This is a genomic window from Lentilactobacillus hilgardii (assembly GCF_009832765.1).
In the GTDB taxonomy this organism is placed as follows: Bacteria; Bacillota; Bacilli; order Lactobacillales; family Lactobacillaceae; genus Lentilactobacillus; species Lentilactobacillus hilgardii.
The window spans coordinates 1499459-2422204 of the sequence record NZ_CP047121.1; the positions used below are offsets into that span (position 1 = coordinate 1499459).

At 39.6% G+C, this 922746-nt stretch carries 893 protein-coding genes, 21 tRNA genes, 6 rRNA genes, 2 other RNA genes, 3 pseudogenes, 6 riboswitches and 5 other annotated features (1 of these 936 running past the window's edge); of the genes and pseudogenes, 287 read left to right on the top strand and 638 right to left on the bottom strand.

Annotation, left to right across the window (positions count from 1 at the left end; all coding sequences use genetic code 11):
* Both cbpB and GQR93_RS06975 read left to right on the top strand, forming a co-directional pair.
* Positions 1-491 carry the 3' portion of a cyclic-di-AMP-binding protein CbpB gene (cbpB, locus tag GQR93_RS06970; protein WP_003553720.1) on the top strand. It extends 10 nt beyond the left edge of the window, so only the last 491 of its 501 coding nucleotides appear in the window; the start codon falls outside the window, past its left edge; the stop codon is at positions 489-491.
* Between the two features lie 335 nt (positions 492-826).
* Positions 827-1996 (top strand): IS110 family RNA-guided transposase, encoded by a 1170-nt coding sequence (locus tag GQR93_RS06975; protein WP_003555409.1) that lies wholly within the window; start codon positions 827-829, stop codon positions 1994-1996.
* Positions 1997-2138: 142 nt separating this feature from the next.
* On the opposite strand, the gene GQR93_RS06980 is transcribed toward GQR93_RS06975, so the two are convergent.
* Positions 2139-3014, bottom strand: coding sequence for a mechanosensitive ion channel family protein (locus GQR93_RS06980; protein WP_003553721.1), 876 nt, complete (start codon positions 3012-3014; stop codon positions 2139-2141).
* A 166-nt stretch (positions 3015-3180) separates the two neighbouring features.
* On the opposite strand from GQR93_RS06980, the gene GQR93_RS06985 reads away from it, so the two are divergent.
* Positions 3181-3597: a DUF948 domain-containing protein gene (locus GQR93_RS06985; RefSeq protein ID WP_003553723.1), complete on the top strand. Its 417-nt coding sequence runs from the start codon at positions 3181-3183 to the stop codon at positions 3595-3597.
* 18 nt (positions 3598-3615) lie between these two features.
* Positions 3616-4128, top strand: a complete 513-nt coding sequence (locus GQR93_RS06990) for a YtxH domain-containing protein (protein ID WP_003553725.1) — start codon at positions 3616-3618, stop codon at positions 4126-4128.
* A gap of 74 nt (positions 4129-4202) precedes the next feature.
* Here GQR93_RS06990 and GQR93_RS06995 read toward each other — a convergent pair whose 3' ends face one another.
* On the bottom strand, positions 4203-5300 hold the full coding sequence (locus tag GQR93_RS06995; RefSeq protein ID WP_003553726.1) for a M24 family metallopeptidase: 1098 nt from the start codon (positions 5298-5300) through the stop codon (positions 4203-4205).
* 219 nt (positions 5301-5519) lie between these two features.
* On the opposite strand from GQR93_RS06995, the gene ccpA reads away from it, so the two are divergent.
* The 16 genes from ccpA (at position 5520) to GQR93_RS07075 (ending at position 19182) form a co-directional block, all read left to right on the top strand.
* Entirely contained in the window at positions 5520-6521 is a 1002-nt protein-coding gene (gene ccpA / locus GQR93_RS07000; RefSeq protein ID WP_035444746.1) for a catabolite control protein A, read from the top strand.
* A 225-nt stretch (positions 6522-6746) separates the two neighbouring features.
* Entirely contained in the window at positions 6747-7481 is a 735-nt protein-coding gene (locus GQR93_RS07005; protein ID WP_003553731.1) for a YebC/PmpR family DNA-binding transcriptional regulator, read from the top strand.
* 126 nt (positions 7482-7607) lie between these two features.
* On the top strand, positions 7608-8579 hold the full coding sequence (comGA, locus tag GQR93_RS07010; protein ID WP_003553733.1) for a competence type IV pilus ATPase ComGA: 972 nt from the start codon (positions 7608-7610) through the stop codon (positions 8577-8579).
* The gene (locus GQR93_RS07015; protein WP_035444747.1) at positions 8509-9570 is read left to right on the top strand and encodes a type II secretion system F family protein; all 1062 of its coding nucleotides are present in this window, start codon (positions 8509-8511) and stop codon (positions 9568-9570) included. The genes comGA and GQR93_RS07015 overlap by 71 nt, the downstream gene beginning before the upstream one ends.
* Positions 9571-9593: 23 nt before the next feature.
* The gene (gene comGC / locus GQR93_RS07020; RefSeq protein WP_187117469.1) at positions 9594-9896 is read left to right on the top strand and encodes a competence type IV pilus major pilin ComGC; all 303 of its coding nucleotides are present in this window, start codon (positions 9594-9596) and stop codon (positions 9894-9896) included.
* A 16-nt stretch (positions 9897-9912) separates the two neighbouring features.
* On the top strand, positions 9913-10323 hold the full coding sequence (locus GQR93_RS07025; protein WP_225442054.1) for a hypothetical protein: 411 nt from the start codon (positions 9913-9915) through the stop codon (positions 10321-10323).
* The gene (locus GQR93_RS07030; RefSeq protein WP_003553740.1) at positions 10307-10489 is read left to right on the top strand and encodes a hypothetical protein; all 183 of its coding nucleotides are present in this window, start codon (positions 10307-10309) and stop codon (positions 10487-10489) included. Before GQR93_RS07025 ends, GQR93_RS07030 begins: the two co-directional genes overlap by 17 nt.
* Entirely contained in the window at positions 10482-10907 is a 426-nt protein-coding gene (locus GQR93_RS07035; protein WP_003553742.1) for a ComGF family competence protein, read from the top strand. Before GQR93_RS07030 ends, GQR93_RS07035 begins: the two co-directional genes overlap by 8 nt.
* Before the next feature lie 231 nt (positions 10908-11138).
* Positions 11139-12209 carry a class I SAM-dependent methyltransferase gene (locus GQR93_RS07040; protein WP_003553744.1) on the top strand — a complete coding sequence of 357 codons (1071 nt, stop codon included), beginning with the start codon at positions 11139-11141 and terminating at the stop codon, positions 12207-12209.
* Between the two features lie 22 nt (positions 12210-12231).
* On the top strand, positions 12232-13422 hold the full coding sequence (locus GQR93_RS07045) for an acetate/propionate family kinase (protein ID WP_003553746.1): 1191 nt from the start codon (positions 12232-12234) through the stop codon (positions 13420-13422).
* Positions 13423-13608: 186 nt separating this feature from the next.
* Positions 13609-14985, top strand: a complete 1377-nt coding sequence (locus tag GQR93_RS07050; protein ID WP_003553748.1) for an amino acid permease — start codon at positions 13609-13611, stop codon at positions 14983-14985.
* Positions 14986-15124: 139 nt separating this feature from the next.
* On the top strand, positions 15125-15733 hold the full coding sequence (locus GQR93_RS07055; RefSeq protein WP_003553750.1) for a metallophosphoesterase: 609 nt from the start codon (positions 15125-15127) through the stop codon (positions 15731-15733).
* An 11-nt stretch (positions 15734-15744) separates the two neighbouring features.
* Positions 15745-17136 carry a bifunctional metallophosphatase/5'-nucleotidase gene (locus tag GQR93_RS07060; RefSeq protein ID WP_225430284.1) on the top strand — a complete coding sequence of 464 codons (1392 nt, stop codon included), beginning with the start codon at positions 15745-15747 and terminating at the stop codon, positions 17134-17136.
* Positions 17137-17149: 13 nt separating this feature from the next.
* Positions 17150-17722: a YutD family protein gene (locus GQR93_RS07065; protein ID WP_003553753.1), complete on the top strand. Its 573-nt coding sequence runs from the start codon at positions 17150-17152 to the stop codon at positions 17720-17722.
* Positions 17723-17741: 19 nt separating this feature from the next.
* Positions 17742-18515, top strand: a complete 774-nt coding sequence (locus tag GQR93_RS07070) for a TIGR01457 family HAD-type hydrolase (protein ID WP_035444748.1) — start codon at positions 17742-17744, stop codon at positions 18513-18515.
* The gene (locus GQR93_RS07075; protein WP_003553757.1) at positions 18499-19182 is read left to right on the top strand and encodes a TIGR01906 family membrane protein; all 684 of its coding nucleotides are present in this window, start codon (positions 18499-18501) and stop codon (positions 19180-19182) included. The genes GQR93_RS07070 and GQR93_RS07075 overlap by 17 nt, the downstream gene beginning before the upstream one ends.
* On the opposite strand, the gene GQR93_RS07080 is transcribed toward GQR93_RS07075, so the two are convergent.
* Positions 19136-19324 (bottom strand): PspC domain-containing protein, encoded by a 189-nt coding sequence (locus GQR93_RS07080; RefSeq protein ID WP_003553759.1) that lies wholly within the window; start codon positions 19322-19324, stop codon positions 19136-19138. The two genes, GQR93_RS07075 and GQR93_RS07080, sit on opposite strands and share 47 nt — an antisense overlap.
* 118 nt (positions 19325-19442) lie before the next feature.
* Between GQR93_RS07080 and GQR93_RS07085 the strand changes: the two genes are divergently transcribed.
* Both GQR93_RS07085 and GQR93_RS07090 read left to right on the top strand, forming a co-directional pair.
* On the top strand, positions 19443-19694 hold the full coding sequence (locus tag GQR93_RS07085; protein WP_003553761.1) for a hypothetical protein: 252 nt from the start codon (positions 19443-19445) through the stop codon (positions 19692-19694).
* A gap of 108 nt (positions 19695-19802) precedes the next feature.
* A complete protein-coding gene (locus tag GQR93_RS07090) occupies positions 19803-20993 on the top strand; it encodes a hydroxymethylglutaryl-CoA synthase (protein WP_003553763.1) in 1191 nt (396 codons plus the stop codon).
* A gap of 128 nt (positions 20994-21121) precedes the next feature.
* On the opposite strand, the gene lexA is transcribed toward GQR93_RS07090, so the two are convergent.
* Positions 21122-21751, bottom strand: a complete 630-nt coding sequence (lexA, locus tag GQR93_RS07095; RefSeq protein ID WP_003553765.1) for a transcriptional repressor LexA — start codon at positions 21749-21751, stop codon at positions 21122-21124.
* 126 nt (positions 21752-21877) lie between these two features.
* On the opposite strand from lexA, the gene GQR93_RS07100 reads away from it, so the two are divergent.
* Both GQR93_RS07100 and GQR93_RS07105 read left to right on the top strand, forming a co-directional pair.
* Positions 21878-22162, top strand: coding sequence for a DUF896 domain-containing protein (locus GQR93_RS07100; RefSeq protein WP_003553767.1), 285 nt, complete (start codon positions 21878-21880; stop codon positions 22160-22162).
* 101 nt (positions 22163-22263) lie between these two features.
* Positions 22264-22488 (top strand): YneF family protein, encoded by a 225-nt coding sequence (locus GQR93_RS07105; RefSeq protein WP_003553769.1) that lies wholly within the window; start codon positions 22264-22266, stop codon positions 22486-22488.
* Between the two features lie 87 nt (positions 22489-22575).
* On the opposite strand, the gene GQR93_RS07110 is transcribed toward GQR93_RS07105, so the two are convergent.
* On the bottom strand, positions 22576-23220 hold the full coding sequence (locus GQR93_RS07110; RefSeq protein ID WP_035444749.1) for a lysophospholipid acyltransferase family protein: 645 nt from the start codon (positions 23218-23220) through the stop codon (positions 22576-22578).
* Positions 23221-23309: 89 nt separating this feature from the next.
* Here GQR93_RS07110 and GQR93_RS07115 point away from each other — a divergent pair, with 89 nt between their 5' ends.
* The 3 genes from GQR93_RS07115 (at position 23310) to GQR93_RS07125 (ending at position 25412) form a co-directional block, all read left to right on the top strand.
* Positions 23310-24062, top strand: a complete 753-nt coding sequence (locus tag GQR93_RS07115; protein ID WP_003553774.1) for a tRNA1(Val) (adenine(37)-N6)-methyltransferase — start codon at positions 23310-23312, stop codon at positions 24060-24062.
* Complete coding sequence (locus GQR93_RS07120; RefSeq protein ID WP_003553776.1) at positions 24046-24318, top strand: GIY-YIG nuclease family protein; 273 nt, start codon at positions 24046-24048, stop codon at positions 24316-24318. Before GQR93_RS07115 ends, GQR93_RS07120 begins: the two co-directional genes overlap by 17 nt.
* A 95-nt stretch (positions 24319-24413) precedes the next feature.
* The gene (locus tag GQR93_RS07125; protein WP_003553778.1) at positions 24414-25412 is read left to right on the top strand and encodes a D-2-hydroxyacid dehydrogenase; all 999 of its coding nucleotides are present in this window, start codon (positions 24414-24416) and stop codon (positions 25410-25412) included.
* A 108-nt stretch (positions 25413-25520) separates the two neighbouring features.
* On the opposite strand, the gene GQR93_RS07130 is transcribed toward GQR93_RS07125, so the two are convergent.
* Complete coding sequence (locus GQR93_RS07130; protein ID WP_003553780.1) at positions 25521-26246, bottom strand: HAD family hydrolase; 726 nt, start codon at positions 26244-26246, stop codon at positions 25521-25523.
* A gap of 241 nt (positions 26247-26487) precedes the next feature.
* Between GQR93_RS07130 and rpsB the strand changes: the two genes are divergently transcribed.
* The 23 genes from rpsB (at position 26488) to lepA (ending at position 53969) form a co-directional block, all read left to right on the top strand.
* Positions 26488-27294, top strand: coding sequence for a 30S ribosomal protein S2 (gene rpsB, locus GQR93_RS07135; protein ID WP_003553783.1), 807 nt, complete (start codon positions 26488-26490; stop codon positions 27292-27294).
* 88 nt (positions 27295-27382) lie between these two features.
* On the top strand, positions 27383-28261 hold the full coding sequence (tsf, locus tag GQR93_RS07140) for a translation elongation factor Ts (protein WP_159298731.1): 879 nt from the start codon (positions 27383-27385) through the stop codon (positions 28259-28261).
* A 215-nt stretch (positions 28262-28476) separates the two neighbouring features.
* Complete coding sequence (gene pyrH / locus GQR93_RS07145) at positions 28477-29199, top strand: UMP kinase (RefSeq protein ID WP_035444750.1); 723 nt, start codon at positions 28477-28479, stop codon at positions 29197-29199.
* A 2-nt stretch (positions 29200-29201) separates the two neighbouring features.
* Positions 29202-29765: a ribosome recycling factor gene (gene frr, locus GQR93_RS07150; RefSeq protein ID WP_003553788.1), complete on the top strand. Its 564-nt coding sequence runs from the start codon at positions 29202-29204 to the stop codon at positions 29763-29765.
* Positions 29766-29780: 15 nt separating this feature from the next.
* Positions 29781-30224: a hypothetical protein gene (locus GQR93_RS07155; protein WP_003553791.1), complete on the top strand. Its 444-nt coding sequence runs from the start codon at positions 29781-29783 to the stop codon at positions 30222-30224.
* 74 nt (positions 30225-30298) lie between these two features.
* Positions 30299-31063 (top strand): isoprenyl transferase, encoded by a 765-nt coding sequence (locus GQR93_RS07160; RefSeq protein ID WP_159298732.1) that lies wholly within the window; start codon positions 30299-30301, stop codon positions 31061-31063.
* A 16-nt stretch (positions 31064-31079) separates the two neighbouring features.
* Positions 31080-31868: a phosphatidate cytidylyltransferase gene (locus GQR93_RS07165; RefSeq protein ID WP_003553794.1), complete on the top strand. Its 789-nt coding sequence runs from the start codon at positions 31080-31082 to the stop codon at positions 31866-31868.
* Positions 31869-31893: 25 nt separating this feature from the next.
* Entirely contained in the window at positions 31894-33168 is a 1275-nt protein-coding gene (rseP, locus tag GQR93_RS07170) for an RIP metalloprotease RseP (RefSeq protein WP_035444751.1), read from the top strand.
* Between the two features lie 67 nt (positions 33169-33235).
* Positions 33236-34945, top strand: a complete 1710-nt coding sequence (locus tag GQR93_RS07175) for a proline--tRNA ligase (RefSeq protein ID WP_003553798.1) — start codon at positions 33236-33238, stop codon at positions 34943-34945.
* 121 nt (positions 34946-35066) lie between these two features.
* Complete coding sequence (locus tag GQR93_RS07180) at positions 35067-39383, top strand: PolC-type DNA polymerase III (protein ID WP_003553800.1); 4317 nt, start codon at positions 35067-35069, stop codon at positions 39381-39383.
* Positions 39384-39579: 196 nt separating this feature from the next.
* Positions 39580-40053, top strand: coding sequence for a ribosome maturation factor RimP (gene rimP / locus GQR93_RS07185; protein WP_003553802.1), 474 nt, complete (start codon positions 39580-39582; stop codon positions 40051-40053).
* Positions 40054-40070: 17 nt separating this feature from the next.
* Positions 40071-41405: a transcription termination factor NusA gene (nusA, locus tag GQR93_RS07190; protein WP_003553804.1), complete on the top strand. Its 1335-nt coding sequence runs from the start codon at positions 40071-40073 to the stop codon at positions 41403-41405.
* A gap of 19 nt (positions 41406-41424) precedes the next feature.
* Positions 41425-41724, top strand: coding sequence for an RNase P modulator RnpM (rnpM, locus tag GQR93_RS07195; protein WP_003553805.1), 300 nt, complete (start codon positions 41425-41427; stop codon positions 41722-41724).
* The gene (locus GQR93_RS07200) at positions 41714-42031 is read left to right on the top strand and encodes a L7Ae/L30e/S12e/Gadd45 family ribosomal protein (protein WP_003553807.1); all 318 of its coding nucleotides are present in this window, start codon (positions 41714-41716) and stop codon (positions 42029-42031) included. Before rnpM ends, GQR93_RS07200 begins: the two co-directional genes overlap by 11 nt.
* A gap of 4 nt (positions 42032-42035) precedes the next feature.
* Entirely contained in the window at positions 42036-44552 is a 2517-nt protein-coding gene (infB, locus tag GQR93_RS07205) for a translation initiation factor IF-2 (RefSeq protein ID WP_035444752.1), read from the top strand.
* Positions 44553-44619: 67 nt separating this feature from the next.
* Positions 44620-44970: a 30S ribosome-binding factor RbfA gene (rbfA, locus tag GQR93_RS07210; RefSeq protein ID WP_003553813.1), complete on the top strand. Its 351-nt coding sequence runs from the start codon at positions 44620-44622 to the stop codon at positions 44968-44970.
* A gap of 96 nt (positions 44971-45066) precedes the next feature.
* A complete protein-coding gene (gene truB / locus GQR93_RS07215; protein ID WP_003553815.1) occupies positions 45067-45978 on the top strand; it encodes a tRNA pseudouridine(55) synthase TruB in 912 nt (303 codons plus the stop codon).
* 17 nt (positions 45979-45995) lie between these two features.
* Positions 45996-46952, top strand: coding sequence for a riboflavin biosynthesis protein RibF (gene ribF, locus GQR93_RS07220; protein WP_003553817.1), 957 nt, complete (start codon positions 45996-45998; stop codon positions 46950-46952).
* A gap of 125 nt (positions 46953-47077) precedes the next feature.
* Positions 47078-48115 carry a heat-inducible transcriptional repressor HrcA gene (gene hrcA / locus GQR93_RS07225; RefSeq protein WP_003553820.1) on the top strand — a complete coding sequence of 346 codons (1038 nt, stop codon included), beginning with the start codon at positions 47078-47080 and terminating at the stop codon, positions 48113-48115.
* 18 nt (positions 48116-48133) lie between these two features.
* Positions 48134-48754: a nucleotide exchange factor GrpE gene (gene grpE / locus GQR93_RS07230; protein WP_003553822.1), complete on the top strand. Its 621-nt coding sequence runs from the start codon at positions 48134-48136 to the stop codon at positions 48752-48754.
* A gap of 26 nt (positions 48755-48780) precedes the next feature.
* Positions 48781-50667: a molecular chaperone DnaK gene (gene dnaK, locus GQR93_RS07235; RefSeq protein ID WP_003553824.1), complete on the top strand. Its 1887-nt coding sequence runs from the start codon at positions 48781-48783 to the stop codon at positions 50665-50667.
* 107 nt (positions 50668-50774) lie between these two features.
* The gene (gene dnaJ / locus GQR93_RS07240; protein WP_003553826.1) at positions 50775-51920 is read left to right on the top strand and encodes a molecular chaperone DnaJ; all 1146 of its coding nucleotides are present in this window, start codon (positions 50775-50777) and stop codon (positions 51918-51920) included.
* Between the two features lie 210 nt (positions 51921-52130).
* Positions 52131-53969, top strand: coding sequence for a translation elongation factor 4 (lepA, locus tag GQR93_RS07245; RefSeq protein WP_003553828.1), 1839 nt, complete (start codon positions 52131-52133; stop codon positions 53967-53969).
* Positions 53970-54342: 373 nt separating this feature from the next.
* Here the strand turns inward: lepA and GQR93_RS07250 are convergent, their stop codons facing one another.
* On the bottom strand, positions 54343-54777 hold the full coding sequence (locus GQR93_RS07250) for a hypothetical protein (protein WP_003553830.1): 435 nt from the start codon (positions 54775-54777) through the stop codon (positions 54343-54345).
* A gap of 333 nt (positions 54778-55110) precedes the next feature.
* Complete coding sequence (locus GQR93_RS07255) at positions 55111-55533, bottom strand: hypothetical protein (protein WP_003553832.1); 423 nt, start codon at positions 55531-55533, stop codon at positions 55111-55113.
* Positions 55534-55785: 252 nt separating this feature from the next.
* Between GQR93_RS07255 and GQR93_RS07260 the strand changes: the two genes are divergently transcribed.
* From GQR93_RS07260 to GQR93_RS07285, 6 genes are all read left to right on the top strand, one after another.
* Positions 55786-56133 carry a hypothetical protein gene (locus tag GQR93_RS07260; protein WP_003553836.1) on the top strand — a complete coding sequence of 116 codons (348 nt, stop codon included), beginning with the start codon at positions 55786-55788 and terminating at the stop codon, positions 56131-56133.
* Between the two features lie 49 nt (positions 56134-56182).
* Positions 56183-57145, top strand: a complete 963-nt coding sequence (gene prmA / locus GQR93_RS07265) for a 50S ribosomal protein L11 methyltransferase (protein ID WP_003553838.1) — start codon at positions 56183-56185, stop codon at positions 57143-57145.
* Positions 57145-57891, top strand: a complete 747-nt coding sequence (locus GQR93_RS07270; RefSeq protein WP_159298733.1) for a 16S rRNA (uracil(1498)-N(3))-methyltransferase — start codon at positions 57145-57147, stop codon at positions 57889-57891. The genes prmA and GQR93_RS07270 overlap by 1 nt, the downstream gene beginning before the upstream one ends.
* Positions 57892-58027: 136 nt before the next feature.
* Entirely contained in the window at positions 58028-60259 is a 2232-nt protein-coding gene (locus GQR93_RS07275) for a RelA/SpoT family protein (RefSeq protein WP_003553842.1), read from the top strand.
* Between the two features lie 12 nt (positions 60260-60271).
* A complete protein-coding gene (gene dtd / locus GQR93_RS07280) occupies positions 60272-60718 on the top strand; it encodes a D-aminoacyl-tRNA deacylase (RefSeq protein ID WP_003553844.1) in 447 nt (148 codons plus the stop codon).
* Between the two features lie 84 nt (positions 60719-60802).
* Positions 60803-61444, top strand: a complete 642-nt coding sequence (locus GQR93_RS07285; RefSeq protein ID WP_003553846.1) for an HAD-IA family hydrolase — start codon at positions 60803-60805, stop codon at positions 61442-61444.
* Positions 61445-61516: 72 nt separating this feature from the next.
* Here the strand turns inward: GQR93_RS07285 and GQR93_RS07290 are convergent, their stop codons facing one another.
* On the bottom strand, positions 61517-62359 hold the full coding sequence (locus tag GQR93_RS07290) for a fructosamine kinase family protein (RefSeq protein ID WP_003553849.1): 843 nt from the start codon (positions 62357-62359) through the stop codon (positions 61517-61519).
* 13 nt (positions 62360-62372) lie between these two features.
* Positions 62373-63215, bottom strand: coding sequence for an N-acetylmuramoyl-L-alanine amidase (locus GQR93_RS07295; RefSeq protein ID WP_003553850.1), 843 nt, complete (start codon positions 63213-63215; stop codon positions 62373-62375).
* A 377-nt stretch (positions 63216-63592) separates the two neighbouring features.
* Here GQR93_RS07295 and hisS point away from each other — a divergent pair, with 377 nt between their 5' ends.
* From hisS to GQR93_RS07330, 7 genes are all read left to right on the top strand, one after another.
* Positions 63593-64885, top strand: coding sequence for a histidine--tRNA ligase (gene hisS, locus GQR93_RS07300; RefSeq protein ID WP_003553852.1), 1293 nt, complete (start codon positions 63593-63595; stop codon positions 64883-64885).
* 15 nt (positions 64886-64900) lie between these two features.
* The gene (aspS, locus tag GQR93_RS07305; RefSeq protein WP_003553854.1) at positions 64901-66688 is read left to right on the top strand and encodes an aspartate--tRNA ligase; all 1788 of its coding nucleotides are present in this window, start codon (positions 64901-64903) and stop codon (positions 66686-66688) included.
* Between the two features lie 169 nt (positions 66689-66857).
* On the top strand, positions 66858-67733 hold the full coding sequence (locus GQR93_RS07310; RefSeq protein ID WP_003553856.1) for a YitT family protein: 876 nt from the start codon (positions 66858-66860) through the stop codon (positions 67731-67733).
* A gap of 93 nt (positions 67734-67826) precedes the next feature.
* Positions 67827-68981, top strand: coding sequence for a CDP-glycerol glycerophosphotransferase family protein (locus tag GQR93_RS07315; protein WP_003553858.1), 1155 nt, complete (start codon positions 67827-67829; stop codon positions 68979-68981).
* Between the two features lie 76 nt (positions 68982-69057).
* Entirely contained in the window at positions 69058-69867 is an 810-nt protein-coding gene (locus GQR93_RS07320) for an ABC transporter permease (protein ID WP_035444753.1), read from the top strand.
* A 19-nt stretch (positions 69868-69886) separates the two neighbouring features.
* Complete coding sequence (locus GQR93_RS07325; protein ID WP_003553863.1) at positions 69887-71104, top strand: CDP-glycerol glycerophosphotransferase family protein; 1218 nt, start codon at positions 69887-69889, stop codon at positions 71102-71104.
* On the top strand, positions 71101-72021 hold the full coding sequence (locus GQR93_RS07330; RefSeq protein WP_080544230.1) for a deoxyribonuclease IV: 921 nt from the start codon (positions 71101-71103) through the stop codon (positions 72019-72021). Before GQR93_RS07325 ends, GQR93_RS07330 begins: the two co-directional genes overlap by 4 nt.
* A gap of 184 nt (positions 72022-72205) precedes the next feature.
* Here the strand turns inward: GQR93_RS07330 and GQR93_RS07335 are convergent, their stop codons facing one another.
* Positions 72206-73027 (bottom strand): pyruvate, water dikinase regulatory protein, encoded by an 822-nt coding sequence (locus GQR93_RS07335; RefSeq protein ID WP_187117457.1) that lies wholly within the window; start codon positions 73025-73027, stop codon positions 72206-72208.
* Between the two features lie 193 nt (positions 73028-73220).
* On the opposite strand from GQR93_RS07335, the gene rpsU reads away from it, so the two are divergent.
* From rpsU to GQR93_RS07415, 16 genes are all read left to right on the top strand, one after another.
* Complete coding sequence (rpsU, locus tag GQR93_RS07340; protein ID WP_003553874.1) at positions 73221-73412, top strand: 30S ribosomal protein S21; 192 nt, start codon at positions 73221-73223, stop codon at positions 73410-73412.
* Positions 73413-73508: 96 nt separating this feature from the next.
* On the top strand, positions 73509-73958 hold the full coding sequence (locus GQR93_RS07345; RefSeq protein ID WP_003553876.1) for a GatB/YqeY domain-containing protein: 450 nt from the start codon (positions 73509-73511) through the stop codon (positions 73956-73958).
* A gap of 120 nt (positions 73959-74078) precedes the next feature.
* Complete coding sequence (locus GQR93_RS07350) at positions 74079-75044, top strand: PhoH family protein (protein WP_003553878.1); 966 nt, start codon at positions 74079-74081, stop codon at positions 75042-75044.
* Positions 75045-75067: 23 nt separating this feature from the next.
* On the top strand, positions 75068-75553 hold the full coding sequence (ybeY, locus tag GQR93_RS07355; protein WP_003553880.1) for an rRNA maturation RNase YbeY: 486 nt from the start codon (positions 75068-75070) through the stop codon (positions 75551-75553).
* Positions 75537-75932 carry a diacylglycerol kinase family protein gene (locus GQR93_RS07360; RefSeq protein WP_003553882.1) on the top strand — a complete coding sequence of 132 codons (396 nt, stop codon included), beginning with the start codon at positions 75537-75539 and terminating at the stop codon, positions 75930-75932. The genes ybeY and GQR93_RS07360 overlap by 17 nt, the downstream gene beginning before the upstream one ends.
* A 12-nt stretch (positions 75933-75944) precedes the next feature.
* On the top strand, positions 75945-76847 hold the full coding sequence (gene era, locus GQR93_RS07365) for a GTPase Era (protein ID WP_003553884.1): 903 nt from the start codon (positions 75945-75947) through the stop codon (positions 76845-76847).
* Positions 76848-76937: 90 nt separating this feature from the next.
* Positions 76938-77708, top strand: a complete 771-nt coding sequence (recO, locus tag GQR93_RS07370) for a DNA repair protein RecO (RefSeq protein WP_003553886.1) — start codon at positions 76938-76940, stop codon at positions 77706-77708.
* A 292-nt stretch (positions 77709-78000) separates the two neighbouring features.
* Positions 78001-78930, top strand: coding sequence for a glycine--tRNA ligase subunit alpha (gene glyQ, locus GQR93_RS07375; RefSeq protein ID WP_003553888.1), 930 nt, complete (start codon positions 78001-78003; stop codon positions 78928-78930).
* Complete coding sequence (glyS, locus tag GQR93_RS07380; protein ID WP_003553890.1) at positions 78930-81011, top strand: glycine--tRNA ligase subunit beta; 2082 nt, start codon at positions 78930-78932, stop codon at positions 81009-81011. Before glyQ ends, glyS begins: the two co-directional genes overlap by 1 nt.
* Positions 81012-81162: 151 nt before the next feature.
* On the top strand, positions 81163-82980 hold the full coding sequence (gene dnaG / locus GQR93_RS07385; RefSeq protein ID WP_003553891.1) for a DNA primase: 1818 nt from the start codon (positions 81163-81165) through the stop codon (positions 82978-82980).
* Positions 82981-82997: 17 nt separating this feature from the next.
* On the top strand, positions 82998-84167 hold the full coding sequence (rpoD, locus tag GQR93_RS07390; protein WP_003553892.1) for an RNA polymerase sigma factor RpoD: 1170 nt from the start codon (positions 82998-83000) through the stop codon (positions 84165-84167).
* 112 nt (positions 84168-84279) lie between these two features.
* Entirely contained in the window at positions 84280-84984 is a 705-nt protein-coding gene (locus GQR93_RS07395) for a tRNA (adenine(22)-N(1))-methyltransferase (protein ID WP_003553894.1), read from the top strand.
* The gene (locus GQR93_RS07400) at positions 84974-86089 is read left to right on the top strand and encodes a Nif3-like dinuclear metal center hexameric protein (RefSeq protein WP_003553897.1); all 1116 of its coding nucleotides are present in this window, start codon (positions 84974-84976) and stop codon (positions 86087-86089) included. Before GQR93_RS07395 ends, GQR93_RS07400 begins: the two co-directional genes overlap by 11 nt.
* 28 nt (positions 86090-86117) lie before the next feature.
* Positions 86118-87356: a peptidase T gene (pepT, locus tag GQR93_RS07405; protein ID WP_159298734.1), complete on the top strand. Its 1239-nt coding sequence runs from the start codon at positions 86118-86120 to the stop codon at positions 87354-87356.
* Between the two features lie 147 nt (positions 87357-87503).
* Positions 87504-90113 carry an ATP-dependent chaperone ClpB gene (gene clpB / locus GQR93_RS07410; protein ID WP_003553901.1) on the top strand — a complete coding sequence of 870 codons (2610 nt, stop codon included), beginning with the start codon at positions 87504-87506 and terminating at the stop codon, positions 90111-90113.
* Positions 90114-90125: 12 nt separating this feature from the next.
* Positions 90126-91007 carry an alpha/beta fold hydrolase gene (locus GQR93_RS07415; RefSeq protein ID WP_003553903.1) on the top strand — a complete coding sequence of 294 codons (882 nt, stop codon included), beginning with the start codon at positions 90126-90128 and terminating at the stop codon, positions 91005-91007.
* Positions 91008-91120: 113 nt separating this feature from the next.
* Here the strand turns inward: GQR93_RS07415 and GQR93_RS07420 are convergent, their stop codons facing one another.
* Complete coding sequence (locus tag GQR93_RS07420; protein ID WP_187117458.1) at positions 91121-91312, bottom strand: YjzD family protein; 192 nt, start codon at positions 91310-91312, stop codon at positions 91121-91123.
* 131 nt (positions 91313-91443) lie between these two features.
* On the opposite strand from GQR93_RS07420, the gene dnaE reads away from it, so the two are divergent.
* The 17 genes from dnaE (at position 91444) to GQR93_RS07510 (ending at position 110955) form a co-directional block, all read left to right on the top strand.
* On the top strand, positions 91444-94794 hold the full coding sequence (gene dnaE, locus GQR93_RS07425; RefSeq protein WP_159298735.1) for a DNA polymerase III subunit alpha: 3351 nt from the start codon (positions 91444-91446) through the stop codon (positions 94792-94794).
* Positions 94795-95024: 230 nt separating this feature from the next.
* Positions 95025-96782, top strand: a complete 1758-nt coding sequence (pyk, locus tag GQR93_RS07430; protein WP_035444755.1) for a pyruvate kinase — start codon at positions 95025-95027, stop codon at positions 96780-96782.
* Positions 96783-96974: 192 nt separating this feature from the next.
* Entirely contained in the window at positions 96975-97847 is an 873-nt protein-coding gene (locus GQR93_RS07435; RefSeq protein WP_003553911.1) for a CvfB family protein, read from the top strand.
* Between the two features lies 1 nt (position 97848).
* Positions 97849-98736: a site-specific tyrosine recombinase XerD gene (xerD, locus tag GQR93_RS07440; protein ID WP_003553913.1), complete on the top strand. Its 888-nt coding sequence runs from the start codon at positions 97849-97851 to the stop codon at positions 98734-98736.
* Positions 98737-98752: 16 nt separating this feature from the next.
* Positions 98753-99121: a hypothetical protein gene (locus tag GQR93_RS07445; protein ID WP_003553915.1), complete on the top strand. Its 369-nt coding sequence runs from the start codon at positions 98753-98755 to the stop codon at positions 99119-99121.
* The gene (locus GQR93_RS07450; protein ID WP_003553917.1) at positions 99108-99860 is read left to right on the top strand and encodes a segregation and condensation protein A; all 753 of its coding nucleotides are present in this window, start codon (positions 99108-99110) and stop codon (positions 99858-99860) included. The genes GQR93_RS07445 and GQR93_RS07450 overlap by 14 nt, the downstream gene beginning before the upstream one ends.
* Positions 99847-100449, top strand: coding sequence for an SMC-Scp complex subunit ScpB (gene scpB, locus GQR93_RS07455; protein WP_003553919.1), 603 nt, complete (start codon positions 99847-99849; stop codon positions 100447-100449). The genes GQR93_RS07450 and scpB overlap by 14 nt, the downstream gene beginning before the upstream one ends.
* On the top strand, positions 100442-101167 hold the full coding sequence (locus tag GQR93_RS07460) for a pseudouridine synthase (RefSeq protein ID WP_003553921.1): 726 nt from the start codon (positions 100442-100444) through the stop codon (positions 101165-101167). Before scpB ends, GQR93_RS07460 begins: the two co-directional genes overlap by 8 nt.
* A gap of 44 nt (positions 101168-101211) precedes the next feature.
* Positions 101212-101333: riboswitch (FMN riboswitch) on the top strand.
* Between the two features lie 81 nt (positions 101334-101414).
* On the top strand, positions 101415-101999 hold the full coding sequence (locus GQR93_RS07465) for an ECF transporter S component (protein WP_003553923.1): 585 nt from the start codon (positions 101415-101417) through the stop codon (positions 101997-101999).
* A 137-nt stretch (positions 102000-102136) separates the two neighbouring features.
* Positions 102137-103186, top strand: coding sequence for a helix-turn-helix domain-containing protein (locus GQR93_RS07470; RefSeq protein WP_003553926.1), 1050 nt, complete (start codon positions 102137-102139; stop codon positions 103184-103186).
* Between the two features lie 19 nt (positions 103187-103205).
* Positions 103206-104660, top strand: coding sequence for a RecQ family ATP-dependent DNA helicase (locus GQR93_RS07475; RefSeq protein ID WP_003553928.1), 1455 nt, complete (start codon positions 103206-103208; stop codon positions 104658-104660).
* A gap of 64 nt (positions 104661-104724) precedes the next feature.
* Complete coding sequence (locus GQR93_RS07480; protein WP_003553930.1) at positions 104725-105399, top strand: LysM peptidoglycan-binding domain-containing protein; 675 nt, start codon at positions 104725-104727, stop codon at positions 105397-105399.
* Positions 105400-105537: 138 nt separating this feature from the next.
* Entirely contained in the window at positions 105538-106221 is a 684-nt protein-coding gene (gene cmk, locus GQR93_RS07485) for a (d)CMP kinase (protein ID WP_375711573.1), read from the top strand.
* 76 nt (positions 106222-106297) lie between these two features.
* Entirely contained in the window at positions 106298-107539 is a 1242-nt protein-coding gene (gene rpsA, locus GQR93_RS07490; protein ID WP_003553935.1) for a 30S ribosomal protein S1, read from the top strand.
* A 106-nt stretch (positions 107540-107645) separates the two neighbouring features.
* Positions 107646-108953: a ribosome biogenesis GTPase Der gene (gene der / locus GQR93_RS07495; protein ID WP_003553937.1), complete on the top strand. Its 1308-nt coding sequence runs from the start codon at positions 107646-107648 to the stop codon at positions 108951-108953.
* Positions 108954-109334: 381 nt separating this feature from the next.
* The gene (locus GQR93_RS07505; protein WP_003553941.1) at positions 109335-109610 is read left to right on the top strand and encodes an HU family DNA-binding protein; all 276 of its coding nucleotides are present in this window, start codon (positions 109335-109337) and stop codon (positions 109608-109610) included.
* A gap of 76 nt (positions 109611-109686) precedes the next feature.
* A complete protein-coding gene (locus GQR93_RS07510) occupies positions 109687-110955 on the top strand; it encodes a tetratricopeptide repeat protein (RefSeq protein WP_187117459.1) in 1269 nt (422 codons plus the stop codon).
* A 233-nt stretch (positions 110956-111188) separates the two neighbouring features.
* Here the strand turns inward: GQR93_RS07510 and GQR93_RS07515 are convergent, their stop codons facing one another.
* On the bottom strand, positions 111189-112079 hold the full coding sequence (locus tag GQR93_RS07515) for a YitT family protein (protein ID WP_003553945.1): 891 nt from the start codon (positions 112077-112079) through the stop codon (positions 111189-111191).
* 164 nt (positions 112080-112243) lie between these two features.
* On the opposite strand from GQR93_RS07515, the gene GQR93_RS07520 reads away from it, so the two are divergent.
* The 13 genes from GQR93_RS07520 to GQR93_RS07580 all read left to right on the top strand — a co-directional run bounded on the left by GQR93_RS07520 (position 112244) and on the right by GQR93_RS07580 (position 126073).
* Positions 112244-113461: a CCA tRNA nucleotidyltransferase gene (locus tag GQR93_RS07520; RefSeq protein WP_003553947.1), complete on the top strand. Its 1218-nt coding sequence runs from the start codon at positions 112244-112246 to the stop codon at positions 113459-113461.
* A 7-nt stretch (positions 113462-113468) separates the two neighbouring features.
* Positions 113469-115382 carry an ABC-F family ATP-binding cassette domain-containing protein gene (locus tag GQR93_RS07525; protein ID WP_003553949.1) on the top strand — a complete coding sequence of 638 codons (1914 nt, stop codon included), beginning with the start codon at positions 113469-113471 and terminating at the stop codon, positions 115380-115382.
* Between the two features lie 18 nt (positions 115383-115400).
* The gene (locus tag GQR93_RS07530; RefSeq protein ID WP_035444757.1) at positions 115401-116351 is read left to right on the top strand and encodes a thymidylate synthase; all 951 of its coding nucleotides are present in this window, start codon (positions 115401-115403) and stop codon (positions 116349-116351) included.
* A gap of 41 nt (positions 116352-116392) precedes the next feature.
* Entirely contained in the window at positions 116393-116881 is a 489-nt protein-coding gene (locus GQR93_RS07535; protein ID WP_003553953.1) for a dihydrofolate reductase, read from the top strand.
* A gap of 106 nt (positions 116882-116987) precedes the next feature.
* Complete coding sequence (locus GQR93_RS07540; RefSeq protein ID WP_003553955.1) at positions 116988-117836, top strand: DegV family protein; 849 nt, start codon at positions 116988-116990, stop codon at positions 117834-117836.
* Positions 117837-117947: 111 nt separating this feature from the next.
* On the top strand, positions 117948-118859 hold the full coding sequence (locus tag GQR93_RS07545) for a GDSL-type esterase/lipase family protein (protein ID WP_003553957.1): 912 nt from the start codon (positions 117948-117950) through the stop codon (positions 118857-118859).
* Between the two features lie 56 nt (positions 118860-118915).
* On the top strand, positions 118916-119494 hold the full coding sequence (locus GQR93_RS07550) for a YpmS family protein (protein ID WP_225442021.1): 579 nt from the start codon (positions 118916-118918) through the stop codon (positions 119492-119494).
* Position 119495: 1 nt separating this feature from the next.
* Positions 119496-119714 (top strand): YozE family protein, encoded by a 219-nt coding sequence (locus GQR93_RS07555; RefSeq protein WP_003553961.1) that lies wholly within the window; start codon positions 119496-119498, stop codon positions 119712-119714.
* A 13-nt stretch (positions 119715-119727) separates the two neighbouring features.
* Complete coding sequence (gene ylqF / locus GQR93_RS07560; protein WP_003553963.1) at positions 119728-120600, top strand: ribosome biogenesis GTPase YlqF; 873 nt, start codon at positions 119728-119730, stop codon at positions 120598-120600.
* Positions 120581-121348 (top strand): ribonuclease HII, encoded by a 768-nt coding sequence (locus tag GQR93_RS07565; RefSeq protein ID WP_003553965.1) that lies wholly within the window; start codon positions 120581-120583, stop codon positions 121346-121348. Before ylqF ends, GQR93_RS07565 begins: the two co-directional genes overlap by 20 nt.
* A gap of 48 nt (positions 121349-121396) precedes the next feature.
* Entirely contained in the window at positions 121397-122272 is an 876-nt protein-coding gene (dprA, locus tag GQR93_RS07570) for a DNA-processing protein DprA (RefSeq protein ID WP_375711572.1), read from the top strand.
* 96 nt (positions 122273-122368) lie between these two features.
* Entirely contained in the window at positions 122369-124501 is a 2133-nt protein-coding gene (gene topA, locus GQR93_RS07575; protein WP_003553968.1) for a type I DNA topoisomerase, read from the top strand.
* A gap of 150 nt (positions 124502-124651) precedes the next feature.
* The gene (locus GQR93_RS07580; RefSeq protein WP_159298736.1) at positions 124652-126073 is read left to right on the top strand and encodes a C69 family dipeptidase; all 1422 of its coding nucleotides are present in this window, start codon (positions 124652-124654) and stop codon (positions 126071-126073) included.
* A 65-nt stretch (positions 126074-126138) separates the two neighbouring features.
* On the opposite strand, the gene GQR93_RS07585 is transcribed toward GQR93_RS07580, so the two are convergent.
* A complete protein-coding gene (locus GQR93_RS07585; protein WP_003553972.1) occupies positions 126139-127578 on the bottom strand; it encodes a C69 family dipeptidase in 1440 nt (479 codons plus the stop codon).
* A 164-nt stretch (positions 127579-127742) separates the two neighbouring features.
* Here GQR93_RS07585 and GQR93_RS07590 point away from each other — a divergent pair, with 164 nt between their 5' ends.
* On the top strand, positions 127743-127931 hold the full coding sequence (locus GQR93_RS07590) for a 2-hydroxymuconate tautomerase (RefSeq protein WP_003553974.1): 189 nt from the start codon (positions 127743-127745) through the stop codon (positions 127929-127931).
* A gap of 246 nt (positions 127932-128177) precedes the next feature.
* Positions 128178-129689, top strand: coding sequence for a glycerol kinase GlpK (gene glpK, locus GQR93_RS07595; protein ID WP_003553976.1), 1512 nt, complete (start codon positions 128178-128180; stop codon positions 129687-129689).
* Between the two features lie 89 nt (positions 129690-129778).
* Here glpK and GQR93_RS07600 read toward each other — a convergent pair whose 3' ends face one another.
* Positions 129779-130606 carry a Cof-type HAD-IIB family hydrolase gene (locus GQR93_RS07600; protein WP_003553979.1) on the bottom strand — a complete coding sequence of 276 codons (828 nt, stop codon included), beginning with the start codon at positions 130604-130606 and terminating at the stop codon, positions 129779-129781.
* Positions 130607-130784: 178 nt separating this feature from the next.
* Between GQR93_RS07600 and GQR93_RS07605 the strand changes: the two genes are divergently transcribed.
* Entirely contained in the window at positions 130785-132188 is a 1404-nt protein-coding gene (locus GQR93_RS07605; RefSeq protein ID WP_003553980.1) for an RsmB/NOP family class I SAM-dependent RNA methyltransferase, read from the top strand.
* A gap of 81 nt (positions 132189-132269) precedes the next feature.
* On the opposite strand, the gene yaaA is transcribed toward GQR93_RS07605, so the two are convergent.
* The 5 genes from yaaA to mvk all read right to left on the bottom strand — a co-directional run bounded on the left by yaaA (position 132270) and on the right by mvk (position 137303).
* Positions 132270-133031 carry a peroxide stress protein YaaA gene (yaaA, locus tag GQR93_RS07610; protein ID WP_003553983.1) on the bottom strand — a complete coding sequence of 254 codons (762 nt, stop codon included), beginning with the start codon at positions 133029-133031 and terminating at the stop codon, positions 132270-132272.
* Between the two features lie 187 nt (positions 133032-133218).
* Positions 133219-134250: a type 2 isopentenyl-diphosphate Delta-isomerase gene (fni, locus tag GQR93_RS07615; protein WP_003553985.1), complete on the bottom strand. Its 1032-nt coding sequence runs from the start codon at positions 134248-134250 to the stop codon at positions 133219-133221.
* On the bottom strand, positions 134247-135338 hold the full coding sequence (locus GQR93_RS07620; RefSeq protein WP_223801123.1) for a phosphomevalonate kinase: 1092 nt from the start codon (positions 135336-135338) through the stop codon (positions 134247-134249). The genes fni and GQR93_RS07620 overlap by 4 nt, the downstream gene beginning before the upstream one ends.
* A gap of 20 nt (positions 135339-135358) precedes the next feature.
* The gene (gene mvaD / locus GQR93_RS07625) at positions 135359-136369 is read right to left on the bottom strand and encodes a diphosphomevalonate decarboxylase (RefSeq protein WP_003553988.1); all 1011 of its coding nucleotides are present in this window, start codon (positions 136367-136369) and stop codon (positions 135359-135361) included.
* Entirely contained in the window at positions 136326-137303 is a 978-nt protein-coding gene (gene mvk / locus GQR93_RS07630; protein ID WP_003553990.1) for a mevalonate kinase, read from the bottom strand. Before mvk ends, mvaD begins: the two co-directional genes overlap by 44 nt.
* Positions 137304-137619: 316 nt before the next feature.
* On the opposite strand from mvk, the gene GQR93_RS07635 reads away from it, so the two are divergent.
* The 5 genes from GQR93_RS07635 (at position 137620) to GQR93_RS07655 (ending at position 144384) form a co-directional block, all read left to right on the top strand.
* Complete coding sequence (locus GQR93_RS07635) at positions 137620-140457, top strand: helicase C-terminal domain-containing protein (protein WP_003553991.1); 2838 nt, start codon at positions 137620-137622, stop codon at positions 140455-140457.
* A gap of 135 nt (positions 140458-140592) precedes the next feature.
* Complete coding sequence (locus GQR93_RS07640) at positions 140593-141099, top strand: cell wall elongation regulator TseB-like domain-containing protein (RefSeq protein ID WP_003553993.1); 507 nt, start codon at positions 140593-140595, stop codon at positions 141097-141099.
* Positions 141100-141125: 26 nt separating this feature from the next.
* Positions 141126-142346: a pyridoxal phosphate-dependent aminotransferase gene (locus GQR93_RS07645; RefSeq protein ID WP_003553994.1), complete on the top strand. Its 1221-nt coding sequence runs from the start codon at positions 141126-141128 to the stop codon at positions 142344-142346.
* Position 142347: 1 nt separating this feature from the next.
* Positions 142348-143628 (top strand): asparagine--tRNA ligase, encoded by a 1281-nt coding sequence (asnS, locus tag GQR93_RS07650; protein WP_003553996.1) that lies wholly within the window; start codon positions 142348-142350, stop codon positions 143626-143628.
* Between the two features lie 27 nt (positions 143629-143655).
* Positions 143656-144384, top strand: coding sequence for a DnaD domain-containing protein (locus tag GQR93_RS07655; protein WP_003553998.1), 729 nt, complete (start codon positions 143656-143658; stop codon positions 144382-144384).
* 58 nt (positions 144385-144442) lie between these two features.
* Here GQR93_RS07655 and GQR93_RS07660 read toward each other — a convergent pair whose 3' ends face one another.
* Both GQR93_RS07660 and recU read right to left on the bottom strand, forming a co-directional pair.
* Positions 144443-146797: a PBP1A family penicillin-binding protein gene (locus tag GQR93_RS07660; protein ID WP_159298738.1), complete on the bottom strand. Its 2355-nt coding sequence runs from the start codon at positions 146795-146797 to the stop codon at positions 144443-144445.
* A 17-nt stretch (positions 146798-146814) separates the two neighbouring features.
* On the bottom strand, positions 146815-147414 hold the full coding sequence (recU, locus tag GQR93_RS07665; RefSeq protein WP_003554001.1) for a Holliday junction resolvase RecU: 600 nt from the start codon (positions 147412-147414) through the stop codon (positions 146815-146817).
* Between the two features lie 124 nt (positions 147415-147538).
* Here recU and GQR93_RS07670 point away from each other — a divergent pair, with 124 nt between their 5' ends.
* The 5 genes from GQR93_RS07670 (at position 147539) to GQR93_RS07690 (ending at position 151537) form a co-directional block, all read left to right on the top strand.
* Complete coding sequence (locus GQR93_RS07670) at positions 147539-148111, top strand: DUF1273 domain-containing protein (protein ID WP_187117472.1); 573 nt, start codon at positions 147539-147541, stop codon at positions 148109-148111.
* 56 nt (positions 148112-148167) lie between these two features.
* Complete coding sequence (gene gpsB, locus GQR93_RS07675) at positions 148168-148554, top strand: cell division regulator GpsB (RefSeq protein WP_003554005.1); 387 nt, start codon at positions 148168-148170, stop codon at positions 148552-148554.
* A 30-nt stretch (positions 148555-148584) separates the two neighbouring features.
* Positions 148585-148960, top strand: an RNA gene (gene rnpB / locus GQR93_RS07680) — RNase P RNA component class B.
* Positions 148961-149204: 244 nt separating this feature from the next.
* Entirely contained in the window at positions 149205-150365 is a 1161-nt protein-coding gene (locus GQR93_RS07685; protein ID WP_003554007.1) for a THUMP domain-containing class I SAM-dependent RNA methyltransferase, read from the top strand.
* A 59-nt stretch (positions 150366-150424) separates the two neighbouring features.
* Positions 150425-151537, top strand: a complete 1113-nt coding sequence (locus GQR93_RS07690; RefSeq protein ID WP_003554008.1) for an NAD(P)/FAD-dependent oxidoreductase — start codon at positions 150425-150427, stop codon at positions 151535-151537.
* Here GQR93_RS07690 and GQR93_RS07695 read toward each other — a convergent pair.
* Positions 151530-151919 carry a ribonuclease HI family protein gene (locus GQR93_RS07695; protein WP_003554011.1) on the bottom strand — a complete coding sequence of 130 codons (390 nt, stop codon included), beginning with the start codon at positions 151917-151919 and terminating at the stop codon, positions 151530-151532. The genes GQR93_RS07690 and GQR93_RS07695 overlap by 8 nt on opposite strands.
* A gap of 37 nt (positions 151920-151956) precedes the next feature.
* On the opposite strand from GQR93_RS07695, the gene GQR93_RS07700 reads away from it, so the two are divergent.
* The 7 genes from GQR93_RS07700 to GQR93_RS07730 all read left to right on the top strand — a co-directional run bounded on the left by GQR93_RS07700 (position 151957) and on the right by GQR93_RS07730 (position 159673).
* On the top strand, positions 151957-152343 hold the full coding sequence (locus GQR93_RS07700) for an EbsA family protein (protein ID WP_003554013.1): 387 nt from the start codon (positions 151957-151959) through the stop codon (positions 152341-152343).
* Between the two features lie 46 nt (positions 152344-152389).
* Complete coding sequence (locus tag GQR93_RS07705) at positions 152390-154054, top strand: formate--tetrahydrofolate ligase (protein ID WP_035444832.1); 1665 nt, start codon at positions 152390-152392, stop codon at positions 154052-154054.
* Positions 154055-154068: 14 nt separating this feature from the next.
* On the top strand, positions 154069-154509 hold the full coding sequence (gene lspA, locus GQR93_RS07710; protein ID WP_003554017.1) for a signal peptidase II: 441 nt from the start codon (positions 154069-154071) through the stop codon (positions 154507-154509).
* A gap of 18 nt (positions 154510-154527) precedes the next feature.
* On the top strand, positions 154528-155439 hold the full coding sequence (locus GQR93_RS07715) for an RluA family pseudouridine synthase (RefSeq protein WP_003554019.1): 912 nt from the start codon (positions 154528-154530) through the stop codon (positions 155437-155439).
* Between the two features lie 90 nt (positions 155440-155529).
* A complete protein-coding gene (gene pyrR, locus GQR93_RS07720; protein ID WP_003554020.1) occupies positions 155530-156063 on the top strand; it encodes a bifunctional pyr operon transcriptional regulator/uracil phosphoribosyltransferase PyrR in 534 nt (177 codons plus the stop codon).
* A 27-nt stretch (positions 156064-156090) separates the two neighbouring features.
* On the top strand, positions 156091-157182 hold the full coding sequence (locus tag GQR93_RS07725; RefSeq protein WP_003554022.1) for a carbamoyl phosphate synthase small subunit: 1092 nt from the start codon (positions 156091-156093) through the stop codon (positions 157180-157182).
* Entirely contained in the window at positions 157166-159673 is a 2508-nt protein-coding gene (locus tag GQR93_RS07730) for a carbamoyl phosphate synthase preATP-grasp domain-containing protein (RefSeq protein WP_003554024.1), read from the top strand. Before GQR93_RS07725 ends, GQR93_RS07730 begins: the two co-directional genes overlap by 17 nt.
* 78 nt (positions 159674-159751) lie before the next feature.
* Here the strand turns inward: GQR93_RS07730 and GQR93_RS07735 are convergent, their stop codons facing one another.
* On the bottom strand, positions 159752-161467 hold the full coding sequence (locus GQR93_RS07735; protein WP_003554026.1) for an Rqc2 family fibronectin-binding protein: 1716 nt from the start codon (positions 161465-161467) through the stop codon (positions 159752-159754).
* Positions 161468-161681: 214 nt separating this feature from the next.
* On the opposite strand from GQR93_RS07735, the gene GQR93_RS07740 reads away from it, so the two are divergent.
* From GQR93_RS07740 to GQR93_RS07790, 11 genes are all read left to right on the top strand, one after another.
* A complete protein-coding gene (locus GQR93_RS07740; protein ID WP_003554028.1) occupies positions 161682-162095 on the top strand; it encodes a MarR family winged helix-turn-helix transcriptional regulator in 414 nt (137 codons plus the stop codon).
* Positions 162096-162112: 17 nt separating this feature from the next.
* A complete protein-coding gene (locus tag GQR93_RS07745) occupies positions 162113-162985 on the top strand; it encodes a DegV family protein (protein ID WP_003554030.1) in 873 nt (290 codons plus the stop codon).
* Positions 162986-163099: 114 nt separating this feature from the next.
* Positions 163100-163214: riboswitch (THF riboswitch) on the top strand.
* Positions 163215-163272: 58 nt separating this feature from the next.
* The gene (locus GQR93_RS07750) at positions 163273-163803 is read left to right on the top strand and encodes a folate family ECF transporter S component (protein WP_003554032.1); all 531 of its coding nucleotides are present in this window, start codon (positions 163273-163275) and stop codon (positions 163801-163803) included.
* 72 nt (positions 163804-163875) lie between these two features.
* Positions 163876-164223, top strand: a complete 348-nt coding sequence (gene folB, locus GQR93_RS07755; protein ID WP_035444760.1) for a dihydroneopterin aldolase — start codon at positions 163876-163878, stop codon at positions 164221-164223.
* The gene (gene folE / locus GQR93_RS07760; protein ID WP_003554036.1) at positions 164223-165296 is read left to right on the top strand and encodes a GTP cyclohydrolase I FolE; all 1074 of its coding nucleotides are present in this window, start codon (positions 164223-164225) and stop codon (positions 165294-165296) included. Before folB ends, folE begins: the two co-directional genes overlap by 1 nt.
* On the top strand, positions 165280-166617 hold the full coding sequence (locus GQR93_RS07765; protein WP_003554038.1) for a bifunctional folylpolyglutamate synthase/dihydrofolate synthase: 1338 nt from the start codon (positions 165280-165282) through the stop codon (positions 166615-166617). Before folE ends, GQR93_RS07765 begins: the two co-directional genes overlap by 17 nt.
* Positions 166607-167701 carry a dihydropteroate synthase gene (gene folP / locus GQR93_RS07770; RefSeq protein ID WP_003554039.1) on the top strand — a complete coding sequence of 365 codons (1095 nt, stop codon included), beginning with the start codon at positions 166607-166609 and terminating at the stop codon, positions 167699-167701. Before GQR93_RS07765 ends, folP begins: the two co-directional genes overlap by 11 nt.
* Positions 167702-167730: 29 nt before the next feature.
* Positions 167731-168270, top strand: a complete 540-nt coding sequence (locus GQR93_RS07775) for an NUDIX domain-containing protein (RefSeq protein WP_003554041.1) — start codon at positions 167731-167733, stop codon at positions 168268-168270.
* Positions 168267-169073 carry an N-formylglutamate amidohydrolase gene (locus tag GQR93_RS07780; RefSeq protein ID WP_003554043.1) on the top strand — a complete coding sequence of 269 codons (807 nt, stop codon included), beginning with the start codon at positions 168267-168269 and terminating at the stop codon, positions 169071-169073. The genes GQR93_RS07775 and GQR93_RS07780 overlap by 4 nt, the downstream gene beginning before the upstream one ends.
* A gap of 54 nt (positions 169074-169127) precedes the next feature.
* Complete coding sequence (locus tag GQR93_RS07785; RefSeq protein WP_003554045.1) at positions 169128-169577, top strand: GNAT family N-acetyltransferase; 450 nt, start codon at positions 169128-169130, stop codon at positions 169575-169577.
* Between the two features lie 103 nt (positions 169578-169680).
* Entirely contained in the window at positions 169681-170634 is a 954-nt protein-coding gene (locus tag GQR93_RS07790) for a quinone oxidoreductase family protein (protein ID WP_003554046.1), read from the top strand.
* Positions 170635-170880: 246 nt separating this feature from the next.
* Here the strand turns inward: GQR93_RS07790 and GQR93_RS07795 are convergent, their stop codons facing one another.
* Positions 170881-171747, bottom strand: coding sequence for a LicD family protein (locus GQR93_RS07795; protein WP_003554048.1), 867 nt, complete (start codon positions 171745-171747; stop codon positions 170881-170883).
* 529 nt (positions 171748-172276) lie between these two features.
* On the opposite strand from GQR93_RS07795, the gene GQR93_RS07800 reads away from it, so the two are divergent.
* Together GQR93_RS07800 and xerS are read left to right on the top strand one after the other, a co-directional pair.
* On the top strand, positions 172277-172672 hold the full coding sequence (locus GQR93_RS07800; protein WP_003554051.1) for a hypothetical protein: 396 nt from the start codon (positions 172277-172279) through the stop codon (positions 172670-172672).
* A gap of 42 nt (positions 172673-172714) precedes the next feature.
* Positions 172715-173803, top strand: coding sequence for a tyrosine recombinase XerS (gene xerS / locus GQR93_RS07805; protein ID WP_003554053.1), 1089 nt, complete (start codon positions 172715-172717; stop codon positions 173801-173803).
* 27 nt (positions 173804-173830) lie between these two features.
* Here the strand turns inward: xerS and mutY are convergent, their stop codons facing one another.
* Positions 173831-174943, bottom strand: a complete 1113-nt coding sequence (mutY, locus tag GQR93_RS07810; RefSeq protein ID WP_003554055.1) for an A/G-specific adenine glycosylase — start codon at positions 174941-174943, stop codon at positions 173831-173833.
* A 77-nt stretch (positions 174944-175020) separates the two neighbouring features.
* Here mutY and GQR93_RS07815 point away from each other — a divergent pair.
* Both GQR93_RS07815 and GQR93_RS07820 read left to right on the top strand, forming a co-directional pair.
* Positions 175021-175871 (top strand): annotated as a pseudogene (locus GQR93_RS07815) (VTC domain-containing protein).
* Positions 175852-176535 carry a DUF4956 domain-containing protein gene (locus GQR93_RS07820; protein WP_003554063.1) on the top strand — a complete coding sequence of 228 codons (684 nt, stop codon included), beginning with the start codon at positions 175852-175854 and terminating at the stop codon, positions 176533-176535. The pseudogene GQR93_RS07815 and the gene GQR93_RS07820 overlap by 20 nt, the downstream one beginning before the upstream one ends.
* Positions 176536-176625: 90 nt before the next feature.
* Here GQR93_RS07820 and GQR93_RS07825 read toward each other — a convergent pair whose 3' ends face one another.
* From GQR93_RS07825 to GQR93_RS07850, 6 genes are all read right to left on the bottom strand, one after another.
* Positions 176626-178509 (bottom strand): CotH kinase family protein, encoded by a 1884-nt coding sequence (locus GQR93_RS07825; RefSeq protein ID WP_225430286.1) that lies wholly within the window; start codon positions 178507-178509, stop codon positions 176626-176628.
* 246 nt (positions 178510-178755) lie between these two features.
* Entirely contained in the window at positions 178756-179493 is a 738-nt protein-coding gene (locus GQR93_RS07830; protein ID WP_003554067.1) for a glucose 1-dehydrogenase, read from the bottom strand.
* A 303-nt stretch (positions 179494-179796) separates the two neighbouring features.
* Entirely contained in the window at positions 179797-179988 is a 192-nt protein-coding gene (locus GQR93_RS15270; RefSeq protein WP_003554068.1) for a hypothetical protein, read from the bottom strand.
* 571 nt (positions 179989-180559) lie between these two features.
* Positions 180560-181153, bottom strand: coding sequence for an ECF transporter S component (locus GQR93_RS07840; protein WP_050757973.1), 594 nt, complete (start codon positions 181151-181153; stop codon positions 180560-180562).
* A complete protein-coding gene (locus GQR93_RS07845) occupies positions 181147-181866 on the bottom strand; it encodes a TenA family protein (RefSeq protein ID WP_003554075.1) in 720 nt (239 codons plus the stop codon). The genes GQR93_RS07840 and GQR93_RS07845 overlap by 7 nt, the downstream gene beginning before the upstream one ends.
* 2 nt (positions 181867-181868) lie before the next feature.
* Positions 181869-183191 carry an LLM class flavin-dependent oxidoreductase gene (locus GQR93_RS07850; RefSeq protein WP_035444763.1) on the bottom strand — a complete coding sequence of 441 codons (1323 nt, stop codon included), beginning with the start codon at positions 183189-183191 and terminating at the stop codon, positions 181869-181871.
* A gap of 171 nt (positions 183192-183362) precedes the next feature.
* Positions 183363-183455: riboswitch (TPP riboswitch) on the bottom strand.
* A 93-nt stretch (positions 183456-183548) separates the two neighbouring features.
* Between GQR93_RS07850 and GQR93_RS07855 the strand changes: the two genes are divergently transcribed.
* From GQR93_RS07855 to GQR93_RS07865, 3 genes are all read left to right on the top strand, one after another.
* Positions 183549-184118, top strand: a complete 570-nt coding sequence (locus GQR93_RS07855; RefSeq protein ID WP_003554080.1) for a nucleotidyltransferase family protein — start codon at positions 183549-183551, stop codon at positions 184116-184118.
* 489 nt (positions 184119-184607) lie between these two features.
* Positions 184608-185183: a DUF2975 domain-containing protein gene (locus GQR93_RS07860; RefSeq protein WP_225430287.1), complete on the top strand. Its 576-nt coding sequence runs from the start codon at positions 184608-184610 to the stop codon at positions 185181-185183.
* A 53-nt stretch (positions 185184-185236) separates the two neighbouring features.
* Complete coding sequence (locus GQR93_RS07865) at positions 185237-185446, top strand: helix-turn-helix domain-containing protein (RefSeq protein ID WP_003554083.1); 210 nt, start codon at positions 185237-185239, stop codon at positions 185444-185446.
* Positions 185447-185664: 218 nt separating this feature from the next.
* Here GQR93_RS07865 and GQR93_RS07870 read toward each other — a convergent pair whose 3' ends face one another.
* Positions 185665-186606, bottom strand: a complete 942-nt coding sequence (locus tag GQR93_RS07870) for a restriction endonuclease (RefSeq protein ID WP_003554085.1) — start codon at positions 186604-186606, stop codon at positions 185665-185667.
* 224 nt (positions 186607-186830) lie between these two features.
* Between GQR93_RS07870 and GQR93_RS07875 the strand changes: the two genes are divergently transcribed.
* The 3 genes from GQR93_RS07875 to GQR93_RS15275 all read left to right on the top strand — a co-directional run bounded on the left by GQR93_RS07875 (position 186831) and on the right by GQR93_RS15275 (position 189385).
* Positions 186831-188570 (top strand): pyruvate oxidase, encoded by a 1740-nt coding sequence (locus tag GQR93_RS07875; protein WP_003554087.1) that lies wholly within the window; start codon positions 186831-186833, stop codon positions 188568-188570.
* A 402-nt stretch (positions 188571-188972) separates the two neighbouring features.
* Positions 188973-189215, top strand: a complete 243-nt coding sequence (locus GQR93_RS07880) for a GlsB/YeaQ/YmgE family stress response membrane protein (protein ID WP_003554089.1) — start codon at positions 188973-188975, stop codon at positions 189213-189215.
* Positions 189216-189232: 17 nt separating this feature from the next.
* Complete coding sequence (locus GQR93_RS15275; RefSeq protein ID WP_003554091.1) at positions 189233-189385, top strand: hypothetical protein; 153 nt, start codon at positions 189233-189235, stop codon at positions 189383-189385.
* A gap of 88 nt (positions 189386-189473) precedes the next feature.
* Here the strand turns inward: GQR93_RS15275 and GQR93_RS07885 are convergent, their stop codons facing one another.
* A complete protein-coding gene (locus tag GQR93_RS07885; RefSeq protein ID WP_225430288.1) occupies positions 189474-190505 on the bottom strand; it encodes a hypothetical protein in 1032 nt (343 codons plus the stop codon).
* A gap of 391 nt (positions 190506-190896) precedes the next feature.
* On the opposite strand from GQR93_RS07885, the gene GQR93_RS07890 reads away from it, so the two are divergent.
* The 3 genes from GQR93_RS07890 (at position 190897) to GQR93_RS07900 (ending at position 193644) form a co-directional block, all read left to right on the top strand.
* On the top strand, positions 190897-191472 hold the full coding sequence (locus GQR93_RS07890; protein WP_003554095.1) for a hypothetical protein: 576 nt from the start codon (positions 190897-190899) through the stop codon (positions 191470-191472).
* A gap of 89 nt (positions 191473-191561) precedes the next feature.
* Positions 191562-192257 (top strand): response regulator transcription factor, encoded by a 696-nt coding sequence (locus GQR93_RS07895; RefSeq protein ID WP_003560522.1) that lies wholly within the window; start codon positions 191562-191564, stop codon positions 192255-192257.
* A complete protein-coding gene (locus tag GQR93_RS07900; RefSeq protein WP_159298739.1) occupies positions 192238-193644 on the top strand; it encodes a sensor histidine kinase in 1407 nt (468 codons plus the stop codon). The genes GQR93_RS07895 and GQR93_RS07900 overlap by 20 nt, the downstream gene beginning before the upstream one ends.
* A 114-nt stretch (positions 193645-193758) precedes the next feature.
* Here the strand turns inward: GQR93_RS07900 and GQR93_RS07905 are convergent, their stop codons facing one another.
* Entirely contained in the window at positions 193759-194502 is a 744-nt protein-coding gene (locus GQR93_RS07905; RefSeq protein WP_003554100.1) for an SDR family oxidoreductase, read from the bottom strand.
* Positions 194486-194917: a MerR family transcriptional regulator gene (locus tag GQR93_RS07910; protein WP_003554103.1), complete on the bottom strand. Its 432-nt coding sequence runs from the start codon at positions 194915-194917 to the stop codon at positions 194486-194488. The genes GQR93_RS07905 and GQR93_RS07910 overlap by 17 nt, the downstream gene beginning before the upstream one ends.
* A 228-nt stretch (positions 194918-195145) precedes the next feature.
* Between GQR93_RS07910 and GQR93_RS07915 the strand changes: the two genes are divergently transcribed.
* From GQR93_RS07915 to GQR93_RS07925, 3 genes are read left to right on the top strand one after another with little or no spacing between them, the layout of a single operon-like run.
* Positions 195146-196087, top strand: coding sequence for a glycosyltransferase family 2 protein (locus tag GQR93_RS07915; RefSeq protein ID WP_003554105.1), 942 nt, complete (start codon positions 195146-195148; stop codon positions 196085-196087).
* Between the two features lie 10 nt (positions 196088-196097).
* The gene (locus GQR93_RS07920; protein WP_003554107.1) at positions 196098-196775 is read left to right on the top strand and encodes a phosphatase PAP2 family protein; all 678 of its coding nucleotides are present in this window, start codon (positions 196098-196100) and stop codon (positions 196773-196775) included.
* Positions 196776-196780: 5 nt separating this feature from the next.
* On the top strand, positions 196781-199348 hold the full coding sequence (locus GQR93_RS07925) for a YfhO family protein (protein WP_003554109.1): 2568 nt from the start codon (positions 196781-196783) through the stop codon (positions 199346-199348).
* Between the two features lie 133 nt (positions 199349-199481).
* On the opposite strand, the gene GQR93_RS07930 is transcribed toward GQR93_RS07925, so the two are convergent.
* From GQR93_RS07930 to GQR93_RS07940, 3 genes are all read right to left on the bottom strand, one after another.
* Positions 199482-200132 carry an NAD(P)H-binding protein gene (locus GQR93_RS07930; protein WP_003554111.1) on the bottom strand — a complete coding sequence of 217 codons (651 nt, stop codon included), beginning with the start codon at positions 200130-200132 and terminating at the stop codon, positions 199482-199484.
* A gap of 54 nt (positions 200133-200186) precedes the next feature.
* Positions 200187-201035: an aldo/keto reductase gene (locus tag GQR93_RS07935; RefSeq protein ID WP_035444839.1), complete on the bottom strand. Its 849-nt coding sequence runs from the start codon at positions 201033-201035 to the stop codon at positions 200187-200189.
* Between the two features lie 235 nt (positions 201036-201270).
* Positions 201271-201981 (bottom strand): TIGR00266 family protein, encoded by a 711-nt coding sequence (locus GQR93_RS07940; protein ID WP_003554115.1) that lies wholly within the window; start codon positions 201979-201981, stop codon positions 201271-201273.
* 197 nt (positions 201982-202178) lie between these two features.
* Between GQR93_RS07940 and GQR93_RS07945 the strand changes: the two genes are divergently transcribed.
* Both GQR93_RS07945 and GQR93_RS07950 read left to right on the top strand, forming a co-directional pair.
* Positions 202179-202664 (top strand): GNAT family N-acetyltransferase, encoded by a 486-nt coding sequence (locus tag GQR93_RS07945; protein ID WP_225430290.1) that lies wholly within the window; start codon positions 202179-202181, stop codon positions 202662-202664.
* A 171-nt stretch (positions 202665-202835) separates the two neighbouring features.
* Complete coding sequence (locus GQR93_RS07950) at positions 202836-204104, top strand: chloride channel protein (RefSeq protein WP_035444840.1); 1269 nt, start codon at positions 202836-202838, stop codon at positions 204102-204104.
* Positions 204105-204217: 113 nt separating this feature from the next.
* On the opposite strand, the gene GQR93_RS07955 is transcribed toward GQR93_RS07950, so the two are convergent.
* On the bottom strand, positions 204218-206161 hold the full coding sequence (locus GQR93_RS07955) for a heavy metal translocating P-type ATPase (RefSeq protein ID WP_003554122.1): 1944 nt from the start codon (positions 206159-206161) through the stop codon (positions 204218-204220).
* Between the two features lie 192 nt (positions 206162-206353).
* Between GQR93_RS07955 and GQR93_RS07960 the strand changes: the two genes are divergently transcribed.
* Positions 206354-206710, top strand: a complete 357-nt coding sequence (locus GQR93_RS07960) for an ArsR/SmtB family transcription factor (RefSeq protein WP_225428935.1) — start codon at positions 206354-206356, stop codon at positions 206708-206710.
* Positions 206711-206800: 90 nt separating this feature from the next.
* Here GQR93_RS07960 and GQR93_RS07965 read toward each other — a convergent pair whose 3' ends face one another.
* From GQR93_RS07965 to GQR93_RS07975, 3 genes are read right to left on the bottom strand one after another with little or no spacing between them, the layout of a single operon-like run.
* Complete coding sequence (locus GQR93_RS07965; RefSeq protein ID WP_003554126.1) at positions 206801-208744, bottom strand: copper-translocating P-type ATPase; 1944 nt, start codon at positions 208742-208744, stop codon at positions 206801-206803.
* Positions 208741-209064, bottom strand: coding sequence for a cupredoxin domain-containing protein (locus GQR93_RS07970; protein ID WP_003554128.1), 324 nt, complete (start codon positions 209062-209064; stop codon positions 208741-208743). The genes GQR93_RS07965 and GQR93_RS07970 overlap by 4 nt, the downstream gene beginning before the upstream one ends.
* Positions 209065-209089: 25 nt before the next feature.
* On the bottom strand, positions 209090-209464 hold the full coding sequence (locus GQR93_RS07975; RefSeq protein ID WP_003554129.1) for a cupredoxin domain-containing protein: 375 nt from the start codon (positions 209462-209464) through the stop codon (positions 209090-209092).
* 290 nt (positions 209465-209754) lie between these two features.
* Here GQR93_RS07975 and GQR93_RS07980 point away from each other — a divergent pair, with 290 nt between their 5' ends.
* The gene (locus GQR93_RS07980) at positions 209755-210621 is read left to right on the top strand and encodes an AraC family transcriptional regulator (RefSeq protein WP_003554131.1); all 867 of its coding nucleotides are present in this window, start codon (positions 209755-209757) and stop codon (positions 210619-210621) included.
* Between the two features lie 56 nt (positions 210622-210677).
* Here the strand turns inward: GQR93_RS07980 and arfA are convergent.
* The 8 genes and pseudogenes from arfA to GQR93_RS08020 all read right to left on the bottom strand — a co-directional run bounded on the left by arfA (position 210678) and on the right by GQR93_RS08020 (position 220281).
* Positions 210678-212179: pseudogene (gene arfA, locus GQR93_RS07985) on the bottom strand (arabinosylfuranosidase ArfA).
* 39 nt (positions 212180-212218) lie between these two features.
* Entirely contained in the window at positions 212219-213589 is a 1371-nt protein-coding gene (locus tag GQR93_RS07990; RefSeq protein ID WP_003554137.1) for an MFS transporter, read from the bottom strand.
* A gap of 20 nt (positions 213590-213609) precedes the next feature.
* Complete coding sequence (locus GQR93_RS07995; protein ID WP_003554139.1) at positions 213610-215976, bottom strand: hypothetical protein; 2367 nt, start codon at positions 215974-215976, stop codon at positions 213610-213612.
* 412 nt (positions 215977-216388) lie between these two features.
* On the bottom strand, positions 216389-217420 hold the full coding sequence (locus GQR93_RS08000; protein WP_003554141.1) for a LacI family DNA-binding transcriptional regulator: 1032 nt from the start codon (positions 217418-217420) through the stop codon (positions 216389-216391).
* A gap of 67 nt (positions 217421-217487) precedes the next feature.
* Complete coding sequence (locus tag GQR93_RS08005; RefSeq protein ID WP_003554143.1) at positions 217488-217748, bottom strand: hypothetical protein; 261 nt, start codon at positions 217746-217748, stop codon at positions 217488-217490.
* Positions 217749-217750: 2 nt separating this feature from the next.
* Positions 217751-218707, bottom strand: coding sequence for a phosphoglycerate dehydrogenase (locus GQR93_RS08010; RefSeq protein WP_003554146.1), 957 nt, complete (start codon positions 218705-218707; stop codon positions 217751-217753).
* Between the two features lie 23 nt (positions 218708-218730).
* Complete coding sequence (locus tag GQR93_RS08015) at positions 218731-219513, bottom strand: SDR family oxidoreductase (RefSeq protein ID WP_159298740.1); 783 nt, start codon at positions 219511-219513, stop codon at positions 218731-218733.
* Positions 219514-219531: 18 nt separating this feature from the next.
* The gene (locus GQR93_RS08020) at positions 219532-220281 is read right to left on the bottom strand and encodes an apurinic/apyrimidinic endonuclease family protein (protein WP_003554148.1); all 750 of its coding nucleotides are present in this window, start codon (positions 220279-220281) and stop codon (positions 219532-219534) included.
* 280 nt (positions 220282-220561) lie between these two features.
* Between GQR93_RS08020 and GQR93_RS08025 the strand changes: the two genes are divergently transcribed.
* On the top strand, positions 220562-221836 hold the full coding sequence (locus GQR93_RS08025) for a hypothetical protein (RefSeq protein WP_003554149.1): 1275 nt from the start codon (positions 220562-220564) through the stop codon (positions 221834-221836).
* 130 nt (positions 221837-221966) lie between these two features.
* On the opposite strand, the gene GQR93_RS08030 is transcribed toward GQR93_RS08025, so the two are convergent.
* The 3 genes from GQR93_RS08030 to GQR93_RS08040 form a co-directional block, all read right to left on the bottom strand.
* Complete coding sequence (locus tag GQR93_RS08030; protein WP_003554150.1) at positions 221967-222944, bottom strand: ADP-ribosyltransferase; 978 nt, start codon at positions 222942-222944, stop codon at positions 221967-221969.
* Positions 222945-223249: 305 nt separating this feature from the next.
* A complete protein-coding gene (locus GQR93_RS08035) occupies positions 223250-224239 on the bottom strand; it encodes an SGNH/GDSL hydrolase family protein (RefSeq protein WP_003554152.1) in 990 nt (329 codons plus the stop codon).
* Positions 224240-224601: 362 nt separating this feature from the next.
* Positions 224602-225219: a hypothetical protein gene (locus GQR93_RS08040; RefSeq protein WP_003554154.1), complete on the bottom strand. Its 618-nt coding sequence runs from the start codon at positions 225217-225219 to the stop codon at positions 224602-224604.
* Positions 225220-225779: 560 nt separating this feature from the next.
* Here GQR93_RS08040 and GQR93_RS08045 point away from each other — a divergent pair.
* The gene (locus tag GQR93_RS08045) at positions 225780-226970 is read left to right on the top strand and encodes an amidohydrolase (RefSeq protein WP_003554157.1); all 1191 of its coding nucleotides are present in this window, start codon (positions 225780-225782) and stop codon (positions 226968-226970) included.
* A gap of 126 nt (positions 226971-227096) precedes the next feature.
* Here GQR93_RS08045 and GQR93_RS08050 read toward each other — a convergent pair whose 3' ends face one another.
* Positions 227097-228353 carry a M20/M25/M40 family metallo-hydrolase gene (locus GQR93_RS08050; protein ID WP_003554159.1) on the bottom strand — a complete coding sequence of 419 codons (1257 nt, stop codon included), beginning with the start codon at positions 228351-228353 and terminating at the stop codon, positions 227097-227099.
* Positions 228354-228553: 200 nt separating this feature from the next.
* Positions 228554-228648: riboswitch (TPP riboswitch) on the top strand.
* On the opposite strand from GQR93_RS08050, the gene GQR93_RS08055 reads away from it, so the two are divergent.
* The gene (locus GQR93_RS08055) at positions 228643-229416 is read left to right on the top strand and encodes a class I SAM-dependent DNA methyltransferase (RefSeq protein WP_003554161.1); all 774 of its coding nucleotides are present in this window, start codon (positions 228643-228645) and stop codon (positions 229414-229416) included. (Overlaps the previous riboswitch by 6 nt.)
* A gap of 73 nt (positions 229417-229489) precedes the next feature.
* Here GQR93_RS08055 and msrA read toward each other — a convergent pair whose 3' ends face one another.
* The 6 genes from msrA to parE form a co-directional block, all read right to left on the bottom strand.
* Positions 229490-230017 (bottom strand): peptide-methionine (S)-S-oxide reductase MsrA, encoded by a 528-nt coding sequence (gene msrA / locus GQR93_RS08060; protein ID WP_003554163.1) that lies wholly within the window; start codon positions 230015-230017, stop codon positions 229490-229492.
* 64 nt (positions 230018-230081) lie between these two features.
* Positions 230082-230513: a peptide-methionine (R)-S-oxide reductase MsrB gene (gene msrB / locus GQR93_RS08065; protein WP_003554165.1), complete on the bottom strand. Its 432-nt coding sequence runs from the start codon at positions 230511-230513 to the stop codon at positions 230082-230084.
* A gap of 159 nt (positions 230514-230672) precedes the next feature.
* Positions 230673-231602 carry a manganese-dependent inorganic pyrophosphatase gene (locus GQR93_RS08070; protein ID WP_003554167.1) on the bottom strand — a complete coding sequence of 310 codons (930 nt, stop codon included), beginning with the start codon at positions 231600-231602 and terminating at the stop codon, positions 230673-230675.
* 28 nt (positions 231603-231630) lie between these two features.
* On the bottom strand, positions 231631-232590 hold the full coding sequence (locus tag GQR93_RS08075; RefSeq protein ID WP_003554169.1) for a LysR family transcriptional regulator: 960 nt from the start codon (positions 232588-232590) through the stop codon (positions 231631-231633).
* Between the two features lie 204 nt (positions 232591-232794).
* Positions 232795-235233 carry a DNA topoisomerase IV subunit A gene (gene parC / locus GQR93_RS08080; RefSeq protein ID WP_003554170.1) on the bottom strand — a complete coding sequence of 813 codons (2439 nt, stop codon included), beginning with the start codon at positions 235231-235233 and terminating at the stop codon, positions 232795-232797.
* Positions 235234-235254: 21 nt separating this feature from the next.
* Entirely contained in the window at positions 235255-237210 is a 1956-nt protein-coding gene (gene parE / locus GQR93_RS08085; RefSeq protein WP_035444767.1) for a DNA topoisomerase IV subunit B, read from the bottom strand.
* A 148-nt stretch (positions 237211-237358) separates the two neighbouring features.
* Here parE and plsY point away from each other — a divergent pair, with 148 nt between their 5' ends.
* Positions 237359-237985, top strand: coding sequence for a glycerol-3-phosphate 1-O-acyltransferase PlsY (gene plsY, locus GQR93_RS08090; protein ID WP_187117460.1), 627 nt, complete (start codon positions 237359-237361; stop codon positions 237983-237985).
* 170 nt (positions 237986-238155) lie between these two features.
* Here plsY and GQR93_RS08095 read toward each other — a convergent pair whose 3' ends face one another.
* From GQR93_RS08095 to GQR93_RS08185, 19 genes are all read right to left on the bottom strand, one after another.
* Positions 238156-239028, bottom strand: coding sequence for an aldose 1-epimerase family protein (locus GQR93_RS08095; protein ID WP_003554177.1), 873 nt, complete (start codon positions 239026-239028; stop codon positions 238156-238158).
* A gap of 22 nt (positions 239029-239050) precedes the next feature.
* Positions 239051-240496 carry an ATP-dependent protease ATPase subunit HslU gene (gene hslU, locus GQR93_RS08100; RefSeq protein ID WP_003554179.1) on the bottom strand — a complete coding sequence of 482 codons (1446 nt, stop codon included), beginning with the start codon at positions 240494-240496 and terminating at the stop codon, positions 239051-239053.
* The gene (gene hslV / locus GQR93_RS08105; RefSeq protein ID WP_035444769.1) at positions 240474-241016 is read right to left on the bottom strand and encodes an ATP-dependent protease subunit HslV; all 543 of its coding nucleotides are present in this window, start codon (positions 241014-241016) and stop codon (positions 240474-240476) included. The genes hslU and hslV overlap by 23 nt, the downstream gene beginning before the upstream one ends.
* A gap of 11 nt (positions 241017-241027) precedes the next feature.
* Positions 241028-242023, bottom strand: a complete 996-nt coding sequence (xerC, locus tag GQR93_RS08110) for a tyrosine recombinase XerC (protein WP_003554183.1) — start codon at positions 242021-242023, stop codon at positions 241028-241030.
* 136 nt (positions 242024-242159) lie between these two features.
* Positions 242160-242522, bottom strand: a complete 363-nt coding sequence (gene rplS, locus GQR93_RS08115; protein WP_003554184.1) for a 50S ribosomal protein L19 — start codon at positions 242520-242522, stop codon at positions 242160-242162.
* A 92-nt stretch (positions 242523-242614) separates the two neighbouring features.
* Complete coding sequence (gene trmD / locus GQR93_RS08120) at positions 242615-243400, bottom strand: tRNA (guanosine(37)-N1)-methyltransferase TrmD (RefSeq protein ID WP_003554186.1); 786 nt, start codon at positions 243398-243400, stop codon at positions 242615-242617.
* Positions 243390-243914, bottom strand: coding sequence for a ribosome maturation factor RimM (gene rimM, locus GQR93_RS08125; protein ID WP_003554189.1), 525 nt, complete (start codon positions 243912-243914; stop codon positions 243390-243392). Before rimM ends, trmD begins: the two co-directional genes overlap by 11 nt.
* A gap of 65 nt (positions 243915-243979) precedes the next feature.
* Positions 243980-244228, bottom strand: coding sequence for a KH domain-containing protein (locus tag GQR93_RS08130; protein ID WP_003554190.1), 249 nt, complete (start codon positions 244226-244228; stop codon positions 243980-243982).
* A gap of 17 nt (positions 244229-244245) precedes the next feature.
* Positions 244246-244521, bottom strand: a complete 276-nt coding sequence (gene rpsP / locus GQR93_RS08135) for a 30S ribosomal protein S16 (RefSeq protein ID WP_003554193.1) — start codon at positions 244519-244521, stop codon at positions 244246-244248.
* Positions 244522-244628: 107 nt separating this feature from the next.
* Positions 244629-246065 (bottom strand): signal recognition particle protein, encoded by a 1437-nt coding sequence (gene ffh / locus GQR93_RS08140; protein ID WP_003554195.1) that lies wholly within the window; start codon positions 246063-246065, stop codon positions 244629-244631.
* Positions 246066-246078: 13 nt separating this feature from the next.
* Complete coding sequence (locus GQR93_RS08145; RefSeq protein WP_003554197.1) at positions 246079-246426, bottom strand: putative DNA-binding protein; 348 nt, start codon at positions 246424-246426, stop codon at positions 246079-246081.
* Positions 246427-246562: 136 nt separating this feature from the next.
* Positions 246563-248014 (bottom strand): signal recognition particle-docking protein FtsY, encoded by a 1452-nt coding sequence (gene ftsY / locus GQR93_RS08150; protein WP_003554200.1) that lies wholly within the window; start codon positions 248012-248014, stop codon positions 246563-246565.
* On the bottom strand, positions 248015-251566 hold the full coding sequence (smc, locus tag GQR93_RS08155) for a chromosome segregation protein SMC (RefSeq protein ID WP_003554201.1): 3552 nt from the start codon (positions 251564-251566) through the stop codon (positions 248015-248017). It abuts the gene before it with no gap.
* A gap of 14 nt (positions 251567-251580) precedes the next feature.
* A complete protein-coding gene (rnc, locus tag GQR93_RS08160) occupies positions 251581-252291 on the bottom strand; it encodes a ribonuclease III (protein WP_003554203.1) in 711 nt (236 codons plus the stop codon).
* Positions 252292-252350: 59 nt separating this feature from the next.
* Entirely contained in the window at positions 252351-252596 is a 246-nt protein-coding gene (gene acpP, locus GQR93_RS08165; protein WP_187117475.1) for an acyl carrier protein, read from the bottom strand.
* Positions 252597-252644: 48 nt separating this feature from the next.
* Positions 252645-253688 (bottom strand): phosphate acyltransferase PlsX, encoded by a 1044-nt coding sequence (gene plsX, locus GQR93_RS08170; RefSeq protein ID WP_003554206.1) that lies wholly within the window; start codon positions 253686-253688, stop codon positions 252645-252647.
* Between the two features lie 12 nt (positions 253689-253700).
* Positions 253701-255731 (bottom strand): ATP-dependent DNA helicase RecG, encoded by a 2031-nt coding sequence (gene recG, locus GQR93_RS08175; RefSeq protein WP_035444842.1) that lies wholly within the window; start codon positions 255729-255731, stop codon positions 253701-253703.
* A 162-nt stretch (positions 255732-255893) separates the two neighbouring features.
* The gene (locus GQR93_RS08180; RefSeq protein WP_159298741.1) at positions 255894-257609 is read right to left on the bottom strand and encodes a DAK2 domain-containing protein; all 1716 of its coding nucleotides are present in this window, start codon (positions 257607-257609) and stop codon (positions 255894-255896) included.
* 32 nt (positions 257610-257641) lie between these two features.
* Entirely contained in the window at positions 257642-258007 is a 366-nt protein-coding gene (locus GQR93_RS08185) for an Asp23/Gls24 family envelope stress response protein (protein ID WP_003554212.1), read from the bottom strand.
* 226 nt (positions 258008-258233) lie between these two features.
* Here GQR93_RS08185 and rpmB point away from each other — a divergent pair, with 226 nt between their 5' ends.
* On the top strand, positions 258234-258419 hold the full coding sequence (rpmB, locus tag GQR93_RS08190; RefSeq protein WP_003554214.1) for a 50S ribosomal protein L28: 186 nt from the start codon (positions 258234-258236) through the stop codon (positions 258417-258419).
* 170 nt (positions 258420-258589) lie between these two features.
* Here the strand turns inward: rpmB and GQR93_RS08195 are convergent, their stop codons facing one another.
* The 12 genes from GQR93_RS08195 to gmk form a co-directional block, all read right to left on the bottom strand.
* A complete protein-coding gene (locus tag GQR93_RS08195; protein ID WP_003554219.1) occupies positions 258590-259120 on the bottom strand; it encodes a nitroreductase family protein in 531 nt (176 codons plus the stop codon).
* Positions 259121-259341: 221 nt separating this feature from the next.
* Positions 259342-260004, bottom strand: a complete 663-nt coding sequence (locus GQR93_RS08200; protein WP_003554221.1) for a thiamine diphosphokinase — start codon at positions 260002-260004, stop codon at positions 259342-259344.
* A complete protein-coding gene (rpe, locus tag GQR93_RS08205) occupies positions 260004-260657 on the bottom strand; it encodes a ribulose-phosphate 3-epimerase (RefSeq protein ID WP_003554223.1) in 654 nt (217 codons plus the stop codon). The genes GQR93_RS08200 and rpe overlap by 1 nt, the downstream gene beginning before the upstream one ends.
* A gap of 11 nt (positions 260658-260668) precedes the next feature.
* Positions 260669-261562, bottom strand: coding sequence for a ribosome small subunit-dependent GTPase A (rsgA, locus tag GQR93_RS08210; protein ID WP_003554226.1), 894 nt, complete (start codon positions 261560-261562; stop codon positions 260669-260671).
* A gap of 83 nt (positions 261563-261645) precedes the next feature.
* Complete coding sequence (gene pknB, locus GQR93_RS08215) at positions 261646-263715, bottom strand: Stk1 family PASTA domain-containing Ser/Thr kinase (RefSeq protein ID WP_003554228.1); 2070 nt, start codon at positions 263713-263715, stop codon at positions 261646-261648.
* The gene (locus GQR93_RS08220; protein WP_003554230.1) at positions 263708-264457 is read right to left on the bottom strand and encodes a Stp1/IreP family PP2C-type Ser/Thr phosphatase; all 750 of its coding nucleotides are present in this window, start codon (positions 264455-264457) and stop codon (positions 263708-263710) included. The genes pknB and GQR93_RS08220 overlap by 8 nt, the downstream gene beginning before the upstream one ends.
* 15 nt (positions 264458-264472) lie before the next feature.
* Positions 264473-265807: a 16S rRNA (cytosine(967)-C(5))-methyltransferase RsmB gene (gene rsmB, locus GQR93_RS08225; RefSeq protein WP_003554232.1), complete on the bottom strand. Its 1335-nt coding sequence runs from the start codon at positions 265805-265807 to the stop codon at positions 264473-264475.
* Positions 265808-266752 carry a methionyl-tRNA formyltransferase gene (fmt, locus tag GQR93_RS08230; protein WP_003554234.1) on the bottom strand — a complete coding sequence of 315 codons (945 nt, stop codon included), beginning with the start codon at positions 266750-266752 and terminating at the stop codon, positions 265808-265810.
* 27 nt (positions 266753-266779) lie between these two features.
* Entirely contained in the window at positions 266780-269176 is a 2397-nt protein-coding gene (gene priA, locus GQR93_RS08235; RefSeq protein ID WP_003554236.1) for a primosomal protein N', read from the bottom strand.
* Positions 269177-269201: 25 nt separating this feature from the next.
* On the bottom strand, positions 269202-270413 hold the full coding sequence (coaBC, locus tag GQR93_RS08240) for a bifunctional phosphopantothenoylcysteine decarboxylase/phosphopantothenate--cysteine ligase CoaBC (RefSeq protein ID WP_035444774.1): 1212 nt from the start codon (positions 270411-270413) through the stop codon (positions 269202-269204).
* Positions 270414-270573: 160 nt separating this feature from the next.
* Positions 270574-270786, bottom strand: a complete 213-nt coding sequence (rpoZ, locus tag GQR93_RS08245) for a DNA-directed RNA polymerase subunit omega (RefSeq protein WP_003554239.1) — start codon at positions 270784-270786, stop codon at positions 270574-270576.
* A 2-nt stretch (positions 270787-270788) separates the two neighbouring features.
* Positions 270789-271403, bottom strand: coding sequence for a guanylate kinase (gmk, locus tag GQR93_RS08250; protein ID WP_003554241.1), 615 nt, complete (start codon positions 271401-271403; stop codon positions 270789-270791).
* Positions 271404-271577: 174 nt separating this feature from the next.
* On the opposite strand from gmk, the gene GQR93_RS08255 reads away from it, so the two are divergent.
* Positions 271578-271895 carry a hypothetical protein gene (locus GQR93_RS08255; RefSeq protein WP_003554243.1) on the top strand — a complete coding sequence of 106 codons (318 nt, stop codon included), beginning with the start codon at positions 271578-271580 and terminating at the stop codon, positions 271893-271895.
* 159 nt (positions 271896-272054) lie between these two features.
* Here the strand turns inward: GQR93_RS08255 and recN are convergent, their stop codons facing one another.
* From recN to rplU, 13 genes are all read right to left on the bottom strand, one after another.
* The gene (recN, locus tag GQR93_RS08260) at positions 272055-273749 is read right to left on the bottom strand and encodes a DNA repair protein RecN (protein WP_003554245.1); all 1695 of its coding nucleotides are present in this window, start codon (positions 273747-273749) and stop codon (positions 272055-272057) included.
* A gap of 40 nt (positions 273750-273789) precedes the next feature.
* A complete protein-coding gene (locus GQR93_RS08265; RefSeq protein WP_003554247.1) occupies positions 273790-274245 on the bottom strand; it encodes an arginine repressor in 456 nt (151 codons plus the stop codon).
* A 32-nt stretch (positions 274246-274277) separates the two neighbouring features.
* Positions 274278-275093: a TlyA family RNA methyltransferase gene (locus GQR93_RS08270; RefSeq protein ID WP_035444776.1), complete on the bottom strand. Its 816-nt coding sequence runs from the start codon at positions 275091-275093 to the stop codon at positions 274278-274280.
* Positions 275074-275997 (bottom strand): polyprenyl synthetase family protein, encoded by a 924-nt coding sequence (locus GQR93_RS08275; RefSeq protein ID WP_003554252.1) that lies wholly within the window; start codon positions 275995-275997, stop codon positions 275074-275076. The genes GQR93_RS08270 and GQR93_RS08275 overlap by 20 nt, the downstream gene beginning before the upstream one ends.
* Positions 275969-276235, bottom strand: a complete 267-nt coding sequence (locus GQR93_RS08280; protein ID WP_225430293.1) for an exodeoxyribonuclease VII small subunit — start codon at positions 276233-276235, stop codon at positions 275969-275971. Before GQR93_RS08280 ends, GQR93_RS08275 begins: the two co-directional genes overlap by 29 nt.
* Entirely contained in the window at positions 276225-277583 is a 1359-nt protein-coding gene (xseA, locus tag GQR93_RS08285) for an exodeoxyribonuclease VII large subunit (RefSeq protein WP_003554256.1), read from the bottom strand. The genes GQR93_RS08280 and xseA overlap by 11 nt, the downstream gene beginning before the upstream one ends.
* Positions 277573-278439, bottom strand: a complete 867-nt coding sequence (locus GQR93_RS08290) for a bifunctional methylenetetrahydrofolate dehydrogenase/methenyltetrahydrofolate cyclohydrolase (RefSeq protein WP_003554258.1) — start codon at positions 278437-278439, stop codon at positions 277573-277575. The genes xseA and GQR93_RS08290 overlap by 11 nt, the downstream gene beginning before the upstream one ends.
* Before the next feature lie 127 nt (positions 278440-278566).
* Positions 278567-278980: a transcription antitermination factor NusB gene (gene nusB, locus GQR93_RS08295; protein WP_003554260.1), complete on the bottom strand. Its 414-nt coding sequence runs from the start codon at positions 278978-278980 to the stop codon at positions 278567-278569.
* Complete coding sequence (locus GQR93_RS08300) at positions 278980-279414, bottom strand: Asp23/Gls24 family envelope stress response protein (protein ID WP_159298742.1); 435 nt, start codon at positions 279412-279414, stop codon at positions 278980-278982. The genes nusB and GQR93_RS08300 overlap by 1 nt, the downstream gene beginning before the upstream one ends.
* Positions 279415-279444: 30 nt before the next feature.
* Positions 279445-280005 carry an elongation factor P gene (gene efp, locus GQR93_RS08305; protein WP_003554264.1) on the bottom strand — a complete coding sequence of 187 codons (561 nt, stop codon included), beginning with the start codon at positions 280003-280005 and terminating at the stop codon, positions 279445-279447.
* Positions 280006-280235: 230 nt separating this feature from the next.
* Complete coding sequence (rpmA, locus tag GQR93_RS08310) at positions 280236-280529, bottom strand: 50S ribosomal protein L27 (RefSeq protein WP_003554266.1); 294 nt, start codon at positions 280527-280529, stop codon at positions 280236-280238.
* A gap of 22 nt (positions 280530-280551) precedes the next feature.
* Positions 280552-280887 (bottom strand): ribosomal-processing cysteine protease Prp, encoded by a 336-nt coding sequence (locus GQR93_RS08315; RefSeq protein WP_003554268.1) that lies wholly within the window; start codon positions 280885-280887, stop codon positions 280552-280554.
* A 26-nt stretch (positions 280888-280913) separates the two neighbouring features.
* The gene (gene rplU, locus GQR93_RS08320) at positions 280914-281222 is read right to left on the bottom strand and encodes a 50S ribosomal protein L21 (protein WP_003554270.1); all 309 of its coding nucleotides are present in this window, start codon (positions 281220-281222) and stop codon (positions 280914-280916) included.
* A gap of 17 nt (positions 281223-281239) precedes the next feature.
* Positions 281240-281316: a sequence feature (ribosomal protein L21 leader region), on the bottom strand.
* 445 nt (positions 281317-281761) lie between these two features.
* Here rplU and GQR93_RS08325 point away from each other — a divergent pair.
* Positions 281762-281835: transfer RNA gene (locus GQR93_RS08325), tRNA-Arg, on the top strand.
* Between the two features lie 274 nt (positions 281836-282109).
* On the opposite strand, the gene GQR93_RS08330 is transcribed toward GQR93_RS08325, so the two are convergent.
* The 8 genes from GQR93_RS08330 to GQR93_RS08365 all read right to left on the bottom strand — a co-directional run bounded on the left by GQR93_RS08330 (position 282110) and on the right by GQR93_RS08365 (position 288848).
* Positions 282110-282367, bottom strand: a complete 258-nt coding sequence (locus GQR93_RS08330) for a hypothetical protein (protein WP_040472732.1) — start codon at positions 282365-282367, stop codon at positions 282110-282112.
* Between the two features lie 281 nt (positions 282368-282648).
* Positions 282649-283188, bottom strand: coding sequence for a dUTPase (locus GQR93_RS08335; protein WP_003554275.1), 540 nt, complete (start codon positions 283186-283188; stop codon positions 282649-282651).
* 150 nt (positions 283189-283338) lie between these two features.
* Positions 283339-284277 (bottom strand): hypothetical protein, encoded by a 939-nt coding sequence (locus GQR93_RS08340; RefSeq protein ID WP_003554277.1) that lies wholly within the window; start codon positions 284275-284277, stop codon positions 283339-283341.
* Positions 284267-285148 carry a hypothetical protein gene (locus tag GQR93_RS08345; RefSeq protein ID WP_003554278.1) on the bottom strand — a complete coding sequence of 294 codons (882 nt, stop codon included), beginning with the start codon at positions 285146-285148 and terminating at the stop codon, positions 284267-284269. The genes GQR93_RS08340 and GQR93_RS08345 overlap by 11 nt, the downstream gene beginning before the upstream one ends.
* A 187-nt stretch (positions 285149-285335) precedes the next feature.
* Complete coding sequence (glnA, locus tag GQR93_RS08350; protein WP_003554279.1) at positions 285336-286679, bottom strand: type I glutamate--ammonia ligase; 1344 nt, start codon at positions 286677-286679, stop codon at positions 285336-285338.
* A gap of 14 nt (positions 286680-286693) precedes the next feature.
* Complete coding sequence (locus GQR93_RS08355; protein WP_003554282.1) at positions 286694-287095, bottom strand: MerR family transcriptional regulator; 402 nt, start codon at positions 287093-287095, stop codon at positions 286694-286696.
* 86 nt (positions 287096-287181) lie between these two features.
* Positions 287182-288105, bottom strand: coding sequence for a tRNA (adenosine(37)-N6)-dimethylallyltransferase MiaA (gene miaA, locus GQR93_RS08360; RefSeq protein ID WP_003554284.1), 924 nt, complete (start codon positions 288103-288105; stop codon positions 287182-287184).
* Entirely contained in the window at positions 288102-288848 is a 747-nt protein-coding gene (locus GQR93_RS08365; RefSeq protein WP_003554286.1) for a glycerophosphodiester phosphodiesterase family protein, read from the bottom strand. The genes miaA and GQR93_RS08365 overlap by 4 nt, the downstream gene beginning before the upstream one ends.
* A 106-nt stretch (positions 288849-288954) precedes the next feature.
* Between GQR93_RS08365 and GQR93_RS08370 the strand changes: the two genes are divergently transcribed.
* Positions 288955-289131: a DUF3042 family protein gene (locus GQR93_RS08370; RefSeq protein ID WP_003554289.1), complete on the top strand. Its 177-nt coding sequence runs from the start codon at positions 288955-288957 to the stop codon at positions 289129-289131.
* A 94-nt stretch (positions 289132-289225) separates the two neighbouring features.
* Here the strand turns inward: GQR93_RS08370 and GQR93_RS08375 are convergent, their stop codons facing one another.
* The 7 genes from GQR93_RS08375 to GQR93_RS08405 all read right to left on the bottom strand — a co-directional run bounded on the left by GQR93_RS08375 (position 289226) and on the right by GQR93_RS08405 (position 294687).
* Positions 289226-289645, bottom strand: coding sequence for a rhodanese-like domain-containing protein (locus tag GQR93_RS08375; protein ID WP_003554291.1), 420 nt, complete (start codon positions 289643-289645; stop codon positions 289226-289228).
* Positions 289646-289687: 42 nt separating this feature from the next.
* Complete coding sequence (locus GQR93_RS08380) at positions 289688-290689, bottom strand: ROK family glucokinase (protein ID WP_003554293.1); 1002 nt, start codon at positions 290687-290689, stop codon at positions 289688-289690.
* Positions 290658-290882, bottom strand: coding sequence for a YqgQ family protein (locus GQR93_RS08385; protein ID WP_003554296.1), 225 nt, complete (start codon positions 290880-290882; stop codon positions 290658-290660). Before GQR93_RS08385 ends, GQR93_RS08380 begins: the two co-directional genes overlap by 32 nt.
* A 46-nt stretch (positions 290883-290928) precedes the next feature.
* A complete protein-coding gene (locus tag GQR93_RS08390) occupies positions 290929-291591 on the bottom strand; it encodes a rhomboid family intramembrane serine protease (RefSeq protein WP_050757974.1) in 663 nt (220 codons plus the stop codon).
* Between the two features lie 22 nt (positions 291592-291613).
* Positions 291614-292162: a 5-formyltetrahydrofolate cyclo-ligase gene (locus GQR93_RS08395; RefSeq protein WP_003554300.1), complete on the bottom strand. Its 549-nt coding sequence runs from the start codon at positions 292160-292162 to the stop codon at positions 291614-291616.
* A 201-nt stretch (positions 292163-292363) separates the two neighbouring features.
* On the bottom strand, positions 292364-292513 hold the full coding sequence (gene rpmG, locus GQR93_RS08400) for a 50S ribosomal protein L33 (protein ID WP_003554303.1): 150 nt from the start codon (positions 292511-292513) through the stop codon (positions 292364-292366).
* 116 nt (positions 292514-292629) lie between these two features.
* A complete protein-coding gene (locus GQR93_RS08405) occupies positions 292630-294687 on the bottom strand; it encodes a peptidoglycan D,D-transpeptidase FtsI family protein (protein ID WP_003554304.1) in 2058 nt (685 codons plus the stop codon).
* A gap of 127 nt (positions 294688-294814) precedes the next feature.
* Here GQR93_RS08405 and GQR93_RS08410 point away from each other — a divergent pair, with 127 nt between their 5' ends.
* Entirely contained in the window at positions 294815-297445 is a 2631-nt protein-coding gene (locus tag GQR93_RS08410) for a YfhO family protein (protein ID WP_003554306.1), read from the top strand.
* Positions 297446-297513: 68 nt separating this feature from the next.
* On the opposite strand, the gene GQR93_RS08415 is transcribed toward GQR93_RS08410, so the two are convergent.
* The 9 genes from GQR93_RS08415 to GQR93_RS08455 form a co-directional block, all read right to left on the bottom strand.
* A complete protein-coding gene (locus GQR93_RS08415; protein ID WP_003554308.1) occupies positions 297514-297825 on the bottom strand; it encodes a HesB/YadR/YfhF family protein in 312 nt (103 codons plus the stop codon).
* 135 nt (positions 297826-297960) lie between these two features.
* A complete protein-coding gene (gene greA, locus GQR93_RS08420) occupies positions 297961-298437 on the bottom strand; it encodes a transcription elongation factor GreA (protein WP_003554310.1) in 477 nt (158 codons plus the stop codon).
* 24 nt (positions 298438-298461) lie between these two features.
* Positions 298462-299136, bottom strand: coding sequence for a uridine kinase (gene udk, locus GQR93_RS08425; RefSeq protein WP_003554313.1), 675 nt, complete (start codon positions 299134-299136; stop codon positions 298462-298464).
* A 29-nt stretch (positions 299137-299165) separates the two neighbouring features.
* Positions 299166-300284 (bottom strand): endolytic transglycosylase MltG, encoded by a 1119-nt coding sequence (gene mltG, locus GQR93_RS08430; protein ID WP_003554315.1) that lies wholly within the window; start codon positions 300282-300284, stop codon positions 299166-299168.
* Positions 300285-300328: 44 nt separating this feature from the next.
* On the bottom strand, positions 300329-302740 hold the full coding sequence (gene pheT, locus GQR93_RS08435; RefSeq protein ID WP_003554316.1) for a phenylalanine--tRNA ligase subunit beta: 2412 nt from the start codon (positions 302738-302740) through the stop codon (positions 300329-300331).
* Between the two features lie 3 nt (positions 302741-302743).
* The gene (gene pheS, locus GQR93_RS08440) at positions 302744-303793 is read right to left on the bottom strand and encodes a phenylalanine--tRNA ligase subunit alpha (protein WP_035444781.1); all 1050 of its coding nucleotides are present in this window, start codon (positions 303791-303793) and stop codon (positions 302744-302746) included.
* A gap of 90 nt (positions 303794-303883) precedes the next feature.
* Positions 303884-304098: a binding site (T-box leader), on the bottom strand.
* 37 nt (positions 304099-304135) lie between these two features.
* The gene (locus tag GQR93_RS08445) at positions 304136-304486 is read right to left on the bottom strand and encodes a winged helix-turn-helix transcriptional regulator (RefSeq protein ID WP_202212587.1); all 351 of its coding nucleotides are present in this window, start codon (positions 304484-304486) and stop codon (positions 304136-304138) included.
* Between the two features lie 49 nt (positions 304487-304535).
* On the bottom strand, positions 304536-305033 hold the full coding sequence (locus GQR93_RS08450) for an HD domain-containing protein (RefSeq protein ID WP_003554322.1): 498 nt from the start codon (positions 305031-305033) through the stop codon (positions 304536-304538).
* Between the two features lie 71 nt (positions 305034-305104).
* Positions 305105-305872, bottom strand: a complete 768-nt coding sequence (locus GQR93_RS08455) for a TrmH family RNA methyltransferase (protein ID WP_003554324.1) — start codon at positions 305870-305872, stop codon at positions 305105-305107.
* Between the two features lie 56 nt (positions 305873-305928).
* Here GQR93_RS08455 and GQR93_RS08460 point away from each other — a divergent pair, with 56 nt between their 5' ends.
* Both GQR93_RS08460 and yidC read left to right on the top strand, forming a co-directional pair.
* Positions 305929-306213, top strand: a complete 285-nt coding sequence (locus GQR93_RS08460) for an acylphosphatase (protein ID WP_003554326.1) — start codon at positions 305929-305931, stop codon at positions 306211-306213.
* Between the two features lie 98 nt (positions 306214-306311).
* Positions 306312-307343 carry a membrane protein insertase YidC gene (gene yidC, locus GQR93_RS08465; protein WP_003554328.1) on the top strand — a complete coding sequence of 344 codons (1032 nt, stop codon included), beginning with the start codon at positions 306312-306314 and terminating at the stop codon, positions 307341-307343.
* 55 nt (positions 307344-307398) lie between these two features.
* Here yidC and GQR93_RS08470 read toward each other — a convergent pair whose 3' ends face one another.
* Both GQR93_RS08470 and GQR93_RS08475 read right to left on the bottom strand, forming a co-directional pair.
* Positions 307399-308979 (bottom strand): HAMP domain-containing sensor histidine kinase, encoded by a 1581-nt coding sequence (locus GQR93_RS08470; RefSeq protein ID WP_003554330.1) that lies wholly within the window; start codon positions 308977-308979, stop codon positions 307399-307401.
* Entirely contained in the window at positions 308976-309662 is a 687-nt protein-coding gene (locus tag GQR93_RS08475; protein ID WP_003554332.1) for a response regulator transcription factor, read from the bottom strand. Before GQR93_RS08475 ends, GQR93_RS08470 begins: the two co-directional genes overlap by 4 nt.
* 249 nt (positions 309663-309911) lie before the next feature.
* Here GQR93_RS08475 and adhP point away from each other — a divergent pair, with 249 nt between their 5' ends.
* Positions 309912-310928, top strand: coding sequence for an alcohol dehydrogenase AdhP (gene adhP / locus GQR93_RS08480; RefSeq protein ID WP_003554334.1), 1017 nt, complete (start codon positions 309912-309914; stop codon positions 310926-310928).
* 267 nt (positions 310929-311195) lie between these two features.
* On the opposite strand, the gene rpmF is transcribed toward adhP, so the two are convergent.
* From rpmF to GQR93_RS08605, 25 genes are all read right to left on the bottom strand, one after another.
* On the bottom strand, positions 311196-311369 hold the full coding sequence (rpmF, locus tag GQR93_RS08485; protein WP_003554336.1) for a 50S ribosomal protein L32: 174 nt from the start codon (positions 311367-311369) through the stop codon (positions 311196-311198).
* Between the two features lie 51 nt (positions 311370-311420).
* A complete protein-coding gene (locus GQR93_RS08490; RefSeq protein ID WP_003554338.1) occupies positions 311421-311975 on the bottom strand; it encodes a DUF177 domain-containing protein in 555 nt (184 codons plus the stop codon).
* Between the two features lie 83 nt (positions 311976-312058).
* The gene (locus tag GQR93_RS08495) at positions 312059-313192 is read right to left on the bottom strand and encodes a nucleotidyltransferase (protein ID WP_003554341.1); all 1134 of its coding nucleotides are present in this window, start codon (positions 313190-313192) and stop codon (positions 312059-312061) included.
* A gap of 1 nt (position 313193) precedes the next feature.
* The gene (locus GQR93_RS08500) at positions 313194-313934 is read right to left on the bottom strand and encodes a class I SAM-dependent DNA methyltransferase (protein WP_003554343.1); all 741 of its coding nucleotides are present in this window, start codon (positions 313932-313934) and stop codon (positions 313194-313196) included.
* On the bottom strand, positions 313931-314287 hold the full coding sequence (gene rsfS, locus GQR93_RS08505; RefSeq protein ID WP_003554345.1) for a ribosome silencing factor: 357 nt from the start codon (positions 314285-314287) through the stop codon (positions 313931-313933). Before rsfS ends, GQR93_RS08500 begins: the two co-directional genes overlap by 4 nt.
* 10 nt (positions 314288-314297) lie before the next feature.
* Positions 314298-314909, bottom strand: coding sequence for a bis(5'-nucleosyl)-tetraphosphatase (symmetrical) YqeK (gene yqeK, locus GQR93_RS08510; protein ID WP_003554347.1), 612 nt, complete (start codon positions 314907-314909; stop codon positions 314298-314300).
* A complete protein-coding gene (locus tag GQR93_RS08515; protein ID WP_003554349.1) occupies positions 314899-315531 on the bottom strand; it encodes a nicotinate-nucleotide adenylyltransferase in 633 nt (210 codons plus the stop codon). Before GQR93_RS08515 ends, yqeK begins: the two co-directional genes overlap by 11 nt.
* Before the next feature lie 21 nt (positions 315532-315552).
* Entirely contained in the window at positions 315553-315864 is a 312-nt protein-coding gene (locus tag GQR93_RS08520; protein WP_003554350.1) for a YhbY family RNA-binding protein, read from the bottom strand.
* 18 nt (positions 315865-315882) lie between these two features.
* Positions 315883-317019 (bottom strand): ribosome biogenesis GTPase YqeH, encoded by a 1137-nt coding sequence (gene yqeH / locus GQR93_RS08525; protein WP_003554352.1) that lies wholly within the window; start codon positions 317017-317019, stop codon positions 315883-315885.
* 9 nt (positions 317020-317028) lie between these two features.
* Positions 317029-317544 (bottom strand): YqeG family HAD IIIA-type phosphatase, encoded by a 516-nt coding sequence (locus GQR93_RS08530; protein ID WP_003554354.1) that lies wholly within the window; start codon positions 317542-317544, stop codon positions 317029-317031.
* 84 nt (positions 317545-317628) lie between these two features.
* Positions 317629-317985: a 50S ribosomal protein L20 gene (gene rplT, locus GQR93_RS08535; protein ID WP_003554356.1), complete on the bottom strand. Its 357-nt coding sequence runs from the start codon at positions 317983-317985 to the stop codon at positions 317629-317631.
* 63 nt (positions 317986-318048) lie between these two features.
* Positions 318049-318243, bottom strand: a complete 195-nt coding sequence (gene rpmI, locus GQR93_RS08540) for a 50S ribosomal protein L35 (RefSeq protein ID WP_003554358.1) — start codon at positions 318241-318243, stop codon at positions 318049-318051.
* 30 nt (positions 318244-318273) lie between these two features.
* Positions 318274-318783, bottom strand: a complete 510-nt coding sequence (gene infC / locus GQR93_RS08545; RefSeq protein ID WP_003554360.1) for a translation initiation factor IF-3 — start codon at positions 318781-318783, stop codon at positions 318274-318276.
* Between the two features lie 38 nt (positions 318784-318821).
* Positions 318822-318954, bottom strand: a sequence feature (ribosomal protein L20 leader region).
* A 59-nt stretch (positions 318955-319013) separates the two neighbouring features.
* Positions 319014-320957, bottom strand: a complete 1944-nt coding sequence (gene thrS, locus GQR93_RS08550) for a threonine--tRNA ligase (RefSeq protein WP_035444782.1) — start codon at positions 320955-320957, stop codon at positions 319014-319016.
* Between the two features lie 332 nt (positions 320958-321289).
* Positions 321290-322228 (bottom strand): primosomal protein DnaI, encoded by a 939-nt coding sequence (gene dnaI / locus GQR93_RS08555; protein WP_003554368.1) that lies wholly within the window; start codon positions 322226-322228, stop codon positions 321290-321292.
* Positions 322228-323673 carry a DnaD domain protein gene (locus GQR93_RS08560; RefSeq protein ID WP_003554370.1) on the bottom strand — a complete coding sequence of 482 codons (1446 nt, stop codon included), beginning with the start codon at positions 323671-323673 and terminating at the stop codon, positions 322228-322230. The genes dnaI and GQR93_RS08560 overlap by 1 nt, the downstream gene beginning before the upstream one ends.
* Positions 323673-324167 carry a transcriptional regulator NrdR gene (nrdR, locus tag GQR93_RS08565; RefSeq protein ID WP_035444783.1) on the bottom strand — a complete coding sequence of 165 codons (495 nt, stop codon included), beginning with the start codon at positions 324165-324167 and terminating at the stop codon, positions 323673-323675. The genes GQR93_RS08560 and nrdR overlap by 1 nt, the downstream gene beginning before the upstream one ends.
* 11 nt (positions 324168-324178) lie before the next feature.
* Positions 324179-324772 (bottom strand): dephospho-CoA kinase, encoded by a 594-nt coding sequence (gene coaE / locus GQR93_RS08570; RefSeq protein ID WP_003554375.1) that lies wholly within the window; start codon positions 324770-324772, stop codon positions 324179-324181.
* Entirely contained in the window at positions 324765-325607 is an 843-nt protein-coding gene (gene mutM, locus GQR93_RS08575; RefSeq protein WP_003554376.1) for a DNA-formamidopyrimidine glycosylase, read from the bottom strand. Before mutM ends, coaE begins: the two co-directional genes overlap by 8 nt.
* A 94-nt stretch (positions 325608-325701) precedes the next feature.
* Positions 325702-328353, bottom strand: coding sequence for a DNA polymerase I (polA, locus tag GQR93_RS08580; RefSeq protein WP_003554379.1), 2652 nt, complete (start codon positions 328351-328353; stop codon positions 325702-325704).
* A 136-nt stretch (positions 328354-328489) separates the two neighbouring features.
* Entirely contained in the window at positions 328490-329197 is a 708-nt protein-coding gene (locus GQR93_RS08585) for a Bax inhibitor-1/YccA family protein (RefSeq protein ID WP_003554381.1), read from the bottom strand.
* A gap of 155 nt (positions 329198-329352) precedes the next feature.
* On the bottom strand, positions 329353-330684 hold the full coding sequence (gene murC, locus GQR93_RS08590; RefSeq protein WP_003554383.1) for a UDP-N-acetylmuramate--L-alanine ligase: 1332 nt from the start codon (positions 330682-330684) through the stop codon (positions 329353-329355).
* Positions 330685-330716: 32 nt separating this feature from the next.
* The gene (locus GQR93_RS08595) at positions 330717-333032 is read right to left on the bottom strand and encodes a DNA translocase FtsK (protein ID WP_003554384.1); all 2316 of its coding nucleotides are present in this window, start codon (positions 333030-333032) and stop codon (positions 330717-330719) included.
* A gap of 26 nt (positions 333033-333058) precedes the next feature.
* On the bottom strand, positions 333059-333700 hold the full coding sequence (gene ytpR / locus GQR93_RS08600) for a YtpR family tRNA-binding protein (RefSeq protein ID WP_003554385.1): 642 nt from the start codon (positions 333698-333700) through the stop codon (positions 333059-333061).
* Between the two features lie 24 nt (positions 333701-333724).
* Positions 333725-334048: a thioredoxin family protein gene (locus GQR93_RS08605; protein WP_003554386.1), complete on the bottom strand. Its 324-nt coding sequence runs from the start codon at positions 334046-334048 to the stop codon at positions 333725-333727.
* Between the two features lie 152 nt (positions 334049-334200).
* Here GQR93_RS08605 and GQR93_RS08610 point away from each other — a divergent pair, with 152 nt between their 5' ends.
* Positions 334201-334530: a hypothetical protein gene (locus GQR93_RS08610; RefSeq protein WP_003554387.1), complete on the top strand. Its 330-nt coding sequence runs from the start codon at positions 334201-334203 to the stop codon at positions 334528-334530.
* On the opposite strand, the gene trmB is transcribed toward GQR93_RS08610, so the two are convergent.
* The 3 genes from trmB to GQR93_RS08625 are packed head-to-tail and all read right to left on the bottom strand — an operon-like array spanning position 334515 to position 337151.
* A complete protein-coding gene (gene trmB, locus GQR93_RS08615; protein ID WP_035444845.1) occupies positions 334515-335156 on the bottom strand; it encodes a tRNA (guanosine(46)-N7)-methyltransferase TrmB in 642 nt (213 codons plus the stop codon). The two genes, GQR93_RS08610 and trmB, sit on opposite strands and share 16 nt — an antisense overlap.
* A 37-nt stretch (positions 335157-335193) precedes the next feature.
* Positions 335194-336417: an ABC transporter permease gene (locus tag GQR93_RS08620; RefSeq protein WP_003554389.1), complete on the bottom strand. Its 1224-nt coding sequence runs from the start codon at positions 336415-336417 to the stop codon at positions 335194-335196.
* Positions 336414-337151: an ABC transporter ATP-binding protein gene (locus tag GQR93_RS08625; protein WP_003554390.1), complete on the bottom strand. Its 738-nt coding sequence runs from the start codon at positions 337149-337151 to the stop codon at positions 336414-336416. Before GQR93_RS08625 ends, GQR93_RS08620 begins: the two co-directional genes overlap by 4 nt.
* 116 nt (positions 337152-337267) lie before the next feature.
* On the opposite strand from GQR93_RS08625, the gene GQR93_RS08630 reads away from it, so the two are divergent.
* From GQR93_RS08630 to GQR93_RS08640, 3 genes are all read left to right on the top strand, one after another.
* Positions 337268-337732: an HIT family protein gene (locus GQR93_RS08630; protein ID WP_003554391.1), complete on the top strand. Its 465-nt coding sequence runs from the start codon at positions 337268-337270 to the stop codon at positions 337730-337732.
* 2 nt (positions 337733-337734) lie between these two features.
* The gene (locus GQR93_RS08635; RefSeq protein ID WP_003554392.1) at positions 337735-338046 is read left to right on the top strand and encodes a hypothetical protein; all 312 of its coding nucleotides are present in this window, start codon (positions 337735-337737) and stop codon (positions 338044-338046) included.
* Positions 338047-338173: 127 nt separating this feature from the next.
* A complete protein-coding gene (locus GQR93_RS08640) occupies positions 338174-339055 on the top strand; it encodes a peptidylprolyl isomerase PrsA (protein WP_003554393.1) in 882 nt (293 codons plus the stop codon).
* A 63-nt stretch (positions 339056-339118) separates the two neighbouring features.
* Here GQR93_RS08640 and GQR93_RS08645 read toward each other — a convergent pair whose 3' ends face one another.
* The 7 genes from GQR93_RS08645 to GQR93_RS08675 all read right to left on the bottom strand — a co-directional run bounded on the left by GQR93_RS08645 (position 339119) and on the right by GQR93_RS08675 (position 348767).
* Positions 339119-340108, bottom strand: a complete 990-nt coding sequence (locus GQR93_RS08645) for a 3'-5' exoribonuclease YhaM family protein (RefSeq protein ID WP_003554394.1) — start codon at positions 340106-340108, stop codon at positions 339119-339121.
* 14 nt (positions 340109-340122) lie between these two features.
* Entirely contained in the window at positions 340123-342669 is a 2547-nt protein-coding gene (locus GQR93_RS08650) for an ATP-binding protein (RefSeq protein ID WP_003554395.1), read from the bottom strand.
* Positions 342669-343892, bottom strand: coding sequence for a metallophosphoesterase family protein (locus GQR93_RS08655; RefSeq protein WP_003554396.1), 1224 nt, complete (start codon positions 343890-343892; stop codon positions 342669-342671). Before GQR93_RS08655 ends, GQR93_RS08650 begins: the two co-directional genes overlap by 1 nt.
* Before the next feature lie 81 nt (positions 343893-343973).
* The gene (locus GQR93_RS08660) at positions 343974-344318 is read right to left on the bottom strand and encodes a YlbF family regulator (RefSeq protein WP_003554397.1); all 345 of its coding nucleotides are present in this window, start codon (positions 344316-344318) and stop codon (positions 343974-343976) included.
* 67 nt (positions 344319-344385) lie between these two features.
* Complete coding sequence (locus GQR93_RS08665) at positions 344386-346479, bottom strand: PBP1A family penicillin-binding protein (protein ID WP_225430295.1); 2094 nt, start codon at positions 346477-346479, stop codon at positions 344386-344388.
* Positions 346480-346689: 210 nt separating this feature from the next.
* Positions 346690-348381 carry an arginine--tRNA ligase gene (gene argS / locus GQR93_RS08670; RefSeq protein WP_035444787.1) on the bottom strand — a complete coding sequence of 564 codons (1692 nt, stop codon included), beginning with the start codon at positions 348379-348381 and terminating at the stop codon, positions 346690-346692.
* Between the two features lie 315 nt (positions 348382-348696).
* A tRNA-Gly gene (locus GQR93_RS08675) sits at positions 348697-348767 on the bottom strand.
* A 139-nt stretch (positions 348768-348906) separates the two neighbouring features.
* Between GQR93_RS08675 and GQR93_RS08680 the strand changes: the two genes are divergently transcribed.
* Positions 348907-349245 carry a YisL family protein gene (locus GQR93_RS08680; protein ID WP_003554400.1) on the top strand — a complete coding sequence of 113 codons (339 nt, stop codon included), beginning with the start codon at positions 348907-348909 and terminating at the stop codon, positions 349243-349245.
* Positions 349246-349324: 79 nt separating this feature from the next.
* On the opposite strand, the gene GQR93_RS08685 is transcribed toward GQR93_RS08680, so the two are convergent.
* The 4 genes from GQR93_RS08685 to asnB are packed head-to-tail and all read right to left on the bottom strand — an operon-like array spanning position 349325 to position 354768.
* Positions 349325-350053, bottom strand: a complete 729-nt coding sequence (locus tag GQR93_RS08685) for an aspartate/glutamate racemase family protein (RefSeq protein ID WP_003554401.1) — start codon at positions 350051-350053, stop codon at positions 349325-349327.
* A 13-nt stretch (positions 350054-350066) separates the two neighbouring features.
* The gene (locus GQR93_RS08690) at positions 350067-351317 is read right to left on the bottom strand and encodes a carboxylate--amine ligase (RefSeq protein WP_159298743.1); all 1251 of its coding nucleotides are present in this window, start codon (positions 351315-351317) and stop codon (positions 350067-350069) included.
* A gap of 6 nt (positions 351318-351323) precedes the next feature.
* The gene (locus GQR93_RS08695; RefSeq protein WP_003554403.1) at positions 351324-352868 is read right to left on the bottom strand and encodes a UDP-N-acetylmuramoyl-L-alanyl-D-glutamate--2,6-diaminopimelate ligase; all 1545 of its coding nucleotides are present in this window, start codon (positions 352866-352868) and stop codon (positions 351324-351326) included.
* A gap of 19 nt (positions 352869-352887) precedes the next feature.
* Positions 352888-354768, bottom strand: a complete 1881-nt coding sequence (asnB, locus tag GQR93_RS08700) for an asparagine synthase (glutamine-hydrolyzing) (protein ID WP_003554404.1) — start codon at positions 354766-354768, stop codon at positions 352888-352890.
* Between the two features lie 222 nt (positions 354769-354990).
* Between asnB and GQR93_RS08705 the strand changes: the two genes are divergently transcribed.
* The gene (locus tag GQR93_RS08705; RefSeq protein ID WP_003554405.1) at positions 354991-355239 is read left to right on the top strand and encodes a hypothetical protein; all 249 of its coding nucleotides are present in this window, start codon (positions 354991-354993) and stop codon (positions 355237-355239) included.
* A 133-nt stretch (positions 355240-355372) separates the two neighbouring features.
* Here GQR93_RS08705 and GQR93_RS08710 read toward each other — a convergent pair whose 3' ends face one another.
* Positions 355373-355813 (bottom strand): universal stress protein, encoded by a 441-nt coding sequence (locus GQR93_RS08710; protein WP_003554406.1) that lies wholly within the window; start codon positions 355811-355813, stop codon positions 355373-355375.
* A gap of 329 nt (positions 355814-356142) precedes the next feature.
* Here GQR93_RS08710 and GQR93_RS08715 point away from each other — a divergent pair, with 329 nt between their 5' ends.
* Entirely contained in the window at positions 356143-356457 is a 315-nt protein-coding gene (locus GQR93_RS08715) for a SemiSWEET family transporter (RefSeq protein WP_003554407.1), read from the top strand.
* Between the two features lie 145 nt (positions 356458-356602).
* Here the strand turns inward: GQR93_RS08715 and GQR93_RS08720 are convergent.
* Both GQR93_RS08720 and GQR93_RS08725 read right to left on the bottom strand, forming a co-directional pair.
* A tRNA-Leu gene (locus GQR93_RS08720) sits at positions 356603-356686 on the bottom strand.
* A 26-nt stretch (positions 356687-356712) separates the two neighbouring features.
* Positions 356713-357411 carry a hypothetical protein gene (locus GQR93_RS08725; protein ID WP_003554408.1) on the bottom strand — a complete coding sequence of 233 codons (699 nt, stop codon included), beginning with the start codon at positions 357409-357411 and terminating at the stop codon, positions 356713-356715.
* A gap of 130 nt (positions 357412-357541) precedes the next feature.
* Between GQR93_RS08725 and GQR93_RS08730 the strand changes: the two genes are divergently transcribed.
* Positions 357542-357994, top strand: a complete 453-nt coding sequence (locus GQR93_RS08730) for a MarR family winged helix-turn-helix transcriptional regulator (RefSeq protein ID WP_003554409.1) — start codon at positions 357542-357544, stop codon at positions 357992-357994.
* A gap of 112 nt (positions 357995-358106) precedes the next feature.
* Here the strand turns inward: GQR93_RS08730 and GQR93_RS08735 are convergent, their stop codons facing one another.
* From GQR93_RS08735 to GQR93_RS08780, 10 genes are all read right to left on the bottom strand, one after another.
* The gene (locus tag GQR93_RS08735) at positions 358107-359609 is read right to left on the bottom strand and encodes an aldehyde dehydrogenase family protein (RefSeq protein WP_003554410.1); all 1503 of its coding nucleotides are present in this window, start codon (positions 359607-359609) and stop codon (positions 358107-358109) included.
* 186 nt (positions 359610-359795) lie between these two features.
* Positions 359796-360548, bottom strand: a complete 753-nt coding sequence (locus tag GQR93_RS08740; protein ID WP_003554411.1) for a serine hydrolase — start codon at positions 360546-360548, stop codon at positions 359796-359798.
* Entirely contained in the window at positions 360545-361435 is an 891-nt protein-coding gene (locus tag GQR93_RS08745; protein ID WP_003554412.1) for a C40 family peptidase, read from the bottom strand. Before GQR93_RS08745 ends, GQR93_RS08740 begins: the two co-directional genes overlap by 4 nt.
* A 291-nt stretch (positions 361436-361726) precedes the next feature.
* Positions 361727-362812: a dipeptide epimerase gene (locus GQR93_RS08750; protein WP_003554413.1), complete on the bottom strand. Its 1086-nt coding sequence runs from the start codon at positions 362810-362812 to the stop codon at positions 361727-361729.
* A 14-nt stretch (positions 362813-362826) separates the two neighbouring features.
* The gene (locus GQR93_RS08755; protein ID WP_003554414.1) at positions 362827-364446 is read right to left on the bottom strand and encodes a peptide ABC transporter substrate-binding protein; all 1620 of its coding nucleotides are present in this window, start codon (positions 364444-364446) and stop codon (positions 362827-362829) included.
* A gap of 127 nt (positions 364447-364573) precedes the next feature.
* Positions 364574-365125, bottom strand: coding sequence for a C39 family peptidase (locus GQR93_RS08760; RefSeq protein ID WP_003554415.1), 552 nt, complete (start codon positions 365123-365125; stop codon positions 364574-364576).
* Entirely contained in the window at positions 365122-366231 is a 1110-nt protein-coding gene (locus tag GQR93_RS08765) for a DmpA family aminopeptidase (protein ID WP_003554416.1), read from the bottom strand. Before GQR93_RS08765 ends, GQR93_RS08760 begins: the two co-directional genes overlap by 4 nt.
* A gap of 20 nt (positions 366232-366251) precedes the next feature.
* Positions 366252-366959: a CPBP family intramembrane glutamic endopeptidase gene (locus GQR93_RS08770; protein ID WP_003554418.1), complete on the bottom strand. Its 708-nt coding sequence runs from the start codon at positions 366957-366959 to the stop codon at positions 366252-366254.
* Between the two features lie 17 nt (positions 366960-366976).
* The gene (locus GQR93_RS08775; RefSeq protein ID WP_003554419.1) at positions 366977-368836 is read right to left on the bottom strand and encodes a S53 family peptidase; all 1860 of its coding nucleotides are present in this window, start codon (positions 368834-368836) and stop codon (positions 366977-366979) included.
* Between the two features lie 29 nt (positions 368837-368865).
* A complete protein-coding gene (locus tag GQR93_RS08780) occupies positions 368866-369108 on the bottom strand; it encodes a hypothetical protein (protein WP_225430296.1) in 243 nt (80 codons plus the stop codon).
* Between the two features lie 125 nt (positions 369109-369233).
* Here GQR93_RS08780 and mscL point away from each other — a divergent pair, with 125 nt between their 5' ends.
* The 3 genes from mscL to pgmB all read left to right on the top strand — a co-directional run bounded on the left by mscL (position 369234) and on the right by pgmB (position 373165).
* A complete protein-coding gene (mscL, locus tag GQR93_RS08785) occupies positions 369234-369611 on the top strand; it encodes a large-conductance mechanosensitive channel protein MscL (protein ID WP_035444790.1) in 378 nt (125 codons plus the stop codon).
* Positions 369612-369756: 145 nt separating this feature from the next.
* Complete coding sequence (locus tag GQR93_RS08790; RefSeq protein WP_003554425.1) at positions 369757-372474, top strand: glycoside hydrolase family 65 protein; 2718 nt, start codon at positions 369757-369759, stop codon at positions 372472-372474.
* 19 nt (positions 372475-372493) lie between these two features.
* Entirely contained in the window at positions 372494-373165 is a 672-nt protein-coding gene (pgmB, locus tag GQR93_RS08795) for a beta-phosphoglucomutase (RefSeq protein ID WP_003554427.1), read from the top strand.
* Positions 373166-373410: 245 nt separating this feature from the next.
* On the opposite strand, the gene GQR93_RS08800 is transcribed toward pgmB, so the two are convergent.
* Positions 373411-374181, bottom strand: coding sequence for a Cof-type HAD-IIB family hydrolase (locus tag GQR93_RS08800; protein ID WP_003554429.1), 771 nt, complete (start codon positions 374179-374181; stop codon positions 373411-373413).
* Between the two features lie 153 nt (positions 374182-374334).
* On the opposite strand from GQR93_RS08800, the gene GQR93_RS08805 reads away from it, so the two are divergent.
* On the top strand, positions 374335-374988 hold the full coding sequence (locus tag GQR93_RS08805; RefSeq protein WP_003554431.1) for a deoxynucleoside kinase: 654 nt from the start codon (positions 374335-374337) through the stop codon (positions 374986-374988).
* A 207-nt stretch (positions 374989-375195) separates the two neighbouring features.
* On the opposite strand, the gene GQR93_RS08810 is transcribed toward GQR93_RS08805, so the two are convergent.
* From GQR93_RS08810 to pepV, 3 genes are all read right to left on the bottom strand, one after another.
* Complete coding sequence (locus GQR93_RS08810; protein ID WP_223801740.1) at positions 375196-375984, bottom strand: DUF3658 domain-containing protein; 789 nt, start codon at positions 375982-375984, stop codon at positions 375196-375198.
* A 253-nt stretch (positions 375985-376237) separates the two neighbouring features.
* Positions 376238-376723 (bottom strand): universal stress protein, encoded by a 486-nt coding sequence (locus GQR93_RS08815; RefSeq protein WP_003554434.1) that lies wholly within the window; start codon positions 376721-376723, stop codon positions 376238-376240.
* A gap of 21 nt (positions 376724-376744) precedes the next feature.
* On the bottom strand, positions 376745-378148 hold the full coding sequence (gene pepV / locus GQR93_RS08820) for a dipeptidase PepV (RefSeq protein ID WP_003554436.1): 1404 nt from the start codon (positions 378146-378148) through the stop codon (positions 376745-376747).
* A gap of 114 nt (positions 378149-378262) precedes the next feature.
* Between pepV and GQR93_RS08825 the strand changes: the two genes are divergently transcribed.
* Complete coding sequence (locus tag GQR93_RS08825) at positions 378263-379108, top strand: NAD(P)H-hydrate dehydratase (RefSeq protein ID WP_003554444.1); 846 nt, start codon at positions 378263-378265, stop codon at positions 379106-379108.
* A 93-nt stretch (positions 379109-379201) separates the two neighbouring features.
* Here the strand turns inward: GQR93_RS08825 and GQR93_RS08830 are convergent, their stop codons facing one another.
* Complete coding sequence (locus GQR93_RS08830; protein WP_003554447.1) at positions 379202-380851, bottom strand: putative polysaccharide biosynthesis protein; 1650 nt, start codon at positions 380849-380851, stop codon at positions 379202-379204.
* A 204-nt stretch (positions 380852-381055) separates the two neighbouring features.
* Between GQR93_RS08830 and GQR93_RS08835 the strand changes: the two genes are divergently transcribed.
* Entirely contained in the window at positions 381056-382081 is a 1026-nt protein-coding gene (locus GQR93_RS08835) for an acyltransferase family protein (RefSeq protein ID WP_223801744.1), read from the top strand.
* Between the two features lie 173 nt (positions 382082-382254).
* Here GQR93_RS08835 and leuS read toward each other — a convergent pair whose 3' ends face one another.
* Positions 382255-384675: a leucine--tRNA ligase gene (gene leuS / locus GQR93_RS08840; protein WP_035444792.1), complete on the bottom strand. Its 2421-nt coding sequence runs from the start codon at positions 384673-384675 to the stop codon at positions 382255-382257.
* Between the two features lie 73 nt (positions 384676-384748).
* Positions 384749-384961: a binding site (T-box leader), on the bottom strand.
* A 108-nt stretch (positions 384962-385069) separates the two neighbouring features.
* Between leuS and GQR93_RS08845 the strand changes: the two genes are divergently transcribed.
* Complete coding sequence (locus tag GQR93_RS08845; RefSeq protein ID WP_223801745.1) at positions 385070-385711, top strand: phosphatase PAP2 family protein; 642 nt, start codon at positions 385070-385072, stop codon at positions 385709-385711.
* Positions 385708-386283: a class I SAM-dependent methyltransferase gene (locus GQR93_RS08850; RefSeq protein ID WP_003554454.1), complete on the top strand. Its 576-nt coding sequence runs from the start codon at positions 385708-385710 to the stop codon at positions 386281-386283. Before GQR93_RS08845 ends, GQR93_RS08850 begins: the two co-directional genes overlap by 4 nt.
* Positions 386284-386338: 55 nt before the next feature.
* Here GQR93_RS08850 and GQR93_RS08855 read toward each other — a convergent pair whose 3' ends face one another.
* Both GQR93_RS08855 and metK read right to left on the bottom strand, forming a co-directional pair.
* Positions 386339-387823 (bottom strand): MDR family MFS transporter, encoded by a 1485-nt coding sequence (locus tag GQR93_RS08855; RefSeq protein ID WP_003554457.1) that lies wholly within the window; start codon positions 387821-387823, stop codon positions 386339-386341.
* Positions 387824-387955: 132 nt separating this feature from the next.
* Positions 387956-389146, bottom strand: a complete 1191-nt coding sequence (metK, locus tag GQR93_RS08860) for a methionine adenosyltransferase (protein WP_159298744.1) — start codon at positions 389144-389146, stop codon at positions 387956-387958.
* Positions 389144-389226: riboswitch (SMK box riboswitch) on the bottom strand. Its footprint overlaps the gene before it by 3 nt.
* Positions 389227-389337: 111 nt before the next feature.
* Here metK and GQR93_RS08865 point away from each other — a divergent pair.
* Both GQR93_RS08865 and GQR93_RS08870 read left to right on the top strand, forming a co-directional pair.
* The gene (locus GQR93_RS08865) at positions 389338-390039 is read left to right on the top strand and encodes a hypothetical protein (protein WP_225442023.1); all 702 of its coding nucleotides are present in this window, start codon (positions 389338-389340) and stop codon (positions 390037-390039) included.
* 123 nt (positions 390040-390162) lie between these two features.
* On the top strand, positions 390163-390510 hold the full coding sequence (locus tag GQR93_RS08870) for a hypothetical protein (RefSeq protein ID WP_003554463.1): 348 nt from the start codon (positions 390163-390165) through the stop codon (positions 390508-390510).
* Positions 390511-390627: 117 nt separating this feature from the next.
* Here GQR93_RS08870 and GQR93_RS08875 read toward each other — a convergent pair whose 3' ends face one another.
* Complete coding sequence (locus tag GQR93_RS08875) at positions 390628-391536, bottom strand: magnesium transporter CorA family protein (RefSeq protein WP_003554465.1); 909 nt, start codon at positions 391534-391536, stop codon at positions 390628-390630.
* A gap of 94 nt (positions 391537-391630) precedes the next feature.
* Positions 391631-392995 (bottom strand): amino acid permease, encoded by a 1365-nt coding sequence (locus tag GQR93_RS08880; protein WP_003554467.1) that lies wholly within the window; start codon positions 392993-392995, stop codon positions 391631-391633.
* Positions 392996-393363: 368 nt separating this feature from the next.
* Between GQR93_RS08880 and GQR93_RS08885 the strand changes: the two genes are divergently transcribed.
* Together GQR93_RS08885 and GQR93_RS08890 are read left to right on the top strand one after the other, a co-directional pair.
* Complete coding sequence (locus GQR93_RS08885) at positions 393364-393921, top strand: cysteine hydrolase family protein (protein WP_003554469.1); 558 nt, start codon at positions 393364-393366, stop codon at positions 393919-393921.
* Between the two features lie 159 nt (positions 393922-394080).
* Positions 394081-394443: a hypothetical protein gene (locus GQR93_RS08890; RefSeq protein WP_003554471.1), complete on the top strand. Its 363-nt coding sequence runs from the start codon at positions 394081-394083 to the stop codon at positions 394441-394443.
* A gap of 187 nt (positions 394444-394630) precedes the next feature.
* Here GQR93_RS08890 and GQR93_RS08895 read toward each other — a convergent pair whose 3' ends face one another.
* The 7 genes from GQR93_RS08895 to GQR93_RS08925 all read right to left on the bottom strand — a co-directional run bounded on the left by GQR93_RS08895 (position 394631) and on the right by GQR93_RS08925 (position 398724).
* Entirely contained in the window at positions 394631-395050 is a 420-nt protein-coding gene (locus GQR93_RS08895; protein WP_003554473.1) for an Asp23/Gls24 family envelope stress response protein, read from the bottom strand.
* Positions 395051-395099: 49 nt separating this feature from the next.
* The gene (locus tag GQR93_RS08900; protein ID WP_003554476.1) at positions 395100-395534 is read right to left on the bottom strand and encodes an Asp23/Gls24 family envelope stress response protein; all 435 of its coding nucleotides are present in this window, start codon (positions 395532-395534) and stop codon (positions 395100-395102) included.
* Between the two features lie 37 nt (positions 395535-395571).
* The gene (locus tag GQR93_RS08905; protein ID WP_003554478.1) at positions 395572-395754 is read right to left on the bottom strand and encodes a hypothetical protein; all 183 of its coding nucleotides are present in this window, start codon (positions 395752-395754) and stop codon (positions 395572-395574) included.
* 11 nt (positions 395755-395765) lie between these two features.
* Positions 395766-396329: an alkaline shock response membrane anchor protein AmaP gene (gene amaP / locus GQR93_RS08910; RefSeq protein ID WP_003554481.1), complete on the bottom strand. Its 564-nt coding sequence runs from the start codon at positions 396327-396329 to the stop codon at positions 395766-395768.
* 28 nt (positions 396330-396357) lie between these two features.
* On the bottom strand, positions 396358-396609 hold the full coding sequence (locus tag GQR93_RS08915) for a GlsB/YeaQ/YmgE family stress response membrane protein (RefSeq protein WP_035444795.1): 252 nt from the start codon (positions 396607-396609) through the stop codon (positions 396358-396360).
* Positions 396610-396820: 211 nt separating this feature from the next.
* Complete coding sequence (locus GQR93_RS08920; protein ID WP_003554485.1) at positions 396821-397876, bottom strand: YdcF family protein; 1056 nt, start codon at positions 397874-397876, stop codon at positions 396821-396823.
* 368 nt (positions 397877-398244) lie between these two features.
* Positions 398245-398724, bottom strand: a complete 480-nt coding sequence (locus tag GQR93_RS08925) for a MarR family winged helix-turn-helix transcriptional regulator (protein ID WP_003554487.1) — start codon at positions 398722-398724, stop codon at positions 398245-398247.
* Between the two features lie 139 nt (positions 398725-398863).
* Between GQR93_RS08925 and GQR93_RS08930 the strand changes: the two genes are divergently transcribed.
* Both GQR93_RS08930 and GQR93_RS08935 read left to right on the top strand, forming a co-directional pair.
* Positions 398864-399688, top strand: a complete 825-nt coding sequence (locus GQR93_RS08930) for a LicD family protein (protein WP_035444796.1) — start codon at positions 398864-398866, stop codon at positions 399686-399688.
* A 74-nt stretch (positions 399689-399762) separates the two neighbouring features.
* Complete coding sequence (locus tag GQR93_RS08935; protein ID WP_003554491.1) at positions 399763-400071, top strand: DUF960 domain-containing protein; 309 nt, start codon at positions 399763-399765, stop codon at positions 400069-400071.
* Positions 400072-400175: 104 nt separating this feature from the next.
* Here the strand turns inward: GQR93_RS08935 and GQR93_RS08940 are convergent.
* From GQR93_RS08940 to cdaA, 11 genes are all read right to left on the bottom strand, one after another.
* Positions 400176-400247 (bottom strand) — tRNA-Asn (locus GQR93_RS08940).
* A 116-nt stretch (positions 400248-400363) separates the two neighbouring features.
* Positions 400364-400435: transfer RNA gene (locus GQR93_RS08945), tRNA-Asn, on the bottom strand.
* Between the two features lie 77 nt (positions 400436-400512).
* Complete coding sequence (locus GQR93_RS08950) at positions 400513-400821, bottom strand: hypothetical protein (RefSeq protein ID WP_003554493.1); 309 nt, start codon at positions 400819-400821, stop codon at positions 400513-400515.
* A 233-nt stretch (positions 400822-401054) separates the two neighbouring features.
* Entirely contained in the window at positions 401055-402128 is a 1074-nt protein-coding gene (locus tag GQR93_RS08955; protein ID WP_003554495.1) for an ABC transporter ATP-binding protein, read from the bottom strand.
* Between the two features lie 115 nt (positions 402129-402243).
* Positions 402244-403068 (bottom strand): glycoside hydrolase family 73 protein, encoded by an 825-nt coding sequence (locus tag GQR93_RS08960; RefSeq protein ID WP_159298745.1) that lies wholly within the window; start codon positions 403066-403068, stop codon positions 402244-402246.
* A gap of 111 nt (positions 403069-403179) precedes the next feature.
* Complete coding sequence (locus tag GQR93_RS08965; RefSeq protein WP_003554498.1) at positions 403180-404199, bottom strand: hypothetical protein; 1020 nt, start codon at positions 404197-404199, stop codon at positions 403180-403182.
* Positions 404150-404506, bottom strand: coding sequence for a glucosaminidase domain-containing protein (locus tag GQR93_RS15620; protein WP_003554500.1), 357 nt, complete (start codon positions 404504-404506; stop codon positions 404150-404152). The genes GQR93_RS08965 and GQR93_RS15620 overlap by 50 nt, the downstream gene beginning before the upstream one ends.
* Positions 404507-404896: 390 nt before the next feature.
* Positions 404897-406714, bottom strand: a complete 1818-nt coding sequence (gene glmS, locus GQR93_RS08970; protein WP_003554503.1) for a glutamine--fructose-6-phosphate transaminase (isomerizing) — start codon at positions 406712-406714, stop codon at positions 404897-404899.
* 232 nt (positions 406715-406946) lie between these two features.
* Positions 406947-408296, bottom strand: coding sequence for a phosphoglucosamine mutase (gene glmM / locus GQR93_RS08975; RefSeq protein WP_003554505.1), 1350 nt, complete (start codon positions 408294-408296; stop codon positions 406947-406949).
* Positions 408297-408323: 27 nt separating this feature from the next.
* The gene (locus tag GQR93_RS08980; protein ID WP_003554507.1) at positions 408324-409289 is read right to left on the bottom strand and encodes a CdaR family protein; all 966 of its coding nucleotides are present in this window, start codon (positions 409287-409289) and stop codon (positions 408324-408326) included.
* Between the two features lie 2 nt (positions 409290-409291).
* A complete protein-coding gene (gene cdaA / locus GQR93_RS08985) occupies positions 409292-410134 on the bottom strand; it encodes a diadenylate cyclase CdaA (protein ID WP_003554509.1) in 843 nt (280 codons plus the stop codon).
* Between the two features lie 181 nt (positions 410135-410315).
* On the opposite strand from cdaA, the gene GQR93_RS08990 reads away from it, so the two are divergent.
* Positions 410316-410990, top strand: a complete 675-nt coding sequence (locus tag GQR93_RS08990; RefSeq protein ID WP_035444798.1) for a DUF1361 domain-containing protein — start codon at positions 410316-410318, stop codon at positions 410988-410990.
* 121 nt (positions 410991-411111) lie between these two features.
* Here the strand turns inward: GQR93_RS08990 and GQR93_RS08995 are convergent, their stop codons facing one another.
* Together GQR93_RS08995 and murB are read right to left on the bottom strand one after the other, a co-directional pair.
* Entirely contained in the window at positions 411112-413238 is a 2127-nt protein-coding gene (locus GQR93_RS08995) for a cation:proton antiporter (protein ID WP_159298746.1), read from the bottom strand.
* A 67-nt stretch (positions 413239-413305) separates the two neighbouring features.
* Positions 413306-414226, bottom strand: coding sequence for a UDP-N-acetylmuramate dehydrogenase (murB, locus tag GQR93_RS09000; RefSeq protein WP_003554516.1), 921 nt, complete (start codon positions 414224-414226; stop codon positions 413306-413308).
* 187 nt (positions 414227-414413) lie between these two features.
* Between murB and GQR93_RS09005 the strand changes: the two genes are divergently transcribed.
* A complete protein-coding gene (locus GQR93_RS09005) occupies positions 414414-414947 on the top strand; it encodes a 3'-5' exonuclease (protein WP_003554518.1) in 534 nt (177 codons plus the stop codon).
* A 44-nt stretch (positions 414948-414991) separates the two neighbouring features.
* Here GQR93_RS09005 and GQR93_RS09010 read toward each other — a convergent pair whose 3' ends face one another.
* The 4 genes from GQR93_RS09010 to GQR93_RS09025 form a co-directional block, all read right to left on the bottom strand.
* Positions 414992-415489, bottom strand: a complete 498-nt coding sequence (locus GQR93_RS09010; RefSeq protein ID WP_003554520.1) for a GNAT family N-acetyltransferase — start codon at positions 415487-415489, stop codon at positions 414992-414994.
* Positions 415489-415962: a tRNA (adenosine(37)-N6)-threonylcarbamoyltransferase complex ATPase subunit type 1 TsaE gene (gene tsaE, locus GQR93_RS09015; RefSeq protein WP_003554521.1), complete on the bottom strand. Its 474-nt coding sequence runs from the start codon at positions 415960-415962 to the stop codon at positions 415489-415491. The genes GQR93_RS09010 and tsaE overlap by 1 nt, the downstream gene beginning before the upstream one ends.
* Before the next feature lie 181 nt (positions 415963-416143).
* Positions 416144-417121, bottom strand: coding sequence for a phosphate acetyltransferase (gene pta, locus GQR93_RS09020; RefSeq protein WP_003554523.1), 978 nt, complete (start codon positions 417119-417121; stop codon positions 416144-416146).
* Between the two features lie 36 nt (positions 417122-417157).
* The gene (locus GQR93_RS09025; protein WP_035444801.1) at positions 417158-417850 is read right to left on the bottom strand and encodes a uracil-DNA glycosylase; all 693 of its coding nucleotides are present in this window, start codon (positions 417848-417850) and stop codon (positions 417158-417160) included.
* A gap of 109 nt (positions 417851-417959) precedes the next feature.
* Here GQR93_RS09025 and GQR93_RS09030 point away from each other — a divergent pair, with 109 nt between their 5' ends.
* Positions 417960-418517: an LURP-one-related/scramblase family protein gene (locus tag GQR93_RS09030; protein WP_003554526.1), complete on the top strand. Its 558-nt coding sequence runs from the start codon at positions 417960-417962 to the stop codon at positions 418515-418517.
* A 119-nt stretch (positions 418518-418636) separates the two neighbouring features.
* Here GQR93_RS09030 and smpB read toward each other — a convergent pair whose 3' ends face one another.
* The 10 genes from smpB to gap form a co-directional block, all read right to left on the bottom strand.
* Positions 418637-419110, bottom strand: a complete 474-nt coding sequence (gene smpB, locus GQR93_RS09035; RefSeq protein ID WP_003554530.1) for an SsrA-binding protein SmpB — start codon at positions 419108-419110, stop codon at positions 418637-418639.
* 26 nt (positions 419111-419136) lie between these two features.
* Positions 419137-421479 carry a ribonuclease R gene (gene rnr, locus GQR93_RS09040; protein WP_003554532.1) on the bottom strand — a complete coding sequence of 781 codons (2343 nt, stop codon included), beginning with the start codon at positions 421477-421479 and terminating at the stop codon, positions 419137-419139.
* A gap of 15 nt (positions 421480-421494) precedes the next feature.
* A complete protein-coding gene (locus GQR93_RS09045; protein ID WP_003554533.1) occupies positions 421495-422241 on the bottom strand; it encodes an alpha/beta hydrolase in 747 nt (248 codons plus the stop codon).
* A gap of 184 nt (positions 422242-422425) precedes the next feature.
* The gene (gene secG, locus GQR93_RS09050; protein ID WP_003554535.1) at positions 422426-422662 is read right to left on the bottom strand and encodes a preprotein translocase subunit SecG; all 237 of its coding nucleotides are present in this window, start codon (positions 422660-422662) and stop codon (positions 422426-422428) included.
* 83 nt (positions 422663-422745) lie between these two features.
* Entirely contained in the window at positions 422746-424287 is a 1542-nt protein-coding gene (locus tag GQR93_RS09055; RefSeq protein WP_003554537.1) for a ClC family H(+)/Cl(-) exchange transporter, read from the bottom strand.
* A 38-nt stretch (positions 424288-424325) separates the two neighbouring features.
* The gene (locus tag GQR93_RS09060; protein WP_003554539.1) at positions 424326-426122 is read right to left on the bottom strand and encodes a MucBP domain-containing protein; all 1797 of its coding nucleotides are present in this window, start codon (positions 426120-426122) and stop codon (positions 424326-424328) included.
* A gap of 111 nt (positions 426123-426233) precedes the next feature.
* Positions 426234-427553 (bottom strand): phosphopyruvate hydratase, encoded by a 1320-nt coding sequence (gene eno, locus GQR93_RS09065; protein ID WP_003554541.1) that lies wholly within the window; start codon positions 427551-427553, stop codon positions 426234-426236.
* A gap of 102 nt (positions 427554-427655) precedes the next feature.
* A complete protein-coding gene (gene tpiA / locus GQR93_RS09070; protein ID WP_003554543.1) occupies positions 427656-428414 on the bottom strand; it encodes a triose-phosphate isomerase in 759 nt (252 codons plus the stop codon).
* 345 nt (positions 428415-428759) lie between these two features.
* Positions 428760-429974, bottom strand: a complete 1215-nt coding sequence (locus tag GQR93_RS09075) for a phosphoglycerate kinase (protein ID WP_003554545.1) — start codon at positions 429972-429974, stop codon at positions 428760-428762.
* A gap of 105 nt (positions 429975-430079) precedes the next feature.
* The gene (gene gap, locus GQR93_RS09080) at positions 430080-431090 is read right to left on the bottom strand and encodes a type I glyceraldehyde-3-phosphate dehydrogenase (RefSeq protein ID WP_003554547.1); all 1011 of its coding nucleotides are present in this window, start codon (positions 431088-431090) and stop codon (positions 430080-430082) included.
* Positions 431091-431379: 289 nt separating this feature from the next.
* Between gap and GQR93_RS09085 the strand changes: the two genes are divergently transcribed.
* Positions 431380-431451 (top strand) — tRNA-Arg (locus GQR93_RS09085).
* A 150-nt stretch (positions 431452-431601) separates the two neighbouring features.
* On the opposite strand, the gene GQR93_RS09090 is transcribed toward GQR93_RS09085, so the two are convergent.
* Complete coding sequence (locus tag GQR93_RS09090; RefSeq protein WP_003554550.1) at positions 431602-432513, bottom strand: VOC family protein; 912 nt, start codon at positions 432511-432513, stop codon at positions 431602-431604.
* A 247-nt stretch (positions 432514-432760) separates the two neighbouring features.
* On the opposite strand from GQR93_RS09090, the gene GQR93_RS09095 reads away from it, so the two are divergent.
* A complete protein-coding gene (locus tag GQR93_RS09095) occupies positions 432761-433354 on the top strand; it encodes an ATP-dependent Clp protease proteolytic subunit (protein WP_035444804.1) in 594 nt (197 codons plus the stop codon).
* 329 nt (positions 433355-433683) lie between these two features.
* Positions 433684-434760: a zinc-dependent alcohol dehydrogenase family protein gene (locus GQR93_RS09100; protein WP_375711592.1), complete on the top strand. Its 1077-nt coding sequence runs from the start codon at positions 433684-433686 to the stop codon at positions 434758-434760.
* A 130-nt stretch (positions 434761-434890) separates the two neighbouring features.
* Here the strand turns inward: GQR93_RS09100 and whiA are convergent, their stop codons facing one another.
* From whiA to GQR93_RS09235, 27 genes are all read right to left on the bottom strand, one after another.
* The gene (whiA, locus tag GQR93_RS09105) at positions 434891-435829 is read right to left on the bottom strand and encodes a DNA-binding protein WhiA (protein WP_003554556.1); all 939 of its coding nucleotides are present in this window, start codon (positions 435827-435829) and stop codon (positions 434891-434893) included.
* A gap of 12 nt (positions 435830-435841) precedes the next feature.
* On the bottom strand, positions 435842-436843 hold the full coding sequence (locus GQR93_RS09110) for a gluconeogenesis factor YvcK family protein (protein ID WP_003554557.1): 1002 nt from the start codon (positions 436841-436843) through the stop codon (positions 435842-435844).
* 1 nt (position 436844) lies between these two features.
* Positions 436845-437732: an RNase adapter RapZ gene (gene rapZ / locus GQR93_RS09115; RefSeq protein ID WP_003554559.1), complete on the bottom strand. Its 888-nt coding sequence runs from the start codon at positions 437730-437732 to the stop codon at positions 436845-436847.
* A gap of 286 nt (positions 437733-438018) precedes the next feature.
* A complete protein-coding gene (gene uvrA, locus GQR93_RS09120) occupies positions 438019-440901 on the bottom strand; it encodes an excinuclease ABC subunit UvrA (RefSeq protein ID WP_147605373.1) in 2883 nt (960 codons plus the stop codon).
* 12 nt (positions 440902-440913) lie between these two features.
* A complete protein-coding gene (uvrB, locus tag GQR93_RS09125) occupies positions 440914-442917 on the bottom strand; it encodes an excinuclease ABC subunit UvrB (protein WP_003554563.1) in 2004 nt (667 codons plus the stop codon).
* A 196-nt stretch (positions 442918-443113) separates the two neighbouring features.
* Complete coding sequence (locus GQR93_RS09130) at positions 443114-443761, bottom strand: YfbR-like 5'-deoxynucleotidase (RefSeq protein WP_003554567.1); 648 nt, start codon at positions 443759-443761, stop codon at positions 443114-443116.
* 133 nt (positions 443762-443894) lie between these two features.
* Positions 443895-444845 (bottom strand): thioredoxin-disulfide reductase, encoded by a 951-nt coding sequence (gene trxB / locus GQR93_RS09135; protein ID WP_003554569.1) that lies wholly within the window; start codon positions 444843-444845, stop codon positions 443895-443897.
* A gap of 77 nt (positions 444846-444922) precedes the next feature.
* Positions 444923-445825: a UTP--glucose-1-phosphate uridylyltransferase GalU gene (galU, locus tag GQR93_RS09140; protein ID WP_003554571.1), complete on the bottom strand. Its 903-nt coding sequence runs from the start codon at positions 445823-445825 to the stop codon at positions 444923-444925.
* 38 nt (positions 445826-445863) lie between these two features.
* Positions 445864-446880 carry an NAD(P)H-dependent glycerol-3-phosphate dehydrogenase gene (locus GQR93_RS09145; protein ID WP_035444806.1) on the bottom strand — a complete coding sequence of 339 codons (1017 nt, stop codon included), beginning with the start codon at positions 446878-446880 and terminating at the stop codon, positions 445864-445866.
* Positions 446881-446906: 26 nt separating this feature from the next.
* Entirely contained in the window at positions 446907-447752 is an 846-nt protein-coding gene (gene lgt, locus GQR93_RS09150; RefSeq protein WP_003554574.1) for a prolipoprotein diacylglyceryl transferase, read from the bottom strand.
* A gap of 2 nt (positions 447753-447754) precedes the next feature.
* Positions 447755-448780, bottom strand: a complete 1026-nt coding sequence (gene hprK / locus GQR93_RS09155) for an HPr(Ser) kinase/phosphatase (protein WP_187117462.1) — start codon at positions 448778-448780, stop codon at positions 447755-447757.
* Between the two features lie 99 nt (positions 448781-448879).
* Positions 448880-449227, bottom strand: coding sequence for a phage holin family protein (locus GQR93_RS09160; RefSeq protein ID WP_035444808.1), 348 nt, complete (start codon positions 449225-449227; stop codon positions 448880-448882).
* Positions 449228-449229: 2 nt separating this feature from the next.
* The gene (locus GQR93_RS09165) at positions 449230-449553 is read right to left on the bottom strand and encodes a PspC domain-containing protein (protein ID WP_003554580.1); all 324 of its coding nucleotides are present in this window, start codon (positions 449551-449553) and stop codon (positions 449230-449232) included.
* Positions 449554-449643: 90 nt separating this feature from the next.
* Entirely contained in the window at positions 449644-450300 is a 657-nt protein-coding gene (gene phoU / locus GQR93_RS09170) for a phosphate signaling complex protein PhoU (RefSeq protein ID WP_003554582.1), read from the bottom strand.
* Between the two features lie 11 nt (positions 450301-450311).
* Entirely contained in the window at positions 450312-451070 is a 759-nt protein-coding gene (gene pstB / locus GQR93_RS09175; RefSeq protein WP_003554584.1) for a phosphate ABC transporter ATP-binding protein PstB, read from the bottom strand.
* A gap of 11 nt (positions 451071-451081) precedes the next feature.
* Positions 451082-451888 carry a phosphate ABC transporter ATP-binding protein PstB gene (gene pstB, locus GQR93_RS09180; RefSeq protein WP_003554586.1) on the bottom strand — a complete coding sequence of 269 codons (807 nt, stop codon included), beginning with the start codon at positions 451886-451888 and terminating at the stop codon, positions 451082-451084.
* A gap of 11 nt (positions 451889-451899) precedes the next feature.
* Complete coding sequence (pstA, locus tag GQR93_RS09185) at positions 451900-452790, bottom strand: phosphate ABC transporter permease PstA (protein ID WP_003554588.1); 891 nt, start codon at positions 452788-452790, stop codon at positions 451900-451902.
* Complete coding sequence (gene pstC / locus GQR93_RS09190; protein ID WP_003554590.1) at positions 452787-453716, bottom strand: phosphate ABC transporter permease subunit PstC; 930 nt, start codon at positions 453714-453716, stop codon at positions 452787-452789. Before pstC ends, pstA begins: the two co-directional genes overlap by 4 nt.
* Complete coding sequence (locus GQR93_RS09195) at positions 453716-454603, bottom strand: phosphate ABC transporter substrate-binding protein PstS family protein (RefSeq protein WP_003554591.1); 888 nt, start codon at positions 454601-454603, stop codon at positions 453716-453718. The genes pstC and GQR93_RS09195 overlap by 1 nt, the downstream gene beginning before the upstream one ends.
* Positions 454604-454854: 251 nt before the next feature.
* A complete protein-coding gene (locus GQR93_RS09200) occupies positions 454855-456243 on the bottom strand; it encodes a sensor histidine kinase (RefSeq protein WP_159298833.1) in 1389 nt (462 codons plus the stop codon).
* The gene (locus GQR93_RS09205) at positions 456230-456958 is read right to left on the bottom strand and encodes a response regulator transcription factor (RefSeq protein ID WP_003554595.1); all 729 of its coding nucleotides are present in this window, start codon (positions 456956-456958) and stop codon (positions 456230-456232) included. Before GQR93_RS09205 ends, GQR93_RS09200 begins: the two co-directional genes overlap by 14 nt.
* A 23-nt stretch (positions 456959-456981) precedes the next feature.
* Positions 456982-458142: a PDZ domain-containing protein gene (locus GQR93_RS09210; protein WP_225442025.1), complete on the bottom strand. Its 1161-nt coding sequence runs from the start codon at positions 458140-458142 to the stop codon at positions 456982-456984.
* Between the two features lie 209 nt (positions 458143-458351).
* Positions 458352-459474, bottom strand: a protein-coding gene (gene prfB, locus GQR93_RS09215) for a peptide chain release factor 2 (RefSeq protein WP_187117463.1) whose coding sequence is annotated in 2 segments (ribosomal slippage) — positions 458352-459395 and positions 459397-459474 — 1122 coding nt in all. Because the reading frame shifts where the segments join, the coding sequence is not laid out codon by codon here.
* Between the two features lie 173 nt (positions 459475-459647).
* Positions 459648-462011 (bottom strand): preprotein translocase subunit SecA, encoded by a 2364-nt coding sequence (secA, locus tag GQR93_RS09220; RefSeq protein ID WP_003554603.1) that lies wholly within the window; start codon positions 462009-462011, stop codon positions 459648-459650.
* Positions 462012-462273: 262 nt separating this feature from the next.
* On the bottom strand, positions 462274-462837 hold the full coding sequence (gene hpf, locus GQR93_RS09225) for a ribosome hibernation-promoting factor, HPF/YfiA family (protein WP_035444809.1): 564 nt from the start codon (positions 462835-462837) through the stop codon (positions 462274-462276).
* Between the two features lie 121 nt (positions 462838-462958).
* A complete protein-coding gene (locus tag GQR93_RS15445) occupies positions 462959-463375 on the bottom strand; it encodes a ComF family protein (protein WP_225430301.1) in 417 nt (138 codons plus the stop codon).
* A 269-nt stretch (positions 463376-463644) separates the two neighbouring features.
* Positions 463645-464973, bottom strand: coding sequence for a DEAD/DEAH box helicase (locus GQR93_RS09235; protein ID WP_003554608.1), 1329 nt, complete (start codon positions 464971-464973; stop codon positions 463645-463647).
* 44 nt (positions 464974-465017) lie between these two features.
* Between GQR93_RS09235 and GQR93_RS09240 the strand changes: the two genes are divergently transcribed.
* Positions 465018-465686, top strand: a complete 669-nt coding sequence (locus GQR93_RS09240) for a YigZ family protein (protein ID WP_003554610.1) — start codon at positions 465018-465020, stop codon at positions 465684-465686.
* Between the two features lie 106 nt (positions 465687-465792).
* Here GQR93_RS09240 and GQR93_RS09245 read toward each other — a convergent pair whose 3' ends face one another.
* Entirely contained in the window at positions 465793-466905 is a 1113-nt protein-coding gene (locus GQR93_RS09245) for a glycosyltransferase family 4 protein (RefSeq protein WP_003554611.1), read from the bottom strand.
* A 426-nt stretch (positions 466906-467331) separates the two neighbouring features.
* Between GQR93_RS09245 and GQR93_RS09250 the strand changes: the two genes are divergently transcribed.
* The 3 genes from GQR93_RS09250 to GQR93_RS09260 all read left to right on the top strand — a co-directional run bounded on the left by GQR93_RS09250 (position 467332) and on the right by GQR93_RS09260 (position 470797).
* On the top strand, positions 467332-468690 hold the full coding sequence (locus GQR93_RS09250) for an MFS transporter (RefSeq protein WP_065493295.1): 1359 nt from the start codon (positions 467332-467334) through the stop codon (positions 468688-468690).
* Positions 468691-469159: 469 nt separating this feature from the next.
* Positions 469160-470329, top strand: coding sequence for an IS110 family RNA-guided transposase (locus tag GQR93_RS09255; protein WP_003555409.1), 1170 nt, complete (start codon positions 469160-469162; stop codon positions 470327-470329).
* Between the two features lie 219 nt (positions 470330-470548).
* On the top strand, positions 470549-470797 hold the full coding sequence (locus tag GQR93_RS09260) for a transposase (protein WP_035444810.1): 249 nt from the start codon (positions 470549-470551) through the stop codon (positions 470795-470797).
* Between the two features lie 700 nt (positions 470798-471497).
* Here GQR93_RS09260 and GQR93_RS09265 read toward each other — a convergent pair.
* The 4 genes and pseudogenes from GQR93_RS09265 to GQR93_RS09280 all read right to left on the bottom strand — a co-directional run bounded on the left by GQR93_RS09265 (position 471498) and on the right by GQR93_RS09280 (position 476501).
* Positions 471498-473341, bottom strand: a pseudogene (locus tag GQR93_RS09265) (APC family permease).
* 187 nt (positions 473342-473528) lie between these two features.
* Entirely contained in the window at positions 473529-475145 is a 1617-nt protein-coding gene (groL, locus tag GQR93_RS09270) for a chaperonin GroEL (protein WP_003554619.1), read from the bottom strand.
* Between the two features lie 70 nt (positions 475146-475215).
* Positions 475216-475500 carry a co-chaperone GroES gene (gene groES, locus GQR93_RS09275; protein ID WP_187117464.1) on the bottom strand — a complete coding sequence of 95 codons (285 nt, stop codon included), beginning with the start codon at positions 475498-475500 and terminating at the stop codon, positions 475216-475218.
* Positions 475501-475868: 368 nt separating this feature from the next.
* Entirely contained in the window at positions 475869-476501 is a 633-nt protein-coding gene (locus GQR93_RS09280) for a redox-sensing transcriptional repressor Rex (RefSeq protein ID WP_003554624.1), read from the bottom strand.
* A 223-nt stretch (positions 476502-476724) separates the two neighbouring features.
* Here GQR93_RS09280 and GQR93_RS09285 point away from each other — a divergent pair, with 223 nt between their 5' ends.
* The gene (locus GQR93_RS09285) at positions 476725-478671 is read left to right on the top strand and encodes an ABC-F family ATP-binding cassette domain-containing protein (protein ID WP_187117465.1); all 1947 of its coding nucleotides are present in this window, start codon (positions 476725-476727) and stop codon (positions 478669-478671) included.
* Positions 478672-478780: 109 nt separating this feature from the next.
* Here GQR93_RS09285 and tsaD read toward each other — a convergent pair whose 3' ends face one another.
* The 16 genes from tsaD to GQR93_RS09365 all read right to left on the bottom strand — a co-directional run bounded on the left by tsaD (position 478781) and on the right by GQR93_RS09365 (position 490006).
* A complete protein-coding gene (gene tsaD / locus GQR93_RS09290) occupies positions 478781-479824 on the bottom strand; it encodes a tRNA (adenosine(37)-N6)-threonylcarbamoyltransferase complex transferase subunit TsaD (protein WP_003554628.1) in 1044 nt (347 codons plus the stop codon).
* 5 nt (positions 479825-479829) lie between these two features.
* On the bottom strand, positions 479830-480405 hold the full coding sequence (gene rimI / locus GQR93_RS09295) for a ribosomal protein S18-alanine N-acetyltransferase (protein WP_003554630.1): 576 nt from the start codon (positions 480403-480405) through the stop codon (positions 479830-479832).
* The gene (gene tsaB / locus GQR93_RS09300) at positions 480389-481111 is read right to left on the bottom strand and encodes a tRNA (adenosine(37)-N6)-threonylcarbamoyltransferase complex dimerization subunit type 1 TsaB (RefSeq protein ID WP_035444849.1); all 723 of its coding nucleotides are present in this window, start codon (positions 481109-481111) and stop codon (positions 480389-480391) included. The genes rimI and tsaB overlap by 17 nt, the downstream gene beginning before the upstream one ends.
* The gene (locus GQR93_RS09305; protein ID WP_003554635.1) at positions 481092-481886 is read right to left on the bottom strand and encodes an acyl-[acyl-carrier-protein] thioesterase; all 795 of its coding nucleotides are present in this window, start codon (positions 481884-481886) and stop codon (positions 481092-481094) included. The genes tsaB and GQR93_RS09305 overlap by 20 nt, the downstream gene beginning before the upstream one ends.
* A 135-nt stretch (positions 481887-482021) precedes the next feature.
* On the bottom strand, positions 482022-482903 hold the full coding sequence (rsmI, locus tag GQR93_RS09310) for a 16S rRNA (cytidine(1402)-2'-O)-methyltransferase (RefSeq protein WP_003554636.1): 882 nt from the start codon (positions 482901-482903) through the stop codon (positions 482022-482024).
* 7 nt (positions 482904-482910) lie between these two features.
* Positions 482911-483243 carry a DNA replication initiation control protein YabA gene (locus GQR93_RS09315; RefSeq protein ID WP_035444813.1) on the bottom strand — a complete coding sequence of 111 codons (333 nt, stop codon included), beginning with the start codon at positions 483241-483243 and terminating at the stop codon, positions 482911-482913.
* Between the two features lie 22 nt (positions 483244-483265).
* Positions 483266-484276, bottom strand: a complete 1011-nt coding sequence (holB, locus tag GQR93_RS09320) for a DNA polymerase III subunit delta' (RefSeq protein ID WP_003554640.1) — start codon at positions 484274-484276, stop codon at positions 483266-483268.
* Between the two features lie 9 nt (positions 484277-484285).
* Entirely contained in the window at positions 484286-484612 is a 327-nt protein-coding gene (locus GQR93_RS09325) for a cyclic-di-AMP receptor (RefSeq protein WP_003554642.1), read from the bottom strand.
* Positions 484613-484614: 2 nt separating this feature from the next.
* On the bottom strand, positions 484615-485265 hold the full coding sequence (gene tmk / locus GQR93_RS09330) for a dTMP kinase (RefSeq protein ID WP_003554644.1): 651 nt from the start codon (positions 485263-485265) through the stop codon (positions 484615-484617).
* A 191-nt stretch (positions 485266-485456) separates the two neighbouring features.
* A complete protein-coding gene (locus GQR93_RS09335; protein WP_003554646.1) occupies positions 485457-485726 on the bottom strand; it encodes a YaaL family protein in 270 nt (89 codons plus the stop codon).
* Positions 485727-485738: 12 nt separating this feature from the next.
* On the bottom strand, positions 485739-486338 hold the full coding sequence (gene recR / locus GQR93_RS09340; RefSeq protein WP_003554648.1) for a recombination mediator RecR: 600 nt from the start codon (positions 486336-486338) through the stop codon (positions 485739-485741).
* A 23-nt stretch (positions 486339-486361) separates the two neighbouring features.
* Positions 486362-486673, bottom strand: coding sequence for a YbaB/EbfC family nucleoid-associated protein (locus GQR93_RS09345; RefSeq protein WP_003554650.1), 312 nt, complete (start codon positions 486671-486673; stop codon positions 486362-486364).
* 23 nt (positions 486674-486696) lie between these two features.
* Entirely contained in the window at positions 486697-488463 is a 1767-nt protein-coding gene (dnaX, locus tag GQR93_RS09350) for a DNA polymerase III subunit gamma/tau (protein ID WP_035444815.1), read from the bottom strand.
* A 306-nt stretch (positions 488464-488769) separates the two neighbouring features.
* An RNA gene (ffs, locus tag GQR93_RS09355) (signal recognition particle sRNA small type) lies at positions 488770-488856 on the bottom strand.
* A 45-nt stretch (positions 488857-488901) separates the two neighbouring features.
* Entirely contained in the window at positions 488902-489375 is a 474-nt protein-coding gene (gene tadA / locus GQR93_RS09360) for a tRNA adenosine(34) deaminase TadA (protein WP_003554654.1), read from the bottom strand.
* Between the two features lie 22 nt (positions 489376-489397).
* On the bottom strand, positions 489398-490006 hold the full coding sequence (locus GQR93_RS09365) for a class I SAM-dependent methyltransferase (RefSeq protein WP_003554656.1): 609 nt from the start codon (positions 490004-490006) through the stop codon (positions 489398-489400).
* Positions 490007-490167: 161 nt separating this feature from the next.
* On the opposite strand from GQR93_RS09365, the gene nrdH reads away from it, so the two are divergent.
* The 3 genes from nrdH (at position 490168) to nrdF (ending at position 493662) form a co-directional block, all read left to right on the top strand.
* Positions 490168-490398, top strand: coding sequence for a glutaredoxin-like protein NrdH (nrdH, locus tag GQR93_RS09370; protein WP_003554658.1), 231 nt, complete (start codon positions 490168-490170; stop codon positions 490396-490398).
* 99 nt (positions 490399-490497) lie between these two features.
* The gene (nrdE, locus tag GQR93_RS09375) at positions 490498-492663 is read left to right on the top strand and encodes a class 1b ribonucleoside-diphosphate reductase subunit alpha (protein ID WP_003554660.1); all 2166 of its coding nucleotides are present in this window, start codon (positions 490498-490500) and stop codon (positions 492661-492663) included.
* Positions 492664-492705: 42 nt separating this feature from the next.
* The gene (gene nrdF, locus GQR93_RS09380) at positions 492706-493662 is read left to right on the top strand and encodes a class 1b ribonucleoside-diphosphate reductase subunit beta (RefSeq protein ID WP_003554662.1); all 957 of its coding nucleotides are present in this window, start codon (positions 492706-492708) and stop codon (positions 493660-493662) included.
* 128 nt (positions 493663-493790) lie between these two features.
* Here nrdF and GQR93_RS09385 read toward each other — a convergent pair whose 3' ends face one another.
* The 5 genes from GQR93_RS09385 to GQR93_RS09405 all read right to left on the bottom strand — a co-directional run bounded on the left by GQR93_RS09385 (position 493791) and on the right by GQR93_RS09405 (position 500040).
* Positions 493791-494786 carry a D-2-hydroxyacid dehydrogenase gene (locus GQR93_RS09385; RefSeq protein WP_003554664.1) on the bottom strand — a complete coding sequence of 332 codons (996 nt, stop codon included), beginning with the start codon at positions 494784-494786 and terminating at the stop codon, positions 493791-493793.
* 175 nt (positions 494787-494961) lie between these two features.
* The gene (locus GQR93_RS09390; RefSeq protein ID WP_003554666.1) at positions 494962-496428 is read right to left on the bottom strand and encodes a UDP-glucose--hexose-1-phosphate uridylyltransferase; all 1467 of its coding nucleotides are present in this window, start codon (positions 496426-496428) and stop codon (positions 494962-494964) included.
* Positions 496429-496433: 5 nt separating this feature from the next.
* Entirely contained in the window at positions 496434-497435 is a 1002-nt protein-coding gene (galE, locus tag GQR93_RS09395) for a UDP-glucose 4-epimerase GalE (RefSeq protein ID WP_003554668.1), read from the bottom strand.
* 26 nt (positions 497436-497461) lie between these two features.
* Positions 497462-498628: a galactokinase gene (locus GQR93_RS09400; RefSeq protein ID WP_187117466.1), complete on the bottom strand. Its 1167-nt coding sequence runs from the start codon at positions 498626-498628 to the stop codon at positions 497462-497464.
* Positions 498629-499011: 383 nt separating this feature from the next.
* A complete protein-coding gene (locus GQR93_RS09405) occupies positions 499012-500040 on the bottom strand; it encodes a YeiH family protein (protein WP_035444816.1) in 1029 nt (342 codons plus the stop codon).
* A gap of 115 nt (positions 500041-500155) precedes the next feature.
* Here GQR93_RS09405 and GQR93_RS09410 point away from each other — a divergent pair, with 115 nt between their 5' ends.
* Positions 500156-501040, top strand: coding sequence for a LysR family transcriptional regulator (locus GQR93_RS09410; protein ID WP_225442026.1), 885 nt, complete (start codon positions 500156-500158; stop codon positions 501038-501040).
* 323 nt (positions 501041-501363) lie between these two features.
* Entirely contained in the window at positions 501364-501759 is a 396-nt protein-coding gene (locus GQR93_RS09415; protein WP_225442027.1) for a hypothetical protein, read from the top strand.
* 101 nt (positions 501760-501860) lie between these two features.
* Here the strand turns inward: GQR93_RS09415 and mprF are convergent, their stop codons facing one another.
* Positions 501861-504428, bottom strand: a complete 2568-nt coding sequence (gene mprF / locus GQR93_RS09420; protein ID WP_159298749.1) for a bifunctional lysylphosphatidylglycerol flippase/synthetase MprF — start codon at positions 504426-504428, stop codon at positions 501861-501863.
* A gap of 517 nt (positions 504429-504945) precedes the next feature.
* On the opposite strand from mprF, the gene GQR93_RS09425 reads away from it, so the two are divergent.
* Positions 504946-506169, top strand: coding sequence for a DNA/RNA non-specific endonuclease (locus GQR93_RS09425; protein WP_003554681.1), 1224 nt, complete (start codon positions 504946-504948; stop codon positions 506167-506169).
* A gap of 226 nt (positions 506170-506395) precedes the next feature.
* Here GQR93_RS09425 and rplL read toward each other — a convergent pair whose 3' ends face one another.
* The 17 genes from rplL to GQR93_RS09510 form a co-directional block, all read right to left on the bottom strand.
* Positions 506396-506761: a 50S ribosomal protein L7/L12 gene (gene rplL / locus GQR93_RS09430; protein WP_003554682.1), complete on the bottom strand. Its 366-nt coding sequence runs from the start codon at positions 506759-506761 to the stop codon at positions 506396-506398.
* Between the two features lie 39 nt (positions 506762-506800).
* A complete protein-coding gene (gene rplJ, locus GQR93_RS09435) occupies positions 506801-507316 on the bottom strand; it encodes a 50S ribosomal protein L10 (protein ID WP_187117467.1) in 516 nt (171 codons plus the stop codon).
* Between the two features lie 27 nt (positions 507317-507343).
* Positions 507344-507455 (bottom strand) — a sequence feature (ribosomal protein L10 leader region).
* A gap of 58 nt (positions 507456-507513) precedes the next feature.
* A complete protein-coding gene (gene rplA / locus GQR93_RS09440; protein ID WP_003554686.1) occupies positions 507514-508209 on the bottom strand; it encodes a 50S ribosomal protein L1 in 696 nt (231 codons plus the stop codon).
* Between the two features lie 106 nt (positions 508210-508315).
* Positions 508316-508741 carry a 50S ribosomal protein L11 gene (gene rplK / locus GQR93_RS09445; protein WP_003554687.1) on the bottom strand — a complete coding sequence of 142 codons (426 nt, stop codon included), beginning with the start codon at positions 508739-508741 and terminating at the stop codon, positions 508316-508318.
* 127 nt (positions 508742-508868) lie between these two features.
* Positions 508869-509642, bottom strand: a complete 774-nt coding sequence (locus GQR93_RS09450) for an alpha/beta hydrolase (RefSeq protein ID WP_225430302.1) — start codon at positions 509640-509642, stop codon at positions 508869-508871.
* Between the two features lie 128 nt (positions 509643-509770).
* On the bottom strand, positions 509771-510322 hold the full coding sequence (gene nusG / locus GQR93_RS09455) for a transcription termination/antitermination protein NusG (protein ID WP_003554692.1): 552 nt from the start codon (positions 510320-510322) through the stop codon (positions 509771-509773).
* Positions 510323-510431: 109 nt separating this feature from the next.
* The gene (gene secE / locus GQR93_RS09460; protein WP_003561065.1) at positions 510432-510608 is read right to left on the bottom strand and encodes a preprotein translocase subunit SecE; all 177 of its coding nucleotides are present in this window, start codon (positions 510606-510608) and stop codon (positions 510432-510434) included.
* A gap of 25 nt (positions 510609-510633) precedes the next feature.
* Positions 510634-510783, bottom strand: coding sequence for a 50S ribosomal protein L33 (rpmG, locus tag GQR93_RS09465; protein ID WP_003561067.1), 150 nt, complete (start codon positions 510781-510783; stop codon positions 510634-510636).
* A gap of 37 nt (positions 510784-510820) precedes the next feature.
* On the bottom strand, positions 510821-511384 hold the full coding sequence (locus GQR93_RS09470) for an RNA polymerase sigma factor (RefSeq protein ID WP_003554698.1): 564 nt from the start codon (positions 511382-511384) through the stop codon (positions 510821-510823).
* A 135-nt stretch (positions 511385-511519) separates the two neighbouring features.
* Positions 511520-512056 (bottom strand): NYN domain-containing protein, encoded by a 537-nt coding sequence (locus GQR93_RS09475; RefSeq protein ID WP_003554700.1) that lies wholly within the window; start codon positions 512054-512056, stop codon positions 511520-511522.
* A 15-nt stretch (positions 512057-512071) separates the two neighbouring features.
* Positions 512072-512839 carry a 23S rRNA (guanosine(2251)-2'-O)-methyltransferase RlmB gene (gene rlmB / locus GQR93_RS09480; protein WP_003554702.1) on the bottom strand — a complete coding sequence of 256 codons (768 nt, stop codon included), beginning with the start codon at positions 512837-512839 and terminating at the stop codon, positions 512072-512074.
* On the bottom strand, positions 512829-513239 hold the full coding sequence (locus tag GQR93_RS09485) for a Mini-ribonuclease 3 (RefSeq protein ID WP_003554704.1): 411 nt from the start codon (positions 513237-513239) through the stop codon (positions 512829-512831). The genes rlmB and GQR93_RS09485 overlap by 11 nt, the downstream gene beginning before the upstream one ends.
* A gap of 8 nt (positions 513240-513247) precedes the next feature.
* Positions 513248-514654: a cysteine--tRNA ligase gene (gene cysS / locus GQR93_RS09490; protein ID WP_003554707.1), complete on the bottom strand. Its 1407-nt coding sequence runs from the start codon at positions 514652-514654 to the stop codon at positions 513248-513250.
* A gap of 148 nt (positions 514655-514802) precedes the next feature.
* Positions 514803-516293 (bottom strand): glutamate--tRNA ligase, encoded by a 1491-nt coding sequence (gltX, locus tag GQR93_RS09495; RefSeq protein ID WP_003554708.1) that lies wholly within the window; start codon positions 516291-516293, stop codon positions 514803-514805.
* 198 nt (positions 516294-516491) lie between these two features.
* Positions 516492-517679, bottom strand: a complete 1188-nt coding sequence (locus GQR93_RS09500; RefSeq protein ID WP_003554712.1) for a PIN/TRAM domain-containing protein — start codon at positions 517677-517679, stop codon at positions 516492-516494.
* A gap of 24 nt (positions 517680-517703) precedes the next feature.
* Entirely contained in the window at positions 517704-519077 is a 1374-nt protein-coding gene (gene radA / locus GQR93_RS09505; RefSeq protein WP_003554714.1) for a DNA repair protein RadA, read from the bottom strand.
* A 107-nt stretch (positions 519078-519184) separates the two neighbouring features.
* Positions 519185-519724, bottom strand: a complete 540-nt coding sequence (locus GQR93_RS09510) for a dCTP deaminase/dUTPase family protein (protein WP_003554716.1) — start codon at positions 519722-519724, stop codon at positions 519185-519187.
* 145 nt (positions 519725-519869) lie between these two features.
* On the opposite strand from GQR93_RS09510, the gene rpiA reads away from it, so the two are divergent.
* Both rpiA and GQR93_RS09520 read left to right on the top strand, forming a co-directional pair.
* A complete protein-coding gene (gene rpiA / locus GQR93_RS09515; protein WP_003554718.1) occupies positions 519870-520553 on the top strand; it encodes a ribose-5-phosphate isomerase RpiA in 684 nt (227 codons plus the stop codon).
* Between the two features lie 251 nt (positions 520554-520804).
* The gene (locus GQR93_RS09520) at positions 520805-522139 is read left to right on the top strand and encodes a C1 family peptidase (protein ID WP_003554720.1); all 1335 of its coding nucleotides are present in this window, start codon (positions 520805-520807) and stop codon (positions 522137-522139) included.
* A gap of 184 nt (positions 522140-522323) precedes the next feature.
* On the opposite strand, the gene GQR93_RS09525 is transcribed toward GQR93_RS09520, so the two are convergent.
* The 3 genes from GQR93_RS09525 to GQR93_RS09535 all read right to left on the bottom strand — a co-directional run bounded on the left by GQR93_RS09525 (position 522324) and on the right by GQR93_RS09535 (position 525117).
* Positions 522324-523001 (bottom strand): 2,3-bisphosphoglycerate-dependent phosphoglycerate mutase, encoded by a 678-nt coding sequence (locus GQR93_RS09525; protein ID WP_035444851.1) that lies wholly within the window; start codon positions 522999-523001, stop codon positions 522324-522326.
* Between the two features lie 114 nt (positions 523002-523115).
* The gene (locus GQR93_RS09530; RefSeq protein ID WP_003554724.1) at positions 523116-524159 is read right to left on the bottom strand and encodes a DMT family transporter; all 1044 of its coding nucleotides are present in this window, start codon (positions 524157-524159) and stop codon (positions 523116-523118) included.
* Positions 524160-524169: 10 nt separating this feature from the next.
* Complete coding sequence (locus GQR93_RS09535; protein ID WP_003554726.1) at positions 524170-525117, bottom strand: AEC family transporter; 948 nt, start codon at positions 525115-525117, stop codon at positions 524170-524172.
* Positions 525118-525412: 295 nt separating this feature from the next.
* Here GQR93_RS09535 and GQR93_RS09540 point away from each other — a divergent pair, with 295 nt between their 5' ends.
* Positions 525413-526525, top strand: coding sequence for an LCP family protein (locus GQR93_RS09540; RefSeq protein WP_003554727.1), 1113 nt, complete (start codon positions 525413-525415; stop codon positions 526523-526525).
* A 66-nt stretch (positions 526526-526591) separates the two neighbouring features.
* Here the strand turns inward: GQR93_RS09540 and GQR93_RS09545 are convergent, their stop codons facing one another.
* The 13 genes from GQR93_RS09545 to GQR93_RS09605 form a co-directional block, all read right to left on the bottom strand.
* On the bottom strand, positions 526592-527428 hold the full coding sequence (locus GQR93_RS09545) for a PTS system mannose/fructose/sorbose family transporter subunit IID (RefSeq protein ID WP_003554729.1): 837 nt from the start codon (positions 527426-527428) through the stop codon (positions 526592-526594).
* A gap of 17 nt (positions 527429-527445) precedes the next feature.
* The gene (locus GQR93_RS09550) at positions 527446-528246 is read right to left on the bottom strand and encodes a PTS sugar transporter subunit IIC (protein ID WP_003554731.1); all 801 of its coding nucleotides are present in this window, start codon (positions 528244-528246) and stop codon (positions 527446-527448) included.
* 11 nt (positions 528247-528257) lie between these two features.
* Positions 528258-528770 (bottom strand): PTS system mannose/fructose/N-acetylgalactosamine-transporter subunit IIB, encoded by a 513-nt coding sequence (locus tag GQR93_RS09555; RefSeq protein ID WP_003554733.1) that lies wholly within the window; start codon positions 528768-528770, stop codon positions 528258-528260.
* Positions 528767-529186, bottom strand: coding sequence for a PTS sugar transporter subunit IIA (locus tag GQR93_RS09560; RefSeq protein ID WP_003554735.1), 420 nt, complete (start codon positions 529184-529186; stop codon positions 528767-528769). Before GQR93_RS09560 ends, GQR93_RS09555 begins: the two co-directional genes overlap by 4 nt.
* A 98-nt stretch (positions 529187-529284) precedes the next feature.
* The gene (locus GQR93_RS09565) at positions 529285-529914 is read right to left on the bottom strand and encodes an HAD family hydrolase (protein WP_003554737.1); all 630 of its coding nucleotides are present in this window, start codon (positions 529912-529914) and stop codon (positions 529285-529287) included.
* Between the two features lie 235 nt (positions 529915-530149).
* A tRNA-Leu gene (locus GQR93_RS09570) sits at positions 530150-530235 on the bottom strand.
* 104 nt (positions 530236-530339) lie between these two features.
* A complete protein-coding gene (gene thrB / locus GQR93_RS09575; protein WP_003554739.1) occupies positions 530340-531218 on the bottom strand; it encodes a homoserine kinase in 879 nt (292 codons plus the stop codon).
* Between the two features lie 64 nt (positions 531219-531282).
* Complete coding sequence (locus GQR93_RS09580) at positions 531283-531744, bottom strand: SprT family protein (protein WP_003554741.1); 462 nt, start codon at positions 531742-531744, stop codon at positions 531283-531285.
* 27 nt (positions 531745-531771) lie between these two features.
* A complete protein-coding gene (locus GQR93_RS09585; RefSeq protein ID WP_003554743.1) occupies positions 531772-533940 on the bottom strand; it encodes a Tex family protein in 2169 nt (722 codons plus the stop codon).
* A 443-nt stretch (positions 533941-534383) separates the two neighbouring features.
* Positions 534384-534815 (bottom strand): hypothetical protein, encoded by a 432-nt coding sequence (locus tag GQR93_RS09590; RefSeq protein ID WP_003554745.1) that lies wholly within the window; start codon positions 534813-534815, stop codon positions 534384-534386.
* Positions 534816-534838: 23 nt separating this feature from the next.
* A complete protein-coding gene (locus GQR93_RS09595; RefSeq protein WP_003554746.1) occupies positions 534839-537505 on the bottom strand; it encodes a calcium-translocating P-type ATPase, PMCA-type in 2667 nt (888 codons plus the stop codon).
* Positions 537506-537694: 189 nt separating this feature from the next.
* Complete coding sequence (gene nadE, locus GQR93_RS09600) at positions 537695-538522, bottom strand: ammonia-dependent NAD(+) synthetase (protein ID WP_035444817.1); 828 nt, start codon at positions 538520-538522, stop codon at positions 537695-537697.
* A gap of 18 nt (positions 538523-538540) precedes the next feature.
* Positions 538541-539998 (bottom strand): nicotinate phosphoribosyltransferase, encoded by a 1458-nt coding sequence (locus GQR93_RS09605; protein WP_003554750.1) that lies wholly within the window; start codon positions 539996-539998, stop codon positions 538541-538543.
* Between the two features lie 121 nt (positions 539999-540119).
* Between GQR93_RS09605 and GQR93_RS09610 the strand changes: the two genes are divergently transcribed.
* Positions 540120-540860, top strand: a complete 741-nt coding sequence (locus GQR93_RS09610; protein WP_003554752.1) for a WecB/TagA/CpsF family glycosyltransferase — start codon at positions 540120-540122, stop codon at positions 540858-540860.
* A gap of 441 nt (positions 540861-541301) precedes the next feature.
* On the opposite strand, the gene GQR93_RS09615 is transcribed toward GQR93_RS09610, so the two are convergent.
* The 4 genes from GQR93_RS09615 to GQR93_RS09630 form a co-directional block, all read right to left on the bottom strand.
* The gene (locus tag GQR93_RS09615; protein ID WP_003554758.1) at positions 541302-542006 is read right to left on the bottom strand and encodes a GntR family transcriptional regulator; all 705 of its coding nucleotides are present in this window, start codon (positions 542004-542006) and stop codon (positions 541302-541304) included.
* A gap of 29 nt (positions 542007-542035) precedes the next feature.
* On the bottom strand, positions 542036-543154 hold the full coding sequence (gene nagA / locus GQR93_RS09620; RefSeq protein WP_003554761.1) for an N-acetylglucosamine-6-phosphate deacetylase: 1119 nt from the start codon (positions 543152-543154) through the stop codon (positions 542036-542038).
* 22 nt (positions 543155-543176) lie between these two features.
* A complete protein-coding gene (gene proC, locus GQR93_RS09625; RefSeq protein ID WP_223801881.1) occupies positions 543177-543977 on the bottom strand; it encodes a pyrroline-5-carboxylate reductase in 801 nt (266 codons plus the stop codon).
* Positions 543978-544133: 156 nt separating this feature from the next.
* Positions 544134-544691, bottom strand: coding sequence for a VanZ family protein (locus GQR93_RS09630; RefSeq protein WP_003554766.1), 558 nt, complete (start codon positions 544689-544691; stop codon positions 544134-544136).
* A gap of 658 nt (positions 544692-545349) precedes the next feature.
* Between GQR93_RS09630 and GQR93_RS09640 the strand changes: the two genes are divergently transcribed.
* Positions 545350-545721, top strand: coding sequence for a DUF805 domain-containing protein (locus GQR93_RS09640; protein ID WP_003554768.1), 372 nt, complete (start codon positions 545350-545352; stop codon positions 545719-545721).
* Between the two features lie 996 nt (positions 545722-546717).
* On the top strand, positions 546718-547326 hold the full coding sequence (locus GQR93_RS09650) for a hypothetical protein (protein ID WP_159298750.1): 609 nt from the start codon (positions 546718-546720) through the stop codon (positions 547324-547326).
* 229 nt (positions 547327-547555) lie between these two features.
* Here the strand turns inward: GQR93_RS09650 and GQR93_RS09655 are convergent, their stop codons facing one another.
* The 36 genes from GQR93_RS09655 to GQR93_RS09825 form a co-directional block, all read right to left on the bottom strand.
* Positions 547556-548521 (bottom strand): DUF5776 domain-containing protein, encoded by a 966-nt coding sequence (locus GQR93_RS09655; protein WP_159298751.1) that lies wholly within the window; start codon positions 548519-548521, stop codon positions 547556-547558.
* Positions 548511-548807, bottom strand: a complete 297-nt coding sequence (locus tag GQR93_RS09660) for a holin (RefSeq protein WP_159298752.1) — start codon at positions 548805-548807, stop codon at positions 548511-548513. The genes GQR93_RS09655 and GQR93_RS09660 overlap by 11 nt, the downstream gene beginning before the upstream one ends.
* Before the next feature lie 9 nt (positions 548808-548816).
* The gene (locus GQR93_RS09665; protein ID WP_225442028.1) at positions 548817-549134 is read right to left on the bottom strand and encodes a hypothetical protein; all 318 of its coding nucleotides are present in this window, start codon (positions 549132-549134) and stop codon (positions 548817-548819) included.
* Between the two features lie 340 nt (positions 549135-549474).
* Positions 549475-551061 (bottom strand): hypothetical protein, encoded by a 1587-nt coding sequence (locus tag GQR93_RS09670; RefSeq protein ID WP_159298753.1) that lies wholly within the window; start codon positions 551059-551061, stop codon positions 549475-549477.
* Positions 551061-551600 (bottom strand): putative phage tail protein, encoded by a 540-nt coding sequence (locus GQR93_RS09675; RefSeq protein WP_054736204.1) that lies wholly within the window; start codon positions 551598-551600, stop codon positions 551061-551063. The genes GQR93_RS09670 and GQR93_RS09675 overlap by 1 nt, the downstream gene beginning before the upstream one ends.
* Positions 551593-552822 (bottom strand): baseplate J/gp47 family protein, encoded by a 1230-nt coding sequence (locus GQR93_RS09680; RefSeq protein WP_084999038.1) that lies wholly within the window; start codon positions 552820-552822, stop codon positions 551593-551595. The genes GQR93_RS09675 and GQR93_RS09680 overlap by 8 nt, the downstream gene beginning before the upstream one ends.
* Positions 552812-553321, bottom strand: coding sequence for a DUF2634 domain-containing protein (locus GQR93_RS09685; RefSeq protein ID WP_225425100.1), 510 nt, complete (start codon positions 553319-553321; stop codon positions 552812-552814). Before GQR93_RS09685 ends, GQR93_RS09680 begins: the two co-directional genes overlap by 11 nt.
* Positions 553318-553656: a DUF2577 domain-containing protein gene (locus GQR93_RS09690; protein WP_054736199.1), complete on the bottom strand. Its 339-nt coding sequence runs from the start codon at positions 553654-553656 to the stop codon at positions 553318-553320. The genes GQR93_RS09685 and GQR93_RS09690 overlap by 4 nt, the downstream gene beginning before the upstream one ends.
* Positions 553653-554648 carry an XkdQ/YqbQ family protein gene (locus GQR93_RS09695; protein ID WP_084988982.1) on the bottom strand — a complete coding sequence of 332 codons (996 nt, stop codon included), beginning with the start codon at positions 554646-554648 and terminating at the stop codon, positions 553653-553655. Before GQR93_RS09695 ends, GQR93_RS09690 begins: the two co-directional genes overlap by 4 nt.
* A gap of 2 nt (positions 554649-554650) precedes the next feature.
* Positions 554651-555367 (bottom strand): hypothetical protein, encoded by a 717-nt coding sequence (locus tag GQR93_RS09700; protein ID WP_159298754.1) that lies wholly within the window; start codon positions 555365-555367, stop codon positions 554651-554653.
* Entirely contained in the window at positions 555360-558407 is a 3048-nt protein-coding gene (locus GQR93_RS09705) for a tape measure protein (RefSeq protein ID WP_159298755.1), read from the bottom strand. Before GQR93_RS09705 ends, GQR93_RS09700 begins: the two co-directional genes overlap by 8 nt.
* Positions 558408-558629: 222 nt before the next feature.
* A complete protein-coding gene (locus GQR93_RS09710) occupies positions 558630-559046 on the bottom strand; it encodes a phage tail assembly chaperone (protein WP_084988979.1) in 417 nt (138 codons plus the stop codon).
* Between the two features lie 19 nt (positions 559047-559065).
* Entirely contained in the window at positions 559066-559545 is a 480-nt protein-coding gene (locus tag GQR93_RS09715; protein ID WP_159298756.1) for a phage tail tube protein, read from the bottom strand.
* 14 nt (positions 559546-559559) lie between these two features.
* Positions 559560-561002 carry a phage tail sheath C-terminal domain-containing protein gene (locus GQR93_RS09720; protein ID WP_159298757.1) on the bottom strand — a complete coding sequence of 481 codons (1443 nt, stop codon included), beginning with the start codon at positions 561000-561002 and terminating at the stop codon, positions 559560-559562.
* Positions 561003-561146 carry a hypothetical protein gene (locus GQR93_RS09725; RefSeq protein WP_159298758.1) on the bottom strand — a complete coding sequence of 48 codons (144 nt, stop codon included), beginning with the start codon at positions 561144-561146 and terminating at the stop codon, positions 561003-561005. It lies immediately after the preceding gene.
* Positions 561147-561148: 2 nt separating this feature from the next.
* Complete coding sequence (locus GQR93_RS09730) at positions 561149-561556, bottom strand: phage tail terminator family protein (RefSeq protein ID WP_084999034.1); 408 nt, start codon at positions 561554-561556, stop codon at positions 561149-561151.
* On the bottom strand, positions 561556-561963 hold the full coding sequence (locus GQR93_RS09735; RefSeq protein WP_084999033.1) for an HK97 gp10 family phage protein: 408 nt from the start codon (positions 561961-561963) through the stop codon (positions 561556-561558). The genes GQR93_RS09730 and GQR93_RS09735 overlap by 1 nt, the downstream gene beginning before the upstream one ends.
* Positions 561963-562346: a hypothetical protein gene (locus GQR93_RS09740; protein ID WP_225425912.1), complete on the bottom strand. Its 384-nt coding sequence runs from the start codon at positions 562344-562346 to the stop codon at positions 561963-561965. The genes GQR93_RS09735 and GQR93_RS09740 overlap by 1 nt, the downstream gene beginning before the upstream one ends.
* Positions 562346-562729: a head-tail connector protein gene (locus tag GQR93_RS09745; protein ID WP_084988974.1), complete on the bottom strand. Its 384-nt coding sequence runs from the start codon at positions 562727-562729 to the stop codon at positions 562346-562348. Before GQR93_RS09745 ends, GQR93_RS09740 begins: the two co-directional genes overlap by 1 nt.
* Before the next feature lie 13 nt (positions 562730-562742).
* Positions 562743-563498: an Ig-like domain-containing protein gene (locus tag GQR93_RS09750; protein WP_159298759.1), complete on the bottom strand. Its 756-nt coding sequence runs from the start codon at positions 563496-563498 to the stop codon at positions 562743-562745.
* Positions 563499-563581: 83 nt separating this feature from the next.
* Entirely contained in the window at positions 563582-564496 is a 915-nt protein-coding gene (locus tag GQR93_RS09755; protein ID WP_159298760.1) for a capsid protein, read from the bottom strand.
* A gap of 19 nt (positions 564497-564515) precedes the next feature.
* Complete coding sequence (locus GQR93_RS09760; RefSeq protein WP_159298761.1) at positions 564516-565067, bottom strand: phage scaffolding protein; 552 nt, start codon at positions 565065-565067, stop codon at positions 564516-564518.
* 93 nt (positions 565068-565160) lie between these two features.
* Positions 565161-565340: a hypothetical protein gene (locus GQR93_RS09765; protein WP_159298762.1), complete on the bottom strand. Its 180-nt coding sequence runs from the start codon at positions 565338-565340 to the stop codon at positions 565161-565163.
* Positions 565333-567234: a minor capsid protein gene (locus GQR93_RS09770; protein WP_159298763.1), complete on the bottom strand. Its 1902-nt coding sequence runs from the start codon at positions 567232-567234 to the stop codon at positions 565333-565335. Before GQR93_RS09770 ends, GQR93_RS09765 begins: the two co-directional genes overlap by 8 nt.
* The gene (locus GQR93_RS09775) at positions 567215-568636 is read right to left on the bottom strand and encodes a phage portal protein (RefSeq protein WP_225442055.1); all 1422 of its coding nucleotides are present in this window, start codon (positions 568634-568636) and stop codon (positions 567215-567217) included. The genes GQR93_RS09770 and GQR93_RS09775 overlap by 20 nt, the downstream gene beginning before the upstream one ends.
* Complete coding sequence (locus tag GQR93_RS09780) at positions 568633-569880, bottom strand: PBSX family phage terminase large subunit (protein ID WP_225442029.1); 1248 nt, start codon at positions 569878-569880, stop codon at positions 568633-568635. Before GQR93_RS09780 ends, GQR93_RS09775 begins: the two co-directional genes overlap by 4 nt.
* Positions 569873-570307 carry a terminase small subunit gene (locus GQR93_RS09785; RefSeq protein ID WP_159298765.1) on the bottom strand — a complete coding sequence of 145 codons (435 nt, stop codon included), beginning with the start codon at positions 570305-570307 and terminating at the stop codon, positions 569873-569875. Before GQR93_RS09785 ends, GQR93_RS09780 begins: the two co-directional genes overlap by 8 nt.
* A gap of 494 nt (positions 570308-570801) precedes the next feature.
* Positions 570802-571224: a DUF722 domain-containing protein gene (locus GQR93_RS09790; protein ID WP_159298766.1), complete on the bottom strand. Its 423-nt coding sequence runs from the start codon at positions 571222-571224 to the stop codon at positions 570802-570804.
* Between the two features lie 99 nt (positions 571225-571323).
* A complete protein-coding gene (locus tag GQR93_RS09795; RefSeq protein WP_159298767.1) occupies positions 571324-571902 on the bottom strand; it encodes a hypothetical protein in 579 nt (192 codons plus the stop codon).
* Between the two features lies 1 nt (position 571903).
* Positions 571904-572140, bottom strand: coding sequence for a hypothetical protein (locus tag GQR93_RS09800; protein ID WP_159298768.1), 237 nt, complete (start codon positions 572138-572140; stop codon positions 571904-571906).
* A gap of 21 nt (positions 572141-572161) precedes the next feature.
* The gene (locus GQR93_RS15280) at positions 572162-572308 is read right to left on the bottom strand and encodes a hypothetical protein (RefSeq protein WP_202212588.1); all 147 of its coding nucleotides are present in this window, start codon (positions 572306-572308) and stop codon (positions 572162-572164) included.
* The gene (locus GQR93_RS09805) at positions 572305-572661 is read right to left on the bottom strand and encodes a YopX family protein (protein WP_159298769.1); all 357 of its coding nucleotides are present in this window, start codon (positions 572659-572661) and stop codon (positions 572305-572307) included. The genes GQR93_RS15280 and GQR93_RS09805 overlap by 4 nt, the downstream gene beginning before the upstream one ends.
* 5 nt (positions 572662-572666) lie before the next feature.
* Positions 572667-573080: a hypothetical protein gene (locus GQR93_RS09810; RefSeq protein ID WP_159298770.1), complete on the bottom strand. Its 414-nt coding sequence runs from the start codon at positions 573078-573080 to the stop codon at positions 572667-572669.
* Positions 573077-573457: a hypothetical protein gene (locus GQR93_RS09815; RefSeq protein ID WP_159298771.1), complete on the bottom strand. Its 381-nt coding sequence runs from the start codon at positions 573455-573457 to the stop codon at positions 573077-573079. Before GQR93_RS09815 ends, GQR93_RS09810 begins: the two co-directional genes overlap by 4 nt.
* Positions 573432-573896 carry a hypothetical protein gene (locus GQR93_RS09820; protein ID WP_159298772.1) on the bottom strand — a complete coding sequence of 155 codons (465 nt, stop codon included), beginning with the start codon at positions 573894-573896 and terminating at the stop codon, positions 573432-573434. Before GQR93_RS09820 ends, GQR93_RS09815 begins: the two co-directional genes overlap by 26 nt.
* 6 nt (positions 573897-573902) lie before the next feature.
* A complete protein-coding gene (locus GQR93_RS09825) occupies positions 573903-574097 on the bottom strand; it encodes a helix-turn-helix domain-containing protein (protein WP_153108238.1) in 195 nt (64 codons plus the stop codon).
* 151 nt (positions 574098-574248) lie between these two features.
* On the opposite strand from GQR93_RS09825, the gene GQR93_RS09830 reads away from it, so the two are divergent.
* Positions 574249-574479: a DUF2188 domain-containing protein gene (locus GQR93_RS09830; RefSeq protein ID WP_153108237.1), complete on the top strand. Its 231-nt coding sequence runs from the start codon at positions 574249-574251 to the stop codon at positions 574477-574479.
* Here the strand turns inward: GQR93_RS09830 and GQR93_RS15285 are convergent.
* The 9 genes from GQR93_RS15285 to GQR93_RS09870 all read right to left on the bottom strand — a co-directional run bounded on the left by GQR93_RS15285 (position 574476) and on the right by GQR93_RS09870 (position 581756).
* Positions 574476-574631 (bottom strand): hypothetical protein, encoded by a 156-nt coding sequence (locus GQR93_RS15285; protein WP_202212589.1) that lies wholly within the window; start codon positions 574629-574631, stop codon positions 574476-574478. The two genes, GQR93_RS09830 and GQR93_RS15285, sit on opposite strands and share 4 nt — an antisense overlap.
* Entirely contained in the window at positions 574628-574852 is a 225-nt protein-coding gene (locus GQR93_RS09835) for a hypothetical protein (protein WP_153108236.1), read from the bottom strand. Before GQR93_RS09835 ends, GQR93_RS15285 begins: the two co-directional genes overlap by 4 nt.
* Entirely contained in the window at positions 574853-575170 is a 318-nt protein-coding gene (locus GQR93_RS09840) for a VRR-NUC domain-containing protein (RefSeq protein WP_159298773.1), read from the bottom strand.
* 259 nt (positions 575171-575429) lie between these two features.
* Positions 575430-577760 carry a phage/plasmid primase, P4 family gene (locus GQR93_RS09845; protein WP_159298774.1) on the bottom strand — a complete coding sequence of 777 codons (2331 nt, stop codon included), beginning with the start codon at positions 577758-577760 and terminating at the stop codon, positions 575430-575432.
* A gap of 11 nt (positions 577761-577771) precedes the next feature.
* Complete coding sequence (locus tag GQR93_RS09850; protein ID WP_159298775.1) at positions 577772-578296, bottom strand: DUF669 domain-containing protein; 525 nt, start codon at positions 578294-578296, stop codon at positions 577772-577774.
* A 12-nt stretch (positions 578297-578308) separates the two neighbouring features.
* The gene (locus tag GQR93_RS09855) at positions 578309-579817 is read right to left on the bottom strand and encodes a DEAD/DEAH box helicase (RefSeq protein WP_159298776.1); all 1509 of its coding nucleotides are present in this window, start codon (positions 579815-579817) and stop codon (positions 578309-578311) included.
* Positions 579750-580496, bottom strand: coding sequence for an AAA family ATPase (locus tag GQR93_RS09860; protein ID WP_159298777.1), 747 nt, complete (start codon positions 580494-580496; stop codon positions 579750-579752). Before GQR93_RS09860 ends, GQR93_RS09855 begins: the two co-directional genes overlap by 68 nt.
* A complete protein-coding gene (locus GQR93_RS09865; RefSeq protein ID WP_159298778.1) occupies positions 580497-581354 on the bottom strand; it encodes a DUF1351 domain-containing protein in 858 nt (285 codons plus the stop codon).
* 129 nt (positions 581355-581483) lie between these two features.
* A complete protein-coding gene (locus tag GQR93_RS09870) occupies positions 581484-581756 on the bottom strand; it encodes a hypothetical protein (RefSeq protein ID WP_159298779.1) in 273 nt (90 codons plus the stop codon).
* A gap of 67 nt (positions 581757-581823) precedes the next feature.
* Between GQR93_RS09870 and GQR93_RS09875 the strand changes: the two genes are divergently transcribed.
* A complete protein-coding gene (locus GQR93_RS09875; protein WP_159298780.1) occupies positions 581824-582252 on the top strand; it encodes a hypothetical protein in 429 nt (142 codons plus the stop codon).
* Here GQR93_RS09875 and GQR93_RS09880 read toward each other — a convergent pair.
* The 4 genes from GQR93_RS09880 to GQR93_RS09890 all read right to left on the bottom strand — a co-directional run bounded on the left by GQR93_RS09880 (position 582233) and on the right by GQR93_RS09890 (position 583077).
* On the bottom strand, positions 582233-582409 hold the full coding sequence (locus GQR93_RS09880; protein ID WP_159298781.1) for a hypothetical protein: 177 nt from the start codon (positions 582407-582409) through the stop codon (positions 582233-582235). The genes GQR93_RS09875 and GQR93_RS09880 overlap by 20 nt on opposite strands.
* Before the next feature lie 90 nt (positions 582410-582499).
* Positions 582500-582640: a hypothetical protein gene (locus tag GQR93_RS15290; protein ID WP_202212590.1), complete on the bottom strand. Its 141-nt coding sequence runs from the start codon at positions 582638-582640 to the stop codon at positions 582500-582502.
* A 38-nt stretch (positions 582641-582678) separates the two neighbouring features.
* On the bottom strand, positions 582679-582858 hold the full coding sequence (locus GQR93_RS09885) for a DNA-binding protein (protein ID WP_159298782.1): 180 nt from the start codon (positions 582856-582858) through the stop codon (positions 582679-582681).
* A 12-nt stretch (positions 582859-582870) separates the two neighbouring features.
* Positions 582871-583077: a helix-turn-helix domain-containing protein gene (locus GQR93_RS09890; RefSeq protein ID WP_159298783.1), complete on the bottom strand. Its 207-nt coding sequence runs from the start codon at positions 583075-583077 to the stop codon at positions 582871-582873.
* 47 nt (positions 583078-583124) lie between these two features.
* On the opposite strand from GQR93_RS09890, the gene GQR93_RS09895 reads away from it, so the two are divergent.
* A complete protein-coding gene (locus GQR93_RS09895; protein ID WP_159298784.1) occupies positions 583125-583337 on the top strand; it encodes a YozE family protein in 213 nt (70 codons plus the stop codon).
* On the opposite strand, the gene GQR93_RS09900 is transcribed toward GQR93_RS09895, so the two are convergent.
* A complete protein-coding gene (locus GQR93_RS09900; RefSeq protein ID WP_159298785.1) occupies positions 583306-583701 on the bottom strand; it encodes a helix-turn-helix domain-containing protein in 396 nt (131 codons plus the stop codon). The genes GQR93_RS09895 and GQR93_RS09900 overlap by 32 nt on opposite strands.
* 253 nt (positions 583702-583954) lie before the next feature.
* On the opposite strand from GQR93_RS09900, the gene GQR93_RS09905 reads away from it, so the two are divergent.
* The 4 genes from GQR93_RS09905 (at position 583955) to GQR93_RS09920 (ending at position 586893) form a co-directional block, all read left to right on the top strand.
* Positions 583955-584281, top strand: a complete 327-nt coding sequence (locus GQR93_RS09905; RefSeq protein WP_159298786.1) for a helix-turn-helix domain-containing protein — start codon at positions 583955-583957, stop codon at positions 584279-584281.
* Between the two features lie 5 nt (positions 584282-584286).
* The gene (locus GQR93_RS09910; protein WP_159298787.1) at positions 584287-584712 is read left to right on the top strand and encodes a hypothetical protein; all 426 of its coding nucleotides are present in this window, start codon (positions 584287-584289) and stop codon (positions 584710-584712) included.
* Between the two features lie 304 nt (positions 584713-585016).
* Positions 585017-585565, top strand: coding sequence for a DUF5067 domain-containing protein (locus GQR93_RS09915; protein WP_159298788.1), 549 nt, complete (start codon positions 585017-585019; stop codon positions 585563-585565).
* A gap of 170 nt (positions 585566-585735) precedes the next feature.
* Entirely contained in the window at positions 585736-586893 is a 1158-nt protein-coding gene (locus tag GQR93_RS09920) for a site-specific integrase (protein WP_159298789.1), read from the top strand.
* A 136-nt stretch (positions 586894-587029) separates the two neighbouring features.
* Here the strand turns inward: GQR93_RS09920 and GQR93_RS09925 are convergent.
* The 6 genes from GQR93_RS09925 to GQR93_RS09950 form a co-directional block, all read right to left on the bottom strand.
* A tRNA-Gln gene (locus GQR93_RS09925) sits at positions 587030-587101 on the bottom strand.
* Between the two features lie 9 nt (positions 587102-587110).
* Positions 587111-587193: transfer RNA gene (locus GQR93_RS09930), tRNA-Tyr, on the bottom strand.
* Positions 587194-587264: 71 nt separating this feature from the next.
* A complete protein-coding gene (locus GQR93_RS09935) occupies positions 587265-588086 on the bottom strand; it encodes a metallophosphoesterase (protein WP_003554772.1) in 822 nt (273 codons plus the stop codon).
* Positions 588087-588150: 64 nt separating this feature from the next.
* Entirely contained in the window at positions 588151-589641 is a 1491-nt protein-coding gene (locus GQR93_RS09940) for a peptide MFS transporter (protein WP_003554774.1), read from the bottom strand.
* A 203-nt stretch (positions 589642-589844) separates the two neighbouring features.
* Entirely contained in the window at positions 589845-590156 is a 312-nt protein-coding gene (locus GQR93_RS09945) for a PTS lactose/cellobiose transporter subunit IIA (RefSeq protein ID WP_003554776.1), read from the bottom strand.
* Positions 590157-590474, bottom strand: coding sequence for a PTS sugar transporter subunit IIB (locus GQR93_RS09950; protein ID WP_003554778.1), 318 nt, complete (start codon positions 590472-590474; stop codon positions 590157-590159). It lies immediately after the preceding gene.
* A 377-nt stretch (positions 590475-590851) separates the two neighbouring features.
* Between GQR93_RS09950 and GQR93_RS09955 the strand changes: the two genes are divergently transcribed.
* On the top strand, positions 590852-591472 hold the full coding sequence (locus tag GQR93_RS09955; RefSeq protein ID WP_003554780.1) for a hypothetical protein: 621 nt from the start codon (positions 590852-590854) through the stop codon (positions 591470-591472).
* Between the two features lie 615 nt (positions 591473-592087).
* Here the strand turns inward: GQR93_RS09955 and GQR93_RS09960 are convergent.
* The 17 genes from GQR93_RS09960 to pth form a co-directional block, all read right to left on the bottom strand.
* A tRNA-Thr gene (locus tag GQR93_RS09960) sits at positions 592088-592160 on the bottom strand.
* Between the two features lie 47 nt (positions 592161-592207).
* A tRNA-Asn gene (locus GQR93_RS09965) sits at positions 592208-592280 on the bottom strand.
* A 6-nt stretch (positions 592281-592286) separates the two neighbouring features.
* Positions 592287-592403 (bottom strand): 5S ribosomal RNA (gene rrf, locus GQR93_RS09970).
* A gap of 74 nt (positions 592404-592477) precedes the next feature.
* Positions 592478-595397: ribosomal RNA gene (locus tag GQR93_RS09975) — 23S ribosomal RNA — on the bottom strand.
* 223 nt (positions 595398-595620) lie between these two features.
* A 16S ribosomal RNA gene (locus GQR93_RS09980) occupies positions 595621-597194 on the bottom strand.
* Together the 16S, 23S and 5S rRNA genes with 2 tRNA genes alongside form the textbook arrangement of a ribosomal RNA operon.
* 582 nt (positions 597195-597776) lie before the next feature.
* Positions 597777-599282 carry a lysine--tRNA ligase gene (lysS, locus tag GQR93_RS09985; RefSeq protein WP_003555024.1) on the bottom strand — a complete coding sequence of 502 codons (1506 nt, stop codon included), beginning with the start codon at positions 599280-599282 and terminating at the stop codon, positions 597777-597779.
* A gap of 56 nt (positions 599283-599338) precedes the next feature.
* Positions 599339-600346: a tRNA dihydrouridine synthase DusB gene (dusB, locus tag GQR93_RS09990; protein WP_003555022.1), complete on the bottom strand. Its 1008-nt coding sequence runs from the start codon at positions 600344-600346 to the stop codon at positions 599339-599341.
* 148 nt (positions 600347-600494) lie between these two features.
* Positions 600495-601397, bottom strand: coding sequence for an Hsp33 family molecular chaperone HslO (gene hslO / locus GQR93_RS09995; protein WP_003555020.1), 903 nt, complete (start codon positions 601395-601397; stop codon positions 600495-600497).
* A 77-nt stretch (positions 601398-601474) separates the two neighbouring features.
* Positions 601475-603628: an ATP-dependent zinc metalloprotease FtsH gene (ftsH, locus tag GQR93_RS10000; RefSeq protein WP_003555018.1), complete on the bottom strand. Its 2154-nt coding sequence runs from the start codon at positions 603626-603628 to the stop codon at positions 601475-601477.
* A 70-nt stretch (positions 603629-603698) separates the two neighbouring features.
* Positions 603699-604241 carry a hypoxanthine phosphoribosyltransferase gene (gene hpt, locus GQR93_RS10005; protein WP_003555016.1) on the bottom strand — a complete coding sequence of 181 codons (543 nt, stop codon included), beginning with the start codon at positions 604239-604241 and terminating at the stop codon, positions 603699-603701.
* Positions 604234-605640 (bottom strand): tRNA lysidine(34) synthetase TilS, encoded by a 1407-nt coding sequence (gene tilS, locus GQR93_RS10010; protein ID WP_225442030.1) that lies wholly within the window; start codon positions 605638-605640, stop codon positions 604234-604236. Before tilS ends, hpt begins: the two co-directional genes overlap by 8 nt.
* Positions 605641-605760: 120 nt before the next feature.
* Positions 605761-606270, bottom strand: coding sequence for a S1 domain-containing RNA-binding protein (locus tag GQR93_RS10015; protein ID WP_003555012.1), 510 nt, complete (start codon positions 606268-606270; stop codon positions 605761-605763).
* 238 nt (positions 606271-606508) lie between these two features.
* Entirely contained in the window at positions 606509-606916 is a 408-nt protein-coding gene (locus tag GQR93_RS10020; RefSeq protein WP_003555010.1) for an FtsB family cell division protein, read from the bottom strand.
* A gap of 95 nt (positions 606917-607011) precedes the next feature.
* Positions 607012-607284 (bottom strand): RNA-binding S4 domain-containing protein, encoded by a 273-nt coding sequence (locus GQR93_RS10025; RefSeq protein WP_003555008.1) that lies wholly within the window; start codon positions 607282-607284, stop codon positions 607012-607014.
* Between the two features lie 16 nt (positions 607285-607300).
* On the bottom strand, positions 607301-608872 hold the full coding sequence (locus GQR93_RS10030; RefSeq protein ID WP_003555006.1) for a putative polysaccharide biosynthesis protein: 1572 nt from the start codon (positions 608870-608872) through the stop codon (positions 607301-607303).
* A complete protein-coding gene (gene mfd, locus GQR93_RS10035) occupies positions 608862-612395 on the bottom strand; it encodes a transcription-repair coupling factor (RefSeq protein WP_404808292.1) in 3534 nt (1177 codons plus the stop codon). Before mfd ends, GQR93_RS10030 begins: the two co-directional genes overlap by 11 nt.
* Before the next feature lie 16 nt (positions 612396-612411).
* A complete protein-coding gene (gene pth, locus GQR93_RS10040; protein WP_035444907.1) occupies positions 612412-612972 on the bottom strand; it encodes an aminoacyl-tRNA hydrolase in 561 nt (186 codons plus the stop codon).
* Positions 612973-613386: 414 nt separating this feature from the next.
* On the opposite strand from pth, the gene GQR93_RS10045 reads away from it, so the two are divergent.
* Both GQR93_RS10045 and cbpA read left to right on the top strand, forming a co-directional pair.
* Positions 613387-614343 carry an L-lactate dehydrogenase gene (locus GQR93_RS10045; RefSeq protein WP_003555002.1) on the top strand — a complete coding sequence of 319 codons (957 nt, stop codon included), beginning with the start codon at positions 613387-613389 and terminating at the stop codon, positions 614341-614343.
* A 222-nt stretch (positions 614344-614565) separates the two neighbouring features.
* A complete protein-coding gene (cbpA, locus tag GQR93_RS10050; protein ID WP_003555001.1) occupies positions 614566-615210 on the top strand; it encodes a cyclic di-AMP binding protein CbpA in 645 nt (214 codons plus the stop codon).
* A 313-nt stretch (positions 615211-615523) separates the two neighbouring features.
* Here the strand turns inward: cbpA and GQR93_RS10055 are convergent, their stop codons facing one another.
* The 7 genes from GQR93_RS10055 to GQR93_RS10085 all read right to left on the bottom strand — a co-directional run bounded on the left by GQR93_RS10055 (position 615524) and on the right by GQR93_RS10085 (position 621817).
* Entirely contained in the window at positions 615524-615901 is a 378-nt protein-coding gene (locus GQR93_RS10055; protein ID WP_003555000.1) for a type II toxin-antitoxin system PemK/MazF family toxin, read from the bottom strand.
* 18 nt (positions 615902-615919) lie between these two features.
* On the bottom strand, positions 615920-616204 hold the full coding sequence (locus GQR93_RS10060) for a hypothetical protein (RefSeq protein ID WP_003554999.1): 285 nt from the start codon (positions 616202-616204) through the stop codon (positions 615920-615922).
* Between the two features lie 72 nt (positions 616205-616276).
* The gene (gene alr / locus GQR93_RS10065) at positions 616277-617401 is read right to left on the bottom strand and encodes an alanine racemase (protein WP_003554998.1); all 1125 of its coding nucleotides are present in this window, start codon (positions 617399-617401) and stop codon (positions 616277-616279) included.
* Positions 617398-617766: a holo-ACP synthase gene (gene acpS / locus GQR93_RS10070; protein WP_003554997.1), complete on the bottom strand. Its 369-nt coding sequence runs from the start codon at positions 617764-617766 to the stop codon at positions 617398-617400. The genes alr and acpS overlap by 4 nt, the downstream gene beginning before the upstream one ends.
* A gap of 130 nt (positions 617767-617896) precedes the next feature.
* Positions 617897-619405, bottom strand: coding sequence for a DEAD/DEAH box helicase (locus GQR93_RS10075; protein WP_003554996.1), 1509 nt, complete (start codon positions 619403-619405; stop codon positions 617897-617899).
* 202 nt (positions 619406-619607) lie between these two features.
* On the bottom strand, positions 619608-620990 hold the full coding sequence (locus tag GQR93_RS10080; RefSeq protein WP_003554995.1) for a UDP-N-acetylmuramoyl-tripeptide--D-alanyl-D-alanine ligase: 1383 nt from the start codon (positions 620988-620990) through the stop codon (positions 619608-619610).
* 59 nt (positions 620991-621049) lie between these two features.
* Entirely contained in the window at positions 621050-621817 is a 768-nt protein-coding gene (locus GQR93_RS10085) for a hypothetical protein (protein ID WP_003554994.1), read from the bottom strand.
* A gap of 147 nt (positions 621818-621964) precedes the next feature.
* Here GQR93_RS10085 and GQR93_RS10090 point away from each other — a divergent pair, with 147 nt between their 5' ends.
* Positions 621965-622432, top strand: a complete 468-nt coding sequence (locus GQR93_RS10090) for a low molecular weight protein-tyrosine-phosphatase (RefSeq protein WP_003554993.1) — start codon at positions 621965-621967, stop codon at positions 622430-622432.
* Here the strand turns inward: GQR93_RS10090 and GQR93_RS10095 are convergent.
* On the bottom strand, positions 622429-623148 hold the full coding sequence (locus GQR93_RS10095) for a class A sortase (RefSeq protein WP_003554992.1): 720 nt from the start codon (positions 623146-623148) through the stop codon (positions 622429-622431). The genes GQR93_RS10090 and GQR93_RS10095 overlap by 4 nt on opposite strands.
* Positions 623149-623214: 66 nt before the next feature.
* On the opposite strand from GQR93_RS10095, the gene GQR93_RS10100 reads away from it, so the two are divergent.
* Positions 623215-624432 (top strand): multidrug efflux MFS transporter, encoded by a 1218-nt coding sequence (locus GQR93_RS10100; protein ID WP_003554991.1) that lies wholly within the window; start codon positions 623215-623217, stop codon positions 624430-624432.
* Positions 624433-624584: 152 nt separating this feature from the next.
* Here the strand turns inward: GQR93_RS10100 and GQR93_RS10105 are convergent, their stop codons facing one another.
* The 5 genes from GQR93_RS10105 to GQR93_RS10125 all read right to left on the bottom strand — a co-directional run bounded on the left by GQR93_RS10105 (position 624585) and on the right by GQR93_RS10125 (position 629412).
* Entirely contained in the window at positions 624585-624836 is a 252-nt protein-coding gene (locus GQR93_RS10105; protein WP_003554990.1) for a type B 50S ribosomal protein L31, read from the bottom strand.
* A 102-nt stretch (positions 624837-624938) separates the two neighbouring features.
* Positions 624939-626225, bottom strand: a complete 1287-nt coding sequence (locus GQR93_RS10110) for a UDP-N-acetylglucosamine 1-carboxyvinyltransferase (protein ID WP_035444904.1) — start codon at positions 626223-626225, stop codon at positions 624939-624941.
* A 267-nt stretch (positions 626226-626492) separates the two neighbouring features.
* The gene (locus GQR93_RS10115; protein ID WP_003554988.1) at positions 626493-628112 is read right to left on the bottom strand and encodes a CTP synthase; all 1620 of its coding nucleotides are present in this window, start codon (positions 628110-628112) and stop codon (positions 626493-626495) included.
* A gap of 176 nt (positions 628113-628288) precedes the next feature.
* Positions 628289-628933: a DNA-directed RNA polymerase subunit delta gene (gene rpoE, locus GQR93_RS10120; RefSeq protein WP_003554987.1), complete on the bottom strand. Its 645-nt coding sequence runs from the start codon at positions 628931-628933 to the stop codon at positions 628289-628291.
* Between the two features lie 44 nt (positions 628934-628977).
* Positions 628978-629412, bottom strand: a complete 435-nt coding sequence (locus tag GQR93_RS10125; protein WP_003554986.1) for a DUF1934 domain-containing protein — start codon at positions 629410-629412, stop codon at positions 628978-628980.
* Positions 629413-629584: 172 nt separating this feature from the next.
* On the opposite strand from GQR93_RS10125, the gene GQR93_RS10130 reads away from it, so the two are divergent.
* The 4 genes from GQR93_RS10130 to GQR93_RS10145 all read left to right on the top strand — a co-directional run bounded on the left by GQR93_RS10130 (position 629585) and on the right by GQR93_RS10145 (position 633477).
* On the top strand, positions 629585-630412 hold the full coding sequence (locus GQR93_RS10130) for a lipoate--protein ligase family protein (RefSeq protein ID WP_003554985.1): 828 nt from the start codon (positions 629585-629587) through the stop codon (positions 630410-630412).
* 21 nt (positions 630413-630433) lie between these two features.
* The gene (locus GQR93_RS10135; protein WP_003554984.1) at positions 630434-631768 is read left to right on the top strand and encodes an HD domain-containing protein; all 1335 of its coding nucleotides are present in this window, start codon (positions 630434-630436) and stop codon (positions 631766-631768) included.
* Positions 631769-631789: 21 nt separating this feature from the next.
* Positions 631790-632596: a sugar-phosphatase gene (gene yidA, locus GQR93_RS10140; RefSeq protein WP_003554983.1), complete on the top strand. Its 807-nt coding sequence runs from the start codon at positions 631790-631792 to the stop codon at positions 632594-632596.
* 81 nt (positions 632597-632677) lie between these two features.
* A protein-coding gene (locus GQR93_RS10145; protein ID WP_120270481.1) for an IS5 family transposase occupies positions 632678-633477 on the top strand; the annotation gives its coding sequence in 2 pieces (ribosomal slippage) (positions 632678-632966 and positions 632966-633477; 801 coding nt in all).
* Positions 633478-633597: 120 nt separating this feature from the next.
* Here the strand turns inward: GQR93_RS10145 and GQR93_RS10150 are convergent.
* The 18 genes from GQR93_RS10150 to trpS form a co-directional block, all read right to left on the bottom strand.
* The gene (locus GQR93_RS10150) at positions 633598-633969 is read right to left on the bottom strand and encodes a DUF3899 domain-containing protein (RefSeq protein ID WP_003554981.1); all 372 of its coding nucleotides are present in this window, start codon (positions 633967-633969) and stop codon (positions 633598-633600) included.
* Positions 633969-634949, bottom strand: coding sequence for a ribose-phosphate diphosphokinase (locus GQR93_RS10155; RefSeq protein WP_035444900.1), 981 nt, complete (start codon positions 634947-634949; stop codon positions 633969-633971). The genes GQR93_RS10150 and GQR93_RS10155 overlap by 1 nt, the downstream gene beginning before the upstream one ends.
* Before the next feature lie 62 nt (positions 634950-635011).
* Positions 635012-636388 (bottom strand): bifunctional UDP-N-acetylglucosamine diphosphorylase/glucosamine-1-phosphate N-acetyltransferase GlmU, encoded by a 1377-nt coding sequence (gene glmU, locus GQR93_RS10160; protein ID WP_003554979.1) that lies wholly within the window; start codon positions 636386-636388, stop codon positions 635012-635014.
* 25 nt (positions 636389-636413) lie between these two features.
* Complete coding sequence (gene purR / locus GQR93_RS10165; RefSeq protein ID WP_080544236.1) at positions 636414-637232, bottom strand: pur operon repressor; 819 nt, start codon at positions 637230-637232, stop codon at positions 636414-636416.
* A 108-nt stretch (positions 637233-637340) separates the two neighbouring features.
* Entirely contained in the window at positions 637341-638144 is an 804-nt protein-coding gene (locus GQR93_RS10170) for a metal ABC transporter permease (RefSeq protein WP_003554977.1), read from the bottom strand.
* On the bottom strand, positions 638137-638820 hold the full coding sequence (locus tag GQR93_RS10175) for a metal ABC transporter ATP-binding protein (RefSeq protein WP_035444897.1): 684 nt from the start codon (positions 638818-638820) through the stop codon (positions 638137-638139). The genes GQR93_RS10170 and GQR93_RS10175 overlap by 8 nt, the downstream gene beginning before the upstream one ends.
* 156 nt (positions 638821-638976) lie before the next feature.
* Positions 638977-639843 (bottom strand): 4-(cytidine 5'-diphospho)-2-C-methyl-D-erythritol kinase, encoded by an 867-nt coding sequence (ispE, locus tag GQR93_RS10180; RefSeq protein WP_003554975.1) that lies wholly within the window; start codon positions 639841-639843, stop codon positions 638977-638979.
* A gap of 210 nt (positions 639844-640053) precedes the next feature.
* Positions 640054-640302, bottom strand: a complete 249-nt coding sequence (locus GQR93_RS10185) for a Veg family protein (protein ID WP_035444895.1) — start codon at positions 640300-640302, stop codon at positions 640054-640056.
* A gap of 87 nt (positions 640303-640389) precedes the next feature.
* Positions 640390-641280, bottom strand: coding sequence for a 16S rRNA (adenine(1518)-N(6)/adenine(1519)-N(6))-dimethyltransferase RsmA (rsmA, locus tag GQR93_RS10190; RefSeq protein ID WP_035444893.1), 891 nt, complete (start codon positions 641278-641280; stop codon positions 640390-640392).
* Position 641281: 1 nt separating this feature from the next.
* Entirely contained in the window at positions 641282-641839 is a 558-nt protein-coding gene (gene rnmV / locus GQR93_RS10195; RefSeq protein ID WP_003554969.1) for a ribonuclease M5, read from the bottom strand.
* The gene (locus GQR93_RS10200) at positions 641826-642611 is read right to left on the bottom strand and encodes a TatD family hydrolase (protein ID WP_035444891.1); all 786 of its coding nucleotides are present in this window, start codon (positions 642609-642611) and stop codon (positions 641826-641828) included. The genes rnmV and GQR93_RS10200 overlap by 14 nt, the downstream gene beginning before the upstream one ends.
* Positions 642612-642702: 91 nt before the next feature.
* Complete coding sequence (gene metG / locus GQR93_RS10205; protein ID WP_003554965.1) at positions 642703-644730, bottom strand: methionine--tRNA ligase; 2028 nt, start codon at positions 644728-644730, stop codon at positions 642703-642705.
* A gap of 180 nt (positions 644731-644910) precedes the next feature.
* Positions 644911-645759: a DUF72 domain-containing protein gene (locus GQR93_RS10210; RefSeq protein ID WP_003554963.1), complete on the bottom strand. Its 849-nt coding sequence runs from the start codon at positions 645757-645759 to the stop codon at positions 644911-644913.
* Between the two features lie 25 nt (positions 645760-645784).
* Complete coding sequence (locus GQR93_RS10215) at positions 645785-646513, bottom strand: NAD-dependent protein deacylase (protein WP_003554962.1); 729 nt, start codon at positions 646511-646513, stop codon at positions 645785-645787.
* A gap of 29 nt (positions 646514-646542) precedes the next feature.
* Positions 646543-647514: a hypothetical protein gene (locus tag GQR93_RS10220; RefSeq protein WP_003554960.1), complete on the bottom strand. Its 972-nt coding sequence runs from the start codon at positions 647512-647514 to the stop codon at positions 646543-646545.
* 9 nt (positions 647515-647523) lie between these two features.
* Positions 647524-648774, bottom strand: a complete 1251-nt coding sequence (locus GQR93_RS10225) for a hydroxymethylglutaryl-CoA reductase, degradative (RefSeq protein WP_003554958.1) — start codon at positions 648772-648774, stop codon at positions 647524-647526.
* 108 nt (positions 648775-648882) lie between these two features.
* Positions 648883-649812 (bottom strand): Ppx/GppA family phosphatase, encoded by a 930-nt coding sequence (locus tag GQR93_RS10230; RefSeq protein ID WP_035444890.1) that lies wholly within the window; start codon positions 649810-649812, stop codon positions 648883-648885.
* A 23-nt stretch (positions 649813-649835) separates the two neighbouring features.
* Positions 649836-650852: a tryptophan--tRNA ligase gene (trpS, locus tag GQR93_RS10235; protein ID WP_003554954.1), complete on the bottom strand. Its 1017-nt coding sequence runs from the start codon at positions 650850-650852 to the stop codon at positions 649836-649838.
* Between the two features lie 572 nt (positions 650853-651424).
* On the opposite strand from trpS, the gene helD (GQR93_RS10240) reads away from it, so the two are divergent.
* Positions 651425-653743, top strand: a complete 2319-nt coding sequence (gene helD, locus GQR93_RS10240; protein ID WP_003554951.1) for an RNA polymerase recycling motor HelD — start codon at positions 651425-651427, stop codon at positions 653741-653743.
* A gap of 210 nt (positions 653744-653953) precedes the next feature.
* Positions 653954-654931 (top strand): polyprenyl synthetase family protein, encoded by a 978-nt coding sequence (locus GQR93_RS10245; RefSeq protein ID WP_003554949.1) that lies wholly within the window; start codon positions 653954-653956, stop codon positions 654929-654931.
* Positions 654932-655095: 164 nt separating this feature from the next.
* Here the strand turns inward: GQR93_RS10245 and GQR93_RS10250 are convergent, their stop codons facing one another.
* The 6 genes from GQR93_RS10250 to GQR93_RS10275 form a co-directional block, all read right to left on the bottom strand.
* Positions 655096-656376 carry an NAD(P)H-dependent oxidoreductase gene (locus tag GQR93_RS10250; protein ID WP_003554947.1) on the bottom strand — a complete coding sequence of 427 codons (1281 nt, stop codon included), beginning with the start codon at positions 656374-656376 and terminating at the stop codon, positions 655096-655098.
* Between the two features lie 15 nt (positions 656377-656391).
* Positions 656392-657003: an NADPH-dependent FMN reductase gene (locus GQR93_RS10255; protein WP_003561639.1), complete on the bottom strand. Its 612-nt coding sequence runs from the start codon at positions 657001-657003 to the stop codon at positions 656392-656394.
* Positions 657004-657465: 462 nt separating this feature from the next.
* The gene (cydC, locus tag GQR93_RS10260) at positions 657466-659205 is read right to left on the bottom strand and encodes a thiol reductant ABC exporter subunit CydC (RefSeq protein ID WP_003554943.1); all 1740 of its coding nucleotides are present in this window, start codon (positions 659203-659205) and stop codon (positions 657466-657468) included.
* Positions 659202-660932 carry a thiol reductant ABC exporter subunit CydD gene (cydD, locus tag GQR93_RS10265; protein WP_035444888.1) on the bottom strand — a complete coding sequence of 577 codons (1731 nt, stop codon included), beginning with the start codon at positions 660930-660932 and terminating at the stop codon, positions 659202-659204. The genes cydC and cydD overlap by 4 nt, the downstream gene beginning before the upstream one ends.
* A 198-nt stretch (positions 660933-661130) precedes the next feature.
* Complete coding sequence (cydB, locus tag GQR93_RS10270) at positions 661131-662141, bottom strand: cytochrome d ubiquinol oxidase subunit II (RefSeq protein WP_003554939.1); 1011 nt, start codon at positions 662139-662141, stop codon at positions 661131-661133.
* Positions 662134-663600, bottom strand: coding sequence for a cytochrome ubiquinol oxidase subunit I (locus tag GQR93_RS10275; RefSeq protein WP_003554937.1), 1467 nt, complete (start codon positions 663598-663600; stop codon positions 662134-662136). The genes cydB and GQR93_RS10275 overlap by 8 nt, the downstream gene beginning before the upstream one ends.
* A gap of 354 nt (positions 663601-663954) precedes the next feature.
* Here GQR93_RS10275 and GQR93_RS10280 point away from each other — a divergent pair, with 354 nt between their 5' ends.
* Entirely contained in the window at positions 663955-665595 is a 1641-nt protein-coding gene (locus GQR93_RS10280; RefSeq protein ID WP_003554935.1) for an FAD-dependent oxidoreductase, read from the top strand.
* 137 nt (positions 665596-665732) lie between these two features.
* Here GQR93_RS10280 and GQR93_RS10285 read toward each other — a convergent pair whose 3' ends face one another.
* The 18 genes from GQR93_RS10285 to GQR93_RS10365 form a co-directional block, all read right to left on the bottom strand.
* Positions 665733-666503, bottom strand: a complete 771-nt coding sequence (locus GQR93_RS10285) for an ABC transporter ATP-binding protein (protein WP_003554933.1) — start codon at positions 666501-666503, stop codon at positions 665733-665735.
* Positions 666490-667446 (bottom strand): FecCD family ABC transporter permease, encoded by a 957-nt coding sequence (locus GQR93_RS10290; protein WP_003554932.1) that lies wholly within the window; start codon positions 667444-667446, stop codon positions 666490-666492. The genes GQR93_RS10285 and GQR93_RS10290 overlap by 14 nt, the downstream gene beginning before the upstream one ends.
* Positions 667443-668348: a heme ABC transporter substrate-binding protein IsdE gene (gene isdE, locus GQR93_RS10295; protein ID WP_003554930.1), complete on the bottom strand. Its 906-nt coding sequence runs from the start codon at positions 668346-668348 to the stop codon at positions 667443-667445. Before isdE ends, GQR93_RS10290 begins: the two co-directional genes overlap by 4 nt.
* A gap of 15 nt (positions 668349-668363) precedes the next feature.
* The gene (locus GQR93_RS10300; protein ID WP_003554928.1) at positions 668364-669206 is read right to left on the bottom strand and encodes an NEAT domain-containing protein; all 843 of its coding nucleotides are present in this window, start codon (positions 669204-669206) and stop codon (positions 668364-668366) included.
* A complete protein-coding gene (locus GQR93_RS15450; protein WP_003554927.1) occupies positions 669193-669807 on the bottom strand; it encodes an NEAT domain-containing protein in 615 nt (204 codons plus the stop codon). Before GQR93_RS15450 ends, GQR93_RS10300 begins: the two co-directional genes overlap by 14 nt.
* 31 nt (positions 669808-669838) lie before the next feature.
* Positions 669839-670405 carry an NEAT domain-containing protein gene (locus tag GQR93_RS15455; RefSeq protein WP_225442031.1) on the bottom strand — a complete coding sequence of 189 codons (567 nt, stop codon included), beginning with the start codon at positions 670403-670405 and terminating at the stop codon, positions 669839-669841.
* Between the two features lie 158 nt (positions 670406-670563).
* A complete protein-coding gene (locus tag GQR93_RS10310; RefSeq protein ID WP_050757977.1) occupies positions 670564-671043 on the bottom strand; it encodes a hypothetical protein in 480 nt (159 codons plus the stop codon).
* Positions 671044-671231: 188 nt separating this feature from the next.
* Positions 671232-671304: transfer RNA gene (locus tag GQR93_RS10315), tRNA-Thr, on the bottom strand.
* Positions 671305-671494: 190 nt separating this feature from the next.
* Positions 671495-671611, bottom strand: a 5S ribosomal RNA gene (gene rrf, locus GQR93_RS10320).
* A gap of 74 nt (positions 671612-671685) precedes the next feature.
* Positions 671686-674605: ribosomal RNA gene (locus GQR93_RS10325) — 23S ribosomal RNA — on the bottom strand.
* Positions 674606-674828: 223 nt separating this feature from the next.
* A 16S ribosomal RNA gene (locus tag GQR93_RS10330) occupies positions 674829-676402 on the bottom strand.
* Positions 676403-677065: 663 nt separating this feature from the next.
* The gene (locus GQR93_RS10335) at positions 677066-679129 is read right to left on the bottom strand and encodes an LTA synthase family protein (RefSeq protein ID WP_004467016.1); all 2064 of its coding nucleotides are present in this window, start codon (positions 679127-679129) and stop codon (positions 677066-677068) included.
* A 178-nt stretch (positions 679130-679307) separates the two neighbouring features.
* The gene (locus GQR93_RS10340) at positions 679308-680348 is read right to left on the bottom strand and encodes a lysylphosphatidylglycerol synthase transmembrane domain-containing protein (RefSeq protein ID WP_003559699.1); all 1041 of its coding nucleotides are present in this window, start codon (positions 680346-680348) and stop codon (positions 679308-679310) included.
* A 2-nt stretch (positions 680349-680350) separates the two neighbouring features.
* Complete coding sequence (locus GQR93_RS10345; RefSeq protein ID WP_004467013.1) at positions 680351-681373, bottom strand: glycosyltransferase family 4 protein; 1023 nt, start codon at positions 681371-681373, stop codon at positions 680351-680353.
* Positions 681374-681393: 20 nt separating this feature from the next.
* On the bottom strand, positions 681394-682581 hold the full coding sequence (locus GQR93_RS10350) for a glycosyltransferase family 4 protein (protein ID WP_187117488.1): 1188 nt from the start codon (positions 682579-682581) through the stop codon (positions 681394-681396).
* Positions 682582-682835: 254 nt separating this feature from the next.
* Positions 682836-684557 carry a phosphoenolpyruvate--protein phosphotransferase gene (ptsP, locus tag GQR93_RS10355; RefSeq protein WP_159298790.1) on the bottom strand — a complete coding sequence of 574 codons (1722 nt, stop codon included), beginning with the start codon at positions 684555-684557 and terminating at the stop codon, positions 682836-682838.
* A 4-nt stretch (positions 684558-684561) separates the two neighbouring features.
* Complete coding sequence (locus GQR93_RS10360; protein WP_035444692.1) at positions 684562-684828, bottom strand: phosphocarrier protein HPr; 267 nt, start codon at positions 684826-684828, stop codon at positions 684562-684564.
* A 171-nt stretch (positions 684829-684999) separates the two neighbouring features.
* Positions 685000-685221, bottom strand: coding sequence for a hypothetical protein (locus GQR93_RS10365; protein ID WP_004467005.1), 222 nt, complete (start codon positions 685219-685221; stop codon positions 685000-685002).
* 423 nt (positions 685222-685644) lie between these two features.
* Here GQR93_RS10365 and GQR93_RS10370 point away from each other — a divergent pair, with 423 nt between their 5' ends.
* Positions 685645-687879: an ATP-dependent Clp protease ATP-binding subunit gene (locus tag GQR93_RS10370; RefSeq protein ID WP_003559687.1), complete on the top strand. Its 2235-nt coding sequence runs from the start codon at positions 685645-685647 to the stop codon at positions 687877-687879.
* A 148-nt stretch (positions 687880-688027) separates the two neighbouring features.
* On the top strand, positions 688028-689161 hold the full coding sequence (locus GQR93_RS10375; protein ID WP_004467002.1) for a MucBP domain-containing protein: 1134 nt from the start codon (positions 688028-688030) through the stop codon (positions 689159-689161).
* Between the two features lie 99 nt (positions 689162-689260).
* Here GQR93_RS10375 and GQR93_RS10380 read toward each other — a convergent pair whose 3' ends face one another.
* The 8 genes from GQR93_RS10380 to recX form a co-directional block, all read right to left on the bottom strand.
* Entirely contained in the window at positions 689261-690688 is a 1428-nt protein-coding gene (locus GQR93_RS10380) for a C69 family dipeptidase (RefSeq protein ID WP_004467001.1), read from the bottom strand.
* Positions 690689-690711: 23 nt separating this feature from the next.
* Positions 690712-692286, bottom strand: a complete 1575-nt coding sequence (locus tag GQR93_RS10385) for a peptide chain release factor 3 (protein ID WP_004466998.1) — start codon at positions 692284-692286, stop codon at positions 690712-690714.
* A 98-nt stretch (positions 692287-692384) separates the two neighbouring features.
* Entirely contained in the window at positions 692385-694409 is a 2025-nt protein-coding gene (locus GQR93_RS10390; RefSeq protein ID WP_004466996.1) for a CDP-glycerol glycerophosphotransferase family protein, read from the bottom strand.
* A 13-nt stretch (positions 694410-694422) separates the two neighbouring features.
* Positions 694423-695271 (bottom strand): hypothetical protein, encoded by an 849-nt coding sequence (locus tag GQR93_RS10395; RefSeq protein ID WP_004466994.1) that lies wholly within the window; start codon positions 695269-695271, stop codon positions 694423-694425.
* 101 nt (positions 695272-695372) lie between these two features.
* Positions 695373-695783, bottom strand: a complete 411-nt coding sequence (gene tagD, locus GQR93_RS10400; RefSeq protein ID WP_003559674.1) for a glycerol-3-phosphate cytidylyltransferase — start codon at positions 695781-695783, stop codon at positions 695373-695375.
* Positions 695784-695891: 108 nt separating this feature from the next.
* Positions 695892-697001: an AI-2E family transporter gene (locus tag GQR93_RS10405; protein WP_375711590.1), complete on the bottom strand. Its 1110-nt coding sequence runs from the start codon at positions 696999-697001 to the stop codon at positions 695892-695894.
* 122 nt (positions 697002-697123) lie between these two features.
* Positions 697124-697675, bottom strand: coding sequence for a nucleoside tri-diphosphate phosphatase (gene ntdP / locus GQR93_RS10410; RefSeq protein WP_004466987.1), 552 nt, complete (start codon positions 697673-697675; stop codon positions 697124-697126).
* 92 nt (positions 697676-697767) lie between these two features.
* Complete coding sequence (gene recX / locus GQR93_RS10415) at positions 697768-698568, bottom strand: recombination regulator RecX (protein ID WP_004466984.1); 801 nt, start codon at positions 698566-698568, stop codon at positions 697768-697770.
* Positions 698569-698669: 101 nt separating this feature from the next.
* On the opposite strand from recX, the gene GQR93_RS10420 reads away from it, so the two are divergent.
* Positions 698670-699125 (top strand): flavodoxin, encoded by a 456-nt coding sequence (locus tag GQR93_RS10420; RefSeq protein WP_035444691.1) that lies wholly within the window; start codon positions 698670-698672, stop codon positions 699123-699125.
* Between the two features lie 133 nt (positions 699126-699258).
* Here GQR93_RS10420 and GQR93_RS10425 read toward each other — a convergent pair whose 3' ends face one another.
* Together GQR93_RS10425 and wecB are read right to left on the bottom strand one after the other, a co-directional pair.
* Positions 699259-700158, bottom strand: coding sequence for a YihY/virulence factor BrkB family protein (locus GQR93_RS10425; protein ID WP_004466980.1), 900 nt, complete (start codon positions 700156-700158; stop codon positions 699259-699261).
* A 20-nt stretch (positions 700159-700178) separates the two neighbouring features.
* Positions 700179-701276: a non-hydrolyzing UDP-N-acetylglucosamine 2-epimerase gene (gene wecB / locus GQR93_RS10430; protein ID WP_050757969.1), complete on the bottom strand. Its 1098-nt coding sequence runs from the start codon at positions 701274-701276 to the stop codon at positions 700179-700181.
* 426 nt (positions 701277-701702) lie between these two features.
* Here wecB and GQR93_RS10435 point away from each other — a divergent pair, with 426 nt between their 5' ends.
* The 4 genes from GQR93_RS10435 to GQR93_RS10445 all read left to right on the top strand — a co-directional run bounded on the left by GQR93_RS10435 (position 701703) and on the right by GQR93_RS10445 (position 704711).
* Entirely contained in the window at positions 701703-702650 is a 948-nt protein-coding gene (locus GQR93_RS10435; protein WP_035444689.1) for a glycosyltransferase family 2 protein, read from the top strand.
* Entirely contained in the window at positions 702604-703077 is a 474-nt protein-coding gene (locus tag GQR93_RS10440; protein ID WP_003559658.1) for a GtrA family protein, read from the top strand. The genes GQR93_RS10435 and GQR93_RS10440 overlap by 47 nt, the downstream gene beginning before the upstream one ends.
* Before the next feature lie 31 nt (positions 703078-703108).
* The gene (locus tag GQR93_RS15295) at positions 703109-703261 is read left to right on the top strand and encodes a hypothetical protein (RefSeq protein WP_166427834.1); all 153 of its coding nucleotides are present in this window, start codon (positions 703109-703111) and stop codon (positions 703259-703261) included.
* Positions 703262-703439: 178 nt separating this feature from the next.
* A complete protein-coding gene (locus GQR93_RS10445; protein WP_004466969.1) occupies positions 703440-704711 on the top strand; it encodes a hypothetical protein in 1272 nt (423 codons plus the stop codon).
* 57 nt (positions 704712-704768) lie between these two features.
* Here GQR93_RS10445 and GQR93_RS10450 read toward each other — a convergent pair.
* The 3 genes from GQR93_RS10450 to GQR93_RS10460 all read right to left on the bottom strand — a co-directional run bounded on the left by GQR93_RS10450 (position 704769) and on the right by GQR93_RS10460 (position 707207).
* Positions 704769-704841: transfer RNA gene (locus tag GQR93_RS10450), tRNA-Arg, on the bottom strand.
* Between the two features lie 51 nt (positions 704842-704892).
* The gene (locus GQR93_RS10455; protein WP_004466967.1) at positions 704893-706188 is read right to left on the bottom strand and encodes a DEAD/DEAH box helicase; all 1296 of its coding nucleotides are present in this window, start codon (positions 706186-706188) and stop codon (positions 704893-704895) included.
* A gap of 17 nt (positions 706189-706205) precedes the next feature.
* Positions 706206-707207 carry a Gfo/Idh/MocA family protein gene (locus GQR93_RS10460; RefSeq protein ID WP_004466965.1) on the bottom strand — a complete coding sequence of 334 codons (1002 nt, stop codon included), beginning with the start codon at positions 707205-707207 and terminating at the stop codon, positions 706206-706208.
* Between the two features lie 125 nt (positions 707208-707332).
* On the opposite strand from GQR93_RS10460, the gene GQR93_RS10465 reads away from it, so the two are divergent.
* Positions 707333-707698 carry a DUF4828 domain-containing protein gene (locus GQR93_RS10465; protein WP_004466963.1) on the top strand — a complete coding sequence of 122 codons (366 nt, stop codon included), beginning with the start codon at positions 707333-707335 and terminating at the stop codon, positions 707696-707698.
* Positions 707699-707745: 47 nt separating this feature from the next.
* Here GQR93_RS10465 and GQR93_RS10470 read toward each other — a convergent pair whose 3' ends face one another.
* Positions 707746-708507 (bottom strand): GH25 family lysozyme, encoded by a 762-nt coding sequence (locus tag GQR93_RS10470; RefSeq protein ID WP_004466961.1) that lies wholly within the window; start codon positions 708505-708507, stop codon positions 707746-707748.
* 301 nt (positions 708508-708808) lie between these two features.
* Positions 708809-709654: a MurR/RpiR family transcriptional regulator gene (locus GQR93_RS10475; RefSeq protein ID WP_004466959.1), complete on the bottom strand. Its 846-nt coding sequence runs from the start codon at positions 709652-709654 to the stop codon at positions 708809-708811.
* 316 nt (positions 709655-709970) lie between these two features.
* Between GQR93_RS10475 and gntK the strand changes: the two genes are divergently transcribed.
* Both gntK and GQR93_RS10485 read left to right on the top strand, forming a co-directional pair.
* The gene (gene gntK, locus GQR93_RS10480) at positions 709971-711527 is read left to right on the top strand and encodes a gluconokinase (RefSeq protein WP_035444688.1); all 1557 of its coding nucleotides are present in this window, start codon (positions 709971-709973) and stop codon (positions 711525-711527) included.
* A 67-nt stretch (positions 711528-711594) separates the two neighbouring features.
* Positions 711595-712950, top strand: a complete 1356-nt coding sequence (locus tag GQR93_RS10485; protein ID WP_003559640.1) for a gluconate:H+ symporter — start codon at positions 711595-711597, stop codon at positions 712948-712950.
* A gap of 128 nt (positions 712951-713078) precedes the next feature.
* Here the strand turns inward: GQR93_RS10485 and GQR93_RS10495 are convergent, their stop codons facing one another.
* From GQR93_RS10495 to GQR93_RS10665, 35 genes are all read right to left on the bottom strand, one after another.
* A complete protein-coding gene (locus GQR93_RS10495; RefSeq protein WP_004466954.1) occupies positions 713079-713615 on the bottom strand; it encodes a biotin transporter BioY in 537 nt (178 codons plus the stop codon).
* An 84-nt stretch (positions 713616-713699) separates the two neighbouring features.
* Complete coding sequence (locus GQR93_RS10500) at positions 713700-714692, bottom strand: biotin--[acetyl-CoA-carboxylase] ligase (RefSeq protein ID WP_004466952.1); 993 nt, start codon at positions 714690-714692, stop codon at positions 713700-713702.
* Between the two features lie 310 nt (positions 714693-715002).
* Positions 715003-715761, bottom strand: a complete 759-nt coding sequence (gene fabI / locus GQR93_RS10505; RefSeq protein ID WP_004466948.1) for an enoyl-ACP reductase FabI — start codon at positions 715759-715761, stop codon at positions 715003-715005.
* Positions 715762-715787: 26 nt separating this feature from the next.
* Positions 715788-716564, bottom strand: a complete 777-nt coding sequence (gene accA / locus GQR93_RS10510) for a carboxyltransferase subunit alpha (protein ID WP_004466946.1) — start codon at positions 716562-716564, stop codon at positions 715788-715790.
* Positions 716551-717396 carry an acetyl-CoA carboxylase carboxyltransferase subunit beta gene (locus GQR93_RS10515; protein WP_004466942.1) on the bottom strand — a complete coding sequence of 282 codons (846 nt, stop codon included), beginning with the start codon at positions 717394-717396 and terminating at the stop codon, positions 716551-716553. The genes accA and GQR93_RS10515 overlap by 14 nt, the downstream gene beginning before the upstream one ends.
* Entirely contained in the window at positions 717377-718756 is a 1380-nt protein-coding gene (gene accC, locus GQR93_RS10520; protein ID WP_035444686.1) for an acetyl-CoA carboxylase biotin carboxylase subunit, read from the bottom strand. The genes GQR93_RS10515 and accC overlap by 20 nt, the downstream gene beginning before the upstream one ends.
* Before the next feature lie 42 nt (positions 718757-718798).
* Entirely contained in the window at positions 718799-719215 is a 417-nt protein-coding gene (locus tag GQR93_RS10525) for a 3-hydroxyacyl-ACP dehydratase FabZ family protein (RefSeq protein ID WP_004466939.1), read from the bottom strand.
* Between the two features lie 5 nt (positions 719216-719220).
* Entirely contained in the window at positions 719221-719706 is a 486-nt protein-coding gene (gene accB, locus GQR93_RS10530; protein ID WP_004466936.1) for an acetyl-CoA carboxylase biotin carboxyl carrier protein, read from the bottom strand.
* 3 nt (positions 719707-719709) lie between these two features.
* The gene (gene fabF / locus GQR93_RS10535; RefSeq protein WP_004466934.1) at positions 719710-720939 is read right to left on the bottom strand and encodes a beta-ketoacyl-ACP synthase II; all 1230 of its coding nucleotides are present in this window, start codon (positions 720937-720939) and stop codon (positions 719710-719712) included.
* 19 nt (positions 720940-720958) lie between these two features.
* Positions 720959-721690, bottom strand: a complete 732-nt coding sequence (locus GQR93_RS10540) for a 3-oxoacyl-ACP reductase family protein (RefSeq protein WP_004466932.1) — start codon at positions 721688-721690, stop codon at positions 720959-720961.
* Positions 721690-722607 carry an ACP S-malonyltransferase gene (locus GQR93_RS10545; protein WP_004466930.1) on the bottom strand — a complete coding sequence of 306 codons (918 nt, stop codon included), beginning with the start codon at positions 722605-722607 and terminating at the stop codon, positions 721690-721692. The genes GQR93_RS10540 and GQR93_RS10545 overlap by 1 nt, the downstream gene beginning before the upstream one ends.
* Before the next feature lie 12 nt (positions 722608-722619).
* Complete coding sequence (locus GQR93_RS10550; RefSeq protein WP_003559614.1) at positions 722620-722859, bottom strand: acyl carrier protein; 240 nt, start codon at positions 722857-722859, stop codon at positions 722620-722622.
* Positions 722860-722933: 74 nt separating this feature from the next.
* Positions 722934-723917, bottom strand: coding sequence for a beta-ketoacyl-ACP synthase III (locus tag GQR93_RS10555; RefSeq protein ID WP_004466928.1), 984 nt, complete (start codon positions 723915-723917; stop codon positions 722934-722936).
* A complete protein-coding gene (locus GQR93_RS10560; protein ID WP_004466926.1) occupies positions 723914-724384 on the bottom strand; it encodes a MarR family winged helix-turn-helix transcriptional regulator in 471 nt (156 codons plus the stop codon). The genes GQR93_RS10555 and GQR93_RS10560 overlap by 4 nt, the downstream gene beginning before the upstream one ends.
* Before the next feature lie 29 nt (positions 724385-724413).
* Complete coding sequence (gene fabZ / locus GQR93_RS10565) at positions 724414-724860, bottom strand: 3-hydroxyacyl-ACP dehydratase FabZ (RefSeq protein ID WP_003559609.1); 447 nt, start codon at positions 724858-724860, stop codon at positions 724414-724416.
* 368 nt (positions 724861-725228) lie between these two features.
* A complete protein-coding gene (locus GQR93_RS10570; RefSeq protein WP_004466924.1) occupies positions 725229-726545 on the bottom strand; it encodes a pyrimidine-nucleoside phosphorylase in 1317 nt (438 codons plus the stop codon).
* Positions 726546-726579: 34 nt separating this feature from the next.
* Positions 726580-727527 carry a sugar-binding transcriptional regulator gene (locus GQR93_RS10575; RefSeq protein WP_004466922.1) on the bottom strand — a complete coding sequence of 316 codons (948 nt, stop codon included), beginning with the start codon at positions 727525-727527 and terminating at the stop codon, positions 726580-726582.
* Between the two features lie 42 nt (positions 727528-727569).
* Complete coding sequence (deoD, locus tag GQR93_RS10580; protein WP_003559603.1) at positions 727570-728286, bottom strand: purine-nucleoside phosphorylase; 717 nt, start codon at positions 728284-728286, stop codon at positions 727570-727572.
* Positions 728283-729497 (bottom strand): phosphopentomutase, encoded by a 1215-nt coding sequence (locus GQR93_RS10585; protein ID WP_004466919.1) that lies wholly within the window; start codon positions 729495-729497, stop codon positions 728283-728285. The genes deoD and GQR93_RS10585 overlap by 4 nt, the downstream gene beginning before the upstream one ends.
* Positions 729498-729525: 28 nt before the next feature.
* Positions 729526-730194 (bottom strand): deoxyribose-phosphate aldolase, encoded by a 669-nt coding sequence (gene deoC / locus GQR93_RS10590; protein ID WP_035444685.1) that lies wholly within the window; start codon positions 730192-730194, stop codon positions 729526-729528.
* Between the two features lie 430 nt (positions 730195-730624).
* Entirely contained in the window at positions 730625-731527 is a 903-nt protein-coding gene (locus GQR93_RS10595) for a glycine betaine ABC transporter substrate-binding protein (RefSeq protein ID WP_004466915.1), read from the bottom strand.
* A 13-nt stretch (positions 731528-731540) separates the two neighbouring features.
* A complete protein-coding gene (locus tag GQR93_RS10600; RefSeq protein WP_004466913.1) occupies positions 731541-732392 on the bottom strand; it encodes an ABC transporter permease in 852 nt (283 codons plus the stop codon).
* Entirely contained in the window at positions 732385-733584 is a 1200-nt protein-coding gene (locus tag GQR93_RS10605; protein WP_004466911.1) for a quaternary amine ABC transporter ATP-binding protein, read from the bottom strand. The genes GQR93_RS10600 and GQR93_RS10605 overlap by 8 nt, the downstream gene beginning before the upstream one ends.
* A 436-nt stretch (positions 733585-734020) precedes the next feature.
* Positions 734021-735391 carry a 23S rRNA (uracil(1939)-C(5))-methyltransferase RlmD gene (gene rlmD / locus GQR93_RS10610; RefSeq protein WP_159298791.1) on the bottom strand — a complete coding sequence of 457 codons (1371 nt, stop codon included), beginning with the start codon at positions 735389-735391 and terminating at the stop codon, positions 734021-734023.
* 79 nt (positions 735392-735470) lie between these two features.
* Positions 735471-736475 (bottom strand): diacylglycerol kinase, encoded by a 1005-nt coding sequence (locus tag GQR93_RS10615; RefSeq protein ID WP_004466908.1) that lies wholly within the window; start codon positions 736473-736475, stop codon positions 735471-735473.
* Positions 736476-736490: 15 nt separating this feature from the next.
* Positions 736491-737912, bottom strand: coding sequence for an Asp-tRNA(Asn)/Glu-tRNA(Gln) amidotransferase subunit GatB (gene gatB / locus GQR93_RS10620; RefSeq protein ID WP_159298792.1), 1422 nt, complete (start codon positions 737910-737912; stop codon positions 736491-736493).
* On the bottom strand, positions 737912-739375 hold the full coding sequence (gatA, locus tag GQR93_RS10625) for an Asp-tRNA(Asn)/Glu-tRNA(Gln) amidotransferase subunit GatA (RefSeq protein WP_004466905.1): 1464 nt from the start codon (positions 739373-739375) through the stop codon (positions 737912-737914). The genes gatB and gatA overlap by 1 nt, the downstream gene beginning before the upstream one ends.
* Complete coding sequence (gene gatC / locus GQR93_RS10630; protein ID WP_004466903.1) at positions 739375-739686, bottom strand: Asp-tRNA(Asn)/Glu-tRNA(Gln) amidotransferase subunit GatC; 312 nt, start codon at positions 739684-739686, stop codon at positions 739375-739377. The genes gatA and gatC overlap by 1 nt, the downstream gene beginning before the upstream one ends.
* Positions 739687-739770: 84 nt before the next feature.
* Positions 739771-740913, bottom strand: a complete 1143-nt coding sequence (locus GQR93_RS10635) for a CamS family sex pheromone protein (RefSeq protein WP_147605414.1) — start codon at positions 740911-740913, stop codon at positions 739771-739773.
* A gap of 17 nt (positions 740914-740930) precedes the next feature.
* Positions 740931-742958, bottom strand: a complete 2028-nt coding sequence (gene ligA, locus GQR93_RS10640; RefSeq protein ID WP_004466900.1) for an NAD-dependent DNA ligase LigA — start codon at positions 742956-742958, stop codon at positions 740931-740933.
* Positions 742959-742999: 41 nt separating this feature from the next.
* Complete coding sequence (locus GQR93_RS10645) at positions 743000-743602, bottom strand: sugar O-acetyltransferase (RefSeq protein ID WP_035444684.1); 603 nt, start codon at positions 743600-743602, stop codon at positions 743000-743002.
* Positions 743603-743628: 26 nt separating this feature from the next.
* Complete coding sequence (gene pcrA, locus GQR93_RS10650; RefSeq protein WP_004466896.1) at positions 743629-745860, bottom strand: DNA helicase PcrA; 2232 nt, start codon at positions 745858-745860, stop codon at positions 743629-743631.
* A gap of 101 nt (positions 745861-745961) precedes the next feature.
* Positions 745962-747122 carry an ATP-grasp domain-containing protein gene (locus tag GQR93_RS10655; RefSeq protein ID WP_004466894.1) on the bottom strand — a complete coding sequence of 387 codons (1161 nt, stop codon included), beginning with the start codon at positions 747120-747122 and terminating at the stop codon, positions 745962-745964.
* 109 nt (positions 747123-747231) lie between these two features.
* On the bottom strand, positions 747232-747804 hold the full coding sequence (locus GQR93_RS10660) for a xanthine phosphoribosyltransferase (RefSeq protein ID WP_035444683.1): 573 nt from the start codon (positions 747802-747804) through the stop codon (positions 747232-747234).
* A 15-nt stretch (positions 747805-747819) separates the two neighbouring features.
* The gene (locus GQR93_RS10665; protein ID WP_004466892.1) at positions 747820-748395 is read right to left on the bottom strand and encodes a glycoside hydrolase family 73 protein; all 576 of its coding nucleotides are present in this window, start codon (positions 748393-748395) and stop codon (positions 747820-747822) included.
* 220 nt (positions 748396-748615) lie between these two features.
* On the opposite strand from GQR93_RS10665, the gene GQR93_RS10670 reads away from it, so the two are divergent.
* A complete protein-coding gene (locus tag GQR93_RS10670) occupies positions 748616-748897 on the top strand; it encodes a hypothetical protein (protein ID WP_004466890.1) in 282 nt (93 codons plus the stop codon).
* Between the two features lie 63 nt (positions 748898-748960).
* On the opposite strand, the gene GQR93_RS10675 is transcribed toward GQR93_RS10670, so the two are convergent.
* The 39 genes from GQR93_RS10675 to rpsL all read right to left on the bottom strand — a co-directional run bounded on the left by GQR93_RS10675 (position 748961) and on the right by rpsL (position 771800).
* Positions 748961-749557, bottom strand: a complete 597-nt coding sequence (locus GQR93_RS10675; protein WP_004466888.1) for an ECF transporter S component — start codon at positions 749555-749557, stop codon at positions 748961-748963.
* Between the two features lie 359 nt (positions 749558-749916).
* Entirely contained in the window at positions 749917-750309 is a 393-nt protein-coding gene (gene rpsI / locus GQR93_RS10680) for a 30S ribosomal protein S9 (protein ID WP_003559561.1), read from the bottom strand.
* A 13-nt stretch (positions 750310-750322) separates the two neighbouring features.
* Positions 750323-750766 (bottom strand): 50S ribosomal protein L13, encoded by a 444-nt coding sequence (rplM, locus tag GQR93_RS10685; protein ID WP_035444682.1) that lies wholly within the window; start codon positions 750764-750766, stop codon positions 750323-750325.
* Positions 750767-750896: 130 nt separating this feature from the next.
* A complete protein-coding gene (gene truA, locus GQR93_RS10690) occupies positions 750897-751664 on the bottom strand; it encodes a tRNA pseudouridine(38-40) synthase TruA (protein WP_004466885.1) in 768 nt (255 codons plus the stop codon).
* Between the two features lie 36 nt (positions 751665-751700).
* Complete coding sequence (locus tag GQR93_RS10695; RefSeq protein WP_004466883.1) at positions 751701-752495, bottom strand: energy-coupling factor transporter transmembrane component T family protein; 795 nt, start codon at positions 752493-752495, stop codon at positions 751701-751703.
* Complete coding sequence (locus tag GQR93_RS10700; RefSeq protein WP_004466880.1) at positions 752492-753364, bottom strand: energy-coupling factor ABC transporter ATP-binding protein; 873 nt, start codon at positions 753362-753364, stop codon at positions 752492-752494. Before GQR93_RS10700 ends, GQR93_RS10695 begins: the two co-directional genes overlap by 4 nt.
* Positions 753334-754167 (bottom strand): energy-coupling factor transporter ATPase, encoded by an 834-nt coding sequence (locus GQR93_RS10705; protein WP_004466878.1) that lies wholly within the window; start codon positions 754165-754167, stop codon positions 753334-753336. Before GQR93_RS10705 ends, GQR93_RS10700 begins: the two co-directional genes overlap by 31 nt.
* A gap of 194 nt (positions 754168-754361) precedes the next feature.
* Complete coding sequence (gene rplQ / locus GQR93_RS10710) at positions 754362-754745, bottom strand: 50S ribosomal protein L17 (protein WP_035444681.1); 384 nt, start codon at positions 754743-754745, stop codon at positions 754362-754364.
* A 28-nt stretch (positions 754746-754773) separates the two neighbouring features.
* Positions 754774-755724: a DNA-directed RNA polymerase subunit alpha gene (locus GQR93_RS10715; protein WP_035444680.1), complete on the bottom strand. Its 951-nt coding sequence runs from the start codon at positions 755722-755724 to the stop codon at positions 754774-754776.
* A gap of 95 nt (positions 755725-755819) precedes the next feature.
* Positions 755820-756209 carry a 30S ribosomal protein S11 gene (gene rpsK / locus GQR93_RS10720; protein ID WP_003559545.1) on the bottom strand — a complete coding sequence of 130 codons (390 nt, stop codon included), beginning with the start codon at positions 756207-756209 and terminating at the stop codon, positions 755820-755822.
* A gap of 24 nt (positions 756210-756233) precedes the next feature.
* Entirely contained in the window at positions 756234-756599 is a 366-nt protein-coding gene (rpsM, locus tag GQR93_RS10725; protein ID WP_003559543.1) for a 30S ribosomal protein S13, read from the bottom strand.
* A 26-nt stretch (positions 756600-756625) separates the two neighbouring features.
* Positions 756626-756745, bottom strand: coding sequence for a 50S ribosomal protein L36 (rpmJ, locus tag GQR93_RS10730; RefSeq protein ID WP_011668476.1), 120 nt, complete (start codon positions 756743-756745; stop codon positions 756626-756628).
* A 35-nt stretch (positions 756746-756780) separates the two neighbouring features.
* Entirely contained in the window at positions 756781-756999 is a 219-nt protein-coding gene (gene infA / locus GQR93_RS10735) for a translation initiation factor IF-1 (RefSeq protein WP_003559541.1), read from the bottom strand.
* A 128-nt stretch (positions 757000-757127) separates the two neighbouring features.
* A complete protein-coding gene (locus GQR93_RS10740; protein ID WP_004466875.1) occupies positions 757128-757784 on the bottom strand; it encodes an adenylate kinase in 657 nt (218 codons plus the stop codon).
* Between the two features lie 33 nt (positions 757785-757817).
* Positions 757818-759137, bottom strand: coding sequence for a preprotein translocase subunit SecY (gene secY, locus GQR93_RS10745; protein ID WP_003635672.1), 1320 nt, complete (start codon positions 759135-759137; stop codon positions 757818-757820).
* On the bottom strand, positions 759137-759571 hold the full coding sequence (gene rplO, locus GQR93_RS10750) for a 50S ribosomal protein L15 (protein ID WP_003559532.1): 435 nt from the start codon (positions 759569-759571) through the stop codon (positions 759137-759139). Before rplO ends, secY begins: the two co-directional genes overlap by 1 nt.
* A 25-nt stretch (positions 759572-759596) precedes the next feature.
* Positions 759597-759782 carry a 50S ribosomal protein L30 gene (gene rpmD, locus GQR93_RS10755; protein ID WP_003559531.1) on the bottom strand — a complete coding sequence of 62 codons (186 nt, stop codon included), beginning with the start codon at positions 759780-759782 and terminating at the stop codon, positions 759597-759599.
* Between the two features lie 14 nt (positions 759783-759796).
* On the bottom strand, positions 759797-760300 hold the full coding sequence (gene rpsE, locus GQR93_RS10760; protein ID WP_003559529.1) for a 30S ribosomal protein S5: 504 nt from the start codon (positions 760298-760300) through the stop codon (positions 759797-759799).
* 21 nt (positions 760301-760321) lie between these two features.
* Positions 760322-760678, bottom strand: coding sequence for a 50S ribosomal protein L18 (rplR, locus tag GQR93_RS10765; RefSeq protein ID WP_004466873.1), 357 nt, complete (start codon positions 760676-760678; stop codon positions 760322-760324).
* Positions 760679-760712: 34 nt separating this feature from the next.
* Positions 760713-761252, bottom strand: coding sequence for a 50S ribosomal protein L6 (rplF, locus tag GQR93_RS10770; RefSeq protein WP_003635670.1), 540 nt, complete (start codon positions 761250-761252; stop codon positions 760713-760715).
* 27 nt (positions 761253-761279) lie between these two features.
* On the bottom strand, positions 761280-761678 hold the full coding sequence (gene rpsH, locus GQR93_RS10775; protein WP_008855790.1) for a 30S ribosomal protein S8: 399 nt from the start codon (positions 761676-761678) through the stop codon (positions 761280-761282).
* A gap of 28 nt (positions 761679-761706) precedes the next feature.
* Positions 761707-761892, bottom strand: a complete 186-nt coding sequence (locus GQR93_RS10780) for a type Z 30S ribosomal protein S14 (RefSeq protein ID WP_003635667.1) — start codon at positions 761890-761892, stop codon at positions 761707-761709.
* Positions 761893-761908: 16 nt separating this feature from the next.
* The gene (gene rplE / locus GQR93_RS10785) at positions 761909-762451 is read right to left on the bottom strand and encodes a 50S ribosomal protein L5 (protein WP_004466871.1); all 543 of its coding nucleotides are present in this window, start codon (positions 762449-762451) and stop codon (positions 761909-761911) included.
* 30 nt (positions 762452-762481) lie between these two features.
* Positions 762482-762790: a 50S ribosomal protein L24 gene (rplX, locus tag GQR93_RS10790; protein WP_004466870.1), complete on the bottom strand. Its 309-nt coding sequence runs from the start codon at positions 762788-762790 to the stop codon at positions 762482-762484.
* 28 nt (positions 762791-762818) lie between these two features.
* Positions 762819-763187: a 50S ribosomal protein L14 gene (rplN, locus tag GQR93_RS10795; protein WP_003635661.1), complete on the bottom strand. Its 369-nt coding sequence runs from the start codon at positions 763185-763187 to the stop codon at positions 762819-762821.
* 57 nt (positions 763188-763244) lie between these two features.
* A complete protein-coding gene (rpsQ, locus tag GQR93_RS10800; RefSeq protein ID WP_159298793.1) occupies positions 763245-763511 on the bottom strand; it encodes a 30S ribosomal protein S17 in 267 nt (88 codons plus the stop codon).
* Positions 763512-763535: 24 nt separating this feature from the next.
* A complete protein-coding gene (gene rpmC, locus GQR93_RS10805) occupies positions 763536-763730 on the bottom strand; it encodes a 50S ribosomal protein L29 (RefSeq protein WP_003559513.1) in 195 nt (64 codons plus the stop codon).
* Entirely contained in the window at positions 763720-764154 is a 435-nt protein-coding gene (gene rplP, locus GQR93_RS10810; RefSeq protein ID WP_003559511.1) for a 50S ribosomal protein L16, read from the bottom strand. Before rplP ends, rpmC begins: the two co-directional genes overlap by 11 nt.
* A 2-nt stretch (positions 764155-764156) precedes the next feature.
* Positions 764157-764822, bottom strand: a complete 666-nt coding sequence (rpsC, locus tag GQR93_RS10815; RefSeq protein WP_003559509.1) for a 30S ribosomal protein S3 — start codon at positions 764820-764822, stop codon at positions 764157-764159.
* Positions 764823-764825: 3 nt separating this feature from the next.
* Positions 764826-765182 (bottom strand): 50S ribosomal protein L22, encoded by a 357-nt coding sequence (gene rplV, locus GQR93_RS10820; protein WP_003559507.1) that lies wholly within the window; start codon positions 765180-765182, stop codon positions 764826-764828.
* Positions 765183-765198: 16 nt separating this feature from the next.
* Positions 765199-765474, bottom strand: a complete 276-nt coding sequence (gene rpsS, locus GQR93_RS10825; protein ID WP_003559505.1) for a 30S ribosomal protein S19 — start codon at positions 765472-765474, stop codon at positions 765199-765201.
* 44 nt (positions 765475-765518) lie between these two features.
* Complete coding sequence (gene rplB / locus GQR93_RS10830; RefSeq protein ID WP_035444679.1) at positions 765519-766358, bottom strand: 50S ribosomal protein L2; 840 nt, start codon at positions 766356-766358, stop codon at positions 765519-765521.
* A 25-nt stretch (positions 766359-766383) separates the two neighbouring features.
* Complete coding sequence (gene rplW, locus GQR93_RS10835; protein ID WP_003559501.1) at positions 766384-766671, bottom strand: 50S ribosomal protein L23; 288 nt, start codon at positions 766669-766671, stop codon at positions 766384-766386.
* Positions 766671-767294, bottom strand: coding sequence for a 50S ribosomal protein L4 (rplD, locus tag GQR93_RS10840; RefSeq protein WP_004466864.1), 624 nt, complete (start codon positions 767292-767294; stop codon positions 766671-766673). Before rplD ends, rplW begins: the two co-directional genes overlap by 1 nt.
* A gap of 17 nt (positions 767295-767311) precedes the next feature.
* Positions 767312-767947 (bottom strand): 50S ribosomal protein L3, encoded by a 636-nt coding sequence (gene rplC, locus GQR93_RS10845; RefSeq protein WP_003559498.1) that lies wholly within the window; start codon positions 767945-767947, stop codon positions 767312-767314.
* A gap of 28 nt (positions 767948-767975) precedes the next feature.
* Complete coding sequence (gene rpsJ, locus GQR93_RS10850) at positions 767976-768284, bottom strand: 30S ribosomal protein S10 (protein WP_035444678.1); 309 nt, start codon at positions 768282-768284, stop codon at positions 767976-767978.
* Between the two features lie 399 nt (positions 768285-768683).
* On the bottom strand, positions 768684-770786 hold the full coding sequence (gene fusA / locus GQR93_RS10855) for an elongation factor G (RefSeq protein WP_004466862.1): 2103 nt from the start codon (positions 770784-770786) through the stop codon (positions 768684-768686).
* Positions 770787-770861: 75 nt separating this feature from the next.
* On the bottom strand, positions 770862-771332 hold the full coding sequence (gene rpsG / locus GQR93_RS10860) for a 30S ribosomal protein S7 (RefSeq protein ID WP_003559492.1): 471 nt from the start codon (positions 771330-771332) through the stop codon (positions 770862-770864).
* A 54-nt stretch (positions 771333-771386) separates the two neighbouring features.
* Complete coding sequence (gene rpsL, locus GQR93_RS10865; RefSeq protein WP_003559489.1) at positions 771387-771800, bottom strand: 30S ribosomal protein S12; 414 nt, start codon at positions 771798-771800, stop codon at positions 771387-771389.
* A 236-nt stretch (positions 771801-772036) separates the two neighbouring features.
* Between rpsL and GQR93_RS10870 the strand changes: the two genes are divergently transcribed.
* Positions 772037-772735 carry a prepilin peptidase gene (locus tag GQR93_RS10870; protein WP_004466859.1) on the top strand — a complete coding sequence of 233 codons (699 nt, stop codon included), beginning with the start codon at positions 772037-772039 and terminating at the stop codon, positions 772733-772735.
* Positions 772736-772822: 87 nt separating this feature from the next.
* Here GQR93_RS10870 and rpoC read toward each other — a convergent pair whose 3' ends face one another.
* The 4 genes from rpoC to GQR93_RS10890 form a co-directional block, all read right to left on the bottom strand.
* Positions 772823-776494, bottom strand: coding sequence for a DNA-directed RNA polymerase subunit beta' (gene rpoC / locus GQR93_RS10875; RefSeq protein ID WP_004466857.1), 3672 nt, complete (start codon positions 776492-776494; stop codon positions 772823-772825).
* An 18-nt stretch (positions 776495-776512) separates the two neighbouring features.
* Positions 776513-780130: a DNA-directed RNA polymerase subunit beta gene (rpoB, locus tag GQR93_RS10880; RefSeq protein ID WP_004466854.1), complete on the bottom strand. Its 3618-nt coding sequence runs from the start codon at positions 780128-780130 to the stop codon at positions 776513-776515.
* 226 nt (positions 780131-780356) lie between these two features.
* On the bottom strand, positions 780357-782852 hold the full coding sequence (locus GQR93_RS10885; protein ID WP_004466852.1) for an ATP-dependent Clp protease ATP-binding subunit: 2496 nt from the start codon (positions 782850-782852) through the stop codon (positions 780357-780359).
* Between the two features lie 15 nt (positions 782853-782867).
* The gene (locus GQR93_RS10890) at positions 782868-783335 is read right to left on the bottom strand and encodes a CtsR family transcriptional regulator (RefSeq protein WP_003559478.1); all 468 of its coding nucleotides are present in this window, start codon (positions 783333-783335) and stop codon (positions 782868-782870) included.
* 381 nt (positions 783336-783716) lie between these two features.
* Between GQR93_RS10890 and GQR93_RS10895 the strand changes: the two genes are divergently transcribed.
* Positions 783717-784973, top strand: coding sequence for an ISL3 family transposase (locus tag GQR93_RS10895; RefSeq protein WP_003555416.1), 1257 nt, complete (start codon positions 783717-783719; stop codon positions 784971-784973).
* 97 nt (positions 784974-785070) lie between these two features.
* Here GQR93_RS10895 and GQR93_RS10900 read toward each other — a convergent pair.
* The 33 genes from GQR93_RS10900 to GQR93_RS11045 form a co-directional block, all read right to left on the bottom strand.
* Positions 785071-785144, bottom strand: a tRNA-Pro gene (locus GQR93_RS10900).
* Positions 785145-785208: 64 nt separating this feature from the next.
* Positions 785209-785282: transfer RNA gene (locus tag GQR93_RS10905), tRNA-Pro, on the bottom strand.
* A gap of 35 nt (positions 785283-785317) precedes the next feature.
* Positions 785318-785391: transfer RNA gene (locus GQR93_RS10910), tRNA-Arg, on the bottom strand.
* 57 nt (positions 785392-785448) lie between these two features.
* A tRNA-Gly gene (locus tag GQR93_RS10915) sits at positions 785449-785520 on the bottom strand.
* Between the two features lie 4 nt (positions 785521-785524).
* A tRNA-Thr gene (locus GQR93_RS10920) sits at positions 785525-785598 on the bottom strand.
* Positions 785599-785614: 16 nt separating this feature from the next.
* Positions 785615-785696, bottom strand: a tRNA-Leu gene (locus GQR93_RS10925).
* A gap of 18 nt (positions 785697-785714) precedes the next feature.
* Positions 785715-785787, bottom strand: a tRNA-Lys gene (locus GQR93_RS10930).
* A 2-nt stretch (positions 785788-785789) separates the two neighbouring features.
* Positions 785790-785862, bottom strand: a tRNA-Val gene (locus GQR93_RS10935).
* Between the two features lie 587 nt (positions 785863-786449).
* Complete coding sequence (serS, locus tag GQR93_RS10940; protein WP_004466849.1) at positions 786450-787733, bottom strand: serine--tRNA ligase; 1284 nt, start codon at positions 787731-787733, stop codon at positions 786450-786452.
* A 334-nt stretch (positions 787734-788067) separates the two neighbouring features.
* Positions 788068-788706: a deoxynucleoside kinase gene (locus GQR93_RS10945; RefSeq protein ID WP_003559474.1), complete on the bottom strand. Its 639-nt coding sequence runs from the start codon at positions 788704-788706 to the stop codon at positions 788068-788070.
* Positions 788707-788787: 81 nt separating this feature from the next.
* Positions 788788-789834, bottom strand: a complete 1047-nt coding sequence (locus tag GQR93_RS10950; RefSeq protein WP_004466845.1) for a tagatose 1,6-diphosphate aldolase — start codon at positions 789832-789834, stop codon at positions 788788-788790.
* Between the two features lie 133 nt (positions 789835-789967).
* The gene (locus GQR93_RS10955) at positions 789968-791449 is read right to left on the bottom strand and encodes an amino acid permease (RefSeq protein WP_003635641.1); all 1482 of its coding nucleotides are present in this window, start codon (positions 791447-791449) and stop codon (positions 789968-789970) included.
* 96 nt (positions 791450-791545) lie between these two features.
* Positions 791546-791724, bottom strand: a riboswitch (Lysine riboswitch).
* 81 nt (positions 791725-791805) lie between these two features.
* A complete protein-coding gene (locus GQR93_RS10960) occupies positions 791806-792309 on the bottom strand; it encodes a GNAT family N-acetyltransferase (RefSeq protein ID WP_004466842.1) in 504 nt (167 codons plus the stop codon).
* Positions 792310-792386: 77 nt separating this feature from the next.
* Positions 792387-793076, bottom strand: a complete 690-nt coding sequence (locus tag GQR93_RS10965) for a phosphatase PAP2 family protein (protein ID WP_004466840.1) — start codon at positions 793074-793076, stop codon at positions 792387-792389.
* Between the two features lie 173 nt (positions 793077-793249).
* Entirely contained in the window at positions 793250-794191 is a 942-nt protein-coding gene (locus GQR93_RS10970; protein WP_004466837.1) for a DUF4097 family beta strand repeat-containing protein, read from the bottom strand.
* Positions 794188-794820: a DUF1700 domain-containing protein gene (locus tag GQR93_RS10975; RefSeq protein WP_003635635.1), complete on the bottom strand. Its 633-nt coding sequence runs from the start codon at positions 794818-794820 to the stop codon at positions 794188-794190. Before GQR93_RS10975 ends, GQR93_RS10970 begins: the two co-directional genes overlap by 4 nt.
* The gene (locus GQR93_RS10980) at positions 794813-795133 is read right to left on the bottom strand and encodes a PadR family transcriptional regulator (RefSeq protein ID WP_004466834.1); all 321 of its coding nucleotides are present in this window, start codon (positions 795131-795133) and stop codon (positions 794813-794815) included. The genes GQR93_RS10975 and GQR93_RS10980 overlap by 8 nt, the downstream gene beginning before the upstream one ends.
* A 193-nt stretch (positions 795134-795326) precedes the next feature.
* The gene (locus GQR93_RS10985) at positions 795327-795809 is read right to left on the bottom strand and encodes a threonine/serine exporter family protein (protein ID WP_004466831.1); all 483 of its coding nucleotides are present in this window, start codon (positions 795807-795809) and stop codon (positions 795327-795329) included.
* Between the two features lie 13 nt (positions 795810-795822).
* Positions 795823-796683 carry a threonine/serine exporter family protein gene (locus GQR93_RS10990; RefSeq protein WP_004466829.1) on the bottom strand — a complete coding sequence of 287 codons (861 nt, stop codon included), beginning with the start codon at positions 796681-796683 and terminating at the stop codon, positions 795823-795825.
* A gap of 32 nt (positions 796684-796715) precedes the next feature.
* Complete coding sequence (locus tag GQR93_RS10995; protein WP_004466827.1) at positions 796716-797363, bottom strand: metal-dependent transcriptional regulator; 648 nt, start codon at positions 797361-797363, stop codon at positions 796716-796718.
* 43 nt (positions 797364-797406) lie between these two features.
* The gene (locus tag GQR93_RS11000; protein WP_004466825.1) at positions 797407-798318 is read right to left on the bottom strand and encodes a cation diffusion facilitator family transporter; all 912 of its coding nucleotides are present in this window, start codon (positions 798316-798318) and stop codon (positions 797407-797409) included.
* Between the two features lie 369 nt (positions 798319-798687).
* Positions 798688-798909: a MerR family transcriptional regulator gene (locus GQR93_RS11005; protein WP_003559448.1), complete on the bottom strand. Its 222-nt coding sequence runs from the start codon at positions 798907-798909 to the stop codon at positions 798688-798690.
* A gap of 75 nt (positions 798910-798984) precedes the next feature.
* Positions 798985-799383: a hypothetical protein gene (locus GQR93_RS11010; protein WP_004466823.1), complete on the bottom strand. Its 399-nt coding sequence runs from the start codon at positions 799381-799383 to the stop codon at positions 798985-798987.
* A gap of 13 nt (positions 799384-799396) precedes the next feature.
* Entirely contained in the window at positions 799397-799537 is a 141-nt protein-coding gene (locus GQR93_RS15300; protein WP_004466821.1) for a hypothetical protein, read from the bottom strand.
* Between the two features lie 120 nt (positions 799538-799657).
* On the bottom strand, positions 799658-801934 hold the full coding sequence (locus tag GQR93_RS11015) for an ATP-binding cassette domain-containing protein (RefSeq protein ID WP_004466819.1): 2277 nt from the start codon (positions 801932-801934) through the stop codon (positions 799658-799660).
* A gap of 173 nt (positions 801935-802107) precedes the next feature.
* Positions 802108-802275, bottom strand: a complete 168-nt coding sequence (locus tag GQR93_RS15305; RefSeq protein WP_004466818.1) for a hypothetical protein — start codon at positions 802273-802275, stop codon at positions 802108-802110.
* A gap of 12 nt (positions 802276-802287) precedes the next feature.
* Entirely contained in the window at positions 802288-802821 is a 534-nt protein-coding gene (locus tag GQR93_RS11020; protein WP_004466816.1) for a DUF3278 domain-containing protein, read from the bottom strand.
* Positions 802811-803014 carry a helix-turn-helix transcriptional regulator gene (locus GQR93_RS11025; protein ID WP_003635622.1) on the bottom strand — a complete coding sequence of 68 codons (204 nt, stop codon included), beginning with the start codon at positions 803012-803014 and terminating at the stop codon, positions 802811-802813. The genes GQR93_RS11020 and GQR93_RS11025 overlap by 11 nt, the downstream gene beginning before the upstream one ends.
* A 191-nt stretch (positions 803015-803205) precedes the next feature.
* Positions 803206-803796, bottom strand: a complete 591-nt coding sequence (locus GQR93_RS11030; protein WP_003559436.1) for a GNAT family N-acetyltransferase — start codon at positions 803794-803796, stop codon at positions 803206-803208.
* Positions 803797-803932: 136 nt separating this feature from the next.
* Positions 803933-804715, bottom strand: a complete 783-nt coding sequence (locus GQR93_RS11035; RefSeq protein ID WP_004466813.1) for a DUF1003 domain-containing protein — start codon at positions 804713-804715, stop codon at positions 803933-803935.
* Positions 804716-804957: 242 nt separating this feature from the next.
* A complete protein-coding gene (locus GQR93_RS15310) occupies positions 804958-805131 on the bottom strand; it encodes a hypothetical protein (RefSeq protein ID WP_003559433.1) in 174 nt (57 codons plus the stop codon).
* Positions 805132-805291: 160 nt separating this feature from the next.
* Positions 805292-806191 carry an RluA family pseudouridine synthase gene (locus GQR93_RS11040; protein WP_004466811.1) on the bottom strand — a complete coding sequence of 300 codons (900 nt, stop codon included), beginning with the start codon at positions 806189-806191 and terminating at the stop codon, positions 805292-805294.
* Complete coding sequence (locus tag GQR93_RS11045; RefSeq protein ID WP_004466809.1) at positions 806169-806645, bottom strand: GNAT family N-acetyltransferase; 477 nt, start codon at positions 806643-806645, stop codon at positions 806169-806171. Before GQR93_RS11045 ends, GQR93_RS11040 begins: the two co-directional genes overlap by 23 nt.
* Positions 806646-807084: 439 nt before the next feature.
* Here GQR93_RS11045 and GQR93_RS11050 point away from each other — a divergent pair, with 439 nt between their 5' ends.
* From GQR93_RS11050 to GQR93_RS11060, 3 genes are all read left to right on the top strand, one after another.
* Positions 807085-808737 (top strand): hypothetical protein, encoded by a 1653-nt coding sequence (locus GQR93_RS11050; RefSeq protein WP_225430333.1) that lies wholly within the window; start codon positions 807085-807087, stop codon positions 808735-808737.
* Between the two features lie 21 nt (positions 808738-808758).
* Positions 808759-810144, top strand: coding sequence for a hypothetical protein (locus tag GQR93_RS11055; protein WP_004466806.1), 1386 nt, complete (start codon positions 808759-808761; stop codon positions 810142-810144).
* 148 nt (positions 810145-810292) lie between these two features.
* The gene (locus tag GQR93_RS11060) at positions 810293-810622 is read left to right on the top strand and encodes a heavy metal-binding domain-containing protein (protein WP_003559421.1); all 330 of its coding nucleotides are present in this window, start codon (positions 810293-810295) and stop codon (positions 810620-810622) included.
* A 75-nt stretch (positions 810623-810697) separates the two neighbouring features.
* On the opposite strand, the gene GQR93_RS11065 is transcribed toward GQR93_RS11060, so the two are convergent.
* The 6 genes from GQR93_RS11065 to GQR93_RS11090 all read right to left on the bottom strand — a co-directional run bounded on the left by GQR93_RS11065 (position 810698) and on the right by GQR93_RS11090 (position 817948).
* Positions 810698-811867, bottom strand: a complete 1170-nt coding sequence (locus GQR93_RS11065; protein WP_004466802.1) for an acetylornithine transaminase — start codon at positions 811865-811867, stop codon at positions 810698-810700.
* Between the two features lie 20 nt (positions 811868-811887).
* On the bottom strand, positions 811888-812637 hold the full coding sequence (gene argB, locus GQR93_RS11070) for an acetylglutamate kinase (RefSeq protein WP_004466800.1): 750 nt from the start codon (positions 812635-812637) through the stop codon (positions 811888-811890).
* A 12-nt stretch (positions 812638-812649) separates the two neighbouring features.
* Positions 812650-813858, bottom strand: coding sequence for a bifunctional glutamate N-acetyltransferase/amino-acid acetyltransferase ArgJ (gene argJ, locus GQR93_RS11075; RefSeq protein ID WP_004466798.1), 1209 nt, complete (start codon positions 813856-813858; stop codon positions 812650-812652).
* Positions 813859-814053: 195 nt separating this feature from the next.
* Complete coding sequence (argC, locus tag GQR93_RS11080; RefSeq protein WP_003555427.1) at positions 814054-815082, bottom strand: N-acetyl-gamma-glutamyl-phosphate reductase; 1029 nt, start codon at positions 815080-815082, stop codon at positions 814054-814056.
* A gap of 674 nt (positions 815083-815756) precedes the next feature.
* Entirely contained in the window at positions 815757-817070 is a 1314-nt protein-coding gene (locus GQR93_RS11085) for an O-acetylhomoserine aminocarboxypropyltransferase/cysteine synthase family protein (RefSeq protein WP_004466796.1), read from the bottom strand.
* Positions 817067-817948: a homoserine O-acetyltransferase/O-succinyltransferase family protein gene (locus tag GQR93_RS11090; protein WP_004466794.1), complete on the bottom strand. Its 882-nt coding sequence runs from the start codon at positions 817946-817948 to the stop codon at positions 817067-817069. The genes GQR93_RS11085 and GQR93_RS11090 overlap by 4 nt, the downstream gene beginning before the upstream one ends.
* An 897-nt stretch (positions 817949-818845) precedes the next feature.
* Here GQR93_RS11090 and GQR93_RS11095 point away from each other — a divergent pair.
* Genes GQR93_RS11095 through GQR93_RS11105 form a run of 3 tightly spaced genes read left to right on the top strand, consistent with a single transcriptional unit; the run spans position 818846 to position 821293 of the window.
* Positions 818846-819622, top strand: a complete 777-nt coding sequence (locus GQR93_RS11095) for a threonine/serine exporter family protein (protein ID WP_035444677.1) — start codon at positions 818846-818848, stop codon at positions 819620-819622.
* A 3-nt stretch (positions 819623-819625) separates the two neighbouring features.
* On the top strand, positions 819626-820087 hold the full coding sequence (locus GQR93_RS11100; RefSeq protein WP_004466788.1) for a threonine/serine exporter family protein: 462 nt from the start codon (positions 819626-819628) through the stop codon (positions 820085-820087).
* A gap of 21 nt (positions 820088-820108) precedes the next feature.
* Positions 820109-821293: an amidohydrolase gene (locus GQR93_RS11105; protein WP_004466786.1), complete on the top strand. Its 1185-nt coding sequence runs from the start codon at positions 820109-820111 to the stop codon at positions 821291-821293.
* 88 nt (positions 821294-821381) lie between these two features.
* Here GQR93_RS11105 and GQR93_RS11110 read toward each other — a convergent pair whose 3' ends face one another.
* On the bottom strand, positions 821382-823358 hold the full coding sequence (locus GQR93_RS11110) for a DUF5776 domain-containing protein (protein WP_147605409.1): 1977 nt from the start codon (positions 823356-823358) through the stop codon (positions 821382-821384).
* A 91-nt stretch (positions 823359-823449) separates the two neighbouring features.
* A complete protein-coding gene (locus tag GQR93_RS11115) occupies positions 823450-823764 on the bottom strand; it encodes a hypothetical protein (RefSeq protein ID WP_004466783.1) in 315 nt (104 codons plus the stop codon).
* A gap of 235 nt (positions 823765-823999) precedes the next feature.
* On the opposite strand from GQR93_RS11115, the gene GQR93_RS11120 reads away from it, so the two are divergent.
* On the top strand, positions 824000-824641 hold the full coding sequence (locus tag GQR93_RS11120) for an NAD(P)H-binding protein (RefSeq protein ID WP_187117486.1): 642 nt from the start codon (positions 824000-824002) through the stop codon (positions 824639-824641).
* Positions 824642-824777: 136 nt separating this feature from the next.
* Entirely contained in the window at positions 824778-825548 is a 771-nt protein-coding gene (locus tag GQR93_RS11125; RefSeq protein ID WP_004466780.1) for a Cof-type HAD-IIB family hydrolase, read from the top strand.
* 9 nt (positions 825549-825557) lie between these two features.
* On the opposite strand, the gene GQR93_RS11130 is transcribed toward GQR93_RS11125, so the two are convergent.
* The 6 genes from GQR93_RS11130 to GQR93_RS11155 form a co-directional block, all read right to left on the bottom strand.
* Positions 825558-826292 (bottom strand): sulfite exporter TauE/SafE family protein, encoded by a 735-nt coding sequence (locus GQR93_RS11130; RefSeq protein ID WP_004466778.1) that lies wholly within the window; start codon positions 826290-826292, stop codon positions 825558-825560.
* 18 nt (positions 826293-826310) lie between these two features.
* Positions 826311-826841 (bottom strand): DUF3267 domain-containing protein, encoded by a 531-nt coding sequence (locus GQR93_RS11135; protein WP_004466776.1) that lies wholly within the window; start codon positions 826839-826841, stop codon positions 826311-826313.
* Positions 826842-826975: 134 nt separating this feature from the next.
* Positions 826976-827539: an alkyl hydroperoxide reductase subunit C gene (ahpC, locus tag GQR93_RS11140; RefSeq protein WP_003559392.1), complete on the bottom strand. Its 564-nt coding sequence runs from the start codon at positions 827537-827539 to the stop codon at positions 826976-826978.
* Positions 827540-827643: 104 nt separating this feature from the next.
* Positions 827644-827964: a carboxymuconolactone decarboxylase family protein gene (locus tag GQR93_RS11145; RefSeq protein ID WP_003635580.1), complete on the bottom strand. Its 321-nt coding sequence runs from the start codon at positions 827962-827964 to the stop codon at positions 827644-827646.
* A gap of 5 nt (positions 827965-827969) precedes the next feature.
* Positions 827970-828383 (bottom strand): cupin domain-containing protein, encoded by a 414-nt coding sequence (locus GQR93_RS11150; protein WP_187117491.1) that lies wholly within the window; start codon positions 828381-828383, stop codon positions 827970-827972.
* Between the two features lie 58 nt (positions 828384-828441).
* Positions 828442-829185: an SDR family oxidoreductase gene (locus GQR93_RS11155; protein WP_147605407.1), complete on the bottom strand. Its 744-nt coding sequence runs from the start codon at positions 829183-829185 to the stop codon at positions 828442-828444.
* Between the two features lie 165 nt (positions 829186-829350).
* On the opposite strand from GQR93_RS11155, the gene GQR93_RS11160 reads away from it, so the two are divergent.
* Both GQR93_RS11160 and GQR93_RS11165 read left to right on the top strand, forming a co-directional pair.
* Positions 829351-829788 carry a MerR family transcriptional regulator gene (locus tag GQR93_RS11160; RefSeq protein WP_004466768.1) on the top strand — a complete coding sequence of 146 codons (438 nt, stop codon included), beginning with the start codon at positions 829351-829353 and terminating at the stop codon, positions 829786-829788.
* Between the two features lie 111 nt (positions 829789-829899).
* Entirely contained in the window at positions 829900-830400 is a 501-nt protein-coding gene (locus GQR93_RS11165; RefSeq protein WP_004466766.1) for a hypothetical protein, read from the top strand.
* A gap of 92 nt (positions 830401-830492) precedes the next feature.
* Here GQR93_RS11165 and GQR93_RS11170 read toward each other — a convergent pair whose 3' ends face one another.
* The 4 genes from GQR93_RS11170 to GQR93_RS11185 all read right to left on the bottom strand — a co-directional run bounded on the left by GQR93_RS11170 (position 830493) and on the right by GQR93_RS11185 (position 834117).
* Positions 830493-831512 carry a D-2-hydroxyacid dehydrogenase gene (locus tag GQR93_RS11170; protein WP_004466764.1) on the bottom strand — a complete coding sequence of 340 codons (1020 nt, stop codon included), beginning with the start codon at positions 831510-831512 and terminating at the stop codon, positions 830493-830495.
* 234 nt (positions 831513-831746) lie between these two features.
* A complete protein-coding gene (locus GQR93_RS11175; protein ID WP_004466762.1) occupies positions 831747-832928 on the bottom strand; it encodes an SAM-dependent methyltransferase in 1182 nt (393 codons plus the stop codon).
* A gap of 118 nt (positions 832929-833046) precedes the next feature.
* Entirely contained in the window at positions 833047-833523 is a 477-nt protein-coding gene (locus GQR93_RS11180; protein WP_003635569.1) for a flavodoxin, read from the bottom strand.
* A 45-nt stretch (positions 833524-833568) separates the two neighbouring features.
* Positions 833569-834117, bottom strand: a complete 549-nt coding sequence (locus tag GQR93_RS11185) for a MerR family transcriptional regulator (RefSeq protein ID WP_004466758.1) — start codon at positions 834115-834117, stop codon at positions 833569-833571.
* 121 nt (positions 834118-834238) lie between these two features.
* Between GQR93_RS11185 and GQR93_RS11190 the strand changes: the two genes are divergently transcribed.
* The 3 genes from GQR93_RS11190 (at position 834239) to GQR93_RS11200 (ending at position 837399) form a co-directional block, all read left to right on the top strand.
* Entirely contained in the window at positions 834239-835714 is a 1476-nt protein-coding gene (locus GQR93_RS11190; protein WP_004466756.1) for an MDR family MFS transporter, read from the top strand.
* Complete coding sequence (locus GQR93_RS11195) at positions 835714-836433, top strand: DUF4811 domain-containing protein (RefSeq protein WP_004466753.1); 720 nt, start codon at positions 835714-835716, stop codon at positions 836431-836433. Before GQR93_RS11190 ends, GQR93_RS11195 begins: the two co-directional genes overlap by 1 nt.
* Before the next feature lie 207 nt (positions 836434-836640).
* Positions 836641-837399, top strand: coding sequence for an exodeoxyribonuclease III (locus GQR93_RS11200; RefSeq protein WP_004466752.1), 759 nt, complete (start codon positions 836641-836643; stop codon positions 837397-837399).
* A gap of 89 nt (positions 837400-837488) precedes the next feature.
* Here GQR93_RS11200 and hisC read toward each other — a convergent pair whose 3' ends face one another.
* Positions 837489-838601, bottom strand: coding sequence for a histidinol-phosphate transaminase (gene hisC, locus GQR93_RS11205; protein ID WP_035444675.1), 1113 nt, complete (start codon positions 838599-838601; stop codon positions 837489-837491).
* Between the two features lie 294 nt (positions 838602-838895).
* On the bottom strand, positions 838896-839480 hold the full coding sequence (locus GQR93_RS11210) for a peptidylprolyl isomerase (protein ID WP_004466748.1): 585 nt from the start codon (positions 839478-839480) through the stop codon (positions 838896-838898).
* Positions 839481-839640: 160 nt separating this feature from the next.
* Between GQR93_RS11210 and GQR93_RS11215 the strand changes: the two genes are divergently transcribed.
* The 3 genes from GQR93_RS11215 to GQR93_RS11225 all read left to right on the top strand — a co-directional run bounded on the left by GQR93_RS11215 (position 839641) and on the right by GQR93_RS11225 (position 843130).
* Entirely contained in the window at positions 839641-840885 is a 1245-nt protein-coding gene (locus GQR93_RS11215; RefSeq protein ID WP_004466746.1) for an MFS transporter, read from the top strand.
* A gap of 84 nt (positions 840886-840969) precedes the next feature.
* Entirely contained in the window at positions 840970-841674 is a 705-nt protein-coding gene (locus GQR93_RS11220) for a beta/alpha barrel domain-containing protein (RefSeq protein ID WP_004466743.1), read from the top strand.
* A gap of 112 nt (positions 841675-841786) precedes the next feature.
* Positions 841787-843130 carry an MATE family efflux transporter gene (locus GQR93_RS11225; protein ID WP_004466741.1) on the top strand — a complete coding sequence of 448 codons (1344 nt, stop codon included), beginning with the start codon at positions 841787-841789 and terminating at the stop codon, positions 843128-843130.
* A gap of 84 nt (positions 843131-843214) precedes the next feature.
* Here GQR93_RS11225 and GQR93_RS11230 read toward each other — a convergent pair whose 3' ends face one another.
* The 7 genes from GQR93_RS11230 to helD (GQR93_RS11260) form a co-directional block, all read right to left on the bottom strand.
* Complete coding sequence (locus GQR93_RS11230; protein WP_004466739.1) at positions 843215-843898, bottom strand: matrixin family metalloprotease; 684 nt, start codon at positions 843896-843898, stop codon at positions 843215-843217.
* Positions 843885-844457 (bottom strand): CvpA family protein, encoded by a 573-nt coding sequence (locus tag GQR93_RS11235; protein ID WP_225430332.1) that lies wholly within the window; start codon positions 844455-844457, stop codon positions 843885-843887. Before GQR93_RS11235 ends, GQR93_RS11230 begins: the two co-directional genes overlap by 14 nt.
* Before the next feature lie 323 nt (positions 844458-844780).
* Positions 844781-847315, bottom strand: a complete 2535-nt coding sequence (locus tag GQR93_RS11240; RefSeq protein WP_004466735.1) for a M1 family metallopeptidase — start codon at positions 847313-847315, stop codon at positions 844781-844783.
* Positions 847316-847847: 532 nt separating this feature from the next.
* Complete coding sequence (locus tag GQR93_RS11245; protein ID WP_050757965.1) at positions 847848-848246, bottom strand: type II toxin-antitoxin system HicB family antitoxin; 399 nt, start codon at positions 848244-848246, stop codon at positions 847848-847850.
* 444 nt (positions 848247-848690) lie between these two features.
* Positions 848691-850244, bottom strand: coding sequence for a glutamine-hydrolyzing GMP synthase (gene guaA, locus GQR93_RS11250; RefSeq protein WP_035444674.1), 1554 nt, complete (start codon positions 850242-850244; stop codon positions 848691-848693).
* Positions 850245-850328: 84 nt separating this feature from the next.
* Positions 850329-851252 (bottom strand): type I pantothenate kinase, encoded by a 924-nt coding sequence (gene coaA, locus GQR93_RS11255; protein WP_004466728.1) that lies wholly within the window; start codon positions 851250-851252, stop codon positions 850329-850331.
* A 135-nt stretch (positions 851253-851387) separates the two neighbouring features.
* Positions 851388-853682 (bottom strand): RNA polymerase recycling motor HelD, encoded by a 2295-nt coding sequence (helD, locus tag GQR93_RS11260; protein WP_004466726.1) that lies wholly within the window; start codon positions 853680-853682, stop codon positions 851388-851390.
* A gap of 275 nt (positions 853683-853957) precedes the next feature.
* Here helD (GQR93_RS11260) and GQR93_RS11265 point away from each other — a divergent pair, with 275 nt between their 5' ends.
* Positions 853958-854611, top strand: a complete 654-nt coding sequence (locus GQR93_RS11265) for a histidine phosphatase family protein (RefSeq protein ID WP_004466724.1) — start codon at positions 853958-853960, stop codon at positions 854609-854611.
* Between the two features lie 104 nt (positions 854612-854715).
* On the opposite strand, the gene GQR93_RS11270 is transcribed toward GQR93_RS11265, so the two are convergent.
* From GQR93_RS11270 to GQR93_RS11305, 8 genes are all read right to left on the bottom strand, one after another.
* Positions 854716-855678, bottom strand: coding sequence for an ABC transporter ATP-binding protein (locus GQR93_RS11270; RefSeq protein ID WP_004466722.1), 963 nt, complete (start codon positions 855676-855678; stop codon positions 854716-854718).
* Complete coding sequence (locus GQR93_RS11275) at positions 855675-856772, bottom strand: ABC transporter ATP-binding protein (protein WP_035444673.1); 1098 nt, start codon at positions 856770-856772, stop codon at positions 855675-855677. Before GQR93_RS11275 ends, GQR93_RS11270 begins: the two co-directional genes overlap by 4 nt.
* 10 nt (positions 856773-856782) lie before the next feature.
* A complete protein-coding gene (locus tag GQR93_RS11280; protein ID WP_003559336.1) occupies positions 856783-857817 on the bottom strand; it encodes an ABC transporter permease in 1035 nt (344 codons plus the stop codon).
* A gap of 14 nt (positions 857818-857831) precedes the next feature.
* Positions 857832-858752 carry an oligopeptide ABC transporter permease gene (gene opp3b / locus GQR93_RS11285; protein WP_003559334.1) on the bottom strand — a complete coding sequence of 307 codons (921 nt, stop codon included), beginning with the start codon at positions 858750-858752 and terminating at the stop codon, positions 857832-857834.
* A gap of 130 nt (positions 858753-858882) precedes the next feature.
* On the bottom strand, positions 858883-860508 hold the full coding sequence (locus GQR93_RS11290; protein WP_004466717.1) for a peptide ABC transporter substrate-binding protein: 1626 nt from the start codon (positions 860506-860508) through the stop codon (positions 858883-858885).
* 428 nt (positions 860509-860936) lie between these two features.
* Positions 860937-862556: a peptide ABC transporter substrate-binding protein gene (locus GQR93_RS11295; RefSeq protein ID WP_004466715.1), complete on the bottom strand. Its 1620-nt coding sequence runs from the start codon at positions 862554-862556 to the stop codon at positions 860937-860939.
* A gap of 280 nt (positions 862557-862836) precedes the next feature.
* On the bottom strand, positions 862837-864417 hold the full coding sequence (locus tag GQR93_RS11300) for a peptide ABC transporter substrate-binding protein (RefSeq protein ID WP_050757968.1): 1581 nt from the start codon (positions 864415-864417) through the stop codon (positions 862837-862839).
* A 306-nt stretch (positions 864418-864723) separates the two neighbouring features.
* Positions 864724-866340 carry a peptide ABC transporter substrate-binding protein gene (locus GQR93_RS11305; protein ID WP_004466711.1) on the bottom strand — a complete coding sequence of 539 codons (1617 nt, stop codon included), beginning with the start codon at positions 866338-866340 and terminating at the stop codon, positions 864724-864726.
* Positions 866341-866659: 319 nt separating this feature from the next.
* Between GQR93_RS11305 and hflX the strand changes: the two genes are divergently transcribed.
* From hflX to GQR93_RS11320, 3 genes are all read left to right on the top strand, one after another.
* A complete protein-coding gene (gene hflX / locus GQR93_RS11310) occupies positions 866660-867943 on the top strand; it encodes a GTPase HflX (protein ID WP_004466709.1) in 1284 nt (427 codons plus the stop codon).
* A 52-nt stretch (positions 867944-867995) separates the two neighbouring features.
* Positions 867996-869399 (top strand): APC family permease, encoded by a 1404-nt coding sequence (locus GQR93_RS11315; RefSeq protein WP_004466707.1) that lies wholly within the window; start codon positions 867996-867998, stop codon positions 869397-869399.
* 190 nt (positions 869400-869589) lie between these two features.
* Positions 869590-870273, top strand: a complete 684-nt coding sequence (locus tag GQR93_RS11320; protein WP_003559323.1) for an MgtC/SapB family protein — start codon at positions 869590-869592, stop codon at positions 870271-870273.
* A gap of 104 nt (positions 870274-870377) precedes the next feature.
* Here GQR93_RS11320 and GQR93_RS11325 read toward each other — a convergent pair whose 3' ends face one another.
* The 11 genes from GQR93_RS11325 to GQR93_RS11375 all read right to left on the bottom strand — a co-directional run bounded on the left by GQR93_RS11325 (position 870378) and on the right by GQR93_RS11375 (position 878936).
* Complete coding sequence (locus GQR93_RS11325; RefSeq protein WP_004466705.1) at positions 870378-871085, bottom strand: amino acid ABC transporter permease; 708 nt, start codon at positions 871083-871085, stop codon at positions 870378-870380.
* Between the two features lie 15 nt (positions 871086-871100).
* Complete coding sequence (locus GQR93_RS11330) at positions 871101-871739, bottom strand: amino acid ABC transporter permease (protein WP_003559319.1); 639 nt, start codon at positions 871737-871739, stop codon at positions 871101-871103.
* Positions 871736-872569 carry a transporter substrate-binding domain-containing protein gene (locus GQR93_RS11335; protein ID WP_004466702.1) on the bottom strand — a complete coding sequence of 278 codons (834 nt, stop codon included), beginning with the start codon at positions 872567-872569 and terminating at the stop codon, positions 871736-871738. The genes GQR93_RS11330 and GQR93_RS11335 overlap by 4 nt, the downstream gene beginning before the upstream one ends.
* Positions 872570-872592: 23 nt before the next feature.
* Positions 872593-873333, bottom strand: coding sequence for an amino acid ABC transporter ATP-binding protein (locus GQR93_RS11340; protein WP_003559315.1), 741 nt, complete (start codon positions 873331-873333; stop codon positions 872593-872595).
* A gap of 480 nt (positions 873334-873813) precedes the next feature.
* Positions 873814-874650: a DUF6681 family protein gene (locus GQR93_RS11345; protein WP_004466699.1), complete on the bottom strand. Its 837-nt coding sequence runs from the start codon at positions 874648-874650 to the stop codon at positions 873814-873816.
* A complete protein-coding gene (locus GQR93_RS11350) occupies positions 874650-875312 on the bottom strand; it encodes a hypothetical protein (RefSeq protein WP_004466697.1) in 663 nt (220 codons plus the stop codon). The genes GQR93_RS11345 and GQR93_RS11350 overlap by 1 nt, the downstream gene beginning before the upstream one ends.
* Positions 875313-875387: 75 nt before the next feature.
* The gene (locus GQR93_RS11355; protein ID WP_004466695.1) at positions 875388-875831 is read right to left on the bottom strand and encodes a Fur family transcriptional regulator; all 444 of its coding nucleotides are present in this window, start codon (positions 875829-875831) and stop codon (positions 875388-875390) included.
* Between the two features lie 103 nt (positions 875832-875934).
* Positions 875935-876498 (bottom strand): guanylate kinase, encoded by a 564-nt coding sequence (locus GQR93_RS11360; protein WP_003559306.1) that lies wholly within the window; start codon positions 876496-876498, stop codon positions 875935-875937.
* 6 nt (positions 876499-876504) lie between these two features.
* Positions 876505-876933 (bottom strand): bis(5'-nucleosyl)-tetraphosphatase, encoded by a 429-nt coding sequence (locus GQR93_RS11365; protein ID WP_004466692.1) that lies wholly within the window; start codon positions 876931-876933, stop codon positions 876505-876507.
* Between the two features lie 43 nt (positions 876934-876976).
* Entirely contained in the window at positions 876977-878125 is a 1149-nt protein-coding gene (locus tag GQR93_RS11370; RefSeq protein WP_004466690.1) for a cation:proton antiporter, read from the bottom strand.
* Positions 878126-878186: 61 nt separating this feature from the next.
* A complete protein-coding gene (locus tag GQR93_RS11375) occupies positions 878187-878936 on the bottom strand; it encodes an SDR family NAD(P)-dependent oxidoreductase (protein WP_004466688.1) in 750 nt (249 codons plus the stop codon).
* A gap of 363 nt (positions 878937-879299) precedes the next feature.
* Between GQR93_RS11375 and GQR93_RS11380 the strand changes: the two genes are divergently transcribed.
* Entirely contained in the window at positions 879300-879500 is a 201-nt protein-coding gene (locus GQR93_RS11380; protein WP_003559297.1) for a cold-shock protein, read from the top strand.
* A 131-nt stretch (positions 879501-879631) separates the two neighbouring features.
* Here the strand turns inward: GQR93_RS11380 and GQR93_RS11385 are convergent, their stop codons facing one another.
* Together GQR93_RS11385 and uidA are read right to left on the bottom strand one after the other, a co-directional pair.
* Entirely contained in the window at positions 879632-881086 is a 1455-nt protein-coding gene (locus GQR93_RS11385) for an MFS transporter (RefSeq protein WP_004466686.1), read from the bottom strand.
* Between the two features lie 101 nt (positions 881087-881187).
* Entirely contained in the window at positions 881188-883041 is a 1854-nt protein-coding gene (gene uidA / locus GQR93_RS11390; RefSeq protein ID WP_004466684.1) for a beta-glucuronidase, read from the bottom strand.
* A 176-nt stretch (positions 883042-883217) separates the two neighbouring features.
* Between uidA and GQR93_RS11395 the strand changes: the two genes are divergently transcribed.
* The 3 genes from GQR93_RS11395 (at position 883218) to GQR93_RS11405 (ending at position 887991) form a co-directional block, all read left to right on the top strand.
* On the top strand, positions 883218-884438 hold the full coding sequence (locus tag GQR93_RS11395) for a helix-turn-helix domain-containing protein (protein ID WP_004466682.1): 1221 nt from the start codon (positions 883218-883220) through the stop codon (positions 884436-884438).
* A 155-nt stretch (positions 884439-884593) separates the two neighbouring features.
* Positions 884594-887026, top strand: coding sequence for a Xaa-Pro dipeptidyl-peptidase (locus GQR93_RS11400; RefSeq protein WP_225430331.1), 2433 nt, complete (start codon positions 884594-884596; stop codon positions 887024-887026).
* 53 nt (positions 887027-887079) lie between these two features.
* A complete protein-coding gene (locus tag GQR93_RS11405; RefSeq protein ID WP_003559293.1) occupies positions 887080-887991 on the top strand; it encodes a proline-specific peptidase family protein in 912 nt (303 codons plus the stop codon).
* Positions 887992-888087: 96 nt separating this feature from the next.
* Here the strand turns inward: GQR93_RS11405 and GQR93_RS11410 are convergent, their stop codons facing one another.
* Genes GQR93_RS11410 through GQR93_RS11420 form a run of 3 tightly spaced genes read right to left on the bottom strand, consistent with a single transcriptional unit; the run spans position 888088 to position 889270 of the window.
* Positions 888088-888483, bottom strand: coding sequence for a hypothetical protein (locus tag GQR93_RS11410; protein ID WP_223800608.1), 396 nt, complete (start codon positions 888481-888483; stop codon positions 888088-888090).
* A gap of 26 nt (positions 888484-888509) precedes the next feature.
* Positions 888510-888833, bottom strand: coding sequence for a DMT family transporter (locus tag GQR93_RS11415; protein WP_004466676.1), 324 nt, complete (start codon positions 888831-888833; stop codon positions 888510-888512).
* A 20-nt stretch (positions 888834-888853) separates the two neighbouring features.
* Positions 888854-889270, bottom strand: a complete 417-nt coding sequence (locus GQR93_RS11420) for a hypothetical protein (RefSeq protein ID WP_004466674.1) — start codon at positions 889268-889270, stop codon at positions 888854-888856.
* Between the two features lie 155 nt (positions 889271-889425).
* Between GQR93_RS11420 and GQR93_RS11425 the strand changes: the two genes are divergently transcribed.
* Positions 889426-889764, top strand: coding sequence for a hypothetical protein (locus tag GQR93_RS11425; RefSeq protein ID WP_004466672.1), 339 nt, complete (start codon positions 889426-889428; stop codon positions 889762-889764).
* Between the two features lie 75 nt (positions 889765-889839).
* Here GQR93_RS11425 and GQR93_RS11430 read toward each other — a convergent pair whose 3' ends face one another.
* Positions 889840-891048: an MFS transporter gene (locus GQR93_RS11430; protein WP_004466670.1), complete on the bottom strand. Its 1209-nt coding sequence runs from the start codon at positions 891046-891048 to the stop codon at positions 889840-889842.
* Positions 891049-891115: 67 nt separating this feature from the next.
* Positions 891116-892102 carry a LacI family DNA-binding transcriptional regulator gene (locus GQR93_RS11435; RefSeq protein ID WP_004466668.1) on the bottom strand — a complete coding sequence of 329 codons (987 nt, stop codon included), beginning with the start codon at positions 892100-892102 and terminating at the stop codon, positions 891116-891118.
* Positions 892103-892282: 180 nt separating this feature from the next.
* On the opposite strand from GQR93_RS11435, the gene GQR93_RS11440 reads away from it, so the two are divergent.
* From GQR93_RS11440 to GQR93_RS11450, 3 genes are read left to right on the top strand one after another with little or no spacing between them, the layout of a single operon-like run.
* On the top strand, positions 892283-893941 hold the full coding sequence (locus GQR93_RS11440) for a glycoside hydrolase family 13 protein (RefSeq protein WP_004466664.1): 1659 nt from the start codon (positions 892283-892285) through the stop codon (positions 893939-893941).
* Positions 893942-893945: 4 nt separating this feature from the next.
* Positions 893946-895424, top strand: coding sequence for a sucrose phosphorylase (gene gtfA, locus GQR93_RS11445; RefSeq protein ID WP_035444671.1), 1479 nt, complete (start codon positions 893946-893948; stop codon positions 895422-895424).
* Between the two features lie 28 nt (positions 895425-895452).
* Complete coding sequence (locus GQR93_RS11450) at positions 895453-896841, top strand: glycoside-pentoside-hexuronide (GPH):cation symporter (protein ID WP_004466660.1); 1389 nt, start codon at positions 895453-895455, stop codon at positions 896839-896841.
* Positions 896842-896943: 102 nt separating this feature from the next.
* Here the strand turns inward: GQR93_RS11450 and GQR93_RS11455 are convergent, their stop codons facing one another.
* Positions 896944-898479 (bottom strand): ABC-F family ATP-binding cassette domain-containing protein, encoded by a 1536-nt coding sequence (locus tag GQR93_RS11455; RefSeq protein WP_159298836.1) that lies wholly within the window; start codon positions 898477-898479, stop codon positions 896944-896946.
* A 547-nt stretch (positions 898480-899026) separates the two neighbouring features.
* Here GQR93_RS11455 and GQR93_RS11460 point away from each other — a divergent pair.
* Positions 899027-899377, top strand: a complete 351-nt coding sequence (locus GQR93_RS11460; RefSeq protein ID WP_003559271.1) for a VOC family protein — start codon at positions 899027-899029, stop codon at positions 899375-899377.
* Position 899378: 1 nt separating this feature from the next.
* Positions 899379-900059, top strand: coding sequence for a CPBP family intramembrane glutamic endopeptidase (locus GQR93_RS11465; RefSeq protein WP_004466654.1), 681 nt, complete (start codon positions 899379-899381; stop codon positions 900057-900059).
* A 67-nt stretch (positions 900060-900126) separates the two neighbouring features.
* On the opposite strand, the gene GQR93_RS11470 is transcribed toward GQR93_RS11465, so the two are convergent.
* Together GQR93_RS11470 and GQR93_RS11475 are read right to left on the bottom strand one after the other, a co-directional pair.
* Complete coding sequence (locus tag GQR93_RS11470; RefSeq protein WP_004466652.1) at positions 900127-900489, bottom strand: YxeA family protein; 363 nt, start codon at positions 900487-900489, stop codon at positions 900127-900129.
* Positions 900490-900567: 78 nt separating this feature from the next.
* Complete coding sequence (locus GQR93_RS11475; RefSeq protein ID WP_004466650.1) at positions 900568-901752, bottom strand: DUF2075 domain-containing protein; 1185 nt, start codon at positions 901750-901752, stop codon at positions 900568-900570.
* A gap of 158 nt (positions 901753-901910) precedes the next feature.
* On the opposite strand from GQR93_RS11475, the gene GQR93_RS11480 reads away from it, so the two are divergent.
* A complete protein-coding gene (locus GQR93_RS11480; protein ID WP_004466648.1) occupies positions 901911-903485 on the top strand; it encodes an amidohydrolase in 1575 nt (524 codons plus the stop codon).
* Positions 903486-903650: 165 nt separating this feature from the next.
* On the opposite strand, the gene GQR93_RS11485 is transcribed toward GQR93_RS11480, so the two are convergent.
* Together GQR93_RS11485 and GQR93_RS11490 are read right to left on the bottom strand one after the other, a co-directional pair.
* A complete protein-coding gene (locus GQR93_RS11485; RefSeq protein WP_004466646.1) occupies positions 903651-904922 on the bottom strand; it encodes an oligosaccharide MFS transporter in 1272 nt (423 codons plus the stop codon).
* A 148-nt stretch (positions 904923-905070) separates the two neighbouring features.
* A complete protein-coding gene (locus tag GQR93_RS11490; RefSeq protein WP_004466644.1) occupies positions 905071-906042 on the bottom strand; it encodes a glycoside hydrolase family 43 protein in 972 nt (323 codons plus the stop codon).
* Between the two features lie 270 nt (positions 906043-906312).
* Between GQR93_RS11490 and GQR93_RS11495 the strand changes: the two genes are divergently transcribed.
* Entirely contained in the window at positions 906313-907203 is an 891-nt protein-coding gene (locus GQR93_RS11495; RefSeq protein ID WP_004466643.1) for an ArsR/SmtB family transcription factor, read from the top strand.
* 28 nt (positions 907204-907231) lie between these two features.
* Positions 907232-907831: a hypothetical protein gene (locus GQR93_RS11500; RefSeq protein ID WP_004466641.1), complete on the top strand. Its 600-nt coding sequence runs from the start codon at positions 907232-907234 to the stop codon at positions 907829-907831.
* Between the two features lie 116 nt (positions 907832-907947).
* Here GQR93_RS11500 and GQR93_RS11505 read toward each other — a convergent pair whose 3' ends face one another.
* The 3 genes from GQR93_RS11505 to GQR93_RS11515 form a co-directional block, all read right to left on the bottom strand.
* The gene (locus GQR93_RS11505; RefSeq protein WP_004466639.1) at positions 907948-908997 is read right to left on the bottom strand and encodes an acyltransferase family protein; all 1050 of its coding nucleotides are present in this window, start codon (positions 908995-908997) and stop codon (positions 907948-907950) included.
* Positions 908990-909811, bottom strand: coding sequence for a COG4705 family protein (locus tag GQR93_RS11510; protein ID WP_225430330.1), 822 nt, complete (start codon positions 909809-909811; stop codon positions 908990-908992). Before GQR93_RS11510 ends, GQR93_RS11505 begins: the two co-directional genes overlap by 8 nt.
* Positions 909812-909975: 164 nt before the next feature.
* Positions 909976-910698, bottom strand: coding sequence for an alpha/beta hydrolase (locus tag GQR93_RS11515; protein ID WP_004466636.1), 723 nt, complete (start codon positions 910696-910698; stop codon positions 909976-909978).
* A 263-nt stretch (positions 910699-910961) separates the two neighbouring features.
* Between GQR93_RS11515 and GQR93_RS11520 the strand changes: the two genes are divergently transcribed.
* Positions 910962-912017 (top strand): SGNH/GDSL hydrolase family protein, encoded by a 1056-nt coding sequence (locus tag GQR93_RS11520; protein ID WP_004466633.1) that lies wholly within the window; start codon positions 910962-910964, stop codon positions 912015-912017.
* A gap of 105 nt (positions 912018-912122) precedes the next feature.
* On the opposite strand, the gene GQR93_RS11525 is transcribed toward GQR93_RS11520, so the two are convergent.
* Positions 912123-913109: an ADP-ribosyltransferase gene (locus tag GQR93_RS11525; protein WP_004466631.1), complete on the bottom strand. Its 987-nt coding sequence runs from the start codon at positions 913107-913109 to the stop codon at positions 912123-912125.
* A gap of 302 nt (positions 913110-913411) precedes the next feature.
* Between GQR93_RS11525 and GQR93_RS11530 the strand changes: the two genes are divergently transcribed.
* The 3 genes from GQR93_RS11530 (at position 913412) to GQR93_RS11540 (ending at position 918555) form a co-directional block, all read left to right on the top strand.
* Positions 913412-916513 carry a YfhO family protein gene (locus GQR93_RS11530; protein WP_004466629.1) on the top strand — a complete coding sequence of 1034 codons (3102 nt, stop codon included), beginning with the start codon at positions 913412-913414 and terminating at the stop codon, positions 916511-916513.
* A 275-nt stretch (positions 916514-916788) separates the two neighbouring features.
* A complete protein-coding gene (locus tag GQR93_RS11535; RefSeq protein WP_004466627.1) occupies positions 916789-917796 on the top strand; it encodes an acyltransferase family protein in 1008 nt (335 codons plus the stop codon).
* 156 nt (positions 917797-917952) lie between these two features.
* Positions 917953-918555, top strand: a complete 603-nt coding sequence (locus tag GQR93_RS11540; protein ID WP_225430329.1) for a TetR family transcriptional regulator — start codon at positions 917953-917955, stop codon at positions 918553-918555.
* A 141-nt stretch (positions 918556-918696) separates the two neighbouring features.
* On the opposite strand, the gene GQR93_RS11545 is transcribed toward GQR93_RS11540, so the two are convergent.
* The 3 genes from GQR93_RS11545 to GQR93_RS11555 all read right to left on the bottom strand — a co-directional run bounded on the left by GQR93_RS11545 (position 918697) and on the right by GQR93_RS11555 (position 921423).
* Complete coding sequence (locus GQR93_RS11545) at positions 918697-919731, bottom strand: NlpC/P60 family protein (protein ID WP_004466623.1); 1035 nt, start codon at positions 919729-919731, stop codon at positions 918697-918699.
* A 21-nt stretch (positions 919732-919752) separates the two neighbouring features.
* Complete coding sequence (locus GQR93_RS11550; RefSeq protein ID WP_225430328.1) at positions 919753-920580, bottom strand: C39 family peptidase; 828 nt, start codon at positions 920578-920580, stop codon at positions 919753-919755.
* A 240-nt stretch (positions 920581-920820) separates the two neighbouring features.
* The gene (locus tag GQR93_RS11555) at positions 920821-921423 is read right to left on the bottom strand and encodes a TetR/AcrR family transcriptional regulator (RefSeq protein WP_035444669.1); all 603 of its coding nucleotides are present in this window, start codon (positions 921421-921423) and stop codon (positions 920821-920823) included.
* A 110-nt stretch (positions 921424-921533) separates the two neighbouring features.
* On the opposite strand from GQR93_RS11555, the gene GQR93_RS11560 reads away from it, so the two are divergent.
* Positions 921534-922451: an NAD(P)H-binding protein gene (locus GQR93_RS11560; protein ID WP_004466617.1), complete on the top strand. Its 918-nt coding sequence runs from the start codon at positions 921534-921536 to the stop codon at positions 922449-922451.
* Positions 922452-922746 lie beyond the last annotated feature (295 nt).

Genomic DNA, 922746 nt, shown 5'->3' on the forward strand with positions numbered 1-922746 from the left:
AGCCAATTGAAACGGTGATGCGCCAAAGCAAGCGAGATATTTTAATTCCCGCTGATCTGGTTGCGACCGTCAATGAAGATAACAATTTACAGCATGCATTTCTTGTATTAACAAAAGTGAAATATGCAAAGATTCCAGTGCTTGATAATGATAATCATTTTAAAGGGTTGATTTCTTTATCGATGATTACAGAGCAGATGCTATTGGATACTGGAATTACGACTCGACCTTTGGATAGTATGAAAATAAAAGAAATTATGCAAAAAGATGTTCCGACGATTTATGAACGGGAAAATTTAGAAGTGATTTTAAGACATCTGGTTAATGAAAATTTCATTCCATACGTTGATCATGACAATAAATTTTTAGGGATTATTACACGCCGAGAACTGTTTAAAGAAATTAATTTCCTTGCACATAACTTCTCAAAACGTTATGTGGCATTGCCGGTTTACCATGAAAAGACTGTGAGTCAGTCTGCTGCGCAGTAACGCTACGTTCAGAAACTACGATTAACAAAATTTAAAAACGAGTCCGAAGCAGTTCCGATCTCTGCTCAGACTCGTTTTTATATAAAACTCTCCGAGGAGCGCTTCGCTTTTCCTCGTAACCATCAATGAAAAGAACCGTCTTCCTTTGTATAATATAGGTGAAGGCGGTTTCATTGTACATCGTTATCTTTTTGGTGCTAATAAGCCCGAATATAAAACCGATGCCCTTCGGTCCTCGAGATTAACCCATTGTTGCTTCGAGCACGCTTATAAAATTTCATTCCTCAAGGCTGTAAGGTTAACCGCCAACTTTTATTCTAAATGGAGGTGCTGACATGGATGTCATTACAGAGAAGTGTTGTGGAATCGACGTACACCAAAAACAGATCACCCTCACCACTTTAATTGGTCGAGCTGATCAAAAGCCCCGGAAGAACAGTCGGCGTTACGGAACAACATCACCCGAATTGCGTCAATGCGCGAACTGGCTGTTAGAAAAGGAAGTTGAAGTCGTCTTAATGGAAAGTACCGGTCAGTATTGGCGGCCGGTTTGGCAAATTTTGGAACCTTATGGTTTCAAAATGGTCTTATGTAACCCCAGAATTATTAAAAATATTCCGGGTAAAAAGACTGATCAAAAGGATTCGGAATGGATCGCCGAATTAGCTCGGTTGGGATTAGTCGCTGCTAGTTTTATTCCACCACGGCCAATTCAAGAATTGCGCGAATCAACTCGTACACGCAAGTCCCTAACTGAAACGGCTACGAGTATTAAAAACAAGATTCATAATATCCTTCAACGGTCAAACATTAAGTTAACGACCTATGTAACGGATATTTTTGGTAGTTCTGGCCAGAAATTGTTAGTTTTATTAATCCAAGGAAAACCGATTAACCTGCAAACAGTTTCTAAATGTATGCACGCCAAGCTAAAAGCTAAACCGGAAATGATTGTCGCTGCTTTAGACGGCAGTCTGTCTCCTAGTGATCGCCAAATTTTAAAGATTGAACTTGCATTATTGGCAGATGTTCAACAGGCAATTCATGCCTTGGAATTACTAATTGAAGAACAACTTCAACCACTTGAAGAATTGTATCTTCGGCTTCAAACCATTCCAGGGATTAGTAAACACATTGCCCAAATTGTGATCGCCGAAGTTGGGACAGATGTAAGCCCGTTTCCGACCGCTCATCATTTGGCTTCTTGGGCTGGCCTATGTCCTGGAAATTATGAATCAGCTGGCCAATCCAAAAGCAGTCACATTTTGCATGGAAATGTTTATTTGAAAACTGCCCTGGTAACCGCAGCGCTAGGTGCGAAAAGACAAACCTGCTCTGGATTAAAAGACTTTTTCTATCGTTTAAAAGGTCATATGAGTGCGCAAAAGGCAGTAGTCGCATTAGCTCATAAACTGCTTAGGATTACCTATGCCATGATTGAAACTGGTTCAAGTTATCAAGAGTATAGAAAAGACCAACGAGCGAAAGCGCTCGTTGGTCAATAAAATACTTTACCTAACTAAATTATACTAATTTTTTCGGTATTTGACTACCGTTAGGTTAGTATGTCCTTTTTTAGGTTACTTTCTTATAAAATATAGTTTTAGCATGTTTTGAAAAGGCGTGCTGATTGATGTTCAACATGATTCATTGTGTTTTATGAAGAACTACCGGGCTTGTTGGTAATTGAATGCCCTGCTTATTAAGCTCGGATAGATATGAAGCTAAAAAGCGATGCGAAATTTCAGCTTGAGCGCCATTTTTTGTTGTAATATTTACCTGAACAACCAACTTGCCATCTGGTAGGTTTATTGTACCAATGATTTTCGGGTCTCCGATAATATCTGAATATTTGGGGACTTCTTGTTGATTGACTTGATTGATGACCTCAATGACTTTGTCAATTGGCGTTTCGGGCAATATACCAACTTGAATCATGGCAGTCATGTTATTACGAGACATATTCGCAATTGTCGTAATTGTCCTATTTGGAATAAAATTAAGTGTTCCGTCATCGCCAACAATTTGTGTTGTCCTTAATCCAACTGCAGTAATTGTGCCGCGAATAGTGTTGATTTGAACATACTCGCCAACCTCAATTTGTTTTTCAAGAAGAATAAAGAAGCCACTCACAATGTCCGTCACGAACCCTTGAGCACCTAGTCCAATTGCCAGGCTAAATACACCGGCACTCGCAACTAACGTCCCCACAGGTACTCCTAAGGTGGAAAGCACGGAGTATAACCAGAAGAACCATAGAATGTAACTCAGCACGTTAATAGACAAGGTATGAAATGTTCGAATTCTTTTTTCAGTGACGGTATCTTGATATTTTTTTCGGTATCGTTTAAAAAAGTGATTAATGAGCGATTTGCCGATCTTTCGAAAAATCAGCATTAAAATAGTGAAAAAAACTAAGATACCTATTTTTTCACTAATGGTGACGAGTAGTTTTTGCCAATCAATAAAATTAATATATTTTTGCCAGTTAATGGCAAAGATCATTATGCTTTTTAGTTGCATTTCCGACTTTCCATCCTTACATTGAATCTATTTCATTCATACTATCAAAAAAACGCTGTCTGATACAAGTCTACACATAAAATGTCGTGACAGAATAAACAATTTTATTGTCAAAGCCCTGCTAGAATGCTATTCTAAAGTAAATCGTTGCACAAGGAGGAAGAACATGACAGCTGGGCAAATCGCAGGGCTTATCGCAGCAATTGCATTCTTACTTTTAGTTATTTTTATTGGAATGTTCCTTTTAAAGGTAAGTCGGACAATTTCTGAAGTTAATTCATCGATTCGTTCAATGACAAGTAATGTAGATGTTATTGCGAAACAGACGGATAAGATAATGGCAACTTCCAATACGTTAGTAAAAGATGTTGATGAAAAGTTAAACATTGTTACGCCGGTATTTCAAGCTGCAGCTGATTTAGGTGAGAGCGTTTCTGATTTAAATAAAGCAACTCATAACCTGACATCAAAAGTTAAAGATACAGGTAAAAAAGGTGCAACTGCAGGCATTGCAGGAACAGTCGGACGGACGGCTTGGAATATGTTTGCTAAACATCGACAAGCTAAAAAGAACCGATCTTAACAATTAATTTGAAAAGGGATGTTTGTTATGGGAAAAAAATTAGTAGGCGGTTTATTTGCAGGATTACTAGGAGCAGGATTGTATGCTGCTTATCAGAAAATGGATGAAACGAAAAAGAACCGTTTAAAGCGTGACTTCCGCGAAAAAACAGATGAATTACGAGATCGAGCAGTTGATTATGCGTTTTATGCAAACGATGCTGTAAGTGATTTTAAAGATGCTTTTAAGGATGAATTGAACAGCACGAAAGGGAACGTAAAAGATGCTTCCTCTAGCTTTGCTGATAAAGCAAAATCATTTAAAACTGCCAAAGATTCTGATGGGACTGATGTTTCAGCTGAGGAAAAAGCCGATCAGGATGACATTATTGTAGATGCCAGGGATGCGTTTAATGATTCTGATTATTCAAAAGCAACCGAATCTGATACTCAAAATGATGCGAATTTAAGCAATACAGATAAAGAGAAAGACAATGAAACTGAGGATCACTCAAATTCTCAGCCGAATCAAGATCATTCAGATAATCAATAGCCTTTGAATCAGAAAAGGTAAAGGACCACCGACGCACTTATGTGTGAGCGGTGGTCCTTCTTTAGTGTCTGATGTTAACCAAAATACTGTAATTCTTTGGTTGTGTGTGTGAACGGTTCATTGCCATTTTCCGTAATGTGGATACAATCTTCAATACGAACGCCTGCAACATTTGGAATATAAATCCCTGGTTCAATTGAGAAACACATACCAGGCTGTAGCACTAATTGATTTCCTTCCATGATCGAAGGAAATTCGTGTTCACTCATGCCCATTCCATGACCCAACCTATGATTGAAATAGTCACCATAGCCGGCCTTTGTAATGATGTCGCGAGCAACTTTATCCAGTTCTTCTGCAGTTATTCCCGGTTTTGCGGCCTCTTGAGCAGTTAATTGTGCTTCTAAACAAACTTTATAGATATCCATCGATTTGTCATCTGGTTTACCTACCGCAATCGTTCTGGTTGCATCGCTAATATAACCATCCCAAACTGTTCCAAGATCAAAGAGGACCAGAGCATTGTTTTCGATTTTCTTATCTGAAGTAGCACCATGAGGCTCGGCTGCGTGAGTGCCGGATTGAATAAGGGGTGGAAAGCTCAATTCCATGATACCGTTCTTCATTAGTGCATAAGACATTTCTGCGGCGACGCGTGATTCGGGTCTACCGGCTTTTACGGCCTCAAAACAGGTTTTGAATGCAAAGTCATCCCATTTTCCAGCAATTTTTAACTTCTCGATTTCATCTGCACTTTTAATTATTCTCATTTGATCCAGCATTTGATCAAGATTAACAGAGAAATCACCGGTTGGAAATTCACTCTTTACCAGTTCAAGCCATTCAACAGACATATTAGCCTTTTCAATTGCAAAATTTGTTTCGGCTGTATTGCGGGCATGAATTTGGTCTGCAATCATTTCCCAAGGCTTTTCATGATCCAAGTAACCGTAAACCGGATTTGACCATCCTGATTCTTTGATCGCTTGCGTTTCAAGTGCCGGCCCGAACAAGAAAGGGTCAGAATTCTTAAAGACGACCAGCAGTAGGACTCGCTCGTTGGGATCGCTATAAAAACCGCTTAGGTATTGAATGGTTTTAGGATCGCTGATTAAAGCAATATCTCTATTATTGTCAGAGAGCCAGCGCTGTATCTTTTCAATTTTATCCATGTGTCAGAACAACTCCTTAGTAGATTACAAACAGTATAGCATAGATAATTTGCTCGATTTGTCATAAATCACCGTTTTCACTTGAATTTTCACAGAGGGTAGTTTATGATTTATTTGAAAACGTTTTCAGTTTGCCGTAATCGTTTTTATTTGGTATATTGAATGATGTTTTGAAAATACGTGAAAACTTATTATATCTCGATAGAAAGGGCTATTAAAATGGATAAACAAACAATTACAATTTATGATGTTGCCAGAGAAGCTGATGTATCTATGGCAACGGTTTCAAGAGTTGTTAATGGAAATGCCAATGTAAAGCCGGCAACTCGAAAAAAAGTGTTAGACGTTATTGAAAAATTGGATTATCGGCCAAATGCCGTTGCCAGAGGATTGGCAAGTAAAAAAACAACCACGGTTGGTGTGATTGTGCCTGATGTAACCAACATGTATTTTTCATCGTTGGCGCGAGGAATTGATGATGTAGCTACTATGTACAAATACAACATTATTTTAACCAACTCTGATTCAAATAGTGAAAAGGAAATTAAGGTTCTTAATACACTTTTGTCAAAACAAGTTGACGGAATTGTGTTTATGGGTAATGAAATTACTGATAAACTGCGTGAGGAATTTAAACGAACCAAGACACCGATTGTTCTTGCAGGTTCAGTTGATGAACAAAACTTGAAGCCAAGTGTTAATATCGATTACGTGGCAGCAGTTCAAGAAGAAGTTAAAAATTTGATTGATCGCGGGAATAAGCGAGTTGCGTTTGTCTGTGGGCCACTCGAGCAGGCAATTAATGGTAAATTCCGGCTTGAAGGGTATAAAAAAGCGCTTAAAAGTGCGGGAATTCCTTATGATGACAAACTGGTCTTTGAAACGGATGATACATACAAGACCGGAACGTTGTTGCAACCAGCTTTAATGTCAGTTAACGCGACAGCTGCGATGGTAACTGATGACGAATTAGCTGCAGGAATCATGAATGGGATGTCTGATGCCGGTGTTAAGGTACCGGATAAATTTGAAATCATTACAAGTAATGATACGAAATTAACGGAAATGGTTCGGCCAAAGATGTCATCAATTACGCAACCGCTATATGATATTGGTGCCGTCGCTATGAGACTGCTCACAAAACTCATGAACAATGAAGATGTTGACGAGAAAAACGTCTTACTTCCTTATGGGCTTATGAAGCGCGAATCAACAAAATAGATCATCGACCATACAACAGATAGGAGAGTCATGATAGTTATTAGACGGTTAGCTTTTCTATATTAAGCAGACTCTGGATCAATTGCTGCCCTTTTATTTAGGTTTTGTTATTGGCGCTGTAAAGATTTGGATTCTTTGCGTTGGCTTGAAACCGTTCTTCGTATCTGGTAAGATATTGTCGTATGTTTGAAACTAGCTAATAAATTTTAGAAAAGAGGAGTCATTATGTCAGGACATTCAAAATGGCATAACATTCAGGGACGTAAAAACGCTCAGGATGCTAAACGTGGAAAGATTTTCCAAAAGATATCACGTGACTTATATCAAGCCGCTAAAGCAGGTGATCCTGATCCAGAAAACAATCCTCAATTACGGTTGGTAATGGAAAAAGCTCGTGCTGCCAACATGCCAAAAGATAACGTTCAACGTGCTATTGATAAGGCTTCGGGACTTGGCGGAGCTAAATTCGAAGAAATCACTTATGAAGGATACGGTCCTGGTGGAACAGCTATCATGGTTTCTGCTTTAACCGATAACAAGAATCGTACCGCTGCTGCTATTCGTTCAGCATTTACACATCATGGCGGTTCATTGGGTGCCAGTGGATCCGTTTCTTATATGTTTGATCGTAAGGGATATATTGAGGTCTTACGTGACGGCTTGGATAAAAGCGAAGATGATATGTTGATGGATGCATTAGACGCCGGTGCTGATGACATGAAGACAACAGATAGTGAATTTCAAATTTTTACCGATCCTTCATCTCTAGCCGCTGTGCGTGATGAGTTGCAAAAAAAGGGTTATGATTTGGACACTGCTGAAGTACGAATGTTTCCAGAAACAACAACTGAAGTTCCTGGAGATAAAATTTCTCAATATAGCGGTTTGATCGACGAACTTGAAAATAATGATGATGTTCAAGATGTTTATGAAGCAGCTGTATTACCAGAAAATAGTTAAACTTAACTAAATTATTTTTAAGATATTTAGTCTAACGCTAAATCAAAACAGAAATGTTTTGGTTTAGCTTTTTTTTTCGAAAAAATTTCTGATTGACCTCGTATGTAATTATTGTGAGGTGAAAAAATGGAAATTAATGAACAAGTTGCCACATTATATAACACGGCAATTAACTATCATGCGAGTGATATCTATTTTCTTCCAGTTAATGATCAATATGTGATAAAAATTCGAAATTCGGAATCATTGATGGATTGGAAAATAATGTCGGCAGTAAGAGCCAGGAGAATGATGAACTATTGTAAATACATGGCCGATATGGCATTAAGCGAATTACGTCGGCCACAAATTGGTTCAATGGATTGGCAGGTAGCCGATAGGCAATATTCGCTGCGTTTATCGTCCGTTGGGGATTTTTCTGGTGCTGAATCGATGGTTGTCAGAATTATTTATGATCTGGAAGAAATCAAGACTGCTTTCTTTGATCTGGAAGCTTTAAAAAAAGTGAGACAAATGACGAGTCGTCGCGGTCTCGTTATTTTCTCCGGCCCAACCGGATCTGGGAAGACAACGACTATTTATAATCTGGTAAACCAGACATCAGCAGGAAAAATTGTGATGACAATTGAAGATCCGGTTGAAATTAAACAACCGAATTATTTACAACTGCAAGTTAATCGGGAAGCGGGGATGGCATATTCTGATCTTATTAAAGTTGGGTTGAGACATCGTCCGGATGTCTTTATAGTTGGTGAAATTCGGGACGAGTTAACAGCTAAAGCGGCTATAAGAGCAGCACTTAGCGGACATTTAGTCTATTCTACAATTCATGCGCAAAGTCCCCGTGGTGTGGTCGATCGATTATCGCAATTAGGTATCGACAGACCGTTTATCTCCCAGGCATTAACGGCCGTTTGTTATCAACGGTTGATTCCAACAATAGACGGTCAACAAAAAGTTTTGTTAAAAACTCACACACTCCAGGAATTAATGAAGACGAATACTTATGATTGGGAGGACTGGCAAAATGGTCTTGAGCAGGCAATTGTTAATCAACAAATTACTAGAAAAACTGCCGAACAATTTTGGTACGGTTAAACGGTGGCCAATAGCAGTTCAGGCTGATTTTTTCAGTACACTGGCTAATTTACTGAAAATTGGTTTCTCACTCACGGCGGCATTGAAATTTATTTGTGAAACCGACCAGCATTTGAAATCAGGGACGAAACAAATTATTGATGGATTGGAAACGGGTTCAGATTTTTCAAAATGTGTTCAACCGCTTATTAGTTCTCAGGCATATCAGCAAATCCTAATTTCTGAAAAGCATGGCCAACTACGAGATGTTTTGAACGAATTGGCAACGTTCAATCGACTGAAACTTAAGCAAATCAAAAAAATCAAAACCGTCATGATTTATCCTGCATTTCTTTGTATCATTTTGCTAACGTTGATCATTGTTATTCATACTTTTGTATTCCCACAAATTGAAACGTTGCTGCCAAGTGTTTCAACGGCGCAACCTGAATTGATTGATTTTCATCTTCTTGAAGTCATCGGCCTAGCTATTGGCACTATATTAATCATTTTAACGATAGGTTTTTTTAAGCAACCGGTTCTTAAGAAAGCTGAGATTGTTGTTAAAATCCCATTTTTGGGTTCCATTTTTAAACGTTACATTGCTTATTATTTAGCCAGCAACCTGGCAACACTTTTGAGAAACGGATTAAGCGTTAAAGAAATTTATTCGGTCCTTTGTGCACAGAAAACTGATTCGATTATATATGCACTAGGTGAGATGCTAAACACATCCCTTACAAAGGGCAATTCATTGAAAAAAATTGTTGAGACGCATCATTTTATTCCAAAAGAAATTGTTAAATTCCTGAATTCAGGTGATACGGTTACCGAGATGGCTAATTCAATGACTGCATATTCAAAACTGATGTTTGACGAGATTCTCTTAGCAACTGATAAATTAATTGCCTTTATTCAACCGACGATGTTTCTCATGATTGGGGTCACGATTGTGGCAACATATTTTCAATTGTTAATTCCGATATATGATTCAGTGAAAGGACTTTATTAACCGTGAAAAAAATAACAAAAGACATGACAAACCAGACGCGATCAGGATTCACTTTAATTGAGATGACAATTGTTCTTTTTATTATCTCTCTTCTAATTATGATAGTAATTCCCAACCTATCCAATCAGCGTAAGCGCGCTCAAACAGTGCATACTTCTGCAATGCAGTCAATGGTGCAGGCACAAGTCGACGCATATCAAAGCCAGCATCCTGACGACGAGCATGTTTCATATGATGACTTATCAAAAGATGGCTATTTAACCAAAAAACAAGTATCACAAGCCAGACACGAAGGTATAAAAATTTCAAAAAATGATGACAGGTAGAAAGGGATTTACCGTATTGGAATTAATCATTTACCTCGGCATTGTCTCGTGTGTGCTATTGATTAACTTGGTTTTGATCTCATTCATTAAAGGCAACCATATTGAAAATCGTTTATTCTGGCATTCGTTTCAGGAATGCTGGACGCAAGCCCAACAGACAGCCAGAGTGAATCATTGCAAGTATGAAGTGATGATTGAAACTAAACCTCAACAAGTTGTTTTTAAACCATATCATCAAAAAATAAAAAAGCAGGTGCTTAAGTGCCCAAACGGATTAGTCCCCCACAATGCCCGACACTTATTTATTAATTCAAACGGATACGCTTCGCCGACAACCATTTATTGGCAATCAAAATCCGGTAAAGAAATCTATTTACAAAAAATACAATTAGGATGGAGTGGCTTTAGAATTGAAAAGAAAAACTAAGGACGGGTTCACCTTAATTGATTCGTTGATTGGGCTCACAATTATTTCTCTGTTCAGCCTTTTTTATATTGGCATTACCCATCAAATGAATGATCAGATTGACCAAAGTCAGAAAACGTTGAAAGTTGAACGAAAGCATTATGAGGATTTGTTGAGGAATGAGTAGAAAACATCGTCACGGCTATCTGTTAGCCGAAAGCATGATTAGTCTACTTGTATGTGTTTTTGCAATCTGGACAATTACGACCATGCTGGTTTATGTTGGACGTGCTTCTAATAATCAGCTGATTAATTTTTATTCATACATTGATTTACTGGAATCCGATCATTTTAATTTTAGGGTTGTTAAAGTATCTAACAATGATGTTATTTTATATAGTCCAAACACTAAGAAGAAGTATCACATGCAGCAATATAAAAATATGTTGAGATTCACAGGTGATCACCTGGGGCATGTTCCGACGTTAGTAAATGTGGGCAGAGTGTATTGGGACAAAGAAGAAGGGCGGTTAAACACAGATGTTAAGTTTGAAAATGGTGAACATTATCAAGCGTATTCTAAACTGCCGAGTGATCGCCAGTAATCATCAAAATGGCTCTCTGACAGTTGTTGCGCTTGTTTTTATCAGCATGATGTTGGCGTGTCTTATTTTTCAGTGTGTTTCTTATCAAAGAAACATCAGTACAATTGAATCCATGACACAAACATATCGACAGCGTCAAAGAAAACTTCTAAGCAGACAGAAAGAAAGCGTACCTGTCCAACAGTTCACAATCGCTAATCATTAATTAATATTCTGGTAAAGTCACTTGAATTGTTAAAGCCTTTTCTGGTAGTATTTAGTAGTATTATAGTAATTTGTGAAAAGGAGTTGAGTGTTCTGACAGAAGGACAAATCGAACGCTTCTTTAGTGTACTTAACGAAACAACAGAGATTGTTCAAAAGCAAAAGGATCAATCGTATTTTGATTCGTTGATTGAAGTGCTGGATACTGTTCAAAGTAATGATGTTAATGCTCTGGACCTGACCGATGAAAATGCCAAGAAGGTTTCTCGTATTTATTCCGAGTTTGATCGAGACAAGTATGATTCTGAAACCCTTCGTAAGGCGATTCAGATGGCAATACTGAAGGCAATTCGAGTAGACAGGATTCAGGCCAATTATCAAATCACTCCGGACACAATAGCAAATATTGTTGGGTATATTATTTCCGGAATCTTTAATGGTCAAAAACAACTAAGTATGCTTGATCCAGCAATGGGAACAGGTAACTTGTTGACAGCTATCTATAATCAACTTGATAAAAGCATTCACGTCAAACCGTCAATTTCCGGAATTGAAAATGATGATGCCATGTTTGAACTGGCGGCCGGTTCTTTTGATATTCAGCACATTCATGCCGAATTGTTCCATGAGGATGCGATCCAAAACGTACTCGCACCAGTAGTAGACATAGCTGTGAGTGATTTGCCGGTTGGGTATTATCCAATCGACGAGAATACCAAAGGATTTAACACGCGTTCAAATGATGGTCATTCATACGTTCATCATTTATTGATAGAATTTGCCATGGATCACGTTAAAAAAGGTGGTTATGGATTTTTCCTCGTTCCAAGTCAGATTTTCAAGACGAGTGAGGCCAAGCAACTTCTTAAGTGGATGCAGGGTAATGTTTATTTACAAGGTCTTTTGAATTTACCAACCGAACTTTTTCAAAATAAAGCGTCTCAAAAGGCGATTATGATTTTGCAGAATTCAGGTGGAAATGCTAAACAGGCAAGTCCGATTATGTTGGGAGAATTTCCATCATTTAAAGATCAACCTGCATTTCAAAAGTTTTTAACTGAAATTGATGATTGGCAAAAGAAGGATCTTTTACAATAATATATAGAGGAGTAATATTACGATGGGAAAATCGATTGCAATTAACGCTGGTAGTTCCACATTAAAGTACAAATTGTTCCAAATGCCTGAAGAAACGGTTTTATCAAGTGGTGCCATTGACCGAATCGGTCTTGGTTCTTCATCTGTTTCAATTAAATATGATGATGGTAAAAAGTATAAAGATACCCTTGATATTGATAATCATGAACAAGCAATTCAATTGGTTCTGGACAAATTATTAAGCTTAAATATTATTAAAGACTACAGTGAAATTACTGGTGTTGGTCACCGAATCGTTGCTGGTGGTGAAGATTTTAAGGACTCAGTGATTATTGATGATGATGTTATCAAAAAAATTGAAGGTTTAACTGAATTCGCACCACTTCATGAACCTGCAGCTATTCTTGGCATTAAGGCGTTTAAGAAGATTTTACCAAATATTATTAGTATCGCAGTTTTTGATACTTCTTTCCATACGACACTGCCTGAAGTGAATTATATGTACAGCCTACCTTACGAATACTATCAAAACTATAAAGTTCGTAAGTATGGTGCTCATGGAACCAGCTACAGATACGTTTCCCAGCGTGCTGCATCTATTCTTGGCAAACCTTTGGAAGATCTTAAGCTTGTTATTTTGCATTTGGGTGCCGGAGCTTCTATTGATGCCATTAAGGATGGCAAATCTTTTGATACATCGATGGGATTTTCACCAGTTGCAGGAATTACAATGGCAACACGTTCGGGTGATGTTGATCCATCTGCACTTCAGTATGTGATGGGCAAAGCCGGTATTAAAAATATGGATGACATGGTAGACATTTTAAATCATAAGTCCGGTTTAGTAGGTGTTTCGGGTGTTTCAGCCGATATGCGTGAAATTGAAGGTGTCATGCATGAAAATCATCGTGCAATGTTGGCACGTGAAATCTTTAAAAATCGGATTATTCGTTATATCGGAAGTTATGTTGCTGAAATGGGTGGCATTGATGCATTAGTGTTTACTGCCGGTATTGGCGAAAACGATATTATGATTCGTCAAGAGGTCTCAGACAAGCTTGGTTACTTTGGAATCAAGGTCGATCCTAAGAAGAATGATATTCGTGGTGAAGAAAGAGATCTTTCTGCTGAAGGGTCTACCGTTAAGACACTCTTGATTCCAACTGATGAAGAGTTAATGATTGTCCGTGATATTGAAAGATTGCGTAAGTAATTAATTTCTATCCACGAACGTAAAAATAAATACATTTTTAGTACACTGAAAGTATTTACTCAAGTTTTGTTTAATCTAATCAATTTTGTGGAGGCTGAATGCAAAACAGTTTGTTTTGTTTCGGCCTCTTTGTTTGAAGTATTTGATTGATTCTTATTTTAACTTGAAAAGAAGGAGGCGCTTTTTTTGGAGAGTCAAAATGACGATCATCAGTTTTCACGAGGTCTTAAAAACCGTCATGTGCAATTAATTGCTCTTGGTGGAACGATTGGAACCGGGCTTTTTCTAGGTGCTGGTCAATCGATTCATCTTGCGGGGCCATCGATAATTCTTGCTTATTTATTAGCGGGGTTTGCGTGCTTTTTACTAATGCGAGCGCTGGGGGAATTACTTTTATCGGATCTCAGCGGTAATTCGTTTGTATTTTTTATAAAAAAATATTTGGGAGATAAGGCGGGATTCGTCATTGGCTGGACGTATTGGACGTGTTGGATTTCCATAGCTATGGCGGATTTAACCGCTACGGGATTATATGTTCAGTTTTGGTTCCCGAAGATTCCAGTCTGGTTAACCGGATTGGTTGTACTAACGATCTTGTTCTTAGTAAATATCATTGCTGTTTCTGCTTTTGGAGAAACCGAATTTTGGCTTTCGATTATTAAAATCGCTGCTATTGTTGCTTTGATTATTATTGGGATTGTTTTGGTACTTGTCCATTACAAGACCCCATTCGGACATGCCGAGTTAAGTAATATTGTAAGCGGTGGGTTCTTTGCAAACGGATCATCTGGGTTTGTCCTTTCGTTTCAAATGGTTCTGTTTGGTTTTGCCGGTATTGAAATGATTGGTATGACCGCTTCGGAAACACAAGATCCCGAAGTAACAATTCCCAAAAGTATTAATGAAGTACCAACGCGAGTATTACTTTTTTATGTTGGATCACTATTAGCTTTAATGAGTATTTTCCCGTGGCAGCACGTTTCACCAACCTCCAGTCCGTTTGTACAGGTCTTTTCCGGAATTGGAATTCGTTCTGCAGCAACCATTATCAATTTTGTTGTGTTGACAGCTTCCATTTCGGCATGTAATAGTTCAATCTTTACAACCGGTAGAATGATGTTTTCATTAACATACAGTGGGAAGTCCAAATTTCACAAAACAGTTGGTAAATTATCTCGACGGCAAATTCCATTTAATGCAATTCTATTTTCAACCTGCGTCATCGCATTAATTGTTGTTCTAAGTATTTTAATGCCTGGAAATGTTTTTAGTTTTATTTCGAGTGTTACAACGACTTGTTTCTTGTTCGTTTGGGGGATGATTGTTCTAGCTCATTTGCGCTACCGCAAAGTAATCAAAGCGGGAAGGCATTCAGATAAATTAACATTTAAAATGCCACTCTATCCATTTTCGGATTATTTTGTCTTAGCGTTCCTGATTTTCGTTGGCATTGTCCTACTTTTGAAGACAGATACGCTGATTGCGTTAATTGGATCATTACTTTGGTTACTGATCTTGTTCGTTGGTAAATCAGTTACAAATAAGGTTGAATCAGAAAATTAATCATTGAATAATGATGAAGGTTGGGACCAAAACGATTTTGTTCCCAGTCTTCATTATTTTCGTTATAATAGCGGGAAAAGATTAAGTAGCGGTGTTATTATGGTTAAAGTAACTATCGCGTCTGAAAGAAGAATGTTAAATGCAATTTTTTACGGCCGACACTCATTTTTTTCATGAAAGATTACTTGGAATTAGTGAATTTGCGCCCCGACCTTTTTTAACAGTTGAAGATATGAATGATACGATTATTGAAAATTGGAATAGGCGAGTTGGTAAGGATGATGTTGTTTACCACTTGGGAGATATTGCAATTCTTCATACTCGACCGGAAAAGGACGCTTATCAACGCATTTTTGAAGTTTTAAAAAAACTAAATGGCAGGCTTATTTTAATTAAAGGAAATCATGATTCGAGAAACTTATTTAAATATCTTGAAAAACATAATTATTTAGTAGGGAACCATTTAAAATTTGAATTCCATGATGTTGGCGTCCTAATTAAAATGAATCACCGTCAGTATTATATGACGCACTATCCTATGATGATGGGGATTGTCAAACAAATTATTAATCTTCATGGTCATATTCATCACTACTCGGTGCCAATTAAAGAGAATATTAACGTTGGTGTAGATACACCGGAGGCTGATTATTTAAAACATAAACCCCCATTTGGTACGCCCTTTTCACAGCAGGAAATAGAGGAAATGGTGGCGCAAAAACAAATCGATTTTGCAAAACGACAATGATAGGTGGTCTCATGACGGAAAAAATAACAATCTTGCATACAAATGATCTGCATTCGCATTTTGAAAATTGGCCACGAATTCGCAGATATATTTTAGAAACCAGGAATAAATTATTACTTGAAAAGAATTCATCAGTTATTACCGTAGATTTAGGCGATGCTGTGGATCGCGTCCATCCTCTAACTGAGGTCACAAATGGACAAGCAAATGTTGAACTACTGAATCAAATTCATTACGATGCAGTCACAATTGGAAATAACGAAGGGCTTACCAATACACACGAACAGTTGAATCAACTTTATAATGATGCAAATTTTGACGTCATTCTTGGCAATATACTGGATATGAAAACCAAGTTAATGCCAAAATGGTCTCAACCGGCAAAAATCATCACAACTCCTAAAAAAACACGTATCTTGATTTTAGGTTTGACAGCTCCTTATTTGCTAACATACCCTATTTTAGGATGGCGCCCAATTGAACCGGAAAAGATACTTCCAAAACTTTTAAAAAGGTATGCTGGGCAATATGATATTGTCGTTCTACTCTCTCATTTAGGGCTCCCAGAGGATCAATTACTGGCAAGAAAGTTTCCCGAACTAAATGTCATTATCGGCTCTCACACGCATCATTTGTTAGTCCACGGCCAGCGTGTCAACACATCTCTATTGGCAGCTGCTGAAAAGTGGGGACATTATATTGGTCAGATAACGCTTACGGTCGATCATTCGCATCAAATTACTGACAGTGATGCAATGGTGGTCAAAACCAGTACGCTTCCTGAGCTTCCTGAAGATCAAGAAGAGATTGAAGGCTATGAAGAGACCGGTGAAAAATTATTAGCCAGAAACAAATTAGCTAGAATTAAGGCACCAATGACGACAAGCCTGACTGGAAACTCACGATTAGTAAATGAAGGGTTACATGCAATTATGGAGAAGGCAAATACGTCAGCTGGTATTTTAAGCTCCGGACTATTTCTTCGTGATCTTCCAAAGGGAATTGTAGATAGAAATGAATTGCATCAAATGCTTCCTCATGCAATGCATGTTATGAGAGTGACTTTAGGTGGTTATGACCTTTGGAGATTAATTAAAGAAATGGAAAAGAATCGGAACTTCTTAATTAAATTTCCTCAAAAAGGCATGGGCTTTCGGGGGAAGGTATTTGGCGAGCTTCATTATAGCGGTTTGAGATATGATTCGGATACCGGTAGACTATTTTATCGTGAAGAACTGGTTTCCCCAATTAAAAAATATCAAATTGCAATGCCCGATCATTATTTATTCATTCCATTTTTTCCAACATTAGAAATTGTGGGTCATAACGAAATTTTGTATGATGAAAACCTAAGGGATGTCTTTGGTGATTATATGGCTAAACACTATCCTATTAACGGATGAAAGGAGGACCAGTATGGACCGTAAACAGCTTGATGTTTTAATTGCACAACAGGATGAAAAACGTCATCCGCTTGCACAGATTCAGCGTGATTCGGAAACCGAATTCAGCATTAATAATCATCAATATGAAGTTGAGTTGAATTCTCAAAATGGTTTTCAATTTGAAGAGTTTGTTCGTCGATACAATCCGGCTTTAAGCCAATTTGATTTCATTGTTGGCGACTGGGGTTATGGCCAGCTACGTCTCAAGGGGTTTTATAATGACGACAGAGAGGTTGTCACCGGCCCGTTTATTTCTGCACTCAATGATTATTTGCTTGAAGACATTAATTTTGGTGCGGCTTATTTTGTCGTTCATAATCTTGAAGCCCGACCGATCGTCCATAAATCAAGAAGTACACGTAGTCGTCATCGCTCGAGTCGGGGACGGTCTCGTAATAATCGTCGGAATAGTCGCAACCATGCATTTGTTGAACAAAAAGTAGCACCCGTAAAGCCCCCTCTTCAGAAGAGAAAGAATTTGATTGTTAAAACTGAGGAAAAATCTCATAAACATCACTTTATTATTCGTGAAAGTAAAAATTAATTGTCGAAGGGATAAAAGAATGAAACACTACAAAGGCTATTTTATCGATCTTGATGGAACGGTTTATGCAGGAAAAAAGCGAATTCCTGCCGCCAAACGTTTTATTGAACGACTACAAGCAAAAAAAATACCATTTCTTTTTGTAACAAATAATTCGACACAATTGCCGCGAGACGTCGTCAAAAATTTAGACGAAAATCATGATATCCATGTTAAGCCGGAAAATGTTTATACATCTGGAATGGCAACTGTAGATTTTATGAATGATGATAAGAAAATAGTTGCCCCGTCGGTTTACATTGTTGGCGAAATTGGTCTAAAGCAGGTTATTTTAGCAAATAACTTTCGCTTAGAATCTGATCATCCTGATTATGTTGTCGTTGGATTGGATTCGGATTTAACCTATGAGAAGCTGTCAGAAGCTGTTTTGGCGATTCGAAGTGGATCTAAGTTCATTGGTACCAATCCCGATACAAACATCCCTAAAGAACGCGGTATGATGCCTGGTGCAGGCTCTGTTGTAAAGTTTGTTGAATACGCGACCCAACAACAACCGATTATGATCGGAAAACCCAAAGCCAGAATTATTGAAAGTGCCTTGAAAAAAATTGGATTGAGTCAAGATGAAGTCGTGATGGTAGGGGATAACTATAATACAGACATTAAGGCCGGTATAAATGCCAACGTAGATACACTGTTGGTATATACAGGGCTCTCCACCAAGGAGCAGGTTCGTTCAGAATCAATTTTACCGACCTATCAAATCGACAGTTTAGATGAATGGCGGCCTTAGTTTGAAACTAACAATGCAACAAATCGGGTACGCACTTATCATATTATTGGGATGTTTATCATTTGCGATCTTTTTGACAATTAATTCGGTTTGGCTCTTTGACCTGAACATTCATGCATTACACTTATCAGCTGCAACCGGCATGTCCGCCGAAAGGATGCACGAAGAATACTTGCGAATGATTAATTATATTCAAAACCCTTTAACTAATTCATTGAACTTTAAATATTTTATCAGCTCGCCAAATGGCCTTCAGCATTTTAAAGATGTGAGACATTTAGTTATTTTTAATAATGTTATGGCAGTTATTTTTGTTCCGGTGTCATTTGTACTTGTACGGCGGTTAAATAAAAAATCACTAACGTGGATGCTTTTAACACCGATAAAAACGGTGGTCATCTTTTCGTTAGTGATTGTTTCAATTATGATTGTCAATTTCGAACAGGTATTTATTTATTTTCATGAGCTATTGTTTCGAAATAGTGATTGGATTTTCGACCCGGATCTGGACCCAGTTATTAATATGCTGCCGGATACATTCTTTTTTGAATGTTTTACCTTATTTTTTATTGTGTTTTTGGCATTACACTTATGGTTATATATTTTGGCCAAAAAATCACTCAGATCGGATCCTCCATTAAAATCCACAAGATCAGGTAAGCAATAAAGCCGGGGAACAGAGGAGTAAATGCGAGTAACAGAAAAACAATTCTCGCAAGTAGTGGATCCCAGTCATATTTTTCGCTTAATCCACCAATAACGCCGGCAATGACTCGATGCTCCTTGGAGCGATGGATATGAATTTTCATCTGATAATCCTCCTTCGAGTTGATTAATAAAATCTTAACTTAACCATACCTGAATAGAAAACAGATTTCAATTATGATACACTACTATGTTAGATAATCGAATAAGTGGGAGAGTTATATGTTAACTTTAAATATTAATGCAAATTTAGGAAATCAAGAAGTCGTTCTTTCGGATAATTCATATGGGCAACTGTCAGGGATTCGAGTGTTTGGTTCCCCAACAGGTGGTTCGCAGGTTATTCAATGGACATTCACCTCAACCGGTCATAAGCACGAAGGTTTCGTATTCGCAGGCAATTTGACCGAGGGATTGGTTATTGATTCGATAACTGGGAAAGATCAGTATAAAATTCACTTTGTTATTGAATAGAATGATCGTTACAAAGATGCTGCTTGATACATAATGAGACGAAGATACTCTGCTTGATGTTTGAAAAGCCGTATCTTGGTCTCATTCTTTTATAAAGGAGTTTTTTGGATGACAGTAGGGATTGATAAAATCGGTTTTTACACATCACCATATTTTATTGATATGGTTGATCTAGCCCATGCACGGAATGAAGATCCAAGGAAATATTTAATTGGTATTGGGCAAAAAAAGCAAGCCGTTATACCGTCAACTCAAGATGTTGTGACAATGGCGGCTAATGCTGCCCAAAAGATTTTGAGTGAGGGCGATAAAGAAAAAATTGATTTGGTAATTTTCGGAACCGAGACAGGTATTGATAATTCAAAATCTGCCGCTATTTATGTCCAGTCGTTACTTGGAATTTCTAAACAGGCGCGATCTTTTGAAATTAAACAAGCATGTTATGGTGGCACAGCTGGTGTTCAAATGGCAGTGGATCATATTCGTTTACACCCTGAAAGTAAGGCGTTGGTACTGGCTGCTGACATTGCTAGATATGGTCTGAATACGCCTGGAGAAGTTACTCAGGGTGGTGGGGCTGTTGCAATGGTGATTTCTTCGAACCCACGAATCCTAGAAGTGGAAGACAAAAGATCGTTTCACTCTGATAACATTATGGATTTTTGGCGGCCTCTTTATCGCCATGATGCTGTCGTTGATGGTCATTATTCAAATAGTATTTATGTTGATTTTTTTCAACAAACTTGGACGGATTACCGGCAAAAATACCATAGAACAATTGATGATTTTCGAGCATTAACTTTTCATCTCCCGTATACGAAAATGGGCTTGAAGGCGCTTCGCTCAATTATTGATCAAAGTAAACATCCAGAGGCTATATTAGAACAATTTGAAGCCTCTAGAATGTATAATGCGCTTGTGGGGAATCTTTATACTGGTTCTCTATATTTAAGTTTAATTTCTTTATTGTCAAACTCGGAAGCGCTGAATCAAGATGATCTGATTGGTCTTTTCAGTTATGGTTCAGGAGCTCAGGGAGAATTTTATAGTGGCCGATTAAGTGATCAATTTGATAGATCGCAATTAAAAACTGATATGGATACGATACTATCTGAGCGATCTCGAATCACAATTGAGCAATATCAAGAAATGTATCAAACCTTTTTACCACTCAATGAAGAAGACAAATTGTTTGATGTCTCTTCGGATAATAGTTGCTTTGTTCTAAAAGGACGCAAAGAGAATAGAAGAATATACTTGACCAAAAATGGATCGGGAGATGATCAGTCCTTGGACTAATCAAAGTGAATCAAATTCAGAGAAAAAATAAGTCAATTAGATTGAAAGATTTCTCTGGCAGTCTATGTGAGTGCTAAAAAAGAGCCAAGACACATTGTATCTTGAACTCTTTTGAAGTGGCTAAACTATTAGTCGATGTCATTTCTATATAGACTAACGACCTTGCCTAAGATGCTAACCTTAGTCAGAATAATAGGCGCCATTGTATCATTCTCTGGTTGAAGCCTGAAATGATCACTTTCTTTAAAGAATCGCTTGCAGGTCGCTTCATTTTCATCAGTCATAGCAATAACAATATCGCCATTGTCGGCGTAAGCTTGCTTACGAACCACGACATAGTCGCCATTTAGAATGCCTGCATTAATCATACTTTCGCCACGAATTTGTAACATAAACAGGGTCTGGTCATCCTGCGCAAGTTGTGGTGGTAACGGGAAATAATCAGTTGCGTCTTCTACAGCGAGAATAGGTTCGCCAGCGGTGACAGTTCCTAAGATTGGAATCTGTTTTTGCTTAGGTGCAATGCCCAACAGTTCCATCCCTGCAGCCGTGACTTCAAGTGCTCTTGGCTTTGAGGGGTCCTTAACAATATAACCCTTTTTTTGTAACCGATTGATATGACCATGAACTGTTGATGTTGAAGAAAGATTAACCGCTTCGCCAATCTCTCTAACGGTTGGCGGATAACCCTTATCATTAACTTTTTCCCAAATATAGTGTAAAATCTTGTATTGCTTACTTTCAGAATTCTTTGCCATTTTCCGACACCTCATAAGTTACTTTAATTGTTGTTTTAATCGTATCATAAGTTTGAATAGATTTCAAACACACGTTCGTGTAATTTTAACTTTTTTTGTTATAATAGTCTTATTGGAGGAATATCTATGAATGAAAAAGAGAAAAAAGAGCTACAATCAAAAATCGGTGATAACGTTTTAAAGGAAATCGTTCCCCGTATTAATGAATTAGCACACAAAGCAAAGAATGAAGGATTAACAGAAGTTGAAAAAATTGAACGAGCTGAACTACGTAAAAAGTATGTTGCTCGTTTTCGAGAAAACTTTAAGAGCCAAATTGAGTTAATGAAAGTTTATGATAAAAGTGGCAAAGAAATCACTTCAAAAAAGGTGAAAAACATTCAACGTCATAAGGGACTTCGAGACGACTAACCATTAATAATGACTTTTTTAGCTCATTTTACAATTAGGCTTTTATTTTCTTTAAGAATTGTGTAAAATTAACCAATGAGACTATATAAGGAGGCCTTGTTTTGGCAACTTGGATTTGGATTCTAATTGTTATTGTGGCCTTGGTCATTGGTTTAATTGGTGGTTTTTACGGTGCTCGTAAATATATGGAAAAGTACTTGAAAGAAAATCCGCCATTTAACGAAGATCAATTGCGTCAATTAATGTTACAGATGGGTCAAAAACCTTCTCAAAAGAAGTTGAATCAGATGATGCATACAATGCAAAGCAATATGGGTAAGAAATAGCATTATCTTAGTCAACAATAAAGAGGCCATTCAAAGAATTTTGACTTGGCCTCTTTTTTGATATCATCAATGTTCATAGATGATTAATTATTCAATTTTGTCGGTTGTATTTTTCTTTGAAATGTCAACGTATTTGAAATCGGGATTGACGGCGTAATCTAAAGCATCAAAAGCGGTTTGCATCTGCTGTTCAACTTCTTTTTGATAGTTGTCATCCAGCTTGTGTTTCCGGTCGATATAAATTGGTTCACCAAAAGCAATTGTGACTTTTTTTCGGCTGAATAACCGTTTAAAGCTTAATGGTCCCTGATAAACGGTTGGAACCAGTGGTACATTCGCCAATTGTGAAATGAGTGCTGCGCCACTTTTTAATTGCTCTGAATGGCGAGTCCCGGATGGAAAAAGGATAAGCGATAAATCTGATTTTTTTAAAATTCTGACGGGTTTTTTAATTGCTGAGGGGCCGGGATGGTCCCGGTCCACTGGAAAAGCGTTGGCGTGATCCAGAATCCATTTTAAAATCGGATTTTTGAAAAGTTCTTTTTTTGCCATAAAACTAAATTTTTTTGGACTGGCTGCTAGTGCAAAATAAATCGGATCAAACCATGTCCGGTGGGGCCCAACTAAAATATAATTCCCTTTGGGCAGGCGTTCCTTATATTGATAATGCGCATTTCCATTAATAATAAATACAAAAATACGCACAAGCACACGGACAAATGAATAAAACAATCCCATTCCTTCTTTCTTAATCTGATAAAATAATAGTAACTTAAACGAGAAGCGTTTGGCAAACAAATTTGTGAAAGGTTCAAAAAATAATGCGAGTGAAATTAAAAAAGAATGAACGAATTGATCAATTATATAGTAATAATGTTTCCATTATTCAAAGCAACGACGTTTTTTCGTTTTCATTAGATGCTGTTTTATTAGCAGAATTTGCACAGGTTGGAAGCAAACGGGTTAAAAATATCATTGATTTGTGTTCTGGTAATGGTGCAGTTGGCCTGTTTTTAAGCAGTGAAACATCTGCTCAAATCACCATGGTTGAAATTCAGGAAAAGCTCGCCGATATGGCAGCAAGAAGTATTCAGTTAAATCATTTGGAGAATCAGGTACATGTTGTTAATGATGATTTAAAAAATACCACTCATTATATTTCCAAAGATTCAGTTGACGTGATTGTTTGTAATCCACCTTACTTTGTCAATTATGAAACTAGTGAAAAAAATCCAAATCAGTATTTGGCTATTGCACGGCACGAAATTAAAACGACGATTGATGAAATCACTAAAATTTCAGCAGACTTGCTAAAAACGAACGCTAAGTTATTTGTGGTTTACCGTCCCGATAGACTCACAGATCTCCTACTGAGTTTACGGAATCATCATTTGGAGCCTAAAATATTACAATTTGTTCGGTCTAAAACGACCTCGGAAGCAAATATGGTGTTAGTAGAAGCAATTAAAAGCGGCAAACCGAATGGATTGAGAATTCAAGAAGATTTAATTACTCATGAAGGTAATGACTATTCAGACAAAGTGAAGCGAATTTTATATGGGGAAACAAATTAAAAAATATTATATATATGTTTTACTGTGTGAAGACCGTACTTTATATACAGGCTTTACAACGAATGTTGAAAAGCGTTTTCAAACTCACAAACTGGGAAGGGGTGCTAAATATACGCGATCACATCGACCAATTAAAATACTATTTCAAAAGCAATTCCCAACTAAGCATGATGCTTTAAGTGCAGAATATGCGTTTAAACAATTAACAAGAAAGCAGAAATTGCAATACATTAATAACCCGGACTCGTTTTTATAAATATCAGTGAAAAAATGCACAAACTTTCTAATTTTCAGCAAAAACAACATATAAAAGTGTTATAATACAAGTAACATGTTTAGGAGGTAATATTCTTGAAAATTATTGCTTATGGCATTCGTGACGATGAAAAACCATATTTAGATAAGTGGAGTGAAGAAAACCCTGATGTAGAAGTTGCATCGACTGGTGAACTGTTAGACGAGTCAACAGTTGATCAAGCAAAGGGTGCCGATGGTGTGGTAACATACCAACAAAAGCCTTACACTGCTGCTGTTCTAGACAAACTAGGCGAATTTGGTATCAAGTTCCTTTCATTACGTAACGTTGGTGTTGATAATATTGATGCTGATGCTGCAAAACGCAACGGTATTCAAGTTACCAATGTACCAGCATATTCACCAGAAGCAATCGCTGAATTTACAGTTACTCAATTAATGAGATTGTTACGTCGAACAAATACTTTCGATCGTAAACAAGCTAATGGTGACCTTCGTTGGGCACCAGACATTGCTGAAGAATTGAACCAATTAACTGTTGGCGTTTTTGCCACTGGTCGAATTGGTCGTGCTGCAATGCGTATTTATAAAGGGTTCGGTGCTAAGGTTATCGCTTATGATATCTTCCATAATCCAGAATTGGAAAAGGAAGGTGTCTATGTCGACTCACCTGACGAACTTTATGCTCAATCAGATGTCCTTTCAATTCATGCACCTGCAACTAAAGAAAATGAACATATGTTAAATGATGAAGCCTTCAGTAAGATGAAGGACGGTGTTTATATCTTAAACCCAGCTCGTGGTGCTTTAGTTGATACTGATGCACTTATTAGAGCACTTGATTCCGGAAAAGTCGCCGGTGCTGCTCTTGATGTATATGAAAATGAAGTTGGTATTTTCAATACCGACTTTGGTAGTTTTGATAAAATTCCTGATGAACGATTAAAAGGACTTATGAAACGAGAAAACGTTCTAGTTAGTCCCCATATTGCCTTCTATACTAAGCGTGCTGTTCGTAACATGGTTTACTTTGCGATGGATGCTAATAAGTCACTTATCTCAACAGGTAAGTCTGACAAGTTGGTTAAGCTTTAAAGGATCAAATAATCTGTTTAATAAAAGGGATTTTCAACGGTTTATAGTTGAAAATCCCTTTTTAATGCAAAAATTGTTGGAAATTAAAAAGGTGAAAAAACGGCTGGGTTAAACCTCAGCCGCTAATTCTAATAATAATTCTTGGAGTTGTTCGCTGTTATTGACAGTTTGATCTGGAATGATATTTGGGTCAATAATCGACCCATCATGATTGTTGTACCAAACGGTTTGCCAACCAGCCCTTTTAGCAGGCACAATATCGTTTAAATATGAACTACCTACATACATCATCTCATTACCGCGAAGTTCGAATTTTCGGTTCATTAGCGTAAAAATCATTGGATCGGGTTTTTTAGCATTGGCGTCCTCGGAAGTAATAATACTTTCCCTGTCAAACCAGTGTTGAAGATTTAATCTAGTGATTTTTGAAAGTTGATTTTCAGTCGATCCATTAGTAATAATGCCAAGTTTAAATTTTTCAATCAGTTTATTAAAAACGTGAGTTAACCCGTCAAATAATTGAATGTCCTGACTAAATTTGCTGTAAAGTTGCCAAAAGTCTTCTGCCTTCTTTTGTGTAAGGCCATCAAGATTAAATTCTTTAAAAGAATGATGGAGACAATGAAAGCTAATGTCTGTTTTTGAAAGTTGAAATTGATTATCCAGATTATTTTTTGCTACAACTAATTGTTCCTGCTGAACATAGTTGGAGAAAATTTTATTTATCAAATTGCTATCAACATCATTTGAGAATATTTGTTTGAAAGCTTCATTAAATGATGGTTTCTGATCGTACAAAGTATCGTCAACGTCAAAAACGATGGCTTTAATCATATAGATTCCTCCTCGTCACGATTAATCATTTTAACACGTTTTACAAAAGTTTAACAATTTTCTTAATATTTTTAACAGCAAAATCATGTTATCACTTGCTTTCGCAGTCAATTTTAGCTATACTCTTATAGGTGTTTTAATTACACACTCGATGTGATGCCATTGGTGTTGCTACAATTATGTAGTTCCAATAACAGATGATCATCGGGGAGGAAAAAACTTTAATGGAGGCTACTATATTATGGCTGTAATTTCTATGAAACAATTGTTGGAAGCCGGAGTTCATTTCGGTCACCAAACCCGTCGTTGGAATCCAAAGATGAAACAGTACATCTTTACTGAACGAAACGGGATTTACATCATTGATTTGCAAAAAACTGTTAAATTAATTGATGTTGCTTATAACTTCATGAAAGAGGAAGCTTCAAAGGGTGCTGTTGTTTTGTTTGTTGGTACTAAGAAACAGGCACAAGATTCAATTGCTGAAGAAGCTACCCGTGCTGGTCAATATTATGTTAACAATCGTTGGCTTGGCGGAACGCTTACTAATTGGAATACCATTCAATCACGTGTAAAGCGTCTTAAAGATCTTAAGAAGATGGCGACTGATGGGACATTTGATGTTCTTCCTAAGAAGGAAGTTTCATTATTAATGAAGCAACGTGATAAGCTTGAAAGATTTTTGGGTGGTATCGAGGATATGCCTAAACTCCCAGATGTTTTGTTTATCGTTGACCCTCGTAAAGAACAAATTGCTGTTCACGAAGCTCAAAAGCTAAATATCCCAATCGTTGCAATGGTTGATACAAATACTGATCCTGACCAAATTGATGTTGTTATTCCTTCAAACGATGATGCTATTCGTGCCGTTCGATTGATTACGTCAACAATGGCTAATGCAATCATTGAAGGCCGTCAGGGTGAAGATGAAGTTAACGAAGATACTTTCGAAAACGGATCAAAGACTGACAAGAAAGATTCAAAAGAGGATTCAATTGAAGATATTGCTAATGCTGTAGAAGGCAAGAGCGATACTGATAATAAGTAATAGCACTTAGGCTGACTCTATCGCTATAGACCTATTTGGCCTTGGTGAAGAGTCAGTTTTTATGTAAAGAATTAAGGAGGCCACTAAAATGGCAAAAATTTCTGCATCACAAGTTATGCAACTACGTAAGAAGACCGGTGTTGGTATGATGGATGCCAAGAAGGCACTTGTTGCAACTGAAGGCGATTTTGATAAGGCGATCGAAGTATTACGTGAAAAAGGGGTTGCCAAGGCTGAAAAGAAAAGTGACCGTGTTGCCGCAAATGGTTTAGCAACTGTTGCTGTAAAGGATAACACAGCTGCAATCATCGAAGTTAACTCCGAGACTGACTTTGTTGCTTCAAGTGATCCGTTTAAAGCCGCTGTTTCTCGAATCAGTGACGCTATTGTAGCTAATAAGCCTGCCGACGTTGATGCTGCTTTAGCACTTTCGACTGAAAAAGGTACAATTAAAGATGATTTAGTGGAAACAACTCAGGTAACTGGTGAGAAAGTTAGTTTACGTCGATTTGAAATTGTTGAAAAAAATGATGACCAAGTCTTTGGTTCATACTTACACAATGGCGGTCTAATCGCTTCTCTTGTTGAACTTAAAGGTGCGGATGAAGCAACTGCAAAAGACGTTGCAATGCACGTTGCTGCCACTAATCCAGAGTACCTAAATCAATCTGAAGTTCCGGCAGAGCGGTTAGCCCATGAGAAGGAAATTTTAACTCAGGAAGCCTTAAATGAAGGCAAACCTGAGAAGATTGTTGAAAAAATGGTTGAAGGTCGTCTTCACAAGTTCTTGGCAGAAATTTGCTTGGAAGATCAAGAGTTCGTTAAAGACCCTGATCAAACAGTTGCACAATACGTTGCTTCCAAGAACGGTTCAATCGTTAAATTTGTTCGCTATGAAGTCGGCGAAGGCATCGAAAAAAAGCAAGAAAGCTTTGAAGATGAAGTTCGCGATCAATTAGGTAATTAATTTTTTATGAAGGGCTGGAACAACGAGATACATTTGTTCCAGCCCTTTTTTTCGGCTTTAAAAAATTTGACACTATTTTATAGACTTTTGACACTATTTTATAGACTTTAGTTTTGAAAAGCTGTTAAGAATTACTGAATTTGTTAGTTTTATTGTTGTAGCTAACTTGAGTATGCTAAAATTGATGTTAATGATTAACTATGGGAGGCACTTTGATGTCCAAAGTAAAATATAACCGAATTATTTTAAAATTAAGCGGTGAAGCTTTAGCCGGTGATAGAGGGTTCGGAATTAATCCACCGGTAATTAAAGACGTTGCCAAAGAAATCAAGGATATTTTCGAAATGGGTGTTCAAATTGGCATTGTCGTTGGCGGTGGAAATATGTGGCGAGGCGAAGCTGGTGCCGAGATGGGAATGGAACGTGCCCAAGCCGATTACATCGGTATGTTAGGAACGACGATGAACGGTCTTGCACTTCAAGATAATTTGGAATCACTTGATGTCCCAACACGTGTACAAACTTCAATTGAGATGCGTCAGATTGCTGAACCTTATATTCGTCGAAAAGCTGTTCGTCATTTGGAAAAAGGCCGGGTTGTTATCTTCGCGGGTGGAACTGGGAATCCATATTTTTCAACAGACACAACTGCGGCTCTACGGGCAGCGGAAATTGGCGCAGATGCAATTTTGATGGCCAAAAATGGTGTCGATGGCATTTATACTGCTGATCCGCGAACACACAAAGATGCTAAGAAGTATGAGACTCTCACATATATGGACATTTTAGAAAAAGGGCTTAAGGTAATGGACTCAACAGCGAGTTCGTTATCTATGGATAATCATATTCCGCTGGTTGTCTTTAATTTAAATAAGCCGGGAAACATTCGGAAAGTTGTATCTGGAGATAGTATTGGAACAACTGTGAAGGAGAAATAGAAATGGCAGACACGCAAACAGTTTTAAATGAAGCAAAAACTAAAATGAAAAAGGCACAGGAAGTGCTGGAGCATGAGTTGGGAAGTATTCGTGCCGGCCGCGCTAATGCAAGCCTATTAAGTGGTGTAACGGTGGATTATTATGGTGCGCCAACACCCTTAAACCAGATTGCTTCAATTTCAATTCCTGAAGCCAGAGTTATCCTAATTACGCCATATGATAAATCTTCTTTGGACAATATCGAAAAGGGGATATATGAAGCTGATTTGGGACTTAGTCCTGCAAATGATGGAACGGCTATTCGTTTGGCAATTCCAGCGTTAACCGAAGAACGTCGAAAGGAAGTTGCTAAGCAAGTAAAGGCAACTGGTGAAAAGAGTAAAGTTGCTGTTCGGAATGTTCGTCGCGAAGCAATGGATACTTTCAAACGCGGTAATAAAAGTGAAGAAATCACGGATGATGAGCTACACCGCCTTGAAGATCAAGTTCAAAAGTTAACTGATAATTCAATTAAAAGTGTTGATAAAATCGTTGCTGATAAAGAAAACGAAGTCATGAATGGCTAGAAAGTGGGTTCAATAATGGCAGATAACAATAACAATAATAATGATGAGGTTTCTGTAGTACCTGGTACACCGGAGTTTGATAAGATGTTATTCAAGCTCAATAAACCAGTCACTGAAGATAATTTAGGTGATTTAGATTATAACGGGAGTCGTTTACAGCCTGTTCAAGATGACTTGTATGCAATGCCGGCATTTGTGACAGATGATTTTAATTTATTCTTTATTGTGTCACAGTTGGTAGAAGAAGATTGGGTGATCGCTTTCTCAAATGCAACCATTGAGAAAGGCCATGAAATCACTGATTTATCAGAACCGATGACAACAGGTAAAGGTCTCAATGAACTAGGTCAAAAGAGCCCATCAGATGCTAATCAATTGTTGAAGTACTTTAATACTTTAGCAGAGGCAAATCGCGGTGAATGGCGAATGGTTGAACGTCCGGATAGTGCAGAAGACTAACAATTAAGTGCATTTTAGGATGAGTTTTTCTTCTCATCCTTTATTTTTTCCTGAATTGTTTAGAGGAGAGTTCAATGTTTAATAATAAAAAGAACGCAAAATCATCTATTCACTTGGACTCCGATAGAATTCCCAAGCATATCGCAATCATTATGGATGGTAATGGGCGTTGGGCAAAAAAAAGACATTTGCCACGAATCGCAGGCCATAGACAGGGAATGGAGACCGTTAAAACCGTTACAATGGCTGCAAGTAAATTAGGTGTAAAGGTTTTGACTTTATATGCATTTTCAACTGAGAATTGGAAACGGCCAAAGGATGAAGTTAGTTTTTTGATGGGACTGCCAGTTAAATTTTTTAATAATTTTGTTCCTGAATTAATAGAAAATAATGTTAAAGTTTCAGTAATGGGTCTTATTGATCAGTTACCTGAGAACACACAAAAAGCGGTTCGGGATGCAATTTCTCAAACCAGTAAATGTACTGGTATGATCTTAAATTTTGCTCTAAACTATGGCAGTAGACTTGATATCCGGTTGGCAGTGCAAAATATTGCAAGCGAAATCAAAAATGATGCGATTTCTATTTCTGATATTGATGATGATTTGATTTCCCGCCATTTGATGACTGGATTTTTAGGCGATTACGCTGATCCTGACCTATTAATTCGAACAAGTGGTGAAGAACGCATTTCAAATTTCTTGCTCTGGCAGATTGCTTACAGTGAATTGGTTTTTACCGATGCACTTTGGCCAGATTTTGATGGTCAGACGCTGCGGCAGATGATTTTTGAATACCAGCATCGAAATCGGCGATTTGGCGGTTTGAAAAATGAATAACAGGGGGCAAATTTAAGTGAAACAACGTGTAATAACTGCGGTTGTCGCGCTGATTATCTTTATTCCGATAATTATTTTGGGTGGCTTATGGATTGACATCGCCGCTTTGGTTTTGGGAATTGTCGCAGTTTCAGAAATCTTAGTTATGAAAAAAAGGATTTTGGTATCTGGTGAGTCGATTATCGCGTATTTAGGTGTTAGTGCACTGATATTACCGGACAGTTGGACGGGCTTTTTACCCAATAACTTTAACCAGACATTTATCTTTTTCCTTTTTGTTTTAATGTTATTATTAGTGACTGTCCTAAGCAGAAACTTGTTCACTTTTGACGATGCAGGTGTCATTGTGCTTGGGATGCTGTATATTGGAATGGGTTTTCATTATTTCATTGCAGCCAGAGCAGAGTCATTACCAGTGTTATTGTACGCACTGTTTATTGTGTGGGTAACTGATAGTGGTGCTTATATTTTTGGACGACTGTTTGGTAAGCATAAGTTGGCACCTCGAATTAGTCCTAACAAGACTTGGGAAGGGTCAATCTGTGGCTCAATTGCAGCGACAATTTTATGCTCAACTTTTATTTTCTTCTATCCAATTCCTGGTTATTCAATGATTGAAATGATTATGATTACGATTTTCCTTTCAATTGCCGGGCAATTTGGAGACTTAATTGAATCAGCGCTCAAAAGATACTATGACGTTAAAGATTCAGGCAAGATTCTTCCAGGGCATGGTGGAATCTTAGATAGATTCGATAGTTTGTTACTTGTATTACCAATGCTGCATTTAGTTGGTATTATTTAATTTTTGATTAGGAGGAAAGTGCCGCTTGATAACTACAATTATAGTTTTCATCATTGTCTTTGGTATTTTGGTTATCTTTCACGAGTTCGGTCACTATATTATGGCCAAGCGTTCAGGAATATTAGTTCGTGAATTTTCTGTTGGAATGGGGCCAAAAGTTTTCTTTCATCGAAGTGGCAGTACGACTTTCACATTAAGGCTATTACCTCTTGGTGGATATGTTCGAATGGCGGGTGAAGTTGATGATGGTGAGGAAGAATTAAAACCCGGAACACCTGTTACATTACAATTAAATGATCAAGGCGTTGTAACTCGAATTAATACGAGCAACAAGCATTCGCTGTTTCAGGGAATCCCTTTAACCGTTACAGGAACTGACTTAGCGCATGATTTATATATAAAAGGATATGAAAACGGCGACGAATCTGACGTTAAAAAATATCCCGTTGATCATGATGCTATCATTATTGAAAGTGATGGTACTGAACTACAGATTGCACCGGAGGATGTTCAATTCCAAGCTGCCCCGCTTGGCAAACGAATGTTAACTAATTTTGCCGGGGTTTTTAATAACTTTATCCTGGCTATTCTTGTATATACAATCTTGGGATTTGTTCAAGGTGGCGTTCAGTCGAATACCAATAAAATTAACGTGATGCCTTCGGACTCTGTTGCGCGTCAAGCCGGCGTTAAATCCGGTGACCGAATTCTATCTATCAATGGGCATAAGACAGCGGATTGGGACCAATTGGCCGTTCAAATTCAATCGAATCCGGGCAAGAAGGTAACCGCGGAAATTTCCAGAGATGGTCAAAATAAGAGTATTCAAATGACACCTAAATCCAATACACAAGGCGGCAAAAAGATTGGAATGATTGGTATCACCCAGTCACTTGATACTAGTTTTAAAGCAAAGGTCTTATCTGGATTCACACAAACCTGGACAATGACAAAGACGTTATTGGGCGCTTTGTGGTCAATGGTAAGTGGTCACTTCAGTCTAAATGATCTTGGAGGCCCTGTGGCCATATTTGCGACTACTTCGCAAGCTGCATCGCTAGGGATTTCAGGTGTTCTTAATTTCTTGGCTTGGTTATCGTTAAACCTTGCGATTATTAACTTAATTCCAATCCCCGGTCTTGATGGCGGTAAATTAGTGCTCAATATTATTGAAGCAATTAGAAGGAAGCCGGTTTCTCAAAGAACAGAAACAGTCGTTACGTTGATTGGTTTTGCATTTTTGATGATACTAATGATTTTAGTTACTTGGAATGATATTGAACGTTATTTCCTGCACTAAAGCGTAAGAAATTGGTCTTATGGGCCAAATACACAGAAGGATGACATAAAGGAGAAATTATTGGATTATGAAGCAGTCTAAAATTTTAGTTCCGACGTTAAAGGAAACGCCCAAGGGTGCTGAAGCCCTTAGTCATAAAATGTTAGTTCGAGCCGGATATATCAAGCAAATTTCTGCAGGTATGTATGCTTATTTGCCACTTGCATATCGCGTTCTGACAAAAATTGAAACTATTGTTCGACAAGAAATGGAAAAGACCTCTGCTCATGAAATGTTGATGCCGGATGTTCTTCCTGCTGAATTATGGAAAGAATCGGGACGTTATGAGACATACGGACCAGAACTATTCAAATTCAAGAATCGACATGATACTGATTTTATTTTGGGACCCACTCACGAAGAAACCTTTACTGAACTGATTCGGGATTCAATTAAATCATATAAACAATTACCATTGGTCCTTTACCAAATTCAAAACAAATACCGTGATGAGGATCGCCCACGATACGGGCTGTTAAGAAGCCGAGAATTCATTATGAAAGATGCGTACTCATTTGCGGCTAATGAAGCGGATCTTGATGATGCTTATCGTGCCATGGAAAAAGCTTATCGCACTATTTTTGATAGAATTGGACTTAAGTATCGTGTGATTATCGGTGATGGTGGTGCTATGGGGGGATCTGATTCCAAAGAGTTTTCCGCTATGGCTGCAGTTGGTGAAGATACAATTGTCTATTCAGATGAAAGTGATTACTTTGCAAATCTGGAAATGGCAAAATCGAAGGCCACTGATGAGCCATCAACAGAAGCAGAGGCCGATCTAAAAAAAGTCGCAACACCTAATGTTAAGTCAATTGATGAAGTAGCTGACTTTCTTGGTGTTTCTACTAAGAAAACAATTAAATCGATGCTTTATATTGCTGATGAGAAACCTGTCTTGGTTTTAGTTCGTGGTGATTACGATGTTAATGATGTAAAGTTAAAAAATTACTTAAAAGCAGATTTCCTTGACCTTGCAACTGATGAACAAGCCGTCAAATTTTTAAAGGCTGATTTTGGATCTTTGGGTCCAGTTGGAGTTAGCGATGACGTTCGCATTTTAGCTGATACACGGGTTGGCAATATGAAAAATGCTGTCGTTGGTGCCGATGAGGATGGTTACCACTATGTTAATGCCAACTTGAATCGAGATTTTCGCATTGATGCTGTTGATGATTTTGTTGTTGTTAAGGAAGGCGAACTGTCACCGGACGGTAAGGGCAAACTAAAATTCACACGCGGCATTGAAATTGGTCATATTTTTAAACTTGGTACAAGGTATTCTAAAAGCCTAAATGCCAATGTTTTAGATGAAAATGGCCGATCAATTCCTGTTATCATGGGTTCTTACGGAATTGGTATCAGTCGATTACTTTCAGCAATTTCCGAGCAAAATGCGGATGAAAATGGTTTGGTTTGGCCAGTTGCGGTTGCACCATATACTGTTCATGTCATTCCAATCAACGTTAAAAAAGAAGTTCAAATGAATTTGGCAAATCAGATTGAAGAACAGCTAACCGAAAATGGCATAGAAGTCCTTGTTGATGACCGTAAGGAACGACCAGGTGTAAAGTTTGCAGACTCTGATCTATTGGGTATTCCATTAAGAATTACGGTTGGAAAAAAAGCCGATGAAGGAATTGTTGAAATCAAGATTCGAAAAAACGGTGAAACAGTCGAAAGTAAAGTTGAAGAACTGAGCGATACTGTTAAAATCCTGTTAAAGAATCTAAATTAGTTTTATACTGGTAAAGTATTTTTGTAGGATTTAAGATGATTGGTTTTAGAGAAGGTGAGATCGAAAGTTGTTTTTGTTCTCAGCTTCTTTTTGCACTAAATGAGGAGGGTGCTCTTTGAGTTTGGATCAAAATGCTTTATTTGAAAAGTTGTTGGAGCAGCTTCAATGGGAAGAGGCGAAAAGCTCGCCTTTCTTTCAGGGCGCAAAAATTGACCGTTTAGAGGTTCATGAACAAAGTCTTCGGTGGCAATTTGATGTTTCTGTTCCCCGAATTTTGCCTTTTGAGGTATTTAACGATTTTAACGCCCGTTTACAGTCTTCTTTTCAAGAGATTGCGAAAGTATCACTGAATATTACACCGGCTAACGATCACTTCAACGAACAATTGTTACGACAATATTGGCAATGGATAGTTGTTAATAGTGGTGTAACATCTCCCTTAATTCAGGAACTTTGTGAGGACCGAGCTCCTTCAATTGTTGATTCAAGAGTCGAATTTATGGCCGAAAATGAAATTGTCAAGAATTTCATGACTAATACGGCACTTGGACCAATTGAAGAAATGTATCAAAAAGCCGGCTTTCCCAATTTCACAATTCACACAATTGTTGACGAAACGTCTTCTCAAAAGAATATTGAAGCACTTAAGAAAAAAAATGAAGTTCAAAATGCGGAATTAGTCAAAAAAGCCAATGCTGCGATTAAAGAAAATGCCAAAAAACGAGCAAACCACCCAGGAGCCACCTCAGGCTCTGCCATCATAGGTAAGAAAATAAGTGGCGATGCGCCAATTATGAAGATGGAAGATATCATTGAGGAAGAGCGTTCGGCGGTTGTTTCGGGATATGTTTTTAACAAAGAAGTCAGATCCTTAAGATCAGGTCGACAGTTGCTAATGTTAAAGATCACTGACTATACATCATCAATTCAAGTTAAAAAGTTTTCTAATCGTGGTGAAGAAGCCTTATTTGATGAAATCAATGAAGGCGATTGGGTGAAAGTCCGTGGGAGTATACAAGAAGATAATTATTCTCATGAGCTAACCTTAAATGCCTATGATATTAATCCTGTTAAAAAAATTAGTCGAAAAGATACGGCTCCTGAAGGAGAAAAAAGAGTTGAATTACATTTGCACACATCGATGAGTCAAATGGATGCAACTAATAATATTGCTGATTATGCAAAGCAGGCAAAGGCATGGGGTCATCCGGCACTGGCAATCACAGATCATGCAGCCGTTCAAGGTTTCCCTGATGCGTTTCATGCCGGTCAAAAGAATGATCTTAAAATGCTATACGGTGTCGAAATTAATTTGGTAGATGATGGCGTACCTATCACTTATAATGATAAACATATTCCTTTAAAAGATGCGACTTACGTGGTATTTGATACTGAGACGACCGGTCTTTCAGCTATTTATGATCGAGTGATTGAATTATCAGCCGTCAAAATGAAAAATAGCAACGTTATCGATCAATTTGAAGAGTTTATCGATCCGGGATTCCATCTTTCAGAACAGACAACAAATTTAACCTCGATCACGGATGAAATGGTTCATGGTTCAAAATCCGAAGAAGAAGTATTCAAGCTGTTTAGAGACTTTTGTGAAGATGCAATCGTTGTTGGTCATAATGTAACGTTTGATATTGGGTTTATGAACACCGGCTATGTTCGTCATGGGATGCCAGAAATAAAGAATCCAATTATTGATACATTGACACTGGCACGTTTCCTATATCCCAATATGCGGGGATATCGGTTAAATACATTAGCCAAGAAATTTGATGTGAATCTTGAGCATCACCATCGAGCAATTTATGATGCTGAGACAACCGGACATTTGAACTATTTATTTTTAAAAGATGCAGAAGATCGGTATGGCATTGTCTATCATGATGAGTTAAATGATCACATGACTGAAAATGATGCTTACAAGCATGCCCGTCCCTCGCATGCGGTCATTATCGCTAAAAATCAAGTTGGTTTGAAAAACATGTTCAAAATTGTCTCCCTTTCTAACGTTGATTATTTCTTTAGGGTTCCCAGAGTACCACGTACACAATTAGAGAAGTTTCGCGAAGGTATTATTGTTGGGTCCGCTTGCTCTTCAGGCGAGGTTTTCACCGCAATGATGCAAAAAGGAATGGATGAAGCCCGAAAAAAGGCGGGGTTTTATGATTACTTGGAAGTTCAACCTAAACGGGCGTATGCACCGCTAATTGAAAGCCATCTCATTTCCGATGAGGCAAATCTTGAAGAAATTTTAACTAATATTGTTAAATTAGGTGATGAGTTAAAGAAGCCAGTCGTTGCAACAGGCGATGTTCATTATCTTAATCCGCAAGATTACATTTATCGTAAAATTTTGATCAACTCTCAAGGTGGTGCCAACCCGCTTAACCGTCAAGAATTACCAGATCTACACTTTTTAACTACAAATGAAATGTTGGATGATTTTGCGTTCTTAGGTGCAGAAAAGGCTAAGGAAATTGTTGTCACAAATACCAATCGGATTGCCGATGATATAGATGATGTTCATCCCCTAAAGGATCGTCTCTATACGCCAAAAATGGAAGGCTCAGAAGATGAAATTAAAGAGCGAACCATGACGACAGCACACCAATGGTATGGAGATCCCTTGCCTAAGATTGTTGACGACCGGTTGACGACAGAGCTTAAAAGTATTATTGGGAATGGATTCTCAGTTATTTATTTGATTGCTCAACGATTGGTTGCGAAAAGTAACAAAGACGGTTACTTGGTTGGATCTCGTGGATCAGTTGGGTCTAGTCTGGTAGCAACATTAACTGGAATCACCGAAGTTAACCCGTTGCCACCACACTATCGATGTCCTAATTGCCAACACACAGAGTTCTTTACGAAGGGTGAATATAGCTCAGGATATGACCTGCCAAGAAAAAAATGCCCCGAATGTGGTACTCAGATGATCGGGGACGGTCATAATATTCCATTCGAAACTTTCTTGGGATTTACTGGAAATAAGGTTCCTGATATTGATTTGAACTTTTCTGGCGATTATCAACCAATTGCCCATAACTATACGAAGGTTTTATTTGGTGAAAAAAATGTATTTCGTGCCGGAACAATTGGAACGGTCGCAGATAAAACAGCATATGGTTATGTGAAAGCCTATGAACGTGATAAAGGTACAACTTATAGACAAGCAGAGGAAGACAGACTAGCAAAGGGTGCTACAGGTGTTAAACGAACTACCGGGCAACATCCTGCCGGCATCATTGTTGTTCCTGCTGATATGGATATCTATGATTTTACGCCAATTCAATATCCTGCTGATGATCAGACTGCTGCTTGGAAGACAACCCATTTTGATTTCCATTCTATTCATGATAATATTTTAAAAATTGATATTCTTGGGCATGATGATCCGACTATGATTCGGATGCTTCAAGATCTATCGGGAATTAATCCAAAATCAATTCCAATGGATGATCCAGGTGTGATGTCGATCTTTTCAAGTCCAAAGATTTTAGGCGTTTCTGAAGAACAAATTCAATCAAAAACCGGTACATTGGGTGTGCCGGAATTTGGAACCCGATTTGTTCGAGGAATGCTTGAACAAACTCACCCAAGCAATTATTCCGAACTTCTTCAAATATCCGGTCTGTCTCATGGAACCGATGTTTGGCTTGGAAATGCTGATGAGTTAATTAAGAATGGTACAGCCACTATTGCAAACGTGATTGGATGCCGTGACAACATTATGACGGATTTAATTCAATGGGGATTAGATTCTGAATTGTCGTTTCAAATTATGGAAAGTGTTCGTCATGGACGTGGTATACCTGATGATTGGCAAGAAGAAATGCGTAAAGCGAAGATCCCAGAGTGGTATATTGATTCTTGCTTAAAAATTAAGTACATGTTCCCAAGAGCCCACGCAGCGGCATATATCTTGATGGCATTGAGGATTGCTTACTTTAAGGTTTACTTTCCATTAATTTACTATGCTGCCTATTTCTCGGTTCGTGCCGATGATTTTGATATTGTTTCAATGTGTCGTGGTAAAGATGCTGTTAAGAATGCCATGAAACAGATTAACGATAAAGGCATGGAAGCTTCAACCAAGGAAAAGAATTTGTTAACAGTTCTTGAACTGGCTAATGAAATGTTGGAACGCGGTTATGTCTTTAAAATGGTAGATCTAAAGAAATCAGCTGCCAATCAGTGGTTGATTGATGGCAATAACCTCATTGCACCATTTAATTCTGTGCCAGGGTTGGGACTTAACGTTGCTAAACAAATCGTAGCTGCTCGGGAAGACAAACCGTTCATTTCAAAAGAGGATTTATCAAAACGCGGTAAGGTTTCAAAAACGTTGATTGATTTTATGACCGAAAACCATGTTTTGGATGGATTACCAGATGAAAATCAATTGAGTTTATTTGACATGATGTAAACGAATCAACTTATTATCGGTTGTCTAAGTCATGTAGGACGATTATCGAGTATGGGTTGCAATTCAACAGTATTGGTCACGATAAACCATTTGTATAAACAAAGAACGTATGTTATACTGTATTTACTAAATAACTTGTAAGGAGTGAGCAGAAATGCTCGCTCTTTTTAATGGATAATTTTAGGAGGCCTATTTTTTGAGCAATGTCGTTGAAACGGTCAAACAAGTTGTGAAGCCGATTTTAGATAAACATACTTTTTATTTATTTGATGTTGAATTTGTTAAAGAAAATAAAAGTTGGTATTTACGTGTGTATATTGATAAAAAAGGTGGCATCACAATTGATGACTGCGTTTTGGTAAGTGACGAACTGAGTGAAAAACTCGATGAAATGGATCCAGACCCCATTCCGCAGCAATATTTTTTGGAAGTTTCTTCTCCGGGCGCTGAACGTCCCTTAAGAAATGATGAAGAGCTTCAGCAAGCAGTGGGAGAATATATTCATATTTCCTTGTACCAAAATTTGAATGGACAGAAAGCTTTTGAAGGATTTCTTCGTTCTGTAACTTCAGATGAACTTGTTTTGCAAAATGACAAGTGGGGCAAGAATGATACCATAAACATTCCAAGAAACCTGATTGCCAAATCACGACTTGCAATCCAATTTTAGGTAAAGGAGACTTAATAATGAGTAAAGAACTTTTAGGAGCTTTGTCAGCTCTTGAAGAAGAGAAGGGAATCAAAAAAGAGGTCGTTATCGAGGCCATGCAGGCGGCTTTGGTTTCTGCATATAAGCGAAACTATGGTCAAGCACAAAACGTTGAAGTTTCTTTTGATGGAACCAAAGGCGAAATGCATGTGTATTCTGTTAAAACCGTTGTTGAAACCGTGACTGATGATCAGATGCAGGTTTCATTGGATGATGCTTTACAGATTAATAAAGGGTACGAAATAGGGGATGACATTAAATTCGAAGTGACCCCTAAAAACTTTGGACGAATTGCTGCTCAAACAGCAAAGCAAGTGATTATGCAACGGGTTCGCGAAGCTGAACGTGAAAATATTTTTGATGAATATTCAAAATATGAAGACGATTTAGTGACAGGGACTGTTGAGCGTCAGGATACTCGTTTTGTCTATATTAATTTGGATAAAGTCGAAGCTGTTATGGGCCCTCGTGATCAGATGCCTAATGAGGTTTATCGCCCTCAAGAACGTATAAAAGTTTATGTTACAAGGGTTGAAAACGCAACCAAGGGACCCCAAGTTTTTGTCAGCCGAACAGATCCAGGGATGCTTAAACGGCTCTTTGAACAAGAAGTTCCTGAGATTTATGATGGAACAGTTGAGATTGTGTCGATTGCTCGTGAGGCGGGGGATCGTGCAAAAGTTGCTGTTCGATCTAATAATTCGGATATTGATCCTGTCGGAACTGCTGTTGGTCCTAAAGGCCAGCGAGTTCAGACAATTGTTAACGAACTGCATGGTGAAAATATGGATATTGTTGAGTGGGACGAGGATGATGCACGATACATTGCTAATGCATTAAATCCTGCCGAAGTTATCGACGTTATTTTTGACGATGATAACGATCGTGCCTGCACCGTGATTGTCCCTGATTATCAGTTGTCACTGGCCATTGGCAAACGTGGTCAAAATGCTCGTTTAGCTGCAAAATTGACTGGTTTTAAGATTGATATCAAATCTGAAACGGAAGCTAAAGAGTTCCTTGCTGAAAGAAAGCAAAAAGCACAGCAGGTGGAAAACGAAGATGAAGGTACAACAGATGAATCAGAAACTGCTGAACCGGACCAAGAGACTTCTGACGACACTCTCGGCGAGTCTGTTGACACTGACAGTCAAGAAGTTCAAACTGAATCCGATGAGGATGTTGAAGCAGATGCTCAAGATGATCAATCAGATAATGTTGAAAAACAAAGTGAGCATATAGATGATGCCGATTCTTCTGATCATACAGAAGATACTTCATCGGATGAGAACCCATCTTCAAATCAAGATTAACTCTTAGGAGGCGATCATTATGAAAAAAAGAAAAATCCCAATGCGTAAAGATATCGTCACTGGCGAAATGGCTCCCAAAAAGGAGTTGGTGAGAATCGTTCGTGACTCCGAGGGCAACGTTTCAATAGATGAAACAGGAAAAAAGTCAGGCCGGGGTGCTTATATCTCTATTAATGTAGATATTGCCAAAAAGGCTAAAGAAGAGCATGTGTTCGAAAAAGTATTTTCAACTCAAATTGACGGTGACTTTTACGATGATCTGATCGCGTATGTTGATCATAAGCAGGCTCGAAAAGAGTTGTTTGAGAATGGAAAATAATCAAGCAATCCTTAATTTTCTCGGAATTGCCAAGCGAGCAAACAAGATTGTATCCGGTGAGAATACGCTTTTATCTGAAATAAGAAACGGAAAGGTCCATTTCTTATTTATTGCATCGGATACCGGACCGTCTACAAGCAAGAAATTTCTTGATAAGTCAAATTACTATCACGTATCTGTCAATACAATGTACACTAAAGAGGTATTAAGTAACGCTATCGGAATGAAAAGAACCATTATCGGAATTAAAGACCAGGGAATTTCAAAAAAAATGATTGAATTAACAAATAGGATAAAGGGAGAGTGATTATATGGGGAAAAAGCGAATTTATGAATTAGCCAAAGAACTCAACATCTCCAGTAAAAAAATTATCGATGAGGCCAGCAAACGTGGTGTTGCTGTGAAAAACCATATGTCAACAGTTGATGCAAATCAAGAAAAACAAATTCGACAATTATTCAAAAAAAATGGTACTTCAGATAGAACACAAAACAGTCAAAGCAGCCATTCATCGGTAAGTAATGGTCGTCATACAACTCAATCCGATCGCCATAGCCATAATGCCCAGCAGGGTCAACGTTCGGAACGTTCAAATCAAACTAATCATTCTCAGGGTGAAAGTCGGAGCCAACGTGCCAATAATCATTCAGAGAATAAAAATAGTTCTTCTCAAGGAAAACGAGAGACAACCCATAATAGTGCTGGTACCAATCGTCAAAGCAGTCAAAATAATCATAGTAACAATCGTAGTCGCACTCAACGAAATAATGATTCTGGTACGCGCTCCAATAATACACAGTCTAGAACTAATAATACTGCACACACTAGTTCAGCGACTAATACAAGCAACAGTAATAGCACCAGTCGTCAGAGTCGCCCAAGTACCAATAATGCAAATCATCGCAATACTGGCAGTGGCCGGTTTGGCGGTAGCTTAAATCGCCGTAATAATAGTGGTGGTTCGAGAAAAGCTAATAAAAAACGCAATAAGAAGCAGCGTAAGCAACAAAACCAACGACTTCGTCAAGTCGAGCATCACGGGGCTCCAGAACGAAAAGCACGTCCGTTACCAACGGTTCTTGAGTACGAAGATGGTATGAATGCACAAGATCTTGGTAAAATTATGCATCGTGAGCCGGCTGAAATTGTTAAGAAGTTGTTCATGTTAGGTGTTATGGTTAACCAGAACCAGTCTTTGGATAAAGATACAATTGAAATTCTGGCTGCTGATTATGGGATTGAAGCCAAAGAAAAGATTCATGAGGATTTATCCAACCTTGATGAAATCTTTGAAAAAGAAATGAAGAATGCAAAGCATTTAGTTTCACGTCCACCAGTTGTCACAATCATGGGGCACGTTGATCATGGTAAGACAACTTTGCTGGATCATTTGCGTCATTCTCATATTACTGCCGGTGAAGCTGGTGGCATTACCCAGGCAATTGGTGCTTATCAAGTCCGTCATGGCGATAACATCATTACATTCCTTGATACACCTGGTCATGCGGCCTTCACTGAAATGAGAGCTCGTGGTGCTAATATCACTGATATCACAGTTTTAGTGGTTGCAGCTGATGACGGTGTCATGCCCCAAACAATCGAGGCGATTAACCATGCCCGTGCAGCCGAAACACCGATTATTGTCGCAATTAATAAAATTGATAAACCCGATGCTAATCCTGAACATGTAACGGAACAGTTGAGTAAATACAATTTAATCCCCGAAGACTGGGGTGGCGACACCATTTTTGTTGATATTTCGGCTAAATTTGGTAAGAATATCGACGAATTGCTCGACATGATCATTCTTGAATCGGAAATGCTTGAATTAAAAGCAGATCCTGATCAACCTGCTGTTGGTTCCGTTATTGAAGCCCGTCTTGATCAAGGACAGGGACCTGTCGCAACGTTACTTGTTCAACAAGGAACGTTGAAAGTCGGGGATCCTATTGTTGTTGGCAACACATTTGGACGAGTGAGAACAATGACTAACGAACGTGGTCGAGATCTTAAAAAAGTGACACCATCAATGCCGGTATCAATTACCGGATTGAACGATGTTCCTGAAGCAGGAGATCGATTCGTTGTCTTTTCAGATGAAAAAACTGCACGTTCTGTTGGTGAAGAACGAGCTGAAGAAGCACAGATTCAAGAACGTCGAAAGACCAACCGGGTTACGCTTGATAACTTGTTTGATTCCCTTGAAGAAGGTGAAATGAAGGAAGTTGATATCGTCATCAAGGCTGATGTTCAAGGATCTGTTGAAGCTTTGGCAAACAGTCTTAAGAAAATTGAGGTAAAGGGTGTTAAAGTCAACATCATCCATTCTGGTGTTGGTGCCATCAACGAAAGCGATGTTGCTTTAGCTGAAGCAAGTAACGCGATTATTATTGGATTTAACGTTCGTCCAACACCTCAAGCCAAGTCACAAGCAGATAGTGATCATGTTGATATTCGTCTCCATCAAGTTATTTACAATGCAATTGATGAAGTTGAATCAGCCATGAAGGGTATGCTTGCACCAACTTATAAGGAAGAAGTTACAGGTGAAGTAGAAGTTCGTGAGATTTACAAAGCTTCCAAAGTTGGTACTATTGCCGGTGGTATGGTTGTTGACGGTGTTGTTAACAAAGACAGTAAAGTTCGTTTAATCCGTGACGGTGTCGTTGTTTATACTGGAGAATTAAATAGTTTGAAACGTTTTAAAGATGATGTTAACCAGGTTAAACAAGGATTCGAACTCGGTCTTACAATTAAAGATTATAATGACATCAAGGTTGGCGATGTTATTGAAGCCTATATTATGAAAGAAGTTCCAGTTAAGTAGTTTAACTAAATGATTTTTTGGCAATAAAAGTTGTTATTTTATATTAAATGTTTGGAGGTGTATTTATATGGCTCATTATCGTGTTGGTCGTTTAGAGCAGGAAATCCAGCGTGAGGTAAATGATATTTTACTAAAACGAGTTCGGGACCCAAGAGTTCAGGGCGTCACATTGACGGGTGTTGAGGTAACTGGTGATTTACAGCAAGCCACCATTTATTACAGCATTCTTTCTGATGACAAGGCTGATGAGGAAACCACTGCAAAGGGACTTGAAAAGGCTACCGGATTGATTCGTGGTGAACTTGGCTCGCGTTTAAGCATTTATAAAACACCGGAAATCAAGTTTGAATTGGATACTTCTGTTCAGTATGGTGACAAAATCGATCGTCTCATTAATAAATTAAAGCGTGAAGATTAATAAATTTGATTTTTGACAAAGACTGCTTCAGCTACTAATGGCTGGGCAGTTTTTTTGTGATATACTTTTAGTAACTGAATTTTTTAGGAGAAGCCGATGGATGGAGTAATTGCATTATACAAAGAACGTGGTATGACGAGTCATGATTGTATTAGTCGACTACGGAAAATTTTACACACAAAAAAAATTGGGCATACTGGCACACTTGATCCTAATGTTGACGGTGTTTTGCCTATATGTATTGGACAAGCAACTAAAATTAGTGAACTGTTAATGGGATCCGGTAAGGTTTATCGTGGTTCAATCACGCTGGGAATGGCTTATGATACAGAAGACCTGGATGGACATTTAATTGCTACCAAGGCAATCGAAAGACCATTATCTTCTGAACAAATCGATGGTTTGTTACAAAAATTAACGGGTCATATTATGCAGGTGCCACCAATGTATTCAGCCGTTAAAATCAACGGTCATAAACTTTATGAATATGCTCGAAGAGGCGAAGTTATTCATCGAGAGCCACGTCCAATTTTTATTCAATCTTTCAAACAGACAAAAGTATCAAGTTTTGATGAAAAAAACCAGACTCAAACAATCTTTTTTGAGGTTGCCTGTTCAAAAGGAACGTATGTCAGAACATTAGCTGTCGATTTTGGAAAACTGATAAACACACCATCTGTGATGTCATCACTTACCCGAATCAAAAGCGGTGGTTTTGATATTTCGCAGTGTGTCACGTTGGAACAAGTTGACAAAGCCGCAGGCAGTGATACACTGTCTGACATTATTGAGCCATTATCAACCGCTCTTTCCGATTATCCTGCTTATCAGCTTGATGACAGTCGTTGGAAAATAATATCAAATGGCGGTTTTTTGGATCAAAGTATTTTACCTGACCGCGAACCTATTGTTAGATTGGTTTATCAGGGAGAAACAAAAGCACTCTATCAATTCGATGAACCCAAAAGAGTTTATCGACCTTTTAAGATGTTCTTGAAAAATAATTAACGAGGAGAAACTGCAAGATGGATATTACTAAGCTTCATTATCCTCTCGATGATGATTGCCAATTTAAGGATAAAACAGTGATTGCTATGGGATTTTTTGATGGTTTTCATAAAGGTCACCAAGCTGTTTTACAGCGGGCAAAAGAAGAAGCTCAAAAGCATGGTACCAAATTGGTTGTATTAACGTATGATCATCATCCGGCACTTGTTTATAAAAAAATGTCGTCACATGAAAAACGATATATTACACTGCTGGACTATAAGCTTAAGCTGTTTAAAGAATTTGGCGTTGACGAGGTATTACTGGTTAACTATTCTTATCAATTTCAAAGCCAATCACCTCAAGAGTTCATTCAGCACTTTTTAAGCCGTTTTAACCCCATAGCTGTGGTTGCAGGATTTGACCATACTTATGGCGGCGAACCAGCAGATAACATGGTGAACTTGCCAAAGTACGTCAATGGCGCATTTAAAGTTATCACAGTGCCGGCACTCAAGCAAAACAATCAAAAAGTGAGTTCTACTCAAATTCGCAATAATTTGGATAATGGGCATATTGAAAAGGTTAATCAATTGTTGGGTCGTCCCTTCCAGACCGAAGGTGTGATTGTTCACGGTGAGGAGCGCGGTCGGTTATTGGGCTATCCAACTGCTAATGTTGAGCATTCGGAGTATCAATGGCTTCCAACGATTGGCATTTATATTGTCACTGTTGAAATTGGCAGGAAAAAGTATCTGGGGATGGCATCGATAGGTAAGAATGTGACATTTTCTGATAATGGTCCAATGACTGTTGAAATTAATTTGATCGACTTTCATCAAAATATTTACGGTGAAGTCGTTAGAGTCAATTGGCTGTCACATGGGCGGGGAGAAATTAAATTTAAAACCGCTGACGATTTAGTTGAGCAACTTGATAGAGATGAGCAGGATACTCGCCATTATCTATCGGAACATCCAGATATCTTAAATTAGCACTATTAGCACTCAAACGAATTTATTGCTAAAAATCGTTGATAATCCCTTGACTTATAACACATGGTTTGTTAAATTATAAATGTGCCTTAGCACTCGAATACTATGAGTGCTAAAAAGAGGTGATGTTAGTGCTGACGGATAGGCAAAAAGATATTCTTAAAATAATCATTCGAGATTATACGAGGACGGGAATGCCAGTTGGTTCCAAGGCATTAGCTTCAGAATTTCCGACCCATGTTAGCTCCGCAACGGTTAGAAATGATATGGCTGCACTTGAATCAAAGGGCTTAATCACAAAAACACATTTTTCATCTGGAAGGGTTCCATCCATGCAAGGTTATCGTTATTATGTTGACAATCTTGTTCAACCGGATCCGCTGGATGATAGTGCAGAAGATTTAATCAAAAGTTCTTTTAACATTGAGTTTAACCGAATTGACGAAATCATTCAGGAATCTGCAAAGGTGTTATCCGATTTAACAAGTTATATGGCAGTCACTTTCAATCCTGAACCAGGAAATAATTTAAAATTGGGTGGCTTTCGACTTGTTAAACTGGATGATCGACAGGTAATGGCAATTATCGTTACTAATACTGGTCATGTGGTTGATAAGATTTTCCGATTAACGAATGTTTCTTCGGAACAGCTGGAAACCATTGTTAACATTATCAATTCAGAGTTAGTTGGCAAACCTATTTCTCAGGTTGCCGATAAATTAAGAATTGATATTCCAATGTTAATGACGAAGTATATTCAGACACCCCAGGGATTTTTGAAGATATTTGGTGAAATGCTTAGTGAAGCTGGTCGAGACAAGGTTCATGTCGACGGTAAACTTAACTTATTAAAGTTTGCGGAACGTCAAAACATTGACAGGTTGAAGCCTCTATACAATCTTTTGGACACCGAAGATACTGTTCAAAAAATTATTAATCCTGATTCCCACGATGTTCAAGTTCGAATTGGAAGCGAGCTAAGAAACGATTTGTTAAAAGATTATAGTATTATCACTGGGACCTATGATTTAAATGAGTATGGACACGGTGTTATCGCTGTTATTGGACCAACCAGGATGCCTTACTCAAAGATTATTGGAATCGTTGGTGCATTAAGAGAAGAACTAACCAAAAAGCTTTTAGGGTACTATGATGATAACTAATTTTAAGGAGGCGATTGTTTGGCAGATAAAAAGGATGATTCATTAAAATCAAATGAGCCAGCAGACGATTTGGCTTCTAAGAATGATCATGGGCACGAAAAAAAAGTTCAAGATGCAAAGGCAGCAAAAAAATCCGATTTTTCTAAAACTGAAAAGCATGATTCAGCAGACGAAGTTGTCAAGTTAAAGCAGACTGTAGTTAATTTGCAAAAAAAACTTGATGATATGGAAAACCGGTATTTAAGGGCCGAAGCTGATATAAAAAACATTCAAACTCATGCTAAGAAGGAACAGGCTGATTTGATTAAGTATGATGGTCAGCAACTGGCACATGATATTTTGCCGATCGTTGATAACCTTCAACGCGCACTTGCAGTTGAAGCAACCGACGAGAATGGTAAACAATTAAAAAAGGGCGTTTCAATGGTATTCGAGCATTTAACTAAGGCACTGTCTGATAATGGTGTTGAGGAAATTGATGCATTGAACAAACCGTTCGATCCCAAACTTCAACAAGCGATTCAAACGACGACTGCTGATGAGAAGCATCCGGCCGATACCGTGGCGCAGGTTCTGCAAAGTGGTTACCGATTAAAAGATCGGGTTCTTCGACCAGCAATGGTTGTCGTCGCAAAATAAATCTTTAAAGAAAAAGAGGATTATTTATGGCAAGTAATAAAATTATCGGTATTGATTTAGGAACAACAAACTCTGCCGTTGCTGTATTGGAAGGCAACGAACCTAAGATTATTCCAAACCCGGAAGGTTCACGTACAACACCATCTGTCGTGGCATTTAAAGATGGCAAACCTTCTGTTGGTGAAGTTGCAAAACGTCAAGAAATTACAAATCCAAATACTGTTCACTCCATTAAGAGTCATATGGGTGAACCGGGCTATACAGTTGATGTTGATGGCAAGAAGTATACGCCACAACAAATTTCAGCAATGATTCTTCAATATATTAAAGATTTTGCTGAGGATTACATTGGTGATAAAGTTGAAAATGCTGTTATTACTGTTCCAGCTTATTTCAACGATGCTCAGCGTCAAGCAACTAAAGATGCTGGTAAAATTGCAGGTTTAACTGTTAAGCGAATCATTAACGAACCTACTGCTGCAGCTTTGGCATATGGTCTTGATAAGCAAGATAAAGATGAAAAAGTGCTTGTTTACGATTTGGGTGGTGGTACTTTTGATGTTTCCATCCTTGAATTGGGCGATGGTGTCTTTCAAGTTCTTTCCACAAATGGTGATACCCATCTTGGTGGAGATGACTTTGATCAACGCGTAATGGATTGGTTAATTGACGGATTTAAGAAAGAAAACGGTGTTGACCTTTCAAAGGATAAGATGGCTCTTCAACGTTTAAAGGATGCTGCTGAAAAGGCCAAAAAAGATCTTTCCGGTGTCACTGAATCTGAAATCAGCTTGCCATTTATTTCAGCTGGTGAGAACGGACCTTTGCATTTGCAAACAACTTTGACCAGAGCTAAATTCAATGAATTAACTTCTGACTTGGTTGCAAAAACAAAGACACCGTTTGACAATGCTTTAAAAGATGCCGGTTTGCAAGTTTCAGACATTGATCAAGTTATTTTAAATGGTGGATCAACTCGAATCCCTGCTGTTCAAGAAGCAGTTAAGTCATGGACAGGTAAGGATTCCAATCATTCAATCAACCCTGATGAAGCAGTTGCTTTAGGTGCTGCTGTCCAAGGCGGTGTCATTACTGGTGATGTTAAAGACGTTGTTTTACTTGACGTTACGCCATTGTCACTTGGTATTGAAACCATGGGTGGTGTCTTCACCAAGTTAATTGATCGTAATACCACTATTCCAACTTCCAAGTCACAAGTTTTCTCAACTGCTGCTGATAATCAACCAGCCGTTGACATTCACGTATTGCAGGGTGAACGTCCAATGGCAGCAGATGATAAAACACTTGGTCAATTTCAATTAACTGATATTCCAGCTGCTCCAAGAGGTGTTCCTCAAATTGAAGTCACATTTGATATCGATAAAAACGGTATTGTTAATGTATCTGCCAAGGATAAGGGCACAGGCAAGCAACAGAAGATTACCATTAAAGATTCCTCAGGACTTTCCGATGACGAAATTAAAAAGATGATGAATGAAGCCAAGGAAAATGAGGAAGCTGATAAGAAGCGTAAGGAAACAGTTGACTTGAATAATGAAGTTGACCAATTGATCTTCCAGACTGATAAGACGCTTAAAGAAGTTAAGGGCAAGGTCTCAGATGATGAAATCAAAAAGGCTGAAGATGCTCGTGACGCACTGAAAAAAGCAAAGGAAGACAACAATGTTGATGATATGAAAGCTAAGAAAGATGATTTGAATAAGATCGTTCAAGACTTGGCAGTAAAATTGTATCAACAACAAGCTCCTAAAGATGGTCAAGGCCAATCAACTGATGGTCAACAACAGGGTAATACCGGATCATCTAATGGTGATTCATCTGACAAAGGTAACGATGATGGAACAGTCAATGGTGACTTCCATGAAGTTCACAATGACGATGATAAAAAGTAATCTTTAGAATCGTATTAGAACAAAAGTCAAGGCCAGCTGGCTTTGGCTTTTTGTTAAAATATGGTATTCTATCAAAGTATAGATTTGATTGAAGATGGGAGTTTCTAATGGCAAATAAAGATTATTATGATATCCTCGGGGTTTCGAAAGATGCCAGTGACGATGAGATCAAACATGCCTACCGTAAATTATCAAAAAAATGGCATCCAGATATTAACAAAGCTCCGGATGCAGAAGCAAAATTTAAAGAAATTAATGAAGCATATGAGACACTAAGTGATCCACAAAAACGTGCCAATTATGATCAGTACGGTTCTGCTGACGGAGCCGCTGGTGGTTTTGGCGGTGGAGCCGGAGCAGGCGGCTTTGGTAATTTTGATTCAAGCGGTTTTGGCTTTGATGATATTTTTAGCCAATTTTTTGGTAATCGTCAACAAAGTGCCGATCCTTCTGCGCCAAGACAAGGACGTGATCTTCAATACCAAATGACTATGGAATTTGAAGATGCTATTTTTGGTAAGACAACGCGAATTAAATACAATCGTGAAGCACAATGTCACACTTGTGGTGGTACCGGTGCAAAACCAGGCACATCTCCTGTGACATGTTCTCGTTGTGGTGGTCGAGGCTTTATTGTAACCGAGACTAACACACCTCTTGGAAGGATGCAGTCTCGACAAACTTGTCCGGTTTGTCATGGTACTGGTAAAGAAATTAAGGAAAAATGTCCAACTTGTGGTGGTAGTGGCCATGTTGATGAACGCCATGAAATTGAAGTTAAGGTTCCAGCTGGAATTGATGATGGCCAACAAATGAGGTTACAAGGACAAGGGGAAGCCGGGACAAACGGCGGACCTTACGGTGACCTATACATTGTTTTCCGAGTCAAACCAAGCAAAATTTTCACTCGAGACGGGTCAACGATTTACGTCGATCAACAGATTAGCTTTGCCCGGGCTGCACTTGGCGGTAAGATCAAGGTTAAAACTGTTCATGGTGATGTTGAGCTCAAAGTTCCTGCAGGTACTCAAACCGGGACTACATTCCGTCTAAAGGGAAAAGGTGCGCCAAGATTGCGTGGGAATGGAACAGGTGACGAACGTGTGACTGTTACAGTTACGACACCTAAATCCTTAAACAAAGAGCAGAAGATTGCGATGGAAGCATTCGCAAAAGCCAGTGGTGAAAACATTGGTGGTAAGGGTGCAAGTAATTTTTTTGACAAAGTAAAGGACGCTTTTGATAAGAAATAATGATGGACATAACTGATTATTTCATTAAGCGTTTATTAATCAAATAATATGTGAAGGGACTGTTGGTAAACATGCAAACTTTGCCGCAGTCCTTTCTTTGTGATTATCATAAATATTGGCAGAAAGCTTAAATTTGTTGCGACATTCCTTCTTTTTCACTAAACTAGAGGGGATAAGATATTTTTTAGACAATGAAAGTGAGAAAACAACATGGATTTGAAAAAAATGAAGGAACATCAAAAATATATTCGCAATTTTTCCATCGTTGCTCACATCGACCATGGGAAGTCGACACTTGCTGATCGAATTCTTGAGATGACCGATACAGTTGCAAAAAGGGATATGAAAAATCAATTGTTGGACAACATGGACCTGGAACGTGAACGTGGAATTACGATTAAGCTGAATGCGGTTGAATTGACCTATCATGCTAAGGATGGCCATGATTACGAATTTCATTTAATCGATACCCCGGGACACGTTGATTTTTCATATGAAGTATCTCGAAGTTTGGCAGCTTGTGAAGGAGCTGTATTAGTAGTCGATGCGGCACAAGGAGTCGAGGCACAAACTTTGGCTAACGTTTATTTAGCAATTGATGATGATCTGGAGATTGTCCCCGTTATCAATAAAATTGATTTACCATCCGCAGAACCGGAAAAGGTCCGTAAAGAAATTGAGAATGTCATTGGCATCGATGCATCTGATGCTGTTCTTGCAAGTGCAAAAAAAGGAATTGGAATTGAAGATCTTTTGGAACAGATTGTGCATAAGATTCCCGCTCCAAGTGGCGATGTTAACGGTCCACTGAAAGCTTTGGTTTTTGATTCTGTTTATGACGATTATCGTGGCGTTGTTTTGAGTGTCCGATTATTTGAGGGGACAGTGCAGCCAGGCGATAAAATTAAAATGATGAATAGCGGTAGTGAATATGAAGTGACCGAAGTTGGTGTTAATTCTCCCAATCCCGTTAAACGAGACTATTTGATGTCCGGTGATGTTGGTTATATTACGGCAAGCATTAAGGATATTACAACGACTCGTGTTGGTGATACGGTGACGAATGCGAATGACCCAGCAGAAAAAGAATTACCGGGATATCGTGAAATGCATCCAATGGTTTATGCTGGACTTTATCCAACTGATAATGCAAAGTTCGACGATTTGAGAGAAGCACTTGAGAAGTTAAAACTTAATGATGCTGCGCTTGAATTTGAACCTGAAGTATCGCAAGCTTTGGGCTTTGGCTTCCGTTGTGGTTTCTTGGGTCTGCTTCACATGGATGTGGTGCAGGAGCGGTTGGAACGTGAATTTAATCTTGATCTCATTACCACCGCACCATCGGTTACCTATGAAGCAAAGTTAACGGATGATACTGTTAAAGAGGTTGAAAACCCATCAGAAATGCCTGATAGCTCATCAATAAAACAGATCTCAGAGCCTTACGTAAAAGCGACTATTATGGTTCCAAATGATTACGTAGGTGCCGTTATGGAGCTATGTCAGCATCGTCGAGGCATTTTCGATACCATGGAGTATCTTGACGATTATAGGGTCAACGTGGTTTATCACATGCCGCTTTCTGAAATCATTTTTGATTTCTTTGACAAACTTAAATCCGGCACACATGGTTATGCATCTTTAGACTATGAAGTTGAAGATTACCGTGCAAGTGACCTGGTAAAAATTGATATTCTTTTGAATGGTGAGAAAGTTGATGCATTAAGTTTTATTTCACATCGACAATTTGCGGCAACCCGTGCCAGGGATATCGTCGGCAGGTTGAAGAATATCATCCCGCGACAAAACTTTGAAATTCCGGTTCAAGCAGCTATTGGTGCCAAGATTATTGCCAGGACCAATATCAAAGCTTATCGAAAGGATGTCACAGCTAAGCTCTATGGTGGTGACAGAACCAGACGAATGAAGTTACTTGAAAAACAGAAAGCCGGTAAGAAGAGAATGAAGGCTGTGGGAAAAGTTGATATCCCGCAGGAAGCATTCATGGCGGTTCTTCAAACCGATGAGGAAGAAAAGGGCGATAAATAAGGGCTTTGGTTCATAAAACGCATACCAAAGTGTATCGAATTATTTGGCAGGCCTTTATTGCACTCTTCGTTTAACAGATATTAGAATTGAGATTCAATTGCGAAAGTTCACCTTGTATTGTGTGGGGGTGAACTTTTTTGGATAAGCCATATCCGGGCTTTACAATGAGCATTTTTTAACACACTACCAAAAGGGACGACGCTGATTTTTGTGTATATTTAAATTGGTAGCGGCTATTCTTCGTTTGAAAACAGACGCTTTTAGCTCCTCAAAATAAAAGATCATGATTTAAGTCTTCATTACAAGACATAAAATCATGATCAACATTTAAATGAAACAGGAAACTTAAAACTGATCAGAATAATGAATGGGTCTAAAAGGTGAGTTTTGGATCTTGTTTTGCCAATCGATCATAAATTTTTTGAAGTTTTCTGATCTCTGCCGCATCGTCTAAAATATCATCAAATAGTTGTTCAATAACGGCTGTCATTGCACGATTATCATCGACTATCTGATCCTTTCGATCTTCGGTTTCTTGAGCTTCATACAACTCTTGGAGTAAATTTGTTAATCGATGACGAAAATACGAAAGTTTCGGATCATTATCATTCTTTTTCAGCAAGTGTGCGAGGCGATAATCGAAATACCGTTCCAACTTTTCGGCAGTTCCTAATGAAAGGTTATTGATGGACCGGCTATGATTTCTTAATCGCAGAATAATTGAAGAATTCACGCCAGTCAGTTGTTCAATCTTATATGCACTCGCGTTGCTGTCTAGAACAGCCTTAATTTTTTCTGATAAGTTCATTTTTTGCCCCCTCGGATGAGTTAATTAAGGATAGCGCCTTATTAAATTTACCCCTTCAGAACGTTTAATGAGATAATGTTTTTTAAATTTTAATCTTTCTTTAATTTTAGTATATGCTAATTTTCAATAACCTGTCAAAGAATTAGATTTCAATTTTCTGACCGGTCTTTTCACCCTTTAGATGAGTCCCACTGATTGATTAAAAATCAGTTAATGTCAAAATAATGAAAGGCCATCTCACAAATAGGACGTCCAATATTGAAATTTTTAAATAGGTGCTTGAAAAATGAACACTTAACTATTAAACTATATTAACTAAAAGTAGGTATTGGATCAGCCAATTCGAAGTTCAGTGATCATTTTGGTATCAATGATCGCCTTACCATCTTTATTTTGGTGGGTTTGAACACGGTCAAGCTGGTTTTGATTAATAATAAATTGATCGAAACTGGATTTAGAGGGGACTTCTAAAACTGAACGGTCATGTGATTGTTCAAAACTTAATTGATCTAAAACTAAGTTGTCAGGGATCGCTGAAAAAATATTACCGATGGCACGTAAAGCGACCTCACCGGTTTTCAAAAGTTGTGGTTTAAGAAAATCTCTGTGAAATAATTGCGACCCTTCGAAAATGGTTTCGCTGGCATGACTTTCCAGTACTGCACGATACCGAATTTCAATGGTATCGGGACGGATTTTGTTAATAAAACGTACTTTAAACAGTTCCATTTCTTTTTCAACTCCTTTATATTTCATGATAGGTAAAAGAAATGTTTAAAGCAAGTTCGAAAATCATAATAAATATAGTTGCGTTTTCACAGATATTCTATTAATATATATATTAATTCGTTTTCCGTTCGATAAATTGTTTTGTCATCTTATGATTCAATGTTCAGAACTGAGCAATTGATTTAATGATCAAAGGATACAAAACTTAAATTTAGAATTGATAATCAAATTAATAAGGCATCTAGTAGGTGATTATCTACGTGCTTTACAGTTTAGGAGGTGTTAATTATTCTTAGTCGAACAAAGCAGTATTTACGAAAAAATGGTTATTTCTATAAGAAAGAGTACATGCGTCCGTTACTGACGCCGGATAATATCTATATTTTTCGATTTGGCCGCGACCGACTGGATAATCGGCTAATTATTCGATACAGTCATAAGTGGACTGGTAGACAGCGAATAAATGAGATTGATTTGCGTCTCCATAAGCAAAAACATCCCCGGATATTTTACAGTGAGTCAGAATTGCTTCATTATTTGGAAGAACATTTATTGAGGCATGAAGCCAAAGTACAGGCTCGAGAAGCCAAAAAATCAAAAGAAGTGACGGATGGAGCATCCAAATAGGGTGCTTTTTTCGTATCATTAATAACTTAAGGATGGCAGGAGACTATTTATGCAATGGACTGAAGTTTCGATAATCACAACAAGTGAAGCGGTTGAGGCCGTTTCAAATATTTTAATGACTTATGGCGCAACAGGGGTTTCAATTGAGGATGCAAAAGATTTTGAAAAGCTATCTACCGGTATGTATGGTCACCATGGCGGCTATATTGATTTAGAAGATGTTCCACACCTTTCCAAAGGAGCGATTGTGTCTGCTTATTATCCGGAAAGCAGACACATCGATCAGCACGCTGCGGAAATTTCATCTAAGGTACAGGGGCTCACTGAATTTGGTCTTAAATCGGCACCTGGTGAGCTTAAAATAAGCCCGGTAGTAGATGAAAATTGGAAAACTGCTTGGGAAAAATACTATCATCCATTTGCCGTGACAAGATATTTAACGGTTGTACCCAGTTGGGATGACTACAAACCAAAGAATTCATTAGAACAACTCATCCGCCTTGACCCAGGGATGGCATTTGGAACGGGGACGCACCCGACCACCCAATTGTCTTTGCAGGCTTTGGAAATGGTTCTTCGTGGTGGCGAATCAATAATTGATGTTGGAACAGGTTCGGGTGTGCTAAGTATTGCTGCCAAATTAATGGGGGCAAAAAAAATTACTGCTTATGACGTTGATGATGTGGCGGTTGAGTCCGCTAAGAAAAATATGCGTCTTAATCCTCAAGCAACTGATATTCCGGTTGCCGTTAATGATTTATTGAAGGGAATTCATACCCAGGTTGACTTAGTAGTTGCCAATATCCTTGCAGAAATTATTGTCCCTTTGGTGCCTCAAGCGTATGAAAATCTGAAGCCGGGCGGTCATTTTTTAATGTCAGGAATTATCAAAGATAAATATGGTTTGATTATAAATACGCTGAATCAATTTCATTTTAAAGTGGCTCAGTCGATGAAAATGGGGGACTGGTATGCTGTCATTGCTGAAAAAACAGTCGAAGAGGATAAATAATGCAGCATTATTTTATTAATGAGAATCTAACAAACAATCAAAGGGTGATACTTCCCCTAGAAATTGGGCATCATCTTAGTAAAGTGCTTCGCGCTGAAGTAGGGAATAAGGTTCAGTTGGTTTCAGTCACCCATCTTGTTTATCTTGCAGAAATCGGGTCAATTGATGGGCGACAGGTAACAGCGACGATTCAAAAAGAACTTCACATGAATGTTGAACTACCCGTGGAAGTCACAATCGTCAGCGGCTTGTCAAAAAAGAATAAGCCTGAGTTAATTGTCCAGAAAGCAACGGAGCTTGGTGCTGATCATATCATATTTTTGCCAATGGCCCGTTCAATTGTTAAGTGGGATAAAAAAAGTGAAAAAAAGCTCAAACGGCTTAATGAGGTTGCATTAAGTGCAGCTGAACAATCACATCGAAATCTTGTCCCGACGGTTAGCTACCTACACAGTCTTTATGAGCTGACTAAACGCCCCTTCGATGTTAAACTTGTGGCGTATGAGGAAGCCGCCAAAGATGGGGAAGAGTCTAATTTGGCTCAGGCTCTGAAAGACATTCGTCCTGATACATCAATTGTGGCAGTCTTTGGTCCAGAAGGCGGTATTTCTTCCGAGGAGATTTCACTACTAACTGACCAAGCATACATTTCAGCTGGTTTGGGGCCGAGAATTTTACGAACTGAAACAGCACCAATGTACTTTTTGTCGTCCGTATCGGTCATGACGGAGCTCCTCAAAAGCTGATTTCGGTTAAAAACAATGATAGAATAATGACTATTAGAAACGATTATTTTTAAATGGCCTTAAACGCTTGTGACCGGATAACAACCGACATAGTTGCTTAACGTTCATTTTTCAATAACAGAGAAGAGTTGATAAAATGACTACTAAAATTTGGACTGCTAATGACGTTATTAAAAAGGTATCCGAGTATATGAACGATGATCATGTCAAAATGGTCAAACGAGCTTATGAGTTTGCCAAAATTGCACACAAAGACCAAATGCGTCAATCCGGAGAACCGTATATTACTCATCCGATTCAGGTAGCCGGAATCTTAGCAGACCTGCACATGGACCCAGAAACGGTCTCATCGGGGTTCTTACACGACGTAGTAGAAGACACCGGCGCCGAGCTGAGTGATGTTCAGGAGTTGTTTGGTAACGACGTCGCACTGATTGTCGATGGGGTTACCAAGCTTTCAAAAATTAAATATAAATCAAGTGAAGAACGGCTTGCTGAAAATCATCGCAAATTGCTTCTGGCCATGTGCAAAGATATTCGAGTTATGATTGTTAAATTGGCTGATCGGCTACACAATATGAGAACTTTAAAATCGTTACGGCCGGATAAGCAACGGCGGATTGCCAAAGAGACGTTGGAAATTTATGCACCGATTGCTGATCGTTTAGGTATCGGAACCATTAAATGGGAACTTGAAGATATTTCACTTCGCTATCTTAATCCACAACAATATTATCGAATTGTTCATTTAATGAATTCTCGACGGGATCAACGGGTGGACTATATTCAAAAGGCGATAAATGAAGTGAAATCGGCTATTTCAGATTTGGATATTAAAAGTGAAATCTACGGTCGGCCCAAGCACATTTATTCCGTATACAAGAAAATGGTTGATAAGCATAAGCAATTCAGTCAAATCTATGATTTATTGGCCATTCGGGTCATTGTTCAATCCATTAAAGACTGCTATGCCGTTTTAGGTGCTATTCATACAGAATGGAAACCGATGCCGGGTCGATTTAAAGACTATATTGCAATGCCGAAAGCAAACATGTATCAGTCTTTGCATACAACCGTTATCGGACCTGAAGGAAAACCACTTGAAGTTCAGATTCGAACCGAAGAAATGCATCGGGTGGCTGAATTTGGTATTGCTGCTCACTGGGCTTACAAAGAAGGCATTACGAACGGTGTCAAGGGCTCCCAAGATAATAACAAGTTGAACTGGTTTAAGCAGATTATCGAATTGCAGGAAGATACAGATGATGCTGCCGATTTTATGGATAGTGTTAAAGGCGAACTATTTGGCGATCACGTTTATGTCTTTACGCCAAAGGGGGATGTTTTTGAACTTCCTAAAGGTGCCGGTCCCTTAGATATGGCTTATATGATTCACACTGAGGTCGGTAATCATACGACAGGGGCAAAGGTAAACGGCAAAATCGTTCCTCTGGATCATCAGGTTAAAAATGGCGATATTGTTGATATTATTACGTCTACAAGCTCATCAGGCCCCAGTCGCGATTGGGTTAAAATGGTTCACACAAGACGAGCCCGAAATAAAATCAAACAATATTTCCGATTAGAAGATCGTGAAAAAAATATTGAAAATGGTCGAAATATCATTACACGAAAGTTGCGTGAAGAAGGTTTTGACGCTCACAAAATATTAACACCTGATCGACTTAACCAGGCAGCTGTTAATATGCATTATCAACGAGATGAGGACCTTTTAGCCGCAATCGGTTTTGGAGATGTTCAGCCTACAGGTGTTGTAAACCGACTTACACAAGATGTTCGAGCTAAGTTGAAACGTGAACGTCAGGATCAGGCTGAGAAAGAGGTTCTTGAAGAACATCAAACGATTTCGGAAAGTACAGAATCAACCAAGCAACACAAGAAAGCTCGAAAATCATCGAATGGCATTGTCATTGAAGGTGTTGACAATCTGCTGGTTCGACTAAGTCATTGCTGCACACCGGTTCCGGGAGACAAAATTGTCGGTTATATTACAAAGGGACGGGGCGTTTCCGTTCATAGAGTAGATTGCCCAAATATTGCCAAAGCTGAACAGGATGGACAACGATTAATTCAAGTATCCTGGGCCAATGAACCGGGAGATCGAACGATCTATTCTGCCATTCTTTCAGTTCAGGGATATAACCGGGCCGGGTTACTCACAAATATTTTAAATGCTGTTAATAATGTGACTAAAACGGTTTCCTCAGTCAACGGACAGGTAGATAATAATAAAATGGCTACAATTTCACTGTCAGTCGGTATTCGTAACTTGGAACAATTGGAACGACTTATTTCTACACTAAAAAATATTCCGGATGTTTATCTGGTAAAACGAAAATTCAGATAAGGAGCCTATACATTGAAAGTTGTGCTACAGCGCGTTAAACAAGCTTCGGTCTCAATTAATGGCGAAGTCCATGGTCGAATTGGCAAGGGCTATATGCTCCTTGTGGGTGTCAGCGATGATGATGACGATGAGCAAATTGCCTATTTGGTTCACAAAATTAGTCATTTACGTATTTTTGAAGACGCAGATGACAAACTTAACTTAGATATTCATGCTGTTGATGGGGCTATTTTGTCAATTTCCCAATTTACGTTGTATGCAGATACCAAGAAAGGAAATCGTCCCAGCTTTACCAAGGCTGGCCAACCCGAACATGCAGAAAGGGTCTATGAGGCATTTAACGACCAATTACGGCAAGCTGGTTTAGAGGTTCAAACTGGCATATTTGGCGCGGACATGCTGGTTGATCTTCAAAATGATGGTCCAGTGACAATTATTTTTGATACAGATCACCGTTAGACCTGAAAAATAGTTATAATGATTTTATAGAAAATAAAGACTGAAGCTTCTGATTGCTTCAGTCTTTTTTGAGGGGCGAATTAAATGATTAATCAACTTTTCTGGGATTTTGATGGAACATTGTTTGACACTTATCCAATGATGGTAGCTGCTTTTAAGCGGGCTTTGTTAGAAATGGATATCGATGAAGTTGAAATTGATCAACGTAGCATCTATGTCACTATGAGACAACATGATGTCGGGACCGTTATTCGTAAACTTTCTGCATTTTATGGCATTGATGAAAATACTTTACGGCAACTCAATAAAAAATATCAAATTGAAATGGTTAAAACCGCAAAACCATTCAAGGGCGTTCGTGAAGTCCTGGAATTTGTTAAACAACTATCTGGACATCATTATTTGTTAACACACCGGGATAATCAAGCAAAGGCGCTGCTAAAAGAATTTGATCTATTGCAGTATTTTACTGATTTTGTGACGTCGGATCAGAAGTTTCCGCGTAAACCAAAACCTGACTCTATTAACTGGTTAATTGATAAAAATCATGTAGACAGGAAATCCGCCATTATGATTGGCGACCGTAAGTTGGATGTACAAGCAGGGAATAACGCCAATATTGCCTCGTGTCTATTTGACCCGGATGGCCTTATTGTTGAAACGGGGAATCCGGATATTAAAATTACAGAAGTTAAGGAATTAATTCCCTGGTTGTCCAAGCGTTAACAGGTGCTGGATTAAAGAAATAGAGCCGCAAAACTTAGCGATTTTGCGGCTCTATTTTATAATTTGACTTAATTAATATTTTTCTAAAATTTGATCTACCATCGGACCATAGGTTTCACCAAATAAATTTAAATGAGCCAATAAATAATTAAGCTGATACCAAGGAATTCGGCTATTCAAACCTGTTTCAAGCGGATAAACAGAATTATATCCGTCATAAAATTCTTTATAAAAGCCGCCAAAAACCGTTGTCATTGCAATATCGAGTTCCCGGTCACCATAGAAAACATCTGGATCAATTAGCATTGGCTTACCGGAAGCTTCGAACATAAAATTTCCAGCCCATAAATCACCGTGGAGTAAACTTGGTAAAACTTTGTGATTTTCATAATATTGCTTAAATTGATTACAGAGTGATTGAAAATGCTTTTCACGCCATTCGTTCCAGCGACCGTTCTGATCTGCCAGTTTAGCAAGCGGTTTAAGGCGCTGATTAATATAAAATGTTGACCAATCTGATTGCCATGTGTTGATTTTTGGCAGCTTTCCAGCTGTAAAGTCATGATCCAATCCAAATTTTTCAGTATGCTGCTGATGAACTTTGGCAACCATTTGTCCCAATTCGTATTGGCTTCCCTGACCAATATCCACCCAATTTTGAATTAAATAACCATCGCCATTGATCTCACCACTGGCGATTACCTTTGGCGTATTGGCGACTTCTCCAAGTAAATGCAAGCCCTCAACTTCGTGGTCAAAAAAGACTTTTCCACGGTTAGGTTGAACTTTCATAAAGTAATGGTTTGAAGCGGTTTGCAACGAATAAGAATCATTAATATCACCGCCGGAGACAGAATGGATTCTTTCAACTTTTTCAATTGGAAGTTGAGTTAACCAATTATTATCAATTGCCATATACTGATCCTCCTTAATTATGAGTCTTAAAATAAGTCTGCAGGCCAGATACAACGTCATCTGCGTATTTTTCCTGGTAAGAAGGGCTTTGAATCTTTTTAAAGTCCCTATCAGTATTAATATAACCCCCTTCGATCAAAATTGCAGGGACAGCATTATCTCGAATGACGAGATAATTGCCGAATTCGGTCCCACGATTTGTAAGGGGAAGATTAGCCATTTTTTGGTTAACGGACTGTGCGAGCAATTTTGAATCACCGGAATGGTAATAATAGCAGGTAAACCCCGATGCAGTATTTATTTCGTCTGATGAATCAAAATGAAAACTAATGAACGCATTGGCAGAAGAAGAAGCTGCCAACTGTGGTCGTTGATATAAGGAAACAGTCTTGTCAGTATCTCGTGTCATAACGACTTTGGCACCTTTGGAACGCAACTTTTTAGCGACGAGCTTTGCAAAAATCAATGTGTAGGTTTTTTCCTCCTGACCGGTTGTCGAAAGCGCACCAGAATCACTGCCACCGTGTCCAGGATCCAGAACAATCGTTGCCTCGGAAAGTCTGGTAACATCTTTTATATGGCCATTGGTGACTAACCAGGAAGCAACCCAACCAATTGTTTTGTGTTTATAAATGACCTTAATCCAATTATTTTTGCGACTGATAACTTGAAGCTGAGCACCTTGTTTAACCGTTGCCTTTACCGAATATGTCACAGATGGGCCGGTTCGAATGTTTAATTGATTAACTTTGACGGTGACTGAATTCGAATATAGTGCAATAAATAAAATAATAAAGGTTGCCATAATGGTCAAAATGGCAATAATCCAGCTGGTATTTTCAGAGATTTTTCTCATATTCAGTTCTTCCTATTTTTTCAAATAACTTTATTATAAATTAAAGTAGGTACTTGGGCTAATGAATATTGGTTAAGTCATTTTTAAATTTGATTTAACCTTGACATTTTGGCATTCCTCCACTAATGTTATAAACAGTTAAATAATCAACCGATTAAAAAGATTAGTAGTTGAACCGGTTCAACCACAGAGAACGTTTGAACGCTGAAAGAACGTGACCGGCTCATTGAAGTGACACTTTTTACGAAAACGGTAATAGCTAATGCTATTCGCGCGAGCGTTATCCTAGAGTGATTTATAAGGTGGTACCGTGCAATGCACCCTTGTCTTCGGACAGGGGTCTTTTTTTTCGGAATTTAATTGGGAGGAAACATTAAATGAGATATCAACGACCTAAAGGAACAGCTGATATTTTGCCTGAAGAGGCCAGAAAATGGACCTATGTTGAGGAAACCGCCCGGATGCTTTTTAATGATTATCGTTATCAAGAAATCCGGACACCAATGTTTGAAAACTTTGACGTTTTTTCCAGGACTTCAGGTGATACATCCGATGTTGTGACAAAGGAAATGTATGATTTCAAAGATAAAGGTGATCGTCATATCAGCTTGCGTCCAGAAGGTACTGCAGGTGTGGTACGAGCGTTTGTTGAAAATAAACTTTATGGTCCTGAACACCAACGTCCCGTAAAGGTCTTTTATATGGGCTCGATGTTTCGATACGAGCGTCCACAGTCTGGCCGTCAACGCGAATTTCATCAAATCGGTGTTGAAGCTTTCGGAAGTGATGAACCCGAATTAGATGTTGAAGTCATCGCAATGGGAATGGATTTACTGCATCACTTTGGTCTAAAAGATATTCGTTTGGAAATCAACAGCCTTGGAGATGCAGCGTCCAGAGATGCTTATAGACAGGCGTTGATTGATTATTTGGATCCGCATTTTGATGAGTTGAGCAAGGATTCTCAGGTTCGTTTGCACAAGAATCCACTTCGAGTGCTTGATAGTAAAGACAAACAGGATCAAGAGATTGTTAAGGATGCACCTTCCATCTTGGACTATCTAAACGACGATTCCAAGAAACATTTTGAGCGTGTTAAGAAACTGCTTGATACACTTCATATTCCATACGTTATTGACCCTGATATGGTTCGTGGGCTGGATTACTACACACACACTATTTTTGAGATCATGGTTGATTCCAAAGCCTTGGGAGAAGGATACACAACTATTTGTGCCGGTGGCCGGTACAATGGCCTTGTTGAGCAGCTGGGCGGCCCTGAAATGCCGGGAATTGGATTTGGGTTAGGAATGGAACGCCTCATGCTTCTGATGGATGCCCAGGGTGTTAAATTTCCTGTACTGGATCAATTAGATGCTTATGTTGTTGGCATCGGCGAACAAACCAGTATTGAAACTCTCAAGATTGTGCAAGCGTTAAGGGCAAACGGGTTTGCAGCTGATCGTGATTATTTGAATCGAAAGCCAAAGGCACAGTTCAAATCTGCAGATAAACTTAATGCACAATACACCATTACCATTGGTGAAAGCGAACTTGAGTCACATACGGCCAATGTTAAGTCAATGGCTTCTGGGAAAGAAATTAATGTTCCGATAGATAAAATTATTAATGATTTTGATGAAATTATTACTTCCAACTTTAATGACTAAGGAGATCTTTTGAAAATGAAGAGAACAACATATGCTGGTTTGGTTGATGACAAACTGATCGGCAAAGAAGTCGTCCTAAAAGGATGGGTTCAAAAACGTCGTGACCTGGGTGGTCTGATTTTTATTGAATTACGTGATCGCGAAGGAATTGTTCAGTTGGTCTTTAGCGAGGAATTTGGCAAGGATGCTTTGGCGGTTGCTGACAAACTTCGAGGTGAGTACGTTGTAGAAGCCAAGGGAACGGTTGTTGCCAGAGCTCCCAAGGAAATTAATCCTAAAATGAAGACCGGTAAAATTGAAGTCGATATTACCGATGCCAAAATTTTGGCAGTTTCCAAAACACCACCATTTTATATTGAAGATGGTATCAATGTCTCTGAAGATTTAAAGCTCAAATATCGTTATTTGGATCTTCGTCGTCCAGAAATGCAATATAATATTCTATTGAGAAACCGGATTATCCAATCCATCCACAGCTTCTTTGACGGGGAAGGGTTTATTGATATTGAAACACCAACTTTAACTAAATCGACACCAGAAGGCGCACGTGATTACCTGGTTCCTTCAAGAGTCTATCCGGGTTCATTTTATGCCTTGCCACAATCACCACAACAATTTAAGCAGATGCTGATGGGGGCCGGGTTTGATAAGTATTATCAAATTGCCCGTTGTTATCGGGATGAAGATTTGCGTGGAGACCGTCAACCTGAATTTACACAAATTGACATGGAAATGTCCTTTGCAGATCAGGAAGAAATTATGGATGTGACTGAAGGATTCATTGCCAAAGTCATGAAAGATGCGATGGGTAAAGATGTTAAGTTACCATTCAAACGCATGGACTGGGATGAATCAATGGCAAGATTCGGAACTGATCAACCTGATGTTAGGTTTGGTATGGAATTAAAAGATCTTTCGGATATCATGAAAGATGTTGATTTTAAAGTCTTTTCCGGAGCCGTTGAAAATGGTGGCCAGGTTAAAGCGATTGCCGTTCCTGGCGGAGCAGACAAATATTCCAGAAAAGATTTGGATCAGTTTGCCAGCTATGTAGAACGTTTTGGTGCGAAGGGCCTTGCTTGGCTTAAAGTAACCGATGATAGTTTTAACGGCCCAATTGCAAAATTCTTTAAAGACGCTGACCTTCGTCAAAAGATTTTGGATAAGGCTGAGGCTAAGCCCGGTGACCTGTTGCTGTTTGCCGCCGATAATAGTCGGATTGTAGCAGATACGCTTGCTTATCTTCGGGTTGAAATTGCCAAGGAGCAAAACATGATTGATGAATCCAAATTCGCATTCTTATGGATTGTTAACTGGCCACTCTTCCATTGGGATGTTGACTTGAAGCGTTATGTGGCAGCCCATCATCCATTTACCATGCCAAATGAGGAAGATGTCCATTATCTATTGAACGATGATGAAGATCCACATAAGGCGTATGCACAAAGTTATGACATCATTCTTAACGGTCTTGAACTTGGTGGTGGCTCTATTCGTATCCATACACGTAAATTGCAGGAAAGAATGTTTAAGGCGCTTGGCTTCACAAAGGAAAGTGCCGAAGCACAATTTGGTTACTTCCTAACAGCCTTGGATTATGGTTTTCCACCTCATGGCGGACTTGCAATTGGTCTTGACCGATTTGTTCGTCTGTTGGCTGATCGCGAAAACATCCGGGATGTCATTGCCTTCCCTAAGAACTCAAAGGCTGTTGAACCATTAACAAGTGCACCGTCTCCAGTTGCAAACAAACAATTGGACGATCTGGGCATCTTTGTTGAAAATCAAGATAAACAAAAATAGTTTTTTAATAAAATCTGAATAAAAGATTGAAGCAGGACCTCAGATAAGACATACTGATCTTATCTAACGTCCTGTTTTTCATTTAGAAAAGAAGTAGCCGTTTTGTCGGCTTGCACTTAGCGTTACAATTAACTTGTGTTGCGATTATTAACTATGAAAGGATTTTATTATGGATGACGTTTCAAAGCTAATGCGTCGGCATACGTATGTCACGAAAACATCTACGTCGTTTATTTATGGCATCTTGGTATCGATTGCTGTTAACTTTTTTTGGACCCCAGGTCATATTTATTCTTCAGGAATTACCGGACTAGCCCAATTACTAAATACAATTAGCTCACGGGCCCTTCCGTTCACTGTTTCAACCGGTCTGGGCTTATTTTTATTAAACATTCCACTTTTCCTTGTAGCTTGGCGTGGAATAGGTCGAGAATTTACAATTTTTACAATTATCACAGTATTTTTATCAAGTTTTATGATTCAGTTACTTAAACCAGTGCCACTCACTCATGATCCAATTATATGTGCTATTTTTGGTGGGGCGGTCAACGGATTTGGAACGGGAACGGCCCTTAAGAATGGTATTTCAACTGGTGGTCTTGATATTTTGGGGTTGGTTATTCGGGATAAGACCGGAAAATCGATTGGGTCCATCAATATTGCCTTTAATGCTTTGATTGTTGTAGCAGCCGGTTTTGCTTATGGCTGGCCTTATGCTTTATATTCGGTAATTGGATTGATCGTGAATGCAAAGGTTATGGACATGACTTATACCAAGCAACAGCGGATGCAGGTGATGATTATTACGAATCGTCCCAATACAGTGATTGATAGTGTTCAAAATCATCTTAGAAGGGGCATTACAATTGTTCATAATGCCGAGGGCGCTTATCAACATGATGCCAAGACTATTTTATTCACAGTCATTTCCAGATATGAAATGGGAGAACTGGAAGAAGCACTTTTAGAATCGGACCCTAACGCATTTGCCAGCATTTCGGATTCTGTTAAAATTCTTGGCAGATTTTATGAACCAAAGCCCTAGTTTTTTTCTAAATCTAAAGATTTTTTAAGAAGATAATTCTACAAAAAGTTTATGTTATAATACTCGAGTGTGTTTATTAAAAACTGAAAAACGGTGAAGAAATTGAAAGTAGTTTATCTATGGTTGATTCGCTTTCTGTCAATATTAAACATTTGGAAACCAAGCAATAAAGTGATTTACTTAATGAGCTTTGATAATAATTTGGATTTTATTAAGCAGTTAGCTCAAAAAACACCGAATCGTTTCCGTCTAATTGTTTTATATCGTCCAGAAACCGAAGCGGCCGCAACCGAGCTTGCTGCATTCGGAATTGAAACCCATGAATTTAATGATGGTATCAAGTTTGTTTTTGATTTTGTCCCACTCTTGATGGGTGCCAGAGTAATTTTTTGCGATAATTACTACGCTTTCTTGGGTGGCTTAGTTCATCCTAAGAAAATGAAGATCATCCAAATTTGGCATGCAAATGGTGCCATTAAAAAGTTCGGATGGGAAGATCCAACAACAGAAGAACGCAGTAAGTCGGATAAAAAACGGTTTCAAGATGTTTATGATCATTTTGATGAGTATATTGTTGCTTCTGAAGCGATGGGAAATGTCTTTCAACATAGTTACCATGAGTCGGTTGAAAAAATGCAGCTTCTGGGTTATCCCAGATCAGATCAATATTTGGATAAGCAATGGCAGGTTAGCGCCAGAGAAAGAATCTACCGTGCTGCTCCGGAACTCAGGGAGCATCGAGTAATTTTATATGCGCCAACTTACCGTCCTGATAAAAGTTTTAAGTTACCGGTTGGACTTGGCGCGGCTTTGTCTGCGGATCAAAACGCGATTGTTGTAGTTAAGTTGCATCCGGTGTTAAGAAACCGAGAGAATGCAATGAGACAGATCGGTAATCCAAGAATCAAATTTTATCATGAATTGGCTACTAGTGAATTGTTAGCAGTTGCTGATACATTAGTGACTGACTATTCATCCGTGGCGTTCGATTTTAGCTTACTGCCAAATGCAAAATCACTGATTTTCTTCATGTTTGATTTGGAACGTTACCGCTTGGATCCTGGTGTTCAAGATGATTTTCTTGATTGGTTGCCGACTAAACCTGTTACAACAGTTGACGAGTTAAAACGGGAGATAAGGGCAAGAAAACCAACAAGTTTTGAACAATTCAATAAGCATTGGAACACCTATAATGATGGGCAAGCAACTCATCGGTGTCTTGATCGTTATCTGAACTTATTAAAGTAGGTAAACATGATTTTGCAATTAATTAAACTTGAAATAACTGAACATTCAGTTGCTTCATTGTAAGGAGCGTATTGACTTGAAAGAGGTTTACACGTTAATCAAGGAACAGTTTCAAAACATTGGGATTATTTTTCGGATTTCTCAATATGAAGATAAAGCTGAATATCAAAGCCATTATTTAGGCTTAGTTTGGGAATATTTATACCCGCTTATTCAAATTGGTATTTATTGGTTGGTTTTCGGAATTGGCTTGAAGCATGGCAGTACCACCCATGGTGTTGATTATTTGCCTTGGATGGTTATCGGGATTACGCCTTGGTTTTTCATGAATCGGGCAAGTTTAGATGCATCAAAGAGTATTTATCAACGTGTAGGTATGGTTTCTAAGATGAAATTTCCGGTTAGTATCTTACCTACAATTAAAATTGTCAGTAACTTAAGTTCCTTCTGGACAATGTTAGTGTTTTCTATCCTGGTTAGTTTTCTTTATGGTGTTCATCCTTCTATTTATTGGATCCAGTGGATCTACTATTTCATTTGTATGATTGCGTGGATGATTGCGTTTGGTATTTTCAACTCCACAATTTCATTATTGGTTCGTGATTGGCGTATTATGCTTCAATCTTTGATGAGAATGTTATTTTACATGTCAGGCGTTCTATTTAATTTTGAAACCACATCGTTTCCAGCACCATTCGTCCACATCCTCCAACTGAATCCGTTTTTCTACGTTGTCTCCGGCTTCCGTGATTCAATGCTTGGAACAATGTGGTTTTGGCAGGAACCAACTTTAAATATCGTTTTTTGGGGAATCGTCTTGTTCTTTTTCCTAGTTGGATCTCACTTGCACTATAAATTCAGATCAAGATTTGTTGATTTAATTTAGTTTGGGAAGGGTGAGCTTTGTGAAAAGTAACTTGATTGCTTTTATCAAATTAATAGCTCGCTATATACTCATCGTGATAAACGATGGGTTTATTTGTATGCGAGTAAAAAAGCGCTTAGTGTTGTTCGAGAGTTTTAATGGTAAAGACGTTAGTGACAATCCACTTGCTATATACAAAAAAGTAATTGAAGATAATCCGGATATGAAAAATAGTTGTTATTTCAGTGTTAAACCGTCTGCTTTTCGTAGACTGTCACAGGAATATCCGAAAATTCGATTATTGAAAAGATTTACACCTCTTTGGGTATGGTATAGTGCCCGAGCGTCGTTTTGGGTAATGAACTCCAGAATGCCACAATGGTGGAAAAAGAATAAGGGAACAACATATATTCAGACGTGGCACGGGACACCATTAAAACGACTTGGCGTTGATATCAGTCATGTTGAAATTCCTGGTAATACAACACAACAGTATCATCAACAATTTATTGATGAAGCGGATCGTTGGGATTATTTAATTGCCCCCAATGCTTATTCAAAAACTATTTTTCAATCAGCTTTTGGTTTTCATCATCATTTTTTGGATATTGGATACCCAAGAAACGACATCTTGTATCATGAAAATAATCTAAAATCGATTGATTTGCTCAAAAAACAATTATTAGGAACATCTCCGGAGCATGTCATAATGTACGCACCTACATGGCGAGATGACGACTATCAAAAGCAGGGCGTCTATAAATTTGAGTTACCATTTAGTTTAAAAAAATTTTTTGAAGTTGTGGATTCAAACACCATGTTGATTATTCGTCCCCATTATTTAGTAAAAGATCACATTAATATTTCGGGATTTGAAGACCGAGTCAAAATTTGTGCAGAACAAGACATTAACCAATTATATTTAATAACCGATTTGCTGATTACAGATTATTCATCGGTTATGTTCGATTTTGCCAATTTAAAGCGGTCCATGTTATTCTTTCCGTATGATCTTGATCATTATCGTGATGAGCTACGCGGTTTCTATTTTGAATATCAACCACAAAATTTACCGGGGCCAATGGTCACTGACGCAACTCGTTTTTACAGTGAGCTGGCATTGTTTAATACAACCAGACGTTTCACTGGCTACGAAAAAAACTTGGAAGATTTCAATACAAAATTTTGTGCTTGGGAAAACGGCACGGCTTCACAAAAAGTGAGTGAAATTATTTTGAAGGGAATGTCGAAAGATTGAGTAATCAAACATTTTTAATTGGGTCACATGTCAGTATGAATGGCAAAGATATGTTCTTGGGATCCGCAAAGGAAGCTGCCGGATTTGGTGAAAATGTATTTATGGTTTATACAGGGGCCCCTCAAAATACGGTCCGAAAACCTATTGAAAAGCTAAATGGACCGGCTGGAAAAGCGTACATGGCTGAACATAATTTGAAAGAAGTTGTTGTCCATGCACCGTACATTATTAATCTTGGAAATACGTTAAAACCACAAAACTTCGCTTTCGGCGTGCAATTTCTTCAACAGGAAATTGCACGTGCCGAAGCGATTGGGGCCAAACAAATTGTTTTACATCCGGGCGCACATGTCGGTGAGGGTCCTCAAAAGGCGATCGACCAAATCGCTAAAGGCCTAAATGAGGTGATTACAGATAATCAAAGCGCTCAAATTGCCTTGGAAACGATGGCCGGTAAGGGAACGGAAGTTGGTATTACTTTTGAGCAACTGGCGGAAATTATAAGTAAGGTTTCGAATAACAAGAAACTATCTGTCACTTTTGACACCTGCCATACTAATGATGCTGGATACGATGTTAAAAATGATTTTGACGGCGTATTGAATGAATTTGACCACATTGTTGGTCTTGATCGATTAAAAGTCATTCATTTAAACGATTCAAAAAATGAACGTGGCAGTCACAAAGACCGTCACCAAATTATCGGATTGGGAACAATCGGGTTTAAGGCTCTGAATTATATTGCTCATCATGATCAACTGGCATCGGTTCCCAAAATTATGGAAACACCGATTCTAAAAGATCCAGAAAATAAACGTATTAAATATAATCCGCATGGCTATGAGGTCAGTATGTTAAGAAAGCAAGTGTTTAATCCCAACATCATCGAAGATATGAAAGCGGGAAAACCTTTTTAATGTGAGATTAGATTTGATTCTAAATAAAGATGGTTGGCAATCAAAAGCCACGCCTTATCAAATCCCGAAAAGGGTTCTGTAAAATCAATAAAGTTTACGTTGATTTTACAGAACCCTTTTCATTTTTAAGACTTTTGAATTTTCAAAAGTCGGACCTATTATGCTAAGCGGTCTTTGATAGTCACTAATCTTCAAATGTTGTTGTATCTAAATTTAAGCTTTCCAAAATAATAGTTGCGGTTTCCTCAATAGATTTGTTGGCAACATTGATGACCAGGCAGCCAATCTTTTTATATAATTTTTTAGCGAAATCCAGTTCGATTTTGATGTTTTTAGTATCTGAGTAAGGTGTGTCCGCACTTAATCCATAAGAGATCATTCGCTGTTTCCGAATTCTGCTTAATTTTTCGGGTGTATTTAGCAGGCCGAAGATCCGGTCTTTCTTCACATGATTTAATTCATCCGGAATGTGTAGATCGGGGCCAATCGGTAGATTTGCGACACGCTGGTTTTGATTGGCTAGATATAGTGAAAGCGGTGTTTTAGATGTTCGTGAAACGCCTAGTAACACAATGTCGGCTTCCAAAAGCCCTTTGGCGTTTTTCCCATCATCGTTTTCAACTGCAAATTCGATTGCAGAAATACGTTCAAAATAATTCTCGTTTAAATCATGAATTAAGCCTGGAACGTGTGCAGGTTCCTCTCCGGTTGCCTCTGATAGCAACTTCATTGGCGTTTGGATACAATCAAAATCATAGATCCCATGTTCTTTACAGAAAGTAACAACCATTTGGCTCAACTCGATGCTGACCAGTGTGTGGAAGATCATGGCTTTTTTTGTTAAAGCTAAATTCAAAATACCCTTTAAAATTGATTCGGTTTGAATAAAAGGAAACCGCCTGATTTCTGCTTTGATATTTGGAAATTGTGAAGCGGCGGTTTGCGCTAAAGTTTGAGCAGTAGCACCACTTGAGTCAGAAATAATAAAGATATTTTGCGTTTTCATATAGATTTCTCCCATCAATTTTTTTCGACTCTAAAAGAAACTCCAAATAAATTTTAACATGAAGCATTGTTTTTAACTTAAATCATTGACGATATTTCGATTAATATGTATAATTTAATGCGAACCGTTTTAGTACAAAGTAAATGTGTGCTTTTAAACAGTTACATTTAAGCTCGGAGGGAGGGAATTTCATATGGCAAAGACAGTCGTTCGTAAAAACGAGTCTCTTGATGATGCTCTTCGACGCTTTAAACGTACAGTTTCTAAAAGCGGTACACTGCAAGAATATCGTAAACGGGAATTTTATGAAAAACCAAGTGTAAAACGTAAATTAAAGTCCGAAGCAGCACGTAAGCGGAACAATAAAAAGAAACGTCGTTTTTAATATGACATCACTTTTGAAGATCGGAGCTAATGTTTCATTAGTCTCTGGTCTTTTTTATGTTAAAATTTAGACATACATTGAAAAGAGGTTTAACAGATGAGTGTTTATGATCAGTTGAATTCAGATTTAAAAGATGCCATGAAGGCACGAGACAAAGTTAGATTGGGTGTGATTCGAGGATTGAAGTCTCAAATCATGAATGCCGAAGTTGATAACGGTAATCAAAAATTGACTGATGAGCAAATCAGTTCAGTTGTGATGAAAGAAATCAAACAGCAAAAAGAATCACTCGAAGAATTTCAAAAGGCTAATCGTGATGATTTGGTCAAAGATCAGAGCGCTAAACTTAAAATTGCCGAAGAGTACGCACCAAAACAGCTATCAGAAGACGAGGTTGAAGCAATTGTGAATCAAACAATTGAACAGTTACACGCTGAATCTATGGCTGACTTCGGTAAGGTTATGGGTGCTATTATGCCAAAGGTCAAAGGAAAAGCCGATGGCAGCATCATTAACAAACTTGTCAAAAAACAGCTTCAAAGTTAAAAAATCATTGATTATTAAATTAGCGCCAAGAATTGGTTCAACAACATTCCAATCGCTTTGGTTAACCTTTATTTTGTGATAGTATCTGATTAATATTAATATTAAAAAGGAGCTAATTAATTGGCTGAAACTCAACAGATTACAAAAGAACTTGTCGTGTCTGATCCTAATCAGCTGTTACAACTCGTTGGAACTCAAAACGAGTTTATAACGATTCTCGAAGAGGGTATGGGTGTTTCGATTAATGTGTTCGGCAACTCACTACGTGTCAGCGGTGATGAACAGTCGGTCGGCACAACATTAAACATTTTGGATAATATCCTTACATTGGTCCAAAAGGGAATCAATATCAACAGCAGTGATTTTATCAGTGCGATTAATATGTCTCAAAACGGGACGTTAGAATATTTTCAGGATTTATACAATCAAGTCTTGATTAAGGACGCCAAAGGTAAGGCCGTCCGGGTCAAAACATTTGGTCAGCGGCAGTACATTCAGGCTATTTCGCATCATGACGTTGTTTTTGGTGTCGGCCCCGCCGGTACCGGTAAAACGTACTTGGCGGTTGTCATGGCAATTGCTGCACTTAAAAAAGGGACGGTTGATAAAATTGTATTGACAAGACCGGCGGTTGAAGCCGGCGAGAGCCTTGGCTTTCTGCCTGGAGACCTTAAAGAAAAGGTTGATCCATATTTGCGTCCGATTTATGATGCCCTACATGCGATCTTAGGCGCTGAGCACACTGAACGGTTAATGGATAGAGGCGTGATCGAGATAGCGCCTCTGGCCTACATGAGAGGCCGTACACTTGATAATTCATTTGTGATCCTGGATGAAGCACAAAACACAACGAATATGCAGATGAAAATGTTCTTAACCCGTTTGGGCTTTGGGTCAAAGATGATTGTTAATGGTGATATTTCACAAATTGATTTACCTAAACATGCGGCCAGTGGGCTGGTCCGGGCTCAGGCAATTCTAAAGGGAATCGATCAAATTGAATTTGTGACATTCAGTGCAAAGGATGTTGTTCGTCATCCTGTAGTTGCTAAAATCATTACGGCTTACGAAAAAAACGGTCAATAATTATTGAATGAGGATTATTAGTCATGGATTTAGAAATTTACGATAAAACTGAAAAGGGCATCTCTGAAAAAGATGAAAAAATGATTCGGGATGTTTTAAATTTTGCCGGCTCATATATTCATTTAGCAGATAATACTGAGATGTCGGTCACACTTGTCAACAATGATGAGATTCACAAGATTAATCGTGAGTACCGGGGTGTTGATCGGGCAACAGATGTTATCAGCTTTGCAATTGAGGATGAGGCCGAAGATGATGACTTTCCAATCGTGATGGATGAAGATATGCAGGAATCAATCCCTGAAAATATTGGTGACATCTTCGTATCGGTCGATAAAGTTGCAGAACAAGCGGACTATTTAGGTCATTCATTTCAAAGAGAACTCGGGTTCTTGGTTGTGCACGGTTTCCTTCATTTGAACGGTTACGATCACATGGAGAAAGCGGATGCAGACATCATGTTTCCGTTGCAAAAAGAGATTTTAAATGCCTATGGTCTTAAAAGATAAGCGTCAGATAGAAAAGAATAAGCACTTTTTTCAGTCCGTTGGTCATGCACTGGAAGGCATTAAAAAACTGATTTTGGAGGAACGTAATTTCCGCTTTGATTTAATTATCACGGTGGTTGTCCTTTGTATCGGTCTTTTAATGAGGATTGCAATCTATGATTGGTTGTGGCTGTTTGCTGCATTTTTCTCAGTTATCGGATCGGAAGTCTTGAATTCAATCGTGGAAAACGTTGTTGACTTAATCGTTGGTCATCATTTTGACCTAATGGCAAAACGTGCTAAGGATATTGCAGCTGGAGGCGTTCTTTTGTCCGCTGTTTTCGCAATGATCATCGGAGCACTGATCTTCATTCCAAAGTTCGTCGAATTATTAAAATAAGTGAGGTAGAAAATGGATAATCCAAATTATCGTTCCGGCTTTGTGGCCATTGTTGGTCGACCAAACGTCGGTAAGTCAACTTTTTTAAATCGAGTAGTCGGGCAAAAAATCGCAATTATGAGTGATAAAGCTCAAACGACTCGAAATAAGATTCAGGGTGTCTATACAACTGATGAGGCACAGGTTGTATTCATCGATACACCGGGTATTCATAAACCTCAAAACAAGCTTGGGGATTTTATGATGGATTCTGCACTATCGGCTTTAAAAGAAGTTGATGCAGTTCTCTTTATGGTTAATGCGACTGAACGGCGCGGTGCCGGTGATAATTTTATTATCGACAGATTAAAAGATGTTCATAAACCTATTTACTTATTGATTAATAAAATTGATGAGATAACACCTGATGATGTTATGGCAATTATTGAACAATATAAAAACGCCTTATCTTTTAAAGAGGTCTTCCCAATTTCAGCCTTACAAGGCAACAATGTTCCTGAGTTGTTAACGTCACTCATTAAGGAATTGCCAAACGGGCCCCAGTATTATCCAAAGGATCAGGTTACCGATCATCCGGAACGTTTTGTCATTTCAGAATTGATTCGAGAAAAAGTACTTCAAATGACACGTCAGGAAATTCCACATTCAACGGCGGTCTATATTGAGAGTATAAAAAAACAGGATGAGGTATTACACATTCAGGCAACAATTATTGTTGAACGTGACGGTCAAAAGGGGATTGTTATCGGTAAGGGTGGTTCTATGCTAAAAAAAATTGGCACCCTGGCTCGAAAAGATATTGAAAACATGATGGGTAACAAAGTTTATTTGGAATTATGGGTTAAAGTTGAAGCGCATTGGCGTGATAAAGCAAATCTACTAAATTCCTATGGTTATAAAAAGGGCAACTATTAAGATTAAGCATGATTAGTTGATAATGGGCTGCGTTTTTTTAATAAACATTGAAGATCTGTCATCTTCAGCTAAGATCTTTTTTCAAGAGAGGTGAATTTCTTGGTCAAAGCAAAACCTGCTGAGTTTCACGGTATTTTACTTTATACAAAAGCCTATCGGGAACGAGATTTACTTATCAAATTTTTGACAAGAGAATTCGGGAAAAAGATGTTTTTGGTTCACGGTGCCAAACGACCAAAGTTTCGAATGCGGGCTGCAATTTTACCGTTTACCTATGGCGCTTACTTTGGTGATCTTAAAGATGACGGCCTGAGTTACATTAACAATTATAAAAGAATTGACCATTTTCAAGGCATTACCGCCGATATTACCAAGAACGCCTACGCAACTTACATTATGTCTTTGATTGATCTGGCTTTTCAGGATAGCATTGCCATTCCAAAATGGTACGATCAATTAATGATCGGCTTAAGTTTAATTGATGATGGTTTCGACGAAGAAATCATTACTAATATTTTTGAAATTCAATTATTATCGGCTTTTGGTGTTGAACCTGATTGGGTTGATTGCGCCATTTGTCATCGGCGAGACCTACCTTTTGATTATTCTGAAGCATATGGCGGCTTGCTTTGCCAGAACCATTTTGATAAGGATCCATACAGGTTACACCTTGATCAGAGAACGATTTATTTTCTCAGGTTATTCTCAATTGTTGATTTAACCAAGCTTAAAACGATTCAAATGAGTGATAAAACAAAGAAATCGCTTCGAAAGGTGATTGACCAAATTTATACGAATTCAGTTGGTGTCGTGCCGAAAAGCAAACGATTTATTGACCAACTCGGTAAATTCAAAATTTGAGTCGATCCATCGTTGACATTCTAGAATATGTCAACTAAGATTATTTTGAGTTAAATATTTTCGGTGATGAGAAAAGAAATTAGGCATTCATTTTTTTCAACGAGGCTGGGATAGTGTAAGCCGGCTAGAAATTGATGACTAAAAGGCACTTTTTGAGCCGAATGAATTAAGTGCTGGTGTTAAACCAGAAGTAGGGTGGAACCGCGAGACCATCGTCCCTATGTTTAAGTGGCAAATTGTAACCGTCACTGAACATAGGGACTTTTTGCGTGAAAAATTAGGAGGAATTTAAATGACTGAAAAGTTATCGGTTCAAGAAATCATTCTGCGGCTGCAGCAGTATTGGGCAGCGCAGGGTTGTATGCTGATGCAGGCTTATGACACTGAGAAGGGTGCCGGAACAATGAGTCCCTATACTTTCTTACGGGCAATTGGCCCAGAACCTTGGAATGCGGCTTACGTGGAGCCTTCCAGAAGACCGGCAGACGGTCGTTATGGAGAAAATCCGAATCGTCTCTATCAACATCATCAATTTCAAGTAATTATGAAACCTTCTCCTGAGAATATTCAGGATTTATATCTTAATAGTTTAAAAGAACTGGGTATTGATCCTTTGGAACATGATATCCGGTTTGTTGAAGACAATTGGGAAAACCCATCAATGGGTTGTGCCGGTGTTGGTTGGGAAGTTTGGCTTGATGGTATGGAAATTACCCAATTTACCTACTTCCAAATCGTGGGTGGCCTGGAAATGAACCCGGTTGCTTCTGAAATCACCTATGGTTTGGAACGATTGTCGTCTTACATTCAAAATGTGAATTCGGTTTTTGATCTTGAATGGTCCGATGATGTCCTGTATGGTGATATTTTTAAAGAACCCGAGTACGAACATTCAAAGTACAGTTTTGAAGAAAGCGATCAGGAAATGTTGCTGAACTTGTTCAATGATTATGAACGGGAAGCTAAACGCCTTTTGAAACTGGATTTGGTTCATCCCGCATACGACTATATTTTGAAATGCAGCCATACATTTAACCTGTTGGATGCACGTGGTGCGGTTTCAGTAACTGAGCGGGCAGGATATCTCTCAAGAATTCGAAACTTGGCACGCGGCGTTGCTAAAGAGTTTGTGGCCGCACGAAAACGTCTTGGATTCCCATTGATCAAGGACGAAAAGAAACGTCAGGAGCTGCTTAAGGATGATGAAGGGGAGGAAAAATAATGGCTAATAATTTCTTACTTGAAATCGGGCTCGAAGAAATTCCGGCTCATGTTGTCACGCCCAGTATCAATCAACTAAAAAAACGGGCCAGTGATTATTTAAAAGACCAACGAATCACATTCGATCAAATCAAAACATTTAGTACGCCTCGAAGGTTAACATTGTACATTACCGGCTTAGCCGACAAGCAACCCGATATTGATAAGTCCGTTAAGGGACCCGCTAAGAAGATTGCTCAAGATACGGATGGCAACTGGACAAAGGCTGCTATCGGATTTTCCAGAGGACAGGGTGCCACCACTGACGATATTACTTTTAAAGAAGTTAAGGGAACCGACTATGTGTTTGTTGAAAAGCACATCGCCGGCAAGTCCGTTGATGAAGTTCTAACCGGAATGAAAGATGTCATCACGGCTATGACCTTCCCAACCATGATGAAGTGGGCCAACTATTCATTTGAATACGTTCGGCCAATTAAATGGTTGGTTGCGTTATTAAATGACAAAGTAATTCCCTTCAGTATTCTTGATGTTTCAACTGATCGGGTAACATCCGGCCATCGTTTTTTGGGCAAAGACGTCGAATTGGCCAATGCTGATGAATACGAGGAAAAGTTAACCCAGCAATTCGTCATTGCAGACGCTAAGAAACGAAAAGAATTAATTGTTAAACAAATTCATAAAATAGCCGAAGATAATGATTGGCAAATCAACCTTGATCCCGATTTACTGGAAGAGGTTAATAATCTGGTTGAATGGCCAACAGCCTTTGCTGGTAAATTTAACGATAAATACCTGAAGATCCCCGATGAAGTTTTGATTACGTCGATGAAAGACCATCAACGATTTTTCTACGTTACTAATGGGGATGGCACCTTGTTGCCACACTTCATTTCCGTTCGAAACGGAAATGATTATGATATTCAAAATGTGATTGCCGGAAATGAAAAGGTCTTAACTGCCAGACTTGAAGATGCCATGTTCTTTTACGAAGAAGATCAAAAGAAGACCATTGCTGAAGATGTTGAACGGCTTAAGAAAGTTAGTTTCCACGATAAAATTTCTACTATGTTTGAAAAGATGCAACGAGTTCAGGTCATTTCTAATTACCTTGGTAAACAGTTTGGTTTTTCAGATAAGGAACTCGAGGATGAACAACGGGCTGCTGAAATTTATAAGTTTGATTTGGTTACCGGAATGGTTGGAGAATTTGCCGAACTACAAGGTGTGATGGGTGAGAAATATGCCTTGTTAAATGGTGAAGCACCTGCAGTAGCCAAAGCAATTTCAGAACACTATATGCCTATTTCGGCAAACGGTGCACTTCCAGCATCAAATGTTGGCGCACTTTTGGCTGTTTCAGATAAGCTTGATAGTATTTTAACTTTCTTTGCAGCCGGCATGATCCCAAGCGGTTCAAATGACCCATACGCATTACGCCGTCAGGCTACGGGGATTGTTAGAATTGTTGCTGATAAAAACTGGAATTTTGATTTAATTGATACATTGAAGGCAATTATTAACTTGCAAGACAAAAAGCAGGTTGCACCCAAGCTTGACCAAGCTGGTCAAATTACTGCAGTCAGTGATTTTATTAAAGATCGAATTAAGCAGTATCTTGATGATCTCGGTATTCGATATGATATCTCGGACGCCGTTACTTCGGGTTCGCAAACTGATATCTTGTTTAACATTTCAAGTGGTCAAGTTCTTCAGGAGCAAAAGGATGATGATGCCTTTAAGTCAATTATCGAATCCCTGACCCGAGTTCTTCGAATCTCTAAGAAAGGACACTTCAAGGACAACGATCTTGTTGTTGATGGTTCGTTGTTCGAAAACGAATCCGAAAAGGTACTGAATCAAAAGGTTGCTTCTGCCGCTGAGGGTTATTATGAAATTTCGGCTAAAGAAGACTTTGATCGGCTTTCCGGATTGAAGGACGCAATTAATGCATACTTTGATGCGACAATGGTAATGGATAAAGACGAAAAACTAAGGGATAATCATTTACGGCAGTTAACGCTTTTGTCACACTTGATTTTGCATTTGGGTGATCTGGATAAACTGGTTGTTAAGGGTTAGTTTTGCTTAGAATGTTCAAGTGCATTTGTTTGTACAAACTTTTTAACTATGCTAGTATAAACTATGTATCGCCAGCAGATGAGTCGCACTATTTTGGTGCGACTTTTTGCAGGTATTAACGCCGGTTTTAGAGATGGGAGGCGGATAACTATTGAAGATCCCAGAAGACGTGATTGAACAGGTTAGATCCCAGGTTAATATTGTTGACGTGGTATCACAATATGTTCAACTTAAACAGTCAGGGAAGAACCTTTTTGGTCTTTGCCCGTTTCATGAAGAGCGAACACCGTCTTTTTCCGTTTCTGAAGACAAGCAAATATTTCATTGTTTTAGTTGTGGTCGGGGTGGAAATGTTTTCAAATTCATGATGGAAATTGAAAACCTGTCTTTTCCCGAAGCGGTCAAAAAAGTAGCTGAAATGGAACATTTGGATGTTGATTCCAAATATTTTACGGATGCTGCACCGGCTAGTCGGGAAACTTCCGAGCAAAAACAGCTGATTGAATTGCACGAACAGGCCGTCAAGCTGTATCACCACATTTTGATTAATACCAAGATGGGGAAATCTGCTCTTGATTATTTACATCATCGGGGCGTCAACGATGAGACAATTGATCTTTATCAACTTGGTTATGCACCTCAGCAGCGATTGTTAAAACCATTTTTTGATGAGCGTCAGGCCGATTACCAGTTGTTAAGAAAGTCCGGACTTTTTTCCGAGACTCAGGATGGGAAGTTACGTGATCGGTTTGTTGATCGCGTGATGTATCCCATTCGTAACGCAACTGGTCAAACCGTTGCTTTTTCAGGGCGGCTGTTGGCTAAAGATTCAGATATGCCAAAGTATTTAAACAGTCCGGAAACAGAATTGTTCAATAAACGAAAAATACTGTTCAATCTGGATTTGGCTCGGCCAAACATTCGCAGTAAACAACCCGCTTTGTTGTTTGAAGGGTTTATGGATGTTATTTCTGCATACCAGGGCGGTATCAAGTCTGGCATTGCTTCAATGGGTACCAGTCTAACCGAGCAACAGATATATGATATTCAACGTATTACACGTGAAGTGATTGTCTGTTATGATGGAGATGCTCCGGGACAAAAAGCAATCAAACGCGCAATTGATGCGTTTAAGCAAACTGATCATCAATTGGATCTGAAAGTCGTTTCAATTCCTGATGGGATGGATCCGGATGAGTTCATTCGAAACCGGGGTGCTGATAAATTTCAAACCTTATTACAACATGCTCAATCACCCGTTGATTTTGATTTGAATTACCTTAAACAGGAAGCTAATCTTAAAACCGAGGAAGGACAAGCAGCCTATATTTCAGAAGCATTGAAATTGATTAGTACAATTAGTTCCGGCATTTCCCGGGACTTGTATCTTAACCGTTTGGCTGACTCTTTTTCAATTGACAAACAGGTTTTAAAACAGCAGCTCCAACCGCTTATTCGAAAAACTGTTACTAAGCGAGCCAATCATCAGATTCCGGCTGGTCAGCCTGTTAATCAATCTCCTCAAAAAAGGGATAAAGTAACGGTTGCGCAAATGCAGCTTCTTAACAGGATGCTGCATAATCATGATGTATGGGTAAAGGTCAGTGGTATTTCGGGATTCTCATTTGTTGATGAACAGTACCAGATGTTGTATTTATTGGCGGAAGGATACTTTTCCAAGTTTGACCAGTATAATGTCGCAACATTTAGTAATTTAATTACTGAGGATTCATTGCAAAGCCTATTGATTGATATTGACATGATGAATTTACCAGAGGAGCCGTCTCCAATGGAAATTGACAATGATTTGGATGTTATTATGAATCGGGCGCCGGTAGAAACAAAAATTAAAAAGAAACAAGCAGAACTGAGACAAGCATCAAAAATTGGGGATGTTGATAAGCAACGCCAATTGATGGTTGACTTATTAAAACTTGAGCAGCAAAAGAGAACTAAGGAACAAGTATAACTTCGGGAGGCATTTTGATGGCTAACAAAAAAACAAATAATGCAAAGGTTGTTAAAAAAGCGACTACTAAGACAAAGGCCGCTGCAGCTAAGAAAACACAAAAGCCTTATAAGAAGGTATTTGATCAGATTGTAAAGGACAATAAACCGATCGGTCACATCACCTACGATGAACTCCAGAAGAAAATCGAAGAACCATTTTCTTTGGATAAAAAAGAAATGGAAGAGTTACTCGAAAACATCGAAGATTCCGGAATTAGTGTTGTCGATGATAACGGTGATCCAGATCCAAGAGCCATTGATGCAGCAAAAAAAGTAACAAAAAAAGAACTCTCTGATGTTTCTGCTCCAACAGGTGTCAAAATTAACGATCCTGTTAGGATGTATTTAAAGGAAATCGGAAGAGTATCACTTTTAAGTGCTGATGAAGAAATCAATCTTGCCAAACGAATTGAATCCGGCGATGAAGAAGCCAAGCAGGAACTTGCAGAAGCCAACTTACGATTGGTTGTTTCAATTGCCAAGCGTTACGTCGGTCGTGGTATGCAATTTCTTGATTTAATTCAGGAAGGTAATATGGGCTTGATGAAGGCGGTTGAAAAATTTGATTACCGTAAAGGATTCAAATTCTCAACTTATGCGACATGGTGGATTCGTCAAGCGATTACCCGTGCGATTGCCGATCAGGCACGAACCATTCGAATTCCTGTCCACATGGTCGAAACGATCAACAAATTGATTCGAATTCAACGTCAATTACTCCAAGATCTTGGGCGTGAGCCGCTTCCCGAAGAAATTGGTGCTGAAATGGATATGCCAACTGAAAAGGTTCGAGAAATCTTAAAGATTGCTCAGGAACCGGTTTCTCTTGAAACACCAATCGGAGAAGAGGACGATTCTCATCTAGGTGATTTTATTGAAGATCAAGATGCAACGTCACCTGCAGATCACGCAGCTTATGAATTATTGAAAGAACAACTTGAGAGTGTTCTGGATACGTTGACTGATCGTGAGGAAAATGTTCTGCGCTTACGTTTTGGTTTGGATGATGGTCGTACCAGGACTTTGGAAGAGGTTGGAAAGGTATTTGGCGTTACGCGTGAGCGGATTCGTCAAATTGAAGCCAAGGCTTTAAGAAAGCTTCGGCACCCATCTCGTAGTAAACAATTAAAAGATTTTTTGGAATAAAATCCTAATTTCTCAAACAGTCGGTATAAAAATCAATTTTGATTTTGTACCGGCTGTTTTTTTGTAGATGAATAAATTATAATAAAGGTATTAACGAATTAAGGAGAAATACATGAACGGCACGCATCTTTCCAAACGTTTAGAAACAATTAGTGAGCATGTCGAACCAGGTAGCCGGTTGGCTGATATTGGATCAGACCATGCTTATCTACCGATTCATCTTGCCAAGAATAAAACAATTAATTATGGCGTTGTCGGAGAAGTGGCCAAAGGGCCGCTTTCAAATGCGATCAATGAAATTTCCAAAGAGGGCTTGCTGGACATCCTGCACCCCAGGTTGGCAGATGGATTAGCCGCTATTGAAGCCGATGATCAAATTAACGCCATTACAATTGCCGGAATGGGTGGTATTTTAATCAGCCAAATTTTGGAAAATGGTCAGGACAAGTTAACGGGTCAAGAGAAACTGATTCTTCAACCGAATGTAGGTGAAAACATTGTTCGAACCTGGTTAATGAATCATCAGTATTTTATTAAGACCGAGCAAATCTTAGAAGAAGACCATCATATTTACGAAATTATCACCGCAGTCAAATCGGCGCAACCAGTGGGTTATTCAGCTAAGCAACTCAAGTTTGGCCCTTACTTATTAATCGAGAAATCACCAATCTTTATTTCAAAATGGCAGGAAGAACGTCAACAACTGCAACGGGTTATTTCAAATATGAAACGGGCAGTTCATGAAGACAAGCCCAAGATGAAAAAAATCGAGCAACAGATTCAAGAAATTGATGAGGTGATTGATAGTGAAAGGTAGAGAGTTAGTTCAAAAGTTTGAAGCATTTGCGCCCAAAAAGCTTGCAATGCCAAAAGATCCGATCGGGTTACAAATTGGTTCCCTAGACCAGGATGTCCATAAGGTTATGACAACGCTGGATGTCCGGCCGGAAGTTGTAGATGAGGCAATTGAAAATGACGTTGATTTTATTTTTGCACATCATCCGGTTATGTTTCACCCAGCTAGAAATTTAGATTATTCAGATCCTCAAAATGCAATGTATGCGAAAATTATTGCCCACGGGATCACTGTTTATGCTGCTCACACCAACTTAGATACTGCTGATGGCGGCATGAATGATTGGTTGGCAGATGAACTGAGCCTGACAAATGTAAGGGGACTGGTTCCAGGATATGCAGAATCCGTATTCCGATTAACGGTTACAGTTCCCAAGGTATACGCTACGGCAGTCAGAATGTCTTTGGTTGATGCTGGGGCGGAAATTAATGACGGTCAATATACCGGATACACTTATGAAATGGATGGAACAGTATACTATGTACCGCAACCAGGGGCAGATCCAACAATCGGCATGGCTGGTGAACCAACAGAATTAGAGGATTCCAGATTGGAATTTGAAGTTCCTGAAAAGAATTTGAACAGAGTCTTAAAAACATTACACGATGTTCACCCACTTCAACAACCGCTTTACAATATTATTCGCTTAGAGGACAAAAAGCACCAATATACAATGGGTCGGGTTGGCGAGTTACCTGAGCCGATGCGACTTGAATCATTCGCCAAACGGTGTAAATCTGTTTTTCATATTTCTGGCCTTCGAGTGATTGCAAACGACTTGTATCGGACAATTAAAACTGTAGCGGTACTGGGTGGCGACGGTGGTAAGTTTTATAAGACTGCACAAAAAGCAGGGGCAGATGCTTACATTACGGGAGATGTTTATTACCATACGGGACATGACATGCTGGCTTCGGATATGCCGGTTATTGATCCCGGACATCATATTGAAAGTATCTGTATCCCTAAATTAGCAAAAATGGTTAACAAGTGGTCTCAAGAAAACAATTGGGGTCTTTCGGTGATCGAATCTCAAATCAATACAGACCCGTTTACTTTCCTGTAAAGACATGACTACATGAGGAGAATTAAAAATGGCAAAATATCCAGAATTGATTTCAAATTTTTTGAAGTTTGTGAAGATTAATAGTCGCTCAAACCCCAAATCCAGAACCATTCCGTCTTCGAAACGTGAAACAGCATTCTTGAATATGTTAAAGGACCTATTATCAGATATGGGCCTAACCGATGTACACACCAACGAACAAAGTGCATATGTCTTTGCGACATTGCCTTCAAATCTTGATAAAAAAGTTCCTACAGTCGGTTTTATTTCACATATTGATACGGCAGATTTTAATTCCGAAAACATTGATCCGCAAATTATTGAGAACTATGATGGTCAATCGATTATCCCGCTTGATAAGGACGGAGAATTTAAACTGGATCCCAAGGTTTTTCCAAGTTTGAAAAAGTACAAGGGTGATACATTAATTACAACTGACGGTTCAACGCTATTAGGTGCTGATGACAAAGCCGGAGTTGCGGAAATCATTTCGTCAATCGCTTATTTGCAGTCGAACCCTGAAATTAAACACGGCACAATTAAAGTTGCTTTTGGTCCGGATGAGGAAATCGGAACCGGGGCAGATCATTTTGATGTGAATGATTTCGGCGCTGATTTTGCTTATACGGTTGATGGCGGCCCATTGGGTAACCTAAACTACGAAACCTTTAACGCTGCCGAAGCAACTGTTTCAATCAAGGGGACCGATGTTCATCCGGCCGAAGCTAAGGGTGTCATGGTTAATGCAATTCAAGTAGGAATGGACTTTCACGCAGCATTACCGGAATATGATCGTCCCGAAAAGACCGTTGAACGACAGGGATTCTATCATATCTATGATTTTCAAGGAAGCGTTGATCATACCAACATGGCTTATATCATTCGAGACCATGATCGGGACCGTTTTGAGGCTCGTAAAAGGTTATTTGAAGGCATTGCTGATCAGATGAACAAAGAATTCAGTGAAAAGCGAATTAGCGTTGAGATAAAAGATCAGTATTACAATATGGGTGAAATTATTTCCAAAGATCCGACGGTTATCGAAGTCGCTGAACAGGCTATGAAAAATGTTGATGTTAAACCACACATTTTCCCTGTTCGTGGTGGTACCGACGGCTCAAAGATTTCCTATATGGGATTACCAACTCCAAATATCTTTGCCGGCGGTGAAAATATGCATGGTCGTTTTGAATATGTTTCTGAGCAGACGATGGAAAAAGCGACGGATGTTATTATTGAAATCGCTAAATTGTATGCTCAAAAATAATTGGTCAAAAAAGGTCAAATTATTGTTAACCAGTTATAAAATTTGATAACATACTTGTAGGCGGTTTGAAATGAAACCTTTTTCTTTCTAACCGCCTTTAATGGATGGAACTAAATTAAGATAAAAAATAATAAGGTGATCATTTAAATGAATCCAGATAATTTAACAGAAGCAGTTACGCAAGCAATTTCTCAAGCTCAACAAATTGCCGTTACTCGAAAACAACAAAATATTACGGTTGCCCACCTGTTTAAGTTCTTGGTCCAACCCGGTGAATTGGCTCGTCAAATATACTCAGAACTGGGACTGAACCTAAAAGATTTAGATAAGGAACTCGATACCGAAATTGACCAGATTGCAACGGTTGAGGGCAGTAATATCAGTTATGGACAATCTTTATCGTCAAATTTGTATGAGTTATTACAAGATGCCGAACAGGTTAAAAATGAGTTTGGTGACTCATATATTGCGGTTGACACCCTGACAATTGCTGTTATGCAGCTTCACGGTGATAATTTTACCGACTATTTAATCAAACAAGATATAACCGAACAAAAAGTTAGAAACGTTGTCGAGAAGATCCGTGGTGGCGAGAAAGTAACCTCCAAAAACCAGGAAGATAATTATCAATCTCTTGAAAAATACGGGACCGACTTGGTTAAGGCTGCTCGAGATAATAAGTTGGGACCGATTATTGGTCGGGATGAAGAAATTCTCGATGTGATTCGAATTCTGTCAAGAAAGACCAAGAATAATCCAGTACTGATTGGGGCACCGGGTGTTGGAAAAACCGCCGTTGTCGAAGGATTGGCACTCCGAATTGCCTCCAATGATGTGCCGGAAAACCTTAAAAACAAGACGATTTTCCAGTTGGACATGGGGTCCCTGATTGCGGGTGCAAAGTACCGTGGTGAATTTGAAGAACGACTTCAAGCTGTTTTAAAGGAAGTTAAAAAAGCTGAGGGTCAAATCATCATGTTCATTGATGAAATTCATAACATCGTCGGGGCAGGTAAAGCCGAAGGATCGATGGATGCCGGCAATATTCTAAAACCCATGTTGGCCCGAGGGGAACTCCATTTAATCGGTGCGACAACGATTGATGAATACCGAAAGTACATGGAAAAAGATAAGGCCCTGGAGCGTCGTTTCCAACGGGTAATGGTTCATGAACCATCAGTTGAAGATACGATTACGATTTTGCGTGGCCTGTCCGAGGGCCTGGAAATCCACCATGGCGTTCGAATCCACGATAATGCCCTGGTAGCCGCTGCTAAACTTTCCGATCGATATATTACTGATCGAAATTTACCGGATAAGGCAATTGATCTTGTAGATGAAGCATCTGCTGAAATTCGGGTTGAAATGAATTCCAGCCCGACAGCGCTTGATCAATCTAATCGTCAACTTATGCGCCTTGAAGTCGAAGAGGCTGCTTTAAAGCAGGAAACCGATGAAGCTTCCAAGAAACGCCTAAAGGAAGTTCAGGAAGAACTTGCCAACATTAAGGAAAAAGTCAATGGTTTAAATGCACGCTGGAAGCAGGAAAAAGACGCCATTCAAAAGATTGGTGATAAAAAGAAACAGCTTGATCAGGCAAGAAATGACCTGAAACAGGCTGAAAACGATTACGATCTTAATAAAGCTGCTGTTCTTCAACACGGTACAATTCCACAATTGGAAGCTGACCTGAAAAAACTGGAAGAAAATGATCAACATGCCGACTGGTTGGTAAGTGAATCGGTTACGGCTGACGAAATTGCAAAAGTGGTCAGTCGGGAAACCGGTATTCCTGTGACAAAATTGGTCGAGGGCGAACGCCAAAAGCTCCTTCATTTAGCTGACAATCTGCACAAACGGGTGATTGGTCAAAATGAAGCCGTAACTGCCGTTTCCGATGCCGTCATTCGTTCACGAGCCGGTTTACAGGATCCCAGTCGACCGCTTGGCTCATTCCTATTTCTGGGGCCAACCGGAGTGGGTAAAACTGAACTCGCTAAAGCCCTGGCGGAAGATTTATTTGATTCTGAAAATCATATGGTTCGAATTGATATGTCCGAGTATATGGAAAAAGAATCGGTTTCACGATTAGTGGGTGCAGCTCCCGGTTATGTTGGCTACGAAGAAGGCGGTCAGTTAACCGAAGCAGTTCGTCGTAATCCTTACACCATTGTGCTATTTGATGAAATTGAAAAGGCTCACCCGGATGTCTTTAATATTTTGCTCCAGGTGTTGGATGATGGCCGTCTGACTGATAGTCAAGGACGAACCATTGATTTTAAAAACACCATTTTAATTATGACGTCCAATTTGGGGTCGGACATTCTATTGGAAGGAACCGACGAGAATGGTATTATTTCTGATAATGCCAAGAAACAGGTCGATCAACTACTCAAAGCATCATTTAAACCTGAATTTTTAAATAGAATTGACGATGTTATCATGTTTAAGCCGTTGTCTCGAACTGATATTGAAAAAATCGTTCAAAAATTAATTGATCAGCTTTCTGTGCGAACAAAGGCGCAGGATATTAAGCTTTCAATTTCAGATCAGGCTAAACAATGGATTGCTAAGAATGGGTATGAACCGCAATATGGCGCACGTCCTCTTCAGCGTTATGTAACCAACGTTGTTGAAACCCCTCTTGCAAAGATGATCGTTGGTGGTCAGGTTAAACCACATAGCATCGTTCATATCAATTTGGAAAACGATGCCCTGTCTTTTGTACCTGAGCAGGTAACTGCCACGCAAGTGTAAGGTGGGATATCTTTGTCAAAAGAATATCGGATTCCAACGAATAATCATACAGAACTTGCGGTTACCGTTTTTTCTACGACTCATCCGGTAGGTATTGTTCAAGTTATTCATGGTGCTTTGGAACATCAATCACGTTATTTTGATTTTGCGGCTTATTTAAATCAGCAGGGTTTTATTGTCCTAACTTCAGATAATCGTGGCCATGGCAGATCTGTATCCAAGGATGATCCTTTGGGCATCATGTTCAGCTGGCAGCAATTAGTTAACGATCAGGTTTGTTTAAGTCACTTTATTAAGCGGCAATATCCTGGGCTACCGCTGTTTTTGTTCGGTCACTCGTTTGGATCGATTCTCGGCCGATTATATCTTCAAAAACATGATCAACTATTAAATGGTCTGATTTTGACTGGGACTGCCAATTACATCCCAATGGTAAGTATCGGACTTCTTTTGGGAACCGTTTATACGCGCTTACATCTTGAAAATCGTTATTCCAAGTTATTATCAAGGCTTTCTGGATTGACACCTGGTGATCATTCTTGGCTAAGTTACAATCTTGAAAATGTTCAACGGGTATCCAATGACCCGGATATGATAAATCAATATCCTGTATTAAGTTTAATGACGCTGTGGCAGGGCGACTACGAGCTTAAGCAGGTTACTCATTTCCATTGCCAAAGGCCCGGATTACCGATCATTTCTATTACGGGGGATCACGATAAATTTAGTGGTGGCAGTCATGGATTAACAGACACAATTAAGACATTACACAAAATTGGTTATTCAAATGTAAAAAATAAAGTCATGCCCCATATGAAGCATGAAGTTTTACAAGAAGTTGATCACCAAAAAGTATATGAACAAATTGATGCCTTTTTATACGAACACATTTAATCAAGCGGGATGACTTATTTTTGACTTTAATTTGAAATCAGTCGTCGTAAAAAAAGTGAGGCTGGGCAACGTTTACGTTTGTCCCAGTCTCACTTTTTATTAATTATCGAGAATTATTTGGAAAATGATCCTTTGCTGATAAGGTAAATACCGTTTGTTGCACAAAAGCCAACAATGGCGGCCGTGATACCAATTTGCATAGGGTTGTATGGTAAAACCTCAAGTTGATTGGCAATGTAACCGATGATTTCACCAAAGATCAATGCCCAAAAAATGACGACAAGATTTGAAGCAATAAGTTTCATAGTCTTAGGCCTCCTGACAATCAATGGTATTTTAGCATATTTCCTAAGAAAAATCACTGTGAATTTACATTTAGAATTTAGTAATGAGACCTAATTGTTTGGTATAATTTGGTAGAAAGAAGGGAATTCAATTGACGTACGTACCATTACAAGTCATTAGCTCATATAGTTTACTTCAAAGTCCGATTCGGATCTCTGAATTGGTCACAGAAGCCAAAAAGCGTGGATATAAAGCACTTGCGATGACAGATATTAATGTCATGTATGGCGCTGTTGAGTTCTATGATACATGCATCGACGCCGGTATTCAGCCAATTATTGGACTGACGCTGAATCTTCCCGGCGTAATGCTGTCTGAAAACAATTATTCGATTCTTTTATTGGCCAAAAACCAAACGGGGTATCAAAACCTTTTAAAAATATCAACGTTAAAAAACTCTGGTGAAACCGATGTAACGATTGATCAACTCAATGGCCGACTGGATGGACTATATGTCATTTTGCCGCCGTTGGCGGAAATTAACGATTTACTGCTTCAGGGAAAATCAGCAGATATTTCCGATTTGATTTCTAAGTTAATGGATCTTGGCCTTACAAAGCAAGATCTTAAGTTTGGCGTGGACTACCATTCTTCTGATGCTTTAATCGATATGCTCAGCAAAGTAGCGGCTGACAATCAAGTCCAGTTGATTGCGGATGCGCCGGTTCAATACTTGAATGCCGAAGATTATTTTCCAATGCAGGTTTTAAAAGCCATTGCTGCTGGTACTAAGATTTCCAATGTTGCCGAACTTAGCCAACAGGTTGGTCCTTATTTTCTCCGGCCCCAAGATCAAATGGAAAAAGAATACCAACGACTCCATTTAAATGCGGCTCTTCAAGCCATCGATGAGGTTGTTTCCAATTGTCATGTCGAAATTAAAAAAAAGCAGCCGAAACTGCCACAATTCGAAACCCCCAACGATATGGAACCTGGTCAATATTTACGGCAGTTATGTGAAAAGGGACTTTCTAAGCGACTGGAAGCGGCTCATATTTCCGATGATGCACCTTATCGCCATCGGCTTGACAGAGAATTATCAGTGATTCATTCAATGGGATTTGATGATTACTTTTTAATTGTTTGGGATGTTATTAATTTTGCTCATCAAGCCAGGATTATAACCGGACCGGGTCGGGGATCGGCTGCCGGGTCACTTGTTGCCTATACGTTATTTATTACCGACGTTGATCCCATTAAGTACGAGCTGCTCTTTGAACGCTTTTTAAATCCCGAGAGAGTTCAAATGCCCGATATTGATTTGGACATTCCAGATGACAAACGTGATGACGTCATTCAATATGTTCACCAAAAGTACGGTCATCAACGGGTTGCACAAATCATTACTTTCGGCACCTTGGCTGCCAAACAGGCAACCAGAGATGTTGGCCGTGTTTTTGGACTCAACCCAAATCAACAGGATGTGTGGAGCAAAGCTATTCCCAGTGCTTTTCACGTAACATTGGCCGATGCCTATCATAACTCTCAACAGTTAAAAAACCTGGTTGCCGACAGCGACTTGAATAAATCACTTTTTAAAACAGCTCAAGTGTTGGAAGGCTTGCCGAGACACTATTCAACACACGCAGCCGGATTGGTGCTAAGTGATAATTTATTGGTTGATCTTGTTCCCCTTCAGGATGGAAATGACGGGCTTTTAATGACGCAATATTCCAAAGACTATGTTGAATCTGTCGGTTTGCTAAAAATTGATTTTCTGGGACTTCGCAATTTAACAATTTTGGCTGATGCACTGGCAGAAATTAAACAGGCAACGGGGCAGAAAATCAACATTTCTCAAATTCCGTTAGATGACAAGAAAACGTTGAAACTGTTTGCGAACGGCGATACAACAGGCGTTTTCCAATTCGAATCATCCGGCATCAGAAGTGTTTTACGCAGACTACATCCAGAACAGTTCGAAGATGTCGCGTTGGTTAATGCGCTTTACCGACCGGGTCCAATGGAAAACATTGACGAAGTTGTCAAACGAAAATCACATCAGGAAGCTTTAACCTATCCGGATCAGTCACTCGAAGACATTTTAAAATCAACGTATGGCGTCATCGTTTATCAAGAGCAGGTCATGCTGGTCGCTTCAAAAATGGCTGGATTTTCACTCGGACAAGCCGATATTTTACGACGTGCAATGAGCAAAAAGAAGTTAAAAGTGATGGATCGAATGAAGAGCCTATTTTTAACGGGCGCCGAAAAAAAGGGGCATCCCAAACAAGTGGCCGAGAAAGTATTTGATTATATTGAAAAATTCGCCAATTATGGATTCAATAAATCCCATGCGGTTGCTTACAGCAAAATGGCCTATGAACTTGCTTATCTTAAAGTCTATTTCCCAGGCGAGTTTCACGTTGCTTTATTAAATTCTGTTCAAAATAGTTCGGTCAAAATGAAAGAGTATTTATCAGATGCCAAATCAATGGGAGTTAAAGTAGTGGCGCCGGATATCAACAAAAGCCGAGCTGATTTTTCATACCAGGATCAGCAAATTGTTTTTGGGTTGGCTTCGATTAAAGGGGTTCGCCACGACATGGTACAGGATATTTTAAATGATCGTGACCAAAACGGCCGCTATAAATCCTTTCCTAATTTGCTTGCTCGGCTTTCAGACAAGTACCGCAAGCCGGACTTGATTAATGCGTTGATTTATTCAGGTGCGCTTGACGGTTTTTCATACAACCGTTCTGAATTAATCTCAGCAGCCCCTGAATTCATCAGCTCAATTCAGCTAAGTGGCGATTCCATGAGTTTATTCAAGGCACTGGAACCCACCGTGCCGAGAAAGCCCGAGATGCCTTTGATGCAACGCCTTGAAAAGGAAAATGATTATTTGGGTGCATACCTGTCCGGACACCCTGTTGAGCGTTTTACAGCCCTTAGAAAACGACTGAATGCAAAACTGACCAATCAGTTAGTCGTCGGAATGAACCAGGTCGTCTTAATTTTATATATAACCAAAGTTAAAATTATCAGAACCAAGACCGGCAAGCAAATGGCCTTTTTTGATGGCAGCGATGAAGTTGGCGAGATGTCGGTAACGGTTTTCCCGAATTTATTTATTAAAATTCAATCTTGGCTTCATAAAGACATGGTGGTTGCCATTCGCGGCAAAGTCGAAAAAAACAACACCATTCAAATGGTTGCAGAGACGATTCAGCCTGCCGATAATCTTTCTCGGAAATCTGCAGGGGTTAAAAAGCAGCCTCATTGGTACTTGCGAATTGATCCATCCCATGATAAAAATCAAATTTTTCACAAACTAACCGAATTGTCCGTTCAGTATCGGGGCTCGGTATCCCTCGTTGTTCATGAAAGTGCTTCAGAGAAAACATGGATTCTTGGGAATAATTTTAATTTACAACAAGGTGATCAAATTAAAGATAAATTAATCACAATTTTTGGTCAAAATAATGTTGTTTATAAGTAATTTTTTGATTGAATATTTACTTTTCGTAAAGGCTTACATTGTCGTTAGAACCGTCTTTTAGGCTTTTGTGGGTAGTTAACAAAGTCGTTATTGTCCAAAATATTCGACGACATAACTCGAAAAAAGTGATAAAATACGGTTTGGAATCTAAAAGGGAACCCCAATATTTAATTGGTCTATATCCTGTTAAAAATTGTGGTGTCCAAAAAACCGAAGGAGAGATTTTACTTATGAAGAAAACTAAGATCGTAAGTACATTGGGACCAGCCAGTACCGATGTTGATACCATCGTTAAATTAATTGAAGCTGGGGCTAATGTTTTCCGATTTAACTTTTCACATGGTGACCATCCAGAACACTTGGATCGTTTAAACAAGGTTCACGAAGCTGAAAAGAAGACAGGTAAAACTGTCGGAATCATGCTCGATACTAAAGGTGCCGAAATTCGTACTACTGTTCAAAAAGATGGCAAAATCGAATATCACACCGGCGATGTTTTCCGTATTTCAATGGATGACAGCCTTGAGGGTGTTAAAGACAAGATTGCCGTAACATACACGGGCCTCTATGATGATGTCCATGAAGGTGGTCATGTTCTTTTTGATGATGGTTTATTGGACACTGTTGTTACTAAAAAAGATGACGCTAATAAGGAATTAGTTGTAACTGTTCAAAACGATGGTGTTCTTGGTTCACGTAAGGGTGTTAACGCACCTGGCGTTTCAATCAACCTTCCAGGAATTACTGAAAAAGATTCAGACGATATTCGTTTCGGTTTGGATCATGATATTGACTTCATTTCTGCTTCATTCGTTCGTAAAGCACAAGATGTTTTGGATATCCGTGCCTTACTTGAAGAAAAGCACATGGAACATGTTCAAATCTTCCCAAAGATCGAATCACAAGAAGGTATCAACAACTTTGATGATATTATTAAAGTTGCTGATGGCTTAATGGTTGCTCGTGGTGACATGGGTGTTGAAATTCCTGCCGAAAACGTTCCGTTGGTTCAAAAGACTTTGATCAAGAAGTGCAACCAACTAGGCAAGCCAGTTATTACGGCTACCCAAATGCTTGATTCAATGCAGGAAAACCCACGTCCTACACGTGCAGAAGCTTCAGATGTTGCCAATGCCGTTTTTGATGGTACTGATGCAACAATGCTTTCAGGTGAAAGTGCTAACGGTGAATATCCTGTACAATCAGTTCAAACAATGGCGCGCATTGATGTTAAAGCTGAAAATGCTTTTAGCGAATTTGGTACACCACGTCCAACATTTGATGCCAGTGATGTCACTGAATCAATTGGTGATTCAGTTGCTCGTGTTGCAAAAGAATTGGGCATTCATACAATTGTTGCTGCAACCCGTTCAGGTTACACTGCTCGTATGATTTCCAAATATCATCCAGATGCAGACATCTTAGCATTAACCTTTGACGAACGTACCCGTCGTGGTTTGATGGTTAACTGGGGTGTTCACCCAATCTTGGTTGACGAAGTTAAGAGCAGTGACGAGATTTTTGAACTTGCTGCTAAAAAGGCGCTCGAAACTGGTTTAGCCAAGGAAGGCGATTTAATTATCGTTACTGCCGGTGTTCCAGTTGGTGAAAGCGGCACAACCAATTTGATGAGAATTCAATTGATCGGTTCAAAGCTTGTTCAAGGCCAAGGTGTTGGTGACAAGACTGTTATTGGTAAAGCCGTTGTTGCAAAAGATGCAGCTGATGCCAAGAGCAAAGTAACCGAAGGCAGCATCTTGATTGCAAAGTCAACTGACAAAGATTATCTTCCAGCAATTGAAAAGGCAAGTGCCGTTGTTGTTGAAAGTGGCGGCTTGACTTCACACGCTGCTGTAGTTGGTATCTCAATGGGTATCCCTGTTATCGTGGGTGCCGCTGGTGCAACTACTAAGATTTCAGATGGTGAATTAATTACAGTTGATTCTCATCGTGGTGTCATTTATCACGGTGCTTCAAGCTCACTATAAACAGACGGCTTGAATGTAATTAAATAACGTATAATGGGAGACTGGACAGAAGCGATTTTGCCCAGTCTCTTTTTACGCACCTTATTATGCAGATTGATGGATCTTCTACTTAGTAACCGCATTTCTTCTTCAGTCGAATTTTATTGTTAAAGCGTGTAGAATGAGTAAAGAGATTCAAGAACGGAGATTAACATGGATAAAAATTTAATGGCCCAAGTGCTAAAGGGCATACTAACCGATGAAAATGATCGCTATTATTTTGTTCAGATTGAGGGCGAAACTTTTCAATTAGACAAAGCTGAAATTAAGAAACCGTTTAAGATTGGCGCTGAATTTACCGGCTTTACGTATGAGAATGAGCAACATAGAATGCAAATTACACGGCAAATCCCTAAGATTAGAAGGGATCATTATGCATTCGGGACGGTTGTAAAGGGGAAATTTGGACTAGGTGTTTTTGTTAACATTGGATTACCTAATAAAGACGTTGTCGTCTCGGTTGATGATCTTCCAACTGTTAGCAAACTATGGCCCCGCGAAGGTGACAAGCTGCTCATATCGCTCACAGTTGACAATAAGGCCCGTATCTGGGGACATCTGGCTGATGAAGAGATCTTTGAAACGATTGCAAGGCCGGTGAAAGAACGCCTTCAAAACAAAAATATTAAAGCCCGGGCATATCGATTAAAACTGTCAGGAACCAGACTGTTAACGGATGATTATCACTTGGCCTTTCTTCACCCAAGTGAACGATTGGAAGAACCAAGACTGGGAGAAGAAGTAGAAGCCAGAGTTATTGGTACCCTGAGGGATGATTCAATTAATATTTCAACTCGCCCAAGAGCCTATCAAGAAATCGGTGAGGATGCTGAAATGATTCTGGCAGCTCTGGATCATACCGAATCGAAACAACTTGCCTTTAGTGATAAAAGTGCTCCTGAAGATATTAAAGATTATTTTGGCATCAGTAAAGGCGCTTTCAAACGGGCGCTTGGTCATTTACTAAAGGAAAACTTGATCTCTCAAGAGGATGGCCATATTACATTAAAGAAACAGGAAGATTAAAATGGACAATCAACTTGCTGATTATTTACACTTTCTTCGAGTTGAACGCGGGCTTTCTGAAAATACAATTAAAAGTTATCAACAAGACCTATCCGAAGCCATTCATTTTTTTCAAAAAACAACCAAGGATATTTCAAAAGTCGATCAATTTTTGATATTAAATTATTTGGAAAATTTACAGCAAGAAAAAAAGTCTCGAAACACAGTTATCAGAACCGTTTCAAGTTTACGAAACTTTTTTCGCTACTTAGCCCAATTTGGCGTTGTCCCAGATGATCCAATGTTGAAAGTGGATTCTCCCAAGCAGTCTAAAACGCTGCCGGATGTATTATCGGTTAGCGAAGTCAATAAACTATTGTCGATGCCGAATGTATCAAAGCCTCTTGGTGTCCGGGACCGTGCAATGCTTGAGACACTTTATGCGACCGGGTTAAGAGTCAGCGAACTTGTTAACCTACGGCTGGTTGACCTTCATCTTCCAATGAAACTGATTCAGACGGTCGGAAAGGGTGATCGTGAACGGATTATTCCGATTGGTGACGTTGCCATTGATTGGATTACGAAATATTTAAAGACAACACGAATTGATCTTTTAAGAAAAAGAACCAATACGGATTTTGTCTTTTTAAATGCTCATGGCAGACGTTTAACCCGTCAGGCAATTTGGCAAATGATTAAAAAATATGTTAAATTAGCAGGAATCAAACGGCATGTTACTCCGCATACGCTCCGACATTCATTTGCCACCCATTTATTGGAAAACGGGGCGGACTTGAGGATTGTTCAAGAATTGTTGGGTCACGCAGATATTTCTACGACTCAAATATATACTCATATTTCGCACAAACATTTGACCGAAGTTTATCAAAAATTCCATCCTCGAGCTTAGTCAGTGAGGTGATATAATGTTATATCAATATCGAAAAGATTATCAAAAAATTACGATGGGACTGTTTTCTTTAGTTTCCGATCTGCAAAACATGGATTTGGTTTCTCAAGAGATGACTTGGTATGCCGATAAAAGCGACCGAATGATCTATTTATGGAAGGATCGTCACAATAACTGGTCCGGCTTGGTTGGAATCGAAGTCGAAAATGATCAGTTGCTGATTCATCGATTAATTTTGGCACCACCAAGCCGAAACCAAGAGAATTATAGTCGCCTGTTGGATGAGCTTCAGTCCCTATACCCAAAGGAAAAAATCATCGGCGGTTTTGAAACCAAGGAAATCTGTGCCAAATGGGAGCAATCAAAGGATCATGAACGTATCTGATAAAGAACCAGAATTACATTTAAATGATTTTGATGGGCCATTGGAAGTCCTGCTTCACTTAATCCAAGAGTCCAAAATGGACATTTATGACATTCCAATTGCAGAGATAACCAAGCAGTACATGGATTATATTTATGATGCACAGCAGCTCAATTTGGATATAGTTGGTGATTTTTTTGTTATGGCTGCCAAATTGATGGTCATTAAATCAAAGATGTTGTTACCAACAGTTGTTGATGAAGCCACTGATGAGGTGGAAGAAGATCCACGTGAAGATCTGGTTAATCAACTGATTAATTACAAACGGTATAAACTAATCGCAGGTAAACTAAAGGATTACGAAAATAAACGTCGTCAAAGTTTTACCCGTTCGGAACTGGCCGTTTCAGCTTCGAAAGAAACATTAACGGTGCCTTCACCTTTTGACAAAGGCGATATTATGGCCAGTTACGTGGACGCTTTAAAACACTTTCGTTATAACCAACCATTGTCAACAACTGTTCATGAGTGGCAATTTACAATTGAAAGCCAAACAGCGTTAGTTCGCCAGCTATTGGATTGTCGAACTGAACAGATTTCTTTTAATCATGTTATTCAACATTCCACCAAGCCTGAAGAAATTGTCACCGATTTTTTAGCGATTTTAGAAATGGCTAAGTATAACGAAGTTCGTCTCAAACAGAAAAATCGCCATGAAACAATTGAAATTAGAAAGGGGCCTGCATATGGCAGTAAGTAATTTAGCAAAGATTGAAGCACTTTTATATGCTTCCGGAGATGAGGGCATTAATCTCCGCCAAATTGCTTTACGAACAGGTCTTGAGTTGTCGGCGTGTCGTCAGTTAGTGGAAAAAATCGCTCAAAATTTTAATAAAAATAAGGATTGCGGATTAAAACTGTTGGTTGCAAACGATGTTTACCGGCTTGGAACGAAAAATGAACTGGCAGAACTGGTTCGAGACTACGTCAATGATGCAAAGCCCCGTGTTCTTTCCCAGGCCGCTTTGGAAACTGTTGCAATCGTCATGTATAATCAGCCCATTACGCGAATTGAAGTTGATGACATTCGGGGCGTAAACAGTTCTGCAATTTTGCACCGACTCTTAAATCAGGGATTGCTAAAGATTACCGGTATCAAACAGGAAGTTGGCAATCCCAAACAATATGGCGTCACCAACTTTTGCTTAGACTATTTTGGGTTAAAAACATTAAATGACCTGCCAGCCTTACCAAAAGATGAAGTGTTGGATGATAATACAAGTGACTCATTGTTGACAAGGTTTAATGAGCAAATCGATCAGGGAAAACAGGAGACTAAAAATGAGTGAACGCTTACAAAAAGTTATGGCCCATGCTGGAGTTGCTTCAAGACGAAAAGCTGAAAAATTAATTGTTGAAGGCCATGTTAAAGTTAATGGAAAAGTAGTCAGGGAGCTGGGAACAAAAGTCACGGAATCCGACGAGGTCGAAGTAGACGAAGTTCCAATATCAAAAGAAGTTCCCGTTTATTACCTTCTGTACAAACCGAGAGGGGTTATTACTGCTGTAACGGATGATAAACATCGAAAAACAGTGATTGACCTCCTAAGTGAAGTCACCGAACGTATTTATCCGGTCGGCCGATTGGATTATGATACGTCAGGCTTACTGTTATTAACAAATGATGGTGATCTCGATAATCATTTAACACATCCAAAGTACGAGGTTGATAAAACCTATGTTGCAAAAGTTAAAGGGACCATCACCAACGATGATATGAAGAAGCTTCGAACCGGTATTCATATTGACGGTCGAAAAACTGCCAGTGCCAAGGCAACGGTTATTCGAAATAATAATAACAGTACAATTGTGTCGTTGACGATTCACGAAGGTCGAAACCATCAAGTCAAAAAGATGTTTTTGGCATTAGGGCATCCCGTTGAGAAGCTTAGTAGACAAAGTTATGGCTTCTTAAACTTGGATGGACTACAGCCGGGGGATTATCGACGATTAAAGCCTCATGAAGTTGAAGAACTTAAAAAAATGTCTCAAGATAGAAAACGTTGACATTTAAATAAAATTTGATATATTTAAGTTAGTTAAATAAATTGGTTTATCTTCAGGGCAGGGTGAAATTCCCGACCGGCGGTTATAGTCCGCGACACGTGAGTTATCACGCTGATCTGGTGAAATTCCAGTACCGACAGTAAAGTCTGGTATGTAGAAGATTAAATTTTTCACTACGCATAAAGTCCTGGCAGTTTTTGTCGGGACTTTTTTTGAAGATTAACCATTGGAAGAGAGGTTCTTTTCAATGGAACATAGTAGTAATAAGCAATTGTTGACGACCCGTTTGGTGGAAATGTCGGTGTTAGCCGGCTGCTCCTATGTATTGATGTTCATTTCATTTCCGATTATTCCAATTGTCCCTTACATGAAGATTGATTTTGCGGACATGCCGATTTTAATTGGAACTGTCCTATTTGGGCCGGTTAGCGGTATAACTATCGCGGGTCTTAAGTCGTTATTATATTGGCTGACAACTTCTGGTGGATCACTTATCGGCCTGATTGGTGTTGGCTCATCATTTTTATCGTCAGTCACGTTAATTCTCGCATTTTATTTGGGAAATCGATTCTTTGGTTCAATGAAAAATTCTCTTAGAATTATTTTGGTCATTGCTTTGATGATGATTAGTTTAACAGTTATCATGTCGCTTTCTAACTGGATTGCGGTCATTCCGCTTTATATGAGTATGGTAGGGATGAAAATAGGCATGCCGTTGTCATCTCTCATTTTGTTCGGCGTAGTACCCTTTAATTTAATTAAAGGAATTGTTGTTGGTGGTTTATTCTATGCCATTAAAGACAAGGTCCTTCCACGACTTAAATTAAAATAGGTTTAAAACAAATAATTTAATTAAACCACGTATATAAATAATGCAACTTATTGTAGAATAGTAATGGCTGCATTCTCGAAAACTGAGAGGTTGGGAATTGTCCCGACCTTTTTTTGATATTTTGATAGGTGACTAGTATGGACTTAGCGACAATTTTAATTCTTTTTAGTTCTTCATCCCAGTGGCGACGCTCAAAGGCCATTAAAAATATTTTGATTGGCAGGCGGACTGTTTCCAACTTGTACTGGGCACTCCAATATGGGCTGCTAAAAGATTTTGGTTCTCTTCACGGCGCTTTACCAGATAATATTGACCAGGCAGTGGCTAAACTTAAACAAGCTGAGCTTGTAAAAGCTGATTCGGAGTTACAGATCCTTCTCACTGAAAAGGGAAACGATTATCAATCAAAATTATTGGCTTCACTGCCTGAGTTAACTTTATTTGCATGGTCAGCCCGCTATGATGTCTTTAGATTTTCTAAAAGATTAAACCTCGCTATTCAGATTGTGTCGGAATATAGTTATTCAAATAATCATTACTATCCACAAACTATCGGTTTGTTGGACAGTCAGTTGATCAAAAAATGGTTTATTCAAAACAAAGCAGATCACTTACCGGTATATCTATATTCAATGCTTAATCATTTTTTGGAAAAACTGTCTCGAGATGAGTTTGCCGAAATCTTTACTCAGAACTTGTCTGGACATCATCTTTCCGGACAAACTGATGCTCAAATTGGTCAAACTCAAGGTAAGTCTCCCACGGTCATCTCTTTAACAAAATTACTGCTATACACGCAGCTTCTTACCGAATTGTTAAGTAAACCCAATTCTAAATTGCAGCCTTTGACCCAGGGACTCGCCAGGCCAGTCATTTCAAACAGTGCTGCAGAAACTTTTACCATGTTTTGCCATTATCCAGGTTTAACAATTGCAAAAATTGCTCAAAAGCGGCATATTAAGTTGACAACTGCTTATGAGCATCTTCTGGAGGCAGCTATCGTTTTACCTCAAAGTGATATCCCGTTTCAACGCTTATTGAACCCGAAGCTTGAACAAAAGTTATCTGCAATTCAACCCAATGACTTGGGGGAGTGGTCATTTCGGGTAGCCAGTGAACAAGTGGATAAGTTGGACTTCTTCAACTTTCGATTATTTCAGATTAAACAACTTAAACAGACTGATTGAGAAATGTATAGGTGAAAATATGCTTAATTTACAGGATGAACTAACTAAATATTTTAGCTTTAAGCGGTTTCGTCCCGGTCAGGAAAAAATTTTGACGATGTTGCTAAAGGGCAAAAACGTCCTGGCAATTTTACCTACTGGCGGTGGAAAAACACTTTTATATCAACTGTATGCTGCTATAACACATCAACGGATTATCATTGTATCGCCACTTATTTCACTCATGCAGGATCAAGTCAGTCGTTTACAATTTCTGGGTTCTAAACGCGTCATTGCCCTGACTTCGGCAATCGATTTTAAAGAACGTCAATTTATTATGAATCACCTTGAGCAATATCAATTTATTTATGCTTCTCCGGAAATGCTGGCCAATCCACAAATCATGGAAAAATTCAAACAACTATCCGTTGGGCTGCTGGTTATTGACGAAGCCCACTGTATTTCTGAATGGGGCCCCGACTTTCGCCCGGATTATCTGAAATTAAATCAGGTTAGAAAGTCACTCAAAATGCCATTAACCTTGATGATGACTGCCACCGCTACAACCAAAACCAGGCAAGATATCCTTGAGCGCATGGAGATGGATCAGGATCGGGTTAATCAAATTGTTCTTTCCGTTAATCGTAAAAACATTTTTTTGAGCGCTCGAGTTTGTAAAAATCAACGTGAAAAAGATGATCTTTTAGTCAAATTGGTTAGTAAACTTCACGGCGCAGGTATTATCTATTTTTCCAGCCGTGCAACAGCTGAAACAGTTGCAGCGTTACTGAATCATGACACAAGTAAAAGGGTAGAGGCTTATCATGGCGGAATGGAGGGACAATACAGGTTTCGAATTCAACAGCAATTTATGAACAACGAGATTGATATTGTGTGCGCTACCAGCGCATTTGGAATGGGAATTGATAAAAATGACGTTCGTTATGTGATTCATTATCATTTACCAGGTAATATTCAAAATTATATGCAGGAAATCGGTCGTGCCGGAAGGGATGGAAAACCATCTTTAGCTATTCTATTATATGAACCAAACGATCGTTATCTTCAGGCAAACTTAATTGATAATACGTATCCCGAAGATAATTTGATCAGTTATTTATACCAACATCCACAAGTAATGAAAAAAAACGATGCGTTTCGTGTCGTTAAATATTATTATGAGAACCATTTTTCGACCGACCAGGCTATTTCCTTTCTGAATCGTTCAAAAGAACAAAGACTGACCGGTCTACAACAGATGTATCAATATATTTTTACACCTGGATGTCGACGAAAAGTTTTATTAAACCACTTTGATGAACAATTAGTCGATGACGATCATGAAAATCAGTTTTGTTGTGACTTTCATTTTAATTTTTGGACTAAATGGGAAATTTTCAATGACCGCTACCTGAAATCGAGTGATTTTAGACAGCAGAATGCTGTGAAAGACTGGCATGAAGTCCTTAAAAGCTTATTTTTATCAAAAAATTAAGGAAAGCTGACAATGTTTGATGATAAAATGAACTTGTCTATTCTGTAAGTAAGGAGGGGTCTAAATGAATACAAACGGGGATCATAAGCGTTCTGATGAAGATCAACCCTGGAATCAAACCTTTTCGGAAGATCGTGATGAACATGGCAACTTATCACGTGTAAAGCTTCGTCAGCAAAGTCACAATCACAATATGATTACAATTGTTTTAGTCACGTTGATCATTGTCATTGCTTTAGTCTCATTGGTATATGGTTTGACCAAACAGAGTGCAATGGGGAGCGGTTCCAATCATCATGCGACAGTTGCAATGTCGCAGCCCAGTTCAAAAAAAAAAACCTCAACCTCTGAATCCAGTGTAAAGAAGAAGGCAGCTTCCCAGAAACCTGTTAAAGAAAAGAAGACCTCAAGTGTCTCGTCTTCGGTTTCTTCAAACTCAAGAAGTCGAGCATCCAGTTATTCGACTAATCAGTCTGCTTCAAGCTATAAGGATAATCCATCAACGTCGACTACTGCATCGGACAGTTCTCGGGCGTCATCCGATTCTCAAAGTCAGCAACCAAATACGACTAACCAAACGTCAACTTCCAGTGGCCACGAATACGCCACTGTTCAGGCCGGTCAGGGAATATACAGAGTTGCTGTGAATAATGGATTAACAATGTCACAGTTAATGCGCATGAATGGGTTATCGTCTACTTCACAAATTCATCCAGGTCAAAAGTTGAAGGTTAAATAAGTCTGCCAAGGCTTATTTTTCTTGTCATAATATTAATACTGGACTTATTAGTTAAATTTATTAAAATTAAATGCGGGTATCGGTCATGTTAACCGAAAACCGTTTTAACTAAATTCAAGACAAGTTAGGAATGTAATGATGCATAAAAATGGATTACAAGTAGCAATTGATGGACCAGCTTCTGCTGGTAAAAGTACGGTTGCCAAACTCGTGGCAAAACAATTTAATTATATTTATTGTGATACCGGCGCAATGTATCGAGCAGTCACTTTAAAAACAATCCGCAGTGGGATTTCTTTGGACAATGAAAAGGAGATCTCAGCTATTGTTCGGAATTCAAAAATTACGTTTGCGCCGGATGAAAACGGACAAAAGGTTTTCATCGACGGCGATGAAATTACACAGGACATTCGTTCAGAAAATGTTACAAATTCCGTTTCTGCTGTTGCAGCAATCGCTGATGTCCGAAAGCAACTCAGTGCTCAGCAACAAGAAATCGCCAAAGATGGCGGTATTGTGATGGATGGCAGAGACATCGGAACTGCTGTTTTACCTCGGGCCGAGGTGAAAATTTTCTTGATAGCCAGTGTGGAAGAACGTGCCAAAAGACGGTACAAAGAAAACATCCAAAAGGGAATTAATACGCCACTTGAAGAACTACAGTTAGAAATCGAAGCGAGAGACTACAAAGATTCTCATCGCAAGATTTCTCCGCTTACAAAGGCTGATGATGCGACAGAGATTGATACAACAGCACTTTCAATTGAAAAAGTGGTTTCAGAAATTGCAAAAGTGATTAATTTGAAATTGAATCTTAACTAATTGGTCAATTAACTGGTAATATGAGTGAATTTAAGATAAAATTATGATTAGAGTTGTTTCAAGGAGGAATTGTTTGATGAGTGAAAATGCAAATAATGATAAAAACGATCTATTGAACGCTTTAAATAGCGTTAGTGAAGTTAACGTAGGTGACGTTGTCACCGGTGAAGTCCTTGCGAAGGATGATGAGCAACAATTGATCGTTGGGATTGACGATACAGGTGTTGAAGGTGTTGTTCCTCAACGTGAATTGTCATCTTCCCAAAATTTTGATGATATCAAGCAAGGCGATAAGCTTCAGTTGGTAGTTACATCAAGAATCGGTAGCGATAAAGAGGGCGGCAGCTTTCTACTTTCATCACGTCGTTTAGAAGCACGTAAGGTTTGGGATGAGTTGGCTGAAAAGTCAAAGAACGGTGAAACAATTACTGCCACAGTTTCTCAAGCAGTTAAAGGTGGATTGGTCGTTGATGCTGGCGTTCGTGGATTTATTCCTGCATCAATGATCTCAGACCATTATGTTGAAGATCTCAACCAATTCAAGAATCAAGAACTTGAATTAAAGATTATTGAAATTGATCCAGTTGCAAACCGTTTAATTCTGTCACACAAAGCAATTCTTCAGGCTCAAAAAGCTGAAGAACGTGAAAAGTTAATGGATACTCTTCACGAAGGTGACATTGTTGAAGGTAAAGTTGCTCGTTTAACCAATTTTGGCGCATTTGTTGATTTAGGTGGCATGGACGGGTTAGTTCATGTTTCTCAAATCGCTTATGAACGAGTTGAGAAGCCTTCAGATGTTCTTAAAGTTGGCCAAGAAGTTAAGGTTAAAGTATTGTCAGTTGACTTTGATCGTAACCGTATTTCACTTTCCATCAAACAAACTCTTCCAGAACCTTGGGACGGAATCGAAGAAAAAGCACCTGCCGGCAGCGTTCTTGAAGGAACCGTTAAGCGTTTAGTTGATTTTGGTGCCTTCGTCGAAGTATTTCCTGGTGTTGAGGGCCTTGTCCACATTTCACAGATTGCTCATGAACACATTGCTACACCGGGTGATGTTCTAAAAGTTGGTGAAAAGATTAAGGTTAAGGTTCTCGATGTTGATCCTGATCGAAAGCGTTTAGCACTTTCAATCAAGGCTTTGACTGATAAGCCAAAGGAATCTTCTTCATCATCGAAGAGTTCAAACAGACGACCATCAACAAATGTCGATAATAATTCTAGAAACAATGCGCCTGATGAAGAAACCGGCTTTACGTTTGGTGATATCATTGGTAACGAATTGAAAAAGAATTCTGACGACGATAACAATAACTAAAAAAACAGTTTTTACTGTTTTGTGAGGGAGGTCGAGACAACGCGTCATCGTTTGTCTCTGACCTCTTTCTTTATGCTTTAAATGAAAAATAAAGGAGGCTTTCATAATGGCTATGCCAACGGTTGCGTTTATTGGACGCCCAAATGTTGGAAAATCAACCATTTTTAATCGAATTGCCGGAGACCGGATTTCGATTGTTGAAGATACACCGGGCGTGACTCGAGATCGAATCTATACTCACGCAGAATGGTTAGCAAATGAATTTGCCATGATTGATACTGGTGGTATTCAAATTAGCGATGCACCTTTTAACACTCAAATTAAAAATCAAGCCGAGATTGCAATTGAAGAAGCTGACGTGATTGTATTTATTGTCAGTGCCAAAGAAGGCTTAACCAGTGATGATGAGCAGGTAGCTAAAATTCTTTATCGAAGTGACAAACCAGTTGTTTTAGCAGTTAATAAAGCAGATAATCCAGATGCTCGTGAAGATATTTACGATTTTTACGCACTTGGTTTTGGTGACCCAATGCCGATTTCAGGTGTCCATGGAACTGGGATTGGTGATTTGCTTGACAAAATTGTTGAAAAATTCCCAAAAGAAACCGGGAACGTGCCCAACGACGATATTCGCTTCAGTATTATTGGTCGGCCAAACGTTGGAAAATCTTCTCTGGTAAATGCTATTCTCGGTGAAAATAGAGTGATTGTTTCCGATGTTGCCGGTACAACCCGTGATGCAATCGATACACGGTTTGAGGCAGACAACATCAAGTTTACAATGGTTGATACAGCCGGAATCCGTAAACGAGGCAAGGTATACGAGAATACCGAACGCTACAGTGTCATGCGGGCAATGAAAGCTATTGACCAAAGTGACGTTATTTTGTTTGTTATCAATGCTGAAGAAGGCATTCGTGAACAGGATAAAAAAGTTGCCGGTTATGCTCATGAAGCTGGAAAGGCAATTATTACTGTTGTTAATAAGTGGGATATGCTAAAGAAAACAAACCATACACAGCAGGATTTCGAAACTTTAATTCGAAATGAGTTCCAGTATATGGCTTATTCACCAATCATCTTCGTATCTGCTAAAACAAAACAAAGAATTGAGCAGTTACCGGCTCTTATCAAACGGGTTTATGACAATCATGAAAAACGTGTCCAATCCTCTGCTCTTAACGATGTGATTATGGATGCGGTCGCTGTTCATCCAACACCAACGGTTAATGGCAAAAGGCTGCGTATTTATTATGCAACTCAGGTTGTCTCTGGACCACCAACCTTTGTTGTCTTCGTCAACAATCCGGATTTAATGCATTTTTCTTATGTCCGATTCCTGGAAAATCAAATTCGTGATAATTTTGATTTTAGCGGAACGCCGATTCGGATTATTAAAAGAAGCCGAAAATAAGCTTCTCACTGATTTCTTACTTTGTGAAGCTTTCAAAAGCATTGATTTCAAAGGCATCCGAACAATTTTATCCATCTCAATCACAAACTGCCAATTGCTTGGAGATTTCCGAATTAAAAGGTTGGAAAAAGGGGCCAAAGTTCGCGAATAACAAAGGTTTTGTTAAAATATCACGACTTGATTTCTTAAAAAAAGAGTCAAAATTGTTAAAACTCGGCGATTTCAATAGGAAATTGGATAAAAACATTGCAATGACGGCATTCTTCTGCTATATTTGAAAAAGAAATGATGCTTCAACTGCGTCGTTTTAGCAATTCTGATTCCAACGAATCAAGTTTGTGATGTTTTACATACCTATCTTTGAGGGAGGTGAATACACTCATGGCAAACAAAGCAGAATTAGTAACTAACGTCGCCACAGAAACTGGCTTGACTAAGAAAGATGCTACAGCAGCTGTGGATGCAGTATTTGATTCAATCCAAGCTAGCTTGGCAAAAGGCGAAAAGGTTCAATTGATCGGCTTCGGTAACTTCGAAGTACGTCAACGTGCAGCTCGTAAGGGTCGCAACCCACAAACAGGTCAAGAAATTCAAATTCCTGCAAGCAAGGTACCAGCTTTTAAACCTGGTAAGGCGCTTAAGGATGCTGTTAAATAGTATTCATCTGTTAAGTCAGAACGGCAATTGTCGGACTGGCTTTTTTGTTACTATTTGTTATCAATGGAGGAATTTTATGAGTTATTCACAAACTGCATTAGATCAGCTCGAACGAGGTCAACTTGACGAGTTTGAGCAATCTTTTAAAAAAGCATTAACAAACGATTCTGACGACATATTATATTCGTTGGCCGAGGAACTGTATTCGTTGGGATTTTCCAATTATTCCAAGACAATTTATGAACAACTACTAACCAAATTTCCTGGTGATGATTCAATTAAAATCAATTTAGCAGAATTAGCCATTGATGTGGATAACGATGATTTAGCACTTAACTATCTCTCTCAGATTTCAGAGCAATCGGCCGAATACGTTCGCTCTTTGATGGTTTCAGCCGATTTATACCAGACTCAAGGTCTCTTTGACGTGAGTGAGCAAAAGCTCTTAGAAGCCCAGAGAATCGAACCTGATGAGCCTGTTATTTCGTTTGCACTCGCGGAATTTTACTTTAATACCCGAAATTATCGTAAGGCAATTAATCTATATCTTGATTTAATTAAATCAGGAACACTTGAACTATCTGCAGTAAATTTGGTTGAACGGTTGGGTGTGTCCTATGCTGAGATCGGTAAGTTTGAACAGGCGCTTGGTTACTTGGAACAAATTAAACCGGTTCATATGAATAGCGACGTCAAATTCGAACTTGCATTTACGTACTTTAATTTGAAAGACTATCAAAAAGCCGTTAAAGCCTTTACAGATTTACGAGATTCCGATCCACAATATAGTTCTCTGTATCCTTACCTGGCTGATTCATATGTTGAATTAAAACAAACAGATCATGCACTTAAAACCATTCAAGAAGGCATTTCCATCGACCAATTTAATGAAAAAATTTGGCAAAAGGCCGGTCAGATTGCAACGATGGCTGGAGAGGATGAACTGGCACTAAGATACCTTAAAAAAGGCCATGAGATCGCGCCTGAGGACATGGAAATCCTTAGTCTGCTATCTGACTGGTATATTATCCATGAACAATACAAGGACAATCTGAAGCTTTTAGAGCCATTGGAAGAGGACCATGTCTTTGATGCACATTTGGCCTATAATCTGGCCCAATCGTATCAAGATGTGGGTGAATTTAAAAAAGCCGCCAATAATTACGAACTGGCAAGTCACGAATTAAATGATAATCCTGAGTTCTTAAAACATGCTGCGTTGTTTTATCGTGAAAACGGTCATGTAAAAGAAGAACGTCGCTATCTTAAACATTATTTGGTGCTGGTGCCTAACGATATGGAAATGGCCTCGATGTATGAAGAAGATGAAAACGAAGATTATTAAACCTTACTTCAACAAATAGTCTCTTTAATTTCCGCGTACCGTTTCTAATTTAGAATATGATCAGATGTTGCTTGGTGACACATAAGCTTTGATTTAGTCATCATAAAAAATGTGAGACAAGGGGCAGAAAGTTGCCCTTTGTTTCACATTTTTGTCGGTTATCATCATGATCACAGAAAAAGGGGGCCGGGGCAAAATTACTTTTGTCTCAGCCCTCAAGTTATACATAGCTATTATAATATTTTGAATTTTTTAGGCCGCTTGTAAGTAAATCCCTCGCCAATTGCTTCGTTAACCTCCATAACCGATATAAAAGCTTCCTTGTCAATGGATTCAACAAGCTTTTTAAGCGTATGAAGTTCGCTTGGTGACACAACACAGTAAACGATATCTTTTCCTTTTCGTGAGTAACCGCCTTCAGCCTTTAAAAAGGTTGTCCCACGATTCAACTGTTCCATAATGGCTTCGGAAATGGTCGCAGACTGGTTACTGATAATTAAGATTCCCCGAGCAGCATAAGCACCTTGTTGTGTAAAATTAACAATCATTGAAAAAATCCATACATAAATCAATGTATAAGCCATTTGGCGAATATCCAGATAAATCAATGATGATAAAAGAACCAAGACGTCAATTGCCAGCAGTGTTTTCCCCATCTGAACACCCTTGAACCGTTCAAATAGGCGTGCAACAATATCTACGCCACCGGTCGTGCCACCAAAACGGTATACAATCCCACAGCCAAAACCGCCAAATAGACCAGCTCCAAGGGCGGCAAGCAGTAAATCGTGTTGGATATTAATTTCAATAGGAACTCGCTGCCAGATCCAAAGAAATATTGACAACATTGCGGTACCGTATAATGTGTAAAACATGTCTTTTTTACCTAAATAGCGATAGCCGATTGCGAATAAAGGAATATTGACCAGAATAGTGGAATAGGCTGGATCCATATGGAAAAGAGCCCTCAAAATCAAAGTAATACCGGTTACGCCACCATCTGCAAGATGATTATAAATATTAAAAAATACAATTCCAAACGAATAAATAGCTGAGCCAAGTGCAATGACAACCAAATCAACGACCGAAATATCCAGTTGGAATTTCTTCTTTTTTTGTGCCATATTTTCCCTCCAATATGATTTTTGTGTCCTTCAGTTTGATTTAAAAAGTCGAACATAATAACAAACACTTATCATAGCAAGGTATCTGTATAAAAGGCAATCTTTTTGACAAACTTTTTTCATGTTCAAATTTCTGTTAGAATTGTTTGGTAAATAAATACAAGATGGATGGCGATATTGTGCAAATAAAAAACATGCCAAGTGAATTTAAGAAAGCACTGCCAATCCTGCGAAAAATCGAAGCAGCAGGGTATGAAGCATATTTTGTGGGTGGTTCTGTAAGGGATACAATATTACAGCGGCCAATTCATGATGTTGATATTGCAACAAGTGCTTATCCAAGTGAAGTAAAGGGGCTTTTCAAAAGAACGGCCGATACCGGAATTGAACATGGAACCGTGATGATTTTGGATCATGGGACAGGATATGAAGTAACAACTTTCAGAACGGAATCCGGTTACCAGGATTATCGTCGTCCGGATAAGGTTACTTTTGTCAGATCACTAAAAGAAGATTTAAAACGACGGGATTTTACAATTAATGCATTAGCATTAAGCGAGAATGGTAAAATAACCGACTTGTTTGGTGGCTTGAATGATATGAGCAAAAAAATTATTCGAGCAGTAGGTGATCCAGAAGAACGTTTTAATGAAGATGCGCTGCGAATGATGCGTGCAGTCCGTTTTGCCAGTCAATTAGATTTTAAAATCGAAGAGCAAACATTAACCGGCATTTATGATCACAGTGAGTTACTGAAAAAGATTGCAGTGGAACGAATTCATTCGGAATTTGTCAAAATGATGCTGGGTGTTGACGCTAAAAATGGTTTGAACTTAATGATAAAAAGCCAGTTATATCAATTTGTGCCAGATTTTTCCGAACATTTGACAGTGCTTCAAAAGATTGTCGCTACTCATTTTGATTTGGATAACGAAGTTCAGGTTTGGGCGTTGTTTACATCAATGTTTCAGTTCAATCGTGATCAGGTGATCTCTTTTTTAAAAAGATGGAAGACGGCCAATAAAATAATTAATGATGTTATACTTACAACTGAATTGATTTTTCAGATTAAGTCTCAGAAAGTTGGCAATCTCGAATTATATAAAGCTGGAAAGCAAAATGTTAAAAATGCTGTTACAATTATTTCCAACTATACAGATTTTGATTCAGCAAAATTGATTAAGGCCTATGATCAATTGCCGATTACGACTAAAAAGCAACTCAACGTTACCGGTGGTGACTTAATTAAACGGGGGATTTTAAATCCGGGTCCAAAGTTGGGAGAAACGTTGGGGGCATTGGAAAAAGCAGTCGTACTTGGTAAAATAAACAATCAGGATTCAGAACTAATTGCTGCGGCAATGGCATTAAATAAGGAATGATTAGTGAATGGAAACAATGCGAGTAGAAGGGCTGACAAAAACATATGGTGAAAAAACACTGTTTGACAGCCTTGATTTTTTAATTAACGAGCAAGACCGGATTGGCTTGATTGGCACAAACGGAACAGGGAAAACATCGTTGCTAAATGCTATTTCAGGCCACGATCATGATTCAACCGGAGACATTATTACCTCTAAATCCTATACAATCGGTTATTTGACCCAGAATCCCGAGTTGGATGATCGTTTATCAATCATGGATGCTGTTTTCTCCGGATCCCAAAAGGTTTACCAAACTATCCGAAATTATGAATCTGCCTTGGATAAATATTCAAAGCATCCGGAAGATCAGGATGCCTTGAAGCGGTTTACGAAGGCCGAAGCCAAGATGAACGAAGACGATGCCTGGAATGCACAAAATGATGTTGAAACAATTTTAAGTCAATTAAAAATTACCGACTATCAGCAAAAAGTCGCTGAACTTTCAGGGGGTCAGCGCCGCAGAGTGGGCTTGGCACAAGTGCTTATCCAGTCACCTGATCTGTTGTTACTTGATGAACCAACCAACCATCTGGATTTTGATTCAATTGAATGGCTGGAAAAGTATTTAGCCGGTTACAAGGGTGCACTGATTGTTGTTACCCATGACCGCTACTTTCTCGATCGGGTTGCAAATAAAATCTGGGAACTTTCTTTTGGCAAGCTCTATCAATACGAAGGAAATTACCAAGATTATGTTGAACAAAAGGCAACTCGTGTGCAGGGCGCTATTGAATCGCAACACAAAACGCAACAATTATATAAATCTGAACTGGCCTGGATGAAAACAGGAGCCAAAGCGCGCTCAACCAAGCAGCAGGCCCGGATTAACCGATTTAACGATTTAAAGAAAAACGTTAATACGCTTCAAGTTGATCAGGATGTTGATATTTCTCTGGGTCAAACCCGACTTGGCAAGGAAGTTATTAACATTAAAGATGCTGACCTGGCTATCGATAACCAAACTATCTTAAAGAACTTTAATTTGTTGGTTCAACCAAATGAACGAATCGGGATCAGCGGGGAAAACGGTGCCGGTAAAACGACACTTTTAAACGTGATTGCAGGACGAAAAAAATTGGATTCGGGTATTATTAAAATTGGTGAAACGGTTAAACTAGCTTATTATACACAACTGACCGAACCAATTCCGGATGATAAACGAATGATCACCTATCTAAGCGAAGTTGGTCAACAAGTGACCGATAAAAACGGTCAGAAAATAAGTGTGGCCGAACTTTTGGAACAATTTCTTTTTCCAAGATTTATGCACGGTACGCTGATTCGTAAATTGTCCGGTGGTGAAAAACGGCGCTTGTATTTATTGAAGTTACTGATGCAACAACCTAATGTTTTGTTGCTAGATGAGCCGACAAATGATTTAGATATTGCCACCTTAACGGTTTTGGAAGATTATATTTCTAAATTTCAAGGAACCGTTATCACCGTTTCCCATGATCGCTACTTCTTGGATAAAGTTGCGGATCGCTTATTAATCTTTAAGGGAAACGGTGTAATTGAAGAACACCGGGGCCGGTTTACGGATTATCTAAAGGCTGAGGAAGCTCAGTCTGTAAAACAAACAACTGAAAAAAATCGCGCCAAAAAGAAATCATCCCCTCAGGCAACTGAGCAGCAGGAACAAGCAAGTCAGTCAAAAAAGAAAAAACTCACTTATGCAGAAGAAATCGAATATTCCCATCTCGAAGATGATATTGATAAATTAGAATCTCAAAAGTCTTCCGTTGATGAGCAAATGCAACAAAGTGGTGATGACTACGATAAGTTGGCTGATTTACAACAGAAAAAAGACGATCTGGATTCACAAATTGACAAAAAAATGAAACGTTGGGAATATTTAAGCGATTACGCTGAATCATAATCTGAGGAGGACATCATGATGTTGGAAGATGCTTATTTAAACTTAGAAAAATATGTTCTTGAAAACGGCCATAAGAAGCCTGACCGAACCCATACCGGGACAATTAGTACATTTGGATACCAAATGCGGTTCGACCTTTCAAAGGGATTTCCGTTACTAACAACCAAAAAAGTCCCTTTTGGGTTAATTAAAAGCGAATTATTGTGGTTTTTGCGTGGCGATACAAATATCAAATTTTTGTTGCAGCATAAGAATCATATTTGGGATGAATGGGCTTTTGAAAAATATGTTAAGTCCAATGATTATACTGGCCCGGACATGACTAACTTTTCCCATCGTGCACAGGAAGATCCTGATTTTAATAACCTTTATCAGGAACAAAAGAAGCGCTTTTGTCAATTGGTGCTCGACGATGATACCTTTGCTCAAAAATATGGAGACCTGGGATTGGTATACGGCAGTCAATGGCGGGCTTGGAAAACGTCGACCGGTGAAACAATCGATCAAATCCAAAACGTGATCGATATGATTAAAACCCATCCAGACTCCAGACGCCTCATTGTGTCTGCCTGGAATCCGGAAGATGTGCCGACTATGGCATTGCCACCCTGTCACACAATGTTTCAATTCTACGTTAACGATGGCAAACTCAGTTGTCAGTTGTATCAGCGTTCCGGTGATATTTTCCTTGGAGTACCATTTAATATTGCCAGCTATGCCCTTTTAACATCTTTAATTGCCCGTGAATGTCATTTACAACCCGGTGAGTTTGTTCATACGCTTGGTGACGCACACATCTATTTGAATCATGTTGAACAGGTAAAGGAGCAATTGAGTCGAAAGCCCCACGATGCACCTCAACTGTGGTTGAATCCAGAAAAGAAACACTTAAGTGATTTTAATATGACCGATATCAAAGTAAAAAACTATGACCCTTATCCATCAATCAAAGCCCCGGTTGCCGTTTAAGACTGTAGTGGGCTAATCATTTTAAAAGTCGGAGGAAAGCAATGATCTCTTATATTTGGGCGGAAGATGAAAACGGCTTAATAGGTGCGTCAGGTAATTTACCGTGGCATTTACCTGATGACATGGCATTCTTTAAAAAAACGACGATGGGTCACCCAATTATTTCCGGCGCCCGTACTTTTCGAAGTTATAATCGGCCGCTACCGGGGAGGCAAAATATTGTCCTTTCCCGTCATGGGGACTTTCCAGATGGGGTATTGGTTATTTCGTCAGTAGAACAGCTCTGTGAATTAGTTGACAAGAATCCGAAGGAAAATTATTTTGTCACAGGAGGGGCGAACCTATTTGGCCAGTTACTGGATAAGGCCGATCGACTTTACAGAACAAAGATTCATCATCAATTTACAGGTGACACCTATATGCCCGAAATCAAGTATGCCCAGTTTAATCAACTGACATCAATTGACGGCATCGTTGATGAAAGGAACCGCTACCCACACACATTTGAAGTATTTGAGCGGATTCGATAGTAGTCATTTCTGCAAAGGCTATGTTTGTTTTGGAGAAACTTTGATATAATTGTAGCTGGTTAATTTCAAAATTTTAGATAATTATTTGAAGAAACGAGTGGCGCTAATGGCAAACGTGAAGATTGTAACAGATTCGTCCGCGCAGCTTACAGACGATGAAATAAGTAAATATGGCATTACCGTTGTTCCATTAACTGTGATGATTGATAATACAGTTTATGTGGAACGCGATACAATTAATAATGAAACTTTTGTTCCCAAGATGTTGGCCGCAAAGGATTTACCTAAAACCAGTCAGCCACCAGTTGGCAAATTTGTTGAAACTTTCAATAAACTTGGCGAAGATGGCAGTCAAATCTTATGTCTTAATATGCTCGAGGCAATTAGCGGCACTATCCATGCTGCTGAACAAGCAGCAACAATTAGTACAAGCGATGTAACGGTTGTCGATAGCCAAAGTACGGACAGGGGGTTGGCCTTCCAAGTCCTTGAAGCAGCCGAACTGGCCCAACAAGGTGCCGACATGCAAACTATTCTTAATAAGATTGCAAAAGTCCGCGAAAACACCAGACTGTATTTGTGTGTGATGACATTGGACAATATTGTTAAGGGTGGTCGTCTTCATCCTGTTGCGGGAGCAATTACCAATTTTTTGAACATTAAGTTAGGGCTTCAGGTGACCGGCGGCAAACTGAAAATCGTTTCCAAGGGTCGGGGAGATAAATCTCTCCGTAAGTTCTTCGGACGAATTTTGGAAGATATGAAGAATACACCTGCACTAAAGAAAATTGGTATTTCCTATGTAACTGAAACCAATGTGCTCAAAGAGACCATGACTAAACTTAAAGAAGAGTTTCCAGATGTTCCTCTTTTATATCGGGTAACTTCACCGATCATCTCGACACATACGGGTGAAGGTGCTTTTGCATTGATCTATTATAGTGATCCTGATTAAAACAGATTTGGTAGTGCTGAAGGGCTGGGACAAAACTGATATTGTTTTGTCAACAACCCTTTTTGTGTTAGTGTGTGTAAAGTGTAGAAAGGTAGTCAAGCAGGTGATTGATTGAAACATCAAAAGAAACGGTCAAAAAGTAAACTGATTATTTGGAGTATCCTAATTTTAATTTTCGTTACAGTAGGTGGTTTTTGGGCGGTTGGTCATTTTGACTCCAAACAGCCGACTAAACCCAAAACAGTCCGGCTCACAGCGATTGGTGATTCGCTAACATATGGTGTGGGTGATCCTTCCGGTAAGGGTGGTTATACAAACTTAATTCGAAAAAAAGTGAACCGAAGCCAGCACAATGTTGTTATGACGACCTCAAACTTTGGCATTTCAGGTGAAACAACCGATCAAATTAATCATCGGGTCATCACATCGAAAAAATTGCAGGCCAGTATTAAACAGGCTGATGTCATTACAGTTACTACCGGTGGAAACGATATGTTGCACTTTTTAAAGGGTAACATTGGTATCCAAAACGATAAATTACTGTCTCAACAGCTCAAAAAATATTCGTTGGTTTATCAAAAGCGGGTGACGAGATTGCTGGAGAGTATACGTCATTTAAACAAGCACGTTCAGTTGTTTGTCTTCGGAATTTATAATCCGGTTTACGTTTACTTCCCACAGGTATCGTTTATTAGTCGGTCTATTCAGGTCAATAATCAGATCACTAAACGGGTCGTTTTGGGTCAATCCAACGTTCATTTTATTCCAATCGACAAAAAGCTTTCAGATGGCCAGTATCAAACTGCCCAGTCCAGGACAAAATTAAGAAAACAGGCAACCGTATTTAATCATAGTGATATGGCTGCCGGAGAGCTGGAAAAAATGTTGGGTGGTCAATCAACCGAATCAAATAAATATCTTTCTGACGAAGATCATTTTCATCCTAATAAACTCGGCTACGGGATTATGACTAATTTACTGTATAAAGAAATGCGCCAATATCTTAATTGGCTTAAGGAGTGATTAACATCAACAATCAACGAACCGGTCATCAACCAAAGAGAAGAAACCCTTGGAAAATGGCCTTTTTCACTATCATTGGATTAATTGTCATTGGCTTTTGCGGCTTTTTTATTGCCATTCACTTATCCTCTAATGAAACCATTTCAACCAAACAACCAACAACGTCTGATGAACGGTCGGTTTCAGTTTCGTTGAATAAAGCCCAGTTAAATAATTTGTCTCAGTATTATTTAAATAAAGTTCAAACTCAAAATAATGGGCAAGCCAAATATCATTTCGAAGTTGCTAATCAAGGGATTGTTTACGGTTCAATTAAATTATTGGGATCAGACGTCGACTACTCCATGTTTTTTACACCAAAAGTTTTGGCTAATGGGAATGTGGAATTACATGCCACGAAAATGTCACTGGGAAAATTCCCAGTACCAATCAGTTTTGTTCTCCTTAATGTTAAACATGCCTATAAATTGCCCAAATGGGTCAAACTGATTCCTGATAAGAAAATGATCAAGCTTGATATCGTTCATATGAATGGCAACCGTGGTTTGAATTATCGTGCTCGACAGATCAACTTAAACGGACAAGGAAAATTCGCTTTTGACATCATTTTGCCAAAGGAAGCTCAAGGTGACTAATATGCTAAAAACTTTTTATCAATTTTTAATGACCAAGCGTAATCCAGGCAGCAGTGAACCAATTGCGGAATTTGCAAACAACGCATTTTATGATCAATCCTTTCCAAAGCAGTTGACTGATTTTGATGCCTTATCAAAATATCTCGAAGAAAATGCTGATTACCTGCCAAGTATGGAAATTTTCGATGACGTTTGGAAACAATACGAGGAAGATATGTAAAGGAAGTGACAATATGGCTGTTACAATCCAGTGGTTTCCCGGACATATGGCAAAAGCCATTCGACAATTCGAAGAAAATATCGGCTTGGTTGATATTGTTTTCGAAATTATCGATGCTCGAATTCCATATGCGTCACAAAACCCGGAAGTTGCCAGAATTACCGGTGAAAAACCGCATCTTTTCATTTTAACCAAAAAAGATTTAGCGGATCCGCGATTAACGCAACGCTGGCTGGATTCCTTTAAATCAAAAGGACAACCGGCAATTGCAGTAGATGCAAAAACAAAATTTAATATTGGAAATGTGCTATCAGTCATTTCACCGCTATTAAGTGAAAAGTTGGCTCGAGAGGAACAAAGGGGCATGAAAAAACGTCCAATTCGTGCAATTAGCGTAGGCGTTCCTAACGTTGGAAAATCTACTGTACTTAATCGCTTGGTTAATAGGCGCGCCGCTCAAGTCGGTAATCGCCCGGGCGTTACCAAAGGCCAACAATGGTTGAAGGCTGGAAAAGAACTTGAGCTGCTAGATACTCCCGGAATTCTCTGGCCTAAATTCGAAAGCCAGGAAATAGCAAACAAATTAGCACTGACAGGCGCTATTAAAGACAGCGTCTTTGCCAGTGATGACATCGCCTTATTTGGGTTAAATCATTTTCGGGAAACAAATCCGGGCCAATTAAAAGAACGCTACCGACTTTCAGACAGCGACTTTGATTTATCTGATGTCGATTTATTACTTGCCATTACCGAAAAAATCGGCATGCGTGATGATTATGAACGGGCATCCAATCGCATCATCCAAGATATCCGAGGCAATAAACTTGGACGATTTACTCTGGATAATCCGGAGGAAGTTAATCAAAATGACGAAACAAACCATTAATCAGATTAAAGAAAAGCTGGCATTGATCAATGATTTGGATGACACTGTATTTAAAACGCTTTCAGATGATCCACGAAAGGGCGTTCAACATTTGCTTCAGACGGCCACTGCTCGGATCAAAAAAAGGCAATTGGAAAAAGCTGAATTTCAAAGTCGTTTTAAATACGAACGGTCTTTCTGGCACCGTGGTGTTAACTATGTTGCCGGTGTGGACGAAGTAGGACGTGGTCCCTTAGCTGGTCCCGTTGTAGCCTGTGCAACTATTCTGCCTCGAGATTTTGATTTGATTCAGGTCAATGACTCCAAGCAGTTAACACCCGAAATAAGGGCACGACTGGCGCCCCAAATTAAGCGGGAAGCAATCAGCATTGGTCTTGGACTAGTTGATAACAAAGGGATCGATAGGTTAAATATTTATGAAGCGACACGGGTTGCGATGAAACAGGCCGTTAATAATCTAACTCAACAACCGGACGAGATTATTGTAGATGCCATGCAAATTGCTGTTCCGATTCATCAAACCCGGTTGATTAAAGGGGATGCCAAAAGCATCAGTGTTTCAGCTGCCAGTATCGTTGCAAAAGTCTATCGGGATACCTTAATGGACCAATATGCACAACAGTATCCGGAATATGACTTTAAACATAATGCAGGATATGGAACAGCTAAACATTTATCCGCCTTAAAAAAATACGGTGCGACCCCAATTCATCGAAAAACATTTGCGCCCGTTAAAAATTTCTTGTAGATAAGTCTTCTTTTTTTGCGTAAGTATTCTTAAAAGGGATGGAATATGATGTTTTTAAGAGACTTTTTATTAAGAATTCACTTGTGTAATGGAATTGGAATTGTCGGTAAATCAAAAATTTATGATTGGATTCAATCACAGAAATCAGCTCGTTTTGACGTACCATCTGTTGACTCATTAATTAAAATTGCCAATATTCGTGGGAAAAATGTCACACGCTTTTCATCAACCTACATACAATTAATGAACCATTCGGATAGGGTTGATCAACTTGTTGATTCTGAAAAATGGCTGTGCATCTGTGATGAACACTACCCTTATCAATTAAAAGAAGCTTATACACCGCCCCTGGTGATGTTTTATAGAGGGGACTTAAACCTTCTAAGTGAGCAGATGCTTGGCATTGTAGGCGCAAGAGACGCGACACACTATTCCATGGAGATTTTGAAACAGTTACTCCCGGGACCGCTTTTAAACAAATTGGTCATTGTTTCTGGATTGGCGAAGGGTGTCGATACTTGGGCACACCAGTGCGCCATCGCCAATCATGGTCGAACAATTGCCGTGATCGGTACAGGACTAAACATCGCTTATCCAAGTATGAATCAACAGCTGCAGCAACAAATTGCAGAGGAACAATTGCTTCTTAGCGAATACCCAAATGGCAGTCGTGGTTATAAGAATCATTTTCCGGAGCGAAACAGAATTATCGCGGGATTGGTTGAGAGTGTTCTCGTTACCGAAGCGAAACACCATTCCGGAAGTTTAATCACCGCAAATTTAGCACTCCAAAATAATCGAAATGTCTTAGCAGTTCCAGGCCGGATCAATCATTATTTATCCGCGGGTACCAACGAATTAATTGCTGCAGGGGCCAAACCAATTTTACAGTCAAATGATGTTTTGGAAGAATATATTAGTTGACACAAGAAAACACTTGCAATATGATGTGGTAGATTTGAACTCAGAAATAATAACAAAAAAGTCTACTATAATTTATCCGGAAAGAAAGGAGAAAAAATGGCTACTTCAACAAAATCAAAACCTAAAGCAAAGCCAAAAGTAAAAGCTAGGGCAAAACGACGTTTACCAAAAAAGAATTTGGTGATTGTTGAGTCCCCAGCTAAAGCCCGTACCATTGAAAAATATTTGGGCCATTCTTATAAAGTCGTTGCCAGTAAGGGACACGTTCGTGACTTACCAAAGAGTAAAATGGGCGTTGACATTGAGAACGATTATGAACCACATTATATTTCAATTCGTGGAAAGGGCGACACTATTAAAGAATTGCGGTCAGCTGCCAAGAAAGCAAAAAAAGTTTATCTGGCGGCCGATCCGGATCGTGAGGGTGAATCGATTGCGTGGCATTTGTCACATATTCTTGATCTTGACCCAAACGATGATAATCGTGTGGTCTTTCATGAAATTACCAAAGATGCCGTTAAAGAATCGTTCAAACATCCGAGAAATATTGATATGGACTTGGTTGACGCCCAACAAGCCCGTCGAATTTTGGATCGACTAGTTGGATATTCAATTTCACCACTTCTCTGGCAAAAAGTGAAGAAAGGTCTGAGTGCTGGACGGGTTCAGTCAATTGCACTTTGGCTGATTATTAAACGAGAAAAAGAAATTGAAAACTTTAAACCTCAAGAATACTGGTCAATTGATTCTGAATTTAAAAAGGGACGCAGTAAATTCAAAGCCAGTTTCTACGGAATAAAAGGAAAAAAGAAGGACCTACCGAACAACGATGCGGTTCAGGACATTTTAAAACAACTTGATCCAAAAGCCGACTTCGATATCACAAAAGTCGTTCGTCGTGAGCGTAAACGTCAACCACAGCCACCATTTACAACCAGTACATTGCAACAGGAAGCCAACAGAAAACTAAATTATCGGACTCGAAAGACAATGATGGCAGCGCAACAATTATATGAGGGCATTAACATTGGTAAGGAAGGCAGTCAGGGACTGATTACCTATATGCGAACCGATTCAACTCGTATCGCAACGATTGCCAAACATGAAGCATCAACTTTCCTGCATGAAAAGTACGGAGCAGAATATGCGGCTACCAAACCAATTAAAGGAAAGCTTCCGGAAGGTGCCCAGGATGCCCACGAAGCGATCCGACCAACGTCCGTTTTTCGAACACCTCAAAGCCTTAAGCAATATCTTACAAGAGATCAGTTCAGACTTTATCAACTCATTTGGTCAAGATTTGTTGCCAGCCAAATGACGCCAGCATTGATGGATACGATGGCAGTCACAATTGAACAAAATAATGTGACATATAAAGCTAATGGATCCAAAATGAAATTTGACGGATTCTTGAAAATCTATGGTGATGGAAAAGAAAAGGATAATCTTCTTCCAGACTTGGAAACCGGCGATAAAGTCAAGCTGATTTCTAATAAACCGGACCAACATTTTACACAACCACCAGCCCGCTTCAGTGAAGCAACGTTAATCAAAGCGTTGGAAGAAAACGGTGTGGGTCGGCCATCAACGTATTCACCAACGTTGGAAACCATTCAACGTCGATATTACGTTAAACTGGTTGGCCGCCGTTTTGAGCCAACTGAACTCGGAGAAATTGTTAACAAGATTATTGTTGAATACTTCCCGGATATTGTTAACATTGACTTTACAGCTAATTTAGAAGATAAATTAGATGACGTCGAAGAGGGCAAAGAAAATTGGATTCGTCTTGTTGACACATTTTACAAACCATTTTCCAGCGAGGTTGAATCTGCAACTGAAAATATGGAAAAGGTTCAGATAAAGGACGAACCTGCCGGCTTTAATTGTGACATTTGTGGTGCACCAATGGTCATTAAGATGGGGCGTTATGGTAAGTTTTATGCTTGCTCACGCTTTCCGGACTGCCGCAACACAAAAGCGATCGTTAAAAAGATTGGGGTCACCTGTCCAAAATGTCATATTGGTGAAGTCATTGAGCGTAAATCAAAGAAGAATAGAATCTTCTATGGTTGCTCACGTTTCCCAGACTGTGACTTTGTTTCATGGGACAAACCAATTGGCAGGAACTGTCCAAAAGATGGTCATTTCTTAGTCGAAAAGAAAGTTAAAGGCGGCACCCAAGTTGTCTGCCCAAATGGCGACTATGAAGAACCCGCACAAAAATAGTGAATAGTGAGTAAAAGGAAGTTGAGGCGATGTAAATTGCCCAGCTTCCTTTTGTTTACCCGTATATTTTTGATTGCGCCAAAAACATGGATGCCTCATACTTGTCAATATGTTGTAAAATCAAGTTAAGATAAAGTTAGGAGGAAAATTATGGATCATACAACTCATAGTACCTGCACGACTATTTTGGTGGGTAAGAATGCCAGTTACGATGGCTCAACCATTATTGCCAGAAATGAAGACGCGGGCGTCGCAGTCAATCCTAAAAAGTTCGTTGTCGTTCAACCTGAAGATCAGCCAAGAAATTATCAATCAAAGCTCAGCAAATTTTCGATTAAGCTACCGGATAATCCGGTGCGCTATACATCTGTACCGGATGCTACTCCGGAAAAAGGGATTTGGGGTGAAGCCGGCGTAAATGCACATAATGTTGCAATGAGTGCGACCGAAACGATTACAACAAATCCGAGAATTTTAGGGGCGGACCCACTCGTTAAAAATGGGTTGGGTGAAGAAGACTTGTTAACCATTACTCTGCCTTATATCAAATCTGCAAAAGCAGGTGTAGAACGTGTCGGTAGTCTCTTGGAGAAGTACGGTACTTACGAATCCGACGGGATTATCTTTTCAGACGTAAATGACATTTGGTATATGGAAACAGCAGGTGGCCATCATTGGGTCGCTCAACGGATTCCGGATGACAGTTATGTGATTGCGCCAAATCAAACCGGTATTCAAGAAATTGATTTTGACGATCCGGATCATTTTATGTATGCAAGTGACTTAAAAAACTTTGTGGAACAACATCATTTAAATCTCTCGGATAATTTTAATTTCCGAAAAATCTTTGGATCAGATACCCAACTTGATCACCATTACAACACGCCCCGAGCCTGGTACGGCCAACGATACTTTAACCCTGAAACGGTAAAAGACAAATCCCCAATGAGTCATGATCTATCATTTATATGCCATGCAAATCGAAAAATCACGATTGAAAATATCAAATTCGTTTTAAGCTCACATTACCAAGATACGCCATATGATCCCTTTACGCCTGGAAACGATTCTCAAAAGATGCCGTTCCGACCAATCGGCTTTAATCGAAATCAGGAATTATCTGTTATTCAATTGCGGCCATATGTACCATCAGACTATTCAGCAATTCAATGGCTGGCATTTGCGGCTAACCCGTCAAATACATTGGTCCCGTTCTTCACAAACGTGCAAGATACGCCGGATTGCTATCGAGACACAACAAAAATAGTGGACAGCCAAAATGCCTACTGGGTGAATCGGCTGATTTCATTAATTGCCGCGGACCATTATCATGCAGTGATGGATGATATCGAAGCTTACCAAGATCAATTAATGGGTTATGGTCATAAGCGAATTACCCATATTGATAACAAAGTTGAGGGACTATCAGGTTCCAAACTGACTGCTTCTCTTCAGGCCGCAAATGAAAAGACGGCCGATCATGTTGTTAAAGCAACCAGAAAATTGCTTACAACAATGCTGACAAAGACCAGTAATGGTGTCGCTGGTTCGTTTGATCGAAAACATTATTAATCAACAAAAAAACACGAGTTACCCGAGAAATTGTCGGGCACTCGTGTTTTTATTAAGGGATCGGCCTATAAATTAACATCCTGCTTAAAATTAATTGGTGAAAGGTCAGTTGAAGCGGTGACCAATTCGCTAATGAGTTTATTGTAGGCATTTAAACTGATTTCAGAATTTTTAAAGTTCACCTTTGTTAAATAATTGTCCAGCTCCGGACCATTGAGTTGAGCAGCGAGCGCAACAGCATCCGTCTGTTTGACAGCTTGTTGCAGCTTAACCCGCAATGCCGCTTTTGTATCATTTAATTTAGGACTCAGCTGAACATAGTGGGGATCTACCAATACACCAGCTAATTTGTACGTCCAGTAAGCCTCATCCGGTGCGTAGGAACCGTGTGCATTGTGATAGGCAGTCGGTGTATCGCTAGCGCCTGCATAGAAGGGCACAAATGTGCTTTGTGCAGCTACCCCCATTGCCAGCCACTGAATGCCTGCTAATCCAACCGGCATAGAAGGGCGTATTTGCAGGATATGGGCCTCTTGAGTCTTTGCCAAGCTAATTGGCCGAAAACGATGTTTGTCGTCCTCAGAGCCCTCTCCAATTGGATCGTAGGGGGTTCCCTGGTAATGACTGCTTAAGAAATCCTGAACATCGAATACACTTAATTTTCGGTTTGCCTGATTGATAAACGGCATTTCCTGACTGGTAGGCTCAACGTCCAACTTGGGGGAAAATAGCTTTAAGCCATACCAGACACGCGGCGTATTATAATACGTATCAGATAAATCCGCTGTTCCAAAAATTTTTCTGAAATTAAATGTTTTTCCCGTTGAATCGGGATTGAGATGGTTGGCTTCAACAAATTGCCGTAGGTCGGTCGACCACATGAAATGGTCCGGATCGTCGAAATCAATTTCTTGAATGGCGCTTTGATTGGCGATAACGGCATAACTGTCATCCGGGATTCGTTGGGCAACCCAGCGATGACCGCCACCGGTTTCCATATACCAAGCTTCATCCTGGTCCGCAAATAAAATGCCGTTTGATTCGGACGTGCCATAATGTTCAACAATCTGACCCAAGCGTGCTACTCCCTCACGTGCTGTTTTAACGTAAGGTAAGACAACAGTTACCATTGCCTCCTCACCAATACCGTCTTTTTCCAAAGGGTCGGCACCCAGGGCAAGATCATTTGTATAGGTGCTTTCGGTCGCACTCATCGCAACGCCATATTCGTTAAAACCGTTTTCTTCGAACAGACCGAATTTATCAGTCCATTCGGGAGTGGCAGAATATTTGGCACGCATTTTTGGCAGCGGCATTTTAAATCCGTTATCATTTGAAGAAAAATTCTGGGGGTTGGAAAAATCTTTTCGAGCATGAATCACATAATTCTTTGGCCAAGACGATTTACTGTCCTCGTTTCGGGCAATCATGATGGACCCGTCGATGCTGGCGTTTTTGCCAACGATCATACTGGTACATGCTGAATAATATTTTGTTGGAATCATGATGAATATCTCCAATCGTTAAGGATTTTGACTTCATTAATTGTACCATCTTTTTTCACGAAAAATGTTATAACGAATCCAAACTGTCCGCTCAAAATTTAATTGCAGGTCATCATAAATTACGGTATACTTTTTTCAATTAAAAAATTTGGAGGAACCTCATCATGCCAATCGTAAATATTCAACTTATTGCCGGCCGTTCACAAGATCAATTGAAAGCATTAGTCGCAGACGTTACTGCAGCTGTTGTTAAGGATACCGGTGCACCGGCAGAACATGTCCATGTGATTTTGGATGAAATGCAAAAGAATCGTTACAGTGTAGGCGGCGTTTTAAAAAGCGACGAAAAATAAAGATGACTAATCGAAAATATGCTATTGATCATGTCTAAACGGTCAAGCATAAAAGTGGCCTGGGTAAACGTTAAGTCTCCCAGGCTCTTATTTTTTGAACAGTGCATCCAACACGAGCAATTAATTATCCTCAAAGGATTGTATTTAACGGTCACGGATTTCTCATTGGTTTGTTTGGGGTTATATTGTATACTAATTAGGTAGAATTCGAATAAATGCATTAATAACAAGAATGGAGACGTTTACATGGACGATCAACAATACATAATGGCGATTGACGAAGGTACCACCAGCACACGGGCGATCCTTTTCAATAGTAACGGTGAGATTGTTGGTAAGGCTCAAAGAGAATTTCATCAATATTTTCCTAAATCCGGTTGGGTCGAACATGATGCCAACGAGATTTGGAATGCGGTTCAGTCCGTTATTTCCGAAGCACTGATCAACGCTGAGGTTCCTCCTTATAAAGTCCGCGGTATCGGTGTAACCAACCAACGGGAAACAACGGTTATTTGGGATAAAAACACGGGCGAACCGATTTATCACGCGATTGTTTGGCAGTCAAAACAGACCGCAGACTTGGCCAATCAATTAAAAACAGATGGTTATGATGATTTGATTCACGAAAAAACCGGTTTAATTATCGACTCATACTTTTCGGCTACAAAGATTCAATGGCTTTTGGATCATGTAGAAGGCGCCCGTCAAAGAGCGGAGAATGGTGAGTTGTTATTCGGGACAATCGATACTTGGATACTCTGGAAATTGACAGGTGGCAAAGTCCACGCGACCGATTATACAAACGCCAGTCGAACAATGTTGTTTAATATCCATACTTTAGAGTGGGATAAAGATATTTTGAAGTTATTGAACATCCCTGAAAGTATTCTGCCGGAAGTCCATTCTTCATCGGAAATTTACGGTTATACGGCCGGCTATACTTTTTCCGGTGTCCAAGTGCCAATTGCCGGAATTGCCGGAGACCAACAGGCTGCTTTGTTTGGACAAATGGCCTATCAACGGGGAATGATTAAAAACACCTATGGTACCGGTGCTTTTATCGTGATGAATACCGGCGATCAGCCGACGTTGTCCAAAAGGGGGCTTTTAACCACCATTGCGTATGGCATTAATGGTAAAGTCACCTATGCTTTGGAGGGAAGTATCTTTGTAGCCGGTTCGGCCATTCAGTGGCTGAGGGACGGTATGAAAATGGTTGCCAATTCACCTGAATCTGAACAAATGGCAATTGATGCCAAAAGCAGCGATGGTGTTTATGTGGTACCTGCATTCACTGGTTTAGGAGCACCATATTGGGATCAGGAGGCCCGTGGTGCCGTCTTTGGGCTTACAAGGGGCACGACAAAGGAGCAATTCGTCCGTGCCACATTAGAGTCTTTGGCATATCAAAGCCGGGATGTTATTGATACGATGATTTCAGAAACCGGTCTTGATTTAAAGACACTTGCCGTGGATGGTGGTGCCGCCAATAATAATTATTTAATGCAGTTTCAGGCAGATATTCTTGGTACGCCGATTCGAAGGGCGGCTATTTCGGAAACGACGGCTTTGGGCGCTGCATATTTAGCCGGATTAGCAGTTGGCTTTTGGAATTCCTTGGATGACATCAAGAAAACGGCTAAGGCACGGGATGCCTTTGATCCTAAAATGAATGTAGACGTTCGTGATGACCTTTACACGGGTTGGCAGCGTGCTGTTCACGCGACCATTCAATTTCACCCTACAGAAAATAACTAAAGTCAAAATATTTTTCAGGTCTATACAAAAAGCGAAAGCAACGTGGATATACGCCGTTACTTTCGCTTTTTTATTATCTGTCAAAAAAATTATCCCACGGCCAAATTTAAGTAGTCTTCCAAGTAACGGGCAACACCGTCTTGATCATTGGTGTATTGGGTTACCTCATCCGCGCTTTTCTTGATGGAATCGATCGCATTTTTCATGGCAACTCCTGTGCCTGCGTATTTCATCATAGTCGCGTCATTTGCTTCGTCTCCAAACGCAATAATATCTTTTTGTAGAATGCCATAGTAATCGGCCAAAAACTTTAAACCGGTCGATTTATGGATGCCTTTGGTCGCAATTTCGACAATTGGGTGTGGGCCACCCCAGGGAGAAACTTCAACTTGATCACCAAAATGATGTAAGACATAGTCCATTAATGCTTGCTTTTGTCCGGGCTGCTCAACTTGAACCGTAATACTAATTGGATTATCTTTAAGGCTTTTCTGATTTAGGATTTGGTTGGATTGTAATGTGCTTGGGAAAAATCCGAAGCCACTACTAATGCCACGATTTGCCAAAAACAGGTCCCGACCTTCAACTGCGATCAGATTTAATCCAAGCTTTCGGCTATTGGATAGAAGCTCCATCACAATTTCTTTATCAATTGTGTACTGGTATTCGCGCTCCCAATTTTTATGTGGTAAAATGCCTAAGTTACCATTGAAATTGATCATTGGTGTATTTAAATGAAGGTCGTCATAGAAACTTTCAGAAAGTCGGTTGGGACGGCCGGTTACAATACTGACCACACAACCTTCTTTGACTGCCTGGTTAATTACCGACTGTGTCCTGGAACTTAGTTGTGCATCGTCATTCAACGTTGTGCCGTCCAGGTCCAACGCGATCATTTTTTTAGAAATAATTATCACTCCTTAACCAGCATATTCATTAATACTATCGAAAAATAGGACGCTCGTCAATTTATTCGAACGTGCGATTGACTTGAAAATTAAATACCTTTAAGATATTTTAGAAGTTACGTACAAAAATAACTTACCGACTTCCAACTATAATAATTTGACATTTTATGATTAGAAAGGATCCATCATGCAGTTACCAGATGATTTTAAAAATAAATATACAAAATTACTTGGTCAACAAGAAGCATTGCAGTTTCTTGCCAGCTTTTCAAAAACAGCTAATCATGGTTTTCGACTTAATCCGTTAAAACAAAATCAGCCGGTTAATATCGACCTGAGTCATCCTACAGCCCACTGCCAATTGGGGTATTACGGTGACGTTAGCGGTAAAACCGTTGCCCACCAAAGCGGGGCGGTCTATAGCCAAGAACCCAGTGCTATGTATGTAGGCGAGGTTGCCGCTCCCAAGGCGGGTGAAAGGGTATTGGATCTCTGTGCTGCACCGGGCGGTAAAACAACTCACGTTGGCAGTTACATGGCAAATTCGGGACTGCTGATCGCAAATGAAATTGATCATAAACGCTCTAAAGTTTTGATGGAAAATGTGGAGCGGTTTGGGCTAACCAATACGATTGTAACTAACAGTACCCCTGAAATAATTGCTAAACAACTGCCAAACTTTTTTGATCGAATACTGGTAGATGCGCCTTGTTCCGGGGAAGGCATGTTTCGAAAAGATCCTGACGCGGTCTCTTATTGGAGCCTTGGTTACCCAGAAGAATGTGCAACCAGACAACGCCAAATTTTAAGTGAAACCGTTAAAAACTTGAAACACGGTGGGGAATTGATCTATTCAACCTGCACATTTGCACCCGAAGAGGATGAACAGATTATTGCTTGGCTTGTCAAACAATATCATTTTGATATCTTACCGGTTAAAAAATTCCCTGGAATGGACAACGGTCGACCTGATTGGGCAGATGGCAATCCGGATTTGGTGAATTGTGTTCGCATTTTTCCAAACCATTTTAATGGTGAAGGCCACTTTATTGCCAAATTGAAGAAACCGGAAGAAAGTTCGAGCCCAATACCACATCCATCTAAGCAAAAGAAGCGTCGCCAACGCGATACCAAAAATACCACAACGTTATCCGCAGATCAAAGAACGTTATGGGAAAATTTCGCAGCCGAAATGCTTAAGACGCTTCCAATTGGAAATCTAAGAACTTTTAAAGAAACGTTGTATTCGGTACCATTAGAAACCCCTGATCTTGGAAAAATAAAGATTGTTAGAGATGGCTTGCAATTGGGTTTCTTCAAGAAAAATCGGTTTGAACCAAGTTATGCTCTTGCCTTAGCACTTCGACCGGATACGGCAAAACGGGTCATTGACATTTCAACTGATGATTGGAAAAAGTATGTCCACGGAGACACCTTTACAGTTAATAAGGAGTTGAAAAAGGGCTGGTATCTGTTAGCCTGTGAAGGCCAGTCAATCGGCTTTTCAAAGATCGTGAATGGAACGGCCAAGAATTTCTTTCCAAAGGGACTGCGGTTTCAGCCAACTAGTTCCATTAATGATGCTAAATAACGATTAATTATTCCAAACTCAAAAACGGCATTCAACCTTTAAATTCAAAAGGATGAATGCTGTTTTTATTTAGCCTTTTGTTCATTTGTTAGAACGATTTGTTTTCTCAATAAAAACCAATTTTTTAGCCGTTGATCGTTTTAAATCAAAAACATAATTTGGAGAATCAAAGCGCTTGATGTCTTCAACCATCGTAAGTTGGTTTTCCGCAATAAAGCGAACCATCTCGCCACGAGCCATTTTTGCCAACGTAGCCCTGGTTTTTAATTGCCCATTAACCAAATGACCAAACACAACATCTATAAATATATCATTTGGCTTTAAAAAGGGGATAATTGCCTTTGAATATTCCCTGGAAGCCAAATTAATGATGGGCTCTTTATTAATGTTTAAGGATTGATATAAACGATCTCCCCAAAATGAATAAAGATTTTTCATGCCCACCAGAGGAATATGTGCCTGCATTTCCAGTCGATAGGGAACAACTCCGTCAAATGGTTTAAGAATTCCGTAAAGCCCAGATAGAATTCGAAGATTTTCCTGAATATAATTAAGGGCAGGGGCTGTTAAAATATCCGGTGCCATATATTGATATTGGATGCCAGTAAAACTAAGAACGGCAGGGGTCAGTCGACTGGTTAGTTCCATCTTTTGTAGTTGATCATAATTAGTTTTGGTCAGCTTGTCACTGGTATGCCAGAGGGCTTGAGCATCTGCGTAAGTTAACTCTTGCATGGCTTTTAGAAGCTTTTGAGAGGCTCTTAAATATATTGGAAGGTCCTTCACCTCAAAATCATTTAAATTAGTGACCATTTTTTTAGCTGGGGAGATGATGAGTTTCATGAGATTAATTGATCGTTTCCTTTCATTGTCGTAGTCACTTCATCGAGTAAAAATAAGGATTAAATCTATTGTAACCGAAAGTATAGAACTCGTCAGATGGACAAATAAGTCGTTTGAGTTTTAAGGAGGCAAAATAAACAAACACCAACCCTTTGGCGAGTGGTGTTTGTTTATTTTAAAAAAATGATCAATAAGTTAAATGCCTTTGTTCCAAGTATGACGCTAGGGACGGCGGTAAAATCAATTTCTTCTTTTGCAGTTCAGTAATATTCTTTGAGTTGGTCAGCATCATAATGGTCTTTAACCCATATTGCCACTGTTCAATAACCCTAATGACTTCATCAATATTTTCGTGGATAACCAGATGTAGAAACGTCCCGGCAACACCAACTGCGTGACTTCCAAGTGCCAGGCATTTAGCAATATCCAAAGGGGATTTGACGCCACCAGAAGCCAGAACAGTCAAGCGGTCCTGGAAGGGTCGACTTTCCATTAAAGATTCCGGCGTTGTTAATCCCCAATCTTTAAGGTAAGCCATCTCTTTATCACGCCGCCGAAAGTTTTCAATTTCAGCAAAATTAGTTCCACCCTGGCCACTAACATTTACATAGCCAACACCCAGGTCAATCAGTTGCTGAATAGTCTCACGGCTCATTCCAAAGCCGACTTCTTTAACAATAACCGGTACTGAAAGCCCCTCAACAATTTGCTTAATGTTGGTTAAAAAGTTAAATTGGCGGTCACCTTCCGGCATAATGAGTTCCTGAGCAGGGTTAACGTGAAGTTCCAAAGCATCTGCATCAATCATAGCTACTGCATGTCTGGCGTCATTGACCGTTTTATTAGCACCTATATTGGCAAATAAAAGGCCGTCCGGATTAACCTCACGGGCAACCGTAAACGTCTCAACCAAAGAAGTGTCACTGAGAGCTACACTTTGAGAGCCAACAGCCATGGCAAGTCCTGTTTTCTTCGCAATTGTTGCCAATTTTTGATTAATATCCCTTGTATGCGGACTGCCACCCGAAATTGCTTCAATGTAGAAGGGAATTTGAAGGTTTAACGGCCCAATCTTAGTTGAAAGGTCAATTTCAGAGAGTGCATATTTTGGCAGACTTTGATGAACAAATCTAAGCGGGGCAAAAACATCGGTATCCTGATAAAACTTTTCAGCTAACGAAATATGTTCGTCTTTTCGATGTGAATGTTTTGATATCATTTTGTCTCCTTAGCAAGATCAATAACTGGGTGAACTCTTAAAGACAATCTGGTAATGCCATTTTCTTCCCAACGTTTAATAAGTGATTTAATATTTTGATTTTTATCGATAACGACAATGCCACAATCACCGCCACCGGCTCCCGAAGATTTGGCTGCCGCTGAATGAGCAACCGCAATATCACACATTTTTTTGAGGGTCGGCGTTTCAATTTGAACCTTTGAGAACTCCGCCAAACGTTTAAGGATCTCACGATTTTTTTGAATGCCGGCTTGAATGGTCGATAAACTTCCGTTTTTAAAACCATCGATCAAATCATTTAAACACTTCTTGCTGTCAATTAAGAATTGATTGTAAGTTTCATGCTGACGGCTTTTTGAAATGGCCACTTTGTCAACTAAATGCGAAGTTGAGGCAGGAGATCCTGTCCAACCAATAATCAATCGAAGATTTTCCGGTGGCGTTAATTGTGTGATTGTCAAATCAGGCCATGGCTGGTCAACTAATTCTGTCAGGCTTTGTTGACGATGAGCAGCCATTAACCAATTACGGTCAAATGATTGGTAGGCGATCCAGCCTCCATAGACACTCGCAGCCACATCGCCCAAAGACCCGTTTCCCTGAACATCCAAGTGAGCTATTGCCGATAGTTTAAAGAGTTTACTCTTGGTCAGAGGAATCTGATAAAACTCACAAAGTGCTTTCACAGTTGCAACCGTCACAGCTGCTGATGATCCCAAACCATATTTTTTGCCATTCGGACTATCCAAATCGCTATTAACGCGAAGATCATAAACTTCCATCCGTCGGCCAAGTGTCTGGGCATATTCTTCTGTTAACCGAATAGCAGAAATAATGTAATTAAATGTATTGTCCCGGTTATCGAGAATCATCTGATCCCCCTGACGCCGCCAGAAAACCGAATCTTCACGGTATTGTTTGGAGACAATGCTCCCAAAGGACTTGCTCCGAGAAATTTCAACTGTCACAAATTGATCCAAGGCGACAATAATTGACGGGTAGCCGGTTTCAACCACGGCATATTCACCCGCAATGTATAATTTTCCTGGAGCCTTAGCGGTTATCAAGTGATCATTTCCTTTCAAAATTATAAATATTGAACTCCTGGTCCAGGCTTTGCAATAATCACGTTTTGATCACCTAAGACCTGTGCAAATGTTGCGGAGATTTTTGCAACCGTTGACTGCTGACAAAGAACTTTAACGTTTGGACCGGCATCAATTGTGTAATAACACTCGGTTCCTTGGTGACGAAGCTGCTTGACCAAATTCATAATTGCCAATGTTTGACCATTGAAATATGTAAAACTGGGATCAGCGCTTAAAGTAAGTGCATGCATTCGCATCGCGTTGAGTTCACTAATCTTACCAAAACGGGTAAAATCACCTTTTTCAATAGCCGATTTTAACTGAAGAAGATCGGCCTGACAGGTTTTTACCCAAGCCGGATAGTAGGGTGAAGTTGTCACAGACAGGTGCATCCCTTGTCGACTCGAAACAGCTTTTTGGCCACGTTCGACAGTCAGTGCGACAACTCGAATATCATTTAAGCCGGAGTCTGGTAATGGCTTGGCGTATGAATCGGCATCATTTGTTCCTCGTTGCCATTCAACAAAATGACCAAACACAGACCGGCATGCAGATCCGGAACCACGTCTGGCAAGTTTGGAAAGTTCGGTTGCATCCAGATGAAGTCCGGCTGCCTCACTGGCTGATGCTGCGAGTGCGGCAAAAGCAGAAGCCGATGATGCCAAACCCGCAGCGGTGGGGACGTGGTTCGTAGAAGAAATTGATGCAGGGATGGCAATTTGTGCCTTTCCTCTCACAATTTCCAAGAAATCATGAACCCGCTGACGACTTTTTTCAGAAGGTATCTGACCATCGATTATGATCTGATCGGTTGATAACGATTCATCAAACCAAACGGTGGTGTCCGTATAAAAATGATCCAAGGTCAACGATAAACTACTGGTGTAAGGGATGATTAACGATTCATCCTTCTTCCCCCAATATTTAATGAGTGCGATATTAGTATGGGCCCGTGCAGTGACGGGATTATTTGACAAGGTTGCCATTGTTATCTCCAATTGAAAATTCATAATTTGTGAAAGATTGAATCCATGTTTGAGTGGCACCGGCCTTAAGTAACTCAGTCGCCACTCTTTGAGCGTCTACCTGATTTTCAACAATTGAAATCATACAGCCACCAAGTCCGCTACCGGTTAGTTTGGCACCAAGTGCACCATTTTGAATTGCAATGCGGCAAAAATCATCCAATTTCCGAGTACTGACACCCAGTTTTGACAGATTGTATTGGGACTGGGTCATCAAGCGGCCCAAGCGCTGCTCATCTGATATCTGCAATGCCTGGCGGGCGTCCTTGGCAATTTGGCCCAACTGATCAATTAAGGGTTTTGCAAATTCCGGTTGATCAAGTAAATTATCGTGAACCATCGACACTGCTTCGCCGGTTTTCCCCTTAATACCACTGTCAGCAATCACTAAAGAAGACTTGGATAAATTAAAGTCGATTTGTTCGTTAATTTCATTTCGAATGAACCACACCGGTGTATCGGAACTGGCCGTTGCAGTATCCAAACCGCTCGGATTACCATGAGTAATCTTTTCTTCAACATCGGCCAATCCAAGAAGCCGGTCACGGGTCAGAGGGGTTTCAAAAAGTTTAAAGAATACCCGAACAATCGCAACAGCCGTTGCTGCTGAAGAGCCCATCCCTCTTTCAGATGGAATTTTACTATCGATCTCAAGATGGAAATTCAAGTCGGTTGCATTAAAAATCGTTAACAATTCGTGAATAAGCACACTGACACCCTTTAAGTTATCAGCCATTTTACTTATGGGTCCATCAAAGTAACGGCAGTTAATGGTCTGACCGGTAACGTCGGTTTTAATACTGGTGTGGACATCTACGTTATATAGCGGCAGGGCAATAGCAGGCTTTCCATAAACCACACTATGTTCACCGAACCAAATTATTTTTGCATAGCTTTTCGCTTTCGCATTTTCTTTCAATCTTTATCCGCTCACTTTCAAACAGTCCAATTTTATCATAATTTAAGCGCAGAAAGAATCGTAACCATTTTTTTAAAATATTCATAAAAAATAGAAATTAAGTAATCATAAATAATCGGGGGTAACGATTCCTTAATTAACACTAAATTAAGTTAACACCAATTGATTATTTTGAATTGTTTCTTAGTATATAAAAATATCAATCTCGTTCACACTTATTTTCAGTAGCCTAACACATCTTGACTGTAGTAACATAGTAGATAGTGTATTGTTTAAGAATCATTATTAAAAATTAAACGATTTTGGTGAAACAATTATGAACTCAAAAACGACTTATGCGGTTGTTGATATAGAGACAACCGGAACAGATATGAGTGTTGACAATCGAATTATTCAGTTCAGCTGCACGTTGGTGGCTCACGGTAAAATTGTTGAAACATATGTGAGTGATATTAATCCTCAACGTGAGGTACCCGAACGAATTATTCAATTGACCGGCATTACGCCTGAACGATTAAAGAAAGCACCTACTTTTGACCAGGTATCTTCTAAATTATATAAACTTTTAAGTGGAACAGTCTTTGTTGCTCACAACGTTAATTTCGATTTTCCATTTCTCAACGGTGAATTTCAACGCGTGGGGTATCCTGAATTGGACATTGAGGCTATTGATACCGTTACTTTAAGTCAAATTCTGTTACCAACACTCTCAAGCTATCGGCTTCAGGACCTTAGCGCCTATTTTAATATTATCCACAATCATCCACACACTGCTGACAGTGACGCACTGGCAACCGCCAAGCTCCTGTTAATACTACTTCGACAGGTTAAGATGCTGCCTCGAAGAACGCTTGAACAAATCATTCAGATCAATCCTTCATTACCACTTGATACGATGAAAGTTTTTATACAGGTTAACGATGAAAATCGGTCAGAATCATTAGCAGAAAAATTGCCGGATCAGCTTAAATTATCGGCCGGATTGGTTTTGCGAAAACGGGAGCCGATTTTAAATGAACCTCAGAGCAAAACGGCGGAAGCCAAATTCCCAAAGACCCGAACTGCTAAATCCAAAATTTTACCGCCTCATTTGGAATCCCGAATTGAACAGAACAAGATGATGAACATGATTTACAACAACTATGCCAGCGATGGTCATCATCCTGCCAAACCACTCGTTATCGAAGCACCAACCGGCATTGGAAAAAGTTTGGGTTATAGTTTGCCGTTCAGTTATTTGGCAAGCGCGCAAAAGCCCGTTGTCATTAGTACAGCAACGACTTATCTGCAGTTTCAGCTTCAAAATCAGACATTGCCATTATTGAATCAGAGTTTGCCCTTCAAAATTAACAGTGTCATTTTGAAGGGGGCCAGTCACTACATTGATCTCAACAAGTTCCGTCATTTATTATTTGTTGCCGATAGTTCCGTTCAAACCGCCTTCATTAAAGCGCAAATATTAGTTTGGCTGACAATGACGACTACTGGAGATCTTGACGAACTGCACTTGAACGTGGAACAAACGCCATTCGTTTGGACAATTCAACATTCCGGAGTGAAGTGGCTCGATGCGAATTCACCTTTTTACGACGAAGACTTTTTACGATATAACTTAAAAAAAGCTCAGAATGCCGATTTTATTATCGTAAATCACAGCTATTTGCTTAAAAACTGGCAGTTCTTTAGTGACTTCCCGGTTAAACCATACTTATTAATTGATGAAACCCAGCAATTTGCTGAAACAGCGATCCGAAATAATCAAAAACAAATTAATCCTTTGGCCGTTATGTCAGCGGTTAATCGGGTCCGAGGTGATATTCAGGAAGGCCATCATGGAAGTGCGAGGGATGCCTTCTCCGGTAACAGTGTTTTAAACAACTCTGCTGACGATCTTGATGAAACCCTAAATCAAATCAAAAGCCTGCTCAAGCAGCTGACCCATCGTCTATATAGCCAGATGATTGCTAATCAACAGCTCCACAAAAATGCCAGCTTCTTTGTGCGGCTCATTCCAATCAGCGACCTTAAGGCCATCATTAACGAAAATCGGGAAACCATTACCCGGCTTCAGGATAAACAATCCGAAGTGGAAGACCTGTTAATTCGGTTAAACTCTGAGATCGATCATTCTACTGATGCATTCACTAATCGCGATTACTCCAGTATATATGACCTTTATGAAGACTTTAACGAGTTTGCCGAAAAGCTGACATTTTTGCTCTCCATCATTGATATGGATGAATCAGCGATTAATCAAAATGTTGTTTGGGTAACTGTCAATCATGTAAAAGACATTAACAGTTTTACAATTAATCAAGGCATTTTAAAAACCGAAGATTACTTGAATCACCGCATCTATGCATCATTTGAGCCTCCAACTTTCACAGGCGCCACGATTTTTTCATCAAGACGATCCCAATTTATTTTCAACTTACTGGGAATCGATCGAAAGGCTGCCTCTGTTAGGAGGCTTCAAAGTGACTTTGATCCTAAGAATCAAGCTCGAATCTATCTAATTGATAAGCAGTCAAAGGAACACTTTATAACCAACTCCGATGACTATCTGCAACAGGTTGCCCAGTCAATCAAAAAAATTTATCAAGCCTCGCCCCGGCAAACCCTAGTACTATTTAATTCATTAAAAGCAATTGAAAAAACACATCAATTTCTTTCTAAAGACGGTTTTACGGCCACTCATCTGGTATTGGCTCAGGGCGTTAACGGTACCGCTGCCCGCCTAAGCAAGCAGTTTATTCATAGCGAGCCGGCTATTTTATTGGGAGCCAACACATTCTGGGAGGGTGTCGATTTTCCCGCTCATTTATTGGAAAATTTGATTATTGCTCAGCTTCCATTCGATACGCCGGAAGATCCGTATAATCATGCGCTTTACTCAGTTGAACGTAGTAAGGGCAAGAATCCGTTCTATAGTTTGGCTTTGCCTAAAGCAACACTAAGGCTACGCCAGGGAATGGGACGACTATTACGAACAAAGGCTGACTATGGCACTATTTTTGTATTGGACCCCAGATTAACAACCAAACGCTATGGACAAACAATTTTGACCAACTTAAAAAATGAAATTCCTGTGATGACCGGACAACTTGACGATTGTATTAATGACATGGTTAAGTTTTTTGAAAGCAGGAATTAAGGTTATCCCGATAAGTTGATTATTTGATATAATAAAAAATGTATGTGGAAACTAGTTGAAATCTGTTATCAGTATTCTTTTCAGCCACATGTTTTATGAGGTACCGTCAATCAAATTATTTGGAAGGAAAATGTCATGCAACGAGAACGGCGAATTAAGCGTGATCCCAAAGTTAAACTCAGATGGATAATTATCTTGCTGATTTTTATTCTGGGTTTTACAACATTTATCATTATCCATCAGGCCGAAAAGCCGATGGCAACTGCACGAAGTCAGACGATTTCGATTGCAAAAAAATACGCTGATTTAAAATCAGCAAATACCTTTTACTCGGCTAACCTTGGTAAAACTTACTATTCGATTGCCGGTAAGACTAATAAAAACAAGCCGGTGTATGTCATCGTTGCTAAAAAGGGTGGTAATGTAACGGTTGTTAATCAACGTGCAGGATTAAGCGAAACCCAGATTAGAAATCGGATTCAACAATTAAAACGGCCAAAGAAGATTAACAATGTCGGCTTAACGCTGATTAACAACAAGCCTTACTGGGTTATCAGTTACATTAACTCCAGTAACAATTTGTGCTTTGCGACTTTGAATTTTAAATCAGGGTCAGTTAAAAAGTTGATTGAAAATATTTAGACGTAGATTATGAAAGGGAAAAAACAATGAAATTTTCAAATCGGGCAATGCAAGTTAAGCCTTCGGCAACGGTTGGCGTGTCAAATAGAGCCAAAGCAATGATCAGAAATGGGATTGACGTTATTAACTTAGGCATTGGGGAACCAGATTTTACTACTCCAAAAGTTATTGCGGCTGCTGCAATTGATGCCATTCAGCATGGTAAGACCAGCTTTTATACGCCTGCAAGCGGATTGCCCGAACTAAAAAGGGCAATTGCCGACCGAATTCAAGCAGATTATCATGTTAATTACGCGCCTGAACAAATTAGTGTAGCTAATGGTGCCAAGATGGCTCTTTACGTCATCATGCAGGCATTGGTTGACAACGGGGATGAAGTCTTAATGCCCAAACCCAGTTGGGTTAGTTACGGTCAGCAAGTCTCACTGGCAGGTGGGACACCAATCCTTGTTGACACAAATGCCGAATTTAAGATCACAACGGATAGCTTGAATAGGGTTGTTAATGATCATACACGGCTTCTGGTGATTAATTCACCCCAGAATCCAACCGGAACTGTCTATTCAAAAGCAGAGTTACAAACAATTGGCCAGTGGGCGGTTGATCATCATATTCTTTTAATTGCCGATGACATTTACGGAAAACTGGTCTATAACGAAACCAAATTTTATTCACTGATTCAATGTGGTAAACAAATTGCGGAATCCACTATTCTAGTAAACGGTGTTTCCAAGGCTTACTCAATGACCGGCTGGCGAATTGGATACGTGGCTGCTGTTCCCGAAATTATCAGCAAAATCAATGCGATTCTTTCACATTCAACCGGGAATCCGGCTACAGTTAGCCAATACGCTGCAATTGCAGCATTTAGATCCGATCAAACAGAAGTTGAAACAATGCGTCAGGCGTTTGAAAAACGTTTAAATACAATTTATCCATTATTGCAACAAGTACCGGGTTTTCATATTGAACAAAAACCGGAAGGGGCATTTTATCTCTTTCCAAACGTTGAAGAGGCCATGAACATTGTTGGTGTCGACACATCATCACAATTAGTTGAACTCCTTTTGAATGAAGCTCACGTTGCCGTTGTGGACGGTGGTGCTTTTGGTATGCCCGGTTACTTAAGATTAAGTTATGCAACCGGCATGGAAGACCTAAAGATTGCCGTTAAACGTATTAACACGTTTATGACCCATTATTTAGAAAAAAAAGTATCTGGAGGAATTTCCATTGAGACAAATTAACATGATTGACGCACCTAAATACGTCAATGAAAAAGTAAAGATTGGTGTTTGGCTCACCAATAAACGATCAAGCGGGAAAATTGCTTTTTTACAGTTACGAGACGGAACTGCTTATTTTCAAGGCGTCGTGGTTAAAAATAACGTTTCTGAGGAAACCTTTGAACTGGCAAAAGAAGTTAAGCAGGAAACCAGTATGTGGATTACCGGTATTATTCATGAAGACAACCGATCACATTTTGGTTATGAAATTGAAGTTGAATCTATCGAGGTTGTCAGTGAGTCACATGAGTATCCCATCACGCCCAAAGAGCACGGTGTCGACTTCTTAATGGATCATCGTCATCTTTGGCTTCGTTCAAGTCGGCCACATGCCGTTATGCGTATTCGAAATGAAGTCATCAAAGCAACTTATGACTTCTTCAATGATGAAGGTTTCATCAAAATTGATGCGCCAATTTTAACTGGCAGCGCTCCTGAAGGTACAACCGATCTTTTCCATACGACATATTTTGATAAAGACGCTTATCTTTCCCAAAGTGGTCAACTGTATGAAGAGGCAGGTGCTGAAGCCTTTGGCAAGGTCTTCTCATTTGGTCCGACTTTTCGTGCTGAAAAGTCTAAGACTCGCCGTCATTTAATTGAATTCTGGATGATCGAGCCTGAAATGGCTTTCATGCACCAAGAAGAAAGCTTAGATATTCAGGAACGCTATATTGCTTACCTTGTTCAACGTGTCATTGATAATTGTCAAATGGAACTCAAGACACTCGGTCGTGATATTGAAACACTAAAGAAATATACAATCCTTCCTTATCCACGAATCAGTTATGATGAAGCCATTGACCTCTTAAAGAAAAATGATTTCGATCTTGACTGGGGCGTAGATTTTGGCTCACCGGAAGAAACTTTCTTAGCCGATCAATTTGACCAACCCGTGTTTGTTTTGAACTATCCGAAAGCTATTAAGCCATTCTACATGAAGCCGCACCCAACCCGTGACGATGTTGTCATCTGTGCTGATTTACTTGCACCTGAAGGCTATGGTGAAATCATCGGCGGCTCCGAACGGGCTGTTGATTACGATTACCTTTACGATCAAATCGTTAAGGCCGGCTTAGATCCTAAGGAATATTCATGGTATCTTGATCTACGTAAATACGGCAGTGTGCCTCACTCAGGATTCGGTTTGGGGCTGGAAAGGGCGCTTACTTGGATTACCGGTGAAGATCACGTCCGCGAAGCCATTGCGTTCCCACGATTGCTTAACCGAATTTATCCATAATGATGTCGCATAAAGAGGTGAGTCAACTTGGATAGGTATGCACACGATGTGCTTCAATACGGACAGACGACTATTACGAATCTTTTGTTGAAAAATTATCGCAAGATAGGGATGTCCAATGAAGAGCTGCTTCTTTATATTTTAATCAAACGCAACCGGACCTTAATTGTCCCGATGCCTGAAATTGATGGTCTAACGGCTTTAACAGGGTATAGCAAACAACAACTTTTTGAGATCTTTCATCAGATGATTCAAAAAAAGCTGGCCAAAATTACTCAGGTTAATGTTGATAATCAGCAGGTCGATGCCTATGACTTTAATTCATTATATGAAAAATTATCGCTTGTTGAACAAGCAGATTCCACTGATACCAGTGAAGAAAAGGAACCCATTCCGTCAACTGAACCACAGGTCAGTGATCAGCAAAGACAAGAGATGTTTGAAAGCATTGAGAAAGAGTTTGGCAGAACACTTTCACCGTTAGAAATGGAATCTATTAGTCAGTGGATTGATTTGGATCACTATTCTCCTAAAATGGTTGAATTAGCTTTAAAAGAAGCCGTTTTAAGTCAAGTATATAATCTTAAATATATGGATCGTATTTTAAGAAATTGGGAAAAGCGACACTTGAAAACAGCCCAACAAATCGAGGAATACAATCGAAATCGTACTCGAAATAATTCAGAAACTGAGGAACCTTATAAAGGTCCTAAAATTCCATTTGTCGATATTACTAATCCTAATAAAGATAAATAGGGTTTATGACACAAATAGAGGTCCAGCCATTGGCTGGACCTCTATTTGTATTGACCTATTATTGATCATTTACATCATTGTTATTCGAGTCAGGCGAATTACTATCTTGGTTATTTGAAGAATCAGAGGTTGAACCACCACCATCACTTGAGGAACCCGTTCCCGGATTATTATCCGTTGAAGATGAACTGGTACTGGAACTGCTATTGTCCGTACCATCACCAGACGACGAACCACTACCGCTTGGTTGCTGTGTTGTTGGTGCGGTTTGTGAAGATTCTGTTGAACTGCCCCGATTTTCTTCATTGCTTCTAGGCGACGTCGTAATCGTCCCGTTTGAGCTCGAACTACTTTCTACTGAGTAACTCCCAGCAGCTGTCGTAGTATTATCCGTGACAGTCCCGGGATACCCGGCAACGTAATATTCAGTGTTACCGCCACGATTAGTGGCCACAACGTCACTCGGCTGTGTCCAATCACTATTAGGCTTGTTTTGAGAAACATAGGACATAACCGACTTATAAATCTGCTGAGAAATTTCACTTTGTGGCTGTGTGATATACGAATTTGCTTTAAACTGATGATCATATCCTGTCCAAATTGCCAACGCATAATTTTTAGTATAACCGGAGAACCATGCATCCATTGATGAATTTGCAGGAACTTTATTTAAATAGTCATCAGGATACTGAGTTGTTCCTGTTTTACCAGCTTCGTACAACCCGGAAATCTTTGCGGTGGTTCCCGAACCGTCAGAATCAGTCATAACACCCTTTAACATATTGGTTATCATAAATGCAGTTGCGGGCGACATTGCACGTTTTCCCTTTGGATGGAACCGTTTAGTAACGCCATTTGCTTGGACAATACGATTGATAATATAAGGCTTGTAGTAAGTACCGCCATTTGAAAACGCAGCGTAGGATGCAGCAAGCTGTTCAGAAGAAATATATAACCCGATACCATTTTGAAGACTCAACGTTTTCTTAAATGGCATGCCCAACTTTTTCAGAAAAGTAGTGGCCTTGGAAATACCCACATTTTCCAAAGTTCGAATAGCAGGAATATTTCTAGATTCAACGATTGCCTTACGCATGGTTATTGTTCCTTGATATTTATCGTCAAAATCCATCACGTTTTTGTCAGTTCCGGGATAAACATAAGGGGTATCTTTCACTGGCTGATAGGTAGGATATTTAAGATACTCAATTGCAGGGCCATAATCCATAATCGGCTTGGCAGTCGACCCGGAAGAACGACCGGTTTGAACGGCTCGATTAAGGCCAAACGCTACTTTGGTTTTGCGACTGCCTTGCATTGCCATTACTTTACCATTGTTAACGTTAACCAATGTTGCCCCGACCTGGAACCGGTTATTGGGGTAAACAATACTTGGATCATTATTTGAAACTTTATATAGTTTCTTTTGAGCATTCATATTTAAATTCGTGTAGACTTTCAACCCACTGTTAGCTTTGTACCCTTTGGCTTTTAGTTCTTCCAAGGTTTGTTTTAAATAGGAGTCAATGTATTTCGACGTTTTGGCGGATCCACTCGTTTGGGTATGCGTCTTCGCCAAACCGCTTTTTACACTGGTATTCTTGGCGCGTTGAGCTTGAGCGGAAGTAATGGCTTTATTTTTAACCATTGCGTTCAAGACTTCATTTCGACGCTCGGTTGCGTATTTGGGATAAATGTAAGGATTATAATATTTTGGAGATTGCGGCATCCCAGCAAGCAACGCTAATTGCGGCAGTGTTAAGTGACCCAATGTTTTATTGTAATAAAACTCGGCACCGGTCTGCATACCGTACACACCATTTCCCATATATACTTTATTAATATAGAATTCAAGGATCTGGGATTTGGAGTAGCGATTTTCAACTTGAATTGCAAGCCAGGCTTCTTGAGCTTTTCGTTTCAATGTTCGATCACTTGCCGCGGTTGAAAAGACCGAAAGCTTAACCAACTGCTGGGTTAATGTACTGCCACCTTGCATGCCTAACGATGAACCGGTCAAATTGGAGAGGGCCGCGCCAACAATACGAATTGGATCAACACCATGATGTTTATAAAAGCGTCGATCTTCAATTGAGACCACCGCTTGTTTCAGAGTACCTGGTATTTTATTTGATTTGACATAATCTCGATTTTGACTTCCCAGCCGTGAAATAACTTTTCCATTTGTATCATAAATTTGAGTGGAATTATCGCTTGAAAGTGCGGATTGAGTGATCCGGGGTGAACTGGATGCGTAATAAGCAAATAAACCGGCTCCAAACAAAATTAAAAGTAAAAATAGACTGAGTACAATCTTGATAAAGCGTTTAAACGGGCCCTTCTTTTTTTTCTTGGTGAATTGTCGACCTCGTCTCATATTCGCTCGTGAATTCTGAGGATTATTCTGTGACATAGATTTCTCCTTCGTGATTATTCAATGATCGAATCGACCGCACGTAGATAGGGGAGTAGTGGGTTAATTTGATAAGGAACAGCAACACCGATTTCTTCAATAGTTTTTCGCGGAATTGACTTCCGCCCACCGACTTGCTGCTGATCCCAATAGTCGATTAGATCCGTTGCCTTAAGTAGGAAAACGGATTGATCATTGACAAATTTGATAATAGCAAAACAAATGCCTCTTTGCTTTAAGCATTCCCGCATATGTTCAACTTGATGTTTATGAAAATTTTTTAAAGGAAACGACGTTTTGTTCTTCGTTTCCTTGGCATCAAAATCAATGTAATGGCCTTGATAAACACCATTATAATCAGTTGTTGATGCTTTTCGAAAATAAGCCTCCTTAATTCTTGCGGCACTTCGTTTGGGATAGTCTACCGACACAATTTGGATTGGGGTAGGTTTCTTGTGAATCACCGCAATTTCATTATTTAAATAAAATTTATTACTTTCGTTAAGTTCAGCTTCAAGCGTCATTCCACGATTAGAAAAATCAATTGAATCATTATGTGACTGCTCGAAGCCGGACTGACGATGGAATTGATGACCATCTGGGTATTTAATTGTCATAAAACAAACTCCCTTTTAACATCAATATGTACATTGTACTGCAATTTCATTTAAAATAGTTTTAATAATGATATTATAGCAAGTGAGTATGTGATTGAAAAATGTTTTATGAATGGGTGATATTGTGAGCCGTCTATGGATAACCGGCTATCGAAGCTACGAACTGGGCATGTTTAAAGATGATGATCCAAAACGCAAAGTCATTGATTACGTATTGACAAACGAACTCAGACAGGCGATCATTAACGGTACGGACTGGATAATTTCAGGCGGTCAACTCGGAGTGGAGCAGTGGGCTTTGGAGGCTGCCAATCATTTAAAGAGTGAGTATCCGGATGAATTCCAGACTTCAATGATGCTACCTTTTGCAGAATTTGGCAATAATTGGAATGAAAAAAACCAACTGAAATTGCAGAAACTAAGACAATCAGTTGATTTTTCTGCGTCTGTTAGCCAACAGCCATACCATTCTCCGCAACAGTTAAGAAATTATCAAGAATTCATGTTAAATCATACGGATCAAGTGATCATGATATATGATTTAGATAATCCAGGAAAATCGCAGTACGATTTCGATAAAATTAAAAAATTTGCAGATAGTCATCCGTATCCATACAGACTGATCACATTTGATGATCTCCAAAATGCTGCAGATGAGTATCAAGAAAACCAAAATAATAGTTTTCAAGATGATTAATATATGATATCATTTTAGTGGTTTGTTGCAAATTAAGACGAGGTGTAACCAATAAAATGGAAAACATTAACTATACTCCAAAAGATATCCTCCAAAAAGAGTTTCGACAAAAGATGCGTGGGTATGATCCAAATGATGTTGACAGCTTCTTAGATAATATTATTAAAGACTATGAAGCCTTTAATAAACAATTACAGGAGCTAAGTGACGAAAATGATCGGTTGAAAGTTCAGGTTGATGAATTAAATAAACAACTTGCTGTTTCTGGTAACCAACCGATGCCAACAACCGGTGCAGCTAATCCGACACCAAGTCGGCAGACTGCCAGCCAGCCGATGTCCAGTGCAACGAACATGGACATTCTTAAACGCTTGTCAAACTTGGAACGACGGGTATTCGGATCGCAACTTGATAGTGGCTCAAATGAGTCGCATCGGTTGTAATTAGTTAACTTGTTGATTAACTTCAGTGCAGATCCTCAGTAATTGCGGTCGGCTTTATGCCGGCTGAGGAAAGTCCATTCTCGCACAGGCTGCGATGCCTGTAGTGTTCGTGCTCGGTGAAAAAATAAGCCGGGGAACTCTTTTTAAGAGTTACGGCGGATTCCAAGCTAAGGCTTAGCTATGCGGCAGAATCCTTAAGGTGCCACAGTGACGAATGTCCTGAGAAATCTCGACAGTGGAACGCGGTAAACCCCTCGAGCGGGAAACCCAAACTTTGGTAGGGGAGCTTCACACACGGTAATTGAACCAAGTGTGGGGGAGAAATAGGTTCTATTTCTCAGATAGATAATTACTACTTCCTAATTTGTTCCTGGAAGTTAGGAAGCACAAAACATGGCTTATAGGGATTTGCACTAAACAGGAAAAAGACGGGAGCTTGCTCCTGTCTTTTTTAATATCTTCATAAAAAAACAATTCTTAGCCAATGTTTATTGTTGAAATACGGTATGATAGTCATGTGAAGTATTGAAAATGAATCATCATGTATATTATTAACGAGTATCACCCTGGAACTTTATTAAACAAATAACGTATAACAGGACGGAATTAAAGAATGATTAAGTTTTAGAAACCAAAAAAGATAAGCGAGAGTGAATAAGTTGAAATTTAATTTAGTTGCGACATGTGCCGCCGGAATAGAAGCTTTGGTAGGTAAAGAATTACGAAATCTGGGTTATGATACCCAAGTTGAAAATGGCCGAGTTCGTTTTTCCGGAGACGAAAAAGATATTATTAAGACTAATCTCTGGCTACGGACTGCTGATCGAATCAAAATTATTGTTGATGAGTTCGATGCTCAGACATTCGATGATTTGTTTGAAGCCACCGCTGCCAATCAGTGGGATAAACTATTACCAATGGATGCTGAATTCCCGGTTGAAGGTCGTTCACGCAATTCTAAACTACATAGTGTTCCTGATGTTCAAGCAATTGTTAAAAAGGCGATTGTAAACTCCTTGAGTACATCCTATCATCGTCACACCCGGTTACCAGAAACGGGTGCGAAATTCCCCTTGGAAATTGCAATAAACAAGGATCGTGCGATGTTAACTTTGGACACAACCGGTTCAAGTCTATTTAAGCGGGGTTACAGAGTTGAAAAGGGCCCGGCACCGCTAAAGGAAAATATGGCTGCAGCTTTAATTTTACTGACTAGCTGGTATCCTGATATGCCGTTTATCGATCCAATGTGTGGTTCTGGAACCATCCCAATTGAAGCGGCATTAATTGGTAGAAATATCGCACCTGGATTTAACCGTGATTTCATTTGTGAAAAGTGGCCTTGGATTGATGCGGATATGGTTCAGAATGTGCGTGACGAAGCTGATTCAAAAGCAGATTACGATCGAGAATTGGATATTTCTGCTAGCGATATAGACGGTAATATGGTCGAAATTTCAAAAAGAAACGCTGAAGAAGTTGGGCTTCTGGATGATATTCACTTTAAACAGCTGGCAGTCGCTGATTTTAAAACCGATAAAGTTAACGGTGTCATGATTGCAAATCCACCTTATGGTGAACGGATGAGTGAAAAAGATCAGGTCCACGATTTATATAAGCAAATGGGCAAAGCATTTAAGCCGCTTTCAAGCTGGTCCAAATACTTCTTAACCTCTGATCTCGAATTTGAAAAATATTACGGAGAAAAGGCTACCAAACGACGAAAATTATATAATGGTGCTCTAAGGACGGACTATTTTCAATATTGGGGTAAAAAAGTTCGGAATATGAATAGTTTATCTAACTATTAAGGTCATTTAAAACTTTATTTATGTTAAAATAAGAACTATTGGCAGAAAGAAGTGAGTGAATGCAAAAAAGAATTGCTGTTATCGGCGGTGGCATCATTGGAGCTACAGCAGCCTTTTACCTTGGTTACTTGGATCAGACCCAATCATTATCGGTCACACTGTTTGACGATGACTTGGGGCAAGCGACAAAAGCCGCTTCCGGGATCATTTCTCCCTGGTTATCCAAACGCCGAAATAAACGTTGGTATACTTTGGCAAAAGAGGGCGCGGCTTTTTACAGAAAGTTAGTAACAGATGCTAACCTCGGGACAAACGTTTACCAACAAACCGGAACCATTGTGACTCGAAAAGACCCAAATGATCTTGACAGCCTTTTTCAAGAAGCTGAAATAAAGCTCCGTCACACACCGGCAATGCGGTCAGTGGCCCTTCTTTCCTCTCAAGACGTCGGTAAGCGTCTCCCATTTTTAACCAACCCGCCTGCAGGCATCTTGGTCGAGGGTGGTGCTAAGATTGATGGCTTGCATTTCGTTGAAGCTCTATTGGATCAGGCACAAAAGAGACATGTTGAAATAAGCCGGCAGCGCGTCTTTTTTGATGAAAGTGGCAAATTAAGGACATCAAAAGGGCTAGAGTCATTTGATAAAATTATTATTGCGACTGGTGCTTGGATGAAAGGGACCCTAAAGCCGCTTAATTACTTGGTTAAAGTTCGACCGCAAAAGGGGCAACTAATCGATTTAACAATTAAATCAAAACACTATGGGGGCCATTTACCTGTTTTAATGCCCGAGAGCAGTTCTGATATTATTCCATTCGAACACGACAAGTTGGTTGTGGGTGCAACCCATGAAAACGATGGTGGATTTGATCTAAAACCCACTAGTGAAGCGCGTAATCGTTTACTTACAAATGCGAAGGCGTTCGATCAACATCTTCAGATGGATCAAATCGACCGCGTTCGTGTTGGTACAAGAGCGTATACCGACGATTTCGCGCCGTTCTTTGGACATCTACCAGATAACCCAAACATTTTACTTGGAGGGGGTCTGGGCTCATCTGGGCTCACAACAGGGCCACTTATCGGATACTTTCTGGCAAGGGCTGTCGTTGAAGACCAGTTAGGTGTTTGGGATAAATATACCAAGCCGATCAGTCACTATATTATTTAGCATGGAGAGCTTGCATGGCAAGGTTATGAGCACCATGATTTTGAGTATCGGGAATCCATGTGTTAATAACAGTTGTAAAATGATTCTGCAATGTAATCAGTTGTTCTGTTTGTGTTTCAAAGTGTTTGGCATACGCTTTATTCAAACTGTCAATCACGATTTTGCTATCTGTATAGTAGAAAACAAACTCGGCTGGATCGATTCCCAGGCCAATTAATTTTTGAAATCCACCAATGGCTGCTTCAAATTCGGCATGATGATTATCCATCGACACAATTTTTTGGTTAAGCTGAACCTGATGGCCGTTTTGGATGATTAAAATGCCAATAGCAGCCTTACCGGATTGCTGATTAACCGCCGCATCCGTATATAATTTAATCATTTATATGCACCACTTTCTTTGTTAAGGAGTCTTATTAATGATAACGCAAAAACGACACTTCTTTTACCAGCCAAGCCCATTAAGCAGCATTATTTGTTGGAGCTGGACATTACTTATCTTTTTTATTGGTGTGATTATCTGGCTAGAAATCACCCATTTTCAATGGATTACGTTATTCTTCTTTGTCTTGTTTGCCTTTCTAACTTGGGCAGAAATTCATTTTAGAAACATTAAAGTCTATGATAACCAACTCATTGTTAGTCGAATAACCAATCCCCACTGGTTGGTCATTGACTTGGCTAAGATTTCACATGTGACAACATCAAAGTATCAACTGGGGTTCGTTGCAAACACCAAAATTTATAGTTTCATTTTGCCGGCTAATTCAGTCATCGAGGTTAATGAATTAATCTCAAAAAAATAATTTTTCAAACCATACTATGGTGAGAGTCGAGGAGGACTTTTAAATGATGAAAAGTGATGTTGAAATTTCCCAAGAAGCTAAAATGGCACCTATCACTACGATTACCGATCAGTTAGGGATTAACCAGGATAATCTTGAACAATACGGTAAATATAAAACAAAAGTTAACTTTAACCCGTCAGATGCGTGTCAAGACGGCAAGTTAATTTTAGTGACTTCTATTAACCCAACTGCTGCCGGAGAAGGTAAAACAACGGTGACAATTGGGTTGGGCGATGCTTTCACCGAACTACATAAAAACGTTGTGCTTGCTTTAAGAGAACCTTCTTTAGGACCAGTCATGGGTATGAAGGGTGGTGCAACTGGTGGCGGTTACGCACAGGTTGTCCCAATGGAGGATATTAATCTTCACTTTACAGGTGACTTTGATGCCCTCACCGAAGCCCACAATACATTGGCTGCTCTAATTGACAATCATATTCAACATGGAAACCAATTGAATATTGATCCACGACAAATTGTTTGGAAACGAGTACTGGATGTCAATGATCGCGAATTACGACAAGTTGTTATCGGATTAGGGGGGCGAACTTCCGGTGTACCACGTCAAGACGGTTTTGATATCACAGTTGCCAGTGAACTAATGGCTATTTTATGTCTGGCAACCAGTTTGCAGGATTTAAAACACCGAATCAGTAAAATATTAATCGGCTACACATATGATAGAAAACCTGTCTATGTTTCTGATCTACACGTCGAAGGCGCCCTGACTTTATTGCTTAAAGACGCGATCAAACCTAATTTGGTTCAAACATTGGAACATACGCCTGCATTCATTCATGGTGGTCCGTTTGCCAATATAGCTCATGGCTGCAACAGTATTTTAGCTACCAAAGCTGCACTGACTTATGGTGATTATGCTATTACAGAAGCAGGCTTCGGTTCAGACCTTGGTGCCGAAAAGTTCATGGATATTGTGACACCTCGATTAAATAAAACACCGGATTGTGTTGTTGTTGTCGCAACTGTTCGTGCATTGAAACTAAATGGCGGTGCTGATAAGAAAGAATTAAACGTTGAGAATCTTGACGCACTAAAAAAGGGTGTCATAAATCTAAAACGTCACGTTGAGGGCATGCAACAATATGGGAAACCGGTTATTGTAGCAATCAACAAATTTGCCAGCGATTCCAAGGACGAGTTAACTTACTTATCAAACTATGTACAAAACGACTTGAAGGTTACCGGTGAAATTATTAATAGTTGGGCAGAGGGTGGTAAGGGCGCCGTTGATCTTGCCCAAAAAGTGATTGCTGCCTGCGACAATTCTGATAAGTTTCACGAACTTTATGATCATGAAAATTCGAGTGTTTTAGAAAAAATGACAGCCATTGTCACTCGAATTTACGGCGGTTCAACTGTTGAACTTTCTCGAAAAGCAAAAAATGAATTAAAACGCATTGAAAAAATGGGTTATGGTAATTTACCGGTTTGCATGGCAAAAACACAATATTCTTTCACCGATAATGCAAAAGAATTGGGAGCTCCGGAAAACTTTACAATACACGTATCGGATCTACAGCTTAAATTAGGGGCTGGCTTTATTGTTGCACTTACTGGTAAAATATTAACGATGCCCGGCCTGCCAAGTCATCCGGCGGCATTGGACATGGATATTGATGAGAATGGCCGAATTACAGGACTATTCTAAAAGGAGATTTTTATTTGCCAGTTATATATATCATCGGCATTCTATTGTTGATCGGCCTTGATCAGCTTGTTAAACACTGGGTCGTTAGCACATTAGCGCTTGGGCAATCGTCTTCGGTAGTCCCAGGCGTTTTGTCGATTACTCGGATCAACAATACTGGTGCTGCCTGGAGCATTTTATCAGGACATCAACTTGTTTTTGTATTGATTGCAATTGTTGCTGCAATTCTAATCGGTTATTTCTTGGTTCGCTATTGGCCAAATCTGTGGTATCGTTTTGGATTAAGCCTTTTACTTGCCGGCACAATCGGCAATGTCATTGATAGAATTGTTAATAACCACGTGGTTGATATGTTTCAATTAGATTTTATAAATTTTCCAATTTTTAATTGTGCTGATATGTACTTAACAGTCGGTATTTTGATTATTGGATTTGCGATTATTAAAGAGAAATAGAATGAGGGACAAAACAGATTGCCTAAAAAATTTAAAATAACAGATGAATTGGGGCGCTTGGATAAAATTGTCAGTATGCTGGATCCTGAAATCAGTCGATCAAGAGCGAAGAAGATGATTGAGGATGGTGACATTATTGTCAACGATTCAAAAAAGAAACCGAAATACGAAACAAAAGCTTCGGACACCCTTTTAATTAAAGATGTTAAACCTGAAACTGTGAGCATTAAACCGGAAAATATGCCACTTGACATTGTTTACGAAGATGAAGATGTCATTGTTGTTAATAAACCTCAAGGAATGGTTGTTCATCCGTCAGCCGGTCATCCGAATCACACCCTGGTTAATGCGTTATTGTTCCACAGTCCATTATCATCCATTAATGGTGAATATCGCCCCGGAATAGTCCATCGCATAGACAAAGATACATCCGGACTATTAATGGTTGCAAAAAACGACATGGCCCATAAGGCGCTGTCCAAGCAATTAAAAGCTAAGAAAAATCTGCGAAAATACGTTGCACTGGTTCATGGACGAATTAAAGAGGACTCTGGTGTTATAAAAGCACCAATTGCCCGTTCACCAAAAGACCGAAAGAAACAAGCTATTGTTGCTGATGGCCGACCTGCCATTACCCATTTTGAGGTAATGGAACGATTTCAAGATTACACATTAATTGAATGTCGCTTAGAAACAGGTCGGACACATCAAATCCGAGTTCACATGCAATATATTGGTCATCCGATTGTTGGCGATCCTTTATATGGTCCAAAGAAAACAATTAAGGGCCATGGGCAATTCTTACATGCTCAGGAATTAGGCTTTGAACATCCGAGGACCCATCAATTAATGATATTTTCGGCACCGATTCCAGAAATTTTCGAAAAAACACTTCGAACACTGAGAGTGAATAATTTACTTGAATCTTGACAACTTGGATTTACTCCCATATTCTGGAATGGATAAGCAATAAAACAACGGGATTCAATAAAAACAGAACTATTTAAGGAGAATTTAGTGATGGGCAAGATAATTTTAGACAAAATGGCCATGCAACGTGCATTAACGCGAATAACTTATGAAATTGTTGAAAAAAATAAGGGTGTTGAAGATCTTGTTCTGATTGGCATTAAAACAAGAGGAATCTTTTTAGCAAATCGAATTGCGGACCGACTTCAACAGTTGGAAAACGTAACAATTCCGGTTGGCGAACTTGATATTACAAATTATCGTGATGATATCGAACATGATTCAACAAGTAGTGACGTTAAAATGTCAAATAACAAAATTGATTTTTCCGTTGAAGGAAAACGAGTCATTTTAGTCGATGATGTTCTATATACTGGAAGAACAGTCAGGGCAGCATTATCAGCTGTCATGGATTTAGGTCGGCCAAAAAGTATCAATTTAGCCGTTCTTGTTGATCGAGGTCACCGTGAATTACCAATTCGCGCTGATTTCGTTGGTAAAAATATTCCAAGTTCGCAAAAGGAAAAAATTAAAGTATATGTATCAGAAATTGATGACAAGGACGCAGTTGAACTCATTAAGTGATCCTTATCCTGGTAGTGAGGAGTCAACATGACGCAAAGATATTTGATATTGGAAGACGGCTCCGCATATGCGGGCAAAGCCTTCGGATCACTCGCCACAACGACGGGTGAACTTGTTGCTAACTCAACAATGAACGGTTATCAAGAGATTATCTCCAATCAAATTTACCATAACCAAATCATTGTATTCACACAAACTTCAATTGGTAATACAGGGCTCGCACAAAATGCGTACGAGTCCGTTTTGCCGACCGCTAAAGGTGTCATCGTCCGTGAATATGAAAACCTGGCAACGGATCATTTTAAGCGTATTTCTCTGGACAGATATTTAAAGAGACATAAGATTCCCGGAATATATGACGTTGATACTCGCCAGATTAGGCGACATCTTCAACAAAAAGGAAATATGAAGGCCAGTATCGTTGATGTGGCAGATGAACATGCATTTGACCAACTGCATGCAACTGTGCTGACAAATCAACAGGTAGCCCAAGTGGCGACGCCAAAACCATATCCCAACCCTGATGAAGGCGCTAACGTTATCGTCGTAGATTTTGGCTTAAAAAGCGGTATCCTTAGAGAATTATCCAAAAGAGATTGCAATATCACCGTTGTACCATGGAACTCTACAAGTGAAACAATTCTTGATTTAGATCCTGATGGTGTTGTCTTATCAACCGGACCAGGTGCACCAGGAAATTTGCCGGAATCTGTTTTACAAATGATACGCGAGGTACAAACGCAGGTACCGTTATTTGGAATTGGCTTGGGCCATGAACTCTTTGCCATGGCAAATGGTGCAAAAATCAGTCAATTACGGGTAGAACATCATGGAAGTAATCATCCAATCCGTGAAATTATCACAAACGAAATCTTCTTCTCGGGACAAGAGCAGGGATACGCCGTTGATTCAAAATCTATTGACCACGCAAAATTATTCATTACTCATATTGATTTGGTAAATGGAACGGTTCAAGGACTTCGACACCGTGATTATCCTGCATTCTCTGTTCAGTTTTCACCAGATGGTGCCCCGGGTCCGAAAGATAGTGTTGGTTTGTTTGATGATTTCACAGAATTTATGGCAAGAAGAAGGGACAACAATGGCGACGAATATTAAAAAGCTCCTTTTGCTTGGCGGTGGGCCAACAAACATCGGTCACGAAAATGAATTGGATGCCGCAGCATATGAACGCCTTTCAGCAATTAAAAAGACTGGTGCACAGGTTATTTACGTTGACAACAATCCATTTTCGTTTGCCAGTGAAGAAGTTCAGCCCGCCGACGTTTATGTTCAAGAAGTTAATTTTCAAAATGTCGTTAACATTATTGAAAAAGAAAAACCGGATGCAATCATGCCTAAAATTGGTGGTTTAAATGCCATGCAGGTGGCTTGGCAGCTTGAAGAAAGCGATGTGTTGGCTAACAATAACATCCAGTTAGTGGGAATTCGCCCAATCGATCTCAAAAAGGTTTTGGATAATCAACAACTTCGCGAATTGTTGGATGAAACAGGCGAACCAATCATTGCCTCAAAGATTGTTGCTAGTGATGACGAGGCAATGGATTTTGTTCGTGATGTTGGTTTCCCGGTGATTGTAAAACCATTATCTGCGAGCCATGACACAAGCCGGTTTATTTGTAACAATACCGATGAAATGGAAGATGCGCTGGAAATTAGTTTTAAGCGAACTTATATTAAGCGGGTTTCGATTGAACAAAGCATCGTTGGTTATAAAGAAATTGAAATGGTTGCGATCCGAGACGAAAATGGTAATAAGCTATTAATTTCCGGGCTCGAAGATATGGATCCAATCGGTATTCATTCTGGAGACTCAATTATTTTTGCACCAACACAAACCTTGATCAATCAAGAATATCAGTCACTAAGAACCGCCACGTTTAGAATTATGGATGCGATCAACATCACAGGAACTTGTCACATACAATTTGCACAAAGTCGTACAGACTCAAATTATTTTGTGACGAAAGTCAGCCCCTTCTTTACCAGAAATGCGCTTTTAGCCGCAAAATCAACTGGGTATCCATTGTCATATGTATCTACGTTACTAGAAATGGGATACGCGTTGCCAGAAATAAAACTGCCTGAAAAATACAGTAAGTATCTACCATTTATGGAACCAACAATGGATCATGTTGTCGTTAGAATTCCTTTATGGCCGTTCAGGGATATTCCGGACGTGGATCAGCATCTTAACACATTAATGAAATCTGTTGGATCAACAATTGGAATTGGGCGAACAGTTGAAGAAGCTATCATGAAAGCCATGCATAGTTCACAATTTTCACCTCGAGATATATTGCCAAGTGTGTCCAAAATAAGTGACGATGATGTTATTAATCAATTAATCCATCCTTTAGCCAGTCGAATCCTAGTTCTGATGGAAGCAATCAGAAGGGGATTCTCTATTGATGAATTATCTGAATTAACCAAAATTGATCGATTTTATTTTTACAAAATGAACCAACTTTTACGTGCCCAGGATTTTGTAATCAATAATCCACTTTCACCAACGGCCGTTGAAGTTGGTCATAAATATGGTTTTGGTGATGGAATGCTTGCTGAATTATGGAATGTCAATATTTCTACAATTGAAAGAATGAACAGAAATTCGAAGACAAAAGTCACTTTTAAAGAAGTGGAACCGAGTGCTGGGGAGTTTTTGGAGGCCACAAACGTTTTTTATAGCAGTTATGAACTGGAGAACGAAAGTCAGCCATGTGTTGGAAAAACTGCGTTGATTATCGGTCGCGGCGGGAATCAATTAGGACCAAATGCAGCTGCTGATTACTATACAGCTCAGGTTTTAGATACCGCACATAAAGCAGGATACAAGACCATTATTATGAATACAAATCCGAATGCTATTTCGCTTGCACCTGCACTTAGTGATAAACAATATATTGAACCTATTCAACTTGGTAATATTCTAAATATCGTTAATTTAGAAAAACCGGATATTATTTTTCTCCCGGGGAACCGCCATTACCTTTCTAAAAAACTAAAAGAATTTGCAGACTTGAATATCGTTGTACTACCGCCAGATCAGAAAGTTGCTAAATACAATCAAAGAAAAGCTACTGATGCTGTTGATCTTTTTATTGATCATGACCGAATATTGCCTATTACAACTATTTCTTTCTATACAAACAGCCATCGAACAGAGCTGCGATATATCAATGATTATCAACAGCCAATGAATCATTGGCAAAAAGAAGAGCAGAAGTTAATTGGTTTGGCCATTAATAAAATCGATACCAGTCAATGGCAAGGGCTAGTTCAAGTGCTATTTAATAGAATCGATGACCAATCAGGTTATCAATTTGCTGGCATTCGACCAATTCGAATTACAGAATCTGCTTTCTTAAATAAGACAACCGGTATTAATTGGATAGATGCACTTGTAAAAAAGTATTTAGGTATACTGGATATTGACCAGCTATCTGAATATTATCAACCTGGTACTCACAAACGTTATGCGATGATGGAAGCAGTCTTTCCATTCAAAGAATTACAATCAAATCGAAAAGATGGAACCTCTACCCAAGAGGTTGGATCATCGCTTTCTTTTAAAAACATCGAATCTTAAGAGTTGATTTTTCAAGCAAAAAACCGAAACTGATCTTCGCATTTAGAACGGAAGATTGCTTCGGCTTTTTATGTCAAATTATTTAGTTGTTTGCGATAATTTATTAATCAGTTTTTCGTCAGGGGTTACCAATAATGTCTGTTGATTATCGTAGATAACATACCCAGGCTTTGTCCCGTTGGGCTTACGAACATTTTTGACCTTTGTATAATCAACTGGCACCTTGGATGAATCATGTGCCTTTGAAAAATAAGCGGCAAGATTGGCGGCTTCATCAATAGTCGTTTGTGACGGATCGAAGCTTCTGATAATAACATGTGAACCAGGGATATTCTTGGTGTGAAGCCACGTTTCCCGTTTGTCTGCCGTATGCATTGTTAACCGTTCATTTTGCAAATTATTTTTACCCACCAAAATTTCGGTTCCATCAGTTGAGACAAACTTTTCCGGTTTATTGATCTTTTGACGTTTATTTTTTTTCTTCTTGTGTTGCTCATGATCCCTTAGATAATGTCCCTGCTCCAGTTCATAACGAATATCAACCAAATCTTCGGGCTTAGCTAACTCAATTTGAGATTGAATATTCTCAAAATAATCGATTTCTTCTTGTGTTAAGCTGATTTGTTCGTTCAAAAATTTAACGGCACTCTTCAATTTTTGATATCGCTTAAAGTATTTTTGCGCATTTTCTGAAGGAGACTGTTGATTTGAAAGCTTGATTTTAAGTGGGGCATTGTTTTCATAATAATTTGGCAGTTCAATTGACGTCATGCCTCTATCAACTTTGTTAAGGTAGGTTGTAAGGATTTCTCCCTTAATGCGATACTCATCTGCGTTTTCTGTTTCCTGAAGATCATGCTTTAAACGCTTTAACTTTGTCCGATTCTTCTTTAATTGTTTTTTAACAACTTGAATTAAGACGGCTCCTTGTTCACGAACCCGATCACGTTGGGCACGCGTAGCAAAATAGGCATCTAAAAGTTCACTTAAACTTGCATAATGATCATTTTTATCTGTATCTGGATAAGGAAATGCGGTAAAATTGATCTTGTTATTACCAATATGGCTCAAGGTTGGGACTGCCGCATTAAACTTTGTAAAGAAACTCTCGAAGTTTTTCTCAACTTCAGTATTTTTGTGAAGGGTATTTGCTAACGCAGAAGCTGTGTCTTTGCCCAGCCCCTGAAGAGTCTTTTGGAGGCTTCCGGCCAAAACGTCAACATTAGGGTAATCTTTAATCAATTGCTTAACATCATCAAAAGATGTTTTAGTAAAGGGGTTCTGCAAATTTTGCTTAGGAGGATTGATATAAGTTGCCCCGGGCAATAACAGGCGATACCGGTTAACATCAGAACCAACATGTTTAATTGCGTCAATAATTTTATTATCCGGTTGGTTGACTAAAACAATATTGCTATGGCGTGCCATAATTTCAACAATTAGATTAAGCTTTGTTTGATCTCCCAATTCATTTCGGCCTGTAAAGCCAAAATGAAGCACACGATCATTTTCCAGCTGATTAACTTCGGTTAAAATAGCACCATTTAAGTGTTTTCGCATAATCATTGCGAAGTTTGTTGGCACTGCCGGATTCACATAAGGGATTTTGGTTACCTGAACCCTGGCGTAAGTTGGGTTGGCTGAAAGAAGTAACTGGTGGTTCTTCCCATGCGCTCTGATCGTTAAAATTAATTCGTTAGAATATGGTTGGTTAATTCTGCTTACCCGTCCAGTTTGGAGCAGGTCCGCTAGTTCTTGTTTCATTGAATGGATAAAGGATCCGTCGAATGACATCGTATCACTCACTTTCGTATATATAGCAATTACTAGTATACCTCACTTTATAAGCCGATGCTAAGGATAGTGTGTATAATGAACTATTGTCCCCGTTTCTTGAAAAAGCCTTTATAGCGAATATAACAACCTTTAGAGATTCATTTAAATGTTCATACTTTTTTGTAAGTCATTATCAAATAGCGTATACTATTTTTTCGGAGGTCTTTTCAGAATGAAAGATATTCTTGTTGCTTTAAATTCTGCTGCTAAAAATCATAATGCCAGGTTAATGAAAATTACGAAAGCAGAAAACCTGACTATTTCAGAATGGAAGCTTCTCAACCATGTTATTGATGGTCACTCAACTCAAGAAACACTATCTGCAGTGACTAAATTGGACATTTCAACTTTATCAAGGCAGCTTAAACGACTGGTTGTCAAGGAAATGTTGTCAAAAACAGCTGTTGGAAAAGATAAACGACAGCTCATTTATAGCGTAACGGAAAAAGGAACAAAATCCAGTCAGAATGTTGAGCAAAAGGTTGAAGACCTCCAGAATCAAGTATTTAGTCATTGGACTAATGAAGAAAAAAATCTTTTAAAAATATTGATCAATCGTTTGGAACAAAGTCTTGATAGAATTTAGTTGAGCAGGTGAATTTAATGAAAATTGCGATAGTCACTGACAGTACAGCTTATCTGACTAAGGCAGAAGAAGAAAAATATCACATCAATGTTGTCCCAATACCAGTCATTATTGATGGCCATGAATACCAAGAGGGCGTTGATCTGACCACTGAGGACTTTTACGACAAATTGAAGAATTCGAATTCATTTCCAAGTACCTCCCAAGCTCCAATGGGTGAAATGATGAATTTATATAATTCTCTTGCGGATAAAGGCTACGATACCGTTATAAGTATCCATTTGGCCAGTACCATTTCAGGATTCTATCAATCCGTTGAGAATTTAGCACCTCAAATTGATCGTATCAAAGTCATTCCTTATGATTCCAAAATTACGGTTAAATTAATGGGCTATTTGGCAATCCAGGCCAGCAAGATGGCAAGTCTTGGTAGAGAGCCACAAGCAATTATTAAGTACTTAGACGGTCTAAGAGCAACCATCGACGAACTATTTGTGGTTGATGATCTACAAAACTTGGTTCGGGGTGGTCGTTTATCTAATGCTTCTGCATTTATTGGTGGCATTTTAAAAATTAAACCATTACTTACTTTTGATGATAAAAGTAACGAAATCGTTGCTTTTGATAAGGTTCGATCACGAAAGAAAGCATTAAAACGAGTTGAGGAATTATTTGCTCAGGCGCAACAAAAAGCCAATTATCCATTAAGAGCTTTAGTGATTAATGGTCATGATCCAAAAGCCGGTGAAGAATGGACGGAAAAGATTCATGGATTGTATCCGAATATGCCAATTGAACAAAGCTACTTCGGTCCCGTTGTTGGGACACACCTTGGGGACAAAGCTTTGGCACTCGCATGGCTTCGCGACTTTGAAAAAGATCAACTATAAAGTAAAACGTAAAACTTAACGATTATTGTAACAATCACGAAAATGTTCGGATAATATTGAACGAAGTGATTGTTTTTTTTATCCAATATGATACACTTTAATAGTCGTAAAAAATATGGGGTAGGAAACAATGCGTTAAGTGTTGAAGGGACGGAATGTGACCTTCGAACGAAAACCAATCGGCTTCGACTTGCTGATTGGTTGCGGTGTTGTTTTCGCATTCGCCATTTTATTTAGTTCGTTTTTTTCTAAATATTGGTGAGCTCCTTTCGGGAGATGTCATTATTATGAAGTCATTGTCGTTAGGTTTTCATAAGCTTCGGACGTTAGATATTGCGGTGTTATCACTATTGCTGGCACTGGGACTCATTATTGACCGGTTTACCGTTGGTACAAAATCAATTCAAATTGGATTTGGTTTCGTTATTATAGCTTTGGCTAGTTATTTATACGGTCCGGTTTGGGCCTCAGCTGTTGCAGCACTTTCCGATATCATCGGAACACTAATTTCTGGTGGCGTTTATAACCCTGGATTCACAATTTCCGCAATTTTTGGGGCTGCCATATATGGTCTTTTTTTCTATAACCAAGAGATCACCTGGACAAAGGTAATCGTTTCTCAGCTGATTATTGCAGTGTTTGTAAACACTGTTTTAAACACACTTTGGTTGACTCTGATGTATAATACTCCGTTCATCGCGCTTTTACCGGCACGACTGCTAAAAGAGATTATTGTCACGCCACTGCAAATTGCGATTATTTACTTTGTCTTTAATTCGGCTCAATTCGAGCGCATTAAGAACAAGTTAATAGGTTAATTTAACCGGCGCGTCTACAATTATCTTTTGTAGCGGGCCGGTTTTTGTCGTACTAAAAAAGGAGCTTTGATTATGTACATCATCAGAATGCAAAATATGCAATTTCACAGTCACATCGGTGTCATGGCAGAAGAAAAAGAGGTCGGTCAAAACTTACAAGTCGACCTTGAAACAGCTGTTAATGCCACTCCAATAGACGATCATCTCGACAGCACCGTCAGCTATGGAACCTTTTACCCAGTTGTGGAAAAAATCATTAGTGAAAATCGTGTAAATTTAATTGAAACCCTGGCACAAAAAATCATTGTTGCTATCAAAAACCTGGATAGCAGAATTGAAACTGTCACGATTCGAATCCGCAAGTTGAACTTACCGGTGGATGGTGTTTTCAATAATGTAGAAATCGAGATGAAACAATAATGAACGATGATATTGTATTAAGCCTAGGCAGTAATATTGGAAACCGAGAATTTTATATCAATAAAGCCATTCAACTATTAGGAAGCGATGCCAATATTTTGATTGATAAAGTATCGAATTTCTATGAAACGTCTCCAGTCGGTAACGTTAAACAACGTCACTTTGTTAATATTGCACTCAAAATCGCTACAACCTATACTCCTGAAAAATTGTTGGCAGTCATTCATCAAGTAGAACTCAGTTTGCATCGTACTAGAGAAATTCACTGGGGACCGAGAACACTAGATATTGATATTATATTTTGGGGCGATAAGAAAATGTCAACTGATGATTTGACGATTCCACATCCAGAAACTTTTAACCGGTTATTTGTACTAGTCCCAATCCTTGAACTCATCAGTAAGCAATTTCCATTTTATCAACAAATCAGTAAGCAGATTCAGGTTCTCCAAAAAAAAGATCAGACTGTTTCATTGATTAAAAAAGATGCCCAACCCAAACGACTTGTTGAAAGTTCAATTCACAATATTTTATCCGCGATTGGTGACGATCCGGACAGGCCGGGACTTGTAGAAACACCGGACCGGGTTGCTCGCATGTATGATGAAATTTTTTCATCAGAGGGATTGGAGAACTTTGAGGATTATAAATTATTTAAAAGTAAAAGCTCAAATCATTCAAAAATGGTTTTAATGAAAAATATTCCGTTTTACTCAATGTGTGAACACCATATGATGCCGTTTTGGGGCAAAGCACATATTGCATATATTCCAGATCATGGCACAATTATAGGTTTAAGTAAAATCCCGAGGTTGGTGGATTTTGTATCACACAAATTAGGCCTTCAAGAAAAATTAACGGATGATATTGTTGATCAGCTCAATAAAATTCTCGCTCCAAAGGGGGCCGCGGTTGTCATTGATGCACGACATATGTGTGTTGAGATGAGAGGTGTGAAAAAAACTGATTCATCAACCCGTACAATTCGTTTTTCAGGAATTTTTGATACTGATCAAGATTTACAAATGGCATTTTTAAATTCGATAGGTGATATTAATGGCAAATCAATCTGAGCTTAATCATGAAACGTTTCCTGCTTTTCTTTATGATCAGGGTGACCGTATCGGATTACTTAAAAAAATATTGCAATCACTTGGAAACCCGGATAAACGTTTTAACATCATCCATATTTGTGGCACTAACGGGAAAGGGTCAACTTCTTTGATGATTGCAGCTCTTCTGAGCAAGATGAACTATCACGTTGGCTTGTTCACGAGCCCATATATTGGAAACATTTATAATGGGATTCAAGTTGACTTTAAGAACATTTCCAAACAGCATTTCAATCAAAAAATTAGTTTAATTGAAAAAGTGCTCCGAAATCCAAAATTTAATGGAGTAAAAGTATCCGCATTTGAAGCTCAATTTTTAATTTCAATGTTATATTTTGCCGATCTGCATGTTGACTATGTTGTATTAGAATGTGGGTTGGGTGGTGAATTGGATGCGACAAATGCCGTTTTTAACACGATGTATTCCATTTTCACCAAAATTAGTCTGGATCATGTCGGAATTTTGGGAAATAATATCACAGAGATCGCAACAACCAAATCAAAAATTATTCGCCAAAATAATGTCACTATTTCAGCGCAGCACCAACCTGGGGAAGCCTTTCGCGTTCTGGAAAAAGAAGCTCATTCCAAAAATGCAACTTTTTTAACGTCCAATCAAACCGTTATTTCGATGATTTTACAAACACCAAAATCAACAAGAGTTCACTATGTTAATAGTCAGAATGATGAGCACCAAAGTGGAACATTTAATTTTGGATTAGTGGCAACCTATCAACTAGAAAATTTAGCGACTGTGATTACTTGGCTGATTGACTTTTTGAATAGGAAAAAATTAGTGTACAATCTCAACCAGCTTCTAGAAGAGACGTTATCAAACATTGTCGTCCCCGGTCGCTTTGAGAAAATATCTCAACAACCCGTTATCATTTTGGATGGTGGTCATAATCCGGACGGTATTCAAGCGTTTGTTAAAACAGTTAACACATTGTATCCAGACTCAGAGAAATTGATTATTAATGGTTTTTTAAAAGACAAATCGTATGAATCATCTGTAAAAGAGCTGATTTCCCTGAAAAATGCGTCATTTATTATCACTGAGCCTGATAACAAACAGCGAGAACTGCCACCTCAACAATTATCAGATGTTTATGTAAAGCTAACCAAGCAAACGTATCAAAGCTTCGATTCAGCAACTGATGCCATCCAATATGCTGTATCACATGCAACTGCCAACACCATTATTTTTGTTATTGGTTCCTTTTATTTACTAAATCCCATTCGAACCTATTTATTATCGAGGAGTGACCATCATGAACATTAACGAAATCAGTGATCATCAGCAAACCTTTACCGGCAATATAACAATTTCATTCAGCGTAGCAGCGGACGAACAACCAAAGCTTATTAACCTGTTAACTAAATATACAGAAAAAATATTGGTCCAACAGACACTCGTTATTGCAGTCTTTAATCACGAAAACCTTAACGACGTTATTACAGAGTGGCCAACCGTTTTCGATTCTGAAAATGATCAGCGTCAATTACAACAAATTTCTGAAGCTTCAAGAATCCATTTTAAAGGCAAAGGTTTTGACTTTGATATTACTACGAAACCATTAATCTATTCAATTTTGAACCTGACACCGGATTCGTTTTACGACGGTGGCCGGAACGCTTCAATTGAGGGGGTATTGCATAGAATTGAAGTTGAAAGAAGTGAAGGGGCCTCGATATTTGAAGTTGGCGGAAAATCATCAAAACCAAATTTTGATGACATTACTGCAAAAGAAGAATGGGAAAGAATCGAACCATTTCTTGAAGCAATTCATCAACGATTTCCAGACATTGTTTTGGCAATTGACTCCAATACCAATGACGTCATTGAAGAAGCGTTAAAAAATGGCATCCAAATCATCAATGATATTGATGGTTTTAATTCACAAACTAAATTGGATTTAGTTGCTAAATACAAGCCTGCGGTTGTCACGATGTTTAACGGTCGTAACTTCAATGAACAACCGGAAACTCTAGTGGAAACAATGACCAACTTCTTTACACATACAATAAGTGATTTAACAGGCGTTGGATTGAATAAAGCCAACATTGTGATTGATCCGGGTGTTGGCTTTTCCGATCATAATACACTGGAATTCGATATCATCAAAATGCGTTTAACAAAATTGATGGCTGAGTTTCAGACACCAATAATGATCGCAATTTCTAGGAAAAGCTTTTCTAAACGGTTATTCAACTTAGATTCTGCTGACGACAGACTAATCCCAACTTTATTATTTGAGTCATTTATGACTGTACTTGGTGGCCGAATTATCCGTGTTCATGATGTCAAAGAAACCCGTCAAATGATCGATGCATTTGAATTGTTGAAAGATAACTTATTAAGCTGACCTTTATTAACAGTGATGGAGAAGATTAAATGGCAGCAGACATTTTTTTAAATATGCTGGTTAAGGAGTTGGATCACTTGCAAACAATCCATTTCCCCTGGCTAAACTCTAATAAAATCCAAAAATTGAAAATAAAGCTAATAGATCATGCGGGAGGTCTTAGAGACCGGAAATCCAAATTGCATTTATCAGCAAGTGCAATGGTATTTTCCGAGCAATATGGCTACTTTATCAAGCATCCTTATCTGAAAACGGTTTTATTGCCTGCTGGTCACGTTGAAAATAATGAAGTTCCCTTAAACTGTGCAGTGAGGGAGTTTCACGAAGAAACGGGCTATCAAGTTAAACCCGATAGTGGCCGCCTCATTGATGTTAATTTAATCCAAATTCCTGCCAATCCGGCAAAATCAGAAGGCGCACATCAACATATTGACTTTCGTTTTGGCTTTCTTTTAGAAACCGGCAAGCGGGCCGACGCTGAGTTGCCGGTTTTCTTATTAACAAAGAATCAGGCACCAAATGAGTTTTCTAAATACTTTATTTTAAATAAATCAGGCGACAAGTGGTGAAAAATTACCATATTCATAATGGAACACTTAATCGATTCCCAGTTGTGATAGATTTACCACATAGCGGTACAAGAATCACAAATGAAATGACAAAAGCTTTGCTGCCAAATGCCATCTTGGCTAACACGGATTGGTTTTTAAAAGAACTCTATCATTTTTTACCTGAAATGGGATTCACGGTAATTGAGAATAACTTAAACCGGTATTTAATTGACCCAAATCGTGATCCCAATGAAGACTTGACTGGGGACTATTACCATCTTGTATATGCCAAGAACACATTCGGTCATCCATTATACAAACGACCTTTAACAAGTACCGAAATCAATAATCGACTTATGGGCTTTTATCAACCGTATCATGATCAGTTGCAACAACTTTTGGAAAACAAAAGAAACGTTTTTGGTAGTGCTTTATTAATCGATTTACACAGTTTTGCAGAATACACGCATCCATCACTAAATCCGACAGCCGATATTGTTTTAGGAAATGATTTTAATCGAACAACTTCAAAAAAGACGTTTAATTACTTTCAAAGGCTTTTTACCCAAAGGCAATATTCGGTTGCTAATAACTTTCCATTTCGCGGTGGTTATATTACTCGTCATTATGGTAGTCAAAAGGGTATTTTCTCAATTCAAATTGAGTTAAGATACAAGAAGTATATTGAGGATCGGTATTTTGATGAAGAAATCCTTACTCATTGGGACCCAATAATATTTAACCATGCCCAGCTACAACTCCAACAAGTTTTTAAAACTTTGGCATCTGATCTGGATAACGGTCAATTATTCTTTAATTAATTGGGCTCAATAGCGAATTAACGAGTTAAATGGAAGGAATTGTGTAATTATAAAATGGCAGAAAAAGAAGATCAAGAGGATCAATTAGTTGGTATTCGTAAAATGGTTGCGGAGGATTATCCCGACGCATACAAACTATGGCAAAAGACGCCAGGAATGAATTTACGTGATTTTGATGACAGTTTTGAGGAAATCAGTAGATTAATCAAATTCAATCCGGGCTTTTGCTTTGTCGCTGAGAAAGATAATCAATTAATTGGTACAATTCTCGGAGCAACTGATGGTCGCAGAGGTAGAATCTATCATTTGGCGGTTGCAAGAGAAGTTCAGCACACTGGAATTGCCACCAAATTAGTTAACTTGGTGATTAAACAATTAAAAGAGGTTGGTATTCAAAAAATATCAATTATTGTTATGAAAAATAATCATGAAGGTGAATTATTCTGGAAAAGTTTACAATTCAGTAAGCGTCTGGACGTTGACACCTATGACCGAATTATTTAAACGTAATGACAATTTTTTAACCTCAATATTGATAACGCTTTGGGATTGAACAGTGCGAGTAGACGTGTTAAAATCATCGAAAATAATTTAATGAGGTGCCAAAATGATGAAAGCTGCTGTTTTAACCAACTATGGAAACGTTCCTGAGTATCAAGATTTTGCTGAGCCAAAAGTGATGAACGATCATCAGCTCATGGTTTCACCAAGGGCGTCGTCTATTAAACAATTAGATATTAGCAAAGCTGCCGGTAAACATTATACGAACTTTGACCCGTTGCCGGCGGTAATGGGAATGGATGGTGTTGCCGAACTTGATGATGGCACTAGGATTTACGCAATGGGCCTCACAGGCATGATGGCAGAAAAGGCAATTATCGATAAACAAAATTTTATTAAATTGCCTAATGGACTAGATAGTGTCAAAGCCGCTGCTTTACCAAACGCTTTAATGGGTTCTGATCTTGCCTTAATTGAAAAAGGCAAAATAAAGCAGGGTGATGTTGTTTTTGTTAATGGTGCAACCGGCGCTACGGGTATGATGGCCGTTCAGTTAGCCAAATTTCACGGTGCCTCTAAAGTTATTGCAACCGGTAGAAATAGTAAAATGCTTGACCACTTAAAAACAATTGGTGCCGATAAAACAATTTTAATTAATGAACCCGATGAACAAATTGTAAAAAATGTCGTTTCAACATACAGTGAAGCACCATTTGATATTGTGATTGATTATCTTTGGGGACATCCTGCCGAAGTGATGTTTAATGCGTTCAGGAAAATAAAACTGGCGAAACATTTAAAATATATTACAGTTGGTGGCATGGCAGGTTCGGATATCAAATTATCTTCGCAAATTCTTAGAAGTAAGGACATTGAGTTAATTGGATCCGGCATTGGCAGTTTTTCGTCGAATGTTTTTCAAAACTATTTAAGGAACGATTTACCATCAGTATTTGATTATGCAGCTGGTGGACAATTGGATATGAATTTAAACGTTTTTTCTTTATCACAAATTTCAACAGCATGGGTTGCACACGGCCGTTCAGTTATTACAATTTAGAAAAAAGTGAAGAGGTTTCATTAATCATGAAATTGATCTCTAATTAAGGTTAGGGATTTTTTGTTTTAAAGGGAAGTGGCATTTTAGAGAGAGAGATCTTTAAATTATATGCTACTTTACATAATATACATTATACGAAGTAAGTACTAAAACAAAAAGAAACGCCAAGATAGTCTTAAATGACCCAAAACTATCTGACGCTTCTAGAATATTTTTAACGTTAAGTCATCATTTCAAATTATATACTTAGCCAGCTTCAGCTTCAAACCCATTTGGCCGGATTTTCCGCTGACCATCCGGCTCATCCTCAGGCAAAACTTGTGGACCGTCAACCGATGCTCTTAAAATATGACGCTGAACGCGTTTCTCAACCGGTGGCAACTTCATATAGTTACCATACAAATGAGTCAAATATGAATCATACGCAGATAATACCGGAACTGTCAAATCTTCAAATTTCATCTTAGTAAATTGATGAATTTCGTTTGGCAGAATTCTTTCTTTCCCATATTCATATGGTGATGATAGATTCACGTAAGTAAGATCCGGACGATCATCATATTTGGTCATTATTTGCAGTCTTAGTTCATAAAGCTGTTCCAAGGTCATGGATGCATACTTTGTATCCAAAGACATATCTGGATACAAATCCGGATAAAACCGCCGCCGAATTTCTTTTAAGATGTCTTGCAGTATCTGTTTTTGGGCAATTTGCTGACGTTTTCCCGCAGGCATTTTATCAAATGGAAAAACATCAATAAAAATGCCATTTTGAGATTTCGCTTCTTCACGGCCACGTTCCAAAATTCTTGTGCCTTTAGACATCACTTTAGCAAAATCATATTCGTAAATCGGATTTAAACGATTTTCTTCGACAAAATATTCTGTAGACTTTAATTCCGTTGGTGCAACTTGGAGAAACTTTTCAAAATCATGTCGAGTGAATCCAATATCAATATCGTCATCCCAAGGTATAAATCCCTGATGACGGACAGCACCGATTGCGGAGCCTCCAGTCATAAAATATTTGATATGGTGTTTGGAACTCAAATGTGCTACTTTCTTCAAAATGTCTAATTGAATTCCGTGAATTTGCTTCATATCAACCATCATATGAAAGCCCCCTTATTTTTTTGATCCTTATTTCATCTAAAAACCTCTTTTGACTATTTTTTGTTCGTCTATGCTATTCTATTGAGTTTTGGGGTTGAGGTCAAACATTTGGTTTGTAAATATACAAAATAACGTAGAATTTGTGTTATAATATAACTTAATAAAACCGGTATTTTATTAAGTTATCTAAATAAATAACGAGGATACTCCTGTTAAATCCGTGTTCTTGCTAACTCAATAAATGATCTTTTTTCCTAATAATGATCATGCGTTACCGTTTTTTACAAATAATTATCCGCCCTGTATGATTGATACACGGTCGACTGTCTAATAATGCCTTTTTATGTCACTTTATCCAATCACCGAGCAGTTGCTAACTAAACTCATTTGGGAGGTTCATTTAATGAAACAAAAAAGGCTCCTCTTTATTGGTGGAACTATGGGCGTTGGCAAAACCACCCTTGGTAAATACCTTGTTGATCAAAAATTGGAAAATGCTGCTTTTCTGGATGGAGATTAGTGTTGGTATATGCACCCTTGGGTATTTTCTGATGAAAATAAAAAAATGGTGATCAATAATATCCAATTCTTGCTAAACGGATATTTACATCACTCAACATTTGAAACAGTGGTTTTTGTATGGGTCATGGATCAGCAACAGACCATTAATGATATCTTATCCGGCTTAACCGGTGACTATGACTTCTACAATGTCTCCTTAATAGCAACTGCCAGTGAATTGAAACGCCATTTTGAAAAAGACACTCAAAACGGTATCAGAGAATTCAATGACTTGTTCGGTGCGCTTCGAAAACTGTCCATGTACCAAAAAATCAACTCAATAAAGATTTCAGTTACTAACTCAAGTCTGCAAGAATCAGCTAATCATCTTATTGCGCTACTTAACGCCAAACCAGAAAAGTAATATTTATGCAAAAAAATTTTATTCATTTTCAGGAGAATAAACATGAAAAAATCAAACTACATTGCTAATAACGATGTCCTTATCGCAGAGATGCCAACTTATGTTCAAGACTATTATTTGGAAAAATCAACCGTCCCTCTATCACCAGCGACACTATACCAGTATTTAAATGAGTTCCACCGCTTCTTTACATGGATAATGGATACCGGTATCACGAATGCTGTGAAAATCAAAGACATTCCACTATCCGATCTTGAAAAATTTAAAAAACAGGATATGGAACTCTATAAAGCCTTTTTACTTAACCGAGGTAAAGAAACGGCCAAAAATCCTCAAGGAACATTGTCTCACAGAACCGTCAACCGTTCGTTAAACGCCCTTTCTGCGCTTTTCAGGTACCTAACAGAGGAATCTGAAAACGATGATGGAGAGCCCTATTTTTATCGAAACGTCATGAAAAAAATTGCTTTAGTGCCAGATAGTGAAACTTATCAAACGCGGGCAAGAAACATTAAAGACAAATTAATGCTGGGTGATGCTGACGTTAACTATTTAAATTACATTTTAAACGACTATTCTAAACAGATTAAAGGTAAACGACTGCTAAAAATGCATGAGCGTGATCGTGAACGCGACGTTGCAATTAATGCTTTAATGCTGGGTACCGGCATTCGGGTATCCGAGCTGACAAACGCAAACTTAAACGATTTAAATTTAAAAAAAGCAACTGTTTCCGTGCAGCGTAAAGGTGGTAAGCGCGATTCAGTTCCAATTGCAAATTGGGTAATCCCCTATATTAAGCCTTATTTACAAGTTCGAAATCAACGATACCATGCAACAGCCGCTACCCCTTCCCTCTTCTTGACAAAAGGGGTGGATGAGCCAAGACGAATTTCGACCGCAACGGTTGAACTATTAGTAGCAAAATACTCACAGGCATTTAACCATGTTCGAATCACACCACATAAATTACGTCATACCCTGGCATCAAAGCTTTATTTGGAAACCAATAATGAGCATTTGGTTGCAACTCAACTCGGCCAAACTTCTACGAAAGCGACCGGTCTATATACACATATCGTCGACACCAAACAAAAGAAAGCACTGGATGAGTTGCATAAAGACCACTAATTCGCTTGCGAAGTATACCTTTAAAAATCATTGTTCTTTTTGCTGCTGATAACGTTCCCACATTTTTGTTTGGACCTTAGTAAAGGCGATTTCTCGAAAGTCAGACTCAGAAATCCATTTACCCGGAAAATAGCTCAAATCACTGCTATTATTTAGTTCAGCTTCCAATAAAGTAATCTGCCATTTTTGATGAGTGAATGTATGGGTAACAGGACGACCACCGATTTTTTTAACGTGTATCTCTAATTGATAAGTTGAAAGAAATTGGGCTTCCAGTGCCCGTAAAACATCATCTTCAGAAGCGTCTTTTTTAGTTTGAATATCATCGCCTTTGATTAACGGAAACATCCAAAAACGACTAAGAATACCACTGTTTGGACGTCTTTCAAATAAATAATCATCTTGAGAATGGATTAAAAGACCAAAGTAATTCACCGGAATCGGCCTCTTTTTCTTGGTCTTAACCGGATAGTTATCCTCTACGCCATCTAAATAAGCTTGGTTAAACAGTTTTACTGGTGAATTTTCCGAGTCATAATTTTTAGCACTCATATAGCTTGCACCTAAATCCATAATAGCCTGATTAAAGTCTCCGGGTCGATTCTTGGGCATTAGCTTCTTAATAATATTTTCAAATAATTTTCGTGTTTGTGGTTTTGCTATATCTTCGTCAATTTCCAGTAATCTTGCAAATACCCGAAGCGCATTCCCATCAACGGCGGGAACCGGTTTATTAAACGCAATGCTTGCAATCGCACCGGCTGTGTATGGCCCGATGCCACTTAGTTCCTGCAGCTCCTTTACTGTGGTTGGCCACTGCCCGTTATAATCATTCACTATCTGTTGAGCAGCTTTCTGCAGGTTGCGAGCCCTTGAATAGTATCCTAATCCTTCCCACGCTTTCATGAGAATTGCTTCATCGGCACTTGCCAATGCCTGCACGGTTGGAAACAGCTTCATAAACCGCTCATAATATGGAATCACTGTCTGAACCTGAGTTTGCTGCAACATAATTTCTGAAATCCAAATATGGTATGGGTCATGATCACGACGCCATGGCAAATTCCGTTTGTTATTGTCATACCACTTTAGTAATGTTTCTTGAAAAGCGACTATCTTTTCGGGTGTCCATTCAACCATAATGATTTAATTACTCCTTTATTTAGTCTGAAGCGAGCTTTATAATTAAGGGGATTAATTTTTCCCTACTTTCCTTAATGTGTCACCATTCTATATATAGCGATATTAACGATAGTATTGACGTTATCGGAATATTAATTTACAATTTTAGGGATAGATTAATTATAACTTTGAGGGGGACTTTAGATTTGGGGCTAAAGCGGGTTTTTAAGCGGCGAGAATACAAATATTTACTCAACGCCGAAGAATACATCACTATTCGAAAATTGTTAATGGGACATATGTCCGAGGACCAATATGGACTGACAACTATCTTATCATTATATTTCGATACACCACAATACTATTTCATCAATCAAAGCATGAAAAAAGTACCATACAAATCAAAATTCCGGGTTCGAAGTTATGGGACACCTTTAATGGACGAACCGGTTTTTTGGAGTTGAAAAAGAAAATTCAAGGCGTGGTATATAAACGCAGACTTCAGATTCCCTACGATGCGCTTGAAAATACACTTCAAACCGGATTAAGCTGTCTTGATCATCAACAATTGGTGTCTAATGAAAACCAGATCAAGCAGGAAATAAAATGGCTGTTTGATCGTTATGATATTAAACCCAAAGTGTTGATTTCCGATGATCGGGTTGCCCTTTCTACAGATGAAGATCCAGACTTTCGAGTGACATTCGACTTTAACATTCGCTTTCGTGACGAGGATCTTTCTCTTCACCATGGTGGTTACGGCACTAAAATTACACCGGACTTTGAAACCATCATGGAAGTTAAAGCCACAGGTGCCTATCCGGTCTGGTTTACTGATATCATTGCCAATCTTCACCTTGTCAAAGGACGGTTTTCAAAGTACGGGTATGTCTATCAGCACTATTTAAGTCAAACGGAGGATAACTATGTTACAGGAACTGTTTAAGGCACATAGTGTTTCCTACACACTACCTTCAATTGTGGGAAGCGTTGTCGCATCAATCATTTTAGGGCTGCTGGTTGCAACAGTCTACATGTATCGCAATACTTATTCAAAAAACTTTGTTATTACATTGGCAACACTGCCCCTTTTAGTTCAATTAATCATTATGCTGGTTAATATGAATGGTAACCTTGGAACAGGCATGGCTGTTTTGGGCGCTTTTAGCTTAATTAGATTTAGATCGGTAGCCGGAAATTCACGTGATATTGCGACCATCTTTTGGGCAATGGGTGTTGGACTCGCAGCTGGTATGGGATATATTTTTTACGCCATTTTCTTCTCGGTTGTCGTAACCATTTACCTATTAATATTAAATTCCTCATCATTTGGCAATCGGGGACACACTGCCGAGCGTGAATTAAAAATTACCATTCCGGAAGATCTGGACTTTCCTGGACTTTTTGATGATTTATTAAAGAAATATGGTTATGATTTTTCGTATGATTCAGTTAAAACAACCACCATGGGTTCAGTCTATGAGCTGTCTTACTATATCAAACTCAAAGACGTCAAGGATGAAAAACATTTAATTGATGAAATCAGAGTTAGAAATGGCAATATGCCGGTTGTTTCAAGCAAATTATCATCACAAACAAATGAATTATAGATTAATAAAAAATAGGTCATTTGTTTAGGAATTCCAACTCAAAAAAGATCGGGCAACTTTTAATTGTCCGATCTTTTATTGTTCAAACGGTTAATCTCCAGTATACCCAAAATGGTTGTCCAAGGTTTGAATGCGTTGTGTGACAACTTTTTGAAGTGCCGGTAAACCTTGTGTGTATTGATTAATCTCTAATGGATTAATATCTTGATCATAGGTGTAGTTATCATAACCAACCTTAGACATAAAATCAACGTACTGATTATTAATCGTGTCAGCACTAATCACGTCACTCTTTCGCAGTTGATCATATCGAGCTGTTATTTGAGGACCAAATAGCTGTGCAACTCGTCTCAATAATGTATTGTGAGATGGGAAAAGTCCGCCCCGAGCAGCATTATAGTACATTGCGTAAGGTTCATTAATGCCAAGCCCAAAGATATAGTTTCCTAACGTCAAATCGTTATCATAAGCGGTCATCCGCCAAGTTTTACCGCCATCGTAAGAAAGGTAAGTGGCATTCTTTGCAATTTGATCATAAGCCCCCAATATATTCACAAATAAATAGTAGTCAATGATACTATCGATATTTGCATAATGGCTAAGACCTTCTTTAAACGCTTGGTCTGAGGAGTTACTGACGAAGGTAATGAAGTCATTCAAATTGTTCTTGGCACTATCACTGATTGTGTCGGAGCTCTCAGAACTAAAATCGGTATCATCCACTTTGGCATTTCCCTTATCAAACATTTCAGCGGGGGCACTGTTAACATTCCCCTGGATAGCAACTTGATCGGGGTTCTTCTTATCCATCCCCCAAAGGTCGCCACTTTTATCAGTGGTTAACGTATAAAGGCCGCGTCCCTTACCGTTAACAAAAACCAGCATTGGGAATCCTTCGACAGATCCAAAATTTGGCGTACTCTTGAGCTCTTCGGGAACATTTTGTTCTGAGGAAACCATCGACTTCCAAATACCTGCATTGACTAAATTTCGAGCCATTGTTGGATCCGTTTCGTTTGCCTTTAGTTGATACGTGTTATCCTTTTTGGCATCCGCAAATAATTTAAGCTTCAATTTATCTGTAAGCTGCTGATCCTTGAAAAGCTTAACCTTGTAGCTTTTCTTAGGCAACAGCTGGGTAGAACTTCCCGACCAGTTAACTTCTGCATAACCCTTTTCATCTTTTCCGGTTTTTGGATCACTATAATCAAACGTCATCGTTGAATGATTTGATTTATCGGCAAGAAATTCATTCCCTGACAGCTTCATAATTGGTAATTTCGTAGAATTTTCCGGCACTTTATCTTCTGTTTTTGACTGTAAGCCGGTTAAATCAACCTTACCACCACTTTTACTAATATAACCTGTCACGTCTGAAACTACCGAACCAACGGCGGAAATACCAGTTGAGATAATGCCCATTGGAAATTGTGTATTAAATTGATCGATAATACTGGTTAACCCACGACTGAAATCACCCAATACGTCACTTGAACTTGTGACATTTCCCAGCATATTTAAAACCGTTTGCGGCAGCCCGATCGTAAGTGCACTAATCACATTGGGGCGTCCCTGAACCATTTTATCCAAGGAACCGTTAATAATGTCATTCACTGAATCAAGTAATGATTGAGCAGAGTTATCATTACCGGGATAAATGCTGCTTAGATCAACATTCTTGGTAATCGTTTTGCCGTTCAAATTTGGATCATCACTATGAACAGTAACCGTGACTTGATTGCCTTCAACAGACTGTGTCTTAACCGGTAAATTGTCAACGGTTGTGTTTTTGGCATAATCTCCGGTCGCTACAATCGTTGATTTTCCAATTCCAGCTGTCGTAGGTGTCACACCTTGCCCCGGCTCCATGATTGAAGAACTGCCAATGTCTGCTTGTGCTGATACTGGTGTAAACGTTAATACTGCCAACGCCAGTCCTGTAATGCCAGCCCCCATAAATAATCGTTTGTTCAAAGAATACCCCTCCATGTTTATATGATGTAAATGATATGTATAGCTTACCACATTGCATTGTTGAAAATCTCATAGTTATTTAGCTATAGGCTTTTAAATAAATGTAATAATTAATTGATACTGGAATCAGATTATATCCGAGTAAATGATTCTTTTAATTACTGGAAAAGTATTAAAAAACAACCTTAAATTAAACATCTTAAAGTTGCTTTCTTACTAAAAAATCAATTATTATCAATTTTCAGACTAATTTGCTGTCGTACCACCATCTACAATAAATTCACTGCCCGTTGAATAAGAGGATTCATCCGAAGCAAGGTAAAGTACCATATTGGCGATTTCCTGCGGCTGTGCCATTCTTCTTAACGGCGTTTGATTAATAATATTTTCTTTTTGAGCTTGAGGAATACCTTTCAAAATAGGTGTTTCAGTAACCCCGGGATGAACGGAATTTACCCGAATATTAAACTGGGCACCGTAAGTGGCGGCGGACTTTGTCAGCAATCTAACACCACCCTTGCTTGCTGTGTAGGCAGCTGCATTGGGATCGCCTACGAGTCCGGCAAGTGATGACATATTGATAATTGATCCACCATGTGCCTGCATATTTAGAATACCATGTTTAGTTCCAAGAAAGACACCAGTCAGGTTCACATTGATGACTTTTTGCCAATCATCAAGGGACGTATGCGCGATGTCGCTCATGATTGCGATCCCGGCATTATTGACGAGAACATCAATTTTACCGAATTTATCAAGAACCCATGCGAATAAGTCACGCCAATTACTTTCACTGGATACATTCAGTTGATAAAAATAGGCATTATCCAATTTGTCAGTGAAAGCTTGGCCGGATTTTTCGTTGACATCGGCCACTACCACTTTGGCGCCTTCTTTAACGAATCTTTCTGTAATCGCACGACCGATTCCCATAGCACCGCCAGTCACCACCGCAATTTTATGATTTAAACGACCTGACATCATACCAACTCCCTTTCTAAATGAAGTTTACATTGTTATCGCTTTCACATTAAGACAACATCACCGTATTTGCAACGAATTTGGTCTTTTACAAGCAAACAACCACTTTAATACAAATTGTTTGACACCCTCATCAATCTAATCATTCCGATCTCAAGATATTAACGAACATCAACATAACAGCTATGCATCAGTGAAGATTTTAAAACACCTACAAAAACAGCTATCTCTCATTTAATAAAGATAGCTGCTCTTATAATTGTATTTCTATCAAAATAATCGTATTTGAGTCATTCAAATTCTCAATTAAACCAGATAGGCTTTTGTATGCCGAAATTGTTCCATGGTTATTTTCATCCTACCACCACGAACCCAGCCACAATTACCACCAAAGTGATCGTTATCAAACCAACCCCAGAAATAGCCTTCACCAAAAGAATCATTCCCCGGTGCATCCCAGTAAAGATGCGAACCACGATGAGTCAGCCCTGGAATCACCAGGCAAATCAGAATGGTCAGGGTGACATGACGGCATTCTCATTTTGGGTCCCAAATATCGGATCATCCGTCACCTCACTTGGCAGTTTCTTTAACGTATAAATCCAGATAGCAGGCCGATGTCTTCGACGCTGCCAACGCTTATTTGCCTGAACAATCTGTTGCCGCTATTCTGTTGACAGTAAATGACGTTGATCATGAATCATGACTTGAGGTACTGATTTTGCGTGAACTGTCACAATTAACCCAAATAATACCATTAACAAGTGTTGCAATCCCTTTTTACCAATGCCCTCATGCCCAAGAAATTGATGCCTTGATTATGTCACTCTTTATATATCAGAGAATAGTGCGATTTAACTCAAAAAATCAGTAATCGTGATTAATTAAAAACCAAACCCACTACTGTTCTTCAGGACTTCTGAACTTAAATACTGGTGTAATAAAGAATGACAAGACCGTTACCCGACACATCAATCTTAATCTATGGTACTTGGAATAAAAGATATGTTAGTCATCCCTGTATTCAAATAAGATGGTCTAACATATCTTTTTAGTTGGCACTTTTTGGTCAAGTACGATTTTTACTTAACAACCGTTGTTTCTTTTTCCAAACGCTGTCGAACTGCAACGTAATCAGCTTAACAAGTACACCATCTAGGATGATACTGGAAACAATTCGGGTCATTAGTAGCAGTAACAACATAACCACCCCATAGTGATTGTATCCGGAAACAAAGTAGTCCCAGATAAAACTTAAAACTGCCGCCCCGATTGCACCTAAAATACAACTCAACCATGTAAAAGTTTTGTAGTTATTGGGGAAGAAACCAAACTCGTTTCCGGCACCTTGAACAATGCCATAAGCAAGGGTTAACGCCCCCCATTGCCCACCCAGAAACATTTCCACGAGTGCAGCCAATGTTTCACCAATCGTCGCTGATCCAATTGCGGGTACAAAATAGATACTTAATGGCGCAGCGATAAACCAAAGACCTGCAAAAACATTGTCCACAAACGGGCTTAGTCCCGTTGGCCCTACTAATACCTTACAAACGTTATAAAGTGAATTCACGCCGTATTGATAGACAACCCCACAAACAATTCCAATAAGTGTGACGAGAATAATCTGCTGAATGTGCCAGTGTCCTGATCGAGTCATAATAAACCACTCCCGTCATTTTTAAATGCCAATTTGTCAAAATCATCCCAAGTTAATTGCCTGCTTGCAGCATCCCAAAAATACCATTCCAATAAACAACTACGTAAAAATTGCTTTCTGACATAGGTTAATTGTGCTTGATCAGCTTTTTCAGCTTCTCGATCAATTATCGCCAAGAACCGCTTGGAAATACCACCAAGCCCTGCCAAGTCTGGATCTTGAACATCTTGGACCCAAGTATAAAAATTATTACCGCTTTTAATTTTGCCAGTAGCTTCAAGATATTTTCCAAGTTCAATGTACATCCAGATTCCCGCTTCAAATGGCGCCAACACATTCAATAACGAACCTTCGCGCGCTTGAGACAAAATGTGTTCACGATACAAAAAGGTAACTGGTTGAATCGTTTGGTCGCGTTGGTTAGGCCAATCATGCTCAACGTTTTTGGTTAATGCCTCAAACAAATCGCTAACCGTTCGCAAATGGGCACTTAACTGATCCGCAAAGAGACGTTGATCTTCAATTGTTTTGCTTTTAGTAATTAATTGGGTCTGAACAATTGTTTCAGCGTCCGCATATCGTAAATCCTGTTGAATATAGTAGTTCAAAACATCAGGAGATAGTCGATTGCTGATAACATCCTGGATAAAAGAATTTTGTTTATTTGCTTCCAAATAAGGTTGTGCATCTTTAATTAAAGACTGAGAAAATGACATTTTTAATCCCCCCGAGTGATCTTAGCAGTTGGAACTGGCAAACCTAAATTATCACGTAAAGTATGACCGGTATAATCTTTTCTGAATAACCCTCTTTTTTGCAGGATTGGGACGACGTAATGAATAAAATCGGCCAATGATTCTGGATAAGTCGGCGCCATGATATTAAATCCATCGGCTGCACCGCTTTCAAACCAATTTTGCATCATATCCGCTACTTCTTCCGGACTTCCCACAACTGTTGCGTGTCCGCCTCCAGCAGCTAAACGTTGAAAAAGTTGTCTGGCAGTTGGCTTTTCAGTGTCAATAATCCGCTTGATAACCTCATAACGTCCTTTAGGGCCTGAAAATTCCGAAATATCAGGTAATTCTGGGACCGGAGCATCCAAATCCCATCGTTTAACATCCTGGCCCAAAAAATCACCAAGTTGGGCAACTGAATCATCAAGGGGCAGAAGCTCATCCAATTCGGACTGCCTTCGTTGCGCTTCTTCATGAGTACTCCCAACATAGGGAACCAGCCCTGGCAGGATAGCCGGTATTCCGGATGAGCGTTTAAACTCAGCCGCACGTTTTTTGATATCTTGATAATAAGCTTGTGACTCACGAATATCCCAGGCAACCGAATAAATAGCTTCGGCATATTTTGCACCAAGATTTTTACCTTGGTGTGAAGCGCCTGCTTGAAAAATGACAGGTCTTCCTTGTGGTCCTGAAGGAATGTTAAGCGGGCCTTTAACATCAAAAAAGTCACCATGATGGTTAATCTCATGAATCAGGGATGAATCTAACCAACGATCGTGTTCGGCATCATTGATAATTGCACTAGCAGGAAATGAATCCCAAAGCTCGATCATGGTATGAATAAATTCATCGGCACGCAGGTAACGGTCAGCATGATTTGGCAACTTTGACAAGCCATGATTTTGGGCTTCTTCATCAAACATCGACGTAATCACGTTTACGCCCGCTCGACCATGACTGATATGGTCAAGACTACAAATTAATCGGACCATATTATACGGATCATACAGCGTCGACGAGATAGTTGGCACAAGACCAATATGATGTGTCTTTCGAGCCATTGCAGTGACACAGGTAATTGGTTCCAAAAAATAAGAAACGCCTCCGTAATAACCACCCATAATCGATTGACCATCTGCAAAAAAGATGGTGTCAAACTTCCCGCCTTCTGCTAACTGTGCAAGCTTCTCAAAATAGTCAATTTGACCAACTTGACTAACAGTAGATCCGGAGCGTCGCCAAGCAGCGCCATGATGACCTGAACTAAATAACAACGCACCTAAATGCATTTGTCTACTCATAATGTTATTTCCCTCCAATTTAGATTTAAACAAGTAAATCAGAAATCCGTTAACGTCTGTCATGATCACCTCGCTATTCATCTTGTTGGGGGGCATTATCGCATTACGAGCATTAAAAAAGTCCACTTTCAAAAAAACAAAAAGTGGACTTTCAGTCGTTTACTCATCAAAAAATGCTGAAAATGGTCTCCCTTCGGCAGTACTAACTGCATCAGGTTCCATGGGTTTGTCTCAGCTTAGTTAAAAGCACCCCAGACCACAAAATGATATTTAATTTTTCGTACATATTCATTTAAAGGGAGATTATAATAAATGTCAAGATTAATTGTGGCCAAGAATACATAAGGAGGCTTCCAGATGCTCAACAAAACAGATAAACGTCTAGTCGTTCAAATCATTAAAAAGTCCCCGGATTTAATGAACATTTTGAAAGTAATTGCACAACTGAACCTACCACAAGGCGCACTTGCGGCTGGAAGTATCCGAAATACCGTCTGGCAAGTGTTAAGCCATCAGCCTATAGAACTGATTAATGACGTTGATGTTGTCTATTTCGACCCACAACGACCAAGGAATGATGACCAAATAATACAAGCATCTTTAATTAAAAGGATGCCTGATTACCAGTGGCAAGTAAAAAATGAAGCTTACATGCATTATTACGATTTTAAGGACGCCTCAAAATTCACGTCTATAGAGGATGCAATTTCACACTTTGTCGAAACACCAACGTGTATTGGTGCATACCTTAAGGGCAACGACATTGAAATCATTGCACCTTACGGCCTGACAGATTTAATTCAATTAAAGTGTCGGCCAATTCCGATGTTTCAAAATAACAAAACGTGCTTATCCATTTATCAAAATCGTATTCAAAGAAAGAATTGGAAGAAGCGATGGCCAAATTTGGCAATTATTAATAGTTAGCCGAAGTACATGCGTTTAAAAACATGTGCTTTTTATTTGTACTTTATTAAAAACAAAAAGCAATTTTTTTAAACATAATGACTCATTATTCAATCTTTTACGATCTCTTATTTACCCAAGTCAATTAATTATCCGCAATTCAAGGATAGATAAATAATGATGCCAATTTAACGGCATCATTTCTTTTTACTATAATCATTTTGTTAACTACCCTATGCCTAGGATTTCGTTAGTTCAAAATAATGGCGACTATCTTTCGATTTATCAAAAAATCTCTTCTAGTATAGGAAATGAATTAAACCAATCTTATTTTTGCTCTCCTCAAATTCATAACTAAGAATATATATAACAAGCTGACATTGATCTCATATTCTTTATTGAAAATATTAATAATAATTGATAAGCGATATACAGTCATCGAAAAATAGGCATTGATTATCGTTTTTCGATAATTTATAATCAAAGCACAGAAAAGAGGAGATGCTTCACATGCCAAAACTTTTAAATCGCGCATTACTTGTCGTGTCATTTCTGGCACAAATATCATTTGTTATTTCTTGGATTGGTTTCTGCATCCCGGTGTATTTTATCTATCAGGCCTTAAAGGGTAACGTTGTATCTAACATTCTGGATAATAACGATTTTCAGGTGATCTCAAATCATGCCCACGTTTCGCTCACAGACATCAACCACTTTCCGGCGTACATATACACTGCCTTAGTGTCAATCGGTGTTATCTTAGCGATAATTGCTGTTCTGTACGAATTAAAAGCACTTGTTAAGATTACGGTTAACCTTAATCAAAAAAGGTACTTTACCACTGAAAATGTTAAACTGGTTTGGTTATTTATTGTGTCTCAGCTTTATACCCTGGCAGCAGATCCGTTTCTTGCAGGTGCCAATCAACTGACAAGAACCTATTTAGACCGTATTAAAATTGGTGATTTCTCCGTGACATGGAGCGACATTCCCGAAGATTTAGTGGGACTTGTTATTATTAGTGTGATCTACATTCTATTTAAAATGGCTGAACAAATGAAACGGGAAAACGAGCTGACTGTCTAAAGACGCTTAAAGGATGTGATTGAATTTTGATTAAAATTACCCTAAACGTTGTCATGGCGCAACGAAACATTTCCACTGGTGAATTAGCCAAAATGGTTGGTATTACGCCAACTAACATTTCGATTTTAAAAACTGGCAAGGCAAAAGCAATTCGCTTCAGTACGCTGGAAAAAATTTGTAAAGTGCTAAAGTGTCAGCCAGGGGATATCTTAGAATACGTTGACGAAGAAAGTAACCCTACCACAAATTTGAGTGATTTTTGAATAGCACTTTTTTCAAACACAATCACTTCTTCAAAGAATGCGTCATTTGTAGCTATATACTAAAGGGGTTGAAACAGAAGTCAAAAACATTAGATAATTGACTTTCTATCCCAAAAGACAAAGCTCCTGTAACGTCAGCTTGCGGAAATACTGACGTTACAGGAGCTTTTCAAATAACTTTTTTGGTCTTCTATCCCGGTGTTTTGGTCTATAACCGATTAATCAAAGAAGTCGTTATCTATTTCATACAACTTATAGTCGCTCTTTACTTGAACACCCACCTCGTATTCCAACATTAAGTCAGTAAGCTCGATACCGTCCACTAACACAATTCGAAAATTCTCCGCGTACTCACGTGCCAAACGACTAAAATCCGACGTTGTGATGAAAACACCGCTTTCGGCTCCTTTACCTTTAATCGCTCCGTAAAAAGATTGGATTTGAGGGCGTTGAACCCGATTATCCTTAGCATATCGTTTTGCTTGTACGTAAACAGTATTAGTCCCTAATGGGTCTTGGTTAATAATCCCGTCAATGCCATCATCCCCACTTGCAGGTGTCACAGTTGCACTGCCATTAGGACCTTTATACCCCATTTTGGATAGTAACCTGACAACCAGATGTTCAAAGAAGATGGGGTCGCTGTTCATAATCTGACGAAGCAGTTCCGTTTTAACCTCAATATTGTACTTATCAGACTTGTCTGCCAAAACTTCGGAAACGTCTGCCGTATCTTCTACATCATCAATTGTATCCATTGAGATTTCACCTTTACGTTTTCGACGTTCCGCAACTTCTTTTTGGTGCTCTTGAAACATTGGTAAATTTGATACTTCAGCAAGGGTTAAATTCATCCCCCGTTCGGCAAGAAGCCTTTTACCTAGAGTTGTAATTCGATAAATTCCTTGTTGAGGACGTTCAATCGCTCCACTAATTGCCAAATCACTTAATGCCCAGCCAATCCTATTTTCAATAATTATATTTTTAGGATTTTTTGTAGAGTTACGGTAGCGGACTTTATCAGGTAACTTAAAGTCATCTGCCACTTTTTTCCTCAACTCAACTCGATGCCAACTATCCCTTTCATTCACAACCGTCAGTGTCATTGCGACAGTTTTATCCCAGTCTGGCATCCCGGAAATGTTTTGATTAACGACCATATTAACCACCTTAACTATTTTCTTTACTTTAATCTAAGTATATCATTGCTTTTCCAATTAATTTAACGCCAATTTCTTTATAATTCTGATCTCTTCAGTCATTTAAAAATGGTATTTTGCTTAAAATTAGTTATATTAATAATTCTAGTTTTTGCAATTCCATTTAAATTGTCTACAATGAAAGTAAGCTTTCATAACATCGTTTATAGAAAGGATGACGCAATATGGCTCAAAAAGCTTCTGAACAATTAGTCGACGTTTTAATTGATTGGCATGTAAAACACGTTTATGGACTACCGGGGGATTCCATCGATACAACTGTCGATGCTTTACGCAAACAACAGGATCAGATCGGATTTGTCCAAGTCCGTCACGAAGAAGTTGCTTCCTTGGCAGCGGCGGCCGAGGCTAAGTTAACCGGTAAGCTTGGTGTCTGTCTTTCAATCGGTGGCCCAGGCGCAATTCATATGTTAAATGGCCTTTATGATGCCAAAATGGATCACGTGCCGGTACTGGCCTTACTTGGTCAGGTTGATACCCAGTTTTTAAACGAGGAATACTTCCAAGAAGTGAATACACCACAATTATTTGCGGACGTTGCGGTCTATAATAAACTGATCTCTGCCACTGATAATTTAGCTGAAATCGTTGACGAAGCCATTCGCACTGCTTATGAAAAACACGGAGTCGCAGTTTTAACCATTCCGGATAACCTTCCGGAACAAAGGGTCAGCGGCCACTATATCAGTTCCGCTTCTTCTTTCCAATTGACATCACCGCAAATAGATGACAATCGCGTTAATACAGCCGCTAAATTGATTCGAGATTCCAAAAAGCCGCTTGCATTGGTTGGCCTGGGAGCAAAAAAAGCCGGCAGCCAGGTTACGGCCTTCTTGGAGCAAAATCATATTCCGTTCATTTCAACGTTGCCCGCAAAGGGGATCATTGGCGATAGTCATCCTAATTCGCTGGGAAATGTTGGTAAGTTGGGGACAAAGCCGGCTTATGAAGCCATGCAAAATACCGATCTGCTTCTAATGTTCGGCACAAATTATCCCTATACCGCGTACCTGCCCAAACCAGGGACGGCCAAAAGCATCCAAATCAATACCAGTGCGTCAGCAATCGGAAAACGTTATCCGGCTGATGTTGGATTGGTAGCCGATATCAAGGATGTTATAAAGCGACTTAATTCTTCTGAAACAACGATCCTCCATCCCGATGATGGTTTTTTAAAGGCCTGTCAGGAAAATGTTGCTAACTGGAATCGTTGGATGACCGGCAAACGTGAACTCGATTCCAAGCCAGTCGCACCCGAAGCATTATTTAACGATATTAATGAAACGGCACCGCTAAATACAGTCTATTCAATTGATGTTGGAACAGCCACCTCTTGGAGCGCCCGTTTCTTAAACGTATCACCAACACAAAAATTTATCTTGTCCTCTTACTTAGGGACAATGGGATGTGCATTACCGGGAGCGATTGCAGCAAAAATAAATTATCCGGATCGACCGGTTATCTCGGTTAATGGTGATGGTGCGTTTGCGATGGTCATGCAGGATTTCATTACGGCAGTTAAATACAAGTTACCATTAATTAATATCGTACTCAATAATTCAAAGCTGGCCTTTATTGAATACGAACAACAGGCAGCCGGCCAATTAAATTATCAAATCGATTTACAGGATATGGATTACGCCAAATTTGCCGATGCGGCTGGCGGCGTTGGCATTACTGCTAAAACTTCCGAAGAATTTAAGAACGCATTGAACAGAGCCTATCGGGTCCAGAATATGCCGGTACTGATCAATGCTTATGTCAGTGATGATGCACCTTTGCCGGGCAAGATTGTCGGTCAGGAAGCTAAAGGATACATGAAATTTGGCAGCCAATATCTTAAAGAAGAGAAAAAAATACCAGAACTACCACCACTAAAAGATATTTTGCGCCAATTTTTCTAAGCAAAACAATTAGACCACCGATTTCAAAGGAAAAAATCTCAGTCACTACTTGAAGTGGCTTTTAACAAAAGCCTTTCGGCACCAACAGATATATTGCATAATGATTTGTTGGTGCTGAAAGGTTTTTTGATCTAAAACTCAGGATTCACCTAGAATTTATTGATAAATGATACCTGAAAAGGTTAATTTGAAATCTTCGTTTTTGACAGTTTTAAGATAGCCGTGATAATCTTTAATTAATATATGATATTTGTTTCTTTTCTAATAATGACCTAAATATTATATATAGTTGAGACATGAATGCTTTTAACTATATCCAGCTTGTCAGTCTCCAGTCATTTCATTGATACTTGGACTTAGGTCAGTAACAAATAACCATCATCACGTTAGGAGGAATTTATCATGGGCTTTATTTGGGCAATTATTGTCGGTGCCGTCATCGGTGCCTTGGCGGGCGCAATTACGAACAACGGCCAATCGATGGGCTGGATCGCTAATATTGTAGCTGGCTTAGTCGGCTCAGCCATCGGTCAGGCACTACTAGGTTCTTGGGGACCGAGTTTGGCCGGAATGGCACTTATTCCGTCAATTATCGGTGCCGTTATTTTAGTTCTGATTGTTTCCTTTGTTGTTAAACGATCCTAGAAAGCAGGTGAGTAACTATGGATGCATTAAAAGCTGTTTTTAAATTTATGATCGCCAGTACCCTCATTGTGAGCGGTGTCTTATTGGGTGGTACACTTTTCGCAACAAAAAAGATTGATATTTTCGGTGATAAGCTTCAGAATAAAATTTATGGTTCAAAGTCAAATTAAAAATTTGGGATTTAACAAAATGTTTATTCAATACCCTTTATTGAAATAAAAAAGCTATCCGTTTTTTCCGGGTAGCTTTTTTATTATTTTAAGTCAAAACAATATATGATTGATCATCAAAAATATCCACGAAACCTATTTCTATAAATAAGATCAGAATCTGTTGGACTTGCTTCAATAGTTCCTCAAAAGCCCTTGACCGGCTCGTATCAGTTTCATAGGATATTTGTAAAATAAAGTCGGTTAGTTCTTCGATACCAAAATGACTGCCCCTACCAATATGACACATAAAATACGATGCAAATCCCAAAATATATTTTCCGATCTTTGGGTTAGTTGTAAAACTCATGCGATCAAAATGCTGATCCAAATAATTTAACCCCTCTTCAGCTTTGGGCATTTGAACTTCCCGATAATGTTTTAACCACAGTCGTTGATCTTTGGATCGCCCGTTCTGATGTTCTTGGGTTGGCCGTGGCGCTTTTTGATTCCCTTGCCGAAAAATATAGGATGTCTTTTCGCGCTTATCAATTTGAAGTGGGACAACCCACTTTTGCCGCTTCCGTTTCATCTTCATGGATGATCTCCGGTTTTCGCAATCCTGTATGATTTTCCTATAAGGAACCAAGCCAATGTCGATAAACGATAAAAATTCCTTACCATAACGAATGGCATTTCCTGACCGGCGGACAAACTCAATCAGTTCGTCACTTGGCTTATCAGCAGATAAAAATGTGTTAACTAAAATTTCGTCAATGCCGGTATTGATCTCTTGTAGGCCCTTCGCTACCTGCTTTGCGACATTTTCCGGCACGCCCATGTGTTCTTGGAAATGGTTAATGCCAAGCTTTTGCGTCTGCTTAGTCCTTTGGTCTTGAATGATATATTGATATTTCAGTGTTCGACCGCATCTGCATGTGAGTTTCCCAGAAACATTTGGATCTACCTTAAAATCATATAATTGCCATTTCTCACCATCGGATAAACTGGCATTTAAAAAATTACTCTGCATCCGATATCTTCGATGCTTAATCAAAAAAAGACGTTGCGGTTCAGTTAGTTTATTTGCCAGAAAGTTTCTCTTTTCACTGGTCAAATGGATTAGCTGATTTGTTTTCATTTTGGATCCTTTCAAAATATTTTCCACTTGAATGTATCATAGATTGATTGTGTTGTACACTACTTTTTTGACCATAGTTATATTGGTAAAAATTCAATCCTATCAGGCATTATTTCAAAAATATGTTTTTGGATTTGACACCTTTTTAGTACTGCCCTTCAAAACAGCACCGCTCCTTATAAGGAATAGATTCGAAAAACTCCAAGCCAGGATTTCCAAAATCGACGTCTTATACCTCGGGTGCTAACCGTTTTGATCCGCACATTTGACTCTTATAGCCAACCCTTGTATTTTCTGTGAGAATCTCATTTTAATTTTATTTATGAACACTAACCCCACCCGACCATTTTGATTACACTGAATATAATCAAGAACAATCGAGGTGGCATTTATGCAACTTACAAAGCGTCTTCAATTCAATTTACTTCAAATGCCGGAAAATTCGATTTTCTTTTGGCTTACCAGAATCATCATGACGGGACTTGGAAGTTGGATCGCCCTTATCCTTTCTCAAATGATTTCCCAGTCAGCAACATTCTTAATTACAGTAGTAATTTTGGTGCAATTAAGTCAACGAACCAAGAATCACGTTAACGCCCATTCACCGATATATTGGTTGTTAGTCGGGCTGACAGCCGTTGCTGGAACAACACTTGCCAATATCCTGAATATTGACTTTGGCATTAGCAGCCTTTTCTTCGTCTGCGGGTATGTTGCCAAAATCTATTCGGTTTATTATTTAAAGCACCATTTGATTATCACTCAAAAACTATCACACTTTTTATTGTTTGAAAGCAGATTAATCTATTGGTTGGATCTTGGTTTTGACTTTACCTTTGAATCCGCTATTGCTTCCTGGTTTAGCAATAGTCTCAATTTAACAGCCCTGGGCACGTTACTTACTGCAGATTTACCAACACTTTTTACCGTTATTCGTCACCAATTCAACACAATTGGACTCGAATGATGGTTTTGACTATTAAATCACGTTTTATGCGTTAAGCTAGAAGATAATAAGTTATATTGCTAAACAATATCCTTAAAGGGGGAAATGCTATGGCGAACACAATTCTATTAGTCGAAGATGAAGAAGGATTAAGCTCCTATCTCACAACTGAGTTACAATTCGAAAATTACACAATTATTCTAGCCACAGATGGTAAGCAAGCTTTGGACACGTATGAAAGTATGCGGGGGCAACTTAATTTAATTATTCTGGATTGGATGCTTCCCAAGCTGGACGGACTGGAAGTTTTAAGACGCATTCGGCAAAATGACGACATCCCCATTTTAATGATGACTGCTCGTGATTATGTCGGTGACAAAGTAGCCGGCCTTGATGCCGGTGCGGACGATTACATCACAAAACCGTTTGAAATCGAAGAATTATTGGCTCGAATCCGGGTGATGTTGCGCCACTCTCAAAATCAAGCGACAAGTGATGATCTTTTCCGTATCGAAGACCTGACTTTAAATACAAAATCAAGACAGGTTACTCGTGGTAATTCGCTCATTCAACTCACACAACGCGAATACGAACTATTACTCACATTAATTAAGAATGCCGGTGAAACCATGACCCGCGACGAACTCCTTAATTTGGTTTGGGGCGTCGACTTTGAGGGTCAGCCTAACGTGGTCGACGTTTACATTCGCTACCTAAGAAATAAGGTCGACCGAAACTTTAAAAAAACACTGATCCATACCGTCCGTGGTGTCGGTTATGTCTTAAGTGCCAATTATCAAGGTTAGAGGGGTAAAAATGAAACGTAAAAAGCCTCAAATGACGACCACCTCACAGGAAATTCAGCATAGTTTTCGAGTCTTGTTTATTTGGTTTGCCTTTCTAATGAGCTTGGCAGTTGTCGGTGTTGTTGGTGTCCAGCTTGTCCACCAGCGCCAAGCAGAATCCATTGAGTTATTGGGCAGTCTTAAACGATCCATTATCGATGACCGGCCTGATTGGGAACAGTGGCGAAAAAACAGCACAATCAACACACAGAATACTTACGTTAAGGTTAATGACCGCACCCGAAACATCCCGACAAAGTTTTATTCACATGGCACAAAAACATTTTTAAAAGCAAAACAAATCCATTTACCGTTTTTCCGCGCACTAACCTATGTTGACGGCTATGGTTTCATGTATTACAGATCAGGAAGTAAACTTGGAATTATGTCTCAAATCTGGTTAAGCTTAAATCCGGTTGTTAACGTCTTGTTATCAGTAATTATCGTTGTTTTCAGCCTTTTTCTACTAAGTTTATTATTCGGTTGGTACTTCATTTCATCCACCGCTAAACGACTGACGCAACCAATTAGCCAGTTGAGTCAGACTGCGCGAGACCAAAGTAAGTCCGAGCTGGAATATGAAACACTTTTACCGGTGCCAAAAACACCCATGGAAGTCAAACAGCTAACAACCAGTTTTAACGAACTACTCACTTCCATTAATCATAAAAACCAGCAGGAAAAAACGTTTATTTCAAACGCCGCACACGAACTCCGCACACCGATTGCGGCAATCAGGGGACATATCCAGCTTGTCCAGCGTCATGGCAGGGACCATCCGGAAATTGTTGATCGTTCCATTCAATTTATCAACAACGAATCTGCCAGAATGCAAACATTGGTTAATGATTTATTAGCACTTTCACGGGCTGATCGCGGAGACGTCAAATTGGATTACATTGACCTGACCAGCCTTTTAAACGAAACTGTTGAAGAACAGCGTGCGGTGTTAAAACAGACTATTAACGTGAATATTCCAACAAAAGCCGTTGTTTATGCCAATGCTGACAACGTTCAACAGATTTTATCCGCATTGTTGGATAATGCCGGTAAATATTCACCTGCTGACTCACAAATCACAGTGGTCTTGTCTCAACATGGCTCACAATATAGTCTCTCCGTTCAAAATACCGGACCACGTATTCCCGATAACCAAAAAGACCAAATTTTCGAACGCTTCTACCGCGGTGATCAGGCTCACAACCATCAGGTATCAGGAACCGGATTAGGCTTGTCAATCGTTAAGCAACTTGCTGAATTAAATCATATCCAGATAACCGTTACAGACTTAAAACCACAGGGTAGTCGTTTCAATCTCCTTTTTAACAACCCTGAAAATCAAAATTAACGCGACTTATTAAAAAATGGCACCAAAGCAATCAAATTTTGCTTGGCGCCATTTTTTAAATGACTGTTTAGTCAATAGAAATTGTACTCTCAAACATGATAACAGATTTTGTGATTATCCTTGTCGTGTCGGTCGCAACACAATTTCATTAATGGTCGTGTCTGCAGGCAAATCAACGGCTGACAGGATGGCCGAAGCTACTCGCTGTGGGGACGAGGCAAATTGATCATAGTAGGCATTCATTGCTTTTTTCTGATCGGGATCGGTCACGTGATTCACCAACTCTGTCGCAATTGCTCCCGGCGAAACCACAGTGACACGAACGTTACTACCTGCCGCTGCTTCTTCCTGTCGCAATGCCTCGCTGATCATCCAAACGCCGGCCTTGGTTGCACTATAGACACCTCCACCGGGATGAACGCTGTGGGCGGCGACTGATGCAATATTAATGAATTGACCTGCTTTTTGTTTTCTCATCGTTGGCAATGCTGAATTAATGCCATACAAGACACCGCGTAAATTAACATCAATCATCCGGTTCCAATCATCAACCCTGCCTTTAATAAACTCGGAATGAGGCATTAGTCCGGCATTGTTCATCCATACATCGATTCGACCATATTGCTTTAATGCCAAATCAGCCAAAGATTGAACACTTTTTAAATCGGTCACGTCAACCGGTGCATATATTGATTGACCACCATCCGAGTTAATTGAATCTGTAATTTCCTCTAGTTTCTTCTCTCGACGTGCTCCCAGAACCAACCGGTGTCCCTTTTTAGCTAATAATTTAGCTGTTGCTTCACCGATTCCACTGGATGCACCAGTGATGACGATGACTTTACTTTTTGTTGTCATTATTTTTCTCCTCGTAAACTAATTTTTCTTTTTCGTAATTTAACGTATGATCCTCAAAATGATCGATTTTGAAGCTTAAATAAGCAACTGTTTTTTTGATTTCAGTCATTTTATCGATTAATTCCCGTCGCTGATCAATTAATAATGTTTTTCTAGCTTCAGAATTTTGCTGACCATCACGATATAGTTTAACAAATTCAATTAGTGCTTCAATTGACATGCCGGCTTTTCTTAATGCTTTAACGTAAAAGACCCAATTCATATCATATTCACTATAGTCCCGATAACCACTTCCATTCCGCTGGATCTCCGGTAATAACCCCAGTCGCTCCCAATACCGAAGTGTATCCTTGGTCAAATCAAATTTCTGACTCACTTGATTAATCGTCGCCACTTTGATTTTTACTCCCTTCACTTCAACCTTATTACCAGTCTAAACCTTGGTCTGTACTTCAAGGCAAGCATTACTACAAAGAATCTCACAAATTAAAAATAATTTTCTAAACCATAAATCAAATCTGTGAAAATCTCATCTGGCTCTTTTTTCCCGCCTATTTCGACTAGGCGGGATTTTTTTTATTATAAAGACAATGATCTAACCGGTTATTTATCGACATCATCCCTACAAAAGGAAGGCACTTCTATGACACTTATTTCACTCGTTGTTCCCTGCTATAACGAACAGGCAAGTATCCCCATTTTTTACAAAACCGTTGAAAAAATTTTGACCCAATTTGCCAATCATTCCGGTCATTATCAGTGGGAATACTGGTTCATAAACGATGGCTCTACTGATAAAACGCTTGATGAACTGGAAATTCTAAACACAAAGGATCCCAACCGAGTTCATTACATTGACTTCACCCGTAATTTTGGCAAAGAAGCAGCCCTCCTTGCCGGTTTTACCCAAGCTGACGGCCAATACATCGGCGTTATGGACGTCGATTTGCAGGATCCACCGGAACTTCTGCCAAAGATGATCGAACTGTTAGATACCACCGATAATGATGTCATTGCCACCCAAAGGACCGGTCGGAATGGTGAACCTAGAATTCGTTCCTGGTGTTCAGACAGATTTTACAGCCTTATTAACAAAATTTCAAAAGTAAAAATGCGCTCCGGTGTCCGTGATTATCGACTTATGCGACGTTCAGTCGTAACTGCAATCATTTCTCTTCCTGAATACAATCGATTTTCCAAGGGGATTTTTAGCTGGGTCGGTTTTAAAACAAAATACCTGACATTCCCCCACCATGATCGGGTTGCCGGAAAAACACACTGGTCATTTAGCCAATTAGTGAGTTACTCATTAGATGGCATTATGGACTTTTCAGCCGTTCCACTCGCAATCGCTTCTTGGATTGGCATTATTTCATTCATACTAGCTATTTTTGGACTGATTTTTATCGTTGTTCGCGCCTTAATCTATGGGGACCCCACAATTGGCTGGCCCTCCTTGGTCACAATTATCCTAATGGTTGGCGGCATCCAACTTCTGTGTTTGGGCATTATTGGCAAATACATCAGTAAAATCTATTTGGAAACCAAGCACCGACCACTGTACCTGATTAAAAAAGAACGTTGAGGTGATTCGTATGCAAAAAAAATATAATTATAACACACAGATTTTGATTAGCTGGTGGGGACTTTTTGCAATTGTCGCCTTCATGGTTAAGCAACAGTCTTCCCATCTTTTTAATATTGATCAACTCGGATTAATTGATATTCATCGCTTTTTACAACCTTCACAACTGACTGCTTTTAAATGGATTACCCTTACCGGAAGCCCGATTGTGACAACTCTTGGCGCCCTTATTCTCTCAGGGTGGCTGCTCCATCGAAAACAACCTCTTTTTTCACTGATCACATTAACAACAGTAATTGGCGGTGATCTTTTGGAATTATGTGTAAAGGAACTTATTCAAAGGCCACGACCGGCTTTCGAGCTGGTCAGAGCAACAGGTTACAGCTTTCCAAGCGGCCATGTCTTTGGCACAACAATGTTGGCAGTTTTAATTTGGCATTTCGTTATTTCAAAAACAAATCGGGGTCAACATCAATTCTTTTTATTATTTCTATTAATCTATTGGGTTGGTTTAGTGGCCATTTCAAGAGTTTACCTACAGGTTCATTTTCCTTCGGACGTTTTAGGTGGGTTCATCCTAGCACAAGCTTGGTGGCAAACTGTTAACATCAGTTATTTACGACACGAACAGCAAATTGCGTCTACCATCAATCAATTAACGGGTTCAGATCCTAAAAAAACGAGGTAAGAACTATGCTTACGAAATTTCGTCAAAGTATTGGAGTAACAACGGCCATATCCGGGGTATTTGCGCTGCTCATCATAACCGGGGTCATGATTGCTTACCAAATTACGCCATTTGGTCGCCAAAACTTACTTTTTAGTGATAACGCAGCCCAATACGTCACGTTTCTGACCGCACTTCGGCATGCACTTGTCACACACCAATTTAGTCTATACTCATTCGGGCTTAGTCTTGGCAGTAATGCCGTGCCAACACTCGCATACTACCTCATGAGTCCATTTAATCTGGGACTTGTTTTCTTCCCAGCTGCTCAAGTGCCATCAGCGATCACATTGATGATTATTTTAAAAGTCGCTTGTATTTCTGCGGCAATGGCTTATTTTCTACAACGCCATTTTGAAATTGTCAGCGGATGGGCAGTTTTGTTTGGAGCTGCTTTTGGATTATGCGGCTTCGTTGCTGCCGACTATTTTGATATCATGTGGTTGGATAGTCTGATTTGTCTCCCACTCATTATTAATGGGCTGGATACAATTGTTCGGGGTGGCAAACCGACACGCTTTTTTGTCTGGCTGCTCTTCGGCGTCATTGTTAATTACTATTTAGGATATATGATCTGTATTTTTATCGTCTGTTATACCGTTTATATCATCTATGAAGACGGTCATGGTCAATTATCATTCAGCCAATTATTAAATCAAAACAAGGACCATTTGTTAACGATCGTTTTTTCAGGTCTCTTCAGTCTCATGAGTGCAATGGTCATTCTGGTGCCAACAATTATTGGCATGATGCAGACTGCCAAACATGCCTATGTTTCCGCAAATTTTACGTTCAGATCCATGTTCAGTTTTCCCGTGCTCGCTCAACTGGGGATCGGTGGTGTAAGTTATGGCAACCATTTAATCCACGCACCTGCTATTTTCAGCTCATTAATTGTCACGCTTTTAGTGGGATGTTATTTTGTCCATCCTAATATCAGCAGATCTTCAAAGTGGCACGCTGCCATCTTTTTGCTTGGTTTGCTGTTAAGCATGAAGGTCTGTATCACAAATACAATCTGGCATCTGTTTCAGCAACCGTCCGGATTTCCGTTTCGACAAGCTTTTTTCTTTAGTTTTATGATGATAACCATCTCATACGGTGCTTGGTTGAAGAACGCCAAATTGGTTTCTCGTCACTGGAAAGTCGCCTTACCAGCAATTATTATGGGGTGCTTAATCCTTGGAACGTTTGGGCCCCACTTTTTAATGATGTCATCTGCTTCAAATCGGCTTTCCAGCACGCAATTGGGCATTTTGACGCTTAATATAAGTGTTATTGTACTTGGATCTCTCATTATTTTTACCACTGGTCGACTTCTTCAGTCTTGCTTGATGATTGGGCTGTTTGCAGGAGAGCTTAGTGGTAATTTCCTGATAGCTATGGCCGGCTCACCTTTTGGTAATCAAATCCAATATCAACAACGTTACCAACGGGAAGCCGCCATACTCAAACCGATTACGAAAGATTCAGGACAACTTTATCGAACCAATAATCAAAGCCGACTCATTAATAACAGTTTTCAGAGATATTATAACTATAATGATGCGCTTTTATTTAATTATCGGGGGATTTCAGAATATAATTCAACGATTAACGATACTACCCGAAGAACATTAAATTCACTGGGACTTTTCAGCAAAAATGTTCGTAGAATCAGTGCTCAAGGATTAAATCCGGTTACTGAAATGCTCTTGGGCGTTAAATATAATGTTAGCCCATCCAATCGATTGACCCAAAATACCAGCTATGTCGGAATGGGATTTCCTACAAGTAAGTCCCTGACGACAATTCAGCTGCATCCAACTGATAAATTCACGAACCTCGAAAAAATATTGGTCTCAATTAATAAGGGAGAGGCCCCTTATTTCTATCCCGTCAGAAAAACCCGTGTTCAACTTATACGAAACAAGTCCAAGCAGACTAATTACCGATATCATTTACAAATGACCGTTAACACAACCGGCCCCTTATATCTCAATGCGCGGCTTCGTGGTACAAATTACACCACTATTACGGTAAATGGCAAACACATTGCCAGTCCCAAGGTTCCTGCCAATCGATTTCGATTTTTGGATCGGCTGGGGTCATACACCAAAGGAACGAAACTTTCAGTTGCTCTTACGTCAGCCATTCCTTATCCTGAAGCGTTACAATTTGAAAGTATGAACCAGTGGAAATTCAAAAAGCTTGTTGCATCATTACAATTTCCGGGTTATGTGCCAAAGATTCAAGGAAATCAAATAAGCGGTGACATCATCGCCAACCGACATCAAAGATCGGCTTTTCTATCGATCCCGTTTGATAAGGGCTGGCAAATCAAAGTGAATGGTCACCCAACCGCACCCGGGAAAGTGCTTAATGGATTGATGGCTGTTCCGATAAAGAGTGGACTTAATTATATTGTTTTAACCTACCACACACCGGGATTAATCATCGGATCAATATTTTCTATATTGGGGCTGGTATCATTTATTTGCCTTAGTATGGTATTAAAATTGAAAGAACCCTTGAAACACCGTAAAAGATCTTGAGGATTTCATTAAAAATAGTCACTAATATCTAAAAAAATCGGTATGCTGGACAATTTGAAGCTGTCTAGTATACCGATTAGTGTTTAAACGTTATTTTTAAACCTCAAAACCCGGGGAATGCAAGGTCCTCCAACTAATAAACAGGGCGATTTTTGCCTTGCGTTGCGGGGTCGGCCAAGCCCAAGCTATCATTGACACCCAATGATGGATCAGTGAACATTTTCAACACTAAATCAGCGACACTTTTACGGGAACCTGATACCCCGACAAATTGATCATTCTTATGCGTGATTTGGTACGAAACTTCATCACGGTCAGTCAGCCAAGGTAAACGCAATGTCGTATAGGCCAAACCCGATTGGCTTAACAACGTATCTGACTGAGTTGCGGCCGCCAAGCCGCTTTTGACCATTGACCGATTCCAACGACCAAATTCTCCCGGTACTTCATCATAAATACCTAAAATATTGGTTGAAATAATACGGCTGACGTTATGTGCTTTCATTGCCGAAATAATATTTCTGGTCATTTTATTATCAGGATCATGATCAACGACTGCCGTAAAAATCATATCCTGACCCGCAACTGCTTGGCTAACCGATTCTTGATTCTCCATGTCCACATCAAGAAGGCGGACTCGGGGGTTGTTTGCCAAATCAGCTAATCGTTTTGGCTGACGCAAACCCAACGTCAACGAGATATCCTTGAATTTATCTTCGGAAAGAAGTCTTTTTTCAACAATTCTGGCAATTTGACCATTAGCAGCTAATATAAGTAAATTCATTAATAATTTCCTTCCTTATTATCAAATTGTTCCGTAATACTTAACTAAAAACAACTATTTAATCCGGCGACCCACGATTTTCATTTGTGCTTCCGGATCCCGATGATCAAAGAACTGGCTTTCTTGTTTATCCAGTTTCTGAATCATCGTCATTTCTTCATCTGTGAGTTCAAAATCAAAAATGTTGATATTTTCAACCATTCGATTTTTATGAACCGACTTGGGGATTGTGACAATTCCACGTTGCAGTAACCATCTCAGAATAACCTGACCAATTGACTTATTGTACCTATGACCGATTTGAGCCAAAACCGAATTTTGAAAAATGTCGTGTTTACCTTCCGCAAACGGTGCCCAGGCTTCCGGCTGAATCTGATTATCCTGCATAAAGCTAACCGGTTTAAGCTGTTGGTTCCAAGGATTGACCTCAATCTGATTAACAGCCGGCTTAACATCATTAAAAATTGCAATGTCCGTTAATTGATCAGGCTCAAAATTCGAAACACCGATGGCCCGAATCTTACCCTCTCGATACAGATCTTCCATCGCCCGCCAGGATCCATGAACATCGCCCCACGGTTGATGAATGAGGTAAAGATCAATGTAATCAAGTTGCAGTCGTTTTAATGATGCTTGAAAGGCTTTCTTGGTCGCATCATAACCTGTATCAGTCAGCCAAAGTTTAGTTGTAATAAACAGTTCTTTTCGATCAATGCCACTTTGCTTAATGGCCCGGCCAACCGCTTCCTCGTTACCGTATGCCTGTGCTGTGTCAATTAATCGATACCCTGATTTTATTGCATCAAGAACTGCCCGTTGTGCAACAGCCAAATCTGTTACCTGAAAGACCCCGAAACCAAGTATAGGCATCTCAACGCCATTGTTTAGTCTAACCATTTTCATCATGAACTGATTGCCTCCTCATATTTTTTAACAAGATCAGTGTAAACCTTGGTGTGGACTCCAAGGCAAGCCATATTATTTTTTAAATGACATTTTTTATAAGATACGCCCCATCAATTGTTTAACTGCCAGGTTAAAAATCAAAACTTTAAGGGTATAAAAAAACGGGCCACTTTTCCTTCGAAGAAAACAGCCCGGCACAATGCTCAATTATTTATTAAACAAACCTATCTGTTTAGTTATCATTACTTCTATCTGGCAAAAACGGCATCAATAAATTTGCCAACCCCTCAATACTTCGAGTTTGAATCAAAACGGTTCCAGTACCCTTAAAGTGGTTAACCAATCCTTCACCGGTCTTAAAACCAAATGTGCCGCTGCCGACTTCAATGTTATAGTCCAAGCTTTGACTCCAAGCAACAACATTACTGTTGTCAACAACGTATTCATCATTTCCCTGCAACTCGACGGACATAATATCAGCATATCCCGAAACCAGAAAAGTACCACTACCCTGCGTCTCCATGACAAACAACCCGCCGGTTCCGCCAAAGACAGCGCTTCCCAGCTTTTGTCGAATCATTTTATAACTGGTCCCTTCATCGGAAGCCAAGTATGCGCTGGTATTGAGACGCCACTGATGAGACTCATCCGTACGCAATTCCCGAATGGCCCCAGGATTGGCAGGCGCAATCAGCAATTCACCGTCGTCTGTGTTGCCTGTGGCAGTTGTAATAAAGAATCCCTCACCACTGGTTACAGAACGACCCAGCGCGCTTAATACACCCCCGAAGCCTTTTTTACCATTGCTGTTCATATGCCCTTCCAAAGTCACTTGACCATTATGGGCAATCATTGATCCGCGTTCAATTTGAATCTGCTCGCCCTTGCGCAGTTTGAGTGTCACTGTGGGAAACGCAGTATCTTTTGAAATTGTAAAATCCATGATTCTTCATCCCCTAACCAAATTTGACTCCAGTATAACAGAGGATCAGTCGAAATTAATGCTTAATTGACTGAAAAGATCAGCTGTACAACAAAAGCCAATATCAACCTGAATGATATCAAAACCGACTTGATAATGGCTATCCACCAATCAATTATCATATAATTAAACAAAACCAGAAAGTGATGGAAGTATCTATGCAAATCATACCACTCGAATGCCATCGTCAATCGGCCATTCAATTATTTCAAAATCTATGGGGAGCAACCAACATGGTTGTTTCGACGGGACAATATGATATTAAAGATTTAAAAGGCTTTATTGCAATGAAAAATGACCAAATCATCGGTTTATTAAGCTATGAATTAAAAGCGGATTATCTTGAAATTATTTCTATTGACAGTCTAAGGCCGGGAATCGGTATCGGTTCTCAACTATTAAATATGGTTGAAAAGCTGGCATACGAAAAACAGTTGACCAAACTTGAGGTTATCACGACAAACGATAATCTAAATGCGCTTGGTTTTTATCAAAAAAGAGGGTTTCGGCTAACGGAAGTGATCCCCGACGCAGTTAGACTGGCCCGAAAAATCAAGCCGGAGATTCCGCTAAAAGCAGATAACGGCATCCCGATTGTTGATGAGTTAAAACTGGTGAAACAGCTTATGGACCGACAACGATAATTAATTTTCTTTAACCAACCAAGCCCACATTCCAGGCATTTTTGACAATCCGCCTGCACATTTTTGCCTATTTAAGTGCCAGTGCCAAGGTTTTTGATGGTTGAACTCAACCGATTTATTTTTGAAAGCTGGTTATCTTTTAATAATTTTCATGAACCGTTAATCCTATTAATGGCTGGATATGGTAAGATAATTCCTGTTATGAAAAAGGAAAATTTAATTTTAACTATTTCAACAATTGCTCTTGGGCTTTTTGTTGGTATGAGTTCACTTTTTTTGAGTTTGTTTTTAACTTTTATTGAGGAAGGATTTCTTCATTTTAAAGAAACGCCACTTCGACCAATTATCACGGGAAGCCCAAACGATGCCAGACTGTTCTCGGTTTTTATCGGTGGTATCATTGCAGCAGTCATTTGGTGGATATTAAGGACAAAAGTAAAACCACCCGTAACAATCGGAAAAGGGTTGGCTGGTGAAAATATGCCTGCTGTTCAAACTATTCTTCACGTTATGACCCAGATCTTTTACGTAGGAACTGGTGGCTCTATTGGTCGGGAACTGGCACCTCGAGAAGCCGGTGCCATGATTGCCCAGAAGTGGAATAACCTACTTAACAGGCTGCATTGGGGCCGTTTATCTAAGGATGACGTTGCTTTGTTAATTGCTTCAGCTGCAGGTGCCGGTTTTGCCGGCGTTTATAACGCTCCTATGACGGGGATGTTCTTTTGTGTTGAAGTTTTATTTAAGAAAATATCAATCCGGTCCGTTTGCGTTAGCCTACCAATGTCAGTGATTGCCGCGCTTGTTAGTTCCAGTGTCCGAGGAACAGAACCTTACTATTTAGTCGGCAAGGCCCAGTTTGAACCCAAATTCTTATGGATTGCTATTTTTATTTCCCTTCTTTGCGGCATTGTTGGCGCGCTTTTCCGAAAATCTTTTACATGGGCTGAAAGTGTAAAACCGGACAATTACCATATTTTATGGCAACTGCCACTACTTTCTTTTATCACCGGTTTAATTTCAATTAATTTCCCCCAGATAATGGGAAATGGTCGAGCCCTTGCCCAATTTTCGATCAGCGCTACGGGTAGAAATTTCCTGCTTGTGTTGTTACTGGGAGCCGTTGCAAAGTATGCCGTAACCGTCTTTACAATTCGGGCTGGTGCTTTTGGAGGGACTTTAACGCCTTCTGTTGCAATTGGAGCCGCTATTGGTGCATTCATAGGTATCTTCATCTTTCCATACGTCGGCATGCCAATTTGGCAGTGTGCACTGCTTGGCGGCTGTAGTCTATTAGCCGCTTCCCAGCAGGCTCCTTTGATGGCATTATTCATGGTTTTTGAAGTCTGCCATCTGAACTCTATGGCACTAATCCCACTTGGAATGGGCGTCGCAATTTCAGTTGCAATCTCAAGAGTTGTTTTAAGAAAAGTTATGTAAATTAATGTGTTTACACGTAAACCATCTAAATACCGCCATTGTTTTTGACGTTGATTAGTCAAAAATAATGGCGGCTTTTTATTCACTAACAAAATAAATCTGATCATGTTTCATCAGCCTTTTATTGCCGGATTCATCTTCTGTCCAAGTGTTGGTTCGGTTTGCTTTGTTACAGATACGTTTGAATCTTTATTTCCTTTTAACAGCCTCAGACCATTCAAGATTACCAATAATGTACTTCCCTCGTGCATGAAGACGCCTAAACCAATCGTCATCAGACCAAAGAAATTGAGTCCAACCAATACCATTACGACAACCAATGCGAAAATAATATTTTGCCAGACAACTTTTTTTAACCGTTTGGATACTTCATACGACGTCACAAATTTTGATAAATCATTTTTCATTAATACGACATCCGCGACATCGACTGCGACATCGGTGCCATCTCCCATAGCGGTCCCAATATCTGCAGTCACTAATGCCGGTGCATCATTCACACCGTCACCGACCATTCCGGTTACTTTACCTTGGGCCTTTTGTTGTTTAATCACGTCAACTTTTTGCTCAGGTAAAACATTGGTAATCACTTCATCAATTCCCAATAATTGACCAACGGCTTCACCGGTCTGCTTTGAATCGCCCGTAATCATCATGGTGTGAATCTGTTGATCTTTCAAAAACTGAATTGTCTGCTTTGATCTTTCATTTGGTGTATCCATCAATGCAATCAGGCCAATTACCTTATCGTTTTCGGCGAGATAGACAACTGTCTTGCCTTCACCGGCAAACTGACGCATCTTCTTATCGATTAATGACGATACTTCCGAAAACAAGCTTGGCTTTTTAATGGCATACACCTTACTGCCATAAACAGCTTGAACCCCTTTACCAATTTCATTTGACACATCAACCTGAAGCCTTTCGGTTGGTACAAAATGACTTGCAATTGCAGCAGCCAGTGGATGATTGATTTGAGATTCAATGGCAAAAATAATGTTTGTTAACTTGTCTTTGTCTTTAGAATCAACTAAATAAAAGTCCGTGACTTCCGGTTCTCCTTTGGTGAGCGTTCCCGTTTTGTCAAAAGCAACCGTCTCTAATTCTGCTAAATTGGACAAATACGAACCACCCTTGAATAGAACACCCTTTTTAGCTAATTGCGATAGGGCAGAAAGTGTTGCCGGTACCGCTGCAGCTGCAAAAGCACATGGTGAAGCTGAAATCAGAAAAACAATACTTCTATATAAACTAACGTTTAACCCCCAGTTAAAGCCCCAATAACCAGCCGCCAAAACAAGTGGGAATAAAATTAAGACGGCCGTGACATATTTAGGTTCCAACAGTTTAATCCTGGTTGCAGTCTTACTTAAATGACTCTGAGACTGTTCGACCAATTTTAAAATTTTAGCAAGGACCGTTTCATCATTCCTTTTCGTTGCTGTCATCATAAACGTGGCATTTCCGTTGACCGTACCCGCAAAGACATTATCACCAGGTCCTTTTTCTCTGGGAATACTCTCACCATTGATAGCTGATTCGTTAATGGCAGGTTGACCACTAATGATTTGACCGTCTATTGGTACCTCGTCACCATTTTGTACCTGAATTCGATCGCCAATTTTGACATCGTTAACCGAAATTTCCGAAGCCTTTCCGTCATCATCGATTCTCTTGGCCTTAACCGGTGTCATTTCCAATAAAGCTTTAATTTCCCGCCGGCTTTTGCCTTCAGCAAATTCTTCCAAGAAATGTGCACCGGCAAATATCAGAACCAGTAACGCTGCTTCTTCGTAACTCCCAATGAGAATGGCACCAACAGCACCTAGTGACATTAATAAATGAATGTTAGGCATGAATCTGCTAGTTCTTTTGCTTTCCAAAATGGTCTTTTCAAAGCCTTCAAAAATAACGTGATATCCCGAAGAAACTGTCGCAATTAAAAATAAACTGGTGACAATAGCTGAGTTAAAACCAGAAAACATTAATACCAGATCAAGTAGATACAGGATCAGCCCAAAAAAGTATAATTTGGTTGTCATTTTCAATTTTTTCACGAGACTTACCTCCCTGTCTAATAATTGTCAATTTCAATCTAACGTACATTTGAATTTACGTTCATATGAGTATCTCCTCATATGAATATCTTATCATTTATTTTCAAAAATCTCAAGCATTGCTTCCTGCTTGACACAATGCGACTAAATTCGTACATTATAATTATTATAGATTTCCACGGAGGTAATCATTTGACTGAACAGGATCACAAACAAGCCTATGAACAAATGAAAGAAAATGGCATTCCGCTTTCCGAACATATTGATACGGTAACCACTGTTTTTAAAGTCATTGCCGATCAAACACGAATGAGAATTCTGTTGGCGTTGTCGGAAACATCATTAAGTGTTAATGAAATTGCCGATATCTTAACAATGAGTCAATCCAGCATCTCCCACCAACTTCGGGTGTTAAAGGACAATCGACTGGTAAAGGGAACACGGCTCGGGAAACAAATTCACTATCAATTAACCGATGATCATATTGTTCAAATATTCAAACAGATCATTGAACATATAGAAGAAAAGAAACAGCATCATTTATCCTGATGCAACAAAAAATGATTTGACCATTTGCCATTATGAGGCATTAGGTCAAATCATTTTTTGGTGACTATTTTGACAATTATCTCGTTGCACTCAAGCAGTGACCTTATCATTCTCATGGTCTCCTGCAATTTTAGATCTATTCAGAAGCAACGATGACGTCACCACCGAAACGGATGAGAAAGCCATTGCCAAGCCCGCCAATTCAGGGCTTAACTGAAGGCCGATACCAACTAGAATTCCTGCAGAGATTGGAATACCAATTAAATTGTAAATGAAAGCCCAAAACAGATTTAATTTAATTCGATTAAATGTCTTTTTGGCAATATCAAGTGCACGAACAACGCCCAGTAAATCATTTTGAATTAAAATAATTTCACCTGATTCAATGGCAATATCCGTTCCAGATCCCATTGCAATACCAACATTGGCAACGGTTAGTGCCGGTGCATCATTAATACCATCCCCAACGAAAGCGACTTTGCCTGACTGTTGTAAAGCTTTAACATGGTCAGCCTTTTCATTTGGCAAAACGCCGGCAATGACTTGATCGATGCCAACTTGTCTGCCAATCGCTTGAGCAACCCGTTGATTATCCCCGGTTAACATAACCGTTTTAAGTCCTCGGGAACGTAATTCGGTAATTGCTTCAGTAGCGGTTTTCTTAGGGGTATCTTGGATTGCAATCAACCCAATGATTTTTTCATTTAAGCCGACCAACACAACCGTTTTGGCATCATTCTGTAATTTAGCCATTTGCTTCTTCATTTCATCAGATAACAGATAATCATTTGATAGTTTATCACTGCCAACAAAGGCTTTTTGATTGTTAACAACTGCTTTAACACCTTTACCTTCAATATTTTTAAATTTTTTGGCCTTTTGATAAGTTATCTTGGCTCCACTCACTTTAGCCATAACCGCGGCTGCCAGTGGGTGCTCGGAATTCTCTTCCAAACTTGCGGCAACTTGAAGCACTTTTTCCTGATTACCTACGACATCGGTAACAACCGGCTTTCCCGCAGTAATTGTACCTGTTTTGTCAAAAACAACTGTTTTAACGTCGTTGACCTCTTCAAGTGCCTGGCCATTTTTAATTAAGACGCCCTTTTTTGCGGATCGACCGGTACCCACCATCAGAGCAGTCGGCGTGGCCAATCCCAAGGCACACGGGCAGGCAATGACAATAACAGATACGGAAAATAACATCGCCTGAACTGCCGGTGCACCTAAAAATACAAACCAAATCACAAAGGTCAAAATAGCAGCGATTAGAACTGCCGGAACAAAAATACCCGAGATCCGATCAGTCAGATTTTGAATAGGCGCATGACTGGTCTGGGCTTTTCTGACTAATTCGACAATTTGGGACAAAGCTGTGTCTTTGCCAACCTTGGTAGCCCGAAAAATAATCATACCGTCCGAATTAATCGTTGAACCGATAACGTTGTCGCCGATTTTTTTGACGACGGGCATACTTTCACCCGTTACCATAGATTCGTTAATGTTAGTGACACCTTCAGTAACAACCCCGTCAACAGGTACCTTTTCGCCCGGACGAACCCGAATCATGTCTCCCACTTGAACTTGTTCAAGTGGCGTTTTAACATACTGTCCCTTGGATAAAACTTCCGCTTCCTTAACCTGCAAACTCACCAACTTACCTAGAGCATTAGAAGCACTGTGATGCATCCGTTCCTCCAAAGCGTCGCCAAGCAACACAAAAACAGTTACAAGCGCAGCGCTTTCGAAGTAAACCGCTCTTCCAGTCATCATTGCAAAAAGTGAGTAAAAATAAGCAACGGAAGTTCCTACGGCAACCAGTGTATTCATGTTGGCATTATGATGTTTAAATGCCGCCCATGCGCTTTTCCAATAAGGAACCGCTGAAACCAACATAACCATTGTGGTTGTAATGAAGGCAATCCAGTTGTATCCGGGCATCATCCAATGAAACGGCATCAAAACCATTTGAAGCAGCATTGGGCTTGCCAAAATTAATGAAAGCCAAAACTTTTTCATATTGGATAATTTCATTCGTTAACAATCACCTTTCCATGGAACATATTCATACCACATGCATAATTGAATTCACCGCTTTTATCAGTACTAACCGAAACCTCGACATTTTTATTTAACGGTAGGTTCTTTTTAAAAGACAATTCTTCAGATTGTACTTTAGCTAAACAGGACGAGTCGTTAATCCGATGAAAAATCAATTTCGCAGGAACACCTTGTTTAAGCGTGACCGTACTTGGTTCATATCCATGATCAACATTGATCTTAATGAGTTGAGTATGACTATTAGTTGTTTCCGACTTGTCCTGACCACCAAAAAGTTTTTTAAAGTTCATCATTATTTCCTACTTTCTATATTTAAAATTAGTTTTTAACAATTATTTTCCCATGGAACATATTCATACCACATGCATAATCAAATTCTTGTGCTTTATCGGTCGGAATTTCAATTTCGGTCACACTCTGTTTTGTTAAGTCTTTGTCAATGCCCAACTTTTCAAACACAACGTGTGATAAACAAGCGGTTGAGTCATTCATTCGAAAACTCACTTTGGCTGGTATTCCTTTTTTTAAAAATAATGTACTTGGAGAATAACCTCCATCAACCAAAACAGTTGTTTCCTGTTTATTATCTGTAACCTGCGCATCAGCAACCGACCCTTCATGCTTACCAAAGAACCACCAGACAATAAATGCGATTAACAGGATTGCTACCATAAACGTTATCATCTGTAACATCAAACCTACTTCCCTTCATCAATATTCTTTAACAAAAACAATCAGCTGATTTCTTGTTGGTCTCAGTCAAATTTACAAACGTAAACTTTCCATATTTATAATCTACACTTGTAAACTTGAAAATGCAAGCATTTTCTGAAATATGCAAAAAATAAGTGCTTTAGTCCTTAGCGTCACTTGGCAGACAACTACTAAAAAACTATTTTTAATAGAATTTAAAGCGCTTTCGAATTTTCTTTTAAAATCGCTTATACTAGAGTTATCAATAAAACTCCGAAAGGATAAATCCTATGGAAACCGACTACATTTCAATTTCCTGTATCCCACTACCAACTTTTATTCAGGGTGGATATGCCATTTTTGATGCAGGAGAAACTCACCCCAATCGAAACGACCTTCAGTACTTTGTCCTCATGTTTATGGTAAAAGGCACATTATTCATTGCCGAAGACGGCCATAATTACACACTCAAGCAAGGTGACGTTTTTATTCTCCTGCCTCGTCATCATCACTATTCATGGAAAACAGTAGAAGAACAAACCGAATACTATTGGCTTCACTTTTCTGTAACGGGTAAATGGCTTCAGGGACCGACGCCGGTAGAAGTGAATTCTAAAATCAATATTCCAACACTTCATTATTTCACGCCTTCAGTCACCCTTTACCTAAAAAAATGTCAACAATTGACTGATGAGGATGCGACTTTTAAACTCATTAATCGAATTTTTAAGAATAGCGCCTTACAAAACAACCTTGGCTTTTGGCAGGCTCAACAACAATTCATCGATCTTCTCCAAACGGTCCAAGAAAAAATCCAACACGAATCATCTTATACGAGACTTGCCGAAAATATCGAACGTTATTTGAGGGATCACTTCGATGAAAAAATTACAAATACCTCTCTTGGACAGAAGTTTCATGTCCATCCAAATTCCGTTACGTTAAGTATGAAGAAAACATTTGGGATGACACCCAATGCCTTTTTAACCAAATATCGACTTGAAGAAGCTGTCAAAAGATTATTAACAACATCCGAACCCATCAACCAGATTGCCACAGATGTCGGTTATCGTAACATTTATTATTTTTCATCCAACTTCAAACAACATTATGGGATTTCACCAATCGCATACCGTGAAAAATTTACGCGCAAATAAAAACAGAAATTAAATTAAATTAGATTTAATCTAGTTCCTGTTTTTATATTAATTCATTATTTAGAAACATGTACCCTGATCATATTCCATGAAAGTGGCTGTAATTTCGCTTTAATTTCATGATCGTCTGTCAATACATCCAAGGATTGTAATCCCATTTTGCCATCCCTGTTGTCGGCTTTGACATCGTAACCGTAAAATTGAGTAGCCTCAATCACTTTTTTAACATTCAAGTCTCGCAACAATGTACTAAAATCAATCACTTCAGTCTGACTTTTATTTTCAGCAAAAATTGTAACTTCATCTTGTGATTGATCATATGTCGCAATACTATCAAGATACGGTACTGCGTCAAATTCACGCGATTTATATGTTGCAACGTCAACCTCAGGAGTCAGGGCAATTCCCTTTCCGTAATTCGAGACCTGCATATATGGATAAAAAATGGATTGGAACCAAACACCCTGATCAGTTGTCATAATCGGCGCAATAACATTAACCAGCTGTGCTAAACAGGCAATCTTTACCCGATCACTATTTTTCAATAATGTCATTAATAAGCTGCCAATCAACAATGCATCTTCAAAATTATAGACATCTTCCAAAAGGTGTGGTGCCGTCTGCCAAGGCGCCGTTTTGGCATCTTGGTCATTTGAATGATACCAAACGTTCCACTCATCAAGCGATAGATTAATTGTTTTTTGGTTCGTTTTCGTGCCTTTACAGCATCGCATATTGCTACAACACCTTTGATGAACTCGTCCAAATCAATATTTTTGCCAAGATAATTGTCAAGTTCATTAGGGTCGTCGTCACCATAAAATCCATAATATCTGTGTAATGATAAGTAATCCACGTTGTCGTAACATTGGTCCAGTACAGTTTTTTCCCAATCACCAAAGGTTGGGTTATCCATTGAGGAACTTCCACAGGCAACCAGCTCTATTGAATCATCAACCGCCAACATCGCCTTGGCCGCTTCATTAGCCAAATGACCATATTCATACGCCGTCTTTTGACCGATTTCCCAAGGCCCGTCCATTTCATTACCCAAGCACCACGTTTTGATATTGTATGGTTGTTCCTGGCCATTCTGTCGACGAAGATCACTCCAATAAGATCCTTTAGGAAAATTACAGTATTCAACTAAATTCGCAGCAGCCATAATACCGCGAGTACCAAGGTTGACAGCCATGTCTGCTTTGGTTCCCACCTTGTCCGCCCAGTTCATAAACTCATGTAATCCAAATTGATTGGTCTCAATTGATCGCCAAGCCAAATCCAAACGGGTTGGTCGCGCGTCTTTTGGCCCGATACCATCTTCCCATTTATATTGAGAAACAAAATTACCACCCGGATAGCGAACAATTGGTATATTTAACTTTTTAATCGCGTCAATCACATCCCGGCGCAAGCCATCATTATCTGCTGTCGACTGCCCTGGTTGATAGATTCCTTCATAAACGGCTCGACCCAGCTGCTCAATAAATGACCCGTAAATTCGTTCATCAATTTTCGAAATTTGATTACTGGGATCAACTTTTAATGTTGCTTTCATCACTCATTTCCTCCTTCTAATAAATAATCGCCACTTATTCTAACCTTCGTTCAAGCTGCCCCGCCGTTCCAATAAAGTCGTGCGGATTCCCTTTTCCTGTCTTTCAAACTTGATATACAGCAGGATAAGTAGTCCACCAATGACAAAGAAAATTGCGGGTAAATATGAAATACAGAATCTAATAGCTGAGAGGACTTGATCATTTTGAACGGCACCTGCCTTGTACCCGGCACGTGCCAGAACAATTGAAGGTGCCCAACCGCCTAATCCTGATCCCATTTTAATTGCAAAGGAGCTACCAATAGCAGTCAAGAAGCCACTGGCTCGAATACCGTTTTTCCACTCACCGTAATCAACCGTATCTGCGAGCATTGCAAATGGCAGGGTGACGGAGATTCCTGTTCCAATGGAAGCTAACGACCACGCAAGGGATAAGCCAATGAATGACTGTCCGGTAAAGGCTATCAGAACTTGCCCCAAGGCCGCAAGAAACATCCCGGCCATTAAGACATACGTTTTCCGGAATTTCTTGACCAGAAACGGAATGGCAACCATACCAATCAATTGCATCATAACCAAAGCATTTAATATCGACGCGAATTCTTTATGTCCTAAATTATATTGAGTGTAATAGACAACAACTGAGGTTCGGGACGCATTTCCCAACCAATAGAAGATAAAGACAAGCACTAAGATAAACCATGGCCAGTTCGATTTGGCCGCCTTAATGGAACTCAAGATTGAAACAGCTTTTTTGGGTTTATTAATCTCACGGGTATCTGAAAACGCAAACATTAACAAGCCGAATCCGATAACCCCCAAAATTATGGCTGTATTTCTCCAACCAGCTTGAGGTGTGTCTCCAAAGAAAGAAACAAAACTTAGCGTGAAAGTAGCAGTAATAAAATAACCAATCATGCCGCCGATGCTTCGGGTACTATTTAACTTAATTCGCTGATCGGAATCATTACTTAAATTAGGCAGAATTGATGTAATTGGTGTCCCAACACCCGTGTACGAAATACCAAACAGCAAATAAGTGATTAACGCCCACCAGAATTTACCCGTTGCACTTAAATCCGGTGACCAAAACATTAGGACAAAGAAAATGGCAAACGGAAACGCCATCCATAGCCAATACGGCCGGCTTTGCCCCCATTTGGTATGGGTATGGTCAATAATGAACCCCCAAATTGGTGCATCAAAAGCATCTAAAATTCGAGCAGCCAGCAAAATAGTACCTGCAGCTGCGATCGACAATCCAAAAACATCCGTAAAATAATACAAAATAAACGTTGTCACCGTTGTATAAAGTAAATTACCGGCAGCATCAGTGCTGGCATAAGCTAACATTCTATGAAACGGAATTTTGACTTTACTATTGATTGCTTCTCCAACAGAACTTTTCATGTGAATCCCTCCAAATCTGCTTAATCTTGAAATTCTTGTGTTTTACCATCAAAGCGAACAGCTAACTTAGTCGTATAGAACCGGCTGGATGTATCCAAGTTGACGTACTTTCGAAGATAAGGTGCAAAACTTCTGACTTGATATTGATGATCATCCTTTTTTTGAACGGCACCATTAATCGCATGATATTGACCGGCTTTATCCGAATAGAGATACGTTGTTTGGCCAAACCCATTTAGGTAGGCAACCAACTCTTCACCCATGTCCCAGTCATCTTCACCGGTATAACCATCCGGAAATAATCTTGAGAAGATGCCACCATCGGAAGCAAAGATTGATTGGCCAAACCGATTTCGAGACAAATCCGGACGGTTTAAATTAGGGCCGGCAATACTATAGGTTGAAGCCGCTTCACCAGGTTGAAGTTTTCGATCAGTTGTCGATGCATTTGCGTCATACATATAAAGTACGGCATTCGTTGCTCGATAAGCAGCTTGAACGAGTGCCACATCACCTAATTTCTCTCCGGTTATTTGAGCCGCAGCAGCAGTTACACCACCCCATAGAGAATGAATCATATAGGAAAGCGCTTCCCACCATCTATCCGGACTTTGAGATCTAAAATCATTACTAAAACCGATATTGGCTTTAAGTAACTCACCATAATTATTGGCACCTTTTTGATTATTGGTTAAAGCAAGCGCTGCCGCAGCGGGCCCAAAACCGGCATTGTCAAAGAAGTGCTCAGTCATTGCGGCTGCCAACGTATCACTATCCGCTTCAACACGTTTTGTAGCCGTTTGCCAAGAACGTGAAATTTCTTTATATTCATGTGCAAGGCCGGCATTTTTAACGTCTTTCAGTAAGTCTTCAATATACATAAAGTAAACACCCAACATCTGAGCCTCTTCTTTACCACGCTGATTATCATGCAAATCCGGATTTACTCTGACATCAAATACTTCGGTTGCCCATTTTAAATAGTCCATTGGTTTATGCAGGGTTAAATATTTTGCTGGGCACTTTGATAATAGATAAAATAAATGAGCAATGTATTCCAAATCCATAACCCGATAAAAATCGCCATAAAGCTTTCGCGGCTTCCTAAAATTTCCATCAACAAACCATTTGGTTCTCACGTATTTAACAGCGCTTTCTTCAATTTCACCAATTTTTTGACCAAGGTTGGAAATATGGGGGTCCAGTAAACATTCCTGAAGAACGAATGTCATCTTTCCAATAGACTCACCTTGATTTGAAACCGGGCCAAAACTATATGGTACCTTACCATCTTTCCCGGAATATGATTGATGACAAATATAATCTGCCCGGGTAGCAAGCAGCTGATTAACAGAACTCATGACATTAAAAACGCACATATCCGATGTGCCATCCGCAAACCTAACTACAAGTTGATGTTCACCAAGGCCTTGGGGATTAAACCTCAACCGGTTGTCGTGACAATCCGATGTCATGTCTTTACTGACAAGTTCAGAACCTTTTTTATATTTAACGATAATTTGTTCAATTTGTTGATTATCTGCCGGTATAATTGTAACCAGTTGCTTTTGACCACTTTGGACAAGGGGTTCAAAGCTAATATTGGGATGGCCAAACTGTTTTGCAGTTCTGTAAAAATTTTCTCTGTCCGAGTAAGCATGAATGACAAATTCCCAAGAAACGGTTTGATTTGGTTGAATGTCAATTTCGTTTTGCGGATAAATCCAGTCATGGTGCGGTCGCTTATCCGATTTGTAACCACCAGCCAAAACAAATTCATGAAACAGCATCCCGTCCAGTGATGGAGAAACATTTTCAAAAAAACGGTTTGTATAATCGTTATATGTGCCGACAGACAGCACATTACCACCAGTTTGGTAAACACCTAAGTTAGGGTTCGTGTTATCACGCCTAACAGCAGCTAGTTTTGTGTAATTTGCTGAAATTGATGGGAAAACAGCTGCTGATTGATTGGCATTTCGATGCACATTTTTATCTCGAAACATGACGTAAGCCAAACTGATCCAGACACCGAAATCGTTAATCGTCATTATTTCTTTGCCATGATTAACCATTTCAATTCGCCAATAGAGCGAATCATCCCTTAAAATAAATTTTTCGATAATTTCTACTTTGCCCAGCAGAAAGGACAGACGACTTTCTGACTCATTACTCTTAATTATTGGTGTCTCATTAATGCTTACGTATTGATGACCATTAATCGTAATATGAAATTCACCAAATAATTTATCATTATCTTGATACTTAAGGCTCTTCAAATAAGCCGGATCAATGACCCAATTCATTTTACTTGGATCATCATTGATCGTTAAATTAACAATAGCGCCCCTTTCATTTTGTTTAACGGTAAAGTATTTTGATTTCATGGGAAAGTCTCCTCAATAGTTTGTTGTAAACGCTTACGTATATAAGGATAACGGGTTTGTCCCGATTATTAAATGCGTTATCTGCCAAACTTTTTATACAAATTAAATAACTTTATGTAAAATATTTCACAATTTATTTATACTATTTAACAATTATCTTTTAACCAAGTGAAAAATTAGCATCGAATCTTGCAACTATACTAAGAATCCCTTGAATTGAGGTAATCATATAAATTCTAAAAATTAACAATTGTTTTATAAAAACTAACAATTGTTAACTGTTAAAAATTGTAAATCAAACGAGAATGACATGCGGGTTTAAGTACCCTAATCAAAAAAACAGTATCTCCGGCATTGGTTTATTCCAATGCTGAAAACGCTGTTTTATATACTTAGTTACACATTACACTTATCAAATTGATTTATTTTTGTGGTAATCAACTAATGAATCCCTAACTTTTAACGAGCTTTCTATTAAAGTGGTGTCAATTTCCATATTGTCGTTTTCCATCATATTAATTAACCGCCGGGCAGATTTTTTTCCCATGACTTGGGGATTTTGCTGAATAGTTGTAATTTGTGGTTGAACAAGTTTGGCCCAGTCCCAATCGTCAAATGCCACAACCCCTAATTGTCCTGGTACGGCCACATGGTAATGGGAAAGAATTGCAATCACCCGCATTAAAATCGTTCCTTTAAGTGCATAGACAGCAGTTCGATTTTCCAGATTATCACTAAGCGCCATTAATAAATTATAGATGTCACTATCACTGGTAGACCGATCAATCTCAATCAATTTGGCGCTTATACCTACTTTGTCGACAATATCCTTGATAGCGCTATATCTTTCCGTTCGAGCAGAATTATCAATAATCTTCTCACTAATCATCACGATCCTTTGGTATCCCATTCGAACAATAAAGTTCCCGAGCAACTGGGAGTAACCATAATTATCGGTCGTAATCTCCGGCCATGATTGCGGTGTCAACTTGCGATCCACAATCACCATTGCTGTACCGGTATCTTTAATAAATTGATAATGTGAAGCCATTTCAGAAACAGGTTGGAGAATAATCCCGTCTACCCGAAGGCTCAGCAATCTTTCCAACTGCTTTTGTTCTTGATCGAGTGAATTATTCGAATTCATCAAAATAATTTGATAACCGGATTCTTGAAAAATTTGATCTGCTCCCTTAAAAAGCATTGAGGAAAATATATTTTCAATATCAGCCACCACCATACCGATAAGATGGGTTTGCTTATCCGTCAAGGCTTTTGCCTGTTGGTTAATTCGATAACCACTTGTCTTAATAATTTGATCAATTTTTGTGCGGGTATCCTCTGACATTCGTTCAAAATGACCATTTAGGAACCTCGAAATTGTTGCCTTGGAAACGCCTGCCATTTTTGCAATATCGTTAATCGTCATCTGCTTATCGCTCATTTTCTAATCACCTAAATGTATTTTACCCGCAATAATCCTAATTTGAAAGCTAAATCAGTATAACCAATTAATATTTATTCAAACTTTCAATCCGTTTTAATAGTGAATCAAACCCTAATTTAGAAAGTGTCTGATCATTATTCTCATGAATATTAAAGTTTCGATTTTCCAAGTCATTAAAATCGTCTATCAAATATTTAGCCATTAAAAATACTGTTAAACGGTCTTTTAACTGTCTTTCGTAATCACTGGATTCTCGGAAATGAATCGTATCAAGAACATGAAAAGCGAACTTTTCGGCATCAATAGTCGTTCTGTTTTCTGACATATTTAGTCACCTGTTTCAATCTTATTCACTGGCCATTTAGGATTATCCCCCGCCAACACCCTGACCACTTCACTTGCTGCGTCAACGGCCATTCGGGCCATGCATTCCTTGGTATTTGAAGCAATATGTGGTGTCAGCAAAACATTATCGAGTTGATAAAAATCACTTGTTAGGCGAAGAGGTTCTTCGTTAAAAACATCTAAAGCTGCACCGCCAATAGTATGCGTTCTTAAAGCATTAATCAAGGCAGTTTGATCAACCAGTGCGCCTCTTCCCAGATTAATTAAAACAGCAGAATCCTTCATCTCGTTAAACTCATTCTTGCCAATTCCCTGTTGATTATCAGGTGTAACCGCCATATGCAACGTGATAATATCCGACTCTTTCAAAAGCGTTTCGCGATCAACCAATTGGCCATCTTCCGACTCTTTGACAAATGGATCGTAAATCATTATTTTCATATCTAATCCGGAAGCTTTTTTTGCAACCATTCTGCCAATCCGTCCATACCCCATAATGCCCAACGTTTTACCTGCCACATCGAATCCCATGTGAGTATTTTTATACTCAAAATGCCCCTTTCTCATTTCATCAGAGATAGACGTTAAGTTTTTAGAAACATCAAGGATTTCAGCGAGTGTTGTTTCGGCGACCGTTGACGCATTTGCGTTTGGCGTAATTGTCACCCAAATCCCCGCTTTTGCCATGAAATTTTGATCAACATTATCGTACCCAACACCGTGTCTTGCAATTACCTTCAAATTTGGCAGTTGTTTAATCGTTTGATTGGGGAAGGGATCCGTCATCAAAATAAGGCCATCTGCATCACCGGCATTTTTTTCGATTGAGTCACTAGCCATACTGTCCAACTCAATAAGAGACAGCCCGTGATCCGTTAAATACCGCTTGCCTTCCACTGAAAGACCCTTTGGAACTGCAACTTTTGTCATGTTTAACATCCTCACTTTCCTTAATCCGAGTCTTAACGAAGTAAATAACCGCCGTCAACCGGAATTGTCACACCCGTCACGTAATCTGACGCACTGCTTGCCAAAAAGACAATGGTTCCCATTAATTCTGAGGGCTTTGCCCAATGGCCTGCAGGAATATGCGCTAAAATTTCTGTGTTTCGCTCTGAATTGTTTTGAAGTGCTTTAGTCATTGGCGTATCAATGTAGCCTGGTGCAATTGCATTGACTTGAATATTATCAGGAGCCAACGCATCAGCATAGGCTTTTGTGAGTCCAACAACACCATGTTTGCTTGCAGTATACGGAAAAATAAATTTTCCTGCTCTGAAAGACTGCATTGAACCAACATTAATTATTTTGCCGTGTTTTTGTTCAGCCATCACTTTTGCGGCTTCATGAGATAAGTAATAGAGGCCGTTTAGGTTTGTATTAATGACCTTTCTCCAATCCTCATCATTGAAATGATCCCATTCATTTCGAATCTGAATGCCGGCGTTGTTAATTAAAATGTCGATTCCGCCAAATGATTTTTTAACCGCTTCAACAATTTTTTGAACAGCACCTTCTTGGGTAATGTCACTTTTTATGAAATCAATTTGACCGCTAACACTCTTTGCAAATTCGGCTGCTTCCTGCCAGCCCTTATCGCTATAGCTTGCAACAAATACCTTTGCTCCTGATAACAGCAAGGCTTTGGTATATGAAAAGCCAAGGCCGCTGGCGCCACCTGTAATCACTGCAACTCGATTATCCAAACGAAATTTATCTGTACTAAATTCAATGCTTTCTGACATTTTCCACCACTCCTCCTACTAAAACTGACTATTTCCCAGTACCTCAAGATCAGCCTCAAGTCCGGCAAGATCCGTTGGGTATTCCAGTCCAATAGGGATTTGTTTATCAAATTTTGCAATCAGTGACTGCCAATCCAAAAGTCCTTTAGAAAAGGGAACCGTTTCAGGTTCTCCTTTCTCGTTGAGAACATAACTCTTTAGATGAATATATTTAGTGAAATCAAGTAATTGCTCTGTCACTTTCTTTGTATCATGATTTGTATAAATCCAGTTACCAAGATCATTAACAAATCCAATTTCAAGTCCATGACGTTTGGCCGTCGTAAAGAAGGTTGCTAATTTATCAGGATCACTATTCTCTGCTGTTTGGTCATTCTCAATATTCAGTTCAATCGTTTTGGGCAAAATTGAATTCAAAATTGCCAATTCTCCATCATTATCTTTATGAAAGTCACCTAATGTCATTTTTAAATATGAACTTCCCATCAACTGGGCTTCTGACAGATACAGCAGGATTCTTTCGTTAATTTTCCCATTAATAAAAAGATTATCAGGAATTGAATAAAAATATGTCAGTCTGTAGTTAAGCCGTAAACGCCCCAGTTGCATCAGTTCGCTCATTTTTTCTTGATTATATTCCCGTCTAAGTTCAATATTTGAAACACCTAATTGTCTTAATGACTGGACAAGTTGCAGCTGTGTTTGACCTATATTGTGATCATGTTGTAAAAGCAACGTATTTAAAACAAATCGATTCATATTCATCATGAAAAGTCACCTCGTTCAATATTTTGGTTAACCGGTTTCTCATTAAGATTACCATCATCATATTACAAGACCACAATAATCGTCAAGTCAAAAATAGATATTATTAAAAAGCCAACACCCGTCTCAAATCCGCTTCATTACATATATCAAGTATAAATAGATAGCCTAAAATCGAAATAAGTTTGACATTTCACAATAATCATGTTTATAATGAAATCGCTTTTATGGTTAACCGGTTTCTCTTTTGGCAAACACACATGACAATTTAGGAGTGAACAACATGTCAAATATCATTATAGGAATTTTGCTATTTTTAACTTTCATTGGATTTATAGTGTTCGTAATGCGTGGCGGCAATATCATGATCGGCTTTTTGATTATGGCCGTTCTCTGGACCGTTATCGGTGGCATTCCGTATAAAGAAGCCATCAATGATATTTTTTCTCAACCGGCAATGGATTATGGATCCACGATTATGGTAATCATTTTTGGTTCGTGGTTTGGAAGAGTTCTAGTAGATACCGGTGTTGCAGGTGCTATCAGTGAACAGGCAGTAAAGGTAAGTTATAAACATCCTATTTCCGCTGCTATTTTAGTCTGCCTGATTACTGCCTTTATCTTCACAAGTTCATATGGTGTCGGTGCTGTCATTGCCATTGCTGTCATTCTTCTACCAATTTTACAATCATTGGGTCTGTCCAAAAATGTCGCAGTTGTCGCTTTTGTTATGTCAATTGGCGCCCCAATGTACGTTAATATTGTCATCATTAAACAAATTCAATTATTCTTTCCGAAAGTTATTTATGGTGCCAAATACCTAACATATGGGTTCAGTGCAATGGCGGTCCAAATGATCGTTGTTATCCTTTTCATTTTAGTTCATGCTAAATCCATCCACAAAAATGAAGTTACCAGCACTGATGTTAAAGATGTGAACATTCCAAGTGTTCCAAAGATTTCATACATTTTACCTGTTTTTCCTGTTTTAATGAACTTAATCTTTGGATGGCAGCCTATTCCGGCACTGATGCTGTCGATCTTCTTAGTTCTCTTGACTACCGGACACTTAAAGACATATAAAAATGCATTGAGCATGATTAATCAAACTGTCAGCAAAGCCATTTCGGATATCTCCGGTTTAATTGTCATGTTGCTTTTTCTAACCATGTTTAGTGCAGCGGCAGTCAAAAACACAGCTCGCTTTGGCACTATTTTAAAAAGTATTGTCCCTCATGATCCGTTTATTCTGGCAATTGCCTTTGGTGTTCTTGCCCCACTTGCACTATTTCGTGGCCCGCTTATGGTCTGGGGAGCTGGATCGGCAACAGCTGCTGTTTTGGCAGCAACCGGTTTTTTCAATCAGTATTTTGCCTTTTGCGCCATTATTGTACCGGCCGTTTCGATTGCAATTTCTACCTGCATTACCCAATCTTGGAACCTGTGGGTGGTTGAACACACGGAATTAAATGTTAAAGACTTTTTAAAAACCGGTGTGCCCTATGGGTGGTTGACAAGTATCATTAATCTGTTACTTGCGGCAATGATGTTCCATTAAGCTCATTACCTGTTTGTGAACGATTAACTGATAGCTTTTCATAAAAACATCAAAAAAGCACATGCTTAGCAAAGATTGAAACGTTACTCTGCTAAGCATGTGCTTTTTAAATAATCTTATTTATGAAAAATCATTTCATCAAATCAAGTGTTACTATCCAATATTTATATTGTTTGGTCATGTGCTTCACTTTTGTTTTCGAGCCACTATGTTTTTGTGCAATTGTTGCATACATGGTTGTATAGCCCTTTTGCAATCTGGTGATAATCATTTTAGTACCGCCATTCATCAAATACTCCTTTTCCCCTTTATTTTTGGAAATCGGATCAATATAGGCACCATGATATCCTCTTGGAACGTTAATTTTTAAAATAACGTGTTTGGAAAACGATAAAGCCACCATTCGCTTTAATGTCGTTGACGAATAAGCCATATCGGAATATTCACCACCGACTTTAACACCTTGATCATCAAGTGATTTTTTTAAGCCAAACATGGATGTCCCTCGAAAAACCGTTAATGGTGCTGATAATTTGAATTGATGAATGCCGGAATTAATATTCTTAACGTCCGAGCGAATTTTCTTAGAGGCCTTCTTTTCCGACCCCCTAAGTGCATCATTAATAGCTTCATAACCATCTCCGGTATAGTAACGAATCGCATGACGCTGATTACCGGTTAACTTTTTCGACCATTTTAAAGAAGAACGCGTTAATTTATCAATTTCATGCGCATTGTTTCGAATCGACTTATAAGAGTATAGCGAATCGTGAGTATCCTGGAAAAATAATTTATTCGGATTACCGGGAACCGTAATGATATAACCTGCATTCCCGGCTAATTTTTGCTGAACCGTCAATGCGGTATTTTTCGGAATTTGAACCGGATTTTGATAATCAGGCTGATCATTTTTCGTCTCGTAGGCTGTAATCGACCTCCTGGTTACAAAAGCCTGTTTACCAACATTTGTTGCATGCGTATAAGTATTGATCATCAACAGGTTCGTCTCGCTTGTATGTTTATGAGCCGTTTTTGCGTATGTCGGGCTTTGCATTGAAATCCCCGCTAACAAAGCCACTGCAAAAATCCATCCCTTAACTTTCCTCAATATGATTCATTCCCTTCAAAATGATGAGTTTAATTCTACACTTTTTGCCTATTTATGGCTTCTTTAAAGCTGAAGGTTAATAAAAATAAAAACAAGTTAACTAATTCTTTATAATAAATTTAAATAAATATCATTTTAATGACGTACTAGTATTGTAAAAATGAACCCCATCATTATGAATGGGATTTTAGAAGTAAGGGGTTAGCGCTAAAAATACATTACAATCCGAGAAAATACACAACAAAAAAGAAGCAACTACAATTGCTTCGAATTTAAGTATGATTTTTTATCTAGACAAATTATTTTTATTTAAGGTTCTTCTCCAAAAAATTAGCAATATCCGTACCAACCTGATTATAAGTCGCTTGGGTTGGATGCAACTTACCATCTCCGAATATTGACGTGTCAATCGTTGTCGGTACAATATCTGGGTCAACCGATCTCCAATCTAAATATTTGACGCCATTATCCTCATAAACTTCAGCTTCGGCATCACACAATTGAGACAATGTATAATCGTGATACCCAACGGTACTATACGCATCTGATTGCTGATCTGTTCCAAATGCCGTGACATAACAGTTCAAAGGCAAAATCCCAAATAATTGGATAGTCGGATTTTGACGCTTTATTCCCTTAATCTGATCATCCAGAACTTGTGTCACATCCGTCAGAGAGGAATGGAAGTAGTCGTTAACGCCATAAGCAATTGTCGCGATATCAACCTTTTTAAAATTTGTCGTAGTAACGTTTGATGTTAAATCCAAATTTGTATCACCAACAACCTTGCCATTATTTTGGCCAAGATTCGTATCCAATACATAAAGCTGTTGACTAACTAACTGAGGATAGGGACTTGTGGCATATGACGAGCCTGTCCACCCCTTTGTAATAGAATCTCCTAAACTCACCATTGTCATTTGTTGCAAATTCTTGGCATAAACCCAACCATAAACAGATGGCTTATTTGCAACTTGCACAAAGTCATATTTTAATCCGTTTTTCAAAGTAGCTGATTTTGTCACCATTAAAGATCTCTTAGCATAATTTTTAAGCCAGTGTGTCTTCTTAGCCAATTTATTCGAGCGATACGGATAAGTCCACATTGCCGTTTTTGACTTATAGTTAATGGCCTTTGTTCTTAAAGAAACCTTTTTTACCGATGTTATTCGATAATGAGCATCAACTACTGCAGCATGACTGTCTTGAATATTTATAAATTGCATAATCATAAAGCTAAAAAATAGCAAAAATAATTCTCTAGTGCCTTTATTAAAATATGATTTCAAATTCATCAATTCTCCCTCTCAGTATTCGATAATAGCAAATTAATCATAAATAAGTCCCCTGAAGACAGTTACTTGAATTCCGAGGGTAATTTAACTCGTGATCTACTAAGGATATTATAAATAACCTGGGGTGAAAGTAGGTTGCATAAATATTAAAACAGCATTACGAATCGATGACCAACTCTATTATTTAATAGTATTGGTATTATAAGTATGTTCATTTGTATCAGCCTACAAATTTAAAATAATTCGATTAAATAGACAAAAGCCTGAACCATAGCCACAAAGAAAACGTGCGGTTACGGCACAGACTTTTAACAATGGTTAATACCAAAAATACTTTGAATTAAGACTTTAACATCCTCAACTTAATTATGCACCATATCAGGTGCCGGCTGCCCATTTAAATCAATGGCAAACCGAACCAAGACCAAACTATCAGGCGTTACGGGCAGGCTATCAATATATACCTCCCGATGCTCGTTCTTTCGAATTCGTTGATAACCGCCTTCTTGAATTGCCTTATTCAGCACTTGAAAGGCTTGGCAGCCATCCTCTATCGGACCATGATTAATTGTTTGAACTTCAATGCCTTCAGCAAGTTGTTCAAAATGAAGCTCTTCTCGTTTTGTATTAACAAAGTGAATTTTTTCCAACGCAGCCTCGAATGCCTCTTCATCAACAAATAACGGTTGCTTAATCCAGATTTTAAAATCTTCAACATCGCCATTTCGCTTCCAAACAGCCTGCACCGGATAAGGTACATAAGGCTTAAATCCAGAAATTGGAATATCCTCCTCAGGACCACCACTGATCGTTTTGGCAATTCGAGCCGCAGCCTTTGCAATTCTTAAAAATTCGGGGTCATCTGTATGCTTAGTTGCTTGTCCTTGGGCCGTAATATAACTTCGAGTCGTTAGATCCACAAAGTGAGCATGTTCACTTTTACTATATTCATCTGGTTCATTTATTTCCCAATTAAACATTTTGTGTCCCTCCTCTTTGCCCCCAATTTAAACCCTAAACACGCCATGTAGCAAATAATGTGACTGAAAAATGCAATCGCTGACACATGTACAAATTATTGCAACGTAAGACAATTGAAATGATCCAATACTACTATTAACTACCAAAGCTGCTCACACTACATAATGATCATTTAGCAGCAAACAATTTAGTTCAAATTTAGTTCATAATTACTCAACTTTATGAAGTTGACAAAATTAAAAACAAATCTTACAATTCTAATTAATTTATCATTTAACAGTTTAAAGGGAAGAGTCATTAATCACATGCGGTTTCCAGAAAGCGTGATATGGCTGAAAAAAGTGCACCCGAAAGATTAATGAAGATGAACTCTTAGCTTTGTTGGAGGTGAAAGCTGACAACACGATTCGGGTACGATATCGCTCAGGGATAACGTTTTAATTTAAAACAAAAGAATCCTGAGATAGTTCATTGAAACCATAAAAACGGATGGTACCACGAAAAATCGTCCCTGTGCATTAAGCTGCACGGAGACGATTTTATTTTAGGAGGCTATATTTTGAGTACTAATCACAAACCATTAAGCAAAAAACAACTTGAAGAAACACTTATTCAATACCGTCATCATTTTCACGAATATCCGGAACTTGCCAACCGAGAATTTAAAACAACAGAAACCATTAAAGCTATTTTGACCAAATGGGGAATTAAACTTCTACCCACAAATTTAAAAACAGGCGTGTTTGCCGAAATTGGCACAAACGTTGGTCCTACCGTTGCTTTAAGAGCCGACATTGATGCGCTCCCGATTCAGGAGGAATCCGGCGTTCCTTTCAGCTCTAAAGTTCCGGGTGTTATGCACGCTTGCGGACATGATACCCATATCGCATCGTTATTGGGAGGTGCCTACCTGCTAAAGCAACTTGAAGCCAGTCTTCCTGGAAAAGTTCGACTTCTTTTTCAATTATCCGAAGAGGATAAAGAAGGGGCTCTTCAAGTGATTAACGATGGTCAATTAAAGGGCGTTAACGCTATCATCGGATTTCACAATACACCTCATCAGCCAATCGGCCATGTCGGACTTAGAAGCGGCATTACAACTGGTGCCATCGATAAATTCAAAGTCACCCTAACCGGTGTAGGAACCCATGCATCCGCACCGCAAAATGGTGAAGATCCGATCGCGGCGCTGGGTTATGAAATTACCGAACTGCAATCATTAATTTCCAGAGAATTAGATCCATTTAAAGCCGCTGTATTAAGTATTACACACCTAAGTGCCGGTAATACTTGGAACGTTATCCCAAGTATTGCATTTTTTGAAGGCACTGTTCGCACAGCCGACAAAAATGTCCGTCAAGAGATTAAGGACCGTTTTTTTAAAATTGTTAATTATACAGCTTTGGCACATAACGTTAAAGCTGATATTAACTGGTACGCCGGAGATCCATCCGTTGATAACGATCCAACATTAACTAAGATTGTTAAGGACGAAACTGCTAAATTTGCCCCAATCTATGTACAGGAACAACAGCTTGGCAGTGACGACTTTTCCTGCTACCAGGACATTATCCCCGGTGTTTATGCAAATATCGGAAACGGTGGACAAGTTAGTCTTCACAATTCACACTTTACAGCAAGTGATCATTTATTAATTGTCGGGGCAACCTTTTTTGAAAAAAATGCTGTCCGACTTTTAAAAGACCTAAAAACTAATCACCAGAGGGTCAACAATAATGATTCGTTATAATCCACGCCACTAACTGTGACAGGAGATTGAAAAAGCCGCCATAAATAATCTTTTTATCAACATTATGTCGGTTAATCGTTTAATAAGGTTTGGCATACAAATTTTACTTTAGTCGATCACTATTTTCTAGGCATCAAAATAGTCATTAACGGTTTGCTTATAAATCTCAATAAAGCGTTCAAAATTTTCCAGCTCAACAAACTCGTCAACTTGGTGTGCCGTCATATTACCCGGGCCGAAGACCGCAACCGTGATCGTTGGGTTTACTTTGACGAATTCTGCTGCATCCGTACCACCAGGATACCCACCCAATGGTAATTTTTGTTGGAGTTGCTGTTCACCATGCTTTCTAAGTAACTGAATCAATTTATTATTCGGATCACTTACCACGGGATACTTGTTCCCAAGAAGTTTAAATGACAAGTCGGCTTCCGACTCCTGATTATTCTTAGAAATAATCCGTTTTAAATGATCAATAATGGCGTCGTTGGGTTCTTCCGGAATGGTTCTGATCTTCGCATAAACAGAGGCCGAAGCCGGAACGGAATTTAACTGATCACCACCATTAATTTTGGTGACCACAGGAATCGTTTTTCCTAAAATGGCATTTTTTTCATGAAGTGTTCTGAAATATTTAATTTCATTATCGTATGCCTTGATTAAAGGTGCAATGGCATTTATCCCTAATTGCGGCGATGAACTATGAGCTGTTTTCCCCTTTGCCAGTGTTTCATACGTAATGGAACCCTTGTGCGCGAAACTCAAAAGATATTGTTCAGTCGAATTGTTTTCTTTAACTAATTCCCTAATCTGTGCTTTTGAAAACTTAAATGGATTTAGCGGTGTATCCTGTGTTAGCCAATCCAAGGGCTCACTACTTGGTTCAGCAACGATTGCCGCTGAAACATCATCCAAATACCCATGTTTGGCAAAGTACTGTGCACCTTGCATATGATTGACTGTACTGGACTCTTCACCAACTGTTGCCAACAAACGAACGGTTCCATTTATCGGTTTTCCGGACTGCTTCAGCTCGATCATTGTGATAATTTCTGCAGCAAGTCCGGATTTCATATCACTCGTGCCTCGGCCGTACATGCGATCGCCAACAATTTCAGCCCCTAAGGGATTGTGCAGCCATTTTGACCGTTCGCCAATATCAACAACATCTTGATGCCCTTCAAAAACAATTACTGGTGACGTTTTATCACCAATTTCGGCAACTAAATTAAACCTCCCCGGTTCAACCTCAATTGTCTTACCGTGAATCCCATAACTTTCCAAAAATCGAGAAAGATATTTGGCCGTTCCTTCTTCTCGACCACCAACTGTATTAATTTTAATTAAATCGCTCAGTAATTTAATCCGATCTTTTCGATCCATAATATTAACAACTCCCGTTAAGTCAGCTTTTATAGCTCGTTAAAAAGTAACTGTCGATGTTTTAAGCCTTTATACTATTATAAGGCATTGTTAACGAATTCGCTTTCTTTTCAGCCATTTCAGTTGAAATTTTCCTTAATCATCGCAAAACACTCATGTCAAAATATTAATGCAAATTTGCCTAATCTGGTTTATACTGAAAATGCAGCTAGGGGAGCAATTTGCTGAGACCATTTTTGGGAACCCTTTGAACCTGTGAGTCAATACTCGCGTAGGGAAGCTTAACGATATGAGTCTGTTAATTTCTCTCCAAGCAATCATTCTTGGAGGTTTTATCATGGTTAAAACACATGCAATAGAAATTTTTGATGGTTATGCCACTGAATATGATCAGTGGTTTCTGGCTAATAAGCAGGTATTTCTGAGTGAATTAAAACTTTTAAAATCTGCTTTGGACTTAAGTTCAACAAAACATGTCTTGTCAATCGGTTGTGGCAGCGGGCTATTTGAAGATACCCTCCACCGCCAATATGGCCTGCCACTTTTTGATGGTGTTGAACCCTCTACCGATATGGCACAGATTGCAAAAAAGCGGGGATTAAACGTTCGAATTGGAAAAGCAGAAAGTATTAATCTGCCGGCAAGACAGTATGATACCATTTACTTTAATGGCAGCTCCAGTTATATTAAGGACTTATTGGCAGCTTATCAAAATTGTATCAAAGCACTCAAGTCCGGCGGCCATTTTATTTTAATTGACGTGCCAAAAGAAAGTGCTTATGGATTAATGTATATGCTTGCCAAAATTCAGGGTAATTATCAATCAGAAGAATTGGCAAATGTTCTTCCAAAATGGCCATACCCAATTGAACTGGTTGATTCTGCATACTGGCATACCACCTTAGAAAAAAAGCACCTTTTAGAAAACGAGCTTCAGCTACGACATTTAAGGTTCAAACAAACCTTGGTAGCAAACCCACTCTACACAAACGATAGTGCTGAAGAACCTGAAGATGGCTTTTCAAAAGGTGGTTATGTCGCAATAATTGCCGAAAAGCCTTAAAACAAAATAAATAAGCTGACACCAATCCCTTGTTTATCAAGGAACTGATGTCAGCTTATTTAGGTTCTGCTGATTATTTTTGTTTTGACTGCCAGTGGTCTTTCACAAATTTTTCACGTCCGCCAGCTTCCTCCATTTGGAAGCGAAATGGATTTTTTTTATAAAACTGTTGATGTTCCTCTTCTGCTGGATAAAAGGGTTTGGCATCTTCAATTTGAGTGACAATCGGCTGGTCAAACATACCGGTTTCCTCTAAAGCTTTTTTGGAAGCCTCCGCAATTTTTCGTTGCGCTTCATCTTTCACAAAAATCACTGGACGATAGTTATCTCCTCGATCCTGAAACTGTCCCATTGCATCTGTTGGATCTGTTTGTTGCCAATAAATTTGAACCAGTTGCTTATAACTAATAATATCTGGATCAAAATTGATTTTAACGGCTTCGGTATGTCCCGTTGTATGGCTGCTAACCTGTTCGTAGCTCGGATTTGCTACATGACCGCCCGTATATCCGGAAATAACTTTATTAATACCGGGCATGGTATCAAACGGTTTAACCATACACCAGAAACACCCACCGGCAAAAATTGCTGTATCTTCCATTAATGACACCTCTTTGACTTTATTATTAATATCAGCTAAACATCTATTTTAACAGCTGTACATATCAGTTAAACATTGGTTTATACTGCCCATACCCTGCCTCTTCAAGCTCGTCTGCGGGGATGAACTTCAAGGCCGCGGAATTGATACAATATCGTTGGCCGCCTGCTTCTTTGGGCCCATCGCCAAACACATGCCCTAGATGAGAATGAGCATCATTACTTTGAACTTCCTCTCTAATCATCCCGTGAGAAGTATCCAAATTCTTATGAATACTTGTTTGCTCAATTGGTTTGGTAAATGATGGCCATCCACACCCAGCGTCATATTTGTCCTTAGATGAAAACAAAGGTTCACCACTTACGACGTCAACATAAATACCCTCTTGATAAAAATGATCATATTGACCACTAAAGGGTGCCTCCGTAGCGGCCTCTTGGGTAACCGCATACTGTTCTGGTGTTAATCGATGTTTTAAATCTTTTTTCTCAACCATGATTGACCTCCTGCCAAGGGTAAATAGATTGTGTGCAACTAATGCTTTCTATATTATAGGTCGTCATTGCTTTTATGTAAACAAAAAACGGCCTCAGTGATAAACTGTGGACCGAATTTAACATGCTATTTTAACTTAATCAAATATACGTACGAGTCATTAACTTAATGCATCAGTTAATGGTGGTACTACCTGTTTCTTTCGAGAAACAACACCTGGTAACGGCATTGTATTGTCACTAGCAAACTTTTCGTTGAAAGCTTTTTCAACGGCATCTAAAGATGATCCAACTGCAATCAATTTGGAATCACTATTCAAAACGTTCGTAACAAGTACTAAGAATAAATCGTATCCCTTATCGGAAGCTTCGGCTGACATTGCCTTTTTAATATCATCCTGACGCTTATCAATATCATCAAAGTCAACAACGTTGATTTGATCAATTCGAACACTCTTGCCACCCATTGTAAATGACTTTGCATCTGAGTCGATTAGTTCCTGATCACTTTTAGCTGCAACGTTAGTTCCAGCCTTGAGCATTTCAATACCATACTTTTCGTAATCAATATCAGCAATCTCCGCCAATGTCTTAACAGCAATTTTGTCATCATCAGTCGTTGTAGGAGACTTAAGCAATAACGTATCGGAAATAATTGCTGAAAGCATCAAGCCGGCAAGTTGAGCCGGGATTTCAATCTTGTTTTCGTCAAACATCTTAACCAAAATTGTACTGCAGCAGCCTAATGGTTCTGCACGATAATATAATGGTAATTCTGTTTGGAAATTTGAAATCCGGTGATGATCAACAACGTGGGTAATTTTAACATCTTTAATGTCGCTAACACTTTGTTGAAATTCATTATGATCAACCAACATAACTGAATCAACTTCATTACTAGCTGTCTTAATCACTCGTGGCGTTGTTTCATCAAAGTAATTCAAAACAAAATTGGTTTCCGGATTTGGTTGTCCCAAAGCGACGGCCTCAGTATCATAACCTAATTGGTTTTGAAGATACGAGTACGCTTTTGCGGCTACAATTGCATCTGTATCAGGGTTTTGGTGACCAAAAACTAATTCTTTACTCATTTACAAAATCTCCTTTAATTTTTAAAAATTAATCTGCTAATCGAGATAGATAATCCTTAGTATTCAAGAATTCGTCAAATTTAGACAAAAAACGACCGATTCTTGGAATTTCATTCTTATTTTTCCGATAAACAAACTTCAAATCAAATTTAATTTTAGGATCAAATTCAGAGACAAAAATATCATCATTTGTCAGATCCTTTAGATTAATATTGACCATGTATGATTTTGGTAATGCAGTATTTGTACCAGTGTTAATTGCAAACTTCAAAATCTGCTCAGGCATGGTATAACGAGCAGCTGCAGTTGGAAAGTCAACCATTTGGTTTTTAAACGTTTCCCGTAACGTCTGGTTCAAGTAATAATCTTGTGGATACATGACCCATGGTCGATCGTTAACATCTTTTAAATGAACTTTCTTTTTCTTAGAAAGATCTTGATTATGATGAATTAATAACAAATCATCCGAAATGATCTTTTTAGAACTGTACGGTTTCCAGTTTTTGATTGATTCATCTGGAAGATACATAATTGCCAGGTCAATTTTGTTATTTTCCAAACTCTCCCAAATCTCTTTTCGGGTTAACATATGGAAATTAACAACCAGATCTGGATTCTCATGATAAAGTTCCAAAGCAAAATCTTCAAACACTTTAGTCTCAATTGAAGCCAAAATGCCAAGATTGATTTCACCAGTTGTTGAACTGGTTGCTTGTTGAATTTCATCGGTTGCATCATTCAGTAAATCATAGATTTGATGGGTCGTTTTTAGCATAATATAACCGGCATCCGTTAACCGTAACTTTTTACCTACTGAATAAAATAATGATGTTCCAACAGTGCGCTCCAGTTTTTTGATTTGCTGAGTCAACGCCGGCTGCGTGATACCTAAAATTTGTGCAGCCTGCGTATAATTCATTGTATCAGCCAACTGAAGAAAATACGATAACGTTTTTGATGAAAAAATACTTTCCTGAGTGGTTTTCATTCAGTCTCTCCTTAATGAAGTTAAGGTTAATAAGGTGTGAACCCTACTTCCATATATGATCACTAAACTAGTCCAAGACCGCTTTAAATCACCATTTCTGGCCGTTAATGGAAGCTGCCTTGCTTATAAGATAACTTATAATTAACCATTATGAATTATTATAATTCTAAATGAAATGACAATCAATTAAGAGAACACAAAATTTTAATTAATTGTCAATTCAGTCGGCTTTCGGCGAATCTTAACCGGCGTTCCTTCGCTTTCCACATCAATGACAAACGATCCATTGGAATAACGCCCGCCAAGCGAGAATTCGTTTGGCAAAATATCATGAACCCGTTGATGATCCGTTAACACTTCAAGAGGGGTATCTTCATTATCAATGACCGTAAAATCAACAACACGGTGAGAATTCTGCTTTAATTCTCTCAGAATCATCACACCTTTGCGAGCACGAGAAGTCGCTGGAATTTCTTTAACGGCTAATTTTTTAAAGGCACCCCGTTGCGTGACAATTGCAATAACATCGTCATCGTTTACCAACTTCAGGTTTGTTATAACATCGCCATCCGCCAGGTTTTGGGACTTAACCCCCGTTGTTCTGGCACCATTAATAGGAACTTCATCGATTCCGTAACGTAATGCCAATCCAAGTTTAGAAATTAACAATAGCTTACCGCTTGCATCGGGATCTGCCAAGTAATCAATTGCAACAATTCTCGATTCGGGATCTTTTAGTTTTTCATACATATACGCATGCTTTTTATACGTTCTCCCGGGAGCCAAATCAGTTAACTTGGTACGCTTGATATGCCCATCATCAGTGGCAATTAAGAAGACCCCTTTTTCCTTCAATGAACTAAATGCAAATGTGCCAATAATTTCTTCATCATTATCCAACCCGATCGTTTGGGAAATATGTTCTCCTGTATCTTTCCACCGGACGTCGGCAATTTCAAAAATCGGTCGATAGATTAAATTACCTTTACTGGTAAACATGAATAAATGATCTCGAGCATTCATTTGTCTCATAAAGATCGGGTAGTCTTCATCCTTGAGCCCGTTCTCGTTTCCAGAAGCTTTATATGAACGAATACTACTACGTTTGATGTAACCATCGTGGCTAACCATCACCACAACGTCCTCATCGGGAATAATGACATCAGTGCTAATTTTAATTGTAGCAACCTTATCTTGAATTTCTGTCCGTCGAGGGTTGCGATAATTTTTAGCAATGGCCCGTAACTCACGAGCCAAAACTTTATTAAGCTCCTTAGGATCGGCTAAGATTTTTTTGAATCCGGTAATCTTATCAGATAATTCCTGAGATTCTTTTTCCAGCTGTGTGACATCGGTATTAGTCAAGCGATAGAGTTGTAAGGCAACGATTGCATCCGACTGCTTTTCGGAAAACTGATAAGTCTTCACCAGATTATCTCTGGCATCTTTACGATTTTTACTAGCCCGGATTGTCTTAATCACCTGATCTAAAATTGATAAGGCTTTAATCAGACCTTCCACAATGTGTTGACGATCCAATGCTTTTTGAAGATCAAACTGGGTTCTTTTTTTAATAACCTCTTGTTGAAATTCAAGATACGAGACCAATATTTGTTTTAGTGAAAGTCGTTCAGGCCGCATATGGTCGATTGCGACCATATTGAAGTTATATGAAATTTGCAAATCAGTATTCTTAAAGAGAAAATTCAAAATACCGGTTGAATCGACATCTCGTTTCAACTCGATCACAATACTCATACCCTCGCGGTCGCTTTGATCGCGGACCTCGGAAATCCCATCAACCTTTTTGTTAAGACGAAGTTCATCGATTCGCTTAACAAGTTGTGCCTTATTAACCTCATACGGAATCTCAGAAACAACAATTTGAGCTTTATTTCCTTTGAGAGGTTCGATCTTTGTCTTTGACCGAACAATCACTTTCCCTCTACCGGTCTCATAAGCTTTTTTAATACCGTCAATTCCTTGAACAATGGCGCCAGTCGGAAAATCCGGTCCTTTCACAAACTGCATTAAATCATCCAGTGTTGCTTTAGGATGTTTTTGTAGATATAGAACCGCGTCAATAACTTCACCTAAATTGTGAGGAGGAATATCCGTTGCGTAACCAGCAGAAATCCCAGTTGATCCATTTACCAGTAAATTAGGGAAACGTGATGGCAGAACAGTTGGCTCGTACTCAGTATCATCAAAATTCAAGACCCAATCAACGGTATCTTTATCGATATCACGAAGCATTTCAGTTGAAATTTTGCTCAATCTTGCCTCGGTATACCTCATTGCAGCAGGCGGATCACCATCCATTGAGCCGTTGTTCCCATGCATTTCAATTAAAGGTTCCCTGACTTTCCAATTCTGACTCATTCTAACGAGTGCTTCATAAATTGAACTATCTCCATGGGGATGGAAATTACCCATGACGTTTCCGACAGACTTTGCTGATTTTCGGAAAGCTTTATCGTAAGTGTTACCATCCTTATTCATCGCATAAAGAATACGTCGTTGAACAGGTTTTAAGCCATCACGAATATCAGGAAGCGCCCGCTCTTGAATAATCGAACGGGAGTATCGACTGAATCGTTCTCCCATGACGTCTTCAAGAGATAAATTCTCAATTTTACTCAATTTAAAATCTCCCCTATATGTTTATTTCGCAGTGTTATCGAGGATGCTTCCTTCTTCTTCAAGGTTAAACTTAACATTTTGCTCAATCCACTTTCTTCGTGGTTCAACTTTGTCTCCCATCAATGTTGTGACGCGACGCTCTGCCAAGGCAGCATCATCAATTCTAACCTTAATAAGTGTCCGGGTGGCAGGATCCATTGTTGTTTCCCATAATTGGTCGGCATTCATCTCTCCCAGACCTTTAAACCGTTGTAGACTGTATCCTTTACCAAATGTTTTAGAAACTGAATCCAACTCTTCATTCGTCCAAGCATACTGAATTTTAGCTTTCTTGCCTGCACCCTTCTGAAGCTTATAAAGTGGTGGCAGTGCAATAAAAACTCGTCCCTTATCAATCATTGGCCGCATATATTTATAAAAGAACGTCAACAACAGAATTTGAATATGAGCGCCATCGTCATCTGCATCGGTCATAATAATAATCTTATCGTAGTTGGCATCCTCAATATTAAAATCGGCACCAACACCAGCCCCAATTGTATAAATCATTGTATTGATTTCTTCATTTTTCATGATTTCAGGAAGCTTGGCGCGTTCAGTATTCAAAACCTTGCCACGTAATGGCAAAATAGCTTGGTATCGTCGGTCACGGCCTTGTTTGGCAGATCCGCCGGCGGAATCACCTTCGACTAGAAATAATTCATTTCGGCTGTAATCCTTGGATTGAGCAGGCGTTAATTTCCCTGAAAGTAATCGCTCCTGCTTCTTATGCCGCTTACCATTTCTAGTTTCATCACGTGCCCGGCGAGCGGCTTGACGGGCTTGGCGAGCTCGAAGTGCTTTATGTACCAGCATTTGAGCAAATTCACCATTTTCCATTAAATAATAGCCAAGCTTTTCGCTCACAACATTATCAACAATTGATCGAGCCTCAGGTGTTCCAAGTTTTTCCTTTGTTTGACCCTCAAACTGTAAAATTTCCTCGGGAATTCGTAACGAAAGGACAACTGATAAGCCTTCACGAACGTCACTGCCCTCCAGATTCTTATCCTTATCCTTTAAAAGGCCAACCTTCCGTGCATAATCGTTAAAGGCTTTAGTCCAGGCATTACGCAATCCAGCTTCGTGAGTACCACCGTCTTTTGTCCGAACGTTATTAACAAAGGACATCATGGTTTCTGAATAACCGTCATTATATTGAGCGGCAACTTCTACTTCAACGCCATCCTTTGTCCCATCGAAATACATCACATCGCCTAGAGTGTGTTTATCTTCGTTAAGATACTGGACAAACTCCTTAATCCCGTCTTCATAATGAAACGTTTCTTCCTGTTCCTGACCGGGTCGTTCATCAATTAAAATAATTTTAGTACCCTTTAACAAAAAGGCTGATTCACGTAGTCGTTCAGAAAGTGTTGAAAAATTATAAACCGTATTCGTGAAAATCGAAGAATCGGGTTTAAAACTAACGGTTGTCCCTGTATGCTCTTTCGTTTTTCCAAGCTTACGCAATGTTCCGACCGGATGACCGCCGTCTTTAAAGTCTTCTTCGTACTTGTATCCATCTCGGACAATTGTCACTTTTAACCAAGTCGAAAGCGCATTAACAACACTTGCGCCGACACCATGAAGGCCACCCGACGTTTTATAACCGCCCTGACCAAATTTACCACCCGCATGAAGCTGTGTAAGAATAACTTCGGGTGTTGGTTTACCTGAAGCGTGCATGCCAACCGGCATCCCACGGCCATGATCAACCACTGTAATACTATTATCTTTATGAATCGTCACACGGATCATATCCCCGTATCCGGCTAACACTTCATCGACACCATTATCAACTATTTCATAAACCAGATGATGCAAGCCACGATAATCGGTTGAACCGATATACATACCGGGGCGTTTTCGCACTGCCTCGAGTCCTTCAAGAATTTGAATCGAGGAATCATCATATTTTTGTTTCTGTTTTACCATTTTTTGTGACTCCTTCTTAAAACAATCTACTTCATCATAACCTAAATTAATGGCTTTGGAAAACAAATTTTGTTGGCGCATCGTCATTATCATGCTAATATTAAAGGTGCTATTGTATTAACAAAACATGACTGTAGTGGGGTTTAAAATGGATTCTAATACTGAAGAAATAATACTAATGTTAGTTACTGCTTATTTACTAGGATCTATTCCTAGTGGTGTATGGATTGGGAAGCTTTTTTTCCATATCGATATCAGAAGACATGGTTCTGGAAATATTGGAACAACCAATACCTACCGGGTTTTGGGACCAATTGCAGGATCCATCGTCATGGCAATGGATATCTCAAAAGGTGCAGTTGCAACACTATTACCTGTATTTTTTAACAACACAACTTTCAATCCGCTTTTATTTGGGTTAGCCGCCATTCTGGGGCATACCTTCTCGATTTTTGACAAATTCAAAGGCGGGAAAGCAGTTGCAACAAGTGCAGGCATGTTACTTGCCTATAAACCGTCTTTCTTCTTCTTGGCTGCTGGGATTTGGATTTTGGTCATTCTCCTAACAAGTATGGTCAGTTTAGCAAGTATCATTGCGTTTCCTTGTGTGACAATTGCCATATTTTTTATTCATGACACGTACTTATTTATATTAGCAGCCGTTTTAACCGTGTTCATTTTTTATCGACACCGAGCTAATATCAAACGAATCATAAACGGTACTGAAAATATGGTTCCCTTTGGCCTTGGTCACATTCTCCGAAATCGTCATTAAAAATGGACACTTGTTTTCGCAAAGTAAGTTTGATTCTATCATACTGTTTATTGATGAAACAACGCTGAGAAACAGATTTTTAACATTTTTGACTGGATAAGCCAATGAAAAGCGAGCGATTCACTACTGAATTGCTCGCTTTTTTGATTTTTATTTAATCAATCACAATTTTAGAAGAAACTGATTTGGTATCCAGCATCAAACTGTTGCTCCCCAGATAACCGATTAATCGCAAACTTATCTTCAAGCTTACCGTCAGCATCTACAGTGTCTGCAAGTCCCCACCAGGGTTCGATACAAATAAACGGTGCCTGTTTCGGATAGGGTGACCAAACACCAACATAAGGGGCATCCTTTAACGATAAAGCAATACCGTGATCATTGTGGGTGTTAGCAAGCATTAGCGTCGTTTGCTGTCCTTTTAAATCAAGAACCAAGGCATCACTATCAAAAAGATCGTGATTGAGTGCTAAAGGCTTGGTAAAATCCAGCTCTTGAAGGTCGTTAGGATCACTATAAGGGGGCTTCAACGGAATTCGTTGATAAGCCTTCTTTGGGGCAACCCGTATAAAGTAATCGTTAAATCCTCCTTCACCGGCGAATGGGACATTAAAGCCGGGATGAGCGCCTAGTGAAAACAGCATCGACTTATCACTTGAGTTTTTCACAGAAAAACGGACACCTAATTCGTGATCTTTGAGTTCAAAACGAACGCGTAATTGAAATTTAAAAGGATACTTGGTAAGTGTCTCGGCATTTTCAGTTAACAAAAGTGTTACCGATGTCTCTTGGTGATCTTCGATCTGAAACTGATTATCGCGTGCAAAACCATGTTGTGTCATCTCATAGGTGTTGCCCTGGTATGAATACTGATTATCTTTTAGTCGGCCAACAATCGGAAAAAGAACGGGTGCATGCCGTTTCCAATATGTCGGATCAGCCTGCCAAACGTACTCTGAACCATCTTCAGCCTTTACACTGGTTAATTCCGCACCAAATTCATTAACAAGAACCGTCAAATACTGATTCTTAAGGGTTATCATTTTTTACCTCCATCAACAATTTTTAAAGAATGTAACGTGAAAGATCCTTGTTACCAGCAAGCTTGCCAACCTTATCATCCACATACTTTTCCGTAATTGTAATATCACCCATCTGCATATCGGGGCCCTCATATAAAATATCCTCAAGCAGTTTTTCAAGGATCGTGTGTAGTCGACGAGCACCAATATTATCAGTATTGTGATTAACTTCAGTCGCAATCTCGGCAATGCGATTGATAGCTTCAATTGTGAAGGTAACTTTAATATTATCCGTTCCGATCAGCGCAATATATTGTTTGGTGAGCGAGTTAGTTGGTTCTGTCAAAATCTTGACAAAATCATCTTTGCTTAAATCATCCAATTCTACCCGAATTGGAAAGCGACCTTGTAATTCGGGAATCAAATCTGACGGTTTGCTTTCCGCAAAAGCACCCGAACCAATGAAAAGCATATGATCCGTGTTGACCGGACCGTACTTTGTATTGACTTGTGATCCCTCAACAATTGGTAAAATGTCTCTTTGAACCCCTTCACGAGATACCTCGCCTGAATTTTGAGCCTTACCGGGGGCAATTTTATCAATTTCGTCAATAAAGATGATACCCGTATTTTCGGCACGAATAATCGCATTATGGTATAAGTCAGCCTTATTGACAAGGTCTTCTGAAGCTTGACGAATCAAAATTTCACGCGCTTCACTCACTGGAACAGTCCTTTTAATCTTTTTCTTTGGCATTAAACCAGAGAGCGTATCATTTAAATCTATCCCCATCTGATTCATCATTGAATTTTGTCCGGAAGCTTGTTGTGAAGGATCATCCATCTCAATTTCAACTTCTTCATTTTCTAAAAGGCCGGCACGCAATTTATCAGAAACAGACATCCGCTTTTCTCGGATATCATCAGTAACTTCTTCTTGATCATCATTTTCAGAAGGCATCTGACCATTTTGCATTTGCGTAAACATGTTCATTAAATTCTGCATGTCGTTTTGACGGTTCTTTTTCTTTTGAGTTGGTACCAAGAGTTTAACCAATTGATTATTAGCCTGCTTTTCTGCATCGGTACGCACATCTTTATATTCATCATTTCGCTCAAGTAAAACGGCATTTTCAACTAGGTCACGGACCATTGATTCAACATCACCGCCGACATAGCCAACCTCGGTAAACTTTGTAGCTTCAACTTTAACAAAGGGTGCCTTGACTATTTTTGCAAGTCGCCGGGCAATTTCAGTTTTACCAACACCGGTCGGTCCGATCATCAAAAGGTTTTTCGGTGAAATCTCATCCTGCATGGATTTTGAAAGCTGCATTCGACGGTATCGATTACGCAAAGCAACCGCAACTGCCTTTTTAGCTTCATTCTGGCCAACAATGTACTGATCTAAAACTTCAACGATTTCCTTTGGGGTTTGTGTGGACTCTGTCAATTGAATCTCTCCTCTATATTTCTTCAGAAATGACATTTTGATTTGTAAAAATGTCAATATTTCCAGCAATGTGAATGGCAGCTTCGGCAATTTCTCTGGCACTCATGCTTTGCGCGTGGTGCTTCATAGCAGTTGCAGCCGCCAGTGCAAAGTTGCCACCAGATCCAATAGCAAGAATGTCATCATCGGGTTCAATGACTTCACCTTGTCCGGATACCAATAGTAAATCTTTATCATTCATTACAATGAGCAAAGCCTCAAGTTTTTGCAATTGCTGATCGCCCCGCCAATCTTGGGCAAGTTCAACTGCGGAACGCTTTAAGTCGCCATCATACTGACTTAACTTCTTCTCAAATCGTTCTTCAAGATTAAACGCATCTGCTACACTTCCGGCAAATCCGACCACAACCTTACCTCCGTATATCCGACGAACTTTATGGGCAGTTCCTTTCATAATGACCTTTTCTCCCATCGTGACCTGACCATCGCCGGCCATTGCTAGATGGCCACTATGACGAACTGCTACAATTGTTGTTGCTTCAAATTTTATTGGCATAATAAGCTCCTTCATTTTTTTGGTTTTAAAGATTGATTGTTTCTTGGAAAATATTTCTGGTAATCATTCATCAAGTGAGACTTGGTCACATGCGTATATATTTGCGTCGTTGACAAACTGCTGTGACCAAGGAGTTCCTGCACCGAACGCATGTCGGCACCGTTATTTAACATTTCCGTTGCAAATGTATGTCGTAACATATGCGGATGAATATTAGTGGTCAAACTACTCTGCTTGATAATTCCATCTAAAATATACTCAATTCCTCTGGAAGTCAACGGTTTTCCGAAATGATTAATAAAGAGATAATCGTGCTTTTGATGATATTTGGTCATCAATGGTTCCCGTGATTCTTTAAGGTAATTTTCAACTGCCTGTTTAGCTGGTTTCCCAAACGGCAAATATCGTTGTTTGCGACCTTTCCCAGTCACTAAAATCAGTTGGTTTTCCAAGTCAATATCCTTCAACTGAATCGTGACACCCTCGCTGACTCGGATTCCCGTTGAATAAAACACTTCTAAAATAGCGGAATTGCGAAAAGCAAGTTTACGTTCCCCTTTTTTTGCCGCAGAAAAGAGCGCTTGCATTTCGGTAGGATAAAAAAATCGCGGTAAACGGCGATTTTGATTTTTTAAATGAACGTACTCGAAAGGATTATTTTTGATAACCTCGTTTTTAATTAAAAAACTGTAAAAGGAACGTAACGCAGACACCTTCTGGGCAATACTATTGCGCGCATACTTCTTATCATAAAGCCCTGTTAAGTAGGACTCAACATCAAGAGAATCAATCTTTATCAAAGACGTATGATCCTTGGAAGTTTCATTTAAGAATTTAAGAAATTCAGTCAAATCATTTTGATAAGCCTGAACTGTGTCCTCAGAATAGTGCCGTTCACTTCGGAGATATTTTAAAAACCAATCCATATTTTTTCGATCATCCATTTTAACACCGACTTTCCAGCAAAAAACAATTCTCTTTGACAAGGTATCGACCCTTTTTATCATATCAAATTACCAATTAAATTTCTTAGTAAACAGTCAAATATGGTTAATATTTAAAAAATCTCAAACATTTGTTCGGCAACATGCTCTTTCAACACAAAAAACCGCATCCACTTGGGATACGGTTTGCTTTTTGTGATTAGCCACGTGGGCGAACAGATGCCTTAATACGAGCAGCTTTACCTTGCAATGCACGCAAGTAGTAAAGTTTAGCACGACGTACACGACCGTGTCTGATAACTTCTAGTTTATCAACTCGTGGTGAATGAAGTGGGAAGATACGTTCAACACCAACACCGTTACTTACTTTACGAACGGTGTATGTAGCTTGAATGCCTGAACCCTTGCGTTTAATAACAACGCCTTCAAATAACTGGATACGTTCTCTGTTACCTTCAACAACCTTAACGTGGACACGAACAGTATCTCCTGCACGGAAATCTGGCATATCATTACGTAGTTGCTTTTCGTTGATCATATCGATCAATTTATTTTGTCGCATAAACAAATCTTCCTTTCACTAACATTCATTATCTTGTTTGACAGCGGAATGTTGTTTTGCGGCTCACGCCAAAGGAAAGTTTAACACAAAGTTCAGTCCTCTGTAAAGGGCTTTTTCTTGTCAGCCTGCTTTTCCTCTTCTTCAATACGAACATCCGCAAATAATTTCTTTTGAATACTGGATAATTTTCGATGATCAATTAAATCCGGTCTTCGCAGATAGGTCCGTCGAAGCGCTTCTTTCTGATTCCATAAAGCAATTTTCTTATGATCACCATTCATTAATACTTCAGGTACTTTCATTCCGCGAAAATCTGCTGGACGAGTATATTGTGGCTCTTCCAACAATCCCGTAGAAAATGATTCTTCAACCTTTGACTGATTATTACCCAAAACGCCCGGAATAAGTCGCGTAATTGCGTCAATCATCACCATCGCAGGCAACTCGCCACCAGTTAAAACAAAATCTCCAAGAGAATATTCATCTGTAATAATTGATCGAATTCTTTCATCATAGCCCTCATAATGACCGCAAACAAATGTTAGATGTTCATCTGAAGAAAGCTTTTCGGCATCTTGTTGTGTAAATGTTTTTCCAGCTGGATCCATTAAAATCACTTTTCCGGCTGGATAACCAGCTTTTTGTGACACGACTTTTGTATGATCATACGCATCAATAATTGGTTGTGCCTGCAAAAGCATCCCTGCTCCGCCACCAAATGGATAATCGTCAACATGTCTATGCTTATCTTCCGTAAACTCACGAAAATTTGTGACTTCTAAATCAATTGTTTGATTCTCGATAGCCCTTCCAATAATCGAATCGTGCATAGGCACCGCAAACATTTCCGGAAACAAACTTAACACATCAATTCGCATCGTCCAAGCCCTCCGGAATCTCTACATTAATTTTGTGATTTTTAAGATCGACCTCTTTAACAACGGAATCAATTTTAGGCAGTAATAAATCTTTTTTTGCTTTCCGTTGAACGACCCAGACATCATTGGCTCCGGGAGATAAGATTTCTTTTATCTGGCCAATCAAATTATCTCCTTCATAAACATCCAGTCCAATAATTTGGTGATAATAATATTCACCCGGTTTTAAATCATCATCTGAGAGACTGGTTGCGCCAATCAAAAGTGTCGATGGTTTTAAAAATTCAACATCATTAATTGTCGGGTAACCTTTAAAATGTAAAAGCACAAAGCCTTTATGTTTTCGGACGCCATCTATTTCTAACGAAATTAAGGCCTTGGACTTTTCGGTTTGGGCAAAAATCGTGTTCCCTTTTTTAAATCTTTTTTCTGGAAAATCGGTAATTGCGATCACTCTTACTTCACCCTTGAGTCCCTGTGTGTTAACAATTTTTCCAACGTTATAGTAGTCCATTTAATCCTCCATCCAAATAATAAAAAAGCTCTCAAACAAAACATTCGTTTCGCTTAAGAACCACTTTACTGTTTTTCATCGTCAACGATTAAACGAGCTTTTTTAGGCCCATTAACTGGGACACTATAAACAACCGTTCGAATAGTCTGAATCACGTGACCATGTTTGCCAATGATTCGTCCAACATCCTCTTCGTTTAACTGAAGATGATATTCCATAAAACGATCAGACTCATTATGCGAAATTTGAATTTCGTCAGGATAATCGACTAACGGTGAAACAATCTTTTTAATTAATCTATCAACACTAACCATGATGACAAATCACTCACTTACTTTTTTGAGTATTTAGCGTCGTGATATTTCTTCATGATACCTGCATCTGATAATAAGTTACGAACAGTATCAGATGGTTGAGCACCATTGTTTAACCAGTTCATGATTGATTCCTCTTCAAGAGTAACCTTAGCTGGTTGAGTTAATGGGCTGTAAGTACCAACATTTTCGATGAAACGACCGTCACGAGGGCTACGTGAATCTGCAACTACGATACGGTAGTAAGGACGTTTCTTTGAACCCATGCGTTTTAAGCGAATCTTTACTGACATGCATTTTACCTCCTATAATCATTTAACGATTAATAATATACCAGTATTTTCAGTGCTTGTAAAGGTTTTTTTCTTTACACCGTTAAAACTCTTTAAAATATTGGTTTTTAATGCTTTTTACGTTTCTTTTTTAATCGCTTCTTTTTGTTCTTTTTCATTTTCCGACCAAACTGTTTCATTGCCAACTTGGATAGCTTACCGCCCATCCCGGTCTGCCCCATCATATTTTCCATTCCAGACATGTTTCCCTTGGAAACTTTATTCATCATCGTCTTCATTTGACCAAATTGCTTAATCATCCGATTGACCTCTTGAATCGGCCGACCAGATCCCCGAGAAATCCGCCGTCTACGTGACGGATTCATAACATCTGGGTCTGTTCGTTCCTGTTCAGTCATTGAATAGATAATTGCTTTTAAATGATCCATGTCTTTTGGATTCATATTAACGTTTTGAAGGGCTGGATTATTAGCCATCCCCGGAATCATCTTCATAATTTCATCCAAGGGGCCCATCTTTTGAATCTGATCCAACTGATCAAGAAAATCATTGAAATCAAATGTATTTTCTTTAATCTTTTCAGATAATTCTTCGGCCTGTTTTTGGTCATATTCTTTCTGGGTTTTCTCAATCAGGGAAAGCATATCACCCATTCCCAAAATACGAGAAGCCATCCGATCAGGGTGAAAGACATCCAAGTCTTCCATTTTCTCCCCCTGACCGACAAATTTAATCGGTTTACCTGTAACCGCACGGATTGAAAGCGCAGCACCACCACGGGTGTCACCATCTAATTTTGTTAATACAACACCAGTAACATCAAGTGTCTTATCGAATCCCTCTGCCGTCGCAACAGCATTTTGCCCAGTCATTGCATCAATAACCAGCAAGATTTCATCAGGATTAACAGCCTTTTTTATGTTACTAAGTTCGTCCATCAACTTTTCATCAATTTGAAGACGACCTGCAGTATCAATAATCACATAGTCATTATGATCTTCCTTGGCCTTTTCAAGACCTCGCTTGGCAATCTCAACCGGATCAACATCCGTTCCAAGCTGAAAGACCGGCACATCCACCTGTTGACCAACCGTTTGTAATTGTTCAATAGCTGCTGGTCGGTAAACATCATCTGCAATTAATAACGGTCGGGCATTTTGCTCGTTCTTTAATTTAAGCGCCAGTTTACCAACTGTCGTCGTTTTACCGGCACCTTGAAGCCCCGACATCATGATCACCGTTGGAATTTTTTCGGATTTATTTAAAGGAACGGCTTCCTGGCCCATTGTCTTGGTTAACTCTTCGTCAACAATTTTAACAATTTGTTGAGATGGATTTAATCCTTCAAGAACCTTGGCACCTTTTGCACGTTCTTCAACGGTTTTAACAAACGTTCGAACAACTTGGAAATTAACATCGGCCTCAAGCAATGCCAAACGAATTTCCCGCATGGTTGCACGAAGATCGGCTTCGCTAACTTTGCCCTTGCCACGGAGCTTTTTCATAGCGTTTTGTAAACGTTCAGTTAGTCCTTCAAAAGCCATTATTTCACCACTTTCATTCTTCTTCGGTAGTCTCTAAGCTACTGATCATTTTATTTAACTCGGCATCATGAGGATAGTGTTTTGCAGCATATGCTTGAATCTGATCCAATTTATCATTACGTTCAATAAAACTATGATATAAATTTAATTTATCTTCATACTGCTGCAATATTTTCTCCGATCGCCGAATATTATCGTACACTGCCTGACGGCTAATCTCATACTCTTCAGCAATTTCACCCAACGAAAAATCATCAGCATAATACAATTGAATATAATTTGCCTGTTTTCTAGTTAATAAAGGCTCGTAAAATTCAAATAACGAATTGATGTAATTAGTTTTTTCAAGTTCATTAGCCATACTTGAACTCCTCTGATTAAGTGATCTGCAAAAGCTAATGGTCCTTAGCTATAAATTAATATGCCATTGAGTTAGCTTACACACTTACTTAGATTACCGACTTTTTTAAATGCCGTCAACTCTGGATTTAACAACCCTATTCCGAAATTAATCCTTTGAACAGCCCATAAACAAAATCATTTGGATCAAAGGGCTTCAGGTCAGTCACTTTTTCACCAAGTCCAACGTACTTAACCGGTAAGTGAAGTTCGGAACGAATTGCCAAAACAATGCCACCTCGAGCAGTGCCATCCAGCTTGGTTAATACAATTCCCGTCACATCCGTTGCTTCTTTAAACATTTTTGCCTGTGTCATTGCGTTTTGGCCAGTAGTTGCATCAAGCACCAATAGTACCTCATGTGGTGCCTCGGGAATTTCTCGTGTCAAAATTTTCTTCATTTTGCTTAACTCATTCATCAGGTTGACTTTATTTTGCAGCCGACCAGCTGTATCGACCATTAAAATATCATAGTGTTCATCACGAGCCTTTTTTACAGCGTCAAAAACAACTGACGATGGATCACTTTTGGGCTTACTTTTTACAATATCAACGCCATCTCGTTGAGCCCAAACATTTAATTGTTCAATCGCACCCGCTCTAAACGTATCTGCTGCTGCAAGCACAACTTTCTTCCCCTGATCTTTATACATCTTAGCCATTTTGCCAATCGTTGTCGTTTTACCAACACCATTGACACCGACCATTAAAATAACAGTTGGTCCGCTCTTAGCCAAATTGATGGCGGGATTTTCACCATTTCCAGCCTGATCATACATATCAATCAGCTTTTTCACAATAACATTTTGAACATCTTTAGGCTTCTTTGCATTCTGAAGCTTAACCTCTTCGCGCAAGTCGTCCGCAATCTTCATAGATGTTTCAAAACCGACATCAGACTCAATTAACATATCTTCAAGATCATCAAAGAAAGATTCATCCACGTGTCTAAAATTAGCCAATAACGCATTGAGCTTTTGACCAAATGATGAGCGGGACTTAGCTAATCCCTTCTCATATGATTGAGTTGCCCCACTTTCTGATGCGGCCTCAGAATCCATACCTGCTGTCTCGGGAGCTTCTGGTACTTTAGAATGGCCATCTACATCAGAATCCGGTTCTTCGTCGATTGTCTGTGCTTTGTCAGTAACGCCTGTATCCCGAGGCTCTTCTGGTTTCTTATCCTCATCATGCACATTGCTTTTCGAGGGCTCAGTAGTTGGCTTTGCCTCGGGTTCAACAGCTTCTGACACGTCTGGAGTCGATGCTTGAGCAACTGGCGTTGTCTTCTCGGTGTTCTGTGAGTCTTTTGAAAATGAAGCACTTGAATCCTTGGTTTCGTCAGCCATTGAGTCCTCATTCTTACTTTTAGCAGCACTTTCCGGCTCATTCTGGTGAGATGATTCCTGTTTAACTTCCTGTTCAACAGATTTGGATTCTTCGGTAGCTTGTTGCTGATCCTGAACAGATCTGGTTTCCTGTTCCTTTTTTTCTTTTTCTTCGTCCTTATTCTTCTTCGAACGACGTCTAAAGATATCAAATAAGCCCATTTAACTCACCTCTGTTTTTAAATTATCCAAATTAACACTTACAACTTTTGAAACGCCTGATTCTTGCATGGTAATGCCATAAAGCGTATCAGCATAAATCATTGTTTCCTTTCGGTGGGTAATAACAATGAATTGGGTCTCATCGCCAAATTTTTTCAAATACCTAGCAAATCTATCCGCATTAAAGGGATCCAGAGCAGCCTCTGCCTCGTCTAAAATGCAGAAGGGCACAGGTGACACCTTAATAATTGCAAAAAGCAGCGTGATTGCCGTTAATGCCTTTTCCCCACCCGAAAGTAGGCTCAAGCTCCGATAATTCTTACCAGGTGGTTTAACCATTATTTCAATGCCTGTTGTCAGCATATTATCAGGATCCGTTAGGACTAATTTTGCTTCACCGCCACCGAACATCTCAACAAAAACCTTTGAAAAAGACTTTGCTACTTTGTCAAAGGTTGTTTGGAATTTTTTGGAAATTGTTGTGTCCATTTCACCCATAGTAGACGTCAGATGATTTTTGGCATCTGTTAAATCCTGCTGTTGTTTCAATAAAAAGTCATAACGATCGGAAACATCTTGAAATTCCTGAATAGCTGAAATATTGACGGGGCCAATCTCATTAATACCCGTTCTCAATAATTTTATTTGTCGAGAAATCGTTTCCAGATCCCAATGCCATTCGGTGTGACTTAAATCTGATTTGAGGATCCCGAAATCATGAGATAGCTGATTAAGTGAGCCATCCAATGATTTTTGAAGATTTTGAAAATCCTCCCGATTATTTTTCAATTCATATGTGGCATTATTCAAATTCATTTGTTGATTTCGAATGTCATTTTGTAATTGATCGTATTGTTTATCTGACCGATCAACCAACTCCTTTTGTGTTTTCAAAGAAGTTGTTAATGCCCCTTGTTTGTCAGAGCTTTCTTTAATTAATTTTGTAATCTCTTCGGGGTCGATTTGCTCAGCAAGATCAGCTTGAAGATTTTTTAATTGTGTCTCCAAATCCTGACGTTGATTTTTCAATTGATCAAACTGACTTGAGAGTCTTTTTTGATCGTCTTGATAATGCTGCAACTGTTCTTTCGAAATGACAATTTGGTCATGTAATGATTGCTTTTGTTTTTCAAAACTTTCAGCGTTTTTCTTTACATCACTAAGTAGTGACTGGTTCTTTTCTATGGCAGATGCCACTTGTGTAATTTCTTGGTCCAATTGTGATTTTTTTAAAGCCAGGTTTTGATCTGAAGAATCTTGGTTCTGCTGTTTAACGTTATGCAAAGATAGCTTTAACGCATCAAGTTCCCGTTTTTGACTGGTTTTGGAAGCTCTTAAAGAATCTAGCGCTGATTTTTGTGCATCAACCATCTGACCTGATTGAAACACCAATTGTCTGCCGCGATCAAAGGAAGCCTGAATTTTCTGCAGCTCTTGTTTAGCAATTTGCAGTTGATGTTCTTTGTCAGTCAACTTGACTGACATCTCTTTGGTTGAAACTTCAAGCTTCTCAAGCTCACTTTTTTGAACAAGAACGCCTTGCCCCTCTGATCTATTTGCGCCTCCGGTTAGTGACCCACCAGCATTAACAATCTGACCATCCAAAGAAACAATACGCGTTCTATGATTGATTTGTTGAGACAGCTGAACGGCATCATCCAACGTTTCAGCAATCAGGGTTGTCCCCAAAAGGAAGTCAAGAATCGCTTGGAATTCTTCCGGCACGGAAACTAGATTGGAAGCAATCCCAACATATCCGGAAACTTGTTTTGCTGACGAAACTATGCCGGCATTTAAAAATCTGGATTTGATTGTTGAAACCGGCAATAATGTGACACGGCCATATCGATTCTTGGTCATAAATTTAATTGCCGCCGATGCACTTGTATTATCACGAACAATGATATGTTGTGCCTGACTGCCAAGTGCAGTTTCAATCGCTTTTACGAACCGATCATTTACCTTGACATAATCTGAAACCGGCCCATAGATACCCTCAAGAGCCGATCGATGTCTAAGCAGGTTAGCTGTTCCCCGATAAAAAGCCCTGTAGGAGTCATGCAAATTCTTCAATGAATTAACTTTAGCTTTAGCCTGTTCAGCAATTTTTAAAGCGGACAACCAGTTTGACTGCGTGTCATTGACAAGATCAGTCTTTTGTTTCAACAATCGTTTTAAGTCGGTTAATTTTTGCTGCTCATTTTGCAACTTTTTCACCGATCCCTGATAGGCTTCATCCTTATCTCGGATTTGACTTTCAAGATTTTCTAAGTCGCTGTTAGCACGTCCAATCCGCTGTTGCTGAGCGCCGGTTTGTTCATTAAATCGCTGTGCATCTTTTTGATTCATTAAGATTTGATTTTTTAAATCACTCTGTTGCTGTAAAAGGTCAAAGTATCGACTATGTCCCTTCTTAATTTTTTCTTCAATAACGGGAACACTGTTTTCGTCAGCAGCCTGTTGAACTTTTCGCAAGTTACTTCTATTAACCGTTAACGCGACCTGTGTCTGATTGACCAATTTAGACGATCGGGCCAATTTCTTTTCTAATTCTGAAAGTTGCTGATCAATGGTCCCAAGTTGATTTGAAACTCGCTTCATATCTGCATTCTTAAAACTACTTTCCTGAGAAGACAATTGTTGTTTACTTTTCAAAGACTCAATACGTGTTGCAATTGATACCAACGTCGTATTGAGTTTATCAACCCGTTGGCGTCCAGAATTCAATGTTTTTTTCAGCTTATCACGCTGTTGCTCTTTTTGGTGAACCTGAGCCGTGAGCCGTTTCACAACTTGCTGTGATCCACTCACTTTTTGAGCCAATACTTGTTCTTGAAGGATCTGACCTTTAGCGTTCATTATTAATTGTTCTTTTTCCAACTCGTCAAGGCGTTTTTTTTGATCTAAATAATCAGTTGCTTGACTGCTTTGCTCTTCCAAAGGTTTTAAACGGACCTTCAGTTCATGAATAATATCATTAACCCGATCCAGATTATCACTTGTCTGGACAATCTCAGCCTGCGCCGTCGATTTCTGGCGCTTATACTTATAGACACCCGCAACGTTTTCAATAATTGAACGACGGTCGACCGGTTTACTATTAAAAATTTCTTCAACATTCCCTTGAGAAATAATTGATAAACTGCCTTGGCCAATTCCAGTGTCCATAAAGAGACTGGCAATGTCTTTCAAGCGACATTGCTTTTCATTAATAAAATAAGAACTGTCCCCATTACGAAATAATTTTCGTGAAACCTTGATTTCTGAATATGGTGAGTCAAGATAATGGTCAGAATTATCCAATAGTAAGGTAACGGCCGCCATATTAAGCGACCGTCGATCAGCCGAACCGGAAAAAATAACATCAGGCATCCGGGACCCCCGCAAATTTTTGGCAGACTGCTCCCCCAGTACCCAACGAATAGCTTCGGCTATATTACTCTTTCCACTTCCATTAGGGCCAACGATTCCAGTCATTCCATTCGGAAAAGATATTTTTGTTTTTTCGGCGAATGATTTAAAGCCAATAATTTCAATGGATTTAAGTTGCACGATGTTTCTCCAATCTAAACTAAATTATCTTCCCGTTTACTAAAATGTTTTAAAGCTTCTTGGGCAGCTCGTTGTTCCGCATCCTTCTTAGAATGGCCAATACCGACCCCTAATAATTTATCGTCAATTGCGACATTAACTTTAAAGAGTCGATCATTATCAGGGCCGTACTCATCAACCAATTCATAATCAATATCAACTGGGCCATCGGCTTGAGCCAACTCCTGCAGTTCAGTCTTATGATCAAAGAATTTAGCAAACATCCCTTCATCCAACTTGGGAAAGATCACTTGTTGAACAAAGCCCTCGACAACCGTTTTGCCTTGATCCAGATAGAGTGCGCCCACAAATGATTCGAAAATATCACATAAGAGCGAATCGCGGTCACGGGCGCCGGCCTTCTCTTCACCTTTCCCCAACCGGATATACTTATTAAAGTGGCATTCCCTGGCAAACGTACTGAAACTCTGCTCATTAACCATTGCAGCTCGCAATCTCGTTAACCGACCCTGAGGAAGTTTAGGATAGCGTTTGAAAATATATTCTGACACAATCAACTGTAGAACGGCATCGCCTAAAAACTCCAGTCGCTCATAAAACTTTAGATGCTGATCACGATGTTCATTGACATATGATGCCTGTGTAAAAGCCTCATCAAGTAAATCCTGATCATCAATATGAATATTAAAGTCCTGCTTTAACATCTCATTTAATCCTGGTATCAAATAATTGCCTCCAAATTAATGTGCAAATTCGTTACATCAACAATTTCGACCATCAAAAGTTAATCTTTTTGATGACTCATAACATAATCAACAGCTTCGTCAATTGTATTTAGCTTTTCTGCATCGTCGTCAGAAATCTCTGCGTTAAATGTATCTTCAAGATCAAGAACGAATTCAACAAAATCAATTGAGTCAGCATCTAAATCCTTACGAAAGTTCAAACTGCCGGTAATTTTTTCACGATCAATATCGAATTGATCCGCGACTAAGTCTGCAATTTTATTAAATACTTCATTTTTATCCATCATATTACACCTATTCCAATTTATTAATTCAAAAACTATTATATCAAACTATTTACTGTTTTTAATAGTCTCTTTAATCTCCTGAAGCTGATCGGTATGACTGTTTAAATAATTGTTTAGATCAGAAATCATTTTTGAATCAATCATTTGCTTAATTTGACCAATTGTATTCTTAACAGTCGGTGCTTTGCTACTACCATGTGTTTTTACAACCGGCGCTTTGACACCCATTAAAACAGCACCGCCATATTGAGAATAATCCATTGATTTGGCAATTTGGCCAAAGGTCCCTTTTAGCATGGCCGCACCCAGTTTTGATGTCATGCCCCCAGACATGATACTCCCTTTAATCAAATGAAGCATTGATAAAGCCGTACCTTCGATACTTTTAAGAACAGCATTGCCCGTAAAACCATCCGTAACAACAATGTCAGCTGCGCCATTTAGTAATTCACGAGATTCAACATTCCCAATAAAGTGAATATCAGAGTCATCGGCTAAAAGATCATGCACTTTTCGATGATCCATATCTCCTTTGTCAGCCTCAGTACCATTATTTAACAAGCCAACACGCGGATTGTTAACCTTCATAACGTTTGAAGCATAATACTTACCCATTAAAGCATACTGATACATATTCAAGACCTTTGTATCCGCATTGGCACCAACGTCAAGCATCACAAAGTTTTTTTGATCATCCTTCGTAATAACCGGGAGCGTCGTTGCGAGCCCAGGACGATCAATGCCCTTAATTCGACCAATAATAAACAGGCCGGATGCTAAAATTGCCCCGGTATTACCGGCCGAGAAAAACGCATCCGCCTGCCCCTCTTTAACAGCAGTTGCTGCTAAAACCATGCTGGATTGTTTTTTGGTCCTAACAGCCTTAACCGGTTCATCACCCATTTCGATGACCTCGTCAGCCTGTTTGATCTCGATTCTGGTATCATCCTTTAAGTATTTTTGGATTTGATCAGTTAACCCAAATAAAAGAAACTCAATATCGGGATAGGCATCTCTGGCAAGCTCGATGCCCTCAACAATCTCTTTGGGCGCATAATCTCCACCCATTGCATCAACGGCAATTTTCATTTTTGAATCTCCTTAGTCATAATTAATAGTTTGATTAAATTGCAAATACTTTGCTAATTGTACATTCTCTGGCTTGTTTTTCCAATGCTTTTCAGCCGTAATATTTTGCGCTTCCTGATTAGCAACTGTCAAAATATTTAAATCGCCAACAGGGTCGGCAACTTTAAAATCGGGCATTCCCGACTGTTTTGCTCCGGTAATATCCCCTTGCCCTCTTAGTTCCAGATCCTTTTGGGATAGAAAAAAACCATTAGTGCTACTGGCAACAGCTTTCATTCTTTCCTTGCCAAGCTCATTTTTAGGATCAGCAATTAAGACACAATAGGATTGGGTTGAACCACGGCCAACTCTTCCACGAAGTTGATGCAGTTGAGCAAGGCCAAAATGATCAGCATCAAAAATTAACATCGTGTTTGCATTTGCAACATCAACCCCAACCTCGATTACCGTTGTTGCAACCAATACTTGAAATTGATTATTTTTAAAGCTGACCATTGTGTCATCTTTTTCCTGATTGGACATTTGGCCATGCAACAGCCCAACCTTAAATTGTGGTTCAAATATTGTTTTAAAGCGCTCAAAAATGGCCACCGCGTTTTTCATATCAACAGCTTCCGATTCTTCAATAAGCGGTGTCACAACATATACTTGATTGCCATTGTCTAGTTGCTTTTTAACAAACCGAATCGCACTATTGGTCTTTGCCGATGTTATCCATGTTGTTTTAATCGGCTTTCTACCGGAGGGAAGCTGATTAATAATTGAAACGTCCATATCACCATACATCGTAATCGCAAGCGTCCTGGGAATTGGTGTTGCAGTCATTGCCAACATATTGGTACTGGTTCCCTTTTGACGAAGTGCCTGTCTTTGATTAACACCAAATCGATGTTGTTCATCAATCACTGCCAACCCCAAATTGTCATATTGCACGTCATTTTGAAATAAGGCGTGAGTCCCAACTATCAGATCCACCTCACCGCTTTGAATGCTTGGCAGCATTGCTCGTCGAGCCGCCGCTGAAGTATCTCCGGTTAATAATGCAATATTGACATCTAAACCATCAAACATTTTTGCAAAATTATTTGCATGCTGTTCTGCTAGGATTTCGGTAGGTGCCATAATTGCAGCCTGCTTATGGGCACTGATTGTTGCTAAAATAGCCATCGCAGCAACAACCGTTTTGCCGCTTCCCACATCCCCTTGAAGCAGTCGATTCATCTGAATTGGACGGTTTAAGTCGGCCAAAATTTCACGGACAACTTTTTGTTGTGCCGGTGTTAAATCAAATGGTAAACTTTTTTGAAACTTTTCTAACAAACTCTGTTGATAATGAATTTGTGCGTGTGGATCCGTTTTTCGATGAGATTCTTTTAAAATTTGCACTTTCAATGCAAATAAGAAAAATTCCATAAATTTTGCGGTTCTGAAAGCACGCTGTGCAGCTTGGGGTGATTCTGGAAAATGGATATTTCGAATTGTATCCGGAAAAGATTCTAATCGGTATTTTGCTCTTAATTGATCCGGAATCACGTTTGTTAATTGAGTGTGATACATATCATATGCCATCTTAATTAACGATTTAATTGTGGCTTGTTTAACCTCTTTATTTGCCGGATAAATTGAATCGAATGAATTGGAACTCTGATCAGTTAAAATTTTCATACCTTGAATTTGATTTCTGGATCGATTATAAGTCCCGAATACAATGATCTCATCATTTGGGTTGACTTCCTTTTTCAACCATGGCTGATTAAAAAAAGAAACCGTGTAGATATTGTCATTGATTTTCAGACGAAAGACCAAACGACTTTTTTTGCGCCCAAAATAGGTAAGGGTTGGCGGCGCAATGACCATTCCCTTTACCGTTACTTTTTGACCATCAATGGCATTTGAGAGATCTTTAATTGATAAATCATCGTATCGGCGAGGGAAGTACGTCAGCAAGTCATTAATCGTATTAATTCCCAGCTTATTGAGTGCAACCAAACGCTTAGTGCCTACTCCCTTTAGTACGGCCACCGAATCGTTTAAACTAGTCAAATTGACCGTTCCTTTCGTTTTAAAAATATCTTGGTCATTATCCAAAATCTACGAGTTTAAAAGGCCAAAAGTCCTTAGAAGACAAGTCCCTTAATGACGGCAGAAAGAGGTTGGGAACCAAAGTATCATAACTTTTGTCCCAGCCTCTCTTCACTGCTTATACTATTCTACAGAAATTAAAAACGGATAAACCGGCTGATCGCCTTCATGAACTTCAACTTCGAGTTCGTCATCCAACTGAATGATCCCGGCTTGGACTTTATCAGCAAGTCTTTCATTGGCGTTATCTCCCCAAATGATTGTAATTGCTTCACTATCATCGTCCAACATCTTGCCGACCATTGAAACGGCTGTTTTAATCAAATCATCATCGACTGTTACAATTTTTCCATCTGCAATACCAATATACTGATCTTTTTTAATTTCAAGACCATCAATATTAGAATCACGGATTGCCGTTGTGACTTGTCCGGATTTAACCGTTGGTAAATTATCTTCCATTGCCTTTTGATTCTCATCCAGCGCATTTTCCGGGTTAAAGCCCAGCATTGCCGTAATTCCCTGGGAAATTGTTTTAGAATGAACAATAACCGTTGGTATATCAACAACCTCAGCGGCCTGTTCAGCAGCTAAGAAAATATTTTTATTGTTAGGCAACACAATAACCTGTTTTGCATGCGTCTCTTGAATGGCATTCACAATATCAGCAGTGCTGGGATTCATTGTTTGTCCACCATTAACAATGTAATTGACACCCAGGCTCTTAAATAAGTCATTAAGTCCCTTACCGGAAGAAATTGAGATAATAGCAGTATCGGAAACCGGTTGGTCTGCTTTGGCGTCAATACTTTCTGCCTTTTGAATCGGTGAAGGTATATCCTTTTCATCATCATTTTCGATAATTGTTTCTTGCTGCAAACGCATGTTATCAACTTTAACAGTTGCTAAATCGCCAAACTCCTGACCCCAGGCAAGGACCTTACCTGGATGCTCGGTGTGAACGTGAACCTTAACGATTTCCTCATCATTCACAACCAATAATGAGTCGCCTAATTTGGCAAGATAATCATAAAAGGTTTGATAATCAAATTTGCGATCAACTTCTTTACCTTTTCCAATTCGAACCATTATTTGCGTACAATAACCATAAACAATATCATCAGGATCCAGCTTGCTTTGAACACTTTGGTGATGGGCTGCATCAATCATTTCTGTCATTTCCGCATCCGTTGGCTGATATTCACCCTTTTCAGCGTCTATACGGCCGTTTAGCACGTCGTCAAAAGCTTCCAAGACAAACATGAGCCCCTGACCGCCAGAATCAACGACACCCACCTGTTTAAGGACAGGCAAAAGATCCGGTGTCTTTTTTAACGCGATTTTTGAATTTTCGTAAACAGCATCCATTACAGCTACAATATCATTTGTGGTTGCAGCTGTTTTTTTACCGGCTTGTGCTGCCATTCTAATAACCGTTAAGATTGTTCCTTCTGTCGGCTTCATAACTGACTTGTAAGCCGTTTCGGTACCAGATACAAAGGCGTCAGCCAGATCCTGAGCGCTTAATGTTTCCTTATTTTCAGTTGATTTTGAAAATCCTCTAAAGATTTGAGAAAGAATCACACCGGAATTCCCTCTGGCACCCATTAGCAACCCTTTCGCCAAAGATGAGCAAAGACTGCCAACACTTGTACTAACGTCCTTATTAACATACTTATAACCGCTTGCCAGCGACAAGCTCATATTTGTCCCAGTATCCCCATCGGGAACCGGGAAAACGTTTAAAGAATTTATAAAATCAGTATTTTTATTTAATTTATTAGATGCAGCTTGAACCATCGCCGTAAATTCGGTGTTGGTAATTTCCGTTACTTTCAACTACTTTTCCTCCTTGGTCAATTGTCGTAATTTTAGTCTTCGTTTGCTACTTGAACACCCTGAACAATTACATTGACCGAATTAGCGGTTACACCAAGCATGCTTTGTAAATCATATTTAACCTTTGCCTGAACGGCTTTGGCCACCTCAGAAATCTTATTGCCATAGGCGACAATAATATAAACATTGATGACGATTTCGTTGTTATGCTGTTTAACCTCGACACCTTTGAAATAGTTTTCCCTATTCAAAATATCATTCATATTATCACGAATTTGATTACGGCTTGCCATGCCAACGACACCATAATTGTCAGTAGCAGCACCGCCAACAACGTTAGCAATGACATCATTGTCAATATCCACTGTACCAAACTTTGTTTTTATTTTGACGGCCATGTGTAACAGCCTCCTTAAATTAGTCTATCAACATATTAACGATAATTAATATTACCACAATCCCGAGTAAAACCAAAGTAAGCACCATTAAGATTAAAAGCCGTGTCAAGTATAATTACTTGAAAGAAAAGTGTTGCAATATCAAGGCAACTATGATAAATTATTCAAGTGTAATGATTCAGAAATTCAGCACTAGAATTCTTATAGAAGGGAGATTTGTTACCCCATGGCTAAAGATTTTATCAGTGGCAAACGTACTCACTTTGGTAACAAACGTTCACACGCCTTGAACTCAAGCCGTCGCAGCTGGAAGCCAAACTTGCAAAAAGTTCGGATCCTTGTTGATGGCAAACCAAAAAAAGTTTGGATCTCTGCCCGTACACTTAAATCGGGTAAAGTGACTCGCGTTTAGTTAAAAAAAGATCGATTTTATCGGTCTTTTTTTGTGGAAAAATAAGGAATCCGGAAAACCGAATAAACTGGTTTTCCGGATTTTTTGAGCCTCTGTTGCACTTTACAATGACTTTATTCATAACAACTCTGCGACACACCAATTTATAATACCGACTTAAACTTGAAATGCTAATCAAGCGTTTGCGTCTTGATTCGATCCATCGGAATATGACGCTGTTCATATTTTTCATTTGTTTTTCCCAAGACCAGACCTGCAACTGGTATTTGGCCCTCAGGCAACTTCATTTCTTTCATAAGCGTTTTGTTTTGATTCAAGGCCGTAATGACGCCCCAAATATGACATGCGCCAATCCCGAGTGCCACAGCCTCAATATTCATATTCTCAATGATAGTCGCCGCATTTGAATAGGCTGCATTATCTGCTGGTGTTCCTTGAAGTTTCGTTGATGCTATAATAAATAGTGGTGCACCATAAAGCATTGACTGACTGACATTAAAAATTTGCTGTGCGTTTTGATCCAAGCGTTGAAGCCAATCTTGACTAGTAATCACCGTCAGCGATAAACTGTCATATTTTCCCATTGAAACCGGAGATGCGTACGCTGTTATCAAGATTTGATTTAGATCATTATCTGAAATCATTTCTCCGGTGTAAGTTCGAACGGATTTTCGATTAATAATGGCATCAATTGTCTTCAAAATAAAACTTCCTTCCCTGCTTCTTATATATAAATAAAAAACACAGTACTGACTGTAAGTTAGAAACCGTTTCCAACGTCCTCATTGTAACATGTATTGAATCGGTGGAATTATCACCATTAAAACAAGCTTGTGCTTAAAAGAGGTTGGGCAAAATAATTGTCCAACCTCTTTTAGTATAATCACGCTTATGACCAAGTAAGAATGTGAGAAAAGCATCCTTAATTAAACCGATTAATATCCTTACTTTGAATCACACACATAACCCCACTGGCAAATTTAAATCGAGCCTTGTTACCGACAAACTCATTGCTGGCAAGAGAAACGGGGCGTTTAACCTGATAATCATTTAGTTTATATTTCTCATCAAACAGTGTTAAATGATCCATTGGTGTCAAAGCAACGAACGCCAAATATTTTTTATCGGGTTCTTTTTTGATGTCATATTCACCGGGTAAGAAAAAGGTAATCGTATTTTGCTTATCAATCATTCTGATCTTAGGCGCATATTTTTTAAATCGCGGTTCCAAGACCATCCATAAATTAGCGAGGAAATGATCCAAACGACCGCCTGTGGCACCGTAAATATCTAATCGATCCGCATGATGTTCTTCAATAGCCACTTTCAATCCCAATTGGGTGTCGGTGTCATCTTTTTCAGGAATTGACTGGCGGATATCTTTGATATGTGTCTTTACTAACTTTAATTCCTCGGTCTTTAATGAATCAAAATCACCAATAGCCACAATTGGATCGATTCCCATATCAATTAAATGTAGATTTCCACGATCAATACCGATCCAATCGCCATTTATTTTACCCGCTTTCAATTCAGCAGGCCACAAGTCAACTGGCCCACCGACCAAAAGGTTTAAAACTTTCATTATCTAGTAGCGTCCTTTAATGCTTTGATCTTTGAAACTGGATCGTCAGCGTCAAAAATATATGAACCGGCAACGGCAACTGTAGCGCCAGCTTTATATGCGCCAACAACAGTGGTTTCGTTAACGCCACCATCAATTTCAATATCAAAGTTCAATCCTTGTTCTTTTTTAATCTTATCTAATTCTGCAATCTTTTTAACTGTTTCAGGCAAGAACTTTTGACCACCAAATCCTGGATTAACAGTCATAACAAGAACTTGATCAACCATGTAAAGAACGGGTGTAATTGCTGATACGGGTGTTCCTGGATTAATGACCACTTCAGCCTTAACATTGCGATTTTTAATCATTTGAAGCGCACGATGAATATGTGGTGTTGCTTCAGTATGAACACCAATAATATCAGCACCGGCATCTGCAAAGTCATCAATATAACGTTCTGGGTTTTGGACCATCATGTGAACATCCAACGTTAAGTTAGTAATTGGTTTAATTGCCTTAACCCAGCCCGGCCCATATGATAGTGCAGGCACAAAGGCACCGTCCATGATATCAATATGAAGTAGCTCAGCGCCACCTTTATCAACCTTTTCAATATCTCTTTGCAAATTTACATAGTCGGCACTCAAAATTGAAGGTGCAATCTTAATCATAATCAACTTCCTCACTTTTTATAATTTGGTTTACGGTTCTTAATATCAGTATACAACTGTAAATAATTTTCGTAACGGCTTTTCATAATTTGACCGGATTCAACTTGTCGTTTGACCTCGCAATCCGGCTCATTAACGTGCATACATCCACGAAAACGACATTTTGAAGATGCTCGCTTAAACTCAGGAAAATAGCCCGCAAGTTCTCGAAAATCTATATCAAGTGTATCATACGATGAGAACCCTGGGGTATCAGCAATCAACCCATCGTTGACATTTAATAATGCCACTCGACGTGTCGTATGTTTCCCACGATTCAATGCAGCCGAGATTTCACCGGTCTTTAAATCCAGATTAGGGGCCAGATGGTTTAACAAAGTGGACTTCCCTGCACCGGTTTGGCCCATGATGACATTTTCTTTTTTTGAAAATAATTTACGGAGCCGATTCAAAGCCTCATCTGAAAACGCCGAGTCCGGTAAAATAACTTCATATGGAATTTTTGCATAATCAGCAGCGATTGTTGCTAATTCCTGTCGTTTGCTTTCGCTCAATAAATCGGTTTTGGTAAAGTAAATGATCGGCTGAATCTGGCTGATCTCTAATGCAATCAACTGCCGATCCAATAAATTACTCGAAAACTCCGGTTGCGTTGCCGCCGTTGTGACAATTGCCTGATCAATATTTGCAATTGGCGGTCGAACCAAAGAATTTTTCCTTGGCAATATTTCTAAAATATACCCCTTATCGCCATCCTCGATTTGAAACTCAACATCGTCGCCCACTAAGGGCGTAATCTTTCGTTTCCGAAAGTTCCCCCGGGCACGTGTCCGATAAACTTTGTCATCAGCGGTATGAACATCGTAAAAGCCGGCCAATGACTGATAAATTTTCCCCTTGGTCAATCAATCACCTCTGTCTTAGAATAAAAAAGTTACTTCGTCCCTATTATACAGACAAGTAACTTTCTTTTGCAGTTTTTATTTTTTTAATGAGAATCGTAAGTAATATTATTATCTCTTAAAATGGTTTTACCGTCACGAACCACCTTGTAACGGCCAACCTCATTCTTTGTTAATTTAAACGGCAGCATCACGGTGGTATCCCGTGTAATCACCATTTGTTTATACACAGTTGAATAATCATGATCATGATCTTTCAAGTAAATCAAAACAACATTTTCACCAGAACCGGTCGTACTTGCTTCGGTTTCCGGAGCCGGCGTTTCACTTGAAGACGTTTGTGGTTGAACACTACTGCTAAACGCAGAACTCGATGACGACTGCGAATTGTTAGAATTGCTAAAATATGGAATAGTAACTTTCACATTAAAGCTCTCCAGTTGATCCTTTGCTTTTGCTTGGGGACCTCTTGATAACCAAACAATAATATTACCGCCTTGCTGAATACTATTATTAGCCGCCGGTGATTGACGAACAACCCGACCCTTCTTTTGTTCGTTGGAGTAAACGTAATCAAAAGTTGGATTGATTTTTTCTTTATTTGCGTAACTAACGACCTGAGCCTTGGTCATATCAGTCAGGTCTTTTAGAATGACTTGTTGAATACCAGTGGACACAACGAATGTTAACGTATGGCCTTTAGGATTTACCCGCTTTCCAGATGCAAAATCCTGTTGAAGAATTTTTCCTGACTGAAAAGATCCCGAAGGAGCATTTCTTCTGCGAACTTTAAATCCTTGTGCTTCCAAACGGGACTTCACTTCGTCATAATCCTGGCCAACATAATTGTCCAAACGAACTTTTTTGATACCAGAGCTGATAATGAGTGCCACCCGGGTATTTTTTTTGACTTTGGTATTCTCTTTTGGAGTAGATGTAATAACACGATTTCGATCGACCTTTTCACTATTTCGATAAGAAATTTTTCCAACTCTCAAATCAGCATCTTCAAGTTTCTCCGTCGCGTCATTTCTTAAAGTACCGCTAATGACCGGTACTGTTGTCCGGGCACTTGCGCTGACTATAAAAATAACGGCGAATATAAGAACTAAAAAACCAATAATACCACCGATTAGCCATCGACGACGCCTTTTATGGTTTTTTCTTTTAGGCCGTTTTTCATCGCTTTGATTGGTCTCTTGTGCTTCACGTTGATCAGCATTAGCATTGTCCGTCATCGAATTTTCAGGAAAAGCAGAAAACGGCATCACCCGTGTTTTTTCATTCATTTCTGCGTTTTCTTCGGGAACAACGAATCTTGATTCGTCTGCCCTGGATTTGTCCAGTGATGTATTTAAATCCGCTGCTAACGCATTAACATCCGGGTAACGGTCATGTGGATTTTTGGTTGTTGCCTTTAAGACCACATTTTCCAATGCTTGGGGAATTCGGGGGTCAAAATCTCTGACAGATGGAATCGGCTGCTGTGAATGCTTAATTGCAATTGAGACGGCTGTGTCACCGTTAAATGGTACTTTACCTGTTAATATTTCATAAAGAATGATTCCCAACGAATATATATCAGATTGCTTAGTTGCCATTTGGCCTTTAATCTGTTCCGGGGACAGGTAATGAATAGACCCGATGATTGATTTGGTCTGTGTCATTGTGTCTTCACTTTCAAGTCGTGAGATACCAAAATCAGTAATCTTAATATAACCGTTTTTATCGACTAAAATATTTTGAGGCTTTAAATCCCGGTGAATAATATTATGATGATGAGCTTCACTAACAGCTGAACAAATTTGCTCCATGATGTTCACAACTTCGGCATATGGAATTGGAAACCGATCCTTAATATAATGTTTAAGGTCTTCCCCATCAACGTACTCCATTACCAAGTACTGCATGCCTTCAACTTCATCAACATCATAAATACCAACGATATGAGGATTGTCCAATTCAGTTGCGGCCATTGCTTCATGTTGAAATCGTTTTTTAGCTTTGGGATTATCCCGAAAATCAAGCCTCAGCAACTTGACGGCAACTTCTCGATTTAAAATTAAATCTTCAGCCAGATAAACATCGGCCATGCCACCTTCACCAAGCCGACTAATAATTTTATAACGGCCATTTAACACGAATCCCTTATTCATCCGGCATCACCTCCGAATCATAACGGGCAACTAAAACCGTGATGTTATCGAGGCCACCATTTTTATTCGCAAGCGATACCAGCAAATTGCATTTTGCTTGAATATCTTCATCCATCGACAGAATTTCTTCAATATCCGGATCATCTACCATGTTTGTCAGTCCATCCGTACAAAGAAGAATCTGGTCATTTTTTTGAATGCTGTACGCTTTAAAATCAGCCGAAGAATCATCGTTAATCCCCAAACTTTTAGTAATAATATTTTTATAGGGATTGTTCTTAGCCTGATCAGGTGTGATATCCCCATGTTTGACAAGTTCATTAACATAGGAGTGGTCCTCTGTTATCTGAGTAAGCTTACCACCTGAAAGAACATAGCCGCGACTATCTCCAATATTGGCAATGAGACTTTCATCACCATCGATAAGAGCAGCCACCATCGTTGTTCCCATTCCCTTCAGTCGCCTATCCGAATTTGATTGGTTAATAATTGCGGCATTTTCCTGAGCCAGCTTTTCTATAAACCAGGATTTAATGTCGGAAAGACTGTTAATATCAGTTTTTTCAAAACTACTGCCAATGTGAGTAACGACCATCTTGGAAGCAACTTCACCAGCATTATTGCCACCGATGCCATCGGTGATAAGGGCCAAAATTAATCCTTGCTTGTTCTCGAATTTTCCAACCGCATCCTCGTTCTTATCGCGAACTTTTCCGGTAGACGATTGATAGGCAATTTGCATATTGTATCAACTCCGTTACGATTTCCTAACCAAAGAACAGACAAAGAATCCATCCGAGCCAAAATCATCGGGGTAAATATTAATCATCCCGTTTTCATCAGTTGTCAGATTCAGGTCAGTCTTGGTTGGTTCGATTTGAAAATCAGGATGTGCATCAAGAAACTGCTTAATCACTTCTTGATTTTCTTGTTGAACGATTGTACAGGTACTATATGTAATAGTACCACCAGTTTTTACTTTCGGTGCGACGGCTTCAAGAATTTGCAGCTGAATTTGTGATAAATGATTGATATCAGCTAACGTCTTATCATACCTGATTTCCGGCTTTCTACGCATCAAGCCAAATCCGGAGCATGGTGCATCAACTAAAATATGATCAAACATTTCATCAGAAAACTTCTCATCAACTTTTCGGGCATCCAGCGCCTGGGTTTCAACCACACCATCTACTCCAAGCCGTTTAGCATTTCTAATCACATTTTTCAATTTATTTTGGTGAATATCCAGTGCAATGACGCGACCATTTTTTAAATCAGCTGCAATTTGAGTCGTTTTTCCACCGGGTGCGCTACAAGCATCAAGAATCAAATCATCAGGCTGAATCGACATTGACTCAACCGGCAGCATAGCACTCTCATCCTGAATAGTTAATAAACCATTTTCAAAGAATGCACTATGAACCACTTGCCCCTTATCAACAATAATGCCTTCACCCGCAACAAGGCTATCTTCCGTTTGAAATCCAGCCTGCGTAAGTTGATCAGTCAATTTTGATTTGGTCGTTTTTGCTTTATTAAACCGAACGGATTGTTTAGGTGCTTGATTCAATGATTTAAAAACTTGGTCCGCCTTTTGCTTGCCCAACTGGCCTTCAATAAGCGATACCAACCACTCAGGAACGCTATATTTAATCGAAATCTTTTTGACTGGATCTTCAATTTTGTCAGGTTCCCTAACACCCTTACGATCCATCTGGTGAAGAATACCGGTCACAAAACGCCGTGTGCCATCATGTCCCATTGACTTTGCAATTTTAATCGATTCGTCAAAAATTGCGCGTTTAGGAACACGGTCCAAATATTCGAGCTGATACATCGCTGTATATAAAAGTTCTTTCACCCAGTCTTCTGTCTTTTCCGGATCTCTCAAAAATGGCACCAATTGATATTCCAGTGTCATTCGATGTTGAATCACGCCATAAACAATATTCGTAAAAAGCGCTTTGTCTACATCACTCATTGACGTTGATTCAATGACCGCGTTAATCTGTAAATTTGAATAAGAACCGCCACTGGTACGCAATAGTGTTCTGACAGCCAGTTCCCGTGGATTGTTCGTTTGATATTTCATTTAGTTAATCACCTTTTGGCCAACTTTTAAGGCCTGCCCTGCTCCGTTTAAATAATCTGTAATCGCTTGTCTTGGTTTACCAGCAGGTTGAAGCTCCAAAATTTCCAAGATTGAACCCCCACCGGCAGCAATTTGTAATTGATGCTTCGTTTTTTCAACAATCACTCCTGGTTCAAGGGGGGTCTGCCCATCAACTACTGCTGATTTCCAAATCTTAGTTCGTTTACCATTCAAAGTCGTATACGCTGTTGGATCCGGTCGAAGTGCCCGAACCTTTGCATCTACCAAAAAAGCTGATTTTAAAAAATCCAATTTCTCTTCTTCAGGCTTAATTGTCGGCGAAAAAATGACTTTTTCCGGATCCTGTTTAATTGGGGTTATCTCACCGGAAATAACTTTAGGCAGCGTTTTTAAAAGCAGGTCCCTGCCGACAAGGCTCAATTTAGCAAACATTGAAGCCGTATCATCCGTATTATTAATTGGAATCGCCTGTTGCGCAAGAATGTCACCTGCATCCATTTTTTTCACCATATAAATAATACTGATCCCGGTTTCCTTATCACCATTTAAAATAGCATACTGGACGGGTGCACCGCCACGATATTTCGGTAGTAAAGAACCGTGAACATTCACAGCTGCAATTTTAACAGCATTGAGTAATTTGGTTGGTAAGAACTGACCAAATGCGGCAGTGACAATAAGGTCGGGATGCATCTCAATTAATTGTTGCATCTCGTCACTGCCACTGATTTTTTCCGGTTGGAGAACCGGAATGTTCAATGCTTCAGCCTGCTGTTTAACTGGAGATTTTTGAATCTGATGTTTCCTGCCGACTGGTCGATCAGGTTGAGTAACTGCTGCCAATACTTGGTAGCCCTGATCTACCAATCCTTTCAAAACCGGAACGCCAAAACTTGGAGTTCCCATAAACACAACTGTTGTCAACGCTATCGTTTCCTTTCCATTCTAAAGTTACATAAAATCGAGCGGTTCATTATCAATTGAGATTAATAATCCTCCTTGCTGCTTTGTTTGAGACTTAACTAAAACGTCATCAAGTGCAGCTTTAAGTTTCGGCTCCTGACGATATTTAATAATGATTTGATAAAAATAACGATTATTAACCCTGGTAATTGTTTTAGGAGTTGGTCCCAATACAATCGCCTTATTCGTTAAATACCGGCGCAGGAAACCGGCAATTTGGTGCATTTCATATGCCGTCTGTTTTTCAGATGGTGAGCTGCCGGTAATTTTGATGGTGAAGTAATAAGGCGGATACTTGCCAAGATGACGAATCCGCATTTCAGTATGATAAAACTTTTCGTAATCCTGTGTTTTAGCCAACTGAATAGCGTAATGATCGGGGTTAAATGTTTGTATCACAACTTCTCCCTGCTTATCAGCACGTCCGGAGCGTCCGGAAACTTGCGTTAATAGTTGAAATGTTCGCTCACTGGATCGAAAATCAGGAAACTGAAGCGCTGAATCAGCATTTAAAACCCCAACAAGTGTCACTTCCGGGAAATCAAGCCCCTTTGCAATCATTTGAGTTCCTAATAAAATATCGGCTTTGTGAGCACCGAATTTATTGATGATTGCCTCATGAGATCCCTTTTTCCGGGTTGTATCAACATCCATTCTCAAAACACGGGCAGTTGGAAATAGATCCTTAACCTGTTCTTCAAGCTGCTGGCTGCCGATCCCGTAATGCCGAATACGCTTACTGTGGCATTTGGGGCAAACCGTTGGGATCGGTTCCTTATGACCACATAAATGGCAGTTTAGTGTATGCGTATCTTTATGCATGGTTAAAGAGATGTCACAGTTTGGGCATTGAGGAACATAACCGCAATCTCTGCACATAATAAAAGAGGAGTAACCCCTACGATTCAGTAACAGAATAATTTGCTCATGCTTTTCCAGCCTATCGGTAATCAAGTTTGAAAGTCGTTTGGACAAAATATGTCGATTATGAGCCATTTCATCCTTCATATCAACAATCGAAACGTGGGGCAGTGCATGGTTGTTGAAACGATGAGGCAACATGATCAGCTGATAGACCCCCTTCATTGCTCGCGCACGCGATTCCAACGATGGCGTTGCACTTCCCAATACAACAGGGCAATGATTGTACGCTGCCCGCCATTTAGCCACGTCTCTGGTCTGGTAACGCGGCGTATCGGATTGCTTATAACTACTATCATGTTCTTCATCCATAATAATTAAACCAATATTCTCCAAAGGCGCGAAGATTGCCGAACGAACACCAACAACAACTTTTGCCTGACCGCTATTAATCCGTTGCCATTCGTCGTACCGTTCCCCACTTGACATTGCGCTGTGAAGCATCGCCACTTGGTCCCCAAACCTACTTCGAATTCTGCCAACAATCTGGGGAGTCAACGTAATCTCTGGAACCAGCATAAGCGCTGTCTTACCAATACTCAGTGCATGGGCCATCGCCTGTAAATAAACTTCCGTCTTTCCGGAACCGGTCACCCCTTCAAGCAGGAAAGTCGTGTCCGTTTGTTTTCCAATTGCATTATTAATCCGATTGACGGCAGTTTGCTGATCTTCATTCAGGTCAAGCGGATAACTTTTTGACACGGGCTGCAAAAATGGATTTCGAATTCTCCTAACCTGAGTTTCGGTTACCCATCCCTGCTTAACAGCTGTATCAAGTACCTGTTTACCGACACCCTCGTGCAAAAGCTTGGATTGAAGGAACGTTTGAGACGGTTGTTCATACAACATCTTAAGTAATCGGCGTTGACCAACCGCACGTTTCTGAACATCTATCAACACATGATCGATTTGCTGTTGATTAAGCTTACTTTTATAGGCTCTAGACAATATCGGTTTTGCATGACTGGATAATTCATAATGAACTTTAATCTGATTTGATTTTCGGAGTGCCAAAATTTCTGCAATTGTCTTGTTATTAAATTTTTGCCGATCATAGTCAATTTCGTTTTGACCATGAAAAATAGCCGGGTAGGTGTCCCGTATTTGATCAGTCGCTAATAATTTCTTTTTAAATTTCGTTCGCATACCACCGGGTAACATTGTCTGCAAACAACTAATTTTAAAGGAAAAGGTTTTATCTGCCATCCACTCGGACAATTTTAACAATTCCGGCGTAATAACCGGCGAAAGATCAACGAGTGAACTGATTTTTTTAAGCTTGCCATCAAAGGATGTTTTATCTGAAAGACCAATCACAAAACCAGTGACTCTTCTGCGGCCGAAAGGAACCTGTACCCGCATGCCGGATTGAATCTGTTTTTCAAGGCTTTCAGGAATTAAATAGCTATATGGATTATTTGTTTGACGTGTTGGCACATCTACAATAATTTGTGCAACCTGCAAGAATTAGTCACCCCCTTGTAAATCATTATCGGCTTATTAAACGATGACTCAAAATATGAATGAGTTGCTGGGCTACTTTTTGTTTGCTCTCAACTGCTGTTTTTTGCTGGTCTCCGTTGGCAAACAGGAAAGTGACTTGATTATTGTCTGCACTAAATCCGATCCCTTTTTGGGAAACGTCATTAGCGACAATGAGATCAAGATGTTTTGCCTTGATCTTTTTTTCGGCATTCGTTATCAAATCATTCGTTTCGGCTGCAAAACCAATCACAACCTGTGAGGCTTTCTTAGTTATCGCAACTTCTTTTAGAATATCCGGATTTCTGACCAAGTTTAAAGTCATCGTCTCATTGTGATCGTTTTTTTTGATTTTTCTGTCTGAAACAGTTGCTGGGCGAAAATCAGCAACTGCCGCTGCCATTATTAAAACATCCGCATCCACAAACTGCTGCTGAACAGTTTGCAATAAATCTCGTGCGGTTTCTACTGGCAGGACTTTTACGCTTTCAGGCTTTGGTAACGTTGTATTGGCAGTAATTAAAGTCACCTCGGCACCAGCTAGCCGCGCTGCCTTTGCAATTGCAAATCCCATCTTTCCGGATGAATGATTTGTCAAATAACGAACCGGGTCCAAAGGCTCGCGCGTTCCACCAGCTGTGATGACAATTCGTTTACCCTCGAGTTCCTTTGATCCCGAATTAAAGTGCTGATCCACCCAATCTAATATTTCTTCGGGCTCGGGAAATCGTCCCTTACCGGAATAACCTTCCGCCAAAAAGCCTTCGGCAGTGTCCATCACATTGATACCGGCGCTAGTCAATGTCTGCAGATTTGTTTGGGTTGCAAAATTGTCCAGCATATGGACGTTCATCGCTGGTACAACATAAATCGGCGCGGTGGTTGCAAGTAGCGCCGCATTAACCACATTATCCGCAATGCCGTTAGCCATCTTGGCAATTGTATCAGCTGTTGCAGGTGCAACGATCGCTAAATCTGACTGATCGGCAATCGCAACATGGGGAATTGTTTTAGGATCGTCTGTTGAAAAATCGTCTTTGACAACCCGATTCTTGCTTAGACTCTGAAAAGTCAGTGGGCTGACAAATCGTTGAGCAGACTCTGTCATGACAACATGCACATCGTTATGATTCTTCACTAACAATCGAGTCAGAATTAAAGATTTATAGACAGCAATACTACCGGTTACATACAGCGAAACGCGTTTATTTTGAAACAAATCAGTCACCACCATTTTTAAATTCACACTTAATTGTAACAAGGATGTATGGATTAGCAAAAGCCAAATGCTTTTTATGACCTTTAATTATTCCCAAAAAAATGGCCTGGAACAATGATCTGCTTGTTCCGGCCACTTAATTGACATCATACTCATTTAATTAGTTCAAATCACGATTCTTGGGATCAATTTTCAAAACACCGGCAGCAATCTCTTCAAAAGCCTTACCAACCGATTTTCTGGACTTATAACTGTCCAACAATGGCTTTGCTCCAGCATCCAATTCATGTGCTCGCTTACTTGCAAGCATAATTAATGAATATCTAGAATCAATTTTATCAAGTAATTTATCAACAGATGGATAAAGTAACATTATTAATCGTCTCCTAACATTGATTCATAATCGGGCATCACTCTGGCAACCTTTAATCGTTCACTTCTGATAATTGATTTAATCCGATCAACGGCTAATGGCACTTTGTCATTTAGAACTGCGTAATCATAATTTCGCATCATACTGATTTCACCAACGGCTTTTTTGATACGCTTGTTAATAACATCCATTTTGTCGGTTCCACGACCAATTAATCGGTGCTTTAACGCCATTAAGTCGGGCGGCGTCAAAAATACGAATACAGCATCCGGACAATTTGCACGAACTTGCATCGCACCATTTACTTCAATTTCAAGGAAAACATCCTTACCAGAATTCAAAGTCTCATTGACATATTTTAATGGGGTACCATAGTAATTGTCAACGTATTTCGCGTATTCAAGCATTTCACCGTTTTGAATATTCTGTTCAAACTGCTCCTTTGAAACAAAATAATAGTCAACACCGTTTTTCTCACCAGGACGAGGTTTTCTGGTCGTCATTGACGTTGAGTACTCAAAGTCAACATCCGGTTCCTCAAAAAGTGCTTTTCTGACAGTTCCCTTACCAACGCCGGAAGGACCGGATAAAACAATTAACATTCCTCTTTTTGCCATCGTCAAAATCCCTTCAAATATTTGTAGTAACAACCATTATCGTTCATTTTTAAGATTTTTACAAGTCTAACATCTGTTTCGCAATAAATCATAAAAATTTTAATATTAGGGGTTGATATTTCGAACTGTCGTTCGTATAATAAAGTCACAAACGAATGTTCGGAGTGAAATAACATGCAAAGTAATCAATCATATTTAACAGAAATTCGAGACACGGTTAAAAACAACTATCGCCGCTTTTTCGCAATCGATTCCACAAAGCCGACTTACAACGATCTTCCTCAGATGCCGGAATTCCAAATCCAACTTTTTCTTAGCCAAACACTAAAAACTGGTTTTCCAATCAAAATCCAATTTAATAATCAATCACCGGCAATGGGTGGAAAGCTCACAAAATTATCTAACGAAAGATACCTATTAACAAACCAACAGCATAACATGACCCGAATTGTAAATATTTTAGAAATTCGGTCCATTCAAAAGATAAAATAATAGCAGTAAATATATTTATCCACGTTAAGAATGTTTCAAAAAGTGCAAGTCAATTTTTAATCAAAAACTCAATTTAACCAAATAAGCCAAACACCCAAAAAAGGTATTTGGCTTATTTGAGTGTATTTCATGTTTTACCTACATAACCAATTTTTCAACTCAAGTTCGAATTCGAGCTTTTTCTTCATCGGCCATTGATATGAGTTCACTCGCGTGTTCTTTAGTTAATTTGGTCACCGTCGTTCCTGAAAGCATTCTAGAAATTTCGTTAACGCTATCCTGCTTGTTCAGTTCCGTGATGGTAGTGGTTGTTCGCCCGTCATGTATCTTTTTTTGAATAAAGTAGTGATGGTCACTCATTGCCGCAACCTGTGGTAAGTGAGTAATACATAAGACCTGGGACTTCGTTGAAATTGTATAAATTTTATTTCCCATTGCTTGGGCTACTCGGCCTGAAACTCCCGTATCAACCTCATCAAAAATGATCGAAGTGACACCGGCTGCTTTTGCAAACATCGTTTTTAGTGCCAACATAAGCCGTGATAATTCCCCGCCGGATGCCGACTTAACCAATGGCAGCATTTTTTCACCGGGATTGGTTTGAATATAAAATTCAACTTGATCTGCACCTAAACGATTCAAAGTTGTACTTTCTTTAAAGCGAACTTCAAAAACAGCTTTATCCATATAAAGATCACGCAATTGTTGATGAACTGCCCGCTCTAATTCCTTGGCAAAGCGCCTGCGAATATCACCGATCCTTTTAGCATTCTTAATTAAGGAAGTCTTTATTTCAGCAAGCTGCTGCTCTAAATTATCATCGTCATCCGCATCCCCAGACATGTCGCTTAATTCATTCTTTATTTTTTTTAGGTATTCTAAAATTTGAGTAACGGAGTCACCGTATTTATGCTTTAACTGATATATTGTATTAAGTCGCTGTTCAACCTGATCCAAACGATCTTGATCAAATTCTAAATTATTTAACTGATCGGAAATCTGACTTGCCACATCCTGCAACGTGTAAAAGGCACCGGATAAATCGTCGGAGATTTGTTTAAAATCCGGGTCCAACTCTTCAATTTCCTGCATTGAACTCATTGATGAGCCAATAGAATCCAAAGAACTGGTATCTTCACCACTGATGCCTTCGTAACTATTAAGAAGAGCATCATGAATTTTTTGGAAATTATTCAATCGATCACGTTCAGCCGTCAATTCTTCGTCCTCATGTTCATGAAGATCAGCCGCCTCAATTTCTTTGATTTGAAATTTTAACATGTCGACACGTTGCGCCCATTCCTTCTCATTTTGATGTTTTTTTTCATTAATTGCCCGTAATTTTACAAATTGATCATAATCTTTTTGATACGTTACCAAAACCGGTTGAATGGTGTCCTCGGCAAAGTCATCCAACAATTCAATATGGCGTTCAGGCTTCATCAATTCTTGATGTTCATTTTGACCTTGAATATCAACCATTGTTTCACCAATTCGACGAAGCGTTGCAATATTAATCATCATGCCGTTAACACGACAGCTATTGCGACCACTGGCAAATATCTCTCTTTCAATGATGACATTCCCGTCACTATGGTCAATCCCAAGTTCATCTAGAACTTCATATGTAGGATTATCATCACTTAAAATAAAGTTGCCTTGAATTACTGATTTTTTAGCACCAGTTCGTATTAAATCGTGAGATCCTCTTCCACCAACCAGTAAACCAACCGCGTCAATGATGATAGACTTCCCAGCACCTGTTTCTCCGGTCAAGACAGTCATCCCGGACTGAAATTCAATATCTAAATGTTCAATAATGGCAAAGTCAGTAATAGATAATTCAAGTAACATTTTTAAACCCTTTCAAATGATAACAAATTAACTCAGCTTGCTAGCTGCTTACCATACTATTAATCCGCCCACGAAAATCAGCAGCGTCTTCATCTGTTTTGCAAACAATAAAAACGGTGCTGTCGTCGCCAATGGTCGCAAATATTTCACTATAATTCATTTGATAAAGCAGTGTTGAAATAACTGGACCACTCCCCGGCAACACCTTCATGAAAACAAATTTATCCTGAGAATCTACCGATACAAAAGAATCACGAATAGTTTGGATTAGCTTCTTTTCAGTATCAACATTTTTTTGAGTTGGTAAACTATATCGATAGCCCCCAGTAATCGAAGGAACCTTAACCAATTGCATATCTTTAATATCGCGTGAAACCGTTGCTTGGGTAACCTTGACACCTTGCTCACTCAGCAAGGAAACGAAATCTTCCTGCCGCTGAATATCGTTACTGACAAGCAGTTGTTTAATCAAGCGCTGTCTTTCCTTTTTACGCATGAGAACACCTCCAAAAATTAACGAGAAATCTTTTATTGCTTCTTTAACTCAGAATAAGCGTTTTCAATCACTTTTTCAATTGAAACATTTGGATTCATTCGAGGTTGCTCAACTGACTTTAATTCAACTAAAAACTCAATGTTGCCGGCCCCACCCTTAATCGGTGAAAAATCAAGGTTTTCAACAGAGTAACCGGATGCGACCGCAAAATTCAATATTTTTTCAAGCACCATTTTGTGAACAGCCGGATCGTGAACAATGCCATGTTTACCAACATTTTTCTTTCCTGCTTCAAATTGAGGCTTAATCAAAGCAACAACCTCTCCATTGGGAATTAAAATCGCCTTCAATGGCGGTAGGATTAATTCAAGTGAAATGAACGAAACGTCAATTGAAGCAAACTGTGGCTGTCCCTGAGAGAAATCTGCCAATTTACTATATCTAAAATTGGTGTGCTCCATGACAACAACTCTTGGGTCTTGCCGCAGTTTCCACACAAGTTGGTTACTGCCAACATCCAAAGCATAACTGAGTTTGGCACCATTTTGCAGCATAACATCCGTAAATCCACCCGTTGATGATCCGATATCAAGAACGGTTAAGTCTTTAACACTAATGCCGAAAACCTTAAGTGCTTTTTCTAGTTTCAATCCGCCACGACTCACGTATGGCATTGGTTTTCCCTTTAAATGCAACTCGGTGTCCACCGAAATCTTCATGCCCGGCTTGTCTAAACGTTCTTCGTTATCGCCAAGTATCTCCCCAGCCATAACGGCCCTCTTTGCCCTTTCACGAGTGTCAAAGAGACCTTGAGTTACTAGTAATACATCAACGCGTTGTTTTTCCATTATGCCTTTCATCCTTAATTACAAAATAACTGCAAAAATCTAATAATAAAGAGGTATCGATATTCAACTTATGACTTGCTGTATTTAAAGCGTGACGGGCTCGATCAACCGTCCGCTGTAAAGCTTCATAAGCACCATCCAATCCCATAAGATTAGGATAGGTGTTTTTATCAGCATCCTGATGAACCGGTTTGCCAATTGCCTTTTCATCACCAACAATATCAAGAATATCATCATAGATTTGAAACGCTGCTCCAAAATTATTCGCAAACGCCAACAAATCTTTTTTCTGATCTTTAGGTACTTGTGCCATGATTAAACCGGCATTTACCGCATAAGAAATTAACGCTCCGGTTTTATTGCGATCAAGTTTCTGAAGTTCATGCAGCTTTAATCGTGTACCTTCGAATTCTATATCATCGGCTTGTCCGGAAGCCATACCACGTGGACCTGCTGCTTTTGCCAAAGCTAAGGCCAACTGACAACGAGTATCAGCAGTCAAATCATTATCAACAACCCATTGAAATGCAAGTGCCTGTAAACCGTCACCTGCTAATGTCGCCATTCCTGCACCATATATTGTATGATTAGTAGGTTTACCGCGACGAAGACCGTCATTATCCATTGCTGGAAGATCATCATGAATTAACGAATATGAATGCAATAATTCCAATGCACAAGTTGCCTTTAAAATTGAATCAGTTATTGTTTGATTGAAAGTTATTAAGGTTGCTATTGTTAAAAGCGGTCGTAATCTTTTTCCTCCCGCATTAACCGAATAGCTCATTGACTCAAACAATTTTTGCTGATCGGTATCCTGTTCGATTTTACTTTCCAACACTTGGTTAATCCTGGGCGTCCATTCCTTTATGAACTCATTGAGCTTGGTTCCCATTATTATCATCCTTTGTATTATCTGGACTTTCAAATTGAACTTCGTTGCCATCTTTATCCATCATTTTGGCCATTGTATGCTCAGCTTTTGTCAAGGTTTCTTGAAGCTCTTCGCTTAGTTTAATACCGGTTTTAAATTTATCCATGGAATCTTCAAGCGAAACGTTTCCTTGCTCAAGTTGATTTACAATTTGCTCCAATTTATCCATTTTTTGCTCAAATGTTTCGTTAGACTGACTATCTGCCATCATCCTCATCCTCTTTTCCTTTTGTCATTTTATTGATAGATGCATTAATAACACCATCAGAGAAGTGAACGTTAATCGTCTTCGCTTTTAAATCTGCCATTTTGCTAATGAAGTGATCATTTTCATCAGTTGTATACGTATAGCCTCTACCTAAAATTTTCAAAGGACTTAGGTGATCAAGCGAACCAACCAACATCTGATACTGTTGCTTGACTTTATTCAAATTCTGCAATTGATTCTGCTTAAGACGCAACTGCAACACATTCAAACGTTGCTTTTGCTCTTTAATCATATAAGTTGGCGCAACTAGGCGAAGTCTCATATGTAACTGAGACAAATTATTTTTTCGTGATGTAGTTATCTTATCTGCTTGATTTTCCAAACGTTGCCTTAGTAGGTCTAATTTTTGGGAAAAGGTCTCGTAAATCCGTTGAGGTGAAGTGAAAACCGTCGATTGTTGAAGCCGCTTCAATCTTAACTTAGCCTGTTCAATCAACTGATATTCCGCATTAATAATCCGATTTTGGGTTGCTTTTAATTCAACCAACACTTGATCTAAACGTGGAACCGCCAATTCCGCAGCCGCCGTTGGAGTCGCTGCTCGAACATCGGCTACCAGATCCGCAATGGTGGTATCCGTTTCATGACCAACAGATGAAATAACCGGAATTGTACTTGAAGAGATTGCTCGAGCCACATTTTCTTCATTAAATGGCCATAAATCTTCAATCGAACCACCGCCACGACCAATAATCAAGGTATCAAAATGACCAAGTTGATTCACCTTTACAATTTGCTTAACAATATCGGTACTGGCCTCGTCACCTTGCACTAAAGCCGGAAACAGAACAATTTGAGCAATCGGATAACGCCGTCGAACTGTTGTAATAATGTCTCGAATAACGGCACCGCTCGGAGAAGTCACCACAGCAATCCTTTTCGGAAACTGGACCAACTGTCTTTTAGGTTGACTAAATAAGCCTTCTTTATCAAGCTTCTTTTTTAGTTGTTCATAAGCCTGATAAAGTTGGCCAACGCCATCCGGTTCCATACTGTCAACATAGATTTGATAGCTGCCACTCGGTTCATAAACCGAAATGTGGCCGGTTACCAAAACTTTCATCCCCTCTTCAGGAACAAACTTAATCCGATTAAACGCCGACTTAAACATAATCGCACTAATTTTAGCATGGTCATCTTTTAAGCTAAAATATTGATGCCGCATTGGTCGTAATCTGAAATTTGAAATTTCACCTGTCAAATAAACTTTCATAAGATAAGGATCAACATCAAATTTTCTTTTAATATATTTTGTTAACGCTGTTACTGATAGATACTCAGTTGTCACGATGAATGCTCCATTCTGCCAAATCAACACTTTGCTGCATTAGAGTCGCAATTGTCATTGGGCCGACACCACCCGGTACCGGTGTGATATAAGCAACCTTGTCAAACAAATCATCGTAATCGACATCGCCAACCAAATGCCCCTTTTCATTAATATTTTGACCAACATCAATTACAGTTGCCCCTACCTTTACGTCATTCTTGGTCAACGTATGTAGCTGCCCAGTTGCAGAAACGATGATATCTGCGTCTTTAGTATATTCCGTAATGTCTTTTGTTAGTCGATGAAGAATCGACACACTTGCACCTTGGTTTAGCATTAACGCTGCCATCGGCTTTCCTACAATAGCACTTCGTCCGAGCATAACCGCATTTTTTCCTTTTAATTCAATATGGTATTCGGAAAACATTGTCATAATTCCCTTGGGCGTGCAAGAAACAGGATATTTGGTGGAATCATTTAAAAATAATTTGCCCACATTAACTGGATGAAAGCCGTCAACATCTTTTTCAGGTAAAATTGCACGAGTAACATCTTTTTCATTGATTTGGTCAGGTAAGGGATCCTGAACCAAGATGCCATGAATTGCGGGATCGTTGTTATACTGACCAACCCACTCCAAAAGCTCTTTTTCAGAAACACTCTCAGGCAGCTGCTTCACAATTGAGTTAATGCCTAAACGTTGTGCAGTCCGATGCTTGTTACGAACGTATCGCTGACTTGCCGGATCATCTCCAACAATGATCACAACCAGTCCTGGTGTGATGCCATCATTTTCTTGCATTTTTTGAACCCGTTCACTGGTTTGCTGATTAAGCTTCTTTGCTAATGCTCTTCCATCAATCACTGTAGCCATCTTTACAACTCTCTCCCTTGTGTTTTATGACAATGCTTAAGGCCGCTATGTTGCGGATAGATTATGTCAAAAGTCTTTTTTGTAATCATGAATGTAAAGAAAAAAATAGATTTACATTCATGTAAATCTATTTTACCAGTTCTTCGAGAGCATGTGACAAAATCCCATTAACAAATTTTCTTGAACGATCATCGCTATACTTCTTAGCCAGTTCAATCGCTTCGTTTATAGAAACTTTTGCAGGGAGATCATCAACATGCAGCATTTCATAAAGGGCAATCTCCAAAATAATCAGATCAGTTTTAGCGATCCGATTAATTGACCAGCCACTTTTTAAATACTTCTCAATTAAGTTGTCAAGTTCTTCTTTGTGATCCACTACGCCAGTAGTCAATTCATCCAGATATTTCGGATACTCATCACCATACTTGCCATCAGTTAGAACTTCAAAGAAATTTTCCTTGTTTGTTTGTTTATTCGCATTTAGCGCAAATAAAGTTTGAAACGCGATTTCGCGAATTTGGTGTCGTGTTAATTCCACTATGCCTCACCATTCTCTTCGTCCGCAAAGGGGTTATTTGGATCAACAGAACTAGTTGTTTTTTCCGGAATAACGCCTTGCACATGAACGTTAACTTCATGAACCTGTAATCCGGTCATAAAAAATGCCTGTTGTTCAACTTGTTCTTGAATTTCAAGAGCAACTTTGGGAACAGAAACTCCGTAATTTAAATAAACATAAATGTCAAAACTTAATTCTTCATTTTGATACGTCAGTTTAACACCTTTTCCATGCTCTTTTTTGCGTGAAAATAGTTCATTAACACTGGACGAGAAAGACCCCCTCATTCGATTAACCCCATCGACCTGTGAGGCAGCAATTCCCGCAATGATTTCCAAAACATTCGTGGCAAGTTCAATCTTACCTAGTTCGGGATTATTCGCACGAAGAATAATGTTAGTGTCTTCAGCCATTCTAAAGCCTCCGTTTCTGTTCTAAAAAAGTTATGCTCGTGAAATGTAAGTACCATCAGTTGTGTTAATCACTAATTTATCACCTTGGTTAACAAAAAATGGTACTTGAAGTGTTAAGCCTGTTGTCATTGTGGCAGGTTTTGAACCACCTGAAGCAGTGTCACCCTTAATTCCAGGTTCAGTTGAGGCAACCTCAAGAGTAACCGTATTAGGCAGGTCAACACCAAGCGTTTCGTTGCCATATTGAATGACATTAACTTCCATGTTTTCTTGAAGATAGTTTAGTTCAGATTTAATTTGGGCAGCTGGAATAGAAATTTGATCATAAGTATCCATGTCCATAAAGACATGCATATCACCATCAGCGTAAAGATATTGCATTTTACGTTGATCAATTTGAGCTTGTTCCATTTTGGCCCCAGATCTGAATGTCTTTTCTTGAACAGCACCAGTTCTAAGATTCTTTAATTTAGAACGAACAAATGCGCCACCTTTGCCGGGTTTTACATGTTGAAAACTCAAAATACGCCAAATTGCGCCATCAACTTCGATGGTTAATCCATTTTTAAAATCAGCAGTAGAAATTGCCATTAAATAGTTCCTCCTAAAAGTACATGTTTGTCAGCTTAAAATCAATAAATTGTTGATTTTTAAAACTTCAAACAGCCTTATTGTAAAGTAGCATAACTTGATTATATAATATTTTGATCCTAAATAGCCAATTTTTCGTGAAACAAGTAGGGTCTTAAAAATTATAACAATCAAAAAGCATAAAAAAAGGACCAATAGGCCCTCTTCATCAAAGTTAGTTGTTAATAAAATTACTTAGCAGCTTCAGTAACTGGGTAAACTGAAACTTGACGCTTGTCGCGACCTTTACGTTCAAAGCGAACAACACCGTCTACCAATGCAAATAATGTATCATCGTTACCACGACTAACATTAGCGCCTGGGTAAATGTGAGTTCCGCGTTGACGATAAAGGATTGAACCACTGTGAACTGAAGAACCATCAGCAGCCTTAGCGCCTAAACGACGACCAGCTGAGTTACGACCGTTGGCAGTTGATCCACCACCTTTATGGTGAGAGAAGAATTGTAAGTTCATTGCAAGCATATCTACACCTCCAGATTAAAGTTTAGTTTTCTACGTTCAACTTAATATATTTACTATAGCTCGTTGCGATGTCAGCCATCCCATTCTCAAACGTCTTCAAAATGGCATCAGATTGAATTTGTTTGGTTGAATTAGCAATAACTGGTATTTCAACCGATAAGTAACCACCGTTTTTCTCATCACTGTCGACATTAACATCCAAGCCCACAACTTCTTGTAAGCCATTAACTGTAGTGATGCTAAGAACCGAAACTGCTGAGCAAACGATATCTTGTCCATATTCACCAGCATCTGCATGCCCAGTGATCGTGATCCCTGACACATGCCCTTTATAATGGTGGATAGTAGCCTTAATCATCTTATCAGTACCTCATCATTCGTAAATTAAGCCTTGATAGAATCGATAACAACCTTAGTATATGGTTGACGATGACCCTTTTTAGAACGTGAGCCCTTCTTTGGTTTGTAACGGAAGATAATAATCTTCTTTTGACGACCTTGTTTTTCAACAGTGCCAGTTACTGATGCGCCATCAACTGTTGGCGTACCAAACTTAACTGAATCACCGCCGACCATAACAACTTGGTCAAAAGTAACCTTATCGCCTTCATTTGCGTCTAATTTTTCAACGTAAATAGCGTCACCTTCTGAAACCTTGTATTGCTTACCGCCTGTAGTAATAACTGCGTACATATTGTGCACCTCCTTATAGTTTTGCTTAGACTCGCCGAAACGAAGCGCCCCATAAAGGGGTCTTATAGCTTGAACCGAGCGGTTGTAGCTGTGGAAGCCACAATTACAACGTTCTAAGTATACATAAATGAGATGCGTTCGTCAAATTAATTGTTAGGTGAAATAATAAAAAAACAACCGACACCGCGGTTGCTTTAATTTATGGCTATTTACGCTGAGCCAAATGCTTTGCATTCTCTTTCATGGATGTTGGAGAACCGATAAAATACTGAATAAGTCCACAAATTGCGAAAATTAAAACAATAAAAAGAACGAATCCCACAACTTCCACCTCCTAATATATAAGCAATATCAATACTGCTTAGTATAATTATCCAGCTGAAGCGCAAACTTTTCAAATATTTTGCATGAGAGGCATTTTCATTTAATGAAAAATAAACTTTCTTAAGAAAAACGTAATTAATTCCGGAAGTAACAAATTAACCCAATTTCGCATTGACTAGTTCCATCATATTTCCTATAATGGTTATTGTTGATTTGTCGCAATAGCTCAGCTGGATAGAGCAACGGTCTTCTAAACCGTAGGTCGAGAGTTCGAATCTCTCTTGCGACAGTAATACAGGTCTTAACCAATGTAGTCGGTTAAGACGAAAGCTTCTCAAATCGTTGGTAATCTTCGATTTGAGAAGCTTTTTTTACACTATAAAACCATTTCATTTTGGCTCTTCAAAATCATTTGCAATATAGTATCGCCAAAGAAATGAGTGCCTGCCGGCATATTGATAGTTCCTCGTATTATTTTAAGGAAGAGTGATAGGTCCTATATGCCAAAGAAATAAATATGCAAAAAGTCTGCTTCAATCTAATCTGAAGCAAACTTTTTAATCTTATGACTTAGAACTAAGTTCCCAACCATTATCTAGCATCTGATGATATTTCCGACCAACCGGAATCCAAATCTTTTCCTGTAATATTTTTTCCATCGATTCCCAGAATAGTGGGTCTTGGCTCTCCTTCTTTGATAAATTGAGTTTCCAATACTTCTGATTTTCAGTTTTTACAATGATGTATGGGAAGAAAACTTTTGTTAACTGGGCCGCCACAACATTTTTAATCAATTTTGTGTCATCTAATAATTTTTTCATTTGGAATCCCTTCCTAATTTGTTTAAATTTATTAGTACGATCACAGTATGCCAAAAATAGGTTAAACGGACCTTAAAATCAGTTTAAGTTAGTTTAAATTATCTTACCCGTCCCTATATCACCAACGTTCACAGCGTCCATTTAACTTTCCCAATAAAAAATGACTCTCGACTGAATGGCCAGTGATATCAAAATCCTGCTGCTTGCTAATAATCACTTCTTCAATAGAAAATAGTAAACTCCATAAGATACCAATCAAATTGAAAAGTCAATTACACTTTTTAATAATTATTATCCTGTCGTTTTAAATTAATCTTATTTTTATCATTAAAAGCATCTTGAATCTCTTGTTCAGTATAACCAAAATCAACTAAACCAAATTTTAGAAAAAGTCGCCAAGAATGATTGAAACTGTCTCCACTGTGATTAAAATAAGCATCAAACAACATGCGCTTCATTGCAAGATACTGTTTATCAAGGTTATCTTCTTTTTTTAAATGCTTGATCTTCTCAAAATCATCCTGCGACTTAAGAACAAAGTGGTTCCAGTTTTTAAGATTCGAAATAAGAAGAAAGAAATCCAGTGCATCTACATATTCATAAAGAAGCGTTTCCCGAGGCGTCTTGCCCGCATCACTCTTTCCACGATGCGTTTTCCAAACTTTAAACCATTCCGATGTATTAGCCATTTCTGCCAATTCAACATCTAATGAAACAAAGGCATTTTTTAACCGGGCTTCGTTAGACCAGAAAATCTGCTTTTTTTGTTCAATTTGACGATTTAAATAAACTGATGAAGAAACTAATGCCTGCAGATCCATATTGACACCTCTTGTATTCTTAATTAATCATGTCGCTTTTAAATAAATAATCCAAATGCAAATCAGAATTGATCACATTTGAATTATTGAGTTTAAATGAATTTTACAACTTTTCATTCGCCCAAGAACACACTTGATTTTTTAAATAATCTACCCAAAAATAAATTGATTAGATAAAATTTCGAGTTGTTTTTGGTTATTTAAATACCATTTTTTGATAAATGGATAGTCTAACAATAAATATAACCAATTTTCATTTTGTTGGTCATCACGAATAGTCGCACCCCATTTTGGTCGATTACCATTTTGATTTGCATCATACACAGTCATCTTAGTACCATTTCCCAAAGTTAATGAAGCACCACCATTATCTTCAGCCATTAACACAAAATGATTCTCTGCTGATTTAACAAAAAGCTCATCCATGACATCCTCAGACAATGTACCGGCAGCAAACTGATAGAATTCACCATTAACACCGTCCAAAACATTAAAGTCAATCTTAAAGCCAAAATTTTCTTTGAGAATAGCTGCAGCCTTTGTTAGTAATTCCAGTGCATTTTTAATGGCATCAATTTCGAGTCCATCCAAGTCAACAACAAAATACTCAATTAAAGAAGCACCATGAAACATTAATTCTTTATTTTTTAAATTTAAATAAAAAAGTGGGCGATTATTCAAAGTTGGTCCGAAAAAGAAGCCATCCGAATTTTTAGTCGATTTTGTAAATGTAAATGTTTGATCACCCAGTGAATCGAATTTACATAGAAGCTTTTGAACTCTTTGGGGATTACTAATCCGAAAATTATTTTCAATTCCAGATAATGAAAGCAGCCGCTCAAAGAAAATAAGCTGCACATCCTCATCAGAAAACTGATGTGGAAAGGTTACAAAATCTGAATTCAACTTAAAATTCGTTAGCGAAACGGCCGCCGATAATAAACTCTGACCGTCAGTGGTTTCACTCAGCGTATGAAAGGCTTGTAAATATTTAGAGCCATTATCCAACCCGTTTTGTACGGAATCACTATAGTTTGCCAGTAACTCGTTTGTGGTAATTGTTTTTTCTTCTGTTTCATTACTCACCATCACTCACCTGCGATTCCTTAGAAAGACTTTGGAGGTATTTTGTGTAAAGATTATTATTATTTTCAATGAAGGCATCGAAGCTTCCAAAGGTTGCTCTAATATTTTGCTTTTCCAAAGACAAAATAGTCTCTTCCTTCGATAATGCTAAAATTTTGTTTTCGTTTTCTTTAATTGTTGGACGACCGCCTGTTGCTTCCTCATCAATTTGAGTCAGTTTTAACATTTCATCATTTAAACGTTGTCGTTCCTCTTTTACTTTTCCTGCTTCCCAAGGCATCGGTGATTTTTCTTGGTTCTCTTTTAACTGTTCCCGAATCTCTTCCTTGCGTTTATCACGTTGATCTTGTTCGCCTATTAATTTAGTGATTCTTTCATTCTCATCACCCAATTTTTGCATTGTATCGTCATTCACGCGACGGTTCTCAGCTTCAAGTTGAAATGATTTCGATAACATTTGATATTCGTTGTCGTCAAAATTAAAACGAACATTAATTGGATCAAGTTCACCAAACATACGATGATCCCACCAATTCCCAAAATAAATGTGAAATTTGCCTAATTCGTACTCATGATAATAAAAGAATGGATATGTAGCCCCCAAATAATCAATCAGCTTATTACTCAAATGATGACTCAACTGAGCAGTTAAATCTGACGCTAGACCAAAATGGTCCGTTTGAGATTCCTCAGTCTCTTCTGTCGCCAATTCATTTGCATAGCGGTTTGGATCCATTAATTGGTAAATTTGTAAATCATCACCATTTTTAACAGAATCATTTAAATCGTTTAGATACTGCATCTTCTCATTCAATGCAGAGGAGAGTAGCGTATCATTTTGACTGAATTGATCCGTTTCCATTTGTCTTTCCATAATATAGCCTCGTTTTTCCCCGTTATTTATATAATCAATGTTATCTGAAAAATGTAGATAAATAAAGACCAAACGTAATTATTTCGTAATAATTTATAATTTTGAGATAAAAAGTCCCAGAAATATGCATTCAGCATACTTCTGAGACTAAATTAACAGGTTATTTTTCGACAATATCATTTATTAACTAATACTTTTCAAGATATTGATCGCGTTCCCACTCTGAAACTTGAGTTCGATATGAATCGTATTCAAGATTCTTAGCTTCGATGAAACTGTTATAGAGACGTTCGCCAAGTGCACCTTTCATCACTTCATCAGCAGAAAGATCTTTCAATGCGTTATGCAAAGTGTCTGGCAAGTTTTGAATATGGCTCTTTTGTAACTCATCAGCATTCATTCGGTAAATATTTCGGTCAACACTGTGTTCAGGTTCAATTTGATTTCTTAAACCATCAAGGCCAGCTTCCAAAACAGTTGCAATTGCCAAATATGGGTTAGCAGCCGGATCAACGCTTCGCAGTTCAAGACGAGTTGAATTGCCACGAGCGCTTGGAATTCGAATAAGAGGTGAACGGTTTGAACCGGACCAAGCAACATAAACAGGTGCTTCAAATCCTGGTACCAATCGTTTGTATGAATTAACGATTGGGTTACATACGGCAGTAAAGGAACGAGCGTGCTTTAAGAGACCGCCAAGAAAATAATAGGCTTCTTGTGATAATTCCAATTCACCATCCTTATCAAAGAAGGTGTTTCCAGAATCATTAAAGAGTGACATGTTGATATGCATACCAGAACCATTGATACCGCTTAATGGTTTTGGCATGAAAGTTGCGTATAAACCATATTTACGAGCAACAGTCTTAACAACCAGTTTAAAGGTTTGGATATTATCAGCAGCCGTCAATGCATCAGCATACTTGAAGTCAATTTCATGCTGACCAGGTGCAACTTCATGATGGGCAGCTTCAACATCAAAGCCCATTTCTTCAAGAGTAAGTACAATTTCACGACGACAATTTTCACCAAGATCCATCGGTGCCATGTCGAAGTAACTTCCCTTATCATTCAAATGTAATGTAGGATCACCATTTTCATTCATCTTGAATAAGAAAAACTCTGGTTCAGGTCCAATATTGAACGCTGTAAAACCTGCCTTCTTCATGTCGGCAAGAACACGAATCAGGTTATTTCGAGGATCAGCTGCGAACGGTTCACCATCTGGAGTATAAACTTCACAGATCACACGGGCAATTTTACCGCGATCAGTACTCCATGGGAAGATCATCCAAGTTGACAAATCAGGATGCAAATACATGTCACTTTCTTCAATTCGAACAAATCCTTCAATTGAAGAACCATCAAACATCAACTTGTTATCCAATAATTTATCCAGTTGACCGATTGGAACTTCAACATTCTTAATTGTTCCGAATAAATCAGTGAACATCAGACGAAGAAACTTAACATCTTCATCCTTTACAATCTTGCGAATATCATCTTTTGAATAATTGTGTCTCGTGGCCATTTATAACGCTCCTATCACTCATTAAATTTGTGGAAATTATTTGGATTGTCAAACGTCGAAGAAGGCGGCTTCAGCCCACCGATATTCATAAATTCATCTTGCAGAATTTTCCTGACATCACTATCAGTGAGACCCTTTTGTAAATTCTTTTTCCGTTCATCTTCGAGTTGTTCTTGCTTCTTATAAACCTCTTTAATCCCAGAAATGTTCAGACCATCATCCAGGTAATCTTTGATTTCGAGAAGCCTGTCGACATCATTAAGCGAATACATCCGCCTGTTACCTTCATTACGAACAGGTTTAATTAAATCTTGCTGCTCATAATATCGGATTTGCCGCGCAGTCAGGTCGGTAAGTTTCATTACGGTTCCGATGGGCAAAACTGACATTGAACGCCGTAGTTCCTTCTCTCGCATGTTTCACCTCCTAAATTCTTGTAATCATAATACCATTCCCACAAACAAAGTCAAGGGCAAATGTCATGTTTTGTGACATCATTTTTTCAATCCCTATTTTCAAGCCAGTTTCCAACATCTGCTTCTAGTCGTTTGACATCGTCAGGGAAGTCTAAAACATCGTACCAGTTTGGCTTTGTTTTATTTCGAAACCACGTCAACTGACGTTTAGCATAATGACGGGAATCTTTCTTTACAAGGTCAACCGCCTCAGTTAAACTGATTTGGTTTTTAAAATAATCATAAAATTCATGGTACCCAATTCCCTTTCCGGCTTGAAGCTTGTCGCCACCATTTTTATAGAGATAGTCTGCTTCTTTAAGCAATCCTTGTGTCATCATCAAATCAACGCGATGGTTAATTCTGTCGTACAATTTTTTTCTGTCAGTTGTCAAACCAATAATCAACGAATCATATTGATTAGGTTGATTCTCCTGATCTGAAAAACGATTGCCGGTTTTGATATACACTTCTAAAGCCCGAATGACGCGGCGAAGATTGTTTGCCGGAATTTTTTTTGCAGCTTGTGGGTCCACACGCTCAAGTTGTTCATGCAAAGCCGCGTTCCCATGTTCCTTAGCCTGATCAAGAAGCTGCTGGCGTAGCGTGTCATTTTCAAACCGATCCCCACCAAGATCAAGACCATCTAGCAATGCCTGCAAATAAAAACCGGTTCCGCCCACAATAATCGGCAAATTCCCCGCTATGGATATTTCGTTAATTAACTTGGTTGCTTCACTCACAAAATCTGCAACTGAAAATCGTTGATCAATATCTCTAACGTCAATGAGGTGGTGAACGACCCCTTCCTTTTCTTCCTCAGTGATCTTAGCAGTGCCAATGTTAAGATTTCGGTATACCTGCATAGAATCCCCAGAAATAACTTCACCTCGAAACATTTTCGCTAACTTTATCGACATAGCAGTTTTACCAACTGCTGTCGGCCCTACAATTGCCAAAACTTTTTTCAAATCAAGCCACCTCGCATTTCTGAGCGCAATTGAACAGCCCTTCCCGGATAATCGGTAATAATGGCCGCCATATTCCGCTCAAAGCAATATTGCATGTCTTCAGTAGAGTTTACTACCCATGGTCTTAAATGCCGCGCAGACGCATAGAAAGGGTGTTGTTTAATCCATCTAATGTCAGGATGAAAATCTTCAACCACTTTACTGCGTTTTAATGTTTTTGCCTGCTTGGCTGCCGTTTTAAAGAGTCTGGCTTCATATGCTTTTGGGTCGATCTTATTCAAAATTTCCAGTGACTTGCCATTAAAGCTGGAATAGATTAATTGAAACGGATAAGGCAACGCTGCAAAATATTCGTAAACCGCCCGCTCCAAACCAGGATAATGAATTTTATTGGTTTTTAATTCCAAATTAAAAATCCCAGTAAAATTTATTTTCATTAACATATTGACCACTTCTTGAAGTGTTGGTACCTGGGTTCCCCTGAACTCCTCACTAAATCTAATACCTGCGTCCAATTTTTTAATTTCTCCCAGTGTTTTATCCATAATCAAACCCGTTCCATTGGTCGTTCGATCAACTGTTTCGTCATGCATAATAATGAACTGCTTGTCCTTGGAAAAATGAACATCGGTTTCAATTCCCTCTGCTCCCTCATTAATTGCAGTTTGAAACGAAACGAGGGTGTTTTCGGGACGGGTTCCCCGACTGCCACGATGAGCAATTATTTTGGTATCAATCTGCATCACAAATTAAGCTCCTTAATTTATATTTAAAACAATCAATTAACTAGAAATCTTTCTGTAAATAACGCATAATGAAACTATAAAAGAATTTTTGGGAGGGATTGTAATGAAACATTTTACTAATGGTTTGATCGTTGGTGTTTTAGGAACCGTTGCCGCTGGTTTAGGCGCATTACTAACATTTAAGAAATCTGTTGTTGATCCTATTGAAGATCAAGAACAAAAATTTGAAAATAACCGTAAACGGGCTATGCGCAAAAGTCGAGCAGCTCATCACGGATAAAAATTAACCTAATTTAATAACATTAACGTAAAAAGGCCGGAACAAAAGAAGTTTTACTTTTGTGTCCGGCCTTTTATTTTAGTTTCACGTTAGCTTAATGACTCTTTTTTTCCTTACCATCCCAGTTTTGATAGCCGGTTTTTAAAATAAAAATATTCTGATACCCCTTTTTTCTCAAAAAAAGAGCGGCACGTTTACTGACTGTTTTACCTTGATCATACAGGTAAACCGGTAAATCTGGACGAAGTTGTTGATAAAAGTTCCGCATTGTTGAATATGGAACGTTTCGTGCACCAAGAATATGGCCATCCTTAAAGGTTTTCGGCTCACGCAAATCGACTACTTGTGCCTTACGCATACCTGATTGAAAATCCTTATTTGTCAGATACTTGGCTGCTTGTTTCACACGATAGTTTTGGACTAGCGTGTAGATAAGCCACCCCAACAAAATAACGATTAAAATAATTGACATCCAACCATTTGCATTCAACGCCCCAACAATCAATTTCAGCATCTCTCTTTCAAACTTTTATTTTTATTTCAAGGATTTAGCTATCTACATAGCTTTATCATTTTTAAATTTTAAAGCCAATGATGCTGCTCCAATAACACCAGCATCATTGCCCAACTGTGCTAATTTTAATTTGGTTGAATCACGAACCGATTTAAACGCATTTTCTTGGAAATAACGTGTTGTTGGTTGCAATAACGTATTTCCGGCATTTGAAACACCACCACCAATAATAATATTTTCAGGATTCAGTGTGTTTCCAACATGGGATAAAGCCAATCCGAGGTAAGAACAAACTTCATTGACAATTTGATTGGCCAAAATATCACCATTGTCCGCCAAGAAGAAAACCATCTTCGACGTTAATTCTTCTTGACCTTCAATCAGTTCTTTAATGCGTGATTTACCAGTAAACCGCTTTGCCAAACTCTTAGCTACCTTCACAACGCCAGTTGCAGAAGCGTACTGTTCCAGACAACCACGTTTACCACAAGTACATAAGAATCCGTTCTTTTGGACACAAATATGCCCAATTTCGCCGGCACCGTTATTAATACCATGAACAAGTTTACCGTTGGTGACAACACCGCCGCCAACGCCGGTTCCAAGCGTCACGAAAACAACATCGTCAGCCTTATCGCCGGCACCTTTCCAATACTCACCTAATGCAGCGGAATTGGCGTCATTATCAATTGCAATGGGTAATCCCAATCCTTCAGTAATTGTCGGACCAACTTGTTGTACTTGATCCCAGCCAAGGTTGAATGCACCGACGACTGTCCCTTTTTCACGATTGACAGCACCTGGCGTCCCCATTCCAATACCGATAAAATCATCAGTATTATAATCTTCTCTTCTCATTTGATCGGCAATTGATTTAATCATATTTGGAACAATCTTGTTGCCACTATCGCTAATATCTGTCGGAATACTCCATTTTGTGAGAATATTCCCGTCCTCGTCAATAAATGCGAACTTTGTGGTGGTTCCTCCAAGATCAATTCCAATTAGTCTCTTACTTGCCAAGATAAGTCCCCCTGCTTTCATGTTTTTCTTCAATACGGTGTTCATGAGTCAAAATGAGTTTGGCATGGATAAAGTCATCATGGCTAATTAAGTGCGCCTTATGCAAGTGATCAAGCTCCAATGCCATCACCTCTATGTCCCACAACCGTTTGCCAACATATACATATATGTTGAATTTTTTCAGTAACTGCTGAACATCATACAGCGTTTTCATTATCTCACATCCTCAGCTAAATTTCTTTCAATTTTAGAAATTTATCCTAAAAACTACTACGCATGCCCATTATAAACATTGCAATAATAATCACAACCAGCGTGATACCAGCCACAATCCGCTTTACCAAGCTGACTTTTCCAAAAGTAACGCCAGAAACATACGCAATTAAAAAGCCGCCTACCAAACCACCTAAATGACCGGCAATATCAATCCCGGATACAAAAATATCCGTTGCGATATTTAAGACAATAAATAAAAGAAACGTTCTAGCCATCGACACAATAGCTTGGTTTCTGGAAAAGCTTTCGCCAAGCATCATAAAAGCACCAAACAACCCAAAAATAGAGGTACTTGCACCGGCAGATAAACTTGGACTGAAAGCAAAACTTGCTAAGTTACCTGCAATTCCAGAAGCCAAAAAGATTAATAAAAATCGCCAATGGCCAAATAACGTCTCTACGTATTGGCCTATAAAATATAAAGTAATCCCGTTCATTAAGATGTGTGTAAAACCGATATGGATGAAAATGGGTGTCAGTAGCCGCCAATATTCACCAGCACGGATAAGTGGATTGTATTTAGCGCCAAACCGAACTAAATTGGCGACGTTTTCGGTTCCTCCGGAAATAGTCATCAGTAAATAAACAAGTACCATTATTCCGAGTAAGGCATAAGTCATATACGGTTTATCTCGTAATCTGCCCATAAAACTAATCTCTCCCTTTCCATTAATGGATAATTTTATCAATCTTTATATCAAAGGATTCAATTGGCCAAATTGGTTCATCAAAAAATTGAGGCGGTGTTGCAATTGAAATGGAAAGGCCATGAAAATCAGTAAGAAAGCGGTCATAATAACCACCACCAAAGCCAACCCGATAGTGATTACGAGAAAATGCCAGCCCAGGAACAACGAGGATATCAATTGCGGATTTAGATACCACAGATCCACCTATTGGTTCCCTGGTCCCAAACTTTGTGATTGCCAACTGTGTTGAATCATCGAATAACACAAATTCCATTTGACGGTGTGGAAGCGTTCGTGGAACCACGACTTTTTTGCCATTCGACAATGCAAAGTCAATCACTTTTTGGGTGGGAACTTCGCCATCCATGCTTAATGTAATTCCGATTGTTTCAGCCTTTAAATAATCTGGATCAGTAAAAAGCTGTTGATATAGTTGTTTAAGAAGCGTATCAGCATTTTTACATTGTAAAAAGTGATTTATCTTTTGCAATTGCTGTTTTCGCAGATTCATTTTTGCTTTATTTTGCATTCTCCAACCTACTTTAATTGACTTAACTATCGTGTGTTACGAGAAAAAAGAGACTGGACAAACTGATTACAGTTTGTTTCCGGCCTCTTCTGTTTAGGTTGCATCGTTGTAAAATGAATGCGGATAGGCCTTCGACTGTTTTAACTACTCAAAAATAATTAAATCGAAATTCCGCATCATTCAATTTACAACTTGACGCTGTTATTTTGTTTCTCGATGTAATGTCACTTTGCGTTCACGTGGGCAATACTTTTTAAGCTCCAAACGGTCAGGATTGTTTCGACGGTTTTTGCTTGATAAGTAAGTACGTTCGTGGCATTCAGTACATTCCAATGTAATGTGTACTCGCATGGAATAGGACCTCCAAACTTTTTCTTTTTATAGCTAGTCTAATAGCATCAACTCTGAATATTTTATCATCAATCTTTATAAATTACTAGGATTAAATTGATAAATGTTAAGTATTTTTACTTAACAGTCGACGTTGACTGAACCTCTTTCCAATATGCCGCATAAATCCTCTTTGCCAACTGCATGTTATTGCTTTCGGCGTTTACGCCTAAATTAGGCATAGCCAAAGCAACAACAACCTGGGGATGAGTAGATGGCGCATAAGAAGCTAAACTAAGTGTAACTGTTTCATTACCATTGTAGAAGGTCTGAGCTGTACCGGTCTTAGCAGAGATTTCCGGTTTGATTGTATCCAATTCTCCACCGGTCTTATAGGTGTTTGTTCCATGAACAACGTCATAAAGGCCACGCTTAACAACCGCACGCTGCGCACTTGTCATATCAATATGATTGAGAACTTTTGGCATCACAGTTGCCTTCACAGCACCCAAACTTCCATTTTTGTTGGTCCCGCGAATTGATTGAACAACATGCGGTGCAATCCGATAGCCGCCATTAGCAATGGTCGACATGTACTGAGCAACCTGCATCGTTGTATAGGCATCATAGTTACCAAAGGCCTCATCAAGGGCACTTCCGATGTGTTGTCGCCCACTGGCACCCTTTAGTCCAGTTGACTCTCCAGGAATATCGATACCGGTATCAACCCCTAACCCAAACTCATTAAAGTAACCTCTAAGTTTGCTAAAAATTGATGGGTTCATAGTTAAAGCACCACCTTCAACATACTTGAAACGAGCCTCTTTCATGGCCAATTGCATCATATACGAGTTTGATGAAACTTCCAATGCCCCACTGGCATCAACAGAAATATTTGACCCCCCGTTATGATTAAACCATGAAGATTTTTTCACGCCTCCGGTTGTAATTGGTTGGTCTGTCAGAACACTGTTAGTCGGTGTAATGACGCCATCCATTAAAGCACCGGAGACCATTGCACCCTTAACGACTGACCCCATAACGATCGAGCTGTTAATATTTCCAAGAACATTGTCAGTGATTTTAGAAGTCTTTGGATTACGATCTACACCAGCCATCCCAATAACTGCACCGTTGTTAGGATCCATTACAACTGCATACGTACCGGTTGAGTTACCGCCGGCACCCTGTTCAGCTGAGCGAACCAAAGATTGAAGGGTCTTCTGGAACTTGGCATTAATGGTTAATTGAAGGTTATCACCCTTTTGACCACCGTATTTTTTAATTTCCTTCTTAATCTCATTATCACTGTTCAAAACAACCTGAGTTTGTGATTTGGTACCACGCAAAACAGGCTCATATTGACGTTCCAAGTAACTTTGGCCAACACTGTCATTTCTAGAGTATCCTTCAGCCAGTAACTCATTTACCCGATCACTTGGCAAACCGGTCTTTTCATTTGAAACTGTTCCTGCAAGACCTTGAATTGCCTTGCCGTTAGGATAATTACGGCTCCAGCTGGTTCCAACATTGACACCGGGCATTTCAGACAAATGCTCACCGACTTGCGCAATTTCAGTTTCGGAAACATTATCATCCTTAATGTTAACCGTTGACAGTTGATACGCACCACTCATTTTTGCAAAGATTTCGGCCGCATTTTTGGTTGCTTGACTAAATCTTGAATTTGGAATCTTTTCCACGTACTCAAGTGCCTTATTGTACTTTGCATCTTCACTATAGCTATCAAGACCACCTAATCTCTTCTCTACAGCAGTTAAACGATTAGTATTAGCCAAATAGTAATCGGCCAATTGACGCTTTGTTAGACTGCTCTTAGAAACTTTAACGTACTGAGAAAGCTTCGTAGCCGTCTGGTATAGATCACTGGACATTTCATTAACGCCCTTAGTGTAAATAATGGCCTGATGTGCTGAATTTCCAACCAATACCTTACCGGTCGAATCATAAATCATCCCTCGCTGAACGTTTCCAGAAACGACGGACGTATCTGATCGATTAACCTCTGCCTTAAATTTCGAGCCGTACATGACCTGAAGATAAGCCAGCTGGGTTAATAATGCAATAAATAAAATACCAACAACAATAAAAATAATGTTAATTCTAAAAGGCAATGACGCTGCCTTAGTTTTCTTGCTCTTCTTATTTCGTTTTTTAAAGATTTTCAAAGTCATTACTCCTTGCCATGAATTCAATTCTATCAAATTTCTATTACAAAAACTAGAACTGTTGGCCAATCTTTAACTTCTTATGATATTCTAAACGTTGACATTTATTTTTTTGAGAAAAGGAAGTTCAAAAATGAAATCAAAGCGTTATCCTTTAATACTGTGCTTTTTGATTCCAATCATTGTCACAGTTGGGTACTTTATCTTCAGACATTTTGCACCGTTTGGTAATTCCTCAATATTGACAGTTGATATGGGGCAGCAATACATTGATTTTTTTGCTCACTACCGAGATACGTTACTCCATAATCCCAGCGGTATTTTGTATTCCTTCGCAAAGGGACTGGGCGGCGATATGTTCGGAACTTGGAGTTATTATCTGATGAGCCCGGTCAATCTGTTGATTTTACTATTCCCTATTTCAATGTTGCCAAGTGTTTTAGCACTTATGACAATTTTGAAATATGGATTGGCTGGCTTAAGTTTCGGTTATTTTCTTCAAAAAAAATATCAAGCAACCGACTGGCCTGTCATTGGCTTTTCAGTTTCATACGCATTAATGGGCTGGATGGTTGCCAACCAATTAAATATGCTTTGGATAGATGCGGCCATTTTGCTTCCAATCATTTTTCTTGGAATTGATAATATCCTCAAGCACCAATCAACTAAACTGTACATAATCAGTTTTACAGCCATGCTTGTTATTAACTACTACATGGGCTGGATGGTTGCCATATTTGTGAGCGCATATATGGTGGTTTTCGGTATCGCAAGGGCTTTACCTACTTCTTATTCATATGGAAAAATATTCTATAGATGGATCAAAGCCTCACTAATTAGTGGGATTTTATCAGCTTGGATCCTAATTCCAACTTTTTTCTCTTTATTGACGAGCAAAACCAATTATTCAAAAAATGAATTTCGAGTGCGTTTCGAATATAATCCGCTTGATATTCTCGGCAAATTTATAAATGGTTCATTTGATTTTAAACAACTGCCAAACGGTACCGCCAATATTTTTGTTGCCAGCATCATCATCATTTTGTTTGCTTATTACTACCTTTCACCAACAATTAAGGGACGGCTTAGAATCGCCAGCTTTGCCCTAACTGTCTTTTTTGTGCTTTCGATGTGTTTCCAGCCACTCGATCTTTTCTGGCACGGCATGCAGTTGCCGGTTTGGTACCCATATAGATTTTCATTTATTTTTTCATTCTGGATGATTTTAACCGCTTTTGAAGCTTTTAAAGACATTTTGACCAATGGTCTTCATTGGAAAACTTTTATTGGCAGTACACTGATTATTTTAATTGGCATGATTTACATTGGTACAAAAATAAAATCATTTGAATACTTAAAACCAGAAAACTATGTTTGGGGATGGATTTATTTAATCTTGAGCATCGGATTAATCGTCTTTTATGGTTTATATCGCAAAAATATACTGCTTTCAATCGCAATGGCTATTTTAATGACCGGTGAAATGAGCCTAAACTTTGTCAACTCGCTTAATAATATTTCGTACTTAAATAATAGTGATTACACAAAATTCGCCTCTATTACCAGACCACTTGTGGATAAAATTAAACAATCAGACAAGGGTTTTTATCGAACGGGAGAAACCTTCTCCAGGACCAAAAATGATGCCCTAACGGCCGGCTTTAACGGTGGTTCTATTTTCTCTTCGACATTGGAATCGGCAACTTCAAATTTCTTTGGAAATATCGGCCAACCTAATGGAGATGCCTACGTATTCTATTCAAATGGCACAATGTTTACCGATTCGCTTTTATCCATGAAGTATTGGATGAATGAACGTCCGGTTACAATAAAAACAAGCCAAAAAACGATGCCTCAATTTTTAAGCACGCTCACAAGCAAACCGGATTTGAGTAAATACGACCTGACTTCTCAAACAAAGTTAACAAATACCTACAAGAATCCATATGCTCTTCCTCTAGGCTTCGTATCACCCGAAAACAGTCTAAAAACGACTGTTGTTCCAAATAATCCGATCACATATCAAAACCAATTGGCTCAGCAACTCGATCCTAAAATCGGCGACCTCTTCAAGTCAGCAAGCTATACCAACGTTTCATATCATAATATTTATCCGGTTTTGGACTTGGATAATGCCGTCCTTCGAAAGAAAAATATGATGGAACAGTCTTACGTAACAATTAAGGTGCCAATCGAAAAGAACACTTCATATTACATGACAATGGGGCCAAACATCTCAAACACGCAGTTATCAGTGTTGGTTAATGGTAATAGTCTGGTTCAGTTTAGGCCCGCTAAAAAAACCGTAGTCGCAAATATTGCCACTGGTGGTACTGCAAATGACACGATTAACGTTAAATTCTATGCAAACGCAAATGATGTTTGGTTACAAGATGTTAAACTTTACAAAGTAAATGATCAAAAGATTGCCAACTTTGCAAAAGATCTAAAAAAATCACCTTATAAAATCGACAGATGGAGTAATCATAAATTTACTGGCACTGTTAACGTTAAAGCAAAGCAACAAGCCCTCACAACAACTATTCCTTATTCGAAGGGATGGCATGTAAAAGTAGATAACCATTCGGTGACCCCAAAGAAATGGGCTAAAATGTTTATCTACGTACCAGTCTCAAAGGGAACCCATCATGTAACGTTTACCTATTGGCCACAAGGGCTGGGCATTGGTGTAACCATCTCTTTGATTGGCGTATGTTTAATCGTAGGGGAATATTACTATAACAAGAAGAAAAAAGTTATTTAAGTAAAGTAAAACTAAAGGAGCTAATACCGTCAATCAAAATCGGTATTAGCTCCTTAACTTTATTAAAATTATAATTCACCATTGGGTGTATAAGAATAAGTGACATTCTCAGGATCCTTCTTCGGATCAAAGTCGACTCCTAAATCATAGCCCTTAAAGAACCATTCATCGCCAGCATCCACAAAATATTTGATGCCATCTTTATCAGTTTCCGTATAAACCTCTTCAGGATTATCATCACGGGTAATCGCTAATGAGAAGCCATCGTGTACGGGAGTCTTGCCATAAACCTTTCCATAGAATCGAACGCCATTACCATCAGATAATCCCATTTCATCATGGAACCATTTACTTGCAGCATCGGTAATCTCAAGTTTCATTAATCGCACACTCCTTATAGATTTTCTCTGAATTCGCTTACAACACATTATATCATCGTTTGTGAAATTAACAAAGAAAGAGCAAAAGGCACCCGGTTAAGTATTTCACTAAACCGGGCGCCTTTAAAAAATAGTCTATTTAACTTCCAAAATTTTTACTTTCATATCACCAGCAGGGATATGAATGACTACCTCTTCATTTAAGCGGTGTCCTAAAAGTCCCTTGGCAATTGGTGAATCATTTGAAATTTTGCCAGACATTGGATCAGCTTCAGCAGCCCCAACAATCGTATATGTTTCCGGTTCCTCATCAGGGAGTTCTTTAAATGTCACAGCTTTCCCAACAGTAACCTCGTCCTTGTCACTGTCATGAGAGTCAATAATCTGTGCATATTGAATCATATGCTCAATTGTCGTAATTCGACTCTCTAACATACTCTGCTCATCTTTTGCTGATTCATACTCGGAGTTTTCCGATAAATCACCATAACTTCGAGCAATTTTAATTCTTTCAACCACTTTTGGTCGTTGATTTACCTTCAAATCCTCCAATTCTTTTTGTAACTTGTCCCGACCTTCTGCGGTCATTGGATATGATTCTTGTTCAGCCATCTAAAAATTCTCCTTTATAAAAGATTAAATTGTTGAATCAAAATTCTGTTTGATTTGTTCACTGCCACGACTCTTTAAAATCGAGCGCATTTTGGTTGTTAACAGATCAATTGCAACTTGGTTCTCGCCACCCTCAGGCACAATGATATCTGCGTAACGCTTAGTCGGTTCAACAAACTGATGATACATTGGTTTAACCGTTGTCAAATACTGATGAATAATGCTGTCTAATGAACGGCCGCGTTCCTTAGTATCCCGCTCAATACGGCGAATCAGTCGAATATCATCGTCTGTATCGACAAATACTTTAATGTCCATTAAATCACGTAATCGCTCATCGTCAAGTATTAAAATGCCATCAAGAATAATAACTTCTCGAGGGTCCTGATGAATGGTTTTTTTACTTCGAGTAAATTGATTATAATCGTATACCGGTTTTTCAATCGCTTGATACTTTAGAAGTGACTTCAGCTGTTTAACCAATAAATCATAGTCAAAAGCCATCGGATGATCGTAATTAACCCGTTTTCGCTGCGCCATTGTCATCTCATCTTGATCTTTGTAATACGAATCCTGCTGCAAGATCATGATTGAATAGTTTGATAACTCATCAAATATTTTTCGGCTAACGGTTGTCTTACCACTTCCCGAGCCACCAGTGACACCAATCACAACCGGTTTTTTTGCTGGTTCTGTCATTAATCGAATTTCCTTTCGGTTATCAACTCTTAATTATTTGAAGCATGTTTAGCAATTTGCTGTTGATGTTCTTCGTACGTTTTCGAATAATATACTTTCCTGGTCTTGGTATTTGCAACAAAGTATAAATAATTTTTTGAACGATCAAGTGGATGAAGTAATGCTTGAACAGAGCTGATACTTGGACTATCAAAAGGTCCAGGGCCAAAGCCTGTATATTTATATAGATTATAAGGAGAGTTACTCTGAAGATCCTTAGTTGTCAGTTGTTTATTATTACGATGAATGGCATACAACACGGCGACATCAGACTGAAGCGGCATGTTAATGTCGATTCTGTTCAATAACACGCCTGACATCTTACGACGATCTGTCTGATTAACCCCTTCCCGCTCAATTAGAGAAGCCAGTGTCATAAATTGCTGAACGGTCAATTTAGTCTTTTTAATTTGTTGATAGTGAGGCGCTAATACTTGATTAGTTTTGGCAACCATCTGATTAACGAGAGACTTAAGTGACGTATTCTTCTTAACTTCATAAGTTGCTGGATACAAATATCCTTCAAGACGGTATCTGACTTGCTTTGCTTTCATAGCAGAACCCAATAACTTAGGATAAGCTTTTTCAAGCTGTTCCATAAATGCTTGATCTTTCATCACACTAATAAAGTTTTGCTTCGAAAAATCTGTCGTTAAAGAAACCTGAGTAGCAATTTGATCAATATTTGCTCCCTCGCGAACCAAAACCTTTCCTTTAGTACTTTGGATTGGCTGATCACTGCCACCTTTTTGAAGCTGTTTAGCAATTGTTTTCAAACTCATCGATGGTTTCAACTGGTAATAGCCAGCACGAAACTCACTCATGTTATTGGATTTAACATAGTAATCAAAAACCATCCCACTCTTTACAACTTTCTTGTTCTGCAAGATTGAGCCAATCTGTTTATTGGATGCCCCAAGTGGGATATGAACCTGGGTAACGTTTGTATTCTGCGGATTCATTGGTTTCAGGGCCTCTTGAAAATACCGATAACCAAGAAAACTAATGGACACCGCCAGAATAATTAAAATCGCAATTACGGAAATAATGATTTTTCGCCCTAAACTACGGTTGGGTTTGGGGGTCCGTTCATTTGAGTTGTTACTCATTAGATGCTCCTCCTATATTCTCAGCTTTCATTATAAGTTTGAAACTACCTAATTTCCGCATTTAGTTCATCAGTTAACCGTTTTTTAATCTTTTCAAAAGCAGTTGTCACAACTTCATCCTTTAATGTCTCACGAGGATTGACATAATGTAACGAATAAGCCATTGATTTTTTACCGTCAGGAACATTTGCACCATCATAAATATCAAATAAACGAATATCATGAAGGAATGCACCACCACGTTTTTTCATTAAATTAACAATTTGATCATTAGTCACGTCACTGTCAACTAAGAATGAAATATCTCGTTCAACTGATGGATACTTCGAAATTACCTGATATTGATCATCACTCTTTGGCAGATCGATTAATGTTTGCAGATTAAGTTCAAAAGCATATGTTTCCTTAATCTTGAATTGTTTGGTGATCTTTGGATGAACTTGTCCAATAAATCCTACATAATGACCGTGGATACTAATATCTGCAGTTCTTCCGGGATGCATTTCCGGATACTTATTTGTTGCCGTATACTCAATATCACCATTAATGCCAAGGTTCTCGATAAACTGATCAACAATTCCTTTTAAATCGTAAAAATCAACCGATTTAACATGATTATTCCATGAAGGATCTGTTAAATTACCAGTCACAACACCGGCAACATGTTCCACTTCATCTGGACGAACTTGATCATCGGTATCTTTGTAGAATACCCGACCAGTTTCATATAAGGCAACATCATTAACCTTATGAGCATGATTATAAGAAACATCATCCAACAAACCACTAAGTAGATTCATTCTTAATGTCGAATGATCCTGTGTCATCGGAGAAAGTAATTTTGTCAGTTTACTCTCCCGCATCATGAATAGTTGCGCCTTTTCTTCCGTTGTCAATGAATATGAAATAGCTTGTGTTAATCCAAGACCTTCCAGTATATGTCGAGCAGCTCTTTGGACTTTTTGCGCCGACGTTAACACACCTATCGTTTGACGACCAGTCGGCAACGTTGCCGGCAAATTATCATAGCCATAAATTCGAGCAACCTCTTCAAATAAGTCGGCCTCAATATGAATATCCCAACGACGTGCTGGAATTGTGACATTTAACCCATCGCTTTGTTTTTCACTGATAAATCCTAAACGATCAAAGATTGCTTTAATGTCTTCAATTTTAAGATTAGTACCAAGAACATGATTTGTTCTTGCAGCTGTTATAAAAATCGTTGGTAATTCGGGATGATATTCTGAAGCAGTCACGATTCCTTTAGCAACTTTGCCGCCAGCAAGCTTCTGAATGAGATTAACAGCTTCATTAATGGCATCTTCAACGCCATCTGGATTAATACCACGTTCAAAGCGCTGTGATGCTTCGGAATGAAGGACGTGTCGTTGAGCTGTCTTCCGGATTCTAATAGAATCGAAAATAGCAGATTCTAAGACAACGTTTGTCGTCTGCTCATCAATTTGAGTATTGTAACCACCCATCACCCCTGCAAGCGCAATCGGATGATCATTATCGGCGATGACAATATCTTCGGGAGACAAATCATGGTCCTCTTCGTCAAGCGTTGTGATCTTTTCGCCTTTTTGCGCCAGGCGAACTTGGATATCGCCATCAATTTTATCCTCATCAAAGGAATGTAGTGGCTGCCCATATTTCATCAAAATATAATTAGTCACATCGACAACGTTATTTATAGGTCGAACACCGGCATTCCAAAGGGTAATCTGTAACCATGACGGACTAGGTGCAATTTTTACGCCCTTAATGACACGTAACTTATATGTTTTTGCGAGAGAATTATCTGAAGAAGCTTTAATTTCGTCATTAGCATTTAATGCTGAATCTTCATGAACAACCGGTTTTTTAATATCAGGATGCTGATCGTAAATAGCAGCTAATTCATGAACAGTTCCTAAAATACTTAACATATCTCCGCGGTTGGGTGTGACATCCAAATCAATGATTGGATCATCCATTCCTAAATAATGATAAACGGGTTCACCGACTGGAACGCTATCATCAAAGACATAAATACCATCTGCCCATTCCTTTGGGACGACATCCTTGCTGAATCCAATTTCGTCCAGAGCGCAGATCATCCCTTCGGATTCAACACCACGCATCTTCGATCGCTTAATTTTAACGTTGCCACCAATACGCGAACCGGGCAGAGCTACAATAACTTTTTGTCCTGCATCAACATTTGGCGCACCACAAACGATTTGGAGCGGCTCCTCTTCACCAACATCAACAGAGCAAACGTGTAAATGATCGGAGTCCGGATGGGAAGTCATTGATAAAACGTGGCCAATAACTAACTTTTTCAAGCCTTCCTCTGCGATGTCGACAGAATCAACTTCAACTGCAGTCCGTTCAATTTTTTCAGCTAAATCTTTAGCTGGAATATCTAAATTCAAGTATTTTTTTAACCAGTTATATGATACTTTCATTCTTTAGTTACCCCTCTTATCAAATTGATCTAAGAATCGAACATCATCAAGATAGAAATCCCGAATATCATCGACGCCGTATTTCAACATTGCAAAACGGTCAGGGCCAACACCAAATGCAAAGCCACCATACACTTTCGAATCTACACCGGCCATTTCCAAAACGTTTGGATGAACCATTCCGGCACCCAAAACTTCGATCCAACCGGTATGCTTGCAGACATCGCATCCCTTACCCATACAGTTAAAACAGGTAACATCAACTTCAACAGATGGCTCCGTGAATGGAAAGTAACTCGGCCGAAGGCGAATATCAAACTTATCACCGAAAATCTTTTGCGCCATTGTAATAAGTGTTCCTTTAAGATCAGCCATCGTCACATGACGGTCGATGACCAATCCTTCAACTTGATGGAATTGATGCGAATGGGTAGGATCGTCAGTATCGCGACGATAAACGATTCCTGGTGAAATCATTTTCAAAGGACCCTTTGAAAAGTCATGCTTTTCAAGTGCCCTAGCCTGCATTGGAGATGTTTGAGATCGCATTAAAAACTCTTTACTTAAATAAAATGTATCCTGCATATCACGAGCGGGATGGTTTTTAGGTAAGTTCATCATTTCAAAATTATATTTATCAGACTCAACCTCAGGACCTTGCAGTACTTGATAGCCCATTCCTAAAAACAAATCAACAAACTCATCAATGATTTGCTGAATCACATGGGGCTGACCTTGTGCAACAGGCTTTCCCGGTAAGGTCACGTCAATTGTTTCAGCTGAAAGCTGCTTATTTAGTGTAGCATCTTCAAGCTTCTGACGATGTTCTGCAACCGCTTGAGTAATCGCATCACGAATTTTATTTGCATAACTACCAACTTCAGGACGTTCTTCCACAGGCAAGTCTTTAATGCCGCGCAAGGCAGCAGTGATTGGTCCTTTCTTACCAAGCAGATGAACCCGAATCTCGTTTAGCTTCTTAAGATCAACGGTTGAATCAATATCCGTTAAACCATTTTGTTTAATTTCTGTTAATTTATCGCGTAACGACATGGTTTCCCTCCAAATATTTTTTATTGCGTCAAAAACAAAGTCAATAACTATTTCGTCAGCAAAATAAAAGCACAAAAAAAGCCCCGTCCATCCAGGGACGAAGCTTCGCGGTACCACCCTAATTTGTCACTAAAAAATGACACACTTAAGAATCATTAACGGTGACTACCGGAAAATTTTTGTTAATATTAACTCCCATTTTCTGCTCGAAAAATGAATTCGTACAACCAATTTCTCTGTTCACACCAACCACAGAGTCTCTAAAAAAATTAATTGCCTACTGCTTTTTTCTCAAACGCATTTACTTAATGAATGATAATCTAAAATAAAAAAATGGTCAAGCTAACTTCCAGTGCTTGGATACCATTTTTCTGACCATGAGTGAATTGCATGCATAATTGGTGCCAACTCTTTGCCTTGATCCGTTAATGAATACTCAATAAGAGATGAGTTTGGATAATCTTTACGAATGACAACCCCGTCATCCTCAAGTTCACGCAATCGTTCTACCAATACCCGGTCGCTGCACTTTGGAATTTGTCTGGCAACTTCACGAAATCTCAAGGCACCTTCTTGCAATAAAACATCAATGATTAGACCGTTCCATTTCTTCCCCAGAAACGAAAATGTTTTTTCAAACTTCGGACAGAGAAAATAGTTGATGGGTTCACGTAATGCAATGTTTTCTTTCATAAGTTTCCCCTCCTTAAACTTACTTGGATTAATACGAAAATCAAAAAAATTATTTAGTCGTTGCAATTCTGTCAATTTGGTTCTTAACTTTGGTTCTAAATGGATTCACAAACTCTCTAACCGCTTCGTAGTCATCAACTAGCGAAACAATCACACTCTCTTCATACTTCGGACGGGCAAGGGTAAGTCCCCACATGTGCTTTAAAATAATATCCTTTTCAACTGGTGAAAGCGTTGTAATCTTTTCTGCGTTTCTAAGTGCTACCCGTGGGTGAACAAATGCATGTGACCCCAAGTCAAACTTAGTTGTCCGCCAATCATAAAAGAACAGGTCGTGAAGAAGACCGGCTCGAGCGACCGCCCGATAATCCAAATCTCGCTTTTTTGCAATTCGATAACTATCAAATGAAACAGCTAAGGAATGTTCAAGTCTGGTAGAATGATGGTGTTGTTTATAGTTGGCTAATTTTTGAACAGTTGGGTTCTTAATCAGATCGCCAACAATTTGAACGTATTCAGAATCATTTTTCCATTCATCTTTGCGCATATTATACCCCTTTGCCCTTTATTACAAGACATCATACTAGATATCACCAAAAATATCAACAAAAACGAACATTACTTTACAAAATGAAATATTAAGATTCCTGTCGCAACCGCGACATTCAATGATTCGGCTTCTCCATTCATTGGAATATACAAATTTTGATCCGTTTTGTCAAGTAGATCTGCTGAAACGCCGTTTCCTTCATTTCCCATCACCAAAGCAAACTGTTTGGTAGGCTCAACATCATCATATGAAATAGCCTGATCATTCAATTCCGTTCCATACACTGGTACATTATGCTTGTTAAACGCTGCCATCCACACTGCCAAATCACCCGAGTATAGTCGAACATGGAACTGACTTCCCTGCATAGATCTAACGACTTTTGGATTATATATATCAGCAGTTCCTTTTCCAAAAATAACACCATTCATTCCAGCAGCGTCTGCTGTCCTCACCATCGTTCCGATATTACCGGGATCCTGAATATTATCGAGCATTAACCACGACCCGCCCAATTTTTCTGGAATTGATTCATGGTAGTTTTCCGTTGTCAAAACCGCAAAAACGCCCTGGGGCGTCTCAGTGGCAGAAATATGTTTGGCAACTTCGGGTGTAATTAAATACGTATCAGTCACTGCAGGATCAACTTCCAACTGATCCAAAAAATTGGCATCCGTTACAATAACCGCATCAATTTGCTGATCATGTTTGATTGCTTCATCCACAATATGCCATCCCTCAATGATATATTGGCCCGAACTCAATCGTCCTTTCTTAGATTGCATCTTACGCCATTCTTTAACTCGATTATTTTGATTAGAAGTAATTGATTGCATTAAGCTCTTCCTTTTATAATTAATTTATTAGTATAAAGTGAGGTGACTTTTAAAATATGGATAAAAAAATCAAAACAACTGAACTGACTATTTTTGGAATCGTCCAAGGAGTGGGATTTCGTTGGGCAACCATTCAAGTTGCAAAAGAAATGGGCATTTCCGGATGGGTCCAAAACAAGCCAGACGGTTCCGTGAAAATCATTGCCCAAGGAAAACCAATTCCCCTGGCACAGTTTATTATGAAAATAAAAAATTCACCAACACCATACGCTCATATCAGATCTGTCTCTACTAAGTATATAACGAATCCAACGTTAAAAGGCTTCAATGTCAAATATTAATAAAGATTAATAAGTTTCGTCAAGATTAAATTGAAAACTTTCCCAGTATCGAGTAAGATTTACTTTGTCTATGTATAAATAAAGAAAGGTCTTAATCGATGAAAAAACTTAAGCGCATAACGACATTCGGAATGCTTTCCGGGATGGCGTTACTACTCAGTGGTTGTGTTCAGACCACCAAATCAGGTAAACCATATGGCCTGGTATACGATTATCTTGCTCGACCGGCTCAATCAATTATGGAGGCAATTGCACAAATTGTCGGAAGTTATGGATGGGCAATTGTTGTATTGACCGTCATTGTTAGAATGTTTCTTTTGCCAATTATGGTTCGTCAAATGAAGAGTTCGACAATTCAACAGGAACGCATGCAAATGATTCGTCCACAAATGCGTAAATTGCAACAACGGCAAAAAGCAGCAAAAACGACCGAGGAACAAACGGCTGCCAGCCAAGCAATGATGGCACTATATCGACAGAATAATATTTCAATGACGGGTGGCATTGGATGTCTGCCGCTCATCATACAAATGCCGATCTTTACTGCCTTGTATGCCGCAATTCGATATTCGCCCGAACTATCCCATACGGTCTTTATGGGGATTCGGCTTGGTCAATCCAGTTGGCTTCTGGCTGTTCTTTCATTTTTGTCTTACTTACTACAGGGATATTTAATGATGTTAGGAACGCCTAAAGCACAGAAAAAGCAAATGGGTGCCATGATGCTCATGAGTCCTATTATGATTTTGCTGTTCACTATTTCTGCCCCGGCCGGCTTGGGGATTTACTTCTTTATCGGCGGATTGTTTGCTTGCCTCCAAACAATTATTATGAATTTATATCGTCCTGGCATTCGAAAAAAGATTGCCAAAGAGATGGAAGGCAAGAAACCCGTCACTGTCGAAGACTTAATGCCGAAAGCACCTATAAATCAATCAAACGGCACTGATACCAAGGAAAATATTCATAATCGAAATCGGCAACGAAATGCTGGAAAGCAACAAACTGGTGAAACACAGCAGATAAGCAAACCGGTTGAAGATGTTAATCCTGAAAAAACACAAGCCAAGAATCAACCTCACAAGAATGACAGACGGCGAAATGCCGGTAAGCAACAAAGGCATCGTTAGAACATAAATTTTACAAAAAAAGAAGCGTCGGGAATCTTTTTCCCGGCACTTCTTTTTAATGATCATTTTTTTGATTAGATTGATTCGGTTCCTTGGAATCTGAACTATTAAGGTTAAGTGGCGTATCTCCTTCACCGCTGCCATTATCATCATCCTCTTGAGGCATATTCTTCAAAATTGGTAAATTAATTTGAAAAATTGACCCATATCCTAAGGAACTTTCGATTGAAATATTACCATGATAAGCTTCAATCAATCGGTGAGCAATTGATAGTCCCAATCCATTGCCACCTTTGTCTCGGCTCCTAGCCTTATCAACTCTATAAAACCGATTAAAAACCTTATTAATATCTTCTTGGGAGATTCCTTCGCCAAAATCTTGAATAGCAATGTTTACCATTGACATTGAAGTAGAAAGCGACATATGAACCTCTTTACGTTTTGCGGAATACTTAATCGCATTATCCAATAAAATGACTAATACCTGTTCCAAATGATTACGATAAATTTGAACATATACATGGTCATCGGTATCATCATCAAAAGTAAACGTAAAATCTGGATGAATCATTTTGAAATCATTATAAACCTGCTCAAAGACTTCAGTAATATTAGTAATCTCTTCGCCATAATTTAATTCAATCTGTTCTGCCCGTGATAAATCCAACATTTCGGACACTAAACTCTTCATCCGCTTCGTTTCTTGAAGTGATGCTTTTAACGATTCTTCCAACACTTCAGGATCATCTTTCCCCCAACGCAGCAACATGTCTATATGCCCCTGAATGACTGCAACAGGTGTTCTTAATTCATGCGATACATCCTCAACGAACTGCTGCTGCTGATCAATGTAACGACGGGTTTGATCCAGCATGCTGTTAAGCAAGTCCGCTAAATCGGAAAGCTCATCGTGAGTCTTAAGATCCGGCACCCGCGCGTCAGAATCCGGATCAGTTTTAACCTTATTAATCGTTTCTTGAATCTGATTAATGGGACGCAATAATTCAGCCACCAATACATAAGCAAGAATCATTGATATCAAAACCGAAATTAAAACAAGAATTGCTAAAATAGCAGCCAATTTTCGAGCTGTTGCCCGATAGCTACTTAATTCATCGATAACTTGTGCATAGCCAATAAGCGATCCATTCTTCTTGGAAAGCAATGGTTCAACACCGATTAAAATATTTTTGCCATTCTGCCTAGAAGTTATGATCTTTCGTTTTGAAGAAGACGCAAGTTTGGAATCATTTTTCTTTGACTCAAAAAGCCGCTTGCCATTGATACTGTACACATTAACAAGAATGCTGTCGCGTGAAAAATTAACAACTAACGAGTCCGAATAAATGTTTCTGTCGTCGCTTTGAGAGTCACCACTATTAAGTTGTGGTCTTAAATAACGTTCAACGTCACCCTTCCCCAAAGGCGAAGAATAATTCGTTAGTCTCGAAGAAACTGTTGATAACGTATTATCGATATGCATTCTTTCTTGTTCAAGTAAAACATTTGTAAAACGGTTAAAAATCAACACCGAAAAAGCAACCACAATTGCCAAAACACCGATCGAGGTAAAAAAAGCCCATTTCCATTTTAACGAAATCTTGCGTTTCCCAGATTTGTTATTGGCTTGACTCATGACCTCATCACATACCCGGTCCCTCTAACAGTTTGGATATAGCTATTTTCACCTGGACGATCGATCTTATTACGAAGATATCTGATATACACATCAACAACGTTTGTTTCGACTTCAGAATCATATCCCCAAACCTTTGTTAACAGAACATCCCGTGCCAACACAACGTCAACATTTTCCATCAACGTTAATAACAACTCATATTCACGTTTGGTCAAGTTAATCACTTCGTCGCCTCTGCGAACAATGCGACTTTCTTTTTCGATTGTAAGGTCTTTAAAAGTAACGGATTTCTTGCTACTCTTTTGCTGATCGTTTTCAATCTGAATGCGTCGCAATAGTGCCCGAATTCTTGCAAGCAACTCTTCGATTGCAAACGGCTTCACAATATAATCATCGGCGCCGTGATCAAATCCGGAAACACGATCGATAACAGAGTCCCTGGCGGTCATCATAATGATTGGTGTGTTCTTCTTTTCACGAAGGCGTCGTGCAACCTCCATCCCGTTAAGCTCTGGAAGCATTAAGTCAAGCAATATCACATCAAAATTTTCATCCAATGCAGCTTGTAGACCTGTTCGTCCATTCAACTCAACTTGGGTGTCATATCCTTCGTGTTTTAATTCAAGTTCGACGAAACGCGCCAAATTCTTTTCATCCTCAATTATCAAAATTCGACTCATAAATAATCAGCTCTCCTAAAGTATCTTAATTTATTTATTATTGTACCTTAAAACATTTTAACATAATTCTCATTTTAACATAGTTATGAGAAAATTAGTGCAGTAGTTTAAGAATTCGAAAGAATCTTAAATTTTGGAAATATTTTTCACTTTATTCATTTATGTGCATTTTTTCACTTGAATCATTTTCCTTTCTTGCTTATAATAAACTTGTTTGAAAATAAATTACAAAAAAGGATGATCTATTAAATGAAAGCTGCAGTTGTTAGAGACCCAGTTGATGGTTACGTTGATATTAAAGATGTTCAATTACGACCAATTCACCAGGGGGAAGCACTTGTAAAAGTTGAGTATTGTGGATTATGTCACACAGATCTCCACGTTGCTGCCGGCGATTTTGGTAAGGTTCCGGGGAGAATTATTGGGCACGAAGGCGTTGGAAAAGTTATTCAAGTTGCTGATGACGTCGACAATTTAAAAATAGGCGATCGTGTTTCTATCGCTTGGTTTTACAGAGGTTGCGGTCACTGTGAATATTGTACTACCGGCCGTGAAACACTTTGCCGAAATGTTCAAAATTCCGGTTTTTCTGTTGATGGCGCAATGGCCGAACAAGTTATTGTACCGGCAGATTATGCCGTTAAAGTGCCAGAAGGTTTAGATCCTGTTGAAGCAACTTCCTTGACCTGTGCAGGTGTTACAATGTACAAAGCATTGAAGGTTGGCGAAACTCGTCCCGGACAATGGGTAGAGGTTGTTGGTGCTGGTGGTCTTGGGAATTTAGCCGTTCAATTTGCTCACAATGTTTTCGGTGCAAACGTCATCGCTGTTGATGGCAACGAAGACAAGCTCAATGCTGCTAAGGAAAACGGTGCTGATATTACCATTAACCGTCATGACCCTGATGTTGCTGAACAAATCCAGAAAAAGGTTGGCGGTGTGCATAATGCTCAAATCACTGCTGTTACAACTGAAGCATTCACTACTTCAGTAAATGCCCTTCGTCCAGATGGTCGTTTAGTTGCTGTTGCCCTTCCAAAGGGCGATATGGCACTTAATATTGACAAGACCGTCCTAGATGGCATTCAAGTCGCCGGTTCGTTGGTTGGAACTCGACAAGATTTGGCAGAAACCTTCCAATTTGGTTCAGAAGGAAAAGTTAAGCCAATTGTTAAAACCCGTCGTTTAGACGAAGTTAATGATATCATTGATGAAATGAAACAAAACAAAATCGTTGGTCGCATGGTTGTTGACTTTACCAAATAAAGAATTCCATCATTCATAACAACTACGCTATAAAAAGGAATGTGAGGGGATTTGTCTCCCTTATCGCATTCCTTTTACATTCGGTCAATTCATTTCTAAGTAAAACTTGTACACTTTTACACAATAAAAAAGCGAAAATTTTTTTCTAAAATAATTCTTACTACAAAGCATCGGTTACTCAAACCGTGAATAAATGATTCCGATTTTTAAAATTTAGACAGAAAAAAAGCAATTTAGAATCCATGGCGTTCTAAATTGCTTTTTGTTTTACTTATTCTTTAAAACCTTACGGCCTTTGTACATGCCAGATAATGAAACGTGATGTGGTAATGTATATTCGCCGGTTCTTGGGTCAAGACTCAAATTAGGAGTCTGTAACTTAATGTGACCACGACGCATCCGTTTTCTAGCTTTTGAAGTTCTACGTGCTGGTGTTGCCATGTCTTTCCCTCCTCGTAACTAAAATATCCACTAGTGAATTTTTAAGCCCAGCTAATTAGAGTCCTTATCTTTAAAAAAGTTCTTTAATTTTGCCAGACGTGGATCAACTGTTTTTAATTCTGCCTTCTGATCTTCGTAATCATCAACTGAAAGTACGTTCCAATCGTGTCCGCTTGGCATTGTTTTACCAGCTTCCTCTTCAGGAGACAAAATGTGCATAGGAATATGCAAAATCACGTTATCAACGACCGCAGAACGACTATCAACTTCGTCCTCTTCACCAAGTATAAAAACGACATCGTCCTTACCATATCTTGATTCAGCAGCTTTTGACGGAACATAATACTCTTCAACCGTAAAATCCAACGGTAGATCAACAGGTGTTAGTGACCTTGAAGAAGGAACCACCAATTTACCAACAATATGAGTATCAATGATCACATCACCACGATCAGAGAATGCAGCCCCATCTATTTTAAAAGTGCTTGCATCGATCACTTCATCAGCGTACCGACTCAGCAAGTCACTTTTAATATCAAGGGTTTCATTGAACGTGAACGGATCTGTATCGGAGTACTTTTGCAAATCCTTAAAAAACCATTTCACTGTAATTCCTCCAATGCAACAAAATTCATTATACCGGCAACAAAAACGCTTGTCAAGGTGATTTGCTTGATAGTGTTAACTCCTTAATGAAGAATGATTGGGTGTTTATAAAAATCCTGATGTGCGCCATTAACCATCTCGATTAACATCCCAGCCTTAAAATCCAAATGAACAAACTTTTTTACAACTTCCTGATTCACCTTGGAGATCATTGGCAACTCTAAATCATTTTTAATTTGATTCAAATACCGTCTCCCTTGACGCGTACACCCTAACAAACGAATATACTGAGGATTAATCAACATTTCAGATGAAGTTACATGTAATAGCACGTAACAGCACAAACGCTGAATCCTAGTGTAAGTATAACGCTTTGTTTTCACAAATTGTAAAAATTGCGAGAATGTTTCAGATTCAATTGCCGCTTGTTTCAGGCGATATTCAATTCCCTCAGTCATTTGATATATCGAATGCAGTGTATCAATAGGTGCTTCAATAAGTTCAAATCTTAGCAACGGCCAAAATTGGTCCCAATCAATCACTTTAGCTGTTGAAAAAGTTCGCCATGAAGATTCAGGTACAAATTTTCGAACAATATCGAAATGCCCATTTTTCAGTTGATCCCTAATTGCAGAAGCACTGGATATTAACCCCGAACTTAGTTGATGATCATTATGTGCACTTCCAACTCTTTTAATGGGAACCAGATGCAATGGAGAGCCTATCAACATATTGGCATTAGCATATCCAAAAGCCAATATATCATTGGGCTTATCAATTCGAATACCGGTTCTGCTATATAAATATTCTTGAAAGATCGAGGCATATGGACGATTAAACTGCTTAAAGGAGTCGTCTTTCTTAGGTTGGTTATCAATTAATTTTTGATAATCGATCTCCGGTGTTTCAGCTCCAAAAGCCAGCCAATCACATTTCATAGCGGCTACAAGTCTAACGGCCCCTGCCGAAAAAATATGTGATGGTTGAACAGCCGCATAAAACGGCAATTCTATCACCACATCCACTCCTGTTTTAAGTGCAGCTAGTGCTCGAGTCCATTTATCATACATAGCCGGTTCACCTCGTTGCAGCCAGTTACCACTCATTACCGCAACGGTGACATCTGCACCGGTTTTTTCCTTTGCTTGTGTCATCTGGTAAAGGTGCCCATTATGAAACGGATTGTATTCAGAAATAATGCCGACTGCTTTAAGCAAATTAATTTACCTTCTTACACTCAAATAGCCATCGCTTAACGTCATTTTTAAAAGAATCTTCCCCAAAATTTGTCGTTATTTGGATTTCAGAGAAACCTGCACCAGTTAACATTTGAGAATAACGGTCTACCGGATAAGTACGCTCTTTATGAAGCTCATTATAAGCATCGTAGGCATTCTTATCTCCGTCATAAAGGAAGAATGTCAGCTCATGCTCCACAGCGTGAGAAACGCTCTCAGAGGCATAACTTGACCACATAAATGCCCGATCTTCATCCTGATAATTGTACATATATCCAGGATAAACCTCATCGGTTTGATATGGCGTAATCACATCAAATAAGAAACTACCGCCAGGTTTTAAGTGAGTGCTAACTTGGGAAAAAGTTTGTCGTAAATCAGACTCTGATGACAAGTAACACAAAGAATCATCAAAACACGTAATGCTATCATAAGATGGCAATTCGCTTAAATTTCGCATATCCAACTGAAAGAAGTTAATTTGTTGATCAGCTTCCCGCGCTCGCTGATCGGCCATTGTGAGCATATCTTCAGATAAATCAGCACCATCCACATTGTATCCAGCTCTGGAAAGTCTTACTGCAAGCCGTCCGGTACCACATGCAAGGTCCAATATTTTATCCGACCGATTCGTACGCCTAAGCGTATACTCAAGCCATTTATCGTATAACGTTTCATCAAACAAGTCATCATAAAACTTGGCAAATTCGTGGTAAATCATACCTCAACCCATGAATCAATGTTAACAATTGGTGCATCTGTCCATAATTTTTCCAAATTATAGAAATCACGGGTATCCTTTTGGAACACATGAACAATGACATCGCCTAGATCAATTAAAATCCAGTTAGACGTTTCTTTGCCAGAAACACTGTAAACATGGATATCATTTGCCTCAACCTGATCGACAACTTCCTCAGCAATAGCTTTTACCTGCCGGTTTGAATTAGCATCGGCAATGACAAAATAATCGGCCATCAAACTGACTTTTTCCATATCCAGGACAACAATGTCGTGAGCTCGCTTACTGTCAGCTGCACGTACAACAATCTGTGAAATCTCTTTACTATCCATAAAATTCTCCTTATTTCAAATCAAACTTTGGTACCCAGCTGTTATAAGTGATGATGGTTTGCGGAAAAACGGGTTTATTATGTGCCACCAAATAACTTAGCGTCTGCTTAGTTTGGTAGGCAACGCCTTTCTGCAAATTAGAAAAGGTAATTTTCCTCGCATCATCAACTCCAGGAAAGTCACGACCAGGTTCAATATAGTCAGCCATATAAACGATTTGTTCCAAAGGGGTCATATATTGATGGCCTACTGTATGGTATCTAACAGCATTCAAAACCTCAATATCATTAATTTGAAGTTCATTTTTAACAAATAGCCAGCCAACCACACCATGCCAAATTGAGTTACCGTAATTCAACAAAATTGGATTTAGTTGATACTCATGAATTGCTTTAATAAAATCTTTATCAGGCCGTTGTTTGGCATAATCATGAACCAAACCGGCAATGCTTGCCCGTTCAATATCAATGTTATTTTTCTCAGCCAAATCCATTGCAGTTTGTTCTACCCTCAGAACATGCTGATAACGACTATCCGTTAAGGCATCTTTCAATTTTTTAACTAATTTTTTTCGAGAATATGGCACAATTTGTTCATGATACGTCATTTGACTATTTTTCATACAACTGATTCTCCTTTATATATTTCAAAACAGCATCCGGTGCTAGATAACGAATAGACTGATGCTGGCGAATTTTAGACCTGATCAGTGTCGAAGAAATATCAATGTACGGTACGTCTACCCAAATTATAGGATATTTTGATGCTGGTGTATAACCATCACGTTTGACTCCTACAAAGGAAACCAACTTGACTAAATCATCAATTCGATGCCACTTTGGTAAATAATTTACCATATCACCACCGATAATAAAATAGTACTGATTCTCCGGGTGTCGACGTGTTAAATCCAGCATTGTCTCGTACGAATAACTAACCCCACCCCTGAAAATTTCAGTCATTTCAATCGCAAATTTAGGGTTCCCAGTAATTGCTAAGTTAACCATCGCAACTCTATCCTTGGCGTCAATCGCAAATTTAGGATCTACGTGAGGTGGATTTGCATCCGGCATAAAATAAACCCGATCTAATCCAAGTTGGTCACGCACCTGTTCGGCAATAATTAAATGACCATTATGAATAGGATTAAAAGTACCACCCAAGATTCCAACCCGCTTACGCTTTCCCTGAGTGACAACCTTTGTTTTGGGTAAAGTTTGTACTGTTTGACTGACATTAACCATTTTGAAATACCTCGATACTAATTAGATTGAAAAAACGTTGCTTGATAGATCACGATTATCCTTATTTGCGGATTGTTTAAACAGTACTAGTGTTTTCCCCAACTTCTGGACTACTATAATATCGCTGTTTCCTTCAATAAAGCCTTGAACATCATCAGTGGTAACAGCTGCATTTTGCAAAATATTGATTTTGATAAGCTCTCGAGTATCAAGTGCTTTTACAACCTCTTCAAGCCATATCTTTGAAAGGCCATTTTTACCAATTTCAAAAATAGGTCTCATCCGATTAGCTGATGCTCGTAAATAACGTTTTTGCTTCCCTGTTAATTCCATAAATACCCCTTTAGTCTTCTAAATCATTGCTGGTCGAATCAAAACTGAAACACCCTTTGGTGCCCATCCTGAAACAACAACATCACTTGGAACCGTTACCCAACCCAAGCCTTCAATCACTACATCACTTTTTTGCGAGGTTTTAAATTCGTGACGTTCCAATGGTGGAAAGTCATCTTTTCGATTTTCACTTGGAGGTGATAATAGGTCTCCCAAATGCTTTTCATAAAAGGCTTCGGCGTTTTCCAACTTTGTTCTGTGAATATATAAGTTGTTTTCAGCATATACCGTAAAACCATGTTTTCCATCACCTGAATCGTAATCAAAACGGGCAACGCCGCCAAAAAATAACGTCTGCTCAGGGTTTAATTGATAAATCTTGGGCTTAATTGTTTTCTGAGGCGTTACCAAATTCAGCTCTTTACCGACCAAATGATGTGCCATCTGTTCAGGTTGAATAATCCCAGGAGTATCAACAATTGAGTGCCCATCGTTTAATGGAATATCAATTCGATCCAATGTTGTTCCCGGAAAACGAGACGTCGTGATTAATTCCTTAATACCGGTAGACTGACGAATAACCGCGTTGATTAAAGTAGATTTGCCTACGTTAGTAACCCCAACAACGTAAACATCCTTGCCATCTCGATACTTTTCAATTTGATCAAGCAGATGATCAACATCAAAATTAGTCTTAGCTGAAATTAATTCAACGTCAATTGGTCGGATACCGGCCGCGTTAGCGCGTTGACGCAGCCAATCGCGCACCTTGCGTTCCTTAATAGAAGCCGGCAAAACATCCAATTTGTTACCCACAAGTAAAACTGGATTATCCCCAACAAATCGATGCAGTCCTGGAATCAAACTCCCGTTAACATCAAAAATATCAACAACATAAACGATCAAGGAATCTGTGCCGGAAATACTGGTTAACAACTTCAGAAAGTCATCATCAGACAAGCTGACCGGTGCGATTTCGTTGTAATGGCGTAATCTAAAACATCTTTGGCAATATACCTCACCATTTTGCAGTCCTTTTTCCAAAGCTGATTTTGGTGTATACCCCAATGCATCTTTATTCGTCGTTTGGACCTTTGCACCACAACCAATACAGTGAACAACCTCACCATCAACTAAAACTTCATTTTCTGACATGCTCTCCTCCTATTCCCAATGTAAATTAGGATACTTTTTAATCAGTTTATTCCAAATGATCTTTTCTAGACAACGATTAAGTGTCGTGTTCCAAGCGTCATTGTCAACCAACGGTTTAACAAGAATACTTCGAACATGACAACTGTTTGCAGCGACAACATCTGTTAAAAGTTGATCACCAATCATAACCGTATTTTTTTTATTCAAATTAAACGACTTTAATGCATGACGAATGCCAATTGTTAAAGGCTTCATCGCACGTGGAACGAATGGCAGCTCATAATCTTGAACAGCTTTTTGAATTCTTTTATGACTATTGTTTGAAACGACGATGACTTTAATCCCATACTTTTTGACTTCATGAAGCCAGGATCTTAACTCTTCCGACCCTTTTTTAGAATTCCAGGGAACTAAAGTATTGTCCAGATCGGTTAGAACACAGTTGATATTATTTTCCAACAAGAACTGAGGGGATACATTATAAATACTCTCAATCATCCAAGTTGGTCTAAATTTTGACAACATATGCTCCTCCTTAGTTTTAATAGTTTTTATTTAAAAAAACTTCCACCAAAATTATCGGTGAAAGTTAATTTTAGCATATCGAAATTACTTAAGAGCCTTTTTTGCTTCATCAGTTAGCGCTTTAAAAGCATCAGCATCATTGACAGCTAATTCAGCAAGCATCTTGCGGTTCATGTCAATGTTGGCAAGCTTAAGTCCATGCATCAATTTGCTGTAGCTAAGATCGTTTAAACGAGCAGCAGCGTTAATTCGGGCAATCCAGATTTTACGGAAGTTGCCCTTATTGGCACGACGGTCACGGAAAGCATAAACCTGTGACTTCATAACTTGGTCTTTAGCAGTCTTGAATAAACGTGACTTACCACCGCGATAACCTTTTGCTAATTTCAAAACACGTTTACGACGTGCGTGTGTAACTGTTCCACCTTTTACTCGTGGCATTTTGAATTCCTCCTATGATAAATATCAATATAATTAATCTAGTCGCATGATGTTACAAGAAAATTACTTTGCAAGCAGTTTCTTGTAAGTCTTAAGATTAGTGTGATCCATCATATGTGTACCACGAAGTTGGCGACGTTGCTTCTTTGTCTTACCGTGAAAACGGTGACTTGTATATGCATGGGCACTCTTGATTCCACCGTTTGCAGTTTTCTTAAAACGCTTTGCTGCGGCACGGTTTGTTTTTTGTTTAGGCATTGGTAAAAATCCTCCTCAAAATTTAAATAATTATTTATTATCGGGTTCCTTTGGCGAAAGCATTAAGAACATACTTCTTCCGTCCATTTTCGGCCGCTGGGTAACAGTTGCAACATCATCTGTTTCCTTAGCCATTCTTTCGAGAACGTTTCGACCAATTTCCTTATGTGTAATGGCACGTCCTTTAAAACGAATTGAAACTCGAACCTTTTCGCCCTTTGCCAAAAACTTCTTAGCATTCTTTAGTTTGGTGTTAAAATCATTAACATCGATTGTTGGGCTTAATCGTACTTCTTTGACACTGATGACTTTTTGTTTCTTACGAGATTCCCGTTCCTTCTTTTGAAGCTCAAAACGATATTTCCCATAATCAAGAATCTTAGCAACTGGTGGTTTTGCTTTCGGAGCAACAAGAACTAAGTCCAATTCAGCGTCTTCAGCTAATTTAAGTGCCTCGGACTTTGACTTAACACCTAATTGATCACCATTAGGACCGATCAAACGAACCTCGCGTGCGCGGATTCCTTCATTAACCATCATATCTTTAGCTATGGTGCTTCACCTCCAAATAATTTGAAAAAGCAGAAAAGTGGCGGGTACGCAATGCACCCGCCACCATTAAAGAACCTAGTTGAATAGGTTCTTACTCGATATCATGCCCAGCAAAATAATTTTACTAAGGCGAGAAGCGGGTTGCCTCTGCTTTCATGTCAACTTTAATAGAATATCATTGATTAAGAATCGTGTCAACAATCATTAACTATTTGTGATTAATCATTGCGCGAATACGATGCAATGTCCTTTTGAATTTCATCAACAAACGCATCTAACGATTCTGCTTGTGTCTCTTTTTCACCATAACGACGAACAGAAACGCTCTTGCCATTGACTTCTTCATCACCAACAACCAGTGTATATGGAATCTTGTGTGTTTGAGCATCCCGAATCAGATATCCCATCTTTTCAGCTCGGGTATCAACGGACGAACGGATCTTCAATCGACGCAACTGATCATTAATCTGTTTAGCATAATCCCCATGTTTATCCTGTGAAACCGGAATAATCTTAACTTGATGCGGTGCCAACCATGTCGGAAAAGCACCTTTATAAATTTCAGTCAGGTAAGCAACAAATCGTTCCATTGTTGAAACCAAGCCACGATGAATCATGACCGGACGATGTTGTTTACCATCTTCTCCAACATAATGAAGATCGAATCGTTCCGGCAACATAAAGTCTAGTTGAATTGTCGACAATGTTTCTTCATTGCCAAGCGCAGTTTTAGTTTGGACATCCAACTTGGGACCATAGAATGCAGCTTCACCTTCCGCTTCGACATAATCCAAGCCAAGCTCATCCATAGCACCCTTTAACATGCTTTGGGCACGATTCCACATTTCATCGTCATCGAAGTACTTTTCAGTATTTTCAGGATCACGATAACTCAAGCGGAACGTGTAATCATTTATATCAAAATCATGATAAACTTCAACCATTAATTTCAAAATGTTTTGGAACTCTTCTTGAATCTGGTCAAGAGCAACAAATGTGTGACCATCATTAAGTGTCATTTCACGAACCCGTTGTAGGCCACTTAAAGCACCAGACTTTTCATATCGATGCATCATCCCTAATTCAGCAATCCTCAACGGCAGCTCACGATATGACCGAATATGGTGATTGTAAATTTGAATATGACTGGGGCAGTTCATAGGACGAAGCTCAAGTTCCTCACCGTCGCCCATGTCCATTGGTGGAAACATATCTTCACGATAATGCTCCCAGTGACCTGATTGTTTATACAGGTCAAGATTTGCCAAGACAGGTGTGTAAACATGTTCATAGCCATTAGCAACTTCCTTATCGACAATATAACGTTCGATTGTTCGTCGGATAGTCGCACCATTTGGCATCCAATATGGCAGCCCTGCGCCGACTTTAGGATCAACAAAGAATAAGTCGAGTTGGTTACCGATTACTCGATGATCACGTTCATGAGCCTCCTGACGCTTCTTTAAATCTTCATCAAGTTCAGATTGTTTGTTGAAGGCAGTTGCGTAAATCCGCTGAAGCATTGGATTTGACGACTTGCCTTGCCAATAAGCACCGGCAACAGATAATAATTTAAAGATCTTTACTTTACCAGTCGATGGTAAAACAGCACCTTCAGCAACAGACTTGAAATCACCAATTTCGAAGAACTTAACCTGATTACCATCAGCAATTTCGTTAATAAGTTCAGTCTGATATGGGTCCCCAACAACTTGTTTCAGTGCATCGTCTTTACTTAAGAACGTGACCTTAATAGGTAAATCTTTGCTGATAATTTGTTGCATCGATTTTGTTAAACTGTCTAATTGATCAACACTGATTTGAGTCTCAGGTTTATCGGTATCAACAAAGAAGCCATCATCATCGGCTGCACTTTCACCAAAGCGAATATCCTTGAAATTTGAAGCAATTGCAGCTTTAAGTACCTGAGCTGCAGTTTCTCGAAGAACATTCAGGCCATCTTGACTGTCGCCTGTGACGATTTCGACTTTACCACCCTTATGTAAAGGCTCGTTATCATTTACAAACTGACCGTCAACTTTTCCGGCAACAGCCTTTTTCCCTAAACTAATTGAAATCGATTTTGCAATGTCTTCAGCGGTAACGCCGTCGTCAAATTCTTTTACACTACCGTCTGGAAATTCAAATGAAAGTTTTGACATATCCTCTAACTCCTTTTTTCTTTCTAGAACCACAAAAAATCCCTAGTACACAATTGTATACTAGGGACGTTATTAGCGCGGTTCCACCCTTTTGGATTTTGGAAAAGTATCCACTTCACCAAAAAGCTCTCAAGTGGTTGCTAACGGGACCATCCGGGATAGCATTATCCGCAATCCGATTATCAAAAAGTGGTAACAACCATTTTCTAAACAAACAGCCTTTCAGTCTAGAGCCGTTCTCCCTTTGATGAGAAATGATTATCATATCTTCCTGATTCATTGCTTTTAAGTATAGGATTCCTTCTTAAAGTTGTCAATCTAAATTAAACAATTTACATTGGCCGACGATTTTGACCCGGCATTTCTACCTCGCGAGATAGGAACCTAATTCGTTGCATGAGCCGTTGTGCCTTTAACGGTTCAGCGTCACCGTGATTGTTAAATGTCAGCCACTCTTCCTCCAATTGCTCCATAGACAAATTTGAACTGAAAAACATCGGTAGTTGCTGTTGCATTCGATATTCAAGGATAACGCCCAGAACCTCATCACGTACCCACGATGACAACGAACCGGCACCAACATCATCCAACATTAAAATCTGTGATTTTTTGACAGCATCAATTTTGTCTAGATAGCTGTTATCTGAAATTGACGCCTTCATTTCACTTTCAAAGCTGGGAAAATGAACCAACGTTGTCAATACGCCACTATCCGCCAAATCATTGGCAAGTGCACCTAATAAATAAGTTTTACCAACACCGAAGGGCCCGTAAATATAGTAACCAGGTTCAAACTGGTCTTTAGCCATATACTTTGAAGTGAAGTGAACGGCCTTTGCAAATGCCCGATATCGACTGTCGGTTTGATCAAAATTATCAAGCGATGCATTGCGAATATCTTTGGGCATTGAAATAGTCGTAACACGCCGTGCCAGTCGTTCGGCCTTTTGTTTATCAAGCGTCTCAGCCGATGGTGCGTAAGAAACTTCGATCAAATGATCACTGACAACAAGCTTTGGTACATATCCCGGTACAAATGATTTTTGTTTTTTCTTCAATGTATCACGAACCATTAAATATTCACGAAGTTTTGCAATAGATCGTTGAGCTGCATCCTCTGCCAACTTCGCCTTATTTTCTTTTAAAAACTGTTGAATTTCAGGATCCGTTTCAATTTGCCTAACAGCGACTTGAAAGCTTTTTCTTGCGCCTTTTCCGTTAATTGTTCGTTCCTTCAAAAACTGCTGAATATATTTGCTAACCGGTTCCATCAGTTCTCACCTCGTTTCTCTTTTCTCTTCCGCAACTCTGCCAACTCTTTATTAACACGCTTTCGTTCTGCTTCATCAGGGCCTGTTTTCTGTTGCTCAGCCGACTGCTTTGCCTTTTTTGATGCTTCCTTAGTCTGTTGTTTTTCTTTCTTTGCCCAGTCAGGAAGTGTTTCTGTAATCTGTCGGCGGCCGCCGGATGAATATCGTCGTTGCGATCGTTGTGTCTCTTTTTCCTGCTTTTCTTCAGTTCGTTTTTGAACCTGTAAAATGGCTTTTTCTGCATTCGTTACATGGTTTTGAGCCCAATTATCCGCAATTGTATTAACTAAATTTTGATTGAGAGTTGAATTTCCAATTCCGATGAGAACATAGTAAATAAGAACGTTAATAACCTCACGCGGAAGCAATCCCTTCGAAACCAGTTCTCGAATCATTCGTTGCTCACCAGCAGTTACCATACCGCCCTTTTGGTCTTTAATTTGCTTTAAAAAGCTAATTGGCGCATTTTCTTTACTAATCTGGATAACTTGTTGAGTGGGCTGATCAAATTGTTGTACCAGTTGTTGCCCATCCGCATCATCTTCAGGCTTCTTGTTTATTGAATCCGGCACTCTAACTTGTGGTTGTGTAAAGTCGCGTGCAATAATGAATTTCAAACTTTTCTGATTCAATTTATTCGTGTTTAGATTTGTCGCTTTCTTGATCAATTCACCCATTTTAATTTCATCTATACCATAAAGTGAATACTCAGACAAAATCAATGGCTGTGCCGCTTTAACACTGGCAGCATCAACGTACGAATTTTCTAAAATATCCAAAAGAAGATTAAAATCAAACTCCTCTTTTGAAGGTTCCAAATAACGATGATTCAGTTCAGCAGAATTCCCCGAGATGGTTTGCTTGGCAATATTAACCGGACCAGGAATATTTTTAACAGAATTTTCCGGAATCTGAAAAACATCAAGGAGCGAAGCCGAGACATTCTTAACCTGGCCAACATCCGGCATTGGAATAAACAGCCGAGCAACAATTCGGTTATAGGTATCCTCACCCACTCTTCCCAAAAGTAAAATCGACAAAATATCAGTTTTTAAAAACTCGGTTGCCGTGCATGGCTCTCTCATGGAATAAACATAACTATCAGGTGAAGTAAGTGAGACGGATGTGACTAATAAATTAACTGCTTCGAGCTTACGGCGATACCGTAATAATTTGTCAATACCAATATCCAAAATACTTTGGAGTTCAAAATGTTTATGAAGAATCAATCGATTATGATCGCTCACACTCAATGACCAAAGTAAATTATAAAGCTGCACTGCACCCCGCCCAATAATTGGTAAATACAAGTTGGTAAGAACACTCTGATCTACGCTTTTGTTTGCACTGGCATTCAAAACAAGATATTTCGAATCGGGAGTTAATTTATTTTCCGAATTTAACATTACTTCTCCTCAGGATGCTGTTTAGCAGCATTCTTTTTCTTATCCTTCTCCATAACTTCTTTGAGTTCTTTATAAAAAACAGACATATCCTTAAATTGACGATAAACACTGGCAAACCTGATATACGCAATCTCATCCAGATTCACCAGTTCCTCCATCACATACTCTCCGATTTGACGACTGGTAACTTCATTTTCACCTGAAGAACGAACTTTATTTTCAACCCGATCAACCAAATCAGTAATCGCATCCATTGAAATCGGCCGCTTTTCAGCCGACCTCACGACACCTTTAAGAATTTTTTCGCGGTTAAACTCTTCTCGATTGCCATTTTTTTTGATAACCAGAAGTGGTGTTGCTTCGACCCGTTCAAACGTCGTGAATCTAAAGCCACAGTGTTCACATTCTCTACGGCGCCGAATGACACGACCATCATCGGTTGGTCGACTATCGACAACCTTGGACCCGTTATATCCACAATGAGGACATTGCATGGCTTTCACCTCTAATATTTCTTTTCTTGTTGTAACCAATCTTCTACTTGCATATTTGTATTTTCTAAACTACCTGAATTATAAATAATTGTATCAGCCAAATCACATTTTGTCTGCAGTGACCACTGGCTTTTAATTCTGGCAGACGCCTGACTAATTGTTAAATCATCTCTGCGTCTTAAACGTTTCATTTGAGTCACTGGATCACAATATACAACAACAATTGAATCTGTCAAATAAGTATACCCGTTTTCAAATAAAGTTGGGGCGTCTAGGACCGTTAATTGCTTATCACGGTAACGATCAATTTCATGAATGATTTTTTCTCTGATGAAGGGATCCATCACTTGAACAAGTCGTTTTAATTTTTGGGGATGTTGAAAAACAATTTCCCCGAGTCTGGTTCGATCAAGGCGACCGCTTGAAGCTAATACTTCCTGACCGAATTCCGCTGTGATTGCCTTTAAACCGTTCTCACCAGGCTCTTGAACCTGATGTGCCACGATGTCTGCATCAATTATCGGAATGCCTTTCCTGCCAAGAAAAGTGCTCACTGCAGATTTTCCCGTTGCAATACCACCTGTTAATCCAATCACTTTATTCATGACGATCACCGTGAATCACCTGACAATTTGGGCAAAAATGTGTCCCCCTTTGGGCCAGTTTGATTTTTTCAATAGGTGTCCCACACCTAAGACAAGGTTCTCCCTGTCGACCATAGACGTTTAAATGATTTTGAAAATTGCCAGCTTCGCCATAAGCATTGGAGTAAGAATGAACAGTAGTCCCGTGACCATCAATTGCCTTTTTGATTTCATCAATAATACTTTTACGGAGTAATTTGAGTTCTGCCACTGATAGTGTATTGACAGGCTGCTTAGGGTTGATTTTGCTTAACCAAAGCACCTCATCGGCATAAATGTTTCCCAAGCCGGCAATATTACTCTGATCCAAAAGAAACGGCTTGACCAGCTTTTTACTTTTACCAAATATTTTTCTCATGTAATCTAAGGTTAAGTCCCTTTCAGTCGGCTCAGGACCTATTGTTTTTAATCCAGCCACAGTCAGTTCATGCCCGGTGTCAACCAAATTCATTCTACCGAATTTTCGCGTATCATTATATCGAAGCTGACGCCCATCGGTTAAATGAAAAACAATATGAGTGTGCTTGCTTAGAGGTGTTCCTTCAGGCTCAACATCGTACTTTCCTTCCATTCGAAGGTGGGATACAATTGTTAATCCATTGTTAATCCGAATAAATAAATATTTACCCCGGCGATCAATTTTTTCAATGATCTGATTTTTGAGTGCGTTTGTGAAATCCTCAGGTGGTAAATTGATCATTTTAGGATATAACACATCTACCGTCCGAATTTGACTTCCTGCAACCAGTTCGGTCAGGCCCCTTCGAACAGTTTCAACTTCTGGTAATTCAGGCATAATCTATCTCCTTGATTCTACTTAATTAAACATTTAAAAATTGTTGCCTAAATAAAGCAATAATCTGTCAACCAAACAATAATAATATCTTGCATCATTTAGCCTCATACCAAGTCTTTCCCCAATGACTCTCTACTTTTAATGGAATGTTAAGCTTGATTGCAGAATCCATCACTTTTGGAATTAACTTTTCGACAGTTTCCATTTCATCATTAGGAACCTCAAAAATTAATTCATCATGAACTTGAAGCAGCATGCGCGTTTTTAAAGGCTTCAGTGCCTCATCCATATTAATCATCGCAATTTTAATGATATCTGCTGCACTCCCTTGAATGGGTGTGTTCATTGCTGTTCGTTCCGCAAAGGACCTTAAATTGAAATTCCTTGAATGAATATCAGGTAAATAACGACGTCGATGAGCAATGGTTTCAACATAACCATGATTTTTAGCGAATTCAACAATATCTTCTGTATATTTTTTGACACCCGGATATTCCTCAAAATACCTTTGAATAAATTGATGAGCCTGTTTTCGACTAATACCAGTGTTATTAGCCAATCCGTAATCACTAATGCCATAAACAATTCCGAAATTAACTGCCTTTGCCTGCCGCCTTAACTCAGGTGTCACATCATCATTTGAAGCCAACCCAAAAATTCTTCGGGCCGTTGTTGCATGAATATCTTCTCCCTCACGAAAGGCTTCCTGCATATTCTTATCTCCGGTAATGGATGCCAAAACACGCAATTCAATCTGTGAATAATCAGATGACCAAATCTGCCAATCTTCATGGGAAGGAACAAATGCCTGACGAATCAAACGTCCCTCTTCGGAGCGAACCGGGATATTCTGCAAATTCGGATCCACGGAAGACAAACGGCCGGTCTGCGTCAATGTTTGTAAATATCTTGTATGAACTTTTGAATCATTCTTATGGATCACTTTTAACAAACCATCAATGTAAGTCGATTGTAATTTCGAAATTTGACGATAATTTAAAACATTTTGCACGATAGGCGCATCGGGTGCTAACTTTTCCAACACATCAACTGAAGTTGAATAACCGGTCTTGGTTTTCTTTAGAATCGGCAACCGCATCTTTTCAAAAAGAATATGCCCGAGTTGTTTAGGAGAACCGATATTAAATTCTTCACCAGCCTCTTGAAAAATGGTTTGTTCAATTTCAGCCAGGCGTTCTTTAAATTTGCTTCCCATTTGTTCCAGCGTCTCGGGATTTACTTTGATTCCCGCAATCTCCATTTTAGCCAACACAAAAGCAATCTTAATTTCAATATCCCGATACAAAGTTGTTTGATTATGTTCATCAAGTGCTTTAAACATATCATTATGCAATTGATCAATTGCTTTTGCCTTGTGAACAATATGATCAAAGAATTCGGGTGCTTCAGGATCGATTTTCTTCTTCGCACCTTTTCCGTAAACTTCTTCATCAGTTTTAATGTTTGCAAACCCATGAAGCTTTGCGACTGTGCCAACATCATTACTATTATTAGTTGTATTGAGCAAATATGAAACCAGCAACATATCAAAATCAACATTTTGTAGCGTGATTGAAGACCGATAAAGCCCAACGTAAGTCCGTTTGGCATCAAACACATTTTTTTGAACAGTTGAACTTTCGAGAATCGCTTTAACCTGTTTAGTGTTCAATAAAGAAATATCATTTGACGCAAACCACTGAGCCTCATGCCCAAGCACAAAGCCCATCAAATTGGCCGTATGATAATTTTCATCATCCATTTCCAAGTAAAAGGATACTTCATCCTTAAATTGGTTTAACTGATCAAGATTATCTGAAGTTAATTTCGTATATTGAATGTTTTCAATTTCATTTTTATCCGTTGCGTCAACACCAAGATTTGACAGAAAAGATTTGAAACCCATTCGTTCATAAAAATCGGTCAGCCTATCTAGGTTGTCGCCCTCATATTTTAAGTCATCCAAGGACACTTTAATCGGTGCGTCTCGTTTAATCGTTGCTAAAACTTTACCACGTTCTGCTTTATCCTTATCGTTTAGCAAATGTTCCTTAAGCATTTTCCCAGAAACATGATCAATATTTGAATAAATATTTTCGATTGAGCCAAACTGCTGAACCAATTTCATTGCAGTTTTATCACCAACTTTTGTGACGCCAGGGTAATTATCAGAATTATCTCCCTTTAGTCCTTTAATATCGATGATTTGTGAAGGTTTAACACCCAACTTTTCTTCTACATGTTGAGGTGTATATTTTTCAAGATCCGTTGTCCCTTTTTTTGAAATTTGAACAGTTGTTTTGTCAGAAGTTAATTGTGTCAGGTCTCGATCACCTGTCAAAATGACAACTTGATAATCTCCCTTGTCCTCTGCCTCTTTTGCCAAGGTACCGATAATATCATCGGCTTCGTAATCAGGTAGTTCATAAGATGAAATTCCTCGAGCTTTGACTAATTCTCGGATAAAAGGAAACTGTTCCGATAGTTCGGTTGGCGTTTTTGCCCTGTTTCCCTTATAGTCAGAAAACATTTTAGTTCGAAAAGTTGTTTTGCCAGCGTCAAAGGCCACCAAAATATCCGTTGGTTTCTCTTCTTGGAGAACTTTGTCTAACATCCGATTAAATCCATAAATAGCAGATGTATGTAATCCGGATGAATTGGTAAAGCGCTCCAATGAATTATAAAGTGCATAAAACGCTTTAAACGCAATACTGTTACCATCGATTAATAATAATTTTTTAGTCATTAAATTCTCCTCACAAGATAGTCTTATAAGTTAATTTTACCACTCGTAACAGGCAATAATAAGACCTTGACAAACGAAAATCCAAGCATGAAAAAACCGGGGAAAATTCCCCGGTCCATCGCTTTTAAATCATATATTAGCGTTCGTCACCCATACCAAAAATCTGCAATAATTGTAAGAATAGGTTAACAAAATCCAAGTATAGTTGAAGGGCACCAAACACGGCCAACCCACTAACAGAAACTTGACCAGTACTACCCGCCTGATTGTACATTTGCTTCATCTTTTGCGTATCATATGCCGTCAGCGCTGTAAAAATAACAACGGCAATAATTGAAAAGACAAACGTAATTAGAGTGCTTCTCAAGAAGATATTAATAATCATCGCAATAACAAGTGCAATTAAAGCGGCAATTGCCTGCCGACCAATTTTATCCAGGTTCTTTCTAGTCACTAATCCGAAAACTGTCATTGTGATAAAGATTGCCGACGCTGACACAAAGGCCGCCGCAATTGAAGCACCCGTATAACGATAAGCAAGGGTTGAAAAGACGAACCCGCTTAAAACAGCGTACCCCATTAACGCAGCGAAAGCCAACGATGGTCGCTTTAAGGCCTGAAAAGACACAACAAACGGTAAAATAAACCAGGCGATTATTGCGATCCACATACCTCCGCCGGTCAATACAGCCGGTGAAATCGCCGTAACAGTCAGAAAAGCCGTTGCAGCTGATACCAATACAGCTAAACTCATCCAACCATACATTTTAGTTAAAAAAGCATTTAAGCCAGCAGCATTGTTAACAACTCGCCGCTCATTTCGTTCATTTGAAAAATTGTCCATTAATTTCGCTCCTTCTTTCGAATCCCTGCCTTAATTTTACAACAAATAAATCAAAACAGTTGCGGAATTTACTCCATCTCTTAATAAGTAATCTTAACAAACAAAAGCCATTAATCAAGCAAAATATCTCGATCAATGGCTTTTCCTAAGAAATCTTAATTATTATTCTTACTAAGATGACTTAGAAGGTCTTCATAAGTCTTTTCGTATTTTTGAATATCACCGGCACCCATAAAAATAATCACATCGTTATCATAATCCAATAAAGGTGACATATTATCAGCAGACAAGATTCTGCCGCCCTTTGTGATTTTCTTTGAAAGATCCTCGCTTGAAACTTTACCAGAGCTTTCACGCGGCGAACTGTAAATCTGGGTCAAGAAAACTTCATCTGCCAAGTTCAAACTCTTCGCAAAATCATCCATTAACGCGATGGTACGACTAAACGTATGTGGCTGAAAAACCACCGCAATTTTTTTGCTTGGGTATTCTTGTCTGGCAGCATCAATCGTTGCTTTAATTTCAGTTGGATGATGAGCATAATCATCAATAATTGTCATCCCGGAAATTTTACGTTCTGAAAAGCGCCTCTTAACGCCATCAAACGTTTTCAGCTCTCTTCGAATTTCTTCAAGATCTACATCCTCAGAGTATGCAACGGCAATTACCGCTAACGAATTAAAGATGTTATGTTCACCAAATAATGGAACTGTGAATTCCCCCAAGTCCTTACCTTTAAATCTCACATGGAAACTTGATCCCTTGGTCGTTCGCTTAACATCAAAGGCTTGAAAATCATCGGTATCATTAAGTCCATAATAATAAATCGGAACCTTAGCTTTTAATTGGCGAAGACGCTTATCGTCGCCCCAAGCAAAAATTCCCTTCTTCGTTTGGTTGGCAAACGTCTGAAAAGCATCTTGGACATCGTCAATGTTCTTATAATAGTCAGGGTGATCAAAATCAATGTTAGTCATGATGGCATAATCAGGTTCGGTTGCCAAGAAATGACGTCGATATTCATCCGCTTCATAAACGAAGAAACGAGCATTTGGCACACCCCTACCAGAGCCGTCACCAATTAAGTAATCGGTTGGTGCAATTCCGGACAAAACATGTGAAAGCAATCCGGTTGTACTTGTTTTACCATGAGCACCAGATACACCAATACTTGTTTTACCCTTAATTATCTTTCCAAGAAATTCGTGATAACGGTATACCGTCAAGCCCATCTCTCGAGCTTTCTTAATTTCTGGATGATCATCAGTGAAGGAGTTCCCCGCAATGACAGTTAAACCCTCGTGAATATTATTGGCATCAAAAGGTAATATTTTAATACCTGCCTGTTCCAATCCACGTTGCGTGAATGTGTATTGTTCAATATCAGAGCCCTGAACTTTTTCACCTCGATCATGAAGGATTAAAGCCATCGCACTCATTCCTGTTCCTTTAATACCTACAAAGTGATACACCGTATCTGAATTCATATTGCATCCTACCTATCCCATCTAATTTAGATTTACTCTTTCTCGTCTTTTGATTCATCGCTTGTTTCATCATCCGGATGATAGTAAACTGTCCGAGGTTTTGAACCACGTTGTTCAGAAATCAAATTCCGATCCTGCAAACTGTCAATTATGTTTGCAGCTCTATTATACCCGATTGAAAATACTCGTTGAAGCTTTGAAGTAGAAATTGTGTCTTCTTGAGCAATAAATTTCATTATCTGTGGCATTAAATCATCTTGTGACTCGTTATTATCAACAGCAGCCTTTAATGAATCCGGTGTAAATAAATAATGAGGGTGACCCTGTTGACGAACAAAATCAACCACATTTTCCAATTCTTGGTTATTGACAAACGCGCCTTGAAGACGAATTGGTTGACTAGCTCCATTTCCAAGATACAACATATCCCCACGTCCTAATAATCGCTCTGCGCCAGCGGTATCCAGAATTGTCCTGGAGTCCACTTGACTTGAAACCATAAAAGCAATTCGTGATGGAATGTTATTTTTAATCGTTCCAGTCACAATATCAACACTCGGTCGTTGAGTCGCAACAATCAAGTGAATCCCAGCGGCACGCGCCTTTTGTGTAATTCGGACTATGTAGTCTTCAACCTCACTGGAAGCAGCCATCATCAAATCAGCTAATTCATCAATGATGACTAGTATATATGGCATCTTCAAGCCATATTCCTCGGCATCAGTTGCTTTTTTATTGAATTGCTCAATATTTCGAACACCGGCAGCAGATAACTTTTCGTATCGTTGGTCCATTTCCTTTGTAACCCAATGCAATGCGGCAGCAGCTGATTTGGGATCCGAAATAACTGGTGATAAAAGATGCGGAATGCCATCGTAAGGGGCCAGCTCAACAGCTTTAGGGTCAATCAGCAATAGTTTCAACTCTGCTGGTGTTGCTTTATACAGTAAAGAAACCAATAAACTATTAATAAAGACACTTTTCCCTGAACCCGTGGCACCGGCAATCAAACCATGCGGCATTTTCCGAACATCCGCAATTCTTGATGTCCCGGAAAGGTCAACTCCCATTGCGGTAGTCAGTGGTGAACGACTATTAGTGAAGTTACTAGTAGAAATAATCTCAGAAAGGACAACTGGTCTTGGGTTGGGGTTTGGAATTTCAATACCCACCGTTGATTTGCCAGGGATTGGTGCTTCAATACGAATATCTTTAGCCGCTAGTGCAAGTTTAAGGTCATCGGTTAAATTGGTAATTCGACTTACCTTAACGCCTAAAGCCAACTTAACCTGAAATTGGGTAACGGTCGGTCCATCCGTCCAATCAACAACTTGAGCATTCACCTTAAATGCATGGAAGGTTTTGTCTAAAGTCTCTATCTGGTTTTCTATCCAGTCATCCATTGCATTTTCATCAGTTGGTTGGGGCTTTTTTAATAAGCCCAAAGAGGGAAAATGATACCCATCAGCTGATGTAGATGATTGAGATTGGATTGTAGCTGTCTCCGTTGGCAAACCGGAAGTTTCAACAGCTGATTCTTTAACGACTGGCTGTCGCTTTTGATCATCTTTCACAGAGATTTTTTTAGTGTCGGACAAGCCATCTTTTGTCTGCTCATGAAATAAAGACAAATCAGGCTTTGCAGCACGTTCACTATCAACAATTGAAACCAGCGATTGTCCCAATCCGTGCTTAATTGGATGTGAAACTTCCGGTCCCGAATTTGTGGCTTTCGAACTATCAATCACATGATGATTCAACTCATTCTCAAGATCATCTTTTTCATGATTACCAACGTTCTCTTTTAAATCGCCTTCATCGGTTTGGTTAACTCGGTCAGTGTCAGTATTATGATTCGCATCAGAATCAGATAGAGGCGCTTCGAGCTGTTCCGTGTGTGGTGTGATGTTGTGATGCTCTAAAATATGGTCATCAGCTTTTTTTAATGTTCCTTTTTCACTCTGAGTCACTGAATTCAAAGGATCTTCAAGAACAATTAAATCATCATCAGGTGTCCTCAACTGATCCATTAATTTTGAATAATATGTTGATCGTCGATTCTTCTGACTAACAAAATAATTTGTCTCAATTTGTTTTTTTTGCTTTCTTCTTTTTGCATTCACATCACGCTGATTCGGCACAAAATTACGAATTTCTTTCAAAAAAGCAGGTGTTTTATCATCACTAACTCTGTTATCTGTAAAATGCGTATCCTCTTTTTTTAAATCACGAGTCGGCTTGCGAGAATAATCAGGTGCTGATTGGTATTTATTTTTCCCCTTTTTAGGCGTTCGCGACTTGATTAAATCTCGACGACGAAAAAAGGCGGGTCCGTCATAATACTTCATACTTTCTCACCTTTTGTTTTCTATAATTAACTGAATAAATGTTGTGCTTTCTTGAAATCGAACGGTTCTCCAACCGCTTGATAATCATCCGGTAAAATTAATGCTCCTGGAACTTGTGGTGCATGAGGAATGTGAAGCTCTCGTCCTGAACAAATCATACCATCGCTTTCAACACCCCGAAGTTCTCCAGGCCAAATGATTAATCCGTTGGGCATCATTGCACCAATTTTTGCAACAACAACTTTAATGCCGACCTGCATATTTGGCGATCCACTAACAATTTGCACTTCCTGACCGTTATCAACTTCCGTCGTTGTTATCTTTAAATGATCAGATCGTGGATGATCCGTCATTGTTTTGACATACCCCACGACAAAACGTGCTTCTTCATCCGCTTTAAGGTCACCCGGAAAACCATGTGCCGTCAAAAATTGATTTAACCTTTGAACTTGTCCTTCTGTTAAATCAATCTGACCGTTTTGATCAATAACTTCAGGAAGAATTTGACTTGCCTTTAGGAAGTTGTACCCCAATGTTTGATCGGTTTTCGAATCATAGATACGGGCAACGTTGTCGTGAACAACCGTTTCCTGATTATCCACGTCCTGATTTATAATTACCACCATCGTGTCACCCGTGTTCTTAGGGTTATAACTCGCAATTAACATTATTTTATCCTTCCCTATCCATCTTTATTTATTTAATGAATCAATAAATTTTTCAACCTCTTGTTTGGTCTTGCGATCAGGATTTGAAAAACGACCGATCTCCTGGCCATTATCATAGGCAACAAAGCTTGGAATCCCCATAACATCCATTTCACCAGCTAAATCAATATTTTCATCTCGATCAACTTTTAAAAATGTATAGTCTTGATACTTTTGCTCGATTTCAGGCATTGCAGGTTTAATGAACCGGCAATCAGGGCACCATCCCGCTGTGAAGAACAACATATATTTACCTTCAGGAATTTGAGATTCCAAGGTAGCTAAATCGGTTTTGGGTAACTCTTTCATGACTTTATCATCCTTTCAAACTCTTGCTTTCATTTAGTAAGCAATCAAATTATATCGCATAAACCCAAATTGTTATGTGCTTTTGCTCAATGCCTTGTTCCTAAAAGCGTATACTTAAGTTTAAACAATTATCGCTAAAGAGGTGAACATCTATGGAAACTAAATCATTTTATCAAAGTGTCATGTTCGCAAGTATTGTTACAAGCGTTTACGTAATATTTAATCTGAATAAAGATTACCAGAAATCACGAATTCGCGAAAGCCTTTTAAATAAAATGATTAAACAACATCGTGATTTGACTATTGCTGGAAAATATCTTGGACATTGGAGCGTTTCTTTTGAAAAAACAAAGTCAACGTCCCCAGTTTTCCACTTTGGTTATAATTATCAGACCAATGACGGTAACGTTGAAGTTCACGCGTTCTGGGTCAATTACTTAACTAATAAAACGTTAAAAGAAGAAGTCTATGAATTAAAATGAGCAACTAATTTATAAATTGGCCCATTCGGACTAAACTTTTCCTCATACTCGGTTTCAATGTTAGTTTCATTTTCTGGTGATTGATGAAGATCAAGAAATACATCATCAAAAATCATCGGGAAATTGTTCATTGTCACTAGTGTGTACTCAAAGAGGCCCCGGTTATCGGTTTTAAATTCGATGTCTCCGTTTGAAGCAAGTACTTTTTGATACGTTTTAAGAAAACCAGGCGATGTCAATCGCCTTTTTGCATGTCTTTTTTTGGGCCATGGATCTGAAAAATTCAGAAATATTTTTTGAATTTCACCCACCAAAAATAATTCGTCCAAGTCAGCACCATCGGTCAAAACAAATTGTAGATTTGGCAGTGGATCTTCCATGAATTTTCGAAGTGCAGTTGCAATCACCGATTTCTGAAGTTCAATGCCAATGTAATTAACTTCCGGATGAGCCCTTGCATTTTCTATAATAAATTGTCCCTTGCCGGTACCAATTTCAACGTTTAATGGTTGCTTACTTTCAAACCGTTCCTGCCACTTGCCAAGCCAATTTTTGGGCTCTGTTACAATATAATCCGCATGATCTTTAATGTAACCATCTGCCCAAGGTTTATTTCTTACACGCAAACTTTTCACCTCTTCATTTAATTTATCAAATTTATCGTTATCTACTAAATTCACTTTTTTTGATTCTTCTTGGTACATACATAAAAATAAACAGGCCAACTTCTATGGCTTCACCAATGAGTACGCCAATAACCGTAACGGGCGCTGTTAAGTTCACGGCAATGACCGTAATCGCAAAAATGACCGCAACAGTCCCCATCATCATTAACAGCACTCTTTGGAAATTCTTTAATTGAAACTCAGTTGTAACTGGATAAATGTGAACAAACGCATTGTCATCAAAATGAAAGTAGAACGGAATCATTTGGAAGCCAATTAAATAGAGAAACAGTAAACACAAAACAATTGGTAAGACTTCTCCTTTAATAAAAACCAGGAGTAACGTACCAATAACTGTTAATCTGACATATAAACCGCTCATCTCATTATCACGAATAATGCCATGTGCATAAAGGTACAAATAGGTGTTGTCCGGCAAAAGCTTAATTTTGTGTAGCAACCAGTCCAAATACCTCCGCCGTTTTACAGAACCCTTTAGGGATGGCACATCAGTAAATAAATTAAAAAATTGGTAAATCGAATGCATGCGACTATTTTCATCGGCAATCAGTGTTTGCCAATCTACAGAGCGTTTTTTCCAAGCATTTTGGGTAAACAGTCCGCCAATCATGACGATCGCAGCTAAGACGACCCCTATAAAGTAATTAACATAGATAGAGATTGCCAGCACAACAACTGGAATGATCAATCGAAAGAGCCATCGGTTTCCCATCCATTTATGCTGCAAATGATATTTCCTGGCAAAATCGGCATTCATCCAAGCTACTTTTAAGAATATGATGGTGCCTAATAAGGAAAATAGTTGAGGCGCAGAAGCAGAAACTGTGACTTGTATAAAGGGCATCAAAACTATCCAGAATAATAGTTGCATCAAAGCTGCAAGTATTGTGCTATACCAAAAAGCACGTTTGAGATAGCCGATCAACTCGGCCTCTTGTGGCAATAAAAAAACATAATCCGGATCCTCAATCAGTGTTGCCATCCTACCAGTCTGGACACTGATCAGAAGCACAATGATAATAAGAAGTGGTGCCCACCAAAGACCGGTTGTCAGTTGTTTAAGCGCATTAGAATAATAGTACCCTAATCCACCAATCATGAAAACAAGTGCTAAAACAAAGTAATCATTAAAAACAAGTCTCAAATACTTCGTTAACTCAGTTAAATGAGCGCCCAAGCGTTTTTTAAACAATGTTTTCATGAAGCCTCGCCTTCCCTTGCTAGCGTCAGGTAGATATCATTGAGTGAATTGCCGGCTTCTGGAAAGAGCGCTTGTAATTGGGCTAAAGTACCCTCTGTTCTGACCTTGCCATCATGTAATAAGACAAAGCGATCACAGTAACGTTGCGCGGTGTCTAAAACATGCGTTGACATTAAAATGCTTGCCCCTTGCTTCTTTCGTTCGGAAATCAAGTTCAACAAATCGTTAACGGCTAACGGATCAAGTCCAAGAAACGGTTCGTCAATAATAAATAATTTGGCATTTGTCAAAAATGCACAAACAATCATGACCTTTTGCCGCATTCCTTTTGAAAAATTATCAGGAAACCAGTTTAATTTATTTTCCAATCGGAATGTTTTTAATAGTTTATCCGCTCGTTTCCATGCCTCATTCTGATCCAAGTTATAAGCAAGCATGGTCATTTCTAAATGTTCTTTTAGTGTCAACTCTTTATAAACAATCGGTTGTTCGGGAATATATGCAATCTGCTGTTTATATTTTTTTACATCGTCATTAATTGCTACACCATTAATTTTAACTGATCCCTTAAACGGTGTTAACAAACCGATAATATGATTAATTGTTGTGGATTTGCCGGCACCATTAAGTCCGATCAACCCGACTAATTCCCCATCCTTAACATCAAAGGTAACATCCTTTAAAACGGGAACTTGGGAATATCCACCAACAAGATTGGAAACTTGTAAGGTCATTATTTCACTCCACAATTCTAATAGTTTAGTCTTTCAATCAACAAAAACAGATACAGAACAAATTATAACATAGAAAATTAGTCTTTGAATTAGTTCGGGTCGACATTGATGTTATAATGATTGTTAGTATTGACAGAAAGAAGGTAAAACTTTTGAAAGATTGTATTTTTTGTAAAATTGTCAGAAATGAAATTCCAAGTTACACTATTTACGAGGATGATGTTGTAAAGGCTTTCCTCGATATTTCTCAAGGAACCCCCGGTCATACCTTGGTTATTCCAAAAAAACATATCGCAAATATTTTTGAGTACGACCCGGAACTCGCTGCAGCAGTTTTCTCAAGAATTCCAAAGATCGCCAGAGCTGTTAAAGACTCCAATCCGGATATAAAAGGTATGAACATTCTTAACAATAATGGACAGGTTGCCTATCAGTCGGTATTTCATTCCCACTTCCATTTGGTACCACGGTATACCAACCATGACGACTTCTCAATGACCTTTAAAGATAACTCCAATAAATATACGCCAGATGATTTGAAGAAAATTCAAGATTCAATCGTAGCACATATAGGAGATTAATCATGAAAACCGGATTGAAAATGGCTGGTGCAGCTGCGTTTTTATTTGGTGTTTACTTATATACCAATAAAGAAACGCCTGAAGCTTTCGCAAAACGAGTAAGGAAAAGTTTTCGAGTAAAAAGACAGGCCTATTCTGATTGGCAAGCCGCCTACGAAGATTTTAAGCAGGCCCTTAATAAGTTTAAAGATCAAATTCCTGAACTTGAAAAAGTTTTAATTGCATTGCAAAGAGATATCGACGAAGCGCAGTTTCAAATTCAGCCGAGAATTGATGAGATTAACAAATACAGCTCAAAAATAAACAAACCATAATCACAATTTTATGAATTTTTGTTTAAGTTCAACGGTGGCTTAGGTATGTTGCCAAGAATATGTTATTATTGTACGGAACGTTTGCTTTACAAACGAATACTATATGTAGAAATGGATGTGTTTTTGTATGAAAAAATGGCTAATCGTTTTAGCCGGAGTACTCATGAGTTTTACGCTTGCAGCTTGTGGTAGCAAGTCAGTTGCAACTACTAACGGCGGTAAGATTACTGAAAGTGCTTATTACAGCAGCTTGAAGGGTACATCAAGTGGTAAGCAGGTATTGCAACAAATGATTCTTAACAAAGTATTGGAAAAACAATACGGCAAAAAGGTTAAGGATTCTGCTGTCAACAAAGACTTCAACAAGTATAAGAAGCAATACGGCTCATCATTTAACGCTGTTCTTCAGCAAAATGGTATGACTGCTTCACAGTTGAAAGATTCGATTCGTTCAAATCTTTTATTACAACAAGCAGTGCGGGATAACACCAAATTTACCGATGCTCAGTTGAAAGCACAGTTCAAGTCTTATCAACCAAAAGTAACTGTTAATCAAATCTTGGTTTCAAAGAAATCAACTGCTGAAACGGTTATCAAACAACTTAAAGCTGGTAAGAGCTTCTCAAGCTTAGCTAAGAAGTATTCAACTGATACTGCTACCAAGAATAAGGGCGGTCGAATTTCGGCATTTGATAACACAAACACTTCTCTTGATTCAAACTTCAAGAAGGCTGCTTTCAAGTTGAAGAATGGCGACTACACCAAGACACCTGTTAAGACTCAATATGGCTATCAAGTTATTCAAATGGTTAACCACCCTGCAAAGGGAACTTACAAAGACCATGAAAGCGAATTGAAGACTCAACTCGTCGACAAGCGCTTAGCAGACAGCGATACGTTACATTCAGTTGTTTCTAAGGTCCTTAAAAAAGGTAAGGTTACAATTCAAGATAAAGATCTTCAAAACGTCTTATCTGATTACCTTTCAAGCTCTTCAAAGAAGAAGTAATCTCTAATTAATTGTATGATTAAAACGGCTGGGAGTTTAAAACTCTCAACCGTTTTTTAGTGCCTAAAATAAACTACTTGGATCTTTTCCGCTATCTTGTAAATGATTTGGTGTATGCGGCTTATAAAAGCGCCGGTTATCCAATCCAAAAATTCTATCGGAATAATCACCGGGAACAATATTTGTCAGCGCACCTTGAATCATCATAATTGAGGCATCCAGTTCGTCAAGGTCATGAAGTATCTCCGCTTCTAATAATTTTGGACGTTCAGGTGACCCATACTCTAGTAATCCATGGTGGGACAGAACCATATGTCGCAATAAAAGTAAATCTTCATTTTGCCCATCAATGCCCAATTTGTCCGCCGCTTCAACAATTTCAGCATCAATAATACTTAAATGTCCTAATAGATTCCCTGCCAAAGTATATTCCGTTCCAACCGGTCCTGATAATTCAACCGTTTTGCCTAGATCGTGTAAAACAGCCCCAGCATAAAGCAGCGGTGCATCAATATCCGGATACTGTTTAACAACAGAATGAGCAAGTCGCAGAATTGAAATTGTGTGAAACGCCAGTCCTCCTGCAAAATCGTGATGATTACTTTTTGCTGCCGGATAACTGAAAAATGATTTTGCATGTCTATTAAGTAGTGCTCGAACAATTCGATTATATGTTGCGTTAGTAATTTCAAAAATCGTTTGGTTAATGTAGTCTTTCATTTCTTGACTTGTCATAGGAGCACGTTTAACAAACATCAGTGGATCATGTGGCTCATTGGCTTTAGTCAAGCGCATCTCATATATTTTAATCTGAGGCGTATCTTTGTAGTTTTCTCGTTTTCCCTTTAGGTAAACTACTCTTCCTGGAACAAATTGTTGCGCATCCTGTTCACTTGCGTCCCAATACATACCGGCGATTTGACCGGATTGATCTTGAAATGTAATAGAAAGAAACGACTTCCCGTTTTTTGCGACCCGTTTGTCAGCATTCTTAATCAAAACATATGTCTCAAAATCTTCTTCTAAAGAAAAATCCATTAAGTGTTTTGCCATTTTAAACCACCCTCCTATATCCTTGTTAAATCAATCGTATTTAAATTACCTGATAAATCACGGTAAGCTGAAAAATACAATACCTGTGTATGTTTACTAATTGTTTTCATCACATCAAAGGCCGCTTTTTTTCGAGTTGCGTCAAAACTCATAAAGCCATCATCAATGATGATAGGCAACGGATAGTCATCGCTAAATCCAACAGCCATCGAAAATACTAGCGATAAATAAAGCTGTTCCAAGGTTCCTTTTGATAACTCGTTAACATTAAATTGTTCTCCATCCGCTCTGGTAACCATAATATGATCACCGAACCGGACATCTGAATAATTTCCCTGCGTCATCACACTAAAATATGCTTTAGCGCCCTTTATCGCTTTTGGTAAACGTCCCTTAGTTGCGATATCAAGTACTCTCTGGAGCCATTGATAGCTCAGTGAAATTGCCAAGAATTTGTGAACATTCTCCAAAATTTCCGATTTTTGATTGGCCAATTCCTGTTTTAAATCGTAATAACGACCGTTACTGATAAGATCATTCATTTGAATAGTCAGTTTTGTCTGCTTTTGAGTTAAGTTATCAATCTGTTCATGGAGCTGACTCAATTCATTTTCTAATGCCTCTGATTGCTTTTGAAAACCGTCTCGATCCATCTCTTGAATATCAGACATGCCTGCCGATTTCAGTTGGTCAAACAGCTCTTTTTTTCTTTCCAATTTTGCCTGAATATGTTTTTGTCTATTCAGCATATCGTAAAAACCATCTTCGGACTTTAAATGACGTTTAGAAAGGAAATCAATTAGTTTTCCCTGTTCGCTGCTGAGCTGATCTTGAAGGTGCGCAATAGTCTGTTCATAGGCTCGAGCCCCTGCCTTCCTACTTTGATAATTGTCCTGCTGCTTTCGCCATTGAGAAACTGTTTGATCAATAATAGCAAGGTGCGTCAAAACGTCGTCATTAGATGGAATCCAGTGACTCGCAAACTGCCACTTTGCTAAAAAATGATTTATTTGTTGAAGATAAGACGTCTGTTGACTTTTCAGTTTATTTTCTTGATCAATTAAATCCAACAGACGTCTCAGACCGGGTTGAATTGACAACCACTGACTTTGTGAAATCCCTTCTAATCGGTATTTCGACACAAGAGTCGTTAACTGGTCGTCAAACCTTCCTACCTGCGCGTACTGCGACTGGACACTCCGACCACGACCGGTCTGCTGCTGACTAAAGCCATACCATGCTACAAACCCGGCCACAAAGTACCCCATCCAACTAAAGGCAAAACGGTGCAGCAAAATAGTCAGCAACACAATTATACCGGCAATTAAGTAGATTAGATAATTTGATCGATCATTTGACCGCCCCCGTTGTTGAAGCCGACTTCCAACTTTCGTTTCAACATTTTGACTTTGATTTAACATTGTTGTTACCAATATCAGATCAGCATCATTAAAAGGAGTTGGAAATTGACCACTTTTATTCCTTGGCAGATCATTTTGAATTTTAGTGAGTTGTTGCTGATTATCTGCCAATTGTTCACCTATAAATCGAAACTGTGGCAATTTATTTTTAACTTCAACTAACTGAACTGTCAGTTCATCAATTTTCACTTTGTTTTGTTCATAGAATCTTTGTGATGGCGATTCAATGATTTCTGATGATATTTCTTCCATTTGTTTTTTATTAGTTTTTAATTGGTCCTGGTAGGATGAAATGCGGGAGTTCATAGTTTGAAATGTCAAAACGTCTGCATCGGAAAATCCCTCTTGAAGCTGCGATTCATTGACCAACTGCAATTCATTATATTTGGCCAGAAGTGGAAATGATGAGGCGATTCGCTGATTTTCCCGACTTCTGCCTTGACGTTTCTTCAAATTAAGCCGAGCAGTTTTCAACTGATTACTTGTATTTACAGCTTCCTTTTTTAGCGTCTGAAAATTTAGATAATCTTGTCGCGCTGATTGTACTTTATCTTCAAGTTCTTGGTAACGTTTTAGCTGAAGATTAAGTTCAGGCTTTCGTCCACGCTCTGAATAAATTGGCTTCGCTTGTTTCTCCAGTTCTTTTTGAAGACCAAACCACTGGTTTGAATTGGTAATCCCAATCTGTTGAATACGCGTACGCAATTCATCTTCGCTCATTTGATAGGCAGCTTGTTGATCTTCTCCATCAAAATAAAAAAGTTGTTGGTAGGCGTTTCGATCCAAAGGAGAAATGATTTTTTGATAATCATCTTCACTCAGTTCGGTATGTTGATCTTCATCAAAAAATCGAACCGTCCCACCTTTTGGTCCCTTAGTCCGAATCAACCGATAACGACGACCTTTATATCTAAAGATAATCTCACCACCATACATATCTTGATGATTTTTGGGAATATATTGGCCATGGATTGCCTGCCGTTTACTTTGAAACCCGAATAAGACAGAAATGATAAAGTCAATAATCGTACTTTTACCAGCTTCATTTGGTCCATATATCATTTCTAACGATTGATTAAAAGAAATTTCCGTATCAATCCATTTACCATACCCATATATTTTCAAATAGTCGATCGTCATTATGAATCACCCTTTTCATGATCGATATTCTCCTGAAGAATCGCTATTGAACGATTAAAAATATCGTCTAACGTATCTTGAGCATTTAAATCATCATTAATAAAGCTTAATGCCTTCAGCGGACCAGCCAAGTCGGCTAATGTTTCTTTCGTAAATGTCTCCGACTTTGCTTGATCAAAATAGGCTTGGTCCAGACGACTGACTATCACTGGTTTAGATTGGTGAATTTTGATTGATGTTATCCAGCAATTTAACTGCTGCCAGTTTTGAGCGTTTAAATTCTGAAGTGCTGTCAAAAATGTACCGTCAAAAATGGCCTTTAGTATGTCCGATGGAATCGTTATATGACTATCTAGAACCACTCTAAGAAAATTTAATTTATAAAAATTAAGTGACGCCAAATGGCTAAAAATGGTTTCCGGTAGTTCACCAACGGATTCACCATCGAATTCAATGTGGATTGTTTGCCAAATGATTGGCGCTGTTGCAACAAATTTTGGCTTTAAAGCATGTTGCACTGCTTCCACCATTAAATAACCCTTCTCACCAGATTCATTAATGTGTCGCCCCTGCGTGTTCCCAGAGTAATTAATCGTTTTTTGGGGATTTAGCGACTGCCTTTTATGAATATGCCCTAATGCCCAATAATCATATCCTTTCTCTTGTAACTGATTTAAATTAAATGGGGCATAATTGGCCTCTGGGGAGTTCACAGTGGCCAAGCTACCATGTAACATACCAATATTCCAATCTGCGTCACTTGCTTGAGGATAATTCTGTATGATCGGATCCTTAATCCATTGACTGCCAAAACTAAATCCTGAAACCGCTATCCGTTGGCCATCCTTTAATAATAAAGTGGTAGTTGCTACCTTATTGCTAAAAACATAAGTGTTCTCCGGATAACCAAGTTGATTAACACGACCACTAAAATAGTCATGATTTCCAAATGAGATCAAAACGGGAATTTGATGATCATTAAGTCGATTCAGTTGTTGGACCAAAAAAGTTTCAGCATGAACACTATGATCATTTCGATCAAATAGATCTCCTACAAGTAACACAAAGTCAACATTCTGTTCAATTGCATCATTAACAATTCTTTCAAAAGAAGTAAACGTTGAATTTCGAATTTTATCCCAAAGATCCCTGGGAATCGTATGGTTTTGTAAACCTAAAAAGGGACTATCCAAATGAAGATCTGCTGCATGAATAAATTTCATTTCAAAAACCGTTCCCTTCTATATACTTATGTACGTAAAAAATGCCGAATTTAGTTTTCAATCACTAAATTCGGCATTCTATTAATCACGATATAAGTCAATAATCGGCTGGGTTACAACTCTATTAACATCATTCAAGAGGTCGTTTAATGCCTTTTCTTTAGTCATCAAATTGGAAATCGACTCATTTTCTTTAACCTGATTGGCCATATCCTGGGCTCGTTTAATATCAGTCTCAGCAGGTTGTTGACCTTGCATCTGCTGTTGTTGTAATTGTAATTGCAGCTTTTGAAAAGCTGTAAATAACTTAAAAGTGTCCGGATCAGCTTTGATCTTCTCAAACGCTGCCTTTAAATCAGCAAACTGAGCAGAGTCTTTTAATTCACTTTGAAGTTGGGATGCGGTATCCATTAATTTATCAGACATAAAAATCTCCTTAATTGTTATAGTCAGTTAATTTTAACATACAAATACTGATGTTCACACTTTTTCTCTATTGGCCAAACCATTTCTTAGCATCATCAATAAAACGCTTTGCTTTTTGTCCAATTGAATCAGAATACTGTTCCGTTTTCTTTTGAATCGTATCCCAGAGATTGTTATGACTATTTTGTTGGTCCTGAACAATTGTCTGCGCATCCTTGGTGTTAAAGCTGGAATTTTTAGTATAAGGCAGCATTGTTTGCATTTCGTTTCTAAAGAGTAGCCCCATACCGGTACCGCTTAAGTTTTCCAAATGATGTGCTTGACTGGTACTGTCAAAACCTTCCCAAGTTGCAACAACCAAGTCTGGTGTGTATCCGATAATCCATTTATCCTTTGTCGCATCTGAAGAACCGGTATTATCTGCTTCAGTACTACCAGTTTTTCCAGCAACGGAATATCCGTAAGGTTTGGCATCTGCACCTGTCCCATTATTAAAGACACCCAACATCATACTGGTCATCTGTTTTGAGACAGAGGCGGGCATGATTTGTCGTCCCTGTTGCTTGGCCGTATTATCAACGATCACCTTGCCGGTTGAATCCACAATTTTGCGAATGTAGAAAGGCTTCATGATTTTTCCACCATTGGCAAACGCTGTATAAGCTCCTGCCATCTGCTGTGGGGATACACCTGATGAGAGTCCACCTAAAGCCAATGCAAGGTTCTTATCTTTTTTTGTAACCGGAATATTGAAGTCCTTAACAGACTGATAGCCACGATCAACCCCAATCTGGTTAAGCAACCAAACTGCAGGGGCATTCATACTTTGAGCAAGCGCCTCATACATTGGGACTTTTCCCTGATACACATTATTGTAGTTTTTTGGTGTGTAATGATTGGTTCCGTATGATTTTTTCTTATCAACCAATTCCGAGTCAAATTTATACCCCGCTTCTAGCGCAGGTGTATAAACCGCCAGCGGTTTCATTGCCGATCCCGGTTGACGTTTGATTTGGGTTGCCCGATTGTAACCACGGAAGACATGCTGCCCACGACCACCAACAACGGCGGTAACACCTCCGGTAGTTGGCGAGACCCCAATAGAAGCTGCTTGTACCTCCGTCCCATCTGAAGCATTCGCAGGGAACAAGGTGTTATTTTTAAAGGTTGCCTGCATTTGTTGCTGTTGAGATTGATTTAAATTGGTATAAATTCGATATCCGCGATTCATAATCTCAGATTCCGTCAAGCCATATTTACTAATCGCTTCATCAATAACAGCATCAAAGTAATACGGGTATTTATATCCATCCTTTCGAACGTAAGTATCTCTGACCTCAATGGGCGTTTTTTTATAATAGTTAGCCTGAGCTTGCGTTAACTTGTGATTCTCAACCATCAATTGAAGAACAACATCCCGTCGCCATTTGGCCGCTTTCGGATGATCAATCGGATTAAATGCACTTGGCGACGTCAGCATCCCTGCTAAGACTGCAGCATCAGGGACAGATAATTGGCTGGCATTCTCGCCAAAATATTTTTGAGAAGCATCTTGGACACCCCAAACACCGTTTCCAAAGTAAGCATTGTTCAAATACATCGTTAAAATTTCATTCTTTGAGTAAACATTCTCAACTTGAATTGCTAAGAACAATTCCTTGAATTTCCGAGTCATGGTTTGCTCTTGTGATAAATAAGCATTCTTTACCAATTGTTGGGTTAATGTACTTCCACCGCCACTAATATAGTCACGATGAAGCAATTTATTCTTTAGAAGCAAAAAGAAGGCCCGTCCGATCCCCTTAATAGAAAACCCATGTTCATGATAGAAGTTTCGGTCCTCAGTTGAAAGAACCGCCTTAGGAATATTTCGAGATACCCTATTCAGATGAACATATGTCCCCTTTTGGGCATATAATTCACCCGCCTTTTGATTACTGGCATCAAAAATTTCAGTCGTTTTTGACAAAGATGATTCCAGATTTTGGACGTGGGCCGTTTTAGCAAGAAAAGTTAAGTAAATGCTTCCAACCAGTGTCACCGTTAGAAAAAAGACAATCAACCATTTAATAAGATGAAATTTTCTACAAAACCGATTAAATTTCCTGATAAGTGATCCCAACCACTTTCGGGAAGATTTAGTTGAATTGTTGTTATTCATTAGTCTCTCCTTTGTAGATACAACACATTGTATCACAAGTGTTAATTTCAAAAACTGAAGTGTTGTAAATTTTAAGGGGGATTTAAAAAACAGTTCGCCTGCCGAACAAAAGGCAAACATTGCAAAACCAAAAATGGCGTACTCAATCTTAAACAAAAAAGAGGCAGGGCAAACTGATTTTTGTCCCAACCTCACGTTTATTTTTTAAAATTACATTGCGTCCGGTGCTTTAACACCCAACAGATTCAAAGATTCCTTAAGCACGATCGAAACTGATTTAACTAATGCCAAACGGGCACCTAATTTGTCATCTTCAACCAATACCTTTGAATGAGCATAATACTTATTAAAGGCTTTTGCCAACTTCAGTGAGTATTTAGCAACTTCAGAAGGCTCAAAGTCTTTGCATGCACTTTCCACAACATGTGGGAATTCATTCAAAGCCGTAACAGTTTCCCATGCAGCAGGATCGTCCAGTTCTTTGTCAGTGGTGTGGAAGTCAATGGATGAAGCCTTCTTAAGAATGCTCTCAGCACGCGCATGCGAGTATTGAACATAAGGACCAGTCTCACCTTCGAATTTAAGTTGATCCTCCAAAACAAAATCAATATTGTTAGTTCGTTCATTCTTTAAATCACCAAAGATAATAGCGCCAACGCCAACTTCCTTGGCAACTTCATCTTTATCTTCCAAATCAGGGTTTTTGGCCTCAATTTGTTTTTTCGCAAGATTAATTGCATCGTCAAGAACTTCATCTAAAAGAATGATTCTTCCAGAACGAGTCGATAATTTTTTGCCATTGACTGTAATCAAACCAAATGGGATATGATGAAGATTTTCAGCTGACTGTAATCCCATTTCGAGTAAAACGGCCTTTAATTGCTTAAAGTAATAGGTTTGCTCTGAACCAACCACATATAAGTTCATGGCTGGTTTGTATGTGCGGTCACGATAAATGGCAGTCGCAATATCACGGGTGATATAAAGTGTTGCCCCATCACTCTTAAGGATCAAAGCTGGATTCAACTTATACTTATCCAGCTTAACAACCTGGGCGCCTTGTGATTCAACTAAAAGACCCTTATCCTTCAAAATTTGGATACCTTCATCCATTTTATCGTTATAAAAGGCTTCCCCATTAAACGTATCGAAAGTAACGCCTAATTTGTCATAAATTTTATTGAATGATTCCAAAGATACCCGGCGGAACCATTTCCAAAGCTCGGTTTCCTCTTCATTGCCATCTTCCAATTTCTTGAAAGTTTCCCGAGCTTCGTCATCGAGTTCGGGATGTTCCTTATCTTCTTTATGGAATTTGACATAATACTTAACCAAATTATTGATGGGGTCTTTTTTGACGTCATCTTCATTGCCCCACTTCTTATAAGCAACAATCAACTTACCAAATTGGGTTCCCCAATCCCCCAAATGGTTATCCTTGATTGGATGATATCCATTTTTAACAAGTAATTTTGCAATTGAATTACCGATAACGGTAGAACGCAAGTGTCCCATTGAAATAGGCTTTGCAATGTTAGGCGATGACATGTCAATCGGAACATTACCGCCTTTACCATTATCATTTTGACCATAAGTTGAGCCTTCTTCAATGATAGTTGTTAAAACCTGTCCGCTAAACTTACCCTTGTCCAAAAAGAAGTTAATGTATGCGCCCTTTGCTTCAACTTTTTCATAAGATGTCTGGTCAATTTTTGAAACCAAATCCGCAGCTATCTGGTTTGGTGCTTTATGAAAAACTTTGGCCAGCGAAAAGGCTGGAAATGCTAAATCGCCCATCGATAGTGACTTCGGTTGTTCCAACTTTTCGTACACTTCTGCTGATGAAAGTTCATCGTTTAAAACGCTAAGAATTGAATTAGTAACTTGTGCTTTGTAATCCATTGCTGTTCCCTCCATAGATATCTATACAAAAAATCCCTTACAACAAAAAATTGTAAGAGACGAGTAACCCCGCGGTACCACTCTAATTGATATAAATATCCGCTCAATTTATTTTAATTTAGTATTCTAAAAAGCACGCTTCGTTGGATAAGTATTCCGGCTTTCACCATCCCGGAATCGCTCATTACTTAATTAACCAACTACTCCTCTTTTATTATTGAATAATCATCATGTACCAGATGTATGTTAACTTGTTGTCACTAACTTGTCAACAAATACAACAACCACCTGGATCGTACATCATACTTTGTACGAAGCGGGTAACGGGAATCGGACCCGCGACACAAGCTTGGGAAGCTTGGATTTTACCACTAAACTATACCCGCATGTCAAGAATAACTAATAAATATTATATCATGCCAGCGGGCCTTTGTCATAAACATTTTTTATCTATAAAGAAAATGAAAAACAATTGCAATTTTCTTACAAATTAAAGATACTTAATATTAAAGGGGTGATCGCGGAATGTGGATTACACTCAATTACGTGTGTTGGGCAATTTTACTTATTAATTTTATTTGGGGACTTACTCGAAATATTAAAAAACGGGTCATCGATTCTATGATGATCTCTCGGTTATTTTATTGGATGATTGTTATCAGCCAAGTTGTCATTGGACTGCGCTCATTCCATCGCCATCCACTATTAGTTGGAATTGGTGCCATAATAACGCTGATTATCATTGCTTTATCCGAAACAGCATACGGCAGAAAACAGGAAATTAATTACACACCCCGCTTACTTTGGATTCTCATCATTTTGGGAGTCATCGGTGCGGGCATACAAACAACGGTCAACTTTTAAAAAGCTGACCGTTTTACTTTTGCATAAACTATGCAATTAATTAATTTATGAAACTATTGCAGCCGATTTTTGGAGCTTTTTAATCCAGTTGCTTATCAGCAACTCCTCGATTTTTTAGTGCCAATTCAATTGTTCTCTTTGCTAATACCGTTTGTGCGTCAATCACTGGAAATGAATGATCGCCTGCCCGCTGTTGAGCAACGGATAGTTCAGTACAACCAAGAATAACAACATCACAGGAAAACTTATTAACCATTGTCGACAGGATTTGATGATACAGATCACCGTCAACCTGATTCTTTTCTTTGATATCATCGTAGATCAATTCCATTGTCTGGTTAGCCGTTTTTTCGTCAGGCTTTACCAAATCATAGCCCGCATGGCGAATCTCCCGATCATATATACCATCATGAAGGGTTCCACGTGTCGCAATCAGCCCGACTCGCTTTGCACTGGGAACATCATGTTTAATGTCCTTCACAGTCTCCCTGGGCATATGCAAAATCGGAACACTGGTCAACGCCTGAAGATCGTCAAACGAGTAATGAGCAGTATTACACGGAATAACGAAAAAGTCTGGATCCAATTGACTCTGCTGCTTAATATCTTCGGCCAACGGAATAAATGGGTTGGGCTTACTATGGTCCAAGATATAGTCAGTTCGATCAGGAATGGTTGAATGGTTAACCAATATATAATTTAAATACTCCTGGTCTTTTTTGGCAGGTGTTCGTTCATTTAGAATATGGATAAAAAGTTCTGTAGCCTCAGTTCCCATTCCACCAATAATCGTAAAAAAGTTTTTCATTTAATTTCAGTCCTTATTTGGCGACAAAGTAACGTTTATAGTCTTTAACATAGTTATGCATCATCCATTTATATAACGCAAACCTCTTTAAACTTTTATCCTTAGCGTACCAAAATGTATCACCATAGCGACCTTCATCAATTAATTGCATGGCATGTTTTTTTACGTCGTTTTCCTTTGCATACTTTTCAAAAATCTTTGGTGTTACGCCTAACCAAAGGAAATAATGCTGTTTATCTTTATTTGCATAAACCGTTTGTTGATCTGTCAATGAATCATAAACATAATCCTGTACAATCCAATCGGCAAGGTGATAGCCGTTAAGGGTCACAAAGAAACTGCTTCTTCCGGTCCGCAAATTAATTTCAAACAACTTATAAGATTGATCACGTGTATCAAATTTAATATCGAAATTGCAATAACCGGTAAACTCAATCTCTTCCAAAAATTTCTGAACCCGATTATAGATATCTTGATTATATTCAGGAATAATTGCAACATAATTCCCAATTGCTGCCGGTGCAGGATCTTCCAACAACGGGTGTCCCAAACACATCAACTTGACTTGATGATTCCTATCAACATAGACGTTTAATGTCCGCATATGACTGTCATCCCCAGGAATGAAATCTTGAAGAATGAAATCCGACGTATAACCGTTAGTATAACTTTTTGCGACAACGTCTTTAAATTCTGCTTCATTTTGAATAATAAATGCCTTTTTACGTCCCTCAAAATGAATATCAAGCCACTCAACACTATTTGCAGGTTTGAGCGCAACCGGATATCCAAAGGGTTGTGTTATTTCATCACCAGACTCATACATCGCTTTTGTGATGATCTTTGTCTTTGGATATGGCAAGTCATACTTATCACACATCTTGTAAAAATTCTCTTTGTTGTTCAAATTCCGAAGCATTTCATAATCAACATATGGGCATACAAAAACGTCTTCGAGTTCTGCCTTATGTTTTGAAATAAGTTCAGCATAACCATCGCCACAACCAATTAAAATAACAGGTTCCTTATGATCAGCATATCGTTTTTTGATTTTCTTCATCTCGTCAATCCAAACCGGATCTTCACTGAATCCAGGGATCAATTCCAAATCAACGATTTTCGTATACCGGGTTGGTGCCAAACTTACCTCGGCAAACGCTTTAACCGGTTTGCCATAAATATCGTACAAGCTTCGAGCCATACCATAGACATTAAAATCACTGCCTAATAAAACTGGGGTGAAGTCGGTGCTTTGATTAGTCATTTAAAGTCATAGTCCTTTCACTAAATTTGCTACTATTGTCGCATCGCCCGCATACGGCACATTTTTTCCATTAATTTTTTGAAAGGCATCATGACCCTTGCCGGCCACAACAACCAGATCTCCCTGTTTACTTTCCAAAACGGCTTTTTGGATAGCAGACGTTCTGTCAGCAATGTAACTTGTTTTAACGCGTGCTGGATCAATATGAGCCGCAATTTCATCCGCAATTACTTTGGGGTCTTCAGTTGCCGGGTCATCCGTTGTCAGATAAGCTACGTTGGCTGATTCATTAATTGCCTTTCCCAGCCCCTCACGACGGTCAATTCCCTTGTCTCCTGTACTTCCCGTAATAACAATCACGTTTCCGTCCGGCGACTGCTTTTTAAGAAAATCCAGAACTGAATGCAAACTGCCATAGTTATGCGCATAATCAACATAAATTGTGCCATGTTGCTTTGTTGAATAAATTTCCATTCGACCCGGAACCGTCGTATGAGACAATCCATATTCAATCTCTGTTGGATGCGCTCCCATCATAGCACTTGTAATAGCTGCAGAAACGGCATTACCCTCGTTGTAATCACCAGCAATGCTGATTTCATAAGTACCATCTATTCCAAGTCGTTTTGCTTTATCACTAACAGAAATAAGTTGAATTTTATTCTCACTTAATGAATCAGCAAGCGACTGATATTCAAAATCTTTAGGCAATTGTTCGTTCATTGTCGACCCTTTACGATGATACACAAAAATATCTTCGGGCTGACTGGTAGCTTTTGCAGTATAGTAAACGTCCACCATATGATCACTATCAGCATTGATGACACACTTTTTTGAATTAACCAACAATTGTTCCTTACAATGTAAATAGTCGGCAAACGTCGGATGTTCATTTCGACCAATATGGTCTGGTGAGATATTCAAGAAAACGCCGACATTATAATGAAGGTTGTAAACCCGCTGCTTTTTATATGCCTGTGAAGAAACCTCCATAATCAAATGAGTCATGTTGTTCTGAACTGCTTTATTCATGTTTGTAAACAAATCTAAAGACTCCGGCGTTGTCAAACTGGATTTAATCACATCTTCAGACTTATTTCCAACAACCGTATTAATTGTGGAAAACAATGCCACTTTTCGATCATAAACCTTATCCAGTATCGATTTGGTAAAGTAGGCAGATGTCGTCTTACCTTTTGTTCCAGTGTATGCAATCGTTGGTAAGTTATTCTGCGGAAACCCAAAAAATGCCGCACTTAGCAGCGACATTGATTTTTGGATATTTTTAACGATGATTCCTGGAATAGTGACATTATGATATTGCTTTTCTGAAACGTATCCACTGGCACCACGTTGCTGGGCGTCTGCCAAATACGCTTCTCGAAAGTTTCCCTTACAAAAAAACAAACAATTATCAGAAACAACTTTAGAATTGTAGGCAACTGATTGGAAACTTTGGTCCAAGCGACTAAATTGACTCTTGACTAGTAAATCATGTTCCTTAAGAAGCATTAACACTTCATCAACAGTAATTTGTGCCAATTTATGCACCTTCCATTCTAATCAAATTCTAAATCTTGGTACGGTGAACCAATTTAACTGTGTCTTCAGTGGTATCTTCAGGGAAGTAAATTTGATACCACAAGATAAACGTATAGATCGTAAAAATCTTTTGCATATTGGACTTACCCTCGGCATGTTGCTTAAGTAGGAAATCCAACTGATCAACGTTAAAGAACTTTTTGGCTGTATCTGAATGGAATTCATGAACAATCCGTTCATGATATTTCGGATCATTAATCCAACTGGCAATTGGTGAAGGGAAACCTAATTTTTCCTTTAAAGCAGTCTTTTTAGGCATCTCTCGCTCAGCAGCCGTTCTCAACGCAATCTTAGTCTCTTCAGGTGTAATTCGAGTCTTAACCGGCATTGTAGAAGCAAACTCAGCAACCTTTTTATCAACCAAAGGTACTCGAACCTCTAATGAATTACACATACTCATTCGATCAGCTTTGTGTAAAATGTCGTATGGCAACCAGGTATTAATATCAAAGTACTGCATCTGTGTCATCTCATCCTTACCAGCGACATCATCAAAAATGTGCTTGGTATAAGAACCGGAATCAACATTAATTGAAGGATCTTTAAGCACTTTGCTGCGATCATCATAATTAAAGACGTAATTAACCCGGTAGTATCGTTCGCTCAAGGGCTGTGCCCCTCTAACCAAGAAACGTTTACCATGGAAACGAGGCAATTTACGGGCAACAGCAGCCAGTCCTTTTCTAACCGGTTTCGGTACATATTTTTGATAACGGTCAAAAGGAATCGATTCCAAATACGTATTGTAGCCACCAAAGAACTCATCGGCGCCTTCACCTGACAATGCAACTTTAACGTGTTTAGAAGTCTCTTTTGACAAATAATAAAGTTGAATTGCTGCTGGATTAGACAGTGGCTCATCCATGTAATACATCATGGTTGGCAGGAAATTAAAGTAATCATCGCCATCCATGTAAATCGGGGTGTTCTTTTGTTTAATTGTCTTGGCAAATTCTGTCGACCATGCCAATTCACTATATTTAGAATGATGGAACCCAATTGAAAACGATTGAATTGGCTTAAGCTTTGCTGCTTCATTTAATACATAACTTGAATCAATACCGCTTGATAAGAAGCTACCGACTTCAACATCCGCAATCATGTGGGCCTTAACCGAATCATCAACAATCTTTTGAATTTTATCAGCATCGCCTTCAATTGTTTGACTGTTATCAATATGATCATAATTGAATTTATAGTAACGATGTGTTTCGGTCTTGCCATCTTTATGAAGGAAATATTGACCGGGGAGCAATTTATAAACGTTCTTAAACATCGTTTCTCTTGAAGGAATAAACTCAAAGCTCAAATGGATTGGCAAGAGGCGTAAATTGAGTTCCTTTTTAAAATTCGGATGCTCGAGAAAAGCTTTTATTTCAGATCCCCAAAGGAATGTGTCTCCATCGTCATAGTAATAAAGGGGTTTAATGCCAAAATGATCTCTTGCACCAAATACTTCATTATTTTTTTTATCATAAATAACGAACGCGAACATTCCTCTTAATTTATCAAGAAGTGCTGGTCCCCATTCTTCATACCCATAAACTAAAACTTCAGAATCAACATCGGTCTTGAATTCGTATCCAAGATCACGAAGTTCTTCTCGAATTTCTTTGTAATTGTATATTTCACCATTAAAAGTTAGTACCTTTGTCTGGTCAGCATTGAACATCGGCTGACGGCCGTGGGCTAAATCAATGATGGAAAGTCGTCGAAATCCCATTGATACGTTTTCGTCTGCAAAATAAGCCTCGTCATCCGGACCACGATGCTTAATTCTGTCTGCCATGTCATTAATTGTACCTTCAGGAACATCTTTTTGGTTAACATAACCAACAAATCCACACATAATCAATTCCCCTTTTGTTGTAAATCTAACTTTGTTAGCCTTAAATACCGAACATAACGGTTTTTATTTTATCAGATAACGGCCACAGCTACCAGTAGTATAATGTTTTCTTAAAAAACCGGCGTCACAATGCAAACAAACCGGCTTTGAATTTCATTTTACCACCAATATAAGTTATACTGGTTTTAAGAGTATGAAAAAGCATTGAAGGGAGCGGTACCTATGGATGAAATAGTATTCTTTAACCCGGGGGACTCAATTGGTAATTTTCATGACCATAATGAAGCTGTGAAAACTGCACAAATTTATAAACAAAAACAAGAAGCTGACAAAAAAGTGTTGGTTGTTCATGGAACGAACAATCAATCATTTGATATTTTCCTTGCTGATGACGCGATAACGCACAGTAATGAAACCAGTACAGATTCCAAATCAAATGAAAAACCGTATCGTGTTTCTGATAAACTTTAATCATTCGTTTAAAATCCTTTTGTTTTTAAATAAAGAGCATCTATCAAACATTTTTCATTCAAATGTTTGATAGATGCTCTTTATTTAAAACATTCAATAATCCGCTCTTAAATGAACCGCATTGTCAATCTGACTAGTCTTTAGTGTTAACAACCAATACTTTGGTCGTTGCATTTCTGACAACATAAGCAGTCGTTGAACCAATTAGTAATCGATTTAAAGCGTCCACCCCAGACTTACCAATCACAATCAAGTCTATCCCATGTTGATCGGGATAAATATGCGCAATAATGTTTTTGGGATTACCAATATCTGCCGATGTTTCATATGAGACTCCCTGCTCATCAACATATTTTTTAGCATCGTTTAATATCTTATCAGCCATCTTCTTCTGGTCATCATACATGCTGGGTGGCATCCCCGCCGCACCTGCACCATAATAAAAGTTTGTATTATTAATAACTGTTAACAAACTCAGCTTTGAATCAAACTTTTTTGCCAAACTAATTGCTTCTTCGAGTGCCTGCTTCGAGTTACGACTACCATCAAGTGGTACAAGAATGTGTTCATACATCGTGTCTCATCCTTTCTGTGTAAGCGTAATCAACGTCTCTACAATTATTATAATGCTGTTTTTATTAAATAAAAGCAATTAGTAGGGCTTAAATTATACAATTAATCACAATAGAAGGTGATTACAACGATTCTTCATTTTTCTAGAAAAATGGCATTGTTAATCATTAAGAAGTCTTTAAATATGACTAAAGAATTAAAAATAAATACAATAACATGATATTCTAGCAAACAATTGTCGCTAAAGTGAGACATCAATATTTAGAAAAACTTTTTTAAATGGCAATAGATTATTAGTTAAAAGCAATTTACGAAGGAGGAGAATACAACATGCGTTTCGATACTTCAAAATATCCAGAAGGGGAAAAAGCCCTTAATCCCAATCATGTCAAAAAGATCAAACTATTAGGCAAAATAGCAACCTTCACCTGCATTTCGATGTATGTTTCTTATATCCCAGAAATCATAGCTAACTTTTCTGGTCATCCGGTTTCTCCGATTCAGCCGCTTGTAGCCATGGTAAATGCCATTTTATGGGTCGGATATGGTTGGTTTAAAACTTATAAAGATTGGCCAGTCATTATATCTAACGTCCCCGGCGTCATTTTCGGAATGATAACAGTACTGACAGTTTACATTCATTGATAAGCATGATGGAGTGGTTGTGACAAACCTAAATTTTGTCCAACCGCTCTTTTTATGTTTTCTAGTGTTAATTAAAAAAGGAATCTCGCTAAACGTTGGTTTAACGGGATCCTCTTTTAAAAAAATCTTCAATACGTTATCAATATGCCCCAAGCAGGATTCGAACCTGTACTTGATTACTCAAACAGCGACCTGAACGCTGCGCGTCTGCCAGTTCCGCCATTGGGGCAACAAAACAACATATCTTATTTTACACTAAAAGTTGTAACTTGAAAAGATATTTTGACGTTTTGATCGAAATACCAAAAATCGGCTTGCATTAGGATCTCTCTTCATCAAAAGATATCCAATAACTGCCATTAACAGTGCCCCAACTACATCGGAAATCAAATCAGTCATTGTATCCATAAGTGCTGCTCTACCAATCAGCATCCGACCTGCAGCTTCATACCGCTGGAGATTCAATCCGGCAAGGCCATCTGCTGTAAACTCATAAAATTCCCAAAAGACACCACATGTAACGCCAAATGTAAATGAAAACAGACTCATCAAAAATGGCATATCCCAGGCATTCCTTTTTGATCGAGAAATACCCTGAAAAATAGCATATCCTAAACCAGCCAGCATAATTGCAGATAAGATATGTTCATATTTGTCCCAATATTGAACACCATAGAATTGCAAACCCGACCCTAGAAAGATAGACATGTATAGGAAAATGTAAAAGAAAATTAATTCCACTTGTGGAAAATAAAAATGGCCAACCCATTCAATGAAGAAGGGTAACATTGCAATTATAATGCCAATGCCAACCTCAATTAGCAGCAGTGATTGGTTTGAAAACTTTGGCTGACCTTTAAAAAGCCAGTACCCATAATAACCTAAATATCCAATCATAGAAATAACGCTAATAACACAAAGCCATGTGCTGAATCTAATTTTGCTCATTTGCATTATGTAAAAATCCCCCTTGACCAAGTTAGATAATCGACTACAATTTAATCGTTGTTAAAATAAATGCCTTGCTTTTAAAACAAAATAATTTACAATGTTATTATACACTACGTGAACGGAGTTGAACCAAATGCCAGAAACACAACCAATCAGACTTGACACCCAGTTATGTTTTCAGATCTATACTGCCAATAAAAAATTCAATAAGTTTTACCAAGACGCCTTAAAACCTTTCAACTTAACCTACCCACAGTACATTGCTTTGTTAACCCTTTGGGAAAACGCACCAATGTCCGTTAAGAAGATCGGTAAACATCTTCATCTGGATAGTGGCACTTTAACACCTTTGTTAAAACGACTTGAAAGTCATGGATGGATCACTCGGACTAGAAGCCCTCAAGATGAAAGAACGGTTATTATTCAATTAACCGATAAGGCACTGGAGCAACGAGATACTGTCTATGATCGTGTTAACAGTTGTCAAGATTTACTGCAACTGTCCAATGAACAAATTGAAGATTGTACAACTGCCCTAACAATGCTGGATGAACATCTTGATTCATACAACAATGCAGACAAATAATTAAGTTTAATATTTTTACCAATAAAAACGTTTCGAATCGGTTCATTCCTACTACTAGCAGGGACTGCCATTCGAAGCGTTTTTTAGTTATTTTGCTATTTACAAACAATGCCTAATGTATATACCATCCCACTGGTCCAGGATTTAAATTGATATTAATTTGTTTTGTTTCTTGATACTCTAGAAGACCATCTTCACCCAGTTCACGCCCAATACCACTCATTTTATAGCCACCCCAAGGAGCTTCGTTAAATGTTGGGTTGTAACAATTTATCCATGTAATGCCTGCACGGATTTCCTTAATCACTCGAAGTGCCTTGGCACCATCTTTTGTGAAAACGGCTCCTGCAAGTCCATATTGCGTATCATTTGCTAATTTAATGGCTTCTTGTTCGTTTCGAAAAGTCTGAATTGTCACGACTGGGCCAAAAATTTCTTCTTTAACAATCTTCATACTTGAAGTGCAATCGTCAAAAATAGTCGGCGCAATAAAGTTCCCAAGATCATAGGGTGTATTGGTTAGTTGATAACCGCCACAAACCAATTTAGCGCCTTCATCCTTTCCAATTTGAATATATTCCAAAACCCGCCTCATTTGATGCCTGGAAACAAGCGGACCCATGTCGGGATTATCAAGCCCATTACCGATCGTTAGCGCCTCAGCACGTTCTTTTAGTTTTAAAACAAATTTATTTTTCAAGCTTTCTTCAATAATAATTCTTGATCCCGCTGAACAAATCTCGCCTTGATTTAAAAAGATACCCAACATCGCCCATTCAATTGCGCCTTCAAAATCAGCATCACTAAAAATAATGTTAGGAGACTTACCACCAAGTTCCAAACCAATCTTTTTAACGTTATCAGCGGCTGATCGCATGATTGACCGTCCAACAGTTGTACTACCTGTAAACGTGATCATGTCAACATCTTGACTACGTGCCAGTTCAGCACCAACTCTTTCACCAGTGCCAATCACCAAATTTGCAGTGCCTGCAGGAAGACCAACTTCGTCGAAAATGTCAAATAATCTAACAGTAGAAAGAGGTGTTATTTCGCTTGGCTTGAAAACGACACTGTTTCCTGCCGCTAAAGCTGGTGCCAACTTCCAAACACCCATTAACAAGGGATAATTCCAGGGAACAATCTGGGCACAAACGCCAACCGGTTCATGAACCATATATGAATGCATTTTACCAAAACCGTCATTCACACCATAACTACCACCACTTGGCGCCTTAATTAAGCCTGCGTAATACAAGAAACAATGATAGGCATCGTCCACATCCCCTTGTGCTTCTCTTAGAGGCTTCCCATTATCAATGGTATCCAAATATGCCAACTCTTCGCGATTCTCATTAACCTTCTCAGCAATTTTATATATCATATCAGCCCGGGCTTGTGTATCTGAATCACGCCATTCACGTGTTTGATAAAAAGATTTCTTTGCCGCTGCAATCGCTTCTCGGGCATCACTAACGCTACTCTCAGCAACTTCGCCAATAAGATCACCGGTTGCCGGATTATATACTTGCCTTCTATCACCAAAATGAGCTGGTTGCCAACGTCCATCGATGTAATTACCCTTAAATTCCGTCTTCGTTGCAAAATTTTGCATCCATATCAGCCTACTTTCCAAATGATTAATTATGACACTGATAAAAATAGCCAATTGACGTTAGATAATCTAACATTAATTGGCTTTTATGCTATCATTTTTCAAAATTGTTAACAAGTCATTTCTCAAAAAGTTTTTGTGCCGCTTAAAAGGGAATGAAAAATAAAGGTGTAAAGAAAAAGCAAACTAGCGACTAATAAAATCAGCACCTAATTTCCCAACGTCATTAAACAACCGGATTGTGTTCATTCTACTTCTTGAGCCAAATGTTAATAACGCAATGGAAATCAACTTATTGCCATATACAAATTCTGCTACATCATGATCAATCTGATAACCTTCACCGGTTTTATTATAAACTTGAATGCCATTACCTGTCTCATCAAAATCACCGGGTAGCTTATATCGGAATTGTTGATTCAAAAACCAGGTCTTTGTCATTGGATGATTAGTAATGGCCATTTCTAACAGCCTTTGACTTTCGGCAGGTGTTGTATAGTTGTCTTTCCCACTTTCCAAAGCACTTGTATCCATCAAATACCTATTAAGACGGGTTTTATAAAATCCCATTTTAGACAAGTATTGATTAACATGCTCCATTCCAATATGGGCAATAACCAAATTAGTAGCTGAATTATCAGAAACACTGATCATCAAAGCCAGAAGATCTTTCAATTGGAATGTTCTTTCGGAAAGAAGCTGTAAAACACCGGCCCCGCCAACTAATTTATCCCTCCGTACATGAATTTCTTTATCCAAATCAAAATGACTATCCAATACATCATTTAAGATAGCCAGTTTAATCAAAGAAGCCGACCGAAATGCTTTATTTGCATTAACGGCCAGCCTTTGCTCATGATTAACTTTGATAATCAAACCAGTTGTTTCAGGAGCTTTTGAGACTAAATTTTGAATTAGCTGAAACTCATCTTTACTCATCGCCAATATCTCCGAAAGCCTGCAAATTCAGAAGCAAATTTGGGCTCAGTTAAGCTTGCAATATCAATCGTTTTTCCAGGTGTCCGTGATTCAATCATTTTACCTTCACCTATATACATGCCCACATGATGGACATAGCCACGCCCATGATCATAGCCGAAGAATACCAGGTCTCCCGGTAAAATAGCTTCTGGTGCAACCGGCATTCCGCCCTCACGTTGATCATCAGCATCTCTTGGAATATCAAATCCTAAGACCCGATGCATACTATAAACCAGTCCCGAGCAATCAAATCCGTAAGAACTGATGCCGCCCCAAAGATAACGCATGCCGAGAAATTGGCGAGCCATTTCAACCATTGTTTCACCGGAATTTTGACCCGCAACAGGTAAAATTGATGCTTGTTTATCAAGGTACGCCTTGCCTAAAGGTGTTGCAACTTCAAGATAATTACCATCGATGCCTATTTCAGGTAAAATTGTCCCTAAACTAATTTCTATCAACGGCTTTTTATTTGCATCATACAATTGTGCAGTCTTGACAGCAACTCGAACTGTCGACGTAACTGGCGGATAGGTAATTTGCTGGTCACTCAACAGCTTTGTTGGTACCCATCCAGGATATCCTCTTGAATCCGAGTCATCCTTCTGATTGCTGACAAAGACTTTTGCCCAATCGCCATCAAAATGATCAATAATCAATTCATCATTAAACAATGCCTGGGTCTCCAAAAGGTCATCGTCACTGAGCTTTACAGATTGCTCATTACTCATTTGAGCAACCCATTTCTTACCATCACCATTTAAGGCCGGTTCATCGACCGGACGCGGTGCACTTTTTGACTTCCAGATAGTTGCCACAGGTACTTTAACACGTCTTGTTTCCACCGTGACACCCCCATTCGTTTTTTATTATGATACCACGAATTTGACTTTCAATAAATAAGTTCGACTTCCTGGACCAATTGAGCCTGTTTTATCCAAATAGATAATCATAAGCAAATTAAAAAATTGGATCAAAAATAATTTCGACCCAACTTCCCATAAAAAAATCAATTATTTATCCGTATAGAAACACGCGAGTACAGCTAAATCATTCAATAGTTACATTAAATGAACAACTTTACCCTTTATATTTTGATATAAATTGATTCAAAATTTTTTGCCGTTAAAAACCAATTATTTTGACAGTTGTGCAAATCCAAGTCCAGCAAAATGCGGCAAGAAAATTTGATTAGCTTTATTGGATATACCACCCTTAACGGGATTGCTGGAAAACATCATTGACGCATCAAGATCCACGTATTTCACATTTTCTTTTGCAGCGGCTAAATGTGCAGCAGCCGTTACCGAAACAGATGACTCGATCATACTACCAACCATGCAGGGTATACCGGCTGTCTCGGCAAGCGTATTGATCTTCAAGGCATTATCGATGCCACCAGCCTTCATTAACTTTAAATTAATCAAATCGCAGCCGTTCATTGAAATCAAGCGTTGTGCATCCTGAACGGAAAAAATACTTTCATCTGCCATGATTAATGTTTGCGTATTCTGAGTGACGTAAGCCATCCCTTCAAAATCCGTAGCAGCAACCGGCTGTTCCACCAACTGAATATCCAAGCCCAGCTTCGCCATTTGATTAATTGCCGATACAGCCTGTTTATGATGCCATCCTTGATTCGCATCCAACCGAATATTGATCGATGGACCAACCGCTTTTCGAATGGCCGCAACTTTTTCAACATCTGAAGATTCCGAGTCACTGCCAACCTTAATTTTTAAAGTTGAAAAACCGGCATTCATTAATTCTTTAGCTTGCGCAATCATTTTGTCGGTTGTCCCGACACTGACTGTGTAATCGGTTTGAATTCTGTCGGTATGTCCTCCCAACAGTTGATACAAAGGAACCTGATAGTGCTGGGCAATTAAATCATTAACCGCAATGTTTAATGCAGCCTTTGGACTTGAGTTATGAACCATTGATTGGTCAATTGTGGCCTTAATATCTTCGGAATTTACTAAAGATTTTCCAATTAGTTTTGGTCCAATGATTTCATTAACTGCTTCTTTAATACTCGACACACTATCACCAGTGATAACAGGTGTCGGTGCAGCCTCTCCTAAGCCTATCAGGCCGCTACTGTCTTCCACCTTTACAATGAGTGTCCGAGCAGTTGTAACCGTCCTTAGAGCGGTTACAAACGGTCTTTTTAGAGGAACTGCCGCCTCACTGATCTCAATTTTTTTAATGACCGGTGCCACGAATAGCTGCCTCCTTACTTGATATAAGCATTCTTAAAATTATAGTTTGCGCCGGCCGTATTGTAAACGACATCCTTTACGCTTGATTTGATCATCCATTTTTCACCAGACTGATAAAGTGGGATTATAGCTTGATCATTCAATGCAAGGTTTTGGGCCTTGACCATATCATCCCAACGGGCTTGCGCATTACCACCATCATCATTATTACTTGCATCGATTAATTTATCATATTGCGCACTCTTCCAGCGCGAAATATTGCTTGGATTAGTCGACGTTAAAATATTCAGGAACGTAATTGGATCCGAAAAATCCGCAAACCAATTAGCAACCGTAGCTTGGAATTGATGATCCGCTTGTCGTGATAGGATGACACGTCCCGGAATATTATTTAATGTCACATGAAGTCCCGGCAATTTTTCAAGTGCACTTTGTAAATACTCACTTAATTGTTTTTGATCATAAGTATCAGAGTTTAACAACGTAAAGTGAAGTGACTTGAGACCTACCTCCTGCAAACCTTGTTTAAAGAGTTGCTTGGCTTTGGTTGGATTATATTTCATAGAAGCCGGAGCAGTGACGTCTTTCGTAAAATCAGTCCCATCTTTCGGTGATACTGCCAGTCCCTTAGACACGAAGCTATCATTACTGATGGCACCACCTGCAACAACTTTATCAGCTAACATTGGTCGATTAATAATCATTGACATGGCCTGACGAATTTTCAGGTTCTTGAAAGCTTTAATTTTTTGATTAAAAGCAATGTAATAATTAGAAGATTGCTGACGTGAAACAAGGTCCTTTTTATTATTCATTTGCTTAGATTGGGTTGCGGACAACTGAGCCATATCCAGCTTACCTTCGTTAAACAAGTTCAATCCGGTTGATGGATCCTTAACAACGCTGAACTTCACATTATCAAGTTTGACGTTTTTCTTATCCCAATAATGATTGTTTTTCTTTAGTGTCCAACTTAGGTTTGTTCCTGTCCATTTAGTTAAGGTAAACGGACCATTGTAAACCTGTGTCTTGGATGAAGTCCCGTATTTATTTCCATATTTATTAACCGTTTTCGAATCTTGTGGGAAAAAGACTGGAAAGCCCATTAACAATTTAAAGTATGGAATTCGTTGCTCCAATGTCACCGTCAGCTTATATTTTCCGTTAGCTTTAATGCCAAGTGACGAAACGGCAGCTTTTTTATCTTGAATTTTATCCGCGTTCTTAATGCCCGAAAATAGATAGCCATACTGCGAAGCCGTCTTAGGGTTAAGCGTTCTTCGCCACGAATAAACAAAGTCTTGGGCAGTGACAGGATCACCGTTACTCCACTTAGCATTTTTCCGAAGATTAAACGTATACGTCTTACCATCCTTTGAAACCGTAGAGGACGTTGCAATTCCAGGTTCGACCTTACTGTCTTTACCCAAACGGAATAACCCTTCATCAACGTTATTCAAAACGTTGAAAGTCCCAACAGCCGTTGTTTTGGAAGGATCAACCGTTGTCAATTCAGAATCAGTAGACGTTGTAATCGTCTTCTTTTGTTGACTGGAATTTTGACCACATCCAACAAGAATCAGTGAAATGCCAGCGACACTCGCTAACACCGATATGTTACGAGATATATGCATTATAAATCACTCCTCAAAATATGTGAGATTCTTAACGAACCTAACTTAAAGTCTAATTTAGCATAAATATTATAAAAAAACAGGCTTTTTTAATGAATTTTTCATCAAGCCTGGTTTTGTTACATATTTATTTAGTTAGTGAAACCGCCATCTTACGGGAATAGTAGATTGTCTCAAATTTTTCTTTGGCCATCCAATATTTTCCATCAATCGGATCACTCACATGAACCCGATTTTGATCAAAACCATCTAAAATGACCGCGTGATTATTCACAGGTACCAGCCCAAAAGGATATTTTTCCCATTTTGGCTGTTCGAAATGGACCGTTACGTATGTTAAAACAGGATGGCCCTTTTGAACCTCGTCAAATAACCAACTGGAATCAGCGCCGCTTAAATCCCTAAGTCTCCCATATTTTCGACCCCATTCAATCAAAGGACGGGTAAAGATCGCTTCAAACTTTCCAGACTGGTTTTTAAAGGGAGAGCCGCCAAAACCATGATAAGGATTGCCATCCTGACTGATTGGCATATCCAATAAAAATTTGCCATAACTAACTTCCACGGCTTCACGATTAAAATGAAACCCTTCTAACAAGCTGGCCGCTTCACAACCGTTAATTGCGCCCCACGATAGTTGGCTGATGTTTTCTACTCCAAGTAAAACGCGCTGAGTCATTTTGCCACCCCTAATTGTTTGAACATCATATCAAGCATTTCTGTAAATCGAGGCTGGCTTTCTTCTAGTTTTTTTGCTGCATCAATCAAGCTTAGGCGCAAGCGTCCCTTTCGGTCTACAACAGATTTTGCATGTACCAAGGAACTTAAAACGGACTCATCGACAGCAGCCGCCGTTGCCCTGAAAAATAAGTCAATTTTATTATCATTAAACCGAATCACTTTATCAAACTGGTTCTCAGAAAAATGTTCAACCAAATTGGTCGTCGAAAAAGCAAAAACAATTTCACCGCTACCGTTTCCAATAAAACCACCTGTTCTGTTAATACCGACAGTTGCCCGTTTGGCCATCCGCTTTAGTTGACGTGAATTTAGTGGTGCATCTGTTGCAAGAATGGTAATAATCGATCCCTTTTCTTCTTTTTCTTTATCGGCCGCAAGCATCTGTGCAAGTGGTTGTCCTACTGGGGCGCCATTCACAACGAAATCAGTTAAATAACCATAGTTTGTCATCACCAAAGCGCCAACCGTATATTGATGTTGGTCATCAATTTTAACAATTCTTGAAGATGACCCTATGCCACCTTTCAAGTCATAACACATCATACCCCGGCCTGCGCCAACGGCCCCCTCCTCAAATTGATCGGCTGCCGCGTCCAACGCACTATACACATCATCTTCACTCAAATACATTTTTCGAATATTTGATACATCACCATCATTGCATTCTGCCACAACCGGATTCACCGTACTAGTAGTATCACCGATTTCAATATTTTGAGTCAGCATCCGCTTTGTTAAAGCGTTAATTGCAGTTCCAACGCCAAATGTGTTTGTCAATACAATCGGTGTTTCAATTGTGCCCAGTTCATCAATTTGAACCAAACCAACACTTTTGCCAAAACCGTTAATCACATATGACGCCGCCGGAACTTTACTTCGAAACACATTACCTGTATGTGGCAATATGGCGGTAACTCCAGTGTGGACATCACCATCATTAATGGTAATCTGACCCACTTTTACACCGGAAACATCCGTTATTAAATTAAGTTTTCCCTTGATTCCTTGCGATACATCATTTAAAAGCGGCACTTGAAGTCCCATCTTAGTTGCCTCCCATTAGCTCAACGACTATTTAATACAATTTGCGCCAGCATCATGCCCATCGCAATCAAATTATTTAAAAAATGTAACCCGATTGGCACTTTTATGTTCTTAGTTCTAACGTACAAATACGCTAAGGTGCCGCCTAATATTGCGTATGTCAAGAAACTGATCACATTGAAATCTTCCATATGTGGAAAGGCAAATAAGACACCACTGACAATCACTGCAGCAACCCGGGTATTTGTTGTAAACATTGAACCGATTAAAAAACCGCGAAATACTAATTCCTCCAGAATCGGTGAACAAAAGACAGCCGTGAACCCCATCAAAATTAATGTCAGATGGTTCGTATTCATATATTGATAAATAATCTTGTTATTAGCTGTTGAACTTTGATGATAAATTGCCTGATTTAATAGCCCTAAGCCGATTTGTACAACAAAGAAGGACACGTAAGCAATAAAGATCATCGAAATATCTCGACTTGTTAATGACATTTTTTGAGGATGCGCATATTTTCGATAAAAATATCCAGCAACTGCAATTGCAAGGATGAACCCTAATATATATATCACTGCAATGATATTGTTAACCAGTTGTGAAAAATGCCCCATCATGATAAATGATAGTGGGAATTGCACGAATATCACAATAATCACTAATCCAACAAAGATACCGATACGTTCAAAATAATCTCCTGCTTTTAATCTTTTATTATCGTCCATTTAATCCTCCCAGATTTTTATGAATTAAATAGTTTATCTAATTTACTGAAATCAGCTGTTCCCAAACCCGTTGCCTGGTTATATCGTTTACCGGGCTGACCTGTATAATACAAGTTTGTGTTATTTGTCCGACTATCCAACACTGTAAAAGGAGAGTTGGATTGAGACGCAAAGCGATAAATTTGAGGGTTCCAAAAGCCAAGTCTACCAGCCGAATTATTTGACATTAAAACGCTTGCGGCTGCGATTTGTGGCGCTACGACACTGGTACCACCTGATATTTCCCATTCACCTGTCGCGGAAGAATCCTTTTTAGGCGTAATAAAGATAGAGTAACCCGTATTTGGATCGGCATTTGCTGACAAATCAGGTACATTGCGCCCCTGGCTCTTACCACTTATATTAACAGGCGTATCGAGCAGTTTTGCTTTACCATTTTTAAAAGACCACAGTCTAGTCGCATCATAGGTACCGATACCACTGAACCCTGATTGATATTTAGGCACTGCGTTATACTTACTAAACCCGCCACCTCCTCCTGCAAAGAAGGTTTCTACCCAATCTTCAAACCCCAAAAATTTTTGACTTTTATAATTAGGATATAGAAACTCAGACGCCCAAGCGCGTTCTTTTTCAATCTTTACCGTCTGCTTATTAACTGTATACGTCCGAGGCAACGTTGTCCCACCGACGGCGGTAACATACGGCGAATTGGCGGGTGTATCGACGCTAAGAGATGTATTACCGCCGGAAATCCCATCATACGCACCATTATCACCACTAGCCGCAAAAACACTAATGCCTTGGGCGGCAGCCTGCTCAAACAGCAGGTTCATAATTTGATTATATTTTGCAGGGGTAACTCCCTGCTTAATTTCATAAGCAACTTGAGCTTCACTTTGCCCCCAGCTGAGGGATAAAACGTCAACAACATTTTGTCCAACGGCGGCAGCAAGTGAATTCACCATTCCTGTGATATCCGATTTACCTATGTATGTTCGAATATTACTATCTGGTGCAATTGCCCCTGCCTGTTCAACGTCAATCGTTGTTTCGTTATACCCGTTCCATGACCCCTTATAGCCATTAGTCCGATAATTACTTAGCCGGCTTGATTTGACATCAATCCCCATGCCGTTCCAATACCGATAAGCATCACTTGGATGATAGTTGGCAAACGAAATAATGCCAATCGTCTTGCTCCGACCGGTTGACCCATTGTTATAAAGCTGCGAAATACCATAACGATTAACGAATTTTGAAGGAGAATAATGTTTTGCAATTTCTCCCTGGCTAAGAGTCGTTGCAGCCCTATTGTATAAAGACGACGGCCGAAATTCCCGTGAACTCTTTGAAACTGTCGAATAACTTGACAATCCCATAATCGCAAGTACTGATTTGGAAACTGATTTCGGTACAGTCGGCTTTTTAGTTGCTTTTTGATATCTGATCTTGTTTTTGGATACCATCACAAGTTTCACTTTAAAAGCTTTTTGAACATTTCTGGTCGATCCCTTAACAGCCATTACCAGATTCCCTCGGTATACTTCAGTCCTCAAATGATATTTTTTTAAGTATTGACGAAGTTTTTGAATATTTTTTGTTGATTGTCCAAACTTTGAAGCAAATTGACCGGAACTAACGAATTTTCGATAATTGGTACTCGTCGGATCAACCGACTGATACACAAACTGGTCTAATTTTTTTTGACTTTTAGGTTTCAATACAATGTCAATTAATTGTTGTTTAGAACCAGAAACATTTGTTGTTGAGGATTTTGCTGATACAGGAGTCCCATTAGTAACACCAATCAGTATGGTAAAGGCCAACACAAAAGTAACCATGGCTATTAATTTTTTCAGCGTTTGTTTTTGCATCTGTTTCTCCTTGATTCAGACAGTTTTAATTAATCTTTGGAAATATTGCCTGATTGTTGTTTGGCAGCTTCTTCTTCGGCTGCTTTTCTTTGATCCCTCGCACGAACAATCGAAATAACTAAAGGTGTAATGACCACATGCATTGCAATAATTGCACCGACCCATATCATGACAAATTCAAGCGACGACCATGTCATACCGCGGGTCAAATAAAAAGCCCCTGCTATGATTAAGACAATAAACACTAAAATAATGCTAATACTTTTTTTCATGTTCAAATTAAACATCCTCATTTATTAAATTGACCGTTTCCGTAGCCGTAGTTTGTACACGTGTTCTTGGTCAAGTATAATTGATGTAAATACAATAACACAAGCTTAACCTGGAGGTGAAGGAATTGTTGAAAGAATTTAAAGCGTTTATTTCTCGTGGAAACGTTATTGACTTAGCTGTTGGTGTCATTATTGGCGGTGCTTTTACTGCTATTGTGACGTCACTGACAACCAATTTAATCAATCCATTTATCGGCCTATTCTTGGGCCAAATCGATCTATCCAATCTAATGGTTAAAGTTGGAGGGGCTACTTTCAAATATGGTGCCTTTATTAATTCGATTATCAACTTTTTAATCATTGCTTTTGTTGTCTTCGTAATCATCAAAGTCATCAACCGAGTTATTAAAAAAGAACCAGCTAAAGTTGTTCCTGACAAGAAAGAGCTTCTTCTTGAAGAAATTAGAGACCTACTAAAGAATGAAAATCGAGAGATTAAATAAAAGCTTAGAGGCTTCCATGTGCAGGATTGAGCAAATCCGCAAATGACTTTGAAACGCCAATTTATTGCGCTTCAAGCCCCATTGTTCTAGAATTAAGTTATTAGAAAAGCTTTATACTGTCAAAAATTCGAGAAGAGGTTTTGTTATGAGAACGTTTGCTATTAGGGCCCGTGACGGGGTCATGGAATTAAATTATTCTGAGGATTCCAACAAGCCGCCCTTCAGAAAGTTCATGATCACATACAACCCCAAATTTTCAATTGGAGATAATCTTGAGAACATTAAAGTGGCGTTAACCGGATTACCGGTTGACGCTGCAATCATTGAAAATTCACTTAATTATGAATTTTCAGACACAATTATTGGTATCAATCATCAAAAAATTGATATTGGTTTAGCAATTGCTAACATGATGAATGTTCCGGTTGTGAATCTGAATAAAGTTAAGGAAGTTGGTTTGCAGAAAGCCGTTTCCGACAAGTCCAATTACTTAAAGTGGCATTTGGACTATTATGGTGAATATAGCGGTAAGCGTAACTACGGTCAAGAAGCCATGCTGACTATTGGAAACGGCTATTTTGGCTTGCGCGGCGCTTATGTCGAAGCAAATGCAGATCAAGACAATTATCCGGGTATGTACGTTGCCGGCGTTTATAACCAGCTCACAACCAAGATTAACGATCGTGATGTTGTCAATGAAGACCTAGTCAACCTGCCCAACTCGCAATTTATCAGTTTTGGTGTTGACCATCAACAACCGTTTAAAATCAAAAAAGAAGATATCCAAGACATCTACCGGAGTTTAAACTTAAAAACCGGTGTCCTGACGACAACACTTCATATTCAGTTATCTACTGGGCATATCCTGGAAGTTCGGGCAACAAAAGTTGCAAATATGACTAACTGGCATCGATATGCAATCAAATATGAATTAAAACCTATCAACTTTTCAGGAAGCCTACAAATATATTCGGAAATTGACGGCAGCGTGCTTAATGGTAATGTTGAAAGATATTCCGACTTTAATCAACATCACTTGGACATTATCGGCATGTCTGCTCATGACAACCAAATTTCAATGAGTGGCCAGACAAAGACTTCAAAAGTTGCCTTTGTCATCAATTCCAAACTTGACAGTCAAGATTTTGACACCACCAGTTCAATCAACACAGATACTGAAAATCAATTAATTCGGCAAACCTTAAGTTTGGACGTTGAACCAGAAAAAAGTTACGAATTTGAAAAGTGTGTTTCAATTTTTACTGGTAACGCCGATGATGATAAGCTTGAAAGTGCTGCTCAAAGTGAATTAAACGACTCATCTTTTAACGACACACTTAACGATAGTCAAAAATTCTGGAAAGACGTTTGGAATAAATCCGATATCAAGATCACTAATGATATTACCAGTCAAAAATTGACCCGGGTTAATATTTATCACATGTTGGTCACAAGTGCAGCGCTTGCTTCAGGTAAATTAGATGCCTCAGTTGGCGCCCGTGGTCTTCACGGAGAGGCCTATCGTGGCCATATTTTTTGGGATGTCACATTTGATTTACCGTTTTACGCAATCCACTACCCGGCCATCGCAAAACAGTGTATGCTTTATCGTTACAATAGAATTGACGAAGCAAGAAAATATGCAAAATCAGAGGGTAAAGATGGTGCCATGTATCCTTGGCAGTCAGGAATGTATGGGGATGAACAATCCCAATTTGTTCATTTAAATCCAGTTAGCGGTGAATGGGATCCGGACAACAGCAGATTGCAACGTCATGTTTCGATCTCTGTTGCTTATGATGTTCTTAAATACGTTCAAATTACCGGTGATCGTGATTTCATGGAAAAATATGGTTTGGAGATGCTCCTCTCAATTTGTAAATTCTGGGTAAGCATGGTTTCTTATGACAAAGACGCCGATCGCTACGATATTCATAATGTCATGGGACCGGATGAATTTCATGAAGAATATCCAAACGCTGACGAACAAGGTCTAACCAACAATGCGTATACGAATATTATGGTTTCATGGTTATTTGATAAAGTTGCAACTGTTGTGTCAAAACAAAAGGCAGACGTTTTAAAAGTTGCCAATAATAAATCAGGAACAGACAGTAATTTATTAACCCAGATGTCCGACATCGCTCACAAATTACGATTAGACATCAACGATGAGGGCATCATTGGTCAATTTTCCGGTTACTTCAATCTTTCCAAACTAAACTTTGATTCGTATCGTAAAAGGTATGGCGATATTTCACGAATTGACCGTTTGCTAAAGGGTGAAGGAAAGTCACCGGATTCTTACCAGGTCGCCAAACAGGCGGATACATTAATGGCTTATTATGAATTACCATTTTCTGAAGTTGAAGATGTTATTAATCGCTTGGGCTATAAGCTTCCCGCTAACTATTTCACAAGTAACCTAAGGTTTTACCTGGACAGAACTACCCATGGATCAACGCTCTCAAGAATCGTTTACTCCGTATTGGATGAAATGGACGGTAATATGGATCAATCGTGGCAGCTGTTTTCAACGGCATTATTTTCAGATTACTACGACATTCAAGGCGGTACAACTGCCGAGGGCATTCACCTTGGCGTAATGGGAGCGACACTTCAAATTGAAACCGGATGTTACGGTGGCGTTCGCTTTGATACCGATGAAGTTTCAGTTAATCCCCACTTACCACAAAATTGGAAGAAGATCTCGTTTAAGCAAGCCTACCAAGGAATTAAGTATCAATTTGAAATTACACATCACGAAATCACTGTTACGGCTGATGCGGAAACTCACATTAAAGTCGCAGAAAAAGATTATTCCCTAACAAAAAACAAAGCAACAACAATTTCTTATAAATAGTTTTGAGGAGTGAATTTTAATGGCAAAATTTTCTGATATTAAAGGATTTGTATTTGATTTAGATGGTGTTATCACAGATACATCAGTCTTTCATAGTCAAGCTTGGCATCAAGTTGCTGATAAAGTCGGTGCCCCATGGTCAAAAGAACTGGAAGATGGCCTTAAAGGAATCAGTCGAATGGATTCGTTGGAAATGATTTTAAAGGCTGGTAACTTGTCTGATCAGTATACAGAAGATCAAAAAGTTGCTTTGGCAACCGAAAAAAATACAAACTACTTGAAGTTGGTTGATCAGATGACGCCCGACAACATTCTTCCAGGTATCAAAGGCTTTTTAGATGATATCCAAAGCCATGGTTATCTCTTATCACTAGCTTCTGCTTCCAAAAATGCTCCAAAAGTTCTCGAAAAATTACAGTTAACAACTTACTTCCCTAAAATCGTTGACCCTAAAACCTTGTCAAAAGGTAAACCCGATCCTGAAATTTATCTAAAGGGTGCAGAATTAATTAATTTGAAGCCTGAGCAATGCATCGGTGTTGAAGATGCTGCTGCGGGTGTTGAATCAATTAACGCTGCCGGAGAAACCTCAATTGGTATCGGCGATAAGCAGATTCTAAAAGATGCCGACATCAATTTTGAAGATACAGGTGAAATGACTTTAACCAATATTCAAAAACAAATGGCATAGTTAACAACTATTTTAAATCACCTATCATAATTGTTTGATGTAAAAAAGATAAGGACTGAGACAAAAGTAATTTTGTCCAGTCCTTTTTAATTTCATCACGACTATTACCGATATTACCGAGAAAAAACGGGCAAAAAGGGCAACTTCCTGCTATGCAATCGGAAGTTAACCGCCTTTTGGCCTACTCTCTATTTTCCGTATGAACCAATCTATAGAAGGAAACAAAAACTAATCATTTCTATACGTTATTTAATCAACCCATAATGTCTTAGGCCATTCACGATACCGTGGTTAATATTAGACGTGGTCACAAACGAGGCCTTTGCCTTAACATCTGGATGACCATTTCCCATTGCAACCGGATAATCAACTTCTTCAAACATTTGAAGATCATTTAATTGATCCCCAAAAGCATATGACGGAATATCCGCCAAATTAGCTTTCGATAACATCGCCTGAATCCCGGTTTGTTTAGAAACACCCCACTTCATTGTATCCAGACAGCGTGGATTATTTCGAACCAAAGATAATTTCCCTTTAAATTGATCTTGGTAAAGTTTATCTTTATCATAATTAAAAACATTCAAGAAATTAACTTCATGCGATTTATAAAACGTCGGCTCAACGTGAGGCGTCAATCTCAATAATCGATAATTAACCTTGGTTAAATCGTTTTCAGCAGTCAAAGCAAATCCTTCATTGTTATAGAATGAAATGACGTCACCCTGCTTTTTAGCAAAAGCCAGAATTTCTTCAATAACTTCATCACTAATTTCTTCAGCTTTTAATTTTTTTCCTTCATACTGAACATAACTGCCATTCGCACTAACTAAAGAATTAATACCGGTCTCGTCAATCACATATTGAATCTCGAAAATGTTTCGTCCAGTTGAAATGATTGGTAAAATATTATTTTCACGTAATTCATTAACTGCCGATATGTTTTCTTTAGAAACGTTTTTCTCATTATCAAAAAAAGTGCCATCGAGGTCAAAAAATACAACCGCTTTATACATTAGGTTCCCTCCATTCGATTCTTTAACCTTATTGTACTACTTATTTAAATCCCCTCAGTGAAAAGGAGCCCGAAAATTTCCAACTTATATATATTGTGGTGATACAATCTGTGGTACACTATATATCGTAATTTTATTAAAAGAGGGGCTATCATGGTGATAATAACAGCAGGAATGATCGGCGTTGGCAAAACAACGTTAACAGGAAAAATTGCAGCACATTTAGGAACGAAAGCTTTTTTTGAGCCAGTTGGTGACAACCCTGTCCTACCGCTCTACTATTCAAACCCAAAGCAGTATGGTTTTCTACTTCAGATTTATTTTTTAAATAAACGTTTCTCAATGATTAAGAAGGCCCTGAGTGATGATAATAACGTCTTAGACCGTTCTATTTACGAAGACGCTCTCTTTACCCGAGAAAATAATGCGGACGGTAATATCAGCGATACAGAGCTCTCAGTTTACCTTAAACTTTTGGATAATATGATGACTGAATTAAACCAGCTTCCCAAGAAGGCCCCAGACCTATTAGTTTATGCAGATAGTGATTTTGATACCATCAAATACCGTATCAAAAAACGGGGACGTGATTATGAACAGTTCGATAATAATCCAGGCCTGGAAAATTATTATTACAAAATGTGGAAAGCCTATCAAAAATGGTTTGATGACTATTCCGTTAGTCCTAAAATCAAGATCGATCTCCAACAGCATGATCTATCCTACCAAAAAAACATTGATTTTGTCCTTGGCATGATCGATGATGAGTTGGCAAAAATTCGTCAACCTCAAAGAGAAGCCATGTAAGCTTTAAATTAGGCTGATCCTATGCCTGACTGATCGGATAAGTCGTCAAATCAATGAACTTAATACACAAAACAAACGAGGTGAGACAAAAATCAATTTGTCCCACCTCGTTTTTGTAATCACAACCATTATCTATTAAACAGCTTATCGGAATTCAACTATCCCTACTACCCAGGTCTTTGTCTTAGAATCTGATCGAACTTACACTTATTTTATTCTCAGCTTAATATAACCGGCTGACTGCCCCACTGGTTTTTCATACCAAAGTTCCCGTTTGGAAATTAAATAATCAATTCGATGGCGATACCACCAATCCGGTACGCCACTTGGCCCATCCCCAATCGCCTGACCAATCACCTGCAAAATATTTGTAAAAACTGTTGGACTCACGTGCGAAAGAAGAAAACGATCGTAAAAGTTAATCGGCTGACTCATTAAATGACCATTAATCATAATTCTAAGAGGCGTATTATCCTTGCGAAGATCTCGCCAAAGATAACTATGCGAAATGCGGGCATCCCTTCCCAAAGATTGTTCATAATCAAAAAGATGATATTTATTTAAATCATCAATGACCAATTCTCCAAGATTATTAAGCTCATATAAAAAGCGAGAGTGACTAAAGGTTAGCGGCACATGAACAGATGAAATCTGATTACCGATATCCTTCAAATAATCACACAACCAGGCAAAGCCACAACTATCATCCGGCAAATCCGTCCACCAGATCCGAAGAGATTTTTGTTCAAAAACAACTTTATCCAGTTCTTTTAACCCCAAAAGAATCGACTGATACCATTCATCAGTATTGTCACGTCCTTCATGGGTATTTCGAATTTTCAATAACGTTTTCCGAGTTTCTAGCAGGTTGACTTGGGCAATATCCCCGAGTCCTAGTAATAACGGTAATACAATGACCTGTCGATCAATGCGATGAGTCATGTAATAGCGTTTTAAAGTCCTGGCAAAACTGTCATTGAACACAATATCAACCACACTAATCCCTCATTTTTCCAAATTTTTGGTACATCACTCGAAAATGACAACTCTGAAAATTATAAACGTTCCCGATACATAATTGCAAATTAAATCGCATTAAAAACAACGTGATTGCTATAAGAACCGTCTTGAATTAAATCCTAGGCAATAATAACATCAAAAAATCCCGCAAGACCAGCAGATGTTTGCAACGACTGACTTTACGAGACCTTTATTGTTTTATAGATATCCAAAGCTCAGACTTAACACATTAATCATGATCACCTTTTTTGGGCCGATGCACAATAAATACATCGCAAGGTGCGTGAGCAATGACGAACGCAGCGGTAGATCCTAGCGTGAGCCGAGTAAAAAAGTTCACACCCGTAGCGCCAATTACGATTGCATCAATTTTTTTATCAGCGACAATTTCAGTTGCCAACTCAGTTTTGGGATCACCAAAAGTTACAAACGCTTCAACATTCGTCAAGCCTGCATCCTTTGCCTGTTTAGCATAGCCATTAACCAGTTTCTCAAAATTATCTTTCAGGCTTTCAATTGTTGAAGGATCAATGTTGCCAAACCCAATTGAGGCCGATTTTGAGACACCAATAAAATCGCGATTATTGATAACTGCGACAATAAACAGTTTTGCCGAATTACGATGTGCGACTGCAATTGCTTTTTTAACCGCTTTTACGGCTGTCTTTGAACCATCAACCCCAACAAGGATATTATGATAATTAAATTCCAACATCGTAAGCCCTCCAATCAATTACTATTTTGCCGTCAATTCATAAATTGATTGTCCATATATTGCCATTGCTTTTAATAAATCATTAATCGGTTGAAATTCGTTGGCTTGATGCATTGTATCCTGCGTGCCTGGGAACAATGCCCCGAAAGCAACACCGCGTTTCATCATCCTAGCATACGTACCACCGCCAACTACTTCCGGTTTTGCATCTGCATCACCGGTTTGTTGCGAATAGACACGAAGTAACGTTTTAACAATTGGATCACTCGGATCAACGTAGTGCGGTACCATATGGCCGACCTCTTTAACCCGGCCTGCTAGTTTATCCGCTACTTTTAACAGATACTGAAGAATTTTGGTATCATCAGTCCCCTTAGGATAACGAAAGTTTGTATTAACCAAGCCGCCTTTTCTAAAATCAAATTTCATAATACCAACATTCATCGTTAAGTCTCCCATGACGTCATCGACGTAATCTGCCCCGATCTTATGGGCCCGTGTATCATCATGTAAATAGTCCGCAATAAACGAAAGAAAGTTTTTGGCATCTTTTTCGAAATTAAACTGATTTAAAAAGGCTGCCAGGTACGTACCAGCATTAACACCATTTTCCGGTGCCATAGCATGAGCCTGTTTTCCAATCAAGTGAACGGCAATCCCATCACCCGTTGCTTTAATATCACCGGATAATGGATTCTTATCCAAAAAATCGGTAAATGCATCGACAAACTTTTCATTATCATCAGTTTCAACTAAAGCAGTAGCGTTTCCAGGCACCATATTTAGTCGCAAACCCGAGTCAAATTCTTTTAGCGTATACTCAGAACCATTCGAGCTGCCAAAAGTCGTTTCATACGTTGCATTTCCTTTTTCACCATTGATTAATGGAAATTCAGCGTCTGGTGAAAATCCAAGTGTTGGTTGAGGTTCAACATCGAAATAATGTTTCATCCCAGTCCAATCACTTTCCTCATCGGTGCCAATGATTAACCGAATCTTCATGTTAGGAACAATCCCATTGTCCTTTAAAATCCGTAAACCATAGTAGGCAGCCAAACCTGGACCCTTGTCATCCGAAGTCCCACGGCCATAAAGATTACCATCTTTTTCGGTCATAACAAATGGATCAGTTTCCCAGCCATCGCCAGCTGGCATAACATCTGCATGCGATTGCATCGCAAAAGTTTCTTCACCGGCACCATATTCAATGTAACCGACAATATTATCCAAATTTTTAGTAACAAAGCCATCCCGCTTACCAAATGATAAAAATTTTAGGAGTGCTTTTGTCGGACCTTCTCCCAATGGGTACTCATCCGTTTTATGGTCATCATCACGCACACTTGGAATGCTGATTAGTTCCCTTAGATCTTGTAAATATTGATCACGATACTTTTTAGCTTGTTCTTGCCAATCGATTGTCATTAATTCTCACTCCTGTCATCTTATGTGACTATTTTAGCACATATAACAGGTCTTGCAGGTCATGAGCAATGGTATACTGGGATTGAAAAGATCTTTAAGAATAGGAGCTTTTAAATGATGAAAGAAATCACAAAAAATATTTTAACAAAAGTTATTCGCAAACGACCAGCCGACAGTTTTAAGGGAACTTATGGCAAGATTGCTTTGATTGGCGGTAACCGAAACTTTGGCGGTGCGATCATCATGGCCTCTTTGGCAGCCGTTTATTCCGGAGCCGGATTAGTCACGACAATAACCGATCCGACCAACCAAACCAGTTTGCATGACTGGTTGCCCGAAGCAATGTTTGTTGACTATAACGACTTTGAAACGGCTTCACCAATTATTAAAGGTGCGGATGTCATCGTCATTGGGCCGGGATTGGGAACGGACAATATTGCACTATCTTTATTAACAAAGACATTTGAGGTAGCTCATACAAATCAAACACTGATTATCGATGGTTCGGCTCTGACTTTACTCGCTCACAATCACCTGTCATTACCTAAATCATCCCTCAACATTCTGACCCCTCATCAGATGGAATGGCAGCGGGTTTCCGGCATTGAAATTGCGGATCAAAATCCAACCGCCAACCAAAAAATTGCAGATCAGCTCAAGGCAATTGTTGTTGTTAAATCACATAGAACCGAAGTCTATGCAAATGGAAAAGTTTATCAAAACACTGGAGGAACACCTGCACAAGCTACTGGTGGAATGGGCGATACCCTTGCCGGCTTAATTGGTGGGTTTACCGCACAATTTGAAAATAAAACAGCTGCAACGTTAGCCGCCGTTTATACCCATAGCGCAATTGCTGATAAACTTGCCAAAAAACAATACGTTGTACTGCCACATCAAATTAGTGAAGCACTCCCTAAATTTATGTTTAAAAATCAGGAAAGCAAAAACGATGATTAAAGGCAATCTGCCAACTTATTTTATGAGTAAACCAAAACGGATTTGGCACATTGGATCCTATCTCCAATTTGTCGAATCCGTTTTTAGTGCCTTTTATTTAATTCTCAATAGCTGCCTAAATCGTGCACTCCTCGGTCCCAAAACCATATCTGCGACTCTGCTTTTAAGGCAGAAGTAAGCGTAAACGTACCCACCGAAAGCAACCCCTATGACCGTCACAACAAGACTGGCAATTCTGCCAAAAGGCGTTGAAACCAACCCTACCAGGTAATTCGCACCATACACAGCTGCAAGTGTCACTACATACATGAGCAGTGAATAAAGGCCAATTTTTCTAAAAGCCCAATTTAAATTTTTCCTTTCGAATCCAAATTGACGATTTAACGACCTGATAATCAGCCAGTTGGCAATCGTCAGCCCGACCGCCGTTGATAATAATGGACCAAACGCACCAAGATAGTAAACACAAGGCCATTGAATAATGAATTTAATTAATGTTCCAACTGCAAAAAACTTAACAGCCCGTCTATTTTGGGAAAGCCCCTGCATAACAGCCGAGATGACCACAAACATCCCCATTGGAATCGAAATCATCGATGAAAACGTCAGGATATTTGCTCCTAACGCTTCCTCATTAACACCATAGAACAAACGATTCAGTGGGCCGGCAATGGCAGCCATCCCAAGAGCCGCCGGTATCATGACAAACATAAATAAAACCATAATCGTTGAATTTTGCTTGGCAATTTCTTTTTTATCGCCATTTGTCAGCGCAACGGATAACATTGGCACAGCGGTAATAGCGAGTGCGGAAGACAGCGATATGGTAATCATAATCAACTTATTTGAATTTACGGCAAACATTGCGTAAAGATCCGATAACATGTCATTGGAATAATTTGTCGCCATTCTCATAATTTTAAAAAAGGTAAATTGGTCAATCAACATGAAAATTGTAATGCCCGCACCTAAAATAATAAACGGAACCGCTTGGGTAATGATTTCATGGTAAAGTGTCCTGGGCTCCACATGTACTTTATTACTGCTATTTGAAACCAGAGAGCGAAATGTATCACGCCGACTGACATAATACCAGCCTAACGTCAACAGGCCTGCAACCGCACCGATAAAAGCCGCAAAAGTCGATTGAGAGACTGCGGTTACCCAATTACCATTGAACACTCTCATAATTAGAAAAGCCGTTATTAACATGTAGGCAACCCGAGCCAGCTGTTCAACAAATTGTGAGATTGCAGAAGGCGCCATTTGTTGGTAACCTTGAAAATATCCCCTGGTTAAACTCATCGTTGGGATAATTAAAATTGCCCAGGCTAAGGAATGAAGGACCGGAACAACATTGGCGTTTCCGCCATCTATCAACGGTGCACCAAAATAAAGTGCTGCAGCACAAATAACACCGGTGCCGATCGCTAATACCAAGCCCCGTTTATATAGTTGAACGCCAATGCCGTACTCATTCAAAGCATTATAATGCGCAACCTGCTTCGCAATTGCCGAAGGAATACCGGCAATCGCTGCAATCAGGAAAAAGCTGTATATGTTGTACCCTAACCCATATAGTGCATTTCCCCGAAAAAAATAATCGCCAAACCATATTCCCCACGGAATAATATAAACGGCACCTAAAAATCTGCTTAAAATACTGCCAGCGGTCATCCAAGCCGATCCGGACAACATTTGTTCCCTGGAATTATCCGAGTGGCTTTGATTATTATCAATCATGATTGTTCCTGCTTTCGTCTGCTTTACTACACTCGTTATATTTTAATAAAGATTCAGATCAATAGCAATCTGGCGTTAACATATTAAAAATTACTTAAGCATCGGCCGATTTATGGAACTGTAATCAAAAAGTATTGTCATTAAGGCTCTAAATGCACTAAAATATTGCTATATGTGTTAAAAAATCGTAGAGGTGAAAAGTTTGTGAGTAAAAAGAGAATCGAATGGATTGACGTTGCTAAAGCAATCGGTATTGTTGCGGTTGTGTTTGGTCACGCCATGACACGCCACGGTACAATGTTTCATTTTTTATATTGGTGGCATATGCCGATCTTCTTCATTATGGGGGGATTTTTCTTAAAGCCGATTATCAATAATAATTGGTGGGGGTTTTTCAAAAAACGGATTCTGCCGCTATTAATTTCTTATTTGATTTGTGGTGGCGGTTTAATCCTACTATCCCATTTTGTTAGGGGGGAGAGTTGGTCATATACAACATTTTATTTTGTCAGACTGCTTTGGGGCGGCCGAACACTCAATCACTACCTGAGTGTCTTCTGGTATATTAATGTTTACTTATTGGCTTTGGTACTTACATCGATCGTAATTACATACGTTAAGACTCGCGAATACCAAATTATCATTGCCTTTATTTCATTAATTGTTTCAACCAGTTACAAACACGTCTGGTTCTTTAAATGGAAGTACATTCCATGGGATTTTGATGTTGCTTTCATTGCATTATTCTTCATGTTATTTGGATATTTGTACTTCCATAAAATTCAACAATTTGTCAAAGATTTATGGATTATGATCCCTTGTGCGCTAATTACACTTTGGATTTTCTGGATGCAGCATATGGACCGGTTCAATTTTGCACTCTTTCTGAAATCCAAAATTATCCATGCGACATTCCATCATATTCCAATTTCCCGTGTTTCTTACATTCTGTTTATTCCAATTTTAGTCTGCATGGTCGTCTTTAGCTTTAGTTACTACTTCTGCAGATTCTTCCCACAGTTTATTATTAAACCGGTTCAATTACTCGGACAACAGACACTTGGTATTATGTATCTGCATAAAGCAGTCATTGATATTATTGACGAAATGGGATATAAAAGTGCTATCATGGAAACTATTTTGGCAGTTATTATCTCGTTCGCTTTATCATTACTTTACGGTTATATTAAACGAAAAGTTAAGGGAACTTCAAATAAGGCGGTCAGTTAAATTCAATGATGTTTAACAAATGGTCAAGACATAATTGCATTTTGTATTGCATCATCGATTAAATGAACTTGAACAATAGTCAATATAAAAAAGTGATGCATGACTTTACGGCATATGCCCCAAGAAGTCATGCATCACTTTTTTATATTAACTTGTTGTTATTGACCTTAACTCTACTTTACAACGATATTAACAATTTTATTTGGAACAACAATTACTTTACGCACTGTTTTACCATCCAAATAACGTTTAACATTCTCATCATTTTTCGCAGCCGACTCAACTTTGTCTTTAGCTGCATCACGAGCAATCTTTAGATGTGAACGAACCTTACCATTCACTTGAATAACCATTTGAACGGTATTCTCAACCAATTCACTTGCGTCATAGGTCGGCCACTTCTCATAAGTAATAGTGCCATCATGTCCTAATAGGTTCCACAATTCTTCGGCAATATGCGGTGCCAACGGCGAAAGCATCTTAACGAACCCTTCCATATATTGAATTGGAAGTGCATCTGCCTTATAAGCATCGTTTACGAAAACCATCATTTGTGAAATACCAACATTAAATCGCATATGGGCAAAATCATTTGTCACAATCTTAACGGTTTGATTATAAACTTTGTCAAGATGGCCGTCATTAATCGTTGTCACTCTGTCTCGCAAGTGATTGTTATCATCAATCATGAGACGCCATACCCGATCCAACCAATGATGGGCACCATTGATACCTTCAGTACTCCATGGCTTGGCAGCATCAATTGGACCCATAAACATTTCGTAAACTCGGAGGGTATCAGCACCGTATTCATCGACAATATCATCAGGATTAATGACATTCCCCTTTGATTTAGACATCTTTTCGTGGTTGGTACCCAAAATCATCCCTTGGTTGACCAATTTTTGGAATGGTTCCGGTGTTGGGACTACGCCCAGATCGTACAGGAATTTGTGCCAGAATCTTGCGTATAGCAGATGCAAAACGGCATGCTCAGCACCACCAACATAAAGGTCAACGGGTGACCAATACTTCAATTTCTCCGGATCTGCAATGGCATGATCATTATGTGGATCAATATAACGTAACCAGTACCATGAACTTCCTGCCCATTGTGGCATCGTATTGGTTTCCCGCTTACCTTTGCGCCCATTTTTATCAACAACGTTAACCCAATCTGTCAAGTTGGCAAGTGGGCTTTCTTTCCCGCCGGAAGTTTGAATGTCCTTTGCTTTTGGCAATCGAAGTGGTAATTCATCTTCGGGAACCAAGGTTGTTTCACCATCTTCCCAATGAATAACAGGAATCGGTTCACCCCAGTATCTTTGACGACTAAAGATCCAGTCTCGAAGTCGATAATTAACTTTCTCTTTGCCGGCATCATGATCCTTAAGCCAGTCAATTGCCGCTTTAATGGCATCTTCTTTGTTCATGCCGTCCATAAACCCTGAATTAAAGTGAGGACCGTCACCTGTATAAGCAGCATCAGCTACATCGCCACCTTCAATAACCGGCACGATTGGTAAGCCGAACTTCTTGGCAAACTCATAATCACGGTCATCATGAGCCGGAACGGCCATAATTGCACCTGTACCATATGATTCAAGCACATAATCACCAATCCAGATTGGTACCTCTTTTCCGTTAATAGGATTGATCCCATAAGCACCCGTAAAGACACCACTTTTATCTTTATTTAAATCGGTTCGTTCCAGATCAGATTTACGTGAAACCTTTTCCTTGTACGCATCAACCTCTGACTTCTGATCGGGAGTTGTAATTTGGTCAACCAATTCGTGTTCAGGAGCCAGCACCATATATGTAGCACCAAATAAAGTATCGGGCCGGGTTGTGAAAACTTCGATTTGATCATCGTCATGACCTTTTACCTTAAAGAAGACACTTGCCCCACGCGAACGACCAATCCAATTTCTTTGTTGTTCTTTAATACTTTCAGGCCAGTCTACAGTATCCAGATCATCAATTAAACGATCAGCGTAAGCAGTAATCTTTAATACCCACTGACGCATCGGCACACGGTATACCGGATAGCCACCACGCTCTGTTTTGCCATCTACAACCTCTTCATTGGCGACAACCGTACCACCCATAAAATCCGGAGCCCAGTTGACTTCTATGTTGTCCTCGTAAGCAAGGCCTTTCTTATAAAGCTGTTCAAAGATCCATTGTGTCCACTTATAATAGGCCGGGTCAGTCGTATTAATTTCGCGATCCCAATCGTATGAAAAACCAAGCGAGCGAATTTGACGTTTAAATGTTTTAATATTTTGAGCAGTAAAACTACGAGGATTGTGCCCCGTCTTCAGCGCATATTGTTCCGCAGGCAGTCCAAAAGCGTCCCACCCCATAGGATGAAGAACATTCTTCCCCTGCATCCGCGCCATCCTGGCCATAATATCTGTTGCCGTATAGCCTTCGGGATGTCCAACATGTAATCCCTGTCCAGACGGATAAGGAAACATATCCAAAACGTAGTACTTATCTTTACTGGTATCATCCAACGTTTTAAATGTTTTATGTTCTTTCCAGTAATGTTGCCATTTTCGCTCAATTACTTCATGATTGTATGCCATTTTTACAACTTCCACCTTTCAAAATTCTTCAAATTAACGAAAAAATGCCCTATAAGAAGCCATATTTAACTTCCTATAGGACGATTAATCGCGGTACCACCTATATTCTTAACGTCGACTACGGACATTAAGCACTTAATGATCGATAACGGCGATTAACCGACCTGACTTACTGAATTCAATCAAGCATTCGACGATGAGTTCGTCACAAATTAATCCGAATTCTCAACAACCATCCGGTTTCTGAAATCAACTTGTCATTACTAATTCGTCTCTTCATTTTCACTAATATTGAGATTATTGCCTATTATCATAACAAATCATTATGCAAAAAACAATACGTGTGCGTGCTATAATAATGGTATTCCAGCTAAAAACGAAAGTAGCGAAAGTCATGATCTTAAAAGTACGGAATAAGTCATTTTTATTAGGCGTTAGTGCTTTCATTGTTTTCTTGATCTTTATGAGCGGCGTCTTAACCCACGCTGATTGGATAAGTAACTTTGACAGTCAAGTGAGTCAGTTTGTAAGAAGTGATCTCACACCTAAATTAACCTTGTTAACCATTCATTTTACACAATTAGCCAATGTCATACCGGTCATTTCATTCACACTCGGCATGACGCTGATCTTGACTTTAACAGACCATTTCCGGGCTGCGGTCTTTCTAGTCATCAACAGTCTGGGGCTGTCTGGCCCTGTCAACATGTTAGTCAAACACTATGTGAATCGCCCACGTCCTACCCTTCATCATTTAGTAACCGTTCACTCCACCAGCTTTCCAAGCGGGCATTCGATGAGCGCTATGATGATTGGAGGGAGCCTCATCATTATCGCAAATCACTTGTTAAAAAAGCGAAGTTACCGAGTGATCTTTGATATCCTAATTGGATTACTTATTTTCTTCATTGGTATTAGTCGAATTTACGTTGGTGTTCATTTTGCCAGTGATGTTGTAGGCGGTTGGTCGTTAGGTCTATGCCTATTATTACTAAGTCAATTTGTCTTTAATCGATTTTTGGGAGGGACAGCATGAACCAATTACCAAATGCACTGCAATTTAGTCATCAGCTTTTAAAAGAAGCTGTATCAACCGGTGATCAAGTGATAGACGGAACTATTGGGAACGGAAACGACACATTATTGTTGGCCAAATTAGTAGGCGAAAACGGGACAGTGTATGGTTTTGATATTCAGCAACAGGCCTTACAACATACTATTAGCTTACTCAAAAAAAATCTTTCCAGTCTCCAAAATGTTCAACTATATAAAAAAAGCCATGCTGAAATTGACAATATTTTAGACGACAACGTTAGAATTTCAGCCGCTATCTTCAATTTAGGTTACTTGCCGGGTGGCGATAAATCAATTATCACAAAAAGTACATCCACATTAACAGCATTAACAGCGTGTTTAAAAAAATTACAGATAGGTGGACTGGTTGTGATGGTGATTTATTACGGCCATCCAGGTGGCAAAAAAGAGGAAAAATCTGTTGTTAATTTTTGCCAGAATTTACCACAAAAAAACTTTGCTGTCTTGAATTACAGTTTTGTGAATCAGGCACATGAACCACCATTTGTTCTCGCCATTCAAAAATTAAAATAATTTCATAACGCCTTATTTTCAGCCACTTCTTCACTTGATTGGAAATAAGGCGTTTTTATGGCCTTTGATCCTGTACATCTGTCTTTTTTCGATCAAACCAATTAATGGCGTATGCGGTTAAAATCAATATTAATCCTACAACGAAAACGTTGTGAAGCGAACTATATAAAATCATCCTTAATTTTGGTAGGATCGCGCCGGACAGTTCATTAGCGGTTTGCGGATTAATGAGCTTATCCATCATTTTTAGCGTTGCACCATCTGTTTGACGGACACCTCGAAGCATTGTCATATTCATCACAATTCCAAAAACAGAAATCATTAACGTCTGCCCAAGCGTCCGGCAAAGCGTATTAAAAGAAGTTGCAACTCCGATTTCAGTCGGTTTAACAACGTTTTGGACACTGATAATAGACGTAGTGGTGGTTAATCCAAATCCTATACCACAAATAGTCGATATCAATAAAAATGCTGTAAATGGCGTGTATGCGGGTATCACTACCATCGTAATGGCACCGATCAGAATAAAAGCCAAACTAATATTAATGATTTGGGAGGGTGATAATTTTACCAATAATTTTCCCGCTACAAATGATCCAACGATCCACATCAAGGAACTTGGTGTCACAGCAAATCCTGCCATTGATGCCCGAAGTCCCAAGATTCCCTGCGTCCAGTCCGGTAAATAAACTTCGTAAGCAATCAAAAAGCCACTCATTAAAGCAATTACCAAATTTTGAACGACAAAAGTCCGATTCCCAAAAAGTTCCATTGGAATTAATGGGTCGGATGCCAGTCGCTCTTTTCTGATAAACATCATTGCCGACACAATTGTCAGTATTGTACAGCCTGCTACGATTTCCCAGCGAATCGGCGTTTGTCCAATCACTTGAAAAGCGTACATGACAGCTAACAACATAATTGTCAGCCAAGCCGTTCCGCCAATATCCATTTTGCTTTCAATCTTTCTCTTTTCCTCATGTAAGAAAAATTGAATCATTAATAATACAATTATCCCGATTGGCAAGTTAATAAAAAAGATCCAGTGCCAGCTGAGATTATCGACAATAAATCCACCAAGCAATGGTGCGATAACGGAAGCAATGCCCCAAGCCGAACTATTTAGCCCTAATACTTGGGCCCTTTTTTCAAGAGGATATATATCAGCAATAATCGTATTAGCGACCGGTAAGATTGCGCCTCCCCCAATACCTTGAATTGCCCGCCAAAAAATGAGTATGATCATTGAGTTAGAAAGCCCCGACATAACCGATCCAATAATAAATATAGTTGTCCCAATCATAAAGATTGGTTTACGGCCAATGCTATCGGCTAATTTACCGTAGATGGGTGTTGCAATTGCATTGGTTAGAAGAAAGATAGAAAAAACCCAGTTCATCAAAGCGACCCCGCGTAAATCTCCGACAATTGTCGGCATCGCGGTTGAAACGATTGTTCCTTCGATTGCACACATAAAAGTAGCAACAAAAAGTGCGATTGTCACCAAAATAATATTTCTTTTAGAAGCTGTTGCAGTCATTAAATGACCCCTTTCATTATTATAAAATGATTAAAATCGAATCCAGTTTTGAGACAGAAAAAGAGCCGGCACAAAATAATCTTTTGTACCAGCCCCATCCCACGTAATTAAATACGTAATTAAAATATTTAGTTAGTTATTAAAATATTCTTTCAGAGCGACAACCTTGTCGGTATGTTCCCAAGGCAAGTCAACATCTGTTCGACCAAAATGACCGTACGCTGCGGTTTGTTCGTAAATCGGTCGCTTTAAATTGAGCATCTTAATGATACCAGCTGGGCGTAAATCAAACAATGCCCGAGTTGCCTCAATCAGCTTTTCTTCGGATACCTTTCCGGTCCCAAACGTATTAATATCAATTGATACTGGTTCAGCAACACCAATCGCATAAGCAAGCTGAATCTCAACTTGATCAGCCAAATGAGCTGCAACAATATTCTTAGCAATGTATCTGGCAGCATAGCTCGCTGAACGATCGACCTTTGTCGCATCTTTTCCAGAAAAGGCTCCACCGCCATGATGCGCATAGCCACCGTAAGTATCAACAATAATCTTTCGACCAGTTAAGCCGGCATCGCCTTCTGGGCCGCCAATAACAAAGCGTCCGGTTGGGTTAACCAAGTATCTGGTTTTATCGTCTAAGTACTTTTCGGGTATCACTTGCTTAATGATTTTTTCAATGACATCTTTACGAACTTGGTCCAGTTCAACGCCATCCGCGTGCTGCGTGCTCAATACAACTGTGTCAACGCGAAACGGTTTGTCATCATCATTATATTCAACCGTTACCTCAGCTTTTGCATCAGGGCCAAGGTAGCCAATAGTCCCATTTTTTCGAAGTTCAGCCTGCTTCCGCATTAACTTATGCGAAAGGGAGATCGGTAATGGCATCAACTCAGGTGTTTCGTTAATGGCATAGCCAAACATCAGTCCTTGATCTCCGGCACCAATCTTATCAAATGGATCGGTATTGCCGTTTCTTTCCTCAAGTGCTTTGTCGACACCTTGCGCAATATCAGGCGATTGTTCATCTAATGCGACAATCACCGCACAAGAATCCCCATCAAAACCATACTTTCCATTACAATAGCCAATTCGTTTGATTGTGTCACGAACGACTTTTTGAATATCAACGTAAGCTTTGGTAGAAATTTCACCAAATACGAGTACTAATCCAGTTGTTACTGAAGTTTCACAAGCTACTCGAGCGTCAGGGTCTTTAGTTAACAAGGCATCCAAAATTGCATCACTGATTTGGTCAGCAATCTTATCCGGATGGCCTTCTGATACAGATTCCGAAGTAAATAAATGTTTTTCGCGCATTTTATTTCCCCCTATATATTTTTTAGGTTACAAGGCTTCTTCACGTCTGGCGTGAATCCTATCGGGAACTCATAACCTAACCATATTATCATAAATTTTTTATTTTTGGAACCCAATTTAAAGACTTCGTTGACCGAATCCAAAAAAACAATTAGGATTAATTTTAAAGACTTTTAAACGAAGGTGAAACTTTGACTACCAAACGTTCAGCTTTGACTCAGTTATCAATTCGGATTCTGATCCCACTTTTTGTGTGGATGCTCTTTTCCAACGTTGGACTAAAAATTTTTTTTATCAACTACCACTTGCTGTATCTCTTTTTTATCGGATTAGGATTCTCCGGCCTGTTGAGTCAAGTTATCTCTAAAAATAAAAATGCTATTATTTTCACCATATGTGATGCCATCGTTGTTCTAATGGGAATTAAAATACTATTGAGTGACCATTCTTTTAACGGCTGGCTGCTGCTGTTGGATTTTGTTTTAGCCAATATATTAATTCTGACAAGCATTATCAACGAGCCACATTGCCAGTGGATCATTTATGGGATCATCAATGGCAGTGGTATTGTTTTTTTATTTAACATTACTTACCATCACTACTTTTCTTTAATGTCATTAATGAGTATTACCCTATTGATTTTTGCAAATATCTTTTTTTCTTTTCCTGTGTTTATGAAAAAGGGCAATAGACTGTCACTATTAATTATATTAGTGTTAATTTTGGCGATTTGTATCACATTAGAATTAACTTTTCTCAAAATTATTTTCATCAGCCTGATTTTAGGGTTCTATTTATTCTTCGAATGGAAGGTTAACAATAATAAATATGACAAACGTAATAATACCTCTTTAATTTGTTTACTTTTATTTTCTTTAGCTGCTTGTCTCTAACCAAATATTAAGCTTTTCTTTACTTACTTTAATTTTATTCAAAGTCATCTGACCAAGCGGATTTTACTCCATTGAAAGTGTTAACATACCAGTTGATCAATAAACGACGGGGGATAAAATTCATTGAATATTAGAGTAATTGGAGACATTCGAACCGGCAAAATACAGCCTTCGTTAACCGGGAATGCCATTGTAGACGATGCGTTAATTCAAAATTTTTGTAATGAATTAAAAAATAGTGTTAATCATGCCAGCGTACCAGTCAATATCATTGCCGAGCATTTTTTCAGCCCAGCCATTCACACAGATGATCTTATTTTGATGGATCAACGAATATCAAGGCTTCTTCCCGATGAAATTCGCTCAAAATATTGTATTATCGATGTCGATCACAATGATCTCGTACGTGGAAACGTTCTAAAAGTACTAGATATCTTGAAACGACTAAACAAAGATTCACAAGAAATTTAATTGACCCATTGAAATAAGCATTCAAAAAGGCTCGCAAGATAGGAAGGGATATTGTATCGTTCAATATCCCTTTCCTATCTTGCGGGCTTTTTTAGCTCTTTAATTAACGCGGGTTAGCTACTGTTTCTTATTTCTGCCTATATAAACCAACAACATGACAACCATTAGTCCGACTGTCAATACAAGTGTATCGAACCATGCTTCCGATCTATCGGCAAAGGGCAACTTAACATTCATCCCATAAAATCCCGAAACAATTGGCGGAACAGCTAGAACCAATGACCAAACCGTCAAAAATTTCATTGTCTGATTTAATCTATTATTTAATATATTTCCGAAAGCAGATTCGGTCTCATTAACAACATTGCCCTGAACATCGAACATAGCCTGACACTGTTTATATTCAATTACCAGATCCGAAATCTGTTGGGTTACCCGTTGCTCGACATCAGCAGTTAACCGCAGTTTCTGCTTTAAATCCCCTTGCAACTCCTCTAAAGCGACCAAATTTCCGGCAGTAGCCGATCGTAAATAAACTAACCGGGTCTTCAAAATGGTCAATTCATCCAATCTTCTATTAGTAATAATCCCCAAACGATGGCCGGCAAATTTATCCGCACGTTGACTCACTTCGTCCAACATCTCAAAATATGGCACAAGTATTGCACCAAGAATCGCAAAAATATGGTCACTAATAAGTAAAAAATCTTGATTGGACTGCTGATTGATTAGTTTAGCCTGATCTTCACCATGACAGGAAGTAATCATCACATCATCATTAAATCCAAGAAATACCGGAACCGTTGTGGCGTTCGTGTCAAGACCATTTGCCAAGGCACGAATCACCAACACATTTGTATCACTGAGCGCATCATAAGTTGCCCGTGGTTGTTCGTGACGATCCAGCATATAGCCTTCAAATTTTTGCGGCAATCGATACTTGGAGATGACGTCATTAAGTTCGTCAGTTCGTGGGTCAATCACTTCGATCCACGTATAAGTTTTGAATTTATGAATAGTTATCATTTATGAATTCCTCACAAAATCTATCATCAAGCATTACCACCAAATTGTAAGGTAAGTATCGTCAAAATTCAATGTGTGTGTGACTAAGTTTAATTTAATGACGGCTGGGCTGTTTAGCGTTAATCAAGTGGTATGCCAGCAACATGATTAAAACAGACACAATCGAAATGATCATTGCAACCCTAGTAGATGCACTTACCAACAGGAAACCAAGGATAAAAATAAAGAATGCCAAACTCAGATAATCTGTTATTGGATAGCCTGGCATCTTAAACCGACTAATTCCCTTAGGATGCGCGCGGCGGTACTTAATATGGACAATTAAGAGAACAACCCAAACCACCACAAAATTGATTGTTGAAACACTTGATACCAAATTAAAGACGCCCGCCGGAATAAAATAGTTTAAAATGACGATAATCAATAAAAATGCGGTTGAAAAATTAAGTGCAATATTTGGCACGCCATTTCGACCGAGTTTGGTTAAGAAATTCGACGCATTACCACCCATACTTAACGCATACATTGTTCGACTCGTACTGAATAAACAACTGTTTGTTGCGGAAATTGCGGCCGTCAAAACAACAAAATTTAATATACCTGCTGCTCCAACAATGCCAACTCCGGAAAAGACCTGCACAAACGGACTCGAAGTTGTTGTAATTTCATTCCAAGGGTAAACGCTCATAACCGCAATCATAGAGCCAATATAAAATAGGCCAATTCGAATGGGTAAACTATTAATTGCTTTTGGCAAATTGTCTTCCGGATCATCAGTTTCACCGGCTGTTAATCCAACCATCTCAATCCCAACAAAGGCAAAGACAACCATTTGAAATGACAGCAGGAATCCATGAGCACCCTTTGGAAAAAGCCCGCCATGACTAAACAAATTGCCAAAGGAAGCCGTTGAATTTCCTACTTTAACTGAAAAAATGGCTAACCCAAAACCAACAATGACCAACAAAATAATTGCAACTACTTTAATCATTGAAAACCATGACTCCAACTCTCCAAATAGACCAACGTTAACTAAGTTTGCCGCAAATAAGCAAAGTAAAATAATCAGAGGAGGAATCCATTGGGGAACGCCTGGAAACCAGTATTTAATATAAATACCAGTTGCCGTTAAATCAGCCATTGCTAAACTAATCCAGCAAAACCAATAAGTCCAGCCGGTAACGAATTCCCACCTGTCACCTAAGTATTCTTTTACAAAATCCAAAAATGAATGTTTTGTCGTATCAGATAATAATAGCTCTCCAATGGCACGCATCAAAAGAAAACAAAAAATGCCAACAACCAAGTATGAAATAATAATGGATGGTCCAGAAGTATGAATAGCACTCCCTGAACCTAAAAACAACCCGGTGCCAATTGCACCACCAATTGCAATCATTTGAATATGTCGACTTTTCAACGAACGCGATAAACTATTTGCACCCTTACTCTTTTCCATAATTTTCCTCCAAACAAGTCTTATAGACAACAAAAAAACGCCCCTAATACTTACAAAATAAGTACCAGGGGCGTCTCTTTAGACGCGGTTCCACCCAAATTCTACAATCCAACTCAGAATTGCCTCTTATTGCAGATAAAGGATGCAGCCCTTGTCATTCGCCATAATCCTGATATCGACTTTCAGCAGTTGCCGACTCTCTTTTCATTAGTTACCAAGTATACGGATTCGTGAACAATTGTCAAGGGTTCATAGACAAGTAGTCAAAAAAGTGGTCATTTATTTGAAGTTTTCGTTGAATTAGTGTATTTTAGACTCAATAAAAGTAAAAGATACTTTTAATTTTCGATTGATGGAGGTTGATTTAAATGGCATCCCATACTGCTCTTTTAATTATTGATTATACAAACGATTTTGTCGCCGATAAAGGTGCATTGTCTTGTGGTATAACAGGCCAAAAGCTGGCACCAAGAATTATCGAACTCGCTAATGAATTTGTATCCAACGGCGACTGGGTGATTCTTCCAACTGACGTCCACACACCAAACGACCCATACCATCCAGAAACTAAACTGTTTCCTTCCCACAATGTCCGTGGTACCTGGGGCCGTGAATTTTATGGCGATGTTGCTAAATGGTATGATCAAAATAAAAACCAAGATAAAGTTTATATGTATGATAAAACCCGTTACAGTGCCTTTGCCGGTACTGATTTAGATATACGAATGCGCGAACGTCATGTAGATACACTTCATCTGGTTGGCGTCTGCACCGATATCTGTGTCCTACACACTGCCGTTGACGCCTATAACTTAAATTACAATTTGGTCATTCACGAAAAAGGTGTTGCTGCTCTCAGTTCGGCGGGACAGACGTGGGCATTGGATCACTTTAAACACGTTTTAGGTGCTTCTGTTATTGACTGAAAGTCCATCGATCTTTGCAATATTTCTCTTTTTATTGTTTAATTGTTTTCGAAGAGATTTTTCGACCTTGATGATCAGAAATCGGGAAAACAATTTTCTTCTCCACAACGCTGGGTAAGCATTTCTTATTTAATGTTGTGTGAATAAGGAGGAACATGAATGAGTGAAAAATTACCAACTTATAATCATGACCAATGGCAGAAAGCCAAGGATGCTGTTTTGGAAGAGTATGAGGACTATAAACAGCTTTTAAGACAACAGGGCGTCGATTACACGATAAAAAATGCTCGTAGACTGCTGATTTATCAAGACTTGGTTGCCGAATGGCAGCACAAATTGGATACAGTTATTACGGATTTGGAAGATAATGTGTTCGCCCTCAGTATCTTTAGGGACTTAAAGACGCGAAAAGTCAGTTCTTTATTGGAACGAGGTTACACACATATTTCAAATTGGCCTGACTTTAACCCGAGTGCGCTGGCTCTTTGGCTTGAACTTGAAGAGGACGAAGCTATGGCGTAGCTTGAAATGATAAGGTAGTCGTAAGCATAAGTAGGCCTGTAATTTATCATTACTTTTAAATTTGCATTTTAAAAATCAAAAACACTCAAAATCGAGATCAGTGATAAGAATGAAGTTTCTTATCGCTGATCTCGATTTGCTTTAAAATGCCACATGTATTTTCTGAACTCAGATTAAACACATTGACTTAATCCTTGTCTTTTTTCTTCTCCCCTTTTTCAGCTTTGCGATTCTTCTTAACATACTCTTCTCTGGTTTGAAGGTCTTTGATGTTAATCTTGATTTCAACCGGCGTTAAATCAGTCATGTCATTTAACGCTTGACATAACTTTGCCGTGACTTTGTCAAACACTGTTGGAATACTTTTTCCATATTCCAAGGTAGCATCCATAGAAAGCTTCACTTTCTTCTCATCATTATCCAAATCAACTTTAACACCCGTTGTAGGGTCGACACTATCTGAAAAACGATCTGTCATTGAATCTATCAGATTACCTTCGAGTGACAAAACGCCATCAACATCTCGAACTGTATTTCCAGCGATCTTTGCCAAAACATCGTCATTATAAGTCAATACCGTTTCTAGACTTGTATTTTCTTGAGCCATGTCAGCTTCCTCCTAAAAATTAGTTGTTCATATATCCCAAATAACTTAATTATTTAACTCGTTCATCATGAACCGAGTTTGCAATCTCATCCTTTTGACTGTTACTTTGCTGCTCCCATTCTTTTTTGGTTAAAACATCATTGATATTCAAATTCAGTTCTACAACATCTAATCCAGTATAATTTTTGATCGCGTTTTGCGTCCTTGTACATATTTCATCAAAAATTTTTCGTGCATCGGATCCATATTCAATTGTCGCATCCATATCCAATGCAACTTGTTTATCACCTACCTCCGCGTCTATGCCTTTAGTTGGATCCGTTTTTTTAGAAAATCTTCCCGCAAGCTCACTAATCATACCGCCATCTAATGACAATACGCCATCAACGTTGCGACAGACAAGACCAGCAATTTTTTCGATTACCGCATTATTAAACGTTAGTTTCCGAGTTAATTCAGTGTCTTGGGTTACTTTTGTGTCCATTAAGCTCAGCTCCTTTTTATGATTTCAAACATCTGCTTTAATCATCGTTAACTAATTGATTAATCAAACTTTTAATGCCACCAAATTTGCCAACAACAGCGCCAATCAGAGCACCTGCAATTCCCAAGGTCAATACAAGCATGACCCCGTTAAAACCGCTGAAGGCCCAAACAACGCCGCACACCATACCAATAATGCCACCATACACAATTGAGTTCATGTTGCTCCCTCCTAAACCACTCGAGGCTGACGCGTTCGCTTATTTTTCATAGAATCGCGAGGCTTTACCTTTACACTTACCTTTTTTACCGGAATATCCATTATTCGACCAATTTCTTTAACCACGATCATTTGAATCTCTTCTCCTATTTTTACCAAGCCCTCATTGTCACGACCGACTGAGGAAATTCTTACCCGTGTCTTTCTCTTTCTCCCAGTAATCCTGATGTTGGCCTTTACATCGGTAACAGATCCTTGAGATAGAATCGCTTCCTGCAAGACTTTCTCAACCGCTCGTTGAGAGATACTTAATTTCCCATTTGGTGAGTGAAACTCAAGGCTCTTCACCTTGGTTGGTGCCAATAATGAAAAAAGTATACCAATTATGCAGGTTAACCCAATCAGGATGCTAAAACCAAATGCCGCCAATTCAACCCAGATATCAGATGTTTGGGTAGTCCCAATCACAACTTTTGATAGATAGTCAATTGGAACCACCAATCCGACAAACCACAAACTTTGGACCAGCCCAATGACACTTAAAATCAGAATCGCAAATTTTGAAAAATGACGCATGGGTTCTCCTCCTTTCAAGAGGTCAGCCCTAACTGGCCAATCCGCGAGTTAATAAGGAAACCAGGAATACCAGGATTACTGCCCCAACAACTGCCGGAACAATTGCGATTTCAGCCAGTTGCGGTCCCCAAGAACCCAGTAGTGCTTGGCCAAGCCATGCCCCAACGAGCCCAGCAACAATGTTGCCAATCCATCCAAGCGGTAAATTGCGACTGGTAATTGCCCCTGCGATTGCTCCAATAACACCACCAATGATCAGTGTCCAAATTAAACTGAGCATCATCATCATCCTTTCCGCTATAGAGATAAAAAACGTCATAGCATTTTCGCTATGACTTAAGTTTACAATAATTTATTTCTTATTGTGTGAATAAGTTATGAAAAAAGATAGGCTTTTTTAAGAATTAATTTGGTCAATAAAGTGCCCTTTACAAAACAGGAATTTTTAGAAATATCATCATCAATGCCCATATCATAAGGCTAAAAGCCACCTACTTAATAATCAATGATGAAGCACCCGCCAATAACGCAACCACAAAAATCAAACTCATCATTGCGATATGAAATCGTTTATGCATCACAAACAACGCCAGGTACTCTCGGATAACTGCATTTGGTAAATAATAAAAAGGTGTTTTGGCACCGATTCCAGTTGCTGGAATACCTAATTTACCAGCCAGAATACCACCACGCAACGTATGAAAATTATTTGTAACAAAGACAATTTTGTTATCATCACGACCACTATCGTTTTTAATGATCCGGTCGGAAAAGATCAAATTTTGTCTCGTGTTAATCGATTTATCTTCAACAAGTGTATCGGTTTCGGGAACCCCTTGATCTAGGGCGTACTTTTTCATAGCAACACCCTCGGGAATTTTCTCGTCTCCACCTTGACCACCAGAAAAAATCAATTTAGCGTGTTTGGCCGTTTTTTTCAGTTGCAAATGATAAAATTCAATCCCTTTATTAATACGATTTCCAAGTAGTCTGCCAACTTTGTAGCCATCAATTAAGCCACTTCCTAAAACAATAATATAATCCTTGTCATATTTTGGAAAATACAGGTTATAAACAATCATCGAAACCATCGTATTCCAAACCGTTAAAAGAATATAAAAAATAAACAATGTCAAAAACATGGTAATAAAATTTTGAATTGGTTTTGGTGCATTTATTGGATCAAACAAGAAGAATATATCAACTAAAATGACACCTATTCCAAGAATCAAGGTCAGAGAACTGCTAAGACTTCGTCCTTCTCTTTTCCACGCAAAATAGGCGTTAATAAATAAGAATACAAAACTGAAAATTAATCCACCACCAACTATAACCACAACCGCCATAAGCAAAATCGCAAAGATTGCTGCAAGCAACACATTTTGAATCACTACCAATGCTTCAAACAAAAGCGCCATAAAGCACAGAAGATTCAAATTAATCAGCCAGCCAATAACAGATGTGTTTCTTTTTTTAATTAGATATGTTGCCAAGACTACAAGCAAAACCACTTGAATACCCAGCATCGTTAATAATCCCGATAACATCGTAAGTTCCCCTTTCCCAATACAAAATAAATCTAGCTAAGAATCTGTTTCAATCTTAATTCTAGTCTTTCATACTTAAATACACCTTATTAATATAATTTATACCAAAACAAAAGAGCTGGAAATAACCGTTCATCCAGCCCTTAATAAATGATTCAGTAAGGTATTCCAATCTTCCCAGTTACTTAAGACTGGCATCATGGATTACTATCTTTCCTTACACCAAACATAGTATTGATAATTTGAATTTAAGTTTAAGCACGAAACTAAACAGTTGGTCGCTGCTTTCATCGCGATGATAGGTCGTCGCTTTTAACAACGCCATTATCAATCCCCCATAATGATAACAACGACACTGCTTCAATACTTTATTGATTAGATTGCTTTGAATTATTAAAGTCATTCATCTCTTGTGAAGAAAAGTCTTTAACAAAGTCCAAAATCTCTCTGACTTTATCTTCACCATAATGTGTAATCCATTCATCAAACCTAGCAGTAGTTAACTCGGTCACTTTGCTTTCAACCTGTTCACCACTTTTAGTCAGATGAAGATATAATCTTCGTCGATCGCTTTCTGCCGGCTTTTGATAAATATAATCATGTTGTAATAGAACTTTGATTTGCCGTGAAATTGCGCTTCGCGTTACCTTTCGTTCACTCGCAATGTCCATTAATGAAACATGTTCGCGATCAGCGATTGTATGCAATATCAAATACTGTTCAAAAGACAATCCGTACTTCGTCGCCGGCTCTGAAACAAAATTATCCAGATACTTAAGCGATGACAGATACACATTAATTGCCTCTTGCAATAATTCTTCGTGCGTTTTTGTCATTTCCCTCACCATTCCCCAATAATTATTAATATCAATACTGCACTAATTATATATTGTCTGTACTGTTGTATCAACAATATACCGCTAGTTTTGGGAATTTTTTGAGTATCTGCCTTATAATTGATACTAGAAAATGATTATTGGAGGTCACATGTCAGATATTTTAACTCAGACCATTCATCAAATTGAATTAGGGATTTTTAACCGTTTTGTTCAAATTGCAACCAAGCATCACCTTCATTACGTTGCAACCGGTGGCACTCTTTTGGGTGCCATTCGGCATCACGGATTTATTCCCTGGGACGATGATATGGATATTGCCATGCTAAGAGATGACTATCAACGTTTCTTGAAAATTGCGCCAAAAGAATTTAAAAATGACCACTATTTTTTACAAACCCCATGGAGTGATCATAATTTCGCACTAAGCTATGCTAAAATTTTAGATCAAAATACTTTTATAGAAGAACACAATAATATTAATAATGCTCGAAAGGGTGTTTTTCTAGATATCTTTCCACTCGATAAAATTCCAACTTCAGATGCAAAACGTCGACGACAAATGATCGATATCAAAAGACTCGATAGCCGAATTTACCTTAAATTGCGTTATAATATTATTGATAACCCAATTAGAAAGTTTTATGGTGCTCTCTCTACAGAACAAATAGACACAGCAAATGACTTTAAAAAAGCCCGAGAGAATATGATGACTGCTTATAATGACCGCGTAAACCTAGATCAGGTCAAGAATCTAGCGTCTCAATATGCCTATGAAAAAGAAATCTTTTCACTTGAACAGCTTCAAGAAACTGAAATCGTTCCCTTTGAGGACACGCAAATTATCGTTCCAAGTGACTATGATGCTATTTTGAAACAAATGTACGGTGATTATTTAAAGCTGCCGCCAGAAAATCATCGCTCGGAAAAACACATTATCAAGCTTATTTATAATAATCAAGAATTCGAAAGATAACGAGTTACTTGCATTCGGGCATCATTTTTGGTAGTTTATTGGCAATTAGTTATTAATAGATTGAAGGTGTTATTATGTTTGATCCTAACCAATCACGTTTCGCTAGCTTTAGTATTGTTTCAACCTTGCCTGACCAAGCAATCGACAATGTTTGGTTTATTATCGACAATGATTTACAAAATGTTTTCCCATTATCAAATTTAATCAAGTTTAATCTAGTTAATAGTGATGGGAAGCTTTCATATGATTTTATCCAAGGAAATGAATTGGTCGCTACGTTTGACTCACCTTATCCATACGATAACAGTTACCCCAAGTCATTAGTTGTCTATGACAGTGGCAACCGCCAAATCATCGCAACACCATCGGAAATTAACATTTAAGTACAAAGAGCTGGTCAACATTAAATTGTTGGCCAACTCTTTGTTTGTAAAAACAAAAAAAGATAACCATTTAAAAATTGGTTATCACTTTTGTAAACCTCTGACTGCTCCGGCTGGGTTCGAACCAGCGACCTCTTGATTAACAGTCAATTATTCTACCACTGAACTACGGAGCAAAAATATATTTTGTATCAAACGCGATATAATATTTATATCATATCTAACACGGAAATGCAATAAAAAATGAATAAAAAAAGATTTTGCTTAGAGACTCATTTGAGAAAATCCCTAACTGCTCCGGCTGGGTTCGAACCAGCGACCTCTTGATTAACAGTCAATTATTCTACCACTGAACTACGGAGCAAAAATGTTTTTCTAAAAACAACATATATATTTATAACATAAATTCTCATATCATGCAAACCTAAATTAGTTTTTTTATCAGGCAATATGATTTTCTTTTAAAATGATGCTGATTTCTTCTTTCATTTCAGGTGTTTTTTTCCACTCCTCAAAATGATCCATATCTTCGGTTGGCATCACGTAATTTTCATTAATATAACGCTCATATTTCTGCACGTGAGGTGAATGAGGGATATTTAGTTGTAATATCCTAACCTGCTTAATAAAACCTCTCTCAGCGGCTAATTCGGCCCTTCCATTTTGAACCATATTGCTTATTTCAATATATTTTGTCCCATCATTTCGGGTGATTTCTTCAATTAATGTCAAAACCTCATGGCTTTTCATCTGTTAAGCTCCAATCCTATTTTGCTCCACCAAATCATTATACACAAAAAAACTGATGGCACAAAGTGTCCATCAGTTTTTTTAAGAGAGAAAGAGAATTGATTAGAAGGTATTTATTTAGTACCCATGAATAATATAGCGTTTTCTGTAAGCGCTGTCAACTTATTTTTAAAAATACGTCGGCATTTCCATTTTTTATCAAAATGTCGTCGTATTTACAACGTTATGATTAACTACTTCGCATCCGGTAAATGTAACACATCCGATGGATGCATCAATAAGGATGGATCATTCAGCACATGCCCGACAGAATACCCTGAAATATTAACAAGGCAGAAGAAAATGACGACTAACAAAACAGCCCATGTCAGTAATTGATTCCCAACTGACATTTTTTCACTAATAACTGAACTGTAAAATAGCCTGTGGACTTTTGAATGAACGTTTTTCTCTTGAGGTGCCGCCTTCTGCATCTCTTCGGTAACTTGTTTTTGATAATTTTGAATACTGAAGTTCTTCTGTACATTTTTCCGTTCAGTTTCAAAATCATGCTTTTCCTTTTTACTCAGTTTCTTAAACCATTTTGTGAACTCACGGTATTTAGTGGTGACTTCTTTCGTTTCGCCAACCATTTTTAATTCACCATAATTAATCCAAGCAACTTTGTCGCACAACATTTCAATTTGTTTTAAAGAATGGCTGACGAAAATAATCGTCTTACCCTCCTGCTTAAATTCCGTTATCTTATCAACACATTTTTGATAAAATGTATCATCACCTACGGAAAGGGCTTCATCGATGATTAAAATATCCGGATTAATATGAACAGCAATTGCAAACCCAAGTCTCGAACGCATTCCGCTTGAATAGCTTTTAACCGGTTGATCAACGAAATCCCCAATATCGGCAAACGCAATAATATCGGGCATCATTTCATCAATTTCTTCATTGGTAAGCCCCTGCATGAGTGACTTCAGTCGAATGTTCTCACGACCGGTTAAATTATTACGCAAACCTGCGTGAATGGCAACAATTGACGTATCTCCACGAACATCCACATACCCCGTCGTTTGCGGTATAATTCCGGAAATAATGTTAGATAATGTTGATTTCCCGGAACCGTTAACGCCGATCAATCCCAACGTTTCACCAGGTTGAATGGTCAATGAGATGCCCATAAGTGACCAGAAATGAGGAATTTGATGCTTTGAGATCGCAAAGAACGACCGTAACTTTTCAGATTGAGTTTTAAAAAGATCATATTCCTTGGTAACATTTTGTACTTTTACTTTATAATTTTCTTCCATGATTGTGTCTCCTACTTCAGAGATTAAACTTTTCGTCAAATATTATAACAGATATCCAAATAAAAATAAGAGGCCGAGAGAAAAGCTTAATCTTTTGCTCCCAACCCTTAGTAACTTAATGTATTCTTTTTGTATTCCCATTTTTTATAATTTTTTCAAGCGATAAATTTAATTGCAACGTATATTCGTTATCTGCAGATGATTGCGCTTTACGCGGTTCAAACACTGAGCGTGGAATAATTCGTTCAGGGATACTGGTGATCTTAGAACGAACTTGGCCAGTTTCATTAGTTCTGCCAGATTGACGAGTAGAAGCCGACGTGCCCAATTCCTTTTTTAATGACTGTTCAATTTGTTCATTAATATTACCAGCGGTTCCAATTGTTGAGTCACCATTATGCGCATCCAATTCGTCCAAGTGGTACTTCACAATAATTGCGTTTAACTTATTACCGTAGTTCATATCGGTGGCATAGGTTGTTGCCAAAGCCATCGCTGCGTCACTGGCAGTAACCGCATTAGTCGTCCATGTTCCTGAATAATAATTAGGATCCACCAACGTACCATGACGCAATAAACTAGCATTGTCACGAATAGAAGCAACGATGCTTGGATATTTTTTAAATTGAGCAGCCGTCATATAATGTTTCCCTTTGGAGGTATATTCACCAGTACTCATTGTCACAGATTGTCCATTATAAGTCCCTTTAATTCCAAAATAATTATTTGCCTCAGTTGAAAGAGTTGAACGACCAAAATCACTTTCGACAATTGCCTGAGCCATCATTACTGAAGGATATAAGTGATTCTCTCGACTAACTTTTTGAACCGGTACTTTCAGACGATTAATAAAATCGCTTGATACACTAGCACCGGCTGAATGACCGTTGAAAAACAAAAAGCCAGCAGCTACTAGAAGGCAAACAGCCCCCTTGGCCAATAATTTTGTTAAATGAGATTTGATTCAAAAAACCTCCCCTGCTTTTTCTAATCCATATGCCAAAAAATAATTATACCTTAAAATGGTATGGAATCAATGGTCTGCTGTCAATTATGATAAAAACTTTGAAGATACCCAATATTTAGCATCCGACCCGGGGCAAGCAATTCGATACCATATTGACTTATCATTAATACGATAACCCATTTTATCAACTTTAACTTTTGTACCGACAGTTAACTTTACTTGAGCTAATTTATAATGCTTCATAAATTGACCGGAAGCACTAAAATCGGTGTACAAATAATTTGCCTTAGCAGCAGATGAAATAACCTTGTTTGCAGTAAAATCAACTTTTGCTACTTTTTCTGGGAAAGTAGCGACATTGACCCCCTCAATCCAGCTTTTGTTCTTGCCAATTTTAATTCGATACCATACATTCTGCCCTGTAGCTGTTTTGACAAGTGCCGTTTGATCTACACTGTATTTAGTCTTTGATTTTAAAGAACTGATTTTAGCGGTCTTCTTGGCTAATAACGGTGACCCCAATACATGATTATAAAGAAGCCCGTTTGTTGCCTTATTTGGTACAAGGCTACCACTTGTTGCCCCTGTATAAATTGTTGAAAACTGAAGTGCGGGTGCATAAACCCAAAAACGTTTAGATTTGCTATTTGGATAAAATCTGAACCGGTACCAATTTCCTGATGATTCCCTTTTGACCCCACGCATGTCTAAATAAACCGTTACTCGTTTCTTGACACCCAACGACTTCCAACTATAACGCTTCTCATTTGCACTGGATCCCTTTATATGATTATAAACATAATAGTTGGCATATTTTTTAGATAGCGGTACCGATTGTGCTGCACTGGCTTTGTAATATTTGACGCTGGAAAGTGTAGGTGTTGCATCTTGAGTTGTTGTGGTTACCGAGTTTGAACTATCACTACTGGAGGTACTACTACTCGAACTTGTAGAATCTGTCGCATTTGAAGAAGTAGACGCATCTGATGAGGATGATGAAGCCTGATCAGTTGTTTCGCCAAAAGTTTTATCCAAACCATACTGTTGAATAATCTTAATTGCTGGCAGTCGTGTTTTCCATTTGGCCGTTACTATTATACTCAACGGTTGGCATTGACACAGACTGCCCATTATAAGCGCCTTTAATCCCAAAAAAATTGTTGGCCTGCTGTGTAAGCTGACTTTGACCCCAACCGCTTTCAAGAGCCGCCTGTGCCATCATTACTGATCCGTAAAGATTATATTTGGCGGCTGCTTTTTTAACATCACCCTGATAGTCACTTATAAAACTGGTTGCTGATGACGCCTGCGCCGTTAAATATGTACAATGACCAGGAAAAGCTAATGCAAATATTGCGGATGCAGAAATCACTAGTGCAACCATTGCTAATTTAATAAATCTTCTCAACATTTCCACCCCTTGATTGACACTTCACCCTTATCATATTAGAAAATTGATGAAAAATGAAGCGTTTTAACCGTTAACTTTTGTATTTTCTTGATTGGCAACTTTATATAGTTTTCTAATAACTGCATATTATCTGTCATTTTAACACAAAATAATTGCCCAAAGCTTAAAACAACGTGTACGAAGATAAAATAATTTAGTCGATTCAAGAAATGTTTTAAGTATTCTAAGGGGTAAATAATATATGAAAGACCTCCTAATTTTTACTACCATCAATAGTTGTTCACAATAAAAAAAGCCGAACCAAAACTTACTTTTGATTAGACCTCTTAAATTAAACTTGTGAGGAAGCGAAGACTTTGTTACTAACCACTTCTCTAAATTTTAAAAATGTTATTCAACTGTGACACTTTTTGCCAAATTACGCGGGCGATCGACGTCCAAGCCCTTATTTAAACTTGTAAAGTATGCGATCAACTGTGCCGGAACAACACTCAGCAACGGTGTAATCATCTCATCTACGTCTGGAATGGTAATCGTATCATCCTCAAGGGCAAGACCACTGCGAACAATTGTGAAGGTCGAGGCACCACGAGACATTGTTTCCTGAAGGTTACTTCGCGTTAAATTAGCTGTTTTTTCTTGCGTAATAATGCCAACAACAGGCGTCCCTTCTTCAATTAAAGCAATCGTCCCATGCTTTAATTCACCAGAGGCAAATCCTTCTGCTTGTACATAAGAAATTTCTTTTAATTTTAGCGCAGCTTCCAGTGATACAGTCTGATCAATTCCTCGACCGATATAAAATGCACGAGGAGCAGGAACAAAATACTTTTTGGCCAAGTCTTCGATAATATCTTTTTCATCAATAATGGCCTGCATGCCTGTGGCAACTAATCCTAATTGCTGCCGAATATCAAAATCTTCGGCAATTGTTTGTTCCTTGGTTTCACCCAACGCTTTTGCCAGAATTGCTTCAACCGCAATCTGAGCTGTATACGCTTTAGTAGACGCAACTGAAATCTCAGGGCCGGCATGAAGCAGCATCGTATAAGTGGCTTCGCGGAAAAGCGTTGAGTTTTCAACATTGGTGATGGTCAAGCTCTTATAATCATGGGCATTTACATTCACCAAGACTTCACGACTGTCCGCAGTTTCCCCACTTTGAGATAAAAAGATAAAGAATGGCTTTTTTGAAAGCAACGGGTCATCGTACGCAAATTCCGAAGCAATATGAACTTCGGTTGGCACATGAGCCAACTTCTCAAATAGTTTTTTCCCAACCAGGCCGGCATGATAACTTGTACCAGCACCAACGATATAAATTCGATCAGCGTCATTTAATGCGTCAATTAAATTATCGTCAATATTTGGCTTACCGGATTCCTGGGTATAAAGTGCAGCCAACTTTCTCATCACATTAGGCTGCTCATCAATTTCCTTTAACATGTAATATGGATAAGGCCCTTTGTCGGTCTCACTTGCATCCATATCAACGTGGAATGGTTTACGCTCAACCTTGTTGTGGTCAGCATCTTCAATCTCAACTGAATCCGGCTTAACTGTGACAACTTCGCCATCATGAAGTTCGAGGAAATCATGAGTAACATTCAGCATAGCTGGAGCATCTGAACACACAACATTGCACCCGTCACCAAGTCCAATTAACAGTGGGCTCTTGTTTTTCGCAACATACAGTGTCTCGGGATCAGTACTGTCAATCAACAGAAATGCATATGAAGATCCCTTTAACAAGCTCAACGTCTTCAAAAAGGCCTGCTTGGTTGATAAGCCTTCTGTTTGAACAAAATGGTCTACCAGCTGAACAACGACTTCAGTATCTGTTTGACTCGCAAAAGTCGTATTGCTTAAATATTCTGATTTTAATTCTTTATAATTTTCAATAACGCCATTATGAACGAGATAAAATCTATGATCCTCGGAAAATTGAGGATGCGCATTTGCTTCGCTGACAACACCATGCGTTGCCCAACGTGTATGCCCAATTCCAACGGACCCATGAACGTCTGGTCCAACGGCGGCTTCTAACTCGGAGATACGGCCTTTTCGTTTGATTAAATAGTCTTTACCATTTAAGTCATTTACGTAGATTCCAGCAGAATCATAGCCACGATACTCAAGTTTTTCAAGGCCTTCCAACAAAATTGAAACTGCATTATCATTTCCGGTTACGCCAACAATTCCACACATTTTATATTCTCCTCAACAATCAAAATTGGTATATACACCATTAACTGTTATCCTTTTTCTATAACACGTATAATCTACACAATTACGAACAAAAAGTCAACTAATAGTTACAAATGGTATAGGACAATTATTCTTTTAAATAAAACCTAAGACTATCAGTATTTTTAAAACAAAATGAAAAGACTACCAATTATTTACGATAGTCTTTTCATACAAAATGATTTAATTTTATTTAATCAATCCCAATTTCTTCACGGACAACATCCGCAATTTTTTGAGTGTACTCATCAACCAAATCTTGAGTTGGTGCTTCAGTCATAACACGTAGCAACGGCTCTGTTCCGCTCGGTCGTACAAGGACCCGACCGTCACCATGCATCTCTTCTTCAACTTCTTTAATAGCTGCTTGAATTTTTTCATTTTGAAGACCATCTTTTTTATCGCGAACTTTTACATTGATCAGTCTTTGTGGATATTTTTTAATTTCGCTTGCCAGCTCAGAAAGCTTTTTACCAGTAGATTTCATGACTGATAACAACTGAAGGCTTGTCAGCATCCCATCTCCGGTTGTATTAAAATCAAGAAAGACAATGTGCCCAGATTGTTCACCACCAAGGTTATAACCGTCAGCATTCATCTTTTCAACCACGTAACGGTCACCAACCTGAGTTTTAACACTTGTCATACCGGCACGTTCCATTGCTTTGTACATTCCAAGATTACTCATGACCGTCGTCACAATCGTATTTTTCTTGAGTCGTCCCCGCTCAGCCATATATTTTCCACAAATATACATAATGGCATCACCGTCAACTAATTGGCCATTTTCATCCACAGCAATACAGCGGTCACCATCACCATCAAAGGCAATCCCAGCCTGAACACCCTTTTCAACAACCATTTTTTGTAGGTTTTCAGGATGAGTCGACCCAACGTGATCGTTAATATTTAGACCGTCCGGTGTCGTCGCCAACGTCTCAAAATCAATTCCCAAATCAGCATATAATGTCGTCACAAGTTTGCTTGTGGAACCATTTGCTGAATCAACACATACTTTTATCCCGGATAAGTCCTCCGAAATTGTTTGTTCAAGAAAATGAATGTATTTTTGGCTGCCTTCAAAATAATCACCAACAACACCAAGCCCTTCAGCTGCTGGTCTTGGTAAAATATCTTCTTGACGCTCAAGAATTGCTTCAATTTCTTCTTCCATTTCATCGGAAAGTTTATAGCCGTCAGCACCAAAAAATTTAATACCATTATATTCGACTGGATTATGAGAAGCAGTAATCATCACACCTGCATCTGCCCCCTGATTACGTACTAAATAAGCAACACCGGGCGTTGTAATAATTCCTAAATTCAAAACCTCGATGCCGACAGACAATAAACCGGCAATCAAAGCTTCTTGGAGCATTTGCCCAGAAATCCGGGTATCACGTGCGACTAACACTTGAGGCTGCTTTCTTTCCGAATGATGAGTCAAAACATAGCCACCTGCTCGACCACACTGAAAAGCTAACTCTGGGGTAAGTTCTTTGTTGGCAATGCCACGCACACCATCAGTACCAAAATACTTCATGAAAATTTCCTCATTTCAAATAAATTATTAGTTATTCCTATTAATCTTGACAGAAATCCGATCCGGATCAAAACCCTTCACATTGTTAAGTTTCGAATCCAGTTCAACATCTTTGGTTTTTGTCGTTCTAACATCACTGGTATCAACTTCGACTTTAATAGAATCCAGTTTTTTAAGCTGAGCCTGTGTGCCAAATACCCGAACACGCTTAGTAGCAGAGGTCAGCGTAAAGCTCTCGTTATCATCTGTAATTCCCTTTGGTTCCAACTTTATAGGAAGTTCTTTGCTATTGCCGGGGGTAATTGGTAAAGTAACGTCGGCAGTAGCCGGCGTAATTACAACATTAACCGTATTCTGCTTACTATCGAGTGCCTCAACAATTGCCTGGCTGTTAATCGATGATTTGGCGTTTTGGGGAACATTAAGCTGGGCAACAACTGTTTTGATTCGGTTAATTTGATCAGAAGCGCCGGTAATTTTAACATTCTTTACATCTGCTGAAGCGTTACCAGGCTGATATCCTGAAGCAATATTTTCTTTATTATATTTAACCTGTAACGGATAAGTAACCGTCTTTCTTGGTTGAATGTCAACTTTAATTGTAGCCGGTTCAAAACGATATCTCAAATCATTATTTAAACCTTCCTGCTGAATCCGCACCCGATGTGTCCCAACGCCAAGTTTGGAAAGGTCAGCATACACTTTAAAATTCTGAGTGTTGGCTGTTGTCGTAACTAAAGCTGAAGGCCCAGTTATATGAAGTTGAACTTTTTCAGGATAACCGGTCACAAAATATTTATTACTGTTTACAGTCAACGAAAGCTGTGAGGAGATCGTTGTAGATCGATTAGATGTCAATGACGTTGAATTACTGTTATTCTTAACTGAAGAGGTCGTGCTAGGCTGACTGCTGCCAACATACAAAAAGAGCAGAATTGCGAATACCAATGCAAGAAGCCGATAAGCCCAGTTATTAAGTAGAAATTTTTTCAAGATTACCGACCTCCCCGAAAATGACTGTCAATAAAGCTGACAACTGTATTGATAAATGTTCGATGATCCTGTTGGTCTGTATTGGTTAGAAGCTGATTTTGTAAATATTTTAGGTAATCATCCTGGGTCATTCCCCTTAACAGCTCGTTATTCTGGGTAATTGAAACTTCGCCGGTTTCTTCAGAAATAACAATAGTTAACGCATCTGTTAATTCAGAAATCCCAACTGCAGCTCGATGTCGTGTTCCAAGCTCTTTGGGAATTAAATTGCTTTGGGAAAGCGGCAGATATGCTGCAGCAACGGCAACACGATTATCTTTAATAATGACTGCACCATCATGCAAAGGCGTATTAGGAATAAAAATGTTAATCAGTAATTCACCACTCACGTCAGCATCCACATCAATGCCGGTTTCAATATATTCCTCAAGGCCGGTATTCATCTGAATTGTAATCAGCGCACCAATTCGCCTTTTGGACATGTATTGAATGGCCCTGTCAAGCGCCCTAATTAGTTTCTTTGCTGCTTCATTCTCCTTTTTACCTTTAACAAGCAGTGATCCACGACCAAGGTGCTCAAGACCCCGGCGAATTTCAGGTTGAAAAATAATCACCATCGCAATCACTCCCCAATTGATCACCTGGTCCATAATCCATGAGACAGTTGAGAGACCGACATAAACACTTACAATTTTAATAAGTGCAATGATGACAATTCCTCGAAGCAATTGAACCGCCTTAGTTCCTCGAATCATCAAAATTAAATTATAAATAATGAACCAAACGACTAAGATGTCAATTAGATTCGTCAAATTGTGGAGCGTAAAAAAGTCTGACCAGTTCATGGCGGTCTCCCCTCAAAATTTTTTCAAAAACATTATATCATTCAAATTGACTGAACAACTAATCATACCAAATTCTGTGATATGTTTAAATAAATTATAAAAAGTACTTATTCAACAAATTTCCGATAGCATTTATCGGTAAAAAATAGTTTAATTATTATTGTGATAGGAGGTTGTCAAGTTGAGTAATTTGAATAAATGGGTTGTTCGGACATGCTTTATTGTCTGGATCACTTTACTATACTTGTATTTAAGAACGCCTCCGTTTAACTTTTTGGTATTAAATACTTTTCTAGCCTATATTCCAATTGAATTAAGCTTCCACATCTCGATTGCAAAGCCTAAAAACGCGTTCATCTTTTGGTTGTTTGTCATCATCTGGCTACTTTTTTATCCCAATACCCCTTACTTATTAACGGATCTATTCCACCTATCTTTATTGGAACCTTATGGGGTTAATGGCCTTTTGAGATTAAACAATGTCATGTGGTTAAAATTTTCATTATTGCTTATATCAACACTATTTTCGACTTTGCTGGGTATGTGGGGATTAGAAAGAATTGCCGAGGCAGTTTCAGACAGGCTTCGAGTCCATAATACCATTTTTAAACATCTGCTCATCATCGGATTAACATTTGTGACATCCGTAGGTATCTTCATTGGTCGCTTTCTACGAATTCATACAATCTATTTAATCTTAACACCGGAAATGTTCATTAGGCCACTGCTAAACATGTGGAGTAAAGATGCAATCGTTTTTATCGGATTACTAACAATTGTCCAGCTGGTCTTCTTCTATACTCTAAAACTTGTGGTAGCATCGTCAACAAGCAAACAAAACTCACTAAACAAGTAAAGCCTGTGAAAAGCTAAAACGCTTTGACCACAGGCTTTTTTTGAATACAGGATAGGAAGTGACACTTTTTAAAACTTCTGAAAAACATTTTTAATAGCTTTTTAAAATAACCCGACTCAACTTAATCTGCATTTTGATAATCCATTATTAACACTGTTTCAGAATAATTAATATACTGTCTTAGATGCGCTGCCATTGCCCAATCAATGTGCCCCTGCTCCAATAATACCTGGACGCCCTCTCGTTCAGCGGCTAGCGCCTTGATTCGTAAATGTTGATATTGCATCGTGTGATCTTTGATCTGACGTTTACTGTGTTCCTTTGCTAGTTCAATTTGATTACGATAATGAATGATCAAATGGTAAACAGATTGACTATCGAAACGATTATTATCAATATCATCCCGAGCAAAATAACTCGACAATTCTTTAATAGCACCCTTTGCTTGCTCACGTTGAACCAACGCCAGCTCATCGGTAATATCATCCTTACTCTTACGTTGAATACGCCATAAGGAAACCTTATTTTTTAAACGAACCATTTGCTGAATTGACCCGCGACCCATGCGAGTTCTTTTGCCAATCGAATGAATCATGCGACGTTCAAGCCGCTGAAGACGTTCGTTGGCGACTAAAAAAGTTTCTCGAGAAATCTCTTTGGCATCAAATAATCTCTGAATGGCTGAACGTTCGCCCCGCAGGGCCACTCTTCTTATTGCCAGCTCGTCGGCAATAATCGAATCCATTTCTTTTTTATTTTGAAGTTTAAGCTCTAATCGCCTAATCAAGAACTGATAATCCAAGATTAGATCATAAGCCTCTTTTTGATTGTTGGGTCGTCTCTCCTCTTCGATTCGTTGAACAGCCAATTTCATAATATAAAGCTGAGCCTCATCATCAGAAATGTAATGAGAGCCATCATCTTCATCAGCTGCAGCAGCGTCAAGATCATCATCCCCGGCAAAGTTTGCCCGAGTTAATAGAGGTGCCTTATTTTCAGAAATCAATGGCAGCATAATGGTTGCGACCACTAAACTTATAATAATGACGCTTGCTGCGACAAACAATGCCAAGGAACGCGATGGAAAGGGCTGTCCGGTCGAAACGGCGACGGGAATAGACAGTACCCCAGCCATCGTTACCGCGCCTCTAACACCTGATAAACCGGCTAACAAGGCAGCTTTAAATGAATGCATTTGATTCTTAGTTTCGCCATGGCGTTTCCTGGTACGTAAACCACTTACAAATTGATATCCGTAAATCCAAATAACACGAATAGCCAACAAAATTAGCCAAGCCACAAACGAGATCCCAAACGCAGCAAACGTATTAATCTTATCGTTTTCAATCACATTGGTTGTTGCAATTGGCAATTCAATTCCCAAAATCAAAAAGACGATTCCGTTAAGTGTATAAATAATGATATCCCAGGTTTTTTCACTCACAAGCGTCAATTCCGGTTGACTGCGATCTGGTGCAGTCCCGTAAAAATGAAAAACAATTCCGGCAGCCACCACTGCTATCACGCCGGATGCATGAAATAACTCTTCAGTAATTAAGTAAACCACAAATGGTGTCGTAACCCGAAGAACTGTACTAAAAATAACGTCATTAATTCCTTGACGATAAAGCCAGTTTTCCACCATCAAAATAATTGCGATTACAATTACGCCACTTGCGAATCCCATAATACTGATATAGAAAAAATCAATTGCTGCAGCTTTGATCGAAAATACACCGGTTACGGTTGCCGCAATCGCATACTTAAAGGCAATCAAACCACTTGCGTCATTGATTAAACTTTCACCGCTAACAATATGCAGAACCGCCTCAGGTAGATTAGCTCTTTGAGAAATTGATTGAACAGCTACTGGATCGGTTGGTGATAAAATGGCTGCCAACGCAAAACTAACTGAAAACGGCATTGCGGGAATAAGGGCATGAAATAATAAACCGCCCAACAAAGTCGTCAGAAAAACCAATATAATGGCATTTGCCAAAATCGGTCCACGTAACTTCCACAGCTCCTTCTTCGGAAATCGTCGCCCATCATTAAAAAGAAGTGGTGCGACAAAAAGAAGTAGGAACCAGTCCGTTTCCAATGGAATTGATATATGAAGAACCAGCGCAAGGCCAAGGCCTAAAGCAACTTGGATTAAACTTACCGGAATTGCCGGAATAAAATGATCGATAACATTAGAAATAACCACTAACGTCATGAGTAATATGACCGCTTCAAGTATGTGCATTGATCCACTCCTCTTAATGATACTTGTATGAAACTCCTCATACCTAAAAAATGAGTTATTTCTATATCTATAAACTCTTTACTGATTCTTCACCAATAATTCGAACTTCTGTTTCTAAATGGACTCCGAATTTATCAAAAACGGTTTTTTGAACATGTGCAATGACATTTAAATAGTCCGTCGCCGTTGCATGATCAACATTAACAATAAAACCGGCATGCTTAGTTGATACTTGTGCACCACCAATTTGAAAGCCCTGAAGGCCGGCTTCATGAATAAGCTTTCCCGCAAAATATCCCTTTGGCCGTTTAAAAACACTACCACATGAAGGCAATTCCAATGGTTGTTTACTTTCTCTTAATTGATTTAAATGATTCATTTGCTTCTGAATTTTTTCAGCAATTCCGGAAGTTAGCGAAAATGTCGCGGAAAGCACAATTTGATGATTATCCTGAACACTGCAATGACGGTAACCAAAATCCAGCTGGTGAAAATCAAGATGAATAACCTTGTCATCAGACGTTAAAACTTCGGCGCCAGTGACAACGTCATCAATATCTCCACCATAAGCGCCGGCATTCATAAATATTGCTCCACCAACGCTTCCGGGAATCCCTGCTGCAAATTCGACCCCAGTTAATGACTGAGCCTGAGCGGCCTTAGTGACATCAATTAACGCAGCCCCTGCATCCGCAACAATTGTGTTATGATGACGAATTCTTATCTTATTCATCTTAGTCAAAATCATTGTTAATCCATGAATGCCACCATCCCTAACAATTAAATTACTTGCATTTCCAATAACTGTAACGGGAATACCATATTGATTTGCATAGGCTAACAGCTCCTGCGTTTGCCTGACAGATTCAGGAAAAGCTAATATATCGGCCGGCCCACCGGTCAATGTATGCGTGTATTTAGAAAGTGGTTCATTAAATAAAATATCGATATTTGGATAAATATCTGCTATTTCTTTATAATCGTTCATAATTAAATTCCTTACCTTCAAAATAGTTCATGATGATTTTTTAAGATTTTTCAAAACGTATAATTTTATTCTACCACGATTCAACTTTTCGATGTTACTCGGGAAAATGATGGGTTAAAGAAGTCTTTAGTTGCGATTGATGACGAACGTTTGTAAAATGGTAATCAGCAAATGAGGTGAAATAAAAATGAACTTCGCAGCAATGGACTTTGAAACCGCAAACGCCAAGCGGGCCAGTGCCTGCTCACTAGCCTTGGCAATCGTTAGAAACAATCAGGTCACCCATGAATTTTATTCGCTAATTAATCCGGAAACAGATTTTAGTTGGCGCAATATCAACGTCCATGGGATTCACAAACAAGATGTTGCCAATGCCCCTACTTTTCCTGAACTCTGGGATCATATTGCCCCATTGTTCACAGCAAACAAGTTGGTTGTTGCTCACAATGCATCATTCGACAATAGCGTTTTAAAACGCACACTTGAGCGTTATGACCTATTACTGCCACATTATTTGACGTTGGACACACTCAAAACGTCAAAACAATTTTATCCACAAATGGTTAATCATAAATTAAACACGGTTTGTGATGAGTTGCATATCGAATTGGAACATCATCATAATGCGCTTGATGATAGTGTTGCATGTGCCAACATTTTACTCACGCAACAGCAACAATTTGGAAATAGCGTTTTGAGAAACTTTGTAAAGGCCATTTAAAAATATCGAATGCGGGCAAAAATGATGCACTGCATTCGATATTTTTATTTCTTGTCATCCTTAACAGGTAATGACATGATTAAAATGGTTTGATTTTTGGATTCTTTACGACTGGCAACACTAAACCCCAGCTTTCGATAAATATGAACAGCCGCCTGATTATTTTCAAAAACTGCCAGCGTCAACGTATTTAACCTACTATACGAACGAGCCCAATCAACCGCCAAATCCATTAAATTAGTGCCAATGGTAAAGCCCTGATACTCCCTTAGTACGGCTACCCCGATTTCACCAGACTGCTCATCAATCCCATCTACTGTTACAATTCCAATAGGCATATTATCTAAAACAGCCAGTGCCATCAAATTTGTGTATGATTGATTGATCAGTCTAATTTGCTGAGATTCTAACTCTGCCGTAATTTCACCCAAATCCGAATCCACCATAAACGTATTGGATTCTTTTTGAAGCCGACTTAATAAAGTCAAAACATTTTGGGCATCACTGGGTTCAGCTAATCTGAAACTCACTTCATCCGACATTAAATCTCTCCTAAAAGTTTGGTCGTCAATTCTTCAAAACGATTCCCCTTTGGTTCAAAAATCATTGTTCTGACATTATCTCCTTTAGCATCATCCCGCTTAAAAATAATTCTCAAATAATCAGCAGGGATCTCGTCAGAAACAAATTTTGACCATTCAACAACATTAACACCATCACCATTAAAATACTCATCCAACCCAAGGTCATCACCGCCACCCTGCTCAAGGCGATAAACATCCATATGATAAAGTGGTATTCGGCCACTTTGATATTCTCGAATAATAGTAAAAGTCGGACTCTTAATAGGGCGCTCAATACCAAGTCCCTTACCCAATCCCTTTGTAAAAGTTGTTTTTCCGGCACCTAAATCGCCATCAAGTAAAATAAGATCTCTCGGCTGAAGAAATTGGGCAAGTTTTTCGCCAACTTCAATTGTTTGTTCGGCAGAGTTTACCGTTATCGTTTTTTTCAATCGATCATCACTTCCACTTTTAAATAATTATCTAAACCGTTTTATATAATACCACACACAATCAGTCAATTTTAACATTGTGACTAAATCGATAAATCCTGTTAAACGCAAAAGACCGGCAATTTACTTTTGTCGGCCTTTTTTCTCATATTAGGTTTATTGGATCATTTTTATAAATTAATTAAGACAACGTCTGGGCAGCCGTAATGATCGAAACTTTGTAGATATCTTCTTCATTACTACCACGGGATAAATCCGAAACCGGTTTATTTAACCCTTGTAAAATTGGTCCAATTGCTTCAAATCCACCAAAACGCTGTGCAATCTTATAACCGATATTTCCTGATTGTAGTTCTGGGAAAATAAAGACGGTTGCATGTCCCGCTACATTTGAACCTGGTGCTTTCTTATCAGCAACACTTGGCACAAAGGCAGCATCAAATTGCAACTCGCCATCGATTGGAATATCCGGCGCCTGTTGCTTAGCCAATTCAGTTGCTTCTTGAACCTTTGTAACCATATCACCCTTAGCTGAACCCTTAGTTGAAAAACTAAGTAAAGCAACTTTAGGATCAATATCAAATGTCTTAGCCACTTTAGCACTCTCAACGGCTACTTCTGCCAATCCGGCAGCATCCAAATCAATATTAATGGCACAATCAGCAAACAGATAACGTTGATCACCCTTTTGCATAATAAAAGAACCACTGATTAATTTAACGCCGGGCTTTGTTTTAATAATCTGTAAAGCCGGGCGAACCGTGTCACCAGTTGGGTGATTTGCACCTGAAACCATTCCGTCTATCTTGTCCATGTATACCAATGTCGTTCCAAAATAATTAGGATCTTTCAACCATTCACGGGCTTTGGCCTCATCAGTTTTGCCCTTTCGCCTTTCAACGATTGCCGAGACCATTGCATCAATTTGATCTTGAGGCTGATTTAGGTAATCAATAATTTGAACATCATTCAAATCAATGTTTGCGTCACCTGCAACCTGCTCAACCTCATTTTTATCACCTAAAATAACCGGTTTGATAAGACCATCCTTAGCCAACCGGCTTGCAGCACCGAGTACACGAACATCGTTACCTTCAGGAAAAACAATGCTAATATTTTTCCCGTTGATCTTTTGCTTGAGACTTTCAAATAGTTCCATGACAAAATCCTCCAATTCATGCAAAAATTACTTATATTAAGGTGTTTGGGTTACCTTTTCCGGTAATTGCCAATTAATCGGTTCTTCCCCCATCGCAATCAAAGCTTCGTTTGTTTTGGAAAATGGTTTAGAACCAAAGAAACCTCGATTTGCAGATAATGGACTTGGATGAGCAGATTGCAAAACAACATTGGTATCGGTATCAATCAACGCTATTTTATTACGGGCTGCTCTTCCCCACAAAATGAAGACTACCGGTTCTTCTCGAGCCGATAATTTTTGAATAGCGGCGTCTGTTAGTTGTTCCCAGCCTTTACCTTTATGAGAAAATGCTTGACCATTTCTCACAGTCAATACTGAGTTCAACAACAAAACACCCTGCTTCGCCCAACTTGTTAGACAACCATGATGAACAGGCTTAATTCCTAGATCAGACTGAAGCTCCTTATAAATGTTTTGTAACGACGGCGGTATTCTCACGCCCGGCATTACTGAAAAGCTTAGGCCATGAGCTTGATGCGGTTCATGATATGGGTCTTGTCCCAAAATCACAACTTTAACCTTGCTGAACGGCGTCAACTGAAACGCCTCAAAAATATGATTCATATCAGGATGAATATATTGTGTTTTATATTCAGAGATCAAAAATTGGCGCAACTGTTGATAGTATGCTTTTTCGAATTCCGGTTGTAAAACATCCCACCAATCATTTTTTATAAACGGTTTCATTCCCAACACCTCACGTTTTATTCTACCATATCCCTTTTCAAATAACATTAGCAACTATTTTTCCAATCCGTGGTAGAATGTTCTTAATAAACGAAAAGGAAATGTCTCTATGAGTCGAAAAATTCAGATCAATCTGTCCGAACTGGACCATACAAGATCATGCAAAATCATTGATGAATATAAAGACACGAAATATTTAATCGTTGGTAAGTGGGGGCTGGTTTCCGATACTTTCTCGGTCTACTCATTAACAGGGGATGTTCTGGCAGAGGTAAGGCAACAGTCCCTTGGCGTAACACCTCGCTTTGACCTTTTTTGTTTCAATCAATTTGTTGGAAGTTCAGTTCTGCATTTTTCAATGCATTATACAACTTTGTTCATCAACGGCATTAATTGGCTGGTCGTTGGCAATCAGGAAAAACAATCATATATAATTACCCATGGTCGACAAAAAATTGCCTCTATCAAATCATATGCACAAGCCGATCAAGTCATCCGGCTATTGAATGTTGAAAATATTGAGCATGAACCAATGGTGGCACTTATTTCAGCAATTCTAAATCACCCATCGCTGGTTCACACATCGAAACTAAAGTTACCGTCATTGGATAAATACCCTAAGGGTGCTAAACCCCAGTGGGGTGAATGCCATTTTTTAAAGAAATAAAAGATGGTGAATTTTATTTAGATTATGATAACAAAAAGGAGATCCAAGCAAATATTGCCTTGGTTCTCCTTTTTTGGTTACTAAAACATATTTCTTAAAAAACTTTCACACCGACTCATTTAAAATCGCTTCATAACCCGCTCGATGGTTCGTTGTTCATCACGGCGCTTAATCGTTTCACGTTTATCATACTCACGCTTACCTTTTGCAACACCAATTAAAACCTTGGCAAATCCACTTTTCAGATAAACCTTGAGTGGCACAATTGTGACACCCTTATCTTGTGTCGCCTGTCCTAATTTACGAATTTCTTTTTTGTGCAATAAAAGTTTACGATTTCGAAGCGGATCATGATTAAATTGATTTCCTTGTGCATATTCACTAATGTGAACATTCACCATGTAGGCCTCACCATTTCGAATCTGCACGAATCCATCTTTTAAATTAATTCGACGATCACGGATTGATTTAATTTCAGTCCCGGTGAGGACAATGCCAGCTTCATAAGTCTCAAGTATTGAATAGTCGTGACGGGCTTTCTTGTTTTGCGCCATCAAATTATCATTATTTTGCTTATGTTTTCGTTTGGCCATATAATCTCACCTGCTTTTCAAAACAATTAGTGCTTTTTACGACCATATTGTTTCTTAGATTTTGAATTCTTATTAGAACGATGATTATTTCGATTATTATTGTTGTTGCTAAAATGAATATTAGCACCACCACCGTGATTACTGTTGTTACTATGACGTTGATCATTGTTATGACGATGATATGATTCTTTTGGTAAATAGTTACTGGTTGGCGTATCTTCCGGGTTGACAACATCAAAATCAACCGCACTCTGTTCAACATCAACATTGATAACTTTTACCCGGATTGGCTGTCCCATTTTATAGGTTCTATGAGTTCTGCGACCAACAAGTGCCATAAACTGCTCAACATACTGATAGTAGTCATCACTCATTCGGCTGATATGAACCAATCCTTCAACAGTGTTTGGTAATTCAATAAATAAACCGAATTTCATAACAGAGCTAACGACACCATCAAACTCTTCACCGATATGATCATTCATGTACTCGGCTTTCTTCATAGCATCCGTATCACGTTCTGCATCCACCGCACGGCGCTCGTATTCAGAAGTAGTTGTCGCAATTTCATCCAACACATTTGCGTACTTCTTCTTGGTTTCATCATTGATACCATTATCTTCATAATAATGGATCATCCGATGAACCATTGTATCAGGATAGCGACGAATTGGTGATGTGAAATGCGTGTAGAATGGTGCTGCCAAACCAAAATGTCCTAAAGACTGATCGGCATATCTCGCTTGCTTTAAACTCCTCAGCAACATTACCGAAACCATCATCTCTTCCGGTTTACCAGCAACCTTCTTCAAAATATTTTGAAGTGTCTTTGGCGTAATATGCTTAGGATCTCCTTTAACATTAATTCCAAAAGCCGTTAACGTCTCAAAGAAAGTCTTAATTCGATCTGCATCCGGCTGTTCATGGACCCGGTAAATAAATGGAACATGAGCCTCGTAATAATTTTTGGCGACCGTTTCGTTAGCTGCCAGCATAAATGATTCAATCATCTTTTCAGCAAGTCCACGGATCCTTAACTTAATATCAATTGGATGCCCTTTTTCGTCGACAATGATTTCTGCTTCATTATCATCAAAATCAATTGCCCCACGCGCATGACGTTGTTTATACAAGATCCTGTGAAGTTCTCCCATTGTCTCAAACATTGGAACCAGTTCATTATATTCGTCCATAGTCTTTTGATCATGAGATTCCAAAATTTTGTTAACTGCAGTATAAGTCATTCTAGCTTTGGACCGCATTAAGCTTGGATGAATCCGATGCTTGACAACATTTCCCGACTGATCAATTTCCATCTCACAACTCATACAAAGTCGCAATTCACCTTCGTTTAACGAGCAAATGCCATTAGATAGTCGTCGAGGCAACATTGGAATAACCCGGTCAGTCAAATAGACGGAGGTCCCCCGTCTATATGCCTCCTTGTCAATTAGCCCACCAGCCTTTACATAGTGACTGACATCTGCAATATGAACACCAAGATGGTAGTTCCCGTTAGGTAGTTTCCAAGCTGTTACCGCATCATCCAAATCCTTTGACGACTCACCATCAATCGTCACTAAATCTTGGTCGGTAATATCTTCACGACCAGCCTTTTCTTCTTCGGTTACGTGATCTGGAATAGCATCAGCGGCCTGAAGAACGTCTTCTGGAAACTCTGCAGGAATATCGTGAGAATAAACAATTTGTAAAATATCGATACCCGGGTCGTCGACTGCACCAATAACTTCATCCGCAATACCAACCATATAATCTGGATGATCTGCATTGGGATACTCGGTAATTTGAGCAGTAATAACTTCACCTGGTGTTGGTTTTAAGCCAATATCGTTAATATAAAACTTATATTTTGCAATTTTTTTATCAGTTAATTTAACCTCACCAAAATAGTGACGATTTTCGGATTTTGAAAATGGTCCAACGACTCGTTTATACTTTCGATCAGTAATCGATGTGACTTTGCCTTCCGGGCCCCGATCAGATCCAGGCTCCGCCGGCTTAACAATTTCCATTTCAACGGTATCGCCGTTTAATGCATTCATCGTGTTATCAGGTGCAATGTAGGCATCAGGTGCGATATCATCATAAGCAACAAACCCGAATCCCTTATCATTAGCATGAAAAATGCCGGATAACTTTTGCTTATCAGGGTTCATTTGAAACTTGCCATCTTGTGTGACCACCGCAATACCGTCGCGCTCCAAGCCCGCCAATTCCTGAACAATCAGCTTAAAAGACTCTGATCCATGGTATCTTAAAACATCGGCAATTTTTTCTACTGAAAATTCATTGTCGGGATATGTTCTAAGGACGTTCTCAATTTCTGTTTTTAAATCATTATCTTGCAATCTTTATTCCTCGTATTATTCATAAATTTTAGTTAAAAAGTTACTTAAATCAATTTCGAGCTGCTGATGAGCTGAATTAACAGTAATCATATGACTGGCATTTGGGTATTCATGATAACTCACTTTACTATTAACAAGCTGATCACGCACTAATTGACTACTTTCAGGGTTCACTATTTCATCGCTCATTCCCTGACCTATGAAATATGGTTGATGAATTTTAGGAAGATCAGAAGCAACGACTGCACTAAAGTCGGAAATTCTTTTTAGTAAGTCATCAATATGCTCATCCAGCCACTGCAATTTATCGGCCATGACTTTCGGATCTGTTTTATAGCGAAGATAGTTAGCCCGTGCCATCTGCATAAAGGTATTATGAACACTAAACTGTCGCTTTCGAACTATTGGAGAGCCAAATGAACCACCACCGACTAACTCTGGATGTAATTCAAGCGCTCTGGCAGAAAAAATGCCTCCCAACGAGATTCCAAAGATACTAATATCTTCAAAACCTTGATGCTTCATAAATTGGATTGCCTGTTGCGTATCTTCCAGCCAAATTTCAGGAGACCCCTGAAGAATAATATCTTTAAAGTCCGGAGTCCCATGCCCGGTTAACAACGGTGCGTATATTGAATAATTACTTCGCTCAAGGCGTCGGGCCAGCAGCCTAACATCAACTGGACCACTTGCAAATGCATGCATTAAAATAATGGCCTTGGGACCATGTTCGAAATAAAACGACTTATTTGGTGCTTGCATATTCTTTCATTCCCCTCTACAGTATAGCAGCTGTAATTATTTAGAATGACATCATTAACTGTGCACATCAGCCAATCTTGATGCTCGCAGCAACTTCTTTTTAGCTTGGATTTAACATAACTTCTTTTACCCTAACACTAATTATAATAAAAATCCCCCTGTATTTAAACAGGAGGAGTAAATACTAATGAGATGATAACCAAACCAGTCCTAAGGATAATACAAAAAAGATTATTCCCAAAACAACGGTTGTTTTTTGCATGAATGCTTCAAAACCACGTGGCTTCTGCTTGGCAAACAAGTCATCTGCACCACCGGTTAAGGCAGACATCGCATCATTAGTCTTTGATGGTTGCATTAATACCGCGATTGTAATTAATACACAGTCGATCAATAGTAATGTTATCAATAAGTTGTACACGTTACAGCCTCCCACCGTAAAATCGGCTCAATACTACTCATACTAAGTTAACACATTATCAACGTTTATTCCACACCTAGCCATCAACTTTCTGAACTAAGTTTTGTCAAATCAGCTGTTATTTCATGCTGTTTATTTGTCGAAACATTAATATAAAGCGTGTCGCCCCATCGAAGCATTGTATGGCCTGAAGGGACAATTTCAATGCCATCTCTCAAAATCTTTGTTAATAAAGATCCATTTGGCCATGGTATCTGACTTACAATTTTTCCATCCATGTAGGCACCTGCAAATATGGGCGTTACTATTTGTGCGGTTCGACCAAGATGAAACTGCCGTTTAACCTTTAACAACTGTTGAAGCATCGCATAATAAACCGGTTTGCCGTTCAAGGCGTCTAAAACACTATATGCAATTAGGCAAACCGTTGCCAATCCAAGTAGGTGTGTCAATGTACCAACCATCTCTGTGATCAAGAGAATTGCTGTAAAAGGCGCCTTGCTGATAGCTGCAAAATAGCCAGCCATCCCCATAATAATAAAACTCGATAAGTATGTTTGCGAGATAAACCCATATTGAATTGCGATATTGCCAATAATCGCACCAATCAAGCCTCCCAGACAAAGGATTGGTAAGAAGATTCCTCCAGGAAGACCACTGCCATATGAAATCATTGAAAAAGCGAATCGGATCAGGAAGAAAGCGCAAAGCACCAACGTTGAATAGCCGGCGCCCGTCAACTGAAGGATGATATAATTGCCACCACCCAACAAATTCGGGAAATAAGCCCCCAAACCAATAATCAACAGTAACGGAATAATACCCTGATAGTACCACGGTAGTTTGCTAATCCGATGATACCAACCGCCCATTCTTAAAATGATAAGCTGATAAAATCGGCCAAGCAATCCCAACGCAATTCCAAGGATAACGACCCAGATAAAATACCGAAGCGGAAGCGGCTGGCTTTTCATATACAGAACAGGTTTCAGACCAAAAACATAGGTTGCAACCATATCGGATGTGATTGCAGAAGTTAATGAAACAATCCAAATGTTTGTTGAAAAATTATGATAAATTTCTTCAAGAACAAATAACGTACTGGCAATTGGAGCATTAAACGCGGCACTTAAGCCGGCAGCAGCACCACTTGAAATCAGCACCTGCCGGTCAAACCCTACCTGCTTGGTTAAGTGTGCCAGCCCCTGTCCAAGCGTTGACCCCAATTGAATCGAAGGTCCTTCACGTCCCAAGTATAAGCCACTGCCAATTGCAAGAATACCACCGACAAATTTACGCCAGAGCACAGACCACCATGGATAATCAAGCTCGTCTCGTAGTTGTCCTTCAACCTGTGGAATTCCTGATCCTTTGATATCGGGTTGTTGTCGTAACAGCATGCCTATAATGAGACCAACACTCAAATTAATGGCAAGACACAACAACATCAGTATTGGTTTCTTAAATATACCCGTGTACAGGATCTGCATTATCGTCATCATGTGTTGGATGGACCATCTAAAAAGAGAGACCACAATTCCGGCTAAAATACCGATAATAAGGCCATTAAAGATAAATTTTAGCTGAGACAATTTATAGTTACCCTGAACCTGCACGTTTTTCATCCCTTAATCATTTCTAACACTTATCATATCACAACCACTTAAATCCATTTCTTTAGCTTGGGAACCAATAGTGAAATAAGTAATCCCAAGCCAATGATAATCCCCCTTTTAGAATCAGCATCCCCAGTTTGCGGCAATCGATTAGAAGATCGACCCGCTTTTGAAGAACGGGTGGTCTCACTATTTGAAGATTCAGATACCTGCTGTGCCGATGATTTTGGATCAGTGGCCTTTTTAGATAAGACAACATGTTTATTTTTGGAACGTCCCCTAGTTGACCTGCCAGTCTTTTGGGTCACTTGATTATTTTGTTTTTTATCTTCTGCCTTATCATTGACCTCTTTGGAAACACCTTGATCGTTTAATACCACGTTTTGGTTTTTCGTGTCTTCGAACACATCTTTGGGCGTATTTTCCAAAGACCTTTCCTTATTTGTTACCGGAAGTTCAGAATGATTGACCTGCAAATCCATTTTCTTGTCATTATCTTTTACATAATTAATTTTAACATTAGCCGGTGTCATTGTTGATAGCGTTATTTGTTTATCGGTAATAATAGACCGATAGCCATCAATTGAGATTGGCACATAATGCAACTTTTCTCCGAATTTTCCTGAAAGGGTGCTTTTTGAAAGTTGGTGGCCGTTTTCATCGACATTAACAATGGTCACTTTAACATCATTTCTTTGATATTGAAGCAAGTAAAGATCTTTCTGTTTGTCATACGTCGTGGATTGCCACTCATAGCCATAGAATTCGATATTTTCATGAAAAATATCTGCTACCTTGGACCTATCAATCACTTTCAAAAACAAATCATTGCCGGTTTCGTCGAGCCCCTGTACTTTGATCATATGACTGGATTTAAGGCCCATTTTATTTTGTTCCCTGCTAACCTTTTTCGCGAATCGCGATTGTGTCGGATGGCTTGTTCCCTTGTCTGCACTTATTTTATTCACTTCATGTTGAACCTGTCCCTCGTTAATCCCAAAAGTATCCGAACTTAACCCCTTGCTTTTTGCGAGTTGGGTTGACTTTTTAGAATTAATAGATTGATCCACTAGAAGTTGTTTGGACCCTTTTGAAAAGTCTTTTTCTACTAAATGCCTATCAGTTGGCTTTTGTCCCTTGAGATCATCACTTAAATTAGAGCCTGCAAGGTTATTCATCGTTGACGATGGCTCTGCTTCTTTTGGAGTGCCAATTGATTGCTCCTCTTTAACTACCTGCTGTGTTGTTACGTCTTCGTCGTCTTTTCTTCCACTATTAACTTGTTCATCAGAGGCGGTTTTATTTTTGGGGCGTTTTTTAGCATTTTGTTCATTCAAATTAGAAAGATCGCTTTGTTTAAAGTTGCCAACAATTTCTCCAGTTTTAACGTCTGAATGATTATCAGAATTAATTTTTTTATTTTCCGTTATTCTGTCAAAATCTGTCTTATTTGACGATGTATCATTGCTCGTTACCTGCTGAAAAAGTTTTTCTGGATGATTATCTGATACATAAGTAACTGTAAAGCCGTTTTTGATACTTCCCTTAATAGCTGTTTCCCCATCTAACAGCTTATAGCCGGGTAACGTCTTAGGGATAAATTTGAAATTCTCATCTTTTGGATCAATTTTTTCCTTATAAGAAGCATCTTTTTTACCATCTGAACTAAGAATTGATCTGGAACTCAAGTGTCCTTTTGCATCCTTTATTTGTTCACGTACATAAACATTAAATTCCCTAGGAGATGTTTGTTCACTCTCCGCCGCCCGACTTACAATCGGCGCTGCCAAACTCATCAAACCTACTGAAAACAAAATAACCTTTTTCAAAATAAAAACCTCCATTTAGTGTGTAATATTAATTACGCAAAATGAAGGTTTCTTTATTTTATTAAGTCAAAATTATTTTGTAAGAGATATAAAAAAACCGCATTTCTGCGATCTTTTTATCAATTACTACTTGCTTTGAATGTCATCACGAGCTTGTTCTGATAAATTGTAGAATGAGTGAATACCTTTGTATTCGGAAACATCACCAAGTTGATCTTCAATTCTCATCAATTGATTGTACTTAGCAATACGTTCGCCACGGCTCATTGAACCAGTCTTGATTTGACCTGCATTAAGAGCCACAACAAGGTCAGCAATCGTTGTATCTTCAGTTTCACCGGAACGGTGTGAAATGATAGCAGTGTATCCTGCTTCACGAGCCATTTCAACAGCTTCAACAGTTTCAGTTAAAGTACCGATTTGGTTAAGCTTGATTAAGATAGCATTGGCAACGCCCATCTTGATACCTTTCTTAAGGTAGTCAGTGTTAGTAACAAACAAATCATCACCAACAATTTGAACCTTTTTGCCAAGACGTTGGGTAGCCATTTGCCAATCTGCCCATTCATTTTCGTCAAGTGGATCCTCAATTGAAATAACTGGGTATTTGTCAACGATACCTTCAAGCAATGAAACAAATTCATCAGCAGTGTATGACTTTCCGTCACCCTTCAAATCATACTTCTTAGTTTCAGTGTTATAGAATTCTGAAGCGGCGCAGTCAAAAGCAATCGCAATATCCTTGCCTGGTTTGTAGCCGGCACGTTGGATAGCTTCAACAAGGATTTCAAATGGTTCCTCATTGTTCTTAAGATCTGGCGCAAAACCACCTTCGTCACCAACAGCGGTTGAATAACCACGTTCGTTTAACAAGTTCTTCAAATTATGGAAAGTTTCTGAACTCCAACGAATAGCTTCTTTGATGCTAGGGGCACCAACAGGCATAATCATGAATTCCTGGAAATCAACCTTGTTGTTTGCATGCTTACCACCATTAATAACGTTTAGCATTGGTGTTGGAAGCAAGTGGGCATTGAAACCACCGAGGTAGTTATATAGTGGCATCTCTAATTCATCAGCGGCAGCACGTGCGGCAGCAAGTGATACACCAAGAATGGCATTTGCACCCAACTTACCTTTATTTGGCGTACCGTCCAATTGAATCATAGCCTTATCAATAGCTAATTGATCAGTTACATCGTAGCCAACAATTTCTTTGGCGATGATGTTGTTTACATTATCAACGGCTTTGGTAACGCCCTTACCCATGTAACGGTCTTTGTCACCATCACGGAGTTCAACGGCTTCGTGTTCACCGGTTGAAGCACCTGAAGGCACGATTCCGCGACCCATTGCACCTGCTTCGGTATATAATTCAACTTCAACAGTTGGGTTACCACGAGAGTCAAGAACCTCACGGGCATAAATATCAGAAATAATTGACATATTTTTTTCTCTCCTTAGCGAAAGTTGTGACCTTTTGTACAAGGTTCAACTTAATTTTATTAGTTTAACGCTCAAGTTTCAATATAAAACTGCGAATCTTAGCTATTTTTGTAAGAAATTTGCAAGTTTCAAGAATGAATCAGCCTTTAAACTGGCACCACCAGCCAAAACACCATCAATATCGGTTTGAGCTAAAATATCATCGGCATTATTATCGTTAACACTTCCACCGTACAACACACGAACCTGATTGGCAACATCATCAGAATACAAATCGGCAATTGTTTGTCGAATTAAGTAGCATCCTTCTTCTGCTTCATCAGTGCTGGCAGTTTTACCGCTCCCAATTGCCCAACTTGGTTCATAAGCTAAAATAATGCTTTTAGCCTGATCTGCAGTGACAGATTTAAGCGCATTAGTGACTTGGCTGACAACCCACGAAATTCGTTCTGCAGATTGACGTCGGCTCATCGTCTCGTCACAACAAATGATCGGTGTCAAATGATTTCGAAAAGCAGCATGAACCTTTTTGTTAATAATGTCATCGGTCTCATTGAAATACTTCCGCCGTTCCGAGTGGCCGATAATAACATGGGTAACTCCCATTTCATTCAGCGCTTCCGGACTGGTTTCTCCAGTATAAGCACCCTCGTCTTCATAAAAACAGTTTTCGGCCGCAATAATTAGCGGTGAATCTGCATTATGCTTAATCATACTTTCCAAAAATAGTGGTGAAGCAGCAATGCAGGTTTCAGTAACTTTCGGGTCAGGAAGCTTTCCTTTGATTGTTTCCAGAAACTTAACAGACTCATCTACCGATAAATTCATTTTCCAATTACCGGCAACAAACGGAATTCTCATAATCAAATCATTCCTTTACAATTAATTGCTTAAAATTATTGTAACAAAAGAAACCCCAAAAGCCACGAATAACACTATACCAATTTTAAAATAATATGCGCCTGAACCCTATTGTGAACTACTCGGTCATGAATGACCGAGCTTCTGGGAACACGAAGTCGTATTTAGGATGTTGTATCGGTATGCCGAAGACCTAACCTACAGAACTTCGCTCTTTTACCACGGCTAGTTTCTAGCCAATAGCTCTTAATCCGCAATTAAAGATATTAACTGCCGCATTAATATCTCGATCATGGTGGGTCCAGCATTCAGATAAAAAAATCCCGACAAAGCGGGATTTTAAACTTATTTATTGTCGATTGCAGCAATGCCGGGAAGTGTCTTACCTTCAAGGTATTGAAGTGAAGCGCCGCCACCGGTTGAAATATGAGTTAATTTATCAGCAACACCAAGCTGCTTAACAGCAGCAGTTGAATCGCCACCACCAACAATGGTCGTTGCGTCAGTCAATGAGCCTAAGAATTCGCCAACTTTAAGCGTTCCTTGAGCAAAGTTGGACATTTCGAACACACCCATTGGACCATTCCAAACAACCGTCTTTGCATCTTTAAGAACTTTTTCAAAATCATCAATTGACTTAGGACCAATATCCAGTGCCATCCAGCCATCATCAATGTCGCCTTCGACAACTTTATGTTCTGCATCGTTATTGAAGCTCTTAGCAACAATATTATCGACAGGAAGGACGATCTTGTCGCCACCCTTTTCAAGGATGCTCTTAGCAACATCAATTTTGTCTTTTTCAACTAATGAGTCACCAACTTTGATACCCTTGGCAGCGTAAAATGTATAAGTCATACCACCACCGATGATAATCTTGTCAGCTTTGCTCAATAGGTTATCAATAACACCAATCTTGTCGGAAACTTTTGCACCACCAAGAATCGCAACGAATGGACGTTGTGGATTATTGACAGCTTCACCCAAGAATTGGATTTCTTTTTCCATCAAGAAGCCAGCAGCAACAGGCTTGCCTGATTTGTGCATTGCTTCAGCAATACCAACGTTAGAAGCATGTTGACGGTGAGCAGTACCGAATGCATCATTGATGTATTCATCACCCAAAGATGCCCAGTATTCGCCAAGTTTAGGATCATTGCCTGATTCGCGTTTGACGTATTCTCCATTTACAACATCTTCATAACGTGTGTTTTCAACAAGAAGAACGTTACCGTTTTCCAACTTGTTAATTGCATCTTCCAGTTGTTTACCTTCTGTTACAGGAACAAAAGTCACCGGTTTGTTCAACAAGTTTGAGAGTCGTTCGGCAACAGGACGTAATGAAAGACCCTTTTTGTCTTCTTCTTTTTTAATTCGGCCTAAATGAGAGAATAAGATTGCCTTACCCTTATGATCCAAAACAAATTTAATAGTTGGTAAAGCAGCCTGAATTCGGTTGTCATCACCAATCACACCATCTTTGATTGGAACATTAAAGTCAACACGCATTAATACTTTTTTACCTTCAAGATCCAAATCAGAAACTGTTAATTTTGCCAATTTAGAAGCCTCCTATACACAAGATCGTTTGTGATTATTAAAACATATACTTAGATAACAAAAGACGGAGAAGACGCCCTCTCCGCCGATTGTATAACTTAATTATTAAAGTGAAGCAAACTTCAACAAGGTACGAACCATGTTGCAAGTGAAGCCCCATTCGTTGTCATACCAAGCAACGGTCTTAACAAGTTGGTCATCACCGGCACTAGTAACCTCAGTTTGAGTAGGATCAAATACTGAACCGTGTGGATCATCAATGATATCTGACGAAACAATTTCGTCAGCATTGTAACCAAATGCTTCGTTACCTTCAGTGTGCTTCTTGATAGCTTCGTTAACTTCGTCTGCAGTTACTTTCTTGTCAAGAATTGCAATTAATTCAGTTAATGAACCATCAACAACAGCAACACGTTGTGCATGTCCTTGTAATTTACCAGCAAGTTCTGGAATAACAAGACCAATAGCCTTAGCAGCACCTGTTGAATGAGGAATCGTGTTTGCAGAGGCAGTACGGTTATTACGCTTCTTCTTAGTCTTAGGACCATCAAGAATTTGTTGTGATGCAGTGAATGCATGAACAGTAGTCATTGTACCAACTTTGATGCCAAATTCTTTGTTAATAAAGTATGCCATTGGAGCCAAGCAGTTAGTTGTGCATGAACCAGCTGAAACAATAACATCGTTTGAGTTAAGTGTGTCCAAGTTAACACCAGGAACAACAGTCTTAATTTGACCAGCAGGAGCTGAAATCAAGACACGCTTTGCACCAGCTTTGATGTGAGCTTGTGATTTTTCTTCGGATGTGTAAAAACCAGTACATTCAAGAACGAAATCAACGCCATCGTTTTTAACCCAAGGAAGGTTAGAAGCATCTTTTTCAGCGTATACAGGAATTTCCTTACCATCAACAACGATACCCTTGTCAGTTGAAGAAACATCTCCAGGGAAACGTCCATGTGTTGAATCATATTTCAAAAGATATGCCAACATTGATGGAGTGGTTAAATCGTTAATTGCGGCAACTTCGATTTCATCGGAGTGTAATTCGTGAATTCGTTTGAATGCCAAACGACCAATTCGGCCAAAACCATTAATACCAATCTTTACAGTCATACTGTGTTTTCCTCCTTTAGGAAATAAGAAAATATTAAATATTATCAGATAGTACGAAACTAATCGTACCACTAATTGAAAACAAAGTCAGCACCTTGTGAATAAAATCTCAATCAAGGCGCATCGAGTAAATTGAAATATTACCCAAGTACGAGTATAGCAGACCACTGAATAATTGCAATGAGTTCTACGCTAGTAACCGCTTTCACTAATTCGATTTTTCTTTGTCTTGAAAAATCCATTAAATTCTAGTATATTGGTATAGTGAGTTGCATTAGAAAACTTTTTTGCGCCCGTAGTGTAATGGATCGCACGTAAGATTCCGGTTCTTGAAATGAGGGTTCGATTCCCCCCGGGCGCATTAAACTATTCTTCAAAAGTAAAAGAGACCGAACCAAAGTTAATCTTTGATTTAGTCTCTTTTTTAATCATCAAACATCATTCAAATCTGTGAAATAATCGTCTACTTGTAAACAACTCGAGATGAACGCTTCAAACCTTTTCATACAAATTAATCATCAACGTCATGAAAATCAACACCCTGTTTGGCATAAAAGTCAATAATAGATTGTTTTTGATCCATGAACTTTGGCGGCAATGAAAGCTGAGATCCCATCGTCAAAATCGATTCCTCTAAACCAAATCCTGGTGCAGTTGTCGCTAATTCGATCCGGTTATCCCCAGGATCACGAACATATATACTCTTGAACCAACCACGATCAGCGTACTCTTCTCGATTAAGGTTCATTTTTTCTGCCTTATCCCAAAAATCGAACAATACCTTTTCACTCGGAACCTGCAACGCAATATGGTCAATACTTCCCCGGCCAAACCGTGTTCTTACCTCGGGCTGTTGGCTCTTAAATAAGTCGATTGATTCATGGCCTTCCAACTCAACTACATTGTCTTTAACTGTAATACCCAGCCAATCATGAAAGAACGATGCGGTAGCTGTCGGGTCCGGCACATGTAATTCTGTACCCAGGAAGCGGGCAATTTGATTTTCTGCTGGAATCCCATTATTTGGCACTACCCGCCAATCAGTCAGACGTTCAGGTGTTTCTAACATTTTAATCTCAATATTATCCGGATCGTTAAATTTAAGACCATTCCCAATTTCGGTTACTTCAATACCTTGATCATCCAAACGATGATGCCAATAATCCGTACTTCCCTGTGGAATTGCTAATTTAATATTATTAAAGAAATGTTTCCCATCCGTTCTTCTGCCAAGTAATGGCAAAACAAAAAATGTCACAACTGTCCCCGGCGTCCCTAAATAATCGCCATAAAATAAATGCCTAATTCTGATGTTTTCTTGATTAACACTATTTTTGACAAGTCGCATCCCTAAAACTTTCGTATAGAAATGAACATTTTGTTCTGCATCTCGGGTTAATAATGAAATATGATGTGTTTGCATATTATATGCCTCCCGGCTAGTAAATCATTCTAATATAATTGTATCATGAATGTATCCGCTTTCTAAGCATTGTGACGTTTAAGAATACCACCGACTGCAAGTCACAAAACCTTTGATTTTAACCTATAACCCGTTTTCCATAAACAAGATAAGCAAACTATTTGACCTTTTTTGACCAATCAACTAAACTGTAATCATGAACTTGGCAAAAGCCATCTTTCATAAAATTGATAAGGAGGCATATTCAATGAATTTAGTGCCAACCGTTATTGAACAATCCGCTAATGGCGAACGTGCTTATGATATTTACTCACGTTTGTTAAAAGACCGTATCATCATGTTGTCAGGACCAATCGAGGATGACATGGCAAATGCAATCATTGCACAATTGCTATTCTTGGATGCTCAAGACTCTGAAAAAGATATTTATCTCTACATCAACTCACCTGGTGGTGTCATCACATCAGGTATGGCAATTTTCGATACAATGAACTTTGTAAAAGCAGATGTTCAAACTATCGTTATGGGTATGGCTGCCTCAATGGCTTCCGTTCTTGCTTCTTCTGGAGCAAAGGGCAAGCGTTTTGCATTGCCACACGCCCAAGTTTTGATTCACCAACCTTCTGGTGGTGCCCAAGGTCAACAAACTGAAATTGAGATTGCCGCTGAAGAAATTCTCAAAGCTCGTAAAATGATTAATGAACTCTTAGCAAAGAATTCTGGTCAACCAATTGAAAAAATCAATAAGGATACTGAACGTGATAACTACTTGACCGCTCAGGAAGCTGTTGATTACGGTTTGTTGGATGGCATCATGACAAACAGTTCTGAGAAAAAATAAATTTTAATTAACTACGGATCGAAACTGATCCAACTATTTCCGAGACCAATTTTTGGGCCTCGGTTTTTTTATGCTTTTTTTATTCTGACGTTGACTCAGAAAAATGACTGTTCCGAAATTCTTCTTGCGTGCTGTACTCTTATCATCATCAAGTAACGATCATTGATAAATCACATTTTAGGACCTAAAATGTACTTGTAAAAGTTAAATAAGTAACAAGCTCAAACGATAGTTACTTAAAACGAATTATTAGTGATAGATAATTCGAATAAATCGCTTGTGTTCTAACGCTTAATCAATGAATAGAGGCTAATAAGATGAAAAATACAATGACTTCGGATAAAACAAAAGTAATTGAATCAACTGAAAAAGATGAAACGATTCCTACCGAAATGAAGGCTTGGGAAGTTGTTAAGCCAGGACCGCTTGATGCCAATCCATCGCCACTGAAGTTTACAACCAAACCAGTTCCAACTCCAAAGCGGGGCGAAGTTTTGGTACACATTATTGCCTGTGGTGTTTGTCACACCGACTTACACGTTACTGAAGGCGACTTACCTGTTCATCAGGAACACGTCACTCCTGGACATGAGATTGTCGGAAAGGTTGTTAAGAACGGTCCGGGAACCAGCCGATTCGAGCTTGGAGATAGAATTGGGGTGCCTTGGTTACGTTGGACCTGTGGCGTTTGTGAATATTGCCGAGCAGGTAAAGAAAACCTCTGCCCCAATTCGTTATACACCGGCTGGGACCACGACGGCGGATACGCTGAATATGTGACAGTTCCAGAGGGGTTTGCTTATCGAATTCCCGAAAGATTTGATTCAATGACTGCCGCACCGCTTTTATGCGCCGGCATTATCGGGTATCGCGCTTTTGAACGTGCAAATGTACCTGCCGGTGGCCGATTGGGATTATATGGGTTTGGCGGTTCCGCTCATTTAACTGCTCAATTGGCGATGGCTCAAGGAATCGAGGTTCATGTTCTAACTCGAGGTAAGGATGCTCGAAAATTTGCATTGGAACTTGGCGCTGCATCTGCCAATGGCGCCTATGATCTTCCTCCGGTAAAATTGGATTCAGCTATTATCTACGCCCCCGTTGGCGATATTGTGCCAAAAGCACTTGAAGCTTTAAAACCAGGTGGTACGTTGGCAATGGCTGGCATTCATTCAACTGACATTCCACAACTGACCTACACTGAACATATTTTCCATGAAAAGAACTTAACCAGTGTTGAAAGTAATACCCGCCGGGATGGCGAAGAATTTCTAACATTGGCAGACAGACTGAATATCCATCCAGAAATTCATGAATATCCGCTTGCCAAAGCTGATGAAGCGCTAAAATATGTAGCTGCTGGAGACATTAAGGGTGCTTGTGTATTAAGAGTAAGTGAAGGATAAAAAATAGTTAACAATTATCTTAGTCACAAAACAGGAGGTTGAGACAACATATGTTGTCCCAGCCTCCTGTTTTGTTTTTATCAAAAAATGTCCATTTTCAAAAACTTAAAATCAAAAGAAACCGTCTTAACTACGCAATCTGGTCTTCAGCTAGCTTGCTGGCAAATTCATTAATCTTTCTTAATCGATGATTAACACCCGATTTTGAGATTGGCCCACCTTCAACTAATTCTCCAAGCTCTTTCAAACTTACTTCTGGGTGCTTCAAACGCGCCCTGGCAACTTGAGCCAACTTAGGTGCTAATTTGTTAATTCCCATAACATCATCAATTAATTTAATATTTTCGATTTGTTTGCTGGCAGCATTAGCTACCTTATTTAAATTTGCGTTTTCGCAGTTAACCAATCTGTTCACCGAGTTCCGCATGTCACGAACAATTCGAATATCTTCAAACTTTAACATTGAACTGGTTGCTCCGATTAATTGAAGAAAATCCGCAATCTTCTCGGCCTCTTTCAAATAAGTAATGTATCCACTTCGCCGCTGTGTTGACCTGGCTTTTAAATGATACTTATTCATCATTTCCGCGATCATTTCATTGTGGCTTTCATACAAAGAATAAATTTCCAAATGGTATCGCGACGTTTCAGGGTTATTAACTGAGCCACTAGCTAAAAAGGCTCCTCGTAAATATGAACGGATCTGTGCATCGTTAGTTAATAATTTTTGTGGCACCCGTTCAACAATTTGAACGCCATCAAAGATTCCCAGATCATTTAAGACTTCAGTTGCTTTATTTTCAACACGTAGAATATACAAATTATTTTTCTTCAACTTCATCTTTCGACGAACACTCAATTCGCCGGTAATACCGTAAAACTTAGAAAGCAATTGATACATTCTTCTTGCAATTGCTGGATTTTCCGATGAAACATTTAAAACAAAATGGTGATTGGAAATTGACAGGGATCCGTTGATTCGAATCAGCGCCATTAATTCTGCTTTGGCATTATCTCTGTGAACCGTTAAAGATGTTAGTTCCTTTTTAACTTCGCTTGCGTATGACATTGGAACAACTCCTTACTCTTCGTCAGTCGATCGACCAATTAAATTCAGTAACTCCTCGGCAACTTCTTGGCCATTATGAAAGGCACCACGGTCCTTAAGCTCCAAGAAGTCAGCGGAAATAACCCGACATCCCATTGCCCGCAAACCTGCAAAATCATGTTTAACAGGTTGGGAAACTTCATTCCATTTTTTGTAATCGATGTATTCAGAAGGAACTTCTTTCATATTAACTAAAACGGTGTTGATGAAATTCTTTCCGAGATGTTGATTAAGTACCCGAACATGATCGGCTTCCGTAAAATTCTCGGTTTCACCTTTTTGCGTCATAATATTGCAAATATAAACAATATCAGCAGTTGTCCTCTTTAAGGCATTTCCAACATTTTCAATCATCAAATTAGGCAAAATACTTGTAAATAGACTTCCCGGCCCTAATACAATCTGATCTGCATTCATGATTGCATCTACCACTTCATCAACCGCTTCAGGTTTGTGGGAGTCATCATTGGTTTCAACCCAAACCCGCCTAATTAATTTACCAGCCGCAGTAATCTCTGATTCACCACTCATATGACTACCATCACTAAATTCTGCATTTAATTCAAGCGGCTCATTTGCAGCAGGGAAAATATGCCCGTCAACTTTCATCATCCTGCTAAGAATCTGAACGGCATCAAAAATGCCGCCACGCTTTTCAGACAACGCAGCAATAATAAGATTTCCAATCGCATGACCGGCAAAGAACTGATCACTGCTCTTAAAACGGTATTGGAACAAATCCAATTCCAACTGCGGTAAATCAGAAAGGGCCACCATTACATTTCGAATATCTCCAGGTGGCACAACGTTAATATAATTTCTTAGGATTCCGGATGATCCACCATCATCAGCAACAGTTACAATTGCTGTGATGTCAACATGCCGGTTTTTTAAATTTTTTAAGATAACCGGAAGGCCGGTACCCCCACCGATCACGACAATTCTTGGTCGGTGCGTGTGCAATGCGTCAATCATCTTAGTTTTCCCCCTTCCCTTTATGGCGGTCAATGTCTCGATGCGTAATATTAACCGGATACTGTGGATATTGTTTTTGTAAATCTTTACTTAGTCGTTGGGCAATGGCAACTGAGCGGTGTTGACCGCCAGTACAGCCAATGGCAATTGTTAAACTCGCTTTGCCTTCTTTCTCATATCCAGGCAATGTGAAATTAAGGATATCAAGTAGTTTATCATAAAATGCCTTTGCGCCTTCAGAATGCATAACATAATCAAAGACAGACTTGTCCAGTCCGGTCTTAAACCGCATCTTAGGATCATAATATGGATTTGGCAGAAACCGAACGTCCATGACAATGTCAGCATCCAGTGGCAGCCCATACTTAAATCCAAATGACATCACTTCAACATGGAAAGTGTGGGTTGTATCAGTAGATTCAAAATTATGAAAAACCTCTTCACGCAATCGTCTAGGTGACATATTTGTGGTATCAACGACCAAATCAGCAGCCTTTTTAACATTCTCAAGTAGTTCACGCTCTTTTTGAATGCCATCAATCACCCGACCGTTTCTGGCAAGTGGATGTGCCCTTCGAGTTTCTTTATATCGTGAAACCAGCTTGGTATCCGAAGAATCAAGAAAAATAATATCGACATCGTCATTCTTTTTGAGATCATCAAACATTCCGATAATTTCATCATAAAAAACTTGTGAACGCAAATCGATTACAAGCGCGATTTTATTAATATCCCGCTCCATCCTTACTAACTCTTTAAACTTCGGCAAAAGTGTCGGTGGCATATTATCAACGCAAAAATATCCTAAATCTTCAAAGCTTTGCATTGCAACTGTTTTACCAGCACCACTCATTCCAGTAATAATGACGAATTGATTATTCATAGCCATGTTGAATGATGTCCTTTCGTATAACAAACTCATTTGAGTATAACATACCGGGCGTATCATTTTAAGCATTAAATTTTTGCATGACCATCCCAGCCTATCTAAATGCTTTGACTACAGCATTCAAACAAAAAAGGAGCTGACAAAAAGATTGTCCAGTCCCTTTTAATTTTATCATGACTATTACTGAGCAAAGACGTACGAAAAAAGGCAACTTCCAGCCGAGTAATTGGAAGTTAACCGCCTTTTATCCCACTCTCTATTCAAAATAATCACTCATATGACATCATTAATGGTTTGCTGCTTTAGCAGCCGACTTTTGTTTCGCTCGTTCCGTCAATGCCTTATCCCGTTCCAAAACAGGTTTAAGATATTGTCCGGTATAACTTTTTGTGACTTCAGCAACCTGTTCTGGTGTGCCGGTCGCCACAATTTGGCCGCCACCATCACCGCCTTCTGGACCAAGATCAATCAAATGATCGGCATTTTTGACCACATCAAGGTTATGTTCAATGATGAGTACCGTATTACCATTATCCACCAGCTTTTGCAGGACACCGAGTAATTTACGAATATCCTCACTGTGAAGACCGGTGGTCGGCTCATCTAGAATATAAAAGTTTTTCCCGCTGGCTTTTTTATATAATTCAGAAGCCAGTTTCATTCGTTGCGCTTCACCACCAGAAAGTGTCGTCGCCGGCTGTCCAAGTGATACATAACCCAAACCAACATCTTTAATTGTCTGAAGTTTACGCGTAATCTTTGGAATGGCACTAAAGAAATCGAGTGCTTCTTCAACTGTCATATCAAGAACATCGGAAATATTCTTACCCTTGTATTCTACTTCAAGTGTTTCAGCATTATATCGCTTTCCATGACAAACTTCACATGGCACATAAACGTCTGGCAAAAAGTTCATTTCAATTTTTAAGATACCATCTCCATGGCAGGTTTCACATCGACCACCCTTGACGTTAAAACTAAAACGACCCTTTTTAAAGCCACGTAGTTTCGCATCATTTGTATTGGCAAATAAATCACGAATATCATCGAAGACACCGGTATATGTTGCCGGATTACTCCTAGGTGTTCGGCCAATAGGTGTTTGATCGATATTAACGATCTTTTCAATATTCTTATAACCCGATATGGATTTATATTTTCCGGGACGCTCCGAATTATGGTTTAGCTTCTGAGCCAACGCCTTTTTGAGAATATCGTTAACCAATGTTGATTTCCCAGAACCGGAAACTCCGGTTACAACAATCAATTCACCAAGTGGAAAATCAACTGTAATATCTTTCAAATTATTTTGAGCAGCTCCGGTTACACGGACTTTTTTGCCATTGCCAGTCCGCCTTTTTTCAGGAACAGGAATAAATCGTTTTCCAGCCAAGTACTGACCGGTAATTGATTGAGGAGCAGCAGCAATTTGATCCGGTGTTCCAACAGCCATGACTTTTCCACCATCACGACCGGCACCCGGTCCAATATCAACAATGTAATCAGCTGCACGCATTGTATCTTCATCATGTTCGACAACAATCAATGTATTTCCCAAATCACGCATCTTTTTAAGTGACGCAATTAGTCGATCATTATCGCGCTGATGAAGGCCAATCGATGGTTCATCCAAAATATAGAGGACGCCGGATAGGTTGGAGCCAATCTGGGTAGCAAGCCGAATTCGCTGTGCTTCACCTCCGGAAAGAGTCCTAGCTGATCTTGACAGAGTTAAATAATCCAGACCAACATTTCTTAGAAAGGTCAGCCGATCAACAATCTCTTTGATAATCGGTTTTGCAATCATCGTATCTTGTGGGCCAAATTTTAGGTTTTCGAAAAAATTGAGTTCCGCAGATACATCCAATGCAGAAATCTCAGCAATATTTTTGCCATCAACTTTAACAGCTAGTGCCTTGCGATTTAACCGATAACCATGACAAGTCTGACAAGTCAGTTCCGTCATATAACCGCTCAAATTATTTCTGGTAAAATCACTGCTGGTATTGTGGTAACGGCGATCAACATTATTGATAACACCTTCAAAGGGACCGTCAACATCTCGAATACCACCAAAGTCACTTTCCAAAGTAAAGTGAAGTGACTTTGTTTTAGATCCATAAAGGACAAAATCGCGCTGTTTCTTTGGTAACTTGTTAAATGGTGTATCCATGTCAACACCTTCAGCCTTGCACGCTTGTGCTAACATATTCGGATACCATTTGGACCCAGTCGGACTCCAAGGGGCAAGCGCACCTTCGTTCAACGTTTTTGTCTTATCAGGGACAACCAAATCCGGATCAACCTCTAGTTTCATTCCGAGACCGTCACAATCCGGGCAAGCACCAATGGGAGAATTAAACGAAAACAAACGCGGCTCGAGTTCTCCAACAGTAAACCCACAAATTGGACAGGAATAATGCTCAGAAAAAATCATCTGATCCCGTTCGCCTAAAAAGTCTGCAATTGCATATCCACCACTTAATCTAAGGGCAGCTTCCAGAGAATCGGATAACCGATTATTAATACCATCTTTAATGACAATTCGATCGATAACAATGTTAATATCATGCTTTTTATTTTTGTCCAATTCAATGGAATCATCCACATCGAGTGTGTCTCCATCAACCTGAACCCGAACAAATCCTTCACGTTTAATTTTTTCAAATACCTTTTTATGCTGACCTTTTCGTCCGCGCACAATTGGTGAAAAAATCTGCATCTTTGTCCGTTCCGGAAGCTGCATAATTTGGGCAATCATCTGGTCAACAGACTGACTGGTGATCACTGTCCCATCATTAGGACAAATCGGTGTCCCAACTCTGGCCCAAAGGAGTCGAAAGTAATCATTGATTTCAGTGACCGTTCCGACTGTTGACCTTGGATTTTTCGAAGTTGTCTTTTGATCAATTGAAATTGCCGGGCTCAACCCCTCAATCGAATCGACATCGGGTTTATCCATCTGGCCAAGGAATTGACGGGCGTAAGAAGACAAACTTTCTACATATCGACGCTGCCCTTCCGCATATAATGTGTCAAATGCCAACGAACTTTTTCCTGACCCGGATAAGCCGGTCATCACAACCAGTTTATTCTTAGGGATCGTCACGTTAACGTTCTGTAAATTATGTGCACGCGCACCTCGAATTATAATCTTATCATTCACCAAATTTTTTCTCCTTTAGCTGATCTGCGCCTTTAATTCCATAATCGTGTCACGTAGCGTTGCCGCTTGTTCAAAATCAAGCTTTTTAGCGGCTTCACGCATTTCATCCGTCAAACGGGCCAACATATTCTTTTGATCTTTGGTACTCATTTGTTCAAAGTCACTTTCGACAAAATCATCTTTTTTACCGGCATCACTACTGGATTTAGTAATCGAGATAGCATCACGAACTGGTTTGATAATGGTTTTCGGTGTAATGCCATGCTCTTTATTATATTTAATCTGAATTGCCCGACGACGCGCAGTTTCATCAATAGCCGCCTTCATTGAGTCCGTGACAGAATCCGCATACATAATAACGGCACCATGTTCATTTCGAGAGGCTCGGCCAATCGTTTGAATCAAAGATCGTTCATTTCTCAGAAATCCTTCTTTATCCGCATCCAAAATCGCCACAAGGGAAACTTCCGGAACATCAATCCCTTCACGCAACAAATTGATACCGACTAGAACATCGAATTTGCCGAGTCTCAGGTCGCGAATAATTTGAGTTCTCTCGAGAGTTTTAATATCCGAATGAAGATATTTGACTTTAATGCCCAAATCCTTTAAATAGTCCGTTAAATCCTCAGCCATTTTTTTAGTCAAAGTGGTGACAAAAACCCGTTCATGTTTATCAACACGTTTATTAATTTCACCGACCAAATCGTCCATTTGACCCATAATCGGTCGGACATCTATTGTAGGATCAAGCAAACCGGTTGGTCGAATAATTTGTTGCACAACATCTTTGGTTTGATCCATTTCATATGGGCCAGGCGTTGCTGACATATAAATGACCTGGTGAACCCGCTTTTCAAATTCCGGCAACCTTAACGGCCGATTATCAAGTGCACTCGGTAATCGAAATCCATATTTGACCAGTTGCTCTTTTCGAGCCTTATCACCATTATACATACCCCTGATTTGAGGCATTGTTTGATGGGATTCGTCAACTACAAGCAGGTAATCATCGGGAAAAAAGTCAAGAAGTGTAAATGGTGGTTGTCCCGGCTTTCTTCGATCCATAAAACGAGAGTAGTTTTCAATACCACTGGTATATCCCATCTCACGCATCATCTCAATATCATACGTCGTCCTTTGCTTAAGCCGTTGAGCCTCTAACAATTTTCCTTCTTTTTCGAATTTAGAAACCTGACTATCCATTTCCTGCTGAATTTCAGGAAGGGCCAACTTCATAACATCATCATTTGTTAAAAAGTGGGTGGCCGGAAAAATCGCAATGTGCTCCCGATCACCAATGACTTCACCCGTCAAAGTATCGACTTCTCGAATTCGATCAATCTCATCGCCAAAAAACTCAATTCGAAAAGCATGCTCATCCCAAGAAGCCGGAAAAACCTCAACTACGTCTCCGTGAACCCTGAAACGACCACGTTGAAAATCGATATCGTTTCGATCATATTGAATATCAACCAATTGACGCAATAGATGGTCCCTTTCAATATTTTGTCCAACTCTTAGTGAAACAACGTGGTTTCGATACTCTGTTGGATCTCCTAAACCAAAGATTGACGAAACTGAGGCTACAACAATCACATCATTACGTTCCAAAAGAGAACTGGTCGCTGAATGTCGTAATTGATCAATCTCATCATTAATCGAAGAATCTTTTTCAATATACGTATCACTTGAAGGCACGTAGGCTTCTGGCTGATAATAATCATAATAGCTAACAAAATATTCTACCGCATTATGTGGAAAAAATTCTTTGAACTCACCATACAATTGTCCGGCCAATGTTTTATTATGTGATAAAACCAGTGTTGGTTTGTTAACCTGTGCGATAACATTTGAAATCGTAAACGTCTTACCGGTCCCAGTTGCCCCAAGTAAAATTTGTGCTTTTTTTCCATCATCAACGCCGTTTACTAACTTTTTTATTGCCTGTGGTTGATCACCCGTTGGTTGGTAACTAGATACTAAATCAAATTTATGGTTATTTTCTCTTTCGATCAATCAAATTTCCCCCTGACTGAACTTCGGAATACTTAAAAAGATTAAAAAAGGCACGGACAATTTCAGGTTACGCCCGCCCTTGAGATAACTGTACAAAAAACAAATACAACAGCTTGCTTTGATACTTGCTCAATCAAATCAACATTGACACTTCTTCATAAGACATTTTACCATACGAACATACTTTCGCAAACCATTATTTACCGGAATTTTCACTTTTTAGAACCCGCCTGGTTAATTTTCTCAATTTCTCTTGAGTCGTAAAGTTTTCATCCAGCATCTCCGGAATGACTTTTGAAACAACGTATTGGACACAGTGCATATCGCGATACTGCAGCATCGTTGATAAACTTTCTTTATACATTTCAGGATAAACCTCTTCAGGATTCCCCTTTTGAATTTCACCAAATGACTCATAGAGTAAATCCACTTTATCGGCAACCGCTAAAACCCTGCCTTCTAAAGTATCATCTTTACCTTCTGAAAGTCGACGACGGTATGCATCTTGGAATTCAGATGGAATTTCATTTTGAATAAAGTTTTCGGTTAGCTTATCATCCACATCTGCCAGCATTGAACGAAGCACTGGCGTTGCATACTTAACGGGTGTCTTAATATCACCAATAAAGCGTTCGGTATAATCATGATTCAATGCTTTTTCATACAATAAACGCCAATTGACCGTTTCACCTGCATTTTCTTCAACATCTCCAAGAAATTGTGCAATCTCAGCTACCTTAAAAGAGTGGGCCGCCACCGAGTGTTGTTCAAACTTAAAATATCCAGGTGCCCGATTAATCAATTCCAATTCAGCTAAACTTTCCAAATATTGATGCATCCCCATAAGTCAATTGCCTCCATCCAGTTCATTTATTTTTCTTTATACTAAAGAAGGCCGAGAAAATTATCCCGACCTCCTTTCTGTTCATATATAAATCATATCTCATTTAAACAAGAATTCAAAATGAAACGAAGTCTTAATGCGATACTTCTGTTTGTCCTTTTGAACTAAGTGCTTCTACATATTTAAAGGCTTGTTGGCCAGCAATACCGCCTTCACCAACAGCCGTTGTAATTTGGCGTAAATCCTTTTGTCGAACATCGCCAATTGCATAAATGCCCGGAACCGAAGTTGCCATCTGATTGCTTGTCTTAATCCAACCATCAGCATCCGTAATATCCAAGTTAGCAAACGGTTCAGTCATCGGCAATAAACCAACATAAATAAAGACGCCGGAAGTTTTGATTTCAGACTCTTCATTGGTTTTATTATTGACAGTTTTAACCGCGGTGACCTTTTTATCATCACCGAGAACTTCAGTCACATTAGTATTCCAAACAAAATCAATTTTATCGTTTGCAAATGCTCGATCCTGAATCACCTGTTGTGCCCGAAGTTGGTCTCGCCGATGAACAACCGTTACATGATCAACAATGCCAGCTAGATACGTTGCTTCCTCAATGGCAGAATCTCCACCACCGACGACCACAACGTTTTTATTCCTGAAAAAGGCACCGTCACACACGGCGCAGTATGATACACCTTTACCACCGTATTCATGTTCACCGGGAATGCCTAATTTCTTATACTCTGAACCGGTTGCAATAATGACAACCTTTGCTTCAATCTCTTCACTATCTGTTTTGACAATTTTGACATTGCCTTTATCCTCAATAGATTCAACTGAACCATAAACATATTCGGCACCAAAATTAACCGAACTGTCGTACATCTGTTGAGCGAGATCCGGACCCATGACTGATTTAAAGCCGGGATAGTTTTCAATTGCCGCCGTATTGTTCATTTGACCACCATAAATACCGCGGTCAATCATTGCGACTGATAAATTTGCTCGGGATGCATAAAGCGCGGCTGTCATCCCACCAGGCCCAGCACCAATCACAACGACATCATAATTTTTAGCCATTTGGATCCTCCTTGTCTTTCAATGAATTACAACTACCAATTTACTATGAAAAAGTAAGCCTGTCCAGCAGAAAGATTTTACTTTTTCTGTTTCATATCTTCTTCACTTAATTGTTTGCCAAGATCCTTCAAATAGGTACGTAATCCACTTGAAATCTCTGGATGCTGCAGACCAAAAATAATGTTAGTCTTTAGCCAACTTAACTTATTACCGGTATCGTAACGTCGACCTTTAAATTCATGTGCAAATACCCGCTGTGTCTTGTTTAGCGTATCAATCGCCGAGGTCAATTGGATTTCCCCACTGGCATCAGGTTTTGCATTTTCCAAAATACCAAAAATTTCCGGGGTTAACAGGTATCGGCCAATAATTGCCAGATCACTTGGTGCCTTTTCCGGCGATGGCTTTTCAACAAACTTTTTAACATTGAATAACCCTGGCTGCACTTCTTCGGATGGATCAATAACACCATATTTTGAAATATCTTTATGGGCTACCCGCTTAACAGCCAAAGTCGATGCACCGGTTTCCTGATAGCTATCCATGAGCTGCTTGGTTAAAGGCACCTTATCTTCCATCACATCATCGCCCAGCATTACAACAAACGGTTCATTGCTGATAAAACTTCGAGCGGTATAAATTGCATCTCCCAGCCCCCGTGGATGTGATTGGCGAATAAAATAGATGTTCATATCATTCGTTTTACGAATGCTCTCTAGCATGTCCGTCTTATGACGTTCCTCAAGATTTTGCTCAAGTTCAGGATTAGCATCGAAATGATCTTCAATTGATCGTTTACCCTTACCAATCACAATCACAATATCTCTAATACCGGATTTCTTTGCTTCTTCCACAATAAACTGAATTGTCGGCGTATCAACAATTGGCAGCATTTCCTTTGGAAGAGCCTTGGTTTCCGGTAAAAACCGAGTTCCTAATCCAGCAGCCGGAATAACAGCTTTGGTTACTTTCTTTTGCATTTATATACCTCAACCTTTCTAAAAATTAGTCTTTTTAATTATTCTATTTCTGAACGACCTTCCCGGGTCATTAATTGATTGATTGTTTCTTTAATATCAGCACCATCATATAAAACGTGGTAAATGGCACTTGTAATCGGCATTTCAACGCCGCGTTTCTTGGAAAGTTGATACGCTGCCCGCGTTGTTGCAATGCCTTCAATCACCATTCCCATGTTTTTGATAACCTGGTCCAGTGATTCACCACGTCCTAATTCATTACCAGCACGCCAATTTCGAGAATTTGTACTTGTAGCGGTTACAATAATATCACCAACGCCTGATAAACCGATAAAGGTAAGTGGATTAGCGCCAAATGATGTTCCCAGTCGAGAAATTTCCGCTAATCCTCGGGTCATCAAGGCCGCTTTTGCATTGTCTTTATATCCTAATCCATATAATGCACCGGCACCTAACGCAATGATATTCTTAAGAGCAGCTCCGATTTCGACACCAATAACATCATCACTTGTATAAACCCGGAAATAATGATTCATAAATAAATCTTGAATCTCTTTTGCTGCCTTTTGATTATCGCTGGCAACCGTGACTAGTGTAATGTCCTTAGTAACAACGTCTTCAGCCTGACTTGGACCCGATAAAACGGAAATCGATTGACGATTTTCCGGGGCAATCTCCTGTGCGAGCACCTGTGAAAGGCGCAGATATGTTTTCTCTTCAATTCCCTTTGAAGCATGAATAATATTAACCCATTGATGACGTTCCTTTAAGATTTCTGCCACTTGGTGGGCAACCGATCTGGTTACCTGAGTTGGCACAACAAACAAAATATAGTCAACGTCTTCAATCGCTTCGCCTAAATCATTGTATGCTTTGATTGAATCAGAGAAAGTAAAGTTTTTAATGTATTTGGTATTGGTATGGGATTCATTAAACTCCTTAACCTGTTCCTTATTATATGACCATAATTTTACATTTGATCCATTTTCATCAAGGATACTTGCCAAAACGCTTCCCCATGATCCAGCTCCAAGAACCGCAATTTCTTTAGTCATCATTATTCTCCTTTTTTATTGGTAAATTAAAAATCAACATTCAGCGTATTCCCTTCCAGGTACCATGGATTCACCTGATCACGACGTCGATAGATCGCTAGAATAATCGCGCCAACGAACAGGAAGATCGACAGTATTTGTGAAACCCGTAAGTTGAACAACATCAAACTGTCTGTCCGCATTCCCTCGATAAAGAACCGTCCAAATGAATACCACATCACATAACCCAAGAAAACTTCGCCCTGCTTAAATAAATAAGGGTTATGCCGTAACGTTATTAATACTAAAAATCCTAAAAAGCTCCACACCGACTCATATAAAAATGTCGGTTGTCGATATGCGCCGCTGATATACATTTGTGAAATAATGAAATGCGGCAGGTGAAGGCCTTGAAGATACGCTAAAGAGGTTATTTTCCCAAATGCCTCTTGGTTCATAAAGTTTCCCCAACGCCCAATTGACTGAGCCAAAATAACCGTTGGTGCAGCAACGTCAAGCATTAACCAAACAGGGATAAAACGTCGACGGCAGAACCAAATAACCACGATCATTGCACCAATCAAGGAACCATAAATGGCAATACCGCCATCCCAAATTTGAATGATTTCTCCGGGATTATCTTTGTAATACGACCACTGAAAGATAACGTAGTATAGCCGAGCACAGATTAAAGCAGCCGGTAATGCCCACAAAATCATATCATAGATGTCATCGGGCTTGATACCACGTTTTTTACCTTCCCTGACAGCCAAATAGACCGCTAAAATAACACCACAGGCAATAATAATGCCATACCAATGGACTTCAATCGGTCCTAAATGGAAGGCAATTGGGTTTAAAGCCAAACTTTTAAAACTAAACAATATGGGCACTCCTATTTCTTCGAATCAGGTTTTTTTGATGTTTTCCCGATTAGATCCTTATTCTTCTCTTCAACATTCTTTTCTTCGGCTTTTTCTTTTGCATCACTGGCACTATTAGCCTTAATTAAGTTATTCAAATTACGATCAAAGGTTTCAGTTGCGTCATAGCCCATCGATTGCGCACGAAAGTTCATTGCAGCTGCTTCAATAATAATGGCCAAATTACGACCGGTTTTAACCGGAATGGTAATTTTTGGCACATTCACATCAAAGATATGAACATTTTGTGTGCCATTTCCAAGTCGATCAAATTTTGCATCCTTTGTGTAATTTGCCAGATGAATAATTAAATCAACCTTGGTTTGGCTTCTGACCGCACCTGTTCCAAAAAGCGTCATAACATCGATAATCCCAATTCCCCGAATTTCAAGAAGGTGGCGTAAAATAGCCGGTGCCGTTCCTACCAGCGTTTGCTCATCCTGCTGATACACTTCTACCCTATCGTCAGCAATCAATCGATGTCCACGTTTCACAAGTTCCAGGGCCGTTTCACTTTTGCCTATACCACTATCACCGGTAATTAAAATCCCCAAGCCATAGACGTCAACCAAGACACCATGAAGGGATTTTCTTTCAGCCAATTTATCTTCCAGATAATTGGTCATATTGCTTAAAACCCGTGACGTTGTCAGTTTCGATCCCAACACCGGAATATGCTCTAATTTAGCAGCCTCAAGCAATTCTTCCGGTGGGTCAAGCTGTGTGGAAATAACGAAAGCTGGCGTTTGCGGTTGACACATTTTTTTCATAACGTCTAACAGGTTTTTGTGAGACATTCCTTTAGAATACGAAATTTCAGTTATTCCAAGTAGTTGAATTCGGTTTGCAGGATAATAGTTAAAAAAACCTGTTAATTCCAGACCAGGCCTGGATATATCACTAGTAGAAATTGACTTACTTTCCAAATATTCCTTACCATAATATACATCCAGTCGGGTATTGGCAACTAAATCCGCTACACTAACACTTTCAGTCAAGAACATCCCTCCTCAAATAATCACTATAATTTTATCACTTTTATATACGCCACGTCTTTAAGAGAATGAGGAAAACAACAAAATGTTTTAGTTAATTAGCTACGATTTATCAAAATAACTAGCGATAATAACACTCACAACTGACATTAAAATAGCAATAAACATCGCTGTCCAAAACGAGGAAAACTGAAAGCCTGCTCCAACAATCCTCGAGGTCAGTTCCAACATCAATCCATTAATCACAATGCCAAATAGCCCCAGGGTTAAAAAATTAATTGGTAAAGACAAAATAATGATGATAGGTTTAACCAACCAGTTTAATACCCCCAATACCAATGCCGCAATGACCGCAATTTCAACGCTCGAAACATATAAGCTGCTAGGAAAGAAACCGCTAATTGCCATAAACAATAAAGCGTCAATTAAGACAGTTGATAGGAATCTCACAGTTAGCCTCTTTTCTTGTCGTGATTAACATCTTCTTCCTCAACACCGTGAATCACTTTTCGCGATTTTTTAGAAGAATCCTGATTTTTGTAAGTTGATTTAAGCTGATTAAAAAATGATACGGGCGCATTTTCAGCCGGAATAATCGCAATCATAACAATATAAGCCAGAATTGCCACCAGACCAACACCTGGAGTAAACATCAAAATAATGTATAGAATACGTACCAATGTTGAATTCCAATCAAAGTAAGCGGAAATGCCACCAAGTACACCAGCTATCCAACGATCCTCAGACGATCGGTAAAGCTTCTTTTTATCACTCATCGAAAAGCCTCCACTATAAATTGACTCTTAAATTAAGCGTATCAAAAAAAACGCCGCAATCAAGTATGCCGCGTAAAAAAATATGCTTTTTTAATTTAATTCGATAATTTTTCCGGTTGCCAGGTAAATTGTCCACTCACAAATGTTGGTACTGTAATCGCTCACTCTTGAAAGATCCTTGGCAACATTAAGATAGATAATCGCAGAGTTAACAATTTCAGGATCCTTTGCCATCGCCTGATAACTTGGAGCGGCAATATCATTATAATGTTTTTCGATAACTTTATCGTATCTCTTAGCAGTTTCCTTTGCCTTATCTTGATCTGCCTCACCGTAAGAACTGATAGAGTCATCATATTGTTCACTTACATCTTTAGACATTGACGCAATAATAGATTCAACTGTTGCAATTCGCGGTTGACCTTTAATACTGAGCGTGGACCGCGCAATATTTCGTGCATGATCCCCAGCCCGCTCCAAGTCTGTCACTGCTTTTAAAATACCGACAACTTCACGCAAATCACCCGTGACCGGTTGATAAAGGGCAATCATTTCAAAAGAACGTTTTTCAATATGGATCTGCAAATGATTAATCGCGTGATCATTTGTAACCACTGTTTCAGCTTTATGGATATCATGGTCGATAAAAGCCTGCCCCGCATTAGCAACAGCCTCTCCAACCAATGCCCCAAGTTTCATAAAATCTGCCTTTAAAGTAACTATTTCTTCGTCAAAAACCTTTCCCATTAGGTCATCCCCTATCCAAATCGACCACTCACATAATCCTCTGTCTGCTTCTCATCAGGATTAACAAACATTTTCGTCGTATCATCATACTCAATGATTCGACCTTCCATAAAGAATGCTGTTTTATCAGAAATTCTGGAAGCTTGCTGAAGATTGTGAGTTACGATTATAATTGTATAGTTCTTTTTTAGTTCAAGTAGCGTATTTTCAATATTTGCGCTGGAAATTGGATCAAGTGCACTGGTCGGCTCATCCATTAAAATAACTGACGGTGAAACTGCCAAAACCCTGGCGATACAGATTCGCTGTTGCTGCCCTCCTGAAAATGAAAGTGCATTATCATACAAATGATCCTTAACCTCATCCCAAACTGCAGCCTGTTTCAAACTTCGTTCAACGATTTCATCAAGCTTTTGTTTATCTTTAACACCTGCAATTCTAAGTCCATAAGTAATATTATCATAAACTGAGAATGGAAATGGGTTTGGTTGTTGAAAAACCATTCCAATTTCTTTTCTTAAATCAACCAAATTTGTTTGCGGCGAATAAATATTCTGCTCATGAAACTTAACAGTCCCTGTAATTGTGACACCATCTATCATATCGTTCATTCGATTTAAGCATCGCAAAAAGGTTGACTTTCCACATCCAGATGGTCCAATTAGTGCAGAAATCTGGTTGGGATTAAAATCTAAATGAATATTGTGCAGTGCTTGGAAATCACCATAAAACAAATCAAGATTATTTGCTGAAATAATTGGCTCAGACATCAAATTGCCTCCTATCCAAAGTTGCCAGAAACATAATCATCGGTTAACTTAATTTTTGGTCTGGTAAAAATCTTCCTGGTCTTGTTATACTCAATTGCCTCTCCCAAATTAAAGAAGACCGTGTAATCACTTAAACGCGCAGCCTGTTGCATGTTATGGGTCACAATGATAATGGTATAGTTTGGTTTTAATTCTCGGAGTGTCTGTTCAAGTTGTGATGTCGACACCGGATCAAGTGCACTTGCCGGCTCGTCCAAAAGTAAGACATCCGGTTTAACAGCCAGTGCCCGCGCGATACATACCCGCTGCGCTTGACCACCGGATAATGATTGTGCACTTTTATGAAGACTGTCCTTAACCTGATCCCAAACCGCAGCCTGTTTCAAAGTTGTTTCAACGACCTCGTCCAATACTTTTTTGTCATGAATTCCTCGTCTTTGCAGGGCAAATGTCACATTATCATAAATTGATTTAGCAAAAGGATTAGGACGTTGAAACACCATTCCTATTCGACGCCGAACCTCGTAGACGTCAATCCCGGGTTGATTAATATTAACACCCTTATACAGGATTTGTCCCTTAACCGTTGCGACATCATCATTCATCCGGTTTAAAGAACGCAAAAAGGTAGATTTACCTGAACCTGACGGACCTATTAAAGCCGTAATGGTGTTCTTTTTAAACTGAATGTCAGCTTGATGCATCGCTAAATTCTTACCATAGTATATTTCAAGATCCTTAGTTTGCATGTCAATATCATTTTCTTCGGGATCAAAGTGATAGATAAACCGTTCATGATTGTTTGTATCAAATTGCATATTGAATTCTCCTAGTTCATCGAAGTCATTTTCTCGAATACCTTTCGGCCAATATAACGTGCTGAAAGATTAAAAATTAAAATTGCCAAAACCAAGACCGCTGCAGAACCGGATGAAACCTGGGTTAGGTCAGGCATAATCCCTTCAGAATTAATTTTCCAAATGTGTACGGCTAGTGTTTCGGCTGGACGCAAAGGACTTAACGGACTGTCAATGTTGAACGGATTCCAATCGCCAAAATTCAATGCTGGTGCACTCTGCCCAGCCGTGTAAATTAAAGCAGCGGCTTCGCCAAAAACTCGTCCAGAACAAAGGATGACCCCACTAATAATCCCCGGTAAGGCAGCAGGAACAACGATATGGATAATCGTTTCGTATTTTGATAGTCCAAGTCCCAAACCACCCTGTCTCTGATCATCAGCAACGCTTGCCAATGATTCTTCAATATTCCTGGTAAGCAAAGGTAGATTAAAAATGGTGAGTGTTAAGGCACCTGAAATAATCGAAAACCCGAAATTATAATGAACAACAAATAACAGGAACCCGAATAATCCTACAACAACAGATGGTAACGAACTTAAAATCTCAATTGATGTCCGAATCATTGATGTAAACCAATTATCTTTTGCATACTCGTTTAAATAAATTGAAGCCCCCAACGCGATCGGCAGTGAAATCAACATTGCCAAAATTAACAAGTAAAAAGAATTAAACAATTGAACACCGATGCCCCCACCGGAACTAAATGCCTTGGCCGGAGATGTTAAAAATTTCCAACTAACGTTTGGCAAACCTGTGATAAAAATGTATCCAATCAAAAATGCCAGGATCAAAACCACAAAACCTGCAATTGCTTTTAAAACAATTATTGCAATCTGACTTTGTTTCTGCACTCGATTCATTTACTAAACGCCCCTTTCCGACCAATAAAATGTACCAGTAAATTAAACAGCAACGACATCACCAGCAATACAAGAGCAAGCGACCAAAGCGCGTCATTCTGCATGGATCCCATCACCGTATTTCCCATTCCTGCGGTTAAAACAGAAGTCAACGTTGAAGCTGGTGAGATCAGGTTATGCGGCATTAACGACGCATTTCCGATAACCATTTGCACTGCCAAAGCCTCGCCGAACGCTCTGGCCATTCCAAAAACAACAGCCGTCAAAATTCCTGGTGTTGCGGCTCTTAGGACAACTTTCCAAATTGTCTGCCACTTCGTTGCTCCAAGTGCTAAAGATGCCTGACGATAGTATGTTGGTACCGATTTAAGGGAATCAACAGTCATAGACACGATGGTCGGTAAAATCATAACAAACAGGACAAACGTTCCTGAAAGGATTCCGAAACCACTCCCGCCAAACACATTTCGTACAAACGGAACGACCACGGACAAGCCGATAAATCCATAAACAACCGATGGAATACCAACCAGCAATTCAGTAACCGGCTGAAGAATTTTAGCGCCCCTCTTCGGCGAAATTTCAGTCATATAAACAGCCGTTCCAATCGCAAATGGTGTTGAAATGACAGCAGCCAAAATAGTGACTAGAAAGGAACCGAGAATCATTGGTAAAGCGCCAACTGCTGCGTGACCGTCAGGTGTTTTTGTCCCGGGATTCCATAAGGTGCCTGTAAAGAAATCCTTCATACTGATATGATCCTTTAGAAAGGTCGACATACCCTTTGTTGCAATAAACAAAATAATCCCAATGACAATCGCCATAATTAGCAAAAGTGCACAGAGACATAAAAAGCGGCCAAAGCGTTCATAACGTGCTGTTTTGGACTTTTTAAATAATTGTTTTGCCAACTTTTGATCTTGCATTATTCTACCCCCGATCCCTTTGAAATCTTACCCTGCCATGTTCGTTGATAACGCATATCCTTTACAGAAATATAGCCAAGCTTATTAAACAGTGTTTTTTGAATATGATCGTTCTGAAGGTAATGAAGGAATTTCTTAGTTAGACCGGTTGGTTGGCCATTTGTATAAATATGTTCATAAGACCAAATTTTCCAATCATTATCCATAACATTTCGCTCAGTCGGTTTAATGCCGTTAATCGTAATTGGCTGAACAGCCTTGTTTACATAGCCGAAAGACACGTAGCTAATCGCACCAGGCGTCGACGAAACGATTTGACGAACGGTGCCGGATGAATCCTGCTCTTGGGCTACCGCACTTTCACGGCCATTTAGACCGTATTCTTCAAAAGTCACCCGCGTACCGCTTCCCTGGGTTCGGTTAATAAGCGTAATTGGTAGGTTCTTCCCACCAACCTGCCGCCAATTTTTGACTTTTCCTGTAAAAATCGCAATCAACTGCTTGGATGTCAATCGATGGATACCGACTTTTTTATTAACAATTGGCGTCACACCAACCACGGCTATTTTATGATCAACTAATTTTTGGGGATTAATACCAGCTTTTTCCTGGGCAAATAAATCCGAATTACCCATTTGGACCGCGCCCGATTCAATTTGACTCAATCCCGTCCCAGAACCGCCACCTTGTACATTAATAAAAATGCCACTATGTTCGGCCGAGTATTCTTCACTGGCAGCTTCTACTAATGGCTGCAATGCTGTTGATCCAACCGCGGTAATTGATTGTTGGTTGGTTGCCTGCTTACTTCGGGTAGTGTACGATCCAATACCTGCAAGGATAACCACTGCCACCAGTAACCATTTAATCATTCTTCGTTTCTGCATCCGCATTTCCTCCTCAAATCTCCACTACTAATTGTATTAAATCAATGTAAAAATTTGATATTTGAAATGTAAAAGTTTTGTAAATAAATCACGGGGTGTCTTATCTAAAAAAGCGGGTCTGTCAAAGCCCGTCATAATCGAAAAAGATTAGTTTATGGCATATGTATGAATTACCAAAACTAATCTTTTTTATAAATAATCTTTAACTTGATTTGATAAACGGACAAAAAGGCTTATGTGTTATAGTCAAATTACTTATCGACTTGCGCAGTTTGTGACTCATCGTTTATCGGGAATTCGACTGTAAAAGTCGATCCGACACCACGCTGACTTTTCACATGAATCACGCCCCCGATAGAATCAACTAACTCTTTAACAATTGCCAAGCCCAGACCGGTTCCGCTCACCTTTTGCTTGGTTCTGGAATCGTCTGCCCGATAAAACCGTTCAAACAATCTGGAAATATCTTTTTGCGCAATTCCGATTCCCGTATCCACCACGTGAAGCTGCCAAAAACTATCATTGGCAGAATATTTAACAGTCACACTTCCACCAGACCGGTTATATTTAATTGCATTACTAACAAGATTTTGTAAAATTCTGGTCAACATCTGCGAATCAACGCTTACAACTGCATCTTGTGGTACCTCATCAACCAACGTGATATCACGAACCTTTGCCATTGAAGAATATCCTGTCAATTTTGCGTCAACAAATTTCTTCAACTCCAATGCCTGTGAATGATGTGGCGTTCCGTTCTGAATATGTGAAATCGTCAGAACATCTTGAATCAATGAAGTCAATTGTGTACTTTGCTGATCAATAATTTTTAAAAACTCAACCAACGTTTTTCGGTCATCCATTGCACCGCCCAACAGTGTTTTCGCAAAGCCGGAAATCGCCGTAACTGGCGTTTTTAATTCATGACTGGCATTACGCAAGAAATCAATCTGCATTTGTTTAACGTTTATAATGTCTGAAATATCATACATAATCACTGAGATATGGTAATCATTTTCTAACTGATTATAGACAACGCTTGTGTCCCAAGTTGAAGAATGATCCCCGACACTTCTAATTTCAGTCTGTTGAGATTCATGATCTTCAAAAACCCGTTCAATGAGTGAAAGTAACTGATAATTCCTAATATCCTGTGAGTACGAATGTGGTTGATTCATAATATTTCTCTGAAGCATTGAGGCTATTTTATGATTTGCAAATATCACGTCTTGACTGGAATCAATGACCATAATTCCAACAGGTAAGCTTGAAAGAATTGTGACAAGTTCCGTATTACTATTTTTAATCGTTTTACTTTCGTCCTGTTGGCGAGATTGAAGTTCAGTTAACTGGTCAGCAATTTGTTTATAAGGATTACCCGGACGAATAAATAACGGTGCTACAGGTTGATGGGAAACAATACTTTTTGTCATATATTCCAGTTGTTTACGGATTTTCTCGTTCTTTCGAAAATCCAATGTCGCGGTCACAATCGCTACTGTTAAGCAAAAAGAAAGAACAAATGCCAAAAAAATAAGGTCACGGTTATCTCTAGCAAACCCAAAAAAGAGCATTAAAAAAGTAACACTACTCAGCCCTAAAATAATTAGGATTTGTCGATACGCTTTACTCAGCGTCATCGCCTCCTGTTGAGAACTCATAACCGAACCCACGAATAGTTTTTAGATACTTGGGACGTTTAGGATCCGATTCGATTTTTTCACGAAGATGTGCAATTTGAATATCTACCATACGGCTTTGACCCGAATAATCAAATCCCCAAACACCTTGCAACAATTGATCTCTACTTAGTACTTGATTTTCGTGACCGACAAGATATTGCATTAGTTCGAATTCTTTTGGTGTTAATTTCAGATTTTGATCATTGACACTCACTTTGTATTGCTTATGATCAATCGTAAACGGACCAGTTGTTTCTATGTCTCCACTTTTAACTGGTGCAGCATTTTGTTGGCTTGAAGGCTCGCTTTTTTCATATCTTCTCAAGACAGCATTAATTCGGGCAATGACCTCCCGAGGGCTGAATGGCTTTGGTACATAGTCGTCGGCTCCCATTTCCAAGCCAAAAACCTTATCAAATTCAGTATCTTTTGCAGTTAAAACAATGACTGGCGTATCGTTTCTGTCCATTCGAATTCGTTTTAAAACTTCTTCACCACTCATCTCTGGTAACATTAAATCAAGTAAAACAATGTCATAATGATTATTTTCAATCATTGATAACGCGTCAGCACCATTAGTTGCGCTTTGAACGTCAAAACTTGCTTGCTTCAAATTATATTCAAGTAAAGTTACAATTGCCGGTTCATCATCAACTACTAATACTTTTTTCAAGGGAAGATCCTCCTACTGTGTGTTTACTCAACAGACTGCGTATACGTTTTAACCCCGATTTCATGAGGCGAATTCTTAAAAATTGCCGATTCCGTCATTTTTAATTGATCATGACGATCCCGAACCTTAAAACGACAATATGTCGGACTCGTGGATAGTGCCCGATAAAATTGATCATCATTAGAAACTTGGATATCATTAACCGTCAAAATAACATCTCCAACCGATAAATTCATTTTTGCTGCCGGGGTTCCAGGCTGAATGCCAATAATTCGGATGCCATCCATAACTTCACTGTACTCAAATTGTTGCTTTCGATCCCGATGCTTCACAATCAAAATAACACCATAGTAACAAATCATTAAAAAGATCATCGCTGGCAAAACGAGTTTATGATTAAAAGCAGCTCCGATAACCATTAAAATGCCCAAACCGGCGACTAACATCATTAACTTTCCCAAGTTCCTAAAGAATTCCCGAGGGGTGCTTTTTCGCACTGTTAATTTTAAACCAATTAAAATCGGCACAATTAAAATCACAAATGAATGGTGATTAATTTGAAATACCGGAAGAAAGCCCAACCCAATTTTAAACCAGTCTCCAGGCAGCAACAAGAGTAGCGGAAAAATGGTTAATTCGTTAAATGGATAAACGGCAACTTTGTTATTTCGTTTGTTTCGCGAAATGGCTGGCGAATCAAATCGACCGGCGTTTGCCCGCACAAATAATCCTGTTGCAAAAATGACTACTGCCAGAATTGCTAAATAGTTTACCGGGTTAACTTGGTGACTTGAAATTTCCATATTCACAAACCACTTTTCAATAAAATTAAATTGTGTCATTTGCGGTAATAAAAGTGATAAAATGCCTGCAGCTCCAATTAAAGTAACGCCTAAGAATTGCCATGGAATCAGTACGAGTGCGATTAAGCAGAGTCCCTCATAGAGAATTAGCCATTGAAGAGATGTCATTAATAAGGAACCCAAAACGACAGAAAAAATAACGCCAATCATTAAACCACTTCTGACAAAATGGCGTCCTTCGTAAAAGTCCTCGTAAATAGCAGAATTAAAAATTCTGCGTTCTCGTTTAACACGATTCGTATGTATCAAATAAGCTCGAACAACTCCGACCCACAACATAGGTTGAAGAACATAGAAACAAATTGCCAATAGAAATTTCATAAATTTTTCCCTCATCCGTTATTATGGTATAAGTATAGCATTGATTAATTAAAATTTGAAAGCCAGCTAAGTAAAAACAATCCACTGAAAAGATCGGTTAGGATAGATAACAGTTGTTAAAAGGGTCTGGGCAAAATGTGTCTTTGCCCAGACCCTTTCGAACCTAATTTAACTCTATATTAAGTCGATATTATTTAAACAATGCGCATTTATTCCGGGTTGTCCTTACTTAACTGCCATTGCAGGTAAGCATTAATAAATGGATCGAGATCACCATCCATCACACCATTGACGTTGGCCGTTTCATAATTTGTTCGATGATCTTTTACCATTGAATAAGGATGGAAGACATACGAGCGAATTTGAGATCCCCAGCCGATATCCAACTGCTCTCCTTCAATTTTTGCCTTTTCTTCCGCCTTTTTCTGTTCCTCTAATTCATAAAGTTTTGACTTCAACATGTTTAAAGCCGTTTGTCTATTTTGCAATTGGGATCGTTGTGCTTGACTGGCAACGACAATACCAGTCGGAATATGAGTAATTCGCACAGCAGATGACGTCTTGTTAACATGCTGACCACCGGCACCGCTCGCACGATAAACATCAACTTTTAATTCATCCGGACTAATTTTGATAGAAACATCATCATCTAGTTCCGGCATCACATCCACTGAAGCAAAAGAAGTATGTCTTCTTCCGGCAGAGTCAAATGGTGAAATTCTAACTAATCGATGGACACCCTTTTCAGATCGAAGATAACCATATGCATTTTCACCATTAATCAGTATTGAGACACTGTTAATACCTGCGACCTCACCAACTTGATAATCAAGTACATCAACCTTAAAATCGTGTGTTTCGGCCCAACGAGTATACATCCTCAACAACATCGAACCCCAATCCTGAGCTTCTGTACCGCCTGCTCCAGGGTGAATTTCCAAAATGGCATTATTATGATCGTACTTGCCATTCAATAATAATCCCAGCTGATACCTATCAAGTTGCTTTTTTAGTTTATCTGCCTCGCCAATAAACTCATCTTGCATTCCGGAATCCGGGTCTTCGGAAATTAATTCTAATGTAACCTTTAAATCATCAAGCTCGTTGGTTAGTGTGTCAAACCTGTCACGCTTTGTTTTTAATTGATTCGTCTCGTCAATCAGTTTTTGAGCCGCTTGCTGGTCATCCCAAAACCCGGGTTCAGCCATCTTTGCTTCATTGATACTTATACTTTCACTCAGCGCATCAAAGTCAAAGAGACCCCCTAAAGCCATCGATGGCTTTTTGCATATCTGCGATTTGTTTTTTTGCTTCACTTAATTCAAATACCATATTTATGCCTCATTTCAAATCAAATTTTTTTACCGAACAATCGTCACAATTGCAAAAGAAGTTGAGACAAAAATGAATTTTTGCCTCAACCTCATCGCTTAATTTCGGACAATCACAACTCTTAACCGCCATTTGAGCGGATAGTCTTGTTTCTAAGCCGAAACAATTTGTCATTATCTTTGCATATTTTGACGAATTTCTGCCTTCATGAAGAGTCGAGTTGCATCATAGTCAATATCTGCAATCATTTCTTCAAACATTTTATATCCTTCACGTTGATACTCAACTAATGGATTTAGTTGACCGTACCCACGAAGACCAATTGACTGACGAAGTTGATCCATCATGTCAATGTGATCGGTCCAGTGAGAATCAACAACTCGAAGAATAACAACCTTTTCAAACTCAAGCATTTGAGATTCATCATAAAGCTGTTTTTGTTTTTCTTTATAAACCGAATTTGCAAGATCCATTAACATCTTCTTGATTTCATCGGCCGTCTTATTTTGAAAATCCTCAAGTGAAATTTTATCAGGACTTACCATTGCGCTAATCGCAAAGTCAAGAATTGTTTGGAGATCCCAGTCTTCTTTTTCACCTTGAGTATGCAAATCAACAATTCGGTTAACAGTCCGTTCAATCATCGGTATAATAACCCACTTAAGGTCTTTATTTTCCTCAATGACTTCTTGACGTTCACCATAAATAACTTCACGCTGTTGACGCATAACATCATCATACTGAAGAACGTTCTTACGAGAATCATAGTTGTTACCTTCAACTCGTTTCTGAGCTGACTCAACTTGCTTGGTGATCATCTTGGAACGAATAACAGCATCTTCACCTTCAACGTTTAAATGCTCCAAGAAGTTCTTGATTTTATCAGAACCAAAGCGGCGCATTAAATCGTCTTCAAGTGACAAATAAAATTGTGACAAACCAGGATCACCCTGACGACCAGAACGGCCACGAAGCTGATTATCAATACGACGTGATTCATGTCGTTCAGTCCCAATAACTGCTAGACCACCTAACTCCACAACCCCGGGTCCGAGTTTGATATCGGTACCACGTCCAGCCATGTTGGTAGCAATTGTAACAGCACCCTTTTGACCGGCATTCATAACAATATCAGCTTCTTTTGCATGATTCTTAGCGTTTAAAACAACGTGAGGAATTTGTTCCTCATCAAGTCGCTTTGAAAGGTATTCGGAAGTTTCAACCGCAACCGTACCAATTAACATCGGCTGGCCCTTTTTATGGAGTTGCTTGATTTCTTTAACAACTGCATCGAACTTTGCGTCCAAAGTTGGGTATAAAACATCTGGATGGTCGACTCGGACAACCGGTTTGTTGGTTGGCACAGAGATAACCTCCATGTTATAAATCTCACGGAATTCCTCAGCTTCGGTTTTGGCAGTACCTGTCATACCAGCAAGCTTCTTATACATACGGAACATGTTTTGATAAGTAATTGTTGCCATGGTCTTACTTTCCTCTTGGATTTCAACGCCTTCTTTGGCTTCAATTGCTTGGTGAAGGCCATCAGAAAAACGACGCCCCTGCATAATCCGTCCGGTAAACGAGTCAACAATTAACACTTCACCGTCCTGAACCACGTAATCCTTATCCCGCAGCATAATGAAGTTAGCACGTAATGCTTGATCCAAATGGTGGGTCAAAGCTGTGTTATCTGTATCATACAAATTTTTTAAGTTAAAGTATTTTTCGGCTTTTTCAATTCCCTTATCAGTTAATGAAACCGTCTTAGTCTCCAAATCAATCTTAAAATCATCTTTTTCGTGAAGCGTCTTAGCAAATCGATCTGTTCGCTGATACAACTCGGAAGTTCCAGTTGATTGACCAGAAATAATCAATGGTGTTCGTGCCTCATCAATTAAAATGGAATCAACCTCATCTACAATCGCAAAATTAAGTGGGCGTTGAACCATTTCTTCTTTGTACGCCACCATGTTATCACGCAGGTAGTCAAACCCGATTTCACTATTGGTCGAGTAAGTGATGTCACATGCATAGGCTTCACGTTTTTGATCCGGTGTCATTTCGGCTAAATTGGCACCTACAGTTAAACCCAGCCAATTGTACAGCTCACCCATTTCAGTCGCATCACGTTGAGATAGGTACTCATTAACCGTGACAACGTGAACGCCTTCTCCTGCGAGAGCATTCAAATAAACAGGCATTGTCGCCGTTAACGTCTTACCTTCACCAGTCTTCATTTCAGCAATATTACCCTCATGAAGCACAATTCCACCCATAATTTGAACGTGGAATGGGTAAAGCCCAAGAACCCGACGAGCACCTTCCCGAGCAACAGCAAATGCCTCCGGAAGTAAATCGTCGAGTGTTTCACCATTTTTATAGCGTTCTTTAAACGCCGGTGTCTTGGCTTGTAATTCTTCATCGCTGAGTTGACGATACTCGTCTGCATATACCCCAACTTCATCAGCAATTTTGCTTAATCGTTTGAGTTCATGCTTGTCGCTTTCAACCCATTTTTTTAAAAGATTAGCCATTGAAAAATTCCCTTCTAAATCAGTTATTCATTTTAATGTCTTTATCGTATTAATCAACTACATACTTGTTTATTGTAACATTCAAGGCCATCAATGAAAACACCTTGATAACATTTACAGCATTCGTTTATCATAATACTTTTCAAATCAATAGGAAAGAGTGAACTTCGAAACTATCCTTTTTTTAATAAATAGACAAAAAGACTCCCTTTAGTCGGCTGGCTTTGTCATCCAGTTCGCCTAAAGGGAAGTCTCTCATTATTTATTCTTCGCCGGTTTCAATCAAACCATAGCGACCATCATTACGACGGTAAACAATATCAATGTTTGATGTATCGGCATCTTCATAAATAAAGAAATCGTGCCCCAACATGTCCATTTGAAGAATTGCTTCCTCATTGTCCATTGGTTTTAAGGCCAAACGCTTTGTTCGCACAACATCGAACTGTGACTGATTATCATCCGAATCAGAAGTCGTTTGATCATCATTTGGGACGAATTCCAAATTCTTGAAGCCCTTCTCACGAGATTTACGATTAACCTTTGTCTTGTATTTTCGAATTTGACGTTCGAGTTTGTCAGTTACCAAATCAACGCTGGCATACAAGTCATTGGAAAGCTCTTCAGCTCGTAATGTTAGGAATGGTAAAGGAATCGTTACCTCAACTTTAGCTTGTTTATCTGGATAAACCCTCAGATTGACATGAGCAGTATTCTTCATGTCCTTTTCAAAGTATTTTTCCAGTTTGCTGACTCGCTTTTCGACATAATCACGAATCGCTTGAGTTACCTCAATATTTTCTCCACGAATGTTAAAAATTAGCATAACGTTCTCTCCCTTCACCATTAATGGTTTAATGGTCCAGCAATGAAAGTGATTTCATTACTGGCTACAACTTTAGTATAAATGAAAGTTCGTCTTTTAACAATCATCAGGTCCGATTAATTTAACGAGCAAGCGTGAAGCCCTTAACACATCGAGCTCCTGCACGATATAACAAACCTGCGGCATGTCGAATTGTTGTTCCGGTTGTATACACATCATCCACGACTACAATCGTCTTTTCCCTGATCAATTCACTCTCGTGATCAATCAATTCAAACGGCTGATTAACATTAAGCCTCTGCAATCGATTCTTTTCGGATTGGCGGCTTTCTTTTTTTCCTTGTCGTGTACGGAGGCAGTTAACTGGTTGAATACCTTCACACAACCCCAAGACCTGATTAAAACCGCGTTCTTGAAGGGTGCTTTCATTAACCGGAATGACAACAACCGGACAACGCATTGCCTTTAACTCAGAAACGATTAGCCGGTTAAACACGTTTCTTAATCGATAGTCTCCAAGAAATTTGTACTGCTTCATGTATGCTCTCATCGCATCGTTATATTCAAAAAGTGCCCGATTAGCAAACGGCTTTTTAAAATAATGCTGCCACTTTATGCAATCTTGACATGGGTCATTCAAGTTACCAAAAATTCTTCGCCCACAATACCGACACGTTTTCATGTCTGACAGCTTTACGAATCGATTGAAACATTTACGACAAACCTTCGAATTATTTAATCTCTGAAACGAAAAGATCTTAGGCAGCGTTAACTCAGAAGACAGTACTGTTTGACACAGCAAACAAGTCATTTGATCTCCCTCGCTCTTCGATTCATTTCTTTGATTTGACGGTCACAGGATTTGATCGTTTTTGATTTAGTTTCACAATATAAAATCACTTGTCCTGTTGGCCGCGCACTATTTCGCCCAACCCGACCGGCAATTTGAACCAATGCAGATGCGGAAAACACCTCATCGTCAGCCTTTAAAACCATAACGTCAATTCCAGGAAAAGTAACCCCCCGTTCCAAAATAGTTGTTGTAATCAAAAAATCAACGGCCTGGCTTCTCATAGCAGTTACCTTTTCCAGCCTTTGTGGGTCAGCCGAATAAACTGTCAAATAGGTACAGTTAATATTAGCTTTCTCCAGCGCACTACTTACCAAGGTTAAATCCCTAATTCTGGGTACAAACAGCAGGAAACGCTGTTTTTGTTTAACCAAACGATTAATCATCTGCAGGATAGATTTAGGTAGTCTGCCTTGATCAACCAGTCTTTTTAAATGCTGATTTTTAACTATTTTGACTGTTGGTAACAAGTGACCATGGTATCGAATCGGCAGATAACTAACCGATATTTCTTTTCGCTTGATTTTATGCATTAAAACATCATCAGGAGTTGCGGTCAGATATAAGATCCCACCACCCGGTTTAATCGCGTTTTGGACAGCATAGTGCAACATATCATTACCAGAAAATGGAAATACATCAACTTCATCAATAACCATGACATCGAATGCATGGTAAAATCTTAATAATTGATGAGTTGTACAAATTGTGATTTGACTATATTGATAATGTTGCTTTGTCTTTCCGTGCAATAAAATGCTGGAAACCTTCTTAAACGCCGATTGAATTCTGGGAAAAAGCTCAATGCACACATCCACTCTTGGTGACGCAATACCAATCCGCAGTCCTTGGGAGACTGCCCAGCTAATCGCAGGAAAGAGCATCTCCGTTTTTCCGGCACCTGTAACCGCCCACAAAAGATGGCGCTGCCTCTTTTCAAATATTTTTACAATTTGGTTCGCACACTGCTGCTGTAAATCGGTCAGTTGCCCCCGCCACGACATTGGCGACTCGATAACCGGAAATTTATTTGGCTCTGGGAAGGTCGCTAAAGAATGGCGCGTATCCATCCGCCCCATCTGGATACACACATAACAATAATAATGATGGTACGGTAATCTGGCTTCCACCGGCTTTAGCTTTGCATGACAACGAGCGCAACGAATTTTGCCTTTTGTTATGATAATGGCCGGTCGAAATGTTACCATTGCGTTTTGCTTAATTGTTGGCGACAATTCTAAACTATTGATTTGGCGTCCAAACAACTCTGATATATGATTAATCATGTAAACACCTCGTAACTAAATACGAAAATATAGGAGGGATATTTTTGACAAATCCATCACTAACCATCAAAAAGAACGGGATACATGAAATTGTGATCAAAAAATCCCGCTTCATTTGTACACTAGCTAGAATTAATGACGAAGACCATGCAAAACGGTTAATTGCAGAAGTTAGCAAAACAAATGCAAAGGCAACTCATAATTGTTATGCCTACCTTCTTGGTGACGACGATCACATTCAACGCGAAAGTGACAATGGTGAACCATCCGGAACTGCTGGCGTGCCAATTCTCGAAGCTTTAAAAATGAATCAACTCCATAATGTTTTATCTGTCGTCACAAGATACTTTGGGGGCATCAAGTTGGGGGCTGGTGGTTTAATTCGGGCCTATAGTAATGCAACCTCAAGTACCATTGATTCAGTCGGAATTGTAAAGCTGGTTTTAAAGAGGGAACTCATTATCACAATCGACTATAATCAATTCGATCCCCTTAAATATTATTTGAGTACCAATGAGGTCCCAATCGAAAGAACGGACTATGGTGCTCAGGTTCAGATCACGGTACCTGTGGCCGAAAATGGCTTAAAGGAATTCCAGGAAGAAGTCATAAATTTACTCAGTGGCAATGTCACATTCAAAATTGGAAATGATAAAATCTTTGAAGAACCCTTTTCTCGAGACAAACGAGAAAAAACAGAACACAAAAAATAAGCAAGCTTTCTGGCCATTCCTATGTGGTGTATCACCACCCTGAACGATTAGAAAACCTGCTTATTTTTTACCAACTAGTTTTTAACGTATGTAAGCACAATAAAAATTAGGGTTTATTTTCTTCTTTTCCATGATTTTCTTTACTGGTCGTATCCTTAACCAACTTTTTAATACCATTCAATAATGGCTGACGATCTTCTCCAACCAAACCGATTGTTTCGACAAATAACTCTAACCCAATTAAAACGGCAATTGTTAACAGAATTGATCCCCATAAAGTAGAAATTGGATATAGTAGCGAAATAAACGAAAAAATCAACGCAATCCCATAAATAACCAACACGGTCTGACGATGAGTTAAACCAATCTGCATTAACCGATGATGTAAATGTCTCTTATCAGCATGTGAAATTGGTTCGCGGTTCAACAAGCGTCTAAATATGGCATAAACCGTGTCAGTGATTGGTACACCCAAAATCATCACAGGAATCAAAAGTGTAATGAAAGTGGCATTTTTCAATCCGAATAGTGAGAAAACAGACATCATAAATCCGATAAATAGTGCACCTGTATCGCCCAAATAAATGCGTGCCGGAAAGAAATTATATGGCAAAAAACCAACACAGGAAGCAACCAATGCAAAAATCATAATTGATACAAAAATATTACCAACATTCAAGAAAAACATACCGGTGATTCCCATCGTGGTCAACGCAATAATTGACACACCAGTTGCTAAACCATCTAGCCCATCAATTAAATTAACCGCATTTGTAATTGCCAAAATCCAAATCCAAGTGACCGGTAAGCTCATCCATCCTAGGTGAAGCGTAAAAAAAGGTAGTGTAATGGTCGTCATCTTGACGCCGGCAAAAAAATAAACCCACAAGGCAGCAATTGAAATCCCCAACACTTTTTGACGTGGTCGCAATACAAAAATGTCATCAATAATTCCCGTCAGAATTATAATCGTTTCTCCTCCATAAATTCCCCAGAGAATTCTGGTTGGAAACTGATCACGTAGAAGAACCATTGTACAAAACGTGTACGCAATAAAAATAGAAAGTCCACCAATTGTTGGCATTGGAATCTTGTTAACCCGCCGTTTGTTTGGTCGGTCTTCGGCCCCCACTGCAAAAGCCAGTTTTCTAATAAATGGTGTTAAAACAGCTGAAATTATCATAGTAGCAAATAAAGACACAATGATTTCGAATTTCAAATTTGAAACCTCGCTTACTTCCTTACATTTCTTATCAAATCAATTATACAGACGCAGTTTCATAAAAACAACCCGAGATGATTTAAGACCATTATAGGAACTCATTTTTCAATGACACTCAAAGATTGCAAAACTCTTCACATTTCAAATTGATAAAAAGACCTTTTTTGTCAATTTTTCTAATAAGATTTAATATATGTACAAATATAGAATAAAAAAAGGAATTTAACGGACTATAACGTAATGTATAAAATCATCGTCAAACTCTTGTAAACGCTGTCAACATCTCTTCGCCCATACTGGCACTTGTATTTTGTTTAACAATTTCTGTTGAAAAATACCCAAATTCTATTCCCATGTGTTAAGATAAAATGTGAAAGCAAGTTCATAAAATTAGTGCTTTCGAAATGAAAGAAGGGAAGTATTATGGAAAATAGTAGTAAAGGAACAACTAACCGTTGGTTAATCATTTTCGGAACGATCCTTATTCAAGTATCTGCCGGATCATTCTACGCTTGGTCAATTTTTAACAATGGATTTATGATGAAATCCGGCGGTGTTGTTCAGGTCGTTGATGGGGTGAAAAAGATTGTCGGAGGGCTCCCTGCGGGCTCTGTTAGTTTTACCTTTACGCTTGGCATGCTCTGCTTGTCACTAGCAACGTTGGCTGGAATTCCACTTGCTAAGAAGTATGGCATTAAAGTGGTTAGCCTTTGTGCATCCGTTATTTATGGCCTATCCATTTTAGGTTTAATGACGATTGGTAAAGGCTCGTCAATTTGGATGTTATGGCTGTTTGGTGGTGTTTTACTTGGTGCAATGAACGGTGTGCTTTATTTAACAACACTCACTAACGCAATCAAGTGGTTCCCAGAGAAAAAGGGATTAATTTCAGGAATCAGTGTTGCCAGTTATGGTCTTGGCTCATTTATTTTTAAATATATCGACATGGCTATTGCTGGTGGTAATGGTGCGATTACCGCCGACAACATTGGCAGAGTTCTTCTTTGGTGGGGAATTCTGGCATTGATTTTGGCAGTCGTTGGATCCTTCTTCTTAAAGGATGCACCAGATAATATGGCTATTCCATCAAATGATGCTAATAAGCCTGCAGAAGTAGACAAAACGAACTTTACAACGTCTGAAATGTTACACACATCTCAAGCTTATATGATGTTCTTCTGCCTAACAACCGCTGTTATGTTTATGGGACTCTTGGGTGCCGCCGTTACCAATATGGCTGCTGCTTGGACACAAGCTCCGAATGAAGTTGCCGTTTGGGGTGGTACAAGTGCCGCTGCAACATTTGTAGCGATCGTAGCACTTGCTAATACCATTGGCCGATTCTTCATGGGCTGGTTATCCGATATTACCGGACGAAAAACCGTGTTCTTCATCACTTATATCATTCAATTGCTTTCGCTGATTGCTTTGTTGATGACGAAACCCGGCTCAATGAGCATGGCGATGATGTACATTGTTGTTATCGCAATGGCCTTCTGCTTTGGTGGTAACATTACTGTATTTCCAACTTATGTCTCCGATTACTTTGGATTAAAAAATACGTCACGCAATTATTCAATGATCTACCAAGGATTCGGAATCGGTGCCATTATCATTGGCTTCTTAATGGCTTCCGGTAATCCACTGGATCCAAAGAAAGTCACGTTATCCAATGGGGCTGTTTTAACCCAAAACTTCACTTTAACTTACTGGGTACTTCTGATTATGGTAGTTATTTCATTAGCGATTTTTGCATTTATTAAAAAACCAATTAAAAAGTAATTTATAATTAACTCAACTACTCATAGTTTCAAAAGAATTAAAATGGAATTCAATTCCTTTTTTCTCACCTAAAGTACGAAGATCCTGCCAAGTCAGCCTTAATAGCTGATTTAGCAGGATCTTTATTTTTTTACATTGTTACACAAAAGAGGACATTCCCTGTTCGTTCATTAAAAGTAACTACCAAGTGGTTACTAGGCATAAAAGATAATCATATAAAACTCTCCGAGGAGCGCTTCGCTTTTCCTCGTAACCATCAATGAAAAGAACCGTCTTCCTTTGTATAATATAGGTGAAGGCGGTTTCATTGTACATCGTTATCTTTTTGGTGCTAATAAGCCCGAATATAAAACCGATGCCCTTCGGTCCTCGAGATTAACCCATTGTTGCTTCGAGCACGCTTATAAAATTTCATTCCTCAAGGCTGTAAGGTTAACCGCCAACTTTTATTCTAAATGGAGGTGCTGACATGGATGTCATTACAGAGAAGTGTTGTGGAATCGACGTACACCAAAAACAGATCACCCTCACCACTTTAATTGGTCGAGCTGATCAAAAGCCCCGGAAGAACAGTCGGCGTTACGGAACAACATCACCCGAATTGCGTCAATGCGCGAACTGGCTGTTAGAAAAGGAAGTTGAAGTCGTCTTAATGGAAAGTACCGGTCAGTATTGGCGGCCGGTTTGGCAAATTTTGGAACCTTATGGTTTCAAAATGGTCTTATGTAACCCCAGAATTATTAAAAATATTCCGGGTAAAAAGACTGATCAAAAGGATTCGGAATGGATCGCCGAATTAGCTCGGTTGGGATTAGTCGCTGCTAGTTTTATTCCACCACGGCCAATTCAAGAATTGCGCGAATCAACTCGTACACGCAAGTCCCTAACTGAAACGGCTACGAGTATTAAAAACAAGATTCATAATATCCTTCAACGGTCAAACATTAAGTTAACGACCTATGTAACGGATATTTTTGGTAGTTCTGGCCAGAAATTGTTAGTTTTATTAATCCAAGGAAAACCGATTAACCTGCAAACAGTTTCTAAATGTATGCACGCCAAGCTAAAAGCTAAACCGGAAATGATTGTCGCTGCTTTAGACGGCAGTCTGTCTCCTAGTGATCGCCAAATTTTAAAGATTGAACTTGCATTATTGGCAGATGTTCAACAGGCAATTCATGCCTTGGAATTACTAATTGAAGAACAACTTCAACCACTTGAAGAATTGTATCTTCGGCTTCAAACCATTCCAGGGATTAGTAAACACATTGCCCAAATTGTGATCGCCGAAGTTGGGACAGATGTAAGCCCGTTTCCGACCGCTCATCATTTGGCTTCTTGGGCTGGCCTATGTCCTGGAAATTATGAATCAGCTGGCCAATCCAAAAGCAGTCACATTTTGCATGGAAATGTTTATTTGAAAACTGCCCTGGTAACCGCAGCGCTAGGTGCGAAAAGACAAACCTGCTCTGGATTAAAAGACTTTTTCTATCGTTTAAAAGGTCATATGAGTGCGCAAAAGGCAGTAGTCGCATTAGCTCATAAACTGCTTAGGATTACCTATGCCATGATTGAAACTGGTTCAAGTTATCAAGAGTATAGAAAAGACCAACGAGCGAAAGCGCTCGTTGGTCAATAAAATACTTTACCTAACTAAATTATACTAATTTTTTCGGTATTTGACTACCGTTAGGTTAGTATGTCCTTTTTTAGGTTACTTTCTTATAAAAGTTGGGGGATAGCACCAGACAAAGCGATGAGGTTATTCGTCTGAATGGTCGTTTAAGATGACTAGCCAAACTAGCATTATCTACCAAAAATCGTCTTGATGGAGGGCATTAAGAGCACAAAACTAGTCATGGATGCCCTACATGAATTAATTGACCTGTTGCCGTTTCGGACCATTCATCAATACTTTTACCGGTTTGATCAGACTGCTAGAGAATGGGACAGAGTTATCGTGACCGACATGAATTATACCTATCTTAAACTGGCTAAAATAGTATTCCCCAACACCATCCTAGTTGTGGATAAATTCCATATCATCAACGCGCTTAACCGCGTCTTTAATAAAACCGGAGTTAGATTAGTTTGCGACATCTTCTAGTGAGTTTCACGCTCAAGCGCTACTGGAAGCTACTACTGGTTTCTTCTGAACAAATGGATTTGAATATTTTCATAAATGTACCAACTTTTCTTACTGGCTCACTGCCACCGAAATCGTCCACAACCTATTTGCCCTCGACTCCGAACTGAACCAAACTTACGAGGTCCTAGATCACGTGCGAACCGCTATTCAACACGAAGACTGGGCTAATCACAATGCAACCTTCTGGAACATGGCAGGCCGTTCTAAGGAAATGGCCAACATGTCTGAATTACTTTAAACTCATCACGAAGAAATCTATCATACTTTTCACTCAGTATTCCAATAGTCTTTTATAGGGAACTAATAATAGAATCAAAGTCATTAAGCGAGCCAGCTCTAGTTACCGAAACTTCTTTCGGTTTAGAACTCCTGTATGCTTTTATAGTTAAAACAAAAAAGCCCTAATCACAAAGTGATCAGGGCTTTAATCTTCAGATTTACCAACAACAGTTGACAAACAGCCTTTATTTCATTTAATCATATTTAACTTTTAAGCATCATTTAACTTCACCATGATCAAAAAGTAAAAATAATTGTTTGTTAGATGATGTAATTACAAAGGTCCAGCCAGAATAAGAAAAAATCTCACTTCATCTTTTAATTACATTAGTATTATTTTTTGCTACGCCTAAACTTCCTATCCCCCTTGAAATTAAAGCTACTCTCTTAAGTGATAGTTGTAGGTGGAAATGATAATATTTTGACGTGAATTTAAAATTGTCCGTAATCTCAAGCTAGTTTGGTTATGCAAAAGATTTTCCCAACGATGTTTAGGCACAAATTGTGGTACCAAGACCGTCGTAGAGTAGTTTCGATCAGCCGCCCTTTTAGCGATGACATCACAGAATCGTAAAGTTGGCTGTGCGATTGAACGATAGGATGAATGGATATCAACAAATCGAACATTTGGGAATTCCTTTTTAAACTCTTCAGAAGTCTTATGCTCTTTTTCAGGGTTGGAGTCAAATGAAACATGCATGGCAATCACATAGTCACCAATTGACTGTGCGTAGCTGATCGCATTAGCGGTAACCCTGGTATAACACCACCTACCAAAACAATGACCGTAGAGCCATCGTAATGATGTGTTGCGGTGATTTGGGTATCCTCTTCAACAACCCGCAGCTGTTCGGCAACCCGCTTATAATGACGATTAATCTTGTAAAAAATTCGAAGAAGAATCGGCATCACAATTAGATATGGCCAAACATTTGGAAAACGCAGTAAAAATAAACAGGTAACTAATGCCAGCGAAATAAAAGCCCCAATAAAATTAATCACCGACTTTAATTGCCAGCTTCTTCCACGGTGACGATACCAATGAATGATCATACCGGATTGAGAAAGCGTGAATGGAATGAAAACACCAACAGCATACAACGGAATCAAAGAATTCGTTCGACCTCCGAAGATCTGAATCAGGACAATTGCTCCGACAGCCAAGGAAATAATACCATTGGAATAGCCGAGTCGATCGCCTTTATCCAGGTAAGCATGCGGCAAAAATTTGTCTTTTGCCAAATTATAAGCCAAAATTGGGAAAGCTGAAAAACCAGTATTGGCAGCAACCGCCAAAATCATGGCAGTTGAAAGCTGAAGAACATAATAAATAATCCCATGACCGAAAACAGCAACACCAATTTGTGAAAGAACCGTTTCATGACCATTTGGTACAATTCCAAGGTAGTAACTCATATAGGTAATTCCACCGAAGAAACATGCCAAAATAGTCGCCATAATTGCCAATGTTGCAGATGCATTATGACTTTTTGGCTTTTTAAAATTCGGAACCGCATTACTAATGGCTTCAACACCGGTTAATGAAGAAGAACCGGATGAGAAAGCTCTAAAGAACAGAACCAGCGTCATCCCTTCAACAGGCGCACCGATATGTGCAGCAGCATGATATTGAATATGGCCACTTAAAATATTGTAGCCACCATAAATGATCATTACCAAGATCATGACGATAAACAGATAGACCGGCAGCGTCAAAAAAGAAGCCGATTCACGGATACCACGTAAATTCAACAACATAATTCCCACAACAATTAGGCATGAAATTAACACTTGATGAGAATATAAACTGGGAATTGCCGAAGTAATCGCTTCAGTAGCGGAAGTCGTTGATACGGCAACGGTTAGCATATAGTCAACCAATAATGAACCACCGGCTACTAAACCGGCTCGTTCACCCCAATTTGTACTGGCAACAACGTAGGCCCCACCACCAGACGGATAAGCATGAATAATTTGCTGATATGATAGTGTAATTGCAGCCAATAGAACCAACACAAGCGCTGCAACCCAGATCTGATACATCAATGCAGCGGCTGATAATGTTATCAGGATGGTGGTAATTTGTTCAGTACCATAAGCGACTGACGATAGCGCGTCTGATGATAATAATGCCAAGGCCTTAAACTTTGTTAAAGCTTGGCCGCCTTCGTCAGTGGTTTTTAGCGGCTTACCAATTAAAAGCCGTTTTAAATATCGCCACATAAATAGTTACTCCTTTTATAATATTTACCATTCATGGTGAACCATAAAATAATAGTCCATCTTACCATTAAATACAAGTATTGATTATGTACATAAAATAGTCACTAATACCATACAACAACAAAAAGCGCCCGACAAGCTCGGACGCTCAATTTGTTTGTCTATAGCGACTATTTTTATCTTAAAATTACATTCCCATACCAGGTTGTGGCATTGGAGCAGCAGGTGCATCCTTCTGAGGCTCATCGGCTACAACAGCTTCAGTAGTCAAAAGCAAAGCAGATACAGAAGCAGCATTTTGAAGTGCAGAACGGGTAACTTTGGTAGGATCAACAATACCATCATCGATCATATCTTCAAACTTACCATTTGCGGCATTATAACCAATGCCAGGCTTTTCGTCTTTTAACTGTTCAACGATAACTGAACCTTCAACACCAGCGTTTTCGGCAATCTGACGAACCGGTTCTTCGAGTGCTCGACGAACAATGTTGATACCAGTTGCTTCGTCGCCATCAGCCTTAAGCTTGGCGATTTCAGGAATAACATTAATCAATGCAGTTCCACCACCAGGTACGAAGCCCTCTTCAACAGCTGCACGAGTGGCGTTCAAAGCATCTTCGATTCGGTACTTCTTTTCCTTTAATTCGGTTTCAGTAGCTGCACCGACACGAACAACGGCAACTCCACCTGACAATTTAGCAAGACGTTCCTTTAATTTGTCACGGTCAAAGTCTGATGTTGTTTTTTCGATTTGAGTCTTAATTTCTGAAACACGTTGTGAAATTTGATCTTTTGAACCTGATCCGTCAACAATTGTAGTAGAATCTTTTGTGACATTGATCTTGTTGGCTTGACCTAATTGCTCAAGCGTTGCGTCCTTTAAGTTCAATCCAAGATCGTCAGTGATGACAGTAGCACCAGTTAACATGGCAATATCTTGGAGTTGATCTTTACGACGGTCACCAAAGCCGGGAGCCTTAACAGCGACAACGTTAAAGGTACCACGCATCTTGTTCAAAACAAGTGTTGGCAATGCCTCTCCACCAATATCATCGGCAATGATCAAAAGTGAACGACCTTGTTCCACAATCTTTTGAAGAAGTGGTAAAATATCTTGAATGTTAGTAATCTTTTTATCAGTTACAAGAATGTATGGGTTATCAAGATCTGCTTCCATCTTGTCATTATCGGTAACCATGTATTGTGACATATAGCCACGATCAAATTGCATACCTTCAACAACGTCCAAGCTGGTTTCAACACCACGTGATTCCTCGATTGTGATGACACCATCATGACCAACCTTCTCCATTGCGTCGGCAATTAACTTACCGACTTCTGGATTAGCTGATGAAATTGACGCAATCTGTGCAATATCATCTTTTGTTTTAACGTCATGTGACATCTTGTGAAGTGCATCAACAGCAGTTTTAGTGGCTGTTTCGATACCACGACGAATACCAACAGGGTTAGCACCGGCAGTCACGTTCTTCATGCCTTCGTTCACGATTGCTTGTGTTAAAACAGTTGCGGTCGTTGTCCCATCACCGGCAACATCGTTAGTCTTTGAAGCAACTTCAGAAACCAACTTTGCGCCCATGTTTTCGAAATGATCAGGTAGTTCAATTGCCTTGGCGATTGTCACACCATCATTAGTAATTGTTGGTGTACCAGCTGTTTGTTCCAAAACAACATTACGACCCTTAGGACCAATTGTAGCTTTAACCGTATCTGCTAATTTATCAACACCTTTAAGCATTGCGCTGCGAGCGTCTTCAGAAAACTTAACTTGTTTAGCCATTCCAATTTTCACCTCAAAAATTTATTTTGATTAAATTATTAAATTGTTGAATCAATTATCCGCAATTCAATTATTCGACGATTGCGACGATATCTTTTTCATGCAAAACTAAATAGGATTTGTCGTTATCTTCAATTTCCGTACCAGCGTACTTATCGAACATAACCTTGTCACCCTTTTTAACAACTGGGGCAACAGTTTGACCGTTATCTAAAACGCGGCCTTCCCCAACGGCAACAATTGTACCTGTTTGAGGCTTTTTCTTAGCGTTATCAGCTAAAACAATGCCGCCAACGTTTTTTTCCTCTTCTTCTTCTCTTTCGATAATTACGCGATCTCCTAATGGTTTTAACACGTTAGTCCCTCCATTTACAACAATTTTTAGCATCATTAGCACTCATATGACAGAAGTGCTAATCACTGCTTATAATATATTATTTTTTGAGCGGAATTGCAAGGATTTTTCATAAACATTGCAATATTCAAGCGTTTTTCAATCAATGCGATCAATTCTTGTTACAATAGCGTCAGGAGATTAAAGGCCAACGTCATCATGCGCTAAATATAAAAAAAGATCAGGACGATAACTGTCTTGACCTCTTTTCTATCACTCACAAATATATTGCTGACACACAAAATAAAGAGACTCCCATTATGTTGTGAAAGTTTGTCTTTCACAACATAATAAAGATTGTCCCCTGCCACTTATGACGCTTTATATGGTTACTTGCCAAAATTCTCTATAAAATAAATCAACGTTTGCAATTCGTTAGTTAAATCAACGTTTTGAACAAGTACATCGTCAGGAACGGAAAGTCTGATTGGTGTAAAGTTTAAAATTCCCTTTACACCGCCTGCAACAGCATCATCTGTTACTGCCTGAGCTGCGCTTGAAGGAACGGTTAAAATAATCACTTGGATTTGCTGTTCCTGAAGTTGATGTGCCAGTTCTTGAATTGGATAGACTGGAACGCCGTCCTCAATCTTATTAATAATTGTATCATCAGTATCGAAGGCTGCCGAAATCCTAACATTACCATCTTTGTGAAAGTTAAAATTCAGCAGGGCGTGTCCTAAGTTGCCAACCCCAATCAATGCAACGTTGGTTAAATGTTCCTGGTTCAAGATCTGCTTAAAAAACGAAAGCAGGCTATCCACATCATAACCATATCCACGCTTCCCCAATGCACCAAAGTATGAAAAGTCACGACGGATGGTAGCAGAATCTACTTGAACAGCTTCAGCTAATTCAGTTGAAGAAATCCGACTTTTGCCTGTGTCATGTAATATATTTAAGTATCTGTAGTAAATTGGCAACCGTTTAGCGGTCGCACGTGGAATATTTTCAGCTGTCACGAAAATTTCCTCCTAAATTTCATTAATTTTGCTAACTGAGCACTTTGTGAATCTCTCTTTACTTAGTATTCTAACATAAGATACCATCTTGTGAAATACATTTCAAATATTAGCTTTGAAATTAACAAAGAAATGTCACTATTAGAGACATCATCCCATCTAAATCGCCTCAAAATCAACAATATGATAAACTTATAAGGATAAAAGAAAGGTGGCTGGATCGTTGATAATCTTACAAGCCCAAGATTTAACCAAAAGATTTAATGGTATTAACATATTCTCAAAAGTAAACTTATCAATTCAAGAAAAAAGTCGCATTGCATTAGTCGGCCGAAACGGTGCCGGCAAATCAACATTAGTTAAAATGATCATCGGCGAGCAGTCCATCGATGGCGGTCAAATAACAACAAAAAAGAATCTCACAATCGGATATTTGGCGCAAGATACGGGATTAGATTCCGATAAGGGAATTTATGAAGAAATGTCGTCAGTCTTTGCGAAACTCAAGGAACAAGAAACTAAGATTCATGAACTTGAAGCTCAAATAAGCACGCTGGATCCAAAATCGGATAGGTTTCACCAAATTTCAGCAACTTATGATACTGTTCGAGCCAATTTTGAACAGCATAATGGTTATGGCTATGATGCGGAAATACGTGGCGTTCTCCATGGCTTCGGCTTTGATAAGGACCAGTACGATAAACCGATTAATGAACTTTCAGGTGGCCAAAAAACACAATTAGCACTTGCAAAACTACTACTTGAAAAACCTGAATTGTTAATTTTAGACGAACCAACCAATCACTTGGATGTCGAAACGATTACCTGGTTGGAAAGTTATATTCAAAACTACAGCGGTTCGTTATTGATTATTTCACATGACCGATATTTTCTTGATCGTATCGTTAACGAAGTTTATGACCTGGCTAACGGTACATTAAGACATTACGCCGGAAATTACACACAGTACACCCAAAAGAAGCAACAAGAAATCTCCCTTCGCTGGAAAGAATATGAAAAGCAACAGGCTGAAATTTCCAAACTCCAAACCTTCGTTGATAAAAATATTGTGAGAGCATCTACTACAAAACAAGCCCAGGCTCGTAGAAAACAGCTTGAGAGAATGAACCGAATTGAAAAGCCAACGTCTGACGGTAAAAGTGTTCGTTTCACATTCTCACCAAAATCCAAAAGCGGTAACAACATTTTAAAGGTCACTGACGCAGCAGTTGGTTATACAAAGATTCTTTCAGAACCAGTCAACTTGGATGTCAAAAGAAATCAGGCCATTGCAATTGTCGGCCCCAATGGGGTTGGTAAGTCCACCCTTTTAAAAAGCATTCTTGGCATTATTCCCTTTTTAAAGGGTTCGGCTCAATTTGGAACCGGTGTTGACACTGGGTACTATGATCAAGAACAAGCCTCACTACACCCTTCCAAAACGGTTTTAGGCGAAGTCTGGGATGATCACCCCACTACAGCCGAAGGAGACATTAGAAGCGTTTTAGGCAGCTTCCTCTTTTCTGGAGATGACGTTGCTAAAATGGTTCACGATTTGTCCGGTGGTGAAAAAGCCCGCTTACTTTTAACAAAGTTAGCAATGCAACACAATAATTTTTTAATTCTCGATGAACCAACCAATCATTTAGACATTGATAGTCGAGAGGTTTTGGAAAAAGCGCTAAATGGTTTTGATGGTACAATTCTCTTTGTTTCCCATGACCGTTATTTTATCAACAAAGTTGCCTCATCCGTTGTTGAACTGTCACAAAGAGGAACAACCCTTTACCTTGGTGATTATGATTACTATGTTGATAAAAAAGATGAACAGCTTGCGATTAAGGAACATGAGCAGGAAAAACAGGGAACCGCTCAATTAGCCGCGCAGGCTACCACGTCAACGACTGATAAAAAGAACTATGAAGTCAATAAACAAAATCAAAAGGAAGTTCGAAAACTAAATCGCGAAGTCACCGATTTGGAATCCCAGTTAGACGAACTGTCTAAAAGTAAAAATAATATTGAAAATCAAATGGCTCAGCCAGAAGTTTTTAACGACTTAGATAAGGCGTCCGATCTTCAGAAGAAACTTGAAATGGTCGATCAGGAAATCAAAGAAACTGAAAGTAAATGGGAGCAAAAGAGTCTTCAGTTAGAAGATATTGAGTAATTCATAAAAAGGACCAACAGCAAAGTAAACCACAAAATTGGCTTACCCTGACTGTTAGTCCTTTTATATTCAAGAATATTTAATTAATTTCTATCGATCATTACCTAAATTAATTAGTTGCAGGTTCCTTAATCCATTCAAATTCCAAACTGGGATCAGCATTTAGCGTTGCATTTGTAAATACTCGATGGCGATACAACATTTCACCAGCAGCTCCAATCATAGCAGCGTTATCACCACATAATGATAGTGGTACCAACTCCAAAGAAGTTTTCGGAAATGCTTGTAGTTCTTTTTCAAGACGATTGCGCAATCCCTTATTAGCGGCAACACCACCGCCTAAAATAAGCTGCTTAACCGGATAATCTTGAAGTGCTCGTTTTGTTTTGTCAGCCAAAACGTCAATAACAGCTTGTTGAAAACTTGCTGCAAGATCATCTTTATTCAAAGTTTCATGAATTTGATCGGCATGGTGAACCGTATTAATAAAGGCACTTTTTAATCCACTAAAACTAAAATCGAAATTATCATCTTGGTCCATTGCCCTTGGGAAATGGAAAGTATCATGACCCTTATGAGCCATTTCATCGACTTGTTTTCCAGCAGGATAATTAATTCCCAAAACCCGGCCGATTTTGTCATATGCCTCGCCCGCAGCATCGTCTCGAGTCTCACCGATAATTTCAAATCGATTTTCCTTGGGCATATACACAAGCTCCGTATGACCACCTGAAACGACTAATGCCATTGCCGGAAATTCAATTGGTTCGACTAATCTTGCAGCATAAATATGACCTGCCAAGTGATTAACTGGAATCAAAGGCAGATGATGTGCCCAAGCAACCGCCTTTGCTGCTGTCACGCCAATGAGCAAAGCGCCAACCAGCCCTGGCCCATAAGTGACAGCGACTGCAGATAAATCACTATATGTGACTTTAGCCTGTGTTAACGCATCATTGATGCAGCTGGTAATTTGCTCAATATGGTGTCGGCTTGCAACTTCAGGCACAACGCCACCGAACCGTTGGTGACTTTTTATTTGGGTTGCAACAATATTCGAAAGAATTGTATCGCCATTTTCTATAACTGCAACAGACGTCTCGTCACAGCTTGTCTCAAATGAGAGAATCAGATCTTTTGCCAAAAAACTCACCTTTCCTAGCCAATTTTCGTAATGTCTAAAATCATATTCAATGCATCTTCACGATCGTTAAAATAATAATCTTTCTTTAACCCGTTGTCCACAAAACCGATGTCACGATATAATTTTTGAGCTCTGGCATTGCTGACACGAACTTCCAGCGTTACTTTATCGTATTTTAACTGTCGTGCCTTTTTGATAATTATATTCACCAAAAAATAGCCGAGCCCATGATTTTGAAAATTGGGTGCCACGGCGACATTAGTGATATGACAGTCTTTTGTATGGTCATTTAATGAACAGCCAATGAAAGCAACCAGCCAGTCATTTCGTCTTAAAACCAGATACAAACGATCACTTTTACGCATCAATTCAGTTCGAAACGCCCGCTCGTCCCATGGAGTCTGACCACCATAAACGGCTCGTTCGATTCCAAGGATTTCTGGAATGTCGGGAATCATGGCCTTTGCCAGAAAATAATTTGTACCGTTGATTTCGACATCGTGATTCTTAATGTCTAGATATCGTTCCCGGAGCTGAACCTGCTTGTTATAAAAATTTTGCTGAAACCATTCTTTAAATTTTTTCCACATAGTTACGGGTATCCTCGTTTGGATGAAGTTTTTGCCAATCAGCTTCAGCTTTGGTTAGACGCAGGTATCTCGGAACAACGGCATCAATGTCCTTCACAGGTGACAACTGTGATCCATAAAGACCAAGTCTGGCTGCATTAGGAACTGCTGTCAGTTCATCAGCTACCCTCAAAGAATCTCCAAACCGCTTCAAAAATGCCTCGGAAAAAGGTGCTGTATCCCCTACAATCATAATTGGCTGATTAACATCCGTTAGTTTTGCCAACCAGTCATTAATATTTGTATGCTGATCGGAAATAATTGAAGTCATCGTTCCGTTTTTTAGTTGATAAAGGCCTGTAAACATATTTTGATTTCGAGCATCAAAAATTGGATTGATTAAAACCCTCGGCTCTGAGATATTAAGCGCAAGTGTTAACAAACTTGAAACAGTCACCAGCTCTATATCTAAAGTGCTGGCGAGTGTTTTGGCAGCTGTCGTTGCCATTCGAATCCCCGTATAAGATCCAGGCCCTGACGCAACAACAATTCTGTTCAAGTCGTTCGGTAAGAGATCGGATTTTTGAATAAGATCTTCAATTACCGGCATTAAAAACTCCGCATGTTTTCTATGCGTCGTTAACGTTGTTTCGGCTAATAAATGATCATTATCCAGAACGGCAACGGATAATGGTCGATTCGATGTATCAATTGCTAGAATTTTCATTTTTTTCATGACCCTTTACATCGTTTTTCTTCCATAAAAATGTAGCGCTAGATGAAAGTACATCGTTAGAAAAAATTTCATGAACTGTTTTAATCTTATCGCTATCTTTAGACTCAACAGCTACCGAGCTGGTAACCCAATTGCCATATTTAACCTCATTTTCGAAACGAATATCAATCTGTTCCGGAACGTGGGACACAAGAAAGTCAAGTGGCAGAACGTCAGTCATCCACTCAAGATAATGAGCGTTATTCACATGACCATTAAAGTCAATGTCACTGGCCCTAACCTGATATTTTTTTGAGGAAACTTCAGCACTGTCAGCTATTCGACTTGGCCGTGGCAATCTCGGTACCCGACGCACTTTTTCGGACTGGTAGGGCTCAATAATCGTTTGAGGAATCTCTGTAATCTTTCGGGCTCTCTCATCCATTAAAACCCATATACTGTCTACCTTTACAAGCTCATTTCCCTGATCATCGTGAACCCAAAACTCACGGTAGGCAAAGAAACGGTTGTAGGAAGTCCCACGTGTTGTCATTTTAACAGTATCTTCAACTTGTGGAAGCCGGTTAATCTTAATTGAATATTGCGTGACAACCCAGCCAACACCATACTTATCAATAAGTTCCTGTTGGGCAACTCCTAATTTAGCATTTTGATGATCTGAACAGAGCATTAAAATATTAATCAACATTGTCATTGTAATGCGGTAGCTAACATCTCCTTCATAAAAGGAGATCGTATGATTTTCACTGTACTGATCTGCAGGCATTGGCACGTCTTCTTTCTAACATAATTTAAATTATAACTCTTTTATAATGGGATGGAAACTAATCAAGCCTTTAATTTATACTTTTTAATCTTAACGAATCAACAAAATGACGTCTTTCTTCTAAGTAAATAATATTCACTTAATGCCATGATATTCATTGTAAACAACTTGTTTACGTAGATTATGAGCTTTGGCAACCTTTTTGATCGATTCATTAACAGACAATCCATCCTTAATATAAATATCTACTTGTTGCGTAAGAGAAAGGTTTTCCATTAGATTATCAGTCTTATTCTCCTCTAAAGGTTGCGCGTTTCCACTCACAATAATGACAAATTCTCCTCGTATAGTTGTTGAATTTGCCCATTCAATTACTTGATCAAGTGTGCCACGAATAAATTCTTCATGTTTTTTTGTCAATTCACGACATAAAGAGGCTGCTCTTAATCCACCAAATGAATTTTGAAGACTTTTTAACGTCTTTAAAAGTCGGTGAGGTGCTTCATAAAATATAAGCGTTTCCTGTCGATTAACCAACTTTGCCAGTTCATCACGCTGCTCTTTGGGTTTTCTTGAAAGAAACCCATAAAAATAAAACGGCTGAGGGGAAACACCAGAAGCAATCAAAGCTGTTATACCGGCATTAGCACCTGGCAAGGGAACGACAGTTATTTCACTTTTAATACAAGCAACCACCAACTCATGTCCTGGATCGCTAATCGAAGGCATTCCGGCATCGCTAACCTGGGCGATCGATATCCCTTTTTTTAACTTATCAATCAACTCAGGAATTCTTTGCACAGTATTATGCTCATGAAAACTAATTTGTTTGGTTTCAATTTCAAAATGGTTCAATAGCTTCTGCGTATTTCTGGTATCTTCAGCCGCAATTAAATCCACCTGTTTCATGACAGAAACAGCCCGAAATGTCATATCCTCCAAATTACCAATTGGCGTTGGTACTAAATAAAGCGTACCGTATTTACTTTTAGTATCGAAACTTCTTTGAGTTATCACTTAGTTATTAATCCCTTCGACCATAAATAATCTCCGTGCAAAAAATGCAATCTTCGCCATTTTCCCGTCGCTTGCCATAATATGAACTGCAAACATGAAACCCTTCGTTATATAATTTTTCAAGATTCTTTCGGGATTTAGATAATTCTGGTGAATTGTTACCGACTTTTTCAGTAATCTGATTAATTCTATCCCGAAGATGCTGATTTTCAATTTCTAGTTCCGCGTTCTTTTCCATTAATTCAATTAATGATTCATGCAGGTGAGAAAATTCAGCTGCGGTTGCACCCAGATGACTGTCCATTTCTTTAAGCTCATCATATAAATTTTGACTATCCAATACTATCTCACCCTTTAAAAATCTATGACTTAACAATCGTCAGCATCTTTAGTGTGACAGATTCAATAACATTTTGAAAATTCACATTTACCATCAAACTGCCTCGCGTATTTAACAGTTCCTCCAACATCGTCATTAATTGGTCACTTGACCATTCTTGGGCAGCCTGCTTTGTTTCAGAAATAATATCAGGAAATTTAGTCGTATCTTTTTTTAAAGTACCATACTTAATTTCAAGCGTTTCATCAAAAACACCAATCATCATTGATAAAGCAACCTGCTGACGTTCCTTATTTGTGATCAGAGGCATCAAGGCCATTTGGATATACGGCATGGCCATCAGATTGCCCTTCACTAAATAACCAAACCATTTGGAAACCACTTCCTGAAGTGAAGAAAACCAATTATCCGCTTGCCATCTTTTTATTTCAGATAAACTATTTGTCATCGACATTAGTAAATTTATCTGACTTGGTAAGATACCGGATTTTCGCAACTCTTGATTCATTACATCTTTCCCAATGCTCGGAAATTCAACAACTTGGGTTCTTGAAACAATCGTTGGCAAAATAAGGTTACGATTTTGACTAATCAAAAAACTGACAACATTTCCAGTAGGTTCCTCAATAAATTTAAGCAAACTATTAGCGGCACCGGTTGTCATTTTATCGGCATCTGAAATAATAAAAGCTTTTTTTGACCCTTCCATTGCGCTTTTAGTGAACTCACTCTTTACATGACGGATTTGATCAACTTTAATACTCAAACCATCCGGTTTCGTTATAACAACATCTGGATGATCGTGATTCATAATTCGTGTACACTCAGCACACTTTCCGCAAGGATAACCGTCTTTCACATTTGTACAGAAAAGACGCATTGCAACTCCCATTGCAACTGCATTTTGACCTGCACCATCTTCACCCGTAAAAAGATACGCATGTGACAATTCATTTCGATCCACTAAGCGCATAAATTGTTCAAATAATTTGGGCTGTTTTATTTTCGCATCGCTCGCAATGTTGTCTGACATTTTTAACCTCTAAAATTGATGGAATTGCTCAATTGGCAAGATCATCACAGTAGCCCCACCCACTTGAACCTCAATTGGAAAAGTATGTTCAGCCGTATCACCATTTAGACTAACCGGGGGCGTCATAAATTGTTGTCGGGCGGAGCAGGTTTCCTTAATAAGCTGCAACGTTAAATCAACTTTATCATCATCAACAGCAACCAAATATGTTGTATTGCCGGCCCTTAAAAAACTTCCAGTTGTCGAAAAACGTGTTGCAACAATGTCATGGGCAACAAAAACCGAACGTAACTTATTAGCATCTTTATCTTGAACGATTGCAATTACTAATTTCATAGCTAAGACTCCTTAAAAAATTCACTTGCTATTTGATGAATCACATCAGTTGTATCTTGAATAACCTTTTCAATTGGTTGAGTTGCATCAATTATGATAAAACGATCGTTATATTCACCAATTAATTTCATGTATCCCTGGTGAACGCGTTTATGAAAAGCAGTTGTTTCAACATCTAAACGGTCAATTTTACTTGAGTCCCGATGCTTGGCAATTCGATTCAAGCCAACTTCAACCGGAATGTCAAAATAAATCGTTTTATATGGAAGTATCTTTTCGGTTGCAAACTCATTCATCCTCGCTACTGCCTGCATTCCGATTTCTCTTCCCGCACCTTGGTAAGCCACCGAGCTGTCAACATATCGATCGCAAAGAACCAGCTTATCAGCCTGCAAGGCCGGCAAAATAGTTTCGACTAAGTGTTGACGGCGTGCTGCCGCATATAATAACGCTTCAGTTCGATAATCCATTTCTGTATTTTTACGATCCAAAATAACCCGTCGAATTTGTTCGGAAATTTTATTACCACCTGGTTCTCTAGTAACAATCAGATGGTCACCAAGTTGTTTTTGGAATTGATTAACAACTTCATTCATGACAGAAGTTTTCCCTGCACCATCAGGGCCTTCGAAGGTTATAAATTTGCCAGTCAAAGTTTTTCCCTCAATTCTATATTTAGGTTTATTGTACTGTATGTTTTTTTACCTGTCTATTCTCCCAGATAAAATGCCACAAAATAAAAGAGCGATCTAACCTTAAATGCCGGCCTGAATTTCACATCCCTGTGTCTCAGAAACAACGAACATTTATCCAAAAATCACTCAAAATTTATCATTAATTTTCCTTATTGAAAATCATCGTGGTCATAACTGATGACCGATGCTTGAATATGATCATTTTTAATGTGTCTGAGTCGAGCTTCTTTATAAATAAAGAAAAATTTTTGCTTTGCCAAAGCCGTTTCTTGTGCCATTTCAATATCGCTGTCAGCAACCGCGGTTTGAGTTTGAGCGGCATGATCCCACTGCTCTTTAAGATTATTGATAAGATCCAGCAGACGTTGATCATATTCAGCTTTTATATTTTGCTTTTTAAATCCACCAAACCACACCATTATTTTCCTCCATTACATTTCGGTTCGGCCTTGGACAGCCTTAAACAATGTCATTTCATCAGCGTATTCAATATCCGTTCCTACTGACAGTCCATGTGCCAATCGTGTCACTCGGATGCCAGCTGGTTTGATTAGCTTACTTAAATACATAGCAGTTGCTTCTCCTTCAGGAGTTGCGTTAGTCGCCACAATCACTTCTTTAACCTCACCGTTTTTTTGAAGTCGCCTAATTAGGGAAGTAATGTTTAAATCTTCAGGGCCTTTGCCTTCAATTGGTGACAAAACACCATGAAGTACATGGTACAGCCCATGATATTCTTGAACTTTTTCCATCACCATAATGTCTTTAGGCTGCTCAACAACCAATATTTTTGTTTGATCGCGAGTCTTATCACGACAAATTTCACATGGATCTTCGTCAGTTAAGTTACCACAAATCGAGCAATAGTGAAGATCTTCTTTGGTAGCCAACAGTGCGTGTGAAAATTCCTTGACATCGTCCTTATTCATATCAACGGTATAAAAAGCCAGCCGAGTTGCTGTCTTGTTACCAATACCAGGTAATTTCATATAACTATCGATTAATTTTGCAATTGGTTCAGGATACTGCATAATCGTTCCTTCCTATCAACAGACTACATACCCGGAATACCTTTGGCGTACTTGCCCATTGTACTTTGAGTGGTATCTTTAATCTTCTTCATTGCATCATTAACTGCTGCAACAATCAAATCCGATAGCATTTCGGGATCATCAGGGTCAATTGCTTCAGGCTTAATTTTAATATCTGTCATAATACGTTCTCCGTTGAAGGTCACAACAACCATGTCGTCAGGAGCGCTACCGGTAAATTCCTGTTTATTTAAGTTATCTTGTTCTTCCTTAAGTTGCTTTTGCATCTTTTGCATTTGTTTCATCATCTTATTCATATTCATACCATTCATCATTTTAAAATTCCTCCGTCTACTATTTAATCATTTTTAATATCGAGAATGTCTTTACCGAATAACTCTTCCGCCTTTTTTACGATCGGCTTGGGATCGTTTGAATCCGGATCGATCTTTTCTTCTTCCGTGGACGTCTCCTGACTCTTTGGATCGGTATTTTGCTTACCCTTCAGCTCATCCTTGTGACTAGCTAAATAATCTTTCCGAATTTTCGGCCATTGATTATCCGGCACGAAAACAATTTTGGGTGCTTTAACGGCAATTCGGTCCAAATTGTTTTCCAAGGCATCACATAATTCTCGATTAGCTTGCGCTTTTTGAAAGAAAATCGGATACTCAAATGATACAATCACACCATCGGGGCTGGCCGCAACCGGTTTGGAGACATGCATCACTGCTCGTTGTGTAACAGACAGTGCGTTCATCAAATCCGGCCAAACCTGCTGGAATTCATTAAGGCTCTGTCTGGTAGCCTTTCCCAAGATCGGATAAATCTTGGCCAATTCAACGCGTGCATTCCCAGACTTAGCCTCAATGGGTTTTGGTTTAACCATCGGCTGACTTTGAGACGCCTCATCAGCCGGACCGGATTTCTTAAGTTGTTCGATTTCCCTTTGGAGCTCATTAACTTTATCGGTTAACGCCTTAATTTTACCATTTTCGTCGATATTATCGACTGAAGTAGTCGTTGAAACGCCCTGAGGCTGTTTCAGGTGCGTGATTTTAACCGTCAAAACCTGTAAATAAACATCCGGATGAGCCGTGTATCTCAACGAATTAGCAATCTCGTTTAATTCATTAATGATTTGATAAATTTCTTCATCGCTGATCTGGTCACTCAATGCTTTGAATTTATCATCAACCATCCCTAGTTCCAGCTGCTCAACGATTTGTGGATCCTGTTGATACAAAAGAATGTCTTGGCAATAACTGGTTAAGTCTTCAACAAATCGACTAGCATCTTTCCCGTTATCAAGCACCTTCTGAACGGTAATCAAAGCATTTTTCGTATCCTTTTTAATCACTTGCTCGACATAAGTTGTCAATAATTCATTTGTTACGCTTCCGGTTACTTGAAGGGCGTTTTCATAGGTCACCTTATCATCACCGTATGACATAGCCTGATCAAGAATGCTTAAAGCATCCCGCATCCCGCCTTCGGCTGCTTTTGCAATGAGTTTTAATGCTTTATCATCGTACTCAATGTTCTTTTGTTTAAGGATGTAGGCCATTCGTTCCAAAATATCCTCTGGCCTAATCCGCTTAAAATCAAATTTTTGCGTTCGAGAAATAATGGTAGCCGGAATTTTATGGGGTTCCGTTGTCGCCAAAATAAAAATAACGTTTGCAGGTGGTTCTTCCAATGTTTTTAGAAGTGCGTTAAACGCACCCGTAGACAACATATGCACTTCATCAATAATATAAACTTTATAATCAGCCTTCGTTGGCGCATATTTAACCTTGTCACGAATGTCGCGAATTTCCTCAACACCATTATTAGAAGCCGCGTCAATTTCAATAACGTCACTCAGGCTGCCCTCGTTAATTGCCCTGCAAGTTTCACACTTATTACAAGGTTCGCCGTCCTCAAGGTAATGACAGTTAACTGCCTTGGCAAAAATCTTTGCAGCAGACGTCTTACCAGTTCCTCGAGGACCGGTAAATAAATAGGCATGGCTGATTTGTTTTGTTAAAATTGCATTTTTCAGTGTTTGGGTAATAATTGACTGGCCAACAATTTCATCAAAACGTTGGGGTCGCCAAACCCGGTATAATGCCTGATAGCTCATTTCCGATCCTCCTTTAGAATCATTAATTACTCTGACAATAAACTCGTAAGCAGTGGTTAAAATACTTAAACAATTATATGCTGAATCGTCCGGAATTGCCAACCAAATTAGCCCTGTTTTGGGCAAGCTTATCGAAAATCTTAATTTGTTTGAGTCGTCAATACACTCCCCAATTAAAAATAATCAGCTGTGTTTATGACCAAACAAAAAGTATGAACGGTGTTCATTCAAGACACGATTCATACTCAAGTAATCCAAATTATAAAAATCTCCCAGCAATATTTCTTTGCTGGGAGTCTAATAGTCATAAACAAGAGGCACAGTGTCGATGATACTTAGTGCTGCTTCCTTCCGGACCTGACACAGTTCGTAACCCGACCCTTGCCTCAGGGCCTTGCGGCAATAACTATCATATCGTATTTTCAGAGAAAAAGCCAGTCACTTCTGTTTTTTTCTTTTTCGAGCAGCTTTAAAAAAGTCTTTCATAATCTTTGAACATGCGGGTTGAAGGACTCCTTCAAGAACTTCAACATTATGATTTAATCGTGAATCTTCTAGAACTTTGTAAAGGCTTCTAACCGCTCCCGCTTTTTTATCCCGGGCTCCGAAAACAACTCTATCAATTCGAGAGTTGACAATTGCCCCCGAACACATCAGGCAAGGCTCAATCGTCACATAAAGTTCACAATCAACGAGTCGCCAACTCCTCAAATAACGACAAGCTTCCTCAATTGCCATAATCTCTGCGTGGGCGACCCCGTCATTTAGGTGCTCACGCAAATTGTGCCCTCGACCAATGATTTGCCCATCTTGGGTAATGACTGCTCCAATCGGCACTTCACCAATCAAGTATGCCTTTTGTGCTTCAATCAACGCCATTTTCATAAATTTTTCGTCTTTATTTTGACTCATTCGAACCTCTCAATTAAATCGATTACTCATTAACACTACGAAGGATGTAGTAACCCTTATCTCGTTTAACAATCTCACAGTTACCGAAAACCTTTGTCATTAATTTTTTGGCCGAAGGCGCGCCTTGTTTCTTTTGCAGAACAACCGTCAGCGTGGCATTGGGCTTTAAATGTGAGACCGCTCCTGTTATCATATCGTCCACGACTTTTTTTCCTGCTCTAACAGGCGGATTGGTCACAATTGCTGCATAGTTGTCTTTAATGTTAGAATAACTGTTGCTGGCAAAAATTCGAACATTTGAAATGCCATTAGCCTGTGCATTCTTTTCTGCTAATGCTAAGGCAATCTCATTGACATCTACCATGTCAACCACTCTGTCGGGCTGGATCTTTGCAATTGCCAGACCAATCGGCCCATATCCGGTACCCATATCTAAAATATTACCATCCGGAATATTCTCAACGTCCACATTTTCGAGCAATACTCGACTGCCATAATCAACTCGGTGTTTTGAAAACACTCCGTTGTCTGAAGTAAACACAAAGTTGTTTCCTAATAGTGCGTATTCCCAAGTAATCGGTTCAGATTTGACATCTGGATGCTTTGAATAATAAAATTGATTTTTATCCATGAAAAAACTCCTTAAATTAACGTTTGACAAGGATCAACCACATTTAGTATTGATATTTTTTATCATCACAATATATTGTGTTAATCCGTTGATTTTTTGTAAGTTTAGTGTAAACTAGAATCATAAATTAAAAAAGAAATGATTAAAGCGGGGTGTGCCAAATGGCAAAGGTAACAGTATATTCAAAAAATAATTGTATGCAGTGTAAAATGACAAAGCGTTACTTGGCAGAACATCATGTTAAGTTTGAAGAGCACAATATCAATGAGCAGCCAGAATACGTAGACTATCTTAAAGATAAAGGTTTCCTGGCTTTACCAGTAGTCGATGTTGATGGACAGCAAGCGTTTAGTGGATTCCGTCCTGATGAACTTCAAAGAATCGCCGGATAATCTTTGTCCATTTTAACATACTGATTAATTTTAAACGGGCGGAACCAATTTTGGCTTCGCTTATTTTATTCGCAAAATTACAGAAAGCGTGGTCTCACTATGTCTCTTCATAATCTTAAGGATGTTACATATTTCGATCTAAATAACGAAATTAACATCCCCGTTGATAACCAAATCCCTCTACAAAAGGATCAGCAGGCTCTCCAAGCCTTTCTTAAGCAAAATGTCACTCCCAATTTGATGACATTTGACAGCCTGCAGGATCGATTTGATTATCTTATTGAAAATCATTATTACGAAGCGGGATTTATCAAGAAATATCCCATTTCATTTATTGAGAAACTTTATCAATACTTGAAAGATCAAGATTTTCATTTCAAATCATTTATGGCGGCTTATAAATTTTACGCGCAATATGCTTTAAAAACAAACGATAACGATAAATACTTGGAGTCTTTCCTGGATCGCGTTGCTGCCAATGCGCTTTTCTTTGCCGACGGGGATGAACAACTTGCGATGAACTTAGCTGACGAAATTATTCATCAACGCTACCAACCGGCGACCCCAAGTTTTTTAAACGCTGGTCGGCAAAATCGTGGTGAATTTGTTTCATGCTTCTTAATTCAATCAACCGACGATATGAACACGATCGGTCGAACAATTAATTCTGCCCTTCAGCTATCAAGAATTGGCGGTGGCGTCGGCATTAACCTTTCTAATTTACGTGCGGCCGGTGATCCAATTAAGCATATTGAAGGCGCTGCTTCCGGTGTTGTCCCGGTCATGAAGTTGTTGGAGGATAGTTTCTCCTACTCTAATCAACTCGGTCAGCGTCAAGGAGCCGGTGTCGTTTACCTATCTGTTTTTCATCCCGACATCATTTCGTTTCTTGGTGCCAAAAAAGAAAATGCGGATGAAAAGATTCGGTTGAAGACACTCTCACTTGGCGTGACTGTCCCTGATAAGTATTACGAACTCGTAAAAGCCGATGCCGACATGTACCTATTCAGCCCTTATGACGTCGAACGCGAATATGGGGTACCATTCTCATATGTCGATATCACAAAAGAATATGATCATTTAGTTGCCAATGACAAGATTAAGAAAACTAAAGTAAAAGCTCGGGACCTTGAAACCGAAATCAGCAAACTGCAGCAGGAATCCGGTTACCCATATATCATCAATATCGATACTGCCAACCGTGAAAATCCGATTGACGGCCGAATTGTCATGAGCAACCTTTGCTCTGAAATTCTACAAGTACAAACACCTTCAACTGTAGATAACGAGCAACATTATATCAAACTGGGAAAAGATATTTCCTGTAATTTAGGTTCCACAAACATTGCCAACATGATGAACGCAACGAACTTTGGCCATTCAGTTGAATCAATGGTCCGGGCCCTGACGTTTGTAACCGACCACTCTAATATTGACGTGGTTCCTTCAATTCAAAACGGAAACCGTGAATCCCATTCCATTGGTTTGGGTGCTATGGGACTCCATAGCTACTTTGCCAAAAGCCACATGCATTACGGCTCTCCTGAATCAATCGAATTTACTAGTGTTTACTTCATGCTGTTAAATTACTGGAGCTTGGTTGCTTCTAACAAGATCGCCAAAGAACGGCATCAAACATTCGACAATTTTGAAAAAAGCAAATACGCAGATGGCACCTACTTTGATAAATATTTAAATCATTCATACGCACCGCAATCAGATAAGGTTAAGCAATTATTCCAAGGCATCACAATCCCAACGAACGAAGATTGGGTGGCTTTAAAGAAGGCTGTTATGGAAGACGGCCTTTATCATCAAAATCGGCTTGCCGTTGCGCCAAACGGTTCAATCTCTTATATTAACGACACAACTGCCAGTCTTCATCCAATTATTAATCGAATTGAAGAGCGTCAGGAATCAAAGATCGGTAAAATTTATTATCCCGCTCCTTATCTTTCAAATGACACGATGCCGTATTATACTTCAGCCTACGATATGGACATGCGTAAAGTCATTGATATTTACGCGGCTGCGCAGGTACATGTTGATCAAGGGATGGCACTGACCCTCTTCATGCGTTCAACCATTCCAGAAGGCCTGTACGAATGGAAAAATGGTCGAACTGACAAGATGACTACCAGAGATCTGAATATTCTAAGAAATTATGCCCATCGCAAGGGAATCAAATCAATTTACTACATTCGAACTTTTACAGATGATCAGCAGGAAGTCGGTTCAAATCAATGTGAAAGTTGTGTTATTTAGTGAGTTATCCTGAAGTTTAAGTAAGATAAAAGGAAGTTAATAATGACTGAAAACTATAAAGCAATCAATTGGAATGCAATCGATGATCAGATCGATAAAGCAACCTGGGAAAAATTAACCGAACAATTCTGGCTGGATACCCGAATTCCTCTTTCAAACGATTTGTCTGATTGGCGTACACTGGACCAAGACCATCAATGGGTGGTTGGTCATGTCTTCGGTGGCCTAACTTTATTAGATACTTTACAATCACAAGAAGGGATGGCCTCACTGCGAAAAGACGTTCAAACACCACATGAAACAGCGGTACTGAATAACATTCAATTCATGGAATCTGTTCATGCCAAAAGTTATTCATCAATCTTCTCAACGCTAAACACACCCGAACAAATCGATGAGATTTTTGATTGGAGTGATACAGAAGAATTTCTTCAAAACAAGGCCCTTAAGATTCGTGATATTTACGAAAATAACCCGGATCCATTAAAGAAAAAAATAGCCAGTGTCTTTTTGGAAACTTTTCTCTTTTATTCAGGTTTCTATACCCCACTTTGGTATCTTGGCCATAACAAAATCCCAAATGTCGCGGAAATCATCAAGCTGATTCTCAGAGACGAATCTGTCCACGGAACCTATATCGGCTACAAATTTCAAATAGGTTTTAACCAATTGCCAAAAACAAAACAGGAAGATTTAAAAAATTGGCTTTATGATTTACTTTATAAGCTTTATGCAAACGAAGAAAAGTATACACACCTATTATATGATCAAACCGGTTGGACCGATGACGTACTGGTATTTATTCGTTATAACGCTAACAAAGCCTTGATGAACCTGGGTCAAGATCCCCTTTTCCCAGACACTGCAGAAGACGTCAACCCGGTTGTCATGAACGGTATTTCGACTTCAACAGCCAACCATGATTTCTTCTCACAGGTTGGAAACGGGTACTTATTGGGTAATGTTGAATCTATGTCCGATAGTGATTACGACATTTAACCTGCATATTGATGGATAGTCAATTATTTTAAAAGAATAGCAAGACAAAAAGAGGAATCTCAAGGGATTCCTCTTTTTGTCTTGCTATTTATCACTTGTCTCGCTTACCCAATCATTATTTTAAAAAATCAGCCAACAATATCTTTGGGTCTTCCACCCGTAAACATTACCTTTAAATTGTTTAATGAAATGGTCACCATATTTTTAACCGATTCAGTTGTGTGAAAGGCCGAATGTGGTGTCAAAATGACATTTGGCATCATTGACAGCTTAATTAAATCAGAATCAGTAATCTTCTTCGTAGAGCGCGAATCTTGTAAGTCGGCCGATTCATTTTCTAAAGTATCAACTCCAGCCGCTGCAATTTCACCACTTTCCAAAGCAAAAATAAGATCGCCTGTATTTACAATTGACCCTCGGGCAGTATTAATTAAAATAGCATTATCCTTCATTGCTTCGAAAACTTCATGATTAAATAAATGAAAATTATCTTGCGTAGCCGGCATATGCAAACTAATAATGTCACTTTGTCCAAATATATCTTCTAAATGATCGACATACTCAAATTCGCCATTTGTTGATTTTAAAGGATACTTGTCATAAGCAATGACTTTGGCACCTAATCCCCGAAACAGTTGAATAGCATGGCGACCAATTCGACCCGTTCCAATAACGCCAACAGTTTGTTCACTGATTAGACGCCCCATAAATTCTGATGAAAAGTGAAATTCATGCTTGTCTTGCAATTGTTGTTGCATATAACCAACTTTCCTAGAGAGATAAAGGGCCATCATAACCGCAAACTCGGCAATACTTTCCGGGCTATAGGCAGGAACATTGGTAATTAAAACCCCATTATCTTTAGCAGCCTGCATATCAATGTTATCAATTCCGACATTTCTCAACGCCAAATACTTAATCCCAAGTTGATGAAAAGAGTCGAACAATTCCCTTGAATAAGGAATCGTTTGTAGACAGGAAATACCGTCAAATCCCTGCGCTTCACTAATCGTTTCTGTATTTAACGTCGTTGTCGTTGATGTAACGTCAACCTGATGATCTTTTCCCCATTTTTCAACAAACGGGATTTCATCGTCCCGAACATTATAAACTATAAATCTCACAAGAAAGCCTCCTGAGTCTGCATGCCAGCGTTAAATTCAGATGATCGTCAATGTTAATTAAGTCTTACGGGATCACCAGTTTACATGCCACTTTAAGTTTACTATACCAAAAAGAAAGCTGCCAGACCAACATCAAGCCCGGCAACATTCTTTTCTAATTAAATCATATAGATAATTATTTCAATTTTTGAATGAAGTGATCAAATGCATGTTGACCCTCATCGTTCCACTTATAAACGCCGGCGTCTTCAAGTACTCTGGCAAATACCAAGCCGATTTCCTTATCGACAATTTTCTCGACGTTCTCTGGAGTAAAATCATAACGCGTTTTCAGCTCATCAGCCCACGACTTATGGTAATCAGCCATTTGATTATCATGACCAATCAAATAGTTTTGGACTTCTTTCATTTCGGTTTTGAGTCGTGCAGGTAAAATAGCTCGCCCCATCACTTCAATTAAGCCAATATTTTCTTTCTTAATGTGTTGAACATCTTTGTGAGGATGGAAAATCCCGTCCGGATACTGGTCTGAAGTTTGATTATCTCGAAGGACAACGTCCAACGTAAATTGATCACCCTTTTTATACGCAATTGGTGTGACCGTATGATGACGAACGCCATCAGTATAAGCACGAATATTTACCGTCTCATCAGAATACGCCTTCCATGTATCGGCAATTTTCGCAGCTGCTACAACCACCTTATTTGCATCTTCACTTTGCAGACGAATGGTTGCCATCGGCCACTTCACGATACCTGCCTTCAAACCATCAATCCCCAAGTCAATCGGTCGATCTAGCCCAGCTTTCATCATTGGAAAATTGTGCCGACCTCCCTGATAATGGTCTTGTGCAAGTAATGAACCACCCACAATTGGTAAATCCGCATTACTTCCAACAAAATAGTGTGGAAATTGCTTAATAATATCCATTAAATTGATGAAAGTCTGCTGATTAATTTTCATCGGAACATGCTTTTGATTCAGAAAAATGGCATGTTCACCGAAATAAGCATACGGAGAGTACTGAAACCCCCACGGCTGACCACCGATCATCATTCTAATAACTCGGTGATTGCTTCTTGCAGCATAACCCAAACGACCTAAATAGCCTTCATTCTCAATGGCTAAAGGACCAACAGGATACCCTGTCGCCTTTTTCTTTCCCGCTGCCGCAATTGCTTTAGGATCCTTTTCCGGTTTTGACAGGTTAATGGTAATTTCTAAATCACCATAATCCGTTTCAGCCTTATAAGAAATGTTTTTAGCGATTGCTCGTGTTTTAATATAATCGTTATTTTGACTAAGTTGATAGAAGTAATCAGTTGCCTTATCGGGTGACTGTTGGTAATCATTCCAAAAGATCTCGTTTACTTTAGAGGGAATCGGGGTCAATAAGTCCATCAACTGGTCTTCAAGAATTTCACGATTTGTAATCGAATCTTGGATTTTTCCGTGCTTGATGGCAAGTTGAACCAATTCATTGGCCAAATCAACCGGTGAACTATTTTTAGTAGTATCACCAAAACCATCCCCAATTAACCGAAATACTAAGTTGGTGACATAAATTCGGTCAACATCTTTGTACGGCGAATCTGATTTAATAATTAAATCGACAAATTGTTCAACTGCTGATTCACTCATTCTCCCTAATTTCCTTTCCTATCGTCATAACCCTTTGGATGGGTTTCTTTCCAATTCCAAGCTGTCTTGATAATTTCATGAACATCATCAAATTGAGGATCCCAGCCTAAAACTTTTCTAGCTTTGTCGCTTGCTGCAATTAACGTGCTTGGGTCTCCTGCACGACGTGGTCCCATTTTGGCAGGGATTGGCTTCCCTGTAACATCTCGGGCAGCTTCAAGCATTTCTTTATTAGAAAATCCGGTTGAGGATCCCAAATTAAAGGCATCACTGTCACGTCCGGCTTGAAGATACTTCAAAGCCAGAATATGAGCATCTGCCAAATCAACGACATGAACGTAATCACGAACATTTGTCCCATCTTTAGTATCATAGTCGTCGCCAAAAATAGTTAATTGATCGCGCTCACCAGCTGCAACTTGAAGAATAATAGGAACTAAGTGGGTTTCAGGATGATGGTCTTCACCAATTGAGCCATCCGGCTTAGCGCCAGCTACATTAAAGTATCGAAGAGCGACAAACTTAATACCGTAAGCAACATCACTCCAGTGCATAATCTTCTCCATAGCAAGTTTACTTTCACCATATGGATTGGTTGGTACTTGAGGATCGGTTTCCTTAATGGGAATTTGTTTTGGTTCGCCATAAGTAGCAGCGGTTGATGAGAAAACAATCTTCTTAACGTTATGCTCATGCATCACTTCTAATAAGCTAATCATGCCATAGGTATTATTATCAAAATACTTCAACGGCTTTTCCATTGATTCAGGAACAACTGAAAATGCGGCAAAATGAATAACACCTTCAATATCTTCCTTATCAAAAACCCCACTCAAAAAGGTCTTATCCCGAACATCGCCTTCATAAAAACGTGCTTTGGGGTTAACTGCGGCACGGTGGCCGGTTACCAAATTATCAACAACTGCTACGTCGTACCCTTTTTCAACTAACCGGTCAACAGTATGTGAGCCGATGTAGCCGGCGCCACCTAATACTAAAATTGCCATCTTAATATCCTCTCTTTCTCAATTAACTACTTAATCTCTTTTGGACCATCAGAAATCTCAGCAATATAGAACTCTGCCGGATGACCGATTTCTTGTTCGTAAACTTTGCCAACATTCTCTTTAAATGCATCAACCTTATCGCGGTCAACAATTGCAATAGCACAACCACCAAATCCGGCGCCGGTCATACGTGCGCCGACAACCCCTGGTTGCTTCCAAGCAGTTTCTGCCAATGTATCCAACTCTTTACCCGTTACTTCAAAATCATAGTGTAGTGAAATATGGGAGGCGTTGATTAATTTACCAAATTCTTCCAGATTATTATTAACCAATGCATCTTTAGCTTTTAATGTTCGTTGATTTTCAAAAACAGCGTGACGCGCACGACGAATTAAAATATCATCGTTAATTAAATAACTATTTTCATCAAATTCCGATTCACTTAAATCACCAAGCGTCTTAATCGGTAATTTGGCCTGCAGCCTTTTTAATGCTTCTTCGCATTGCGCACGACGCTCATTATACTTGGAGTCCTGCAATTCACGGTGTTTCTTCGTATTCATGATAACGACCACTCTGTCGCCCATTTCAACGGGAACATATTCGTAATCCAAGGTATTAGTATCCAATAAGATTGCTTGATTAGTTTTACCCATTCCAATTGCAAACTGATCCATAATCCCAGTTTGAAGACCAAGATAGCTGTTTTCAACTAATTGACCATATTTAACAAGTTCTACTTCATCAATATTGAATTCATAAACATCATTCACAATTTCAGCGGTCAGTAGTTCAATACAAGCTGAGGAGGACAGACCGGCAGCGTCTGGTAAATTACCATTAACTGCAAGGTCAAATCCATGATTAAGCTTGTGACCATGGCCAATGATCTGCGCAATCATTCCTTTAGGATAGCTTGCCCACCCATCGGCTTTACTGTAAGCTAAATCATCTAACGAAAATTCAATAATTCCTTGATCAGCAACGTTTGCAGAAAATACTCGAACTTTATTATCTTTACGTGCACCGTACGCGCCATAAATGCCCATGCTGATTGCACAGGGAAAAACGTGACCGCCATTAAAATCAGTGTACTCACCAATCAAATTGATTCGACCAGGTGAGAAGAATACCCGGCTGGAATCGTAACCGAACTTATCATTAAATACTTTTTTTACATCAGAAGAAAGCATGAATTTCATCCCTTTACAATTATTTTAGTAAATTTTACTCAAATACAAAATACCTCATTTTGATAGCGTTGTCAACTGCGTCTTTAATACAACGTTAGAGATTGCTCAATAATATTATCAACAATATACCTGACGTATCAGTATTTATTGCACTATCCAATGCTAATTTCACAAGATGTTGGAAGCGCTTAATTTTTTTGCCCTTTCAAATATTCTTCAATTGGTAAAGTCCAGTAAATTTCTCAAAAGAAGCCATCTTTTTTGAGAAATATGTCGGCCATCATATCAATTTTTTGTTTCCAAAAAAAGAAAAAAGGCCAAATAAAAATGGCTAAATCAGCCACTCTTCATGCACCAATTTAGCCATATTGAAATCATTTATTTTAAAAGAATGTTTTGCTTACAACAATTGTAAACATCAATAGAATTACTGACGATATAAATGCTGCAAAAAACACATTTTTTCCTCGTTGGAAAATCACACGGAAATTAACACTCATTCCAAGAGCAGCCATCGCCATTCCCAAGAACAGATAGGCAGCTTTAACCAAAAGGGCTAACGTTGCCGAACCAATTGGTAAAAATGTTCCTATCACACTTGCAATAATAAATCCCGCCATAAACCAAGGAATTGGTAAATGCCTTTTTTCTTGACCAGCAATTAGCGGACTGGTTTTCTGATACCAACCACCTATTATTAGAGCAGCAGGAGCCAGCATCAATACCCTGGATAATTTAGTAATAATTGCAGTATCCAAGCTAATTGGTCCGCCTGAACTTCCCGCCGCCACTGCATGGGCAATTTCATGTAGCGAAGCACCGGTCATAACGCCAAATTGAGTTGGTGTTAAATGAAGCAGTGGTTTAATTCCTATTTCAACCAAAGTAAATACCGTTCCTAAAATGGCAACAACGGCAACGGCGAGTACTTCGTTCTCACGTTGCCTTGCCTGCTGACTTTCAGCAACTTTGATTTGAGGGGAAATCCCCATCACGGCAGCGGCACCACAAATCCCTGTTCCACTTGCAGATAAAATGGCTAATTCTTTTTCCACACCAAATTTTCTTGCAATAAAATAGGTCATCGAGACAGTTCCGGTCACGACCACCACTGCTAAAAGGATTGTCTTCACCCCGGCTGAGGCTAAATCAATCAAATTCAATTTGAAGCCCAGTAAAATAATTCCTAAGCGTAGAAATTTATTGGAAATAAACCCGATTCCCTCTTTTGACGTTTCAATCGGTCGCTTAAAAACTTGAAATACCATTCCTAATATCAATGAAATAACCAACGCGCCAATTAAGCTGAGATAAGGCTGACTCCCTAAGAAATTCCCCATTAATGCACAGATGAGTGTCAGAACTAACGCAATAAAGAAGCCTTTGGTCCTTAACACACCATAATTTTTCATTCGTTTACCTCCAAACATGATTTACTCGTAAAATATTACCAGAAATCAACGATTATATAAAATTATAATGTATAATAACAATATAAATAATTCTTATTATGGTGGCGATTTTATTGTGCTTGACAGACGATATGAAACATTTTTAACTTTAGCAAAAACTGTATCCTATACAAAAACGGCCCAAAAATTATACATCACTCAACCGGCAGTTACTCAACAAATAGCAAGTTTGCAAAAGGATCTTCAAATTGAATTAGTTCGCTATGAACGACCAAATCTGATTATTACTTCTGCCGGTAGGGAATTAGCAAAGTATATAGAAAGTGTCAGGATTAAAAGTCATCAGCTTTTGCAACATCTACAAAGCCCTAATGATAAACGATCACTTAAATTTGGTGCTACCTTATCTTTTAACACTATCGTAGAACCAAATTTCATTAAACATATTGCACCGAAGTTTACCAATATTGACTGCCTAGTTGCCAATACCGATCAAATTCTAACGCAAATTGATAATGGTCAAATCGAATTTGGACTAGTTGAAGGTAACTTCAAACTTTCAGATTATGACTCTATTCCAATTTTTAAAGATGATTTTATTGCTGTATGTAATCCTCAAAACCCACTGGCTAATCAAAAAAGAATCGATTTAAAAGCGTGTTTAAAATTTCCACTTTTACTTCGAGAGGTTGGATCAGGGACACGATCAATTCTGGAAGACTGGTTGGCAATGGTGAATCATTCGGTCTCGGATTTTTCTAAAATCATTACGATAGGTGACATGTCAACGATTATCAGCCTGCTGCAAACAAATATGGGAATTAGCTTTATGTATCGATCATTACTCACCGAAAAGCTTTCAACCCACCAATTAGTTCAGCTCCCTTTAACCAGTTTTGATATTACGCGAACGCTTAGTATGGTCTTTCAAAAACAAAGCTATTATGAAACTCAGTATCATCAATTAGCAGATGATATTAAAACTATTTTAGCGAAATAACAAAGGCAGGACTAAAAATCATTCAACTCATTTTGTCCCTGAATCTTTGACCGACCGTCTCCTTTAACTCCATTAGTCATGAACATAGTCACATTCTGTTCACATATCATTCACAAAAAAGTCATAACTATTTTTTATAATGCATGATAGATAACAAAATTAGTTTGAGGACAACTCAGTTTGAGAGGAGCATTTTCTTGCAACGTTCAGCCACCTACAATTCCGTTCACTGGAAACTTCCGTCAATTATTTTAATATTTTTAATATTGAGCCTGTCTATATCGGCTTATCTGCTCCTCCACTACAGGGATCCTCAAATAATTATGAATCAAATCGCAAAAGATCAAAGTGGTCGAATCATTGATAAAAAAAGCGTTGTCGCATTATCAGCAGATAGCCACGGTGATCAAATTGTCTTGGGATTTACAAAAAATGACAATTTGATTGTTCAATTTCGGCAAAGAGTCTTTGGAGGATATTCCACAAAGGGCTATCATATCAATCAAATCACAAATCATGATTTTAATAAGCCATTCCAATTGGAAAATAACGTAAACCAGAAACACATTAATAATTTCGTTTACGGTGTCTTAAAAAAGGATCAGACTGCACCACAAATTAAGGGTAAAAAGCTATCTTTGATCAATCATCACGGTCACCGCATTTTTTACGCATTTACCAAACCGAATGAGAGCATTCAAGTTCAATTTAATCATTAACAAGCAAAAAACAGTTAGTGCAAGTTTCAATGCACTAACTGTCTTTTTGCTTGGGATCATAACAAATTCAAGATAACAGTTGCCTAAAGAATCTCCAACAGTTAATCGGCAACCAGCCATTTAAACAGCCCTATTCGGGTCCGTTTTTGTGGCTTGTTAACCACTGGCAGAATTTGAAGGACCGAAAATGCAAGTGAATTTCCACGGTAATAAGCAATATACTTAGGCTTCCATTCATCAACATACTTGTTTTTATACGATCTCAATCCTTCAAAACTATATAGATGATATCCGTATTCATAGATTAAATGGACGATTCTCTCCTGAGTAAAACTAAAGCGAGATGTCCCAACATTTGAAAGAGGTGACATTCCCAAATCAAAGTATTGATACCCTTCCTCATGGGCATAATGATATAAATTGACCAAAATGCCATCCATAATACCGGATGGTGCTTTAGACGAAGACCTCATCAAATCAATTGACGTGATTTCATGATTACCATCCGGCATAAGATTTGCAAACGCAACAATTTCGCCGTTTGGATCCCTCATGACTGCAATTGGTGACTCATTTAAGTACGTCTCATCAAAAAAGCCAAGTGAGAAGCCCTTTTCAGGTCGATTATCGAGCCATTCATCAGATATTACTTTTAATTTACCAATTAGTCCCTGATCGAATGGTGGCTGTAAAAGCTCGAACTGGTACCCCTCACGATTAAATTTATTCATTAAGGCACGTTCGCCCCGATGACGCTTACCACTAAGCGTAAATTCGTTTAAATTAACCAATCCATCCTCACCAGTTTTAATAAAATCAAATCCGCTTTCGTGAAGCCGCATCGTTAAATCTTGATTAATTTCATAAAATAGCAGCTTATAATCCTGTTTATCAGCTTCCGCCATAAAGTGGTCAATAGCGGTCACCATTTTACCTTTGTTTCCAACAGGTTCTCCCATGATCAAAATCTTATCCGCTGTTTTCCGAAACATAAAGAAAACCTGATCCTGACCATCCTCCTGATAAAAATATAATTGTTTATCACGAAGAAAGGCAAGATGACTATTTTCATTTCCACCAAACTTATTAATAACATTTCGAACACGTTCAGCATCAAATGGTTCGTACAGCCACGACGGCCGATCAGCGGACAAATACCGATTAACAGCAAATAGTACCAACAAAGCAATGACCAAGCCAACAAAGCCAACCAACCAAGCTGCTTGCGATGGAAAAAGATACGCCTTGTCAAAATGCAACGGCGTATGTGGATTTGCTGCAATTCCAACCAACGTGTAACCGATAAAGGTAATAACAAACAATGATCCGTTAAAAAGCAAAACACCCCATGAATTGGCCATTCGATCTCGGTAAAGAACCTTTCTTGATAACCAAAGAAGAACCAGAATAAGAGGAAATAACGTGACCATCCGCCAAGTGAACGCTTCATTAAACCATGTATTTAAGACCGAAATAATTAACACAATCACAGTTGGCCAAAAAGCACGTTTTGTCCGTGCCCATACGCCACTTGCTAAACCGATCAATAAAAATGCCACAATAATGTTCATAATATGGCTGACAAAGAAAATTGAGTACGGAAATAGTCGAATATAAAGCCGATTAACAATCACAACATTGGGCACAGTCGCAAATAAGAGCATCATTATTCCTGAGAAATACATAAAGATTGTCAGTAGGATTTGTGCAAATCGTCGAATTAAGATTTGGGGCAGATTATCTAGGAAGGTATTAATCTTATTCCCAGTATCATGTACAAAGAGCGCTGATCCGACCACAAAAGGCACTAAATAATAAAATGTCCGATAAAGCAGGATCCAGACCAAAGCATCACTCCGACCAACACCAATAAATCCAAGACCGATGATAATAAAGATATCAAATGAACCAAGCCCCCCAGGAATCATCGAAACAACTCCGGCAACATTGGCGACCACAAAAATAGGAACTACTGCTGCAAAATCGATGGGTAGCCCCATCAAGTAACCAACTAGGACAAAGAACCCCAAAGCACTTGACCACTCTAATAATGATCCGGTTGCCATAACCAATTCCTGCTTGGTCGAAAGATCATGAAAAAAATCGGATTGGTTCAGTTTGGTGAAAACAAAAACAGCAGGGAAATAAATTGCGCCACCCAAAAGCCATATCCAGTAATGAGAGAAGGTTTGACCAATGCCAAATCCAAAAATCATGATTAAGGCCACAAAACACAAAAGCGATAGACCTGAAATTAAAAATAAAGCAACCTTTGAAATTGCATAAAGAATTTGCTTACGAGATGCCCCTTTACCATAAAAATGAGCTCGAAGACTTGCACCAAGTAAACCGCCAAACCCCAGCAGATTGGTAAAGGTATTGACGACCCAACCACTTTTAACAATGTACCATGGAGAAAACTTGGTTGGTAAAAATCTTACAATCGAAAAATCATAAATCAGCATTGGCAATATCGAAACAAAACCAATTACCAGCATTAGCAAAAGCGATAGATCTGACTGATTTGCTAAAATTTGTTTAAACTCTTCACCATTAATTTGCCGAACGATTTTTGCCAATTGTCGAACAACGAAAATTAAAACGGAAAACACAAATATCAATTTGATAATTGTCATCCGTTTATCAAGAAAGGCTTTTAACTTTGCCAATTAACTCACCCCAAATATAGATATCTTGTTTTATTATGCCAATTAATGACATGGATAACAAGGAATCATGCCCGAATTTATAGCAAGCTTATTAGTTGGTTAATAAATCCTCACAATATTAAATTTTAGAATTAAACATCATTCGATGCCTGAATCATCTCCACCATCTCTGACATTATTTGTTAATACTCAAAGTAACATTTACTTTCAACAAGTAACAGTTATTTAGTCGGCAAAAGTGCAATTTCGCCTACGTTTCTCATCGATTCTTTTTCAGCCAACGCTTTTGCTGTTGATCATCTACCAAACAAGTATCATAAAGAATTGTTATTTTCTTTTATATATTGATATAATTATTAACAAGATAATATTATTAATTAATCGTGTTTTCAACGCGTTCACGGTAATTGTCGCTAGAAGGGACGATCAAAGCCTACAAGGGGGGGCTTAAACTAAACCAATTGTCCAGATACGGAAGACTATAAAAGCTGAAAACGCCTTTGACAGGGCTTAATATTTGGGGGATATCATTTTGCATCAAAATAATAAAAAGGGATACACTTTTATCCCAAAGTACATAATTATTTTTGTCACTATATTATTAACGGGTGGATTACTTTCAGCCTGCGGAAATGGCCAAGGAAATCGCTCCTCTAAAGATCACTCATCCAAAGTAACAGCAATCAGTAAAGAGTCTGACAACTCAGATTCAAGCCATAAACAAGCTGAATCAAATTCAACCAGCTCCAATACGCAACATCTTAGCGCAATTTCTCAAAAATTAGTAACGGCTACAGATAAAGAATCTGCCGGTCCAACCAGTAACTATTATTGGGTGAACGGCAAGGCACACATTACCGGTTTTAGTCATTTAAAGGCTGGCGATTACCGTTTTACTAACGACAATCAAGGACGTTCTGCCACTGCCAGAGCAGTATTAACATATGCCGAGTATCAATCATCCAAAGGCTCTCGACAAGGTGAACCACTAGCTCCTCCAGCTTGGCCTTCGAGCAATCCAAAAGTTGCAATCAATTATAGCCTTACTGGACGCACTTATCATGGTTATCTATACAACCGTAGCCATTCAATCGCTGATAGTTTACTCGGCAGTAAATCCTATACGTCTGAATATAATTTTACTACGGGAACCCGACCTCAAAATGTTGGTGCTGATCAAAGCGGTGGCATGAGATATGCGGAGGAAACAGCCGAAAATTACTGGAACAATTATCCCGGGACTAAAAACACAATTGACTATGAAACCACTCCGGTCTACAAGGGAAATGAAAATATCCCTCGCGGATCCATTGTAAACATAAAGTCCTCGGATGATGTCCTCAATACCGAAATTGTTGTTATCAATTCTGTGGAAGGTATTAAGATCAATTACAATGACGGTAGTAGCAATGCTAAACCAATTACCAGCCCCAACTCGCGCACAAAAAAGAATCACTCATCTCATTCGAATGGCGATTATCATGGAAATTCGGCTCGCACTTCAAAACGCCAAACCACAAATAGTCAAACGACCACAGGTGCAACAAGTCAAGCCACTAACAAAACGACTAAGGAGGGCCAGTGGACGGTTGCTGCAGCCGGTATGGTCTTTGTATCTGACAGTCAAAAATATTATTCTCGAGTTACCAACCCAACTAATTATCAATATGTAAGTGAGACTCAAGCCACTGCTAATGGTGCAACCCGAGCTGCCCGTGGAAATCAATACGCACGCCCTTAAATATTATTAGGCAAGCCTTTATCATTTCATTCTTATTTGCGGTGTGCGGAGAATTTATATTCTGCGTGTTATATTATATATTTGGGCATTTCATCGCTTTATACTGGCTTCAATTAACTAAAGAACAACGTTACCTTCAAGCTAATTCAAAAAGCGCATTGTATCAGTACTAAATTACTGATACAATGCGCTTTTTATTTTCTAATTTAAGCCGATTCTAACTCTCTTACTTAAGAGTTACAACGCCACCAACAGCCTCAAGAGTTTCCTTGATCTTGTTAGCTTCGTCTTCTGAAACGCCTTCCTTGATAGTTGAAGGTACCTTGTCAACAAGACCCTTAGCATCCTTCAAACCAAGACCAGTGATTTCACGGACAGCCTTAATTGCTTTAACCTTTTGGTCACCAGATTCAGTTAATTCAACATCGTATGAATCTTTTGTGGCAGCTTCGCCACCAGCAGCACCAGCAGCGGCTACAGGAGCAGCTGCAGAAACACCAAATTCATCTTCAATTGACTTAACTAAGTCGTTAAGGTCGCTAATTGAAGCATCTTTTAATTGATCAATAATATTGTCTTTATCGAAAGCCATTATATTTTCCTCCAGTTTAATTGGAATTATTTTTAATTATTAAGCAGCGTCTCCGTCGCCATCTTCTTGTTTCTTGTCAGCAATAGCTTTAACACCATATGCAAAGTTTCGTACAGGTGCTTGAAGAATATTAGCAAGAGTTGACAACAATTCTTCACGACTTGGCAATGCAGCATAAGCATTGATTTCGTCAAGAGTTGCAACTTTACCATCAATAACGCCACCCTTGAGTTCAAGAGCATCGTTACTCTTAGCAAAGTTATGAACGATCTTAGGACCTGCAACTGGATCTTCTGATGAAAATACAACAGCTGTAGGACCAGCAAATGTATCTTTCAAATCATCCAAACCAGCTTTCTCAGCAGCACGTACTAAAACCTTGTTCTTAATAACTTGCATCTTTACGCCTTCGTCACGCAATTGCTTACGCAAATCCGTCACTTCAGCAACAGTTAAACCACGATAGTCAACAACAACAATTGATGAAGCAGCCTTGATACTTTCAGTGGCCTCTTCAACCTTTTTTGCTTTAACTGCAACAGTTTGTTCACTCACGAGTTTCACCTCCCAAAAATTTTTATGGGATTTAATAAAAAATCCCTATGCCAACCTAGACATAGGAAAAAGATTCGTTTCCTCGGCAGGATATTAAGGCATTTGCCACCTGAGTCTTAGGCATATATCAGCATTTAACAGCATATCACATAATGTGATTGCACGTCAATCCGGGATTTAATTTAAATCGAAAATCATTATTCAAATGATTCAAGATCAACTTTGACACCAGGGCCAAAGGTTGAAGAAATTGAAACGTTTTTAACGTAAGTACCACGTACAGAAGCTGGACGAGCCTTTACGATAACATCTTCAATTGTCTTCAAGTTGCCGATCAGCTTTTCACTATCGAATGATACCTTACCAACTGGCACAGCAACGTTACCGTCACGGTCAGTCCGATAAGTTACTTTACCGGCTTTTGATTCTTGGACTGCTTTTGCAACATCCATTGTTACAGTACCAGTCTTAGGGTTTGGCATTAATCCTTTAGGTCCAAGAACTCGACCTAAACGACCAACTTGAGCCATCATATCAGGTGTTGCAATGGCAACATCAAAGTCAAGCCAGCCACCCTGAATTTTTTCAACTAAGTCGGCTTCACCAACAAAATCCGCACCGGCTGCTTCGGCATCTTTAGCCTTGTCACCCTTTGCAAATACGATCACAGTTTGTTCTTTACCAGTACCATTAGGTAGAACAACCGCACCACGCAATTGTTGGTCAGCTTGCTTAGTATCAACGTTTAATTTAAATACAATTTCAACAGTTGCGTCGAATTTTGCATAATCAATTTTCTTTACAAGTTCAACGGCATCTTGAACCGGATATACCTTAGCGGGATCTACTTGTTCAAGAGCTGCTTTATATTGTTTACCTCTTTTACGAGCCATGTGTTTTCCTCCTTGTTTGTGGTTCTAACGGATTAACCTCCCACGCAACGTTCAAACAACGCTTTAAACGATATTAGTCTACTTCGTCATAAGTCTTTTGTTGAAATTAGTCTTCAACAGTAAAGCCCATACTACGTGCAGTACCTTCAACCATTCGCATTGCTGCTTCAACGTCAGCTGCGTTTAAGTCTTTCATCTTTGTTTCGGCAATTTGCTTAACTTGGTCTTTTGTAACCTTAGCAACCTTGTTAGTGTTTGGTTCACCGGAACCCTTTTGAACACCAGCAGCTTTCTTGAGTAACACAGCAGCAGGTGGAGTCTTTGTGATGAAGTCAAATGAACGATCTTCATACACGGTAATAACAACAGGAATAATCATTCCTGCTTGATCAGCAGTACGAGCATTAAATTCCTTTGTGAAGCCCATAATGTTGATACCTGCTTGACCTAAAGCAGGACCAACTGGAGGGGCAGGTGTTGCTTTGCCCGCAGGAATTTGCAATTTAACAATGTTAGCTACTTTTTTAGCCACGAGACATACCTCCTTAAGTCCGTGTGTGGTAATTGGAGATCAAAATTTCTCCTCCCACGTCAGTACATTCACCTAAGCAAACATACCAGTACAATATACCACAAACACGTAACGGAAACAATACGAATTATTGCTTCCACAAAAAATTTACAATACTTTCATCAACAATTTGATTTTCGTGCAACAACCGATGGCTTGCACGACGTCCCTTGATAATTAATTCACGATAATATCCCAACGGCCGTTTTAATAAAAAGCGCAGAGAAAAAGCACTGTTAACAGAAACCTGACCGTCATCCTTTTGCCGATCACTAATCCTGCCGGCGATATTTAAAACTTTAATAGTTGTAGGTAACGTCGAAATATTAGCAGACAAAGCCGAAAAAATCGGTCTTCTGTGAATCGGGCCAGTTGCGGTTAACGGAACAGAGTCAACAATCGGTGTGTTTCGCGCAATTTCAGAGTCATTAAACGGCCCTGCAATTGCAACAACTTTGTCAATCATAATTGCTGCTTTTCGATGCTGGTGGGTTAAATACCAAAAGATTGTAATACAACCCATTGAGTGTCCAACCAAGTTAAGATGGTGAATTTGATAATCAGTTTCAAGCATCTGGCAAATATCGTTAAGCCACGCTGCTTGTTGCTTAGGTCGGGATGTCTTATTTTCAAACAAAACCTGGATGACACACCTCTGATTTTTAATATTGCCATACAGTTTGAGACGTCCATTTCTTTTAACAATAATAACCATCGATTTATTTGCATCATATTTTCGTACAAGCCGTTTGAGTAAAAAGCCGAACGAAAAACGATTCCCGAAGTATCCGGGAATAAACAAAGTCGGCACGTTGTCAACAAAGGGCTGGTTTTCTTTTCGGTTGTTAAATGGACGTCCCATGTGGATACTCCAAATCATTAAAAATAAAAACAAGCCGAAAAAGATTACAAATATAATAATCAATAAACGTGGACTTATCAACGCCATCACCATCTTTTAGTCATTAATCAGGTTAAAATTGTTAATTTCTATATTTCTGTATCAACCTGGTTAAATTCCAACTCAGTACTGGTTTCTCGACCAAACATTTCAATATTAACTTTTAATCGCATCTTTTCATTGTCGATTTCAGTAACTTTTCCATTCAAACCGGTAAAGGCACCATCAACAATTTTGACACTGTCGCCAACGTTTACATCAAGATCTTCATGTCGTGAACTCATGCCAATTCGTTTCAATACCAAATCAACCTCATCGGGAAGAAGCGGTGTCGGCTTACTACCTTGTCCGTGAGAGCCAACAAATCCTGTTACACCAGGTGTGTTACGTACCACATACCACGCTTGATCGGTCATAATCATTTCAACCAACACGTAACCGGGAAAAGTTTTATCCATCTTAACTTTATCTTTTCCCTTTTTATCAACTTCATGTTCTTCGGTTTCGGGAACAACAACCCGAAAAATCAAGTCTGCCATCCCCATTGATTGCTTACGACTATCCAAGTTCATTTTAACCTTATTTTCGTATCCAGAATAAGTATGCAATACATACCATTTTTTCTCTGCTGACTCCACCATTTTTTAGCTCCTCTTTTCGATTAATCCAAATAAAGAAATTCAAACAAAAAAACCTGACACATTCCGCAGGTTTTAACAACATAACTATATCAAAATTTCGCCAAAATGGCTATGCAAGAAATGAAAGTCCCCACTGAACAATCAAATCAACGAGGCCTAAAAAGATAGCCATAATAATTGATGTCCCGATAACAGTCGTTGTATCGGTTCTGGTTTGCTTAACGTTGGGCCAAGTAACAACTTTCATTTCTTTAACGACATTTTTACAAAAGTTCCAAAGTCTCAAATTCGTATCCCCTTACATCGTTTGTCTAACGAGTTTCTTTGTGTAATGTGTATTTACCACAGTACTTGCAAAACTTATTGAGCTCTAACCTCTTTGTTCGATTAGGGTTTGCGGGGATCGTATAATTTCTCGATCCACAAACAGAACATGCCAGAGCAACTTTCTTTTGTGCCATTGTGGCACCTCCTAACAAGCATAGTAATTCTAGCATTCTAAATCAATTCAGTCAATTTATCCAGTGATATATATTTATATTTACATCTCTCGAATGCATTAATAAATGTTCGCGCATCAATTCGTTTTTCAGTATCCAAATTAAGAATGACATAAAGTACATCTTTTTCAAGCGGCGAACATTTGATATACAACTGAGCTAGCCGTTCTTTTAGTAATGTTAACCGTTCTGGATTGATTGCTGAAGGATCACTAAGGGTCGTCGAATAAAAATCCCGGTTTTCATCCAATCTCTGCACCGGTTGTTGTGGTGCTCTTTTTTTAGCTTTGTATTTTCTAATCAAATCATATATCCGATTTCTTAAATTATGACTATAAAAAGTACCAAAGCTAACACTACGCTCCCACCTGTATCGTTGCGCGGTTCTTATCAAAACCAAACTGGCTTCCTGATCCAAGTCATCGGCATCCATTCCTTCAATAAAACAAAGCCGTCTAAGTTTTCTAACAATCGGATAATACTTATGAAAAAGCCTCGAAAACGCTTGTTCATCACCCTTGGCAACTAATCTAATCATATTAAACTCTTTTTCACTAACCACAATACTGTTCTCCTTCTTCTGTATTAATTAACGCAAATTACACTACAGAAGGATTTAAGCAGCCTCAAGCGAACAAAAGTTCATATATGTCTTTATAAACTATACCAATTGAATAATATTAAATCGTTAATATTATTATTTATTATCTTTATCAGTAAGATTGTCACGAAGTTTTTCTAATGCCATCAATTGCTTGGGATTCCACGGTGTTTGTCGAAGCGCATGAGATTTGTCAGTCATTTTTCGAGCTTCCATATCAACTTCCTGCTTTGCCCGCTGAACGTCACGTAAAAGCTCCCTCGCAGGAATTCGAAGCGCGCCAGCCGCAAAAATTGTCCACTGCTCCGCCTGGTCACTTGTCGCAACAATAACTTGTGTAAAACGATTCTGTTTTTTTCGAGACAATGCCTCAATGTAACTATCGGCAGTTTGATCCTTACTGGTCCAAACAATTTCCATATCAAATTTTCGGAAACTCTTTGAATTTCCGGGAACATACATCGCATCAAAAACCACGATCATATTGATGTCACGATACTTTTTATATTCAGATAATTCTGCCAATAATTGATCACGTGCATCGGCTAGTCTGTCAGCCTGCTTTAATTTATTTAAATGTGGCCAATTACCAATCATATTATAAGCATCAACAATTAAAAGGTCCTCTTTCATTACGTTCCACCAACTTTATTTAATAGTCAAAGGATGGCGGGAATTGAAGCCCTGATAGATTAGAACACTCGCGGCCACGCTGGCATTTAAGCTTTGGATATCACCAACCATCGGAATGGTCAGCATTTCATCAACCTGCTTTTTTAATAATGGTGAAATTCCCTTACCCTCGTTGCCAATAATAATAGCAACCGACCCTTTCGCATCCCATCGACGATAATCGGTACCCTCAATATCTGTTCCAAAGACCCACATGCCCCGACTCTTGAGTTCCTTAATTGTTGCAGCCAAATTGGTTACCCGAGCCACTGGCACCCGCTCAATGGCGCCTGCAGAGGTTTTCGCCACAACAGCTGTTAAACCAACTGCACGATGTTTGGGAATAATAATTCCTGAAACACCGGCAGCATCTGCCGTTCGAATAATAGATCCCAGATTATGCGGATCTTCAATATTATCTAAGATAACAAAAAAAGGTTCAGTTTCTTGCTTCTTGGCATTAACAAATAAATCATCGACCGTCGCATATTCAAATGCTGCTACTGATAAAACGACCCCCTGATGATTTTGGCCGACAGAAAGTCGATCCAATTTTTGCTTAGGTACTTCTGAAATAACAAGTCGCTTTTTCCGTGCCAATTTCAAAATTTCAGAAATAATATTTTCATCTTTTTTAATACCGGTTTGGATAAATAACTTATTAATTGGGCTATCGCTCTTTAATGCCGCAACAACAGGGTGTCTGCCCATAACAAATTCTTCATTTTCTTGATCATGCTTCATGTTTTAAGTTCCCGCTTTCTACCTGTTTGATACACCAAGTTGCAATTTGTTTCATTCGATCATTCTGATCACTTAAACAGAGATAGCCGAAAACTGCCTCGAAACCTGTGGAAATTCGGTAAGTAATCACGTCAGTGTTCTTGGCATGAGTGTGACTCTTCGCATTTCTACCACGTTTAAAATAATCCCATTCATCATCCGTTAACAGTTTATCTTTTGTCATTAAATCAATTAATGCCGCTTGAGCTTTAGCTGAAACATAGTTGGTCGCAGCATGCTGGAGCCTGGTAGGCTTTGCAATGCCATCTTCAATTAAATGACGACGAATAAAGACTTCATACGCTGCATCTCCCATATAGGCTAATGCAATGCCATTAAGCTGTGAAAAATTGTCTGCCATAAAACCATTTATTCCTTTCTAAAACGGGTTCCCTGAGGGGTATCCTCAAGCACAATCCCCCGTGCTTTTAATTCTTCACGAATTTCGTCACTACGAATGAAATCTTTATTGGCTCTCGCCTGTTGCCGTTCATGGATTAACGCCCAAATTTCATCATCTTTAAGTTCGCTTTGTTCTAGTTTAATACCAAAAACGGCTGCTAATTGTTTCAAGGTATTGATAATAAACTGCAGGCTGTTTTGAAAAACAACATCACGTTCACTATACATATTTGCAAACTTAGCCAATTCATAAACAGCTGCAATCCCATTCTGAACATTAAAATCATCGTCCATGGCATCGATAAAATCGGCAACAATCTGACGAACTTCCTGCTCAGTCTTAGGATCACTCCCCGCTTCGGCGTTATGCAAACGATAGGTCGAATTGTTAAAGGCTGTTTGCAGCTTCTTCAGATTACTTTTAGCCTCCTGAACACTCGCATCACTATATTGAATAGGACGACGATAGTGGGTTGTTGACATTAACAACCGGATCACTTGACCATCGATTTTCTTCAATAAATCGTGAACCGTAATGAAGTTCCCTAAAGATTTGCTCATTTTTTCATTGTCTTCACCAATCGTCACGAACCCATTATGCATCCAATACTTTACAAAAGTTTGATGAGTTTCGGCTTCACTTTGAGCACGTTCATTCTCATGATGGGGGAAAATCAAATCTTCACCACCACCGTGAATATCAAGGGTTTTACCAAGATACTTCATTGACATAACCGAGCATTCAATGTGCCACCCCGGACGCCCCTTTCCCCAAGGAGAGTCCCAGGAAATCTCGTCACCTTTTGACTTTTTCCATAGTGCAAAGTCAATTGGATCTTCCTTTTGTTCAAATTCGCCCTTTTCAACGTGTTGACTGGCACCAACTTCTAATTGATCAACGTTAATATGAGGAAGCTCCCCATATGTTGGAAATTTGCGAGCACGGAAATAAACGTTACCATCAACATTATAAGCATATCCCTGATCTTCCAAATTCTTCACAAAAGCAATGATCTCGGGAATATTTTGAGTTGCCCTTGGGTGAGTCACATCTTTGGAAATGTTAAGTGCGGCTGTATCCTGCATAAAAGCATTAATATATTTTTCAGCAATTGCGCCAACGGTCGTATGATTTTCTCTGGCAGCATTGATCATCTTGTCATCAACATCGGTAAAGTTGGAAACGTAATTGACCTTGTATCCGCGATACTCAAGGTATCTTCTAATGGTATCAAACGCAATTGCGCTTCTGGCATTCCCAATATGAATATAGTTGTAGACAGTTGGGCCACAGACATACATGTTAACAACGCCTGGGGTAACAGGTTCAAATTTTTCTTTTTTACGAGTGAGCGTATTAAAAATCTGCAACATGTCTAATTCCTTTCTTTGTACATTGGTTATATAAGAAATGATAGCATAGTTTTCAATAATTTTTTCACTATTGCCTAATAACTATAATAAAAGGTCTCGTCGAATTTTCAACGAGACCAATTAATTTAAAAATATTTTTTATAAATTATTATTTATTAATCTGTTTCAACGTTTGTTTAATGTGCTGAATGGCTTTATCTCTTCCGACCAGTTCAACTGATTCCGGTAGTTCCGGTCCGTGCATTTCATGCGTAACGGCAATTCTAATCGGCATCCAAAGCTTACGCCCCTTAATACCGGTATCCTTCTGAATAGCCTTAATTGTATGGAAGACTTCAACAGAATCAAACGGATTGAGTTTTTGAATTCTCTCCAAAAATTCTTTCAAAACAACTGGTGCCGTGTCATTTGAAATTTCATCCAATGCGTCGCCACTAACTTCCTCAGGTTCTTGGAAAAATACGGATGCCATGTCATTAATTTGTGCCATATAACTCATCTCACGCTTATATAAGCTAATTAATTGACGTGCCCATTCAATCGTCTTGGTATCCGGATTTTCAGGAATATTGCCACCCTTAATCAATTGACGAAGTGCCAAGTCCATAATTGTGCTGTCGTCGGCTTCCTTAACGTACTGATTGTTAATCCACTCAAGTTTCTTGGAATCAAATTTAGCCGGTGACTTACTCAAACGCTTTTCATCATACATTTTGATGAATTGCTTTTTATTAAAGATTTCATCCTCACCAACCGGCGACCATCCCAAAAGCAAAATGAAATTAAACATCGCATCTGGTAAATAGCCTAAATTACGATATTGCTCGATAAATTGTAGAACAGACTCATCACGTTTGCTGAGCTTTTTACCAGTATCGGCACTGATAATTAAACTCATATGGCCAAACATAGGTGCTTTCCATCCGAACGCTTCATAAATCATTAACTGTTTTGGTGTGTTGGCAACATGGTCATCGCCTCGAAAAACGTGACTGATTTTCATCATATGATCATCTACAACAACCGCAAAATTATAGGTCGGTGTACCATCACGCTTTGCGATGACAAAATCACCGCCAATTGTATCGGAATTAAAGGAAACGTTTCCCTTTACGATATCATCCCATGCATAGTCATGATCCTTAGGTACTTTGAAGCGAATAACCGGTTTAAGGCCCTTTGCCTTTGCATCTGCAATAGCTTGTTGCTTTTGCTCATCAGTCATTCCTTCATATTCGTACTCATAATGAGGCATTTCGCCACGAGCTTTTTGAGCATCACGGTCGGCTGTCAATTGCTCTTCTGTTCGGTATGATTCATAAGCCTTGCCTTCATCCAAAAGTTGTTGAAGCAGTGGCTTGTAAATATCATTTCGTTCGGATTGACGATAAGGACCAAAATCACCACCAACATCAGGGCCTTCATCCCAATCTAGGCCTAACCACTTGAGGTTTTCAAGTTGGCTTTTTTCACCATCAGCGACATTTCGCTTAGTATCAGTATCTTCGATCCGAATAATAAACTTACCCTTGTTGTGGCGGGCAAATAAATAATTAAAAATGGCTGTTCGTGCGTTCCCAATATGCAGATGGCCAGTTGGGCTTGGAGCATAGCGAACTCGAATTGCATTGTTTGCCAATGTATAAGCGCCTCTTTCTTAAGTTTATTTCAAAATTTTATCAGCATTTTAAGTTTACAATGAAGTGTCGAAAAAATAAAGTGGCTGAGGCATGCAGTTTAAATAATTACACTAAACTTATCTTTCATTATAGCAAAAAAAGAGATGGCACCAAGGTTTTGAACCTTGTCCATCTGTTTTTTTACACTAAATAATCAATTATTTCTTTGCTGTGTTTTTCTTACCATTTTGCTGCTTGGAATTCTTTCTTGCATTATCATCATCGATCTTATCGGTAATATTTTTTGTTGAATGCTCCGGTCGTGCAAAAATCATTTTCCCAGCATCAGTTTGAATGGCACTTGTAACAACAACATCAATATGCTGGTTAAAGAAGTATCGACCATCTTCAACAACCACCATCGTACCGTCGTCCAAATAGGCAACACCCTGTTGTCGTTCTGTCCCGTTTTTAACAACCATGACATTAAGCTGTTGCCCCGGCAAAATCTTTTGTCTTAAGGCTGTTGCCAATGCATTAATGTTTAATACTTTTACATGTTGAAACTGAATGACTTTGTTCAGATTATAATCATTTGTAATGATAACCCCATTAACGTCCTTTGCAAGTTGAATTAATTTCGTATCAACCTCATCAATATCTTCATAATCTTTTTCATAAATTTCAATTGGAATCATTTTTTCCTTCTGAAGTTTATTCAGAATATCCAGGCCTCTGCGTCCCCGAACACGCTTAACGCTGTCACTGGAATCCGCAATGTATTGTAACTCGTACAATACAAATTTAGGAACCAGTAATGTCCCTTCAACAAACCCCGTCTTAATCACGTCATAAATTCGTCCATCAATCAGGATGTTGGTATCCAAAATTTTATAATGACTGTAATTATCGTCAACAGGCTTGTCGATGATTTTTTCACCCGGTGTCCTGGGTGTCTCCGTCTTACGTCGGAATTGAAATACCTTACGCCATCGATCACTTTGTGTGTTCCCAAGTCTGAAGCCGAAATAACCAAGCACCAACATTAAAATGATTGGGATCATAGTATTTAGGAAAAACGTATCTGCCTTGAAAAAAACAATTGAAATTAACACAGCAAGTACTAACCCAACAATCAGCCCTAAAGTACCAAAAAGCAGTGAGATTGGACTCTGGCTGGTCAACCGGGATTCAACACGATCAATGGCCTTTAGAACATAATTTCCAGTAAGTAACGAAATAATATAAAAAATAATTGCACCTAAAATTGCATTGGTAATAACATTATTGAAAAGTGTTCCATACGCAATTTGAAAAATAAGCCATAGGAGCGGGAAGTAACTCGCTCCGATTGCCGCTCCTGCAAGTGTCAAAACAATTCGGACTATTCTCTTTCTTTTCAACATCTCACCCTCTTTACATTTATTATTTTAACCCAATGCCAGCTTAAGCGCCTGCGATAAGGTTGATACACCAACAACGTCAATTCCCTTTGGCGGTGTCCATCCCTGCAAGTTATTTGCAGGAACTAAAACCCGTTTAAAGCCTAACTTTTGGGCTTCGGAAACACGTTGCTCAATCCGAGTAACTCGGCGAACCTCTCCAGTTAGTCCCAATTCCCCAACGTAACATTCAGTTGGACTTGTACCACGATTTTTATAAGATGAAGCAATACTAACAGCAATCGCAAGATCAATGGCGGGTTCATCCAGTTTTACACCGCCAGCTGCTTTCAAATAGGCATCCTGATTTTGTAAAAGAAGCCCGGCACGTTTTTCAAGAACCGCCATAATTAATGACACCCGGTTTCGATCTAATCCAGTAGCAGTCCTAGTCGCATTTCCAAAAACAGAAGCTGTCACCAGGGCTTGAATTTCAACCAGTATAGGACGGGTACCCTCCATAGACACCACGATTGCAGACCCGGTGGCATCTTTAAGACGCTCTTCCAAAAAGATTTCGGAAGGGTTTGTCACTTCGTGAAGGCCATCCGTCATCATTTCAAAAACACCCAGCTCATTTGTAGACCCAAACCGATTTTTGACCGTTCTCAAAATTCTATATGAGTGATGGAGATCTCCTTCGAAATAAAGAACCGTGTCAACCATATGCTCCAAGATTTTAGGACCGGCAATGGCGCCACCCTTGGTTACATGACCGACAACAAAAACCGTAATTCCTTGACCTTTTGCAATATTCATAAGATCAGCCGTTACTTCCCGAATTTGGGCAACCGAACCAGTTGCCGACTGCAACTCAGGGATCTGCATCGTTTGAACAGAATCAATGACAACGGCATCCGGCTTCATATCACTGATCGTACTTTTAATGACATTCATATCGGTCTCAGGAAAGACGTACAGCTGTTTACTGTCAACATCTAATCGATCTGCACGCATTTTTATCTGGCTGGCACTTTCCTCACCGGAAACATATAAAATCTTACCCGACCTGCTCAATTGGCCTGACACTTGAAGCATCAGCGTCGATTTGCCGATTCCAGGATCCCCGCCAATTAAGATTAACGATCCGGGAACGACACCACCGCCAAGCACCCGATTGAGCTCTTCCATGCCAGTCTTAAAACGGGGCTCACTCTGAAATGTGACACTACTGAGTGGTTCGGGCTTAACCTCATCGACACCCGTCCTTCTTAGGCCGGCAGTTCGGGTTGAATTGGACTTTGGCGCAATCGTTTCTTCAACCAAAGTATTCCATTCGTTACAGTTAGGACACCGTCCAAGATATCGCGGTGAAATATAACCGCAGTTTTGACATACAAATTGGGTTTTAACTTTCGCCAATCGAATTCTCCTCTTTACCTAGGTTATCAATCAATTTTATCACTTAATACCATTCATTTACTAAACAAACACCGGGTTTAAACGCTTCTTATACTTTACAAAGCGAATTAACGACCCGAAGAACCGAAACCACCATGACGGGTTTCCTGCTTCGAATGATCATCCTGATCGGCTAAAAGATATGGCATAAAGATTCCCTGAGCAATTCTTTCGCCTTTAGAAATTTTAATGTCGGTTATTCCAAAATTAATGATTTGAACAAAAATTTCACCTTCGTTACCACTATTATTGTAATAATCAGCATCAATGACACCAATCCCATTCGGAATTGCTAATCCTCTTTTCAACGGATTACTCGAACGATTGGCAATAATTAAAACTTCATCAGGTTGCATATACGCTTTAATGCCGGTTGGAATCAAAAATGGTTTTAAAATCTGCTTTGCATGATCGATTTTTTCAGGAGATGCTTCCTTTCCATGCTTAATGGCCCACAAAACCTTTAAAAAATTTAATTTCCAAATAGATGGGATTGTCATATCAACAGCACTTTCAAAATCATAACCCGCCGCATTCACAGTCGTTCGGTAAGGAACTGTTAGTTTTTGGTCCTGGTACTTTGACACAATTTCGAATCCACGTTTCATAATAAAAAACTCCTTTTACAAAATTTGCTTGTTACAGTATAAACTATATTTAGCGCTAAAACGATAGATTGACAAATTAACAAAAAAAAGCCAAAATATGAGTTAGTAAAACCTTTAAGCAGTAAAAAATGAAAGGAAATTTGTAATGACAAAACAAGATGAACTTAAACAACTAGTTGGCCAAGAAGCAGTTAAGTTTATTGAAGATGGGATGATCGTTGGCCTGGGAACAGGTTCTACTGTTAAATTCATGGTTGACGCACTCGGCAAACGAGTCGCTGACGAACAACTATCAATCGTGGGTGTCCCAACTTCCCAAAGAACTAAAGAACAAGCTGCCGGCCTTGGCATTCCAACAAAAGGGCTTGATGAAGTGGATCACATCGACTTAACGATTGACGGCGCCGATCAAATTGATAAAAATTTTCAAGGTATTAAAGGCGGCGGTGCCGCTCACCTTTGGGAGAAAATTGTTGCAATTAATTCCACAAAAAATATGTGGATCGTTGATAAAAGCAAAATGGTTGACCAACTCGGTTCTTTTCCATTACCACTTGAAGTCATCCCGTACGGCAGCCAACAACTATTTAAGCGCTTGGAAAAGCGGGGATTTAATCCGGTTTTTCGAATGAAAAATAATAACTATGTCACGACCGATTCCAACAATTATCTTATTGACCTACATCTTCACAAAATCGATAATCCCAATAAATTGGCACTTACACTTGACCAAATGACCGGAATTGTGGAACATGGTCTTTTCTTGAACATTGTGAACACTGTCATTGTCGGAGAAGACGATGGTCCAAAGGTACTTCAAGCTAGGTAATCTCAATACAACTTTTATTTGTAAGGGACTGAGACAAAAGTCATTTTGTCCAGTCCCTTTTAATTTCATCACGACTATTACACTCTGGAAGTTAACCACCATCTGTCTCACTTTTTTTAGTTTAGGTACAAATAAAGCAAAACGCAATTAATATTTTTAATGGATGTACATCCATCCCAACATCACCTCTTCACTAGCTCTTTTTAGTCGATGAGAGTAAACTATTAAATTATTAAGGAGAGTGATTTTTGTTGACATCAGAAATTAAATTAGACCAAATCAACAAGTTTCAACAAAATCTTGATAACCGAAAGGATTCAAAAGTTGTTGAACGAGCCGTTTCACATCAAGGCATTTTAGCAAGCAGTGAAGATTTCACTGCAGAAAGTAAAATGCACCCGGTATTTTCAATTGATCTCTCAACTGGAAATGTTGCCGATCAAAAGCAAAGCGGACGTTGTTGGATGTTTGCCGCACTCAATACCATGCGAATTCGCTTAATGAACACCTTTAAAGTATCAGACGGTTTCGAACTTTCTCAAAATTACACCAACTTTTGGGATAAGTTTGAAAAGTCTAATTACTTTTTAGAAAATGTTCTTAAGACAGCCGATCAGCCTCTTGATTCTAGAAAAGTTTCCTGGTTAATGACCACCCCTCAACAGGATGGCGGTCAATGGGACATGCTTTGCGCACTTATTGAAAAATATGGCATTGTTCCTAAATATGCAATGCCGGAAACTTTTAATAGTGAAAAATCAGCTCAGATTAACAAGTTCCTTAATTTGAAACTTCGTCATGATGCTGTTGCCTTACGTGAACTGGTTGCCGATAAAGCTTCCGACACCAAAATTGCTGAAACAAAGGAAACCATGTTAAATGAAATTTATCGAATGCTGGTTTATGCATTGGGTGAACCAACCACTTCATTTAATTTTGAATATCGGGACAAAGATAATAACTATCATATCGATAAAGACATTACACCTCAGGATTTCTTTAAGAAATACATTAACCTTAACTTGGAAGATTACGTGTCTTTAATCAATTCACCAACCGCTGATAAACCCTTTAATAAAACTTATACCATCGAAATGTTGGGTAATGTTGTAAATGGTCGTCAAGTTAAACATTTAAATCTTGAAATGTCAGAACTGAAGAAACTTGCCATTAAACAGCTTCAAAATGGCGAATCAGTTTGGTTTGGTAGTGATGTTGGCCAAAGTTCCAACACCAAAAAGGGCATCATGGACACTAGTCTTTATGTTCCGGATGAACTTTTCGATGCCGATTTATCACTATCAAAAGCAGAACGACTAGACTATGGTGAGAGTTTAATGACTCATGCAATGGTTATCACCGGTGTGGATCTTGTTGATGGTAAACCAACTAAATGGAAAGTTGAAAATAGTTGGGGTGAAAAGGTTGGTACTAAAGGCTACTTCGTCATGAGTGATGAGTGGATGGACCAATTTGTTTACCAATTTGTCATTAACAAAGCCTACTTAACCACGGACCAGCTTACTGCGCAAAAGCAGGAACCAACTGTTTTAAATCCATGGGATCCAATGGGTGCTTTGGCTTAATTAATTATCTATATTAATAAATACGACAAACCAAGAATATTTCTTCCAGGTTTGTCGTATTTTTGTTTAATCCGTTTTATCACATCATTACTTTATGATGTATCCATTGATGACGTGATTAATTTCCACAATACTAAAATTGTCTCAGTTTAACCATTGTTCCATATTATAAAAGTCTTTTCGTTTATTTATCAGTCATGAACTGCTTATGAACGATATTTAAGTGGTCATCAAAATCATAACGAATTGGCTTGCCGTTTGGTACTTCTACATTCGGAATTTCTTCGTCAGAAATATCCTCCAAGTATTTAATTAATGCTCTTAATGTGCTCCCGTGAGCCACAATTAATTGATTTTTTCCGTCAAGAAGGCGTGGTGCAACTTGATCAACCCAATATGGAATCAACCGTTCCTGTGCCATCTGGAGACTTTCACCACGTGGGATTTTGACACCATATCGATCATACCTGGGATCTTCATCCCGATTTTTCAGCAAAGGTGGTACAACAGAAAAGCTTCTCCGCCAAACTTTTAGTTGTTTGGCACCGACCTTTGCTTTGACAGCCAATTTGTTTTTTCCACGTAATCCGCCATAATGACGCTCGTTCAGGCGCCAAGACTTATGTTCGGGAATAAAGTTCTGGTTAATTTCATTTAAGACAATGTTTGTTGTAATGATGGCTCGCTTTAAAAATGACGTGTGGACATCATTGAACTGAATATCCGATTTAGAAATAATTTTTCCAGCCTGATGTGCCTGAGAAATCCCTTTTTCTGTCAAGGCAACATCAGACCAACCTGTAAAAATATTATCGCGGTTTGCCTGACTTTCGCCATGGCGCATAATTACCAAAGTTGGCACAATTTCATCTTCTTTTGCAAAATATTCAAGCGTACTGAAAAACAATGAAAACAGTTAATAATGTTAGTCTAACATATCCTCAAAGTTAAACACCAGATGATAGTGAAAAATTGATCAAATTTTCTCAACTCTTTCAGAAGATGAATCGGATTGTACTTTGCCATTCTTAACGGCTTTATCATTTTCAATCAATGGTTCGCGAACTACTCCTGAATTTTTAAGTTCCTTATCAGAAACACGGTTACCAATAAATGTCACAACGGATCCTATCAAAATAACAACAATTCCAACCAACATTGGTGTTGTCATCTTTTCATGAATGGTTATCATCGCAAGGATAGGTGCCAAAGCCGGTTTGATAAAAAACACCAAAGAGGCAATCGAAACACCATCAAGCTCCATCGCTAAAAAATAAAAAGCAAATCCCCCACCGGTTACACATACCCCAATGAAAAATAGAACCCCGAAATGTGCTAAATTAACATTTGTTAAAACTGGAATATTCGCAAATTGTTTCATCCAACTGATTGAATTCATAGCATTCGAAATAAAACGAACATGTGTCAGTAAAACTAAAACAAACAACTCTGCAGACCCGGCTATGAATGTATAAGCTGTCATTGTGATTCCGTCAAAGCCTTCAAGAATCGATCCCCATCGAGAAATAATACTGTAGAGACCGAACGTTAAAGCTGATAGAATGCCAAGAATGGTGCCCACCGGATTTGTCAAATTAGCAGGATTAACAATAATCAATAGACCGATAACGGAAATAACCAGCGAAATCATCGATACCCGATTCAACTTTTCATGAAGAATCAGAAAGGCAAAAATCAAGGCAAACACAGGATTGCAACTAAACAAAACAGCTATTGTAGCAGGTTTACCGTAAACAATTGCTAACTGATAAAGTGTCATGCTGACGATAATACAAAGAAAACCCGTCAAAGCAAAGACCAGCCAATCCAAAAGCATTAATTTTTGGCCTGCCCGCTTAAGATGATGATTCGCCAATGGCAACAATACTAACCCGCCAATAAAGAAACGAATCAAATTTAATTGAATGGGACTAAATTGATTACTAACCGCTTTTAGCACAATTTCCATAGAACTAAACATTAAAGTTGAAATTAACACACACAATAATGATTTTCTCATTTTTGCCTCCCTATATTTTTTGAACCAAAACCATTAAAATCGGAATAACAATCAAACTAAGTAAAGTGGTCTCTGCAACCATAATTGATGCATATTCCGAATCAGCATGATACAACCGGGAAACAACTGGTGCATTGGTCATGATCGGCATAGCAGACTGCATAATGAAAACCTGTTTCATAAGAGTTGGCATCCCCGTTGGAATAACCAAAAGTGACATCACTGCAGGCGCAAGCAAAAATCGGCCAAATAAAATCAAAAAATTGCTTCGATCAAAATGAATATTACTCAAATCAACGCTATTAATTGAAATCCCAATAAAAATCATTGATAACGGAATTGTTAGGCCACCAACGTAATTTAAATCCTGCATAATAAAGTTTGGTAGCTTAGCATGTAATAGTACCAAAATAACGCCTACCACAAAACCCAGAAGCGGTGGAGAAAAAACCTTTTTTAACGTTTTTTTCCAATTAACAGCAGCCTCGCTGCCTACACCGTCCTTTTGAATCAAATACACACCTAACGTCCAAAAGAAAGTCGTGTTAACCATGTAGTAGACCAAAACAAACGGTAGACTGGGACTATGAAACAGTGCCATGTTCACCGGAAGCCCAACAAAAACTGTATTGGAATTAGAAAACATTGACTGGAACAACCCAGAATGAATCTTCGGGATCTTAAATAATTTGACGATTACTATCGACACTATGTATAGTAAAAACATTGAAACAAAGGGAAATAAAATGTCAGGAAGTGTTGTTAAAAGCTTCTTGGCTGTAAACTTTTCCATTATGGTCGATACCATGTAAGCAGGCAACGCTATCTGGGTAACAAGCCTAGCAATCATGCTCGTCATCTTGCTATCAAACCAGTCATTTCTGGCTAAAATGAATCCCAATGCAATCATGATTAAAATGATCAGCACCCCAGAAATTGCTGAAACAAAAACACCCATATCAATTCCTCACCTCAATTCTTAAAACTGTAACGAGTTATTATTATAACACAATTAGAATCCACATTCTGCTGTAATTTTATACAACAGAAAAAAGATCCATTTTGCGTTAATATTGAAGTTGTCAGTTTTAAGAATGATTCGTTATCTTAAGAACAAAAGTTGGTGATCACTAACTTTTGCTTCAAACTAGACAAGAATTGTTAAATTATGTTTAAATAACGAAGTATTTGTGCAATCAACCTGTAAAGTGCAATATACTTTTGTAAGAATTTTTTGTAAATGAGGAGTCAATATGCCATCAGACAAGAAACGGGATTTTGAACCCGTATATTCACGTAGGGCTGATAAAAAGCCACATTATAAGAAAAAGAATCGACGAAGGCGACGGATTGTCGGCTGGAGCATTTTTGCAGTACTGTTGCTGATCGTTGGAGGAGGACTACTTTGGGGTTATGGCGCGTATAAGAGCGCCAAAAAGACTTTTAAGCAAACCTATGACTCTACCAACGTTCAAAAGGAGCGGAATGTTTCATCCGTTATCAAACAAGGAAAGCCACTTTCAATTCTGTTACTTGGCACCGATACCGGTGCGCTGGGACGTCATGATACCGGGCGGACTGATACAATGATCGTTGCCACCGTTAATGCCAAGAAGAAAACGATTCATTTGACCAGTATTGCTCGGGATACAAAGGTTGTTGTCCCTGGTGATACCCAACCATATGAAAAGATTAACGCTGCCTACACAATTGGTGGCGCTGGAACAGCGGTCAAAACTGTTCAGAATCTTTTGGACATTCCAATTGATTTCTACGCCATTATTAACATGGGTGGTTTGGAAAAAATGGTCAATGCCGTTGGCGGTGTCGATGTGAAGCCCCCCCTTACCTTTAATTATGGCTATGCTCATGTCGTAAAGGGGCATAAGACTCATTTAAACGGTCGCCAAGCCTTAGACTATTCACGAATGAGAGATGATGACCCGTTGGGGGATTATGGCCGTCAGGCTCGCCAAAGACAGGTTATTAAGCATTTGGTCATGAAAGGACTGGGAATTACTTCCCTGCCGAGATATAAATCCATTCTTTCATCACTAAACGGTAATCTAAAAACTGACATGACTTTTGATGATATGATTGCTGTCAGAGCAAAATACGGAGATGCAACCCATCATATCAAATCCCAGACCTTACAAGGTCAAAATGCAATGATTGACGGGCTGTCATATCAGGTCGTACCGGACAATGAATTACTCCGTGTTTCTAATGATATTCGAAAAACACTCGGATTGTCTGAATCAAGTAAACTTAAAACACAACAGTCCCAAACCGATTCAACTAACGGATACTCAACGGGCGGTTACTCAAGCACAACTGGTCAGTCATCAGCTTATAACGGTTACTAATTTATTCAAAAAAGCAGTTTGGATAACATCTAAATGATGTTGTCTAAACTGCTTTTTTTATTCCGGTCACACAAATACGCCACCGGCATATCCTAAAATGCCTAAAAGAAATAAAAGCAAAATCACCCAAATTGGAGATATCCGATGACGAATCAACCAAATACAACTAATTGTCAGCAATAACGCAGCAATCGCTGAAAATAGAGAATTGATCCACTCAATATGTCGAAATATCACTATCCTTGTTAAGTCAAAATCAACTTTTACCCACTTGGCAATAAAAATACCTGTCATAAACATACCAAAGACCGCAGAAGCTCTTGTAACAGTCTTTAAAATGCCTGACCCAAATAAGTCTATAATATCCGTTCCGTGACGATAACCTATCTGTTGAGCCTTATAACGGAACCCTAGCCGCAACACATTCCAAGCTGCAAAAAAAAGAATAGGTCCCCAAATACCAAAGCCACTCATCACAACACTTGATGCTAATGCAGATAAAACAGGTCGAATTGTCCCATTCCATACAGGATCTCCAATGCCACCCAGTGGACCCATCATTGCCGTTTTAACAGAAGTAATTTCATTTGCACTGATTGGCTGACCATCAGCTTTTTTCTCTTCCAAGTTCAACACAACTCCAGTAACCAGCGATTGCATAATAGGTGACGTATTGAAAAAGAGCAGGTGGCGTTTCATTGCCGCAACCCGATCTTTTTTTTCTGGATAAAGCCGTTTTATTGCCGGCGATAAGATAAAGGCAAAGCCAAGGTTTTGCATGCGTTCATAATTCCACGAAGCCTGTTCGAACCCTGAACGCCAAAAAATACTGATAAAGTCTTTCGTTTGAAGTTTAGGCTGATTATTTAATTTATTTTGCTTATTATTAAAATCCTGACCCATCGTTAATTACCAATCCTCTATAAATCATCTAATTCCTTATCAAAATTATCCTGTTCGTCAATATCACTGCTATCCTCGGACGAATTGGGATGTTGATTGGAAAACCAAATATAAATAATCGTTAAGATAATTCCGACTATAGTCAGAATAAAAATATTAAGACCAGATAAAGCCGCTAATAAAAAGCCGGCCAATAACCACCACCAAAGATTTTTATCAATAGTCATATTCATAATAATAGCGAATCCAACTGCTGCAATCATCCCTATCGAAACGTCAATTCCGTTGGTAATGACACTAGGAATTCGATTGGTAAGAGAATGAAGATAACCGGGACTGATCAACATGACTAAAAATGTTGGTACAACAACTCTTAGTCCCTGAAGGCCCAAACTCAAAAGATGAATTCGATCCAGCCAAGCCAAATTACCCTCTTCGGCCGCTTGATCTGCTCGATGAATCAACATTGCCATTCGCTTACGAATGAAGACATTTAATAGTTGTCCGACAACAGCAAATGGAATCGTAAAAGCAATCCCATGTTTAATACTAATAGCTGCCGGCCCACAAACCAGCAAGGCGGAAATGACAGCAGGCAGTCCTATATCAGGTGCTACCGCAGCACCAACATTCATCCAGCCAATTGTAATCATTTGCAAAGTTGCGCCAAGCAAAATTCCCGCGCTTATGTTCCCAGTTGCCGCTCCGACTAATGTACAGGCAACCAATGGTTGGAAAAGTTGCCATTCATCCAAAATACCATCCATTCCCACAAAAAAAGCTACTAATAAGACAAGTACCCCAGAAATGATTCCCATTATTTTACCTTCTAATCGACCTTAAAATTCTTTTTTTTGATTAAATTCACTAAATTAATTTTTTTATCAGCGGGGATCTTTTGAGCCGTTACTTCCAAGTGAAAGTCATTTGTCAGTGTCTGAATCTGTTTTGCAATATCATCATTCATGGCAACTGCATCGGTAATCATTGTCATCCCGTCTTCGTATGCAATACTACCAACGTTGATACCAATTTTGCTGAAATTTACTCCACCTTCAGCTAATCGCAGCATGTCTTTGACATTTTCCGTTAGAAGTAATGTATTAAATGAATCAAACCGAGCATCAAAATAGGCTCGAATCATTTTATTCACGGAAACGACATTTGCCCGAACACCAGGCGGTGCCACCTGCGTAATCAATGTTTTCCTGAGATTGTCTTTTGCAACAGTATCCGAAACAACCATAATCCGATTAGGCTTTACATATCTCGTCCAGAAAGTTGCAACCTGGCCATGCAGAAGTCGGCTGTCAACTCTGGCTAAACGAATATCCATTGTCATAGCAAGTCATCCTCCCCATCACTTTGATCCGGTAATTCAAACTGTTTAATAGAACTTGCAGCAACGTTGGTTAAATGATCAACTACCTTTGATAAACTCTGATCTTTGATCATATAAGCTTCCAACAATAAAGGTAAATTCACACCGGCAATTAAAGCATTGTGTGCCGGATCTTCAGCCACGAACTTGGAGGCCGCATTAAAGGGTGAACCACCCCATAAATCGGTTAGAATCAATACATCATTTCTTGGCAACTTTTTAAAAACATCTTTAAATTTACTTTCCAGCGCATCAATGCCATCACTTGGTGCCAATGTCACCGCGGCTACATTCTGCTGCTTGCCGGCAATCATTTCTGAAGTATGAATTAGTGCTTCTGCAAATTCGCCATGACTGGCAACGATAATTGAAATCACTTATTTCACTGTCCCTTCCAAATCAACTTAAAAACAGTTGAACACTACTGAACCTTCATCAATTGTTAAATCAAATATAACACGGCTACCATTAAAGCTCATTCAGCCAAACTTCCAATCGTTAACAAATCCGCTGGTGTTTCAAAATAATAATCACTATTAGCAAAATCAACGGTTTTTTTGGTTCGCCAGCCTGCAAGTCCAAAAGCAACGTGAGCTGCATGTGCTGCCTGCAGATCATAGATCGTATCACCAATATAAATAGTTGCTTTAGGATCCGCATTTAACTTTTCAATGCCCTTAAGGATCAAATCGGGAGCTGGTTTACCGTGTTTGATTTCATTTGAAAAGACAAATGCGCCAAAATAGTCATCCAATCCAAATCTTGTCACATCGCGATGAAACTCATCTTCTATTTTTGAAGTTGCAATTGCAAGACGATTGTTTTTATCAGCATGAAGTTTCGCCAAGCTATCGATAATGCCATCATATACCTTAGCATCATCTTTATAATTTTTAATTTGATCAAACCATTGTTTTCGCACAGCTTCAACGTCTTTAACACCTAAGATTTTAAGTGCATCCGAAGCCGTAATGCCAAATACCTTTTTGACATCATCATAACTAACGTTATAGCCATTGGCCCGTAACGTTTTGTGAAGCGGCAACAGGTACATTTTTTCTGTATCAATTAATGTGCCATCAACATCAAAAATATAATCATTCATCTCTGTTCAAATCTCCCTTAAACCTCATTATCTTTTGCTTCTTCTACTTCCAACATAACTCGATCCTGCCAAATCGGCAATCATATTCATTAACTAATCCCATTTTTCTTCACAATACTTTTTCACTTACTTTCTGAAAGATCGGATTAACATGAGCCATCTTGAAATTTTCTCACAAAGTTTTGCATGAAAAAAGTCCGAACCACTACTAAAAGTAATGACTCGAACTTAGATATGCGGCCAAGAAGATTCGAACTTCCACCGGGATAATTCCCGACAAGATCCTTAATCTTGCGCGTCTGCCAATTCCGCCATGGCCGCATCAACGAATAAAATTATAACAAAAATTTCGTAGGATGACAATCTATTTTTGAAAAATATTCACGATTAACCTTATTTTATTCGTTTTTCAAGTCACACAAGCCCTATTCGCCGCGAACAGTTGCACCTTGTTCATCGACTTCCAATAATCTCAAACTGCCATTTAAATTTTTTTCCTGTAATTCAATTCTCAATTGCGTTAACGCTGATTTTTCGCCAAGTGTTGCAACTGTCGGCCCTGCTCCGGATAAATAGGTGCTGTAAATGCCCAACTCATGAGCTGTCTCTTTAATCACAGCCATTTCGGGAACTAAGTCTTTACGATAAGGTTCGTGGAACTGGTCATCTTCAATTAAAGAGACCGCCTTATCAAATTTCCCCTGTCCTACCAGTGCAATAAATACATTTTCCTTACTGCTTGCCCTAACCGCAGTTTGATAAGCAATTGTTTGAGGAAGTTTCTTGCGACTTTGAGCTTCACTTAAACCATCCGGTCGGATATAAACTAATGCATAAAGGTCGGGTAATTCCAGCTTTGTTGCAATCGCGTGCTTTCCATCAAATGTTGAGACAGCCAGCCCACCCAACATTGCGGCAGCAACGTTTTCAGGATGAGTTTCAAATTTTGCCCCCATCGTTATCTGATCATCCAGTGGTAACTCTAGACTTCCCAGCGCGTTTGCAATCTTTATTCCGGCAACCACCGCTGTCGTACTTGATCCCAATCCATGAGCAATCGGAACATCAGAAATAACAGTCAACTGATGAGGATGAATATCAGGGTCAACTTTCAAAACAGTCTGCACAATCAAATTACGCTCATCAGTGGGAATATCGCTCCCCAATGCATGATTGACTTTCCAGTGATCGGTTTCCTCCTCCACGATAACGGTATAGTACATATGAAGTGCAATTCCAACAGAATCCATTCCTGAACCGACATTAGCAGAAGTGGCCGGAACTCGAATAATAATTTTTGCCATCGAACACATCTCCCTAATCACAATGATTTATCCAAACAGAATCTTATCTATTACCTATTAATGACTAAGCACTTGCTGAAATCAAGCGTAATTGACTTCGACATCTTCCGCAAACATACCGCTTCAAATCAATCTTTCTCTTTCTATGATACTCTAAGCCACAATGAGGGCATCGATAAAAATACCTAAACGGGGTTCTTCTTTCATTTTCCGACAGCCTGGGTGCATATCTGGATCCCCCGACCGCTTTTAACAATTGTTTGAACTCTTTTGTATTATGTTTTCCTGAATAGCCTGCTAAGTGTAGGTGGTAGTGGCATAACTCATGCTTAATGATCCCGATTAAAACATCATGGGTACCGTGATCATCCATTTTAGGATTAATATCAATATCATGCGAGTCCAAGTGATACCGACCGCCCGTTGTTTTCAAGCGATGATTAAAATAAGCGTGGTGATTAAAAGGTTTAGCAAAAAATTGAAGCGATACTTTTTCCACTAAACGCTGTAATTGTTGATCTGTCACGAGAAAATCCTTTCTAAACCTCTGAACCTAATCAGCAGGTTCAATCATTGACAATTGAATTCGATGCCGATCGACATCTACTGAATCTATCCAAACCGTTACAATATCACCTACCGAAACCAGCTTACTGGGATCTCTAACAAACGTTTTGCTCATTTTGGAAATATGCACCAAGCCATCCTGCTTAACGCCAATGTCCACAAAAGCACCAAAGTCGACAACGTTTCGAACCGTTCCCTGAAGCTTCATTCCGGGCTTGAGGTCTTCCATGGTCAAAACATCTTTTTTTAACAAGGGTGTCGGCATATCATCCCGTAAATCCCTGCCTGGTGTCTCAATTCCTTTAACGATGTCCCTTAAAGTTTCTTCTCCAATATCAATTGTTTGCGCAACCACAGGTAAATCCAAATGGACTAATTTTTCAGCCACAATCGGTTTCCCTAAATCATTAATTGTAAGGTCGTATTGTGAAAGTAATTTAGTTGCGGCTGAATAACTCTCAGGATGAATATCCGTATTATCAAGCGGATTACTGCCATTAATAATCCTTAAAAATCCAACTGATTGTTCAAATGCTTTAGGACCTAATCTTGGAACCTTTTTTAAATCCGTTCGATTGCTAAACTTTCCTGATTCGTTCCGAAATTTCACGATATTATTAGCCGTTGACTTAGTTAATCCTGAAATATGAACCAAAAGATCCGGACTTGCGGTATTCAAATTAACACCAACTTGATTAACCGCGGTTTCAACAACCTGATCCAGTTTTTCACCAAGTTGTTTTTGAGGGACATCGTGTTGATATTGACCAACTCCAATTGCTTGGGGATCAATTTTAACCAGTTCTGCCAATGGATCCTGAATTCTTCTAGCAATGCTGACGGCAGACCGCTGTTCAACACTGAAATCTGGAAACTCCTCACGAGCAACCCTGCTGGCAGAATATACGGATGCACCTGCTTCATTAACAATGACGTAATAAACCGGCGCATCTATTTTCTTAATTGCATTCGCTACAAATTGTTCCGACTCCCGGCTGGCAGTCCCGTTTCCGATTGCAATCATTTCAACGTGGTTTTTATTAATGAAATCAATAAATAACCCTTCAGCAGCCTTTCGTTTTGCCTCACTGGCTGGCTTATGCGGGTAAATCACTGTCTTATCCAGATATTTGCCATTTGAATCAACGACAGCCAATTTGCATCCAGTACGATACGCAGGATCAAATCCCATTACGATTCGTCCTTTTAAGGGTGCCTGCATCAGCAGGTTATATAAATTTTTACCAAAAATATCAATGGCATGCTCAGCCGCTTTTTCGCTCAATTCCTTTCGAATCTCACGTTCAATTGCGGGTCCAATGAATCGCTGATACCCGTCTAAGGTTGCATCTTTAACAATGTCGGCTGCCAATCCCGAATGCTTTCCAATCATGTTTGATGTCAGATACCAATTAATCGGTGTTTCGTTAACTGTGATTTTGACATTTAAAATGCCTTCTTTTTCACCGCGGTTAATTGCTAACGTTCGATAGGACGGTATTTCTCTGACAGACTGGGTAAAATCATAATACTGTTGGTAAGTGCCGGTCTCATCCTTTTCTTTAGCGCCACGCTTAACTTTCGTTGTCATGACCCCATAACGATTTGTGTTTTGCCGAATCCACTTTCGAAAATTAGCGCTGTCCCCAACTTCTTCGGCAATGATTTCATGGATTCCAGAAATAACCGTTTCTCGATCGGAAAGGTCTTTATCAGGATCAATTGCCTGACTAATTTTGTTATCAAGTTCATTGTCAAAACTAGTTGCCGCCTTTGCCAAGGGTAAAAGTCCCTTTTCTTTGGCAATGGTCGCTTTTGTACGCCGTTTCTGCTTGTACGGCAAATAAAGATCTTCAACCTGTTGAAGAACGGTTGCCGTCTCAATTTGTTTTTTGAGTTTAGGCGTTAATGCCCTTTGCTCTTCAATAATCTTAATAACCTCATCCTTACGTTTATCCAACGTTTGGATTCTATGAGCCGAGGCTTGAATATCTCGAATTTCAACTTCATCCAAGTTTGATGTCCGTTCTTTTCGATACCGGGCAATAAAAGGAACCGTATCCCCTTCTTCAAGCATTTTCAGCGTTTCAGCTATTTGTTTTACGCGAATCTTCGGTAAATCATGCTGTATTTTCTCAGCAAGCGTCATGTCCATGAAATAACCCACCTCATTATTAATCTAGCTTTCATTATATCATGCCAAATGGTCAAAATAAGTTGAACCAAAAAGAGAACCTTCTTCAAACCCCATATTTGGGAGAAGAAAAAGGTTCTCAAATTTATGTCACACTATAAAGAAATGCTCATTACGGCCTAAAATCGACTATTAACCGCTTTGATTCGCACACTTTTTAGGACTGCTCCTCAAAGCAGCATCACTCCTCATAAGGGATCAAATTGAAAAATCAAAGGTCGTGATTTCCCAATTTGACGCCTTATGCTCCGGATGCTAACCGCTTTGATTCGCACACTTTTTTTAGGACTGCTCCTCTAATCATAAACCTGCATGTAAACCAACACCCATCAAATCCCCAAAACAGGAATTTGATGGGTGTTGGCTTACACTCCGGTTTATTCCAGATTAGATTCGCACACTTTTTATAACATTCCCATAATTCTTGTCGTAACGTCAGAGACTTTTGCAATGTGATTTTCCTGGTCTTTTTCTGATCGATTGAATTTTTCGGCATCAATCGATGCATCTTCAGGATTTAAGCTGTCTGTCATATCCTGACATGCATCCGCATAATCCGCATAGGCTCTGACCAGTATTTTATGTTTACCCAGTATTTTAACCGGTACCGGTGCCTGTTCAAGTTTATTTACATTGTCTTGATACTTATCAGTCCCGGACTGAAAATGAGTTTTAATTTGTGTTAATCTATCTGAACCAAGGTCAGAAACGGTCTTATCATCAATTGATTTTCTCAGCACTTCGTAGTCTGCATTTAAATCTTCACCGTTTGATTGTGTTGAATCGATAATATCGGAAACAATTTTGGCATATCTTCTTAAGTCTTGTGGTTTCAAAAAGAATGACCCCCATCTAAAAATTATTGTTGATTGAAGAAATGACGCTGTACATATTTTACTACTTCTGAGATAACAACGATCATAAATCCGCCAATAATCACAACAATCCATTGTGAAAGACCTAATTCAGTGACATGGAACATATCATTGAATCCCGGTACGACAATTGTAAGCACTAGTAGTAATGTAGAACCCAAAAGTGCCCAATTAAAGAATTTATTTTTGAAAAGCCCCACCTTGAAAATGGATTGATGGATCGTTTTCGAATTAAATGCGTGGAATAATTGAATCAATCCAAGGGTTGCATAGGCCATTGTCAATGCATCCGCATGAATTAATGCTTCTGACGAATGAACCGGATTCAAGATGGCAAACGCGTATACACTTAAAGTGATAAAGCCTTCAAAGAATCCTTGATAAAGAATATTACTCATAATCCCGCCCGACAGGAAATTTGACGAGCGTCCACGTGGTTTACGTTTCATAATTCCCGGCTCTGCCGGTTCAACACCTAATGCAATAGCTGGAAAAGTATCTGTCACCAGATTAATCCAAAGAATTTGAACCGGTGCCAAAATCTCCCAACCCATCATGGTCATGACAAACAATGTCAAAACCTCTCCCAGGTTGGCAGACAACAGATATTGAAGTGACTTTTGAATATTGGCAAATACTTTTCGCCCTGCTTTAACTGCCGTTACAATTGTTGCAAAATTGTCATCGGCCAGAACCATATCGCTGGCTTCTTTCGAAACTTCAGTACCTGTAATTCCCATTCCGACACCAATGTCAGCCGCTTTTAGCGCCGGTGCATCATTAACACCGTCACCGGTCATCGCAACAACTTTACCCTTCTTTTGCCAGGCATTCACAATTCTAACCTTGTGTTCCGGCGCAACTCTGGCATAAACGGCAATGTTTTCAACCTGGTTCTCAAACTGACTGTCTGATAATTCATCCAGTTGCGCCCCATTAATGACCTTATCAGTTGAATGATCGGATCTCTCTAGAATTCCGAGTCGCTTGGCAATCGCCTGAGCCGTATCCTGATGGTCTCCGGTAATCATGACAGATTTAATTCCCGCAGTCTTTGCTTCTGCAACTGCTTGCGCTACTTCGGGCCTCTCGGGATCAATCATGCCGATCAACCCTGTAAAGATCATGTCATGTTCCTGGGCATCACTCGTTAATTCTGTTGGTACCTTATCAACCATTCGATATGCAAAAGCCAGTACCCTTAATGCTTGCGTAGCTAACTCATGATTTGTTTCGCTGATCTTTTGCTTATCTTCATCTGTGATTTGCCGAACTTGACCATGATCAAGAATTTGGGTAACGCGAGCCAGTAGTTGGTCCGGTGCACCTTTCATCGTCATCATAATTTGGCCGTCATCAACTTTGTTATAGGTTGACATCAATTTTCGTTCAGAATCAAACGGAATTTCAGCCAAACGCTGATGCTTTTTAATGAATTCCTGAACCGGCAAATCATGATTTAAATAAAACGAAATCAAAGCTGTTTCGGTTGGATCACCACCTAATCCGTCTTCCAAAAATTTAGTATCGTTATTTAAAATCATAATCTGTGGTAATTTGTCTGATAATAACTGCTTCGTTTCGCCATAGTCCTTTAGTTGACCATCCAAATAAACTTTTTCAACGGTCATCTTATTCTGGGTCAACGTTCCGGTTTTATCCGATGCAATAATATCCGTACTTCCCAATGTTTCCACAGCTTGTAATTTTCGAATCAGCGCACGGTGGCGAGCCATTTGTTGCGTACCAATTGCCAAAGTAACAGTCACAATAGCGGGCAGGCCTTCCGGAATAGCCGCAACCGCTAAAGAAATGGCTGTTAACAGCATATTAATCAGGCTTTCCTCGCCTCGCCACATACCAACACCAAAGACAATAACTGCAATAACTAAAATCAGGATTGTCAATACCTTACCAAGCTTATTGAGATTTTCTTGAAGAGGCGTTGTTGCTTCTTCCGTTGTGTTTAACATATGGGCAATCTTACCAACTTCAGTGTTCATCCCGGTGCCGGTAACCACCCCGACTCCGCGTCCGGAGGTTACATTGCTGTTCATAAAGCCAAGATTCTTACGATCACCAAGTGGCAAATCTGTGTCATTAATCGTCTCAACCTGCTTATTAACCGGCACCGATTCCCCTGTTAAAGCTGCTTCTTCAATTTTTAAAGTATTTGTTTCGATCAATCGAATATCAGCAGGCACAACATCTCCTGCTTCAAGAAGAACAATATCTCCAGGAACAATCTCTTCACTTTTAACCGTTGTCTCACGGCCATTTCTCAGCACTGTAGCCATTGGAGCCGACATCTGTTTTAACGAATCAATTGCATTTTCTGCCTTTGACTCTTGAAAGACGCCGAAGACCGCATTTAAAATGACCACAGCAATAATAATTGCAGCATCAATATGTTCTCCGGCAATCCCCGCAATAATTGCTGCAATAATCAAAATGATAATCATTAAATCTTTAAATTGTGCGATAAATTTTTCAAATAACGTTGTCCGACGCTTTGCCTGAAGTCGATTATAACCAAATTGTGCCCGCCGCTGTTCAACAGACTGGTCCGATAACCCTTCAGGATTCGCTTTCATTTGCTGCATGACGTCATTAACGGATTGTTGATAAAATAATTTTCCCTGCTGCTTCATTAATTTCCTCCTTTTTAAAGAAAAAGAGACCCATAAACTCTTGTGAAAAGAATTCATAAGTCTCACCATTTAAGAAATATCCCGGAAATACAAGATTTCACGTTGACGAGATATTCGCAATTACTATTGCTGGTTACTCCCTTTATTTGAGAATATTATACCTAAATATTCATGTTTTGTCACCTAATACTACTTCCAAAATGTATCATAAACATTAATTGGTGTGTGACGCTTATGCTCAGTCTTTCGATACCAGCTTTCAATCGTTTCAGCTGACTTTTGAGAAACTTCTCTGCCTTCCAGATAATCATCAATATCTTGATAGGTCACCCCAAGTGCAACTTCATCAGGCAACGCTGGTCGATTATCTTCCAAATCGGCTGTAGGCGTCTTTTGGTACAGATGCTTAGGAGCATCCAATACTTCAAGCAACTGCTTTCCCTGACGTTTATCCAGCCGCCAAAGCGGTGTGATATCAGCGGCACCATCACCAAACTTTGTGTAAAAACCGGTCACAGCTTCTGCCGCATGATCTGTACCGACCACAACGCCATTTGTACTACCGGCAATTGCATATTGGGCGATCATTCGTTGGCGGGCTTTAATATTGCCCTTATTAAAATCACTGACGTTGACGTCATTTGCTTCCACGGATTCAACAGCCGCATCAACTGCAGACTGAATATCAACTCTAAACGTCTGATCCGCTTGAATATACTTAATTGCTGCCAATGCGTCAGATTCGTCTGCCTGCACACCATACGGTAATCGAACAGCAATAAATTGATAACGATTGTCACCCGTCTCATCGCGTAACTCTGAAACTGCCATCTGTGACAACTTCCCGGCTAATGTCGAATCCTGACCACCGGAAATTCCCAAAATGAGTGATTTAAAAAAATCGTATTTTTTCAAATAAGATTTTAAAAAATCAACACTTCTTCTAATTTCCACTTTTGGATCAATCGTTGGTTGAACCCTTAACGCATCAATAATTTCTTGTTGCTTTTCTCGCATGGCCATCCATCCCTTAACTTAAAAATTAATTTGCTGTACGTAGTTACGGACTTTTTCAATAATGTCACGTTTATTGTCCCAGCACTTTTGCGATAGGTCAACAGGATATTTTTGTGGATTAAGTTCACGTTTATATTCAGGCCACAATGACGCGACCTGTTTTTTAGCATAATGAGAAATTTCTTTTAAATCAGGTACTTGGTAGACCAATTTTCCTTTTTCAAAAATCGGTTGAAGAAGCGGTTGTGCATTAAAGTTTTCGACCGTTTTGTTAATATACGTGTAATTCGGGTGGAACATAAAAATTGATTTTTCCTGACGGGGATCCTCATCAGACAAGGTAATATAATCGCCCTCCGATTTACCATCCCGAGCATCCGTAATTCGCCACACCTGCTTTTTGCCAGGCGTTGACACTTTTTCTGCATTTCCTGAAATCTTGATTGTATCTTTCATCCTACCGTCAGAATGCTCAACTGACACCATCTTGTAAACCGCACCCAGCGCAGGTTGATCAAAGGCGGTAATCACTTTTGTACCAATACCCCAAACATCTATCTTGGCATGCTGCATTTTCAAGCTGGCAATTGTTGTTTCGTCCATATCATTTGAAGCAAAAATCTTTGTATCCTCATAGCCGGCATTATCAAGTAATTCCCGAACCCGCTTGGACAAATAAGCCATATCGCCCGAATCCAACCGAACACCGGCAAATTTGATTTTATCTCCCATTTCGTCAGCAACTTTGATTGCACTCGGCACACCACTCTTAAGTGTATCGTAAGTGTCGACCAAAAAAACACAATCATGATGGGTTTGGGCGTATGCTTTAAAGGCATCATAGTCATTTCCAAAGGATTCAACCAATGAATGGGCATGCGTGCCGCTGATGGGAATTCCAAACGCCTTACCGGCTAAAACATTTGAAGTTGAATCAAAACCGCCAATAATTGCGGCGCGGGTTCCCCACAAAGCAGCAGAAACTTCTTGAGCCCTTCTAGTTCCAAATTCCATTAGTGGATCATCACCAACAACCGTTCGAATTCGCGAAGCCTTGGTTGCAATTAATGTTTGATAATTGACCATGTTTAAAATGGCTGTTTCAACAAGTTGGCACTCACAAAGCGTTCCTTCAACTTGAAGGATGGGTTCATTAGCAAATACCAAATCACCTTCAAGAGCAGATCTAATGGTTCCTTTGAATTTAAAATGACGAAGATAGTCTAAAAAATCTGTTGGATAGTTGGTCACTTCTTGTAAATAATCAATATCGTCATCAGTAAAATTCAAGCCTTGAATGTACTCAATGACATGTTGAAGGCCGGCAAAAACGGCGTATCCGTTTCCAAAAGGCAGTTTACGAAAGAATACCTCAAAGACCGCATGCCGATTTTGCATGTGTTTTTCAAAGTAAGTGGCCATCATATTAATTTCATAGAAATCAGTATGGAGGGTTAAGTTGTCAAATTTTGGCATTTTATTAAATTATCCTCCCAGATAAATGTTATATAATTAGTTTAATTCTATCATTATTCTGAATATTGAAAAGAATTATGCAATTATTTCAAATTAATACAATTAGAAACAGGGAGATTTTATGGAGAAGCAAAGTCAAAAAAAGCCCGTTTCAATTCTGGGCATTCCTTTTGAAAACACCAACCAAGAACAATTTGAAAGCCTGCTAAAGCAACGCATTAATCATCACAAAAATACGTTTGTTGTTACTGCAAACCCTGAAATTGTGATGTATGCTCGGCAGAACAGACCATACGAGACCCTAATAAAAAGGGCGGACTATATCATTGCAGATGGCATCGGCATTATCATTGGCGCAAAACTGTTGAAGGATCCCCTTCAAGAAAGAATTGCAGGCTATGATTTATTTGTGAGCCTCTTGGAATGGGGAAGTCAGAATCATAAGTCAGCTTATTTTGTTGGTGCCAAAACCGAGGTTATCAACAAACTAAGAGAAGTTGTGGCTCAAAAATATGCCGGTCTAAAAATTGCCGGTACTCATAACGGTTATTTTGGTGATGACCGCAATATCATCAATGACATTCGCCGCACGCAACCTGACATGATCTTTGTTGCTACAGGTTATCCAAAACAAGAAGAATTCATTGATAAGAACCGACAGACCACTGACGGCCTATGGATGGGAATCGGTGGCTCTTTCGACGTTCTAACGGGAACGGTAAAACGGGCGCCGGGGAGTTGGCAAAAAATGCATCTAGAGTGGTTATACCGAGTCGTCAAAGAGCCAAGTCGGATTTCCCGATTGTCAGTACTGCCAAAATATTTGATAGCCGTTTTGAAAGAACGCTTATCAGGAAATTAAAGGGGTAATCGGTCACGAAAAGCACACAAAATCAAGAACAATTGAAAGTTGTTCTTTGGGGCATTTTCCTGATCTCGTTGGGAATCGTCTTTTTCAACATGATAACACATCAATTTATACTAAAACATGTCCCGGTTGAAATATTGGGTATCTTTCTTTTGGCATATGTCACTAACTTTATACACTTAAATAACTATTTAATCATTGGCATCATTTCTATTGGCTATCTTATTTATCTTATGTTTTTTGGTGGCTTCGTTAATTGGACATCACTCATTATTTTCATTCCGGTATCCCTTTTTAGTAGCTGGATCACAGTCTGGCTGAGTGGTTCCCTTTTCAACACCAAGTCATTCGAAAAGAAATCTAAATAAAGCAAAACCGGTTGCTCGCATAAAAAGCGGACAGCCGGTTTTGCTTTATTCATTTGAGTTTAATCCATTAACCTTTTTCCAGATAAAATTCAAAACGATCACCAACGTACTGTGTTCTGACGTACTCAAACGGGCGACCATCCTGCAAATATGTAATCTGTCGAAGTCTTAAAATTGCGTCTCCACGCTTAATATCAAGATATTCTGCAATTCTTTCAGAAGCCAGCATCGCAGAAACAGTCTGCTGTGCCTTTCCAAGGCTTAAATTCTTTTTTTGCTCCAAAGCCCTGTATAGTGAACTCGTGACTTCGGACTTTTCCAAACCGGCAACGATATTTTCCGGAACGGTTGCGACTTCAAAACAAATTGGGATATTATCTCCGTATCGAATTCGTTCCATTCGCAACACCGATTGATCTTGGGTAATCTTTAATTTCTCCATTTCACTCAAAGACGGTTCCATCGTATGATATGAAATTGTTTTGCTGGAAGGTTTCTTGCCTTGTGCCAACATTAAATCGGTAAAACCGGTTACCCCCGACATTCGTTCCTGAACCTTTTGGTTGGCAACAAACGTTCCGGAACCAACCCGTCGTTCCAAGATCCCTTCATCAACTAATGTTTGAATTGCTTGGCGAAGTGTCATTCGACTAACGCCAAACTCCGTTGATAATTCCCGCTCCGAAGGAATTCGATCACCGATTTTCCATTTCTCGGCTTCAATATTTCGCTTAATATCATTATGAATTTGAATATATATTGGTAAACCCATTGTTACCACCTACTTTAAATTTGTGTAAATTATTTACCATAACTATACGTTGCCATAAGGTCTAGTTGGTTGTCAAACACATTGATGTCCGCATCGCTTCCAATTTCAAGGGATCCCTTCCCCTTTAAATTAAATTCTTTGGCTTGATTGGTCGAGCTCATTTTTACCGCATCCCCAATCGAGCAGCCGGTAAATTGAATCACATTCCTAAATGCCTGATCAAACTTGAGCACAGAACCTGCAAGTTTCCCGTTTCCAAGAATTGCCCGGTTTTTTGTAACCAAAACGTGCTGACCGCCAAGCTGATAATCTCCATCAACCATCCCTTTTGCTTCCATTGCATCCGTTACAAGTTCAAGTCGATCTGATCCGATGATTCGATAAGCTAGTTTTACAACCGGAGAAACAACATGATACCCGTCACAGATAAGTTCCACTGGCATGTCAGATAGCATTGAAAAACCAACGACGCCCGGTTCTCTTTGATGAAGTCCCCGCTGAGCATTGAAAAGATGGGTTATGTGGTCAACCTGACATTGTTGCAATGTTTTGTACGTGGCATCACTATGCCCCACAGAAATTCTAATTTGGTGGGCATTACAATATGCCTCCAGGGATCGATGATCATTTATCTCTGGCGCGTAGGTTATCAGACGAACCAACCCACCGGATAATTGATTCCAGCGTGATAAGTCGCTGACATTGACTGACTGAATCTGATCAATTGGCTGGGCACCATTAAATTTTTTTGACACAAACGGGCCTTCCAAGTGAATACCAACAATTACTGGATTGATTAAAGCAGCCTCTCTAATCGTCTCCATAGCATGCGAGATCTTTGAGGGGGATTGAGTCATCGTTGTCAGTAAAAGCGCTGTAACACCCTCAGATTTCATTTTAGATACCATCTGGCTGATGTGACTGCTATCTCCTGTCATCGAGTCGATCCCATAACCGCCATGAACATGCACATCTATAAACCCGGGAACAACTAACTTCCCTTTCAAATCATTAACATCATCATCCCGTTGAAGATGAAAATCCTGCATGGAGCCAATTGCATTAACCTTATCGGAAAATCTGATAAATCCACACTTGATTTCACGCCGACCGGCATAAATATGACCATTCGTCAAAACTTTTGACATCTCAGTAAAATTTCAATTCCTTTTATTTTGAATTTCCGGTTGATTTATCAATTGTTGCATCAATTCCTTTAATAACAGAGTTCAAAAGGCCAGCCTGTTCCATCGCGAGAATACCGGCAATGGTATCACCACCCGGAGAACAAACTTTGTCAATCATCTCAGCAGGTGTTTGTTTAGAGGCCAATAAAGATTGTGCGGATCCAAGTGCGGTTTGGGTGGCAACTTTAGTAGCAGTTTCTTTATTGAATCCATATTTCACACCGGCGCGACTTAAACAATCGATAAAGAAATCCACATAAGCCACCGCGCTACCGGAAATAGCACTAAAAATGGCAAATTGGTCTTCAGGAAGTTCACTAATCTCACCCGTTGCCTCAAACAGCGAGACCGCTGTCTTCTTTTGCTCGCCTACTAAATTTTCATTAGTAGCAATAGCCGTCATGCCTTGTCCGTATTCCGAGTTAATGTTTGGCAGACTTCGTAAAATTGGCAGATTATAATCGGTTAACTCTTCCAGTCGATTGAGACCAATGCCAGATACAATTGAAATAAGCGTTTTATTAGATTTTAATTCACCGTTTATTTCATTTAAAACATCTGCCGCAATTCCAGGAACAACAGCTAACACAACCAAATCACTGTTCTGGGTAAGTTCCGCATTTGTTTTCTGTGCCGTTAATCCATATTGGTCTGCATATTGTTCATAACGAGCCTGGTGTGCACTATGGACCAAAATGTCTTTTGCTGGCACAAATTTTGCTCTAAGTAAGCCCTGAATAATTGCTTGGGCCATTGCGCCAACACCAATAAAGCCAATTTTCATATTCATTCTCCTAACAGTTATATCGGACTATTCCAATTTTTCTTTAATTCGACAATAGCGGAATTTTAAGTAGATTGCAACTACTAAATTTGTAGAACAGCAAAAAAACATATTAATCCATTGTCATTATATATAACATGATTACGTTGATTCACTCTATTTATGATGATAAATAAATGAAAAATCAACCGTAAACTTCTTGATTAAACGTTTTAAAAAAGTGTGTTGTAGACTAATGACCAGCCCCCATCCGACAAGGACACCAAATGTATTTGTTAAAACATCGTTAATGTCTACCCATCTGGATAACCCAACACTCCAATCCAAAATAAATTGTAATGTTTCAATGCCAACGCTTACGATCAATCCTAAAAGAACCGTGTGCTTGGCTTTAAAATCCGGTCTTAACAACGCAATGTAAACACCCATAGGTAACATCATTAATACATTTTGGTAAAAATCCGATGTTGTACTCCAAAAGGGAATTAGGTTCACAGGGACATTACCAACCATTAACGGTGCAACTTGTTGTGTCCCAACAAATGCATATGAAGTAGGTGCCAGTGTTAGATAACTGACAGTGATCACGTAAATAACTGCTGATAAAATTGTCGTTAATTGCCACCGTGAAAGCTTCGCAATCTGACTTGATTGAATTTTCAGCCAGATTAGAACACTGGTCACATCAATAAAATACGGAATCCATTTAACCATAACGCTCACCTTCCCTTAATTTAACTATTACTGTTTTTGATTGTTGCAATAAGCTTAAAGATAGTGGGTTAAGTGAAGCTTAAGTCTTTTTATAACGACGAGAGGCTTTAAAAAAACATAACTTCTGATCAAAAAAGGAACTTAATTTACCGTGGTGATCTAAGAAATAACAGATGTAGTTTCTGTCTAAGCACAAATTAATGCATATTGGCGTTCATCATGTTTATTCGGAACCAAAGTATCGTTGTGTTTACGACGTTTAAAATTACAGAATTACTTGATAAGTTTATAATCATTTGTGTGATGTCATTCTAAAATTGTTTTTAAAACATTCTTGTTATATTTCTTCGTTATGTCTTGGAAAGACTTGTATTGTCAGCATGTGACGAAATAAAAATATGTAAAAAACGTAAACTCAATCTACAGAGAATGAGCCCTACACCATCCAAAAAAAGCAGTTTTAGGTTTAAACAAAAGATGATGCAATTCTTATTTTTAGGCCGATATCGCTATGAATTGATTATAAAACAGCTCATATTGGACATCACGATGAAAAAGTAATACCAGTAACACAGTAAAGATTTTAATCGATCAGAATTTATTTTGACCAAACACTGATGTCATTAAAAGCTGATATTTAAGAGAGAGGGTCTTGACTATGATTACATCGTATAAACGTTTTTGGAAAAATATTTTTAACGTTTCTGGTACCGCTAGTCGTTCAGATTATTGGTGGCCTATTATTATCAATTACGTATTAGGTATTATCGCTGTCATTATTATTAGTCATGTCACTGGGTACTCATTTGATTCGATCAGAAATTTGAAAGATTTAGCAGTGGATTCCACCGTTCGAACAGTCGGCTTGATCGTTTGGATTGCTACATTTACAGTTAAGATACGTCGATTACATGATTCTGATCATGTTGGCTGGTGGATTTTAATTGATTTAGTACCATTAATTGGAACAATCTGGTTCTTTATTTTAATGGTATTTCCCAGCAAAGCTAACCGTTGGGATAAAAGATAATCGTTTTTTATTTTAGGGGTTGATGCCGTAAGATATCAACCTTTTTGTATTTAAACAGAACATCATCTTACTAAATGAATTAGCTATTGATTCAGATAAAAAAAGTGAAAACCGTCTCCTCCAAACAAATAGACGACATATAGGCCAAAATATTGAAAACTATTTATGATAGAGAAAAATTGCAGCATTTCATTGGATACCTCAAAGATGATAATCAAGTCCTTCAACTATTCTTTCTGCATGCAAGAATCGGAACTGTTGGTCTTAAAATGGAACGATACTATTTTAAAAAACAACTTTTTCAGCGTCAAACAGCGTCATCAAAGGGTGTTGGGAACCGTTGGATGACCAAGGGGCTCAGGACTCGCCCGAAATCGTCGAACGGCTTATATAGATGTCAAAACAGCCCAATTTTGCCAGACTGACAAAAAGAGCAAGGAGGTGTTTTAGCTTCTAAACCCTTTAATCTAAGAATGGCTAGCTTTTTGCTGCCCCATGAGTGATAGTCAAAGAAATGGGAGACACAAAAAATCCCGTTCTCACAGGCCTTTGACAACCTATGAAAACGGGTAACAATCAATTATTGGGCTAGCTGGGTTCGAATTGTAAACACTAAAACCGTTGACGGCAGGGGTTTACAGGCACTAAAAACTTTTTGGCTTACCAATTGGCTAACTTTAAAAAATCCCTGGGATGGATTTATACATAAATTCTTAACGAAAAATAGCCTTCTTTCACGTATCTATTTAATAGAAGCCACGAAAGAAGGTTATTTTTTTGCGCGAATACAAAACGAAAGATTATCATTTAATTCTATCCGGTAATGTTTTATTCTACCACCACGATAAATATTTCTTTTTCTGAGATGATGCTGACATAAATTTATTTCAATTAATTATGGAAGAAATTATTATTGGAATGCATTAAACATTAAGTTAACACATAAGTGGCTAGAGCTAATAATGCTATAATTAACAATTAAGGTGGTGCATGCTTATGTATGGAATTAATAATAATCCTAGTGAGAATAATTTTCTACTCATTGTGAACTCAGCCAAAGAATGTCTAAAAGTGCAAAATTATATTGGTGCTCTTGATATTGTTTTAACACTCCCTGACATCTGTGGCAATGTTGAATATCAGAACAAGAAGTTAGGCACAGGGGAAAGATATAAGAAATGGTATAAAGCGTACATTGACAACCACGAAAGCGCTTTGAAGCGGAATAAAGTTGGGCTTATAATTAGCCCAAGCTACGATGCTGAATTTGTTTATAAATTACGTTGCTCATTTTTACACCAAGGAGAAACTTTACAAGCTTATTTAAAAAATAAATACAACGAAGTTACCGATGTTAATTTCACGATACTCTTTACTATTCCAAACAAAAATAATCGCAAACTTCCAACGTTCCAAACTAGTTCCAGTGGCCCGTCTTGGGGGCCTTTTTCAAGTGGTGGTAAAATAGAATACACTTTATCTATTGACGTTGAGGATATGTGTAAAAAAATTATTTCTGCAGCGGAAAAATTTTATGACAAAAATAAAAACAAATTTTCCGATTTCAAAGGGTTCGCTAGTTTAAATAATAACATTTACAAGTAACCAAAACTTTTCTATACTAATATTATAATTATTCAATAAAGCCCCTCACCTCGAATTACAGAGATGAAGGGCTTTATTGTTATTCTGCAAACTTGTTAATAAATTTGTTCCCGGAAATACACATCCCATTATCAAGTTGCAACCTTAACGTTCGATCACACTTTTTGCTCTTCTAAAAATTGGGCAATAAAAAAAGCCCCACCCGAAGTTAATCGAGTGAGGCTTAATTTTATTCTACAAACTTGTTAATTAACTTATTTCCACTAATATACATCCCGTTACCAAGCTGTAGCCGTGATGTGTGGCCGTACTTAACAACTTTCACAACATCAAACTTTGTACCTTTAGAAAATCCGTCAACCTTTTGTTTAAAGGCTAAATCTTTGTATCTGTATGTTCCACGCACAGACTGCACAGTTTTGACTTTGCCAGATGGTGTGTAGTAAAGATTGTTTACAAAGTCTTTATTTGCGGTAACCCACAGACCATTTGTTAATTGGAATCTCTTGTTTTTTAAATCTTTAGTGCTTAACTGCGTCTTTGGTGGATAAGTCTTGGAAACATTTTTTCCAGTTCCAACATCTTTAATGTTTTTATAGGCTTTAACTGTTGCTTGGGTATAAATCCAATGTGGGCGCCAGGTGAAGTAACTTGCTTTCTTTGGTGTAGAAGTACTCCCCACCCCATTCTTTAAGTCTTTAGCGAACTGCGCTTTGCTAACACCCCACTTAGATAAATACCCGTATGGATCCACATGATCGCCACCGAAATTATTAGTAACCCACAGGTGTGACTTAATACCATTACCAGAACCATCAAGAGTGAGCGGAATATTGTACTTGTTCGCATAGTATCGAATCAACCAAATATAACGTGTATACGACTCTCGGAATCGTGACTGTGAATTAACATGGGCTAATTCTACTTGCATTGGACTGTATGGATTAGCGTTCAAAGCACCCCAAGCCACATAACCCGGTTCACCAACCTGATAAATTGCTGTGTCATCCACAATAAAATGGGTGTATGCATTATTCCAGTGTTGCTTCATATAAGAAGCTTCATTCTTAGCCGAATTAGCGCCCTTGTTATTATCATTCCCCGTATCGTGGACGATAATATACTTTTTAGCCGCTAATCGACTGTCGCCTTGTCCCGCTGAAAGTGCGTAATTGCGATTAATTTTATAACCCATTGTTTTTATCCTCCTTATTTGTTGAGAATCCCTTAAAACCGTCAAAAAGCCCGCTGGTAAAGCCACCAATTAACAACCCCAGGACAGCACTTGACAAATAATGACTGTCGGCATTGATGATGGCAGCCAATAATCCCGCGAACACACCAACAATCATAGATATCCACGGCAGCCACTTGTTGTTTAACACGGTCGTCTTTAAAGCCTGAGTTATACAAAAAACGACTGCAAAGATTAATGACATTTCTGCAGTCGTTCCCAAATTTAACTGTTGAATAAAATTCATAATATCCTCCTAATGAATAAAGTGCATTAACTGTTGTAGAATCAAATAAATCACGGAACTTGAACCAATCGCAATAGTTACCACCTTCCACAGGTTTTGACGATTGATAACTTCCATCTCGTTTTTATGAGTTTCATTCTTTTCGTTTCCACGAATGACAGCTTCTAAAATTCGAGTATTCTGTTCTCGTAAATACTTATTACTTTCATCAACACTCTTTAAAGTGTCAGTCATTTTATTGTTGAGATCAGTAATGCGTCTTTCATGGTCTGATAATTCTTTGCCATGTTTCAGCAACATTTGATGATCCTCATCGCTTAATGACATGGCCTCACTTCCCTTCTATTTTGGGGTAAAAGAAAAGCACCTATCCAACAGATAAGTGCAACTTCATATATGGGGGTATATGAATAAGAATATGAATATAATTTGGAAAGATATATTCTGAGGGGAATATATTCTTTGGGTGTGAATAGCAACAGTGAATGCGCTGTTATCCACGGAAAAATTATATCATATTTTGCTAAAATTGAATACCCAGCCATCGCTATCAAGTGTTACATAATAAGTCATAAAATTATCCTTCTTTCTATGCTATTTATAAGCATCTTGCACGTCGTCGTAATAAATATAAGTGGTACTCGATGAGCCATCTGATTTTTAATTATTATTTTAGTGAATCATACGTAAAATAAGCTCCATCAGTAATGCTTGTATGGATATTCGCGTTCACGTACGAAAAATGGCCACTATTCACTGTAATATTTGCAGGACTAATAATTGACAATATGATATTTGATGAAAAGGTATCGGCATCCAAGTCGTACTGAAAGCATCTTCCAGAGATAGTCTTTATATTGTTTACTATTGATGAAAAGTCAGCTATTGTAGTTCCACTACCTATGATAAAAGAACAATCTAATGAGTAACTAATATAGATCTTCTTGGAACTTTGATCAATCCTATAGAGAAATGTTCCTCCTTGAGGAGCATTATTTAATTGATGCCAAGCCGATTTCTCAACGCTTTTCAAATCGGCCATAGTAGCGGCCTGATTATCCCCCTTATCTGTCGAGGCGTCATTTATGACTGGCGCAATACTAAATGTCTGTGCAGCTGTAAATGTTTGAGCCTGTCCCGTCCGTGCTAGGTCAGATGGTAAACTGCTTGCGAGAAGCAACGGATTATCGTCGACCGTTGGAACAGTATCAAAGTTGTTAGCACCAGATAGGTGGGCTACGGTTGAATCATTAGCTATTTGAGTATAGGTCACTGTTCCCGTTAGCATTGTTATTATATAAGCATTTTTGTCTTCACTGAACAATATCCCAGACCCTGCTACTCCTGAAGCAGTAATATGGATAATACCCCTCTTTGGAGAAGCAGAAGGATTATTTAATGTTTTAGCAGTGCAGTAAATTGTAAAGTATCCATTTGGCAATCCATTTATTTTCGTGCTTAAATCATCAGTGTCTCCTAACATTAGTAAGGGCATACCGGTATCATCGGTTACCTTAGATTTTTGCCAGTTTGATGTATCAGTAGTATGCACAACTTCACTGTCATCAGCAGGTGTGTAAGTCTTCCCGTTGACCGTGATCGTGCCGTCGGCGTTGTCCGTAACTTTAGTATCAATATTTTTAGCAAGCCCGTAGGCATCGCCGTCTTTATTAACTGGATCATACTTAAACTGATTATCACCAGTATAATAATTATCTTGACTTAATTTGGCTAAATCGGATGTATCAAAATTAATGTTTGCAATGGCATCAGCTACATATTCCTTAGTTGCAAAACTATCAGGGTTTACGTTAATGGTTACCTGACTGGTATTACCAACAATTACATAAATTGAAGCAGAAAAGGTGAACATAACCGTTGAATCTGACTTGGGCATTGTTTCTGGATCCGCTGCAGTAGTGACTGCATAAAGTTGCTCTTTAGCTCCATCGACATCTTCTTTGGCATACAATGCCATCGCCTGGATGGGATAGCTTTCAGTTAAGTTTAAATTATCAAAACTAACTTTTGTTCCTTTAACTTTCGTTCCACCATTTGGATCAGGCAAAATTCGATCAATTTCACCAGTCTGCTTTTCATGTGGTAATGTAATTAATTGGCTTAAATCCGTTTGGCTTAAATCATCAGCCGTAGAAGTCGCTTTGGTAATTGTGAATTTAGTGTCACCGTTGCTGGCGCGCTGGGCTAAATCAGCACCAAAAGCGGTTAGTTGGGAATCATGATACTCACTCATTAATTTGCTCCTTTCGCATTTACTACTGTTTCAACCTGAATTACCGTAGCAATGCCATAGTATTGCTTAAAGCTGACTTGGGTTTCAGTCGGTGTAAATAATTTGGTCACCATATTTGCTGGAATCAATGTATTAAAAATATATTGAAGCTGTTTAATCTCTGTTGAGGTTGGCAGCCTATTATAAAACATCGCCGAAACTGTTTGCTTTATGACATCTTGTTGAAGGTCAATCGGAATATTCAGGTTTTGGATTAATTGCTTAAAGTATGGCCATGTAATGGCTGCAGGCGGTAATAGTCTCAGCAGAATCACATTTTTACGCTGTTGCAGTGTATCAGTACTATTGGGGACAATACTTAACTCAGATTCCATTAACTTAACCCCGGTTTCATCCGCAGTGGTCACAAATTGATTGCTTAAAAATTGACGTACAAATGTCTCTAGTTCATCCAGTGTCAATTGCTCTCCATTCAGCAATCGGTCCATTTCCCGAACACCTTGGTAATAATCCGGTAAGTAATCCATTAATTTAGTCATTCAATGTCACCGTCCCTAAAACTGGTAATTCAGAAGTTTCATTAGTCGCTTGTAATTTCAAGTCAGATTCCTGATCATTTAAGGTCGGCAAAGTGGCATTAGTTACGCCGTTAATTTTTAAAATCTCCGCTAAGATCTGTGAACGATAAACAGTTACGTTATATCCCCGGCCAATGGTAGCATCAATTACTGCCCAACCTTTTCTTAAATTGCCAAAGTAAGATTGCAATGCTTGATTAATATTATTTTTTACGGTTGTTTCATCAATGCCCGTAGCAAACGTAATTGTACTGGTAATATCTATTTTTAATTCAGTTGGTGCAGTAACCGTAACAACATGGTCAATAGGAGCTAATCCGTAACCACTTCCGCTTGGAGTTGGATCAATTTCATTTTGAACCGAAGCGATTAATTCATCTGACGCTGGTAAGAAATTATTATCCACGATAACTAGTTTTACAGTTCCGCCTCCTTGCCAAGCGGGGTATATTTGTCCCGCACCAACTTCTTCAATTCGGTCTAACATATCAACGTAGTCTGCAACATTACCACCATAAGCATTGTAAGTGTCCGGAGACAATAAACGTGTTCGTAAATCATCGTCACTCTCACTGTCTCTCGCCGGTACCGTTATTTCTGTGATTTCGGCATAGCTTAAGGCATCGTTATAGGAAACTGGTAAAATTTGGCCCTTATAACCATTGGGCCTCGTGCCAAACTCTTCTGCTTCTAAAATAATTACTGGTGCTGTGACATCAGTAGCAACAGCCGAAAAAGTTACCCCTCCAGAATCGGTCATAGCTTGTGGGGAACTAAGCTGCGTTTTAATATCATCGGTTACTTTAATGACGGTATAAAAAATCGGTTCATCCCCAATCGAAGCGAACCGATCACCAATTTGAATATTTGTAACAGGTAGATTATTTCGATCAATAGCAGTGGCTTTAACTTGCGTTTTGGTGGCAGCGATTCGACTGGTTCCTCGTTCAACAGCACGGTAATCTAGAAACTCACCCGTGGAAGTTTGCGTATAAATAAATTCAATCGTGTTAGCCAAAGTAATTGCTTCTTCGGCCAAAACCGTTGCAGCGGGAGCCAAAGCATCATAAATAATGGATCCCTCCCGTTTATCCACATCGTCACTAACATTATCCATCAATTCATCTAGATAGTAATCAAAATCATGACTACGAATTTCTGCAACTAATTCACTAGGACTCATTAATCATCACCTCCGGACTAATACTAATTTCTCCATAAATTGTGGTAACCAATGCCGTTACAGTCAGAAAACCTTTAGTGTCAGGCACAATATCTTGTACTTCCACATCTAAAACTCGGTCATCTGCTTCTAAAGCCTCTGTTAGTAATCGTTCGACTTCTGTTTGAGCATACGGTAACTCTTTGCCTAACAGATCTTCTAAATCATGACCATAATCTTCATCATAGATTGGATAAGCAAATCGAACCGTTTGTAGCAATTTATCGATTGCCTGTAGCATTGCATCTTTGCCATCCGTCATTTGAATAATTCGCCCAGCCTTAACCTGGTAAGTGTAGGTGGGGGAAGTTTCTTCTTCCACATCATCAGTTTCACCTGTGGTTGGACTGCCATCATCGTTAAGGTTTTGATCGATATCATCGTCTGCCTCCGTTTCAGTTACCACTGGAATGCTAGCATCATCTGTTAAATCTTGGACTTCATCTAATTCATCATTCAATTTGTGTCACCTAACTTTTCTAAAACTAAAAAACGTTGACCACCATCACCACGCAACATTAATACGCCATCACCCACTTTTAACGATTGATCAATTGTAACGGTTTCTGTTCGTTTGATATCACCATCATCTGAACGATCTTGGTAAGTCATTTTAACTGTATGCTTAGTCACGTGTTCTCCTAAAGTTAAAAAATCTTCAGTTAAAATTGCCGTTGATGAATATTGAATTTTTAATGGTGAAATGCTAATCACTTTCCCGGGAACGATGTCACTATATTCATTGGGGTTGCCTCCACGGCTATTAATCATGTCTAATAATGTATCACCTGTCATGACATTCTCACCTTGATTTCTAAATCAGCAGTGTAATTCGGGTCAAATGTGATGGTTGATTTGGTAATAACCAATTGCTTGGTTCCTAAACCAATATCTTTTAAACTGGATAGTTTTACATATACCGAATTACCAGCCCTTAATGCTTGGTTACCTGTACAAGTAATGCTCAGTTTATAGGTTTGCCGATTATATAGTTTCAACAAATTACTAGCCCGAACTTTCATTTGAGCTAGATTAGTTTTGTCTTTAGTTACTTTTTCAATCTTTTGCAGTTTTCCCCAACGTTGCAATGTGTTGCCCTGCTTACCAGCTTGGACAATTTTAGTGGCCGTTACTTTAGCCTTTTCCTTCTTACTAGTTTTAACCACTTTGATGGCGTTATAAGCATTATCAATCGACTTCTCAAATGTAAAGCTTTCAGCACTGGATTTATCTCCTAAAATAATTTTAGTCCGATAATACGGCGCCTTACGTAATTCAACTGTGCCATAATGATCGGCAACAAAGTAATGATTGCCATTGGCTTTACGAGCTTCCTTAATACTGGACTTTAACATGTCAAAATAACTTTTATCATCATTTAAAACCGGTGATAATTTATGCTTGGTTACCACCTTAGCTTTATGGGGAATTTTAGCCAATTTGCATACTTGGGTAAATCGTTGAGTTAGTGTGGAAGAGGGAAATACTAATGTATCCTCATTTTTTAAATATCGCAAATTATCATAAGCTGTAATGCTAAATTTTTCATCAGAAGTATATTTTATATCAAATATCCGGCCGTAAAATGTTTTAGCATCATTCCACCAAAAGCGAACTTCATCGCCATTTTTCGGCGTAAAGCCTTCGTTAGTTTCAACTAAATCAAATGTCAATTGGCCGGCCGAATAATCTACATCAGTTGTCCATTTAACGTTACTAGCTAACTTACGAATATCCCAATAGTTTTTAGCCCCTTTGGTCTTAATCGTAAACAATGACACTCCCATTTCTACGACCCCCTAACATTAGATTTGCTAATCCAGCCTAAAGGTTGATTAGTTAATGTCTGGATATAATACGGATATTTCGCATTTGGTGAGATCAACATTACTTTTACCGTACGATTTTTTACAGTTGCATTTAGTTTTGTTCCCCCAACCGCTGTACTGTATAGAGAGGCCGTAGCAACCACAATTGAACCACGGCTAACTTTTACTGCAGATTTACTGCGAGTCTTGCCTTTTTTAGCAGATTTCTTTTTCTTCTTTTTGGGTTTTATCCGTTTAGCCGCATACGATCGATATTCACGTAAGGATAAAGTACAGGCGTATTCGTCTGCATAACCATCTTTAAAGCCAAACGTAAACCCAGCAATCGTCATCTTAATACTGACAGCGGTACTACTAATAACAAAACGAATTGGTTTTTTAGCTTTATACAACTTAATTAGCAAGCTTAAATAATCCTGAGCACGTGATTTTAACTTGTTGGCTGTCAGATAATGGGTTACTTTCATATGCCGTGGTAGCACAAAATCAAAATCAAATTTCCGCAATTTATATTCACCAATCTGGTTAATTTCACCATAACTAATGATATTGGTTTGCTTGTCGTCTGTTTCGTACTTAATGCTGACTTCGGCTGGATTAACCGGCAATTCAAACGTTTTATTCTTACCATAGGTAATATAGAAGCCCATATGAGTACTTTTAGACATTTTACTCATTACCTTCCACCCCCAAACGGTTCCGCTGCCGGTTGACTAAATAATTTTCAAACTGTTGAACCAAACTTTCCAAATCTTGTTGAGAATTACCCTGGCTATTAATTTGAATTGCTCCTTTGGCAATCGTAATTGTGGAAGAATTGCTGGATTGCGAGGAACGATTAACGGATTGACCAGATGTCAGGATTGTCTGTAGCTGTTCAGGAGAAGTAGTTGGTGTACTTTGATCACTCAGAGTACTATTAATCGTCATCCCTTGGCCTAAGACAGATTTCATATGAGCAGCATTAATTGCTGAATTTGCTAAACTTGTTCCCGAACTGGCAACTAAAGCGTTGGTTTGATTCATTCCAATTGCTAGGCCTTGACCCATATAACTACCAATTTCAGCAAACACTTTTGATGGCGAATGTACTTTAGCCGCAGCACGAGCTGCTTTATCAGCCGCCGCTGCTAATCGACTGGCGGCAGCCTCTACAGCACCAACTTGTGAATTCATCCCAGCAGCCAAACCAGCGCCAATCGCTGCACCCGCTGAACGCATTGCCCCAGCACCAGCTCGGGCAGCAGCAGCAGCATTATTAACTGCACTCCTTACTGCACTGGTTATTTGAGCACCACCAGATCGAGCGGCACTAGCTGAAGCAGTCATCCCTGAACGCACAGCACCAATTATTCCAGCCATTGATGGACGATTGACATGTGGTGCCGGAATAGTTCCCAAATGCGGTAATGTCGGTGTAGGCACTTTCGGCCTAGCCACCGTTACGTGCATGGTTGGCATTTTTGGCATAATTGGAGTTGGCACTTTAGGACGAGCTACATTAACATGCATTGTTTGCCCTTTAGGCATCACTGGTGTTGGCACCTTAGGAGTTGCCACCTTTGCCTTAATTGGTGTGTTGGTTGCTTGCGCTTGCAATTTAGCTAAAGGATTACCAGTTGCACTTGTATCTGCTTGCACCTTTGCTTTAATTGGATTACTTGCCGCCTGAGTTTGTAACTGACTAAAAACGTTACCAGTTGGCAATTTAGGAGCTTCAACTTTTGGACGAATCGGATTGCTAGAAGCTTGTGATTGAAGTTGACTAAATATATTACTTGTTGGTAAAGCTGTCGGTGCTTCAATTTTAGTTCTAATTGGTTTAGCCGCTTGAGTCTGCAATTGTGTTAATGAAGTTAAAGCTCCCGATACATTGCCAGTCGCATTAACTTTAATGTTACCGGTTTTAGATTTAGTTTCATCAGCTTTCGTACCTAATTGGCCTAAAGCAGAAATGACTGCATCCAAAGTATTAGTTTTCCCAAGTTTTGAAAAGGCATTGCCAATACCATCCACATCTTTCTTAGCGTCACCCAATGCTTGTCCGGCTTTACCAAATTGTCCAGTTACAGCATAGCCGACAGCACCCATAGTATTAACAACGGCTCCTAAAGCATGAACTACAATCATGGCCGCAGCACCAACCTGAATTAATGCATCAGCAACAGCTGCAAATCCCAAAGCGACTCCAGCAATTACGCCAATTCCAATAGTTTGAAAGATTGCTGACAAAGCAGGCCCTAATGGAGCCAATGCAGCCAACATTTGTTGTGCGGCACTAACGATCGGTGCAAAAGCACTAGCAATCCCAGACACTACACTACGGAATCCCATGAAGTCAGTTGCCCAAGCTGCTACTGCAGCAACTATAATTGCTGTGATTCCTAATATGATAGCTCCAACTGGTGAAAATGCAGCAGCTATCATTGCTGGTAAACTTTGGATAAATGATAATCCTTTACTCAGCCCTTGGGTTGCATTAGCAAAAGCATTTATGCCTGCTCCGGCTGCTATCATAATTCCGCCAATTAATTTAAAGCCAGCAAAAGCACCAACAATCGCTAAAATTTCGCCAGGCGATAACCGCCCTAAAGCATTAGCTAACATTGTAACTGCATTTGCTGCTACGGTAATCCCAGCACCACTAATTGAGCCTAACGCTTGTGCCAAATTACCGCCAGAGGCATGGTTTAATTTGCTGGTTATATTTCCGATTGCATTCCCAATCGAACTAAACGTATTCTTAATTGCTCCAATCGCTCCACTGCTAGCAAAGCCACTGAAGAAATCTTTGACCGCGTTACCAGCTGTTGTTAAAGCACTTACTACACCTTTTGCGAAGCTAACCAATCCTGGAATCATTTTGTCAAAATTCATTTTGCCGATCATATCTGTTAAAGAACTAATTGCTTTTATACCAACCTTACTGGTGCTGTCAAAAGCATTTTGCAGTTTATTAGCTAGAGTCTCTCGTAACCCATCTGCTGCTTGACCCACAGTTTTATACTGTGTGGCTAATTTGGTGAAGTTGGCATTAGTTCCTGTTTTGGCAATTGCATTGAAAAACTTTTGGGTTGAAATCTTGCCAGCCTGAACATCTTTAACTAATTGACCAGTACTTTCATGCATAGTCTTTGCTACAGCAGCCATTCCGGCTGGGGTTTGTTCAAGCATCAGTCGGAAATCTTGCCATTGAACCTTAGGCTTAGCTGCAGCTTGTACAGATTGTTGCATTAAAGTCTTCATCGCCTGTTGGGGATCGGATGCAGCAGCAGCTAAACCACCCATTCCTTTAACCAATCCCAAGGTATTTTTAGTTCCAACTGCCGCGAATTGTGAGTAGGCACTAGCCATATCTGATGCACTATAAATAGTTTGTTGAGCAAATTTTTGCAGACTTCCACGGGTGGCAGTGATTGAGCCTTGCGATTTTCCAAGCATGCTCATATTACCGTTAAAGGTTTGCCAAGCGGCACTACTGCTATTCAATTCACTTAGCATGCTGCGCATACCTGTTCCAATGAGGCTTAAGCCTTTAGTAATCCCAGTTCCTACTAAATTAGCACCTAACATGCTTTTAAACATTCCGCCTGTGGAAGTCCCTTGCCCTTTCAATCGGTTCATAGCATTTCCCGCTGCACTTAGCTTTGAAGATAAAGATGTTAAAGCTGAACTAAACCCATCATTAATTCGAATCGTTGCACTGATTGTGGCCATCTAAACACCTCCCTACTAAAAAGGACGCCAGCTATTTTTTAGCTCGCGCCCTTCGTTTTTCTTCTCTTGCTTGTTGTTTCTCTGCTTTAATTCTCAAATCGATACCTGCAATTATAACTGCGCGTTCTCGATTACTTAAAGCAGTCCACTGTTTTGGTAACCAATGGTAATGATGCATTGCGTACAGATAGTATCCAATATCCGAGTCTTCCTCGGATTGAATTATTTTTTTGCTTCATCAACCAAACTTGTTAAATCTTCAGCATCAAACCCTGATAACGTTTGTACCTTTTCAGCTAATTCACCATATTGACCAGCTAGCAGCATCTTACGTAACAGCTTACCGGGATTTGCAACCACACCCCAACTCTTTTGCAGTTGAGCGTTGTTAAGATCTGGCACCACAATTGAAGAAACAATCAAATCATCACTAATAGCATCAGCATCTGAATCAACCGTAACTGTTCGTGTTTGTTTGTTTAAAACCTTTCGAGTATGCCGTTTCTGAATCTCTTTTAATTCAGTCGCAGTTAATGATTTAATAACAAAGGGCGATTTAAACCCCTTGAATTCAATTTGTTCTGTTTCTGGTTCGTTATCAACATTTTCTAGCAAAAAATCATTTAAGTTTTCTGTCACTTTAGTCACACTCCTCTAATTAAACTTTGAATTTACCATCAAACTCTTGAACCAAATCAATCTCTTCAAACGTGAAATCGGATTCCCATTGCATAACATCATCATCTGCTTTGAAATCAACGATCGGCACATCATCCAAATTAACTTGCCCTAGGTGGATAGTTTGCTTACCAGCCTCACTGGTTTTGTCCTCAATATTGAAGACCAGATCCATATAAAGGTCAGCTTGCTCGTCAGTATAGGGAATCCCATATTTGGCCCAAATTGAATTAATCAGATAACCACCCAAGGTACCGGTACCTTCCACAGAAGTTACCTTTTTCTTCTTCCAATGGTTCCCTAAGACTTGGACATCTTCTTTGTTTTTTTCCAGTTTGACGGTCAATTCACTACATTCAATTAACGGAATGTTTTGCCCATTAATAATTAAATAGACGGTCGCATCTTTCGTGGAAATTGTATCACGGCCATTTAATACTTCGCCTAATGTTGCTGCCATTATCGATTACCTCCTTAATAAACCTTAATTGTCATGTACAGCTTTTCCATTGAATCAACCGAAGTAACGGCAATGTTAACCAACACTGAATCTTTGTCGTCACCCTGAGCAACGGTAATATCGTCATTATCAAAGCTATTAATGGTTCCGTTACCCACTAAACTATTTAGATAACTAATACGGTTAGCTTTGAATAGGTCACGACCGGTATCATTATTAGTTACTTTGCCAATGAACTGTTGTTCAAAGACGTCATGAGTATTCATGGCAATTTCATCTAACGCACGAACAACTCGATTTTTAGAGAAGTCCTGGGTTTTGCCATCCGGGATTGTCACTAAACTGTTAATATCTTGTTCAAAGACAACTGAACCATCACGTTTACGAGTAAATACTAATTGCCCGGCATTAAGAGCTTTAATAGTCGTTTCATTGTTATAACGTGGCAATACATCCACAGCATCTGGGTAACTACTATAAGTCAAAGATTCATTTGGTTGTGCCGCTGATTCAGCTCCAGCAACATAACCAGCTGCGGTAGTGGCATCTAATTCTGAACCATCACTCAATACCACACCTTGAGGAACTAAAGTCACAGCTTCGTAATCAGGACTGGTTTGACCGGTAGCAAACGGAATTACCGCACACACTTTGTAACCTTCATTTTCACGGATACGCTTAATAGTTTGAGCTACCAAGGAATGAATCGTACTGGTTACTTCAAATCCCGCTGTGGTAACAACTGCGTAAGCTTCATTTTCCAAGGCATCATCTAACAACGTTGTCATATCTACTGTTTCGGTAGTTCCGGCTTGCAACGTAAATGTATGAGAACCAGTAAACTTAGTTATTGGGTTATCCTCATCAATAGTTTCACCAGTAAAATCTGCTCCACCTTGAGTGACAGAGGCGTCAGGATCAGCTACCGATGTCGTCCCGTCTTGGTAAGTGTATGCCACTTCAACGTAGGCGTTGGATGGTAAATGCTTAACTAATGACTGACGAATTGAAGTTGTATCAACCACAGTTGTTCCTGCTAAAGTTGTTACTGTAAATAAAGGATCATCAGAAGTATCATTAGGATCTTTTTCAACAACCACCGATAAGCTATTACCGAATGTCCCTGGATATTTAGCAGTAAATGTCCAGGGGATGAGATCATCGCTCACGGAAGCTTTCTTGCCACCGTTATTATTCAAATAAAGGACCTTGGTAGCACCCTTGAAAGCCTCACGTAAAGCAGGATAATCATCTAATGAATTAATCCCCAGTGCTTGACGGAAATCTGAATCAATCGTTAATGGCGTCACACCTGGTTGGCCCCAATTTAAATCTTTAGATCCAACTAATAGTGTAGTTCCTAAAGTACTGTCGCTAGTCGCCGGCTTAATACCAACCACATTGATATATGCTCCAGGACGCCGTTTGTTTTGTGTAGTCCATGTTCCACCTGCCATTTAAAAAGCCTCCTTAAATTTTCGAATTAAATTTTTAGCTTGGATCAGCGAATATTGCCGATCATCATTTAAAAGAATTGTCAAAATGTCACGTTCAATCGGAGTGAATCCGGTTGAGGTGATTAATGCTTGCTTACTGTACAAATTCACGCCTCCTTGTGCGTAATTGTTGGATCGTAATTCTCCATTTTAGTATCTAAGTCTTCGGGATATGCTCGAAGATTAACCATAAATGTCATTGTTAGTGCTCCATCCACCTCTTCGAACTCTCGGTTTCGAATAGTGGCAAACTCGTCTAATAATAGGAAGCGATCCAACAAGGTTTCTTCCATCTGTTCCATATCAGCTTCTGGATGATCAGTTTGAGGAAAATAAACTAATTGATAGTGATAACTGCGGTTCTGCCGTTGAAACAGTTCCGGTTTAACCGTGGATGTAATTCGGTGTATAAAAAAAGACGGTTCTTTAAATCCGCCTGATTGCTGTTCCCGATAAATTGGCATATTCGGAAATAAGCTATTCAATTGATCAGCAATTCGATTTACAATATCCATCAACCGAATAACCCCCTTAATGCTTTGTCAAAGATCGGTTGCCATATTTCTGGGAATTCACCTTGAATTTCCACAACGGTCTTCTTCAAAAAGAATTGGCCATTGACCCAGCCTTTGCCGCCACGAGTACGATGACCATTTTCAACGAATGGTGCATACTCAACATTGTTCTCTAATGTAAAGGAAAAGCCGGCACCAGCATAGTTCATTCCGGAGGTTGACCAACCACCTCGCAAGTTACCGGTGTCGACTGGTGTTCTAGCTTTCACTTTACGAGTTGATTCAGCTGCTAACTTACGCATTCCATTACCGACATCATGCACAATTTCCTTGGCTTCTACTTTATTACCAACCCGTTTTACAAAGGTTTGAAACTGAGCATCATCAATGCGCATGAAACTTGCCATTAGGATTCCTCCTTTGCTTTTTCGTTACGAATCAAAGCAACTTCCTGATGGGAAATGTAGCCGGTATAAGCTTTACCAGATTGCTTGTATTCAACGGTATGACCATTAACATCAGTTACGTATACTTTACAGCCAGCCGGAATATCAATGCCTGTCCGAATATACATCACCACATCGTACTCATCCGTTCCAAAGTCTTTCTGGTCAGACGGTTTAAGCGATTTGCGTGAAATCTTGGCTGGTTCTCCATCCACAATCGTTACGGGTTCAGTATCAGTAATGGACCCATGCTGAACTTCTTTAACACCAGTAATCTTCACCCGATCAAACCAGAGGGTTGGTAAAACATCACTCATTTGCTTAAAAGCATCCTGCAAAGTCATCACCACTTCACCACCCGAAAGTTATTAAGCTGAGCCAAATAGTTATCGGTTAATGAATTCACCCCTTGAAGCGTAGCATAAACGTCAGCTGGTGATTTAAATGATACCGTCGTATCACCTTCATTAATTGAATTAACTGATGTCGTGACTCCACCGCCCAGAAAGTTATGGGTGGCAATTAATTGAACACACAAAGCAATAATCGTGTGGTCTAATTCTTCAGGCAATTCTGGAATTGCCAAATGCGTGTAATTTGCCACATCGTTAATAACTTTCTCCAAGGTAAATTCAACAATAGCATCGTACCCCGCATTATTTTGACTGTTTGGCATTAACAATTTAACTTTGGTTAGTAACTCATCCAATCGTGGGTGTTGTTCCATTTAAATCACATCCTTAACTTGCAGCAGAAATTACCAGATGTAAAGTAGCTTTCTTAGTTGGATCAGCATGAGAAGCAACCACAACATCTACTTCACCGTCTTTTACTGCAGTGATGTTTCCTTTATCATCAACCGTTGCCAAAGTATCATCTGCAGAATCATAGGTAAGTGCCTTATCAGTTGCATCATCAGGCTCAATATTAGCTGAAATCTGATGCGTGTCTCCTACCTTAAGATTTAGCGGTGTATCTGTTGTAAGCGTCACTCCGGTCACATCAACTGTTGGAGCCATTGGTGTCACATGTCCACTAGCTCCTTCACCTTCAATATCAGATTTTCCATAAGCATTAACCGCAACAACAGCTACTGTATATTCTGTACCATTAGTTAATCCAGTTACATCAACGCTTAATGTATCATCATCAACCGTTTTAAATGGAGTAGTCGGCCAATCTTCTGAAGCTTTCTTTTCCCAAATTTCGTAACCTGTTGCCCCAGCGATCTTGGCATAAGTTGCCGTAACTTTTCCGTCACCAGCTTCTAAACTAACTTGTGGTGTTCCTGGAAAGTGCAATGTTAAAGCATTAGGAACATCGACTTTGTCTGATTCAGTTTCATCTTCGGTATCATAAAAACTTTCTTTAAAAGTGCCTGCTGGATAATCCCCTTCTGGTAAATCCGCGTGCACAGATGTTTTACCAGCATCACCAGTCGCAATCAATTTATCACCTTGATAAACCTTTAATTGTTGTTTCGTTCGATCTGCCAATTGTCAATAACCTCCTTTCCTTAATTAGTTACTATTAAAGGTAGCCCCACCTTGGTCAACCACCGCTTTAGGACTAGCAGGGCTTACGGTTCTGGGGTTGGTGCGGGTGCTACAACAAATTGGATGCCTTTAGTTTTGGTCTTAAGCAACAAAACGTCATCGTATGATTGTTCGTAGTACAAATAGTTACCACTATTAGCAGCGGATGGGGCATCAAAACCGACAAACGAATACTTCTGTGGCGCAATTTGGACACCGTTGTAAATTAAGAACATTTGGATTTGTTGAGCAGTGTCAACGGTCTTTGAACCTACCGAGAAGTCAAAAGCAGTTTGCATCAAATCAGATGGGACAACGTTAATAGTGACATCATCCAAGCTGTAAACTGTTCGTTGAACCTTGTTGGCATCTTTCAATACTAATGAACGATTAATTGATTCTGCTCGTTTCAAGATAGCATTAATAGCTGGAGTTACGTACAAAATACGATTGGTACCAGGGATTCGAGCTTCATCAAAATCAACCATCATTTGGTCAAAGGCTGTCAGAATGTTCTTCTCATCGAGGGTATCAGTTGTAATACCACCATCATTAGCTGCAACTTTTTCAGAATATAGCTTGCTAAACATCTGACGATCCATTTCAGGCATCTTTTCGTCTAAGTTAAATTGCTTAGTAATGTTAGCAATACTGATAACCATATTGGATTCATCCACATCAGATGGATCGACTAAGGTGCTCCAATAACGTTCATTAGTCAACTCGTAAGAATCCCAGTCGTTACTGTAGTTAGCGGCTGGTTGAGTAATCGTCCGACGAGCCCGGTCTTTACGTCCTTCATCAATTGTTAAACGAGGTACTTTAATGTGCTTAGCACCATCAAATTTAATTACGTTGTTAGATGGTGAATTCCATAAGTCTTGTGAGAACAAATGACCATCGTAAAAAGCTTGCTGAATGGCCTGTTGATAGGCTTCAGCATAATTAATTGTTGCCATAAATTAGTTCCTTCTTTCTTTATTCTTTAAATGCGTCTACAAGAGTTTGAACTTCATTGGTATCATGAGAACCATCGCCACCCTTGGGATCATAGTTGCTATGAGTACCTTCATCGAACAGATAGCCATCGGACTTCTTAATAGCTGCTAACTGGTCATCTAAGCCATCTAGCTTGCCATCGTCAGTCAGCTTAATCTTGTCCATGTCCAGTAAGGCTTCAGCAGCTTTTGGATTGCGAACCTTAGCTGCAGATAAAGCCGTGTTGAGCGCACCGTTGAGTTTGGTTTGTTGCAATTGATTTTTATAATTTTCGGTGTCGTTCTTATACTTTTCCTGCAAATCAGAGAACTGACTGGATAAATCCTCGTTATCCTTAACTTGCTTTTGTAAGTCCTTCAAATCTTTATCTCGGTCTTTCATCTGACTTTTTAGGGATTCATTCTCCTGTTTGATCGCTTCCACATCGCCAACACTTGACTTGGCTTTCTCGATGTCGGTTCCGTTAAGAGCCATGATTTTATCGATAGCTTCTTCTGGTACGTTCAGATTCTTTAATTCTTCTCGTTTCATAAATACAACATCCTTTCACGTTAGATTTACGTGGTACGACCACGATTAAGGCATAATAAAAGAACCTTTTTACGTCATGTTCAGGACAAGCAGTTAATACAACCGATCATTATCATCATTGTCATTTAATTCATAGGGTTTGCCAGTTTTTAAAGCTTCACGAATATTTGTTTCAGTATCTCCCGAGCTTCTAAATAACGGGTAATTCTCGTGAAACCTATCAATATAAGCTCTTAATAGTTCTTGATAGGTCATTCTATCGTAATCAGCCATTGCGTTTCTCCTTATTCATGTCAGCGACAATCTTCTGATAAATCTTATATGATTCTGGAAACATCTTTTTAATCATTTTTAAGGACTCTGGATTATTAACGGTTGCTGCAGTACATTCAGCGAAGAATTCATTCTCTAAATGGCCATTATTCACCTTGATTGATCTAGTGACCGGTTGTCTCCAGTAACTACTACCGTGTCCCATTCCTAATTTTAATGAGCCGTTAGTAGCCCCTTCAATCATATCAGATATATCGCCATATTTAGTCCATTCTGAACCGTCCTTACTAATATGTTTCTTGGACCATTCTCGGGCAGCTTCATCATAATATCCATATTCTGGGTCATACTTCTCAACTATGTCATGAGCAGCCGCTAAACCTTCTTGTCGGATAGAATCGTATAAATTGTATTGAGCATCAGTTGAATGGTCTAAGACCTTTTGAATCTCAACCTCCTTGGTAGAGCGCTTCAAGTAGCGCTTGCCCTTGTACTTGCCAAACTTGCCCTTGCTGTCAATTGCATGAGCCATCTCGTGAAAAACAACATCAATGTTATTACGGTCTTTAAAGCCATTATTACCAATGGATTTACGGTCGTAGGTAATTTGTCCAAGCATCCCTCTAAAGTACGAACCACCACCATTATTAACGGTTTTAATATTAATTTGGTCACGATAATTATAGTAAAGTTCCTGCATTTCACGAGGCGCTTTCTGTAAGCGTTCTACAAACAGCTCTGCTCCGTCAGGCGTCAATTCATTTAACTTATCAGCGTTCTTAGTCGAGAGAATCGCCCGAATATCAATTTTAGGCTTACCCTGCGGCTTGCTTGCGTAGACCGGAATGTCTTTACCGGTGCTAACAAGGTTCTTCCACTCATCAAACCGCATGTTCTTAATGAGTTTGCCTTTGCCGGTTTGAGGATCGCGCATCCAACGCTCTTTTGTTTCTGGTAATCCTTTAATCCATGGTACGGTAGTACAGCGACAACGAGCATGAATTGGCGGATAGTTAACCCCAGGCTCGCGTTCACTGACCTTAAAACGCTGTCCATCCAGCTTGGCACAGACTTCACAGGTATGCGATTCAAGTGTCGCCATGTACTCATACTCTTCAATCTCATTTTCTTCATAGCCCTTGGCCGTGGCTTCTTCTTGAACGTGAGCCATTTCAGAGATAACCAAACGATGAATGTTGTTTTTCTTTACGTCCTGAAAGCGAGCATGCATTTCGTTAACAATCCGTTGCGGGCTTTCACCTAATACCGTTCCTCGTAAAACAGCATCCATTAAATAGCTAGGCAATTCTTGACGGTAGTTTTTCCAGATTCGTTTGGAAAAGTCTTGACCATCAGGACTCCAGGGTTGACTGACAATGATTTTTAACTGGGCTTCATTGTAGTGGGCAAAGTTACTTGTGATATTAGTAGTAGCGGCTTGCAAGTTATAAGTTGTCCGCATATACGTATCATCGTACTGTTTGGTTAAAACATTCCGAAAATGATTCGTTTCTTGACTAGCAAAACGTTCTGCTAATTGTTGTAACTGTTTCTCTAGGGATTGTAAACGAGCGATCCGTGAACGATAATAAATTGAATTCAATTCTTGATCAAAACCACCCGCCTTGGCTTTTTCCTCAAACTGCTTGAGGGTGATCTCCCAGTGCTTGGTGTCAATATTCTGTAACAGCTTAGCGGCATCTTCCTTAGAAATGCCTTCATTGTTGGCATACTTAACATACCAAGATTCAAACTCGGATTGAAACTCACGAAATAAGCCGTTAAGTTCAGGTTGTAAAGCCCGTTCATAGTCTTCAGTATTCTTTAATTGCTTAGCCTTAACGGCGAGAAATCGCCGTGTCCAATATGTTTGATTACTTTGTTGGCTCATCATCTTCACCGCCGTTCAAACTGTTCAATGCATCGGGATTGTCATAACCATCTCGCTTTACAATGTCATCCTGACGATCCTGTAGCTCTTGCTGCCAATCATCTACAATTGGATTAGCTTTGGCAATGGCTTCTTCAGAACTGTATTGAGCAACTTGTGAAACGGTCTGGGCTTTCTCCAGGTCATTCTGGACTTGATTGCGATGCCAAGTTTGATTAATCGATCGACTATCAGCATCGCTAACTCCCATCCAATTCATGATGGCACGGATAAGGGTATTCAACGAATCGGTAAAGTAACTTTCAGTTGTGCCAGCTTTTAATTCCAACGTACTATACAGCATTTTAATGGCAGTTCCAGAAGCGTTGCTATCATTCTTAAAGTCTGCCGGATCAATTCCTTCACCATACGTAAAGATATCTGCTTTCGTTGATTCTAACAGTGTGTTGCGAGCTTCTACAGGAATATCAATTGTGAGTTTATCAACGCCAGATTTATCAGTGCCACCAACATTATTAACTTTAATTGCATGAGCTTCCTTAAGCGTCTTCTTGAACTCTTCAAGTGATTCACCGCCATAGTTTGTAAGAATTAGAATGACCTGCTGGATATCATCAACATCGTTTACAAAGCCGTTATAGACATTATCGTAGACATCAATCAGGCCTTTATACTTCTTGAGGTCCGGCAATTCGTATTTATTCTTACTGAATGGGATAAACGGTATCTTGCCTAAACCATGGTTTAATTTGCTACTCGTTCCGGTCTCTGCTCCACTGCTAACATCGTAAATTGAAAACCAGTCTTCACATAGCTCCAAGTCTGTGTAATTGGGTCGTTCGGACTTAAAGACAGTACAATCTTTATCAGTCCAATATTCATGGATACTGAATTGTTTACCAGTTTTTGGATTTAATTGTTGATAGGTTCGCCTAACTGCTAGTAGTTTACGATTAAGATCGCTTGAATAGATTGGGGTGATTTGACTAGGAGGTACAATCCCATAACGGAATTGATTATCATCATCAATCCAGTAATGCAGCCAGCCAACACCAGCATTGGCAGCGTCAACAACTAACTGATTCAATCGCAGCTTGAATTCGTCGCCGAGTGTGTCAGTAATCTTGTCATTCAAGCTATCGTCTTGAACATCAATATCTGGTGGAACAGTAGTTAAGTAACCGGCTTCTTGGTCAACTAACAACTCGTGGAAATTATGAGATACTCGATTATCTGCTGAACGTAGGATGTCGTCTTTACCATGTTCATTAAGCTTAGATTCCCCATTGTTACGATTAGTAATATCGTTCTCATTTTTGTAATAGCGTAATGATCGTTGGAACTGATGATTGAATCTGTTGCGTCGTTTATCAGTGGCTTTTAGTAAGTCCTGCATCTGTTTCATTTCCAAGGAACGAAGCCTCCTTTCTTCATAAGTGATTCCAATTCGTATCTGGTCTTATCAATCGTATGGTCATTACCATCTGGATAACCGGCTTTAAAATTGCCATTGGCATCTTTAGCTAACTCATAACCTTTAAACTCGCGAGCCGTGTTCGGGCAACGACGAGGATCAATCACAATCTCTCGTAAGTCCTGCAGCCATTTAAAACCATGCTCACGGCTACCAGGACCTTTCTTAGCACCCATTACGTTGATGCCTAAGTCTCGAAATTCAGCAATGGTTCTGGGTTCTGCTGAATCAGCAATCACCGGCTCATTCATTGGATTAAGCTTCTTGATAGCTTCCACAGCTTCACGGTTGGTCATGCCGACTTGATAAATTTCGTTAAATAAAAAGATTCGGCGCCTTGCCGAGTCCCAATAAGCATCACCATAAGCTAATGGATCATGAGCAAAACCAAAGTCCAGACCATGGTAAATCTTATCGAAGTGTGATATTTCTTCATCAGTAATCTCTCTGATCGTCAGGTTGTTAAAGACTTCAGCACCAGTACCAGTAACCTCACCCAGATATTCATGAGCATAAGCTTTAGGATTATCTTTCTTTAGTTGTTCTGCATCAGCTAAAAACTCTTTACCTAACCATGCTTTAGGAACCGAACGATAATCAGACGAATGAACCAACGTGTCTTCACGTAAGGTCGCTGCATCACTAGCTTCATTAACCCAATTGTTTTGGGAAGCTGGTGGATTATAGCTATAAAACGTTATAATATTTGAACCACCACGGTTAAGTGACTGATTAATGTTTCGAATCTCAACCATACCATTAAAGTCGGCAGCTTCTTCGTAGTGTTTGAATTTTGTATAACCACGCCGAAACTTCTGCGACTTAACTTTCTGCGGTTTATCAGCACCCTTGAACCGTATCTGTTGACCGGTTGGTAAGTAAGTTAACTGCATTGGACTAACTGAATCTAGCCATAAGTCTGATACGCCCAACTGATCAATTGCCCACAGATATTGGTCAAACACGGAATCTCTTAATGTTGCCGCAACTTTCCGTAGCACAATTGCATTAGCGTCAGGATCAATCATAATTCTCATGACAATTTCAAGCGAAATAAAAGAGGACTTAGTTGAACCTCGCCCTCCCTTTAACCAGTAATTTGAATGTTTGTGTTGTTTTAAATCCCAGTGCAATCTGTAAAACGAGGGAGCAATGAGGGATGATAATCTAACCATCACGATCACTCTCCGGCGGAACATCATCAAGAATCTGAATCGGATTAACGTTAGCATTAATGTCATGTTTCTCAGTCCACATTGCAAAACGCTTGCCAAGTAATTCAGCAGCCTTGATTCTATCTTTAGCCATCACGGGAACATCTGAAAAGACACCTTTTGCAGTTGCCACATCTTCTTTCTCTTCGCCTCGCATCAGGGATGAGAGATATTGAAGGATCTCAGTTTGATCTGCAATCTTGCCATCCGAAATCTCTTTACGCCGCTTTTCAAGATAAGAAAAAATCTCAGGTTTCTTCAAGTTCTCATTTCCAATTGAGTAAGCTGAGTTTTTTGAATAACCTGCTTTTAAGGCGGCTTGTGTGGCATTGCCGCTAATTAAATATTCGTCAGCAAACTTTTGTTGTTTAATTGTTAGTTTTGTCATTTTGCAAGCCTCCTTAATTTCATAATGTCATTCCTATGTATTTAAATGGGCGAGGCCGGTGCCAGTCCCATTTGTAGCCACTTCTTTCACTGCTTATGAGGCAGAAACGATTTATCCCGAAGTTACATCGCCTAGCTAACTTTACCAGCTAATTCATTGCAAAATAAAAGCCGGCGTTTTCCACGCACCGGTCACACTCACAGATTGCGTTAACAGAAACAGAGCATCTCGAGTACTTAACTATATTTTCGATAAAATAAATCATCTGTGAGTTTAAAACTGCCTGTGAGAATCGGACTCACAACTAACCGCCAGGCGGCAGTCCACTTGAATATTTTATATTTTGGAGGTATGTGCTGATTAAAGCACAACGTGACTGACGGGGAATCGAACTCCGCTAAAATACACCATGCAGCCACACAACTTTCACCCAATTTTCTATACTACCAATTTAACACTTAAAAACAGTCCATTTGGCGCATCTTTGGCGCATCTTATAATCCTAATTTTACAGAAAGTGTTTCGAAAAACTTTGATCGTCGTCGTTTTACTTGGCTGGCTGATAAATTAACTCGTTCTGCCACTCCGTAAACGTTGAGAGTTGGGTGATGTTTAATATACAATTCGTTAATAATAATTTTGGTGTCATCATCAGTTTCATTTAGACATTCTTCAACAGCTTTCGCATGCCTTTTTAGTGTGTTCAGTCGCTTATCAATTGCCAATGTAATTGCCATGTCCTGAACACCCGTATTGTTCTTGTATTGTGCTCGGCCACCACCTACGTTTTCGTCGCGAAAATCTTGGAATTGATTCATTAATTCATCTTCGCGTTCTTTAATATATTGATCAGTTTTTGGATAATCAGAAATAATCTCCGCAATATAATCAAACAAAGCTTTTTTCAGTTTAATCACCCCCGTTTCTGTAATACAGCCACAGTGCCCAAGAAAACAAAGCTGTAAAGCAAACTACGACGACTGTTAAAAATGTTAGGAAATCCATGATTAGCCCTCCTACTTACTTGGAATTAATTCAAGCAATTGTCCTTTTAAACGGGCTCCAGTATAGTCAATCCCCTGACGGTCAAGATAATCTTTAATTTCAGGGATGGTACTATATGCGTCTGGAATATCCGGATTGTCATTATGAGCGAACATCTTAGAATATTCATCAGAGGTGTCAGAACTATGGCGATCATGAAACTCACGGTCAGCGATGTAGTAAAAACCCTTTTCGTTTGGTACGCCGCGATTGGCTGTTGCATAACTTAAAAATAATTTTTTGGCACATTTAGGGCACTTGATGAAGTGGAAGCCAAACGGCACAGTATCACTTGTGCGAGTACTGGTATATCCACAGAAGGGACACTCAACATCAACACTAACCCGCTTACCATAGTCGGGTATATCTGATGCAGATGTCTCAGATAAATCGACTTGCTTAGTGTCACCATCATCTTCAATATTCAATTCGTCATCATTACCGGTTACTAACTGATGCAATTTGAAAATTTCTTTGAATGTTAATTTGCGATCGGCTTCCAAAGATACTTTCAACCCTTTAAAACTCATGCTAGCTGTCATTGTATTCATTTTATTTTTCCTCCACATCCTGAAATTCCTTAACAACGTAATCATTAAACTCTTTGCGATTTTTCAAAATATTTTTAGCCATATCAGTTAAACTACATAAATCTTCATGCATTGAAAACTCGTCTAATTTTGCCAGAAAAGAGCTTGTAATAAGACTAGCCGAATCAAACCCATTCATATTCATACGGTCTGGTAGTAAGACATATTCCACATAATTTTTAGTTTCTTGCAGTAACATTTGCCGCTCACTCCAATTCACTTATTTCCCGTGCACGAATGGCTTATCAATGTGTTCCAGTTCCCACAGCGCTACTTTTAGCCCTGGCGAATACTCACCGTTTCCACTATCATCATCGCTTAACATCGTTAGCAAGCGAATTTTCAGCTTTTTCATATCATCACTCATTTTCCCGCCTCCAGTAATTCCGGGTTTTCATGAATATTGCCAATAACGAGCATCTCCGTTACCGCATAGTAAGGATCAGACTCGTTTATCCAAACATGTGGATCCCAGATATGTTTAACTAATTCCGGAACAGTTTGCCAACTATCTTGCATTTTGACTTTTAAGATGTCTCCTTCATAAATATCCTTACCATTTCCATCTTTCAGACCGATGAACTCTTCAACAATATATGAATCGGGATTCATTTCAGCAAATCGCAAAATGCTACTTGCACTTCTATGAAGCATCTCTTGCATTGGATCCTTGCTACCGAACGGCATATACCATCCTCTAAACTTAATTTCTCTGCTCATTACCGTCACTCCTCCACACTTTGAATGCTTGAATTATTTAACAAATCCTTCAGAAACTCAGCTTCATCACGTGTAAATTGTTGTGTGATTTCACCTCGATCGACGTGTGGGTTATGAATTCCACAGATGAAATACCCACCACGATCATCTACTCGTCGAGATACATATTGTTGACCATTACTACCAACCATGCCATTCATCTTCAAGCGATACATTGGTGCAGACAATTTCACTGTTTCATGATTTAAAATTGCATCTATAACACCGGCTAAATCATCACGTTTAGAAATAGTCTCATCATTGGCATATTTATCAATGAATTTGGCGAATTTAGCTATTCGCTTCCAATCAGAAACATTTTCTGCCATTGCGCATTGGTACATTTTGAACAATTTCTTATCAACAATCTTTACTGTCATACTAACTCCCTCGCTTTCCGATAATTGAACACTGTAATATAGGCATATTTCGGACGAATTTCTAGAATTCGACTAATCTCCAGGTAATCAAAGCCCATTTCATACAGCTGTGGAATTTGCCGCCGAATCTGACGAGCTGTAACACCCGGCAAGTCAGACATAAACTTCTCCCGAAAATGTACTTGCGGTTCATTCTCAATGCATCGGCGAATCAACCACATCTCTTGGCTATCATCCGGGGCATTCATCACACTTCCCCAGACTTCTTCACAGTCTCGAATGAGTTCCAGTAATTCCGCAAAGAATGCTTGATGTACAAGGCGATGTTCTTCTAGGCGTTTGTAGTATCGATTAATCTTCTGTGTTAACAAGTCCATGTCGTTCACCTGCCTTGATAAAACGAAATCGTTCGGGATGTTTATACTGCAGTCTGCGCAATGTCTCGGGATTCATGTCATGATATACTTTGGCAATTTCGATAAATGTCCCGACCGTTACTAAATGTCCGTCAGCATAGAACTCATAGACTCTTTGGATTGGTGAAAAATCTGAATTACGAATAATCTCGCTGACCGTATTGTAAGATACTCCCACCATGGTAGCCGCTTCATACCGGGTATAGCCGGCATTAAACAAGTCTCGAATTTCTCGCCTAATCTCATCTTTTTCTTTATCTATTCGGCGAAAGGGCATTCTACTCACAATTTGATGGCAAACTTGCAGCTCTGGACATTTATTGGGTGCTTGCCTAACACTGCCATATTTTTCTTCCACAAGGTGGACGGCTCTGATTAAATCAGCACTTAATTTACTCATTGACAATCATTTCCTCCTAAATTCATCCATGCTAACATTCAACACATCAGCAATTTTTTCCATCAATTCAAAACTTGGCTTTTTAATCTTTCCGTTTTTGAAAGAGTACAACAGAGAGTTACTTTTGAGCCCCATCATATTAGCCAATTTATTAATCGTTAAATGTTTCTGCTCTAAAATCGATTGAATTTGTTCCCACATGTTTTCCTCCATATACAATATATTGATTAATTCAAATTTTAATGCGCAACATATTGCGTATAAAACAATTATGTTATATCATTAGTTATGCGTTAAATTGCCTTCGCCATGGTATCTAACGTAAATAAGCTACACAAGGAGTGATAATTAAATGGCTAAGCAAAATCAATGGGTGTCTCCACACAACGGAAAGTGGTCAGTCACTGGTGAAGGAAATTCCAGAGCTTCAAAAGTGTTCGACAAGAAATCGGATGCTTTAGCTTATGGAAAATCCCGTGCTATGAAAACAAACGGAGAATTAATTGGCCAAGGTAAAAATGGACAAATTAATTTGAAGAATAGCTATGGGAAAGATCCTTTTCCGCCACGAGATAAAGACTAATCTTTATCTTTAAGTGTTAACCGTACCCTGAAACCATCTGCCAATTGATAATTATCCGATGTGATAATGGCAATGGTTTTAGGGTATTTTTCGTCTGTTTCAACCACTATCTTAGTAAAATCCGTTAATGGTTTATCTAATTTACTCATCATTTATTCCTCCCATACCCTGATGGAACAATTATTGTAAAAATATCTGGACCTAGATATTTATCTTTACGTCCATGATAGATTTCAACCGGGCTTTCTTTATCCGGGTTTAAAGTTTCCATCAGCATCAAAATCATCAAATAACACATATCACGTTGTTCTTTGTTCGGGGCATCTTTTAATACGTTTTGAATCTTGATAATTAATTCTTCAGACCTAACCACTTAATCACCCTCCACAATTTCAATTGCTTCTTCTACTGACCTGGCAACACCGTACAACACCGGATATTGCTTAATAAACTGCGCAAATTGCTTCTGATCATCACGTAATCGTCCCGTTTCGTTTTTACATTCAATGAAAAATATCTTACCGTCCGAATGTCTAAACCCGAATAAATCAGGATAGCCTCTTGGTAAACCAGTATCAAACCAGCGGCCATTTTTCATCAGCACTTTACCGACGTTAGCTCTAAAAATCGTACAGTTATGTGCTGAAACTGCAATTCGAATTTCATTTTGAATTTGATGTTCTGCTGTCACTTAATCGCCTCCGATTGATGACGCATTTTATTTAACAATGCGTCACCCATATAAATCCCTATATATCAATGCTTATTAATCATAATTTCAAATTGGTGACGCAAAATGACACTTTTCCTATTAAACTTTTTATATATTCTTATTTATTTTTTTATTTTCATAACAATAAGAGAAAAAGCGTCATTAGCGTCATCAGCAATAGCTAAGGCTTGATATATCAGCCTTTACTAGGTGACGCATCTGCATATAAATGCGTCACCTAAAAATTAAATTGTTTATTTTGAATATTTTCTTTAATCTTGAAGCCTATAAATCCTCTTTCACCTTTTGTACGAAACCTAGAATAACGGTTCCCCAATTCACGATTTAACTTATTTTTACTCATCCCAGAACCATGAATTTTTTCCCAAGTATCCCAAGTCTCGGCAATATCCGTAAAAGAACTACGATAACTACCACCAAAATCAGCTACTTCGCTTAAGAACTGACCGACCGTGTCCATTTCTTCTCGGTATTCGTTATTTTCAGCTTGAACAATTGCTGGTGGCTTTAGTCCTTCACGTTGCCACATTAGGGCTCCGTCAACCGCCCAGTTCAGAATGCCGCTTTTTTCTCGCATCAATTTATCTTTCAAGTGAATGTCTTTTTGATTTTCAGGAATCTGCGCCAGGAAAGGAATGAAAATTAAGCGCCGCCAAATTCCGTGATCAGTGCCTCGAACAATCGGTTTGTTATTAGTAGACATCCAAATAGTTCCGGTTGGCATGAACGTAAAGGGTTCGGCATAAAGCTTTTTAGCAGTAATTGCTTCGCCACCTGTCATTCGTTTAATTAAAGCTTCCGATAAACGAACATCACTTTCAGTTTCCGAAGTGGCAATCATGCGGGCGCCTTTCATCAAAGATAATTCCGACATGGTAGTGCTATCCGTACCGCCAAACTTATTGACTAACAAAATTTCTGGATTGATCGTAACGGCATAACTATTTAAAATCTCACGTAGGGTTTCAACAAATACCGACTTCCCGTTAGCTCCGTTAGTATTGCCACCCTTCCCGTGGAGGATAATAAAATTCTGTTCACTCATGGTTCCGGTCAGTGTATAACCAAATAATTTCTGTACAAATTTGATTAGCGTTTCGTCCGCCTGAAAGATTTGCTGTAAAAATTCTTGCCATCGTGGTGCCTCTGCTGTGGGGGAATATTCGGCAGCGGTAATTTTGGTAAACATATCTTTGTAGGTTGTTTCGTGCAGCTCCCCATTTGATAAATCGACATAGCCGCTAGGCGTATTGACTGTGTTCAACTCCGTATCGAATTCATCAGGAGTTGCTGGAATCAATTTTTTAATTTCATTTAAAGCTGAGGTTTTACCAGCATTTTGTCGAGAACGTTTAATAAATTTTCCTCGAGCTTCTTTAGCAGCCTTTTCGTCTTCTTCACCAGGAACAATGTGCAGTGGCTCTTTGGGTAACTCTTCCACAATTCGATTAAATAATTTGGCAACCGTGTACTTCTTATCCTCATTCCAAACCTGACCATCAAAATACATAAAGCGTCGATTAATGGTGTCGTACTTGGCAATTTTGTAAAACTTATCATAGAATCGTTCTGCGTTACCAGTATCATCATAGGAATAGAACTTATCTCGTTTTTTCTGTCGAGATTGATTCACCCCCGGAATGGATAAATAAAAATCATCTTTCTGCTGTTCTTTTGGCTGGTAAGTGCGAGAGGTATCTGCAATGGCTTTGTTTAGTAACCCAACCCCATACGTGGCTTTACCGTGTTTTTCATCATACTTATCTCGCATCAATCCTGACGAGCGGAAAATTTCATCCATCTTGCCAAAGTCCTTAGCTGTCCAGAAAGCCAAATCATTAGCAAACGACATATCAGCTTCGGATTGACTAGAATACAAGCCTTCCCATTCGCCCCGGTATAACCTTTGAAATCGTTCACCGCTTCGACTAGTAGCCGCTGCTTTAATAATGTCGTTGGTAGCCAAATCATTTGCTTTAACTGTGGAAGGATGAAACAGGTCAACCACTTTACTTTCAGGTTCAATATATTTCTTGTACAAATAATCGACATTCACTTCACGAATCAAATTATTATCAGGATTACCAAAGAAGTTTCCCGTCATCGCAAAGAAACGACCATCTTCATACATCTCACAATTCTTGTGTCGGCGCTTCTCACCGTTAATCGTCCCTTTGACAATAATGTGCAGCCCTTTACCCGATAACGAGATTTCAGAATAACTGTTAGTGTGCTTCATAAAATCACTGACAATGTTATCGGTGTCGCCATGAGTAAATTCTTCGATATCATCAGCCACATTATCAACATCAATTCCAATGTAAGGGGGCTTAAAGTAAAAAGCCAAACCGTCTAAGTTCAATCGGCTAACCGCCGCTAAGGCGGTCTTAAAGTCAGTCCATGTGCTCTCGTCATTAGTCTTTCCTCCGTTTCCGGTCATTGGATTAATAGGAATTTTGGTAAATTTTTTACGCTCTGGCTTCCAAATTTTCTTGTAAACACCCCAGCGTTTCAGCTGTTTTAATTCCGCTGGAATCTGTCCATACATTTACATCACTCCTAGAATGGCAAGTTGTCATCTTGAATATCAATCGTTTCTTTATTTTGTGGGGCTTGCGGATTGGCATTATTTTGAGGTTTCATTTTATTTGGCCAAACATGCTGGACGCTTGGGAAGTTAGTTTTGCCCCAACGTTTTACATTGAGATTTTCATAGGTTTTACCTTTGTACTCCGAGCTTTCATTCCGTACTCGCACTTTAAGGGGTTTACCCACCATGTCATTCATAAAGTCTTCAAACGAGTTATATTGTTTACCGTCTTCCATCCCAGCCGCTTTCGCAATTTGAAAAATCATACTGTCGGGGTATTCACCGGTTTTCTTATTACGGTAAATTCGATGAAAGACATGGGCGTTTTGGAACTTCTGATCAGAGATATCATTTCGAATCACCATGTCAAAGTTCACGTATTCTGCACCCGTATTCTGGTTAGCGCCCTCCTCAACATTGCTAATAAGCACTTCATAGTCACCGTTTTCCACGTTTGTATCTGTAATTTTTGAATAATCAACTTTAAAACTCATGCTGTTTTCCTCCTAGAAATTAAATAGTTTTTGATGCCATTCTTGTTGGCGATTTTCTTTTGAAACATGTTTCTCTTTAGCGATTCGATACGAGTAATAAACCCCACTAATAGATTGATGACTTTTAACAGCAAACTCTTTTAATTCTTCATCGGAAATTTCCTTTACCTGATCTAAACGAATGTGCATCGCTCTTGCTAACGGATAATTAACATTTCCTTTGTTAGTTTGCTTTTGGGCCTTTAATACTCGATAGATAGTCCAGAGTGATCGTTGCCGCTTGGGGCTTTTATTGGCTAGTAACGTTAGCCGCCCTTCTTTGGTACTTAACTCTGCTAATTCAGCTTTGACCTGTTCTTTAGTCCCGTCATAGTCTCGTTCTTCAACTGGTGCCGGTGCCCCACAAAGTGGGCATACTCGTTTTCCATCAATATTTTTCCACTTATGAAAAGTAGCAAAACAGGATTGACAAGTAATAATTCGAATCGCCGATTCTTTCCAATCACCCAGCGACCAATGATGTTCATCATCAGGCAACCCTAGCCGATAAACGTTGCCGACCTGGTCAATAATAATCGACGTTTTGTCTGGCTTATAACGCATCCCTCGCATAGATTGCTGAATATGCACCACCAATGAAGCGGTTGGCCGTAATAACATCACCACCGGTACGTCGGGGACATCAAAACCTTCCCCGACCAGATCCACATTACAAAGGACTTTGATTTTGCCAGCTTTAAAATCTGACATAATTTCATGACGTTTTTTAGCTGGGGTTTTTGCATCACAATGGACGGCTGAAATTCCGTGGCTATTAAATTCAGAAGCGTAGCGCTGGGAATATTCCACATTGTGTGCATATAAGATAGCCTGTTGATTGTTAGCTAACTTTTGATAGTTCTCAACCACATCACCAAAAATCGTTTTTCCAATTGCTTCAGTAATCGAATTATTTGTAAAATCTCCGGTGGATGATTTTTGTAATTGATCTGAATTGACATTATTAATTGAAAAATACCGGTAAGGAGCTAGATAATGATGATCAATCAACCATCTAACCGATTGACCAAGAATCATCGAATCATAAACCGCCTTCAAACCTTTACCATTCATACGCCAAGGACTGGCTGTGAAACCTAAACGAGCAACCTGTGGATAATACTCATAAATTGTCCGGTACGTTTTAGCTAAACTATGGTGCGTCTCATCCGTAATGATTAAATTTGGTTTTGGCAGTTCACCTAAGCGATTTTTAATTTTACCCACTGTCATAATTGTGCAATGCCGAAGGTCGACCCCTTGTTTTTTAAACGAATTGGTAATTTGCTCAACTAATTCTTTACGGTGGACCATAAACAGTACATGACCGCCCTTACTAACCGTTAACCGAGCAATCTCAGCAATGATTACTGATTTACCAGAACCAGCCGGGCTAACAATTAGCACTGCGTGTTTACCCTTCTGTAGTTCGCTTCGGGCTTCGTTCACTAGTTCCGTTTGATACGGATGAAGCTGAAACATTCACATCACTTCCAAAATTAAACAATTCTTCGATTGGTGCGACCGTGCGATCATCGAGTCGATTCTTGGCATAGATCGAATCATTCCCCTGTAAAATGACCCCTCGGCCACCTGTTTTAGGGTTGATCACCAACCGCCCAACTACATCACATAACCCAAGCATGCCATCCAAAACAGATTGACGAATCTCTGGCGCATACTGATTAAACTTTTGCCCATTTTCAGTAGTAATCTCTCGTTGGGTTTCCCAAGCGGTGGTTAAAACATTGATGGGTAATAAATAAAAACTGGTCATTATGCGAGCAAAATAATTTGTCCACTGGGAATAGTCTTGCAACTCATTTGAAATCCCGTTATGACTGTCACGGCCTTTTTCAATAAACCAATCTTTTTCAAAGCTTGAAACATTATCAATCACCAAATTGTCATAATTTTTAGCAAGTTCTTTCGCCTCTCGTAAGAAGTCTTCAACTTGCTTTTCGGGATGAGTTCGATCAAGCTCGATCACATCAACATTAGGTGTTCCGGCCAATACCTTAGCTGAATTATCTAAATCAAAAACCAACGTTTTACCGGTTAGGAATTTAACGGAACTCGTTTTTCCTGTCCCGGGTTTTGAATAAAGAATGATCCGCCAATTCTTGGTACGCTGAAGGTCTTTAGCCTGCATAATTTTCATTTAGCCACCAACCCTTTCATATTGAATACCTTTGTTGTCCATATAAGCTTTTAACAGGTTCATTTCAGGAATTGTCGTTGTGATTTTCAAAACCACACTGTGCGAAACCACTTCGCCGGTCGTTTTATCAATGGTCTGATTCCCTTTTTGAACTTGATTGACCTTTTCAGCTGCTACTTGCGCTTCGGCTCTCTGTTGAGCTTCTTGGTTGCGCCGTACTTGGTTATCAATCGCTTGAATCAGATAATTCACATCTTGCCCTTGCTTCAGTTGGTCAATCCAGCCAGCTGGATCAATGTTGTATGCTTGGGCATACTTGGTAATGGCATTAATCCCCGTTTCTAAATCATCGTGCTGTTTCTTGATGTAGCCCATCACGTCAGCAATGCCTTCAGTTACTTTTTTCTTAGAAGTTGATTTATTAAGCCAAGTGGGGTCAATTTCAACTTCATCGGGGTTAACGTGATAGTTGGGTGCCATCTCGTCAATCAACGCTTGAACGTGCTCTAAGCGGGTCTGTCGTTGATGTTCTTCCAGTTCCTTTAAACCAACATCAATCGGGTTAATTGAAGCGTCTAGCGTTGCTTCTAAATCCTTAATTTGATTAGCGAAAGCCTCGTAAGGTTCAGCGTACTTTTTCTTGATCTCTTTTCGCTTGTCGTCTAGAGCAGCTTTTAGTTTCCTCAATTCTGCCCGACTAGTCTTGGCTTCTTTTTCTGTGGAAGTCGACACTGCTAAATTCTGATACTTAGCGGCATACGCTTCCACAGCAGTTTTTAGCTGGTCAAAATTGTTAATCGAAATCACCGTGGGTCGATAATCAATCGTGTAGTCCGGTAACTTTAAGTCACTTGCCATAGATAAATAACCTCCTCATTAATTGAGTAAATTGCTGAAATCTCGTATACTTAACTTGAAAAATATTTTTGCTAAAGTTTTAACGCCCGCTGGTTGCCGCCGGTGGGCATTTTTGTGTCTTGATAACATTTATTTACCTCCCACGCCCCGCAGTTCATCCAGCAAAGCATCAATATTAGATTGCGATTTCGTTGTAGGACCAATTAATGCTTCTTTCACCTCATTAACTAAGTTGTTTAACCCCGCATTCATCTTTGCCGCCTGGTCAGCCTTTTCAATCGAGGTGATAATTTCGATTTCGGTATGCACTAAACTTGGTAGCTCCACCGGTTCAACTTTGTTGATTGCTTGATGCACCTTTTCCAAACTCTCTAACAATAACTTTTTGTATTCTGTGTTCATTTACGTTTCCTCCTGTGTTTTTGTGATTACACCTTTGCTATACTTAAATAGAAAGGTGGTGAAAATAATGAGTTTTGCAAAATCTAACTTTATACGTGGACTTGGCGTAATTCCAAGTGCATTAGAAGATAGCAAAGACGAACTACTGTTGATAACAGATGCAACAATTATTTCTGGAAAATTAGTCAAAAATGCTGATGATTTAGAAAAGGGCAGTATTTTTCAATCTACGTATTCCGCTCTCACTGAATCATTAAATGAAAACCGTAAAAAACTTTTTACTAAATTTTCAAAAGGGTTCTCAGATAAATCGACCTTTTCAAAATTTAAAATCGATTATCTTCAAAACCAAGAAGACATAATTTTTATGAAAGATGTCAAAATCATAAAAATTGGTTCTACTTCCCAGACGGACATTCCTTTTCTTGCTGTAGATACAAGTAAAGTCATAGGAGCCACTTGGGGGTCTGCAAATATTACTTCTTCTCAGGACTAATTGAAATACGCTGCGTACGCTCTTGGTTACTTGCAATAACCTGGAGCGTTTTATTTAGCTGATCGAGTTCGTCGATAAGTGCCAAATCAGTTTCGTATCCCTGAAATACATTTTCTCTAGAAGCAGAAGTGTACTTCCATTTTAATTTTTCGTTCATTTTTTCCGTCCCTTCTTGTGCCTGGCATTACTCGTGTCAAACTGTTCAATAACAAGCGCTACTATGAAAATTCCAACCAATATATATAAACTAGTCAAACCATTCTCTCCAAAAATCAGCTTGTTTTCCTCGAGCTTTCATAACTTTGTATTTTCGATATTCAGAACCTAAGAAAAAGGTGAATCCCGAAAATAGCAACCAGCCAACCCATGTTGGTAAATTCAGAACCATATTTATCATTCCTTCATGTAAATCCGTCCCAGGGGTTTTTACATTTTATATTGTTTCAAAAATTCATCAATGTCCTGTTTGTCAATTTTGCTACCGAATGGCGTCATGGTAACCTTTAAACCCAGCGCCATGTACTTGTGCAATGTGTTATATGAGCCGATACCCATATATTTCATTGCTTCCTTATAATTCAAGTAGCGTTTTTCAGTTACTTCCACAGTGGGCACCTCCTAGTTCAATCCCAGCACTTTGTAAATCTCTTTACGAATCTGAATCGAACGTGGTGACATATCACCGTGGATAGCTCGGTTCAAAACCTGCGGATTAACATTGAGTAACTTCGCAAGCTCAACTTGTGTCATGTCGCGTTCGATCAAAGCACCTTTGATTTTCTTCTTGATTTCTTTAGCGCCTTGAACAATGATTTCTTCAGTCATTTAACCACCTCCTTTCTGCTATACTTTGTGATAAAGGTGGTGAAAATATGAGTTTTTATGATTGGTTACAAGAGTTTGTTGATGTTAATCTCCCAATTGGCGATTTTGCCAAAGATGCCAAGGCTGACAAAACCTTCCCTAAAAATGTTTCAGATTGGAAAGCCTTGGAACAGTACATTAAAACCGTTAATCCTCAAAATCCAGAACTAGAAATTATCCGTAATGTTTTTAATTACTATCTAGCTGAAAAGAATCGTTAATCAGCAAAATCCAATAATTAGCTGGAAGTTCAATATCTCGTTGGCTATATTTTCCTTGCAGCTTAGCCTCTGCATAGATACCGCCACGTAATAATCGAGCTTCTTTTCTTTTACTCAACTCCTTTATTAAATCAACCGTTGAAATTTTTCGCAGCTTAGGATGTTCCTCATTACTGTGGTCATTAATAAGGTCATCAATTGTTACATCCAAGTGTTTTGCGATCCTCTGCAAAGATAAGGCTGAAGGCTGACTACTTTTCCATTTCGAAATTGAACCATTTGAAAATCCAACTTGGCGCTCAATTTCAGCAATTGATAATTGTTTGAGATAGGCATAATGCTTAACGTTGCTGTAAATTGACATCTGCTCACCTCCCTTCTGTTATTTGTTCATCAAGTAATTGACAAAATAACAGCTATACTGTAATATAAAGCCATAACAAAGAAAGCAATAAAAGCCTAATAACATTCACTCGCCAAAGTATCGTTATTTTTGTGCTCCTTTTTAATTGCTTAATTACTTGATGAACTTATAATAACAGGTGTGCTGTTATTGTGCAAGCATTTTTTACAGTATTTCTGTTATTTTTCTTCGTCATGTCCGGGAGAATCCTATAATGTCGGTATATGACAACATTAAAAAATATGCTAAAAAAAGAGGAATGAACTTACAAACTGTGGCCAAAAAATCTGGTTTAAGCCGCAATGTTATTTATCAGTACAACAAGGGGGTAAATCCTACTTTAGAAACGTTAACTGTAATTGCTAAGGTCTTGGATGTTGATGTCAGTAAACTTTTGGGGGATGATACATCAATATCAAAAAAGGAGGCTAAGAAAAAGCCTACCGTAGATTTAAACAAAGATGACGCTATTTTAACCTTCGATGGAAAACCTATTCCAGAGGAAGATATGGAATTAATTAAAAGATTATTGGGGAAGTGATGCTGGTGGATGATTTAATAACAGGTTTACTTAATTTTGCATATGATAATAACATTGGTTACGAGTTAACTCGCTTGTTGGATGCTTATACACCTTCTTTAGCAGATACCCGCAATCGAAAAATTATTATTAACATGGGATATTATCGTCCACGCCAGATTCCTTTACAAATTGGTCACGAAATTACCCATGTTCTTAATGAAGACCGTTCTTTTCATAATTTAATAGGTTTTGAATCTATTTATAGTGATCCAGAGATTGAATTAGAAGCTGATCGTGGCGGAATTCGATTATTATTGCCTTATTACATTGAGGGAAAAGAACTAGAACAAATCAACGTCAAGAATTTTATGGATCTTTTTGATATTCCAAGTCATTTGCATAAAACGGTCGTGGAGGAAATTCATAAGTATGTTGAAAAGCATTATTAATTTGAGGTGATTATTTTGGAAAATTCATTTACCGAAATGATGAGATCTAACGGTGTTATTTATGTAAACAATCACATTGAATTTCGTGATACTTTAATGCGTTGGATTGCCATATACTTCTCTGGCAAGCGGTACAGATACAACGGGGAAATTCTAAGCGAAAGAGATTCAGAAGAAGTTGCGTTTGGACTAATTTATCTTTTCGATTATCTGGAACGAACACATAGGAAGAAATCGTAACCATCATTTTTTGACCAAACACTGATGTCATAAAAAGCTGAAATATCTGGAGGAGTGTCTGTGCATGAAAAAAGTAATAAATATGGGAATTATTGCTACAAGCTTATTTTTGCTTGCGGGGTGTGGAAGTAGTAATTCATCAAGCAAAAACAGTTCAAAATCTTCTGATAATAACACCCATGTGGTAAAGACTCAGAAAAAGAAAGATCGATATTTCGAAAATAATTATCTTAAACTTGAAGATTTCACACTCAAAATCACAAAAACTTCTGTTATTCCTGCAGGGCAAAAAGGAAATGACTATAGCAAAAAGCCGATTTTCGCCATCTGGTATACAGTAAAAAATACCAGTGGAAAAAGAATTGACGCAACGGTTGCTTCCTCGGTTTTAGAAGCCTCACAGGCAACTAAGAGTACTGATCATGAATTAGATAACGCGATTGCTCCTGATGATGAGTTAATGAAAACTCAAAGCGATGTAATCAAAAAAGGTAAAACTGCCAAAGGCGCAATGGCATGGGAACTTTCTAGCACGAAAACTCCAATTAAAGTTCGTGCAACCCCGATTGGTGTAGATTCAACTGTTGGTATTCAAACGTATAAGATTCAATAATTAAATAAAAAAAGCAGCACATCCCCCACTCGCCAAAGTTTAGGATGTGCCCCAGATAATTACTACATATACAAGGGTTAACTATACCCTTTTACTTAATATTACATGAAAGGTGGTGATACCGCAATATTCCCTTAAAATCCGTCCCGGGGTAGAAAGAGGAATAAATAATGGCAAAAATAAGAAGTTATAAAAACAAGAAAAACGAAACCCGATACGAATTTCAACTATTTATTGGTACTGACGCTCTGACTGGTAAAAAGAGAACCACTAGACGTCGTGGCTTTAAGACCAAAAAGGAAGCGCAGCTCACATTATCACGTTTAAAACTACAGGTTGAAAATGGGGAATTGGAAACAAAAGGAGCATCCCGCCATGAAACATTTGGCAACCTCTATGACCTGTGGTTTAAGCAGTACAAAAACACTGTTAAAGAAAGCACATGGGCAACCACGAAGCGTATTTTCAGGCTTCACATTTTGCCAGTCTTTGAGAAATACCGTGTGGAAAAGATCACGGTTGTGGATTGCCAAAAAGCCGTTAATGCGTGGTTCGAGAATGGTCTATCACAATATCATCGATTTATAAACTATACTGCTAAAGTTTTAGATTTTGCGATTTCCATGGAATTAATTGACCGCAATCCAGCTAAGCAGGTCATTATTCCTAGGAACACTCAAAACACTGTTCAACAAAATTTAGAAAATTATTACGATAAGAATGATTTAAAAAAATTCTTTAAATTCCTAAAGGATGCCGACTTAAATCCACAAGCCTACATTTTCTTTCGTTTAGCTGCTTTCTCAGGAATGCGTAAATCAGAAATGTTGGTTCTTAAGTGGAGTGATATTAATTTTCGCAGCAATTCAATCAGCATCACTAAAACCCAATCTCGCGGCGCTGGTAACCGTCTAGTTATCCAAACACCCAAGACAATTCGAAGTGAGCGAACGGCTTACATTGACGCTAAAACGGCCCAAATTTTACGTAACTGGCAAAAAGAGCAGCAAAAGTATTTACAAGCAATGGGCTTTCCTATCGGTGACAATTTAGTTTTTTCAAACGAAAAAAATGAAATGTTCCAACCCGTTAAACCACAACTATGGCTAAAATATGTAATCGATAACTTTGATTTAAAGAAAGTTACAGTTCATGCTTTTCGACACACGTATGCAACCCTCTCATTCGCCGCAGGAGCCTCTATTAAGTCAGTTCAAGAGCAGTTAGGACATTCGTCTTATAAAACAACGATGGACGTTTACACGGCAACTACGAAGCAAGAACAGAATGAGGCAACAAAGAAACTTGCAAGGTATTTAGATTTCTAAAAACTTTATTCAAAACTGGCTAACTTTTGGCTAACTTTTTACTGACAATCAGTGACACTCAAAGAAATCGAATGTACAAAAAAGCCCGTCCTCATAGGCTTTTTGACAACCTATAAGAACGGGCGAAACTCAATTATTGGGCTAGCTGGGTTCGAACCAGCGCATCACGGGATCAAAACCCGTTGCCTTACCTCTTGGCTATAGCCCAAGAATAAAATGGAGGGGAGTGGATTCGAACCACCGAACCCGAAGGAGCGGATTTACAGTCCGCCGCGTTTAGCCAGACTTCGCTACCCCTCCGCAATCTGTGTCGGTATCAAACCAACGAATATAATAATACAAAATTATCGCTATTTCGTCAAGCAAAATTTTTAAAAAAGTTGAATTGTTTTTAACTGCTTTAGCCACTCACTATAAAAGGTATTGGTTTGCCACTCATTATGGTGATGATTATGGTATCCAACTGCACCGTTATAATACCATGTGTTTCCAATTTTCCTGGGATTCATATGATCATGAATGTGTCCAAAAATAACAATGGGGACAGCATATTCGTCAATCAGTTGCCCGACTTTCACACTACCGAGCATTGCATTAGCCATGTTCCAAAATCGATTATCACCTGTATATCGAATAAACAATTGATTTGGAACAAAGTGTGTCATTAAAACAACCCTTTTTTGCGCCTTTTGGGCCATCTCAAGCTGCTTTTTTAATTCGTCAATAACTATTCCCTCTCGTTGTGGATCGCTCATAGGCTGCTTAATAAGGCTATCTATCCAATAGGCCATTTTCCATTGGTGAAACTGTGCTTCTGTTTTTCCGGTGTTCTTTGCAAATGAATAGTCATACCAACCATTTAGCCCTATAATTCGATAATTTGTCTCCGGAATATCAAAATAGTGATTATTTAAATAACCCGGCCAATGTCCATTTTCCAATTGATCATAGGTCACGTTTCGTATCATATCGTGATTGCCAGCGATAAACAACACTTGAGTACTAGATAGTTGTCCTGACAATTGCTGAATATAACTGACAGTTTCGTGAAAATCATTAAACAAATCACCTGCCACTAAATAATAATCAGTTTTATTTTCAGTTAAATATTGAGCTTGCTGATGAATGATGCCGTCAGTTGGTACTTTATTCAAATCCAAGTGGTTGTCACTAGAGGCTGCTATTCGAATCATCTTTTATCTCCTCATAAAAAATGTGCTATCCCAAGTAGGATAACACATTTTATGCACTTTAAAACTAATTGACGCCTTCCATTAATTTCTTAATTGGTTTAATTAAAAAGGCTAATAGAATACCCGCGACAACTGCAGCAATTGCAACCATCGTAAAGTACCTGACTTCATTGTCTGGCGTATAGTATTTAACGATTTGAGAATTGACAGCTTGAGCTGCAGAATCGGCTAGGAACCACATGCTCATCATTTGCGATTCAAACGATTTCGGCGCCAACTTGGTTGTCACAGAAAGCCCAATTGGTGAAATAAGCAATTCAGCAACTTCGACAATTGCCCAACTTCCGATTAACCAAAATGGACTTACTTTAGCAGAGCTGCCAAACAACGCAACGGGAATGACCATAAAGAGATATGAAAGTCCTGCAATCATAAGACCAAGTGAAAATTTACTTGGCGAACTTGGCTGTTTCTTACCCAGTTTAATCCAAAGCCATGCAAAGAATGGCGTGTACAGCATAATAAAGAATGGGTTCAATGACTGATACCAGCTTGCGGGAATCTGGAAACCAAATAAACTATTATTAGTTTGGTTAGCCGCAAAAAGCGCTAGAACACTTGACCCTTGCTCCTCAATTGCCCAAAAAATAGCAGCAGCAATAAATAATGGAATGTAAGCAATGACACGCGAGCGTTCTGTGCTGGTGATCTTCTTGCTGGTGATGATGATAATGAAATAGATAATTGGTGTTGCAACGGCAATAACACTTAATAAGGTAATAAAGTTACCAATGTTTAAAGCACCCATAACGTTCATTAAGAGTAATATCAACGCAAAGACAACGACACCAAGTCCAACCTTGACGGACAATTTTTTGACATCTTCAGGTTCCAATGGATCGGAAGCGTACAAACTTGAGCTTGGAAGATGCTTCTTTCCACCACGGATATACTGAAGTAATCCAAAAAACATACCGATAGCAGCAAGTGAAAAACCTAAATGAAAATTAACATGCTGCCCGAGATACCCAACAAGAATTGGTGAAATAAAGGAACCAAAGTTAATACCAAAAACAAAAATTGTAAAACCGGAATCTCGTCGATTGTCGTATTCAGTATATAAATCGCCAACCATTTCAGAGATATTTGGTTTTAATAGACCGGTTCCCAACGTGATTAAAACGATTGAGACAAACAAAGCAATCGAACCCAGTGGCATTGATAGTGCAATATGACCAAACATGATCAATATACCACCATAAAAAACAGTTCTTCGACTACCTAAAATTCGGTCACTAATAAATCCGCCGACAACTGATGACAAATAAACAAGTGACCCGTAAATTGACATGATTGACGCAGCCAAGCCAGGCTCAAAACCAAGTCCACCCTTAGCCACACTCCAATACATGTAGTAAAGAAGAATTGCGCGCATCCCGTAGTAACTGAACCGCTCCCACATTTCTGTAAAGAACAATGTAGAAAGCCCACGAGGTTGGCCGAAGAATGACGTATCTGCACGTTTCTCCTGGTCACTTTGACCTTGTTGTTGCATGTGACACCCTCCAAAAAATAAATCTAATCCGTTTAACAGATTGTTAGCGGGATTAGATCTTTATTTAAAATTACTCTCGTTTAAAGAATAAATCATAAGAGTAATTATAAGCTAGATACACAACGAATTCAACAAACCCTATCCTCTAATAAAGCTGTCTCAACAGGCAAATGCCTTTACATCGCTGATTTTTCTTCAGTAATTTATTTTTTGGAATTTAAGATTATCGGAATGAAACGCTTAACTATAAAATAGATAGTCTCAGTGTTCATTAATGTATCCTGAGCATGCGTTAATAAAACTGAATATTGTAGTTGTTGCGCATGCTGCATTATTTTATTTTGTTCAATGTGCGCTTTTTTAAGCCAATTATAAGCCGTTGATAAATTTTCAGTATGATCTTGTTTTTCTACTGAATTTGATAATTGATCCAATATCTCAGCTAATATTTTCTTTGCATGTCCCGAATACATTAACATCGACATTGCAATTTGATTAAGTTCATCATCATTCACTTACATGGCCTCTGCTGGTGTGAACTCATTCATAATAAATTTAACTAACTTTTCTCCATTGGCCCACCCATAAACATCATCTGGAATTGTCTTCACCTTGGCTCTGCCATCAATCATTTTGATTTCTTTATCGTGATATGACGCCTGAGGAGCAATTAAAACTAAATCAATATTGCTATCCAAATATGTATCTGCTTTGGTATAATCTGCAGAAATCAGGTTAAATTGAGCGTCATAGACTTCCATAAATGACTTAGCAGATTTTAAAAGGAAGTTACTTGAAATACCATTTTCACAAATTAATAATACATTTTTCATTTAAAAGATCCCCTTTAACTATTTATCTTACTTATACAGATTATCACATCGTCCAATTTTTAGCAAGTACCAATATAAGACTAACTATTAACAATGCCTGTATATAAGCTTTTAATTTCATATTAATGTATATACCAATTTCAATCGCCAATCTATACCAATTTATTTTAAAGACTTATCCCAGAAGAATAAGTTCATTTATAACCTTATGTTTTTTTAAAAAACTATAAGGTTATAAAATATTTGCTCATCTAATAGATTTTTGAAGTAGGCAAAGCATATAATGGATTTCGAAGTTTAAGATTATTAACATTTGAAAAATGTTAAATTATTTTTTCTTAAATTAAAAAAGTTATGTTGGGGAGGAGTTTAAGATTATGAAAAAAATGGTATTTATTGCCGGGGTTAGTTTAGCAATTCCATTTATATTCGCAAGTGCAGCAAGCGCCAGCTATTACAGTAGCAACGCATTGAAATTAAAGGTTCGGCCTGTAAATAATTCACAAACTAAAATTGCCGGCACTGCTACAAAGGGATCCAGCGTTAATTTTTATCAAGATGGTGATTTAAAAGCCAAAGCAACGACTAATTCTTCTGGGCATTTTACGATTCCGTTAAAATATACGCTCTCACATATTGGAAGCTATAAAATAACCGCCACTAAATTTAATTACCGACCAGTTAGCCAAACGTTTAAAGTAGCAATGTATCCTTATACTGCTCAAATTAAGCCAATTCAGGCTCAAATTGATACATTGCAAAAACAACTTGATTCTATTCAGTCTCAATTATCTACTATGCAAAGCACAGCGGATGGACTAGCTAATAGTGATACTTCCTCTGCAGACTACCAACGTGCATTTACGGCCGCTGGTAGTAATCCACAGGCTTTTCAAGCTAGTTATCTCGGGTTAGAACAACAATCAATTGATATTCAAAATCAAATTTCACCATTACAGGCACAAATTCAACATTATCAAGATCTGAGTGAACAATAATTTTACTAGTGAATAAAACTGATCATTTTTTTAGTTCGTATTGGTATATAAAAGTCTTCACATTAAAAAAGATTAAGTCATTATGCGATTTCCTGCAATTTTTTACGGCGTTAGTTTTCCTGTAGCTATGATAGCTATCATCAGTAGTATGATTTCTTTACTGTTGATAGCCTGCTTTTATGCTTCAATTAATGGGCCTTAGCCTTTATATCCATTTGTCTTCAATAAACTTTAGGAAGACTTCTGGCTATGATTATTGCTTGTCAACTTTGAAATAAAGAGTTAAGCGTGTTTAGTATGAGTTTATTGAAATTTGATTCTAATGAAAGGACCTATCATTAGAATGTCTATCAAAAAAGTGTCATAACTATCAAACAAATCTGATAGTTATGACACTTTTTTGCAGACCGAATTTTAAACGATCAAGTTAGCTTGCCTGCAAAGGCCCATATTTTTTACGGTGAACCTTGATGAACATTGGTTGATTAAGACGAGGTTATTGGGGGATTAACCACTGCTTTTATAAGTCATGTGATGCGAATCATCAAAAAAACGGAAATGACATAACCTGCGTGGTTATATCATTTCCGTTTAAATTTCGTTTATAACTCAGTATGCCGGCTGCAGGAGTTGAACCTGTGACCCTCGGTTTACGATACCGATGCTCTACCAGCTGAGCTAAGCCGGCGAAAGATTAGACAAAAATGCTAACGTCTTGTTAGCACCATAATCAATCTCCGGCAGGCGGGCTCGAACCGTCGACAACCTGATTAACAGTCAGGTGCTCTACCAACTGAGCTATGCCGGAATAATTGCGTGGCAACGTCCTACCCTTGCAGGGGGCGATCCCCCAACTACTCTTGGCGTGCAGAAGCTTAACGACTGTGTTCGGCATGGGAACAGGTGTATCCTTCTGGCTATCGCCACCACACTATTTTCCTGAAAGAACTTCGTTCTCTCAAAACTAGCTAATATTAATTTTCTGCCTTCAAACACCATTTCTACTTGGTTAAGTCCTCGACCGATTAGTATTGGTCCGCTCCGTGCATCGCTGCACTTCCACTTCCAACCTATCTACCTGATCATCTCTCAGGGGTCTTACTTCCATATAGGAATGGGAAATCTCATCTTGAGGCGAGTTTCACACTTAGATGCTTTCAGCGTTTATCTCATCCATACATAGCTACCCAGCGGTGCGCCTGGCGGCGCAACTGGTACACCAGCGGTATGTCCATCCCGGTCCTCTCGTACTAAGGACAGCTCCTCTCAAATTTCCTACGCCCGCGACGGATAGGGACCGAACTGTCTCACGACGTTCTGAACCCAGCTCGCGTACCGCTTTAATGGGCGAACAGCCCAACCCTTGGGACCGACTACAGCCCCAGGATGCGATGAGCCGACATCGAGGTGCCAAACCTCCCCGTCGATGTGGACTCTTGGGGGAGATAAGCCTGTTATCCCCAGGGTAGCTTTTATCCGTTGAGCGATGGCCCTTCCATACGGAACCACCGGATCACTAAGCCCGACTTTCGTCCCTGCTCGACCTGTCTGTCTCGCAGTCAAGCTCCCTTCTGCCTTTACACTCGTCGAATGATTTCCAACCATTCTGAGGGAACCTTTGGGCGCCTCCGTTACTGTTTGGGAGGCGACCGCCCCAGTCAAACTGCCTACCTGACACTGTCTCCCGCCACGCTAAGTGGCGCGGGTTAGAGTGTTCACACAGCGAGGGTAGTATCCCACCAATGCCTCCACCGAAACTAGCGTTCCGGCTTCAACGGCTCCTACCTATCCTGTACAAGCTGTGTCAACACCCAATATCAAGCTACAGTAAAGCTCCATGGGGTCTTTCCGTCCTGTCGCGGGTAACCTGCTTCTTCACAGGTATCTCAATTTCACCGAGTCTCTCGTTGAGACAGTGCCCAGATCGTTACGCCTTTCGTGCGGGTCGGAACTTACCCGACAAGGAATTTCGCTACCTTAGGACCGTTATAGTTACGGCCGCCGTTTACTGGGGCTTCATTTCTGGGCTTCGCCGAAGCTAACTCATCCACTTAACCTTCCAGCACCGGGCAGGCGTCAGCCCCTATACGTCATCTTACGATTTTGCAGAAACCTGTGTTTTTGATAAACAGTCGCCTGGGCCTTTTCACTGCGGCTGGCCATGTGGCCAGCACCCCTTCTCCCGAAGTTACGGGGTCATTTTGCCGAGTTCCTTAACGAGAGTTCACTCGCTCACCTGAGGATTCTCTCCTCGACTACCTGTGTCGGTTTGCGGTACGGGTAGTTGATGACTCACTAGAAGCTTTTCTCGGCAGTGTGACGTGGGTTGCTTCCCTACTTAAATTTCGGTCCTCATCACCACTTGTCAACCCGCCAAAAAGCATTTGACTCTTTGACTGACTCGTGGCTTGAACATGCCTTTCCAACTGCATGCACAACTTAGCCTCCTGCGTCCCTCCATCGCTCAAACATCATCAACTAGTACAGGAATCTCAACCTGTTATCCATCGCCTACGCCTTGCGGCCTCGGCTTAGGTCCCGACTAACCCTGGGAGGACGAGCCTTCCCCAGGAAACCTTAGTCATTCGGTGGATCAGATTCTCACTGATCTTTCGCTACTCATACCGGCATTCTCACTTCTAAGCGCTCCACCGGTCCTTGCGGTCCGGCTTCGTTGCCCTTAGAACGCTCTCCTATCACCTGAACAAAGTTCAGGTCCGCAGTCTCGGTAATATGCTTAGCCCCGGTAAATTTTCGGCGCGGGATCACTCGACTAGTGAGCTATTACGCACTCTTTAAATGGTGGCTGCTTCTGAGCCAACATCCTAGTTGTCTATGCAACTCCACATCCTTTTCCACTTAGCATATATTTAGGGACCTTAACTGGCGGTCTGGGCTGTTCCCCTTTCGACGATGGATCTTATCACTCATCGTCTGACTCCCGGATAAAAATCAATGGTATTCGGAGTTTATCTGAACTTAGTAACCCATGACGGGCCCCTCGTCCAAACAGTGGCTCTACCTCCATGATTCTACGTCCGAGGCTAGCCCTAAAGCTATTTCGGAGAGAACCAGCTATCTCCAAGTTCGTTTGGAATTTCACCGCTACCCACACCTCATCCCAGCACTTTTCAACGTACACGGGTTCGGCCCTCCAGTGCGTTTTACCGCACCTTCAGCCTGGACATGGGTAGATCACCTGGTTTCGGGTCTACAGCAACATACTTCAACGCCCATTTCAGACTCGCTTTCGCTGCGGCTCCGGCTTTAACACCTTAACCTTGCATGCAACCGTAACTCGCCGGTTCATTCTACAAGAGGCACGCTATCACCCATTAACGGGCTCTAACTGCTTGTAGGCACATGGTTTCAGGAACTGTTTCACTCCCCTTCCGGGGTGCTTTTCACCTTTCCCTCACGGTACTGGTTCACTATCGGTCACTAGGGAGTATTTAGCCTTGGGAGATGGTCCTCCCGGATTCCGACGACGTTTCACGTGTGTCGCCGTACTCAGGATCCTGAACTGAGGGTGCTGGATTTCACCTACGGGGCTATCACCCTGTTTCGCCAATCTTCCCAGATTGTTCGGTTATCCATCACTTTGGTAACTCAAATGTTCAGTCCTACAACCCCAATGAGCAAGCTCATTGGTTTGGGCTGTTCCCCGTTCGCTCGCCGCTACTGAGGGAATCGAAATTTCTTTATTCTCCTGTGGGTACTGAGATGTTTCAGTTCCCCACGTCTACCTCTACTCAGCTATGAATTCACTGAGCAGTAACAGTCGATTAAAACTGCTGGGTTTCCCCATTCGGAAATCTCCGGATCAAAGCTTACGTACAGCTCCCCGAAGCATATCGGTGTTAGTCCCGTCCTTCATCGGCTCCTAGTGCCAAGGCATCCACCATGCGCCCTTGATAACTTAACCTAAGTATCCTACGGATACTTTAGTTAATTGAGTATTTGCGATTTTTTACTTAGTTAACAAACTCAAAATAACGCGGTGTTCTCGGTTGAAATTGGATTATATCCAATTCAATAAATTACAGAAAATTAATATTATCTAGTTTTCAAAGAACCAAGTTTGAGAGTAGACCTCTCAAAACTGAACAAAACTTTCGACATTGTGTAGGTTTCCGAATTTTCCTTAGAAAGGAGGTGATCCAGCCGCAGGTTCTCCTACGGCTACCTTGTTACGACTTCACCCTAATCATCTGTCCCACCTTAGACGGCTGGCCCCCGAAGGTTACCTCACCGGCTTTGGGTGTTACAAACTCTCATGGTGTGACGGGCGGTGTGTACAAGGCCCGGGAACGTATTCACCGTGGCATGCTGATCCACGATTACTAGCGATTCCAACTTCATGTAGGCGAGTTGCAGCCTACAATCCGAACTGAGAACGGCTTTAAGAGATTAGCTTGACCTCGCGGTTTCGCGACTCGTTGTACCGTCCATTGTAGCACGTGTGTAGCCCAGGTCATAAGGGGCATGATGATTTGACGTCATCCCCACCTTCCTCCGGTTTGTCACCGGCAGTCTCGCCAGAGTGCCCAACTAAATGCTGGCAACTGACAATAAGGGTTGCGCTCGTTGCGGGACTTAACCCAACATCTCACGACACGAGCTGACGACAACCATGCACCACCTGTCATTCCGTCCCCGAAGGGAACGCCTAATCTCTTAGGTTAGCAGAAGATGTCAAGACCTGGTAAGGTTCTTCGCGTAGCATCGAATTAAACCACATGCTCCACCGCTTGTGCGGGCCCCCGTCAATTCCTTTGAGTTTCAACCTTGCGGTCGTACTCCCCAGGCGGAGTGCTTAATGCGTTAGCTGCAGCACTGAAGGGCGGAAACCCTCCAACACTTAGCACTCATCGTTTACGGCATGGACTACCAGGGTATCTAATCCTGTTCGCTACCCATGCTTTCGAGCCTCAGCGTCAGTTGCAGACCAGACAGCCGCCTTCGCCACTGGTGTTCTTCCATATATCTACGCATTTCACCGCTACACATGGAGTTCCACTGTCCTCTTCTGCACTCAAGTCTCCCGGTTTCCGATGCACTTCTCCGGTTAAGCCGAAGGCTTTCACATCAGACCTAAAAAACCGCCTGCGCTCGCTTTACGCCCAATAAATCCGGACAACGCTTGCCACCTACGTATTACCGCGGCTGCTGGCACGTAGTTAGCCGTGGCTTTCTGGTTGGATACCGTCACGATGTCAACAGTTACTCTGACACCCGTTCTTCTCCAACAACAGAGTTTTACGAGCCGAAACCCTTCATCACTCACGCGGCGTTGCTCCATCAGACTTTCGTCCATTGTGGAAGATTCCCTACTGCTGCCTCCCGTAGGAGTTTGGGCCGTGTCTCAGTCCCAATGTGGCCGATTACCCTCTCAGGTCGGCTACGTATCATTGCCTTGGTGAGCCATTACCTCACCAACTAGCTAATACGCCGCGGGTCCATCCCAAAGTGATAGCCGAAACCATCTTTTAAACAAAAACCATGTGGTTTTTGTTGTTATGCGGTATTAGCACCTGTTTCCAAATGTTATCCCCCGCTTCGGGGCAAGTTACCCACGTGTTACTCACCAGTTCGCCACTCGTCTTAATGTCAAATCAGTTAAATGCAAGCACTCAACTTCATTGACCAAGACGCGTTCGACTTGCATGTATTAGGCACGCCGCCAGCGTTCGTCCTGAGCCAGGATCAAACTCTCATCTTAAAATCAAAATGATCATTTGTGACTCATTGATTATTTTTTATTGTTACTAGCGAATTGACTTCGCAATTTGTTAATTGGCTTCGATTAAAATCGAAGCACCCTACACAATTTGTTTGTCGAAAATTTTATTCAGTTTTCAAAGGTCTACCTGAGTTGTTAGCAGCAATCCCTCGCTGTTGACAACTATTTAATATTACCATGCTGAGAAGTGATTGTCAACAAAACTTTTGAATTAACTTTTTGATTGAATCCGTTTGGCTTGTTCACTCACTGAAACAGCATAAATAAATATACCGAATAAATCGCGATTCGTCAAGGCATAAATTCAAAAAAATAGGATTAACGACTCACAAGGTACCGGGCTTGTTTCTGCATATAGACGATAGTGAAGCTAAAGCCGAACAACTAAGAATCATACGGCAAATTAATTCGGAAATAAAAGTGGTATACACGTTAAAAGTCAACTATCTAACATTAGTGTTTCGTCTTTTTGTTTTTCGATTTTTTTTGAATACAAAAAGAAAAAGTTTCAATAACCTCGCGTAAAGCAAGCCTATTGAAACTTTAACTTAAGTATACGGTCTATTCTTTTTCAGAGTTATCTTCTGGTCTCATAGTTGGGAAAAGAAGAACATCTCTAATAGATGGTGCATCTGTCAACAGCATAACCAAACGATCAATGCCGATCCCCAAACCACCTGTTGGCGGCATACCATACTCCAGAGCCTCAATATAATCTTCATCAATACCTTCAGCTTCGTCATTACCTTCTTGACGTTCTTTAACTTGAGCTTCGAAGCGCTGACGTTGATCAATTGGATCATTCAATTCAGTAAAGGCATTAGCAAATTCGTTTGTTAAAATATACAGTTCAAATCGATCAGTGAAACGTGGGTCTTCTGCATTTTTCTTTGCCAAAGGAGAAATTTCAACCGGATGACCATAAATGAAAGTTGGCTGTTCCAACTTAGGTTGAACAAGTTCCTCAAAGAATGCATTGATAATATGGCCTGTTTTCCACCATGGTTCGTAATGGATATGATGCTCATCAGCCAATTTCTTTGCAGCATCATCATCCATTGGCTTCCAGAAATCAATCCCAGTATACTCTTTAATTGCATCAACCATGTGTTGACGCTTAAATGGCTTATCCAGATCAATTGTATGACCCTGATAAGTAATCATCCCATCATCGGTTACAGTCTTGGCAGCGGCCTTAAAAATGCCCTCTGTTTCATCCATAACATCGTGGAAATCATAGTAGGCAACGTATGATTCAAGCATCGTGAATTCCGGATTATGTCTGGTATCCATTCCTTCATTTCGGAAAACACGACCAATCTCATACACACGCTCCATGCCACCAACGATTAATCGTTTCAGATGTAATTCAAGAGCGATTCTCAAGTACAAGTCAATGTTCAAAGCATTGTGATGGGTAATAAATGGACGAGCGTTGGCACCCCCCGCTTGATTATGCAGCACTGGCGTTTCAACTTCCAAATAATCATGAGAATCCAAATAATTACGAATGGCCGTAATGATATGGCTTCGTTTATGGAAGCGATCAAAGCTATCCTGGTTCGAAATCAAATCAAGATAACGTTGACGATATTTTTGTTCCTGGTCCTGAAGTCCATGCCACTTGTCCGGCAATGGTCTGAGTGCTTTTGAAAGGAAAGTAACGGATTCAGCTCGAACGGTTAACTCACCCATATCGGTTTTAATAATCTGTCCCGAAATACCTAGGTGATCGCCAATATCTGAGCGTTTGAAAATATGATAGATATCATCACCAACGATATCCTTGCGCACATAAATTTGAATTTTGCCTGTACGATCTTTTAAATCAGCAAAACCAACTTTACCTTTACCACGTTTTGCCATCATCCGTCCTGCAACAGTGACTTTCTTATTTAAATTCATCAAATCATCTTTGTCAGTATTGTCGAACTCGTCATGAAGCTGCGTAGCTAAATAGGTACGCTGAAACCGATGTCCAAAAGGATCGATTCCTTCCTTCCGCAACTCGTCCATCTTTTGCCGACGAACAATCATTTGATCATTCATTTCTTTATCTTTGGCCAATGTCAAACCTCCTACGATAATAAACTACTAATTATGATACCACAAAACGACTTCCTTTATTGGGCCATTTGTTGATGACGTGCCTGTCTTTGGGCATTCTTTTCCAAGAATTGATCAAAAATATCATCCATTGCCTGTTCACCATCTGCATTGACCAATGCAACCTTGGTCCTTGCAGAATGAGAAATACCTTTTAAGTAATAACCGGACTGCCCACGAAATTCGTGTGAACCAACGTGATCACCTTTAAGTTCTACAAGGCGATGCAGGTGTTCTTTTGCTGTTGCGATCTTTTTTTCAGGGGTCGGTTCCGGTAAAATATCTCCAGTTTCCAAATAATGTTCAACCTGACTGAGGACCCACGGATTTCCTTCAACAGCTCGTCCCATCATGACAGCATCAGCGCCCACATCCTCCAACATCTTTTTTGCATCCTGTGGGGTTCTGACATCCCCATTCCCCATAAAAGGAATGTGTAATTGACCAGCAACCTCTTTAAGAATATCCCAGTTTGCATGTCCCATATACATTTGTTTACGGGTCCGCCCATGCATTGCAAGAGCCGACGCACCGGCTCGCTCAGCAGCTAACGCATTTTCAACAGCGTAAATATGATCTTCATCCCAGCCCGTTCTCATCTTTACTGTCACCGGCTTTTTAACAGCATCTGTCACGTATGAGACCATTTCATATACTTTTTTAGGATCAAGCAGCCATCGTGCTCCAGCGTCGGTCTTAACAACCTTGTTGACAGGACATCCCATATTAATATCAATAATGTCAGCAGCCGTATTTTGATCAACAAATTTAGCAGCTTGTACCAAAGTTTCTTTCGTTCCGCCAAAAATTTGAATGCTCATTGGATGTTCTCTAGGGTCCACGAACATCATATCAAGCGTTTTTTTGTTTTTATACATAATACCGCGATCTGAAATCATTTCACAGACCACTAGCCCAGCACCAAACTCTTTACAAATAATTCTAAAAGCCGAGTTGGTTACACCTGCCATAGGTGCAACGACAACTTGGTTTGGAATTGTAATATCACCGATTTTCCATTCCATAACATTCACCTCAAAGCTCAATTCTCAATTTTCTTCAAAAGTCCGATAGCTATATTATCACATCTCGTCATAAATAAATAGTTCACAACCAATCAGAGAAATCATCTTTATGAAATTTGATTTGATAAAAAGCAACCAATGAGAGCGACTATTTTGATTGGCCTTTCTTTTGTTTTGCGACATCAATAATTGTCTTTAGTTCATCTTCATTATATCGATATTTTGATTGACAAAAGTTACAAGTAACGTTAACGCCTTTGTCCTCTGTCAACATTGTTTCCAATTGATCAACCGAAATACCGGAAAGATCCTTTGCAAATTTTTCTTTGGAGCAATCACAGTAAAACTCAACCGGCATCTGATCCAAAATGTGTAAATTACGCTTACCAAAAATCAAATCAAGAATCTCTTCCGGGGTTTGTCGATCCAACAATAATTCCGAAATCATCGGGATTTCCTTAATGCGATTAATGACTTTGGTGATTGCTTCATCACTTGCACCGGGAAGCGTTTGAATCAGATAACCGCCAGCCGCACCAATTGAATGATCCTCATTAACAAACACCGAAACGCCAACAGCTGAGGGAATCTGTTCGGATTGAGCTAGGTAGAATGTAAAGTCATCACCAATTTCACCAGAGGCTAAAGGTACACTGCTTGTATAAGGATCCTCATTTGCTGAAGCTCGAGTGACTTCCAAGAAACCATTAACGCCCACTGCCTTACTAACATCAATCCTATGATTGTCATTTAAAGGCAAATGAACATGAGGGTTTTGAATGTATCCTTTGACGTGACCTTTTGAATCACTATCGGCAACGATTCCGCCAACCGGGCCCTGCCCATTAATCTTAACCGTAATTGCTTCACCGCTTTTATCAACAGAAGCTGCCAACATAACGGATCCAATTAATGTTCTCCCTAATGCAGCCGATGACGCACTCCAGGTATCATGATCTTTTTGAGCTGTAGTCACAGTGTCTTTTGCATTAACTGCATAAGCACGAAACATGCCATCGGTTGTTGTTGCCTTTACCAAATAATCTTTCATAAACTATCTCTCCGTTCGTTCATAATAAAAACGAGTTTAGAGGCGAAATCGCCCTAAACTCATCTTTAATAAATCGTCTACTTACTATCATCATGATGATCATCCTGATTGGACTGATCACTATTTTGTTTTTGATCATTACTTGAAACATCATCGGGCTTTTCAGTCTTGTCGGAATCATTATTCGACTTGTTACTTTCGGATTGATCTTCGGAAGTTTCATTGCCTGTATGTTGTTTTTCAAGTTCAGCCTGACGTTCGGCCTCTTTACGTTCCAACTCACGTTTAGCTTCTTCAAAAGTTGCCGCACGTTCGCTAGGAAATTCACTTGTCTTTGAGTTTTCAGGCATTTCACCTGTATTCCAAAGAGATAGAATTTGCTTTTCGTCAAGTGTTTCATACTTCAACAATGCTTGAGCAATCAACTTATGCTTATCACGGTGTTCGCCAATAATCTTTTTAGCCGATGCATAAGCTTCGTTAGTCAATCGACGAATTTCTTCATCAACAGCAGCGGCAGTCTCTTGAGAATAACGAGGCCCATAAGTATCTTGAGCCGGGTTTTCAAGCTGCACATTGCCCAACCGTTCACTCATTCCATACTGGGTAACCATTGCCCGAGCAATATTAGTTGCTTGTTCAAAGTCGTTTGAAGCCCCAGAAGATTGAGAGTTAAAGACAAGTTCTTCAGCAGCACGACCACCCATCAAACCGGCAATCTGCTCCATTGCATCTCGCTTGGACATTAGTTGTTGATCCTCACGCGGTAGCATAATCGCATAACCGCCAGCTCGACCACGAGGCACAATCGTAACCTTGTGGACAACCCGAGCATCATTAAGAACCAAGCCAACAACTGTATGACCGGCTTCATGATAAGCAACCGTTTCCCGTTCTTCCTTCGAGATAACCCGATTTCGTTTAGCAGGACCGGCAATAACTCGATCTTCAGCCTCATCAATGTCACTAGCATCAATCTTGGTTTTGTTACGTCGAGCAGCCAATAGTGCAGCTTCGTTAAGCAGGTTAGCCAGATCGGCACCCACAAAACCAGGCGTTTGTTTGGCAATTTCGTGAAGATCAACATCGTTTGCAAATGGTTTATTCTTAGAATGAACCTTTAAGATTGCTTCACGCCCATTGATATCCGGACGTCCAACCAAAATCTTTCGATCAAAACGACCTGGACGGGTCAAAGCCGGATCCAAAACATCGGCACGGTTGGTAGCTGCAATGACAATGACACCTTCATTGCCACTAAATCCATCCATTTCAACCAGTAATTGGTTCAAAGTCTGCTCACGTTCATCGTGTCCGCCACCCATTCCGGCACCTCGACGACGACCGACAGCATCAATTTCATCAATAAAGATAATGGCAGGGGCAGCCTTCTTGGCTTGATCAAACAAGTCACGAACACGGCTGGCACCAACACCAACAAACATTTCAACGAAATCAGAACCGGAAATTGAATAGAATGGGACACCTGCTTCACCGGCAACCGCTTTAGCAAGCAATGTTTTACCTGTACCAGGAGGTCCCTCTAGTAAAACACCATGTGGAATAGTTGCACCCAGGGTTGTGAATTTACGCGGATCTTTCAAGAACTCAACAACTTCAACAAGTTCTTGCTTTTCCTCTTCCTCACCAGCAACATCTGAGAAGCGAACCTTGTTTTGCTTACTATCGGCTGGCTTGGCTTTGGATTTGCCAAAGTTCATCACTCTGCCGTTTCCACCGCCCTGACCGCCAGCACGGCCCATCATCATATAGAAGAACCAAACAAACAGTAACAGTGGCAAGACATAAACTAATAAGTTTACCCAAAAACCACTTGATTCTTCAGGCTTTGCATTCATCTTAATATCATTAGACTGCGCAGCCTTGGTGATTTCAGCAATTGAGGAGTTATTCTCAAGAACGGTTGTCGTGAATTTAGTGACATTCTTTGATTGGCTTTGATTGCCGCCAACCAAGAAACCACTATTCACTTTAGCCTTTTGACCTTGTCGATACTGGCCAGTGATCTTGTAAACACCGCCTGAAGGCTGAATTGAAAAGCTTTTTACTTTGTCACTCTTCAAGTCCTTAACAAATTGGCTTGATTGTACTTCCTGAGACTGTGTATTTGTACTACTTCCATTGAAAAAGTAGATAACACCCATTATCAGTAAGAAAATGACAATGTAAAATAGACTATTTTTAAAAAGCCCATTTTTATTTGAGTTCATCAACGTCCTCCTCAAAAAAATTATTCATGTTGATAGTCAAAATACTACCACAATTGACTATTTTTGACCATTAATTGTTTGTATAAATCTCTGGTTTTAAAACACCAATGTAAGGTAGGTTCCGATACTTTTCATCATAATCAAGACCATACCCGACCACAAACTCGTTTGGGACCTCAAAACCAATGAAATCCGAGTTTGCTTCCACTTGTCTGCCAGCAGGTTTATCAAGCAATGTACATACCTTAATAGAACGAGCACCACGCTTGGTTAAATTATCCATCAAGAATTTTAATGTCCGTCCAGTATCAACGATATCTTCAATGATCAAGACATCCCGACCGGAAACATCAGTCGAAATATCTGTCACAAGATCAACCTTTCCCGAAGATTGCGTCGTACCATGATAACTTGATACATCAATAAAATCAATTTCCATGTAAGTATCGGCCTGACGAACGATATCCGACATGAAAAAAGTGGCACCTTTTAATACCCCAATAACAACCGGCACCTTGTCAGCATAGACTTTTTGAATCTGCTTTCCAAGCCTTTTGCAGGCTTCGTCAATTTGCTCGGTACTATAAAGAACTTTTAAGATGTCGTTATTCATTGTCAATTCCTTTTCTTTCTGAAGTTGATTGTTTTTTGTCCTCGATCAAATAAAACACTTTTCCCAAATTTTCGGAAAAAAAGGCACTTTTCAAACCAGGGACCGCTAGGATTTCGTCTTGAGATGTCATCAAAACATTGGTATCTAAACGATCTTCTTGCGGAATTTTTGCATTAATCAAGACGCGACTCACTTTTTGATGACCACCATTTTTCAGTCTCAGTCGATCCCCATTACGCCAATGCCGGATAATTAATGGAAAATCTTTTTCTGATAAATGGAATGTGGTGATCTTATAATTCCCCAAAATTTTCGTTGTAAAAACACCAAACCTTGATCCGTCCTTTAACGAATACCATCGGTCTAATATTACCATAAATTGCTCGTCATTTTTAGGTTTTATAACATGATTGTCGACTTTTTTTACAATCGTTAATTTTTGATAGCTCTTTATAAATAACCACCCGTTCGGTAAAGAAAGTGTCCCTTGCGGCTTTGCGGTATTTGTCATTAATCGATGGATTTCCTCGAATTGATTTAGCGGTATATTTTGAATCTTTAGTTTTTTTTCAATCAAAAATTTAACCAGGCTTATCTGAACATCATCTGAATAAGATGTCATTAATTTTCTGCTCAAAGTGAGCTGACGCCCTGGCTTGAACGAAGAAAGAATTTCCTCTGCAGTTGGTCGCATCAATTCTTGATTAACCTCAATTAATGTTTTCAACTGCTTTGAATAGTCCACAAAGTGTTTAAGCATCCGAGGATTTTCTTGCTTCATTTTGGGCACGATTTGATGTCGAAACCGATTTCTTTGAATGGTCAGATCCCGATTTGTCTCATCCTCAAACCATTTGATATGCACTGAGGATGCAAATTGATGAATCTCTTTTTTACTGAAGTGAAGTAACGGTCGAACAACACTTCCAAATGAAGTTGGCCGTTGTTCAGCAATCCCGATTAATGACTCAATTTGTCCACCACGAACCAATTTCATTAACATTGTCTCTGCTAAATCATCTCCGTGATGCGCTGTTAATAAGACCGTTGCTTGATTTTCTTTCAAAACGCGTCGAAAAAAACGATAACGAAACTCGCGCGCGGCTGCCTCAATTCCGTGTTGGGGATGTTGCTTACGATTCCATACTGCTTGAACAAGCTTTAGGTGATGATCAGAACAATATTGTTGAATAAAGACCGTTTCCCGTTTGCTTTGTTCCCGTAAGCAATGATCAACATAAGCCACAATGATCTGTGGTGAACATTGATCCAAATGTTCCAATAGATAAAGAAGCGTCATTGAATCAATCCCCGTCGAAACCGCAACCACAACAGGTTGATCAGTCTTCCACCAATTATTTTGAAGAACCATTTGGTTGAATTTTTGCTGTAAACTCACTGGTTTATAATAACCTTTCTTGTAGGACACAGAACTTATCAATTCAAAATAAAAAGCCGAACTCAAAACCAATTTTGGTCTTGCTCCAGCTTTTCAACTATTAAAAATCAATCACTCATTTTAACTTCGACGACCACCACGACCGCCACGCTTACCCTCCGTGTTTTTACGAAGCGTAGCAAGACGATCCTCGCTTTGTTTAAGAAAGCCCGACATCAAATCATCAAAGCTTTCTGGATGACTTCCAGAATGATTACCGCGATTACTGCTAGAATGGTTGCCTCTGGAATGATGACCGTGGTTCTCATGATAATCATGAGAATTTTCATGCTCATGTTCATTGTGGTGTGAATAATTGCCATGACTTGATTCGTGATCCCCCTCATGGCTTGACGAATCCGTTGCTTTTCGAATTGAAAGACTAATTTTATTATTTCCTTCAATTTTCAAAACTTTGACGGTCACTTCATCGCCAACTTTCAAAACATCATGAATATCTTTAACAAATCCGTCAGAAACTTCGCTGATATGAACTAGGCCAGTTCGATGATCACCTAAATCAATAAATGCACCAAAATTTGTAATTCCGGAAACTTTACCGTTAACTTTTTCCCCAACTTCAATTGCCATTAAAAAAATTGTTCCTCCTATTAGTTCTAAGTACAACTAGTATAGCATATATAGTTTTACAACGGGAAAACAAATTAAAGATTAATGAAGTTTACCTTAATTCTGTTTTATTTCCCTAATATAAGTAAAACACAACTTTTCTTTTCCAGCGAGAATTTTGGTACAAAAAAGTTGGGGTATAACGATCAATCAACCCCAGCTTTTTTCATATCTTATTCAATAATCAATTTTATTTGACTTATTCGTTTCCGTTATTAACATCTTTAGGCGCCTGGTTCGGGAAACTGTAGACAGTTTCACCGGGTTTGGTATAGTAATACCGATCACGGATAAGCTGTTCAACATAATCTTTATCATTAAGTTGTGAAACCCGCGCAGTTAACCGTTTATGATTAACCTGCTCTTTTTTTACCTTTTGCTTTTGCTTGGAAATTTGAACATTGACAGCCGCATAGTTAACCTTTGCCCTCACAATTTGAACAGCAAAGATTAATGCAAAAATCATAAAGACAGAAAAGATGATACAGGCCCGCTTTCTTCGTCGACGACGAACAGAAAGAGACGCTTTCGTTGTCTGAAACTCAAGCTCGCGTTTTCTAGTATAATCATTTTCTAATTTTTTGATTTTCTGCTGTTGTTGCACCATGTTCAATCCCCCTGAATTAAAACACTTTCTAATTTTAAATTATAACAACAAAAGCGCGTTTGTCTATACAATTCAAGGGTTCTTAATAAATTTATTTATTCGTTTCTAAAATCATGCTCATAATCTTCCGAAACAATCTCGTACATTTTTTGAGCATCATCTTTCTTAGTTGTGTCTAAAAGCGCTTTTACCAAGATCGTCAGCGTCTTATTTCCAAACTTAATCACAATTGTGTCATTTGTACTGACATCCGAAGAAGATTTTGCAATTCGATCATTAATCGTAATACGTCCCTTATCGGCAATTTCTTTTGCCACAGAGCGTCGCTTGATAATCCTGGAAACTTTTAAAAACTTATCAATTCTCATTTTTTCACCTTTTAACCTATCTTAATTTAATCCTTCTCATCAATTTACTAAGCAGTGGAATGGCAAACCATTCTCGTATCGAGAAAACTTTTAATCGTTTACAACCATAGAAAAACATCGCAATGCCTATTGGAATACAAATGACAACCACTATTAATGATTGCAAGCGACCAGGTGCAAACAATCCGATATTGTCAACAAGCCGACTTAATCCTCCAACAACTATCATCATAGCCAATAAAACGCTGGTCAACTTTATTAGCTGAACGCCATCAATTAAATGTGATAAATACCGGGAAGCTATCAACTTCATTAAAAAGATCATGACAATCAGTCCGATTAATGTTGCAGCACTAGCCCCAATGATTCCAAAGGTCGCAACCAGCCATTTATTAATGATAAGTTTAACAACAAAGCCGCAAGTAATTGCAAGCATTGTTGGTGCATAATAGCCGCGTGCTTGAAGTACCATATTGTACGTTAAAATAATAGTTGTCAGTACAATGCTGAAGCAATACACAGCAATCGTCAAATTTAACTGGGCTGTCGAAAAAAGCAGCCCGTTAATATCAGGCATCAGCACAAATAATCCCGCACTCATCGCCATCGATATTGCTAGATTTACTCGTACATTAGTCTTTGACAGATGTAAAAAAGTAACATCCTGTTTTCTGACATTTGCCAACGATAAACTTGGCAGCGCCGCTGTAATTGATGCAGTTGTCACAACCATTCCCAATTGAACCAACGTCTGGGAACGATCATAAATGCCCTTAATATTTTGTGCTTCGACAAAAGAAAGACCGAAGTCCCGGAGACCGGAAACAACCGAAAATGAATCTACTAATTGAAGCAGCAGCATCACTGCGGAAACCAAGCACAGCGTCCCACCTTCAAACAATATTTTTGTAAAAAGTCGCCGGTAAACCTGTCGATGACTCGATTTGGGCAGGCGTGCCCTGACAACATGATAGTATACTGACACTAACGCACACAGCCCCGCAATCGGAGCAGACAGCATCGCCAGAGTTCCAATAGTATATGGATCTGCAAAGTGTCGAACAGCCCAACCGGCTGATACCAAAATGAAAGTCACGCGTACGACTTGCTCAATAACCTGTGAATAAGCAGTGGGCCGCATATCCATTTGGCCTTGAAAATAACCACGCCAGGTAGATAAAAACGGTCCTAAAAGAAACATCCAGCTAACCGCCCTTATGACCGGTGCCAGCCGACTATCACTCATCGCTTGTGCAATAAAACCGGATCCAAATTGAAGGAGTAAAAAGAAACCGACTGATAAGAAGGTCACAATCACTTGAATTCGATAAACCAAGGCAATCCGGTCTTCTGGATTCTTAACGTCAACAACCAACTTTGAAATAAATAACGGCAGTCCAGTAAGTGCCACCGTCATGCCAATTCCATAAATTGGATAAATTTGCTGATAGACATAAAAGCCAACATTTCCAACCATATTTTGAAACGGCACCCGATAAACAGCGCTTAAAAACTTTGCAACAAACGATGCAATCGTTAGCAAAAAAGTCCCTGCTAAAACTTGTTTTCGCCGTGAATTATTTGTCATTTGAGGTTACCTTATTGGCCTGATGCTTCTTTCTTGTATTCGTCAATGATTTACTTAATGCAATAATTTGGTCCAACCAATCTTTCATATTGGGCTGAACAGTCAACACAACTTGATACTTATTGTCCGCACTATTAATGGTTGCTCGAAATTTGGTCTGCGCAATTGCAGCCAACAATTCCTTACTGGTAAATTCTTCACTTGCCTGTTTAGCAAATGTAAGTGTTACCCTCGGCCCGTCCTGATGAACTTTTTCAATCATTGCTTTATCAGCGTACATTTTCATTTCGGAAATTTTTAACAAATTAGCAACCGGCTCATTATAATCGCCAAAACGATCAATCAGATCATCCGTTACTTCGTTTAGCTGATCTTGATTTTCAATTTGACGGATTCTTTTATAAATTTCAATTTTCTGTTGACTATCCTGAATATAATCACTTGGCAAATAAGCCTCAAGATCAAGTTCGACTGTGGCATCCGTTTTAAAGACTACGTTTTTGCCACGTTTTTTCGAAACGGCATCGGATAACATTTGCGTATACAAATCATACCCCACCGAATCCACAAAACCCGACTGCTGTTTACCTAAAAGATTCCCGGCACCTCGAATTGAAAGATCCCGCATTGCAATTTTAAAACCGGATCCCAGCTCAGTAAAATCACGAATGGCTTCCAAACGTTTCTCACCAATTTCGGTTAAAACCTTATTTGGCTGATACATAAAATAGGCATACGCTACCCGGCTGCTTCGGCCAATTCGTCCTCTTAATTGATAAAGTTGGGAAAGGCCCATATGATCGGCATTCTCTACAAACAATGTATTCACATTGGGAATATCGACTCCCGTTTCAATAATAGTGGTTGTCACCAGGACATCGTATTCACCATTGACAAAATCATATAAAATATCTTCCATTTGGTTTTCAGTCATTTGTCCATGAATGTACGCAATTCTCGCATCTGGGACCAATTCACTTAATTGAGAAACCGTTTTTTCAATATCCGCTACCCGATTATGCAAATAAAACACTTGGCCGCCACGAGCCATTTCCCGTTCAATCGCTTCACGGATGGTCCCGGCATTTTGCTCAATCACATAGGTTTGAATAGGGTAACGATTCGAAGGTGGTGTCTCAATCACAGACAAATCTCGAACACCCATCATCGACATATTCAACGTCCGTGGAATTGGCGTAGCCGTCAACGTCAATACATCAACATCCGTACGCATTTCCTTGATTCGCTCTTTATGCTTAACACCAAATCGTTGTTCTTCGTCAATAATCAGTAAACCAAGGTTACTGAATTTAACATCCTTTGACAAAAGCCGATGAGTTCCGACAACCACATCAACAGTCCCTTTTTTCAAGCCTTCCAAAGTTTCCTTAATTTGAGCAGTCGTTTGAAATCTGGAAAGAACCCTCACTTCGATTGGATAATCACTAAATCTCTCAAGCATCGTTTCATAATGCTGCTGTGCCAAAATAGTTGTTGGTACAAGAAAGGCAACCTGTTTACCGACCCCGACTGCCTTAAAAGCTGCTCGCAAAGCCACTTCGGTTTTACCATATCCAACATCGCCGACCAACAATCTGTCCATTGGTTTATTGTGCTCCATATCATGCTTGATTTCATCGGCACTCCGCAATTGATCCGGCGTTTCCGTATATGGAAAACGTGCTTCAAATTCATTTTGTAGGGAATCGTCAGGTGGATAAGCGTAGCCCTTTTCTGCATCCCGTTTTGCATACAATTCAATCAGATCATCAGCGATATCTTCGATCTTTGATGCAACCTTACGTTTCGTTTTCTGCCATTCACTGCCACCAAGTTTATTAATCCTCGGCTTCTTATCTTCAGAAGAAACGTATTTTTGAATCATATTCAACTGAGTGACAGGGATAAAAAGTTTGGCACTGTCCCGATAAGAAATTGTCAGGTAGTCCTGATGCTTGCCATCAACCTCCATCGTTTTCATGCCTTCATAACGGCCAATACCGTGGTTGACGTGGACAACGTAATCGCCAGGCTTTAAATCAGTGTAACTTTTAATCCGTTCTGCGTTATTGAAGGTTGTTTGTCGCGGACGTTTTTTAACAATCGTTCCAAACATTTCCTTTTCGGTAATCACAACCAATCCCGCAATCGGGAGTTCAAACCCATTCTCTAAATTGCCGTGAACCAGTTGAACCTGGTGTAACAAAATAGCCGACATCTCGGTTTGTGTAGCTGCAATTTCAAAATCAGAAAGTGTTTGCGCCACTTTTTGCATTCGATTTTGATCCTGAACCATAATAATAACAGACTGTTTTTGCTTCTGCCATCTCCCAATCTCAGTTCGAAGCATCGGCATTTGTGAAAAGAATTGCTGCATCGGTCGCACGGTAATATCAACAATTGCATCTAACCGCATTCTCCCGAGGCCCTTTTGAAAAAGTGAGAGAATAAGCGTTGCCTTTTTGTTTACTTTAAAAATCTTTTTAAAATCATTGGTATAATTCGTCGATGGCAATAATTCATGATTTTTAATTTTATCGGTCAGCCAAACATCGTCATCACTTTCCAGTTGGCGTTGAGAATCCGTTATTCTCGAATAGTCGTCAAAAACCACAACACCGTCATCTGACAAGTAATCCAGCAGCGAGTTTGACTGATCATAAAATAAATTAGCGAACAATAACCATTTAGGATCATTTAACCCATTTTCAAGATCCATAATTTGAGGCTCAATAGCATTATTGATTTTTTTGGCAGACTCATCATCCAGCTTTGCTTTTTCAGATGCTAATTGGTCTTTTAACTCACCAGCGACCCTTTGCCTTTGCTGATCGGTGATCAGTAAATCAGTTGCAGGAAGTATCTGGATGGTATCAATTGTTTTTATGCTACGTTGATTTGAAACATCAAAGAGTCGCATGGAATCAACTTCAGTGTCAAAGAAATCAATTCGTACCGGATCCTGGTTATTTAAGGGAAATACGTCCAAAATTGACCCACGAATTGAAAAATCTCCCGGTGCAGCCACCAACTTCTGAAACGTGTAGCCCATTTGGTGTAGCTTCAGCTTTAACTTTTCCAAATCATATTCCGAATCCATATCAATTGTTAGCTCGGCATCTGAAAATTGATCAGGCGACGGCAGCAATCGCTTTAATCCGGAAACAGACGTTACGATAACTGCTGGTTCGCCACTGATCAGCTTATTCAGTGCGAGAACCCGTTGTGCTTTATATTCCGGAGAACTTGTTGCAAGCTCGGCTGCACCCATTTCTTCAACCGGAAATTCAAAGATTTGATCATCTTCCAGCAAATTAGAAAAGTCACTGACCAGTTGATCTGCATGAAATAACGTATCAACAACCATCACTACCGGTCGCGTCGTTGTCTTAAGCAGGTTATCAATCAAGAGTGTCCGAGCTGAACCGCTAATGCCTGTGATCAACTGTCGACTATCAACTTTGAGATTTGATGCAATCTGGGTAAACTGAGGCATTTTAGTAAGTAATTGATCGAATTGCAAAGTTATCGTCCTTTCACTAATTGTAACGATTCTCCAATTCAGGAATGGTCACATCGTCAAGCCAATCTTCAAGTGCATTGACAGCATTGTCAGTCGCAATTTTAAATTCCGGAAGTTGTGATTTCGAAAAACGGCCTAAAACGTAATTCACAACAGTATTGTTCTTGTCGGGGTGCGCAATGCCAACTCGAATCCTTGAAAAATGTTCAGTCCCCAAATTATTGATAAGACTTTTAATACCATTATGCCCACCGGCAGAACCTTTATCTTTGATTCGAATTTTTCCGATCGGCAGGTCCATATCGTCATGAACAACAATGACATCTTTATTTTCAATTTCAAAATAGCTCATTAGCGGTTTAACAGCGATTCCCGAATCATTCATAAAAGTTGTTGGTTCAACGACCAAAACTTTTTGACCATTCACGAATGCGGATCCCATTTTAGCATTCATCTTTCTGGTTTTAATACTAATGCCATGTTTTTTGGCAAACTCTTCAACCACCATAAAACCGGTGTTATGCCTGGTACCATCATACTGTGGTCCAATGTTACCTAAACCAACAATCATTTTCATTACTATCATTATCCTCACATTCTTACAACACAAAAGGCTGAACCAGTTAGTTCAGCAGTTGTTGACATTAAATTATCAAGTCAGATTGAGCTTCAAATTAAGCCTGTAGCATAAATTATAGCATAATTGTCGTTACGTGAGGGAAGTTGTGAAACAGGTTAATCTGTTCTGCTTTTTGACAACCTGCCCCATTTTTTAGCAGCAGAAAGGTTTTTTTCTTGTTAGAAACGATAAATGAGGTAAACCACCATGCAAGACAGGTCTTTCATCAAATTGGTCTAGATACCAATTGAGCAAGCTTTGTATATCCTTGCAACGCCATTCATCACCCTCTAATCAAATTATTATAAAGTAATTTGTGAAAATCAAAACTACCATGTGGTATAATTAAAAGCGATAAAAAATGATTAGGAGATGATTATTTTGGCTTTAGAACGTCAAAAAGTTGCGTTAATCGGTGACGGTGCAGTTGGTTCTTCCTATGCATACGCCATGATGCAACAAGGTCTTGCAGAAGAATTTGTCATTGTAGATGTTGTGAAGGAACGAACTGTTGGTGATGCATTGGATCTTGAAGATGCTCAAGTATTTACTTCACCAAAACACGTCTACTCTGGTGACTATGAAGACTGTCATGATGCTGACTTAGCTATTATTACCGCAGGTGCACCTCAAAAACCCGGTGAAACCCGTCTTGACTTGGTTAATAAGAACCTGAAAATTATGCAGGCAATTATTAAACCGTTAGTTGCTTCAGGCTTCAAAGGTGTTATCGTGGTTGCCGCTAACCCAGTTGATATCTTAACCTACGCTGCTCAAAAGTTCTCAGGATTCCCTAAGAACAAAGTGTTTGGTAGTGGGACATCATTAGATTCAGCTCGACTCCGAGTGGCTCTCAGCAAGAAGTTAAACATTAGTTCACAATCCGTTGACGCTTATATTTTAGGTGAACATGGTGATTCTGAATTTGCTGCATACTCCGCTGCACGTGTCGGTGGTGAACCATTCTTAGACGTTGCAAAACGTACCGGCTTGTCAGATGATGATTTGGCAACTATTGAAGATCAAGTACGTCATAAAGCATACGAAATCATTAACCGAAAAGGGGCAACCTTTTATGGAGTTGCCACTTGCTTGATGAGAATTTCACGTGCAATTTTGCGTGATGAAAATGCCATCTTACCTGTTGGCGCACCAATGAACGGTGAATATGGCTTAAATGATGTTTATATCGGCAGTCCAGCTGTTATTAACGGTTCAGGCATCGAAAAAGTGATCGAAGTACCTCTTAACGATAAGGAAAAGGCTGCAATGAAGGCCTCTGCAGAAACACTCCAAAAGACAACTAAAGATGGTATGGATCAACTTTAATACGTTTTTGGATTAAGAGTTGAGGTTGGGATAAAAGACATTTTGCCCAACCTCTTTTTTGCTGCCATCTTTATTTGTGACCATAATTAACCTCATTCTTGTCTAATAACCAAATGGTATTTTGGTTAGCAATTAATGAGAATTTATCATTTTTATTAGTACTGTTCTGAATGCGGCTATGGTATCATAATCATATACAGCTTAAGTTGGAGGAATTAAAAAATGCTATTAAAAACACTTGTTAAGCCTAAAGAACGTCTAGTTACCGTTAAAGAGGACGCCACTCTTGAGGAAGCCCTAAAAGTCCTTGAGGATTCAGGCTATCGTTGTGTGCCAATTCTTGATGAAACAGGTTCTATTTTCCGGGGAAATATCTACAAAATGCACATTTATCGTCACAAATCTCGTGGTGGTGACATGTCATTGCCCGTTACCACACTCTTAAAAAATGCAACCAAATTTGTTAACGTCAATTCTGCGTTCTTCCAAGTGTTCTTTTCCATTAAGGACTTGCCTTATATTGCAGTCCTTGATGCTCAAAACCATTTCTATGGTATTTTAACCCATACCCGATTGCTAGACATGCTGTCACAATCTTGGAATGTTAATATCGGTAGCTATGTTCTGACCGTTGTTTCAAGTGGCGAACGCGGTGACCTTGAAGAAATTGCAAAAATCATCACAAAATATACTAATATTGCAAGTGTTATTTCTTTGGATGCTCAAGAGGGTGAACTCGTTCATCGAATTATGTTTACTTTACCCGCGGAGGTTGACCAAGATCGCCTTAACCGAATTATTGCAGCTTTGGAACGAAAAGAATTTCGTGTGCCGGAAGTTGAGAATCTAAAAGAAGAAAATAAATAATCTTCGCTAAATATGACCATCAATAAAATCGCCTTCATGCTATCAGTTACAATAGTAACTATCATGAAGGCGATTTTATTGTTCCATTTACTTCTAATTCATTATTCTTAATTAATTTCAAAATTTATGACAAATAAAGAACAGCTATTTTAGTTTAAAAGCCAAATAAATTGCTGCCTCTATATATACTTTTCATACATCTCGTTGAAAGTTTATCTAATAATCCAAGCAGAGATATAAACCATCGCGTTTTTCTCATTTTCCCTAGTAACATTCAATGATTCTTGAATGTTGCTATATGTATTCTGGTCTTTCACGCGTTTTTGCCTAATCCCAAACTAATTCGAATTGCCTTATCTACTTTAGCCATCGTCGAATTATTTAAATGGGTAACCTTATCTTTTAATCGTTGCTTATCAATCGTTCTAATCTGTTCCAATAAGATAACCGAGTCTCTTTCAATGCCATTATTGGCAGATATTCCGACATGAGTTGGCATCTTAGGTTTCGAGATTCTCGCGGTTATGGCAGCGACAATGACAGTTGGACTGTAATGATTGCCAATGTCATTCTGAATAATTAATACAGGCCTCATTCCACCTTGTTCAGAACCGACAACGGGTGATAGATCAGCGTAGAAAATGTCTCCACGTTTAAAAATAACGTCAGTCACCCTCACACCTCCCATCATCGCATCATGTTAATTTATTTAATAAAAATTCCGTAATCTCCGTCGATACTGTGCTAAATGAACGTCAGCATCTTCTTCGCAACACGAAAAATCATGGCTGATTTCACGATTCAGAGTTGCCATTTCACGATATCCGTTCATTAATCCACTAATTACTTTAGGATCATCAAAAAAATAGTTGATTGCAATTTCAACCGCTGCACTTTCTGAAATACCAACGTTTGTACAGAACTGATCCAATCTATCTGCAACCTGATCGTTGATCATAACTGAAAATTGCTTGTGATTAGTTGCCTTTTCCATCGTAATATCCCCTATTTTCCAAGATTACTTTACCTTCTAATATACCATGAAACTGTAAATAAAGCAGTATTGTCAAACATATTTTCTTTGTAGCCGCTCGCTAAAACCGCAAACAACTTCATAATTGATTGTTCCTAACTGATCCGCAATGTCATCAACGGTAATCTCATGTGCACCTGATTTACCAATAATTGTTACTACCGTATCAGTCCCATACTGCTTCGGTAATTTAATCATAAATTGATCCATACATACCCTGCCAACAATTGGGCAATATTGACCATCAACTAATACTGAAAATCCCTGCATTTTTCTGGGAAAGCCATCAGCATAGCCAATTGGAACAGTCCCAATCCATTCGTCCTCTTTGGTTTGATAAGTAGCCCCATAACCGATCGACTTACCCTTTGGCACCTTCTTAACATAACTAAGACCAGCTTGAAAACTCATTGCGGGAAATAGTGTATAAGGCGTCCTTGTAATTTCTTTACCTGAAGGGTTTAGTCCGTACGTTGAGATACCATATCGAACCATGTTTGCACCACAAACTTTATGCCAAAGACTTGTTGCCGTATTGGCCACATGAACATACTTCGGCCTCTTGTCAACAACTGCCAACATTTTTTGATAATTTTCGTATTGGTATTGAAAATACGTGTCGTCCTTGCTGTCAGCCGTCGCAAAATGCGTAAAAATTCCCTCAAAATCAAAGGTATCCTGATACTTTTTCAATACCAGCATTGCCTCTTGCAGTTCGTCAGGGGTCTGAAAGCCAATTCTTCCCATACCGGTATCCATTGCCAAATGCACATGAAGTTTCTCTTTAGAATCCTGCTGATTAAGAATAATACCAGCTGTTTTCAGCCACTCTTCCGAACTAACCGTTAGTGAAATATGACTATCGCGTGCAATGGGCGCAAAAGTTGGCTCTGTAATCCCCAACACTAAAATTGGTTCAGTAAAGCCCGCTTGTCGAAGTTCTAATCCTTCTTCAAGCAATGCCACACAGAAGCCTTTAGCACCAGCATTCTCAGCAATCCTGGCTACCTGAACCGCACCATGGCCGTAGCCGTTTGCTTTGACTACAACAAATAGGTCCGTTCCTGATTGAGTATGTGTAACAGCGTTTTTGACGTTGTTATAAATTGCTTTTTGATTAATGATTAATCTTGCGTTCCGCAAAGTTCCAACAGTCATTTTTTATCCTCTACTCTCTCTAAGATAACTTCGGTCATCACAATGTCGTCAGTATGAGATATCGAAACAAAGGCCTTACCATTAAAGGGATGTTCCAACACAATCGGCTTTCCTTTCGAATCATCAATAATTGTCAGGTCATGAAAGCGAACGGCTGAACCCAATCCGGACCCAAATGCCTTGGAATAAGATTCTTTAGCGGAAAAACGACCGGCAATGTATTCAACTTTTCTTTTCTCAGAAAAATCAGTCAGTTGTTCTATTTCTGACGCAGTTAAAATCCGAGCCACAAAATGGGCATTGTGGGCAATAGCCGCTTTAATGCGGTAAATATCTGTAATATCAATACCAAGTCCGGCAATCATAAATAAAGTCCTCACAAACTAACAAAGTTACAATTAATAATACCATATTTCTCTATGTAGGTAATAAAAGCCGGAACAAAAAAGTCTTTGCCCCAGCTTTTACTAACGGCTCAATTTAACGATATCGAGCTTATTTGTTTTTGATCGTAAATCGATGTTTACTGTTCGAATGACGATCATCTTTTCTCTTACGGTCACGGTTACCACCATTACTACGGCGATTCCGATTTCGTGAGGAATTACGATCATCGTTACGTCTATTATTCCAATGACCACCACCACGATGATTATTGCTGTTACGACGGCCGCCACTACCATGATGTCTTCGAGATAATGGACGTTCCGGTGTAATTTTAACTTTAACATAATCACGAGTCACATCGTTAAGCAAAGCAGCAACCAAATCAGTTGCTTCATACTCGTCTAAAAGCTTATCAGCCATTTTTTCATACTTTTCAGTATTGGTTCGTTTAATTAACTCTCCAATATCAGATTCAGCATTATTCAATTGGCCTACAAAGGCTTCTTGTTCTGTAGGCGGCTTCAAAGGCAGCATCCGCACTTTGGTCAACTTTTCGATTTCGTGCAGATAATCCATTTCATTAGGTGTCGTAAATGTAATTGAAACACCATGTTTTCCGGCACGACCGGTACGACCAACCCGGTGAACATATCCATCAGGATCCTGCGGAATATCATAATTATAAACATGAGTCACACCGGAAATATCAATTCCACGGGCAGCAACATCGGTTGCAACCAGAATATCAACTTTACCTTGTTTGAACTCATTCATAATTTGAGTTCTGCGTGCCTGTGTTAAATCGCCGTGGAGGCCTGCAGCATTATAGCCTCGTGCTTCGAGTCCCTTTGAAACTTCATCAACCCGACGCTTTGTCCGACAGAAAACAATCGTTACTTCTGGATCCTGTACGTCAAAGAATCGTGTCATCGTATCAAACTTCTCATATTCCTTAACCCGAACATAATACTGATCGATTAAGTCTGTGGTCAACTCTTTGGCCTTGATTTTTACTTGATGGGGATCCTTCATAAACTGCACGCCAACACGTTTAATTTGTGGAGGCATCGTTGCTGAGAAAAGAAGGGTCTGACGATCACTAGGTGTTTGCTTGATAATAGACTCAATATCATCAAGGAAGCCCATGTTTAACATTTCATCGGCTTCGTCAAGAACCAATGTCTTAACGTGCTCCAACTTCAATGTGTGTCGACTGATATGATCCAAGATTCTTCCCGGCGTCCCGACAATAATCTGTGGGTGACTCTTCAGAGAATTGATCTGCCGACGAATATCAGCACCACCATATACAACTTGAACCTTAGCTTTTTCGTCTTTGCCAAGTCGATAAACTTCTTCTTGGGTCTGAATTGCTAATTCACGAGTTGGTGAAATGATCAATGCCTGAACGTTTGGATTATTAAAATCCAAATGCTGTAAGATCGGCAATGCAAATGCCGCTGTCTTACCAGTACCAGTTTGTGCCTGGCCAATAACGTCTTCTCCATTAAGAACCATTGGAATGGTCTCAGCTTGAATTGGTGTGGCTTCTTCAAAACCACTGCTTGAGATTGCTGAAAGTAAGCTGTCCGATAGTCCTAATTCACTAAACTTCAAATATGTTTCCTCCTAAATTGGAACAGTAACAGTTCCGTAATTAACTGAAAAAAGTCCGTTTTCCGTAATGCGTTAACTACTTGACTAGATTTCTTTAAATTAATATAGCTTCTTTTTCAAAATATATCTACTTTTCAAAAAGTAACTTATTAAGTTTACATCGTTTACATTAAATACGCAAGGAAAACTCATCTTTCAATGATTAAGCCGTCAATTTCTCAACAATGTTTTCAAGGTGAATACCATGACTTGCCTTTAGCATAACTTCATCATTGGGCTGAATATCCCTTTTTAAATCATCAGATAACTGATCAAGCTGATCTGCTTGATAGTAATGTAGATTTTCAGGTGCAAATACCGGCTTCAATTTTTCATACAACGCCTGCATATCTTTGCCAACCAAATAAACAGCTGCAATTTCGTTCGAATCAATGTCATTTGCTAGTGACGCATGCATTTGAGGCGATTTATCACCTAATTCCAACATATCTCCCAAGACAACAATCCGGCGTCCCATAACATCGGTTTGGCTAAAAGCAGTCAAAACCTCCCTTGCCGCAGTTGGATTGGAATTATAGACATCACTCAAAATCTTTTCACCTTTGTTACCAGTGAGCCATTCTGTACGGTTTTTAGTTAAATCAAAGTGCGACAACTTTTGAATAATCTCAATCTGAGGAATCTGAAACAATTTGCCTACTGTAATAGCAGCCAACGCATTGTTAACATTATAGTCCCCCATCATTGGAATTGTCACTTTCTTATCCGGCCACAAATTCACTTCAAAAGAAGTGTTGTATTGCCCATCACTTGTCTTTGTTGCAAATACATCATCTGTATGGCTTCGGCCAAATGTCATCTTGGAGAAATCCACCTGTTTGGCACGTTCAATTAACAACGGTTCATCACCATCATAAATAAAGTAGCCGTCCGCTTTTAAACCATGGGTAATTTCCATTTTGGCGTCAGCAATTTTATCTCTGGTGCCAAAGAATTCAATATGAGCCTCACCAATCATGGTGATGATTGCGACGTCGGGTTCAACCAATTTCGATAGAAAATCAAGTTGTCCCGGTCGATCCATTCCCATTTCAACCACCAAAAAATCCGTATTTGACTCCATTTGTAAGATGGTATAAGGAACGCCGATCTCATTATTAAAGTTATCATATGTTTTGGTCACATTAAATTCCCCGGACAACACGGAAGCAATCATATCTTTGGTTGTTGTTTTCCCGTTACTTCCAGTAACCGCAATCACCCTTGGATTGATTTTTGTCAAATAATACTTGCTTAATTTTTGAAAGGCAGCCAAGGGATCATCAACGACCAAAGCCGGGATAGCAACCGGTAATCGATCAGTATGATCACTTGCCCAAAGCGTTGCGACAGCCCCGCCTTTGATGGCATTCTCTATGAAATCATGGCCATCGTGTGCGCCACTTAATGGAATAAAAAGCTGGCCCGGTGTCAGTCTACGTGTATCAAAACAAACACCATTCACTTCGGTTTGCAAAATTTTGTCAGTTTCATTTTCAATACTGGCATTAATTGCCTTGACAATTTCACCAATCGTCATCTTCATTTTTTTAGCGCTCCAATATAAAAATATAATTATCTTTTATTATAACAAAAAACAAGCGACTAAACATCCGTCGCTTGACTGTGCCATTGTAAATCCCACTTTGAGTGTTGAAGATCATAAGTTAAATCCCCAACATAGTCAGTATTGATTTCAATCTCCTTAGTTTTTAAAATAATCGAGACCTGATCCGGATCCTTTAAAACCCTTAGAGGAATATGATAAACCCGATTTTTTTCACGAAGTGCCCCAAAAACAATAAAGAGTCCGTCATTTGCGCGTGTAATTAACTTGATTAAAATCGAGTTATCAACGTCTTTAATAGCCAATGGCCGTAAAAAGACCCGCAACGTATTATGAATTTCTCTTAAATTGCGTTTTAAAGCGATCTCCAAAACATGGTTAACATCAGAAAAGCGACGGTAATAGGTTCTTGTCGCACCATTTCCCAAGTTAAGATAAATGTAATGGTTTAACAGCTTAGAGGAAAATGGTCGCCCCATTGGCGTCCCCATGTGACCCAAGTAAAGAAGTTCAGCAATTTCAAAGGGAGACAGCCCGTTAACACTGTCCTCATCATTAAAATCTATAAACTTTTTTTGCTTAGATGGGTTTCTTAGCAGGTAACGCCTAATTTCCCCTGCTCCTGTAATCAAATTAAATCTAGAGTGGGAGTTATACCCGTTTGCTGCATCTTCATCGCTATTAAGCAATATGATGTTATCCGGAAGTTCGTCCAGCCCATTGACGTAATCAGCAGCTGTAATCCCCGAAGATAAAATCATGTTTGAAATTGGATTAGTATTAATAAATATGAAATTACCCTTCATCGTTCATTTCTCCATCTTGATGTTTCAATTTTATTGTACTCCGGTTTAAAGCTCCTGTCTTGCGTTATTCAAAATTGATAAGTTTGCCCTTTAAGATAATACTTGGTATGATTAATGTTAATATACTATTAATTTGAGGTTGTTAAAATGACTAACGTTTTATTTGTCTGTCTGGGAAATATTTGCCGCTCGCCAATGGCAGAAGGATTATTTAAAAAACTAATCAGTGACCAAAATCTACAAGCTAAAATCAATGTTGACTCTGCAGGAATTAGTGACGAAGAAGAGGGTAATCAACCCCACCCCGGTGCACAAGCTGAAATGGCCAAGCATGGATTAGATATTTCAAATCTTCGTTCCCGACCAATCACAACCGCAGATTTTCATTGGGCAGACCTTATTATCGGTATGGATAGCCAGAATATTTATTATTTAAAACAAATGGCCGACTCGTCCGATCAAAAGAAAATTCATCTCTGTTTAGATATTGTTGAAAAAGAAGCTGGTCAAGATATTCCAGATCCATGGTATGATCATAAATTTGGTAGAACTTATCAGCAACTGTCACGCGCATTACCCAAATGGTTAGATTACGTTAAATCAAATCTGCATTAACTATTGGCGGGCCTCAAAAGGGCTCGCTTTATTTTTTGAGTTGCATCCCTAAGTTTAAAAGTTTTAACCAACCGGCCCCTAATCAATAGTCGACCTTTGCCAGTCGCATCACATGTCACCAATGTCACAATCGGTTTTTTAGTTTGCTTAATGACATCAACGCGTGTTGCGGCAATAAAGGCACGTTGATACACCTGATATTGATAAACCCTGTTCATATCGGTTAAGTAAATAGTCTGACCAACACGTGTTTTAAAGTATAATGGGCCAAACAAGATCTTTCGGTTAACCATATGATGACCAGCCAGTGGATAGTTTCCCCTTCCCATTTTTTGATTGGCTCTCATCGTCCCAGCTGCAAGGGCCAGCGTACTGTTAGAAACCCCCAGACCAATTGGCAGATGAATACCAGATTTAGGAATTAGGATTTGCCCTGCCTGTTCAATTTGTTGCGAATTCAGCCGTGATCTAAGTGCTGTTTCAAAATCTAGGGACTTTACTTTTTTAAAGTTATAACTGACATTTTGTTGATGCCGTTTACTTTTTTTCTGAGTTCGACGATTTGTGGCAGCAACCTCTTGACGGGTAACCTTAGGTTGATACGACCCGATCACCTTATTTTTAATGGGGCGATTAAAAATAAGAACCAGGGCAACTATGACCAGTAGCCCAAAAATAATATTAATGATACTTTTTTTGAGTAAATTTTTTTTCATGTTTATCTCCCGAAATTGGGTGGACTAAGCGATTATCAAATTCATTGACACTAAGGAGGAAATGCATTGGCAAGGATAAATGATCATCCGAATTCATGGCGCAAAAACCTAACCGTTTTATGGTTTGGCACTTTCATGGCGGGAATTGGCTTTAGTGAAGTCATGCCATTTTTATCTCTTTACGTCGACACATTGGGAAATTTTTCCCATGACCAACTAAGTTTATACAGTGGATTTGCGTTCGCAGCAACCTACTTAGTCACTGCTCTCGCCTCTCCCTTTTGGGGAAAATTAGCAGACCGCACCGGTCGAAAATTGATGTTGGTTCGTGCTTCAGCTGGAATGGCAATTGTTTTTTTCTTAATGGGATTGGTTACAAATGTTTGGGAGCTTATTGGGCTACGACTGCTTCAAGGCGTGTTCTCCGGATATATCAGTAATGCCAACGCACTAATTGCAACTCAAGTTCCTAAAAGCAAAAGCGGTCAGGCACTTGGGACTCTGGTAACCGGAAACGTTTCCGGAACACTTCTCGGTCCACTGCTTGGTGGTATTTTGGCTTCTCTTTTTAGTTACCGGGTTACTTTCTTCATTACCGGATTCTTACTGTTATCCGTTTTCTTTTTAACGCTCTTTTTAGTTCACGAGGACTTCAAGCCAGTTGCCAAAACAATGATGTTAAGCACCCGAGGTGTTATAAAGCGTCTGACAAATTCCAAACTGGTTTTCGGCATGTTTATAACAACAATGATTATTCAAGCTGCCAACAATTCAATTGCACCAATTTTGGCCTTATACGTTCGTCAAATTATGCATAATAGTGCGACAACAACCTTTTATAGTGGTATTGTCGCAGCCGTTCCGGGAATTGCCACGTTAGTAGCCGCTCCAATGCTTGGAAAATTAGGAGACCGAATTGGGACGGATCGTATTATTATTATTGGCTTTTTCTTAGCCATTGTCGTTTATATTCCAATGGCTTTTGTCACAAACATTTGGCAGTTAATCGCGCTACGCTTTTTAATCGGAATTGCAAACGCATCAATGTTGCCGGCAGTCCAAGCTATTTTGGCTAAAAATACACCGTTTGAGGTCACCGGTCGCGTGTTTAGTTGGAATCAGTCATTTCAGGCAATGGGGAACGTCGCTGGTCCAATGATCGGTTCTGTCATTTCTTCAGAATTTGATTATGCCGGCGTGTTTATTTCTACAGCAGTTCTTGTCGTACTTAACCTGATTTTAGTTTACAACAATACACGGGTTATGCGAAAGAATCGTGCCTAGCCTTTAGATAAATAATATCAAATCATTAGAAAATGATAGACACAGAGTTGAGGCTGAAACAAAAAGTAACCTATTCAGTCTCACTTTTTTTATTCTCAAATTCAGAAAAAGGGTATAAAAAAAGCGGGGCACAATGTGTCTCGCTAATAAAACTAGTCGTTTTTGAGGCCGTATTTCTTGTTGAAACGATCCACAGCACCATCGGCTTGGGTAAACTTTTGTTTACCTGTATAAAATGGATGAGAATCAGATGAAATTTCAACACGAATCAATGGATATGTGTTGCCATCTTCCCATTCAACAGTTTCATCAGAGGTCTTAGTTGATCCTGACAAAAACTTGAAACCTGTACTTGAATCTTGAAATACTACTTGATGATAATCTGGATGAATTCCCTTTTTCATAATATATCGCTCCTTTGCCCTGAACCAATACGATGGCCCAGAGATTATCGATTAGTCAACCTTGTTAGTTTACCACAATTATTTATACCAATCAATCATCTTTTAAACTCTTTCTTCATCTTCTATTTTTAATTTCACATCGGCACCCAACCCGGTTAACTTGTTAACCAGACTGCCATAACCGCGCATAATATTTTCAGCATGTGCAATTTCGGTTGTGCCATTAGCCATTAACCCAGCTATCAAAAGAGAAGCCCCTGCTCTAATTTCGCCGGCGTCAACCTTGGCACCTGTTAGATGCGGTGATTTATTCACAACAATAATCCCCTCTTCGGTATCTTTGGATTTAATGTTGCCACCTAGTTTATTAAGTTGGGAAATATGTTTGATCCGTTGAGGATATATTGTGTCAATAATCATACTTTGCCCATCAGCTTTGAAAAGCAGCGGTGTGATTGGCTGCTGCAAATCAGTCGCAAATCCCGGATAAGGCATCACTTTAATTTGAATCGGTTTCAAATTGTGGGATGGCCCAACGTAAACGCTATCTTCGTATACTGTTAAGTCACAGCCCATTTCTTCCAACTTTGCGACAAAAGATTCTAAATGCTCTGGAATAATATTAGTAATTAACACACCATCCCCCATTGCTGCAGCCAAGGATAAGTATGTGCCGGCTTCAATTCGATCCGGAATAATTGTATGCGTGTTTTTTGCTTGAAGGGTTGGGACGCCCTCAATTCGAATAACATCAGTTCCGGCACCCCGGATATTTGCACCCATGTTATTAAGAAATGTTGCAATATCAATAATTTCAGGTTCCTTAGCAGCATTACCAATGATGGTGGTCCCAGGCGCTTTAACAGACGCTAAAATGGTATTAATAGTTGCACCAACTGAAACAATGTCTAAGAATATTTGAGCTCCGTGAAGACCGTCTGGCCCCGTCTTGATAGTAACTGTACCATCAACTTCACTGACCTCGGCACCTAGTGCTTTAAATGCTTTAATGTGCTGATCAATTGGACGAGGCCCAATATTATCACCACCGGGGAAACTGACAACCGCACGTTGAAACCTGCCAAGAAGTGCGCCCATAAAGTAGTATGATGCCCTTAAACTTTTTATCGCTTTGCTTGGCAATGGTGCTTCAACGATATTAGTTGGATCGATTGTTAAAATATCGCCCTTGAAAGTTGACGATACATTCATAGATTTTAATATCAGCATTAAATTGTGTACATCCAAAATGTCGGGAACTGAGTCGAACCTTACCGGGGTATCTGCCAAAATTGCAGCAGGGATTAGTGCAACTGTGCTGTTCTTTGCTCCGCCAATCGATACCTCTCCGGAAAGGCGGTTCCCTCCATTGACTATTAATTTACTCATCGAAACTTTCCTCACTTTTTCCATTCGAACATTTTTCATGTCATGAAACATATTATAGAAAATAACTGTAAAATACAATACCCTCAATTGAATTATACAATTTGTAACATTATAAACAATTTCTGAATGCCTAAATGATCGTTAAGAATAGTGTACCATGTTTCGATTGCGACATTGATATTAAAATACCTGTGAACAACAAAAATGGTTAACTGAAGGATTACATCGCCTTGTCAGTTAACCATTTTTATTATTTGATATTAAAAATTATTTTTTGTTTTTTGAAAGATATTGGTCATTTGCTGCCGCAACAAAATTCTTGAACAATCCTTCAGGGCGATTTGGCCGGGAAATAAACTCGGGATGGTATTGAGAACCAACAAAGAATTTATTTGCAGGAATTTCCACAACTTCAACCAAATGATTATCAGGAGACGTTCCAGAAATAACCATGCCATTGTCTTCCATCGGCTTACGATAAGCATTATTAAATTCATAGCGATGACGATGACGCTCTGAAATGACATCAGCATTGTTGTAAGCTGCTGCTGCGACTGTTCCGGGCTTTAATTTGCATGGATAAGCACCCAAACGCTGTGTCCCGCCCATATCATGGACATCTTCCTGATCAGCCATCAAATCAATGACATTATGTTGTGTTCGTGGATTCATTTCTGTAGAATTAGCATCCTTATCCCCAAGGACATCCCTGGCGAACTCAACACATGCCATCTGCATACCAAGACAAACACCCAGGAACGGCACATCCTTTTCACGTGCATATCGAATGGCTGTAATCATCCCTTCAATACCACGATCACCAAAGCCACCAGGCACAATAATGCCATCTGCCGGAGCTAAAAGTTCATCAACGTTTTCAGGCGTAATCTTTTCAGAATCCAACATTTCCAAATCGATATCAGCATCAACTTTATAGCCGGCATGTTTTAATGCTTCGGCAACCGAAATGTAAGCATCATGAAGCCCAACGTATTTTCCAACAAGTGTGATATGGATCTTTCGCTTCAAGTGTTGAACATGGTGTTCCAGCTCTTTCCACTCTTCCATATCCGCTGCCGGCTTTGAAATACCGAAATGATCCAAGATTTGTTGATCCATTCCCTGCTTTTGGAGATTTAGCGGAATCGTATACAATGTCGGTACATCTAAAGATTCAACCACAGCCTGTGGTTTAACATCACAGAACAATGAAATCTTTTTACGCATGGAATCCGTAATCGGTTTTTCTGAACGAACAACCAATAAATTCGGCTGGATACCCAAACTGCGTAGTTCTTTAACACTGTGTTGTGTTGGCTTAGTCTTCATTTCATGAGCAGCATGAAGGTAAGGAACCAGCGTCGTATGAATATAGAAAGTATTTTCATCGCCAACCTCGGTCTTCATCTGACGAATTGCTTCCAAGAACGGCAAAGACTCAATATCTCCAACCGTTCCACCAATTTCTGTGATCACAATTTCAGCATCAGATACCTTAGCGGCCCGCATAATCTTTTCCTTAATCATTCCCGTAATATGAGGAATAACTTGAACGGTCGCACCAAGATAATCTCCATGACGTTCTTTTCTCAGAACCTCATCATAAATCTTCCCAGTTGTGACATTGGAATATTTATTGAGATTATTATCGATGAATCGTTCATAATGGCCAAGATCAAGATCGGTTTCAGTTCCGTCATCTGTGACAAAAACCTCACCATGTTGGTATGGATTCATGGTACCTGGATCTACGTTGATATACGGATCAAATTTTTGAATTGTGACATTTAATCCTCTATTTTTCAACAATCTACCCAAGGATGCAGCAACAATGCCTTTACCCAAGGATGAAACAACGCCACCAGTTACAAATATATATTTGGTCATTATATAATCCTCTCCTCTTAATAGTTAGCCGGGGAATGAAAAAACAAAAAATTCCCTATCCGGTATGAATAGGGAACTATTTATCATCGTTCAGATGTCCTTGAAATCTCAAGGAGCCCAAAAAACATAATACATACATTAAGACAATTAGTCAAGAATAATCATCAATGACTTAATTACTTTTTCTTTGAATCAAAGTTATCATTGTCATCGTCGTCATCATCGTCAAAATCATCATCATCGTCACCGAGTTCGTTTAACTGACCTTCGATGCCATCAGGTAAATCGGAATCGTCAGGATCATCTGTATTATCTTCAATATCTTGAAGATCTTTATTATATTTACCGAGGTCTTCTGAAGATGCGGTAGTATCTTCGTCATCATCGTCATCTTCGGTATCATCATCGTCAAAATCGTCATCGTCTTCAGGATCATCATCATCGTAATCGATCACGTCATCATCATCCGATGCATCGGCTAGAAAGGCGTTAACCTTTTTACGCTTTTTGCGCTTTGGTCGATCTTCATCTTCATCCTCAGCGTGGACAGTTGCCTCATCGATTGACTCATATGGGTACCATGTTCGTAAGCCCCAAAGATTATCACCAAGTGAAATAAAGCTACCGTCAACGTTTAAATCAGTATAGAATTGCGACAAGCGATCTCGAATTTCTTTGTTACTATCACCTAAATAAGCTTGTACCGCATTAGCAAGATCAGCAAACGGCATAGTGTCGCCTCGTTTTGCTAAAATTGCATGGGCAACTTCAATCATCGATAGTTCACTTTTATTTTGGCCTTTAAAGACTTCTAATTCCAAACTGGTACACGTCCTTTCAACAGTCTAAAAACTACTATACCCGATTAAATTGTAAATTGCAATCTAATATTGTACTTCCCTAATAAATCACTTCCAGCATACAGCAGATAATCAATTCCGACCTTACCACGCAAGGGTTGATTGAGAATCTCCATGTCAAGAGAAGACGTCACCGTCTGAACCTCAAGTTGTCCATATGGTGTTGCATAACGCGCTGCAATTCGCTTGCCGGCAGAAAAAATCAATTGCAGTCGATTCCCTGCTGATCTTGTTAATTTAACATCGCCATTTTCCATTAGTTTGATTGTAACCGGAACTGATCCGTCATCCGTTTCCTCCTGATAACGAATATAAATTGAAGTTCCCACTCGAACCAACTGACCGGTAGCATCAAACACAAAGTTTGATGTCTCACCGTTCTGTAAAATATTTGTTTCAAGGTGGATTTGAACCGGAACGCCAGTTGCTAAATTATCCATAATGCACCTTCTTTAATCCTTCTTGGTCTAACGATTTATTATATAACCATCAATACGTTTATGCACATTTTTTAACTCACAACCATTATATCAAGTATAGCGGGTAAAGCGAAAAAAGGAACGAATTCTGTTATAATTAATTGTGTTATTGTTTGTAAAATGAGGTGGAAAAATGTCTTTTACCAATACGCCGATTACCGTGATTAAGCAAGCTTACTCACCGGCAAATAAATTAATATCGTTCGCAGATACAAATGCATTATTAGATTATTGTGATCAATTTCAACGACCTTTTATTCATTTTTGGACAACAGATCAGCCAACCTTAATTTTAGGAATCAACGACCGTCATTTGCCAAATTTAACAGCTGGCCTTCAAAATCTCACCGCCAATAAGTACGATTACTTTTTACGCAATTCTGGTGGTCTTGCCGTTATCAGTGACCCGGGTGTATTAAACATTTCACTCTTCATTCCGGACGCAGATCGAAAACTTGACGTTGACGATTCTTACGACATTATCGCAGATTTAATGATGGCAACTTTTCCAACATTATCTATTCAAACCTTTGAGGTCACTCATTCATATTGTCCCGGTAAATATGATTTAAGTGTCAATGGTCAAAAAATTGCCGGAATTGCACAACGTCGTTCAAAAGGTGCCGTCGTATTAATGTTGTATCTAAGCGTTGAAGGCGATCAAGATGCCCGAAGCAATGTTGTTTCGGAATTCTATCAAGCAGGAGATGCTTATTCACAAACACGTTGGGCCTTTCCCAAAGTCGATAAAACAACAATGACAACTGTTGAAAAAATCGGCTTTCCAAATATTGATCTTCTGACGGTTGAGCAACACTTTTTAAAGAGTGTCAGTCAGCAAATGATGTCTTTGGATCTGGACAGTCAAGCTCAGCTTTTTCGTTCCGACACATTCATTGACTTACGGAAAAAACAATTAAGAAAGATTCAGCTGCGAAACCAACAATTACCACTCATATAAATTTTCCATGGAGGCTTATTTTTGGATTATGCACATCAGCAACTAAAGCGGGAGAAAGTATTTCGAGATCCCGTCCATAACTACGTCTACGTTAAGTATCAGGTCATTTTAGATTTAATTAATACAACTGAATTCCAACGACTCAGACGCGTTCATCAACTTGGAACAACATCACTCATATTTCACGGCGCTGAGCATTCACGCTTTGCACATTCTTTAGGTGTTTATGAAATTGCGCGACGGATCACTGAATCATTTCAAAAGAATTTTCCTTCTATCCGTCCTGGCGATGGGTTATGGGATAATTCCGAAGAATTAGTTGTTCTGTGTGCCGCATTACTTCATGACATCGGTCATGGTGCGTACTCTCACACGTTTGAGCATATTTTCGGCACAAATCACGAACAGATTACCCAAGACATTATTACGTCAGAGTCAACTGAAATTAACCATGTCTTACAACGAATTAGCCCGGATTTCCCGCGCCAGGTTGCAAGTGTCATCAATAAAACCTATCCCAATAGACAGGTTGTTGAAATGATTTCAAGTCAACTCGATGCCGATAGAATGGATTATTTATTGCGAGATGCTTACAATACCGGTGTTAAATACGGTACTTTTGATCTTTCGAGGATCCTTGAAGTTATGCGGCCTTATAAAGAGGGCATCTGTTTTGAAATGAGTGGTATGCACGCCGTCGAAGACTATATCGTCAGTCGCTTTCAAATGTACCAACAAGTCTACTTTCATCCCGTCTCACGTGCGATGGAAGTCGTTTTAAACAGGCTTTTGAAGCGTGCCAGAGTCTTATTTGGAGCAACTACTCAAAATGAACCGTCAACGCCTTACCTGTTATTACCCTTTTTACGCGGAGACTTTAATCTGGACGATTATCTTCAGTTGGATGATGGTGTTTTAAACACTTATTTCATTCACTGGAAACGGTATCCGGATGATATACTCAGCAGTTTGGCAACAAGATTTATTGATCGTAAGCCTTTAAAATCAGTCAAGTACGATAAAAGCACCGAAAACTTGCTGCCGCGCTTACGTGAAATCATTGAACAATCCGGCTTCAATCCCGAATATTATACCGCTACGGATAACAGCTTCGATCTGCCCTATGATGCTTATACACCGGGTAAAAAACAAATCGAACTGATGCAGGACGATGGCAGCTTGGTCGATCTTTCATCAGTTAGCCCACTTGTAACTGCAATTTCCGATCGTCAAACGGGAGATAATCGATTCTTCTTCCCTCGTGAAGTCCTTCGACCGGAAAAAAACGTTGATTTATTCGAACCCGAATACGAAGAATTTAAGAGCCACATCCGAAACGGAAAATTAATCAATTAAAGCTTAAAGGAGAACTTTTTTATGGATATCAAATTAATCGCAATTGACATCGACGGCACCCTCTTAAATGAAAAAAATCATCTCGCCCAACCAACAATCGATACCATTACCGCCGCACGTCAAAAAGGCATTAAGGTTGTTCTTTGTACCGGTCGCCCTCTAAGCGGCGTCAAACCATATTTAGATGCTTTGTCTATCAGCGGAGCGGATGAATACGCGATTACTTTTAACGGCGCAATGTCTCAAAGCTTGGATGGCAAAGTCATTACCCATCAGACACTAACTTATGATGAGTTTTTGGAAACCGAAATGCTCGCCAGAAAATTAGGTGTCCACTACCAATTTGAAACAATGGACGCAATCTATGCTTTTAATCGAGACCTAAGCCCTTATAGTGTTGGTGAAAGTTATCTTGTCCGTTTACCAATCAAATACAGAACCCCAGAAGAAATCAAACCTGACTTGGTCATTTCAAAGGCAATGTTTGTCGACTTTCCGAAACTGATTACCACTGCAAACAATCAGCTGCCACAAAGCCTACGGGATCAAATGTATGTCGTTCAAAGTGAACCATTCTTTATTGAAATCATGAATAAAAAAGCTAGTAAGGGTAACGCCCTTCACGCACTGGCAACGGATCTTGGCTTTTCCGCTGAAAATGTCATGGCAATTGGCGATCAGGGAAATGACTTAACCATGATTAAATACGCGGGATTAGGTGTTGCAATGGAAAACGGTATCGATGACGTCAAGGAGGCCGCATCCTTTGTAACGAAATCAAATGCTGAAAATGGCGTTGCCTATGCCATTAAAAAATGGATTCTTTGATAGACTGCTTAGAAGCTGTTTAGTATCTTTGATTTTGACCCAATAATTTGATAAACTACTGTCAAAAAAGTTGGTGATCATATGCAACATTTTAGTCATCATTACCAAAGCGATATTTCTCGGCAACAATTCGATTTGATCCGCCAGGATCTGGAAGCTTCAAGAAAACGAACTCATCCAAAACACATTGATCCTTATGATATCTTCTGTGCCATGCTCTATGTCCTTAAAAATGGTTGTACTTGGCGTGATTTGCCGGCTGATTTTCCAAAGTGGTCCACTGTTTACTACTATTGGATGAATTGGTCGAAAGCCCCCACCCCTGATAAACCAGCTTTATTAACTCAGGTTTTAAAAAAATTGTCGCTGATCGAAGATTAAGGCAAGGGCGATCAGCACGAACTTCGTTCGTCATTTTAGATGCCCAAAGTATCAAGAACACCGCTACCGCTGAAAATAAGGGTTACGATGGTGGTAAGAAGATCTCGGGGATTAAACGGCACTTAGCCGTCGACATCAATGGATTCCCGCAAGCGATCCATATTACCCGGGCTAACATCACTGATCGTGACGGGGCGATTGCACTCATTACCCTTAATTTAGAGCAGTTTAAACTGGTTCGAACCATGATGGTTGATAGTGGTTATACCGGCCAAAATTTTGCTAATGAGATTAGCAGTTTAACGTCAGCCAAGGTAATCGTCGTTAAAAGAAATGAGTTACACCAATTTTCGGTTATCCCCCAACGGTGGCTCATTGAACGTTCATTTAGTTGGTTGGGAAATTATCACCGTTTATGGCGTAACTGTGAGCGTAAGCTCAACACTAGTCTCATGATGGTTTCGTTAGCTTTTATCAGGCTACTTCTTAAAAGATACTAAACAGCTTCTTAGCATTCGTCTCTCTATTGTTAATAGTTGTCACACAAAAAGACCGGAGCAAAACTTGTTCTAGTCTTTTTTTGTATAATCTATTAAATTAATGTTGTCATAACCTACCACCTAAGGGGCAATACTGGTTAATACAATTCCCAACACAATTAAGAAAACGCCAACCCGCAAACAAAAATGCGCATACTTATTAACCTTAATCGGTTGGTTCTTAATAGAAGCAACGTCTTTAGCCGCTGGATGCTTTGGTGCATTCTCTGCTTCCAAATCACTCTTTTTTCTAAAAGAGAACCGCCATCCGGTAAATAAATGTCCCGATCCGACGATAAAAATAGAGGCCAGTACTAACAGAAACAAGCCAACCAAAAAATCGATATTTCCAATTCCCATCATCGGCAGACCAATAACAATCGTTACCAAGTTAATAATAGCAGCGAGAGCAATTCCCATTGTAGCAGGCTTCTGTTTTATTAAATCATTCATTAATCATTATCACCACGAAATCGATTATTAAATAATGGACTAACCGGTTTATTTTCATTAATTCTCTTTATTGCATCACCAATTAACGGACCAACTGATACTTGCTGAATCTTGTCAATTTGCTTATCAGCGGGTAATTGAATTGTATCTGTAACCACTAATTGTTTGATTGGTGATTTTCTAATCCGTTCAATTGCAGGCCCTGAAAGAACTGGATGTGTACAACAGGCATATACTTCTTTAGCACCGGCATCAATCAATGCCTGTGCACCCAATGTAATCGTTCCAGCAGTATCAATCATATCATCGATCATCAAACAACGTTTACCGGCAACGTCACCGATAATATTCATAATTTCTGCAACGTTCGCACGAGGACGACGTTTATCGATAATTGCAATGGGTGCCTTTAAAAATTCAGCTAATGCCCTTGCTCTGGAAACACCACCATGATCCGGTGAAACAACAACATCATCACTGCCAAATCCTTCCTTGATAAAATGATCGGCAAGCAATGGTGCCCCCATTAAATGATCAACAGGAATATCAAAAAATCCTTGAATTTGCGCTGCATGTAAATCAAGTGTAACAACGCGGTCAACGCCGTCCTTTTGAATCATATTTGCAACTAATTTAGCCGTAATCGGTTCACGTGAACGTGCTTTTCTATCCTGTCGTGCGTAACCATAATAAGGAATCACAACATTAATGGTGCCAGCACTTGCACGTCTAAGTGCATCAACCATAATCAAAAGTTCCATCAAATTATCATTAACAGGTGCTGAAGTCGATTGGATAATAAAAATATTATCGCCGCGAATACTTTCCTCGATATTAATCCGAATTTCACCATCACTAAAACGATCGACAGATGTCTTTCCAAGCGGTACGCCAACGGTTTTAGCAATTTTTTCAGCTAAAGGCCGATTGGAATTCAGTGCAAAGATTTTCAGTTTAGAATCAAAATATTGCCGAGCCATATGATCCTCCATATTGTTTTTTCTAAATTAATTATACAATGTTTCAGGCGGAAAAATCAGTATTAATCTTTTTGATACGGTAATTTCTTGAAATATCCCGGTTTATTAGTCTGTCGAGAACGAGCAATTGCCATGTCATATTTATTAACCGGTCGATTAATTGTAGATCCGGCAGCAATAAAGGAGTGATCCTCAATTTCAAGAGGTGCAATCAAATTAGAATTGCTTCCAATAAAGGCATCATCCCCAACAGTTGTCTCATGCTTTTTAGCCCCATCGTAATTAACAAAAATGACACCGCAGCCAACGTTGATATTTTTGCCTAATTTAGCATTTCCAACATAAGTTAAATGGCCAACTTTAGTGCCCTCTCCAATTGAAGCTTTCTTAACTTCCACAAAGTTCCCAAGATGGACGTGTTTGCCAATTAGAGCACCCGGACGCAAGTGGCTGTTTGGGCCAATATCCGAATAATCCAGCATTTCAGAATCCTGAATAAGTGAAGATGTCACTGTAACGTGATCATGAATTGTGGAATTGCGAATCTCGGAATTTGCACCAAGGTAACAGTCATGACCAATTGTCGTTGAGCCTTTCAGCTGAACTCCAGGTTCAATAACTGTATCAGAACCGATTTTAACATCTGTATCAATGTAAGTCCGTTCGGGATCGATCATCGAAATACCATCTTGCATATGCTGACGATTGATTCTCGTCTGCATAATTTTGGTTGCCCGTGCAAGCGCAACCCGATCATTAACGCCCATTGATTCATCAAAATCAGACATTTGATAAGCTGCAATAGTCTCTCCTTCTGATTTAAGAACCTCGATAACATCTGTCAAATAGTATTCGCCCTGGGCATTATCGTTATTAATTTTATGCAGTGCCTCAAACAATGCCTGATTATCGAATACATAAACACCAGTGTTAATTTCATGAATGGCTTGTTCCTCAGTCGACGCATCTTTTTGTTCGACAATCTTCTCCACAATTCCTAAATTGTTTCTGACAATTCGACCGTATCCCGTCGGATCAGGTGCATTTGACGTTAAGATTGTTGCTTTAGCCTTTTTATTCTCATGGTAAGTAAACAGATTTTCAAAAGTATGAGCCGTAAACAAAGGTGTGTCACCACTAACAACCATCGTCATGCCATCCAGTTTACCAAGAAGGTCTTCCGCCTGCAAAACAGCATGTCCGGTACCCAATTGCTTTTCTTGAACAACATATTGCGTTCGTTTGCCAAGATTATCCCGAACTGCATCAGCACCAAATCCAACGACCGTTACGACATTATCCATATCAGCTTTTTCTACTTGCGTTAAAACATGGTCTACCATTGTTTTACCACAAAGTCGGTGTAACACTTTATAGAGTTTGGATTTCATCCGAGTCCCTTTACCGGCTGCTAATATGATTGTATTTTTTGTTGCCATTCTAATTTCTCCTCAGTGAGCCATTTTAATTAAAAATCTTCTCAAGATAGTTACCAGCTTGAGAAACAACCGTGTTATTTTCCGCATCGACACGCATGAGCGATGTATAGTCTTCAACAACCCGGCCGCTTTGAACCGTACTTTCAGCCACAACACCAACACCAATTAAATTGGCATCAAACTCTTCGACCATTGAAATCATACCACCGATTGTCCCACCGCCACGCATGTAGTCATCAACAATCAAAACGTTTGAATCCGGCTTTAAACTCCGTTTTGATAATGACATCTTCTCAATTCGTGTTGATGATCCAGAAACATAATTCACGTTCACCGTAGAACCCTCAGTGATTTCAGTATCGTGTCGGACAATGACAAAGGGGACGTTTAAGAAGTTCGCAACGCTTTGGGCGATTGGAACACCTTTGGTTGCAATTGTCATCACAGCATCGACATCTTGATTCAAATACTGGGTTGCAAAAATGCGGCCAATTTGTCGAAGCGTTGCTGGGCTTCCCAGTAAATCAGACATATACACATATCCTCCAGGTAAATAGCGTTTATCAGAGGACATTTCGTCTATTAATTTTCCAACAACCTGCTGCGCCTCTTCCTTTAAAATATAAGGCAAAAATCTGGTACCACCTGCAGCCCCCGGAATGGTTTCCAAGAGTCCGGTTCCTCGTGCCTGAAATGTTCGTTTTAAAATTGTTAAATCTTCACTAATTGATGATTTTGCTGAATCATAACGGTCGGCAAAAAATGTTAAAGGAACCAACGTATGCGGGCGCTCTAACAAATACCTAGTCATATCAATCAATCTGTCGCTTCTTCGTACTTTCAATTCTCCCACCTCTAGTTTATGTAATATCTATTTGATTTTATCATAAATGTTCGGGTTTAGGGAAATTTGGTGAAATTATCATCAATTTCTTAGCATTTTGATAAATAATTACTCACTTCTGCTTTGTAAGTAATTATACCCCAATGAAATCGCATAAATACCTGCTTCAATTGTCGCAATAAAGAAAGTAACCGGCCAATTTGTCACGTACCCCAAATATAATCCAAACCAAACTCCGAACAACGCAAAGGCAATACCCAGCATCATCATTTTTAAAACCGTATGCGTAAAATACTTAGCGCTTGCAGCTGGCAGTGTTAACAAAACAAAGATTAGAAGTGATCCAACAATTTGGGCAGCAACACTCACACTAAAAGCCAATAATACCAAAAAAATAATTGAAATGAGTGAACTATGCACATGGTTGGTCTGTGCTCCCACCGGATCAAAGGAATCATCCTTCAAGTTTCTAAAAATAACAAAGAGAATTAATAAAACAATGACAGATAACACAACCATTTGTAAAACATCCTGGCGACTGATTCCAATAACACTACCAAACAAAATATTAGTCGCATAACTAGAATTTTTGTTGGAAAGTGACAGAAATAAGATGCCTAAACCAATAAAGAAACCGGAAATCGCACTAATAACAGCTTCTCTTCGGGACTCAACTTTCCCACTCAGTTCCCCAACAAGGATTGAACTGATTGTCGTAAACGTCAGCATCCCGTTTAGTGGCGTCCACCCAATAAAAATTCCAAACGCTGCGCCGGCAAACCCGATTTCTGAAAGTGTATGCGTCATAAATGGCATATTTCGGGCTGTGACAAAAACGCCCATAATGCCACTGACAATTGCAATTAACGTTCCGGCAAGATAGGCGTTCTGCATAAATTCAAAACTAAACATACAACTCCCCCTTTGAATCATTATGAAGGTCTGAAATGGCCCCGGTACTGTATCCGTCTCTGCGAAGCCAAAGATAGCGATCTGGATATTCATGGATCAGCTGCATGTCATGCGAAACAAACAGAATGGTCAGTCCCATATCATTATTAAGCATCGTCACAACATCAAGCAGTTCTTTTTTGGTATTTGGATCCAAACTAGCCGTTGACTCATCTAAGATAAGCAGGTCCGGATGATTAAGAAGTGCTTGGGCAAGATATGCCTTCTGTTTTTCACCACCGGATGCCAATCCAAGCGGCCGATCGGAAATGGCTGTCAGACCGACCCGATTCATGACTTCTCCAACACGTGTTCGTTCTTTTTTAGAAAGCCAGGGTAACTTAATACCGGTATAGCTTAACGAAACAAAGTCTCTGACAGAAAGTGGATATTCAACATCGATGTTTCTAAATTGAGGAACATACCCAATCTTCAACCCTTCTTTAAGGATTATTTTGCCGGAAGACGGCCGAAGCTGTTTTAAAATAAGGCGAACCAAAGTTGTCTTTCCAACGCCATTTTCACCGATCACGCCTAAAAAATCTCCACGATTTACTTTGAAACTTAGTTTTGAAAGCACTTGATGATTCGGAAAACTCAATGATAAGTTTTCAGCTGAAATTAATGTGTCACTCAAACGATTACCTCCGCTTTGTAAAAAGTAATTATTACTGTTACAGTGTAAAATAAAAAATGCTTTTTCTCAATTCAATTCCAAATAAAAATGAATTGCTTTAACAAAAATTATTTTTATAAAGCAATTCATTTTTGAATTTTTTATCTATTATCAAGACTATTGATTAATTTTTTCTGAAGTAACCTGTGTTAAATAAACCTCACTACAGAAGCCTGAAATACTATTATACACTCTTCTGGCCCGTGATTCAGTACGACAAACGCCAAAAACGGTTGGTCCGCTTCCACTCATTTGTGAGCCATCACAACCATATCTGATTAGTCGTTGCTTCAAAGTCAATATTTGAGGATGCTCGGCTATCGTGATTGCTTCCAATGCATTCCCCATATTTGAAATAATCGCGGAATAGTCATTATCCGCAATACCTCGTAAAAGCTCATCTGTATTCGGATGAATGACAGGCGTCCTAGCCAACTTTTTTAAAATACGCGGCGTTGAAACGCTAACGTGTGGTTTAGCCAAAATAAACCACATCTTGGGAAGCTTATTTAAGGGCGTAATGATTTCACCCCGACCGCTTACCAAAGCAGTATCGCCATAAATACAGTACGGCACATCCGAGTCGACTTGAAGCCCCATCTTGGCCAAGGCTTCAAGTGATAAGCCAACGTCAAAAAGATTGTTTAGCGCTTTAAACACAGCAGCGGCGTCAGATGAACCACCACCCAGTCCGGCAGCTATCGGAATATTTTTTTCAATTAAAATTTTTAACCCGGTTTGAATCCGGGTTTCTTTGAGAAAAATTTGGGCAGCTTTATACGCCAGATTTCGATTATCTTCTGGAAGAAATCCGCTATCGGAATAAACCTTGATTGTATTGGTATCGTTAGTTTCTACCTGAACGTAATCACTTAAACCAATTGAAGTCATGACCATTCGCCACTCAATTGATCCATCCGAATGCGTAAAAGGTGTATCCAAACTGAGATTCAGTTTTGCCGGCGCTCGAACAATTATTTTCAACGACGACACCTCTTTTCGTGCACTTTTTAAAACAATTTAACACATCAATCATGTTTAACTAAATGTGACACACCATAATTAACAAAATTATACTAAATTATATCGTACTTGTCAGTGACTAATGCATCATTATCAATATTCAAAAAGAGCAGAAAAAAAGGCCAAACACAAATTCCAACTTGCGCTCGCCCCTAGACATAGGTAAACATACTAATCGACTTGTTCATCATCAAAATTCACTGCGATATTTTTGGTTAAAATATCAGTATAACTATACGAAACCCTCTCGAAGCTGGATTTTCCCGGATCCAACTCAACAATGAAAACAGCATGAAATGTTTCCCTCAATATTCCGTGCCGTTTGGTTGTCTTACGACGCCCAATTTGAGAAGTTACAAGAACATGCTGACCAATATGATCATCCATTCTGTGTTTGATCACAGATAAAGTTATTGGCATGCCACTCACCTCACGATAAAGCATTATACCATAAAAGTAATAAAACCGCAAATTATATCACAAATCACTTTATCTGGCAATATAAAATTACTTTAATACCCCAATTTCATGAAACGCATTCGTCAATGCCACAAACTGTTCTACCTGAAGCTGTTCCGGACGATTTGCGGCATTGATTGACAAGTCATCCAAAACCTTCTTTATCTGCCCTTTAACACTTTCCTGCTTTCCAAAAACACCCAGTAAATTATTCCATAGCGTTTTTCTCTGATGCATAAAACATCCCCGAACAAAGCCAACGAACTTTTTGTGATCAAAAGGACGCTTGTCAACCTGCATTTTCGGAGACAATTTAACAATAGCAGAATCAACCTTGGGTTGAGGAATAAACGCTGTTTTGGGAACAACAAAAGAAATGTCAACATCATTTTGCTGTTGAACAATGACTGAGAGTGACCCATATGGTTTAGTCCCAGGTTTGGCATCCAATCGCTCGGCTACTTCCTTTTGCATCATCACAACTATTGATTCGAATTTAACCGGATTGGCTAATAAATCCATCACAATTGGTGTTGTTATATAATATGGTAAATTGGCAACAACTTTAAGCGGCTTGTCAGTCCTAAATCTTTTTGCGACAACTTCGGGCAAATTAGCCTTTAAAATATCTTGATTAATAATTTCAATGTTGTTATACGGTGATAGTGTTTCATCTAAAACCGGAAGTAATTTTTCATCAATTTCAAAAGCCAGTACTTGATTTGCGGCCTTAGCCAATTGTTCAGTCAATCCACCAATTCCAGGGCCAATTTCAATCACATTATCATTTTTAGTCAGCTCTGCAGCCTCAACAATATTGTTTAGAATATTCAGATCAATCAGAAAATTTTGTCCCAAACTTTTTTTTGCTGATAACCGATATCGGTTTAAAATTGCCTGTGTCCTTGCAGGAGAGGCAATTTCTGGATAATCACTCATTTTATTTATCTCCATCTATCTTCTCAACTGCATCCAAAAACTGTTGCTGGGAGATCCCAAACATTCGCAGTCGGTGTTGCAATTGTTTTCCGTTTACATAACCAATTCCTAAAAGTTCACCTAATTTTTCACGTCTCTGTTTAGCGTCCGGATACCCCATCAACCCAAATTTCATTAACGTTTCCCGGCTAATCAATTCCTCTGTCTGATCATCTTCCGTATAGACATGGCTAAGCGCTTCTCTAATAGCCTCCACACTGGCATGTTCCACTCCAAGAGACCCTTCTGAACGTTTGGGAACCCCTTGTTTTTTAGTAATAAATGCATGCTTGGCGTTAGGAATTTCCGCCGAAATTGTTTTACGAATCTTTTCGCCTGAAAAATCCGGATCGGTAAACACAATAATGCCCCTTGTCTCGGCAATTTTCTTAATCAGTGCCATGGTTTCATCAGGGATAGCGGAACCACGGGTCTCAATTGTATCGGCGTCAACTGCCCTTAAAATTTGTTTTGTATCGTCTTTGCCTTCAACGACAATGACTTCTTTAATTTTTTTCATTATCCTCAATTCCAAATAATCGTAATGCATTACTATAAGTGTGAGCAGCAATCACATCCGGATTGACATCGCATAACCGGGCAATTGCTTCAACCGTATATAAAGTATACGCTGGTTCATTTTGTTTCCCTCTCAGTGGCTCAGGTGCCAAATACGGGGCATCGGTTTCGACCAGCATCCTATCAAACGGCGTATTCCTGACAGCATCGTGAACATCATGGTTTTTTTTAAAACTGGCAACACCACTATATGAAACCGACATGCCCAAATCAAGGAATTTCTTAAGCCACTCCGGATCACCATTAAAGCTGTGCATCACACCACCAATATCATGAATATCCATTTCTTTTAGAATCTCATAAGTGTCTTCAAAAGCTTCTCTATTATGAACAGAAATCGGCAAATGAAGCTGCTTTGCGATATCAATCTGTTCTTTGAAGACCCGTTTTTGAATGGATCTTGGCGAAGTGGTTTGGTAATAATCCAATCCGATTTCACCAACTGCAATAACCTTTGGGCTTTGAAGCTGTTCAATCAGCAACTGCTTTTGCTCATCGTGAAAGTGAATCGAATCTTCAGGGTGCCAACCGATAATAGAATACATATCGTTATATTTGGCACTTAAAGCAAGTGACCGGTCATTTAATACCTGATTAGACCCAACATTTGCAAGTTTAACCACACCCAGACTCTTGGCATGCTCGGCATAACGATCGGCTTGTGAATAAAGATGATCGTCATTTAAATGCGTATGAGAATCAAAAATTTTCATGGTAACCCCCTCAATTATTTTCATTAAAAATCACAAAAACGGACCGCCTTTCTTATCAAATGAAAGATGAGAAAATCGGTCCATTGATGACTTATTCCAAAGTTAATCCATTTTCAAGATGTGAATCTACTGTAACTAATTCAACGTTACCATCATCATGTTCAACTGACAATAACATTCCCTGACTAACCTGTCCACGCATCTTTCGTGGTTTCAGGTTAGAAACAATAATAACTTTCTTTCCAACTAATTTTTGATAGTCGGGATACCACTGTGCAATTCCTGAAAGAATTTGACGATCGCCATCGTCACCGGCATCCAATCGGAACTGAAGCAATTTGTCGGCTCCCTCGACTTTTTTGACATCAAGAATCTCAGCCACTTTAAGTTCAATCTTTTCGAAAGCGTCAAACCGGACTTCTTTTTTAGTCAATTTCAACTCGGTTTCTTCAGGATCGAACTTTTTTTCGGCTGCGGCTTTCATTGCGGCTCGTCCCTTGGCTTTTGTATTTGTTGTCATCTGGTCCTTAATAAAAGCAACTTCTTCATCAACATCCACCCGAGGAAAGATTGGTGTGCCCTTTGCGACTGTCTTGGCACCGGCAGGGAGATCCGAAATATCAAGATTTTTAATATCAATAGCTTCATCTAATCCAAGCTGTTGAAAAATCTCTTTAGGTGCATGTGTCATGATTGGGCTGATTAATTCAGCAATAACCCGGAGGCTGGCTGCCAAATGGGACATAACAGAAGCTAATTTTTCCTTATCAGCATCATTCTTGGCTAAGACCCAAGGTTCCGTCTGGTCAATGTATTTATTGGATTGAGAAACCAGTTTCCAAACTTCAGATAACGCTTCTGAAAAATGCAGGTCATCCATACTCTTCTTAAAACCGGCAATGGACTCTTTAGAAACTTCCTCCAGTTCCTTGTCAGCTTCATTGACACCAGCCTTAAACTCAGGAATAATACCGCCTTCATACTTATTAATCATTGAAACAGTTCGATTTAATAAGTTCCCCAAGTCGTTGGCCAAGTCAAAATTAACCCGGTCAACAAAATCTTCCGGCGTAAAAATACCATCATTTGCATATGGCATTGCCCGCAATAGATAATATCGCAGTGCATCCAAGCCGTAACGGTCCATTAACGTCTCTGGATAAATCACGTTCCCTTTAGACTTGGACATTTTACCGTCTTTCATTAACAGCCAACCATGTCCGTAAACCGTTTTAGGGAGTGGTAATCCGAGTGCATGCAAGATAATCGGCCAGTAAATGGTGTGGAAACGAACAATTTCTTTTCCCACCATCTGAACATCAGCGGGCCAATACTTCTTGAAATCACTGTCATCTTTACCATCATAACCAAGTGCGGTTATATAGTTTGACAAGGCGTCAATCCACACATACACCACGTGTTTAGGATCGGATTTAACAGGCACACCCCAATGAAAGGTCGTTCTTGAAACGGCCAAATCTTCAAGGCCAGGATCGATAAAGTTCTTAATCATTTCATTCATTCGCGTTGAAGGTTGGATGAAGTCCGGGTGGTCCTGATAGTATTGACGCAGCCAGTCGGCATATTTACTCATCTTAAAGAAGTAGGACTGCTCGTGAACCAACTGAACTTCATGGCCACTGGGTGCTTTACCGCCAATAACCTTACCGTCATCATCACGATAAACTTCCGCCAGTTGACTTTCAGTGAAGTATTCTTCATCCGATACAGAATACCAGCCCGTATACTCACCAAGATAGATATCGCCTTGATCTTGAAGCTGCTGAAAAATGTCTGCAACTGCCCTTTCGTGATAATCATCGGTCGTTCGAATAAATTTAGTGTTGGAAATCTCAAGCTTTTTCCAAAGCTCTTTGATGCCCTTGGCCATCTTATCGACATATGCCTGGGGTGTCATCCCTAGCTTGTCCGCTTTCTGTTCAATCTTTAATCCATGTTCATCGGTTCCAGTCAGGAAGAAAACATCGTAACCCATCGCACGCTTGTAACGAGCAACGGCATCACAAGCAATGGTGGTATATGAATTACCGATATGTAACCTTCCTGAAGGATAATAAATTGGTGTTGTTATATAAAATGTTGGCTTACTTTCTGCCATGAAAGTACCTCTTTTCCAATCGAATTAATCTATGATTATTTGATAATATTACAGTCAAGTATAGCAAAAAAAGCCACTGTGTGCGAGAGCCAGCAGGAAAAGTTTACCCATAAAACTGACACCAACTGCTGAGGTTCTTTTGCTTCATTCTCGTGTAGATTCTTCTAGTTATTGGGGCCTTTAGAACAGATCCATTTGAAGAGGTGACAACCCGCCAAAAGAAATCCCCAGCATTTTTTTCAATTCGAGTGCGTTGTCAGCCGCATCCCGACCGGCGTTATTATTGAAAATGATGCAGACTTCCCTGGTTTGATCCTGCAACTTTAAGACGACATCTTTTAATCGTGCCAGTTCTTCAGTGGAATATCGATAAAGTGTTCGTTTACCGCGCCAATCACCTGTTGTATCCGTCCACCCTTTGATGTTGCGCCCGTGTAATCTTAGCATGCAAAGATCTTTATTGGTCACAAGTGGTTCAAACGGAACCCCCATATTGGTCGTATGTGGTTCATCCACCACAACCAAATCCAGTCCAAGTTCCTTAAGATACCCGGCAACATCATCGATTATATTTTTGCCGTACCACGACGGATTTCGAAACTCAACCGACACCGGATATCCTTCCATGAAAATGCTGATACGGCGAAGATATTCAATTGTTTCGACTTTCCTCGCAAAATACGGTGGAAACTGAAAAAGAATTGTTTTCAGCTGGCCCGCCCGAACAAGTGGTGTAATTGCGCGCTTATATTCATTGAATTTAGTAAACCGTTCTTCATTGCTAACCGGATCCCCACTTCCCTGATCATGCATTGTCATGACCTGATTAGCTTTTAAAATAAATTGAAAATTATCGGAAACCTGTTGTTGCCAATGCTCAATGACCTCAGTTCTTGGGATCCCATAAAAAGGCGTATCCAATTCCACAACTGGAAAATGAGCACTATATTCTGACAATCGAACTTTACGCTTTGAATCATCAATTAGTGAGGGATGCTCAGAAAATGTCGTCAATCCAATTGTAATCATCTCGCGTCACCCCCATTAAGAAACGTCAATTCTTTGATGATACATTCACATTCAAATCATCAAAAAAATCAACGGCATTTTGTTTAATCATTGTAAACGGAAATGTAAAACTAAGTTGCTCTTCATTAACCGCCAAGACCCGGGCATTTTGGGGGCGATAGTCAATAAGTCCTGCAAAAGGATAGACCCGCATTGACGTACCGACGATCACGATCAGATCAGCTTCCGAAACGGCTTTAATACTCTTAGAAATTGCGTTTGGATTTAGTCCCTCTCCATAAAGAACAATGTCCGGACGCAGGACACCGCCACAATTTCGATGATACATACTGTTTAAATAATCCTTGTAGTCAACTTTTTTGCGACATTTTTGACAATACACATTATATAAATTGCCATGAAATTCAACTAAGTTTTTGGTGCTGGCTTTCCGATACAGACTATCAATATTTTGGGTGACAACAACGGCGTCCCTCTTTTGAGTGAACTCAGCCTGACGGTCGTGAATAACGTTCGGCTTGGCATCGGGATAATACATATTTGATTTTTCATACTGATAAAATACCTTGGGCTCGTCGCGTAAGCAATCCACACTCAAATAATACTCAGCCGGTTTATCCGTTTTGTCATTGGTATATAAGCCATTTTTAGAACGGTAATCCGGGATTCCGGACGCGGTTGAAACCCCAGCCCCGGTCAGAAAAACGATCTTTTTTGCAGTGTCAAACATTGTTTGAATCTTTTGATCAATCATTTATCTCACTCCTCGGATAATAAAAAAATCTATTTACGTTCAATATAAGGCATTTTTAGACTGTCGAACAAGGCTTTAACCGTTTTACCATAAATTTCCTGGAAAAACTCTGGATTATCCTGTTCTCCTTTCGGATTTGCCAAAACAAACGAATTTTGATCGTCAACCCGGTTAAAGCCAACATAGGCCCGCGTGTTGCTGTTCACCTCAATGAGTTCAGAATGAAATACTTCGAATAGTTGCTTGACCTGCAATCCAAGCTGGCGTTTCGAAAGAACACTGGTTAAGGTTGTAAACTCGGTATTGTGCAGGGGTGGCAATGCCCATTGTTTCATCTGTTCATCAAAGGCTTTAAACAATTTGACAACATTTCGACGAAGGCCAAAAGGTGAATCAGTCGGCTTCTCTGTAATCAACTGATACAATTTTTCAGCAGCTGCTAATGAAATCGGAAAATCCTTTTTTAATTTATCGGCTACCTGACTAAACCGATCACCGTAAAACACCATTGCATCCAATAATGTCATTAACCGAAGCGTCATTTGATCGTCAACCGGATCGGGTTCCGGCTTAATTGTTGCATAAACCCCTTTCATATACATAGCTTCAATTTCATCGTCAATCAAACCATGCTTTCTCTGTTCGGAAACGACAACAAAGTGAGACACCATGTCGTAAAGCTCAGTCCCCATCATTTTTAACTGATCATCCAAATCGGCATTGCCGGTTGTTAAAGAAAAGAAAACCTGCGGAAATCCTCTTAAAACCATTAATAAGTGTAATAATTCATGGGAGGCCGTATAGTTTGGTGCGCTTAAATCAGCAATTTGAATCATAATATTTTTGCCATCCTGGACAACTTGGGATTGATCGTGTCGAACGTATCCAGACTGAAGTTTCCCAAGGAAATTAACGGTTACCGTTCCCGGAAAGAAGTTGTTGACCGCATCAATTAAGCTGTGTACCTGATCGTTTAATTCAATATTAATTTCGTTATCCATTATTTCATCCTACTTTCGTAATTCCTTTAAAATCTTCTTAACATCCGTTGAATCAGGCGATGTCATGTGTCGAAGCTGTTTAACAACCGTCGGTAATTCCGACTCTTTTGTGCCGTTAGCCATCGCAAGCGACTTCAATTGTAAATTCATATGGCCCTTTTGAATACCATCAGTCACTAATGCCCTGAGTGCAGCCAAATTTTGAGCCAACCCGATCGCCCCAATCACTTCCATCATCTCACGGACTCGTTTGATTCGGGTAATTTTTTTATTAATGGCAGCCATTGGCAAAACACTGGTTGCACCGCCAACGAAACCAATCGGCATTGGTATCGTCATCTTACCGATCAGGTAGGCTTGATTCACACGCCAAGTACTCAGCCCTTTGTATTGACCATCTTTGGCCGCATACGCGTGGGCAGCACTTTCTACAGCCCGCCAGTCATTTCCTGTTGCCATCACCGCCGCATCAATCCCGTTCATAATCCCTTTATTGTGGGTAGTGGCTCGGTAAACGTCAACCTGTGCAATGTGACTCGCGTCCACAATTTGAGAAGCAACCTGCTGACCGGTTATGCCAGAAGTTGTCAACTCGGAGAGGGGAATTTTCCCCAAGACATGGACCAAACTTTTATCGGCATAATTGGAAAGGATAGCCATTGTAACCTGCAAACCAAATGAACGCAATTCATTGGCCACTGCTTCAAGCATGGTATTGACCAAATTGGCCCCCATTGCTTCTCCTGAATCAACCTGTAAGTCCACTGAATAGAATTGCGGATCCAGTCGTCTTACTGACAGAGACTTTGCACCACCACCATGTTTAAGAATTCGGGGACGACTATTATTGGCAATCTCAATAAGTTCTTGTTGACGATCACTTATAAATTCCCTTAGTTGTCTTGCATCACTAATGTCCTTTAAAATAATTTGACCACTCAAAAGCCGCTGCTTTACGCTGGCCTTGATACCCATGTCCCCCGATAACAGTTTTCCGCCATTACTGGCAGCCGCAATGACTGAAGGTTCTTCAGTCACCATAGGAACAAGATACTGACGGTTGTTAACTTTCATGTTGGTGACAATTCCTTCGGGCAGCGCATAGTCTGCAAGGTAATTTTCTATCAAATGTCCAAAGACCTTAGCGTTGGTTGTTTTAAGCAAAGCTACTTGATCACTGTTTAAGCCTGAGAAATCTGCAATCAAATCAAGTCGTTCCCGATATGATTTTTGATAGAAATGTGCCCATCGAGCATCCATTTGCCCCACCTCCAAAATAACTTTTCATACAAGCGACAAAAAGCTGGGCAGGAATAATCCTGGTTCCAGCCTTCTTATTGATAAACTTCCAAGCATACTCAAAATCACTTAGTGCTCACTTTTATTTTCTACAAACTCTGTGATAATCCCCTCACGAACGCCGCTCTCTGAGAATAGAACCTTTCGGGTATCAACCTTATCCATTAACACCATTAACGGCAACAGCCCACCAACAATAATATCAGCTCTGTCATGCTCCAAGCCTTTAATTTGGCGACGACGTTTAACATCACCCCTAAGAAGATTAAGGTAAGTACGATTAACCTGTTCATAGCTCAAATGATACCCATGAATCGAGTCAACCCGCTTCATTCCCTGACGTGTTCGATTAATCCTGGCCAGGGTTCGATTAGCCCCGCCCAAAAGGACAAGCGGCTCGCGTTGGGAATGCTTAAGCCATTTAATTCGGGAATATAATTTCTGAATATGAAACTGGGCATTAAATAAATTGGCACCTGAAACATTGTCATTCAAATGAAACTGTTCCGAGATGTTAACAGCACCAATCGGGATACTGGTTAAATTCTTGCTTTGACCATTGACTACCCGGATCAATTCACAGCTTGCGCCACCAATATCAAGAATCAGACAGTTTTTGATTCCCAATCGATTAATGACGCCCAAATAATCATAATAAGCTTCCTGAACACCTGAGAGGACACGGATTGTAATCCCAATCCTTTTTTTGACCGCTTGTAAAAAATCAGTTTGATTTTTGGCCTGTCTAACTGCAGCAGTCGCAATGCCGATTACGGAATCCGACCGGTATTGTTGGTAAATAGCCTTAAAATCTGCCAACGCCTGAATCGTTCTTTCCATAGCTTGTGGCTGCAGTACCTTTGCTTTGCCCATACCTTCAGAAAGTCGACTATCACTTTTAACACGTTTGATTTCACGATAACTGCCGTCGTTTAAGATTTGATTGATGGCCATTCGGACCGAATTAGAACCAATATCCAAAATTACAAGGTTTTGCATCCCTGCCATCCTTTCCGGCAGTTCTAGCCAAAGTAATTGATTCCAATTGCATCGCGAACTTCCTTAAGGGTTTGATTGGCAACCGTGTTTGCATATTCACTACCCTTTTTAAGGATATCGTAAACACCGGCAATGTCTTTTTCATATTGATTTCGGCGTTCACGAATTGGTTTTAATTCTGCTTGAAGAACATCATTTAAGTAGCGTTTGATCTTCACGTCACCTAATCCGCCGTGCTGGTATTGGGCTTTCAATTCAGCTACCTTTGATTGATCGGGATCAAAAATATCCAAATAAGTGAAAACCGTATTTCCTTCAACTTGACCCGGATCTTCAACATGAATATGGTTGGGATCGGTATACATTGACATGACTTTTTTGCTGATGGTGTCCTCATCATCCGAGAGATAAATCGCATTTCCCAACGATTTGCTCATTTTGGCGTTGCCATCCAACCCTGGAATCCGTCCCATTCCTTTTGGTGGGAAATAGCCTTCCGGTTCAACTAAAATATCTGCTTTGTAAATTGAATTAAATGAACGCACAATTTCACGGGTCTGTTCAAGCATTGGTTCCTGATCATCACCGACAGGAACAGTAGTCGCTTTAAAAGCGGTAATGTCCGCCGCCTGACTAATCGGATACATTTCAAATCCAACTGGGACACTTTGACCAAAATTCTTTTGTTTAATTTCATTTTTCACGGTTGGATTTCGGTTAAGCCGAGAGACCGTAACCAAATTTGAATAATGTTGTGTTAACTCTGGGAGTGCAGGAATCTGCGATTGAACTAGAATTGTTGATTTTTCCGGATCAATTCCCACAGCTAGATAATCCAATGCAACCTGAATCAAACTATGACGGATTTTTTCAGGATCACGTGCATTATCAGTTAAGGCTTGCATGTCTGCAATCATGATGAAGGTGTCGTAATCACCGGAATTTTGTAATTCAACCCGATTTTTCAATGAACCAACATAATGGCCAATATGTAGCTTGCCTGTTGGTCGATCTCCTGTTAAAATAATTTTCTTTGCCATCTTGCAACTATCCTTTCAATATCCGAATTTTGAATAGCACAATTTTTCGAAAAAACGCCCTATTGATTGAACAATAGGACGCTAAGACGTGGTACCACCTAAATTGTAACTAAGTTGTAAGTGTAGTTACCTCTCTAAGCGATACGGGTGCTACCCTTTTAAACTACCAATTCGTTTCGTCGTGGTCACTTTCAGCCTTGATAACCTCTCTGTTTTGGACGATTCTACTCATCTACTAATAACATTTTAATTTTACTGATAAAAATAGGAAATGTCAAAGGCTCAGTTAACATTTATCAAGGTCGACTCATTCAATTGACAGGAGACCGAAATCAAACTAAAATTGTGCAAGCATAAGATATAAATGTGCAGGAAGTTTTAGAAATTAATCAGATTTGAATCAGCTTATACTGATCGATTCAATCCAATTTTTAAAGTGATCTCAAATATGTTTGGACACCAAAATCAATGATCCTGATTTCTTCTAAGACTTTACGAAAAGTACCATTAATTTTTAATGCACAATACTTTAATCAATGACATGAAATAGCGGACAGACTGGAGGAACCCTTTTGGAAAACAAAGAACAGAAAAAAGAACAGCAACGGGTTGACTGGGTCGTTTCAAAAATCGGCACTAAAATGACCAGCACGGAAAATGAGTATAATCGTGCCCACACAGAAACCAAAAAGGTCCAACAAACTTATTCAGACAACACCTCAGTCAACTATTTTGAAGTCGATGATCGAATCGAAACCAGTGCCGAACTACAACAGCAGCGTGGTCTGGTTTCCAGATTAACAGAAAATGAAAGCATTTTAAAACACCAACTCTCAACCATGAAAGATCTTCAAAAATCGCCTTATTTTGGCAGAATCGATATCAAGGATGATGATCAATCCGAGGACGAAAAGCTATACATCGGGATTGCATCATTTGAAAACGATGATGGTGACTTTTTGGTTTATGATTGGCGGGCTCCAATTTCAAGTGTTTACTATAATGGCACACTTGGAAAAGTGGCTTACGAAACCCCAATGGGCAAACAACAAACTAATTTAATGAAGAAACGCCAATTCCAAATTGTCGATGGTCAAATCCGAAATATGTTCGATACCAACGAAACAGTTGGCGATGAGATGTTGCAAACCGCTTTAGGCGCCCAGAACGACGATTATATGCAAAATATCGTTGCAACAATTCAGCATGAACAAAATGACATTATCCGCGATACAAAGAGCAACTTGCTTGTTGTCCAAGGGGTGGCAGGCTCTGGTAAAACATCGGCCATTTTACAGCGAATCGCATTTTTACTTTATCATAGTCGCGACACGCTGGAAGCCGATCAGATTATTCTTTTCTCTCCGAATAAGCTTTTTAGTCATTACATTTCCGAGGTGCTTCCAAGTCTTGGCGAGCGAAATATGAGACAGGTTACATTCGATGAATTCATCGATAACCGTCTTAAGGGGTTAAATGTTCAAAGTTTATTTGATCGATATGAAACAGATGGTCAACTGACATCCCAGCAAAAGGCCATTCGTGCGTTTAAGGAATCGGCAGATTTTATGGATGCCGTGGAACACTACTGCAATTCACTAAAGCCAACTGACATTAAGTTTAGTGACATCATCTTCAATGAATCGATTTTCTTTAGCAAACATGAAATTGAACAACTCTTCTCATCTTTTCCAAGTGCAATGAAAGTTCCCGATCGTTTCCTCAAAACCAAGAATGCTTTAATTAAGCGGTTAAAACATCGGATCGTCACTGAAACCAAGGCCGATTGGGTCAATGAAGAAATTGACCAGCTCAGCGAAGAAAAATACCATGATCTGCTCGGTACCAAACGCCTTCGTGATTTTCAAAACGAAGATGACGAGCGTTTCTTCATTGCAAAAAAAATTGTTACCGCCCGCTTGCAGGTTGTTTACGATGCCATTTTTAATAACAACTTTTTAGATCCGTACGTCCAGTACACGGCCTTTTTACAGCGTGTTGATTTACCTGAAACCGTCAATCCGGTTCAATGGAAACAATCTATTTCCGATTTTAATCAGGAAATCGAATTCCATTCAATTAAACTCGATGATTGTGCGCCACTCCTTTATATGAGAGACTATATTTGTCAAAGTGGTCAAAATAACACAATGAAATATTTATTTGTTGACGAAATGCAGGATTACTCGGTAGCTCAACTGAAATATTTAAAATATGCCTTTCCGCAAACTAAATGGACCCTGCTTGGAGATAGTGAACAAGCACTTTTCAAAGACGTTGAAGAACCAGAAGAAATTTTGAACAAACTAAATAACGCCTTTCACGTTCGCCACTCCAGACTCATCAGTTTAATGCGTTCCTATCGGTCAACCTATCCAATTACAACATTTGCAAAATCAATTTTGCCTAATGGCGATGCTATCGAGGCATTTAATCGGGATGGTGACATTCCCGAATTGATTGTATCTCCCAATACAAACGACGCAACCAATCAAGTGCTCAAAGTCATTGCAGATCAACGACAAAAGTATGCCACGGTTGCAGTTTTAACCAAAAACATGGCAGAGGCCAAGGCGGTTTATGGTTTGATCCACAGCGAAACAGGCGCAACACTGCTTAAAGATGCCGACCGAACCTTACCAAAAGGTGTCTTGGTACTGCCAATATATCTTGCAAAAGGACTGGAGTTTGATTCAGTGATTGCATGGGACACTTCTGAAATCAACTATCCCGAAAAATCATTGTTGGGGACTCTCTACACGATCATTACCAGAGCGATGCATCATTTAACACTAATCAGTATTGGAGATGTGACGCCTTTAATTACTGATGACTCTCTCACTAACAGTAAAATTAAAATTGAACACACGATTAAAAATAAAAAAGTATAATTTTCTATCCAACATTGATCATAAGAATAAGATGACTGGTTTTAAACAAGTAGTCACCACTTAAGCCTTGCGCCGCCATTTAATCATGTAGCGGCCGAGGCTTTTTTCTTTGGTCATTTAGCGATTGCACAACTTTGATTGACAAGTGACTTAGTAATTTGTATCTTAGAAAGGTAATTAAAATTTTCTTAAGACTTGAGGTTATAACCTATGGTTCATCGAATTTGGCGTCAGTTTCCACGTATTCAACTAAAATTAATTCAACTCGAACCGTATCTTTTAAAGGCGGTCACTTTATCAAACCAACCAGTTCATTCAAGAATTTTAGCCTTATTAAAATCCGGCGGTAAACTTCTACGACCCGGTTTTTTCTACATATATTCTGAATTTGGTGAAAAAATCCCAGCTGACAAACTCCGCGCAGGTGCCGCTGCAATCGAATTATTACACGTTGCCACACTTATTCATGATGATGTCATTGACCAATCACCACTTCGCCGGGGCGTTCAAACCATTCACACACAATATGGTCAAAAAAATGCCATTTATGCTGGCGATTATTTATTTACCTGTTATTTTGATCAGGTCTTAAAATCCACACATGATGCAACCGATCTCCAACGTCATATTGAAGCCATGCAAACCATATTAAATGGCGAACTGGATCAAATGGCCTTTAACTACCGGCAAGATATGTCTCAAAAAGATTATTTCCACGAAATCACCGGTAAAACTGCCGAGTTATTCAAGCTAAGCTTTGAACAGTCGGCAATTTTAACCCACGCTCCTCGTAATATCGTGACACTTGGTGGCGAAATCGGGCTGGCAATTGGTCAGGCTTATCAAATTCAAGATGATATTTTGGATTATGGCGGTGATTCGAGTCAAACTAAAAAGCCGGTTCTCGAAGACCTTCAATCCGGGGTATACACGCTTCCACTTATCTTGGCAAATCAAACTGCTGGGACACAGTTGGCCCCCTTGTTAGGTAAAAAACAGGATTTGAAGGAAGCCGACATCAAAAAAATCCAAAAGATCGTCATCAAATCCGGTGGTTTAAAACGGGCACATGAAATTGCAAATCAGCTCACACAAAAAGCATTGGCGCTAATCAATAGACTTCCTGAGCAAAATTCAAAAAAAGAATTACGTCGTTTAACTAACTTGCTGCTGCAAAGAGAGCAATGAGAAATCCCCTTGACAAAGGTCCTTTATTTTCGATGACCTATTAACCTAGTGACAAAAGAAAGAAACAATATCCGGACTACTGGAGTCTTGATATTGTTTCTTTTTTAATTGCCACCGTAAATGGTTATCAATTAACCGCCACTAACGATTGATTATTAATTACGTTAACTCTCTGAAGCACCGGTCGTTGCATCAGTATCACCAGTAGACGCTTCCGGCTCATCGTGGGTAGATGCGCTTGTATCAGCATCCGTAGCACTGTTATCGGCGGCCTCATCATCTTTAGACGATGCACCCGTATTGGCATCTACTTTGGCATTCGGATCAGCAGCAAGCTTTTGCCCTGTTTTGTTTAGATACCACTTGATAATCGGCATAATATCCAGAACAAATTCGTTGATACCAACGTACTCGCCCTTTTCATCATGCATAGCTTTGTAAAAATGCATAATGTATTTATCCGGGCCGTTGCCGGGAACCGGCATTTTGACCATATCGGTCTTTCCTGTACGTAATGCATGAATAACACTCTTAACACCCTGAATGGCTCTCTTTGGATGGACAAGTGACAGTGGATCTCCTACCTGACCGGGACGTCTTGGTGCCAACATTTTTTTAGTAGACGTCATTTTATTGTAGTAAATAAATTGATTATTACTATCCGCATATGTTAATTCAATAGGCATTGAATTCAAGAAATAATTAAGCTGGTCAACCGTTAAAATGCCGCGATCCAATTTAACATAGGTATTTCCTTCAACCGCATTAACCTTCTCTGCCGCCTTTTCTACCCAATCATCAGCTGCCATATCGACACCTTCGATGGTTGTCGAAATTTTCCCTTTTGAATTCAAGTCTTCGCTACCGGCAGCATCATCATGCCCACCTGTGGCTTGATTCATCGTGTTAATCACCTTAACAAATCGAAGAAATTTTTGTAATGTTGTCTGCAAAAATGCGGTTGTTTTTTCATCCTTCAGGCGACCGTTATCATCAAAAGCTTCTTTTACATTTGCCAAAAGAAATTCATTTCCAGGAAAAACAATTGCGTTGACACCTGGAGCCTCTAAAATTTGACGAAGATTTAGTTGTGCCCTTGAAGATCCCTGCTCATAGTATGAGGCACCAACAATCATAACCGGCTTGTTAGAAAACGGATGAACCTTGAAAGACAGCCATTCAATCACACTTTTAAGTGCCGCAGTAATCGTGTGATTATGTTCTGGAGTGGCAATAATCACCCCATCGGCACCCGAAATTTTTCGATTTAAATATTGAATCGCACCGCTTTCAGTTTGATCATTGTCTTGATCAAACATAGGAATATCATCAATGCTTAAAATTTCGATATCAGCAAGGTTGCTAAAGTTATTGGCAATGAATTGAAGCAATATTTTATTGTACGATTTATCTTCAACAGTACCAGCAATTCCAACTAGTTTCATAAGTGAGCACTCCTTTTAATTAAAATCTTCTTTACCAAGTTTTTGAACTTCTTTTTTGTCAACCTTAACCGTATGCCAAAGTTCCTTTGAAATTTCAACAAATTGTTGAAAGTCCGCAAATAGTGCGTCTAACTGTTCAACTTTGTCTTTATCAGTTAAATCACCTTTGTCATCAAACGCTTCCAACACATGACCAACTAAATATTCCGAACTCGGCATCACTCTGGCACTTATTTCTGGTGAATCCAACATTTGACGCAAATGGGCTTGCGCTCTGGAAGTCCCAAGTGATCCAAATGATGCACCGATGATCATGACCGGCTTATCTAATAAAGGATGAATACCATAAGAAAGCCATTCTAACGCATTCATCAACACAGCCGGCACTGCATGATCGTACTCCGGTGTACTAATAATGACACCGTCACTGGCATCGATTTTTTTTGCAATTTCAGTTGCCCGCTCAGGTACTTTCATATCTTGTGGCTTATTAAACATAGGCAGGCCGGAAACTTCAATCAACTCCAGTTCTGCTTGTTTTTCAAAATGACGTTTCATAAATTGTAACAATTGACGGTTGGTTGATTGAGTGGTGTTCGTACCAACTAATCCAATAAATTTTCTCATTAAAAGTCATCCCTTCACAAATTCTGATTATCTAGTGACGCTTGTCCGCAGGCACATTCTGTTGCGTCTCCATCATAACGCAATTAACATCGAAAGCTGCATATTATTTAACAAACGTCTTGAGGATCATCGTATAAAATTCTTATATCGAATATTCAAATATAAACTTATTATATATCATTTTAAAATAAATATCACTAATTATTATTAAAATAATATTTTTATTGTAAAAAACATCATTCAGGTCGCCACCTAAAAGCAGGACCAACGCTCTTGATAACAGGTACTGACAACCTATTAAAAATAAATTGTGAGTCAATTATCCACTTTGAAAGTATTTCATAATAATTTCACAATATCCTAGTGCACAAAGAACCGAAATTTCTAGTAATAACTAGAAATTCCGGTTCTTTTAAAATCGATATCCCTTTCACTTGATTGGGAACAAATTGGTTATATTCATTATTTTCCCCGATCCAGATCATATAATTGTCTAAACCGGGCTTCTGTTTTATATAGTGCCTCGGGTGTTCCCTGCATATCAAAATGACCATTTTCCAAGAAACGAACCTGATCTACGTGCCCAATTCCTGCTAAATGATGAGTCACCCAAATAATCGTTTTATCTTTCAGTAAATCAAAGACCTGATCAAGAAGGTGACGCTCCGTAATTGGATCTAAACTGACTGTTGGTTCGTCGAGAATAATAATTGGTGCGTCCTGAAGTAGAATCCTAGCCAATGACAACCGCTGACGCTCTCCCCCGGAGAATCGTTTGCCGGCTTCCTGAACATGCGTTTGATATTTCTCAGGAAGTGATTCAATTAAGTCTTTTAACCCAACTGCCTCAAGTGCTTTTTTAACATCCTCATCCGATGCATTGATATTACCAAGGCGAACGTTGTTCATAACTGTCGTATTAAAGAGATAGGGTTGTTGATCAAGAATTCCAAATAATGACGCACGGTCGCGCTGCAGTGAAGACACGGGTACGCCGTTAATGGTTACCTGGCCGCTAACAGGTTTAAGGTCGCCAACCATTAGTTTTAAGAAAGTACTTTTACCAGTACCGCTCGGCCCAAGCAAAGCAATCTTTTCCCCCGAATGAACCGAGATCGAAATATCATTAACAACACGACGATCACCGTCTGGATACTTGAACGTCAGGTGATCAATGTTGAGTTCTTTAAATCGTTCAGATAAACGCAGTTGATCATCCATCTTAGCATTTCCCTGATCCAATTGGTTAACCCGCTCAATAGAGCGTCGATAAACCGGCCATTCGCTCATCCCTTGGCTCATATTCAGAAAGGGTGAAACCGCTGGAAAAATAGCTAATGCAAACGCGGCAATCCAATCGGCTAATGATTTGGACGCTGTTAATGAATGACCACTCCAAATCAGAAGTACCAATGTCGTCAATAAAACAACCACTTGAACAAAAAATGACCGCCACCACTGATAATAATGATCTTTTCTTCGCAAAGCGGCAATAGCATCAATTGGCTTCTTCTGTAACGTCATAAAGTCATGGTACCGGCCCGAAATCAACCAGTCACCCAGGCCAAGAACTTCATCGGTTAGATTTGTGTAGAACTGATGCTGAATCTGATGTTGACGAAATTCACGAACACCGTTGGTGGCAACCGAGGTTAATGGCATAACAATGACGATGATCCCCAGTAACAACATGAGTAATAAACCGACCACCCAATTAAGGCAACCAACACCGATGACAACAAAAATATACAAGAGCCACCCAATGACCATGGGAAAAACGGTTCGTAAGTATAAATTTTCAATATGATCAATATCATCTGCTAAAATACTTAAAATATCGCCAGTTTGATGAGAACGTCTAATGGCCGACGCTTTTCTCTCAACTGTTTGGTATAGTTTCTTACGAAAATCCGATACGATTCGCAGTACCCAATTATGGCTGGTAAGCCGTTCCACGTAGCGAAAAACCGGTCGGGCAATTCCAAATGCCCTGGCTAACACAACGGGAACATAAATATAAATAATACTGGATGGCCGCCTGGCAGCTTCACTAATCAAATAACCCGAATTAAACATCAGGGCACCACCAGAGAAAAATGTCATAAAGCCAAGAAAAAGAACCAGGATGAGCAGCCCTTTATATTTTCGCAAATAAGGCATGACCCAAGTATCGTGTGCAAATGTTTGTCTTAATTGCTTCATAGCTCTGCAGCCCCCATTTCTGAACGCAATTTAACGTACCTGCCATTTTTGGCATTTAGTTCTTCAGGCGTCCCCTGCTCAACAATTTGACCATGATCAATCACTAAGACATAATCCATTTCACTAATCCAATGAAGGCGATGCGTCGCAAAGAAAACCAAATGATTATCAAAAACAGGTAAAATATCTTTCTTCAATGCCGCTTCCGTTTCAATGTCCAAATGCGCAGTCGGTTCATCAAATAAAAGCACTTTTCTATTTGTATCAAGAAAAGCACGGGCAAGTGCGATTCGTTGTGCCTGTCCACCGCTGACCGTTCTTGCACCCTCACCAATCATTGTATCCAAACCGTCCGGCAACGTTTTGACCCATTCGTTTAGTCCGGCCCGCCTGGCAGCATGGTTAATTGATTCCGGCGTGACATGATCAACATAAAATGCAATATTTTGTGCAAGTGTGGCATGAAAAAGATAAGGATTTTGTGGAATATAGAGAAAGTTGCGTTGCCAGGCCTTTTGATTCAAATGGGGCAATGACTGTCCGTTAATTTCAATCTGCCCCTTCTTGTCCGGTGCCAAAAAGCCGCCAATAATATTAATCAATGTTGATTTACCCGAACCAGATGCACCAATGATCCCAATTTTCTTCATTCCCTGAATCGTAACCGAAACGTCCTTTAGAGCCGGTTTGTCAGCATTAGGATATGTGAAAGCCATTTTTGTAAATTTAAGTGTCGCATCTTTCTGCCACTTAAAGTCAGTGAGCTCATCGGTTTGGTTCATCTCCGGTTCGTTTAAAACCTCTAAAACAGCCGATAAAGCATTTTTACCGTTCAAAGTTGCATGATAATCATTTGCAAAGTTTCGAATCGGCAAAAAATACTCGGGTGCCAAAACCAAAATAGTTAAAGCCGGCAGCAGCATAACCTTTCCGTCCAGCAAATCAAAACCAAGAAAAACTGCAACAACGGCGATTGACAAGGTTGTAAAAAAGTCCAATGCAAATGTCGAAGTTAAAGCAATTCGCAATGTTGACATTGTTTCTTTTCGATAAGATTCGCTCACATCAAAGACATTATCCGCATAGCGCTTAGAAAGCCCCAATTGCTTTAACGTAGGCAAGCCGCGTAAAGTATCGACAAAGTGGTTTGAAAGGCGCTGATACCCCTCATATTGACGATCAGCCTTACTCTGTGCCGCTAATCCCAAAATAACCATAAATAAAATAATTACTGGAAAAATAATAAAGAGAAAAATAGCCTGTTCCCATCGTAAAAAAAGGATATAAAGTAAAATCAGCCATGGTGTAATCGACATATTCAATATTTTAATAATAACCAACATTAAATAGGTTTGGACTTTATCAATTCCTTCAAGTGCCATTGTCACGATATTACCAGTCCCACGCTTTTCAATTTCGGCAGGTCCCAGATGAAATATCTTAGACATTAATTGTTCCCGCATCTCACCGCTGGTCTTTTCAACATACGGAAAAAAGACACGATTTTGCGCTACCGTTAATAAGTGTCGACATAAGAACGCAACGGCAAATACAACTGTCGGTATTAAAATCGATTTTAACGGTTGTAAATTCCACAAATTTACAATCGCAACCGATAGGTATCTTGCTTGAACAATGATTGCAACCGCTTGAACAAATACCAAAATTCCCAAAATAACAAGGTATCGTCGCATTCCCGGCAGTGCCAGTAATCGTTTATCAATCAATTCGTTCACTCCCCCAATTTTATTAACTACACGGACTAGTATAGTGAATAATTGCACACAATGGAACCGTCATCTACAAAATATTAAAATCAAAAATAACGATCCATCACTTCAATAAAACGCGATGGATCGTTATTTAACTGATCTTTGGTAAAAACAAGCACTAACGTTAATTAACGCCATGTCCCTACCCAAAGATTATGCAGTTTGTTTTGGTGAACTCAAACGCTTATAGAATACCCAATAACTCCAAATGAAGTAAATGAGAACAATCGGCAAAATTGAGAACGTAATAATTGTCATTAAATGCAGCGTATATGGTGAACTTGATGCATTCTTGATCAAAATTGAATTAACATTATCTTTACCAATCATGACACGTGGGAATAACCCGTTAAAGATTAAGACAACCACGCTAATTAAAGACAACCCACTTGCCAAAAATGATGCCCAATCGTGGGATGCAATGGCGCCCCACCAAGCAATCAAAGTAAAAATAACCAATGCAATCAAGATGCTCCAAGTAGTTACCGGCTTTTTGGTAAAGAAATCGGTTGTCAAGAACAGCAAGATGACAAAGACAACTTCACCTGCAAGTAAAACAGGATAAAGAATCCTACTCCATTTTTGAGCGCGTTCTCTAAGGCCGCCGCTGGTCTTTAGACGTAAGAAATTCAAACCGTGAATGAAGCAAAGAAGTGAAACGGCAACACCGCCAACCAATGAGAACCAGTTTACATAAGTGGTGAAGCTCCCGAAGATATTTCCTTGACCATCCAGTGGAACCCCTTGAATCATACTTGTAAACATCATACCAAATAGAAATGCTGCGCAGAAACTACTGATCGAAGCCGCCCATTCCCAGAAATTACGCCAAGTATCAGTTTGCATATTTGCACGGAATTCAAAGGAAACACCTCGGAAAATGAGGGCAACCAGGATAAGGAACAAAACGATATAGTATCCTGAGAACAATGATGCATACCACATTGGAAACGATGCAAACATCGCACCACCAGCCGTGATCAGCCAAACTTCATTACCATCCCAGTGCGGACCAATTGTTTGAATCACAACATCACGTTCATCTCGATCTTTAGCAAAGAAACGAATTGACATCCCGATTCCAAAATCAAATCCTTCAAGGAAGAAGAAGCCGCTGAACAAAACACCAATCAGTAAAAACCAAAGTAATTGAAGATTAGTCATTATGAGCCGCCCCCATTTCATAAGGATCTTTATCAGAAGACTTTTCCGGTTTACTCGAGTAACCATCTGTCATGACTGAATCCGGTCCTGATTTTAGAACCCGGTGACTGAGAATAATCATGACAGCCCCAAGTGAAGCAAAAATCAGGAAGTAAACAATGTTGGTAAACAACAACCCCAAAACTGTCGAAGTTGGTGAAACCGCATCCGCAATTGTTAGCAGACCATAGACAACCCATGGATACCGACCAAATTCAGTGATGAACCAACCGGCCGTGTTTACGATAAATGGCAGCCAGAGGCATAATCCCATAATATACAGGAACCACCGCTGCCTCATAATCGCATTGGACTTTTCTCGATTCAACCACAGACCGACGATTGCAATCAAAGCAAACAAGCCTGCTGAAAAGGCCATCAATCTGAAGCTCCAGAACAAGGTCTTTGTCGGAACGTAATAGTTCTTAATCTTTTGACCCTGTTTTGTATCGTCATACTTAGCCTTCAATTCTTTGTTAACTTGATTTTGACCCTTAACGGTGCCGCTTAATTTGTGGTAGCTCAAGATATTTAAAACATAAGGAATTTCAATTGACCATGTTTTCTTATGATTTTGAGTATCATTTCCCTGTGCAAGAGCCCAGTCACCCTTTTGTGTGGAATTCTTATAAAGACCTTCCATGGCTCCAAACTTCATTGGCTGATTATTAATCAAGTAACGCGTCTGGGTGTCACCTGACCAAATCGAACCTAAGCAGGCACACAATCCAATAATCAACCCCACTTTAAGTGATTTTCGATAAAAATGTTCATGATCTTTCTTAAGTAATCGCCATGCAGAAGCCCCTGCAACAACGAATGACGCGGTTAAGAAAGCACCGAAAATAACATGCGGAAATTCATTCCACAGTTGGCGATTTGTTAAAACCGCAGAAAAACTCGTCATGTTAACTCTGTGAGTCTGTGAGTTAATCACATACCCAACCGGATTCTGCATAAAACTATTTGCAGCAAGAATCCAAAGTGCTGAAAGCGTTGACCCAAAAGCGGTCAGCCAAATAAACAAACAATGAACAACCTTGTTGAATCGATCCCAGGTAAACATCCAGAGACCAATAAACGTCGACTCCATAAAGAATGCGGCTAACGCTTCAATTGCCAAAGGTGCGCCAAAAATATCACCCATGAAACGTGAGTACTCAGACCAATTCATTCCGAACTGGAACTCTTGAATAATACCAGTAACAACACCGACAGCGAAACTAAACAGGAATATTTTCCCCCAAAACTTCGCCATATTCTTATAAGTCTCATCCTTCTTAACAACGTATACCGTCTCCATAATCGCTACGATAAATGCTAACCCAATCGAAAACGGTACAAAGAAGAAGTGAAACACAGTGGTCATCGCAAATTGAAAACGTGATAGACCTAATACTGACAAACCTATATTCAACATTGCTGTATCCCCCCTTAACTAACAAATTATGAGTATTCCCCATATGCTTCTATTGTATCTATTGATTGCCTAATATTCAAATGAAAATATCGGCTAAACATGAATATTTATTTATGTTTTGTGAAAGAAGATTGTGATTAATCAAATTGAGCCCGAAAACGCTTGAATCCTAGGCATATTAATACTTATGAAAAAAGTATTTTAAATATTTTTTTATTTTGTAATGGCATTCATTAGACAATCAGCCGATGTACTTTTATAATATGAGTGATAAGAATAGGTTATGCTATTATTCATTCTTTTATATATTTTAGTTGCTTAACTTATCGTTAAACTTTAAGGGGGGAATTAATTATGGCAAAGAATATCGTTGTCATTGGTGCTGGCTTTTCAGGTGTTTACGCAACTAAAAAGTTGGCAAAACGTTTTAAGGGAAATCCTGATGTTCACATTACGTTAATTGACCGTCATTCATACTTCACGTACATGACGCGTTTGCACGAGGTTGCAACTGAACGTGTGGAACCCGATAGTATTCAGTATGACTTACAGCGGATCTTCCATAAACAGAAGAACGTCCAACTAGTCACTGACAATATCAGTGAAGTTGATAAAGAGGGCAAGAAGGTTGTCGGTGAAAACGGCACTTATCCCTTTGACAGTCTTTTGATCAGTATGGGCGGCGAACCTAACGATTTTGGGACACCCGGTGTTAAAGAAAATGGTTATACGCTTTGGTCTATGGAAGATGCGATTGCCTTACGTGACCACATCAACGTCATTATTCGACAAGGCGCTTTGGAGCGTGATCCGCAAAAACGTCAAGCGATGTTAACCTTGGTTGTCTGTGGTTCCGGTTTTACCGGCGCAGAAACCGTTGGTGAGTTAATTGACTATAAGAAGGTTTTGGCTCGGGAAAATAAGATTGACCCTAGCGAAATCAAGATTATGTTGGTTGAAGCTGCACCAACAATTATTAATATGCTTGATCGAACAAATGCAGCACATGCCGAAAGTTATTTCAAAAAGAATAATGTTGAAATTCGGACCAGCTCGATGATTACCCAGGTTAATTCGGATTCCGTTGAAATTAAGGATCAGGATCCCATTTCGACTGATACTTTAATTTGGACTGCTGGTGTAAAAACGAACCATGTTGCTGACAGTTTCGGAATCGAAGCTGGACGTGGTGGTCGTTTGGTCGCCAATAAATACCTACAGGCAAAAGGGTTTGAAGATAAAAGTATCTATGTAGCCGGTGATAACGCAAATGCGACCGAAGAAGGCGCAAAACGTGCTGTTCCGCAAACTGCTCAAGAGGCTGAAAACGAAGCAATTGTCGTTTCAACAAACATGGCAGCTGACATCGACGGTAACCAAAACTATATGGAATTTAAAGATAAGAATATGGGCTTCACAGTTTCATTTGGTGCATACTACGGCATTGCCCAGGTCTTCGGCGGTAAGCGTGTTCGGGGTTGGATTGCAACAATTATGAAGCATTTTACCAATATTATGTACTTCATGAGAATCCATTCCGGCTACTTCATGTTTAAATATATTCTCGAAGAGTTCTTTAGGGTTAAGAATGGCCGGACCGTCTTTGGATACAATACGTCAAAACGAAGTAACGTTCTGTGGAGTGTGCCGTTAAGATTGTTCTTTGGGCTTGCTCTCTTCCTGGATGGAATGGCCAATGTTAATGACTCAGTCAGTTTCTTGGTCACTGCGCATCCCGGATTAGGTGCATTGGAAATAGTGCTGGGAGCGCTTATCTTCTTAGGCTTGTTCACTTGGCTGGCAAATCTTATTGTGATCATCCTATTCTTCTTTGCGATGCTCACATGGCCAACAACATGGACACTCTTCGTCGCACTGGCTTTAATGAACGGTTCCGGCCGGTCATTTGGATTGGATTACTGGTTCGTTCCATGGTTACAGAAGACTTGGGGTCGTTCACGTTACGGTGTGCCACAATCGATTTATAAAAAATAATATCTAATCGCTTAAAAACGTTGGATGATTAAAAGCGAGTTGGGATAATAATATCCCGACCCGCTTTTATTTTGTCTCGAATAATATTTGTCAAAGTATCGAATAGCCCGCTCTTTTACTTTTAATAACCTGAAAATTTAAAATGAATCAGCTGGTAATTCAATAATGTAGTGCCCATAATTCGGAATAGTAACAATGTGAATTGAAATATTAAAAATGTCACTAAGAAGTTTCTCATCATAGTATCGGCTTGGTGCACCCTGGGCAATTAAACGTCCATTCCGAATTAGCCACAACTGATCACTCATTTTAAACGCCTGATTAATATCATGAAGGATCATCACAATCGTCATATTCTTTTTTTTATGAAGCTCGGCAATAACTGCCATTAAATCACTTTGATAACGAATATCTAAATAGGTGGTTGGCTCATCAAGCAATAAGTACTGAGGCTCCTGGGCAATTGCAGATGCAATCCACACCCGTTGTCGCTGCCCACCTGAAAGATGACTCATCGCTCTGTGAGCAAGCGAGCTTGTTCTTGTCATCTCAAGATATGGCAATACTTCTTTATCTTCAACGGTTGCCAACAAATGATGTTTAGCTAATCGACCCATTTTCACAACATCGATCACTTGCATATCATCATAAAGATGATTTTGTTGACTGACAACGGCAATTTTTGAAGCCAATTGCTTTCGAGTCATTTTTGCAAGAAATTGATCATTAAGACTGATTTGCCCACTGGTTGGCTTTAACTGGTTAGCCATTAACTTCAGCAATGTTGTTTTACCGGCACCATTTGGTCCAATAATTGACAGGATTGAACCAGGAACAACATCGGCGGAAATGTTTTGAATAATTGGCTGACCTGCATGAAATGAAAAACTCACATTATCTAACTTCATTAAATTTTTGCCCCCATAACATCCAGACCAGAAAGGGCCCTCCCACTACGGTCATAATGGTTGCAGCGGGAATCTCACCAGGCAGCGTAATCGTTCGGCCAATTGTATCAATCGTCAACAGCAACCATGATCCGATTAACATCGACAACGGAATAATTGTTTGATAGTCATGACCGACCAAGTAACGGGAAATGTTCGGCACTATGATGCCAACAAACGGAATAACACCTATTTCCGCTGTCGCACCGGAAGAAAGATAGACAACGACAGCCAACAGCCAAAAACGAATAAACCTTGCTGAAACACCGCGCAATGCAAGCTGCTGGTCAGACATTTTCAAATAATTTGCCCAAGGAGCAAGTATCATTGCAGCAACCAATCCGATCACTCCCGTAATTAACAGCGTCAGTGTGTCCGACCATGTAATGCCATTAAACGTACTGGTTCCAACCAAAGAATCGCCAGAGAATAATTGCTGAAAACCTGAAAAAGTTAAGCTTAACGCTACACCAATAATAATCAATTTAAAAGAATTCTGTAAAAGTGATTTTGAAGATAAGAAAAGTAACGTTAGCCCTCCACCAATAAAGGCATAAATCATCTTATCAAATGGAAATGCAGGCACCAAAAAGCCTGCAATCAGAATTAAAAAGCTTCCTGCTCCCGTAACGCCAAGAATGCTGGGATCCGCCAACCGATTATGAAATGTGGATTGACTAATGGCGCCTGCTACTGCCAGCATTCCACCGCAAACCAAACTAGCCAGAATCCTTGGCGCCCGAATTTGAACAAGAATATTCAAGTCGGCGTCATTATGGCCTGAAAAGGCAGAGAAGATTTGTGATGATGAAAAAGGTGTTGCACCCATCATCAAAGATACCCAAATAGATACAATTAACAGTAAAACAGCCAATGAATACCAGATTATTTCACGCTTAGTCATTGAGCTGTTCCTCCATCTCGCGGATAAAGCCATCTCGAAACTTTATTGATTGCAATTGCCGCCCGCATATTGGCTGTTGCATCAAAATCTGGTTCCTGAAGATCGTATACACGATGCTTTTTAACAGCTGAAATTGTCTGCCACATTGAATCGGATTTAAAGACCTGATTAAACTGAGCGGTTACCATTTTTGGAAGTGCGTGTTCCAAACGTAAAATAACATCAGGATTTGCTTTTTTTATTGCTTCATCATTTGGTTGAATATACTCTTGATTTTTTGATGGGAATACATTTTTTCCACCGGCAAGAGAAACCAAATTACCAACATATGAATGATTAGTACCAATCATATAGGAAGCTCCTGGTAGACCCATCAATACTAAAACTTTTGGCTTTATTTGATGATGGACAGCCAAAGTATGCGCCTTATTCTTAGCAGAATTAATTTCCTCAAGTGCCGCTCTTGCCTTAGAAACACGGTGATATCTGTAGCCCATATTCGTAACTGTTTTCTCTAACGCCTTAACGCTCGTTAGGTTTAAAAAATATGGCTTAATGTGCCGCTTTGAAAATGCCTTCCCAAATTGATCCTTTAATGTTGTCACAGAATAAACAACCGTCGGATTTAAACTTGCAATTTTCTCGACATTTGGATTCATCGGACTGCCAACACGGGTCACATTCTTATAACGAACAGGCATTTTATTTGCCGTTGTTGGTACACCGACTAATGGCAAGTCTAATTTATCGGCAATTTGAACAACTGCATATGTCGTTGCAACAATTCTTGGATGTGACTGTTTAGAGTTGGTTGAATGAAAGCCAAAGAGCAACCCCAGCCCGATTCCAATAACAGCAAAAAGTCCTAAAACAATCAGACCAACTTTTCGTGAACCTTTCATTGATTAAGCAACCCCCTAGTGTTTATAAACCAACCATGATCCGCCACCTACAGCTGCAATAACCGCAATCACACCGCCAATCACTAATGGCGTATGATTTTTATCATGATTTGTTTTAGCCTTAGGGGACTTGTCACTCTTTTTTGTTGCAGCCTTTTGAGTGGGCCTCTTCTTCGGCTTAACCTGTTGCTTGCCCTTTTTATTAGGTTGTTGTTTATGCTTTGTCACATGGTTTAGTTTTTTCGGCTGAGTAGCATTTGCCTTGTTGATCTTTGGCGAGGAAGTCACTTTACTTTTCTTTACCTGAGTTCTTTTACTCGCCGGTCTTACCACGGCGCTTTTACCAGGCGCTGTGGTCGTTGTATGTTTATATGAGGCTTTAACTTTGTGTGTACCGGTTAACCCCTGTTGACTAAGTTTAGGCAGTCCAGCTGTACTGAATTTAAAACTAATCAGGTGGTGTGCTTTATAAACTTTTGGCACATCTATTGCTAGTTTAGCGTTAATTCGCTTCGTTAAATTTGTCGTAGTAAATGAGTAATAATAATGTGAATTTCCTGCACGATCTTTAGCTTTACGAACATTTTTGGGTTTCTCTCCATTTACCCAGTTCACAACAACTGGAAACGAAGACAGGCTTTTAGCCGTTTTTATTTGCATTGTGACCACATATTTCTGATGCGAAATACGCACAGTTGCCGGTTTTACAAAATATCCGCTTGCCATTGAGGTTTTATTCGTGCCATATAATAGTGCTTTGTATGAAATTGATTTTGCGTTACTGGCCGTACTCAAACAAATAAAAAAGAACAAAGCACTGAGTATAATTAAAAAACCTTTTCCTCTAATTAGTTTCATGATTTAGCCCCCAAGCAAATAAGAGACCACTTCCAAGAACTGCTCCAATAATGGAAGTAGACTTTCCACGATCATCACCCGTTTGAGGTAATTTTTCGTTTGGGGTAGGCTTAGTTGTCACTGTATTGGCAATGGCTTTGGCCCCTGATTGATGATTAGATGATTTTTTGCCAGTTTTTGAAACCCTCGCATGGCCGAATTTCAACCTAATGCCGAAGTTTGAACTAATATTTGCGTACGGGACAGTTACATGAATCTTACCAGCAACAATTTTCTTTAATCTATTGATGGAACTAATGTTAAATGAATAGGTTAAGTTGTAAGTCTTGGCTGTAGCCCCATATGTCACCGATAGTGGCTTTCGTCCATTGATAGAAACTGGACGGACTGCCTTGGATCCTAATTTAAGTGCCTTCTTGTAGCTGACTTTTAATAGCACGTTATAGTGTTTGTTAACTTTTTTCACGCGAGCAGTATGCGTATAATATTTGTTTGCAATGGATTTTGCATTTGAATCAGCTTTCAGGACAACATATTTCCAAGCATAACCCGATTTTTTGCTAACAGCTTTTTTTGACCCAGAAGTTGTTGAGGGTACCATATTAGGCTCCCTGGTAACGACATTTGACGCGCTAGATGAACTTATTGAGCTTGCCTCTGACGAAGAAGTTGCAACCGGTGTGGATGGTTGTATTGCTACTTGCGGTTGCACTAGAAGAACTGTTTGTTGCTGCTTCAGGTGTTGAACCCTGAGTCCGTGTGGCGCTTGACCATTTAAATTGAAATTGGGCTGATTGATTCATTGTCCCAAGAAGCGGCACTTGTAATCCAAATGTAACTGGTACCAGGTCACTTGGATTTGTCAAATTGACAGTCAAATTTGCGTTTGAACCGGATTTGTCTTCACTTACGGATTGACCACCAACTGTCACAGATGTAATGTAATCGGCCCCGTTTGTTTGTAACTGAATCTGATAAGTTCCCCCAGTGACTTTAACGTTAGCAGTTTGTGTAAAAAACATGTTTGCAATTGAAGTTGAACTACTTCCTGCTTTCAGTAACGTAACCGGTACCGTATACGTTCCGTCACTAAGATTAGCTTGATCAGCCTTCACTGGAGATGTCACTGTTAATCCAATCAAAAAAACAAAAAAAGCAGTTACAAACCATTGAATGAGATTGGTATTCCTTTTCTTCATATAAACTCCCCCAAAAACATAATTTATGATACAAAATAAGTTTACATTACTGCTTAACGAAAGTTAATAACTTTGTTAAAAGTTTCCCAAATAAATTGTAAACTTTTGAATCGTCTAAAATATTTCTGCGAGTTTCAATGTGTCTATAAAATCAATGCTTAAACATACGGTTTAGGGATACCACGTTTTTGATAGTCTTCTTTATACATTTCGTAAATTTGATTACATAATGTCCAGTTTTTTGTTGAAAATTTTTCTCGAGTCGCTTTATCATTCGTTCGTTCTAACGTTACTTTGGTGGGCCGATCAATTTTGTAGTCTGTTGTACAGCTTTGAGTCTTACCAAAACGATGTCCGAGATACCCCTTTTGATAAGGTTTCACTCGCCCGTTAAAGCTGACAACATCTCCGGGACTGAGGATGCCAAGAGACCTAAATCCTTTTGTTAAGTTAAACCATAAATGGTCTGTCACAACGATTCCATCTTCATCTTTAATATCAATCAGTAGAACCGTTCCAGCAGCATGTGTTCTATATCGGTCTGTGTATTTAAACCCATATTTTTCGAATGTTCCTGAAAATCGATAACGTTTATTGTTCCCCTTCTTCATTAAATTGACGCGAGTATTTTTGCACATAAGACCTCTTCCCCTTAATAACATTTTGTCGAACATCTGTTCACAAAATATTATAGCAGGAAAGTAATAAAATGGCAAAGGCTTTTTAATTTGGAGTTATCCCTCTCATCGTAAAGTATAAGCCTTTAAAGAAGGAATAAGAATTATTCATTACCTTTGAAACTTTCTGAATGATAAAACACTATAGAAGCCGTTTCCGGGATTTGAACCCGGGACCTTTTCCTTACCATGGAAATGCTCTACCTTCTGAGCTAAAACGGCATGCTATTACTGAATAAGCGATTGTGTGTTCACACTGTTACTCATAATATCTTATCAAGTCAACATCTATAAAACAAGCGGTGTCCTAAAAATTATTAAGTCAGCGCTAATTTTATTTTTATTGTTGATTAAAACAAAAGGAAACAAAAAAGGTTGAAACAAATTTAACATTGTTTCAACCTTTATCTTTGCGTGGCAACGTCCTACCCTTGCAGGGGGCGATCCCCCAACTACTCTTGGCGTGCAGAAGCTTAACGACTGTGTTCGGCATGGGAACAGGTGTATCCTTCTGGCTATCGCCACCACACTATTTTCCTGAAAGAACTTCGTTCTCTCAAAACTAGCTAATATTAATTTTCTGCCTTCAAACACCATTTCTACTTGGTTAAGTCCTCGACCGATTAGTATTGGTCCGCTCCGTGCATCGCTGCACTTCCACTTCCAACCTATCTACCTGATCATCTCTCAGGGGTCTTACTTCCATATAGGAATGGGAAATCTCATCTTGAGGCGAGTTTCACACTTAGATGCTTTCAGCGTTTATCTCATCCATACATAGCTACCCAGCGGTGCGCCTGGCGGCGCAACTGGTACACCAGCGGTATGTCCATCCCGGTCCTCTCGTACTAAGGACAGCTCCTCTCAAATTTCCTACGCCCGCGACGGATAGGGACCGAACTGTCTCACGACGTTCTGAACCCAGCTCGCGTACCGCTTTAATGGGCGAACAGCCCAACCCTTGGGACCGACTACAGCCCCAGGATGCGATGAGCCGACATCGAGGTGCCAAACCTCCCCGTCGATGTGGACTCTTGGGGGAGATAAGCCTGTTATCCCCAGGGTAGCTTTTATCCGTTGAGCGATGGCCCTTCCATACGGAACCACCGGATCACTAAGCCCGACTTTCGTCCCTGCTCGACCTGTCTGTCTCGCAGTCAAGCTCCCTTCTGCCTTTACACTCGTCGAATGATTTCCAACCATTCTGAGGGAACCTTTGGGCGCCTCCGTTACTGTTTGGGAGGCGACCGCCCCAGTCAAACTGCCTACCTGACACTGTCTCCCGCCACGCTAAGTGGCGCGGGTTAGAGTGTTCACACAGCGAGGGTAGTATCCCACCAATGCCTCCACCGAAACTAGCGTTCCGGCTTCAACGGCTCCTACCTATCCTGTACAAGCTGTGTCAACACCCAATATCAAGCTACAGTAAAGCTCCATGGGGTCTTTCCGTCCTGTCGCGGGTAACCTGCTTCTTCACAGGTATCTCAATTTCACCGAGTCTCTCGTTGAGACAGTGCCCAGATCGTTACGCCTTTCGTGCGGGTCGGAACTTACCCGACAAGGAATTTCGCTACCTTAGGACCGTTATAGTTACGGCCGCCGTTTACTGGGGCTTCATTTCTGGGCTTCGCCGAAGCTAACTCATCCACTTAACCTTCCAGCACCGGGCAGGCGTCAGCCCCTATACGTCATCTTACGATTTTGCAGAAACCTGTGTTTTTGATAAACAGTCGCCTGGGCCTTTTCACTGCGGCTGGCCATGTGGCCAGCACCCCTTCTCCCGAAGTTACGGGGTCATTTTGCCGAGTTCCTTAACGAGAGTTCACTCGCTCACCTGAGGATTCTCTCCTCGACTACCTGTGTCGGTTTGCGGTACGGGTAGTTGATGACTCACTAGAAGCTTTTCTCGGCAGTGTGACGTGGGTTGCTTCCCTACTTAAATTTCGGTCCTCATCACCACTTGTCAACCCGCCAAAAAGCATTTGACTCTTTGACTGACTCGTGGCTTGAACATGCCTTTCCAACTGCATGCACAACTTAGCCTCCTGCGTCCCTCCATCGCTCAAACATCATCAACTAGTACAGGAATCTCAACCTGTTATCCATCGCCTACGCCTTGCGGCCTCGGCTTAGGTCCCGACTAACCCTGGGAGGACGAGCCTTCCCCAGGAAACCTTAGTCATTCGGTGGATCAGATTCTCACTGATCTTTCGCTACTCATACCGGCATTCTCACTTCTAAGCGCTCCACCGGTCCTTGCGGTCCGGCTTCGTTGCCCTTAGAACGCTCTCCTATCACCTGAACAAAGTTCAGGTCCGCAGTCTCGGTAATATGCTTAGCCCCGGTAAATTTTCGGCGCGGGATCACTCGACTAGTGAGCTATTACGCACTCTTTAAATGGTGGCTGCTTCTGAGCCAACATCCTAGTTGTCTATGCAACTCCACATCCTTTTCCACTTAGCATATATTTAGGGACCTTAACTGGCGGTCTGGGCTGTTCCCCTTTCGACGATGGATCTTATCACTCATCGTCTGACTCCCGGATAAAAATCAATGGTATTCGGAGTTTATCTGAACTTAGTAACCCATGACGGGCCCCTCGTCCAAACAGTGGCTCTACCTCCATGATTCTACGTCCGAGGCTAGCCCTAAAGCTATTTCGGAGAGAACCAGCTATCTCCAAGTTCGTTTGGAATTTCACCGCTACCCACACCTCATCCCAGCACTTTTCAACGTACACGGGTTCGGCCCTCCAGTGCGTTTTACCGCACCTTCAGCCTGGACATGGGTAGATCACCTGGTTTCGGGTCTACAGCAACATACTTCAACGCCCATTTCAGACTCGCTTTCGCTGCGGCTCCGGCTTTAACACCTTAACCTTGCATGCAACCGTAACTCGCCGGTTCATTCTACAAGAGGCACGCTATCACCCATTAACGGGCTCTAACTGCTTGTAGGCACATGGTTTCAGGAACTGTTTCACTCCCCTTCCGGGGTGCTTTTCACCTTTCCCTCACGGTACTGGTTCACTATCGGTCACTAGGGAGTATTTAGCCTTGGGAGATGGTCCTCCCGGATTCCGACGACGTTTCACGTGTGTCGCCGTACTCAGGATCCTGAACTGAGGGTGCTGGATTTCACCTACGGGGCTATCACCCTGTTTCGCCAATCTTCCCAGATTGTTCGGTTATCCATCACTTTGGTAACTCAAATGTTCAGTCCTACAACCCCAATGAGCAAGCTCATTGGTTTGGGCTGTTCCCCGTTCGCTCGCCGCTACTGAGGGAATCGAAATTTCTTTATTCTCCTGTGGGTACTGAGATGTTTCAGTTCCCCACGTCTACCTCTACTCAGCTATGAATTCACTGAGCAGTAACAGTCGATTAAAACTGCTGGGTTTCCCCATTCGGAAATCTCCGGATCAAAGCTTACGTACAGCTCCCCGAAGCATATCGGTGTTAGTCCCGTCCTTCATCGGCTCCTAGTGCCAAGGCATCCACCATGCGCCCTTGATAACTTAACCTAAGTATCCTACGGATACTTTAGTTAATTGAGTATTTGCGATTTTTTACTTAGTTAACAAACTCAAAATAACGCGGTGTTCTCGGTTGAAATTGGATTATATCCAATTCAATAAATTACAGAAAATTAATATTATCTAGTTTTCAAAGAACCAAGTTTGAGAGTAGACCTCTCAAAACTGAACAAAACTTTCGACATTGTGTAGGTTTCCGAATTTTCCTTAGAAAGGAGGTGATCCAGCCGCAGGTTCTCCTACGGCTACCTTGTTACGACTTCACCCTAATCATCTGTCCCACCTTAGACGGCTGGCCCCCGAAGGTTACCTCACCGGCTTTGGGTGTTACAAACTCTCATGGTGTGACGGGCGGTGTGTACAAGGCCCGGGAACGTATTCACCGTGGCATGCTGATCCACGATTACTAGCGATTCCAACTTCATGTAGGCGAGTTGCAGCCTACAATCCGAACTGAGAACGGCTTTAAGAGATTAGCTTGACCTCGCGGTTTCGCGACTCGTTGTACCGTCCATTGTAGCACGTGTGTAGCCCAGGTCATAAGGGGCATGATGATTTGACGTCATCCCCACCTTCCTCCGGTTTGTCACCGGCAGTCTCGCCAGAGTGCCCAACTAAATGCTGGCAACTGACAATAAGGGTTGCGCTCGTTGCGGGACTTAACCCAACATCTCACGACACGAGCTGACGACAACCATGCACCACCTGTCATTCCGTCCCCGAAGGGAACGCCTAATCTCTTAGGTTAGCAGAAGATGTCAAGACCTGGTAAGGTTCTTCGCGTAGCATCGAATTAAACCACATGCTCCACCGCTTGTGCGGGCCCCCGTCAATTCCTTTGAGTTTCAACCTTGCGGTCGTACTCCCCAGGCGGAGTGCTTAATGCGTTAGCTGCAGCACTGAAGGGCGGAAACCCTCCAACACTTAGCACTCATCGTTTACGGCATGGACTACCAGGGTATCTAATCCTGTTCGCTACCCATGCTTTCGAGCCTCAGCGTCAGTTGCAGACCAGACAGCCGCCTTCGCCACTGGTGTTCTTCCATATATCTACGCATTTCACCGCTACACATGGAGTTCCACTGTCCTCTTCTGCACTCAAGTCTCCCGGTTTCCGATGCACTTCTCCGGTTAAGCCGAAGGCTTTCACATCAGACCTAAAAAACCGCCTGCGCTCGCTTTACGCCCAATAAATCCGGACAACGCTTGCCACCTACGTATTACCGCGGCTGCTGGCACGTAGTTAGCCGTGGCTTTCTGGTTGGATACCGTCACGATGTCAACAGTTACTCTGACACCCGTTCTTCTCCAACAACAGAGTTTTACGAGCCGAAACCCTTCATCACTCACGCGGCGTTGCTCCATCAGACTTTCGTCCATTGTGGAAGATTCCCTACTGCTGCCTCCCGTAGGAGTTTGGGCCGTGTCTCAGTCCCAATGTGGCCGATTACCCTCTCAGGTCGGCTACGTATCATTGCCTTGGTGAGCCATTACCTCACCAACTAGCTAATACGCCGCGGGTCCATCCCAAAGTGATAGCCGAAACCATCTTTTAAACAAAAACCATGTGGTTTTTGTTGTTATGCGGTATTAGCACCTGTTTCCAAATGTTATCCCCCGCTTCGGGGCAAGTTACCCACGTGTTACTCACCAGTTCGCCACTCGTCTTAATGTCAAATCAGTTAAATGCAAGCACTCAACTTCATTGACCAAGACGCGTTCGACTTGCATGTATTAGGCACGCCGCCAGCGTTCGTCCTGAGCCAGGATCAAACTCTCATCTTAAAATCAAAATGATCATTTGTGACTCATTGATTATTTTTTATTGTTACTAGCGAATTGACTTCGCAATTTGTTAATTGGCTTCGATTAAAATCGAAGCACCCTACACAATTTGTTTGTCGAAAATTTTATTCAGTTTTCAAAGGTCTACCTGAGTTGTTAGCAGCAATCCCTCGCTGTTGACAACTATTTAATATTACCATGCTGAGAAGTGATTGTCAACAAAACTTTTGAATTAACTTTTTGGTTGAATCCGTTTGGCTTGTTCACTCACTGAAACAGCATAAATAAATATACCGAATAAATCGCGATTCGTCAAGGCTTAAAACAAAAAAATTAGTTGCAGTCGAAAAGTAGGTTTCGAAGCCTTACTTGTCTAAGCAAAAAGTGCGAACAATTCGGCTATCATTCACAAATATCGTTCGACTATAAAGTGGTATACCCTCTTTGATTGTCTTTTTCAAGACTACCGATTCGTGTTTGGGCTACCCTGATAAAAAAAGAGCCAATTACGATTTTTATCGCAATCGACTCTTAATTATATAAAATCTAACACTACCCAAAACAGACAACCATGAAAACAAAGCTGGAGGATCTATTCAAACAACCGAATAACCTTTTTCTAAAAACACTTCTGCTATTTATGATACGACAACAAACGAAACACTATTTTAGCTCGGGTGCATCGGTCTTATACAGGTCCATCGTAGACTTGCCATTATTCTTTGCCTCAATACTCGTTGGGTGCTCCTCTTGGGCCTTCTTAAGGTTATCCATTCCCTTGGTATATTGATACGTAAAGTCTTTTCGATTAACCTTCTGGAATCCCTTAGGCGTGTAAAAACGTAACAAATCGCCATAAATGACACGATCAGACAACGATAATTCCGTTGTGACATGATTTTGGATACTGGCAATTTGCCTTTTCTGAGTTGCGTTTGGCGTGATTTCTTTACCTGATCTGGTTAAATAGACCGTACTGCCCACTTTCGTATATTTAGGTGTAACAAAGTCACCATCTCTAAAAGCCACGCGTTGATCATGCTGTTTGGACAAAAGGTCTGTCCCGAACTGAATGGTATTGTTATCTTTAATACCCAGCAAATGCAGCAGAGTCGGTAAAACATCAATCTCTCCGCCGTACGTCTGTCGAATACCACCCTTTAATCCGGCTGCATGGATCATAAATGGTACTTTTTGAAACTGTGCAAGATCATAACTGTTAATACTCTTCTTGTGCAGTAACTGAGCAATTGCCGGCCGGTGATTATTCGAAATACCATAATGATCCCCGTACAGCACAATGACACTATTTTTATATAATCCGGTCTTTTTAAGGTAGTTTAAAAATTCAGCGAATGCCTGATCCAAATAATGAGCGGTTTGAACATAAGGATCAACTGTTTTATCCCCGGTTTTGGTAGCAGGAAAATCAGTATTCTGCTTATCCAGCAGGTATGGATAATGATTTGTCAAAGTAATGAGTTTGGCATAAAACGGTTGGGGCAACTGCTGGATATAATTTGCAGCGTCCCTAAAGAAGATTTTATCTTTCATACCATAGCCGACATTATAGGACGGCTTGGTCTTATAGTATTGTGAACTAAAGAAGTATTGATATCCCCAGGACTTGTAGGTGCTGTCCCGATTCCAAAAGCTGGGAACATCGCCATGAAAAGCTGCCGTCGTGTAACCGCGCTGATCTAAAATCGCGGGGGCTGCCTGGAACGTATTTTGCCCACCATAGGTGACCATAGCTGATCCTTGGGGAAGTCCGTAAAGTGAATTTTCAAGCATCATTTCGGCATCCGACGTTTTCCCTTGGGCAACCTGATGATAAAAATTATCAAAACTAAGTGTGTGCCTATTTTTGTAGAAAGCATTTAAATGAGGCGTTACTTCTTTACCATCAACTTTATAGTTAATCAAAAATTGTTGAAAACTTTCTAAATGAATGATGAAAACATTTTTGCCCTTTTCTTTTCCAAAGTATTCCGGATTTGCAGCCGCCCGATTATTCTTTAAGTATTTAAGAATCGAGTCCATATCACTTGCCTTGGCGTGTGATCTAGTAGCAGACTCCTTATGTGTTTGATACGCATTAAATGCTGCGTACTCATTCAGTCCCAAATATTTCACAATATAATTATTATCAAACGTTCTTGTTAACAAGCCGGAACGATCACTATTGGCTAAACCATACTCGCCAGCCATCAGTACAAGCGACAAGCCGGAGATTAATAAAGCATACCGCTTTTTAAATGGTTTTGCGTCAATTCTGATAACCTTAAATACCAGCAACAGTATCAAGATTAGTATGTCTAAAAAGACAAAGAAATCGGTAAAATGAATGATCTCCATCAAACTTTTTCCCAGATTATTTTGAACATTCCCGCTTCCTTTAATAATGCCCATTGACAGAAAATCGGAAAATTCACGGTAATAAACTATATTTGCAAATATCCAAATACTTTCAAAAAAATCGATCAACATCATCAGCCAATACGACAAGCGCCCGCTGAAATACAACGCAATCCCTAAAGTTAGAAGTGCCGCCGGGATTGGATTAACAACCAAGAGGAACTGCTGCATTCCGCCCTTTGCACCAAGCGTAAATTTAGTTTGATAAATTATATATGTTTTTACACAAAACAATATGACTACCAGAAAGAAGAACCCCAATCTGGTATTAAAGAAATTTAATATACGAGATTTCTTTGTAGACATCATTCTTGTTCCTCCAAAATTTCTCACAAATATTTGAATAGACGGTATTTAATCAACGTTTCTATTGCCCTGCCACACAGAGAGAATTGTTAAAGGCCATAACGACTAAGAAGTTTCCACTTCGCCAAATAGTTAACTAAAACCATTTTTACTGAAAGTTCCTATAAAAAGATATCATAAATTACTCTTTTTTACGGACCACTTTGTGAGAATCATTAACCTTATCAGGTTTGATCAATAACGCAATTGCTCCAACAACCATTCCGAAATAATAGGTCAAAATTCGCCATAGGATCATTGCCAGTACTAGTTTACTGTTACTACTAATATAACTTTGAAACAGCGACTCAAAGCTGAACTCCGCACCACCGGATCCGCCAGGAATCGGAAATAATGAAATGATCATCACGATCATAATATGCAAACTGGTTACCATAAAGACATTTACATTATAATATCCCAGTGCCAACATAATGAAATATGGAATTAGATAATAAAAAGCGAGCTGCACGAGCGTCAGCAAAACAACTTTAATCATAAGTTTCGGCTGACGTCCAATTCGAATACTCTCCTCGTACAGATTATCAATCTTTTCATATAGCGTGACACGCATACTGTCATATTTCTCGTCCTTAACAAACCATTTAACCGGATGAAATAGAATCCTAGTGACCTTTTTCGTAAAGGACGGCCAATACATAATCATTAACAAGGCAACAATGACGAAAAAGTGAATCAGAAACCCAAATAGGACAAACAACGATAGATACTGCATTTTTGTTGCAACATAGTGAAACCCAATGAGTAGACTAATAAAAAAATTGACAACGATCATGGCCTGATAGACCACAAACTTCATCAACAAAACGGAACTTGCTCGGCCACCATCAATACCCGTCTGCAGCATAACAACCAGCTGACCGGGCTGGCCACCGGATGAAAACGGCGTAATCCCATTAAAAAGTTGTTCTACCAAAGGAACACGCAGTGCATCTTTAAACGTGAACGTCGAGACTCGATTTGACACAAGCACTTTCGTTATAACCGCTTCAACTAAAAGGTATATACAGATACAAGCAAATGCCACAATCAGCCATAAGGGGTCTAATGTGAAAAAATCATGAATTAAAACACTCAGTTTAACATCCCTCATAGAATAACCGATAATCACGATTCCTATCAGTACCATCAGCATAAAGGTAAATTTATTTTTCCGTGACATACTTAACCTTTCCCTGCTTGTTGATTATAAAAGTCATGCCAAATTTGAGCCAAATGACTTTCTGAATAACGTTCGCTAGCTTCTTTTGCTTTCTCGGTTAACTTCATTAGTTCATCCGGATTTTGAATCAGTTTACCAAGTTCTGAATTCATTTCACTCACATCCCCGGCACCCAAATAATAACCATCAATAATCGACTTATAGAGGTCCAGGTCCCGAAGCATCACTGGTGTTTCGGTTGAAAAGGCCTCGAGAACCGACATTGGAAACAATTCATTGTATGAAGGTAAAATAAAAAGATCAGCCATATTATAATAGTCAACCATTTTATGACGGTCGATAATCCCCGGAAAAGATAGATTGTTTGGTGGGTCCTTCACAATTTTTTCGAGATCAGCATAGCCTTCCGTCATTTTTCCAAATGAAAAACCACCGGTCCAAATAAATTGAACCTTAGGATTTTCTTTAGCCAGTTGGACAAAGTCTAAAACACCTTTTCGCGTTTGGATCTGGCCACTTCCTAAAACAGTGAAACGATTCTGATCATACCCCCGCTTAGCCCGAAGGTCACGTTTGGTTTGCTTGCTGGCAGGGTGAAATTCCTGCCGATTCACAAAATTAGGAATATAGGTGATTTTGTTACCCTTGATGCCATATTTTTCCAGTTTAGGAATAAAGGACGGATTAACAACCACTATATGATCCATTCGTTTATAAAATGCAATCACATACCGATAGACAATCCCTTTGATTGGCCAAGGAATTTTCAAGCTCCCCTCAAGTGTTTCCGGTAAGAAATGAACGTATCCAATTTTTCGTCCTCGTTTTTTGAAAAAAGTTGATAAAAAAAAGGTGGGATTAATTGTATGATAGTGGCTAATATCCGATTGGGCATAATTATTAATCTTGATATCAAATTCCCTTGGGAAATGCTTCTCCAACATATTGATTAACTCGGAATAGGCGCTCCCCACACCTTGGCCCTTAACCTTTGTTGCTGTTGAGAACATATTGATCTTAAGCATACAAACTCCTTCAAAAACAATTATTCAATATTTGTGGCAGTCGGATCCTTTTGTAACTGTTGTTCAACAGTTACACTATGATAAAAATCAACTACCCGTTTGCCAAACGTCTCTGCTGATATTTCTGTTAACTTTTGATCCAGTATTTTTTTAGCTTTCGAATTATCTTTATCAACGGGATTTGTAAGATACCTTATGACAATTTCGGTAAACTCGTCAGATTTCTTAAACGTCTGACCAAGAGACTCATTGCTTAATAAACCATCTGTATAGTCACTGGAAGTCACCACAACGGGAAGTCCTGCTGCCATCGCCTCAATATAAGTCAAGCCTTGAGATTCTGAATTAGATGTTGAAACGAAAACATTAGCTGTCCGATAAAACGCGTTAACATGATCATTACTGACTTCACCTGTAAAAATGACGTGTTTTGATAACCCTAACTGTGTCACTTGCTTCATCAAATCTTCTTTTGCAGGACCATCCCCAACAATCATTAAGATAACTTTTGGAACCTGCTCGATAATTGATGGTAGCAAATCAACAATTTCAGAAATATTCTTCTCATAGGCCAATCGACTAATTGACAGCATAACAGGTGTATCCTTTGAAATATGATATTTCTCGCGAATATCCGTGTCTATTGACTTGGCATACATCCCAACATCAATGCCTGTTGGAATAATTCTCATCTGACATTTCACCCCATACTCGGTCAATTTATCGAGTACTCTATCGGATGGTGTAATCACACCTGCTAGATGATAGCAAAAAGCCAAAGTACCTTCCTTTACATGAACGGGTTTTAGTAGTTTACCATTTGCAACATAGTGCAAATAGTCTTCATACATCGTGTGATAGGTATGAACACAAGGGATATTCAGGTTTTTAGCCACAAATTTGCCAATCATGCCCATCGAAAATTCCGTTTGTGTATGGACAATGTCCAAATTGAGTTCCTTGGCAATTTCATATGCCTGAAATAACCCCCTTACTGCAATTCGTCGATCAGTAAATGAGATAAAAGGGATGCTGGAAAAGCGAAAAATATTTCGCTCGTATGTATCCTTATCAACATGAGGGTCCGTTGTCGTAAAAATATAGACCTGGTTTCCCTCCCGCTCCAATTCATTCTTTAACGTTTTAATTGAAGTTGCAACACCACTTACTTGAGGAAAATAAGTATCTGTAAAAATACCAATATTCATGAACAGCCCCCTCCTTTCTACGGAAAACATCAAAAAGCGTATTTCTCAACGTAACATCATGACTCTTTCGATTCAAATGATGCTGAGACACTTTTACAGTTGTTAGACCAAAAGCTACGTGGCTTATAGTCTGACAATCATTGTAATTATATTTGTTTAACCCATTGAATGCAAACCAATGACATCAACAAAACAAGCTGCTAAACGGCAACCGATAGCCATTAGCAGCTTGTTTTTAAGTTATTTATAAGTATCTATGACTTTCCAAGCGCTTGATGAACGTACTTGAGAACTTGTTGACTAGTGCTGGCTAAACTGACTGTTTTGTTTGCCAGTGTCACCATTTCCCTGGAATCAAGCTCCTTGATCAACGCACGAGACTTCAAAATCGAAGTTGCACTCATTGAAAATTCATTCAACCCCATTCCAACTAAAATCGGAATAGCCTTTTGATCACCAGCCATCTCACCACACATATACGCAGGTGTCCCGTTATCATGACAAGCATCAATAACTGACTTGATAAGTCTCAGGACTGATGGGTTGTACGGCTGATACAAATAAGAAATTCGCCGATTTCCCCGATCCGCAGCCATAACGTATTGAATGAGATCGTTAGTACCTATACTCATAAAATCAACAACATTGGCAAATTGATCAGCCAGCAATGCCGCTGCCGGTACCTCGACCATAATGCCAACTCGGATATCACCAACTGCTACATCTTGTGCAATCAGTTTGGCTCGTTCGTCTTCAAAAATCCGCTTTGCGTGCTCAAACTCCGTAATCGTTGCAATCATCGGAAACATAATCGATAAATTTCCGTAAGCTGAAGCCCGAATTAACGCTCTAAGTTGCGTGCGAAAAATATCAGGTTGATCCAAGCTCATTCGAATAGCCCGATACCCCAAGAACGGATTTGCCTCGTGTGGCGTATGGAGATAAGGCAGTTCCTTATCTCCACCGATATCAGCCGTTCTAAAAATGACCGGTTTTCCTGCCATTCTCTGAACAACTGTCTTATAAATGTCAAATTGGTTTTGTTCTGATGGGAGTTCGTCAGAATCCATGTATAAAAATTCCGTCCGAAAAAGGCCAATTCCTTCAGCACCATTGTCAATGGCTGCCTGTAAATCATCCAAAGTACCAATATTTGCAGCAATAATCGGATGCTTGCCATCAGAAGATGTTGTGGCAACATTTCTGAATGACGTTAACTGACTATTGGCCTGCCTGTACTTTTTAATTTTTTCCACGTACTCATTTTTTTCATCATTTGATGGCTTAACAATCACATTACCTGTTAAGCCATCCACAATGACTTGATCACCATCTTTAATATCAGCTAACGATCCCTGAAATCCAACAACTGCTGGAATTTCCATCGTCCTGGACATAATTGCAGAATGCGATGTTCGACCACCCATATCAGACACAATTCCTTTAACGTAGTTGGGAACGAATTGTGCTGTATCACTAGGTGTCAAATCATGAGCAATAATGATGACTTTGTGATCAATTAAAGCCGGATCCGTCAGCGGGACACCGAGAAGATGACTCAATACCCGCTTTGTCACATCGTTAATATCTGTCGATCTTTGTTTAATATAATCGTTATCGGTCATCGAATTAAAGATTTTAACATAACTATCTGAAACATCTTTCAACGCGTATTCTGCATTGACATGCTGTGTCTTAATCATGCTTTCGATTCGTTTCAACAATTCTGGATCCGACAAAATGGCTATATGTGCTTTAAAGACCTCAGCTTCATGTCTACCGAGGTCTTTAAAAGTTCTTTGTTGGATTGTACGAAGCTCCTGTTTAGAAATCTCAATTGCTTGATTTAGGCGATCAATTTCCGTATCAGGATTCTTTATCGTTTTTTTGTCGAAACTCAGATCAGGTTCAGTCAACCGAAATGCAGATGCGATGGCAATTCCGTCACTTGCGGCGATCCCCTTAAACTTTGTCATGAACTTAGTCAGTCAATCCTTCTGTTTTCATCGTTTCGGTAATGGCATCGAGAGCGTCTTTTTCATCATCACCGTCTGCAGTAATGGTTACTGAAGCACTTTGGCCAACACCAAGTGACATCACACCCATGATTGATTTCAAGTTTACTGATTTTTCTTGGTACTCAAGGGTGATATCTGAGTTAAACTTACTTGCTGTTTGAACTAATAAAGTTGCTGGGCGAGCATGAATCCCAGTTTCTGCAGTGATGTTGTACTGACGTTTTTCCATTTCAATCATTCTCCTCTGGTCATATTATAAGAAGGTAAGCCAAATTATTTACAGTATAAATGAGAAATCACTCATCACCTGTCTTACTTTCTAAAATTATTCCTTACTCATCTAAGAATAGCAATATATAAGCGAAAATACAAGCTTTACATTAACCGCTTACAGTATTTCTTAAGAATTTTTCTCCTGCTCATCACGTTCGAAAACATAGGTGATGACACCACCTTGATCAGCAGTTCCGATAATCCGCTTTCGTTTGTCAAAATTCATATAAGCCGTTTGAAATGTCATGAATTCTTCAGGGTGAACAATGATCTTTTCAATTTCACCGGTTTCAAGCTGATTCAGTAATTTCTCATAGTCGGCATTTCCCGTATCATCGGCCAAGCGCACATCTCCTTTGCAGCAAAATTAGTTATGCCATAGCTGGTAAAGCGATAAATTTTCAAGTAAAGACACGATTACTTTACTCAATTCTAACATAAGTGTTACTTTGATATTGTAACTCAAATCAAGAATTTCTCAACGCGAATACAGATCAAATTCGTGACTTTATTGAACTAAAAACATTAGCGTTTTCACGCAGATCATCTTACTTGAACAAACCTTTATCCAAGTGTATGCTACTTTGGAAATCAAGACTACTTAAAAAGAACGATTTAAAACCACCTAGTAACCATATTTGGAAGCTAAGTTTAATTACTTGATTCCAATTGAGCTTGTTGTATAATTACAGTCAAAGGTCAAAGTTGGTCAGTACTAAATCAGTCTTGATTTTGTCCTTTTATTTTCTATATTAAAGGAGGAAAGCAATTAATGCTATGTCAAAATTGCCATAAGAATCCAGCAACCATTCACTTATATACAAATGTGAATGGTCAAAAGCAAACCATTAACCTTTGCCAAAATTGCTATCAACTCCTCTCTAACAAACAACGTAACACAGGAGGTGCTCAAGATATGGCTCAAGATCCATTCGGTTTTGGTGGTTTAGATGATATTTTCCGTGCAATGCAAGGCGGAAATATGGATCCAAACCAGCAACAACAAATTCCACCAACCCAGCCGCAAGGACCGGGAAATGGCCGTGGTAACGGAAACCGTCAAGGCGGCAACACCTTACTTGGTCAATATGGTATTAACATGACTCAAATGGCTAAGGATGGAAAAATTGATCCCGTCATTGGTCGTGATAACGAGATTAATCGTGTCATCGAAATTCTTAATCGACGGACAAAAAATAATCCTGTCCTAATTGGTGAAGCAGGGGTTGGTAAAACAGCCGTTGTTGAAGGATTAGCCCAAGAAATTGTTTCTGGTAATGTCCCTTCGAAACTTCAAAACAAACAGATTATCAGACTTGACGTTGTATCACTTGTTCAAGGAACCGGTATTCGTGGTCAGTTTGAACAAAGAATGCAGCAGTTAATCAAAGAAGTTCAAGACAATCCAGACATCATCCTGTTCATTGATGAAATCCATGAAATTGTTGGTGCCGGAAATGCTGAAGGCGGCATGGACGCTGGTAACGTTCTTAAGCCTGCCTTGGCTCGTGGCGAATTTCAGTTAATCGGTGCAACCACCCTCAAAGAATATCGTGATATCGAAAAAGATTCCGCACTTGCACGTCGTCTTCAACCTGTCACCGTTGATGAACCATCCCCAGAAGAATCCGTTAAGATCTTAAAGGGTATTCAAAAACGTTATGAAGATTATCACCACGTGAAGTATACAGATGATGCTATCAAAGCGGCTGTTAAACTTTCAGACCGTTACATTCAGGATCGTTTTCTGCCTGACAAGGCAATTGACCTTTTGGATGAAGCAGGTTCCAGAAAGAATTTGACAATCAATGCGGTTGATCCGCATACCGTTGAAGAAAAAATTCAAAACGCCGAAAAGCAAAAACAAGCTGCTTTGAAGAGTGAAGATTACGAAAAAGCTGCTTATTATCGTGATCAAGTAAGTAAACTTGAAAAGAATGCCAAATCCGACAACATTGACAGTGCCGATACCCCTCAAGTCACTGCTGAGGATATGGAAAAAATTGTTGAAGAAAAAACAGAAATTCCAGTCGGCGAACTTCAAGCAAAGGAACAGACCCAGCTTAAAAACTTAGGTCCTAACCTCGAAAAAAATGTTATCGGCCAAAACGAAGCTGTAGAAAAAGTTGCGCGGGCAATTCGTCGTAATCGAGTTGGTTTTAATGGAACAGGCCGTCCAATCGGATCGTTTCTTTTCATTGGGCCTACCGGTGTTGGTAAGACTGAATTGGCAAAACAGCTTGCCTACGAACTCTTTGGTTCCAAGGACGCAATGATCAGGTTTGATATGTCTGAGTATATGGAACCACATTCAGTGGCTAAATTAATCGGTTCACCTCCTGGCTACGTTGGTTATGAAGAAGCCGGTCAATTAACTGAACAAGTGCGTCGTCACCCATACAGTTTGATTCTGTTGGATGAAGTTGAAAAGGCTCACCCTGATGTGCTTCATATGTTCTTACAGATTCTTGATGACGGTCGTTTAACCGATAGTCAAGGACGAACAGTTTCCTTTAAGGATACCATTATCATTATGACCAGTAACGCCGGTCAAGGTGATTCCGAAGCCAATGTTGGTTTTGGTGCTGCTGCAACCGGAAAGACTCACTCGATTATTGATAAACTTACAAATTACTTCAAGCCGGAATTGTTAAACCGATTTGATGATATTGTTGAGTTTAACCCATTAACCAAGGAGAATCTTCAAAAGATTGTTGGTTTGATGATCGACGAAGTAAATGGCATGCTTGCACAACAAGGATTGTTTATCAACGTTACTGACAAGGCAAAAGCCAAATTAGTTGATTTGGGTTACAATCCTGCAATGGGTGCTCGTCCACTTCGAAGAGTTATTCAGGAACAAATTGAAGATAAAGTTGCCGACTTCTACTTGGATCATGAAGGTTCTGCTCGATTAACCGCAGATGTTAATAGTGATGGCAACATTACGATTACGACTGACAGTAGTCAAACAAATCCTTCAGTAAAATCTGACAAGAAAAAGTAATTTAACTCATTAATAGCTCAAGACAGTCATTGTCTTGGGCTATTTTTTTACATATCACCTTCCCTACGATATCCGAAAAAAACGTAAAAAGTATATCAAACGACTTAACTTGGCGCCCGTTATGATATAATTTTCTTTAGAACGTTCGATGGGGGCAATTTTGATGACATTTTTTAGTTGGATTAAAAAGCAATTACAAATGATCACACCGACGATTCGCTCTGACCGAAGGAAACGGCGAAGTCGTCATCCTGATTACCATCAAAAGAAAAAGCTTACTCCTGAAAATAACTTTGAATCTGATCAAACAGACACTCAACAAACCAACCAATCCAAAACAAACGACACTTTAAAAAATGAAGATGACTCACTGAATACGTTTCAGAATACAACTTCCTTTGAAATGCAGTCTCAAGTTATTTTCACTTACTTGGATGAAAATGATCGTCAAATTTCAAGTTCGGATATTATCCGTGGCATTGTCGGAGAAAACATCCAATTTAAACTGCCTGACTTTTCTGATTACTATTTAACATCGATCGAAAACTTTACCCATAAATTCGAAAAATCGGATCAGGAAGTCACTTTGCGCTTTGCTCTTAAGAATGGCTTACCGATCATGATCTATTGTTTGGATACTGACACTGGGCAAATATTAAAATCCGTTCAAATCATATCTGGAAAACTTGGTCAATCTTACACTGTTAACGCACCTAAAATTAACGGCTTCCGCGTCATTAGCAGTACTGGTCCTACTTTTGGTCATTTTGATCATCAAACGCAGGGCGTGATATTTGCCTATCGTCGAACCCATTGGGAAACCGTTCAACCAGTGGAATATTTTGTCAAACTCAAGGATGCCCATGATGTCTACGACAGTCCCCAGGGTCGGTCTTTAAAAACCGGTTTACCGGCAAGAATCATTATTAAAATCTTTGCAAGAATTGATTTATCGGATAAATCAAGTTGGTTAAACATCGGTGGCTTTGAGTGGATAAAAAATTCAAATCTTGAACCAAGCGATCCACCAATTCATAATTTAATCGACACGATTACTAAAACCTCACGTAATCCTGCTAGATTGGCTGGCACAATCGATTACGTTCCGAATAAGGCCATTGCCGTTTTTGACAAACCGTATGGTAACAAGATAAATGCTTTGATACATGGTAGCCGAGTTTCAATCTCAGCAACTATCGTAGATGATCAGAACCTGATTTGGTATGAATTAAACGGAAACGGTGTGGTCCCTAAAATGTACGTGATTGTTGATCGAAGCTAACTTTCAGTTAGAAAACACAACGAAAAACAACCCCGCAAAGCCAATTTTTCAATTGGTTCTGTGGGGTTGTTTACTATTCCAGATTGCTTTGATGGCAGGCTAAAGGTTTTTATCCATATTAAATGTCAATTTCGACAAATTCAATCCTTTTTCGAATAATCGATGAATCATATCTTCCGTGGCAATTCTCATCATTTTAACTGCTTGATGATTTTGTTCAGTCAAATAATTTGTCAACTCATTATCTGATAAGCCCTTTGCTTCATCAATTGTTGCTTGAACATGACGACGCAATTTTTCCTTAACATCCGTTAAGAAATCAACATCATCTTGAATAAATTCAGAATAGTGCGATTCAACTAATACCGACAACTTTCGATACATCCAATAAGCACTTTTGTCATCGCAGCGAACAGGTGTATTTTCATAGCTTTCATCAGTATCGTTTGCATTTCCAAAGAATGGCACATAAGGTGAAAATGCAGGTACGCCAAAATTCAACCACATAATTGCAGCGCAATCATTTGTGACATCATTTCGAATCTGCAAAACATGTGAATTTTGCGTTCGATTCATTGAGATTGGTCGAAAGAGCGTTTTCGTGCCTTCATTTCCTCTGCTTAATGGGTCATATTCAGTTTCGTTATAATGTGAGCTTAAAATATACTCAACATCTTCCACACTGATTTTTTTATTGGTTCTACAAATAAATGGTAAATCAGAAGAAGTCGGTTCCTGGTCGATCTCCGGGTTTAGATACCGTTGGCCAAACCAAACTCGGGGTGTATTATAATGGCGATCCTTTTCGTTATCGGTACCAAAAATACGTCTAAAATCAAACCCACTCTGATTGGTATTCAAATGATACTTTTCCACGAATGCTTGAATGCCTTCAGAATACATAAAATTATCAGGATCGTCAAAATCAACCTGCTGAATGGCTACTTGATTAGCTGCAATCGCATAGGCGTCATCCGGAATCCTTTGAGCAACCCAGTGATGTCCCGTGACAATTTCCATATACCATACTTCATCTTTATCACTGAAAAGAACACCGTTACCTTCCGGTGATCCGTATTTTTTAATCAAATCGCCCAAATATCGTACCCCATCGCGAGCAGAATCAATATAAGGCAACACCATGGATTGTAATGAATCCTCTGCCAGACCATCTTCAACTAACGGATCAAAAGCCAAGGCCCGTTCATTTCCGTAAACACTTTCCGTGGCACTCATTGCAACATTTTTTTCGTTAAAGCCACTTTCGGCATAAACGCCTTCCTTATCGACCTCAACGTTTGGTGTAAGTGAATATCGGTAGCCCTTTTCCGGAAGCGGTGCGGTAAAACCGTTTTGATTGGATTTCCACGTTTCGTGTCGATTGGAAACTGCCGGCTCAACGTAGAATCGTTGTGGTGTCAACGGTAGAAAAGTATCGTCATTTCTGGCAATCATCGTTGATCCATCAATGGACGCTTTTTTACCTACTAATACAGTTGTACAAGCTGACAAATGCTTTGAAGCCATTAAAAAATCTCTTCTTTCAAAAATTATAGTTTAGCCGTTAACGTAACGTCTGGGTACTTGTCCTTAAACCAACGCATTGCAAAGGTATTTTCAAACAAGAACAATGGTTGTCCTGTACGATCTTTCACTAATAAATTTCGTGATGATGACATTTTTTCATCAAGTTGATCCGGATCAATCCATCGGGCAATCTTGTGACCCATTGGTTCCATATTAACGTCTGAATTGTACTCGTTCTTCATTCTGAACTGAAATACTTCAAATTGCAATTGACCAACTGCTCCAAGAATATAATCATTTGTCGTATAGGATGTATACAGCTGAACGGCTCCTTCTTGAACCAACTGATCGATCCCCTTGTGAAACGATTTCTGCTTCATCACATTTTTCGCAGAAACCCGAACGAACAATTCAGGAGTAAACTGCGGTAATTTCTCAAACTCAACCGGTGCTTTACCTGTGTAAATCGTATCGCCAATCTGAAAATTACCGGTATCATAAAGACCGATAATATCTCCGGCAACAGCTGTATTCACATTTTCACGGGTATTCGCCATAAATTCGGTCACATTAGATAATCGAAGTTTCTTTTGAGTTCGATATAAATTAACATCCATGCCCTTTTCAAATTCACCTGAGCAAATTCGAACAAATGCAATTCGATCACGATGATTGGGATTCATATTTGCTTGAATTTTAAACACGAAGCCCGAGAACCGATCGGCATCAGGTTGAATCGTATCGCCTTCCTGGGTTTTATGTGCACTTGGCGCCGGCGCGTATTTCAAATAGGCATCAAAGAATGTCTTAACACCAAAATTCACTAAAGCCGAACCAAAGAAAACGGGTGTTAAATCACCGGTGGCAATCTTATCTTCATCAAATTTATTGCCAGCCATATCCAATAAATCAATACTATCCTTGGTTTCTTGAAATTGGTCATCGTCTGCTAATTCAGCATTATTAATCGGATTATTGTTGTCATCCAACTGCACCATTTGGCTTTTTTGAGCATGCGTATATAACTCAACCCGATGATTGTACCGGTCAAAAATGCCTTCCAAGGTTTTTCCCATTCCAATCGGCCAATTCATTGGATATGCCTGAACACCAAGCACTGTTTCCAACTCGTCAATTAAATCCATTGGATCGCGGCCGTCACGATCCAGCTTGTTCATAAAGGTAAAAATTGGAATACCACGCATTTTACAAATTTGAAATAATTTTTTTGTTTGTGGTTCAATACCCTTGGCAGAATCAATCACCATCACTGCAGAATCAACAGCCATTAACGTTCGGTAAGTATCTTCCGAAAAATCGGCATGCCCTGGTGTATCCAAGATATTGATTCGCTTACCACCATAATCAAACTGCATCACAGAACTCGTCACAGAGATTCCACGCTTTTGTTCAATTTCCATCCAGTCAGATTTGGCAAAGTTTCCGGTTTTTCGAGCCTTTACTGTCCCGGCTTGTCTGACAACACCACCAAAAAGTAACAACTGCTCGGTAATCGTTGTTTTCCCGGCATCCGGATGTGAAATGATCGCGAATGTCCGCCGTGTGCTGTCCCTTGTCTGTAATTTTTGATTGCTCATATTGACTTCCTTTCAAACGTAAAATAACTCACTAAGTTTAACATATTCATACAGCAAAAAGCCACCAATCGCACGATTGGCAGCTTAACCAACTTAAACTAGACACCACTTTCGATCTGGTGCATTACATAATTAACAACCTTCAGGGAACTCAACCCATCATTAATTGCACAGAATCGGTTATAAAAGTTCATAAACTGCTGGTTGGCACTCATATCCGGATGCCCAAGTGCATGATGGATTTCTGCCAATAACTCTTGAGAATTATGGGCAATCTTACCCGGCAAGTCCCGTTCATAATTCAAGTAAAAACCTCGAAGTTCTTCTTTATATAAATGATAATCATATGGATAGAATAGAATTGGTCGTTTTAAATAAGCATAATCGAAGAACACAGATGAATAATCTGTAATAAGTAAGTCAGAAGCCAAATAAAGATCACTGATATTAGGATAATTTGAGAAATCATATACGAAGTCGGAATAGTCTGATATATCAAGTGCATTTGAAATGAGATAATGCATCCTTAAAATCAAAACAGTGTCATCGCCGAAAGATTTACGAAAATCATCCAGGCTAAACGGCAGTTCAAAGGTGTACTTTCCCTTTTCCGCAAACTGGTTATCACGATAAGTTGGTGCGTACATCACAACTTTCTTATCCAAAGGAATGCCCAATTTATTCTTAATTTCAGTTATTTCATCAGGCATCGTGTTAATCAACTCATCATTACGTGGATATCCAACTTTTAAAATTTGGTTATTAAACCCAAAAGCAGAACGGAAAATTTGGGTTGAATAATCATTGGGAGAAACCAGTGCATCCCATCTATTAGCTTCACGAACAAAGTTTTTATGGTACTTGGCTGTTGTTGTCCCTGGCATTGAAACGTTCTCAATATCCAAGCCCAGTTTTTTCAACGGTGTTCCATGCCATGTTTGAATATAAGTGACATAGCTCGGTTTTTTAACCCATGAAGGAAAACGGGCATTGCTAATCCAAAATTGTGATTTTTCCAAAAGCCGAACCCACTTGGACGTTCGTCTAATAACGTAGGCGATTTGGTTCTCTTTACAAAATGCTTTTTGAGACCGATCAATTGACCAAATCATAGTAATACCGGGATAAAGTGTTTGAAACAGACGATAAATGGCGTATGGGCTGTCGCTTACCTGTCGCCCGCCAAAACTTTCAAAAATAATGGTGGTATTTTCATAAGGGGAGTGCCCTGCCTTAAATAAGAAGCGCATTCTTGCCAGATTCAACTTATCCTGAACGAGCCGACAGACTTCCAGCAAACCATGTGCTTTGCCGCCAGCAGCTGCAACTTTTTCAAGCAATGAAGCCCCTTGGAATTCTTTAACTAAAAGGCCATTATCAAATCGCTTTTCAATCGTAATCACCCGATTACCGGGTAAATCTGCTTCAACTGATTGGCCACTCAGTGATTTGGAAATAATCAAGCGTTGGTTAATTTCCTGACCTGCAAGTTCATATTTAATGGACAACTCACCAACTGAGTCCTTAGGTATATCCGTTAATGGAATGCCAACCTTAAACATGCCTGCAAACATTGTTTGGGACACAGGATAATCCAACTTACCATCATTGAGTCGATTTTGTAGAATAATTCGTTGATTCTTAATCGGTGTCCCATTAATTTTATTATATCCGGTGATTTCCAGATCAGTGTCCGTTAAGTTAACAGAATTAATCATGAAGTCCTGATCGGATTGATGGGTTCGAATATTAAATAACGCCATTCCCTGAGCGTCACTGTTAAATTGATAATAACTGGTTAATTCAAGTTGATGACGGTCACTTAAGTATTCACTTTCAATCTGAACCACGTTTTTAAAATTAGTCGCATTATCAACCAAAAAAATTTGCCATTCAAACTCGGTTTGATCCGCCGCTTCAAAATGAAAGTCCTGAGCGTCAATTTTCACTCGAATAATGTTATGATTTAAAACCTTCGTAATTGGTTTCATAACAGAAGCAAGACTATTTTTTTCAACGAATAACATATAAGCATGCTCAAGAGAAGTAGCAACATCTAACAATTCAAATTCTAGAACTTGAAGTCCTTTTTTTTGATGAACTCCCGATAGTATCGCTCGCAATTTTGATTTCCCCTTAATAATTAAAGATTTGCTTTCCTGGTAAGTACTTGGACGCGTCAATAATGTTATTAATATCTAAATAAATTCTAGCATCGTCAATGTTCATATTTAACAACACCTGATGGTAGAACGCATTAATATCATCATATCGATGATAGTCACTGTATGACGTTGCTTTAGTAACGATGGATTCTCCTTTGGCTTCATAATGTGTCAGTGGATCTTCCTTCTTGTTACTGGAAATCTCCGATAAACTCGCAGGAACCGGAATTAAAGATGTCTCCGCAACACCGTAATTGATCTTTTGAGACATCACGTAATTGGTAAATCTAAAGACCAATTCTGATTTCGTATTCAACAAGAGACTCTCATCAACAAAATCATCATTGCACTTTTCAATACCATAAAGTTGATCCTGTTGATTGTAATTATTAATCTGAATGATTCGGCTGTTCTTATCAAAAAGAATTGTATGTAACCGAACCTGATTATCCCCAAAAAGCGTTTCTGCAATAATATTACCGGTATCATCAACATATCGCGTCACCTTTAAACGATTTGTGTGTGACTCATACGATGTGAACTTTGTCAGATCTATATTAAGATAATCATTATCTTTCAGTAAGATTCCAGAATGATCAGCATAAACGTCTCCCAAGGTAATGATCCGAACAGACGGCAAATGTTCTCTCTCGTTAATTGTGTTAAATTCACGTTTTGCCTGCCAAACCTCATCAAAATTGGTCATTGCAAATAAAATAGCAACCTCATAATGATCATTAATCAATGCTAATAACTGTTTTAAAAATGTTGGTTTCCTAATGCCCTGAATGCTTGTCACCAAGAAAATTGCCCGTTTCATTACTTTCCTCCTAATAGATCGCAACTAATGCAACTCATAATAAAAGGGGGCTGGTGCAAAACACCTTGTTTTGCGAACAGCCTCTCTTTAGTCGAGTAAACCTAAGCCTGCCAATCCTTTGAATCGGTTAAGCCAAGATCCTCTTTAATTTTGGTTGTTGAAATACCCTCAGTTCTAGGCAAATAAACAACTTCGCAATAATCTTTCAGAAAGTCAAATTTGCCTTTCCAATCATCACCCATTACAAATACATCAATATCTCGATCCTGAACATCATGAATTTTTTGATCCCAATTAGTTTCAGGAATCACTTCATCAACATATTTAATTGCTTCCAAAATGTATTTTCGATCTTCATAGGACGTATATGCTTTTTTGCCTTTTTCGGCATTAAACTCATCAGAAGACAAGCACACGGTCAGATGATCACCAAGAGCTTTTGCACGCTTTAACAATCTAACGTGACCCTTGTGTAATAAATCAAACGTCCCGTAAGTAATTACTTTTTTCATAAAATCTCCTACTATCTGTTACTAGAAATTAAAATAAACACAACTTAAATAGTAGCATAACCAGCTTCAACGTCAATATCAATTACTGATTATTAAAAATAATTAAAATTAATCCAGCTGATAAATGTTATAGAGATGAACAACAATTACTTTAACGATCGCGTAAAGTGGTACGGCTAAAATCATCCCCATCAAACCGGCAATGTTTCCAGCGGCCAACAGGATAATAATAATCGTTAACGGGTGAATTTGAAGTGACTTGCCAATAACATTTGGATAAACCAGGTTACCATCAATCTGTTGCACGATAATCACAATCACAATGTTATAAACCATGCTTAACCAGCCACCATGAGAAAATGAAACGATCAGGGCCGGCGCGATCCCAATGTATGGACCAAGATAAGGAATAATATTACAGATTCCGGCAATCACGCCAAGTAACAGTGCATAAGGCAACCCAATAACCAAATATCCAATGGCCGTAAACGTTCCGACAAATAGACATTCAATCATCTGACCTGAAATGTACTTGGAGATGGTTCGGTTCATAGCAGAAAGCAGATCCATTGTTTGTTCACGATGCCTTTCCGGTAAGAAAGATTTAATATTAGGAGCCAAGCGATACCCGTCTTTTAACATGTAAAAAAGAACAACCGGAACAGTTACCGCGATAATGACAGCATTTGCAGCTGCTGAAATAACGCCGCCGATACCACTGGTTAATCCATTGAAGAAGCTGTTTGCATAATCAGTAATATTGGTTGAGAACTTTTGAGTCAGCTGGGTAAAATCAATCTTTTTCAACAGTTGTTGAGAATTCATTTCCTTTAGCGCCTTTTCAAGAAGGTTTTGACCGTCATTAATAGCGCCAGGCACATTATTAGCCAAATTCATCAACTGATTTAATACTTTAGGAATAAAGACCGTGGCCAGTAAAATAATAATTCCTAATAACAATAAAAAAACAAGTGTTACTGCCCAGGTTCGTGATACCCTCTTCCTACCTATCGGAATTTTAGTCAGTAGGTTAACAATCGGATTCAACATATAATATAGTATTCCTGCCAGTAAAACCGGTATAAAAATCGTGGAGAAAAAAATGGCAATGGGTGAAAACATAAAGCTGATTTGCGTACATCCCCAGATGATCCCGACGACAAGTAAAATCTCCAAGGACCAAAACATGAGGGGAGAATTTTTTAATCTTTCAAACACCGAGAGTATCCCCCTATCCAAATTTAGTTGGTTACGGCAATTGTATCATAATTTTTCAACGTTAAAAAAATAGCTGTCCGGCAAATCGATTATTTACCAAACAACTATTATTAAAGTGACTCTCATTTACGTTGGCGGGATAAGGCTAAGTAGCGCTCATACCAGATTGCAATAAATTCTTTTGAGAACGGACCTTTTTCGTTGTTAATCCAATCAACAATAATCCGAACGTTTTTCTTCAGAATATGGTCAATTTCTGGACCATAATCCCAGCGTTTGCTGAAAGCCAGATACTCATCGACATCCAAGAGCTTTCGCCTGCCATCCGGAAAAACTTTAACGTCTAAATCGTAATCAATGTATTTTAAGGCTTCTTTGTCTAAAGCATACGGGGATGCCAAATTACAATAATACGCAATTCCATCATCCCTAATCATCGCGACAACGTTAAACCAATAATGTTTATGAAAATAAACCAAAGCGGGTTCCCTGGTTACCCAGTGACGACCATCGTCCTCAGTAACCAAAGTATGATTATTACATCCAATAAGTGAATTTTCGCCGTTCTTTAATACCATCGTATCTCGCCAAACACGATGCAGGCTACCGTCATGTTTGTAGCTTTGAATCGCAATGAAGTCACCCTCCTTTGGCAATTGTTGTCCACGTGGCATTGTGGTACCCACTTTCTGAATAAGCTATCAGTTACGATTGTTACCAATCCAATGGTAATTATATCAGAGTAGGCGCTATTTTCCGAATGAATTTAACTTTCAGCAAGATCTTCCAAAACTGCCTCAATATCATCCATTGAAAAGCCCTTGCGAAATAATGCCTGCTTTGTTTTTTGAAGTTGCTTATATTTTTCAAGCTTGGCATATTTATGCCAGTATTTTTCCGCAACTCCACCGATGATATCGCTATCATGGGAAGCCAGCCCGGATGTATCAACCTGCTCCATAATATCTGGAATAATGTCAAATCCAAACCCGCGTCGAACCAGCGTTTCTTTTATTTTATTAATGGCCATTTTCTCCGACTCATTTTGATGATGGCGGAGTTGATTATCAGCAACTGTGACGCCAATCTCTATCATCTGATCCTCAGGAAAGAAATCCCCAAGAGATGCATCAATCAGGGATTTGGGCACCTTCTTTTCAAATAATTTCTGGCGAATCCAGTTTGGCCCATTTTTCTTTTGACGAACAACCGTGCGTACATAACTATCTGCATATTTTCGATCATTGACCAACTGTTGATCCTTCAACTGGGAAATAACCTGCTCGATTGCGTCAGGATTATCCGTTATCTCAAGTAGTTTTGACTTGACTTCATGCTCAGTCCGTAAATTATGAGCAAGGTAATTTAAAGCACGCGTGTGCAGTTTTGAAATATTATCAGCATTTTTTAAGGTTTCAATCAGTTGCTTGTCTAATTCCATTCCCTTAAAAAGCCGATATTTAATAAAAACATCCTCACTGATCGGAAAGGCATATTGACCGTCAACGTAAACATTAAATCTTCCCTTACGTTTTTGTGCTTCTATTTTAGTAATTGATTGTGTCATGGCTTTCAACCCCTTTCTTACATTTAAACGGCCGAATCGAATTCACTTTAACGACTGGATTTGCTATACTGAAACCAAATCAAAATAGAGGAATGACTAATATGATAACTGCCCATGTAGTTTACGCAACCATTACCGGCAACAACGAAGATATTGCGGATATTGTAACCGAACATCTTGAAGATGCCGGCGTTAAAGTAACCGAGACCGAAATTTCACAAACTGATCCATCCGTTTTTGAAGATGTTAATATTTGTGTTGTTTGCCCATATACATATGACGAAGGTGCTTTGCCTGAAGAAGGACTTGACTTCTATGAGGACCTGAGTGATGAAAAGCTGAGTGGCAAGGTTTTTGGTGTTGCCGGTTCTGGAGACACTTTTTACGAAGAATACTATAACGTTTCCGTTGATAAATTTGAAGAAGCCTTCAAAAAAACCGGGGCCACAATTGGGGCTGATAGTGTCAAAATTAATTTGGAACCTGATGAAGACGATATTAAAAAATTGGACGCTTTTACTGAGAAACTAATTGAAAAAGCTAAAAGCTTACAATAAATTATGATAATGGCATTCCAGCAGGAGAAGAGAGGTTGAGACAAAAGTCATTTTGTCCAACCTCTTTTAGTTTAATCACGATTATTAACAAGCCAAAAATGTTCAAATAGAAACCTTGGTTTGTGTGAATTAATTATTTTCTCTTTCGCTTCGTAGCCCTTCTCAAGACTGATTCAATGGCATCGGTCTGTTCTTGGATTTTTCCCATTCGAAGTTCTTGGATTGTTGCATTAATGACACCACCCAACAACATAATCAAACCTGAGAAGTCCAACCAAAACATCAATACGATAAAAGTGCCGATGGTTTTGTATGCATCAACTCGATGAGCGAAAAAAGTGACATAAATTGAAAAGGCTTGTGCTAATACCATCAAGCCCAGCGTAGTAAACAATGCCCCAAACCAAACGTACCTGAACTTAACTTTAGCCGTGGGCACAATGTAAAATAACACGCTCAATAGCAACCACACAAGAATCATTGTCGAAGGCCATTTAACTGTTGAAACAAAACTAATGATCGATTGTGGAATATGAAGAATGGGCGACAGCCAGCTAAAGACAAATTGGCTGAGCGCAAAAGCAATCATGACCGCGACCACAACTACAATTAACAACAGCATCCACAAAAATGACAAGATTCGATTTGAAATAGCCGTCTGATCTTCCGCAACGCCATATGCCTTATTAATACTTCGTTGAAAAGCCGCAATGGCGCGACTGGCCGACCAAATTGTCACAATCAATCCTATGGATAATTGACTGGTGCCGCCACTTCTTAAAGTTGAATCAATAACCGGTTCAAGCATGACATAAATCCGATCCGGAAAGATCGGCCTGACATATTCCATAATATCTCCTGTGTGAATATGGAAGAGGTTAAGAATACTACCACCAATAAACAAAATCGGAAAAATAGACATTAGTGAATAAAAGGCCAATACAGCTGCAGAATCGGAAACATCTCCCTGCGAATAATGACTAACCAAGGTTTGAATAAATTGTTTAGTTTTCAAATAAATTGATTTAATCATTAGCCAACCCACTTACCTAATTATTTTGAAAATCGAGCCAAAATGGCTTTTAAAATTCTATTGGAGGCTTTACCATCCCCATACGGATTCTTTGCCTCCGCCATTTTTTGATATTCAACCTGATCGTCTAACAACTGCGTCATATTTTCTTTTACAACAGCAGGATCTGTCCCGACCAATTTTAGTGTACCGGCTTCAATTCCTTCAGGCCTTTCGGTGGTATCCCGCAATACCAGGACAGGTTTTTCCAACGATGGTGCTTCTTCTTGAACACCCCCGGAGTCCGACATAATGAAATAACTCCGTGCCGCCATATTATGAAAGTCCAGTACATCCAACGGCGCAATAAGATGAACCTGTGGATTTCCGTCAAAAACGTCATGCGCAACTTTTTGAACCGCTGGGCTAAGGTGAACCGGATAAACCACTTCAACATTGGGGTGTGTCTTTAAAACATCTGAAATTGCCTTAAACGTTCGTCGCATTGGCTCTCCCTGGTTTTCGCGTCGGTGCATGGTCAGCAATACCATCTTTGAATCACTTTTTAATTCATCCAACACAGAATGTTGATAATCGGCAGAAACGGTTTGTTTTAACGCATCAATAGCCGTATTCCCGGTTACAAAAATATTTTTTTCGGGATGATTCTCTTTAAGAAGATTATCCCTGCTCAGCTTTGTCGGCGCAAAATATAAGTCTGCCAAAACATCAGTTAATTGGCGATTCATCTCTTCTGGATAAGGAGATAGCTTATTCCAGGTGCGAAGTCCCGCTTCAACATGGCCAATCTCAACCTGATGATAAAAGGCACTCACACTGGCCGCAAACGTTGTTGTCGTATCTCCGTGAACTAAGATGATGTCCGGTACCACTTTCTCAACGATTGGATCCAGCAGCGTCAGGACACGTGTCGTAATATCACTTAGTGTTTGTCCCTGCTTCATAATATTTAAATCGTAATCTGGCTTAATATGAAAAACATCAAGTACTTGATCCAACATTTCCCGATGTTGCGCGGTTACAACAGTAATTGGCTGAAACTGATCCAAATGGTGCTGCATCATTAAAATAATTGGGGCCATCTTAATTGCTTCAGGACGCGTCCCGAAAATAGTCATAACTTTTATAGGTTTCAATTTAAAATTCTCCTTTAACAAGTGATTTCATTATAACAAAGATGTTCAACTCTAAAACCAAATTAAAAAAGTTTTCAATGATCTATAACTTTCTTCCCTGAATTTTCTTTCCCCGAAGAGGCTTGTTTCTTGCATTTAATCAAACATTTTAATTATTTATTGCCAAATTTTTAACATGTCGTGAACGTCACATTTTTTTGATATGGTATAATTTGATGATGTACATACCATAAGACATTTTGGAGAGTGGATAAGCCGATCCATATCTTCGGGATGTCATGGCAGTTGATTTAAGGTTAGATTAGTTTTTTAGCTAATTCTGATAATATGGTCACGACTTATCGTAAAAGATAACGAAGACCAGTCGGTAAGGTATCACTATTGTGTATAATAATTGGAGGATTTATTTTGAAGACAATCAGTCTAATTGTTCCTTGTTATAATGAGGAACCGACTGTTGAGCTTTTCTTTAATACAACAGAAAAAGTATTTAAACAGTTAAACGAAACACATGAGGACCAGTATCGGCCGGATTACTTATTTGTAAATGACGGCTCTGCGGATAAAACCCTGGAGATTATGCGTCAGCTCCACGAAAAACATCCGGATACCGTTCATTATTTGTCATTTTCCCGAAATTTCGGGAAAGAATCGGCACTGGCAGCGGGATTAAGTAACGCCAAGGGTGATTATATTGCCGTAATGGATGTCGATTTGCAGGATCCCCCCGAGCTACTCCTTCAAATGGTCGATATTTTGGAAGACCCAAAACAGGATTATGAAGTTGTTGGTTGTGTCCAAACATCGCGTAAACAGAATCCGATTCGGGGTTTTCTGTCAGCCAGTTTCTATAAAATCATTAACAAGATGTCACGAGTCCAATTAAAACAAAACGTCCGGGATTATCGGTTAATGACAAGAAAGTATGTTGATGCGCTCTTGGAACTTCCAGAATACAATCGTTTTAGTAAAGGTATGTTTTCCTGGGTTGGCTTTAAAACCAAATACTTAAAATATGAAGGTGTCCCCCGGGCAGCCGGAACAAGTTCCTGGTCAATTTTTCAACTCTTCGAGTACTCATTGGAAGCAGTTGTTGATTTTTCAGATGTTCCGTTAAAAATGGCAACACTTGTTGGTGGGCTCATTTGCTTTCTATCTATCATTGGATTAGTATTTGTTGTTATCCGAGCCCTCTTCTTTGGTGGTTCGGTCAATGGCTGGGCATCGTTGGTATCCATCATCCTATTTTTAAGTGGTGTTCAGTTATTCTGTTTGGGAATTGTTGGAAAATATATAGGGAAGATTTATCTTGAAACAAAACACAGACCAAAATTTATCATTGCAGAAAGAAAATAATCGTTTAATGAAAAAAATAGCTGCAGTTTACGACAAATATCGTGAAGTCATCTCCTACCTTTTTTGGGGTGTTGTCACCACTGTCGTCAATCTTGGTGTCTTTGAGGGCTTCCATTTACTGACGAATTGGAATTATATGGTTAACAACACTATTGCCTGGTTTATTAGTGTGCTAGTTGCGTACTTATCGAACCGTGCATACGTTTTTCACTCAAAAACAACTGGGGCACGCGCTTATCTTGGTGAGATGGCCTCATTTTTCGGTGGCCGACTACTCGTCCTGATTCTTGAACAAGGTATCCTTTTTGTTGGTATTACCCTCATGAGTGGAAATCAATTCATTGTTAAAATCATAGACAACGTTATTGTGGTCATTATCAACTATTTCTGGTCTAAATGGGCTGTTTTCCGTGACCAAAAGAAATGAATTAACTAGCCGTGATAAAGAGGTAACCTTTATGAGAAATCCAAATCTTAATCGTCAAACGTTACGTAAGCGAAAAGCCGAATTTTCAAAGGGGCTTTACACAACAGCCGATGGTTTCAAACTATTAGGAATGGCTGTTATTTTAATCGCCATCTTAGTTGCTTGCGCAAATTATTTGATGTGATTTAAATAAGTGTGATTATAAAAATCTCGATTCAATGAAGTTTTATTCATTGAATCGAGATTTTTTAATACCATCAATTAGGCGAAGCAGACGATATTTTCGTGCAATTCTGTTTAAGAAGCGCTAATATAAAAACAATTCTATCATTATATGACATAGTGCTGAGGTGAAAATAGCTATGAACATCACTTATTTAACCGATTTATTTGATCAATACACACAAAAGAAAGGGTTACTCTACCAGACTTGGTTTATCCACAGTGAAAACCGTCTTAAAGCCTTTAATCAAGTTCGAAAAGGCGTGAAGCAGATCATAACAGACATTCGAAGGCATCAGTTCCCGCGAGATTTACATGGTTCATCATTAGAAACCGTGATGAATATTATTATTGCGCAACAAGAAATTTTCAAGGGTGCAAAACATGCCTTTATGTGGAAGCCTAAACTACGCATTCCTGATATTTACGAAAATCGTCAAAATCAATTGGACTTTGCCGAAATGTTAGACCAAGTGATAAACGCTAAACAAGAAGTCAAAATGCTGTTAGCAGTGAATAACTTGGCAGAGAAAAAGATTAAGGGTTTGGGCCCTGCCGTTGCAAACATCCTCTATTTTTTGGAACCAACCATCTTCTGTCCCTTTAACACCAGTATTGTCCGAGGTTATAATGATCTTACCCATTCAAAAATCCGGTTGGGAAAATGGAATGATTATTTTAAACTAAGAGATGGCATAATCGAACTAAATGAGGCTGGTGGCTTATTTTCAAAAGATCTTGGTGCTGTTTCAGCTTTTCTGTTTGATATTGGTAAACTAAACTATATTATTCCGGAAACAAGTGAAGCGTACATTCAGATAACAGAGAGTCACACTATGAAAAAACTAAAAAGTGCCGAAAAGACAACGGAATTAAAGAGTTTGCACTATAAAGTTCAACTTCTTCTTGCCGACATCGGAAATAGCATTGGTTATCAGTCTTGGATTGCTTCGAATGATCACAATCGAACGGTAAACGGCAAACGTTTGGGAGACTATTCGCTGCCATCACTGCCTAAAACAATGACACAGCTCCCTCCCACCCTTCAAGAAACGGTTAGGCTCATAGACGTTATCTGGTTCACTAAATCGGGTGAACCCATTGCAACTTTTGAAGTTGAAAAATCAACCTCAATTATGTCCGGAATGAATAGAATGGATGATCTGTATGAAATTAACAAAGGCGATATGATGCTCTATATCGTTTCTCCAGACAAACGCGAGCAAGAAGTAAAAGCGCAATTTAATCGACCACATTATATGCACAACCACAATTTACACGATCATATTCGGTATATACTTTTTGCAGATCTAATAAAAAGCTATCAATCTCTTAAGCTTTTTGGACATGATTACGCTATTTTGGGACCGATATCTCATTTCCCTGATGGCACGATTGCGGATCAACGTTAATAAGAAAAAAGCCAAAGCAACAAATTCGCTTTGGCTTTTTTCTATTAATGATTTTACTGACCTCACCCGGACTCGAACCGGGATCAACCGCTTAGGAGGCGGGTGCCCTATCCAGTTGTGCTATGAGGCCAAAAACAATACATGTCAATTTTCTCATTTATTAATCAACATGTAAAGAGAATTATTTAGTAGTCCGCTTATGCCGCATCCCTTTTCGATTAGTATGCTTGTTCTTTTTGTGATGTGGTTTTGGCGCCGGATTTGAAATTACCGGCCGCTTCTTTTGAGACTTCTGGTTGGCGACCTTTTCTAATCCTTGAGTTGGTCCCTCATCATTCTTATCATCTTTTTCCAGATCCGTTACCGTTCGTTCAGGTTTGGTGTCTGAAAGTTGGTTCCCACTAAAATAAACGTTTGACAAGTCAAATTGATCTCGAACCAGTTGCTTTAAATGACGCAGGTCGTGGTCATCGCCCATGTTAATCACTAAACCGTTTTGATGCATTCGGCCTGTCCGCCCAATTCGGTGAGTATATGTTCTGGCATCCCGAGGCAAATCAAAATTAATAACGGCTGGCAGTTTAGGAATATCAATTCCCCGTGCAGCCACATCCGTCGTTAAAAGAAGTCTCACTTTTCCCTTTCGGAAATCTCTTAATGCATTTTGACGACTGGTTTGATTCTGCTCGCTGGTCAGCTTAGCTGCTTCCCGAACATGACGATGAATTAAAAACCCGGACACTTTCTGAAGCGTATTTAACTGATCAAAAAAGACCAGTGCTTTAAAATCTTTCATGTGTAAAAATCGGAGCAACATTTGTTCCTTCTTCTTATTTGAAACTTGAAGAAGACCATGCTTCACAATTCCCTGGGTATCATCGATGTCCGTTACATCGAATATCTGCATATCTTGATTGAACCAACGATTAACGTGTTTTAAAATATCATTTTGAGTAGCCGAGAAAAATCCCAACTGTGTATCGTCAGGTGCCTGATCAACTAACTCTCGAATCGAATCCAGTGTATCTTCACTTAGCAAATTATCGGCTTCATCAATCACAATTGTCTGAATATCGTCCAATTTCAACTTACCAAGCTCAATCAGGTTCATCAAACGACCGGTTGTGCCAACAATCACATTGGGGTGTTCCTTCAGGCGCTCGATCTGCCGTGAAATATTAGCGCCACCAACAGCCCCTTGAACTGTCAAACCGGTTAGGCTGCCCCATTCAAGCATTGTTTTTTGAGTCTGCATGGCTAATTCGGCAGAAGGTTCAACCACGATCAACTTAGTGCCATCGATTGATTTAATTGATTCAAGTAATGGCAGCGTAAAAGCAACCGTTTTACCGGAACCGGTTGGTGCAATGCCAACAACGCTTTGACCATCCTTCAGCGGTTGATAAACCGCCTTTTGAATTGCCGTCCATTGTTGATATCCCAGTTTCTCAGCATGCTTTTCAAATTCACTAATCAATCTTTTTCTCCGTTCTATTATTTTTCCTCACCCACAAAGGAAATGTGTGCGTCCTGACGTAGGTTAAACAGAATCTTATTGACATAGACACTTAACTGACGCCAATATGCATAATCCTTCATATTTTGGTCATTATTTGGTTCATTAATCACTCTGGCAAAATCATTTGCCTCCGGAATCATTGGATTAGACCCGTCGTAATCTCCAAGTGTTTGGCGTTTACCATCCGGATCAATATAATCAACGTGTTGGATCTCCCCGGCATCATCAAGTTCAATTAAGTCTTTCAATCCATATATCTCGGACGTCATATGGGAATTCGACATTTTCGAGAAATTTAAAATAACGGTATATTCGGGATAACTCAAAACAGCCGTCCCCTTTCCATCAACACCCGTGCGAATCAGTTGTGGATAATAGGAAACCTCTTCCGGCATACCAAACAGGGTCACTGCATCATAAACAGTGTATACACCAAGGTCTTGCAAAGCGCCACCCCCAAATTTTGGTGAAAAAACATTCGGAATTTCACCAGCTAAAACATGATCATAACGTGATGAATATTTGGAGTACGTGAATTCAGCCCCTGAAACAACGTTAAGTTCACTCAACTTCTTTTCAATTGCATGGAAGTTGGGGGTGTGAATATTTCGAGCCGCCTCAAAATACAAGACTTCCGGGTGCTTATCAAGCAAATGCTGAATTTCTGCCATTTGCTTTTGATTCATAAACGCCGGTTTTTCAACAATGATATTTTTACCATTTTCAATTGCCTGTTTTGCCTGTTCAAAATGTAAACTGTTTGGTGAAGCAATGTATACCGTATCAAAGCTGTCACTGGCAAAAAATGCATTTAAATCATCAAATGTATTTTCAGCACCATTTTTGGTCGCAAATTCGGTTGCTGTCTCAAGATGTCGCGAATAAACGGTTGTAAACTCATATTTTCCTGTAAGCTTGACTGCCTCAACAAATTGTTGGGTAATCCAGTTAGTACCAATAATTCCTAATTTAATCATCTAGAAAACCGCCTTTCCTAGTTAAATTGTAACAATGTTTTAACGTGATTAACATCTAAAATATCTACTATCGTCTTATAATAACGCTATAATGCTATAGTGTGTTGTAAGTATTACTGTAGGGGATGTTTTTATTGCGTAAAAGAAGCATTGCTATTTTTTTAATTTCTTTTTTCATTGGACTTTTTCATGCACCTAAACGTAAAAAACAGATTGATCACATAGATCCACTGTTTTTTGCCGGAACGTGGTTTTTTAAAGATTATCGGGGGCACAACCATAAAATTGAAATTGGTCCCGATCTCAAACTGTCAATCGACGGGGAAGATTTGTCAGCCAAGGTTTCATCTGTCAAAAAATATGAAGTTTCATATGTGGACCGCTATGGGTACACCTTGGAAATTCGGGCAAATGAAGCGCGTCCAACAAAATTTTACGATGAATCGGATAACAACACATATGATTTATATCCAAACATGGAAACGTTATGAAAGCAGCCAAGGCAAAACAGACTTTGTCATCAGCTGCTTTTATTTTGTTAACTCTCCAGATACCTGGCCCATTGTCGTGCATCACCGTTAAATACGGACATCGGTAAAAAAACAACCTGTCGATCTAATCGAAAATCCTGCTTCTGAGTCACTTGAATAAACGTTGCATCACCGTTTGGCTTACCAAGCTGGCCGTCAGTCGTCCAAAACTGATGAGCATTTGTTGCCTCGATTTTCAAACGCTGAATAATCTCCTGGCTAGTTGAAATAACGACTGGTCGTTGATAATAATGTCGAATATCGGACATTAATGTCCGAACATTTTCCCGCGTTGATTTCCAATGAACCGAGCCATCATTATAGCCCCCGTAATACTGAATAGAAATACAAATCGGCAAACTGCCTGTATTGGTTTTTACCTGACGCACAAAGTTTTTAAATTGGGCTTTCGGCGAGCTGCTAAAACTGAAATAATGGTAAACGCCAACTGGTAGTTGCGACCCCTGACTTCTTTGAAAATTACTTAGAAAGCTGTCATCAGTGTAGGTCGCTCCCTGTGTTGCTTTTAAATAAACAAACTTAACACCGTTGTTTTTCAAACTTTCAAAGTCAATGTAGCCATTATCCTGGTTAATCGAAACGCCCCTTATTGGATATCTCTTAAGCTCTTGTTTTGCATGCCACCGCCAAACGGAAAAAGCAGTTATTAATAAGACAATCAACAAAAAAACGCCAAAAATCACCTTACGGGTTCTCACCCGTCGCCGGTAAGTTTCAGCATAAATTGGTTGAACATCTCTTCGTCGCATAAATAGTCATCTCAGTTAATCGGGATTAAGGTGTGTCGTTTTGAATCACACACTTTTTAGGACTGCTCCTCAAAACAACACCACTCCATATAAGGGATTGATTCGAAAAATCCAAATTCGGGATTTCCCCAATCAACGCCTTATACTCCGGGTATTACCCGTTTTGAATCACACACTTTTTAGGACTGCTCCTCAAAACAACACCACTCCATATAAGGGATTGATTCGAAAAATCCAAATTCGGGATTTCCCCAATCAACGCCTTATACTCCGGGTGTTACCCGTTTTGAATCACACACTTTTATCCCCTAGTACTTTCAATTATATTTTGGACGCTGCGAATTGTGTCTTCAGTAGCAGGTCCCATTCGAACCGTTGCCATCATAAATAATGTATCAATAATAGTTAATTGGGCCAACAGTGAATACATGCCTTCAGAACGATAATTGGATTCATCGCTTGACGAAATAAATGTGATATCACTGTGTCCCACTAAAGGTGAGTCCTGATAGCTGGTAATTGCAATGACAGGAACCTTTCGGCGTTTTAACGTCTCAGCAATTTTTATTGTCTGTCGGTTTTTACCCGAGTGTGAAACAACAATTGCGCAATCGTCCTCTCCCAATTTTACAGCTTGCATGAGCTGTACGTCAAAGTCAGGATAATAAAAACAATCAATCGACGTGCGTAAAAATTTATGATAACCGTCCAAAGCAGCTACAGATGAACCGCCGAGACCAAAGAAGCCGAGTCTGCGGCAGTGAATGATCCGAAGAACTGAACGGGCAAATTCATTCTCGTCGATCCCTTCACGTGTATCCTGAAGCGCTCGTTGTGAACTGGTAAAGATCTTATCGGCAATGGTTGAAAGTGTATCATTTGCATCAATATCTTTAAATATTGGTAAATTCTGTGGTCTTAATTGTGTATAAGCCAACGATAATGTGAATTCACGGAAGTTTGAATAGCCAAGTGTTTTCACTAATCTGGAAACAGAAGCCGTTGACGTTTCCGTTACCGCTGCCAAATCTTCTATATTGGCCTCCGATGCGGCTTGGGGATTATCAATCACATATTTTGCAATTTTTTTATTTGTTCGACTTAAATTATCGAAAGACTGCTTCAGCATTTGAACTGGCGAGCTCATCTTAATCACCTTTCATTTCATTAAAACTAGTAATTATTACGATTCTTATTGCTTGTAAATATTTTACAACAAAATAGTTGCATTGTGAAATTGTTTTTCATATAATATTGTAGTCGCTTACATTTGATAAAAAGAAAGATGCTTATATTTGATGCAGCGCGATAGGCATGGTAAATTTAGTTCGAAGCGATACCGGCACTGTGCTGTGATCAATATCTTTTTTGAATATGAAACCAGCTATTATTATTTTAGCGTGTATTTTCAGATTCGAAAACCGGTATTTGTAAATTTAAAACATAGAAAGGAAGTTGTATCGATGGCTTACACATTAGGTGTTGATATTGGAACCACCAGTGTAAAAACAGTACTTTATGATACTAACGGTAAAGTACATGGCTATTCAAACAATGGCTATCCACTTTATCAGGATACGCCCGACATGGCAGAAGAAGATCCAGAAGAAATTTTTTCGGCCATGCAAGACGGTATCACTGAGCTTATTCGAAAAGCAAATTTAAAGCCAGGTGAATTGAAAGGGGTTGCACTTTCGTGTGCAATGCACAGTTTAATCCTCTTGGACTCAGACTATAAACCACTCACACGTGCTATTACATGGGGCGACAATCGTGCCGTTAAATATGCTGATGAACTAAAGGCCAGTCCACAGGGAATGGAAATCTACCAACATACCGGCACACCCATTCACCCAATGACACCCTTAACTAAACTGATTTGGTTACGGAATGATCATCCGGACCTGTTTAAAAAAGCACGTTGGTTCGTTGGCATTAAGGAATATATTCTCTACAGACTCTTTGGCACGTTAAAAGAGGATTATTCAATTGCAAACGCAACCGGTATGTTCAATATTTACAATATGGACTGGGATAATCAGGCACTTAAGTTAGCAGGTGTAACGCGTAATCAGTTGCCTGAATTGGTAGATACAACATATCAGTTGAAAGGCATGCATGATCAGTATGCAAAAGTTTTGGGAATTGATCCCGATACACCGTTTATCATCGGTGCATCAGACGGGCCATTGGCAAACCTTGGCGTTAATGCCATTCAGCCGGGTGTCGTTGCCGTAACAATCGGAACCTCCGGTGCTGTCAGAGTGGTTACGGACAAACCACATACTGATCCAAAGGCACGGGTATTCTGTTATTACCTTGCCAAGAATATGTGGGTCATTGGTGGTCCTGTCAATAACGGTGGTGTTGTATTCCGTTGGGTTCGTGATCAATTATGCGCACCTGAAAAGGTTACTGCCGAGCAGATGCATATTGATCCATATGACTTGTTAACTCAAATTGCTGCTAAGATCCCTGCTGGCTCGGATGGACTGCTTTTCTTCCCATTCCTTGGCGGTGAACGTGCCCCAATCTGGGATGCAAACGCCCGTGGATCTTTCTTTGGCTTGAACAGAACCCATACCAGAGCACATATGATTCGTGCCGTACTTGAGGGAATTGTCTATAATCTATATACCGTTATGTTGGCTCTTGAGGAAGTTGTCGGCCGTCCAACCAGTATTCAGGCAAACGGTGGTTTTGCACGTTCTGCACTTTGGCGTCAAATGCTTACCGATATTTTTGAGCAAGATGTTGCCATCCCGGAAAGCTTTGAAAGTACCGCACTTGGAGCAGCGACTCTTGGCATGTACAGCTTGGGATTGATTGACAGTTTGACAGATGTCTCAAACTTTGTCGGAACAACCGTCGTTCATCATCCGGATCCAAAGAATTTCCCGGCTTACCGTGAATTAATCCCAATTTACATTCGTTTAAGCCGTTCTCTCGAACCCGAATATAAAAATATCGCCGACTATCAACGACGTCATGAACATGAAGATGATTTCTCGGGGAAATAATATCAGAATGAAGTCACATTGAAAATTGAATACAAAAGTCTTACAAGTTTGAAAGGAGATTGATGATATGCAATTAATTGCACTATTAGCCGGTATCATTATTTTACTGGTTTTAATCATCAAATTTAAAATTAATACCTTCGTTTCCTTGGTATTAACTGCAGCAATTACCGCGATATTCCTTGGAATGCCGCTTGGTAAAATTGCCGACTCAATCACCAATGGTATTGGAAGCCAATTAGGTGAATTGTCAATGGTCTTTGGCTTTGGAGCCATGCTTGGTCGACTGGTTTCCGATTCCGGTGGTGCCTACATGATTGCCAGCACCTTGATCAAACGCTTCGGTAAACAACGATTGCAAATTGCCGTTATGATTGCATCGTTTATTCTAGGAATTGCACTGTTCTTCGAAGTCGGAATGGTCTTACTGGTTCCTATCGTCTTTGCAATCGCCGTTGAGGCCGGTGTTCCTATCCTTTACTTGGGGATTCCAATGGCAGCCGCTTTGTCAGTTACCCACGGCTTCCTGCCACCTCACCCGGCACCAGTTGCTATCGCCCAAGTATTGGGTGCTAACGATGGTCGTGTTCTTCTATTCGGTTTTATTATTGCTATTATTGCCGCTTATATTGCCGGACCACTTTTCTCAAAATTGGCACGCAAATTTGCACCCGATGCCTTTAACAGAAAGGGAAATCTTTCATCAATAGGTGAAGTTAAGGAATTCAGTCCGGAAGAATCACCATCATTTGGCTTATCAGTATTAACCGCCCTCTTCCCAGTTATCTTGTTGGCCATTGCCACAATTTACAAAATGACGGTTAACGGCGGCGCTGAGCCAAAGAATCCTTCATTGCTTGATTCGATTATCGAATTTATTGGGTCACCAAGTATTGCAATGCTGATTTCACTATTCTTTGCAATGTGGACAATGGGATGGGCTCGCAAACGAACAACTGCCCAAATCATGGAATCACTTGAAAACGCCGTTAAATCCATTGCAATGTTGCTATTAGTTATTGGTGGTGGTGGTGCTTTTAAACAAGTCCTGATTGATGGTGGCGTTGGCAAAGAAGTTGCTAAAATCTTCCTTGGCTCATCTATTTCACCATTGATTCTTGGTTGGTTAATCGCTGTTGTTCTTCGAATTGCACTTGGGTCTGCAACGGTTGCATCATTAACTGCTGCCGGAATTGTTGCCCCATTAATGGCTCAATCAGGTGTTGATCCAGCCTTGATGGTATTGGCTATCGGTGCCGGTTCACTTGCCGCATCTCATGTTAACGATGCCGGTTTCTGGATGTTCAGAGAATATTTCGATTTGACAATCAAGCAAACCTTGGAGACATGGACCGTGCTTGAATCGATTATTTCCGTGGTCGGTATTGTCCTTGTCATGATCATGAATCTATTTTTCCATTAATTCACTTGATTAAATAGTTTGCTATTTTAATATCGTTTAAAAAAGTTCGATGCCTCATTTGAGGTATCGGACTTTTTACTTTGAATCCGTTTAATCCAAGAACAATATCGTCCAAAAATAAATCTGCATTATACTCGATTAATTTTTGGAATCCGAATACGTTGGCCAACCAAACAGGCCACAACCACTTTTAACGTATCCCCAGGTATAAATACCAGATTGGACAGCAATGCACTTATTAACGGCATTCCAGAGCCTATTGTCAACCAAAGCGATCCAATAATATCAACGATTAACACTGCGCCGATCCAGGCACCCGCCATTTTTTCCCACGATTGTTTCATAAACTTAAACGACATCGTGCTCCAAACTAAAGCCGGTGTTAACAGCCAACCGACCAGATATCCCCCTGTCGGCCCCACAAAGACCGCCGGGCCCGCCTGACCACCACTTAGTACAGGAAAGCCAATCAGCGCTAAGAAAAGGAATAAGGCCACTGAAACGGTCCCTCGTTTTGGCCCCAATACGATCCCCGCAATCATAATGCCTAAGTTTTGAAGCACAATCGGCACCGGAATAAATCCTAATGGAATTGGCGGAATCAGCCCTAAAACAATAATAACTGCTGTTACTAACGCAATTTGCGTTATCTCTCGAATCTTCATTTGAATGCCTCCTCATCATCACTCATCGAAGTGATGGTTAATCATTTCTTTGTTTTGCTTAACCATTTTCGTACCCAAACGGCTTTAGCCATGGTATGGATTCTCTGGTAAAAAAACCTTTTTGACCTCACCACTGGAAATCGTGACCATTTCGCCATCTTTTTTACGAATAATCAACGCACCTTCACGATTAAACCTCATTGCTGTACCAGTTACTGTCTGATTACCCATCACAATTTCGACCGTCTGACCAAGCGTTTCGGAAAGCGCTGCATATTCCGATAAGAAACTGCCTGTACGGTAGGTCTGATACATATAAAAGAAATTATCGATAATACCTGCAACAATTTTGTTGCGATCAACATCACTTTTCTCAACAACCGAACCGGCTTTATGGATAATTTCATCCGGAAAGCCCTGAGAACTTATATTGAGGCCGATTCCGACAATCACATTTTCATGAATGCCATCCTCCAAGCTTGAGATTGTTTCGGTTAAAATACCACCACACTTTTTATGGTGCGCTAATATATCATTTACCCATTTAACTCGAAAATCCACTTGGGGAAAGAACTGCTTTAGTGCCCGGACAACACAAACTGCCGTTCCAGTTGTAATTAAACCAGAATGAATTGTTCTTCGGCTCTGCAGTGGAACCAAAATACTCATGTAAATACCGGTTTTACTCGGTGAATAAAAGTGACGTCCAAGTCGACCTCTACCATGAGTCTGTGTATCCGTTACAAAAACATGAGGTCTTTCAACAGTAACATGACTACTAAATGCTTTTGCGTAATCATTGGTTGAGGTTATTTTCTTGAAGGCATGCACCTCAACGGGAAATGTAGTCGTCCGATAATGATCAATAACCTGCGCATCAAAACATTTAGAATATTGATAACAGTATCCCAATCCCTTTTTTGTTGTAATCCGGTGACCGCCTCGTTCTAATTTCAAGATATTATTGTACACAGCCGGCCGGCTGATATTCAGCCGTTTTGCCAACTCATTTCCTGAAATGTAGCGGCCATTGGAGGACAACAGCTCATATAAAATTTTCGATTGATGATCTGCCATTATTGATTCCCCCACTCATTCGTCAAAAAGCCAGCTTATCTTCACGTTACCTTTATGATAAAAAATAATCTGGTCAAGTTACGATATGCCATAAACTAAGTGTTTCTCCGAATAGGTCATTCTTATCCGGGGTGCTTGATCCGATTTTTCACATCAAGCACCTGTCATTAAGTTTTACTATTCGAACTGATTATTAATCATACAATATTGTCGCTAATCAGATTTAAATTGAACTCCCATTTTATAAATTGTGCCTGATAATCGTACAAAAAATACTGACACATCTTACACATCATGGGTAAAATCAAATTTAGATCAAATGCACACCTTTATCTACATACACAACGTCACCAGTCATCCCAGTTGATAAGTCGCTCATCAAGAAAGCAGCAACATTTCCAATTTCAGAAGTTGTGACACTCTTTTGATCAACAGTTCGGGATTCTGATTCCTTAAGTAATTCACTATGGTGTTTAATGCCGGTAACAGCTAATGTTTTAACAGCACCAGCCGAAATAGCATTCACGCGAACACCACTTTCACCCAAGTCTGAAGCTAAGTACCGAACGCTTGACTCCAATGCAGCTTTTGCAACGCCCATCATATTGTAGTTGGGAATTGCCCGAGTAGAACCAAAGTATGTCAATGTTAAGATGCTGCCGGGATTGTTTAAAATCGGTTGTGCATAACGACTAACCGCAATCAATGAGTAAGCACTGATGTTTTGAGCCAGATCATAACCATCTCTGGTCGTATTAACCAATCCTGAAGTTAACGTTTCTTTATCAGCATAAGCAATGGCATGAATGACGCCATCAATTTTGCCGTGCTTCTGACCGATCTTTTCAAAAGTTTGTTTAATATTGTCATCTTCAGAAACATCACATTCGATTAATTCAGCAGTTTCCGGAACAAATCGTTGCAAACTTTTCTTAATTCGATCATTTTGATATGTCAAAATAACATTGGCACCCTGCTCAAGAATTGCCTGGGTACATCCCCACGCAATACTTCGTTTATTTGCGACCCCCATGATCACAATTGTTTTTCCTTCTAAAAAGCCACTCATTTATTCGGCCTCCAAATTAATTTTCTTTAAAACTTCCGATATCGTTCCCGACGTTGCCGCAATAATTCATCAGTTGGAAGATTCTTCAATTCATTAAATTGATTGTAAAGGAAATCGCGCAACGGTTTCAAATCATCACCCGGTCGATACTCATGAATAATTTGATCAATAATACCACTTTCCAGTAACCGATCCGGTGTTAATTTAAGTTCTTCCGCTGCTTGAGCAACCTTTGATGAATCCTTCCACATAATACTTGCGTAACCCTCCGGCGATAATACGGAATAAATACTGTCTTCAAACATAAAGACCTTGTCTCCACACGCCAGGGCAATTGCACCCCCACTACCGCCTTCACCAACAATCATACTAATATAAGGTACCTTAAGCTGCATGCCAACTTGTAGACACTGGGCAATTGCCGAGCCGACACCGTGATACTCGGCGTCAACATCGGGCCAGGCACCGGGTGTGTTAACCAATGCCAGAATCGGCCGGTGAAACTTTTCAGCCTGCTTCATCAAACGCAATGCTTTTCGGTATCCTTCAGGTTCGGGACTTCCAAAGTGGCGTTTAATATTTTCCTCAGTATCCGATCCTTTTCGAATCCCCACAACTGTTAGTGGTTCATCATTTAACAGACCAACGCCACCAATCACAGCCTGATCATCACCGTCTGATCGATCACCATGCAACTCAAAAAAGTCACTAATCAATCCATGGATCAGTTCATCAGTTGAAATTTTTTGAGTGTTCCTGGCAGCCTGAACCCGTTCATAAGCAGTTTTTTTAACCATTTGCATCCTCCTTCTTTTGATGCAAGGCTAACAACTTGGTTAACACTTGCTTCAAATCACTACGAGGTACAATGGCATCTATAAATCCGTGTTGGAGAACGGTCTCCGCCTTTTGAAAGTCTTTTGGCGGTTGCTTCATAATCGTTTGTTCAATTACTCGACGCCCAGCAAAACCAACTAAAGCATGTGATTCGGCCAAAATAATATCACCTTGCATCGCAAAACTTGCCGTTACTCCCCCAGTGGTTGGATCACAAAGAACAACGATATATAATAGTCCTGCCTTATTGTGAGCTTCAACCGCCTGGGATACCTTTGCCATCTGCATCAGGGAATGAATCCCCTCCTGCATTCGAGCACCGCCTGATGCCGTAAACATGACAACCGGTAAGTTTTCGTCAGTCGCTTTTTCAAACAATCGGGTAATCTTTTCACCAGTGGCGCTTCCTAAACTCCCCATCACAAAAAATGGATCCATAATGCCGGCTGCGACCTGCATTTTATCCAATGTCCCAATACCGGTCAGAACGCTTTCTTTGATCCCGGTTACCTTTTTTGCTTTGGCCACTTTTGCCATATACTTTTCATCCGTATACTGCTTGGGAACCGTTATATCGGAATCAATTTCATTGAAAGAATCGAATGTAATTTTAGCACGTCTTTTAGCAGTTATCCGAAAACCGAAGCCACAGTTCGGGCAGGTACGTTGCTTCCCCGCCCGCATCGAAAAGAACGTAGCATGACATACTGGACATTCCTTCATAATATTGTCGGGGATGTTGTCCATTCGCTTTTTTAATTCCTCACGGCTGGGCATTTTAAACCGACTTTGCAACATCTAATCCCCTCCTGTTGGCAAGCACGTCATTTTCGATAAAGCTGGTCGAATAAGTGCCTTTCTTAAAACGATCCGTTGAAATCAATTCATACAAAAAAGCCTGATTTGTTGTCACACCCGTAATTTCGAGTTCACCCAGAACCCGTCGCATTTTCGCAATGACCGCATCCCGATCGTTTAAATGAACAATCAATTTAGCGATCATCGAATCGTAAAACGGCGAAATAAAGCTTCCGTTTGTAACGCCGGAGTCAATTCGAACACCCAGGGATCCATCGGGGAAAAACAAGTGATTAATTTTTCCGGGCTGTGGTGCAAAATTATTTTCAGGATCTTCTGCATTTAAACGACATTCAAGGGCGTGCCCTTTAACGGCAGCGTCTGCCTGGCTAAATGATAATTTTTCACCACTTGCCACTTCAAGTTGGCCTTTAACCAATTCGATTCCGGTCACTTCTTCGGTAATCGTATGCTCAACTTGAAGTCTGGTATTCATTTCCATGAAATAAAAATGGTGTGTTTCGTCCATCAAAAATTCGTAAGTTCCAGTATTGGTGTAACCGAGCTTAAGTGTGGCATGAGCAACAATCTCACCAAGCTCTTTTCGTTCTGCCGGCGAAATTAATACGCAGGGACTCTCTTCAATGACCTTTTGATGATTTCGCTGCAGTGAACAGTCCCGTTCGGGTAAGTAAACTACATTGCCAAAATCATCCGCAATCACCTGCATCTCAACGTGCTTAGCGTTTCGAATCAATTTTTCCACATACATACTGTCATCATTAAAAGATGCCTTTGCTTCTCGTTGCGCCTGTTCAAAAGCGTCTCGAAGCTGATCAGGCCGATCAACTTCCCGGATTCCTTTACCGCCGCCCCCAGCAGCAGATTTCAGCAAAACCGGAAAGCCGATTTTTTCGGCAATCTTTTCAGCCTGATCAATCGACGTCACGTCACCCTCACTACCGGGAATAACGGGAACCCCCGCCGATTTCATTGCTTCACGGGCGTTTGCCTTATCACCCATTAAAGAAATCAACTGATGACTCGGCCCAATAAACTTAATATGGCAAGATTCACACAATTCGGCGAACTCAGCGTTTTCAGACAAAAAACCATATCCGGGATGAATGGCTTCACACCCGGTTAAAGTAGCTGCGCTGACAATCTGAGTCATATTTAAATAAGAATCACTGGGCTGCGGTCCGCCAATACAAATGGCTTCGTCGGCTAAATGGACAAATAGACTGTCCTTGTCGGCACTTGAATAAACTGCAACAGCCTCAATGTCCATATCATGAAGTGCCCTGATTATTTGTACAGCAATTTCTCCACGATTTGCCACTAATACTTTTTTAAACATATACTCACCTCTCAATTTGTTCCAGTTAAACATGCTTGTCTCTTATTCCACTGCAAATATTAAATCTGCCTCACAAATGACCTCGTCATCACGAGTAATTGTGCCATGTCCAAGACCGATATTGGCACGTAACTTCTTCATTTCAACATTAAAAATCAATCGGTCTCCAGGGCGAAAATCATCCTGAAAAACAGCATTTTTAATACCACCAAAGAAAACATTTTTTCCATGATATTGCTGTAATGTCAGGATAGCTGCTACCCCGGTTTGCGCCATTGCCTCAATCATTATTGGCCGTGGAACGGTCAATTGATGAGCCCCTTGATTGGCAAAAAACCATTCATTGATCGAAATTAATTTGACTGCTGTTGCGTTCTTACCCGCTTCAACGTCCAAAAATCGATCAATCATTTGAAAGGGATATCTTTGAGGAATAACATCATTGACTTCTGGTTTCATTCAAACTACCCCTTCGTTACTTGAAAAATCGGTTGACCATATTCAACCATGCTGCCATCTTTGACCAAAACATTTGAAATTGTGCCCGAAACATCACTTTTAACTTCATTGATCATTTTCATGGCCTCAATGACGCAAACGACGTCTCCCTTTTTGACCTTATCTCCCTGTTTCTTGAAAGCGGGCTTATCCGGATTAGGTGCAAAATAAATCACGCCAACCAAAGGTGCCGTAATTTCTTCAACATTGTCCGGCGAATCAGCCTCTTCCGATTTTAAATCGTTGGAAGCTGCTGATTGGCTCTGCAAATTTTGTTTATGGTGTGTACTATCACTTCCGACAAGCTCAGTTGCCTGAGAGTCGTTTATGACTTGTTCACCACCTTCGCGTTTACTCAACGCTAGCTTAAAATCATCCTGTGTTAACTCGAAATTTTTTAAAGATGACTTATCGAATTTGTCTAATAATCGTTCAATTTCTTTCTCATCCATAAGTTACTCACATCCCTTGAATGCAATAACGGCATTGTGTCCTCCAAAGCCGAACGAGTTACTGATTGCGTAATTAACAGGGGCCTTTTTATTGCTTTCATTAACCAAATCGACGGTACATTCCTCATCCTGGTTAGCAACGCCGACATTAACCGGCATCTGGTTGTGACGAATTGCACCGATTGCAGCAACGGCTTCGATAGCCCCCGCAGCTCCCAATGCATGTCCGGTCATTCCCTTTGTGCTGCTTACCTTAACATGGTCGTTTTTTGCAAAAACTTCATTGATTGCCTTGGACTCTGCACTATCGTTTGCATGCGTACTGGTTCCATGGGCATTGATATAATCAACTTGGGTTGCATCAATGCCTGCTTCGTCAATTGCCATCTGCATTGCACGTTTAGCACCATTACCATCAGGATCCGGTGCAGTCATGTGATAGGCATCGCTGGTAGTTCCATACCCGACAATCTCTGCCAAGATATTAGCACCACGATTTTTGGCATGATCGTAACTTTCCAAAATTAGCGTGCCGGCCCCTTCACCCATGACAAAACCATTTCTGTCTTTATCAAATGGAATCGAAGCCTTCATTGGATCTTCAGTCTTTGAAAGCGCCGTAATTGCAGCAAAACCTGAAATACCGATTTCATTGACAGAGGCTTCTGAACCACCAGCGATCATTGCCTCGGCCTTGCCTTCTTTAATATATTCAAAGGCATTTCCGATCGCATTAGTCCCTGTTGAACAGGCAGTAACAATCGCTTGACTTGTATTACGAGCGTTAAAGGTAATTGAAATGTCACCGGCAGCCATATTAACAATTGAATTAGGCACAAAAAGTGGTGAAACCCGTTTGGGCCCCTTATCATGCATCTTAATGACCTGTTGTTCAATAGTTGTTAAGCCACCGATACCGGATCCGTAAATAACACCCAGCTCTTCCGGCTTAATGTTATCTTCCGTAAGACCAGCCATTTCCATTGCTTCATGAGCACTATATAAGGCGTAGTTCACAAAGAGATCGTTTCTCTTAGCTGCCTTCTTATCAAGTCTTTTCAATGGTTCAAAATCCTTGACCTCCCCGGCAACAGAAATGCCGGTCGGTTCGGAATCAAATTTAGTAATTTTATTAATGCCGACTTTTGAATGAAACAAATTCTGAAGGAAACTTTCAACATCGTTTCCAATGGGCGTAACGGCTCCCATTCCAGTAATAACTACTCTGTTCATAAAATTACTCCTTCAATGCTTAAATTGTGAGTCCACCATCAACCGTGACAACTTGACCGGTGATGTATTGATTAGCAATCAAAAATGCAACTGTATCAGCAATTTCCTTAGCTTCACCAAATCGTTTCAAAGGAATTTGATCTGCAAATTCTTTTTGACGACGTTCACTCATTTTTTCTGTCATATCTGTTCGAATCATGCCCGGTGCAACTGCATTACATCGAATGTTGCGAAGTGCGCCTTCTCGCGCAGCGGTTTTTGTCAAACCAACCAATCCTGCCTTACTTGCCGAATAATTGGCCTGTCCAAGGTTCCCGTGCAACCCTGAGATACTTGAAATATTGACAATGGCACCTGTACGAGCCTTTTGCATGACTTTCATCGCAAATTTGGTCATGTTAAATGCCCCAACCAAATTCGTATCAATCACTGCTTTAAAATCTTCGAGACTAAGACGACTCAATAATTTATCCTTGGTTATACCGGCATTATTGACCAAAACGTCAAGTCGACCATGCTTCTCAGTAATGGCCTCAATCATTGATTTGGCATCTGCCTCATTTGAAACATCACCAATCAGATGATCATATTGACCGCTTTTTCCCTCAAGTGCTGCCTTTGCATCGTCTGACAGGTCATGATGCGTATTCAATACAACAAAAAAATCCTCATCCAACAATCGTTTTGCAATTGCCAATCCGATTCCTTTACCGGCACCTGTTACCAATGCAACTTGTTTTGCTTCACTCATTATTTCACCAACTTCATGTTTGATCTGACATCATTCAATGTTTCGAGACTGTCCACGTGATATACCTTCACATTTGCAATCGTTTTAGCTGCAAACTTCATTAGTGTGTCCCCTGGACCAATTTCAATCATGGCCTGGCTGTCCATTCCATGAAGAACCTGCAGACAATCCACAAAATGAGTTGGATTAACCAACTGATCAACTAGTGTTTGTTGCGTTGATGCCACTTCAAACGGTTTTTTAGTCGTGTTGCTGATAACCGGGAATTTGAAATCATGAAAATGAATATCTTTAATTCGGGTTGCCAGCAAATCACTAGCTTCCTGCATAAATGGTGTATGTGAGGCAACGCTCATTTTTAACGGCACAACTCGCTTAATGCCGTGTTCATGCAGATAATCCGTTGCAGCAGCCAATCCGTCTTTAGAACCACCAATCACAATTTGTGATGTGGTGTTAAAGTTTGCGGGATAGATATCACCTGCCTGTGATCCTACTCGACAAGCTTCCCCAACAATATCAGGATTTGCTTTTAAAACTGCAGCCATTTTACCAGGATGATTTTTACCGGCCTGATCCATATACCGACTACGGTCACGAACAAGCGGCAATGCATCCTCGAATTGAATCCCCCGAGCCGCGATTAGGGCACTGTATTCTCCCAAACTTAAACCTGCAGCTCCAATTGGTGAGCCAATCTCATTTTCAAGGATTCGATCAATACCGGTACTCATCGCAACGATGGCCACTTGCGTGTTTTGTGGATCGGACATGACAGACGGATCACTTAAGTTGAGCCCTAAAACATCGGATGCCTCATCAATCGTTTGTCGATAAATATCCTCTTGTTGATATAGGTCTTGTCCCATACCATCAAATTGTTTTCCTTGTCCGCTAAATAAATAACCTAGTTTCAAAATATCAACCCACTATTCAGCTTTTTGCTTAAGTACGTAATTTACCAAATCGTCAACAGTTTCCATCCCATCATCTGTTTCGATTTCAATGTCATATGTGTCTTCGATTTTGTCAACAACTTCGAAGATGTCCAAACTATCTAAATCAAGGTCATTTTTGAAGTTAGTGTTTTCCTTGATTTTATCAGCGTCAACATCCAATTGGTCTACGATAATGTCCTTAACTTGGTTGAATACTTCTTCTTTTGTCATTTTAAAATTCCTCCGAATAGTTTTAATTTTTTATTGGTTAACCGACTGTTTCAATTTTTGATCATATACATGACTTAATACTTTAAAATCATTGTGCCCACTGTTAATCCGCCGCCAAAACCTGACAGCAAAACGACATCCCCCCTTTTAATGGTGCCGTCAGTGACCAGTTGGTCCAATAAGATTGGCTCACTGGCCGCCGCAGTATTCCCATACTCATCAATATTGATTGGAAACTTATCCATAGAAACACCCAAGGTTTCTGCAATTTTTTCAACAATCCGGCTATTAGCCTGATGCAAAACAAAATGATCAATATCATCGGTTGTCAGGGATGCCTCGGACAACGCTTGGTTAATTGATTCGGGAACATTGTTAACCGCAAAACGATAAACACGCCGCCCATTCATTTGAAAGAATGGGGAGAATTCATCTTTTTTCGTCATAAATGGCGTTGGTGCACCCGTTTTGCCAGCTGTTAAATAACGACCAAGCTTTCCAAGCGTCTTAAGGTTCTCTGAAATAAATGCGCCCTCTGATTTAGGCGTATTTTTAAGTAAAACACCGCCTGCCCCGTCGCCAAACAAAACAGCTGTTGAACGATCTTGCCAATCAATTAATTTGCTAAGCGTCTCACCACCAATTAAGATGGCGTTTTTAGGTGTCTCGGCTATCAAAAGCTGCTTTACCATGTTCAGTCCGTATACGAATCCCGAACAAGCCGCATCGATGTCCATGGCAACAGCATGATCGGCACCCAGGTTTCCTTGAACCATCGCGCTGACAGATGGCGTTAGATAATCCGGTGACATTGTTGCAACAATAATGAGATCAATTTCAGATGGCTTCAAACCAGTCTTTTCAAGAAGCTGTTTTGCAACCGACGTACATAACGAACTTGTTGTTTCGTCAACTGCAACGTGGCGACGCCTAATGCCGGTTCGTTGAACAATCCAGTCATCAGAAGTATCCATCATTGTAGATAATTCATCATTATCCACAACCCTTGTCGGAACCTGGCTTGCAGTTGCTAAGATTTTGAAATTTTCAAATTTCATTTTGCTGAAACCTCACCAATAAAGTCTTCGACGTTAATTAACGCCTGTTTCATTTTTTTAATTGCAGGACCATCAAACCCCTTCAAACATTGTTCGACCAATTTTCGATGAAATGCATAATGTGCCCGATACAACAATCGACCCTTACTGGTTAACGCTAAATTAATAATTCGCCGATCCTGTTGATTCGTAATTCGGGTAATATAACCTTTACGCTCAAGATTGTTCAAATTGGCAGTCAAAGTGCCCTTGCTCAATCTCAATATCCGGGCAACTTCAGAAGTTGTTTTACGGTCATGCAATCCAATCGTGTGAACCAAATGAAGTTCCTTTGCGGTGATGTCCTTAAAACGACTCTTTCTAATTTCGCTCTCTTCAATTCGCATAATCTGATCATAAATGTCCACTAGGGCGTCACTAATAAAGTTGTAATCCGCTTTAATTTCATCACTTTCTGTGGAATTCATTGGCTAATTCTCCTAGTTTCTGGTACAAATTAAATTTTCTTTTTGGGATCAGGAACAATAAACGTTAAAGTTGCGGAGCAGGCTACTTTTTCGTCAACCTTAGCTTCACACTTAACTTTTCCCATATTATCACGTTGTTTTTCCATCTCAACATGAAGTTTCAAAACATCACCGGGACGTACCACTTTTCTGAACTTCGCATTATCAATCGAACCAAGATAAGCTGTTTTTCCTTGATATTTTTCAGTCTTCAAAATTAAAATTGAAGCTGCCTGGGCAAGTGATTCAATAATCAAAACGCCGGGCATTACAGGGTTACCAGGGAAATGTCCTTGGAAAAACTCTTCGTTAATGGTGACATTCTTTGTACAAACAATTGATTCGCCGGGGTTTAATTCATCCACCTTATCCATAAATAAAATGGGGTAACGGTTCGGAATTAAATCCATGATTTCAGATGCATCTAGTACACTCATTGGTTTCTTCCTTTCAGTTGTTAAACTGGTGGCGTAACTTCCTAAATAGTTTGAGAATCAAACTATTAGTTATAAAAAAATGTGGACAATTACGCCACAGGTATCCGTTTTTTAGGACAAAACACACTATATACTAAAATAGTTTGAGAATCAAACTATTTTAGTATATGGCATTATAGATAATGCTATTTTACCTAAACGAATCCCGAAAATAAAGGAACTGTGGGAATGAGAAATAAAAAATAAAAATTTAATGAGAAAAAATCATTTATCACCAAAAAAAGCTTGAGACATTTTATATGTGCCTCAAACTTGTTATACCAAATTTAAAATTTATCTACCACGTGATCAGCTTTTAAAATCACCCATTAATCTTCTACAGACCAACCCACTGTTTCATAAATCAACTTTGGTTTTTTAGCTGTTGCTGAAATTTCAATATTATCATAAAGTATTTTCTTAATGTCTTCAACATCTTTACGGTTACTATGAATCGTTAAGATCGACTCACCTTCGGAAATCGGATCACCAATTTTCTTATTGAGATATATACCGACTGAATAATCGAGTTTGTCATTGGCTTTCTGACGTCCTCCTCCAAGCAGCATGCTTGCAACACCGATTTCATCTGCAACCATTTTTGAAATGATTCCGGTCCTTTTTGCCGGCAGATCGATTTGATAGGCTGCTTGTGGCAGAATATCAGTCGGCTCATCAACAACTTTTGAATCGCCGCCCTGATCCCGAATCATTCTCTTAAAGCTTTTAAGGCCTTGCCCATTATGGATAACAGTTTCAGCAAGTTTTTGACCTTCATCGATCGTTTTAGCTTTACCACCCATTACAGCCATATAACCGCCGATAACTGTGATCAGTTTTTCTAAATCAGTCGGTCCTTTCCCTTTCAAAACATCAATTGACTCTTGAATTTCAAGGGCATTGCCAATTGCTCTTCCAAGTGGTTGATTCATATCAGTAATTAGTGCCATACACTGCATACCGACTCCCTTACCGATACTCACCAGTGCTTTGGCAAGTACTCTTGAGTCATCCAGTGTCTTCATAAATGCACCCGCTCCGGTTTTAACATCAATAATTAAAGCGTCGGTTCCGGAAGCAATTTTCTTACTCATAATTGAACTCGCAATTAAAGGAATCGAATCGACTGTATCAGTGACATCCCGTAATGCATAAATCTTTTTATCAGCAGGTGCAATGTTACCGGTTGCGCCAATAATTGCACACTTATCCCGCTTGATTTGCTCAATAAACTTAGCTTCCGACATCTCCACTTGATAACCGGGTATAGCTTCCAACTTATCCAGCGTCCCACCGGTGTGACCAAGTCCCCGCCCGGAAATCATCGGGATGGGAATGCCCATTGCAGCTACCACGGCAGCTAATGGAATACTGACTTTATCACCAACACCACCGGTTGAATGCTTATCAACCTTAATGCCCGGAATTGAACTCAGATCAAGATGATCCCCTGAAGTCATCATTTTCATTGTCAATGTTGCCTGTTCACTGTCCGTCATCCCTTGAAAATAGATTGCCATCAAAAGTGCGCTAATTTGATAATCAGGAATTTCTCCTGACACAACGCCATCAACAAAAAACTGAATTTCTTGATCCGATAACACGTTCCCAGAACGTTTTTTATGAATGATATCCACCATCCGCATAAATAAATCCCCTTTACTATTGTGAATAATGTGTCTACATGTCTAACAGCAATTGTGCCAATCCTTGATCAATAATGACTTGATTTGCGTATCCGGCCTTCAATACCGCATGTACACCTGCTGTTTTCTGTTTTCCAGTAGCAACCAGAATAGCGTATTTTTTATTTCTTAACTCGTCAAGCTTGATGCCAATTGTCCGATCATCAATTTGTTGATTAACGATTTCCCCGTTTCGATCAACAAACCGTGAAAACACATCCCCTATGGCTTCTTGTTGAAGTTGTTTCTTCTCCTCATCATTAAAATATCCAAGTTGAAAAATCAACGCATCGGATCTAACTGTCCCCACAGTAAACAACGCAATGTCGGCGCTTCTACCCAGATCAAGGATGCGCTTGATGTAGCGATCCCGTTCAACCATTTTCTTTGTTATCTTATTATCAAAAATCACTGGTAATGGTAAATAATCAGGAGAGGTATGATAGACCCTTGCTAATTCATTGACGCTTTCGTACGCCCATGTTTTTTCCTCTGAATAACTGACACTGCCCTTCAATTCAACAACCCGAACATCAGAGACCGCTTGTTCTTCAACCTGCTGGGTAATCGCATGGATCGTTTTGCCCCATCCTAATCCAATAACATCACCATGCCTAACGACTTTCGCCAAAAAATCAGCAGCATATTTCCCAACTCGCTCTTGTAAAGAATGGGAATGCCCATAATTGTTTGAAACAACATAAATATTAACCCCGTATTTTTGTTTGAGTTGTTTCTCAAGTATCTTGGCATCTACTAAGGGATTAACAATTTGAATCTTCACAAGCCCGTTGTCTTTCGCATATTGAAGTAAACGCGAAATTGTTGGTCTTGAAATTCCCACTGATTTAGAAATTTCAGTTTGACTTAAATCGTCTTCATAATACATTTCGGCAACTTTCAAACTCTGTTTTAATTTTTCCAAATCATGAATTTCAGCCATCCGTCTCTCCCGCTGTTAATCTGTCGCAACGATAAATCCCCGTTAGTCATTAATATTTCTGTAGGCTGTTTCAAGTGATAATTTAGCCATTTCATCAAATGACGTTTCGCGTTCTTTGGCTGACAACGCTTCACCCGTTAAGAGATGATCACTAACCGTCAAAATCGTCAGTGCTTTAATATGGTGTTTAGCAGCCAGCAAATACAGACCGGCCGTTTCCATTTCAGTTGCCAAAACACCATAATCAATTAATTTTTGTAAATCTAATTCATCATTATAAAAACGATCTGCGGCAAAAATATTCCCCACTTTTGTATTAATGCCCATTTCTTGGGCAGTATGGTAGGCAGAATCCAGTAACCCAAAGTCAGCAATCGGCGAATAATACATACCGGCTCCAAAAGTATTGGCAATAATCGATGAATCGGTTGTACCTGCTTCTCCCAAAATAACGTCACGAATTTTGACATCCGGACTCATTCCACCACAACTACCAACTCGATAAATTGTCTTAACACCGTATTCTTTAATCAGTTCAGTTGTATAAATTGCCAGTGATGGGATACCCATTCCAGATCCTTGAACGGAAATTTTCTTACCCTTGTAAGTACCCGTGTACCCAAGCATATTTCGAACTTGACTATAGCAAACCGGATTTTCCAAATAGGTTTCGGCAATGTACTTTGCTCGAAGAGGGTCTCCAGGCATCAAAACTGTCGATGCAATTTCGCCGGCTTTCGCGCCAATGTGTGTACTCATTTGATTTCCTCCGTATTCATTAATTCCTTTAGAAAACTTGTGCCAACCGCATTTCCTGAAACATTAAAGTTATCTAAAACAGTCGCACCAAAATCTGCAAACGTTTTTCGAATGCCAAGACTGCCGTTTGACTTCATAGAAGGTGAATAAGCAAGCAGTGGCACTTGTTCACGCGTATGATCTGTTCCCTTAAAACCCGGGTCATTTCCGTGATCGGCTGTTAAGATCAATAGATCATCATCTTTAAGATTCTTCAAAACTGTCCCAAGGCGCTTATCGAAGTCCATTAATGCCTGTCCAAAGCCGATTGGGTTGCGGCGATGTCCATACATTGCATCGAAATCTACTAAATTAGTGAAACAGAAGCCTGTAAAATCTTCCTGCATGACTTTATCAACGTGATCCATCCCATCCATGTTGCTTTCATTATGAAAGCCAACGTCAATGCCCTGACCGGAAAAGATATCGTTGATTTTTCCAATACCAATCGTATGAACCTGTGCGGATTTTAAATAATCCAAGTCGGTTTGTCCAATTGGCGCTAGTGTGAAATCATGACGATTTGCCGTTCGGGTAAAATGATCTTTGTCCGGACCAACATATGGTCGTGCAATCACCCGGCCAATCGTATAAGTCGGCCCGTTAACAAGTGATCGAGCATACTCACAAATTTTATAAAGTTCCTTCAATGGAATAACATCCTCATGTGCAGCGATTTGAAGAACAGAATCACCGGAAGTATACACAATTAGATCTCCGGTTTCCATCTGATGCTCACCAAGTTCTGCGATAATCTTGGTACCGGACTCGGGACGATTGCCGATGATCTTTCTGTCAGAAAAAGTTTCAATCTTTTTAATTAACTCACTTGGAAAACCGTTTGGAAATGTATCCAACGGCTTACTAACAGGAAGTCCCATCATTTCCCAGTGTCCATCCATACTATCTTTACCTGCAGATATTTCCTGCATAACGCCATAATAACCAATTGGCGTTTCAACCTTGGGTACCCCTAAAATAGCCTTTCCCCTTAGATTAGAGAGTCCCATTTTTTGCAAGTTGGGAAGTGCCAATCGTCCTTCATATGCTTCACCCACATGTCCCAATGTATCTGAATCAACATCATCAAACTTATTTGCATCAGGTGCTGCACCTGTACCAACCGAATCCAGCACAATCCCGAAAATTCTCTTGTATTCTTTTGTATCCATAACTTAGCCCCTCCCCAAGGATTCAGCTTTATTCTGACAGAATCGCAATTGTTGCGCTAACACCTAAGCGATTCGCACCCGCGTTAATCATTGCCAACGCTTCATCTCGTGTGTGAATTCCGCCAGAGGCCTTCACACCAAGCTTGCTGCCAACCGTTTTTCTCATCAATGCAACGTCATCAATTTGGGCCCCGGCAGAGCTAAATCCGGTTGATGTTTTAACAAAATCTGCACCGGCATCCATTGAAGCATGGCATCCCATTACAATTTGTGTGTCATTTAAATAGGAAGTTTCCAAAATGACTTTTAAAAGCTTACCTTTTGCATGAACAGCTTCAGCAACTTTCAAAATGTCAGCGGTTACATTTTTTCGATCACCATCAATTAATTGACCAATATTTAGGACCATGTCAATCTCTTCCGCTCCTTGGTCCATTGCTGTAACAGCTTCGAACACTTTTGTTTCTGTATTAGTGGCTCCCAACGGAAAGCCAACTACTGTGATTGGTTTAACAGAACTGTTTTTTAATTGATCAGCTACAAACGGAATCCAATATGAATTAATACAAACGGATGCCGTATTGTACTTAATTGCTTCTTCACAAGTTTTCTTGATATCAGCCTCCGTAGCGTTAGGCTTTAAGTTTGTATGGTCCAAATATTTAGCTAATTTTGAAGTTGTTAATACTGTATCCATGGTAATGTAACCCCTTTCATTGTTTACAAAACAATCATACATGAGGTATGAACAATTGTAAAGAACTAATTTGAAATAAATTTCACGTTAAGCTTTCAAATCTCCTTTCTTCTGTCATTTTATCAGCCGAGATAGTCCTGCCTAAAAGAATCTCCATATTTTGAGTTGAGTTAATCACCAATGATATGGATAAAATGGTTGCCTGGAAAAATCATCACCTAAATTGCATTTTAAGGCGTATACAAAAGTGGTGTTAAGCAAAAGACTATCCACTACATTTGCCAATGGCCTTTTTCCTCATTTTTCAATATAAAAAGCGACAAAGGAATTGAAGGCAAATATAAATTTACCCTCAATCCCTTTGTCGCTTTTTATCATAATCTGATTAAAATCTATCATTCTTAATGATTAAGCTACACATCAGCATTAATTATTTTAAATCAGAAATTGAATTAACATTTTTCATATAAGTTGGAACTGCCAAGCCAACTTTAGCGCCGTGCAGATTTTCACCCAAGTCATCAAAACGCCCTTTAAAATCGTTGTAATAAAGCCCTTGCGTATTTGGTAACCAAGCACTCACGGTACCGTCAGCAGCTTTAGTTGCAATAGATGTCCACATAGGCTGCAATTCCATCGCCTGAATAGTGACCTTATAGCCAATAGAACGCAATGCGTTAGCAACAACGTTGGTCGAAGCAATTTCCGAATCCCAAGCCACATAGGTCAGCTTTAATTTTTGACCATGAACATGCTTAATTCCCTTTGTCCAGGAATTAACCTGTGCTTGATTCTGTTTAATCCAATCGCCGGCAGCTTTTCTCGGACTTTCACCATGATTAACTCTTAGCATCACTGATGACATTTGTTCAGGTCGCCAGTGAAATCGATTTAGTAATTCATAAGCTTCAGGTTTATCCTTTTTTAAGCCTTTTCGAACAATTGTGTTGATATCCTCGGTTTTTCCATATATATTCTTAGGATCCTTCAGAAACTTAAGTTTATATTTGGTAAACATCCAATGAGGCGTCCATCCTGTAATCACGATCGGCTGCTTATATCGAATTGATTTTCCTAACGTGGACAACATAGCAGCAGTCGAGCTTGTTTGCAACTGCCAATTTCCCTTATCCAGCCCATAAGCTTTCATTGCCTTTTGAGTAGTGGCCATTTCACCAGCCCCGGCCTCAATACCGGTAATGGTGTAGTTAATCTGCTTGCCAACACTTTCCTTAGGGTTATATTTCGTCATCTGGCTAGAGCAGCCTGAAAGGAGAATGATGGAAAAGAAGACCGAAATAAATATTAATAATTTATTGGTTATTTTCTTCATTATTAACTCCTTTCTATGCTTTTGGTGATTTGCTCCGATTGATTGCTTGTGTAATTCGATCTAAAATAATGGCTAAAATAACAATTGCCAAGCCGGCGGCAAAACCGCTCCCGGCATCGTTTCTTCCAACCGCAAAGTAAACTTTGTTTCCAAGCCCCATTGCCCCGATCATTGACGCAATAACAACCATGGAAAGGGAAAGCATCATGCTTTGGTTTACACCCGCCATCAAGGTGGATTTAGCCAATGGTAATTGAACTTTAATCAATTTTTGCCAAGAAGTAGAACCATATGAGTCTGCAGCTTCAATTAAATCTTCAGGAACTTGACGAATTCCCAAGTTGGTCATTCGAATGGTTGGCGGCATTGCAAAAATAACTGAAGCAATCACGCCGGGAACCATACCTATCCCAAAGAATGCAACTGCCGGAATCAAATACACAAAGGCTGGCATCGTCTGCATAAAATCAAGAATCGGTTTGACGATAATTTCAACAACCTTTGATTTCGCCATCCAGATGCCGATTGGAACACCGATAACTAATGCAATCAAGCTGGAAGTCAATACTAAGGTCAATGTCTGAGTCATATCCCGCCAGTAACCTTGGTTCCAAACATACAGCAACCCGATAACTTCAAAACCAATTAATGTCCAGTGCTTTGTTTTTCGGTTAAGCCAATAGGTACCGCCAACAACGAGAACGATAAATAGCCAAATTGGAATCAAGTCAAAGATCCATTGGAATCCATTAATAATGCCCCCAATAAAATTGGTAATACCATTAAAAAATCCGGTAAAGCCTTCCAACCAATTAACAAAATGATTAATCCAGTCTGAAACTGGTAATTGAGGAATATTAGTCATTTACATTCACCTCATTTCCAGAAATCGCACCTAATACTGCACCACGAATAATGATGCCCAACAAATGTCTTTGATCATCAACAACTGCAAAAGGAATTGACGTTTCAGAAATTTTTTCCATGATAGTCGTAATCGGTGTATCTGGTGAAGTCGTAGGTACATCGCGTTGAACAACTGAATCAAGCTTTGTAATTTTCTTACGAATTAATTCCATCACGTGACTTGCGTCAACAATTCCAATAAATTGTCGTTTATTGTTCATGACGTAAACTGATGAAATTTCATTTTCAAGCATTCGTCGCATCGCAATTCTTGGACCGTCTTTATCAATATTGACGGTATTAGGTCGAATCATAACGTTTGAAGCTGTTAACACTTTTGTTCGATCAACATCTTCAATAAATCGTTCGACATAATCATCTGCAGGCTGTGTCAAAATTTCTTCAGGTGTCCCGATTTGAACAACCTCTCCGTCTTTCATAATCATGATGCGATCACCGATTCTCAATGCTTCATTTAGATCATGAGAGATAAACACAATTGTTTTATGCAAATTCTCTTGCAAATCCAGCAATTCATCCTGCATATCTTTTCGGTTTAAAGGATCTAATGCAGAAAAGGCCTCGTCCATCAACAGAATTTCCGAATTATTTGCCAAAGCTCTGGCAAGCCCAACTCGCTGCTGCATACCACCAGAAAGTTGAGTCGGATATTGATCATCGTATCCGTGAAGCCCAACCAATTCCAAAGCTTCATGAGCCTTTTTATGACGGGCATCTTTATCAACACCTTGAATCTCCAAGCCGTATGCCGTATTTTCTATGATTGTGCGGTTTGGAAATAACGCAAAGTTTTGAAAAACCATACTCATTTTTTTTCGCCGAACGCTAAGTAATTCTTTTTTATCCAATTTGGTCAAATCTTGACCGTCAATAAAAATCTTACCAAAAGTTGGCTCAATCAGTCGATTAATCATTCGAATAATCGTAGACTTCCCACTACCAGAGAGTCCCATGATAACAAATATTTCACCATCATTTACATTGAAGGATGCATTATTAACACCCACAGTGGCGCCAACTGAATTTAGAATTTCAGCCTTAGACTTACCAGCCTTCACAAGTTCCTGTGCTTTCTGGATTCGTCTGCCAAATATTTTAGTCAGATTTTGCACTTTAAGTTTTTCTGTCATGTGCTTCCTCCTTCTGTCAAAATTAAACTATAAAAAATGACACTCTACTAAGGGTGTCATGTCTTTTCATAAAAGAATAACGATTACTACCATAACAAAAATTCAACTTTCAATCAAACGTTTGTCTTAAAACCACAGCCAATATCAAAAAACTAAATAACGCCAGAATCACCTTTATAATCGTATTCACACCGATTTCATTCTATTTTTGTCATTTTTTGTCAAAATGGTCATTTGCATTGATAAGCCGCACATTAAGGGCTAGATAACCAAAAAGTAATAACTTTTTTAATTTAAAAGGGATTACTCGTGAATTCGGGCAGTATTTTTTATTTTGGAAATGGTTGTTATTCTTTTTGATGGTTTTAAAAACTCAAAAAAAGCACAAACGAGAAGTTCTCATCTGTACCTTTCAATGACTAATAGTTAAAATTCTTTAACGACTTTTTTCAAAAACCGTTACTGATTCAACATGAACGGTTTGAGGAAATTGATCAACTGGTTGGATTGGTTGATTAATTTGATATCCATGTTCAGCAAATAACTTAGCATCTCTTGCAAGCGTTGCCGGATTGCAAGACACATAAATCAACCGTTGAGGCGACATCTCGGCGACACTTTCAATCAGTGATTCATCCAATCCTTTGCGAGGCGGGTCAACAACAATAACATCAGGTTTAAGGCCGGCTTTTTGCCATTTACCTAATTGTTCTTCGGCCTTAGCAACAACAAACTTGCAATTTGATATTTTGTTAATATGTGCATTCCGTTTGGCATCTTCAATGGCTTCCGGCACAATTTCAACACCGTAAACCTTTTTAACAACTTTTGCGAGCGATAAAGAAATGGTCCCAATTCCGCAATAAGCATCAATCACAATATCATCTTTATTAAGCTGCGCCTTTTGAATTGCTAATTTATAAAGCTTCTCTGTTTGGATAGGGTTAACTTGATAAAATGAGTTGGGGGAAATTTCAAAATCCAATCCCATCAACTGATCTGTAATTGTTCCTTTACCCCAAAGTACCTTATTCTGATTACCCATGAGAGAATTTGTGTTTTTAGGGTTAATATTCTGCACAATACTTTTAACTTCAGGAAGTTGATTAACAGTTTCGGAAATAATTTCTGCTTCACTTGGCAACTTCTTACTCTTGGTGATCAATACAATCATCATTTCATGAGAATAATGACCTCTTCTAACCATAATGTTCCGAATAACTCCACGATGAGTTTGCTCATCATACGGTGTTATCTGAAACTTTCTTAAGATGTCGCGCACAATGACAACGGCTTTGTCAATTTCCGGATCTTGAATATAGAAATCTTCAATCGGTACTAAATCGTGGGAATGCTTGCGATAAAAGCCTGTCTGTAAACGTCCATTTAACATCCTAACAGGAATTTGCGCTTTGTTTCGGTAGTGATAAGGTTTGTCCATTCCAATGGTTGGAGATACTTCAACGTCAAGCTTCATTTTGTTAAAATCGTTTTGAATTTGATGACGCTTAAATTCTAATTGTGCCGGATAAGCCAAATGCTGCAATGGTGCAATTCCCGTTTGGGTATAAGCACCATCAATTGGTTTAACCCGATCTTTACTTTGCTGATTGATTTTTAGTGCTTTTCCAAAGGCAAAATTTTTCTTTACTTTTGTCACTAAAATCGTTACTAACTCAGTAGGAAGCGCATCCTCGATAAAAATCGGAAAATCATCAATCTTTGCAACCCCTAATCCCTGGTAAGTCAAATCCGTTACTTCAACATCATATTTTTGATTCTTTTGTACTGGTACTTGTATTTTCATTTATTCACCTTTATTAACCTATAAATAAAAATTGCGAGTCGAGAATTCGAATCGCAATTTTCTTCAACAACCTATTAAACTATTCTTTATCGGGCAACTTGTCAACACCTTTGACGAAGTTCTTTTCAACCTGTTTCATTTCATCCGTTTCTTCAGAATAAGCATTATCCGGAATTTCGTCAAGATTTGCAAAAAACGTGATGTGTTGTTTTAAATCAACAAAAGTCATTGGCGCATCGCCACCATACTCACCATCAAGATTGATTAACATTCTATCCCCATTTTTGGCCGGCTTTGCAGTCACTTTTCTTGTCTTCTTATAGATTATTCGTGGGTCATCCACATGTCGACCACCATTTAAAACTTTTGAGGCCAAATGTAAAATCTCGACTAAATTACTAGTCTTTACGATAATCAAAGTAAACTTTCCATCATCTAAAGATGCATCCGGTACAATCTGTTCAAAACCACCTACAGAATTTGTCAAAGCCAGGAAAAACATTGACGCTTTTCCTTTAAATTCACCTTCATCGTATTTAATGTCCATATCAATCGGCTTAATTCTTGGCAACAGTTCTGCACCTTTCACCAAATAAGCCAAATATCCAAAGAATGTCTTCAAATCGGAAGGCACATCGTAAGTTAATTCGGTTAAAAGCCCTCCGGCGGCAATATTGATAAAATAGTTTTCACCCGCACGGCCAATATCCATATCGATTGTTTGGTTTTTGTAGATAATCTTTGCAGCATCAACCGGGTCTTCACGCGGTATATGAAGTGCACGAGCATAGTCGTTTGTTGTTCCTGCAGGAATAATAGCCATCCTAGGACGTTTCTTTAATGGGGCAATGCCATTAACAACTTCATTAATGGTACCGTCTCCTCCCGCAGCAACAACAAGTTCGAATCCATCTTGGGCTGCCCGACGCGCTTCATTTTTTGCTGAATCTTTCTCTGGTGTGGTCGCAAAAGCACTGGTTTCATATCCTGCTTGTTCAAAAACATTCAAAATATCAACCATTTTCTGCTTTAAAATTTCCCTGCCGGAAGTAGGATTGTATATCACTCTTGCCCGTTTTCGCATAACAATTCTGACCTTCTACTTATTCATAGAATCCTTTAATAGTTTATTGACAACTTGTGGGTTAGCTTTCCCATGGGTTTCTTTCATAATTTGACCAACCAAGAATCCAATTGCTCGATCCTTCCCATTATGGAAGTCCTCAACTGATTGAGGATTTGCGGCAACAATCTTATCAACAATTGGTTGAAGTTGTGATGGATCTGATAACTGAACCATGCCCTTTTCTTCAACAAACTTTTTAGGTTCTTCACCCTTTGTAATCGCCTTAAATACTTTTTTAGCCATTTTTGAAGAAATTGTACCATCGGTAATTAATTTGATCATTGTTGCCAAATGTTCTGGTGTAATATCAGTATTTTGAAGTTCAACTTGATTATCGTTGAGGTATTCATTAACGCTTCCCTGCAGGTAGTTGGCAGCTAATTTAGCATCCGCACCTGCACTGATCATTTTATCAAAGAAATCTGACATTTCCTTGGTTTGTGTGACAACCATTGCATCGTAGTCAGTAATACCAAGTTCATTTACGTACCTTTGTCGACGCTCAGCAGGCGGCTCTGGCAATTCGTTTGCAATCTGGTCAATCCACTCTTGGGAAATTGTTAGCACTGGTAAATCCGGTTCAGGGAAGTAACGATAATCATCCGAGCCTTCCTTAACACGCATCAGTTCAGTTTGGCCGGTTGTCTCATCAAATCGACGAGTTTCCTGTTGGATTATACCACCGGACATCAGAACCCGTTGCTGACGTTGTTCTTCATATTCAAGACTCTTTCGAACATAATTAAAAGAGTTGATGTTCTTCATTTCAACCTTAGTACCATATTCTTTTTGGCCAACCGGTCGAATTGAAATGTTGGTATCAACCCGCATGGAGCCTTCTTCCATCTTGACATCGGAAACACCTGTAAACTGCACAATTTGTCGTAACTGTTCCAAATAAGCATACGCCTCATCAGGTGAAGCAATATCCGGCTTTGAAACAATTTCAATTAGTGGCGTCCCCTGACGGTTTAAATCCACGAAAGAATGCTCTGATTCATGTGTATTTTTTCCAGCATCCTCTTCAATATGCATTTCAGCAATGCCGATTTTCTTCTTTTGACCGTCAACTTCAACTTCCACCCAACCATCGTGTGCAATTGGTGTTTCAGATTGAGTAATTTGGTAAGCCTTCGGATTATCAGGATAAAAATAATTTTTTCGGTCAAAATGCGGACGTCGCTCAATTTCGGCATGTAAAGCCAAGCCGGCCATAATACCATCGTGAACGACACCTTTGTTAGTCGTTGGCAAAACACCTGGGTATCCCCAGTCAATAACGTTTGTATTTGCATTTGGCTTATCACCAAATTCAACGGGGGAAGGACTAAAAATTTTGGAGTTTGTTTTAAGCTCGACGTGGACTTCTAGACCAATTGTTGTTTCAAAATTCATTAGTTATTTCCTCCCATCTTTGGTGTTTGCTTTGCGAAATCAGTATCTTTTTCAAAGGCGCTACCAGCCTGATATACAGTTAATTCATCGTATGGTCTTCCAATCAACTGAACGCCCACTGGTAGTCCCTTTGAGAAGCCGGCAGGAATAGACATTCCCGGAAGTCCTGCCAAATTGACAGGTAAGGTTAATACATCATTCATGTACATGGTCATCGGATCCGACACATCTTCACCAATTCCGTATGCCGGCGTAGGCGCAGTTGGTGCCAAAATCAAATCATAGTCTTTAAAGACATTTGTGAAGTCGTTGATCATCAAAGTTCTAACTTGAGCAGCCTTTTTGAAATAAGCATCATAAAAACCAGCTGAAAGTGAGAACGTTCCCAACATGATTCGACGCTTAACTTCGTCGCCAAAGCCTTCTGACCTCGACTTAATATATAGATCATCCAGATTCTTAACATCTTTAGCACGACGCCCATATCGAATACCATCAAAACGTTGCAAATTAGAGGATGCTTCAGATGATGAAATAATATAGTAAGCAGCTACCCCATATTTTGTATGTGGTAATGATACTTCACCAACAGTTGCACCTAATTTTTTAAACGTTTCAGCAGTATCATTAACGACCTTTTTAACATCATCGTCTAAGCCTTGTGACATAAATTCTGAAGGAATTCCAATTCTTAATCCCTTAACACCTTTGTTTAAGGTGCTTGTAAAGTCGGGAACTTCTTTAGTAGAAGATGTTAAATCATGGTCATCATGACCCGCAATGGCATTTAATAATGTGGCATTATCGGATACGTTTCGAGTAATTGGTCCAATTTGGTCTAAACTAGACCCAAAAGCAATCAGCCCCCAACGTGATACTCGACCATATGTTGGCTTCATCCCAACAACGCCGTTAAAAGAAGCAGGTTGTCTAATTGATCCACCTGTATCCGATCCCAAAGCCGCAATAACCTCTCCGGCAGCGACAGCAGCCGCAGAACCACCTGATGAGCCACCAGGAACTTTGGTTTTATCCCATGGATTATGTGTAATCTTGAATGCGGAGTTTTCAGTAGAACCACCCATGGCAAACTCATCCATATTCGTTTTGCCGACGGTGATAGTCCCAAGATTTTTAATTTTTTCAGCCGCAGTTGCATCGTAAATCGGTGTGAAATTCTCTAGGATTTTTGAAGCTGCTGTTGTTTTCAATCCTTTGGTTACAATATTATCCTTAACAGCCACCGGCATTCCTGACAAAAGGTTATCTGAGTCAATTCCCTTTTCATCAAGTTTGTTTGCCTGCTTTAAGGCGCCTTCTTCATCAAGCGTTAGGAAAGCATTAATGTCACCATCGACCATCTTGATGTTATCCAGAGTTTGTTTTGTTAATTCTTCAACAGAAATGTCTTTGTTTACCAACTGCTTGTGAATGCTGGCCAATGATTGGTTAAAGTAATTCATTATTCGTTCGACCCACTTTCATCAATAATTGTAGGAACTCTGATGTAACCATCTTGAGTATCCGGCGCATTATCAAGCAGTGCTTGACGCTGGTTCCAATTGTCAGCAACATCATCACGCATCACATTAATTTGATCGGTGACACTACTCGTCGGCTCAACACCATCGGTATCAACCTTACTCAAAGTCTCAAATAAACCAATAATTTTGTCCAACTGGGTGGTAAAGTAAGGAAGCTGATCATCGTCAATCTTCAATTTTGCCAGTTCGGCAACGTGTTTTACCTGATCTTCGGAGATCTTTTCAGTCATTGAAATCCTTCTCTCTTCTGAAAATAGTAAATTTTAGCAACAACGTTCATTTTAACATATAAATTAAGCTAATTTCTTGCAAAATTAGTAACTATTAAAGATATGCGCAGAAAACTTCTTCTCGTTTGTCTTTCTGCTTAAGAAACTTTGAATCCCTTCTGTAGATTGAACAGTAATGTCGATTGGTGCATTAGCCGGAAGGTACTTTTGGGCTGCACTCTGAATATACTGTGTGAAACTAATGATCTCGGTTTGACTATAGAACTGTGTTGTAATATCTATGTTCATCCCTGTCAATGACCCATCCGTGTATTGAGCTTGTGCAGTCACACCGCTTAGATTTGGGAAAAACGTTTGAACTTGTGACTTAAAATTATCAAATGAGTCCTCATCATTTTGACTTGGACCCTTTTTATTGGATTGCAACGGGAATACATAATTCTTCTGCTTAACTTTTGTCCATTTGCTAATCGTATTTGCCCCACTGTTATTAGTAGCATACGCAAAGAAGTTTCCCCCTACAAGGCTGTCATCAGAAGCCTGTTTATACAGTGCGATCACAATGGGGATATTTTTCAGTTTCTTATTTTGGCGTAAGCGTTGCAACACCTGTCCGGCAATCTTTTTGCCTTCTTTATTAACCTGTGCGTTTGAAATATGAGTTTCATAAGTGGGTCCATATTGTGTCTTTTTATAATAATCAACCGAATTAATTGCCAGACCAATGGTCATTCCTTGTAAACTCAAAGATTTCCCATTCTGTGTCATGAAATCCTGTTCATCAATTTGTGACAAATATACTGGGGTTCTTGTATTTGGATTGGTTGACTTGGACTGCTTAGGATTTAAACCACTTGGATTGGATTTGGATTTACGTTCCAACCAAGCTTCAACCCGTTTAGTAGAAAGATATTGTCCTTCTTGAAAAATGTACTTTTTGGTAGAAAATTGTTTCTTTGAAATATTAAGCAGCCCATTTTCAAAGCCTTTAATATTAAATTGATTTGATTCCTGTTGAACACTTACACCACGTGATTTACTGGTCTGATAGCGACCATTCTTGATAACACCTTGATAATAACCTGTGTTTGTTTGCCCAGTCAGCTGCGTCTTTGCTTTCGAGCTTCCAGAACTATTAGTATCATTTGATAAATTGTCAACGCTCCCGCAAGCCGACAGCAGGATCCCAGTTAGAATAACCGAAATTCCCAGAAATATTTTTTTCAAAATTGATTCCTCCATTGTTACTTTTCATCAGCCATTGCTTCGGCGAATCTATTTTCATCCCAAACCTCGATACCTAAGTTTCGAGCTTTATCATATTTACTACCAGGGTCTTCTCCGACAACTACAATGTCGGTTTTCTTAGAAACAGACCCGCTCACTTTGGCACCGTGATTTTCCAACCATCGAGTGGCCTCAGGACGGGTAATATGTTGAAGTTTCCCAGTCAATACCAACCGTTTGCCATTAAAAACAGAATCCGATTCTTTCAAATCTTCATCGGTAGCCCCCAGGTAATCCATATTCACACCAACCTGCTTTAGCTGACTAATAAGTTCCTTTGATTGCGGCATTGAAAAATACGTGACAACACTATCCGCAATGATCATTCCCATTGTATCAATTTCAGCAATTTCTTGCGCTGTTGCATCCATAACCTTATCAATATTTTTAAAACGTTGTGCGATTAATCTGGCAGCTTTTGCACCGACATGACGTATCCCAAGTCCAAACAATAAACGTTCACAGGAATTATTACGGCTGTTAGCAATAGCTGTTAGTAAATTGCCGGCAGATTTTTCACCAAATTTATCCAAAGTCATCAACTGATCAAATGTTAACTCATAAAGTCCTGCAACATCTGTTAACATGTGTTTTTTAAACAATTGTGCAATAATTTTGGGTCCCAATCCATCAATATTCATTGCATCTCGTGAGGCAAAATGTGTTAATCCTTCTTTCAATTGGGCCGGACACTGTGGATTAATACATCTTAATGCCACTTCTTCATCCAAATGTACTAATTCGGAATCACAAGATGGACATTTAGTTGGGATCTCATAAGGTTGGCTGTCAACTTGGCGCTTGTCTTTAACATATGTTGAAATTTCTGGAATAATATCACCGGCTTTATGCAGCTTAACTGTATCACTGATTCGAATATCTTTTTCTCGTAAATAGTCTGGGTTATGAAGTGATGCGCGACTAACAGTTGTGCCGGCAAGCGTCACTTCATCCATAACAGCAGTGGGTGTAACAACACCCGTTCGTCCTACTGTCCACTCAATATCTCGCACGATTGTTTCAGCTTCCTCTGGTGGAAATTTATATGCAATTGCCCATCTTGGCACTTTAACAGTTGCACCAAGTGATCGCTGAAGTGGTAGTGAATTAACTTTGATTACAATCCCGTCAATTCCATATGCTAAAGTATCCCTCTGCTTTGTGTACCTTTCAACGTATTGATCAATATCATCCATATTATGAGCAACTTGATAGTCGGCATTAATTGTGAAGCCCAACTTCTTTAATTCCTCCAACATGCCACTTTGGGTGTCTGACTCCAAGTCATCGTAATTAGCAACATTATACATAAAAGTGCTAAGCTTGCGATGTGCTGTTACTCGTGAATCCAGTTGACGTAAACTGCCTGCTGCAGCATTCCGAGGATTAGCAAATGGTGCTACCCCCTCTACTTGCCGTTGTTGATTAAGTTCAACAAACGACTCTTTAGGCATATAACATTCGCCGCGAACCTCAATGTTAATTGGTCGGCTAAGGCGCTGAGGGATTGATTTGATTGTTTTTAAATTACGGGTAATATCTTCACCAATTTGCCCGTTTCCTCGAGTAGCTCCCTGAACCAATATGCCGTCCTCATATCTTAGTGAAATTGCCAATCCATCGATTTTTAATTCACAATTATACTCAAATGGCACAGATTCCGAATCAGAAAGTCTGTCAGCAAAAGCTTTCAACTCTTCAATGGAAAATACATCACCCAAAGACAGCATCGGAATCTCATGCGGTACTTTTGTAAACCCGGGAAGCGTGTGATCACCAACTTTTTGTGTCGGAGAATCCGGTGTTACTATTTGAGGAAAGGTCGTTTCTAGATCAACGAGTTGCTGATAAGTTTGATCATATACAGAATCCTCAACACTAGGCGAATCATAAGTGTAGTATTCATCAGCCCACTTATTCAATTTTTCTCGCAATTCTTGTGCGGCACTTTCAGCCTGTTGTTCAGTCATATCTTCAAAAGCCACAATAACACCTTCTGCTAGTTAATCATTAATTATCGTTTACATTATAGCTGTTCATTAATTGGTGGCACTTTTTTGACGACACGTCCCGGTGTGCCTACCACAACAGAATTATCCGGAACATTGTGTGTGACAACACTTCCAGCTCCAATAACGACATTATTACCAATCGATACTCCTGGAAGGATTGCGACATTACCGCCAATCCAAACATCATTGCCAATACGAACCGCTTTACTAAATTGTTCACCATTTCGTCGTCTTGGCCCTTCAAGAGGATGACCAGTGACAGATATCATGACATTAGGGCCACACATAACGTGATTACCAATCGTAACAGAAATATCATCGACAATTGTTAAATTAAAATTTGCATAGAAATCGTCGCCAATAGTTGTGTTACACCCATAAGAAGTATAAAGCGGTCCTTCAATAAACGGACGTTTTCCAACCTGATGAAACAATTGTTTCATCAGTGACTGTCTAGTCAATTCGTCGTTTGGATCAGTTTGATTAAATTTGAAAGCCAAGTGTTTTCCAAGTTGTCGCTGCTTTTCAAGTTTCTTCGCATAATTAATATCTATCGGATCAGTAAAACCACTTTCACGATAGACTTCTCCGCTCTCCATTTTGCTTTTTAAACTCATAGTCATCCCCAACCTTTATTTTATCCTTACTCTTGTTTGGTAATTGGTGCAAATGCGGCTAAAAGACGTTTAATTCCTTTTTGTTCAAATGCAATATCCAATTCCATATCCTCACCGGTCCCGGAAACTTTGACAACTGTTCCTGTCCCCCAGGCTTTATGCGACACTTTATCTCCTACCGACCATGAAGACCTGTCAGCTCCAGTCCCTTTGGGCTTAATTACTTTTTGGGCTGGTTGATGATAAGTTGTTGCAGTTGCGCGTCTAGTTCGGCGATCAAACGGTGTAGATAACGGTTTCTCTTGTTGATTAACGTTCTCGTACTGAATCAATTCCGGCTTAATTTCATTAACAAACCGAGATTCAGGATTGTTTTGTCGGCGTCCATATAACATTCGTGAATAAGCATTTGTTAAATATAGTTTCTCTTTTGCACGTGTAATACCAACGTATGCCAATCGTCGCTCCTCTTGTAATTCGGATTCATCCTGGGCAGCACGTGAAAGTGGGAAAAGTCCTTCTTCCATTCCCATGATGAAGACAACCGGAAATTCCAGCCCTTTAGCTGCATGCATTGTCATTAACGTTACCTCGGAAGTCTTTTCATCTAAGTCATCCTGATCTGAAACCAATGCCAAATCACTTAAAAAGTTAACTAAATTGTCTTGACCACCTTGGTCAGGATTATCCTGATCATATTTTTGAGTAACGGAAATGAATTCTTCCAAATTTTCCAAGCGGGTTTGAGCCTGTAAAGACTTTGAAGATTTTAAAGTACTTAAGTAACCACTCTTATCAAGAATCTCTTCTGTTAATTCAGTGATAGTCATTGTATCCAATTTCTTAGCGACATCACTGATTATTTGTTCAAACATTGAAATCGAGTTTTTAGCACGACTGGAAATTTCATTTGCAAGATCAATATTCTTTGAAGCCTCAAGCAGCGACCAACCATGATCGTTTGCAAAAGTCCGCAACTTTTCAAGGCTCGTTTCGCCGATGCCTCGCTTAGGTTCATTAATGACTCTTTCAAAACTCATCGAATCCCTTGGATTTCCCAGTAATGTCAAATAAGCAAGTGCGTCTCGAATTTCTTTTCGATCATAAAATTTATGGCCACCGACCATAGTATATGGAATGTTGGCCTTTAAAAGTGTTTCTTCGATCACACGTGATTGCGCATTGGTCCGGTACAGAATCGCAAAGCTCCCGTAATTACGCTTAGGCTTACCCATTTCTTCTTGAATCTTTGCCACAACATAACGTGCTTCATCATTTTCTGTCTGGCCCCGATAATAAGAAATCTTTTCGCCTTGCTCATTTTCTGTCCACAAGTTTTTATCAGCCCGATTCAAATTATGCGCAATAACAGCATTCGCTGCATCCAAAACCGTCTTGGTTGACCGATAGTTTTGTTCAAGTAAAGTAACATGGGCATCAGGGTAGTCTTCTTTAAAGTCGAGAATATTCTGCATGTTTGCACCACGCCAGCCATAAATACTTTGATCCGCATCACCCACCACACAGATGTTTTTGCTTTTTTTTGCTAACGTATTGACCAATCGGTACTGAGCTTCATTAGTATCCTGATATTCGTCAACATGAATATAATGAAATTTATCCTGATAGTAAGATAAAACATCAGGGAATTGATCAAATAACTCAATTGTTGTCATGATTAAATCATCAAAATCAAGTGATTCATTTTGACGCAACTCAGCTTGATAACGTGCATAAACATCTGCCACAATCTGATCAAAATCGTTATCGGCCTGGGCCTTAAATGCCTTTGGCGTTAATAAATCATTTTTTGCATTTGAAATTGAAGATAATACGGCTCTTGGGTCAAACTTTTTAGGATCAATATTCAATTCACGCAAAACACGCTTTACCAACGTTCGCTGCTCACTTGTATCCGCGATGGTAAAGGCACGATTAAACCCTAATTGATCGATATTACGGCGTAAAATACGCACACACAACGCATGGAAAGTTGATACCCACACATCATCACCACTTTCATCAAGCAGCTTAGACACCCGCTCGCGCATTTCACGAGCAGCTTTATTAGTAAAGGTAATTGCAAGAATGTTCCACGGCATTACATGATTGTGTTCAATTATGTAAGCAATTCGATGTGTCAATACCCGCGTTTTTCCGCTACCTGCACCAGCCATAATCAGCACAGGTCCTTCAGTGTGAATAACTGCATCTTTTTGATCTTTATTTAGACCTTTTAATAAACTATCTTCTACCACTAATTATTCCATCCTCTCAAAAGTATCGAGTTAATTATACCAAATATACGTTTGGCTCGTCTTGCCCACAAACATAAAAAAAGCCGGAAAATCCGACATTTTTAATTTTTCTCATATTTTGATTTAAAATCAATATCATTCCAAATACTGGTTGCTTCGACTTTCATTAGTGTGTCCGAAATTGACTTCGTTGGGATTAAAATATGTCCAATAGAGTCATTGGGATTATCAGTTTTATTTCCATAAAAGGAAAAATGCCAATTTCCTTTTATTACCCACTGTGTCTGCACCCTTTGATATTCTTTTTTTCTAATAGCTTGAAAAACGGTTGGAATGCCAACAATTATTTTGGTTAACGGTAATCCTGCAATTGCACGAATATGTTGCTCAAATTCATTCGTATTAGCTGCAAAATCAAACAAAAAACCAGCAGGACTTAAAATTGGTGCAACCCGATTGACGTAAATCGATCCACTTTTTGCTAAAAAGAGTGATACTTCAAAGGTGCCGACATAATCAATATTTTTGGCAATCTCATTGGTAATTCGATTCATTTCTTTTTCGACACTCGGATCAAGCTTCACGGGTGTAAAGGCTGTCATAATTTGTTCACCATTATATATGACCTCAACAATTGGGAAAACGACTGTTGTACCATCCATTTGACGCGTTACAATGATTGAATAGTCTGTATCGTGCTCAACAAATGATTCCATAATATAAGTCCCTGAATCAAGCAAACCAGATGCTGCAACAATATCGGCTTGATTTTTAATTACCAGTTCTTTGTCCCCCAGCAATCCTCTTTGAATGGGCTTTAAAATTGCCGGATAACCAATTGAATTAATTGCTTGATAAATATCCTCAAGTGTCACAATTGTCGCGTATGGAGCCATATTAATGTTAAGTGTCTCAAAAAAGCTACGCTCAATTAATCGATCTTGAATAATATCCAACAACGAATCACTTTGAGGTACTGAAGTGAACTGTGAAATATAACGGATCACTTCGGAATTAATTGACGGGCTGTTATACACAACAACATCACAGCGCTCTGCAAACATCTTTAGCGTTTGTTTGTCATCCATGGGTCCAATATATTTATAATCGGCTAAACGGATTGTTTTACTATTTTCATTTGAACTATACATGCCAACATTAAAACCCATTTTTTTGGCAAAATAAAGAAGCGTCGGACTACTAATACTGTCACCTAGAATTCCAATTGTCTGGTTAGGGTACAAGATGTTTGCTTCAGCCATGATTTCACTACTTTCATTTCTCGATTACTTAGAATGAGCAGGAATTACTAATTACCTTACTCTAGTTAATAAAACCTAATAACATTAATTCATTGTACTACTTTATTGTCTAGTCAACAAAAGTGACTTTACCATCGTTCAAAGAAGCAATACGGGCAAGAGACTCTAATCGAATGCCTGCCTTCTCGATCAGTGTGTGACCCTTTTGAAAACTCTTTTCAATTACGATTCCGATTCCAGCAACTGAAACATCGGCTAATTTGGCAATCTCCAATAATCCTTGAACAGCTTGTCCATTTGCCAAAAAATCATCAATAATTAAAATTCGGTCATCAGAATTCAAGAAGCGCTTATCAACACTAATATCGTTGCTAACTTGCTTTGTATACGAGTAAACACTGGCCGTATATAAATTATCAGTCAAAGTTAAAGATTTATGCTTTCTGGCAAAAATCAGTGGAACCCCTAAATGAATCGCAGTAGTCAATGCAGGCGCGATTCCAGAAGATTCAACTGTAACTACCTTGGTAACCTTCTCATCCTTAAACAGTCTTGCAAACTCAGCTCCAATTTTGTCCATTAGCTGAGCATCCACTTGATGATTCAAGAAATTATCAACCTTCAATACATTTCCAGGTAATACAGTACCATCCTCTACAATCCGCTTCTTTAATAAATCCATTATTTGCATTCCTTTCTAGTCGTCAAACTGATACAGTTTATAATTCTTTATTAGTGAGATAAGCTTTTCGGTGTACGTTGGGTCCGTTGCATAACCATCTTTTTCCAATCCTTGGGCCGCCTGAACGTAGTTATTTGCCGAAACAACATCCCGATATTGATCAGGATTCCATTTGGTTCCGTATGCAAGTAATTTTGCATGTTCTGCTAAGGAATCATTCCAACTGTCATATACCTCAAATCGTGCTTTAACAGTGACGTACCGCCCATCAACATACTCTTGCGTATCCAAATAAACTGATTTTGTATTCGAACTTTGGGCCTTCACGCCAAACAGATTATTGTACTTGCTGGATAGTTGACTAGTCCCCCAATTAGATTCAAGAATTGCCTGAGCTAACGTCACGCTTGGAAGAACATTGTATTGTCCCTGTAGCAGTTGTGCCTGTGGTGCAAGTTTGTTAATAAATTTACGATGCTGTGCCGCTAACTCACTTCTAGCGTTATCAACTTGATTAGACTCGGGAACATTGGCTGATAATAATCGAAAGCCCAAAATAATAAACAATCCGAATCCAATCAATACCAGCATCACAATTAAATTTGATGTTTGTTTTCGACGTTTCCGTCTACTATTATACTTCGCCAATTCAACCTCAAACTTTCTAACTATTAAAATTAATTCTAACTATATTCATCAATAAAGACAATTACTATTTTTAATAAATAAATAGACTATTCATTATTATTGACAAATTCGACAATATCGGTTATGTTATCATCTGACACTTAAAATCTGGAGATGGAAACCAATGGCTAAAAACACCGAAGTATCAGAAGCGCAATCAAAATTCAATGTTGGTGATGAGGTTTCGTTTAAGATTGAAAAACAAACGTTCAAAGGCTTTATTGATAAAAGCTATACGAACTCATTTTTAATCACATTTGAATCTGATGACCCTGAAATTATTGACAAGTATCACAAGAAAGTTGTCATTAACAACCGTCATTTGAAGTTAATTAAAGCTGCACCTAAGATTAAAGATCCTGACAGCGATAAAGAAGATAAAGATGACAAACCCGCTAAGAAATAATTCTTTTAAAAGGTCACACAACGTATTTTTTCGTTGTTGGCCTTTTTTTCATACCATTATCAACTAGTCCAAGTGCCCCTTTAGAACTTTCTGAAGCGGCAAGGCGATTAAGGGTGTCACAATGCCACTAAAAATAGCTTCAGGAATACCATTTGTTCCAACAACACCAAGTAAATAAGGCATTAATTCTCTGATATTTATTTGATATAGTTGTGGTGCCTTTGCTTTATAAAAAAGATAAATTAATCCTAATACAAAAATTGTATTTGTTAGGGATCCGAGTATAGCGGCTATTGAAACGCCGACTGCTTGTCTTTTGATCCATTTTCTTAGTGCGTGATATGTGACACCTGCGACTACTCCAATCAGGACTCGCGGTAACACTGAAACAAATGGATTGACAAACACAATGGTCGCTAAGGGACTTGTTGGCCAAATATACGCTCGAATAAATGTAATCAACCCCCAGACGCCTCCAATAATAGCGCCATCTCTCGTTCCCATCAAAATTGTAGCAATTGTGACAGTCGCAGAAATAATTGTAATGCTCAATGGACCAATTGGAATATAACCAATCAAAGGAATCGAGGTTTGCAGAATAATAATAGCTATGAACATTGCCAACAAATTAAATCTTAACGTTTTTTTCTTCTCTGCCATTTTCTATCTCCTGTTTAGATGGATATATTATACCAGACAATAACACCGTTTCTTGGTATTAAAAATGAGCTTATATTTTTTTTAGAATATCCCTAAACATTTCCAAGACCAGTTAAATGAATTTTTGAAATATCGTTTCTCAAGCCTCGAAGTGATGATCAAAATACACTCATTTGATACCTTTGTTCCTGTCTTAAATCTTCAAAATTAATACTAACATATAGTGGATCAAATTATTGAAGCATTGGCTTGCTACTTAGTTTACTTTAACAGGTTAACTCATAAACACTAATAAATTAAAGCTAAATAAAAAAGCACCTTCTCTTTGAAGGTGTTTTTCATAATAAATAAAGTAAATATTAACGCTTTGAAAATTGTGAAGCTTTACGTGCCTTTTTAAGACCTGGCTTCTTACGTTCTTTCATTCGAGCGTCACGAGTCAACAAACCTGCACGCTTTAATGGTCCACGGAAGTCTGGGTCAACTGACAGCAATGCACGTGCAATACCATGACGAGTTGCACCTGCTTGTCCTGAAAAGCCACCACCATTAACATTAACTAATGTATCGTAGTTACCAAGTGTTTCAGTAACATTAAACGGTTGTACAACAACCTCACGTAAATTAGCAAATGGAATGTAATCTTCAATTGCTTTATCATTCATAATAATTTTACCAGTTCCGGGTACTAAACGTACACGCGCAACTGAATCTTTACGACGGCCAGTGCCGCGATATTGTACTTGAGCCAAAGTGAGTTCCTCCTTAAATTAGGTTCTTAATGTCTAATGCTTCTGGTTTCTGTGCTTGATGATCATGTTCAGGACCTGCATAGACATGTAACTTCAAACCGATCTTATGACCTAATGTTCCATGAGGAAGCATTCCTTTAACTGAAGTTTCAATAAGCTTTTCTGGGTTCTTTTCACGGAACTCACCAGCTGTCTTTTGCTTTAAACCACCAATGAAACGAGTATGGTGATAATAAATCTTGTTTTTGTCCTTACGACCTGTTAATCCTACCTTACCGGCATTGATAACAATGACATTATCACCAGTATCAACGTTTGGGGTGTAAGTAGGTTTATTTTTACCTTTTAAAATTGAAGCGACTACTGATGAGAGACGTCCTAACGATACGTCTGTTGCGTCAACAACGTACCATTTACGTTCTACTTCACCAGGTTTTGCCATATATGTTGTGCGCACTTTATATTCCTCCAAGTTCTGTGTTTGTTCGACACCAAATAAGTTTCCGGGGCTCATCGTGGGGCAAACAATACCAACTAACATAATACAAATAATTCTGCGGAAAGTCAATTATTTTCCAGTAAAATTGCTAACGTTTAGGCAATTTTGTTGGGTGCTCAGGATCGTCGCCCTCATAGAAGACACGTTTCAAGTAAAGACCGGATGCAGGCATCGTTCTTCGCGCCTGATCACGATCCTTTACTTCAAATAATCTTAGAACATCACTTTCTGGACGCATTCCTGAACCGATTTCAGCTACAACTCCTACCATAATTCGAACCATATTGTACAAAAATCCATTCCCATAAAACTCCAAATGCACTTCATTTTCCGCCTGGTCTAATTTGGCAGATGCCGAATAAATCGTTCTAATATTAGAACGGGCCGTCGATCCAGAAGCAACAAAGCTTGAAAAGTCATGTTCTCCCACTAAATCTGCTAATGCATGATTAACTTTCTCCATATCAATTGGAAATTTCCAATGTCCTGTATAGTTTCTCTTAAATGGGTTTTGAAATTCTCCAAGATACATTCTATAAAAATATTTTTTCCCAGAAACATCATAGCGTGCATGAAAGTCATTACTGACTTTTTCAACTTTCGTAATTTCCATGTCTAATGGCAGCATGCTATTCAACCCGCGATAAATAGCTTCAGTCGATAAATCAAACGGAAAATCAAAGTGAGCAACTTGTGCGACTGCGTGAACACCTGCATCGGTTCTCCCCGAACCATATATAATAATCGGTGGCTCAGGCATTTTTGCCATCACATTGACTTTTTGAGTTAAGACGCCTTCAATTGTTCTTCTGTTAGGCTGTCTTTCGAACCCACTAAAATTTGTGCCATCATACATAAAAGTTATTTTGTAACGACTCGTAATTATGACCAACTACTTTCTAATAAATATAACAACTGCCCCAATAGCTAAAAAAACGAGCCAGCTGATCGTATCTTTTACTTGCCAACGATACTGCCGATATTTAGTCCGATGCTCGCTGTCCGAAAATCCGCGAGCTTCCATTGCTGTTGAAAGATTTTCAGCGTGGTTAATAGCACCTGTAAACAGCGGAACCAGCAATGGAACAGCAGCCTTAACCCTATGTTTTAGACTACCTGACCCAAAATCAACTCCTCGCGCACGTTGAGCATTCATAATAGTTTCCATTTCGTCCATTAGTGTAGGAACAAATCGAAGCGCAATGGATAGCATCAGTGCTAACGTATCAACAGGAAATTTCACTTTTTTCAATGGCTTAAGTATCGTCTGAACACCATCAGCAATAGCCAGAGGAGTGGTCGTTAGTGTTAAAACAGTCGATATCATAATAATCAGTAAAAACCTCATAAAAATGAAGCCACCGTTTATCAAACTTTCATTAGTTACAGAGAATGGACCAAAATGCCAAAGAACTCGCCCACCACTACTAAATAAAATTTGAAGTAAGACGGTAAAAATAATTAACCATATTAATGGCCGAATTCCCTTTAGAAAATACATAATTGAAATACCCGAAAGTAAAATGACAATAAGAATAAGAATAGATAGGATTCCATAAGAAATAAGATTATTTGCAAAAAAAATAATAATAACAAAGTAAAAGCTTAATAGTAGTTTCGATTGGGGGCTCATCTGATGAATCCACGAATGACCGGGAAGGTATCGTCCAAAAATGAAATTACTCATTTGGTATCTCCTTTCCCGACAAGTCTCGCAATTCTATCTGCAAGAGCATCTATTGTTAACGGCAACTGACCAATATTAATCCCTGCTTTTTTTAGCTGTTGTGCAAATTCCGCACTGCTTGGCAAATCTAGTTGCATATCATAAACCCACTTTGGATCACTAAAAACTTGTGCAGGTGACCCAACTTTAACGATTTTACCCTTATCCATCACAATAACATTTGTCGCATAATCAATTACATCGTCCATCTGGTGAGTAATGAGGATAATTGTCATTTGCTTATTTTTATTGAGATACCGAGCAAGATCCATGATTTCTTGATGTCCTCGCGGATCTAATCCCGCAGTAGGCTCGTCCAGTATAAGAATTTCAGGATTCATTGCCAGCACCCCGGCAATTGCAACCCGTCTCATTTGTCCACCCGACAAATCAAATGGTGACTTATCCGCCAATGCTTTATCCAAGCCCACTAAGGCCATTGCACTAAAAGCAGATTTTTTTGCTTCATCATCATTTACACCATAGTTCTTAGGGCCAAACATGATATCTTTTAAAACTGTTTCTTCAAATAACTGTTTTTCCGGAAATTGAAAAACCATTCCGACGTGTTTTCTAAACGCCTTGAGGTTCTTGTTTGTTGTATTGGGATCTATGACTCTTCCTAAGACCTCTAGGTGGCCTTCAGTTGGCTTTAAAAGAGCATTGATGTGTTGAACCAAGGTTGACTTTCCACTCCCTGTATGACCGATTATCGCCGTAAAAGAACCCCTTGGAATCTGAAGTGTAACATTATCTATTGCATTTTGAGCAAAAGGCGTATTTGCCTGATAAGTATGAGTTACTTTGTTGAGACTAATTGCTGTATCCATGCGATTAACTCCTCATCATTCATATATGACTTTTCATCACTAACGCCACGCTCGCTCAAAGCTGCAAGCAGTTTAGATGTATAAGGCGCATCAAGCCCAATTTGTCTTAGCTTGTCCGAATGGGAAAAAATTCCCCGTGGTGTATTCTCATCAATAATTTTCCCATGATTTAAAATAACCACTCTATCTGCACCTGCAGCTTCATCGATGTCATGAGTAATTGAAATGACAGTTAAATGGTTTTCATTCTTAAGTCGTTGAACCAATGCCAAAATTTCTTTTCTTCCACGAGGGTCTAACATACTGGTAGCTTCATCTAAAATGATAATTTTCGGACTAAGGGCTATAATCCCTGCGATTGCAACTCTCTGCTTTTGTCCACCAGATAAATTGGCAGGGATTCGTTCACGAAAATCCCACATTCCCACACTCTTTAAACTTTCTTCAACAATGTCATGCATTTTACTACGGTCAACCAACTGATTCTCCAAGCCAAAGGCAACATCATCCTCTACTGTTGCGCCAACAAATTGATCTTCTGGATTTTGAAAAACAATTCCTATTTTGCTTCGAACGTTATAGATATTTTGATCGTTTACTTGTAATCCATCAACCGTGATGTGTCCCTCATTTAAAACAATTAGCCCATCAATTAATCTGGCCAGTGTACTTTTCCCACTTCCGTTTTGACCAATGATAGCCAGCCACTCTCCCTCATGAACATCTAAGGATAATTGATCAAACAGTAACGGTTGGTCTGGATAATTATAAGAAATCTTGTCTACTTGAATTATATCTTTCATCAAATTGACCTCATATTTTTTGGCATCATTTTATGTACAAAAAAATCACTAACAAGTGATTAGTGCGTGGAATTTATTCCACATTCAAACTAGACTAGAGATTTATCAATCCCACCATCATAACGTTCTATACCAAAAACCTGAGTGATTCTCGTGAAAATGTGACAATTATGCTTAGAAAAATAAATGAAAATTTAGTCTACTAATTCTAATACGACCATAGGTGCACCGTCTCCACGACGTGGCATAGTCTTAAGAATCCGTGTATACCCACCATTACGATCTGAATACTTAGTAGCTAATTCTCCAAATACTTTTTGCAATGCAGTAGTGACAGTAATGTCATCGCCATCTTCCTTAACATCAGCAACCACATTACGAACAAATGAAGCAGCTTGACGACGAGCGTGTAAATCACCGCGCTTACCAAGTGAAATCATCTTGTCGGCAGTAGAACGTACTTCTTTGGCTCTAGCTTCGGTAGTGATAATTTGACCATGAATAATCAATTCAGTGGTTAAATTACGAAGCAATGAGCGTCGATGTTCACTGGAACGTTGTAATTTCCGATAACTCATTTCCGGTTGTCCTCCTTTATAAAATTAATTAATCTTCTTTACGAAGTGAAAGGCCCAAAGCAGCAAGCTTTTCTTTTACTTCTTCAAGTGACTTGCGTCCAAGATTACGAACCTTCATCATATCAGCTTCTGTCTTTTCAGTAAGTTCTTGAACAGTATTAATGCCAGCACGTTTCAAACAATTATAAGAACGAACAGATAAATCAAGTTCTTCAATTGTCATTTCCAGCATTTTTTCTTTATGGGTTTCTTCTTTCTCAACCATGATTTCGGTATTCTTAGCTTCATCAGTTAGGTCTACAAACATTTCTAAATGTTCAGTTAAGATCTTGGCTGCCAAACTAACCGCTTCACTAGGTGTGATAGAACCGTTAGTCCAAATATCCAAAGTTAATTTATCAAAATCATCGCGTTGACCAACCCGCGTACTTTCAACCTGATAGTTGACACGTTCGATTGGGGTATAGATGGAGTCGACAGGAAGAACACCAATTGGCATCTCAGTAGCACGTTTCTTATTTTCAACAGCAGAAACGTAACCTCGACCTCTGTTGGCTGTTAACCGCATATGGAAAGTAGCACCTTCAGCAACAGTAGCAATATGCAGATCAGGGTTGAGGACTGTCACATCACTGTCGCCTTGAATGTCACCGGCAGTAACATCAGCAGGGCCAATTACATCAATTTCCAAGTTCTCTTCTTCGTCTTCTGGTCCATCCAATTTCAACGAAATTTTCTTAACATTCAGGATGATCTGGGTAACATCTTCAACAACGCCTTTAATCGTTGAGAATTCATGAAGAACATCATCAATTTGGATACTGGTTACAGCAGCACCCGGCAGTGATGACAACAATGTGCGGCGAAGTGAATTGCCGAGAGTAGTCCCGTAACCTCTTTCGAGTGGTTCCACAACAACCTCACCAAAGTTCTTTGTTTCTTCAATTTTATGAATGTTAGGTTTTTCAAATTCAATCATTCTTATCATTAACCCCTTTCAAAACGCGTGAGTCCATGTGCAATATATCAATACGTATAGGCAAAATAAACATCACTATATTGAATCAATAAAAACTAAACTCGACGACGCTTTGGAGGACGAGAGCCATTGTGAGGTACAGGTGTAACATCACGAATAGCTGTAACTTCCAAACCTGTAGCTTGAAGTGCACGAATTGCAGCTTCACGGCCAGAACCTGGACCCTTAACAGCAACTTCTACAGACTTCATACCATGTTCCATTGACGACTTTGCAGCAGCTTCAGCAGCCATTTGAGCGGCAAATGGTGTTGATTTACGACTTCCACGAAAACCTAAAGCACCTGCTGATGACCAGGCAATTGCATTACCTTGAGTATCGGTAATCATAACTAAGGTATTGTTAAATGTCGAATGAATATGTGCAACACCTGAAGCAATATTCTTTTTAGTCCGACGTTTACGACTTGACTTCTTGTTTACCATAAAAACAGATGACCTCCTTTATCTTTATTTTCTTCTGCCTACTCCAGCAGTTGCCTTTCCCTTACGAGTACGGGCATTATTCTTTGTGTTTTGACCACGAACAGGCAAACCACGGCGATGACGCATACCACGATATGAGCCAATTTCTTGGAGTCGCTTAATATTCATGCTAACTTCACGTCGTAAGTCACCCTCAATTTTAAGGTCACTAACAATCGCACGAATTTTATCCTCTTGATCGGGAGTTAAATCGCGGACACGAACATCTTCAGAAACACCTGCTTGTGCAAGAATCTTTTCTGAAGTGCTTGTACCAATACCAAAAATATAAGTTAATCCGATAACAATTCGCTTGTCACGGGGTAAATCGATTCCGGCAATACGAGCCATTTAGTACACACCTCCTGTTTTAAGTTCTACTTTCCTTGGCGTTGTTTGTGCTTAGGGTTTGCTGAGCAAATCACCATCACACGGCCTTTTCTTTTGATTACTTTACAATGTTCACACATTGGTTTTACTGATGGTCTTACTTTCATTTTTAAACCTCCTCAAAAAATGATGAAGACAATAACTACTTAAATCGATAAGTAATTCTTCCCTTTGTTAAGTCATAGGGCGACATTTCAACAGTAACCTTATCTCCAGGAAGAATCCGAATATAATGCATTCGGATTTTACCGGAAACATGAGCTAAAATCTCATGTCCATTTTCAAGTTCAACTCGAAACATTGCGTTTGGCAATGTTTCGACAACTTTTCCTTCTACTTCAATAACATTATCCTTAGCCACTAATTAACACCTCCAAAATTAAATTAGATTGAATTAAAATATAAGCGAGCTTGACAAACCTTTGACAGTTTAACACATCCATTATATTTCATCAATCCAATAGACTCAACACCTAATCTATGGAGTGTTTACAGTGTACTCAAGATTTTATCAACATCCTGCCAAACTTTATCAATATCTTGATCACCATTAACATTAAACAGCAAGTCCCGATCTTTGTAATAAGAAATCAGTGGCGTATTCATTTTAACATTAACTTTCAAGCGATTCTTAACAGCCTCGGGTTTATCATCATCCCGTTGATAGAATTCGTGGTGACCGCAAATATCACAGGTTCCATTAACTTTAGGCATATGGTACAACTTATTATAAGTGGCACCACAGTTCTTACAAATAAAACGTGCAGTTAGTCGATTAGTTAAAATTTCTGGATCAACATCGATGTTGATAACAGCAGACAAGGGTTTCCCCAACTCGTCTGCCATATCTGCCAATGCATCCGCCTGTTCTTGAGTTCGAGGATACCCATCTAGTAAAAAGCCTGGCTGAGTATCATTATGAGAAAGTCGTTCTTTAACAATCCCATTAGTAACTTCATCAGGAACTAAATTACCTTTGTCAGTAAACGACTTAGCCTTTAAGCCCAGTGGCGTTCCGTTTGAAATTGCTTCGCGAAACATATCCCCAGTTGAAATATGTGGGATCTGGTACTTGTCAACAATAAATTGAGCCTGAGTACCCTTACCAGCACCAGGCAATCCCATTAAAATTAAATTTAATGCCATCAATTTTTCCTCCTTGTTCGATGTTTAATCGTCTTATTCACCATTAGTTGGACGAGAACCTTTAATGAAACCGACATACTCACGTTTCATCATTAATCCACGAATCTGACGAATAGTTTCGATTGCAACACCAACAACGATTAGAAGACTTGTACCACCTAGTCCAATGGATTCATCTAAGTTCCAAATATTTTGAGCAACCAGTGGGATTAAAGCAACGACACCTAAGAAAATAGCCCCAACTGTACTTAATCTCATTAGTAAGTTTGAAACGTAACTTTGTGTTTCATGCCCTGGCCAAACGCCAGGAATATAACTTCCTTGCTTTTGCAAGTTCTCTGATAACTTTTCAGGGTTAACTTGAACAAATGCATAGAAGAAAGTAAACATGACAATCAAAATTGTGTAAAAAGCAGCTCCGGTGGTTGTCTGCATGTTAAACACGTTGTTTAACACTTGATACCACGTTGTTGTGGAATAATTATTCGTAAAAGCCATTAAAATAGTTTGAGGAGTCGCAATAAATGAACTCGCAAAGATAACTGGGATAACACCAGCAACATTAACCTTTAAAGGCAAATAACTACTGTCCGGTGAACCAGCAACTCTTCGCGTGTATTGAATTGGAATCCGACGTTCAGCTTGTTGCACCCAAGTAACGAACGTAATAATGGCAAGAACGATAATCACAAGTGCAATCGAGAAGAGAATTGGTTGCCATAAATCAGAACCCGTTACGCCAACAAAGTATTGTTGCCATAGTGATTGTAATCCAGTAGGGATTCGAGCAATGATACCCGCAAAGATAATCATTGAAATTCCATTACCAATTCCTCTTTCAGTGATCATGTCACCCATCCAAGTTGTTAACATTGTACCACCAGTCAGGATAATACCAATGACAATGAAGGTTTTAACACTTGGGTTGGTAACCAAATTCAGACTACTTAATTGGTTGAATCCGGCTGTAATTCCGACTGACTGGAAGAAGGCAAGGACAACTGTTAAATAACGAGTATGTTGGTTCAACTTTCGCCGGCCAACTTCCCCTTGTTTCCCCCACTCAACATATTTAGGAACAATATCCATCTGAAGCAATTGGATAATAATTTGAGCAGTGATGTATGGAGATACTCCCATAGCAAAAATCGAATAGTTAGTAAGACCACCACCACTAAAGGTATTCAGGATGCTGACCAATCCTGATGATGCAACGGACGTTAACGCCTTTGCATTTACACCAGGAACGGTTATGAATGATCCCAACCGGAAGATAATCAAAACAAACAATGTAAATAAAATCTTGTTTCGAATTTCCTTAACCTTGAATGCACCAGTTAGAGTCGAGAGCATTAAACCACCTCGATTTTACCGCCAGCATTTTCAATTACAGATTGTGCAGTTTTTGAAAACTTATTAGCCTTTACGGTTAATTTCTTAGTAAGTCCACCGTCTCCAAGAACCTTAATACCAGATTTAGCGTTTTTAACAATTCCGCGATCCTGAAGTAACTCTGGAGTTACTTCAGTGCCTTCGTCGAAAACATCAAGTTTTGCAACGTTAACAACCGCATATTCTTTACGGTTAATATTGTTAAATCCACGTTTTGGAGTACGACGATACAATGGCATTTGGCCACCCTCAAAGCCTACACGTGTCTTGCCACGAGCCTTTTGACCCTTTTGACCACGGCCGGCAGTCTTTCCTTTTCCAGCAGAACGACCACGACCTTTACGTGTACGTAATGAACGAGAACCTTCTGCAGCTTTCAATTCATTCAATTTCATGAAATTGGCACCTCCTTACGAATTATTAGTCTTTAACTTGTTCAACTTCAATTAAATGAGCGATTTTGAACAGAGCTCCGCGAATTGATTCGTTGTCCGGTTTAACAACCGTACTATTAATCCGACCCAAGCCGAGTGCCTTCACAATTTTTCGTTGATTTGGGAGGCGATGAGCTACGCTACGTTTTAAAGTAATTTTTAATTGAGCCAATTAAAACACCCTCCTTATTCAGCTAAATGTTGGGTTGATACACCACGTAAAGCTGAAATTTCTTCAGCACTCTTCAATGCGACCAAGCCTTCAAATGTTGCTCGGATAACGTTGACAGGAGTATTTGAACCCAATCGCTTACTTGTAACATCGTCGATACCGGCAAGTTCCATCACGGAACGAACGGCACCACCAGCTGCTACTCCAGAACCTTCTTCAGCAGGCTTTAACATGATACGCCCGCCACCGTAAGTTCCAACAACTTCATGAGGAATTGTTGTACCAACAATCGGAACCTCAATCAAATTCTTACGAGCTGCTTCAACAGCTTTACGAATTGCTTCAGGAACTTCTTGTGCTTTACCAGTTCCAAAGCCAACATGGCCGTGTTTGTCTCCAACAACGACTAAAGCAGCAAAACGAAGACGACGTCCACCTTTAACAACTTTAGTGATCCGGTTGATAGAAACGACATTGTCTTCAAGCTCTAATTTATCAGGATCAATAAACTTCTTCATGTGCGGTTATTCCTCCTTTTATTAAAATTCTAATCCGTTTTCGCGAGCAGCATCAGCAAGAGCTTGAACACGACCGTGGTATAAATATCCGCCACGATCAAAAACAACTTTTTTGATGTTCTTTTTGCTTGCACGTTCAGCTACTAATTTACCAACACTAGCTGCTTTTTCAGTTTTGTTACCATCACTGATTGCAGAATCAAGTGTTGAGGCACTAACAAGCGTTACACCCTCTACGTCATCAATAACTTGAGCATAGATGTTTTTGTTAGAACGAAAAACGTTCAAGCGTGGGCACTCGGCAGTACCAGAAATTTTATTACGGACACGGTTATGACGACGTTTCCGACTCTTATTCTTATCTGGTTTAGAAATCACAATAGTCACCTCAATAATTTTTTAAGCTGGTATTTTACTTACCAGTCTTACCTTCCTTACGGATAATATGTTCATTTTCGTAACGAATACCTTTACCTTTATATGGTTCAGGTGAACGAACGGCACGAACAGATGCAGCAAAGTCACCAACATGTTGTTTGCTGATACCACTAATATGAATAGTCGTATTGTCAGGTACTTCAACAGTTAGATCTTCAGGAACTGTCATGTCAACAGGGTTAGAATAACCAACACTAAGTGTCAAAGTTTTCCCCTTGAGTGCAGCACGATACCCAACACCAACAAGTTTCAAAGTTTTCTTGAAACCATCAGTGACACCTTCAACCATGTTGTTAAAGTTTGCTCGCATAGTACCATGCAGAGCACGAACTTTGTTGTTATAATCAACAACTGGTTCAAAATTCACTTCGTTGTCTTTAACGTTCATTTTAATTTCGGATACAAATTCGCGGGTTAATGAACCCTTTGAACCTTTAACAGTTACTTTATTACCATCAGTTGATACTTCAACGCCTTTAGGCAAAACAACCGTTTTATAACCAATTCGACTCACGGATCACACCTCCAATTTTTTGAAATATTACCAAACGTAAGCTAATACTTCGCCGCCAATTTTTTGGGCGCGAGCTTGTTTGTCGGTAATTACACCATTTGATGTAGAAATAATAGCAATTCCAAGTCCATTAAGAACCTTTGGAACAGCATCGGCCTTAACGTAAGAACGCAAGCCTGGTTTTGAAATTCGTTTCAAACCAGTAATGACACGTTGCTTATCCTTGCCATACTTCAGGAACACACGGATGACACCTTGTTTGTCATCTTCAATGTATTCAACATCACGGACAAAGCCTTCACGCTTAAGAATCTCAGCAATGTCACGTTTGATTTTTGATGCAGGAACTTCAACTGTTTCATGGTAAACCATGTTAGCATTGCGAATGCGAGTTAAAAAGTCTGCAATGGGATCAGTCATAGACATCAGCGAACAACCTCCTTCTTAATAATTTTTACCAACTAGCTTTCTTCATACCAGGAATCTGACCCTTGTGGGCAAGTTCACGGATGCAAAGACGGCACAAGTGGAATTTCTTGTAAACTGAACGAGGTCGTCCACAACGCTCACAACGTGTATAATTTTGTGTTGAGAACTTTGCAGGGCGTTCACTTTTTACGATTAATGATTTTTTAGCCAATGTGAAACCTCCTCAATTATCTAGCAAATGGCATACCGAATTGAGCCAACAATTCATGTGATTCTTCATCGGTATTAGCAGTAGTTACGATTACAATATCAAGACCTCTAACACGGTTGACATTATCATAATCAATTTCAGGGAAAATCAATTGTTCACGGACACCTAAAGTGTAGTTACCTCGACCATCAAAGGCTCTAGAACTAACACCATGGAAATCACGAACACGTGGTAATGAAACATTAATTAACTTGTCCAAGAAATCATACATTCTATCGCCACGAAGAGTTACCTTGGCACCAATTGACATACCTTCACGTAGTCTAAAACCGGCAATTGATTTCTTAGCTTTAGTTACTAAAGGTTTTTGACCAGAAATCAAGGCTAATTCCGAAACTGCTTCGTCAAGGTTTTTAGCGTTAGTAACCGCATCACCAACACCCATGTTTAAAACAATTTTATCGATTTTTGGAGCTTGCATAACTGACTTATAACTGAATTTTTCCACCATGTGTGGCACAATTTCGCTGTCAAATTGTTCATGTAAACGACTTGTCATTTAAAAGTTATCCTCCCTTCCTAATTTGAATTAATCAATCGCTTTTTGCGATTTCTTTGAGTAACGAATCTTCTTGCCATCTTCAACCTTAATTCCAACACGAGTTGGCTCGTTGGTAGATGGATCAATAAGCATGACATTTGAAACGTGGATTGGTGCTTCAGCATCAATAATTCCACCATTTGGATTTGTTGATGAAGCCTTGGTATGTTTCTTTACTTTGTTCACACCTTCAACAATCACACGATCTTTAGAAGCGATAGTCTTAGTAACTGTCCCTTCTTTTCCTTTGTCCTTACCACTAATAACACGAACTTTGTCACCAGTTTTAATGAACATGTTGGCACCTCCTTATATCCTGGTTGTTTTAAAGTACTTCTGGGGCTAATGAAACAATCTTCATGAAGTTGTTATCACGTAATTCTCGAGCAACCGGGCCAAAGATACGAGTGCCTTGAGGACTCTTATCATCACGAACTAAAACTGCTGCATTCTCGTCAAAACGAATATAAGAACCGTCTGTACGACGAGTAACAGATTTGGTACGCACGATAACAGCTTTAACGACATCACCTTTTTTGACAACGCCACCTGGTGTTGCTTGTTTGACCGTAGCAACGATAGTGTCACCAATTCCGGCATATCTTCTAGTTGAGCCACCCAAAACCTTAATAGTTAACAATTCCCGTGCACCTGAGTTGTCTGCAACTTTTAATCGACTTTCTTGTTGAATCACAGGTATATCCTCCCTTCATCGTCAAATAAAATACGATAATTATGATAATTAAGTAAGTTAAATAATAACCGCTTTTTCAACAATATCAATCAGACGGAAACGTTTTGTCTTTGATAGTGGACGTGTTTCCATAATCCGTACGATATCGCCAACTTTTGCTTCGTTATTTTCATCCTGAGCAGTGAATTTCTTTGAATAACGAACACGCTTACCGTATGTTGCGTGTTTCTTGTAAGTTAAAACTAAAACAGTAATTGTTTTGTTATTCTTGTCAGAAACAACACGTCCCTGATAAACCTTACGCTGGTTACGTTCTTCAGCCATTAATTATACCTCCCTTATCGTGTTTTACTTGTTTAACTCTTGTTGACGAAGAGCAGTCTTAATCCGTGCAATGTTTTTACGAACTTGCTTTAATCGCGCGGTGTTTTCCAATTGGCCAGTGGCTAGTTGGAAACGAAGATTGAACAATTCATCTTTATAATCTTTTTCTTTATCAATCATTTGAGCAGTGGTTAATTCATTAATTTCTTTAGCCTTCATTTGATTCGCCACCTACTTCCTCACGTTTTACGATCTTTGTACGAACGGGAAGTTTATTAGAGGCAAGACGCAATGCTTCAGTAGCCACTTCTTCAGAAACGCCACCAATTTCAAACAAAATCTTGCCACGTTTAACTGGTGATACCCAGCCTGCTGGTGTACCTTTACCATTACCCATTCGAACTCCGACACCTTTTTCAGTATATGATTTGTGTGGGAAGATTTTAATCCAAACTCTTCCGCCACGCTTCATATAACGAGTCATCGCTACACGACATGCTTCGATTTGACGGTTTGTGATCCAATGTGAATCAAGTGATTGCAAACCGTAATCACCGAAGGTTACAGTTGTACCACCCTTGGCACTCCCACGAAGTTTGCCACGATGCTCACGACGGTGCTTTACACGCTTAGGTACTAACATGCTTATTTGCCTCCTTTGTCAGCTTCACTGTTCTTTGGCTTTTCAGGAAGAATTTCACCACGATAGATCCAAGTCTTTACACCAATTGAACCATAAGTGGTGAAGGCTTCAACCCATGAGTAGTCAATATCAGCTCTCAAAGTATGCAAAGGAACAGTTCCGTCTGAATATGATTCAACTCGAGCCATATCAGCACCGTTCAATCGACCAGCAACTTGAGTTTTAATACCCTTTGCACCAGCACGCATTGTACGTTGCATAGCTTGACGCATTGCACGACGGAAAGCCACACGGCCTTCTAGTTGACGAGCAATGTTTTCGCCAACAAGTTTTGCATCAAGATCAGGCTTCTTAATTTCAATAATGTTAATATGAACCCGTTTGCCTGTAAGATTATTTAATTCCTTACGAAGGCTTTCAACTTCAGATCCACCTTTACCAATAACCATACCAGGCTTGGCAGTATGAATCGAAATATTAACGCGGTTTGCGGCACGTTCAATTTCTACAGTTGAAACGGATGCATTAGCAAGGCGCTTTTCAATGTACTTACGAATTTGTAAATCTTCACGTAAATATGCAGCGTAATCTTTGCCAGCATACCATTTAGCTTCCCAGTCGCGAATGATTCCAACTCGTAAACCGTTAGGATTTATTTTATTACCCACGCGTTATCCCTCCTCTTTTTCCGACACAACAATTGTGATGTGACTAGTTCGTTTGTTAATTGGTGAAGCTGAGCCCTTAGCTCTTGGACGAAAACGTTTCAATGTTGCGCCTTCGTTAACGTAAGCTTCGCTAACAACTAAATTCTCTGAATCTAAGTCAAAATTATTTTCTGCATTTGCAACAGCAGATTTAAGCACCTTAGAAACTACCGGAGAAGCACCGCGGGGTGTGAAATCCAGGATGGCGGCAGCTTCGGCAACACTCTTACCTCTGATAAGATCGATTACAAGACGGACCTTACGAGCGGCAATACGAACAGTTTTGGCAGTTGCTTTTGCTGATGTAACTTGTTCAGCCATTTGTTATCCTCCTTGTTTAAACAGTCTTCTTATCGTCAGTACCATGACCATGGAAAGTACGAGTTGGAACAAATTCCCCGAGCTTGTGGCCTACCATATCTTCTTGAATAAAGACTGGTACGTGTTTACGTCCATCATAAACAGCAAAAGTATATCCAATAAAGCTTGGGAAAATAGTTGATCGTCGTGACCATGTCTTAATTACAGACTTCTTTTCTTGGTCTTTTTGGGCATCAACCTTTTTAAGTAAATATTCATCGGCAAATGGTCCCTTTTTCAAACTACGACTCATTTTGAAACCTCCTCTTCATATGCAAAAACAATTGCATATGTTTTTTACATCTTCGATCCTTTACGACGACGAACAATAAATTTATTTGAACGTGCTTTCTTAGAACGAGTCTTCTTACCAACTGTCTTCTTACCCCATGGTGATAATGGTGATGGGAGACCAACTGGTGCTTTACCTTCACCACCACCATGAGGGTGATCGTTAGGGTTCATTACAGATCCACGAACATGTGGACGTTGTCCCTTGTATCGAGTACGACCGGCTTTACCAACGTTAACCAATTCATGCTCTTCGTTTCCAACAGCACCGATTGTGGCACGGTTTGTTGCCAAAATCATTCGAACTTCACCTGATGACAAACGAACTAATGCATATTTACCATCACGTCCTAATAACTGTGCAGAAGCGCCGGCAGATCGTGCCAACTGACCACCCTTACCAGGCTTTAATTCGATGTTATGGATGATTGAACCAACCGGAATATTTGCAAGTGGTAATGCGTTACCAACTTTAATATCAGCTTCAGTACCTGATTCAACCTTGTCCCCAACTTTTAATCCCTTTGGAGCAATAATGTATGATTTGATACCATCTACATAAACTAATAAAGCGATATTAGCAGTTCGATTTGGATCATATTCGATTGCTTTAACAATTGCTGGAACATTGTCTTTATTACGTTTGAAATCAATAACACGGTATTGGTTCTTGTTACCACCGCCACGGTGACGAACAGTCATATGACCGTAGTTATTACGACCGGCAGTTTTGCTCTTTGGCTCAAGCAATGACTTTTCAGGCTTACTCTTGGTAATTGCACTGTAGTCTAAGCTAGTCATATTACGTCGACCATTGCTGGTTGGCTTATATGTTTTTATAGCCACAACGTTTACCTCCTATTTATTAAGATTATTCTTCGCTAAATAATTGAATTTCTTTTGAATCTTGCGTTAAGGTAACGATTGCCTTGCGACGCTTCTTTGTGTATCCGGCATAACGTCCTTGACGCTTTAATTTTCCACGTACATTCATGATGTTAACACGTACAACCTTAACATCGAAGATATCTTCGACAGCCTTTTTGACCTGTGTTTTAGTAGCTCGTAAATCAACATCGAAAGTGTATGTTTTATTATCCATCTTACTTGTTGACTCTTCAGTAATTACTGGACGTAAAATGACATCACGTGATTCCATTATGCGAGCACCTCCTCTACTTGAGAAAGAGCAGCCTTTGTAATGACAACTTTATCATGATCCGCTACATCTAATGTATTAATTCCATCAGCTGATACAACCTTTACATTTTCAAGGTTATGTGCAGAAAGTGATGCTTTCTCGTTACCATCTTCTAAAACGATTAAAGTTTTAGTTGAAACATTCAATTTTTCTAGTAATGCCGCGAATTCTTTAGTCTTTGGTGTTTCAAATACTAATGAATCTACAACAACTAATTTTTCATCTGCAACTTTTTCAGAAAGAACAGACTTAAGAGCTAAGCGAGATACTTTCTTTGGCAAATGATAAGCATAAGAACGGGGTGTTGGTCCAAAAACAATTCCACCGCCACGCCATTGTGGTGAGCGAATAGAACCTTGACGAGCTCTACCAGTACCCTTTTGACGCCATGGCTTCTTTCCGCCACCGCGAACTGCAGAACGATTCTTAACTGAATGAGTTCCTTGTCGTCTTGAAGCACGTTGCATAACAACTGCATCAAAAACAACATTATTATTAGGCTCAATACCAAAAACGTCATCATTTAATGAAACAGTGCCGTTTTGGCTGCCATCTTGTTTATATAATGCTACGTCAGTCATCTATAGTTGCCTCCCTTCTATTTGTTTGCACCGCGAACAGCTGTGCGAATCGTAATAAATGATTTGTTTGCACCTGGAACGTTACCCTTAATCAAGATAACATTGTTATCATTATCAGTACTTACAACTTCAAGATTCTGAATTGTAACAGTTTTGTTACCCATGCGCCCTGGTAGTTTCATACCTGGAACAACACGGTTAATGATTACACCAAGTGAACCTGGACGACGGTGATAACGAGAACCATGGGTTTCTGGTCCACGTGATTGACCATCTTTATGAATGTTTCCTTGGTATCCATGACCTTTTGTAGTTCCAGTAACATCAACGATGTCTCCTGGTTTAAAGATATCTGCTTTAACTTCTTCAGCTACCTTATAATCTCCCAGCTCAACATCTTTGATTTCCTTAATGAAGCGCTTAGGAGTAGTATTTGCTTTTTTTGCATGACCTTGTTCTGGCTTGTTTGTAAGCACAGCACGCTTGTCTGCATAGCCTAATTGAACAGCGTCGTAACCGTCATTTTCAGCGGTCTTGATTTGCATAATAACATTAGGTGTCACCTCAACGACTGTTACAGGTACCAACTCGCCGTTTTCAGTGAAGACTTGCGTCATTCCAACCTTTTTTCCTAAGATTCCTTTTCTGGTCATGAGTACACCTCCAATATTCTGTATTTAATTAAAGTTTGATTTCAATGTCAACACCACTAGGCAAATCGAGTTTCATTAATGAATCGACTGTCTTTGGCGTTGGGTTTAAAATATCGATTAATCGTTTATGGGTCAAAATTTCGAATTGCTCACGCGCATCTTTGAATTTATGCGGTGAAGCAAGCACAGTATAAATCGTGCGTTCAGTTGGCAATGGAATTGGACCAGAAATAGTAGCCCCAGTTCTTTGTGCCGTTGCAACAATCTTGTCTGCAGATTGATCTAGGATACGATGCTCGTATGCCTTTAAACGAATACGAATTTTTTGTTTTGCCATTGTATTCCCTCCTTCGTCTATTTTAAAAATAAGACTAACTCCGTGAAAATTACCGCCAAACCCATGGCAAAGCATCCGGGTGTGTCGCAACCTTTCACATCAAAGCTCACCTATACTGATTTTTTGGACACATTTATCCCTAAAAACAGTACTCAACTAGTGTACTAAAAAAAACGTCTCAAAACAAGTCCTAAGGACAAGAAATTAATTTTGTAATATTTTTGTTACGAACAACTTAATTGTGACTGAAGTTAAATGCTTAGTTTACACACAAGATTTACATTGTCATCAATTATTAAAGCTTAAACGCCCTCTCACCTCCAGTGTAATCGAGTGTTATTCAGTAAAATAGAAAAAAAAGAGATTGGCAAAATGCCAATCTCCTAAGAAATAAATTAATTATTTATTATCGGCAGTATTGCCGCCATTCTTTTTGATAATCTCTTCTTGAATACTCTTTGGTACAGCAGAATAATGATCGAATGTCATCGTAAAGGTACCACGGCCTTGAGAAGCTGAACGAAGTGTTGTAGCGTAACCAAACATTTCTGCCAATGGTACAAATGAATGAATAACTTCAGCACCACTTCTGCTTTCCATGCCATCAACACGTCCTCGACGAGCTGTAACTTGTCCCATAATGTCACCCATGTACTCTTCAGGAACGTTGATATCAACCTTCATGATTGGTTCAAGAATGACAGGAGCAGCAGTCTTGGCAGCATTTCTCAATGCCAATGATGCGGCAACCTTAAATGCGGCTTCACTAGAATCGACTTCATGATAACTACCATCATATAGCTTAGCTTTCAAATCAACTAATGGGTATCCTGCAAGAACACCATTAGCTAATGATTCTTTCAAGCCTTGTTCAACAGCTGGAATGAATTCACGAGGAACAACACCACCGACAATGGCATCCTCGAATTCGAATCCTTTACCTTCTTCATTTGGTGTGAATTCAATCCAAACATCACCATATTGTCCTTTACCACCAGACTGACGGATAAATTTACCCTGTGCAGAGGTTTGTTTAGTAAAGGCTTCACGGTAAGAAACCTGTGGTGCACCAACGGTTGCATCAACGTTAAATTCACGTCTCATACGATCAATGATGATATCCAAATGTAACTCACCCATACCAGCAATCAAAGTTTCACCTGTTTCAGGATTTGTTTCAGCCTTGAAAGTAGGATCTTCTTCTGAAAGCTTTTGTAAAGCCACATTCATTTTATCTTGATCAGCCTTTGTTTTAGGCTCAACAGCAACTTGAATAACTGGATCAGGGAATTCCATAGATTCAAGATGAAGCGGATGATCAACATCGGTTAGAGAATCACCAGTAGTCGTGTTCTTTAACCCAATGGCAGCAGCAATATCGCCTGAGAACACTTCTGGGATTTCCTGACGGTGATTTGAATGCATTTGAAGCAAACGACCAACACGTTCACGTTTGTCTTTAGTGGCATTTAAAATATAAGAGCCAGATTCAAGCGTTCCTGAATATACTCGAATATAAGTTAAACGGCCAACGAATGGATCAGTAGCAACCTTAAATGCCAAAGCGGCAAAGCTTGCATCATCATTCGCTTTTAACTCAACCTTATCGCCGGTATCAGGATCGGTTGCATTGTATGGCTTAACATCAAGTGGTGATGGCAAGTAGTCAATGGTTGCATCCATTAACATTTGAACACCCTTGTTCTTAAATGCTGAACCAGCCAATACAGGGAAGAGTTCAAGGTTCAATGTTGCTTTACGGATTGCAGCCTTAAGCTCGGGAATAGAAATCTCTTCGCCTTCAAGATACTTGTCCATAATGTCGTCATCAACATCAGCTACAGTTTCAACTAATTGTTCACGACGCTTTTTAGCTTCCTCTTTATACTCGTCCGGAACATCAACAGTATCCCATTCAGTCCCCAACTTATCTTCATCGTAAAGATCTGCTTTCATTTCGATAAGGTCAATAACCCCTTCGAATTGATCTTCGGCACCAATTGGCATTTGAATAGCGAGTGGTTTTGCATTCAAGCGATCAGCGATAGATTGTACTGAGAAATCAAAGTTGGCACCGATTTTATCCATCTTGTTAACAAAAACAATCCGTGGAACATCGTAATCAGATGCTTGACGCCAAACAGTTTCAGTTTGAGGCTCAACACCGGCTTGAGCATCAAGAACAGCGATTGCACCATCAAGAACACGCAAGGAACGTTCAACTTCAACAGTGAAGTCAACGTGTCCTGGGGTATCAATAATGTTGATTCGGTGATCTTTCCACTGAGCAGTAGTTGCAGCAGAAGTAATGGTAATACCACGTTCTTGTTCTTGTGGCATCCAGTCCATTTGTGAGGCACCATCATGGGTTTCACCAATCTTGTGAATCTTACCGGTATAATACAAGATACGTTCAGTAGTCGTTGTCTTACCAGCATCGATATGGGCCATAATTCCGATATTACGAGTTTTTTCTAGCGGAAATTCTCGTTTGTTAGCCATTGTGTTACTCCTTCCAATTCGCATAAAAAGTGGCCATAAGCCACTCTTTAATTGAAGCTTAAAACAAATGTTATATTACCAACGATAATGTGCAAAAGCACGGTTGGCTTCAGCCATTCTGTGTGTATCTTCACGCTTTTTAACGGCTGCACCAGTATTGTTAGCAGCATCCATAATTTCACGTGCGAGACGCTCGGTCATTGTATGTTCACCACGTAAACGTGCGTAGTTAACCAACCAACGCAAGCCCAACGTTGTTCGACGATCAGGACGAACTTCGATTGGAACTTGATAGTTTGAGCCACCAACACGGCGGGCTTTAACTTCAAGAACAGGCATAACGTTCTTCATTGCCTCTTCAAACACATCAACTGGTTCGTTTCCAGTCTCTTCTTTAATAACATCAAATGCACCATATAAGATTTCTGATGCAGTTCCTCGCTTACCGTCTAACATTAAACGGTTAATTAAACGAGTTACCAATTTTGAGTTGTACATAGGATCAGGAAGTACTTCCCGTTTTTGGACATTTCCTTTTCTAGGCATTTCGTTATCCTCCTCATTTTTCTAAAAACGAAAATTAAGATTTTATAGTTTTAATTATTCTTTAGGTTTCTTGGTACCGTATTTAGAACGACCTTGACGACGATCGGTAACACCGGCTGTATCAAGAGCACCACGAATAACGTGATAACGAACACCAGGCAAATCCTTAACACGACCACCACGAATTAAAACAACACTATGCTCTTGCAAGTTGTGACCAATACCAGGAATATATGCAGTAACTTCGATTAAGTTTGATAAACGAACACGGGCATATTTACGTAAAGCTGAATTAGGCTTCTTTGGTGTCATGGTACCAACACGGGTTGCAACACCTCGTTTTTGAGGAGCAGGTACGACAACTTGCTTCTTCTTGTAACTATTGTACGCGTAATTTAAAGCTGGTGACTTTGATTTTGAACTTCTAGAATGACGTCCTTTACGGACCAATTGATTAATTGTAGGCATCTAAAAGGTCTCCTTTCATAATTTGTTCTAAGTCCACACATCCAGGCGGTTCTTTTTTATGTAAAAAGAAATGTGTTCCGCCAAACACTTTTTGTCTTAAACAGTCAGCATGTCTGAGATTTCAGGAATCTGTCACAAAAAGCACCTTGTCTAATTTATCATGCCTTGCAATTTGTGTCAATCATTCAAGATAAAAATATTATTTTTTCGTATATATTCTTTAGAGGTAAAAAACTATGATAATATTTTTTCAATTTTTCTTAGGAACAAGTTTGGCATCGTTTATTTATTTAGCTGTTACTCGTCAACTTCGATGTGAATCAATTATATTTCCCCGTTCCCACTGTGATAACTGTAATCAAGCACTTGCACCTTATGATTTGATCCCAATCATTAGTTACATCTGCTTGATGGGAAAGTGTCGTTATTGTCAAAATTCGATTCCATTCTTCTCTGTACTTTTTGAATTGTTATTAGGATCCTGCTTAGCTGTTACGCCAGTTACGTTCACAACTATTCCTTACATTTTGTCATTATTGACATTAGCTTATCTTAGCCTTTTTGACTATAAAAGCAAGCAAATGCCAATTCCCGGAATTTTAATTTTAGCAGGTATCTGCTTATTAAATTGCCAGCATTCTTTTTTTCAAGTAGGGATTGCAGCCTTATTATACGGACTATGCTTATGGTTAAATTACTATCAAACACTTATCGGCAATGGCGACATTGATATTTTATTCTGTTTATGGTTATGTCTTTCAATCGGTCATCTTTTATGGATTCTGTGCATTTCTTGTATTACAGCTTTAATTTACTTAATTATTGCACCTTGGCCAAAGGATAATAAGATTCCATTTATTCCCTTTATCACATTTGGCTATTTCATTACATTGCATTACGCGAATGCCCTTCTGTCTTTAATTACATCTCCCTAAATATAAGGAAATGTGAAACCCATTAAACCTATGTATAAAAAAGGTATCACCCCATGACAGGATGATACCTTTTTAACTTACCGAAACTTATTTAGATGTTTTTGTCGGATTACTTTTCTTAGCATCTTCAGCTTTCATTTTTTCTTCAAGCTCACTGATCGAGTAAACCCCATCAGTTGAAGAACCGCCAATTTCTTCCGGCTTAATTCCACGGTAGTCTGGCATACCAGTACCGGCTGGAATCAACTTACCAATAATAACGTTCTCTTTCAAACCAACTAATGGATCGTTCTTACCACGAATAGCTGCATCCGTTAGAACACGAGTTGTTTCCTGGAATGAAGCAGCTGACAAGAAACTGTTTGTTTCAAGAGCAGCCTTAGTAATTCCAAGGAGAACAGGACGAGCAGTCGCTGGAATACCGCCTGAAATAACAGTACCCGCATTACTACTTCCAAAGTCGTTAATATCCATTAGAGTACCTGGAAGAACGTCTGTATCACCTGGATCCATGATTCGAACTTTACGAAGCATTTGACGAATCATAATCTCCACGTGCTTATCAGCAACTTCCACACCCTGCATACGGTAAACTTTTTGTACTTCATGCAAGAGGTAGTTTTCTGTTGAAAGAACATCCCGAACCTTTAAAAGTTCCTTAGGATCAACAGAACCTTCGTTCAATGCAGATCCACGGTGGATAAAGTCACCTTCAGCAACTCTCATCCTAGCTGTAATTGGAACCGTGTAAGTTCTGGTATCGGCTTCACCTTTAACAGTAACTTCCTTAGTTCTTTCAGCAGGATTTTCTTCAATAGATTCAATCGTACCAGTAACTTCACTAATCTCAGCTTTACCTTTTGGATTCCGGGCTTCAAAAATTTCTTGAACTCGGGGAAGTCCTTGGGTAATATCGGCGTTACCAGCAACACCACCAGTATGGAAGTTCCGCATTGTTAACTGGGTACCTGGTTCACCAATTGACTGAGCGGCAACAGTACCAACAGCTTCACCAACTTCAACTTCATCACCAGTGGCCATGTTACGACCATAGCACTTCTCACAAACACCATGAACGGTATTACAAGTAAATGCGGAACGGATCGTAATTTCTTTAATTCCTAATTGATCAATCTTTTGAGCTTGATCTTCAGTAATCATTGTTTCAGCTGGAACAATAACGTCACCGGTTTTAGGATTCTTAACTGTCTTTAATGCATAACGACCAACAATTCGATCATAAAGTGGTTCGATCATTTCGTTACCTTCAGTAATTGCACTGATAGTTAGGCCACGGTCAGTCCCACAGTCTTTTTCACGAACAATAACATCTTGGGCAACATCAACAAGTCGACGGGTTAAATAACCTGAGTTGGCAGTCTTAAGAGCAGTATCAGTCATACCTTTACGAGCACCATGGGTAGAAATGAACATTTCCAAAACGGAAAGTCCCTCACGGAAGTTTGAGGTAATTGGTAATTCCATGATTTCACCGTTAGGAGCGGCCATCAGGCCACGCATTCCGGCAAGCTGGGTAAAGTTTGAAATGTTACCACGAGCACCGGAATCACTCATCATATAAATAGGGTTTTGAGGATCCTGAGCTTCCATCAAACGTTTTTGAATGTCGTCTTTAGCATCGTTCCAAATGCCAATTACTCGTTCATAACGCTCATGGTCGGTAATTAAACCACGACGGAATTGCTTAGTAACCATCTCCACTTTTTTATGAGCTTCATCGATGATTTCTTGCTTATCAGGAAGTTCGGTAATATCAGAAATACCAACTGTCAATCCTGATTTAGTTGATTCATCATAACCAAGGTCCTTCATCCGATCCAAGAAGAAAGATGTCTCGGTTACCTTATAAATTTTATAGACTTGGGCAATAATATCACTCAAGAAGCCTTTTTTAAATGGTGGAACAAGTTCTGCGTTTTGAAGATGTTCATGAATGTCTTCACCCGGTTCAAGGAAGTACTTATCATCAACAAATCCATTAATGTTTGTGTCTGTAGGTTCGTTAATATAAGGGAAATCCTTTGGTAGAATTCGATTAAAAATAACTTTTCCAACAGATGTGACAAGGATCTTGCCTAATTGTTCTTTGGTGAATGACTTTTCAGGATATGCAGAAGCCTTGATCCCGATTCGTGTATGCCAATGAACAATCCCATTTCGGAAAGCCAAGCCGACTTCGTCAGGTGAATTAAAAATCATTCCTTCGCCTTCACGACCCTGCTCTTCCATCGTCAAATAATAGTTTCCAATAACCATATCCTGTGATGGCGTTACAACTGGTTTTCCATCCTTAGGTGCAAGGATATGACCAGCAGCAAGCATTAACAGACGCGATTCAGCCTGAGCCTCGTCTGATAAAGGAACGTGAATAGCCATTTGGTCACCGTCAAAATCGGCGTTGTATGCTTCACATACCAATGGATGAAGTCGCATTGACTTACCACTAACCAAAACCGGCTCGAAAGCTTGAATTCCCAAACGGTGAAGTGTAGGGGCACGGTTCAACAGAACCGGATGTTCCTTAATAACATCTTCAAGAACACTGAAAACATCGTCGTCTTGTCGTTCGATTTTACGTTTGGCATTCTTAATGTTGGACGCCAACTTTCGACCAACCAATTCTTTCATGATAAATGGCTTGAATAATTCCATAGCCATTGGAACTGGAAGACCCATTTGGTTCATTTTTAAACTTGGACCAACATCAATAACTGAACGGCCAGAATAATCAACACGTTTGCCAAGTAAGTTTTGACGGAAACGACCTTGCTTACCTTTAAGCATATGTGACAATGACTTAAGTGGACGGTTACCAGGACCGGCAACCGGACGACCACGACGACCATTATCAATCAACGCATCAACAGCTTCTTGAAGCATCCGCTTTTCATTTTGAACAATGATGCCAGGTGCATTCAAGTCAAGCAATCTCTTTAAACGATTGTTACGATTAATAACACGACGATATAAATCATTCAAATCGGAAGTTGCAAATCGGCCACCTTCAAGTTGAACCATCGGTCGTAAATCAGGTGGAATGACCGGAATAGTATCAAGTACCATCCATGATAACTTATTACCAGATTGAACAAATGCTTCCAAAATATCCAAACGGCGAACGGCTCGTGTCCGCTTTTGACCGGTAGCATTCTTCAATTCATCTTTTAATTCTGTAACTTCCTTTGCAACATCAACATCATTTAACAATGTTTTAATTGCTTCGGCACCAATTTGAGCCTCGAACCGAGGACCGTATTCAGTCTTCTTATCGCGGTACTCACGTTCTGAAAGTAATTGTTTCTTCTCCAACGGTGTGTTGCCGGAATCGGTAACAACGTATGAAGCGAAGTAAATAATTTCTTCCAGCGCACGGGGACTCATATCAAGAACAAGGCCCATACGACTTGGGATTCCTTTAAAATACCAAATATGGGTAACCGGAGCTGCCAGTTCGATGTGCCCCATTCGCTCACGACGAACTTTGGAACGAGTAACTTCAACGCCACATCGATCACAAACAATTCCCTTATAGCGAATTCGTTTGTACTTACCGCAAGCACATTCCCAGTCTTTTGTTGGACCGAAAATTCGTTCATCGAACAAACCGTCTTTTTCCGGTTTTAACGTTCGGTAGTTGATGGTTTCAGGCTTTTTTACTTCACCATATGACCAACTACGAATTTTATCGGGAGAGGCTAGCCCAATTTGCATACTTTCGAATTTATTAACATCGACCACTAGTTTGACCTCCCATGATTAGTCATTGCTATTATTTACATTGGTTGGTTTGGTTGTCTGATCAGTAACTTCCTTTTTTTCAGAAGCGGATTCAGCTTTTTGTTGATCTTTTTTATCGGACATCTTACTCAAGGCATCAACATTGACAACATCATCGTCATCATCAAGGTCTCGAAGTTCAATTTCCTTATGGCTACTGTCAAGAACCTTCATATCAAGGCCAAGTGATTGTAATTCCTTAACAAGAACTCGGAATGACTCAGGAACACCCGGCTTTGGAATTGGTTCACCTTTGACAATTGCTTCATAAGTTTTAACACGACCAACAACATCATCAGACTTGTAAGTCAAAATTTCTTGCAAGGTATATGCGGCACCATAGGCTTCAAGTGCCCAAACTTCCATTTCACCAAAACGCTGACCACCAAATTGTGCTTTACCACCAAGTGGTTGTTGCGTTACAAGTGAGTAAGGTCCAATTGAACGTGCATGGATCTTATCATCAACCATGTGGGCAAGCTTCAGGTAGTGCATGACACCAACCGCAATTGGCTTATCAAACGGTTCACCTGTACGGCCATCATAAAGAATGTATTTTCCATCCTTAGGCATACCGGCTTCTTTAACAGCATTCCAGATATCTTTATCAGAAGCACCATCAAAAACAGGAGTTGCAACGTGAATACCAAGCTTTCGAGCCGCCATGCCCAAATGAAGTTCCAAAACCTGACCAATGTTCATACGTGATGGCACACCCATTGGACTCAGCATAATATCAACTGGGGTTCCATCTGGTAGAAATGGCATATCTTCTTCAGGGATAACAACAGAAACGGTACCTTTGTTACCATGACGGCCGGACATCTTATCACCAACTTGAATTTTACGTTTTTGGGCAATATAGACACGAACCATTCGATTGACACCTGGTGACAATTCATCCCCGTTTTCACGAGTAAAGACTTTAACGTCTTGGATAATACCGCCGCCACCATGAGGTACTCTCAATGAAGTATCACGAACTTCACGTGATTTTTCGCCAAAAATGGCATGAAGCAAGCGTTCCTCAGCAGATAGCTCGGTAACTCCCTTAGGTGTTACTTTACCAACTAAGATATCGCCATCGTGAACTTCGGCACCGATACGGATCGTACCACCCTCATCGAGGTTCTTCAAAGCGTCTTCACCAACATTAGGAATTTCACGAGTCATTTCCTCGGGTCCTAATTTAGTGTCACGGGTTTCTGATTCATACTCTTCAATATGAATAGACGTATAGACATCGTCTTTAACCAAGCGTTCACTAATCGCGATGGCATCTTCAAAGTTATAGCCTTGCCAAGTCATAAAGGCAACAATTGGGTTTTGACCAAGTGCTAATTCTCCACCTTCCATTGATGGTCCATCAGCTAATACCTCATCAGGGTCTACATGGTCGCCAACTCTGACAATTGGTCGTTGGTTATAGTTTTTACCGCCATTTGAACGACGGAATTTCATTAATTTATATTTATCAAGTGTGCCGTCATCGCGACGAATACGAACTTCACGCGCATCAACATACTCAACTGTTCCGGCAAACTTGCAGATAAGTGCAACACCAGAGTCATGGGCAGCCTTATATTCGATACCAGTACCAACAAGTGGTGCATGTGGATCAACTAAAGGAACAGCCTGACGCTGCATGTTGGCGCCCATCAATGCACGGTTAGAATCATCGTTTTCCAAGAAAGGAATACATGCAGTTGCAACGGCAACAACTTGTTTAGGTGAAACGTCCATGTAATCAACTTTGTCGATGCTGATTTCGATGTTATTTGACTTATGACGAGCCATAACCACATTATTGACAAATGATCCGTCATCATTCAGTGGTGAGTTGGCCTGTGCAATAACAAAGTTATCCTCTTCGTCAGCCGTCAAATAATCAATTCGATCAGTAACTTTATGGCTTGTCCAATCTACACGACGATATGGTGTTTCAATAAAGCCATATTTATTAACCCGGGCATAACTTGATAAACTGTTGATCAATCCAATGTTAGGGCCTTCAGGTGTTTCAATCGGACACATACGGCCATAGTGGGTATAGTGAACATCTCGAACTTCATATCCGGCACGGTCCCGAGTCAAGCCACCAGGTCCAAGGGCAGATAAACGACGCTTATGAGTTAACTCACCAAGCGGGTTAGTTTGGTCCATGAATTGCGACAATTGTGATGATCCAAAGAATTCTTTGATTGAAGCAACTACTGGACGAATATTAATCAATTGTTGTGGTGTCACAGTTGACGTATCCTGAATCGACATTCTTTCACGAACAACACGTTCCATTCGTGACAAGCCAATTCGGAATTGGTTTTGCAGCAACTCACCAACTGAACGAATTCGTCGATTACCCAAGTGATCAATATCATCAATTGAACCAATGCCTTCTTGAAGATTAAAGAAGTAGTTCATCGAAGCGATAATGTCGGCTGGTGTAATGTGCTTGAATGCCAGTGGAATATTGTCATTGCCAATTAACGGCACAACCTTTTCGGGATCGTTTGCTGAGTACACCTTAATGATTTGAACTGTCATTGGTTCAGTCACAACAGCTTCGTCAGAAGGATTAAAGGTATAGGCTTTAAATTCTTTTTGATCCAAATATGGTGACAATTTTTTCATAACGTCTTTGGTAACAACAGTGTCCTTTTGGACAATAACTTCACCAGTTTCCGGATCAGCAAGTGTTTCAGCCAATGTCAATCCCAAAAGACGATTCTTCAAACTAAGTTTCTTGTTGGTTTTATAACGACCAACAGGCGCCATATCATAACGCTTTGGATCAAAGAAGCGTGCTGTCAGTAAACTTCTTGATGATTCAGCAGTTTTAGGCTCACCTGGCCGCAAACGTTCGTAAATATCTTTCAGCGACTCTTCAACACGTGAATCGTCAGTATCCTTATGAACATCTTTTTCAAGCGTTAATTCAAGACTATCGTTGTCCCCCAAAATGTCAGTGATTTCACCATCACTACCAAATCCGAGAGCTCTTATCAATTCAGTAAGCGGAATCTTTCTAGTTCGGTCAATTCGAACATATGAAATGTTCTTTGAGTCAGTTTCAAATTCAAGCCAGGCACCTCTATTAGGGATAACCGTGGTTCCATATGAAATACGACCATTTTTATCAGTGTCTTCATGATAATAAACACCGGGTGAACGAACCAATTGTGAAACAATAACTCGTTCAGCGCCGTTAATGATAAAAGTACCTTGATCAGTCATTAATGGGAAATCGCCAAAGAATACATCTTGTGTCTTGATTTCATCAGTCTCGTGATTGGTTAATTTCAATGTGATATGAAGCGGTGCTGAATAATTTGCTTCATGTTCACGTGCTTCGTCAACAGTGTACTTTGGTTCTAATAGCTGATAATCCACAAACTCTAATGAAAGCTTTCCTTGAAAATCATCGATTGGCATAATACCGTCGAAGGTCTCACGAAGGCCGTCTTTTAAAAACCAGTTGTAAGAATTAGTCTGGATTTCAATAAGGTTTGGGAGATCAAGCACTTCTTTAATCCGTGCGTAACTTCGTCGGGTACGGTGTTTTCCATATTTAACTAAGTGTCCTGCCAAGTTTTTCACCTCTCCAAAAATTCCGGAACCGAAATGTTACATTTTGATTACAATTGCCCTTTTTAGCTGATTTTTGGCAAAAAAAATCCAAAAACAAGCTCGACTTGCTTTTGGTTTTTTATGCAGGCCAATCCGGACAATAGATCGCATCGACCATTTCGATTCACAACAAATACAATTAAGACTATACCAACTAAATTGATAATTGTCAAATAAAAGTCTCGAGAATCATATGCTATTTTTTATTGTTAACTAACGCCTGTCGATCGGGCTTTTTAACAGAAATTGTAATCTGATTGTTTCGACCACCAACAGTAACCGAATCACCTGGAACAATTTCTTTCGACAATAATTTTGCACTTAAATTATCTTCAAGCTCAGTTTGAATAGCTCGACGAATTGGACGTGCACCATATTGAGGATCAAACCCAACTTTTGAAATAATCCCAATCGCCGTTTTGGTAACTTTAATATCAATTCCTTGATCATGGATTCGTTTAATAACCGGTTTAGTCATTAACTTAACGATCTGGTCAAGTTCTGCCTTGGTCAATGAGTGGAAGACAACAACTTCATCAATTCGGTTCAAAAACTCTGGACGGAATCGTTGCTTAAGAGCAGCATTAATCGTGTCCTTCATTGCACTGTAATCTTCCTTGGTATCTTCTTGGCCAAAACCAACAGTCTTCTTATCGCGAAGTGTCGTAGCACCCAAGTTGGAAGTCATGATAATAACCGTATTTCTAAAATCAATCTTTCGACCCTTGGAATCTGTCAAATAGCCATCATCAAGCACTTGCAAAAGCAAGTTGAAAACATCCGGATGTGCCTTTTCAACTTCATCAAACAGAACAACTGAATAAGGTTTTTGTCGAACTTTTTCAGTTAATTGACCGCCTTCATCGTAGCCAACGTATCCCGGTGCAGATCCAATCAAACGACTGGTTGAGTACTTTTCCATATACTCACTCATGTCAACCCGAATCATATCGTCCTCAGAGCCAAAGACCGCCTCAGCAACCGCCTTTGCAAGCTCTGTTTTACCTACACCTGTAGGCCCCAAGAACATAAATGAACCAATTGGGCGATTAGGATCTTTCAGTCCGCTTCGTGCTCGACGAATTGAACGTGAAACGGCTGAAATAGCTTCTTCTTGACCAACAACTCGTTGATGAAGGACAGCTTCCAAATTAACTAACCGATCTGCTTCGGTTTTACTCAAACGAGTAACTGGAATGCCAGTCCATTCGGCAACAATTTGAGCCACATCCTGACTGGTTTCTTTAACCGGATAATGAGCCTCGGATGATTCTTCCGGCTCCTCATCTTGCTTAGTTAGCTCATCTTGTAATTTATTAGCCTGTTTTCGAATCTTCGAAGCTTTCTCGTAGTCTTGGGCAACAAGTGCCTCATTCAGTTGAGCAAGGAGATCTGAAAGTTTCTTGTGATCGTCGACAACATCTGAATTCTGCAGATGATCAATTCGTACCTTGGCAGCAGCTTCATCCATTAAATCAATGGCTTTGTCTGGAAGGAAGCGATCACTGATATAACGATTGGATAGGTTAACAGCTGTTTCAATAGCATCGTCAGTAATTTCAACATGATGATGTTGTTCATATTTAGGACGCAGGCCCTTTAAAATCTGAACGGTCTCATCTGCCGTTGGTTCATCAACCGTAACTTTGGCAAATCGACGTTCCAACGCTGCATCCGATTCAATATATTTTTGATATTCATCAAGAGTAGTGGCACCGATTAATTGAAGCTCGCCACGTGCTAACGCTGGTTTCAAAATATTGGAAGCGTCAATAGCGCCTTCTGCACCACCGGCACCAATCAACGTATGCAATTCATCAATAAACAGAATGATATTTCCGTCTTGATAAATCTCCTCGATGACTTTCTTAAGCCGATCTTCAAACTCACCACGATATTTGGTCCCGGCAACCAGTGAGCCCATGTCAAGCATCATTAAACGCTTATTAACCATGTCCCCAGGTACGTCACCGTTTACAATTCGCTCTGCAAGTCCTTCTGCAATTGCAGTTTTACCAACCCCAGGCTCACCAATTAGAACCGGATTATTTTTAGTTCGTCGCGCAAGGATTTGAACAACCCGCTTAACTTCCAAATCACGGCCAATGGTTGGGTCCAAACGATTCTCACGTGCCATTTCAGTTAAATCACGGGCTAGTGAATCAATAGTTGGTGTTTTACTGTCTTTTTGTTTGGATGGACGGGCGCCCCGTTGCTTTGATGACATATTAGATGCCATTGAGCCGCCACTAATCCCCATCTTTCTTAAAGTTACTTTACGAATTTGTGATAAATCAAGGCCTAAGTTAATCAAAATTCTTGAAGAAAGAATCGTTTCATCTGTTAATAATGAAAGTAAAATGTGCTCTGTTCCAACTTTTGGAACGCCATTTTTCTTCGCAAATTCTCCGGCTTGTGCCAATACTTCCTTAGCCTTAGGAGAGTATGGTAAATAATCGTTACTGCTAAGATCCTTCAGATTACCATACCCGGCAAAGCGTTCTACTTCTTCTGTAATGTCTTCCGCAGTCACTGAGAACTGTTGAAGAGCCTTATATGCGATCCCATTAGTTTCAATCAGTAGACCTAGTAACAGGTGCTCAGTACCGATAGCTTGGTGCTTAAATTTCTTTGCCTGTTCCTGAGCAATGGTTAAAACGTTCTTAGCGCTTGGAGTGAATAAATTATTCATAGATACCCTCGCTTTCTATCGTTCGTAACGCAAACGATTCAATATTGATACCATAATGTTTGCTCTCATGATATCAGTTAAATCACTATTGTTAAGGTCAATTGCATCTTTGTCAATCGCCGCTAAAATAATGCTCACTTCACGACGACTAATTAAGTCATTATTATATAACGTTTGGACGATGGTTTCACTATCTCTTTTCGACAATTTGTTACCAATTGCGTCAATCAACGAGTTCAACACGTCAATGTCATCTAATAAATGAACCTTCTCTATTCTAATGTAGCCGCCACCACCCCTTTTACTTTCAACAATATACCCATTTTGAATTGTAAAACGCGTGTTAATAACATAATTAATTTGCGACGGAACAACGTCAAATAATCCAGCAATTTCCGATCGGCGAATTTTCACTTGTTCGTTGTCGGCAAGTATTTCCTTCAAGTAACGTTCAATTAAATCAGAAATGTTTTCGTCGGCCATGCTCTCACCCAATTCTTTGACTAATATTGACTTTAATTATACGAAGAAAGTGAGAAAATGCAAAGAAAAGGATTCGACACCCCTTAATTCATATTATTGGCCATTAATCATTGTGAAAAAGAAACGGCTATCTTTTGTATCCTACAACGGCAAGAATCTCAATTCCAAGTCTTCCAGCATGCGTCAAAACTCGGAACACATTTATATAATATTATAGAAGAAAAATCAATCATAAAGCCCTCAACGGCAAAATATCAAAAAATAGAGGGTCTAAAATTTTTGGGGTTGATACCGTAAGGTATCAATCTTTTTTTGCATATAAATAGGGCATCGCCCTACTATTGAATTAGCCAATAATTCAGATAGAAAGAAGTAAAAACGATGTCCCAAGACAAGCTTATCTTAAATTTAGTTGGTTTAAAAGACCCCCACATTCACTTCGAGGCTGATGCTAAAACCCAAACCGGGCTATATCACGGTCATCCGGCATTATTTATCAATGCTAAATTGCTTAAAAAGATTTCACAGTGTCCAAATTGCGGGTTTGCTGATTGCCTTGTAAAAGACGGTCATAAGACCGTTAATTTAAAATTATCCCCACAGAGATTCCACTTATTAATTCTCCGGTTAGCTAAGCAACGGTTTCTTTGTAAACACTGTGGTTCAATCATTACTTCGCAAACGGATGCTGTTAAGCCTAACTGCCAAATTTCCAAGAACGTTTGGCAATCAGTGGTGATGGACTTTCATGATAATATGGCAGCGACACTGATTGCTAAACAAAACGGGGTTTCTGCCAGTACCGTCAATCGAGCATATCCGCAAGCAGCGCAAATGATCAGTAATCGGTTTGTTCGCTTACCGAAACATCTCAGTTTTGATGAGTTTACCTCTTCGCACCAAAATCGGCGCATGCGGTTTATCTTTCAAGATGCCGATCATCATAATCGAGTCGTTATTCTGTATGGCCGCCGTAAGGCGTTCCTCAGGAGCTACTTCATGCAGTACTCACACAAAGAACGAGCTCGCGTTAAAACCATTTCTGTCGATCTAAACGCTGGCTACGTTCACCTAATCCCAGAGCTTTTCCCTAAAGCCAAAATTATAATTGACCGCTTCCACATCATTCAAATGACTCAAAGGTCCCTAAATGAGGTACGTTTGTCAGTCGCGAAAAAGCAACCTCATTCCTCGCGTGAATATCGGATGATTAAGAAATATTGGCGTTTATTCGACAAGCCCTTTGATAAGCTGGAAGCTAAACGACTCTATTATCGGACACCGTTAAAACGAGAGATGACTAGTCAACGAATTGTGACAGATGCCGTTGCCCTTAGCCCTAAATTTACCAGTGTTTACTTGGTTTATCAGGATATTTTAACGGCTGTTCAAAGACATGACCAGGATTTACTTGCCAAGACGATCTGTGACTATCGAAAACTCAATTGTTCAATGGATACCACTATTCGTAGCCTAAAACAAAACTTAAAAGCAGTTACCAATTCCTTGAAATATGCTTACTCCAATGGACCTCTTGAGGGAGTTAACCGCAAAATTAAAGCTATTGGTAGAACTGCTTACGGTTATCGGAATTTTGACCATTATCGAACTAGGATTCAAATGGAATTATTTGCTTAATTCAATTAATGCAAAAGAAAAAGCAAATCCTTTCGGATTTGCTATATAAGCTGATATCAACCTCAGTTGACAAAGAGCCAAAATAGAGACAAAAAAATCGGGAAAACAAGATTTGAACTTGCGACCCCTACGTCCCGAACGTAGTGCTCTACCAAGCTGAGCTATTTCCCGATAATCAAGTATATTTAATTAACAATAACAATATATCACATATAACTGCTATGAGACAAAAAAATCGGGAAGACAGGATTCGAACCTGCGACCCCCTGGTCCCAAACCAGGTGCTCTACCAAGCTGAGCTACTTCCCGAGACTGCCAGTTGTCAAATTCATGGCAATAAAAAATGCACCCAGTAGGAGTCGAACCTACAACCTTCTGATTCGTAGTCAGACACTCTATCCAGTTGCGCTATGGGTGCAAAATAACTATTAAGTTTAAGTATCTCGATACTTCCCGATATTAGGACTACCGAGGAAGCGGAAGACGGGATTCGAACCCGCGACCCCCACCATGGCAAGGTGATGTTCTACCACTGAACTACTTCCGCAAAATGCCGACTAGACGATTCGAACGCCCGACCTCTTCATTACTAGTGAAGCGCTCTAACCAACTGAGCTAAGTCGGCATATATAATGGTTCTATGCGGGCGAAGGGATTCGAACCCCCACGTCATAAGACACTAGAACCTAAATCTAGCGCGTCTGCCAGTTCCGCCACGCCCGCATTGTAAAAAACTGGCAATGAGCCGTGGCAGTCTCGAACTGCCGACCCTCTGATTAAAAGTCAGATGCTCTACCAACTGAGCTAACGGCTCAATGGAGGATACAGGGATCGAACCTGTGACCTCCTGCTTGTAAGGCAGATGCTCTCCCAGCTGAGCTAATCCTCCATGAAAACATTCATGAATCCATATGTTGTTGGTAGTTACAACATCAAAACAACTATTAAATTTTACCATTATTACTCACTCGAAGTCAAGAAGTAATTTTAATTTAGTTAGTTGTCTGAGCCGGTATCGAAAGCGTTTAACGAATTTCCGACAAGAAATATTATAGCGTATTCTGTCCGTCTTTACCAGAACATTTTTTAATTTTCTTGAATTTTTTTATGAATCCTGCATTTTTTTAAAAATAACAAATCCAGATTCCTTTTATCACATAGGCTTAAAGATATAGGTACTGATTACCAAATTGCTTAAAGTACGGACTCGTTTCTGTCTTTCCTTTGGATAAAAAAAGAGATTGGAACAAGTCAAAGTTCCAATCTCAACTTATCTCTCCGACGAATCCGGTCAAATCGTTTTCGCGTTTCAAGAATTAGGGGGATAACGATTAAACTAACTGCAGTGAGAGGGGGATCTCGAAGCAATTAATTTGTAGCCCAAGTCATTAACCAGTCGGTTCCTAATTTGGGTTACATAGTTATATACGTTAGAAAAATTCAGCTATCTTTTTTAATTTTAACTTTTTTTCATTTTTAATGTTGTTTTTCAATTTTAGTTTTGCCATGCATGTATGGTCGCAAAACTTCTGGAATCGTAACTGATCCATCTTCATTTTGATAATTTTCCAAGATAGCTGCAACGGTCCGACCAACAGCCAATCCCGAACCATTTAACGTATGAACATAATGAAGCTTTCCATCTTCGTCACGATATTGAATATGAGCTCTGCGGGCCTGGAAATCGGTTGTATTGGAGCAACTCGAAATCTCACGATACTTATCCTGAGCAGGGAACCAGACTTCTAAGTCATGAGTCATCGCCGCCGTGAAACTCATATCGCTGGTTGTCAATGTGATGACATGGTAGGCAAGCCCAAGCTTCTTCAAATTATCTTCAGCCTGATGAGTAATTTGCTCCAACGCATCCCAAGAATCCTCCGACTTAGTAAATTTCACCATTTCAACCTTATTAAATTGATGTAATCGGATCAATCCTTTTGTATCCCGACCAGCGCTACCGGCCTCTGAACGAAAAGCTGGTGATAAGGCAGTAAATGATACCGGCAATTTTTCTTCAGGAATAATTTCATTTCTATAATAGTTAACAAGCGGTACTTCAGCAGTTGGAATCATCGTCAGATCAGTACCGGTGATTTCGTAACCGGCTTTACTTTCCAGGAACTTTGGAAATTGTCCGGTTCCATACATCGAGGCACCGTTTACCATATACGGGGGAATCACCTCTTGGTAACCGGCTTCGGTATTTTGATCCAAATAAAAGTTATAAACGGCGCGCTCAAGCAATGCACCATCACCCATATAATAAACAAACCGACTACCGGAAACTTTTGCCGCCCGCTCGAAATCTAAGATCCCCAAATTCTCTCCAATATCCCAATGATGTTTTGGCTTAAATCCGAAGGAAGGCGTCTCACCAACTCTTCGTAATTCCACTGACCCATCTTCTGTTAAGGACACAGGCACATCATCCGCGGGAATATTAGGTAAGTGGGCTGCCAAATCATTTTCATCAATCTCAATTTGGTGCAGCTGCTCATCCAAATCCTTAATTGTTTGACCGGTTTTTTTCATTTCGGCAATGGCTTCAGAAGCATCTTCCTTGTTTCGTTTTAATTGAGAAATTTTATCTGAAACATCATTTCGAGTCGCTTTCAATGATTCGGATTTTACAATCAAATCACGTCTTTTGGCGTCAAATCCCAGTAGTTCATCAATTGTTTCAGCTTTGACTCCTCTGGTTGCAAGTTTTTCCTTAGTGTAATCGGGATCTTTTCGAATCTTTTTAATATCAAGCATAGGTAAATTGTTCCTCCTCATAGGTTTTCAGTATCATCAAGTTATTTTGAAATCAACAGCCAACATAATTAGTTTCAATGCCGACAAAAAAGAATCCTTCGTCACTGGGACGAAGGATTCTTTTCGCGGTACCACCCAAGTTCTCGACATTTTTGTCAAGCTCTCAAAGTATGGTAACGGCATACAACCGTGCGGCATTACCCGCCCATTAACTTGTGCTGGAATATTCGATAACAATTCACACCAACCATTGTCTCTCTGTAATCTACTTAATAGGCACAAAACGTTTTAATCTGTCTCGATTATAACGAATTTTTTTCCAAATCACAAGCAGTCAAATTGCTAATTGGTTTATTTTCTGATCGATCAAATCAAAGACAGCATGTCTATCAGTGTCCTTTTCAACAAAGTCAAATCGATCACCATTAATTTGAATTTTAGCTGATTTGTCATAATTTTCATACCATTGCTGATAGCGTTGATTAAGATCCTTGTAATACTGATATAAACTAGGATCGTTATCAATTTGTTCAAACGGTCGACCACGTTTCTTAATACGCGCCAACATCGTCTCAAACGATATGTTAATGTGAATCAGCAGATCGGGATTCTTACTATGGGAAGTATGTGGCAACTCCTGCATCATATTTTGCAGCAAAGAATCGTAAATATTAACTTCTGTTTCAGTTGCCCGACCAAGATCAGCATTTAAATGAAATAGCAATGAATCTTCAAAAATAGAGCGGTCCAAAACGCTTTCTTCATTTTTCCATGCCTTTTTGATATCAGCCATTCGGCGATTCAAAAAATCAATTTGCAATAGGAACGCGTATTTTTTCGGGTCTTTATAAAAAAGCGGCAAAATCTGATTATGATCAACTGATTCATAATAGGCCGGCGTTCCGAGATGTTTTGACAGCATATGAGTCAGTGACGTTTTCCCGGCACCGATCGTTCCAGCTAAAACAAGCATGTTTAAATCCCCTTATTCGTTTTTATAACAGCACAATATATTGTACTAGTTCTGAATAATGGGTGCAACATCTAGTATCAATTATTTTAAATCAGAAATATCAATTACCTGAATGTTATCTTTGCCGCCATATGCTTCAAACCATGGCGTTGCATTTTCCGAAAGAATCTTGGTTAGATCGGTAACATTCCGAGTTCCCTTACGTTTCAGCCAATCAACCAAACCATCTTCTCCATCGCGGACAAACAGATCGACGCCCTCAATCCAAGTTGCGCGCCCACTCAATACACCATTAAATTGGGCACCTGCACTCCCCGCAAGTTTAAGTTCACGCTGGAAGATATCTGTTGGAACACCGGCACTCAGGAAAATAAACGGTCGGGTTGCTTCATCACTTAATTGTTTGAGATATCCTTTTGCTTGATTCTCAGTATAGGCCGACTCACCGGCACTCGCCTCCCAGCCCTCGATGTACGTTGGGTTGAATGGTACCTCCATTTTTAAAACATCGATATGATATTTATCCTGGGTAAATTCTTTCATAGCCCGAAGAACAAAATCCGGCTTTTCTTTGGCAAATTCCAATGATTTACTATTATATCGATCATCATAAGTCACAATCTCAAAAAATGTCGGCGTTTCGGCAGCCAGTCCTTCAGTACCATACCGTTCTGCGAAGGCTTTCTTTTGGTCGTTAATTTCATCAGGATCATCCGGATTAAAATAAAGTAATACTTTTAACGCGTCCGCACCTTTGGAAACCATAATCTGAGCCGATTGATCAGGAATCAAGCTTGGTAGTCGGCCGGGCTCGTTGGCATCATAGCCGGTCTTTTCATAAGACATAATCAAACCAGTGTCTGGATCTTTCGCTTCAATACCCTTAAAGCCCATTTGCTCATCCAGTAAAACGGCAGAACTCAACGGACTTAAAATGCGGGAAACGACTTCTTTAAAATCATAAACCATCTTCATACTGAAAAGTTTTCCGTATTTTTCTGAAGCTGTTTTCATCATTTTGACTAACGATCCACGCTGATCTAACGCCAATGCATCAATTTTTCCTTCATCATTGGTTAATTTCAACATTCTTTGATATTTGCCCTTTGAAAGGAGCTTTTTTGCCATAAATCTCACCTCATATTTTTAATATACCAATTATTAGATTCTATTTAGTTATTATACTCTACCGCAATTGTTCTGTACAATAAAAATAATTGGACTACCCCAATATGGGATAGTCCAATTATTGAAAATGAGATTAATTATCATTTAGTTTTGAAAGATCTTCCTCTTCGTGAGATGGGGAAATATCAACCTTTTCAAGTGGGATGATTTTCGTATGCTTTTTCAGTTTATAGCCAAAATACAAAACCAGTACCAGTGGCACACTAATATACGTCACTAAAATTTGTGTCCAATCAAAATGCATAAATGCACTTGGATTTTGTCCCACAATAACCAAAATACATAAAATCAAACAAAGAATTGGGCCGAACGGGAACAATTTGGCATGGTACTTCAATTCCTTCAAATCGTGCCCCTGCTTAACAAAAGCCCTTCTAAATCGATAATGCGAAATAGCAATTCCAAACCAGGCAATAAATCCGGTCAATCCGGACGCGGCTACCAGCCACATGTAAATCTTTGGTCCGGCAATACTTGAAATAAATGTCAGAAGCGATACAACCGTTGTTGCAATCAAAGCATAGTAAGGGATGCCGTTTGCAGCAGTCTTACCAAATCGCTTAGGCGCATAGCCACTATTTGAAAGAGAGTACAACATTCGTGTTGACGCATACATTCCCGAATTGGCTGAAGAAATAACCGAGGTTAAAATAACAGCATTCATAATACTTGCTGCCGCGGCTAAACCGGCTCGTTGAAAGACTAACGTAAACGGACTAATGGCGATATCTGTCGTACTGGATCCCAACAGTGAGTGACTCGTATACGGAATAATTGCCGCAATCACGAAAATAGTCAATATATAGAATAAAATAATTCGCCAAAAGACTTCATTAATCGCCTTTGGAACACTGTGTTGCGGATCTTGAGATTCACCGGCTGTAATACCGACCAGCTCCGTTCCTTGAAATGAAAATCCAGCGACGACGAAGACACTCAAAATAGCAGGAAACCCACCAACAAAGGGAGCTTGTTTGATAGAAAAATTTCTTAACCCAATGAAATGGCCACCCATAATGCCAAAAATTGTTAAACAACCAACACCCAAGAAAATAATGATGGTCACAACTTTAATCAGGGACATCCAAAATTCCGTTTCACCAAACGCCCTAACCGACATTGCATTAATCGATAAAATAATGACTAACGCAATTGCACTCCAAATCCATTGAGGAATATTAGGAAGCCAAAATGCCATTACCAGTGCAGCCGTGCTGATATCAACGGCAACGGTAATCGCCCAGTTAAACCAATAATTCCACCCCATCGCAAACCCCAAAGCAGGATCTACATACTTAGCTGAATAGGCAGCAAACGATCCGGAAATCGGCATGTTGGTTGCCATTTCACCTAAGCTGGTCATTAAGAAATAAACCATCATCCCCATAAAGAAGTACGCTGTTAACGCCCCCAAAGGACCCGCTTGAGAAATGGCAGACCCACTGGCAACAAATAATCCGGTACCAATACAGCCACCAAGGGCAATCATTGACACATGACGCGCCTTAAGGCCCCTTTTAACCTGGCCATTGCCGTCGTTTCCATTTTCATCCATTATCTAAAACCTCATCTCTAAATTTTTGATCCGAATCAGACTACAAAAAAAGTCCCTTTCAAAAATATATTGAAAGAGACGGTAAGTGTTTTTCAACATCTTGATAGCTCCCCGTGGCGGTCAAACCACGACAGTCCTTAATTTGTTAAATTAAGTCCCAACAGACAGTCAGAAAAGTAACTGTCCATTTCGGCACTCATCCCTTTTTACTTCAGTCCCAACTTCTTTTCAAGTTCCTGAAATATACTCTTAATGAATGCGCCTCTACTCGAATACATTGATTTGTCTGATTATTTACTTTTTAACACTAAGAATTGTAACTCAATTCACGACATATGACAACAAACGTGGTTTCGTCATGTCAGCTTCAACTCATAAATCACCTTTTGACGGCCAACAATCGGATCACGCATCTCCGTTACAAATGCAAACTTTAGACGCTTTAAAAGGGCCGTCGAACGCTTGTTATCAACAAATACCTCCGCAACAATCGACTCAACCAAAGGATGTCCCCGAAGATTAGCTATGAGTCCGGTAATTGCTTCGCTCATATAACCCTGTCGCCAACAGGTCGGTGTGAGGAAATAACTCATTTCCAAATGATGATCATCCGGACGGCCGCCTTTACCGATTCGTTTAAATAATAAAATTGCACCAATTAATTGAGATCCCTTAAAAATGCCGTACGATCCAGGTGCTCGCAGCTGCCGCTTTAAGGCACTTTGAATCATCTGGGGGTTATTGATCAAGTTAAAGCCCGCACCGCTTTCAACTTCCGGCTGGGACGTTAAATCAGCATATTGGGGATAATCATCCAGGCCAAGATGCCGAATAACCAGCCGCTGTGTATAAATCGTCAATTTTAAAACCTCTCAAAACTGTTCTCCGTTAAGTATCAGCAACGGCCCTAATGAAAAACAAATCACATAGAATCAACTTAAACCTTTGTATTCACGACAAAGCGGAATCGGGCAACCTGTGGGGCAAATTTAACATAAAACATTTCTGAAATTAACAGCCAGCTATATGCAACTAACGCGGCTCCCAGTGTATCCGTGGGATAATGCGCATTCAGATAAACCCTGGAAAACATCACTAGAATAAGTGCAATACCCATCAGAATTCGTAAAATACAACGTATCGATGCATACTTAATCAACGGGATCACAGAAATCCACAAAACAGCCATAATCAGGAAAAAGCCAAGTACATGGCCGCTGGGATAACTGTACCCATTGTCTACGCCAAGATGAAGCGGCGGCCGATGGCGCTTAACAAGGTGCTTCACCACAAAACCAATGATATCCCCACCGCCAAGCGTAAAGATTGCCCATAACGCTGGAACTTTATATTTGAATCCCCACAAGAAAAAGGCAATGACAAACACCCACAATATATCCATCTTTGGACTTGCCAAAAATGATATCAGCAAATATATTTTTTCTAAAAGCTCACTTGGCGCTTTTCCTTGGATTGCAGTAGTAAAAATTGAATCCAAAAATTGCAAATAGTCGAAATTAAATGCCACCGAAATTGATAATAACAGGGTAATAATGATACTAACCAGCAGCTTAAAAGCCCGGTTCACATCCCTATCGATCATCATGTAACCTTCGTTCCCAAACATCTTCAACAATCCTCTCTACGAAATAAATCTCAGTTTTGAGTATATCACATTCATTAACGCCTTTTTTTATTCAAATTAAATTTTCCAATCTCTTAAAGTCTGATAAAATAATCAAAAAAATAGACCGATCAGTTTCTTTAATAAACGATACAAGAAAGTAATCAGTCTACTCTTTATTCAATCGTAACGTCCCCACCTTCGGAAGACAGATGATATGAAACAGCTTTCTTCTTATCCATGTTCCACGAATGATTGGATTGACCAAACAATTCAACGTCTCCGCCTTCAGCACTCACAGCGACTCGCGATTGTTGCCGGTTAAGAACCTGACCGTCTATATCACCACCCGCCGACTTTGCAGATAACCGCTTCAAAATTCGATTATTTCTGAATGAAAAATCACCGCCCTGAACATTTATAGAAACGTCCTTGAACTGATTATTTGAAATCGAAATATCGCCACCGGCTGAGGATAGATAGCTGTGGTTGTCAACAAAGCGACAGTTCTGATAATCGATATCACCGCCCAATGTGTCCTGAGAGACAGACGGTGCACTGACTCTGGTAAGCGTTGAATCACCACCTGATCCTTTTAAGTTCAAGTCTGACGCAACTTTGACATCCTGCATGTCAAGATCGGCCTGCCCTGACAATTGAAAATCTTTAAGTGATAAATCCCTTACGAAAAGCTCATCATTATTTCGACCACTAATACGTGTCAGTTTTGCTTTTCGCGGAAGTGTAATTATTGTACGCCCCTGATCATCATCTTCGGAATCAATGTTAATCCCAACTCGCCAAATATGATGCCGGTTAGGCGAATCAACCGTTAAAATATCGCCATTTTTTTGAACCTTCGTTCCGGTTGTATACGACACTTGCGTTTTGGAAACATCACCACTTCTGATTTCAATGGTATTATCAGCTGTAAATTCAATTTGTTTAACATTAGTGCCAAAGGTCTTTTGATAAGTCTTCGAGTTGTTCTTTTGACTCTCAACTTTAAAACCGCTGTCCCAATATACCGTTTGAAGGCCTGAATGGCCCAAAGCAACCACGGCGAGAATCAATCCAACAATCATCGTAACCAACCCAATAATGACCGGTTTTTTCATTTTTGTTGTCCCCTTCCGTGTTTTTCTGCTCGATTTTTTTTGACAATCTTGCTATACATCCACTTCGAGAAAACCGTGATGCCATGAATGACACCGTCTACCAGTCCTCGAAAAGCCGGTATCAGCATAATAATCGCGCCTGCAGCAATTAATCCAACGCCAAGGTAGAAAATACCAACCCAAAAGTTGTTGCTGACAACACCTAATCCGGTTACCAGAGAAACCAGGCCGCCAAAAATAACGCCAAAGCCAACACCGAAGATAGCCGCTAATATACCGACGGCAACCGCAATTGCGGCGATAAATAAACCAACCGCCCCAAACGCTAGCGGGATGGTAATCGGTGTCGACAAAACTGCCAGCACAATCAGCCAAATTGTTTTAACATCATCTTTGGGTTTATTAGCACGACTTCCTGATTGAGAAGCTGTATTCAAATTTTTAATGGAATAATCCGCCAATACCTTACGTGCCAACTGCCGTGGAGTGCCTAGTTCTCTGACACAGTCAGTATATGTGACAAACTGGCCATCTTGTAAGTACTCTGTATAGAAATCCAGCACATCGCTTTGTTCTTGAGCTCCCAGCTGCGTTAGCATTGCTTTTAATTCTTCAATATAATCATTCATGCCCCGCTTCATCTCCTAACATTTTATCAATCCCGGTTTTAAAGTCCCGCCATTCAGACTGGATCACACTAAATTGTCGTTTACCTTCCGCAGTAATTTGGTAATAACGCCGGTTACGTCCCTGGTAGGGTTCATCATAAGTGGTCAACAGTTGATTCTTTTTTAATCTTCGAAGAACCGGATACATCGTTGATTCTGAAACGGAAACCGACTCTTGAACTTTCTGTGTTAAGGCATAACCATAGTAATCATCATGCATCAACAGTCCAAGCACACATCCATCTAAAAGTTCCGAACTTAATTGGATTGCCATATCGTCACCTCTGCAATACTATATGTCATATAATATGATTTCATAAATATAGTAATTGATATGAGCTGCTTTGTCAATCATCCAGTTTAAAGAAAGCGATTAATAGATATTTCCCAATACCGGTTATCGTCATTTTCGTCAATCAACAAAAAACGAGGTTGGACAAATTTCGCTTGTCTCAACCTCGCTTTACTTAAATTTTTGATTTTCGTGACCGTTTCAACTTCCTTAAATCACGTTCAACTTTTATCCTGATCTTATTAACCAGCTCCGCAACAATAAATCCAAGCGCAATTGACCCAGCAATCCAAATCACCTCTGATAGATAGCTGAACGCCGCTTGATAATTCCCCATCGCAAAACTTTTAATTGTGTTATAGGCCTGACCGCCGGGTACTAATGGTACCAATCCGGGAACATCAAATAAAATACTCGGCATTTTCTTCCAACGTGCAATGATGACTGATGTCACACCGATGCAGAGACCGCCAAAAAAGTTGGACGATCCCAGGCCGCCCCATGTATTGATGATCACGTAATAAACCAACCAGCCCAGCAGCGCATTGAAGCCTGCGATATTTAGTGCTTTATGTGGGAGATTCACGATCAGGCCAAAACCGATTCCTGACAGGTAAACACAAATACATTTTATGATAAAAAACTCAATTGGATTCATTTCATCAACCTCATCACATAAAATGCAGTGCAATCGCCACGCCAAAGCCCAAAGCACAGGCGCTGATCAATGCTTCAATACCACGGGCAGGACCACTAATCAGATTACCGGACAAAGCATCTCTCACAGCATTGGTCAGTGGAATCCCCGGTACCAGAGGCATCATCGCACCAACGATAATATCATCCGCTTGATGTCCAAAGCCGAGCTGTACAGACATAATCGCCAAGGCTGCAACAACCGCAGCCGCCAAAAATTCACTTAAAAACCGAATCTGAACATAAATATTCAAAAAATACAGAACAGCCCAGCCGGCCATTCCGACCAAACAAGTAATCCAGAAATCAGCAATATTATTTCGAAAAACGACGGTTAACGCACCACTGACAATCCCGGCACCGATTTCCTGAACCCACAAGGGAAACGTCCCGACCACATCATCAATGTGAATGAGTTGATCATAAAAGTCGGAAATATCAATTTGCTTGGCTTCAAAAAGCCGGGACAACTCATTAACCTTGGCAACCTTTTCCAAATCAAAGGATCGCTTGTCAATCGAACCAACCTGCGCACCAACGTCTGACACGCCACCGGACATAATAATTCCTGTGACGGTCACATAGACTCGGGCCTTTGCCAAACCGGCATTTCGAGCAATCCTTAAAATCGTATTATTCACCCTGGTCATTTCTGATCCGGATTCAATCATAATGGTTCCGGCAAGAATACAAGTATCCAATACCAGCTGATCGTGTTGCCTTTTTTGTTCATATTTACGTTGTTCTTCGTCCATTAGCTTACACACCCCAGAAATCACCGGATTTAAAACTGACAATCTTACGCCACTAATTTGATTTATCAAGTGCGCTGTCATAACTGTCAGAAACGCATAAACCAATCACATCATCATTTCACAAATACGTAATGCGCCGTCTTGTACCCAATTGTCAATTGTTTCTTATCCGTCAAATTTTGTGCAACAACGGATCCCTCAAACGGGTCGTGCGAAATAATTTTTAAACGATCGCCAAGATCCAATTTAATATCTCCCAGTAACGTCAACAAATCGTGATTATCAATAAAGCGATTGACAACCACCTCTTCACCATCTTTGGCATCCATTAGCAGTTTATCATGATCCTTCTCATAATGACCATCTTTATCGGGAATAATACCGCCGTGAGGGCATCTCTTTGGATGTCCCAAAAAGTCATCCAAATGATTAATCATTTTATCGCTGGTAACATGTTCCAGTTGTTCAGCCTCACGATGCACATCGGGAAGGTCAAAATGCAACACATTAATTAAAAAAGTCTCCCAAATTCGGTGCTTTCGAACCAATTCTTCAGCATAGCGCGTACCCGTCTTGGTTAACTGAACCCCGGAATATGGCTTATGGGTGACCAACTTTTCGTCGACCATTTTGTTGACCATTTCCGTAACCGAGCCTGCCGCAATATCCAAACTGATCGCAATTTGCTTGTTGCTGACCAGTTTGTTTGCACCACCAAGTTCAAAAATAATTTTTAAATAGTCTTCTTTCATCGGTGTCATTAAATCAAAATCTCCTATATATTCTATTCTTTAGATGACAGAATTACGGGATGTCGTTTCCTCGATCGTAAATCATATCTTCATTTTCACCACGGGTGGTTTCAGCTTGGATCGTCACGTGACACATATGATATTTTTTCTCCATCAGATCATCGATTTCAGTATAAATCTGTTGCGCTTCACTGATTTTCATATCATGCATGTTAACATGGGCCGAAAAAATAATATTATGCTCATCAATCGACCATGCGTGGACGTGATGGACGCCAAAAACACCATTAATCTTCAACAAATCATTCTTGATTGCTTGATAATCAATATCCGGGGCACCCTGCATTAAAATTCGACACGTCTGCCGGATAATCGGGATTGACTCGTAAAAGATATATACCGCAACCAAAATTGTCACAATCGGGTCAATCATGACCCAGCCAAATATGTCGATCAAGACACCACCAATAATGATGGCAACTGAAGACAAAGCATCACTTAAAATATGAAGATACGTAGCCCGCATATTCAAATTATGCTTTGCACCGGCATTTAGCAAAAAAGCAGAAACAAAATTGGCAATTAACCCTATTATAGCAACAATTAGCATTAAATTACCGTTAATTGACTGAGGATGTGAAAGTCGTTTCACCGCCTCAATCACCAAAAAAACGCAAATCAAACATAAGGCAATCGAATTTAAAAATGCTGCAATGATTTCAGCACGTTTATAGCCAAAGGTGTTTCGCTCATTTTGGCGTTTTTTACTAATTCGATGGGCTGCATAACTAAATGCAATTGAAAAAGAATCCCCCAAATTGTGAAAAGCGTCAGAAATCAACGAAAGACTTCCGGATAACGCACCACCAACAAATTCAGCAATTGTAATTAGGACATTTAAAACAGTAACAAAAAAGAAGCGGCTACCGCTCAAGACGTCGTGATTATGACCATTTCCTTCCATTAGTTAATCACTCCAATCTATATGTACTATTATTATTGCATTTGTGAGCCAAAATTTCCATCTTTGGGGAAATAATTGTTAGGTGTACAGAAAAAAGCTGTCACCAAGCATTGCTTGACAACAGCCTTTCAGAGAGAACCGACATCCCTGTTGGTTTTAACTAAATTTTACTTCGTCCATACCCGAAGACTGATCCAATTTTATCATTGGATACTCAAAGTGCTTAATCGCACGATGGAACTCTTTGTTGTCATCTTACCTGCGTAATCTAACATCAATACAAACGAGAATCTAATTAACGACAAAAAAGGGTGCGGTCCTCTCTAGACTTAGAATATCATCGTCTCTACCAATAAACAATTGTTTTGTCTAGATATCGCAACGTTCTATCAATTTCTTAACTTCCTGAATTGAGGAACCATTTTGAATAAAACAATGAACCATATCAACCCAATACATATCACGATCATTTAAAGTCGATCCATCAGCCAAACTTGTCTTGCTGGGGACCAATCCTTCTGTAATATAGTCAGCGATCACTTCCGGTGTTACGTTAAATTGCTTTGCTGACTCTGCTAGTGAAAGTTCCATAATTTTACCTCGAAAAGTTCAAAATTTAAGATTAGTTTAACAGCTTTTTTAATAATTGCAACCGTTTTCGCTCAATTAGTTTTCGACCATTCGCCAATTGCCCTCGGCTGCTTTTGATATTTGATTAATAAAATGCAAAATCGAAGCTGCACGGTCCTTATCGTAGGCTGTTAACAGATTTAATCCCTTACCGGTTAAAATCGGATTACTTAAAGAAAAATCACTGCCATTTTTTTCACCGGTTGAGAATGCAAGTACAGTTTGCCCATTGTCAATTTCGGTAATAATAAAGAACAAACTAAAATCATCATCGTTCTTCATATAAGCCGGCATTGCCCAAATACCCTCACTGATTTGAAGCAGTTCTTCATTTTCAAATCGATAGTCCTTGTGATTTTCCTCGGTAACCGGCCGATCAAGTACAAATAACATGTTGTCAAAAACCGGGTTGCCTAATTTAATGTTGTCTTCCATTTAAATCCTCTTTCTACTTATGATGCTTATGATGATGCTTTGAATCATCATTTTTCTGTGTTGATAGTAAGGATGCTGTAACAATTGCAATCGTTGCATTCGCCGCAATTGCAACCACACTCATAATAGCCGTCGCCGTATTTTTCTTCATCATTTAAAGTCTCCAAATACAATTTAAAAATCAATTATAACAAATTCCATTCTGTTTGCAATGACAATCAAAAGCGATTCTTTCATTCGCTTTCATAATCATTGTAAATCACGGTTGAACTATCTAATGAGGTTTCAATACCCGTGCTAAAGATGCAGCTGTATAGGATTTGGTAACGTTTAAAATGCCTGATGGAACGCCCTCATATAAAATTTGGCCGCCAAAACTTCCTGCATCCGGACCAACGTCTATCAACCAGTCAGCCTGGGTCATAACGGTCAGGTTATGTTCAATCAAAATCAGTGTATTCCCTTGATCGATCAATTCATTGAATAAGCCTAACAATTTATCGATATCCTGCATGTGCAGTCCAGCTGTCGGCTCATCCAAGAAAATCATATTTCCCTGGCCATTTAATTGAGTGGCCAAAGATAATCGCTGCAATTCACCGCCGGACAACGTTGTTAATGACTGGTTTAGTTTAAGGTATCCGAGACCAACCCGCTGCAGATCATGGATTCGCGGCCCGATGACCTCATCATCGACAAAATTTTGGCTGGCCTTATCTACACTCATTTCAAGGACATCCGCAATTGTGTGTCCCTGATACTGGTAGGATAAGGCTTCCGGACTGTATCTTCGACCGTGACATGCTTCGCACACCTGAACGACGGGATCCATAAACGCCATATTCGTGATGGTCACGCCTTTCCCCTTGCAAGTTGGACAGGCACCTTTCCCGTTATAACTAAAGAGGCTGCTTGAAACATGGTTTGCTTTGGCAAAACGTTGCCGAATTTTATCAAAAATCCCCAAGTAGGTTAACGGCGTCGAGCGAAGGTTAACGCTGGCAGCATGTTGATTCAAATTGATAACCGGTGTTTTAATCCCATCCATTAGCGCTTGAGCCAACGAACTTTTACCGGATCCGGCAACTCCGGTCAAAACGGTCATAACACCCACCGGGATATTAACGGAGACGTCTTTCAAATTATGTGTCCGAATGTGCGTCCGTTTAAGCCATTCACCAGATACTTTTCGTGGCGTTTTTAACTGATAAGGTCGACGAAGATAGCGCCCCGTCAAGGTATCGGATGAAAGCAGCTCCTGAAAGGACCCGGTAAATGTCACCTGACCACCACCGTTGCCAGCCACCGGCCCAATTTCGACCGCATAATCCGCATCCGTCATCATCAATGGGTTATGTTCAACAATTAAAATAGTGTTGCCACGTGATTGCAATTGACGCAGCGCCTGCTTTACCAGCCGAATGTCGTGGGGATGAAGCTCAACACTTGGTTCATCCAGAATGTAAACCAGATCCGAAAGTGAACTGTTTAAATATTTTGCAATTTTAATTCGCTGTGCTTCTCCGCCAGATAAGCTGTTGGTCCCTCTATTTAAAGACAGATAACCCAGCCCGATATTAATCAACGAGTTCAGCATCGTTGTTAATTCACGAATAATTGAAACAGCCAGCGGCACTTTGATGTTTTCCAAAAAAGTCACAACTTCCGAAAGGGTCATGGAACACACATCCGCAATATTTTGACCATCAATGTGATTGGACCTGACCAACTCATTCAACCGGGTACCGTGACAATCGGGACATGCCTTGTGCGTAACAACCTTGGCAATTTCCGTTCGATGATGCTTAGCTTCGGCCTTATGTAAAATTGATCGTCGAATCCTCGGCACGATCCCTTCATATAAAGCTGTTTTATGCCACGCTGCCGGCGCTCCGTGTAATTGTTGCTGTGGTGCGTGCATGAGCAATTCCCACTCTTTTGTCGAGTAATCTTTTAGAGGCTTATCGTTATCAAAAAGGCCACTATCCGCATACCGGCGCCAGCGCCAAGTATCAACACCGAAACTGACGAAGGTAATTGCGCCTTCATTCAGTGATTTGTTTTTATCGACCAGAGCCGACTCATCAATATCATCAACGTAACCAAGCCCCTGACAGGTTGGACACATCCCTTGAGGCATATTAAATGAAAAAGTGTCCGAATAGCCAATAAATGGTTGACCAATTCTTGAAAACAGCAATCTCAGTAATGAGTAAATACCGGTATAGGTTGCTACCGTTGACCGGGCATTTTGCCCAATCTTTTTTTGCTCGATCACAATTGCCACGGGTAAATGATCAATTGATTGCACATTCGGCTGACCATACTTAGGCAGATATTGTTGTGTAAAACTCGGGAATGTTTCATTTAATTCCCGTCGTGACTGAGCGGCAATCGTATCAAATACCAATGACGATTTTCCGGCTCCGGATAGACCGACAAAAACGGTCGTCCTTTTTTTAGGAATTCGAATGTCGACTCCCTTAAGATTGTTTTGGCGGGCACCATGAACCGTAATTTCACCATTAGCGAATAACTCTTTTTCAGACATGACAGGACTTCCTTTCAAAAAAATGAGTTTATCAAGTATAGAACAGAAGCAGGACACAATCAAGGTGGCAATCCACTAGGAATAAATAGAAATGTCTACATATGTAAAAGAGGGAAATAATAAGCCGAAACAGATCGATTATCTGCTCGGCTTTAATGAAAAGTTCAATAAAATTAATTTATCCCGTGAAAATACTGACTGATAATGTTGCCTGCAACCCAAATAACAGTTCCAAACGTTAAAAAGAAAATTGTTTTTCCGGTCAACTGACTCCTTCTATAATCATTAAATCCCAGAAGACAGAAGAACAGGATACCAATTATCATTAATAAAGCAGTCATTTTATCCCCCTCTTACTCTCGAAATTTCTTAATCCGAAACAAATCATAGATGAACATTAATAATCCAAAAAGCGCACCGGCTAATATCCATTTAACGATTTCGTGGATGGATGTCAACGTTCGAATCGGCCGGGTTCCATCAATAAACCAGTTGGTGATTGACGTAAATAAAAACATGGTAGTGCCAAAATAAACTGCCATACCTATCCCACGCTTAACACTCTTCTTAACAGCATCAGCATAATTCTGTGCCCTGACCTCTTTATCAGCAAGATGTAATCTGTTAGTCGCAACTAACACATACCCATTTATACCATAAATTGGGACAATTAAATTTGAAAACACCAGAATCCAAAAAGCGTTCTCAAGATGCCTGATTGAAATAAGCAAAATGATCAATGTAGATATCAGAAGATAACTGACAAGCATTAAATAAGCGTTGCTCCCAATTCGGCTAACCTCCTGTCTAGCATGTTCATCCAGTACACCCGGAATGCCATAAAAATGTTTCAATATTTTAGTACCAAATGTTTCCTTAACTTTCATTATCCTCAACCTCCCAAAACAATGTATTTAAATCTGTTCCCAACACTTTGGCGATACTGATACATAAATTCAAAGATGGATTGTATTTATCATTTTCAATCAAATTAATCGTTTGTCTCGCAACACCCACTTTTTCTGCCAAACTAAATTGGGATAACTTCTGCTTCTTCCGATATTCCCTGACTCGATTCAAAGCACCACCCCCCTTACTTTGGCTTATGACCATTAATGAGCATTGTTCTAGTGTGTCATATATATGTGTCTTTTTATATTGACAATATAATCTATTCTTCTGAAAATGTCAATTATATATGACAAAAAGTAAAAAAAGAAACCACAGCAATTTCAAGCTGTGGTTCTCTTTGAACAACTTACATTCAATTTTTAAACATATAACAAGCTCGGATCCTTTGCCGGTTTCTGCATATGATGGTATAAATGGTCACCAATCATCTGCGAACCCACCGTCTTGAATCCCTTGCGTGCATATAATTTTTCTGCATCGGGATTTTCTAAATCAACGTTCAACCCTACCACTGATTTACCATCATTTAATGCCATTCTTGGAACGGCAGCCAATAGCTTGCTTCCAATACCGTGACCTTGATAATTTGGGTTAACTGCAATTGAATCCAAATACCATTCATCGGTGTTCGTTTCTGAATCAGGGATATAAGGTTGTTTAAAATCGGCACTTTGCTTTGATAAATTAATCAGCACCTTGTTGATATCGTCCTCATTTTCGCTGGGGTAACCAAACACTACCCCAACAACTTGGCCATCGGCCTCGGCCACCACCGTGGATGCTTTGTCAGAAAGATAAGTCTTTGTCTGATAAGCCCTGGTGATGACCTTGGCGAGTCCAGGTTCGGGAACGTCTTCTAATTCATCAAGTTGCATTTCATCAAAAATAATATCAATTAGCGGCGCTATCTGGCCCGCATCATCCTGCTGTGCTTCTCTTACGGTTATCAAAAAAATCCTCCTAGATATAATCGTGTTTTCACTTTGTTACATTATATCTTACAGAATTTTCCCATTTTTGTCAAAATGAAGAAAGCCAACAAACAGGTTAATGACGGCCAGCCAACCGATTCATCAAGGCTTTGTCTTATTGATCCGACGTCTCTTTCTCATCTTTTTCACCATCTTGTTGATCATTTGAAAATTGACCGGCCTTTTCTCGATGAAGTTCATCTAATTCATTTCGAATTTGTCCCAGAATTTCAATTTCCAACTTTTGAATTTCAAGTGTGTGTGGTAATTGATTTTGAGTTAAGTTATCTAATTTTGCATGTAAGATTCTCAATTCGTGTTCGGACTTCAAGTTAACATGATAGTCATTTTCGGAATTCATTCGGTCACGATCGGCAGCCCTATTTTGACTCATCATAATGATAGGCGCCTGAATTGCCGCAATACAACTCAATCCCAAATTAAGCAGAATAAATGGGAACGGGTCAAAGTGAATGCCGAATAGACTGGCCCCATTGACAAACATCCAAGCAATTAACACAAACGTGAAAATACCGATAAATCCCCAACTACCACCAAAGCGGGCAACAGCATCCGAAACACGCTGGCCCATTGTTAGCGTCCTCTCCAAATTCTCGTTCACATCAACAATTTCATAATCATCACTTTGCATCGCCCGAGTGAGTCGCCGATTGATTTTTCGAGTTTGCTTCACATCCGATTTAACCATTCCGTCAACACGCATCAACTGATATTTCAATAAATCGTGATCACAAATAAAATCCGTTACCTTTGCGGACGGGTACTCACTTTTAATTAAATTCCGGGTCGCCGGTTCTAAATCCCTTAAATACCGTCCATCAATCACCATATGTTTTTGATGGTCAATAAAACAAATTGCCGTTTGTTCCTCTGCCATGTGGAGATCCCCCTTGATTCACAAGTTAATCGCTAATTTTTAGTATAAAAAAACGCCTTACCAACATTATATCAGTAAGACGTTCTTAATTTAATTTCCAGTCGTAAAAGGAGCTGCCTAACCAAACACAGAACTCAATATTAAGACTGCTTATCCAACCTTAACAATCATCACAATATCATAAACCCAAGAACATAGAAATATCAGACATTATTCCGGTCAAACTCGCTAACAACACAACATTATGCCTTAATTAAATCAGTCTTCGCTTTGGATAACGCGTCTTTAATCGCCTTAATATGCTTCTGGGCTTCCTCGTCGTTCTTGTTATCCTTTAACCATGCAAGCACGGAAACGTTGTTTTCTAATTCTGCAATAATTTTTTTGACCGTCAGATCGGTCTCTTCGGTAGACATATCTAGTCTCCTCCTTAATTTGATACCGCTATCATAACGTGAAGCCGGGGAAACTTCAACCGGAATGCCTCCGATTTTAGTAAATTCTCATTATCGATTCAGCGCATCATTTTAAGCCTTGTTCTAACAACGTTACGCAGTGAGCAAGATGAGTATTATTTTAATCTAAAATCGAGCTCATATCTTTTGGTAACGGGCTTTTAAGCTTAATCTCCGATTGAGAGAACGGATCATTAAAACCTAACATCACCGCGTGAAGTGCTTGCCGATCAATTCCCATATTCATCGGGCCATGATACAGTTGATCGCCCAGTAACGGATGACCTATAGACGCAAAATGAACTCTGATTTGATGGGTACGCCCCGTGTGTAAGGCAACCTCCACCAGCATATCATCATTTAAGCGCTGCCTCACCCAATATTCGGTATCCGAAAAGCGGCCATCATCTGAAATGATCTGACCATAACCATTTGGATCCTTTGCAATCGGTTTTTGAATTCGACCATGATCCGGCAAACCACCACCACTCACAACCGCTAAGTAACGTTTATGGAGCTGTTTGGCCGCCAACAGTTCGTTTGCCAGGCTGTTTGCCAACCGATGCTTTGCAATTAATACCAAGCCACTGGTAAAACGGTCCAATCTGGTGATAATATGTGGCACCAGGTCTGTTACACCGGCTCGCACCAAATATCCTTTCACCCGATTTACCAAAGTATCGTCACGATTAGCAGGTCCCGGTACTACCGTTAAGCCTGCCGGTTTATCGACAACCAGCCAGTTATCATCTTCATAAACCACTTTGATTGGTTGTTCACTAACAGCAACGTTTGGGTCACCGGCTTCATCAGGTAAAATAACCGTCACTTGATCACCATCCGCAAGTTTAGTCTGACTATCACTTGATCGACTGTTTATCAAAACTTGCCCACTGGTCTTGATATTCTTATACATTCGATGACTGATTCCGTGAGTATTTAAAAACTTTTTTAGCGTCTTTGGTTCATTTGATTGTTTTTGCCAAGTAAATTTCAATCTAATCCTCTTTCTTTTTATCATCAAACCGATACACCAAATAAAGCATATCCAGTGCCTGAATGCCATTTTCATAAATCGATTGATCATAATTCGAGAAAAAATCGGGTACAATATGATCAAATCGGAAGCCATTTTTTTGATAAAATTTGAAGTTTTCGATACTGGAGTTGGCTGTTCCGACATATATCCGCTTATAATGATTGCCTCGACAAAGTTCAATAAGGCTTTGAAGTGCCGTTGAACCAATATGCCGCCCTCGGTATTCAGGTAAAATCGCTATATTCTTGATTTCAAGTGTCTCATCATCAATCTCAACTAGATGAAGAACGCCAACCACTTTATCCCCCACCACAATTTTAAACAATTCTCCCGAATCAAGATAGCTTTTAACCATTGTTTCATCGGGATCCGCAAGTTTTAAAAAACTAAGGTAATTTTGACGATCACGATTAACGGTTTCCAAATACACTTTCATTTCTAACAGCCCTCCAATCAGCTTTGATATTAGTTAGCAGTTCCTCCTAATTGATCATTAGACGCCTGGTCATTCTCATTCAAGCGTTGCTGAACAATCATAATCGTCTTAACCTTTTTCATGTGAAAACGTTACCCATTATTCAGTAAGAAAGTTTAATCCGTTTTCACATAAGCCTTTGTCAAACCTGACGATGTACGTTATAATATTTACTGCATAGTGATGACGATCTTCTAAACCACATTAGGCGTCTCACAAGTGCACTTGCCGCTTCTCAGAAATGAGAAGCGGTTTATTTTTTCACTACTTATTTTCAAACAATGTAAAATCTCCGTAAACGTCCGGTAAAAGTTCTGTCAATTCCAATTTTCGACTACGATTTCACGGTATCATCATATCGTACTCACTAATGTATAGAAATCGTTTGGAGGTTTATATTTTGAATAAGTTTAAGTGGAAAAGTCCGATCGTGCTTGGCTTGGCAGCTTTTAGCCTATTTTCAACCGGCGCTTTGTTAATCGCTTCTCAAGCTAGTGCTGCTCACGTGCCTGAACAAATTACCAACAATCAAAAGTTAACAACAGACGCACAAAACCGTAACGTCACATTCACAGGAACCACTGCCCTCTACACAAAGCCATCCGTCAAAAAGGGAGCCCAGGAGGTTATCAGCAAGGTTGCGCTCAAAGAACTGGCAAAATCGGATTCATCGGCCGATAATTTTGTTGCCTACCGTCAGGCAACCACAAAAAATGGTCAAGTTTATTATAAAATTGTTTCTTTTGACGGACAGTATCGAGGTTGGATTTACGGTGGCAAACACGTCGGAAAATTTGCCGGTGGTTTGGAAAAATTCACAGCTTTCAAGGAAATCCCGCTACCAAGTAATTTAGCCAAGTACACATTTAACATTGCGGCACCCGGAATGAACAACGATGGTAAAAGTGTTACATATACAGAACCCATGAACACGGTTTATGGGGCCGGCAGGACAGTTGGAGACGCCGTTGCCTATAAAAACGCCGCGTTTAAAATTGATAAAATGGGCACCAGAACTCGAGAAGGAGACACTTGGGTTCATGTGACAAGCGTTGACCAAACAGCGGCTAAACTTAACGGCTGGATTCTGTACAAAGGATTGTCCCAAGCTGAGGATCCCCTTTCCGGTACTGCAGTTCGTATCGATTTGGTTAACAGTAGCGGACAACTGATAAAATATATCGATTATCAAAAGCCAAACGCCCAATCCGGGAAAACACTCGGTCTTTCTTATTCGGATGACGGCACCGAAGTTTGGCTGTTAGGGGCCTCGGATCAGCAGAAACTCCAGGACAATATCAGAGATGCCCTGAAAGGAACCGGTTATTCATTAGAAACGCTTTCGGCCAACCAAACTGGTTATCTTGCCGAAGCAACCGTTGGTGGCAAAACATCACTAACAGCTGCACAAGCGGATTCAATACCGAATGATGCTGTTCAGATCAACATTATTAATCAAACGGATGGCGTCATTGGTTCTTTTAATTATACCAAACCGGGTGCTTCTGCCGGCCAATCACTCGCAGCAACCGATAATGGAACCACCGGACTCTCAAGTGATGATCAAAACGCCATCCAGGCTGATATTAAGACGGCACTTAAATCTACGGGTTATTCATTAAATGCTTTATCGTCCTCGCAGCTTGAACAACTGGCTAACGCCCAATTCGGAAATTCAGTGTACCTGAAAACAACGACCAAGACAACAGACATTTCGGATAACGCTGTCAGAATTAATTTCGTCGATCCTTCAACCAAAAAAATCGTCACTTCCATCGATTACACAAACACTGATGCAGACGATCCGGCACCTAAAGGATCCGACTTGGGCGTTCAATCCGGTAATAACTGGACATTAAAATCCGAAGACAATACCGCGATTACGAACGAAGCAATTACGACTTTGGATGGAACCGGTTATTCATTAACTGATAATAAATTGTCGGATGCCGATCTTGCCACAATTGGTGCAGCCAAATTCGGCAGCTCGGTTAGTATCAATGTCAGTACCGATAATGCCCAAGCTACGACAAATCAGTCATCAACTCATTAATTATTGAAGGGACGAAATCAAATGAAGACTCGTTTAAAGCCAGTCGCACTGCTTTTATTTTCTTTTATTAGTATGCTTTGTCTAACACAAGTTGTCTCGGCAGACGTTCTCGACGCGCCCGATCCTGCCAACAATATTCCCCAGGTTAACGCCGGTAACGTGTTGAAAGATTACACCCAGAAGAACCTTAACGTCATTGACAACACGACACCCAAAGGAAACATGGATCGAAAATATATTGAAAGAACGATCGATGAAAACGATCCGGGAACTGTTGAATCTTATTCGACAACGCCGGATAGTACCCAACAAACCACTTTACAAACCAAATTATATCTGCCGGATGGCTTCAATGTTACCAATTATCAGCATGGTAACTTTCAAAGTGTGACCCTTGACGACTCTGGAAATATGTATTTTATTGAATCAAACGGAAGCGACACAAATTTAGGCGTCATTGTTAAATATAATTTAGCAGATTTAAATAAATTAGGTGCCGGTTCCGACCCGATGATTGTCTGGAATGCTTTTAACTACTTTAACCCCTACACAGACGAAGGCGTTCAACATAATCAACAATATGAGGATGCTTATGAACAATTAAAGGCACCAAATGCCGACCTCAAAAAAATTAAATCCGAGGTCCAAAACCTTCAGTCAACAACAAGCAAAAAAGATGCTACCAAGGCTAATCGACAGAAACTGTCTGCATTGGAAAACCAACTTGAAACGGATCAAAAACAAATCAAGCGCATTAAGCAACAGAATCCTGATCTGTTTAAATACGCGGCAGTTGCCCAGGCAGCTCAATTAAGTCCCCAAGTCGACATCGGTCACGGTCAAACGCTCTCTTTTAATCCACAAAATAAACACCTTTACATTGTAGAAGATAATACGCTCACGGATTTAAAGACACGCAATCAAAACAATACCGTTTTGGAAATGACAACGGACTCCTTAAAACCACTTCGTCAGTATAATTTTAAAATGTACCATGGTGATTCCGGAAATTTACAATTACACACCCTGACATTTGATAAACAGGGTAATGCCTACTGGGGTCGAAAAAATGGTTTAGGGTATATGTTCTTCTATGGTCGTTTGGACCAACACGACGTCCAGTTCCAGGCTGCCCCAACCTACTTTAAGAACCGTGGTGGATCCCCAAACCAGGGTGTCAGCTATAATCCGGCAAACGACCGGCTTTACTATGTTACAGATGATATTTTAACGTCCATTCCAACCCAGTCAGTCCGTGACGGCAGTTTTACTGCCAATGATATCCATTACACCGCGTTTACTTCCAAACGTGAATGCGAAAGTCTAACCTTTGATCAACAAGGATATGGCTATCAACTCATGTTATGGCCGGCCGAGATACTCAAATCAAGTACGCCGTTGGACTAAAAGGCGGTTTAATCCGCGACGTTATCCGTTACCATATTTTCTCAGACAATCATCTCCCAACCTCTTGCCGAAACTAGTATAATAACCATTGAGACAGCAATGCTGATTCTGGGTATAGGTCTCAAATAAGTAGTTGGGAGTGGATCCTATGAGTGACAAGAAATTTATTATTTCAACGACTGAACATATTCCAGGTAAGGAATATGAAGTGATCGGAGAAGTTTTCGGCTTAACAACTCAATCCAAAAACGTTGTTAGAAATATCGGCGCCAGCTTAAAGAACATCGTTGGTGGCGAAATTAAAGACTACACGAAGATGCTTGACGAAGCCAGGGAAGTTTCTGTTCAACGCCTACAGGCCAATGCAGAAAAAATGGGTGCCGATGCCGTGGTGATGATGCGTTTTGACTCCGGGTCGATTGGTGCCGATATGCAGTCGGTTGCTGCGTATGGCACAGCCGTTAAGTATACAAACTAATTTAAATTTTCTCTAACAAAAAGAAGAAATTCACCAGTTTAAAATATGGTGAATTTCTTCTTTTTTATAGCCCTTTTAAAGCTGATCAATCGGCGATTTCGCTAAATCAGCCTGCTTTTGCAACTCATTTTGAATCAGATTAACCCCTGCCAATAAATCATGTTCACTCATTACCAGTGGCGGCAACAATCGTAACGTATTATGTTCGGCTGATAGCGTCAATATGCCCTGTTGTTGCAAATCGGCAATGACATCGCCTACTTTAACGTTGCCGGTTAAATGAATACCGATCATTAATCCCAAACCGCTAATATCTTTAACAATCGATAACGGCTTCAATGCTTTTTCCAATGCGTCAAATACAACCTGACTTTTCACCTGAACAATCTTTAAAAAGTCTGGTGTCAATTGTTGCAGAACACCCTTTGCCGAAGACAATGCGATTTTATTGCCACCAAAGGTTGTCCCGTGTGAACCGGGGCCAAACGCACTGGCCAGTTTCTTTTTACCGAGCATCGCACCAATTGGCAGCCCATTTCCCAACGCCTTGGCACATGTCACGATATCCGGGTCAACGTCAAACTGTTCATAGGCAAATTTCGTACCTGTTCGGCCAATCCCCGTTTGGACTTCATCGACAATCATTAAGATACCCAGTTCATGACATTTTTGTGAGACAGCTTTTAGCCAATGACTATCTCCCGGCACAACACCGCCTTCTCCTTGAACAATTTCAAGAATGACTGCTGCATAGTCCGACGTCATTTGATCAATCGAAGAAAAGTCATTGTAAGAAGCAAAATCAATTCCCGGAACCAGGGGTGCAAAACCGGCTTGAATATCCGGATTACCAGTCAAAGACATTGATCCATAAGTCCGGCCATGAAAACCGTTCTTAAATGCCAGAACCTTTGCCTTACCCGTATACTTTCGAGCCAACTTAAAAGCGGCTTCATTGGCTTCAGTCCCCGAATTACAGAAGAATGCCAGCATCCCTTCAGGTGCCACCATTTCAGCTACATCATCCTGCAGCTGGCTTGGATAAAGATTTGATGTATGCCAGACCTTGCCAAGCTGCTCAACAACATTCTGTTGAATCAATTCATTGCTGTAACCAAAACTGCAAACCCCGATACCACTGGTGAAATCCAAATAGTCTTTGCCATCATTATCTACCAAATGCCAATCGTGACCGGAAACCAGTTCCATTGGGAATTGTTGATATGTTGGAAAAATATGCTTCATAATTAACTTCCTTCCTAACCCTAACCGACTAATTGATTCTTCAATAAGGTTGTGCCGGCACTTTGTAGTTTATTTGTGATCGTCACTTTTTTAACACCATTTTGCAATGCATCAAAAGCCGCCTGAATCTTTGGTTGCATCCCGGCCGTAATCAGCTTACTTTTAAACATCTTATTTGCTTTTTGTCTCGACAAACTTGACAGAACGTGGTTTTCAACCATCACTCCTGGAACATCGGTCAATAAAATAAACGCTTCTGCGCCCAACATTCTGGCAATTCCCGCAGCTGCCACGTCACCATTGACATTCAGTAGCTGGCCTGCCTGGCCGACTGCCAACGGTGCCGTGATCCCAATATGATCTTTTAAAGCCGTTGCTATGTAATCCTGATTGATATCAGTTAGCTGACCGACTTCACCAAATAACTTCTGATTTAAATAGTTTCCAAAGATGATCGGATGACCGGTGGCATTTAGTCCCAGTGCCGGTAACCCTGCCGCCGTTACCTTCTGACAGAGCGTTGGTTGAACCAGTCCCAGTAGAACCGCCTGGGTGACTTTGAGTACATCCGGGTCTGTTACCCGAATCCCGTCGATCTTTTTAACCGTTAATCCCAGCTTCTTGCTCCAAGAAGAAATTTGAGGTCCACCGCCATGAACAATCAAAATTTGCTTTCCCTCATCGTGCCAATGATGAAGCTGTTTAAAGAATTCCGGAGACAGGTTTTCGGCAGCATGTCCGCCGATTTTAATGACAATTGTTTGACCCATTTACAATGCCCCCTAACTTCGGTATGAGGCATTGATCTGAACGTATTTATACGTTAAATCGCATCCCCAAGCGGTACCGGTATCAGTACCGGCATTCAAATCAACATCAATCGTAACCACTTTTTCTGTCAATGTTTTGGCAACCTCGTTCTCACTATAATCGGCTGCCAGACTATTTTTAACCATTTGAATGCCGTTGATTGAGACACTCACACCATTCAGATCAACGTGTGCCGTTGTCTGCCCGATCGCCTGCATCACACGGCCCCAATTTGCATCGCCTCCAAAGATCATTGCCTTAACAAGATTGGATCCGACAATGGCCTTGGCTACCTGTTGACCTTCAAGTGCGTTATAGGCGCCGGCTACATTGACTTCTACCAATTTGGAAGCACCTTCACCATCCCCGGCAATCTCCTTGGCTAAGTGTGACAAGACCAGCTTAAAAGCTTTCACAAACGTCGGATAATCTTCATGGGACGATGTCAACGAGTCATTTCCGGCCTGCCCATTTGCCATCACAACAACCATATCATTTGTAGACGTATCGCCATCAACGGTAATTTGATTAAATGTCTGATTCACGGTTTCACTTAATAGGCCCTGAAGCTGATTTCCCTCAATTGCCGCATCGGTCGTCACAAATCCCAACATGGTGGCCATATTAGGATGAATCATACCTGAGCCTTTGCAAAATCCGGTTAAAGTCACCTTTTTGTTATCGATTAGACAGGTGACGGTAATGGTTTTTGCGTGCGTATCCGTTGTTAAAACCGCTTTGGTAACATCATCGGATTTTGTTAAGCCCAAACCGTCGATGCCTTTTTTAATCTTATCAAGTGGTAATTGCTCCCCGATAACACCGGTTGAAGCAACCCCAACCAAGTTTGAATCAATTTTCAATTTATCGGCGGCAGCCTTTTGCATAGCTGCTGCATCATGTGTCCCCTGCACGCCTGTACAGGAATTAGCATTACCGCTATTCATCACAATTGCCTGCAATTTATGGGCCAGGTTAATGGTTTGCTTGGTTAAAGCTGTTGGCGCAGCTTGAAATTGATTGGTGGTATAAACACCTGCAGCGTCTGCCGGCACCTTGGAAACAAGCCAGCCAAGATCATCCGCGTCCTTTTTTAAACCAGCGTGACCGGCATCTGTATAAAATCCTGCCGGCCACTCAAATGTGCTTACTTCAATGGAACTTTCACTCGTTATTTGCATAAATCGTCTTCCTCTCAATATCTTTTAAAATCGTTAAGTTTAGTTTCAGCTTTTTATCATTCTCTAATTGACAACCTGCAGACTGATTTGCCTAAGAATAGCTCCGCATGTAAGAGATTCATTTCAAAAATCCAAAGTCGGGATTTCCGAAATGAACGTCTTACACTCCGAACGCTAACCACTTTGATCCGCACACTACACCAGCATCTGTTTCAACTTCAACCCGGCCGTCTGCTCATAGTCAAACATCTGATTAAAGTTCTGAACTGCTTGGCCTGCGGCACCTTTTAACATATTGTCAATAACACTGTCAATCATGACAACCTTTGTGTCCGGGTTGTAAGCCAATCCAATATCACAATTATTTGTACCAACAACCTGCTTTATCGTTGGCAAATCGGTTTCGGTGAAGTGAACAAATGGTTTTTGATCATACGTCTTATGATAGGCTTGGCTTAATTGTGCTTCGGTAACCCCATCGTTAACGTGAGCATAAATTGTGCTCATAATTCCTCGAGTCACCGGAATCAACGTGGTCATAAATTGAATACTCGAAACGGCTTTATCCCATTTATGAAGTTCCTGAACAATTTCTGGAATATGCTGATGCTGATTTGGTTTATATATCTGAAGATTGTCATTAGTTTCCGTAAAGTGGGTCGTAGCAGATAATTTTTTCCCTGCCCCGGATGTCCCCGACTTAGCGTCAACAATCACACTTTTAACATCAACCAACTGATTTTGAATCAGTGGTGCCAATCCAAGTAACGTTGCAGTTGCGTAGCATCCCGGGTTAGCGACATATGTTTGATCCTTAACTGATTCAAATTCGGCCAAGCCATATTGGGCCTGCCGCAAGTACTTCTCCGGTGCGGCCGGCTTGTGATACCATTTTTCATAACTACTTTCGGTATTTAAACGCATGTCTCCAGAAAGATCGATAACTGGAAAATGGTTTTCAAGATATGGCCGGCTAAGTTTTGATGTCACCCCTGCCGATGTCGCAAAAAAAACGACATCATTATCTGCCATGATTTGTGTCGGATCATAAGGATCAACCTCGGCATCCTCATATTTAAATACCGGTGCGACACTTTCCAAAGTTGTTGGTTCAGTTAACTTATGATCATAAATATTAATTTTTTTAATATTCGGATGATCCTTTAATAATTGATAAAGGACCATTCCGGCGTAACCCGTTACGCCAACTAACGCTGCTTGCATCCAATCGCCTCTGTGTTATTCACGTAATGTGAATATTAATGAATTGTGAATAGATTACATCTTCATGAGACAAAATGCAATACTTTTTAGAAATATTCATTATTTTTATTTATTTGATAATTTTATTCACTCATTTTTTAGACTACTCGCTTGCATCATTCTGCAACAGTTGGCGTACCTAATGAATTCAAACGCATATTAAAATAATTTTATGTATAAAAATAACGAACGGGTTTTCAGCCCGTTCGCCATTTAAATTGTCAGTATGAGTTAGTAAAAATATTGTTGTTATATCATGCAGGGGCAATCATTAGGGCTAATTCTCTAATTTAGCTTAATTGTTGCCTTATACTCCGAACATCAACCGTTTTGATCCGCACACTTTTTTAGGACTGCTCCTCAAAGCAACGTTCTGCATGTAAGAGATTCATTTCAAAAATCCAAAGTCGGGATTTCCGAAATGAACGTCTTACACTCCGAACGCTAACCGCTTTGATCCGCACACTTTTTTAGGACTGCTCCTCAAAGCAACGTTCTGCATGTAAGAGATTTATTTCAAAAATCCAAAATCGGGATTTCCGAAATGAACGTCTTACACTCCGAACGCTAACCGCTTTGATCCGCACACTTTTTTAGGACTGCTTCTCACGCTCACCAGTTAAACAAGAACCATGCTATTCTGCGACTTTTTGATCTTCTTCCACTGGAATCTTATCCAGTGCCTGTGTTAAATCAGCAATCAGATCATCCGCATTTTCAACCCCAACAGAAACTCGAATCAAGTCCGGTGTAATACCAGCTTCTTTAAGTTCTTCCTCATTAAGTTGGGCATGGGTTGTTGACGCCGGATGAATGATTAATGATTTTGCATCGGCAACGTTTGCCAATAATGAAAAGAGTTTCAAATTCTCAATTAATTGCTTGCCGGCTTTTTCGCCGCCCTTCAGACCAAGTGTGAAGATTGAACCGACACCCTTTGGGAAGTACTTTTCAGCAAGATCATGATACTTGCTGTCTTCAAGACCGGGATAATTAATCCAGGCAACCTTTGGATGGTTATGAAGGAAGTTAACAATCTTTTTGGTGTTTTCAACGTGGCGTTCAACTCTCAATGACAAGGATTCGAGTCCTTGTAAGAGTAGGAATGAGTTGAATGGACTGATTGTGGCCCCAAGGTCACGCAATGATTCTGCCCGCACCTTGGTTGTGAAAGCTCCCCCGCCAAGATCGGCGAATACCAAACCATTATATTGTGCGTTAGGTTCCGTAAAGCCTGGGTAACGACCACTGGCCTTCCAGTCAAATTGACCGTTTTCAACAATGACGCCGCCCATTGTGGTTCCGTGGCCGCCAATAAATTTAGTAGCTGAATGAACGACCACGTCGGCACCATGATCCAATGGGCGAACTAAGTATGGTGTACCAAATGTGTTATCAACGATCAGGATGATACCGTGCTTATGCGCAATGGCAGCAACTGCTTCAAAGTCAATCAGGTTAATCCCAGGGTTACCGATACTTTCAATGTAGAGTGCCTTGGTATGTTCGTTGATAGGTGCCTCAAAGTTGGCCGGGTCATCCGGGTCAACGAAATGGGTCTTAATGCCGAGTTTTGGTAGTGTCACGTTAAAGAGGTTAAATGTGCCACCGTACAGGGTACTTGCGGAAACAATTTCGTCACCCTTTCCGGCAACGTTTAAAATAGCAGCCGTAATAGCAGCTGATCCAGTTGCCAAGGTCACTCCGGCAGTTCCGTTTTCAAGGGCTGCAACCCGCTTGTCGACTACATCGGTTGTTGGGTTGGTCAGACGTGTATAAATGTTACCCGGATCAGTTAATCCAAATCGGCCGGCTGCCTGTTCCGGATTGTCAAACACGTATGATGTGGTTTGATAAATCGGCACGGCACGTGATCCGGTTTCATCAACTGTTTGGCCTGCATGTACTTGTAATGTTTCAAAATGTAATTCGTTGTTTTCTTCTGTCATAATGAGATTCCTACTTTCTTATCGACTAATAAATGTGTCCAATTTTTATAAAGTTTCTTACTGGCATCCTTCCAGGAATAATTAACGGTTCCAGAAACCGGGTCTGAAAAATAGTTTACAGGAGGATTAATTGGCAGATTCTTGTATCGGTCCCGGTAGTATTCGTTCGCCAATGTTTTTTCCTGGTATTCGGGATGCCCAGTGACATACGTCGTGTGATATGTGTTTGATGAAAGAATCATAGGTCCGGATTGCGGTGCAGTTGCAATCACTTTTAAGTCGCCAGGTAAGTTGGTTTCATCAAGAATGATCTCGGTATGTCGAGATTGCGGCATCCGTAGAAGCCCCCCGGCTCCGAAGCCTCTAGCCAAGGGAGAGTCATGGTCAACACTCACAGCAGTGAAAATACCAAATAATTTATTCGGTAATAATCGTTTTTGAATACCATAATCGAGATAGAGACCTGCTTGTGCTGCCCAACATTCGTGAAGCTGTTGTTTGACGTGGGTTTTTCCCCATTTGATAATCTTTTGAAGTTCATCCCAATAATCAACCTGCTTAAACGGCAGCTTTTCAACCGGCGAACCGGTAATAATCAAACCATCATAATACCTGTCGGCGATTTGATTCCAGCAGACATAATCCGCTTCGATTTTTTCCCGTGAGGTTCCTTTAAAGTGATGGGTATATGGATACATAAAAGTGATGTCCACATCCGAGTCAAGATGGTTGAATCCTGATAAGAACTGAAACTCCGCATCTCTTCTGGTTGGCATGAGATTCAAAATCAGAATCGACACCGGATGCGTTAGTTTTTGATTGGTCCACTGATTTTCGGCGTGGAGAAAGCCGTTTGTTGCGTTTGCTGTCATATACATCAACTCCCAAAATACTTAACGTGAGTGCAACTAGCTTATTTCAACAAATCGCCAAGCTGTTTATTGAAATGATGGTTGTATGAACTTATTTGCTCTACAAAGATAAATGACTGCTTTAATTGAAATTGGTTATGAAACAAATCAGGTTTTGTGCATAAAAAAATTCGCCCCATAGTTTATTCAACTACAGGACGAATTTTCGTGTTACCACCCTTGATTCATTGCTATTTCACAATAACAACCTCATTAGGTACGTCACCTATGTCACTCATAAACAAAAGATTAATTTTCTTCCCCGAATAAAAGAGTCGATGAAAGTCACACCAATCGATGTGTTTATATATCATAAATGCTTCTTACAAAGCATTTATTAAGAACACTTGGATATACCCTGCAATGTATCGGTTGCTACCGGATGCGCCAGCCTTTCAACCAGTACATCAGACTCGGAGCTCATCTTCACGTTGCTGCAAGCTGCTTCTCTCACCAATCGAAGCTCTCTGTTGGGCCTGCGTTTACGTTACTCTTCTCGTCAACGTCTAATAATTCTTTAATAATTGTCACTAACTTTATCATCGTTAATTTAGATTGTCAACTGTCATTTTTAAATTTAAGGTCACACATCTCACAAAACCAGTCTTCGATAGTCAATAACTATCTACAGTTCCTATAATGCGTGCATCACTACTCATGCTCTGATTGGTAGGACTTTAAACTTATTCATTTTTGACACACAAAATCGTCATCCGTGATGCCTTTTTGAGGATTATCCCTAACCAACGATATTTTATTTCTATCACAGAAACGATCATTGAATCATCATGTTTTGCTACACCAAATCTGTTTGTACGCCTATAATGTTTTATATACTTGAAAAAAGATTTGGGGATTATCATCATGGAAAAATCGATCACTGAAGATGACGTGATTTCACTCTGTGGGAAAGTCGGCAAAATATTGCTGACCAGCGGAGCAGAAACCTCTCGAGTTGAGAGTACAGTTGAATATATTGGTAAAGCAGCTCACTATGACATCGCCTGTCACGCCACTATTACCGCCCTTTTTGTCGGCACAAACAATCAGTCCCGCACTCACTTGGTAAAGGTCCGGTTAGGAGACTGGAATCTTCAAAAAGTGGATGAAATCAATACTGTTTCAAGAAAATTTGTTCGTGGTCAACTCGATTTCCATACTTTGAAAGAATCGGTTGAAAAAATTGATCGAAAAGTGATCGATTTTAATTGGCCACTCAAAATTATCGGAGCAGGATTCGTTTCAGTCGCACCAATGCTACTGTTTAAAGCTACTTGGACAGACTTAAGTTATGCTTTTTTTGTCGGCATCATTGGCTATTTAGGGGCGGTATTGGCAGGCTATCGCATCAAAACGCCCTATGTTGCGGCGGGCTGTGGCGGCTTTATTGTTGGCTTTCTGGCGGCTGCCCTTCAATTTTCAGGGCTTGGCAGCAGCGCGGGCAACATTATCGTGAGTGCGTTAATGCCACTGGTTCCCGGGGTTGCTATCACCAACTCGTTTCGAGAAATTATTGATCGAAATACCATTTCCGGTGTCGTCCGAGCAGTTGATGCTGTCATCATTGCCGGTTCAATCGGGGCCGGTGTTGTGATCGGTACGTCATTATGTAAACTGATCTTTGCATGGATCGGAGGTTAAGTCATGCACGTTCTTGTAGAATTTATTGTTAGTTTAGCCTCCACCGTTGGCTTCGGCCTGATCACCAATATTCCCAGGCGATCGTTACTTCCTGCCGGCATCACCGGTTCAATGGCCTGGACCGTTTACTATCTGGTTCTCCAGGTCAATCACGGCTTAATCCTGCCGAACTTCTTTGCAGCAATTGTCATTGGGATACTGGGAAATATCTCCGCTGTTTTATTCAAGGTACCGGTTAACATTATTTACGTCCCCAGCTTGGTATCACTTGTTCCGGGAGGCATCTTGTATCTTGGGATGAGAAGCTTCACATTGGGTCAGGAATCACATACGTCTGAATATTTATTTAACACATTGACAATTGCGATTGCTCTGGCTGTCGGCTTTGTGGTTGCCGAAGTCATTTTTTATCGAATCAAACCACTACTCATGAAATTGGTTCAAGCACAAAAAACATCAGACTGATTTATTTGGAGGAAATAACGAATGGACTTAGAACAGGAATTGATGCAACGGTTAACTCAATCCGAAGACGATATCATCCAGATTAGACGTCATCTCCATGAACACCCAGAAGTATCATTTAAAGAAAAAGAAACCCATGCTTACATCAAAAACTTTTATCATGATTTAGACTGTACCGTTCGCAATTGCGGCACCGGTTACGGTATTCTGGTCGACATTGACAGTGGAAAACCCGGTCCAAAGTTGGCATTGCGAGCTGATTTTGACGCTTTAGCCATTCAGGAAGATAACGATTTACCGTTTAAATCCCAAAATCCCGGCGTCATGCATGCGTGTGGTCACGATGGTCATACAGCGTACATGATGGTTTTAGCAAAAAATCTTATTGCTCTAAAAAATCAACTAAAAGGATCAATCCGCATCATTCACCAACCAGCTGAGGAAGTCTATCCCGGCGGTGCCAAGTCAATGATTGAAGATGGTGCTTTAAAGGATGTTGACAACGTGATTGGCATTCACGTGATGTCCACAATGCCAACCGGCGCAATCGGTTATCACCTGGGTGACAGCCAAACCGGTCGTTCAAATTTCACCGTTACTTTCACAGGCAAGGGTGGCCATGCTTCCATGCCACAACTCTCAAACGATGCCATCGTTGCCGGAAGTTATTTTGTGACCGCCCTGCAGACCATTGTGTCTCGACGAATCGAACCGGCCGATCATGCCAGCATTACGGTTGGTTCATTTGACGGTGTCGGCACCAATAACGTTATCAAGGAATCAGTCACCTTAAAGGGCGACGTTCGGATTATGAGAGAATCAACCCGAACCGTTATCCATAAACAACTCAAACAAATCATTCAAGGAATCGAATCAACCTTCGGTGTTAAAGCGGATTATCAAATTATCACTGATGTTCCGGTTCTTTACAATGATCCAAAATTTACCGTTCAAACGGTTGAAGATATCAAAACGGCAAACATTCCCGAAGTTACTCAAGTAACCGACTTTGGTGCTCAAGATCCCTCTGAAGACTTTTCCTATTTCGCACTGAAACGTCCCAGCACGTTTCTATACGTTGGTTGTGATGCCAACGATGGACAAACCCATCCCCACCACAGCCCCAACTTTTTAATGGATGAGCGCTGTTTATTAATTGCAGCAAAAGCTGCGGGAACGGCTACACTGCGATACTTATTTAAATAAGGGATTCAACCAGATAAAAAATGACTCATCAACTGACAAAACGGTCAACTGATGAGTCATTTTTTTATTTAATTAGGCTAAAACAAGCTTATTTGACAATTCTAACCAGTCTGGTATTTCCTGAAATATATCCGTTGGCAACTCTGTAACGCAGTGCCCCGACATTTGAAATACTGTTTGCATGCGAATAATCGAATCCATAAACCCTAAACAGTTTATGATTTTGTTTGGTAAAGTGACGATTCTGCTTTGTAAAGTTAACATCACTATATCGATTAATGGCGCCACGAGCACGGACGTACCTAGGGAAGCGATGCCGTCCCATGTTGACCAGCTTTCTGTTGGCAGTGATATATTTTCCATTTGGTAGAACATATCGCGTTGTCAAATGGTAATGAACTGCTTTGACCACTTTAAGAATGGTTCCTTGTTTGTAGTTTTTAACTTTATTCGTTAAATTAACCTTGCCATAAGCATTGACACCGCGAGGATTAATAACCGTCACGGTTGAATGCTTTTTGGCATAATAAACCGGACGAACATATTGCCAGTTAGCGGTAATGTAGCCCTTCTTGTTCCGATTCTTGGTAAGATGATTGACATCACGAACCTTATAACGTAAGTGTCCCGTTGCCGAACGTGCATATCCCGTTACAACAAACATTGGCCGATAAATACGTGGTTTACGTGAGTACCATGCTTTTCTGGCTTTGGTTGAGAAGTTCTTCTTACTGTATAGCCCAATTTTCTTAAGTGAATAAACCGCCATTCCTTTTTTGGCAACATAATCAGGGAATTTCGGTTGTTGATAATCTTCACTTGGTGCACCGGAAGAACTGGACGTGACGCTCGAACTGCTGGAAGAACTTGATGAACTACTGCCAGATGGTGTAGATGGCGTCACCGGCGTTGTTGGTGTCGTAGGGGTGGTTGGGGTGGTACCGCCACCGGAAGTGCCACCAGAGTTTTTAACAGTTAAAGTAACCCAACGCTGAAGTTGGTTACCATTTTCACCAGTAACCGTTATCTGAAATTTATAAGACCCTACCTTTGTTGGATCATATGAACCATCGGTAATTGCATACCTATAATTTTGTCCTGTTGGATCATTATAGTCTCCTTGGTAATAGCCACTATTACCCTTCTTTTGAACAAAGTTATCGCGAATTTGATCGGAACTTATGTCAGCTGCTTTAGGAAAGTTCTTTCCTTCAGTTGTTGCGAGGTCAATGGTCCGATCTTGTTCTCTAAAGAATGGGGTATAACCCGTAGGATAGCTTTGTTGATAGACCAATGTTTTTGAATTTGATGATAATAAGTGACCTTGCTTATTCTCAACGGAAGTTTTTATAGTTTGCGGTCCATCCTTCATTTTTGCATCAACATAAAAAGCTATGTTAATAGTTGGTTGCCCTTCAGAGGAAGGCCTAACAGGTGGTAATTGAGAGGACGTAAATACAAGGCCACCGAGATGCTTAGGATCTGACTTTAGTCCGGGATTCTTAATCACGTTTGGAAAGTGCACCCCATCATTCGGCGCTATAAATACCAGCGCATTATTAGGATCTAGGTCTTGACCATTTTCGGGCCAAATATGCCATACTATGTTTGTCGGCCGATTAGTAACTGGTAAGGCCAGTTGAGCATATGCCAACATAGAATCCTGATTGTGTACGTAATCGATTGCGTTATTTGAGGGGTCATTATCAAGCCAATTATCAGAGAATTTGGCGGATTCAACTGGATCAAGGCCATGCTGACCATGCAATGCCGCCCCGGTCGCATCCCCCCAAATCGCAACAGTCGTTGTTGTCGGTGTGGGGGCTATTGTTGAGCCACCGGATGAATCCTTAACGTTAAATTTATATGTCTGGGTTGCAAGTGGGTTAGACTGCCCATTTAATGTAAAGTCTGCCGTCACACTTGCATCCGCTTTTTGTTCTGCAGTGGTTTGGGCATGACCCGCCAAATTGAATTTCAATTGCTGAATTTTGTCAAAATTGGCATTTTGTTTAGCCGTGATGGTAATTGAATTGTTATTAGCATCCCTCGTTATAGAAAACAAGTCATCAAAAGACTGTCCGGAACTATTAACCTCCCATGAGGGCGTTAAGGAATCAATATCAACAGAATTAGATGAAAATTTGACAGTGAACTTATCCCCTGAATGAATGCGCTCGCTTCCCGCCCCCCTGAACATTTATGCCCAAGTCAAGGCTGACTTTATCACCGTTCCCAAGGATCACACCATTTGAGTCTGATAAACCTGAATTAATTATAATATTGCCTTTAGTTAGAGGGCTTGAACTCTTTGTAGCTTGGTTACTTGTCTGCACGACTGCATCAGCGTTTGCATTCGTACTCGGCTGTGCCATTCCCAGCGAAAAACTAAACAGTGTCACACCTACTATTGCCAAGCTCGTTTTATAAAGCGTATGTAAACTATAATTAATTACTTTTTGATCTTCCAATTTCTAATACCTCCATCAAAACATTATTATAGGATATGAACTATCCAAACATAATTGTAAACTTTCGCTTTGAATGATTCAATACCTCAATTGTAACTATTTTGTATACAAGCCCTTATTCCACTAACTAATCTTTAGCAACTCAAAGCTTGTTCAATTTCTCACACTTCAACAATTGCGTTATAGTGGACATGTAACGATAGATCAAAATCATTTCAGCATTGGAGGAATTTTTGTGAAAACAGTCTTAATTCTTGGTGCAGCAGGCCAAATTTCAACTTACTTAATTGCCGACCTGCTCAAACAAACCGATTACAAATTAAAGTTATTCGCCCGTAATGCGTCAAAACGAATTAAAGTAACTGATCCGGATCGGGAAACTTTAATTGATGGTGACTTTAACGACAAACATGCCTTAAATGACGCCCTTGATGGCGTAGATGCCGTCTATTTAAATGAAATGCGTGATTTGGAAGCTGTTGAAAATATCGTTAAACAAATGGATGCCAACGGTGTGAAAAAAATAATTGTCGCAACTGTTTTGGGCGTTGAAGATGAAGTCAGAGGCAACTTTGGTCAGTGGAATAATGCCATGATCGAAAGTTCAATTACGCGTCGAAAGAAAACCGCTGCCGTTCTTAGAAAATCCGATTTGGACTACACCCAATTACGATTGGCCTGGTTATTCAATGACGACAACAATACCGATTATGAAGTTACTCAAAGCGGTGAACCATTTGGCGGTACTGAAGTTAGCCGTCAAGCGGTTGCCAAGTTTATTGTTGAAATTTTGAAAGATGATTCGGACAAGTACACCCGAAAGAGTTTGGGTGTCAACGAACCCAATACCCACTTCGACAAACCTTCTTTCTATTAAAACAGTTTGTCATTTTTCCAAAAAACAAATAAAATAGTCTTAACTCAAACGATCCGAATAAAGGAACCGACTATTCAGTCAGTCCCTTAAATTCGGATTTTTCACTATCATGATTAACTTTTAAGGAGCCAATGAAATGATTGAAACAATCACAGTCTTCGATCTTGACGGTACTCTGTGTGATGACGGGCCACTTTCAGTTTCTTCCGAAACCGTTACTGCCATTCAAACATTAAAAAAGAAAAATATTCTTCCTGTAATCGCAACCGGCCGCAGTCACTATGAAATTACCACACTCCTTGACCAGCTGGATCTGCATACTTATATTTTAGCAAATGGCTGCTATATCATTTATAACGATCGACTGATTCAAAACTATCATTTTCCAATCGATAAAATCGAATCCGTTATTCGAATGGCCAATCACTACCATGACGATGTTGGTTTCTTTAATCAGCAGGGATTCGCCATTACCGGAATGAACGAATTAACTCGAAACCATGTTAATAAGAATCATCTTGATCAAGTTCCGATCTATCCCGAGTTTTTTCGACATGAGCCCGTGAACTTTCTAAACCTTTATATTAAAGATGATAAAGAAGCCCTTTATCAGTCCGCTTTTAAAAACCAGCTAAGCATTCTTCGTTACGCTCCCGATGCAGTTGACGTCATGCCGTTGGAAATTTCAAAAGCAAAAGGCATTTCCAAAATCCAACAGCTTATTGGTAATCCCAATCTAAAGATCTATGCATTCGGTGATCAAAACAACGACCTGAGTATGTTTTCGCTTGCTGATTACGGCATTTCCATGAAGCAATCAAGTGATCAGCTCAAACAGCGTGCCACTTACATCGCTGATAGTGACCATGGTGTTTTAGAGGGGCTGTACCATTACCATCTAATTTAATTCATTTCATCAAATGACAAATTTAATCGCCATCAATACCAACAAAATTCCCATCACCGGCTGAAGGATTTTTGTAACTTTACGGGGATCAAAATGTGCTAGAATCCTTGGCATAATGGCTGCTCCTGCCAGTGAGCCAACCATAAGTAGCAGGCCCACCTGCCAAGCAATGTTGCCCTGCGTCGAGTGAAAGATCAATCCGACAATCGATAAAGCAATCAAGGCGTACGATGAGGTTGCAGCTGCTTGAGGCATGTTGAGTCCCAATAGTAACAGCCCTGCCATGACCGGACCACCACCGCTTAATCCTGCTATACCAACCATCAGACCGCTTAATGCCCCAAATAAATAAACGGTCCATGGTTTTAGGTTGGATGATGGCTTCCCCTTAAAAGACTTTCGGAGTGTCTGAACACCTAAAACAAACAAAATGATTGCAATTGCCCAAGTATAAAGTGTGACGGGGATTACACCTGATACTAAACTGCCGATAACGGTCGCTGGCAATGCCGTTATTAACAGTTTGTTGCCATAACTGAATTTCATATTGCCGGTTCGATAATGGCTATATGTCCCAACAACTAACGCTGGCAGCGCAGTAAATAGCGACGTTGCAGCCGCACTGGATGGCGATAAATGGGCAATTCCAATTAGAATTCCCAGATAAAAGGACCCACCGCCGCCACCCATACTGATAATAAAAGCGCCTACCAGAAAGCCAAGAAAAATTAATAACACCGCCAAAGTATGCCTCCAGTCTGCTCATTGCTTAACATAGATCGTCATCCCCGTAGCCGTATCTTCAACCATTGCACCTATGGGTGAAAACATTAAAATGATTTCAAAATATAAATCCCCAACACAACCTGCAGCATGGAATGCGGCTACCAAAATGAACACTGACGCATGTATGACCCCAATCCAAAAGAGTCCCCACAAGGCCAGTGTAATTAAAATCAGAGGCATTATACCGATAATCATAAATTGCCACCGCTTATACAATTTCCCCGGGTTTGTCGCATAGAGCATCCCTTTAGTATAACCATATTTAACATGATCTCTTGGATGAAATAATTTAAAAAACAAGCCATGGATCAACTCATGAACAACCATAAAAACAATTAAAAGAATAAAGATAGACCATAGTTGCCATAAATCCATTGAAAAAGCATTAATCCCAGTTAATAACACCATCAAAAACCAAAAACCGAAAAAAAGAGGAATTGCCATTAGATTTAATAATACCTGCAGCTTGACATGTCCAACAATATCAATCCTTTTATGTTGTTTCATTTCCTGCCTCCTATAAAAGTATTATGGCTTATTGTATCATGTGGTATATCCAAAAAGGCCATGTTATTTCCGATTTACTATCCATCGGAATTAACATGGCCTTTTTAAAAACAGTTAAAAGATTGAAAATAAGCTTAAATCTTACCAACTAGTTGGGTGCCAGGCTTCAGTGTCTTTTGACCTGGCTTCCAGTTAGCTGGGCAGACGCGATCACCGTGTTCTGCCACAAATTGAGCAGCTTCCAACGTCCGCAATACTTCTTTGGCATTGCGACCGATACCCATATCATTAATGGTATATGAACGAACTTTACCTTTCGGATCAATGATGAAAACACCTCGATAAGCCTGACCGGCATCTTCGTCCAGCACTTCGAAGAAACGGGCAAGTTTTCCTGCAGGATCCGCGATCATTGGATACTTAACCTTTCCAACTTCTTCGCTCTTTTCATGCCATGCTTGATGAACGAATTCAGTATCTTCCGACACAGAATAAATTTCCGCACCGGCGTTTTTAAACTCATCATAGTTATCAGCCAAATCTCCTAATTCAGTCGGGCAGACAAACGAAAAATCAGCTGGGTAGAAAAAGACAATCGACCAATGTCCCAATAAATCACTTTTGGTCACTTGCTTGACGTCGCCATCTTGATAAGCGTTTACCTTAAAATCTTCAATTTCTTTACCGATAAAGTTCATTCAAATCCCTCCAAATATTTTTAATCTATATTCATTCTAAACTATTTTTCAGGAGTATACAATAACGATTCTAAATTAATATTGATTACAATCACCCTGCTTAACTAATCGGTATAAATTTTCTTAGCCAGTCCAAACGCCGACCAAGCCTTTGGCCACCCCGCATAAAATGCCAGGTGAGTAATGAGTTCAACCATTTCTTCCTTTGTTACCCCATTTTTCTTGGCCATCTTCATATGATCTTCCAACTGAGGAAAAAGACCTTGAGACATCAAACTGGCACAGGTGATCATGCTTCGATCGCGGGAAGAAAGTTCCTTTTCCCGAGCCCAAACCTGCCCAAATAAAACATCATCGTTTAATTCAGCGAACTTGGGTGCAAAATCACCCAAATGATCACGTCCTGCTGTCTGTTTTTTTACCATTATAACTATCCCTCCAATTTACGATAATCTTTATCCGAAACCGGCTCCAACCATTCAGGCGTCCCGGCGGTAATCGCAATATGTTCAAACCAACTATCCTTTGTCGCCCCGTGCCAATGCTTGACGCCATCATGAGTAACCACAACGTCTCCCGGTACCAAGTGCTGAGCCGGCTTGCCTTCTTCCTGATACCAACCTTCACCACCGGTAACCAGTAGAATTTGAAAACCGTCATGATGAATGTGCCAATTGTTCCGACATCCCGGTTCAAAGGTTACGTTACTAACGTTAACATTGACATCCGGATCATTAACCAGTCCTTGTAAATAGCTTTGCCCTACAAAATATTTGGCAAAAGCCTCATTTTTAGGACCAGCAGGAAAAATCACACCATTTTTGATAGATTCATTTTTAGCCATCATTCAGCTTCCTTTCATTTCACATCATCATTTTTCAAGTATTTTAACAACCAATTGATTATCCTTGTTTTGTTGGATAAATAGTAAATTCACTGACATTAACATTTTCGGGTTGATCCACCGCAAAGTTAACTACTCGTGCAACCGCATCAGGACCAATCCCAACGGCATTATACAAGTCATCCATTCCAGAACGAGTAGCCGTATCACTAATTGTATTCAAAAGTTCCGTGTTAATCGCACCCGGATAAAGTGTAACCGTTCGAATATTAGTCTTCTCTTGGGCACTCTCCATTCGAATAACTTCCATCAAGTTTCGAACAGCAAATTTTGTTGCACCATACACACCTGCACCCGGAAAACTCTTTAAACCGGCAACGGAAGAAGTTGTGATAATTTGTCCATGCTTTTGGCTTGTAAAATCGGGCATAACCGCAGCAACACCATTCAAAACCCCTTTTAAGTTAATATCAATCATTGCATCCCATTCTTCTGTGTGTAACGCACTAATAGGTGAGCTCGGCATAATCCCAGCATTATTAAAAATGACATCAATACCGCCAAACTGTGTTTTAGCCAATGCTACTAACTGTTTAACATCCTCGGGATTTGTTACATCAGTTACTTTGTATACTGCCTGATTCCCGTCTCCCTTAATATCGGCCACAATTGCTTTTAATTGTTCCTCTCTTCTTGCCCCCAAGACAACTTTAGCACCATTTTTAGCAAGTAATTTTGCACTTGCCTCACCAATACCGGACGATGCACCGGTGATCACAACCACTTTATTTTTAACTGACATGTTATAAGCCTCCTGAAATCCAGCGTGTTCACTATTCCTCATTTTTTAGGGATTCAAACCTTAACTTTACACCAAAGCATTTTGACGCTTATGCTTTACAAACAATACCTTACAACTTAAAGTGGACTTTAAGTCAATCAATTATTTAAGAAATGAGGAAAATTGATGCAGGAAATCGAAAAGAAAGTCACTTATTCTATTGGTCAATTTGCCACCATAGTTGGTCTAAGCGCCCCGACCATCAGATATTATGAACGTGAAAAATTGTTGAATCCTCACCGTGATCACGCAGATCGACGTTATTTTACCGAAACAGATGTGAGCTGGGTTAAATTTCTTCTGCACCTAAAAGGAACCGGCATGAGTATCCAGGAATTGAAATTGTATGTTAAATGGCGGGCCCAGGGTGACGCCACCATCCCCAATCGGCTTGCCTTACTAAAGGAAACCCGAAACGACTTTATGGAAAAGTACCGTCAAGTGCAACATCACCTTCAAATCCTTAATGACAAAATCTCTTGGTATGAGAAAAAAGAAACCGGTGCCAGTCATACAGAAGAACCCTTTGGAGATTATCTGACCCGGATTGGTCATTCCGAATAAACAGTTTACAAAATGGCTTTTACACGATAAAGTTGATTATAGGGGTTGACCACTTTGGTCTCTAACGATCAGCTCTACATCATTAGACACATTGAGCGAAAGGAAACTGCGATGAAGAAACTACTTCTAACTTCGTTAATATTTGGTTCATTGATTGGACTGGCCAATTACACATTCATGGCAAGCGCCAGTTCACAGCCTAAGAACGTTAAGACCAGCTCTATCAGCAAATATGAAGGTACTTTCAGAAATAAGTTTTACAGAGTCAAAAAAGAATTCAAAGTCAATTTGAAATTTTACGATAAACAAAATACATCAGTTGTTAAAAGAGCTATTGTGTTGCCAAAAGGAACTGTAATTGTCAGTCATGGCGAAAAATATTATAAACATTACATCGTTAACAACGACTTCAACGTTCACGCGCTGCGTCATAAACTGCAAAGGGACATCAGTAATGATAACAATAGTCAAACTAGTCGGTTAAGTTTTGAATCTCGATTACCGGCTTCAAAAGTCACCCGGATTACAGAATCAGGACACCATCTTCCAAATAATGACTGGGTATTTTCAGATCAACCATTAAACGGCACTTCCGGCCACCTAAAAAAATAAGGTTCGCCTAAAACTGAATTGTTTATTTAAAAAAGGAATCCGTTCAGTCAGCGAAAAAATCGTTGACTGAACGGATTCCTTGATTTGTCAATTTAAACGTTAATTCGATGGGGACTTTCCTTACCGGAAATTTCCATCAATGTGTCATCCAATGATTGTTTGACCATGTTTTTAACCGCGTGGTCAGTGTAAAAGGCCACATGCGGTGTTAGAAAGACGTTATCCATATTCATCAGCTTTGTATAAACGGGAAGTGGAATTTTATCTTCCCCAACAAACGATTGGTTAAAGATCTTTGTTTCATCTTGAATCACATCAATTCCGGCACCGGCAATCTGACCGGTTTCCAGTGCGTTAACCAACGCATCTGTATCAACAATCGGGCCACGGGAGCAATTGATGAATAAAGCAGTATTCTTCATTTTTCCAAACTGATCCTTGCCGATCATATGATAATTTTGATCACTCATATACGTATGCATGGTAATTAAATCCGCATTTTTGTAAATATCTTCCTTGGTTGTATAGTCAACAATGCCTCGAAAATCATCGTTTTCCTTAATGTCATTCCCTAAAACCCGTTTAGCACCAAGTGCCTTGAAGATTTTAGCGACAGTACTGCCGATTCGGCCAACACCGATAATCCCAACAGTTAGATTGGAAATCTCTTTTGATCGTAAGCCATTAACAACATAATCGTTTTGCCGGATTCGTTTTTGGAATTGTGGAATATGTCGAATCAAATTCATTGCGTGGGTTAACGTCATTTCAGCAACCGCCCGTGGTGAGTATGACGGTACATTGGTGACAGTCAATCCATTTTCTTTAGCATATTTCAAGTTACATGAATCCACTCCGGCCGATCTTAAGGCCAATTGATGAATACCGTAATCATGTAATTTTTTGTATAGGTCAGAACCGTCAGTTAATTGACTGCGTTGTCGATAATCAATACCGTCGTAGCCTTCTGCCAGATGTACCGTATCATCATGTAACTCAATTGAATTAAAGTCAACTTGAACATCGGGATGTTCTGCTGCCCACTCAACAACAAATTCTCTTTCGTAATCCAAAATATTGTACGCTAAAATCTTCTTCAAAAAATCCACCACCTATATGTAATTTGCCCGAATTGATTGAACGCAATTAAAACCGGTAAAGTTATAATTTGATTAAATTACACTAAAAGAATACCTCATTGACGTTGTAAAGTCAAAGCTGCTTTAACGTTTGTCACCTCTTCTAACATGATTAAATCACAAAAATGACTGTAATATTTCCGCAAAGAAATATCACAGCCATTTGTTATGTGTTGCCTTTAAGCATTAATCCAGATCAATTTTTGATTAATCTTCCGTCTTATAAACGTACTGCCGTGTCATTGGTAAACCTGTACCGCTTGGCGCTTTAGTCAAGAGATATTGCATCACGTCAATATTACCGGCTTCAAACGAAGCTGCAGCCCCTTGAAGATACAGTGACCACATTCTGGTAAACGGTTTTCCATACTTTGCTTCGGCCTGATCGATGACCTTGACATAGTTATCATACCAAATTTCAAGCGTCTTTTGATAATGGCGACGCAATGGCTCCAAATCGGTTAACTGAAGGCCGGCATTCATAATATGTGTCAGGTTCTCAGCAACGTTTGGAATATAACCACCGGGGAAAATGTACTTGTTCAGGAATGGATCAACACCAGCACCCTCATGTTGTCCGGTAATACCATGAATCAATGCCCGACCATCAGGTACCAGGAATTTTTCAACGTCTTGGAAATATAAACCGAGGTTTTCTTTTCCAACGTGTTCAAACATGCCTACAGATGTCACATAGTCAAATTGGTCCTTAACTTCACGATAGTCAGTTAATAAGACGTTGACCTTATCCTCCAGGCCCCGTTCCTTAATTTGCTGCTGGGTATAATCATACTGTTCCTTACTTAACGTAATACCGGTTGCATGCAGTCCAAATTCTTCGGCGGCCATAAAAATCAACGTTCCCCAACCACTGCCAATATCCAATAGGCGTTTACCGGAAACCGGATTGAGTTTATGAAGAATATGGCGAACTTTGTTTAATTGCGCCTGTTCCAATGTATCATCATCATGCTCAAAGTAGGCACATGAATAAGTCATTGTTTTATCCAACCACAAGCGATAAAAGTCATTTCCAATATCATAATGGCTTTGGACATCCTTCTTACTTTCCTTTTCAGAATGGGATATCTTTGGCAGATGCTTTAGAAAGGGGTTGTTTGTTAAAAAACTGCCGCCTTTGCGATAGGCAGATGCTACCAACTCTTCAATACTACCAGTAATGTCAATATCACCGTTCATGTAAGCTTCACCTAAAACCAAAGTCGGTTGGGAAGTCATTTCTTTTAACGGAATTTCTTTTTTGATTTCAATCTTGACTTGCGGATTGTCACCACCGTAATTCTCAGTCTTACCATTCCAATATGTAACGGAAACGGGGATATCAAAGGCGTGACTCAGCAATTCTTTATATACAGTTTTTTCTAGCAATTAGACCCCTCCAACAATTTTCTAAAAATAAATATAATAACAGTGTAACGCTTCTACCCTAGTAAAAATCAAGTATAAGTTTCAAAAATTTTGAAAAAAACTTTCAAAACAAGCGCTGCTACCTGATCAATCCCTCTTCTTTTAAGAATGAATCAATCTGATCATTACTATTTGCAGTGATCCCATCCAACAATTCCACATCTCCCTGAAGCAATTTCTCTACAACCGGCAAACTTTCTTCAACTTTGGAGGAAACACTTGTCATAAACGGAATGACTTCCTGACCATCAAAATGTTCCTGCTTAAAAAAGGTATGCAGCAGCATTGATGGCTGTGCCCACCAAGCAGGATAACCAATGAACACCACATTATACGGTGACAAATCAATATGATCATTAGCCAACTCTGGTAGTTGGTGTTGATCCAGTTGCTGCTTGGCCACTTCACTTAATTTAGAATAATCATCCGGATACGGTACTTTCGGCGTCAGCCTGACAATGTCGCCCTTAACTTTCAATGCGATTTCTTCGGCAGCCCGTTTCGTATTTCCCGTCATCGAAAAATATACGACTAAAACATCTGTTTTATCTGTCATTTCCCAATCCACCCCTATATCTAAGCTTCTTAATCATCATGATACTTATTCAATTTTACTTTTAGGCAATAATTCAAGATCAGTATTGTCTTCTTTAACAATAGCATAAACAACATGGTCAGGGTCGCCAACTAATGATCCCAAATTAATTGCCGGCCATCCTTCGATTGTCTCCATCCCTTCATATCGGTCAAAGACAGCGCGCTTCAATGTTTTCATAATGCGACTTTTTGATTCTGCTTTTTCGGCAGCCATTGCTAACGTATACCCCTGATCAAGATACATCTTCATCTGGTAGACTTTCATTAAAGTGCCGTAAGTAAACTTTCGATTTTGACCTTTTCCCTGCGCACTTTTAATGTAGCCCTTTCGCTCCCAATAACGTAACTTGGTTTGTGAAACCCCTGTCGCATTTTCCACATCGCCAATGCCCAAATGCCAATCATTCTTTTCAAGGATTTTAGCTAATTTTTGTTGAAATTCTTTATCCACTTCTATTCCTCGTTTCACAAATTTTTGTAATGGTTTCCAATGCTGATTTATCAACATTTTTGTTATGAGACAATTTAATATCGTAATCACATTTCTTAACATTTAGTATATATTTTTAAATAACTTTGTCAAGATAGTTGACAATTGAAATGAATAATCTTATATTAGTCAAGTATCGTTTTTCAGATGGCAACAATTTTTAGAGAAAAGAAGGTAATAGATCTTGGCTAAATCGGTAGATAACAACGGGAAAAGCTACAATCGCGGTTTAATGATTGTTTTCTTGTTGATCGGAACTTTCTGTACAATCTTAAATCAGACAATCCTTTCAACTGCCTTTCCCACTATCATGAAAGCATTTGATGTTTCAACTTCAACCGTTCAATGGTTGACAACCGGATTCTTGCTGGTTAACGGGATCATGATCCCAATCAGTGCCTGGTTAAGTACCCGTTTCAATTCAAAGCCACTGTATATTACTGCAATGGTGGTCTTCTTTATTGGAACTGTCGTTTGTTACACGGCGCCCAATTTCAGTTTTCTTTTAATCGGACGTTTAATTCAAGCACTCGGTGTTGGTGTGACAATGCCGCTGCTTCAAACAATTATGTTATCAATCTTCCCGCCTGACAAACGTGGAACAGCCATGGGCCTTGCCGGAATCGTTATCGGCTTGGCACCTGCCATTGGTCCAACACTTTCAGGGTGGGTCATTGATAACGCCACATGGCGAGATTTATTCGGCATGATTTTGCCATTATTGCTGATCGTTATCATCGGCAGTTTCTGGTTCATTAGGAACGTCTTACCAACTAAAAAGACTGGTATCGACCTGATTTCAGTTGTGACATCAACCATTGGGTTCGGTAGTTTACTCTACGGCTTCTCATCAGTTGGTGACGATGGTTGGGGCAGTACTAAAGTCATTTCAACCCTAATCATTGGCCTTGTCTTCATTGCGGTCTTTGTTTGGCGCCAATTGACGATGGACAAACCATTTTTGGAATTCCGAGTTTATCGTTCAACGCCTTTCTTGGTTTCAGCCATCCTGAGCTCAATTACAATGATGGCCATGGTTGGTGTTGAAATGGTGATTCCTCTTTATTTGCAAATCGTTAAAGGCATGTCCGCCTTTGAATCCGGACTAACATTATTAGCCGGCGCACTAATGATGGGTATTATGAGTCCAATTACCGGTCGTGCCGTTGACCGCTATGGTGCCCGAAATTTATCCATTATTGGTATGGTACTACTGACACTGGGATCCATTCCCTTTATCTTCATTACCAAAGACACACCGACTATTTATATCGTGGTCTTCTACGCCATTCGAATGTTTGGAATTTCAATGGCCATGATGCCTTCAACTACTGTTGGAATGAACGCATTACCAATGAACTTATTAAGTCACGGAACTGCTGTCAATAACACACAGCGTCAAGTCGCAAGTTCTGTCGGAACCGCGATCTTAATCAGTATTTTGACAAATGTTACCAACAGCGACAAGCCGGCACATCATTTATTAACGACTAATCCACTTCAATATAAAGACGACTTCTTCAATGCAACTTTGGGTGGTTATCACGCCGCATTCGTCGTTGCTGTCGTCTTCTGTTTAATGGCTCTTGTAACATCGTTCTTCTTGAAGAACCGTGCTTCATCCGCTGATTACACGACTAAAAACGGGGGTGACAAGTAATGATTTTAGTAACCTTAATTATTTGTGCCGTTCTCTCGTTTCTGTGCTTTGTTTACATTCAGAATAAACCGCTCAGTTGGATTTTAACCATTCTTTCCGTCATCGGAATGATCGTCTCAACGGTTTATATTGTTAAAAACGATAAAGATCATTTTGGGATGAAACAAGAAACAAAGACCACGTATCAGCCGCTTCATTCTGTCAGCCCTTCAAAACAAATGAAGATGCTGCTCTATCAACCAATCGGTACAGCCAATAAGCATCAGGTTTACATTTATCAAACATCTGAAAACGCAAAGAAGAAATCGCATACTACCGTTAATGACACGACTAATCAAGTCATTAAAGAAAGCGGTAATCCACGAATCGAAACCCAAACAACTCGTTGGAGATATAAAGACGGTGCCTCAAAACTCTGGTTCGGTATTGCCGGAGAAAATGGCAAGTTGATTAAACGTCACAATAAAATCTACGTTAATAAAGACTGGCTGGTCCTTTCTACCGATCAAGCCAAAGTGCTTCAAAAAAAGCTAAAAAATAAAACGTATCAGGCACAGCTAAAGGCACAAGGAAAAGCTTTCGTTACCAAACAGATTATGGCAGCGATGAAGAAAAATCCAAAGATGTCCAAAGTACAACAGGCCGAGCTTCAAAAGCAGGCAACAGCTGAATTCCAAGCTCAGGCTATGCAGAAGTTGATTCGTTCTATCCAAAAATAAGGTGTCCCTATTCGACACCATCCAGAAAGACCCGGTTAACAGCTGACAAAATTATCAGTTGTTAATCGGGTCTTTTCCATTACACTCTTCTCGTCAAATACCAAACATCGCCTTTAATTCTTTTCTGAGTTGAACCACAAGCCAAGTTATTATAGTAGAATTAAGTTAATCAGTTATAAAATCATAGTCAAAGGATGGTCATTGTAAATGAAATTTATTTCATGGAACGTCAATGGGTTGCGCGCAGTTGTTAAAAAGGACTTCGCCGAAACTTTCCAAAAATTGGACGCCGATTTTTTCTGTATTCAGGAAACCAAGATGCAGGAAGGTCAGCTCAAACTGGATTTACCGGGATACCGACAATATTTTAACTACGCTGAACGTAAGGGCTATTCGGGAACAGCCATCTTTGCCAAAGATGAACCGTTAACCGTTAGTTATGGTATTCAGGCTCCGGAATTTGACCATGAGGGCCGAGCCATCACACTGGAATATCCCAACTTTTACTTAGTTACCAGTTACGTCCCGAATTCCGGTGCTAAATTAAAACGTTTAGACTTTCGAATGGGTTGGGATAAGGCTTTTCATGCCTATTTGAACCAATTAGACAGTCACAAACCCGTCATCCTTTGTGGGGACTTAAATGTCGCCCATCATGAAATCGATCTTAAGAACCCCAAATCCAATCACCATAACGCTGGTTTTACAGATGAAGAGCGTCAATCATTCACCAAGTTGTTGGATCAGGGATTCATGGATACTTTCCGTCATTTCTATCCGGACAAAGAAGATATCTATTCTTGGTGGAGTTATCGATTCCATTCACGTGATAGAAACGCGGGCTGGCGGATTGATTATTTTGTCACCAGCAAACGGCTTGCCGATCACATTTCAGATTCAAAAATCCTAACAGACATTTTTGGATCCGACCATTGTCCGGTTGAACTCTTAACGGACACCTTTTAAAAAGTTGAAACATCATCATCCCACTCACTTATTGCCTTGCATTAAGACAGGTTGTATTGTGGGGGTGTTGACGTTTCAACTTTTGTCATTTATTCAGATAAGATAGTGGTTAACTTTTGCAGGAAAAATTCCAGTTCATCGTGCCTGCCGATTGTAATTCGGATATGCTGAGGATACCCCCAGGGCGTGCCATCCCTAATAATGACGCCTTGCGCCATCAGCTGCTGACTCATTTTCGATGCACTCGGGGCGCCTTCCGGCAGATTTGCAAAAACAAAGTTTGCTTCTGATTTGGCGACCTCAAGTCCGAGGAGTTCCAATGATTCCGTTAGCCCTTCACGATCACCCTGAATCCGTTTCAGTACCTTTTTTGCCTGTCCCTGATCATACTTTAACGACGCAATGGCGGCGGCAAGTGCGGCCCGACTGGAGTTAAAGGGCTCCGTAACCGTATCATAAGCAGCAATTGCCTGCTGGTCGGCCAAAAGATACCCTAACCGAATGCCGGCCAACCCATAAAATTTAGAAAACGTTCTTAAAACAATCACACGTTTACGCCCAATAAATTGACGTAAATTCGGCAATTGGTCGGGATTTGAAAACTCGGCATAAGCTTCATCAACAACGACCCAAACATGTTCAGGCAAGCCTGCAATAAAGGATTCCAACAGGGACGGGTCCGTGACTGCCGAAGTCGGATTATTGGGGTTGCAAATCCAGATCAACTTGGTTTTCTCAGTTATCTGAGCTTTAAAGGCAGCCAGATCATACTGGAAGTCGTCGGTTAGCGGAATTTCAATGACCTTGGCTCCCATCAGCTTGGAAACTTCTCGATACAACCGGTACGACTGCTGTGCAATCAAGACTTCATCACCAGCGTTTAAAAACATCTTGGAAATGGTTTCAATAATGTTTCCGGCACCACTGCCAAGACCAACATTATCCGGTTTTAAATCAAATTGATCGGCAATGACCCGTTTGGTCTCGATAAAATCATCTTCCGGATACCGGTTGATTTCTTCCACACTGCGCCGGATTGCCTGACGGGCATGATAATATGGCCCGTACGGATTCTCATTGGATCCCAACTTAACCACTTTATCCAAATGATAACGGCGGCGGACCTCATCTTCTGTCTCGCCCTGAATGTAAGGTGCCACTTGATTAACTTCCTTACGAAATGTTTCATCAAATTTTATCATGATTTCACCGTCCCAAATGTTATTTGCTTTTATTTTATAACAAATAAACAACTTCTAAAATCAAAGTGAATCACCGACTTTAACATAAAAAGGAGCTGGACAAAAGTCATTTTGTCCAGCTCCTTCTAGTTTCATTACCATTATTACCGAGCAAAAGCGGTAGAAAAAAGGCAACCTCCTGCCGTACAACTGAATTATCCTACTATCTCAGCCGGAGCATGTTCAGGTAGTCCAATCCAATTGCACTGGAAACTAACCGCCTTTTTGTCACACGCTTCCTCATTAATCAAATGATTATTTTGTAATCTCGACGGTCGTCATCACAACGTCGTCTTCAGGTTTATCAGAAGCACTTCGTTTAACACCGCTGATTTCTTTGACAACATTCATGCCATCAATGACTTGCCCAAAAACGGTATGACGGAAGTCAAGCCATGGCGTACCGCCATTTTTATACGTGTCGATAATTTCATCCGGATAGCCGGCCTGCTTCATTTGACCGATCATCCCATCGTCAACGTGCTCGTTGGTGACAATAAAAAATTGGCTGCCGTTCGTATTGGGACCGGCATTTGCCATTGAAAGCGCACCGTTAATATTGAATAACTCCGGTGAAAATTCATCTTCAAAGGACCCGCCAAAACTACTGTCACCACCGGCACCAGTGCCTGTCGGATCGCCACCCTGAATCATAAAATCAGGAATGACACGGTGAAAAGTCACACCATCGTAGTAGCCTTTTTCAGCTAATGTAACAAAATTTTCAACCGTCTTTGGAGCCTGCTCCGGAAACAATTGAATCTTAATGTCGCCATGGTTCGTCTTGATAGTTGCTTTGGGGCCCTGGGCATTCGCCAAGTCTAATTGAGGTAAAGTCATGTTTTTTCTCCTTACAAAGCGTCTTCTTTTTTCTACTTCAAAAAGCGTATCACAATCCTCGATGAAAGTCAGCCTATACGGTTCTTTTAACTCGAATTATTCAGGTTAAGTAAGGTACAATAATGATGACGATTTTTGATTGTAGAAAACGGGGGAAATTATGGATTCATCTATCACACATTGGCGGCCGAATATCTACTTATTCCTGACCAGCCAATTTTTAACCGGCATTACAAGTATGATTGTTCAATATGCCATCATTTGGTATTTAACCAAGGAAACCGGTTCAGCAACTGTCCTGAGTTTTGCAACTATTCTGGGAATGCTGCCAATGGTTCTGCTGAGCCCTTTTGTTGGACCGCTGATTGATCGTTGGAATAAAAAGGGACTTCTCATTGTGCCTGATATTGTTGCTGCTCTTTTCGCCATTATTCTGTCAATTTCAGGAACGTTTTTCAATGCGTTCCCGCTTTGGCTGATTTTCATCTCATTATTGATGCGCTCAATTGCCCAAACTTTTCAGATGCCAACCATTCAGGCTGTTATTCCAACCATGGTGCCCGAAAAGGAAATCACCCGGGTTAATGGTCAGTTAGGGATGGTTCAGTCCGCAAACATGATCATCGCACCTGCGCTGGGGGCAATGCTTTTTGCAATTATCCCAATGAAATTCCTGATTTTGTTAGACGTTTTGGGAGCCGCTATAGGAATTGGCATTTTACTCTTTGTCAAAATACCTTCAAATGAAAAAATCGATGATGCGCTGCACGTTCTTCATAGCACCAAACTTGGGGTTTCCCAACTCGTCAAGAACAAGGGACTGTGGTACATCACCCTTATTGGGGCGGCATTCACACTTTTTTATATGCCGTGTGCAAGCATGTACCCGTTAATGACCATGTCCTACTTCCAGGGTACCGTCGGACAGGCAGGATTAATCGAAGCTATTTACTCGGCCGGCATGTTGGTTGGCGGTACAATCATTGGCATTTTCGGAAATTGGAAAAACCGGATGATACCCGTTATCGCCGCTTTCTTCATTATCGGAATCACTACCGGTTTCAGCGGTCTTTTGCCGGGAAACCAATATGGCTTTCTCTGGTTTGTCGTTTTAAATGCACTGGCCGGCCTTGCAACACCGTACTTCAATACCCTGCTAATGGCCATGATTCAACAAAGTTACCCACCACAGCAATTGGGGCGGGTACTGGGTGTTTTGAACTCCCTTTTAAGCTTGACCGGTCCTTTGGGACTGATCTTCGCCGGTCCCTTGGCCGATGCCATCGGGGTTGAGATGCTATTTGTCATTGCAGGCATCAGCGCTGTCGCGGCTGGAATTGCTGCATGGATCATTCCGGTAGTCAGAAACTACGATTTGCAGTTGCAGGCCCGCTTAAAAAAGTAAAAATTATAATCCCGCTTCTTTTAAAAGACGGCCAATATCCCTATAATAATGGTTGAAGACTAATTTTATAAGGGGGATTAGATCATGGATTCAAACGCTAGTGTTAACAAAAAATTTGTCCCGGATATTTCTTCGGAACTCCGACAGGACATCGTTAAGAGCCCGGATGTCATCAAAAATGCGTCCGGTATCCGATTATTTGGTAAGCGAATTAAAAGTATTATCTATACAATGGATGTTGCCGTTATTGCGAATAGTAATGCAGACGCGGTATTGGCTGTTTATCCCTGGACGCCCAACACAAAGATTCTAAGTGCCATTTCTACTGTTTCAAACGTACCGATTTTAGCCGGGATTGGCGGTGGTCTGACAAAGGGCCTGCGTTCGGCAACCATTGGCAGTTTTGCTGAAGAAAACGGTGCCCAGGCGGTTGTCTTAAATGCACCTGCCAAAACCGAAACAATTCTTAGTGTTGAGCACGTTGTTGATATTCCAATCATTTATACGGTTGTTAATGATTCGATTAACGTTAAGGAGCGAATTGATGCCGGTGTAGACGCTTTTAACGTTGCCGGCGGTAAGAATACCGCAAAACTGGTGCGTTGGCTTCGTCGGGAAGTTGCCGATATTAATCCGCATTTTCCGATCATTGCATCAGGCGGCAAAACAAGCGAGCAGATTCAAGAAACGATTGATGCCGGCGCAAACGCCATTACTTTCACGGCATACGGCGTTACCGAATCAACGTTTCAAAAGAAAATGGAAATCTATCGTCGGGATCATCAATAGACGGCATTCTCTTATCTACAAAAGGCACTCGAAATTGTTGTTTCGAGTGCCTTTTGTATCTCAGCCTTTTCCGCCAGTGCTATGATCGATGATAAGAAGATTATTGAGGTAGGTGACGATCATCGCTAATTTAAGAGGAACGCCCATTCCAAATTTAATGTTGAAAATGGCGCCGCCCGTCATGATTTCCCTATTTGCCCAATCAATTTATAACGTCGTGGACAGTTATTTTGTCACAAAGTATGCGCTTGAGGCTCTCACCGCACTTTCAATCATCTACCCCGTGCAACTGCTCATGATCGCCATTGCCACAGGAACCGGTACCGGCATTAATATTCTAATCGCCCACTTGGATGGCAGTCAGGCGGTCCACCGGCAGGAAACCGTTGTTAAAAGTGGTTTGTTTCTTGGGTTTTTAAACTATTTTGCTTTTGCTTGCATTGGCTTGTTATTAATCAAGCCTTATTATCAATTATCCAGTTCCAGCACCACGGTTCAAAGTCTGGGTAGAACTTACGCGTTTATTATTTTAATTGGATCTGTCAGTCTCTTTATCGAGGCAGTCGTCACCAAAATGTTGCAGGCAAAGGGCCAAATGAGGTGGCCGATGATCGCTCAAATTTGTGGCAATCTCATTAACATCCTACTGAATCCGTTACTGATTTTCGGCCGCTTGGGATTCCCAAAGCTTGGCATTGCTGGATCGGCGCTGGCAACAATTACCGGCCAACTGGCAGCACTATTGATTGTGATAAGTCAACTTCATCATTATTATGCTTTGAACGGACAAATCAGCCGCAAAGTGTGCGTCGCTATTTACCATCAGGGTAGTGCTTCAATCCTGCTTCAATCCCTTTATACAGTCTATATTGTCGGCTTGAATTTGATTTTGAAACAGTTTACCGGGTTAGCCATCAATGTTCTGGGAATTTATTACAAGCTTCAAGCTTTTTTCTTTATCCCGCTTGAAGGCCTTCAGCAGGTTATCTTATCCATCATCAGTTTTAGCTTTGGTGCCAAGCAATTGATTAGAATCAAAGAAACGGTTCGACTGGCTTTACTGATTGCTTGTTCCGTCACGATAATTGGTGCACTCGCTTTCATCTGCTTTCCCCGACAATTACTTGGCATCTATTCATCAGATTTTGAATTACGTCAAATTGGCGTTCACGCTTTTCGAGTGATCGGCAGCAGTTTTATCCCTGCCGGCATCTCGATGATGTTGGTTATTTATTTTCAGGCAACAAATCAACTTCAAAAAAGTATCTGGGTGAGCCTGACCAGAGAATTGTTTTTGCTGGTTCCCATTGCCTGGCTGCTTCAATTCTGGGGATTGGCCTACTTTTGGTACACCTTCCCAATTACGGAAATACTCACAACAATTCTTGCAGGGCTACTTTACTTAAAAAAGAATCGTCGACTATATATAGTTGATCGCCGATTTAAAAAGCGATAACACGTTCACTGAAAACACAAAATGGGCCAAGGAACAAGCTGTCGCCAGCAACCATTCCTTAGCCTTTTTTTATGATCGTTTTAATTATTGATAAATTTTTCTAAGCGTTGCTAAATCTTCTTTAGAAAAACTGGTTCTGCCCTGATCAACCGGGAACATAATCGAACTGCGCTTCATGCTGTGATCAAGTCCCAAGACGTGACCGATTTCATGCATTGTCACTGAAAGCTGCATACTGGACTGCGGATACTCAGCGTTCAAACCGGCTTTTCCACGATTCAAGTCATAGTTGTGACTGCCAACCCAAGGATAGATTTTCGGACCACCAAGGCCAAGTTCAACAGCACCGGATCCGGTTTCAACCCGTTTATGATAAACGTAAAACGTGATCTCATTTGATTGAGATTTTGTCTGACCGCTTAGCGGCATTAATTTCACGATACCGGTCTCATTGTACTTATCAACTGCCTGCAAGAAGACCTTCTTTGCCTGCTCAGGAACGCCTGACGCAAAGTGGTAATAATACTTGTTGGATAACTTACGCCCCTGAACAATACTTTCAATCGGCGTTTCACCTGAATTAGTTTGTGCCGTCCCAGCATTTTTAACGTGGGTCGCCGTTTTATCAATTTCAGTCTTTAACATTGCCGGTAAATCAACTGCGTTATTGACCCGTTTACCAATGGACTTCACGGAATCCGGTTGAATAAAAATGTTCAGTGTCAGGAGGACGACCACGACTGCCACTAATCGATTAATCCACTTCATTTGAAGACCCTCCCTGCTTGTTTAAAAACACAATTGACGAGGATAATGCACCCTGCTTAATCGTTTGGGTCCTGGATTCACGCTTGGATAAAATCGGTGTTTTCTTAACGATTGTTTGAGAAATTTGTGATTCTTGATACTGGTCTTGAACCCATGAAATCGGAAAGACAATCAGGATATTTAAAACAAAGAAAATGATTAAATACTGTGTTATGCCACCGATAACAGAACCCAGCAATGAATTTCCCAAATGGAAGCCGGGAACTTTCGCAATCCCGTTCAAGTGGCTGCCCAACATGATGTAAACAGCATGTGTCAGTGCAAACAGAAGGACGAAAGCAACAATGTCCGACACGTAAAGCCATTGGATACCGGGCGCAAAGCCAATTTTTTTAGCGATATTAATCATGATATTAGCGGTTGGCTGAAAATAGTAAATCGCCACCATAAACGATAGAATCAACGATACAATCCGAACTGACTGATTGATGAACCCGGCCCGATAACCACTGATCAGGCCACCAATCAATAAAACGATAATTATCAGATCTAGAATCAATTTGAACTCCCTTTTCATGCTTAAAACAAGACAATCAACACCTTATGATATTGATTACTAAAACCATTTCTAGATTTTACCACATAAACCTTAATTTCGGTAATCCAGGTTAGTCAAGGTTAAGAGAATGTAAGTAAGGTTAAGAAAAGGCGAAGAAATTGTTGAGAAATGATTAAATTAAACTACCCTGCTTAACTGGTTAAAAGCACCATGCACGATTAATTAAAAATGTCATAAGCACGCAAAAAATCCCCTCACTTCACTATGAAGGGATTTTTAACTTTGTTGATATGGATTTAATTGAGGTAGCTTTCAAGGAAAATTTATTTAACAGCCTCACTCACCGCATCATTCACAGCTTGTCTTTCATCCTTAATTAATTTAACGCGGGTTTCAATCACTTTGATATCCATTTGGATTTCTCGAGTCAATCCTGGCGTTTGAATCTTGGGTTCAAAGAACGCCTTGAACTCTGCTAAACGTGTTGGCGTCTTAAAGATACTTGCGATCACAGTAATGTAGGTTGAAAATTCCATATCACCGCCAACGGTATCTTCCAGCCATTGCCAATCGTTTCGAATCCAGTCCCAAGCAGCTTGCTGACCGTCTTCATTTGCCAAAACGCCACGGAACCAAGCCCGCAAATCTTGAGGCTTAATCGTGTTGGCGTCCTCAAAGGATTCGACTAATTTCATAATCAATGCCGGATCAGTCGTGCTGGTTAAAGCAGAGCAGATATCCGATTTATAACTGGCATCGGAAGTTTGCCGATAAGCCGTTAATAACTTTTTAAAGAGCGCCTCACTACCAAAGTTCTTTACTTCGTTTCTCAAAACAAAGACCCGAATAGCGGCTGATAATGTTTCAAGTTTGTCGCTGTTGGCACTAAACAACTCATGAGCCGAAGCAATCGCCTTTTCGTTTTCGGCATACAAAGCGGCATTTAAGACAATTGGTCGTGTTAATTGGTCATCATTTGATTCACCGGCTTTGCCTGTCCATCCCAAACGTGCAACCTGCTTACTACTTAATTGATCAAAGAGCGCCTGCAACTGCTTCTTCTCTTTGGATTCTGCCAATACAAATTTTTTCAAATCATTGGCAATTCGATACAAACCAGCATTCACAATGGTGGCGTGACTGTCCGCAAATTTAGATAATAATGGCACAAGAGCCGCGTACGATAGTTGATGACCTTCAGCCAGATAGCGCAGATCCTGTAAAAGTTGTAATTGAGAAATGGCATCCAAGGAGGTGGCATCAGCCAAAATGTCGTCTAACAATGTCTTGTCGTATTTTACAATAAAGTGTGAGTTGTTGCCGACGTTCAAACGGAACGGTTTGCCGTTAGCCTTACGCAGGTCATTGTAGTTGCCAAGGTTGACCTGCTGTTGATCCATAATTTCAGGAGCAACATCGTAATTACCGTTAAGCGGAATCCGCCACTGACGACCGGCTTCTTTGCCTTCCCCTATGAAAAATTGTTGTTGTGACAGCGTTAAGTTCCCGTCAATCACTGATGCCGAAACAACCGGATAACCCGGTTGATCCAACCAGGAGTTCATGATTGCGCCAACATCGAGGTTTGATGCTTCGCCTAACGCAGCCCACAAATCAGCGCCGGTGGCGTTACCGTAATGGTGAGCCTCAAAGTATTTCTTTAAGCCGGCACGCAAAGCATCGTCACCAAGCAGGGCACGCACCATAACCAGCATTCTGGCTCCTTTGGCATAAACAATTGCGGCGTCAAATAATGCGTCAATTTCTGCCGGATTATTAACCTGAACGTGTACGGATTGAACACCATCCGTGGCGTCACGTTGTAATGCAGCCGGAACATCGGAAGTCTGGAAAGTCTCCCAAATGTGCCAATCCGGTTCAATGGCATCAATGGCAACGTATTCCATCATGTTGGCAAAACTTTCATTCAACCATAAGTCGTCCCACCACTTCATCGTGACAAGATCACCAAACCATTGATGAGCTAATTCATGGGCAATAACCGTCGCTACGAGTTGTTTCATATCAAGTGCGGTATTATCCGGATCGAGAAGCAAATAAGCTTCACGATAGGTGACAAGCCCCCAGTTTTCCATCGCACCGGCTGAAAAGTCGGGCAATGCCAATTGCCAGGAATGTGGAAGCGGATATGGTGTTTGATAGAAGTCCTCATAAAATTCAATTGATCGTTTGGCAATATCAAGTGCAAAGTCGAGTTCATTGGCCTTGTGGGCCTTGGTTGCGAAAACGCCAACTTTAACACCACTTTTGGTCGTCGTCATCTTGCTTTGTAACTCACCGAAAGCAAAGGCGATGAGATAAGTTGACATCCGAACGGTGGTGTCAAAATAATGAACCCCATTTTCAACTTTTTTCTCCGGCATGTTGCTTAAAATGGTTTCTCCGGCATGTTCATCGAACTTAATAGCCAAATCAAAGGTTGCTTTGGCTTCCGGCTCATCAACACACGGAAATGCCTGACGGGCGAAGTTGGTTTCAAATTGCGTACCAATAATTTGTTTCTTTACACCATCAACTTCGTAATAGGATGGATAAATCCCCATCATGCTATCAGTGAGAGATGCTGTATAAGTCACTGTCAATGTTGTCTCTCCAGCTTGGGGCAAGTCAATGCGAATGGCATCATTGTCCCTATCGATCGTAAATGATACATCCTGGTCATTTGCCTGAACGGTATCAACCGCTAAATCTTTTTGGTGAATTGAAATTGTTGATTCTTTAGCATTCCCCGAGATAGTTGTCTTACCGGTAATCTTTTTGTTTTCCCGATTAATATCCAGGTAAATGTTGTAATGTGTTGGTTGGAATGTCTCATAAAAGCGTTTTAATTCAGTCATGTTGTCCTCCCTGGTTTGTTAGATTACATCTATTATACGACTTTGGGGAAGACGTTGTCTGCTTGTGGAATCATTTATCCAAATAGCGGTGAAATGCTTTCACTGGATGATATAAGCTTCTATTGAAAAAATTATTAGCGGCTTCGGTTGAGGACATAATATCCAGATCATTTAAATCAATTTTTGCCACATCGTAACACCACACCTAATGTGATTACACTGATCATTAAAGATATAATCGAAATGATAAACGCAAATATTGTCATTGTAATTACACTCCTTTTTATCTATAATACACCAACAGATTGACATTGCCGTCCGATTGTTAATACTATATCGTTTCTTTTTTGTGCTTGTGATGATGCTTTCCCTTGGAAGATTTTTGCGACAACTTAAATACAATATCTACAGCCGAAAGGAAGCCTCGAAATTAACGATAAACTTACTAACAATTTAATTACAACACAAAAATAGCGTCCATAATCGATAATGGGAGTGAATAAAACAATTTTCTATAAACCCGCAGACTGTTTTATTCATTCAACTTTTCTCTAAGGGCATTAGTTAACACTTCACTAAAATTGATCCCCGCTTTTTTTGCTTTTTCGTCCAGATCCGCGGGAATAGTTGTGTTCTTTTTTACAGTAGGCTTTTTTATTTTTCTTTTAGCATCTTCAAGATCAACAGCAATCATGACCATATAATCACCCTTTTCTTCAGGCTTAATACTTTGAATTGTACTCGGTTTTGGGAGATCTTTACGACTTGCCAAAGCCAGCCCTAAAGCCTCATTGGCGGAATACACAGCTTCTTCCTCTGTTCGGCCATAAGTAATGGCTTCCGGAACATCCGGAAAGGTCACATTAATCGCACTACCGTCTGGTTCGGGACCAAAGATCGCCGGATAAATGACAATATTATTTTTTTTCACTTTTATTTTCCCTTTCATCGATTAAAGTACGAGTAAAACATGCCAAAGTGGCGGACCATCTCAAACCTGCTTGCTTTAGAACGGCTATTCAGTTCTTCTTTGTAACCCACCAAAAATGGAAAACAATGGTAACTTGATGACCCTCTCCATCTTCATATTGTCGGTGAGAACCTCTTTAGCGAACTAATTTACATCCATGTTTCAAAATTAGGCATTCCGTTTTTCTCGCCGTCGCTGGCACTTTTTTATCTCCTCGTACACTTATTATAATGCATCTTATACGTATATTCATCAGTACGCATATACGTATTGATGAACATATTAAAAAAGCCCACCTCAAATTTAATCGATAGCGGGCCTTCGTGTTATTTAATTCGTCAAAACGTTGAGAATTGAGGTTTAACGCTCATGTAGCTCATAGAGCATCACCAAAAAGTGTGTTCCCTATTCCCACTCAATTGTCGAAGGCGGCTTGCTCGTAACGTCATACACGATACGATTAACCCCATCGACTTCGTTTACAATTCTAGTCGAAATCTTTTGTAAGATTTCCCATGGCAAACGGGCAAAGTCAGCGGTCATACCGTCAACTGAATTCACAGCCCGGATGGCAACGGTGTAGTCGTATGTTCGACCATCACCCATGACACCAACACTCTTGAAGCCGGGTAAAACGGTAAAGTATTGCCATACCTTACGTTGCAGACCGGCTTTAGCAATTTCATCCCGTAAAATGAAGTCACTATCACGGACAATCCGCAATTTATCAGGTGTCACCTCGCCCAGCACACGAATGCCAAGGCCTGGTCCTGGGAACGGCTGACGCCAAACCAATGATTCCGGCATTCCCAGCTTTTCACCGATTTCTCGGGCCTCATCTTTAAATAATTTGTTCAAAGGTTCAATCAGCTTAAACTTCATGTCCTTTGGCAAACCACCAACGTTATGGTGGGATTTAATTGTTTGCGCAGTGTCAGTTCCACTTTCAACAACGTCTGTGTATAACGTTCCCTGAGCCAGGAAGTCGATACCATCCAGCTTACGGGCCTCGTCATTAAAGACTTGGATAAACTCATTTCCGATAATTTTCCGTTTCTTTTCGGGATCCGTGACCCCTTCCAATTTAGATAAGAAACGTTCCTGAGCATCAACTTTAATAATGTTAAGGCCAAATTTACCAACAAGGCTATCCATTACTTGTTGAGCTTCGTTCTTTCGTAACAGGCCATGGTCAACGAAGATACTCGTTAATTGAGAGCCGATTGCTTTGTGCAAAAGGACACCCACAACGGAAGAATCAACGCCACCTGAAAGGCCAAGAAGAACCTTCTTATCGCCAACAGTTTCACGAATATGCTGAATCTGAAGGTCGATAAAGTCGTTCATTGTCCAGTTGGACTTCGCATGACAAACGTTAAAGGCAAAGTTCTTCAGAATTTCGTTACCAAACTGGGTATTGCGTACCTCGGCGTGGAATTGGATTCCGTAAAAGTTTCGGTTAACATCCTGCATTGCTGAAATTGGGCAATCTTCACTGGTTGCAACATTTTCAAATCCAGAAGGAACATCGGTTACCAAATCACCGTGACTCATCCATACGGTTTGCTTACGAGGTGTGTTTTCAAACAATACTGCGTCGTTTGAAGTCACTTCAATATCAGCATGACCATATTCTGAGTTATCGGCTTTTTCAACCTTTCCGTCGAGGGTAAAGGCCATTAGCTGCATTCCATAGCAAATTCCTAAAATTGGAATTCCCAACTTGAATACATCAGGGTCAACCCGTAAAGCGCCCTCTTCATAAACACTATTTGGACCCCCAGAGAAAATAATTCCCTTGGGGTTCATTTGCTTGATCTCATTTGCGGACAATTTATGTGACTTAAGTTCGGAATATACGCCTAAATCACGAATTCTACGAGTAATCAATTGGTTGTATTGACTACCGAAATCCAGCACTAAAATCTTATCGAAGCTTGATAAGTCCACGTTTGCCAAATCATACACCCTTTCAAAGTTGCTACATAAATAATAAACGATTTTACTATGATTGGTCAACATTGTTTGGAAAAAAACAAAAAGTCAGTATTTTCTTAAATACAAACGATCAATAATATGATTATCTGTCTTGTGCATAATCATATCAGCTCTTGACCGGGTCGGGAGAATATTTGCTTTCAGGTTGGGTAAATCAATCGTTCTCCAAACATCCTTTGCCATCTCAAAGGCTTCATCACGATCACCGATTGCATATTTGTAGTAATAGTTATGCGGATCCTGAAATGCCGTATCCATCAGCCTGCCAAAACGCTCCAAGTACCATTTTTCAATTAATGATTCCTCGGCATCCATATAAATTGAGAAGTCGGTAAAATCACTAACATAAATCTGTTCATTGCTTGGCAGTTGTAGTGTATTAATCCCTTCTACAATTAACACATCGGGCCGGTCAATGATATCAAACCGGTTGGGAATAATATCATAACTTTGATGTGAGTATACCGGGGATTGAATCACGGGGACACCGGACTTGACGGCATTCAAGAACCGAATCAGTTTCGCCATGTCATAACTTTCCGGAAATCCTTTCCGATCCAAGATTCCCCGTTTTTTTAATTCGGCATTGGAATAAAGAAAACCATCGGTCGTAATCAATTTAATGTTTTCACCGGTAAAATAGTTTGTCAACAGTTCCTCCAAAACCCGTGCAGTCGTTGACTTACCAACCGCTACGCTTCCGGAAATACCGATAATAAACGGCACCGACCTCACCCGCTTGTGCAAAAACCGCGCCTTGATGGTTTGCCACTGATCAAAATTATCTTTCTGCAATCGAATCATATGAACCAACGGTTTAAAAATGTCCGACACATCCTGAATTGAAATCCGATCGTTGAACGCCTTGATATGCCGCAAACCACTCTGCGTTAACGGCAAGTCGATTTCGTTATAGAAATGTTTCCACTGCTCTTTGGTAAACGAATAATAATTGATTAAATCATCCATAAGTTGTTATCTCCGCCCGTCAAGAATACCAATAAATTATAACATCTAACCGTTAGAAAAGCGCCTCTATTCTAAAGATCGGCTTCTCAAAACAAAAGCTGTGACAAGTTATTTACTGACACAGCCTTTGTTATTTCAAATAAATTGATATTCCTCTTCAGGAACGGTTTCAAAAATCGGTGATAATTCTTTGGTAGCCACAATCGTCAAACGATGCATTGCACGCGTACAAATTGTGTAAACCAATTGACGGTCACGTTCATCAGGGTAGCAGGCTTTTGACGCATCCCACATGATGACACTATCAAATTCAAGCCCCTTGGCTAAATAAGACGGCACAATAATAATCCCCTTGACCAACCGTTGATTCTCTGTTCGAATTAAAGTCGATTTCACACCGACTTCGGCCAATTTAGTGGCCAACTGCTGACATTCTTTAAGTGTTTTCCCGATAATCGCAGTTGTCTCATGTTCGGAGAGGTTTTCTTCTGCTTGATTTTTGACTTGTTCTACAGCAGCATCCATCCCGGGGGCAACATGAATCTGTGGTAATTCTCCCTGCCGATTAAATGGTATAATCTCTTCGCCATTTGTCAAAATATGTTTGGTAAAGTTCGTAATTTGTTCCGTTGAACGATAAGACTTGGTCAATTGGACGACCCGTGTCTTCTCGGCTGGGAACATACTTGATAACTCCCCTAACAGTTTTCGACTATTTTCGTGGGTAAAAATTGCCTGATTCAAATCACCCAGCAACGTAAATTTGGCACGTGGAAAACTGAATTTGAGAAATGCCAACTGAAAAGCGGAATAATCCTGAACTTCGTCAATAAACAGATAGCGAATATCCTTATCGCCGCGTTTACCGGTCATCAAATCATACAAATAAATGTACGCGGTCGCATCAGCCAATGACAGACGGCCTTCCTTAAGACGCCCAACCGTTGCATTAATATCCTGCTTCCAGGCTTCAGGTTCAATTCCATGTTGGTCAAGATCCAGTATCTGCGGGACGTTTCTCAGCATATGGACAAATTGGTTGTTAATACTCAAAAAGTGACTGCGAACAATTTGCCGTTGAACCCGTCTAAAAGCTTTAATGACGATTCGACGCGCCAGAAAATTAAATTCTTTGTCAGAATTTAAAATTTCTTCTTCGCCCTCCTTATGCATTTGCATAATTTCTTCACGGGAAAGGTTTTGAACGGCTTCTTCAACCCACTTCTTTTTCATCTCAACGTGAACACGTCGATTTAAGATCTTTAAGAGCTGATCCTTGGTTGCTGACAAACGGTTTCGTAAATTATAGTTTTCATTAAAGCTGTAGTAGATTTCCTGAATTTTTTCCTTTGGAATCAGGACTTTACCATCAAACATCAAATTACGAAAACGCATATCTTCCGTATTCAAGTGATTGGCATAGGCACTGACAGCTTTAAAATAATCCAAGCCGCCTTTAAACTCATTAAGCTGTTGGGTTTTCTCCTCAAGCTGATCATCGAATCGTTGTGAAAGTGTTTCGACCTTAACGCTTGGCAAACGATGGGAGCTGTACTGATAAAAAGTCATCTGAACCATATTTTGCTCACCAAGTTCGGGCAACACTTGATTAATATAATCATTAAACAACTGGTTGGGTGAGAACAAAATAATCTGGCCCGAATTTAAATGGCCTCTGTATTGGTACAGCAGATAGGCAACCCGTTGTAAAACGGCGGCCGTTTTACCAGACCCCGCCGCTCCCTGAACGAATAGCAATTCGGAACTGGTATCCCGGATAATCTGGTTTTGTTCCTTTTGGATCGTTGTCACAATGCTCTTCATCTTGGTATCGGAATGACTACCGAGTGCATCCAAAAGCATTTGATCGCCGACAACTTCTTCAGTGTCAAAAACGGTTTTTATCTTAGAATCTTCAATTTGAAATTGACGTTTTAATTTAACATCAACGGTCTGATCACCGTCCGGCGTCTGATAAGTGACATCCCCAATACCACCATTATAATAAATGCTGGAAATGGGCGCGCGCCAATCATAAATCAGATAGTGATCCGGCTTGTCTGTATACGAAGCCATTCCGATATAAATTGTTTCATCGTGGTCTTCGGTTCCTTCACGAAAGTCGATCCGCGCAAAATAAGGATTTTTCTCAAGTTTATTCAATGTCCCTAATTCACGGGCAGCGTGTTCCTGCCGGTTCTCCCGCTCAGACAACATTTGCTGTTGCTGTCGGATCGACATGGCAGTTTCCATCATGCCACTATAAGTAGACGTCTTGAGATGGACATCATTATTGAAATTAGCGTAAATGTCCTTAACATCTTTCTTAGTGGACTTGATTTTCTTTTCGAGATCGGTTTCTGAAATTTTGATCTTTTTGATGACGCTGTTGAGGTGGCGTTGTTCTTGTATTTTAATATTATCTGCCATTTTGAACCCCCTACAATTATTAGCTTAATAGTTTATCATGTTTCACTCTTTCAGTCCAGTACGTGCATGTGGTTCAGACCAATAATCCGACTGATTTTTGTACAGTTGCGTTAAAGATGATCAAAACAACAAATTTACGAACACTATCAAAAAAGAATACCTGTCATTATTTCTCAGCAAAATTAACTCATTTTAAAAATTGGTCTATCTTCCAAATTCCTAATGAACTATGCTACAATTATTGTAATTCAAGTAAATGTATATGGAGGTTTCTTATGACAATTTCACTATATTTTGTACGCCATGGCCAAACATACTTAAACAAGTACCATCGTATCCAGGGCGTTATTGATTCGTCCCTTACTGAAAAGGGGATCAACGATGCACTTGATGCCGGCCAGCGCCTTAGCACCATTCATTTTGACGCTGCCTATAGTAGTGATCTGCCACGCGCAATTGAAACTGGTCGTTTAATCCTATCGCAAAACCCATCAGACACTAAAACCACTACGCCACTTGCAGGCTTTCGTGAACTAAACTTCGGTTATTGGGAAGGTGAAGATGATGTCAAAACTTGGCATATCATTGGCGGGCCCCATGGCCTGAATTCATTTCATGACATGATTGCCGAATATGGTATCGATAAGGCCGAGGACACAATTGCGGCTGCTGACCCTTACAAAGATGCCGAAACCAGTCAAGCGTTCTGGAACCGGCTTCAACCCGCAATTGATCAGACCGTTAAAAATGCCAAGGATGGCGATAACATTCTGATTGCAACCCATGGAACCCTAATTCGTAACGTTGTTAGCCACTTCAGCGATATCCCGGTTAACGTTTCAACTAAAAACGGCAGCGTCACAAAGGTCAATTGGGATGGGACCAACTATACCGTTGATTATTTTAATAATGTCAGCAAAAATGTTTAGTCAATCATCGATTCTTTAATCCCGGAATCGTGTTGATCAGTTAGTAAGTAAAAAGGAAGTTTGGACGATGGTGTCCAAACTTCCTTTTTATGTCGATTAACGACTTAATCCTTCAACAGAGAATGCTTTCGGGCACGCTCTCTATACATCGGGATTTCATCTTCACTAGCCCGTACCCAATGATTTGGCACAATTTCAACCAATTGGCGTGGCTTGCCGTCAAACTCTTTACTTGGATCATAAGGAATTTGTTGGCGGGCACGCTCATACTCAGGATCGGGAACCGGTACGGCCGACAATAAACTGGCCGTATAGTCATGTAATGGATGCGCATAAATTTCATCCGAAGATGCAATTTCCAACATCCGACCGTAATGCATAACGCCGATTCGATCACTGATATACTTAACCATTGAAAGGTCATGGGCAATAAACAAATAAGTTAAATCCCGTTCACGTTGAAGTTTCTTTAACAGGTTAACGACCTGTGCCTGAATAGAAACATCCAAAGCCGAGATAGGTTCATCGGCAATGATAAATTCCGGCTGAACCGCCAATGCCCGGGCAATCCCGATACGCTGACGCTGGCCACCTGAAAACTCATGGGGATAACGGCTGGAATGGTCTCTGTTTAACCCAACCGTTTCCAATAAATCTTCAACCTGTTTCGTTCTATCAGCATCATTCTTAGCCAAATGGTTAATGTCGATGCCCTCTGCAACGATATCTTTAACTTTCATTCGTGGATTAAGTGACGCATATGGATCCTGAAAAATCATCTGCATATCACGTCTGAACGTTTTCTTTTGTGCCTTTGACCGTAATTTGGAAACATCCTCACCCTTGAAAAGGATTTTTCCGGAAGTCGGTTCATACAAATGAATAATCGCACGACCGGTTGTTGTTTTACCAGAACCCGATTCACCAACCAGGCCAAACGTTTCGCCTTGGTACACGTCAAATGTAATATCGTCAACCGCGCGAACTTCATCGGCTTTACCAACGTTAAAGTATTGTTTTAAATGTTCAACTTGTAATACTTTTTTTGCTTTCGAATAGTCGATCACAGTTGCTCCTCCTGTTCTTCAACGTGTTTACCACGGTTAGTGTCAATCGCCTCATGAGTCAATTTGGCAAAATGCTTTTGACGCTCAATGATTTGATCAGGCGGTGTCACTTTCGGTGCCCGTGGATCCAACAGCCATGTTGCAGCATAGTGGGTATCTGACACCTTAAAGAATGGCGGCTCCTGCTCTGTATCAATCTTTAAAGCATACTTATTTCTAGCAGCAAACGCATCACCCTTTGGTGGGTTCAGTAAATCTGGCGGTGTCCCCGGAATTGAGGGCAATTCCGTTCCGGATGTATCCATGGTAGGCATGGAATTCAACAATCCCCAAGTATATGGGTGCTTAGGATTATAGAAGATCTCATCCACAGTCCCATATTCCACAATTTTACCAGCATACATAACAGCAACTCGATCAGCCATACCGGCAACAACCCCCAAATCATGGGTAATAAAAATAATTGAGGTATTTGTTTTTGCCTGTAATTCTTTCATTAAATCAAGAATCTGAGCCTGAATCGTCACATCCAAAGCCGTTGTCGGCTCATCAGCAATCAGAATTTCAGGGTAATTAACCAGTGCAATCGCAATCACAATCCGTTGGCGCATTCCGCCTGAAAATTGATGCGGATAATCATTAATCCGCTTCTCGGCATTCTCGATACCAACCAATTTCATCATTTCAAGGGCTTGAGCGTAGGCTTTTTCCCGTTTCATCCCTTTATGAATGATCAATGGTTCCGCAATCTGCTTTCCAATCTTCATTGTTGGATCCAAAGAAGTCATGGGATCTTGGAAGATTTCGGCAATATCACGGCCACGAATCTGATCCATTTGTTTCCGTGTTTTCTTCAACAAATCCTGATTTTTAAACATAATCGTTCCGTCGGCGATTTCAGCATTTGGTGCATTTAAGCCCATGATACTACGAGTCGTGACGGATTTACCGGAACCTGATTCTCCAACAATCGCTAAGGTTTCTCCTTTGCGAAGGTCAAAACTAACATTCCGAATTGCTTGAACCTTACCAGCATAAGTTTTGAAGTTGATTTTGAGATTTCTTACCTCAAGAACATTTTTTTCGTTTTCCATCTCAAAACACCTACTTCCTATTACTCTTTGGATCAAAGGCATCACGAAGCCCATCACCCAAGATATTAAATGCAATCATAATAATCGACAAAACGATAGCCGGATACCACATTTGATATGGTAGGAATTGGAAGTTCTTCTGGCCATCACTAATCAACGTACCAAGTGATGCTTGTGGTGCACTCACACCAATACCGATATAAGATAGGAACGCCTCGAAGAAGATTGCGGTTGGAATCGTGAACATCAAGTTAATGATAATCACACTTGCCAAGTTTGGCAACAAATGTTTAAAGGCAATCTTGAACGAACTTTCACCCAAGGTTCTTGCCGCCAATACAAATTCCTGATTCTTTAATTCCAGTGTTTGCGCTCGTACCAGTCGGGCCATGTTAACCCAACTGGTAATCGCAATGGCAATAATAATCGCCGACATACCGGGTTTTAAAACAACAATTAAAAGGACCATAACAATCAAGTTTGGAATTGATAAAATGATTTCGATGATCCGTTGCATTAATGTATCAACCCAGCCACCAAGCCAGCCTGAGATAATGCCATAAACCACACCAAACGCCAAATCAAAGAAACTGGCAACCAGCGCAATGGTTAATGAAATCCGGGTTCCAAATAGGATCCGTGAAAATAGGTCACGACCAAGATAGTCGGTTCCTAAAATATAATACGTTCCTGCATGCGCATGAGCTTGTGCATAAGCGTTTATTCGTGTGCCGGATTGCATAATCGTCCCGTTAAACCCATTAATATCAATACCGGGAATTTTGGGAGGCAAATTAGCCAAATCCGGATTAGTTGCATTCGGATTATGGGTTTGAAACAGTCCTGAACCAAACGATAAGATGAATAAAATAACCAAGATGACCAAACAGATCATTGCTGCTTTGCTGTGTCTTAAACGGCGCCACGAATCCTGTAAGAAAGTCAATGATGGCGCGGCAATTTTCTCACTATCAAGATGTGTACGATCTACATCTGACAGTGGCAGAAAATCACCGGTTTTAATTGATTTTGCATTATCTGCCATTTCAAGTGTCCCTCCTACTTATTAATTCTGATACGTGGATCGATCAGCCCATACAAAATATCGGTAATCAACAGCACAACACACAACATTGCACAATAAACAATGGCTAATCCCATAATGGTTGGGTAATCATTTGTCAAAATCGATTTAACAAATTGTTCCCCAATTCCCGGAATCGAGAAAATATTTTCAACAACCATTGATCCGGTCATAATGTTAACGGCCAAAGGACCAACAATTGTCACAATCGGAATTAAACTGTTTCGTAAGGCATGGTGATAAATAATTCCGGTTTTATTTAGCCCTTTTGCCTTTGCAAGCTCAATGTAATCCGAACTCAACACGTCCACCATTTCGGTTCGCATAAATCGAGCCGTTTCGGCAAAGGGCGACGCGGCCAGTGCCAATGTCGGCAGAACCGTATACATAAACCCTCCCCAATCGGCAATCGGGAAAAGTCTGAGTTTCAATCCGAGATAGTACTGCAACAGAACCGCCAAAACAAATGAAGGAATTGAAACACCCAGAATGGATAGGATCGTTGCGGTCGTATCAATCCAGGTATTTTGCTTAACAGCGCCAATTGAACCCACGATAATGCCGATTAAGACACCAACAACCATTGCTTCTCCACCGATTGTCAACGAAGGCCCGAGTCGACTGCTGATCAAGTAGGAAACAGGTTGATCACTAAATTGATACGATGTTCCAAAGTTACCATGAACGGCTCCGGCAAGGTAAGTTAGATACTGTTGCCACAGTGGTTTATCAAGGCCATACTGCTTGTAAATCTGGTGAATTTGGCTCGGAGACAGCTTTGCTTGATTAGTCAGCGGCGTCCCGGGCATGAACTTCATCAGAAAGAAGGTGACCGTTGTTACAATAAACAAAGTCAGAATAATATAAAATATTCTTTTTCCTAAATACTTTGCCATATAAGGTTCCTCACATTTCTAATTATCCTAGTGAAAATCACTAATAACGTCTATTTAACATAAAAGAGGCTGGACAGTAGATAACCAGCCTCCATTGAGATGAACTGTTAACCCGAATCGCAAATTCAAGTTATTTAATTGAAACTTTACTCCAGTCCCATTCAGGTGCAGTTGGGAAAAATTGAACACCTTTAACTTTGGAGTTGATCAATTTCGCTGTGCTTTGTTGATATAATGGTACAATTCCTTGATTATTCATCAAGACTTTTTGTGCCTGAACCATGTCATCCCATCGCTTACCGGCATTTAAAGCGTCCTTGCCTTCAGCATTCTTAATCAGCGTATCATATTCCGAATTCTTCCATTTCCCGTTGTTGTATGAGTTATCGGAAGTAAATAATGAAAGGAACGAAATTGGATCTGGGAAGTCAGCGATCCAAGCGGAAATAACAAGATCGAAGTTACCGTCTTGTGAGCGTTGTAAACGCGTCTTAAACGGTAAGTTCTGATTGGTAATCTTCAAACCAGGCAACTTAGTCAACTGGCTTTGAAGAAATTCAGTTGTGTTCTTGCCATTTGGTGTATCGTCAGATAATAAGTTAAGTGAAACAGATTTCTTACCTGTCTCCTTCAAGCCTTTAGCCCAAAGTTTCTTAGCTTCAGCTAAGTTTTGAGAATCAGCCGACTTAACTTCAGCCTGATCGGCATAGTCTTTACCATTTCGATAAGCCATTTTTGCTGCCACGAGGCCACGAGCGGGAACAGAGCCATCAGCAAAAATCTTGTTTGTCAACTGCTTTCGATTAATGGACATGGAAATGGCTTTACGAATATTAATGTTTCTCAAAACCGGATCCTTCTTCTGATTCATTTCCAAGTAGAAGGTTGAGGCGTTCAAAAATGATTTGTAATCTTTATCATTCTTATAATGTGAAACTTGTTGAGAACCAACTAAATTAATTGCATCTAATTTATTGGTATTATACTGATTCAAACTAGTTGCTGGATCTTTAACCGCCTGAATCTTCATTTTGTCCAACTTGATATTCTTTTTGTTCCAATAGTTATTATTCTTAACCATCGTCCAAGAATCGTTAGTTCCACTCCAACCGGTTAACTTGAATGGTCCATTATAGACCATGTACTTGGATTGAGTCCCATACTTAGAACCGTACTTCTTAACAGCCGATTCTTTCTGTGGGAAGAATTCTGCATTGGCTACCAAATACTTAAAGTAACTCTGAGGTCGGTTTAAAGTTACAACTAATTTGTAATCCCCGTCGGCCTTAACTCCCAAGCTTGAAACGGGTGCTTTTCCAGCGTTAACTTTAGTTGCATTCTTAATATGGTCAAATATGTACGCATATTGTGAAGCAGTTTTAGGTGTTAACGTTCGTTGCCATGAATAAACAAAGTCTTTGGCTGTAACCGGTGTGCCATCACTCCATTTACTGTGACGAAGATTGAATGTCCAAGTTTTTCCGTCCTTTGAAACTGTGTAATTCTTGGCAACCCCCGGCGTAACCTTAGCGTTCGTCGACATCTTAAGTAATCCCTCATTAGTTGCGTTTAAAGTTTCAGCTGAAACTTGATCCGTAGCCTTTGAAAGATCCATAGTTGGTAGGTTAGAAGATTCCTGCCATCGTAGCTCCTGCTTCTTTGAGCCTGATTGTGATGACTTACTACCACAACCTGCAAGTACTAATACAGATAGCAGTACTACCCCACCAAGCTTCGCGATTGAATTGATTTTCATCGTGAAATACTTCCCTTCAATATAATTTTACTAACTCGGCAATGCATATATTTTAAATTAAAACTTTATTAAAAGCAATACATTGATCAACTAATCTAGATTCATAACACTGCCATACATGGCCTTGTGAGGTTTATTTTAACAAAAAGCGTTGATACGTCTAGCTTTTTAAATTCCAAATCACAAAAATATTTTATAAAGAAAAGTTATAAAATTTGAATTTAAATGAATTTTTACGACAGCTCTACTAATTAAAGCGCTTCAAAGATTAATTTATCTACCTGACATTCACAGAGTACTCCCAGTAAAATAAAGGGCATCTTAACATAATAAGAGTAAACAAAAAGGATTGGAACCAAGCATGTCATTTTGCCTATTTCCAATCCTTTAAATACTTTCCTGAAAGCGTCCAGTTTATTACCTGACTATTATTTAACCGAAACCTTACTCCAATCCCATTGTGGTGACGTTGGGAAGAATTGAACACCTTTAACTTTAGACTTCATCAACGTTGATTGAGCTTCTTGTGTTAATGGAACAATTCCTTGGTCATTCATTAGAATCTTTTCGGCTTGAACCATGTCATTCCAACGGGCTGCTTCATTATTAGCATCCGTGCTTTCAGACTTCTTGATTAAAGCATCATACTCTGAATTCTTCCAATTACCATTATTATATGAATTAGTGGATGTGAAGAGATCCAAGAAATTTGATGGGTCTGGATAATCGGCAATCCAAGCAGAAAGAACAAGATCAAACTGACCATTTTGAGAACGGCTCAAACGATTCTTAAATGGCACATTTTGAATTGTGATTTTTAATCCTGGTAACTTTTCCAAATTGCTTTGAACGAATTGTGCATTTTTAACCGTCTGATCAATATCATCACAGAGCAGTGAAAGTGAAACCGACTTCTTACCTGTTTGCTTTAGACCCTTGGCCCAAAGTTTCTTAGCTTCCGTCAAATTATATTCCACACCTGCTTTAACGTAGGCTTGGCTGGCAAAATCCTTACCATTTCTAGAAGCCATCTTTGTTGGAACATATCCCTTGGCTCCCTTTGTACCATCCGCAATAACTTTACTTGCTAATTGATTCTTGTCAATGGCAAGTGATAGTGCCCGACGGATGTTCTTATTTTTAAAGATTGAATCTTTCTTTTCATTCATTTCCATATAAGAGGTTGAAGCTTCAAGATAATCATGATAGTCCTTATTATTCTTATACTGTTTAACTTGAGTACCATTCAAAGTTGTGAAATCAAGTTTCCCACTTTCATAGCTGTTCAGAGCAGTCGCAGGATCCTTAACCGTTTGAATACTCATCTGTTGTAGCTTAACATTCTTAGCATTCCAATAGCTCTTATTCTTCACAAGCTTTGCGGTATCGTTTGTACCGGTCCATCCTTTCAACAAGAATGGTCCGTTGTAAGCATTCTTCTTAGCACTTGTCCCATATGCAGAGCCATATTTTTTTACAGCTGCCTGTTCTTCTGGGAAATAGTAGCCTTGAGATACCAAATATTTAAAGTAGCTTTGAGGCTTTACCAAATGGACAACTAATTTATAGTTGCCATCAGCTTGAACCCCTAATTTGGTTGGTGACATTTTACCTGAATTAATCTTTGAAGCATTTTTAATATTGGCAAAATTGTAAGCATACTCGGAAGCCGTTTTTGGCGTTACAGTCCGCCGCCATGCAAACACGAAGTCTTTAGCAGTGACAGGCTTTCCATCATTCCACTTAGACTTCCGAAGATTAAAGGTCCAAGTCTTACCATCTTTGGAAACCGAATAACTTTTAGCAACTCCGGGTGTTGTTTTGTTCTCACCCATCTTCAAAAGGCCTTCATTAGTTGCATTCAACACTTGTGAGGAATACAAATCCGTTATTTTGGATGCATCCATCGATGAAATTGCTGCCGGTATCATCCATTTTACCTTTTGAGAACTATTTGCTGATTGAGAAGACTTGCTGCCACATCCTGCAAGGACTAAAGCAGAAAGCAATCCAACCCCGCCTATCTTCATAACTGATTTTAGCTTCATACTATGTAGCTTCCCTTCAAAAATATTTATCAATTTTTGACACGAGTCTATACTAGATTAAAATTTAATTAAAAGCAATGCGTTTGTTAACTTTTTTGCTCATTATCTTTCAAACGGTAACAGTTATCATTATAATCGATTACATCAGCTTCTTTAAGCACTTATCAAGCAAACGATTATTGATTTTTTATCATCTCATCACATTTTAATTTCATTTTCAAGGAACATTCTGAATTTTAAATAAAAAAATTGACACCTTTAAGGCATCAATTAATATTCCTCATTCGCTTTTATAAACCTGGCTCCAATCCCATTCGGGTGATTCTGGAAAGAACTGAATGCCTTTAATTCCGGGCTTTACAAGTTGAGGCACAGCTGCTTGATAGAGCGGTACGATACCCTCATCATTTGCCAGCACCTTTTCGGCCTTGACCATGTCCTGCCAACGCTGCTGCGGTTTATTGGCATCCTCGCCTTCAGCTTCTGCAATTAAGCGGTCATACTGCCTATTTGTCCATTTCCCATTGTTATACGAACTATGCGACGTCATGTTGGATAAAGACGTCATTGGATCGGGATAATCCCCGGTCCAACTGCTGAGAACCATATCAAATTGACCGTTGGATGAACGAGTCAGCCGTGTTTTAAACGGCAGATTTTCAACATTAACTTTGAATCCGGGTAGTTTGGTCAATTCACTTTGAATGTATTCAGCGCTTCGTTTACCGGAATCTGTATCATCCGCCAACAAAGTAAACGTCACTGACTGCTTACCCGTCTGTTTTAGCCCCTTTGCCCATAACTGCTTGGCTTTTTTCGCATTGTTGGTCACAGCCGCTTTTACATAAGCTTCATCCGCAAATTCTTTACCATGACGCCTACCAAGTCCAAGTGCAACAAATCCCTTTGAAGGCGTTGAACCATCTTGGAGAACCTTCTTTGTAAACTGTTTCCGGTTGATGCTTAACGAGATGGCTTTTCTAATATTACGGTTTCTAAAGAACGGATGCTTTTTCTGATTCATTTCCATAAACCACATCTGTGCGTTTTTTCGAATATGCAGCTGCTTGCTGTGTCGATACTGTTGAACCTGCTGACCACTTAAGACCGCAACATCCAGTTTGTTACTCTGATACTGATTGATAACGGTTGAAGGATCCTTTTCAACTTGGAATTTAACCTGATCAAGTTTGACGGCATCCTTGTGCCAATACCTGTTATTTTTCACTAACGACCACGTGTCATTGGTTCCCGTCCAACCTGTTAGTTTAAATGGCCCGTTATAAATCATATCTTGACTGGTTGTCCCATATTTTGTCCCGAATTTTTTTACAGCTGCCTGGCTTTGTGGAAAGAAATATGCTTGGGAAACCAGATATTTGAAATAACTCTGTGGTTTAGTCAGATGGACAATCAACTGATCATTTCCCTTGGCAACTGCTCCCAATTTGGACGGCGCCATTTTGCCGGCATTAATTGCCTTGGCATTTTTTATATGGTCAAATGTATAGGCAAACTCTCCCGCTGTTCTCGGTGTAATCGTCCGTTGCCAGGAATAAACAAAATCCTTTGCCGTAACCGGTGTCCCATTACTCCACTCAGAACGCCGCAAGTTAAAGGTCCATGTCAAACCATCTTTTGAGACATGATAACTTTTGGCAACGCCGGGAATTAATTTATTCCCTTTAACCATTCGCAATAACCCTTCATTAGAACCATTCAGGGTCGTATCCGAAATCATATCCGTCATTTTTGAAATGTCCATCGATGATAACTCGCTTGATTGCATCCAGGTTATCTTGTTTTTAGGACGACTTGTTGACTTCGACTCACCGCAACCAGTCAGTACCAACCCGATCATCACTGCAATCCCACCAAAGCTGATTACTTGCTTTACTCGCTTCAAAACCCCACTCCCAAATATGTATCAATTGCCCGTCGAACTATAACAGCGGGTAATTTAAATTGTAAGCAATAATCTTTAGATAATCAATTGATCATTTATTATTAGCGATGCGGTTGCATCATAAGAAATCAGACATATGTCCGATACTACTATTTACATTATTCCAGTTGGCATACAAAAAACGACAGAAAAATGCCTCTGCCGTTTTTCTATATTCATACTCACTAAAAGAAAAGATAATCAAAAAAACGTTATTCTCAATTATTTAACCGTAACCTTACTCCAATCCCATAATGGTGCAGTTGGAAATGCCTGAATGCCTTTAACGCCTGATTTAACAAGTTGTGGCTGAGCTTGTTGATACAGTGGGATGACCCCTTCCTGATTAGCAAGCAGCTTGCCCGCCTTAACCATATCATTCCAACGAGCATTTGGCTTATTGGCATCCCGACCTTCAGCATCGGTCGTTAACTTGTCATATTCTTTATTCTGCCATGGACCATTGTTATAAGCGTTATTCGATTGCATTAACTGTAAGAAAGTAATCGGATCCGGAAAGTCCGCAACCCACTCGGTGACAACCATATCAAATTGACCGTCTTGTGAACGGGCCAAACGTGTCTTATATGGAATATTTTCGTTTGTAATCTTCAAACCGGGCAATTTGGTAAAGCGGCTTTGAAGATATTCGGTTGTCTTCTTACCGGCATCGGTATCATCAGCCATCAGGTTAAAGGAAACCGACTTTTTACCAGTTTGTTTCAGCCCTTTTGCCCAATATTTCTTGGCAAGTGCCAGGTTTGATTCTACTGCATCCTTTTCATAGGCTGCATCCGCATAATCCTGTCCGTTATGAGTTGACATATCAGCGGCAACAAACCCTTTAGCCGGCATTGACCCGTCTGCCAAAACTTTACCGGTAAATTGTTTTCGGTCAATTGTTAGCGACAAGGCCTTTCTAATGTTAATATTTCTAAAGAACTTGTATTTATGCTGGTTCATTTCAAGATACCAAGTAGCCGCGTTGCTTCTCAAAACATAGTTTTTATTAGTCTTATACTGTTTGACCTGCTGACCAACCAACGGCGTCACCTGAACCTTATTATCCTGATACTGGTTCAGGAAAGTTTCGGGCGTTTTAATGACTTGAAAATTGACCTGATCGAGTTTAACCTTCTTGGCATTCCAATAGTTCTTGTTTCTAACCAAATGCCAAGTATCATTGGTTCCTGTCCAACCGGTCATCTTAAACGGACCGTTATATGCCATGTCTTTACTGGTTGTTCCGTATTTGGATCCGTATTTTTTAACTGCAGAGGCCTTCTGTGGGAAAAACTCAACGTCTGCAGCCAAATATTTAAAGTAACTTTGCGGTTTTTCAAGCGTGACCACTAATTTATAGTTGCCATCCGCTTTGACACCGAGCTTTGACGGTGACATCTTGCCAGAATTAATTTTAGTAGCGTTCTTAATGTTTGCAAATATGTAAGCATATTGACCGGCTGTCTTTGGATTGACTGTCCGTTGCCATGAATAAACAAAATCCTTAGCCGTAACAGGAGATCCATCACTCCACTTGGAATGTCGCAAATTAAACGTCCAGGTTTTACCGTCTTTTGAAACAGTATAGTTTTTCGCTACACCCGGAATCACCTTATTATTTTCGGCCATTCGTAACAATCCTTCATTAGAGTTGTTCAAAGTCTGCGCACCAATTTGATCCGTTACCTTTGAAATATCCATCGTTGTCATGTTACTCTGTTGGACCCAGTTCAATTCTTTTTTCTTGGATTGTGAACTGTTGGATCCGCACCCAGCTAACACCAGTGCGGAAAGTGCAATTGCACCACCCAGTTTGGCAAACGACCTTATCTTCATATATATGCACCCTTTCGAATATGTATTTTAAAAAATGAGAACATAGTCGATTCTAGATTAAATTTTAATTAAAATCAATAGCTATTCGGATATTTATAAATAGCTTTTCCAGTACACTTCAGCTCATAAAAAAGAAGAATTCTGCCACATCATCATTAAATTACTATTAGCATGACCAAGCCAACCTACATTTTCAAATCATATTTTAATCCTACGTCAATCGCTTACAATTACAATGTCATATCAAAAAAGAGATTGTCTACTATATTTTTACACTTGTGTGCTATAATTGAACACGAACTTTAGAGGAGGAACACATTTGGACTTAACACAAACACTGACACCAGTAGTAACCATCGGGCTTAATCAACATCCAAACAGTTTTGATTATTCGATGACCGAGCTGAACAACTTGGCCGAAGCTAACAATATGGAAGTAGTCGAAACATTGATTCAGAAATTAGATAAACCCGATCCGGCAACCTACTTCGGTAAAGGAAAAATTGAAGAACTCACTCAAGTGGTTATCGATGACGGTGTTGACACAATCGTTGCAAACGATGAACTCTCACCCAGTCAGATTCGAAACATCGAAAAGGCAACCAAGGTCAGAATTATTGACCGGACCGGTTTGATTTTGGAAATCTTCGCCAACCGGGCCCAATCGCGGGAAGCCAAGCTACAAGTTGAACTTGCCAAATTAAAATACCAACTGCCGCGTCTTCATACCAGTGCCAGCCAGCGTCTCGACCAGCAAACCGGTACCAGTAGCGGCGGCGGGTTTACCAACCGTGGTGCTGGTGAGTCACAATACGAGTTAAACCGACGAACATTGGAAAATCGCATCACCCATGTTAATCGTGAACTTAAAGAATCCAGTAAGGCTGACCAAACCAAACGTAAACAACGTGATAAGAGCGACACACCGACTGTAGCTTTGGTAGGTTACACCAACGCCGGTAAGTCAACCATCATGAATGGCATGATCAACTTATTTGGCAACAACGATGATAAGCAGGTCATGGTTAAAGATATGCTGTTCGCAACCCTGGATACATCAGTCAGAAAATTATCGCTTCCGGACCAAAAATCGTTTCTTTTGAGTGATACGGTCGGCTTTGTCAGTCAACTGCCCCATCAATTGGTTCAAGCGTTTAAATCAACCTTGGCCGAAGCAGCCAACGCTGATTTACTTGTTCAGGTTGTTGATTATTCAGATCCGCACCGGGAGATGATGATTAAAACAACTGAGGAAACATTGAAGGAAATCGGGGTTGATAATATCCCAATGGTCGTTGCGCTTAATAAAGCCGATAAGATGGATATCGCCTACCCAACTCGCGAAGGTGACAACCTGATCATGGCAGCAACCGACCAGCCATCCCTCAAAGAACTGGCCAATATTATCAAAGAGAAAGTCTTCAAGGATTATCAAACACGCTCTTTGTTAATTCCTTTTGACAAGGGAGACATCGTTTCCTATTTAAACGACAATACGACTATTCTAAAAACTGACTATCGTGAAAACGGCACCGTCGTGACAGCTGAACTAAACAGTGTCGATGCCAAGCGATTCGAAAAATACCTTTTACCAACGGAATAATAGTCAATTAATTATTTGACCATCACAGTCATTAAAGAGAGGAAGAAAACCAATGAAACAACAAAAAGAAGTGTCGCTTGATCGGGACCTGGGCCTCTGGTCAGCGTTATCACTGGTAATCGGAACGATTATCGGTGCCGGTGTCTTTGTCCGTCAATCAGCTGTACTGGATGATGCCGGTTCAACTACCATGGGCCTTTTAGCTTGGCTTGCAGGTGGGATTTTAACCATCACAGCCGGCTTAACAATTGCCGAGATTGCCTCCCAAATGCCCGAAACCGGCGGTCTTTATGTTTACATGGAAAAAATCTACGGCCGAATCTGGGGATTTCTGTCCGGATGGATGCAAATTGTCATTTACGGGCCTGCGATGATCGCATCGTTAGGTGCCTACCTTGCTATTTTACTGTCGGATTTTTTCGGCTTTCCAAGTAAATACAATGCTTTAATTGCTATTGGAACAATCATTCTGGTCGGTATCTTAAATCTATTTTCCAACCGCTACGGTGCAACTTTTGCTATTATTACAACTTTATGTAAACTCGTTCCGGTTGCCGCTTTAATCATTTTCGGATTATTCTTCGGAAAACAGGGTGCGTTAGGCCAAAGCATTTCGGAAGTCCACCAATCTGCAGGAAACTTTGGTGTCGCAATTTTAGCAACGTTATTTGCCTTCGATGGCTGGATTTTAATTGCCAACCTTGGCGGTGAAATCAAGAATCCTCGAAAACTGTTGCCGCAAGCAATCACATTCGGTATTTTAGCTGTTCTGGTCATTTATATGTTAGTTTCATATGGTGTTTATCGCGCCATTCCTGCTGAAAAAATTCACAGTATGGGTACTGGTGCCATTCCATTCATTGCCACAACTGCCTTTGGCAACGTGGGCGGCAAAATCTTGAGTATTGGTATTATCATCTCGATTGTCGGCTGTATGAACGGTAAGATCATGACGTTCCCACGTATTATGTACGCCATGGCCAAACGCAATCAACTACCATTTTCAAAGACATTGTCATACTTACACCCAAAGTCACACACACCCATTTTTTCAACTATCGCTGAATTAATCATTGTGGCTATCATGATTGTCTTCTCAAATGCAGACCGACTTTCAGAACTATGTATCTTCACTGTCTATTGCTTCTACGTGATGGCTTTTGTTGGTGTCTTTCTGCTCAGAAAGCGCAATCCAAACCAACATCGTGTCTTTTCAACACCGCTATTCCCCTTAACGCCAATTGTGGCCATTGGTGGTTCACTGTTCGTGATTGTCAGTGAAATCATGTCAGACCTTCCAGGCGTTTTAACATCCTTTATCTTTGTTGCTGTCGGTGTCCCTGTTTTCTATTACGAAACCAAAAAGCATGGCATTGTTGAACCAAAAAACGAAGACGCACCAATCGATGAAGATGATGACAGCGTTAATGAAAATCGTGTCAAGAGCAACGGTTAATTTCTCGTTATTAAGATTAAAAAAAGAGTTGGCATGCAAAACGTGCCAACTCTTTTTTACTACAAACAATAATAGATTGCCCAGTCAATCATTATCAGATTCCGGTGCTAATTTTAGTAATTAATTTCCGAATCCTTTATCATTGGAATTGTAAAGCATTCACTGAATCAATACGTAAGAAGGTGACAAATTGAGTTTTATCCTTTATCAAATGGAGTGGGTTCTTAGACTACTGGTAGCTGCAGTTTGCGGTGGATTGGTCGGATTCGAACGAAAATCCCGACTAAAAACCGCTGGTATTCGAACCCACATGTTGGTTGCTGTGGGCTCAGCCCTATTTATGATTATTTCAAAATATGGTTTCTTTGATCTGGTTGGCCATTCCAACATTGGTGTGGATCCTTCAAGAATTGCCGCCGGTGTCGTAACCGGTATCGGATTTATCGGTGCGGGTGCCATTATGACCCGAAACAATCAAATTGACGGCCTCACCACAGCTGCAGGGCTCTGGGCTACCGCTGCGATTGGCTTGGCCGTGGGCGCTGACATGTACATCATTGGGATTGCCGGAACATTGTGCATCTTAGTGACCCAAACGATTGTCCGCCGAATCCGAGCACTAAAGAGATACCCAAATCGGTCACTATTGCGTTTGCAGGTGACCCTGGCTGGACAATTAACGGAAATGGAGAAATTACCTGAAAGGCTTAAATCACTCGGCAGTTTAAATATCCAGATGAGAATTGTTAAATATGATCCGGATTCTTTCACATTGGCAGTCACTGTCAGACTAAAGAAAAAGGTTAATTCAAATAATTTTATTAAAAAAATGAGCGAGTTTGCCGATGTTAAAGAAATTGAAGTCCTTGATTAAACAAAAAGATTGACTATCAAAAAATGACAGTCAATCTTTTTGTATTTTATGCAGCCTAATAACAGGCTACCATCACAATGTTTTACAATTTTAAGTCGAATGAGTTAAGCGTCACTTGCATCCTGCACAACCTCATCGGCTTTCCCCTTCTTGTTGCCCCCACCGATTCTTTTCTCCAGATACTTCGAGAATAATGATAGTGAGTAACAAACAATGAAGTACATGACTGCTAGTGCAAGAAACATTGGAATCGTATAATTTGTATTTTGCCCGTAAATAATTTGTGCATGGTTCATTAGATCCGGTAACACAATAATGGTTGCCAATGACGTATCCTTAACCAAGGAAATGAACTGACTGACGATCGCTGGAATCATATTTCGAATTGCTTGCGGCAACACAATGTACCATAACGCCTGCCAGTAGGACAACCCATTTGCACGGGCACCTTCCATTTGTCCAGTCGGAATAGACGCAATTCCGGCACGAACAATTTCGGCAACCATTGCCGCTTCAAAGACTGCCATTGCAATAACCGAAGCCCAAATCGGATCGGGTTTAAAGCCAAGATGAGGCAATCCAAAGTAGGTAAAGAAGATAATCAGGATCAATGGTAAGTTACGAATAATGTCAATGACAAAACCGACGATCGCTGATAAATACTTTATTTGAACGTAACGGGTAACGCCAAGAATTACACCGAATATGTAACTCAAGACAATTGAACAAACGGAAACGAGAATCGTTACCCAGGCTCCCTCTAGAAGGAACTTGATATTAACCCATGAATATGCACCTAAAACTGTTAGCATATTATCATTCCTCCTTTAGGCCAATTTCTTTTCAAGATGACGCATGTAATAACTCAACGGCAACGTCAAAATTAAATATAGGACGCCGACACACATATACGTGCTCATACTTTGCAATGAATCAGATGCAATGACGTTTGCCTGATACATCAAATCAAAGCCGGCAACGAAGGCCAGGACCGATGAATTCTTAACCAGGTTAATGAATTGGTTACCCAGTGGTGGAATGACGTATCGAAATGCCTGCGGTAAAATGATGTATCTCATGGATTGCCAGTAGGATAACCCAGTTGAACGCGCACCTTCCATTTGTCCGGGATCAACAGATTGAATCCCTGAACGAACCGTCTCGGCAATAAATGCCGAAGAATACAATGTTAATCCGACGGTCCCTGATGCAAACCCACTAATCTTAACGATATACATTGGAATGACAACGTAGAAAAACATTGTAATAACCAATAATGGAATATTTCGAAAAACTTCAATATAAACTCGAGCAACAACCCGGGCAAACTTGTTTGGCATGGTCTCCATAATCGCAAATGCAGAACCGATAATCAACGCAAAGATTAACGCAATGATACTGCATAAGAGCGTTTGACCAAGCCCGGTGAGCAATTCACCACCGTAATTTTGAAAAATGCTTATCATCGTTCTGCCCCCTTCATATCAAAGCCTTTAACATTATGGAACCACTTGTAAATGAGCTTATTATATTCACCGGAATTTTCAACCTTCGTCAATGCATGATTAATTGCATTATGAAATGGTCGTTGTCCCTTAGCTGTTGCAATTCCATATGGCTCCTTGGTAAAGGTTCCGCCAACAACGGAATAACCCGGGTTTTCGATTGACATCCCGTAAAGAATACCGTTATCAGTTGTTAAGGCATCACCTTGACCGGACTTCAGCGCAGTTAGTGCCTGAGAATAATCAGACAGTTGAAGTACTCGTGCTTTGGGTGCGAATTTCTTAATATTTTGAACTGAGTTTGACCCAACAACGCCAAGAACTACGGCACCTTTACGATTTAGGTCCCGAACATTTTTAATCGGACTGCCATCCTTAACCAGGATTGCTTGTCCGGCATCAAAGTATGAACGTGAAAAGTCAACCTGTTCGGCACGTTGCGGTGTAATCGTCATTGTTGCCATAATGGCATCAATATTTCCGTTTGCCAGTAATGGCATTCGGGTCTGACTTGTAACTTGAATAAAACGGGCTTTGCCTTTTTTACCAAGAATCTCTTTGGTCATTGCTTTAGCGAGGTCAACTTCAAATCCTTTGATTTGGTTATCCTTCACATCCATAAGACCGAATAGCTTGGTATCGGCTTTAACACCCCAAGTAATTGTATTGGATTGTTTGTCGTCCTTTAGAACATCGCGTTTCGAACCGGAAGTGCTGCTGCAGGCACCCAGTGAAACAACCATGATCAGTAGTGCAACGACCAATCCAACCTTTGATAAGATCTTTCTCATGATGTTTCCTCCAATTCGACGTTTTAGTGAGTGATAATTTTCCCAAGAAATTGTCGTGCACGCTCATTGGTTGGTTCACCATCAAAGAACTTTTCACTGCTGTCATCTTCCAAAATGCGACCGTCATCCATGAAAACAACCCGGTTGGCCACTTCACGAGCAAAGCCCATTTCATGGGTAACAACCAACATTGTCATGTCCGAGTCACGGGCAATATCTTTCATAACGTTCAAAACATCATCAATCATTTCAGGATCAAGGGCACTGGTCGGCTCATCAAACAGCAGACATTTTGGACGCATCGCTAATGAACGGGCAATTGCGATTCGTTGCTGTTGCCCACCTGAAAGCTGTGCCGGAAGCTTCTCGGCCTGGCTTCGAAGACCAACCTGATCCAACAGCTCCAACGCAATCTTTCGATTCTCATCCTCATTACGGTGCAATACAATCCGTGGTGCCAACATAATGTTTTCCATAATCGTTTTGTTTGCATATAAGTTAAAATGTTGAAAAACCATCCCAACATTTTTACGGATTCTGTTAATATCGGTCTTTTTGTTCGCTAAATCCTGTCCGTTAACGATTAATTTCCCTTCTTGGATCCGTTCCAAGCCATTAACCGTTCGGATTAAAGTAGATTTACCTGAACCCGAAGGCCCGATTAAAACGACAGTCTCACCTGCTTCAATTTTAAGATTAATATCTTTCAATGCATGGAAATTGCCATAGTACTTTTGTACATCTTGAAATTCGATCATTGCCATGTTATTTTCCTCCAATAGTAGACAATATTAGAATTGTCTAAGAATGAATCTATCTCCAGTTTAGGTTAAAAGTGACATGAGGTCAAAAAAATGTAACATTAAATTTAGGGGCATGTAACATTTCCTGTCATCCACGTCTTGTTTAACCGTTATTTTGCTATGAAACACTGCTGTGATAGATTAACAGTTCAACACTCGAACTGATTGTATCAAAATGTGAAAAAGAAAAAGATCGTTAAAATTATCTAATGTATAACAATTTTACAGGAATTCTTGTGAAAAGAAAAGAGAACGCAATAAAAGTGTTCAAATCACATCATAACAAACATAAAAATCGACTATTGAAAATTGAATCAGAGTCTGACATGTGTATGTCCAAAAGTATCTTTTTTCGAATTTTGCCAATCAAAAAGAAGTCCGGAACAAATGATGTCCCAAACTTCTTAACGTTATATTTTAATATTAGCCGCTTCTCATCTATCAGAGTTTCTTATAGGCAACGCTTACCCGTAATGTGTAGTTCTGGGTGTGCTCAAGGATTCCAACCCGGCCGATTTCTTTGTACGGTCCGCCAAATAATTCAGCAGAAGCCAAATAAAGTTTCAAATCAGAAAGGTCAATCGACCGAATCGACTGTAGGCCAACCCGCTTGATCGAACCTACCGGATAAATCTCAGCTTGATTCAATCCCGCATATACAATCAACGCATTATTCTGATGTCTCATCTCAAAATAAGGCATCATAACACCCTTGCCAATTGCATAAATCGGCTTGCCGCCATTAATCTTCAACAGTTCGTAAAGTTTTCGATCATCCATACCATTATAATCAGCTCGAAAAAGCTGTTGCTGCTGCATTTGGGCGACCAATCGATTGAGATTCATCTGTTCGGACGGTGACACATCAATTTTAGCCGGCAAAACGTGCTGCTCGTCAAAGATCCCATTTGCTGCATTATCTTGACGATTATATGGTTCCTGAATCACTGTGTTACCCATCTTGGAGTTTGCCTGAATTTCTTTTTCATGAGGCTGAAGATGCAACATTCTCGCTAGTTTTGGAGAAATATCAAACCACGGCTGCTTCTTCGTAAAGTAGTAAAAGAAGTTACAAATTAAAAAGTAGAACAAAATAATTGAGACCGCTAAAAGTAAAAAGCCCTTTGAGTAGAATTTATTTTGTAAAAACCGAAAGCTGATATAAAACAAATAGATGTTGCCTAAAAATCCCAGAACCGTATAAATTCGACTTTTAACCGCAACGTTAATATTGAAGTAGCCAAGGTAATGATTAATCATATCCAGAAAACTAAACATTATTGACCACCTCCAGTCGTATTCTGTTGAGTTGTTGTATCGTCATTATTTGTACCAGTGGAATTTGTCGGGCTATTATTGGTTGTTGTTCCTGTATTTCCGGTGTTGCCATCGTTAGTTTGCCCGGTTGTCTGATTATCAGTCGTATTATCTTTGTTTGTATCGCCTGTTGTCCCAGTGTTCCCAGTTGTATTGTTGGATTTTTTGGTTGTCCCCGTATTCGACTTCGAGTTTGTATTTGACTTATTCGTCGTAGTTCCCGACTTCTTGGTTGTCGTACCGGTTGTACCGTTATCACTGCTGGATGTATCATCCGTATTCGTATCGCTGCTTTCATTAGCATCGGATGATGCTTTCTTAGCAGATGACGATTCTTTTTGTTTTTCTTTAAGCGACGATTCTTTTGCAGCCTTTTCCGAAGACTCCTTAGCCTTCTCTGAAGATTCTTTGGCCTTATCGTTATTGCTGGTATCATCCTTTTTAGGAGTCGTTTTACCATAAATCGAATTGGTCATATTCTTCTGGCTGGTCGTTTGAGTGGAGGTAGGCGTTCCCTCACTAGTTCCCGTGACTTTATTAGCCACTACGTTAGTCGCTCCAAGTGCCAAACAAATCGATAAGATTGCAAATGGCGTTACTAATGGCGGAATTCTATTATCCATTCAAAAAACTTCCTATTCTCTAAATTAGTAAACCACATTATCGCACAATTTTATCAACAAATCTTGAATTTTTGATTAATTATTCTTTAAATTAGCGCACTCAGGACAAAGGCCGTAGATTTGAAAAAGATGCCCGGTAATTTCACATCCGCCAAGTTGTGCTGTGATAGCATCACTTAATGGACAATCTTTTAATTCAATGACTTTGCCGCAGTTGCTACAAATAAAGTGGTGATGATGTTCGTGTTGAAAATCGCACTGAAACTTCACCGAAGCCCGATCACCCTGTATCTGGCGTTCAACAATTCCCAGATCTGCAAATTCTGAAATATTGCGATAAATAGTGTTATGACTCATTTTTGGAAATGTTTGCCGCATAAAATCATCAATGCTGGTGACCTCGACAAAACGTTTGGTGGCTGTGTCGACAAGATATTCCAGCATGGCTTTACGCTGTTTGGTTATTTTAAAATTATTAGTTTTTAATAGACGCGTTGCTTCTTCAATTGCTGCAGGCATTGAAATCACCTTTACTTTTCATTTGACAAGAGTTACACATTAGTAATGATTACTGTTTACTATACAATTAATAGTAACATAAAGGACGCTTCTCAACAACATTCTATCCCTCGTGTGGATACTTAGCGACAATCTTGTCAACTTGTGCCTTAGTCCGTTTTAGATCCGTATTCAAAATTTCAAATGCTTTTCCTTTCAACTGGGTAGGCATTTCCAAATCACGTGCATATTCCTCACTCTTAACGCGTTTGGCAACCATTGTTGTATCATCACCGCGAATTTCCATCCGTTTTTTTAGAATTTCGGTATCCCCTACTTTTAAGAAAATAATGACCGCTTTTTCGCCCAGTTTACGCTTATAAGTCACTGCACCCGCACCATCCAATACAATACAGGCGCACGACTTTTTCTGCCACGCATTCTCCAATCCTTCATACGATGACCCATAGTAATTGCCCGCGTACAAAACCGATTCTAAATAATGGTTATGAGAAAAAGAGTCCTTTGTTTCGAAATAATAGTCAACGCCATTCTTTTCGTTTTCCCGGGGTGGTCGTGTTGTATGCGTAATCACACGTGGCATGCCATACTTATCATGTAAATAATTTCGAATCGTGGTTTTCCCACTCCCGGCTGCACCGGTAATCACAAAAACTCGATTTTCCATTGCACACTAATCCCCGATTTCTTCTTTAGTTCGAATGTATCTGTCCGCATCTTTTAACAGTTGTCTTAAATTGTCATATGTTAATTTATCGTAGGCATCTTTGTAATTAAACCAACCAAACGAATTAATTTCCTCAACTTGGCGGGTAACCGAAACATTGGGAGCAACTTTACTGACAAAGAAAGTAACCGTCTTGTGGTGCCCGTTTTTCATATCATAATCGATTGTCTCTTTAAACTTGGCATCGATACGCGTATCCAAACTTGTTTCTTCCTTAATCTCCCGAACTGCCGTCTGGATTAAATTTTCGTAAGGTTCCACATGCCCCTTCGGTAATCCCCAAAAATCATCGGTCGCACTTTGTAACAACAGGTAACAGATATCACCGTCCTGAACGTTGTAGACAACGGCGCCGCTTGCAAATTCAGTAACCATGTCACTCTCTCCTCTCAATATCTCAACTTTTCAAAAGTCCGACCTATGCGCCGGTCTTCTTTAAACTCCATTTTAATAGCATTGGAGCAATAATGGTTGATAAAACGATAACGATAATAATTTCCGAATATAGATTTGTTGCCAATAAATGAGCAGACAACCCGATTTGAGCAATAATCAGAGCCATTTCGCCCCGTGACACCATTCCTGAACCAATCGCAAATGCCGAATGCCAGTTCATTTTCGTTATCGCCGCACCAATAGCACCACCAAATAATTTGGTCACAATTGCCAGCAAGGTCATCACAATAACAAAGCCCAAGTTATGAAGCAGACCGCCAAACGTCATATCCAATCCGATACTCACAAAAAAGATCGGAATAAAGAATGTATAGCCAACCGAACTGATACTATCCGAAACCTCATCTTGAAAATCGGTTTGTGATACAGCCACGCCCGCAAAAAATGCGCCGACAACCGAACTTAACCCGATTGTATCCGCCAACCATGCCATGGAAAGGCACAGGAACAGCGATGTAATTGGTACTGCCCCACGGACAGGCAGCCGTTTGGCCACTCTCAGGATAATCGGTGCCAACCACTTAACGAGGACAACGACACCGGCAAAGTACAGCAACTGAAACAGTGTTGACTGTACCAAATTCATTTTTTGAGAATCACCCACGCCAAACGCACTTACAAAAATGCTCAGCAGGATAACCGCAATAATATCATCAACCACCGCGGCACCAAGAATCGTGGCACCCTCTTTTGTATTCAGGCTATGATATTCCCGAAGCACTTCAACACTAATCGAAACCGATGTGGCAGCGAAGATCACACCCCAAAAAATCGCCTTTTCAAATGACTGTCCCATTAGTTGCCCGTAACCGTAAAAAACAACCATCGGGAAGAGCACCCCAATCATCGCAACGTTCATCGCCGGTTTAAAATACTTTTTCAATAAATCCAAATCACTTTCAATCCCGGCAATAAACATCAACATAATGACGCCAATTTCAGACCCGGCATGCATTAACTCGGTATTCTGAAGAACATTAAAAACACCTGGGCCTAATACAACACCGACCAAAAGCTGACCAATGACCGCCGGCATTGTCAACCTCTGGCTGATCGCACCTGCCAGTAATGTTGCAATTAGAATTAACGCAATCTGTCCAATATACCCCATTCAACACCCGCCTTTCGTTTAATAAATCATTACTGTTATCATACCATCTCAAGCTGAATTCTCACCACGGTAATGTCCCCTGATTTTCAGTGAATGTCATCGTTATTTTATTTTCAGGATCACTCGCCAATTTTACAATTTGAGCCGCTCCGGTCTTAACCGACTGCATCCCGGTTGGCATCGACTGCTTTAAGTCACGACCGCCAAATTCGGTTGCTGTCCAACCCGGGTTAACCGAATTAACCGTTATAGTTGTATCGGCCAATTCTTTAGCAAAACAAATCGTGGCAAAGTTCAACGCTGCCTTGGATGCCTGGTACCCTAAGGAATTTATACCATAAAATTGAGAAGCCGGATTGGTTGCCAACCCAAGTGAGCCCATATTACTGGAAACGTTAATAATCTTTGCAGTATCGGCTTTCTTTAATAAAGGTAAAAAAGCTTGAATCACATCAACCGCACCAAAAAAGTTAACGTTAAAGTCGTTTTGCATGACTTCAGTTGACAGCTCGGAAGCCGGTTGATGCTGATCCAAAGCCACACCGGCATTGTTGATCAAAACATCAAGATAACCGAATTTAGTCATAACCTGACTTGCTGCTGCTTGAATGGTTGTCCGATCAGTCACATCGATTTCAAGTAGGTCAGCGGTTATCCCACTCTTTGTTAATCGGTCAACCGCTTCTTTTCCCCGACCAACGTCTCGCGCACCAACCAAGACATGGTGTCCCCTCTTACCCAATTCCAACGCTGTTTGAAATCCAATCCCCTTATCCGCACCGGTGATTAATGTCGTCAGTTGTTTTGCCATTGATAAAGGCTTCCTTCCTATCGCTTTATTTTATTATATCTTCTTTAAACAACCTCCGATCACAATAATTAATTTTGTAGGGGAGTTTGGTAGACTTATTTTTTCAGTTCATTTCCAAATTGTTTCAAAATTATTTTTAAGCGTGTAATCCTTACCCTGTATGTGATTCATCAATGACGTTTTTGAAAATAACACAATAGCCGGTTAATAATGCTTGCTATTTATCCAGGGTACCTGTATAGTTACCATTAATGTATTGGTTAACTTCGAAATTTGGTACGGCGTTTTCAAAGATGTCTCCTTACTTCAAAAGTTTCAAATGCAAAATTTATAATTGCGCACAGCGCACGGAGGTTTCATCTTATGGAACAAGGTACAGTTAAATGGTTTAATGGCGACAAAGGTTACGGTTTTATCACTCTTGAAAACGGATCAGACGTATTCGTTCACTTCTCAGCAATCAACGCTGATGGCTTCAAGACTCTTGAAGAAGGTCAAAAAGTTACCCTTGATGTTGAAAAAGGCGACCGTGGCTTACAAGCAGCTAACGTTACACCTGCTTAAAGTTAAATCAAAGTAATAAAAGCCTCCTGTGAGGGGCTTTTTCTTTTACATAAAATTTTACGTATTCAAAAAGGCATCATGACGATGAGCAATGCTCACAACCTGTCGTGACGCCTTTTTTGATGACAACATTATTTAGTAGCAGCGTTTCTTAAGATTTCCGCGTTCTTAATGACCTGCTTTTTATTTAATGGATAGAAGAATAATAGGATAATAGCAGCTAATCCACAACAAACCGCTGGAATCCCGGTTGCCATATAATAAATACTGTTAGCAACTGCATCGCTTTGGACAACACCACCGGCCGCAGAGGATTGGTAACCGATCAGAGTTAGCATAATACCGCCAAATCCACCAGCAAGTGCCTGGGCAACCTTACGGGAAAACGAATTGATACCATAGACCATACCGTCTTCACGAATACCCGTTAAGACCTGCTGGTTGTCAATCACGTCGGTAATAAATGCCCAGACCATCATACTAAACATTCCGGCACCAAGCGCTCCCAATAGAACCATAGCCAGGTAGACAATAACACTGTGTGTATGCAAAATTGCCAAGGTCGTATAAATCGCCGCGCCAAAGAATAATGCAACGACAGAGCTTTCTTTTCGACCGTATTTTTTGACGATCCAGCCACTAAAAGGTGCTAAGATAATAATAATCACGTAGTTAAAAATCATCGCTACAGACATGGCAGCCGTGTTCCGAAAATAATCATTAAACAGGTAGGCAATTGTTACCATACTCAAGTTTTGGTTGATAACAACCACAATATCGACGATCACCAACACAATCAACGCTTTGTTCTTCAACAAATTAACCAGCAATAATTTCATTGGAACCGGTTCGCTTTTTTCTGTCCGAATCCGTTCCGAAGTCATCTTGGTTAGGACAATGTAGGAAAGAAAGCCGAGGATGGAACAGGCAATCACGACGATAAAGAATCGCTCGCCACTGATTTGTGTCGAACTGCCCACATACATAAACAATGGGACGACATAGGCAACAATCGAGCCACCGACTGCCGCACCAATACTTCTAAAGGTGGAAAGAGATGTTTTATCACTGGGCTGATCCGATAATGACGATGCCATTGACCCATAAGGAATATTAACAGCCGAGTAAAAGATCCCCCAAAGAAGATAGGTCAGAAAAACATACCCCAATCTAAGTCCCATCGACAGGTCCTTGACCCACGGCACAAATAACACAATTGAAAAGACCAGCAATGGATATTTCATCCTCCGTACCCAGGGCTTAAAACGACCTTCTTTAGTCAGCTGGCTATTATCCACCATCCGACCGACAGTGACGTCAGCGACTGCGTCAACTAATCTGGCTATTAAAAACAGTAGTCCGACCATCGCACCGGATAATCCGAGAACGTTGGTATAGAAAATCATTAAAAATGAATTAACCATGTTGAACGAAAAATTATTCCCGATATCGCCGAACATATAACCAATTTTATCTTTCCAGCCAAATGGATGGGCATCGGTAATAGTAATGGTTTGTTTTGCCTGTAAGGAAGCTGCCTCTTGCGTTTTATCATGAGTTGTAGAAACCGCTTGTGTTTTATCCATAAAGTTCACGTCCTAATTTTTTCTTCCTATTGTTATCGCTTACATTTATTCATAAAAAAATGGCTTCGGCCTGGTTAGTGTCGAAGCCATTTTTCTGTCACTTATTTAGTGGTTAATTTTTTAGCCTGATCCTGTGTGTCTGATTTTACTTTATATCCCAAATTTGGAATGGCTGTCCAGCGATTCTTTAAATAACGGACCACCATCTTAGGTTCACGGGACCGGGTGAAAATCCCTTTCTTATTTCCCTGTACACGCTGAATACCGAACTTGGTCTGGAAGTCCGCAAAGTTCCAAAGCTGTTCACCGACGAAGTTTGGAATTTCATCAAAGACTTTGCTTGCCATTCGATAGTAATCTTCTTGGAATTCTTCCGAGAATGGCTCACCATAGTTACTGTGTAATCCGGCTACGGTGTCAGCGCCATATTCCGTATATATAATCGGTTTTTCAGGGAATTTGGCTTGGTACTCGAGTAATTCATCCCTGGTGGCCTTTTCCGCCGTCTTTAAATCACCATTGCCGACATACCAACCGTAATAACGGTTTAAGGCAATCACATCAACCAGGTCGATACACTTATCCGTTCGTGGATTTGCCATCATAATACTTGTGTACGTACATGGCCGTTTTTGTGGATCGAGTCGACGAGCCAAATCAAAGAGTGGTTTGAAATACTCGTGCGCGCCCTTTGAGAAAGTTGCCGCCTCATTGGCGATTGACCACATTGCAACACAAGCATGATTTTTATCACGATCAATGATTTCTTGAATAACTTGTTGGTGGGCAGCTGCTGTTTTCATCGTTTTCCAGGTGTCGTCTTCGAAATCGTCCTGTTCCAAAATCGATAGATTGAAATCAAATGACGCCATCAAGCCTACAGCAGGTGTTTCATCTATGACAACAATCCCTTCTCGATCACAAAGCCGCATCATTTCCTCTGAATAAGGATAATGGGAGGTTCTAAAGGAGTTGGCACCCATATCTTTCATTAAATTGATATCTAAAACGTTGACCGGTTCATTAAAGCCCCGACCGTGAACATAGGTATCCTCATGCTTACCGAAACCTTTAAAGTAGAATGGCTGCCCATTGAACAGAAATTGACCGTCCCTGACTTCAATTTTACGAATGCCAAAAGCTTCTGAATAACTGTCCACCAGTTCGCCGTTTTTGAAACCATCAACTTGGGCCGAATACAAATAAGCATTTAACGGCTGCCAAAGACGGACATCCGTCAAAGTCACGCTACTATCCGTACCACTGACTTCAGCCACCGGATGACCATCCTGATCCAAAATGGTTACTTTAACTTTATCCAAGCCATCACTGATTTGTGTTTTAATTTCAATCTCTGCAGATGAACGGTCCAAATCAACATTCGGGACAATTGTGATATCTTGAATATAGTCTTTAGGCGTCGAGTAAATCTTAACCGGGCGCTGAAGGCCCGCGTAATTGAAGAAGTCAAAATTCTCATCCAAATGACGAACAACGTGTCCATCTTCGTCGGTTGATTCGGAATAGTTGCCGACCGGTAACGTCGAATAATCCAAGACGTTGCTGAGTTTAACGGTTAAGCGGTTATTGCCGTCGTTCAAATAATCGTTAATCACAACCTCAAACGGGGTGAATCCGCCCTTGTGATGTGTGATCTCTTGGCCGTTTAGGTAAACCCACGCCTCATGAGTAGCTGATCCGAATCGTAAAACAAGCCTTTCGCTTCTTAATGCCCTGGCAATGCTAAAGTTGGTTTCATACCAAACGTAACCGACGTGCTCACGAATTTCTTGAGAAGCTGTTTGATCATTAAACGAAGCCGGAACCGAAATCACATCTTCAGTCGGTAAAGGCTGTTTGGGATCAATTGGCTGAACTTCTTTGTCAATCATAAATTTCCAGAGACCTGATAAGTCGATTAAAGCCCGACTTGGGGTTGTCATTGGGTATAGCATATTTGAATTCCTCCATTACTGGTTAATAACCTTTTGATTTAACATTACATTTACAAGATAGTCTTAATATAATTGATTTCGCACAAGACTTCTCGTACAATTTTGACTATAAGCAGATTTATTTTACTTTTATTGAAACCGCTATCATTTATTTGAAACAAGGAGCTCACAATCTCATGATAAAAGAGGACGCCATTTACATTGCAAAGGCCTTACAAATCACCACTAAGCTGGACGTCCAATTAGTTGATCTGTCCGGCAATCAATTTTACCAGTCAACAAGTTATGCCCTGCCAAAATTCCAAGACTTACCGGATACCAATCAACTTTTGCCGATTTTAAATCAACACCACTCGAATGACTATTTGCATTACAACAATGCTGCCCAATTGGAATATCTCGCTATCGGATTGTTTAATGACGATAACCTGGCCGGTGCCTGTTTAGTCGGCCCGTTTATTTCCAAAGCCGCTACCATTGACTCGATCAATCAAATCTTATTGACGACTCATCTTACGGTAAGTGAGAGACGCCAACTCACCCAGTTTTATAATGCTTTGCCGATTCTTAACACTTCCGAAATCGGCGCAACCGGTGACTTACTGGTTAATTTATTTTCAGCCCCAGCGATTAAAGCCCATGCCGTACAGTTGTTAAAGCCCGACCAACCGCTTCACGCCAAAACGGTTCAAGCCATTAACGCAGAAAATCAACAAGCAATTGAAAAACGTTATCAATTGGAAGCCGATATGATGCAACTGGTGGCCACTGGCAATCTGGACAAGATTAGTCAGTTTCAACAGCCACTGACCCAACTAATTTCATTATTCAGCAGTCGTGTCCCAAATCAACCGCTCCGTTCCGGAAAAAATATCTGCTTTGTCAATAACACCTTGTGTCGAATCGCCGCTAAACAGGGTGGCGTTCATCCCGTTTTTTTAGACAGCATCTCTGAAAAATCTGCGGTTCTCATCGAGAAGCAGAATACCATTCAAGGATTAAAAAACCTGGTTCTCTCAATGCTTCGTGATTACACTCAATTGGTGATGGACACCTCTTCGGCAAATTTCAGTCCGATTGTCAAACGGGCGATTGATTTTATCCTGATTCATCTTGGTCACCAATTTTCACTCGCTGATGCCGCTCGACAATTAAGTACCAATCCGGCCTATCTTTCCCGTAAATTCAAAGAAGAAACCGGGCTGACATTCACAGCATTCACAAACCACCGACGGATCAAAATTGCTAAGGATTATCTGGTGAATCAGCAATTGTCCATCACCGACATTGCCGGTCTGATCGGTTATAATGACCTGACCTATTTTACCCGGGTATTTAAAAAGCAAACCGGTCAAACACCGCTTCAGTATCGAAAAACCAGCTATTCGCATTCATAAATACCGTTTTGTGGCTTCGGCAACTTCTCCCAACCCACAAATCAAGGTATAATATTGCTAACTAGAAATTATTCAGAACGTTATCCATACGCCAACAGTTCTTTTCTAATGTGTTCTGAAAACTTTCACACTATCATTATTTGGAGGTATCCTTTTTGAAAATCAATCAATTTGCATATGTACCCACACCTCATCATCAAATTGTTAAAGAACTGGCCAATAGCCGTTTCTTGTCGGCCAGAACGCAAAAGATGGCTGATCCGGTGATGCTGTATCGCGCCTTATTATTGAAATTCTTTATGGAGAAGCGACAGAGTCGGGCCGTTCGAATTCAAAAAGTCACCAATCTCATGGCAACGGCTACACTTAACGCCTATGATTACACCACCACCCAAAGTATTGTTACCAAAACAGCCTTTTATAATGTTGCCCTCCAACTACTGGGCTTTCAGGTTGGCTTGGACTTCGAATTGGACCACCCATTTGCTGCAATGGCCCAGTTCAAATTGCCAATCGCCAATGTCGACGATCAATTAAGCCGTGAACAGTTGGTGGATGCTTGGTATCGACTATTAAATACCCGCACGAAATTCGGTCAGACATTAATTGACTATTTGGCAGGCGAAGGTTATTACGCCCAATTTTACGACGATCAAAACTTAAACCGGCCCCTCTTTTTTAATGGCAAGGCACAAGCAGTATTTGATACCAGCAGCCTCATTTCTGACGTGGTTTACGTTGAAGCACCGCTAGATACCGACCATGACGGTCAACGGGATTTATTAAAAGCCGAAATTATTCGCCCCGCCAATACCGAAGATGGTTTAAAAGTCCCTACCGTTTTCACCGCCAGCCCATACGATCAAGGAACCAATGACGAAGCTGCTGATAAACTCACCCACGACGTCAATCATCCCCTTAGCAGAAAACAGCCTAACCAGTTAACCTACGAAGATATTCAGGCAAGTGACGAGCAGCCGAAACTTCCTGCACCCCGAAAGGTTAATGGCGATACCGACGTTGCCGAAGAAACATTTGTCAAAACATGGACTTATTCATTAAATGACTATTTTCTGGCGCGCGGGTTTGCCGTTGTTTATTCATCAGGTGTCGGTACCAAGGATTCCGATGGCGTGCGGACAACCGGTACCCGTGCCGAAACGTTGTCAGCTACCGCGATTATTGAGTGGCTGCATGGTGATCGGACTGCCTTTACCAATCGAACCGATCAAATCGGAATCAAGGCTTGGTGGAGTAATGGTAACGTTGGTATGACCGGCCGTTCTTATTTAGGAACACTATCCACCGCTGCAGCAATGACCGGAGTTGCCGGTTTAAAGACAGCCGTTGTTGAAGCCGGGATTTCCAATTATTATGATTACTATCGGGAAAACGGTTTGGTTGTCGCTCCTGGTGGTTTTCAGGGTGAAGATACCGACGTTCTTGGTGAATTAACATTTAGCCGGGAACAATCGGCAGCCGACTATTTGAAGATTAAGGATACTTGGCTGGATCAACTGAAAAAGTTAACCAGCGGTCAGGATCGGGATACCGGCAATTACAATTCATTCTGGGATGCCAGAAACCTGCTTAAACATGTCAATATCAAATGCGATATGTTACTGGTTCATGGTCTAAATGACTGGAATGTTAAATTGTCCCACGTCTGGAATTTACGCAACCGTTTAAAAAAGGAAGCGATTACCCAAAAGCTGATTTTGCACCAAGGTCAACATGAGTACCTGAACAACTTCCGTTCGGTTGATTACACTGATTTGGTTAATTTATGGCTATCCAATAAATTATATGACGTTCAAAACAACGCTAACGATATCCTGCCGGACGTATTGGTTCAGGATAATGCCGAGCCGGAAACCTGGCACACCTATCAAGATTGGGGCAATCCTTCCGCTGACACGTATTCATTAAGCGATTCCCGCTTTACTAATTTAAATGAGAATAACGTCTTTAGTGATCATTTGGACGATGATCTGTTCAAAAACTATGTCAAAGATACCGCTAAATGGCAACGGGCACTCTTTAACAAATCACACACCAAAATGGATAAGCACGCCATTCAATTGATTTCAGAACCATTAAAGAAAGATCTGATCGTTGATGGGCAAGCCAAATTAACCCTTTCAGCGGCCAGCAGTGAAACTATTGGTTTGCTGAGCGCTGCTTTGGTCGATTACGGAAAAGCCAAACGACTAACGGCCGTTCCCCAAATCCTGGCCGCTCAAAAAATTATCACCGGCTATAACTGGCGCAAAGATAACCTAAGGGAATTTACCTTTGAGAAAAAAGCGTCAACCTACAAGAAGTTTACCGATGCCCATATGAATATGCAGAACCGTCAGAATTCGTACCGAGTCGACGATCTTAAACCCGGTCAGTACTATACAGTTGAATTGGCATTTCAGCCAACTTTCTGGCGATTGCTGGCAGGACATCAACTCGGGATTATTATTTACGCAACCGATATGGATTACACCATTCGCGGCAACCAAGACATCACTTACACGATTGCTCTGGACGAATCGAAGCTTGAAATACCATTTTTACCCAGTGATGCGAACGCTAAATAGAAGTGTTATCATTATGATTAATCAAACAAATTCTAGAAAGCACGGTGATTTGAATGAAACAAGGAACCAAAATCATTACTTTGGATAACGGCTATCATTTATGGACCAACACACAGGGCGAGGGTGATATTCACCTGTTAGCCCTTCATGGTGGCCCCGGTGGCGAACATGAGTATTGGGAAGACGCTGCTCAACAATTAAAAAAACAGGGTCTCAACGTTCAGGTCACAATGTACGATCAATTAGGGTCATGGTATTCAGACAGTCCTGATTTCAGTGATCCAAAAGTGCGCAAAGATATCTTAACTTACGAGTATTTCTTGGATGAAGTTGACGAAGTTCGTGATAAATTAGGCTTGGATAATTTCTACTTAATCGGCCAATCTTGGGGTGGCTTATTGGTCCAGGAATATGCTGAAAAGTATGGCATGCATTTAAAGGGTGCCATTGTGTCATCGATGGTTGACCGAATCGACGACTATACCAAACATCTGGAACAGGTTCGTGAGGAAGCCCTAACGCCCGATCAAGTTGCCTATATGAAGAAATGCGAAGCAAATAACGATTATGATAATGACAAATATCAATCCTATGTTGATATCTTGAATAAGGGCTACATTGATCGAAAACAACCTTCAAAGCTTTCCCACTTAATCGATGTGACCAACAATGATATTTACGGTGCCTTCCAAGGCGACAATGAGTTTGTCATTACCGGTAAATTAGCCGAATGGAACTTTACCGACCACCTTAAGAACATTAAAGTCCCAACGCTGGTAACCTTTGGTGAACACGAAACAATGCCGATTGAAACCGGTAAGCGAATGGCTGACATGATTCCAAACGCCAAGTTTGTTTCTACTCCCGAAGGTGGTCATCACCACATGGTTGATAACCCGGATGTTTACTACAAGCATTTGGCAGACTTTATCCGTCAGGTTGAAAATAATACGTTTAATCAATAAAAAATAATCTGAGATTAACCCGGTTATAAACTGATATCTATCAGTTCTTGATTGGATTTAATCTCAGATTATTTTTATGTCATAACTAAAATGACTTTATCTTTTAAAACGATGCTTCTCTATATCTCCATCAACGTATGTGAAACCGTCTTCGGTGAACAGTAAAATAACCAGAAACCAGACGCTGATTATACCGATTTCTTGTGCGGGCGCAAACCACACAACTATTAAGGCTAATATCAGTATTGTGACAATCAGCGTTGTGTAACTAATGCTGGCCGTCCTGTTCTTTGGATTGTTACGAGGCTTTCTTTTATAGTAGCTTTTCATCATGATTTGATAATAAAAAGTTGAAAAAACAATTAAACCAGTTGCTAAAGCAACAAATTGTAACCAATCAAACTCAAAAAGCAAATCACAAAAAGACGCTGCTATTCCGAATAACACTATTGGCAGGTTCTTCAACAAACTATAATGCCAAGCAAACGTCAAAAAATCATCCCCCAATCCGACATTAATCAGTGTCCTGCGCCATACAGGCTCAAAATGACCGTCCCCATCAGGATCAGGCCAATCCCCAAGAAGCTCGCCAGGTTAACCGGTTCTTTCCAAATATAAACCGCAATAATGGTTGTTAATACCATGCCGATGCCACACCAGATTGCATAGGCAATGTTTAGATTCACCGTTTTCATTGATAACGCCAAGAAATACAGGCACGTCATATAGGAAATAATTGCACCAACTGTTGGCAGCAACACACTGAATCCTTCTGAGGCCTTTAACAGACTGGTGCCTAATAACTCGCCCAAGATAGCGAGCAACAAGAACAAGTACCCCATAAGCTTTCCTCCGTTTAATATCAGCCGAGCCGATTGCCCACCTGTTGATAATAGTAAACACCCATTCTGTCAAAAGCATCTTCATAAACCAATCGATCCGACTTCCCTGCAAGAAAGTGATCATATTCTTCAGTTGAAACACCGGTAATCGATTGAACCTTCGTTGGCGTTAAGGCCAAGTCATGAATTTCAAATTTAATACCGTTCAATAAATAAGCCGAACGCATATCCAAATTCGGCATCAGTTTCTGAAAAGCCACTTTTCTGAACCTGTCAGCTGCCGGATCATACTCCCCGACTGCTGCGTGTCCGGTAATAAACGTTGAATAATCATCGACTTGAATCACTGCTTGAACCTGATCATCGGTGTAGTGGAGTTGTCGCTGCCAATTTTTGATAAGTTGAAGATCATATTGAATCTGCTTGTTTTGCGTCATGCCTTACTTTTCCTCCAAGAATTTAGTCTTCACTGATCATCATAACAGAGAAATTCTTTTCTGGATTTAAAAAATAGTCAAGAAAACTGGTTTATTTCTCGTATTTAATAACTATAAGGTCCCAAGTAGGACTTAAGAAAGTTGAGGAATAAGCTATGACAAAAACGAAGATTTATCAAGTCGATAACGTCAAGGGAGTTTACATTCCCTACACAACCGCAATGGAAGGAAAGAATCGGCCTGAATTTGTAGCATCATCAGATTCACAATGCTACTTTTTTAAACTAATTGATAGCGGTGCTAACGAATTAAATCGGTTCTATCCCTTAAAAGATTGGCAATTATCCGGCTTACAAGGGCCAACATTTGTTGATATCGGTCACGCATTGCCAGTCGAAAAAACCGCTCTTCAAAGAGCTGATTACATTGGCAGTGTGTCGGATCGTGATGATTGGATTTTAAATAATTTTATCAAACAATATTACGAACAATGATCCGCTATTAAAAAAGAAGCTTTCAAATCACTTTACAGCTGTGATTTAAAGGCCTCTTTCTTTTTGCCAAAGGCATCAATCAACTTTTTTCAGGTCAGTCTGTCGCTCAAAATACAACATGATGCCAAACGGCACAATTAAAAAGATACCTATCACCACGTATGTCCAATGCTGCCAGCTACTAATAAAAAAGCCGAACAAAAAATTTCCAAGTGGTTGAATGCCGTCAAAGCACAGGTAGGTTAACCCGAAAACCCGTCCCAAGAATTCCAAATCGGTTTCGTTTTGAATCAATGTCGTTATACTACCGAAGAACCTGGCTTGGACAATGCCACAAATCAACGCAATCAAAATCCAAGTATAAAATGACAGAAACGTTCCACAAATAATCAGCACGGTACCGTAAAATAATTCTTCATAGTAGATCACTTTAATTGAAACGGTTCGTTTCTCAAGTGTCAGCCAAATCCCGCCAATTAAGCCACCAATTGCATATACAGTTAAAAACAAACTGTAATTTTCCGAACGACCGCCAAAAAAGTGACTGCTGATATACGGTGCTGCTAATAAATAACCCGCAAAACAAAAGTTAAAAATAGCCATTGAAAACAGATTCATGATTAATTTGGGGTGTTTTTTTACGTAAGCAAACCCGATTAAATTACTTTTTAAGATTGACTGTGGTTCTTGATCCGCCAGTCTCTTAGTTGGCTGATATGAAATCAACAAATTCAACAGGATTGCAATCACAAATGACATCGCATTAATCATTAAGAATTCATTGAATTCAATACTTTTAATTGCCAGCAATACCCCACCAATTAGTGGTGCGAGAACGCTTGCAAAATTAAAGAACATATTGGCAACCGCATTGAACCGCTGTAAACCGGCATTATCAATTATTTCCGGTGCAATAGCTTTGGCCGCTGGAAAATTAATTGCCAGCATCAAATTCAGTACGAAAGTAATTGTCAATAAAAGCCAAATTTGAGGCTTTTGATTATCAACGATGATGCCGCCGGCCAAACACATCGATGCCGACATCAAATCGGTTCCTACTAAAACAACCTTTCGATTATATTGGTCTACAAGCCGTCCAACTAAAAGGTCCCCTAACAAAAATCCGATGCCGCCGATACCTTCAATAATGCCAAGCAACTTCGTATTACCGGTCATTCGCACAATCAGCCAATTAAGGCCCAACAAATAAATCGCCGACCCCAGTTGAGAAGCAAACGGGCTGAAAATCAGCGAAAAGTAGCTTCTTTTTACTTTAGTTTCCATGATAACGATTCCTCAATTAACCTCTGAACGACCGACCTATTCCGTCGAAGATCTTCATTCTCATACCTTATTTCCTGGTTGATCTCCGCTGTAGTAGTTTGATCGGCAGCACATACGTATCTAATAGTTTTTCGTCATTTTTTTCCAACCTGTTGAATAATAATCGCACCAACAAATCGGCAATATCGCTAACCGGCTGGACTATCGTACTGAGCTCAGGGTTATATTCCTGCACATATTTTGAGCCGTCATAACCAATGACCTGTATATCTTCGGGGACCTTTAACCCCAATTTTTGAGCTTCCTGAATACATAGAAGTGCCGTCAAATCATCAGTACAAAAGACCCCGTCCGGTTGATGGGATACCAATTTTTCACGAATAGTCGCCCGTTTAATTGTTGGTGTTGAATTAAACGGAAATTCAACCGTGTTAACCGGTACCTTTCGATTTTTGGCAGCCGTTTTAAAACCGGTTAGCCGCGCATTGTTTGGTGCCTTTTTCTCAAGACTGCCGGAAACCAGCATTAAATTAGTTGACCCCTTTTCGATCATTGTAGTAGCAGCCAATTCACCACCAGCCAAATTATCGCTGCTGACTGTCGGAATCTTATTTTGGAAATAGCGGTCATATGACACAATCGGCAGCCCCGACAGCCGGTATTCTTTAATACCCTCGTTGTGGGAGCCGGTAATAATGCCGTCAACCTGATTAGCCATCAGCATTTTTAAATATTGCTGTTCTTTTTCGGGATTATCCATACTATTACAGATAATCGCTTTATAGCCCCGATTGAATAAACGATTTTCAATTTCTTCGACCACTTCGGCAATCAGAGGATTCTCAAGACTGGCAAAGATCAATCCGACTAATTTGAATTGCTTGCCGTGCAGGGCTCGGGCGGCCAAACTGGGTTGATAACTCAATTGCTGCATCGCCGAAAACACTTTTTCTTTTGTGTCAGACGACAAATAACCCCGATCGTTAATTACTCTGGAAACGGTTGTGATTGAAACCCCTGCCAATTTGGCAACATCCGCTAATTTAGGCTGCATAACTTCACCTTCTTATGTATCTACCACATAACCTGTATCATTTTTTAAAAATCCATTAAAACATTATTTTAAGTATATCATATCGAAAAAGTTTTTTATGAAACTTTATGTCAAACGATTGACATACAAATTCATGAGCGTATGATATGTTGGTGAAAGGGGTTACAAAAAATATGAGAGGTGAGCATTTTGATCAGTAATCAGCAAAATCCAACTTGGTGGCAGAATGCCGTTGGCTACCAGATATATCCAAAAAGCTTTTTTGACAGCAACCATGACGGTATTGGTGACATTCAAGGCATTATTTCAAAGATGCCATACATTAAATCTTTAGGCGTTAATTTTGTCTGGCTCTCCCCATTTTTTGCCTCACCAAATATTGATAACGGTTACGATGTTTCCGATTATCAAGCAATTGATCCTCAATATGGCACTTTGGATGACATTTTTGAGATGATTGACCAATTTCATCAAAATAATATTCGAGTTGTCTTTGATTTGGTTATCAATCACACGTCGGATCAACATCACTGGTTTAAGGAAGCTAAGAAATCCGTTGATAATCCTTACCATGATTTTTATATTTGGCGTAAACCCGTAAATGGAAGCGTCCCCAATAACTGGGTTTCGTTATTCGGCGGATCCGCTTGGGAATACAATCCCGCAACGAAAGATTATTACTATCATCTATTTGCCAAACAACAGCCGGATCTGAACTGGGAAAATCCAAAGGTCCATCAAGCCGTTGCCAAGATCATCGATTGGTGGGCTGAACGCGGTGTTGACGGTTTCCGTTTGGATGCGATCTCCCATCTCAAGAAAGACCAACGTTTCAAAGACGTCACCAACCAGGAAGATGCGATGAACAACGTTTCCGGTATTGACCAATTATTGGCCAATCTCAGTACCGATTTCAAGCGCAACCATCTGATGACCGTTGGCGAGGCCGGCGGTGTTCCGGTTGAACAGGCCAAGCGCTGGGTGGATTCTAAAAAGGGCTACTTCGATATGATCTTCCAATTTGATCACGTTAGCTTTTGGGAAAAATTCACTGTTGGTAAAGTCGACGTCGCAAAGCTTCGAGTCGCCCTCACCCGTTGGCAAAACGGGCTGGACAATAATGGTTGGAACGCACTTTTCTTGGAAAATCACGATTTGCCCCGTGCCGTATCATACTTCGGAAATGATCAAAAGTTTCGAAGTCAAAGCGCGACCGCATTGGCTATGATGTACTTTCTCATGAAAGGCACCCCCTTTATTTACCAGGGTCAGGAACTTGGGATGACAAACGTTGACTTCAATGATATTAACCAATTTCGCGATTTAGATTCACAACGGTTTTATCGGGAAGAATTAGCCAAGGGTGCTTCGCCGGAAGAAACATTGGTTAAACTTCGTGCCAAAAGTCGTGACAACGCCAGAACACCCATGCAGTGGAATGATCAGCCAAATGGTGGTTTCAGTGATCATCAACCTTGGATTTCAAGCAATCCAAATGCACGTTACATTAACATTGCCAATGAAGTTGAACAGCCTGAATCGGTACTCAATTTTTACCGGCAGCTAATCCATCTTCGCTTAAAAGATCCAATTCTGCTTAACGGTCAATATCAACTCATTGAAACCCATGATCATCAATCCTTTGTCTATCAGCGGGAAGAAAATCATGTTGGCTACTTGGTTATCACCAATCTAAGTGATCAACCGGCCACCGTCACAATTTCCGATCGTTATCAAAATAGACAACTCGTTTTAACAAATACAACCGAGAAACAGCAATCATCAACCATGGCACTCAAGCCATGGGCAGCCTATCTATATAAATATGAGAGGAATTAAAAAAATGAAACTCACTAACAAAGCCATGCTCATTACTTATCCTGACAGTCTGGGCAACAATATCAAGGAACTTCAATCCGTTTTAGCCAACCATTTAAAAGGCGTTATTGGCGGTGTCCATCTCCTGCCATTCTTCCCATCGTCAGGAGATCGCGGCTTCGCACCAATGGATTACACCAAAGTGGATGAAAAATTCGGAAACTGGGATGATGTTCAAGAGTTGGCAAAATCCTATTATCTGATGTTCGATTTCATGGTCAACCACATTTCAAAAAAGTCCAAATACTTTAAAGACTTCCAGCAAAACCACAATGCATCTGCCTACCGGGATTTATTTATTCACTGGGATGAATTTTGGCCAAAGGGTCGCCCAACCCAGGAAGATATTGACCTGATCTATAAACGAAAACCAAAGGCACCGGTTCAGGAAGTTAGATTTGCGGACGGACAGTCGGAAAAAGTTTGGAACACCTTTGGCGAAGACCAAATTGATCTTGATGTCACGAAACAAGTCACCAAAGACTTCATCAAACAAACGTTAAACTTTTTGATGGACCACGGTGCTTCGATCATTCGTCTTGATGCCTTTGCCTATGCCGTTAAAAAATTGGGAACCAACGATTTCTTTGTTGAACCGGAAATTTGGGACTTATTAAACGAAATCAACCAAATTACAGCACCAAAGGCAACAACGTTATTACCTGAAATTCATGAAAATTACCATATTGTTCGAAAATTAACTGATCACAACTACTTTAGCTATGACTTTGCACTTCCAATCGTGACCCTTTACAGCTTATATTCGGGTAAGTCGGATCGTTTGGCAGATTGGTTGCGTCAAAGTCCGATGAAACAATTCACCACTCTTGATACCCATGATGGTATTGGGGTTGTGGATGCCAAAGATATTTTAACGGACGATGAATTGGATTACACCAAAGCAGAGATGTACAAAGTCGGTGCCAACGTGAAGAAAGTCTACTCAAGTACCGCCTATCACAATTTGGATGTTTATCAAATCAACACCACTTACTACTCCGCTTTAGGCGACAACGATCAAGCCTATCTGCTTGCCCGGGCCATTCAAATTTTTGCACCGGGAATTCCTCAAATTTATTACGTTGGTCTACTCGCCGGTAAGAATGACCTGGCACTTCTGGAAAAGACGAAGGAAGGCCGTAACATTAACCGTCATTATTATTCACTTGACGAAGTTGATCAAGAAGTTCAACGCCCCGTCGTTCAAGCACTATTCAAATTATTGAAGTTCCGTAACGCCAGTCCGGCTTTCGATCTTGACGGTCAAATCAAAGTCAGCCAGCCAAGTGAAACCGAAATTAAAGTGACCCGTCAATCAGCCAATGGTAAGGCAAAAGCAGCGTTAACCGCCAACCTGAAATCTCAGGAATTTACCATTGACCAAATCACAGCCGACGGCAAAACAACCCGGGTCTTAACCAGCAACCTGTCACTCGTCGACTAACCGTAATCAGTTGGAAAGAGGATTTGTTATGAAAATGACTCAAACACTGCCAAAAGGATCCGATGTCGTGGCGGATTCTGAACACATTACAAATAAAGAGCGCCTCAGCTATGGGGCCAGTGATTTTGCCTGCAATGTCGCAAACGGCATGGTCGGTACCTATTTAATGTATTACTACACCGATGTTTTTGGATTAGCGGCCGGTGCAATCGGAACGCTATTCTTCGTTGCCAGAATTGTGGACGCGATTTCCGGACCTACATGGGGGATTATGATCGATCGGACCCACACCCGTTGGGGCAAGAGTCGTCCCTACTTCTTGTGGTTCTCAATTCCCTACGCTATCTTCTTTATTCTTGCGTTTTCGTCCGTTCCTTTAGGTCCATTGGGTAAATTAATTTGGGCTTATGTTACTTACATCGCTATTGATATTCTGTATTTAGGTATTAACATCCCTATTACATCCATGCTGCCAAGCTTAACTGCCAGCCCCCAAGAGCGGGTTAAGTTCAGCACTGTTCGTCAAGTTCTGGCAACAACCGGTGCTACATTAATCTCAATTGCCGTTTTACCGGCTGTTCAATTACTGGGTCACGGAAATGATAAACAGGGATTTCTTGTAACCGCTATTATTGTGGCTGTCCTAACAGCTTTTCTGTTATTAGTCACTTTCAAGAATACCCATGAACGGGTCCACCCAAAGCATCAAACAAAGTTGTCACTGAAGCAGTCGGCCAGCGCCCTCAAAGGCAATTGGCCGTGGATGATTATTTCATCAATGTATTTCTTCTTCTGGATTGGCATGCAAACCAAGCTTCAAGTCACTGTTTACTTTTTCAAGTACAACATGCACAACGCCGATCTGGCTTCATTTATGCTAGGATTGCAAGCGCTGTCACTAGTTGTAATTGTCTTTACTCCATTTCTAACCAGGCACTTCGGTAAAAAAGGCACCATGGTCATCGGTTTGGGACTTTGTGTGATTAGTCAATTGGTTCTGGGCGTTGGTGCCAAAATGATGAACGTACCAATTCTCGCCGGTGCAACGATTCTGGGATACTTTGGCAACGGATTCTTTGCCGGATTACTACCCGTCATGTTGGCCGACACGGTTGATTACGGCGAATGGAAGAACGGTGTCAGAGCAGAAGGTTTGGTTACCTCGTTCTCCGGAATTGCTTCCAACCTTGGTATGGGAATGGGTGGTGTCGTTACCGGCTTCCTGCTTAGTATGAACGGCTACGTTGCTAACCATGCCCAAACACCCCAAGCTTTAAACGCCATTGAAATGAACTTTGTTTGGGTGCCGCTTATCGGTTTTGGAATCGGTTTGATTTTAATGCATTTCTATAAATTCGATAAAATGCAACCAAAGATTGAAGCTGATCTAAAAGCACGTCACGAAGCAGCCGATTAACCGCGTTTACGTTAATACAGTTTTTATCAATTCAATGCAAAAAGACATAAACTGGGAATTTCAGTTTATGCCTTTTACTTTCACTTATATTGATTGCTTTATTTATAACGTTTCATTCTTTGCCCGTTCACGCAAACTCAGCTTCTCAACGTTCAAGACCTTATCAACCAGTCCCTCATAAAAGCTGTTTTCATGACTGACAATAATAACATTACCCGAGAAGCGGTCAATTGCCCGCTTCAGGGCTTCCTTGGTTTCTTCATCCAAATGGTTGGTCGGCTCATCCATGATCAGGAAGTTGCTTGGCACAAATTCCATCATAGCCAGCTTAACCTTGGTTTGTTCTCCACCGGACAACTCGTGAATGGGTTTAATTGCATTTTGTGCATCCAACCCACACTTTGCCAATTTTGTTCGAATCGTTCGCTGACTTAATTTAGGATACTTATCCGAGATAATCTGCATCGGTGTCATCCGATTATTGTCCCAAGCCAAATCCTGGCTGAAGTAATTAATAATCGCGGATGGTGAAAATTTAGCAGTACCGCCCTTTGCCGGCAATTTCTTCAAAATGGTCTTAATCAATGTTGATTTACCAACACCGTTAAAGCCACTAAAACCGACTTTTTCGCCCATTGAAATAGTAAAGGTTACCGGTGCTAACAATGGTTTGTTGTATCCAACGGATAATTTCTCAACCGTTAAGGCTTCGTGTGATCCGGTATCCTCATATGGAAAATTGAAGCTGGCAGAAATATTAGTTGAAGGTGGATCGATTTTATCCATATGGGAAAGCTTCTTCTCACGGGACTTGGCCATCGTTGACTTGGATCCGGCCTTATTCTTCCGAATAAAACGTTCGGCCTTCTCAATTTCAACTTGTTGCTTGTCATACTGCTTTTGCTGAAACTCTTCCCGCTCTTTTCGTTGACGCATGGCTTTTTTAAAGTTTCCACGATACTTCGTGATCTTACCAAAAGCCACGTTAATAATACAATTGGTAATTCGATCCAAAAAGTCATAATCATGTGAGACCACCATAGCGGCTCCGCTAAAATTATTTAAATAGTCAACCAACCACTCGATTTGGTTGACATCCAAATAGTTTGTCGGCTCATCAAGAAGGATGATGTCCGGATCAGCAAGTAGCATTTTAGCCAAGATAATCTTGGAACGCTGGCCACCTGACATTTTGCCAACCAGGTGATCGCGGCCAATACTGTCTAATCCCAAACCGACAACGGTCTGTTCAATGCGCGTATCAACATCATAAAAATCACTGGAATCCAACTCGTCTTGAATTGTGCCGGCTCGTTCCAACAATTTATCGTCAGCCGTTTCGGCATAAGTCTCATATAATTTGGTCAACGTTTCATTTTTCTTGTACAAGTCCGCAAATGCGGTTCTCAAAAATTGAATCAATGTTAAATCGTCTTCAATATCGGCATACTGATCCAAGTAGCCGATTTTTATATTCTTCTGCCATTTGATGTCACCGGTTAAGGGCAATTGAGTATCGGTAATAATTTTAATCAAAGTAGATTTTCCAACGCCATTTTGACCGACAACACCCATATGCTCGCCCTTTTCCAGGGTAAACTCGGCATCTTTATACAAATCTTTTTCAGCAAAACTCATCGAAAGATTTGAAACTGATAGTAGTGGCAACTTGTTCACCTCACGTTAAATACTTTTGTGTCGAAATACTGCATACAATTCGTTACGTTACTCTAATTAGGACGACTAGTCAACAAGTAGTGCGCGAAGCAAAGCGGTTAACCTACGGAGCATAAAGCGTTGTTTGGGGAAAAGCCCGCTTTTGGCTTTTTACCAAACAATCCTTTATGTGCAGTAGGTTGCTTTGTGGAGCGGTCCTAAGAAGTGCGCGAAGCAAAGCGGTTAACACCCAGAACGTAAGGCGTCAGTTTGGGAAATCCCGATTTTGGATTTTTCAAACTGATCCCTTACGTGGCGTGGTGTTGCTTTGTGGAGCGGTCCTAACAAGTGCGTGCAACAAAGCGCTTAGCACCCAGAGCATAAGGCGTTAGTCTGGGAAATCAATGTACGTTAAAGCGATCTGTTAAATAACCCTTACACAAACAGAATTTCTCTTCAAAAGGCTTGGTCAATTTTCCGTTTGGTATATAATGTAACCATTACACAACTGAAAAGGACGAAATTTATTATGAATATCAGAGAAATCGAATATATCACCATCCCTGTCTCCGACTTAGAAGTCAGCCGTCGCTTCTACCACGAAGTTTTTGATCTGCCGATCGTCAAACTTCCAAATGGTGACATGGGTGCCGACCTGCGAAAAATGTTTTTAGATTTTCGTGTTGTCGACAAAGTAACACCAATTTCGTTTGGCCTAATCGCAAAAGATTCGATAGCCGACATTCAAGCGCATTTGATTAACTACTTCGTCGATATCGTCAGTGACCCAACCGAAAAAACCGAAAACAGGAGAAACGTTAATTCAATTACGATTCTTGACCCGGATAAGAATCAAATTGAAGTTAACGAGTTTAAATAAAATGTCCCCAAGTCGTTATTTGGGAACCAAGGCACTGCAAATAGCTAAATGGATCGGCTTTTTAATCATCTATTTATTTGCTTCGGCCACCCTGGAAGTAGCCGGTGACTATGTCCATAATGAATTTCTTTCCCGTCATATTCTGGGAGTGGCTTTGGTTGTCACCGCCGCTGCACTGGCATTAATTGCTTGGCGGTATGGCAAACAGTTGGATGCCGATAACCCACGACGCTTTGGTAAGTCAAAATTAACCCGGCAAAAGATAGCTCAATTCGTCCTGATCTTCGTTCTAATGGTTGCCTTTCAAATGTTTTGGAGTTATTTAATTTCAAAACACATCTTGGTAACCCCCGATAACCAAAAAGCTGTCGAAGCGGACCAACTTAGATTACCAGTTTGGAACGCCATTTTTTCAGTGATTCTGGCTCCTATTTTTGAGGAACTGATTTTTCGGGGAATCTTTATGAATTATTTCTTCAATAAAGATAATCGCTTAAATAATATTCTCGCCATTGTGATCAGCGGACTGTTGTTTGGCTATGCTCACGAATTACAATTCAATGTCAACTGGTTAATGTATTCCGGTTTAGGATGCTTCTTATCATATACCTACATGCATTTCCGCGATATTCGATACAGCATCGGGCTTCATTTTTTGAATAATTTTGTGTCGATGATTTAAATTCTACCATTGACCCTAAAAAATCGGCATTATTCAGTTTGAACTGAATAATGCCGATTTATTCTAACTAAGGATTTTTCGGTGCAGACAGCTTCTCTTGAGCTTTCTTAGGAATCTGTTTCCACTTGGCTTGATCATAATCAACAACCTTTTTAGCTTTTGACCAGCCGATTTTGATATAACGACCCTTAACAAATTTATGGCCGGCAAATGACCCAACTTCCATTTTCTTTGCCTTGCCGTCTTTATCATAACCAGTAATCTCATAATAATAACCGGTTGGATATCCCTTCGGCTCTTTCTCTGTTCGGGCAACATCGCCCACCTGACCGTAATAATAGGTCTTACCATAATTAATGTGGTACCAAACGCCGCCAACAATCGCAAGAACAACCACAATGACGAGCGTATAAAGCGTTCCTTTTTTCATTTATCAAATTCTCCTATGGGTTAGTTACTAGTGTAACTAACTATATAGAGAAGTGTCCTCGTTGTCAATCGTTACGTTTTATTTTTGAATCATCTTTTCCAGATAACTCTCTAACTTCGGATCGTGAGCATGTAGATACATGCCCTTGATACCTCGTCGCAACAAGACATTCAACGAATTTCTCAGCAGGATTTCTTTACTCTGTTCATAATCCTGTCCGCTCAAATCTTGTCGGTGTTTAAAGATTTCGACATCTGTCACCTTACTTGGATCCACGCCCAATCGATTGTCAGCTGTTAAATAAAACGGTGGTCCAATAATAATACCGATGTAGTTCAGATCAAATCCCTGAACCGTGTAAATGCTCCCAACTTCGTTAATTGTTTGGGGCTGTTCCGCCCATGGTGTACTGGTAAAATTATACTGATCCCACGGCAGATGAAAGTTCCCTTCATTAACAAGGTGTTTACCGCCATCCAAGGTTGAAGGATACCCACTGGTTGAAGTCATTCGTGATAACCCATAATGATCGTTTTTTTGCATGATTTGCCGAAACATTTTTTGCGCATCCGAATAGATTCGAAAGTCATAGTCCCCAACATCCGTTGGCACCGGCCCAATGATGTCGCCATCAATGAAATGATCCAGCCAATCCATTAATTTAGGGCCTGCCTGCATCCGAAACTGCTCTTTTAAATGAACAAAGTCATGTGGGTATTTGTCAATCAATTTCAATAAGCGATCCTTGGTCCAGAAACTTTTCGTACGTAATACCTGGTGGGGATCAAACACAACTATTGTCACTTTACTTAATTGAATAATGTCTTCCAGCTGATTATCACCATAATAGTTATTATAATGATCAGCCTTGCTCAGTAACAAATGGGCTTCGTCGATCACGGTTAGGTTGACGTGTTTCTGCTGTTTATGCAGTTTGTTGATAAAACTTGTCGGTCGTTGATAATACTTTTTAAGCATATGTGGCGTTTCTCCGGCCAATTCCCGATACACTTTTAACAATTCCGGATGATTCACCAAAAAATAAGCTTCGTCAACTTCCTGTGCAAGTTCCGTAAATAATTGATTTAAAATCAAACTTTTTCCGGTACCGGCATCCCCCATCAACACAAACACCGCGTGACCATCCTGATTTAAATGGTGTTTTGTAAATGCGGTTATTCTTTCAAGCACTTGCTTTTGATGTGTCGTTAATTGAATATTCTTGGAAAATGCATTTAATGTATGTGATTCCAATGATTGCATATTGTTCGATCCACCTCATAACGCGACTTATTTACTCATTGCATTCATTTTATCATCTTAACCTGTCTTATCACCAGATGTGAACGATTTTGGTTGCAATTCCCCTCCAATGCCTCAATAATAAAAGTAACTAACGAACTATTAATAGGAGGACAATCATGCCAACCTTTAAAAACGCCAAAATCTTTCTGGGGACTAACGCGACCACCTTTGCATCCGCAATGAATATTACGGATGGCGTTGTCACCCACATTGGGGAAACAAGTGAAGTCACCGATCCCGATGCCGTTGACCTTCACGGTAAAACGGTTCTTCCCGGCATCATCGATGTGCATACCCATCCCAAATACATCGCAGATGCACTGCATGGGGTTGCTTGTACGCCGCCAAAGGTCAATAGTATCGCCGATATGAAAGCTGCACTCAAGCACTCTTCCGCATACGGTCAAAGTGCCTCAACCTGGATCGAAGGCTGGGGATTTGACGAATCCAAGTTGGCCGAACATCGTTCACCAACTGCCGACGACTTGGATGAGGTTTCCAAAACCCAGCCCATCTTTATTTACCGTTCGGATTGTCATTCTTCCGTCGGTAATTCCAAAGCATTGGAATTGGCCGGAATTGATGCCAACACGCCTAATCCGGCCGGCGGCTTTATTGGTCATTTCCCAGATGGCCGACCAAATGGCTACATGAAGGAAGTTGCTGCAACCCAGCTGCTGATTCAAGCTAAATCTGCTCAGAGTTATCTGGATGATGTTGACAATATGGCTAATAGTTCCGACCATTATTTAAAAAACGGGATTATTGCCATTGGTGAATTAATGGGTCGTTTCCGTCCATATAATTCGCTTCAGCTCTATCAGGATGCACTGGTGGATGGTTTTAAACCTAAAACAGCTATTTACTATGTCTTTGATGAAATCATGCCCGGTCAAGTTGTTGAACCAACCTCACAGGATCAATTACGGATCGCCGGTATCAAAGTCTTCATGGATGGCAGCATTTCCGGTGAAACTGCCTACAATAAAGCGCCTTATCCGGATGGCAAACAAGGTGTTCTTCTAACAGACGCGGATCGATTGAAACAGGCTGTTTGGTATGCCACCGAACACCATCTGCAGGTGGCTGTTCACGCTATGGGCGACGCTGCCATTCAACTCGTGGTTGATGTCACAGCTGATTTAACACCTTGGCTGGACGATCGCCCTTCCATTCGGATTGAACACGCTTCATTGTTATCGGACCAAATGCTAAAAGAAATCAACCGTGCCAGAATGAATTACGCTTTGGTGACCCAACCGATTTTCTTCTTCGCTGAGGACGAATCCTACCGAGCTTATTTAAACGATGCTCAATTCAAGAACGCCTACCGAATTAAATCGATGCTGAATTCCAATGCCATGATGGCACTAAGCTCGGATGCACCCTGCACGCCATGGGAAGAACCCGACAGCCCGTTTGTTGGGATTTACGCAGCCGTCACGCGAACCGCTGCCAATAACGATATCGTTAATGCAAATGAAGCTATCACCGTACCCGAAGCCGTTCTAGCCTATACAAATACGGGTGCCAGGGTTGGCGGATTTACCCACAATGGGCAACTTCGCCCGGGATATGCTGGTGATTTCGTCGTCTTGGATCAGGATATTTTCTCCATCCCTGCCGAAGAAATTAAGGATATTCGCGTTGAGCAAACGTGGATGGCAGGTGAAAAGGTTTATCAAAAATAATAATTTAAAAAAGAATCTTTCGTGAAGCACCAACACTGCCTCAAGAAAGCAAAAAAACCGAAGCGACCAGAATCGCTTTGGCTTTTTGTTTTGGGGTGTTAGCTCATTTAACAATATCACGCAGGAGGTACACTGCGAATAATAAATAGTTATGGCAAAATTCAATTAAGCTTTAGCATTCCCCTGTTTATCTTTTTCACCAGCTTGAACCGGATCTTCCTTCTTTAATACAAAGGCTGCAAAGATTGTTACAACAGCAACGATTGCACCAAGAATCAAATAAGTGTGGTGGAAGCCCATGGAATCATACATACTACCAGCGGCAGCAGAGAAGATGAAGACGGAAATCTGCTTGGCAAAGTTCGACGCCAACGCGTAAACCGTTGCGTAAACTCGAACATCAAAGGCACCGGCAATGTATTTCATAATTGAAACAAGTACCAATGGCATTTCGAAACCGGCAAGTAAACGAAGTACAATAACCCAAATCAAGCTTGGTGATAATGCTGATCCGATAATTCGAATGGCAAGAATCACACCATAAGCAATCAACCCGTTTCGTGAACCAATTCGGTTGATAATCCAAGGCATTGGGAACATCAACAGGAATTCAAGACCAATTTGGGCAGTGGTCATATAACTATAAGCTTGTGTTCCGGCAGCTGCTGTGTGGAAAAATGTCTTAAAGAAGATAATGAATTGTTGATCAAAAACATCGTAAATTGCTGAGGTACCAATGTAGAAGATGGATAAATACCAGAAGTTCTTAAGCTTGAAAATTTGACCAATTTGCTTCAAGTCAAGTGAGTTGGAAGTATCACCGGCAGCCGATGCATTATCCATATCAATCTTGTCACTGAATAATAGTAATCCAGTCAAAATGGTAGCTGAAATTGTACATGCCCAGAAGATTGAATTTGGTTGCCATAAGAAGATTTGACCACCAACAAATGAAGCAGTCATACCGGCTAACGAACCACCCATTCGTGAGTGACCATATTCAAAACCGTTGGCTAAGCTGGCACGTTGAACGTATTGTTCAATAACTGAAACACCACCGTTAAAGATAAAGCAAAGATAAATACCTGTAACGATTGCAACCAGCATCGAGTTAATTTGCATTAATGGTAAGAAGACCCACTGGAAGTATGGTCCAATTAACATTGCGGCAATTGCAATGGTGAATAACAAGTTTTTCTTAAACAAGAGCTTATCGGAAATCACACCGAATGCTGGTTGAAATAGCAGTGATAAACCGGCCATGGCCGAGAAAACAACCCCGGCCTCGGCACCGTTCATATGACCAACCTGCTCCATCCAAAGGGTTAAATACCCAAAAATAATTTGCCACATAAAGAAGTAAGTGAAGTGGGTAAATGGAAATCCCCAAAAGTGCTTGCTCTCTTTCTTTCGTGGAACGTTTGCATCGTTTTGCATAACGCGAAGCCTCCTAAATAATCTATTCAATTTTTATGTTCATGTGAACTATTTCACTTTAATGATTGCAAAAATAGAAGCGAATGACTAAAACAGCTACTTTGCTTCCATCGAGTTGAAAAACAATGAGGTAATCTATGGTATGAAATTAATCATAGTTATATGGCGTCGGTTTACCAAAGTTTGGTGTCCCGTCTTCATTCCATGTAAACGCCTGTACTTTTGTGTGACGGTTAGGATCATAGAGTGGATCACCCTTAATATCCGTATAATTACGGCAATGGTAAACCATTAAATCCGTTTTGCCATCTTCAGCCACCGTAAATGAATTATGCCCCGGTCCATACTGATGCGTTGCCAAATCGCTCTTGAAAACGGGTTCCTTGGCTTTTGACCAGTTGGACGCATCTAACAAATCAACATCATCGGCAACCGTCAGCATGCCCATCGCATAGTTCTCGTCGGTAGCGCTTGCAGAATAGGTTAAGAAGAACCGGCCATTTCGATGAATAACAGCAGGGCCTTCATTAACCCAGAAGCCACGAATTTCCCAGTCATATTCCGGTTTGGAAATCATGACCGGTTTAGTCTTCAGCGTCCAGGGATTTGACATTTCGGCAATGTATAAATTGGAATTGCCTTTAATGTTAGTGTCCTTTTGCGCCCAAACGTAGTAAAGTTTGCCATCATGTTCAAATGTTGTGGCGTCTAAACAGAACGTATCCATCCCCGTCTCAACCTGACCATGCTCAAACCAGTCGTCCTCGCCTCTCATCGGATCGACAGCGTCGCATTCGATACAGAACATCCGGTGTTGGAACATGCCTAACTTATCCAAGGCAGTCGTTTCCGCAGCTGCAAAATAGATAAACCACTTGCCATCGGTATAATGAATTTCCGGTGCCCAAATCAATTGGCTCATGGGACCGCTTTCATGTTTGCGCCAAATTGTCCGTGGTGCAGCGTGGGCCAAACCTTCCAAGGTATGTGCCCGGCGAATCTCGATTAGGTTATAAGCAGGCACCGAGGCGGTAAAGTAATAATAGCCGTCCGTATGTTTATAAATGTATGGATCGGCTCTCTGAACAATCAAAGGGCTTGTGTAATCAGTCAATGTCATTCTCCTTTTCCTATCACGTGATATCTCTTATCTCTTGTGCACGCTCTTATCATATGGTTACACGAAAACGATTACAATGGTTTTTATAAACTTTAATTTGAATTTTGACTTCAAAACAGGTTTTTGCTAATATAAAAGTCGTCTTAAGCGGTTACATTTAAAAAGATTTATAAAAACATGACTCTTTCACTAAAAGTGCAGTTAATCACCGTATAATGATATAAATCACAAGTAAAATAACATAAGATAGATTATGAAAGGTGATGCCCTATGGATTTGGATATCTCCAAAGACTCATTGGAAGTTTATAAAGCGCTTGCAAGCTCAGTGAGGATCGATATCATTCAAGAACTGTCCTCAAAGCGCATGAGTGTGCAAGACCTATCAAAAACATTAAAGTTAAGTAGCGCCATTGTTTTAATGCATCTCAATAAATTGGCAGAAGCCGGTATTATTGGCTTTGAACGCCATGGCCATAAAAAAATATCCTACTTAAAAGTTGATAACATCAATGTTCATTTCCCCAAAACAATTTATCCGGCATTTGCCGTATACGATACTCAGGTCCCGGTTGGCCAATTTACCGATTATTCCGTCACCCCTTCCTGTGGATTGGCAGGAAAAAACGATTATATCGGTAAAGTTGATAACCCCACTTATTTTATGAGTCCGGACCGCATTAAAGCTGGAATGATTTGGTGGACGGAGGGGTTTGTTGAATACCAGTTTCCCAACTACTTAGAGGAAAAAGACAACCTGGAAATGCTGGACCTTTCAATGGAACTCGGCTCCGAGTTTCCCTTTTCCAATAATGTCTGGCCGTCTGATATTTCGTTTTATATTAATGGTGACGAAGTCGGTACCTGGACCAGTCCTGGTGACTTTTCAGATATTCGTGGCAAATATACACCTGCCTGGGTACCGGATAACGTTAACCAATATGGCCAGTTAAAAATTGTCAGGATAACGGATCACGGCAGCTATTTGGATGGTCAGCCCTTTACCGATGTTTCTATTGATGATATCGACTGGCACCAGCCAACATTTACCGTCAGATTTGCAATTAAGGATGATGCCAAACATAAAGGCGGCTGTACTATTTTTGGTCAAGGATTCGGCAATTATGACCAGGATATTTCAATGAAACTCTTCCACAGTTAATTAATCTAATAAATGAGGTGGCAATGTCATGGAAACTGATGATAAAAAGCGTGAATTTATCTTGAGTTATTTGGAAACCCAACCTAATCAAGTCAATTTAAAAGTTGTTCGCCAGTTAATTGAGTTTAGTAAAAACAACAATTACGCTGCACCCGATATTTTGTATGAATTAATGTTGATGGATCAAACCCACGAAAAAATTTTGACCGCTACTTTTGATTTGGATTTTGTGGATGGTGTGAAGCTTTTTAATAATAAAGCCGATCGTTGGTTAACCGATCGGGGCCAAAAATATCTTCAAAGTTTAAAACTGCAGGAAAGTCAATCCATTCATTCCAATCTTGACCCAGGAAATGCTGGTGACACCGACACGGCTTATGATGGTTACCTCACTCAATTAATTGCCTGCAAAGATAAAATGCAGACGGAAGCTGACAAAGTCACCTTACAAGAATTCACAATCGATTTGCGTCATCTACTAACTGACAGTAAAAAGCTTGAAGAAGGTGCACTTAATAAATTCCAACCCTTTATAGAACGAAATTGGCGTGATTTATCAACACCCATGACACCGATTTTAGTAGAATTGTCACGTCGTTTTTTGTTTGCGATGGCTTACGATGCTTAACTTTATAGCTTCATTTTGAAAGCTTCATGATTTCAACTCAAAAAGCACTTTACCATGCCATTTTTATAGTTTGGCAGTAAAGTGTTTTTTAAATTAGCTTATAAAACAACCTTTTCCTAAACCTTATCAATAAGTTGTCCACCAGAACGCTCAAAAATGCTTTTTCCAACTTTCTGGACAATTAATGCAATCATAACCGGGGCGATGATGCCAATTGCCAACCTCACAGGCAGGCTTCTCATACCGATCAGTAAGCATAGGTCCAAAAATAATTTATGTCCATACATAATTGCAAGGGTATGCCGTCCAATAATCGGCAGTCCAAACTTAATCGGTATTTTAGAAGTAAAATACGCACAGACCATTATTGCCAGCGAAAAAATGACGGGAATAACAGCCACTGCCAGCCCAATCGGCAGCGAACTTTGCATTAAATGTGACTTTAAAGACAGTCGAAAACTAAAATCCCCCTTAGAATGTATATAAATGATCAATCCGGCAAGTGCCATAATCGGCATATTGACTTCAATCTTTTCAAGCCATTTCAAATGCCCATGGAATAACAAGTATCCTAAATAGGTATAAAACGCCGTTATTAATACGGTATCCATTCCCCATGGCATCATAGCAAAGCCATTTATATGCATCCACGTAACCTGCTGATAACCGGTTCCCAAAAATAGTCCTGCAATTGTTATCAAAAGGATGATAAGCCAATTTTTGGTCACTGAAATCAATACAGTGACAGCCATAATCGTCAGCAAATACACGTTAATAAACCAAAAGGTACTTGTATAAAAGTTCAGTGTCCTTCCGCCAAGAACCAAATCAAATAGGTGTTTCATCAAAAATTGATTACTTTGATGATGAATGACCGTATAGAGGCAAATGAGCAATAGACCAATCCCCGCGTACATCAACAGCTCACTAATTACCCGTTTTTTAAAAAATGTCAACCATGCGTCGGTGCTTTTCAAAGGCTTTAAGAAAATCCCGGCAATTAGAAAGAATAGTGGGATATGCCACCAATACAGAAAGTGGGCCGTTGAGCTTCCGGTCAAAATATGCCCCAGCACAATTGCGATGATCCCATAAGCTTTCGCAATGTCGAGCCATTCTACCCGATTATTCGGTTCTCCAGAATTCGTTTTAAAATGTTTAGCCATGAGATACTTGCGTTCCTCTTTGATCATTCTTGTACAGCATCATGACAGCTGCCATAAATAGTGCAATACCAATAACGGTCATCCACTGGTTGCCAAGAATGCCTTTATCAAAGTTATAACCAAAATAATCGGCAAAGCTTGCACCTATTGGCCGTGTCAGGATATAAGCAAACCAGAATGACGCAATTTCAGCAACCCCGTTTTCTTTTGGCTTAAACATTGCCCGATAGACCAATACCATGAGGAAAATAAGTCCTAATACAACACCCGTATTAAGAAAGCCCAGTCCTAATCCCGTAGGATCAGTGTTATACCCGCCGCTTCTCGCAGTTGCAAACCAATCCCCGGCAGCCGTCCCAAGCATAAAGGTCGCAGCCACTGTCAACCAATAAAAGGCCTCTTTATATCTTGACATAATATGGTGAATTGATAAATCCTTTGTGGTAGCATACCACGCCACGAAAAAGCCAATCATCAGCACAAAGAAAATCAGGGTCGTTTCAGCATAATGAAGACCGGTTACAGCCTTTAAAGTATCCGCAGAAAAAGTTCCAAAAACCGCCAACAAGCCAACTGAATTCCAGTAAAAGATTGGATGATACTTATCAGATTTGATCTGCAGATACAAAAATACAATAAATAGTGATAATGACCAACCGACCGTAAACAATTCACCGAGCGTTTGATGCTGTTGTCCGAAAATTTGACTTGAAAAATCCGAAGCTGATTCCCCCAGCATAGTTGAAATTAATTTGGAAATCCAAAACAGCATCGTAATGGCAGGCACCTTGTTTTCCAATACTTTATGTTTCACAACTATCACCTCACCTTAATTAGTGATTTCAGATTAGCATTTACTAAAGACAGCTTCACTCTGTTTTACGTGAGAGAAAAATGTGAGAATCTCAGAAAAAAAATAACCAAGACAATTTTCACATTAGCCTTGGTCATCATTATATTTAATAAAATTTTATTAGCCTACTTAATCCCAACAACTTCCTGCAGCCATTCCATGCCCAACTCGAACCATCGTGCCATATGTTTATCAGCGCGATCACGGTTGACAATAGCTGTCCACTTATTTGCAAGGGCAATGCCATGATTGCCTGTTCCAAATTCATGGACTTCAAACGGCACGTTGTTCTTTGCCAATGCCTCAGCGTAAACGTGAACATGATCCAGGAATGGTGTTAATTCATCATTGATTGATCCCCAAATAAACGTTGGTGGTGTTATCGAAGAAACCGTCTTTGAAACATCCAGGCTCCTAATGCCCATTTTTTTATCCAATGTCGGCTTAATAACCGGATAACCCAACATGGCAAACTTTGCGTGGCTATGTTTCTCATTTGAATAGTCGGCTGCCAGCTGACCACCTGCAGAAAATCCGATAATACCTAATTTATCGGTATCAACATTTAATTCATCGGCATGCTTAATAATGTAGTCAAAAGACTGCTCAATAGACGCCTTGGCATCCTGATAATTTTTCTTTTCCAAAACCGGATACTTAACGACAAAGGCTTGGAATGCTTGAGTTGCAAATGTCAGTGCCACCCGTTCGGTATCTCGTTCTTTTAATTGTTTATAACTGCCACCGCCAATAATCACAATGCCGGGAAGCTTTTCATCCGTTTTACTTTGATAAATGTCTAATGAAGACTCTTCTGATTGATCAAGTCCGATATTCCTAATATCCATGAAATCACCTCAGTGTCTATGATAAGTGGATTTCATGAAAATTACCATGACCAATATGACAAATATTTGTGGTTTTCTTACAAGGACAGCCACTTTCGATACCTATAATAATTCGTTATATCGTTATTGAATCGCTTGATAATGACAAGTTTTCACATTTATTGTTAAGATTGACGGAATAAATTGACTTACGTCCAATGAATAACATATAATACCCTTTGTTATTTCCGGGGTCTAATTATCATTCTGAGGAGCAAGGTCATATGTCTTGGTTTATTAAACGAAAAAAAATAGTTATCTTTTTAGCCTCATTCTTAATTGCAGGTGGCGTATTTATTGCTACCGGCAGAGTCGCAGATACAAGTTCCGAGGAAGTCCAGGTTGAATACAGTTCACCGGTCATCACGCATGCCTATGCCTTGAAGAAAAAAGCTATTTTGTACAATAATGTCAAACTCACCCAAGCGATAAACGGCAGTTCATTTTTAAAAACCGCCTGGTATCGAACACATGCCGCTAAACTTTCGATCAATGGCAAAACACAAACGGCTTATCAAGTCAAAGACAATAGTGGCAAATATACGTTTTGGGTTTTGCGGTCACAATTAAAATCGATTAACAGTAACTCCTACAAGTTGAAGCTTGCCGGAGCCAACAATCGATTCTATCATAAGAAAATTGGCTTCTTCGGTGACTCAATTCCTTCCGGATGGGATGGTTATCATTTCTACATGAACAATTCATACCCGGATTGGATGAATAAATATCTTGGTACTGATAATCGTGTTGAAAACTTTTCAGTTCCCCACGCCAAAATTGTTGGCAAAAGATTTGCATATATTGGCACAACAAGGGTTGCACAAGACTTGCCCGTCGCTATTAAGTACCATGAAAACGACATTCGTAATATGAATATGATCTTTATTCATATTGGTACAAATGACTACACCAATTATTCAGGATCGGGGAGTTTGAGAAATGTTATCGCCCATTTAAAGCGAAACGTGATGGCAATCAAACTGTTGAATCCAACCGCCAAACTTTATGGCGTCTTACCATTAACGCGCTATGATGCTAACGGTCAAAATCGACAAAACATGTCGGATATGTATGGCTACACTTTCGGCCAACTCAGAAGTGCCGAAGCCAAATTATATCGCCAATTAGGTGTTAATGTGATCAACTTTGACACAATTGCACCGAATTTGATTACCGATCAAAATAAAGATATCGTGTATGAGGATCATGAGATTCACCCAACGCCACAGGTTGCCCAAAAACTGGGTTATTACTTGGCAAAATACCTAATCAGCAAATAAAAAGAAAAGATGGTCAGGACTTATCATCCCGATCATCTTTTTCTTTTTGTCATACGTGATTCCCAACCGTTGTTAATCTTAATATCAGTCCAGTCAGATGCTCACTTATTGCTTAAGATTTAATGTGACCAATTGGTAATTTGTCTTAACATTGCTAACCTGCTTCTTGGTTTGCTTTCCTTTTTTCTTAATCGTCGTCACGGTATGAACCGTCGACTTGGCCTGCTGCACTTTGGTGACAATCAATTTTGTCCCACTATCCAATAAATATTCCTTTTCACCAACATTCGTAGAAACCGGATCGATATATGCGCCGTGATAGCCGGTCGGCAAATTGATTTTTAATACAACATGCTGTTTGGAAAAACCCAATGCAATCATTTGGCTAAGCGTACAGGATGAATAAGCCGGATCGTGGTATTGACGGCCAACCTTTAGCGATTGACTACCAAGGGACTTTGCCAGTCCTTCTTTGGAAATGCCACGGTAAACAGTTGTCGGCTGATCAAGATGAAACGCTTGGATGCCGGTACTAATTGACTTGATGCTGGTTTTAACCTTTGCCGAAGCAGCGTCATCAGGCTGACGAAGTGCCGTGTTAATCTTGCCATATCCGTTATTTGTATAATAACGAATTGCCTTTACTTGTCCCTTACTTAACTTTTTAGCCCACTTTTTAGACGAAACCGTAAGCTGCTTAATCTTTTCAGGATTATTCTTAATACCCGCTATTGAATAAACGTACTTGATTGGGTTAATGAACGCAAACTGATTTTTATTCCCGGGAATTGTCACAACATAGCCATTTCGACTGGTAAGCTTGTCCTTTACCGTTAAAACACTGTTTTTTGTGACTGATACCCAGTGATCATCATCCACACGTCCATTTGCAATGCTGTACAATCTCGCTAGTTTATTCGTTACCAACTGTCGTTTACCCACGTTAACAGCGTGTGCATAATAATTAGTCGTGACATAGGTTGTTTGGTTGCCCTGCACTTCTTTCCGAACAGATTGGGCTTGGACCGGTAGTTGGACAAAAATCCCAACCAGAAAAATCGTTCCTAAAAGCAGTCTTTTAAATTTGGTCATTTTTATAACTCGTCCCTTCGAAAACTATAGGCAACATTTTACACGAATTTAACTGCTTTGCAAGTTCGACTAAAATTCTGACTCACGCCTCCTTTAAAATGACCCAGCCCTAAAAGCATTTTCTTCTACTATTATTAAAAAGATTGATACAAGTTTCGCAGATTAACGTTGTAAATTAAATGTAATTTCTTCGTTAAATTTGGTTAACAACTTTCTCAAAATAATTAAACTTTCAAATTTCACTTGTGTTGTAACCGCTTTTTGCCTAACAATAAGGTTGAGTTATTAGGAGGGTTCATATCATGCAAGAAACAGCTTCACGTTCGATTGGGAAATCGCGAAAAGTCCCGTTGTTTATCCTGTACACCGCCACCTTTATTTTTATCTGCTTATTAACCTATTCGCTACCTTGGCTGGCGGGAAGAACCTTGATCTGGAATGTCGACGGTATTGCACAACATTTCCCGATTTTGGCACAGTTCCAACGGATTTTGCAGGGCACCGCACACCAATCACTATTCGGTTGGTCATGGAATTTGGGTGCCGGTGCGGATCAGTTAACAACTTTTGCTTTTTACATTGTCGGTGATCCTTTCAGTTACCTGATTGCCCTATTTCCAGCTGACAAACTTGAACTGGGCTATCAAGTCTTAATTCTGCTTCGATTATACTGTGCGGGTTTGGCATTTCTTGCTTGGGCAAATCAACGTTCATTCAGTCGTCATAGCAAACTAATCGGCACGTTGATTTATACTTTTTCCGGGTACAATTTTTACGTCTCCATGCACCATCCTTTTTTCCTATTACCGATGATCATCTTTCCGCTTCTGGCGATGGGCGTCGAAAAAGTGCTTCATAAACAGAACTGGCTGCCACTGGCACTTGCGACCGCATTAGCTTTAATCAGCAATTTTTACTTTGCCTACATGCTGGCACTCGGTACCTTTGTCTATTTATTGACCCGCTATTTACACTATCGCCACGTTAGTCCCGAAAAGTTACCAAACACTAAAATTATTTATTGTGTCATCCAAGCGGTCATAACCGGATTATTGATGGCTGGTATCACACTTTTCCCGACGCTTCTAGCCGTTTTAAATTCAACCAGAATTGCCTATCACGCTAAGTTTGCCAACGGCTTATTATTATATCCGGCAAAATACTACTTTTCTTTACCTAATCAACTGATTACCAGCACAACCATTAAAGATTACTGGCTGGTTCTTAACTTCTGTGGTTTGGCCTTTTTAGCTGCCATTTATGTCTTGAAACATTTCAAAGCAAACAGGGCACTGGCCATTATTTTGCTTGTTATTCTGGTTTCAATCCTGCTGCCACAAGTCAGTGCAACAGCAAATGCCCTTTCGACGCCTTCAAACCGCTGGTTATTTCTGGCAGTCCTGCCAATGAGTTTAGCAGTAATGATTTTTGTCGATCAATTACCGCATTTAACGCGCAGCGACTTGAAATGGTTGATTGGATCAACCGTTGCCCTAATCGCGCTTGTCTGGATTACAAAGGGATTAACGTTAAACGTCCAACAAAATGACCTGATTGCTTACGGATTTCTAATTGGTTTTCTTTTATTAATTGCATGTCAAACGTCTCTGAAACTATCGTTAAAAACGGTCGCAGTGACTCTAACCGGGTTGGTTTTAATTAATCTGGTAAGCAATGGTCAGGGATGGTTAAGTCCAAATAATAGCCGGAATCTAAATTCCGAATTGATGTCGGGATCAGCTGCTAAATGGTTAAAAGACTATTATGACGGTGCACAAACAGCACTGCCAAATACCGGTGGCTTTTATCGAACAACAACTATGAACCAATATTATCGCCATCGAACTGCTGGTAATAATATCCCTATGGTTCTCGGTACCCATGACTTGGGCGCTTATTACTCAATTCAAAACGGTTATTTATTAAAATTTAACCGATCACTTGGAAATTCCGATTCCGTGGTCAACTCAGTGATCGGTGAAGGCGATGGTCGTACGACCCTACTTAACCTAATGGGTGTTCAATACATGTTTGCCAAAACCGATATTATTAAGCGTCCCCAAGCAGTTCCATATGGGTTTCATTTTGTTAAAAACAATCAGGGAGGTATTCTTGATTTTCCTGAACTTCCGGTTCCCGGCCTCAGTAATCACTCAGGTACCGTGCTGTTAAAATCAGATCTGGCGCTTCCGTTGGTTTATATGCAAAATCATGCCATTACGGCAGCTGATTATAACAGTTTGTCACCACTTCAGAGAGAACAAGCCCTATTATCGGGTGCCGAAGTTCAAAAACCCGTTGATGGTGTCTCATCGACTTCTCCCAAACCAACTGTTAAGACCGTTGGTTATACGACTCAGATGTATGATCAACACTTGGTTAATAACCCTATTAAGGCAACACTCTATCGAATGAGGCATTCACCAAACATCAGATATCGTCAGGCTGCCGCTAAATTCAAGACGACATTGCCGGCCAACAAAATTGCGATCTGGGAAAAAGCAACCGGTCTTAACCCAAAGGGAACACCCTTAAAAAACGTTATTGCTAAAAATCGGGAAGTCGTTGAACGCCACGAGGCCGAAAATCAAAGCGGCTTAAAGATCATGGATAACGATGCACAGGGACACCACTTGGCATACCGATTGAATTTAAGGGACCCCAACAAATACCGTAACAGTGAACTGTACCTGGTCATTGATGGCATTTCAGAAACCCGTCATACAATGATGGACCGCCTTGATAACCTGCGTGCGGATTCAATTGTGAGCGGAACGCCGGTTTCCAAGCTGCAAAAGATTGATCGTTTAAGAACCGCCGCCGCATTTCCGGATTTGGGCGGTTACTCAATATCTGTACAAACCGGTACAACGACAGCTCATGTCCGTCAACTGCCGATGAATAACCTTTCAGATTATGAAGACCGACAGCACATTGTTCTAAACCTTGGGTACACCTCAAAGGCAAATCGTGCACTGATCCTACGTTTCAGAGGCGTTAAACAATTGCACTTCAAGAGTCTCAAAATTATGGCAGTGCCATTTAATAGAACTTATAACCGCAGGATTAACCAACTTCAGCAAACCGGTCTTCAGTATCAAAAAGTCACCAATGATACTGTTTCCGGGTATACCGACTTAACAAATCGTCCTCGGATTATGACCACTTCGATTCCGTATTCAACCGGCTGGCATCTTCAAATTGATGGTCGCAATGCTGAAACATTCCGTGTTAATACCGGTTTTGTGGGTGCCCAGGTTCCTGAAGGCCACCACTTTATTAAATTAAAGTACGAAACACCCGGTTTTAAACCTGGTATCCTCCTATCGATTGCAGGTATCATCTGGTGGGTCATTTTTTCATTGATATATGGCATGACTTTGTTGATGAAACACCGAAAATAGTGACGAACTTGAGCGTCTGTATCAATTCCCTAATCCAATTTTTAAATTAACCATTAAAAGTTGCCTTTTTACTTTTCAAACCTGTCATTTTGATTACAATTAGAGATTGGAAGTGAGGTAATCAATACTTCTTTAACCATGTCAGCGTTCAATTTTGCTTTAAGGTTAATTTATGGTTACTATGAAAAAATACAAAAAGCAATCAAATTAGTGGTTGCCTGATTAATATTGCAAATCAAGTCTTTTAGGAAGGGTTCGGTGATCGCACCAAAATTATGAGAAAAAAGAGAATTGAATGGATCGATATTGCTAAAGCCTATGGTATTATAGCGGTCGTCATCGGCCACGCTTTGGCAAGTGGTACAACCACGCATATCATTTATTGGTGGCATATGCCGTTGTTCTTCGTTATTGGTGGTTTCTTTTTAAAACCAATAAATGCTAAGAAATTAATTGAATGGAAAAGGTTCTTTAATAAACGACTTTATCGAGATCTGTTGATCTACTTTATGGCGGGAATCGGGCTCATTCTTTTGTACAGCATTTTGTATAATAAAGATTGGCAATACCTGGTTAACCATCTATCACGATTAATTGTCGGTGGCCGGACATTAAACCTTTACACAAGTACGTTTTGGTTCATTAATGTTTATCTGCTGTCGATCTGCGCAGTAACACTTTTAATTTCAACAGTAAAATCTCGCTGGATACAGTTGGGAATTGTATCAGCAGCTTTATTTGCAGGTACTTGTTACGATAAGATTGATTGGATGCACCTCTACAGCTTTGAAACAATGCCGTGGAATGTGGACATTGTTTTAATTGCAGCATTCTTTACCTATATCGGTTATCTGTTTTTCCACACTCATTATCAATGGATCGAAAAGCCGGTACCAATTGCAAGTCTTTTAGTACTTTCCGGAACATTAGTTGTCCTCTATTTGAATAACAGTTTTGATTTTCAATTTTCATTGAAATCCCACGAGATCCAATCTTCGTTACCAAAAGTGGTTATGTTGGCAACGATTCCACTCATTTTTTCATTTGGCGTAATGGGTCTTTCCTATCTAACATCCCATCTTGAAAGCAGCTTTATCTTGGCAACAATCGGTCAACATACAATGATTATCATGTACCTGCACAACGCCCTACTGGATATCACTTCAATGGCCGGTATCGAAAATGTTGCAACCAAGGTGATTATTGCAATTATCGTTCCAATGCTGATTACTTTGGTTAAACGCCCGGTTACAAGAAACCGCAGCCTTTACCTTGACAGTTAATCATTACAAAAGCGTTTGAGAATCCTTTTCCCTTTATAGAGGAAGCTCAAACGCTTTTATAGCTCAAATTCAACCATAAATGGCATTTTAACCGCTTAACGACCGGTCAGTGCTACAATGATACTTGAATCATTAATCATCATTGGAAGTGATTTTTTGGAAAATCCTGAGATTCAACCACATCAAGAAAAAAACACCAATCGTCTTGTCCTTTCAACCGCATGGAAAATCGTTCAAGATGCTGACTATCAAGCAGTTACGATGGATGCCGTCGCTATAAATGCTCACCTGTCTAAAACCGAGCTTTATCAAAAATGGCCCGACCGTGCCACGTTGGTAACAGCCGCATTTTCTCATTACGATTCAATGGCCGTTAATCTGCACGTTCCAAACGGTGGTCACTTAGAACGTGATTTAAGTAAATTATTCAAAGAACTACTACCGGAAATTAATGAATTGAGCCGCCCCAAGTTCGCCGGGCTAGTGCCGGAAAGATTACAAGATGTCTCGCTGGATCAGATTTTTTCAATCGGTCCAGGCAAGGATTTTCATAAAGTCTTGATGACTATGCTGAAACGGGCCAATAAACGGCACGAAATCCAGCTAGACCAATTGTCGGAAAATGTTCTTAACCTGCCCGCACTTCTATTAGTTAACCAAATTATTCAGGGAAAACAGGTTGTTAAGAAAAATTTGGACCAACTCATTACAGAAATCCTGCTACCGGTTTTTACCGCGTCAAAAGTGAAATGGATATAATCTAATTAAAAATAAGCAAGAAAAAGGGATCAGACTTATTTCAAAACCAAAATGGCTGGAAATAATATCTGATCCCTTTTAAATCGCCAAACCCAAAGTGTCCATTAACGAGTCTCTACGTGAAACGTCATTAATTGTCTGTTAATGAAAGACTCGCGCTATTCCTGCAATATCAGACCGCTGTCCATTTCGAATCGGCTGTACCATAATCCGTGGCGGCCAACTTTCAATAACGCGGTTTCCACCAAGATAAATGGCAACATGCCAAATCGTATGGGTGCCCGGTTGATAATAAAAGACCAGATCACCCCTTTGACGATGATTATAGGAAACATGCATCAACTTTTTACTTGCCCAAAGATTTCTGGAATTCCATTCGTTTCCCGGAAATGCATGATGAATCGAACTAATCGGTGCCGGATCAATACCACCGGCATATAATGCCTGCATCACTAAACCGGAACAATCAGTCCCGTATTTAGGACTGGATGAAGCCCCAACCAGGTATGGATTCCCCATATATCGGTAAGCCTGATGAATCATTGCGTCGATATGTGCCTTTCGTCCCTGCCAAGCATTTGCTTTTAAGGGTGCCACATAACTGTCAATCCCTGTCCAGGATGTCTTAGTAAATCCCATTTTCAGCCAGGTTGCTTCATTCACATTACCGGTCACTTTTAAATGGTGCCGGCTTTGAAATTGCCTGACCGCATGATAAGTTGCCTGATTGTATTTATTATAGCCGGCAAAAGTCCCCATTTTACGCATAATGTACCAGGTTTTAATACCTTCAAACCCCCGTTTAACCGTATAGCCGATCTGCCCATAGGGTTTAATCTGTTGATAATGAACCTGATAGTATTGCTTGGGGTTTTGATACCCGCTTGTCTTGGCAACAACTGCCTTATTTGCCGTCACGTACTGTTGATGATTCGTTTCAAGTGCAGTGACTCTGCCATCTTTTTGAACAACCTCATCAATCTTTAAAAAATGACCCTTTTTAACCAAGTTGGATTTCACCGTTCGCGCTGAATCTTTATATAGCCGAACCGCTTTTTTCGTTTTAACAATACCCGGATTTGACGTAAATGATGATGCTGACGCCTGGAATTCCCCGGCAAGGCCAAATAAGGCCCCTACACCTAAAATAATTGCTAACCTAACTCGTCGTTTCATCTCAATCTCCCCTCAAATGATCTAATAACTCAATGCCCGATAAGCATCCCTGCTTCGATGCCTCTGCAAAGTTTGAACAGTCATGCTTGCCCGTTTGGCTGTCCATGGATCGTTGTAATATGCCCGGGTTGCTGAATAACCCGTTATTGCCAATGCATGATTCACAAACCCATCAACGCCGTGGACCCAAACAACAACCGGATGGTCCTGCCTAATTGATTGCTTAATCCTGCCAAAACCTGCTCCGGTCATATTGATTGCCGATCCTGCATGATTTTTAACCAATTTCATTAAGCCTTTGGGATAAATCCACCAACCGGATGTTGAATAAGGATTACCAACAAATCCCTTATTAGGATTTTTGCTGCGCGGCATTTCACGCGCCAACTGCATTTTGGTCACATCCGCTCCGGCATACTGCAGCATCATGGTCGTCGCAGCAATTTCACATCCGGTTGGCAGCTGCGGCCTTTGTGCAACCATCGGAACGTTTAATCGCAGATACGATTGATTCATCGCACTTTTATGAATCCAACCAACGGTTTTGTGCTGATAGGCAATTTTTAACCAAGTGCCATCAATGGTGACCTCTTCACGATTAACGTGAACCTCCTTACCCGCATATTGGCTTGCATACGCAATCGGATCAACATTTTGGGCAGAAGTTAACCGTCCTCCGGTTTGGTATATCCCATTATTTCGGGATGTGCCATTCCCTACTTTTAAATAATAGTTTGCCGGTGTATTGGAATACACCTCTTGATAAGTCGAATCGGCAAATGCTTTCCCGGAAAAGCCAAACACCAGAAAGCACGTTAATAAGCCTACGAAATAATAAATACTCCTCATTAAAGTCCCCTTTTTCCCTTCCATTAATATAATTGCTATTAAATGATAAGTTAGATTATATAGGAAAAACGGAGATTTGCATATAACTTTGTGCAAAAGGATTATTTTATCCGGCTGATTTCGGCATGTTATCCACTACAATTAAAAAGAGCTGAGCAGAATCCCCGTATCCCTCAACCTCCAACTTTGGGTATACAGTTGTATCGACTGTATCGCCACATTTCTTTATAAACCGGTTTCTTATAACAAATTCTCCGGATATGGTTTGATTGCGACAGCACCCCAAATCATCCGGCTGATATCACTAAAGGTTACATCACTTTCGGTATAAATATTTTCTTGAATATTTTGAGCATGCCTCCGAATGACCGAAAAAATAGCTGCCATTGTAAGGCTTCTATCAATCGGCCTTAACACGCCCGCTTTTATTCCCATCTCAAATAAAGATGCAATTGGATTATTTGGGCCTATGAGCTTAGAAATATAATCGGGAAAGTCTTTGGACAAGGATTTGATTTGCTCGATAATCGATAAGCTGTTGGGGTTATCAAGAGAAAAATCATACATTGCCCGAATATAAGCAAAACAACGTTTCTCAATAGCCACTCTTTTGTCCAAGACAATCTGCATGCCCGGGGTTTGTTCCAACTGATTAATTTCCCGTAAGTAAACCCCTTCCAATAAGGCCCGTTTGTCTTTGAAATAAAGATAGATATTAGATTGAGATATTCCAACCTTTTTTGCCACTTGGATTGTTGAAACCGATGGGGCACCCTCACTCACAATTAGTTGTGCCGTTGCATCCAATATTTTCTTTTCTTTTGTTAAATCTTTTTTCTTCATATACATAGATTACCCAAAAAAGAAATCAGTTTCAAGGTTGACAAAAGATAGGACTATCTCTTATAATCTGTTCTATAAAAGATAGTCCTATCTTTTAAGGAGGAGACTTTATGAAAATAACTTTACTTGGTTCACTTGGTCATATCGGCAGTATTGTTGCACCAGCCTTGCTGAAGGATGGTCATGATGTCACAATTATCACAACAAGCCAAAAGCGAGCTGCTCAAATCAAAGAATTGGGTGCCAATGCAGCAATTGGTACTATGACTGATGAAGACTTCCTTTCTCGGCAATTTCAAAACGCCGATGTTGTCTATTTAATGATCTCTGGAAACAGTGATGGTTCAATATTTGAAAATGCCAAAAAACAGGGTCAAATTTTTTCAAATGCCGTTCGAAAAGCTAACGTTAAGAACGTTGTCGACCTCAGTAGCATTGGCGCGTACGAACCAGAGGCCGGTAGTTTGTATGCGTACCACTTTATTGAAGATAAGCTCCGTGAGTTAAATGATGTCAACGTTGCATTCGTTCGTCCTGTCGGCTTCTACAGTAACCTATACACTAATGTGCAGAGTATTCGGCAGAATCACGTCATTTATTCAAATATTCCGGAACAAACCGAAGGAAAACGGGTCTCTCCGATTGATATCGCTAAGGTGGTCTTAAAACTTTTGGAGCAAACTCCAGAAGGCAAGACCATTCACTATGTATACAGTGATACTTTTAGTATGCACCAATTAATCGAAATGCTTAAAGTGTCCCTTCCAATGCCAGATCTTCATTTTGTTCAGATAACGGATCAAGAGGCTGAAAACCAGTTACTCTCCAATGGCATTCCAATGTCAATCGCAAAATCGTTTGTCCAGATGAATGCTTTTCAACGAAATCCAGAAAAGCTTTATGAAGATCTTAATCGTCAATCCCCTGTTGCCGGGCATTATAAGCTAACTGATTTTGTCCAGGAATTCACCGCCTCTTTCAATGATCAAAAGCCATCAGGAGGATCAAATACACTCGTGGACAAATAGAGCAAAAAAGTTGAAACAATATAAAAAGAACCAGAATGACAGTGATCAAATAACCGTACACTAATTGGGACTGCTCCTCAAAGCAACGCCCTATACTCCGAACGTAAATCGCTTTGTTTCGCACACTAATCCGAATTGCTGCATGATGTTGCTCACCAGATTTTCCAGCACCGCTTTTCAAACAAAACCAATCACTGTTATAAATGGTCCTCAAGATATTAGATTTTTTTCACGAATTTTCTATCTCTAAATATTAAGAAATGAGCAAAAATACTAAGTCATTAGTGTCCTTGCT

Coding starts and splice junctions, on each gene's coding strand:
- GQR93_RS07435 (WP_003553911.1), top strand. CDS start 96,975: ATGGATAAAAATTTAATGGCCCAAGTGCTAAAGGGCATACTAACCGAT.
- GQR93_RS08050 (WP_003554159.1), bottom strand. CDS start 228,353: ATGGATCGAAAAGATCGGATTAAATTACTGAGCGATTTAATTAAAATT.
- hslO (WP_003555020.1), bottom strand. CDS start 601,397: ATGAAAGATTATTTGGTAAAGGCAACAACAACCGATGGCATGTTTCGT.
- GQR93_RS10015 (WP_003555012.1), bottom strand. CDS start 606,270: ATGGCAATTGAAGTTGGGGAAAAAGTTAACGGTAAAGTTTCCGGAATT.
- GQR93_RS11290 (WP_004466717.1), bottom strand. CDS start 860,508: ATGAAAATCAATTCAATCGCGAAGCTTGGTGGGGTAGTACTGCTATCT.
- GQR93_RS11210 (WP_004466748.1), bottom strand. CDS start 839,480: ATGACTTTACCTCAATTAGACTTGGCGAATGCCCAGGGCCCCAAAGCA.
- mltG (WP_003554315.1), bottom strand. CDS start 300,284: ATGAGTAACAACTCAAATGAACGGACCCCCAAACCCAACCGTAGTTTA.
- rplA (WP_003554686.1), bottom strand. CDS start 508,209: ATGGCTCGTAAAAGAGGTAAACAATATAAAGCAGCTCTTGAACAAGTA.
- coaE (WP_003554375.1), bottom strand. CDS start 324,772: ATGAATAAAGTGATTGGATTAACAGGTGGTATTGCAACGGGAAAATCT.
- rpmG (WP_003561067.1), bottom strand. CDS start 510,783: ATGGCACAAAAGAAAGTTGCTCTGGCATGTTCTGTTTGTGGATCGAGA.
- GQR93_RS11265 (WP_004466724.1), top strand. CDS start 853,958: ATGACAATTTCACTATATTTTGTACGCCATGGCCAAACATACTTAAAC.
- GQR93_RS08315 (WP_003554268.1), bottom strand. CDS start 280,887: ATGATTAAGGCTACTATCCACCATTATAAAGGGCATGTGTCAGGGATC.
- GQR93_RS09770 (WP_159298763.1), bottom strand. CDS start 567,234: ATGATGAGCCAACAAAGTAATCAAACATATTGGACACGGCGATTTCTC.
- GQR93_RS08900 (WP_003554476.1), bottom strand. CDS start 395,534: ATGGACACAAAAGTAACCCAAGACACTGAATTAACTCGGAAACTAACG.
- GQR93_RS11505 (WP_004466639.1), bottom strand. CDS start 908,997: ATGGCTAAACATTTTAAAACGAATTCTGGAGAACCGAATAATCGGGTA.
- GQR93_RS09825 (WP_153108238.1), bottom strand. CDS start 574,097: ATGTGGGAACAAATTCAATCGATTTTAGAGCAGAAACATTTAACGATT.
- GQR93_RS07870 (WP_003554085.1), bottom strand. CDS start 186,606: ATGGTCGTTAATCAAAACATTTCCGGGATGCCAGACTGGGATAAAACT.
- GQR93_RS07890 (WP_003554095.1), top strand. CDS start 190,897: ATGCAACTTACAAAGCGTCTTCAATTCAATTTACTTCAAATGCCGGAA.
- dnaK (WP_003553824.1), top strand. CDS start 48,781: ATGGCAAGTAATAAAATTATCGGTATTGATTTAGGAACAACAAACTCT.
- alr (WP_003554998.1), bottom strand. CDS start 617,401: ATGACTGTTGGAACTTTGCGGAACGCAAGATTAATCATTAATCAAAAA.
- GQR93_RS09630 (WP_003554766.1), bottom strand. CDS start 544,691: ATGGTTAAATGGATTCCGTATTTTATTGATGTGACCAGTGTTCTAATC.
- GQR93_RS08725 (WP_003554408.1), bottom strand. CDS start 357,411: ATGCAAATGAGCAAAATTAGATTCAGCACATGGCTTTGTGTTATTAGC.
- argJ (WP_004466798.1), bottom strand. CDS start 813,858: ATGCAAATAACGAGTGAAAGTTCCATTGAAGTAAGCACATTTGAGTGG.
- tsaB (WP_035444849.1), bottom strand. CDS start 481,111: ATGAAAATTCTAGCAATTGATACATCGAATCGACCATTATCCGTTGCC.
- rpsS (WP_003559505.1), bottom strand. CDS start 765,474: ATGAGTCGTAGTTTGAAAAAGGGACCATTTGCCGATGAATATTTACTT.
- ntdP (WP_004466987.1), bottom strand. CDS start 697,675: ATGCCACGTGGACAACAATTGCCAAAGGAGGGTGACTTCATTGCGATT.
- GQR93_RS07970 (WP_003554128.1), bottom strand. CDS start 209,064: ATGATGAACTTTAAAAAACTTTTTGGTGGTCAGGACAAGTCGGAAACA.
- nusG (WP_003554692.1), bottom strand. CDS start 510,322: ATGGTGGAGTCAGCAGAGAAAAAATGGTATGTATTGCATACTTATTCT.
- GQR93_RS07740 (WP_003554028.1), top strand. CDS start 161,682: ATGAAAGATATTCTTGTTGCTTTAAATTCTGCTGCTAAAAATCATAAT.
- mutY (WP_003554055.1), bottom strand. CDS start 174,943: ATGGTTGAATGGACACCCGAAAAGATAGTCGCTTTTCAAGAAACATTA.
- GQR93_RS09005 (WP_003554518.1), top strand. CDS start 414,414: ATGAACTTCGCAGCAATGGACTTTGAAACCGCAAACGCCAAGCGGGCC.
- GQR93_RS09760 (WP_159298761.1), bottom strand. CDS start 565,067: ATGAAACGAGAAGAATTAAAGAATCTGAACGTACCAGAAGAAGCTATC.
- GQR93_RS11560 (WP_004466617.1), top strand. CDS start 921,534: ATGAAAATAACTTTACTTGGTTCACTTGGTCATATCGGCAGTATTGTT.
- GQR93_RS10370 (WP_003559687.1), top strand. CDS start 685,645: ATGCTATGTCAAAATTGCCATAAGAATCCAGCAACCATTCACTTATAT.
- secA (WP_003554603.1), bottom strand. CDS start 462,011: ATGGCTAATCTTTTAAAAAAATGGGTTGAAAGCGACAAGCATGAACTC.
- rplS (WP_003554184.1), bottom strand. CDS start 242,522: ATGCGACAAAATAAATTGATCGATATGATCAACGAAAAGCAACTACGT.
- infB (WP_035444752.1), top strand. CDS start 42,036: ATGGGGAAAAAGCGAATTTATGAATTAGCCAAAGAACTCAACATCTCC.
- recX (WP_004466984.1), bottom strand. CDS start 698,568: ATGACACAATCAATTACTAAAATAGAAGCACAAAAACGTAAGGGAAGA.
- GQR93_RS08470 (WP_003554330.1), bottom strand. CDS start 308,979: ATGAGTCAAGCCAATAACAAATCTGGGAAACGCAAGATTTCGTTAAAA.
- GQR93_RS10020 (WP_003555010.1), bottom strand. CDS start 606,916: ATGGTGCAACAACAGCAGAAAATCAAAAAATTAGAAAATGATTATACT.
- GQR93_RS09650 (WP_159298750.1), top strand. CDS start 546,718: ATGTATGGAATTAATAATAATCCTAGTGAGAATAATTTTCTACTCATT.
- amaP (WP_003554481.1), bottom strand. CDS start 396,329: ATGCGTCATTTTTCAAAATTTGCGATTCTGATTTTAAGTGTCATTGGG.
- GQR93_RS07360 (WP_003553882.1), top strand. CDS start 75,537: ATGGTCTTAAAAGATAAGCGTCAGATAGAAAAGAATAAGCACTTTTTT.
- rpsB (WP_003553783.1), top strand. CDS start 26,488: ATGGCTGTAATTTCTATGAAACAATTGTTGGAAGCCGGAGTTCATTTC.
- GQR93_RS10125 (WP_003554986.1), bottom strand. CDS start 629,412: ATGGATAATTTAGCAACTGGCGTTCCGGTTCAAATCCACCTTGAAACA.
- GQR93_RS09485 (WP_003554704.1), bottom strand. CDS start 513,239: ATGGCAGACAATTTTTCACAGCTTAATGGCATTGCATTAGCCTATATG.
- GQR93_RS07800 (WP_003554051.1), top strand. CDS start 172,277: ATGCACCCTTGGGTATTTTCTGATGAAAATAAAAAAATGGTGATCAAT.
- GQR93_RS11475 (WP_004466650.1), bottom strand. CDS start 901,752: ATGCAATCATTGGAATCACATACATTAAATGCATTTTCCAAGAATATT.
- GQR93_RS07070 (WP_035444748.1), top strand. CDS start 17,742: ATGAAACACTACAAAGGCTATTTTATCGATCTTGATGGAACGGTTTAT.
- argB (WP_004466800.1), bottom strand. CDS start 812,637: ATGGGTCAAACAATTGTCATTAAAATCGGCGGACATGCTGCCGAAAAC.
- GQR93_RS09890 (WP_159298783.1), bottom strand. CDS start 583,077: ATGACTGAAGAAATCATTGTTCAAGGCGCTAAAGAAATCAAGAAGAAA.
- GQR93_RS09660 (WP_159298752.1), bottom strand. CDS start 548,807: ATGAATTTTATTCAACAGTTAAATTTGGGAACGACTGCAGAAATGTCA.
- GQR93_RS09690 (WP_054736199.1), bottom strand. CDS start 553,656: ATGACAGGTGATACATTATTAGACATGATTAATAGCCGTGGAGGCAAC.
- GQR93_RS10560 (WP_004466926.1), bottom strand. CDS start 724,384: ATGAATTCCACAGAAAGTGATGAAATTAAAGCGGATTACAACTTTATT.
- accC (WP_035444686.1), bottom strand. CDS start 718,756: ATGTTTAAAAAAGTATTAGTGGCAAATCGTGGAGAAATTGCTGTACAA.
- GQR93_RS10080 (WP_003554995.1), bottom strand. CDS start 620,990: ATGAAGATGACGATTGGTGAAATTGTCAAGGCAATTAATGCCAGTATT.
- fabZ (WP_003559609.1), bottom strand. CDS start 724,860: ATGAGTGTACTAGATGCATCTGAAATCATGGATTTAATTCCGAACCGT.
- rplW (WP_003559501.1), bottom strand. CDS start 766,671: ATGGAATCACGTGATGTCATTTTACGTCCAGTAATTACTGAAGAGTCA.
- GQR93_RS08025 (WP_003554149.1), top strand. CDS start 220,562: ATGTCAAATATCATTATAGGAATTTTGCTATTTTTAACTTTCATTGGA.
- lepA (WP_003553828.1), top strand. CDS start 52,131: ATGGATTTGAAAAAAATGAAGGAACATCAAAAATATATTCGCAATTTT.
- GQR93_RS07175 (WP_003553798.1), top strand. CDS start 33,236: ATGAAGCAGTCTAAAATTTTAGTTCCGACGTTAAAGGAAACGCCCAAG.
- metK (WP_159298744.1), bottom strand. CDS start 389,146: ATGCGCGAAAAACATTTATTTACTTCGGAATCTGTATCAGAAGGCCAT.
- GQR93_RS07935 (WP_035444839.1), bottom strand. CDS start 201,035: ATGAAAATGGTTAGACTAAACAATGGCGTTGAGATGCCTATACTTGGT.
- GQR93_RS10275 (WP_003554937.1), bottom strand. CDS start 663,600: ATGTTGAATATAGGTTTGTCAGTATTAGGTCTATCACGTTTTCAATTT.
- GQR93_RS11395 (WP_004466682.1), top strand. CDS start 883,218: ATGATAAAAGAGGACGCCATTTACATTGCAAAGGCCTTACAAATCACC.
- GQR93_RS08015 (WP_159298740.1), bottom strand. CDS start 219,513: ATGTCAGAAAGCATTGAATTTAGTACAGATAAATTTCGTTTGGATAAT.
- GQR93_RS10585 (WP_004466919.1), bottom strand. CDS start 729,497: ATGGATACAAAAGAATACAAGAGAATTTTCGGGATTGTGCTGGATTCG.
- GQR93_RS10705 (WP_004466878.1), bottom strand. CDS start 754,167: ATGAAAGATATAATTCAAGTAGACAAGATTTCTTATAATTATCCAGAC.
- GQR93_RS09055 (WP_003554537.1), bottom strand. CDS start 424,287: ATGAAAAACGTGCAGGTTCAGGGTAACTATAAATTGTCTCAGCTAAAA.
- galU (WP_003554571.1), bottom strand. CDS start 445,825: ATGCAAAAGAAAGTAACCAAAGCTGTTATTCCGGCTGCTGGATTAGGA.
- GQR93_RS09090 (WP_003554550.1), bottom strand. CDS start 432,513: ATGCAAACACATCATATTTCATTATTAACCCGAGATGCAGAACAAAAT.
- GQR93_RS10340 (WP_003559699.1), bottom strand. CDS start 680,348: ATGTCACGGAAAAATAAATTTACCTTTATGCTGATGGTACTGATAGGA.
- GQR93_RS11500 (WP_004466641.1), top strand. CDS start 907,232: ATGGAAACTGATGATAAAAAGCGTGAATTTATCTTGAGTTATTTGGAA.
- GQR93_RS09475 (WP_003554700.1), bottom strand. CDS start 512,056: ATGAAAGAGGACCTTTTAATTGTTGATGCTTATAATATGATTGGTAAT.
- whiA (WP_003554556.1), bottom strand. CDS start 435,829: ATGTCATACGCAAGCGAAGTTAAAAAGGAACTAACATCTTTAACGGTT.
- GQR93_RS11520 (WP_004466633.1), top strand. CDS start 910,962: ATGTCTTGGTTTATTAAACGAAAAAAAATAGTTATCTTTTTAGCCTCA.
- GQR93_RS11485 (WP_004466646.1), bottom strand. CDS start 904,922: ATGCAAAACGATGCAAACGTTCCACGAAAGAAAGAGAGCAAGCACTTT.
- yidA (WP_003554983.1), top strand. CDS start 631,790: ATGGATATCAAATTAATCGCAATTGACATCGACGGCACCCTCTTAAAT.
- gtfA (WP_035444671.1), top strand. CDS start 893,946: ATGAAACTCACTAACAAAGCCATGCTCATTACTTATCCTGACAGTCTG.
- GQR93_RS11375 (WP_004466688.1), bottom strand. CDS start 878,936: ATGGCAAAACAACTGACGACATTAATCACCGGTGCGGATAAGGGGATT.
- GQR93_RS08270 (WP_035444776.1), bottom strand. CDS start 275,093: ATGGAAAAACAACGCGTTGATGTATTACTAGTAACTCAAGGTCTCTTT.
- GQR93_RS08655 (WP_003554396.1), bottom strand. CDS start 343,892: ATGAAATTTATTCATGCAGCAGATCTTCATTTGGATAGTCCCTTTTTA.
- GQR93_RS06995 (WP_003553726.1), bottom strand. CDS start 5,300: ATGGATAAAATTGAAAAGATACAGCGCTGGCTCTCTGACAATAATAGA.
- GQR93_RS08020 (WP_003554148.1), bottom strand. CDS start 220,281: ATGATGAATATGAATCGATTTGTTTTAAATACGTTGCTTTTACAACAT.
- xerD (WP_003553913.1), top strand. CDS start 97,849: ATGGACAATCAACTTGCTGATTATTTACACTTTCTTCGAGTTGAACGC.
- GQR93_RS11240 (WP_004466735.1), bottom strand. CDS start 847,315: ATGACTGAATTAAAACGCTTTTATGAGACATTCCAACCAACACATTAC.
- GQR93_RS09210 (WP_225442025.1), bottom strand. CDS start 458,142: ATGAAATTTCTATTGGCAATTTGTTTCTATGTTCTTCAACCTATGTTG.
- GQR93_RS07975 (WP_003554129.1), bottom strand. CDS start 209,464: ATGTTACAGATGATAACGTTTATGGTAGCAATCCTGTTAATCGCATTT.
- GQR93_RS07535 (WP_003553953.1), top strand. CDS start 116,393: ATGATCTCTTATATTTGGGCGGAAGATGAAAACGGCTTAATAGGTGCG.
- GQR93_RS10975 (WP_003635635.1), bottom strand. CDS start 794,820: ATGAATGATTATATTGAAGAATTAAAAGCAATGCTAACGCAGCTGGGA.
- GQR93_RS10300 (WP_003554928.1), bottom strand. CDS start 669,206: ATGAAACTAATTAGAGGAAAAGGTTTTTTAATTATACTCAGTGCTTTG.
- dnaI (WP_003554368.1), bottom strand. CDS start 322,228: ATGGAACCGGTTAGCAAATATATTCAGCAGTTTTTGAAGGAACGAACA.
- GQR93_RS07515 (WP_003553945.1), bottom strand. CDS start 112,079: ATGGCACAAAAAAAGAAGAAATTCCAACTGGATATTTCGGTCGTTGAT.
- GQR93_RS07895 (WP_003560522.1), top strand. CDS start 191,562: ATGGCGAACACAATTCTATTAGTCGAAGATGAAGAAGGATTAAGCTCC.
- GQR93_RS10740 (WP_004466875.1), bottom strand. CDS start 757,784: ATGGCATTAAATTTAATTTTAATGGGATTGCCTGGTGCTGGTAAGGGT.
- folE (WP_003554036.1), top strand. CDS start 164,223: ATGAACGATGATATTGTATTAAGCCTAGGCAGTAATATTGGAAACCGA.
- GQR93_RS10970 (WP_004466837.1), bottom strand. CDS start 794,191: ATGAAAAAACCGGTCATTATTGGGTTGGTTACGATGATTGTTGGATTG.
- hslV (WP_035444769.1), bottom strand. CDS start 241,016: ATGCCAATAAAATTTGAAGCAACAACAATTGTAGCAGTTCGTCATAGT.
- GQR93_RS11300 (WP_050757968.1), bottom strand. CDS start 864,417: ATGATCGGGTTGGTACTGACTGGTTGCGGTGAGTCGAAGTCAACAAGT.
- GQR93_RS07045 (WP_003553746.1), top strand. CDS start 12,232: ATGGGAAAATCGATTGCAATTAACGCTGGTAGTTCCACATTAAAGTAC.
- GQR93_RS11360 (WP_003559306.1), bottom strand. CDS start 876,498: ATGGAAAATCGAGTTTTTGTGATTACCGGTGCAGCCGGGAGTGGGAAA.
- GQR93_RS09865 (WP_159298778.1), bottom strand. CDS start 581,354: ATGGCAAGTGACTTAAAGTTACCGGACTACACGATTGATTATCGACCC.
- acpS (WP_003554997.1), bottom strand. CDS start 617,766: ATGATTGCCGGACTTGGTATTGATATTACAGATATTTACCGCATTAAA.
- frr (WP_003553788.1), top strand. CDS start 29,202: ATGGCAGACACGCAAACAGTTTTAAATGAAGCAAAAACTAAAATGAAA.
- GQR93_RS09730 (WP_084999034.1), bottom strand. CDS start 561,556: ATGGATATTGTAAATCGAATTGCTGATCAATTGAATAGCTTATTTCCG.
- GQR93_RS08330 (WP_040472732.1), bottom strand. CDS start 282,367: ATGAAAAAATTATTAGATGACACAAAATTGATTAAAAATGTTGTGGCG.
- GQR93_RS08035 (WP_003554152.1), bottom strand. CDS start 224,239: ATGAATTTGAAATCATATTTTAATAAAGGCACTAGAGAATTATTTTTG.
- GQR93_RS09605 (WP_003554750.1), bottom strand. CDS start 539,998: ATGCCAAAATTTGACAACTTAACCCTCCATACTGATTTCTATGAAATT.
- GQR93_RS10055 (WP_003555000.1), bottom strand. CDS start 615,901: ATGATGGGAGGTGTGAGGGTGACTGACGTTATTTTTAAACGTGGAGAC.
- GQR93_RS09130 (WP_003554567.1), bottom strand. CDS start 443,761: ATGGGGATGCATCAATATTTGGAAAGTTTAGCTGAATTGGAATTGATT.
- GQR93_RS10345 (WP_004467013.1), bottom strand. CDS start 681,373: ATGCTTAAGATCAATATGTTCTCAACAGCAACAAAGGTTAAGGGCCAA.
- GQR93_RS11195 (WP_004466753.1), top strand. CDS start 835,714: ATGATTTTAGTAACCTTAATTATTTGTGCCGTTCTCTCGTTTCTGTGC.
- cysS (WP_003554707.1), bottom strand. CDS start 514,654: ATGTTGCAGATTTTTAATACGCTCACTCGTAAAAAAGAAAAATTTGAA.
- accA (WP_004466946.1), bottom strand. CDS start 716,564: ATGCAAATGGTTAAAAAAACTGCTTATGAACGGGTTCAGGCTGCCAGG.
- GQR93_RS10655 (WP_004466894.1), bottom strand. CDS start 747,122: ATGGCTGAAGCAAACATCTTGTACCCTAACCAGACAATTGGAATTCTA.
- GQR93_RS07950 (WP_035444840.1), top strand. CDS start 202,836: ATGGCTGGATATGGTAAGATAATTCCTGTTATGAAAAAGGAAAATTTA.
- GQR93_RS08000 (WP_003554141.1), bottom strand. CDS start 217,420: ATGAGCGATAAGCAGATGACGATTAACGATATTGCAAAAATGGCAGGC.
- GQR93_RS11100 (WP_004466788.1), top strand. CDS start 819,626: ATGCACGTTCTTGTAGAATTTATTGTTAGTTTAGCCTCCACCGTTGGC.
- GQR93_RS09565 (WP_003554737.1), bottom strand. CDS start 529,914: ATGAATGATTATATTTTTGATGTTGATGGCACATTAATTGATACAGAA.
- GQR93_RS09765 (WP_159298762.1), bottom strand. CDS start 565,340: ATGGCTGATTACGATAGAATGACCTATCAAGAACTATTAAGAGCTTAT.
- comGA (WP_003553733.1), top strand. CDS start 7,608: ATGGAAATTAATGAACAAGTTGCCACATTATATAACACGGCAATTAAC.
- GQR93_RS10870 (WP_004466859.1), top strand. CDS start 772,037: ATGATAATATTTTTTCAATTTTTCTTAGGAACAAGTTTGGCATCGTTT.
- GQR93_RS07015 (WP_035444747.1), top strand. CDS start 8,509: ATGGTCTTGAGCAGGCAATTGTTAATCAACAAATTACTAGAAAAACTG.
- GQR93_RS11150 (WP_187117491.1), bottom strand. CDS start 828,383: ATGGCTAAAAATGAATCTATCAAAAATGGTGTGATTTTTCCTGCTGGT.
- GQR93_RS07820 (WP_003554063.1), top strand. CDS start 175,852: ATGTTACAGGAACTGTTTAAGGCACATAGTGTTTCCTACACACTACCT.
- GQR93_RS09830 (WP_153108237.1), top strand. CDS start 574,249: ATGGCTAAGCAAAATCAATGGGTGTCTCCACACAACGGAAAGTGGTCA.
- GQR93_RS07555 (WP_003553961.1), top strand. CDS start 119,496: ATGCTAAAAACTTTTTATCAATTTTTAATGACCAAGCGTAATCCAGGC.
- pstC (WP_003554590.1), bottom strand. CDS start 453,716: ATGCAAGATCAAAAGTTGGCAAAACAATTATTTAAAAAGTCCAAAACA.
- GQR93_RS08885 (WP_003554469.1), top strand. CDS start 393,364: ATGGCATCCCATACTGCTCTTTTAATTATTGATTATACAAACGATTTT.
- GQR93_RS08640 (WP_003554393.1), top strand. CDS start 338,174: ATGAAAAAATGGCTAATCGTTTTAGCCGGAGTACTCATGAGTTTTACG.
- GQR93_RS08815 (WP_003554434.1), bottom strand. CDS start 376,723: ATGTTGGAATTTAATTATCATAATATCCTTGTTGGGGTTGATGGTTCA.
- acpP (WP_187117475.1), bottom strand. CDS start 252,596: ATGGATAAAAATGAAGTATTTAATAAAATTGCAGACTTAGTCGCGGAT.
- GQR93_RS08200 (WP_003554221.1), bottom strand. CDS start 260,004: ATGAAAGTTTTAAACCTTTTGGTCGGTGGGCCAGTTGACTTGTGGCCT.
- GQR93_RS09145 (WP_035444806.1), bottom strand. CDS start 446,880: ATGACTAAAGAAATTGCGGTTCTTGGAGCTGGATCATGGGGAAGCGTT.
- GQR93_RS08730 (WP_003554409.1), top strand. CDS start 357,542: ATGCCAGAAACACAACCAATCAGACTTGACACCCAGTTATGTTTTCAG.
- uidA (WP_004466684.1), bottom strand. CDS start 883,041: ATGCTATACCCAATGACAACCCCAAGTCGGGCTTTAATCGACTTATCA.
- rimM (WP_003554189.1), bottom strand. CDS start 243,914: ATGGACTACTATAACGTTGGAAAAATTGTTAACACACAGGGACTCAAG.
- scpB (WP_003553919.1), top strand. CDS start 99,847: ATGGCAGTAAGTAATTTAGCAAAGATTGAAGCACTTTTATATGCTTCC.
- glmU (WP_003554979.1), bottom strand. CDS start 636,388: ATGGCAACAAAAAATACAATCATATTAGCAGCCGGTAAAGGGACTCGG.
- GQR93_RS09705 (WP_159298755.1), bottom strand. CDS start 558,407: ATGGCCACAATCAGTGCAACGATTCGAATTAATGATGGGTTTAGTTCA.
- GQR93_RS09610 (WP_003554752.1), top strand. CDS start 540,120: ATGGAGAAGCAAAGTCAAAAAAAGCCCGTTTCAATTCTGGGCATTCCT.
- rpoZ (WP_003554239.1), bottom strand. CDS start 270,786: ATGTTACTTTATCCATCTGTTGATAAATTACTTGATAAAATTGATTCT.
- GQR93_RS07100 (WP_003553767.1), top strand. CDS start 21,878: ATGAATGAAAAAGAGAAAAAAGAGCTACAATCAAAAATCGGTGATAAC.
- pepT (WP_159298734.1), top strand. CDS start 86,118: ATGGCAAAATATCCAGAATTGATTTCAAATTTTTTGAAGTTTGTGAAG.
- rpsL (WP_003559489.1), bottom strand. CDS start 771,800: ATGCCTACAATTAATCAATTGGTCCGTAAAGGACGTCATTCTAGAAGT.
- galE (WP_003554668.1), bottom strand. CDS start 497,435: ATGGCAATTTTAGTATTAGGTGGCGCCGGCTACATCGGCTCACATACT.
- parE (WP_035444767.1), bottom strand. CDS start 237,210: ATGGTAAAACAGAAACAAAAATATGATGATTCCTCGATTCAAATTCTT.
- GQR93_RS08645 (WP_003554394.1), bottom strand. CDS start 340,108: ATGGCAAAACACTTAATGGATTTTTCTTTAGAAGAAGATTTTGAGACA.
- GQR93_RS08300 (WP_159298742.1), bottom strand. CDS start 279,414: ATGGCTGAAGACACTAACATTATTCTTCGTGCGAATAATCCCGAACTA.
- GQR93_RS09940 (WP_003554774.1), bottom strand. CDS start 589,641: ATGCAACAACAAGGTCAAAGTGACCAGGAGAAACGTGCAGATACGTCA.
- GQR93_RS09905 (WP_159298786.1), top strand. CDS start 583,955: ATGTCGGTATATGACAACATTAAAAAATATGCTAAAAAAAGAGGAATG.
- GQR93_RS07250 (WP_003553830.1), bottom strand. CDS start 54,777: ATGAACTTATCAGAAAAAATTAAGGCTGTTCTAGACAGCAACGCGAGT.
- GQR93_RS09615 (WP_003554758.1), bottom strand. CDS start 542,006: ATGGGTTTACCAATATATATTCAAATTCATAATGATATTAAGCGAAAT.
- GQR93_RS10425 (WP_004466980.1), bottom strand. CDS start 700,158: ATGATTAAATCAATTTATTTGAAAACTAAACAATTTATTCAAACCTTG.
- recN (WP_003554245.1), bottom strand. CDS start 273,749: ATGTTACTTGAATTATCTATTACTGACTTTGCCATTATTGAACATTTA.
- GQR93_RS08145 (WP_003554197.1), bottom strand. CDS start 246,426: ATGGCTAATGAACTTGAAAAAACTAATTACATCAATTCGTTATTTGAA.
- GQR93_RS10420 (WP_035444691.1), top strand. CDS start 698,670: ATGATAACTGCCCATGTAGTTTACGCAACCATTACCGGCAACAACGAA.
- GQR93_RS11085 (WP_004466796.1), bottom strand. CDS start 817,070: ATGACAGAAGAAAACAACGAATTACATTTTGAAACATTACAAGTACAT.
- GQR93_RS15620 (WP_003554500.1), bottom strand. CDS start 404,506: ATGTTGAGAAGATTTATTAAATTAGCAATGGTTGCACTAGTGATTTCT.
- deoC (WP_035444685.1), bottom strand. CDS start 730,194: ATGGATACAGTATTAACAACTTCAAAATTAGCTAAATATTTGGACCAT.
- argS (WP_035444787.1), bottom strand. CDS start 348,381: ATGGATTACAAAGCACAAGTTACTAATTCAATTCTTAGCGTTTTAAAC.
- ccpA (WP_035444746.1), top strand. CDS start 5,520: ATGGATAAACAAACAATTACAATTTATGATGTTGCCAGAGAAGCTGAT.
- GQR93_RS11160 (WP_004466768.1), top strand. CDS start 829,351: ATGCAGGAAATCGAAAAGAAAGTCACTTATTCTATTGGTCAATTTGCC.
- GQR93_RS10675 (WP_004466888.1), bottom strand. CDS start 749,557: ATGGCAGAGAAGAAAAAAACGTTAAGATTTAATTTGTTGGCAATGTTC.
- GQR93_RS10215 (WP_003554962.1), bottom strand. CDS start 646,513: ATGATTGATCAAAAGATTCAAACAATGTTTGACACTGCAAAAAAGATC.
- GQR93_RS09700 (WP_159298754.1), bottom strand. CDS start 555,367: ATGAGTAAAATGTCTAAAAGTACTCATATGGGCTTCTATATTACCTAT.
- GQR93_RS09935 (WP_003554772.1), bottom strand. CDS start 588,086: ATGATTCGAATAGCAGCCTCTAGTGACAACCACTTGGATTTGAATAAA.
- GQR93_RS11305 (WP_004466711.1), bottom strand. CDS start 866,340: ATGAAGATAAGGTCGTTTGCCAAACTGGGTGGTGCAATTGCACTTTCC.
- GQR93_RS09110 (WP_003554557.1), bottom strand. CDS start 436,843: ATGATTGACGCATTGCACACGCACCGACCAAGAATTGTCGTGATCGGT.
- yqeK (WP_003554347.1), bottom strand. CDS start 314,909: ATGAAAAATAGTCAAATGACGTATCATGAACAAATTGTGCCATATTCT.
- secY (WP_003635672.1), bottom strand. CDS start 759,137: ATGCTCTCGACTCTAACTGGTGCATTCAAGGTTAAGGAAATTCGAAAC.
- GQR93_RS10245 (WP_003554949.1), top strand. CDS start 653,954: ATGGTTCATCGAATTTGGCGTCAGTTTCCACGTATTCAACTAAAATTA.
- GQR93_RS11315 (WP_004466707.1), top strand. CDS start 867,996: ATGAAACAACAAAAAGAAGTGTCGCTTGATCGGGACCTGGGCCTCTGG.
- GQR93_RS08800 (WP_003554429.1), bottom strand. CDS start 374,181: ATGTATAAAGCGGTTGTATTTTTTGACCTCGATGGCACTTTTTTTGAT.
- GQR93_RS07905 (WP_003554100.1), bottom strand. CDS start 194,502: ATGACAACAAAAAGTAAAGTCATCGTCATCACTGGTGCATCCAGTGGA.
- GQR93_RS08780 (WP_225430296.1), bottom strand. CDS start 369,108: ATGAAAAAAAGTATTAGCATTATTTTAGTGTTTATTGTCTTAATCATA.
- GQR93_RS07445 (WP_003553915.1), top strand. CDS start 98,753: ATGTTATATCAATATCGAAAAGATTATCAAAAAATTACGATGGGACTG.
- GQR93_RS10085 (WP_003554994.1), bottom strand. CDS start 621,817: ATGAAGGGTAATTTCATATTTATTAATACTAATCCAATTTCAAACATG.
- GQR93_RS08500 (WP_003554343.1), bottom strand. CDS start 313,934: ATGATTTACCACGAATTTGCCAAGTTTTATGATGACTTGTTTGATGAA.
- ftsY (WP_003554200.1), bottom strand. CDS start 248,014: ATGGGCTTATTTGATATCTTTAGACGTCGTTCGAAGAAGAATAAGGAC.
- GQR93_RS09195 (WP_003554591.1), bottom strand. CDS start 454,603: ATGCAGAAACGAAGAATGATTAAATGGTTACTGGTGGCAGTGGTTATC.
- pgmB (WP_003554427.1), top strand. CDS start 372,494: ATGGCAAAATTTTCTGATATTAAAGGATTTGTATTTGATTTAGATGGT.
- tagD (WP_003559674.1), bottom strand. CDS start 695,783: ATGAAAAAAGTAATTACTTACGGGACGTTTGATTTATTACACAAGGGT.
- GQR93_RS09920 (WP_159298789.1), top strand. CDS start 585,736: ATGGCAAAAATAAGAAGTTATAAAAACAAGAAAAACGAAACCCGATAC.
- GQR93_RS08765 (WP_003554416.1), bottom strand. CDS start 366,231: ATGGGACTTCAAGTGCCGCTTTTAAATGATGTATCGCAAGGAATCAAG.
- GQR93_RS11335 (WP_004466702.1), bottom strand. CDS start 872,569: ATGAGAAAGATCTTATCAAAGGTTGGATTGGTCGTTGCACTACTGATC.
- GQR93_RS09715 (WP_159298756.1), bottom strand. CDS start 559,545: ATGGCAGCAACATTAGGCGAAGTATTAAATGGCCGTGATACAATTTCC.
- GQR93_RS07830 (WP_003554067.1), bottom strand. CDS start 179,493: ATGATGTCAGGTCGTTTAAATCATAAAATTGCGGTGGTGACTGGCGGT.
- rpmB (WP_003554214.1), top strand. CDS start 258,234: ATGGCTAAAGATTTTATCAGTGGCAAACGTACTCACTTTGGTAACAAA.
- GQR93_RS09740 (WP_225425912.1), bottom strand. CDS start 562,346: ATGACTTTGCAGGATGCTTTTAAGCAAATGAGTGATGTTTTACCAACC.
- rpoD (WP_003553892.1), top strand. CDS start 82,998: ATGGCTAACAAAAAAACAAATAATGCAAAGGTTGTTAAAAAAGCGACT.
- rpe (WP_003554223.1), bottom strand. CDS start 260,657: ATGATTAAGATTGCACCTTCAATTTTGAGTGCCGACTATGTAAATTTG.
- greA (WP_003554310.1), bottom strand. CDS start 298,437: ATGGCTGAACAAGAATCATATCCAATGACCGCAGAAGGTCGGGACAAG.
- GQR93_RS10290 (WP_003554932.1), bottom strand. CDS start 667,446: ATGACTAAGCGTGAAATAATCTGGTATTCATTGGCTGTTTTACTGTTA.
- GQR93_RS10895 (WP_003555416.1), top strand. CDS start 783,717: ATGTCCCAAGACAAGCTTATCTTAAATTTAGTTGGTTTAAAAGACCCC.
- GQR93_RS11185 (WP_004466758.1), bottom strand. CDS start 834,117: ATGTTAAGAAATGTGATTACGATATTAAATTGTCTCATAACAAAAATG.
- GQR93_RS09400 (WP_187117466.1), bottom strand. CDS start 498,628: ATGCTTTCTTCTGATGTAAAAAAAGTATTTAATGATAAGTTCGGTTAC.
- GQR93_RS08585 (WP_003554381.1), bottom strand. CDS start 329,197: ATGGACAATTTTTCAAATGAACGAAATGAGCGGCGAGTTGTTAACAAT.
- glpK (WP_003553976.1), top strand. CDS start 128,178: ATGGACGATCAACAATACATAATGGCGATTGACGAAGGTACCACCAGC.
- rlmB (WP_003554702.1), bottom strand. CDS start 512,839: ATGAAGCATGATCAAGAAAATGAAGAATTTGTTATGGGCAGACACCCT.
- GQR93_RS07035 (WP_003553742.1), top strand. CDS start 10,482: ATGAGTAGAAAACATCGTCACGGCTATCTGTTAGCCGAAAGCATGATT.
- GQR93_RS09200 (WP_159298833.1), bottom strand. CDS start 456,243: ATGACGCTGAGTAAAGCGTATCGACAAATCCTAATTATTTTAGGGCTG.
- GQR93_RS07920 (WP_003554107.1), top strand. CDS start 196,098: ATGCAAAAAAAATATAATTATAACACACAGATTTTGATTAGCTGGTGG.
- GQR93_RS08760 (WP_003554415.1), bottom strand. CDS start 365,125: ATGACTCAGCGCGTTTTACTTGGAGTAGAAAACATCAGCCAACTATCG.
- pheS (WP_035444781.1), bottom strand. CDS start 303,793: ATGTCGTTACGCGATAAATTAACAGAAATTAAACAAAATGGTTTAACG.
- rplL (WP_003554682.1), bottom strand. CDS start 506,761: ATGGCTTTCGATAAAGACAATATTATTGATCAATTAAAAGATGCTTCA.
- GQR93_RS15450 (WP_003554927.1), bottom strand. CDS start 669,807: ATGGTACCCTCAACAACTTCTGGGTCAAAAAAAGCTGTTAGCAAAAAA.
- cydC (WP_003554943.1), bottom strand. CDS start 659,205: ATGAAGCAATTAAGACAAACATTTGCACACGATACTTGGGTCATGCCT.
- pknB (WP_003554228.1), bottom strand. CDS start 263,715: ATGAATAAGGGATTCGTGTTAAATGGCCGTTATAAAATTATTAGTCGG.
- GQR93_RS11055 (WP_004466806.1), top strand. CDS start 808,759: ATGAAGACTCGTTTAAAGCCAGTCGCACTGCTTTTATTTTCTTTTATT.
- GQR93_RS07255 (WP_003553832.1), bottom strand. CDS start 55,533: ATGAAATATAAAGGAGTTGAAAAAGAAATGGAACTGTTTAAAGTACGT.
- GQR93_RS10150 (WP_003554981.1), bottom strand. CDS start 633,969: ATGAATGATTTAATAAAACAGAAGCCTGCTACAATGGGAATTGCTCTC.
- GQR93_RS11515 (WP_004466636.1), bottom strand. CDS start 910,698: ATGGATATTAGGAATATCGGACTTGATCAATCAGAAGAGTCTTCATTA.
- GQR93_RS10515 (WP_004466942.1), bottom strand. CDS start 717,396: ATGTTGCAAAGTCGGTTTAAAATGCCCAGCCGTGAGGAATTAAAAAAG.
- mutM (WP_003554376.1), bottom strand. CDS start 325,607: ATGCCTGAATTACCAGAAGTTGAAACTGTTCGAAGGGGCCTGACCGAA.
- rnmV (WP_003554969.1), bottom strand. CDS start 641,839: ATGAAAAAAATTAAAGAAGTCATTGTCGTTGAAGGCAAAGACGATACA.
- GQR93_RS08610 (WP_003554387.1), top strand. CDS start 334,201: ATGGAAACTAAATCATTTTATCAAAGTGTCATGTTCGCAAGTATTGTT.
- GQR93_RS09875 (WP_159298780.1), top strand. CDS start 581,824: ATGAGTTTTGCAAAATCTAACTTTATACGTGGACTTGGCGTAATTCCA.
- GQR93_RS10110 (WP_035444904.1), bottom strand. CDS start 626,225: ATGAGTAAATTAATAGTCAATGGAGGGAACCGCCTTTCCGGAGAGGTA.
- GQR93_RS08070 (WP_003554167.1), bottom strand. CDS start 231,602: ATGAGTAAAGAATTAGTTTTTGGTCACCAAAACCCTGATACAGATGCA.
- GQR93_RS08520 (WP_003554350.1), bottom strand. CDS start 315,864: ATGGAATTAACAGGGAAGCAAAAACGTTATTTACGAGCATCAGCTAAT.
- GQR93_RS08370 (WP_003554289.1), top strand. CDS start 288,955: ATGAAACATTTTACTAATGGTTTGATCGTTGGTGTTTTAGGAACCGTT.
- GQR93_RS07200 (WP_003553807.1), top strand. CDS start 41,714: ATGGAAAATAATCAAGCAATCCTTAATTTTCTCGGAATTGCCAAGCGA.
- GQR93_RS08935 (WP_003554491.1), top strand. CDS start 399,763: ATGTTTGATCCTAACCAATCACGTTTCGCTAGCTTTAGTATTGTTTCA.
- GQR93_RS08635 (WP_003554392.1), top strand. CDS start 337,735: ATGAAAACCGGATTGAAAATGGCTGGTGCAGCTGCGTTTTTATTTGGT.
- GQR93_RS10225 (WP_003554958.1), bottom strand. CDS start 648,774: ATGGATGCTCGATGGGCACATTTCTATCAAAAATCATATCGGGAACGA.
- coaA (WP_004466728.1), bottom strand. CDS start 851,252: ATGGATGATTTAATCAATTATTATTCGTTTACCAAAGAGCAGTGGAAA.
- GQR93_RS11060 (WP_003559421.1), top strand. CDS start 810,293: ATGAGTGACAAGAAATTTATTATTTCAACGACTGAACATATTCCAGGT.
- GQR93_RS10130 (WP_003554985.1), top strand. CDS start 629,585: ATGTCTTTTACCAATACGCCGATTACCGTGATTAAGCAAGCTTACTCA.
- GQR93_RS09585 (WP_003554743.1), bottom strand. CDS start 533,940: ATGGACATGACGCTTGCTGAGAAAATACAGCATGATTTACCGAAGATT.
- GQR93_RS09640 (WP_003554768.1), top strand. CDS start 545,350: ATGATTACATCGTATAAACGTTTTTGGAAAAATATTTTTAACGTTTCT.
- GQR93_RS10890 (WP_003559478.1), bottom strand. CDS start 783,335: ATGGCCGACGAAAACATTTCTGATTTAATTGAACGTTACTTGAAGGAA.
- GQR93_RS08365 (WP_003554286.1), bottom strand. CDS start 288,848: ATGCAGATTGATACCAAAATAATTGCTCATCGTGGCAGTCGGGGAACC.
- GQR93_RS07285 (WP_003553846.1), top strand. CDS start 60,803: ATGATTAATCAACTTTTCTGGGATTTTGATGGAACATTGTTTGACACT.
- GQR93_RS09900 (WP_159298785.1), bottom strand. CDS start 583,701: ATGTCAATTTACAGCAACGTTAAGCATTATGCCTATCTCAAACAATTA.
- GQR93_RS09390 (WP_003554666.1), bottom strand. CDS start 496,428: ATGAGTGAATCAGCAGTTGAACAATTTGTCGATTTAATTATTAAATCA.
- GQR93_RS11105 (WP_004466786.1), top strand. CDS start 820,109: ATGGACTTAGAACAGGAATTGATGCAACGGTTAACTCAATCCGAAGAC.
- GQR93_RS11430 (WP_004466670.1), bottom strand. CDS start 891,048: ATGGAAACTAAAGTAAAAAGAAGCTACTTTTCGCTGATTTTCAGCCCG.
- hisC (WP_035444675.1), bottom strand. CDS start 838,601: ATGATAAAATTTGATGAAACATTTCGTAAGGAAGTTAATCAAGTGGCA.
- hpf (WP_035444809.1), bottom strand. CDS start 462,837: ATGCTAATTTTTAACATTCGTGGAGAAAATATTGAGGTAACTCAAGCG.
- era (WP_003553884.1), top strand. CDS start 75,945: ATGGATAATCCAAATTATCGTTCCGGCTTTGTGGCCATTGTTGGTCGA.
- GQR93_RS08735 (WP_003554410.1), bottom strand. CDS start 359,609: ATGCAAAATTTTGCAACGAAGACGGAATTTAAGGGTAATTACATCGAT.
- GQR93_RS11135 (WP_004466776.1), bottom strand. CDS start 826,841: ATGAAACAACATAAAAGGATTGATATTGTTGGACATGTCAAGCTGCAG.
- nrdR (WP_035444783.1), bottom strand. CDS start 324,167: ATGCAATGTCCTCATTGTGGATATAACGGGTCCAAGGTTGTCGATAGT.
- rpsH (WP_008855790.1), bottom strand. CDS start 761,678: ATGTCTATGACTGATCCCATTGCAGACTTTTTAACTCGCATTCGCAAT.
- GQR93_RS07690 (WP_003554008.1), top strand. CDS start 150,425: ATGCAAAAAAGAATTGCTGTTATCGGCGGTGGCATCATTGGAGCTACA.
- GQR93_RS10230 (WP_035444890.1), bottom strand. CDS start 649,812: ATGCAAAACCTTGTAATTTTGGATATTGGTTCTAATTCGGTCCGAATG.
- GQR93_RS08850 (WP_003554454.1), top strand. CDS start 385,708: ATGAACCAATTACCAAATGCACTGCAATTTAGTCATCAGCTTTTAAAA.
- rpsU (WP_003553874.1), top strand. CDS start 73,221: ATGGCAAAGACAGTCGTTCGTAAAAACGAGTCTCTTGATGATGCTCTT.
- GQR93_RS08345 (WP_003554278.1), bottom strand. CDS start 285,148: ATGGAAAGACAAATGGAAACGGATCAATTCAGTCAAAATGATACGCTA.
- GQR93_RS10645 (WP_035444684.1), bottom strand. CDS start 743,602: ATGAGTTTAAAAAGCAAAATGGAGAGCGGAGAAGTCTATCGTGAAAGT.
- GQR93_RS10575 (WP_004466922.1), bottom strand. CDS start 727,527: ATGGCTGAAATTCATGATTTGGAAAAATTAAAACAGAGTTTGAAAGTT.
- GQR93_RS10380 (WP_004467001.1), bottom strand. CDS start 690,688: ATGGCTTCAAAGCATTTGTCAGCTTGTACAACTGTATTAGTAGGTAAA.
- GQR93_RS11280 (WP_003559336.1), bottom strand. CDS start 857,817: ATGGCAGATAATGCAAAATCAATTAAAACCGGTGATTTTCTGCCACTG.
- GQR93_RS08915 (WP_035444795.1), bottom strand. CDS start 396,609: ATGCTCAGTTTAATTTGGACACTGATCATTGGTGGTGTTATTGGAGCA.
- GQR93_RS08950 (WP_003554493.1), bottom strand. CDS start 400,821: ATGAAAAGCCATGAGGTTTTGACATTAATTGAAGAAATCACCCGAAAT.
- recR (WP_003554648.1), bottom strand. CDS start 486,338: ATGCAGTATCCTGAACCAATTGCAAAATTAATCGATAGTTATATGAAA.
- GQR93_RS07270 (WP_159298733.1), top strand. CDS start 57,145: ATGCAGCATTATTTTATTAATGAGAATCTAACAAACAATCAAAGGGTG.
- GQR93_RS08040 (WP_003554154.1), bottom strand. CDS start 225,219: ATGTTTAATTGGGAAATAAATGAACCAGATGAATATAGTAAAAGTGAA.
- GQR93_RS09820 (WP_159298772.1), bottom strand. CDS start 573,896: ATGAGTAAATTAAGTGCTGATTTAATCAGAGCCGTCCACCTTGTGGAA.
- pstB (WP_003554586.1), bottom strand. CDS start 451,888: ATGCAATTTGATACAAACAATCATGAACGGTTTATCTATCACTTTGAT.
- GQR93_RS11405 (WP_003559293.1), top strand. CDS start 887,080: ATGAAACAAGGAACCAAAATCATTACTTTGGATAACGGCTATCATTTA.
- dnaJ (WP_003553826.1), top strand. CDS start 50,775: ATGGCAAATAAAGATTATTATGATATCCTCGGGGTTTCGAAAGATGCC.
- glmS (WP_003554503.1), bottom strand. CDS start 406,714: ATGTGTGGAATTGTTGGCGTAACCGGAAATGATAATGCAGTTTCAATT.
- GQR93_RS10550 (WP_003559614.1), bottom strand. CDS start 722,859: ATGACAAAAGAAGAAGTATTCAACCAAGTTAAGGACATTATCGTAGAC.
- trxB (WP_003554569.1), bottom strand. CDS start 444,845: ATGGCTAAAAATTATGATGTCGTTGTGATTGGTGCTGGGCCTGGTGGG.
- GQR93_RS09735 (WP_084999033.1), bottom strand. CDS start 561,963: ATGGCAAGTTTCATGCGCATTGATGATGCTCAGTTTCAAACCTTTGTA.
- GQR93_RS07730 (WP_003554024.1), top strand. CDS start 157,166: ATGGCGACGAATATTAAAAAGCTCCTTTTGCTTGGCGGTGGGCCAACA.
- GQR93_RS11325 (WP_004466705.1), bottom strand. CDS start 871,085: ATGCTAACAGTTTTAGGTGCATATTCATGGGTTAATATCAAGTTCCTT.
- GQR93_RS09305 (WP_003554635.1), bottom strand. CDS start 481,886: ATGCCTGCAGATCAGTACAGTGAAAATCATACGATCTCCTTTTATGAA.
- rsmB (WP_003554232.1), bottom strand. CDS start 265,807: ATGAAATATCAAACGAACAATCCACGGGAACTGGCTGTCAGAACACTA.
- GQR93_RS07345 (WP_003553876.1), top strand. CDS start 73,509: ATGAGTGTTTATGATCAGTTGAATTCAGATTTAAAAGATGCCATGAAG.
- trmD (WP_003554186.1), bottom strand. CDS start 243,400: ATGCGAATTGATGTGTTAAGTTTGTTTCCGGAAATGTTTGCGGTGCCT.
- helD (WP_004466726.1), bottom strand. CDS start 853,682: ATGGCAGATAATATTAAAATACAAGAACAACGCCACCTCAACAGCGTC.
- proC (WP_223801881.1), bottom strand. CDS start 543,977: ATGAAAATTGGCTTTATTGGTGTTGGCGCAATGGCCCAAGCAATTATT.
- folP (WP_003554039.1), top strand. CDS start 166,607: ATGAACATTAACGAAATCAGTGATCATCAGCAAACCTTTACCGGCAAT.
- GQR93_RS08410 (WP_003554306.1), top strand. CDS start 294,815: ATGAAATCAAAGCGTTATCCTTTAATACTGTGCTTTTTGATTCCAATC.
- rpsJ (WP_035444678.1), bottom strand. CDS start 768,284: ATGGCAAAACAAAAAATTCGTATTCGTTTAAAGGCATACGAGCATCGT.
- GQR93_RS11425 (WP_004466672.1), top strand. CDS start 889,426: ATGACAAAAACGAAGATTTATCAAGTCGATAACGTCAAGGGAGTTTAC.
- GQR93_RS07530 (WP_035444757.1), top strand. CDS start 115,401: ATGTTGGAAGATGCTTATTTAAACTTAGAAAAATATGTTCTTGAAAAC.
- comGC (WP_187117469.1), top strand. CDS start 9,594: ATGACAAACCAGACGCGATCAGGATTCACTTTAATTGAGATGACAATT.
- GQR93_RS07335 (WP_187117457.1), bottom strand. CDS start 73,027: ATGAAAACGCAAAATATCTTTATTATTTCTGACTCAAGTGGTGCTACT.
- GQR93_RS10185 (WP_035444895.1), bottom strand. CDS start 640,302: ATGCCAATAACTTTATCTGTGATCAAACACAGAATGGATGATCATATT.
- GQR93_RS15275 (WP_003554091.1), top strand. CDS start 189,233: ATGGATGCATTAAAAGCTGTTTTTAAATTTATGATCGCCAGTACCCTC.
- GQR93_RS07115 (WP_003553774.1), top strand. CDS start 23,310: ATGCGAGTGAAATTAAAAAAGAATGAACGAATTGATCAATTATATAGT.
- lexA (WP_003553765.1), bottom strand. CDS start 21,751: ATGGCAAAGAATTCTGAAAGTAAGCAATACAAGATTTTACACTATATT.
- GQR93_RS10965 (WP_004466840.1), bottom strand. CDS start 793,076: ATGTTTGGGAACGAAGGTTACATGATGATCGATAGGGATGTGAACCGG.
- GQR93_RS09810 (WP_159298770.1), bottom strand. CDS start 573,080: ATGACAGTAAAGATTGTTGATAAGAAATTGTTCAAAATGTACCAATGC.
- fabF (WP_004466934.1), bottom strand. CDS start 720,939: ATGAACAGAGTAGTTATTACTGGAATGGGAGCCGTTACGCCCATTGGA.
- rpsG (WP_003559492.1), bottom strand. CDS start 771,332: ATGCCTAGAAAAGGAAATGTCCAAAAACGGGAAGTACTTCCTGATCCT.
- GQR93_RS10605 (WP_004466911.1), bottom strand. CDS start 733,584: ATGACAGAAAAACTTAAAGTGCAAAATCTGACTAAAATATTTGGCAGA.
- deoD (WP_003559603.1), bottom strand. CDS start 728,286: ATGAGTACACACATTGGCGCGAAAGCCGGCGAAATTGCATCGACAGTT.
- rimI (WP_003554630.1), bottom strand. CDS start 480,405: ATGTGGAAAAAATTTAAAGAATGGTTTCAGCAAAATTTTTATAACAAG.
- GQR93_RS07395 (WP_003553894.1), top strand. CDS start 84,280: ATGAACGGCACGCATCTTTCCAAACGTTTAGAAACAATTAGTGAGCAT.
- gntK (WP_035444688.1), top strand. CDS start 709,971: ATGGCTTACACATTAGGTGTTGATATTGGAACCACCAGTGTAAAAACA.
- GQR93_RS10600 (WP_004466913.1), bottom strand. CDS start 732,392: ATGACTAATATTCCTCAATTACCAGTTTCAGACTGGATTAATCATTTT.
- GQR93_RS07930 (WP_003554111.1), bottom strand. CDS start 200,132: ATGAATTTACTTATATTAGCTGCTAATGGTCAAATTGCCAGAATTGTT.
- GQR93_RS10695 (WP_004466883.1), bottom strand. CDS start 752,495: ATGAGTAATTTCATTTTTGGACGATACCTTCCCGGTCATTCGTGGATT.
- GQR93_RS10200 (WP_035444891.1), bottom strand. CDS start 642,611: ATGAAAATTTTTGATTCTCATACGCATTTAAATGACGATCATCTTTAT.
- GQR93_RS07475 (WP_003553928.1), top strand. CDS start 103,206: ATGCTTAATTTACAGGATGAACTAACTAAATATTTTAGCTTTAAGCGG.
- aspS (WP_003553854.1), top strand. CDS start 64,901: ATGAAGAGAACAACATATGCTGGTTTGGTTGATGACAAACTGATCGGC.
- udk (WP_003554313.1), bottom strand. CDS start 299,136: ATGACAGAACCAGCAAAAAAACCGGTTGTGATTGGTGTCACTGGTGGC.
- GQR93_RS11045 (WP_004466809.1), bottom strand. CDS start 806,645: ATGAAAGTGTATTTGGAAACCGTTAATCGTGATCGTCAAAATTACCTT.
- GQR93_RS08995 (WP_159298746.1), bottom strand. CDS start 413,238: ATGCACATACTTGAAGCGGTCATATTACTCATGACGTTAGTGGTTATT.
- GQR93_RS09850 (WP_159298775.1), bottom strand. CDS start 578,296: ATGAGTTTTAAAGTTGATTATTCAAAAATTACAGATACAAACGTGGAA.
- GQR93_RS10375 (WP_004467002.1), top strand. CDS start 688,028: ATGGGGGCAATTTTGATGACATTTTTTAGTTGGATTAAAAAGCAATTA.
- GQR93_RS11165 (WP_004466766.1), top strand. CDS start 829,900: ATGAAGAAACTACTTCTAACTTCGTTAATATTTGGTTCATTGATTGGA.
- GQR93_RS09670 (WP_159298753.1), bottom strand. CDS start 551,061: ATGAGTGAGTATCATGATTCCCAACTAACCGCTTTTGGTGCTGATTTA.
- GQR93_RS08925 (WP_003554487.1), bottom strand. CDS start 398,724: ATGGTGAGGGAAATGACAAAAACGCACGAAGAATTATTGCAAGAGGCA.
- GQR93_RS08620 (WP_003554389.1), bottom strand. CDS start 336,417: ATGAAAACATTGTTTAAAAAACGCTTGGGCGCTCATTTAACTGAGTTA.
- dnaX (WP_035444815.1), bottom strand. CDS start 488,463: ATGAGCTATCAGGCATTATACCGGGTTTGGCGACCCCAACGTTTTGAT.
- accB (WP_004466936.1), bottom strand. CDS start 719,706: ATGGATGAGAAAGAAATTGAACGATTATTAGACAAATTCGATAAGTCA.
- GQR93_RS10955 (WP_003635641.1), bottom strand. CDS start 791,449: ATGGATGAAAATGGAAACGACGGCAATGGCCAGGTTAAAAGGGGCCTT.
- GQR93_RS09720 (WP_159298757.1), bottom strand. CDS start 561,002: ATGGCAGGTGGAACATGGACTACACAAAACAAACGGCGTCCTGGAGCA.
- GQR93_RS07090 (WP_003553763.1), top strand. CDS start 19,803: ATGACAGTAGGGATTGATAAAATCGGTTTTTACACATCACCATATTTT.
- GQR93_RS09095 (WP_035444804.1), top strand. CDS start 432,761: ATGAATTTAGTGCCAACCGTTATTGAACAATCCGCTAATGGCGAACGT.
- GQR93_RS07850 (WP_035444763.1), bottom strand. CDS start 183,191: ATGAGTAGACAAATGCATTTAGGTGCGTTGTTATTTAGTTCAGGTCAT.
- GQR93_RS08920 (WP_003554485.1), bottom strand. CDS start 397,876: ATGTTATCGGGATTATTAACGATGCTGGGTATTCAAGTGGTTTTGCTT.
- GQR93_RS15300 (WP_004466821.1), bottom strand. CDS start 799,537: ATGATGAAGAAAAATACGGCGACGGCTATTATGAGTGTGGTTGCAATT.
- GQR93_RS09805 (WP_159298769.1), bottom strand. CDS start 572,661: ATGAGCAGAGAAATTAAGTTTAGAGGATGGTATATGCCGTTCGGTAGC.
- GQR93_RS09030 (WP_003554526.1), top strand. CDS start 417,960: ATGAGTCGAAAAATTCAGATCAATCTGTCCGAACTGGACCATACAAGA.
- GQR93_RS09845 (WP_159298774.1), bottom strand. CDS start 577,760: ATGTATGGACAGATTCCAGCGGAATTAAAACAGCTGAAACGCTGGGGT.
- GQR93_RS09405 (WP_035444816.1), bottom strand. CDS start 500,040: ATGAAAAATTATGGTGTGTTAAGGACCAAAGGCTTCTTTATTGCGTTA.
- xerS (WP_003554053.1), top strand. CDS start 172,715: ATGAAAAAATCAAACTACATTGCTAATAACGATGTCCTTATCGCAGAG.
- GQR93_RS09365 (WP_003554656.1), bottom strand. CDS start 490,006: ATGGATAAAAATCAATTTTATTATTCAAAGCATCCAGATGTCAAATCT.
- hpt (WP_003555016.1), bottom strand. CDS start 604,241: ATGAATAACGACATCTTAAAAGTTCTTTATAGTACCGAGCAAATTGAC.
- GQR93_RS10360 (WP_035444692.1), bottom strand. CDS start 684,828: ATGGAAAAACGTCAGTACAACATCACTGCAGAAACTGGGATTCATGCT.
- GQR93_RS15280 (WP_202212588.1), bottom strand. CDS start 572,308: ATGAGTGATGATATGAAAAAGCTGAAAATTCGCTTGCTAACGATGTTA.
- thrB (WP_003554739.1), bottom strand. CDS start 531,218: ATGGCAAAAATTATTATTCGAGTTCCGGCCACTTCTGCTAATGTCGGT.
- GQR93_RS07695 (WP_003554011.1), bottom strand. CDS start 151,919: ATGATTAAATTATATACGGATGCGGCGGTTAATCAGCAATCCGGTAAG.
- GQR93_RS08685 (WP_003554401.1), bottom strand. CDS start 350,053: ATGAAAAACTTTTTTACGATTATTGGTGGAATGGGAACTGAGGCTACA.
- GQR93_RS08355 (WP_003554282.1), bottom strand. CDS start 287,095: ATGCGAGAGAAGGAACTACGGCGTTCAATGTCAGTTTTGCCCATCGGA.
- GQR93_RS11330 (WP_003559319.1), bottom strand. CDS start 871,739: ATGATAAGCATTTTTCAAAATTACGGTGGTGAATTGCTCACCGGGCTT.
- GQR93_RS10665 (WP_004466892.1), bottom strand. CDS start 748,395: ATGCTGGTATTGATTGGATTCGGATTGTTTATTATTTTGGGCTTTCGA.
- rplV (WP_003559507.1), bottom strand. CDS start 765,182: ATGGCTGAACAAGTTACATCAGCAAAAGCAACTGCCAAAACTGTTCGT.
- GQR93_RS08095 (WP_003554177.1), bottom strand. CDS start 239,028: ATGATAACCCTTAAGAATCAGTATTTGACGGTTCTTGTTAATGAATTT.
- GQR93_RS09655 (WP_159298751.1), bottom strand. CDS start 548,521: ATGGGTTATAAAATTAATCGCAATTACGCACTTTCAGCGGGACAAGGC.
- GQR93_RS09500 (WP_003554712.1), bottom strand. CDS start 517,679: ATGTTGAAAAGAAAGAGAATAGTCCGAATTGTTTTGACACTTGCAGGA.
- GQR93_RS09955 (WP_003554780.1), top strand. CDS start 590,852: ATGAAAAAAATGGTATTTATTGCCGGGGTTAGTTTAGCAATTCCATTT.
- GQR93_RS06985 (WP_003553723.1), top strand. CDS start 3,181: ATGACAGCTGGGCAAATCGCAGGGCTTATCGCAGCAATTGCATTCTTA.
- GQR93_RS09775 (WP_225442055.1), bottom strand. CDS start 568,636: ATGAAACAGATGCAGGACTTACTAAAAGCCACTGATAAACGACGCAAC.
- GQR93_RS09260 (WP_035444810.1), top strand. CDS start 470,549: ATGGATGCCCTACATGAATTAATTGACCTGTTGCCGTTTCGGACCATT.
- GQR93_RS07750 (WP_003554032.1), top strand. CDS start 163,273: ATGAAGTCATTGTCGTTAGGTTTTCATAAGCTTCGGACGTTAGATATT.
- GQR93_RS10615 (WP_004466908.1), bottom strand. CDS start 736,475: ATGCGAAAACGGGCAAGAGTGATATACAATCCTACTTCCGGCAGGGAA.
- nusA (WP_003553804.1), top strand. CDS start 40,071: ATGAGTAAAGAACTTTTAGGAGCTTTGTCAGCTCTTGAAGAAGAGAAG.
- cydB (WP_003554939.1), bottom strand. CDS start 662,141: ATGACTAATCTTCAATTACTTTGGTTTTTACTGATTGGTGTTTTGTTC.
- rplD (WP_004466864.1), bottom strand. CDS start 767,294: ATGACTGACGTAGCATTATATAAACAAGATGGCAGCCAAAACGGCACT.
- GQR93_RS11420 (WP_004466674.1), bottom strand. CDS start 889,270: ATGACGCAAAACAAGCAGATTCAATATGATCTTCAACTTATCAAAAAT.
- GQR93_RS06980 (WP_003553721.1), bottom strand. CDS start 3,014: ATGCAACTAAAAAGCATAATGATCTTTGCCATTAACTGGCAAAAATAT.
- GQR93_RS06990 (WP_003553725.1), top strand. CDS start 3,616: ATGTTTGTTATGGGAAAAAAATTAGTAGGCGGTTTATTTGCAGGATTA.
- GQR93_RS07460 (WP_003553921.1), top strand. CDS start 100,442: ATGAGTGAACGCTTACAAAAAGTTATGGCCCATGCTGGAGTTGCTTCA.
- GQR93_RS07980 (WP_003554131.1), top strand. CDS start 209,755: ATGGAAACCGACTACATTTCAATTTCCTGTATCCCACTACCAACTTTT.
- GQR93_RS08445 (WP_202212587.1), bottom strand. CDS start 304,486: ATGAAAGAAAACATTGCATTACGTGAACCCATCAACTATTTTCTCTGT.
- GQR93_RS09870 (WP_159298779.1), bottom strand. CDS start 581,756: ATGAACACAGAATACAAAAAGTTATTGTTAGAGAGTTTGGAAAAGGTG.
- rpmI (WP_003554358.1), bottom strand. CDS start 318,243: ATGCCTAAACAAAAAACAAACCGTGCCGCAGCAAAGCGTTTTAAGAAA.
- GQR93_RS11220 (WP_004466743.1), top strand. CDS start 840,970: ATGGATTCAAACGCTAGTGTTAACAAAAAATTTGTCCCGGATATTTCT.
- nrdF (WP_003554662.1), top strand. CDS start 492,706: ATGACTGAAAACTATAAAGCAATCAATTGGAATGCAATCGATGATCAG.
- GQR93_RS07085 (WP_003553761.1), top strand. CDS start 19,443: ATGTTAACTTTAAATATTAATGCAAATTTAGGAAATCAAGAAGTCGTT.
- efp (WP_003554264.1), bottom strand. CDS start 280,005: ATGGCAATTTCTACTGCTGATTTTAAAAATGGATTAACCATCGAAGTT.
- GQR93_RS08335 (WP_003554275.1), bottom strand. CDS start 283,188: ATGGATCTGCAGGCATTAGTTTCTTCATCAGTTTATTTAAATCGTCAA.
- GQR93_RS09345 (WP_003554650.1), bottom strand. CDS start 486,673: ATGATGAATGGTATGAATATGAATAAGATGATGAAACAAATGCAAAAG.
- GQR93_RS07580 (WP_159298736.1), top strand. CDS start 124,652: ATGGATCATACAACTCATAGTACCTGCACGACTATTTTGGTGGGTAAG.
- GQR93_RS11435 (WP_004466668.1), bottom strand. CDS start 892,102: ATGCAGCCTAAATTAGCGGATGTTGCCAAATTGGCAGGGGTTTCAATC.
- asnS (WP_003553996.1), top strand. CDS start 142,348: ATGATTGACGCACCTAAATACGTCAATGAAAAAGTAAAGATTGGTGTT.
- GQR93_RS09915 (WP_159298788.1), top strand. CDS start 585,017: ATGAAAAAAGTAATAAATATGGGAATTATTGCTACAAGCTTATTTTTG.
- ptsP (WP_159298790.1), bottom strand. CDS start 684,557: ATGACAAAGTTTAAGGGGATCGCCGCAAGTGACGGAATTGCCATCGCA.
- rpsK (WP_003559545.1), bottom strand. CDS start 756,209: ATGGTAAACAAGAAGTCAAGTCGTAAACGTCGGACTAAAAAGAATATT.
- GQR93_RS07295 (WP_003553850.1), bottom strand. CDS start 63,215: ATGAGAAAAATCTCTGAAAATACCAGCTGGATTATTGCCATTTTGACC.
- GQR93_RS11455 (WP_159298836.1), bottom strand. CDS start 898,479: ATGAGTTTTGCTGAAAAAGATTTGTATAAAGATGCCGAGTTTACCCTG.
- rsfS (WP_003554345.1), bottom strand. CDS start 314,287: ATGGATAGTAAAGAGATTTCACAGATTGTTGTACGTGCAGCTGACAGT.
- clpB (WP_003553901.1), top strand. CDS start 87,504: ATGAATCCAGATAATTTAACAGAAGCAGTTACGCAAGCAATTTCTCAA.
- rbfA (WP_003553813.1), top strand. CDS start 44,620: ATGGCTCATTATCGTGTTGGTCGTTTAGAGCAGGAAATCCAGCGTGAG.
- dprA (WP_375711572.1), top strand. CDS start 121,397: ATGTTTTTAAGAGACTTTTTATTAAGAATTCACTTGTGTAATGGAATT.
- GQR93_RS11200 (WP_004466752.1), top strand. CDS start 836,641: ATGAAATTTATTTCATGGAACGTCAATGGGTTGCGCGCAGTTGTTAAA.
- GQR93_RS10950 (WP_004466845.1), bottom strand. CDS start 789,834: ATGGCAAAAAAGCTCCTTTCAAAGGGCAAATATCAAAGAATGTTGAAA.
- GQR93_RS10045 (WP_003555002.1), top strand. CDS start 613,387: ATGATTATTTTGGCTTTAGAACGTCAAAAAGTTGCGTTAATCGGTGAC.
- GQR93_RS10465 (WP_004466963.1), top strand. CDS start 707,333: ATGTTTTTATTGCGTAAAAGAAGCATTGCTATTTTTTTAATTTCTTTT.
- GQR93_RS08830 (WP_003554447.1), bottom strand. CDS start 380,851: ATGATTGATAATAATCAAAGCCACTCGGATAATTCCAGGGAACAAATG.
- GQR93_RS07735 (WP_003554026.1), bottom strand. CDS start 161,467: ATGTCATTCGACGGATCCTTTATCCATTCAATGAAACAAGAACTAGCG.
- GQR93_RS11550 (WP_225430328.1), bottom strand. CDS start 920,580: ATGAGGAGTATTTATTATTTCGTAGGCTTATTAACGTGCTTTCTGGTG.
- nagA (WP_003554761.1), bottom strand. CDS start 543,154: ATGTCAAAAGTTTTGACGAATGGTCATATTTATGCCGGTCGGCGTGAA.
- GQR93_RS08650 (WP_003554395.1), bottom strand. CDS start 342,669: ATGACGATCGACTATTTGAAAATATATGGGTATGGTAAATGGATTGAT.
- GQR93_RS09540 (WP_003554727.1), top strand. CDS start 525,413: ATGCCATCAGACAAGAAACGGGATTTTGAACCCGTATATTCACGTAGG.
- GQR93_RS07745 (WP_003554030.1), top strand. CDS start 162,113: ATGAAAATTGCGATAGTCACTGACAGTACAGCTTATCTGACTAAGGCA.
- GQR93_RS07605 (WP_003553980.1), top strand. CDS start 130,785: ATGCAGTTACCAGATGATTTTAAAAATAAATATACAAAATTACTTGGT.
- yaaA (WP_003553983.1), bottom strand. CDS start 133,031: ATGAAACTCATCATCTCCCCAGCTAAAAAAATGGTCACTAATTTAAAT.
- GQR93_RS08395 (WP_003554300.1), bottom strand. CDS start 292,162: ATGCAAAATAAAGCAAAAATGAATCTGCGAAAACAGCAATTGCAAAAG.
- GQR93_RS08605 (WP_003554386.1), bottom strand. CDS start 334,048: ATGAAAGAGTTACCCAAAACCGATTTAGCTACCTTGGAATCTCAAATT.
- GQR93_RS07005 (WP_003553731.1), top strand. CDS start 6,747: ATGTCAGGACATTCAAAATGGCATAACATTCAGGGACGTAAAAACGCT.
- GQR93_RS11350 (WP_004466697.1), bottom strand. CDS start 875,312: ATGGATAATAGAATTCCGCCATTAGTAACGCCATTTGCAATCTTATCG.
- GQR93_RS07875 (WP_003554087.1), top strand. CDS start 186,831: ATGGCTCAAAAAGCTTCTGAACAATTAGTCGACGTTTTAATTGATTGG.
- leuS (WP_035444792.1), bottom strand. CDS start 384,675: ATGGCATACAATCATGAAGTAATTGAGCGAAAATGGCAACATTACTGG.
- GQR93_RS08625 (WP_003554390.1), bottom strand. CDS start 337,151: ATGACCTTACAAGTTTCCAATCTTGTTGGTGGATATTCCCAAGTTCCC.
- GQR93_RS08385 (WP_003554296.1), bottom strand. CDS start 290,882: ATGAAAACGCTGTATGATGTTCAGCAGTTACTGAAAAAATTCAACATA.
- GQR93_RS11035 (WP_004466813.1), bottom strand. CDS start 804,715: ATGGCAGAGGAACAAACGGCAATTTGTTTTATTGACCATCAAAAACAT.
- GQR93_RS08775 (WP_003554419.1), bottom strand. CDS start 368,836: ATGCAAAAACAAACGCTGAAAAAATTAATAGCCATGGTTACTTTTGTG.
- GQR93_RS07940 (WP_003554115.1), bottom strand. CDS start 201,981: ATGGATTTTACAATTTCAAAAGATACTGCGTTTCCCACAGTGACACTC.
- GQR93_RS08405 (WP_003554304.1), bottom strand. CDS start 294,687: ATGACTTTGAAAATCTTTAAAAAACGAAATAAGAAGAGCAAGAAAACT.
- GQR93_RS07765 (WP_003554038.1), top strand. CDS start 165,280: ATGGCAAATCAATCTGAGCTTAATCATGAAACGTTTCCTGCTTTTCTT.
- msrA (WP_003554163.1), bottom strand. CDS start 230,017: ATGGAAGATACAGCAATTTTTGCCGGTGGGTGTTTCTGGTGTATGGTT.
- GQR93_RS08895 (WP_003554473.1), bottom strand. CDS start 395,050: ATGGCTCAAGAAAATACAAGTCTAGAAACGGTATTGACTTATAATGAC.
- GQR93_RS08930 (WP_035444796.1), top strand. CDS start 398,864: ATGTCAGATATTTTAACTCAGACCATTCATCAAATTGAATTAGGGATT.
- GQR93_RS08855 (WP_003554457.1), bottom strand. CDS start 387,823: ATGACTGCAACAGCTTCTAAAAGAAATATTATTTTGGTGACAATCGCA.
- GQR93_RS11090 (WP_004466794.1), bottom strand. CDS start 817,948: ATGTATATGACAGCAAACGCAACAAACGGCTTTCTCCACGCCGAAAAT.
- GQR93_RS07465 (WP_003553923.1), top strand. CDS start 101,415: ATGGAACATAGTAGTAATAAGCAATTGTTGACGACCCGTTTGGTGGAA.
- GQR93_RS07080 (WP_003553759.1), bottom strand. CDS start 19,324: ATGAAAATTCATATCCATCGCTCCAAGGAGCATCGAGTCATTGCCGGC.
- GQR93_RS11545 (WP_004466623.1), bottom strand. CDS start 919,731: ATGAAACGACGAGTTAGGTTAGCAATTATTTTAGGTGTAGGGGCCTTA.
- GQR93_RS10445 (WP_004466969.1), top strand. CDS start 703,440: ATGAACATCACTTATTTAACCGATTTATTTGATCAATACACACAAAAG.
- GQR93_RS09555 (WP_003554733.1), bottom strand. CDS start 528,770: ATGACAATGGATATTCGTTTAGCCAGAGTTGACAGCCGACTTCTGCAT.
- GQR93_RS09100 (WP_375711592.1), top strand. CDS start 433,684: ATGACTTCGGATAAAACAAAAGTAATTGAATCAACTGAAAAAGATGAA.
- GQR93_RS08380 (WP_003554293.1), bottom strand. CDS start 290,689: ATGAAAGCAGGGGGACTTATCTTGGCAAGTAAGAGACTAATTGGAATT.
- GQR93_RS08375 (WP_003554291.1), bottom strand. CDS start 289,645: ATGCTGAAATTGATTGTTGGGGCGTTGAATGCAAATGGTTGGATGTCA.
- GQR93_RS09855 (WP_159298776.1), bottom strand. CDS start 579,817: ATGTTTCAGCTTCATCCGTATCAAACGGAACTAGTGAACGAAGCCCGA.
- argC (WP_003555427.1), bottom strand. CDS start 815,082: ATGCAAGCAGCGTTAGTTGGCGTAACGGGTTACGCCGGAATGGTCCTT.
- pyrH (WP_035444750.1), top strand. CDS start 28,477: ATGTCCAAAGTAAAATATAACCGAATTATTTTAAAATTAAGCGGTGAA.
- GQR93_RS10670 (WP_004466890.1), top strand. CDS start 748,616: ATGGCTAAAAACACCGAAGTATCAGAAGCGCAATCAAAATTCAATGTT.
- rpsP (WP_003554193.1), bottom strand. CDS start 244,521: ATGTCAGTAAAGATTCGCTTAAAACGCATGGGTTCAAAGAAACGTCCT.
- GQR93_RS07995 (WP_003554139.1), bottom strand. CDS start 215,976: ATGAAATCAAAATACTTTACCGTTAAACAAAATGAAAGGGGCGCTATT.
- GQR93_RS10990 (WP_004466829.1), bottom strand. CDS start 796,683: ATGACAGCGCACTTGATAAATCAAATTAGTGGCGTAAGATTGTCAGTT.
- GQR93_RS10555 (WP_004466928.1), bottom strand. CDS start 723,917: ATGAAATTTGAAAATTTCAAAATCTTAGCAACTGCAAGCCAGGTTCCG.
- GQR93_RS09010 (WP_003554520.1), bottom strand. CDS start 415,489: ATGTCGGATGAAGTGAGTTTCAGATTAGCTGAACCCAGTGATGCCCAA.
- rpsM (WP_003559543.1), bottom strand. CDS start 756,599: ATGGCTCGTATTGCCGGAATCGATTTACCCCGTGACAAGCGAATTGTT.
- GQR93_RS10335 (WP_004467016.1), bottom strand. CDS start 679,129: ATGATGTCTACAAAGAAATCTCGTATATTAAATTTCTTTAATACCAGA.
- GQR93_RS09250 (WP_065493295.1), top strand. CDS start 467,332: ATGGAAAATAGTAGTAAAGGAACAACTAACCGTTGGTTAATCATTTTC.
- GQR93_RS09045 (WP_003554533.1), bottom strand. CDS start 422,241: ATGCAAGCACCAAATAAGTCGTTTTATTTCGAACATGGTCCCAAGGCC.
- rpmG (WP_003554303.1), bottom strand. CDS start 292,513: ATGCGAGTACACATTACATTGGAATGTACTGAATGCCACGAACGTACT.
- holB (WP_003554640.1), bottom strand. CDS start 484,276: ATGTCAGACAACATTGCGAGCGATGCGAAAATAAAACAGCCCAAATTA.
- nrdE (WP_003554660.1), top strand. CDS start 490,498: ATGTCTCTTCATAATCTTAAGGATGTTACATATTTCGATCTAAATAAC.
- GQR93_RS10470 (WP_004466961.1), bottom strand. CDS start 708,507: ATGCGACGAAGAGATGTTCAACCAATTTATGCTGAAACTTACCGGCGA.
- rsmA (WP_035444893.1), bottom strand. CDS start 641,280: ATGAGTGATTATCCAGAAATTGCCTCTCCTGCAAGGACACAGGCAATT.
- GQR93_RS11015 (WP_004466819.1), bottom strand. CDS start 801,934: ATGTCTGAAAAAGAGTTATTCGCTAATGGTGAAATTACGGTTCATGGT.
- GQR93_RS07510 (WP_187117459.1), top strand. CDS start 109,687: ATGAGTTATTCACAAACTGCATTAGATCAGCTCGAACGAGGTCAACTT.
- infC (WP_003554360.1), bottom strand. CDS start 318,783: ATGATGGTTAATGAAGGAATCCGCGCACGCGAGGTTCGTTTGATCGGT.
- GQR93_RS08530 (WP_003554354.1), bottom strand. CDS start 317,544: ATGTTGTCAAAATTTAGACCAACTTGGATGATTGAGAGTATTTATAAT.
- GQR93_RS08290 (WP_003554258.1), bottom strand. CDS start 278,439: ATGGCTACAGTGATTGATGGAAGAGCATTAGCAAAGAAGCTTAATCAG.
- GQR93_RS08890 (WP_003554471.1), top strand. CDS start 394,081: ATGAGTGAAAAATTACCAACTTATAATCATGACCAATGGCAGAAAGCC.
- GQR93_RS07635 (WP_003553991.1), top strand. CDS start 137,620: ATGAACTCAAAAACGACTTATGCGGTTGTTGATATAGAGACAACCGGA.
- GQR93_RS11555 (WP_035444669.1), bottom strand. CDS start 921,423: ATGAAGAAAAAAGATTTAACAAAAGAAAAGAAAATATTGGATGCAACG.
- GQR93_RS09255 (WP_003555409.1), top strand. CDS start 469,160: ATGGATGTCATTACAGAGAAGTGTTGTGGAATCGACGTACACCAAAAA.
- GQR93_RS15445 (WP_225430301.1), bottom strand. CDS start 463,375: ATGAAGCAGTACAAATTTCTTGGAGACTATCGATTAAGAAACGTGTTT.
- GQR93_RS09680 (WP_084999038.1), bottom strand. CDS start 552,822: ATGAGTCCTAGTGAATTAGTTGCAGAAATTCGTAGTCATGATTTTGAT.
- GQR93_RS06975 (WP_003555409.1), top strand. CDS start 827: ATGGATGTCATTACAGAGAAGTGTTGTGGAATCGACGTACACCAAAAA.
- GQR93_RS11355 (WP_004466695.1), bottom strand. CDS start 875,831: ATGCCTGCAGCAATTGAAGAAGCAACGCGTCTATTAAAAACTAATAAT.
- GQR93_RS08825 (WP_003554444.1), top strand. CDS start 378,263: ATGATGAAAGAAATCACAAAAAATATTTTAACAAAAGTTATTCGCAAA.
- rpsE (WP_003559529.1), bottom strand. CDS start 760,300: ATGAAGAAGTTTATTGATCCTGATAAATTAGAGCTTGAAGACAATGTC.
- rplX (WP_004466870.1), bottom strand. CDS start 762,790: ATGTTCATTAAAACTGGTGACAAAGTTCGTGTTATTAGTGGTAAGGAC.
- GQR93_RS07965 (WP_003554126.1), bottom strand. CDS start 208,744: ATGAAATTATCCAATATGAAAAAGTTTTGGCTTTCATTAATTTTGGCA.
- asnB (WP_003554404.1), bottom strand. CDS start 354,768: ATGTGTGGATTTGTTGGTTATGTTAACCAAAAAGATGTTCCTGAAGGT.
- GQR93_RS11460 (WP_003559271.1), top strand. CDS start 899,027: ATGAATATCAGAGAAATCGAATATATCACCATCCCTGTCTCCGACTTA.
- GQR93_RS10660 (WP_035444683.1), bottom strand. CDS start 747,804: ATGGATTTATTAAAGAAGCGGATTGTAGAGGATGGTACTGTATTACCT.
- GQR93_RS10500 (WP_004466952.1), bottom strand. CDS start 714,692: ATGGCAGATCATCAATCGAAAATTTTATATGAGCTGTTGTCCTCCAAT.
- GQR93_RS15290 (WP_202212590.1), bottom strand. CDS start 582,640: ATGGTTCTGAATTTACCAACATGGGTTGGCTGGTTGCTATTTTCGGGA.
- cbpA (WP_003555001.1), top strand. CDS start 614,566: ATGCTATTAAAAACACTTGTTAAGCCTAAAGAACGTCTAGTTACCGTT.
- GQR93_RS07550 (WP_225442021.1), top strand. CDS start 118,916: ATGGCCTTTTTCACTATCATTGGATTAATTGTCATTGGCTTTTGCGGC.
- GQR93_RS07505 (WP_003553941.1), top strand. CDS start 109,335: ATGGCAAACAAAGCAGAATTAGTAACTAACGTCGCCACAGAAACTGGC.
- tpiA (WP_003554543.1), bottom strand. CDS start 428,414: ATGAGAATTCCGTTTGTTGCCGGTAATTGGAAAATGAATTTATCGGTA.
- GQR93_RS07855 (WP_003554080.1), top strand. CDS start 183,549: ATGCTCAACAAAACAGATAAACGTCTAGTCGTTCAAATCATTAAAAAG.
- GQR93_RS11450 (WP_004466660.1), top strand. CDS start 895,453: ATGAAAATGACTCAAACACTGCCAAAAGGATCCGATGTCGTGGCGGAT.
- GQR93_RS07880 (WP_003554089.1), top strand. CDS start 188,973: ATGGGCTTTATTTGGGCAATTATTGTCGGTGCCGTCATCGGTGCCTTG.
- GQR93_RS09535 (WP_003554726.1), bottom strand. CDS start 525,117: ATGGGTGTTTTTGTTTCAGCAATTTCTGGGGTGCTGATCATTTTAATC.
- rplC (WP_003559498.1), bottom strand. CDS start 767,947: ATGACCAGAAAAGGAATCTTAGGAAAAAAGGTTGGAATGACGCAAGTC.
- GQR93_RS07290 (WP_003553849.1), bottom strand. CDS start 62,359: ATGGCAATTGATAATAATTGGTTAACTCAACTTCCAATTGAAAAAGTT.
- isdE (WP_003554930.1), bottom strand. CDS start 668,348: ATGAAAGGTTCACGAAAAGTTGGTCTGATTGTTTTAGGACTTTTTGCT.
- GQR93_RS09860 (WP_159298777.1), bottom strand. CDS start 580,496: ATGAAAATTATGCAGGCTAAAGACCTTCAGCGTACCAAGAATTGGCGG.
- GQR93_RS07590 (WP_003553974.1), top strand. CDS start 127,743: ATGCCAATCGTAAATATTCAACTTATTGCCGGCCGTTCACAAGATCAA.
- tadA (WP_003554654.1), bottom strand. CDS start 489,375: ATGAGTCAAAATAAAGACGAAAAATTTATGAAAATGGCGTTGATTGAA.
- GQR93_RS08660 (WP_003554397.1), bottom strand. CDS start 344,318: ATGTCTGATAAATTAATGGATACCGCATCCCAACTTCAAAGTGAATTA.
- GQR93_RS07795 (WP_003554048.1), bottom strand. CDS start 171,747: ATGATGGTTGATATGAAGCAAATTCACGGAATTCAATTAGACATTTTG.
- GQR93_RS07470 (WP_003553926.1), top strand. CDS start 102,137: ATGGACTTAGCGACAATTTTAATTCTTTTTAGTTCTTCATCCCAGTGG.
- GQR93_RS09060 (WP_003554539.1), bottom strand. CDS start 426,122: ATGGAGGTTTTTATTTTGAAAAAGGTTATTTTGTTTTCAGTAGGTTTG.
- GQR93_RS08475 (WP_003554332.1), bottom strand. CDS start 309,662: ATGAGTCGAATTTTGATAATTGAGGATGAAAAGAATTTGGCGCGTTTC.
- GQR93_RS09895 (WP_159298784.1), top strand. CDS start 583,125: ATGAGTTTTTATGATTGGTTACAAGAGTTTGTTGATGTTAATCTCCCA.
- GQR93_RS10030 (WP_003555006.1), bottom strand. CDS start 608,872: ATGACAAATAATTCACGGCGAAAACAAGTTTTAGCAGGGACTTTTTTG.
- plsY (WP_187117460.1), top strand. CDS start 237,359: ATGGATTCTAATACTGAAGAAATAATACTAATGTTAGTTACTGCTTAT.
- GQR93_RS09415 (WP_225442027.1), top strand. CDS start 501,364: ATGAATCAAATCGCAAAAGATCAAAGTGGTCGAATCATTGATAAAAAA.
- GQR93_RS11215 (WP_004466746.1), top strand. CDS start 839,641: ATGGATTCATCTATCACACATTGGCGGCCGAATATCTACTTATTCCTG.
- GQR93_RS10210 (WP_003554963.1), bottom strand. CDS start 645,759: ATGATTACAATTGGATTGACGACATTTTCTGAGCATCCCTCACTAATT.
- GQR93_RS11380 (WP_003559297.1), top strand. CDS start 879,300: ATGGAACAAGGTACAGTTAAATGGTTTAATGGCGACAAAGGTTACGGT.
- rpmA (WP_003554266.1), bottom strand. CDS start 280,529: ATGCTTGCAATGAACTTACAATTCTTCTCTCACCATAAAGGTGGTGGA.
- GQR93_RS10170 (WP_003554977.1), bottom strand. CDS start 638,144: ATGTTTAGTTTTGAATTTATGCAGAACGCCTATCTTGCCGGAACGTTA.
- GQR93_RS15455 (WP_225442031.1), bottom strand. CDS start 670,405: ATGAAGAAAAGGAATACCAATCTCATTCAATGGTTTGTAACTGCTTTT.
- GQR93_RS07640 (WP_003553993.1), top strand. CDS start 140,593: ATGCAACGAGAACGGCGAATTAAGCGTGATCCCAAAGTTAAACTCAGA.
- nadE (WP_035444817.1), bottom strand. CDS start 538,522: ATGCGAGAAAAGCAACAAGAAATTATTGATGCGTTAAGGGTTCAACCA.
- GQR93_RS07860 (WP_225430287.1), top strand. CDS start 184,608: ATGCCAAAACTTTTAAATCGCGCATTACTTGTCGTGTCATTTCTGGCA.
- GQR93_RS10595 (WP_004466915.1), bottom strand. CDS start 731,527: ATGAAGAAAATAACCAATAAATTATTAATATTTATTTCGGTCTTCTTT.
- GQR93_RS10985 (WP_004466831.1), bottom strand. CDS start 795,809: ATGAATCCAATTGAGTTTTTTATCATAAAATGTATTTGTGTTTACCTG.
- GQR93_RS11010 (WP_004466823.1), bottom strand. CDS start 799,383: ATGGAAGACAACATTAAATTAGGCAACCCGGTTTTTGACAACATGTTA.
- GQR93_RS07790 (WP_003554046.1), top strand. CDS start 169,681: ATGATGAAAGCTGCTGTTTTAACCAACTATGGAAACGTTCCTGAGTAT.
- ribF (WP_003553817.1), top strand. CDS start 45,996: ATGGATATTACTAAGCTTCATTATCCTCTCGATGATGATTGCCAATTT.
- GQR93_RS07065 (WP_003553753.1), top strand. CDS start 17,150: ATGGACCGTAAACAGCTTGATGTTTTAATTGCACAACAGGATGAAAAA.
- wecB (WP_050757969.1), bottom strand. CDS start 701,276: ATGACTATTTTCGGGACGCGTCCTGAAGCAATTAAGATGGCCCCAATT.
- GQR93_RS11275 (WP_035444673.1), bottom strand. CDS start 856,772: ATGGAAAACGAAAAAAATGTTCTTGAGGTAAGAAATCTCAAAATCAAC.
- GQR93_RS07540 (WP_003553955.1), top strand. CDS start 116,988: ATGGCAAACGTGAAGATTGTAACAGATTCGTCCGCGCAGCTTACAGAC.
- GQR93_RS07585 (WP_003553972.1), bottom strand. CDS start 127,578: ATGATTCCAACAAAATATTATTCAGCATGTACCAGTATGATCGTTGGC.
- GQR93_RS10475 (WP_004466959.1), bottom strand. CDS start 709,654: ATGAGCTCGCCAGTTCAAATGCTGAAGCAGTCTTTCGATAATTTAAGT.
- GQR93_RS08790 (WP_003554425.1), top strand. CDS start 369,757: ATGAGAACGTTTGCTATTAGGGCCCGTGACGGGGTCATGGAATTAAAT.
- GQR93_RS10350 (WP_187117488.1), bottom strand. CDS start 682,581: ATGAATATTGGTATTTTTACAGATACTTATTTTCCTCAAGTAAGTGGT.
- GQR93_RS11495 (WP_004466643.1), top strand. CDS start 906,313: ATGGATTTGGATATCTCCAAAGACTCATTGGAAGTTTATAAAGCGCTT.
- rplE (WP_004466871.1), bottom strand. CDS start 762,451: ATGACAAGTCGTTTACATGAACAATTTGACAGCGAAATTGTGCCACAC.
- GQR93_RS09025 (WP_035444801.1), bottom strand. CDS start 417,850: ATGAAACCGTTTATAAAAAATGATTGGTGGGATGTTTTACAACCGGAA.
- ylqF (WP_003553963.1), top strand. CDS start 119,728: ATGGCTGTTACAATCCAGTGGTTTCCCGGACATATGGCAAAAGCCATT.
- GQR93_RS09165 (WP_003554580.1), bottom strand. CDS start 449,553: ATGAGTGATAAAAAGAAGCTTTACCGATCGTCTGAGGATCGTTGGATA.
- GQR93_RS07275 (WP_003553842.1), top strand. CDS start 58,028: ATGACTACTAAAATTTGGACTGCTAATGACGTTATTAAAAAGGTATCC.
- topA (WP_003553968.1), top strand. CDS start 122,369: ATGGCTACTTCAACAAAATCAAAACCTAAAGCAAAGCCAAAAGTAAAA.
- GQR93_RS08715 (WP_003554407.1), top strand. CDS start 356,143: ATGCGTTTCGATACTTCAAAATATCCAGAAGGGGAAAAAGCCCTTAAT.
- murC (WP_003554383.1), bottom strand. CDS start 330,684: ATGAATTCAGATACGGTGTATCACTTTGTAGGTATTAAAGGAACAGGA.
- GQR93_RS09675 (WP_054736204.1), bottom strand. CDS start 551,600: ATGACTAAATTAATGGATTACTTACCGGATTATTACCAAGGTGTTCGG.
- GQR93_RS09780 (WP_225442029.1), bottom strand. CDS start 569,880: ATGGTTAGATTATCATCCCTCATTGCTCCCTCGTTTTACAGATTGCAC.
- GQR93_RS07845 (WP_003554075.1), bottom strand. CDS start 181,866: ATGTCATTTTCTCAGTCTTTAATTAAAGATGCACAACCTTATTTGGAA.
- GQR93_RS11345 (WP_004466699.1), bottom strand. CDS start 874,650: ATGTTTAGTTTTCTGGATATGATTAATCATTACCTTGGCTACTTCAAT.
- gatB (WP_159298792.1), bottom strand. CDS start 737,912: ATGAATTTTGAAACAACAATTGGTCTAGAAGTCCACGTCGAGCTTAAA.
- GQR93_RS11095 (WP_035444677.1), top strand. CDS start 818,846: ATGGAAAAATCGATCACTGAAGATGACGTGATTTCACTCTGTGGGAAA.
- GQR93_RS07520 (WP_003553947.1), top strand. CDS start 112,244: ATGGATGGCGATATTGTGCAAATAAAAAACATGCCAAGTGAATTTAAG.
- GQR93_RS10105 (WP_003554990.1), bottom strand. CDS start 624,836: ATGAAAAAGGGAATTCATCCAGATTATCATCAAGTAGTATTTCAAGAT.
- GQR93_RS08450 (WP_003554322.1), bottom strand. CDS start 305,033: ATGCGCAAAGATGAATGGAAAAATGATTCTGAATACGTTCAAATTGTT.
- GQR93_RS07945 (WP_225430290.1), top strand. CDS start 202,179: ATGCAAATCATACCACTCGAATGCCATCGTCAATCGGCCATTCAATTA.
- GQR93_RS11230 (WP_004466739.1), bottom strand. CDS start 843,898: ATGAAGTGGATTAATCGATTAGTGGCAGTCGTGGTCGTCCTCCTGACA.
- GQR93_RS09795 (WP_159298767.1), bottom strand. CDS start 571,902: ATGAATACAATGACAGCTAGCATGAGTTTTAAAGGGTTGAAAGTATCT.
- GQR93_RS07925 (WP_003554109.1), top strand. CDS start 196,781: ATGCTTACGAAATTTCGTCAAAGTATTGGAGTAACAACGGCCATATCC.
- GQR93_RS15285 (WP_202212589.1), bottom strand. CDS start 574,631: ATGATGAGTAAATTAGATAAACCATTAACGGATTTTACTAAGATAGTG.
- fni (WP_003553985.1), bottom strand. CDS start 134,250: ATGATATCAAAACATTCACATCGAAAAGACGAACATATTTCGTTAGCT.
- GQR93_RS10485 (WP_003559640.1), top strand. CDS start 711,595: ATGCAATTAATTGCACTATTAGCCGGTATCATTATTTTACTGGTTTTA.
- GQR93_RS08255 (WP_003554243.1), top strand. CDS start 271,578: ATGCAAAGTAATCAATCATATTTAACAGAAATTCGAGACACGGTTAAA.
- GQR93_RS11465 (WP_004466654.1), top strand. CDS start 899,379: ATGTCCCCAAGTCGTTATTTGGGAACCAAGGCACTGCAAATAGCTAAA.
- gpsB (WP_003554005.1), top strand. CDS start 148,168: ATGGAAAACATTAACTATACTCCAAAAGATATCCTCCAAAAAGAGTTT.
- GQR93_RS07075 (WP_003553757.1), top strand. CDS start 18,499: ATGAATGGCGGCCTTAGTTTGAAACTAACAATGCAACAAATCGGGTAC.
- GQR93_RS08705 (WP_003554405.1), top strand. CDS start 354,991: ATGGATGAAATAGTATTCTTTAACCCGGGGGACTCAATTGGTAATTTT.
- nrdH (WP_003554658.1), top strand. CDS start 490,168: ATGGCAAAGGTAACAGTATATTCAAAAAATAATTGTATGCAGTGTAAA.
- glnA (WP_003554279.1), bottom strand. CDS start 286,679: ATGGCCACGAGACACAATTATTCAAAAGATGATATTCGCAAGATTGTA.
- GQR93_RS08880 (WP_003554467.1), bottom strand. CDS start 392,995: ATGGAAAAGAGTAAGGGTGCAAATAGTTTATCGCGTTCGTTGAAAAGT.
- GQR93_RS10060 (WP_003554999.1), bottom strand. CDS start 616,204: ATGGAAAAGGCAACTAATCACAAGCAATTTTCAGTTATGATCAACGAT.
- xerC (WP_003554183.1), bottom strand. CDS start 242,023: ATGATAAAAAGGGTCGATACCTTGTCAAAGAGAATTGTTTTTTGCTGG.
- GQR93_RS11125 (WP_004466780.1), top strand. CDS start 824,778: ATGATTGAAACAATCACAGTCTTCGATCTTGACGGTACTCTGTGTGAT.
- GQR93_RS10385 (WP_004466998.1), bottom strand. CDS start 692,286: ATGAGCAATCAAAAATTACAGACAAGGGACAGCACACGGCGGACATTC.
- GQR93_RS08595 (WP_003554384.1), bottom strand. CDS start 333,032: ATGAAGTATTATGACGGACCCGCCTTTTTTCGTCGTCGAGATTTAATC.
- GQR93_RS10220 (WP_003554960.1), bottom strand. CDS start 647,514: ATGGATAACGAAATTAATATTGAATTAAACGATCAGGTACACAGCTTA.
- GQR93_RS09695 (WP_084988982.1), bottom strand. CDS start 554,648: ATGGGAGTGTCATTGTTTACGATTAAGACCAAAGGGGCTAAAAACTAT.
- GQR93_RS10155 (WP_035444900.1), bottom strand. CDS start 634,949: ATGGCTCGGCAATATTTTGATTCTAAACTGAAAATCTTTGCACTGAAT.
- GQR93_RS09785 (WP_159298765.1), bottom strand. CDS start 570,307: ATGACAAAACTAACAATTAAACAACAAAAGTTTGCTGACGAATATTTA.
- GQR93_RS07660 (WP_159298738.1), bottom strand. CDS start 146,797: ATGTCACAGAATAATCCTCAGAATTCACGAGCGAATATGAGACGAGGT.
- rpiA (WP_003554718.1), top strand. CDS start 519,870: ATGACAAAACAAGATGAACTTAAACAACTAGTTGGCCAAGAAGCAGTT.
- opp3b (WP_003559334.1), bottom strand. CDS start 858,752: ATGGCAAAGTATTTAGGAAAAAGAATATTTTATATTATTCTGACTTTG.
- GQR93_RS08275 (WP_003554252.1), bottom strand. CDS start 275,997: ATGATAATAATGGGAACCAAGCTCAATGAGTTCATAAAGGAATGGACG.
- GQR93_RS07775 (WP_003554041.1), top strand. CDS start 167,731: ATGGCAGCAGACATTTTTTTAAATATGCTGGTTAAGGAGTTGGATCAC.
- cmk (WP_375711573.1), top strand. CDS start 105,538: ATGCATAAAAATGGATTACAAGTAGCAATTGATGGACCAGCTTCTGCT.
- rpsA (WP_003553935.1), top strand. CDS start 106,298: ATGAGTGAAAATGCAAATAATGATAAAAACGATCTATTGAACGCTTTA.
- der (WP_003553937.1), top strand. CDS start 107,646: ATGGCTATGCCAACGGTTGCGTTTATTGGACGCCCAAATGTTGGAAAA.
- GQR93_RS09815 (WP_159298771.1), bottom strand. CDS start 573,457: ATGGACTTGTTAACACAGAAGATTAATCGATACTACAAACGCCTAGAA.
- truB (WP_003553815.1), top strand. CDS start 45,067: ATGGATGGAGTAATTGCATTATACAAAGAACGTGGTATGACGAGTCAT.
- GQR93_RS11480 (WP_004466648.1), top strand. CDS start 901,911: ATGCCAACCTTTAAAAACGCCAAAATCTTTCTGGGGACTAACGCGACC.
- GQR93_RS11145 (WP_003635580.1), bottom strand. CDS start 827,964: ATGGTAAAAAAACAGACAGCAGGACGTGATCATTTGGGTGATTTTGCA.
- GQR93_RS10285 (WP_003554933.1), bottom strand. CDS start 666,503: ATGAAGTTAGATAATGTGAGTTTTTCATTTCATGCAGGTCAGCCAATT.
- rpmJ (WP_011668476.1), bottom strand. CDS start 756,745: ATGAAAGTAAGACCATCAGTAAAACCAATGTGTGAACATTGTAAAGTA.
- GQR93_RS08875 (WP_003554465.1), bottom strand. CDS start 391,536: ATGATAACTATTCATAAATTCAAAACTTATACGTGGATCGAAGTGATT.
- GQR93_RS09545 (WP_003554729.1), bottom strand. CDS start 527,428: ATGGGTCAGGATTTTAATAATAAGCAAAATAAATTAAATAATCAGCCT.
- GQR93_RS08905 (WP_003554478.1), bottom strand. CDS start 395,754: ATGAACTCAATTGTGTATGGTGGCATTATTGGTATGGTGTGCGGCGTT.
- GQR93_RS10255 (WP_003561639.1), bottom strand. CDS start 657,003: ATGAGAAAATTTATTGGATTAGTTGGTACGAACACCACTCAATCAACC.
- GQR93_RS10715 (WP_035444680.1), bottom strand. CDS start 755,724: ATGATTGAATTTGAAAAACCTAACATTCATAAAATTGAAGAAACAAAG.
- GQR93_RS08005 (WP_003554143.1), bottom strand. CDS start 217,748: ATGTCAGAAAACAGAACGACTATTGATGCCGAAAAGTTCGCTTTTCAT.
- prmA (WP_003553838.1), top strand. CDS start 56,183: ATGCAATGGACTGAAGTTTCGATAATCACAACAAGTGAAGCGGTTGAG.
- gap (WP_003554547.1), bottom strand. CDS start 431,090: ATGACTGTAAAGATTGGTATTAATGGTTTTGGCCGAATTGGTCGTTTG.
- GQR93_RS08460 (WP_003554326.1), top strand. CDS start 305,929: ATGGATAAAAAAATCAAAACAACTGAACTGACTATTTTTGGAATCGTC.
- murB (WP_003554516.1), bottom strand. CDS start 414,226: ATGAACGATTATAAAGAAATAGCAGATATTTATCCAAATATCGATATT.
- GQR93_RS11535 (WP_004466627.1), top strand. CDS start 916,789: ATGAGAAAAAAGAGAATTGAATGGATCGATATTGCTAAAGCCTATGGT.
- rplP (WP_003559511.1), bottom strand. CDS start 764,154: ATGTTAGTACCTAAGCGTGTAAAGCACCGTCGTGAGCATCGTGGCAAA.
- GQR93_RS10700 (WP_004466880.1), bottom strand. CDS start 753,364: ATGGATACAGCAATTAGTCTCAACAAAGTAACTCATACTTATCAGGCA.
- GQR93_RS08455 (WP_003554324.1), bottom strand. CDS start 305,872: ATGCAATCAATTACTTCTAATCAAAATAATCGAGTTAAAGAATGGCGT.
- GQR93_RS10885 (WP_004466852.1), bottom strand. CDS start 782,852: ATGAATAATTTATTCACTCCAAGCGCTAAGAACGTTTTAACCATTGCT.
- pstB (WP_003554584.1), bottom strand. CDS start 451,070: ATGTCTGAGCCAATTATTTCAGCAAATAATCTTGATTTGTTTTATGGT.
- GQR93_RS08805 (WP_003554431.1), top strand. CDS start 374,335: ATGGTGATAATAACAGCAGGAATGATCGGCGTTGGCAAAACAACGTTA.
- GQR93_RS11470 (WP_004466652.1), bottom strand. CDS start 900,489: ATGAAAAAAGGAACGCTTTATACGCTCGTCATTGTGGTTGTTCTTGCG.
- GQR93_RS15310 (WP_003559433.1), bottom strand. CDS start 805,131: ATGTCTACCGAAGAGACCGATCTGACGGTCAAAAAAATTATTGCAGAA.
- hrcA (WP_003553820.1), top strand. CDS start 47,078: ATGTTAGTGCTGACGGATAGGCAAAAAGATATTCTTAAAATAATCATT.
- GQR93_RS09595 (WP_003554746.1), bottom strand. CDS start 537,505: ATGAAGCAGCAGGGAAAATTATTTTATCAACAATCCGTTAATGACGTC.
- pheT (WP_003554316.1), bottom strand. CDS start 302,740: ATGAAAGTATCATATAACTGGTTAAAAAAATACTTGAATTTAGATATT.
- rnpM (WP_003553805.1), top strand. CDS start 41,425: ATGAAAAAAAGAAAAATCCCAATGCGTAAAGATATCGTCACTGGCGAA.
- glyQ (WP_003553888.1), top strand. CDS start 78,001: ATGACTGAAAAGTTATCGGTTCAAGAAATCATTCTGCGGCTGCAGCAG.
- rplT (WP_003554356.1), bottom strand. CDS start 317,985: ATGCCACGAGTAAAAGGTGGAACAGTTACACACGCACGTCGTAAACGT.
- GQR93_RS09755 (WP_159298760.1), bottom strand. CDS start 564,496: ATGGCAACAATTAATTATGCTGAAGCCTATCAACAGGCCATTCAGCAA.
- GQR93_RS10280 (WP_003554935.1), top strand. CDS start 663,955: ATGGCAAAGAATATCGTTGTCATTGGTGCTGGCTTTTCAGGTGTTTAC.
- fusA (WP_004466862.1), bottom strand. CDS start 770,786: ATGGCTAACAAACGAGAATTTCCGCTAGAAAAAACTCGTAATATCGGA.
- GQR93_RS07990 (WP_003554137.1), bottom strand. CDS start 213,589: ATGAAAAGTTCTGTTGGAGAAGCAATCAATAGTAAAGTCAAAATTCCG.
- GQR93_RS09335 (WP_003554646.1), bottom strand. CDS start 485,726: ATGGTGTGGTTTGGTGGATTTAAAAAGCAAAATATAAAAGCTGAATAT.
- GQR93_RS08010 (WP_003554146.1), bottom strand. CDS start 218,707: ATGTTAAACATGACAAAAGTTGCAGTTCCAAAGGGTCTTTCAGTGGAA.
- GQR93_RS10570 (WP_004466924.1), bottom strand. CDS start 726,545: ATGCGGATGGTGGATATCATTCATAAAAAACGTTCTGGGAACGTGTTA.
- GQR93_RS07865 (WP_003554083.1), top strand. CDS start 185,237: ATGGCGCAACGAAACATTTCCACTGGTGAATTAGCCAAAATGGTTGGT.
- cdaA (WP_003554509.1), bottom strand. CDS start 410,134: ATGAACTGGTCAGACTTTTTTACGCTCCACAATTTGACGAATCTAATT.
- GQR93_RS10945 (WP_003559474.1), bottom strand. CDS start 788,706: ATGCTTGTTTTAGCTGGAACGATCGGTGCCGGGAAAACGTCACTGACT.
- GQR93_RS07310 (WP_003553856.1), top strand. CDS start 66,858: ATGGATGACGTTTCAAAGCTAATGCGTCGGCATACGTATGTCACGAAA.
- GQR93_RS09950 (WP_003554778.1), bottom strand. CDS start 590,474: ATGAAAAATGTATTATTAATTTGTGAAAATGGTATTTCAAGTAACTTC.
- GQR93_RS07885 (WP_225430288.1), bottom strand. CDS start 190,505: ATGAAAACAAATCAGCTAATCCATTTGACCAGTGAAAAGAGAAACTTT.
- GQR93_RS11295 (WP_004466715.1), bottom strand. CDS start 862,556: ATGAAGCTAAAATCAGTTATGAAGATAGGCGGGGTTGGATTGCTTTCT.
- GQR93_RS08055 (WP_003554161.1), top strand. CDS start 228,643: ATGAGTCTGTTAATTTCTCTCCAAGCAATCATTCTTGGAGGTTTTATC.
- GQR93_RS08690 (WP_159298743.1), bottom strand. CDS start 351,317: ATGACTAATCAAAGCACCGACTTCACCCCAGTTTTATTAGGCAGTGAT.
- folB (WP_035444760.1), top strand. CDS start 163,876: ATGTACATCATCAGAATGCAAAATATGCAATTTCACAGTCACATCGGT.
- GQR93_RS08280 (WP_225430293.1), bottom strand. CDS start 276,235: ATGGCAGATAGTCAGTCTAACGAAACATTTGAGCAAAAAATGGATAAA.
- gatA (WP_004466905.1), bottom strand. CDS start 739,375: ATGAATTACTTTAACCAATCATTGGCCAGCATTCACAAGCAGTTGGTA.
- GQR93_RS10980 (WP_004466834.1), bottom strand. CDS start 795,133: ATGGCAATCCAATTAAGTTCGGAACTTTTAGATGGATGTGTGCTTGGA.
- GQR93_RS10525 (WP_004466939.1), bottom strand. CDS start 719,215: ATGAAACCAGAAGTCAATGATGTTATTCCTCAAAGATATCCCTTTCAA.
- GQR93_RS11020 (WP_004466816.1), bottom strand. CDS start 802,821: ATGAAAGTTAAGGAAACATTTGGTACTAAAATATTGAAACATTTTTAT.
- GQR93_RS09510 (WP_003554716.1), bottom strand. CDS start 519,724: ATGAAACGTGGATTCGAAATTGTGTCAAAGTACCAGGACCAAAAACTA.
- GQR93_RS08740 (WP_003554411.1), bottom strand. CDS start 360,548: ATGAGTAAAGATGAGTTTCAGCTAATTCAAAATTTAGTCTCAAAAGCT.
- GQR93_RS07700 (WP_003554013.1), top strand. CDS start 151,957: ATGATAACGCAAAAACGACACTTCTTTTACCAGCCAAGCCCATTAAGC.
- GQR93_RS10250 (WP_003554947.1), bottom strand. CDS start 656,376: ATGAAACTAGTTGGAATTGCTGGTACTGTTGAAGATAAATCGTACAAT.
- rpsQ (WP_159298793.1), bottom strand. CDS start 763,511: ATGGCTGAAGAACGTAACCAGCGTAAGGTTTATCAGGGACGTGTTGTT.
- yqeH (WP_003554352.1), bottom strand. CDS start 317,019: ATGTCAGAAAATGAAGTTTTAGTTGATGGTGAGGTTGTTCACTGTATT.
- smpB (WP_003554530.1), bottom strand. CDS start 419,110: ATGGCCAAACGAAAACATAAGCAAAATAATGATAATTTGATGGCGCAA.
- GQR93_RS10460 (WP_004466965.1), bottom strand. CDS start 707,207: ATGATTAAATTAGGAATTATTGGTACTAACTGGATTACCCAACAATTT.
- recU (WP_003554001.1), bottom strand. CDS start 147,414: ATGACAATTAAATACCCAGATGGTCATCAATTCCATCGTCAGTCCGGC.
- hslU (WP_003554179.1), bottom strand. CDS start 240,496: ATGTCATTTCTGAAGAAATATAGAGGAGAGATTCAATTGACAGAGTCC.
- tsf (WP_159298731.1), top strand. CDS start 27,383: ATGGCAAAAATTTCTGCATCACAAGTTATGCAACTACGTAAGAAGACC.
- GQR93_RS07565 (WP_003553965.1), top strand. CDS start 120,581: ATGACGAAACAAACCATTAATCAGATTAAAGAAAAGCTGGCATTGATC.
- GQR93_RS08770 (WP_003554418.1), bottom strand. CDS start 366,959: ATGGACGATAATAAAAGATTAAAAGCAGGAGATTATTTTGAACGTATC.
- GQR93_RS09235 (WP_003554608.1), bottom strand. CDS start 464,973: ATGATTAATCATATATCAGAGTTGTTTGGACGCCAAATCAATAGTTTA.
- metG (WP_003554965.1), bottom strand. CDS start 644,730: ATGGCAGAAAGTAAGCCAACATTTTATATAACAACACCAATTTATTAT.
- GQR93_RS08515 (WP_003554349.1), bottom strand. CDS start 315,531: ATGGTTAATGTCAGTCAAACAGTACAAACTTTACCCAAAACAAAGGTT.
- GQR93_RS07120 (WP_003553776.1), top strand. CDS start 24,046: ATGGGGAAACAAATTAAAAAATATTATATATATGTTTTACTGTGTGAA.
- trpS (WP_003554954.1), bottom strand. CDS start 650,852: ATGGCAAAGAAAATTATTTTAACAGGAGATCGACCAACAGGCAAGCTA.
- GQR93_RS07645 (WP_003553994.1), top strand. CDS start 141,126: ATGAAATTTTCAAATCGGGCAATGCAAGTTAAGCCTTCGGCAACGGTT.
- GQR93_RS11370 (WP_004466690.1), bottom strand. CDS start 878,125: ATGGGGTATATTGGACAGATTGCGTTAATTCTAATTGCAACATTACTG.
- pepV (WP_003554436.1), bottom strand. CDS start 378,148: ATGACAATCGATTGGCAAGAACAAGCTAAAAAGTATCGTGATCAATAT.
- rpmF (WP_003554336.1), bottom strand. CDS start 311,369: ATGGCAACACCAGCACGTAGAACTTCAAAAGCTAGAAAACGGATGCGT.
- groL (WP_003554619.1), bottom strand. CDS start 475,145: ATGGCTAAACAAGTTAAGTTTTCTGAAGACGCTCGCAGCGCAATGCTT.
- serS (WP_004466849.1), bottom strand. CDS start 787,733: ATGCTTGATATTAAAAAGATTCGAAAAGATCCCGATTACACTAAGGAA.
- GQR93_RS09665 (WP_225442028.1), bottom strand. CDS start 549,134: ATGTCATTAAGCGATGAGGATCATCAAATGTTGCTGAAACATGGCAAA.
- ahpC (WP_003559392.1), bottom strand. CDS start 827,539: ATGAACTTTATCGGTAAAGAAATTGAAGATTTTAAGGTAAACGCTTAT.
- GQR93_RS07725 (WP_003554022.1), top strand. CDS start 156,091: ATGACGCAAAGATATTTGATATTGGAAGACGGCTCCGCATATGCGGGC.
- gatC (WP_004466903.1), bottom strand. CDS start 739,686: ATGACTGAAAAGATCTCCGAAGATCAGGTAAAACACGTTGCCGAACTG.
- truA (WP_004466885.1), bottom strand. CDS start 751,664: ATGTATGATGGCACAAATTTTAGTGGGTTCGAAAGACAGCCTAACAGA.
- GQR93_RS08680 (WP_003554400.1), top strand. CDS start 348,907: ATGTGGATTACACTCAATTACGTGTGTTGGGCAATTTTACTTATTAAT.
- msrB (WP_003554165.1), bottom strand. CDS start 230,513: ATGGTTGAGAAAAAAGATTTAAAACATCGATTAACACCAGAACAGTAT.
- GQR93_RS08340 (WP_003554277.1), bottom strand. CDS start 284,277: ATGGTGAGTAATGAAACAGAAGAAAAAACAATTACCACAAACGAGTTA.
- GQR93_RS09450 (WP_225430302.1), bottom strand. CDS start 509,642: ATGGGACGTCCATTTAACAACCGAAAAGAAAACCAGCCCTTTGTTGAC.
- GQR93_RS10540 (WP_004466932.1), bottom strand. CDS start 721,690: ATGAGTGAAGCAAAACAAGTTGCATTGGTAACAGGTGCCGGTAAAGGA.
- GQR93_RS09745 (WP_084988974.1), bottom strand. CDS start 562,729: ATGGAACAACACCCACGATTGGATGAGTTACTAACCAAAGTTAAATTG.
- GQR93_RS07155 (WP_003553791.1), top strand. CDS start 29,781: ATGGCAGATAACAATAACAATAATAATGATGAGGTTTCTGTAGTACCT.
- GQR93_RS10310 (WP_050757977.1), bottom strand. CDS start 671,043: ATGTGCAAAAATACTCGCGTCAATTTAATGAAGAAGGGGAACAATAAA.
- GQR93_RS09530 (WP_003554724.1), bottom strand. CDS start 524,159: ATGAGAAAATCATTATTGTGTGTGTTAATTTCAACTTTAATGTTTAGT.
- pta (WP_003554523.1), bottom strand. CDS start 417,121: ATGGAACTATTTGAAAGTCTCAAGCAAAAGATCAACGGGAAAAATATT.
- GQR93_RS07785 (WP_003554045.1), top strand. CDS start 169,128: ATGGCAGAAAAAGAAGATCAAGAGGATCAATTAGTTGGTATTCGTAAA.
- rpmC (WP_003559513.1), bottom strand. CDS start 763,730: ATGAAGGCTAAAGAAATTAATGAATTAACCACTGCTCAAATGATTGAT.
- adhP (WP_003554334.1), top strand. CDS start 309,912: ATGAAAGCTGCAGTTGTTAGAGACCCAGTTGATGGTTACGTTGATATT.
- hisS (WP_003553852.1), top strand. CDS start 63,593: ATGAGATATCAACGACCTAAAGGAACAGCTGATATTTTGCCTGAAGAG.
- gmk (WP_003554241.1), bottom strand. CDS start 271,403: ATGGCAAAAAGAGGAATGTTAATTGTTTTATCCGGTCCTTCCGGCGTT.
- GQR93_RS07705 (WP_035444832.1), top strand. CDS start 152,390: ATGAAAAGTGATGTTGAAATTTCCCAAGAAGCTAAAATGGCACCTATC.
- glmM (WP_003554505.1), bottom strand. CDS start 408,296: ATGAAGTATTTTGGTACTGATGGTGTGCGTGGCATTGCCAACAAAGAA.
- pstA (WP_003554588.1), bottom strand. CDS start 452,790: ATGAATCGAGTGCAGAAACAAAGTCAGATTGCAATAATTGTTTTAAAA.
- pyk (WP_035444755.1), top strand. CDS start 95,025: ATGAAGAAAACTAAGATCGTAAGTACATTGGGACCAGCCAGTACCGAT.
- GQR93_RS07420 (WP_187117458.1), bottom strand. CDS start 91,312: ATGAAACTTATTGCTTCAAATCTTGTCGTCATTTTTTGGGCATTGATC.
- GQR93_RS07055 (WP_003553750.1), top strand. CDS start 15,125: ATGCAATTTTTTACGGCCGACACTCATTTTTTTCATGAAAGATTACTT.
- GQR93_RS11155 (WP_147605407.1), bottom strand. CDS start 829,185: ATGTCAGTTAAAAATAAAGTGGTTGTGATCACCGGTGCATCGTCCGGT.
- GQR93_RS11340 (WP_003559315.1), bottom strand. CDS start 873,333: ATGGCAATGATCGAATTTCAAGATGTACAAAAGTACTATGGCAATTTC.
- GQR93_RS08845 (WP_223801745.1), top strand. CDS start 385,070: ATGATCTTAAAAGTACGGAATAAGTCATTTTTATTAGGCGTTAGTGCT.
- GQR93_RS08665 (WP_225430295.1), bottom strand. CDS start 346,479: ATGAATAACAACAATTCAACTAAATCTTCCCGAAAGTGGTTGGGATCA.
- ftsH (WP_003555018.1), bottom strand. CDS start 603,628: ATGAACTCAAATAAAAATGGGCTTTTTAAAAATAGTCTATTTTACATT.
- GQR93_RS07450 (WP_003553917.1), top strand. CDS start 99,108: ATGAACGTATCTGATAAAGAACCAGAATTACATTTAAATGATTTTGAT.
- GQR93_RS08130 (WP_003554190.1), bottom strand. CDS start 244,228: ATGGTTAGTGTTGATAGATTAATTAAAAAGATTGTTTCACCGTTAGTC.
- plsX (WP_003554206.1), bottom strand. CDS start 253,688: ATGAAAATTGCCGTTGATGCAATGGGTGGAGATTATGCGCCCAAAGAG.
- GQR93_RS10095 (WP_003554992.1), bottom strand. CDS start 623,148: ATGAAAAAAAATTTACTCAAAAAAAGTATCATTAATATTATTTTTGGG.
- GQR93_RS09550 (WP_003554731.1), bottom strand. CDS start 528,246: ATGGGAATCATTTCTGGGGTACTTGTCTTATTAGTAGCTTTTTTTGTG.
- ybeY (WP_003553880.1), top strand. CDS start 75,068: ATGGATTTAGAAATTTACGATAAAACTGAAAAGGGCATCTCTGAAAAA.
- GQR93_RS10115 (WP_003554988.1), bottom strand. CDS start 628,112: ATGACCAAATATATATTTGTAACTGGTGGCGTTGTTTCATCCTTGGGT.
- GQR93_RS08710 (WP_003554406.1), bottom strand. CDS start 355,813: ATGTATGAACACATTCTTGTACCACTTGATGGTAGTCGTAACTCGAAG.
- GQR93_RS11005 (WP_003559448.1), bottom strand. CDS start 798,909: ATGGAACTTTCACTAGCAGAGTCAGCAAAGCAATTTAACGTAACACCG.
- GQR93_RS07915 (WP_003554105.1), top strand. CDS start 195,146: ATGACACTTATTTCACTCGTTGTTCCCTGCTATAACGAACAGGCAAGT.
- rplQ (WP_035444681.1), bottom strand. CDS start 754,745: ATGAGTTATCGGAAATTACAACGTTCCAGTGAACATCGACGCTCATTG.
- GQR93_RS07060 (WP_225430284.1), top strand. CDS start 15,745: ATGACGGAAAAAATAACAATCTTGCATACAAATGATCTGCATTCGCAT.
- pth (WP_035444907.1), bottom strand. CDS start 612,972: ATGAAAATGATTGTTGGTTTAGGTAACATTGGACCACAGTATGATGGT.
- GQR93_RS11065 (WP_004466802.1), bottom strand. CDS start 811,867: ATGAAGCATATTTTTCCAACATATCAACAATTCCCAATGGAACTGGTT.
- pyrR (WP_003554020.1), top strand. CDS start 155,530: ATGGGCAAGATAATTTTAGACAAAATGGCCATGCAACGTGCATTAACG.
- thrS (WP_035444782.1), bottom strand. CDS start 320,957: ATGTCAAAACTTTCATTTGAATTTCCAGACGGTAGTGTAAAAGAATTT.
- GQR93_RS08630 (WP_003554391.1), top strand. CDS start 337,268: ATGATTGTTAGTATTGACAGAAAGAAGGTAAAACTTTTGAAAGATTGT.
- polA (WP_003554379.1), bottom strand. CDS start 328,353: ATGACTAAAAAATTATTATTAATCGATGGTAACAGTATTGCGTTTAAA.
- GQR93_RS08220 (WP_003554230.1), bottom strand. CDS start 264,457: ATGCAAATTGCCTATCAATCGTCTACCGGAAAAGTTCGCGATAAGAAC.
- rapZ (WP_003554559.1), bottom strand. CDS start 437,732: ATGGCTATGAATAATCAATTCGTCATTATTACTGGAATGAGTGGTGCT.
- GQR93_RS08390 (WP_050757974.1), bottom strand. CDS start 291,591: ATGGGCAGATTACGAGATAAACCGTATATGACTTATGCCTTACTCGGA.
- GQR93_RS15305 (WP_004466818.1), bottom strand. CDS start 802,275: ATGACTGCTTTATTAATGATAATTGGTATCCTGTTCTTCTGTCTTCTG.
- GQR93_RS09880 (WP_159298781.1), bottom strand. CDS start 582,409: ATGAACGAAAAATTAAAATGGAAGTACACTTCTGCTTCTAGAGAAAAT.
- GQR93_RS11180 (WP_003635569.1), bottom strand. CDS start 833,523: ATGACAGATAAAACAGATGTTTTAGTCGTATATTTTTCGATGACGGGA.
- GQR93_RS15295 (WP_166427834.1), top strand. CDS start 703,109: ATGAGAAATCCAAATCTTAATCGTCAAACGTTACGTAAGCGAAAAGCC.
- rplU (WP_003554270.1), bottom strand. CDS start 281,222: ATGTACGCAGTTATTACTACAGGCGGTAAGCAATACAAGGTTTCAGAA.
- GQR93_RS07480 (WP_003553930.1), top strand. CDS start 104,725: ATGAATACAAACGGGGATCATAAGCGTTCTGATGAAGATCAACCCTGG.
- GQR93_RS10090 (WP_003554993.1), top strand. CDS start 621,965: ATGACTAACGTTTTATTTGTCTGTCTGGGAAATATTTGCCGCTCGCCA.
- ytpR (WP_003554385.1), bottom strand. CDS start 333,700: ATGTTAATTGCGAGTTATAACCCTAAGAACACGGGTGACACGATGGTG.
- GQR93_RS10395 (WP_004466994.1), bottom strand. CDS start 695,271: ATGAAACGGGCAATTTTCTTGGTGACAAGCATTCAGGGCATTAGGAAA.
- GQR93_RS11385 (WP_004466686.1), bottom strand. CDS start 881,086: ATGGATAAAACACAAGCGGTTTCTACAACTCATGATAAAACGCAAGAG.
- GQR93_RS10995 (WP_004466827.1), bottom strand. CDS start 797,363: ATGACACCGATGAAAGAAGACTATTTAAAAATTATTTTTGAACTTGGT.
- GQR93_RS11415 (WP_004466676.1), bottom strand. CDS start 888,833: ATGGGGTACTTGTTCTTGTTGCTCGCTATCTTGGGCGAGTTATTAGGC.
- rlmD (WP_159298791.1), bottom strand. CDS start 735,391: ATGAAAATACAAGTACCAGTACAAAAGAATCAAAAATATGATGTTGAA.
- GQR93_RS11490 (WP_004466644.1), bottom strand. CDS start 906,042: ATGACATTGACTGATTACACAAGCCCTTTGATTGTTCAGAGAGCCGAT.
- GQR93_RS08560 (WP_003554370.1), bottom strand. CDS start 323,673: ATGTTAAATTCGGAAAATAAATTAACTCCCGATTCGAAATATCTTGTT.
- yidC (WP_003554328.1), top strand. CDS start 306,312: ATGAAAAAACTTAAGCGCATAACGACATTCGGAATGCTTTCCGGGATG.
- GQR93_RS07525 (WP_003553949.1), top strand. CDS start 113,469: ATGGAAACAATGCGAGTAGAAGGGCTGACAAAAACATATGGTGAAAAA.
- GQR93_RS10025 (WP_003555008.1), bottom strand. CDS start 607,284: ATGAGAATTGATAAGTTTTTAAAAGTTTCCAGGATTATCAAGCGACGC.
- ffh (WP_003554195.1), bottom strand. CDS start 246,065: ATGGCTTTTGAAGGACTAACTGAACGTTTACAAAACGCTATGAAAAAG.
- GQR93_RS08185 (WP_003554212.1), bottom strand. CDS start 258,007: ATGGCCGTCAAAATAAAAACAAAGTTTGGTACAGTGGATATTGACAAT.
- fabI (WP_004466948.1), bottom strand. CDS start 715,761: ATGAGTGGCTTTTTAGAAGGAAAAACAATTGTGATCATGGGGGTCGCA.
- mvaD (WP_003553988.1), bottom strand. CDS start 136,369: ATGAATTTTCAATTGGAGATAACAATGGCAACCTTGTCAAATAATCCC.
- GQR93_RS07130 (WP_003553780.1), bottom strand. CDS start 26,246: ATGATTAAAGCCATCGTTTTTGACGTTGACGATACTTTGTACGATCAG.
- GQR93_RS11000 (WP_004466825.1), bottom strand. CDS start 798,318: ATGGAAGGAAATGGTCATAATCACGACGTCTTGAGCGGTAGCCGCTTC.
- GQR93_RS07160 (WP_159298732.1), top strand. CDS start 30,299: ATGTTTAATAATAAAAAGAACGCAAAATCATCTATTCACTTGGACTCC.
- dusB (WP_003555022.1), bottom strand. CDS start 600,346: ATGGAATGGAAAATCGGTGATATTACAATTCCAAACCAAGTTGTCGTT.
- GQR93_RS11040 (WP_004466811.1), bottom strand. CDS start 806,191: ATGATAAAAAGAAAGAGGATTAGATTGAAATTTACTTGGCAAAAACAA.
- GQR93_RS08265 (WP_003554247.1), bottom strand. CDS start 274,245: ATGCGTAAAAAGGAAAGACAGCGCTTGATTAAACAACTGCTTGTCAGT.
- GQR93_RS09800 (WP_159298768.1), bottom strand. CDS start 572,140: ATGTTACTGCAAGAAACTAAAAATTATGTGGAATATGTCTTACTACCA.
- GQR93_RS08955 (WP_003554495.1), bottom strand. CDS start 402,128: ATGGAAGAAAATTATAAAGTAAAAGTACAAAATGTTACCAAGGAATAT.
- GQR93_RS08075 (WP_003554169.1), bottom strand. CDS start 232,590: ATGAAAACCACTCAGGAAAGTATTTTTTCATCAAAAACGTTATCGTAT.
- eno (WP_003554541.1), bottom strand. CDS start 427,553: ATGTCAATTATTTCTGATATTTATGCCCGTGAGGTTCTTGACTCTCGT.
- GQR93_RS11530 (WP_004466629.1), top strand. CDS start 913,412: ATGCAAGAAACAGCTTCACGTTCGATTGGGAAATCGCGAAAAGTCCCG.
- GQR93_RS10495 (WP_004466954.1), bottom strand. CDS start 713,615: ATGAAGATTCGAGAGATAACGCAAATTGCGTTAGTAACAGCAGTTATT.
- phoU (WP_003554582.1), bottom strand. CDS start 450,300: ATGGGAAAGGTTTTTGACGAAGAAATAGTTACTTTAAAGGCAGATTTT.
- GQR93_RS11525 (WP_004466631.1), bottom strand. CDS start 913,109: ATGACCAAATTTAAAAGACTGCTTTTAGGAACGATTTTTCTGGTTGGG.
- rplO (WP_003559532.1), bottom strand. CDS start 759,571: ATGAAATTGAATGAATTGAAAGCTGCAGAAGGTTCTCGTTCATTACGT.
- GQR93_RS11365 (WP_004466692.1), bottom strand. CDS start 876,933: ATGGTTACTGAATTTGCAAGCGGCGCCGTTGTCTACAACGTTCAGGAC.
- GQR93_RS09325 (WP_003554642.1), bottom strand. CDS start 484,612: ATGAAATTAGTAATTGCAATCGTTCAAGATAAAGATGCTAATAAGTTA.
- GQR93_RS08755 (WP_003554414.1), bottom strand. CDS start 364,446: ATGCATATATCTCGTAACATATCGGTGTTAGCGAGTGTCGCTGGCATT.
- GQR93_RS08415 (WP_003554308.1), bottom strand. CDS start 297,825: ATGAAACTTGAGATTACCGATGCTGCAAGTAAATGGTTCCATGATGAA.
- glyS (WP_003553890.1), top strand. CDS start 78,930: ATGGCTAATAATTTCTTACTTGAAATCGGGCTCGAAGAAATTCCGGCT.